The 915,171-nt window shown below is 67.5% G+C and carries 871 protein-coding genes, 8 tRNA genes, 29 pseudogenes and 1 other annotated feature (2 of these 909 only partly in view); of the genes and pseudogenes, 355 read left to right on the top strand and 553 right to left on the bottom strand.

Going from position 1 to position 915,171, the window contains the following annotated elements; translation table 11 throughout:
- Both sufB and G6N66_RS10805 read right to left on the bottom strand, forming a co-directional pair.
- Positions 1-1,095, bottom strand: partial view of a Fe-S cluster assembly protein SufB gene (sufB, locus tag G6N66_RS10810; RefSeq protein ID WP_179968346.1) — the 5' end (the start) only. The gene continues 1,497 nt to the left of window position 1, outside the view; the window shows 1,095 of its 2,592 coding nt (coding positions 1-1,095); it begins with the start codon at positions 1,093-1,095; the stop codon falls past the left edge of the window.
- A 5-nt stretch (positions 1,096-1,100) separates the two neighbouring features.
- Positions 1,101-1,868, bottom strand: coding sequence for a helix-turn-helix transcriptional regulator (locus G6N66_RS10805; protein ID WP_085232755.1), 768 nt, complete (start codon positions 1,866-1,868; stop codon positions 1,101-1,103).
- On the opposite strand from G6N66_RS10805, the gene mptB reads away from it, so the two are divergent.
- The 4 genes from mptB (at position 1,773) to G6N66_RS10785 (ending at position 6,395) form a co-directional block, all read left to right on the top strand.
- A complete protein-coding gene (mptB, locus tag G6N66_RS10800) occupies positions 1,773-3,632 on the top strand; it encodes a polyprenol phosphomannose-dependent alpha 1,6 mannosyltransferase MptB (protein WP_269474927.1) in 1,860 nt (619 codons plus the stop codon). The two genes, G6N66_RS10805 and mptB, sit on opposite strands and share 96 nt — an antisense overlap.
- On the top strand, positions 3,629-4,555 hold the full coding sequence (locus G6N66_RS10795) for an ABC transporter ATP-binding protein (RefSeq protein ID WP_085232753.1): 927 nt from the start codon (positions 3,629-3,631) through the stop codon (positions 4,553-4,555). The genes mptB and G6N66_RS10795 overlap by 4 nt, the downstream gene beginning before the upstream one ends.
- Positions 4,555-5,328, top strand: coding sequence for an ABC transporter permease (locus tag G6N66_RS10790; protein ID WP_085232752.1), 774 nt, complete (start codon positions 4,555-4,557; stop codon positions 5,326-5,328). The genes G6N66_RS10795 and G6N66_RS10790 overlap by 1 nt, the downstream gene beginning before the upstream one ends.
- 122 nt (positions 5,329-5,450) lie before the next feature.
- Complete coding sequence (locus tag G6N66_RS10785; RefSeq protein WP_372515805.1) at positions 5,451-6,395, top strand: COX15/CtaA family protein; 945 nt, start codon at positions 5,451-5,453, stop codon at positions 6,393-6,395.
- Here G6N66_RS10785 and G6N66_RS10780 read toward each other — a convergent pair.
- Complete coding sequence (locus tag G6N66_RS10780; RefSeq protein ID WP_085232751.1) at positions 6,345-7,154, bottom strand: ATP-grasp domain-containing protein; 810 nt, start codon at positions 7,152-7,154, stop codon at positions 6,345-6,347. The genes G6N66_RS10785 and G6N66_RS10780 overlap by 51 nt on opposite strands.
- A 19-nt stretch (positions 7,155-7,173) precedes the next feature.
- Between G6N66_RS10780 and G6N66_RS10775 the strand changes: the two genes are divergently transcribed.
- Positions 7,174-8,157, top strand: a complete 984-nt coding sequence (locus tag G6N66_RS10775) for a quinone oxidoreductase family protein (protein WP_085232750.1) — start codon at positions 7,174-7,176, stop codon at positions 8,155-8,157.
- An 82-nt stretch (positions 8,158-8,239) separates the two neighbouring features.
- Here the strand turns inward: G6N66_RS10775 and G6N66_RS10770 are convergent, their stop codons facing one another.
- A complete protein-coding gene (locus G6N66_RS10770; protein WP_085232749.1) occupies positions 8,240-9,166 on the bottom strand; it encodes a heme o synthase in 927 nt (308 codons plus the stop codon).
- A 210-nt stretch (positions 9,167-9,376) separates the two neighbouring features.
- On the opposite strand from G6N66_RS10770, the gene tkt reads away from it, so the two are divergent.
- Genes tkt through G6N66_RS10730 form a run of 8 tightly spaced genes read left to right on the top strand, consistent with a single transcriptional unit; the run spans position 9,377 to position 18,828 of the window.
- A complete protein-coding gene (gene tkt, locus G6N66_RS10765) occupies positions 9,377-11,470 on the top strand; it encodes a transketolase (protein ID WP_085232748.1) in 2,094 nt (697 codons plus the stop codon).
- A gap of 15 nt (positions 11,471-11,485) precedes the next feature.
- Complete coding sequence (gene tal / locus G6N66_RS10760; protein ID WP_085232803.1) at positions 11,486-12,604, top strand: transaldolase; 1,119 nt, start codon at positions 11,486-11,488, stop codon at positions 12,602-12,604.
- Positions 12,601-14,151 carry a glucose-6-phosphate dehydrogenase gene (gene zwf, locus G6N66_RS10755; RefSeq protein ID WP_085232747.1) on the top strand — a complete coding sequence of 517 codons (1,551 nt, stop codon included), beginning with the start codon at positions 12,601-12,603 and terminating at the stop codon, positions 14,149-14,151. Before tal ends, zwf begins: the two co-directional genes overlap by 4 nt.
- A complete protein-coding gene (opcA, locus tag G6N66_RS10750) occupies positions 14,148-15,059 on the top strand; it encodes a glucose-6-phosphate dehydrogenase assembly protein OpcA (RefSeq protein WP_085232802.1) in 912 nt (303 codons plus the stop codon). The genes zwf and opcA overlap by 4 nt, the downstream gene beginning before the upstream one ends.
- Positions 15,056-15,808 carry a 6-phosphogluconolactonase gene (pgl, locus tag G6N66_RS10745; protein WP_085232746.1) on the top strand — a complete coding sequence of 251 codons (753 nt, stop codon included), beginning with the start codon at positions 15,056-15,058 and terminating at the stop codon, positions 15,806-15,808. The genes opcA and pgl overlap by 4 nt, the downstream gene beginning before the upstream one ends.
- Before the next feature lie 7 nt (positions 15,809-15,815).
- Complete coding sequence (locus G6N66_RS10740; RefSeq protein WP_085232745.1) at positions 15,816-16,184, top strand: ATPase; 369 nt, start codon at positions 15,816-15,818, stop codon at positions 16,182-16,184.
- A gap of 3 nt (positions 16,185-16,187) precedes the next feature.
- Positions 16,188-17,495 (top strand): cytochrome P450, encoded by a 1,308-nt coding sequence (locus G6N66_RS10735; RefSeq protein WP_232079271.1) that lies wholly within the window; start codon positions 16,188-16,190, stop codon positions 17,493-17,495.
- Between the two features lie 55 nt (positions 17,496-17,550).
- Positions 17,551-18,828 carry an HNH endonuclease signature motif containing protein gene (locus G6N66_RS10730; protein WP_163645813.1) on the top strand — a complete coding sequence of 426 codons (1,278 nt, stop codon included), beginning with the start codon at positions 17,551-17,553 and terminating at the stop codon, positions 18,826-18,828.
- A gap of 24 nt (positions 18,829-18,852) precedes the next feature.
- On the opposite strand, the gene ppc is transcribed toward G6N66_RS10730, so the two are convergent.
- Complete coding sequence (ppc, locus tag G6N66_RS10725) at positions 18,853-21,660, bottom strand: phosphoenolpyruvate carboxylase (RefSeq protein ID WP_085232581.1); 2,808 nt, start codon at positions 21,658-21,660, stop codon at positions 18,853-18,855.
- A 93-nt stretch (positions 21,661-21,753) separates the two neighbouring features.
- On the opposite strand from ppc, the gene G6N66_RS10720 reads away from it, so the two are divergent.
- Positions 21,754-22,014, top strand: a complete 261-nt coding sequence (locus G6N66_RS10720; protein WP_085232580.1) for a type II toxin-antitoxin system VapB family antitoxin — start codon at positions 21,754-21,756, stop codon at positions 22,012-22,014.
- Positions 22,008-22,457 (top strand): type II toxin-antitoxin system VapC family toxin, encoded by a 450-nt coding sequence (locus G6N66_RS10715; protein WP_085232579.1) that lies wholly within the window; start codon positions 22,008-22,010, stop codon positions 22,455-22,457. Before G6N66_RS10720 ends, G6N66_RS10715 begins: the two co-directional genes overlap by 7 nt.
- On the opposite strand, the gene secG is transcribed toward G6N66_RS10715, so the two are convergent.
- The 4 genes from secG to gap are packed head-to-tail and all read right to left on the bottom strand — an operon-like array spanning position 22,392 to position 25,695.
- Complete coding sequence (gene secG, locus G6N66_RS10710) at positions 22,392-22,625, bottom strand: preprotein translocase subunit SecG (protein WP_085232578.1); 234 nt, start codon at positions 22,623-22,625, stop codon at positions 22,392-22,394. The two genes, G6N66_RS10715 and secG, sit on opposite strands and share 66 nt — an antisense overlap.
- A gap of 30 nt (positions 22,626-22,655) precedes the next feature.
- Positions 22,656-23,441 carry a triose-phosphate isomerase gene (gene tpiA / locus G6N66_RS10705; protein ID WP_085232577.1) on the bottom strand — a complete coding sequence of 262 codons (786 nt, stop codon included), beginning with the start codon at positions 23,439-23,441 and terminating at the stop codon, positions 22,656-22,658.
- The gene (locus G6N66_RS10700) at positions 23,438-24,673 is read right to left on the bottom strand and encodes a phosphoglycerate kinase (RefSeq protein ID WP_085232576.1); all 1,236 of its coding nucleotides are present in this window, start codon (positions 24,671-24,673) and stop codon (positions 23,438-23,440) included. The genes tpiA and G6N66_RS10700 overlap by 4 nt, the downstream gene beginning before the upstream one ends.
- Before the next feature lie 2 nt (positions 24,674-24,675).
- On the bottom strand, positions 24,676-25,695 hold the full coding sequence (gene gap, locus G6N66_RS10695) for a type I glyceraldehyde-3-phosphate dehydrogenase (RefSeq protein WP_085232575.1): 1,020 nt from the start codon (positions 25,693-25,695) through the stop codon (positions 24,676-24,678).
- Positions 25,696-26,238: 543 nt separating this feature from the next.
- Between gap and G6N66_RS30375 the strand changes: the two genes are divergently transcribed.
- Together G6N66_RS30375 and G6N66_RS30370 are read left to right on the top strand one after the other, a co-directional pair.
- Positions 26,239-26,556, top strand: a complete 318-nt coding sequence (locus G6N66_RS30375; protein WP_163645812.1) for a hypothetical protein — start codon at positions 26,239-26,241, stop codon at positions 26,554-26,556.
- A 41-nt stretch (positions 26,557-26,597) separates the two neighbouring features.
- Entirely contained in the window at positions 26,598-27,038 is a 441-nt protein-coding gene (locus G6N66_RS30370; RefSeq protein ID WP_163645811.1) for a hypothetical protein, read from the top strand.
- 3 nt (positions 27,039-27,041) lie between these two features.
- On the opposite strand, the gene G6N66_RS10680 is transcribed toward G6N66_RS30370, so the two are convergent.
- The 3 genes from G6N66_RS10680 to G6N66_RS10670 form a co-directional block, all read right to left on the bottom strand.
- Positions 27,042-28,466 (bottom strand): phytoene desaturase family protein, encoded by a 1,425-nt coding sequence (locus G6N66_RS10680; RefSeq protein WP_085232573.1) that lies wholly within the window; start codon positions 28,464-28,466, stop codon positions 27,042-27,044.
- Entirely contained in the window at positions 28,463-30,223 is a 1,761-nt protein-coding gene (locus G6N66_RS10675) for a DUF3556 domain-containing protein (RefSeq protein ID WP_085232572.1), read from the bottom strand. Before G6N66_RS10675 ends, G6N66_RS10680 begins: the two co-directional genes overlap by 4 nt.
- 136 nt (positions 30,224-30,359) lie before the next feature.
- Positions 30,360-30,779, bottom strand: coding sequence for a hypothetical protein (locus G6N66_RS10670; protein WP_139825160.1), 420 nt, complete (start codon positions 30,777-30,779; stop codon positions 30,360-30,362).
- 291 nt (positions 30,780-31,070) lie between these two features.
- On the opposite strand from G6N66_RS10670, the gene G6N66_RS10665 reads away from it, so the two are divergent.
- The 4 genes from G6N66_RS10665 (at position 31,071) to G6N66_RS10650 (ending at position 35,386) form a co-directional block, all read left to right on the top strand.
- Positions 31,071-31,562, top strand: a complete 492-nt coding sequence (locus G6N66_RS10665; RefSeq protein ID WP_085232571.1) for a hypothetical protein — start codon at positions 31,071-31,073, stop codon at positions 31,560-31,562.
- A 165-nt stretch (positions 31,563-31,727) separates the two neighbouring features.
- The gene (locus G6N66_RS10660) at positions 31,728-32,471 is read left to right on the top strand and encodes a lysophospholipid acyltransferase family protein (RefSeq protein WP_276013619.1); all 744 of its coding nucleotides are present in this window, start codon (positions 31,728-31,730) and stop codon (positions 32,469-32,471) included.
- Positions 32,472-32,474: 3 nt separating this feature from the next.
- Positions 32,475-34,112, top strand: coding sequence for an acyl-CoA ligase FadD12 (gene fadD12 / locus G6N66_RS10655; RefSeq protein ID WP_085232595.1), 1,638 nt, complete (start codon positions 32,475-32,477; stop codon positions 34,110-34,112).
- Positions 34,112-35,386: an alpha/beta hydrolase gene (locus G6N66_RS10650; protein WP_085232569.1), complete on the top strand. Its 1,275-nt coding sequence runs from the start codon at positions 34,112-34,114 to the stop codon at positions 35,384-35,386. Before fadD12 ends, G6N66_RS10650 begins: the two co-directional genes overlap by 1 nt.
- Here the strand turns inward: G6N66_RS10650 and G6N66_RS10645 are convergent.
- From G6N66_RS10645 to uvrC, 5 genes are read right to left on the bottom strand one after another with little or no spacing between them, the layout of a single operon-like run.
- Positions 35,364-36,767 (bottom strand): WS/DGAT/MGAT family O-acyltransferase, encoded by a 1,404-nt coding sequence (locus tag G6N66_RS10645; protein ID WP_085232568.1) that lies wholly within the window; start codon positions 36,765-36,767, stop codon positions 35,364-35,366. The two genes, G6N66_RS10650 and G6N66_RS10645, sit on opposite strands and share 23 nt — an antisense overlap.
- Positions 36,768-36,813: 46 nt before the next feature.
- Positions 36,814-37,791: a DNA-binding protein WhiA gene (gene whiA, locus G6N66_RS10640; protein ID WP_085232594.1), complete on the bottom strand. Its 978-nt coding sequence runs from the start codon at positions 37,789-37,791 to the stop codon at positions 36,814-36,816.
- Positions 37,788-38,837: a uridine diphosphate-N-acetylglucosamine-binding protein YvcK gene (gene yvcK / locus G6N66_RS10635; protein ID WP_085232567.1), complete on the bottom strand. Its 1,050-nt coding sequence runs from the start codon at positions 38,835-38,837 to the stop codon at positions 37,788-37,790. Before yvcK ends, whiA begins: the two co-directional genes overlap by 4 nt.
- Positions 38,834-39,715, bottom strand: a complete 882-nt coding sequence (gene rapZ / locus G6N66_RS10630; protein ID WP_085232566.1) for an RNase adapter RapZ — start codon at positions 39,713-39,715, stop codon at positions 38,834-38,836. Before rapZ ends, yvcK begins: the two co-directional genes overlap by 4 nt.
- Positions 39,712-41,655: an excinuclease ABC subunit UvrC gene (gene uvrC / locus G6N66_RS10625; RefSeq protein WP_085232565.1), complete on the bottom strand. Its 1,944-nt coding sequence runs from the start codon at positions 41,653-41,655 to the stop codon at positions 39,712-39,714. The genes rapZ and uvrC overlap by 4 nt, the downstream gene beginning before the upstream one ends.
- 51 nt (positions 41,656-41,706) lie before the next feature.
- Here uvrC and G6N66_RS29405 point away from each other — a divergent pair.
- The 3 genes and pseudogenes from G6N66_RS29405 to G6N66_RS10615 form a co-directional block, all read left to right on the top strand.
- Positions 41,707-41,838 (top strand): annotated as a pseudogene (locus G6N66_RS29405) (DivIVA domain-containing protein); the annotation flags it as partial.
- The gene (locus G6N66_RS30020; RefSeq protein WP_269474946.1) at positions 41,836-42,126 is read left to right on the top strand and encodes a DivIVA domain-containing protein; all 291 of its coding nucleotides are present in this window, start codon (positions 41,836-41,838) and stop codon (positions 42,124-42,126) included. The pseudogene G6N66_RS29405 and the gene G6N66_RS30020, both read left to right, overlap by 3 nt.
- Positions 42,127-42,217: 91 nt before the next feature.
- Positions 42,218-42,847 carry a hypothetical protein gene (locus tag G6N66_RS10615; RefSeq protein WP_085232563.1) on the top strand — a complete coding sequence of 210 codons (630 nt, stop codon included), beginning with the start codon at positions 42,218-42,220 and terminating at the stop codon, positions 42,845-42,847.
- 29 nt (positions 42,848-42,876) lie between these two features.
- On the opposite strand, the gene G6N66_RS10610 is transcribed toward G6N66_RS10615, so the two are convergent.
- The 5 genes from G6N66_RS10610 to G6N66_RS10590 form a co-directional block, all read right to left on the bottom strand.
- Positions 42,877-43,344, bottom strand: a complete 468-nt coding sequence (locus G6N66_RS10610) for a PH domain-containing protein (RefSeq protein ID WP_232079270.1) — start codon at positions 43,342-43,344, stop codon at positions 42,877-42,879.
- A gap of 5 nt (positions 43,345-43,349) precedes the next feature.
- Positions 43,350-43,832, bottom strand: coding sequence for a 6,7-dimethyl-8-ribityllumazine synthase (gene ribH, locus G6N66_RS10605; RefSeq protein WP_085232561.1), 483 nt, complete (start codon positions 43,830-43,832; stop codon positions 43,350-43,352).
- 7 nt (positions 43,833-43,839) lie between these two features.
- Positions 43,840-45,117 carry a bifunctional 3,4-dihydroxy-2-butanone-4-phosphate synthase/GTP cyclohydrolase II gene (locus G6N66_RS10600; RefSeq protein WP_085232560.1) on the bottom strand — a complete coding sequence of 426 codons (1,278 nt, stop codon included), beginning with the start codon at positions 45,115-45,117 and terminating at the stop codon, positions 43,840-43,842.
- A 116-nt stretch (positions 45,118-45,233) separates the two neighbouring features.
- Positions 45,234-45,770 (bottom strand): nuclear transport factor 2 family protein, encoded by a 537-nt coding sequence (locus G6N66_RS10595; RefSeq protein WP_085232559.1) that lies wholly within the window; start codon positions 45,768-45,770, stop codon positions 45,234-45,236.
- Positions 45,771-45,809: 39 nt separating this feature from the next.
- Positions 45,810-46,412, bottom strand: coding sequence for a riboflavin synthase (locus tag G6N66_RS10590; protein WP_085232558.1), 603 nt, complete (start codon positions 46,410-46,412; stop codon positions 45,810-45,812).
- 86 nt (positions 46,413-46,498) lie between these two features.
- Between G6N66_RS10590 and G6N66_RS10585 the strand changes: the two genes are divergently transcribed.
- Positions 46,499-47,221, top strand: a complete 723-nt coding sequence (locus G6N66_RS10585) for an LppX_LprAFG lipoprotein (RefSeq protein ID WP_139825158.1) — start codon at positions 46,499-46,501, stop codon at positions 47,219-47,221.
- On the top strand, positions 47,221-48,822 hold the full coding sequence (locus tag G6N66_RS10580) for an MFS transporter (protein ID WP_085232556.1): 1,602 nt from the start codon (positions 47,221-47,223) through the stop codon (positions 48,820-48,822). The genes G6N66_RS10585 and G6N66_RS10580 overlap by 1 nt, the downstream gene beginning before the upstream one ends.
- A 4-nt stretch (positions 48,823-48,826) precedes the next feature.
- On the opposite strand, the gene ribD is transcribed toward G6N66_RS10580, so the two are convergent.
- The 5 genes from ribD to G6N66_RS10555 form a co-directional block, all read right to left on the bottom strand.
- Entirely contained in the window at positions 48,827-49,846 is a 1,020-nt protein-coding gene (gene ribD, locus G6N66_RS10575; RefSeq protein ID WP_085232555.1) for a bifunctional diaminohydroxyphosphoribosylaminopyrimidine deaminase/5-amino-6-(5-phosphoribosylamino)uracil reductase RibD, read from the bottom strand.
- A gap of 4 nt (positions 49,847-49,850) precedes the next feature.
- Entirely contained in the window at positions 49,851-50,531 is a 681-nt protein-coding gene (rpe, locus tag G6N66_RS10570) for a ribulose-phosphate 3-epimerase (RefSeq protein ID WP_085232554.1), read from the bottom strand.
- Positions 50,532-50,541: 10 nt separating this feature from the next.
- Positions 50,542-51,930, bottom strand: coding sequence for an RsmB/NOP family class I SAM-dependent RNA methyltransferase (locus G6N66_RS10565; RefSeq protein WP_085232553.1), 1,389 nt, complete (start codon positions 51,928-51,930; stop codon positions 50,542-50,544).
- The gene (gene fmt / locus G6N66_RS10560; protein ID WP_085232552.1) at positions 51,927-52,856 is read right to left on the bottom strand and encodes a methionyl-tRNA formyltransferase; all 930 of its coding nucleotides are present in this window, start codon (positions 52,854-52,856) and stop codon (positions 51,927-51,929) included. The genes G6N66_RS10565 and fmt overlap by 4 nt, the downstream gene beginning before the upstream one ends.
- A 103-nt stretch (positions 52,857-52,959) precedes the next feature.
- Positions 52,960-53,442 carry a MarR family transcriptional regulator gene (locus G6N66_RS10555; protein WP_085232551.1) on the bottom strand — a complete coding sequence of 161 codons (483 nt, stop codon included), beginning with the start codon at positions 53,440-53,442 and terminating at the stop codon, positions 52,960-52,962.
- A gap of 512 nt (positions 53,443-53,954) precedes the next feature.
- Between G6N66_RS10555 and G6N66_RS10550 the strand changes: the two genes are divergently transcribed.
- Positions 53,955-54,779 (top strand): class I SAM-dependent methyltransferase, encoded by an 825-nt coding sequence (locus G6N66_RS10550; protein ID WP_085232550.1) that lies wholly within the window; start codon positions 53,955-53,957, stop codon positions 54,777-54,779.
- 239 nt (positions 54,780-55,018) lie between these two features.
- On the opposite strand, the gene G6N66_RS10545 is transcribed toward G6N66_RS10550, so the two are convergent.
- Together G6N66_RS10545 and G6N66_RS10540 are read right to left on the bottom strand one after the other, a co-directional pair.
- Positions 55,019-56,965, bottom strand: coding sequence for a primosomal protein N' (locus G6N66_RS10545; protein WP_085232593.1), 1,947 nt, complete (start codon positions 56,963-56,965; stop codon positions 55,019-55,021).
- A gap of 78 nt (positions 56,966-57,043) precedes the next feature.
- Entirely contained in the window at positions 57,044-57,775 is a 732-nt protein-coding gene (locus G6N66_RS10540; protein ID WP_085232592.1) for a lysoplasmalogenase, read from the bottom strand.
- Between G6N66_RS10540 and G6N66_RS10535 the strand changes: the two genes are divergently transcribed.
- From G6N66_RS10535 to G6N66_RS10525, 3 genes are read left to right on the top strand one after another with little or no spacing between them, the layout of a single operon-like run.
- A complete protein-coding gene (locus tag G6N66_RS10535) occupies positions 57,774-58,736 on the top strand; it encodes an alpha/beta hydrolase (RefSeq protein WP_085232549.1) in 963 nt (320 codons plus the stop codon). The two genes, G6N66_RS10540 and G6N66_RS10535, sit on opposite strands and share 2 nt — an antisense overlap.
- A gap of 24 nt (positions 58,737-58,760) precedes the next feature.
- Positions 58,761-59,735 carry an alpha/beta hydrolase gene (locus G6N66_RS10530; protein ID WP_085232548.1) on the top strand — a complete coding sequence of 325 codons (975 nt, stop codon included), beginning with the start codon at positions 58,761-58,763 and terminating at the stop codon, positions 59,733-59,735.
- The gene (locus G6N66_RS10525) at positions 59,732-61,225 is read left to right on the top strand and encodes a flavin-containing monooxygenase (RefSeq protein ID WP_085232547.1); all 1,494 of its coding nucleotides are present in this window, start codon (positions 59,732-59,734) and stop codon (positions 61,223-61,225) included. Before G6N66_RS10530 ends, G6N66_RS10525 begins: the two co-directional genes overlap by 4 nt.
- A 48-nt stretch (positions 61,226-61,273) precedes the next feature.
- On the opposite strand, the gene G6N66_RS10520 is transcribed toward G6N66_RS10525, so the two are convergent.
- A complete protein-coding gene (locus G6N66_RS10520) occupies positions 61,274-61,459 on the bottom strand; it encodes a hypothetical protein (RefSeq protein WP_139825157.1) in 186 nt (61 codons plus the stop codon).
- 281 nt (positions 61,460-61,740) lie between these two features.
- On the opposite strand from G6N66_RS10520, the gene G6N66_RS10515 reads away from it, so the two are divergent.
- Positions 61,741-62,310, top strand: coding sequence for a pyridoxamine 5'-phosphate oxidase family protein (locus tag G6N66_RS10515; RefSeq protein WP_085232545.1), 570 nt, complete (start codon positions 61,741-61,743; stop codon positions 62,308-62,310).
- A 22-nt stretch (positions 62,311-62,332) separates the two neighbouring features.
- Here G6N66_RS10515 and metK read toward each other — a convergent pair whose 3' ends face one another.
- The 12 genes from metK to pyrR all read right to left on the bottom strand — a co-directional run bounded on the left by metK (position 62,333) and on the right by pyrR (position 75,340).
- Positions 62,333-63,544 carry a methionine adenosyltransferase gene (gene metK / locus G6N66_RS10510; RefSeq protein ID WP_085232544.1) on the bottom strand — a complete coding sequence of 404 codons (1,212 nt, stop codon included), beginning with the start codon at positions 63,542-63,544 and terminating at the stop codon, positions 62,333-62,335.
- Between the two features lie 102 nt (positions 63,545-63,646).
- On the bottom strand, positions 63,647-64,912 hold the full coding sequence (coaBC, locus tag G6N66_RS10505; RefSeq protein WP_179968269.1) for a bifunctional phosphopantothenoylcysteine decarboxylase/phosphopantothenate--cysteine ligase CoaBC: 1,266 nt from the start codon (positions 64,910-64,912) through the stop codon (positions 63,647-63,649).
- A gap of 21 nt (positions 64,913-64,933) precedes the next feature.
- Entirely contained in the window at positions 64,934-65,266 is a 333-nt protein-coding gene (rpoZ, locus tag G6N66_RS10500) for a DNA-directed RNA polymerase subunit omega (RefSeq protein ID WP_085232542.1), read from the bottom strand.
- Between the two features lie 55 nt (positions 65,267-65,321).
- Positions 65,322-65,903 carry a guanylate kinase gene (gene gmk / locus G6N66_RS10495; protein WP_085232541.1) on the bottom strand — a complete coding sequence of 194 codons (582 nt, stop codon included), beginning with the start codon at positions 65,901-65,903 and terminating at the stop codon, positions 65,322-65,324.
- 31 nt (positions 65,904-65,934) lie between these two features.
- Positions 65,935-66,249, bottom strand: a complete 315-nt coding sequence (gene mihF / locus G6N66_RS10490; protein ID WP_085232540.1) for an integration host factor, actinobacterial type — start codon at positions 66,247-66,249, stop codon at positions 65,935-65,937.
- Positions 66,250-66,662: 413 nt separating this feature from the next.
- Positions 66,663-67,493 carry an orotidine-5'-phosphate decarboxylase gene (pyrF, locus tag G6N66_RS10485; protein ID WP_085232539.1) on the bottom strand — a complete coding sequence of 277 codons (831 nt, stop codon included), beginning with the start codon at positions 67,491-67,493 and terminating at the stop codon, positions 66,663-66,665.
- Positions 67,490-70,837 (bottom strand): carbamoyl-phosphate synthase large subunit, encoded by a 3,348-nt coding sequence (gene carB, locus G6N66_RS10480; protein ID WP_085232538.1) that lies wholly within the window; start codon positions 70,835-70,837, stop codon positions 67,490-67,492. Before carB ends, pyrF begins: the two co-directional genes overlap by 4 nt.
- 82 nt (positions 70,838-70,919) lie before the next feature.
- Positions 70,920-72,068, bottom strand: coding sequence for a glutamine-hydrolyzing carbamoyl-phosphate synthase small subunit (gene carA, locus G6N66_RS10475; RefSeq protein WP_139825156.1), 1,149 nt, complete (start codon positions 72,066-72,068; stop codon positions 70,920-70,922).
- Complete coding sequence (locus G6N66_RS10470; protein WP_085232591.1) at positions 72,038-72,544, bottom strand: PH-like domain-containing protein; 507 nt, start codon at positions 72,542-72,544, stop codon at positions 72,038-72,040. Before G6N66_RS10470 ends, carA begins: the two co-directional genes overlap by 31 nt.
- Positions 72,541-73,833, bottom strand: a complete 1,293-nt coding sequence (locus G6N66_RS10465; RefSeq protein ID WP_085232536.1) for a dihydroorotase — start codon at positions 73,831-73,833, stop codon at positions 72,541-72,543. The genes G6N66_RS10470 and G6N66_RS10465 overlap by 4 nt, the downstream gene beginning before the upstream one ends.
- The gene (locus G6N66_RS10460; RefSeq protein ID WP_085232535.1) at positions 73,830-74,780 is read right to left on the bottom strand and encodes an aspartate carbamoyltransferase catalytic subunit; all 951 of its coding nucleotides are present in this window, start codon (positions 74,778-74,780) and stop codon (positions 73,830-73,832) included. Before G6N66_RS10460 ends, G6N66_RS10465 begins: the two co-directional genes overlap by 4 nt.
- Positions 74,777-75,340 (bottom strand): bifunctional pyr operon transcriptional regulator/uracil phosphoribosyltransferase PyrR, encoded by a 564-nt coding sequence (gene pyrR, locus G6N66_RS10455; protein ID WP_085232534.1) that lies wholly within the window; start codon positions 75,338-75,340, stop codon positions 74,777-74,779. Before pyrR ends, G6N66_RS10460 begins: the two co-directional genes overlap by 4 nt.
- 188 nt (positions 75,341-75,528) lie before the next feature.
- On the opposite strand from pyrR, the gene G6N66_RS10450 reads away from it, so the two are divergent.
- Complete coding sequence (locus tag G6N66_RS10450; protein WP_085232590.1) at positions 75,529-76,182, top strand: class I SAM-dependent methyltransferase; 654 nt, start codon at positions 75,529-75,531, stop codon at positions 76,180-76,182.
- A gap of 3 nt (positions 76,183-76,185) precedes the next feature.
- Here G6N66_RS10450 and G6N66_RS10445 read toward each other — a convergent pair whose 3' ends face one another.
- A complete protein-coding gene (locus tag G6N66_RS10445; RefSeq protein WP_085232533.1) occupies positions 76,186-76,620 on the bottom strand; it encodes a cellulose-binding domain-containing protein in 435 nt (144 codons plus the stop codon).
- A 174-nt stretch (positions 76,621-76,794) separates the two neighbouring features.
- On the opposite strand from G6N66_RS10445, the gene G6N66_RS10440 reads away from it, so the two are divergent.
- Both G6N66_RS10440 and G6N66_RS10435 read left to right on the top strand, forming a co-directional pair.
- Positions 76,795-78,009, top strand: a complete 1,215-nt coding sequence (locus G6N66_RS10440; protein WP_232079268.1) for a serine hydrolase domain-containing protein — start codon at positions 76,795-76,797, stop codon at positions 78,007-78,009.
- 2 nt (positions 78,010-78,011) lie between these two features.
- Positions 78,012-78,551 (top strand): GNAT family N-acetyltransferase, encoded by a 540-nt coding sequence (locus tag G6N66_RS10435; protein WP_085232588.1) that lies wholly within the window; start codon positions 78,012-78,014, stop codon positions 78,549-78,551.
- A gap of 67 nt (positions 78,552-78,618) precedes the next feature.
- Here the strand turns inward: G6N66_RS10435 and G6N66_RS10430 are convergent, their stop codons facing one another.
- From G6N66_RS10430 to efp, 7 genes are all read right to left on the bottom strand, one after another.
- A complete protein-coding gene (locus G6N66_RS10430; protein WP_179968268.1) occupies positions 78,619-81,309 on the bottom strand; it encodes a fumarate reductase/succinate dehydrogenase flavoprotein subunit in 2,691 nt (896 codons plus the stop codon).
- Complete coding sequence (locus G6N66_RS10425; RefSeq protein WP_085232531.1) at positions 81,309-81,539, bottom strand: 4Fe-4S dicluster domain-containing protein; 231 nt, start codon at positions 81,537-81,539, stop codon at positions 81,309-81,311. The genes G6N66_RS10430 and G6N66_RS10425 overlap by 1 nt, the downstream gene beginning before the upstream one ends.
- The gene (locus G6N66_RS10420) at positions 81,536-82,213 is read right to left on the bottom strand and encodes a GntR family transcriptional regulator (protein WP_232079489.1); all 678 of its coding nucleotides are present in this window, start codon (positions 82,211-82,213) and stop codon (positions 81,536-81,538) included. Before G6N66_RS10420 ends, G6N66_RS10425 begins: the two co-directional genes overlap by 4 nt.
- A 408-nt stretch (positions 82,214-82,621) precedes the next feature.
- A complete protein-coding gene (locus tag G6N66_RS10415) occupies positions 82,622-85,459 on the bottom strand; it encodes an aminotransferase class I/II-fold pyridoxal phosphate-dependent enzyme (RefSeq protein ID WP_085232529.1) in 2,838 nt (945 codons plus the stop codon).
- A gap of 198 nt (positions 85,460-85,657) precedes the next feature.
- Positions 85,658-86,044 (bottom strand): antitermination protein NusB, encoded by a 387-nt coding sequence (locus tag G6N66_RS10410; RefSeq protein WP_085232587.1) that lies wholly within the window; start codon positions 86,042-86,044, stop codon positions 85,658-85,660.
- On the bottom strand, positions 86,044-86,523 hold the full coding sequence (gene nusB, locus G6N66_RS10405) for a transcription antitermination factor NusB (protein WP_085232528.1): 480 nt from the start codon (positions 86,521-86,523) through the stop codon (positions 86,044-86,046). The genes G6N66_RS10410 and nusB overlap by 1 nt, the downstream gene beginning before the upstream one ends.
- A gap of 2 nt (positions 86,524-86,525) precedes the next feature.
- Entirely contained in the window at positions 86,526-87,089 is a 564-nt protein-coding gene (gene efp / locus G6N66_RS10400; RefSeq protein WP_085232527.1) for an elongation factor P, read from the bottom strand.
- Positions 87,090-87,499: 410 nt separating this feature from the next.
- On the opposite strand from efp, the gene G6N66_RS30015 reads away from it, so the two are divergent.
- Complete coding sequence (locus tag G6N66_RS30015) at positions 87,500-89,857, top strand: PE family protein (protein ID WP_085232526.1); 2,358 nt, start codon at positions 87,500-87,502, stop codon at positions 89,855-89,857.
- 3 nt (positions 89,858-89,860) lie between these two features.
- Here G6N66_RS30015 and G6N66_RS10380 read toward each other — a convergent pair whose 3' ends face one another.
- A complete protein-coding gene (locus G6N66_RS10380) occupies positions 89,861-90,952 on the bottom strand; it encodes a M24 family metallopeptidase (protein ID WP_085232525.1) in 1,092 nt (363 codons plus the stop codon).
- Positions 90,953-90,985: 33 nt separating this feature from the next.
- On the opposite strand from G6N66_RS10380, the gene G6N66_RS10375 reads away from it, so the two are divergent.
- Positions 90,986-91,705 (top strand): B-4DMT family transporter, encoded by a 720-nt coding sequence (locus G6N66_RS10375; protein WP_179968267.1) that lies wholly within the window; start codon positions 90,986-90,988, stop codon positions 91,703-91,705.
- Here the strand turns inward: G6N66_RS10375 and aroQ are convergent.
- From aroQ to G6N66_RS10325, 10 genes are all read right to left on the bottom strand, one after another.
- The gene (aroQ, locus tag G6N66_RS10370; RefSeq protein WP_085232524.1) at positions 91,702-92,127 is read right to left on the bottom strand and encodes a type II 3-dehydroquinate dehydratase; all 426 of its coding nucleotides are present in this window, start codon (positions 92,125-92,127) and stop codon (positions 91,702-91,704) included. The genes G6N66_RS10375 and aroQ overlap by 4 nt on opposite strands.
- Positions 92,124-93,203 carry a 3-dehydroquinate synthase gene (gene aroB, locus G6N66_RS10365; RefSeq protein WP_085232523.1) on the bottom strand — a complete coding sequence of 360 codons (1,080 nt, stop codon included), beginning with the start codon at positions 93,201-93,203 and terminating at the stop codon, positions 92,124-92,126. The genes aroQ and aroB overlap by 4 nt, the downstream gene beginning before the upstream one ends.
- Positions 93,200-93,724, bottom strand: coding sequence for a shikimate kinase (locus tag G6N66_RS10360; protein ID WP_085232522.1), 525 nt, complete (start codon positions 93,722-93,724; stop codon positions 93,200-93,202). Before G6N66_RS10360 ends, aroB begins: the two co-directional genes overlap by 4 nt.
- On the bottom strand, positions 93,724-94,929 hold the full coding sequence (gene aroC / locus G6N66_RS10355) for a chorismate synthase (protein WP_085232521.1): 1,206 nt from the start codon (positions 94,927-94,929) through the stop codon (positions 93,724-93,726). The genes G6N66_RS10360 and aroC overlap by 1 nt, the downstream gene beginning before the upstream one ends.
- Before the next feature lie 82 nt (positions 94,930-95,011).
- Positions 95,012-95,413, bottom strand: coding sequence for a prepilin peptidase (locus G6N66_RS10350; protein WP_232079267.1), 402 nt, complete (start codon positions 95,411-95,413; stop codon positions 95,012-95,014).
- 10 nt (positions 95,414-95,423) lie between these two features.
- Complete coding sequence (locus G6N66_RS10345; RefSeq protein WP_085232520.1) at positions 95,424-96,230, bottom strand: shikimate dehydrogenase; 807 nt, start codon at positions 96,228-96,230, stop codon at positions 95,424-95,426.
- Positions 96,208-97,389, bottom strand: coding sequence for an endolytic transglycosylase MltG (mltG, locus tag G6N66_RS10340; RefSeq protein ID WP_139825161.1), 1,182 nt, complete (start codon positions 97,387-97,389; stop codon positions 96,208-96,210). Before mltG ends, G6N66_RS10345 begins: the two co-directional genes overlap by 23 nt.
- A 55-nt stretch (positions 97,390-97,444) precedes the next feature.
- A complete protein-coding gene (gene ruvX / locus G6N66_RS10335; RefSeq protein WP_085232518.1) occupies positions 97,445-97,897 on the bottom strand; it encodes a Holliday junction resolvase RuvX in 453 nt (150 codons plus the stop codon).
- Positions 97,898-100,603 carry an alanine--tRNA ligase gene (alaS, locus tag G6N66_RS10330; protein WP_085232584.1) on the bottom strand — a complete coding sequence of 902 codons (2,706 nt, stop codon included), beginning with the start codon at positions 100,601-100,603 and terminating at the stop codon, positions 97,898-97,900.
- Between the two features lie 53 nt (positions 100,604-100,656).
- Positions 100,657-101,046 carry a secondary thiamine-phosphate synthase enzyme YjbQ gene (locus G6N66_RS10325; protein WP_179968344.1) on the bottom strand — a complete coding sequence of 130 codons (390 nt, stop codon included), beginning with the start codon at positions 101,044-101,046 and terminating at the stop codon, positions 100,657-100,659.
- 169 nt (positions 101,047-101,215) lie between these two features.
- Between G6N66_RS10325 and G6N66_RS10320 the strand changes: the two genes are divergently transcribed.
- On the top strand, positions 101,216-101,839 hold the full coding sequence (locus G6N66_RS10320) for a hypothetical protein (protein WP_085232583.1): 624 nt from the start codon (positions 101,216-101,218) through the stop codon (positions 101,837-101,839).
- 15 nt (positions 101,840-101,854) lie between these two features.
- Here the strand turns inward: G6N66_RS10320 and G6N66_RS10315 are convergent, their stop codons facing one another.
- Both G6N66_RS10315 and G6N66_RS10310 read right to left on the bottom strand, forming a co-directional pair.
- A complete protein-coding gene (locus G6N66_RS10315; protein WP_085232516.1) occupies positions 101,855-102,190 on the bottom strand; it encodes a YciI family protein in 336 nt (111 codons plus the stop codon).
- Positions 102,187-103,536, bottom strand: a complete 1,350-nt coding sequence (locus G6N66_RS10310; RefSeq protein WP_085232515.1) for a replication-associated recombination protein A — start codon at positions 103,534-103,536, stop codon at positions 102,187-102,189. The genes G6N66_RS10315 and G6N66_RS10310 overlap by 4 nt, the downstream gene beginning before the upstream one ends.
- Before the next feature lie 127 nt (positions 103,537-103,663).
- On the opposite strand from G6N66_RS10310, the gene G6N66_RS10305 reads away from it, so the two are divergent.
- A complete protein-coding gene (locus G6N66_RS10305; RefSeq protein ID WP_163645809.1) occupies positions 103,664-104,776 on the top strand; it encodes a DUF2189 domain-containing protein in 1,113 nt (370 codons plus the stop codon).
- Positions 104,777-104,790: 14 nt separating this feature from the next.
- Here G6N66_RS10305 and G6N66_RS10300 read toward each other — a convergent pair whose 3' ends face one another.
- The gene (locus tag G6N66_RS10300) at positions 104,791-105,810 is read right to left on the bottom strand and encodes a zinc-binding metallopeptidase family protein (RefSeq protein WP_085232513.1); all 1,020 of its coding nucleotides are present in this window, start codon (positions 105,808-105,810) and stop codon (positions 104,791-104,793) included.
- Positions 105,803-106,753 carry a transglutaminase family protein gene (locus G6N66_RS10295; protein WP_085232512.1) on the bottom strand — a complete coding sequence of 317 codons (951 nt, stop codon included), beginning with the start codon at positions 106,751-106,753 and terminating at the stop codon, positions 105,803-105,805. Before G6N66_RS10295 ends, G6N66_RS10300 begins: the two co-directional genes overlap by 8 nt.
- Positions 106,754-106,883: 130 nt before the next feature.
- Here G6N66_RS10295 and G6N66_RS10290 point away from each other — a divergent pair, with 130 nt between their 5' ends.
- Positions 106,884-107,273, top strand: coding sequence for an MmcQ/YjbR family DNA-binding protein (locus G6N66_RS10290; protein ID WP_085232511.1), 390 nt, complete (start codon positions 106,884-106,886; stop codon positions 107,271-107,273).
- Between the two features lie 4 nt (positions 107,274-107,277).
- On the opposite strand, the gene G6N66_RS10285 is transcribed toward G6N66_RS10290, so the two are convergent.
- The 6 genes from G6N66_RS10285 to aspS all read right to left on the bottom strand — a co-directional run bounded on the left by G6N66_RS10285 (position 107,278) and on the right by aspS (position 112,487).
- Positions 107,278-108,333 (bottom strand): FUSC family protein, encoded by a 1,056-nt coding sequence (locus tag G6N66_RS10285; protein ID WP_085232510.1) that lies wholly within the window; start codon positions 108,331-108,333, stop codon positions 107,278-107,280.
- Positions 108,334-108,395: 62 nt separating this feature from the next.
- Entirely contained in the window at positions 108,396-108,926 is a 531-nt protein-coding gene (locus tag G6N66_RS10280; RefSeq protein ID WP_163645808.1) for a carbonic anhydrase, read from the bottom strand.
- Between the two features lie 31 nt (positions 108,927-108,957).
- Positions 108,958-109,611, bottom strand: a complete 654-nt coding sequence (locus tag G6N66_RS10275) for a TetR/AcrR family transcriptional regulator (RefSeq protein ID WP_085232508.1) — start codon at positions 109,609-109,611, stop codon at positions 108,958-108,960.
- Complete coding sequence (locus tag G6N66_RS10270) at positions 109,608-110,195, bottom strand: HD domain-containing protein (protein ID WP_085232507.1); 588 nt, start codon at positions 110,193-110,195, stop codon at positions 109,608-109,610. The genes G6N66_RS10275 and G6N66_RS10270 overlap by 4 nt, the downstream gene beginning before the upstream one ends.
- A gap of 85 nt (positions 110,196-110,280) precedes the next feature.
- A complete protein-coding gene (locus tag G6N66_RS10265) occupies positions 110,281-110,715 on the bottom strand; it encodes a nitroreductase family deazaflavin-dependent oxidoreductase (protein WP_085232506.1) in 435 nt (144 codons plus the stop codon).
- Positions 110,712-112,487, bottom strand: a complete 1,776-nt coding sequence (aspS, locus tag G6N66_RS10260; RefSeq protein ID WP_085232505.1) for an aspartate--tRNA ligase — start codon at positions 112,485-112,487, stop codon at positions 110,712-110,714. Before aspS ends, G6N66_RS10265 begins: the two co-directional genes overlap by 4 nt.
- Before the next feature lie 59 nt (positions 112,488-112,546).
- On the opposite strand from aspS, the gene G6N66_RS10255 reads away from it, so the two are divergent.
- Both G6N66_RS10255 and ypfJ read left to right on the top strand, forming a co-directional pair.
- Positions 112,547-113,443 (top strand): oxidoreductase, encoded by an 897-nt coding sequence (locus G6N66_RS10255; RefSeq protein WP_179968343.1) that lies wholly within the window; start codon positions 112,547-112,549, stop codon positions 113,441-113,443.
- Positions 113,444-113,621: 178 nt separating this feature from the next.
- Positions 113,622-114,506, top strand: coding sequence for a KPN_02809 family neutral zinc metallopeptidase (ypfJ, locus tag G6N66_RS10250; protein WP_085232503.1), 885 nt, complete (start codon positions 113,622-113,624; stop codon positions 114,504-114,506).
- On the opposite strand, the gene G6N66_RS10245 is transcribed toward ypfJ, so the two are convergent.
- Both G6N66_RS10245 and G6N66_RS10240 read right to left on the bottom strand, forming a co-directional pair.
- Positions 114,503-115,378, bottom strand: a complete 876-nt coding sequence (locus tag G6N66_RS10245; RefSeq protein ID WP_085232502.1) for a dihydrodipicolinate synthase family protein — start codon at positions 115,376-115,378, stop codon at positions 114,503-114,505. The genes ypfJ and G6N66_RS10245 overlap by 4 nt on opposite strands.
- Positions 115,379-115,414: 36 nt before the next feature.
- Positions 115,415-116,200, bottom strand: a complete 786-nt coding sequence (locus G6N66_RS10240) for an aldolase (protein WP_085232501.1) — start codon at positions 116,198-116,200, stop codon at positions 115,415-115,417.
- 55 nt (positions 116,201-116,255) lie between these two features.
- Here G6N66_RS10240 and G6N66_RS10235 point away from each other — a divergent pair, with 55 nt between their 5' ends.
- Entirely contained in the window at positions 116,256-116,774 is a 519-nt protein-coding gene (locus G6N66_RS10235; protein ID WP_085232500.1) for a helix-turn-helix domain-containing protein, read from the top strand.
- Between the two features lie 5 nt (positions 116,775-116,779).
- Here the strand turns inward: G6N66_RS10235 and G6N66_RS10230 are convergent, their stop codons facing one another.
- Positions 116,780-117,217, bottom strand: a complete 438-nt coding sequence (locus G6N66_RS10230; RefSeq protein ID WP_085232499.1) for a hypothetical protein — start codon at positions 117,215-117,217, stop codon at positions 116,780-116,782.
- A gap of 48 nt (positions 117,218-117,265) precedes the next feature.
- Between G6N66_RS10230 and G6N66_RS10225 the strand changes: the two genes are divergently transcribed.
- On the top strand, positions 117,266-118,834 hold the full coding sequence (locus G6N66_RS10225; RefSeq protein WP_085232498.1) for a purple acid phosphatase family protein: 1,569 nt from the start codon (positions 117,266-117,268) through the stop codon (positions 118,832-118,834).
- Between the two features lie 42 nt (positions 118,835-118,876).
- On the opposite strand, the gene G6N66_RS10220 is transcribed toward G6N66_RS10225, so the two are convergent.
- A complete protein-coding gene (locus G6N66_RS10220; RefSeq protein WP_085232497.1) occupies positions 118,877-119,917 on the bottom strand; it encodes an Rv2578c family radical SAM protein in 1,041 nt (346 codons plus the stop codon).
- Between the two features lie 79 nt (positions 119,918-119,996).
- On the opposite strand from G6N66_RS10220, the gene G6N66_RS10215 reads away from it, so the two are divergent.
- Positions 119,997-121,649 carry a PE family protein gene (locus G6N66_RS10215; RefSeq protein ID WP_085232582.1) on the top strand — a complete coding sequence of 551 codons (1,653 nt, stop codon included), beginning with the start codon at positions 119,997-119,999 and terminating at the stop codon, positions 121,647-121,649.
- On the opposite strand, the gene hisS is transcribed toward G6N66_RS10215, so the two are convergent.
- Complete coding sequence (gene hisS / locus G6N66_RS10210) at positions 121,639-122,910, bottom strand: histidine--tRNA ligase (protein ID WP_085232496.1); 1,272 nt, start codon at positions 122,908-122,910, stop codon at positions 121,639-121,641. The two genes, G6N66_RS10215 and hisS, sit on opposite strands and share 11 nt — an antisense overlap.
- Positions 122,911-122,913: 3 nt before the next feature.
- Positions 122,914-123,582 carry an MBL fold metallo-hydrolase gene (locus G6N66_RS10205; RefSeq protein ID WP_085232495.1) on the bottom strand — a complete coding sequence of 223 codons (669 nt, stop codon included), beginning with the start codon at positions 123,580-123,582 and terminating at the stop codon, positions 122,914-122,916.
- A gap of 157 nt (positions 123,583-123,739) precedes the next feature.
- Here G6N66_RS10205 and G6N66_RS10200 point away from each other — a divergent pair, with 157 nt between their 5' ends.
- A complete protein-coding gene (locus G6N66_RS10200; RefSeq protein WP_085232494.1) occupies positions 123,740-124,645 on the top strand; it encodes a peptidylprolyl isomerase in 906 nt (301 codons plus the stop codon).
- Between the two features lie 99 nt (positions 124,646-124,744).
- On the opposite strand, the gene G6N66_RS10195 is transcribed toward G6N66_RS10200, so the two are convergent.
- The 6 genes from G6N66_RS10195 to yajC form a co-directional block, all read right to left on the bottom strand.
- Positions 124,745-127,114 (bottom strand): RelA/SpoT family protein, encoded by a 2,370-nt coding sequence (locus G6N66_RS10195; RefSeq protein ID WP_085232493.1) that lies wholly within the window; start codon positions 127,112-127,114, stop codon positions 124,745-124,747.
- 41 nt (positions 127,115-127,155) lie between these two features.
- Positions 127,156-127,680: an adenine phosphoribosyltransferase gene (locus tag G6N66_RS10190; RefSeq protein WP_085232492.1), complete on the bottom strand. Its 525-nt coding sequence runs from the start codon at positions 127,678-127,680 to the stop codon at positions 127,156-127,158.
- A gap of 7 nt (positions 127,681-127,687) precedes the next feature.
- Positions 127,688-129,352: an ABC transporter substrate-binding protein gene (locus G6N66_RS10185; RefSeq protein ID WP_085232491.1), complete on the bottom strand. Its 1,665-nt coding sequence runs from the start codon at positions 129,350-129,352 to the stop codon at positions 127,688-127,690.
- 5 nt (positions 129,353-129,357) lie between these two features.
- Positions 129,358-130,665, bottom strand: a complete 1,308-nt coding sequence (gene secF / locus G6N66_RS10180) for a protein translocase subunit SecF (protein ID WP_085232490.1) — start codon at positions 130,663-130,665, stop codon at positions 129,358-129,360.
- Positions 130,666-130,669: 4 nt separating this feature from the next.
- A complete protein-coding gene (secD, locus tag G6N66_RS10175) occupies positions 130,670-132,478 on the bottom strand; it encodes a protein translocase subunit SecD (protein ID WP_163645806.1) in 1,809 nt (602 codons plus the stop codon).
- A gap of 94 nt (positions 132,479-132,572) precedes the next feature.
- Positions 132,573-132,950: a preprotein translocase subunit YajC gene (gene yajC / locus G6N66_RS10170; RefSeq protein ID WP_085235471.1), complete on the bottom strand. Its 378-nt coding sequence runs from the start codon at positions 132,948-132,950 to the stop codon at positions 132,573-132,575.
- A gap of 122 nt (positions 132,951-133,072) precedes the next feature.
- Here yajC and gabT point away from each other — a divergent pair, with 122 nt between their 5' ends.
- Together gabT and car are read left to right on the top strand one after the other, a co-directional pair.
- A complete protein-coding gene (gene gabT / locus G6N66_RS10165) occupies positions 133,073-134,413 on the top strand; it encodes a 4-aminobutyrate--2-oxoglutarate transaminase (protein WP_085235472.1) in 1,341 nt (446 codons plus the stop codon).
- A 199-nt stretch (positions 134,414-134,612) separates the two neighbouring features.
- Entirely contained in the window at positions 134,613-138,101 is a 3,489-nt protein-coding gene (gene car / locus G6N66_RS10160; RefSeq protein WP_085235470.1) for a carboxylic acid reductase, read from the top strand.
- A 24-nt stretch (positions 138,102-138,125) separates the two neighbouring features.
- Here car and G6N66_RS10155 read toward each other — a convergent pair whose 3' ends face one another.
- The 5 genes and pseudogenes from G6N66_RS10155 to G6N66_RS10140 all read right to left on the bottom strand — a co-directional run bounded on the left by G6N66_RS10155 (position 138,126) and on the right by G6N66_RS10140 (position 142,789).
- Positions 138,126-138,848 (bottom strand): hypothetical protein, encoded by a 723-nt coding sequence (locus G6N66_RS10155; protein WP_085235469.1) that lies wholly within the window; start codon positions 138,846-138,848, stop codon positions 138,126-138,128.
- Positions 138,849-138,925: 77 nt separating this feature from the next.
- On the bottom strand, positions 138,926-140,707 hold the full coding sequence (locus G6N66_RS30010) for a hypothetical protein (protein ID WP_269474926.1): 1,782 nt from the start codon (positions 140,705-140,707) through the stop codon (positions 138,926-138,928).
- A 423-nt stretch (positions 140,708-141,130) separates the two neighbouring features.
- Positions 141,131-141,665: pseudogene (locus tag G6N66_RS30570) on the bottom strand (PE family protein); the annotation flags it as partial.
- 103 nt (positions 141,666-141,768) lie between these two features.
- Complete coding sequence (locus G6N66_RS10145) at positions 141,769-142,155, bottom strand: DUF1304 domain-containing protein (protein ID WP_085233706.1); 387 nt, start codon at positions 142,153-142,155, stop codon at positions 141,769-141,771.
- A gap of 10 nt (positions 142,156-142,165) precedes the next feature.
- On the bottom strand, positions 142,166-142,789 hold the full coding sequence (locus G6N66_RS10140) for a MerR family transcriptional regulator (protein ID WP_085233705.1): 624 nt from the start codon (positions 142,787-142,789) through the stop codon (positions 142,166-142,168).
- A gap of 110 nt (positions 142,790-142,899) precedes the next feature.
- Between G6N66_RS10140 and G6N66_RS10135 the strand changes: the two genes are divergently transcribed.
- The gene (locus G6N66_RS10135; protein WP_232079265.1) at positions 142,900-143,331 is read left to right on the top strand and encodes a hypothetical protein; all 432 of its coding nucleotides are present in this window, start codon (positions 142,900-142,902) and stop codon (positions 143,329-143,331) included.
- 14 nt (positions 143,332-143,345) lie between these two features.
- Here the strand turns inward: G6N66_RS10135 and G6N66_RS10130 are convergent, their stop codons facing one another.
- The 4 genes from G6N66_RS10130 to ruvC all read right to left on the bottom strand — a co-directional run bounded on the left by G6N66_RS10130 (position 143,346) and on the right by ruvC (position 146,300).
- On the bottom strand, positions 143,346-143,987 hold the full coding sequence (locus G6N66_RS10130) for a hypothetical protein (protein ID WP_085233704.1): 642 nt from the start codon (positions 143,985-143,987) through the stop codon (positions 143,346-143,348).
- Between the two features lie 69 nt (positions 143,988-144,056).
- Positions 144,057-145,106 carry a Holliday junction branch migration DNA helicase RuvB gene (gene ruvB, locus G6N66_RS10125; RefSeq protein WP_085233703.1) on the bottom strand — a complete coding sequence of 350 codons (1,050 nt, stop codon included), beginning with the start codon at positions 145,104-145,106 and terminating at the stop codon, positions 144,057-144,059.
- A 49-nt stretch (positions 145,107-145,155) separates the two neighbouring features.
- Complete coding sequence (gene ruvA / locus G6N66_RS10120) at positions 145,156-145,749, bottom strand: Holliday junction branch migration protein RuvA (RefSeq protein ID WP_085233702.1); 594 nt, start codon at positions 145,747-145,749, stop codon at positions 145,156-145,158.
- Entirely contained in the window at positions 145,746-146,300 is a 555-nt protein-coding gene (gene ruvC, locus G6N66_RS10115; protein WP_085233701.1) for a crossover junction endodeoxyribonuclease RuvC, read from the bottom strand. Before ruvC ends, ruvA begins: the two co-directional genes overlap by 4 nt.
- Before the next feature lie 137 nt (positions 146,301-146,437).
- On the opposite strand from ruvC, the gene G6N66_RS10110 reads away from it, so the two are divergent.
- From G6N66_RS10110 to G6N66_RS10095, 4 genes are read left to right on the top strand one after another with little or no spacing between them, the layout of a single operon-like run.
- Entirely contained in the window at positions 146,438-147,049 is a 612-nt protein-coding gene (locus tag G6N66_RS10110) for a DUF4178 domain-containing protein (protein ID WP_085233700.1), read from the top strand.
- Between the two features lie 5 nt (positions 147,050-147,054).
- Positions 147,055-147,561, top strand: a complete 507-nt coding sequence (locus tag G6N66_RS10105; RefSeq protein ID WP_085233699.1) for a DUF2617 family protein — start codon at positions 147,055-147,057, stop codon at positions 147,559-147,561.
- Positions 147,558-147,989, top strand: coding sequence for a DUF4247 domain-containing protein (locus G6N66_RS10100; protein ID WP_085233698.1), 432 nt, complete (start codon positions 147,558-147,560; stop codon positions 147,987-147,989). Before G6N66_RS10105 ends, G6N66_RS10100 begins: the two co-directional genes overlap by 4 nt.
- Positions 147,986-149,569 carry a polyamine aminopropyltransferase gene (locus G6N66_RS10095; protein ID WP_085233697.1) on the top strand — a complete coding sequence of 528 codons (1,584 nt, stop codon included), beginning with the start codon at positions 147,986-147,988 and terminating at the stop codon, positions 149,567-149,569. The genes G6N66_RS10100 and G6N66_RS10095 overlap by 4 nt, the downstream gene beginning before the upstream one ends.
- On the opposite strand, the gene G6N66_RS10090 is transcribed toward G6N66_RS10095, so the two are convergent.
- The 4 genes from G6N66_RS10090 to G6N66_RS10075 all read right to left on the bottom strand — a co-directional run bounded on the left by G6N66_RS10090 (position 149,566) and on the right by G6N66_RS10075 (position 153,307).
- The gene (locus tag G6N66_RS10090) at positions 149,566-150,123 is read right to left on the bottom strand and encodes a hemerythrin domain-containing protein (RefSeq protein ID WP_085233696.1); all 558 of its coding nucleotides are present in this window, start codon (positions 150,121-150,123) and stop codon (positions 149,566-149,568) included. The two genes, G6N66_RS10095 and G6N66_RS10090, sit on opposite strands and share 4 nt — an antisense overlap.
- A 191-nt stretch (positions 150,124-150,314) precedes the next feature.
- Positions 150,315-151,070 (bottom strand): YebC/PmpR family DNA-binding transcriptional regulator, encoded by a 756-nt coding sequence (locus G6N66_RS10085; RefSeq protein ID WP_085233695.1) that lies wholly within the window; start codon positions 151,068-151,070, stop codon positions 150,315-150,317.
- 44 nt (positions 151,071-151,114) lie between these two features.
- On the bottom strand, positions 151,115-152,467 hold the full coding sequence (locus G6N66_RS10080) for an ABC1 kinase family protein (RefSeq protein ID WP_085233694.1): 1,353 nt from the start codon (positions 152,465-152,467) through the stop codon (positions 151,115-151,117).
- A 54-nt stretch (positions 152,468-152,521) separates the two neighbouring features.
- On the bottom strand, positions 152,522-153,307 hold the full coding sequence (locus G6N66_RS10075) for an SDR family NAD(P)-dependent oxidoreductase (protein ID WP_085233693.1): 786 nt from the start codon (positions 153,305-153,307) through the stop codon (positions 152,522-152,524).
- Positions 153,308-153,373: 66 nt separating this feature from the next.
- On the opposite strand from G6N66_RS10075, the gene G6N66_RS10070 reads away from it, so the two are divergent.
- Entirely contained in the window at positions 153,374-154,306 is a 933-nt protein-coding gene (locus tag G6N66_RS10070; protein ID WP_085233692.1) for a cytochrome P450, read from the top strand.
- Here the strand turns inward: G6N66_RS10070 and pdxT are convergent.
- The 14 genes and pseudogenes from pdxT to G6N66_RS10000 form a co-directional block, all read right to left on the bottom strand.
- On the bottom strand, positions 154,303-154,899 hold the full coding sequence (gene pdxT, locus G6N66_RS10065; RefSeq protein ID WP_085233691.1) for a pyridoxal 5'-phosphate synthase glutaminase subunit PdxT: 597 nt from the start codon (positions 154,897-154,899) through the stop codon (positions 154,303-154,305). The genes G6N66_RS10070 and pdxT overlap by 4 nt on opposite strands.
- Entirely contained in the window at positions 154,896-155,726 is an 831-nt protein-coding gene (gene tesB / locus G6N66_RS10060; protein ID WP_085233690.1) for an acyl-CoA thioesterase II, read from the bottom strand. The genes pdxT and tesB overlap by 4 nt, the downstream gene beginning before the upstream one ends.
- Positions 155,727-155,739: 13 nt before the next feature.
- Positions 155,740-156,651, bottom strand: coding sequence for a pyridoxal 5'-phosphate synthase lyase subunit PdxS (pdxS, locus tag G6N66_RS10055; RefSeq protein WP_085233689.1), 912 nt, complete (start codon positions 156,649-156,651; stop codon positions 155,740-155,742).
- 68 nt (positions 156,652-156,719) lie between these two features.
- The gene (locus G6N66_RS10050; protein ID WP_232079264.1) at positions 156,720-157,232 is read right to left on the bottom strand and encodes a DUF4334 domain-containing protein; all 513 of its coding nucleotides are present in this window, start codon (positions 157,230-157,232) and stop codon (positions 156,720-156,722) included.
- 80 nt (positions 157,233-157,312) lie between these two features.
- A complete protein-coding gene (locus G6N66_RS10045; protein WP_085233688.1) occupies positions 157,313-158,344 on the bottom strand; it encodes an NUDIX hydrolase in 1,032 nt (343 codons plus the stop codon).
- The gene (locus tag G6N66_RS10040) at positions 158,344-159,468 is read right to left on the bottom strand and encodes a glycosyltransferase family 4 protein (RefSeq protein WP_085233687.1); all 1,125 of its coding nucleotides are present in this window, start codon (positions 159,466-159,468) and stop codon (positions 158,344-158,346) included. Before G6N66_RS10040 ends, G6N66_RS10045 begins: the two co-directional genes overlap by 1 nt.
- On the bottom strand, positions 159,468-160,373 hold the full coding sequence (locus tag G6N66_RS10035; protein ID WP_232079263.1) for a phosphatidylinositol mannoside acyltransferase: 906 nt from the start codon (positions 160,371-160,373) through the stop codon (positions 159,468-159,470). Before G6N66_RS10035 ends, G6N66_RS10040 begins: the two co-directional genes overlap by 1 nt.
- Complete coding sequence (pgsA, locus tag G6N66_RS10030; protein WP_085233686.1) at positions 160,370-161,008, bottom strand: phosphatidylinositol phosphate synthase; 639 nt, start codon at positions 161,006-161,008, stop codon at positions 160,370-160,372. The genes G6N66_RS10035 and pgsA (G6N66_RS10030) overlap by 4 nt, the downstream gene beginning before the upstream one ends.
- Entirely contained in the window at positions 161,005-161,556 is a 552-nt protein-coding gene (locus tag G6N66_RS10025) for an HIT family protein (protein ID WP_085233685.1), read from the bottom strand. Before G6N66_RS10025 ends, pgsA (G6N66_RS10030) begins: the two co-directional genes overlap by 4 nt.
- The gene (gene thrS / locus G6N66_RS10020; protein ID WP_085233684.1) at positions 161,553-163,604 is read right to left on the bottom strand and encodes a threonine--tRNA ligase; all 2,052 of its coding nucleotides are present in this window, start codon (positions 163,602-163,604) and stop codon (positions 161,553-161,555) included. Before thrS ends, G6N66_RS10025 begins: the two co-directional genes overlap by 4 nt.
- A gap of 63 nt (positions 163,605-163,667) precedes the next feature.
- Positions 163,668-164,285 (bottom strand): PaaI family thioesterase, encoded by a 618-nt coding sequence (locus G6N66_RS10015; protein WP_179968342.1) that lies wholly within the window; start codon positions 164,283-164,285, stop codon positions 163,668-163,670.
- Between the two features lie 36 nt (positions 164,286-164,321).
- Positions 164,322-166,139, bottom strand: a complete 1,818-nt coding sequence (locus G6N66_RS10010; protein WP_085233682.1) for a PE family protein — start codon at positions 166,137-166,139, stop codon at positions 164,322-164,324.
- 111 nt (positions 166,140-166,250) lie between these two features.
- A pseudogene (locus tag G6N66_RS30000) lies at positions 166,251-168,885 on the bottom strand (PE family protein).
- A 190-nt stretch (positions 168,886-169,075) separates the two neighbouring features.
- Positions 169,076-169,978, bottom strand: coding sequence for an aldo/keto reductase (locus G6N66_RS10000; protein ID WP_085231579.1), 903 nt, complete (start codon positions 169,976-169,978; stop codon positions 169,076-169,078).
- 22 nt (positions 169,979-170,000) lie between these two features.
- Here G6N66_RS10000 and G6N66_RS09995 point away from each other — a divergent pair, with 22 nt between their 5' ends.
- Positions 170,001-170,504, top strand: coding sequence for a DUF1990 family protein (locus tag G6N66_RS09995; protein WP_085231580.1), 504 nt, complete (start codon positions 170,001-170,003; stop codon positions 170,502-170,504).
- A gap of 1 nt (position 170,505) precedes the next feature.
- Here G6N66_RS09995 and G6N66_RS09990 read toward each other — a convergent pair whose 3' ends face one another.
- A complete protein-coding gene (locus G6N66_RS09990) occupies positions 170,506-170,949 on the bottom strand; it encodes an Rv2617c family stress response/phage resistance protein (RefSeq protein WP_085231695.1) in 444 nt (147 codons plus the stop codon).
- Positions 170,950-171,049: 100 nt separating this feature from the next.
- Between G6N66_RS09990 and G6N66_RS09985 the strand changes: the two genes are divergently transcribed.
- Positions 171,050-171,736, top strand: a complete 687-nt coding sequence (locus G6N66_RS09985; protein WP_085231581.1) for a helix-turn-helix transcriptional regulator — start codon at positions 171,050-171,052, stop codon at positions 171,734-171,736.
- On the opposite strand, the gene G6N66_RS09980 is transcribed toward G6N66_RS09985, so the two are convergent.
- The 5 genes from G6N66_RS09980 to fdxA all read right to left on the bottom strand — a co-directional run bounded on the left by G6N66_RS09980 (position 171,733) and on the right by fdxA (position 174,506).
- A complete protein-coding gene (locus tag G6N66_RS09980; protein ID WP_085231696.1) occupies positions 171,733-172,617 on the bottom strand; it encodes an NAD(P)H-dependent flavin oxidoreductase in 885 nt (294 codons plus the stop codon). The genes G6N66_RS09985 and G6N66_RS09980 overlap by 4 nt on opposite strands.
- Before the next feature lie 62 nt (positions 172,618-172,679).
- Positions 172,680-173,027, bottom strand: a complete 348-nt coding sequence (locus G6N66_RS09975; RefSeq protein ID WP_085231582.1) for a cupin domain-containing protein — start codon at positions 173,025-173,027, stop codon at positions 172,680-172,682.
- A gap of 26 nt (positions 173,028-173,053) precedes the next feature.
- Positions 173,054-173,479: a hypothetical protein gene (locus G6N66_RS09970; protein WP_085231583.1), complete on the bottom strand. Its 426-nt coding sequence runs from the start codon at positions 173,477-173,479 to the stop codon at positions 173,054-173,056.
- Positions 173,476-174,153 carry a helix-turn-helix transcriptional regulator gene (locus G6N66_RS09965; RefSeq protein ID WP_085231584.1) on the bottom strand — a complete coding sequence of 226 codons (678 nt, stop codon included), beginning with the start codon at positions 174,151-174,153 and terminating at the stop codon, positions 173,476-173,478. The genes G6N66_RS09970 and G6N66_RS09965 overlap by 4 nt, the downstream gene beginning before the upstream one ends.
- On the bottom strand, positions 174,150-174,506 hold the full coding sequence (gene fdxA / locus G6N66_RS09960; RefSeq protein WP_085231585.1) for a ferredoxin: 357 nt from the start codon (positions 174,504-174,506) through the stop codon (positions 174,150-174,152). Before fdxA ends, G6N66_RS09965 begins: the two co-directional genes overlap by 4 nt.
- Before the next feature lie 55 nt (positions 174,507-174,561).
- On the opposite strand from fdxA, the gene G6N66_RS09955 reads away from it, so the two are divergent.
- Together G6N66_RS09955 and G6N66_RS09950 are read left to right on the top strand one after the other, a co-directional pair.
- A complete protein-coding gene (locus tag G6N66_RS09955; protein ID WP_085231586.1) occupies positions 174,562-174,843 on the top strand; it encodes a DUF2249 domain-containing protein in 282 nt (93 codons plus the stop codon).
- Between the two features lie 2 nt (positions 174,844-174,845).
- Positions 174,846-175,670, top strand: coding sequence for a class I SAM-dependent methyltransferase (locus tag G6N66_RS09950; RefSeq protein WP_085231587.1), 825 nt, complete (start codon positions 174,846-174,848; stop codon positions 175,668-175,670).
- A gap of 19 nt (positions 175,671-175,689) precedes the next feature.
- Here the strand turns inward: G6N66_RS09950 and G6N66_RS09945 are convergent, their stop codons facing one another.
- From G6N66_RS09945 to pcaH, 4 genes are all read right to left on the bottom strand, one after another.
- Positions 175,690-176,907: an alpha/beta hydrolase family protein gene (locus tag G6N66_RS09945; RefSeq protein ID WP_139825073.1), complete on the bottom strand. Its 1,218-nt coding sequence runs from the start codon at positions 176,905-176,907 to the stop codon at positions 175,690-175,692.
- A 99-nt stretch (positions 176,908-177,006) separates the two neighbouring features.
- The gene (locus G6N66_RS09940; protein WP_085231588.1) at positions 177,007-178,239 is read right to left on the bottom strand and encodes a lyase family protein; all 1,233 of its coding nucleotides are present in this window, start codon (positions 178,237-178,239) and stop codon (positions 177,007-177,009) included.
- Positions 178,236-178,799, bottom strand: coding sequence for a protocatechuate 3,4-dioxygenase subunit alpha (pcaG, locus tag G6N66_RS09935; protein WP_085231589.1), 564 nt, complete (start codon positions 178,797-178,799; stop codon positions 178,236-178,238). Before pcaG ends, G6N66_RS09940 begins: the two co-directional genes overlap by 4 nt.
- Positions 178,796-179,554: a protocatechuate 3,4-dioxygenase subunit beta gene (pcaH, locus tag G6N66_RS09930; protein WP_085231590.1), complete on the bottom strand. Its 759-nt coding sequence runs from the start codon at positions 179,552-179,554 to the stop codon at positions 178,796-178,798. The genes pcaG and pcaH overlap by 4 nt, the downstream gene beginning before the upstream one ends.
- A gap of 60 nt (positions 179,555-179,614) precedes the next feature.
- Between pcaH and G6N66_RS09925 the strand changes: the two genes are divergently transcribed.
- Positions 179,615-179,974 (top strand): hypothetical protein, encoded by a 360-nt coding sequence (locus tag G6N66_RS09925; protein ID WP_085231591.1) that lies wholly within the window; start codon positions 179,615-179,617, stop codon positions 179,972-179,974.
- 6 nt (positions 179,975-179,980) lie between these two features.
- On the opposite strand, the gene G6N66_RS09920 is transcribed toward G6N66_RS09925, so the two are convergent.
- Together G6N66_RS09920 and G6N66_RS09915 are read right to left on the bottom strand one after the other, a co-directional pair.
- Complete coding sequence (locus G6N66_RS09920) at positions 179,981-180,466, bottom strand: hemerythrin domain-containing protein (RefSeq protein ID WP_085231592.1); 486 nt, start codon at positions 180,464-180,466, stop codon at positions 179,981-179,983.
- Entirely contained in the window at positions 180,463-181,437 is a 975-nt protein-coding gene (locus G6N66_RS09915; protein WP_085231593.1) for a Rieske 2Fe-2S domain-containing protein, read from the bottom strand. Before G6N66_RS09915 ends, G6N66_RS09920 begins: the two co-directional genes overlap by 4 nt.
- A 273-nt stretch (positions 181,438-181,710) precedes the next feature.
- Here G6N66_RS09915 and G6N66_RS09910 point away from each other — a divergent pair, with 273 nt between their 5' ends.
- From G6N66_RS09910 to G6N66_RS09890, 5 genes are read left to right on the top strand one after another with little or no spacing between them, the layout of a single operon-like run.
- On the top strand, positions 181,711-183,003 hold the full coding sequence (locus G6N66_RS09910; RefSeq protein ID WP_232079486.1) for an aromatic ring-hydroxylating dioxygenase subunit alpha: 1,293 nt from the start codon (positions 181,711-181,713) through the stop codon (positions 183,001-183,003).
- On the top strand, positions 183,000-183,518 hold the full coding sequence (locus G6N66_RS09905; RefSeq protein ID WP_085231595.1) for a 3-phenylpropionate/cinnamic acid dioxygenase subunit beta: 519 nt from the start codon (positions 183,000-183,002) through the stop codon (positions 183,516-183,518). Before G6N66_RS09910 ends, G6N66_RS09905 begins: the two co-directional genes overlap by 4 nt.
- Entirely contained in the window at positions 183,515-183,754 is a 240-nt protein-coding gene (locus G6N66_RS09900; RefSeq protein ID WP_085231596.1) for a dihydrodiol dehydrogenase, read from the top strand. Before G6N66_RS09905 ends, G6N66_RS09900 begins: the two co-directional genes overlap by 4 nt.
- Positions 183,751-184,539, top strand: a complete 789-nt coding sequence (hcaB, locus tag G6N66_RS09895; RefSeq protein WP_085231597.1) for a 3-(cis-5,6-dihydroxycyclohexa-1,3-dien-1-yl)propanoate dehydrogenase — start codon at positions 183,751-183,753, stop codon at positions 184,537-184,539. The genes G6N66_RS09900 and hcaB overlap by 4 nt, the downstream gene beginning before the upstream one ends.
- Positions 184,536-185,264 carry a class II aldolase/adducin family protein gene (locus G6N66_RS09890; RefSeq protein WP_085231598.1) on the top strand — a complete coding sequence of 243 codons (729 nt, stop codon included), beginning with the start codon at positions 184,536-184,538 and terminating at the stop codon, positions 185,262-185,264. Before hcaB ends, G6N66_RS09890 begins: the two co-directional genes overlap by 4 nt.
- Here the strand turns inward: G6N66_RS09890 and G6N66_RS09885 are convergent.
- From G6N66_RS09885 to G6N66_RS09875, 3 genes are all read right to left on the bottom strand, one after another.
- A complete protein-coding gene (locus tag G6N66_RS09885; RefSeq protein WP_085231599.1) occupies positions 185,252-186,007 on the bottom strand; it encodes an IclR family transcriptional regulator in 756 nt (251 codons plus the stop codon). The two genes, G6N66_RS09890 and G6N66_RS09885, sit on opposite strands and share 13 nt — an antisense overlap.
- A gap of 21 nt (positions 186,008-186,028) precedes the next feature.
- Entirely contained in the window at positions 186,029-186,412 is a 384-nt protein-coding gene (locus tag G6N66_RS09880; protein WP_085231600.1) for a PE family protein, read from the bottom strand.
- 97 nt (positions 186,413-186,509) lie between these two features.
- Positions 186,510-188,138, bottom strand: coding sequence for an acyl-CoA synthetase (locus tag G6N66_RS09875; protein ID WP_085231601.1), 1,629 nt, complete (start codon positions 188,136-188,138; stop codon positions 186,510-186,512).
- Positions 188,139-188,208: 70 nt separating this feature from the next.
- On the opposite strand from G6N66_RS09875, the gene G6N66_RS09870 reads away from it, so the two are divergent.
- Both G6N66_RS09870 and G6N66_RS09865 read left to right on the top strand, forming a co-directional pair.
- On the top strand, positions 188,209-189,012 hold the full coding sequence (locus G6N66_RS09870; protein WP_372515832.1) for an SGNH/GDSL hydrolase family protein: 804 nt from the start codon (positions 188,209-188,211) through the stop codon (positions 189,010-189,012).
- Positions 189,009-189,662 (top strand): DedA family protein, encoded by a 654-nt coding sequence (locus G6N66_RS09865; RefSeq protein WP_085231602.1) that lies wholly within the window; start codon positions 189,009-189,011, stop codon positions 189,660-189,662. Before G6N66_RS09870 ends, G6N66_RS09865 begins: the two co-directional genes overlap by 4 nt.
- Here G6N66_RS09865 and G6N66_RS09860 read toward each other — a convergent pair whose 3' ends face one another.
- On the bottom strand, positions 189,663-190,256 hold the full coding sequence (locus G6N66_RS09860; RefSeq protein ID WP_085231603.1) for a TetR/AcrR family transcriptional regulator: 594 nt from the start codon (positions 190,254-190,256) through the stop codon (positions 189,663-189,665). It abuts the gene before it with no gap.
- 157 nt (positions 190,257-190,413) lie between these two features.
- Here G6N66_RS09860 and G6N66_RS09855 point away from each other — a divergent pair, with 157 nt between their 5' ends.
- Together G6N66_RS09855 and G6N66_RS09850 are read left to right on the top strand one after the other, a co-directional pair.
- Positions 190,414-190,836, top strand: a complete 423-nt coding sequence (locus tag G6N66_RS09855) for an anti-sigma factor antagonist (protein WP_139825074.1) — start codon at positions 190,414-190,416, stop codon at positions 190,834-190,836.
- Between the two features lie 16 nt (positions 190,837-190,852).
- Positions 190,853-191,941, top strand: a complete 1,089-nt coding sequence (locus tag G6N66_RS09850; RefSeq protein ID WP_085231605.1) for a glutamate--cysteine ligase 2 — start codon at positions 190,853-190,855, stop codon at positions 191,939-191,941.
- A 16-nt stretch (positions 191,942-191,957) separates the two neighbouring features.
- Here the strand turns inward: G6N66_RS09850 and G6N66_RS09845 are convergent, their stop codons facing one another.
- Both G6N66_RS09845 and G6N66_RS09840 read right to left on the bottom strand, forming a co-directional pair.
- Positions 191,958-192,893, bottom strand: a complete 936-nt coding sequence (locus G6N66_RS09845) for a catalase family peroxidase (RefSeq protein WP_085231606.1) — start codon at positions 192,891-192,893, stop codon at positions 191,958-191,960.
- 17 nt (positions 192,894-192,910) lie between these two features.
- Complete coding sequence (locus G6N66_RS09840; protein WP_179968340.1) at positions 192,911-193,708, bottom strand: SDR family NAD(P)-dependent oxidoreductase; 798 nt, start codon at positions 193,706-193,708, stop codon at positions 192,911-192,913.
- 109 nt (positions 193,709-193,817) lie between these two features.
- Between G6N66_RS09840 and G6N66_RS09835 the strand changes: the two genes are divergently transcribed.
- Together G6N66_RS09835 and G6N66_RS09830 are read left to right on the top strand one after the other, a co-directional pair.
- Positions 193,818-194,846 carry a nitronate monooxygenase gene (locus G6N66_RS09835; RefSeq protein ID WP_085231607.1) on the top strand — a complete coding sequence of 343 codons (1,029 nt, stop codon included), beginning with the start codon at positions 193,818-193,820 and terminating at the stop codon, positions 194,844-194,846.
- Between the two features lie 27 nt (positions 194,847-194,873).
- Positions 194,874-196,430, top strand: a complete 1,557-nt coding sequence (locus G6N66_RS09830) for a long-chain-fatty-acid--CoA ligase (protein ID WP_085231608.1) — start codon at positions 194,874-194,876, stop codon at positions 196,428-196,430.
- A gap of 20 nt (positions 196,431-196,450) precedes the next feature.
- Here G6N66_RS09830 and G6N66_RS09825 read toward each other — a convergent pair whose 3' ends face one another.
- On the bottom strand, positions 196,451-197,584 hold the full coding sequence (locus tag G6N66_RS09825) for an acyl-CoA dehydrogenase family protein (protein WP_085231700.1): 1,134 nt from the start codon (positions 197,582-197,584) through the stop codon (positions 196,451-196,453).
- A 96-nt stretch (positions 197,585-197,680) separates the two neighbouring features.
- Here G6N66_RS09825 and G6N66_RS09820 point away from each other — a divergent pair, with 96 nt between their 5' ends.
- The 4 genes from G6N66_RS09820 to G6N66_RS09805 all read left to right on the top strand — a co-directional run bounded on the left by G6N66_RS09820 (position 197,681) and on the right by G6N66_RS09805 (position 201,493).
- The gene (locus G6N66_RS09820) at positions 197,681-198,466 is read left to right on the top strand and encodes an MBL fold metallo-hydrolase (RefSeq protein ID WP_085231701.1); all 786 of its coding nucleotides are present in this window, start codon (positions 197,681-197,683) and stop codon (positions 198,464-198,466) included.
- Between the two features lie 61 nt (positions 198,467-198,527).
- On the top strand, positions 198,528-199,091 hold the full coding sequence (locus G6N66_RS09815) for a TetR family transcriptional regulator (RefSeq protein WP_085231609.1): 564 nt from the start codon (positions 198,528-198,530) through the stop codon (positions 199,089-199,091).
- Positions 199,092-199,295: 204 nt separating this feature from the next.
- A complete protein-coding gene (locus G6N66_RS09810) occupies positions 199,296-200,681 on the top strand; it encodes a WS/DGAT/MGAT family O-acyltransferase (protein ID WP_085231610.1) in 1,386 nt (461 codons plus the stop codon).
- 17 nt (positions 200,682-200,698) lie between these two features.
- Complete coding sequence (locus tag G6N66_RS09805; protein WP_085231611.1) at positions 200,699-201,493, top strand: lysophospholipid acyltransferase family protein; 795 nt, start codon at positions 200,699-200,701, stop codon at positions 201,491-201,493.
- A 1-nt stretch (position 201,494) separates the two neighbouring features.
- Here G6N66_RS09805 and G6N66_RS09800 read toward each other — a convergent pair whose 3' ends face one another.
- The 5 genes from G6N66_RS09800 to G6N66_RS09780 all read right to left on the bottom strand — a co-directional run bounded on the left by G6N66_RS09800 (position 201,495) and on the right by G6N66_RS09780 (position 205,121).
- Positions 201,495-202,319 (bottom strand): enoyl-CoA hydratase/isomerase family protein, encoded by an 825-nt coding sequence (locus G6N66_RS09800; RefSeq protein ID WP_085231612.1) that lies wholly within the window; start codon positions 202,317-202,319, stop codon positions 201,495-201,497.
- An 11-nt stretch (positions 202,320-202,330) separates the two neighbouring features.
- Complete coding sequence (locus G6N66_RS09795; protein ID WP_085231613.1) at positions 202,331-202,624, bottom strand: hypothetical protein; 294 nt, start codon at positions 202,622-202,624, stop codon at positions 202,331-202,333.
- 30 nt (positions 202,625-202,654) lie between these two features.
- Positions 202,655-203,503, bottom strand: a complete 849-nt coding sequence (locus G6N66_RS09790) for a pyridoxamine 5'-phosphate oxidase family protein (RefSeq protein ID WP_085231614.1) — start codon at positions 203,501-203,503, stop codon at positions 202,655-202,657.
- Positions 203,500-204,438, bottom strand: a complete 939-nt coding sequence (locus G6N66_RS09785; RefSeq protein WP_085231615.1) for an aldo/keto reductase — start codon at positions 204,436-204,438, stop codon at positions 203,500-203,502. Before G6N66_RS09785 ends, G6N66_RS09790 begins: the two co-directional genes overlap by 4 nt.
- A 92-nt stretch (positions 204,439-204,530) precedes the next feature.
- Entirely contained in the window at positions 204,531-205,121 is a 591-nt protein-coding gene (locus G6N66_RS09780; protein ID WP_085231616.1) for a TetR/AcrR family transcriptional regulator, read from the bottom strand.
- Positions 205,122-205,187: 66 nt separating this feature from the next.
- Between G6N66_RS09780 and G6N66_RS09775 the strand changes: the two are divergent.
- The 3 genes and pseudogenes from G6N66_RS09775 to G6N66_RS09765 all read left to right on the top strand — a co-directional run bounded on the left by G6N66_RS09775 (position 205,188) and on the right by G6N66_RS09765 (position 207,852).
- Positions 205,188-205,405 (top strand): annotated as a pseudogene (locus tag G6N66_RS09775) (antitoxin MazE family protein).
- A gap of 55 nt (positions 205,406-205,460) precedes the next feature.
- On the top strand, positions 205,461-206,588 hold the full coding sequence (locus G6N66_RS09770; RefSeq protein WP_085231617.1) for an NDMA-dependent alcohol dehydrogenase: 1,128 nt from the start codon (positions 205,461-205,463) through the stop codon (positions 206,586-206,588).
- An 88-nt stretch (positions 206,589-206,676) separates the two neighbouring features.
- On the top strand, positions 206,677-207,852 hold the full coding sequence (locus tag G6N66_RS09765) for a thiolase family protein (protein ID WP_085231618.1): 1,176 nt from the start codon (positions 206,677-206,679) through the stop codon (positions 207,850-207,852).
- Positions 207,853-207,889: 37 nt separating this feature from the next.
- Here the strand turns inward: G6N66_RS09765 and G6N66_RS09760 are convergent, their stop codons facing one another.
- Together G6N66_RS09760 and G6N66_RS29990 are read right to left on the bottom strand one after the other, a co-directional pair.
- Positions 207,890-208,639, bottom strand: a complete 750-nt coding sequence (locus G6N66_RS09760) for a PE-PPE domain-containing protein (protein WP_085231619.1) — start codon at positions 208,637-208,639, stop codon at positions 207,890-207,892.
- Between the two features lie 68 nt (positions 208,640-208,707).
- A complete protein-coding gene (locus tag G6N66_RS29990) occupies positions 208,708-210,471 on the bottom strand; it encodes a PE family protein (RefSeq protein WP_139825075.1) in 1,764 nt (587 codons plus the stop codon).
- Positions 210,472-210,652: 181 nt separating this feature from the next.
- Between G6N66_RS29990 and G6N66_RS09750 the strand changes: the two genes are divergently transcribed.
- Both G6N66_RS09750 and G6N66_RS09745 read left to right on the top strand, forming a co-directional pair.
- The gene (locus G6N66_RS09750; RefSeq protein ID WP_085231620.1) at positions 210,653-212,761 is read left to right on the top strand and encodes an Rv1355c family protein; all 2,109 of its coding nucleotides are present in this window, start codon (positions 210,653-210,655) and stop codon (positions 212,759-212,761) included.
- Between the two features lie 50 nt (positions 212,762-212,811).
- Positions 212,812-214,674 (top strand): bifunctional diguanylate cyclase/phosphodiesterase, encoded by a 1,863-nt coding sequence (locus tag G6N66_RS09745; protein ID WP_085231621.1) that lies wholly within the window; start codon positions 212,812-212,814, stop codon positions 214,672-214,674.
- Between the two features lie 61 nt (positions 214,675-214,735).
- Here the strand turns inward: G6N66_RS09745 and G6N66_RS09740 are convergent, their stop codons facing one another.
- Positions 214,736-215,488 carry a hypothetical protein gene (locus G6N66_RS09740; RefSeq protein WP_085231622.1) on the bottom strand — a complete coding sequence of 251 codons (753 nt, stop codon included), beginning with the start codon at positions 215,486-215,488 and terminating at the stop codon, positions 214,736-214,738.
- Positions 215,489-216,601: 1,113 nt separating this feature from the next.
- Positions 216,602-216,700 (bottom strand) — tRNA-Ser (locus G6N66_RS09735).
- 235 nt (positions 216,701-216,935) lie between these two features.
- Between G6N66_RS09735 and G6N66_RS09730 the strand changes: the two are divergent.
- Positions 216,936-217,623, top strand: a pseudogene (locus G6N66_RS09730) (IS3 family transposase); the annotation flags it as partial.
- 157 nt (positions 217,624-217,780) lie between these two features.
- On the opposite strand, the gene G6N66_RS09725 reads toward G6N66_RS09730, so the two are convergent.
- The 3 genes from G6N66_RS09725 to G6N66_RS09715 form a co-directional block, all read right to left on the bottom strand.
- Positions 217,781-218,857 carry an alpha/beta hydrolase gene (locus G6N66_RS09725; protein ID WP_081215563.1) on the bottom strand — a complete coding sequence of 359 codons (1,077 nt, stop codon included), beginning with the start codon at positions 218,855-218,857 and terminating at the stop codon, positions 217,781-217,783.
- A gap of 487 nt (positions 218,858-219,344) precedes the next feature.
- Positions 219,345-220,550, bottom strand: coding sequence for a cytochrome P450 (locus tag G6N66_RS09720; protein WP_024636709.1), 1,206 nt, complete (start codon positions 220,548-220,550; stop codon positions 219,345-219,347).
- A gap of 13 nt (positions 220,551-220,563) precedes the next feature.
- Positions 220,564-221,349: a spirocyclase AveC family protein gene (locus G6N66_RS09715; RefSeq protein WP_062894819.1), complete on the bottom strand. Its 786-nt coding sequence runs from the start codon at positions 221,347-221,349 to the stop codon at positions 220,564-220,566.
- 241 nt (positions 221,350-221,590) lie between these two features.
- Here G6N66_RS09715 and G6N66_RS09710 point away from each other — a divergent pair, with 241 nt between their 5' ends.
- Complete coding sequence (locus G6N66_RS09710; RefSeq protein WP_085231624.1) at positions 221,591-222,256, top strand: TetR/AcrR family transcriptional regulator; 666 nt, start codon at positions 221,591-221,593, stop codon at positions 222,254-222,256.
- Positions 222,257-222,330: 74 nt separating this feature from the next.
- Here G6N66_RS09710 and G6N66_RS09705 read toward each other — a convergent pair whose 3' ends face one another.
- The 3 genes from G6N66_RS09705 to G6N66_RS09695 all read right to left on the bottom strand — a co-directional run bounded on the left by G6N66_RS09705 (position 222,331) and on the right by G6N66_RS09695 (position 224,839).
- Positions 222,331-223,278, bottom strand: a complete 948-nt coding sequence (locus tag G6N66_RS09705; protein ID WP_062894816.1) for an SAM-dependent methyltransferase — start codon at positions 223,276-223,278, stop codon at positions 222,331-222,333.
- Entirely contained in the window at positions 223,275-224,111 is an 837-nt protein-coding gene (locus G6N66_RS09700) for an alpha/beta fold hydrolase (RefSeq protein WP_062894814.1), read from the bottom strand. Before G6N66_RS09700 ends, G6N66_RS09705 begins: the two co-directional genes overlap by 4 nt.
- Positions 224,112-224,188: 77 nt before the next feature.
- A complete protein-coding gene (locus G6N66_RS09695) occupies positions 224,189-224,839 on the bottom strand; it encodes a TetR/AcrR family transcriptional regulator (RefSeq protein WP_062894812.1) in 651 nt (216 codons plus the stop codon).
- Between the two features lie 94 nt (positions 224,840-224,933).
- Between G6N66_RS09695 and G6N66_RS09690 the strand changes: the two genes are divergently transcribed.
- Positions 224,934-225,344 (top strand): limonene-1,2-epoxide hydrolase family protein, encoded by a 411-nt coding sequence (locus tag G6N66_RS09690; protein ID WP_024636715.1) that lies wholly within the window; start codon positions 224,934-224,936, stop codon positions 225,342-225,344.
- 4 nt (positions 225,345-225,348) lie between these two features.
- On the opposite strand, the gene G6N66_RS09685 is transcribed toward G6N66_RS09690, so the two are convergent.
- On the bottom strand, positions 225,349-226,011 hold the full coding sequence (locus G6N66_RS09685; protein WP_158085870.1) for a TetR/AcrR family transcriptional regulator: 663 nt from the start codon (positions 226,009-226,011) through the stop codon (positions 225,349-225,351).
- A gap of 115 nt (positions 226,012-226,126) precedes the next feature.
- Between G6N66_RS09685 and G6N66_RS09680 the strand changes: the two genes are divergently transcribed.
- From G6N66_RS09680 to G6N66_RS09650, 7 genes and pseudogenes are all read left to right on the top strand, one after another.
- Positions 226,127-227,101 (top strand): oxygenase MpaB family protein, encoded by a 975-nt coding sequence (locus G6N66_RS09680; protein WP_081231523.1) that lies wholly within the window; start codon positions 226,127-226,129, stop codon positions 227,099-227,101.
- 264 nt (positions 227,102-227,365) lie between these two features.
- Complete coding sequence (locus tag G6N66_RS09675) at positions 227,366-228,274, top strand: SDR family oxidoreductase (RefSeq protein ID WP_085231625.1); 909 nt, start codon at positions 227,366-227,368, stop codon at positions 228,272-228,274.
- 54 nt (positions 228,275-228,328) lie between these two features.
- Positions 228,329-228,543, top strand: a pseudogene (locus tag G6N66_RS09670) (aldehyde dehydrogenase family protein); the annotation flags it as partial.
- Between the two features lie 13 nt (positions 228,544-228,556).
- Positions 228,557-229,765, top strand: coding sequence for a cytochrome P450 (locus tag G6N66_RS09665; protein ID WP_085231626.1), 1,209 nt, complete (start codon positions 228,557-228,559; stop codon positions 229,763-229,765).
- A 158-nt stretch (positions 229,766-229,923) separates the two neighbouring features.
- Positions 229,924-230,835, top strand: coding sequence for an SDR family NAD(P)-dependent oxidoreductase (locus G6N66_RS09660; RefSeq protein ID WP_085231627.1), 912 nt, complete (start codon positions 229,924-229,926; stop codon positions 230,833-230,835).
- Between the two features lie 28 nt (positions 230,836-230,863).
- Complete coding sequence (locus G6N66_RS09655; protein ID WP_085231628.1) at positions 230,864-232,132, top strand: cytochrome P450; 1,269 nt, start codon at positions 230,864-230,866, stop codon at positions 232,130-232,132.
- A gap of 6 nt (positions 232,133-232,138) precedes the next feature.
- The gene (locus G6N66_RS09650) at positions 232,139-233,356 is read left to right on the top strand and encodes a cytochrome P450 (RefSeq protein WP_085231629.1); all 1,218 of its coding nucleotides are present in this window, start codon (positions 232,139-232,141) and stop codon (positions 233,354-233,356) included.
- 15 nt (positions 233,357-233,371) lie between these two features.
- Here G6N66_RS09650 and G6N66_RS09645 read toward each other — a convergent pair whose 3' ends face one another.
- From G6N66_RS09645 to G6N66_RS09620, 6 genes and pseudogenes are all read right to left on the bottom strand, one after another.
- Positions 233,372-233,623, bottom strand: a complete 252-nt coding sequence (locus G6N66_RS09645) for a hypothetical protein (RefSeq protein WP_139825077.1) — start codon at positions 233,621-233,623, stop codon at positions 233,372-233,374.
- Positions 233,624-233,868: 245 nt separating this feature from the next.
- Positions 233,869-234,018 carry an MMPL family transporter gene (locus G6N66_RS30365; RefSeq protein ID WP_372515594.1) on the bottom strand — a complete coding sequence of 50 codons (150 nt, stop codon included), beginning with the start codon at positions 234,016-234,018 and terminating at the stop codon, positions 233,869-233,871.
- Complete coding sequence (locus G6N66_RS09635; protein ID WP_085231631.1) at positions 233,954-234,415, bottom strand: MMPL family transporter; 462 nt, start codon at positions 234,413-234,415, stop codon at positions 233,954-233,956. The genes G6N66_RS30365 and G6N66_RS09635 overlap by 65 nt, the downstream gene beginning before the upstream one ends.
- A gap of 162 nt (positions 234,416-234,577) precedes the next feature.
- The gene (locus G6N66_RS09630) at positions 234,578-235,711 is read right to left on the bottom strand and encodes a spirocyclase AveC family protein (protein WP_085231632.1); all 1,134 of its coding nucleotides are present in this window, start codon (positions 235,709-235,711) and stop codon (positions 234,578-234,580) included.
- 42 nt (positions 235,712-235,753) lie between these two features.
- Complete coding sequence (locus tag G6N66_RS09625; protein ID WP_372515595.1) at positions 235,754-236,890, bottom strand: spirocyclase AveC family protein; 1,137 nt, start codon at positions 236,888-236,890, stop codon at positions 235,754-235,756.
- A 343-nt stretch (positions 236,891-237,233) separates the two neighbouring features.
- A pseudogene (locus tag G6N66_RS09620) lies at positions 237,234-237,676 on the bottom strand (SDR family mycofactocin-dependent oxidoreductase); the annotation flags it as partial.
- A gap of 141 nt (positions 237,677-237,817) precedes the next feature.
- On the opposite strand from G6N66_RS09620, the pseudogene G6N66_RS30360 reads away from it, so the two are divergent.
- Both G6N66_RS30360 and G6N66_RS29345 read left to right on the top strand, forming a co-directional pair.
- Positions 237,818-238,198, top strand: a pseudogene (locus tag G6N66_RS30360) (alpha/beta fold hydrolase); the annotation flags it as partial.
- 241 nt (positions 238,199-238,439) lie between these two features.
- Positions 238,440-238,700: an alpha/beta fold hydrolase gene (locus G6N66_RS29345; protein ID WP_232079261.1), complete on the top strand. Its 261-nt coding sequence runs from the start codon at positions 238,440-238,442 to the stop codon at positions 238,698-238,700.
- A 37-nt stretch (positions 238,701-238,737) separates the two neighbouring features.
- Here G6N66_RS29345 and G6N66_RS09610 read toward each other — a convergent pair.
- Positions 238,738-239,151: pseudogene (locus tag G6N66_RS09610) on the bottom strand (SDR family NAD(P)-dependent oxidoreductase); the annotation flags it as partial.
- Between the two features lie 624 nt (positions 239,152-239,775).
- On the opposite strand from G6N66_RS09610, the gene G6N66_RS09605 reads away from it, so the two are divergent.
- From G6N66_RS09605 to G6N66_RS09590, 4 genes are all read left to right on the top strand, one after another.
- Positions 239,776-241,095, top strand: a complete 1,320-nt coding sequence (locus G6N66_RS09605; RefSeq protein WP_085231705.1) for a TetR/AcrR family transcriptional regulator — start codon at positions 239,776-239,778, stop codon at positions 241,093-241,095.
- Positions 241,096-241,101: 6 nt separating this feature from the next.
- Positions 241,102-242,832 (top strand): nitric oxide reductase activation protein NorD, encoded by a 1,731-nt coding sequence (locus tag G6N66_RS09600; RefSeq protein WP_085231634.1) that lies wholly within the window; start codon positions 241,102-241,104, stop codon positions 242,830-242,832.
- Positions 242,829-243,785 carry a CbbQ/NirQ/NorQ/GpvN family protein gene (locus G6N66_RS09595; protein WP_085231635.1) on the top strand — a complete coding sequence of 319 codons (957 nt, stop codon included), beginning with the start codon at positions 242,829-242,831 and terminating at the stop codon, positions 243,783-243,785. The genes G6N66_RS09600 and G6N66_RS09595 overlap by 4 nt, the downstream gene beginning before the upstream one ends.
- A gap of 270 nt (positions 243,786-244,055) precedes the next feature.
- Complete coding sequence (locus G6N66_RS09590) at positions 244,056-244,604, top strand: TetR/AcrR family transcriptional regulator (RefSeq protein WP_080671408.1); 549 nt, start codon at positions 244,056-244,058, stop codon at positions 244,602-244,604.
- Between the two features lie 179 nt (positions 244,605-244,783).
- On the opposite strand, the gene G6N66_RS09585 is transcribed toward G6N66_RS09590, so the two are convergent.
- A tRNA-Ser gene (locus G6N66_RS09585) sits at positions 244,784-244,882 on the bottom strand.
- A 490-nt stretch (positions 244,883-245,372) separates the two neighbouring features.
- Positions 245,373-245,858, bottom strand: a complete 486-nt coding sequence (locus G6N66_RS09580) for a MarR family winged helix-turn-helix transcriptional regulator (RefSeq protein ID WP_085231637.1) — start codon at positions 245,856-245,858, stop codon at positions 245,373-245,375.
- A 143-nt stretch (positions 245,859-246,001) separates the two neighbouring features.
- On the opposite strand from G6N66_RS09580, the gene G6N66_RS09575 reads away from it, so the two are divergent.
- Positions 246,002-247,132 (top strand): spirocyclase AveC family protein, encoded by a 1,131-nt coding sequence (locus G6N66_RS09575; protein WP_085231638.1) that lies wholly within the window; start codon positions 246,002-246,004, stop codon positions 247,130-247,132.
- A gap of 162 nt (positions 247,133-247,294) precedes the next feature.
- Entirely contained in the window at positions 247,295-248,938 is a 1,644-nt protein-coding gene (locus G6N66_RS09570) for a GMC family oxidoreductase (protein ID WP_085231639.1), read from the top strand.
- A gap of 380 nt (positions 248,939-249,318) precedes the next feature.
- Here G6N66_RS09570 and G6N66_RS09565 read toward each other — a convergent pair whose 3' ends face one another.
- The 14 genes from G6N66_RS09565 to G6N66_RS09500 form a co-directional block, all read right to left on the bottom strand.
- Complete coding sequence (locus G6N66_RS09565; protein ID WP_263988192.1) at positions 249,319-250,095, bottom strand: alpha/beta fold hydrolase; 777 nt, start codon at positions 250,093-250,095, stop codon at positions 249,319-249,321.
- A 95-nt stretch (positions 250,096-250,190) separates the two neighbouring features.
- Entirely contained in the window at positions 250,191-250,676 is a 486-nt protein-coding gene (locus G6N66_RS09560) for an Rv2253/PknI dimerization domain-containing protein (RefSeq protein WP_232079259.1), read from the bottom strand.
- A gap of 59 nt (positions 250,677-250,735) precedes the next feature.
- Positions 250,736-252,376: an MCE family protein gene (locus G6N66_RS09555; RefSeq protein ID WP_085231641.1), complete on the bottom strand. Its 1,641-nt coding sequence runs from the start codon at positions 252,374-252,376 to the stop codon at positions 250,736-250,738.
- Complete coding sequence (locus G6N66_RS09550; RefSeq protein WP_085231642.1) at positions 252,377-253,735, bottom strand: MCE family protein; 1,359 nt, start codon at positions 253,733-253,735, stop codon at positions 252,377-252,379. It lies immediately after the preceding gene.
- On the bottom strand, positions 253,732-255,180 hold the full coding sequence (locus G6N66_RS09545; protein WP_085231707.1) for an MCE family protein: 1,449 nt from the start codon (positions 255,178-255,180) through the stop codon (positions 253,732-253,734). Before G6N66_RS09545 ends, G6N66_RS09550 begins: the two co-directional genes overlap by 4 nt.
- Positions 255,177-256,274, bottom strand: coding sequence for an MCE family protein (locus G6N66_RS09540; RefSeq protein WP_085231708.1), 1,098 nt, complete (start codon positions 256,272-256,274; stop codon positions 255,177-255,179). The genes G6N66_RS09545 and G6N66_RS09540 overlap by 4 nt, the downstream gene beginning before the upstream one ends.
- The gene (locus G6N66_RS09535; protein ID WP_085231643.1) at positions 256,274-257,302 is read right to left on the bottom strand and encodes an MCE family protein; all 1,029 of its coding nucleotides are present in this window, start codon (positions 257,300-257,302) and stop codon (positions 256,274-256,276) included. Before G6N66_RS09535 ends, G6N66_RS09540 begins: the two co-directional genes overlap by 1 nt.
- Entirely contained in the window at positions 257,299-258,582 is a 1,284-nt protein-coding gene (locus G6N66_RS09530; RefSeq protein WP_085231709.1) for an MCE family protein, read from the bottom strand. Before G6N66_RS09530 ends, G6N66_RS09535 begins: the two co-directional genes overlap by 4 nt.
- A gap of 181 nt (positions 258,583-258,763) precedes the next feature.
- Positions 258,764-259,546, bottom strand: a complete 783-nt coding sequence (locus G6N66_RS09525; protein WP_085231644.1) for an SDR family NAD(P)-dependent oxidoreductase — start codon at positions 259,544-259,546, stop codon at positions 258,764-258,766.
- Positions 259,543-260,793, bottom strand: coding sequence for a long-chain fatty acid--CoA ligase (locus G6N66_RS09520; RefSeq protein ID WP_139825079.1), 1,251 nt, complete (start codon positions 260,791-260,793; stop codon positions 259,543-259,545). The genes G6N66_RS09525 and G6N66_RS09520 overlap by 4 nt, the downstream gene beginning before the upstream one ends.
- 94 nt (positions 260,794-260,887) lie before the next feature.
- Positions 260,888-261,556, bottom strand: coding sequence for a hypothetical protein (locus tag G6N66_RS09515; RefSeq protein ID WP_085231646.1), 669 nt, complete (start codon positions 261,554-261,556; stop codon positions 260,888-260,890).
- A gap of 25 nt (positions 261,557-261,581) precedes the next feature.
- Positions 261,582-262,664 (bottom strand): NAD(P)H-dependent amine dehydrogenase family protein, encoded by a 1,083-nt coding sequence (locus tag G6N66_RS09510; RefSeq protein WP_085231647.1) that lies wholly within the window; start codon positions 262,662-262,664, stop codon positions 261,582-261,584.
- Between the two features lie 10 nt (positions 262,665-262,674).
- Positions 262,675-263,373 carry a hypothetical protein gene (locus G6N66_RS09505; protein WP_085231648.1) on the bottom strand — a complete coding sequence of 233 codons (699 nt, stop codon included), beginning with the start codon at positions 263,371-263,373 and terminating at the stop codon, positions 262,675-262,677.
- A 20-nt stretch (positions 263,374-263,393) separates the two neighbouring features.
- A complete protein-coding gene (locus G6N66_RS09500) occupies positions 263,394-264,848 on the bottom strand; it encodes an aldehyde dehydrogenase (RefSeq protein WP_085231649.1) in 1,455 nt (484 codons plus the stop codon).
- A gap of 196 nt (positions 264,849-265,044) precedes the next feature.
- Between G6N66_RS09500 and G6N66_RS09495 the strand changes: the two genes are divergently transcribed.
- Positions 265,045-266,241 carry a cytochrome P450 gene (locus tag G6N66_RS09495; protein WP_085231650.1) on the top strand — a complete coding sequence of 399 codons (1,197 nt, stop codon included), beginning with the start codon at positions 265,045-265,047 and terminating at the stop codon, positions 266,239-266,241.
- 5 nt (positions 266,242-266,246) lie between these two features.
- Positions 266,247-267,227: a hypothetical protein gene (locus G6N66_RS09490; RefSeq protein ID WP_085231651.1), complete on the top strand. Its 981-nt coding sequence runs from the start codon at positions 266,247-266,249 to the stop codon at positions 267,225-267,227.
- Positions 267,228-267,251: 24 nt separating this feature from the next.
- Here G6N66_RS09490 and G6N66_RS09485 read toward each other — a convergent pair whose 3' ends face one another.
- Positions 267,252-267,917 carry a GntR family transcriptional regulator gene (locus tag G6N66_RS09485; protein WP_163645804.1) on the bottom strand — a complete coding sequence of 222 codons (666 nt, stop codon included), beginning with the start codon at positions 267,915-267,917 and terminating at the stop codon, positions 267,252-267,254.
- A 257-nt stretch (positions 267,918-268,174) separates the two neighbouring features.
- Here G6N66_RS09485 and G6N66_RS09480 point away from each other — a divergent pair, with 257 nt between their 5' ends.
- The 4 genes from G6N66_RS09480 to G6N66_RS09465 are packed head-to-tail and all read left to right on the top strand — an operon-like array spanning position 268,175 to position 273,085.
- Positions 268,175-269,410 carry a cytochrome P450 gene (locus tag G6N66_RS09480; RefSeq protein ID WP_085231653.1) on the top strand — a complete coding sequence of 412 codons (1,236 nt, stop codon included), beginning with the start codon at positions 268,175-268,177 and terminating at the stop codon, positions 269,408-269,410.
- 44 nt (positions 269,411-269,454) lie between these two features.
- A complete protein-coding gene (locus G6N66_RS09475; protein ID WP_085231654.1) occupies positions 269,455-270,447 on the top strand; it encodes a cyclase family protein in 993 nt (330 codons plus the stop codon).
- Complete coding sequence (locus G6N66_RS09470; RefSeq protein ID WP_085231655.1) at positions 270,447-271,835, top strand: phosphotransferase family protein; 1,389 nt, start codon at positions 270,447-270,449, stop codon at positions 271,833-271,835. The genes G6N66_RS09475 and G6N66_RS09470 overlap by 1 nt, the downstream gene beginning before the upstream one ends.
- On the top strand, positions 271,832-273,085 hold the full coding sequence (locus tag G6N66_RS09465) for a cytochrome P450 (protein WP_085231656.1): 1,254 nt from the start codon (positions 271,832-271,834) through the stop codon (positions 273,083-273,085). Before G6N66_RS09470 ends, G6N66_RS09465 begins: the two co-directional genes overlap by 4 nt.
- A gap of 39 nt (positions 273,086-273,124) precedes the next feature.
- Here the strand turns inward: G6N66_RS09465 and G6N66_RS09460 are convergent, their stop codons facing one another.
- Positions 273,125-274,579, bottom strand: a complete 1,455-nt coding sequence (locus tag G6N66_RS09460; RefSeq protein WP_232079258.1) for an aldehyde dehydrogenase family protein — start codon at positions 274,577-274,579, stop codon at positions 273,125-273,127.
- 31 nt (positions 274,580-274,610) lie between these two features.
- Positions 274,611-275,879, bottom strand: a complete 1,269-nt coding sequence (locus G6N66_RS09455) for an acyl-CoA reductase (RefSeq protein ID WP_232079257.1) — start codon at positions 275,877-275,879, stop codon at positions 274,611-274,613.
- Between the two features lie 310 nt (positions 275,880-276,189).
- Here G6N66_RS09455 and G6N66_RS09450 point away from each other — a divergent pair, with 310 nt between their 5' ends.
- The 6 genes from G6N66_RS09450 (at position 276,190) to G6N66_RS09425 (ending at position 282,372) form a co-directional block, all read left to right on the top strand.
- Positions 276,190-277,359, top strand: a complete 1,170-nt coding sequence (locus tag G6N66_RS09450; protein WP_085231659.1) for an NDMA-dependent alcohol dehydrogenase — start codon at positions 276,190-276,192, stop codon at positions 277,357-277,359.
- A gap of 63 nt (positions 277,360-277,422) precedes the next feature.
- A complete protein-coding gene (locus G6N66_RS09445) occupies positions 277,423-278,715 on the top strand; it encodes an amidohydrolase family protein (protein WP_085231660.1) in 1,293 nt (430 codons plus the stop codon).
- A 139-nt stretch (positions 278,716-278,854) separates the two neighbouring features.
- On the top strand, positions 278,855-279,970 hold the full coding sequence (locus G6N66_RS09440) for an ABC transporter substrate-binding protein (RefSeq protein ID WP_085231661.1): 1,116 nt from the start codon (positions 278,855-278,857) through the stop codon (positions 279,968-279,970).
- Positions 279,971-280,019: 49 nt separating this feature from the next.
- Positions 280,020-281,081, top strand: coding sequence for an NAD(P)H-dependent amine dehydrogenase family protein (locus G6N66_RS09435; protein ID WP_085231662.1), 1,062 nt, complete (start codon positions 280,020-280,022; stop codon positions 281,079-281,081).
- 10 nt (positions 281,082-281,091) lie between these two features.
- Complete coding sequence (locus G6N66_RS09430) at positions 281,092-281,229, top strand: hypothetical protein (protein ID WP_163645803.1); 138 nt, start codon at positions 281,092-281,094, stop codon at positions 281,227-281,229.
- A 150-nt stretch (positions 281,230-281,379) separates the two neighbouring features.
- Complete coding sequence (locus G6N66_RS09425; protein ID WP_085231710.1) at positions 281,380-282,372, top strand: hypothetical protein; 993 nt, start codon at positions 281,380-281,382, stop codon at positions 282,370-282,372.
- Between the two features lie 306 nt (positions 282,373-282,678).
- On the opposite strand, the gene G6N66_RS09420 is transcribed toward G6N66_RS09425, so the two are convergent.
- The 8 genes and pseudogenes from G6N66_RS09420 to G6N66_RS09390 form a co-directional block, all read right to left on the bottom strand.
- Positions 282,679-283,347 carry a hypothetical protein gene (locus tag G6N66_RS09420; RefSeq protein ID WP_085231663.1) on the bottom strand — a complete coding sequence of 223 codons (669 nt, stop codon included), beginning with the start codon at positions 283,345-283,347 and terminating at the stop codon, positions 282,679-282,681.
- The gene (locus G6N66_RS09415; protein ID WP_232079256.1) at positions 283,344-284,291 is read right to left on the bottom strand and encodes a hypothetical protein; all 948 of its coding nucleotides are present in this window, start codon (positions 284,289-284,291) and stop codon (positions 283,344-283,346) included. Before G6N66_RS09415 ends, G6N66_RS09420 begins: the two co-directional genes overlap by 4 nt.
- 120 nt (positions 284,292-284,411) lie before the next feature.
- Positions 284,412-284,495 (bottom strand): annotated as a pseudogene (locus G6N66_RS29340) (hypothetical protein); the annotation flags it as partial.
- A 736-nt stretch (positions 284,496-285,231) separates the two neighbouring features.
- Positions 285,232-286,014 carry an SDR family NAD(P)-dependent oxidoreductase gene (locus G6N66_RS09410; RefSeq protein WP_232079255.1) on the bottom strand — a complete coding sequence of 261 codons (783 nt, stop codon included), beginning with the start codon at positions 286,012-286,014 and terminating at the stop codon, positions 285,232-285,234.
- A gap of 17 nt (positions 286,015-286,031) precedes the next feature.
- Entirely contained in the window at positions 286,032-287,150 is a 1,119-nt protein-coding gene (locus tag G6N66_RS09405; RefSeq protein ID WP_085231666.1) for an ABC transporter substrate-binding protein, read from the bottom strand.
- Positions 287,135-288,187, bottom strand: a complete 1,053-nt coding sequence (locus G6N66_RS09400) for a polysaccharide pyruvyl transferase family protein (RefSeq protein ID WP_085231667.1) — start codon at positions 288,185-288,187, stop codon at positions 287,135-287,137. The genes G6N66_RS09405 and G6N66_RS09400 overlap by 16 nt, the downstream gene beginning before the upstream one ends.
- Entirely contained in the window at positions 288,184-289,362 is a 1,179-nt protein-coding gene (locus G6N66_RS09395; RefSeq protein WP_085231668.1) for a cytochrome P450, read from the bottom strand. The genes G6N66_RS09400 and G6N66_RS09395 overlap by 4 nt, the downstream gene beginning before the upstream one ends.
- Before the next feature lie 156 nt (positions 289,363-289,518).
- Complete coding sequence (locus tag G6N66_RS09390) at positions 289,519-290,244, bottom strand: FadR/GntR family transcriptional regulator (protein WP_139825080.1); 726 nt, start codon at positions 290,242-290,244, stop codon at positions 289,519-289,521.
- A 99-nt stretch (positions 290,245-290,343) separates the two neighbouring features.
- On the opposite strand from G6N66_RS09390, the gene G6N66_RS09385 reads away from it, so the two are divergent.
- On the top strand, positions 290,344-291,213 hold the full coding sequence (locus G6N66_RS09385) for a mycofactocin-coupled SDR family oxidoreductase (protein ID WP_085231712.1): 870 nt from the start codon (positions 290,344-290,346) through the stop codon (positions 291,211-291,213).
- Positions 291,210-292,265: an NAD(P)H-dependent amine dehydrogenase family protein gene (locus G6N66_RS09380; RefSeq protein WP_232079254.1), complete on the top strand. Its 1,056-nt coding sequence runs from the start codon at positions 291,210-291,212 to the stop codon at positions 292,263-292,265. Before G6N66_RS09385 ends, G6N66_RS09380 begins: the two co-directional genes overlap by 4 nt.
- Before the next feature lie 495 nt (positions 292,266-292,760).
- On the opposite strand, the gene G6N66_RS09375 is transcribed toward G6N66_RS09380, so the two are convergent.
- Together G6N66_RS09375 and G6N66_RS09370 are read right to left on the bottom strand one after the other, a co-directional pair.
- Positions 292,761-295,175 (bottom strand): S8 family peptidase, encoded by a 2,415-nt coding sequence (locus tag G6N66_RS09375; RefSeq protein ID WP_232079253.1) that lies wholly within the window; start codon positions 295,173-295,175, stop codon positions 292,761-292,763.
- Between the two features lie 173 nt (positions 295,176-295,348).
- On the bottom strand, positions 295,349-296,311 hold the full coding sequence (locus G6N66_RS09370) for an AAA family ATPase (protein WP_085231671.1): 963 nt from the start codon (positions 296,309-296,311) through the stop codon (positions 295,349-295,351).
- Between the two features lie 672 nt (positions 296,312-296,983).
- Between G6N66_RS09370 and G6N66_RS09365 the strand changes: the two genes are divergently transcribed.
- The 5 genes from G6N66_RS09365 to G6N66_RS09345 all read left to right on the top strand — a co-directional run bounded on the left by G6N66_RS09365 (position 296,984) and on the right by G6N66_RS09345 (position 302,120).
- The gene (locus G6N66_RS09365) at positions 296,984-298,600 is read left to right on the top strand and encodes a ParB/RepB/Spo0J family partition protein (RefSeq protein WP_085231672.1); all 1,617 of its coding nucleotides are present in this window, start codon (positions 296,984-296,986) and stop codon (positions 298,598-298,600) included.
- Positions 298,601-299,365: 765 nt separating this feature from the next.
- Positions 299,366-299,599: a glutaredoxin-like protein NrdH gene (gene nrdH, locus G6N66_RS09360; protein WP_085231673.1), complete on the top strand. Its 234-nt coding sequence runs from the start codon at positions 299,366-299,368 to the stop codon at positions 299,597-299,599.
- Between the two features lie 29 nt (positions 299,600-299,628).
- Positions 299,629-299,922 (top strand): hypothetical protein, encoded by a 294-nt coding sequence (locus tag G6N66_RS09355; RefSeq protein ID WP_066911685.1) that lies wholly within the window; start codon positions 299,629-299,631, stop codon positions 299,920-299,922.
- Positions 299,922-301,214 carry a toprim domain-containing protein gene (locus tag G6N66_RS09350; protein WP_085231674.1) on the top strand — a complete coding sequence of 431 codons (1,293 nt, stop codon included), beginning with the start codon at positions 299,922-299,924 and terminating at the stop codon, positions 301,212-301,214. The genes G6N66_RS09355 and G6N66_RS09350 overlap by 1 nt, the downstream gene beginning before the upstream one ends.
- Positions 301,215-301,400: 186 nt before the next feature.
- Positions 301,401-302,120 carry a chymotrypsin family serine protease gene (locus G6N66_RS09345; protein ID WP_085231675.1) on the top strand — a complete coding sequence of 240 codons (720 nt, stop codon included), beginning with the start codon at positions 301,401-301,403 and terminating at the stop codon, positions 302,118-302,120.
- Here the strand turns inward: G6N66_RS09345 and G6N66_RS09340 are convergent.
- On the bottom strand, positions 302,096-302,251 hold the full coding sequence (locus G6N66_RS09340) for a hypothetical protein (RefSeq protein WP_163645802.1): 156 nt from the start codon (positions 302,249-302,251) through the stop codon (positions 302,096-302,098). The two genes, G6N66_RS09345 and G6N66_RS09340, sit on opposite strands and share 25 nt — an antisense overlap.
- A gap of 453 nt (positions 302,252-302,704) precedes the next feature.
- Here G6N66_RS09340 and G6N66_RS09335 point away from each other — a divergent pair, with 453 nt between their 5' ends.
- Complete coding sequence (locus G6N66_RS09335) at positions 302,705-303,055, top strand: hypothetical protein (protein WP_085231676.1); 351 nt, start codon at positions 302,705-302,707, stop codon at positions 303,053-303,055.
- Between the two features lie 356 nt (positions 303,056-303,411).
- A complete protein-coding gene (locus G6N66_RS09330; RefSeq protein ID WP_232079252.1) occupies positions 303,412-303,933 on the top strand; it encodes a hypothetical protein in 522 nt (173 codons plus the stop codon).
- 210 nt (positions 303,934-304,143) lie between these two features.
- Here the strand turns inward: G6N66_RS09330 and G6N66_RS09325 are convergent, their stop codons facing one another.
- Entirely contained in the window at positions 304,144-305,004 is an 861-nt protein-coding gene (locus G6N66_RS09325; RefSeq protein ID WP_085231678.1) for a TIGR02391 family protein, read from the bottom strand.
- A 179-nt stretch (positions 305,005-305,183) separates the two neighbouring features.
- Between G6N66_RS09325 and G6N66_RS09320 the strand changes: the two genes are divergently transcribed.
- The gene (locus tag G6N66_RS09320; RefSeq protein ID WP_085231679.1) at positions 305,184-305,651 is read left to right on the top strand and encodes a DUF488 domain-containing protein; all 468 of its coding nucleotides are present in this window, start codon (positions 305,184-305,186) and stop codon (positions 305,649-305,651) included.
- Here G6N66_RS09320 and G6N66_RS09315 read toward each other — a convergent pair.
- Together G6N66_RS09315 and G6N66_RS09310 are read right to left on the bottom strand one after the other, a co-directional pair.
- Entirely contained in the window at positions 305,648-306,436 is a 789-nt protein-coding gene (locus tag G6N66_RS09315; RefSeq protein WP_085231714.1) for a hypothetical protein, read from the bottom strand. The two genes, G6N66_RS09320 and G6N66_RS09315, sit on opposite strands and share 4 nt — an antisense overlap.
- Positions 306,437-306,686: 250 nt before the next feature.
- A complete protein-coding gene (locus G6N66_RS09310; protein WP_085231680.1) occupies positions 306,687-306,977 on the bottom strand; it encodes a hypothetical protein in 291 nt (96 codons plus the stop codon).
- A 947-nt stretch (positions 306,978-307,924) separates the two neighbouring features.
- On the opposite strand from G6N66_RS09310, the gene G6N66_RS09305 reads away from it, so the two are divergent.
- Positions 307,925-308,647, top strand: a complete 723-nt coding sequence (locus G6N66_RS09305; protein WP_232079250.1) for a DUF4192 family protein — start codon at positions 307,925-307,927, stop codon at positions 308,645-308,647.
- 458 nt (positions 308,648-309,105) lie between these two features.
- Positions 309,106-310,152, top strand: a complete 1,047-nt coding sequence (locus tag G6N66_RS09300) for a DUF932 domain-containing protein (protein ID WP_085231681.1) — start codon at positions 309,106-309,108, stop codon at positions 310,150-310,152.
- A gap of 361 nt (positions 310,153-310,513) precedes the next feature.
- On the opposite strand, the gene G6N66_RS29335 is transcribed toward G6N66_RS09300, so the two are convergent.
- Positions 310,514-310,687, bottom strand: a complete 174-nt coding sequence (locus G6N66_RS29335) for a hypothetical protein (RefSeq protein ID WP_232079249.1) — start codon at positions 310,685-310,687, stop codon at positions 310,514-310,516.
- 442 nt (positions 310,688-311,129) lie between these two features.
- Positions 311,130-311,612 (bottom strand): hypothetical protein, encoded by a 483-nt coding sequence (locus tag G6N66_RS09290; protein WP_085231682.1) that lies wholly within the window; start codon positions 311,610-311,612, stop codon positions 311,130-311,132.
- Between the two features lie 288 nt (positions 311,613-311,900).
- Between G6N66_RS09290 and mobF the strand changes: the two genes are divergently transcribed.
- Entirely contained in the window at positions 311,901-317,735 is a 5,835-nt protein-coding gene (gene mobF, locus G6N66_RS09285; RefSeq protein ID WP_085231683.1) for a MobF family relaxase, read from the top strand.
- 114 nt (positions 317,736-317,849) lie between these two features.
- Here the strand turns inward: mobF and G6N66_RS09280 are convergent, their stop codons facing one another.
- The 8 genes from G6N66_RS09280 to G6N66_RS09245 form a co-directional block, all read right to left on the bottom strand.
- Positions 317,850-319,055: a hypothetical protein gene (locus G6N66_RS09280; RefSeq protein WP_085231684.1), complete on the bottom strand. Its 1,206-nt coding sequence runs from the start codon at positions 319,053-319,055 to the stop codon at positions 317,850-317,852.
- The gene (locus tag G6N66_RS09275) at positions 319,052-319,432 is read right to left on the bottom strand and encodes a hypothetical protein (protein WP_139825081.1); all 381 of its coding nucleotides are present in this window, start codon (positions 319,430-319,432) and stop codon (positions 319,052-319,054) included. The genes G6N66_RS09280 and G6N66_RS09275 overlap by 4 nt, the downstream gene beginning before the upstream one ends.
- Before the next feature lie 150 nt (positions 319,433-319,582).
- The gene (locus G6N66_RS09270; protein ID WP_160040373.1) at positions 319,583-319,729 is read right to left on the bottom strand and encodes a hypothetical protein; all 147 of its coding nucleotides are present in this window, start codon (positions 319,727-319,729) and stop codon (positions 319,583-319,585) included.
- The gene (locus G6N66_RS09265; RefSeq protein WP_085231686.1) at positions 319,722-320,162 is read right to left on the bottom strand and encodes a hypothetical protein; all 441 of its coding nucleotides are present in this window, start codon (positions 320,160-320,162) and stop codon (positions 319,722-319,724) included. The genes G6N66_RS09270 and G6N66_RS09265 overlap by 8 nt, the downstream gene beginning before the upstream one ends.
- A gap of 87 nt (positions 320,163-320,249) precedes the next feature.
- Positions 320,250-320,507: a helix-turn-helix domain-containing protein gene (locus G6N66_RS09260; RefSeq protein WP_085231687.1), complete on the bottom strand. Its 258-nt coding sequence runs from the start codon at positions 320,505-320,507 to the stop codon at positions 320,250-320,252.
- Complete coding sequence (locus G6N66_RS09255; protein WP_085231688.1) at positions 320,504-321,916, bottom strand: type IV secretory system conjugative DNA transfer family protein; 1,413 nt, start codon at positions 321,914-321,916, stop codon at positions 320,504-320,506. Before G6N66_RS09255 ends, G6N66_RS09260 begins: the two co-directional genes overlap by 4 nt.
- A gap of 2 nt (positions 321,917-321,918) precedes the next feature.
- Positions 321,919-322,575, bottom strand: a complete 657-nt coding sequence (locus G6N66_RS09250) for a hypothetical protein (protein WP_232079248.1) — start codon at positions 322,573-322,575, stop codon at positions 321,919-321,921.
- Positions 322,559-322,993: a hypothetical protein gene (locus tag G6N66_RS09245; protein WP_083067104.1), complete on the bottom strand. Its 435-nt coding sequence runs from the start codon at positions 322,991-322,993 to the stop codon at positions 322,559-322,561. Before G6N66_RS09245 ends, G6N66_RS09250 begins: the two co-directional genes overlap by 17 nt.
- A 405-nt stretch (positions 322,994-323,398) precedes the next feature.
- Here G6N66_RS09245 and G6N66_RS09240 point away from each other — a divergent pair, with 405 nt between their 5' ends.
- The 6 genes from G6N66_RS09240 to G6N66_RS09215 all read left to right on the top strand — a co-directional run bounded on the left by G6N66_RS09240 (position 323,399) and on the right by G6N66_RS09215 (position 331,255).
- Positions 323,399-324,670 (top strand): hypothetical protein, encoded by a 1,272-nt coding sequence (locus G6N66_RS09240; protein ID WP_085231691.1) that lies wholly within the window; start codon positions 323,399-323,401, stop codon positions 324,668-324,670.
- A 15-nt stretch (positions 324,671-324,685) separates the two neighbouring features.
- A complete protein-coding gene (locus G6N66_RS09235) occupies positions 324,686-325,609 on the top strand; it encodes a conjugal transfer protein (RefSeq protein WP_085231692.1) in 924 nt (307 codons plus the stop codon).
- A 21-nt stretch (positions 325,610-325,630) separates the two neighbouring features.
- Positions 325,631-325,843, top strand: coding sequence for a hypothetical protein (locus G6N66_RS09230; RefSeq protein WP_083067100.1), 213 nt, complete (start codon positions 325,631-325,633; stop codon positions 325,841-325,843).
- Positions 325,844-325,862: 19 nt separating this feature from the next.
- On the top strand, positions 325,863-326,147 hold the full coding sequence (locus G6N66_RS09225; RefSeq protein WP_066911629.1) for a glycosyl transferase family 39: 285 nt from the start codon (positions 325,863-325,865) through the stop codon (positions 326,145-326,147).
- A 75-nt stretch (positions 326,148-326,222) separates the two neighbouring features.
- Positions 326,223-329,204, top strand: a complete 2,982-nt coding sequence (locus G6N66_RS09220) for an ATP-binding protein (RefSeq protein ID WP_085231693.1) — start codon at positions 326,223-326,225, stop codon at positions 329,202-329,204.
- Positions 329,201-331,255 carry a hypothetical protein gene (locus G6N66_RS09215; protein ID WP_163645801.1) on the top strand — a complete coding sequence of 685 codons (2,055 nt, stop codon included), beginning with the start codon at positions 329,201-329,203 and terminating at the stop codon, positions 331,253-331,255. Before G6N66_RS09220 ends, G6N66_RS09215 begins: the two co-directional genes overlap by 4 nt.
- 728 nt (positions 331,256-331,983) lie before the next feature.
- Here G6N66_RS09215 and G6N66_RS09210 read toward each other — a convergent pair.
- On the bottom strand, positions 331,984-333,057 hold the full coding sequence (locus G6N66_RS09210) for a DUF3644 domain-containing protein (RefSeq protein ID WP_139825223.1): 1,074 nt from the start codon (positions 333,055-333,057) through the stop codon (positions 331,984-331,986).
- A 567-nt stretch (positions 333,058-333,624) separates the two neighbouring features.
- On the opposite strand from G6N66_RS09210, the gene G6N66_RS09205 reads away from it, so the two are divergent.
- Positions 333,625-334,389, top strand: coding sequence for a nucleotidyltransferase family protein (locus G6N66_RS09205; RefSeq protein WP_085233052.1), 765 nt, complete (start codon positions 333,625-333,627; stop codon positions 334,387-334,389).
- Complete coding sequence (locus G6N66_RS09200; protein WP_139825224.1) at positions 334,386-335,147, top strand: DUF6602 domain-containing protein; 762 nt, start codon at positions 334,386-334,388, stop codon at positions 335,145-335,147. The genes G6N66_RS09205 and G6N66_RS09200 overlap by 4 nt, the downstream gene beginning before the upstream one ends.
- An 89-nt stretch (positions 335,148-335,236) precedes the next feature.
- On the opposite strand, the pseudogene G6N66_RS09195 reads toward G6N66_RS09200, so the two are convergent.
- From G6N66_RS09195 to G6N66_RS09180, 4 genes and pseudogenes are all read right to left on the bottom strand, one after another.
- Positions 335,237-335,617, bottom strand: a pseudogene (locus tag G6N66_RS09195) (UvrD-helicase domain-containing protein); the annotation flags it as partial.
- Positions 335,618-335,661: 44 nt separating this feature from the next.
- Positions 335,662-339,609, bottom strand: coding sequence for an Eco57I restriction-modification methylase domain-containing protein (locus G6N66_RS09190; RefSeq protein ID WP_232079246.1), 3,948 nt, complete (start codon positions 339,607-339,609; stop codon positions 335,662-335,664).
- 164 nt (positions 339,610-339,773) lie between these two features.
- Entirely contained in the window at positions 339,774-342,641 is a 2,868-nt protein-coding gene (locus G6N66_RS09185) for a helicase-related protein (protein ID WP_085233055.1), read from the bottom strand.
- Complete coding sequence (locus G6N66_RS09180) at positions 342,638-347,776, bottom strand: DEAD/DEAH box helicase (protein WP_085233056.1); 5,139 nt, start codon at positions 347,774-347,776, stop codon at positions 342,638-342,640. The genes G6N66_RS09185 and G6N66_RS09180 overlap by 4 nt, the downstream gene beginning before the upstream one ends.
- A gap of 34 nt (positions 347,777-347,810) precedes the next feature.
- Here G6N66_RS09180 and G6N66_RS09175 point away from each other — a divergent pair, with 34 nt between their 5' ends.
- Positions 347,811-348,011, top strand: coding sequence for a hypothetical protein (locus G6N66_RS09175; RefSeq protein ID WP_139825225.1), 201 nt, complete (start codon positions 347,811-347,813; stop codon positions 348,009-348,011).
- A gap of 267 nt (positions 348,012-348,278) precedes the next feature.
- Here G6N66_RS09175 and G6N66_RS09170 read toward each other — a convergent pair whose 3' ends face one another.
- The 3 genes from G6N66_RS09170 to G6N66_RS09160 all read right to left on the bottom strand — a co-directional run bounded on the left by G6N66_RS09170 (position 348,279) and on the right by G6N66_RS09160 (position 350,979).
- Entirely contained in the window at positions 348,279-349,076 is a 798-nt protein-coding gene (locus tag G6N66_RS09170) for a hypothetical protein (RefSeq protein ID WP_085233058.1), read from the bottom strand.
- Positions 349,073-349,324, bottom strand: a complete 252-nt coding sequence (locus G6N66_RS09165; RefSeq protein WP_085233059.1) for a hypothetical protein — start codon at positions 349,322-349,324, stop codon at positions 349,073-349,075. The genes G6N66_RS09170 and G6N66_RS09165 overlap by 4 nt, the downstream gene beginning before the upstream one ends.
- 302 nt (positions 349,325-349,626) lie before the next feature.
- Entirely contained in the window at positions 349,627-350,979 is a 1,353-nt protein-coding gene (locus tag G6N66_RS09160) for a hypothetical protein (RefSeq protein ID WP_085233060.1), read from the bottom strand.
- Between the two features lie 844 nt (positions 350,980-351,823).
- On the opposite strand from G6N66_RS09160, the pseudogene G6N66_RS30355 reads away from it, so the two are divergent.
- A pseudogene (locus tag G6N66_RS30355) lies at positions 351,824-352,054 on the top strand (abortive infection family protein); the annotation flags it as partial.
- A gap of 125 nt (positions 352,055-352,179) precedes the next feature.
- Here the strand turns inward: G6N66_RS30355 and eccA are convergent.
- The 17 genes from eccA to G6N66_RS09070 form a co-directional block, all read right to left on the bottom strand.
- Positions 352,180-354,012: a type VII secretion AAA-ATPase EccA gene (eccA, locus tag G6N66_RS09150; protein ID WP_085233062.1), complete on the bottom strand. Its 1,833-nt coding sequence runs from the start codon at positions 354,010-354,012 to the stop codon at positions 352,180-352,182.
- Positions 354,013-354,038: 26 nt separating this feature from the next.
- Entirely contained in the window at positions 354,039-355,631 is a 1,593-nt protein-coding gene (gene eccE / locus G6N66_RS09145) for a type VII secretion protein EccE (protein WP_085233063.1), read from the bottom strand.
- On the bottom strand, positions 355,628-357,355 hold the full coding sequence (gene mycP, locus G6N66_RS09140) for a type VII secretion-associated serine protease mycosin (RefSeq protein ID WP_232079244.1): 1,728 nt from the start codon (positions 357,353-357,355) through the stop codon (positions 355,628-355,630). The genes eccE and mycP overlap by 4 nt, the downstream gene beginning before the upstream one ends.
- Before the next feature lie 14 nt (positions 357,356-357,369).
- On the bottom strand, positions 357,370-358,887 hold the full coding sequence (eccD, locus tag G6N66_RS09135; protein WP_085233065.1) for a type VII secretion integral membrane protein EccD: 1,518 nt from the start codon (positions 358,885-358,887) through the stop codon (positions 357,370-357,372).
- Positions 358,884-360,389: a MinD/ParA family ATP-binding protein gene (locus G6N66_RS09130; protein WP_085233066.1), complete on the bottom strand. Its 1,506-nt coding sequence runs from the start codon at positions 360,387-360,389 to the stop codon at positions 358,884-358,886. The genes eccD and G6N66_RS09130 overlap by 4 nt, the downstream gene beginning before the upstream one ends.
- A gap of 122 nt (positions 360,390-360,511) precedes the next feature.
- Positions 360,512-361,432, bottom strand: coding sequence for an ESX secretion-associated protein EspG (locus G6N66_RS09125; protein WP_085233067.1), 921 nt, complete (start codon positions 361,430-361,432; stop codon positions 360,512-360,514).
- An 80-nt stretch (positions 361,433-361,512) separates the two neighbouring features.
- Positions 361,513-361,797 carry a WXG100 family type VII secretion target gene (locus G6N66_RS09120; protein WP_085233068.1) on the bottom strand — a complete coding sequence of 95 codons (285 nt, stop codon included), beginning with the start codon at positions 361,795-361,797 and terminating at the stop codon, positions 361,513-361,515.
- Between the two features lie 46 nt (positions 361,798-361,843).
- Entirely contained in the window at positions 361,844-362,140 is a 297-nt protein-coding gene (locus G6N66_RS09115; protein WP_066911568.1) for a WXG100 family type VII secretion target, read from the bottom strand.
- A gap of 142 nt (positions 362,141-362,282) precedes the next feature.
- Entirely contained in the window at positions 362,283-363,440 is a 1,158-nt protein-coding gene (locus tag G6N66_RS09110) for a PPE family protein (protein WP_085233069.1), read from the bottom strand.
- A gap of 23 nt (positions 363,441-363,463) precedes the next feature.
- Positions 363,464-363,760: a PE family protein gene (locus G6N66_RS09105; RefSeq protein WP_066911562.1), complete on the bottom strand. Its 297-nt coding sequence runs from the start codon at positions 363,758-363,760 to the stop codon at positions 363,464-363,466.
- A gap of 97 nt (positions 363,761-363,857) precedes the next feature.
- A complete protein-coding gene (eccCa, locus tag G6N66_RS09100; protein WP_085233070.1) occupies positions 363,858-368,087 on the bottom strand; it encodes a type VII secretion protein EccCa in 4,230 nt (1,409 codons plus the stop codon).
- Entirely contained in the window at positions 368,084-369,604 is a 1,521-nt protein-coding gene (gene eccB / locus G6N66_RS09095; RefSeq protein ID WP_085233071.1) for a type VII secretion protein EccB, read from the bottom strand. The genes eccCa and eccB overlap by 4 nt, the downstream gene beginning before the upstream one ends.
- A 38-nt stretch (positions 369,605-369,642) precedes the next feature.
- Entirely contained in the window at positions 369,643-370,674 is a 1,032-nt protein-coding gene (locus G6N66_RS29095) for a C40 family peptidase (RefSeq protein WP_085233072.1), read from the bottom strand.
- Between the two features lie 251 nt (positions 370,675-370,925).
- Positions 370,926-371,222 (bottom strand): type II toxin-antitoxin system RelE/ParE family toxin, encoded by a 297-nt coding sequence (locus tag G6N66_RS09085; protein WP_085233073.1) that lies wholly within the window; start codon positions 371,220-371,222, stop codon positions 370,926-370,928.
- Positions 371,219-371,470, bottom strand: coding sequence for a type II toxin-antitoxin system ParD family antitoxin (locus tag G6N66_RS09080; RefSeq protein WP_066911550.1), 252 nt, complete (start codon positions 371,468-371,470; stop codon positions 371,219-371,221). Before G6N66_RS09080 ends, G6N66_RS09085 begins: the two co-directional genes overlap by 4 nt.
- A gap of 148 nt (positions 371,471-371,618) precedes the next feature.
- Positions 371,619-372,728 carry a hypothetical protein gene (locus G6N66_RS09075; protein ID WP_163645800.1) on the bottom strand — a complete coding sequence of 370 codons (1,110 nt, stop codon included), beginning with the start codon at positions 372,726-372,728 and terminating at the stop codon, positions 371,619-371,621.
- A 66-nt stretch (positions 372,729-372,794) separates the two neighbouring features.
- Entirely contained in the window at positions 372,795-373,616 is an 822-nt protein-coding gene (locus G6N66_RS09070; RefSeq protein WP_232079243.1) for a hypothetical protein, read from the bottom strand.
- A gap of 272 nt (positions 373,617-373,888) precedes the next feature.
- Between G6N66_RS09070 and G6N66_RS30250 the strand changes: the two are divergent.
- Positions 373,889-374,018: pseudogene (locus G6N66_RS30250) on the top strand (hypothetical protein); the annotation flags it as partial.
- Here the strand turns inward: G6N66_RS30250 and G6N66_RS09065 are convergent.
- From G6N66_RS09065 to G6N66_RS09045, 5 genes are all read right to left on the bottom strand, one after another.
- Positions 374,015-376,351, bottom strand: a complete 2,337-nt coding sequence (locus G6N66_RS09065; RefSeq protein ID WP_163645799.1) for a hypothetical protein — start codon at positions 376,349-376,351, stop codon at positions 374,015-374,017. The pseudogene G6N66_RS30250 and the gene G6N66_RS09065 overlap by 4 nt on opposite strands.
- A 6-nt stretch (positions 376,352-376,357) precedes the next feature.
- Positions 376,358-376,789: a hypothetical protein gene (locus G6N66_RS09060; RefSeq protein WP_139825414.1), complete on the bottom strand. Its 432-nt coding sequence runs from the start codon at positions 376,787-376,789 to the stop codon at positions 376,358-376,360.
- A 251-nt stretch (positions 376,790-377,040) separates the two neighbouring features.
- Entirely contained in the window at positions 377,041-377,310 is a 270-nt protein-coding gene (locus tag G6N66_RS09055; RefSeq protein WP_085235139.1) for a hypothetical protein, read from the bottom strand.
- A gap of 229 nt (positions 377,311-377,539) precedes the next feature.
- The gene (locus tag G6N66_RS09050) at positions 377,540-378,241 is read right to left on the bottom strand and encodes a hypothetical protein (RefSeq protein WP_139825413.1); all 702 of its coding nucleotides are present in this window, start codon (positions 378,239-378,241) and stop codon (positions 377,540-377,542) included.
- A 92-nt stretch (positions 378,242-378,333) separates the two neighbouring features.
- Complete coding sequence (locus G6N66_RS09045; protein ID WP_139825412.1) at positions 378,334-378,984, bottom strand: helix-turn-helix domain-containing protein; 651 nt, start codon at positions 378,982-378,984, stop codon at positions 378,334-378,336.
- 156 nt (positions 378,985-379,140) lie between these two features.
- Between G6N66_RS09045 and G6N66_RS09040 the strand changes: the two genes are divergently transcribed.
- Genes G6N66_RS09040 through G6N66_RS09030 form a run of 3 tightly spaced genes read left to right on the top strand, consistent with a single transcriptional unit; the run spans position 379,141 to position 380,199 of the window.
- Positions 379,141-379,575: a WhiB family transcriptional regulator gene (locus G6N66_RS09040; RefSeq protein WP_083067030.1), complete on the top strand. Its 435-nt coding sequence runs from the start codon at positions 379,141-379,143 to the stop codon at positions 379,573-379,575.
- Between the two features lie 18 nt (positions 379,576-379,593).
- The gene (locus tag G6N66_RS09035; protein WP_085235136.1) at positions 379,594-379,878 is read left to right on the top strand and encodes a hypothetical protein; all 285 of its coding nucleotides are present in this window, start codon (positions 379,594-379,596) and stop codon (positions 379,876-379,878) included.
- Between the two features lie 51 nt (positions 379,879-379,929).
- The gene (locus tag G6N66_RS09030; protein WP_139825411.1) at positions 379,930-380,199 is read left to right on the top strand and encodes a hypothetical protein; all 270 of its coding nucleotides are present in this window, start codon (positions 379,930-379,932) and stop codon (positions 380,197-380,199) included.
- A gap of 56 nt (positions 380,200-380,255) precedes the next feature.
- Here the strand turns inward: G6N66_RS09030 and G6N66_RS09025 are convergent, their stop codons facing one another.
- From G6N66_RS09025 to G6N66_RS08995, 7 genes are all read right to left on the bottom strand, one after another.
- Positions 380,256-380,597: a hypothetical protein gene (locus tag G6N66_RS09025; RefSeq protein WP_139807450.1), complete on the bottom strand. Its 342-nt coding sequence runs from the start codon at positions 380,595-380,597 to the stop codon at positions 380,256-380,258.
- The gene (locus G6N66_RS09020) at positions 380,594-382,285 is read right to left on the bottom strand and encodes a PPE domain-containing protein (RefSeq protein ID WP_139825410.1); all 1,692 of its coding nucleotides are present in this window, start codon (positions 382,283-382,285) and stop codon (positions 380,594-380,596) included. The genes G6N66_RS09025 and G6N66_RS09020 overlap by 4 nt, the downstream gene beginning before the upstream one ends.
- 15 nt (positions 382,286-382,300) lie before the next feature.
- Complete coding sequence (locus tag G6N66_RS09015) at positions 382,301-382,606, bottom strand: type VII secretion target (protein ID WP_081235377.1); 306 nt, start codon at positions 382,604-382,606, stop codon at positions 382,301-382,303.
- A 76-nt stretch (positions 382,607-382,682) separates the two neighbouring features.
- On the bottom strand, positions 382,683-383,000 hold the full coding sequence (locus tag G6N66_RS09010; RefSeq protein WP_139807452.1) for a hypothetical protein: 318 nt from the start codon (positions 382,998-383,000) through the stop codon (positions 382,683-382,685).
- A gap of 27 nt (positions 383,001-383,027) precedes the next feature.
- Positions 383,028-384,530 carry a DUF4226 domain-containing protein gene (locus G6N66_RS09005; RefSeq protein WP_085235132.1) on the bottom strand — a complete coding sequence of 501 codons (1,503 nt, stop codon included), beginning with the start codon at positions 384,528-384,530 and terminating at the stop codon, positions 383,028-383,030.
- Positions 384,531-384,647: 117 nt separating this feature from the next.
- Positions 384,648-385,445, bottom strand: a complete 798-nt coding sequence (locus G6N66_RS09000; protein ID WP_163645798.1) for a DUF2637 domain-containing protein — start codon at positions 385,443-385,445, stop codon at positions 384,648-384,650.
- Between the two features lie 273 nt (positions 385,446-385,718).
- Positions 385,719-385,901, bottom strand: coding sequence for a hypothetical protein (locus tag G6N66_RS08995; RefSeq protein ID WP_139807415.1), 183 nt, complete (start codon positions 385,899-385,901; stop codon positions 385,719-385,721).
- Between the two features lie 957 nt (positions 385,902-386,858).
- Here G6N66_RS08995 and G6N66_RS08990 point away from each other — a divergent pair.
- Complete coding sequence (locus G6N66_RS08990) at positions 386,859-387,905, top strand: tyrosine-type recombinase/integrase (protein ID WP_232079241.1); 1,047 nt, start codon at positions 386,859-386,861, stop codon at positions 387,903-387,905.
- A gap of 96 nt (positions 387,906-388,001) precedes the next feature.
- Here the strand turns inward: G6N66_RS08990 and G6N66_RS08985 are convergent.
- Positions 388,002-388,073 (bottom strand) — tRNA-Val (locus G6N66_RS08985).
- 181 nt (positions 388,074-388,254) lie between these two features.
- On the opposite strand from G6N66_RS08985, the gene G6N66_RS08980 reads away from it, so the two are divergent.
- From G6N66_RS08980 to G6N66_RS08945, 8 genes are all read left to right on the top strand, one after another.
- Positions 388,255-388,327 (top strand) — tRNA-Gly (locus G6N66_RS08980).
- Between the two features lie 28 nt (positions 388,328-388,355).
- Positions 388,356-388,429 (top strand) — tRNA-Cys (locus tag G6N66_RS08975).
- A gap of 14 nt (positions 388,430-388,443) precedes the next feature.
- A tRNA-Val gene (locus tag G6N66_RS08970) sits at positions 388,444-388,518 on the top strand.
- A gap of 114 nt (positions 388,519-388,632) precedes the next feature.
- Entirely contained in the window at positions 388,633-388,929 is a 297-nt protein-coding gene (locus G6N66_RS08965) for a hypothetical protein (protein WP_085235129.1), read from the top strand.
- Positions 388,926-389,354, top strand: coding sequence for a hypothetical protein (locus G6N66_RS08960; RefSeq protein ID WP_085235128.1), 429 nt, complete (start codon positions 388,926-388,928; stop codon positions 389,352-389,354). The genes G6N66_RS08965 and G6N66_RS08960 overlap by 4 nt, the downstream gene beginning before the upstream one ends.
- A 3-nt stretch (positions 389,355-389,357) precedes the next feature.
- On the top strand, positions 389,358-389,600 hold the full coding sequence (locus tag G6N66_RS08955; protein ID WP_085235127.1) for a hypothetical protein: 243 nt from the start codon (positions 389,358-389,360) through the stop codon (positions 389,598-389,600).
- Positions 389,601-390,062: 462 nt separating this feature from the next.
- Complete coding sequence (locus tag G6N66_RS08950; RefSeq protein WP_085235126.1) at positions 390,063-390,389, top strand: hypothetical protein; 327 nt, start codon at positions 390,063-390,065, stop codon at positions 390,387-390,389.
- Entirely contained in the window at positions 390,386-390,886 is a 501-nt protein-coding gene (locus tag G6N66_RS08945; RefSeq protein WP_085235125.1) for a hypothetical protein, read from the top strand. Before G6N66_RS08950 ends, G6N66_RS08945 begins: the two co-directional genes overlap by 4 nt.
- Here G6N66_RS08945 and G6N66_RS08940 read toward each other — a convergent pair.
- The 11 genes from G6N66_RS08940 to G6N66_RS08890 all read right to left on the bottom strand — a co-directional run bounded on the left by G6N66_RS08940 (position 390,883) and on the right by G6N66_RS08890 (position 398,958).
- Positions 390,883-391,158: a hypothetical protein gene (locus G6N66_RS08940; RefSeq protein ID WP_085235124.1), complete on the bottom strand. Its 276-nt coding sequence runs from the start codon at positions 391,156-391,158 to the stop codon at positions 390,883-390,885. The genes G6N66_RS08945 and G6N66_RS08940 overlap by 4 nt on opposite strands.
- On the bottom strand, positions 391,158-391,568 hold the full coding sequence (locus G6N66_RS08935) for a P27 family phage terminase small subunit (RefSeq protein WP_085235123.1): 411 nt from the start codon (positions 391,566-391,568) through the stop codon (positions 391,158-391,160). Before G6N66_RS08935 ends, G6N66_RS08940 begins: the two co-directional genes overlap by 1 nt.
- Before the next feature lie 168 nt (positions 391,569-391,736).
- Positions 391,737-392,840, bottom strand: a complete 1,104-nt coding sequence (locus G6N66_RS08930) for a phage major capsid protein (protein ID WP_085235122.1) — start codon at positions 392,838-392,840, stop codon at positions 391,737-391,739.
- A 158-nt stretch (positions 392,841-392,998) separates the two neighbouring features.
- Positions 392,999-393,526, bottom strand: a complete 528-nt coding sequence (locus G6N66_RS08925; protein WP_085235121.1) for a hypothetical protein — start codon at positions 393,524-393,526, stop codon at positions 392,999-393,001.
- A 14-nt stretch (positions 393,527-393,540) separates the two neighbouring features.
- On the bottom strand, positions 393,541-393,813 hold the full coding sequence (locus tag G6N66_RS08920) for a hypothetical protein (RefSeq protein WP_085235120.1): 273 nt from the start codon (positions 393,811-393,813) through the stop codon (positions 393,541-393,543).
- On the bottom strand, positions 393,800-394,012 hold the full coding sequence (locus G6N66_RS08915) for a hypothetical protein (protein WP_085235119.1): 213 nt from the start codon (positions 394,010-394,012) through the stop codon (positions 393,800-393,802). Before G6N66_RS08915 ends, G6N66_RS08920 begins: the two co-directional genes overlap by 14 nt.
- On the bottom strand, positions 394,009-395,373 hold the full coding sequence (locus G6N66_RS08910) for a DUF3631 domain-containing protein (RefSeq protein ID WP_085235118.1): 1,365 nt from the start codon (positions 395,371-395,373) through the stop codon (positions 394,009-394,011). Before G6N66_RS08910 ends, G6N66_RS08915 begins: the two co-directional genes overlap by 4 nt.
- Positions 395,370-395,528, bottom strand: coding sequence for a hypothetical protein (locus tag G6N66_RS29330; RefSeq protein WP_232079240.1), 159 nt, complete (start codon positions 395,526-395,528; stop codon positions 395,370-395,372). The genes G6N66_RS08910 and G6N66_RS29330 overlap by 4 nt, the downstream gene beginning before the upstream one ends.
- A gap of 227 nt (positions 395,529-395,755) precedes the next feature.
- Positions 395,756-395,980, bottom strand: coding sequence for an excisionase family DNA-binding protein (locus G6N66_RS08900; RefSeq protein ID WP_232079485.1), 225 nt, complete (start codon positions 395,978-395,980; stop codon positions 395,756-395,758).
- Positions 395,981-396,247: 267 nt separating this feature from the next.
- Positions 396,248-397,360, bottom strand: a complete 1,113-nt coding sequence (locus tag G6N66_RS08895; protein WP_232079239.1) for a tyrosine-type recombinase/integrase — start codon at positions 397,358-397,360, stop codon at positions 396,248-396,250.
- 357 nt (positions 397,361-397,717) lie between these two features.
- Positions 397,718-398,958 (bottom strand): IS3 family transposase gene (locus tag G6N66_RS08890; protein WP_232079238.1). Its coding sequence is split into 2 segments (ribosomal slippage): positions 397,718-398,676 and positions 398,676-398,958, totalling 1,242 coding nucleotides; the frame shifts between segments, so codons are not numbered across the junction.
- Positions 398,567-398,683: a sequence feature (AL1L pseudoknot), on the bottom strand. (Overlaps the previous gene by 117 nt.)
- Before the next feature lie 259 nt (positions 398,959-399,217).
- Here G6N66_RS08890 and G6N66_RS08885 point away from each other — a divergent pair.
- From G6N66_RS08885 to G6N66_RS08860, 5 genes and pseudogenes are all read left to right on the top strand, one after another.
- Positions 399,218-399,975: pseudogene (locus tag G6N66_RS08885) on the top strand (transposase).
- A gap of 121 nt (positions 399,976-400,096) precedes the next feature.
- Positions 400,097-401,457, top strand: a pseudogene (locus tag G6N66_RS08875) (IS21/IS408/IS1162 family transposase).
- A gap of 46 nt (positions 401,458-401,503) precedes the next feature.
- A pseudogene (gene istB / locus G6N66_RS08870) lies at positions 401,504-402,303 on the top strand (IS21-like element helper ATPase IstB).
- Positions 402,304-402,352: 49 nt separating this feature from the next.
- Entirely contained in the window at positions 402,353-402,709 is a 357-nt protein-coding gene (locus G6N66_RS08865; protein ID WP_139825493.1) for a transposase, read from the top strand.
- A 122-nt stretch (positions 402,710-402,831) separates the two neighbouring features.
- Entirely contained in the window at positions 402,832-403,263 is a 432-nt protein-coding gene (locus G6N66_RS08860) for a hypothetical protein (protein WP_139825494.1), read from the top strand.
- Positions 403,264-403,552: 289 nt separating this feature from the next.
- On the opposite strand, the gene G6N66_RS08855 is transcribed toward G6N66_RS08860, so the two are convergent.
- Positions 403,553-403,798 carry an excalibur calcium-binding domain-containing protein gene (locus G6N66_RS08855; RefSeq protein WP_232079237.1) on the bottom strand — a complete coding sequence of 82 codons (246 nt, stop codon included), beginning with the start codon at positions 403,796-403,798 and terminating at the stop codon, positions 403,553-403,555.
- Between G6N66_RS08855 and G6N66_RS08850 the strand changes: the two genes are divergently transcribed.
- The 4 genes from G6N66_RS08850 to G6N66_RS08835 all read left to right on the top strand — a co-directional run bounded on the left by G6N66_RS08850 (position 403,791) and on the right by G6N66_RS08835 (position 405,775).
- Positions 403,791-404,006, top strand: a complete 216-nt coding sequence (locus G6N66_RS08850; protein WP_163645739.1) for a hypothetical protein — start codon at positions 403,791-403,793, stop codon at positions 404,004-404,006. The genes G6N66_RS08855 and G6N66_RS08850 overlap by 8 nt on opposite strands.
- 15 nt (positions 404,007-404,021) lie before the next feature.
- Positions 404,022-404,285, top strand: coding sequence for a hypothetical protein (locus tag G6N66_RS08845; protein ID WP_085235812.1), 264 nt, complete (start codon positions 404,022-404,024; stop codon positions 404,283-404,285).
- Between the two features lie 217 nt (positions 404,286-404,502).
- Positions 404,503-405,282 carry a GAF domain-containing protein gene (locus G6N66_RS08840; protein ID WP_139825495.1) on the top strand — a complete coding sequence of 260 codons (780 nt, stop codon included), beginning with the start codon at positions 404,503-404,505 and terminating at the stop codon, positions 405,280-405,282.
- Positions 405,283-405,388: 106 nt separating this feature from the next.
- Positions 405,389-405,775 carry a hypothetical protein gene (locus G6N66_RS08835; RefSeq protein WP_139825496.1) on the top strand — a complete coding sequence of 129 codons (387 nt, stop codon included), beginning with the start codon at positions 405,389-405,391 and terminating at the stop codon, positions 405,773-405,775.
- Between the two features lie 202 nt (positions 405,776-405,977).
- On the opposite strand, the gene G6N66_RS08830 is transcribed toward G6N66_RS08835, so the two are convergent.
- Together G6N66_RS08830 and G6N66_RS08825 are read right to left on the bottom strand one after the other, a co-directional pair.
- Positions 405,978-406,772, bottom strand: coding sequence for a hypothetical protein (locus G6N66_RS08830; RefSeq protein WP_085235815.1), 795 nt, complete (start codon positions 406,770-406,772; stop codon positions 405,978-405,980).
- A gap of 195 nt (positions 406,773-406,967) precedes the next feature.
- Complete coding sequence (locus G6N66_RS08825; RefSeq protein WP_085235816.1) at positions 406,968-407,246, bottom strand: hypothetical protein; 279 nt, start codon at positions 407,244-407,246, stop codon at positions 406,968-406,970.
- Between the two features lie 92 nt (positions 407,247-407,338).
- On the opposite strand from G6N66_RS08825, the gene G6N66_RS08820 reads away from it, so the two are divergent.
- From G6N66_RS08820 to G6N66_RS08805, 4 genes are all read left to right on the top strand, one after another.
- Positions 407,339-408,316 carry an SDR family NAD(P)-dependent oxidoreductase gene (locus G6N66_RS08820; protein WP_085236206.1) on the top strand — a complete coding sequence of 326 codons (978 nt, stop codon included), beginning with the start codon at positions 407,339-407,341 and terminating at the stop codon, positions 408,314-408,316.
- Positions 408,317-408,368: 52 nt separating this feature from the next.
- Entirely contained in the window at positions 408,369-409,370 is a 1,002-nt protein-coding gene (locus tag G6N66_RS08815) for a glycoside hydrolase family 6 protein (protein WP_085235817.1), read from the top strand.
- Between the two features lie 86 nt (positions 409,371-409,456).
- Positions 409,457-409,777, top strand: coding sequence for a hypothetical protein (locus G6N66_RS08810; RefSeq protein ID WP_139825498.1), 321 nt, complete (start codon positions 409,457-409,459; stop codon positions 409,775-409,777).
- A 47-nt stretch (positions 409,778-409,824) separates the two neighbouring features.
- Complete coding sequence (locus G6N66_RS08805) at positions 409,825-410,427, top strand: DUF732 domain-containing protein (RefSeq protein WP_085235819.1); 603 nt, start codon at positions 409,825-409,827, stop codon at positions 410,425-410,427.
- Positions 410,428-410,442: 15 nt separating this feature from the next.
- Here G6N66_RS08805 and G6N66_RS08800 read toward each other — a convergent pair whose 3' ends face one another.
- The 4 genes from G6N66_RS08800 to G6N66_RS08785 form a co-directional block, all read right to left on the bottom strand.
- Complete coding sequence (locus G6N66_RS08800) at positions 410,443-410,748, bottom strand: hypothetical protein (protein ID WP_085235820.1); 306 nt, start codon at positions 410,746-410,748, stop codon at positions 410,443-410,445.
- Between the two features lie 111 nt (positions 410,749-410,859).
- Positions 410,860-411,822: an alpha/beta fold hydrolase gene (locus tag G6N66_RS08795; RefSeq protein WP_085235821.1), complete on the bottom strand. Its 963-nt coding sequence runs from the start codon at positions 411,820-411,822 to the stop codon at positions 410,860-410,862.
- Positions 411,823-411,973: 151 nt separating this feature from the next.
- A complete protein-coding gene (locus tag G6N66_RS08790) occupies positions 411,974-413,488 on the bottom strand; it encodes an alanine/glycine:cation symporter family protein (RefSeq protein WP_085235822.1) in 1,515 nt (504 codons plus the stop codon).
- A gap of 129 nt (positions 413,489-413,617) precedes the next feature.
- Positions 413,618-413,929: a DUF732 domain-containing protein gene (locus tag G6N66_RS08785; RefSeq protein WP_085235823.1), complete on the bottom strand. Its 312-nt coding sequence runs from the start codon at positions 413,927-413,929 to the stop codon at positions 413,618-413,620.
- 109 nt (positions 413,930-414,038) lie between these two features.
- Between G6N66_RS08785 and G6N66_RS08780 the strand changes: the two genes are divergently transcribed.
- From G6N66_RS08780 to G6N66_RS08770, 3 genes are read left to right on the top strand one after another with little or no spacing between them, the layout of a single operon-like run.
- Positions 414,039-414,767 carry a Clp protease N-terminal domain-containing protein gene (locus G6N66_RS08780; RefSeq protein WP_085235824.1) on the top strand — a complete coding sequence of 243 codons (729 nt, stop codon included), beginning with the start codon at positions 414,039-414,041 and terminating at the stop codon, positions 414,765-414,767.
- Positions 414,768-414,816: 49 nt separating this feature from the next.
- Positions 414,817-415,332 (top strand): hypothetical protein, encoded by a 516-nt coding sequence (locus G6N66_RS08775; protein WP_085236208.1) that lies wholly within the window; start codon positions 414,817-414,819, stop codon positions 415,330-415,332.
- Positions 415,320-415,826 (top strand): GNAT family N-acetyltransferase, encoded by a 507-nt coding sequence (locus tag G6N66_RS08770; RefSeq protein WP_085235825.1) that lies wholly within the window; start codon positions 415,320-415,322, stop codon positions 415,824-415,826. The genes G6N66_RS08775 and G6N66_RS08770 overlap by 13 nt, the downstream gene beginning before the upstream one ends.
- Here the strand turns inward: G6N66_RS08770 and zapE are convergent.
- On the bottom strand, positions 415,804-416,808 hold the full coding sequence (gene zapE, locus G6N66_RS08765) for a cell division protein ZapE (RefSeq protein ID WP_085235826.1): 1,005 nt from the start codon (positions 416,806-416,808) through the stop codon (positions 415,804-415,806). The genes G6N66_RS08770 and zapE overlap by 23 nt on opposite strands.
- Positions 416,809-416,842: 34 nt before the next feature.
- Between zapE and G6N66_RS08760 the strand changes: the two genes are divergently transcribed.
- From G6N66_RS08760 to G6N66_RS08740, 5 genes are all read left to right on the top strand, one after another.
- A complete protein-coding gene (locus G6N66_RS08760) occupies positions 416,843-417,595 on the top strand; it encodes a pyrimidine reductase family protein (protein WP_085235827.1) in 753 nt (250 codons plus the stop codon).
- A gap of 8 nt (positions 417,596-417,603) precedes the next feature.
- Positions 417,604-419,178: an alpha/beta hydrolase gene (locus tag G6N66_RS08755; protein ID WP_139825521.1), complete on the top strand. Its 1,575-nt coding sequence runs from the start codon at positions 417,604-417,606 to the stop codon at positions 419,176-419,178.
- Between the two features lie 33 nt (positions 419,179-419,211).
- Entirely contained in the window at positions 419,212-420,471 is a 1,260-nt protein-coding gene (gene aftC / locus G6N66_RS08750; RefSeq protein WP_085235829.1) for an arabinofuranan 3-O-arabinosyltransferase, read from the top strand.
- Complete coding sequence (msrB, locus tag G6N66_RS08745) at positions 420,468-420,881, top strand: peptide-methionine (R)-S-oxide reductase MsrB (RefSeq protein WP_085235830.1); 414 nt, start codon at positions 420,468-420,470, stop codon at positions 420,879-420,881. The genes aftC and msrB overlap by 4 nt, the downstream gene beginning before the upstream one ends.
- A 127-nt stretch (positions 420,882-421,008) precedes the next feature.
- On the top strand, positions 421,009-422,289 hold the full coding sequence (locus G6N66_RS08740) for an amidohydrolase family protein (RefSeq protein WP_085235831.1): 1,281 nt from the start codon (positions 421,009-421,011) through the stop codon (positions 422,287-422,289).
- On the opposite strand, the gene G6N66_RS08735 is transcribed toward G6N66_RS08740, so the two are convergent.
- The 4 genes from G6N66_RS08735 to hemE are packed head-to-tail and all read right to left on the bottom strand — an operon-like array spanning position 422,286 to position 426,122.
- Complete coding sequence (locus tag G6N66_RS08735) at positions 422,286-423,038, bottom strand: class I SAM-dependent methyltransferase (RefSeq protein ID WP_085235832.1); 753 nt, start codon at positions 423,036-423,038, stop codon at positions 422,286-422,288. The two genes, G6N66_RS08740 and G6N66_RS08735, sit on opposite strands and share 4 nt — an antisense overlap.
- The gene (gene hemQ / locus G6N66_RS08730) at positions 423,035-423,730 is read right to left on the bottom strand and encodes a hydrogen peroxide-dependent heme synthase (RefSeq protein WP_085235833.1); all 696 of its coding nucleotides are present in this window, start codon (positions 423,728-423,730) and stop codon (positions 423,035-423,037) included. The genes G6N66_RS08735 and hemQ overlap by 4 nt, the downstream gene beginning before the upstream one ends.
- A gap of 5 nt (positions 423,731-423,735) precedes the next feature.
- Positions 423,736-425,076, bottom strand: a complete 1,341-nt coding sequence (locus G6N66_RS08725) for a protoporphyrinogen oxidase (protein WP_085235834.1) — start codon at positions 425,074-425,076, stop codon at positions 423,736-423,738.
- Complete coding sequence (gene hemE / locus G6N66_RS08720; RefSeq protein ID WP_085235835.1) at positions 425,073-426,122, bottom strand: uroporphyrinogen decarboxylase; 1,050 nt, start codon at positions 426,120-426,122, stop codon at positions 425,073-425,075. Before hemE ends, G6N66_RS08725 begins: the two co-directional genes overlap by 4 nt.
- A gap of 38 nt (positions 426,123-426,160) precedes the next feature.
- Here hemE and G6N66_RS08715 point away from each other — a divergent pair, with 38 nt between their 5' ends.
- From G6N66_RS08715 to G6N66_RS08705, 3 genes are all read left to right on the top strand, one after another.
- The gene (locus G6N66_RS08715) at positions 426,161-426,949 is read left to right on the top strand and encodes an enoyl-CoA hydratase/isomerase family protein (protein WP_085236210.1); all 789 of its coding nucleotides are present in this window, start codon (positions 426,161-426,163) and stop codon (positions 426,947-426,949) included.
- A 128-nt stretch (positions 426,950-427,077) separates the two neighbouring features.
- Positions 427,078-427,614, top strand: a complete 537-nt coding sequence (locus tag G6N66_RS08710) for a DUF3000 domain-containing protein (RefSeq protein WP_232079484.1) — start codon at positions 427,078-427,080, stop codon at positions 427,612-427,614.
- Between the two features lies 1 nt (position 427,615).
- Positions 427,616-428,917 (top strand): ribonuclease D, encoded by a 1,302-nt coding sequence (locus tag G6N66_RS08705; protein ID WP_085235837.1) that lies wholly within the window; start codon positions 427,616-427,618, stop codon positions 428,915-428,917.
- Here G6N66_RS08705 and dxs read toward each other — a convergent pair.
- Entirely contained in the window at positions 428,898-430,811 is a 1,914-nt protein-coding gene (gene dxs / locus G6N66_RS08700; RefSeq protein WP_085235838.1) for a 1-deoxy-D-xylulose-5-phosphate synthase, read from the bottom strand. The genes G6N66_RS08705 and dxs overlap by 20 nt on opposite strands.
- Before the next feature lie 46 nt (positions 430,812-430,857).
- Between dxs and G6N66_RS08695 the strand changes: the two genes are divergently transcribed.
- On the top strand, positions 430,858-431,301 hold the full coding sequence (locus G6N66_RS08695) for a CBS domain-containing protein (RefSeq protein ID WP_085235839.1): 444 nt from the start codon (positions 430,858-430,860) through the stop codon (positions 431,299-431,301).
- A 31-nt stretch (positions 431,302-431,332) separates the two neighbouring features.
- Positions 431,333-432,622 carry an ArsB/NhaD family transporter gene (locus G6N66_RS08690; RefSeq protein WP_085235840.1) on the top strand — a complete coding sequence of 430 codons (1,290 nt, stop codon included), beginning with the start codon at positions 431,333-431,335 and terminating at the stop codon, positions 432,620-432,622.
- On the opposite strand, the gene G6N66_RS08685 is transcribed toward G6N66_RS08690, so the two are convergent.
- From G6N66_RS08685 to G6N66_RS08675, 3 genes are read right to left on the bottom strand one after another with little or no spacing between them, the layout of a single operon-like run.
- Positions 432,619-433,362: a fluoroquinolone transporter permease gene (locus G6N66_RS08685; protein WP_085235841.1), complete on the bottom strand. Its 744-nt coding sequence runs from the start codon at positions 433,360-433,362 to the stop codon at positions 432,619-432,621. The genes G6N66_RS08690 and G6N66_RS08685 overlap by 4 nt on opposite strands.
- Complete coding sequence (locus G6N66_RS08680; RefSeq protein ID WP_085235842.1) at positions 433,362-434,072, bottom strand: fluoroquinolone export ABC transporter permease subunit; 711 nt, start codon at positions 434,070-434,072, stop codon at positions 433,362-433,364. The genes G6N66_RS08685 and G6N66_RS08680 overlap by 1 nt, the downstream gene beginning before the upstream one ends.
- Entirely contained in the window at positions 434,069-434,947 is an 879-nt protein-coding gene (locus G6N66_RS08675) for an ABC transporter ATP-binding protein (RefSeq protein ID WP_232079235.1), read from the bottom strand. Before G6N66_RS08675 ends, G6N66_RS08680 begins: the two co-directional genes overlap by 4 nt.
- Positions 434,948-435,019: 72 nt before the next feature.
- Here G6N66_RS08675 and G6N66_RS08670 point away from each other — a divergent pair, with 72 nt between their 5' ends.
- Positions 435,020-435,490 carry a GbsR/MarR family transcriptional regulator gene (locus tag G6N66_RS08670; RefSeq protein ID WP_263988792.1) on the top strand — a complete coding sequence of 157 codons (471 nt, stop codon included), beginning with the start codon at positions 435,020-435,022 and terminating at the stop codon, positions 435,488-435,490.
- Here the strand turns inward: G6N66_RS08670 and G6N66_RS08665 are convergent.
- The gene (locus tag G6N66_RS08665; protein WP_085235845.1) at positions 435,476-436,678 is read right to left on the bottom strand and encodes a class I SAM-dependent RNA methyltransferase; all 1,203 of its coding nucleotides are present in this window, start codon (positions 436,676-436,678) and stop codon (positions 435,476-435,478) included. The genes G6N66_RS08670 and G6N66_RS08665 overlap by 15 nt on opposite strands.
- Positions 436,675-438,669, bottom strand: coding sequence for an APC family permease (locus G6N66_RS08660; protein ID WP_085236212.1), 1,995 nt, complete (start codon positions 438,667-438,669; stop codon positions 436,675-436,677). The genes G6N66_RS08665 and G6N66_RS08660 overlap by 4 nt, the downstream gene beginning before the upstream one ends.
- Positions 438,670-438,774: 105 nt before the next feature.
- Here G6N66_RS08660 and G6N66_RS08655 point away from each other — a divergent pair, with 105 nt between their 5' ends.
- Positions 438,775-439,458: a potassium channel family protein gene (locus G6N66_RS08655; RefSeq protein ID WP_139825500.1), complete on the top strand. Its 684-nt coding sequence runs from the start codon at positions 438,775-438,777 to the stop codon at positions 439,456-439,458.
- A complete protein-coding gene (locus tag G6N66_RS08650) occupies positions 439,455-440,132 on the top strand; it encodes a potassium channel family protein (RefSeq protein ID WP_085235847.1) in 678 nt (225 codons plus the stop codon). The genes G6N66_RS08655 and G6N66_RS08650 overlap by 4 nt, the downstream gene beginning before the upstream one ends.
- Here the strand turns inward: G6N66_RS08650 and G6N66_RS08645 are convergent.
- Both G6N66_RS08645 and G6N66_RS08640 read right to left on the bottom strand, forming a co-directional pair.
- Positions 440,129-440,788 (bottom strand): DUF3159 domain-containing protein, encoded by a 660-nt coding sequence (locus G6N66_RS08645; RefSeq protein ID WP_085236214.1) that lies wholly within the window; start codon positions 440,786-440,788, stop codon positions 440,129-440,131. The genes G6N66_RS08650 and G6N66_RS08645 overlap by 4 nt on opposite strands.
- Before the next feature lie 41 nt (positions 440,789-440,829).
- Positions 440,830-441,198 (bottom strand): OB-fold nucleic acid binding domain-containing protein, encoded by a 369-nt coding sequence (locus G6N66_RS08640; protein WP_085235848.1) that lies wholly within the window; start codon positions 441,196-441,198, stop codon positions 440,830-440,832.
- A 134-nt stretch (positions 441,199-441,332) separates the two neighbouring features.
- On the opposite strand from G6N66_RS08640, the gene G6N66_RS08635 reads away from it, so the two are divergent.
- Positions 441,333-442,037: an alpha/beta fold hydrolase gene (locus G6N66_RS08635; RefSeq protein WP_085235849.1), complete on the top strand. Its 705-nt coding sequence runs from the start codon at positions 441,333-441,335 to the stop codon at positions 442,035-442,037.
- On the opposite strand, the gene G6N66_RS08630 is transcribed toward G6N66_RS08635, so the two are convergent.
- Together G6N66_RS08630 and dut are read right to left on the bottom strand one after the other, a co-directional pair.
- Positions 442,034-442,783: a DUF3710 domain-containing protein gene (locus G6N66_RS08630; protein ID WP_085235850.1), complete on the bottom strand. Its 750-nt coding sequence runs from the start codon at positions 442,781-442,783 to the stop codon at positions 442,034-442,036. The two genes, G6N66_RS08635 and G6N66_RS08630, sit on opposite strands and share 4 nt — an antisense overlap.
- Complete coding sequence (gene dut / locus G6N66_RS08625) at positions 442,783-443,259, bottom strand: dUTP diphosphatase (protein ID WP_085235851.1); 477 nt, start codon at positions 443,257-443,259, stop codon at positions 442,783-442,785. The genes G6N66_RS08630 and dut overlap by 1 nt, the downstream gene beginning before the upstream one ends.
- 25 nt (positions 443,260-443,284) lie before the next feature.
- On the opposite strand from dut, the gene G6N66_RS08620 reads away from it, so the two are divergent.
- Positions 443,285-443,764, top strand: a complete 480-nt coding sequence (locus tag G6N66_RS08620; protein ID WP_085235852.1) for a DUF3093 domain-containing protein — start codon at positions 443,285-443,287, stop codon at positions 443,762-443,764.
- Between the two features lie 9 nt (positions 443,765-443,773).
- Here the strand turns inward: G6N66_RS08620 and G6N66_RS08615 are convergent, their stop codons facing one another.
- The gene (locus tag G6N66_RS08615; RefSeq protein ID WP_085235853.1) at positions 443,774-444,076 is read right to left on the bottom strand and encodes a DUF4193 domain-containing protein; all 303 of its coding nucleotides are present in this window, start codon (positions 444,074-444,076) and stop codon (positions 443,774-443,776) included.
- Between the two features lie 236 nt (positions 444,077-444,312).
- On the opposite strand from G6N66_RS08615, the gene cei reads away from it, so the two are divergent.
- Complete coding sequence (gene cei, locus G6N66_RS08610; protein ID WP_085235854.1) at positions 444,313-444,972, top strand: envelope integrity protein Cei; 660 nt, start codon at positions 444,313-444,315, stop codon at positions 444,970-444,972.
- A gap of 2 nt (positions 444,973-444,974) precedes the next feature.
- Here the strand turns inward: cei and G6N66_RS08605 are convergent, their stop codons facing one another.
- The gene (locus tag G6N66_RS08605) at positions 444,975-445,841 is read right to left on the bottom strand and encodes an inositol monophosphatase family protein (RefSeq protein ID WP_085235855.1); all 867 of its coding nucleotides are present in this window, start codon (positions 445,839-445,841) and stop codon (positions 444,975-444,977) included.
- 61 nt (positions 445,842-445,902) lie between these two features.
- On the opposite strand from G6N66_RS08605, the gene ppgK reads away from it, so the two are divergent.
- From ppgK to G6N66_RS08585, 4 genes are all read left to right on the top strand, one after another.
- Positions 445,903-446,673 (top strand): polyphosphate--glucose phosphotransferase, encoded by a 771-nt coding sequence (ppgK, locus tag G6N66_RS08600; protein WP_085235856.1) that lies wholly within the window; start codon positions 445,903-445,905, stop codon positions 446,671-446,673.
- A gap of 172 nt (positions 446,674-446,845) precedes the next feature.
- Positions 446,846-448,420: an RNA polymerase sigma factor gene (locus tag G6N66_RS08595; RefSeq protein WP_085236216.1), complete on the top strand. Its 1,575-nt coding sequence runs from the start codon at positions 446,846-446,848 to the stop codon at positions 448,418-448,420.
- A 7-nt stretch (positions 448,421-448,427) separates the two neighbouring features.
- A complete protein-coding gene (locus G6N66_RS08590; RefSeq protein WP_085235857.1) occupies positions 448,428-448,769 on the top strand; it encodes a DUF732 domain-containing protein in 342 nt (113 codons plus the stop codon).
- 119 nt (positions 448,770-448,888) lie between these two features.
- A complete protein-coding gene (locus G6N66_RS08585) occupies positions 448,889-449,893 on the top strand; it encodes an NHL repeat-containing protein (RefSeq protein WP_085235858.1) in 1,005 nt (334 codons plus the stop codon).
- 1 nt (position 449,894) lies between these two features.
- On the opposite strand, the gene G6N66_RS08580 is transcribed toward G6N66_RS08585, so the two are convergent.
- Positions 449,895-451,142, bottom strand: coding sequence for a PPE family protein (locus G6N66_RS08580; protein ID WP_085235859.1), 1,248 nt, complete (start codon positions 451,140-451,142; stop codon positions 449,895-449,897).
- Positions 451,143-451,278: 136 nt separating this feature from the next.
- Here G6N66_RS08580 and G6N66_RS08575 point away from each other — a divergent pair, with 136 nt between their 5' ends.
- Positions 451,279-451,665, top strand: a complete 387-nt coding sequence (locus G6N66_RS08575; protein WP_085235860.1) for a RidA family protein — start codon at positions 451,279-451,281, stop codon at positions 451,663-451,665.
- Here the strand turns inward: G6N66_RS08575 and G6N66_RS08570 are convergent.
- A complete protein-coding gene (locus G6N66_RS08570) occupies positions 451,641-452,033 on the bottom strand; it encodes a DUF952 domain-containing protein (protein WP_085236217.1) in 393 nt (130 codons plus the stop codon). The two genes, G6N66_RS08575 and G6N66_RS08570, sit on opposite strands and share 25 nt — an antisense overlap.
- Before the next feature lie 126 nt (positions 452,034-452,159).
- Between G6N66_RS08570 and G6N66_RS08565 the strand changes: the two genes are divergently transcribed.
- Positions 452,160-452,345: a DUF7455 domain-containing protein gene (locus tag G6N66_RS08565; RefSeq protein WP_085235861.1), complete on the top strand. Its 186-nt coding sequence runs from the start codon at positions 452,160-452,162 to the stop codon at positions 452,343-452,345.
- A 64-nt stretch (positions 452,346-452,409) separates the two neighbouring features.
- Complete coding sequence (locus tag G6N66_RS08560) at positions 452,410-453,405, top strand: YihY/virulence factor BrkB family protein (protein ID WP_085235862.1); 996 nt, start codon at positions 452,410-452,412, stop codon at positions 453,403-453,405.
- On the opposite strand, the gene G6N66_RS08555 is transcribed toward G6N66_RS08560, so the two are convergent.
- On the bottom strand, positions 453,406-453,645 hold the full coding sequence (locus G6N66_RS08555) for a DUF3039 domain-containing protein (RefSeq protein ID WP_085236219.1): 240 nt from the start codon (positions 453,643-453,645) through the stop codon (positions 453,406-453,408). It lies immediately after the preceding gene.
- Between the two features lie 45 nt (positions 453,646-453,690).
- Between G6N66_RS08555 and G6N66_RS08550 the strand changes: the two genes are divergently transcribed.
- The 3 genes from G6N66_RS08550 to ideR all read left to right on the top strand — a co-directional run bounded on the left by G6N66_RS08550 (position 453,691) and on the right by ideR (position 456,032).
- The gene (locus G6N66_RS08550; RefSeq protein ID WP_085235863.1) at positions 453,691-454,086 is read left to right on the top strand and encodes a DUF3099 domain-containing protein; all 396 of its coding nucleotides are present in this window, start codon (positions 453,691-453,693) and stop codon (positions 454,084-454,086) included.
- Positions 454,087-454,235: 149 nt separating this feature from the next.
- Positions 454,236-455,210: a sigma-70 family RNA polymerase sigma factor SigB gene (sigB, locus tag G6N66_RS08545; protein ID WP_085235864.1), complete on the top strand. Its 975-nt coding sequence runs from the start codon at positions 454,236-454,238 to the stop codon at positions 455,208-455,210.
- Between the two features lie 129 nt (positions 455,211-455,339).
- Complete coding sequence (gene ideR / locus G6N66_RS08540; protein WP_085235865.1) at positions 455,340-456,032, top strand: iron-dependent transcriptional regulator IdeR; 693 nt, start codon at positions 455,340-455,342, stop codon at positions 456,030-456,032.
- Between the two features lie 13 nt (positions 456,033-456,045).
- On the opposite strand, the gene G6N66_RS08535 is transcribed toward ideR, so the two are convergent.
- Positions 456,046-457,101 carry a DUF4192 domain-containing protein gene (locus tag G6N66_RS08535; RefSeq protein ID WP_085235866.1) on the bottom strand — a complete coding sequence of 352 codons (1,056 nt, stop codon included), beginning with the start codon at positions 457,099-457,101 and terminating at the stop codon, positions 456,046-456,048.
- Between the two features lie 113 nt (positions 457,102-457,214).
- Between G6N66_RS08535 and sthA the strand changes: the two genes are divergently transcribed.
- The gene (gene sthA, locus G6N66_RS08530) at positions 457,215-458,621 is read left to right on the top strand and encodes a Si-specific NAD(P)(+) transhydrogenase (RefSeq protein WP_139825522.1); all 1,407 of its coding nucleotides are present in this window, start codon (positions 457,215-457,217) and stop codon (positions 458,619-458,621) included.
- Here the strand turns inward: sthA and G6N66_RS08525 are convergent.
- On the bottom strand, positions 458,618-459,442 hold the full coding sequence (locus G6N66_RS08525) for a trypsin-like serine peptidase (protein ID WP_232079234.1): 825 nt from the start codon (positions 459,440-459,442) through the stop codon (positions 458,618-458,620). The genes sthA and G6N66_RS08525 overlap by 4 nt on opposite strands.
- A 160-nt stretch (positions 459,443-459,602) precedes the next feature.
- Between G6N66_RS08525 and G6N66_RS08520 the strand changes: the two genes are divergently transcribed.
- Genes G6N66_RS08520 through G6N66_RS08510 form a run of 3 tightly spaced genes read left to right on the top strand, consistent with a single transcriptional unit; the run spans position 459,603 to position 462,380 of the window.
- Positions 459,603-460,589, top strand: coding sequence for a proteasome assembly chaperone family protein (locus G6N66_RS08520; protein ID WP_085235868.1), 987 nt, complete (start codon positions 459,603-459,605; stop codon positions 460,587-460,589).
- A 43-nt stretch (positions 460,590-460,632) separates the two neighbouring features.
- Positions 460,633-461,658 (top strand): alpha/beta fold hydrolase, encoded by a 1,026-nt coding sequence (locus tag G6N66_RS08515; RefSeq protein ID WP_085235869.1) that lies wholly within the window; start codon positions 460,633-460,635, stop codon positions 461,656-461,658.
- A gap of 35 nt (positions 461,659-461,693) precedes the next feature.
- Complete coding sequence (locus tag G6N66_RS08510; RefSeq protein WP_085235870.1) at positions 461,694-462,380, top strand: PhzF family phenazine biosynthesis protein; 687 nt, start codon at positions 461,694-461,696, stop codon at positions 462,378-462,380.
- A gap of 12 nt (positions 462,381-462,392) precedes the next feature.
- Here G6N66_RS08510 and G6N66_RS08505 read toward each other — a convergent pair whose 3' ends face one another.
- The 3 genes from G6N66_RS08505 to G6N66_RS08495 form a co-directional block, all read right to left on the bottom strand.
- On the bottom strand, positions 462,393-462,875 hold the full coding sequence (locus G6N66_RS08505) for a peroxynitrite isomerase (protein WP_085235871.1): 483 nt from the start codon (positions 462,873-462,875) through the stop codon (positions 462,393-462,395).
- A 1-nt stretch (position 462,876) separates the two neighbouring features.
- Positions 462,877-463,341, bottom strand: coding sequence for a transcriptional regulator NrdR (gene nrdR / locus G6N66_RS08500; protein ID WP_085235872.1), 465 nt, complete (start codon positions 463,339-463,341; stop codon positions 462,877-462,879).
- A 152-nt stretch (positions 463,342-463,493) separates the two neighbouring features.
- Positions 463,494-463,976: a LysM peptidoglycan-binding domain-containing protein gene (locus tag G6N66_RS08495; protein ID WP_085235873.1), complete on the bottom strand. Its 483-nt coding sequence runs from the start codon at positions 463,974-463,976 to the stop codon at positions 463,494-463,496.
- Between the two features lie 285 nt (positions 463,977-464,261).
- Between G6N66_RS08495 and lexA the strand changes: the two genes are divergently transcribed.
- A complete protein-coding gene (lexA, locus tag G6N66_RS08490; RefSeq protein ID WP_085235874.1) occupies positions 464,262-464,930 on the top strand; it encodes a transcriptional repressor LexA in 669 nt (222 codons plus the stop codon).
- Positions 464,931-464,933: 3 nt separating this feature from the next.
- Here the strand turns inward: lexA and G6N66_RS08485 are convergent, their stop codons facing one another.
- The 7 genes from G6N66_RS08485 to G6N66_RS08455 all read right to left on the bottom strand — a co-directional run bounded on the left by G6N66_RS08485 (position 464,934) and on the right by G6N66_RS08455 (position 473,556).
- Entirely contained in the window at positions 464,934-467,030 is a 2,097-nt protein-coding gene (locus tag G6N66_RS08485) for an LGFP repeat-containing protein (protein ID WP_085235875.1), read from the bottom strand.
- Positions 467,031-467,351: 321 nt separating this feature from the next.
- On the bottom strand, positions 467,352-468,512 hold the full coding sequence (locus G6N66_RS08480) for an acyl-CoA dehydrogenase family protein (protein WP_085235876.1): 1,161 nt from the start codon (positions 468,510-468,512) through the stop codon (positions 467,352-467,354).
- A gap of 82 nt (positions 468,513-468,594) precedes the next feature.
- On the bottom strand, positions 468,595-470,052 hold the full coding sequence (gene hflX / locus G6N66_RS08475) for a GTPase HflX (RefSeq protein ID WP_085235877.1): 1,458 nt from the start codon (positions 470,050-470,052) through the stop codon (positions 468,595-468,597).
- 45 nt (positions 470,053-470,097) lie between these two features.
- Positions 470,098-470,967: a diaminopimelate epimerase gene (gene dapF / locus G6N66_RS08470; protein ID WP_085235878.1), complete on the bottom strand. Its 870-nt coding sequence runs from the start codon at positions 470,965-470,967 to the stop codon at positions 470,098-470,100.
- Between the two features lie 4 nt (positions 470,968-470,971).
- The gene (miaA, locus tag G6N66_RS08465) at positions 470,972-471,895 is read right to left on the bottom strand and encodes a tRNA (adenosine(37)-N6)-dimethylallyltransferase MiaA (protein WP_085235879.1); all 924 of its coding nucleotides are present in this window, start codon (positions 471,893-471,895) and stop codon (positions 470,972-470,974) included.
- A complete protein-coding gene (locus G6N66_RS08460) occupies positions 471,892-472,572 on the bottom strand; it encodes a class III extradiol ring-cleavage dioxygenase family protein (RefSeq protein ID WP_085235880.1) in 681 nt (226 codons plus the stop codon). The genes miaA and G6N66_RS08460 overlap by 4 nt, the downstream gene beginning before the upstream one ends.
- 36 nt (positions 472,573-472,608) lie before the next feature.
- The gene (locus G6N66_RS08455; RefSeq protein WP_085236223.1) at positions 472,609-473,556 is read right to left on the bottom strand and encodes a DMT family transporter; all 948 of its coding nucleotides are present in this window, start codon (positions 473,554-473,556) and stop codon (positions 472,609-472,611) included.
- A gap of 462 nt (positions 473,557-474,018) precedes the next feature.
- Here G6N66_RS08455 and G6N66_RS08450 point away from each other — a divergent pair, with 462 nt between their 5' ends.
- Positions 474,019-475,359, top strand: a complete 1,341-nt coding sequence (locus G6N66_RS08450; RefSeq protein ID WP_085235881.1) for a DUF349 domain-containing protein — start codon at positions 474,019-474,021, stop codon at positions 475,357-475,359.
- On the opposite strand, the gene G6N66_RS08445 is transcribed toward G6N66_RS08450, so the two are convergent.
- From G6N66_RS08445 to recA, 4 genes are read right to left on the bottom strand one after another with little or no spacing between them, the layout of a single operon-like run.
- On the bottom strand, positions 475,356-475,937 hold the full coding sequence (locus G6N66_RS08445; RefSeq protein WP_085235882.1) for an Rv2732c family membrane protein: 582 nt from the start codon (positions 475,935-475,937) through the stop codon (positions 475,356-475,358). The two genes, G6N66_RS08450 and G6N66_RS08445, sit on opposite strands and share 4 nt — an antisense overlap.
- Complete coding sequence (gene miaB / locus G6N66_RS08440) at positions 475,934-477,430, bottom strand: tRNA (N6-isopentenyl adenosine(37)-C2)-methylthiotransferase MiaB (protein ID WP_085235883.1); 1,497 nt, start codon at positions 477,428-477,430, stop codon at positions 475,934-475,936. The genes G6N66_RS08445 and miaB overlap by 4 nt, the downstream gene beginning before the upstream one ends.
- A 55-nt stretch (positions 477,431-477,485) precedes the next feature.
- Positions 477,486-478,016 (bottom strand): recombination regulator RecX, encoded by a 531-nt coding sequence (recX, locus tag G6N66_RS08435; RefSeq protein WP_085235884.1) that lies wholly within the window; start codon positions 478,014-478,016, stop codon positions 477,486-477,488.
- A complete protein-coding gene (gene recA / locus G6N66_RS08430) occupies positions 477,982-480,114 on the bottom strand; it encodes an intein-containing recombinase RecA (RefSeq protein ID WP_085235885.1) in 2,133 nt (710 codons plus the stop codon). The genes recX and recA overlap by 35 nt, the downstream gene beginning before the upstream one ends.
- Before the next feature lie 152 nt (positions 480,115-480,266).
- Here recA and G6N66_RS08425 point away from each other — a divergent pair, with 152 nt between their 5' ends.
- Complete coding sequence (locus tag G6N66_RS08425) at positions 480,267-480,908, top strand: (2Fe-2S)-binding protein (RefSeq protein ID WP_085235886.1); 642 nt, start codon at positions 480,267-480,269, stop codon at positions 480,906-480,908.
- Between the two features lie 83 nt (positions 480,909-480,991).
- On the opposite strand, the gene G6N66_RS08420 is transcribed toward G6N66_RS08425, so the two are convergent.
- Both G6N66_RS08420 and G6N66_RS08415 read right to left on the bottom strand, forming a co-directional pair.
- Positions 480,992-481,186 carry a DUF3046 domain-containing protein gene (locus G6N66_RS08420; RefSeq protein ID WP_408632892.1) on the bottom strand — a complete coding sequence of 65 codons (195 nt, stop codon included), beginning with the start codon at positions 481,184-481,186 and terminating at the stop codon, positions 480,992-480,994.
- Between the two features lie 22 nt (positions 481,187-481,208).
- Positions 481,209-482,375 (bottom strand): glycosyltransferase, encoded by a 1,167-nt coding sequence (locus G6N66_RS08415; RefSeq protein ID WP_085236227.1) that lies wholly within the window; start codon positions 482,373-482,375, stop codon positions 481,209-481,211.
- Between the two features lie 43 nt (positions 482,376-482,418).
- On the opposite strand from G6N66_RS08415, the gene G6N66_RS08410 reads away from it, so the two are divergent.
- On the top strand, positions 482,419-482,859 hold the full coding sequence (locus G6N66_RS08410) for a limonene-1,2-epoxide hydrolase family protein (RefSeq protein ID WP_085236225.1): 441 nt from the start codon (positions 482,419-482,421) through the stop codon (positions 482,857-482,859).
- Here the strand turns inward: G6N66_RS08410 and pspM are convergent.
- From pspM to pgsA (G6N66_RS08390), 4 genes are all read right to left on the bottom strand, one after another.
- Complete coding sequence (gene pspM, locus G6N66_RS08405) at positions 482,856-483,659, bottom strand: phage shock envelope stress response protein PspM (protein WP_085235888.1); 804 nt, start codon at positions 483,657-483,659, stop codon at positions 482,856-482,858. The two genes, G6N66_RS08410 and pspM, sit on opposite strands and share 4 nt — an antisense overlap.
- 14 nt (positions 483,660-483,673) lie before the next feature.
- On the bottom strand, positions 483,674-484,489 hold the full coding sequence (pspA, locus tag G6N66_RS08400) for a phage shock protein PspA (RefSeq protein ID WP_085235890.1): 816 nt from the start codon (positions 484,487-484,489) through the stop codon (positions 483,674-483,676).
- Positions 484,490-484,551: 62 nt separating this feature from the next.
- Positions 484,552-484,884, bottom strand: coding sequence for a transcriptional regulator ClgR (gene clgR, locus G6N66_RS08395; RefSeq protein WP_085235892.1), 333 nt, complete (start codon positions 484,882-484,884; stop codon positions 484,552-484,554).
- A 65-nt stretch (positions 484,885-484,949) separates the two neighbouring features.
- Complete coding sequence (gene pgsA, locus G6N66_RS08390; RefSeq protein ID WP_085235894.1) at positions 484,950-485,570, bottom strand: CDP-diacylglycerol--glycerol-3-phosphate 3-phosphatidyltransferase; 621 nt, start codon at positions 485,568-485,570, stop codon at positions 484,950-484,952.
- Between the two features lie 56 nt (positions 485,571-485,626).
- Between pgsA (G6N66_RS08390) and G6N66_RS08385 the strand changes: the two genes are divergently transcribed.
- On the top strand, positions 485,627-486,142 hold the full coding sequence (locus G6N66_RS08385) for an amino-acid N-acetyltransferase (protein WP_139825504.1): 516 nt from the start codon (positions 485,627-485,629) through the stop codon (positions 486,140-486,142).
- A 64-nt stretch (positions 486,143-486,206) separates the two neighbouring features.
- Here the strand turns inward: G6N66_RS08385 and G6N66_RS08380 are convergent, their stop codons facing one another.
- On the bottom strand, positions 486,207-488,696 hold the full coding sequence (locus G6N66_RS08380; RefSeq protein ID WP_085235898.1) for an FtsK/SpoIIIE family DNA translocase: 2,490 nt from the start codon (positions 488,694-488,696) through the stop codon (positions 486,207-486,209).
- A gap of 139 nt (positions 488,697-488,835) precedes the next feature.
- On the opposite strand from G6N66_RS08380, the gene G6N66_RS08375 reads away from it, so the two are divergent.
- The 4 genes from G6N66_RS08375 to G6N66_RS08360 all read left to right on the top strand — a co-directional run bounded on the left by G6N66_RS08375 (position 488,836) and on the right by G6N66_RS08360 (position 491,873).
- On the top strand, positions 488,836-489,795 hold the full coding sequence (locus G6N66_RS08375; protein ID WP_085235900.1) for an Rv2253/PknI dimerization domain-containing protein: 960 nt from the start codon (positions 488,836-488,838) through the stop codon (positions 489,793-489,795).
- Between the two features lie 70 nt (positions 489,796-489,865).
- Complete coding sequence (locus tag G6N66_RS08370; RefSeq protein WP_085235902.1) at positions 489,866-490,180, top strand: putative quinol monooxygenase; 315 nt, start codon at positions 489,866-489,868, stop codon at positions 490,178-490,180.
- Complete coding sequence (locus G6N66_RS08365) at positions 490,177-490,998, top strand: mycofactocin-coupled SDR family oxidoreductase (RefSeq protein ID WP_085235904.1); 822 nt, start codon at positions 490,177-490,179, stop codon at positions 490,996-490,998. The genes G6N66_RS08370 and G6N66_RS08365 overlap by 4 nt, the downstream gene beginning before the upstream one ends.
- Positions 490,999-491,000: 2 nt before the next feature.
- A complete protein-coding gene (locus G6N66_RS08360) occupies positions 491,001-491,873 on the top strand; it encodes an SAM-dependent methyltransferase (protein WP_085235906.1) in 873 nt (290 codons plus the stop codon).
- A 123-nt stretch (positions 491,874-491,996) separates the two neighbouring features.
- Here G6N66_RS08360 and G6N66_RS08355 read toward each other — a convergent pair whose 3' ends face one another.
- The 5 genes from G6N66_RS08355 to G6N66_RS08335 all read right to left on the bottom strand — a co-directional run bounded on the left by G6N66_RS08355 (position 491,997) and on the right by G6N66_RS08335 (position 500,005).
- Positions 491,997-493,673: a ribonuclease J gene (locus G6N66_RS08355; RefSeq protein ID WP_085235907.1), complete on the bottom strand. Its 1,677-nt coding sequence runs from the start codon at positions 493,671-493,673 to the stop codon at positions 491,997-491,999.
- 18 nt (positions 493,674-493,691) lie between these two features.
- Positions 493,692-494,594: a 4-hydroxy-tetrahydrodipicolinate synthase gene (gene dapA, locus G6N66_RS08350; RefSeq protein WP_085235909.1), complete on the bottom strand. Its 903-nt coding sequence runs from the start codon at positions 494,592-494,594 to the stop codon at positions 493,692-493,694.
- 80 nt (positions 494,595-494,674) lie between these two features.
- Entirely contained in the window at positions 494,675-495,427 is a 753-nt protein-coding gene (gene thyX / locus G6N66_RS08345) for an FAD-dependent thymidylate synthase (RefSeq protein ID WP_085236229.1), read from the bottom strand.
- Positions 495,428-495,515: 88 nt separating this feature from the next.
- Positions 495,516-496,733, bottom strand: coding sequence for an endonuclease/exonuclease/phosphatase family protein (locus G6N66_RS08340; protein WP_085235911.1), 1,218 nt, complete (start codon positions 496,731-496,733; stop codon positions 495,516-495,518).
- Positions 496,734-496,825: 92 nt separating this feature from the next.
- Entirely contained in the window at positions 496,826-500,005 is a 3,180-nt protein-coding gene (locus G6N66_RS08335) for a type I restriction endonuclease subunit R (protein ID WP_085235913.1), read from the bottom strand.
- Between the two features lie 391 nt (positions 500,006-500,396).
- Between G6N66_RS08335 and G6N66_RS08325 the strand changes: the two genes are divergently transcribed.
- Both G6N66_RS08325 and G6N66_RS08320 read left to right on the top strand, forming a co-directional pair.
- On the top strand, positions 500,397-501,128 hold the full coding sequence (locus G6N66_RS08325) for a DUF433 domain-containing protein (RefSeq protein ID WP_085235915.1): 732 nt from the start codon (positions 500,397-500,399) through the stop codon (positions 501,126-501,128).
- A gap of 18 nt (positions 501,129-501,146) precedes the next feature.
- Entirely contained in the window at positions 501,147-501,599 is a 453-nt protein-coding gene (locus G6N66_RS08320; RefSeq protein ID WP_085235917.1) for a PIN-like domain-containing protein, read from the top strand.
- Positions 501,600-501,991: 392 nt separating this feature from the next.
- On the opposite strand, the gene G6N66_RS08315 is transcribed toward G6N66_RS08320, so the two are convergent.
- The 3 genes from G6N66_RS08315 to G6N66_RS08305 are packed head-to-tail and all read right to left on the bottom strand — an operon-like array spanning position 501,992 to position 506,722.
- Complete coding sequence (locus G6N66_RS08315; protein ID WP_085235919.1) at positions 501,992-503,185, bottom strand: restriction endonuclease subunit S; 1,194 nt, start codon at positions 503,183-503,185, stop codon at positions 501,992-501,994.
- 25 nt (positions 503,186-503,210) lie between these two features.
- Complete coding sequence (locus G6N66_RS08310) at positions 503,211-504,836, bottom strand: class I SAM-dependent DNA methyltransferase (protein ID WP_085235921.1); 1,626 nt, start codon at positions 504,834-504,836, stop codon at positions 503,211-503,213.
- Positions 504,837-504,850: 14 nt separating this feature from the next.
- Positions 504,851-506,722 (bottom strand): hypothetical protein, encoded by a 1,872-nt coding sequence (locus tag G6N66_RS08305; RefSeq protein ID WP_085235923.1) that lies wholly within the window; start codon positions 506,720-506,722, stop codon positions 504,851-504,853.
- 53 nt (positions 506,723-506,775) lie between these two features.
- On the opposite strand from G6N66_RS08305, the gene G6N66_RS08300 reads away from it, so the two are divergent.
- Complete coding sequence (locus tag G6N66_RS08300) at positions 506,776-508,326, top strand: Fis family transcriptional regulator (RefSeq protein ID WP_232079233.1); 1,551 nt, start codon at positions 506,776-506,778, stop codon at positions 508,324-508,326.
- An 11-nt stretch (positions 508,327-508,337) separates the two neighbouring features.
- Here G6N66_RS08300 and G6N66_RS08295 read toward each other — a convergent pair whose 3' ends face one another.
- From G6N66_RS08295 to G6N66_RS08275, 5 genes are read right to left on the bottom strand one after another with little or no spacing between them, the layout of a single operon-like run.
- On the bottom strand, positions 508,338-509,465 hold the full coding sequence (locus G6N66_RS08295; protein ID WP_372515987.1) for a restriction endonuclease subunit S: 1,128 nt from the start codon (positions 509,463-509,465) through the stop codon (positions 508,338-508,340).
- Between the two features lie 2 nt (positions 509,466-509,467).
- Positions 509,468-510,697, bottom strand: coding sequence for a winged helix-turn-helix domain-containing protein (locus G6N66_RS08290; RefSeq protein WP_085235929.1), 1,230 nt, complete (start codon positions 510,695-510,697; stop codon positions 509,468-509,470).
- Positions 510,698-510,721: 24 nt separating this feature from the next.
- Positions 510,722-511,387, bottom strand: a complete 666-nt coding sequence (locus G6N66_RS08285; RefSeq protein ID WP_085235931.1) for a DivIVA domain-containing protein — start codon at positions 511,385-511,387, stop codon at positions 510,722-510,724.
- A gap of 34 nt (positions 511,388-511,421) precedes the next feature.
- The gene (locus G6N66_RS08280) at positions 511,422-511,916 is read right to left on the bottom strand and encodes a dihydrofolate reductase (protein ID WP_085235933.1); all 495 of its coding nucleotides are present in this window, start codon (positions 511,914-511,916) and stop codon (positions 511,422-511,424) included.
- Positions 511,913-512,713 carry a thymidylate synthase gene (locus G6N66_RS08275; protein ID WP_085235935.1) on the bottom strand — a complete coding sequence of 267 codons (801 nt, stop codon included), beginning with the start codon at positions 512,711-512,713 and terminating at the stop codon, positions 511,913-511,915. Before G6N66_RS08275 ends, G6N66_RS08280 begins: the two co-directional genes overlap by 4 nt.
- 209 nt (positions 512,714-512,922) lie before the next feature.
- On the opposite strand from G6N66_RS08275, the gene G6N66_RS08270 reads away from it, so the two are divergent.
- Positions 512,923-513,669, top strand: a complete 747-nt coding sequence (locus tag G6N66_RS08270; protein ID WP_085235937.1) for an alpha/beta fold hydrolase — start codon at positions 512,923-512,925, stop codon at positions 513,667-513,669.
- A 63-nt stretch (positions 513,670-513,732) separates the two neighbouring features.
- On the opposite strand, the gene G6N66_RS08265 is transcribed toward G6N66_RS08270, so the two are convergent.
- Genes G6N66_RS08265 through G6N66_RS08255 form a run of 3 tightly spaced genes read right to left on the bottom strand, consistent with a single transcriptional unit; the run spans position 513,733 to position 516,793 of the window.
- Positions 513,733-514,839 (bottom strand): acyl-CoA dehydrogenase family protein, encoded by a 1,107-nt coding sequence (locus G6N66_RS08265; RefSeq protein ID WP_085235939.1) that lies wholly within the window; start codon positions 514,837-514,839, stop codon positions 513,733-513,735.
- Positions 514,836-516,014 carry an acyl-CoA dehydrogenase family protein gene (locus G6N66_RS08260; protein ID WP_085235941.1) on the bottom strand — a complete coding sequence of 393 codons (1,179 nt, stop codon included), beginning with the start codon at positions 516,012-516,014 and terminating at the stop codon, positions 514,836-514,838. Before G6N66_RS08260 ends, G6N66_RS08265 begins: the two co-directional genes overlap by 4 nt.
- Positions 516,011-516,793: an SDR family oxidoreductase gene (locus G6N66_RS08255; protein ID WP_085235943.1), complete on the bottom strand. Its 783-nt coding sequence runs from the start codon at positions 516,791-516,793 to the stop codon at positions 516,011-516,013. The genes G6N66_RS08260 and G6N66_RS08255 overlap by 4 nt, the downstream gene beginning before the upstream one ends.
- A 102-nt stretch (positions 516,794-516,895) precedes the next feature.
- On the opposite strand from G6N66_RS08255, the gene G6N66_RS08250 reads away from it, so the two are divergent.
- The gene (locus G6N66_RS08250; RefSeq protein ID WP_085235945.1) at positions 516,896-517,225 is read left to right on the top strand and encodes a PE-PGRS family protein; all 330 of its coding nucleotides are present in this window, start codon (positions 516,896-516,898) and stop codon (positions 517,223-517,225) included.
- Between the two features lie 14 nt (positions 517,226-517,239).
- Here the strand turns inward: G6N66_RS08250 and G6N66_RS08245 are convergent, their stop codons facing one another.
- Together G6N66_RS08245 and G6N66_RS08240 are read right to left on the bottom strand one after the other, a co-directional pair.
- Positions 517,240-520,425, bottom strand: coding sequence for an acetyl-CoA carboxylase family protein (locus G6N66_RS08245; RefSeq protein WP_085236231.1), 3,186 nt, complete (start codon positions 520,423-520,425; stop codon positions 517,240-517,242).
- Positions 520,422-521,897 (bottom strand): class I adenylate-forming enzyme family protein, encoded by a 1,476-nt coding sequence (locus G6N66_RS08240; RefSeq protein ID WP_372515982.1) that lies wholly within the window; start codon positions 521,895-521,897, stop codon positions 520,422-520,424. Before G6N66_RS08240 ends, G6N66_RS08245 begins: the two co-directional genes overlap by 4 nt.
- A 67-nt stretch (positions 521,898-521,964) precedes the next feature.
- On the opposite strand from G6N66_RS08240, the gene G6N66_RS08235 reads away from it, so the two are divergent.
- Together G6N66_RS08235 and G6N66_RS08230 are read left to right on the top strand one after the other, a co-directional pair.
- On the top strand, positions 521,965-522,798 hold the full coding sequence (locus tag G6N66_RS08235) for a thioesterase family protein (protein WP_179968263.1): 834 nt from the start codon (positions 521,965-521,967) through the stop codon (positions 522,796-522,798).
- 40 nt (positions 522,799-522,838) lie between these two features.
- Positions 522,839-523,636 carry an enoyl-CoA hydratase-related protein gene (locus G6N66_RS08230; protein ID WP_085235949.1) on the top strand — a complete coding sequence of 266 codons (798 nt, stop codon included), beginning with the start codon at positions 522,839-522,841 and terminating at the stop codon, positions 523,634-523,636.
- Between the two features lie 66 nt (positions 523,637-523,702).
- On the opposite strand, the gene G6N66_RS08225 is transcribed toward G6N66_RS08230, so the two are convergent.
- Positions 523,703-524,134 carry a MarR family winged helix-turn-helix transcriptional regulator gene (locus G6N66_RS08225; protein WP_085235951.1) on the bottom strand — a complete coding sequence of 144 codons (432 nt, stop codon included), beginning with the start codon at positions 524,132-524,134 and terminating at the stop codon, positions 523,703-523,705.
- A gap of 87 nt (positions 524,135-524,221) precedes the next feature.
- On the opposite strand from G6N66_RS08225, the gene G6N66_RS08220 reads away from it, so the two are divergent.
- Entirely contained in the window at positions 524,222-524,698 is a 477-nt protein-coding gene (locus G6N66_RS08220) for a DUF1398 domain-containing protein (protein ID WP_085236234.1), read from the top strand.
- On the opposite strand, the gene G6N66_RS08215 is transcribed toward G6N66_RS08220, so the two are convergent.
- The 3 genes and pseudogenes from G6N66_RS08215 to G6N66_RS08205 form a co-directional block, all read right to left on the bottom strand.
- Entirely contained in the window at positions 524,683-525,135 is a 453-nt protein-coding gene (locus G6N66_RS08215; RefSeq protein ID WP_085235953.1) for a flavodoxin family protein, read from the bottom strand. The genes G6N66_RS08220 and G6N66_RS08215 overlap by 16 nt on opposite strands.
- A gap of 17 nt (positions 525,136-525,152) precedes the next feature.
- Positions 525,153-526,214: a DUF4238 domain-containing protein gene (locus G6N66_RS08210; protein WP_085235955.1), complete on the bottom strand. Its 1,062-nt coding sequence runs from the start codon at positions 526,212-526,214 to the stop codon at positions 525,153-525,155.
- A gap of 38 nt (positions 526,215-526,252) precedes the next feature.
- Positions 526,253-526,465: pseudogene (locus G6N66_RS08205) on the bottom strand (flavodoxin family protein); the annotation flags it as partial.
- Positions 526,466-526,851: 386 nt separating this feature from the next.
- Here G6N66_RS08205 and G6N66_RS08200 point away from each other — a divergent pair.
- The gene (locus G6N66_RS08200) at positions 526,852-527,151 is read left to right on the top strand and encodes a hypothetical protein (protein ID WP_085235961.1); all 300 of its coding nucleotides are present in this window, start codon (positions 526,852-526,854) and stop codon (positions 527,149-527,151) included.
- A 51-nt stretch (positions 527,152-527,202) separates the two neighbouring features.
- On the opposite strand, the pseudogene G6N66_RS08195 reads toward G6N66_RS08200, so the two are convergent.
- The 3 genes and pseudogenes from G6N66_RS08195 to dapB form a co-directional block, all read right to left on the bottom strand.
- Positions 527,203-527,421: pseudogene (locus G6N66_RS08195) on the bottom strand (flavodoxin family protein); the annotation flags it as partial.
- Entirely contained in the window at positions 527,418-527,873 is a 456-nt protein-coding gene (locus G6N66_RS08190) for a tetratricopeptide repeat protein (RefSeq protein ID WP_085235965.1), read from the bottom strand. The gene G6N66_RS08190 and the pseudogene G6N66_RS08195, both read right to left, overlap by 4 nt.
- Entirely contained in the window at positions 527,870-528,604 is a 735-nt protein-coding gene (gene dapB, locus G6N66_RS08185; RefSeq protein ID WP_085235967.1) for a 4-hydroxy-tetrahydrodipicolinate reductase, read from the bottom strand. The genes G6N66_RS08190 and dapB overlap by 4 nt, the downstream gene beginning before the upstream one ends.
- Positions 528,605-528,707: 103 nt before the next feature.
- Between dapB and G6N66_RS08180 the strand changes: the two are divergent.
- The 14 genes and pseudogenes from G6N66_RS08180 to G6N66_RS08115 all read left to right on the top strand — a co-directional run.
- Positions 528,708-529,850 (top strand): annotated as a pseudogene (locus G6N66_RS08180) (13E12 repeat family protein); the annotation flags it as partial.
- Positions 529,813-531,237: a recombinase family protein gene (locus G6N66_RS08175; protein ID WP_085235969.1), complete on the top strand. Its 1,425-nt coding sequence runs from the start codon at positions 529,813-529,815 to the stop codon at positions 531,235-531,237. The pseudogene G6N66_RS08180 and the gene G6N66_RS08175, both read left to right, overlap by 38 nt.
- Complete coding sequence (locus G6N66_RS08170) at positions 531,234-531,680, top strand: hypothetical protein (protein WP_139825508.1); 447 nt, start codon at positions 531,234-531,236, stop codon at positions 531,678-531,680. The genes G6N66_RS08175 and G6N66_RS08170 overlap by 4 nt, the downstream gene beginning before the upstream one ends.
- Before the next feature lie 242 nt (positions 531,681-531,922).
- On the top strand, positions 531,923-532,111 hold the full coding sequence (locus tag G6N66_RS08165; RefSeq protein ID WP_139825509.1) for a hypothetical protein: 189 nt from the start codon (positions 531,923-531,925) through the stop codon (positions 532,109-532,111).
- Positions 532,108-533,025 carry a bifunctional DNA primase/polymerase gene (locus G6N66_RS08160; RefSeq protein WP_139825510.1) on the top strand — a complete coding sequence of 306 codons (918 nt, stop codon included), beginning with the start codon at positions 532,108-532,110 and terminating at the stop codon, positions 533,023-533,025. Before G6N66_RS08165 ends, G6N66_RS08160 begins: the two co-directional genes overlap by 4 nt.
- On the top strand, positions 533,022-534,392 hold the full coding sequence (locus tag G6N66_RS08155; protein ID WP_085235974.1) for a DNA primase family protein: 1,371 nt from the start codon (positions 533,022-533,024) through the stop codon (positions 534,390-534,392). Before G6N66_RS08160 ends, G6N66_RS08155 begins: the two co-directional genes overlap by 4 nt.
- Positions 534,393-534,553: 161 nt before the next feature.
- A complete protein-coding gene (locus G6N66_RS08150) occupies positions 534,554-534,817 on the top strand; it encodes a hypothetical protein (protein WP_085235976.1) in 264 nt (87 codons plus the stop codon).
- 187 nt (positions 534,818-535,004) lie between these two features.
- On the top strand, positions 535,005-535,292 hold the full coding sequence (locus G6N66_RS08145) for a hypothetical protein (RefSeq protein WP_085235977.1): 288 nt from the start codon (positions 535,005-535,007) through the stop codon (positions 535,290-535,292).
- Complete coding sequence (locus tag G6N66_RS08140; RefSeq protein WP_085235979.1) at positions 535,289-535,822, top strand: hypothetical protein; 534 nt, start codon at positions 535,289-535,291, stop codon at positions 535,820-535,822. Before G6N66_RS08145 ends, G6N66_RS08140 begins: the two co-directional genes overlap by 4 nt.
- Positions 535,823-535,985: 163 nt before the next feature.
- Entirely contained in the window at positions 535,986-536,840 is an 855-nt protein-coding gene (locus G6N66_RS08135) for a phage major capsid protein (RefSeq protein WP_085235981.1), read from the top strand.
- 518 nt (positions 536,841-537,358) lie between these two features.
- Entirely contained in the window at positions 537,359-537,727 is a 369-nt protein-coding gene (locus G6N66_RS08130; RefSeq protein ID WP_085235983.1) for a DUF7715 family protein, read from the top strand.
- Entirely contained in the window at positions 537,724-538,074 is a 351-nt protein-coding gene (locus G6N66_RS30350; protein WP_085235984.1) for an HNH endonuclease, read from the top strand. The genes G6N66_RS08130 and G6N66_RS30350 overlap by 4 nt, the downstream gene beginning before the upstream one ends.
- A 241-nt stretch (positions 538,075-538,315) precedes the next feature.
- Positions 538,316-538,816 (top strand): hypothetical protein, encoded by a 501-nt coding sequence (locus tag G6N66_RS08120; RefSeq protein WP_139825511.1) that lies wholly within the window; start codon positions 538,316-538,318, stop codon positions 538,814-538,816.
- 417 nt (positions 538,817-539,233) lie between these two features.
- Positions 539,234-539,512: pseudogene (locus G6N66_RS08115) on the top strand (HNH endonuclease signature motif containing protein); the annotation flags it as partial.
- An 8-nt stretch (positions 539,513-539,520) separates the two neighbouring features.
- On the opposite strand, the gene G6N66_RS08110 reads toward G6N66_RS08115, so the two are convergent.
- Both G6N66_RS08110 and G6N66_RS08105 read right to left on the bottom strand, forming a co-directional pair.
- A complete protein-coding gene (locus G6N66_RS08110) occupies positions 539,521-540,591 on the bottom strand; it encodes an NAD(P)H-dependent amine dehydrogenase family protein (RefSeq protein ID WP_085235989.1) in 1,071 nt (356 codons plus the stop codon).
- Positions 540,592-540,598: 7 nt separating this feature from the next.
- Entirely contained in the window at positions 540,599-541,588 is a 990-nt protein-coding gene (locus tag G6N66_RS08105; protein WP_085235991.1) for a Rieske 2Fe-2S domain-containing protein, read from the bottom strand.
- A gap of 102 nt (positions 541,589-541,690) precedes the next feature.
- On the opposite strand from G6N66_RS08105, the gene G6N66_RS08100 reads away from it, so the two are divergent.
- Positions 541,691-542,254 carry a TetR/AcrR family transcriptional regulator gene (locus G6N66_RS08100; protein WP_139825525.1) on the top strand — a complete coding sequence of 188 codons (564 nt, stop codon included), beginning with the start codon at positions 541,691-541,693 and terminating at the stop codon, positions 542,252-542,254.
- Here G6N66_RS08100 and G6N66_RS08095 read toward each other — a convergent pair.
- From G6N66_RS08095 to G6N66_RS08075, 5 genes are all read right to left on the bottom strand, one after another.
- Positions 542,241-543,314, bottom strand: coding sequence for a PDR/VanB family oxidoreductase (locus G6N66_RS08095; protein WP_085235993.1), 1,074 nt, complete (start codon positions 543,312-543,314; stop codon positions 542,241-542,243). The genes G6N66_RS08100 and G6N66_RS08095 overlap by 14 nt on opposite strands.
- Positions 543,311-545,047, bottom strand: coding sequence for an SDR family oxidoreductase (locus G6N66_RS08090; protein ID WP_085235995.1), 1,737 nt, complete (start codon positions 545,045-545,047; stop codon positions 543,311-543,313). The genes G6N66_RS08095 and G6N66_RS08090 overlap by 4 nt, the downstream gene beginning before the upstream one ends.
- Complete coding sequence (locus G6N66_RS08085; RefSeq protein ID WP_372515979.1) at positions 545,047-545,928, bottom strand: metal-dependent hydrolase; 882 nt, start codon at positions 545,926-545,928, stop codon at positions 545,047-545,049. Before G6N66_RS08085 ends, G6N66_RS08090 begins: the two co-directional genes overlap by 1 nt.
- Before the next feature lie 98 nt (positions 545,929-546,026).
- Positions 546,027-547,472, bottom strand: a complete 1,446-nt coding sequence (locus G6N66_RS08080) for a flavin-containing monooxygenase (protein ID WP_085235996.1) — start codon at positions 547,470-547,472, stop codon at positions 546,027-546,029.
- Positions 547,469-547,930, bottom strand: coding sequence for an SRPBCC family protein (locus G6N66_RS08075; RefSeq protein WP_085235998.1), 462 nt, complete (start codon positions 547,928-547,930; stop codon positions 547,469-547,471). The genes G6N66_RS08080 and G6N66_RS08075 overlap by 4 nt, the downstream gene beginning before the upstream one ends.
- Before the next feature lie 26 nt (positions 547,931-547,956).
- On the opposite strand from G6N66_RS08075, the gene ald reads away from it, so the two are divergent.
- Entirely contained in the window at positions 547,957-549,072 is a 1,116-nt protein-coding gene (ald, locus tag G6N66_RS08070; protein WP_085236000.1) for an alanine dehydrogenase, read from the top strand.
- A gap of 7 nt (positions 549,073-549,079) precedes the next feature.
- On the opposite strand, the gene G6N66_RS08065 is transcribed toward ald, so the two are convergent.
- The 5 genes from G6N66_RS08065 to G6N66_RS08045 form a co-directional block, all read right to left on the bottom strand.
- Complete coding sequence (locus G6N66_RS08065) at positions 549,080-550,117, bottom strand: nitronate monooxygenase (protein WP_163645795.1); 1,038 nt, start codon at positions 550,115-550,117, stop codon at positions 549,080-549,082.
- 4 nt (positions 550,118-550,121) lie between these two features.
- On the bottom strand, positions 550,122-551,477 hold the full coding sequence (locus tag G6N66_RS08060; protein WP_085236002.1) for a M16 family metallopeptidase: 1,356 nt from the start codon (positions 551,475-551,477) through the stop codon (positions 550,122-550,124).
- Positions 551,455-553,707 carry a polyribonucleotide nucleotidyltransferase gene (locus tag G6N66_RS08055; RefSeq protein WP_085236005.1) on the bottom strand — a complete coding sequence of 751 codons (2,253 nt, stop codon included), beginning with the start codon at positions 553,705-553,707 and terminating at the stop codon, positions 551,455-551,457. The genes G6N66_RS08060 and G6N66_RS08055 overlap by 23 nt, the downstream gene beginning before the upstream one ends.
- Positions 553,708-554,012: 305 nt before the next feature.
- The gene (gene rpsO / locus G6N66_RS08050; protein ID WP_085236018.1) at positions 554,013-554,282 is read right to left on the bottom strand and encodes a 30S ribosomal protein S15; all 270 of its coding nucleotides are present in this window, start codon (positions 554,280-554,282) and stop codon (positions 554,013-554,015) included.
- A 102-nt stretch (positions 554,283-554,384) separates the two neighbouring features.
- Complete coding sequence (locus G6N66_RS08045; protein ID WP_085236020.1) at positions 554,385-555,359, bottom strand: bifunctional riboflavin kinase/FAD synthetase; 975 nt, start codon at positions 555,357-555,359, stop codon at positions 554,385-554,387.
- 76 nt (positions 555,360-555,435) lie between these two features.
- Between G6N66_RS08045 and mntR the strand changes: the two genes are divergently transcribed.
- A complete protein-coding gene (gene mntR / locus G6N66_RS08040) occupies positions 555,436-556,104 on the top strand; it encodes a manganese-binding transcriptional regulator MntR (protein WP_232079232.1) in 669 nt (222 codons plus the stop codon).
- 77 nt (positions 556,105-556,181) lie between these two features.
- Here the strand turns inward: mntR and G6N66_RS08035 are convergent, their stop codons facing one another.
- Genes G6N66_RS08035 through G6N66_RS08015 form a run of 5 tightly spaced genes read right to left on the bottom strand, consistent with a single transcriptional unit; the run spans position 556,182 to position 561,192 of the window.
- The gene (locus G6N66_RS08035) at positions 556,182-557,426 is read right to left on the bottom strand and encodes an acyl-CoA dehydrogenase family protein (RefSeq protein WP_085236024.1); all 1,245 of its coding nucleotides are present in this window, start codon (positions 557,424-557,426) and stop codon (positions 556,182-556,184) included.
- Between the two features lie 4 nt (positions 557,427-557,430).
- A complete protein-coding gene (locus tag G6N66_RS08030) occupies positions 557,431-558,621 on the bottom strand; it encodes a lipid-transfer protein (protein ID WP_085236026.1) in 1,191 nt (396 codons plus the stop codon).
- Positions 558,622-558,662: 41 nt separating this feature from the next.
- On the bottom strand, positions 558,663-559,556 hold the full coding sequence (gene truB, locus G6N66_RS08025; protein WP_085236028.1) for a tRNA pseudouridine(55) synthase TruB: 894 nt from the start codon (positions 559,554-559,556) through the stop codon (positions 558,663-558,665).
- Positions 559,553-560,227 (bottom strand): 4'-phosphopantetheinyl transferase PptT, encoded by a 675-nt coding sequence (pptT, locus tag G6N66_RS08020; protein WP_085236030.1) that lies wholly within the window; start codon positions 560,225-560,227, stop codon positions 559,553-559,555. The genes truB and pptT overlap by 4 nt, the downstream gene beginning before the upstream one ends.
- Positions 560,224-561,192, bottom strand: coding sequence for a metallophosphoesterase family protein (locus G6N66_RS08015; protein ID WP_139825512.1), 969 nt, complete (start codon positions 561,190-561,192; stop codon positions 560,224-560,226). The genes pptT and G6N66_RS08015 overlap by 4 nt, the downstream gene beginning before the upstream one ends.
- A gap of 140 nt (positions 561,193-561,332) precedes the next feature.
- Here G6N66_RS08015 and G6N66_RS08010 point away from each other — a divergent pair, with 140 nt between their 5' ends.
- Positions 561,333-561,914, top strand: coding sequence for a DUF3558 domain-containing protein (locus G6N66_RS08010; RefSeq protein WP_085236032.1), 582 nt, complete (start codon positions 561,333-561,335; stop codon positions 561,912-561,914).
- Positions 561,915-561,991: 77 nt separating this feature from the next.
- Positions 561,992-563,572: a CocE/NonD family hydrolase gene (locus G6N66_RS08005; protein ID WP_085236242.1), complete on the top strand. Its 1,581-nt coding sequence runs from the start codon at positions 561,992-561,994 to the stop codon at positions 563,570-563,572.
- Here G6N66_RS08005 and G6N66_RS08000 read toward each other — a convergent pair.
- Together G6N66_RS08000 and G6N66_RS07995 are read right to left on the bottom strand one after the other, a co-directional pair.
- Entirely contained in the window at positions 563,561-564,109 is a 549-nt protein-coding gene (locus tag G6N66_RS08000; RefSeq protein ID WP_085236034.1) for a DUF1802 family protein, read from the bottom strand. The genes G6N66_RS08005 and G6N66_RS08000 overlap by 12 nt on opposite strands.
- Entirely contained in the window at positions 564,106-564,354 is a 249-nt protein-coding gene (locus G6N66_RS07995) for a DUF2277 family protein (protein WP_085236036.1), read from the bottom strand. The genes G6N66_RS08000 and G6N66_RS07995 overlap by 4 nt, the downstream gene beginning before the upstream one ends.
- Before the next feature lie 61 nt (positions 564,355-564,415).
- On the opposite strand from G6N66_RS07995, the gene G6N66_RS07990 reads away from it, so the two are divergent.
- Complete coding sequence (locus G6N66_RS07990; protein WP_085236038.1) at positions 564,416-565,165, top strand: enoyl-CoA hydratase; 750 nt, start codon at positions 564,416-564,418, stop codon at positions 565,163-565,165.
- A 7-nt stretch (positions 565,166-565,172) separates the two neighbouring features.
- On the opposite strand, the gene G6N66_RS07985 is transcribed toward G6N66_RS07990, so the two are convergent.
- The 10 genes from G6N66_RS07985 to rimP all read right to left on the bottom strand — a co-directional run bounded on the left by G6N66_RS07985 (position 565,173) and on the right by rimP (position 575,566).
- Positions 565,173-566,261, bottom strand: coding sequence for an ABC transporter ATP-binding protein (locus tag G6N66_RS07985; RefSeq protein ID WP_085236040.1), 1,089 nt, complete (start codon positions 566,259-566,261; stop codon positions 565,173-565,175).
- Positions 566,254-567,495 (bottom strand): ABC transporter substrate-binding protein, encoded by a 1,242-nt coding sequence (locus G6N66_RS07980; protein WP_085236041.1) that lies wholly within the window; start codon positions 567,493-567,495, stop codon positions 566,254-566,256. The genes G6N66_RS07985 and G6N66_RS07980 overlap by 8 nt, the downstream gene beginning before the upstream one ends.
- A 50-nt stretch (positions 567,496-567,545) precedes the next feature.
- A complete protein-coding gene (locus tag G6N66_RS07975) occupies positions 567,546-568,364 on the bottom strand; it encodes a carbohydrate ABC transporter permease (protein ID WP_085236043.1) in 819 nt (272 codons plus the stop codon).
- Positions 568,361-569,260 (bottom strand): carbohydrate ABC transporter permease, encoded by a 900-nt coding sequence (locus G6N66_RS07970; protein ID WP_085236044.1) that lies wholly within the window; start codon positions 569,258-569,260, stop codon positions 568,361-568,363. The genes G6N66_RS07975 and G6N66_RS07970 overlap by 4 nt, the downstream gene beginning before the upstream one ends.
- A gap of 9 nt (positions 569,261-569,269) precedes the next feature.
- Positions 569,270-570,280, bottom strand: a complete 1,011-nt coding sequence (locus G6N66_RS07965) for a DHH family phosphoesterase (RefSeq protein WP_139825513.1) — start codon at positions 570,278-570,280, stop codon at positions 569,270-569,272.
- Positions 570,255-570,725: a 30S ribosome-binding factor RbfA gene (gene rbfA / locus G6N66_RS07960; RefSeq protein ID WP_085236048.1), complete on the bottom strand. Its 471-nt coding sequence runs from the start codon at positions 570,723-570,725 to the stop codon at positions 570,255-570,257. The genes G6N66_RS07965 and rbfA overlap by 26 nt, the downstream gene beginning before the upstream one ends.
- A 13-nt stretch (positions 570,726-570,738) precedes the next feature.
- On the bottom strand, positions 570,739-573,495 hold the full coding sequence (gene infB / locus G6N66_RS07955; protein WP_085236050.1) for a translation initiation factor IF-2: 2,757 nt from the start codon (positions 573,493-573,495) through the stop codon (positions 570,739-570,741).
- Between the two features lie 76 nt (positions 573,496-573,571).
- On the bottom strand, positions 573,572-573,910 hold the full coding sequence (locus G6N66_RS07950) for a YlxR family protein (protein WP_179968262.1): 339 nt from the start codon (positions 573,908-573,910) through the stop codon (positions 573,572-573,574).
- 49 nt (positions 573,911-573,959) lie between these two features.
- Positions 573,960-575,027 carry a transcription termination factor NusA gene (gene nusA / locus G6N66_RS07945; RefSeq protein ID WP_085236052.1) on the bottom strand — a complete coding sequence of 356 codons (1,068 nt, stop codon included), beginning with the start codon at positions 575,025-575,027 and terminating at the stop codon, positions 573,960-573,962.
- A complete protein-coding gene (gene rimP / locus G6N66_RS07940; RefSeq protein WP_085236054.1) occupies positions 575,027-575,566 on the bottom strand; it encodes a ribosome maturation factor RimP in 540 nt (179 codons plus the stop codon). The genes nusA and rimP overlap by 1 nt, the downstream gene beginning before the upstream one ends.
- A 185-nt stretch (positions 575,567-575,751) precedes the next feature.
- On the opposite strand from rimP, the gene G6N66_RS07935 reads away from it, so the two are divergent.
- Both G6N66_RS07935 and G6N66_RS07930 read left to right on the top strand, forming a co-directional pair.
- Positions 575,752-576,273 (top strand): hypothetical protein, encoded by a 522-nt coding sequence (locus tag G6N66_RS07935; RefSeq protein ID WP_085236246.1) that lies wholly within the window; start codon positions 575,752-575,754, stop codon positions 576,271-576,273.
- Positions 576,270-576,719, top strand: a complete 450-nt coding sequence (locus G6N66_RS07930) for a ferritin-like domain-containing protein (RefSeq protein WP_085236055.1) — start codon at positions 576,270-576,272, stop codon at positions 576,717-576,719. Before G6N66_RS07935 ends, G6N66_RS07930 begins: the two co-directional genes overlap by 4 nt.
- Here G6N66_RS07930 and lipY read toward each other — a convergent pair.
- The 9 genes from lipY to mqo all read right to left on the bottom strand — a co-directional run bounded on the left by lipY (position 576,716) and on the right by mqo (position 588,936).
- Positions 576,716-578,290: a triacylglycerol lipase LipY gene (gene lipY / locus G6N66_RS07925; RefSeq protein WP_179968261.1), complete on the bottom strand. Its 1,575-nt coding sequence runs from the start codon at positions 578,288-578,290 to the stop codon at positions 576,716-576,718. The genes G6N66_RS07930 and lipY overlap by 4 nt on opposite strands.
- Before the next feature lie 61 nt (positions 578,291-578,351).
- Positions 578,352-580,109 carry a proline--tRNA ligase gene (locus G6N66_RS07920; protein ID WP_085236057.1) on the bottom strand — a complete coding sequence of 586 codons (1,758 nt, stop codon included), beginning with the start codon at positions 580,107-580,109 and terminating at the stop codon, positions 578,352-578,354.
- 98 nt (positions 580,110-580,207) lie between these two features.
- Entirely contained in the window at positions 580,208-581,809 is a 1,602-nt protein-coding gene (locus G6N66_RS07915) for an MFS transporter (RefSeq protein ID WP_085236059.1), read from the bottom strand.
- Between the two features lie 22 nt (positions 581,810-581,831).
- A complete protein-coding gene (gene cobA, locus G6N66_RS07910; protein ID WP_085236061.1) occupies positions 581,832-583,058 on the bottom strand; it encodes a uroporphyrinogen-III C-methyltransferase in 1,227 nt (408 codons plus the stop codon).
- An 89-nt stretch (positions 583,059-583,147) separates the two neighbouring features.
- Positions 583,148-584,512 carry a cobyrinate a,c-diamide synthase gene (locus tag G6N66_RS07905; RefSeq protein ID WP_085236250.1) on the bottom strand — a complete coding sequence of 455 codons (1,365 nt, stop codon included), beginning with the start codon at positions 584,510-584,512 and terminating at the stop codon, positions 583,148-583,150.
- 70 nt (positions 584,513-584,582) lie between these two features.
- Positions 584,583-585,179 carry a cob(I)yrinic acid a,c-diamide adenosyltransferase gene (gene cobO, locus G6N66_RS07900; RefSeq protein WP_085236063.1) on the bottom strand — a complete coding sequence of 199 codons (597 nt, stop codon included), beginning with the start codon at positions 585,177-585,179 and terminating at the stop codon, positions 584,583-584,585.
- Between the two features lie 6 nt (positions 585,180-585,185).
- Entirely contained in the window at positions 585,186-586,991 is a 1,806-nt protein-coding gene (locus G6N66_RS07895) for a magnesium chelatase subunit D family protein (RefSeq protein WP_085236065.1), read from the bottom strand.
- A complete protein-coding gene (locus G6N66_RS07890; RefSeq protein ID WP_085236067.1) occupies positions 586,988-587,458 on the bottom strand; it encodes a GNAT family N-acetyltransferase in 471 nt (156 codons plus the stop codon). The genes G6N66_RS07895 and G6N66_RS07890 overlap by 4 nt, the downstream gene beginning before the upstream one ends.
- Positions 587,455-588,936, bottom strand: coding sequence for a malate dehydrogenase (quinone) (mqo, locus tag G6N66_RS07885; protein WP_085236069.1), 1,482 nt, complete (start codon positions 588,934-588,936; stop codon positions 587,455-587,457). Before mqo ends, G6N66_RS07890 begins: the two co-directional genes overlap by 4 nt.
- Positions 588,937-589,007: 71 nt before the next feature.
- Here mqo and G6N66_RS07880 point away from each other — a divergent pair, with 71 nt between their 5' ends.
- From G6N66_RS07880 to G6N66_RS07860, 5 genes are all read left to right on the top strand, one after another.
- A complete protein-coding gene (locus G6N66_RS07880) occupies positions 589,008-590,015 on the top strand; it encodes an alpha/beta hydrolase (protein WP_139825526.1) in 1,008 nt (335 codons plus the stop codon).
- Positions 590,016-590,019: 4 nt separating this feature from the next.
- Positions 590,020-591,399 carry a mycothione reductase gene (mtr, locus tag G6N66_RS07875; protein WP_085236071.1) on the top strand — a complete coding sequence of 460 codons (1,380 nt, stop codon included), beginning with the start codon at positions 590,020-590,022 and terminating at the stop codon, positions 591,397-591,399.
- Position 591,400: 1 nt separating this feature from the next.
- Positions 591,401-592,504, top strand: coding sequence for a Nickel transporter NicT (gene nicT, locus G6N66_RS07870; protein ID WP_232079230.1), 1,104 nt, complete (start codon positions 591,401-591,403; stop codon positions 592,502-592,504).
- Positions 592,505-592,509: 5 nt separating this feature from the next.
- The gene (locus G6N66_RS07865) at positions 592,510-593,625 is read left to right on the top strand and encodes an alkaline phosphatase family protein (protein ID WP_085236254.1); all 1,116 of its coding nucleotides are present in this window, start codon (positions 592,510-592,512) and stop codon (positions 593,623-593,625) included.
- Between the two features lie 152 nt (positions 593,626-593,777).
- Positions 593,778-594,113, top strand: coding sequence for a PPE family protein, SVP subgroup (locus G6N66_RS07860; protein ID WP_163645794.1), 336 nt, complete (start codon positions 593,778-593,780; stop codon positions 594,111-594,113).
- Here G6N66_RS07860 and G6N66_RS07855 read toward each other — a convergent pair.
- The 14 genes from G6N66_RS07855 to dxr all read right to left on the bottom strand — a co-directional run bounded on the left by G6N66_RS07855 (position 594,085) and on the right by dxr (position 609,424).
- The gene (locus G6N66_RS07855) at positions 594,085-594,861 is read right to left on the bottom strand and encodes a 3-oxoacyl-ACP reductase (protein WP_085236077.1); all 777 of its coding nucleotides are present in this window, start codon (positions 594,859-594,861) and stop codon (positions 594,085-594,087) included. The genes G6N66_RS07860 and G6N66_RS07855 overlap by 29 nt on opposite strands.
- Positions 594,861-596,216 carry an aldehyde dehydrogenase family protein gene (locus tag G6N66_RS07850; protein ID WP_085236079.1) on the bottom strand — a complete coding sequence of 452 codons (1,356 nt, stop codon included), beginning with the start codon at positions 596,214-596,216 and terminating at the stop codon, positions 594,861-594,863. Before G6N66_RS07850 ends, G6N66_RS07855 begins: the two co-directional genes overlap by 1 nt.
- On the bottom strand, positions 596,207-596,959 hold the full coding sequence (locus G6N66_RS07845; protein WP_232079481.1) for a gamma-glutamyl-gamma-aminobutyrate hydrolase family protein: 753 nt from the start codon (positions 596,957-596,959) through the stop codon (positions 596,207-596,209). Before G6N66_RS07845 ends, G6N66_RS07850 begins: the two co-directional genes overlap by 10 nt.
- Positions 596,925-598,286 carry a glutamine synthetase family protein gene (locus tag G6N66_RS07840; protein ID WP_085236083.1) on the bottom strand — a complete coding sequence of 454 codons (1,362 nt, stop codon included), beginning with the start codon at positions 598,284-598,286 and terminating at the stop codon, positions 596,925-596,927. The genes G6N66_RS07845 and G6N66_RS07840 overlap by 35 nt, the downstream gene beginning before the upstream one ends.
- Before the next feature lie 18 nt (positions 598,287-598,304).
- Positions 598,305-598,859, bottom strand: coding sequence for an alpha/beta hydrolase (locus tag G6N66_RS07835; RefSeq protein WP_085236085.1), 555 nt, complete (start codon positions 598,857-598,859; stop codon positions 598,305-598,307).
- A gap of 126 nt (positions 598,860-598,985) precedes the next feature.
- Positions 598,986-600,491 carry a cobyric acid synthase gene (locus tag G6N66_RS07830; RefSeq protein WP_085236087.1) on the bottom strand — a complete coding sequence of 502 codons (1,506 nt, stop codon included), beginning with the start codon at positions 600,489-600,491 and terminating at the stop codon, positions 598,986-598,988.
- Positions 600,492-600,505: 14 nt separating this feature from the next.
- Positions 600,506-601,363, bottom strand: coding sequence for a type I methionyl aminopeptidase (gene map, locus G6N66_RS07825; RefSeq protein WP_085236089.1), 858 nt, complete (start codon positions 601,361-601,363; stop codon positions 600,506-600,508).
- An 84-nt stretch (positions 601,364-601,447) separates the two neighbouring features.
- Positions 601,448-602,032, bottom strand: a complete 585-nt coding sequence (locus tag G6N66_RS07820; protein WP_085236091.1) for a DUF1707 SHOCT-like domain-containing protein — start codon at positions 602,030-602,032, stop codon at positions 601,448-601,450.
- Between the two features lie 22 nt (positions 602,033-602,054).
- Positions 602,055-603,866, bottom strand: coding sequence for a penicillin-binding transpeptidase domain-containing protein (locus G6N66_RS07815; RefSeq protein ID WP_085236093.1), 1,812 nt, complete (start codon positions 603,864-603,866; stop codon positions 602,055-602,057).
- Positions 603,867-604,008: 142 nt separating this feature from the next.
- Positions 604,009-604,914, bottom strand: a complete 906-nt coding sequence (locus tag G6N66_RS07810; protein ID WP_232079229.1) for a hypothetical protein — start codon at positions 604,912-604,914, stop codon at positions 604,009-604,011.
- A 79-nt stretch (positions 604,915-604,993) separates the two neighbouring features.
- Positions 604,994-605,848: a GNAT family N-acetyltransferase gene (locus G6N66_RS07805; protein ID WP_085236095.1), complete on the bottom strand. Its 855-nt coding sequence runs from the start codon at positions 605,846-605,848 to the stop codon at positions 604,994-604,996.
- Positions 605,849-605,898: 50 nt separating this feature from the next.
- A complete protein-coding gene (ispG, locus tag G6N66_RS07800) occupies positions 605,899-607,026 on the bottom strand; it encodes a flavodoxin-dependent (E)-4-hydroxy-3-methylbut-2-enyl-diphosphate synthase (protein WP_085236258.1) in 1,128 nt (375 codons plus the stop codon).
- A gap of 11 nt (positions 607,027-607,037) precedes the next feature.
- Entirely contained in the window at positions 607,038-608,261 is a 1,224-nt protein-coding gene (locus tag G6N66_RS07795; protein WP_085236097.1) for a M50 family metallopeptidase, read from the bottom strand.
- Positions 608,258-609,424 carry a 1-deoxy-D-xylulose-5-phosphate reductoisomerase gene (gene dxr / locus G6N66_RS07790; protein ID WP_139825515.1) on the bottom strand — a complete coding sequence of 389 codons (1,167 nt, stop codon included), beginning with the start codon at positions 609,422-609,424 and terminating at the stop codon, positions 608,258-608,260. Before dxr ends, G6N66_RS07795 begins: the two co-directional genes overlap by 4 nt.
- A 77-nt stretch (positions 609,425-609,501) precedes the next feature.
- Between dxr and G6N66_RS07785 the strand changes: the two genes are divergently transcribed.
- Positions 609,502-609,756, top strand: a complete 255-nt coding sequence (locus G6N66_RS07785; RefSeq protein WP_085236099.1) for a DUF2631 domain-containing protein — start codon at positions 609,502-609,504, stop codon at positions 609,754-609,756.
- Here G6N66_RS07785 and G6N66_RS07780 read toward each other — a convergent pair.
- From G6N66_RS07780 to pyrH, 6 genes are all read right to left on the bottom strand, one after another.
- A complete protein-coding gene (locus G6N66_RS07780; RefSeq protein ID WP_085236101.1) occupies positions 609,660-610,586 on the bottom strand; it encodes a cytochrome c biogenesis CcdA family protein in 927 nt (308 codons plus the stop codon). The two genes, G6N66_RS07785 and G6N66_RS07780, sit on opposite strands and share 97 nt — an antisense overlap.
- A gap of 5 nt (positions 610,587-610,591) precedes the next feature.
- A complete protein-coding gene (locus G6N66_RS07775) occupies positions 610,592-611,095 on the bottom strand; it encodes a protein disulfide oxidoreductase (RefSeq protein WP_085236103.1) in 504 nt (167 codons plus the stop codon).
- A 57-nt stretch (positions 611,096-611,152) separates the two neighbouring features.
- Positions 611,153-612,238, bottom strand: coding sequence for a 23S rRNA (adenine(2503)-C(2))-methyltransferase RlmN (gene rlmN / locus G6N66_RS07770; protein WP_085236105.1), 1,086 nt, complete (start codon positions 612,236-612,238; stop codon positions 611,153-611,155).
- 23 nt (positions 612,239-612,261) lie between these two features.
- Positions 612,262-613,170 carry a phosphatidate cytidylyltransferase gene (locus G6N66_RS07765; RefSeq protein ID WP_085236107.1) on the bottom strand — a complete coding sequence of 303 codons (909 nt, stop codon included), beginning with the start codon at positions 613,168-613,170 and terminating at the stop codon, positions 612,262-612,264.
- A gap of 22 nt (positions 613,171-613,192) precedes the next feature.
- Positions 613,193-613,750, bottom strand: coding sequence for a ribosome recycling factor (gene frr / locus G6N66_RS07760; protein WP_085236109.1), 558 nt, complete (start codon positions 613,748-613,750; stop codon positions 613,193-613,195).
- 63 nt (positions 613,751-613,813) lie between these two features.
- Positions 613,814-614,560, bottom strand: coding sequence for a UMP kinase (gene pyrH / locus G6N66_RS07755; RefSeq protein WP_085236111.1), 747 nt, complete (start codon positions 614,558-614,560; stop codon positions 613,814-613,816).
- A gap of 317 nt (positions 614,561-614,877) precedes the next feature.
- On the opposite strand from pyrH, the gene mbp1 reads away from it, so the two are divergent.
- The gene (mbp1, locus tag G6N66_RS07750; RefSeq protein WP_085236113.1) at positions 614,878-615,114 is read left to right on the top strand and encodes a microaggregate-binding protein 1; all 237 of its coding nucleotides are present in this window, start codon (positions 614,878-614,880) and stop codon (positions 615,112-615,114) included.
- Positions 615,115-615,286: 172 nt separating this feature from the next.
- Positions 615,287-616,012, top strand: a complete 726-nt coding sequence (locus G6N66_RS07745) for a winged helix-turn-helix domain-containing protein (RefSeq protein ID WP_139825516.1) — start codon at positions 615,287-615,289, stop codon at positions 616,010-616,012.
- A 30-nt stretch (positions 616,013-616,042) separates the two neighbouring features.
- Here the strand turns inward: G6N66_RS07745 and G6N66_RS07740 are convergent, their stop codons facing one another.
- Both G6N66_RS07740 and G6N66_RS07735 read right to left on the bottom strand, forming a co-directional pair.
- Positions 616,043-616,978: a lysophospholipid acyltransferase family protein gene (locus G6N66_RS07740; protein WP_085236117.1), complete on the bottom strand. Its 936-nt coding sequence runs from the start codon at positions 616,976-616,978 to the stop codon at positions 616,043-616,045.
- Between the two features lie 94 nt (positions 616,979-617,072).
- Entirely contained in the window at positions 617,073-617,645 is a 573-nt protein-coding gene (locus G6N66_RS07735) for an MPT63 family protein (RefSeq protein WP_085236263.1), read from the bottom strand.
- A 336-nt stretch (positions 617,646-617,981) separates the two neighbouring features.
- Here G6N66_RS07735 and G6N66_RS07730 point away from each other — a divergent pair, with 336 nt between their 5' ends.
- Positions 617,982-618,410: a MarR family winged helix-turn-helix transcriptional regulator gene (locus G6N66_RS07730; RefSeq protein WP_085236119.1), complete on the top strand. Its 429-nt coding sequence runs from the start codon at positions 617,982-617,984 to the stop codon at positions 618,408-618,410.
- Here G6N66_RS07730 and G6N66_RS07725 read toward each other — a convergent pair whose 3' ends face one another.
- From G6N66_RS07725 to rpsB, 3 genes are read right to left on the bottom strand one after another with little or no spacing between them, the layout of a single operon-like run.
- On the bottom strand, positions 618,411-619,811 hold the full coding sequence (locus G6N66_RS07725) for an amidase (protein WP_085236121.1): 1,401 nt from the start codon (positions 619,809-619,811) through the stop codon (positions 618,411-618,413).
- Between the two features lie 11 nt (positions 619,812-619,822).
- Positions 619,823-620,650, bottom strand: coding sequence for a translation elongation factor Ts (gene tsf / locus G6N66_RS07720; RefSeq protein WP_085236123.1), 828 nt, complete (start codon positions 620,648-620,650; stop codon positions 619,823-619,825).
- Between the two features lie 12 nt (positions 620,651-620,662).
- Complete coding sequence (gene rpsB / locus G6N66_RS07715) at positions 620,663-621,508, bottom strand: 30S ribosomal protein S2 (protein ID WP_085236125.1); 846 nt, start codon at positions 621,506-621,508, stop codon at positions 620,663-620,665.
- 283 nt (positions 621,509-621,791) lie between these two features.
- On the opposite strand from rpsB, the pseudogene G6N66_RS07710 reads away from it, so the two are divergent.
- Positions 621,792-622,253: pseudogene (locus tag G6N66_RS07710) on the top strand (M23 family metallopeptidase); the annotation flags it as partial.
- Between the two features lie 20 nt (positions 622,254-622,273).
- Here G6N66_RS07710 and G6N66_RS07705 read toward each other — a convergent pair.
- The 10 genes and pseudogenes from G6N66_RS07705 to G6N66_RS07660 all read right to left on the bottom strand — a co-directional run bounded on the left by G6N66_RS07705 (position 622,274) and on the right by G6N66_RS07660 (position 630,921).
- Positions 622,274-622,705 (bottom strand): TA system VapC family ribonuclease toxin, encoded by a 432-nt coding sequence (locus G6N66_RS07705; RefSeq protein WP_085236129.1) that lies wholly within the window; start codon positions 622,703-622,705, stop codon positions 622,274-622,276.
- A complete protein-coding gene (locus G6N66_RS07700) occupies positions 622,695-622,922 on the bottom strand; it encodes a CopG family transcriptional regulator (protein WP_085236131.1) in 228 nt (75 codons plus the stop codon). The genes G6N66_RS07705 and G6N66_RS07700 overlap by 11 nt, the downstream gene beginning before the upstream one ends.
- Positions 622,923-622,976: 54 nt before the next feature.
- Positions 622,977-623,873, bottom strand: coding sequence for a tyrosine recombinase XerC (locus G6N66_RS07695; protein ID WP_085236132.1), 897 nt, complete (start codon positions 623,871-623,873; stop codon positions 622,977-622,979).
- Between the two features lie 32 nt (positions 623,874-623,905).
- The gene (locus G6N66_RS07690) at positions 623,906-625,078 is read right to left on the bottom strand and encodes an alpha-hydroxy-acid oxidizing protein (RefSeq protein WP_085236134.1); all 1,173 of its coding nucleotides are present in this window, start codon (positions 625,076-625,078) and stop codon (positions 623,906-623,908) included.
- Position 625,079: 1 nt separating this feature from the next.
- On the bottom strand, positions 625,080-625,928 hold the full coding sequence (locus G6N66_RS07685; RefSeq protein ID WP_085236136.1) for a siderophore-interacting protein: 849 nt from the start codon (positions 625,926-625,928) through the stop codon (positions 625,080-625,082).
- Positions 625,929-625,961: 33 nt separating this feature from the next.
- Positions 625,962-627,116, bottom strand: a complete 1,155-nt coding sequence (gene dprA, locus G6N66_RS07680) for a DNA-processing protein DprA (RefSeq protein ID WP_085236138.1) — start codon at positions 627,114-627,116, stop codon at positions 625,962-625,964.
- Positions 627,113-628,624 carry a YifB family Mg chelatase-like AAA ATPase gene (locus G6N66_RS07675; RefSeq protein ID WP_085236140.1) on the bottom strand — a complete coding sequence of 504 codons (1,512 nt, stop codon included), beginning with the start codon at positions 628,622-628,624 and terminating at the stop codon, positions 627,113-627,115. Before G6N66_RS07675 ends, dprA begins: the two co-directional genes overlap by 4 nt.
- Positions 628,624-629,001, bottom strand: coding sequence for a YraN family protein (locus tag G6N66_RS07670; RefSeq protein ID WP_085236142.1), 378 nt, complete (start codon positions 628,999-629,001; stop codon positions 628,624-628,626). Before G6N66_RS07670 ends, G6N66_RS07675 begins: the two co-directional genes overlap by 1 nt.
- Positions 629,002-629,091: 90 nt before the next feature.
- Entirely contained in the window at positions 629,092-629,916 is an 825-nt protein-coding gene (gene fdhD / locus G6N66_RS07665) for a formate dehydrogenase accessory sulfurtransferase FdhD (protein ID WP_085236153.1), read from the bottom strand.
- Positions 629,917-629,941: 25 nt separating this feature from the next.
- Positions 629,942-630,921: pseudogene (locus tag G6N66_RS07660) on the bottom strand (NAD-dependent epimerase/dehydratase family protein).
- Between the two features lie 176 nt (positions 630,922-631,097).
- Here G6N66_RS07660 and G6N66_RS07655 point away from each other — a divergent pair.
- Entirely contained in the window at positions 631,098-631,823 is a 726-nt protein-coding gene (locus tag G6N66_RS07655; protein WP_139825528.1) for a GAF and ANTAR domain-containing protein, read from the top strand.
- Positions 631,824-631,826: 3 nt separating this feature from the next.
- Here the strand turns inward: G6N66_RS07655 and G6N66_RS07650 are convergent, their stop codons facing one another.
- Genes G6N66_RS07650 through rplS form a run of 4 tightly spaced genes read right to left on the bottom strand, consistent with a single transcriptional unit; the run spans position 631,827 to position 634,131 of the window.
- Positions 631,827-632,132, bottom strand: a complete 306-nt coding sequence (locus tag G6N66_RS07650; RefSeq protein ID WP_007171389.1) for a DUF2469 domain-containing protein — start codon at positions 632,130-632,132, stop codon at positions 631,827-631,829.
- A gap of 60 nt (positions 632,133-632,192) precedes the next feature.
- Positions 632,193-632,912, bottom strand: a complete 720-nt coding sequence (locus G6N66_RS07645) for a ribonuclease HII (RefSeq protein WP_085236155.1) — start codon at positions 632,910-632,912, stop codon at positions 632,193-632,195.
- Between the two features lie 2 nt (positions 632,913-632,914).
- Positions 632,915-633,745, bottom strand: coding sequence for a signal peptidase I (lepB, locus tag G6N66_RS07640; RefSeq protein ID WP_085236157.1), 831 nt, complete (start codon positions 633,743-633,745; stop codon positions 632,915-632,917).
- Between the two features lie 44 nt (positions 633,746-633,789).
- A complete protein-coding gene (gene rplS, locus G6N66_RS07635; RefSeq protein ID WP_085236159.1) occupies positions 633,790-634,131 on the bottom strand; it encodes a 50S ribosomal protein L19 in 342 nt (113 codons plus the stop codon).
- Positions 634,132-634,373: 242 nt separating this feature from the next.
- Here rplS and G6N66_RS07630 point away from each other — a divergent pair, with 242 nt between their 5' ends.
- Positions 634,374-635,333, top strand: coding sequence for a serine hydrolase (locus tag G6N66_RS07630; protein ID WP_085236161.1), 960 nt, complete (start codon positions 634,374-634,376; stop codon positions 635,331-635,333).
- Positions 635,334-635,426: 93 nt separating this feature from the next.
- On the opposite strand, the gene trmD is transcribed toward G6N66_RS07630, so the two are convergent.
- The 6 genes from trmD to G6N66_RS07600 all read right to left on the bottom strand — a co-directional run bounded on the left by trmD (position 635,427) and on the right by G6N66_RS07600 (position 639,062).
- Positions 635,427-636,128, bottom strand: coding sequence for a tRNA (guanosine(37)-N1)-methyltransferase TrmD (gene trmD / locus G6N66_RS07625; RefSeq protein WP_085236163.1), 702 nt, complete (start codon positions 636,126-636,128; stop codon positions 635,427-635,429).
- A 5-nt stretch (positions 636,129-636,133) separates the two neighbouring features.
- On the bottom strand, positions 636,134-636,658 hold the full coding sequence (gene rimM / locus G6N66_RS07620) for a ribosome maturation factor RimM (RefSeq protein WP_085236165.1): 525 nt from the start codon (positions 636,656-636,658) through the stop codon (positions 636,134-636,136).
- 14 nt (positions 636,659-636,672) lie between these two features.
- Positions 636,673-636,915, bottom strand: coding sequence for an RNA-binding protein (locus G6N66_RS07615; RefSeq protein ID WP_003878715.1), 243 nt, complete (start codon positions 636,913-636,915; stop codon positions 636,673-636,675).
- A gap of 2 nt (positions 636,916-636,917) precedes the next feature.
- A complete protein-coding gene (rpsP, locus tag G6N66_RS07610; RefSeq protein ID WP_085236167.1) occupies positions 636,918-637,481 on the bottom strand; it encodes a 30S ribosomal protein S16 in 564 nt (187 codons plus the stop codon).
- A 161-nt stretch (positions 637,482-637,642) separates the two neighbouring features.
- Positions 637,643-638,062: a nuclear transport factor 2 family protein gene (locus G6N66_RS07605; RefSeq protein WP_085236169.1), complete on the bottom strand. Its 420-nt coding sequence runs from the start codon at positions 638,060-638,062 to the stop codon at positions 637,643-637,645.
- Positions 638,037-639,062, bottom strand: a complete 1,026-nt coding sequence (locus G6N66_RS07600; RefSeq protein ID WP_085236171.1) for an AraC family transcriptional regulator — start codon at positions 639,060-639,062, stop codon at positions 638,037-638,039. Before G6N66_RS07600 ends, G6N66_RS07605 begins: the two co-directional genes overlap by 26 nt.
- 71 nt (positions 639,063-639,133) lie before the next feature.
- Here G6N66_RS07600 and G6N66_RS07595 point away from each other — a divergent pair, with 71 nt between their 5' ends.
- Together G6N66_RS07595 and G6N66_RS07590 are read left to right on the top strand one after the other, a co-directional pair.
- Positions 639,134-640,924, top strand: coding sequence for an N-acyl-D-amino-acid deacylase family protein (locus G6N66_RS07595; protein WP_085236173.1), 1,791 nt, complete (start codon positions 639,134-639,136; stop codon positions 640,922-640,924).
- A gap of 24 nt (positions 640,925-640,948) precedes the next feature.
- Positions 640,949-641,824 carry a D-alanyl-D-alanine carboxypeptidase family protein gene (locus tag G6N66_RS07590; RefSeq protein ID WP_085236175.1) on the top strand — a complete coding sequence of 292 codons (876 nt, stop codon included), beginning with the start codon at positions 640,949-640,951 and terminating at the stop codon, positions 641,822-641,824.
- Between the two features lie 17 nt (positions 641,825-641,841).
- Here G6N66_RS07590 and G6N66_RS07585 read toward each other — a convergent pair whose 3' ends face one another.
- The 5 genes from G6N66_RS07585 to ffh are packed head-to-tail and all read right to left on the bottom strand — an operon-like array spanning position 641,842 to position 648,518.
- Positions 641,842-642,435, bottom strand: a complete 594-nt coding sequence (locus G6N66_RS07585) for a TetR/AcrR family transcriptional regulator (RefSeq protein WP_085236177.1) — start codon at positions 642,433-642,435, stop codon at positions 641,842-641,844.
- A 4-nt stretch (positions 642,436-642,439) separates the two neighbouring features.
- Positions 642,440-644,242 carry an N-acyl-D-amino-acid deacylase family protein gene (locus tag G6N66_RS07580; protein WP_085236179.1) on the bottom strand — a complete coding sequence of 601 codons (1,803 nt, stop codon included), beginning with the start codon at positions 644,240-644,242 and terminating at the stop codon, positions 642,440-642,442.
- A 47-nt stretch (positions 644,243-644,289) separates the two neighbouring features.
- Positions 644,290-645,876, bottom strand: coding sequence for a serine/threonine-protein kinase (locus G6N66_RS07575; protein WP_085236181.1), 1,587 nt, complete (start codon positions 645,874-645,876; stop codon positions 644,290-644,292).
- On the bottom strand, positions 645,876-646,958 hold the full coding sequence (locus tag G6N66_RS07570) for a metal-dependent hydrolase family protein (RefSeq protein ID WP_139825529.1): 1,083 nt from the start codon (positions 646,956-646,958) through the stop codon (positions 645,876-645,878). Before G6N66_RS07570 ends, G6N66_RS07575 begins: the two co-directional genes overlap by 1 nt.
- Positions 646,959-646,970: 12 nt before the next feature.
- Positions 646,971-648,518, bottom strand: a complete 1,548-nt coding sequence (ffh, locus tag G6N66_RS07565; protein WP_085236185.1) for a signal recognition particle protein — start codon at positions 648,516-648,518, stop codon at positions 646,971-646,973.
- A 56-nt stretch (positions 648,519-648,574) separates the two neighbouring features.
- On the opposite strand from ffh, the gene G6N66_RS07560 reads away from it, so the two are divergent.
- From G6N66_RS07560 to G6N66_RS07550, 3 genes are all read left to right on the top strand, one after another.
- The gene (locus G6N66_RS07560; RefSeq protein ID WP_085236187.1) at positions 648,575-649,369 is read left to right on the top strand and encodes an alpha/beta hydrolase; all 795 of its coding nucleotides are present in this window, start codon (positions 648,575-648,577) and stop codon (positions 649,367-649,369) included.
- Between the two features lie 41 nt (positions 649,370-649,410).
- Positions 649,411-651,336, top strand: a complete 1,926-nt coding sequence (gene htpG / locus G6N66_RS07555; RefSeq protein WP_085236188.1) for a molecular chaperone HtpG — start codon at positions 649,411-649,413, stop codon at positions 651,334-651,336.
- A 160-nt stretch (positions 651,337-651,496) separates the two neighbouring features.
- Positions 651,497-653,146, top strand: coding sequence for a DEAD/DEAH box helicase (locus G6N66_RS07550; RefSeq protein ID WP_232079480.1), 1,650 nt, complete (start codon positions 651,497-651,499; stop codon positions 653,144-653,146).
- 57 nt (positions 653,147-653,203) lie between these two features.
- On the opposite strand, the gene G6N66_RS07545 is transcribed toward G6N66_RS07550, so the two are convergent.
- The 7 genes from G6N66_RS07545 to G6N66_RS07515 all read right to left on the bottom strand — a co-directional run bounded on the left by G6N66_RS07545 (position 653,204) and on the right by G6N66_RS07515 (position 663,559).
- The gene (locus tag G6N66_RS07545) at positions 653,204-655,660 is read right to left on the bottom strand and encodes a [protein-PII] uridylyltransferase (protein ID WP_085236192.1); all 2,457 of its coding nucleotides are present in this window, start codon (positions 655,658-655,660) and stop codon (positions 653,204-653,206) included.
- Positions 655,661-655,716: 56 nt separating this feature from the next.
- Positions 655,717-656,055, bottom strand: a complete 339-nt coding sequence (gene glnB / locus G6N66_RS07540; RefSeq protein WP_085236194.1) for a nitrogen regulatory protein P-II — start codon at positions 656,053-656,055, stop codon at positions 655,717-655,719.
- Positions 656,056-656,057: 2 nt separating this feature from the next.
- On the bottom strand, positions 656,058-657,467 hold the full coding sequence (locus tag G6N66_RS07535; RefSeq protein WP_085236196.1) for an ammonium transporter: 1,410 nt from the start codon (positions 657,465-657,467) through the stop codon (positions 656,058-656,060).
- Positions 657,468-657,624: 157 nt separating this feature from the next.
- Positions 657,625-658,908, bottom strand: a complete 1,284-nt coding sequence (gene ftsY, locus G6N66_RS07530) for a signal recognition particle-docking protein FtsY (RefSeq protein ID WP_085236198.1) — start codon at positions 658,906-658,908, stop codon at positions 657,625-657,627.
- Between the two features lie 103 nt (positions 658,909-659,011).
- Complete coding sequence (gene smc / locus G6N66_RS07525; protein ID WP_085236200.1) at positions 659,012-662,623, bottom strand: chromosome segregation protein SMC; 3,612 nt, start codon at positions 662,621-662,623, stop codon at positions 659,012-659,014.
- Positions 662,624-662,865: 242 nt separating this feature from the next.
- Positions 662,866-663,159 (bottom strand): acylphosphatase, encoded by a 294-nt coding sequence (locus G6N66_RS07520; RefSeq protein WP_085236202.1) that lies wholly within the window; start codon positions 663,157-663,159, stop codon positions 662,866-662,868.
- Entirely contained in the window at positions 663,146-663,559 is a 414-nt protein-coding gene (locus G6N66_RS07515) for an OsmC family protein (protein ID WP_085236204.1), read from the bottom strand. The genes G6N66_RS07520 and G6N66_RS07515 overlap by 14 nt, the downstream gene beginning before the upstream one ends.
- A gap of 139 nt (positions 663,560-663,698) precedes the next feature.
- Here G6N66_RS07515 and G6N66_RS07510 point away from each other — a divergent pair, with 139 nt between their 5' ends.
- Positions 663,699-665,327, top strand: a complete 1,629-nt coding sequence (locus tag G6N66_RS07510; protein WP_163645793.1) for a PE family protein — start codon at positions 663,699-663,701, stop codon at positions 665,325-665,327.
- Here G6N66_RS07510 and mutM read toward each other — a convergent pair.
- The 4 genes from mutM to sepIVA are packed head-to-tail and all read right to left on the bottom strand — an operon-like array spanning position 665,324 to position 668,279.
- Positions 665,324-666,184: a DNA-formamidopyrimidine glycosylase gene (gene mutM, locus G6N66_RS07505; protein ID WP_085232155.1), complete on the bottom strand. Its 861-nt coding sequence runs from the start codon at positions 666,182-666,184 to the stop codon at positions 665,324-665,326. The two genes, G6N66_RS07510 and mutM, sit on opposite strands and share 4 nt — an antisense overlap.
- The gene (rnc, locus tag G6N66_RS07500) at positions 666,185-666,892 is read right to left on the bottom strand and encodes a ribonuclease III (RefSeq protein WP_085232156.1); all 708 of its coding nucleotides are present in this window, start codon (positions 666,890-666,892) and stop codon (positions 666,185-666,187) included.
- Positions 666,889-667,500: a YceD family protein gene (locus G6N66_RS07495; RefSeq protein WP_179968259.1), complete on the bottom strand. Its 612-nt coding sequence runs from the start codon at positions 667,498-667,500 to the stop codon at positions 666,889-666,891. Before G6N66_RS07495 ends, rnc begins: the two co-directional genes overlap by 4 nt.
- Before the next feature lie 41 nt (positions 667,501-667,541).
- Complete coding sequence (sepIVA, locus tag G6N66_RS07490; protein ID WP_085232409.1) at positions 667,542-668,279, bottom strand: cell division protein SepIVA; 738 nt, start codon at positions 668,277-668,279, stop codon at positions 667,542-667,544.
- 224 nt (positions 668,280-668,503) lie between these two features.
- Between sepIVA and G6N66_RS07485 the strand changes: the two genes are divergently transcribed.
- The gene (locus tag G6N66_RS07485; protein ID WP_085232410.1) at positions 668,504-669,688 is read left to right on the top strand and encodes a permease; all 1,185 of its coding nucleotides are present in this window, start codon (positions 668,504-668,506) and stop codon (positions 669,686-669,688) included.
- 80 nt (positions 669,689-669,768) lie between these two features.
- Complete coding sequence (gene purU / locus G6N66_RS07480; RefSeq protein WP_085232157.1) at positions 669,769-670,680, top strand: formyltetrahydrofolate deformylase; 912 nt, start codon at positions 669,769-669,771, stop codon at positions 670,678-670,680.
- Between the two features lie 117 nt (positions 670,681-670,797).
- Here the strand turns inward: purU and G6N66_RS07475 are convergent, their stop codons facing one another.
- From G6N66_RS07475 to G6N66_RS07445, 7 genes are read right to left on the bottom strand one after another with little or no spacing between them, the layout of a single operon-like run.
- Complete coding sequence (locus G6N66_RS07475; protein WP_085232158.1) at positions 670,798-671,028, bottom strand: nuclear transport factor 2-like protein; 231 nt, start codon at positions 671,026-671,028, stop codon at positions 670,798-670,800.
- On the bottom strand, positions 671,025-671,507 hold the full coding sequence (coaD, locus tag G6N66_RS07470) for a pantetheine-phosphate adenylyltransferase (RefSeq protein WP_085232159.1): 483 nt from the start codon (positions 671,505-671,507) through the stop codon (positions 671,025-671,027). The genes G6N66_RS07475 and coaD overlap by 4 nt, the downstream gene beginning before the upstream one ends.
- A 24-nt stretch (positions 671,508-671,531) precedes the next feature.
- Positions 671,532-672,080, bottom strand: coding sequence for a 16S rRNA (guanine(966)-N(2))-methyltransferase RsmD (gene rsmD, locus G6N66_RS07465; protein WP_085232411.1), 549 nt, complete (start codon positions 672,078-672,080; stop codon positions 671,532-671,534).
- On the bottom strand, positions 672,077-675,460 hold the full coding sequence (locus G6N66_RS07460) for a pyruvate carboxylase (protein ID WP_085232160.1): 3,384 nt from the start codon (positions 675,458-675,460) through the stop codon (positions 672,077-672,079). The genes rsmD and G6N66_RS07460 overlap by 4 nt, the downstream gene beginning before the upstream one ends.
- A 25-nt stretch (positions 675,461-675,485) precedes the next feature.
- Entirely contained in the window at positions 675,486-676,067 is a 582-nt protein-coding gene (locus G6N66_RS07455; RefSeq protein ID WP_085232161.1) for a vitamin K epoxide reductase family protein, read from the bottom strand.
- Positions 676,067-676,828 carry a DsbA family protein gene (locus G6N66_RS07450; protein WP_085232162.1) on the bottom strand — a complete coding sequence of 254 codons (762 nt, stop codon included), beginning with the start codon at positions 676,826-676,828 and terminating at the stop codon, positions 676,067-676,069. The genes G6N66_RS07455 and G6N66_RS07450 overlap by 1 nt, the downstream gene beginning before the upstream one ends.
- 25 nt (positions 676,829-676,853) lie before the next feature.
- The gene (locus tag G6N66_RS07445; protein WP_085232163.1) at positions 676,854-677,984 is read right to left on the bottom strand and encodes an alpha/beta hydrolase; all 1,131 of its coding nucleotides are present in this window, start codon (positions 677,982-677,984) and stop codon (positions 676,854-676,856) included.
- Between the two features lie 205 nt (positions 677,985-678,189).
- Between G6N66_RS07445 and G6N66_RS07440 the strand changes: the two genes are divergently transcribed.
- On the top strand, positions 678,190-679,032 hold the full coding sequence (locus G6N66_RS07440; protein WP_179968258.1) for an aldo/keto reductase: 843 nt from the start codon (positions 678,190-678,192) through the stop codon (positions 679,030-679,032).
- Between the two features lies 1 nt (position 679,033).
- Here G6N66_RS07440 and G6N66_RS07435 read toward each other — a convergent pair whose 3' ends face one another.
- The 4 genes from G6N66_RS07435 to G6N66_RS29325 form a co-directional block, all read right to left on the bottom strand.
- A complete protein-coding gene (locus G6N66_RS07435) occupies positions 679,034-679,747 on the bottom strand; it encodes an HNH endonuclease family protein (protein WP_085232164.1) in 714 nt (237 codons plus the stop codon).
- A complete protein-coding gene (gene recG, locus G6N66_RS07430; RefSeq protein ID WP_085232165.1) occupies positions 679,744-681,951 on the bottom strand; it encodes an ATP-dependent DNA helicase RecG in 2,208 nt (735 codons plus the stop codon). Before recG ends, G6N66_RS07435 begins: the two co-directional genes overlap by 4 nt.
- Positions 681,952-681,953: 2 nt before the next feature.
- Positions 681,954-683,612 carry a DAK2 domain-containing protein gene (locus G6N66_RS07425; protein WP_085232166.1) on the bottom strand — a complete coding sequence of 553 codons (1,659 nt, stop codon included), beginning with the start codon at positions 683,610-683,612 and terminating at the stop codon, positions 681,954-681,956.
- A 453-nt stretch (positions 683,613-684,065) separates the two neighbouring features.
- Positions 684,066-684,575: a hypothetical protein gene (locus G6N66_RS29325; protein ID WP_232079228.1), complete on the bottom strand. Its 510-nt coding sequence runs from the start codon at positions 684,573-684,575 to the stop codon at positions 684,066-684,068.
- A gap of 578 nt (positions 684,576-685,153) precedes the next feature.
- Between G6N66_RS29325 and rpmB the strand changes: the two genes are divergently transcribed.
- Positions 685,154-685,348: a 50S ribosomal protein L28 gene (gene rpmB / locus G6N66_RS07415; RefSeq protein WP_085232168.1), complete on the top strand. Its 195-nt coding sequence runs from the start codon at positions 685,154-685,156 to the stop codon at positions 685,346-685,348.
- Here the strand turns inward: rpmB and G6N66_RS07410 are convergent.
- Entirely contained in the window at positions 685,335-688,118 is a 2,784-nt protein-coding gene (locus tag G6N66_RS07410; RefSeq protein ID WP_085232169.1) for an MMPL/RND family transporter, read from the bottom strand. The two genes, rpmB and G6N66_RS07410, sit on opposite strands and share 14 nt — an antisense overlap.
- Entirely contained in the window at positions 688,111-688,488 is a 378-nt protein-coding gene (locus tag G6N66_RS07405) for a hypothetical protein (protein WP_085232170.1), read from the bottom strand. The genes G6N66_RS07410 and G6N66_RS07405 overlap by 8 nt, the downstream gene beginning before the upstream one ends.
- Before the next feature lie 144 nt (positions 688,489-688,632).
- On the opposite strand from G6N66_RS07405, the gene G6N66_RS07400 reads away from it, so the two are divergent.
- Both G6N66_RS07400 and G6N66_RS07395 read left to right on the top strand, forming a co-directional pair.
- Positions 688,633-689,859: a sensor histidine kinase gene (locus G6N66_RS07400; RefSeq protein ID WP_085232413.1), complete on the top strand. Its 1,227-nt coding sequence runs from the start codon at positions 688,633-688,635 to the stop codon at positions 689,857-689,859.
- Complete coding sequence (locus tag G6N66_RS07395; protein ID WP_085232171.1) at positions 689,856-690,521, top strand: response regulator transcription factor; 666 nt, start codon at positions 689,856-689,858, stop codon at positions 690,519-690,521. Before G6N66_RS07400 ends, G6N66_RS07395 begins: the two co-directional genes overlap by 4 nt.
- Here the strand turns inward: G6N66_RS07395 and G6N66_RS07390 are convergent, their stop codons facing one another.
- Together G6N66_RS07390 and G6N66_RS07385 are read right to left on the bottom strand one after the other, a co-directional pair.
- A complete protein-coding gene (locus G6N66_RS07390) occupies positions 690,522-691,343 on the bottom strand; it encodes a mycofactocin-coupled SDR family oxidoreductase (RefSeq protein ID WP_085232172.1) in 822 nt (273 codons plus the stop codon).
- Positions 691,336-692,238, bottom strand: coding sequence for an SDR family NAD(P)-dependent oxidoreductase (locus G6N66_RS07385; protein WP_085232173.1), 903 nt, complete (start codon positions 692,236-692,238; stop codon positions 691,336-691,338). Before G6N66_RS07385 ends, G6N66_RS07390 begins: the two co-directional genes overlap by 8 nt.
- A gap of 58 nt (positions 692,239-692,296) precedes the next feature.
- Between G6N66_RS07385 and G6N66_RS07380 the strand changes: the two genes are divergently transcribed.
- The 4 genes from G6N66_RS07380 to G6N66_RS07365 are packed head-to-tail and all read left to right on the top strand — an operon-like array spanning position 692,297 to position 695,979.
- Entirely contained in the window at positions 692,297-692,743 is a 447-nt protein-coding gene (locus G6N66_RS07380) for a nuclear transport factor 2 family protein (RefSeq protein ID WP_085232174.1), read from the top strand.
- 6 nt (positions 692,744-692,749) lie between these two features.
- Positions 692,750-693,913: a sulfotransferase family protein gene (locus tag G6N66_RS07375; RefSeq protein WP_085232175.1), complete on the top strand. Its 1,164-nt coding sequence runs from the start codon at positions 692,750-692,752 to the stop codon at positions 693,911-693,913.
- Positions 693,906-695,150 (top strand): hypothetical protein, encoded by a 1,245-nt coding sequence (locus tag G6N66_RS07370; RefSeq protein ID WP_085232176.1) that lies wholly within the window; start codon positions 693,906-693,908, stop codon positions 695,148-695,150. The genes G6N66_RS07375 and G6N66_RS07370 overlap by 8 nt, the downstream gene beginning before the upstream one ends.
- 1 nt (position 695,151) lies before the next feature.
- Positions 695,152-695,979, top strand: a complete 828-nt coding sequence (locus tag G6N66_RS07365) for an oxidoreductase (protein WP_085232177.1) — start codon at positions 695,152-695,154, stop codon at positions 695,977-695,979.
- Here G6N66_RS07365 and G6N66_RS07360 read toward each other — a convergent pair.
- From G6N66_RS07360 to G6N66_RS07345, 4 genes are read right to left on the bottom strand one after another with little or no spacing between them, the layout of a single operon-like run.
- Complete coding sequence (locus G6N66_RS07360; protein WP_085232414.1) at positions 695,963-696,865, bottom strand: NADP-dependent oxidoreductase; 903 nt, start codon at positions 696,863-696,865, stop codon at positions 695,963-695,965. The two genes, G6N66_RS07365 and G6N66_RS07360, sit on opposite strands and share 17 nt — an antisense overlap.
- A 5-nt stretch (positions 696,866-696,870) precedes the next feature.
- Entirely contained in the window at positions 696,871-697,554 is a 684-nt protein-coding gene (locus tag G6N66_RS07355; protein WP_085232178.1) for a uracil-DNA glycosylase, read from the bottom strand.
- Complete coding sequence (locus tag G6N66_RS07350; protein WP_085232179.1) at positions 697,551-697,841, bottom strand: DUF1330 domain-containing protein; 291 nt, start codon at positions 697,839-697,841, stop codon at positions 697,551-697,553. Before G6N66_RS07350 ends, G6N66_RS07355 begins: the two co-directional genes overlap by 4 nt.
- Positions 697,842-697,850: 9 nt before the next feature.
- Positions 697,851-698,804, bottom strand: a complete 954-nt coding sequence (locus tag G6N66_RS07345) for a thiamine-phosphate kinase (protein WP_232079227.1) — start codon at positions 698,802-698,804, stop codon at positions 697,851-697,853.
- 25 nt (positions 698,805-698,829) lie between these two features.
- Here G6N66_RS07345 and G6N66_RS07340 point away from each other — a divergent pair, with 25 nt between their 5' ends.
- The gene (locus G6N66_RS07340) at positions 698,830-699,357 is read left to right on the top strand and encodes a DUF3515 domain-containing protein (protein WP_085232416.1); all 528 of its coding nucleotides are present in this window, start codon (positions 698,830-698,832) and stop codon (positions 699,355-699,357) included.
- On the opposite strand, the gene G6N66_RS07335 is transcribed toward G6N66_RS07340, so the two are convergent.
- Together G6N66_RS07335 and G6N66_RS07330 are read right to left on the bottom strand one after the other, a co-directional pair.
- Positions 699,354-700,463, bottom strand: coding sequence for a D-alanine--D-alanine ligase family protein (locus tag G6N66_RS07335; protein WP_085232180.1), 1,110 nt, complete (start codon positions 700,461-700,463; stop codon positions 699,354-699,356). The two genes, G6N66_RS07340 and G6N66_RS07335, sit on opposite strands and share 4 nt — an antisense overlap.
- A 149-nt stretch (positions 700,464-700,612) precedes the next feature.
- Positions 700,613-701,629 (bottom strand): NAD(P)H-dependent glycerol-3-phosphate dehydrogenase, encoded by a 1,017-nt coding sequence (locus G6N66_RS07330; protein ID WP_085232181.1) that lies wholly within the window; start codon positions 701,627-701,629, stop codon positions 700,613-700,615.
- Positions 701,630-701,713: 84 nt separating this feature from the next.
- Between G6N66_RS07330 and cofC the strand changes: the two genes are divergently transcribed.
- The 3 genes from cofC (at position 701,714) to mutT1 (ending at position 705,607) form a co-directional block, all read left to right on the top strand.
- Complete coding sequence (cofC, locus tag G6N66_RS07325) at positions 701,714-702,385, top strand: 2-phospho-L-lactate guanylyltransferase (protein WP_085232182.1); 672 nt, start codon at positions 701,714-701,716, stop codon at positions 702,383-702,385.
- A 63-nt stretch (positions 702,386-702,448) separates the two neighbouring features.
- A complete protein-coding gene (locus G6N66_RS07320; protein WP_085232417.1) occupies positions 702,449-704,626 on the top strand; it encodes an RNA degradosome polyphosphate kinase in 2,178 nt (725 codons plus the stop codon).
- Positions 704,627-704,659: 33 nt separating this feature from the next.
- Positions 704,660-705,607 carry an 8-oxo-(d)GTP phosphatase MutT1 gene (mutT1, locus tag G6N66_RS07315; RefSeq protein ID WP_085232183.1) on the top strand — a complete coding sequence of 316 codons (948 nt, stop codon included), beginning with the start codon at positions 704,660-704,662 and terminating at the stop codon, positions 705,605-705,607.
- Positions 705,608-705,675: 68 nt separating this feature from the next.
- Here mutT1 and G6N66_RS07310 read toward each other — a convergent pair whose 3' ends face one another.
- The 3 genes from G6N66_RS07310 to leuC all read right to left on the bottom strand — a co-directional run bounded on the left by G6N66_RS07310 (position 705,676) and on the right by leuC (position 708,589).
- On the bottom strand, positions 705,676-706,335 hold the full coding sequence (locus tag G6N66_RS07310) for an HU family DNA-binding protein (RefSeq protein WP_085232184.1): 660 nt from the start codon (positions 706,333-706,335) through the stop codon (positions 705,676-705,678).
- Positions 706,336-706,558: 223 nt separating this feature from the next.
- Positions 706,559-707,155, bottom strand: coding sequence for a 3-isopropylmalate dehydratase small subunit (gene leuD / locus G6N66_RS07305; protein WP_085232185.1), 597 nt, complete (start codon positions 707,153-707,155; stop codon positions 706,559-706,561).
- Positions 707,156-707,185: 30 nt separating this feature from the next.
- Complete coding sequence (gene leuC / locus G6N66_RS07300; RefSeq protein WP_085232186.1) at positions 707,186-708,589, bottom strand: 3-isopropylmalate dehydratase large subunit; 1,404 nt, start codon at positions 708,587-708,589, stop codon at positions 707,186-707,188.
- Between the two features lie 50 nt (positions 708,590-708,639).
- Here leuC and G6N66_RS07295 point away from each other — a divergent pair, with 50 nt between their 5' ends.
- The gene (locus G6N66_RS07295; RefSeq protein WP_085232187.1) at positions 708,640-709,341 is read left to right on the top strand and encodes an IclR family transcriptional regulator; all 702 of its coding nucleotides are present in this window, start codon (positions 708,640-708,642) and stop codon (positions 709,339-709,341) included.
- Between the two features lie 47 nt (positions 709,342-709,388).
- Positions 709,389-709,901 (top strand): PPOX class F420-dependent oxidoreductase, encoded by a 513-nt coding sequence (locus G6N66_RS07290; protein WP_085232188.1) that lies wholly within the window; start codon positions 709,389-709,391, stop codon positions 709,899-709,901.
- A gap of 5 nt (positions 709,902-709,906) precedes the next feature.
- Here the strand turns inward: G6N66_RS07290 and G6N66_RS07285 are convergent.
- The 4 genes from G6N66_RS07285 to G6N66_RS07270 form a co-directional block, all read right to left on the bottom strand.
- A tRNA-Glu gene (locus G6N66_RS07285) sits at positions 709,907-709,979 on the bottom strand.
- Between the two features lie 48 nt (positions 709,980-710,027).
- Positions 710,028-710,099: transfer RNA gene (locus G6N66_RS07280), tRNA-Gln, on the bottom strand.
- Positions 710,100-710,203: 104 nt separating this feature from the next.
- Positions 710,204-711,664, bottom strand: coding sequence for a glutamate--tRNA ligase (gene gltX, locus G6N66_RS07275; RefSeq protein ID WP_169721510.1), 1,461 nt, complete (start codon positions 711,662-711,664; stop codon positions 710,204-710,206).
- Positions 711,661-712,458 carry a fumarylacetoacetate hydrolase family protein gene (locus G6N66_RS07270; protein WP_085232190.1) on the bottom strand — a complete coding sequence of 266 codons (798 nt, stop codon included), beginning with the start codon at positions 712,456-712,458 and terminating at the stop codon, positions 711,661-711,663. Before G6N66_RS07270 ends, gltX begins: the two co-directional genes overlap by 4 nt.
- Positions 712,459-712,478: 20 nt before the next feature.
- On the opposite strand from G6N66_RS07270, the pseudogene G6N66_RS07265 reads away from it, so the two are divergent.
- Positions 712,479-713,570 (top strand): annotated as a pseudogene (locus G6N66_RS07265) (MFS transporter); the annotation flags it as partial.
- A gap of 133 nt (positions 713,571-713,703) precedes the next feature.
- Here G6N66_RS07265 and G6N66_RS07260 read toward each other — a convergent pair.
- Both G6N66_RS07260 and serA read right to left on the bottom strand, forming a co-directional pair.
- Positions 713,704-714,717, bottom strand: coding sequence for a 3-isopropylmalate dehydrogenase (locus G6N66_RS07260; RefSeq protein WP_085232191.1), 1,014 nt, complete (start codon positions 714,715-714,717; stop codon positions 713,704-713,706).
- A complete protein-coding gene (serA, locus tag G6N66_RS07255; RefSeq protein ID WP_085232192.1) occupies positions 714,714-716,300 on the bottom strand; it encodes a phosphoglycerate dehydrogenase in 1,587 nt (528 codons plus the stop codon). Before serA ends, G6N66_RS07260 begins: the two co-directional genes overlap by 4 nt.
- A 30-nt stretch (positions 716,301-716,330) precedes the next feature.
- Between serA and G6N66_RS07250 the strand changes: the two genes are divergently transcribed.
- From G6N66_RS07250 to G6N66_RS07240, 3 genes are read left to right on the top strand one after another with little or no spacing between them, the layout of a single operon-like run.
- Complete coding sequence (locus G6N66_RS07250; RefSeq protein ID WP_085232193.1) at positions 716,331-717,785, top strand: phytoene desaturase family protein; 1,455 nt, start codon at positions 716,331-716,333, stop codon at positions 717,783-717,785.
- A gap of 5 nt (positions 717,786-717,790) precedes the next feature.
- Positions 717,791-718,390, top strand: coding sequence for an NAD(P)H:quinone oxidoreductase (gene wrbA, locus G6N66_RS07245; protein WP_085232194.1), 600 nt, complete (start codon positions 717,791-717,793; stop codon positions 718,388-718,390).
- A gap of 11 nt (positions 718,391-718,401) precedes the next feature.
- Positions 718,402-718,899 carry a DinB family protein gene (locus G6N66_RS07240; RefSeq protein WP_085232195.1) on the top strand — a complete coding sequence of 166 codons (498 nt, stop codon included), beginning with the start codon at positions 718,402-718,404 and terminating at the stop codon, positions 718,897-718,899.
- 106 nt (positions 718,900-719,005) lie between these two features.
- On the opposite strand, the gene ilvC is transcribed toward G6N66_RS07240, so the two are convergent.
- From ilvC to G6N66_RS07225, 3 genes are read right to left on the bottom strand one after another with little or no spacing between them, the layout of a single operon-like run.
- Positions 719,006-720,007: a ketol-acid reductoisomerase gene (gene ilvC, locus G6N66_RS07235; RefSeq protein WP_139825142.1), complete on the bottom strand. Its 1,002-nt coding sequence runs from the start codon at positions 720,005-720,007 to the stop codon at positions 719,006-719,008.
- Between the two features lie 34 nt (positions 720,008-720,041).
- Positions 720,042-720,557 (bottom strand): acetolactate synthase small subunit, encoded by a 516-nt coding sequence (gene ilvN, locus G6N66_RS07230; protein WP_085232197.1) that lies wholly within the window; start codon positions 720,555-720,557, stop codon positions 720,042-720,044.
- A complete protein-coding gene (locus G6N66_RS07225) occupies positions 720,557-722,416 on the bottom strand; it encodes an acetolactate synthase large subunit (protein WP_085232198.1) in 1,860 nt (619 codons plus the stop codon). The genes ilvN and G6N66_RS07225 overlap by 1 nt, the downstream gene beginning before the upstream one ends.
- A 290-nt stretch (positions 722,417-722,706) precedes the next feature.
- On the opposite strand from G6N66_RS07225, the gene G6N66_RS07220 reads away from it, so the two are divergent.
- On the top strand, positions 722,707-723,045 hold the full coding sequence (locus tag G6N66_RS07220; protein WP_085232418.1) for a PH domain-containing protein: 339 nt from the start codon (positions 722,707-722,709) through the stop codon (positions 723,043-723,045).
- Here the strand turns inward: G6N66_RS07220 and G6N66_RS07215 are convergent.
- A complete protein-coding gene (locus G6N66_RS07215) occupies positions 723,042-723,893 on the bottom strand; it encodes a DoxX family protein (protein ID WP_085232199.1) in 852 nt (283 codons plus the stop codon). The two genes, G6N66_RS07220 and G6N66_RS07215, sit on opposite strands and share 4 nt — an antisense overlap.
- A gap of 252 nt (positions 723,894-724,145) precedes the next feature.
- On the opposite strand from G6N66_RS07215, the gene G6N66_RS07210 reads away from it, so the two are divergent.
- A complete protein-coding gene (locus G6N66_RS07210) occupies positions 724,146-725,192 on the top strand; it encodes an alpha/beta fold hydrolase (protein ID WP_372515691.1) in 1,047 nt (348 codons plus the stop codon).
- A gap of 30 nt (positions 725,193-725,222) precedes the next feature.
- Complete coding sequence (locus G6N66_RS07205; protein ID WP_085232200.1) at positions 725,223-726,344, top strand: PQQ-dependent sugar dehydrogenase; 1,122 nt, start codon at positions 725,223-725,225, stop codon at positions 726,342-726,344.
- Here G6N66_RS07205 and G6N66_RS07200 read toward each other — a convergent pair.
- From G6N66_RS07200 to G6N66_RS07190, 3 genes are read right to left on the bottom strand one after another with little or no spacing between them, the layout of a single operon-like run.
- Positions 726,341-726,931: a flavin reductase family protein gene (locus G6N66_RS07200; protein ID WP_085232201.1), complete on the bottom strand. Its 591-nt coding sequence runs from the start codon at positions 726,929-726,931 to the stop codon at positions 726,341-726,343. The two genes, G6N66_RS07205 and G6N66_RS07200, sit on opposite strands and share 4 nt — an antisense overlap.
- A 49-nt stretch (positions 726,932-726,980) precedes the next feature.
- A complete protein-coding gene (gene gatB / locus G6N66_RS07195; RefSeq protein WP_085232202.1) occupies positions 726,981-728,489 on the bottom strand; it encodes an Asp-tRNA(Asn)/Glu-tRNA(Gln) amidotransferase subunit GatB in 1,509 nt (502 codons plus the stop codon).
- A 28-nt stretch (positions 728,490-728,517) separates the two neighbouring features.
- On the bottom strand, positions 728,518-729,453 hold the full coding sequence (locus G6N66_RS07190; RefSeq protein WP_139825127.1) for a MinD/ParA family ATP-binding protein: 936 nt from the start codon (positions 729,451-729,453) through the stop codon (positions 728,518-728,520).
- Between the two features lie 306 nt (positions 729,454-729,759).
- Between G6N66_RS07190 and G6N66_RS07185 the strand changes: the two genes are divergently transcribed.
- Genes G6N66_RS07185 through G6N66_RS07175 form a run of 3 tightly spaced genes read left to right on the top strand, consistent with a single transcriptional unit; the run spans position 729,760 to position 733,724 of the window.
- Entirely contained in the window at positions 729,760-730,407 is a 648-nt protein-coding gene (locus tag G6N66_RS07185; RefSeq protein WP_085232203.1) for a TetR/AcrR family transcriptional regulator, read from the top strand.
- Between the two features lie 24 nt (positions 730,408-730,431).
- On the top strand, positions 730,432-730,866 hold the full coding sequence (locus G6N66_RS07180; protein WP_085232204.1) for an MmpS family transport accessory protein: 435 nt from the start codon (positions 730,432-730,434) through the stop codon (positions 730,864-730,866).
- The gene (locus G6N66_RS07175) at positions 730,863-733,724 is read left to right on the top strand and encodes an MMPL/RND family transporter (RefSeq protein WP_085232205.1); all 2,862 of its coding nucleotides are present in this window, start codon (positions 730,863-730,865) and stop codon (positions 733,722-733,724) included. The genes G6N66_RS07180 and G6N66_RS07175 overlap by 4 nt, the downstream gene beginning before the upstream one ends.
- Here the strand turns inward: G6N66_RS07175 and G6N66_RS07170 are convergent.
- Genes G6N66_RS07170 through G6N66_RS07160 form a run of 3 tightly spaced genes read right to left on the bottom strand, consistent with a single transcriptional unit; the run spans position 733,721 to position 735,818 of the window.
- Positions 733,721-734,110: a DoxX family protein gene (locus tag G6N66_RS07170; RefSeq protein ID WP_139825128.1), complete on the bottom strand. Its 390-nt coding sequence runs from the start codon at positions 734,108-734,110 to the stop codon at positions 733,721-733,723. The two genes, G6N66_RS07175 and G6N66_RS07170, sit on opposite strands and share 4 nt — an antisense overlap.
- Complete coding sequence (locus G6N66_RS07165) at positions 734,107-734,904, bottom strand: TetR/AcrR family transcriptional regulator (RefSeq protein WP_085232421.1); 798 nt, start codon at positions 734,902-734,904, stop codon at positions 734,107-734,109. Before G6N66_RS07165 ends, G6N66_RS07170 begins: the two co-directional genes overlap by 4 nt.
- A 29-nt stretch (positions 734,905-734,933) precedes the next feature.
- Positions 734,934-735,818, bottom strand: coding sequence for an SDR family NAD(P)-dependent oxidoreductase (locus G6N66_RS07160; protein WP_085232207.1), 885 nt, complete (start codon positions 735,816-735,818; stop codon positions 734,934-734,936).
- 43 nt (positions 735,819-735,861) lie between these two features.
- Here G6N66_RS07160 and G6N66_RS07155 point away from each other — a divergent pair.
- Positions 735,862-736,406: pseudogene (locus G6N66_RS07155) on the top strand (hypothetical protein).
- Here G6N66_RS07155 and G6N66_RS07150 read toward each other — a convergent pair.
- Genes G6N66_RS07150 through gatC form a run of 3 tightly spaced genes read right to left on the bottom strand, consistent with a single transcriptional unit; the run spans position 736,403 to position 739,264 of the window.
- Positions 736,403-737,434 carry an ATP-dependent 6-phosphofructokinase gene (locus tag G6N66_RS07150; protein WP_085232208.1) on the bottom strand — a complete coding sequence of 344 codons (1,032 nt, stop codon included), beginning with the start codon at positions 737,432-737,434 and terminating at the stop codon, positions 736,403-736,405. The pseudogene G6N66_RS07155 and the gene G6N66_RS07150 sit on opposite strands and share 4 nt — an antisense overlap.
- Before the next feature lie 49 nt (positions 737,435-737,483).
- Positions 737,484-738,968, bottom strand: a complete 1,485-nt coding sequence (gatA, locus tag G6N66_RS07145; protein WP_085232209.1) for an Asp-tRNA(Asn)/Glu-tRNA(Gln) amidotransferase subunit GatA — start codon at positions 738,966-738,968, stop codon at positions 737,484-737,486.
- The gene (gene gatC, locus G6N66_RS07140) at positions 738,965-739,264 is read right to left on the bottom strand and encodes an Asp-tRNA(Asn)/Glu-tRNA(Gln) amidotransferase subunit GatC (RefSeq protein WP_085232210.1); all 300 of its coding nucleotides are present in this window, start codon (positions 739,262-739,264) and stop codon (positions 738,965-738,967) included. Before gatC ends, gatA begins: the two co-directional genes overlap by 4 nt.
- Positions 739,265-739,355: 91 nt before the next feature.
- Between gatC and G6N66_RS07135 the strand changes: the two genes are divergently transcribed.
- Positions 739,356-740,012, top strand: coding sequence for an ACT domain-containing protein (locus G6N66_RS07135; RefSeq protein ID WP_085232211.1), 657 nt, complete (start codon positions 739,356-739,358; stop codon positions 740,010-740,012).
- A gap of 87 nt (positions 740,013-740,099) precedes the next feature.
- Here the strand turns inward: G6N66_RS07135 and G6N66_RS07130 are convergent, their stop codons facing one another.
- The 7 genes from G6N66_RS07130 to G6N66_RS07100 form a co-directional block, all read right to left on the bottom strand.
- Complete coding sequence (locus G6N66_RS07130) at positions 740,100-743,024, bottom strand: MMPL/RND family transporter (RefSeq protein WP_085232212.1); 2,925 nt, start codon at positions 743,022-743,024, stop codon at positions 740,100-740,102.
- Complete coding sequence (locus G6N66_RS07125) at positions 743,021-743,425, bottom strand: MmpS family transport accessory protein (protein WP_085232422.1); 405 nt, start codon at positions 743,423-743,425, stop codon at positions 743,021-743,023. Before G6N66_RS07125 ends, G6N66_RS07130 begins: the two co-directional genes overlap by 4 nt.
- Before the next feature lie 157 nt (positions 743,426-743,582).
- Entirely contained in the window at positions 743,583-744,200 is a 618-nt protein-coding gene (locus G6N66_RS07120; RefSeq protein WP_139825129.1) for a TetR/AcrR family transcriptional regulator, read from the bottom strand.
- Between the two features lie 22 nt (positions 744,201-744,222).
- On the bottom strand, positions 744,223-746,292 hold the full coding sequence (ligA, locus tag G6N66_RS07115; protein ID WP_085232214.1) for an NAD-dependent DNA ligase LigA: 2,070 nt from the start codon (positions 746,290-746,292) through the stop codon (positions 744,223-744,225).
- Positions 746,293-746,398: 106 nt separating this feature from the next.
- Entirely contained in the window at positions 746,399-746,731 is a 333-nt protein-coding gene (locus G6N66_RS07110) for an ArsR/SmtB family transcription factor (RefSeq protein ID WP_085232215.1), read from the bottom strand.
- Positions 746,728-747,210, bottom strand: coding sequence for an SRPBCC family protein (locus G6N66_RS07105; RefSeq protein ID WP_085232216.1), 483 nt, complete (start codon positions 747,208-747,210; stop codon positions 746,728-746,730). The genes G6N66_RS07110 and G6N66_RS07105 overlap by 4 nt, the downstream gene beginning before the upstream one ends.
- 68 nt (positions 747,211-747,278) lie before the next feature.
- A complete protein-coding gene (locus G6N66_RS07100; protein WP_085232217.1) occupies positions 747,279-748,304 on the bottom strand; it encodes a uroporphyrinogen decarboxylase/cobalamine-independent methonine synthase family protein in 1,026 nt (341 codons plus the stop codon).
- 50 nt (positions 748,305-748,354) lie between these two features.
- Here G6N66_RS07100 and G6N66_RS07095 point away from each other — a divergent pair, with 50 nt between their 5' ends.
- Positions 748,355-748,990: a sensor domain-containing protein gene (locus G6N66_RS07095; protein WP_085232423.1), complete on the top strand. Its 636-nt coding sequence runs from the start codon at positions 748,355-748,357 to the stop codon at positions 748,988-748,990.
- A 6-nt stretch (positions 748,991-748,996) separates the two neighbouring features.
- Here the strand turns inward: G6N66_RS07095 and mnmA are convergent, their stop codons facing one another.
- From mnmA to G6N66_RS07065, 6 genes are all read right to left on the bottom strand, one after another.
- Positions 748,997-750,070, bottom strand: coding sequence for a tRNA 2-thiouridine(34) synthase MnmA (gene mnmA / locus G6N66_RS07090; RefSeq protein WP_085232218.1), 1,074 nt, complete (start codon positions 750,068-750,070; stop codon positions 748,997-748,999).
- Between the two features lie 11 nt (positions 750,071-750,081).
- On the bottom strand, positions 750,082-751,257 hold the full coding sequence (locus G6N66_RS07085) for a cysteine desulfurase family protein (protein ID WP_085232219.1): 1,176 nt from the start codon (positions 751,255-751,257) through the stop codon (positions 750,082-750,084).
- 34 nt (positions 751,258-751,291) lie between these two features.
- The gene (locus G6N66_RS07080) at positions 751,292-752,152 is read right to left on the bottom strand and encodes a lysophospholipid acyltransferase family protein (RefSeq protein WP_085232220.1); all 861 of its coding nucleotides are present in this window, start codon (positions 752,150-752,152) and stop codon (positions 751,292-751,294) included.
- Positions 752,149-752,976, bottom strand: coding sequence for a GNAT family N-acetyltransferase (locus tag G6N66_RS07075; RefSeq protein ID WP_085232221.1), 828 nt, complete (start codon positions 752,974-752,976; stop codon positions 752,149-752,151). Before G6N66_RS07075 ends, G6N66_RS07080 begins: the two co-directional genes overlap by 4 nt.
- Before the next feature lie 141 nt (positions 752,977-753,117).
- Positions 753,118-754,074, bottom strand: a complete 957-nt coding sequence (locus tag G6N66_RS07070) for an electron transfer flavoprotein subunit alpha/FixB family protein (RefSeq protein WP_085232222.1) — start codon at positions 754,072-754,074, stop codon at positions 753,118-753,120.
- Between the two features lie 37 nt (positions 754,075-754,111).
- Positions 754,112-754,903 (bottom strand): electron transfer flavoprotein subunit beta/FixA family protein, encoded by a 792-nt coding sequence (locus G6N66_RS07065; protein ID WP_085232223.1) that lies wholly within the window; start codon positions 754,901-754,903, stop codon positions 754,112-754,114.
- A gap of 225 nt (positions 754,904-755,128) precedes the next feature.
- Here G6N66_RS07065 and G6N66_RS07060 point away from each other — a divergent pair, with 225 nt between their 5' ends.
- From G6N66_RS07060 to G6N66_RS07045, 4 genes are all read left to right on the top strand, one after another.
- On the top strand, positions 755,129-755,929 hold the full coding sequence (locus G6N66_RS07060) for a class I SAM-dependent methyltransferase (RefSeq protein ID WP_085232224.1): 801 nt from the start codon (positions 755,129-755,131) through the stop codon (positions 755,927-755,929).
- Positions 755,930-755,955: 26 nt separating this feature from the next.
- Entirely contained in the window at positions 755,956-757,506 is a 1,551-nt protein-coding gene (locus G6N66_RS07055; protein WP_276012959.1) for a glycoside hydrolase family 57 protein, read from the top strand.
- A gap of 61 nt (positions 757,507-757,567) precedes the next feature.
- Complete coding sequence (locus tag G6N66_RS07050; RefSeq protein ID WP_085232226.1) at positions 757,568-758,806, top strand: glycosyltransferase family 4 protein; 1,239 nt, start codon at positions 757,568-757,570, stop codon at positions 758,804-758,806.
- A gap of 18 nt (positions 758,807-758,824) precedes the next feature.
- Positions 758,825-760,168 (top strand): TIGR01777 family oxidoreductase, encoded by a 1,344-nt coding sequence (locus tag G6N66_RS07045; RefSeq protein ID WP_085232227.1) that lies wholly within the window; start codon positions 758,825-758,827, stop codon positions 760,166-760,168.
- Here the strand turns inward: G6N66_RS07045 and G6N66_RS07040 are convergent.
- Positions 760,161-760,708, bottom strand: a pseudogene (locus G6N66_RS07040) (phosphodiesterase). The gene G6N66_RS07045 and the pseudogene G6N66_RS07040 sit on opposite strands and share 8 nt — an antisense overlap.
- A gap of 245 nt (positions 760,709-760,953) precedes the next feature.
- On the opposite strand from G6N66_RS07040, the gene G6N66_RS07035 reads away from it, so the two are divergent.
- Genes G6N66_RS07035 through G6N66_RS06990 form a run of 10 tightly spaced genes read left to right on the top strand, consistent with a single transcriptional unit; the run spans position 760,954 to position 769,357 of the window.
- Positions 760,954-762,057 carry a polyprenyl synthetase family protein gene (locus G6N66_RS07035; RefSeq protein WP_372515690.1) on the top strand — a complete coding sequence of 368 codons (1,104 nt, stop codon included), beginning with the start codon at positions 760,954-760,956 and terminating at the stop codon, positions 762,055-762,057.
- A complete protein-coding gene (gene crtI, locus G6N66_RS07030) occupies positions 762,054-763,577 on the top strand; it encodes a phytoene desaturase family protein (RefSeq protein ID WP_085232228.1) in 1,524 nt (507 codons plus the stop codon). Before G6N66_RS07035 ends, crtI begins: the two co-directional genes overlap by 4 nt.
- Positions 763,574-764,494 (top strand): phytoene/squalene synthase family protein, encoded by a 921-nt coding sequence (locus tag G6N66_RS07025; RefSeq protein WP_085232229.1) that lies wholly within the window; start codon positions 763,574-763,576, stop codon positions 764,492-764,494. The genes crtI and G6N66_RS07025 overlap by 4 nt, the downstream gene beginning before the upstream one ends.
- Positions 764,491-764,814, top strand: coding sequence for a lycopene cyclase domain-containing protein (locus G6N66_RS07020; protein WP_085232425.1), 324 nt, complete (start codon positions 764,491-764,493; stop codon positions 764,812-764,814). The genes G6N66_RS07025 and G6N66_RS07020 overlap by 4 nt, the downstream gene beginning before the upstream one ends.
- On the top strand, positions 764,811-765,116 hold the full coding sequence (locus G6N66_RS07015) for a lycopene cyclase domain-containing protein (RefSeq protein WP_085232230.1): 306 nt from the start codon (positions 764,811-764,813) through the stop codon (positions 765,114-765,116). The genes G6N66_RS07020 and G6N66_RS07015 overlap by 4 nt, the downstream gene beginning before the upstream one ends.
- Positions 765,109-765,828 carry a class I SAM-dependent methyltransferase gene (locus G6N66_RS07010; protein WP_232079225.1) on the top strand — a complete coding sequence of 240 codons (720 nt, stop codon included), beginning with the start codon at positions 765,109-765,111 and terminating at the stop codon, positions 765,826-765,828. The genes G6N66_RS07015 and G6N66_RS07010 overlap by 8 nt, the downstream gene beginning before the upstream one ends.
- Positions 765,825-767,348 carry an NAD(P)/FAD-dependent oxidoreductase gene (locus G6N66_RS07005; RefSeq protein WP_085232231.1) on the top strand — a complete coding sequence of 508 codons (1,524 nt, stop codon included), beginning with the start codon at positions 765,825-765,827 and terminating at the stop codon, positions 767,346-767,348. Before G6N66_RS07010 ends, G6N66_RS07005 begins: the two co-directional genes overlap by 4 nt.
- Entirely contained in the window at positions 767,345-768,340 is a 996-nt protein-coding gene (locus G6N66_RS07000; RefSeq protein ID WP_085232232.1) for a DUF5914 domain-containing protein, read from the top strand. The genes G6N66_RS07005 and G6N66_RS07000 overlap by 4 nt, the downstream gene beginning before the upstream one ends.
- An 11-nt stretch (positions 768,341-768,351) precedes the next feature.
- On the top strand, positions 768,352-768,783 hold the full coding sequence (locus G6N66_RS06995; protein ID WP_085232233.1) for a DUF2784 domain-containing protein: 432 nt from the start codon (positions 768,352-768,354) through the stop codon (positions 768,781-768,783).
- Between the two features lie 10 nt (positions 768,784-768,793).
- Positions 768,794-769,357 carry a MarR family winged helix-turn-helix transcriptional regulator gene (locus G6N66_RS06990; protein WP_085232234.1) on the top strand — a complete coding sequence of 188 codons (564 nt, stop codon included), beginning with the start codon at positions 768,794-768,796 and terminating at the stop codon, positions 769,355-769,357.
- Here G6N66_RS06990 and G6N66_RS06985 read toward each other — a convergent pair.
- A complete protein-coding gene (locus G6N66_RS06985) occupies positions 769,301-770,575 on the bottom strand; it encodes a nucleotide disphospho-sugar-binding domain-containing protein (protein ID WP_085232235.1) in 1,275 nt (424 codons plus the stop codon). The two genes, G6N66_RS06990 and G6N66_RS06985, sit on opposite strands and share 57 nt — an antisense overlap.
- A 13-nt stretch (positions 770,576-770,588) precedes the next feature.
- On the bottom strand, positions 770,589-771,635 hold the full coding sequence (fni, locus tag G6N66_RS06980) for a type 2 isopentenyl-diphosphate Delta-isomerase (RefSeq protein WP_085232236.1): 1,047 nt from the start codon (positions 771,633-771,635) through the stop codon (positions 770,589-770,591).
- A 128-nt stretch (positions 771,636-771,763) separates the two neighbouring features.
- Here fni and G6N66_RS06975 point away from each other — a divergent pair, with 128 nt between their 5' ends.
- The 3 genes from G6N66_RS06975 (at position 771,764) to G6N66_RS06965 (ending at position 774,221) form a co-directional block, all read left to right on the top strand.
- Positions 771,764-772,252, top strand: coding sequence for a TspO/MBR family protein (locus G6N66_RS06975; protein WP_085232427.1), 489 nt, complete (start codon positions 771,764-771,766; stop codon positions 772,250-772,252).
- Positions 772,252-773,589 (top strand): cryptochrome/photolyase family protein, encoded by a 1,338-nt coding sequence (locus tag G6N66_RS06970; protein WP_085232237.1) that lies wholly within the window; start codon positions 772,252-772,254, stop codon positions 773,587-773,589. Before G6N66_RS06975 ends, G6N66_RS06970 begins: the two co-directional genes overlap by 1 nt.
- A gap of 89 nt (positions 773,590-773,678) precedes the next feature.
- The gene (locus G6N66_RS06965; protein ID WP_085232238.1) at positions 773,679-774,221 is read left to right on the top strand and encodes an anti-apoptotic protein; all 543 of its coding nucleotides are present in this window, start codon (positions 773,679-773,681) and stop codon (positions 774,219-774,221) included.
- A gap of 4 nt (positions 774,222-774,225) precedes the next feature.
- Here the strand turns inward: G6N66_RS06965 and G6N66_RS06960 are convergent, their stop codons facing one another.
- Positions 774,226-774,963 (bottom strand): acyltransferase, encoded by a 738-nt coding sequence (locus tag G6N66_RS06960; protein WP_085232239.1) that lies wholly within the window; start codon positions 774,961-774,963, stop codon positions 774,226-774,228.
- Positions 774,964-775,040: 77 nt separating this feature from the next.
- On the opposite strand from G6N66_RS06960, the gene G6N66_RS06955 reads away from it, so the two are divergent.
- The gene (locus tag G6N66_RS06955) at positions 775,041-776,321 is read left to right on the top strand and encodes a PQQ-binding-like beta-propeller repeat protein (protein ID WP_085232240.1); all 1,281 of its coding nucleotides are present in this window, start codon (positions 775,041-775,043) and stop codon (positions 776,319-776,321) included.
- 16 nt (positions 776,322-776,337) lie between these two features.
- On the top strand, positions 776,338-776,691 hold the full coding sequence (locus G6N66_RS06950) for a hypothetical protein (RefSeq protein ID WP_085232241.1): 354 nt from the start codon (positions 776,338-776,340) through the stop codon (positions 776,689-776,691).
- Here G6N66_RS06950 and G6N66_RS06945 read toward each other — a convergent pair.
- The 8 genes and pseudogenes from G6N66_RS06945 to ctaD form a co-directional block, all read right to left on the bottom strand.
- On the bottom strand, positions 776,688-777,380 hold the full coding sequence (locus G6N66_RS06945) for an esterase (RefSeq protein WP_085232242.1): 693 nt from the start codon (positions 777,378-777,380) through the stop codon (positions 776,688-776,690). The two genes, G6N66_RS06950 and G6N66_RS06945, sit on opposite strands and share 4 nt — an antisense overlap.
- A gap of 40 nt (positions 777,381-777,420) precedes the next feature.
- Positions 777,421-778,593 (bottom strand): class I SAM-dependent methyltransferase, encoded by a 1,173-nt coding sequence (locus G6N66_RS06940; RefSeq protein ID WP_085232428.1) that lies wholly within the window; start codon positions 778,591-778,593, stop codon positions 777,421-777,423.
- Positions 778,590-779,573, bottom strand: a complete 984-nt coding sequence (locus G6N66_RS06935) for a class I SAM-dependent methyltransferase (RefSeq protein ID WP_085232243.1) — start codon at positions 779,571-779,573, stop codon at positions 778,590-778,592. Before G6N66_RS06935 ends, G6N66_RS06940 begins: the two co-directional genes overlap by 4 nt.
- Positions 779,574-779,593: 20 nt before the next feature.
- Positions 779,594-780,262: pseudogene (locus G6N66_RS06930) on the bottom strand (enoyl-CoA hydratase); the annotation flags it as partial.
- The gene (locus G6N66_RS06925; RefSeq protein ID WP_085232245.1) at positions 780,250-781,068 is read right to left on the bottom strand and encodes an NUDIX hydrolase; all 819 of its coding nucleotides are present in this window, start codon (positions 781,066-781,068) and stop codon (positions 780,250-780,252) included. The pseudogene G6N66_RS06930 and the gene G6N66_RS06925, both read right to left, overlap by 13 nt.
- On the bottom strand, positions 781,065-781,907 hold the full coding sequence (locus G6N66_RS06920; RefSeq protein WP_085232246.1) for an ABC transporter ATP-binding protein: 843 nt from the start codon (positions 781,905-781,907) through the stop codon (positions 781,065-781,067). The genes G6N66_RS06925 and G6N66_RS06920 overlap by 4 nt, the downstream gene beginning before the upstream one ends.
- An 87-nt stretch (positions 781,908-781,994) precedes the next feature.
- A complete protein-coding gene (gene serB / locus G6N66_RS06915; RefSeq protein WP_085232247.1) occupies positions 781,995-783,230 on the bottom strand; it encodes a phosphoserine phosphatase SerB in 1,236 nt (411 codons plus the stop codon).
- 9 nt (positions 783,231-783,239) lie between these two features.
- Complete coding sequence (ctaD, locus tag G6N66_RS06910; protein ID WP_085232248.1) at positions 783,240-784,985, bottom strand: aa3-type cytochrome oxidase subunit I; 1,746 nt, start codon at positions 784,983-784,985, stop codon at positions 783,240-783,242.
- A 170-nt stretch (positions 784,986-785,155) separates the two neighbouring features.
- On the opposite strand from ctaD, the gene G6N66_RS06905 reads away from it, so the two are divergent.
- A complete protein-coding gene (locus tag G6N66_RS06905) occupies positions 785,156-786,232 on the top strand; it encodes an iron-siderophore ABC transporter substrate-binding protein (RefSeq protein ID WP_232079474.1) in 1,077 nt (358 codons plus the stop codon).
- On the opposite strand, the gene G6N66_RS06900 is transcribed toward G6N66_RS06905, so the two are convergent.
- The gene (locus tag G6N66_RS06900) at positions 786,225-786,815 is read right to left on the bottom strand and encodes a hypothetical protein (RefSeq protein ID WP_139825130.1); all 591 of its coding nucleotides are present in this window, start codon (positions 786,813-786,815) and stop codon (positions 786,225-786,227) included. The two genes, G6N66_RS06905 and G6N66_RS06900, sit on opposite strands and share 8 nt — an antisense overlap.
- A 165-nt stretch (positions 786,816-786,980) precedes the next feature.
- Here G6N66_RS06900 and G6N66_RS06895 point away from each other — a divergent pair, with 165 nt between their 5' ends.
- Positions 786,981-788,024, top strand: a complete 1,044-nt coding sequence (locus G6N66_RS06895) for an NAD(P)-dependent alcohol dehydrogenase (protein ID WP_085232251.1) — start codon at positions 786,981-786,983, stop codon at positions 788,022-788,024.
- Here G6N66_RS06895 and G6N66_RS06890 read toward each other — a convergent pair.
- A complete protein-coding gene (locus G6N66_RS06890; RefSeq protein WP_085232252.1) occupies positions 788,019-788,405 on the bottom strand; it encodes a DUF3349 domain-containing protein in 387 nt (128 codons plus the stop codon). The genes G6N66_RS06895 and G6N66_RS06890 overlap by 6 nt on opposite strands.
- Before the next feature lie 136 nt (positions 788,406-788,541).
- Between G6N66_RS06890 and G6N66_RS06885 the strand changes: the two genes are divergently transcribed.
- Genes G6N66_RS06885 through G6N66_RS06875 form a run of 3 tightly spaced genes read left to right on the top strand, consistent with a single transcriptional unit; the run spans position 788,542 to position 791,973 of the window.
- Positions 788,542-791,184 carry an FAD/NAD(P)-binding protein gene (locus G6N66_RS06885; RefSeq protein ID WP_085232253.1) on the top strand — a complete coding sequence of 881 codons (2,643 nt, stop codon included), beginning with the start codon at positions 788,542-788,544 and terminating at the stop codon, positions 791,182-791,184.
- A 19-nt stretch (positions 791,185-791,203) separates the two neighbouring features.
- Positions 791,204-791,698, top strand: coding sequence for a hypothetical protein (locus tag G6N66_RS06880; protein ID WP_085232254.1), 495 nt, complete (start codon positions 791,204-791,206; stop codon positions 791,696-791,698).
- Positions 791,699-791,736: 38 nt separating this feature from the next.
- Positions 791,737-791,973, top strand: a complete 237-nt coding sequence (locus G6N66_RS06875; RefSeq protein ID WP_085232255.1) for a hypothetical protein — start codon at positions 791,737-791,739, stop codon at positions 791,971-791,973.
- Here G6N66_RS06875 and nrdF read toward each other — a convergent pair.
- Positions 791,970-792,932, bottom strand: coding sequence for a class 1b ribonucleoside-diphosphate reductase subunit beta (gene nrdF / locus G6N66_RS06870; protein ID WP_085232256.1), 963 nt, complete (start codon positions 792,930-792,932; stop codon positions 791,970-791,972). The genes G6N66_RS06875 and nrdF overlap by 4 nt on opposite strands.
- A gap of 122 nt (positions 792,933-793,054) precedes the next feature.
- On the bottom strand, positions 793,055-793,681 hold the full coding sequence (locus G6N66_RS06865; RefSeq protein WP_139825132.1) for a TetR/AcrR family transcriptional regulator: 627 nt from the start codon (positions 793,679-793,681) through the stop codon (positions 793,055-793,057).
- A 50-nt stretch (positions 793,682-793,731) separates the two neighbouring features.
- Here G6N66_RS06865 and G6N66_RS06860 point away from each other — a divergent pair, with 50 nt between their 5' ends.
- Positions 793,732-795,306, top strand: coding sequence for a phytoene desaturase family protein (locus tag G6N66_RS06860; protein WP_163645792.1), 1,575 nt, complete (start codon positions 793,732-793,734; stop codon positions 795,304-795,306).
- 128 nt (positions 795,307-795,434) lie between these two features.
- On the opposite strand, the gene G6N66_RS06855 is transcribed toward G6N66_RS06860, so the two are convergent.
- A complete protein-coding gene (locus G6N66_RS06855) occupies positions 795,435-796,019 on the bottom strand; it encodes a TetR/AcrR family transcriptional regulator (RefSeq protein ID WP_085232259.1) in 585 nt (194 codons plus the stop codon).
- A gap of 90 nt (positions 796,020-796,109) precedes the next feature.
- Here G6N66_RS06855 and G6N66_RS06850 point away from each other — a divergent pair, with 90 nt between their 5' ends.
- Entirely contained in the window at positions 796,110-796,985 is an 876-nt protein-coding gene (locus G6N66_RS06850) for an SDR family NAD(P)-dependent oxidoreductase (RefSeq protein WP_085232260.1), read from the top strand.
- On the opposite strand, the gene G6N66_RS06845 is transcribed toward G6N66_RS06850, so the two are convergent.
- The 9 genes and pseudogenes from G6N66_RS06845 to G6N66_RS06815 all read right to left on the bottom strand — a co-directional run bounded on the left by G6N66_RS06845 (position 796,972) and on the right by G6N66_RS06815 (position 806,444).
- Positions 796,972-798,513, bottom strand: coding sequence for a flavin-containing monooxygenase (locus G6N66_RS06845; RefSeq protein ID WP_085232261.1), 1,542 nt, complete (start codon positions 798,511-798,513; stop codon positions 796,972-796,974). The genes G6N66_RS06850 and G6N66_RS06845 overlap by 14 nt on opposite strands.
- 121 nt (positions 798,514-798,634) lie before the next feature.
- The gene (locus tag G6N66_RS06840; protein ID WP_372515888.1) at positions 798,635-799,396 is read right to left on the bottom strand and encodes a TetR/AcrR family transcriptional regulator; all 762 of its coding nucleotides are present in this window, start codon (positions 799,394-799,396) and stop codon (positions 798,635-798,637) included.
- 60 nt (positions 799,397-799,456) lie between these two features.
- Positions 799,457-801,208 carry a hypothetical protein gene (locus G6N66_RS06835; RefSeq protein WP_085232262.1) on the bottom strand — a complete coding sequence of 584 codons (1,752 nt, stop codon included), beginning with the start codon at positions 801,206-801,208 and terminating at the stop codon, positions 799,457-799,459.
- Positions 801,209-801,245: 37 nt separating this feature from the next.
- Positions 801,246-802,862 (bottom strand): annotated as a pseudogene (nrdE, locus tag G6N66_RS30345) (class 1b ribonucleoside-diphosphate reductase subunit alpha); the annotation flags it as partial.
- Between the two features lie 24 nt (positions 802,863-802,886).
- Positions 802,887-804,092 (bottom strand): annotated as a pseudogene (locus G6N66_RS30340) (LAGLIDADG family homing endonuclease); the annotation flags it as partial.
- Positions 804,081-804,638: pseudogene (locus G6N66_RS30335) on the bottom strand (ribonucleotide reductase N-terminal alpha domain-containing protein); the annotation flags it as partial. The pseudogenes G6N66_RS30340 and G6N66_RS30335, both read right to left, overlap by 12 nt.
- On the bottom strand, positions 804,608-805,087 hold the full coding sequence (gene nrdI, locus G6N66_RS06825) for a class Ib ribonucleoside-diphosphate reductase assembly flavoprotein NrdI (RefSeq protein ID WP_085232430.1): 480 nt from the start codon (positions 805,085-805,087) through the stop codon (positions 804,608-804,610). The pseudogene G6N66_RS30335 and the gene nrdI, both read right to left, overlap by 31 nt.
- An 82-nt stretch (positions 805,088-805,169) precedes the next feature.
- Positions 805,170-805,409: a redoxin NrdH gene (locus G6N66_RS06820; protein WP_085232264.1), complete on the bottom strand. Its 240-nt coding sequence runs from the start codon at positions 805,407-805,409 to the stop codon at positions 805,170-805,172.
- A 462-nt stretch (positions 805,410-805,871) separates the two neighbouring features.
- Entirely contained in the window at positions 805,872-806,444 is a 573-nt protein-coding gene (locus G6N66_RS06815) for an NAD(P)H-dependent oxidoreductase (protein WP_139825133.1), read from the bottom strand.
- Positions 806,445-806,534: 90 nt separating this feature from the next.
- On the opposite strand from G6N66_RS06815, the gene G6N66_RS06810 reads away from it, so the two are divergent.
- Positions 806,535-807,119 (top strand): TetR/AcrR family transcriptional regulator, encoded by a 585-nt coding sequence (locus G6N66_RS06810; RefSeq protein WP_085232265.1) that lies wholly within the window; start codon positions 806,535-806,537, stop codon positions 807,117-807,119.
- The gene (locus G6N66_RS06805; RefSeq protein ID WP_163645791.1) at positions 807,107-808,132 is read left to right on the top strand and encodes a DNA polymerase IV; all 1,026 of its coding nucleotides are present in this window, start codon (positions 807,107-807,109) and stop codon (positions 808,130-808,132) included. The genes G6N66_RS06810 and G6N66_RS06805 overlap by 13 nt, the downstream gene beginning before the upstream one ends.
- Here the strand turns inward: G6N66_RS06805 and G6N66_RS06800 are convergent.
- Both G6N66_RS06800 and G6N66_RS06795 read right to left on the bottom strand, forming a co-directional pair.
- Positions 808,103-808,990 (bottom strand): SDR family oxidoreductase, encoded by an 888-nt coding sequence (locus G6N66_RS06800; protein ID WP_085232267.1) that lies wholly within the window; start codon positions 808,988-808,990, stop codon positions 808,103-808,105. The two genes, G6N66_RS06805 and G6N66_RS06800, sit on opposite strands and share 30 nt — an antisense overlap.
- Before the next feature lie 17 nt (positions 808,991-809,007).
- Positions 809,008-809,652 (bottom strand): TetR/AcrR family transcriptional regulator, encoded by a 645-nt coding sequence (locus tag G6N66_RS06795; protein ID WP_085232268.1) that lies wholly within the window; start codon positions 809,650-809,652, stop codon positions 809,008-809,010.
- Positions 809,653-809,779: 127 nt separating this feature from the next.
- Here G6N66_RS06795 and G6N66_RS06790 point away from each other — a divergent pair, with 127 nt between their 5' ends.
- Complete coding sequence (locus G6N66_RS06790) at positions 809,780-811,261, top strand: cytochrome P450 (protein ID WP_085232269.1); 1,482 nt, start codon at positions 809,780-809,782, stop codon at positions 811,259-811,261.
- Positions 811,262-811,268: 7 nt separating this feature from the next.
- Here the strand turns inward: G6N66_RS06790 and G6N66_RS06785 are convergent, their stop codons facing one another.
- The 4 genes from G6N66_RS06785 to G6N66_RS06770 all read right to left on the bottom strand — a co-directional run bounded on the left by G6N66_RS06785 (position 811,269) and on the right by G6N66_RS06770 (position 815,933).
- Positions 811,269-811,766 carry a 2-isopropylmalate synthase gene (locus tag G6N66_RS06785; protein ID WP_085232270.1) on the bottom strand — a complete coding sequence of 166 codons (498 nt, stop codon included), beginning with the start codon at positions 811,764-811,766 and terminating at the stop codon, positions 811,269-811,271.
- A gap of 433 nt (positions 811,767-812,199) precedes the next feature.
- Positions 812,200-813,171 (bottom strand): sensor histidine kinase, encoded by a 972-nt coding sequence (locus G6N66_RS06780; protein WP_085232271.1) that lies wholly within the window; start codon positions 813,169-813,171, stop codon positions 812,200-812,202.
- Positions 813,172-813,315: 144 nt separating this feature from the next.
- Positions 813,316-814,743 carry a FadR/GntR family transcriptional regulator gene (locus G6N66_RS06775; protein WP_372515889.1) on the bottom strand — a complete coding sequence of 476 codons (1,428 nt, stop codon included), beginning with the start codon at positions 814,741-814,743 and terminating at the stop codon, positions 813,316-813,318.
- Positions 814,740-815,933: a thiolase family protein gene (locus tag G6N66_RS06770; RefSeq protein ID WP_085232432.1), complete on the bottom strand. Its 1,194-nt coding sequence runs from the start codon at positions 815,931-815,933 to the stop codon at positions 814,740-814,742. Before G6N66_RS06770 ends, G6N66_RS06775 begins: the two co-directional genes overlap by 4 nt.
- A 68-nt stretch (positions 815,934-816,001) precedes the next feature.
- Between G6N66_RS06770 and G6N66_RS06765 the strand changes: the two genes are divergently transcribed.
- Positions 816,002-816,355, top strand: a complete 354-nt coding sequence (locus G6N66_RS06765; protein ID WP_085232273.1) for a Zn-ribbon domain-containing OB-fold protein — start codon at positions 816,002-816,004, stop codon at positions 816,353-816,355.
- Here G6N66_RS06765 and G6N66_RS06760 read toward each other — a convergent pair.
- Entirely contained in the window at positions 816,352-818,517 is a 2,166-nt protein-coding gene (locus G6N66_RS06760) for an acyl-CoA dehydrogenase (RefSeq protein WP_085232274.1), read from the bottom strand. The genes G6N66_RS06765 and G6N66_RS06760 overlap by 4 nt on opposite strands.
- A gap of 103 nt (positions 818,518-818,620) precedes the next feature.
- Entirely contained in the window at positions 818,621-819,379 is a 759-nt protein-coding gene (locus tag G6N66_RS06755; RefSeq protein ID WP_085232433.1) for an SDR family NAD(P)-dependent oxidoreductase, read from the bottom strand.
- Between the two features lie 132 nt (positions 819,380-819,511).
- Here G6N66_RS06755 and G6N66_RS06750 point away from each other — a divergent pair, with 132 nt between their 5' ends.
- The 11 genes from G6N66_RS06750 to G6N66_RS06700 all read left to right on the top strand — a co-directional run bounded on the left by G6N66_RS06750 (position 819,512) and on the right by G6N66_RS06700 (position 831,566).
- Positions 819,512-821,059, top strand: coding sequence for an ATP-dependent DNA ligase (locus tag G6N66_RS06750; protein WP_085232275.1), 1,548 nt, complete (start codon positions 819,512-819,514; stop codon positions 821,057-821,059).
- A gap of 23 nt (positions 821,060-821,082) precedes the next feature.
- A complete protein-coding gene (locus G6N66_RS06745) occupies positions 821,083-823,311 on the top strand; it encodes a carbon starvation CstA family protein (protein WP_085232276.1) in 2,229 nt (742 codons plus the stop codon).
- A 150-nt stretch (positions 823,312-823,461) separates the two neighbouring features.
- Positions 823,462-823,734 carry a hypothetical protein gene (locus G6N66_RS06740; protein ID WP_139825134.1) on the top strand — a complete coding sequence of 91 codons (273 nt, stop codon included), beginning with the start codon at positions 823,462-823,464 and terminating at the stop codon, positions 823,732-823,734.
- Positions 823,735-823,896: 162 nt separating this feature from the next.
- A complete protein-coding gene (locus tag G6N66_RS06735) occupies positions 823,897-825,420 on the top strand; it encodes an Hsp70 family protein (RefSeq protein WP_085232278.1) in 1,524 nt (507 codons plus the stop codon).
- A gap of 3 nt (positions 825,421-825,423) precedes the next feature.
- Complete coding sequence (locus G6N66_RS06730) at positions 825,424-826,089, top strand: nitroreductase family protein (protein WP_085232279.1); 666 nt, start codon at positions 825,424-825,426, stop codon at positions 826,087-826,089.
- 7 nt (positions 826,090-826,096) lie between these two features.
- On the top strand, positions 826,097-826,975 hold the full coding sequence (ppk2, locus tag G6N66_RS06725; protein ID WP_085232280.1) for a polyphosphate kinase 2: 879 nt from the start codon (positions 826,097-826,099) through the stop codon (positions 826,973-826,975).
- A gap of 21 nt (positions 826,976-826,996) precedes the next feature.
- Complete coding sequence (locus G6N66_RS06720; RefSeq protein ID WP_085232281.1) at positions 826,997-827,830, top strand: oxidoreductase; 834 nt, start codon at positions 826,997-826,999, stop codon at positions 827,828-827,830.
- A 79-nt stretch (positions 827,831-827,909) separates the two neighbouring features.
- Positions 827,910-828,146, top strand: coding sequence for a DUF1918 domain-containing protein (locus G6N66_RS06715; RefSeq protein WP_085232282.1), 237 nt, complete (start codon positions 827,910-827,912; stop codon positions 828,144-828,146).
- A gap of 181 nt (positions 828,147-828,327) precedes the next feature.
- On the top strand, positions 828,328-829,116 hold the full coding sequence (locus tag G6N66_RS06710; protein WP_232079224.1) for an enoyl-CoA hydratase/isomerase family protein: 789 nt from the start codon (positions 828,328-828,330) through the stop codon (positions 829,114-829,116).
- The gene (locus tag G6N66_RS06705; RefSeq protein WP_085232434.1) at positions 829,113-830,267 is read left to right on the top strand and encodes a CaiB/BaiF CoA transferase family protein; all 1,155 of its coding nucleotides are present in this window, start codon (positions 829,113-829,115) and stop codon (positions 830,265-830,267) included. Before G6N66_RS06710 ends, G6N66_RS06705 begins: the two co-directional genes overlap by 4 nt.
- A gap of 3 nt (positions 830,268-830,270) precedes the next feature.
- Positions 830,271-831,566, top strand: coding sequence for an acyl-CoA dehydrogenase family protein (locus G6N66_RS06700; RefSeq protein WP_085232284.1), 1,296 nt, complete (start codon positions 830,271-830,273; stop codon positions 831,564-831,566).
- Between the two features lie 131 nt (positions 831,567-831,697).
- On the opposite strand, the gene G6N66_RS06695 is transcribed toward G6N66_RS06700, so the two are convergent.
- Positions 831,698-832,369 (bottom strand): MspA family porin, encoded by a 672-nt coding sequence (locus G6N66_RS06695; RefSeq protein WP_085232435.1) that lies wholly within the window; start codon positions 832,367-832,369, stop codon positions 831,698-831,700.
- 228 nt (positions 832,370-832,597) lie between these two features.
- On the opposite strand from G6N66_RS06695, the gene G6N66_RS06690 reads away from it, so the two are divergent.
- Positions 832,598-832,804, top strand: a complete 207-nt coding sequence (locus G6N66_RS06690; protein WP_232079223.1) for a hypothetical protein — start codon at positions 832,598-832,600, stop codon at positions 832,802-832,804.
- A 12-nt stretch (positions 832,805-832,816) separates the two neighbouring features.
- On the opposite strand, the gene G6N66_RS06685 is transcribed toward G6N66_RS06690, so the two are convergent.
- The 3 genes from G6N66_RS06685 to G6N66_RS06675 form a co-directional block, all read right to left on the bottom strand.
- On the bottom strand, positions 832,817-833,767 hold the full coding sequence (locus tag G6N66_RS06685) for a phosphotransferase family protein (RefSeq protein WP_085232286.1): 951 nt from the start codon (positions 833,765-833,767) through the stop codon (positions 832,817-832,819).
- Positions 833,767-834,567 carry an SDR family NAD(P)-dependent oxidoreductase gene (locus G6N66_RS06680; RefSeq protein WP_085232436.1) on the bottom strand — a complete coding sequence of 267 codons (801 nt, stop codon included), beginning with the start codon at positions 834,565-834,567 and terminating at the stop codon, positions 833,767-833,769. The genes G6N66_RS06685 and G6N66_RS06680 overlap by 1 nt, the downstream gene beginning before the upstream one ends.
- A gap of 104 nt (positions 834,568-834,671) precedes the next feature.
- The gene (locus G6N66_RS06675) at positions 834,672-835,091 is read right to left on the bottom strand and encodes a DoxX family protein (RefSeq protein WP_085232287.1); all 420 of its coding nucleotides are present in this window, start codon (positions 835,089-835,091) and stop codon (positions 834,672-834,674) included.
- Between the two features lie 98 nt (positions 835,092-835,189).
- Here G6N66_RS06675 and G6N66_RS06670 point away from each other — a divergent pair, with 98 nt between their 5' ends.
- Complete coding sequence (locus tag G6N66_RS06670; RefSeq protein ID WP_085232438.1) at positions 835,190-835,825, top strand: HD domain-containing protein; 636 nt, start codon at positions 835,190-835,192, stop codon at positions 835,823-835,825.
- Here G6N66_RS06670 and G6N66_RS06665 read toward each other — a convergent pair.
- Positions 835,779-836,741, bottom strand: coding sequence for an alpha/beta hydrolase (locus G6N66_RS06665; RefSeq protein WP_372515605.1), 963 nt, complete (start codon positions 836,739-836,741; stop codon positions 835,779-835,781). The genes G6N66_RS06670 and G6N66_RS06665 overlap by 47 nt on opposite strands.
- Before the next feature lie 121 nt (positions 836,742-836,862).
- On the opposite strand from G6N66_RS06665, the gene G6N66_RS06660 reads away from it, so the two are divergent.
- The 3 genes from G6N66_RS06660 to G6N66_RS06650 all read left to right on the top strand — a co-directional run bounded on the left by G6N66_RS06660 (position 836,863) and on the right by G6N66_RS06650 (position 841,486).
- Complete coding sequence (locus tag G6N66_RS06660) at positions 836,863-837,609, top strand: cysteine peptidase family C39 domain-containing protein (protein ID WP_085232288.1); 747 nt, start codon at positions 836,863-836,865, stop codon at positions 837,607-837,609.
- Between the two features lie 179 nt (positions 837,610-837,788).
- Positions 837,789-838,820, top strand: a complete 1,032-nt coding sequence (locus G6N66_RS06655; RefSeq protein ID WP_163645790.1) for an NAD-dependent epimerase/dehydratase family protein — start codon at positions 837,789-837,791, stop codon at positions 838,818-838,820.
- Positions 838,821-839,050: 230 nt separating this feature from the next.
- A complete protein-coding gene (locus tag G6N66_RS06650) occupies positions 839,051-841,486 on the top strand; it encodes a glycogen/starch/alpha-glucan phosphorylase (RefSeq protein WP_232079473.1) in 2,436 nt (811 codons plus the stop codon).
- 29 nt (positions 841,487-841,515) lie between these two features.
- Here G6N66_RS06650 and G6N66_RS06645 read toward each other — a convergent pair whose 3' ends face one another.
- Positions 841,516-841,707, bottom strand: coding sequence for a long chain fatty acid-CoA synthetase Faa4p (locus tag G6N66_RS06645; protein ID WP_085232439.1), 192 nt, complete (start codon positions 841,705-841,707; stop codon positions 841,516-841,518).
- Positions 841,708-841,888: 181 nt separating this feature from the next.
- Between G6N66_RS06645 and G6N66_RS06640 the strand changes: the two genes are divergently transcribed.
- On the top strand, positions 841,889-842,494 hold the full coding sequence (locus tag G6N66_RS06640) for a hypothetical protein (RefSeq protein WP_085232291.1): 606 nt from the start codon (positions 841,889-841,891) through the stop codon (positions 842,492-842,494).
- 1 nt (position 842,495) lies between these two features.
- On the opposite strand, the gene G6N66_RS06635 is transcribed toward G6N66_RS06640, so the two are convergent.
- Genes G6N66_RS06635 through G6N66_RS06625 form a run of 3 tightly spaced genes read right to left on the bottom strand, consistent with a single transcriptional unit; the run spans position 842,496 to position 845,290 of the window.
- Positions 842,496-843,269, bottom strand: coding sequence for an SDR family oxidoreductase (locus tag G6N66_RS06635; RefSeq protein ID WP_085232292.1), 774 nt, complete (start codon positions 843,267-843,269; stop codon positions 842,496-842,498).
- Positions 843,266-844,147, bottom strand: a complete 882-nt coding sequence (locus tag G6N66_RS06630; RefSeq protein WP_085232293.1) for an HpcH/HpaI aldolase/citrate lyase family protein — start codon at positions 844,145-844,147, stop codon at positions 843,266-843,268. Before G6N66_RS06630 ends, G6N66_RS06635 begins: the two co-directional genes overlap by 4 nt.
- Before the next feature lie 15 nt (positions 844,148-844,162).
- Complete coding sequence (locus G6N66_RS06625) at positions 844,163-845,290, bottom strand: hypothetical protein (protein WP_085232294.1); 1,128 nt, start codon at positions 845,288-845,290, stop codon at positions 844,163-844,165.
- Between the two features lie 197 nt (positions 845,291-845,487).
- On the opposite strand from G6N66_RS06625, the gene G6N66_RS06620 reads away from it, so the two are divergent.
- Positions 845,488-847,719 carry a SpoIIE family protein phosphatase gene (locus G6N66_RS06620; RefSeq protein ID WP_085232295.1) on the top strand — a complete coding sequence of 744 codons (2,232 nt, stop codon included), beginning with the start codon at positions 845,488-845,490 and terminating at the stop codon, positions 847,717-847,719.
- 7 nt (positions 847,720-847,726) lie between these two features.
- Here G6N66_RS06620 and G6N66_RS06615 read toward each other — a convergent pair whose 3' ends face one another.
- Positions 847,727-848,284 (bottom strand): TetR/AcrR family transcriptional regulator, encoded by a 558-nt coding sequence (locus G6N66_RS06615; RefSeq protein ID WP_085232440.1) that lies wholly within the window; start codon positions 848,282-848,284, stop codon positions 847,727-847,729.
- A 181-nt stretch (positions 848,285-848,465) separates the two neighbouring features.
- Between G6N66_RS06615 and G6N66_RS06610 the strand changes: the two genes are divergently transcribed.
- Positions 848,466-849,680, top strand: a complete 1,215-nt coding sequence (locus G6N66_RS06610; protein ID WP_085232296.1) for a cytochrome P450 — start codon at positions 848,466-848,468, stop codon at positions 849,678-849,680.
- 1 nt (position 849,681) lies between these two features.
- Here the strand turns inward: G6N66_RS06610 and G6N66_RS06605 are convergent, their stop codons facing one another.
- The 4 genes from G6N66_RS06605 to G6N66_RS06590 are packed head-to-tail and all read right to left on the bottom strand — an operon-like array spanning position 849,682 to position 853,418.
- The gene (locus G6N66_RS06605; protein WP_085232441.1) at positions 849,682-850,335 is read right to left on the bottom strand and encodes a TetR/AcrR family transcriptional regulator; all 654 of its coding nucleotides are present in this window, start codon (positions 850,333-850,335) and stop codon (positions 849,682-849,684) included.
- 4 nt (positions 850,336-850,339) lie between these two features.
- A complete protein-coding gene (locus tag G6N66_RS06600; protein WP_085232297.1) occupies positions 850,340-851,137 on the bottom strand; it encodes an NAD(P)-dependent oxidoreductase in 798 nt (265 codons plus the stop codon).
- A gap of 5 nt (positions 851,138-851,142) precedes the next feature.
- On the bottom strand, positions 851,143-851,946 hold the full coding sequence (locus G6N66_RS06595) for an SDR family NAD(P)-dependent oxidoreductase (protein WP_085232298.1): 804 nt from the start codon (positions 851,944-851,946) through the stop codon (positions 851,143-851,145).
- Positions 851,943-853,418, bottom strand: coding sequence for an aldehyde dehydrogenase family protein (locus G6N66_RS06590; RefSeq protein WP_085232299.1), 1,476 nt, complete (start codon positions 853,416-853,418; stop codon positions 851,943-851,945). Before G6N66_RS06590 ends, G6N66_RS06595 begins: the two co-directional genes overlap by 4 nt.
- A gap of 86 nt (positions 853,419-853,504) precedes the next feature.
- On the opposite strand from G6N66_RS06590, the gene G6N66_RS06585 reads away from it, so the two are divergent.
- The 9 genes from G6N66_RS06585 (at position 853,505) to G6N66_RS06545 (ending at position 866,688) form a co-directional block, all read left to right on the top strand.
- Positions 853,505-854,272: an SDR family oxidoreductase gene (locus G6N66_RS06585; protein WP_211280526.1), complete on the top strand. Its 768-nt coding sequence runs from the start codon at positions 853,505-853,507 to the stop codon at positions 854,270-854,272.
- Complete coding sequence (locus G6N66_RS06580) at positions 854,272-855,054, top strand: carboxymuconolactone decarboxylase family protein (RefSeq protein WP_085232301.1); 783 nt, start codon at positions 854,272-854,274, stop codon at positions 855,052-855,054. Before G6N66_RS06585 ends, G6N66_RS06580 begins: the two co-directional genes overlap by 1 nt.
- A 246-nt stretch (positions 855,055-855,300) precedes the next feature.
- A complete protein-coding gene (locus G6N66_RS06575) occupies positions 855,301-856,371 on the top strand; it encodes an alpha/beta fold hydrolase (protein ID WP_232079221.1) in 1,071 nt (356 codons plus the stop codon).
- 155 nt (positions 856,372-856,526) lie between these two features.
- A complete protein-coding gene (locus G6N66_RS06570) occupies positions 856,527-858,011 on the top strand; it encodes a condensation domain-containing protein (RefSeq protein ID WP_085232303.1) in 1,485 nt (494 codons plus the stop codon).
- Positions 858,008-859,399 carry a hypothetical protein gene (locus tag G6N66_RS06565; RefSeq protein ID WP_085232304.1) on the top strand — a complete coding sequence of 464 codons (1,392 nt, stop codon included), beginning with the start codon at positions 858,008-858,010 and terminating at the stop codon, positions 859,397-859,399. Before G6N66_RS06570 ends, G6N66_RS06565 begins: the two co-directional genes overlap by 4 nt.
- A gap of 114 nt (positions 859,400-859,513) precedes the next feature.
- Positions 859,514-860,899: a WS/DGAT/MGAT family O-acyltransferase gene (locus G6N66_RS06560; RefSeq protein WP_085232305.1), complete on the top strand. Its 1,386-nt coding sequence runs from the start codon at positions 859,514-859,516 to the stop codon at positions 860,897-860,899.
- Between the two features lie 30 nt (positions 860,900-860,929).
- On the top strand, positions 860,930-862,276 hold the full coding sequence (locus G6N66_RS06555) for a condensation domain-containing protein (protein WP_085232306.1): 1,347 nt from the start codon (positions 860,930-860,932) through the stop codon (positions 862,274-862,276).
- A complete protein-coding gene (locus G6N66_RS06550; RefSeq protein WP_232079220.1) occupies positions 862,273-863,700 on the top strand; it encodes a hypothetical protein in 1,428 nt (475 codons plus the stop codon). Before G6N66_RS06555 ends, G6N66_RS06550 begins: the two co-directional genes overlap by 4 nt.
- Positions 863,701-863,745: 45 nt before the next feature.
- Positions 863,746-866,688, top strand: coding sequence for an MMPL/RND family transporter (locus tag G6N66_RS06545; RefSeq protein ID WP_232079219.1), 2,943 nt, complete (start codon positions 863,746-863,748; stop codon positions 866,686-866,688).
- Between the two features lie 18 nt (positions 866,689-866,706).
- On the opposite strand, the gene G6N66_RS06540 is transcribed toward G6N66_RS06545, so the two are convergent.
- From G6N66_RS06540 to G6N66_RS06530, 3 genes are all read right to left on the bottom strand, one after another.
- Entirely contained in the window at positions 866,707-867,390 is a 684-nt protein-coding gene (locus G6N66_RS06540; RefSeq protein WP_085232308.1) for a response regulator, read from the bottom strand.
- Entirely contained in the window at positions 867,372-869,069 is a 1,698-nt protein-coding gene (locus G6N66_RS06535) for a sensor histidine kinase (RefSeq protein ID WP_169721512.1), read from the bottom strand. Before G6N66_RS06535 ends, G6N66_RS06540 begins: the two co-directional genes overlap by 19 nt.
- A gap of 210 nt (positions 869,070-869,279) precedes the next feature.
- Positions 869,280-869,447 carry a hypothetical protein gene (locus G6N66_RS06530; RefSeq protein WP_155726932.1) on the bottom strand — a complete coding sequence of 56 codons (168 nt, stop codon included), beginning with the start codon at positions 869,445-869,447 and terminating at the stop codon, positions 869,280-869,282.
- Positions 869,448-869,544: 97 nt separating this feature from the next.
- Here G6N66_RS06530 and G6N66_RS06525 point away from each other — a divergent pair, with 97 nt between their 5' ends.
- The 3 genes from G6N66_RS06525 to G6N66_RS06515 all read left to right on the top strand — a co-directional run bounded on the left by G6N66_RS06525 (position 869,545) and on the right by G6N66_RS06515 (position 872,143).
- Entirely contained in the window at positions 869,545-870,111 is a 567-nt protein-coding gene (locus G6N66_RS06525) for a type IV toxin-antitoxin system AbiEi family antitoxin domain-containing protein (RefSeq protein ID WP_232065685.1), read from the top strand.
- Positions 870,108-870,959, top strand: coding sequence for a nucleotidyl transferase AbiEii/AbiGii toxin family protein (locus G6N66_RS06520; protein ID WP_179961644.1), 852 nt, complete (start codon positions 870,108-870,110; stop codon positions 870,957-870,959). Before G6N66_RS06525 ends, G6N66_RS06520 begins: the two co-directional genes overlap by 4 nt.
- Before the next feature lie 284 nt (positions 870,960-871,243).
- The gene (locus G6N66_RS06515; RefSeq protein WP_139825135.1) at positions 871,244-872,143 is read left to right on the top strand and encodes a hypothetical protein; all 900 of its coding nucleotides are present in this window, start codon (positions 871,244-871,246) and stop codon (positions 872,141-872,143) included.
- 270 nt (positions 872,144-872,413) lie between these two features.
- Here G6N66_RS06515 and G6N66_RS06510 read toward each other — a convergent pair whose 3' ends face one another.
- Positions 872,414-872,689: a cytochrome C oxidase subunit IV family protein gene (locus G6N66_RS06510; RefSeq protein WP_062906455.1), complete on the bottom strand. Its 276-nt coding sequence runs from the start codon at positions 872,687-872,689 to the stop codon at positions 872,414-872,416.
- A gap of 181 nt (positions 872,690-872,870) precedes the next feature.
- Here G6N66_RS06510 and G6N66_RS06505 point away from each other — a divergent pair, with 181 nt between their 5' ends.
- On the top strand, positions 872,871-874,040 hold the full coding sequence (locus G6N66_RS06505) for an aromatic ring-hydroxylating dioxygenase subunit alpha (protein WP_232079218.1): 1,170 nt from the start codon (positions 872,871-872,873) through the stop codon (positions 874,038-874,040).
- A gap of 149 nt (positions 874,041-874,189) precedes the next feature.
- On the opposite strand, the gene G6N66_RS29985 is transcribed toward G6N66_RS06505, so the two are convergent.
- The 9 genes from G6N66_RS29985 to G6N66_RS06465 all read right to left on the bottom strand — a co-directional run bounded on the left by G6N66_RS29985 (position 874,190) and on the right by G6N66_RS06465 (position 882,261).
- A complete protein-coding gene (locus G6N66_RS29985) occupies positions 874,190-874,324 on the bottom strand; it encodes a DUF1330 domain-containing protein (RefSeq protein ID WP_256250778.1) in 135 nt (44 codons plus the stop codon).
- Between the two features lie 85 nt (positions 874,325-874,409).
- Positions 874,410-875,540: a hypothetical protein gene (locus tag G6N66_RS06500; protein ID WP_062906587.1), complete on the bottom strand. Its 1,131-nt coding sequence runs from the start codon at positions 875,538-875,540 to the stop codon at positions 874,410-874,412.
- A 15-nt stretch (positions 875,541-875,555) separates the two neighbouring features.
- Positions 875,556-876,290, bottom strand: a complete 735-nt coding sequence (locus G6N66_RS06495; RefSeq protein ID WP_158084895.1) for an SDR family NAD(P)-dependent oxidoreductase — start codon at positions 876,288-876,290, stop codon at positions 875,556-875,558.
- A 47-nt stretch (positions 876,291-876,337) separates the two neighbouring features.
- Positions 876,338-877,393, bottom strand: a complete 1,056-nt coding sequence (locus tag G6N66_RS06490) for a phosphotransferase (RefSeq protein WP_071509975.1) — start codon at positions 877,391-877,393, stop codon at positions 876,338-876,340.
- A 46-nt stretch (positions 877,394-877,439) separates the two neighbouring features.
- Positions 877,440-878,939 carry an aldehyde dehydrogenase family protein gene (locus G6N66_RS06485; protein WP_083074721.1) on the bottom strand — a complete coding sequence of 500 codons (1,500 nt, stop codon included), beginning with the start codon at positions 878,937-878,939 and terminating at the stop codon, positions 877,440-877,442.
- Positions 878,940-878,986: 47 nt separating this feature from the next.
- Positions 878,987-879,829, bottom strand: coding sequence for an NAD(P)-dependent oxidoreductase (locus G6N66_RS06480; RefSeq protein ID WP_062906554.1), 843 nt, complete (start codon positions 879,827-879,829; stop codon positions 878,987-878,989).
- Positions 879,826-880,623 (bottom strand): SDR family NAD(P)-dependent oxidoreductase, encoded by a 798-nt coding sequence (locus tag G6N66_RS06475; RefSeq protein ID WP_062906555.1) that lies wholly within the window; start codon positions 880,621-880,623, stop codon positions 879,826-879,828. The genes G6N66_RS06480 and G6N66_RS06475 overlap by 4 nt, the downstream gene beginning before the upstream one ends.
- On the bottom strand, positions 880,623-881,438 hold the full coding sequence (locus tag G6N66_RS06470; protein WP_062906556.1) for a carboxymuconolactone decarboxylase family protein: 816 nt from the start codon (positions 881,436-881,438) through the stop codon (positions 880,623-880,625). Before G6N66_RS06470 ends, G6N66_RS06475 begins: the two co-directional genes overlap by 1 nt.
- A 40-nt stretch (positions 881,439-881,478) precedes the next feature.
- Positions 881,479-882,261, bottom strand: a complete 783-nt coding sequence (locus tag G6N66_RS06465) for an SDR family oxidoreductase (protein WP_062906557.1) — start codon at positions 882,259-882,261, stop codon at positions 881,479-881,481.
- Positions 882,262-882,393: 132 nt separating this feature from the next.
- Here G6N66_RS06465 and G6N66_RS06460 point away from each other — a divergent pair, with 132 nt between their 5' ends.
- Positions 882,394-883,014 carry a TetR family transcriptional regulator gene (locus G6N66_RS06460; protein ID WP_062906558.1) on the top strand — a complete coding sequence of 207 codons (621 nt, stop codon included), beginning with the start codon at positions 882,394-882,396 and terminating at the stop codon, positions 883,012-883,014.
- A 173-nt stretch (positions 883,015-883,187) separates the two neighbouring features.
- On the opposite strand, the gene G6N66_RS06455 is transcribed toward G6N66_RS06460, so the two are convergent.
- A complete protein-coding gene (locus G6N66_RS06455; RefSeq protein ID WP_062906559.1) occupies positions 883,188-884,717 on the bottom strand; it encodes a CoA-acylating methylmalonate-semialdehyde dehydrogenase in 1,530 nt (509 codons plus the stop codon).
- 328 nt (positions 884,718-885,045) lie between these two features.
- Here G6N66_RS06455 and G6N66_RS06450 point away from each other — a divergent pair, with 328 nt between their 5' ends.
- Positions 885,046-886,542: an adenylate/guanylate cyclase domain-containing protein gene (locus G6N66_RS06450; RefSeq protein ID WP_062906560.1), complete on the top strand. Its 1,497-nt coding sequence runs from the start codon at positions 885,046-885,048 to the stop codon at positions 886,540-886,542.
- 2 nt (positions 886,543-886,544) lie between these two features.
- Here G6N66_RS06450 and G6N66_RS06445 read toward each other — a convergent pair whose 3' ends face one another.
- From G6N66_RS06445 to G6N66_RS06430, 4 genes are all read right to left on the bottom strand, one after another.
- A complete protein-coding gene (locus tag G6N66_RS06445) occupies positions 886,545-887,321 on the bottom strand; it encodes an SDR family oxidoreductase (RefSeq protein ID WP_062906561.1) in 777 nt (258 codons plus the stop codon).
- Positions 887,322-887,330: 9 nt separating this feature from the next.
- Positions 887,331-887,846: a hypothetical protein gene (locus tag G6N66_RS06440; RefSeq protein ID WP_062906583.1), complete on the bottom strand. Its 516-nt coding sequence runs from the start codon at positions 887,844-887,846 to the stop codon at positions 887,331-887,333.
- A 117-nt stretch (positions 887,847-887,963) separates the two neighbouring features.
- Positions 887,964-889,181, bottom strand: coding sequence for a cytochrome P450 (locus G6N66_RS06435; protein WP_071509974.1), 1,218 nt, complete (start codon positions 889,179-889,181; stop codon positions 887,964-887,966).
- A gap of 30 nt (positions 889,182-889,211) precedes the next feature.
- The gene (locus tag G6N66_RS06430) at positions 889,212-890,327 is read right to left on the bottom strand and encodes a cytochrome P450 (RefSeq protein WP_232065687.1); all 1,116 of its coding nucleotides are present in this window, start codon (positions 890,325-890,327) and stop codon (positions 889,212-889,214) included.
- Positions 890,328-890,677: 350 nt separating this feature from the next.
- Between G6N66_RS06430 and G6N66_RS06425 the strand changes: the two genes are divergently transcribed.
- Positions 890,678-891,253 (top strand): hypothetical protein, encoded by a 576-nt coding sequence (locus G6N66_RS06425; protein ID WP_231111495.1) that lies wholly within the window; start codon positions 890,678-890,680, stop codon positions 891,251-891,253.
- 10 nt (positions 891,254-891,263) lie between these two features.
- Positions 891,264-892,331 carry an NHL repeat-containing protein gene (locus G6N66_RS06420; protein ID WP_232065688.1) on the top strand — a complete coding sequence of 356 codons (1,068 nt, stop codon included), beginning with the start codon at positions 891,264-891,266 and terminating at the stop codon, positions 892,329-892,331.
- Between the two features lie 14 nt (positions 892,332-892,345).
- Here the strand turns inward: G6N66_RS06420 and G6N66_RS06415 are convergent, their stop codons facing one another.
- The 3 genes from G6N66_RS06415 to G6N66_RS06405 are packed head-to-tail and all read right to left on the bottom strand — an operon-like array spanning position 892,346 to position 894,915.
- Positions 892,346-893,506: a thiolase family protein gene (locus tag G6N66_RS06415; RefSeq protein ID WP_062906565.1), complete on the bottom strand. Its 1,161-nt coding sequence runs from the start codon at positions 893,504-893,506 to the stop codon at positions 892,346-892,348.
- A 58-nt stretch (positions 893,507-893,564) separates the two neighbouring features.
- Positions 893,565-893,756 (bottom strand): hypothetical protein, encoded by a 192-nt coding sequence (locus G6N66_RS06410; RefSeq protein ID WP_062906566.1) that lies wholly within the window; start codon positions 893,754-893,756, stop codon positions 893,565-893,567.
- 31 nt (positions 893,757-893,787) lie between these two features.
- On the bottom strand, positions 893,788-894,915 hold the full coding sequence (locus G6N66_RS06405; protein ID WP_062906567.1) for an amidohydrolase family protein: 1,128 nt from the start codon (positions 894,913-894,915) through the stop codon (positions 893,788-893,790).
- Between the two features lie 445 nt (positions 894,916-895,360).
- On the opposite strand from G6N66_RS06405, the gene G6N66_RS06400 reads away from it, so the two are divergent.
- Positions 895,361-896,194 (top strand): SDR family oxidoreductase, encoded by an 834-nt coding sequence (locus tag G6N66_RS06400; RefSeq protein ID WP_083074720.1) that lies wholly within the window; start codon positions 895,361-895,363, stop codon positions 896,192-896,194.
- Complete coding sequence (locus G6N66_RS06395) at positions 896,191-897,132, top strand: alpha/beta hydrolase (protein ID WP_071509973.1); 942 nt, start codon at positions 896,191-896,193, stop codon at positions 897,130-897,132. Before G6N66_RS06400 ends, G6N66_RS06395 begins: the two co-directional genes overlap by 4 nt.
- Here G6N66_RS06395 and G6N66_RS06390 read toward each other — a convergent pair.
- Genes G6N66_RS06390 through G6N66_RS06380 form a run of 3 tightly spaced genes read right to left on the bottom strand, consistent with a single transcriptional unit; the run spans position 897,129 to position 901,167 of the window.
- Positions 897,129-898,250, bottom strand: a complete 1,122-nt coding sequence (locus G6N66_RS06390) for an acyl-CoA dehydrogenase family protein (RefSeq protein ID WP_256250721.1) — start codon at positions 898,248-898,250, stop codon at positions 897,129-897,131. The genes G6N66_RS06395 and G6N66_RS06390 overlap by 4 nt on opposite strands.
- A 30-nt stretch (positions 898,251-898,280) precedes the next feature.
- Positions 898,281-899,480, bottom strand: a complete 1,200-nt coding sequence (locus G6N66_RS06385; RefSeq protein WP_062906571.1) for an acyl-CoA dehydrogenase family protein — start codon at positions 899,478-899,480, stop codon at positions 898,281-898,283.
- Between the two features lie 16 nt (positions 899,481-899,496).
- The gene (locus G6N66_RS06380; protein WP_062906572.1) at positions 899,497-901,167 is read right to left on the bottom strand and encodes a thiolase C-terminal domain-containing protein; all 1,671 of its coding nucleotides are present in this window, start codon (positions 901,165-901,167) and stop codon (positions 899,497-899,499) included.
- Between the two features lie 154 nt (positions 901,168-901,321).
- Between G6N66_RS06380 and G6N66_RS06375 the strand changes: the two genes are divergently transcribed.
- Positions 901,322-902,086, top strand: coding sequence for an SDR family NAD(P)-dependent oxidoreductase (locus G6N66_RS06375; protein ID WP_062906573.1), 765 nt, complete (start codon positions 901,322-901,324; stop codon positions 902,084-902,086).
- Between the two features lie 12 nt (positions 902,087-902,098).
- Positions 902,099-902,893: an SDR family NAD(P)-dependent oxidoreductase gene (locus G6N66_RS06370; RefSeq protein ID WP_062906584.1), complete on the top strand. Its 795-nt coding sequence runs from the start codon at positions 902,099-902,101 to the stop codon at positions 902,891-902,893.
- Positions 902,894-902,914: 21 nt separating this feature from the next.
- Here the strand turns inward: G6N66_RS06370 and G6N66_RS06365 are convergent, their stop codons facing one another.
- A complete protein-coding gene (locus G6N66_RS06365) occupies positions 902,915-904,081 on the bottom strand; it encodes an acyl-CoA dehydrogenase family protein (protein ID WP_062906574.1) in 1,167 nt (388 codons plus the stop codon).
- 4 nt (positions 904,082-904,085) lie between these two features.
- Entirely contained in the window at positions 904,086-905,120 is a 1,035-nt protein-coding gene (locus tag G6N66_RS06360; RefSeq protein WP_062906575.1) for an acyl-CoA dehydrogenase family protein, read from the bottom strand.
- A gap of 231 nt (positions 905,121-905,351) precedes the next feature.
- On the opposite strand from G6N66_RS06360, the gene G6N66_RS06355 reads away from it, so the two are divergent.
- From G6N66_RS06355 to G6N66_RS06340, 4 genes are read left to right on the top strand one after another with little or no spacing between them, the layout of a single operon-like run.
- Entirely contained in the window at positions 905,352-906,491 is a 1,140-nt protein-coding gene (locus tag G6N66_RS06355; protein WP_372506912.1) for an amidohydrolase family protein, read from the top strand.
- A 1-nt stretch (position 906,492) separates the two neighbouring features.
- On the top strand, positions 906,493-907,737 hold the full coding sequence (locus G6N66_RS06350) for a cytochrome P450 (protein ID WP_062906577.1): 1,245 nt from the start codon (positions 906,493-906,495) through the stop codon (positions 907,735-907,737).
- Entirely contained in the window at positions 907,737-909,377 is a 1,641-nt protein-coding gene (locus tag G6N66_RS06345; RefSeq protein WP_062906578.1) for a class I adenylate-forming enzyme family protein, read from the top strand. The genes G6N66_RS06350 and G6N66_RS06345 overlap by 1 nt, the downstream gene beginning before the upstream one ends.
- A 23-nt stretch (positions 909,378-909,400) precedes the next feature.
- Complete coding sequence (locus G6N66_RS06340) at positions 909,401-909,844, top strand: pyridoxamine 5'-phosphate oxidase family protein (protein ID WP_062906579.1); 444 nt, start codon at positions 909,401-909,403, stop codon at positions 909,842-909,844.
- Here the strand turns inward: G6N66_RS06340 and G6N66_RS06335 are convergent.
- The 3 genes from G6N66_RS06335 to G6N66_RS06325 all read right to left on the bottom strand — a co-directional run bounded on the left by G6N66_RS06335 (position 909,841) and on the right by G6N66_RS06325 (position 912,344).
- Entirely contained in the window at positions 909,841-910,338 is a 498-nt protein-coding gene (locus G6N66_RS06335) for a Dps family protein (RefSeq protein ID WP_062906580.1), read from the bottom strand. The two genes, G6N66_RS06340 and G6N66_RS06335, sit on opposite strands and share 4 nt — an antisense overlap.
- A gap of 694 nt (positions 910,339-911,032) precedes the next feature.
- Positions 911,033-911,596 (bottom strand): MarR family winged helix-turn-helix transcriptional regulator, encoded by a 564-nt coding sequence (locus G6N66_RS06330; protein ID WP_062906581.1) that lies wholly within the window; start codon positions 911,594-911,596, stop codon positions 911,033-911,035.
- Positions 911,597-911,681: 85 nt separating this feature from the next.
- Entirely contained in the window at positions 911,682-912,344 is a 663-nt protein-coding gene (locus G6N66_RS06325) for a TetR/AcrR family transcriptional regulator (RefSeq protein ID WP_071509972.1), read from the bottom strand.
- A 54-nt stretch (positions 912,345-912,398) separates the two neighbouring features.
- On the opposite strand from G6N66_RS06325, the gene G6N66_RS06320 reads away from it, so the two are divergent.
- From G6N66_RS06320 to G6N66_RS06305, 4 genes are read left to right on the top strand one after another with little or no spacing between them, the layout of a single operon-like run.
- Complete coding sequence (locus G6N66_RS06320; protein WP_081235445.1) at positions 912,399-913,001, top strand: pyridoxamine 5'-phosphate oxidase family protein; 603 nt, start codon at positions 912,399-912,401, stop codon at positions 912,999-913,001.
- Positions 913,001-913,678, top strand: a complete 678-nt coding sequence (locus tag G6N66_RS06315) for a class I SAM-dependent methyltransferase (RefSeq protein WP_062906622.1) — start codon at positions 913,001-913,003, stop codon at positions 913,676-913,678. The genes G6N66_RS06320 and G6N66_RS06315 overlap by 1 nt, the downstream gene beginning before the upstream one ends.
- Positions 913,675-913,815, top strand: a complete 141-nt coding sequence (locus G6N66_RS06310; protein ID WP_158084894.1) for a hypothetical protein — start codon at positions 913,675-913,677, stop codon at positions 913,813-913,815. The genes G6N66_RS06315 and G6N66_RS06310 overlap by 4 nt, the downstream gene beginning before the upstream one ends.
- The gene (locus G6N66_RS06305) at positions 913,805-914,299 is read left to right on the top strand and encodes a YceI family protein (protein WP_158084893.1); all 495 of its coding nucleotides are present in this window, start codon (positions 913,805-913,807) and stop codon (positions 914,297-914,299) included. Before G6N66_RS06310 ends, G6N66_RS06305 begins: the two co-directional genes overlap by 11 nt.
- 30 nt (positions 914,300-914,329) lie before the next feature.
- On the opposite strand, the gene G6N66_RS06300 is transcribed toward G6N66_RS06305, so the two are convergent.
- Both G6N66_RS06300 and G6N66_RS06295 read right to left on the bottom strand, forming a co-directional pair.
- Positions 914,330-915,169, bottom strand: coding sequence for an enoyl-CoA hydratase (locus G6N66_RS06300; RefSeq protein ID WP_062906390.1), 840 nt, complete (start codon positions 915,167-915,169; stop codon positions 914,330-914,332).
- Positions 915,166-915,171, bottom strand: the final stretch of a protein-coding gene (locus G6N66_RS06295) for an acyl-CoA thioesterase (protein WP_081235403.1). The gene runs 819 nt beyond the window's last position; the window shows 6 of its 825 coding nt (coding positions 820-825); its start codon lies off the right edge, out of view; its stop codon occupies positions 915,166-915,168. Before G6N66_RS06295 ends, G6N66_RS06300 begins: the two co-directional genes overlap by 4 nt.

Below are 915,171 nucleotides of genomic sequence, written 5' to 3'. Positions count from 1 at the left end.
GTAAACCCAGTCCGGGACGCGCTTGGTCAGCGAGAGTCCGCCGAAGCCCAGGGCCACGATCCACTCGGTCAGCGCCTTGGAGTTGACGACGATCCGGTACTCGTCGGCCTCGATGCAGCGGAGCCCAAACAGCTCCTTTACCACCCGAGTCACCTCGGCCCGCAAGGCAACATCGGTGGCCGGGATGGCGAGCTGCATCCGGTAGGTCTTCGTCGAGAGGTGCAGGTTGCCGTCGCCGATGTACAGGCCGAGCAGCCACATCAGGTCCACGGAGCTGGTCTCGGGTGCCACGAACCCAGCGATGGCGGGGAGGTTCTTGGCCGCGCCGAATTCGGGGACCTTTCGCGGCACGGCGATGAAGTCACCGGCCTTGATCTCCCCGACCGTGACCCAACGCCGCGCGTAGCGGGCACGCTGCCGTCCCTCCTTGCGCTCGTCGCGCAACACCAGCATGGGGTGGTTGTCGGTGGCACGAATGCTGCGCCGGGTGGTCTTCACGGCGTATGTCTGCCGGGTGTCCGTCTGCGCGGAAGCCTTAACGGGCGCAACCACGAAGCGCTCGGCACTCTCGTCGTAGGCGAATACCCGGTCGCCGAACGCGATCTCCTTGATGGGGACCTGACCGCGGTTGGCCGTCCACACCAGGGTGTCCCCGGCGAGGCATTCGTACTGCGCCGCTACGCCGGCGACCAACCGCTGCTTTTCCGCCTCGGGAATGCCCAGCCGGTCGTAGGTATTTTTGATGTCCTCCGGCAGATCGTCCCAACTGGCGGCCTGCTTTTCGGTCGACCGCACGAAGTACTTGATGTTGTCGAAGTCGATGCCCTCGAGGTTGGAGCCCCACGACGGCATCGGTTTGCGGTCGAAGATGCGCAGGGCCTTCAGCCGGGTCTGCAGCATCCAGTCGGGCTCGTTCTTCTTCGCCGAGATGTCGCGGACCACCGCCTCGGACAGCCCGCGCTGCGCGCTGGCGCCCGCGACGTCGGAGTCGGCCCAGCCGTAGCCGTAGCGGCCCAGGGAGGCGATCGCCTCTTCCTGGGTCAGGGCCTCGACGGGCTCGGTGACGGCCTTGCTGGCCTCGAGTGTCATCGGGATTCTCCTTAAGTGCTGGTGGTGGCCGGGCGCGGGCTGGGCGCCGGTGTCGGTGTTAGGGGGACGTGGGTGGTGCAGGCGCAGTCGCCGTTGACGATGGTCGCCAACCGCTGCACGTGGGTGCCGAGCACCTCGGCCATCGCCTGCTGCTCGGCCTCGCACAACTCCGGGAATTCCTCGGCGACATGCGACACCGGGCAGTGGTGCTGGCAGATCTGTACGCCGTGGATCGGCCCGCCCACCCGGGCGGTGGTGGCGACGTAACCGGCGTTGGTCAGCGCGCTGGCGACGCGTTCGGCGGCCGCCTCGACGTCGGCGTCCTCGGCGCTGTCGGCCGCCTGGACGCCGCCCAGGATCGCGTCCACCCGCCTGCGGGCGAACGCCTGAACCGCTTCCTCGCCGCCGATTTCCCGCAGCTGCCGCATGGCGGCGGCGGCCAGGTCGTCGTAGGAGTGGTCGAGCTTGGCCCGCCCGGCCGCGGTCAGCCGGAAACGTTTGGCCGGCCGCCCCCGTCCGGCCTGTTGCCATGACGCGGCGGGCAGCGCCTCGGCGTCGCCGGCCTCGATGAGCGCATCCAGATGGCGCCGCACGCCGGCGGGTGCCAGGCTCAGCCGGTCGCCGATCTCGCCGGCGGTGATCGATCCCGACTCCAGCAGCAAGCGCACGATGGCCTGACGGGTGTGACCGTCGGGAACACCGGCGCCAAAAACAGCCGCAGGAGTCTCAGGGATTTTCACAACACCAGTGTGACGCAATTCGTCCGATCGGTCCACCAAGGGTCCCTCAGTGTGACGACGGCTACGCCTGTGGCGCGCCGGGCTACGCTGCTGAGGATGTCAGCCCGCGAGCACACCCTGAGCTCGACGATCGCCAGCTTGCACGGCGACGAGCAGGCGGTGGGCTCCCCACTGAACGCCGCCGAGCTCACCGCGCTGCAGCGTACCCGGCTGTTCGGCGCCACCGGCACCGTCCTGATGGGGATCGGCGCCCTGGGCGCCGGGGCCAGACCCGTCGTGCAGGACCCCACCTTCGGGGTCCGGCTGCTCAACCTGCCGTCGCGGATCCAGACGGTGTCATTGACCATGACGACGACCGGCGCCGTCATGATGGCCCTGGCGTGGCTCATGCTGGGCCGATTCGCGCTGGGCAAACGGCGGATGTCGCGCGGCGAGTTGGACCGGACGCTGGCGTTGTGGACGCTGCCGCTGCTGATCGCGCCGCCGATGTACAGCAAGGACGTCTATTCGTATCTGGCGCAGAGCCAGATCTCGCTGCAGGGCCTCGACCCGTACAAGGTGGGGCCGGCCTCCGGCCTCGGGCTGGGCCACGTGTTCACGCTGTCGGTCCCCAGCCTGTGGCGCGAGACCCCGGCCCCCTACGGCCCGCTGTTCTTGTGGATCGGTCGCGGGATCTCGGCGCTGACCGGGCAAAACATCGTCGCCGCCGTGCTGTGCCACCGGCTGGTGGTGCTGATCGGGGTCGGGTTGATCGTGTGGGCCACCCCGCGGCTGGCGCGGCGCTGCGGCGTGGCCGAGGTCAGCGCGCTGTGGCTGGGGGCGGCCAATCCGCTGCTGATCATGCATCTGGTCGCCGGCATCCACAACGAGGCGCTGATGATGGGACTGATGCTGGCCGGCGCCGAATTCGCGCTGCGCGGGATCTGCAGTATGAAAGCACCCCGGCTGTGGCCGTCATCGTGGCGCCGGCTGGGCCCGGACTGGGAACCGTTGGGCATGCTGCTGGCCGGTTCGATCCTGATCATCCTGTCGTCGCAGGTGAAACTGCCGTCGCTGCTGGCACTGGGTTTCGTCGGGATGGCGCTGGCCTACCGCTGCGGGGGCACGCTGCGGGCGCTGCTGCTGGTGGGCACCGGGATGACGGCGCTGTCGCTGGCGGTGATGGCGCTGGTCGGCTGGGCCAGCGGGTGCGGGTTGGGCTGGATCTACACGCTGGGCACCGCCAACGTGGTGCGCAGCTGGATGTCGCCGCCGACCCTGCTGGCGCTGGGCACCGGGCAGGTAGGCATCCTGCTGGGTTTGGGCGATCACACCACCGCGGTGCTGTCGCTGACGCGTGGCATGGGCGTGCTGATCATCATGGTGATGGTCGTCTGGCTGCTGCTGGCCGTGTTCCGCGGCCGGCTGCACCCGATCGGCGGCCTGGGTGTCGCGCTGGGCATCTGCGTGCTGCTGTTTCCCGTCGTGCAGCCCTGGTATCTGTTGTGGGCGATCATTCCGCTGGCCGCGTGGGCGACCCGCCCCGGTTTCCGGATGGCGGCGATCATCATCACGCTGGTCGTCGGCATCTTCGGCCCGACCGCCAACGGCGACCGCTTCGCTTTGTTCCAGATCGTGGATGCGACCGTGGCCAGCACCATCATCGTGGTGATGCTCATCGCGGCGACCTACCACTACCTGCCGTGGCGGCAGCTGCCGGCCGAAACCCCGGACGCCGCGCCCGGTACGCCGCTGCCGCCGGTGTCCCAACCGGCCACCCCTCATCCCGAGGCGACGCCTGACGCCTACGCTGATTCCACGTGAGCCCCTCCGACGTGGTCGTACAGCTGCGCGGGGTGTGCAAGCGGTACGGGTCCACGACGGCTGTCGCTGATTTCGATCTCGAGGTCCATGCCGCCGAGGTGTTCGCCCTGCTGGGCCCCAACGGCGCCGGAAAGACCACCACGGTCGAGATGTGCGAGGGGTTCGTCCGTCCGGACGCCGGCACCATCGAGGTGCTGGGGCTGGATCCGATCACCGACAACGCTCGGCTGCGCGCACGCATCGGCGTGATGCTGCAGGGCGGCGGCGGCTACCCCGCGGCCCGCGCCGGCGAAATGCTGAACCTGGTGGCCTCCTACGCCGCCGATCCGCTGGATCCGCAGTGGCTGCTGGACACCCTGGGCCTCACCGAGGCCGCCCGCACCACCTATCGCCGGCTGTCCGGCGGTCAGCAGCAACGGCTGGCGCTGGCCTGCGCGCTGGTCGGGCGCCCGGAATTGGTGTTCCTCGACGAGCCCACGGCGGGGATGGATGCCCACGCCCGGCTGCTGGTGTGGGAATTGATCGACGCGCTGCGCCGCGACGGCGTGACGGTGGTGCTGACCACCCACCAGCTCAAGGAGGCCGAGGAACTCGCCGACCGGCTGATCATCATCGACCACGGCGTCACGGTGGCCGCGGGAACGCCGTCGGAGTTGATGCGCTCCGGCGCCAAAGGCCAGCTGCGGTTCACCGCGCCACCGCGACTGGACCTGTCCCTGCTGGCCGCCGCGCTGCCGGAGGACTACCGGGCCCGCGAGCTGACGCCGGGCGAGTACCTGGTGGAAGGCGCCGTCGACCCGCAGGTGCTGGCGACCGTCACGGCGTGGTGCGCGCAGATCGACGTGCTCGCCACCGACCTGCGCGTCGAGCAACGCAGCCTCGAGGATGTGTTCCTGGATCTGACCGGCAGGAAGTTGCGGTAATGACCGAGACATTCCCCGCGGGCACCTTCGCCCCGGACCCGCGCCCGAGTTCCGTGCGCCGGATGCTGGCCGCGCAGTTCGGCCTGGAGTTGAAGCTGCTGCTGCGCAACGGCGAGCAACTGCTGCTCACCATGTTCATCCCGATCACACTGCTGGTCGGGCTGACGCTGTTGCCGTTCGGGTCGTTCGGCCACAACCGGGCGGCGACGTTCGTTCCGGTGATCATGGCGCTGGCGGTGATCTCCACCGCGTTCACCGGCCAGGCGATCGCGGTGGCGTTCGACCGCCGCTACGGCGCCTTGAAGCGGCTCGGCGCCACCCCGTTGCCGGTGTGGGGGATCATCGCCGGCAAGTCGCTGGCCGTCGTCTTTACGGTGTTCCTGCAGTCAATCATCTTGGGCGCCATCGGGTTTGGGCTCGGTTGGCGGCCGGCGTTGGCGGCGCTGGCGCTGGGCGCGCTGGTGATTGCGTTGGGCACCGCGGCCTTCGCGGCGCTCGGCCTGCTGCTCGGCGGCACCCTGAAGGCCGAGATCGTGCTCGCGGTCGCGAACCTGCTGTGGTTCGTGTTCGCCGGGTTCGGCGCGCTGACCGTCGACACGAGCATGATCCCGAAGGCGGTGAAGTGGGCGGCCCGCGTGACACCGTCCGGCGCCCTGACCGAGGCGCTGTCGCAGGCGATGAGCCTGTCGGTGGACTGGTTCGGGGTCGCGGTGCTGGCGGTGTGGGGCGCGGTGGCGGCGCTGGCCGCGATGCGCTGGTTCCGCTTCACCTGAGGCCGTCTGGGCCGCGAGCGGAACGTCACTGCGAAATTCCACGCGCTTTTTCGCGGCCCGGTTACGCTCGCGGTCGAGAGCCCTACTACGGGGTGTAGTTTTCGTTCCCTTACGATCGGGCGGTGGCTTTGCGACGGTTGGTGGACCTGCTGCCCAACCCGAGCCTGCGCGCCCAGCGGGTGATCGCCGCGCTCGTCATCCTCACCCAGGGTGGGATCGCCGTCACCGGGGCGATTGTCCGCGTCACCGCGTCGGGCCTGGGCTGTCCGACCTGGCCGCAATGCTTTCCGGGCAGCTTCACCCCGGTCGCCGTCGCCGAGGTGCCGCGAATCCACCAGGCCGTCGAGTTCGGCAATCGGATGATCACCTTCGCCGTTGTCATCGCCGCGGCGCTGGCCGTGCTGGCGGTGACCCGGGTACGCCGGCGCACGGAGGTGCTGGTCTACGCCTGGCTGATGCCGCTCTCCACCGTGGTGCAGGCGGTGATCGGCGGCATCACGGTGCGCACCGGACTGCTGTGGTGGACGGTCGCCATTCACCTGCTGGCGTCGATGACGATGGTGTGGCTGTCGGTGCTGCTCTACGTCAAGGTGGGCGAGCCCGACGATGCAGTGGTGCACGCCCGCGTGGCCAGGCCGCTGCGCGCGCTGACGGTGCTGAGCGCGGTGGACCTGGCGGCGGTGCTGGTGACCGGCACGCTGGTCACCGCGGCGGGCCCGCACGCGGGCGACCGCAGCCCGAGCCGCACGGTGCCGCGGCTGAAGGTCGAGATCACCACCCTGGTGCATGCGCATTCGTCACTGCTGATCGCCTACGGGGCGCTGCTGGTGGGCCTGGGCGCCGGCCTGCTGGCGGTCGGTGCCGCCCGGGCGATCCTGATTCGCCTCGGTGTGCTGCTGGCGCTGGTGGCCGCGCAAGCCGCCGTCGGGACCGCGCAGTACTACACCGGGGTTCCCGCCGCCCTGGTCGCCCTCCACGTCGCCGGCGCGGCCGCGTGCACGGCGGCGACGGCCGCGCTATGGGCCTCGATGCGAGAGCGGACCCAGCCCGAGCCGCTCGCACGCTGACTCCACGGCCAGCGCGAATTCGCGCTGGGCAAGGTCGCGGGTGTCGGCGTCCAACCGTCGCCAGCCCAGCGACGGGTCCACAAGTTGCAGGTCCACCACCCGGTTACCGCTCAGATGCACTCGCGCGCAAAGCAACTCGGCCGGATCCGCTGCGGCGGCGGCCAACGCGGCGGCGCCAACGTCCCAGAGCTCGAAATCAGGTTCGGGCGGGAACGCGTGGGACGGCTTGCCGCCCAAGAAGATCAGCACCGTATCGGGGGCCGAATCGGCCGCCTGGACGAACACGCTGTGCTTGGCGCCGGCGATATACGCGGCGGCCGCGGACCGTTCGCCAAACCGCCGGGTGCCGGTGCCGACGGTCGGGCCGACGAACACATCGCCGTGGCGCGGCAGTCGGGCCCGCTCGCCCGGCGCGACGACCTCGCCGGGCACCGTCGGCACCCCGCGGTCCGTGAGATCGGTCACGTAGCGCCGGTCGGCGTTCCAGGCGACGACGGCGGGCGGATTCAGTAGGTTGGCCACGCCGGTGGTCCAGGCCAGGAACTCGTCGAGCCGGTCGGCGTAGTCGTGGGTGGCCCGCAGTATCACCAGGTGCGCGCCCGCGATCTCGGGGTCGTCCCACGACAACCAGCGCGCCTGCAGACCGCGCCGGCGCAGGGCCGTGACCAGACCGGCGTCATCGGCGTCACCGCCGGCGCGCCGCGGACATCCCGCCAGCACGATGCGGGGATGGAAGACGTCCGGCCGGGCAAGCTTCATGCCCGGGCATGATAACCAGATGCACGCAATCGAAATCACCGAAACCGGCGGTCCCGAAGTCCTGCGTTACGTCGAGACGGCGCAACCCACGCCCGGGCAAGGCGAGGTGCTGATCAAGACCGAGGCCATCGGTGTCAACTTCATCGACACCTATTTCCGCGAGGGCAAATATCCGCGTCAGCTGCCCTTCATTCTCGGCTCGGAAGCCTGCGGCACGATCTCCGCCGTCGGTGACGGAGTCGACGGCTTCCGCGTGGGCGAACGCGTCGTGAGCGCGGCGGCCAACGGTGGCTATGCCGAATTCGTCACTGCCCCAGCGATTTTGACGGCGACGGTGCCAGACGGCGTCACCTCCGAGGTGGCGGCTTCGGTGTTGCTCAAGGGCCTGACCGCGCACTACCTGGTGAAGTCGGTGTATCCCGTGCAAACCGGCGACGCGGTGCTGGTGCATGCCGGCGCCGGCGGCGTGGGTCTGATCCTGACGCAGTGGGCGCATCTGCTCGGGGCGCGGGTCATCACCACGGTGTCGACGCCGGAAAAGGAACGACTGTCGCGGCAGGCCGGCGCCGACGAGGTGCTCCCCTACCCCGACCATCCCGATGGGGCCGCCGAGTTCGGCCAGCGGATTCGCGCGCTGACCGGGGGCGCCGGAGTTGCCGTGGTGTACGACGGGGTGGGCGCCACCACTTTCGATGCCAGCCTGGCCAGCCTGGCCATCCGCGGGACTTTGGCGCTGTTCGGCGCGTCCAGCGGGCCGGTTCCGCCGGTGGATCCCCAGCGCCTCAACGCGGCCGGGTCGGTGTTCCTCACCCGGCCCGCGCTGGTTCACTTCATGCGCACCGCACAGGAATTCAGCTGGCGGGCCGACGAATTGTTCGAAGCCGTCGCGGGCGGGGACATCAGCATCGAGGTCGGCGGACGCTATCCACTCTCCGACGCGGCGCGGGCGCACGAGGATCTGCAGGGCCGCCGGACCAGTGGCTCGCTGGTGTTATTGCCGTAGTCGGCGGTCCGTGCCGGACGCGCCAATTGAGTGCGAACTGAGGGCTTTCGGTGTGAATTGAGGGCGGGGGTTTCTGCCGGATCTAGAACAGCGTCGGCAACCCGATCGCGGAGTCGACCGCCAACGCGCAGAACACCAGCGCCAGATAGTTATTCGACTGCAGGAACAGCCGCAGCGGCTTGACCGGTTCGCCGACGCGCACGCCCGCGTAGAGCTGGTGGGCCATCGTCAGGAACCACGCGCCGGCCAGCGCCGCGACCGCGGCGTAGAGCCAGCCCGTCGCCAGCGCCAGCACGAGCGTCGCCAGCACCGTCAGCCAGGTGTAGACGAGGATCTGCTTGGTGACCTGACGCTCGGTCGCCACCGCCGGCAACATCGGGACACCGGCCGCCTGATAGTCCTCCTTGTACCGCATCGCCAGGGCCCAGGTGTGCGGCGGCGTCCAGAAGAAGATGATCGCGAACATCGCCACCGCCGGCCAGCCGATGGTGTCGGTCACCGCCGACCACCCGATCATCACCGGCATGCAGCCGGCCGCACCGCCCCACACCACGTTTTGCGGAGTCCGGCGCTTGAGCAACAGCGTGTAGATGAACACGTAGAACGCGACGGTCCCGAGGGCCAGCAGGCCGGACAACAGGTTGGTCGTCCACCACAGCCAGCAGAACGAGCCCGCGGTCATCGCCAGCCCCAGCACCAACGCGTTGCGCGTGGGCACCGCCGCGCGGGCCAGCGGCCGCCGCGCGGTGCGCTTCATCAGCTTGTCGATGTCGGCGTCGGCCACACAGTTGAGGGTGTTGGCGCCGCCGGCGGCCAATATCCCGCCGATCAGCGTGTTGAGGATCAGCAGCGGGTCCACGTGGCCGCGGTCGGCGAGCAGCATCGCGGGGATCGCGGTGACCAACAGCAGCTCGATCACCCGGGGTTTGGTCAGCGCCAGATACGCCAGCACGGTGCCACGTACTCGGCTCGGCACTCGGGTCAGCGCGAGGCGCCCACCAACGCTCACGCAATAACTCCCTCGGGTTTCCAGCAGCGCGCCAGCATCTACTACGCACGATGGTAGACCGCCCGCGCTCGGTCGAGGGCCCCGAGGGTCTATTTTTCAGACGCGCACGCCTGGGTAACCAAAATCAAGCCCTGCGGAAGCTGGCTCTGCGGCACTAGGGTGAGATTGATCAGCTGGACGACCTGAGGAATGAGCCCGAAGGACTGATTCGTGACCACACTCGAAGAGATCTCTGCGCTGACCCAAGCCCACCACCCCGACGACTGGACCGACATCGATTCGGCTGCGGTCGACACCATTCGGGTGCTGGCCGCCGACGCCGTGCAGAAAGTCGGCAACGGTCATCCCGGGACCGCGATGAGCCTGGCCCCGTTGGCCTACACGCTGTTTCAGCGCACCATGCGGCACGATCCGAGCGACACCCACTGGTTGGGCCGCGACCGGTTCGTGCTCTCGGCCGGGCACAGCAGCCTGACCCTGTACCTGCAGCTCTACCTCGGCGGCTTCGGTCTCGAACTGTCCGACATCGAGTCGCTGCGCACCTGGGGATCCAAGACGCCCGGGCACCCGGAATTCCGACACACCAAGGGCGTCGAGATCACCACCGGGCCCCTCGGCCAGGGTTTGGCCTCGGCGGTCGGCATGGCGATGGCGTCGCGCTACGAGCGCGGCCTGTTCGACCCGGACGCGGCCCCCGGCGAAAGCCCATTCGACCATCACATCTACGTGATCGCTTCCGACGGCGACATCGAGGAGGGCGTGACCTCGGAGGCGTCGTCGCTGGCGGCCGTCCAGCAGCTGGGCAACCTCATCGTGTTCTACGACCACAACCAGATCTCGATCGAGGACGACACCAACATCGCGCTGTGCGAGGACACCGCCGCGCGCTATCGCGCGTACGGCTGGCACGTGCAGGAGGTGGAGGGCGGCGAGAACGTCGTCGGCATCGAGGAGGCGATCGCCAACGCCAAGGCCGCCACCGACCGGCCGTCATTCATCTCGTTGCGCACCATCATCGGCTACCCGGCACCGAAGTTGATGAACACCGGCAAGGCGCACGGCGCGGCGCTCGGCGACGAAGAGGTCGCGGCGGTCAAGAAGATCCTCGGGTTCGATCCCGACAAGACGTTCGAGGTGCGCGACGACGTCATCGCCCACACGCGCAAGCTGGTGCAGCGCGGCAAGGAAGCCCACGAGAAATGGCAACCGGAGTTCGAGGCGTGGGCGCAGCGTGAGCCCGAGCGCAAGGCGCTGCTTGACCGGTTGACCGCGGAGAAGCTGCCCGACGGCTGGGACGCCGACGTGCCGCACTGGGAGCCCGGCTCCGACCCGATCGCCACCCGGAAGGCGTCCAACGGGGTGCTCGACGCGGTCGGCCCGAAGCTGCCCGAACTGTGGGGTGGTTCAGCCGACCTGGCCGGCAGCACCAACACCACCATCAAGGGCGCGGATTCCTTTGGCCCACCGTCGATCTCGACGAAGGACTACACGGCGCACTGGTATGGCCGCACGCTGCATTTCGGCGTTCGCGAACACGCCATGGGGTCGATCCTGTCCGGCATCGTGTTGCACGGCCCCACCCGCGCCTACGGCGCCACGTTTCTGCAGTTCTCCGACTACATGCGTCCCGCGGTGCGGCTGGCGTCGCTGATGGACATCGACACCATCTATGTGTGGACGCACGATTCGATCGGGCTCGGCGAGGACGGCCCGACCCATCAGCCCATCGAGCACCTGTCGGCGTTGCGGGCCATCCCCAACCTGTCGGTGGTGCGCCCGGCCGACGCCAACGAGACTGCCTACGCCTGGCGCACCATCCTGGCCCGCGGCAACGGCAGCGGGCCGGTCGGTCTGATCCTGACCCGACAGAACGTACCGGTGCTGCAGGGTACCGACTTCGAGGGCGTCGGCCGCGGCGGCTACATCCTGGGTGACAGCGACCCCGATGAGGAACCCGACGTCATCTTGATCGGTACGGGCTCCGAGGTGCAGCTCGCGGTCGAAGCGCAGAAGTTGTTGGCGGACAAGGACATTCTGGCTCGGGTGGTGTCGATGCCGTGCGTGGAATGGTTCGAGTCGCAGCCCGAGGACTACCGCGACAGCGTGCTGCCCCCGACCGTGTCGGCGCGGGTGGCCGTCGAGGCCGGCGTGGCGCAATCCTGGCACAAACTGGTCGGCGACACCGGAAAGATCGTGTCGATCGAGCACTACGGCGAATCCGCCGACTACAAGACGTTGTTCCGTGAATACGGCTTCACCGCCGAAGCCGTCGCTGCCGCCGCGGAACAGGTAGTCGACAACTGAGAAAAGGTGATTCAGATGACCCAGAACCCTAACCTCGCGGCGTTGAGCAAGGCTGGAGTGTCCGTTTGGCTCGACGACTTGTCGCGTCAGCGAATGGATTCGGGCAATTTGCAGGAGCTGATCGACACCAAGAGTGTCGTCGGCGTGACCACGAACCCGTCCATCTTCCAGAAGGCGTTCGCCGAAGGCGACACCTACGACCCGCAGATCGCCGAGCTGGCCGCCCGGGGTGCCGACGTGGACGCCACCGTCCGCACCATCACCACCGACGACGTGCGCCGGGGCTGCGACGTGCTCAAGCCCCAGTGGGAGGCATCCGACGGCGTCGACGGCCGGGTGTCCATCGAGGTCGACCCGCGATTGGCGGCCGAGACGGACAAGACCGTCGCGCAGGCGGTGGAACTGTGGAAGATTGTCGACCGGCCGAACCTGTTCATCAAGATCCCGGCCACCAAGGCCGGCCTGCCGGCCATCACCTCCGTTCTCGCGGAAGGGATTTCGGTCAACGTCACGCTCATCTTCTCCGTCGAGCGTCACCGCCAGGTGATGGACGCCTACCTGGCGGGACTGGAGAAGGCGCGCGAGGCTGGCCACGACCTGTCCAAGATCCATTCGGTGGCATCGTTTTTCGTGTCCCGGGTGGACACCGAGATCGACAAGCGGCTGGAGAAGATCGGCTCCGAGGACGCTCTCGGGTTGCGCGGTCGGGCCGGTGTCGCGAACGCCCGGCTGGCCTACGCGGCCTACCAGGAAGTATTCGAGGGCGGCGAGCGCTACCAGGCGTTGAAGGCCGACGGCGCCCGGGTGCAGCGTCCGCTGTGGGCCTCCACCGGCGTCAAGAACCCCGACTACTCCGACACGCTCTATGTCACCGAGCTGGTCGCACCCAACACGGTCAACACCATGCCGGAGAAGACAATTGACGCCGTTGCCGACCACGGCGAGATCAAGGGCGACACCGTCACCGGCACCGCTTCGGCCGCCCAGGAAGTCTTCGACAAACTGGAGGCGGTGGGCATCGACCTGACCGACGTCTTCAAGGTGTTGGAGAACGAGGGTGTGGACAAGTTCGTGGAGTCCTGGACCGAGCTGCTCGAGGAAACGCAGAAGCAACTGAGCTCGTCTGACAAATGAGCCCGGCCAGCTCCGCGGGCGCCGGCCAATGGCACAACCCGTTGCGAGACAAAGAGGACAAGCGGCTCCCCCGAATCGCCGGCCCGTGCGCCATGGTGCTTTTCGGTGTCACCGGCGACCTCGCCCACAAAAAGGTGGTCCCGGCCGTCTACGACCTGGCCAACCGCGGGTTGCTGCCACCGAGCTTCTCCCTCGTGGGCTTCGCGCGTCGCGACTGGGATCACGACGCGTTCGCCCAGGTGATTCTTGACGACGTCAAGCAGGGCTGCCGCACCCCGTTTCGCCAAACGGTCTGGGAACGGCTGGCCGACGGATTGCGTTTTGTGCGAGGCGCTTTCGACGACGACGACGCGTTCGCGCGGCTGGCCGAGACGTTGGAAAAGCTGGACGCTGAGCGCGGCATCGGCGGGAATCACGTCTTCTACCTGGCGATCCCGCCGAAGTCGTTTCCCGTGGTGTGCGAACAGCTGCACTCCTCCGGGCTGGCCCGCCCGCAGGAAGACCGGTGGAGCCGGGTGGTCATCGAGAAGCCCTTCGGGCATGACCTGAAGAGCGCGTGCGACCTCAACCATGTGGTCAACTCCGTCTTCCCGGAGGAGTCGGTGTTCCGGATCGACCACTACCTGGGCAAGGAGACGGTGCAGAACATCTTGGCGCTGCGCTTCGCCAACCAGTTCTGGGATCCGATCTGGAACGCGCACTACGTCGATCACGTGCAGATCACCATGGCCGAAGACATCGGCCTCGGCGGGCGCGCCGGGTATTACGACGGCATCGGCGCCGCCCGCGACGTCATCCAGAACCACCTGATGCAACTGCTGGCGCTCACCGCGATGGAAGAGCCGGTGAGCTTCAACCCGAAGGCGTTGCAGTCCGAGAAGATCAAGGTGCTGTCGGCCACCCAACTCGCCGAACCGCTCGACGAGACCACCAGCCGCGGCCAATACGCGGCCGGATGGCAGGGTGGCGAAAAGGTGGTCGGCCTGCTTGACGAAGAGGGCTTCGCCAAGGACTCCACCACCGAAACGTTCGCCGCAATCACTTTGGAAGTCGACACCCGCCGCTGGGCCGGTGTGCCGTTCTACCTGCGAACCGGAAAACGGTTGGGCCGCAGGGTAACCGAGATCGCGCTGGTCTTCAAGCGCGCGCCACATCTACCGTTCGACGCCACCATGACCGACGAACTCGGCGCCAATGCCCTGGTGATCCGGGTGCAGCCCGACGAAGGGATCACCCTGCGGTTCGGCTCCAAGGTCCCGGGCAGCACGATGGAGGTCCGCGACGTCAACATGGACTTCTCCTACGGGTCGGCGTTCACCGAAGATTCGCCCGAGGCGTATGAGCGGCTGATCCTGGACGTGCTGCTGGGCGAGCCCTCCCTGTTCCCGGTGAACGAGGAGGTCGAATTGGCTTGGCAAATACTCGATCCCGTCCTCGACCACTGGGCCGCGCACGGCAAGCCCGACCCGTACGAATCGGGTACCTGGGGTCCCGAGTCGGCCGTCGAAATGTTGCGCCGCACCGGCCGGGAGTGGCGGCGGCCATGAAAGTCAACCTGCTGGACACCAGCACCACCGCGGTCAACAAGAAGCTCGACGAGCTGCGCGAAGAGGCGGGCGTCGTCACCATGGGTCGAGTGGGGACGCTGATCATCAAGTGCGACAACCAGACCCTGCTCGAGGAGTCGATCGAGGCCGCCAACGGCGCCAGCCACGAACACCCCAGCCGGGTCATCGCGGTGACGGGTGTTGACGCGGATTCCGACGACGTCCGGCTGGACGCCCAGGTCCGGGTCGGCGGTGATGCCGGCGCCGGGGAGGTGGTGGCGTTGCGGCTGACCGGGCAGCTGGCCGGCCACGCCGACAGCGTCGTCATACCGTTCCTGCTGCCCGACATCCCGGTGGTGGTGTGGTGGCCCGACGTGGCCCCGCCAGCGCCCGCGCAAGATCCGTTGGGCAAGTTGGCCATTCGGCGAATTACCGACGCGACCAACGCCGACGACCCACTGTCGGCGATCAAGAATCGACTGCCCGGATACACACCGGGCGACACGGATCTGGCGTGGGCCCGCATCACCTATTGGCGCGCGCTGCTGACATCTTCGCTCGACCAGCGTCCGTACGAGCCGATCGATTCGGCGCTGGTATCCGGTTTGCGCAATGAGCCCGCGCTCGACGTCATGGCGGGCTGGCTGGCCAGCCGGATCGACGGCCCGGTGCGGCGGGTGGTCGGTGAGCTCAAGGTCGAGCTGGAGCGCAAGACCGAGACCATCACCCTGAGCCGGCCGCAGGAGGGAACCACGGCGACCCTGAGCCGGACGGGCAAGCCGGACGCCCTGGTTCCGTTGGCGCGCAGGGAAACTCGTGAGTGTCTGGCCGAAGACATGCGGCGATTGGACGCGGATGAGGTTTACCACGCCGCGCTGGGAGGAATAAGCAAGGTGCAGTACGCATGACCGTCAATGTTGAGACATTCGAAAACAGTGAACTGTTGGCGGAGTCCGCCGGCAAACGATTGATCGAGACCATCCACACCGCCGTCGCGGAGCGGGGGCAGGCATTGATCGTGCTGACCGGCGGCGGCAACGGCAACGCGTTGATGCGCTACCTCGGCACCCACGGGCAACAGATCGACTGGACACGGGTGCATCTGTTCTGGGGCGACGAGCGCTATGTTCCCGAAGACGACGACGAGCGCAACTACAAGCAGGCGCGGGAGGCGTTGCTCGATCACATCGACATCCCGGCGAGCAACGTGCACGCGATGCCCGCCAGCGACGGTGAATTCGGCGCCGATCTGGCCGCCGCGGCCCTGGCCTACGAGCAGCTGTTGGCCGCCAACGCCGAACCCGGCCAACGCACGCCGAATTTCGATGTCCACCTGCTCGGGATGGGCCCCGAGGGCCACATCAACTCGCTGTTCCCGGACACCCCGGCCGTGCGCGAGACGGCCAGGATGGTGGTCGCGGTCGAAGACTCCCCCAAGCCTCCACCGCTGCGCATCACGTTGACGCTGCCCGCCGTCCAGCGTTCCCGCGAGGTCTGGCTGATGGTGTCCGGCGCGGCGAAAGCCGAAGCGGCCGCGGCCGCGATCGGCGGTGCCGACCCCGTTTCCATCCCCGCCGCCGGGGCCATTGGGACACAGACCACGCTGTGGCTACTGGACAAGGAGGCCGCTGGGCGTCTTCTCGATCAGTCCAGCTAGCGCCATAATGGCCGACATGGCAGACAGAACCGTGCGCAACGGCCCGGAGCGCAGCCGCATCAAGACAATCACCAAGGCCGCGCTCAACGCCGACAAGACGGTCGAGCAGGTTGAGGATGTCCTCGACGGCCTGAGCAGCACCCTGACCGAGCTGAGCAGCTCGCTCGCGGCCCTCAACGCGACGGTCGAACGCATGGAGAGCGGCCTGGACCACCTGGATGGCACCCTGTCCAGCCTGGACGAGCTGGCCAAGCGGCTCATCGTGCTGGTCGAGCCGATCGAGACCATCGTGGCGACGGTCATCTCCCCGATCTCGGTCACCGAGAACGCGGTGCGCGGGGTATTCGACAGGCTGCGCAACCGCACCGTGCAGTAGATCGTGACCGACGCCCCCGGTGCCGGCTCAGTGGTGCCGACCCCGCCCTTCGCCGAGGGCACCGGGCTGCCGTGGGATATACCCGTCGGCGATGCCGTCGCCGCGATCGCCGCGGCACGGGCACGTTACGGCGACACGTTCGTCGTGCAAAGCGGCGGCGACCGCTACCTGTTCACGTTCTCGCCGACCGGCGTCGAATCGTTCTACGCGCTCACCGAGGAGACCGCCAGCAAGGGCGTCGCCGACTACCTCATGCTGCGGCGCAAGCTTCCCGACGAGATCTTCGCCGGACGCCGCACCCTGCCGAACACGTTGTTTCGTCGCGACGACGTGTCTTCCTACCTGGCCAACCTGGACCTGGCGCTGGAACAGACCGTCGCCGAGCTGGGACGAGCCGGTTCTGTGGACGTCTTCGATCTCACCCGGCGGCTCGGTCACCGGATGGGACTGGCCTCGTGGGCCGGACCCGGATCGGCCGAGGGCGAGCCATTTGAGCGTCTGGTGCGCGCCCTCGACACCCTGGACGGCTCGGAATCGTTCGTGCACCCCGACCGGATGGCGGCCGTCGCCGCGAGCGACAAACGCGAGGAGCGGGCCGCGTTGGACGAGATCACCGAGATCGTTGCGGCCGCCGTGCACCGCTACGACGACGGCGACCGGGACGGGCACGCGCTCTTCGGCCGGATCGTCGACGCCTGGACTTCTGAGTCATCCGAGCGGGTGCGCGGGATCGCGTTCGACATCGCGCTGATTCACATCGCCTCCATGTCGAACTTGGCCGCCGCGCTTGGCTGGGCGTTTGTCGACCTACTCGAGCATCCGCCGGCGCTAGATCGAGTCCGTATGGGCGACAACGGTTTTGCGCAGCGCTGTGCGCTGGAATCGACGCGGTTGGCGCAGCGCTCCATCATGACTCGCACGGTGCTGTCGACGGTCGACTTCGACGACGGTGAGGTCACCTACCGGGTGTCACCCGGCTGGAACATTGCCACCCTGCTGCCCTTGCTCAACACGTCGGCCGCGCCGGGCCTGGAAGCGTGGGATCCCGATCGCTGGACCCGCCACCGGCTGACCGAGCCGCATACCCTTCCGTCGCCGATGCTGGTGACGGCCTTCGGGCACGGGCGGCATTCGTGTCCGGCACAACCGTTTTCGCTGCAAGCCATGACGGCCGCGACCACCCGGCTGCTCCGCGAGTACCGGATGACACCGCGCTGGACGGCGCATCCGCTGCCAGTGCCGGCCCAGATCGGCGGCGTGGCGCGGGCGGCCGGGCCGTGTCCGGTGGAGTACCTGATCGCAGCGGGCTGACCTGTTGGTTTGCCGTCGGCCGGGACTTGTCGGTGGTGGCTGCTTTGATGGCGGTATGTCGTTGACCGCTTCTGCTGACACCGTGGAGATGATCCCGAAGGATCGTCTTGCGGCGTTGTTTGAGGAGTTGGCGGAGTTGTGTGGTCAACGCAATGCGATTGATGGGCGCATCGTGCAGATCGCCGCCGAGCTCGATGGTCGCCAGTTGTGGGGGATGACCGGGGCGCGGTCGCTGGCGGCGGTGATGGCCTGGAAGACCGGCTGCTCACCGGCCAATGCGCGCACCGTGGCCACCATCGCCGAGCGGTTGGAGGAGTTTCCACGCTGCGCTCAAGCTTTGAGCGAGGGCCGGCTGTCGCTGGATCAGGTCGGGGTGATCGCCGCGCGCGCGGGGCAGGGATCCGATGAGCACTACGCGCAGCTGGCCGCGGTGGCCACGGTGACCCAGTTGCGCACCGCGGTCAAACTCGAACCGCGACCCGACCCCGGCCCCGCGCCCGAGCCCGATCTGCGGCCGTCGATCACCAAGACCTTTTCTGATCAACGATTCAGCTATTGGCGGATCAAGCTAGGGAATCTGGAGGCGGCGACATTCGACGCCGCGCTGGCCTCGCACCGTGAGGCGCTGGTCGCGCAGTGGAAACGCGACCACGGCGGCGACGACGACGATAATGACGATGCGCGCGCCGGCGAGGAGAGGCCGCCGTTGCCGAGCACCGGGGAGGCGTTCATGCACCTGGTCGAGGCGGGCTGGGATGTGGAGGCGGCCCGCCGCCCGCACGGGCAGCACACCACCGTGGTGGTGCACGTCGATGTGCAGCAGAAAGCCGCGGCCCTGCATTTGGGTCCGCTGCTGTCGGATGCCGAACGCCAGGAACTGACCTGCGATGCCACCTGCGAGGTCTGGTTCGAACGCGACGGCAACGTCATCGGCGCCGGGCGCACCACCCGGGTGATCAACCGCCGGCTGCGCCGCGCCCTCGAACACCGCCACCCGACCTGCGCGGTGCCCGGTTGCGGCGCCACCCGCGGTCTGCATGCGCACCACATCCAGCATTGGGAAGACGGCGGCCCCACCGAGCCGCACAATCTGGTGCTGGTCTGTCCGTACCACCATCGGCTGCATCACCGCGGCCTGATCAGGATCAGCGGACCCGCCGACGCCCTGACCGTCACCGACCACACCGGCCAACTACTCAGCCCAGGATCACTGGCGCGACCACCCACCCAACCCCCACCCGCGGTCCCGCCCTGCCGCGGACCCCTCGGCGAACGCGCCGACTGGTGGTGGTACACACCCTTCCAACCCCAACCACCACCAAGCAATAACTAGACCTGGCGAGCGGGGTCAGTCGCGCTAGCCGCTGTTCCGCAGCGCGCTGGCCAGCCCGTTCATCGTCAGCAGGATGCCGCGCTGCACCAGTTCGTCGTCGTCGCCCGACCGGTAGCGTCGCAGCAGTTCCACCTGAAGGTGGTTGAGCGGCTCCAGGTACGGGAAGCGGTTGAACACCGAACGGGCCAGCGCCGGGTTGTCGGCCAGCAGGTCGTCATGTCCGGTGATGAGTTTATGCATCGCGATGGTGCGCCGGTGCTCGTCGACGATCTTGTCAAACACCCTGCGCCGCAACGCTTCATCGGACACCAACTCGGCGTAGCGGGCCGCGAGACCCAGGTCGCTCTTGGCCAGCACCTGCGCCATGTTGGAGAGCACGCTGCGGAAGAACGGCCAGCGCTCGTACAGCTCGTGCAGGATCTCCACCCGGTCGCTTTCGCTTTCCGGACCCGCCGCGATCCACTGCTCAAACGCCGACCCGGTGCCATACCAGCCGGGGAGCATGACCCGCGACTGGCTCCACGCCAGCACCCACGGGATGGCGCGCAGGTCGGCGATCGACTCGGTGGGCTTGCGTGAGCTCGGCCGGCTGCCAATGTTGAGCGATCCGATTTCGCTGACCGGCGTCGACGCCTTGAAGTACTCGACGAAACCCGGTGTGTCGTGCACTAATTCGCGATAGTCGCGATGCGCCAGGGCGGCCACCTCGTCGAGGACGGCGTAGGCGGGCTCCGCGATGTCGCCGAGGCCTTCCACATCCAGCAGCGTGGATTCCAGCGTGGCCGCCACCAAACTTTCCAGATTTCGCCGCGCCAATTCCGGCTCGGCGTATTTGGCCGCGATGATCTCGCCCTGTTCGGTGAGCCGCAGCGAGCCGTTGACCGCTCCCGGCGGCTGGGCCAGGATGGCCTGGTAGCTCGGGCCGCCCCCGCGGCCGACGGTGCCGCCGCGACCGTGGAAGAGCCGCAACCGGATTCCGGTTTTGCGGGCCACTTCGGCCAGGGCGAGCTCGGCCTGATACACCGCCCAGCTCGCGGCCAGATACCCGCCGTCCTTGTTGGAGTCGGAGTAGCCCAGCATCACCTCTTGCGAGTCGCCGCGCGCGGTGACCAGCGCCCGGTACAGCGGTAGTTCCAGCATCGCGTGCAGGATCGCGGCGCCATTGCGCAGGTCGTCGATCGTCTCGAACAGCGGCGAGATGCCCACCGGCGTATAGGGTTCCGAATTCGAGACGTCCAGCAGGCCAACCTCTTTCAACAGGATCGCGGCCTCCAAGACGTCCGACACCGACTGGCACATCGAGATGACGTAGTTGGGCACCGCGGCGGGACCGTAGCGCGCGACCGCATGCGCTGCGGCCTCGACCACGCTCAACTCCTGGTGAGCCAGCTCCGACAACCGCGCGCGATCGCTGAGCAGCGGGCGCCGCGTGCCCAATTCGGCCGCCAGTAGCTCGACCCGCTCGTCCTCGGACAGCGACGCGTAGTCCGGATGCACCCCGGCCCACGCCAGCAGTTCGGCGATCACCTGTTCGTGCACCTCGGAGTTTTGCCGCAGGTCCAGCCCGCTCAGATGAAACCCGAAGACTCCGACGCCTTCTCGCAGCAGCGCCAGTCGATCATCGGCGATCAGCGCGCCGCCATGCGTCCGCAGCGAGACGTCGATGGCGTCGAGATCGGCCCCCAGTTCGGCCGGCGCGTCATACGGAGGCAGGCCCAGGTCAAGCCGGTGCTGGGGTTGCTCGTCCAAGATCTGGGCAGCGGTTGCGGTGAGCCGGGCGCGGATGGCTCGCAACGCTCGCCGGTACGGCTCGTCGAGGTGGACGCCATCGGGGCAGGCGTCGGCCAGCGCGGTCACCTCGGCGGTGACGGTGACCAGCCGCGCCGACATTGACAGCTCTTGTTCAAGGTCGGTGAGCTCGGCGAGGTAGCGGGATAGCGCCGTGAATGCGGCGCTGCCGGTGGCCAACCGGACCACCTCGGCCGTGACGTTGGGGTTGCCGTCGCGGTCGCCGCCGATCCAGGACCCGGGCCGCACGATGGGCTCGGCGAGCAGTTCGGTGCCTGGCCAGCGGGCACGCAACGCCTCCCGCACTTCGGCGTTGACCTTGGGGATCACCTCGAACAACGCGGCCGGGTAATAGCGCAGCCCGACGGCGATCTCGTCGGAGATTTTCAACCGGGACAGCCGAATCAGCGCGGTCTGCCACAGCGTCAGCACTTGACGGCGCAACTCCAATTCGATGCTGCGGCCGTCGTCGGTCTCGCTGTGCCCCTCCGCGCGCAGCCGCATCAGCTGCGTGATCCGGTGCTGGGTGACGAAGACGGTGCGCCGGCGGGTCTCGGTGGGGTGCGCGGTGATGACCGGGGAAACCAGCGCGCCTCTCAGGGCGTCGGTGACGGTGGCCGAATCTAGTTCTGCCCGATCGAGTTTCGCGTAGGTCGCGGCCAGGCTGCTGTCTTGTGGTGGCTCGCCGGCCTCGACGTGGATGCCGCGGCGCCGCTCCCGGTGGATGTCCTCGGCGACGTTGGCCAGCAGGGCGAAATGGCTGAACGCGCGGATGATCGGGATCGCCAGGTGGATGTCGATCCCATCGAACATGGCCGACATCTGGGCCCGATCGATCTCGGAGCGCCGCACCCGAAACGCCTCCACCCGGGCACGCTCGACGAGATCGAACACCTCGTCGCCGTTCTGCTCGCGCACGGTGTCACCGAGGATCGTGCCCAGCAGTCGGATGTCGGCGCGCATCGGTTCGGTCGCTTTGCGACCGACCTGCGTGCGCTGCACGGCACCGATTGGTTCGAGTGCGGGATCCGATGCCTCAGCCATGCATCCCAGTATCGGGGCGGATCGCGTAGTCCGCCCGCCGTGGCAGGGCGCCCAGCCGTGTCTAGAATCAGGCGATAAGTCTAGAATCTAGACATGGCGCTAAGCATCAAAGATTCCGAAGCCGACCGGCTGGCCAGGGAACTCGCCGCTCGCACGGGCGAGACCTTGACCCAAGCCGTCGTGGTCGCGTTGCGGGAGCGACTCGCCCGCGAGACCGGGCGCGCCAAGCCCATCGCGCTGCGCGAGGAGCTGGCCGCCATCCGGCGCCGCTGCGCGGCCTTGCCTATCCTCGACAGCCGCGCTGCGGACGAGATTCTCGGTTACGACGACGCTGGGTTGCCCGGCGCATGGTGATCGACACTTCGGCGTTGGTCGCGATGCTCACCGACGAGCCCGAGGCAGAGCATCTGGAATTAGCCGTAGAGACAGACCAGGTCCGGCTGATGTCGGTGGCGTCATATGTGGAAACGGCGATCGTGATCGAGACGCGCTTCGGTGATCCCGGGGGGCGCGAGCTGGATTTGTGGCTACATCGTGCAGCGGTCGACCTGGTCAACGTCGATTCAGACCAAGCGGACATCGCCCGGGTCGCCTACCGCACGTACGGCAAGGGCCGGCACCGCGCCGGTCTGAACTATGGCGAGTGCTTCTCTTACGCCCTGGCGAAGATTAGTGGCCAACCCCTGCTTTTTAAGGGAGATGACTTCGCGCACACCGATATTCGCGTTGTTTCAGCGGTACTTGATGAGCAGGGCAACGCCGATGATGCAGACCAGCCAGATGCCGGTGATGAATAACGTCAGCCGGTCCAGGTTCTTTTCCACCACCGTTGATCCGGACAGGCTCGACTGCACACCGCCGCCGAACAGGGTCGACAGGCCGCCGCCCTTGGCACGGTGCAGCAGCACCAGCAGCACCACCAGGATGCTGGTCACGACCAGGGTGATCTGCAGGCCCAATTGCATGACGTGCAGTTTACCGGCAACGCGCCGGCATCACGGGAGCGGCCCACCGGCGGCGATGGCCGCCAGCGTGGCGAACTCCTCGCCGTCCAGCGACGCTCCCCCGACCAAGCCGCCGTCGACGTCGTCCTGGGCGACGATCTCGCCGACGTTTTTCGCGTTCACCGAGCCGCCGTAGAGCACCCGGACGGTGTCGGCGATCTTCGGCGAGGACAGGGACGCCAGCCCCGTGCGGATTGCCCCGCACACCTCCTGAGCGTCCGACGCACTGGCCACCCGTCCGGTTCCGATCGCCCAGACCGGCTCGTAGGCGATGACGACGTTGCCGATCTGCTCGGCCGACAACCCGGCCAGCGAGCCACGCAGCTGTTGCTCGCAGTGGCTGACGTGCTCGCCGGCCTCGCGGACCTCGAGGTGCTCGCCGATGCAGATGATGGGAGTCAGCTCGTGCTTGAGGGCGGCGGCGGCCTTGGCGGCCACCAGCGCGTCGTCCTCGTTGTGGTAGGTGCGCCGCTCGGAGTGCCCGACGACGACGAAGCTGCAGCCTAGCTTGGACAGGAACGCACCGCTGATGTCACCGGTGTAGGCGCCGGACTCGTGCTGCGAAAGGTCTTGAGCGCCATAGGTCAACCGCAGCTTGTCGCCGTCGACGAGGGTCTGCACGCTGCGCAGGTTGGTGAATGGCGGCAGGACCGTGACGTCGACCTTGTCGTAGTACTTGTCCGGCAACGCGAACGCGATCTTTTGCACCAGCGCGATCGCCTCGAAGTGGTTGAGGTTCATCTTCCAGTTGCCGGCGATCAGCGGTTTGCGGCTCACGCGTCTCCTTCTGGTTGTTCGCGGCCGAGCACCTCGATGCCCGGCAGCGTTTTGCCCTCAAGGTATTCCAGCGATGCCCCGCCGCCGGTGGAGATGTGCGAAAACGCGTCCTCCGGGATTTTCAGCGCGCGGACCGCGGCGGCGGAGTCGCCGCCACCGACGACACTGAACGCGCCCTTGCCGGTCGCCGCGACGATCGCCTCGGCGACACCTTGGGTGCCGGCCGCATAGGCCGGGAACTCGAACACACCCATCGGCCCGTTCCAGAAGATGGTCTTGGCGTTGGCCAGCAACGCGGCGAACCGCTTCACCGAGCCCGGGCCGATGTCCAGACCCATCAGCCCGTCGGGAATCGCGTTGGCGGCCACGAACTGTGGCGGCGAGTCGGCGGCGAAGTTCTCGGTCACCACGATGTCGCCCGGGAGCCGCAGCACGTCGGCGTAGGTGTCCAGCAGGTTGCGGCAGGTCTCGATCATGTGCTCTTCGAGCAGTGATTTGCCCACCGAATACCCCTGTGCGGCAAGGAAGGTGAAGCACATGCCGCCGCCGATGACGATGCTGTCGGCCTTGGTCGCCAGCGACTCGATCACCCCGAGCTTGTCGGACACCTTCGATCCGCCGAGCACGACGGCGTAGGGCCGCTCGGTGGAACTGGTCAGCTGTTCCAGCACCCGTATCTCGTCGGCGACCAAGGTGCCCGCGTAGTGCGGCAAGAGTGCGGCGACGTCGTACACCGAGGCCTGCTTGCGGTGCACCACGCCGAAGCCGTCAGAAACGAAAGCTCCTCCGGGCGAGACTAATTCGGCAAGCTGGCGGGCCAGGGCAAGCCGCTCGGAGTCGTCCTTGCTGGTTTCGCGGGGGTCGAAGCGGATGTTTTCCAGCAGCAGAATGTCGCCGTCGGTCAACCCTTCGGCGCGGGCCAGCGCGTCGGTGCCGACGACGTCACCGGCCAGCTGAACGTGTTGTCCCAGTTGCTCACTCAGCGCGGCGGCGACCGGCGCCAACGAATACTTGGGGGCGGGGCCATCTTTGGGACGCCCCAGGTGCGCGGTGACCACCACCCTTGCCCCGCCGTCCAGGAGCGCCTTCAAGGTAGGCACCGATGCCGTGATGCGGCCAGCGTCGGTGATGCTGCCGGCGTCGTCAAGCGGGACGTTCAGGTCCGAGCGGACCAACACGCCGCGGCCCGAAACACCCTGCGACAGAAGCTCCTTGAGGGTATGAACGGCCACGATTAGAGCGACTTGCCGACCAGCGCCACCAGGTCAACGAGGCGGTTGGAGTAGCCCCATTCGTTGTCGTACCACGACACGATCTTGGCCTGGTTGTCGATCACCTTGGTCAGACCGGAGTCGAAGATCGAGCTGTGCGGATCGGTGACAATGTCGCTGGAGACGATCGGCGCGTCGTAGTACTTGAGGACGCCCTTCATCGGGCCTTCGGCGGCGGCCTTCATCGCGGCGTTGATCTGCTCGGCGGTGGCCGACTTGGACAACTCCGCGGTGAGGTCGGTCACCGACCCGGTGGGAATCGGCACCCGCAGCGCGTAACCGTCGAGCTTGCCCTTGAGGTGCGGCAGCACCAGCCCGATGGCCTTGGCGGCGCCGGTGGAGGTGGGCACGATGTTCAGCGCGGCGGCGCGGGCGCGGCGCAGGTCCTTGTGCGGCCCGTCCTGCAGGTTCTGGTCCTGGGTGTAGGCGTGGATGGTGGTCATCAGGCCCCGGACGATGCCGAACTCGTCGTCGAGCACCTTGGCCACCGGGGCGAGACAGTTCGTGGTGCACGAGGCGTTGGAGATGATGTTCTGGCTGCCGTCGTACTTGTCGTCGTTGACGCCCAGCACGATCGTGATGTCCTCGTCGGTGGCGGGCGCGGAGATGATCACCTTCTTGGCGCCGGCGTCGAGATGCCCCTTGGCCTTGGCCGCGTTGGTGAACAGGCCGGTGGATTCGACTACCACGTCGACGCCGAGGTCGCCCCACGGCAGTGCCGCCGGCCCCTCGCGGACCTCGAGTGCCTTGATTTTCGCCGGACCGACGACGATGGTGTCCTCGCCTTCCAGGCTCACGTCGTGGGGCAGCCGGCCCAGGATCGAGTCGAATTTGAGCAGGTGCGCCAGCGTGCTGTTGTCAGTGATGTCGTTGACGGCGATCACTTCGATGTCCGCGGCGCCCTGCTCCTGCTGAGCCAATAACGCCCGGTAGAAGTTACGTCCGATGCGACCGAAGCCGTTGATGCCTACCCGGACCGTCACTCGTCTCTCCCTCGTTCTTTCTGGGGTTTTTGCCGCTGGCTGATGAACTGCTCGTGATCAGCCTAGATCAGTAGCAACCGACCGTCGCTCGGCCGTCTCGCGAGTGCCCAAAAATAGGGGCAGAAGTGGTTGAAGGGCATCGATGGGCGCTTGTAGCAGCCCGCCGATGCCCTTCTAGTTCGTAAGCCTAAGTGAATACCCGACGTTCGCGCGGGTGAAACTTCGAATGTGGTAAGCGCCACAGCGTCGGGCCCGTGTGATCGCGGATACAGCAGCTCAGGCGGCGGTAACCGGCGCATGTCTCCTTTGTATCGGTTCTATAAGCGCCGAACTGTCGCACGTGCAATAGAAACCACCAGCCATACATTCGACACGACTGCGGCACGGCTGATCGCGGAAGAGTTGAAGGAGCGGCGTTGATGAGGGCCTTTGATCGGTTCAGCATCAAGGTAGTTGGCATCGCGGGTTTGTGCGGCGCCGCTATAGCGTTGAGCCCCGACGCGGCGGCTGCACCCCCGATAAAGACCGGCGGCGCGGTTGCCTGTGTCCAAGGGATGTCGGGCGAAGCGGGAGCGCCGGCGGTCGGAGGACCGGGAGGACCGGGAGCCGCTGGAGCAGCGGGTGCCGCAGGGGGCGCGGCGGCCGGAGGCGTGCCCGCGGCCGGCGGCCCATCCGGCGCCGCAGCTGGAGCGCCGACTGCCGGAAGCCCCGCCGCGACGTGCCGGTGCACGTACCCCTCAGGCGCCGGTGGACCCGGCGGCGCAGGCGGAGCCGGCGGCGGTGCCGCGGGCCCAGGCGGACCAGCGGGCGCGGGCGGACCAGCGGGCGCGGGCGGGCCGGCGGGCCCCGGCGGTCCGGTGACTGCCGGCGAGGTATGTGGCGCCGGCGCGCCGGTGACCCCCATGGCTGGTGTGGTTCCGGTCGTGGTGCCCGGGCCGGTCGCGGGCGGCGCACCCATCCCGGTCGGCGCACCCATCCCGGTCGGCGCACCCATCCCGGTCGGCGCACCCATCCCCGTCGGCGCACCCATCCCGGTCGGCGCACCCATCCCCGTCGGCGCACCCATCCCGGTCGGCGCACCCATCCCGGTCGGCGCACCCATCCCCGTCGGTGCACCCATCCCCGTCGGCGCACCGGTGCCCGTCGGCGCTCCGCTGATCGCGCTCGGACCGGCGGGCGTGCCGGTGCTGGCCGGTGCCGGCGTGGGCGCCGCGCCGGCCGCCGCGCCCATCACCGACATGTCCGGTGGGATCGGCGCCAAGGATGCGCCGACGGGTCCGCCCCCGACCGGTGCGCCCACGCCCGGACAGCCGATTCCGGCCGGCCCCGCCGGGGCGCACTGACGCTCAGTCGCGTCGCCTGCGCAGCCACCGCAAAGCCGATGCGGCGGCGTGATATCCGCACAGCCCGTGGATGCCCGCGCCCGGCGGCGTGGACTGCGAGCACAGGTAGACGCCCGGCACGCCGGTGGCATAAGGGTTCAGCGCCACCCGCGGCCGGAAGGGGAACTGCAACCCGTCGTTGGCTCCGCCGATGATGTCGCCGCCGATGTTGTTGGGGTTGTAGGCGGCTAGCTCGGCGGTGCTCTTGCTCACGGTCGCGATCACGCGGTCGCGGAACCCCGGCGCGAAGCGCTCGATCTGATCGACGACGGCGCCGGTGGCGTCGCCATCGTAGCCGAACGGCACGTGCGCGTAGGACCAGATCGGGTTGATGTTGCCCGCCGAGCGGGACGGATCGGCCAGGTACTGCTGGCCGACGAGCACGAAGGGACGTCGCACCATAATCCCTTGTGCGCGTTGACGTTCGGTGTCCGCGGTCTCGGCGAACGTCCCGCCGAGATGGACCGTGCCCGCGCGGGCACAGTCGGGATTCGTCCACGGGATGTCGCCCTCGATGGCGAAGTCAACCTTGAACGCCGAGGATCCCTCGCGGTAGCGCTGATAGGACCGCTTAATCCGCGCGGGCATGGCGTCGCCGTAGATCGACAGCGCCGCCGCGGGACTCAGGTCGAGCATGACAATGTCGGCAGCCGGGATGTCGCGCCGGCTGGTGACCGTCACCCCGGTGGTGATGGCGCCGCCGTGCGCGTTCAGCGCGGCGGCCAGGGCCGCGATGATCGACCCGGAGCCGCCCTCGGCGACCGGCCAGCCGTAGCGGTGCCCGCCGGCCAGGAACATCAGGCCGAGCGCCGCGGTGAGCGGCCGATCCAGCCGGGTGAACATGTGCGCGGCCGCTCCGCCGAGAATGCCGCGTGCCTGCTCGGTACGAAACCAGCGGGCCATCATCGTGGCCGGCAGCAGGGCGCGCGGACCGAACGCCGCGAGGCGGAGCGGGTGGCGCGGAACGTTGATCACCGGACGAAGCAAATCCTGTGCCAGCTGGTCGAATCCGGCCGCCAGGTCACCGACGGCCAGCCGCCAGCGCGTTCGGTCGGGTCCCATGCCCGCGGCCGTCTGATCGACCGACCGGTACAGCACGCCGGCGGTCCCGTCGTCGAGCGGGTGCGCGCAGTCGACCTCCGGCCATTTCCAGACCAGCCCGTGGCGCTGCAGGTCGATCTCCTTCCAGAACGGCGAACCGACACCCATGGGATGAGCCGCCGAGCAGTGGTCGTGGATGAGCCCGGGCACCGTCAGCTCACCCGAGCGCGCTCCCCCGCCGATCGTGTCGCGCGCCTCCAGCACCTGCACGTCGATACCGTTGCGCGCCAGATGAATCGCCGCGGCCAGGCCATTGGGCCCGGCGCCCACGACGACCGCGTTGGTCAACGGGCCCCGCGTGCGGCGCGGGTCCTGGTGACGTGGACGGGGAACTCGTCACCAGGCTCGGGCCACGGCTGGCGGCTCAGCATGTCCTTGACGTGGACGTAGCCCGCCTCGATCAAGCCGGTCTTGGCGTCCAGGATGCGATACCACTGCCGCTGCGTCTGAATCGGTTGACCCTCAAGGACGATGACGCGCAGGTCGCCATCCTCGAAGTGGCAGCGCCACTGCACCGCTTCGAGTAACTGCTCGTTGTGCAGGTGGCCTTCGCCGAAGTTCCAGCCGACCAGGGGTCCGGCGACCACCTCGCCCTCGCGCACGCTGTAGTCGGCCTCGTTGGGGATCGCGCGGGGCAACAATCCGTTGAGGGCCCTGCCGTGCGTGTGCATCGCGCGGAACGCCGCGACCTTGTCGGACATCATCTCGGCGGTCGCCCGTCCGTAGAGCTTGGTCAGCTGATTAATAACCAGCGCAGAGCTTTTCACGATGTCGGCTTCGATCTTGTCCTCGACGCCCGCCCGGAAGCACCACACGCTGGTGGCCCAGTTACCCGCGTAGTAGCGCATCGCCGGCAGAAACGAAATCTTTTCGGGGAACAGGTTTCCCAGGATCGCGACCGCGACCGCGGCGATCAGCAGGGCCAGCAGCAGCGGTGACCGAAGGTCGACGGCGCGAATCGCACCGTAATGCCCGAACAGATAAAACAGCGAGAAGATGAAAAAGACGTTCCACTCCAACGGAACTCCCATCGGCAGGTTCGACAGGATGTTGAGGTGGAAGAGCACCATGAAACCGATCAGGAACCACCGCCACGGTTGATCGCCGGCGACGAAGACCAGCACGGTCGGCACCAGGAATTCCGCCGTGGTGCCGCCGACGTGGGCCATCAGTTTCGGCAACAGGGAGGGGCGCAGGTCGTTCACGGGATCCAGGTAGAGCATGTGCTTGACCGGAGTAAACAGCTTGCTGCGCAGCAGCGCGTTGTTACTCGTCATCACCGCCACGACGTACGGGAAATGGTGGTTGAGCTTCGACGTCGCCGCCCCCCACCACAGGAACAGCATGACGATCTTGAAGGCCGCCACCTGGTCGGGAATGAACGGGAAGAAGAACACGAACAGCTTCAGCCAGTAGTGCTCGCCGCGCGCGGCCAGGAAGATGGTCTTGTCACGCAAACCCAACAGCGCCAGGGCGACGATCGTCGGGATGACCAGCACGGGGTCGATCACGCCCACGTCGCCGGCCTCGGTGACCGGCCCGCCCGTGCCACCTGACCCCAGCGCCCATACCCCGCTGATCAAGACGACGGCATACAGGACGACATCAACGACGGTCCGGGAATCACCGCGGGTGAACGGGACCTGGTCCGGCCATGCCGGAAGCCGAATTGTCTTGGGCCGCAACCAATAAAGGAAGCCGCCGATCGGCGGGATGAATCGTCCGGTGAGCGGACCCGATCCGCAGCCGAACCCGGTGACCTCGAACAGCAGCGTGAAGATAATGAACTTCTGGTGCACGATCGGCTGTGTCCACCAGTCGGCGATCCGGCTCAGGCCGCCCAGGCCGGGGGTGAGCGAGATGATCGCGGCGGGGACGGCGACGTAGAGGGCGATCTTGATCAGGTACAGCAGATAGACCGCGTACGGCGTCCCGAATCCGTGCTCGGCCCAGTGCCGGCTCACCACCTGCAGTCGCTTCGCCCGGGGCAAGGTGGGCCAGGTGTCGTGGTCGACATCCGGAAGTACGGGTGACATGAATCCCATGGCGGCCTCGTTTCCAGATTCCAGGTGAGAAACCGGTTGGCCGATTCAATGTATCGCGCCCGGTCGGCGAATTGATCGCACGGACCGGGTCACCGGAAGCGCGCCGCGAAAAATGCTGCGGCAGCACCCGTTCCCGCTAGCGCACGGGCCGCACGCGCGGCGGAACCCGGAATCGCCTCCCCAGGTTGTCGATGAGGTCCGCGACGGTGCGGCGGTCCTGTTCCGCCGTCAGGGTCAGCTGCCGATGGCGGCGGACGTCGTGGAGGTTGCCGCAAGCTTCGGCGGCCGCGATGGCCTTCTGATGGGCATCGATCCGCTGCTCAATCGCCTGGCGGCTCTGGATGAGCAGCCGCAGGAAGTACTCGGCCTGCCGATCGTCGGGCGTGGCGGCCGGGTTCGGCGACGACGACTTCCCTTGCGGGACAGGGACTGCCCGAGCGTGGGGCGTGCCCAGACGGGGCGAAGAGGCATTCCGATCGAACGTGCCGTTCAACCTGCGCTCGGCGGCGACTCGGGCACCCTGCGACCGGTGGGCTTCAGTCGGGGCGGGCGTCATATTGCCTCTTTCAGGGGGGTCGGGTGCGCGGCGGAAAGAACGATAGCGCACCCGCGCGGCCGGCAAAAGCTGCGTCCACGCCTGCGTTCAAAACCTCGCTTCATGCGAACGGCGAATGACCAACCAGCAAACGCCAACGGTCCGCCGCGCAGGCCGCACACCCGCGTCAGCACGGGATACCGCGTAGCCCTAGCAATGTAGAAAGGGCGGTCTTGCAGGGCAATTGCCGTCCCTATAGATTTGCTCGAAGCACTAGCCGTCGATCGGCGGGCCCGGTTATCATCACCGACCATGAAACGCAGTGTGAACGTGGCCTTCACAACGTTCACTGCAGGGTTCACCGCAGGGTTCGCCGCAGCGGCCCTGCTTGCGCCGGTCGCACACGCCGACCCGGTCGTCCCGGAACCCGGCGTCGCGTGCGGCGGATCGGCCGGAGTGATGGACGGCGTGCAAACGTTCTCACCGCAACACGAAGTCCTGGAGTGCGTCAAAGGCATCCCGGTGTTCGTGTGGCAGCACCGCGACGACATCCAACGGCCCGCAGTCGCCTGGTTTACCTACGGGCCGGCCGCGACATTGACCAGGAATGATGTCGTGGAGGGCACCAGGTGGACCGGCTACGAACGGGGCGCCGACTGCGCGGAGGAACAAACCCACATCGCGGGCGGGGCACCGGCGACGCAGGCGACCACCGGCGACAACACACTGGATTTCACGGTGGTCCCCGACATGGCCACCATGACACTGCACGGCGTGTGCATCTGGCGCGAGGACGACTCCTAACCGGCGGCCCGGGCGCGCTGGTTACCATCGAACACGTCCACGCCGCACTGGGGTGCGTCCAAAGCCGCCGCGAAGCCGTTAGGGAGCCTGGTGACCGACAGCGACACGGAAGACGCCGGCGACGCTGGTGACATAGCCAAATTCGATCCCGGCTTGACCCAACGCATGATCGGCGTGCTGCGCCCGATCCTGAAGAGCTACTTCCGGTCCGAGGTGCGCGGCCTGGATTGCTTCCCGCCCGGCGGGGCGCTGGTGGTCGGCAACCACTCCGGCGGCATGTTCCCGATGGACGTGCCGATCTTCAGCGTCGACTTCTACGACAAGTTCGGCTATGACCGGCCGGTCTACACGCTCAGCCACGACATCCTGTTCATGGGTCCCACCGGACCATTCTTCAGGCGTACCGGCTACATCCGGGCCGACCGCGCCAACGCCGCCAAAGCTTTGCGCTCCGGCGGCGTGGTGATCGTGTTCCCCGGCGGCGACTACGACGCATACCGACCCACGCTGGCGCAGAACGAGATCGACTTCAACGGGCGCAAGGGATACGTCCGCACCGCGATCGAAGCCGGTGTGCCGATCGTGCCCGCGGTATCCATCGGCGGACAGGAAACGCAGCTCTACCTGTCGCGCGGCACGTGGCTGGCGCGCCGGCTGGGCTTAAAACGCTTGCTGCGCAGCGACATTCTGCCGCTGTCGTTCGGATTTCCGTTCGGGTTCAGCGCGGCGGTCCCGCCCAACCTGCCGCTGCCCACCAAGATCGTGACGCAGGTGCTGGAACCGATCGACATCACCGCCCGATTCGGCGAGGACCCCGACGTCGACGAGGTCGACGAGCACGTCCGGTCGGTGATGCAACGGCGCCTCAAAGAGCTTGCCCGCCAACGCCGTTTCCCGATACTCGGCTGAGTGATGGCTCCTGCACCAGGTCGGATCGGACGAGCGCTCGGCATCGTCGGCACGCTGGCGCGCGCGGGCATGATCGCGCCGATGCGCCCCGACCGCTACCTGAAGATGGCGGCCGCGATGCGGCGCGAAGGCATGGGCATGACCGTCGGCTTCGCGAGTGCGGCGCAGCGCTGCCCGCACCGTCCCGCGCTTATCGACGAACTGGGCACGCTGACCTGGTGCCAGCTCGACGAGCGGATCAACGCGCTGGCGTCGGCGTTACAACGGCTACCGACCGGTCAGCCGAAGGTGATCGGCGTGATGTGCCGCAATCACCGCGGTTTCGTCGAGGCCGTGGTGGCGTCCAGCCGGATCGGCTCCGACGTCGTGCTGCTCAACACGTCGTTCGCCGGCCCCGCGATGGCCGACGTGGTCAACCGTGAAGCCGTCGAGGCCGTCATCTACGACGAGGAGTTCACCGAGACGGTGGACCGCGCGCTGGCCGACAAACCCGACGCCACTCGCATCCTGGCCTGGACTGACACGCCGCACGAGCTGACCGTCGAGAAGCTGATCGCCGGCCACACCGGTCAGCGGCCCGAGCGCACCGGCGCCGCGCCCGTCAAGGGCAGGATGATCCTGCTGACCTCCGGCACTACCGGATCTCCCAAGGGCGCCAAGCAATCTGGCGGCGGCGCCGGCATCGGCACGCTCAAGGCGATCCTGGACCGCACACCGTGGCGGGCCGAGGAAACGATCGTGATCGTCGCGCCGATGTTCCACGCGTGGGGCTTCTCGCAGCTGATCTTCGCCGCGTCGATGGCCTGCACCGTGGTGACTCGGCGCAAGTTCGACCCGGAAGCCACCCTGGATCTGATCGACCGCCACCGCGCGACGGGCCTTGCGGTGGTTCCGGTGATGTTCGACCGGATCATGGACCTGCCCGCCGAGGTTCGAAACCGTTACAGCGGACGCTCATTGCGCTTCGCGGCGGCGTCGGGCTCGCGGATGCGGCCCGATGTCGTCATCGCGTTCATGGACCAGTTCGGCGACGTGATCTACAACAACTACAACGCCACTGAGGCGGGCATGATCGCCACCGCGACGCCGGCCGACCTGCGCGCGGCCCCCGACACCGCGGGCCGACCCGCCGGCGGCACCGAAATCCGCATCCTGGACCCCGAATTCAACGAGGTCCCGACCGGGGAGGTCGGCAGCATCTACGTCCGCAACGACACTCAATTCGACGGCTACACCACCGGTGCCACCAAAGACTTTCATGCCGGCTTCATGTCCTCCGGCGACGTCGGCTACCTCGACGAGGCCGGTCGACTGTTCGTGGTGGGCCGCGACGACGAGATGATCGTGTCGGGCGGTGAGAACGTCTACCCGATCGAGGTGGAGAAGATGCTGGCGTCGCACCCCGAGGTGGCCGAAGCCGCGGTGATCGGCGTCGACGATGAGCAGTACGGCCAGCGCCTCGCCGCGTTCGTGGTGCTCGAACCCGGCGGGTCCGCCACGCCCGCTGCCCTCAAGCAGCACGTCCGGGACAACCTGGCCAACTACAAGGTGCCGCGCGAGATAGTGGTTGTCGACGAACTTCCCCGCGGCAGCACCGGCAAGGTGCTGCGCAACGAACTTAAGGCCAGGGTGACCGGTTGATGCGATACCAACGATTGTGGCGCCAGATCAGAAAGCCCCGGCCGCTGACGCGCGCCGCGTTAGAACTGCTCAACGCCGCCAACGGATTGCACCCAATCAGCCGCAACCCGTACGTCTCCGTGTACGAATTCTGGTCCGGCTGGCCGACATCGGAGGTGCCGCAGCTTTACCTCGCCGCCTCCGTGCTGGATGCGGTGCGCCGAGGCCGTCGCGGCGATTTCGCCGGACCGAAAGGGAAGGCGGCACTGGCCCTGACGGCCGCGTCGTGGGCGGTGCTGGGCGCGATCCGATACCTCGGTGCGACCACCCCGGGCCCGGTGCTGGAGGCCGGGCTGACCGAAGAGCTCGGAGCCGACTACGCCGACGAACTCAGCAAGCTGCCCAGCCAGCCGACGCGCAGGGGTCGGCGCAATCTGCCGATGCGCACCTACATGTCACGCCGACTGTATGTCGACAAGACCAACGTCGTCTCCTACGGCCCGCACGGGCGCGCCAACCGGGCCGACATCTGGCGCCGGCGCGACCTGCCGCGTGACGGCAAGGCGCCGGTGCTGCTGCAGGTGCCCGGCGGCGCGTGGGTGATCGGGATGCGTCGCCCGCAGGCCTATCCGTTGATGGGCCACCTGGCCGCCCGCGGCTGGATATGCGTGTCGATCGGGTATCGGGTTTCCCCGCTGCACACCTGGCCCGACCACATCGTCGACGTCAAGCGCGCCTTGGCCTGGGTGAAAGAGAACATCGCGCGCTACGGCGGCGACCCCGACTTCGTCGCGATCACCGGCGGGTCCGCCGGCGGCCACCTGTCGGCGTTGGCGGCCCTGACCCCCAACGACCCCAAATTTCAGCCGGGCTTCGAAGACGCCGACACCTCGGTGGTGGCCGCCGTTCCGATGTACGGACACTACGACTGGTTCTCCACCGAGGGCCCGGGCCGTCGGCAGTTCGTCAGGTTGCTCGAAATGTTCGTAGTGAAGCGGAGATTCAGCAAGAACCGGGACATCTATGTCGATGCTTCGCCGATCCGTCAGGTCAGTGCCGACGCGCCGCCGTTCTTCGTGCTGCACGGCCAGGACGACTCGCTCATCCCGGTAGTGGAAGGGCGCAACTTCGTCCGAGAGCTGCGGGCGGTCTCCAAGTCACCGGTGGCCTACGCCGAATTGCCTTACGCCCAGCACGCTTTCGACATCTTCGATTCGCCGCGGGCGCATAAGGTCGCCGAGGCGGTCGCCCGCTTTCTGTCGTGGGTATACGTCACGAACCCGCCGGCTCGATGAGTCCGGCGGCGATCTCGAGTTCGGTCAGCGCCGGTTCCACGGCGCGCGCCATGACGTCGATGTCGTTGGCGACTTCCGGCGTGGTGACAAAGCCGAAGTCCAGGTTCTTCTCGTAGGAGAAGCAGGTGATGTTCAGCGCGATGTCCATCACCGGCGGCCCCAGCGGCACCAGCGACTCGAGCTTGGCGCCGGCCATGTACAGCGGCAGCGGCGGGCCGGGAACATTGGACACCACCAGGTTGAGCGGCGCCAGGTTGCGCGACAGGCCGGAAGCCGTGTAGGCCCGGGCGGCCAGCTGCAGCAGCCCGGGCGGCGTGGTCTCGGTGAGGCCCATGATCTGATGCGCCGAAAGCGCCTTGGCCATGCCCTTTGCGCTCTGCGTGCTCTCGTGGATGGCCTTGAGCCGCTCGGCCGGGTCCTCGATGTCGGTGGCCAACGAGGCGGTCATGGAGCTGATCCTGTTGCCGACCTCGCCGTGGCTTTCGTCGGTGCGCGTCGACACCGGGATCTGCGCGATCAATGGTTTGGCCGGCAGCTCGTCGTGCTTTTGCAGGTACTCGCGGGCGGCACCGGCCACCAGCGCGAGCACCACATCGTTGAGCTTGACGCCGAAGGCATCCTTGACGGCCTTGGCCCGCTCCAGGTCCACGCGGCTACCCGTGATGCGGCGATGCGGCGAGACCGGCGCGTTGAACCGCGTCTTGGGCGCCTCGAAGTAGCCCGGCGGCTTGCTGCTGACGCCGAGCGCCGCAACCTGTTGGCGCACCGTCTGTTCCAGCAGCCGGGTGATCCGAAACGGGGTCTTGACGACGACGTTGTACAGCGCACCCAGCGCGCGCCGTTCGAAGCCGGGCAGCTGGAATCCGACCAGCGATCCCACCGTGTGCTCCTGCGGCGGACGCGGTTCGGGCGTGACGTCCAGCATGATTTCGGCCAGCCCGGCACCGGACACCCCGTCGACGATGGCGTGGTGCATCTTGGTCAGCGTGGCGACGCGGTTGCCCTTGACGTTCTCGATCACCCACAGCTCCCACAGCGGCCGGGAGCGGTCCAGCTTGTAGGACATCAGCCGGCCCACGAGTTCGTCGACCTCTTTCCGTCCGCCCGGCGCGGGGACCGCGATGCGCCGCATGTGGAAGTCGATGTCGAGGTCTTCGTCCTCGACGAACCAGGGCCGATCCAGCCCCAGCCGGGCGCCGGTGACGCGCCAGCGCAGCTGCGGCAGTTCCGGCAAACGCTCGATCATGATTTCGCGCAGCCGCTGGAAGCTGTATTCCGGAGCGTCGGTGAGATCGCAGATCGCCAGCGCGCCGACATGCATATGCCAGCCCGCGGTTTCGGCGGACCAAAACGCCGCATCGACACTCGAAAGCCGCTTCATGCGGAAACCGTAGCCCCTTCCCCCCGTTGCCGTGCCTTTTTGGTGCTCAGGCGTCCTCGAGGAGGTCCGGGGTGACCGCCGACTCGGTGTCGGGGATGCCCTCGACCTTGGCCTTACGGTCGGCCATGGACAGCAACCGCCGAATGCGGCCTGCCACAGCGTCCTTCGTCATCGGAGGGTCGGCCAGCCGGCCCAGCTCCTCGAGCGAAGCCTGCCGATGCTCGACGCGCAGTTTGCCCGCCGAGGCCAGGTGTTCGGGGACCGTATCGCCGAGGATCTCCAGGGCCCGCTCCACCCGGGCGGCCGCCGCCACCGCGGCCCGGGCCGAACGGCGCAGGTTGGCGTCGTCGAAATTGGCGAGCCGGTTGGCCGTCGCACGCACCTCGCGACGCAACCGGCGCTCCTCCCACACCAGCCGGGTGTCCTGGGCGCCCATCCGGGTCAGCAAGGCGCCGATCGCCTCGCCGTCGCGCACCACCACCCGGTCGGCGCCGCGCACCTCGCGAGCCTTCGCGCTGACCCCGAGCCGGCGCGCCGCACCCACCAACGCCAGCGCGGCCTCCGGGCCGGGGCAGCTGACCTCCAGCGCCGACGACCGTCCGGGCTCGGTCAGCGATCCGTGCGCCAAAAAGGCGCCCCGCCACGCGGCCTCGGCGTCACCGATGCTGCCGCCGACGACCTGGGCCGGCAGCCCCCGCACCGGGCGGCCGCGCATGTCCAGCAGCCCGGTCTGGCGGGCCAGCGCCTCGCCGTCGTTGGCGACCCGCAGAACATACCGGGTGCTCTTGCGAATCCCGCTGGCCGACAACACATGCACCACCGCGTTGTAGCCGTACAGCTCGAAAATGTCCTTGCGCAGCCGACGCGCGATGTTGCCCAGATCCACCTCGGCTTCGACGACGACGCGTCCGCTCACGATGTGTAATCCGCCGGCGAACCTGAGCAGCGATGTGACTTCCGCACGACGAGCGCTGACCGATTTCACCACTAAGCGACTCAACTCGTCCTTGACTTCTGTCGTCATCGCCACGCGTCGTCACCCCTTGGTTCGTCGATCCGAATCTCTTCGGTGGCCGTCACGGTCGATGCCGAGGAGCCCTGAACCCGCACCCCGTCCAGGGCGGCCGCCAGCTTGCCTGGGTCATGTAAAGGTGTACCAGGTCTGGCCAAGTCGGCGAAGTGGACCTCGGCCTGCAGCAGCGTCGCCGTGCGCCGCAGTTGCTCGCGGTCGCGGTCGCTGGGGACTCGCTCGGCGTCGATGATGATGTCGTGCACGCTGAACCCGGGCGCGTGTTGGGCCAGCACGTGCAGATGGCGCTCCACCGAGAACCCGGCCGTCTCCCCCGGCTCGGCGACCAAGTTCAGCACCAGCGCCCGCCGGGCCGTGGTGGCGCGCAGCGCCGCGGCCAGCCCGGGCACCAGCACATGCGGGATTACGCTGGTGAACCACGAGCCCGGGCCCAGCACCACCAAATCGGCGGCCATGATGGCGTCGACGGCCTGCCGCGTCGCCGGCGGGTCGGGCGGCAGGAGCCGCACGCGGCGCACCTTGCCGGGGGTGGTCGCGATCGCGACCTGACCGCGGATCAGCCGGAACATCCGCGGATCGGCTTCCAGGCCGGAGACGTCGGCCTCGATCTGCAGCGGGATCGGGCACATCGGCAACACCCGGCCCTTGAGGCCCAGGATTCGCCCGAGCTCGTCCAGGGCGGCGACCGGGTCGCCCAGCACCTCGGACAGCCCGGCCAGCATCAGGTTGCCGATCGGATGCCCGGCCAAAGCGCCGTCGCCGCCGAACCGATGCTGCACGATGGTGGCCCACAGCCGCCCGTGCGGGCTGTCGGATGCCAACGCCGCCAAGGCCATTCGCAAATCCCCCGGCGGGACCACGTCGAGTTCGTTGCGCAGCCGGCCCGAGGAGCCACCGTCGTCGGCCACCGTGACGATGGCGGTCACATGGGGCGTGAGCCGACGGGCCGCCGATAGCGTGGCATACAACCCGTGACCGCCCCCCAGGGCGACGATGCTGTGCGTCGACGACGTCATTGGCGGGCTCGTCGGCTCGCTCATTCGCGACCCAGGTCCCGGTGCAGAACCCGCACCGACAGCCGAGGGTTCGACCCCAGCAGCCGCATCAAGGCTTCGGCGATCGCGACGCTGCGGTGCTTGCCGCCGGTGCAGCCGATGGCGACCGTCATGTATCGCTTCCCCTCCCGGCGATAGCCCTCGACAACCAGGGACAGCAATCGATGGTAAGTCTCGAGGAACTCGGCCGCGCCGTTCTGGCCCAGCACATAGTCGCGCACCGCCGGATGCTGGCCGGTCAGTTCGCGGAGCTCGTCGACCCAGTGCGGGTTGGGTAGGAACCGCACGTCCATCACCATGTCGGCGTCCATCGGCAGGCCGTACTTGAAGCCGAAGGATTCGACCGTCACGCTGGTGGTCGCGCCCCGGTCGCCGCCGAACGCGCGCTCGATGCTGTCCCGCAGTCCGTGCACCGACAGCGTCGACGTGTCGATGATCAGGTCCGCGGTGGCGCGCACCGGGGCCAGCATCCTGCGCTCGGCGGCGATCCCCTCGGCCAGGGTCTGCTCACCCTGGAGCGGATGACTGCGCCGGTTTTGTTCGTAGCGGCGCACCAACATGTCGTCGGACGCCTCCATGAACACCACGCGGGGGGTGATGTTGCGGGTGGCCAGTTCGTTGCGCACGGAGTCCAGGTCGCCGGTGAATCCGCGCGACCGCACGTCCATCACCACCGCCAATTGGGTGATGCGAGATCCGGCGGCCAGCCCGAAATCCACCATCCGGGTGATCAGCTGCGGCGGCAGGTTGTCGGCCACATACCAGCCGAGGTCCTCGAGCACCTTGGCCGCCGTGCCGCGCCCGGCCCCGGACAGCCCGGTCACCAGCACGACATCGATGTCGGCGGCAGCGTCGGTCGTCATTCGGGAGCTCCGTTGGGCTCAGGTCGCAGCGCCTGCAGGACCGCGTTGGCCGTTGCCACGCCGATACCCGGCACGGCGGTGATCTGGTCGACGGTGGCCTCCTTGAGGCGGGCTATCGATCCGAAATGGGTGACCAGCGCCTTGCGGCGATGCTCGCCCAGCCCCGGCACCGCGTCCAGCGCCGAGGCCGTCATCCGCTTGGATCGCTTGCTGCGATGGTAGGCGATGGCGAACCGGTGCGCCTCGTCACGCACCCGCTGCAGCAAATACAGCCCCTCGCTGTTGCGCGGCATGATGATCGGATCGGGCTCCGAGGGCACCCACACCTCTTCCAGCCGCTTGGCCAGGCCGATCACCGCGACGTCGGTGATGCCGAGCTCCTCGAGCACGGCGTTGGCCGCATTGACTTGGGGCGCACCGCCGTCCACGACGAACAGGTTGGGCGGATAGGCGAACCGGCGCGATTTTCCTTCCGCGGAAAGCAGATTCGGATCGTTCTGCTCTTGGAGGTGTCGGTAGAAGCGGCGGCGGGTCACCTCGGCGATGGAGGCGACGTCGTCGGAGCGGCCCTGTCCGGCCGCTTCCTTGATCCCGAAGTGCCGGTAGTCGGACTTGCGCGGCAGTCCGTCCTCGAACACCACCAGTGAGCCCACCACGTCGGTGCCCTGCACGTGGCTGACGTCGACGCACTCGATGCGCAGCGGCGCGTCGGCGAGGCCGAGCGCCTCTTGAATGCTCTGCAGCGCGGCGGATCTGGCGTTGAAGTCGCCGGCGCGCTTCAGCTTGTGTTGCTGCAGCGCCTCTTTCGCGTTGCGCTGCACGGTTTCGGCCAGCGCCTTCTTGTCACCGCGGCGCGGCACCCTCAATGTGACGCGCGAACCACGCAGGCCGGACAACCAGCTGGCCAGCTGTTCGGAGTTCGACGGCAGGCACGGCACCAACACCTCGCGGGGCACGGGGTTGGTCGATTCGTCGGCCGCACCGTCGAGCTCGGCCTGGTCGCCGTAGAACTGCGTCAGGAACTGCTCGACCAACCGCTCCTCACCGGAATCGCCCGGGTCCCCGGCCTTTTCGACGATCCAGCCACGCTGACCGCGCACCCGGCCACCGCGGACGTGGAACACCTGCACCGCCGCCTCGAGTTCGTCGTCGGCGAACGCGACCACGTCGGCGTCGGTGCCGTCGCCGAAGACCACGGCCTGTTTCTCCATCGCCCGCTTCAGCGCGCCCAGGTCGTCGCGAAGGCGTGCGGCCCGCTCGAAATCGAGTGTTTCGGCCGCGGCGTTCATCTGCTGTTCCAGCTCTTTGGCGAACCGGTCGGTCTTGCCGGACAGGAAGTCGCAGAAGTCGATGACGATTTGGCGATGCTGCTCGGCGCTGACCCGGCCGACGCACGGCGCCGAGCACTTGTCGATGTAGCCGAGCAGGCAGGGGCGGTCAATCTGCTTGTGTCGCTTGAACACTCCGGCCGAACAGGTTCGGGCCGGAAACACCCGGGTGAGCAGGTCCAGCGTTTCCCGGATGGCCCAGGCATGCGAGTACGGCCCGAAATAGCGCACACCCTTGCGCCGCGGGCCGCGGTAGACCATCAGCCGCGGAAACTCCTCGTTGAGGGTGACCGCCAGCACGGGGTACGACTTGTCGTCGCGGTAGCGGATGTTGAAGCGCGGATCGAACTCCTTGATCCAGTTGTATTCGAGCTGCAGCGCCTCGACTTCGGTGGTGACCACCGTCCACTCGACCTTGGCCGCGGTGGTCACCATCTGCCGGGTGCGGGGTTGCAGCGCCGAGATGTCTTGGAAGTATGACGTCAGCCGGCTGCGCAGGCTCTTGGCCTTGCCGACGTAGATGACGCGCCCGTGCGAATCCCGGAATCGGTAGACGCCGGGCTCGACCGGGATGGACCCGGGCGCGGGGCGATACGTGGCGGGATCTGGCACGTATCCAGGCTAGTAGCCGCCAAAACGGGGGCGGGGTGCGACCATTTCCTGATGGACACGACCAACGGTGGCCTCACCGCAGAGCTGGTCCACAACGTGGCGTTCGCCAAACCCCCCATCGGAAAACGCGGCTATAACGAAGACCAGGTCGACGCGTTTCTCGACCTCGTCGAGGCGGCGCTGCGGGATCCGGCGGGAGGCGGCCTCAGTCCCGAGCAAGTCCGCAACGTGGTTTTCGCGAAGCCGCCGCTCGGACGGCGCGGATACAACGAAGACCAGGTCGACGCGTTTCTCGACTTTGTCGCGCAGCACCTCCAACCTGGGCGATCGCGCCCGGGCGCCGTTGCGCCACCGCCGTCCGGTCGGTTGTCCGCGCGGCACGGCGCCGCGAGGCACGCCGGTGACGAGAGCTGGCTCCGCCGGGCCGGTAATGCCGTGATCCAGCTCTTCACATGGATCCTCCAAGACTGATTCGGACCGCACGTACCCATTGCCGGGCAGTTGCGGAATCCTTGCGCGCGTAAGCCTCCCGCCGCGGCTTGCCGGGTGGGACCATGTGCCAATGGACGATCCCGAGGAACGAATCGCCGACCTCGAACGACAGTTGGCGCAGGCGCGCGCCGCCCGCCGCGAGCGCAGCGAGGGCGCAACGGGGCCCGAGGCGGATCCGAAGCGCGACCGGCGCGAGCGTCGGATGCGCGTCCGCGAGGAGGCGGGGATCAGCCGGGCGCAGTGGCAGGTCGAACGCATCGTCGCGAGCACCCTGGTGGTGCTGTGCATCGCCGGTGTCACAGTAACGTTCGTTGGCCACGGCGCACTGATGTGGATCGGGATCGCGCTGTTTGTGGGTGCCGCCGCGGCACTGGTGGTGCTGGCGAAGGCCCGCAGCCGCAGCGTCGAGAAGGTTCGGTGGGAAGACGGGACGGTCACCTTCCGCACGGTCGAACCCGGCGATGTCGGCGAATCCGGTCAGCGGGTGGACTGCGAGATCGAGCTAAGCCCCCCGCGGCCCTTCAGTAGCGTATATACGACGGTCGGGCCGCTGGATGCCGAGCGCATTGTCGTCGGGGCGTCCATGCGCTGTCTCATCGACCGCATGGAGAGCCTGACCGCGTTGCGCGCATACCCCTATGCGCAGCCCGGCGCCCCATTGCCGTCCGGTCGCGAACTCAAGTTCTTCAGGACGGCATAGTCGGCCGGCGCCAGCGGCTTCGTCACGTTCTACTCGGACGTGTGACCCAGGTCCGGCCGATAGCGGGCCAACAGCTCACGCACGGTGTCCATGGCGGCGACGGCACGGTCCTTGTCGACGGCCTGGATCGCCATCACCGGGACGTACTCGTCGTCGAATAAGTCGACGCGCGCCCAGCGGCTGCCAACCGGAAAGGACACCCCGACCGTGTCCGACCACGGGATAAGCCTGTCCCCCAACAGGTTACGTACCGAAAGACCCGGCGGGCCGACCCGCAGCCGCGGCCGTGCCAGCAACAGCACGGCCCCGGCGATGACCACACCGAGCAGGCCCAGCGCGACCTGGTCGGCGGTCTGGAAGATCACTCCGGTGGACTGCTGCTTGAGCAGCGCGCCCGCCACGATGTGCACCGCCGCGATCAAAAATGCTGCGCCGTAGGCGAACAGCGGCGTCAGATGGGGGCGCAGTTCAACGTCCCAAACGTCCCGTTGTGCCACCGACGTCACGACCGAGCGCGCAGGTCACGCAGGGTCAGCGCGGCGGTCAGGCCGGCCGCGGTCGCCTGGGCCCCCTTGTCTTCGACCGACTCCGGAAGGCCGGCGCGGGCCAGCGCCTGCTCCTCGGTGTTGCAGGTGAGGACCCCGTTGGCGATCGGCGTGGAGGCGTCCAGCGCAAGCCGGGTCAGGCCTTGGGTCACGGAATCGCAAACATAGTCGAAATGTGGTGTCTCACCCCGAATTACCACCCCAAGCGCGACGACGACATCGTGGTTGCGGGCGAGTTCCTGTGCCACCACCGGGATCTCGATCGCGCCGAGGACACGAACCACGGTCGGGGCGTCGATGCCCGACTCCGAGGCCGCCTTGCAGGCGCCGGCCAGCAGAGCGTCGCAGATCTGGGTGTGCCAGGTGCTCGCGACGATGGCAAGCCTCAGACCGGAGGCGTCCAGCGCCGGAATGTCCGGCACACCGGCACCACCGCTCATTTACCGCTCACAGAGCACCGCCGAATTCGCCCGGCAAATAAACAGATTCGTGGAAGTCATCCAGCCCGACCAGATCGTGGCCCATCCTGTCGCGCTTGGTCATCAGGTAGCGGATGTTCTCGGCGTTGGCCCGCACCGGCAGCGGCACCCGCTCGAGGATGTGCAGTCCGTAGCCGTCCAACCCGACCCGCTTGGCCGGGTTGTTGGTCAGCAGCCGCATCGAACGCACCCCGAGGTCGACGAGGATCTGCGCGCCGATCCCGTAATCCCTTGCGTCGGCGGGCAATCCAAGCTTGAGGTTGGCATCCACCGTGTCGGCGCCGGCGTCCTGCAGCTGATAGGCCTGCAGCTTGTGCAGCAGCCCGATGCCGCGGCCCTCGTGGCCGCGCATGTACAGCACCACGCCGCGGCCCTCACGCGCGACCATCGCCATCGCGGCATCCAGCTGTGGACCGCAGTCGCAACGCCGCGAACCGAACACGTCACCGGTCAGGCATTCGGAGTGCACCCGGACCAACACATCGTCGCCCTCGGCGTCCGGCCCGGCGATGTCGCCGCGAACCAGTGCCACGTGTTCGACTTCGTCGTAGATGCTGGTGTAACCGATGGCGCGGAATTCGCCGTGCCGCGTCGGGATCCGGGCCTCGGCGATCCGCTCGATGTGCTTCTCGTGCTTGCGCCGCCATTCGATGATGTCGGCGATCGTGATCAGCGCCAGACCGTGCTCGTCGGCGAAGACCCGCAACTCGTCGGTCTGGGCCATCGACCCCTCGTCCTTCTGGCTGACGATCTCACAGATCGCCCCGGCGGGTTGCAGGCCCGCCATCCGGGCCAGGTCGACGGCGGCCTCGGTGTGGCCGGGCCGGCGCAACACGCCACCGTCCTTGGCGCGCAACGGAACCACATGCCCGGGGCGGGTGAAATCGTCGGCGACGGTGGTGGGATCGGCCAACAGGCGCATGGTGGTGGCGCGGTCGGACGCGGAAATGCCCGTCCCGACACCTTGTCTTGCGTCGACGGTCACGGTGTAGGCGGTGCCGTGCTTGTCCTGGTTGACCGCATACATCGGCAACAGGCCCAACCGGTCGCAGATCGCGCCGTCCAGCGGCACACACAAGTATCCCGAGGTGTAGCGGACCATGAAGGCCACCATCTCCGGCGTCGCCATTTCGGCGGCGAAGATGAGGTCACCCTCGTTTTCGCGTTCCTCGTCGTCGATGACGACGACGGCCTTGCCCGCCGCGATGTCGGCAACCGCCCGCTCGACGGAGTCCAACCTCGTCATCGTCGCTACCTTGCTCTCAGACCGGCTTCCACGAGAAGCGCGGGTGTGACATCCAGTATGAACCACCATGGCGCTGCGGTTATTGCCATGGCTTATTCGGGCTCGTTCACGCCCATTCAGCGGGATCCGCTAAATTCCAGCACGGCATAGGACGGATCGGTGCGGTCGCGGGTGGCGGGGCGCTGGGTCATCTCGGTGACCTCCCGGACTTCGTCGAAGTCGAACAGGGTCAGCCGCTTGTCGATGCGCCACTGGCCCTCCCGTCGCGACCACTCGTCGAGGTAGCGGCCCCAAACCCGGATCTGCATGACCTTGTCGTCCTGCGCCAACCGCGTCGCGGAATGGAAGTAGGTTTCGCTGCCCGCGCGGTCGCCGTCGAGGGTGATGATGCTGTTGCAGACCTGGTGCGAATGGTTGAGGGTCAGCAGGTGCGAGGCGCAGATGAAATCGATCACACCGCGTCCGTCGCCCTGGTAGAGCGCCTCGCCGTAGTCCGCCGTCGCGTCCTCGTGAAAGACCGAATGTCCCAGCGGGATGTCCAGCCGGTCCACCGCGCGGCAGTAGCGGTTGATCTGCTCGGTGATCGCCTGCTTGTCGAGCATCGCCCGCAGCTCGGCCGGATCGATCGCGATGTGCTGTTCAGTTTCGACCATGCGTCAATATAGCGCTTCGGGGCTGGTAGACGGCTTTTTCTAGCGCGTCGCCAGCAGCCGCTCAACATACTTGGCGATCACGTCGACCTCGAGGTTCACCTGCGTGCCCACCGGGGCGGTGCCCAGCGTGGTGAGCTCGCGAGTCGTCGGGATCAACGACACCTCGAACCAGTCCCGCGGCTCGGCGCCCAGCCCGGAGACGGTCAACGAAATCCCGTCCACGGTGATCGACCCCTTCTCGACGACGTAGCGGGCCACCTCGGCGGGCACCTCGATCCGCACCACTTCCCAATGCTCGGACGGTGTGCGGGCCACCACCTCGCCGGTCCCGTCCACATGTCCCTGCACGATGTGCCCGCCGAGCCGGCTATTGATCGCCGCGGCCCGCTCCAGGTTCACCGGGCTGCCCACCCGCAGCCCGCCCAGGTTGGATCGGCTGAGGGTCTCACCCATCACGTCGGCGCTGAACTGACCGTCGGGCAGCACCTCCACCACCGTCAGGCAGACACCGTTGACCGCGATCGAATCACCGTGGCCGGCGTCGCCGGTGACGACGGGCCCGCGAATGATCAGACGTGCGGCGTCCGCGAGCGGTTCCCGGCCCGTGACCTCCCCGAGTTCCTCGACAATTCCGGTGAACATTGCACCAGGTTAATGACCGTTGCGGGGCCCGGGCACCCCGGGAGCGGCCCGTCGCTTCACCGGCCTGCTCACGTCCACCCTCTACGATGCAGACTATGCAGACCCGCCGCCGATTATTTGTCGTCCTCGCCGCCGTGAGCGTCGCCGCAGCCCTGATCACGGGATCGGCGGGATGCTCGAAGGGCTCCAGCCAGAGCGGGGCGCCGCTCCCCGACGCGACGACATTGGTCAAGCAGTCCACCGACGTCACCAAAAATCTCAAGAGCGCGCATCTGGTCCTGACGGTGATCGGCAAGATTCCGGGGCTGCCCATCAAGACGCTCACCGGCGACCTCACCACCGCCCCGGCCACCGCTGCGTCCGGCGATGCGCAACTGATGGTCGCGGGTTCCGAGGTCGACGCGAACTTCGTCGTCCTGGACGGCGAGCTCTACGCCACCCTGACCCCGAATAAGTGGAGCGATTTCGGCAAGGCCGCCGACATTTACGACGTCTCGACGATCCTGAACCCGGACAACGGCCTTGCCAACGTGCTGGCGAACTTCCAGAACCCCAAGGCCGAAGGCCGCGAGACCATCAACGGGCAGAGCACCATCCGCATCAGCGGCACCGTCCCCTCCGCCGCGGTGAACAAGATCGCCTCGCAGCTCAGCGCGGGCAACTCGACACCGGCCACGGTGTGGATCCAGGAATCCGGCGACCATCAGCTGGTGCAGTCCAAGTTGGACAAGAGTTCGGGCAATTCCGTCCAGATGACCTTGTCGAACTGGAACCAGCCGGTGCAGGTCACCAAGCCCCCGGTGAGCTGATGAGCACGCAGACCGGACGCCGGGTCGCGATCACCGCGGGCAGCCTCGCGGTTCTGTTGGGGGCGCTGGACGCCTACGTGGTGATCACCATCATCCGCGACATCATGACCGATGTCGGCATCCCGGTGAACAAGCTGCAGCGGATCACCTGGATCATCACGATGTACCTGCTGGGGTACATCGCCGCAATGCCGTTGCTGGGGCGCGCCTCCGACCGGTTTGGCCGCAAGCTGGTGCTGCAACTGAGCTTGGCCCTGTTCATGCTCGGCTCCGTGGTCACCGCGTTGTCGGTGCAGATCGGCCAGTGGGGCCTGCTCGGTGACGACCCCAACGCGGCCTTCCAAGTGCTGATCGCCGGCCGCACCATCCAGGGCGTGGCCAGCGGCGCCCTGCTACCGGTCACGCTGGCGCTGGGCGCGGATCTCTGGGCGCAGCGCAACCGCGCCGGCGTGCTCGGCGGCATCGGCGCGGCGCAGGAGCTGGGCATGGTGCTCGGCCCGCTGTACGGCATCTTCATCGTCTGGCTGCTACACGACTGGCGCGACGTGTTCTGGATCAACGTCCCGCTGACGCTGATCGCCATGGCGATGATCCAGTTCAGCCTGCCGGGGCACGATCGCAGCGCCAATCCGGAGCGCATCGACCTGGTCGGCGGCGTGCTGCTGGCGATCGCCCTGGGCCTCGCGGTGGTGGGGCTGTACAACCCCAATCCCGACGGCAAGGTGGTGCTGCCGAGCTACGGGCCGCCACTGGTCATCGGCGCGGTCGTCGCCGGAGTGGCGTTCCTGTGCTGGGAGCGGTTCTCGCGCACCCGCCTGATCAATCCGGCCGGGGTGCATTTCGTGCCGTTCCTGGCCGCACTGGCGACGTCGGTGTGCGCGGGCGCGGCGTTGATGGTGACGCTGGTCAACGTCGAACTGTTCGGCCAGGGTGTGCTGTCGATGGACCAAACCGCGGCGGCCGGGCTGCTGCTGTGGTTCCTGATCGCCCTGCCGATCGGCGCCGTGGCGGGCGGGTGGATCGCCACCCGCGTCGGGGACCGCGCGGTGACCTTCGTCGGGCTGCTCATCGCGGCCTACGGCTACTGGCTGATTCACTACTGGCGGGCGGATCTCATCGACCGCAAGCACAACATTCTCGGGCTGTTCAGCGTCCCGGTCCTGCACGCGGACCTGCTGGTGGCCGGTGTCGGGCTCGGCCTGGTGATCGGCCCGCTCTCGTCGGCCGCCCTGCGGGTGGTGCCCAGCGCGCAGCACGGGATCGCCTCGGCGGCGGTGGTGGTGGCCCGCAATACCGGGATGTTGATCGGGGTGGCCGCGCTCAGCGCCTGGGGCTTCTACCAGTTCAACAACATCCTGGCGAGGAAGTCGGCGGAAATCCCGGCCAACGCGAGCCTGTTGGAGCGTCTGCTCATCCAGAAGGACCTGTACCTGAAGGCATTCGAGGAGATGTACGGCGGCATCTTCGAGGTCACCGTGTTCATCTGCATCGTCGGCGCCCTGCTGGGCCTGTTGCTCGGCAGCCGAAAGCGCCGCGCGATCGAGCCGGGCGAACCGGAAGTCCCCGAACAATCGGCCGTGACCGACCCAGCCACGGCGTGACGCGCTAACGCGCCACCAGGCTGAGCAGCAGATCCGGGCCGACGCGTTCGACACCGTCGAATTGCCAGCGCAAGGCGTGCGTGATGTTGGACACCCCGACGTCGTCGACGGCGGCGACCGGCCCACCCAACAGGATCGGCGCGACGTAGGCCAGGATCCGGTTGATCGCCCCGGCCCGCAGGAAGGCGCCGGCCAGGGTGGGGCCGCCCTCGATGAGCACATCGGTGCGATCCGACAGCGCCTTGATGACCTCCGCGGGATCGTGGGTGCGAATCACCATGGTGCGCGAATCGTCGTTGAGAACCTTTGCCTCGGAAGGTATTTCACGCATGCCCACCACCACGCGCAGCGGTTGCTTGTCGGCCAGTGAACCGTCGGGCAACCGGGCGGTCAGGGCAGGATCGTCGGCAAGCACGGTGCCGGTGCCGACCACGATGGCATCGGCGGCCGCGCGGCGGCGGTGCAGGTCCGCGCGGGCGGCCTCACTGGAGATCCACCGACTGGACCCGTCGGCCGCGGCGCTGCGGCCGTCGACGCTGCTGGCGTACTTCCACGTCACGTGCGGCAGCCCGGTCCGCTGCTTGTGCAACCACTCCCGCAGCGGTCCGGCGGCGACCTGGTCGGCCAGCACGCCCGGCCGCACCTGGACGCCGGCCGCCTGCAGTCGCCCGGCGCCGCCGCCGGCGATCCCGTTGGGATCGGTGACGGCGTAGACGACCGTGCCCACCCGGGCTTCGATCAGGGCGTTCACGCACGGCGGGGTCTTGCCGTAGTGGTTGCACGGCTCCAGGGTGACGACGGCGATGCCGCCGGCCGCCAGACCGCCGGCCCGGCGCAGGGCGATGACCTCGGCGTGGTCACCGCCGGCGGGCTGGGTCGCGCCGACGCCGACAATGCGGCCTTCGGGGTCCACGATGACGGCCCCGACCGGCGGGTTTGGATAGGTGTTGCCCTTGACCTGGTAGGAGTGCTGGATGGCGAGGGCCATCGCCTCTTCGATGCTTTTGACTTGTTCCACGGCCATGGGCTCAGGTGCGCCCAAGGTGCGCTGACGCCGTGGCCGCCTGCCTACGGAGCGCCGCCACCGCGGCCTCCGGATCGTCGGCGCCGTAGACCGCCGATCCCGCCACGAAGCAGTCGACGCCGGCCTCGGCGGCCTGCTCGATCGTGTCCGCGTTGATGCCGCCGTCGATCTCGACCAGGATGGTCAGCTCCCCCGAGTCGACCAGCTTGCGGACCGTCCGCACCTTGCCCAGCACGTCGGGGATGAAGCTCTGGCCCCCGAAACCGGGCTCCACCGACATGACGAGGAAGGTGTCGAAGTGCGGCAGGATCTCCAGGTAAGGATCCAACGGCGTCTTCGGCTTGATGCTGATCCCGGCCTTGGCTCCGGCGGCGCGGATGTCGCGGGCCACCGCGATCGGGTTGTCGGTGGCCTCGGCGTGGAAGGTGACGTTGTAGGCGCCCGCTTCGGCGTACGGAGGTGCCCAGCGGTCCGGGTCCTCGATCATCAAATGGCAATCCATCGGGATGTCGGTGTGGGTGAGCAGGCTTTCCACCACGGGCAGCCCGATCGTCAGGTTCGGCACGAAGTGGCCGTCCATCACGTCGACGTGCAACCAGTCGGCGCCGGTGACGGCGGCGGCTTCGTCGGCGAGGCGGGCGAAATCGGCGGCCAGGATCGACGGTGCGATGAGCGGTCCGGGCATGTTGGCCAGACTACTGGCGGCGCAGGGCCGCAGCGAACATCGCGTCGGTGCCGTGTCGGTGCGGCCAGAGCTGGACGGCGGGGCCGTCGCCGAGGCCCTCGCGGATGGGCTCGAACAGCGGCCGGGTGTCCAACGCGCACACCGGATGCCGGCGCAGCGCGTCGGCGACCACCCCCGAGGTCTCGGCCAGGTGCGGCGAGCAGGTCGCGTACAGCACCACGCCGCCGGGCCGCGTCAGGGCGATCGCCGCGGCCAGCAGCTCCCGTTGCAGCTTGGCCAGCGCCGGCACGTCGGCCGGCTGCCGCCGCCAGCGCGCCTCGGGACGTCGCCGCAGGGCGCCCAGCCCGGTGCAGGGCACGTCGACGAGCACCCGGTCGAAGCCGGGCTCCAGGCCGGTCTCGCGCCCGTCGGCCCGCAGCAGCTGCACCGGGAGCCCGGAAGTGTTCTGCGCCACCAGCTCCGCGCGACGCGGTGCGGGCTCCACGGCCGTGACCCGGGCCCCGCAGTCGACGCCCATCGCGGCCAGCAGCGCCGTCTTGCCGCCCGGCCCCGCGCACAGGTCCAGCCAGCGCCCGGTGTCGCCGTCCACCGGTGCCAGGGTCAGCGCCCGGGCCACCAATTGACTGCCCTCGTCCTGCACCAGGGCCCGCCCGTCGCGGACCGGGTCCAGTTGTCCGGGGTCGCCCCCGGCCAAGTACACGGCGTACGGCGAGTAGCGGCCGACGGTGCCGTGCACCGTGTCGGCCAGTTCGGCGGCGGACAGCACGCCCGGGCGGGCCGCCAGATGCACCTGTGGCCGTTCGTCGTCGGTTGTCAGCAGCGCGTCGAGTTCTCCCGCCGCCGCGCCCAGCGCGTCGGCAAAGGCCTGAGCGATCCAGCGCGGGTGGGCGTGCACGAACGCGGCGTGCCCGATCGGGTCGGCCGACGCATCCGGGGCCAGCTCGTCGACCCAGGACTTTTCGTCGCGTCCCGCGATGGTGCGCAACACGCCGTTGACGAAACCCGCTCGCGCCGAGTCGAATTCGATTCCGGCCTGGTCGACGGTGGTTGCCACCGCCGCGTGTGCGCCGACCCGGGTGCGCAGCAGTTGGTAGGCGCCGAGCCGCAGCAGGTCGAGCAGCACCGGATCGATGGCCTCCGGTGAGCGTCCGGCGGCCGCGCCGATGACCGCGTCGAGCAGTCCCAGGGTGCGGCAGGTGCCGTAGGTCAACTCGGTGGCGAACGCGGCGTCGCGCCCGCTGATGCCGCGTCGCCGCAGCACCGCCGGCAGCGCCAGGTTGGCGTATGCCTCGCGTTCGCTGACCGCCCGCAGCACCTCGAACGCGGCGGCGCGCGCGGGGTCTAAGGGCTTGCGGCCCGGACCTTTTCGTCCTTGCCGCCGGTTTTGCGGCCGCGTCATGACGCGCGTGCCGCGGCGTCGAGCCGGGCGCCGCGAGCCCAGTCGGCGGCATCCATCAGCTTTTTGCCGGGCGGCTGGATCTGGCCCAGCCGCACCGGATCCGAGCCGGTGCCGATCCACACGCTCTTGCGGTCGACGTGAATAGCGCCGGGCGGCAACGGCTTTGGCGCTTGGTCGAGGTGCACCGGCGCCAGTTTGATCCGCAGGTCCGCGATCTCGGTCCAGGCGCCCGGATTAGGCGTGACCGCGCGGATCCGACGCTCGACGACCGGGGCCGGCAGATCCCACCGCACCCGGGCCTGCTCGACGGTGATCTTCGGTGCCAGGCTGACACCCTCGGTCGGCTGCGGGCGCGGCGTCAGGGTCCCGTCGGCAATGCCGTCCAGGGTGGTCGACAACAGTTCGGCACCCGAAAGGGACAGCCGCTCAAGCAGATCCGCGGCGGTGTCGGTGGGCCGAATCGTCTCGGTGACCACGCCGTAGACCGGCCCGGAGTCCAGGCTCGGCTCGATCCGGAATGTCGTGGCCCCGGTGATGGTGTCCCCCGCGGCGATGGCTGCCTGCACCGGCGCCGCGCCGCGCCATGCGGGCAGCAGTGAGAAGTGCAAGTTGATCCAGCCGTGGGCGGGCACCGCGAGCAGACCGTCGCCGAGCAGCGCCCCGTAGGCCACCACCGCGCAACACTCGGGTGCCAGCTCCGCGAGTTCGGCGACGAACTCCGGCGAGTTCGGCCGCGCCGGCCGCAACACCGGAATGCCGCGGTCCAGCGCCTCGCGGGCCACCGGCGATGGCGCCGGCTTACCGCGCCGGCCCGAGGCCGCGTCGGGCCGGGTCAGCACCGCCACCACGTCATGCCGGGGCGACTCGATGAGGCGACGCATCGCGGGCAGCGCGGGTTCGGGGGTGCCGGCGAAGACGAGGCGCACCGGACCAGTCTAGAAAGGGCGGCGCCGGCCCGACGAAGTAGTGGACAGTTGCTACCTTTCGGCGTAATGGGTCTGGGGCGACCACCCTTGCCTATGTGCCGCCCTAGATTTCGATGTCGAGGTTGGCGTCGGGCTCACCGCCGGCGGCGGCGAACGCCGTCAGCGCCCGCACCAGACCGAGACGGTCGGCGGGCGGCATCTTTTCCACGATGCCGGCGATCTCGGCTCGCCGATGCTCGGTGACGCGCCGGACGACCTCTCGTCCACGCTTGGTCAGCGCCGCGAGCAGTTCGCGCCGGGAGGTGGGGTGCGGCAGCCGGTCGATCAGCCCGGCGGAGACCAGTCGGTCGACCATCCGGCCGGTGGCCGAGGGTTGCACACCCAGCAGGCTGGCCAGCGTGGCCAAGTTGATCGAGCCTCGGTTCGACAGGATCACCAGGGTGCGGAATTGCGGAATGGTGATGGAGTCGTCCACCTGTGCGATCGAGCGAGCCGATATCGCCACCAGCAATCGCGACGCCGTCAGCAACGCGTCGGTGATCACGTCCAGCGATTCGCCTGTCGCCGACGCGTTCTCGGTTGCCATCGTCCCCCTTTCCAGGCCCTTGGGCCCTGAACACCGGCCTGCGGCCAAAACACGAAAAGTCTAGCAACCTTCGAGTATGGCAGATACAGACTGTTTCAGTTAGCCACTGTTTCCTACACACACCGCAGGTTCCGTCCGGCGAGCCGGCGACCCGCCGCAGCGATCCGGTTGCGGATCAACGTGTTTCGTCACCACGCGATATCGCATGCTGCGGCGCTAAATGTACCGCCACCGCACAAGTTCGCGCCTCCGGCGGCCCGAAACACGGTGCGGGCGAGGCGCCTCCGCAACCGATGCAACCGTCCTCGGTGCCTCGCGCTCTTCGTCGGTGGCGACCTGCGCACACAGGAGATAGCCAGCAAGGTTTAAGACGGATTTAATATTGCATAGATATATTGTTGCTTATGCGTATTATAGCCGCTGGCATTATTCCGGGAGCCTAAAAGCGACTTCGGCACGCAACGACGACGACGTCGATCCACCCCTCGAATTCCGTTTGTACAGGAGGTCTTATGACCATCGACATGCCCATCGAGCAGGACCTGACGCTTGCGGCCACCCATCGTGCGGTGTGGGCCCTGGGCGACTACGCACTCATGGCCGAGGAAGTGATGGCGCCACTCGGCCCGACCCTGGTGGCCGCGACCGGCATGGGCGTGGGCCATCGCGTGCTCGACGTCGCTGCCGGATCGGGCAACATCTCGCTTCCCGCGGCCAGGACCGGTGCCACGGTCATCTCCACCGACCTGACACCCGAGCTGCTGCACCGGTCCAGGGCACGGGCCGCGGAACTGGGCCTGACGCTGGAGTGGCGGGAGGCCAACGCCCACGCCCTACCGTTCCCCGACGGCCAGTTCGACGTCGTCATGTCGGCGATCGGCGTGATGTTTGCGCCGGATCAACAGCGCGCGGCCGACGAGATGATCCGCGTCTGCCGCAGCGGCGGCACGATCGCGGTGATCAGTTGGACGCCCGATGGGTTCTTCGGCCGAATGTTGGCCGCAATCCGGCCGTATCGGTCAACGCTGACCGCGGCCGTACCACCGGCGGCGCTATGGGGCCGTGAGGACTACGCTGTCGGGCTGCTCAAAGATCGCGTCACCAACATCGGCACGCGACGCGAGGTGTTGTTGGTGGATCGGTTCCAGACAGCTCAGGACGTTCATTACTACTTCAAGAGTCACTACGGGCCGACGATCGAGGCTTTCGCCACCATCGGCAACAACGCCGTGCTGGCCGCCGCGCTGGACGCGCAGCTCATCGAGCTCGCGCACGAATACCTGGTGGACGGCGTCATGGCGTGGGAGTACCTGCTGCTGACCGCTGAAAAGAAGTGAGCGACAAGAGCGCCTCGCCATTTACTGGTCGACTGTTTTGAGTCCGCGTTGGTATTGCGTTGGGGCGATATGTTCCCTGGCGCAACGCATTTGACCAATCGGCGTCGCGCGCACATCGACTTTCGGCGAAAGTAGAGACCGCCCGCCGGCGGCTCCGTCGAGCACAACGGAACGGGCGGCATCGCCGGCATATTCGGCACGCCGGGCAGCAACAGCATTCTTTAGCGTCGCCTCGCGCACTACCCGACGTGCAGCGGGTCGATCTGGACCCGCGCCGGGTCGCGGGTTTGCCTGGCGCTGAGCACTCCCACGCCGCGGCGCAGCGCCGCCGCCAGGGCCAGTCCGTGCTCGCGCCGGACCCGCACCAGCATCCTGATGACCGGCGCGCCGGCGGGGGTGCCCGCCGGGCGGCGAACGCCCGCCGGCAGGTCCACCGGGCCAAGCAGGTCCGCCTGCTCGGGCAAGCGGGCCTCCTCCAGCAGCGCGTGCACCGCCTCGGTCGTGCCGTCGATGGCCGCCATGTGCACGCTGGGCGGCAGCCCAACCTCGGTGCGGGCCAACAGGTCAGCCTCCGCGTGGCCGACCGGATCCCACCGGATCAGCGACTGCACCGTCGGGATGGACGCATCGGCGACGATCGTCACCACGCCGCCCTCGCCGCGCGGCCGCACCAGCGCGGCCGCCGACATCCAGCGCCACAGTGCGTCCTCCGCGGCGCGCAGGTCCTGCCGGCCCAGCAGCGCCCAGGTGTCCAGCAGCAGCGCCGCGCCGTACCCGCCGTCGGCGCGCGGCTCGGCCCCCGGGGTGGCGACGACCAGCGCCGGCTTGGCGTCGACTTCCGCGACGATGGCATCGCCCGCCGAGGTGATCACGGGCGTGCCGGCGAAGGCCCGGCCGAGCTCCTCGGCGGTGCGCCCGGCACCAACCACCACGGCGCGCACCGCCTCCGAACCGCAACGCGCACACCGCAGCACCGGTTCGGCGCGACCGCACCAGCGACACGCGGCGCCCGGTCCACGCTCCTGCAGCGCCAGGGGACCGGTGCAGTGCCGGCACCGCGCGATGGTCCGACAACGGGCGCACGCCAACGACGGCACGTACCCGCGCCGCGGCACCTGCACCAGCACCGGCGCACCGGCCTCGAGCGCCGAGCGGGCGGCGCGCAACGCGATCGACGGCAGGCGCGCGGTGCGGGCCGCCGGGTCGCGTTCCTCGGCGTATCCGCTGTCGTCCAGGGCCACCACCCGCGGGGTGCGGGCGCGCACCACCGGCCGCGCCGCGACCAGGTCGTGCGCCCAGCCGCTGCGCACCAGCGCGTGGGCTTCGGCGGTCCGGGAGTAGCCGCCGATCAGCGCGGCGCAGCGCGCCTGATGCGCGCGTAGCATCGCCACCTCGCGGGCGTGCGGGTAGGGGGACCGCGGCTCCACAAGGGTGTCATCGGAGTCGGCCCACACCATGACCAGGCCCAGATCGTTCAACGGAGCGAAAACCGCGCTGCGCGTGCCGATCACCAGTCTCGCGCCGCCGCGCAGCGCCGCCAGCCATCGCCGGTAGCGGGCCGCCGGCCCCAGGCCGGCCGAGAGCGCCACCACGCTGTGTTCGTCGACCCGGGTCGTGGCGGCCCGCCACAGCGTGTCCAGGTCGCGCTGGTCCGGCACGATGGCCAGGGCCGTGCGTCCGGCACGCAGCGTCTGCGCGGCGGCCTCGGCGAATCGGTCCGCCCACGGCTCCCCCGGCAGCGCCTGCCAGACGGCGCGGGCGGCGCGCGACTCGGCCAGGGCGGCCAGGAACTGTTCCCCGCGCCGGCCGTACACCGCCCAGCCCGACGGGTCGACCGGCGCGACGGACGGCGGGCCCGGCGCCGGCGTGGGTTCGCGCTCGACCCTGCCGTGGCGGGGCGGCACCGCCAGCCGCAACACGTCCGGGCGGGTGCCGGCGTAGCGGGCGGCCACCGCGTCGACCAGCCGGCGGATTTCGGCGGTGAGCACCGGCTCGGCCGACACCACCCGATCGAGCCAACCCAGCTTGCCAGTGTGATCGGTCTCGTTGCGGCGCTCCAGGATGAAGCCGTCGACGAGCCGTCCGTGGAACCGCACCCGCACCCGCACCCCCGGCTGGGCGTCGTCGGACTGCTCGGCGGACACCAGGTAGTCGAACTCGCGGTCCAGGTGCGGGATGGACAGCATTGGCAACACGCGGGCGATCGGCTCGACCTCGACGGGCGTACGCGCCTTCTGGGTCACGGGCGGCACCCGAATGTGTTGTCAGACAAGCTCGCTCGCGGTTTCCGTGTCCCCTCGACCGAAGAAGAAGCCGGCGGTGATGAGGATCTCGGCCGCGGCGTAGGACCACCAGATCGGCACCGCCAGCGCCTCACTGCCGAGGATGAATCGGCCGATGGCGATCATCGAATCCGACGCCGCGAAACACAACGCGCCCACCGCCGTCCACGGTGTCGGCAACCGCGCCAGCAATGCCGCGCAGACCATCGCGGTCAGCGCGACGATGTAGATCGTCACGGGCAGGGTCAGCTTTTCGGCGCCCAGGTGGGGCCAGAACCACACCAACAAGCCTGCGGCGGCAAGGCACATCGCGAGGACGGCACCGATCCGCGGCCGCGACGGCCGTGCGCCCCGCCCCAAGGGGAGCAGCGCACCCAAAAAACACAAGTGCGCCAACAGAAACGCGCCCAGCCCACCGACGAATGACTGGGGCCACCACGGGATCGCCAACAGCCAGTCGCCGACGGCCGAGAGCAGCAGGGCGGGCATGAGCCACCGCCGCTCGCGGACTATCGGGTGGGCAACGGCGGCGATGGTCAACAGCACCGCCATCGACGCCTTGAACGGCGGCTGCAGAATCCAGTGCCCGGTCAACGGCGTTCCCGGCGGGGAGCGCAACGCGATCACGGTGAGGTAGACGCCGTAGGCGAGGGCCGCCCAGCCCGCGACTACCCAGGCGCCGGCGACCAGGCGGGATGCGTACGGTACCTGCATGCCCAGTTTGGACAACACCGCCGACGAAAAGCCCACGATCGACCCCATTCTGCTGAAGGTACTGGATGCGGTTCCGTTCCGGCTATCCACCGACGACGGAATCGACGCAGCCAGGCAACGATTGCGGGATCTGCCGCGCCGGCCGCTGCATCCCGAAGTGCGGGTGGAAGACCGCGATATCAATGGCCCGGCGGGCCCCATCGGGATCCGGATCTATTGGCCGGCAACGTATTCCGATAGCTCGCTGCAGCCCGTGGTGGTGTTCTTCCACGGCGGTGGATTCGTAATGGGCGACCTCGACACCCACGACGGCACCTGCCGCCAACACGCCGTCGGCGCCGACGCCGTCGTGGTGTCGGTCGACTACCGGCTGGCCCCCGAGCACCCCTACCCCGCCGCCATCGAAGATGCTTGGGCCGCAACGCTATGGGTCGCCGAATACGCGGTCGAGATCGGCGCGGACAGCACCAAGTTGGCCGTCGCCGGGGATTCGGCGGGCGGGAACATCGCCGCGGTGATCGCGCAACGGGCCCGCGATAACGGTGGGCCGCCGATCGCCTTTCAGCTGTTGTGGTATCCCGCCACGCTGTGGGATTCGTCGCTGCCGTCGTTCACCGAGAACGCCGACGCGGCCATCCTCGGCGCCAAGGCCGTCGCCGAGTTCTCCCGTTGGTATGCGGGCGAAATCGACATGTCCGACCCGCCGCCGGGGATGGCGCCGGGGCGCGCGCGCAACCTGGCCGGCCTGCCGCCGGCCTACATCGGTGTCGCCGGCCACGACCCGCTGCGCGATGACGGCATCCGGTACGGCGAGCTGCTGGCCGACGCCGGGGTCACCGTCGCGGTGCACAACGCCGAGACGTTGGTGCACGGCTACCTCGGCTACGCCGGGGTGGTGCCCGCGGCCACCGCCGCGCTGGATCGCGGGCTGGCGGCGTTGCGGGCGGCGCTGTACGGGTAGAGCGGTGCTGCGTACGGTGGGTTCATGACGTCCTCGACGCAGCCCAGCACCCGGCCGGCGATCGATCCCACGCTCAAGGCGCTCCTGGACGCGTTCCCGCTGACCTTCACCGAGGCCGACGGCGTCGACGTGGCACGCGAGAAGCTGCGGCTGCTCAAGACGCCCGCGGAAATGCTGCCCGACCTGCGCATCGAGGAACACACCGTCGGATATGGCGACCTTACCGACATTCCGGTGCGCATCTATTGGCCCCCGATCGCCGAGCACGACAACCTGCCGGCGGTGGTCTTCTACCACGGCGGCGGCTGGTGCATCGGCGATCTGGACACCCACGACCCACTCGCCCGCGCGCACGCCATCGGCGCCGAGGCCATCGTGGTGTCGGTCGACTACCGGCTGGCGCCCGAGCATCCGTTCCCGGCCGGGATCGACGACAGCTGGGCCGCGTTGCGCTGGGTGGGCGAACACGCCGCCGAGTTGGGCGGCGACCCGGACCGCATCGGGGTCGCCGGCGACTCGGCGGGCGGCAACATCGCGGCGGTGATGGCCCAGCTGGCCCGTGACAGCGGCGGGCCGCCGCTGGTGTTCCAGCTGCTGTGGTATCCGTCGCTGACGGCCGACCTATCGCTGCCGTCCTACACCGAGAACGCCGACGCGCCCATGCTGGACCGCGACGTCATCGACGCGTTCGTGAGTTGGTATGCGCCGGAGCTGAATATCGACGACCCCAGGTCGCTGCCCGCCACGCTGGCGCCGACCAACGCCACCGACTTCTCCGGTCTGCCGCCCGCGTTCATCGGCACCGCCGAACACGACCCGGTGCGTGACGACGGCGCACGCTACGCCGAACTGTTGCGCGGCGCCGGCGTACCCGTGGAATTGAGTAACGAGTCGAGCATGACGCACGGCTACGCCAGCTTCGCGCTGGTGGTCCCGGCCGCCGCCGAGGCCACCGACCGCGGGTTGGCCGCGCTGAAGAAGGCGCTGCATCCTCGATGAGCGCCACCCCTGTCAGGCCCGACCACCACGTGCTGATCGTGGGCGCCGGCTTCTCCGGCATCGGCGCCGCCGTCCAGCTCGACCGGGCCGGCTTCACCGATTTCGTGGTGCTCGAAGCCGGCGACGGCGTGGGCGGCACCTGGCACTGGAACACGTATCCCGGTATTGCCGTGGATATTCCGTCATTTTCCTACCAGTTCTCGTTCGAGCAGAGTCGGCATTGGTCGCGAACCTACGCGCCGGGCCGCGAGCTGAAGGCCTACGCCGAACACTGCGTCGACAAGTACGGCATCCGTTCACGAATCCGGTTGCGCACCAAGGTAATCTCCACCGAATTCGACGAGGAAAACGGACTCTGGCGGGTGCAGACGGACCCGGGCGGGGAGGTCACCGCCCGGTTCGTGATCGGCGCCAGCGGTGTGCTGACCGTGCCGAACCTGCCCGACATCGACGGAGTGGACTCCTTCGCCGGCATCACCATGCACACCGCGCGGTGGGACCACGGCCAGGACCTGACCGGCAAGCGGGTCGCCATTATCGGCACCGGCGCGTCGGCCGTGCAGGTCATCCCCGAGATCGCGCCAATTGTGGAGCACCTCACGGTGTTTCAGCGCACCCCGATCTGGTGCTTCCCGAAGTTCGACGTCCCGCTGCCCGCCGCGGTCCGCTGGGCGATGCGGATTCCCGGCGGCAAGGTCCTGCAGCGGCTGCTCAGCCAGGCGTTCGTCGAGGTGACCTTTCCGATCGCGGCGCAATACTTCACGGTGTTCCCGCTCGCCAAACGAATGGGGTCGGCGGGCCGGGCCTATCTGCGGCAGCAGGTCAGCGATCCCGTGCTGCGCGACAAACTCACCCCGCGCTACGCGGTGGGCTGCAAGCGGCCCGGCTTCCACAACGGCTACCTGGCCACGTTCAACCGCGACAACGTGCGGCTGGTGACCGAGCCCATCGACAAGATCACGCCGTCGGCGGTGGCCACGACCGACGGCGAGAACCACGAAGTCGACGTGCTGATCCTGGCGACCGGCTTCAAGGTCATGGACACCGACAACGTCCCCACCTATGCCGTCACCGGGACCGGCGGCCGGTCGCTGAGCCGATTCTGGGACGAGCAGCGACTGCAGGCCTACGAGGGCGTCAGCGTTCCCGGTTTCCCGAACATGTTTACCGTGTTCGGCCCGTACGGCTACGTCGGCTCTTCGTATTTCGCGCTCATCGAGACGCAGACGCATCACATCGTGCGCTGCTTGAAGCGGGCGCGGCGCGACGGGGCGACCCGGGTCGAGGTGACCGAGGAGGCCAACGCCCGCTACTTCGCCGAGATGATGCGCAAGCGCCACCGGCAGATCTTCTGGCAGGACAGCTGCCGGCTGGCCAACAGCTACTACTTCGACAAGAACGGCGATGTGCCGCTGCGCCCCACCACCACGGTGGAGGCCTATTGGCGGAGTCGGCGTTTCGATCTGGACGACTATCGCTTCACCGGCTAGGTCGGCCAGTCGAATTCGCCTGGCCCGCCGTGCGTTTCGCCTTGCGAGTCAGCCGCGCGCCAGCGCGCCAACATCCGAGGACGAACCGAGGTAGCACCGCTGCAACCGGTCGATGTGGGCCTGCGCCTCTTCGATGTCTCGGCGCAGGGCGGCCGCCCCGACCGGCGTTTCACCCGCTTGGCCGTTGCCGGCCGTGGCGTCTTGGCGTTCGGCCGAGGACAGCTGGGCGGTCAATTCACGCAGCTTATTGTGCAGGGCACGAATAAGCTCGACAGCCTGCGCACGATTGCAGTCGTCCACCACGAGATCGTCGCATTTAACCGTGCGTTATGCCAACGTTTTCTTGCGCGTTGAATTTAAATCTACACGAATGTTGATGGATGGGTGTGCGGGCCGGATCGGTGACGCAGGCTTCCCGGTGCTGGTGCTTATCACGTTGGCCCGCAAAAGGATTCGCCGCGGACGATGAGTCTCTGTTAGGCTACGGTTCCCAATCACCAGCGAGGAGACGTCAGGTGGCGAAGGAGTTTTCGCGTATCGACGAGTCTCTGCGCGAGTTCATCGGCGAGCAGGCCGTGTTCTTCGTCGCCACCGCCCCTTCCGAAGGCGGGCGAATCAACCTCTCCCCCAAGGGATATAGCGATACGTTCGCCGTGATCGACGACCACACCGTGGCCTATCTCGACCTTTTCGGCAGTGGTGTCGAAACCATTGCGCACCTGCGCGACAACGGGCGGATCACCCTGATGTTCTGCTCGTTCACCCGCAACTCCCGGATCCTGCGGCTGTTCGGCACGGGCCGCGTCGTCCGCCCCGATGCTGCCGAATTCGGCAGCCTCAAAACGCATTTTGCGCGGCTGCATCCGGGCATCCGGGCCGCGGTCGTCGTCGACGTCGAGCGGATCGCCGACGCCTGCGGATTCGCGGTGCCCTACTACGAGCTGGTGGACGAACGACCCGTGCTGGACGCCTATCACCGCAAGCAGCCCGACGAGAAATACGTGCAGATGATCGCCCGCCGCAACCGGCGCAGCATCGACGGCCTCCCGGGACTCGAGCCCGACCACCCGCTGCCGCCCCGCTGACCCCCGCGGGGAACGGAGGTTGCTAGATCGCGCGCTTGAGGTCGTCGACCTTGTTCAGCTGCTCCCACGGCAGCTCGATGTCGGTGCGGCCGAAGTGCCCGTAGGCGGCGGTCTGCGCGTAGATCGGGCGCAGCAGGTCCAGGTCGCGCACGATCGCGCCGGGCCGCAGGTCGAACACCTCGGGCACGATCTTCTCGATCTTGACCGGGTCGACGATCGCGGTGCCGAAGGTCTCGATGAACAGGCCGACCGGCGCCGCCTTGCCGATCGCGTAGGCCACCTGTACCTCGACCCGCTCGGCCAGCCCGGCGGCCACGATGTTCTTGGCCACCCAGCGCATCGCGTACGCCGCCGACCGGTCCACCTTGGACGGGTCCTTGCCGGAGAACGCGCCGCCGCCGTGGCGGGCCCAGCCGCCGTAGGTGTCGACGATGATCTTGCGGCCGGTCAGGCCGGCGTCGCCCATCGGGCCGCCGACGACGAACTTGCCGGTGGGGTTGACCAGCACCCGCGTCGACGACGCGTCCAGCGTCTCGTGCGCCAGGTCCGCCAGCACGGTCTCGAGCACGTGCTTGCGAATGTCGGGGTCCAGCGTCTTATCCAGGTCGATGCCGTCGGCGTGCTGGGTGGAGACGACCACGGTGTCCAACCGGACCGGGACGTCGTCCTCGTATTCGATGGTGACCTGCGTCTTGCCGTCGGGGCGCAGGTAGGGCAGCGTCCCGTTCTTGCGCACCTCGGTCAGCCGCCGCGACAGCCGGTGCGCCAGCGCGATCGGCAGCGGCATCAGCTCGGGGGTGTCGTTGATCGCGTAGCCAAACATCAGGCCCTGGTCGCCGGCGCCCTGCGAGTCCAGCGGGTCCGCGGCGCCCTCGACGCGCGCCTCGTGGGCGGTGTCCACCCCCTGGGCGATGTCGGGCGACTGCGCGCCGATGCCGATGTTGACCCCGCACGATGCGCCGTCGAAGCCCTTGTCCGATGAGTCGTAGCCGATCTCGAGGATGCGCGCGCGCACGGTGTTGGTGATGTCGGCGAACGCCTCCTTCGCGGTCGTCGTCACCTCGCCGACCACGTGCACCTGCCCGGTGGTCACCAGCGTCTCGACCGCGACGCGTGAGCGGGGGTCCTGCGCCAGCAGCGCGTCGAGGACCGAGTCGCTGATCGCGTCACAGATCTTGTCGGGATGTCCCTCTGTCACCGACTCACTGGTAAACAGCCGACCGTTCTCGCTCACCCTGTCATCCTCTCGTGCTGCGTAAACTTAGATAATCGAATTATTTTAGACGCCTCGGGGCGAACCGGATCGACCGGGGCGCGTGCAACTCGTCCGAAGCGGCTATCCCGCGTCACCGTGCAGGAACGCGACGATTGCGTCCACAATACGACTTGCCATCAGCGTCTTGGAGCCGTGTTGCAATGCGGACTCGGTGCCGTCGGACGCCAGCAGCCAACCGTCGTTGCTGTCCACCTCGAACGCGCGGCCGTCACCCACCGCGTTGACGACCAACAGGTCACATCCCTTGCGGCGCAGCTTGGCGCGCGCGTGGAACAGCACGTCGCCGTTGGCGTCGCCGGTCTCGGCGGCGAAACCCACGATGGCCGCCAGGTTGGGCAGCTCTCCGTGGGCACGCGACCGCACCGCGCCGGCCAGCACGTCGTCGTTGCGGACCAACTCGATGGTCGGCGCATCGTCGCGACCATCCGGGCCCTTTTTGATCTTGGCGGCCGAAACCTGGGTGGGACGGAAGTCCGCGACCGCCGCGGCCATCACCAGCACGTCCGCGTCCGGGGCGTGCTTGGACACCGCGTTGCCCAATTGCTCGGCCGAACTGACGTGCACCACGTCGACGCCGGCCGGGTCGACGAGCCCGGCGGTGTGCCCGGCGATCAGCGTGACCTGCGCGCCGCGCTGGGCGGCGACGCGGGCGACCGCGTAGCCCTGCTTGCCCGAGCTGCGGTTGCCGATGAAACGCACCGGATCGATGGCCTCGCGGGTGCCGCCGGCGGTGACCAGCACCCTGCGGCCGGCCAGGTCATACGGCAGGGCGTCGTGGCGCTCCAGGAGCAGCTGGGCCAGCGTGGTGATCTCCTCGGCCTCGGGCAGCCGCCCCGGGCCGCTGTCGGCCCCGGTGAGCCGCCCAAAGGCCGGTTCCAGCACCACAGCACCCCGGCGGCGCAACGTGGCCACGTTGTCCACGGTGGCCGGGTGGAACCACATCTCGGTGTGCATGGCCGGCGCGAACATCACCGGACAGCGCGCCGTGAGCAGGGTTGCGGTCAGCAGATCGTCGGCGCGGCCGGCCACGGCCCGGGCCAGCGTGTCGGCGGTGGCCGGAGCGACCACGACCAGGTCGGCCTGCTGGCCGAGGCGGACATGCGGCACCTCGGGGACGTCGGAGAAGACGCCCGTGTGCACGGGCCGACCGGAAAGGGCTTCGAAGGTGGCGGCCCCGACGAAGCGCAATGCGGATTCGGTGGGGATGACCCGGACCTCGTGACCGGCCTCGGCGAGCTGGCGGACGACGGTGCACGCCTTGTAGGCGGCGATGCCCCCGGATACGCCGACGATCACCTTTTTCGAGACCCGCGGTGGGGTCCGCATCCGGTCCATCGGGCGGGCCTGTTATTCGCCCTCGGTGTGCTCGAGCAGGTCGGCGTGGATCTCGCGCAGCGCGATGGACAGCGGCTTTTCCTGCAGTCCGGGCTCGACCAGCGGGCCGACGTACTCGAGGATGCCCTCGCCGAGCTGGTTGTAGTAGTCGTTGATCTGCCGCGCCCGCTTGGCGGCGTAGATGACCAGGGCGTATTTGCTCGAAACGCGCTCCAGCAACTCGTCGATGGGCGGGTTGGTGATGCCCAGCGGGGTGTCGTAGGCGCCCGGTCCGCCGGCGGCCGGATCGAATTGATCCACGGCGGGGACGGCGGCCAGCGACGCGTCGGACTGCGAAATGCTCACGTGCAAGATCTCCTGGGCAGGTAGCGGGTGATTCAGGGACTGAAGAACTGGGTGCTTAGTGCTCCGTTACCAGCAAGGATACCAATTCTGCGCACGCAGACTCTAATCGCGTGTTCACGACGACCTCGTCGAAGTCCTGCTGGGCGGCCAGTTCGATGCGCGCGGTGTCCAGCCTGCGCTGCATTACCTGGGGTGACTCGGTGCCCCGTCCGATCAGCCGGGCTTCCAGGTCCGCCCAGCTCGGCGGCGCCAAGAAAACGGTCATGACCTCGGGCATCGCCTTCTTGATGGCCCGGGCCCCGGCCAGGTCGACCTCGATGAGCACCGGAAGACCGGCCGCGATCGCGGCCCGTACGGGCTCGGCCAGGGTGCCCGACCGCTGCAGCCCGCCGTGGATCTCCGCCCACTCCAGCAGCTCGCCCTGGTCGATCAGTTGCTGGAAGCGGTCGGGGCTGACGAAGTGATAGTCGACGCCGTCGACCTCTCCGGGCCGCGGCGCGCGCGTGGTGGCCGAGACGCTGAAGTGCAGGTTCGGAATGCGTTCCCGCAGGCATCGGACCACGCTGGACTTGCCGACGGCGGAGGGACCGGACAGTACGACGACACGCCCTCTGCCCGGTCCCCGGCCGGCACTCATAAGCGCCCTGGGTCGGCGGGGTTCGGCGGGGTTAGGAGCCGAACTTTTCCAGCAACGCCTTGCGCTGACGATCGCCGAGGCCGCGCAGGCGGCGGGTAGGGGCGATCTCGAGCTCGGTCATGATTTCCTGCGCCTTGACCTTGCCGACCTTCGGCAGGGCCTCGAGCAGGGCGGATACCTTCATCTTGCCCAGGACTTCGTCCTTCTCGGCGTCCTTGAGCACCTGGGTGAGGTTGGTGCCGCCGCGCTTCAGCCGATCCTTGAGCTCTGCTCTCGCTCGACGTGCGGCAGCAGCCTTCTCCAACGCGGCAGCGCGCTGCTCGTCGGTCAACTGGGGAAGGGCCACGATTCCTCCGTCTCTCATCGATCGCAATCGATCTTTGTTTTTCCTTGGCCGGGTACTTCAGCCAGCGGAAACGACCGTACTCACGCTTCCTGACGAAATCTAACCCGCCCCCCCGATTTTGGGCATAAAAGTGCAGCATGAGCGCCGCGCGCGCCCCCCGGCGGGCGCCGTTTCGGCCGTCGTTGACGGCCGTCTGATAGCCGGGCGCACCGGCGGCGGCGGGCGTCGTTTCGCGGCACAGAAATATGCCTTTACCAGGTATTTCTCGGCCGGCGGGTGGGCGCCGCGTTGGGTTATCGACGGGTCGGTGCCACTGGCTGGGTTTACCCGCCCCGGGCGACCGCGGACCCCGGTCCGCGGCCATGCGGGGAATTCCGGATTTTCCTTGCGTGTCGCGCGTGTCGCGCCGCCTGTCACGCCAGATAGGCGACGACGTCGCGCATCCGTTCGGCCGCCGATCGGAGCTCCGCGACGTCCGGCCCGGCCCGCAGCACCTCACGCGACACCGCGGGCAACAGCTGGCCCGGCGCCGCCCCACCCAGGCCAGCCAGCTGCTCGGGCCGGCCGCCCTGCGCCCCGATGCCCGGCACCAGCACCGGCCCGTCCAGCGCGGACAGATCGGGCGGCTTCAGGGCGGTCGCACCCACCACCACGCCGACGGATCCGGGCTCCCCCGGGTCCGCGCCGTGGCTGGTCTTGTTGATCACCGCGGCCTGGTCGACGATCAGCTGCGCGACCGTGCGCTCGTCGAACCGGGCCTGCTGGACCGTCGCACCCTCCGGGTTGGAGGAGGCCGCCACCACGAACACGCCCCGGTCGTGGGCCGCGGCGGTCTCCAGCAGCGGCCGCAGCGACCCGAACCCCAGGTAGGGTGAGGCGGTCACCGCGTCGGCGGCCAGCGGCGAGTCGCCCGCCCAGGCCGCGGCGTAGGCGGCCATCGTCGTCCCGATGTCGCCGCGCTTGGCGTCGGCCAGCACCAGCACCCCGGCCGCGCGCAGCTCGGCGATGGTCCGTTCCAGCACCGCGTAGCCCAGGGCGCCGTGCGTCTCGAAGAACGCGACCTGGGGCTTGACCACCGCCAACCCGGCGAAGGCCTCGATGCAGCGGTCGCAGAACGCGGCCAGGCCGTCGGCGGTGGCGGGCAGACCCCAGGCCGCCAGCAGCTCGGGATGCGGGTCGATGCCCACGCACAGCGGCCCCCGCAGCGCCCTCGCCTCGGCCAGCCGGGCGCCGAAGCCGGTCACCGGGCCCCGTTCCCGAGGGCGCTGTGCAGCTCCTGCAACGAGCGCACCCCGATGTCACCGCGGATCCCGGCTTCGATGCCCTGCACCGCCGCCGAGGCGCCTTGCACCGTCGTGATGCAGGGGATGTTGACCGCGACCGCCGCCGAGCGGATCTCGTAGCCGTCGACGCGCGGACCGGAGTTCCCGAAGGGCGTGTTGATCACCATGTCGACCTCGCCGGCGCGGATGGCGTCGACGGCCGACATCTCGGGACGGCCCGGCCGCGGTTCCTCGAAATGCTTGCGCACCTCGTCGCACGGAATTCCGTTGCGGCGCAGCATCTCTGCTGTCCCTTCGGTGGCCAACACGCGGAACCCCAAGTCGGCCAGGCGCTTAACCGGGAACACCAGCGACCGCTTGTCCCGGTTGGCGACGGACACGAATATGGTGCCCTCGGCCGGCAATGACCCGTAGGCGGCGGTCTGGCTCTTGGCGAAGGCGCTGCCGAAGTCCCGGTCGATGCCCATCACCTCGCCGGTCGACTTCATCTCGGGGCCGAGCAGCGAATCGATGGCGGCCCCGTCGGCGCGGCGGAACCGGTGGAACGGCAACACGGCCTCCTTGACCGCGATCGGCGCGGACGGGGCCGCGTTGGCGCCGTCGCCGTGCGGCACCAGCATCCCTTCGGCGCGCAGCTGGGAAATGGTGGTGCCCAACATGATCCGGGCACACGCCTTGGCGAGCGGAATCGCGGTGGCCTTCGACACGAACGGCACGGTGCGGCTGGCCCGCGGGTTGGCCTCCAGCACGTAGAGCACATCGTCCTTGAGTGCGTACTGCACGTTGAGCAGGCCGACGACGCCGATGCCGTGCGCGATCGCCTCGGTGGCCTTCCGCACCTTCTCGATGTCGCTGCGGCCCAACGTCACCGGCGGCAGCGCGCAGGCCGAGTCGCCGGAGTGGATGCCGGCCTCCTCGATGTGCTCCATGATCCCGCCGATGTAGACCTCGGCGCCGTCGCACAGCGCGTCGACGTCGATCTCGACCGCATCCTCGAGGAAGCGGTCGACGAGCACCGGGTGCTCGGGGGACAGCTGGGTGGCGCGGGTGATGTAGCCCTTGAGCGTCTCCTCGTCGTAGACGATCTCCATGCCCCGCCCGCCGAGCACGTACGACGGCCGCACCAGCACCGGGTAGCCGATGTCCTCGGCGATGCGGCGGGCCTGCGCGAATGTCGTTGCGGTGCCGTACTTCGGGGCCGGCAGGCCGGCGGTGGCCAGCACGTCGCCGAAGGCGCCGCGGTCCTCGGCCAGGTCGATGGCCTCCGGCGGAGTGCCCACGATCGGAACCCCGGCGTCGGCGAGCCGCTGCGCGAGCCCGAGCGGCGTCTGGCCGCCGAGTTGCACGATGACCCCGATCACCCCTTTTCCGCCCTCGGCGGACTGGGCCTCGGCGCGGTATACCTCGAGCACGTCCTCGAACGTCAGCGGCTCGAAGTAGAGCCGGTCGGCGGTGTCGTAGTCGGTGGACACCGTCTCCGGGTTGCAGTTGACCATGACGGTCTCAAACCCGGCCTGGCTCAGCGTGGTTGCCGCGTGCACGCAGCTGTAGTCGAACTCGATGCCCTGGCCGATGCGGTTCGGGCCGGACCCCAGGATCAGCACCTTGGGCTTCTCGGTCTGCGGCGCGACCTCGGTCTCGGCGGCGGGGTCCAACTCGTAGCTGCTGTAGTGGTAGGGCGTCTTGGCCTCGAACTCGGCGGCGCAGGTGTCGACCGTCTTGTACACCGGGTGGATGCCGAGCCGCTCGCGCAGCGAGCGGACCCCGTCCTCGCCGGCCAATTCCGGTCGCAGCGCGGCGATCTGGCGATCGGAGAGCCCGCTGTGCTTGCCGCGCGTGAGCAGCTCGGCGTCCAGCACCGGCGCGTCGACCAGCTCCTGGCGCAGCTTCACCAGCTCACCGATCTGCGCGACGAACCACGGGTCCACCCCGCTGGCCTCGGCGACGCTTTCGATCGATGCGCCCCGACGCAGCGCCAGCTCGAGGTCATAGAGCCGGCCCTCGGTGGGAGTCCGCAGCCGGGTCAGCACGTCGTCGAGGTCGCCGTCGGCGTCGGGCTTGGTCCAGAACCCGGCGCGGTCGCTCTCCAGGGACCGCATCACCTTGCCCAGCGCCTCGATGAAGTTGCGGCCCAACGACATTGCCTCGCCGACGGATTTCATCGTGGTGGTCAGGGTGGGGTCGGCGCCGGAAAATTTCTCGAACGCGAACCGCGGCGCCTTGACCACGACGTAGTCCAGGGTGGGCTCGAAGCAGGCGGGCGTTTCCCTGGTGATGTCGTTGACAATCTCGTCGAGGGTGTAGCCGATGGCCAGCTTGGCGGCGATCTTGGCGATGGGAAAGCCGGTGGCCTTGGACGCCAGCGCGCTCGACCGGGACACCCGCGGGTTCATCTCGACCACGATCAGGCGGCCGTCTACGGGGTTGACCGCGAACTGGATGTTGCAGCCGCCGGTGTCCACGCCGACCTCGCGCAGGATCGCGATGCCCAGGTCCCGCATCCTTTGGTATTCGCGGTCGGTCAGCGTCATGGCCGGTGCGACGGTGACCGAGTCGCCGGTGTGCACGCCCATCGGGTCGACGTTCTCGATCGAGCACACCACCACCACGTTGTCGTGGCCGTCGCGCATCAGCTCGAGCTCGAATTCCTTCCAGCCGAAGATCGATTCCTCGATCAGCACGTTGGCGCTGGGGCTGGCGGCCAGCCCGGCGCCGGCCATCCGGTCGACCTCCTCGACGGAGCGCGCCATGCCCGAGCCCAGCCCGCCCATGGTGAAGCTGGGCCGCACCACCACCGGCAGGCCCACCTCGTCGACCGTCTCGCGGACCTCGTCCATGGTGAAACACACTCGGCTGCGGGCGGATTCGCCGCCGACCTTGGCGACGATGTCCTTGAACCGCTGGCGGTCCTCGCCCCGCTGGATGGCGTCGAAGTCGGCCCCGATCAGTTCCACGCCGTAGCGTTCCAGCGCCCCGTTCTCATAGAGCGCGACCGCGGTGTTGAGCGCGGTCTGCCCGCCGAGGGTGGCCAGCAGTGCGTCGATCTTGTTGCCGCGCTCGGCCTGCTGGGCGATCACCCGCTCGACGAACGCCGGCGTGATGGGCTCGACGTAGGTGTGGTCGGCGTACTCCGGGTCGGTCATGATGGTGGCCGGATTGGAGTTGACCAGGCTCACCTGCAGGCCTTCGGCCCGTAACACCCGGCAGGCCTGGGTGCCGGAGTAGTCGAACTCGCAGGCCTGCCCGATGACGATCGGCCCCGAGCCGATCACCAGGACGTGGTTGAGATCGTGGCGCCGCGGCACTAACACCCTCCTTGCCCGGCGCGAGAGTGCGCAGTTGTACAGGATTTACGGCGTGTCGCCGTGCAGACACACACGCTCGCGGTCATGGGCGGCCGCCCATCAGCTCGATGAAGCTGTCGAAGAGGTATTCGGCGTCGTGCGGGCCGGCGGCGGCCTCGGGGTGGTACTGCACCGAGAACGCGCGCCCGTCTTTGAGTTTGACGCCCTCCACCACGCCGTCGTTGGCGCAGGTGTGGCTGACGATCGCGGGCCCGAACGGCGTGTCGAAGGACTGGCCCGCCTCGCCCTCCAGCGCGAAGCCGTGGTTCTGCGCGGTCACCGCGACGCGCCCGGTGGCGTGGTCCATGACGGGGATGTTGATGCCGCGGTGGCCGAACACCATCTTGTAGGTCGACAACCCCAGCGCCCGGCCCAGGATCTGATTGCCGAAACAGATGCCGAACAACGGGATTCCGGCGCCGAGCACCTCGCGGGTGAGGGCGACGACGTGATCGGCGGTGGCCGGGTCGCCGGGGCCGTTGGACAGGAACACGCCGTGCGGCTTGATGTCGGCGATCTGCTCGAAGGTCGCCGACGCCGGCAGCACGTGGCTGCGGATCCCGCGCCGCGCGAAGTTGCGCGGCGTGTTGGTCTTGATGCCCAGGTCGAGGGCCGCAACGGTAAACCGGTGCGGGACTTCGGGTTCGACCACGTAAGTGCCGTCGGTGCTCACCTCGCCGGCCAGGTCGGCACCCAGCATGGACTGCTGCCCGCGCACCCGCTCGACCAGCTCGGCCGGCTCGGCCAGGGCGTCGCCGGAGAACACCCCGGCCTTCATCGAGCCGCGGCTGCGCAGATGGCGCACCACGGCGCGGGTGTCGATGCCGGCGATCCCCACGATGTTCTGCCGGACCAGCTCGTCGTCCAGCGTGCCGGTGGCGCGCCAGTTCGAGGCGCGCGGCGACGGATCGCGCACGGCGTATCCGGCCACCCAGATCTTGTCGCCACGGCTCTCGGCGTCCTCCTGGTTCCAGCCGGTGTTGCCGATCTGCGGCGCGGTGGCCACCACGATCTGGCGGTGATAGCTGGGATCGGTCAGCGTCTCCTGATAGCCGGACATGCCGGTGGAAAACACGGCCTCGCCCAGGGTTTGGCCGATGGCGCCGAACGCAGTGCCGGTAAAAACGCGGCCGTCCTCGAGGACCAGTAGTGCCTTAGAACTCACGCGGCTTCTCCGTTCTGGTGGAGCCATTGCCCGTACTCGTCGCGGTGGTTGGCCCGAAAGCCGGTGTCGAGCTCGACGTCCGAGGGCAGCCGCCACCGGATCGCCAGGATCCCGATGCGGGCCACCACCTTGCCGGCCATGCCGCGCTCCATGCGGATCGCGCTGATCGACTCCCGCGGAATCCAAATCGGTTGGGCCCGAACGCGTTCCAACAGTATCCCTTCCGGATAGCGGGTCAACACCGCCTTGCTGCGGTAACCGAGATCACCGGCCGTGATGCGCTCGTTCCACTCCGGCGCCATCGTGCAGCCGCAGTACAGCCCGCGGGTAGCGATGGTCGCGGCGCCCAGCGCGTCGGGCACGTCGGGCAGGGCGCCGATCAACTGCTGCTGGCGTTCCCCGCGCCGTCGCCAGCCCCGCATCATCAGCTGGATCACCACCGCGATCACCACCACCAGCACGGCGGCGAAGATCAGCGACCCCACCAACGTCCCGGAGTTCACGTCGGACACTTCCCGTCCCGGGCCGTGACCTTGCCGCGCAGCAGCGTGGCGGTCACGGTGGCGGGCAAGGTCATCGACTCATATGGCGTGTTGGCCGACCGGCTCGCCAGCGCGGGACCGCTGACCGTCCAGGTGGCGTCGGGATCGACCACGGTCAGGTTGGCCGGCTCCCCCACCTGCAACGGCCGGCCGTGGTCCGGCAACCCGACGATGCGGGCCGGGTTCTCGCTCATCACCCGCGCGACGTCGCGCCAGCTCAGCAGCCCGGGCGCCACCATGGTCTGCACCACCACCGACAGCGCCGTCTGCAGTCCCAGCATGCCGGGGCGCGCCGAGGCGAACTCCACGCACTTCTCGTGCTCGGCGTGCGGGGCGTGATCGGTGGCCACACAGTCGATGGTCCCGTCGGCCAACGCCCGGCGCAGCGCGACCGCGTCGGCGGCTTCGCGCAGCGGCGGGTTGACCCGGTTCACCCCGTCGTAGCTGGCCAGCCTGCTGTCGTCGAGCAGCAGGTGATGCGGGGTGACCTCGGCGGTGATCGAAATGCCTTGCTGCTTAGCCCATTTCACGATCTCGACGGTGCCCGCGGTGGAGGCGTGGCAGATGTGCACCCGGGCGCCGGCGTCGCGGGCCAGCAGCGCGTCGCGCGCGACGATCGATTCCTCGGCGGCCCGGGGCCAGCCGGACAGCCCGAGCCTGGCGGCGGCGGGCCCCTCGTGCGCGACGGCGCCCACGGTCAGCCGCGGCTCCTCGGCGTGCTGGGCGATCAGCACCCCGAGGCCGGTGGCGTACTCCAGCGCGCGGCGCATGATCAGCGGGTCGTGCACGCAGATCCCGTCGTCGGAGAACATCCGCACCTGCGCGGCGCCGGCCGCCATCATGCCCATCTCGGTGAGTTCGGCTCCGGCCAGCCCGACAGTGACCGCGCCGACGGGGTGCACGTCGACCAGGCCGACCTGCTGGCCACGGTGCCAGACGTGGTCGGTGACCACCGGGCTGTCAGCCACCGGGTTGGTGTTGGCCATCGCGAACACCGCGGTGTATCCGCCCAAAGCCGCTGCCGCCGAGCCGGTTTCAATGTCCTCGGCGTATTCCCGGCCCGGCTCGCGCAGGTGGGTGTGCAGGTCGACCAACCCGGGCAGCAGCACCTGGTCGGTGGCGTCGATCACGTCGGCCGTGTCGGGGATCGCCAGCCCGGCGCCGATCTCGGCGATCTGGCCGTCGTCGACCAAGACGTCGACCCGGTCCCCCTCGCCGTACAGCCGCACCCCGCGGATCAATACCGTCACGCGACCTCCGCTTCCGTTCCGACCAGCGCGTGAAACAGCACGGCCATCCGGACGTGCACGCCGTTGGAAACCTGTTGCAGCACAGCCGATTGCGAGGAGTCGGCGACCGACGAGGCGATCTCCATGCCGCGCACCATCGGTCCGGGGTGCAGCACCACGGCATGGTCGGACAACATCGCCTGGCGCCGGTCGGAAAGCCCGTAGCGCACCGAATATTCGCGCACCGACGGGAAGAAGCCGCCGTTCATCCGCTCGGCCTGCACCCGCAGCATCAGCACCGCGTCGGCCGCGGGCAGCTCGGCGTCGAAGTCGTGCGAGACCGTGACCGGCCAGCCGTCGACGCCGACCGGCAACAACGTCGGCGGCGCCACCAGCACCACCTCGGCGCCCAGCGTGTGCAGCAGCATGACGTTGGAGCGGGCGACCCGGCTGTGCAGGACGTCGCCGACGATCACCACGCGCCGGCCTTCGATGTTGCCGAGCCGCTGCCGGATCGTCAGCGCGTCCAGCAGCGCCTGCGTCGGGTGCTCGTGCGTGCCGTCGCCGGCGTTGATCACCGAGGGGCCGTCGGTGCTATTAGCTGTCCACTCGGCCAGCAGGTGTGCGGCTCCCGATGCCGGGTGGCGGATGATCAGCGCGTCGGCGCCGGCCGCCCGCAGCGTCAGGGCCGTGTCGCGCAGCGACTCCCCCTTGCCCACCGACGATCCGGACGCGCTCACGTTGACCACGTCGGCGCTCATCCACTTGCCGGCCACCTCGAACGACACCCGGGTGCGGGTCGAATTCTCGTAGAACATGGTGATCACGGTGCGCCCACGCAGCGTCGGCAGCTTCTTGACCTCGCGGCCCACCAGCGCCTGCGCGAAGCGGTCCGCGTCGTCGAGGATGGCGGTGGCGTCGTCGCGGCTCAGGTCGCCGGCGGCCAGCAGATGCCTAGGCGTGCTCATCGGGAGATCACCACCCCGTCGCGGTCGTCGTGCTCGCTGAGCTGGACCCGCACGTTCTCGCTGCGCGACGTCGGCACGTTCTTGCCGACGTAGTCTGCGCGGATCGGCAGCTCGCGGTGGCCGCGGTCGACCAGCACGGCCAACTGCACCGAGCGGGGCCGGCCCACGTCGCGCAGCGCGTCCAGCGCCGAGCGCACCGAGCGCCCGGAGTACAGCACGTCGTCGACCAGGATCACCAGCGCGTCGTCGATTCCGCCGGCGGGGATCGACGTGGTCTCCAGCGGCCGCGGCGGTTTGGTCATCAGGTCGTCGCGATACAGGGTGATGTCCAAGGCGCCGTGGCCAACCTCGACTCCGCTGTATTCGCCGATGTTGGTGGCCAATCGCTGGGCCAGGATGACGCCGCGAGTGGGGATGCCGAGTAGCACCACCCGCGGCGCGTCGGGACCATCCAGCGCGGTCTTTTCGATGATTTGATGGGCGATGCGAGAAATGGTGCGACCGACGTCGGCCGCGGACATCAATTCCCGGGATTCCCCGCCCGGTGCAGCAGCGCCCATGCGAAAACCCTGACCTCCTTCTCCGCCTCTCCGGACGGATCGTTAAAGGATGTCGACTGCCGGGCAGCGTAGCACCTGCCGCCGCCGCGGTGGTATTCGCCGCGATCGCGCGGGGCGCGTTTGCCCCACCCGCCCCACCGGCCCCGGCCCGGTTCGCGGGTGCGCGCGCCGGGCTACGCTTGGCGAAAATGACAGGTGCAAACTCCTCTCCCCGTTTGGACTTCGACGCTCTTTACCGTGGCGAGAGCCCGGGCGAAGGCATCCCGCCGATGACCACGCCGCCGTGGGATCTCAAGGCGCCCAAGGAGAATGTCATCGCGTGGCAGGCCGGCGGCTGGGTGCACGGCGACGTCCTCGACATCGGCTGCGGGCTCGGCGACAACGCCATCTACCTGGCCCGCAGCGGCTATAAGGTGACCGGCTTGGACATCTCGCCGACCGCGCTGATCACCGCCGAGCGGCGGGCCGAGGACGCCGGCGTCGACGTGACGTTCGCGGTGGCCGACGCCACCAGGCTGGAGGGCTACACCGGCGCCTTCGACACCGTGGTCGACAGCGGCATGTTCCACTGCCTCGACGACGACGGCAAGCGCAGCTACGCCGCCGCGCTGCACCGGGCGACCCGCCCGGGCGCGACCCTGTTGCTCAGCTGCTTCTCCGACGCCAACCCGGCGCGCGAGGACTGGCCCAGACCCGCCGTTTCCGAGCAGACGCTGCGCGACGTCTTCGGCGGCGCGGGCTGGGACATCGACTCCCTCGAGCCCACCACCGTCCGCCGCGAACAGGACGGCACCGAAATCGAAATGGCGTTCTGGTACGTCCGGGCCCAGCGTCGCGAGTGAACGTCAGCCGCTAACCGTGCACGGTTGCCCGTTGATCAGACAATTCGACGGCGGCGAGAAGGTACCGATCAGCACGCCTCGGAAACCACCGGTGGCCGAGCCGCCGGGTGGCAGGCTGCGATTCCAATTCGCGGGGGTGATCACGTAGTGCGTGCCGGATTGCGTGACCGTGCTGTTCCACGCGTGCGCGACGGATTGGCCCGCCGGCATGTCGAAGTCGATCCGCCAATCGTTGAGCTGCATCAGGTTCGGGTTGGTGACGGTGAAGCTCGCGATGAAGCCGGTCTGCCACGCATGTGACACCGACAAGGTCGCCATGGCCGCGGCGGCACGGGCGACGGGGGTGAAGCCGAGGCTGAGGATGGCAACGATAAAGGCCGACAGGGTCACGTGAAGCGCTGTGCGCCAGGGCTTCTCGCAACGGTGCAGTCCGGTCATAGGAGCCAACACTATAGCCCAACAAGCAATGTTTGCCGTCCCATCGCGGGTAAGCTGCAGTAACTTTGCGCAACCGAAACCATGATGAGATGTAAGCCTCGGGTTTCGGCGCCAGCCCCGCCGTGGTCTAGCCAGGTCGGCGACCGTGCCGGGCGTGGCGCTAACCTGGACCGCGTGAACCACCCGAATCTCGCCGGCAACCAGGCCTCCATCCGCGAGGTGTGCGATGCCGGCCTACTCGCGGGCGCGGTGACCGTGGTCTGGCAACGCGGAGAAGTGTTGCAGGTCAACGAGATCGGTTACCGCGACGTCGACGCGGGCCAACCGATGAGCCGGGACACGTTGTTCCGCATCGCGTCGATGACCAAGCCGGTCACGGTGGCGGCGGCGATGAGCCTGGTCGACGAGGGCAAGCTGACTCCGCGCGACCCGATCACGCGCTGGGTGCCGGAGCTGGCCGGCGTGCGGGTGCTCGACGACCCGCACGGCCCGCTCGACCGGACGCATCCGGCGCAGCGGGCCATCCTGATCGAGGACCTGCTGACCCATACCAGCGGGCTGGCCTACTCGTTCTCGGTCTCCGGGCCGATCTCGCGGGCATACATGCGGCTGCCGTTCAACCAGGGGCCCGACGCCTGGGTGAACGGGCTGGCGGCGCTGCCGCTGGTGCACCAGCCCGGCGAAAAAGTCACCTACAGCCACTCGATCGATCTGCTGGGCGTCATCCTGTCCCGCATCGAGGGCAAGCCGTTCCACGAAGTCCTCGACGAACGCATCCTGGGCCCGGCGGGAATGCCCGACACCGGGTTCTTCGTCTCCCCGGAAGCGCGGGGCCGCGCCGCGACGATGTACCAGGTTGACGACGAGGGCCGGCTGCGGCACGGCGTGATGGGGCCGCCGCACATCAAGCCGCCGTCGTTTCCCAACGCCGGCGGCGGGCTGTGGTCGACCGCCGATGACTACCTGCGGTTCGTGCGAATGCTGCTCGGGGACGGGACAATCGACGGCGTGCGGGTGCTCTCACCGGAGTCGGTGCGGCTGATGCGCACCGACCGGCTCACCGACGAACAAAAGCGGCATAGCTTTCTGGGGGCGCCGTATTGGGTGGGGCGCGGATTCGGGTTGAACCTGTCGGTGGTGACCGATCCGGCGAAGTCCGCCCCGCTGTTCGGCCCGGGCGGCCCCGGCACCTTCACCTGGCCCGGCGCCTATGGGACCTGGTGGCAGGCCGACCCGTCCGCCGACCTGATTCTGCTGTACCTGATTCAAAACTGTCCCGACCTCTCGGTGGACGCGGCGACGGCCGTCGCGGGCAACACCTCGTTGGCGAAACTGCGCACGGCCCAACCGAAATTCGTCCGCCGCACCTACCGCGCGCTCGGTCTGTAGTGGTGGTCGATTTCCCACCCAGCCGCATCGACGGGCCGCGGCTGACGCTGCGCCCGCCCACCCTCGACGACGCCGGTGCGATCTTCCAGCGGGTGGCCCGCGATCCGCAGGTGACCAAGTATCTGCTGTGGAGCCCGCACCCCGATGTGGCCACCACGCGGCGGGTGATCGCCGAAAAACTCAACGTCGGCGGCGAGGAGCAGACCTGGGCCATCGCGCTCAAGCACAGCGACGAGGTCATCGGGCTGGCCAGCTGCCGGCGCCGGATGCGGCACTCCGTCGAAATCGGGTACTGCATGGGGCGGCGTTGGTGGGGCAAGGGGTTGATGTCCGAGGCTCTCGACATGCTGATGACCGCGCTCGAAGCCGACCGCGGCACCTACCGCGTCTGGGCCACCTGCAACGTCGACAACGAGCGCTCGACGCGCCTGCTCGAGCGGGCGGGCTTCGTGTTGGAGGGCCGGCTGGCGCGCCATGCCGTGTACCCGACCATCGGGCCCGAGCCGCGCGACAGCCTGCTCTACGCCAAGACGCTGCGCTGAACGCCGAGCCTGCGGTGAGGGCGCGATGCTGGCGCTCGATTTAGCACTGAGCGCAGTCTCGATGCCGTCAGTGCACGCTCGACACGCTGTCCAGCGCGCGCCGGGCGTAGGCCCGCACGTCGGCGTCGCTGTCCTTGAGCGCGATCCGCAGCGCGTCGCGGGCCGCGTGTTCGCCGGCCCACCGGGTGAGGCTCAGTACCGCCGACTTGCGCACGTCGAGATGCGCGTCGGACAGCGCGTCGGTCAGCCCCGGAATCGCGAGTTCGGCCTCGGCGCCCGACAACGCGCGCACGGCGCCCTGACGGATCTGCCACGCCGGCGCCGTCAATGCCTGCTTCACGGCGGCGAGATTGTCTTCGCCGCAACCCAATTCGGCCAGCGCGCCCAGTGCCGCCGCGCGCACCAGCGGATCGGGATCGGTGACCAGCGCGCTGACCGCAGCGGCGCCGGCACGTAGGGTGGCCAGACCCGCGGCCGCCGCGATGCGCACCTCCCGGTTCTCGTCGCCGGTGGCTTCGACGACCCCGTCGACGTCGTCGACCGATACCAGCGCGCGCACCGCCTCGATGCGCACCCGGTGGTCGGGATCGGTGAGCGCGCCGCGGTATTGGTCGACGTCGCCGACGCGGCGCGCGGCGAGCAGATAGACGGCGGCCGCACGCACGATCCTGTCGTCCGATCCCAGATAGGCCTGGGCGGCCGCCGGGTCGGGCAGCACCTCGACCAGCTCGCGGATTCCGTCGGCGCCGGTGCGGCGCACCGACGCGTCGGTGTCGTCCAGCGCACCGAACAGCGCGGGCGCGTAGCCGTCCGGGGTGTGCTCGGTGAGGGTGGCCACCGCGGTTCGTCGCACCCCGGCGTCGGGATCGGCCAGGTAGGGCCGCAGGTCGTCGATCGTCGGCTCGTCGAGGGCGAGGACCTCGGCGATGCGCGGCGACGGCGGGTCGAAGGCCGTGGCCGCCGGCGCGATTCGGGACCTGTCGGTGGCGGGCGCCTGCCCGCCGACCAGGGGCGGCTGCTGCACCCGCTGCACGGTCTGATCCGTCGGCGGCAGACCGTCCAGGCCGGGAACCGAGATGAAATACGGGGCCACCGGGCGCTTGAGGAACACCATCTGCCCGTCGGCGTCTTTGCGCAGGTTGAGGTGATAGCCCCACTCGTTGTCGTCGCGGCCGGGGAGGTCGGCGCGGTCGTGGTAGAGGCCCCAGCGCGATTCGGTGCGGGTGAGCGAGGACCGGGCGGCCATCTCGGCGCAGTCCCGAATGAACGACACCTCCACCGCCCGCATCAACTCGTGCGGGGTGCGGGCGCCCATTTCGGCGATCTCGCGGCTCATCCGGTCGAAGGTGCGCACCGCGATCGACAGCTTGGCGGCCGTCTTCGGCGGCGCCACATAGTCGTTGACGAAGCGGCGCAGCTTGTATTCGACTTGGGGCTGCGGCGGCCCATCGGGGTGCCGCAGCGGCCGGTAGATCAGCTCGTGCGCCGCGTGCAACTGGTCCGCCGGAAGTTGTTGGGGCGCGGGCACTTCGGCGCGGGTGGAGGCGGCGTGCGTGCCGGCCAGGTCGCCGAACACGAAGGCCCCGATCATGTAGTTGTGCGGAACGCAGGCCAGGTCGCCGGCGGCATACAGTCCCGGCACCGTGGTGCGGGCGTGCTCGTCGACCCAGACACCCGAGGCGGAATGGCCACTGCACAAACCGATTTCGGAGATGTGCATCTCGACGTCGTGGGTGCGGTAGTCGTGGCCCCGGTTGGCGTGGAAGGTACCGCGGGTGGGTCGTTCGGTGGTGTGCAGGATGTTTTCCAGCGCGGTCAGCGTCTCGTCCGGCAGGTGCGACACCTTGAGGTAGATGGGTCCGCGGGCGGAGTCGATCTCGGTTTTGACCTCGGCCATCATCTGGCCGGACCAGTAGTCGGAGTCGACGAACCGTTCACCGTGCGCGTTGACCTGGTAGCCGCCGAACGGGTTGGCCACATACGCGCACGCCGGGCCGTTGTAGTCCTTGATCAGCGGATTGACCTGGAAGCACTCGATGCCGGACAGTTCCGCACCCGCGTGATAGGCCATCGAATAGCCGTCGCCGGCGTTGGTGGGGTTTTCGTAGGTGCCGTACAGGTAGCCCGACGCGGGCAACCCGAGTCGCCCGCACGCGCCCGTCGCCAGGATCACCGCCTTGGCGCCGACGGCGACGAACTCGCCGGTGCGCGAGTTCAGCGCCGCGGCGCCGACCGCGCGGCCGTCCGAGGTGAGCACCCGCACCGGCATCAGCCGGTTCTCGATGCGGATCTTCTCCCGCATCGAGCGTTGTCGCAGCACCCGGTAGAGCGCCTTCTTGACGTCCTTGCCCTCCGGCATGGGCAGCACGTAGGAGCCCGATCGGTGCACCCGGCGCACCGCGTACTCGCCGTGCTCGTCCTTCTCGAATTTCACGCCGTAGCGCTCCAGCCGCTGCACCATGGCGAACCCGCGGGTGGCGGTCTGATACACGGTGCGCTGGTTGACGATTCCGTCGTTGGCGCGGGTAATCTCGGCGACGTAGTCCTCGGGTTCGGCCTTGCCCGGGATGACGGCGTTGTTCACCCCGTCCATGCCCATGGCCAGCGCGCCGGAGTGCCGCACGTGTGCCTTCTCCAGCAGCAGCACGTGGGCGCCGTGCTCGGCGGCCGACAGTGCGGCCATGGTGCCGGCGGTGCCGCCGCCGATGACCAGCACGTCGCAATCGAGACGGACCGGGGTGAGGTCGGGGATCCGCATCACCGGAGGAGATACGGCATGTTGACGGTGACGGCGCCCGTCGGGCAGCGTGCGGCGCACGGCCCGCAATACCAGCATTCGTCGACATGCATGAACGCTTTGCCGGTGTCGGGGTTGATGGCCAGCGAGTCCAGCGGACAAATCTCGACGCAGAGCGTGCAGCCGTCGATGCACAGCGACTCGTCGATGGTGACCGGCACGTCGGCACGGCCATTGTTGACCAGCGTCACTCTTTGCTCCTAAACATGTTGCCGCGCATCGTGATTCGATCGCCACGTATGCGGATGTATTCCAGGTCAACGGGTCTGCCGTCGTCGAGGCTGGTGAGCCGCTCCAGCATGAGCAGCGCCGCCCCGTCGGCAACCTGCAGCGTCGCCGCCGAGTGCGCGTCGGCGGAGATGGCTTCCAGCGCCAGCGCTGCCGAGCCCAGCCGCTGGCCACTGACCTGTTCGATCAGCGCGAACAGGTCGTTGGTTTCCAGCGGCTGGTGCAGGATCTCGGCCCCGACATCGGGCGCCAGGTAGGTCACGTCGAGGCTCAACGGCAGGTTGCCGAGGTAGCGCAGCCGCTCGATGAAGATCGCCGACTCGCCGGGCTGCAGCCGCAGCCGACTGGCCACCGACGGCGGCGCGGCCACCGGCATGGCGGCGCGCACCTCGTTGCGGACCTCGCCGAGGTTTTTGAAGGTTTCCTTCAGCCCCAGCAGCGCGTCGAGCCCGTGGTCGTACTTACGCTGCGCGACGTGGGTGCCGATTTTGGGGCCGCGCTCGATCAGGCCCTCGTTCTTCAGGGCGGTGAGCGCCTCACGAATGCTGTTGCGGGATACGAAGAATTCGGCTGCCAACTCGCTTTCCGACGGCAGCCCACCGGCGTAGGCGCCGGCGTGGATCTGTTGTCGCAACACGTCGGCGACACGGCGCGCACGATCGGCGCGGGGACCCGTGATCGTTACGGCTTCAGTCCTGGGGGCCACGTCGTCACGCTAACGCGTCCTAACGCGCTAATCCGGCAGGCGGACGGCCCCGCGACGGGCGTCATCGGGCTTTTGCGCCGCCGGCGCTTCGCCGGCGACCAGCGAAAACGCACGCCCGCCGGGCGATTGCGCCACCCGGGCGCGCGGCGGCGCTTTCCAATCCCGGTGAGTCGAATCCGGGCCGCGCACGTGGTCATGCGGCCGTCACGCGTTCCTCGGGTGGTTGCGGACCTGCAGGTTGTGGAAGGGGCGCTCAGGCCGCGGCCGTCAAATTCCGGCACCAAATCGATTGGCGCAAAAGGACTTACGCGACACCTGTGGTTGATGTGGCGACCGGGTTCAGGCCTCTCTGGCCGCCGCTCGCACGGCGCTGTCGCCGTTTCGCGCCGAAGCGTCGGACGAGATTTCGAAAACGGGCACCGCGGCACCCACCGCGGCCGTGGCCGCATTCCGCTGAGCCTCCATGCGGGCCAGGGCTTCCTGGGTAAACACCGACAACCCGAGATCACGGTTGTAGCCGTGGATCTCCTTGACGTCCAGCTGGGCCAGGAAGTAGACGATCTCCTTGGAGACCACCTGCCCCGGGACCAGCACCGGGAAACCGGGCGGGTAGGGCACCACGAACGTGGTGGACACCAGCCGCTTGCCCTCGGCGAGCCGCCGGCCGGCCGTGCCGATCAGCACGTACTCGCGGTCGGCTTCCTCGTACCCGGCGTAAAACGCCGCCCGCATGTCGCCGAACGAGCAGGCGTCCACCGGCCGGAAGGCGATGTCGAACTCGCTGAAGTCGGGCAGGTGCGGCAGGTCCTCGGTGATCTCCTCGACGCGGCGCTTGTGCAGGGCCCAGTCGGCCGCACTGGCCTCCTGCTGCTCCCGATCCAGATCGCTGGCCACCCGGCGCAGCACGTCGAGCAGATGGTGCACGCTCGACCAGGTGACGCCGATTGTGAAGATCAACAGCACGCTGTTGATCGACGTCTTGTTGATCTGGATGCCGAAGCGGTCCATCAGGATCTTCTCGCGGAAGTCGAAGCCGTTCATCCCGGTGTCGCCGATGAACAGGGTGACCCGCGTGGGGTCCAGCACGAACTGATCGGAACGCCAGGCCTCGTTCCACTCCGCCAAGGCGCCCTGCTTGACCTGCCGGTACGAGCTGACCGCCGAGGCCCGGAACTCCTCGGGCACCAAGTCGGATTCGTCGAGGATGCGGAACCAATTGCTGATCAGCCGGTCCTTGCGAACCCGGCCCCGGAACACCAGCGCCATGTCATAGACCTGCCGGACCAGCTGAAAACCCTCCATGTCGACCTGCCGGCGGGCCAGGTCCAGCGAGGCGAGCAGTTGCTGGTTCGGCGACGTCGAGGTGTGCGTCAAGAATGCCTCACCGAACGCGTCGCGGGCGCGCGAATTGAAATCCTGGTCGCGCACGTGAATCATCGACGCCTGCCGAAACGCCGACAGCGACTTGTGCGTCGAGTGCGTCGCGTACACCCGCACGCGCGCCTGAGCCGGATCGGGCAGCAGCCGGTGATCGGCCCACTCCGATCGCGGGATCCCCTCCATCGACGCGGCCCAATCCCGGTATTCCTCAGCGTATTCCGGCGACGCCAACATCTGCTCGAGGCGATCCGCCGAGATCATCGCGGTCCGTTGCCGCGCCCACGGCACGGCGGTGGCGAACGCGTACCACGCCTCGTCCCACAGGAAGCAGATGTCCGGCTTGATCGCGAGCACCTCCTCCATGACGCGCCGTGGGTTGTAGACGACGCCGTCGAAGATGCAGTTGGTCAGCAGCAGCATGCGGACCCGGTGCAGCTGCCCGGCCTCCTCCAGGTCCAGCAGCGCCTTTTTGATGGTGCGCAGCGGCACCGAGCCGTAGATCGCGAACTGCGGCAACGCATACGACTCCAGGTAGAGCGGATACGCGCCGGCCAGCACCAGCCCGTAGTGGTGCGACTTGTGGCAGTTGCGGTCGATGAGCACGATGTCGCCGGGTCGGGTCAGCGACTGCACGACGATCTTGTTGGCGGTCGACGTTCCGTTGGTGACGAAGTAGGTGTGGTCGGAGTTCCAGGTGCGTGCGGCCTTATCCATCGCCTTTTTGATGTTGCCGTGCGGATCCAGCAGCGAGTCCAGGCCACCCGAGGTGGTCGAGGTCTCGGCCATAAAGATGTTGCGGCCGTAGAACTCCCCCATGTCCTGCAACGACTTCGAGTTGAAGATGCTGGCGCCGCGCGCGACGGGAAGCGCGTGGAATTGGCCCACCGGCGCCGCCGCGTAGGCGCGCAGCGCATCGAAAAACGGTGTGGCGAAACGGTTTCGCAGACCCGAGATCACCGTGCTGTGCAGGTCGGTGACGTCGTTGAGCCGGTAGAACGTGCGGTCGTAGACGTCGGGCCCTTCGTCGTTGCCCGCCGCGATCGACTCGTCGGTGAGCAGATACAGGTCGATATGCGGCCGCAACTCCCTGATCCACTCGCCGCACTCCACCCAGCACGCGGCCGCGGTGGAGCTGACTTCGCCGGTCTCGTTGGGCCCCAACAGCGTATTCATCAGCGGCACCCGGTCGCGCGACCGCAGGCACAGGTCGTCGCGAATGATGGCCGCCTGGATCTCGCCGTTCAACGCGACCGCGGTGATGGCGTCCTCGACGCTGGACACGACGAGGAGCTCAAACTGCACGTCGTCGGCGGGGTCGTGCAGCGCGCGCAGGCACTCGGCCAGACTTTCCGGCGCGGTGACCGGGGCGTCGTCCGCCAACAACACGGTGTAGAACTGCTGCTGTTTGGCCCGCGCCACCAACTCCTGCTCCGCCAACGGCGCGGAGGTGTCGAAAAGCCCTGCGCGGTCGCCATATTCGCTCAGCAGCCGCACCGCCAACGACACCTCTTCGGACAGCCGCACCGTGGACAGGCTTTCCAGGTGAGCGCGGAAGGTCGCCAGGTTCTCGGCACCGGGGTACAGCCAGTACCGCTCGTAGGCGCCGATGCGGTCCATCAGTCGCTTGACCCGGGCCAGCTCGTGCGTCTTGTCCTGCCCGGCGAGGTCGACCTCGGCGAGCTGCCGGCAGGCGTCGTCGAGCAGGTTCCACGTGTCGATGCGCGTGTACGACGGGTTGGCCACGGCCGCCAGCGCGGACACGCGTAGTTGTCGCGGGCGACCACCGTTTCGATTCATGTCGTCACCTGTCCTTGGTGCATTCGTAAGTATCGCGCGCGGGACGCAAATAGTTACCGGGGACCAGTCGTCCGCAGGCGCGGTTTGTCGCGGCAGCTGTGATGCGGTACCGGGTTTCCATCATGGGACAGCAACCATTGTGTCCCGCTTGCCGCGCCCGCGCGGCACTTTACTTACCCGGGTGATCGGATCGGCCGATCAATCATCCACGTCGTCGCCTTCGACGAGGCGGCCCTCGTCGCGCGTGCTATGCACCCACCGCAAGACCGGAAGCTCCCAGCGCCGCGCGGGCAACTCGGTGACATCGGCCAGCGAACGCACCACGCCCTGGGTCAAACCCATGAGCGCGGCGATCACCGGTAGCAGCGGCTGCAGCGGCTTGGCCGCCGTTCGAACCGTGCTGATCCGATTCGCCACCACCACGCGTTCGATGCAGTGATACAGCCACGCCCCGACACCCAGCGCGAAGATCGACATCGCCGAGGCGACGATCGTCCACCCATAGGCCGCGCACACGACCGCCCCGACCACCACCGCGCCCGCCAGCAGGGCGGCGATGGCGAGACGGAGTTCCAGGCGGCTGATCAGGCGCCCTCCCGGAGGGCCCGGGCGGCGGCGCGGATTTGCGGCGTCACCAGCATGACCTGGCCCAGCACGCCGTTGATGAAGCTCGGCGATTCGTCGGTGGACAGTTCCTTGGCCAGCTCCACGGCCTCGTCGACGGCGACCGGCTCGGGCACGTCGTCGGCGTACAGCAGTTCCCACACCGCGACCCTCAACACGGCGCGGTCCACCGCGGGCAGCCGGTCCAGCGTCCACCCCTGCAGGTGCGAGGTGATCATGTCGTCGATGTGCGCGGCGTGCTCGGCGACCCCGCGGGCAACCGCGACGGTGTAGGGATGCAGCGCCGCGACCTCGGGCTTGGCCTGCGCCAACGCGGTGCGGACGTCGACCACCTCGACCGGGCTGAGGCCGCGGGCCTCGGCTTCGAAGAGCAGGTCGACGGCGCGCTTGCGGGCCTGATGGCGCCCCTTAACCGGCTTGGCCTGCTTTTCGTCGGGCATGGTCAGGCGTTGACTCGCCCCAGGTAGCTGCCGTCGCGCGAGTCGACCTTGAGCTTGTCGCCGGTGTTGATGAACAGCGGCACCTGGATCTGCGCGCCGGTCTCCAGGGTGGCGGGCTTGGTGCCCGCGCTGGACCGGTCGCCCTGCAGGCCCGGCTCGGTGTGGGTGACCTCAAGTTCGACGGTGACCGGCAGTTCGAGGTACAGCGGCGAACCGTTGTGGAACGCCACCTGCACCGGCATGCTCTCCAACAGGTAGTTCGCCGCGTCGCCGACCAGCGACTCGGGCAGATGATGCTGCTCGTAGTCCTCGCTGTCCATGAACACGAAGTCGGTGCCGTCGCGGTACAGGTAGGTGGTGTCGCGCCGGTCGACGGTGGCGGTCTCCACCTTCACCCCGGCGTTGTAGGTCTTGTCGACGACCTTGCCCGAGAGCACGTTCTTCAGCTTGGTGCGCACGAACGCCGGGCCCTTACCGGGCTTGACGTGCTGGAACTCGGTGATGGTCCACAGCTGTCCGTCGATTTCCAGGACGAGGCCGTTCTTGAAGTCAGCAGTGGTTGCCACAGTCGAGTCTCCTACAGGATCGCCGGTTAACTAGCGTGGTTGGTTCTTTGCCGCCGTCGCGGCGAACAAGTGCCGACGACTGTCGATTCCTGCCTGCGACGGCGGGCACCCGCTGGAGTTTACCCGGGCCCGGCGCCCGGATCGTCAGGCCCAACGGCTGCCCGCGGGCATTACTTAGCCGACTACTGTCGCCTCCGCGCGGCCGCCGGCCAAGGATGCCGTTGAGGCCAACATCCCCAAGAGGTGCGAGATGCCATTCGTCAGCGTTGATCCAGGCGTGATGGCCGCAGCGGCAACGGATTTGGCGGTCATGCGGCCGGGCGAAAGTGCAGTAGCGCACTACTGAGATCGTCGCACCCGACACGGGTGACGATTCCCCTCGTGCACAGCGGAACCTGAGAGGGAGCAACATGTCCTCGTACGTGATCGCGGCGCCGGACGCGGTGGCGGCGGCGTCGGCGGACCTGGCCGAAATCGGATCCACCATCAGATCGGCCCACACGGCGGCCGCGGGTTCGACGACCCAGCTGCTTGCCGCGGGCCGGGATGAAGTGTCCGCGGCGATAGCCAGGCTGTTCGGGGCCTATGCCCAGGACTTTGCGGCGCTCAGCGCTCGTACGGCGCTCTTTCACGACCGCTTTGTGCAGGCGTTGCACACGGGTGCCGGCGCGTACGCGTCCGGCGAGGCGGCCAGCGCATCGTCTTTGCAGTCTCTTGCGGTGTTCTCTCCGGTGAAGGCGCAGACCGGTCGTCCGCTGGTGGGCAATGGGGCCGACGGGGCGCCGGGCACGGGACAAAACGGGGGCGACGGCGGCTGGCTGTGGGGCAACGGCGGAAACGGTGGCTCCGGTGCAGTGGGCGGCGCGGGAGGCAACGGTGGGTCTGCCGGACTGTTTGGCCACGGCGGAAATGGTGGGCCCGGGGGAAATGCGGAAGGCTCTGGCTACTGGAACCCCGATAACCACGGCGGGAACGGCGGGGCCGGCGGCCTCCTGGGCGGTGGAGGCGGCGGTAACGGCGGCGCGGGCGGTACGGGCCTGGACGCCAAGCCGGGCTTTCAGGGCGGCCCCGGTGGGGCCGGCGGAGACGGCGGGACCAATAGGCAGCTGATGTTCGGGCACGGCGGGAACGGCGGCGACGGAGGGCGCGGCGGGAACGCCGGCGTCGGCGGCCTGGGCGGCACCGGCGGGACCGGCGGTAACAGCGCCGTCTACGGATTGTTGGGGCACGCGGGTCACGGCGGGGACGGCGGCGCTGGCGGCAACGGCGCCGTAGCAGGAGCCAGCAACTCGGCGCCCAACGCGGGCGGAGACGGCGGCTACGCCGGGGACGGCGGCAACGGCGGCAGGGCCGGACCGCTCGGGACGAACGGGAGCGGCGGCAACGGCGGCCACGGTGGAAATGGCGGCGCCGGCGGCGTCGGCTCCGCCGATGACGGCACCAACAACGCCACCTCCGGCGCGTACGGCGGTTGGGGCGGCGCCGGGGGCCACGGCGGCGACGTCGGCCACGGCGGCAGAGGCGGCACTGCGGGAATGGGCGGCGACGGGGGCGATGGCGGGGTCGGCGGCCAAGGCGGCGCCACCACAACCAGCGGTGACGTCGCCGGGGCCGGCGGGGTCGGCGGCTCCGGGGGCTTCGGCGGCGACGGCGGCGACGGCTACGCCGGCAGCCCAGGGGGCCACGGTGGCCGAGGCGGCGACGGCGCGCCCGGCGGTGTGGGGGGCAACGCGGTCGCAGGCGCAACCAACGGTGGTGGCGGCGACGGCGGCTGGGGCGGCGCCGGCGGCGCCGGGGGCGCGGGCGGAGGCGACCACGGCGGTCACGCCGGGAAGGGTGGCACCGGCGGTGATGGCGGGACCAGCGGTGCGGCCGGTGTCGCCGGCACCGGCGGCACCGTCGGCGCTCCGAACGCAGCGCAGCCGGGCACGGGCGGCTTCGGCGGATCGGGCGGATCCGGCGGCGCGACCTTGATCCCCGGCCACACCGGCGGGACGGGGGGTACCGGCGGCTCCGGCGGCCAAGGTGCCGCCGGTGTCGACGGCCCGATCGGCGTAGACGGCGGCAGCGGAGGCCCCGGGGGAGCCGGCGGACAAGGCGGAGCCGGCGGCTTCGGCTTCGCCGACGCGAAGAACGGCCACGGCGGCCAGGGCGGGGTGGGCGGCACCGGCGGCAGCGGCGGCGCCGGCGGTGCCGATAACGGCATCCGTGCCGGCGACGGCGGAGATGGCGGCGTCGGCGGCACCGGCGGCGCGGGTGGCATCGGCGGGCGCGGCGGCGGCACCGCCGGCACGGGAGGGTCCGCGGGTCTCGGCGGCCACGGCGGTGCCGGAGGGGATGGCGGCAACTCGCCCAACACCGACTCCGGCGGTGGCGGCGGCCGAGGCGGCGACGGCGGGGGCGGTGGGACCGGCGCCAACGGCCTGTTGTTCAACAGCCCCACCGGCGGCCACGGCGCACAGGGCGGCCACGGCGGCGTAGGTGGCGCCGGCGGTTCCAGCGCGCTGGGCACCGGCGGCACCGGCGGGACTGGTGGATACGGCGGCGTTGGTGGCGATGGAGGCGACGGCAACGTCAACGGTGGACACGGCGGCACCGGGGGCACGGGCGGAACCGGTGGCAGCGGGGGCGTTGGCTCTTCCGGCGACCCCGGAACCGACGGCACCGGCGGCGGTGCGGGACTCCCAGGCAACCCCCCCGCCGGCAGCACCCCCGGCGTCGGCGGAAGCGGCGGCGCCGCCGGCAGCGGCGGCGAGGGCTCCCCGTAGCGGCTACACCAGGGTCATCAGTTCCTTGGGAAACCGCGTCAACAACTCCGGGGCGTGCCCTTCGGCGGCCACCACCAGGGTGTCCTCGATGCGCACGCCGCCACGCTCGGGCAGATAGACCCCCGGCTCCACGGTCACCACCGAACCGGCCAGCAACGTGCCGGAGGACGTTGCCCCGATGCCCGGCGCCTCATGAATCTCCAGGCCGACGCCGTGTCCCAGGCCGTGGCCGAAGTTTTCCGCGTAACCCGCGTCGGCGATCAGCTTGCGCGCGGCCCCGTCCACGTCGCGCAACTCGGCGCCCGGATGCAGCGCCTCCCGACCGGCCCGCTGCGCGTCGGCGACCAGCTGATAGATCTCCAGCTGCCAGTCGGCGGCCTTGCCCAGCACGAAGGTGCGGGTCATGTCGGAGTGATAGCCGGCGACCAGCGCCCCGAAGTCGATCTTGACGAAATCGCCCGCCGCCAGCACCGCGTCGGTGGGCCGGTGGTGCGGGATCGCAGAATTCGGGCCGGCGGCCACGATGGTCTCGAAGGAGATGGCGTCGGCGCCGTGGTCGAGCATCAGCGACTCCAGCTCGCGGGCCACCTCCTTTTCCGTCCGGCCCGGCCGCAGACCACCACGATCGACCAGGTCGCCCAGCGCGGCGTCGGCCGCCTCGCAGGCCAACCGCAGCAAGGCCAGCTCACCGGCGTCCTTGACCTCGCGCAGCGCCTCCACGGTCCCGGAGGCACGCACCAACTCCGCCGAGCCGATCGCGTCTTTCAGCGCGTCGTAGCCATCCACCGTCACCACATGACTCTCGAAACCCAGCCTGCCCACGCCGTCGCCGGCCGCGCGACCGGCCAACGACCGCCCGACGGCCCGTTCGATGACGACCTCGAGCCCGGGCGCCTGCTGCGCGGCCTGCGTGCGGTACCGGCCATCGGTGGCCAGCACCGGCTCGCGATCGTCGGCATAGACCAGCAACGCGCCGTTGGAGCCGGTGAAACCCGACAGATAGCGCACGTTGATCAGGTCCGTGACCAGCATCGCGTCCAGCCCGGTGGCCGCGATTGCCGATTTGAGGTTGTGTCGACGCTGGGAATGTGTCACGGGTCTTGACGCTACTCGCTACGCTGAGACTCCATGAGGGACTGGATGCTGCGCGGATTGGTCTTCGCCGGTGCGATGGTGGTGCTCCGATTGGTCCAAGGGGCGATGATCAACGCCTGGCAGACGCAGTCCGGATTGATCAGCATTGTGCTGCTGCTGCTCTTCGTCATCGGGGTTGCCTTCTGGGGAGTCAGGGACGGCCGCGCGGACGCCACCGCGAATCCGGACCCGGACCGCCGCGCCGATCTGGCGATGACGTGGCTGCTGGCCGGCCTGGTCGCCGGGATCCTCAGCGGCTTGGTGTCCTGGCTGATCGCCCTGTTCTACACCGCGATCTACACCGGCGGGCTGCTCAACGAGGTGACCACGTTCGCGGCGTTCACCGCGCTCATCGTGTTCCTGCCCGGCATCATCGGCGTGGCCCTCGGCCGGTGGCGGGTGGACCGCAACGGTCCCCCGGTCGCCGAGCGTCAAGCCGACGAACGCGGTGCCGACACCGACGTGTTCTCCGCCGTTCGTAGCGATGACTCCCCGACCGGCGAGATCCCGGCCGCGGCGCAGACCGAGCAGCGCTCGGCCGTGGCTGTGGCCGATCGTGGCGCCGAGCGTGAGGCGCCGACCGAAACGATCGCCACCAGCGGCAGCGAGGCGCCCACCGAATCGTTCAACCTGCCCACCGGGTCCTGGGGCTCGTCGGGCAGCGAGGACAAGACCGAGGTGATCCGCACTCGTGACACCGAGAAAGACGATTAGCCGCTAGCCAGGTAGCGCAGGGCGAGCAGATAGCCCTGCACCCCCAGCCCGACGATCACACCGGTCGCGACTGGGCTGAGGTAGGAATGGCGCCGAAACTCTTCGCGCGCATGCACATTGGAGATGTGCACTTCGATCAAGGGGGCGCTCAGTTCGGCGCAGGCGTCGCGCAACGCCACCGACGAGTGGGTGAAGGCGCCCGCGTTCAGGATCACCGGTTCGCCCGCGTCGGCGGCCTGGTGGATCCAGTCCAGCAGTTCGGCCTCGCTATCGCTTTGTCGCACAACCGCTTTCAGCCCGAGCTCGGTGGCTTCGCGTTCGATCAGCGCGGCCAGCTCGTCGTGCGTGGTGCTGCCGTAGACATCCGGCTCGCGCTTGCCGAGGCGCCCCAGGTTCGGGCCGTTGATGACGTGCACCGTCATGACGCACCCACTTCGCTATACGCGGCCGCCAGCAGCGTCGGGTCCGGTCCCGCCAGCCGGCCGGGCTTGCCCAGCCCGTCGAGGACGACGAACCGAAGCACGCCGGCGCGAGTCTTCTTGTCGCCGCCCATGTATTCCAGCAATTGCGGGAACGCGTCCGCGTCGTAGCTGACCGGCAGGCCGATCGACTCCAGGATGGTGCGGTGCCGCAACGCGGTCGCGTCGTCGAGGCGCCCGGCGAGCCTGGCCAGCTCGGCGGCGAACACCAGGCCCACCGACACGGCGGCGCCGTGCCGCCACTGGTAGCGCTCCCGGCGCTCGATCGCGTGCCCCAAAGTGTGCCCGTAGTTGAGGATTTCGCGCAGTTCGGATTCCTTCTCGTCGGCGGCGACGACTTCGGCCTTGACCTTGACCGCCCGCACGATCAGCTCGGCCAACACGTCGCCCTTCGGGTCCAGGGCGGCCTGCGGGTCGGCCTCGATCAGATCGAGGATCACCGGGTCCGCGATGAACCCGGCCTTGACCACCTCGGCCATCCCGGCCACGATCTCGTTGTGCGGCAACGTTTCCAGCGTCACCAGATCGGCCACCACGGCGAGCGGCTGGTGAAACGCGCCGACGAGGTTCTTGCCGGCCTCGGTGTTGATGCCGGTCTTGCCGCCGACGGCCGCGTCGACCATGGCGAGCAGCGTGGTGGGCACGTGCACGATCGAGACGCCGCGCAGCCAGGTTGCCGCGGCAAACCCGGCGACGTCGGTGGCGGCGCCGCCGCCGAGGCTGACCAGGGCATCCTTGCGGCCAATTCCGATGCGGCCCAACACTTCCCAGATAAATCCGACGACGGGCAGGTCCTTGCCGGCCTCGGCGTCCGGGATTTCGATGCGGTGTGCTTCAACTCCCTTGCCGGACAGGTGCTTTCGGATCGCCTCCGCGGTTTCGGCGAGCACCGGTTGATGCAGGATCGCGACCTTGTGCCGGCCGGTCAGCAGTCGGTCCACCTCGTCGGACAGGTCGTGCCCGATGATCACCGGGTACGGCGGGTCGACGGCCACCTGCACGGTGACGGGTGCGCTCATTGGGCGGCCTGTGCCGGCGCCTGCAGCCGAGACACGATGTAGCGGACCACCGCGCCGGGATTGCGGCGGTTGGTGTCGACCCGCATGGTGGCGACGCGCCGATACAACGGAGCCCGGTCGGCCATCAACGCGCGATATTTCGCGGCCCGGTCCGGGCCGGCCAGCAGCGGCCGCACGGTGTTGCCGCCGGTGCGCCGCACGCCCTCGTTGGCGTTGATCTCCAGATAGATGACCGTGTGCCCGGCCAGCGCCTCGCGGACACCCGGGGTGGTGACGGCGCCGCCGCCGAGCGACAGCACGCCGTCGTGCTCGGCGAGCGCGGCGCGCACGACGGCCTCCTCGATGCGCCGGAATTCCTGCTCCCCGTCGGCGGCGAAGATGTCGGCAATGGTTCGGCCGGTCCGCTGCTCGATGGCCACGTCGGTGTCGAGCAGATCGACCCCGAGCGCCTTGGCCAGTCGCCGCCCGATCGTGGACTTGCCCGAGCCCGGCAAGCCGACCAGTACCGCCTTGGGCGCCATCAGGCGGTGCCCCGCGCGGCCGGCGCTTCCCGATCGGCGACGGCACGCCGGTAGGCCTCGATGTTGCGGCGGGTTTCGGTCAGCGAGTCGCCGCCGAACTTCTCCAGCGCCGCGCGCGCAAGCACCAGCGCCACCATGGTTTCGACCACCACGCCCGCGGCCGGCACGGCGCACACGTCGGAGCGCTGGTGGATCGCGACGGCCTCGTCTCCGGTGGCCAGGTCGACGGTGGCCAGCGCCCGCGGCACGGTGGAGATCGGCTTCATCGCCGCGCGCACCCGCAGCGCCTGGCCGTTGGTCATGCCGCCTTCCAGCCCGCCGGCCCGGTTGGTCGAGCGGATCACCCCGTCGGGACCGGGATACATCTCGTCGTGCGCGGCGCTGCCGCGGCGGCGCGCGGTCTCGAAGCCGTCCCCGATCTCCACGCCCTTGATCGCCTGGATGCCCATCACGGCCGCGGCCAGCTGGCTGTCGAGCCGGTTGTCGCCGCTCGTGAACGAGCCCAGCCCGACCGGCAGGCCCAGCGCCACCACCTCGACCACCCCGCCGAGGGTGTCGCCGTCCTTCTTGGCCGCCTCGATCTCGGCGATCATGGCTTGCTCGGCCGCCTTGTCGAACGCGCGGACCGGGCTGTCGTCGATCGCGGGCAGGTCTTCGGCCCGCGGCGGGGGCCCGTCGTAGGGCGCCGACGGGCCGATCGCGATGACGTGGGAGAGCACCTCGACGCCGAGCGCCTGACGCAGGAACGCGCGCGCGACGGTGCCGGCCGCGACGCGGGCGGCGGTCTCGCGGGCGCTGGCCCGCTCCAGCACCGGGCGGGCGTCGTCGAAGCCGTACTTGAGCATGCCCGCGTAGTCGGCGTGGCCGGGCCGAGGCCGGGTCAGCGGTTCGTTGCGCGCCGAGTCCGCCAACTCGGCCGCGTCGACGGGGTCGGCGGCCATCACCGTTTCCCACTTCGGCCACTCGGTGTTGCCGATCTCGATCGCGATGGGACCGCCCAGCGTGATCCCGTGGCGGACGCCGGACAGCATGGTGACCGCGTCGCGCTCGAATTTCATCCGCGCCCCGCGGCCGTAGCCCAGGCGGCGTCGGGCCAGCTGGTCGGCGATCTCGGTGGACGTGATCTGCACGCCGGCGACCATGCCCTCGACGACGGCCACCAGCGCCCGGCCGTGCGATTCCCCGGCAGTGATCCAACGCAACACCCGAATATTCTCCCACGCCGTAATCCGCTGGCCCGCGAGCGTAACCGGGCCGCGAGTTTCGGCTCGGATTTTCACAGTGTGGTTACGCTCGCGCAGCAGTAGCCAGCCCGATGGCCAACGCGGTGGCCAGGCACATCGACGGGCCGTGCGGCACGCTGCGCATTCCACGGAACAGCGCGAACAGCGCGGTCAGCAGTGGCGCGGCCAGCGCGGCGAGAAACCAGGCGCCGACACCGAAACAGCCGGCCAGCCCACCGAGACCGATCGCGAGCTTGACGTCGCCGGCTCCCATTCTCGTCGGCGCCGCCAGGTGTACCAGCAGATACACCGCACCTAGCGCCGCCGCGCCGGCCAGCGCCGGCAGCCCACCGGCCAGCAGAATCGCCGCCGCGGCGGGCAGCGTGAGCGCGTTGGGCAGCCGTCGCTGCCGGATGTCGTAGGCGCTGAGCAGCACCATCCACAGCAACGCGGCACAGGCCAGCACGCGCTGCAGGCTAATCCAATGCGGCTGCCATCGCCGCTCGCGGCGCCGGTTGCCCTGTGAATAACTCCACCTGCGCAAACGCCTGATGCAGCAGCATCTGCAGGCCGCTGATCACCCGACCGCCCGCGGCACCGACGGCGGCGGCCAGCGGGGTCGGCCAGGGGTCGTAGACGGCGTCCAGCAGCACCGGGATGGCGGCCAGCGTGCCGGCATACCGCGCCGCGACCTCGGCCGGGATGGTGCTGACCAGCACCTCCGCCCCGGCCACCTCCTCGGCGAGCGCCGCGCTGTCCAGCGCGCAAAATCGGGTCGGCGCGCCGATGCGGGTGCCCAGGTCCACCAGCCGCGCCGCCTTGTCCGGATCCCGCGCCACCACGGTGATGCCGGGGACGCCGTGTTCGGCCAGCGCCACGACGGCCGCCGGCGCGGTGCCGCCGGATCCGCACACCAGCGCGCGCCCCGCGACCGGACCGAGGGCCCCCGCCACGCCGTCGACGTCGGTGTTGTCGGCGCGCCAGCCGCGCCGGGTGCGCACCAGCGTGTTGGCCGACCCGACCTGCTCGGCGCGCGGAGTGTGCTCGTCGGCGAAGCGCAGCGCGGCGAACTTGCCCGGCTTGGTCACCGACACCCCGACCCACTCCGGACCGAACCCGCCGACCAGCGCCGGCAGCTCCTCGGCGCCGCACTCGATGCGCTCGTAGGTCCAATCGTGCAGGCCGAGCGCGCGATAGGCGGCCAGATGCAGCTGCGGCGAACGCGAGTGGGCGACCGGCGATCCCAGAACCGCTGCTCGTCTAGCGCGCGCTGTCGAGGACACCGTTGTGCTTGGCCAGCTCGATGTTCGCCAAGTGCTGTTGATAGTCCTTGGTGAACAGCGTCGTGCCCTGCTTGTCGATGGTGACGAAGTACAGCCAGTCCCCCGGCTCGGGATGCATGGCGGCGTGCAGCGCGTCGACACCGGGCGAGCAGATCGCGGTGGCCGGCAGCCCCGGGGACACATAGGTGTTCCACGGCGTCTTCTGCGCCCGGTCGGCGTCGGTGGTCGCCACCTCGCGACGGTCCAGCGGATAGTTCACCGTGGAGTCGAACTCCAGCGTGTGGTGGATGTGCAGGCGGTTGTAGATGACCTGCGCCACCTTCGGAAAGTCCTGCATGTCGGCCTCCTGCTGCACCAGCGACGCCACCACCAGGATGTCGTACGGCGACAGGTGCAGGGATTGCGCGGTGTCCACCAGCCCGGATCGGGTGTATTCCTCGGCGCCGGCGCCGATGAGACCGGCCAGGATGCTGACCGGCGAGGCCGTCGGGTCGACGTTGAAGGTCCCCGGCGCGATCAGGCCCTCGATCCGGCGATGGTCGCTGCCCAGCTCGTTGGCCGGCTCGATCGCCCAGGGCGGCACCGTCAGCTCGATCAGGCTGCTCTTGGCGGCGGCGTTGCGCAGGTCGTCCACCGCGACGCAGCGCTTGTTGCCGTCGAGGTCCACGCAGGTCGCCCGCGAGATCAGCGTGAGGATCCCGGGGTTGACCACGTTGGTCTTCATGTCGGTGGTGTCGTCGAGCTGTCGTCCCTCCGGGATGACCAGCTTGCCCACCCGGTTGTTGGGATCGACGAGTCGGGCCACCGCGGAGGCGGCCGGGATTTCGGTGCGGGTCCGGTAGAAGCCGGGCTGGATCGAGGTCACCCCCGCGACGCCGTGCGCCGCGTTGACGAATGCGCGCACGGTGGCGACCACGCCGTGGTTGTGCAGCGTCTCGCCGATCGCGGTGGTCGAGTCACCGGCGTGCACCTGAATCATGATGTCTTGCTTGCCCGGTCCGCTGTAGTCGTCACCGCCACCGAAGAGGGTGTGCCACAGCCGCAACCCCACGACGGCGGCCGTCAGCAGGACCACGATGAGCGTGCCGAGCGCCAGTCGGCCCGCGAAACGCCGCCGGCGCTGGCCGCGCTCGGCGCGCTTGCGGGCCAGGCGGCTCATCGTGTGCCAGGGCGGGCCGACCTCCTCGGGCTCGGCACGTTCCTGGCGCACGCCGTCAACCACGCGCGGCGTCTTTCACGTCTGCCGCGCGCCGTTGGTCGAGCCAGCCCTGCAGGATCGCCACGGCCGCGGCCTGGTCGATCACCGCTCGTTGCTCCTTGGCGCGTACCCCGGCCTCGCGCAGGGATCGCTGCGCGCTGACGGTGGTCAGCCGCTCGTCGGCGAGGCGCACCGGGGTCGGTGCGACGCGGACTGCCAGCGCCTCGGAGAGTTCGATCGCGTCGCGCGCTGCGGGGCCGGTGCGGTCGGCCAGCGTCCGCGGCAGCCCGACGACCACCTCGACGGCCTCGAACTCGGCGGCCAGCGCGGCCAGTCGGCGCAGGTGCCTGCCGGTTCGCTCGCGGCGCACCGTCTCCACCGGGGTCGCGAGGATGCCGTCCGGGTCGCTGACCGCCACGCCGATGCGGACCTTGCCCACATCGATGCCGAGGCTTCTCCCGGGACGCACTCAGCTGACCCGCTTGATCTGATCGCGTACCGCGGCCAGGGCCGCCTCGATGCCGGCCGGGTTCTTTCCCGAGCCCTGCGCCAGGTCGGCCTTGCCGCCGCCGCGGCCGTCGACCGCCGCGGCGAGCTCCTTGACCAGGTCGTTGGCGCTCAGGCCGAGGTCCTGGGCGGCCGGGTTGACGGCGACGGCGTACGGCACGCCGTCGCCTTCCGTGTCGGCGATCAGCGCCACCACCGCGGGGTCGCTGCCGAGCTTGCCGCGAATGTCACCGACCAGGGACCGCAGGTCGCCCGCCGTCATGCCGGCCGACATCCGTTGCGCCACCACGCAGACGTTACCGATCCGCTCGGCCCCCGCCGCGGCGTTGGTCGCGGCGGCCCGGGCGTTGGCCTGCCGGGCGCGTTCGAGCTCCTTCTCGGCGGCCTTGAGCCGTTCCACCAGGTTGGCCACCCGGGCGGGCACCTCCTCGGACGGCACCTTCAGCGACGACGCCAGCCCGGCCATCAGCGCACGCTCCTTGGCCAGGTGACGGAACGAGTCCAGCCCGACGTAGGCCTCCACGCGGCGCACCCCGGAGCCGATCGAGGATTCGCCGAGGATGGTCACCGGACCGATCTGCGCCGAGTTGTGCACGTGCGTGCCGCCGCACAGCTCCAACGAGAACGGTCCGCCGATCTCCACCACCCGGACCTGGTCGGGGTAGGCCTCGCCGAAGAGCGCCATGGCCCCCCTCGCCTTGGCCTTCTCCAGCTGCTCGGTGAAGGTGTGCACCTCGAAGTCGGCCTGCACCGCCTCGTTGGTGACCTCCTCGATTTGGATGCGCTGCTCTTCGCTCAGCGGCCCCTGCCAGTTGAAGTCGAAACGCAGATAGCCCGGCCGGTTCAGCGATCCGGCCTGAACCGCGTTGGGCCCCAGCACTTGTCGCAACGCGGCGTGCACCATGTGGGTGCCGGAGTGGCCCTGCGTGGCGCCGCGGCGCCATTCCGGGTCCACCGCCGCGACGACGGTGTCGCCCTCGACGAACTCCCCCGACTCGACGTTAACCCGATGCACGTGAACGGTTTTGGCGATCTTCTGCACGTCGGTCACCGCCGCCTTGGCGGCACCGCCGGATCCGGTTCCGGTGATGGTTCCGGCGTCGGCGATCTGACCGCCGGACTCGGCGTAGAGCGGGGTGCGATCCAAAATCAGCTCCACCCGATCGGCGCCGCCGTCCGCGCCGTGCGCGACCACCGGAACCCGCTTGCCGTCGACGAAGATGCCGAGAATCCTTGCCTCGGAAGTCAATTCGTCGAACCCGGTGAACTCGGTGGGGCCGGCGTCGACCAGCTCGCGATACGCGGTCAGGTCGGCGTGCGCGTGTTTGCGCGCGGCCGCGTCGGCCTTGGCCCGCTGGCGTTGCTGCAGCATCAGCTCGTGGAAGCCGGTCTTGTCGACGCTCAGGCCGGCCTCGGCGGCCATCTCCAGGGTGAGCTCGATCGGGAAGCCGTAGGTGTCGTGCAGGGTGAATGCGTCCGAGCCGGAAACCACCGTGGCGCCCGACTTTTTGGTGGCGCCGACCACGTCCTCGAACAGCTTCGAGCCCGACGCCAGCGTGCGGTTGAACGCGGTCTCCTCGGCGACGGCGATGCGGTGGATCCGGTCGAAGTCGCTGACCAATTCGGGGTACGACGGGCCCATCGCGTCGCGCACGGTGGCCATCAGGTCGCCGACGATGGGCTCCTCCGGATCATCCAAGCCCAGCAGCTTGGCCGAGCGAATCACCCGGCGCAGCAAGCGGCGCAGCACGTAGCCGCGGCCGTCGTTGCCGGGGCTGACCCCGTCGCCGATCAGGATCGCGGCGGTGCGGCTGTGGTCGGCGATGATGCGGTAGCGGACGTCGTCGGCGTGGTTTCCGACGTCGTAGCGGCGCGGGGCGCGCGATTCGACCAGGTCGATGACCGGGCGCACCAGGTCGGTCTCGTAGACGTTGTGCACGCCCTGCAGAATGAACGCGACCCGCTCGACGCCCATGCCCGTGTCGATGTTCTTCCGCGGCAGCGGGCCGAGGATTTCGAAGTCTTCCTTGGAGCTTCCCTCGCCGCGCTGGTTCTGCATGAACACGAGGTTCCAGATCTCGATGTACCGGTCCTCGTTGGCCGCGGGTCCGCCCGCCACCCCGAACTCGGGGCCCCGGTCGTAGTAGATCTCCGAGGACGGTCCGCACGGCCCGGGGATGCCCATCGACCAGTAGTTGTCGGCCATGCCGCGGCGCTGGATCCGCTCGGCCGGCAGGCCGGCGATCTCCCGCCACAGTTGGACGGCCTCGTCGTCGTCGAGATACACCGTGGCCCAAAGCTTTTCGGGGTCTAGGCCGTATCCGCCCTCCGAGACGCTGTTGGTCAACAGGTCCCACGCCAGCGCGATGGCCTCGCGCTTGAAGTAGTCGCCGAACGAGAAATTGCCGGCCATCTGAAAGAAGGTGTTGTGCCGGGTGGTGATGCCGACCTCGTCGATGTCGGGGGTGCGGATGCACTTCTGGATGCTGGTGGCGGTGGCATACGGCGGCGTGCGCTGCCCCAGGAAGAACGGCACGAACTGCACCATGCCGGCGTTGACGAACAACAAATTGGGGTCGTCGAGGATCACCGACGCGCTGGGCACCTCGGTGTGGCCGGCCTTCACGAAATGATCAAGGAACCGCTTCCTGATCTCGTGTGTCTGCACTTCTTCCACTTCTTCCTGTTGCTTGCATTCCCCTGGATGCCCAGCGTAGGGCGCTAACCATCCAAAAAGCTCAACCGCACCGACCGCCGCGGATTGTCCCGATTCAGGTCGACCAGCACGATACTTTGCCAGGTGCCCAGCTGCGGCTCGCCACTCAAGACCGGCACCGTCACCGACGGCGCCACGAGGGCCGGCATCACGTGGTCGGCGCCGTGCCCTTCGGAGCCGTGCGCGTGCCGGTACCGGTCGTCGCGCGGCAACAGCCGTTCCAGCGTGTCGACCAGGTCGTCGTCGGAACCCGCGCCGGTCTCGATGATCGCCACCCCGGCGGTCGCGTGCGGGACGAACACATTGCACAGCCCGTCGCCGTAGGCGAAACAGAACCTGCGCACCGCATCGGTGAGGTCCACGATGCGGCGACGGGCCGTATCAACATCCAGCACATCGGTCTGCATCTCGCCAAGCCTACGGCGGACCGGTCGCGACCAGCCAATTGCTTGTGATCGCGGCCACACCCCGAGAAGGCATTGCGGCCAGTAATAGGCAGGAGGAAGGTAGCTAATGGGACCGGTGGCGCCACCGGGGCGCTACCCCGACGCGGGAGGGTCGCTCGTGTACGCACGCTCTACCACCATTCAGGCGCAACCTCTGTCGGTCGACATCGGGATTGCGCATATTCGCGATGTCGTCATGCCCGCGCTGCAGGAGCTTGACGGGTACGTCGGGCTGTCGCTGTTGGTCGACCGGCAGTCCGGCTCGTGCATCGCCACCAGCTCCTGGGAGAGCTTGGAGAAGATGCGCGCCAGCGCCGAGCGCGTGGCGCCCGTGCGGGACCGCGCCGCGATGATGTTTTCCGGGCAGGCCAGGGTGGAAGAGTGGGATATCGCGCTGATGCGCCGCGACCACCGGCCGCATCAGGGAACCTGCGTGCGGGCCACCTGGCTGAAGATCGTGCCGGACCAAATCGAGCGGTCCCTCGACTTCTACCGGTCGTATGTGCTTCCCGAGTTGGAGACCTTCGAGGGGTTCTGCAGCGCCAGCCTGATGGTCGACCACCCGGCCTGCCGGCGGGCGGTGGCGTGCTCGTCGTTCGACAGCTTGGAAGCGATGGCCCGGACTCAGGACCGGGCGAGTGAGCTGCGCAGCCGGCGCGCCCGGGACTTGGGCGCCGAGGTGCTCGACGTGGCCGAATTCGAGCTGGCGATCGCGCACCTGCGGGTGCCCGAGCTGGTCTGACGGCTCAGGGCCGGCTTAGGGCAGCGAGTCCCCGGGGAATCCGCGGCAGGGGTGCACCTCGTAGGTGAAGACCCCGGCCGCCACCCCGGGGTCGTCTTCCATGATCGCGACGGTCTCGTCGATGGTCGCAGCAAACACCCCGACCCCGCAGACGGCGGACCCGTCGGTCACCGGCAGCACCACCGCGAGCACGCCGTCGTCGCGGAGCCCGAAGTTGCGGCGGCCGTGCTCCCAGATGATCGCCGCGGCGCCGTCGTCACCGAATTCCGGCCCCTGCTTGAGGATGACGACGCTATAGGCCTTGGCAGTGGGCAGCAGTTGGCCCATCTCGTCGTCGGTGAAGGTCTTCACTGCCGTCCCCTTCTCTGGCGGATGATCGCCCGCAGCCGCTCCAGCCGGCCGCCGATCTCCCGTTCACCGCCGCGGCCGGTGGGGCGGTAATAGTCCACGCCCACCAGCTCGTCGGGCGGATATTGTTGCGCGACAACGCCGTCCGGGTCGTCGTGGGAGTACTTGTAGCCCTGCGCGTTGCCCAGCGCGGCCGCCCCCGAGTAATGCCCGTCGCGCAGGTGCGCGGGCACCATGCCGGCCTTGCCCGCCTTGATGTCGTTCATCGCCGCGCCCAGCGCGGTGGTGACCGCGTTCGACTTCGCCGCGGTGGCCAAGTGCACGGTGGCGTGCGCCAGCGTCAGCTGGGCTTCGGGCATCCCGATCAGCTGCACGGTCTGCGCGGCGGCGACCGCGGTCGGCAGCGCCGTCGGATCGGCCATCCCGATGTCCTCGCTGGCCAGGATCATCAGCCGGCGCGCGATGAACCGCGGGTCCTCCCCCGCGACCAGCATGCGGGCCAGATAGTGCAGCGCCGCGTCGACGTCGGAGCCACGCACCGACTTGATGAAGGCGCTGATGACGTCGTAGTGCTGGTCGCCGTCGCGGTCGTAGCGCACCGCGGCCTTGTCCAGGGACTGCTCGACGGTCTCGACGGCCACTTCCTCGACCCCCTCGGCCGCCACCTCCAGCGCGGTCAACGCGCGGCGGGCGTCACCGGCGGCCAGCTGGACCAGCAGGTCGATGGCCTCGGGTGCCACCGCAACGCGTCCGCCCAGGCCGCGGGGGTCGTCGATGGCCCGCTGCACCACGGTGCGCACGTCGTCGGCGCCCAGCGGCCGCAACTGCAGGATCAGCGACCGGGACAGCAGCGGCGCGACCACCGAAAACGACGGGTTCTCGGTGGTGGCCGCGACCAGCAACACCACCCGGTTCTCGACCGCGGACAGCAGCGCGTCCTGCTGGGTCTTGGAGAAGCGGTGCACCTCGTCGATGAACAGCACCGTCTGCTCGCCACGGAGCAGCGCCGACCTCGCGGTCTCGATCACGGCCCGAACGTCCTTGACGCCGGCCGACAACGCCGAGAGGGCCTCGAAGCGTCGCCCGGTCGCCTGCGAGATCAGCGCCGCCAGCGTCGTCTTGCCGCTGCCCGGCGGCCCATACAGGATCACCGACGCCACTCCCGAGCCCTCGACCAGCCGGCGCAGCGGCGACCCGGGCGCCAACAGGTGGTCCTGACCGACCACTTCGTCCAGGGTTGCCGGACGCATCCGCACCGGCAGCGGCGCGCCGGCCGACACGTTCAGGCCGACTTCTAAATCTGTGGTCGGCCGCGCCGCGCCGGGCAGGTCAAACAGACCATCGGACACGGGTTCAGGTTATCGGGCCAAGTTACCGACGATCTATCCGCGCGCCTGCGCCGCAGAACTGCTAAGTTCCGGTTGGCTAAGTTCTGCGTTCACCGATTCACAGCGAACTCGAAACCTTAGGACGGCAATGAGCCAGCCCCCAGAGTATCCAAGCAACCCGGCCGACCCGCAGCACGGCGGCCAGACCCCTCCGGGCTACCCGCCACCACCGCCTCCGCCCGGTTATGGCGCCCCACCCCCACCCCCGCCTCCGCCCGGCGGCCCGGCGGGTCCCGGTTATGGCGCGCCTCCCCCGGGCCCCGGCTACGGCCGGCACTCGAGTCCACCGCCCGGATCCGGCGGGTATGGCCCGCCGCCCGGTGAAGGCCCGCCGCCGTCCTACGGCGCGCCACCGCCGCCGCCGCCGTCGGGCTACGGCGCGCCCCCTGCCGGCTATCCGCCGCAGCCGGGCCCGCAACCGGGCTATGCCGCCCCGCCCGGCGGCCCCGGCTCCGTGCAGTTCAACATCGGCGAGGCCGTCAGCTGGGCGTGGAACAAGTTCACCAAGAACGCCGTGGCGCTGATCGTTCCGCTGGTGATCTACCTCGTGGCGATCGGCATCGTCGCGGTGATCGCCGGAGTCGTGCCGGCGCTGCTGGGTGAGAGCACGAACAACACCTACACCGACGCGTACGGCAACACCTACGGAGGTACGGTTGTCACCTTCGGCGCCGCCTCGTACGCCGTCATGGTCGTCGCCTACATCGTGCTGTTCATCGCGGCGATTTATATGGCCGTCGCACTGCTGTCCGGCTGCCTTGACATCGCCGACGGGAAGCCGGTGAGCATCGGGTCGTTCTTCAAGCCCCGCAACATGGGGCCGGTGCTGCTGACCGCGGTGCTCGTCGGCCTCGGCACGGCAGTCGGTTCGCTGTGCATCGTCGGCGGCATCATCTTCGGCTTCATCGCCCAGTTCGCCATCCCGTTCGTCATCGATCGGAACCTGTCACCGGTCGACGCGATCAAGGCCAGCTACGAGACGGTCAAGAACAACATCGGCCCCGCCATCATCTCGTTCCTGGTGCAGTACGCGATCGTGCTGGTCGGCGAATTGGCTTGTGGTGTCGGCCTATTGGCGGCGATGCCGGTTGCCTTGCTGGTTCAGGTGTACACCTACCGCAAGCTGTCGGGCGGGCAGGTCGTGCCGGTGGAGCAGCCGGGATACCCGGCCGGTCCCCCATCGGGGCCTCAATACGCGTAGATACGGGTAAACCCTTAGGTCGCCTCGTCGATGACCGTGTGGATGAATTGCATCTTGTCCAACACGGCGACCGGCAACACGAACGGGTAGAGGTCGTCGTGGCCCATGGAGCGGTTCACCATGTTCAGCGACCACGACAACGGCAGCCACAGCTCGATGATGTTGGGAAAGGCGCTGGGCCCCAACGCCGGCCGATCGAAGGTGGCCGACGCCGGCGCCAACCCGCACCAGGCCGAGGTGTCCAGGGTGTCGCGGATGTGCAGGTAATGCGCGAACGTCTCGGCCCAGTCCTCGGCGGCGTGCATCGTCGCGTATGACGAGACGAAGCTTTCCTGCCAGCCCTCGGGCGCGCCTTCGCTGTAGTGCCGGTCCAAAGCCGCCTGGTAGTCGGCGTCGGGATCACCGAACAGCTCCTTGAACCGCTGCAGATACTCGGGCGTGGTGATCAGCCGGTAGAAGTAGTAATGCCCGACCTCGTGCCGGAAGTGGCCGAGCAGCGTGCGGTACGGCTCTTCCATCTCCACCCGCAGCTGCTCGCGGTGGACATCGTCGCCCTCGGCCAAATCCAGCGTGATGACCCCGTTGTCGTGCCCGGTGATCACCTTCTCGAACGCGCTGGACAGCAGCCGAAAGCCCAACCCCTGCTCGGGATCCCGGTCGCGTCCCACGATCGGCAGCTTCAGCTCGTGCAGCTCGGCGATCAGCCGCCGCTTGGCCGCCTCGGCGCGCGCGAACGCCGCCAGACCCTCGGTGTCGGTGTCGTTGGGCCGTTCCAGCGTCAGCGCGCACGACGTGCACAGCCCGCCGGGGGCGTCCTTGTGGACCAACCAATTGCATTCGGCGAGATAAAGATTGGCGCACAGCTGGTAGTCGTCGGCGTCGACGGCGCCGGCGTGGTCGCCGTTTTCGCCCTTGGCGATCACCAGCAGCGCCATCTGGTCGAGGGAAAAGCCCAGCGCGCTACCGCACGACAGGCACGTCGAGTTCTCGAACGCCAGGCGCTGACCGCAGTTGGGGCAGTGGAAGTCACGCATGCAACGAATCGCTCTCGCAGGGCGCCACATCGACGGCGACGTCGATCACGCTGTTCTCGGAGTTGGTGTAGATGATGCCGCGCAGCGGCGGCACATCCGCGTAGTCGCGGCCGCGGCCGACGATGATGTAACGCTCGTCGACCATCTGGTCATTGGTGGGATCCAGCCCCAGCCATTGGAACTGCCCCGGCTGCTGCGGGGTCCATACCGCGGCCCAAGCGTGCGTGGCGTCGATGCCGATCATCCGATCCTTTCCCGGCGGCGGGTCTGTGGCCAGATAGCCGGACACATAGCTGGCCGCCAAACCGTTGGCCCGCAAACACGCGATCGACAGCCTGGCGAAGTCTTGACATACCCCTTCTCGCGCGCGCAGAACCTCATCAACGCCGGTGGATATCGTGGTGGACCCCGACCGGTAGGTGAAGTCGGCGTAGATCCGCGACGTGAGGTCGCGCAGCACCTCGATCAGCGGCCGTCCGGGCACGAAGCTGCGCGCCGCGTATTCGCGGACCCCGTCGGTGATTTCGGGCGGATCCAGGTCCAGGGCGAATTCGGTGGCGAGTGCCCCGCGCAGCCCGGCCGGCCGAGCGTGTTCCCACGGCTCGACCGCCGGCCCCGCGGTGTACTGGCCGGGCGCCGGCGGGTGCACGTCGACGATGGACTCGCTGGTGACGACGAGGGCCCGGTGCGGTTCGGTGACGTGGAAGTAGGTGCTGATGTTGCCGTAGCCGTCGCGGCTGGTGGAGCTGTCCGCGGGGGCGGGCTGGATGTCGAGCCGATGATCGACGCAACGTTGCCGCAGCGAATCCCGCGGGGTGAGAAACCCGCGGCCGTAGGAGCTGGTGACGACGTCGGAGTAGCGGTATTCGGTGCGGTGCTTGACGCAATACCGCCGGGTGCCCGGTAGCGCTGCCCAGTTCTCGGGAAACTCGTCTACCGGCAACGCGCTGCCTCCTGACGCCTCCGGCCACCGATCTGCGAACACAGTGTGGCACGAACGGCGCGGCCGCGACTGGTCAGCCGGGGCCGCTGAATTCGTTCCGTAGTTGCCGGGCGCGGCGCACAATCGAGAAGTGGCCACGTGGGATGACGTCGCCCGCATCGTCGGCGGATTGGCACTGACCGCCGAGCCGTCCCCCCACGACTGGCGGGTGGGCAAGAAGCTGATCGCCTGGGAGCGGCCGCTGCGCAAGTCCGATCGTGAGGCTTTGGCGGCCGAGGGGACCGAGCCACCGGAGGGCGACATCCTCGGGGTCCGGGTGTCCGACGAGGGCGTCAAGTTCGCGTTGATCGCCGACGAACCCCGGGTGTACTTCACCACGCCGCATTTCGACGGCTACCCCGCGGTGCTGGTCAAACTGGCCGAGATCGCACCGGGCGACCTCGAGGAGCTGCTCACCGAGGCGTGGCTGACGCAGGCGCCGCGACAGCTGGTGCAGGAGTTCCTGGCCGATTCGAACTGAGCCGTCATTGCGGCCTGAGCTCGATCACCCGTTGCAGGTCGTCGATGCAGGACTGGATGGCGTCGGCGAGCACCACTTCCCTTCTGTCGCGGGAAACCGAGTGCACCGCCGACGCCAGGCGCCGCGCCTCGGCGGCATGGTCGGCGGCGGCGGCGGGCTCGGTGTCGGCTCGGGCCACGGCCGCCACCAGCTCGGCGAGCACCGCGTGCACGGGCTGCGGCAGCCAGTTACAGCCGTCCAGCGCGGGCGCGACCACGCGCGCGAGCTGCAGCACCGAGACGGCGAGCAACGCCACGTGCACGGCCTGATGATCGGCGACCTGGACGGTGTCGCGCAGCCGCCACCGGCGCGGGGACAGCCGCACCACCTGCTGGACGGTGGCGCGGGCCTGGATGAGCCCGCCCACCTGCTCGTGCACCCGGTCCACCGCCGACAGCGGCCAATCGGGCGCAGGCTCGCGGCGCCCGGCCGCGAAATCCGCCATCCGGGACAGCACGCCGTGCAGCGTGTCCAGCACGCCGAGGCGAGCGCGGCGCAACACCTGTAAGGGGTCGGCCGGGAACAGCAAAACGGCGAACACGATCGCCAGGCAGCCGCCAATCAGGGCGTCGTAGACACGCTCGTAGCCGACGCCGCTGCGCGGCAGCGCCAGCACCAGGATCGACGACACCACGGTCTGGTTGGCGAACATCATGCCCTGCCCGATGAAGCCGCGTCCTATCACCACCGCGACCGAGAGTGCGATCAGCACCACGATGCCGATGGCCGCGGCCCCGGTCCCGATCAGCGCCAGCACCACGGTGCCGATGCCGATGCCCAGCGTCACGCCGATCATCATCTGGACGGCGCGCTGGGCGCGTAGCACGTTGCTGATCGACAGGCACACCGCCGAGGCGATCGGCGCGAAGAACGGCTGCGGGTGGGCCAGCACGTCGTGGGCGAGGTACCAGGCCAGACCCGACGCGACCGAGGTCTGCGCCAGCGGGGACCGGATGTCGTTGAGCCGTTGAACGGAGGCCAGGCCGCCATTGGCCGCGCGGGTCAGCAACGAAGTGCTCATGACGATTGCTTACCGCAGCGCGCGCCGTCTCGCGCGGTTGGCCAGTCGTTACTGAGTCGGACCTAGTCGCTCGTGAGGGGCGACACGATGACCTCAACGCGACCGGTGTCCACGTCATAGACCACGCCGCTACTCACCAGCGCGCCGGGGGCAACGAAGCTATTTCGGAGCAGCGCGACATCGTTGCGCACCGCCTCGCGCGGGTCCCCGATGTGTTTGGCGGCCACTTCGGCGGGCGTGACGCCGAGGAACGACGCGAGAACGTCGGCGTGGGCGTCGGGCGAGAGGTGGGATAGGCCGCAGTCGGTGTGCTGCATGACGATCAGCTCATACCGTGTGGATAAGCCCTCGGTCCGTGCGACGGTCGCGAGCACGGCGAGGCTGCCGAGGAAGTTGGGCGTGACCCTACCGCCTGGGTTTCTGATGACGATGGCTTCGTTGGGCTGCAGCCCGAGCACGTGGGCGGGGTCGGCCCGGTGGTCGGCGCAGCACAGGATCACTGTTTTGAGGGTCGGCTCGAGGGCCGGCCGCCGGCCCGGGTGCGCGGCGGCGAAGCCGCGGTTGCGGTCAGTCAACATCGCGAGAGCGGTCATAAGGTGCATCTCCTTCGGGGTGGGTGAGGGGTCAGACGCAAAGGCGCCCAAGCATTTCGGCCCAGGTGCGACGGGCGCGGGTAAAGGCGACGCGACCGCCGAAAAGCTGGTGGTGCCAATTCGCCGCCATGCCAATCGCGTTGAGTTCGAAGGCAATTTGATCGGGCGCGGCATCGGACGCGAACTCACCGTTGTCGATCCCGGCGGTGACGCTGTCAGCGAGAAATGACAGCCACTCCTGCATCACTGCGGCGACGGCGTCGCGGGTGGGTCCGGGGCGCCCGTCCATTTCGCTGGATGCCGAGCAGAGCAGGCAGCCGCCCTCGAAGATGTCGTTCTCGAGGTAGCCGAACCACGACTCGCCCAGCGCTTCGAGTCGCGCCCGGCCCGGCCGGGCGGCCAGGGCAGGCACCACCACCAGCTCGATGAGCATCTCCCGTACCCGGTGGACCGCCGCGACCTGCAGGGCCTCCTTGGAACCGAATGCGGCGTGGACGCTGCTCTTCGCCGTCGCGAGCCGCTCGGCGAGGCTGGCGATGGTCAGGCCTTCGAGGCCTTCGACCGACGCGAGCTGCACGGCCTCTGCGAGCAGGGCATCGCGGGTGCGGACTCCCTTGGCCCGTCGCCCGTCGGGCGGCGGATCCTGGGGTGCGGCCGGCCGAAGCGGCGCAGAGCGGTGGTTCATCGGTCCCCGAGCGGGCACGCCGTCATCAGCGCGCCGAAGTCTACGGCTGCGAACAGCCCGGCGATCGCCGAGTCGGGCTTCCGCTCAACCTGACGTTGTAGGGCGGGAAGGACCATGTCGACGAACCCGCGCCGCGGATGCGAACTCAGCACCTCCTCAATCAGGTCGCCGGGAATCTCGTCGACCCGAAGGCCGATGACGTCCGCGGCTGCACCGAGGTGGACAAGGGCGATCTCGGGTCTGGCCTCGGCGGAGGCGACGTCGAGATGCTGCCGGATGGCCGCTGCCGCGAGGCCGATGCGATCCTGCGACCAGCCCTGCCGGGTCAACGTGTCCGTCGCAGCGTCGGCGCCGGCCTGCTCGAAGGGCACGTCCGAGTCGAATCTGTCGGTGAGCCCAAGGTCGTGCAGCATCGCCGCGATGAAACCGACTTCGAGATCCGCGTCCGCGAGGTGTTCGGCGATGAGGTGGTGACCGAAGTACCACGTCCTCCAGACGTGATGCGCCAGTGCGGCGTCGGACACGTCGTTCATCAGGGCGACGGCCGCGCGCGCGGCGGCGGTGTCGGGCGATGCAGGCAGCATTCGGCCACCCTACAATATGGATGAACGATCGTCCAGTTTTATTCAGGCGACGCGCGCCCCGATTCCGAGGCGTTTTCCAGAGGCGCTAGCTGCGCGTCAGCTCGAAGAGCGGAATCACCCGGCTGGTCTTCGACTGGTACTCGGCGAAGCCCGGCGCGGCGGCGGTGATTTCGTCGAACAGCTCGTCGCGCTCGTTCGACGGCAGTTCGCGGGCGGTCACGTCGAACGCATCGGTGCCGATCTCGACATGTGCCTGCGGGTTGGCGCGCAGGTTGTGCACCCAGGCCGGGTTAACCGGCGCACCGGCGAAGGAGCCGATGATGATCAGCCTGCCGCCGACGCGGAAGTAGGCCAGCGGCGACACTCGCTGCTGGCCGGACTTGGCGCCCGTCGTGGTGAGCAGCAACAGGTCGGAGTTGGCGAATTGGCCGCCGACCTTTCCGCCATTGGCACGGAACTCGTCGGCGATTGCCTTGTTGAACGCGTTGATCGTTTCGGTGTCCGGCATCCCTTGGGTCATGCCTGGTCAACCTGTTTCGGCTTGGCATCTATTCCGGACTCCTTGCGCTGCTGGGCGGTGATCGGCGCCGGCGCATCGGTGAGCGGGTCGATGCCGCCGCCGGTCTTGGGGAACGCGATCACCTCGCGGATGGAGTCCACGCCGGACAGCAGCGCGTTGATCCGGTCCCAGCCGAACGCGATGCCGCCGTGCGGGGGCGCGCCAAACATGAACGCCTCCAACAGGAATCCGAATTTCTCTTCAGCCTGGGCCTTGTCCAGGCCCATCACCGCGAACACCCGTTCCTGGATGTCGCGGCGGTGGATACGAATCGAGCCGCCGCCGATCTCGTTGCCGTTGCAGACGATGTCGTAGGCGTCGGCCAGCACATTGCCCGGGTCTTTGTCGACCGCGTCCAGGTACTCGGGCTTGGGCGAGGTGAACGCGTGATGCACGGCCGTCCACGCCCCGGAGCCCACCGCCACGTCACCGGCGGCGGTCGCCTCGTCGGCCGGCTCGAACAGCGGCGGATCGACGACCCAGACGAACGCCCATTCGTCGGGGTCGATCAGGTCCAGCCGGTGCGCGATCTCGCCGCGCGCGGCGCCCAGCAGGGCCCGCGAGGATTTGGCCGGGCCGGCGGAAAAGAAGATGCAGTCCCCCGGCTTGGCCCCGACGTGCGCGGCCAGCCCGTCGCGCTCGGCATCGGTCAGGTTCTTGGCCACCGGGCCCCCCAGCGTGCCATCCTCGGCGACCAGGACGTACGCCAGCCCGCGGTGCCCGCGCTGTTTGGCCCAGTCCTGCCAGCCGTCCAACGTGCGCCGCGGCTGCGAGGCCCCGCCCGGCATGACGACCGCGCCGACATAGGGCGCCTGGAAGACCCGAAATGTGGTGTCTTTGAAGAACTCTGTGCACTCGACGAGCTCGAGTCCGAACCGCATATCGGGCTTGTCGGAGCCGAAGCGTCGCATGGCGTCGGCGTAGCTGATGCGCGGGATCGGCGTGGGGATCTGGTAGTCGATCAGCGCCCACAGCGCGGTCAGGATCTCCTCGGAGACGGCGATGATGTCCTCGGCATCGACGAAGCTCATCTCCATGTCGAGCTGGGTGAACTCCGGCTGCCGGTCGGCGCGGAAATCCTCGTCGCGGTAGCAGCGGGCGATCTGGTAGTAGCGCTCCATCCCGGCCACCATCAGCAGCTGCTTGAACAGCTGCGGGCTCTGCGGCAGCGCGTAGAACGACCCGGGCTGCAGCCGCGCCGGCACCAGGAAGTCACGCGCCCCCTCGGGCGTGGAGCGGGTCATCGTCGGCGTCTCGACCTCGACGAAGTCGTGGCGCGCCAGCACCGCACGCGCGGCGGCATTTACCTTGGAGCGCAACCGAATTGCCGCGGCCGGGCCGTCGCGCCGCAGGTCGATGTAGCGGTATTTCAGCCGCGACTCCTCGCCCGCGGGCTCGTCGAGCTGGAACGGCAGCGGCGCGCACTCGCCGAGCACCGTCAGCGTCGTCGCGTTGACTTCGATGTCCCCGGTGGCGATCTCCGGGTTGGCGTTGCCCTCGGGCCGAATCTCGACGACGCCCTCGACGGCCACGCAGAACTCGGCGCGCAGCCGGTGCGCCTGCGCCAGCACGTCCGCTTCGCGGAACACCACCTGCGCGACACCGGACGAGTCGCGCAGATCGATGAAGATGACGCCGCCGTGGTCGCGGCGGCGGGCCACCCACCCGGCCAACGTCACCCGCTGCCCTGCGTCACTACTTCTCAGCGAACCAGCGGCGTGGCTGCGCAGCACGACTACTCCCCTTCACTTGACCGACTGCACAGTCTAAGGGGCCGTGTAATTTCGCAGCTATCGCTACCACCGCAACACGGATTGCCCTGATCGGTCCCGGCGCCGTCGGCACCACGGTCGCCGCGCTCTTGCATAGCGCCGGCCATCAGGTGTTGCTGTGCGGCCGCACCCCCCGCGACGGCCTCGAACTGCGGCCCGACGGCGGCGAACCCATCGTCGTGCCCGGCCCGGTGCGCACCGATCCGGCCTCGGCGACCGGGCCGGTCGACGTGGTGGTGCTCGCGGTCAAGGCCACCCAGAACGACGCCGCGGCCGGCTGGCTGGCCCGGCTGTGCGACGCGCGCACCGTCGTCCTGGTGCTGCAAAACGGTGTCGAGCAGGTCGAGCAGGTCCAGCCGCTGTGCCCGTCGTCGCCCGTGATACCGGGCATCGTCTGGTATTCGGCCGAGACCCACCCGCAGGGCTGGGTGCGGTTGCGCACCGAGGCCGCGCTGGTGCTGCCCGACGGACCCGCGGCGACGACGGTCGCCGAGCTGTTGCGCGGCGCCGGCTGCCGGGTGGACACCGACCCCGACATCGTCACCGCCCTGTGGCGCAAGCTGCTCACCAACGCGCTGGCCGGGTTCATGGTGCTGTCTCGGCGGCGATCCGGGATGTTCCACCGCGACGACGTCGCCGAATTGTCGCGCCGCTATGTCGGCGAATGCCTGGCCGTGGCGCGGGCCGAGGGCGCGCGGCTGCCCGACGACGTAATCGACGGGTTGGTGGACATGTTCCGTGCCGCCCATGAAGACATGGGCACGTCGATCCTGGCCGACGCGGAAGGCCGGCGGCCGATGGAATGGGACATCCGCAACGGCGTGATCGTCCGCAAGGCGCGCGCGCACGGGTTGCCGACGCCGATCAGCGACGTGCTGGTGCCGTTGCTGGCTGCGGGGAGCGACGGACCCGGTTAGTCGGCGTTAGGTCCGGCGACATCGAGTGCGTGTGAATCCTGGGCGCCGAAACGCGCGCGCCGGCCGCCGTCAGTGCACACTCAAAGCCAGGGATTCACAATCAACCGCCCGGCTTTGTCAGAGCTCGCAGAGCAAACCCGGCTAGGCTGATTCGACCACCAGATCTCGGGAGCGTGCGATGACCTTCAACGAGGGTATGCAGATCGACACCAGCACCGCCTCGTCGTCCGGCGGCGGCGGCTTCGGAGGGCCGATCGCGATCGGGGGCGGCTTCGGCGGGCTATTGATCGTGCTGGTCGCCCTGTTTTTGGGGGTCGATCCCGGTCGGGTGGTCAACCAGCAGCAGATGAGCACCAAGGACGTCACGTCGCCCGGTTTCGACCTGAGCCTGTGCAAGACCGGGGCCGACGCGAACAAGTACGTGCAGTGCCGCGTGGTGGCGACCGGAAATTCCGTGGACGCGGTGTGGAAGCAGCTAATGCCGCGCTACACCCGCCCGCGTGTGGTGCTGTTCGTCGGCCACGTCAACACCGGGTGCGGGGCCGCCAGCACCGCGGTGGGGCCGTTCTACTGCCCGGTGGACAAGACGGCGTATTTCGACACCGACTTTTTCAAGGAGCTGGTGGACCGATTCCATTCCAGCGGTGGGCCTTTCGCGGAGGAATACGTGGTGGCGCACGAATACGGCCATCACGTGCAGAACCTGCAGGGCATCCTCGGGCGCGCGCAGCAGGGCGCGCAGGGCGCCGGGGGTAACGGCGTGCGCACCGAGCTGCAGGCGGACTGCTACGCCGGGATCTGGGCGCACTACGCATCCACGGTCAAGCAGGAGAGCACCGGCGTGCCCTACCTAGAGCCGTTGAGCGACAAGGATATTGCCGACGCGCTGTCGGCCGCCGCCTCGGTGGGCGACGACCGCATCCAGCGCGAGACGACGGGACACACCAACCCCGAGTCCTGGACGCATGGTTCCTCCGAGCAACGCCAGCACTGGTTCACCGTGGGCTATCAGACCGGTGATCCCAAACAGTGCGACACGTTCTCGGCGCCGGACCTGGGCTAGGCCGGCAGCAGGTCCTGCAACTGGGCGCGGCCCGCGTCATCGAGCGGCAGCAGCGGTGGGCGCGGATCCCCGGCCGGAACGCCGAGCAGCTCCAGCCCGGCCTTGACCGTGGTGGCCAGGCCGCCCGCGACGATAAACTCCAGCAGCGGCTTGAGGTCGTCGTACAGAACCTGCGCCTTGTCCAGATCGCCGGCGCGCACGGCGTCGTACAGATCGATGCACGGTTGCGGCCGCAAATTCGGTGCGGCCGTGCACCATCCGGAGGCGCCGGCGCGCAGCGCGTCCAGCACCAGCGGGTTGCTGCCGTTGTAGAACGGGAGCCGGCCGCCGGACAGTTCGGCGATGCGCTCCATGCGGGACAGGTCACCGGTGGACTCCTTGACCATGGTGACGTTGTCGATGGTTTCGAACATCTCGACCAGCAGTTCGGGGCGCATGTCCACGCCGCTGGTGGCGGGGTTGTTGTAGGCCATGATCGGGATCCCGATGCCGTCGCCGATGCTGCGGTAGTGCTGGGCGATTTCCCGTTCGGTGAGCTTCCAATAGGACACCGGCAGGATCATCACCGCGTCGGCTCCGGCCTTCTCGGCATACCGGGCGCGCCGAATCGTCTTGGCGGTGGTCACATCTGACACCCCGACGACGACCGGCAGCCGAGAGTCGACGGTCGCGATCGTGGTGTCGACCACGGTGTCGAACTCGGGCTCGTCGAGGTAGGCCAGTTCGCCGGTGCTGCCCAACGGGGCGATCGCATGCACGCCGGCGGACACCAGCCGCTCGACGAGCGCGGCCAGCCGCGCGGTGTCGATGCCCGCGGCATCGGTGCTGAACGGGGTCACCGGGTAGGCGATGATGCCGTGGATGTCGGGCACGAACGGGCTCCTCGAATTCTGTTGGCGGACTGGGGTTTAGCCGGACAGGACGCCCGGATGCCGGGCCAGCGCCCGGCGGGCGTAGTAGGCGAAATTCGCCCGGCTGCGCGCGGGTGTCAGCGTCCAGTCGTGGGCCTCGCGGGCCAGCTGCTCGGGCAGCTCCTTCACCGTGCCCGCGGCCATGGCGGCCAGTTGCAATTTGGCGGCACGCTCGATCAGGATGCCCAGCGAGCAGGCCTCTTCGATGCTGGCGCCGGCGATCACCTGCCCGTGATGGGCCAGCAGGACGGCCTTCTTGTCACCGAGCGCGGCGCTGATGATCTCGCCTTCCTCGTTGCCGACCGGGACGCCGGGCCAGTTGGCGAGAAACGCGCAGTCGTCGTACAGCGGTGTGGTGTCCATGTGCGAGACGATCAGCGGAACCTCCAGCATCGACAGCGCGGCCACATGAAAGGCGTGGGTGTGCACGATGCACCGCACATCGGGCCGGGCGCGATAGATCCAGCTGTGAAAACGGTTGGCGGGGTTGGGAATTCCGTCCCCATCGAGCACGTTGAGGTCCTCGTCGACCACCAGCAGATTGGCGTCGGTGATCTCGTCGAAGCCCAGCCCGAGCCGCTGGGTGTAGTAGGTGCCGGGCTCCTCGGCGCGGGCGGTGATCTGTCCCGCCAGGCCCGAATCATGGCCGGCGTCGAACAGGGCGCGGCAGGTCAGCGCCAGCTTCTGCCGGGTGGTCAACGACGAATCGGCGACGTTCGCGCGCAACTGCTCCTGCGCGCGACGCATCAGCTCGGTCTTCGATCGCGAGAACGTGGTGGCCATATGTGACACACTATAGCTCGATAGGAAACCTTGTGTCTTACGCGGGAGGTCGTCGGTGACCGCACTACTGCGCGCCGTCCGCAGGCAGCGCGGCCTGACCCTGCAGGCGCTGGCCGAGCAGACCGGGCTGACCAAGAGCTACCTGTCCAAGATCGAGCGCCGGCAGAGCACGCCGTCGATCGCGGTGGCGCTGAAGGTCGCCAAGGCGCTCGACGTCGACGTCGGGCGACTGTTCTCGGACGAGGCAACGCAGGAGAAGATCACCGTCGACCGGGCCGACGCGGACGGCGGGCAGCGCTACCGAGTGCTGGCCTCGGGCCTGCTCGGGAAGTCGATGTCGCCGTTCGTCGTTCGCCCGGGGGCGGGCTTGGCCGACGACCCGCGTCCCGAGCACGCGGGCCAGGAATTCGTCTTCGTGCACGCCGGGACCATCGAGCTGGATTACGGCGACCAGACCATCACGCTCAACACCGGCGACAGCGCCTACTTCGACGCGTCAGTCGGCCACCAGATCCGCGGTGTCGGCGCCGCGCCGGCGCACGTCGTCGTCGTTGCGCATCCGCAACGGCCGTGACCCGCCTACCAGGGCCGCGTCGAGCACGTCACGCCGGTGGTGGCGTTCTGTGTCACCACCACCTGGCCGTCGACCGCGATCTGGCACTGCAGCTCGGGGGTGGCCCCCGAGCCGCAGTCCGGCCAGTGGCAGCCGCCGCTGGCGTTGATGTACGCCCACTGGTTCGGGTTGGCCAGCGTGGCGTTGTAGACCAACGGCTGCCCCGCCGTGAAGGCGGCCTGCGTGGTGGTCATGTACTGCGACGAGTTGTTGTTGAAGGCCGCCTGGTTGGGTGGATCGCTGTTCATATAGCGAACCTGGCCGGTCAGATTGCCGGTGGCGGTGATCGTGTAGGTGACCTGGTGACCATCCGCGTGCGCGATCGCGGGCAGTGCGCCGAGCACCAGACCCGCGGCGAACGCGGCTGTCGAGACCTCGCTGGCTACTTTTCGCACGCTCGTCATATCGAAAACGCTACCGGATTTGTTACCGGCTTCCGGTAAGAAAGCAAGATGACCGACGAACCGCCGGAACACGCCATCACCCGGCGCGGGCTGCTGACGACGGGCGCGGCCTCGGCGGTTCTGGGTGCCGCCGTCGGGGCGGCCGGGGCGTCCATAGTGTGGTCGCACCCGCACGGACTCACGGTCTGGAACCAGCCGGACCGCAGCGGCGCTCCCCCGGTGGGTGGCCTGCATCTGCAGTTCGGCCGCGACGCCGCCACCGAGGTGGTGGTGTCCTGGCACACGACGGCGGCGGTCGCCAATCCGCGAGTGATGCTCGGCACGCCCACCTCCGGTTTCGGCAGCACGGTCGCGGCCGAAACCCGGACCTATCGGGACGCCAAGTCCGGCACCGAGGTCCGCGTCAACCACGCCCGCCTGACCAACCTCACCCCGGACACCGACTACGTCTACGCCGCGGCACACGACGGTACGACCCCGGTGCTGGGCACGGTGCGAACCGCGCCGTCCGGACGAAAACCCTTGCGTTTCACCAGCTTCGGCGATCAGTCCACCCCGACGGTGGAGAAGTTGCCCGGCGGCGGGTACGGCACGGACAATATCGGCTCACCCGCGGCGGCGGACACCACGGTCGCGATCGAGCGACTGGCCCCGCTGTTCAATCTGGTCAACGGGGACCTGTGCTACGCCAACCTGGCCACCGACCGGGTCCGCACCTGGTCGGACTGGTTCGAGAACAACACCCGCTCGGCACGGTACCGGCCGTGGATGCCGGCGGCGGGCAACCACGAGAACGAATTGGGTAACGGGCCAATCGGTTACGGCGCATACCAGGCGTACTTTGAACTACCCGATGCCGGGTCCAGCGCACAGACCCGCGGCCTGTGGTATTCCTTCACCGCCGGTTCGGTGCGGGTGATCAGCCTCAACAACGACGACGTCGCCTTCCAGGACGGCGGCAACTTCTACGTGCACGGCTACTCGGCTGGAGAGCAAAAGCGTTGGCTGGCAACTGAACTCGCCGACGCCCGGCGCGACCCGAACGTCGATTGGGTGGTGGTGTGCATGCATCAGACGGCGATCTCCACCGCCGACAAGGCCAACGGCGCCGACCTGGGGATCCGCCAGGAATGGTTGCCGCTGTTCGACCAGTATCAGGTCGACCTGGTGGTGTGCGGCCACGAACACCACTACGAACGGTCGCATCCGCTGCGCGGGATGCAGGGCAACGACACTCGCACGCCGATTCCCGTCGACACCCGCAACGATGTCATCGACACGACGCGCGGCACCGTGCACCTCGTCATCGGCGGGGGCGGTTCGTCATTCACGTCCAACGGCTTCCTCTTCCCCGAGCCACGGTGCCGGGTGATCACGGGCGTCGGCGCATTCGATCCCGCCCTCGGCTACAAAAAGCCGATCTATGTCATGGAAAACGCGCCGTGGTCGGCGTTTCGCGACCGCAAATATCCCTACGGCTTCGTCGCGTTCGACGTCGACCCCGGCGAGGTGGGCGGCAACACGTCGATCAAGGCAACGCATTACGCGGTGACCGGCTCGTTCGGGGCGATGACCACGGTCGAGGAGTTCACCCTGACCAGGCCGCGCGGCGGCTGACGCGAGCCGGGGCGAGCGGCGCTCAGACGGGCGCTATCGACGTCAAAAAAGCACCTGCTGAGCGGATTCCAGGGTTGCCGCCGGCGGGGACGGTGTCGCCAATTCCGGACCCTGCGGAAACGGGCGGCGATCACCATCCAACCGATGCCGCGCGATCAGTGGAGCGGCGCGCCGGGCCAGCATCGCCCGGTAGTCCTGCGGCAGGTAGGCGCCGCGGCGGTACAACTCGCGGTAGGCGCCGACCAGTTCCGGATGCGCCCGGGCCAGCCAGGACATGAACCAGCCGCGGGTGGAGCCGCGCAGGTGCAACCCGAAGACCGTCACGCCGGTGGCGCCGGCGGCCGCGATCTGACCCAACAGCCCGTCGAGGTGTTCGACGGAGTCGGTGAGGTGCGGCAGCACGGGTGCGACCATCACATGGCAGTCCAGCCCGGCGTCGCGGATCGCGGTGATCAGCCCCAGCCGCGCCTGCGGTGTCGGCGTGCCCGGCTCGACCTCGCGGTGCAACTCCGGGTCACCGACGGCCAGCGAGACCGCCACCGACACCGGAACGTGTTGCGCCGCTTGGGCGATAAGCGGCAGGTCCCGGCGCAACAGCGTGCCCTTGGTCAGAATCGACAGCGGCGTTCCGGATTCGGCGAGCGCGGTGATGATGCCCGGCATCAGCGCGTAGCGGCCCTCGGCACGCTGGTAGGGATCGGTGTTGGTGCCCAGCGCGACGGTCTTGTGGGTCTCGCGCCGCCATGACGGCCGGCGCAGCTCCCGACGCAGCACCTCGGCGACGTTGATCTTCACCACCACCTGGGTGTCAAAGTCGTTGCCGCAGTCGAACTCCAGGTATTCGTGCGTGGGCCGCGCGAAACAGTAGCGACAGGCGTGCGAGCAGCCGCGGTAGCCGTTGACCGTGTACCGAAACGGCAATGCGGCCGCGTTGGGCACCTTGTTCAGCGCGGACTTGCACAGCACCTCGTGAAACGTGATGCCCTCGAACTCGGGCGTCCGCACACTGCGGACGAAGCCGATGCGCTGCAGGCCGGGAAGTGCTCCGTCGTCCGCCGCGACGGCCTGACCAGCCCAACGCATCCATCCATTCGAACATTTGTGCGATGGTTCGTCAAGTCGCCGCGCCATACGCTCAGGGAAAGTCGGCTTGGAGGTGGACATGTCGTACGTGACCGCGGCACCGGAGATGATCGCTTCGGCGGCAACGGATGTGGCCAATATCGGTTCAGCGCTCCACGCGGCCAACGCGGCCGCGGCGGCGCAAACGACGGACATGCTGGCCGCCGCCGAGGACGAGGTGTCGGTGGCCGTCGCACAGCTGTTTTCCGGGCATGGACGGGCCTTCCAGACGCTCGGCGCGCAGGCGGCGGCGTTTCATGCCGAGTTCGTGCGCGCGTTGTCCGGCAATTCCGGCGCCTATGCCAACACCGAGGCGGCCAACGGCGCCGGTCTGCTGACCCAGCCTCGCGTCAACCCCACTTCCGGCGTGGCATTGATCATCGGCGGCAGCGGCGAGCCGATCCCGACCGAGCACTTCGTCACCACCAATTTCAATCTGTTCGTCAAGCCCCTTTTCCCGAATGTCACGCCGCAGGCTCTGTTTACGCCGGAAGGGAATTACGCGCTCTATACCGGGGTGAAGAGTCTGACGCTGGACGTGTCCGAAGCCCAAGGCGTCCAGATTCTCAACACGGCGATTCAGCAGCAGATCGCCGCGGGCAACTTCGTGGTCGTCAAAGGCGAGTCGCAGAGTTCGACGATCTCGTCGATGGTGATGCCCCTGCTGGCGGCCGAGCACGTGCCGAGTTCGGACGTCTCGTTCGTGCTGACAGGCAATCCCAACAATCCCAACGGCGGCCTCTTCGAACGGCTGAACGGCCTGAGCATCCCGGCCCTGGGCATCACGTTCAACGGCCCCACGCCCGACAATCTGTACCCGACCACCATTTACACCCAGGAGTACGACGGCTTCGCCGACGTGCCGCGCTACCCGATCGATTTCCTGTCGGATCTCAACTCGCTGGCCGGGATCTACTACGTGCACCCCACCTATGAAAGCCTGACCCCCACTCAGATCAGTAATGCGATTCCACTGACGACGGTGGGCCCCACCATGACCGACTACTACATGATCCCCACCGCGAATCTGCCGTTGCTGGATCCGCTGCGCGCGATCCCCGTCGTGGGCAACCCGTTGGCCGACCTCATCCAGCCGGACCTGCGCGTGCTGGTCAACCTGGGCTACGGCGACCCGAACTACGGCTGGTCAACCGGGCCCGCCAACGTGCCCACCCAGTTCGGCCTGTTCCCCAGCATGAGCGACGTCGCGAAAGTGCCCGGCCTGCTTGCGTCGGGAACGCATCAGGGCATCGCCGCCTTCAACCACGACATCCACGTTGAATTCGCGGCGCCCCACGCGCCGTTGCTGCCCAGCACGATAACGAGCCACTCTTCCGGCGGGCACTTGACCAACATCTTGTCCAACCCGGCCACCCTCGTCACCGGGTTCTCACCCGTGAAGGTCGCCGACAGCATCTCCAACGCGGTCAACGCCCTATCCGCGGCGGCCTCGGACGCCTACCAGATCCTGCTGCCCACGGCCGACGTCGCCAATGCGCTGCTGACCAGCCTGCCCGCCTACGACCTGACCCTGTTCGCGGCCGGCCTGCAAGCGGGTAACCTCCTCGCGGCCATCGGCCAACCCATCGCCACCGACACCTACCTGATTCCCCTGGCCTTCGCCTTCGAGGGGTTCGCCGTCATCAGTCAGCTCGAAGCGGTGATCGCCGACCTACAGAAGGCTATCCCCTGAGCCGCGAAAGCACCTCGGCGACAACCGAATCCGTCGCCACCGAGACCTGATCACCGGTCCCGAGGTCCTTCACCCCGACGGTGCCCGCCTCGATGTCGCGGTCACCGGCGACCAGCGCGATGCGCGCGCCGGACCGGTCCGCCGCGCGCATCGCCCCCTTAAGCCCGCGGTCACCGTAGGCCAGGTCGACGCGCACGCCGGCCGCACGCAGCTGCCCGGCCAGCACCGCCAGCGCCAGCTTGGCGCGTTCGCTCAGCGGCACGCCGAACACGTCGCAGCGCGCGGTCTCCCCCACGCTCTTGCCCTCGGCGCGCAGCGCCAGCAGCGTCCGATCCACGCCGAGCCCGAATCCGATGCCGGACAAGTCTTGTCCGCCGAGTATGCGCATCAGGCCGTCGTAGCGGCCGCCGCCGCCGATGCCGGATTGCGCGCCCAGGCCGTCATGCACGAACTCGAAGGTGGTCTTGGTGTAGTAGTCCAGCCCGCGCACCATCCGCGGGTTGATCACGTAGGGCACGCCCAGCGCGTCCAAATACGACAGCACGGTGTCGAAGTGCCGCTTGGCGCCATCGGACAGGTGATCGAGCAGCACCGGGGCGTCGACCGTCATCGCCCGCACCTCGGGCCGCTTGTCGTCGAGCACCCGCAGCGGGTTGATCTCGGCGCGTCTTCGGGTCTCCTCGTCCAGGTCGAGCTGAAACAGGAAGTCCTGCAACAACTCCCGGTATTGCGGGCGGCAGGTGTCATCCCCGAGTGAGGTGATCTCCAACCGGAACCCGTCGAGGCCCAGCGAGCGGAACCCGGCGTCGGCGACGGCGATCACCTCGGCGTCCAGCGCCGGGTCGTCGACACCGATCGCTTCGACGCCGACCTGCTGCAGCTGGCGGTAGCGGCCGGCCTGCGGGCGCTCGTAGCGGAAGAACGGGCCCGCGTAGCACAGCTTGACAGGCAGCGCGCCGCGGTCCAGGCCGTGTTCGATCACCGCGCGCACCACCCCGGCGGTGCCCTCGGGCCGCAGCGTCACCGAGCGGTCGCCGCGGTCGGCGAAGGTGTACATCTCCTTGGACACCACGTCGGTGGATTCGCCGACGCCGCGAGCGAACAGCGCGGTGTCCTCGAAGACGGGCAGCTCCAGGTCGCTATAGCCGGCTCGCCGGGCGGCGGTGAGCAGGCCGTCGCGCACCGCGACGAACTGCGCCGAATCCGGTGGGACGTAGTCCGGGACGCCCTTGGGCGCCTGGAATCCAGAAAAGTCGCTCACCCGCTACAGACCTTCGAGAAACGGGTTGAGGCGCCGCTCGGCGCCGATGGTCGTGGAGTTGCCGTGCCCGGGTAGCACCACGGTGTTGTCGTCAAGCACCAACAGTTTTTCCACGATCGAGGTGATCAGGTCACGGCCGCTGCCGCCGAACAGGTCGGTGCGGCCGACCGACCGCTCGAACAGCGTGTCGCCGGTGAAGACGACATCTTTGTCTCCGGATTTGTCTCCGGACGCCCGGAAGCACACCGACCCGCGCGTGTGCCCCGGGGTGTGGTCGACGTTGACGGTCACGCTGCCCACGTCGAGCTTGTCGCCGTCGCGGTCCAGCTCGACGACCTGCTTGGGCTCGCGGAAGAACGCGCCCGCCGCCAGCTGGGCCAACCGCGGGCCGTAGCCGTGGATCGGGTCCTTGAGCATGAACCGGTCCTCGGGATGGATGAAGGTGGGGCACCCGTAGGTGTCGGACACCTTCTGCGCGGACCACATGTGGTCGATGTGGCCGTGGGTGATCAGCACGGCGGCCGGGGTGAGCCGATTCTCGTCGAGGATGGCCCGCAGCGGGCCCATCGCGCGTTGGCCGGGGTCGACGATGACGGCGTCGGCGCCCTGCCCCTCGGCCAGCACGTAGCAGTTGCACTGCAGCAGACCGGCGGGAAATCCGGTGATCAACACGGCTCCCAGTCTCCCATCCCTACACTGGGCGTTTGACACGCCTCGCGGCGACCACATTAGCCTGGGCTGACACTTCGGCCCGACGCACCGAAACCCGTGGCGGCTCGCAAGCTCGGCGCAGCGGGCCGTCACCATCAACCCAGGAGGCTCACCGGCCGTGCCGACCAACGAACAGCGACGCGCGACAGCCAAGCGCAAACTCGAACGCCAGCTGGAGCGTCGGGCCAAGCAGGCCCGAACCCGCCGGATCCTGGTAATCAGCGGTGGCGTCATCGCCTCGCTGGCGGTGATCGCCGCGGTGGTCGTCGCCGTGGTCATCTCCAACAACGACCACAAGCACAAGGCCGCGGCGGCGACCAGCAGCAGCACCGCCGCCAGCAGTTCCCCGGAGCCCAGCACGCCCGGCGCGCCGACCCCGCAGGCGGCGCCGATGCCGGCGTTCCAGCCGTCGGCCAGCGTGGGCGCCAACTGCCAGTACCCGGCCACGCCGAACCAGCCCGCCGCCAAGCCGGTCAAGGCGCCGCGCACCGGCAAGGTCCCGACCGACCCGGCCAATGTCAGCGTCAGCATGTCGACCAACCAGGGCAACATCGGCCTGATGCTGGCCAACAACGAATCGCCGTGCACGGTCAACAGTTTCGCCAGCCTGATCGGCCAGAAATACTTCGACAACACCAAGTGCCACCGGCTGACCACGTCGCCGGAGCTGGCCGTCCTGCAGTGCGGTGACCCCAAGAACGACGGCACCGGCGGTCCGGGCTACCAGTTCGCCAACGAATACCCCACCGACCAATACCCGGCGAACGACCCGAAACTGAAGCAGCCCGTCGTCTACCCGCGCGGCACACTGGCCATGGCCAACGCCGGCCCGAACACCAACGGCAGCCAATTCTTCCTGGTGTACAAGGATTCGCAGCTGCCGCCCGGCTACACCGTCTTCGGCAAGATCCAGGACGACGGGCTGGCCACCCTGGACAAGATCGCCAAGGCCGGGGTCGCCGGCGGCGGCGACGACGGGCCGCCGGCCACCGAGGTCACCATCAAGTCGATGCTGCTGGACTAGCCTGACCCGCAGCGTCGGTGCGCCTCGACTGATCGAAACTGCGCTCAGTGCGCAATTTTGGCGATTTTTTCGCGCTGTACGCAGTTTCGGCGGCGCGGCCTAGGCCGCGGACGTCACCCGATACACGTCGTAGACGCCCTCGACGTTGCGGACCGCGTTGAGCAGATGCCCGAGGTGCTTCGGGTCGCCCATCTCAAAAGTGAAGCGGCTGATCGCTACCCGGTCGTTGGAGGTGGTGACCGACGCGGACAGGATGTTGACCTTCTCGTCGGCCAGCGCGCGCGTCACGTCGGACAGCAGCCGGTGCCGGTCGAGCGCCTCGACCTGAATGGCCACCAGGAACACCGACGACGGCGACGGCGCCCACAGCACGTCGATGATGCGTTCGGACTGTTGCTGCAGCGACGCCGCGTTGGTGCAGTCGGTGCGGTGCACGCTGACCCCGCCGCCGCGGGTGACGAAGCCCAGGATCGCGTCGCCGGGCACCGGCGTGCAGCACTTGGCCAGCTTGGTCAGCACACCCGGGGCGCCGGGCACCGACACCCCGACGTCGTCGGTGCTGCGGGGGCGCCGCGGCATGGTCGCCGGCGTGGACCGCTCGGCGAGCTCCTCTTCGGCCTGATCGATACCCCCGAGCTCGGCCAGCAGCCGCTGCACGACGTGCCGCGCCGACACGTGCCCCTCGCCGATCGCGGTGTAGAGGGCCGACACGTCGGTGTAGTGCAGCTCGCGGGCGACCGCGGCCAAGGACTCCCCATTCATCAAGCGCTGCAACGGAAGTCCACCGCGGCGCACCTCGCGGGCCATGGCGTCCTTGCCGGCTTCCAGCGCTTCCTCGCGACGCTCCTTGGCGAACCACTGCCGGATCTTGGCCTTGGCCCGCGGCGACACCACGAATTGCTGCCAGTCCCGCGACGGCCCGGCGTTGGGCGCCTTGGACGTGAAAACCTCGACGACTTCCCCGTTTTCGAGTTTGCGTTCCAGTGCCACCAGCCGGCCGTTGACCCGCGCGCCGATGCAACGGTGGCCGACCTCGGTGTGCACGGCGTAGGCGAAGTCCACCGGCGTCGACCCGGTCGGCAGGGTGATCACGTCGCCCTTCGGGGTGAACACGAAAAGCTCTTGCACCGCAAGGTCGTAACGCAGCGACTCCAGGAATTCGCCAGGGTCGGCGGCCTCCCGCTGCCAGTCGAGCAGCTGACGCATCCATGCCATGTCGTCGATCTCGGCGGCGGCGTGCGGATGCGGAACCCCGTTGCGGCCCTTGGCTTCCTTGTAACGCCAGTGCGCGGCGATGCCGTATTCGGCGGTGCGGTGCATGTCGCGGGTGCGGATCTGCACTTCCAGTGGTTTGCCCTCGGGCCCGACCACCGTGGTGTGCAATGACTGGTACACACCGTATCTGGGCTGGGCGATGTAGTCCTTGAACCGTCCGGCCATCGGCTGCCACAGCGAGTGCACGACGCCGACGGCGGCGTAGCAGTCGCGGATCTCGTCGCACAGGATGCGGATGCCGACCAGGTCGTGGATGTCGTCGAAGTCGCGGCCCTTGACGATCATCTTCTGGTAGATCGACCAGTAGTGCTTGGGCCGGCCCTCCACCGTCGCCTTGATCTTCGACGCGTTCAGCGTGTTGACGATCTCGGCGCGCACCTTGGCCAAGTAGGTGTCCCGCGACGGCGCCCGCCCGGCGACCAGCCGCACGATCTCCTCGTACTTCTTGGGGTGCAGGATCGCGAACGACAGGTCTTCCAGCTCCCACTTGACGCTGGCCATCCCGAGCCGATGCGCCAGTGGCGCAATCACTTCCAACGTTTCGCGGGCCTTGCGCGCCTGCTTTTCCGGCGGCAGGAAGCGCATGGTGCGCATGTTGTGCAGCCGGTCGGCGACCTTGATCACCAGCACCCGCGGGTCGCGCGCCATCGCGGTGATCATCTTGCGGATGGTCTCGCCCTCGGCGGCGTTGCCCAGCTCGACCCGGTCCAGTTTGGTTACCCCGTCGACGAGATGGCCCACCTCTTCGCCGAACTCCTCGGAGAGCGCCGCGAGCGTGTACCCGGTGTCCTCGACGGTGTCGTGCAGCAGTGCGGCCACCAAAGTTGTTGTGTCCATGCCCAATTCGGCCAGGATGTTCGCCACCGCCAGCGGATGGGTGATGTAGGGATCACCGGAATGGCGCAGCTGCGTGGCATGTCTTTTGTCGGCGACCTCGAAGGCGCGCTGCAACATCGACAGGTCGGCCTTGGGATAGATCTCCTTGTGCACCGCCACCAGCGGTTCGAGCACCGGGTTGAGCGCGCTGCGCTGGGCGGTCATCCGCCGCGCCAGCCGGGCCCGGACCCGGCGCGAGGCGCTGCTGGAAGTCTTGAGGGTTTCGGTCGGCAGCTCGGGCGTGTCTAACACCGGCGGCGGGGCCGGTGACTCGGCAGGCGGCGCCACAGCTTGCGCCGTGCGCTGGTCGTCCGCCACTTAAACCTCCAAAATCACCTCGCCTATCCGAGGATATCGCGTTAAACGCGGGTCAAGCTGTATACCGACAACGGGGCCACCGCCTCGCGACCGCCCAGGGCCGTCAGTTCCATCACCACTGCGGCCGCGGTCACGTCGGCGCCAACCTTGTCTAACAAACGTTTCGCCGCGGCCAGAGTTCCGCCGGTGGCTAGCACGTCGTCGACAATCACGACGCCGCGGCCGGCCAACTCGATTCCGTCGGCGGGGATCTCCAGGGTGGCGCTGCCGTATTCCAGCTCGTAGTGCTCGGTGTGCACGGGCGGCGGCAGCTTGCCGCCCTTGCGGATGGCCAGCACCCCGATCCCCAGCCGCGCGGCCACCGCCGCCGCGACCAGGAACCCCCGCGAGTCGATGCCGGCCACCAGGTCGGCGCCGGAGGCGACCTCGACGAGCGCGTCGGTGACCGCCGCCAGCCCGTCGGGATCGGCGAACACCGGCGTCAGGTCCTTGAACTGCACCCCCGGCTTCGGGAAATCGGCGACCTGGCGGGTCAGCGAGGCGATCACGTCCGCGACGGAACTCACTGTGCGCTCACTGTTCTAGGGCCCAGCGGTCCATGTTCCAGCCCGCCCCCCAGCGGGTCGGGTTCTTGGTGACGGCGTACATCTTCTTCGACATCAGCAGCGTGCGCTGCTGCCGGTAGAGGGGCAGCGTCGGCATGTCCGCCCACAGTATCGGCGCGGCCTCGCCCAGCACCCGAGCCCGCTCGCCGGGGTCGGCGGACACCGCCAGCGCACCGATGAACCCGTCGATCTGCGCGTTCGAGTAGCCGGACAGGTTGTTGCCGTTGTTGGTGTGCAGGTCATAGGCGTCCATCGCCGACGATCCGGTCGATCCGCTGCCGGTGGCCCCGCCGGTGCTGGCCAACAGCACGTCGATCTTCCCGTCCCGCAGCGCCTGCGGGCCCGGGGGATCCTTCAACGGATCCAGCACCACGCCGGTGACGGTGATGCCCGCGGGGGCGCAGGATTTGGCGATGGCCCCGATCGTGGCCGCCAGCCGCGCGTTGGGTCCCTGATAGCCGATCCGCACCGTCAGCGACGCACCGACCAGCGCGTCGCGGGCGGCATTGGGGTCCGCCTTGGCGAACGGCGCCGCATCGGCGACACCGTCGCCCTGGGAGATGGCGTCCTCGGTGGCCGGGTTGAGCCGCGAATTGGCGATCGGCACGCCGGCGTCCTTGGCGATCGCGTCGCGCGGCGTGCACGACGCGAGCGCGCGGCGTTCGCGGGCCAGCGCCAGCGGTCCCTGCAGGCCAAAGATGAGCTGCTCGATTCCAGCCGAGGGTGAGTCGCTGCGCTGGTAGTTGTCCGGGGTGGCCAGCGTGCCCGACGACCCCACCGCTACGTCGACGACGTCGACGCTGCGGTTATTGACCCGGTCCTGGATGTCGGCGCCCTGGGGCCACACCGTGACCCGCTTGGTGATCGCTTTGGGGCCCCACCAGCGGTCGTTGGCGACCAGTACCACGGCGCCGCCGTCCAGCACCTGCTGGATCTTGTACGGCCCCGACGAGGGGAAGCGCTTGAGGTCGATCCCGGGCTTGAGGTCCCAGGTGGTGTTCCACAGCTTGGCGATCTGCTCCACGACCGACTCGTTGTTGGCCAGCAACGCCGCCGTCACGTCGACGTTGAGCTGGTCGGCGATGACGTGCGACGGCATCAACGACGTCGCGGTGAACAGCTGGGTGTAGTCGACGACGCTGCGGTCCGGGGCGAACGAGACGCGGGCCTTCTTCTGCCCGGGCATGCACTCGACGTTGGCGATGTCGACGTAGCCGGCCTGGCTTGCGGCCTGGAAGCTGGGGAACCGCCCGGATTGCGCCGCCCAGGTCAACACCAGGTCGTCGCAGGTCACCGGCTTGCCGTCGGAGTACACCGCGTTGTCGGCGATCTGGTAGTCGAGCACCAGCGGCGCTCCGCCCACGACCGATACCGTGCCGAAGTCGCGGTCGGCGACCACCTGCCCGTCCGGGCCGTGGTAGCCGAAGCCGGTGAGCGTGCGGGCGAATGCCTGCGCGCCGGCCGAGGCCGCACCGATGACGGTGTTGGTGTTGTAGGTCGAGAGCGGGCCGTCGACCACGTAGGCGATCTGCGGGGCGGCGCTGCCGGAACACCCGGTCAGCGCGATCGGCGCCGTCAGCACGGCCGCCATGCCCGCGAGCGTCCAGCGCAGAAGCCCTCGCCGACACCCCATCGTGGCTACCGCTTGCCGGCGTTGCGCTTACCGGTGGGACGCCGGGCGCCGGTGGGCCGCACCGGCCGTGCACCCGGCGCCGGCTTGTTCGGTGCGCGCTTGGTGGCTTCCGGCGCTGGCTCGGCGTTTTCCTCGACGGTGTCCTCGGGTTTTTCGGAGGCCTGCTCCGGGTCGGCTGATTCCGTCACCGTCTCGTTGGCGCTCGCGCGGGCGCCGGGGCTGCGCCGCTTGCCGACGCGCCGCGTGTGGGTGCGCACCAGCTCCGTGCGTTCGCGCAGCGTGACCAGCAGCGGGGTGGCGAAGAAGATCGACGAGTAGGTCCCGACGATGATGCCGACCAGCTGCACCAGCGCCAGGTCCTTGAGTGTTCCCACGCCCAGCAGCCACACCGCCACCACCATCAGGGCCAGGATCGGCAGCACCGAGATCAGGCTGGTGTTGATGGAGCGCATGAAGGTCTGGTTGATGGCCAGGTTGGCCTGCTCGGCGAAGGTGCGCCGGGTCTTGTGCTGGAAGTCGTGCGTGTTTTCCTCGACCTTGTCGAACACGATGACCGTGTCGTAGAGCGAGAAGCCCAGGATCGTCAGCAGACCGATGACGGTGGCGGGGGTGACCTCGAAGCCGACCAGCGCGTACACGCCGGCGGTGACACTCAGGTCGAACACCATCGTGGCCAGCGCCGAGATGGCCATGTAGCGCTCGTAGCGGACCATGATGTACAGCCCGACCAGCACCAGGAAGACCGCCAGGGCGATCAGCGCCTTCTTGGTGATCTGATCACCCCAGGTCTCCGACACCGCCGAGTCGCTGATCGCCGCCTTGCTGGGCTTGCCGTCGGTGCCCTTGGGCGCAAACGCGTCGAACAGGGCGGTGCGCAGCTTGGCGGTCTGATCGTTGGTCAGATGCTCGGAGCGGATCTGCACCGTCGCCGACGAGCCGCTGCCGACGATCACCACCGATTCGGGGCCGTGGCCGACGGCCTTCGTGAAGGTGTCGGACACGTCGGCGACCCGGACCGTGCCCGTCGCGCCGGCCGCGGGCATCGACACCGTGGTGCCGCCCTTGAAGTCGATCCCGAACGTGAACCCGCGAATGATGATCGACAGGACCGCGATCGCGACGATCGCGCCGCTGACCCCGTACCAGAGCTTGCGGCGGCCCACCACCTCGAAGGCGCCGGTGCCGGTGTAGAGCCGGGACAGGAAGCTGTGGTGCGGCAGGGCGGGGGCGGTGGATTTCGCCTCGACGGTGTCGGCGCTGGCTTCGGTGAGTTCCACGGCGGCGTCATCTTCCTTGGTCTTCTTGGCAGCCATGGCGTTACCCCCGTCCCGTCGTGGAGGCGGCCGCCCGGCGTTCGCGCGCAACCTGCTGGACGGCCCCCAGGCCGTTGAACGCCGGCTTCGCCATCGTCGGATTCTTGGACGCCAGGTACACCAGCGGCCAGGTCACCAGGAACACCACCACCAGGTCGAGGATCGTGGTCAGACCGAGGGTGAACGCGAAGCCCTTCACCTGACCGATCGCCAGGAAGTACAGCACGGCGGCGGCCAGGAAGGTCACGGCGTTGCCCGACACGATGGTCTTGCGGGCCCGCACCCAACCCCGCGGCACCGCCGAGCGGAACGAACGGCCTTCCCGGATCTCGTCTTTGATGCGTTCGAAGAACACCACGAACGAGTCGGCGGTGGTGCCGATGCCGATGATCAAGCCCGCGATGCCCGCGAGGTCCAGGGTGTAGTTGATGTATCTACCCAGCAGCACCAGGATCGCGAAAACCATTGCGCCCGAACAGATTAACGACAACGCCGTGAGCAGTCCGAGCGCCCGGTAGTAGAACAACGAATACAGCAGCACCAGGATCAACCCGATTCCGCCCGCGATCAGACCCGCCCGCAGCGACGTCAAACCCAGTGTCGCCGAGACGGTTTGGGCTTCCGAGGCTTCGAAGGACAGCGGCAACGAACCGTACTTCAGGACGTTGGCCAGCTGCCGCGCGGTTGCGGCGCTGAACGGCGGATCGCCGCCGCTGATCTGGGTGCGGCCGCCGGGAATCGCTTCGTTGATGCGCGGGGCGCTGACCACCTGCGAGTCCAGGGTGAAGGCGGTCTGCTCACCGACATGGGCGGCGGTGTAGTCGGCCCAGACATTGGCCGCGGCCGGCTTGAACTGCAGATCGACGACGTAGCCGACACCGCGTTGGTTCAGGCCCGACGTCGCGTCCTGGATCTGGTCGCCGCTGATGATCGACGGCCCGAGCAGGTAGGCGGCCTTATGGTCCTGCGAGCAGGTAACCAGGGGCAGGGCCGGGTCGTCGTTGCCAGCCAGGATGTCGTCCTTGCCGCACAGTGTGGCCTGGTATTGCAGGGCGAGGAATTGGATGCCCTGGCGGGTGCTCTGTCGCCACTTCTTCTCTGCGGCGATGCGCTCGGCGAGATCCTTGCGCGGATCCGGGGGCGCGGGCACATCGGCCGGCGGCTCGCCCGGGGGCGCCTGGCCCGCGGGCGGAGCGGGACTGGGCGCCGGGCTTGGGGCGGGACTGGGCGGCGGGCTGGGTGCCGGGGTGGGTTCCTCCGGGTAGGGCCTCGGTTGGGCGGGCGGTGGCGGGGTCGGCTGGCCGGCCGGCGGCGGCGCCGGCTGGCCCGTCGGGGCGGGTCCGGCGCCGGGCGCGGGGCCACCGGGCGCGGGGGCACCGGGCGCCGGCGCGGCGGGCGGCTGCGGCTCGGGCTTGGGTGCCTCCGGGTTTTGCGCGGGAACCGCCTGGATCACCGGCCGGATGTACAGCCGCGCGGTCTGGCCGAGGTTGCGGGCCTCGTTGCCGTCGTTTCCGGGCACGGTGATCACCAGGTTGTCGCCGTCGACGACCACCTCCGACCCGGAAACGCCCAGCCCGTTGACGCGCGCGCTGATGATCTGCTGGGCCTGCGCCAGCGAGTCGCGGCTGGGCCGCGAGCCGTCCGGCGTGCGGGCGGTCAGGGTGACGCGGGTGCCGCCCTGCAAATCGATCCCGAGCTTGGGGCGCGCGTGCTTGTCCCCGGTGAGAAACACCAGCAGGTAGACGCCGATGAGTAGGACCAGGAACACCGACAGGTAGCGGGCAGGACGCACCGGCGCCGAAGACGATGCCACGTTCCTTGTATCTCCTTGAGAATCGGTTTTCCCCGACAGAGCCTACGTGTCGCGGTTGCGCGCGCCGCGCACGCGCGGCCCAGCGGGTTCCCGGTCAGAGTTCCTTGGTGGCGCGACTCTCGTGGCCGGCGTCGTCGGCGTCGGCCGCGTCCAACTCGTCGGCCTCGTCTTCGTCGTAGTCATCGTCGTATTCCACGAAGTCCTCACCGACATCCGGCAGCATCTTGTCGCGGATCGCCAGCTTCATCCACGTGGTCACCACACCGGGCGCGATCTCCAAATCGACGGTGTCGTCGGTGATCGCGGTGACGGTGGCCTCCAGGCCCGAGGTGGTGTGCACGCGGTCGCCCGGCCGCAGCGAGTCGTGCAGGTCGATGGTGGCCTGCATCGCGCGCTTCTGCCGGCGCGATGCGAAGTACATAAACCCACCCATGATGAGCAGGAACGGCAGGAACAAGACCAAACTCTCCATGGCGTCCAGTCTGGCAGGCCGCGGGCGGCAGCAGACGACCCGGTTGGGACGCGCTGCCGACGATTTCGGAGGCTAGGCTTTAAACCGCGATGCGAGGGGCGCGCCGCGGTGAGGAGGATGCAGTGGCCAGCCTCGAGCAGAGTCGCCAGCTGGTCACCGAAATCCCAGGTCCCGCATCGCTGGAACTCAACAAGCGCCGGGTCGCGGCGGTGTCGCGGGGCGTGGGCGTGACCCTGCCGGTGTACGTGGCCCGCGCCGGCGGCGGGATCATCGAGGACGTCGACGGCAACCGGCTCATCGACCTGGGCTCGGGCATCGCCGTCACCACGATCGGCAACTCGTCGCCCCGGGTGGTGGAAGCGGTGCGCACCCAGGTGGCCGAATTCACCCACACCTGTTTCATGGTGACGCCGTACGAGGAGTACGTCGCCGTCGCCGAAGAGCTCAATCGGATCACCCCGGGCTCCGGCGAGAAGCGCTCGGTGTTGTTCAACTCCGGCGCCGAGGCCGTCGAGAACGCCATCAAGGTCGCGCGCTCCTACACCCGCAAGACCGCCGTCGTCGCGTTCGACCACGCCTACCACGGCCGCACCAACCTGGCGATGGCGCTCACCGCCAAGTCCATGCCTTACAAGAGCGGGTTCGGCCCGTTCGCCCCGGAGATCTACCGGGCGCCGCTGTCCTACCCCTATCGGGACGGGCTGCTCGACAAGGAACTGGGCAGCGACGGGGAGAAGGCCGCCGCGCGGACCATCGGCTTCATCGAGAAGCAGGTCGGGGCCGACAATCTGGCCGCCGTCATCATCGAGCCGATCTCGGGCGAAGGCGGTTTCATCGTCCCGGCCGAGGGGTTCCTGCCCGCGCTGCTGGACTGGTGCCGCAAGAACAACGTGGTGTTCGTCGCCGACGAGGTGCAGTCCGGGTTCGCGCGCACCGGCGCCTGGTTCGCCTGCGAGCACGAAGGTATCGAGCCCGACCTGATGTGTATCGCCAAGGGCATCGCCGACGGGCTGCCGCTGTCCTCGGTGACGGGGCGCGCCGAGATCATGGATGCCCCGCACGTCAGCGGCCTGGGCGGCACGTTCGGCGGCAATCCGGTCGCGTGTGCGGCGGCGCTGGCCACCATCGAGACCATCGAGCGCGACGGCCTGATCGAGCGGGGCCGGCAGATCGAACGGCTCATCGTCGAGCGGCTGTCCCGGCTGCAGTCCAGCGACGACCGGATCGGCGACGTGCGCGGCCGCGGCGCCATGATCGCCGTCGAGCTGGTGAAATCGGGCACCGCCGACCCCGACCCCGAGTTGACGCTGAAGTTGGCCGCCGCGGCCCACGCGGCCGGCGTGGTCATCCTGACCTGCGGCATGTTCGGCAACGTCATCCGGCTGCTGCCCCCGCTGACCATCAGCGACGAGCTGCTGGCCGAGGGTCTCGACGTGCTGGCCGGGCTGCTGGGCGAGCTGTAGCTGCCTGCGCCGAGCGTGACGCCACGGCGACGCCGCGGCGCTTTTTTCGCCGTTAGTTCACGCTCGGCGGGTGGGCGATCTCACAGCCCTTCGGCAGAAGAACCTCATTGAGGAATACCTTTAGTTTCGCTAACGTTTTATCCATCAGCGCAGTGTGGCGCGAGCAATCTTCAACTTCTCAGTTATGCAAGGAACTGTCATGTCGACTTCTACTCGTGAAGAGCGGCTCGAACGCCGCATCGAGGACCTGACCGCTAACGACCCACAGTTCGCCGCAGCCCGGCCCGACCCGGCGGTTGCCGCCGCCCTGGGACAGCCTGGACTGCGACTGCCGCAGATCGTTTCGACCGTGCTGGACGGGTACGTGGACCGCCCCGCCCTGGGGCAGCGCGCCGTCGAGTTCTTCAAGGACCCCAAGACCGGCCGCACCGTGCTGGGGCTGCTCCCCCGCTTCGACACCATCACCTACCGTGAACTGGGCGAACGCGTCGACGCCGTGGCGCGCGCCCTGGCCCAGGACGGGGTGCGGGTGGGTGACCGGGTCGCCGCTCTGGGTTTCAACAGCGTCGACTTCACCACCATCGACATCGCCCTCGGTCGGATCGGCGCCGTGGCGGTGCCGCTGCAGACGAGCGCGGCGATCGCGGGGCTGCAGCCGATCGTGACCGAGACCGAGCCCACCGCGTTTGCGGCCAGCGTGCACCAGCTGCCCGATGCCGTCGAGCTGATTCTGGGCGGCGAGCATCAGGCCGCCATGGTCCGTAAGGTCATCGTGTTCGACTACCACCCCGAGGTCGACGACGAGCGCGAGGCCGTGGAAAGCGCCCGCGCGCGGCTGGCCGAGGCCGCGGTGCCCGTCGAGACGCTGGCCGAGGCGCTCGAACGCGGCAAGACGCTGCCCGAGGCGCCCGCGGCGGACGTCGCCGACGACGAGCTGGCCCTGTTGATCTACACCTCCGGCAGCACCGGCGCGCCCAAGGGCGCGATGTATCCGCGGCGCAACGTCGGCAAGATGTGGTGCCGGTCGAGCCGCAACTGGTTCGGCGAAACCGCCGCATCGATCACGCTTAACTTCATGCCGATGAGCCACGTGATGGGGCGCGGCATCCTGTACGGCTCGCTGGGCAACGGCGGCACCGCGTACTTCGCCGCCCGCAGCGACCTGTCGACGCTGCTCGAGGACCTCGAACTGGTGCGGCCCACCGAGATGAACTTCGTGCCGCGCATCTGGGAGACCCTGCACGGCGAGTACCTGCGCCAGGTGGACCGCGGCGACGACCCGGCCCGGGTCATGAACGACATGCGCCAGTACCAGCTCGGCGGCCGGTTCATCTTCGCGATGACGGGCTCGGCGCCCACCTCCCCCGAGCTGAAGACCTGGGTCGAGGAGCTGCTCGACATGCACCTGCTGGACGGCTACGGCTCCACCGAAGCCGGCATGGTGCTGTTCGACGGCGAGTTTCAGCGCCCACCGGTGATCGACTACAAGCTGGCCGATGTCCCCGATCTGGGCTACTTCGCCACCGATCGTCCGTATCCGCGCGGTGAGTTGCTGCTCAAGACCGAGAACATGTTCCCCGGCTACTACAAGCGCCCCGAAACCACCGCCGGCGTTTTCGACGAGGACGGGTTCTACCGCACCGGCGACGTCGTCGCCGAGGTCGCGCCCAACAAGGTGGTCTACGTCGACCGCCGCAACAACGTGCTGAAGCTGGCGCAGGGCGAGTTCGTCACCGTCGCCAAGCTGGAGGCGGCGTTCGGCAACAGCCCGTTGGTCCGGCAGATCTACGTCTACGGCAACAGCGCGCACCCCTACCTGCTGGCGGTCGTGGTGCCCACCGAAGAAGCGTTGGCGCGCTTCGATTCCGACGCGCTCAAGCCGGCGATCGCCGACTCGCTGCAGGACGTGGCGAAGGCAACCGGCCTGCAGTCCTACGAGGTGCCTCGCGACTTCATCGTGGAGACAACGCCTTTCACGCTGGAGAACGGTCTGCTCACCGGCATCCGCAAGCTGGCCTGGCCGAAGCTCAAGGCGCACTACGGCGAACGCCTCGAACAGCTCTACGCCGACTTGGCCGAAGGCCAGGCCAACGAGCTGAGCGAACTGCGCCGCAGCGGAGCCGACGCTCCGGTGCTGCAGACGGTCAGCCGGGCCGCGGCCGCCCTGCTGGGCACCGCGAGCACCGACCTGTCGCCCGACGCGCACTTCACCGATTTGGGTGGAGATTCGTTGTCCGCGTTGACATTCGGTAACCTGCTGCACGAGATCTTCGACATCGACGTGCCCGTCGGCGTGATCACCAGCCCGGCCAACGACCTGGCGGCCATCGCCGACTACATCGACGGCGAGCGGCAGGGCAGCAAGCGGCCGTCCTTTGCCTCGGTGCACGGACGCGACGCGGTGGAGGTGCATGCGAGCGACCTCACGCTGGACAAGTTCATCGATGCCGCGACGCTGGCCGCGGCCCCCGGCCTGCCCGGGCCGGCCCGCGAAGTACAAACCGTATTGCTCACCGGCGCAACGGGATTCCTGGGCCGCTACCTGGCCCTGGAGTGGCTGGAACGGATGGACCTGGTCGACGGCAAGGTCATCGCCCTGGTGCGTGCCAAGTCGGACGAGGACGCGCGCGCCCGGCTGGACAACACGTTCGATAGCGGGGACGCCAAGCTGCTGGCCCACTACCGGGAACTGGCCGCCGACCACCTCGAGGTGCTCGCCGGCGACAAGGGCGAGGCGAACCTCGGCCTGGACGCACAGACCTGGCAGCGGTTGGCCGACACCGTCGACCTGATCGTCGACCCGGCCGCGCTGGTGAACCACGTGCTGCCGTACAGCGAGCTGTTCGGCCCCAACGCGCTGGGCACCGCCGAGCTGATCCGAATTGCGTTGACCGGCAAGCAAAAGCCGTACACCTACGTGTCGACGATCGGGGTGGGCGACCAGATCAAGCCGGGTGAGTTCACCGAGGACGCCGACGTCCGGCAGATCAGCGCGACGCGGGCGATCAACGACAGCTACGCCAACGGCTACGGCAACAGCAAGTGGGCCGGCGAGGTGCTGCTGCGCGAGGCCCACGACCTGTGCGGCCTGCCGGTTGCGGTGTTCCGCTGCGACATGATCCTGGCCGACACCACGTACGCGGGTCAGCTCAACGTGCCGGACATGTTCACCCGGATGATGCTGAGCCTCGTCGCCACCGGCATCGCACCCGGTTCGTTCTACGAGTTGGACGCGGACGGTAACCGGCAGCGAGCCCACTACGACGGTCTGCCAGTGGAATTCATCGCCGAGGCCATCGCCACCCTGGGCGCGCGGAACGGGGACGGGTTCCAGACGTACCACGTGATGAACCCGTACGACGACGGCATCGGGATGGACGAGTTCGTGGACTGGCTGGTGGACGCGGGCAACGCGATCCAGCGGATCGCCGACTACGGCGACTGGCTGTCGCGGTTCGAGGGCGCCCTGCGCGGGCTGCCCGAAAAGCAGCGCAACGCTTCGCTTTTGCCGCTGCTGCACAACTATCAGAAGCCGCAGCCGCCGATCAACGGTTCGATGGCGCCGACCGACCGGTTCCGCGCGGCGGTGCAGGACGCGAAAGTCGGCCCGGACAAAGATATTCCGCACATCACGCCGCAGATCATCGCCAAGTATGTCAGCGATCTGCGACTGCTCGGACTGCTCTGATGTAGTGCTGAGCAGACGCGGAGACTACTGCGGGTGCGGCCAGCGCAGGTAGGCGTTGGACTGCGCGGGCGCCCGGTCCCGGCGGAAGCCGCCGCGCCAGCCCGACCGGGCCTGCGGCGCCGCCTGCGTCGGCCTGACATTGCCGACCCGCGGCCTGGTGATGGCGCTCGACGACACCTCGGGCGACTCGTCCGCGGCCGCCACGTACTGACGCTCGGCGGGCGCCGGTCCCGCGGATACCAGGGCCGGTCGCGGCTCGACCGGCTGGACGTCGCGGGCCATTCGGACCGCAAGCCGGGACAGGGCGATCCCGCCCAGGAACACGATCAGCGCGCCCAGACCGGAGAAGTACGCGACCTCGAGCAGCGCCCGCTTGCGCTCGGTGGTCGCGATCGGATCTCCGACCGTCCCGATGCGCAGCACCGGGGCGAACTGCCCGCCCACCACAAACCACGCGCCGCCGAGCACGGCGAGCCAACCGCCGAACATCGCCACGGCGCGATTCGCGGTGACGAGCAGCAGCAGGCCTCCCAGCACGGCGGCGATTCCCGGGAACACCTCCAGCCAGCCCCGCGCCGTGGTCCACGCCCAATCGCGATTGGGCGTACAGGCGAAATTGAAGTGGGGACCGACGAACGGGATCAAAGCCCCCCAAGCACCCAGGATGACCAGGAGCAATCCGCTAACCGAACCGCGGGAGCGCGGCATACGCAGCCCGTAAACGCGGTCATTTGGCGAGTTTGTCATCACATCTCTCCTTGGTAGATGCCGGTCGCACCGGCAGGGCACCGGGTACCCGGGCCTTTCGGGATGTAATCGCTCGCCTAGCTCCCGCCCGCGCCGGCCGTGCCGCCCGTCCCGCCGTGGCCACCGCCACCGCCGCTGCTGCCCGCGGGTCCGGAGCCGGGAGTGCCAGCGGTGCCGGTGCCGCCGTCGCCGCCGGGCCCGCCGTTAGGTCCGGCTCCCCCGTCGCCGCCGGTGCCGCCGTGGCCGCCGGAGGCTCCGTCGCCGCCGGTGCCACCGGCACCGGTGCTGCCGCCGCCTCCGCCGTTGCCGCCGTGACCGCCGGTGCCGCCGGCGCCGCCGGCGAAGGCCGATCCCGGCAGGGCGTCGGCGCCGCTGCCACCCGCGCCGCCGGCGCCGCCCGAACCGCCGGTACCGGCGATGGCGCCAGCACCGCTGGCGCCGCCGCCCGTTCCGCCCACGCCGCCGGCTCCGCCGTCGCCCCCGGCGCCCGGAACTGCGGCGCTGACGACGACGGTGCTACCCGGGTGGCCGTTGCCGCCGTCGCCGCCGTTGCCGCCCACGCCGCCGGCTCCGCCCGTGTTAGTGGTGACGCCTCCAGTGCTGGCGCCGCCGGTGCCGCCGGCGCCCCCGGTCCCGCCGACGCCGCCGTTGTTGGTGAACGGAGGATCATTGCCGTCGCCGCCGTAGCCGCCGTCGCCGCCGGCACCGCCGGTGCCGCCCCACTCGGCCAGGTCGCCGCTACCGCCGTTGCCGCCGACACCGCCGTGGCCGCCGGCCCCACCGACGCCACCGAGAGGCGGTACCACCAGGTCGCCGCCTCGACCGCCGGCGCCCCCGGTACCGCCGGCGCCCCCGACGGGGCTCAGGAAAGTACCGCCGGTGCCGGCGGTGCCAGCGTTGCCGCCGGCGCCGCCATTGCCGCCGTCGCCGCCGGAGAACACCGGATTGGCGGCGCCTCCGGCGCCGCCGTCGCCGCCCGCGCCACCTGCCCCGCTGGCCCCGTCGGTGCCGCCGACCCCGGAGTTGCCGCCGGTGCCGCCGTCGCCGCCGACCCCGCCATTCCCGGCCGTCGCGCCGCCATCCCCGCCGTCGCCGCCGGCGCCGCCCATGCCGCCCGCGCCGCCGTCGCCCCAGGTGACGCCGCTGCCGGCGGTGCCGCCGTGGCCGCCTTGGCCGCCTTGGCCGCCGTCCGCAGCGGTGCTGTTGAAGTTGCTGGTCCCGCCACCGTGCCCGCCGTCGCCGCCGGCGCCGCCGGTGCCGCCGTCGCCGCCGCGTCCGCTGCCACTGGCGGTGCCGCCGCTGCCGCCGTCGCCGCCAAGGCCGCCGCTTCCGCCGACGCTCGCATTGCCGCCGTAGCCGTTATCTCCGCCGCCGCCGTTTCCGCTGCCGCCGGGCCCACCGCCACCGCCGGGGCCGCCGCTGCCGCCGTTGGCATTGCCGGTCCCCGCGGCGCCGCCGCTGCCACCGACGCCGCCATCGCCACCAGCCCCGCCCCCGCCCGGGATTCCTGCCTGATCTGGCCCGGAACCCCCACCCATGCCGCCGGCCCCGCCGGCGCCACCCGCTAAGCCTGCGCCGCCATCGGCGCCGGGGCCGCCGTCGGCGCCATTGTCACCGGCGCCGCCGGCACCGCCGGCCCCGCCGGCACCGCCGACACCGGGATCACCCGAGGGAGCAAAGATGCGGACGCCGTCGATGGGATGTCCTTCGCCACCGTGGCCCGCTTCGCCGGCGCTACCGCCAGCCCCACCCGTACCACCCGGACCGCCCGCGACGCCGAACCCCACCCCCGAACCACCGGTCCCGCCGGCTCCGCCGGCGCCGCCGAGGCCGCCGTTCCCGCCGACACCGCCGCTCACACCCAGGCCGCCGGCCCCCCCCGTCGCCGCCGGCCCCGCCGGCGAACCCGGAACTCCCGGCGCCGCCGGGCGTGCCGGCCGTGGCCCCGACGTCACCGGCGCCGCCAGCCCCCCCGGCGCCGCCGGCGCCGCCCGTGCCGCCGGTTAAGTGGCCGGCGCCAGCGCCGCGCCCACCTGCCCCGCCGTCTCCGCCCGCGCCGCCGGCAACGGAATGACCGACGCCGCTGCCGCCGGCGCCGCCCGCCCCGCCAGCTCCGCCCGTGCCGGCGAGCGCCCACGCGTTGCCATCCCCGCCGTCGCCGCCGGCCCCGCCCGCGAAGCCCGGGGCGCCCGTGCCGCCGGCGCCGCCGGCACCGCCGGAGCCGAACAACAACCCGCCGTCGCCACCGGCCCCGCCATTGCCGCCTGCGCCGGTCGCGCCATTGCCGCCGGCGCCGCCAATCCCACCCTTGCCGAACGCGCCCGCCGACCCACCGGCCCCGCCGGCCTGGCCGGGCGCCCCCGACCCGCCGTTGCCGCCGAAGCCCATCAACCACCCGCCGCCGCCCCCCGCTTGGCCGGTGCCCGGGGCTCCATTGGCGCCGTTGCCGATCAGTGGGCGCCCGGTGAGCCGCTCAACGGGCGCAAACACCGTCAAATCGCGGGCGACCTGCAGGAGCGTGTACAGCGGCGAGGCGTTGGCCGCCTCGGTCGCCGCATACGTGCCGGCCCCCGCGGTCAACGCCTGCACAAACCCCTCGTGAAACTCCGCAGCCTCGGCGCTGAGCGCCTGAAACTGCTGGGCGTGCCGAGAAAACAGCGACGCGACCGCCGCCGACACCTCATCGTCGGCGGCGGCGATCACCGCGGTGGTATGGGACGCGGCCGCGCAGTTCGCCGCCCTCAGCGTCGAACCGATGCCGGCCACGTCCGAGGCCGCCGTCGCCACCAGGTCAGGTGCGGTGAACACATGTGACATCGCTGCCTCCTCAGACAGCTGTCATTGTCAGCGCTCGCGGGATGAGATGGCCGCTAATCGCGGAAGTGCAGTAGCGAACTCGGCGATCGCAGTATTCAAATACTTAAGGAAGCAGCCCCACGGCCAGCAGGACGGTCGCGATCGCCGGGAACGTGCCCTGGATCAACGCCGACCGCGCCTTATCCGGCGACGAGAGCAGCAGCACGACCGCGGCCGCCGCCATCGACCCCACGCCGGCGAAGATGAGCGCGGCTCCAACGGTCTTGTGCCCCATGACTATTCCGACGATGCCGATGCCCGCGACGATCGCCAAAAACAGGTTGTAGAAGCCCTGGTTGAAGGCCAGCAGTTTGGTGGTCTCGGCTTCCTCGGGGGTGGTGCCGAACGTCTTACGCGTTCGCGGCGAGGTCCAGGTGAACGACTCCATCGTGAAGATGTAGACGTGCAGCAAAGCGGCCAGCCCAGCGAATATCAGCGCGGCGGTGATCATCGTGGTGACATTACCGGTCGGCCAGGCGCCGTCCGGCCTGTTCAGCGTGGGCGACGCGACGCAGCGCCGCGAGGATCGGTTCGTACAGCAGGGTGCCGAGCACGGCGTACTCAATGGCCGCTTCAAAAGCCGCCGGAGCCGGTTCCACCGGTATCTGTTCGATGTCGTAGGCCGCGATGGCCCGGACGTGCGGTGCGTAGGCGCGCAATCGATCCTCGGTCATGGGCAGGCCGGCGGCCTCGGCATCGGCCAGGGCCCGCTCGAGTTGCGCTACCGCGGGGAGATCGTCGGGCACCACGCAGTCGACGGCGGCAAGCGCCGCGCGCGCCCGGGGGCAATCGTCGTCGCCCGCAGCGTCGCCGGGCGGCGTCAGCGCCGCCGTCGCCGCGCCCAGCGTGGCGAACAATGACCCTTGGGGATCGTCGATGAGCCCGACGATCGACTTCGTCTGTGCTATCGAGAGTCCGCGCGCCGACAAAGCTCTGATCAGGGCGATCCGGCGGGCATGCCACTCGTCGTAGTGGGCGCGAGTAGCGCTGACCGTCCGACCCGGCATCAAAATGCCTTCCCGCAGGTAAAACTTGATGGTCGGCACCGGGACATTCGTCCGGGCTGCCAGCTCAGAAATCAGCACGGGGCGCGCTTCCCTCGGAAACTTTCATCTCCCCATCTTGACATTGGATACTTCTACTATCCAATATTGGATAGTAGAAGTATCCAACTTGTTATGCCGAGGGGCAACACATGAGCGCTGCACTAATCACCCCGTATATGAGCGTCGCGGTCGGGGGAACCATCATCTCTGTCGTCACCATCGCCTTTGGTGGCACGTTTCTGCTGCGTGTCGGCACGGGGGCCCACGAGGCCAACGGGCTGCAGAAATCGTTCTTCCGCGCGGGGCATGCGCACGCCGGAGTTCTGGTGATGCTGGGGTTGCTGCTCGCCGTGCTGGGCAACGCGGTCGGAGCGAGCTCAGGCTGGGCGAACGGCGGGGCGATCACCGTGCTGATGGCGGCAATCCTCATGCCCACCGGATTCTTTTTGTCGGTGCTCGGTCAGAACCCAACCCGGCCCAACCGAATGATCGCTTGCGTGTGGTTGGGCGCCACCCTGCTGGTCACCGGCGTCCTGATCTCAGGAGTGACGACCCTGGTTGCCGGCTTGGACCGACTCTGACCAGTTGTGACGCGCTACACGCCGGCGTGGTGTCGGCGGTGGAAGAGGCCGCGGCCACGCGGCTCATCAGCGGCGGCGGTGTGGTCCGCCCGCGCGGGCGCGACGTTCGCCGACTCGTCGTAGTTGGCCGCTTGGGCCGGCACCGCGCCCGGCGCGGGCTCGGCGACCACGACGTCTCGCGCGTGCCGCACCGCGACCCGGGCCAACGCGGCCCCACCCAGCAGCACGATCAGCGCACCAAGGCCGGTGAAGTAGGTGACCTCGAGCAGGGCCCGCTTCAGGTCGTTCGTCGCGACGGGCTGACCCACATCGCCGACGCCCAGCGTCGACGCGAACGCGCGGCCCACCACGAACCAGGCGCCGCCGAACACGGCCAGCCAGCCGCCCAGCATGGCGGCGGCGCGGTTTCCGGCCCCGAGCAACAGCAGGCCGCCGAGGGCGGTCACAACCCCGGGGAGAACCTCGAGCCAGCCTTTGGCCGCGGTCCAAGTCCAGGCCGGGTCGCCGGTGTAGGCCCAGTTGAAGATGGTTCCCACGAAGGGTATCAACGCGCCCCAAGCCCCCAACAGGATCAGGAGCAGTCCGGTCACTGCGCCGCGGCTGCGTGGCATGTATAGCGCGCGAGGGTGTTCATAGTCAGGGCCGGTGTGCCTCATCGGAATCTCCTCGAACGGCGAATTTAGTGGTAAAGCGCCGAGTACCCGTGTTGACGGTGGCGTAACCGACTAGTCGAACAGGCCCTGCTGCGGCTGGCCGGCGACCCCGGCCGGCGGGGTCATGCCCAGGTGCGTCCAGGCCTGCGCGGTGGCCACCCGGCCCCGCGGGGTGCGCGCGATCATGCCGGCCCGCACCAAAAACGGCTCGCACACCTCCTCCACGGTGGTGGCCTCCTCGCCGACCGCCACGGCCAGCGTCGACACCCCGACCGGGCCGCCGCCGAAGCTGCGGGTCAGCGCGCTCAACACCGCCCGGTCCAGCCGGTCCAGGCCGAGTTCGTCGACGTCATACACGGCCAGCGCGCTCTTGGCGACGTCGCGGGTGATGACGCCGTCGGCGCGCACCTCGGCGAAGTCACGCACCCGGCGCAGCAGCCGGTTTGCGATCCGCGGTGTCCCCCGCGATCTGCGGGCGATCTCGGCGCCGGCCTCGGCGCCCAGGTCGATGCCCAGAATCCCGGCGGAGCGGGCCAGCACCCGCTCGAGCTCCTCGGGTTCGTAGAAATCCATGTGCGCGGTGAAGCCGAACCGGTCGCGCAGCGGGCCGGTCAGCGCGCCGGACCGGGTGGTCGCGCCGACCAGCGTGAACGGCGCCACCTCGAGCGGAATCGACGTCGCCCCAGGGCCTTTCCCGACGACCACGTCGACCCGGAAGTCCTCCATCGCCAGGTAGAGCATTTCCTCGGCGGGCCGGGCGATGCGGTGAATCTCGTCGATGAACAGCACGTCGTGCTCGACGAGGTTGGACAGCATCGCGGCCAAATCGCCCGCGCGTTCCAGCGCCGGCCCGGAGGTGACCCGCAGCGCGGACCCCAGCTCGGCGGCGATGATCATGGCCAGCGACGTCTTGCCCAGGCCCGGCGGCCCGGACAGCAGGATGTGGTCCGGCGTGCCGCCGCGGTTCTTGGCCCCCTCGATGACCAGCTGCAGCTGTTCGCGCACCCGCGGCTGCCCGATGAACTCCTTCAGCGAGCGCGGCCGCAGGCTGACGTCGATGTCCCCTTCGCCGACGGTCAGCGCACCGGAGACCTCCCGGTCGGCATACTCGTCTTCGCTCATCTGCGCCGCTTCTCCTCATCGCTTCGCTCTGCATCGTCGCCGGCGCGGCTCATCGCGCCTTCCCCAGCAGCGACAGGGCGCCGCGTAGCACGTCGGACCTCGACGCATCATGGTCAGTGGCGAGCACCTTGTCGGTGGCCTCCTCGGCCTGCTTGGCCGCAAAGCCAAGGCCGACAAGGGCTTCCACGACGGGGCTGCGCACCGCGTTGCCGTTCACCGCCGGCGCACTCGCCCCGGCGCCGACCAGGCCCACCTTGTCGCGCAGCTCCACCACCATGCGCTCGGCGCCGCGTTTGCCGATGCCGGGCACCCGGGTCAGCGCGGCGACGTCGCCGTCGGCCAGCGCCTGGCGCAGCGCCGCGGCGTCGTGCACGGCCAGCGTCGCCATGGCCAGCCGGGGTCCCACGCCCGAGACCGACAGCAGCGTCAGGAACAGGTCGCGGGTGTCGTGGTCGGCGAACCCGTACAGGGTCTGCGAATCCTCGCGCACGATCATCGCGGTGATCAGCCGGGCCTCGGTCCCGGTTCGCAGCGTGGCCAGCGTGGCGGGCGTCGCGTTGACGCGGTAGCCGACGCCGGCGGCCTCGATCACCACGTGGTCGAGCGCCACCTCGAGGACCTCGCCGCGCACCGAGGAGATCATCGGGCGGCCTTCACTTTCGCCAGGTAGTCGCGCTTGTGCTGCGCGGCCAGCGCTTCGGCGGCCGCCATGCGGGCGATCATCGGCGCTCGCCAGCAGTGGCAGATCGCCAGGGCGAGCGCGTCGGCGGCGTCCGCCGGCGTCGGTTTGGCTTGCAGCCCAAGGATTTTGGTGACCATCGCGGTAACCTGCGCCTTGTCGGCGGCACCGTTACCGGTGACGGCGGCCTTGACCTCGGTGGGGGTGTGGAAATGCACGTCGATGCCGCGTCTGGCGGCGGCCACCGCGATCACACCGCCGGCCTGCGCGGTGCCCATCACCGTCGTCACGTTCAGCTGGGAGAACACCCGCTCGATGGCCAACACGTCGGGCTGATGGGTGTCCAGCCAGTGCTCGACGGCGTCGCTGATGGCGAGCAGCCGCTGGGCCGCCGGTTGATCCGACGGCGTGCGCACCACGTCGACGTCGAGCGCGACGACCTGCCGCCCGCGCCGCCCCTCGACGACCGAGAGCCCACACCGGGTCAGCCCGGGATCGACGCCCATCACGCGCACCGCACGCTCCCCACTTCAAACCGAACAGCTGTTCGATAGCGTAGTCGGTGGGACCGACACCGCCGGGTAGGACACGCGGAACGCCTTGAGGACTCAAACAAAGCTGTTAACTTAATCCCCACTACGGAAGGGTGCGCGTGGGGACTTTGCTGATAGCGCTGGCCGCGGTGCTATTTGTCACCTCCATCGTGGTGCTGGTCGTCGCGCTGCGCCGGCCCAAAGCCCGGCCCAGCGGACGTCAGGATCCGCTCTCGTTTGCCAGCGCCCTACCGCAATTCGGCCCGCAGCAGCTCGGGCCCGGCGCCATCGTCAGCTACGGCGGGGTGGACTACGTGGTCCGCGGGTCGGTCACCTACCGCGAAGGCCCGTTCGTGTGGTGGGAGCACCTGCTGGAAGGCGGCGACCAGCCGCTCTGGTTCAGCGTCGAAGACGACGACGGGCGCCTCGAGCTGGCCATGTGGGTCACCCGCAAGGACCTCGTCGCGCTGCAACCCGGCGGCGATCACGTGGTCGACGGTGTGACGTTCCGCGAGTCCGAACGCGGCCGCGCCGGCTACACCACCGAGGGCACGACGGGCCTGCCGCCCGGCGGCGAGATGGACTTCGTCGACTACGCGAACGCCGACGAAAGCGCGCTGCTGTCCTTCGAGCGCTGGGGCCCGGGCATGCCGTGGGAGGTTTCCACCGGCAAGTCCGTGTCGACCGGCGAGCTCACCGTTTACCCCGCGCCCCCACCCAGCTCGCCGTAGCACCCATGCCGCTTCATCAACTCGCCGTATCGCCGGCCGACGTGGACGGCAAACGGCTCAAGCTCGCCCTCAACGCGCCCGCGCCGCCGACGCTGGCAAGCTGCCGGCTGGAGCACCCCGACGGCGGGGTACTCGTGCTCGGGGTCCTGGGCGCCTCCCATGTCGTCGTCGTGGAAGGTGTTTTCTCCGAACAGGTTTCGTGCACCGCCCGCAGCGACGGCGGCGATCTACCCGGACGCGCCGACGCGGGCGGCTACCACCTGGAATCCCGCACCGAGACGCACGACGAGACCGCGTTCCGCCGGCTCGCCCGCCGGCTGCGCGACGGCTGCGCGACGAACCCGGGCTGGCTCGGCGGGGTGTTCCCGGGCGACGACGCCGCCCTGACCGCCCTGGCCGCGGAGCCCGACGGCCCCGGATGGCGTTGGGAGACATGGCATCTCTATCCGGGCTACCCGCGCCCCGGTTCGGGCGGGACGGTCGTGCACACCACCAGCCGCTGGCACCCATGAGCCGCAACCGCCTGTTTTTGATCGCCGGCGCGTTGGCGCTGACGGCCACCGCGTCGTTGATTCTCGGAATTGTGTTGCTGAACAAGAACATCACGTCGTATATCGCCGGCCACTACCAGGAATACGGCCGCGACGCGAACGGCACGCGCTACGCGTGCACCGGCCCGGCCGACGACGTCGCCGACGCGCTCGCCGACTACCAGACCCCCGCCGCGCGCGCCGACGACGACAAAACCGAATACTTGCGCTACAGCAACGACATCGTGATCGTCGGCCCCGACGGCACCCGCCCCTGCAGCATCCGCGTCGAGAGCCTGAGCGCGGGCTACAGCCACGGCGCCTTCCTCTTCCTCGGCCCGGGGTTCACCCCCGGCTCCCCGGCGGGCGGCGCCGGCGGGCGGCCGGGCGGCCCCGGCGGAGTCAAATGACGACCGCGCTCGAGGCGACTCGAGCTCGAGCGACTCCGGGGCGGTGGCGGGCGCTGCTGCTGGCGGCCGTCGCGGCGTGCGCGGCCTGCGGCATCATCTACGAACTGGCCCTGCTGACGCTGTCGGCGAGCCTGAACGGCGGCGGGATCGTCGCCACCTCGCTGATCGTCGCGGGCTACATCGCCGCGCTGGGCGCGGGCGCCCTGGCGGTCAAACCGCTGCTGGCCCACGCGGCCATCGTGTTCATCGCCGTCGAGGCGCTGCTCGGCATCGTCGGTGGCCTGTCCGCGGCGGCGCTGTACGCGGTGTTCGCGTTCGTCGACGAGGCCGGCGGCTCGACGTGGGTGCTGGCGGCGAGCACGGCCCTGATCGGCGGGCTGGTCGGCGCCGAGGTGCCGCTGCTGATGACGCTGCTGCAACGCGGGCAGACCGTCGGCCCGGCCGACTTATCCGTCGATACCGGCCGCACGCTGGCCAACCTCAACGCGGCCGACTACCTGGGCGCGCTGATCGGCGGGCTGGTCTGGCCGTTCGCGCTGCTGCCGCACCTGGGCATGATCCGCGGCGCGGCGGCCACCGGGATCGTCAACCTGGTCGCCGCGGCCGTGGTGTCGATATTTCTGCTGCGCCACATCGTTTCGGTGCGGCAGCTGGTGACGGCGCTGTGCGCGCTCGCGGCCGCGCTGGTGCTGCTGGCCACGCTGCTGGCCGACGCCCGCGGCATCGAGACGACCAGCCGCCAACGCCTCTACGCCGACCCGATCATCGCCTACCGGCGCACCGCCTACCAGGAGATCGTGGTGACGCGGCGCGGCAACGACACCCGGCTCTACCTCGACGGGGGGCTGCAGTTTTCCACCCGCGACGAGTACCGCTACACCGAAAGCCTGGTCTACCCGGCGCTGAGTGCAGGCGCGTATTCCGTGCTGGTTCTCGGCGGCGGCGACGGCCTGGCCGCCCGCGAGCTGCTGCGCCAGCCCGGCGTGCAGCGGATCGTGCAGGTGGAGCTCGACTCCGCGGTCGTCGAGCTGGCCCGCACCACCCTGCGGCAGGCCAACGGTGGTTCGCTGGACAATCCGCGGGTCCACCTCGTCATCGCCGACGCGCTCACCTGGCTCCGCGCGACGCAGGATCGGTTCGACGCCGTCATCGTCGACCTGCCCGACCCCGACACCCCGGTGCTGGGCCGGCTGTATTCGGCCGAGTTCTACGCGCTGGCCGGTCATGCGCTGGCCCCCGACGGGCTGATGGTGGTGCAGTCCGGCAGCCCGTTTTCGACGGCGACGGCGTTCTGGCGCACGGTGTCGAGCATCCGGGCGGCCGGGTATGCCGTCACGCCCTATCACGTGCATGTGCCGACGTTCGGCGACTGGGGATTCGTCCTGGCGCGCCGCGGCGACGCCGGGGTTCAACCGCCGACGCCGACCGTGCCGGCCGACGCCCCACCGCTGCGCTTCCTCAACCAGCGGGTGCTCGACGCCGCCACCGTGTTCTCCGGCGACATCGGGCCGCGGCCGCTGGAGCCCTCGACGCTGGACAACCCCCGCATCGTCGAGGACATGCGGCACGGATACGACTAGAGCGCCTTCGAGATCAGGTCGCGGGCGCGGTCGAGCAGCGACGCGAACGGTCCCACCGCGAAATTCAGCTTCGCGGACTCCACGCCCGGGTGGGGCCGGGTCGGCGCGATAGCCTCGGCGGCCTGCACCGCCCTGGTCAGGCGCTGCCGCTCGTCGGCGGTCAGCTCGCTTCGCAGCTGGGTGAATTCCAGGTCCTCTTCGTGCTCGGCGTGCGCGAGCACCGCATCGCGCAGCTTGGTGAGCTCGTCGAGGAATTCCTGTGACCCGACGTCGAGACCTTCGATGCTCGACAGCAGCTCCTTGGCCTCGTGTTCCTCTCGCAGGCGCAGGTCGACGAGCTGGTCGCCGACCTCGGCGCGGGCGCGGGGATGGATGAACATCTCCTCGGCGGTCTCGTGGACCGCCAACAGCTGACGCAACGCCACGAACGCAGCCTCACGGGCCGGCGTGTCCGACGCGTGCAGCACCTCGTCGAACATGTCCTCGATCAGATCGTGTTGAGCCTCAAGGAATTTGACAACGTCACTCGGTGTCTCGACGAGCATTTCCGGCATGGCGGACCGCCTCCATTTTTGTCGTGGTATTCGCGCTTTGGGCTGCACGCGGATTGAGTGTCCACATACCCTTGTTGCGCGCACGCAAAACGCGGCGGACGCCGGTCGACGTCTGGCTTGGCGCCGAGCGTGCGCTGAGGGCGCGAAATCCGCCGGAATCTCGCCCTGCTTACACGCTCGGCGAAAGCGACCTACTCGTCGTCGAGCGCGGCCAGCACCTCGTCGGACAGGTCGACGTTGGTCCAGACATTCTGCACGTCGTCGCCGTCTTCCAGCGCGTCGACGAGCTTGAACACCTTGCGGGCGCCCTCGACGTCGACGGGCACGCTGACCGACGGCTGGAAGCCGGCCTCGGCCGAGTCGTAGTCGATGCCGGCGTTCTGCAGCGCGGTCCGCACAGCCACCAGGTCGGTCGGCTCGGAGATCACCTCGAAGCTGTCGCCGAGGTCGTTGACGTCCTCGGCGCCGGCGTCCAGCACGGCCATCAGCACGTCGTCCTCGGTCAACCCGTTCTTCTCCAGCGTGACCACGCCCTTGCGGGTGAACAGGTAGGACACCGAACCGGGGTCGGCCATGCTGCCGCCGTTGCGCGTCATCGCGACGCGCACCTCGCTGGCCGCGCGGTTGCGGTTGTCGGTCAGGCATTCGATCAGCACGGCAACGCCGTTGGGCCCGTACCCCTCGTACATGATGGTCTGATAGTCGGCGCCGCCGGCCTCCTCGCCGGCGCCGCGCTTGCGGGCCCGCTCGATGTTGTCGTTGGGCACCGAGGTCTTCTTCGCCTTCTGAATGGCGTCATACAGCGTCGGATTGCCGGCCGGGTCGCCGCCGCCGGTGCGCGCGGCCACCTCGATGTTCTTGATCAGCCGGGCGAACTCCTTGCCGCGGCGGGCGTCTTTGACGGCCTTCTGATGTTTGGTGGTGGCCCACTTGGAATGGCCGCTCATGTGTGTCTGGTACCTCTTCTATTCACGATGTTGGCCTGACGAGTCTACGCGGACGGGGATCCACCCGGCGGAAAGAACCCCGGCACCCAGCGCTCGATGATCTCGGCGTAGTTCGTCTCGGCGTCGAGTTGCACTGCGACGCCGATCAATCCGCCGAGGGTGCGCAGCAGCATGACGTAGCCGGCCGGGATGGTCAGCTGCCGGGCCATCTTGAACCGGTCGCCGAAGCCCTCGGCCAACGGATCGGTGGTGACCAACGCCGACTTCTGGAACCACTTGCGGGTGAAGTGAAACTCGCCGGCGCGCAGCGGATCGATGTAGGGCCACAGCGGCCCGAGGTACTCCACCAGCTGATCGGCGGACAGGTCGTAGTCGGCGGGCATGAACCCGAGCACCTTGAGCAGCCGAAGCACCTCGTCGAATTTTTCGTCGCGCGCCCAGCACAGCAGTTCGCCGAACTCCGCGGGGACACCGCCCGGGTGCGGCGCGCAGGCGCCGAAATCGATGACGCCCAAACGGCCGTCGGGCAACACCAGGAAGTTGCCCGGGTGCGGGTCGGCGTGCACCAGCCCGGCCCGCGGCGGCGAGCTGAGGGTGAACTCGATGAGCAACGCGGCGGCGGTATCCCGCTCCTTTTTGGTGCCGCTGGCGATGATCGACGAGAGCCGCCGCCCGTCGACCCACTCCGACACGATGACCTTCGGCGCGCTGGCGACGACGGCCGGCACCAGAAACTTCGGGTCACCGGCGAACGCCTTGGCGAAGGCGCGCTGATTTTCGGCCTCCTGGCGGTACTCCAATTCGCCTTCGAGGGTGTCGTGGATCTCCGCGATCAGCCGGTCCACGTCGGCGCCGGGAACCACCTGCTTGGCGATCCAGCTGAACCGCTGGATCAGCTTGAGGTCGGCGCGCAGCGCCTCGTCGGCGCCCGGGTATTGCACCTTGACGGCGACCTCGCGCCCGTCGTGCCAGATCGCCCGGTGCACCTGGCCGATGCTGGCCGCGGCGGCGGGAGTGTCGTCGAAGGACTGGAACCGGTCGCGCCATTTGGTGCCCAGTTGGCCGTCGAGCACCCGGTGCACCTTGGCCGCCGGCAGCGGCGGGGCCTCGCTTTGCAGCTTGATCAGGGTTTCGCGAAACGGCTCGGCGAACTTGGGCGGGATCGCGGCCTCCATCACCGACAGCGCCTGGCCGACCTTCATCGCGCCGCCCTTGAGCTCCCCGAGCACCTTGAACATCTCGTCGGCGGCCTTTTCCAGCAGCTCCGCGTTGACCTCGTCCTTGGACTTGCCGGTCATCCGCTTGCCGACACCGAGCGCCGCGCGCCCGGCCACCCCGGCCGGAAGGCTGGCCAGCTTGGCCGCGCGGCGGATCCCGCCCCGTCTGATGTCTGCCATGCGCCCATCATGCCGGGTCGGCGGGGCCCCGCGCCGAAACTGCCACTCGGCAATTCAGATGGTGGCGACGTACCCGCCGTCGTCGCGGTAGTCGGATCCGGTGATGTTTCCGGCGCGGTCACTGGCCAGGAAGACGACCAAATCGGCGACTTCCTCGGGTGTGGTGAAGCGCCCCGTCGCCGCGGTCCGCGCGAGCTTGGCCCGATGCTCCTCGCCCGTCCGGCCCCGCATCGCGGCGAACCCGTCGGCCGCCCCGCCCGGCCGGATCCACCGCTCGGTCGAAACCGGGCCCGGACTGACCGAGTTGACCCGAATGTTCTTGGGCGCCAGGTCTTTCGACAACGCCTTGGCAAAGGCGGCGACGGCGGCCTTGGCGGCGCAGTAGTCGTAGGCGTTGGGGGTGGGCAGGTAGGCGTTGATCGAGCTGACCATGACGATGGAACCGCCGCCGCGCCGCTCGATCTCCGGCAGCGCCGCGCGGGTCGGGCGCACGACGCCCATCAGGTTCAGCTCCCAGGACGCGCGCCACTCGTCGTCGGAAATGCCGGCGAGTCCAGGCCGGCGGGGGGTGGCACCGCCGACGTTGTTGATCAACACGTCGATCCCGCCGCGGCGGGCCGCCGCCGCGATCAGTTCTTCGGCGGCGCCGGGTCGGGTCAGGTCGACGGACACGAACGAAACCCGCCCACCCTCTTCAAGCCGGGGCAGCTGCTTGCCGGGGGTGCGTGATCCGGCCACCACGTGCGCGCCCGCGGCGACGAGGGCCTCGGTGACCGCCAGCCCGATGCCCTTGCTGGCGCCGGTGACGACGGCGGTCTTGCCGAACAGCTGCAAATCCATTGGCGCTCCCTTGATCCGCGCTCAGTTCCGTTTGCGCGCCCGTACGTAACGGTATGCACTAATGGCGTGAAGCTTGCCGACTGTCCGGTGTTTCCCGCCGAGGCGGGAGCCGCCCTGAGCACCGACCGCGGCCTGGGTTGGCGTCTGGTGCGACAGGCCGGCCCGGTCTTGCGAAACCCGGAGACAAACTGGGCATTTGTCGTCGGACGCGGGGAGGTGCTGGCGAACCTGGACGATCCACGCTTCGACGCCGCCCGCGCCATTTCCGAAAGCGAGCTCGAGGCTCACCAGCAGCTCTTCAGGCCGAAGTCGGCGCATGAGATCGCGGCGGCGTTTCGTCCGACCGCCGCCGCGCTGATCGAACGTTTCGCCGCCGCGGGTGGCGGCGACGCGGTGGCCGAAGTGACCACGCCGATGGCCGGCGCCCTGTTCGACATCGTGGCGCGCCTGCGGCTGTTGCCCGTTGAGCACCTGCACGGACGGTCCGGTCACGTGTTGTCCGAGGCGTGCCGCAACCTGTTCAAACACGCCGGCTGGCACCTGTTCGAGTTGGCCCGCCGCCCGGATTTGTGCGACGTGATTCGAAGTCGGCCCGAGCTGATCCGCGGGTTCGTCGAAGAGGTGCTGCGGCTGGAGCCGATGGTGCCGGCGTGCCAACGCTTTACCACCCAGCCGACGACCGTCGGCGAGGTTGAGTTGCCGCCCGGCGTGGTGGTGATGTTGTGTTTCGCCGCGGTGCAGCGCGACGGCAGCGACGAGCTGTCCACCGATGACCTTGTGATCGGCGCTCGGGCGCACCGGCATTGGAGTTTGGGTGCGGGGTCGATGCGTTGCCGGGGCGGGCACATCGTCCGGCAGGTGCTGCGGGTGCTGGTCGAGGAGTGGGTCGGCCGCGCCGGGCATCTTGGGCCGGTTCCCGGCTTCCGACCGGCGGCCGAGTTCCCACAGACCCAGAACTCGCTGTGGCCGCCGCGGCTGCCACTGACGACGCGGGCTTAGACCCGACCCGTCACCATGTCGACGAACCAGCGGTGGATGCGCCGGTCGCCGGTCATCTCGGGGTGAAACGCCGTCGCCAGCACCGGGCCCTGCCGCACCGCCACCGCGTGGTCCGCGGCCCGGGCCAGCACCTGAACTCCAGCGCCGACCCGCTCCACCCAGGGCGCGCGGATGAACACCGCACGCACCGGGCCGTCCAGGCCCTCGAACGCGATGTCCCCCTCGAAGGAGTCCACCTGCCGTCCAAATGCGTTGCGCCGCACCGTCATATCGATCCCGTGCAGCGGCAGCGCCTTGCGGCCGTTGGCGCCGGCGTCGAGGATCTCGCTGGCCAGCAGGATCATGCCCGCGCACGCGCCGTAGGCCGGCAGCCCGTCGGCCAGCCGCCGCCGCAACGGTTCCAGCAGCTCCAGATCTGCCAACAGGTGGCTCATCGTGGTCGACTCCCCGCCGGGGATGACCAGCCCGTCCACCGCGTCGAGCTCGCTGCGGCGACGCACGGGCATGGCTTCGGCGCCGGCTTCGGTCAGCGCCGCCAGGTGCTCACGGGTATCGCCCTGCAGCGCCAGCACCCCGATCCGCGGGACGCTCATGACTCCCGCTTGTGGCGGGTCAGCCCCTCCTGCATCACCGCCGCCACCATCTCGCCGGTCTGGGTGAAGATCTTGCCCTGGGTCAGGGCGCGGCCCCCGCAGGCCGACGGCGACGACTGGTCGTAGAGCAACCATTCGTCGGCGCGGAACGCGCGCATGAACCACATCGCGTGGTCCAGCGACGCGATCTGCAGGTGCTCACGCTCGTCGAGGTGGTTGACCTGCGCCGACCCCAACAAGGTGAGGTCGCTCATGTAGGCCAGCGCGCAGATGTGCAGCACCGGATCGTCGGGCAGCGGGTCGCGGTGGCGGAACCACACCTGCTGCTGGGACGCCATGCCGGGCGACAGCTGCAGCTGGTCGCGCGGCACGATGCACACGTCCCACTCCTCGAACTGCCTGAATCCGGCCTCCTCGAACACCTTGAAGGACTGCAGTCCGGGCAGGCCGTCGGGCGGCGGCGCGGTCGGCATGGCGTCCTGGTGGTTGATGCCGTCCTGGTCGGTCTGAAACGACGCCGACATGGAGAAGATGGTCTTGCCGTGCTGGATGGCGCTGACGCGCCGGGTGCAGAACGAGCCCCCGTCGCGCACCCGCTCGACGAGAAAAACCGTGGGGTTGTTGGGATCGCCGGGCCGCAGAAAGTAGCCGTGCAGCGAGTGCACCAGGAAGTGCGGGTCGACGGTGCGCACCGCCGACACCAGCGACTGGCCCGCCACATGGCCGCCGAACGTGCGCTGCAGGAAACCCGATGCCGGGCTGAACACGCGGCCGCGGTAGATGTTGACCTCGAGCTGTTCGAGATCGAGGATCTCTTCGATTGCCACCGATGCCGTCGGCTTACCAGCCGCGCTCGGCCAGGCGATGCGGCTGCGCGATCTCGTCGACGTTGATGCCGACCATCGCCTCGCCCAGCCCGCGCGACACCTTGGCCAGCACGTCGGGGTCGTCGTAGAACGTGGTGGCCTTGACGATCGCGGCGGCGCGGTGCGACGGCGCGCCGGACTTGAAGATGCCCGATCCCACGAACACGCCCTCGGCGCCGAGCTGCATCATCATCGCGGCGTCGGCGGGGGTGGCGATACCGCCGGCGCTGAACAGCGTCACCGGCAGCTTGCCCGCGCGCGCCACCTCGGCGACCAGCTCGTAGGGCGCCGCCAATTCCTTTGCCGCCACGAACAATTCGTCCTCCGACAGCGACGACAGCCGGCGGATTTCGGCGCTGATGGCCCGCATGTGCGTGGTGGCGTTGGAGATGTCACCGGTGCCGGCCTCACCCTTGGAGCGGATCATCGCGGCCCCTTCGCCGATGCGCCGCAGCGCCTCACCGAGGTTGGTCGCCCCGCACACGAACGGCACGTTGAACTTCCACTTGTCGATGTGGTGGGTGTAGTCGGCGGGGGTGAGCACCTCGGACTCGTCGATGTAGTCCACCCCGAGGCTCTGCAGGATCTGCGCCTCGACGAAATGCCCGATGCGCACCTTGGCCATCACCGGGATGGTGACGGCGGAGATGATGCCCTCGATCATGTCCGGGTCGCTCATCCGCGCCACCCCGCCGTGGGCGCGGATGTCGGCGGGGACGCGTTCCAGCGCCATCACGGCGACGGCGCCGGCGCCCTCGGCGATTCGGGCCTGTTCGGGGGTGACGACGTCCATGATGACGCCGCCCTTGAGCATCTCGGCCATGCCGCGCTTGACGCGCGCGGTCCCGGTTTGCCCGCTGCCGTTCGGTGAAGCGGCAGTAGTCACTGCTGATCTCCTTTAACTGGTGTCAGCCCAGTCTAGTGAGGCCTGCTGCCGCTCACCAAAGTCGAGGACTACACCCGTTCGAGATAGAAGTACGCGTAACGGCCTGTGTCGAGGGCGTTCTTGCCGTCCATGATGCCCATCACGGCGTCGTCGTCGATCTTCTTGAAGTGGTCGTGCACGGGCTGCCCGTCGAACACCATCGTCGCGGTGAGCTCGCCGCGGAACTCCTCCATCCACAGGCTGCCCTCGCCGTTCTCGGTGTTCGAGTACTTGTTGCCGTCGGCGTCCAAGCAGATCAGCGGCTGGACGTCGGTGGCCGAGTTGAAGGTCTTGCCGAACCAGTTGATCAGGGCCAACGTTCCGTTTTCCCGGTGGCCGGTGTCGAATTCGCCGCCTTGCCATTCCCCGATCATGAAGTCGATGGTCGCGGGCGCCAGCGTGGCCCAGAACTCGTCGAGCTCGGCGTCGGGGATGAACACCCGCTCCGGCCCGGTCACCAGGCGCTGGCCGGCGCGCCTTTTGAGCTCGGTGAACTTCTGACGGGCCTGGGTGGCTTGGGTGGTGGCTACTGAAGTGTTCATGGCGTTGATCATTCATCCGGTGCGGGTGTCACACCAGGGGTGCTGGGCTTGTGGGGTCACAAGCGCGCCTTGTAGCCCCCTCAGCGGATGGATTGCAGCGCGAACTGGCGGCCGCGCGAGGGGTTGTCGGCCAGCGCGGTCGCCTCGGTGAGCAACTCGGACAGCTGACGCGGGTACACGGTCTCGCCGCCGGCCTCCAGCTGCACGATGTCGGCGGCGGTGCACCAGCGATGGCCGTGGATGTAGCGGCGTTCCAGTTCCGTGCGCTCCGACAGGTTGGGCTCGAACCGCGACGTGCGGTGCACGAAGAAGAATTCCTCGCTGTCGATCAGCGCGCCGTTGAACTCGAAGACCTCGTCGCGGCGCCAGATGGGACCCACCATGTCGGCCGGCGTGACGCGCAGACCGGTTTCCTCGGCCAGCTCCCGCGCGGCCGCCTCGGCGAGCCGCTCGCCGGGCCGCACTTCCCCGCCGACGGTGAACCACCAACGCGGCGCGTCGACAATGGCCGGATCCGACCCGCACAGCAACAGCACCGCGCCCGTGTGGTCGAGCAGCACCACCCGCGCCGACGTGCGGTGGCTGGGCGCGCCGTGATCGCCGTGCGCCTGCGCGTGCGGTCGCTCGACGATCTCGAAATAGCTTGGCGGAGCAGCGGTTCCGCCGAGGTGCAGGGCGCGCACCAGGGGCCGCTCGGCCAACGCGAGGGTGTCCCGGACGGCGTCGTTGTGGAACCGGCGGGCCAGCAGCACGCGGGCTTCGGCGTCGGCCAGTTCGGCGATCAACCCGGCCGGCAGCGACGCGGGGTCGACCACCGCCAGCGCGGCCGCGAGCTCGTTTTCCGCGTGCTCACGCTCGTGACGGGGCGCGTTTTCCGCCGCGTCGGCCAGCGCGGCCAGCGTCTTGGCCGCGGCAGTGCCGCCGTAGGCGTCGATCGCGACGGCGCGGGCCACCACCGCGCGGCGCGCCAGCGCGCCGTCGAGCGCCTGCCAGGACAGGTCGTAGCGCACGTTCAACCGGTCCAGCCGGTGCGCGGTGCGATAAGCCCAGGAGCCGGCGAGCGCGAGCAGCACCACCAGCACCGCGATGGCCGTGACCACCAGCCACGTCATCAGCTGGCCACCTGAACTTTCGCGCCCGAACCGGCGACCGTCTCGTAGACCCGCATGATCTGGCTGGCCACCACCGACCAGTCGTAGCGGCCGACGACGTCCCGCGCGGCGGTCACGTAGCGGTCGCGCAGCTGGTCGTTTTCCAACGTCGCGATCAGCGCCTGGGCCAGCGCGGCGCCGTCACCGACCGGCACCAGGCAGCCGACCTCGCCGTCGCGCAGCACGCGGCGAAAGGCGTCCAGGTCGCTGGCCACCACCGCGGTGCCGGCGGCCATCGCCTCCACCAGCACGATGCCGAAGCTCTCGCCGCCGGTGTTGGGCGCGCAGTAGACGTCGGCGCTGCGCATCGCCGCGGCCTTGACGTCGTCGTCCACCAGGCCGAGAAAGCGCAGGTGTCCCACCAATTCGCCTGCCTGGGCGCGCAATTGGTCTTCGTCGCCGCGGCCCACGACGAGCAGCTGCACATCGGCGAAGCGTTCCACCACTTTCGGCAGCGCCTCGAGCAGGACGGCCATGCCCTTGCGCGGCTCGTCGTAGCGGCCCAGGAACAGCACCGTCTTGCCGGGCCGCGGATAGCCGTCCAGCGGCGCCGCCGACGCGAGGGCGGTCACGTCGACCCCGTTGGGGATCTCCACCGCGTCGGATCCCAGGGCCTCCATCTGCCAGCGCCGGGCCACGTCGGACACCGCGATGCGGCCGACGATCTTCTCGTGCCACGGCCGCAGCACGCCCTGAAACACCGTCAGGGTCAGCGACTTGGTGGTGGAGGTGTGAAACGTGGCCACGATCGGGCCCTCGGCCACCCGCAGCGCCCACATCGACAGGCTGGGCGCGTTCGGTTCGTGCAGGTGCAGCACGTCGAAGTCGCCGTCGGTCAGCCATCGTCGGACCCTGCCGTGCACCGCCGGGCTGAACTGCAGCCGCGACACCGACCCGTTGTAGGGAATCGGGATGGCCTTGCCGGCCGAGACGACGTAGTCGGGCAGCGGGGTGTCCGGCGAAGCGGGCGCCAGCACGCTGACCTGCTGCCCGCGGGCCAGCATCACCTCGGCCAGCTGCAACACGTGGGACTGCACCCCGCCCGGCACGTCCAGCGAGTACGGACAGACCATCCCGATCCGCATCAGGATTCCCTCAGCCGCGCCTGTCGGGCTTCGGACAGATCGGCCAGCCACTGCGGCTGCATCATGTGCCAGTCGGCGGGGTGCGCGGCGATGTTGGTCGCGAACTGGTCGGCCAGCGCCTGGGTGACGACGCCGACGTCGCCGCTGCTGCAGTCCAGCGGCGGATGCACCTCGATCGGCCAGCCGTTTGGCTCGTACCAGGAGTGCACCGCGCACAGCGCGGCCCCCGTCGCGATCGCGAGCTTCGCCGGGCCGGCCGGCATCCGGGTGGGCTCGCCGAAGAAGTCGACCTGCACGCCGGTGCGGGTGAGGTCGCGCTCGGCCATCAGGCACACCACCCCGCCGGCCTGCAGCCGCTCGCAGAGTACCTCGAAGGGCGGCCGGGCGCCGCCGGACAGCGGCAGCACCTCGAAGCCGAGGCTCTCGCGGTAGTCGATGAACCGCTTGTACAGCGACTCGGGCTGCAGGCGTTCGGCGACGGTGGCGAATTTTCCGTGCGTCTGCACCAGCCACACCCCGGCCATGTCCCAGTTGCCGCTGTGCGGCAACGCCAAGACCAGTCCGCGCCCGTCGGCGATGCCCGCGTCGATGATGTCGGCGCCGCGGAACGTCTTGTTCAGCTGGGCGGCCAGCGCGCGGTGGTTCATCGTCGGCAGCCGAAACGCCTCACGCCAGTAGCGGGCATACGACGCCAGCGAGGCGCGCATCAGCGCGGCCGGCACGTCGGCGGGTTGCGCTCCGATGACGCGGGCCAGGTTCTTGCGCAACTGTTCGGGTCCGCCGCCGCGGGCCGCGTAGCGCGCCCCGGTGTCGAACGCCCTGCGGGCGGCGAATTCCGGCATGGCCCGCACCGCCATCCACCCGGCGGCGTATGCCCAGTCGGTCGCTTTATCGGTGAGGATCACGGCGCGCCCATCCGTTCCGTGGCACCCGGCGAGGTCCGCACCGTGTGCAACCGCTGGCCGCAGGTGATCACGCTGGCCACGGCGAGCAGCCACATCGCCACCGGCAGCGCCGGCGGCCAGGCCACGAATGGGAAGTCGGATATGCCGGCGCCGGTGAGCGCGATGATCAGCCGTTCGGGCCGTTCGATGATGCCGCCGTCGCCGCGCAGCCCGCTGGCTTCGGCCCGGGCCTTGAGGTAGGAGATGACCTGCGAGGTGACCAGACAGATCAGGGTCGCGACCGCGAGCGGCCGGTCGTGCAGGTGGAACACGATCCACCACAGCAGCCCGCAGAACACCGCGCCGTCGCTGATCCGGTCGCAGGTCGCGTCCAGCACCGCGCCGAATCGGGTGCCGCCGCCGCGTTCGCGGGCCATCGCCCCGTCGAGCATGTCGAACACCACGAAGAACCAGACCACACAGGCGCCGGCGAACAGCTTGCCCATCGGGAACAGGATCAGCGCCCCCGCCACCGACGCAACGGTGCCCACGATGGTGACGCCGTCGGGCGTAAGGCCGATGCGCAGCGCCGCGCGGGCGGTCGGCTCGGTCAGCCGCGCGAACGCCGCCCGGGACAGGAACGGCATCTTGCTCATTGGTCTTGGGCCCACGCCGTCGCGAGCAGTTGGCGCGTGTCGCGCAGCAGCTGCGGGATCACCTTGGAGCCGCCGACGATGGTGATGAAGTTGGCGTCGCCGCCCCAGCGCGGCACCACGTGCACGTGCAGGTGCTCGGCCAGTGATCCACCCGCCGACGTGCCCAGGTTCAGGCCGACGTTGAACCCGTGCGGCCGCGACACGCCCTTGATGACGCGAATTGCCTTCTGGATGAACGCCATTAGCTCCGCGCTCTCGGGTTCGGTGAGGTCCTCCAGTTCGGACACCCGCCGGTAGGGCACCACCATCAGGTGTCCCGGGTTGTACGGGTAGAGGTTGAGCACGGCGTAGACGAGTTCGCCACGCGCCACCACCAGGCCCTCCTCATCGGGCAGTTGCGGGATGTCGGTGAACGGCTGCTCGCTGGTGCCGTTATCGCGTTTCAGCGGGCCTTCCGCCAGATACGTCATCCGGTACGGGGTCCACAACCGCTGCAGGCGATCGCTCTCGCCCACGCCCCTATCGAGGATGCCCTCTTCGTCGCTCACTGCCCGGGCACCTTCACCAGTTCGGCTGTGGGAGAAGCATTCTCGCGGTCGGCGATCCAACCCACGATGGCCTCCACCGCGCTGTCGCGCGGCACCCCGTTGAGCTGCGTGCGATCCCGGAAACGGAAACTGACCGCGTCGGCCTCCACGTCGCGGTCACCGGCCAGCAACATGAACGGCACCTTCTGCGCCGTGTGATTGACGATCTTCTTGGCCATCCGGTCGTCGCTGGCGTCCACCTCGACGCGCACTCCGCGCGATTTCAGTTGCGCGGCAACATCTTCCAGATATGCGACGTGCTCGTCGGCGACCGGGATGCCGACCACCTGAACGGGGGCCAGCCACGCCGGGAACGCGCCCGCGTAGTGCTCGGTCAGCACGCCGAAGAACCGCTCGATCGACCCGAACAGCGCCCGGTGGATCAGCACCGGCCGCTGTCGCGACCCGTCGGCCGCCGTGTACTCCAACTCGAAGCGGTCCGGCATGTTGAAGTCCAGCTGGATGGTCGACATCTGCCAGCTGCGGCCCAGCGCATCCTTGACCTGCACCGAGATCTTCGGGCCGTAGAACGCCGCGCCGCCGGGGTCGGGAACCAGCTGCAGCCCGGAGGCCTCGCCCACCTCGCGCAGCACCCGGGTGGCCTCCTCCCATACCTCGTCGGAGCCCACGTATTTGTCCGGGTCCTTGGTGGACAGCTCCAGGTGAAACTCGTTGAGGCCGTAGTCGGCAAGCAGGTCGAGCACGAAACGCAGCAGCGACGCCAGCTCGTCGCGCATTTGCTCGCGCGTGCAGTAGATGTGCGCGTCGTCCTGCGTCATGCCGCGCACCCGGGTCAGCCCGTGGATGACGCCGGACTTCTCGTGGCGGTAGACGCTGCCGAACTCGAAGAGCCGCAACGGAAGTTCGCGATAGGAGCGGCCGCGCGCCCGGTAGATCAGGTGGTGCATCGGGCAGTTCATCGGCTTGAGGTAGTAGTCCTGGCCGGGCTTGCGGACCGTGCCGTCCTCGTTGTACTCCGCGTCGATGTGCATCGGCGGGTACATGCCCTCGGCGTACCACTCGAGGTGGCCCGACGTGATGTAGAGCTGCTCCTTGGTGATGTGCGGGGTGTTGACGAACTCGTACCCGGCTTCCTTGTGCTTGCGGCGCGAGTAGTCCTCCAGCTCGGTGCGCACGATGCCGCCCTTGGGGTGGAAAACCGCTAGGCCGGAACCGATTTCGTCGGGGAAGCTGAACAGGTCGAGCTCCACCCCGAGCTTGCGGTGGTCGCGGCGCTGCGCTTCTTCGAGGAGCTCCAGGTGCTGCTCGAGCGCCTCCTGCGATTCCCAGGCGGTGCCGTAGATGCGTTGCAGGCTGGCGTTGTTCTGGTCGCCGCGCCAGTACGCGGCCGAGCTGCGGGTCAACTTGAACGCCGGGATGTGCTTGGTGGTCGGGATGTGCGGGCCGCGGCACAGGTCGCCCCAAACCCGTTCGCGGGTACGGGGATTGAGGTTGTCGTAGGCGGTGAGCTCGTCGCCCCCGACCTCCATCACGTCCGGATCGCCGGACTTGTCGTCGACCAGTTCGAGCTTGTAGGGCTCGTTGGCCAGCTCTTCGCGCGCCTGCTCTTTGGAGTCATACACGCGCCGGTCGAACAACTGTCCGTCCTTGACGATCTGGCGCATCTTCTTTTCCAGCGCCGCCAGGTCGTCAGGCGTGAAGGGCTCGTCGACGTCGAAGTCGTAGTAGAAGCCGTCGGTGATGGGCGGCCCGATCCCGAGTTTGGCGTGCGGGAACAGGTCCTGGACGGCCTGGGCCAAGACGTGTGCGGTGGAATGCCGGATGACGGCCCGGCCGTCGTCGGTGTTGGCCGCCACCGGCGTGACTTCGACGTCGGTCTCGGGCACCCAACTCAGGTCGCGCAGTTGTCCGTTGGCGTCGCGGACCACGACGATCGCGTCGGGCGTGCCGCGCCGCGGCAACCCCGCCTCCCCGACCGCGGCGGCCGCGGTGGTCCCGGCGGGAACCCGGATCGGGGCTGCCGGGGCGGACGGTGCGGGGGCGCTCATCGGGTTGGGTCTCCATGGGTTGGTGTGTCTTTTGATCCAAGCAATGCTATCGGGGGGGCGCCCTCAGGGCTGGCCAGGCTTGAGCCGCACGAACAGTGCTTCGGCTTCGGCCAGCAGGGTGTCGCCGTCCCTTAACCGGCCCGACACGAAAATCTTTCGGCCCTCGTCCCGGTCGATTCCCGCGTCGATCTGCAGTTCCTTTTCGATCGGGACGATGTGCCGGTAATCGATCTTGAGGTACGCGGTGCGCTGGCGACGGCTGCCGGTGAGCAGCACCCCCGTCAGCCCGAGCACGGTGTCGAACAGCATCCCCAGAGACCCGCCGTGCACGGCGCCGTTGCGGCCCAAGTGAAACCGCGCGAACCGGGCCCACCCGGCGACCCGGCCATCCTCGGTTTTGTGGGCCGAAAGCGGGACGGTCAGGATGTTGCCGCGCATCGGCAGGTCCATCCGCCGGCCCGACGGCGACGCCCACTCGTCCGCGTCGAACGGGCTGAGCAATTCCGAGACCTTGTCCAACATGTCGGCGGCCTGGGTGATCACCTCGTCGGGCGCGTCGACGGCGCGGGCGTGGTCCTGCAGCTTGCGCACCGCGTCGATGAAGCGGCCGTAGTCCGGGCCGCCCTTGGTCGTCGGTTCGGGCGGGTTGAATCCACCGCCCGGGTGTTTGTGGGCCACCAGGACACCGTAGGACACCGTATGAGGTGCTCTAGGCCCCTAGCCGTCCTGGCCGTCGGCGCCGTGGGCGCCCGTGCTGCCGTCGATGCCCGAGGAGCCGAGAAGGCTGGACCCATTGCCGCCCGCGCCGCCCTTCCCTAATCCACCACCCCCGCCGCCGGCGCCGCCCGTGCCGCCGGCGCCGGCGGTTCCGTTGGTACCCGGGCGACCCATTAGCGACCCGCCGGCGCCGCCGGCGCCACCGAGCGCGCTGCCGCCGCCGTCCCCACCGGTGCCGCCCATGCCGCCGCTGCCGCCGTTGCCGCCGTCGCCGCCGAAGCCCTGATGGCCGACCACGGCGATGCCGGCGCCACCGTCGCCGCCTTTGCCGGCCGTGCCGCCCACGCCACCACCGCCGCCCGCGCCGCCGGAGCCCGCTGCGCCGCCGTGTCCGCCGTCGCCGATGGCGCCGGCCGCACCGCCGTGACCGCCCTGCCCTCCGAAGCCGCCGGCGCCGCCACTACCGCCCATGCCGCCGTCGCCACCAAAGTTGCCGGTCCCGCCCGCCCCGTTGCCGCCGCCGTTGCTAACGCCGGACCCGCCGCCGCCGCCGTTGCCGCCCTGACCCCCGGCGGCACCCGCGCCGCCCGCGCCGCCCGTGCCGCCGGCACCGCCGGCGCCGCCGCTGCCGACGAACAATCCGCCGTGACCGCCGCTGCCGCCCGTGCCGCCGGTACCGCCGCTACCGCCGGATGCGCCGGTCCAACCTATTCCGCCGGATCCACCGGGACCGCCCAGCGCAGCACCGTTGGAAGCACTACCGTTGCCGCCGACACCGCCGTTGCCGCCCGCACCGCCGGGCGCGGCGCCGATCGTCCCGTTGCCGCCCCCACCCCCGGCGGCAAGGCCCGCACCGCCGATCACCGACGCACCGCCGCCGTCTCCGCCGGCGCCGCCGTTGCCACCGAAACCGCCTGTCCCGCCCTGCGCGCCGAATGCGGTCCCGTTGCCAATGACCAGCGCGCCGCCGCCCGCCCCGCCCGCGCCGCCCGTGGTGCCGAGTCCGCCGACGGCGCCGTCGCCGCCGTTGCCGCCGATGGCATCGGCGTTACTCGAGTCTTGTGTGACACCCACACTCCCGGTGGCCGCCGCGCCGTTGAGGAGGGGGTTGACACCGTTGGCCCCGGCCAGGCCGGTGCCACCCTGCCCGCCGGCGCCGCCGCTACCGAACAGGACGGCGTCACCGCCGTTGCCGCCCGACCCGGGATTGCCGCCGTTGATGCCCGACGTGGCGGCGCCGCCCTGTCCGCCGACACCGCCGTTGCCGAACAGCCGTCCGCCGTTGCCGCCGTTGCCGCCGGAAGCCCCCGCGCCGCCCGCTCCGCCGGCCCCGCCGTTGCCGATCAACCCGGCGTTGCCGCCGTCGCCGCCCGCCTGGCCGGCGACGCCGTCCCCGCCCTTGCCGCCGTTGCCGTACAGCAACCCTCCGGGTCCGCCGGCCTGACCGGGCCCGCCGTTGGTGCCGTTGCCGATCAGCGGGCGACCCACCAATGCTTGCGTGGGCCCATTGATCGCGGCGAGGGCGCCCTGCGCGACGTTGGCTGCCTCGGTCTGAACGTAGGCGCCGGCACCCGCGTACAGCGCCTGCACAAACTGCGCATGAAACGCCGCTGCTTGCGCGCTGACCTGCTGATACGCCTGCCCATGCCCGCCGAAGAACGCCGCGACGGCCGCCGACACTTCGTCGGCCCCGGCCGCCAGCACGGTCGTCGTGCGGCCCGCCGCCGCCGCGTCGGCGGCGCTCAGCGCCGAGCCGATGGTTTGCAGATCAGTCGCCGCCGCGGCCAAAAAATCCGGCGCCGCTATCACGAAGGACATCGTGGCCTCCCGCCATTCGGCCGTCAGTTAGCAAAGCTCAGCCGATACCGATTCTGGCAGAACCAGGGCGATTCGGCGGGGTCAATTTTTTTGCCACAGCACGCGACGCCGCTAGCCGTGCTGGCCGGGGGAGCCGTTGCCGCCGAAGGTGCTACCGCCGCCGGCACCGCCACCGGCGCCGGCGCTGCCACCCTTGCCGCCGCTGTTGGCGTGAATACCGCCATTGGCGCCCGAGCCGCCGGTCCCGCCGTTGGCAGCGCTGCCGCCGGCGCTGCCGTTGCTGCCAACGCCCGGGTCGACGTTGACGACGCCGCCGCCCCCACCACCGCCGTCGACGCCCAGCCCGCCCAATCCCCCGGACCCGCCGCCGGCCACGACGACGGGATTCGAGGCGTTGGCACCGCCGCCGGCGCCGCCGGTGCCGCCGAATACGTTGGCCGCGCCGCCCGCACCGCCGCCGCCACCACCACCTCCGGTGGCGGCCGACTGCTGGGCGGAACCGCCCGCGCCGCCGCCACCGCCGCCGCCACCGATGCCGCCGGTCGCGCCGCCGGCCGCGGCGCCGAAACCACCGCTTCCCCCGCCGCCGCCTGAGCCGACGGCCCCGCTGACGGTCGGGGTCTGGGCGGCGCCGCCGGTCCCGCCGGATCCGCCCGCTCCGCCGGAGTTGCCGGTGCCGCCGCTGCCCGTGCCGGTGCCGGCGTTGCCGCCGGTACCTCCGGCGCCGCCGCCACCGCCACCGCCACCGAGAATCTCGCTGTTGAAGTTGGTGGCCAAGTTGGCGCCACCGTTGCCGCCGTTGCCGCCGCCGCCGCCGGCGCCGCCGTTGCCATTGGTTCCGCCGCCGGGCGTGCCGCCACCGGCACCGCCGGCCCCGCCTTTGCCGCCGTCGCCGCCCTGACCGCCGGAGCTGCCGTCGGCACCGCTTGCGGCGGCGCCGACGCCGCCGTCGCCACCCGTGCCGCCGCCACCGCCGTTGCCCGCCTTACCGCCGGCCCCACCCGCGCTGCCGCCCTTGCCGCCGGCGCCGCCAGTGCCGCCGCTAAAGCCGTCCGCACCGGCCGTGGCCCCCGCGGCTCCGGTCGCACCGCTACCGCCGTGGCCGCCATTGCCGCCGGTGCCCGCATGACCCGCGATCCCCGCGGCGCCCAGCCCGGCGCCCGCCGCACCACCGGCCCCGGCGTCACCGCCGTTACCGCCGGCGCCGCCCGCCTGCCCGACCCCCGCGCCCGTGGCACCGGCGTGACCGGCCCCGCCGCCCCCGCCATTGCCACCCACACCGCCATTGCCGTTGGTGCCGCCCGCCCCCGCGCTGCCGCCCTGGCCGCCGTGTCCACCCGCGCCACCGCTAAAGCCGCCGCCGCCGTTGACGAAGCCCGGGGAGCCGCTGCCGCCGTTGCCGCCGACGCCGCCGTTACCGCCCACACCGTCATGACCCGCGATACCCGCGGCGCCGGTACCCGCGCCGGCCGCGCCACCGGCGCCGGCATTGCCGCCGCTGCCGCCGTTGCCGCCGGCCTGCCCGGCGCCGAGGATGCCCGTCGAACCGTCGGTGCCGTGGCCGCCCACACCGCCGTTGCCGCCCACACCGCCATTGCCGTTGGTGCCGCCGGCACCCGCGCTGCCACCTTGGCCGCCGACGCCGCCCGCACCGCCGGCAAACCCGTTCGTGCCGGGGAGGTCACCGAGGCCTCCTCCGCTTCCGCCGTCACCACCCCCGCCGCCCTGACCGCCCACGCCCGCGGAGCCCGACGCCCCGTGCGCCCCAAGGCCACCCCCGGCCCCGCCGCCCGCCACCCCAACGTCCCACCAATTGCCGCCACCATTCCGCCCCCCGCCCCCTGGTTGGCCCCACCGACCATCCCGCCCCCCACCCTCCTCGAACACGCCGTGGACGCCTGCCGCACCGCCCCCGCCGTTACCGCCGGCCCCGCCGTGACCGCCCACACCGTGCAGCGAGAACAGCTGCCGATTGACCCCGCCGTCGCCGCCGTTGCCGCCGGCCCCGCCGACGTTCCCGCCGAATCCGCCGCTGTCACCACCGGCGCCGCCGATCCCGCCGTTACCGCCGGTCCCCCACCGCCGCCGATCAGCCCGTTGGCGCCGCCAGCCCGCCATTGCCGCCCGCCCCGCCATCGACGAAGACGCCCTTCCCGCCGCCACCGCCGGCGCCGCCGGCACCCCCAGCGCCCCACAGGCCCGCCGCCCCGCCGGCCCCGCCGTTACCGCCAGCCCCGCCGGCAAAGCCGGTCTGGCTGTAGCCGGCGCCGCCGTTACCGCCGTTGCCGATCAACCACCCGCCGGCCCCGCCGGCAAAACCGTCGGGATGCGCCGCCGTGCCCGGCGCGCCATCGGCACCGTTGACGAATAGCGAACGGCCCGTGAGCAACTCAACGGGTGAGAAGATCCCGAAGGGCTGGGCGGCATCGACCAGCGCGGTCAGCGGGTCGGACACCGACGCAGCGTTGGCCGCCTCGGCGGCCGAATACCACGCCCGGCTGGTGCTCAACGCCCGCACGAACTGCTGGTGAAACAGCCCGGCCCGCGCACTGAGCGCCTGGTAGGCCCGCGCGTGTCCGCCGAACAGCGCCGCGACGGCCGCGGACACCTCGTCCGCGCCCGCCGCCAGCACACTCGTCGTCGGGACGGTCGCCGCCTCGTTGGCCGCGTCAAGTACGGAGCCGACGCGCTCCAAATCCGTGGTCGCTGCGCTTAAAAACTCCGGCACCGCAAATACGAAGGACATCACGCCTCCTGACACCCGGCACGACCCACCCCGCCCATAGCAAAGCCCGGCATAGCAGCATTGCGGCAGCATGCTTTGACTTTCATGTGATTTTCATATCTTCGCCGGGCCACGGTAAAAGTGTGCGCCGCCGCGTCGGGCGCGCCTATCGGGAAATTTCCCTATCTTTGCCGCTCGAGCGGCATCGCCCCTACTTGGCCCCGGCGGCGGCCAGCGTTTCGAATTCGTCGTCGCTGAGCGTGATCTCGGCCGCGGCGACGTTCTCCTCCAGGTGCGCCACCTTCGACGTGCCCGGGATCGGCAGCATCACCGGCGAGCGCTTCAGCAACCACGCCAACGCCAGCTGCCCCGCCGACGCCTGGTGCTCGGCGGCGATGCGTTGCAGCGGGCTGTCCGGCGCCGACAGTGGCCCGCCACCCAGCGGGAACCACGGGATGAACCCGACGCCGTGATCGGTGGCGTAGTCCAGCAGCGGCTCGGACTTGCGCGCCGACAGGTTGTACATGTTCTGCACCGACACGATCTCGGTGATCTGTTGGGCCGCCTTGAGCTGATCGACGTCGATCTCGGACAGGCCGATGTGGCGGATCTTGCCTTCGTTCTTGAGGGTCAGCAGCTCGCCGACCTGGTCAGCCAGCGGGAAGTCGGGGTCGATGCGGTGCAGCTGGAACAGGTCGATCGTCTCGACACCCAGGCGCCGCAGGCTCATCTCGAGCTCCTGGCGCAGGTAGCTGGGGTTGCCCAGCGGGATCCAGATATCGGGACCGGTCCGCAACAGCCCCGCCTTGGTCGCGATCACCAGCCCGTCATAGGGATACAGCGCCTCGCGGATGATGTCCTCGGAGATGTAGGGGCCGTAGGAGTCCGCGGTGTCGATGAAATTCACACCCAATTCGACGGCGCGGCGCAACACCCGCACGCATTCGTCTCGGTCGGCGGGCGGGCCCCACACGCCCTGGCCGGTCAGCCGCATCGCGCCGAAGCCGAGTCGGTTGACGGTCAGGTCGCCGCCGAGAGTGAACGTGCCGGATGCCGAGGCGAGCGTCTGTGTGGTCACTTCTACGACCGTACGCACGCGACGGCGGCCCCGCATGTCGGCGTGGCAAGCTGGGTGAGTGGATCTAGAAGCGCTCCAGGAGCTTCCGCTCACCTACCCGGAGGTGGGCGCCACCGCGTCCGGCGATCTGCCCGCCGGATACCAGCACCTGGCGACGTCGGCCCAGATCGGCACGGGCAGAACACGTTTCGAGCAAGCGGCCGACGCGGTCATGCACTGGGGCATGCAGCGCGGGTCGGGGCTGCGGGTGCAGGCCAGCTCCGAGGTCGTCGAGGTCTCGGCGGTGGTGCGGGTCACGATGATGGGATTTCTGCGGGCGCCGTGCCGCGTCGTGTACGTCGTCGACGAGCCCGATATCCGCGGCTTCGCCTACGGCACCCTGCCGGGCCACCCGGAGTCCGGCGAGGAACGGTTCGTGGTGCGCTACGACCCGAAAACCTCGGCGGTGTTCGCGGAAGTGACGGCGTTCTCCCGGCCGGGGGCCTGGTGGAGCAAGGCCGGCGGCCCATTCGTCGTGATGGCCCAGCGCATCATCGCCAGGCGCTATCTGCGCGCGGTGTGAGTCAGCGGGGGCCGACGCTTCCGCTGTGCACGCCCTGCGCGAGCCGCCCGAGCGCGACGGCACCCACGAGCAGACCGAAGTCGCGCAGCGCGACGTCGAAAAAGCCCGGCCCCGTGACCAGGTTGAGAATGATCCCCGCCAGCCACGCCACGATCACCCAGGCGCCGATTCGCGGTGCGATCGCCACCAGCACGCCGGCCGCGATCTCGATCACCCCGACGACATACATGCACTGGTCGGCGCTACCCGGAATCAGATCGGCGATCCAGCCGGCCAGATACATGCTCCAGTGATGGGGATGGGTCGGCAGGTTGAAGAATTTGTCCAAGCCCATCACGATCGGCGCGATGGTGAAAACGGTCCGAAGCACGACGTAGGCCGAGTAGGCGGGATCCTTCAACTGGTCCGCCAGGGCGGGGGCGGGCGCGGCTTGCTTGGTGCTCATGGCATCCTCCATTTCTAACAGAAAGTAATTTGAACGTTAGATTGTGTAGACTGTACCGTCAAGCATTTTGTCCGTTAGAAAGCCGCTGATTGTGGATGGCATGGACTCGTTCGCGCACAACGCCGCGGGCATCGGTGCGCTCGCCGATCCGGTACGCCACCGGCTTTATCAATTCGTATGCGCCCAGCCGGCGCCGGTGAGCCGCGACCAGGCTGCCGACGCCGTCGGAATCGCACACCACCAGGCGAAGTTCCACCTGGACCGACTGACGGCCGAGGGGCTGCTGGAAACCGACTACGCCCGGCTGACCGGCCGCTCGGGCCCCGGCGCGGGACGGACCTCAAAGCTGTATCGCAGGGCCGGCCGCGACATCGCCGTCAGCCTGCCGCACCGGGAGTACGAACTGGCGGGACGGCTGATGGCCACGGCCATCGCCGAGTCCGCCAGCACCGGGCAGCCCGTCGTCGAGCGGCTCAACCAGGCCGCCCGTGACTACGGCCAGCGGATCGGCACAGCCGAGCGTCCGCCCGCAGACGCCGCCGCGGCGCTCGAGCTGACGGTCAGGATATTGCGCAACCACGGGTATGAGCCGCGGCACTGCGATGACGAAGTCCAGCTCGCGAACTGCCCGTTCCACGCCCTGGCCCAGGAACAGACCGAGTTGGCCTGCAACATGAACCACGCGTTGGTCAGCGGCGTGGCCGACGCGCTGGCGCCGCACGGCCCGGACGCACGGCTGTGCCCCGGGCCGGATCGGTGTTGCGTGGTGCTCAAGCGCGGCGACTAGGTCCACCGGGCGAGCAAGCGTTCGGCGCCCGAGCACATCGCCTCGATGACCTCGCCGACCGACGCGGCGTCGCTGATCATCCCGACAGCCTCACCCGCAGTGACGGGGGCGACCCGGCGGTCATCGGCGGCGATCGAGGCCGCCAGCTCCTCTCGGGCCGGTCGGTCGGCGGCGAGCGTGTCCTCCCTACCAGTCCAGCGTTCGACGAAGTCGTTGGTCAGCACCCGCGACGGGTACTGCGCCGGCCAGGGGCGCTCCTGGGCGACGTCGAAGACCCGGGTGACCCGGGTGTCGGTGGCACGGGCCGCGATCAGGGCCCGGCGGCTGCCGTCGCCGGTCAGGGCCTCCGGGCAGGCCGCCAGGCGGGTGCCCACCCAGGCTCCGCTGGCGCCCGCGGCCAGCACCGCGGCCAGGCTTCGGGCCGAGGCGATTCCGCCGCCGGCGAGCACGGGGACCGAGACGGCATCCAACACGGTGTCCAGCAGCGGCAGCATCGCGAGCTTCACCTCACCGTGTCCGCCGCCTTCGGAGCCGCGCGCGACCAGGATGTCGACGCCCTCGTCCACCGCCTGACGGGCCCCCAGGCTGTCGTATACCTGTGTGACGGTGGGGATTCCGGCGTCGCGCGCCCTGCCGACCCAGGACCAGTCGGTGGAGAAGCTGACCGACAGCAGGGCCGGCCCGGCGGCCAAAGCCTCCTCCAGCAGCCCCGGCTCCTTGCGCATTACCCAGTCGACGAGGCCGACCCCGAACCTCCCGCGCACGTGCCCCAGCTCGGTTTGGAGCAGCTCCCTGGTCGCGACGCTTCCCATGCCGACCATGCCCAGACCGCCGGCAGCGGTGACCGCGGCGGCCAGCCGGCCCCCGGCCACCCCACCCATCGGCGCGTTGACGATCGGCACCCGCAGGCCGAAGCTCCTCGACCACGGGGTGGCAAGCGCCACTAGTGAGTGGCCCCCGGCTGAGACTTCAGCACGGTCAGCATGACCACCGAATCCTGGACCGCGTGCAGGGCGTGGCGCTCGGGCGGAATGGCGACGTAGTCGCCGGTCTTGCCGTCCCAGCTGTCGGCGCCGGCGGTCAGACGCACGTGGCCCTGCAGGACCTGCAGCGTTGCCTCGCCCGGGCTGTCATGTTCGGACAAATCGTGTCCGGCCAGCAGTGCCAGCACGGTCTGACGCAGTTCATGGGTGTGGCCCCCGTGGACGGTGTGGGCGGCCCGGCCGCTGTGCGACTGCCGCGCTTCGGCCAACTTCTCGGACGCGAGGCTGGTAAGCGAAATGGAGTCCATCGACGATTCCTGTCCTACGTGGCGGGTCATCCGGCTAGTAGCAGTATCCCCGCCGCGCCCAACGCGATCGCCTTGACCGCCTCCAAGCCGATGTAGGCGTAGTGACCGCGGGACCGCGGGCCGTCACCGCCTGCGAGCACCTGGTCGGACCGTCGGGTCAGCCGGGGACGCACCGCGATCAGCTGGACGGCCAACGCGACGAACGCGACGCCATACGCCGCAGTGAGCCGCCCCGGTGTCGGACCGGCCACCACGATCGCCATGATCACCAGGGCGAAGCCGACCTCCACGGTGTTCAGCGCGCGGAAGACCAGGCGGCCGATGCCCAGCCCGATCTGCAGCGTCACGTTGGGCGCCCGGAATTTCAGCGGGGCCTCGAGAAAAGAGATGGCCAGGACCATGCCCAGCCAGACGAAGGTGAGGGCGACGGCGATCGCCGGCCCGGTGCTCATCGAGCGGTCTCCTCTGCCGCGCCCGGCGCGCGCAGCCGGGCTACGCACAGATCCGGTTCGACGAAAGCCTCGAGCCGGTCGACCGTGACGTCCGCCCCCCAGGTCTCCATGGCTCCCTGCATGAGCCCGAGATGTATGGGGCACACGACCTCGGTCCGGGTCTCGGCGAGTTCCAGGAACGGGCAGTGCCGCAGGCCGATCTGCGCGTCGCCGTTGGCGGCGCGGCGCTCGGGCGCGAATCCGAGCTCGTCGAGCATGTCGAACAGGCGGTCGACCGCCTCCTCGGCGCCGGTATCACCGTCGGAGGGCGATTCCATCCTCATCCCCCACGCCCGCCCCGCGGCCAGCGCCTTCATCTCCGAATTACGTTCGGCGGCAAGGGCCGTGCTGAGAATCTCGGCAAGCATCCGGTAGTGCCGCGTTCCGCCGCGATCCATCTGCCGGACCGCCTGGAACATCAGCGGCGGACGGCCGGGCCCCTTGCGGTCCGGCGCCACCTGCTCCACCTGACCATTGCCGACGAGGACGTCGAGGTGGAAGCGGACGGTGTTGGGATGCACCCCCAGCGCGTCGGCAATCGCCAGGATGCTCGTCGGCTTCGCCGTCGCGCGCAGGAACCGCAGCACCTCACGGCGGCGGCCGGCGGACTCTCCGATCGGGATGATCTCGCTCACGCTCCTAGCGCATCGTCGGCTCGCGGGTGGCCCGCCACCAGAGGCGTGTCGACACCGAGAGGTCCGATCTTGGCGGCCCCGCCGGGCGATCCCAACGGCTCGTCCCGGCCCGGCAGGGTTTGGGTGAAGAACGCCTCATTATCGGCCAGGTACGGCCTGAGCGCTTCGGGAAGGTCGTCTTCGTAGTAGATCGCCTCCACCGGACACACCGGCTCGCACGCCCCGCAGTCCACGCATTCGTCCGGGTGGATGTACAGCGCGCGCTCGCCCTCATAGATGCAGTCGACCGGACACTCCTCCACACAGGCCCGATCCATCACGTCGATGCATGGCTTTCCGATCACGTAGGTCACGCGCTAGAGTTTACACAATGGCACTTGTGAAAACTAGACGGAAGGCGGCAGACCCATGGCTGGCTACGAGCTTGACGTGCGGCAGTTGCGCAAGCCGGACAAACACCCCACCATCTTCAGCGCGTATGCCGCCCTGGCGATCGGCGAATCGTTCGTGCTGGTGAACAACCATGACCCCAAGCACCTGCGCGCCGAGTTCGATGAGGACTACCCCGATGGCTATGGGTGGGAGTACCTCGAAACCGGTCCCGAGGTCTGGCGGATCCGGATCACCAAGCTCGTCGCTCCACTAGGCTCGCCCGAAACCGTGAAAAACCTTCTGCGGCGGGAGGTTTGATGATGGGTCGGCCACGCGGTGCTGCGCTGCCTTCGATGCCGGGGTCCAATCGGGCCGACGACGCGGCGCAGGGGCACTGGCTGCTGGCGCGGCTCGGCAAGCGGGTGCTGCGTCCGGGCGGTGTGGAGCTGACCCGCACCCTACTGCTGCGCGCCGAGGTGTCCGGCGCCGACGTCGTCGAGCTGGCCCCCGGCCTGGGCCGCACCGCCGCCGAGATCCTGCCCAAAGACCCCCGCACCTATGTCGGCGTGGAGTCCGACCCGGACGCGGCCGAGGCGGTGCGCCGCGTGGTGGCCGGGCACGGGGAGGTTCCGGGTCGCGTTCTAGGCAGGGACGCGGCCGACACCGGATTGCCCGACGCCAGCGCCGACGTCGTCATCGGCGAGGCGATGTTGACCATGCAGGGCGACGTCGCCAAGCACGCCATCGTCAGCGAGGTGTCGCGGGTGCTAAAACCCAACGGGCGCTACGCGATTCACGAGCTCGCCCTGACCCCGGACACCATCGCCGAAGAGATCGGCACCGATATCCGCCAGGCGCTGGCCCGGGCGATCAAAGTCAACGCGCGCCCGTTGACGGTCGCCGAATGGTCGCAACTGCTGGCCGGCCACGGCCTGATCGTCGACCACGTCGCGACCGTGCCGATGGCACTGCTGCAACCGCGGCGAATCATCGCCGACGAAGGCGTCATTGGTGCGCTGCGGTTCGCTCGCAATCTGCTCGTTCACCGCGACGCCCGCAGGCGGGTACTGGCGATGCGCGCGACGTTCCGCAAGCACCGCGACCAGCTGGCCGCGGTCGCGATCGTCGCAAGAAAGCCGGGCTAAGCCAAGTCGCCGCAAGCGATTACGCGCTGACTGCGGCCCGCCCGTCCAGCAGACCGGACTGCTGCAATGCGTCCCAAATGAACCGCTGCACGGGCCGTGAGCCGATGAACCCGGCGTGGCCGCCGCGATACCACACCATCTGCGGCTTGCCCCAGTGTTCCCACAGGCGGACGACCTGGCGGCGGGGGTGCACGACTTGATCGGCAATGCCCGCATAGATGAAACGGCCCCGCGCGGGCACCAGCGGGGTCAGCGAAAGTGGCGACACCATGCGGCCGATGGGTTCGGCCAGCGTGATCGTGTCACGGCGCGGGTCACCGGAACGCAGACCGGAATGCCGCCCGAGCAACTCCACCAGGTCGGCCACCGGAACACCCAGGATCGCGCAGGTCAGGCCCCTCTCCAGGCTGGCGACCAACGCGGCGATATAGCCGCCGAGTGACATGCTGTTCAGCCCGATCGGCGACTCCGGCTCCTGCAGCCGTATCCAGGACAGCAACCGCCTGATGTCCCACACCGCCTGGGCCGTCGCGTGTACGTCGTCAAGGACGTCTTCTCCCGGGAACACCGCAAGCTTGGGCAGGCCGCGCCCCCGCGGACCATGCATCGGCAGCACCGGCAGGACGACGTTCAGGCCGAGCTCCTCGTGCAGCTTGCGGGCGCGGAACAGGTTGAGATCGATTGCGGCCCTACCCATCTCGGTGCCGTGCACGCACACCAGCCAGGGGCGCGGCTCGGGGTGACGCAACAGCAGCGCGTACTCGCGCCTGTTCGCGGCGTAGCTCAACCAGCGTTCGCGTCCGGGTTCGCCCTCGTGTGGCGCATATCCGCTGTCGAAGGAGAGGCGCTGATGCGGATGTCTGCGCCCTTTGACCTGGTGCACGGTGAGGTCCGAAAGCGGCGGCGGTGCAACGAAAAAGCCCTTCGGCCGGTCCAGCCACCCCCTATCGGCGTAGAACTCCAAGGCCGCGACGACCTCGTCGTTGATCCGCTCGAACACCCTGGGCCGGCTGACCGGTCGGCGCGCCTTCAGCCCCAGCAGCACGACCTCGTCGCGAAACGCCTGCGCCGCCAGCGCCATGGTGGGTCGCGCGAGGGGAAGCCCGTCCGCCTCGCCGTCGAGGTAGTCGCGCCACGACTGGGCGACGTACCGGCCGGTGCGCGCGAACGGTCCGACCGCGCCGGCCGCCACCTGATGCGGAAGCCGGTAGCGGCGGCCGATGCTGGGTACTGCCATGACGCCCGACGCTAACACCCGTCAAGTTGGCATTTCGCGCACTTACGGCGAACCACCGGGTGGATTCTGATCACTTCCGGCCCGCAGATGTGACGCACGTCACTCGCGGGGTGCATGGAGCACCCGTTGGGCGCGTTCGAGGCTCTCGTCGATCAGGCGGTCGACGGCGCCGAAGTAGGTTTCCGACGGCGTCGTCCCGACCAGGTCGGCGATGACGCGCTGTTCACCGAGAACATCGGAGCGGCTGAGGTTTTCGGCCATCATGTCGGGATGCACCCGCAGCCCGGCCAGCAGTTCGCCGCACTGCGAGCCCGCGACCAAGGTCCGCCGCGCCAGCGTGCGCAGGGTGTCCCACTCGGCATGCCAGGCGCCGTCCGGGCGTTCGTCGTTGGCCAGCGCGGCGGCGGTGTGCAGGGTCGCGGCCAGTTGCGGCGCCGAGATGGCGGCGCGCCGAATCAGGATGGACAGCACCGGATTGCGCTTGTGCGGCATCGAGGAGGATCCACCGCGGGTCGCGGTGACGGGTTCACTGAGTTCGGCGATCTCCGGGCGGGCCAGGGTGACGACATCCGTGGAGATCCGGCCCCAGCAGTCGGTGCATGTGACGAACGCGTCCGCGGCCGCGGTGACCGGTGTCCGCGTCGTCTGCCATGGCGCTCGGGTGGGCAATCCCAAAAGCGTTGCGGTGCTTTCGATTACACCGTCGGAAAGTTCCGCCGGGTCCGCTGCGCCCGTGGTCAGGGTCACCAATTCCGTGATGGCCGACCGGGTTCCGGCCGCGCCGCCGATCTGGACCGGGGTTTGCAGCGCGCCGAGTCGCTCGCACGCGTCGACGATGCCGTTCAACCAGCCGGCAACCTTGGCGCCGAAGGTGGTCGGCGCCGCGTGTTGGGTGAGGGTACGGGCCACCATGGGCGTGGCGCGGTGGGTGGCCGCGAGCGTCGACAGCGTCGAAACCTGTTCGCGAAGCTGCGCGCTCAGCTCGTTCACGACGCCGCGCACGCCAAGCATCAGGGCGGTGTCGAGGACGTCCTGGCTGGTGAGTCCCCGGTGGATCCACCGGCCGATCGCAGGGACGCTGCGCTCGCGCAGCAGCGCGACCAGCCCGATGACCGGGTTGGCCCCGTCCTCGGCGGTCAGGGCGAGCTGCTCGCAATCACGCTCCCCCATCAACTGCCACAGGTCGGCGTCGGCGCCGTCGGAGGACGCCAGGCCGGCCGCGGACAGGGCGCGCAACCACGCCGATTCCACCGCGACCATCGCCCGCAGCAGCGCCTGATCCGTCATGTGCTCGCCGGCGCGGTGGTCGCCAGGCCACAACAGGTTGGTCATCGCCGATCGTCCCGGTAGGTCAGGAACACGGTCTCGTTCGGCCCCTGCAGGTGGATGTCGAACCGGTAACCTGGCCGCCCCGAGGCAGTTTCGGCGGCACACACCAAGGTGGCGCGCCGTTCGGCGGGGATGCTCGCCAACAGCGGATCGGCGTCCAGGTCACCCTCGGGCAGGTAGGCCCGGGTGAAGAGCCGGTCCAACAGCCCCCGCGCGAACACGGTGATCGCGAAGAACGGCGCCCGCCCGCCCACCGAGCCGGGTGTCACCGTGGTGAAGCCGTAATGCCCGTCGACATCGGTTGCCGCCCGGCCGAATCCGGTGAATCCGGCGCAGCGGTCGCGGCGCAGCGCGCCGGCCGCGCGCGGGATGCGACCGGCGTTGTCGGGTTGCCAGAGTTCGACCAGCGCATCCGGGATCGGTTCGCCGGCACCGTCATACACCACGCCGTGTAGCCGGACGGCATCGGCGTGGTCCGCCAGCTCGCTGCCGCCGGGGTACGGCAACGCGAGGCCAAAGAAGGGCCCCACGGTTTGCCCTGGCGTGCAAGCCAATTCGGTCATGGCTCGGTCCAGGTTCGGCCCGTGCCGGACAGCACGATGTCCCATCGATAGCCGGTCGCGTACTCCGGCTCGGTGAGGTCGTGGTCGTAGCGCGCGATCAGTCGTTGCCGCGCCGCGGGGTCCAGGATCGATTGGAAGATGGGATCCAGGTCGAACATCGGGTCACCGGGAAAGTACATCTGGGTGACCAGTCGCTGCGTGAAAGCCGTTCCGAAGACCGAGAAGTGGATGTGCGCCGGCCGCCACGCGTTGCGATGATTGCGCCACGGGTAGGGGCCGGGCTTGACGGTCAAAAACCGGTAGGTGCCGTCGGGCCCGGTCAGGCAGCGGCCGGCGCCGGTGAAGTTCGGGTCCAGTGGGGCCGGGTGCTGGTCGAGCTGGTGGCGGTAGCGCCCGGCGGCGTTGGCCTGCCAGATCTCGACCAACTGGCCCGCCACCGGCCGGCCGGCAGCGTCGAGGACCCGCCCGGTGACGATGACGCGCTCGCCGATCGGCTCGCCCCGGTGGCCGGCGGTCAGGTCGGCGTCGAGGGGGTCGACGTCCTGCTGGCCGAAGCACGGCGCGCAGCGTTCGACCTCCTCGGGGTCGACGGTCACCAGCAGGCATTTCGGATGACGCAGCACGCTGCCGCGATAGGGCGGGTAATCGAGCCGCGGCCCCACCGCGCCGTCGGTGCGCCGGTATTGGGCTGCGACGGCGGCGATCTCCGCGCTGATCTCGCCTTGCGACGCGACACGCTCCGGTGCGGCCCTCACGACCGTGACGGTACCCCCTCCCCCCTTGCGTACTCGGGCTGACGCGGTAGCTTCGGCGCTGTGATTACCGGGGCCTTCCTCGCCGAATCGGCGTCGGTGGTGGATAACAAACTCTGCGTGTCGGGTGGCGTGCTGTCCGGTTTCAAGGTCGGGCCGGATCGCCAAGTCAAGTTCATGCTGGTGCTGCTCACCCAGAGCGAGACCGATAGCCCGGTCCGCCAGGTGGACGTCGAGATCATGCCGCCCACCGATGCCGAACCGCTCACCATCGAGTACGAGCTGCCGGAAGCAGCGGCCGGCGGCGAAATCGGATTCGCGTTTTTCAACGTCGAGGTGCGACTGCCCACCGATGGCCGTTGGGTGTTCGTGGTCACCTGCGGCGCCGGCGTGACGTCGCTTCCGCTGAACGTGACCAGCTGAGGTCTGTTACAGCGCGCGCACCAGCGCCGCGCGGCCCTTGGTCCGCAGCTTGTGCAGGGTGGAACCGCGCAGTTGCTCCATGCGGGCCGCCATCTTCTGGCCCAGCTCGTCGATCTCCGCGTCGCTGATCTTCAGCTCCGGTGGCGCGGGAATCAGGTCGCGCTCCTCCTCGTCGGCGTGCGCCTCCAGGACGGTCTTGAAGGAGTTCCACTCGTCTTCGTACCCGGGCGCGCTCTGCGGGGTTCTCAGCAACACCGAAAGCTGGTCGACCACTTGGCGATGCTCGGCGTGGGCGATCGCGATCAGCTTGCTGGCCGCCGCCAGGGCCGGGTAATACAGATCGTCTTCGATGCGGAAGTGGATGTCGAGTTCCATCAACAGCTCGTCGAAAAGCGCATGCCGCTCTTCGCTGTTCACCGGCGCCTCGCTGATCTTGCGGCCCAGCCCCTTGATCACGATGTGGTGTTCCTTGAGCACGTCGTAGGCGTTCACTTGGCTCCCCCTCGTCCGATCCCGACCGCGCCGTCGAGCGGCGCACCCTGTCCGTCACCCCGCACCTCGACCATTCCGTCGACCAACCGGGCCTGGTAGCACGGCAGCGGGGCCGCCGCCGGCCCGCGCAGCACGTCCCCCGATTCGGCCTCGAACCACGAACCGTGCCACGGGCAGACGATCCGTCCGCGGTCGACCCAGCCGTCGGCCATCGGGGCCGCCAGGTGCGGGCAGAACTCACCGAAGGCCGACACCTCGCCGGGTTTGGTCTGGCACACCACCAGGCCGACGCCGTCCACCTCGACCCGCACCGGCTTGCCGTTCAGCGAGCTGGCCGGCAGCACCGGCGTCCACTCTTTGGTGCGCAACCGCGCGCCGGACTGGTCGATGCCGATGCCCGACTCGAAGACCAACGCGCCGCCCAGATAGCTGCCGGCCAAGGTGATGCCGTAGCCCAGCGCGGTGAACGCGATGCCGCGGCCGTGGCGGCCGCGCCGCCGGTCCCACCAGGACGCCGCGTACAGCCCGGTCGCCACCAGGTTGATCACGCCGTGCACCAGTCCCACGCGGCGGTCTTCCTCGTGCGTGTGCTGCCAATCGGTGACCCCGGTGACGGCCGAGCCGACGCTCGCGAGGATCCCCAGCCCGAGGGACCGAGACGCAAACCGCGAGGCGTCGAGGACCTCGGTGGCGGGCCGGCCCGGCAGCAGGCTCAGGGCGTCCAGGGCCACCGTCGTGCCGAGTGCCCCGCTCGTCAGTGACGCCAGCGGCGGGTGTGCCGGGTGCCCCAGCCACACGCCGTTGAGCGCATTGGCGACGGTGTTACGCGCACCCCCCAGCGCGTTGTAGACGAAGCTGAGCATGTGCTCCAGCCGATAGCTCGGCCGATCCAGCCACTCCTGACGCCCGATAGCGGACAACACTTGCGGACCAAGCTTCCGCAATCGACCACCCCCTGACCGGTCAGCCATCACACGAAATCCTCTCTGCAGCACAAAGTCAGCGGATACCCGCCGACTCTGCGATTACCCCTCGGTTTGGTCGCGCGCTTACCCGCGCTGAGGTTCAACGTCACCCACGGTATCCGCGGCGCAAGGGGCATCTTTGGGAGCGGGCTGTGAGTTTGCACAAAGACCACTGTGCAAACGATGAATCGCCCTTTCTACTAGCCAGAAGTTGATTCTGTAAAGCAGAATATGAGCGTGGGTCCGGCACCAGAGCTGTTCCAGAATGTGCGGCGGGGGATGATTCCCGCGCACATCTACAACGACGCCGAACTGTTCGCACGCGAGCGGGAGCGGCTGTTCGGCCGGGCGTGGATGTTCGTGGGCCACGAATCCGAGATTCCGCAGGACGGCGACTATGTCGTGCGCCGGGTGCTCGACGATTCCTTCATCATCACGCGCGATTCGAACGGAGATGTACGGGCGTTATTCAATATGTGCCTGCACCGCGGGATGCAGGTCTGCCGCGCGGAGATGGGCAACGCCTCCAACTTTCGCTGCCCTTACCACGGCTGGTCATACCGCAACGACGGCCGGCTCACCGGGCTTCCGTTCCACCGCGAAGCCTACGGAGGCGACGAGGGATTCGGAAAAAACAGCCAAACCCTGCTGCCCGCACCGAATTTCGCGAGTTACAACGGTCTGTTGTTCATCAACATGGACCCCGGTGCCGTGCCGCTGGACGAATACCTCGGCGACTTTCGGTTTTATCTGGACTTCTACACCAAACAGAGCGCCCAGGGCGTGGAGCTGCGGGGGCCGCAACGCTGGCGGATCAAGGCGAACTGGAAGATCGGCGCGGAGAACTTCGCCGGCGACATGTACCACACGCCGCACACCCATGCCTCGATCGTCGACATCGGCCTGTTCCGCGAGCCAAAGGCGCAGAAGCGCAAGGACGGCGCCACCTATTGGGCGCATCGCGGCGGCGGCACGACCTACAAGCTGCCGCCGGGCGGCTTCGAGGAGCGGATGCGCTACGTCGGCTACCCCGACGCGATGGTCGCCCGGATCAAGGACGCCTGGACGCCGCAACAACAGCGGGTCGTCGGCGAGGACGGGTTCATGATCTCGGCCGCCACCTGTTTTCCCAACCTGAGCTTCGTGCACAACTGGCCGAAGGTGCGCGATCGGGATGATCAAGTCCTGCCGTTCATCTCGATCCGGCTGTGGCAGCCCATCAGTGCCAACGAGACCGAGGTGTGCTCGTGGTTCGCCGTCGACGCGAGCGCACCCGAGCAGTACAAGAAGGACTCGTACAAGGCGTATTTGATGTGCTTCGGGTCGACCGGCATGTTCGAACAGGACGACGTGGAAAACTGGGTGTCGTTGACCACCACCGCCGGTGGCTCGATGGCGCGACGGCTACTGCTAAACAGCCGGATGGGCCTGCTGTCCGACGACCGTCCGGTGATCGAGGCGCTGCCGGCCGACGCCTTCCACGGGCCGGGCCGCGCGCAGGTCGGCTACAACGAGCACAACCAGCGCGAGTTCCTCAAGCTGTGGGCGGACTACCTGGAGTCGACGGCATGAGAAAACCGTTGCCGTTTAACGACACTCGACACCTGCAGGCGCATCAGTTCCTGGTCGACGAGGCCTACCTGCTGGACGCGCAATACTACGAGTCGTGGCTGGACACGTTGACCGACGACATCCGCTACGTCATGCCGGTGCGCGTCACCACCGCCCGCGGTGCCGGGTTCGGTAGCTCCCCCGGGATGGCGCACTTCGACGAGGACAAGTACTCGCTGAGCCAGCGTGTCGCGCGGTTCGCCACCGAGCACGCCTGGACCGAGGACCCGCCGTCGCGGCTGCGCCACTTCGTCACCAACGTGCGCACCTTCGCCACCGACGACGACGAGCGCCTCGAAGTCGAGTCGGCCGAGTTGCTGTTCCGCAGCCGCGGCGATGTGAACGAGAGTGCGCTGGTGTCCTGCGGCCGCCAAGACCTGCTGCGCTGGTGCGGCGATGGCTGGAAGTTGGCCCGGCGCAACATCATCGCCGACGAGGCGGTGCTGCGCATGCAAAACCTGGCGGTGTTCCTATGAGTGACGACGAACCCATCACCATCGCAAACGAATTCGCCGAAGTGCAGGTGCGCCGGGTGGACACCCGCAACGGGTCCCGGCTGCTGATCACCGCGCCGCGCACCGGACAGTGGATCAGCCTGGACGCGCTCGAGGTCGAAGCACTGACCCGGCAGAACACCCGTACGCTGACGGCCATGGTCGGCAACTCGCAGGGCCCGCTGCTGCCGGACCCCGAAACAGAGCCAGAGCCATGACCGACTGGCTGCGCGGCAAGCGCGCCCTGGTCGTGGGTGGCGGATCCGGGATCGGACGGGCCGTCATCGATGCCTTTCGCGCCGAGGGCGCGAGAATCGCTGTGCTGGAACGTGATCGGGCCAAATGCGACAAGCTGCGCGAAGAGTTGCCCGGCGTCCCGGTGATCGAAGGGGATGCCGTCACCCGGGAGGCCAACGAGCACGCGGTCAAGGTCGCGGTGGACTCCTACGGTGGTCTGGACACGCTGGTGAACTGCGTCGGGGTCTTCGACTTCTACCACGGCGTCGACGACATCAAGGCCGACGATCTGGCCACCGCGTTCGACGAGATGTTTCGCACCAACGTGCTCAGCCATCTGCAATCGGTCAAAGCCGCGGCGCCATCGCTGCGGGCCGGCGCCGGATCGTCGATCGTGCTCACCGAATCCACGTCGTCGTACCATCCCGGACGCGGAGGCGTGCTCTACGTGTCGTCGAAGTTCGCCGTACGCGGACTGGTTTCCGCACTGGCGCACGAGCTGGCACCTGACATTCGCGTCAACGGGGTGGCGCCCGGCGGCACCCTCAACACCGAATTGCGTGGCCTGGCGAGCCTGGGTCTCGACCAGGTCCGCCTCGACGACACGCCCAACCGGGCGCGCGACATGGCGGCGCGCACCCCGCTCAACGTCGCCCTCACCGGCGCAGACCACGCGTGGTCTTTCGTGTTCCTCGCGTCCGACCGGTCCCGCGGCATCACCGGCGAAACCGTCCATCCCGACGGCGGATTCGGTCTGGGCACATGACCGACCGTCTCGACGAGCAGCGCACCCTCGTCGCCCAGGGCTGCCGGGTCGCCGCCGCGCGCGGGCTGGTGGACGGCATCCTGGGCCACCTGAGCCTGCGTGTCGACGACGACCACCTACTCGTCCGCTGCCGCAGCGACACCGACACGGGCGTGGCGTTCACCCGTCCCAGCGACATCCGACTGATCAGATTCGACGGCAGCGCCGGCGCCGACGGCGAACTCGACGGCTACCGGGTGCCCAACGAGTTGCCCATCCACGTCGAGACCATGCGGGCCAATCCGGACCACCGGGCGGTCGCGCATCTGCACCCGCCCGCCGTCGTCGCCGCCGATCTGGCCGGCATCACGATCCGACCCATCTACGGCGCCTACGACATCCCCGGCGCCTGGCTTGCGCGCCGCGGCGTGCCGGTCTACCGGCGCGCCGTGCTGATCCGAAATGCGGGGCTGGGCAAGGAAATGGTGGCGGCCATGCGAGATGCCCCGGTGGTGATCCTGCGCGGCCACGGAATCACCAGCGCCGCCAACAGCATTCAGCAAGCCGTGCTGCAGGCGATCAGCCTCGACGCGCTGGCGCGGATGTCGTTGCAAGTGCGAGCGGCCGGCGGCACCCTGCGCGACATCGACGACGCCGACTGGGACGACCTGCCGGATCTGGGGCCCGCGTTCACCGCCGACGCCGCCTGGCGGCACGAGCTGGCGCGGCTCGATCAGCTCAGTTGATCACCAATCTCCTTGGCCGCCTTGATGAGTGCGGCGGCCACCGCGGGGTACTGAGAGTCGTCCAACCGGTTGCACGGAGCCGCGGCGTTGAGCGCGAGCCGCAGACCGGGAGCACGGGTGGGTATCGGAACCGCAACCGAGGCAACGCCTTCCTCGCTCTCTTCGCGGTTGACGGCGTAACCCCGGTCCTGGATCGCCGAAAGCTCGGCTTCCAATTCGGTGCGGCTGGCGATCGAGTGCGCGGTGATGCGCGCAAGCTTCTCGTCCGGCAGCAGCTGATGCAGCTCCGGGGATGACAACTGGGCCAGCATGGCCTTGCCCGTCGAGGTGCAGTGCGCCGGCATGATGCGGCCCAGCCGGGAGGCGACCCGGACCGCGGCCGGGCCCTCCACCGCCGCGACGAAACGGACGTTGGCGCCGTCGAGCGTCCCGACGTGAATCGACTCGCGCAGGCGTTCGCTGAGGCTGCGCATCACCGGCAGGGCGGTCGCGGGGACATCGATGCGGCCGAATATCGCGAACGCCACGCCGGTGAGCGCGGGACCGGGCAGGTACGCCTTCGACACCGGGTCCTGCCGGACGAACCCGCGGTAGGCCAACATCGCCAGCAGCCGGTGCGCGGTCGACGATGCCACACCCAGGTAGCGGGTCGCCTCGCTCAACCGGATCTGCGGCTGTTCGCCCAGCAGCAACAGCAACTTGAGCGCATTATCGACCGACTCGATCGGATACTGCGGCGCCATGCCAGTGACGGTACCTCCGGACTACCCGGGCTGGCCTTCACCGCCGTGGCCGAGCAGCGGATGCCCCAAAAGTGTCTGGGCTGGAGCTTCGGCCGCCTCCACCGCGTCGCGGACCAGCGCCGCGTTCTCGGCCTCGGCGGCCGCGTACGACGCCCCACCCGAGCGCAGCGCCTGCACGATTTGCTCGTGCAGTTCCGCCAGCTCGGCGCCCAACGACTGGTATCCGAGCCCGTGCGCGCTGAAAACCGCGACCAAAGCCGCCGACACGGCATCCGCGGCAATGGCCTCGATTCCCGCCGTCGGGGCCGCCGCGGCCGTATTGGCCGCGGCGAGCGCAGAGCCGATGCCCGCCAAGTTCCCGGCCGCCGCGGTCAGCGCTTGGGGCACCGCATTCACGAATGACATGTGCAACCTCTCTGTAGGTCACCGCCATCAGTGACGACGGGGTACACGTCAATATCGGATGTCGACCGCCCGCCGTTACACGCCCAGGTGTCGCGGGTCAGAGACGCTCAGCCGCTTGTGCTTTGGCCCAGCGGTAATCGGCCTTGCCCGACGGTGACCGCTGCACCCGCTCGCAGAAGACGACGTCTTTGGGCAGTTTGTAGCGCGCGATGTGACGGGCGGCCTCGGCGATGATGTCGTCGGCGTCGACCCGCTGACCGTCGGCGAGCTGAACGATCGCGACGACCTCGTTTCCCCACTTGGCGCTGGGCCGGCCCGTGACCACCACGTCGTAGACCGCGGGATGCTCGGCGATGGCGGCCTCGACCTCTTCGGCGAAGATCTTCTCGCCGCCGGAGTTGATGGTCACCGAATCCCGGCCCAGCAGCTCGATCTGGCCGTCGGCGTCCCAACGCGCCCGGTCCCCCGGCACCGAGTGCCGGATCCCGTCGATCACCGGGAATGTCCGCGCGGTCTTGTCCGCGTCGCCGAGGTAGCCCAGCGGGATCAGGGCCTGCTGGGCCAGCCAACCGATCTCGTCGTCGCCGGGCGACAGGACCCGGGTCATGTCCTCGCTGACCACCACCGCCCCCGGGTTGGGGGCGAACCGCCCGGATACGTGCTGCGCGCGGGACGACGCCTGGACCATCTGCGCCCCGGATTCCGACGAACCGCCGGCGTCCAGGATCGTCAGCTGCGGCAGCAACTCGACGAACCGCTCCTTGAGCGGGGCGGTCAGCGCGGCACCACCGGTCACCAGGACGAACAGCCCGGACAGGTCGTAGTCGCCGGAGGCGAGTTCGTCCAGGAGCGGGCGCCCGAACGCGTCGCCGACCATCGAGAGCGACAGCACCCGTTCGCGGCTGGCCAACGCCAGGGCCTCGGCCGGATCGAAATGCGTCGTGGTCGCCGGCATCACGAACGGTCGTCCGCTGCACAGCGTCATGAAGGCGGCCCACTGGGCGGCGCCGTGCATGAGCGGCGCGACCGTCATCGACCCCGGCCCCGGCGGCAGCGACCGCTCGACGATCTCCTCGAGGCTGCCCACCATCTCGCCGGTCATCCGCCCGCCCATGGTGTTCATGTAGATGTCGTGCTGGCGCCACAGCACCGCCTTGGGCATCCCGGTGGTGCCACCGGTGTAGAGCACGTAGAGGTCGTCGGGCGACAGCGCGAGGTCGAGCGGCTCGTCGGACACGGAAGCCAGCAGCTCCTCGAAGCGCACCGCGCCCGGCAGCGGCTCGTTTCCCGACCCGTCGTCGACGTGGATCAGCCGCATCGGCGGCAGCTTCTCCAACGCTTGCGCCAGCGTCGGGGCGAACCGGGCGTGATACGCGACCGCGTCCGCGCCGGCGTTGCCGAGCAGGTACACCAGCTCTTCGGCGACGTAGCGATAGTTGACGTTGAACGGGGCAACGCGGGCCTTGTAGGCGCCCAGCATCCCTTCGAGATACTCGTTGCAGTTCGCCAGGTACAGCGCGAGATGACTCTGACCCGACTCGTGCGGCGCCAACTGCGAGCGTTCACGCCGCGCGCCGAGCCCCCAGGTGTGCAGCGCCCGGGCGAATCGGCGGGCGCGCTCGTCGGTCTGGGCGAAACTGAATCGCCGGTCCCCGAACACGATGCAGTCCCGATCGGGGTTGGCCGCCGCCACCGCCGCGAAAATCTGCGCCAGGTTGAACTCCATGCACTCTCCTCCGGTCGAGCCAGGGCCACGCTACAACGCAGCGGGCGGGTTGGCGGTTAGTCTCAGGATCGTGCGCGACGGATACCGCCGATACACGCGGTATGTAGCCATCGGTGACAGCCAGACCGAGGGCCTGTGGGACGGTGACGACACCGTCGGCCTGCTCGGATTCGCCGACCGCCTCGCCGCCATGGTCGATTCGATCTATCCGGGCCTGGAGTACGCCAACCTGGCGATTCGCGGCAAGTTGGTGCGTCACGTGCTGCGGGAGCAGGTGCCGCCGGCGCTGGCGATGCGACCGGATCTGATCACCGTGTGCATCGGGATGAACGATGTGATCCAGCCGGGACGATCGTTCGGCCCGGCGCTGGCCGATCTCGAGCGGATCTACGCCGCGCTCGCCGAATCGGGCGCGACGGTGGTCACCGCCACCTTCCCGAACGTCGCGCAATTCCTCCCGATGGGCAGGCTGGTTTCCGGGCGGCTCGCCCGCATCAACAACGCGATCAGGTCGGCCGCCCAGCGCTACGACTTCGGGCTGGTCGACCTCTACAACGCGCCGTCGATGCGCAATCTGGACACCTGGGACATCGACCGCGTGCACGCATCCCCCAAGGGGCACATGCTGTTCGCCGCCGCGGCCGCCGAGGCGCTCAATTTGCCTGGCAGCAACCATGATTGGGCCGTGGCTCGCGGCAGCACCACCCGGCTGTCGTTCAACGCGCGCACCTACGGACAAGTGCGCTGGGCGCAAGAAAAGTTCATGCCGTGGGTGTGGCGGCGCCTGCGTGGCAAGTCCTCGGCCGACGGGCGAGTGCCCAAGCGTCCGGTGTTGGAGCCCCTCAGCGTCCGGTCAGGCATCCTTAAGCCATGAATATCGAGGCCCTGCTGCAGTCCATCCCGCCCCTGGCCGTCTACCTCGTGGTCGGCGGCGTGGTGGGCATCGAAAGCCTCGGCGTTCCCCTTCCCGGGGAGATCGTGCTGGTCAGCGCGGCGCTGATGTCGTCGCACCACGACCTGGCCGTCAACCCGATCGGCGTCGGAGTGGCCGCCGTGATCGGCGCGGTGATCGGCGACTCGATCGGCTACACGATCGGTCGCCGGTTCGGCATGCCGCTCTTCGACCGGCTCGGCCAACGGTTCCCGAAACACTTCGGCCCCGGACACGTCGCGCTGGCCGAGCGCCTGTTCAACCGGTGGGGTGTTCGCGCGGTGTTCTTCGGTCGCTTCATCGCGCTGCTGCGGATCTTTGCCGGACCGCTGGCCGGCGCCCTGAAGATGCCCTACAGGCGGTTCCTGGCCGCCAACGTGTCCGGGGGGATCTGCTGGGCGGGCGGCACCACGGCCCTGGTCTACTTCGCCGGAATCGCCGCCGAACGCTGGATGGAACGGTTCTCCTGGATCGCGCTCGTCATCGCCGTCGTGGTCGGTGCCACGGCCGCGATCCTGTTGCGGGAACGCACATCCCGCGCGATCGCCGAGCTCGAGGCCGAGCACAACCGCAAGGCCGCCGACGCGGCGTAGCTACGCGGGTCGGTGCTGATCGATCAGCGCCCTGGCCATCTTTTGGGCGCGCAGGGCCGCGTCCAAATCGCCCACCGCCGCCAGTACGATGGCGCCCTTCATCAGGATGTGCCAGGACGAGGCGAAGCCTTCGACGTCGTGCAGCCCGGCTTCCTCCGCGCGCTGGCGCACGATGTTGCGGACGTTGTCGATGTGCCCGATGCTGGCCTGCCCGGCCGGATGATCGGCTCCCAACTCGAACAACACGTTGATGAACGAGCAGCCCTCGAAACCGTCGCGGCTTTGAAACCAGTCGTGTAAGACGTCGAAGATCGCCAGCAAGCGCTCCTCGGGGGTGTTGCCGCGCAGGTGTGACTGGGCCTCGACGAGCCCACGCGTCCAGAGTTGCTCGTGGCGCTGCAGCACGGCCAGCACCAAGTCGTTCTTCGTCGCGAAATGGCGGTACAGGGTGGCCTTGGCCACCCCCGCCCGCTCGATCACCTCGTCGGTGCCGACCGCGCGGATCCCACGCCTGCTGAACAGGTCGTATGCGGCAGTCAGGATTCGCTCGCGAGGCGGCATCGCGGGCGTCGCGATGGCGTCGACGCTAGTCATAGCGATCCTCACGATACTCATAGGACGCGATATATAGACAGACCGCCCTGTCTTGTTATAGAAATGAGATTCCGCAGTTTGCGGAAAGTCTGTCTTTAGACAACAGGACGGGCATCCATCCCGGCATCGAACACGCCGGTTGATTAGGGAGTCCACCATGCGCTTAGCCACAGCCGAACCGTTTTCGTCCCCTCTCATGCTCAGCACGCGGCTGGTCTACGAGCTCGGTGACCCCAACAGCACGCTGCGGGCCACCACCGATCGCAACGGCCCGTCCGTCATCGTTTACGCCGGCGGCGAGGTCGACGCCTGCAACGAGCACGCGTGGCGCCGACTGCTCGACGAGGCGGCCGCCGGCGTTGCCGCGCCCGGACCGCTCGTCATCGACGTCTCCGGCCTTGACTTCATGGGCTGCTGCGCGTTCGCCGCACTGGCCGAGGAGGCGGAACGTTGCCGCGGGCGCGGCGTCGAACTGCGTCTGGTAAGCCACGACCCGATGGTCGCGCGCGTCGTGAAAGCGTGTGGGCTCACCCCGATGCTTCCGATGTACCCGACCGTGGACGCCGCCCTCGCCGCGTGACGAAACCGGGGGTCGCGTGAGCGATCCTCCGACCGTCGGTGTGGAAGAGGAGTTCCTCCTCCTCGACCCGCAGACCAACGAACCCGCTCCATGCAACGCCGAGGTGGCGGCGCAGGCCGAAACCCACGGCATCACACTGCAATTGGAACTCAGCAGTTGTCAGGTTGAAACCACCTCGAGCGTGGCCGCGACCAGTGCCGAGCTCACCGGGGAACTCCGCAGGCTGCGGCGCGGCGCCGCGCAAGCCGCCGAGACCGCCGGCGTTCGGTTGCTCGCCCTCGGGCTTCCACCGGTCACGCCGCACCAGTTCCCGGTCACCGACACCGACCGGTATCGGCGCATCGGCGAGCAGTTCGGGATGATCGCGCACGAGCAAGGCATCTGCGGATGCCACGTGCACGTGCAGGTGCCCGACCGCGCCGCCGCCATCCAGGCCAGCAACTGGTTGCGGCCGTGGTTACCGAGTTTGCTTGCGCTGTCTGCGAATTCAGCGATCTACCGCAACGCCAACAGTGGCTATGCGAGCTGGCGCAGCGTGCTGTGGCGACGCTGGCCGGCCGCGGGGCCGCCACCGTTCTTCACCACGCCCGAAGAGTACGACCGCACGGTGCGGATGCTGGTCGGCACCGGGGTGATCCTGGACCCGGACATGATCTATTGGGACGTGCGCCCGTCGGCGAGCTTGCCGACCGTCGAGGTACGGGTGGCCGATGTGCCGGCGACGGTCGCCGAAACGGTGTTGCTCGCCACGCTGATCCGGGCCGCGGTGATGACGGCGCTCGACGAGCGGGGCGCCGGCGTCGACCGGCTGCCACCCGCCGCGCTGCGTGCAGCGTACTGGAAGGCCGCCCATGACGGATTGTCCGGGCGCACATTGGATTTGGTCGACGGTCGCGGGGCGGTGCCGACGCGGGAGCAGCTGGGCGCCCTGGTGCGACGGGTGCGTCCGGCGTTGGACGCGCTGGGCGAGCACGACCGGGTGGTCGCCGAACTCGACCGCGTCACGGCGCAGGGCAACGGGGCGATGCGACAGCTCAAGGCGTGGCGCAAGCGCGGCGAGGCGACGGACGTCATCGAGGCAGCCGCCGCCGCCACCCTGAGCTGACTCGCGGCGGCTCTGGTCAGGCCGGCGGCGCTTCGGCGCCGCGATCCACACCGGAACGCAGCTTCACCGACGCCGAATACGCGAACGTGCGGAAGTGCAGCACCTTGTCGTCGGACGGTTCGATGCCGTCGGTCACCCGCATCGGGTCGAACACCACGATGTCGCCGTCGTGCTCGCGTTCAGTGTCGATGCCGGTGATCTCGAAGTTGCCGACGGTGACCGTCTCGGTGCTGCGCCAGGGCGCCGACGGGTCGACCGTCGAGTCGTTCGGCCCGGCGATCTGGACGCGGAAGTCGAACCGCACCGGCCCGCCGGCCAGGCGGGTGTTCAGCTCGTGGTGCAGAAAGTCCGGGTCTCGGCCCTTGGCGGCACCGCCCGACAGGAAGTCCTCCCCCGCGACCGGGTGCAGGTGATAGCGGACGAAGCGGGCGCTGCCGTCGGCGGCGACCCAGCGGAACGCGTGCAGCCCGTGATATTCGACGGTGGCGTAGCTCGCCGGGACCCGGTTGGCATCGCGCAGAACGGGCAGCGCGCCCAGCAGCTTCGGATGCGTCGCAGCGTAGGCGGCCATGCGCAGCGGCATGGCCGGGCCGGGCCGCATCGCCTTGAGCAGGTCGATGAATCCGTCCGGCGTGCTGGAGACGAACAGCCTGGCCGTCTGCGTCGACACGTCCGTCGTCGACCCGTCGGGCAGGGTCAACTTCACCGCCAGCCCCCGCACCCCGGGCACGTTGTCGGGCTGCTTGGGGTTGCCCGCCCCGTTGGAGAAGCGAAACAGCGCCGGCACCGACGAGCCATCCAGATGCTTGGCGCGCGAAAGCGTGGCCGCCTCGGGGCTCGCGGTGAACCTGCCGTGATACAGGGTGCCTTTTGCATGCAGCGCGCGATAGCCCGGCTGTGCGCCGCCGCTACCTCGGATTGCCTTGATCGCGTCGTCGGGAGTCACAGCCATTCGCGAATCCTAGAAGGTCATTGCGGAAAGCCGAAGAGTTTGACGACACCGTGATCGCGACCGGCGGTGTAGCCGCCGTCGACGGCGATCGCCTGACCGCTGACGAACGACGCGTCGGTGGACAACAGGAAGGCCGCCACCGCCGCGACTTCCTCGGGCCGGCCGAGCCGTTGCAGGGCGTGCTCCTCGGTGATGGAGGCCAGCGGGCCCTCCATTCCCGGCAGCCCGAAAACGTCTTGCGCCATTGGTGTTTCGATGAATCCGGGGCAGATGGCGTTGGCGCGGATGCCGCTCGGCCCGTAGTCGAGCGCGATGTTCTTGGTCAGCAGCACCACACCACCCTTGGCGGCGTTGTACGAGCTGCCGCCCGCCGTGCCTTCCAGGCCCTCGATGCTCGCGACGGTCACGATCGAGCCCCGCTCACCGTCGACGCGGTCCTGCTCGATCATCTTGGCCAGGGCCGCCTTGACCACCAGGAACGTGCCGGTGAGGTTGATGCCGATCACCCGGTCCCATTCAGAGCGGTCGAGCAGATGGACGGGGCCGCCACCGGCCACGCCGGCGGCGTGGAAGACACCGTCGAGGCGCCCGGGCACGGCGGCGAATACCGCGGCGATCGCCGCCTCGTCGGTGACGTCGGCGGTCACGAAATGAAAATTTGGGCCCAGCTCGGGCGCGGCGGCACGGTCGGCGCCGACGACGGTGCCACCCTCGGCCAACAGGCGCTGCGCGGTGGCCAGGCCGATACCGGACGCCGCCCCGGTGACGACGAAGGTGCGGGAGCGGGCGCGATCGGCGTTGACCATGGCAGTCATGGTGGCATACGGCACTTGCCTGCCCACGGCGGCGTCGAGACTGCGGTGAGAGCGAATAATTGAGCGAAATTCCGCTCTCACCGCAGACTCGACGGAGGCACGCGCACGCATGAGCCCACTGACCGACCTGGGAGTGACGAACCCCGTGCTGGCGGCGCCCATGGCGGGTGGCCCCAGCACACCCGAGCTGGTGGTGGCCGCCGCACGCGCCGGCAGCTTCGGCTTCCTGGGCGGCGGCTACAAGACGCCCGACGCCCTGGCCGACCAGATGGCCGAACTGCGTTCCGCGGGCGTGCCTTTCGGGGTCAACCTGTTCGCCCCGAACCCGGTGCCCGTCGATCCGGACGCCTACGACACCTACCGCGACCAGATGCGGCCGGAGGCCGACCGCTACGAGGTCGACCTGGCCAAGGTCCCCGTCACCGAGAACGACGACTACTGGCAGCAGAAGGTCGAGCTGCTGCTGGCCGACCCGGTCCCGGTGGTCACCTTCACCTTCGGGATCCCCGAGCCGAAGGTGATCGGCGCGCTGAAGAACGTCGGCAGCGTGGTCGGCCAGACCGTCACGTCGGCCGCCGAGGCACGCCTGGCCGCGGAGCAGGACGTCGACGTGCTGGTGGTGCAGGCCGCGGCCGCCGGCGGTCACTCCGGCATCCTGACCCCCGATCGGTTGCCTGCCGAAATCCCCCTGCCCCAGCTGCTGCGGGAGATCGGCGCGGCCACCTCCCTGCCGATGATCGGCGCCGGCGGGATCGGCACCCCCGACGACGTCGCCGCCGCCCTCGGCGCCGGCGCCCTCGCGGTCGCGGTCGGCACGGTTCTGCTGCGCAGCAAGGAAAGCGGAACGTCGGCCCCCTACCGCGCCGCGCTCGCCGATCCCCACCGCCGGCCGACCCTGCTCACCCGCGCCTTCACCGGTCGTCCGGCGCGGGGGCTGGCGAACGTCTTCACCGACCGCTACACGGCGGTGGCGCCCGAAGGCTATCCGGCGATCCATTTCCTGACGAGCCCCATCCGCAAGGCCGCCGCCGCGGCCGGCGACCCGGAGCGAATCAACCTGTGGGCCGGCACCGGGTACCGGCATGCCGCCGACGCGCCCGCGGGCGAAATCCTGACGTCGTTGGCGTCGAAAGGCTGACGGTCCCGGGGATGATTGACTAGGCACATGCCGCAGGCCCACACCACGCAGACGCTCGTCGGCTTCATCGAGCATCACGAACAACATCGGCCCGACGACGTCGCGATTCACTACGGTAATCGCCACTGGACGTGGGAACAATGGGCGGCGCGGATTCGCCAGGCCGCCGGTGCCCTGCGCGCCGCCGGCGTGCGGCGCGGCCAGTGTGTGGCGTTTCTGGATAAGAATCACCCGGGCTGCCTGGAGAATTTGATCGCCGCGGTGTCGATCGGCGCGGTGACCACCATCCCCAATTGGCGGATGACCGGCGAGGAACTCGTCCACGTGCTCAACGACAGCGACGTGCGGCTGCTGTTCGTGGGCGCCGAATTCGCGCCCACCGTCGAGCGGATCAGGGCGCAGCTTCCCGGCGTGCAGCGCATCGTGGTGGTGGGCGGTCAGCGTGACGAGTACGAATCCTGGCTCGCCGCAGCCACACCCGCTGCGGCCGACCCGGATGTCGATGACCACGCCACCGCCCTGGTGATCTACAGCTCGGGCACCACCGGTCGGCCCAAGGGCGTCGTGCTGAGCCAGCGCGCGCTGGTCAACCACATCGTGAACATGGCCCCGCCGTTTCCGTTCGAAGACGGGGACGCGAATCTTGTGGCCATGCCGCTATTTCACGTGGGCGGCGTCGCCTACGCGTTTTTCGGCATCATGGCCGGGGCGCCCACGTTTCTGACGCGCGAACCCGACGCGGCGACACTGATCGGCGCCATCCAGGCCGGTGCCACGCACGCGTTCTTCGTGCCCCCGGTGATCGCCCGGTTTTTAGACGCCGGCGACGCGGCGATCAAATCGATTTCGGGGCTGCGCTACCTGGTGTACGGCGCGGCGCCGATGCCAATGCCGTTGCTGCAAAAGGCACTTGAGGCGTGGCCCGAGATGAACTTTATCCAGGTGTACGGGCAGACCGAGCTGTCCGGGGGAATCACCGCGTTGGAACCCGGCGAGCATCGCGATGCCACCCGGCCGCACTTGCTGCTGTCGGTGGGAAAGGCCTTCCCGGGAAACGAAATTCGGATCGTCGACCCCGAGTCCGGCGAGCAGCTGCCCGTCGGCGAGCCGGGTGAGATCTGGGTGCGCAGCAACCAGCGCATGAGCGGCTATCTGAATCGCCCGGAGGCAACGAAAGAAACCATCACCGACGACGATTGGCTGCGCACCGGCGACATCGGGCGGGTGGACGCCGACGGCTACCTCTACATCGAGGACCGGCTGAAGGACATGATCATCACCGGCGGCGAGAACGTGTACGGACCCGAGGTGGAGAGCGTGCTCATGGAGCACCCCGCCATCACCGACGCCGCGGTCATCGGTGTCCCCGACGACTTTTGGGGCGAATCGGTCAAGGCCATCGTCGTCGCCGACACCGAGGTCGACGCCGACGACATCATCGAGTTCTGCCGCCGACACCTGGCCGGCTACAAGTGTCCCCGCACCGTGGATTTCGCCCCGGCGCTCCCGCGCAACGCGAGTGGAAAAATACTGAAAACCGAGCTGCGCCAACCCTATTGGCAGGACCGCGCGCGCAACGTCTGAGCCTCACAACCCCAACGGCCTCACAGCCCGAACTGGTCGTCGATGATGCCCAGCCAGATCTGGGCGACGTCCATCGCCACCTTCTCGCTGATGAACGCGTGCTGGGTGCCGGTGTAGATGTCGCGGAACCCGCGCTCGAGGCGGCTGCCTTCCCGGATCGCCGTGGTGCCGGCCGCCAGGTGGGCCCACTCGGCGCACTCGCGGGCCGTGTCGGTGGCGTACACCGCGGCCACCCGCATGTCGGCCCGCAGCCGCGGCGTCAGCTCGTTGCCCGCGGCCACCGCGGCCTCGGCCGTGGTGAAGGCGTCGAGCACCAGCAGACGCGCGGCCCGCCAGGCCGCGACGTGATGGGCCAGACCCTTTTGGAAGGTCTGCCGGCTGGCCAGCGTCGCCATGTCGCTCATCCGCACCTTGGTGGCCGCGAGCTCCTCGACGTCGTCGAGCATGCTCTTGGCCACCCCCAACGCGAACGCGGCGTGACCGGCGGCCGTCACCGGCATCAGACCCATCCGCCCGGCCGGCGAGGATCCGCGCAGCGGCTCGCGGGTGAACAGCGGGATGGTCCGGTATTCCGGCACGAACACGTCGGCGACGTTGTAGTCATACGAGCCGGTGCCCTTGAGCCCCTGCACATGCCAGCCGTCGGTGAAGACGACCTCCTCGCGCGGCAGGAACGCCACCCGCATGTCGGGAATGCCCTCGGCGATCCAGCGCATCTCGCCGTCATCCATCGGCAGAAAGCCCGCCGCGACGTACGCCGAGTGGCCGGTGCCGGATCCAAAACTCCACGCCCCGGTCAGTCGGTAGCCGCCGTCAACCGCCGTCCCCTGGCCGTTGGGAAAATACTGGCCGCCGATGGTGACGTGGTTGTCGTGCGCCGTGAACACCTCGGCGAAGCCCTGCTCGGGAAGATAGCTCGCGGCGGCGAACGTCGACGGCAGGTTGGCGATCCCGATCCAGCCGAAAGAGCCGTCCTGCCAAGCCATTTCGAGCCAGGTCTCGATCATCTCGGCGAACGAGGGTTCGACGCCGCCGGCCTCCGCGGGGTTGAAGGCGGACATCAGGCCGCTGGCCCACATCTCGTCCACGATCGCCGGCGAGAGCGTGCGCAGCCGCTCCGATTCCGCCGCCTCGTCGCGCACCAGTTTGCGCATGCCACGGGCTCGGTCCAGTACATCGGTCACGGCGTCATCATTTCGGACAGGTGTCCAGAAAGTCAACGAGCAATACTGGCGGACATGAACGCGCGAGTGGATGCCCGGCGGCGCGAGTGCGCGATCGCCGTGTTGGGCGGTCCGACCACGGTCGTCGACATCGCCGGGCTTCGGATCGTGATGGACCCCACCTTCGATCCGCCCGGTGTGCACGCCTACCTGACCAAGACGGCAGGCCCCGCCGTGAGCGCCGACGCGCTGGGACCGGTGGACGCGGTGCTGATCAGCCACGACCAGCACCCCGACAACCTCGACGACGACGGTCGCCGGTTCGCCCTGGCCGCACCGCTGGTGCTCACCCATCCCGGTGCCGCGGGCCGGCTGGGTCCGCCGGCCGTGGGGTTGCGGCCGTGGGAGTCCTATCAAGGCCCGGGATCGCTTGTCGTGCAAGCCGTTCCGGCGGTGCACGGCCCGGCCGACGGGCAACGCGACGGCAGCGGTCACGTGAACTGCGAAGTGGCTGGCTTCGTGCTGTCCGGGCCCGATCTGCCCACCGTGTACCTCAGCGGCGACAACGCGTCGATGGCCGCGGTCAAGGAGGTGGCCGACCGCGTGGGTCGCGTCGACATCGCGGTGCTGTTCGCGGGGGCGGCGAGCGTGCCGACCAAGGAACGCGGTCGGCCGCTGACGCTGACCTCGGCGCGCGCGGCCGCCGCCGCCGAACTGCTCGGCGCCGCGGTGGTCATCCCGGCGCACGTCGACGGCTGGGCGCACTTCAGCGAAGGCGTCGAGGAGTTCACCGAGGCGTTCGACCAGGCCGGGATCAGCGGCGTGCTGCGGGTCGCCCCCCACGGCGAGTGGATCGATTGCGCGGGAAAATGACATGCGTCTGGACTACCGTCCAGTAGCGTGTCCAATACCACTTGCGGTAGCGTCTTGACGCATGCCCGAGGCTGTTGAGTCCACCCGTCGCCGCCTGAGCGGCAAGCGCGCGGACACGGTGCTGCGGCTGAGCCGAGCCACGGTCGAAGTGTTGCGCGAGGTGGGCTACCACGATCTGACGTTGCAGGCCGTCGCGGCGCGGGCCGGCACGGCGCGGGCGACCGCCTACACCTATTTCTCGTCCAAAGACCATCTGATCGCTGAGGTGTACTGGCGTCGACTGGCGACCGAGCAACCGCCGGAGAGCCACTCCACCGACGTAAAGACCCGGGTCATCGCCGTGCTGCGACGCCTGGCGTTCCTCGTTGCCGACGAGCCCGCCCTCGCCGATGCCTTGCGCGTGGTGATCAACAGTTCCGACCCGGACGTGGAATTGATCCGGGGCAAGATCGCCAGGCGCACGCACTATCTCATCTCCACGGCGGCCGGCGACGACGCCGACGCGGAGACGGTTGGGCTGCTTGAGGTCTTCTACGCGGGCGCGATGGTGCTCGTCGGGACCGGCCTGATCTCCCGCGCCGACATCGCCGAGCAACTCGAGATGGCGGTGCGCCGGATCCTGTGACTCCGGCCACAACGTGCGTCTGGTCACATGTCTGGACACTCGTCTATTTTTTGTCGTAGCCTAGGCCTGACTCGCTGACGTGCCGGGCAACGCGGCCCCACTCAGCCGGGTAACGGGGTAAGGGAAATTTTCGGGGGTGTTGCTGGCGCGGGCATCGACGGCCGCGACGGCGGATCCAGAACTTCTTCTGCGAAGGGTCGCAGCATGCAACGACTTACCGGTTCGGACGCGATGATGCTGTTCAGCGAGGCCGCCAACGTGCCGATGCACACCGTCAAGGTGGCCATCCTCGAGGCCCCGGGCGCCGGCGAATTCTCGGTGCAGGCGGCCCGCCGGGTGGTGCAGCAACGCCTGCACCGATTCGAACCCCTGCGGCGCGTGCTCGTCGACACGCCCTACGGCTTCCACCGCCCCATGTGGCGGGAGAACTGCCCGGTCGACCTCGACTACCACGTGCGACCGCTGCGGCTGCCGGCCCCGGGCGGGCGCCGCGAACTCGATGACGCCATCGCCAAGCTGATCGAGCAACCGCTGGACCGGACCCGACCGCTGTGGGAGATCTACGTGATCGACGGCCTGGCCGACGGCCGGTTGGCCGTGGTCACCAAGATCCACCACGCCCTCGCCGACGGCGTCGCGTCGGCCAATCTGCTCGCCGGCGCCTTGGAGAAACCCGACAAGCCGGAAGGTGTACCCGCCGGCGTCGAATGCGACACCCACCCGTCCAGGACCCAACTGCTCTGGACGGCCATCCGCGATCACGTCCGCCAAATCGCCGAATTGCCAAGCCTTTTGCGCTACACCGTGGCCGGGATACACCGGGTCACCCGCAGCCGCCGCAACCGGACAGCCGTCAAGGTCCCCCGGGCCTTCACGAATCACCGGCTCACCACGCAGCGCCGGTTCGCCACGGCCGGCGTGCCGTTCGCCGACGCCAAGCAGATCACCCGCGAATTGGGTTGCACGATCAATGATCTGGTGCTCGCGATGGCCGCCGGGGCGGCCCGGGAACTGCGGCTGCGTTACGACGGCCACTCCGACGCTCCGCTCGTGGCGATGGTGCCGGTGTGCCTCGACGCGACGCCGGGCAGATCGGCCGGCAACAACTTCACCCAGATGGCCGTCGCCCTGCCCGCCGATCTCGACGAGCCCTTGCACCGCGTGAAGCGGAGCCACGAGGCCGCCGTCAGCGCCAAGCAACTGCACACCCTGCTGGGACCGGAGCTGTTGACCCGCTGGTTCGCCTACCTGCCCCCGCTGATGGTCCGCAAGCTCAGCGCCCTGATGGCGCGCACGAACGCCCACCTGAAAATGCAGAACTTGGTCGTGTCCAATGTGCCGGGGCCACGCGAACGCGTGCACGTCGCCGGCGCAACGATCGCGGAGTTCTACTCGGTGGGTCCGCTGGTTGCCGGTACCGGCCTGAACATCACCGTGTGGAGCTACGCCGACCAGATGAACATCTCCGTTCTCGCCGACGCGCTGACGGTGAGCGACGCCCACGAGGTCACCGACGAGCTGTTGCGTCAGTTCGCTGAGATCGCCTCTGCCGCAGGCGTTTATGCGACATACCAAGCCGACGTGGCCTAACAGACCGAAAGGACGCCATGACCAACGAGATCGAGAAGTGGGACCCGATCCTCACCGAACGCGTGATGGGAACGATCCGGCCCGTGCTCAAGCGATACTTTCGCTCCGAGGTGCACGGACTGGACAACGTGCCGGCGGGCGGCGCGCTGGTGGTCTCCAACCACTCCGGCGGTCAGATGGCCGTCGACGTGCCGATCTTCGCCGCCGACTGGTACGCCACGCACGGGTATGACCGACCGATCTACACGCTCAGCCACGACATGATCATGATTGGGCCGGTCGGGAGTTTCCTGAGGCGGATCGGCTTCATCCCGGCCAACCACGACAATGCGGCCAGCGCACTGCGCAGCGACGGCATCGTGGTGGTGTTCCCCGGCGGCGACTACGACGCCTACCGGCCGACGCTCACCCAGAACGTCATCGACTTCGGCGGCCGCAAGGGGTATGTCCGCGCGGCGATCGAGGCCGGGGTGCCGATCGTTCCCATGGTTTCCGTCGGCGGGCAGGAGACCCAGCTGTTCCTCACCCGCGGCACCTGGTTGGCGCGGCAACTGGGGCCCATCTCTCGGCTGGTGCGGAACAAGATCATGCCGGTGACATTCGGCTTTCCGTTCGGCGTAAGCCTTTTCGTGCTGCCGCCGAATCTGCCGCTGCCGGCGAAGATCGTGACGCGGGTCCTCGAGCCGATCGACATCCGCAAGAAGTTCGGCAAGAACCCCGACATCGCCGAGGTCGACGCCTACGTGCGCGAGGTGATGCAGGCCGGGATCGACGAGCTTGCGGCAAAGCGCCGATTCCCGGTGCTGGGCTGACTTACAGCCGCCCCTCCGTGCGCAGCTGCGGGTGCACCCAGTCCGGTGAGCGACGCTCCTTGAAAGCGCGGACGCCTTCGCGCGCCTCGGCGTCCATCAGGCTGCTGGTCATGCCGATGCGGTCGTACAAGCCGAGATAGTTGTCGATGCTCGACTTGATGACGCCGCGAGCACGCGGGGCGGTGCGGGCTGCCTGCGCGAGTAGCTCCCGCGCTACCGCAAGCAGATCATCATGGGGCACAACCCTATTCACCAAGCCCCAGTCCAGGGCTTCGGCGGCGGTCAGCACCCGGCCGGTGAACATCAGGTCGCGGGTGCGCACCGGTCCGATCAGGCGGGCGAGCATCTGGCTGTAGTAGGTGTCGGCGTAGCCGCGGAACAACTCGGGCACCCGGAACGTCGCGCGCTCGCTGACCACCGACAGGTCGCTGCACAACGTGATCTGCATGCCGCCGCCCTGGCAGAGGCCGTTGACCGCGGAGACGATCGGTTTGGCCGAGGTCCGCACCGCGTCGAACGGTGTGACGTCCATGCCCAGCGCGGCGCCGAAGGTGATCCAGTCGTCCGCGCCGCCTCCCCCGGTCATGTCGCCGCCGGGGGCGAAGACGTCCCCGGTGCCGGTGATCAGCAGCCCGGCCAGTTCGGGATCGGCATTGACACGGCCTACGGCGTAACGGATTCCGAAATACATCGCCGGCGTCATCGCGTTGCGCGCCTCGGGGCGGTCGATCGTGCAGACGGCGATCGGTCCCTCGCGATCGAACGACAGATACGGGGTGCCCAGCCAGTCCCCCTCGGGCGGTCGGGGACTGTCGTTAAGCGTCACGGCGCTCCTCTCTACACGTACGACAGGGTGGCGACCTGGGTGGTCTCCGACGCGCTGTCGATCACCTGACGATGTTTGTCCTGCAGCGTGGCCGTGAGTTCGCCCACCGATTTGTCGCAGTGCCGACAGTGCGCGGTGAACCGCGGCTGGTCGGCTTCATCCGGCCAGAACCGGCGGTCGCCCACCTGGGCGCCGGGGTCGTAGACGACCGACTGATACGGGGACTCCTTGAGCAGCCTGCCGACGGAATGCATCTGCGGGCATTCAAGTTTCAGCGTGCCGATGCCTTCCTGGTTGCCGTCCATCGCGCACCCTCCTCGGTCTGGTCACGTTCTTTATCCCCGCCGGCTAACGACGGAATCAACCGAGAACGTTACGTGGCGCCCGACACCCCCGTCATCACCGGACGCAGCCCGAGCGCTCCACTGCACCTCGGCGGTCCCGGAAATCTGCAGGGTGGCCCCGGTGGCGAAATCGACGAACAACAGCGCGGCCTCGTCGTCGACGGCCAGGTTGCCGAAGCTGTTGAACATGTTGTTGCCGGGGTAATCCGGCCACCACAGTCGGTGCGGGCCGCTCACCCGAACGAATCCGGCCGGGCCGCCGCGGTGGGAGGCGTCGCCGCCCCGAAGGGGATGGGTGGTGCCCAGGAAGAACGTGTCGGACGCCGCGATCATCGCCGCGTCGGCCGGCTCCAGCTGCGCGCCGCGCCGGGCGGCGGTCGAAGGTGCGGCGGCGAGCATCGGGTCGCGGCGGTGAATGTAGCGTGGGCAGTTTCCGTAGGCCTGGTCGATGTGCACCCGCAAACCGGCGTCGTCGCCGTCGACCAGGGTGCCGTTGATCCGCATCCGGCGTCGTGCGTCGAAGTCGACGGCGATCAATCCGATCTGCTGGCCGACGGGCAGCCGATAAAGAGGATCGCCCGCACGGGGCACCGCCGCGATGCGCAGCAGCCGATCTTCCCCGCGCAGAAACCCCGCGCCCGCCGACAGCGGCGAGGTCCACAGGGCGCCCTCGCGATCGCGCGCGGTGATCGCGGCAAATGTCTGTGCCGCAAGGAATTTCGTGGCACCAGCGGAGAGGGGGCCGGGATCAAGCATGCTTTCCAGCCGCTTGGCGTCGGCTTCGACGCCGGCTCGGCGTTGCGTCGCCAGCTCCCCCTCGTGGAATCCGGTTGCGCTCATCGGCTGCCCGACGGAACCTCGGCGAAGCCCGGTTCCCCCGCGTCGACGACCGAGTTGAACCGGATGCGAGTGTCCAGATCGTTGATCTCGCGGATCGCGCTCTCGGGCAGCGCGGTGACATCGAAGTTCTCGCGGATGCGCGACGGCGTGACCGATCCGGTGAGCACCGCGCTGCCGCGCTGAATGCCCCAGGCCAACAGCACCTGCGCGGGCGTCTTTCCCAGCCGTTGGGCGATCGCGACGATCAGCGGGTCGTCGAGCAGTCGCGGTTCCAGCGCGTGCCCCAGCGAAGCGAACGCCAGCAGGACGACGCCGTCGGTCTCGCGCAGCCCATGCAGATCCCATTGCGGGTGATACGGGTGCGACTCGACTTGCACGACCGCCGGCTTGATGCGGGCGGTGTCGATGATGTTGCGGGTGCCCTCGACGTCGATGTCGGACAGGCCGATCGACCGCGTGAGTCCCCCATCCACCAGATCCTCCATCGCGGCCCAGGTCTCTTCCAGGGTCAGCCCGTCGTCATAGATGACGGCGCCGTGCATGTCGCGGGGGTCTTGGTCATCGCCGGGCTTGAACGCGAACGGCGTGTGCACCAGATACAGGTCGACCGCGTCCAACCCGAGCCGCCTCAGGCTGGCCTGCAACGCGGGCCTGACCCGTTCGGGCCGGTGGTTGTTGTTCCACAGCTTCGTGGTCACGAACACGTCCTCACGACGCACCGTTCCGGCCGCGAACAACTCCTTGAGCGCCGCCCCAACCTCGGCTTCGTTGCGGTAGCGCTCGGCGGCGTCGAGATGGCGGAACCCCACCTCGACCGCGGCCTTGACCGCACTGCGCGTCTTGCGGTTGTCGGAGAGCGAAGTCCCGAATCCCAACGCCGGGATCTGGCCGCTGCCGTCATTCAAGGTGATTCGGTGGTGGCTGGGTTGCTGCATGGTTGTCACTTTTTACGCCTTCCGCCTTAATAGATGACCAGTCGTCTACCTAAACGGACGGCGCGGGCGCGGCATTCCCCACCACCGGCAAGTCAGCGCAGCAGCGCCGGGACGGTGACCGCTTCGAACATGTCGTATGGGGTACGGCTGCGGGTCACCTTCCCCCGCAGGGCAGCGCCCTCCCACGCCTCGATCAGCAGGGAGGCCAGCTGCCCGGCGTCGAGGTCTGTCCGGATGCCGCCGGCCTCACCCTGGCCGGAACGCACACACGCCGTCAGCGCCTGGTCCCAGCGGTCGAGCACGCGCAGCAGCTCGGCGCGCACCGGCTCGCTGGATGTGCTTAGCTCGAGCGACATTTGGCCAATCAGGCAGCCAAGCAGGAAGTCACCGGCCTCGTGATCATCGGCGAGCGCATGAAAGAAACGGGTGATTCGCTCCTGCGGCGGCCCGTCCCCGTCCAGGATCGGTAGCAGGCGCGTCTGGATGTCGGACCAGTAGTGCTCGAGGATCGCCTCCGCGAGGGCCTCTTTGCTCGGGAAATACGCGTAGAACGAGCCCTTCGGCACACCCGCCGCATCCGTGATGTCCTTGACGCCGCTGGCCGCGAATCCGCGTGCGTGCACCAGGTCGAGGCCGGCTTGCAGAAGCCGGCTGCGCACCTCGGGATTCGGCGGTCGTGGCATGTCCGTCAATATTAGCCGACCGGTCACTTATCACAGGGGCCACGGTGTTGCATCTAATATCGCCGTATGGCATCCGCCCGCGAACGCCTGCGACAACAAGGGTTGCGGCCGGTTCAGATCTGGTGCCCAACGTGAACGGCCCAGAGTTCATCCGCGAGGCACACCGACAATCGGCCCTCGTGGCCGCGAGCGATCGGGAACAGGACGATCAAGCCTTCGTGGATGCGGTGTCCTCCGATTGGGACGACGACTCCGACGTCGCTGCCCTCAAAGGCCTACCGTAGCCGTTACAGTAACGTGCACGTGAGACCGAGGTGAACGCGACGAAGGAGTCCGCCGGTGAAAACAAAGGGCGCACTGATCTGGGATTTCAATCAGCCGTGGTCGGTCGAGGAGATCGAGATCGGCGAGCCCCGCAGGGGCGAGGTGAAGGTGCAACTGGAGGCCGCGGGGCTCTGCCATTCGGATCACCACGTGGTGACCGGCGACATTCCGATGGCGGCCTTCCCCATGCTCGGCGGGCATGAAGGCGCCGGCATCGTCGTCGAGGTCGGCGACGGCGTCGAAGACCTCGCGGTGGGTGACCATGTCGCGGCGTCGTTCATCCCGTCGTGCGGGAGGTGCCCGTCGTGCCAGCTGGGCGAGCGAAATCTGTGCGACCTCGGGATGGGGCTGATGGCCGGAACAGCGGTCTCCGACGGCACATTTCGGATTCAGGCCGACGGCAAGAACGTCTACCCGTACGCATTGCTGGGCACCTTCGCGCCCTATCTCGTCGTGCACCAGACCTCACTGGTCAAGATCGACCCGGCCATCCCCTTCGAAGCCGCCGCACTCGTCAGCTGCGGCGTGACAACGGGTTTCGGGTCCGCGACGCGAGCCGCCGAAGTGCAACCGGGCGACGACGTGGTCATCGTCGGGCTGGGTGGTGTCGGCACCGCCGCGCTGCTCGGTGCGATAACTTGCGGTGCTCAGCGCATTTTCGCCGTCGATCCCGTCGAATGGAAGCGCGACCAAGCGCTCAAATTCGGTGCCACCCACGTCTATCCCGACATCGACACCGCGCTGATGGCCATTGCCGAGCTCACCGCCGGTCGGATGGCCCGCAAGGTGATCGTGACGGTCGGCCGGTCGGAGGGCAAAGACCTAGAGAAGTACATGTCCGTCACCGCCAAGGGCGGGACTTGCGTCATGACGGCCATGGGCAGCGTCATCGAGACCGATGCAACGCTAAACCTCTCGCTGTTGGCGCTGTTGCAAAAGAGATTGCAGGGCACCATTTTCGGGGGCGGCAACCCGCAACGCGACATTCCGATGCTGTTGTCGATGTATCAGTCCGGCAAGCTGAATCTCGACGACATGGTCACTCGCCGTTACAGCCTCGAGCAGATCAACGAGGGCTATCAGGACATGCTCGATGGGCGCAACATTCGCGGCGTCATCCGCTATACCGACGCTGACCGGTAGCAAAGTGACACGGGTCACTTACTGTTGGAAATACAGTATGTGCTACTTTTTGAAAATCCATAACGCCAAAAATCCCGGGGTACTAAAAATGCCAACGCCCGTCATTGTCGGTGCCGTCAGAACAGCCATTGGTCGCTCTTTCAAGGGCACCCTGGTCAACACGCCGCCCGAAGCCCTGATCACCGCGGTGCTGCCGGAAGTGATCCGCCGGTCCGGAATCGATCCCGCGGCGCTCGACGACATCATCGTCGCCGAATCCCACTACGGCGGCGGAGATCTGGCGCGTTATGCCGCCGATGCCACCGGTCTTCAGCACGTGCCCGGCCAGGCCGTCAACCGGCATTGCGCCGGCAGCCTCACCGCCATCGGCAATGCGGCGGCCCAGATCGGCTCCGGGATGGAGCGCGCGCTCGTCGCCGGCGGGGTTCAGTCGCTGTCGATGACGCCGCTGATGAACCAGCGGATTCCCGGACCGGAGCTGAAGTTCGAGGAGCGCTGGCTGCCGCCGACCCACGTCGAGACGCCCGACGCGCCGACCAAGGACATGTCGATCACCGTGGGCTGGAACACCGCGCAGTCGGTCGGAATCACGCGCGAGGAGATGGACGCCTGGGCCGCCCGCTCGCATCAGCGTGCCATCGCGGCGATGGACGCAGGCAAGTTCCTCGACGAGATCCTCCCGCTCAAGGTCGAGCAACCCGACGGCTCCGTCGTCGACTTCAGCGTCGACGAGCATCCGCGCCGCGACACCACCGTCGAGAAGCTCGCCGGGCTCAAGGTTTTGCACCCCGAGATCGAGGGCTTCTCGATCACCGCGGGAAACAGCAGCGGCACCAACGACGCCGCCGCGGCGGTCGCGCTGGTCGATCGCGACTTCGCCGCGGCCGAAAAGTTGTCGGTGCTGGCCACCGTAAAGGCTTGGGGCGCGGCCGGAGTCGCCCCACGAGACACCGGTCTGGGGGCCGTGCAGGTCATCGGCAAGGTGCTGCAGCGCGCCGGGCTGAAGCCTGCCGACGTGGCGCTGTGGGAGATCAACGAGGCTTTCGCGTCGGTGCCGATCGCGGCCTGCCGCGAGTACGGCCTGGACGAGGAGCTGGTCAACTTCTCCGGCAGCGGTTGCAGTCTCGGTCACCCGATCGCGGCCTCCGGCGCGCGGATGGTCACCACACTCGTCTACGAACTGCGGCGCCGCGGCGGCGGCATCGGTGTGGCGGCCATGTGCGCCGGTGGCGGTCAGGGCGGCGCGGTGGTCATCGAGGTCTAGAGCAGACCAAACCGCCTGGCTGCCAAGCGATCTCGGTTTAGTGCGCGATGCTGTGGAGATAGTCCACGGCTAGGTCCACACACGTCTTCGGGTTCCCCGGAATCGGTTTGTAGGTGCCGTACTGGGCGTGGGGTGCGCCGTTGGTGCTGGCCGCTCCGGAGAAGTAGGGCAGCAACGTCGCCGCGAGTGGCCTGACATTCGCCGGTGCGCCCCGAAGCGTGTCCTGAATGACGCGCAAGCCGCCGCTGTACCGATTGCAGAACGCCATGAAGATGGTGGTGAGCCAGCGCCCGGCGAGGTCGTCGCCGACGGCCGCGGCCAGATCGTTGGGGATCACGAAGTCCCACCACAGGTCTTCGGTGTCGGTCAATCTGTGGTCCGCGGACATGATTCCGTGCCCACCCGGGTCAGGGCACCCGGGGAAAGTGTGGCCCGCCTCGCGAGCGGGGTTGGCGAAGGCGACGACGGCCCGCAGGTCCGATTTGCGGTGCCGCAGCGGTCCGCAGCGCAGCGACCGATACACCGGCGCCGTGACCATCGCGCCCTGGCTGTAGGCCGCGATCGCGAATTCGCCGTCGGTGGCGTTGATCGCGTCGGTGAGCCTGGCGACCCCGGCCGCCACGCTGCGGGTAAACGGCAGCGCGGCCGCATACGGAATCGGCCTCCATCGAAACTTCGTCGGGTCGACGCGCTTTGCCACCTGCTGCGGAAAGCAGCCCCTGCCAGTCGATCTGGCGCCTGCGATCCCGGGATGCCCCGTCCCGGCGATGGTGAAGAGCGTGATCACCGCTACACGATCTCATCCCAGCGCGAATCGGTGGGCGGATACGACCGTCGCCCGGTGTCAGCGCGTTGCTACGGGCCCCCACCGTTGCCGCCGTGGCCGCCCAGGATGATGACGATGGGGTTGCCGTTGGCGCTGGCGAGGCCACCACCGCCACCGCCCCCGATCCCGGCGTTGCCGCCAACGCCGCCGGGCGGTGACGGCATGGCAGTACCGCCGGCCTTGCCGGCAGCGCCGCCCAGACCGGCACCACCGTCGCCACCGCCGGTGCCGCCGGCGCCGCCGACGCCGCCGGTGATACCGCCGCCACCACCGCCGCCGCCTTCGCCGGAGGCGACGGTGCCGACTGTGCCGTCGACCGTGGCGCCGCCGCCGCCACCACCGCCGCCCGTGGGATTGCCTTGACCGGCTTGGCCGACGGCGCCCGAGGCCGATTGGTCACCGAATACCGCGGCGGCACCGCCACCGCCGCCACCACCCGGACCACCGGTGGCGCCGGCGGCGCCGCCGCCTTCTCCCCCATCGCCACCACCGGCCGAGGCGCTGAAACTGCCATTGATGGCATCACCATTGCCGCCGGCGCCCCCGCGGCCGCCGCTGCCGCCGTGGCCGCCGCCGGTGCTGTCACCGCCGGCGCCGCCGCCACCCCCGGCGCCACCGGCGGCACCGGCGTCGGTGGCACGGACAATGGCGATACCGCCGTCGCCGCCGTCGCCACCGTTGCCGCCGATGACCCCGTTGCCACCACGGCCGCCCGTGCCGCCGTCGCCCCCGTCGAGCGAGGCGCTGCCGCTCCCAACGTTGAAGTTGCTTTCCCCGCCTGGACCGCCTTGACCCCCGTTACCGCCGGTGCCTCCTGGGCTGTTGCCGCCGTCGCCGCCGGTGCCGCCGGTGCCGGCAGTGCCGGTGGCGCTCTGGGCACCCGCGCCGCCGCCCTGGCCCCCGGTCCCGCCGTTACCGCCGCCCCCGGCGGCCCCGCCGAGCAGCGCGTGGTTGGCGCCGCCGGTCCCGCCGTTGCCGCCGTGCCCGCCGTGTCCCCCGTTCATCGACGACGCCCCGCCCAGGCCGCCGGCACCGCCGGCCCCGCCGGCGCCGGCCTGGCCGCCCAGCAGGTGCATGTTGGCGCCGCCGGCGCCACCGTTACCGCCGGTCCCGCCGGTCACGCCGGTCGGCCCGATCACTAAGCCCGCGGAGCCGCCCCTACCCCCGGCGCCGCCGGCGCCCCCAGGGCCGCCGCCGAAAAGGCCGTTCGCCCCGCCAGCCCCACCGTTGCCACCGCTTCCGCCAGTGCCGGCGAGGGCGTTACCGCCGGCCCCGCCGTTGCCGCCGCGGCCAAACAAGCCGGCCGACCCGCCCTTCCCGCCGTCCTGCCCCGACGCCCCGGCCGCGCCGTTGCCGCCGTTGCCGAACAAGAATCCGCCGTCCCCGCCGTTGCCGCCCGGAGTCGTCGCGTTGGCGCCGTTGCCGAACAGGGGACGGCCCGTCGCCGCCGCTACCGGGGAAAACACCGCCAGGCCCTGGGCCGCCTGCACGGCCGCGGCCAACGGCGAGGCATTGGCCGCCTCGGCGGCGGCGTACGCGGCCCTCGCACTCGTCAACGTCTGCACAAACTGCTCATGAAACGCTGCGGCCCGCGCATTGAGCGCTTCGAAGTCCTTCCCGTGCGCGGAGAACACCGCCGCAATCACCGCCGATACCTCATCCTCGGCTGCGGCCAGCACCGTAGTCGTGCGGGTCGCCGCGTCGGCGCGGGCCGCGCCAAGCGCCGATTCGATACCGGCCAAATCCGACACCGCAGTTGCCATCTTCGCCGGCGCCGCGATCACAAACGACATGTCCGTCCTCCACTCGGTAGCCAGAGAACCTGTGGTGTGACACGTATCAATAAGGCTATGGCGCTCGGCCGCAAGTAATCAATGAGTTGCACGTCCCCATCGGGGCGGCACCGCGAGGTACAGTCCAGACGCGTCGCGCGACGACGTCGGTTGATACGGCTGAGCACCGAGGAGAACGACCATAAACCCTTACACCGCTCAAGTTCTCGAAGCCGGCCAGGCGGACGACATTGCGGTCTTGGAAAAACTGCGCGCCGATCCGGCCATCGAATTCATCGATCATCGCGAGTCGCAACTCGAAGAACTGCGCGGCCTTCGGCCGCCGCCGGATGGAGAGCTGCTCGCCGAACCCGGCCGCTGGGTGTACTACCCCTGGCGCAGAACCGTTGTCGCGCTGCTGGGTCCACGTGCGTTTCGGGCGGTCCGCCTGGATCGCAACAGGAACGTGATCACCACCGCGGAGCAGGATCGGCTGGGAACACTGCGCGTCGGTGTCGCCGGGTTGAGCGTCGGGCATGTCATCGCGCACACGTTGGCCGCGCAGGGCTTGTGCGGCGAGCTTCGGCTGGCGGATTTCGACAGCCTCGAGCTGTCCAATCTCAACCGGGTGCCCGCGACCGTGCTCGACCTAGGGCTGAACAAGGCCGAGGTGGCCGCCCGCAGAATCGCCGAACTCGATCCCTATGTCGCCGTACGGGTTCTGGACGCCGGACTGACAGCCGACAACGTCGACGAGTTCCTCGACGGACTGGACATCGTCGTCGAGGTCTGTGATTCGTTGGATATCAAGGTCAGCGTGCGGGAAGGGGCCCGACGCCGTCGGATACCCGTCGTGATGCCCTCGGCCGACCGGGGACTGCTCGATGTGGAACGTTTCGACCTCGAACCGCAGCGGCCGATTCTGCACGGTCTACTCGGCAATGTGGATTCCGCCAAGCTTGCCGCGTTGAGCAGCCGGGAAAAGGTCCCGCACATGATTCGCTTCCTCGAGGGCGAAAAGTTCTCATCGCGCCCACTGGCGTCGGTGCTCGAGATCGACCGCACCCTGTCGACCTGGCCGCAGGTCTCCGCTGACGTGATCTTGGGGGCAACCACGATCGCCGAGGCGGTGCGCAGGTTCGGAGTCGGTGAAAACCTGCAGTCGGGCCGCACCCGAGTCGACGTCGGCTGGGCACTCGATCACCTCGAAGAACCGCAGATCCCCGCGGATCGCCCCGCGACGCCGGTCGAGTACTCGGATCCGACACTGCCCTGCGTACCGGGCATCGTCGCAGCCGCCGCTATGCGCGCGCCCTCGGCGTCCAACGCACAACCCTGGTTCATCGAGGCCGGCCCCGATGTCCTCACCATTCGCCTTGCCCCCGAACACACCTCGACGCTGGACATCGGGTTACGCGCCAGCGCAGTCGCGCTCGGAGCGGCACTGTTCAATGCCAAAGTAGCCGCCGCGGCTCAACACGTGCTGGGACCGGCGCAGCTGGTGGATGACGTCGACGGCGTGCCATTGCAGGCGACGCTGCAACTGCGTGCCGGTAACGATCCCGACCTCGCCGCACTCTACGAGCCCATGCTCGCGCGCGAAACCAACCGACGACCCGGGATGCCGGGCGCAGTTGGCGCAGACACCATTGCGCTGTTACGCACTGTCGCCGAGCGCGAGGGGGCGCACCTGCACGTCGTGACTGACCGCGACGAGATCGCTGGTGTCGCAACGATTCTGGGAGCGGCCGACCGTACTCGCTACCTGACGCCGCAGTTACATGCGGAAATGGTTTCCGAGCTGCGCTGGCCGGGTGACGCATATCCCGACACCGGTATCGACGTGCTCAGCCTCGAACTCGAGCCCGGCGGTCTTGCCTTGGCCGACATTTTGAAACGCCCGGACGTGATGGCTCACCTGGCCAAGTGGAACGCGGGAACCGTGTTGGGCGAGGACACTCGGCAGCGCATCCTTGCGAGTTCGGCCTTGGCGATCATCTCGATCGCCGGGGGAACCTTGACTGACTACGCGCTCGGCGGATCCGCCGTCGAGGCGACATGGATTGTCGCGCAGCGATGCGGGCTGGGCGTCCAACCGGTTTCACCGGTCTTCCTCTATGCCCGCGATACCGAAGACCTCACGGCGTTGTCGGCGCCCTTCGCCGACGAACTGGGACAGCTGCAACGGGAGTTCCTCCGACTCGGCCACGCGCCGGACGGTCACGTGCCCGTCCTGATGCTGAGATTGGCGTTCAGCAACCCCGCGTCGGTGCGAAGCCGTCGCAGCCTCGATCGGGTCCGGTTGCTCTAGCAGCGCGCCGACTATCGGACAAGCGGCATCAGCAACTACCGTATTCAGATATGTCTGGCTCTCTGGACGATTTGGTCACGGCGGCCGCCGCCGAGTTGATGGCTGCGACGGCCAGCAATGCAGCGGAGATCTGCCAACGGGTGCTCGGTAACTTGGTCACCCACTTCGGCGTGGACTTCGGCGTGTTGCGCCACAACGACCACACGATCCGTGCGACGGTGCTCTTTGCTGAATGGCCACCGCGCGAAAACGTTCCCGACCCTGACCCACTCGGTGTGATCTATTTCGCCGAGGCCGACTCCGTCTTCGCGCAGCTTGAACACCTCAAAGAGCCCAGCGTGTTGCGTCCTGAGCCGACAAACGCTGACTACCAGGACTACATCGAGGGAGCCACGGGCGTGCCGCAAAGCTCGCTGGCGGGCGTGCCGCTGCTGTCCGGCGACGTCACCACCGGCTCGTTGGGTTTCGTCAAGTTCGGCGACCGGGACTGGCGGCCGGATGAGCTGAACGCGCTGCAGGCAATCGGCACGTTGTTCGCTCAGCTGCAGGCCCGCATCGTCGCCGAAGAAAAAGTCCGCTACCTCGCTGAGCACGACGACCTCACCGACCTGCTGAACCGCAGGGCGCTGATCGCCCACCTCGACGAGCGACTGGCCGAGGGGAAGCCGGGACCCGTCGCGGTATTGTTCCTCGACCTGGACCGCTTCAAGGTCGTCAACGAGCACCTCGGCCAGAACGCCGGCGACCAGTTCATCAAGGGCTTCGCCGAACTCGTGCGCGAGTCCGCGGGCGCGTCCTCGGTGACCGCACGCCTCGGGGGCGACGAGCTGGTCGTCGTGCCGTCCGAACCGATGGACATCGAGAGCGCGGTGACGTTTGCTCACCATCTGCAGGCGCAGGTCCACCAGCAGATCTTGATCGACGGCGAGAAGGTCACGCGTTCCGCCAGCATCGGGGTCGCCACCGGCGTGCCCGGATCCGACAACACTTCGGACCTGCTGCGTCGCGCCGATCAGGCCACCCGGTTGGCCAAGGGTGCCGGCGGGGCCAAGGTCGCGCCCTACAGTCCGGAGATGTTCGAGCGGGACGCGATCCGCAACGACATCGAACTCTCCCTCGAGGGGACCACCAACGGCCACAACGACGCCCTGGTGCTGCATTTCCTGCCGGAGTTCGGCATCCGGACCGGCGAGATCCTCGGCACCGAGGCGCTCGTCCGATGGCAACACCCGACTCGCGGGCTGCTGATGCCGGACTCGTTCATCGGGGTGCTCGAATCCATCAACCTGGCAGGCAAACTCGGCCGTCTGATCATGCGCGCCGCCTGTGCCCAGTTCGGTCTGTGGCGCTCACACGGCGTCGGGCGCGATGCGGTGCTGCGGGTCAACGTATCGCCCATGGAACTCGTCGCGAACAACATCGTCGACACGGTCTCCGCAACCCTCGACGAGTTTGAGATCGATCCCGCCGCGGTGTGCCTTGAGATCACCGAACGGGTGGTGGTCCAAGAGATCGACTCGACGCGCCGAACACTCGGTCGGCTCAAGGACATTGGTGTGCAGATCGCGATCGACGACTTCGGTACCGGGTACAGCGCATTGACATACCTGAAGACCCTTCCGGTCGACATAGTGAAGATCGACAGAGCTTTTGTCCGCGACCTCGGCGACAGCACACGCGATCAGGCAATCGTGCAGGCCATCGTCGCGTTGGCGCACGCACTTGGACTCGAGGTCGTCGCGGAGGGCCTCGAAACCGCCACCGCGGCAAAGGCATTGCTCGACTTAGGATGCGACCGCGCGCAAGGCTTTCTGCTGTCCCGCCCGGTGGACGGCATCGCAATGGAGTCGCTACTCGCCAAGCGGGTCGTACCAATGGATTTCGCCACCGTGGGAGATTCCCCAACCCGGTGACGAAGTCCCCGCGGTCTGTTCCATCCGGCATGTCGGTGGACGGCGTGGCCGCCCGGCGCCGTCATGCTCTGTTAAAGAGACGGCTTTCGGTCTCGCGCTGGCGGTCATACTCTTGAATCAAATACGCTGTCTCGGTGAGGATTTTGGCAACCTGCCGTGGATCTAATGCATGGTTCACGAAATCGCTTCGGTCCCACCACATCATCTTGGTTTGGTAGCGCTCGTTCGGGTAGGGCGCCGCGGGGATGCCTGCCACCACACCTCCGGACGAACGCCACCGGTTAAGTACATACGCGGCCGCGGTGGCCATGCAAAATTGGACGTCGAGCAGCGCGGTCACATGGCCGGCGCTGCGGGCCAGCGCCGCGGCAAGACCCCGGTCATGATCCGCCTCCTCGATCACCCATGCCGACTTCATCTCCACAACGCCAAACGGAATGCGGTCATTGATCATGTCGCGGACGGCTTGCTGGCTGGGCTGTCCCGCCCATTCGATGACTGCGTGCGAGTCGTCGGCCGACCGTAGTGGTCCAATGCCGCGCACGCCGGCGATCATTTGTCCGGTGTTATCGAGCACCGCGAAGTACACGAGGGTGTCGGATCCAGTGCGCAGTGCATCGGTGTCGAGCGCACATTCGACGCCGTGCCGGGTATAGCTGAGGTGCGCACCGACCGAGTACTGAGCCCACAGGTCAGGGTCAGCGGCCGGCTGCGAAATCACCAACGTGCAGTCGATGTCCGGATCATGCCAGGTCAGGGGCTTGCTAAGACGGAATCCGTCGAGATTGAGGGTGTCGAGCGGGGCGACGGTCATGGGCGTCCTTCGGGTGTCGGGCGCCGACTTCAGGTTGGTGAATCCGGCGCTTTTGATACGTATGGGATGACTTTCCAGTTATCCGCAAACTTTGTCCTCGCCGTATTCTCGTGCCCTCGTGTTTCCTTTCTTTTGCCGACATTCAGACGCAAGAATGCAAATGGCGAGGGACCGCGAGTCATCCTATTACAAATCGCAAGGCGTTTCACTAGCCCCTGCCACGGTAATTTTTAAGTCGAAAGAGGCGGCCGCGTCGCAATGGTGCGACCCGTGAACTTCGCCGATGGGGATCCCATCGCTTGCCGAGCACTGCGCAGCGGCTGGGCCTCTGGCTCGCTGGTGCCGCTTGGGCGATGGCGCCATCCGAGAGCCGACGAGGTTAAGCAGGTCGCTGGCCTTTTGCTGCTCGCGGCGCCGCATGACGCGAACTGCAATTTTCGCGTTGAGCGGGTCAGGACTCCACCCGCCGGCTCGACCTCATGGACCGGTCGGAGGCCAGCCTCGCCCTTCTGCGAGTTCCGATCGGTATTCGCCGCGACAGTAATGAATTCACCGCCGGGTATTGTTCATACTAAGCTGTACCATTCGCGGCGAGGGCGTCGCTATTGTTCGGATGTTGGCGGGCGATGCATCGGCTAAATTCACATCCAATAAATGTACAACTGCGATCCAATACCACCGACTACCCAATGCTCGGCCGAATGGGGTACCGCCAGCATCGGATTAACAAGGCCGGTGTGCGTCAGCGGTGCATATGTACTGTCTGTTCCTGTGTTGCAACAGGATTCGCGACCGCTCGCCAACGTTAGGCATGTGTTTAATACGACGCACGCCGGACAACGACGACATAGACATTCGGTCTCGTTTACGCGACGGACGTGCGATTTCACCGGCCAGGCCGCGACCCTCGGTGCGCCGCTGAGCCCTCCTTGAGCGGTGCTGCATAATTCGCGTTCAGCCGTGACCGGTGTCACTTGCGGGCCTCAACTAAGGCCGACTAACAGAACGAAGTGACGAAATGAAGCACACGTCAGATTCACAATGACGGAGCAGTGGCCGCCGCTCACTGGCGTGGTGTGCGACATCTGAACGCACTACCTGCACTGATCTGGGTGGTCCCGGCTGGGATCGAACCAGCGACCTTCCGCGTGTGAAGCTGAGGCGAAGTCAGAAGCCAGACGTTCATGCTGGTCAAGCTGGACGAACTGGACCAATCTTGGGGGTTCAGAACACGCGATACGAGCGGCGCGGCGGATGCGGAGCGGATGAAATTGAAGCTGTGATCCGTAGGCACGAGCGGCCGGCATGACCAGAGATGATGTAAACCCTTGCGTGATGTAGCCGCAGCAATTCCCGGATCTGCTCGGGGAGCGCCGCCGGTCCAGCGGCACTGGAAGAACTCTGGCGCATTTGGGCCTAGCGCCGTGCGGATCCTCCAGGCGGCACCGCCTGTTGCACCGTCGAGCGGTTGATGGCCGAACTCGGCCTGTCCGGGGCGACCCGCGGCAAAGCCCGCAAGACAACAGTTGCCGATCCAGTCGCAGCGCGTCCGGCTGATCTTGCTGGGCATCGGTTTGGGCCGCCGGCACCCAATCGGCTATGGATGGCCGATCTGACCTACGTGTCGACCTGGTCGGGGTTCGCCGACGTCGTCTTCGTCGTTGACGCCTACGCCCGGCGGATCCTGGGCAGGCGGGTCGCGGCGACGATGGCGACTTCGATGGTGCTCGACGCGATCGAGCAGGCCATCTGGACCCGTCGCTAGAGGGCGTGTTCGACCTGAAGATGTCGTCCACCATACAGATCGCGGCCCAGTACACTTCGATCCGGTTCACCGAACGACTCGCCGAAGCGGGAATCCAACCCTCGGTCGGGGCGTTCGCCACTACGACAACGCTCTGGCCCGTACGATCAACGGGCTGTACAAAACCGAGCTGATCAAACCCTGCAAGCCCTGGCGCACCATCGAAGAAGTCGAACTGGCCACCGCCGAATGGGTCAATTGGTTCAACCACCGCCGCCGCTACCAATACTGCGGAGACATCCCACCCGTCGACATGGAAGCCCCGCCGGTCACTACTGCCAGCTTCGACATCACAGATGGGTCCTCCGATTGCGGTTCACCAGCGTGTTGAGCGTCCACGATGAGCGGGGCCCTCACTCATCGGGGCTGCGTAGTGGGTTGGTAGGTGGGTGGCGGGCCAGGGCGAATGTGGGCGGCGGTGGTTGTAGTCGTGTTTTGCAGTGCTGGGCTGCGGGGACCGGCGTTGGCATAATGCGCCGGTTTTCGGGTCAGGCGCGGCTGAGGTGGGCGCGGATGGCCGAGATGGTGGCCGCGATAGCATCGGCGCTGCCGCCTCCGAAGGGGGCGAGACTGGCAAAGCCGTGTGTAAGTGCATCGAACTGGCGGTGGTCTACGCTGACACCGGCCGAGCGTAATGCCGTGGCGTATTCGTTTCCCTCGTCGCGCAGTGGATCGAATCCCGCGGTGAGCACCAGGGCCGGTGCCAGGCCGGATAGGTCGGCGGCCTTCAGTGGCGATACCCGCGCATCGTCGGCTGCCAGGCCGGCGCCGTCCAGATACAACTCTTTGAACCAGTCCATGTCCTGCTTGGACAGGAAGAATCCGTCCGAGAACAGGGTGCGCGACCGGGTTTCCGCGGACAGGTCGAGGCTCGGATAGAGCAGCACCTGCAGCGCCGGTTGCCCAATACCCTCGTCGCGGCTGCGCAGCGCGACCAGCGCCGCTAGATTTCCGCCCGCGCTGTCGCCGCCAACGCCGATTCGGGATGGGTCGGCGCCCAGTGCGGCAGCGTGTCCAAGTGCCCAGCGATAGGCCGCGACGCAGTCGTCGACCGCGGCTGGGGCCTTGTGTTCAGGCGCGCGCCGGTAGTCCACCGACAACACATGTATCGCGGCGTCTTTGCAGATCATCCGGCACAGTCCGTCGTGGGATTCAATGTCGCCGACGACAAAACCACCGCCGTGGAAGAAGACAAGCAGTGGGGCCGCTCCCGCGAGGGTCGGTCGGTAGTGTCGCGTCCGCAGGGGGCGGTCGGGACCCGGAATCGTGAGGTCGGTGGTGGGGACGGCGACGTGGGTGCCCATCACCGAGTGCGAGTTGCGCATCAGGGCGCGGGCGATTCCTGGATCGCCAGCAGCCGACAGGCCGCCCGTGCGTGTGCGTCGTTGGGCGGCCAGTATCAATTGAAGCGTGCTGTCAAGAGTGTTGCCGTCGATGGTGACCCTTCTGCGGCCAGCGAGGAGGCGTTTGAGCCACGGCGGGATCCACGGCATGACCATGACACCGATACGAAGGGCCGTGTTGGTCACCGCGGCAGAGCGGCTGTTGGGCTGCCTGCGTGCCATAGCCTCGCCTGATGTGATACGGAGGAGCCCTGGCAGTAAACGAGGCTTCACTGTCATTGCCCGCCCTGTTCTCGGCTTCCTAAGGCACTGTAGTCGGAACAGATGTTTGGTTCAAGGGACAGCGCCGCCTCAGCCGTTCATACCGTTTGCGATGGGTCATATCTGACCCAGAGGGACGATTGCGGACAAATATTTGGTCGACCTGTGCTCGCGGATGTAGTTACTGATCCTTTGGTAGGCGTTGAACCGTTGCAGACGACTCAGCCGCGAACGTCACCGCGAGAAGATCCGGGAGCGCGGGCGAGCCACCTCGGTGTAGAGACTCATCCACTGTGCGATGGTCGGCCCCAGGCGTTCGGGCACGAGCGAATCCGCGCCCCGTTGACCGCCCGGCGCTCGGGACACGGTTTCGTAGAGACACACCGCGGATCGACTTCCCGTAAGGACTGCAGCGCCGTTTCAAGCTGCGCAGCGCGGCGCGGGCGGGCTAAACGGTTGTGACCGGAAGGCGTGCCCATCCTCGGACGCTGGAGGTGTGGGCTCTGCTTGCGTTGTCGTAGTCGACGGTCCAGTCGGTCCATCGCTTGAGGACCTCCTCGAAGGCGACTCGTGCCTCGAGTCGCGCTAGGGCTGAGCCAAGACAAAAGTGCACTCCTTGTCCGAAGCTGAGATGACCGCCTTTGCGGTGGATGTCGTAGCGGTCGGGGTCGGTGAACTTGGTTTCGTCACGGTTGGCTGAGCCGTTGAGCAGCAACATGTAGGAGCCTTCGGTCACGGTGCGTCCGTAGAGTTCGGTGTCGCGTGCAACGTAGCGGGCTTGGACGGGTGAGGGCGGTTCGTAGCGCAAGGTCTCCTCCACTGCTGAGCCAATCAGGGCCGGGTCGGCGGCGAGTTGACGTCGTTGATCGGGATGTTCCCCTAGCAGCTGGCCCATGAAACCGATCAGGCGTGCGGTGGTCTCGTTGCCGGCGCCGGCGATCATGGCGGTGTAGGCGAGGACTTCGGTGCGCTCAAGCCGTCGCCGGGATCCGTCGTGTTCTTGGACCTCGGCGCTAAGTAGGTCGGTCATCAAGTCGTCGGAGGGATGGGTCGCTCGCCACTCGATGTATTCGGCGAACAATGCGATCGAGTCCTCAAAGATGGTCGCGCTGACGCCGCCGGTGTCTTCATGCTGCGATCCAACAGTGATGCTGGTGTCGTTGCGGTCGCGGATGCGCTGTTGGCCTTCTTCGGGGATGCCGAGCAGATAGCCGATGGTGCGCATCGGCATGATTGCACCGAGATCGGCGACGAAGTCGAAGCCCTCGGCGTCGCGCAGCGGATCCAGTGCGCGAGAACAGAAGTCACGCACCAGGCTTTCTACGGCCAGCATGCGCCGTGGGGTGAAAACGCGTGACAGCAGGCGACGGTGCAAGTCGTGCAGCGGAGGATCCTCGAACAGCAGGATTCCTGGCGGAACTTCGAGGCCGCTGAACAAGATGTCTGCGGTAGTGCCCCGTCCGGAGCGATAGGTCTGCCAGTCCGGAAGCGCTTGCGCGACATCGTCGTAGCGGCTCAACGCATAAAAGCCGTACTTGTCGTTGAAGTACAGTGGCGCTTCGGCGCGCATCCGCTTCCACACGGGATACGGATCGTCATCGATGTCATAGTCGAACGGGTCGTAGTATAGCTCCGCAGATCGATTGCTGATCACAGATCCTCTTTCACTACCTGGGTTGGTTCGGCACGCCGGGGAACAATTGCACATCGGGACCGGAGGTCACGTAACCCATCTGTTTGGTCAGGAGGTGGGGGGCGAAAACGCTGCTGTAGAGGACGTTTCCGATGACGATGACGGCGACGGCAGACAGCGCCGCCGACTGCAATTTGGTCTTAGAGAGCCGGTCGGCCCACATCTCGATGACATTGCGGTCTTGCGGATCCGTCCGGCCCAACAGATAGGTGAAGACCATCATCTGAATACCCATCGCGATGGCGTCATAGATCGGGTACTGGTGCAGGGCCCCCTCGAAGAGTCCCAGTCCGGGGATCACGTAGGCGTAGTAGAAGACGCCGATTCGGGCGCCCAGGCCCCCGTTGAACAGCAAGGCCCAGCAGAACCCGACGGCCAGGCCCACGGCCAGCAGCGTGATCGGCCTGCGCCAGTTGAACCGTGCGCTCAGCCCGCGCCCCAGTGCGGCGCCGACGACGGCCGGAATGCAGAAGTAGCCGATGTATCCCAGGGGCACCGACGAGGGCAGCCCGCCCCAGGTCATGTTCAACGGCCACCACGACGGCATGCGTGGAAGTGCCGGCGGAAATTGCGCATACATCGCCCAGTCGTACGGGGCTTCGATCCATGAGAACGAGATCGCCGAGATGCACAGAAGAAGCAGCGGGTGCAACCGGCGGCGGCGAACGCTCAGATAGATCCCGGTGACGGTGAACCCGATGCCGCTCAGCCAGCCGAAGGCATTGGCCGCCATCAGCAACGGCGTCAGCTCGGTCGTCATGACGTGGTTTCTTGACCCGAACGGCGGCGCGCTTCGGGGTCGAAATAACAGACCAGCCCGAAGATCACGATGATCAACCCGAGCAGCGTGCCGAGCATGATGACTGCGCCCATACCCACACCCTTTCGCCGAACCAGCACCACGACCGCGTTAATAGTGGACACTATTCTAAGGCGGTTGGTCAAGGCCGACTATCGTGAATGCCGTCAACCGCTCAGCGCGGTCCAAGGAGAGAACAACCGTGCCCCAGCGACCTTCCGCCAAGGATCGGGCAACGGCAGATGCGCCGGTACAGGCCTTGCGCCGGCCCCGCGGTGAGCCGCGCCGACTTCTCCTGGATGCCGCGCGTGAGCTGTTCGCTCGCAAGGACTACCGCAGCACCACGACACGCGAGATCGCCGAAGCCGCTGACGTTAACGAGTACCTGCTGTTCCGCAACTTCGGCTCAAAAGCCGGACTGTTCCGGGAAGCCCTCGTCCTACCGTTCACCGATTTCGTCGACGAATTCGGCCGAACGTGGCAATCAGTGGTCCCCGACGAAACCGGCGAAGAGGAATTGGCAAGACATTTCGTCGGACAGCTCTACGACGTGGTCGTCGAACATCGAGGGCTTCTGCTGACGCTCGTCGCATCGGAGACGCTCAGCGAGGACGAGATCACCGACGCGGGTATCGCCGACATCACGCGGGCGCTCGGCGTGCTCGGTCAGATCAGCGCTGAGGGCATGCGTCTGCGCGGGTTGCGGGCCGGTCGGCCCGAGCTGCCCGCGCACACCACGGTCGCAACGATCGCCGGCATGGTCGCTTTGCGCTCGACCTTCTTCGGGGCCAACCAGCCTTCCCGTGAGGCGATCGTCGACGAACTCGTCCAAGCGATCCTGCACGGTTTCCTGCATCGCTGCGACTGAAAGCCAAGAACGGCGCGACCGAACATGCCGAATGAATCACCGCGGTGACCAGTCACGAAATGCGGCTGTAGACGTCATGGGCTGGTCAGGGCAGATCCCGGAGGCATTGTGGCGGTGATCAGGGAGCTGATCGGAAGGACACCGATCAGGTCGGCAGGCAGAGCGCGCCCGAGGCGCGCCATCAGCTCGCGGCTGTCGAGGGCGTCGACGATCCATCCGCGGCGCGCAAGCCAATCGGCAATGTCGGTGAGGTCCTCGTGCTTGATGTAGGCCGCCACGTCCATGGCGACGCCGATCTTGTCGCGGATCTCAGCGGCCCCGTGCCGCCAGCTGCTCATCCGATCCTCACCGAGATGGGTCGACGCACTGGGATAGGCGTCCGCCGCGATACAGCTACCCTCGGCGCTGAGCCCGAGTACCCGGTCGAAGAGGTGCTCCTGATCGGCAGACGACAGGTACGGAAGCAGCCCTTCGACCAGCCACGCCGTGGACGCCGAGGCATCAAAGCCCGCCGCGCTCAGCGCTGAGTGCCACTCGTCGTCGCGAAGATCGACCGGCACCGCGCGCATATCCGCCACCGGTACCGCGCCATGAGCCTGCAACACGGTGTGCTTGAAACCCAGGATGCTGGGTTGATCCACTTCGTAGACCACCACCCCGGACAGGCTGTTCAGGCGATACGACCGGGCATCGAGACCGGCAGCGAGGATGACCACCTGACGGATTCCCGCGGTGACGGCGGCGGCGAGGAAGTCATCGAAATGCACGGTTCTGCTGGCGACGTAATCGCGCCCGCTCGTGGCTGCCCGGCGGCCGTTGTCATCTTCGGGACCCATCCAGGACAGGTCACCGGAGGCCATCATCTGCCAACCGGGCTCGTCGACGGCCGCGACCAGCACCGCGGCGAACTCGTCACGAAACAGCGGATCGTTCTGGGCTGTCTCGGCGGCCCGCTGGGCCGCCACCCCCAGCGCGGTGGTTCCGAGATTGGTGGTGACATCCCAGCCATCGTTGCCGGTCATGACGCGGCCGCGATGTCGACGATGGCGCTGGCCAGTTCCTCGGGTGCATCGATCATCACGTAAGCGAGACTGCGCGCGATCTTGATGAGCGTGGCCCGAGGGAAATCACGGGCGAGCCGCTCGGCATCGGAGAAGGGAAACAATTTATCATCGGTGCCCCACACCACGGCCACCGGCTTGTCGAAGCGCTGGATCGCGTCGACCGCCCGCAGGGTCAGCGCCGGATCCAACGACGCTGTGACGGTGGCGGCTTGCGCACGCGTGGTGGCGTTGGTCAGGAAGGCACCGAACAGCTCGGCGCGTTCTCCCGCGGACAGTCGCGTGCGACACACCGCCCGCAGGAACACGTTCTGACCCACCGCGCTGGCCAGCATGGCGAGTACCGCTCGGCCCACGGCGGGACTTCGTCGGCACAACTGCACGACGAGCTTGAACTGGCCAGGCGGGAAGTGCTCGTAGCTGTCACAGTTAGTGAAGACCAGGCTGGCGATGCGCGACACGTCCAGCGACGGGTCGCCCAGCGCGGCCAGCACCAGCCCGCCGCCGGTGTCGTTGGCCACCACCGTGACATCGTGCAGGTCGAGCTGGTCGAGAAAGGCCACGATGCGCCTCGCCGCGGCGCCGGCACCCAGGTCGACATCACGGGCGACCGGCAGATGGGCACCCAGCGGCCAGGTCGGCACGATGCAGCGCACCCGCTCCCCCAGTGCTGCGACCACCCGCTGCCAAATCGCCCCGCTGACGTAAACGCCGTGCACGAACACCACGACTGGCCCCGATCCGGTGTCGGTGAAGTCGACGACTGCGCCATCCACGGTGCAGCTGTTGCCCATCACGCCTCCTTTGACGGCAGCTTCTTCCATGAGATCTGCCGCGTGACGTGCGAGCCTACATACAGCCTGTATGTGGGTCAATCATGAGCGGTCGCGCGGTCGGTGTTGCGCAATCCTTCGACGAGTGCATCCAGGGTGTGCACCGCTCGATCGCGCGCTGCGACCTGATCGGTGGCGTTGGCGATGAACAGCGCGGCCTCGTCGGCGGCCGCGAGCAGCAGATGTGCGAGCACGTCGATCGACGGTGCCGCGGCGAGGTCGCCCTCGTCGGCGGCGCGTTGCAGCATGGCGTTAATAGCGCCCAGGCCGTAGTGGCTTTCCAGCTCGCGCCAGCGCTGCCAGCCCAGCACCACCGGTCCGTCGATGAGCAGGATCCGTTGCACGGGCTTGGTCAAAGAGGCGTCGAGGAAGCCGAGCAGGCCGCGTCGCAGCACGTCCAGCGCCGACAGATCCGCATCGCCGGTGAGCTTCTGCGCTGCCGCCATCACGAGTTCTTCTTCGACCGTCAGGAAGACGGCCTCAAACAGCGCCTTTTTATCGGTGAAGTGGTGATACAACGCTCCGCGCGTCCCCACACCGGCGGCCAGCACGATCTCCTCGGTCCCGGTGTCGTGGTAGCCCTTCTCGACGAAAAGTTCACGCGCAGCGTCGATCAACGCTGCACGGGTGGCCTCAGCCTGCGCGGTGCGCCGCGCCTTGGTGTCGAAACGTTCCCGACCAGCGGCCACGCCACCAGCCTATTGCATACTGGTTGTAGGTGACCTACCGTCTGCATTTAAACACCCGTTTGTCCGTTCCCCTGTAGCTCACCGGAGGTTGCTGATGCCTCATCCCGTTGATGTCGTCCGCCAGTTCTGCGCGCTGATGGAAAAACGCGACGCCGAGGCGCTGCGCCCGCTGTTGGCCGACGGTGCGGTATATCAGAACGTCGGCATGCCCGCCACCGTGGGCGCCGACGCCATCGTGGAAAATATGGCCGCCCAGTTCTCCATGTTTCCCGACGCCTATGCGTTTGAGATCGTCAACATCGCCCACGACGGTCCGATCGTTCTCACTGAACGACTCGATTACATTCAGGCCCCCGACGGATCCAAACCGGGCGTGCCGGTGATGGGAACATTCGTGGTCGACGAGGACGGCACAATCACCCGCTGGACCGACTACTTCGACGTCAACCTGACCGTCAAAATCCTGCAAGGCGAGGACATCTCGGCGCTGGTGCCCACCGCCTAACAGCTCACCGGCGCAGTGGAATGCTGTTCGCCGAGACGGCTGGCAACGCGGCCGCGATGTCGGGGATGGCCAGTAACAGCCCGGCAACGGTGTCAGCGACGTGATCTTGGTCGGTGGCGAAATCACCGCGCAGCCAGCCGGCGATCACTTCCATCGCACCGCTGACCAACGCAAACGACGCCATCTCGGTATCCAGCCGGCTAGCAGGTCCAGTGGTGGCCGTATCGGTGAGCATCGCGGTCATCGCGTTGGCGATCGCCCGAGTGCTGTCCACGCGCGCACGCTGCATCACGTCGGAGGTGTGCGAGCGCAACAGCAATTGGCCACGGCGCGGATCGGCAGTGAGAAATACCAGCGACGCAGCAGCGGTGGCGCGGATCTGCGCGCCGACATCGGAACCGACACCATTGGCAGCGGCGCCGACTGCCTCCAGCCCGGCGGTGGTCTGATCCCTGACCATGGCTTCTAGCAGTGCGTCGGAATCGGTGAAGTGCTCGTAGAAATATCGGTCGTTGAGTCGCGCGCGTGAACACACCGCACGTTTAGACACCGCGCGCGCACCGTATTCGGCGAAGAGGTCCAGGGCCGCCTCCAGCAGCGCCGCACGCCGGGTGGCGCGACGCCGCTCGGCAGTGACGCCACCGTAAGAGCGCGCAACAGAAGTCATCGCAAAAAGTATCCCAGAGCCCTTGACCCTTCGGACTGTTTGGTGCAATCTGACACCAGAATATATTCTGGTGTCGCGCTGCGCCAGATCTGCCCAGATCTGAGGGAGAGGCCTCATGTCGGTTGAATCGCCTGACGTGTTGATCGCGTCATCAGCACCGATCCACGACCACCCCGCGGCGTCGTGTCTTGCTGACGCGCCAACCGCCTCGGTGGCCGACCGTTTCGAACGCATCATGGGAACCCGGTTGCTGGCACTGTTCTCCCCGGCCCTGTTCGACGAGATGATGCTGCCGATGGTGTCAGCTTCTCTGGTTGACACCGCCCGCATCCGCGACAACCCGTATGGGCGGGCACGGCGCACGGCGGCGTCAGACCAAGTGGCGTTGCTGGCGAACGGCGCCCATCGCCGCGAAGAGATGCAACGCCTGGTGCGGCTGCACCGCGACATCAAAGGCGTGACACACGACGGGATCCGGTACAGCGGGCTCAACCCCGAGGCCTGGAACTGGAATCTGATCAGCATCTTCTTCATGCACCGCGGCGCCTTCATCGCGCTGACCGGTGAACAGCTCGACGACACGGGCGATCAGGCCGTCTGGGACCGCTACCGAGCACTCACCGCCGACTTGCAGATGCCCGGCCGGGCGCGTGAACTTCCGACCAGCTATCCACAGCTGTGCGCCTACTACGATCATGTTGCCGCCGAAAAGCTCACCCACACCGAAGCTTTGGACATCGTCATGGCCGCCACACTGCACCCAAGGCGGCCCGCGCACATGCCGGCGATCACCGCGCCGCTGTATTTCCTTCTGGGCCCGATCTTCGGGCATATTGCGGCCATCCTCGGATTCGGCATCATGCACCCCAGAGTCCGCGCCCTGGTCCCGATGCCCTGGACGCGCCGACACGACATCGAATTTCTCGTGTTCAGCCGGGTACTGCGCGGGGCCTACCGTCGGCTGCCGCGCCGCATCACCGAAACACCCTTGGCCCGCAACCGCCGCCAGTACGAGCGCATCGTCGCCCGGTATCAGGGTGTCGGACTGGTGTCCTTCGTGCCCGGCGCCACCCAAACCTGCGGTCGCTGAGGTTGTCTCACGCAGAGCCGACATGCCGCGAAGGAGTCGTCGTGGCGATGGAGACGCTCACGGCGAGCTTTTCCGATTCGACCCGCGCTACGGGAGTAAGGGATGACACGAAAGTGACCAGCGTGCAGAGCTTCTATGACACGGCCGGCCAACGGAGACCGTGCCGGGCAGTGATGGGGTCGACGCGGATACGGGGCCGATCGCAGAGCCATCGCGCCGTCGATACGGTTTCTGACAGTCCACGCTGCGCGCTGCAGGTCAGCCATGGGTAAGTCCCGCAGCGTCGTCATCACCGGGGCCTCGCGCGGGCTGGGGCTGGCCTCGGCGGCCCACCTGTACAAGGCCGGATGGCGAGTCGTCGCGGCGATGCGCACACCGGAGATCGGCCTGCAAAACATACTGGATGCCACCGGGGCCCCCGCCGACAGTTCGCGGTTGATCGGCGTGCAACTCGATCTCACCGATCCGGCATCGATCACGAACGCAGCCAAGGCCATCCTCGAGGCGGTTGGAGCCCCGGATGCTGTGGTGCACAATGCCGGGATCACCGCGGTGGGCTGCGTCGAAGAACTCGACCTCGACGTGTGGCAGCAGCTGTTCGCCACCAACCTGTTCGGCCCGGTGGCACTGACCAACGCGCTGCTGCCCTCGATGCGCGCCGCCGGACGCGGCCGCATCGTGGTGATCGCCAGCGAAAACGGTGTCCGCGGGATGCCCTGCACGGCGTCGTACTCGGCGTCCAAGGCCGGATCTGAGCGGTGGGCTGAAGCCCTGGCCGCCGAGATCGCGCCGTTCGGGCTGGGTGTCAGCGTCCTGGTGACCGGGGTGTTTGACACCGACATCATCACCGACGCCGGGGTGCAGGACCACCGCGACTTCAGCGGACCCTACGGCGCCTTGACCACCACCATCGAGCGGCGGGGCCGACTGGCCATCCGGATGGCCAGCCCGCCCAGACGTTTCGCGCACGCACTGGCCAAAGCCCTCGACGATACTGCGCCCTACGCCCGGCACGCCGTCGGCGTCGACGCCAAAATGCTGCTCATCCTCAACCGGCTTTTGCCCGCCAGGGCGATGCACCAGATCATCCGCATCGCCATGGGCCTTCCACGGCACGGCGCCGCCAAGGCCACGAGCGCAGCGCCACGCCCGGAAAGCGAGAACCGTGTCTGAGGCAGTTACCGGTCGGTCTGAGTCGCGGATGCTCATTGACGACAGCTGGTCGACGGCCAAGCCGGCAACGTGATGTCGGGATCACTAGAACGGTCACTGGCCGTGGCGCGGCGGCTGCGCACCGGGTTCATCGGACTCAACGGCACAGTCGGATACGGCGCCGACACCCCGTTCGGGGGTTTCAAGGCCAGCGGAGTCGGCCCCACAACGGTGTCGCCGGGTTCGACCAGTCCACCGAGGTGAAGTCCGTCGCCTACCCAGCCAGCTGAAAGGTTTTAGCGCATGCAATTATTCGATGATCTGGAGGACTTCGGGTCCTTCGATGACGCCGTGGCCGGCGACGTCCGCGACCCCTATACCGAACTGTCGCGGATGCGGCGCACCGAACCCATTCAGCGCCTCGACTTTTCGGTCATGCCCGGCGAGGAGGGCAAACCGGTCTTCATGGTGTACCGCCACGAGGACATTCAGGAACTGTTGCGCGACAACGAAACCTTCTCCTCGGCCATCATCAAGGACTTCTTCGGGATCGGCAAACACGTCATGGTCGGCATGGACGAGCCCGAGCACGCCCGCCACCGCGCACTGGTCTCCAAGGCCTTTTCCCCTAAAGCGCTGGCGCGCTGGGAAACCGAGCTGGCGGGGCGCGTGGGCAACGACCTGATCGACACGTTCGCCGATCGCGGCAGCGCAGATCTGGTGAAGGAATTCACCTTTCCCTACCCCAGCCGAGTCATCGCCGGCCTGCTGGGCCTACCCCAAAAGGACTATCCACAGTTTCAGCGGTGGTCCATTTCGCTCCTGTCAGTAGGGGTCAATCCCGAGCGCGCCGCCGAAGCCACCAAGGCGCTGGGTGACTACCTGGTGCCGATCCTTGCGGCCCGCCGCGAGCAGCCCCGCGTCGATCTCACCAGCGGCCTGGCCGCCGCCGAGATCGACGGAGAGAAACTCTCCGATGAGGAAATCTTTTGCTTCCTGCATCTGTTGTTGCCCGCCGGGGTGGAAACCACCTACCGCTCACTGGGCAACCTGCTGTTCGGGCTGCTGTCCAACCCCGATCAGCTCGACGCCGTGCGCGACGACCGCACACTGCTGTCAGCAGCCATTGAAGAGGCCGTGCGGTGGGAGGCGCCGCTGCTGTCGATCACGCGTGTGGCCACCCGCGACACCGAACTGGCCGGGGTGCCCATCCCCGCCGGGTCCTCGGTGATGCCGATGCTCGGTGCCGCCAACCGCGACGAGAACCGCTACCCCGACCCCGACCGGTTCGACCTGTTCCGTCAACCCAGGACCCCGATCTCGTGGGGTCACGGTCCGCACGTCTGCCTGGGAATGCACCTGGCCCGCATGGAGATGCGCGTTGCGGTCAATCTCTTATTGGACCGCCTTCCCAACCTGCGGCTGGACCCCAACGGCAACGATCCCCACATCCGCGGGCAGGTGTTCCGATCGCCGACGTCGCTGCCGGTCCGGTTCGGCGCCGACACCTAAGAGGTGGCGGTGGGTTCCACGACGGGTCGACGCGATGATGCACGGCGGGCGCCCGCAGCACCGCTTACTGCGGCGCTGCCCCGAATCGCCTGCGGTGGACCGGTCTGCCACGTGGGCGCAGTCGCCTCGAACCGCACAATCGCAGACAGGAGGGGGTCGTGACCGGACTGCGCTTCGATGACCGGGTGGTCGTGGTCACCGGCGCGGGCCGGGGGGTCGGACGAAGCCACGCACTGCTGTTGGCCGCCAAGGGAGCACGCGTGGTCGTCGTCGATAGCGGCGCCGACATCGACGGCGGCGGTCACTCTCGGGCGCCCGCCGAAGCGGTCGCCGAGGAGATCAACGCCTCCGGCGGCCAAGCCGTCGCCTGTTTTGCCTCGGTCGCCGATGAACGCGCCGCCGCCGACATCATCGACACCGCGCTCCAACAGTTTGGGCGGCTGGACGCCATCGTCAACAACGCCGGCATCCACGATCCCGCCCCGTTCCACGACCTGACCGTCGACCAGTTTCGCACGATGATCGACGTCCACTATCTCGGCACCGTGCTCGTCACCCGCGCCGCCTGGCCGCACTTCATCCGCGCCGGATACGGCCGAGTGGTCAACACCGTTTCTGAAGCCATGCTCGGCGGTATCCCCGAATTGAGCAGTTACGGGGCAGCAAAGGGTGCAGTGTTTGGACTGACCCGCAACCTGGCCACCGAGGGAGCCGCGCACGGCATCAAGGTCAACGCCATCGCGCCGCGCGCGTTCACCCGCATGTCGGCCTCACACTCCCACGCCCTGGCCGAGCACCTGTCCATACCCACCGACGTCATGGACCAAATCAACGCCGCCATGCCGCCCGAATTATGCGCCCCGGCAGCGGTGTTCCTGGCTCACGACTCGTGCCCACTGACCGGTGAGGTTCTTCAGATTGGGATGGGCAGCGTCGCGCGCCTCGCCGTGGTGCGTGGACCCGGATTCGCCAGGGACGCGCTGACCGCCGAAGACATCGCCGACAACCTTGCCGACGTCATGAACCTCCACGACGCCTCGGTCACCGAATCCGCCGCACCCGTACTGTGACCGCGCCACTGCAAGAGGAGATTTGGCTGTGAACGACTTCGATTCGGTCGACTATTTCACCGACCCTGAGCTGGTGCCCGACCCCTACGGGTATTTCGACCATCTACGCGCCAAATGCCCGGTGACCGCCGAGCCGCACCATCAGGTGATGGCCGTCACCGGCCACCAAGAAGCCCTCACCGTCTATAAGGACAACACCTTTTCGGCGTGTGTGTCGGTGGCCGGCCCTTACGCCGGGGTGTCATTCGACACCGACACCGATGACATCAGCGCCCTGATCGCCGAGAAGCGTGACCAGATCCCGATGAGCGAGCACATCGTCACTCAAGACCCCCCCGAGCACGCCTACACCCGGGGGCTGTTGAGTCGGCTGCTGACCCCCAAGCGGTTGTCGGAGAACGAAGAGTTCATGTGGCGCTTGGCCGACGAGCAACTCGACGAGTTCGTGTCCCGGGGCAGCTGCGAGTTCCTGGAGGACTACGCGCGACCGTTCTCGCTGCTGGTGATCGCCGATCTGCTTGGTGTGCCCGAAGACGACCACAAGATGTTCCGTGCGACGCTGGCAGCCAACGACGAGGTCCCCGGCGCTCTCGGCGACGACGCGCCGGCGCACAACCCGCTGCTGTGGCTGGATGAGAAGTTCGCCGGCTACATCGTCGAGCGCCGCGCGCAGCCACGCCAGGACGTGCTGACTGAACTGGCGCAAGCCAAATACCCGGACGGGTCAACACCTGAGGTGATGGATGTCGTGCACCTGGCGACATTCCTGTTTTCTGCGGGCATGGAGACCACCACGAAACTTCTCAGCTTCGCGCTGCGCATCCTCGGGGAGCGCCCCGACATTCAGGCAGTGCTGCGCGAGGACCGCAGCCGCATCCCGGTATTCCTGGAAGAAACGCTGCGCATGGAAAGCCCGGTGAAAAGCCACTTCCGCCTGGCACGGCAATCGACCACGGTGGGCGGCGTGCCGATCGCGGCCGGCACCACCATGATGCTGCTCCCTGGAGCATGCAACCGTGACCCCGCAAAATTCGACGCACCCAACGAATTTCGGCTGGACCGCCCGAATGTGCGTGAACACATCGCCTTTGGCCGCGGCAACCACTCCTGCCCAGGGGCACCGCTCGCACGCGCCGAAGGCCGCATCTCACTGAACCGCATCTTTGACCGGATGGCCGACATCCGCATCAGCGAGGCCTCTCACGGCCCCGCCGACACCCGCCACTACGGGTATGAACCCACCTTCATCCTGCGCGGTCTCACCGAGCTGCACTTAGAGTTCACCCCGCAGGACTGACCGTCGATGTCTTCGGAAACCTCAGATCTCTCCTCCGGCGGCGATATGCCAGTGATGCCGGTCCCCCGCACAGCCCAGTGTCCGCTTGAGCCGCCTGCGGCATTCACGACCTGGCGCCAGGAGCCGGGTCTGCGACGTGCGACATGGCAAGGCCAACCACACTGGGTGGTGAGTCGCTACCACGACATCCGAGAAGCGCTAGTCGATCAACGACTTTCGGCCGATACGATCGATTGGTCCCGCATGCCTGCGGGCCGCGAAAATACACCCGTCATGTTTGCGCGAACCGACGACCCCGAACATCATCGGCTCCGACGGATGATGACCAGTCAATTCACCTTCAGGCGCAGCGAATCGCGTCGGCAACAAATCCAACAGCTGGTCGATGAATGCCTGGATACGATGATTGCCACCGGGCCACCATCGGATCTGGTGCGCGAATTCGCTTTGCCCGTACCGTCTTTGGTGATCGCTTTGCTGCTGGGCGTCCCGGAGGAAGATCTCGATTTTTTTCAGCGCAACACCGCGATCACCTTGGACTCAAGTGTGAGCGACGAGCAGCGTTCGCAGGCATTTGCGGCAATGTACCTTTACATTCACGAGTTGACACAGCGAAAGCAACGCGAGCCCGGCGACGACCTGATCAGCCGCCTGGTCACCGATTACGTAATGACCGGCCAACTCGATCGAGACACCACAGCCATGACGGGCGTGATCATGATGCAGGCGGGTCACGAAACCACGGCGAATATGATCGCGTTGGGTACCCTTGCGCTGCTGGATCGGCCAGAGGTGTTTCATCGACTGGGCCAAACCGACGATCACTCTTTGGTTGCCAACATCGTTGAAGAGCTGATGCGGTATCTCACCATCGTGCAGAGTCAAGTCGACCGGGTGGCTACCCAAGACCTCGTAATCGGTGGCCAACTCGTGCGTGCGGGAGAAAGGCTGTTGATGAACCTGCCGGCCGGCAACTGGGATGATACTTTCGCCAGCGATCCCGATCAGTTCGATGTCGAGCGAAAGACGCGGGGACACCTCGGTTTTGGCTACGGAGTTCATCAATGCATCGGGCAGAACCTTGCGCGAGTCGAAATGCAGGTAGCGTTTGCGTCACTGGCAAGGCGCCTGCCCAGCTTGCAATTAGCCGTACCGTCAGCCGATCTCACGTTCAAAGCCGAGTCCGGCATCTACGGTATGAATGAGCTGCCCGTCACGTGGTAAAACGCGTTCGGGAGCTCATCCGTGCTGGAGTTCGGTAGCAGCCGGCCCAGGCGGCGTGGGATCCACCAGTTCCAGTTCCCGGTGATTTTCAATGAAGGCAGGCACAAGGGTGACGCGGATGAGTGTGGCGTCAAACAGCACCGCAACAGCGAGTCCGAATCCCATCTGTTTCATCTCCGGGATTCTGTCCAGGCAGAAAGATCTGAAAATTGCCACCATGATCGCGGCCACCAACAGGATCAGTGTGCAGGCCACAAGAACCGGCACCGGGCGTCTCATCACCGCACGCGCCCAACGTTCCCATCGACTACCGTTGTCTGCCAATCGTTTGGAGCTGGGTGAAGCCTCCTCCCTCTGTCCAGCCGGTCGCCCAGGACGACCAGCAACAATGCCGGCAAGAGGGTCAGTGCGCCGGTGACCAGGACGAGGATAACGAGGATGACTCCGATTGCGGAGTCAGCGTAAAACGGGCAGACCGGTGACTGCCATTGCGACCAGTGAGATGAAGACGATCATGCCCGAAAGAGCGCCGTGCGACCCGCTGTCTCGAGTGTTCGCACGATGGCCTGCCGCGGGACCATGCCGGCGGACAGTTCCTCACGGTAGCGCCGCACGATCAGCAACGAGTAGTCGATCCCGATCGCAAGGCCCATCATCGCCACCAACGACTCGACGAATACGTTCCAGTCCATGAGGGACACCGAAGCGACAACAAGCCGAGAGTGACCCCACAGCGCACATTCCGAGCACCATCGGCATCATCGCGGCCAGCACGGACCGCTGCGCGAGCAGCAGCACGATGAACGCCAATGGCAGACTGACCATCTCGGCGGTCATCATGTCGTGTCCGTCGACTTCGGTGAGGTCGCCCATCAGCGGACTGTTGCCGGCCATCGCGGCGTTGATTCCAGCGGGCATGTCTTTCGCCAAGTGCTCGTTGAGCGACGCCGACGCCTTCTGGCGTTCACCAACATCGCCCTTGAGCAAGACGGTTGCCATAATGACGCTGCCATCGGCAGAAAGCGCGCCTCCCCCGGAAGCGCCCGCGGAGCAGGACATCCACGATGACCAATTGTCGCCTCACCACGCCGGTTTCCCACGCGAACGTATCGGCGCCTTCGGCACAGATCGCCCCCAACGGCAATCACAGGGTCACACGGTCGTTCCCGACGTGCAGACTGCGCACTCGTTGCTTGCAGACGCCACCGATGCGCCCAGCACTCACTGCTTGTTCGAAGCGCACCGGTCACTGATGGATCCGAGCGTCACGTGGGGACGTCCGTGCGGTTGGGCCATCATCCACGTCGAGGCAATACCCACCGAGTACGGGCCTTGCTGACCGTTTTGCTCGTAAAAGCCCTGCGGGTCATAGACTTTGGCTTCCGGGTAGGGCCAGGGGCACGCGACAGATGTCGCGATCCGTGTCCATTTGAACGAGGCGAACGCCAGCCCGTACACCAAATAGAACACATTGACGATGATGAGCATCACGATGAACGAGCCCAGCGCCGGTCGGCCCGTAAAGATGCGGGCACGTTGGGCCAGTTTCTCCGACACCGTGCGGCCGGTGTCGTCCCGATAGACCAGTATCCCGGCAGGAATCATCACCAGCGTCACCAATGAGGATTCCCACAACAAGGGGAATTGAACGGGAGTGCCCACAAAGATCGACCCAAAGGGAATCACCTGGGAGTACATGTAGAGCCCGGTGTGGATCATCGTGACCTCAAGAATCATGTCGATGATGAACCCGAAGATGAAGATCAGTACCCCCAGGCTCAGCAGGGGGTGGCGCCACACGAAGGTGTCAGTGCCCCGCCGGGCCTGAATTTTGCGCAGCGCCCAGACTCCCGGGAAGTACGGTCCGAACTGGAACATGACGTAGCCGAAGACGACGAACGGTTCGACGGTCGGCGCCAGCGAGACCCATGGCCAGGATTCGGGCCAGTGCCATAGCCGCGGGTCGTACACGGCGTAGGGCGCCCAGTTCATCAGCGGGTCCTGCCAGACGATGATCGTGGTCACCAGGCTCATCAGGATGTAGGGGTGCGGCCCGTAGCGTCGCCAGCCCCATACGCCTGCCACGATGAGGCCCACGACGGCGATGACGGTGAAGATCTGCAGGACGGGAATCCAGTGCTGGTAGCCGAGGAGCGGCTCCCAAGGCCGTGGCGTACCCGTGACCGCGGGGTTTGCGATCCGCGCATCGGGATGATTGCGCGCGTTCCACCCGACAGCCACCACCGTGGCGACACCGAGCGCGAGCCACACCCACTTCCAGATCCCGCTGGCCGACCAGCGGATCGGCTCGATGTCGGGTGGGCTCGCCGGCTTGGAGGTTCGTTCTGTGGTCATTGTCTCTCCTCACCCATCACTGATCGTCTGAAATTTGCACGGTCACCTGTTGGCGCCCTGGGCACAACGGTCACTTTCGAAGCCGCGCTGCGCGTTCGGGCGCCCGTGGGGCTGGCCGTTGCCCCAGGTCGACATAATCCCCACTGAATAGGGACCTTTCTGGCCGTTCTGCTCGTAAAACCCCTGGGGGTCAAAGACTTTGGTGTCGGGGTACGGCCACGGACAAGCGACCGAGGAGGCCAGCCGAGACCACTTCAGCGCGGTGAACGTCACTCCATAGACCAGGTAGGAAACGTTGATGATGACCAGCATCACCAGAAACGAGGCGAGCACCGGCCGCCCTGCGAGGATGCCGGCGCGCTGGGCCAGTTTTTCTGACACCGTGCGGCCGGTGTCGTCGCGATACACCAGGATGCCAGCGGGGATCATGACCAGCGTCACCAACGACGACTCCCACAGCAATGGGAACTGGTAGGCAGTGCCCACAAAGATGGAGCCGAACGGGATCACCTGGGAGTAGATGTAAAACCCAGTGCGCACGAGGAACACCTCTAACAGCATGTCGATGAGGAAGCCGCAGACGAAGATCAACGCGGCGAGGCTGATCAGCGGGCGACGCCACACGAAGGCGTCAGCCGGGCGCCGGACCTGAAGTTTGCGCAGAATCCAGACGGCAGGAAAATACGGGCCAAACTGAAACAACGCATAACCCAGGACGACGAAGGGCTCGATGGTCGGCGATATCGAAACCAGCGGCCATGACTCGGGGAAATGCCACAACCTGGGGTTGTACACCGCGTAGGGCGCCCAGTTCATGATCGGGTCTTGCCAGGCGATGAAGGTGGTCACCACACCCATCAAGACGTAGGGGTGCGGCCCATAGCCTCGCCATCCCCACAGGAATAGCGCAAAAAGGCCGGCGACCAACACGACCGCGAAGATCTGGAACAGCCCCAGCCAGTGGTCATAGCCCAACAGCGGCTCGACGGGGCGCGGCGCGCCGGAGACCTCCGGATTACCAACCCGCGCATCGGGATAGTCGCGCGCGTTCCACGCGACGGCGATGACCAACGCGACGCCGAGCACCGCGAGCAACCAGGCTGCGATCCTGCCCCTTGGGGACCGTGCAGCGACGCGCTCTGGTGTCCGCGAAGGTGCTGCGGTTTGCTCGGTGATCACCAACCGCCCTCCACAAACATTTGTTCCAGGCCACGGCGATCGCCGACTACGTCTCGGGACCGCATCGATAACGCCGGAGCCCCGCTGCGGCGGGGCTGGCGTGGAGGCGGCTGGGGTGAACGCCTGTCGTACTCGGATGTCATCTAGCGGCTCACCAGCGCACGCGTCGCCGGCGCCCCCGGCGGCCGCGACGTCACGGGGTCGACCTGCACGTCTGTCGAGTCAACCGACATTGCTCCCTACCCATTCTTTCTGGTGTCGTTCGGCACCAGACCATAATTCTGGAGTCAGACTGCACCACACCGGGTCCATTGGTCAAGCATTCAGGGGGCACGTCCCACCTGCCGGGCCCGTTTGGCCACTTCAGCAGGGACCCGGCGTCCACGCGGATGTGTTGGCCGGTGATGTAGCGGCCAGGAACACGCCCAGGTTGTCGATGTCTTCGGGTTCGACGTAGGGAATGGGCATGGCCCGGAAAAGGGTGAATAACGGTTCGGCGTCCTCGCGGGTGGCCTTCTTGCCCGCTTGGGTCAGATCCGGGCGGAACATGCTGTACATGCCATCATTCTGCAGCAGGTGGGTGTTGCAGTTGGTCGGGTGGATCGCGTTGATCTGGATCATCCGCGGCGCCAGGTGCAAGCACATCTCATCGACGTACTCCATGACGACGCGCTTGCTCCAGGCGTAGCCCGCCCCACCGGGGCCAATGGTCGGGTTGTCGGTGGCGCCCCGGATCATGCCGGCGGTGGAACCGGTGACGATGATGGAGGCGCCGTCGCACAAGTGCGCGCTACTCGACTAGACCTTTGCACCAAGCCGCGATCATTAGTCGCCAACATGTGCAGGGAAATACCACTAGCGCGGAACAGATATTTGGTGCAATAGCCGAGAACGGTGCGGCGGGGTGACCTTTCGGAGGGGCGATCAATGCAGAGCAACAACGGGGGTACCGATTCGGGTTCGACCGTGCTGGTCGATTCGCGTCGCGTGGGTGTGTGGCGGTTTGGGTCACCTGGTGGGTGGCCCCTGGTGTGGAACCACGGCGGACTCAGTTGCGGTATGGACGCCACGGTGATGGACGAGGCGGCGCGTTCTTGTGGTGCCGAAATCATCGCAATTGACCGACCGGGCATTGGGCGCAGCGACCTATGGAGCATGGCCTCGGTTGGCCAGTGGGGGCACACCGTGGCTCAGGTTGCTGACCTGCTGCTTCTAGATGACTTCGCCGTCGCCGGCTGGTCGGGCGGAGGCCCCTTCGCGTTGGCGTGCGCTGCGGCGATGCCCGGGCGAGTACGCGTGGTCGCCACCATCGACGGGATGGCTCCCCTGGAGCGACTCAGGAACGTCTTCGAGATCGGGTTCTTGCCCGATGAGTTGCTCATCCCGGCCGCCCGATGGGCGCCGTGGGCCGCTTGCGGCGCTGCTGCAACTGATACGCCGTGTACCGCCACGCGTGCTCGGGTGGGTCCTCCCGCACCTAGCAGGCAGCCGGGATGGCGCAGCACTCAACCCGCCGCCCCTATCCCTGCTGGCGACGCATCGCGAAGTGATGAGCGGCGGCGTACAGGGAATGGTCGAAGAGTACCGTCACTACTTCGGCTCATGGGGTTTCGACCTCCCCGAGATCCAGCAGCCGGTCACCATCTGGCAAGGGGAAGAGGACACCTTGGTGCCGATGAAACATGCACGTCGTTTGGCTAGCCTGTTGCCCAACAGCACGCTGAGGGCGGTTCCCGCGACCGGTCACCTGCTCCCCGTTGTCATGGCCAAAGAGATTCTCGACGATCTCGGGCCAAGGCCGCGCAACTAGCCAATAACTTCAAACTGACCCACTACCCACAGGTAGCGGGCATGGTGACCGCGACGGTGTTCATCGCGCCGACCAGGTCGACGTCGGAGGCGTCGACGAAATGCATGGGTCGGGGTTGCCCACCGCCATCGGCAGGATGCCGGCATTGGCGACGACGACGTCGATCCTGCCGAGATCGGCCAGAGCGGCCTCGACGGTGTCGCGCAGTTCGTGGCGTTCACGCACGTCGGCGATCCGCGCGACCACGCGCCGCCCAAGTTCTTTCACCGATCGTTCGGTGTCAGAGAGGTCGTCGGGTGTCGCCAAGGGTAGGGGTTGCTCGGGACGTCCCGGCAGATATCGAGGGCAACGATGTCGGCGCCCGCTTTGGCTATGGCGACGGCGTGCGCGCGCCCTTGGCCGCGGGCAGCTCCCCTGATGACGGCGACCTGCCGTCGAGACGTCCGGACAAAGGATCTTCCTCCACTTCGGTTGCTTATCAACGTGATACGGCTAACCTGCAGGCCGGTCCATCAACCAAGAGCAGGAAGCGGTGACTGGGCGTCTGGCTGCGGTCCCTTGACCAACCCAACTGATCTGGTGCAATCTAGCACCAGATCTTATTCTGGAGTCAGACTGCACCACAATAGGTCGGGACGGAGAGGACGAGCGATGTCGCTAAGCTGCCCGCGTGTCTCGACCGGCCGGTTAGAGGTGTCCGCTGAGCTGGTGGCCATCTCATGTCTCGTCGGTAGCTCCTCGATGAGCTTGGGTCCGACCGGGTCGAGCAGCTGTCGGGTTCGCGTTGCGCCCAGGGAACATTGCCGCCCTGCCGCACCCGCCGACGCTCTTGGGGATTCGCCGTCATGACAGGCCTGCTCCGATTCGCCACCCGATGCTTGCCTTGGCAATTCATCGGCACCACGCGTGGTCGCACGCCGCGAGAGCACGGTCGATTCGGCGCCGGCCACAACAACGTCGGACGGAGATCAGCCGCACCCGGCGCCGCCAACAGACCTGCAGACATTATCGAGTGTCAGTCATGGTGACCCGCGCCCGCGTCATGCGATCGGCTCAGCCCCGCCGGGCCGAACCGATGTCACCACCGCATAGTGGTCCCCGCTTGCCGGCGGACACTTGTTGGGCCCGCCAGTGCACGGCACGTGCCAGGATCCTGCAGGCGGCCGAATCGGTGATCGCCTCGGCAGGCCCGCGCGCCTCGTTGGCTGACATCGCCGCAGCCGCCGGCATATTGGCGGGCAGCCTGTACCACCACTTCAGCAGCAAAGAAGAGTTGCTTTTCGAACTGGTCCAGGGTTTTCGCGCCGACATCGACGGCGTCGCAAAGGCGGCGCTCGATGACACCGACCACCGCCAGGCCAGCCCATTCCCCGCCGGGTTCTATGACTTCGGCTCAGCCATCGCGCGCTGTGCGGCGCGCCACCCGGCCGCATTGCAGATGTCATTCTTCGAGGCTGCCAGCGCCAACCCGTCACTGAGCCGGCTTCTGTCCGCGAGACCCACGACGCTGCAATACACGATGACCCAGATACTGGCGGCCGGCGCGGCCAACGGTCTGCTTCGATCAGGTGTCGCCATATCGGCGCTGGCCGATCGTATCTGCCAAAGCCTGATGCACGTCGGGCTCGACGTCATCCGCCACACCGCCGCCGCCGAGGATGTCGCCGCCCTGTTGTGCCGAATCATGACGACAGGGCTGAGCAGCCGGCCGCCTACAGATGACGAACTGGACTCCTCGCCCGCCTTCGCCGCCGCCGAAAAGGCTATCGGCTCGTGGGGTGAGGACAGCCATGTCGAGGTCACCGGCAAGTCCGCCTACATCCACGCCGTGGCGCGAGAACAATTCGGTCGCCGCGGATATGAGGCCACCACGATGCGCGACATCATCGAGGCCACCGCATTGGGTCCTGCCCGCGTGTACTCGGTGGTCGGCTCCAAAGACAGGTTGTTCAGAGCGATCATCGAGGCGTTCGGACGCAAGGCCGGCGGAGGTTTCGCCGAAGTCCTGGCCAGCGACGCCACCGCGGTCGAGAAGCTCGATGCGCTCAGTTGGGTCAACATCAACGCGATCGACCGCTTCCCCCACGAGTGGAAGATTCAGCTCGCGTGGCTGCGCCAGCACCCGCCGAACACACCAGAACCAGGCCTGGCCTTCGCCCAGCGACTGGCCGAACTGGAAAGCCTGCTGCGCGAGGGCATCCGGTCACACGACCTGCAGGCGCACACATCATCGCTAGAGATGCTGGCGCGCTGCGTCATGGGCGTCTTGTGGATACCCGAAAACCTCGTCCACCGCCTGGGTAGACGGGCGGCGCTGCGCCTGGCCCGCGACACCGTGATCCGTGGCATCGCCGACCGCAGCCTGACTCCGACGCGCGGCCCGGCACGGACATAGGACCAGATGACACCCGATCGCCCCGCCACACCCTTGCCACAGCTAGAGATGCTGGCCTCAGCGCTGTCAGGGCAACCGGTTGCCGTCGCCGCGACAGAGCCCGGTCAGCCGTGCTGGACCGACATGCGCACGATTTTCGTCGACCCAAACAGCCCGCCCACAGCTCGACTCACCGCGATCACCGTTCAAGCCTGTCTGATCGCGGCCGACAGCCTCCAACCCGCGATCACCCGCACATTGAGCACACATCGCGCGGCGGTGCGCCGCTACCTGGCCATTGAAGGTCACCGCGCGCTGGCCGCCAACCAGATGTGGCTGCCGCCGGCAGTGCGCACGCTCATCGACGGCGACCTCGCCTCGCGCACTCACTCGCCGGCCGCCTCACTCGACATCGCGTTAAGTCGCCAACCCATACCCGACCCGCCCGCCGATTTCGGCGTCCTACGTCCCCGCAAGGTCGTCGTCGACAAACGCGCCGACCACGGGCCCGGCCCGGCCGGCGAGCACACCCCACGACGACAACAGGACAAAGAACTCCAGGAACTGGCCGACGACGACATCGCCGACGACCAGGAAATGCAAGACCCGTTCACCAGCCCGGTCGGCGGTGGCGGCGTGCTGGGCAAACTGCTGGCACGCATGCTCAGCGTGGTGCGCCAGCTGTCCGGAGGCGGCCAACCAGGCGCTGACACACCGACGCATCGCACCCGGGCCGGCGCGACGGGCAGCACTGCAGTGGTTTCCAACGCACGATCGGCAACCGAGACTGACGATCCCTTCGCCCCGCACGGCGCGACATATCCCGAATGGAACATGCGCGAGCGCCGCTACCGCCCGCAGTGGTGCACGGTGCACGAGATCGAGCCCCCGAATACCGGTGCGGCCGCGCACATCGCACGCGATATCGGGCTGCGTAAGCCGCTGGCACGCCTCGGGGTCGGGCTGCAACGGTGGCGCCGCCAGGCCCAAGGCGACGACATCGACATCGACGCGGCGGTGGAAGCCCAAGTGGAAACACGGGCCGAAGCGCCCTCGGGCGAGGAGGTCTACCTCGATACCCTGCGGCGCCGACGCGATCTGGGGGTGTTGGTTTTGCTCGACGTCTCTGGATCCACCGCCGAACCGGGAACGCACGGTCAGACCGTACATCAACAGCAGCGCACTACCGCAGCAGCGATCACCGTGGCGCTGCACGACCTCGGTGACCGAGTCGCGTTGTATGCGTTCGCCTCTCAAGGTCGATCCATGGTTGAGGTGACACCGGTGAAACGCTTCGACGATCACCTCGACACCCGCACCATGCAACGGCTGCAGGCCATCACTCCCGGCGCCTTCTCGCGGCTGGGCGCCGCGATCCGTCACGGCGCAGCGGTGGTAGAAAAACACGCCGGCACGCCGCGCCGACTGCTCGTGGTGATCTCTGACGGCCTGGCCTACGACCACGGATACGAACGCGACTACGGTGCCGCCGACGCTCGCCGCGCGCTGGCCGAGGCTCGCCGCCGCGGCACTGGCTGTCTGTGTCTGACCATCGGCGCCAGCACCGACGTCGCGGCGCTGCGCCACGTCTTCGGCAGCACCGCCCACGCCACCGTTGCACGCCCCGAGGATCTCAAAGGTGTTGTCGGACCCCTGTTTCGGTCCGCGCTTCGCTCGGCAGAAGCGCGCCGCCGCCTGATTAATGCCACCCGCCCGGTTCAGCACGTCACCTCAACAGAACGGACACAAAGCGCATGACGCGATCCACCGACCCCCGCCACCTGACCGACGTCTCCGCCCGACCCGACCACGACGACGACGGCGGGCGGCTGCACGTTGCCAGCACCGAGGGCGCAGTGGCCCCATCGGCGGCCGCCGGCACCGCCGGCAACGGTGAATCGACCCGCGCCGACGTCGGCGACAGTGCTGCCCGTCCCTACTATGTCGCCGTCGGTGATGAAGAAGATGTGTTCAAAGCCGCCTACCTGCAAGGCCTTTCGATTCTGCTCAAAGGTCCGACCGGATGCGGCAAGACCCGCTTCGTCGAGGCCATGGCCCACGACCTGGGTCGGCCACTGATCACCGTCGCCTGCCACGACGACCTCACCACCGCCGACCTCGTCGGACGATTCCTCCTCGTCGGCGGAGACACTCAATGGGTCGACGGGCCGCTAACCCGCGCGGTGCGCGAAGGAGCCATCTGCTACCTCGACGAAGTCGTCGAGGCCCGCCAAGACACCACCGTCGTGCTGCACCCATTAGCCGATCACCGCCGCCAGCTCCCCGTCGAACGGCTCGGCGTCACCCTGGCGGCGGCACCCGGGTTCGGCCTGGTGGTCTCCTACAATCCGGGCTACCAAAGCGTCCTCAAAGATCTCAAAGACTCCACGCGGCAACGCATGGTCGCCTTAGAGTTCGACTTCCCCAACGCCGACATCGAAGAAACGATCGTCGCGACCGAAGCAGGAATCAGCAGCGACCACGCCGCACAGCTTGTCCGGTTCGGTCAAGCGATCCGGCGCCTGGAAACCGGGGGGTTGCGCGAAGTGGCGTCCACGCGGGTGCTCATCGCAGCGGGCCGCCTGATCGCCCAAGGCCTGCCCGCACCCATAGCGGCACGCGCCGCGATCGCCGGACCCCTCAGCGACGATCCCGCCATCACCAACGGACTCATCCAGATGATCGAGGTCTACCTCAACGAAAACGTCTAGCACGGCCGGGCGGCGCAGAACATATCTTCGGGTGACCGGCAATAACGCCGAAGGAGGTGCGATGACCTAAGAAGGTGCGGCCGAGCCGATCACCTGAGACAGTCACCGCGGACGCCGCGATGAATCTGCTGGCCGGCCATGACCGTTCGACGCCCAAGCCCCCACCACACACGATGAGTCACACCAATACCACGTCTGCTCTGCGATTCTCCGAGGTGATCAGTGCCGCCAGCTCCGACCTAGTCACTTCGGGAACGGCGGCGCGCGCAACTGCTCGCCCACATCCGACACACCGCCCACCAACCCTTCGCCGAACGCGGATTCGACACCGTGACAACCGAAGAGATCGCTGCCACGGCGGGAGTGTCAATAAGCACCTACTACCGGTACGCGCCCAGCAAAGAAGGCCTGCTAGTCGAACCCGTCAGGGAGGCCATGGCCGAGATCGTCGCGGCCTATAGCAACCGACCCGCTACGGAATCGACTGTAGAAGCATTGATTCAGGTCTTCGTCACCCACGCCCACGCCACCGGCGACCCCAACCGCGAAATGTGGCGTCAAGCGTTCTCGACGACGCCTCAGCTATTGACCACAACAACACTGATCACAGATCGCGATCGCTCGACGCTCATCGAACGAGTAAGCCTACGTCTAGGTGTCAACGCTTCCGATGACATGGACCCATCACTTCTGGTCCATACATGTTTAGCCACAGTCAAATACGTCCTCGATCTGTGGTTGACCGCGAGCTCCTTGACAGATCCGCCCTTTCACCAGCAGTTAGACCGCGCTTTGCGCAAAGCTCTCGCCGGCTTCTGACGGCCGCCTGCCTACGACCCCCCGCATGACCTTCCGCTAACCCCCGGCGCGAAACGGCAGGTCCAGACGCATGTTCCGCCGATCATCCGCCGCCAGATACGGAAAGAATGCGGATATTCGCCCCATCTCAAGCCCACCAAGGTCACAGAAATGCGCACCTGACCTGCACCGTCTCGAAGTGGTCCCGGCTGGGATCGAACCAGCGACCTTCCGCGTGTGAAGCTGAGGCGAAGTCAGAAGCCAGGCGTTCATGCTGGTCAAGCTGGACGAACTGGACCAATCTTTGGGGTTCAGAACAGGCGAATCGAACGGCGCGGCGGATGCGGAGCGGATGAAATCCAAGCTGTGATCCGTGGGCACGAGCGGCCGGCGAACTACCTAACTGTTGACGATTGTGAATCATGACCGCTTCGCGGCGGCTCTCGACCTCGGCATGGTCGAACGATCGCAGCCACGTTCGCGCTGTTACACGCTCGATGGCGAGCGCCGATTCGTCACCGTCCGCGGCCGCGATGCGGTGCATGCTGGCGAGCAATGTGCGCACCGCGTCTATCTCGGCGGGGTTGGGTCCGCGCACACCGATGCCGTGCCAAACCAATCAGCAAAATGTGACTCGGTTGAGGGCCGACTGTGCAGCGGAGGTGAAGCGACCCTCCTGCGCGGAGAGAAGATCAGGGCAGTCGGCGGGCCGGCTGCGAGGTCGGATGTGGTGAGGAAGATGCTATCGAAGTACGGCCGCGGGAAACGCCTCTGACCTGAGGGACTCGCTCAGCGAGCGTTGCCAGTCTTACGCAGCGGATTGGGAACCGGCGACTGGGGAACGCCGCTGAGCTTGCGGAGCGTTGCGATGCAGTTATGGAGTTCCGTGAGAGCCACGCCCGCCACCTTCCCGCGGAAGAACTCATGCAGCTTACGTAATGATTCCTGTTGCACCATAGCGCCTCGCGGCGTCACCTCGATTCGGGCGACCCGTCTGTCGGTATTCGATGGTGTGCGTCGCAGCAGATCCGCGGCGATGAGCGCGGCGATATCCGAGGTGATCGTACTTGGCAACACGTTGAGATATTCGTGCAGCAAACCGGGACGGTCGAGCCCGGCATGAACCAGAAAGATGATGCCCAGAGCGCGTTCAGAGATCGCGTACTCGCGCGCCACCGGCATGGTGAGGGCCGAAAGCAGGCGCTGGACGTCCATCACGGCACCGAGGAAGTCGACGATGTCGGCGTCGTCGGCAGACCCAATGGTGTCGGTCACGACACCAAACCATACCCGGCCTCGCCTTCTAGCAGCGGCTGCAGACAACTAGTTCATTTTCTGAATTATATGGTTTACTGTACACCTGAGGCGAGGTTCGCCTCACGCGTCATCAAAGGTCGCGGGGAACATTGCGGAGCACCGTGAAGCCATCAATTCGTGCCCACGAATCCACGGTCGCCGACCGCACCGTGCAGCCACGCGCCATTGCGCCTTTGAAGGCGCTCGCGTGTTGGGTGGCCGCAGTCGCGCTGGCGGTCATCATTCTGGCGACCGCAGAGAAGCACGGACCGTCATCGCCCGAGAACCGGAATCCAGACGGCGTGGGCAAGCCACCTGCAGTGACGCCGCTGCTATACCCCTTCGACTGGATCACGTGGGGGCAGATATTGGGTGTTCTCCTCGCCGCTGGCACCATCGTCGCGTCGGTTCTGGCCTGGCGGCGACATCCCGGACATCCGATCGTACTCATGGTCCTCGCCACAAGCACACTGTTTTGGTGGGACCCGATCAACAACTGGGCAATCGGCCTGGTCTACAACCCGAATCTCTGGCACTTTCCCCGAGATTGGCCGTGGCTCAACATCTCTCCGGTTATCGAGCCACTAACCTCGTTCATCTACGCGCCCTACATCCTCGTCCCGTATTTCCTGGCCATGCCGATCCTGCGGGCCATTCAACGACGAAGCGACCCGGGGGCCTTCGTCTGGCGCCACCCGCTGATCTCGATCGCGGTGCTGACGTTCGTCATCGGCGTCATCTGGGATGCTGCCCAAGAGATCCTTCTGACCCGCGCCCAGTTCCTCACCTACAGCCACGTCATCGAATTCGGCTCGATCGATGCGGGCAAGAACAGTCAGTTCCCGCTGTTGATGGCCAGCGGGATCATCACGATTGTCATGATCCCCGCGTCGATTCTGCTCTATCGCGACGACACCGGAAGATCCCAGGCTGAAAAGATTGCCCAGCGCCTGCGCCTGCATGCTCGTCACCCCAAGTTGGCTACCTTTCTGGTGATGGCGATTGTCCTGAATATTGCGATGATCAGTTTCAGCTCTGCGTTCTGGCTGGTACGTGCGACCGGCGCGGCGTCCACCGTCGCCTGCCCCTGGCCGTACCCACAGGCGAAGACCTGGGATCCGCGCGGCTACTACCAAGCCCAAGGAGCCCCAGGACCATTCACCGCCGGTGAGGCCAGTTCGTGGCAGATCGCTCAACCTGAAGGCCGGCCGGCAGACATCGTCGTGAAATCCGACCGCTGCAATCCCCAGTGACCTTCAGATGACCCCAAAGTGAGGCGTTCACTGATCCTCCCCGTCGAATATCTGGACATGGCAATGACTTTGCATCCTTGCCCGTCGGTGGCCGCTCTGTGTTAGCGCATAGCAAATAGTTCAGAATCTGAAGTTAATCTGGTGTGTCAACGGAGGTCTTGGATGAAGCGAGCACGGGCGACCAAGGATTCTGCCGAGCCGGAACCGGCGGACTACGTCGTCGTGGGGTCGGGCAGCGCAGGGGCGATCGTGGCCCGCCGGCTGGCCGACACCGGCGCCGCGGTCACCCTGATCGAGTCGGGACGCCAGCGGCGTGGCCCACTGGTCACGGTCCCCGGCATGTGCGGGGCCATCCACGCGGTCACGGCCCTACAGCGGTTGGTCACCTGGCCGGCTTATAGCGTTCCGCAACGACATATGAAGGGCCGCAAGCTTCCCCAGTCTCACGGCCGGATCCTCGGCGGCGGCAGCGTGATCAACGGGATGGCATTTGTGCGCGGGAATCAGCAGAACTACGACGACTGGGCGGCCGACGGGGCGACAGGCTGGGGATTCTCCGAGGTGCTACCGGCCTTCCGACGGCTGGAGAGTTTCGAGGACGGTCCCAGCGATCTGCGCGGCGGAGAGGGCCCGATTGCAGTGGAACGGGCCACGGGCCTGGCGAGTGTCACCGAAAGCTACATGGCCGCGCTGGCGGCGACCGCAGGGGTCGGGATGAATGACGACTACAACGGTGCGCGGCAACCCGGGGTGGCGCCGATACAGCAAAGCGCGCGCGCCGGCCGGAGAGCAGGCACCGATCGTGGGTACCTGTGGGACGCACCGCCGAATCTGCGGGTGCTCACCGGAGCCACCGCTACCCGCGCGATAGTGAAGGACGGCCGCGCCGCGGGCGTGGAGTTGGTCGCGGGCCGCAACCGGCGACCACTGGGTCCTGCACACGCGAGCCGCGAGGTGATCATCAGCGCCGGATCGCTGGGTTCACCGCGACTTCTGATGCTCTCCGGCATCGGCCATGCCGCCCACTTACGTGAACATGGGATCAAGGTGATAGCTGACCTTCCGGTCGGTGACAACCTGCACGATCATCTGTTTGTGCCGATGTCCTACCAGGCACCCGGCGGGCGGAGCGCATCGCCGCTGAGTTTCGCCAAGGCAGCGATTGGTGAATGTGTACGGCCACGATCGACGCATCTAGCGCACACTCCGTTCGAGGCCGTGGCCTTTGTCGACAGCGGAATGCGGACGGCCACCGACGTTCCGGACTTGCAGATGTTCATCCTTCCAATGGGCTATCCCGAGAATCAGGACCAGCCCGGCATGCACCTGCCTGATTCGTCACCGTCCCTGACGCTCATGCCCACGATGATCTATCCCGACAGCCGAGGAACCGTGCGACTGGCCTCCACAGATCCATTCACCGCTCCCCTGATCGATCCTAACTACCTGGCCGAAACCCGAGATCTGGCGACCCTGGTCGCCGGCATGGAGCTCGTCAGGGAGACGTTGGCACACCAGGCGATCGCACAGGAGGTCGGACGCGAGATGCTGCCCGGTTCCGATCACCACGACGCCGACCTCGCGGAATTCGTGCGTCGAAACGCTTCGGGCGTGTATCACCCAGTCGGGACGTGCCGAATGGGTACCGACGAACGCGCGGTCGTCGATCCCACACTACGAGTACGCGGCGTGGAAGGACTCCGCGTGGCCGATGCATCGATCATGCCGAGCATCGTCGGCGGCAATACCAATGCTGCGTCGATGATGATCGGAGAGCGGGCCGCCGAACTGATCATCGGCACTTGATGCCCGTCAGTTGCACAGCTGGTCTGCTAGATAGACGCCGAGCAGCCGCCGAAGGCGGCCACCGTGCCATGTCGATGGGGGTCGACGCCTCGATCCGGAGGAATACGGCGAGATTGAATTTGGCGTGTTACTGACACACGCTGCGCGTTTCCTATTCCGTTCAAGTACAACGTATTACAACAAGCTAGCACGCGGTGATCTTGGTCGTTGACGTGGAGTGGCTTCACCAGATGAGAGGGCTTGCAACGGGACGTGGATCAGGCAGACGGCTTATCAAATTGCGAGGGCCACTCCCCGCCGGGGGATTTTGATGCTGATCGAAGCGGTGGGCCCGCGAGCAGCGGCGGACTGCTTGCAAAAGGCCATTCGGATATCGGTGTTCAGAGCCTGCATCGCTCGGCCAGGATCGCGGCAAGGCGTTTCGGCTCGCTGATCATGGCATCGTGGCACGTATCGATGCACAGCAGTGTGTCAACGCCGCCTAATGCGTCGATGCAGTCGTGCTGTCGGCGCGGCGACAACGTTCGATCTTTTCCCGTCATGATCCAGGTGCGGCGCACCGTGGTCGGCATGTCGCTTCGATCGACAGCTTCGATCAGGATCTTCGAGGACTCCGGGTGCAGTTTCGACAACGCGACCCGACGCTGCGCGCGTGTCATGCCGTTGCACAACACAAGTCGGGCAACGGCACCGGGCATCTGGATAGGTTTGCCAGCAGATGCCGCCAAGCGGGTGAGCGGCACCAAAGGCGCGGGGACCCTGGACAGACTCGACCATCCCTGGGTGGGAATGACGGCGGCAATGAAAATTATTTCGCATACTCGCTCGGGGCCTAGCTTTGCGATGACTTTCGGCACGGTGAGACCGGCGATCGAATGCCCCGCCACCACAACATCACCGAATCCCGCGGCGTTGATGTCGGCCACAACAGAGTCAGCCCAGTCGGCTATCCGAGCATTGTTTAGGTCGCCGGGTTTGGTGCGGCGGCCCGGAAGGTCCACAGTCAGCACACGCAACGCCGGGGCCGCTTTCGCTAACTCGGCAGTAAGGAGATCCCAGCAGTCGGCAGCATGCATGGCACCGTGGATCAGCACAAGACCGGGAAATGTGATTCCGGTTGTCTCTGCATGAAGGCGGGTCGTGTTCTCGGCGTTCACGGTGTGGCCAGAAGTTGATGGTTGGCCCGTGGGCCGCGAAGTGGCGGCGGTACGCGGCACACACCGATCTGGGCGTAGACGGGGTCCACCACGGATCACCCGATCTTGGTCAGCTGGAACGGTATTTCGATGACCAGGGGTTTGTTGATGCCGCATCCCCCGCTGGGGCCGACCGTCCTATCGAGGCCATAGAAGGTTGCCACAGCAGAAAAGCTTGATGCGCCCGACAACTGTGGCGAAAAGTAGAACAGTTGGTCGCCGGGCGCGTCGGTGCCATCACCGCAGCGTTCCCAGTGGTCGAGATGGCGTCGTACGTACCACATCCCGCCGGCTTGGCAGATCGCCGGCGCGCTCCATCCCTGGCTGCTGGCGACCTGTCCAGCGCAGTTAGGGAAATCGGCGGTGCATGATGTGCTGACGGTCCATGTGCTGTTGACCGGTGCCTCGTCGTGAAACACGTCGTTGGTCTTGGCCCATTTCCCATCGGAGACTGCTGCGAAGGTTCCGTTGAGTGGCGGGTCGCAAAAGGCCGCCCCGGCGGGCGGCGCCATCACTACCGCGGTGCCGATGGCCGCGGCCACCGCAATCGTGGCCGATAGTGCTCGGTTGGGTGTGCTTTGGGGTTCCCGCGCCGGTGTTTTCATGTGTGTTGTCGCAATATCAGGTCTTGCCATGTTGTGGCCGCCTCTCGAGTGGCCAGGTCCGATCGCCGGTAGGTCTGACCGTCAGGTGTCACATAGGTTCCGCTGGCAGGGTCGTATTGGGCGAAGGCTAGCGAGGGCTGGTGGCGAGAACTGTTGCTGCGCAACGCACTTGGCGCTGCAGGGGCGGCGCCGCCGGTGTCGGTCGGCGGGATAGGCGCCGGTGAGGGCGCACCGGCCGGGGGCGCGGGGCTGTTGGCACCCTCGGGTGGTTCCGCAGGAAGCGGTGCCCCTGGCGGAGGCTGCTGTGGTGCCCCCGGCTCGGGCGCTGTTTGCGGCGGTGTGCCCTCTACGGGGCCGAAAATGTGGTCGCGCTCGGTGATGCGGTCATCGGGCGGCACGCCTTGTGCCAGCAGGTTCGGATCCAGCGGGTAGGGCCCTAGGAGGTGTTCACGCATGGACAGGGGTTCGTAGGGCTTGTCGCTGTCGCAGATTTCTACGGTCGGTGCCCGCTTGCCGGGTTTGCCCATACAAGGATAGTTGCGGGCCCCCCGCACAGCCAGCGGTGAGTCCTGGGGCAGCTTGCAATACAAGTTTTTGGGGGTGTCGATCACGGTGGTGTCAGCGGGAGAACGCCATTGGTTGGGTGGGAGGAATCCGACTGTGCACGATGGGGGGTCGGCGATGCTGAGTGTGAAGTCGCCTTGTCCGATGCCGGTGGGGTTATGGTCGCCGGCTTCGGAGAGCAGGTTGGCCAGAAACGGCGGGAACAACACCAGCACCTGCTCGACGTCGGGCCGGTAGGTCACCAAAACCTGGCCCACTGAACTCAGGTTGGCCAGCAGCACCGGTAACGTGGGTTTGAGCTGTTCGAGCAGGCGTGATGCCTCTTCGGCGGCGCCGGGGCCGGTGCGCAGCAGGGTTCGCAGTTGCGGATCGTTGGTGACGAGCTGGCCAGTGAGGCCGGCCAGGCTGTGTGCCCAGATCCGGATGGCGTCGGTGGTGTCGGCCTGTGAGTCCAGTAGTGGCGCGCTGTCTTGGACGAGGTCGCGGCTGTGGTCGGCGACTGCGTTGGCGTCGGCGGACAGCTTTGCCGCGGAATCGGCTAATGAACCGAGGTCGTAGCCGGCGCCGTTGAAGGCCCTGAACGATTCGTCGAGTAGCTGGCCGAGCTTTTCTTTCGGGATGCTGTCGATCAGCGCACTGGTCTGGTCGAGCAGCGGCCCCACGTCTTGGGGGATCGTGGTGTCGGCCATGGCAATGACCGAGCCGTCATGTAGGTATGGTGGCGCGTCGTTGCGGGGTTGCAGGTCGATGTATTGTTCGCCGACCGCGGAGATGCTGCGCACGTCGGCGTGAAGAGCTGCGGGAACCTTAGGTGAGGTGGCAAGCGAGAGCGTGGCTTTGGCGCCGGTGTGAGTCACGTTGACCGCGGTGACCTTGCCGACTTCCACTCCGCGGTAGGTGACATTGGAAAAGCGATACAGGCCGCCGGTATCGGGCAGCTCCACTGTGACAGTGATGCGGCCCACGCCCAGCAAGGTGGGTGCCTGTAGATAGGTGAAGACCATCACCACCAGTCCGATGATCGAGGCGATGGTGAAGATCACCAGCTGAACACGTACGAGCCGAGTGAGCATCTAGCGGTCACCTTCGTCCATCGGCGGGAACACCGGCGCCGGAGGGGAATTCGGCGCGGCGGGCACGGGGCCGGAAGGAGGCTGCGGTGCGGCGGGATTGGGCAGGACCGCCCACGGCGGGGGCTGCGTTAACGAGAGCGGCACGCTTGGTGGGGGCGGGCTCGATGGCACGGGTCCACCCGGCGTGAGCACCATCGGCCCCAACGGCGGAGGCGGGGGTGGGACTGTGACGCCGCTGGGCGGCACCGACTGCACGCCGACATAGAGCGGATTGTTGGTGTAGTACCAGTCATAGCCGGGGTCTCCCGGTGCGGGCACAATCTGTGCGCCTTCCAGGCCCCAACGGGTGCCCAGCAGGGCGGTCTTTTTAAGCCTGGGCACCGTGATGTCGCCGACTGCGAACAGGTTCATGTAGTCACCCTTGAGTCCACGGTCGATGAGGTTCTGGCCGTATGGAAACACCAGGAATTCGACGAGCGCATCGTCGATTCCGGGTCCGACATCAGCGAGCGCGTGCATCGTCGGTTCCAGGTTTTTCAGGTTTTTGACCAGATCGGCCTGGGTGTCGTTGACCACGGCCGCCGCGGTGTCGGCGAATACTCGCAGCTTGTTCAGCGCGTTGATGATGCGCGGTTTCTCAGCGATGAGAACCTCGAGCGCGGGCGGCAACTTGCGCAACGCCTCAGTGATCACGTCGCGCTGTCCGCCCAGTGTGGCGGTGAGCCGGTTGAGCTGCTCGATGGAGGCCACGAGGGCGTCGCGCTGGTTATTCAGTACTGTCACGAAGCGGTCGAGGCGGGTGATCAGATCGCGCACCGCGTCCTGGTGTCCGGACAGTGCGGTGTTGAAGTTGTGGATGATGTCGCCGACCTGGCCCAGGCCCCCGGTGTTGACGACTGCTGACAGGGAGGCCAGCGTCTGCTCGGTGGAGGGGTAGGACGATGATTTGCTCAGCGGGATGGTGGCGCCCGGTTTCAGTGGTGCGGCCGGCGGCTGGTCAGCGGGCGGATCGAGCTCGAGGTGCATCGATCCCAGCAGGCTGGTCTGCCCGACGGTGGCCTCCGCGTTGGCGGGGATGACTGTGCCGGGTTTGACGCGGACCTCGACGTCGGCATGCCAGCTTTGAAATGTCATCTTGCCGACGCTGCCGACGATGACGTCGTGGATCATGACCGGGGAATTGGATTCCAGGGTGCCGACGTTGGCGATTTCGACGTGATAGATGTTGGCATTCGGGCCGTTTCCGACCGCGCCGGGCAGCGGAAGCGAGTTCAGGCCGTGGAAGGTGCAGCCGGTGACTGTCAGTACCGCCAGGGTGCCCAGGCCCAGCAGGGTGCGCGTGCGTGAGCTAGCGGTCATGACGGTGGGGTCCCTTCGCTGGGCGGCCCGGGCGGTGTGGGCGGTCCCGGTGGTGCGGCTACCCCGGGGAGCAGCATGTTCTCCACGTTGGGCGGTGTGGGAGGAGGGGCTCCGGGATACAGCGCCGGGTAGGGGAAGGCCGGCGTCGGTGCATATAGGCCTGGCGGTGCTGGGGGTCGATTCCAGCCCGGCGGTGGGGGTTGATCGCCGTTGAGTCCGGTGTAGGCCGACACCGCCGGCGGAGGTTCGGTCGTGGCGGGAGCGCCGCCGCCGGGGGCCAGGCTGGGGTCGGTGTAGAGCAGGTTGTGCGGTGCAGGTGCCAGATATGGGTTGAACGGGATCGGCATGTTGTTGAAGTTCAATTGGCGCAGCGCAGAACCGAGGTAGAGCCCGCACAGTTTGGCCGTCTCGGGCGCTGTGGTGTTTTCGACCGCACCGATCGCCGCGCACAGGAATTGCGTTGGGCTACTGAAGTTGTTGAGCGAGACCGATCCGAGGATGGTTCCGGTATCGGGGTTGTAGTCGGCGTAGCCGTTGGCCACCGCTGTGCCCGCGACGTGCAGGAGTTGCTCGATATCTTGGCGGTGCGCGACAAGGTTGCTCGTCACATCGGCCAGCCGCTGGACTTGCTCGCTTGTCTTGTCGCGGGTCTCGGCGACGAAGCGTTGGACCTCGCCGACGGCTTGCGAAAGGTTGGTCAGCGCCGCGTCGAGGTCGGATCGGTTGTTGTTGAGCACGCTGGTCAACGTGGCGAAATGGTTTTGGAATTGCACGATCTGTTGGTTGCTGTCGCGAAGCGCGGTCACGAAGGTCTGGAGGTTCTTGATGGTGTCGGCGATGTTGCCGCTACCGTCGGCCAGGATCCGTCCTACACCTGAAAGCTGGGCCAGCATCTGGCGCAGCTTGTCGCCGTTGCCCCCCAATGCGTTGGCTGCGCTGTCGATAAAACGCGCGATCGAGGGTGTCGAAACTTGGCTGTTGGGTCCCAATTCTGTTGCCAGCCGCATCAATTGGTCTTTGACCTGATCCCATTCCACGGGCACGGCGGTGCGTTCGGTCGGGATCACAGCCCCGTTGGGCATCGTGGGCCCCCCTGAGGTAGGGCCGCTGCGTCGGTAGGCGGGGGTCAGTTCGACATATCGCGCCGAGATCAGATTGGCCGCCACGATCACTGCTTTAGCATCAGCGGGGACGGGGACGCCATGCTCGACGGTGAGAGTCATCTTGACGTGTGAGCCCTGGGGCTGGATGGAGGTGATGCGCCCGACTTTGATCCCGGCGACGCGGACGTCATCGCCGGGATAGATCGCTGTTGCGGACACGAAGTAGGCGCTGATTGTTGTGGGGCGCCAGAACGTTTCGCGCACGAGGAGCAAAGTCGCAGCACCGATCAATGCGACCAGCACGGCGGCAACGACCCGGGCGACCCGGTTGCGCGTGATCATTGGCCGCCCCACCGTTCGCCGGGTTTGGGGATTCCGTTGACCGGGAAAGGTATTTCGGCGCGCGGTCCGGCGTGATCGGGTGGTTGGCCGGCGTTGGTGCCCCTGCGGAATCCGAATGCATAATCCAAAAATGGTTGGAGGAGTTCAGGTATGCCCAGGTTAGCGATCATGGCCTGGTAGTAGGGGCCGCTGGACACCAGTTCGCCGGAGGTCAGTTCGTATTGGGCTAACCCGGGTAGGGATTTGGCGATGTTGTCGTTGTTTTTTTGCAGCACGGCGATCACAGCGTTGAGTTTGTCCAGGGTGGGTGCCAGCTTTGCTTCGTTATCGTGAACCAAGCCGGACAGTTGTTTGGCTACTGCCGAGGTGTTGGCGAGCAGTTCGACGATGGCCCGACGCTGATCTGTCAGGACGTTCACCAGATCGTTGGCGTCGAGGATCAAGGTGTTGACCTGGGCGCTGCGCGCCGAGAGGACGGCGCTGACCTCGCGGACGTTTTTGAACAGCTCGCCCAGAGTGTGGTTGCGGGCGTTGAGAGCCCGCGACAGCCGGGTGACCCCATCGAAGGTCGGGCCTAGTTGCGGGGCGATCGCGTCGATGGTGGCCGAGAGCGTGTCCAGGGACTGGTTGAGTGTCTGGGTGTCAGTGCCGGCAATATCGGTGGTGAGGTCACCGACCGCCTCGGTCACCGAATAGGGCGAGGAGGTGCGTGAGGTCGGGATGACCTCCAATGGGCGCAACCGGGCGGCGCCGGCGGGCTCCAATGTCAACACCCGCTTTCCCAGCAGTGATCCGGTGCGGATGTGGGCGGTGGTGAGATCTCCTAGTGCCACCGTACTTTTGATGGTGAAGCGCACTAGGGCTTGGCCGTTGTCGAGTGTGACATCGGATACTGTGCCGACTTTGATCCCCGACACCGTGACGTCGTTGCCGGCGTCCAGCCCGCCGGCTTGGGTGAACAACGCTTGGTATCGGATCGCGGTCGCCCACGCTGTCAACTGCTCGGGCTGCAGTCCCACAGCGATGACGAGCGCGATCAACACGGCTCCGATGAAGCCGGGCTTGATGAGTCTGGATCCGCGATACTTCAGCATCAGTTGTCGGCGCACCTTCCGGTCTGTTGCCTGATCCAAGGAAATACCGCGGTGGCGCCCTGAAGGTCAGTCACCCGGATTTGCACGCCGCACAGGTAGTAGTTGTAGAAGCTGCCGTAGGCGCCCAGGCGCACCAGCTTGCGTAGGTTGTCGGGTTCCCGTTGCAGTCCGGCGTCGATGTGGTCTTTGTGCAGGTCCAGCTGCGGGGCCAGTCGGTTGAGCTCGTTGATGGTGCCGGCCAGCGGTGCGCGGGCGTTGGCGAGAAGATCTGCCAGCGAGGCGGTTCCGTTGTCCAACGATTCGATGGCCGCGCCGATGGGATCGCGGTCGGCGGCCAGCCCAGAGACGAACCGCTGTAAGCGGTCCACTGTGGCGGAGAACTGACTCCCGTTGCTGGACAGTGTCGCCGCGACGGTGTTCAGGTTGTCGATGAGCTGCTGGACGACTTGGTCGTTGTCGGCTAAGGCGCTGGTGAACGACGACGTATTGGCCAGCAGCGACTGCAGGGGTTGGCCTTGGCCTTGCAACACGTGTAGCAGCGATTGCGTTAAGGCGTTGACGTCTTGAGGATTCAGGCCCTGGGTCACCGGTTTGAGCCCGCCGATCAGCAAGTCAATGTCGAGCGCCGGCGCGGTGTGGTCGAGGGGAATCTGTGCGCCAGGGCCCAGGATTCGTGTCGAGCCGGGGCCATCGGCCAGTTCGAGATAGCGGTCCCCTACCAGGTTCAGGTAGCGCACCGCGGCTTTGGTTCCGGTGGTGAGTGCCACGTCGCGGTCGGCGTCGAAATCCACCAAAACGGTGCGGTCGCCGCGTAGGGCGACGCTGTTGACAGTCCCGACCCGTATTCCGGCCGCCCGCACCGAATCACCGGGCTTGAGTCGTGACGCGTCGCTGAACACCGCGGAGTATGCGTTGGTCGCGCCGCTGCGGTACTGGTCGAAGATCATGAACAGGAAAGTGGTCAACGCGGTCATGACGAGTGCGAAGATCCCGAACTTGACCAACGGGCCGCCCACTGGCCGCCTCATCCTGGCTGCCCGATCTGTGCGCTGTTGCGCGGTGGCCCGGGTAACGGCCCGAACAACCACGTTTTGAGGCGATCAGAGTTCAACAGGATCCCCTGGTTTCCGTAGCGTGCCGGGTTGTAGCCGACGTCGGCGACGACGTAGGGCGGGCGGGCTTCGTAGGGGATGTTGGGGAGCCCTGCCACGCATTGCGGGCCGCCGGTTGCTGCCACTTTGGGCAAGTCTTGGGGGTAGCGGAAGCGTTCGTGGCCCAGTGTGAAGCTCGCGTCGACCATGGCGCCGGGCATCACCGGGTTGGGTTGGTAGGCCGCCAACACTAATCCGCCCATCATGCAGAAGAGGGCCTGGTTGTACTTATTGGTCAGATCGGTGGTGGGCACCAGCAGGTGCACCACGTCGGTCAGTGGTTGCCTGTTGGTTGCCAGCACGTCCTGACCGATGTCAGCCAGCCCCGTTGTGGCGCTCAGCAACGCGTCCAGGTTGTGCTGCTCGTCGACCACGGTTTGGCTGATCCGGCTGGCGTTGGCGACCGCCGCGAGCAGATCCGGAGCGGCGTCGGCGTAGGCGCCGAGCACCGCGGGCGCAACTGCAAGGTCGTGGTCCAGGGTCGGCAGACTCGGATCCAACCTCGCCAGGAACGCGTCGAGATCCGACAGCATTTGGCCAATCTCGTGACCACGTCCATTGACTGCTGCCGCGATCGCACCGAGCGTCTCATTGAGTTTGGCGGGGTCGATCTTCGACAGCACCGCCACGAGCTTTTGGAAAACCGTGTTGATCTCCACGGTGACCTGCCCGACGTCCAGTACCTGGCCGGCGTGCATGGTCTCCGGTGACGGCTGGGCGGGGGCCACCAGCTGTACGAATTTCGCTCCGAACACCGTCGTGGATGCGATATTCACGCGCACGTTGGCGGGAATGTATTGCAGCTGGCCGGGATCCATCGCCAAGTGCAGGATTGCCCGACCGTCCGGCAGCGTCGCCAGCGACGCCACCCTGCCGACTTGGACGCCGTGCAACTTGACTTTGGCGTCGGGATTCATCACCAGCCCGGCCCGCGGAGACACCACCGTCACCGACGCGCTGGAGCTAAAGCCGCCACGAAACTGAACCGCCACGACCGCCACGATCGCCAGAGCCGCCGCAACGGTGACTGCACCCGCCAGCACCCGCCAATTACGTTGTCTCCCATGGGATTCACCGCTGGCCGGCGCCCTGGGAACTGCGGCGACATGGCCGTGACGGCCCCCAGGTGCACTGCTAGCTGATGGGAAGCTGGCCACCGTGACCACCCCCAATCACCCCGGGCCCGCGGCCCGGTCCCGATGTGTTGTGTCGCCTGGCCGGATAAGGCAGCCGAGCCCGCGTCGGGCCGCATCCCCCACAACGGGGTTGACCCGGTGTTGCCCCCGGACTTGCCGCGGCGCGAAACGAGCTGCCCTGCATGGTTTGCTGCCCCCTCCCCTACTTGCTCAGGTATCCGCCGTCGATGGGCAGCGCGAGGCCGGTCACGTTGCGGGAGGCGTCCGACGCCAGGTACAGGGCCGCGGCCGCGCAATCCTCGGGGGTGACCAGCAGGCCAAGGGGATGCACGGATTTGGCGCCCTCCAGCAACTCGGGGGCGATCTCCTGGAACGCCTCGGCTTCGGGTCGCCCGAAGTTGGTCACCATGGCCCCGGGGCAGATGCAATTGACCCTGATGCGGTGTGCGGCTGCCTCGGCCGCCAGTGCCCGGGTGAGCTGGATCACCATCGCCTTGGTGGCGCCGTACACAGCGCTGCCCCAGCCGACCATGCCGGCGACTGAGGCGGTGTTGACGATCACGCCTCCCCCGCCTTGGCGTTTGAACTGCAGGACCGCCTCCCGGCAGCCGTGGAACACGCCTTTGCCGTTGACCGCGACCAGCCGGTCGAAATCCTCATCGGTGTGCTCTTCCAACATGATTCCGATGCGCGGGGAGGCGATGCCAGCGTTGTTGTACATCACATCGAGGCGGCCGAACTGGTTGACCGCGGTTGCCACCGCGTCTGCTACGGCGGATGCCGCGGCGACATCGCAGCCGACCGCAATCGCGGTGCCGCCTTCGTCGTCGATTTGTCGCACGGTTTCCTCGGCCCAGAGCTGGCGCAGGTCGGCGCACACCACTTGGGCGCCTTCACGAGCGAAGAGCAAGGCGGAGGCCCGACCGACGCCAGAGCCCGCGCCGGTGATCACCACCGACTTGTCCTTGAGGATGGTGCCGGTCATTCGATGACGCCGCGGACGTAGGCGTCGATGGTGCCGGCGCAGGTCAGTTTGTCGTCGCCGCCGTGAACGGTGCTGTAGCGCACGATGCTGTCGGCCACCACGCTGATATTGGGGGTGGAGTAATCGGCGGTGACCCGATCTCCAGTGATCACCCCGCCCCACCGGCCTTCCAACGCGACATCGAAGAACGCGAATCGCCCTTCGGCACGGTCCTCGCGCGGTTCAAGGAGCTGCTCGCCACTGTCGTCGAGGATCAGCGGGATCACCCAGGGCATCGGCCGATACCGCCCGTCGATGCCAGGCAGAGCCGTCGACAGTTCCGACATCCCGTATCCGCTTTGCACATTGGCTGGATCGATGCCGAAGAACTCGAGGATCTGTTCCTTGAAATCTGGCGGCATTGCAGCGCCTTTGTTTCCGCCGCCGCCGGTGATACGGGTGTCGGAGTGAAACTCGCCCGGCGGTATACCGCGCGCCCGGGCACGTTCGACGATGGTCCAGTACTGCGCCCAGAACCCCCCGATCACCATCGGCTCGCGCCGGTACTCGATGAGTTTGTCGATCAACTCATCCAGGCGTGCGGCCATCTGCTCCTGGTGCACCGCGGTGTCGCGCTCGAGCGCAGCGATCTCGCTTGGCATAGCGGTGCCGGCGGCTATTTTGCGGCGCAGCACCGCCATTCGGCTGACCTCGGACAACCTCATCTTGTCTTCGGTCAAGAAAAAGGTGGCATCTGGCCGTCCATAGATCTCGGCGATGCGGCGGAAATGACTGGCGGCGCGGTGCGGTCCGTATTTGGGGCCCAGCACGAAGATTGCGCGGTCCTGACGTCCGACGCCGTAGGTCCAGTCCATCGAGGTATCGAGCATGCGCAAAGAGAAGTCCCGGTCGCCCCGGGTGGCGGGCAGGAAAGAGTTCTTGCCGGTCGTGCCGCTGGTGACGTAGACCCAATGTTCCTTGGCATGTAGGCGTTCGATCCAGTCGTCCTGGTCGTTGACTCCATCGATATCGACACCCTCGACGCGTTGCGACGACACTGTGTCGAGCCACTGATTCATCAGGTTCCAGCGGCCTTTGTCGATGAAGGCTTCGGGGTACGACTTGTAGTTGGAGTGGGCGAACAGCAGAGGAATCAGATCGGATAGTGACTGGATCTCTTTGATCGCAAGGTCATCAGATAGGCGCGCCAGCACCGGAATTCGTTCACGCTGCTCCGCCAAACGCTCGTTGGCGGCCGCGATCCACAACGGCTCGAGGTCGCTGCGCGGCACCCGATAGTACTGTGGGTCCTCGGCGTACTTCAGAAGTTGTTCACAAGCCGTCGTCATATTGGTGCGCTCCTCATTGCAGTGGTGACCAAGTCGTGGTCCGCAGCGTGCGGCCAGAACCAGTGACGCCGGCGGGCAGGGTCGGCGTGAGCGAGCCTGACCAATCCCGCCAGCCAATGTCGGTTCCAAAGGCGTTCACCCACCGGTCGTTATCGGCGGTGATTCGATAGAGAACCTGCGCCTGGCTGTCATTACCAAGGGCTGGCCGAAAACCCGCGATCACAGTCAGAACGTCGTCACCGCTGCCGGACTGGGACGCCGCTGCAGCCAGCGTCGAGGCGAGGCCCGGCCCGGAGAGGCTGTGCTCGCGATACAGGGCTACCGGATGGTCGGCCGGTGTTGCCGGGATGGTGGCCAACTCGAGGGTCGCCAGGGGTGACCATTCGGTCGACACCAGCAGTGAGCTGTACAAGCCGTATCGCAGTTTCGCCATCCGGGTAGACCACTCGCTCAGGTCTCCGTAGCGCAGCCGTTCGACCAGCCGGTCCCAAGCTGTCGCGTCACGCAGCGCGGTGATCGTGACGATGTTGTAGGCGTTTCCGGACCCGTGAGTGGCGTAGAGGTACCACAGCAGGCGGGTGTCCTCGTCGGCCACCGCAGGTAGGTATTCGTCGCGGACGGCGTCTTCGTATTCGAACTCGTGCTTGCCGGCCACGACATGCACGTCGTGCACGAACAGCATCAAGCCACCTCCGTCGGCGTGTCTGTCAAGCTGGGAAATAGCCGCCGGCGTGAGGCGCCAGTGTCAAATTGTTGATGAGCCCGGGTTCGGCCTTGCACACCGTGGGAACGGAATTCAACAGCAGCGTGGCAACGGCCAGCGAAACAGCGCGGCCTGCGTCTTCGCTTGTGGCCAAGACGATTTCCGAATCCAGCGTCGGGTCACCGTCGATGTGGACAACCCAGCGACTGTCACCGGCGAGCCACTGTGGAGCCACCGTGTCGGTGACCCGCCAGATCAGCTCGAACGCAATCACGACCCGTCCGTGCAGGATTCCGTCGAAGTGCAGTTTCATCGCCGCGACTGTTCCCGCGCCGATACTGCCCGCCGCGATCGAGATATCGCGGTCGGTAACCGCTGCCTCGCGGTGGTAGCGCACCTCCTCGAGCTGCACGCTTAGCGAGTCTGCAAGCATTCGCATCGAAAGGTAAAACGGCGACTGGTAGACCTTGCTGAGGTGAGCGTCGACCACCGAGGGTGCATCGGGAGGCAGGCCGAAGCCCAGCGCATCGCGCACCATGTGAATTGATGTGTAGCGGCTCATGTCGACGACCTCAGTGACCCGCAACGTGTCGATGCGCCGACAGAGCCGGGTCAGCTGCATTGGCCATAGATCCATCGCAAAGCCCGGATTGATGCCGACATGGAAGAACGACGTCCGCCCGGCTTCGCACGCTTCGGTCATGCGTTCGTAGGCGTCGGGGCCAGCACCCGGTAGTGCTAGGTCCGGCGAGATGTAGGCCAGATCTTCGACGGCGCTAGAGACGACATTCTTACCGGATGCCAGGAGGCGACAAATGTCGTCCAACGCCTTATGGCCACCCTCGAGTGTCCCGCCGAGCGGCGAATAGCAGACGCAGTCAGCCTCAGTGCCCACGATCACCTCGACGTCATCGGTGGCGTATACACCGATCGGCTGATGCCCGAGCAGCGTGCCCGCGTCGACGCCGACCTTGTCGGGGTTGTAGACCCGCACACCGGCCAGCTCAAAGTCGGGCCGCTCGACGATCGTGCGCAGCGCGTGCATACCTACATTGCCGGTGCCCCATTGGATGATTCGGTAGGTCATGGCGCCGCCTTCAGTCGATCGGGGACCACGGCACGGTCCGCACCAGACGCGAGGTCCAGGTGTCGCGTAGTTGAAGGGCCTCATACATCCACTGGCCTGGTTCGAATGCGCTGCGTGGGATGTCCATCATCAACAGGTCCGCGCCGGCCTTGGCGGTGCCGATGTGGGTGATCATCAGGTTTTCCGGGACGGTGCCGCCGCCGGCGATGGTTTCCAAGCCGGCCCAGTTTCGGATGACCATGCCCTCGACTTCGATGGTCTTCATGTAGAAGTCACCCATGGCGGTCTCGTAGCGACGCTGCATGCCCGGGCACGGCGGCACGGTGTCGTGGATATACATCTCACTGCGCCCTCGATCCACTGGCGTGGTGGGCATCGCGGCAAGATCGATAGCTAGCGGGCTAAAGTTCAGTGGCTTCATTAATCGGGTTGTCACCTTCACCCGGATGTCGTCGAGCGCTGCGTAGTCGTCGTGTAGGTCCCCGCTCCGCACCCGCGTCATGAGCCCTTCGAGTGCGGTTGCACCGGCGACTGCGGTGAGCGTGATCAGCTCCGGATAGCCGATCGCGCCCGGCATCGACCGCACGCACCACACCAGGCGGGCACCGTCTTCGCGGGCCACCGCTGGATACCAGCGGTCACACAGCAACCTTTCGAAGGCTTCACCGGTGTCGCCGTGGACAGAATGGATCTCGTGCACAAACAGCACTGAATCCTGCCCTGATCGTGTCATGCTGAAGCCCAGACAAGTTTTGGTAGAATCGATTTCAGCTCAACGTAGGCGTCGATTCCCTCACTACCACCTTCACGACCGATGCCGCTGTCCTTGAAGCCGCCACCCGGCGCGACGAAGTCAAGCAAATATTGGTTGATGCCCAGAGAGCCGGTGCGCAGCCGGCGGGCGATGTCCATGCCCTGCTCGACATCGCTCGTCCACACAGAACCCGCGAGCCCGTAGCGTGACTCGTTGGCAATGCGCACCGCGTCATCGACGTCATCGAACGCGATCACCACCAACACGGGTCCGAAAATCTCGTCCTGGGCGATTGACATTCGGTTGTCGACCTCGGCGAACACGGTTGGTTGCACATACCATCCGCGGTCGAGGCCTTTGGGCATTCCGGCGCCGCCAACGACCAGCCGCGCGCCGTCCTCCTGGCCCATGGCTATGTACTTTTCGACGCGTTCCTGCTGCCGCCTCGCTACCAGAGGCCCGATCTCAGTTTGCGGGTCGCTGGGATCACCTACTTTCAAAGAGGCGACTAGTTCGGCGAGTGCATCCACGACTGTGTCGTAGTTGGATCGCGAAGCGAGGATGCGGGTTTGGGCCACACACGTCTGGCCGCTGTTCATAAACGATACGAGCTTGAGGCCGTCGATAGTGGCCGAAAGGTCGGCGTCATCGAGCACAATCGCGGCCGACTTACCGCCCAGTTCGAGGTTGACCCGCTTGAGCCCCTGTCCACAAAGCGCGGCAACACGTCGGCCAGCCTCGGTGGAACCCGTGAAGGACACTTTATCGACGTCAGGATGCCCTACGAGATGTTCACCGAGGTCGCGCCCACCTGGGACGATGTTAACTACGCCTTTGGGTAGCCCGATTTCGCCGATGATCTCCGCGAGAAGCAACGCGTCGATAGGCGTCTCGGGTGCCGGCTTGAGCACAACGGTGCAGCCGGCCAACAACGCAGGCACCGTTTTCGCCAATGCCGCCAGCTGCGGGATGTTCCACGGCACGATCGCCGCCACGACGCCGACAGGCTCGCGTCGCACCAGAGTGTCACCCATCAGTCCGCTGCGCGTCTCTTCCCACGGATGGCGTTGCGCCAGATCGACATAGGAGTTGATCAGCATGACGGCGGCATAGGCCTGACCGGCCTGGCTGAATTGGATCGGTGACCCCATTTCCTCGGTCATCAACGTCGCCATCTCGGCGACGTGGGGTTCGTAGGCCCGGGCGAGTGCGGCGAGGTATTCGACGCGGCGGGCGGGCGTCAGCCGGGGCCATTCGCCTTCGTCGAACGCCGCCCGGGCGGCAGCCACGGCACGGTTCACGTCGGATGCGGTCGACTCAGGAGCGTGGGCCACAAGCTGCTCTGTGTGCGGCGAGACCACGTCGAGGGTGGTCGTGCCGGCCGAAGGCACCCAGTCCCCCCCGATGAACAGTCGGTCGTAGCTGCGCACGTACTTGCCTCCCTCAACCCTGAGCAGGCTAGAGTATTGCAGACATTCTACATTTTAGGGAAGGGATGCTGGCGAATTCAGGCGGTATTGGTTGCGACGCCCGCGTTTGACCAGATCTCCTCGAGCGGTTGGTGGTACATCACCGCTCGTGCGCGGGTTCAACGGCGTTCTAAGGCAAGGAAAAAGGAGCTGCAGCGTGAGTTCAACAAGCTTGACCGATGTGTACTACGACCCCTACGACGCCGCAATCAACGCCGACCCCTACCCGGTCTTTCGGCGCCTGCGCGAGGAGACCCCTCTCTACTACAACGAGAAGCACGACTTCTACGCCGTCAGCCGTTTTGCGGATGTCGAACACGGGTTGACCGACAAAGACTCCTTCAGCTCGGCACGGGGCAGCGTGCTCGAGATGATCAAAGCCAACTTCCCGATGCCCTCGGGTGTCTTCATCTTCGAAGATCCGCCGCTGCACACCATCCACCGACGCTTGATGAACGGCGTCTTCACGCCCAAGAAGATGGCTGGCATCGAACCACAGGTACGCAGCTACTGCGCACGCACGCTCGACCGCTTCGTGGGCAGCGGCGGCTTCGACTTCGTGCGTGACCTAGGCGCCGAGCTTCCGATGCGAGTTATCGGCATGCTGCTCGGCTTCCCCGAAACCGAGCAACAGCGGGTACGTGACTACGTCGACGCCAACATGCGCACTGAGGCGGGCCAACCGATGGCAGCCGCCGGGGGCACCCTCCGGGGCGACTTCTTCGGGGACTACCTGGACTGGCGCGCACAGAATCCCTCTGATGACTTGATGACCGACTTGCTCACCGTCGAGTTCACCGATGAGGACGGCACACATCGGCGGCTGGAGCGCGCCGAGATCCTCACCTACGTCAACATTTTGGCCGGCGCCGGCAACGAGACGACCACCAAGCTGATCGGCTGGACCGGCAAGACCTTGGCCGACAACCCAGATCAGCGTCGTGAACTCGTCGAGGACCCCACGCTGATCCCGCACGCCATCGAGGAGGTGCTGCGGTTTCAACCACCGGGTCCACACGTTGCTCGGTATGTTGTGCGTGACAGTCAATTTCAGGGTAAGACCGTGCCAGCCGGTAGTGCGCTGCTGTGCTTGGTAGGTTCAGCCAACCGCGATGACCGCCGCCACCCCAATGGTGACGTCTTCGATATCCACCGCACGAACACCGCGCACCTGACGTTCGGGTTCGGTACCCACTTCTGCCTCGGCGCCGCGCTTGCGCGCCTAGAGGGCCGTGTCGCCCTAGAGGAGGTCCTCAAGCGGTTCCCCGAATGGGAAGTTGACTTGTCTCGCGCCCAATTAGGGTCGACGTCGACGGTGCGCGGCTGGCAGAGTCTCCCGGTCGCCACCAGTTAGCCATCGTGCACACGCAATCGCTGCCCACGGCAGGGGATTTCGGCGGGCAATGCCTTATCGGCGAGTGTGGGTTCGATGCCGAGCTGCTCTTGCCCAGCAGCACCTACCACGGACTGCAGAAGTTCGGTTCGTTCATCTTTGGATCCTGGCGTGATGGCGACGGAAACCTGCGCCGAGCGATCCGTGCGGTGTTCGCCGAGTCCTCGCCGGTGCGGCATCTATTTGTCGCTGCCCCGGGCGGTCAACTCCAATCCGTTGAACATGCCGAGCATCAGCTGTGGTCGGGCACCACGGCGGTACAGCAAGCGCGCTCCTCGGTGTTGTTCCGTAGCATCGGCGCTGGTCCCGGCGAAGCGTTCACCTTCGAACACCAAGCGGAGGCATGCCACTGGATGGACGCCGAGCTGCTCGACGTGGCCGGCCGGCTCGTTGGCCCTGCCGTGCAGTGGTTCAACACCTGGGCCGGCGGGGCATGCCTTGCGGTGACCGCCAAGTATCGGACCAGCGGAACATTTCTGGGCGCACCGGTACAGGGATTCGTCGGACACGAGATCCATTACTTCCCAACGGGTGCCAACTGGATTGCCAGCCCTTACGGACAAGGCCGCGAATTCTGCTGGCAGCACGTCGCCAACGAATACGATGACGGCACCCTCGTGCAGGCCAGCTTCGCCTACGGTGCTGACGGATGGGGATTCGCAATGCTGCACGATGAGGCCGGCACCTTCCACGCCGCCACAGATGTGCGGGCGACAGCAACCGTGCGCCCCAACGGGTTTCCCGAAACCGTGAATTACCACTTTCTCAACCAGTCGTGGACCTGGCGTATCGATCCGCAAGGAGAACGACCGGTACTGATGCCAGGCGTACCGATCGGCGCCGACGGGACGTGCCAACGTGACGATGACCAGAGGATGGTGCGCTACAGCCTCGGCAACAGCGACTGGTGGACCGACGGGCGCGCCCAACCGATTATCAGCGGGTAGACCCGGCCGCCCGCCGATGTGCCGCTAAGCGGGCTGCTCCGGCCTGCGGCGCTCGAACGCCGACACTAAAAGGCGCAGGCATTCAGCCTGCATTGCGTCGTGGGCCGCGACGGCACCGGCACCGTCGCGATCACGAATCGCCTCGATCACCGCAAGCGCGCCGACCCTGCTGACCTCTAGGGCTTCCGGCACGACCTCAAAGATTGAGTCGACGGCCATCGTGCGGACGCGACGCAACGTCCAAGCGACCGCCGGCGCGCTGGCCGCCTCGAAGATCACATCCAAATACGCCTCGCACAAATTCCACACCGCCGCCGCATCGTTCGTGGCGCCCAGCTGCACTGCGATGTCACCCAGTTGAGTGTCGAGTTCGGGTGTTAGCCGGTCGGCGGCCCGGCGCGCCACTAGACCGAATATCAAATTCCACACCTCGGCGTTATCGCCGATTGAGGACTCGATGGGCAACACCCGCCCGCCGCGGTGCATCTCCATGCGCACCCAACCCTCTTGCTCCAGAATCACCAGCGCCTCTCGGACCGGGACCCGACTCACCCCGAGTTCCGCCCCGATCTCTTCTTGGGTGAGCCGCTCGCCTGGTCCCATCTCGCCGGAGATGATCTGGCGCCGAAGATGATCGGCAACCAGCTCGCCACTGCTGCGACGCTCCAGGCGCCTTGCTGGCTGGCTCATCGACTCCTCTCCTTCACCACTCTCGCTCCTTCGTTCGGCGCCATCGCGAATCGCAGATTGTTTGCACATTATGCGCGCTGCACAGTCACCCTCCTTGCGGACGCGTCGCCCTAAGTGCAAAACTGCATCCACACAGGATCGCAGACAATCTGCATTTCCGGTAAGGGGTTCGGAGTGGACTTGCCACGGAGCTTGGGGCACGGACTGTGCCAGGGCCGGCGACGACCGCGAGAAGACTTCGCGCCGGGGGCACGCCAATGAGCGAATCCGACGAGCTGGTGGTGGCGAATCCACTCGACGACGACCCAGATCAACGCTGCGCTGCCTACCGGGCGATGCGCGCGCAGGGAGAAGTCGTGCCGTTTCCCGGGTTGGATGGGATTTTGGCGGCGGTCTCCTACGAGTCCGTCGCGAGCGGACTGAGTTCCGTCGACGACTTCGGCGGCAGCGCGGGTCAGGAGCAACTTCCCGAAGAGGACAAGCACATCGCGGCCATCAGCGAGCCGCGCCATGGGAAGGTCCGCAAGATCATCAACTCGGTGGTCGCTTTCCACAAGAGTCAACGGATCGAGCCCTACCTCGGCGAGCTGTGTGAGGACCTGGTCAACACCATGCTGACCGAAGCGCGAAGTGCTGGTCCCCAGGGGGTCGACCTCGTCGAGCATCTCGCGCGGCCCATTCCTCCGGCGGCGATCACGCGACTCCTGGGCTTCCCCGAAACGGATGCCGCGCTGTTCCTCGATTGGATACGCGAAAGCGGCGAGCGGTTTCAGGAAGCGGCAGCCTCGGGGCGAAGCATCGCCATCGCCGACAGCAATCCGCAAATGCGTGATCATGTCGACGCCCGCATCGCCGAGCGCCTCGCCATGCCGGTCGATCAGTGGCCTAAGGACGCACTGAGCCGGTTTCTGTCGACTGAGGTCGACGGTGAGCGGCTGGATCCGCGCAGCATCCGAGCACAGATCATGTTCATCATCGGTGCCGGCACCGATACGACGCGTAACGCGATCGGCAATCTTTTCTACCGCCTTGGTCGTGACCCGCAAAGCTATGCAGCGTTGCGGTCTGATCCCTCAGTGGTGGAGGCCGCGGTTGAAGAAGCGCTGCGCATCGACGCTCCGGCGCAGTTCATGGTGCGGACCTGTCGGCGCCCCACCGAGCTAGGCGATCGGCATATCGAACCGGGCCAGACCGTCTTCATGTGTATCGGTGCCGGCAATCATGACGAATCGATGCACCGCGAGCCCGATGTATTTGCTGTAGGCCGCGGTTCACGCGATCACTTGTCGTTCGGGTCGGGTCGCCACATCTGTCCCGGAGCAGGGTTGGCCCGCATGGAGATTCGCATCGCATTGCGCACGTTCCTCAACCGGGTCGTCAGATTCCACCTGGCCGATCCGGTATTTCATCCGATGCCGGTCGCGATGTTGTTGGGCCCTCAGACATTGCGCATCATCATCGACGAGGAAGCCCCTGCGTTGCCGCCTCAGTGAACGAAAAGGCCTCAGACTCAACCCTTTCAAGGAGGACACCACCGATGGCAGAGCTGCCGACCACCTCCGAGGTGCTCGACTACATCGACGAGCTGAAGAATTGGGGCCGGTGGGGCCCCGACGATCAGCGCGGCACCCTGAATCTGATAAAGCCTGAGCATCGGGTTGCGGCGGCACGCCTAGTGACCGAGGGCCGGACGGTGTCGTGCGCTCGTGATCTGGTCACCGCCTACGGGCATCCGGACAACTGCGCGCAGATGTATTACGTCGCCAGCGGCGAGGGCGTGCAGAAGGCTGATCCTTCGATACCACCGACTGCGCTCGGCTACGGCGATCTCGGATCCGCGGTCGAATTCGTCGGCCTGGTGTACCACGGCATCAACGTCACCCACATCGACGCCCTGGCGCACCTGTTTTGGAAGGGAAGGATCTACAACGACCGACCGGCGGGCATGGTGACCTCCGAACACGGCGCGCTGTGGGCATCGGTCACCGAGATGAGCGACGGCATCGTGAGCCGCGGTGTGTTGCTTGACATTCCCCGCATCGAAGGCGTTGATGCGCTCGAAGGAGGCCGTGCAGTCACCCCCGCCGACCTGGAGGCCGCCGCGAAGGCCCAGGGCGTGCAGATCGGGCCCGGCGACATCGTGCTGCTGCGCACCGGCCGCTGGCATCAAGGAAGCAGCGCCACCGGCTCCTCCACCGAATACGCTGATGCCCACGATCACGCCCGCTGGGGCCAAATGGCGGGATGGCATCAGGCCTGCTTGCCGTGGCTCAAACAACGCGACGTGGCCGTGATCGGCAGCGACGGCCCCCAGGAGACCATCCCACCGATCTACCCCGAGGCCCTAGGCGCCACCGTGCACGTCTATGCCCTCAATTCGATGGGCATGCCGCTCATTGACAACTGCGACCTCGAGCGGCTCGGCGAGGTGTGCGCAGAGCTAGGACGCTGGGAATTCCAGCTCATGATCAGCCCGCTACGCGTCGTCGGGGGCTCGGGATCACCGATCAATCCCGTGGCGGTGTTCTGATGGCGCTGCCGGATTCGGCCGTGCAGTGGGTCGAGCAACGATGCGGCGGCCGGGTCGTCGATGTCGAGCAGCAGGTTCGGTGGCGACCCCACCACTTCTTGAAGATCGAACGACCCGAGGGCACGATCGAGGTGCTGGTGCGCTCAGAGCGACAAGGGCTCGCTGCGGGCTCCACATTCCAACAGCATTTCGACATCGCTCACGAAGCACGCGTGCTCAAAGCGCTACAGGGCCAGGGCATCAAAGTTCCCGAGTTTCTCGGCTTCAACGACGAGCACCGATTCATCCTCATGGAGCGCGTCGAGGGCACCAATGAACTCAAGGACGCGCCCGACGATGAAACCCGCGAACGGGTAATGACCGAATACATCGAGCAGCTCGCCGCCCTGCATCGCCTCGATGTCGATTCCATGACCCTGTCCGGCTTGAAAATCCCTGTCACGCCAGAAGAAAGGGCGTTCGGCGGCAAATTCGGATACGTCGAGCAAGACTTTGCCGGGTGGAAGCAATACCTGAAACCCGAACCCCTACTGGAGCTGGGGATCTGGTGGCTGCACGCCAACGTCCCGCCCGGTGATCGGTACGTCAGCTTCGTGCAGGGCGATACCGGCCCCGGCCAATTCATGTTCGCCGACGGGCATCTCACCGCGCTGATCGACTGGGAACTGTCCCACATCGGTGACCCGATGCTCGACCTCGGCGTGATCAGGATGCGCAACATGCTCTATCCGACCGGGCCGCTGCGAAAACCGATCGCCCACTATGAGGAGATCAGCGGACGCCCGATCGACTGGCAGGCGCTCGGCTTCTACACCGTGGTGTCGATGCTGCTCACGCCCATCGGGCTTTCGACAATCATGCAGCGGCCGTCCGCCCACATCGAACCCGTCTTCCCCGGCTTCGGGTGGAACGCCACGCTGCGTCGCGGTTTGACCGACGCCCTCGCTGAAGCCATCGGCCTCGACGTCGAGCCGCCGGAACTGCCGGAGGCGCCCGCCTCAGAATGGCCGCAGCTGATTGACTACCTGGTGGAGTACCTCGAGGTCAAGTGCGCACCCATCGAGACCGACGAGGCCGGCCGATTCGAGATCTCCGCGGCTACCTCGATCGCCCTCTCGGTGCAACTCGAATCACGCGTCGGCGCAGCGCTTCTCGACGCCGACCTGAGCGACATGGCCAAGGTTCTCGGCCGTCGTCCCGATGACCGGGATGACGGGTACGCGAAGCTTGCCGAGCTCGTGGCTGCAGGGCCAGCTGAGCGGCTCGAGGAACTGGTGTGGCTGTTTGCGCGTACCGAACGTCGCCGCGAATACCTACACAAGCCAATGATGATCGCGCAGGACTCCGGCGACTTCGAACGACTCGCACCCCGGAAGGCAGACCGATGACAACAGATGCATCCGTTGAAGGCAACGCGGATCCTTTCGAACTTCCGGACACGCTGCAGCTCGGGCCTCCTGTCGATCCGTATCCCTACGTCGCCGAGGCCAGGCGGCGCAACAGCGTGCAGCGCCAATGGCCGCTCCCCTTGAGTACCGCGCTCGGGCCTGAGGGCATGGCCGGGGAAGAGGCCGACATCAACGCCGTCAATGTGCTGGGCTATGAGGAAGTTTCGGCGGTCTTCCGCGACCATGAAACCTACTCGTCCGCTCTCATCGGCGAGGCCATCGGCCCGCTGCTGGCCCATACCATCGTCGCGATGGATGAGCCCGAACACCGCGTACATCGTGCGCTGGTCGCTCCCGCTTTTCGACCCAGACGCGTCGTCCATTGGGAAGACGAACTCGTTCGCCCGGTCGCCCACGAACTCATCGACTCGTTCGTCGCAGCCGGCCAGGTCGATTTGGTGCGGCGCTTCACTTTTGCGCTCCCGGTGCGCGTCATCACCCGCATCTTCGGAGTCCCGCGCGAAGACGTGAAGAAATTCCAGCGCTGGTCCATCGAGATGATCAGCATCCCGCTGAACTGGGACCGGGGCATGGCAGCGTTTCATGCGTTGCGCGACTACTTCGCGCACCTCGTCGGGCAGCGTCGCCGCGACCCGCAGGACGACCTGATCACCGAACTCGTCGAGGCTGAGGTCGACGGGCACAAGCTCAGCGACGAAGAGATCTTTGCGTTCCTGAGGCTGCTGCTGCCCGCCGGCGTCGAGACCACCTACCGGTCACTGGGCAACCTGCTCTTTGCGCTGCTGACTCACCCCGACCAACTCGATGAGGTCAGGGCCAATCCGGTACTGATCCCGGCCGCGGTCGAGGAGGGCCTGCGCTGGGAGGCACCGATTTTCCATACCGGCCGGATCAGCACCCGGCCCAGCCGGCTGGGTGGCGTGGACATTCCCGCGGGGGCGCTCGTGAACCTGTTCGTTGGGTCGGCCAACCGCGACGAGCGGATCTTCCCCGATCCCGACACCTTCGACGTGCACCGAGACTCCAACGCTCAGATCGCGTTTGCCGTCGGGGCGCACGCCTGTCTCGGCAATCACCTTGCCCGCATGGAAAATCGGGTCGCACTGCAAACGATCCTTGAGCGCTTGCCCGACCTGCGGCTTGATCCCAGCGCGCCGACACCGCAGATCGTGGGAATGCCATTGCGTTCACCGGACACACTTCCAGTGCTATTCAGTTCAGCGAGTTAACTTTTCGCGCCTGAGTCGCTCCCCCAGCCGCGCTCTGGCTCATATATTGAGGTACACGTTCTTGTAGGACAGAAATTCCTCAAGGCCCAATCGGCTTCCCTGTCTGCCATAACCGCTGTTTTTGATGCCCCCGAAAGGAGACGCCGGCGACACCGGGCCCGGGCCGGTGCTGTTTATGTGCACTGTGCCGGCCTTCAGCGAGTCGATTAACCGCCGCGCCCGATTCATATCCGTGGTTTGGGCATAGGCCGCCAGGCCATAGTCAGTGCCGTTGGCCAGCGCCACCGCCTCGTCCTCGTCGTCAAAGGGCATCACGCACAGTACCGGCCCGAAGATCTCGTTCTGCGCGATCACCGACTCGTTGTGGACGTCGATCACCATCGTGGGTTCCACGAAGAACCCGTCGGCCAGCTCGCCACCCATCCGGTGCCCGCCCATCAGTACGGCTCCGGCCACCGACGCCTCGGCCTCCGCGATCATACCGACGATCCGATTGGCTGCCGCCTCACTCATCACCGGACCCATCATCACCCCCGGATCAAACGGCCGTCCCACCACCACCTTGCTCACGATGTCAGCCACCCCATCGATGACCCGCTCGTAGACGGAGCGCTCCACCAGCAACCGCGTCGGCATCGAACAGCCTTGCCCGGCATTGAAAGTAAACCGTGCAGACATGGGGATGACCGCGTCGATGTCGGCGTCAGCGAAGACGATGTTGGCCGACTTGCCCCCGAGCTCGAGAACCATCGGCTTGAGGGATGTCGCACAGGCCGCCTGCAGTTTGCGTGCGGTGGCGGTGCCACCGGTGAAGCTGATTTTGTCGACACCGGGGTGGGTCACCAACGCGTTGCCGACCTCGGGGCCCCCGTGGATCACGTTGACCACCCCCGGCGGCAGCCCCGCCTCGCGGCACAGCCGCGCGAAGGTGACCGTGGTGAACGGAGCGACCTCGGGCGTCTTGATCACCAAACAGCAGCCGGCCGCCAGGGCCGGAGCACCGGCCATGCCACAAAAGCCGATCGGTCCATTCGATGCCACGAACAGACCGACCACACCGACAGGTTCGGGCACGGTGAAATCGACACCCGGGAACGGAAAGGCATTAATCCGCTCCCCGGTGATCTTGTCCGCCCACCCGGCGTAATAGCGAAACCACGATGCCGGATACCAGCCCCCTTGCTCGAAAAAGGGCTGCCCACCTTCCAGTGAGCAGATCGTCCCGATTTCGCGGCCGTGCTCTTCGAGCAGCGCCGCCACCCGGATCAGGGCCTCCCGGCGGGCATCCGGCGACCATCTGCGCCACTGCTCAAACGCGATGCGGGCCGCAGCAACCGCTTCGTCGACCTCCTCGGCGGAGGCGACGGGGAACGTTTTGTTGATCTTGCCGGTCGCCGGGTTGATGTGGTCCAGTACTCCACCGCGGGCTTCGGTCACCCGGCGATCGCCCAGAATCAACGCGGCATCCAAGACCTCTTTGCGCTCGTTGTTCACCAGACCTCCAGCCCAAGTCCCCGCCACCGGACTAACATTCGTCGACGAGCCACTTGACGAAGCGGTGCAGCGCGAAAAACCCGTCATGCGGATAGCCGGGGGCGACGTTGAGCACCTGGCCCAACGGCACGAGGCGTTGCATCCCATGTGCGGCAAGCGAGTCGCGCAGTTCGGCGCCGCGCGCCGGCGGGAAAATGCCGACGGTCTGGGTGGCAACGTTGACATACTGCAAGGCGTCATGCAGGGAACTGACCTGTACCACGTTGACCGTCTTGGCCGAGGGATGAAAACCCACCGGATCCTCCGACAGGATCACCAGACCGGTTCCGTCGGTGGCGCCAAACACGTCATAAGCCGGCGACATCGACCGCAATACCTCAACCTCGGCGCGCGCGTCGGCGGGAAGCAGCGTGGGCACCACCGCATCTGCCAGGTCGCGCTCCACGCCGAGCTCGGACACTAACAGCTCACACCAGCGCACGAGGTCGTCACGGTCACCTTCGGCATACACGAATCGGCTAGCTGCGCACACCTCCTGGTTGAAAAGGCTGGCATCATAAGCCGCGGCGGCCGCAGACGTGCGCATCGCCTCCTCAGAGGCCAGCGCTTCGCGCCCCAGCAGCGAGATCGACACCTTGGGATCAAACGACACTAAATCGAAGCCCGGGGCAACGTATTGCAACGCGGAGCGGATCGCCGCATCCCCGCCCCAGGCCACCAGCCGGTCAAAATATTGGGCTCGGAACAGCGCACTTTCGACCTCGGGATCCCCGCCGCGCCAGTACACGCAGGAAAAGGACTGCGTTACCGGGTGATTGGGGCCGACCTCTGCCATCGTCCGCAGCAGCGCCGTACCCGTGAACAAGTCATTGGACGGCAACTTCAGCAGGTGCACACCCTTGGTCAGGGCGCCGCGCACGATCGAGGCGGCCGTCACGCCGGGCGCGTTGCCGGCCATGATGTGCACCAGCCGGGGCGGAAAGGCCCGGATGCGGCGTACCTGGCCGGTGAGGTCGGGGACCTCCTTCCACCCATCGAGCACGTCACGGCCGACTTCGTGGTCGACTTGGAACCACAGCTTGTCGGGGTCAAACGCCTGCCGCAGACCACGATAGCCCTGGGCGAGGATGCGGGGCCCCAGCGCACTGAAGGCCGCGCTGGCCTCCAGCGCATGCTGTAAGTGCGGATTGGTCTCCAGGTCCATCCGTTCGCCGACGGCCGCCAGGAAATCGATGATCTCGGCCAGCGGAACATCAAATGCTGGTCCGGGCTGCGTGCGCGGCCAGACCAGCTCGTCCAATTCCAGTGCGGGCGTGGTGAAGCCATCGTGCTCGACCGCGGCGCTCGCGCGGGGATCGCGCAGCTCGCCCCGGATGAAATGCGGTACCGCCGTTGGTGCACTCGTCGTCACCTAGACCTCTTCCCTGACTCGAAGACCATCGATCACACCTGCCCCTAATGGCTGGCCACGTGATCGCTCGGACGCACCGCGCATACCAGCTTCCGCAGCCGCTTCTCATCACTATGCAGAATGTCTGCATAATTTGTTACGGTACTCGCACCGGCTTCCAGCGGGCAAGCCGGTCGCGGCGAAAGGTGAGAAGCGCACGATGAAGTGCCAAGCAGCGGTTCTTCGGGGAGTGGGCAAGGACTGGGAGGTCTGCGAAATCGAGCTCGATGAGCCTCGTCGCGGGGAGGTTCTCGTGCGCATGGTCGCTGCCAGCGTCTGCCACACCGACGATCACTTCGCCACCGGCGACGCGGTGCCAGCGCCGGAGATGATCGAGGTGATGCGAGCGGCCGGCATGGAAACCCCAGATTGGTTCCCGTTAATCGGAGGGCACGAAGGCGCCGGAATTGTCGAACAAGTCGGGCCCGACGTCCGCGGCCTCAAACCCGGCGATCACGTGGGAATGTCGTTCATCCCCGCCTGTGGAAAATGCCGGTGGTGCGTCAGCGGCCAAAGCTACGTTTGTGACGTCGGAGCCAATCTTTTCTCCAAGCAGATGATCACCGACGGGACGGTGCGCCGCCATCTCGGTCAAGAAGACCTCATGGCCACCACCCAACTCGGCACGTTCGCCGAGTATCTCGTAGCATCCGAGGACTCGTTAATTAAGGTCGACGACTCGATCCCCTTCCACGCTGTGTCACTCGTATCCTGCGGCGTGACCACCGGCTGGGGGTCGGCGACCGTGTCAGCCGGAACCCAACCCGGCGACACGGTCGTGGTGATCGGGCTTGGCGGCGTCGGGATGAACGCACTGCAGGGCGCCCACGCCGCGGGCGCAAAATACATCGTCGGGGTGGACCCCGTTGACTTCAAACGGGATTCAGCCAAGCTCTTCGGCGCGACGCACACCGCGCGCTGGGCGCATGAGGCCATCGAACTGGTACGCGAACTCACCGCCGGTGTGATGGCCGACCGGGTCGTCCTGACCGCCGGCGTCGTTCACGCGGACCTCATCCCGGTGGCGATGATGCTGACCCGCAAAGCGGGCACCTGCGTGTTGACCGGGATGACACCCCTAAGCGAAATGTCGGTGCCGCTCATACTCGTCGACATGGCGCATTCGGCCAAGCAGCTCAAAGGCACCATCTTCGGCGAGATGAACCCCCGCGCCAGCATGCCCATGCTGCTGTCGATGTATCAGGCCGGCGCCCTCAAGCTCGACGAACTGGTGACCCGCCGTTATCGCCTCGAACAGATCAATGAGGCCATCGACGACCTGCGCGAAGGCCGAAACATCCGCGGCCTCATCGACTTTCCGTCCCCTTAGCCGCACAGGCCGAACTATTGCAGCCCGGCCTGGGATAGGCGTCACTACACTGAGGAGCTCACCATGGACATGAACGACTTCATCCTGGTCTCGGTCGATGACCACCTCGTCGAACCGCCTGACATGTTCGACGGCCACATCCCGGCCAGGTACAAAGACGATGTACCCAAGCTGATCCAGCGCGAAGACGGCACCGACGCATGGGTCTTCGAGGGACAAGAAGCCACCAACGTCGGCCTCAACGCCGTCGCCGGCCGCCCCCCCGACGAATACGGCGCCGAACCCACCAAGCTCTCCGAGATCCGTGAGGGGTGCTACAACATCCACGAGCGCATCCGCGACATGAACGCCAACGGCGTGGCCGCAGCATTGAACTTTCCGTCCTACCCACAGTTCTGCGGACAGTACTTCGCCCGGGCCCGCGATAAGGATCTTGGGCTGGCGGTGCTGCGCGCCTACAACGACTGGCACATCGATCAGTGGTGCGGCACCTACCCGGGCCGGATGATTCCCCAAGCGTTGCCGCCGATTTGGGATCCACAACTGATGGCCGATGAGGTACGTCGGGTTGCCAGAAAAGGTTGCCACGCCGTCACGTTCTCGGAGAACCCGACCAAGCTGGACTATCCCTCACTGCACGATCCGCACTGGGACCCGTTCTGGCAGGCGTGCAGTGACGAGAACACGATCGTGAATCTGCACATCGGTTCGTCGTCAAGCGTTGTCATCACGTCGATCGATGCGCCGGTCGACACGATGATGACGTTACAGCCGATGAGCATCGTGTCCGCTGCCGCCGACCTGATCTGGTCGCCGATGCTGCGCAAGTTCCCCGACCTGACCTTCGCGCTCTCGGAAGGAGGCATCGGTTGGGTGCCTTATTTTTTGGAACGCATCGATCGCGTCTACACCATGCACCGGGCCTGGACCCACCAAGACTTCGGCGACAAACTGCCCAGCCAGGTATTCCTGGAACGCATCGCCTTGTGCTTCATCGACGACGGCTTCGGCGTGGAAAGTCGCCACAAACTCAACCTGGACATGGTCACTTGGGAGTGCGACTACCCGCACTCAGACTCCACCTGGCCGCTGGCCCCCGAATCCCTGGCCGGTTATCTCGACGGAGTGCCCGACGGCGAGGTCAACAAAATCACCCACGAGAATGCGTTGCGCCTTTACGGCTTTGACATGTTCACTCACCTACCCAAGCAGCAGGCCACCGTCGGAGCTCTGCGCGCCCAGGCACGCGATGTCGACCTCGGGTACCGGTCCTCAGCGCGCTTGAAAAAGACCGGAACCGATACCGTCACCGTGCTCGACCTCGCGACCAAACTTCCCACCGCGGCCACCAACTAACGGACCAGCGGATGCGACTAAATAAGCGCCGGCTGGCGGTGCCGGAATCGGCAATCTTCGGCGACCACCCCACAATGCGGTCAACCGAGGCGATGACCGCAACCCACACCGCGGCGCCCGCGCCGTCCACGGAGGCCTAATGTCATACGAAAGCAGCGCTGAGCCAGTCAAAGTCGGCTATCTGATGGACTTCACGTTGCCGCCGGGCTTTCCCGAAGAGATGAAGGCGGACTTCACTAGATGCTTTGAGTTGGTCTTCGAGGAGGCCGTTGAGCAAAGGTTGATGGACCGCTCCGTGCAGATGATCTACCGCGAAGTCGAGGGGCTGCCCAAGGGCTCGGTCAAGGCGGTGATCGACGCGTTCGGTGAGCTCGTCGACGAGGGCTGCCTGGTGGTCTTCGGGCCGCACATTACCGACAACTGCGTGCCAACGCGTGAAGCGATCGAAGAGCGGTTCAAGGTCCCGGCCATCAGCGTCACCGGCACTGACGACTGGTTAGGCGAGTGGACCTTCGCCTTCCCGCAGGGGTCGATGACCGACGAACCGATCTTCATCGCGGATCTCGTGGCCAAACGCGGGCTCACCGAGATCGGAGTGCTCGTCGAGCAGAACCTGATCGGCGAGAGTTACCTGAAGAATCTGCGGAGCGCGTGTCGGGGCAAGGGTATTCGCATCGTCGCCGAGGCGGCGATCGCGCAGACAGCACAGGACATCAACGGAGCCGTGCGCACCCTGCACGAGGCGAAGGCCGAAGCGATCGTGCATCTGGGGTTCGGCTTTGGGATCGTGTTCATCAATCCCGCGCTGGAGGCGGTCGACTGGGACCCGCCGCGATTCACCACCACAGCTTTCCAGAACGCCTGGGTGAACCCGATCATGTGGAACGCGTTCATGGGATGGATCGGGGTCGACCAGTACGACGAGGCGAACCAGGTCGGCCAGGACTTCCTGGATCGCTACGCAAAGAGGTACGGCGGGCGCCGTCCCGAATACTGCGTGCCGCCGGTGAACCGGGATGTCGCGGAGACTCTGTTGCGGGCGTTCACCGACGCCCACCCGCTCAGTCCGCGCGGGGTCAAGGAGGCGCTGGAGCGGGTCAAGATGCTGCCCGCCGCCTCGGGCGCGCCAGGCACCCGGGTGTCGTTCGGCAAATGGACTCGCCGCGCGTGGATGGGCGCCGGCTATCTGGTGGCACGGACCCTCGATGCCGACGGCCTCAATTCCCACCTCGTCGACCGCTTCGGTCTGCACTAGAGAGTTCGATCACTATCCCCCATTCTGGGATCCGACAACGAGGAGAGACATGAAGCGGCTCAAAGTGATCCAGGTCGCCACCGGGGCAGTCGGCACCCACAGCCTGCGAGCGATTCTAGGCCGCAAAGACCTCGAACTCGTTGGCCTGTTGGTCTTTAGCCCCGACAAGGTCGGCAAGGATGCTGGTGAGCTCGTGGGCGGATCCGCCGTCGGTATTCGAGCCACCGACAACTTCGATGACATCCTCGCGACCGACGCCGATGCGGTATCGTTCAACGCCCTCGGTGACACCTTGGACCCCGCCGCAGCGTTCGACCAGATTTGTCGCTTGCTGGAATCAGGCAAGAATGTATGCTCGACCGCGTTAAGCGCGCTTGTCTACCCGCCCATCATGGATCGCCACGCGATGGATCAGCGCCTCGGCAGTGCATGCCGTAAGGGCGGTGTGTCCTTCCACGGCACCGGTATCAATCCTGGCTTCATGATGGACGTGTGGCCCATCGTCCTGGGCAGGCTGGTACGCCACATCGACACCATCTACATGACCGAAATGGTCGACATGTCCCGATATACCTCCAAACAGATCTTGACCGTCATCGGCTACGGCAAAAGGCCCGAGGAGATGAGTTTCGAGCTGCCGTTTGAGCATGCGCGCGAAAGTGCCTACTTCGGCTCCATAGCGATGCTTGCTCAGGCGGCCGGACTCGAAATCGACGACGCGACATTGTCGTGGGAAGGCTTTGCCTGCAACGAAGCCATCACCACACCAGCACTACAGGTTGAACCCGGCCACGTCGGTGCCGTTCGCGTCCGGCTGCGCGCATTCCATCAGAGCAGAATGCGGATCGAAAGCCAGATGCTCTGGACAATCGGCGAAGACGCCGCGCCCGCTGACTGGCCCTACGGCGATGGCTCCTGGAGCATCAAGATCGAGGGCGATCCCTGCCTCGAAACCCGCATCGACACCCGCACCAGTTTTGACGCCAAACAACCCGATGTGCTTATGACCGGCGCACATGCCATCAACGCCATCCCTGCAGTCGTCGCAGGTCCCGTCGGCGTGCTGACCCATCTGGACCTGCCGCTGTTCACCGGCGCCTTTTCCGCCTGACCGTACGCGCATGCTTGAGCTAGGCCCGCGGGCGCTCCAGGCCGAACGGTCGATGCTCCGCGTGACGCGCCTGCTTCACGGCAGCGAGCGCTGCACGGCCGTCAACCAGCCCGACGAACTGCGTAAAACCGTGTACGGCAAGCCTTGACTCCGAGGCGCGGCGACAGTCTGGCTGCAACGACATGACATCAATCCCTTGTGCCCTCGTCGCCGCGATGCCTAGACTCCAAGGATCGCAGACAATCTGCAAAAGTGTGGGGTGGCGGTTGCTGGCCCGCCGACCGGCAAGGAGCCTCGGGTGCTGGATCGAGTTGAATTCGACGTATCACACGAGCCGGCATCGCTAGATCACTACCGGCGCGACTGGGTGCCGGGCCCCGGAGTGAGTCTGGCCGGGATTTGGTACGGCGCAGTCGTCAGCGACGGGTCGGCACGCGACTACTGGGGGGTCCGCGGAGCGGATGATTTCGTCGTCGGAATGACCCACGTGGTTTCGCCCATTTGTGGATTCCGCTCGTTGCAGAAGACTTTGGATGCTGAAGCGTCCCACTTGTTCAGCGAGTACGCCTCCATCGACTGGTACGAGCCCTACACCTACACCGCCACCGGTGACCTCATCCAGATGAACTACTTCAGCGGCCGCATCGAGCGCGACGCTGCGGGCTGTCACTGGTATGACGCCAGCGGGCGCTGGGAGATCCACGGCACGACGATCAGCGACGTCGTCGTGACCCACGTGCCCGTCCAAGCCGGGATCGACCATGAGGTTTATTACCGCCACGAACTAATGCACGCGCGCGGAACCATCAGCGGTGTCGAAGTGTCGGGGTATGCGCATCAGGACTTCGCCTACGGCCCACCGGGAATGGCCTATACCGAGCTACCGATCGCCCGCCAGCTGCAGGGGATGTGGGTGTCATGGATGCACGAATACACCGACGGAGAAGTTGGAGGCGGCAGCTTCTGGCAGGGCCGAGACGAACTGGCGTTCGGGCCGGGCTACCACGTCAAAGACGGAGTTACCATGGTTCACAACGACATCGTCGCCCTGCCAACCTTCAACGCCAGCGGCAAGATCACCACGTTGAAGGCCCGCATCGGCGCTGACTCATACGAATTCACTTTCGACACCAACGGCAGTCCGGTACACGTTTTCGGGCAGTTGACGAGCAACTCATCGGGCAAGCAGCCGGCGCGAAGCTGGTGCTGGGTCGAACACGCCGGCGGGATGATGACGCCAGAGCTTCTAGACATGGCGATACAACCTTTCCTGCTCGCCCGCGGCGCCTGATCGGCCGGACTCCCGACACGACCCAACCGGTGGTCCACGTCTTCCCCACCCCCGCTTGGCTTCTGAGGACACGGCACTGCCCACGTATGTATGTGGGTACCCCTGCAGGCGGCGCGACGAGGGGCTCCCGCGATCACGGTGAACTGCCGCGCTCTCCTGCCCCGCATCAACCACGCAAACGACCACACCGGAACGCCGCCCCAGCCATCGTGACCCTCGACTTCATCGGTATGGCGGCATCATGGTCAATTCGATGCGCCTCAAAGGGATGGGGTCGGGCGCGGCGGTCGGACATCGCGGGACGCTTCAGACCGGGTCGAACGAAGAAATCAGCCACCTGCCATCGACCTTCGTGAGACCTACGCGAACAGCGCTCGCGGCCGAGACCGGTTCGCGTTTGTCCTTACTCATGGTGGTCTGATCGATAAAGGTCAGAACCACCGCCGAATTCGGGTGCAGCTCCGAAAGGGCGGCGCGGGCCACGACAGCAGTTGTCTGAACGTGATGCTCTTTCGCGGCGGGGGTTACGATCTGGTGCGTGAATCTGTCGTAGTAGGCCAAAAAATCGCCCGTCAGATGTGCTTTCGCGGTGACGAAATCATGTTCGAGCGTGTCCGGGGCATACGACAACAACGCTACCGTGCCGTCGGACGCAGCCTTGATCGCGTCACGCCCGGCAGCATCGCTGGCCTGATGATACGGGCGGTACTGCAAGAAGAACACGCACGCGGCCACAGCGCCGGCCCCCATGATCAACAACGCCAACAGAATTGACCGCCACAACACCAGACAGCGGCGCAACCAACCACTGATGACACCGAGTCGTGGTCGGCGTGTGGTTTTGATGTCGCCGGACTCGTCGTGTCCGGCCCGATCGTCGCCCGCGTCGCGCGTATCCGTCCCCGCGGCGGCGTCGTCGGCATCAGAAGTGGGCGCCTCGACGTCGTCAGCGTGCGAATCCTGTTCTGCTGTCATGGCACAAAGTCGACTTTCGCTATCTTGAGCTGCCCACCATCGCGAATGACCGTCACGCTGAGCCGCCACGAGCGCGGCTCATTGTTGGCGCCGCTGGTGTTGGTAACGGTGGTTTTGGCAGCGACCAGCACGACGGCTGAGTCATCGCTCATCGACTCAACTGCGGTGGCATTCACGGTGGCGTGGCTCACCGCCTTTGCGTCCTGCGCCCCTTTGACAAAATCATCAGCGGTGGCCTGAAAGTTCTTCTTGAAGTCGCCGGTGGCGTTGTCGATAATTCGCTGCACGTCATCCTTGGCGTGAGCGAAGTCAAGCGACATCAAAGTGACAACACCCTGGCGGGCCGCCGCAGCGAATTCCACGCTTCGCTGCCGCTGCTGCGATATCCGGCGGTCCTGCGCGACCATGTAGCCACTGGCTGCCAGCAGCGCGACAGTTAGCACAATCGTCGCGGTGGCCACGATTGGCCGCCACCTCAGCCGCGGCAACCAGCGCCGCGGCGAGCCGGGCGTAGACGTCGATGACACATCGGCGATGGCCGCTGCCTTGCTCCCACCGCTGTCCTCGACCGCGCCGCGCATCTCCTCCTCCGCCCTGGCGACCTCCTCGTCAGCGGATCCGGTTACGCCGGGTGCTTCGTCGTCGACATCGGCCATATCGTCGGTAGCCTCGCTGACCCCGTTACCGGTCTCAGGGGCCTCGTGCGACGTCTTCTCACCAGCCCGCACGGCGATCAGATCGGCCTGGCGGCGCAGTTTGGTCGCCCGGGCCCGAGCCAGGGCCGCGGCCGCGCGGGCCTCTGCCGCTGCGGCCTCGGCTTCAGCCTCTTCGGCCGCGGCCAACGCCTCGCCAAGGCCGTCTGCATGCATCGACGAAGTACGCTTCCGGGTCGCCGCTACCACCTCGTGACCCTCGCCGGCAGAAAAAGACCCGTTGTCATTCAATCTCGGTCGTCCAACCGGAAACAACGAACAGCAGGTTCACGCCGAGCTCCCTCGGCTGTTGTCGGACACCGTGGTGCGCGAGTGCAACTCGCTTCGCAGCACCTTGCCGCTGGTATCTGCCAGACCCGGTGCGTGGTAGCGATCGATGAGCTGCAATGTGGCCTCAGGGTCGAACTTTCGTCGAGTGACGATCGTGGTGCTGATCAACGCTTAGCCCCACATCGCCCCAGCTGTACTTCCACCCAAACTCCCCGCGTTAGGTTGCTCTGCACAGACCATGCCCGGTTTCGCGCGGCTGAAACCAGTATTGCAGACATTCTACAAAACAAGAATACTGTGCAGAATCCAATGAGCACGGCCCAACCCCGACCTGTGGTCAATGATCACGCAACCCGCCGCGCATCTGCTCTGGTCGGCGCCGAGCAAGAAATATCTTGATCTCGAGATCGCCTTGAGCGAGAGCGCCACCGGTTGGATCCCTATTTCTGTAGCGGGCCGGACCGCACGTTCGGTATGCACCCAGAGTGGCGGAACCAGGGCTTCGGCGGCGAACTGCCCAGCGAGGCGGTCCTCGAGCATTTCTTGACCTGCTTTATCAGCGACCACGCCGGAGTCCAGTTGCGAACCAAATCTCTATCGGCAACATCGCATGGGAGACCGGATACCCGCACCGGGATTTGTTATGGCCCGAGTGCTCGAACGGTTGTGCAATGTTCTCACCGACAACGACGTCTCGGAATCTGACATCAAGATGGCTCGCGGAAATGCCATGCTGTGGCTTTGGTGACCGTTCGCGCACCTCCCATGGGCGCGGGCCGTGGTGGGTGCGCTAAGCGCGCGCCGGACGGGCAACATCCGCGCGCTGAACCACACCAGAAAGGTGAGCGCACCATGAACATTTTGACGGCAGCGACCCGCGGCAATGCGTAGAAGCAGTCGACTACTTGCGCATGCCGCCGCTGACGGCAATGTCGTCTCCGGTCACGAAGGATGAGGCGTCGCTGGCCAGATAGAGTGCGGGGCCCACGATTTCGTGCAGGCGGGCGACGCGGTTCTGCGGGTTCATGCCGGCCAACATGTCCAGCGAACCCGGGTATGCCTGTTCGGCCTCGAGCAGCATCTCGGTCGCGAAGGGGCCGGGGCAGAGCAAGTTAACTCGCACCGCCCACGGCGACCAGGTGTTTGCCATCGACACGGTGAGGTTGCGCAGCGCCGCCTTGGACGCGCCGTACACGACCGACCACGGATGTGACGGGCAATAGCCTTCCATGGAGCCCACGTTGACGATGCTGCCGCCCGCACCATCACGCATCACCGGTGCGATGCACTGGCTCATCCGCAGCGCGCCCTCGACGTTTACGTTGAACACCATGTGCCACAGCTCGGCTGAGACGACGTTGATGTCGGAGACCGGCGGGTTGATTCCTGCGTTGTTGAACAGCACGTCGATGCGCCCGTAGTGGTCGACGACCGCGTCGACGAAATCCGGGATGGCGTCCCAGTCGCCGACGTGACAGGCGATCCCGACTGCTTTCCCGCCGGCTGCCCGGATCTGCGTGGCGACCTCGTCGCAGCGGTCCTGGTTTCGGCTGGACACCACCACCGAGGCTCCGGCCCGGGACAAGCCCTCCAGGATGGCCCGCCCGATACCACGGGTGGAGCCGGTCACCACCGCGACCCGGCCCGCCAGATCGAACATCTCACTCGGATGCTGCTCTGCCACAAGCACACTCCTGAGCGTCACACCGGATCGGGCGGATCGATGAGACCCTCGATCGTGGCGTGCAGAACCGATCGGCTGCCGTCGGGCAACACGCGGCGGGCCACCAGGAACTCGCTGCCCATCCACCCGTGGCGGATGAACTTGCCGAACCGCAATCGCGTCCCGGGTGCTCCGCTGGCGGCGGGCAGCATCTTGATCCGCTCCAGCGCCTCTTTGACCGCGGGGCCGCTCAGCGGACGCGCCGCCGCCAGCGCCGTCATCATCAGCCGTCCGACGTCGTAGCAGTAAATCGGAAAGAAGTACTCAGGTCGCCGGCCATGCCTTGCTTCGAATCGATCCAAGAACTCTCTCGCGACGAGGTTGCGTTCGTCGTACTGGTCCAGACCGGTCCAGCCGGCCAGCTGGTGGCACCACCAGTCCGAAGTGGCGGCGAACTCAAAAGCCGTGGTGGTGTAGCGCCGCGGCATCCAGCCGATCGCCTCGAGCGCCTCATTCATTCCGATCAGGCCCAGCCCGAACCCGACGTGCATCAGAGCGTCGGGTTTGTCGGCCGCCAGGGTGGCCATCGCCTTGCGCTTGTCCGCTTCCACATGTGGGACAGCCACTTCGGCGGTGATCGTCAACCCGGCCTGTTCGCAGGCGAACCGTGCCGTCCTCAGGTACTCGCGACCGATCAGGGAATCCTCGAAGGCGAGGCCCACGGTGCGACAGCCGTCGAAGGCGGCCACCGTCGCCATAATGATGGGCTCTTCCTCCATTGAACCGGCGGGCAGCCCGAACACCCACTCCCCCAGCATGCTTTCCGAAGCGCCCATCGTGATGATCGGCACCTCGGCGGCGTTCTCGACGTAGGGGCGCAGCGCGACACCGTTCTCGGAGACCCACGGGCCGAAGATGACCAGCGCGTCTTCGGCCAGCAGCTCATGGAACGCATCACGAACCGCCCGGAACGATCCGTTGGGCAGGCCTTGCACGGCTCGCACGACGAATTCGACGGGGCGATCGAGGATGCCCCGCTGCAGATAGTCGTCGGCGACCAGTTGCAGCGACGGCAGGATCGTATCGTCAAAGCGGCCTTCGGTATTGAGGTAGTCGATGAGCAAACCGACTCGCGCGGGGGTTACCTCTGCAGCCATGCCTGTCCTCCCGTGATCGAAGCCGTCTCGGCCAGATCCACCACGCCCGGGGGCGCCGCGGTGACAAATCCGATCGCGTGCACCGCATGCATTGCCGTCGCCAGACAACCCATCTCGGTACGATCCTCGCCGGCGGTACCGAGCACCAGGTTGCACCGCAACGTCGGGGCGCCGTCGAATTCGATCTCGTAGCCCTCACCGGTCGACCACTCGGGGGCAACCTCGTCGTCGAGCCAGGTGACATGCTCGACGACGATGGTCACCGGGCCGCAGTCCGCGCGTACGCCTAGTTTCATGGCAGCCACGGTTCCGGCCGCGATCTCGCCGACGGCGATGTTCAAGCGGGATTGCGTCACGGCTGTCTCCCGAAATGGTTCGACCGCAACGACTTCCAGATCCAGCGCCCTGGCGAGCACGCTGGCGGTGGCGATGAATGCACTGCCCGCGCGCGCCGGGTCGCTCAACAGCGGCGCCGTGGATTTCGGCGGCTGCCCGTATCCCATCACGTCGACGAGCATCTCCCGACTCGGGTAGCCGGCGTAAGACAGCGATTCGCGGACCGTGATGCTGCTGCACCCGGCCGACAGCCGGGCCAGCAGCGGTGCGACCGCCTCCCCCCAGAAACCGGGAAAGATCCCCACACCGAGGAACGTAGCGCCGCCGCGCCGGCATGCCGCGTCGATGTCCGCGGCCCGCGCCCGATCGAACGCGTTGACATCGATGAACGAACTGCCCGTGGCGATCACGTCGATGCCCGCCAGCAGCAGGTTGGTTACGTCGGCGAAGCACTCCTCGGGATGCTTTTCCACCGCGCCCATGTAGAGCACGACGTCCGGTCGAGCGCGCACCAACCTCGCGTTGTCGTCGGTAGCCAACACACCGGTCGCGGGACGCCCGGCCAAGGTCCCGGCGTCCACGTTGACCTTGCCCGGGTCATAGACGCGCACGCCGACAAGGTTCAGGGCGGGCGCGTCAATGATGGCTCGCAGCGCAAGCCGGCCGGTGGTGCCGGTGGCCCACTGCGCGACCCGGGTCATAGCGGCCACGACAGCTGCAGATCGGGAACGAAACGCAGCGGGGGCCGGTACCGCACCACGTAGCCGGATGACAGGGTGTATTCCGGTATGCGCCGGTGCCATTCGCGCAACGCGATCCGCAGCTCGCGGCGCGCCAAGTGCGATCCCAGGCATCGGTGTGCGCCGCCACCGAACGCCAGATGGCGGTTTCCGGCGCGGTCGAACCGCACCGCGAGCGGGTCGGCGAATTCGGCGGGATCCAGGTTAGCCGCGCTGAGGTTGACCAGAACGTGGTGCCCGGCGGCCACGACCTCGCCGCCCAGGCGGCTCTCCTCTCGCGCCCACCGCACGACCATCGGCACCGGAGTTTCCCACCGCAGCAACTCCTCGACCGCGTGGGGGATCACCGCCGGGTCGGCGGCGATTTCGCGGCGGCGGTCCGGGTTTTGGGCCAGGTGGGCCCAGAAGCAGGTCAGCGAGTCGGTGACGGTGTCGAGCCCGGCCGTCAACAACACGAAACAGGTGCCGAGCGCCTCATCGCGGGACAACGAATCCTCGGGCAACACCACATCATCGTCGCCATGTCCGACGATCGCCGACAGCACATCGCCGCGCGGATTGGCCTCGCGGTCGTCCAGAATCCGATCGAAATAGGCGTAAACCTGTTGCGCGGTGTCGCGTTGAATCGCGGAGCGCTCTTCGGCAGTGGACTCCGCGGTTCCGGGATGCAGCAGCCCGTCCCGCAGCGCCACCAGCGTTTGGAGCTCCTCCCAGGGCAGGCCCATCAGACCGAGAAACACCGCCGACGGGAAGAGTTCGGCGAATTCGGCTGTGAAATCGCATGATCCGCGATCGATGAAGGTGTCGATGAAGTGGTTGACCCGTTCGGCGATGTCGGCTTCTTGAGCTTCCATCCGGCGCGGGGAAAACAGCGGATCGAGAAACCTCCGGTAACGCCCGTGCTCGGGCGGGTCGACCCCGAGCGGGATCAAGGGCCGGGTGTTGCCTTGCTCCACCAGATCGGCCGAGGAGAACACCTCGGGCTTGCCCAGCGTTTCGGTGGTCAGCTCGCGGGAGGCGACCATCACGCTGCCGTTCAGGCCCAGCACTCTCTGCTTGGCCAACGCATGGTTGCTGGGGTGCGGGTCGGCCGACGAAAGCGACGAGGCGCCGTTGACGAAGTCGAATCTCGACACGGGAGCACTGGCTCTTTTGGTGTTGGTGCTCAATCGCTTTCCTTGGTGAAAGGCTGCGGGCTCGGGCTCAAGGTACCCCACGGCGCGCGCAAACGTCTAGACATACCTCTAGAGGTTTATGGTGGCGCGTGCGCGGGCTCGGCATGCTGGAGAAGGCTAACGGTGGTGGTTGAGATCGATCAGGGCTCCCGCACGCTCACCGAGCAGTGCCCGGCGCAACCGCCCCATGTGCGCATTCCAATGTGCCTGTGCCCCATCCCCATCGCCGGCTTCGATGAGATCGGTCAGCAGCTCGTTGGCGCGAATGTTGCGGCGCCACGCCGTCTGCGGCTCTTGCCCGGTGCGCTTCTGCACATCCGCGACTGCCCGCGCAATGACCTCGTTCAGCATCTCGCTGATGATGATCAGCGTCTGATTGCCCGCCAGGTGGACGATATCGCTGTGGAATTTGACCATGGCGTTGGTGCACGCCAGCGGGTCGTGCACCGATCGCTTTTGTTCGACGATCACGTTGCGTAACTGCGCCACGGCGCGCTGGCGCTGACGTGATGTGGCGATCATCCTGGCCGCCGCCGGCTCGATCACCGCGCTGGCTTCGAACACGTCGGCCAGCGCCACGCTGCGCGATTGCAACACCAGGGCCGCCGCGCGCGCGGTCATGCGCTGGTCGGGACGGTGGACGATAACCCCGCCCAACGCGCCGCGAACGACCGAGATCAGGCCTTCGGCCTCGAGCGTCCTCAGGGCTTCGCGCAACGACGGACGCGAGGCCTCGAATCGTTCGATGAGCTCGGCCTCGGTGCCCAACAGGTCGCCCTCGTCAAGATCTCCGGTGATGATCAGCCCGCGCAACTCGTCGGCAATCTGTTTGGGCTTAGCCACGTCACTCCTTCTCCACCGGCCGCCGAGGTCTGACGTCAACGGCTTTACAAAAGATACATCTAGAGGTTTAGATTGCGCGAAAACGACCCGACGGAGAACATGAGCAATCGGCTGAGCGGCAAGGTCGCCTTCATCACCGGGGCGGCGCGAGGTCAGGGACGCGCACACGCGGTCCAGATGGCCGCCGAGGGCGCCGACATCGTCTTTATCGACATCTGCGAGCAGATCGAGTCCAACAACTACCCGCTGTCCACGATCGAGGATCTGGAGACGACTTCCAAACTCGTCGAGAACCTCGGTCGGCGCTGCATCGCCATGAAGGCGGATGTGCGCGAACGTGGTCAACTGCGAAAAGCGCTGGATGAAGCGATCTCCGAGCTTTCCCGCCTGGACATCGTGGTTGCCAATGCCGGCATCCTGCCGATGGCGATGGGCGATCCGCTGCCATCCGATTTCGTCGACGCCACCGACGTCGACCTGCTCGGCGTGATGAACACCGTCGCGGTTTCGCTGCCCTACCTCGGCGACGGTGGCTCGATCATCGTGACCGGATCGACAGCCGGCATGATGCCCGCCACCACGACGAACCCGCTGATGGGCCCGGGTGGCGCCGGATATGCGTGGGCCAAGAACACCCTGATCGGGTACGTCGAACAGATGGCACTCCATCTGGCGCCCACGATGATTCGGGTCAGCGCCATTCACCCCACCAACTGCAACACGCATCTGCTGCATAACGACGGGCTGTACGCGGTGTTCCGCCCCGACATGAAGAGGGAAAAGCCCGCCCGCGCCGACGCGGAGCCGGCCTTCACCCACTTCCAGGCGATGCCCATCCCCTACGTCGAACCGGAGGACATCGCCAACCTCGCCGTGTTCCTGGCCAGCGACGAGTCACGCTACGTCACCGGACAGCAGATCCGGGTGGATGCGGGCGCGCTGTTGAAGTTTCCGGGCGGGCCGGCGTGACGGTCCGGGTAATCCAGTGGGCGACCGGCCAGGTCGGGTCGGCACAACTGCGCGAGATCATCGACAACCCGGGCCTCGAACTGGCCGGCGTCTTCGCCTACAGCCCCGCGAAAGCCGGCGTCGACGCCGGCACGCTGGTCGGCCGGGCGCCAACGAACGTCACGGTCACCGGCGACAAGTCCGCGATCCTGGCGCTCGACGCCGACCTCGTCTTGCATGCCGCGTCAAAGGCCGTCCGCGACAACACCAACACCGACGACATCGTGAAGCTGCTGGCCAGCGGCAAGAGCGTGATCACCACCACCAGTTACAGCCACCTGCCCACCTATGGCACGGAAGCCATGCTACGAATCGCCAATGCCTGCGAGCAATCCGGAGCGCGCTTTCACGCTGCCGGAGAGCATCCCGGTTTCATGTTCGAGCGTCTGGCCACCACCCTTACGGGGCTGTCGCAGCGCGTGGATCGGATCACCGTTTCGGAGTTCGTCGACTGCTCGGCGGTACCGGGAAAGGGCATGCTCGTCGACCTGATGGGGATGGGCAAGGACCCCGCGGATATCACCGTCGACGCACCGATGTTCCGGGCCGTCTCGATACAGTACGAGCAGGCTCTAGCCTCCACTGCCGATGTTCTGCACCTGACGATCGACGAGGTTCGCCCGAGCATCGAAACCGCCACCGCCGACCACGACGTGCCGGTCGCGTTCGGCCCCTTGCCGGCCGGCACCGTTGTCGCCCAGAAGCTTTCGTGGACGGCCTACCACCGCGGCACACCGGTACTGGTCGCCGAGGAATACTGGACCGCCACACGCGACGTCGTCGACTGGCCCGACCTCCCCGACGAACAATTCTTGGTACGCGTCCGCATCGAAGGAGCTCCGCCGATCCGGGTGGATCTGACCATCGACAACAATCCAGTCGACGAACTCGCCGCTTCCTCCGGCGGCCAACTCGCGGTCGCCATGACCGCGGTACGCGCGATCCCCTATGTGCTGCAAGCACACCCGGGCATCATCACGGCGCCCGTATTTGGCGCCTACCACTGGCATTGACGTCCAAAGAAATACGGCCCGGGCCGGTCCTCGTTCCAGGGGAGCTCGCGACTCTCTTGCGACCCACGACCGCAGCGCTCTCATGGACCCGCTGATATCCACGCACTTTGCCGTCGTGAGATCGGTCGCTACAGCCATCCCCTTGACGATCGACCGCCAATGTCCCTGGTGTACAACGCATTCGCGAGTCCAATAATTTGCGGCCGAAAGCGAGTGGGTACCACCAAGGGACGCTAACGCTTAGGTTGACTAACGAGATTCCCATCTTTGTGGCGGATCCGCCATTTCTACGTCACAAAGATGGGAATTCCGCCAGCTTGGATGGGAACCTACAGAGGAGCTTGTAGGTTCCCAAAGTCCGTGGCGGACGGCGGTGTATCCAACTGCGGCGTTCCAAGATTCCCAGCAAAATGGCGGGCGCGCTTTTACCATTCTTCATCGCGGATCCTAGAACCGTACGGTCGTGGAGGATTCAGTAGGGCCGTCGCCGCTGATTCAAGTGCTTGCCGATCCAGTCTGGGCGCGCAGCCGTACCTGAAGTTGTTGGCGGACCTCTTCTTGGATGTCTGCGCGGATCCCTGGGCCTACTTCCAGGGTCGCGGCCAGCCCGTAGCGGACCGGTGTTGGCAGAGTGCCGACGGCCACCCGACAGTCGACGTTGATCTCGATGGCGTCACCGGCAGCGAAGGCCACAGCGCGGCGCCCTTCAAGGATCTCGTGCTGTACCGTGCCGTTGCGGCTGGCCCGCCCGTCGGCCTCGGCGCGCCTGATCCCAAGCCGTTGCAGCGGTGGCTCAAATGTTAACCGCGCCACGCGATGTCGGCGGCTTATGGTATGCACCGGGGACAGCCACGCCATCGTGATGGTTAACCGTCGCCATTCCGTGGTGACAGCCAGGCTGGGCGGCAACGGCAAGGTGAACGTGTGGCGCTGGTCGGCGATAATCGAACCGGCGCCCACCAGCAGCGCTCTGCTGGGGGTCGCGCTCATAACGCGGTCCGGATCGACCGCACCGTAACCCAGGATCTGAGACAGGTGGCGGCGGGTCAATTCGAGCTCGCCGATCTGAAGCCCTGCCAAGTCATCCGGAATCGCCCCCCATGAAGCCGCGTGCACCAGTAGCGTCTTCGCCAGCACCGGATGGTATTCGCCTGCCGGAAAATCGAATTCCCCGCTTGCCGACTGCAGCGATTCCAGGGCATCGAAGATGGCGTCGACAGTACGGGTGGCTAGCGCAGTGGCGTTGCTGGTGCCATGCGTGTAGGCGGTCGCGTTGAGCGATCCTGCCAAACCCGGGGACGCTACGCGCATGCCTGGGCCGGTCATCGTGGTCTCAGCCGGGTAGAGCATCGTGGCGCCCTCGGCTGAACCGGGTCGTTGGTGCAGACTTCGGCCACCAGGTAGGAGCACTTCGGGTTTGATCGAGTTGCGGTGGCCGAACCCGACGGGACTGTAGAGCGCCGGCATTCCAGCAGTGACCGTCTCCAGCACCGTGTCGCTGACAATATCAGGGGCGCTATCGGCATGCAGGGCGCCGACACTGACCACGTTGACCGCTTCGGCGGGCGAAAGCAACCGGCGTTGACGGGCACGCTCGTACATCGAGCCAGCAACCGCACGGCGCAGCTCGGCGGGTTCCGCGATCGCCGCGGCGGGGACCTCCATGTCGATCGGGTGATTTCCCGCGCTGACCAAGACCACCAGGTTGTATCGGTGCGCTAGCCAATCGAGCAGCTTGGCGAGCGGGCTTATCCGGCGCACGAACATCTGGATCGGATCGCCGATCGACAGGTTGACGACACGGACACTGGGCGCTCGAGCGTCTCCGGACCCTTCACCTTCAAGCATCCGGCGCAGTGATCGGTGGATGAGGTCGACCAAGAGCTGGTCGCGCAGCACGGTCTCTTCGCTGCCGATGACCGGATGCGGTTGCAGGATCGGTCGGACGTAGACGCGCCGAGTCGGTGGCCGGCCCGCGGCGTTCAGATCACCGTGACAAATCAGTGATGCCATGGCTGTGCCGTGCTGCATCTGGGTAGTGCTGGTGTAGGACTGCGCGATTTCGTCGGGGTCGTCGACGATGAGCCGTTCGCTCAGGGCAATATGTCCTACCATCGGTAAGCCGTCGAGCAGGGCGACCCGGGGGCGATCGCTGATCGGCTTCACACCAAACATCTGCGGGCTAAGCGGCTGATCGGCCGGCGCTACCGCCGGGATGGTCATCGGTCGAGCTGGCGATACGTACATGATCGTGTCGGTGGTCAGCAATGCGATCGCTTCAGGGCCGCTCTCAACAACCAATTCGACTTGGGGATAAGGGATATCGGCGAGCAGTGCGTGATACTCGATTCCCCCGATCGTTGCCTCCGTGATGACCGCTCCCCCAGCATCGGCGATGATGCGCCGCACCGTTGCTTCAGCCTGGGCGCGGCGGCCTGCGTCGCGGCGGTACCACAGTTCGATCTCGACTCGTACCCGAGTCGCTGACTGTCCAACAACGGCGACGTCTTCGCGCCATTGCTCGAGCAGTCCGGTTTCACGGACACGGTCCAGAGCACCCCATCGGCGGACGTCGCGCAGCAGCTCAAAAACATGGCGCAGCGGCGCCAGCCCTCGAGGAAACGATTCTTGCGGATTCGCCTGCCAACGCTGAAACAGTGCCAGCAGCTCGGCGACCGCCTGCGCGTTCGACATGACCACATAGAGGCTGTCAGTCACAATGTCGGTCGTTGGTTCGCCCTTTTTGACGATGTGAAAATCGTCGTCGGCCTCGAAATCGTCGCCATCGACCTCGAGGAGGAATTCCAACCCCGGCACCTGAGCGGCCGCGCGCGCGAACTCGGTCACCGGGGCGGCCAGGTCGAAGACCACAACGAGTTCGGGGTCGGGTTCGGTGGTGTCGTCGTCCACACTGACCCGGCCTGCCGCCAAAGCCTGCCCCAGCGCGGTGAACTGCGGTCCGAGCCGCTGACCCTGCCGGGCCGGGCCCGGGCCGGCGACCGGCGTGCCCGCGAACCGCGGTGCCCCAGTCGGGATTGGGCCCCGTGCAGGCGGACCGAACGCCAACGGCGGGCGCGGTGCGGTCACCGCTCCCTCTGATGCGCACGCTGCTGTAAACGATTGCGGACCACATCTTCAATGCGTCCGTCCGGCAACGTGAGCACATAGCGGCGCATCACGTCTTGGGCGAACTCCTCGATCTCGGCGTAACTGGCCCCGGCAAGCTTGTCGGCGAGGGTCCGTGGCGCCAACCCAAGGCTCCCGCCGAGCCGCACGCGCAGCTTTTCCAGAAATTCGGTGGCCTGGGCGCGGGACGGCGGGTCCAGCGTCAGGCGGAGCTGAAAGCGCCGCCACGCCGCGCGGTCAAGCAGCTCGCCGTGATTGGTGGCACAGATGGCCACCACATGTGACGGCAGCCGATCTATCTGCAAGAGCAGCGTTGATACCACTCGTTTGATCTCACCGGTTTCATGGACATCGGCGCGTTCTTTGGCGATGGTGTCGAACTCGTCGAAGAACAGCACGCACCGGCGTGTGCGCGCAAACTCGAAGACGTGGTCAAGCCTGCTCGTGGTCTCGCCGAGGAAACTCGACACCACCCCCTCATAGCGCACCGCATAAAACGGCACCATCAACTCCGCCGCCACCGCCTCGGCCAGCGTGGTTTTCCCGTTGCCGGGCGGGCCTTCTAACAGGATTCGGTTGCGTGGTTCAAGACCGTGGTTGCGCAGCAACTCGCTGCGCCGATGCTCCTCGATCAGTTCTGCGATGCTCGCGGCCAGCGTCGGCGTCAACTGGACATCGGAAAGCCGCCGCTTCGGCACAATCTCTTGCAGCAAGTCTGCTACCTGGCGCGCGGAGTCATCGCGACCCAGCAGGTGCCGCGTTCCCGACGTGGTGATCAGCTCCGATAGCCTGTCGGCGACCAGATGGTGCTGGTTGTTGCGCTCTTCAGCGATGATCGCTTCAACCAGTGTCCGAAATCTAGTGTTATCGCCGCGCTGCTGGGCTTCCACCAAGTCGATAATCAAGTCTGATCTCGCCACAAGCCCTGCTCCGCCTCCACGCGTGTTCCCGCCCCTGCGGCGGCACCCACCATCCAGATCATCGCAGACCAGACCGTCAAACTGACTAAACCGACACAGCTCAGTATTGGGCGTGGCTGCTTGGCGGCGGGTTGCTGCCTACTTGCTGTTAGCGATTAGCGATACCTAGTCAGGCGAACCAGTTTCTTTTGGGCCTGCTGTACGGATAGGTCAGGGTGTCGCCTCCTGACTCCGCCGCGCCGCTCGGCGACGTGGCCGAGGCCGATCACAAGCCCGAGTCGCTGATACAGCCATAGAAACCTAGCTCGACTAACGAGATTCTCATCTTTGTGGCGGATCCGCCATTTTGATGTCACGAAGATGAGAACTCCGCCATGTTGGATGAGAACCTACAGAGCTTGACCCTCATCAGGACGTAAGCCCTTCCTTGGTTGCCTTCTGGCCTTTCGATTGTGGCCGGCGGTCCGCTGCGCGCAAGGACACGGCCTCCGCTTCGCTGCGGGCACAAGGCTCGCAAATTTTCCCGTCGCGCTCACAAAGCTCGCGGCCGGAAACTTTGCGCCCGGACCTTGCACTCCCGCGGCCCTCATGCCGGCCTAAATCTTCAGTGCCAGAAGGCAAAAAGAACGGGCGGCCACCAGGACGCCCGCGACTACCAAGAAAGGTACTGAAATGACCGACAGCATCAGCCAACCCCCCACCGGCACCATCGAACATATTGACCCACACACGCTGATCTTGGACACCAACGTGCGCGACTGCGCGTATTTGGATGCCCAGTTCGTGGCCAGCATCAAAGAACACGGCGTACTCGTTCCGATCGCAGGTGTGCGTGCCGACGACGGAAATGTCCGCGTGCGAGCCGGTCAGCGCCGCACTCTGGCCGCCCGCGAAGCGGGGCTGGCCACTGTCCCGGTCTATGTCCGGGCCGCAACTGGCGGCGACGAAAACGCGCAGCTAGTCGAACGAGTCGCCGAGCAAATCGTCGAGAACGACCACCGCTCGGACCTCACCGACGCGCAGCGGGCACGCGGCATCCAGCAGATGATCGATGCAGGCCTGTCGGTCACCAGGGTCGCCAGAAGATTAGCCGTCGCCAAGGACACCATCAAAGCCGCAGAAACCGCAGCTAAGTCCACCGCGGCGATGGATGCCCTGGCCAACGGCCAGCTCAGCCTCGTCGAAGCAGCTGCGATCACTGAATTTGAGGACATGCCAGGCGCGCTGGACCGACTCCTCAACGATGCCGGTACCCGGCGATTCGAGCACACGGTAGCCCAGCTTCGCGAACAGCGGGCCAGCGCAGAGGCCGAAGCCCAAGCCGCACAAGGCTACTCCGAACGTGGCTTCACCATCCTGTCCCAACGCCCGCAAGCGTGCAGCGAGGACTACATCCCTCTGCGCTACCTGCTCACCGCAGACGGGGCGGAGGCCGATGAACAGGCCGTCACCGAACCGGCACACTGGGCGGTCCTGCTCTATGAGGACACAGCCCTTTGCGACGTGGATAGCGGCGAGCTCGTGGACGAGGACGACGTCGATTGGGACACCGAAGATGACGCTGAGGCCACGCCTGCCGAGGGGAAGCGGCACGCCGCGAGCGTCACCGAGGCAACAGTGTTTGCGCCCGAGTACTTCTGCATCGACTACCGCGCGGCCGCATTGAAGCCCGCAGACTGGTTTGCCCGCAGGGCTGGCATGGTCGAGATAGACGGCGATGCCACGGTCGATCTCGATGACGAGGCACGCGAGGCGGCCCGCGCTCAAGCGCTCGCCGAACGGGCCGATGCTGAAAAGCGTGAACGCAAAAAGGTCTTGGCGCTCAACAAACTCGGCGCGGCCGCTATCAGTGTGCGTCGCGATTTCGTGCGGAAGCTGCTAACACGCAAGACACCTCCCAAGGGCGCTGCCATGTTCGTTGCTGACTGCTTGTCTCGTGACAGTTTCTTGCTGACCAATCACAACGCGCTGGACACGACTGCTGAACTGCTGGGAGTGGACAGCGGCCAGGCCGTTGCCAAGCTGGTGGCCGACCTGCCCGCCAGCGGCGACGGGCGCGCTCAGGTGATCACGTTGGCCCTGGTGCTCGGTGCGCTCGAGTCGCGGACCCCTAAGGATGCCTGGCGCAACAGCGCGGGCGGGTGGGGCCACCACGTCGGCAGCGGCGAGTACCTGGGTTGGCTCGCGGACAACGACTATCCGCTGGCTCCCGTCGAGGAAGTCGTGACCAGGGCCAAGGACGCCGACGACGTGTACGAGCAGTATTTGGCCGATGCGGTAAAGGAGTAGCGCGCCGCTCGGGTGGGGTCAGGGCTGCGGTTCTGGCCCCACCCTTGGCGACTGCGGTCCCACCCGCCAGCCGGTGCTGCCCGCTCATCACGGCGGCGGCGGCGGTTCGATCCTCGGGTGTACGGCGAAACATGTTGTGCCGACTGGCCGTTCGATTCTGACCGACCGGACCGCTACCTGCAAGGCGCCGGCCTTCGCGCTGCTGCGGGCGGTGGGCCCGCGAACTTTTCCACGCGCCGCTCGCTGACGCTCACTGGGAAAACTCCGCGCCCGGGCCTTGCACTCCACGGCCCGTCGGCCGGTTCACATCGTGAATGCCAGAAAGGCAAGAACAATGGTGGCAATTACAGCGAAGGGAGCGTGGAGGTAGTGAGCGCAAATGCCTTACACCGACCGGTTATGCAAGGTAAATCCATGATGAAACACAAAAAGAAGAACGGGGCACTATCGCTGCTGCTAAACGGTTACCGCCAGGTCGCGCGAAGCGAGAATAAGCGTGAATCCATGGGGCAGTGGCCGGTTCGCGGGCTCCTGTGCGCTGCCTGCGCACAACGCTGTAAAGCCGTATGGTACAGGTGGTTACGGCGCGAAAAACATGCGGGGGCCTCGCGCCGAAAGGAGGTTGCGCATACCCAACTTCAATCGGTGTTGCGAACTATCCACAATTGCTCGAAATTCTTTTGCGCGACTATGGCATAGGGTCAACTACGGCAGTAATCTTTAATTATCCAGCGCAGCACCATGCATTTACGAAGGAGGCTAGTAATGTCCCCAATAACGGTATATACGAAGCCGGCCTGTGTGCAGTGCAACGCGACATTCAAAGCGCTCGACAAAGCGGGAATCGACTACCAGAAGATCGACGTCACCGAAAATCCCGAGGCCCGCGAATACGTGATGGGTTTGGGCTACCTGGGCGCGCCCGTCGTCTATGTCTCCCCCACGGTGCATTGGTCCGGCTTTCGTCCGGATCGCGTGGCTCTCCTGGCCGCCGCCTAGACCCCACTGCTGACCGAAGGACCCACCCCATGTATACCGACGCCGCACTGGAGCAAGCAGTTGCCGAGTTCGCCGAACTGGACCGTATCGAGCAAATCGGTGAAACGCGAAGCCATTTGCTTGCCCACCTGTCCGCCGCCGTGAAAGCCCTGCAGAAGGCCGCGAGCAGTCTTGAGCAGTTGCGCAGTAACACCATCTACGACGTCGAGTTTGTGGACGGCCGTGACGGACGCGATGTCGCCACTTTCCTCGACGACAGCATCCGCAATACTCGCGCGGCCTACGCCGTGGTGCACACAGTCATCGACCAGGAGACGCCGTAATGGCCAGCACACACCAAAGCCGCCGGCCCGGAACCGCTTTGGACCACGTGCGGGACGCTCTGCAAGCAGCAGGGCACAGCATCCGCCCCCGTGGCGGGGACGCCTTCATGGCCAGCTGCCCCCTGCACACCGACCACTCCCCCTCGCTATCGGTTGGGTGGCGCGAAAATACCCACGCCGGCCGGGGCGGGGCGGTCCTGCTGCACTGCTTTAGCTGCCAGGCCCCCGCCGCCGACATCGCCGCCGCCCTCGGTCTGCGCCTGGCCGATCTGTTCGACAACCCTGCGCCCGCAACCGGGCAGGGCCGGACGCGCGCCGCACAACCGAAGGCGGCGCGACGAGTTCCCGGGTTAGGACCGTTGCCAGGGCGTATCACCGTGCTCCGCGAACACGCCGAGCACCAGTGGCGCCGGGTCCGGGTCTACACCTACCTCAGCCCCACCGGCACACCAGTGCAGCAGGTCATTCGCGAAGAATGCACCTGCACCGGTCAACCCCACAAACAGTTCCGGCAGCGCTACCGCGACGCGCACCAATGGGTGTATCGCAAGCCGCGCGGATTCACCCCGGTGCTGTATCGGCCCAACGCAATTCGGAGCGCAGCCAAGACCGGCGCCTGGGTATGGGTCACCGAAGGCGAGAAAGACGCCGACACACTTGCCGCGCTTGGCTGCCTGGCCACCACCAACGCCCAAGGGGCCGCCAACTTCCCCGCCGAAATGGTCGACGCATTCACCGGACTCAACGTCGCCATCGTGGCCGACCGAGACCTCGCCGGCTATCAGCGGGCGATCAACCTGCATGAACGTCTGCACGCCAGCTCCGCTCAGGTGGTTCTGCTCATGCCCGCCATCGAGGTCGATAAAGCCGACGCCACCGATCACGTCAACGCCGGCCTGTGGGACCCCAGCGACCCCTTCGGAGGTCTAACCGTCCTCACCCCCGCCGAGCTGCACGTCTTGGCCGCCGCCGCGAAGGCCCGCTGGGCCGCCGACCGCTTCGACACCGCCCTACAGGAAGTCCGCGCCCACCACGACCGGCGCGGCCTGGTGCCCGGCAGCGCACGCAACGCCGCGCGATGGCTCGCTGAAGCCGCCGACCAACTGCGCGCAGTGCAACACGCCCAACAAGAGCTGCTGCACCACAGCAACCAGCAGCCGTCACCAGTGGCGCGCGCCGCGGTCCACGCCGTCGAGGGCATTCTCGAGCGGCTCACCGTCGACTACCGGCACAACACTCGTCGGTACCCAGTTCAAGCCGCCACCGCCGCCGGTGTGAAGGAGTCTGCATGACAACGCGTTTCGAGACCGCCATCACCAACCGCGCGGCCGCAGCCATCACGGCGGCCGCAGGCCGACCCGGGCCCGCGGCCAGCACCGCTCGCGCCTGGATCGACAGCATGACCGCCCGCGCAACTGCGCTCCGAACGCCGCCTGCGCCACGCCCGGGCCGCCTAGAACCTGGACGCTGACTGACCCATGCGCACCACAACGCACCGACTCGCCGCCATCGTCTGCGACCTGCTCACCACGGCAGCGCTGGCACTGACCGACTCACCCTCGTCACACGCCGCACTGACCGTCGTCAGCCCCGGCGAAGAGGTCGACTACATCAGTCCCGCCGGAGGCAACCAGTTCTGCACGATCGGCTACGTCTACACCGGCGTCGACTTTCACACCTACGCCATCACCGCCGGACACTGCCGCGCCGACTCGGCATCAGGTTATGCCCGAGACAAGCGAAACGGGCTCACCGGACACTTCGTGCGCACCGTTTTCGAGCCCCCGCCCAGCGGCGGCGCGGACTATGCACTGATCGACTTCAGCACCAACTCCTTGGCGTCAGCGTTCATCGTCGACACCCGCATGCCTTTCACCGATGACCACCCCGAACCCCAAATCGGCGAAACCGTCTGTCGGATCGGTATTTCCAGCGGTCCACATTGCGGTCAAATCGCCGCCGGCCAAGGTGAAGACCAATACCTGACCACTGGCATGCCGCCCAGCATCCCCGGTGACTCCGGAGGCCCGGTGTGGACGCGGACCCTGCGCGGCTTCCCGCAAATCATCGGGATTTGGCTAGGGGACAAAACGACCGCGGCCGGCCAACAGTACGGCCGCTTCGCCTCACTATCGAACGGTGTTCGCGCCCTCAACGCACCCGGCCGGCTTGATCAAAACTCCAGCGGTCCCGAGTAATCGGCGCCAGGATACGACACATCACAAGCCAGCACCGGCGGGGACCAGTCACCGTTCACCAGCCAGTCGATCACCGGTGTCGGAATACGATCCGATTCCACGAGCTCCTGTAGCACCGCCGTTTCCATCACGTTCTTAGGCTACCCGCGGTGCGGCGGCCACAGCGACCCTCACCGCATCGCGATTTGGCGTCAGCGCTTGGAGCACCCGGGGTCGGCCGGGTCCCCCTTTTTTCTTCCGGTTGCGGTGGCGGCGGGCGCGCCCCGCGCCCGCCGAAGCGGTCCCTTGCGGTGTGCGAAATCCGTAGCCCCTCACTTCTTTTAGCCGTCAGCAGGGTGCTCATGGTAAGCGGGCGGGGGCCCGAGCGCTCAACCCACGCCCGCACCGGGCACGCCGTGTCGAGTGACTGTTTTCGGCCCTAATGCCAGCTCGCCCCCAGGCGCTCTCGCGCCGGCGAGCGCGGCCGAAAACCCGGCGAGCACCCGGCGCGGACTCTTCGGGGTTTGACCACCCACCCTCACCCGCTTGCCCGCACTCCCGCGCTGACCAGCGCACCACTCACCGCACAGAACGGAGCAAACATCATGACCCCAGTTATCGACCCGTGGGCGATCAACGACCACGACGAAGCCCAAGCGCTGCCATCTCACGGCCAAGTAGCCCGCCCCCAGCGCTCGCGCGATCGGGAACCCGAGCACAACAATCTTTCCGAACTCGACGAATTGGCCGTCGTCCAGGTCGCCCACGACGGCCTACGGCTGCGGTTGCGCGGGGCGGAACGCGATGAAGCAGTACGCCGCATGCACGGACGTGTCGAGCTGGATCTGATCGCCTGGCGCCTCTACACGACCACGCGCACCGTGCACCGCATCGCGGCACGACTCGGGTTGAACAACAACACCTGCCGCGAACTGGTCGCAACGTCGGCGCCCTGACTGCGCCGAAGATACCACCACCAGGGCTTTGGCCGGCCCTTCCACGGGGTTGGCCGCAGTCCCCCTTTTTCTTCCGGTGTGAGGTGGCATCGCCGCGCCCCGTGCGGCCGTCGGATTGGTCACCTGCGGTGGCCACCGGTCCGTAGCCCCTCACCTTTAAGCCGTCAGCAGTGGTCGCAGCCTAATCGGCCGGGGGCCCGACCGCTCAACCCACGCCCGCGCCGAACTACGCAGGCCGAGTGACCTTTTCGGCCCTATGCCAGCTCGCCAGGGCGCTTCGCGCCGGCGAGCGCGGGCCGAAAACCCTGCTCCGCCCGCCGCGGACTCTTCGGGGTTGACCGCCCACCCTCAGCCGATTGACCGCTCCCCCAGCGCTGACCGGCGCACCACTCACCGCACAGAACGGAGAACACACCATGGACCACGAATTCGAGCTCGCCTTCAACCTCGTTGACGAAGCCGCAGGACGCATCCAGCACCAGCAGTACGGCATCACCCGAATCCCGTTTCACAACCACGGCGACATCGGGCTCACCACCGTGCACGACTACACCCGCGAGGGCGGGCACCGCCTCGTTCTCTTCGCCACCGACGCCCACGGGCAGATGGCCGCCGTCGAAGCGACCGCACCTGACCTCAACACCGCGCCGCACACTCGCATCCTCAAGGTCCGCGCCGGCGACCTCACCTTCCACGCCGTGCCCGGCCGCGACTGGTCCTACCGCGCCGCCCACGCCGGCCACACTTACACCCTGACCGCCGGAATCGGCGAGGAACCGATGTGGACCGTCGCTCTCGATGTCAACCCGCCCGTCGCGCACGAGGACCTCGAGACCGCCCTCGACCACATCGCCGCCGCCGGACTGTTGCCGGCCTAACCCCTGACCCGTGCTTCGCGGCTGGGCCGACGTCTCGCATCCGAACGTCGGCCCGGCCGCATCCCATTTCCGCATCAGAAGGGACTCACCCGAATGACCGAGACCGACTGCGCGCTGGCCTCGATCGTTATCTAGCTGTCTTCCGAAGGTACAGCGCAAAAAGATACCGGTTAACCGGTGCATCTAACGTGATGCCCGCGATGATGTGCGCTATGGCATGTAAGGCACGTTTGGATGATTACTCCTGCCGCGGAGCGCGCTAGGCGCTTCCCCACTGAGACGCGCCGTGTCGAGGCGGCGGTGAATCATCGACAGTGTCCCGAGCACGTCGAGGGCGTCCTGCTCGGTGACGTGCCAGACCAACCGGGGCTCATGTGCCGATGGGTTGCGGAAGGCGGCGAACACGCCCTCGGCGAGCAGAGCGATGCCCATCTGCTCATTGCGTTCGGTCTCGGTGGTGCACGGGGTGAGGAGGATGCGCGGCGACTTTCCCTGCAACACGGCTTGGACAAGAGGACGCCCGTCCAGGTCCAACTTCGACTTCACCCGCAGGCGCGTACCGAGTCCCTTGACCGCCTCGAACACGGCCTCGTAGTAGTCGGTCTTCAGCAGCTCCGCCCGGCAGTGGCGCACGACTTCCGGATGCGCACCACGGTCGGTCAGGTGGGTGCGCAGACGTGTGCTCCGACTCGCCGCCTCCGCGTCGGTGGTCGCCTTCGACGCGCGGCCGATGCGCCCGTCGTCCCGGACGCGGTAGCCGGACAGCGACAGGATCTGGTTCAACTCGTCTCGCGTGGCGCTCGCGGCGGGGCGACGGCCGAGCGTGCGGTCGGGTGCCATCGCCGCGATGATGAGCGCGAGGATCGGGCGGCCGTCCCTCTGCTTGAACTGCTGTTGCTGCATGGCCTCCGCGAGGCGCTTCCACTTCGTCGTGCCCTCGCCGATCACGTCCGGCAGCTTCGCCGTCGCCAGGACCCGGGTCAGCTCCGAGCCGCTGTACAGCTCACCGATCGCCTTCGCCACGGCCTCGATCGTCCCCGGCGTGAACGCCTCAACACGGGCATCTGTCATCGCAGCAGGCTAGCCCGCGACACCGACACTGGCGTTTCGGACGATCGCCACGTCGTGGGACTAGCACCGACGGCGCCCTGTCGGACCAGCTGCGTACCCTCCCGGCTGTGGTCACGGTTCCATCGCACCCGCGGGGGTTGCCTCACTTCTCCCCGACCGCTGCGGCACCATAGGGACCCATGGCAACCTCTGACACCGCCGGGTACACCGCCGAGGGAACCCTTGTCAGCATCGGCTACGAAGGGAAGACCGTCGGCGATCTCGTCGCCAAGCTCCTCGAACAGCAGGTGCAGGTCCTCGTCGACGTGCGCCTGACCCCGCTGAGCCGCAAGCCCGGCCTGTCGAAGACGAAGCTCTCCGAGGCCCTCGCCGCCGTCGGGATCGGCTACGTGCACCACCGCGCGCTCGGCAACCCGAAGCACAACCGGGCCGGGTTCCGTGCCGGTGAGCCGGAGTCCCTTGCTCGCTACCGCGACGTGCTGGACACCGCGGCGGCCACCGACGCGCTCGCGCACGTCTGCGAGCTACTGGACGGAGGCGTCGTGGCGCTGCTGTGCTTCGAGCACGACCACGCCGAATGCCACCGCGACATCGTCGTGCGCCGGCTGCTGAAGACCCGCCCCAACGCGGCCGTGGTGCACGTCTAGAACAACGCGTTCTCGAACTTAGGCCGCCACACGCCGAGGACCGAGAAGGACCGCCGGTGCGCGTTCTGGTTCCCGACGTAGAAGTGCACGTCGTTGTCGTGCGCGAGCATCTCGTCCCGCCACTTCTTGAGCATCGCCGCGCGGGCACCGGCGTCGCCGTACTCCCGCAGCCACCGCCGGCCGGCCTGGCCAGCCTCCCAGTCGAGCACCTTCTGGTCGTGTCCCCCGCACTTCTGCGACTCGCAGCGGTACTTGTATCGGACCGCGAACGGTGCGGGCTCTAGCGGCTTGAGCGAGGTGCCAAACAGGTCCGGCGCCGAGGCCTTGTCGATCTTCGCCTGCTCGGCTGCGTTCCACCGGTCGCCGTCGGCCACGGTGGCTACGACGTCGAGGGGCTTGATCAGGCCGAGCGACGGTGACGGGACGGACATGCCGCCGACCGGGTTCTGGTCGAGGAGCTCGCACATCGTGATGGCGCCGATGAGTCCGTCCAGGTTCATCCGCCGCCGCTGCCAGTTGCTGCTCGTGTCGAGCTGTTCCACGTGCTCCAGCTCGTCCTGCCGCGGCCGGAACGACTCGGGGCGGTTGTCGTTGACGTGCTGGTAGGCCCCGTTGACACGGATTATCTCGTACTTCTTGAACTGAATGTCGAAGTCGGCGTTGCGGAACTTCACCGGGTACAGCCGAATCCACTCGGGCCGTTCACGGTCGAGGCGCACGCCGGCAACGCAGACGGTTTCGCCGTACGTCTCGCTCGGGTTCGGGTAAGTCTTCACGGTAACCATCACCTCTGCGGTCTGCTCGCCCGGACGCGGCGTCTTCATCGCGCCCGCGGCGACGTCGGGTGGATCGCTCACTCCCATCCGGGGAGGGTAACCACCCAGTGCGTCAATTCCCGGGACATCGGCGGCTTGTCATCGCCGGCAACACTTGACCCGTACAGTTGAGGCCCGGTCGGACCGGTTGGCGCTGGCTCTTTCAAGCTGTCCAAGGGATTCCCGCTAGGCCCCGACCTCTGAGCGCAGCTCGGGATGCTCAGGGCCATCTGCCATCAGCAGCTGGGGAATCCGGGTCAAATCGCAGGCATGCCTCGTCGGGGTTGGTGCCGAGTGCTCGCGCGATCTCGATCCAGCCATGCCCGTTGGCGCGAGCGTCGTGGATCATTTGGGGCAGACATCGTTCCGCTTGCTGGATGAGGCTGGCAACCAACGCGACTGCGGTCAGGTCATCTCCCAGCCAAACGCCGCGGCGGTCGGTCAGCGCGGCGACGGCGTCATCAATCAGGTCGAACGTGTCCTCTCCGCTTCGCGGATCAAGGGCACTCACGAGGTTGCACCCATCATGATTCAACCGGAAGGTGCTGGGATTGATCCTTGATCATCCGCCGCAGGCTGGTTCTCGCGGCCGCGAGATCATCTTCGACTACGTGGAGTTGTGCTCGGGCCTTCGCTCACGTCGGCGCTGAGTTTGATGTTCTCACTGCGGTAACGCGCATTGGCTTCGGTAAGTTCGTCGACCCGTCGCCAAAGCGACTGACCGGATTCAGCTTCTAGTTCGGCGCCGAGTCCCTCGCGGAGAAGGTGTTTGAGCCGGTCGACCTCACTACGTAGTCGCTTTGAGATCACCTGAGCGGCATCCCTTTCGGGGGCCCGGCCACCTCGCGCACCACACGAGGGGGTGGCCGGGTCCCCCCTTTTTCTTCCGGTGTGAGGTGGCGTCGGCGCGCCCCGCGCCGCCGTCGGATTGGTCACCTGCGGTGGCCACCGGTCCGTAGCCCCTCACCTTTAAGCCGTCAGCAGTGGTCGCAGCCTAATCGGCCGGGGGCCCGACCGCTCAACCCACGCCCGCGCCGAACTACGCAGGCCGAGTGACCTTTTCGGCCCTATGCCAGCTCGCCAGGGCGCTTCGCGCCGGCGAGCGCGGGCCGAAAACCCTGCTCCGCCCGCCGCGGACTCTTCGGGGTTGACCGCCCACCCTCAGCCGATTGACCGCTCCCCCAGCGCTGACCGGCGCACCACTCACCGCACAGAACGGAGAACACACCATGCCAACCACCACCTTGCGCACCGAAGCAGACATCGTTGCCGCCGCCGCGGCACTGCTGGGCTTCGCCCCCACCAACAGCGTCGTGGCCTACATGCTGCACCGCGACCACAACACCGGCAACATGGTGGTCCGCGCCGCGATTCGGTTCGACGTCACGATCACCGTGGACCAAGCCGCGAACTTCCCGGCCACCTGCAAACCTGCGACCCGGGAACAACCACGCCGCCGTGCTTTTGGCGGTGTGCGACCAACCCCACGACTGGCAAGCCCTCACCGTCCTCGATGCCCTGCGCGTGGCGCTCCGCGCCGCCGGCATCCCCGTGCTGCGCCGCATCATGACCCGCGACGTCACCACCGAAGGGCAGTGGTATGACCCCGACAGCGGCGGCACCGGCCCGACCTATCCCTACACCGACTCGATCGTCACCGCCCACCGGGTCCTCGGCGGTGACCGAGTCAGTGCGGGGCGCAGCGACATCGAAGCCGAATTCGCCTGCCTGCCGCCCGCCCCACCGATGGCCCTCGGTGACCACGGCGAACTTGTCCTCGCCGCCGCCCAGGAGATCGCCGACGCCCTCGCAGGTCACCCGATCAGCCGCACCCTGCCCACCCGCGCGGGCATCGCCATCACCGCCGACGTCGCCGTGCGCGACGCCATGATCGCCGCCGCCGCCCAACACACTGACACCGGCGCCTATCTGTGGACCCACATCGCCCGGCGCCTGCGCGGCCGGCCCCGGGCCGAAGCGCTCACCATCGCCGCCGCCTGCTACTGCCTCCTCGACGACAGCGTCCGCGCCGGCATCGCCGCCGACGCTGCACTCAACGAGGCCCAAGGCACCCAGACCCCGCCGCCACGGCTCGCTCTCATGCTTCTCACCGCGCTGCGCTCCGGTATACCACCCCAGCAGATCAGCCGCGCCATCATCGACGCCACCACCCGCGACTAACCCCCAACGGTTCCCCGGGCCCGGCCAGCTCCCCACACGCAGGGTTGGCCAGGCCCCCTTTTTCTTCCGGCGCTTCATCCTTGCGCGCCCTCCACGGGCGCGACCGCCGCCTACCGGCGGCGACCGTCCGTAGCCCCTCACCTTCTTCTAGCCGTCAGCGGGGGCCAAGTTTGACCGCCAGGGACCCCGTCGCTGTCAACCCACGCCCGGCGGGCTCGCCCGTTCTTCGCTCCCGCCGGCCTATGCGGCCGGCTCCCGCTGCGCCCGGGCGGCACCGGCGGCATTTGTCGGCCCTATGGCAGCTCACCCCGCGGCGCTGCGCGCCGGGCTCGCCGGGCCGAAAATCCGCCTCCTGCTTCTCCGCCGGGCTCTGCGGGGTTGACACCGCCACCCCGTCGGTCCCCCCACACCCAGCGCTGAACGGCGCGAACCAACCCCTTCCTGAAAGGAACAATCCGATGCCACACGAGCTCGATATCACCGATGGTCAGGCCTCCTTCGCCAACTCTCGCCCCGACGCCTGGCACCGTCTCGGCCAATCGGTTGGCCACGCCATGACCGCCCGCGAGGCGCTACAGGCCTCTCACCTGGCCGGCTGGAACGTCCGCAAAATGCCGCTGCAGGTGCCCCAGGAACCCGTCATCGACCACACCGGCGTCGCCACTCCAGCACCGCTGGCTGTGCCGGACTTCTACGCCACCGTGCGCACCAACCCCATCAACGGGCGCCTGGACGTTCTCGGTGTCGTTGGCAGCAAGTACGAGCCCGTCCAAAACGAGGCGTCCTGCGACCTGCTCGACGCCCTGGTGGATCAAAGCGGCGGCGCGCATTTCGAGACCGCCGGCGCACTGCGGTGCGGGCGCGAAACGTTCGTCACCATGAAGCTGCCCAGCAGCATGGTCTTCGACGGCAAAGATGGCAGCAAGGACCGCACCGATTTCTACCTCGCGGCCTTAAATTCTCACGACGGCAGTTCAGCCTTCCGTTTCTTGGTCTCGCCCATCCGGATCGTGTGCGCGAACACCCAGTCCGCCGCTCTCGCCGCCGCCAAGGCCAGCTTCTCCATCCGCCACACCGGCGGCGCACGTGCCTCCATCACCGAAGCCCGCAACGCCCTCAAGCTCAGCTGGCGTTACGTCGAAGCGTTCGAAGCCGAGGCCGCCGCGCTCTACGCGGCCCCGATGGACACCGATCAGATGCGGCGCTTCGCCAGCACCTTGCTCGAGGTCGACTCGGCTGGCACTGCCGCCACCTTGCGCCACCGACGCGAACGCGCCAGCGGCATCGTCAAACTGTGGACGTCTTCGCCCACCGTCGCCCCCATCGCCGGCACCCGGTGGGCGGCCTACAACGCGGTCACCGAATTCCTTGACCACGTCGTTCCTGTCCGCGGCGCGCGAACCGCCAGTGAGGCCAGCACCGCCCGCGCGTTGCGGACTCTCACCGCTGCCGCCGGTAGCGGATCGCTCAAGGCCCAAGCGTTCCGCTTGCTGCAGACGCTGTAAGTGCGCCACTGGCTAACTGGGGCCCGGCTAGCACTGCATCCCGCGGGGTTGGCCGGGCCCCTTTTTTCTTCCCGCGGCACCCTGCCCGGCGGCTTACTCGCCGCCGCGCGCCAAACGTTCGCCACCTCCGAGTTGGGCTCCGTCGCTGGTCTCCTGGCGCGGGCTGTAACCAGCCCAGCTCCCTCTGCCCGATCGGGCGGCAACGCCGCCGAACGACACCGCCGCACCACCTGACCGCCACCGGCACTCCTTGACCTCATCAGCGGCCGCCGCCGACGCTCCGCGCGCCGGCTCCGCTCGCCGCGGTTCCGTCTGCGTTGGCACGCGCGGCGGTGCCCTGATTGCGTTGTCGCCGTCCGGCTTACCACAGGGTCGGGTCGGTTGAGCCCAGCAGCGCCGCCTCGACAGCTTCGGCGTCCCATCCGTGGCGTACCGCTTCGCGTAGCGCCACCGCCCGGCCGCGGCGCGCCTTGACTCCGTGATCGCCGCGGCGCACCAGGACCCGCCCGCCGCCGCGGCGGGCCCGCGCCATCATCAGACGTGTTGTCGCGCTGCGAGCCGCGGATGATGTGCAACAGACCGATCTCGCCGCGCAGACTCGCCCGCACACACGCCGGGTTGTCGCAGCCGCGCAGCGCCCGCACCCACGGCTCCAATGCCTTGCCGTTCATCGCGGCGGCCAGAGCATAACGGTTGGCGCGCACCATGATCCGTCTTCCGTCGCGGCGCACCCAAAAACGCCCGTGCCCATCCGTGCCGATCGAGGAACACCAGATCGCGCAATCTTCGGCGCGCGGGGGCCCCGCACTAGGTTGTCTTCGAACCGGCGTAACTCGTCGGCGTGCGCCGTCCGGATCCACCACCAGCCGTAGCGGTGACGAAACCCTCATAACTCCCGATGCTTTCGGCTCCTTGCGGCCCTGGACCGCCCGTAGCCGTCATCATCCCCGCACCCACTGACAGCGTCCCGCACACGGCTAGCCCCGCGCCGACATCGCCTCCGGGTGCCGGGCCTCCGGTTGTGTGCTCTGCACGCTCACCTCGTTGCGCCCCAGGGTTTCTGACACCGCCGCCGGTATTGCTACTGTGGTCGCGACCGCCGGCGCAGCAGCGGCCTCCTCGGTCGATTCGGTTTCGCGAATCAGCTCCCGGACAGCTTTCTCGCTGATGCCGGCCATGCGGCCGATCTCACGCAGCGTTTCCCCGCGATCGCGCATCGCGCGTAGCGCTGTGCCGCATTGGAGGCGGCGAGCGGCGCGCCGGTGAGCGGCCTGCTCCCGCAGCGCCTGCTGGCGCTCGGCCAACCACACGTTGACCCCGTCCTCGCGCTCGCGCGCATCGAAGAACGTCGCTAAATCCTCCACGTTGGCCTTCGTGCGCCGAATGATTTCATCCTGGGCCGCCGTCGCCGCTTCCCGCGCCGCCCGCCGGGCCTCCCTACTGACCGCCTTGTTTCCCATGTCTCACACGCTATAGCCCGCAAAACCCTTACGCCGCAGCCGAACACAAAAATCTCCACCACGACGCTGACTCCCTATGCCCGGATCCGATCACTCACCACACCAGCCCACCGTCACTTAGCGCACCCTAACTTCAGCCCCTCCCTGAACATCACACCTCTTGCACTCAGGTCACGGTTCGGTAACGGGCGATCATTAGGGCGCCTAACCGCAGCGATTTTTCTGCCCGCGGCCGTCGCGTAACGCCCGAGGCGATGCCAGAGTCGAATTTGTGGTGATGCCGCGGTGATGGGCCTACACAAACTGACCGCTGGCGACGGCTACATGTACCTGATCCGCCAAGTCGCCGCCTCGGATGCGACCGACCGTGGGCGCCCTAGCCTTTCGGATTACTACAGCGCCAAGGGTGAAACTCCGGGCAACTGGATGGGCCGCGGCCTGGCCGCACTCGGGCAGCCCATCGCCCGGGATGCCTCAGCCCCGCTGGTCGCCGACCTGTGGGCGGTCCCGCACGGATCACAAGTCAGCGAAGACCAAATGAAAGCCCTCTTCGGTGAAGGCTTACACCCCAACGCCGACCGAATCACCCGGCATCTCAGCGGATTTGGCCTCGCCCAGGCCGGCGCGATCGCGGCCGCGCGGCTGGGCAGGCCGTTTGCCATCAACAACAGCGAAAACCAGTTCGTCACCCGGCTGCGCCAGGCCTACCGCGACTACAACACCACCGTGGGCAACGACGAGCACGCCACCCTCGCCGCCGACATCCGCGCCCGCATTCGCACCGCACTCGGGCGCCAAATGTTCGCCGAAAGCTACGCCCGACCCCCCGCCGATGACCGGGAACTGTCGGGGTTCATCGCCCGCAATTCGCGTGCGGCCACCACCGCGGTGGCCGGCTATGACCTGACATTCACCCCGGTCAAATCGGTGTCGGCGCTGTGGGCGATCGCGCCGACACCGATCGCGCGGGCGATCGAGGAATGCCACCACGACGCCGTGGCCGAAACCCTGGAATTTCTCGAAGACAACGCCGCGTTTTCCCGCATCGGAGCCCACGGTGTCGCCCAGGTCAACACCACCGGATTGACCGCGGCCGCCTTCGATCACCGCGACTCCCGCGCCGGGGACCCTAACCTGCACACCCACCTGGTGATCAGCAACAAAGTGCAAGCCGTTGGCGCCGATCGCATCCCGCGCTGGCTGGCGTTAGATGGCACCCCGCTACACCACGCCACCGTCGCCGCATCGGAGTTGTACAACACCCGCATCGAAGCCCTGCTCACCGCACAACTCGGTGTCCGGTTCGCCGAAACCGATGCCAAACCGGGTAAACGGCCGGTGCGTGAAATCGCCGGCATCCCCACCGAATTGATCGAAAAATACTCCTCACGCAGCGCGGCCATTGACCATCGCGTCGGCCAGCTGGCCAAGCAATTCCAAACCGCGCACGGGCGTGAACCGACCATGGTGGAGATGCTGGCGTTGTCGCAGCAGGCCACCTTGGAAACTCGGCAAGCCAAACACGAACCGCGCTCGCTGGCCGAGCAGCGCCACGTGTGGCGCGTGCAGGCCGTCGAGGTGCTGGGCAGCCAGCGCGCCCTAACCGCCATGATCGTCGACGCCACCAATCAGGTCGTCGCACAACAATTCGAAATCACCGAAAAATGGATCAGTGAGCAGGCCGCGGCGGTCATCGCCACCGTCGCCCAAACCCGGGCCACCTGGACGGTCAACCACGTGCGCGCCCAAGCCCAACGAGCCCTGCGCTACGCCAACCACCCCGGCGGCCCCGAGCTCGTCAACCGCATCGTGGCGAGCGCCCTTGGCGCACACAGCATCACCTTGACGACCGACGCTGATACGGACAAAAACGAGCCCGCCGTGCTGCGCCGCCGCGACGGCGCCAGCGTCTACACCCGCCACGACACCACCGTCTACACCAGTGCCGCCATCATGGCCGCCGAACGGCGCATCCTGGCCGCCGCCACCACGCGCGACGGGCGCACCGTCGATGACATCAACATCGGTTTAGCCCTGGCCGAAACCCACGCCAACCACGGCCTAACACTCAACCAAGGACAAGTCGCCCTGGTGCGCGACATGGCCGCTTCCGGTGCCCGCCTCCAGCTCGCGCTCGCACCGGCCGGCACCGGCAAAACCACCGCCATGGCCGCCCTGGCGGCCGCCTGGCGCAACAGTGGCGGCACCGTCATCGGCCTGGCCCCCACCGCCGGCGCGGCCGAAGTCCTCGCCCAAGACCTCGCCTCCCCCACCGATACCATCGCCAAACTCAACCAACTCACCGACACCAGCACCGTCACCCCCGCACCCGCCGATGACCCCGCCCGAGCATGGTTCGACCGCATCAGTTCGGACACCCTGCTCATCGTCGACGAAGCCGGCATGGCCTCCACCGCGGACCTCGCCACCCTCATCGCCCACGCCCTGGCACGCGGAGCCAGCGTGCGCCTGATCGGCGACGACCAACAACTGGCGTCGGTTTCGGCCGGCGGCGTCCTGCGCGACCTGGCCGAGCGCCACGACACCGTCACCCTGAGCACCGTCGTGCGCTTCACCCACCCCGAAACCGGGAAAGCCGAAGCCGCCGCCAGCCTGGCCATCCGCGCCGGTGACCCTGCCGGAATCGGCTTCTACATCGACCACCACCGGGTGCATGTCGGCGCCGACCAGACCGCCGCCGACATGGCATTCCAAGCCTGGGCCGCCGACCGCGCCGCCGGCCGCGACTCCATCCTGCTGGCCCCCACCAACGACCTCGTCGCCCAACTCAACGAACGCGCCCGCCTCGACCGGCTCACCCACACCCCCACCACCCCCGCCAGCCCTCCGAACGATCCACAATCAGCGGCCACCGTCACCCTCGCCGACGGCCTCACCGCCTCGGCCGGCGACTGGATCGCCACCCGCAAAAACGCCCGCTGGCTACGCACCACCACGCATGGCGCCTGGGTCAAAAACGGCCACCGCTGGATCATCCGCGCCGTGCACGACGACGGCTCGATCACCGTCGTCCCCCTGCGCGGCCCGGCCACCCCGGTGCGCCTGCCCGCCCGCTACGTCACCACCTACACCACCCTGGGTTACGCCAGCACCATCAACGCCGCCCAAGGCATGACCGCCGGGCACCGCGACACCGAAGGCACCTGCCACATCGTCGGCTCCGACCGGCTCACCCGCCAACAGCTCTACGTCGCCGCCACCCGCGGATGCACCGAAAACCACCTCTACCTCTCCACCGCCGAAGCCGACCCACACCGCATCCTGACCCCTAAAGCCACCCACCCGCCCACCGCCGTGGACATCCTGATCACCATCCTGGGCCGCGACGGCGCCCAACACTCTGCCCACAGCATCGCCGCCGCCGACACCGACCCCTTCAACCGGCTTCACCTGGCCGCCGACATGTATTCCGATGCGCTGAGCGCCGCCGCCGAACAACACGCCGGCCCGGATGTCATGGCCCGCATCGACACCGCCGCCGCCCGGCTGGGCCATCACCTCACCGACGCCCAAGCCTGGCCCGTGCTGCGCAGCCACCTCGCCCTGCTGGCCATCGAAGGACACGACCCCATCGACGCCCTGCACCAGGCCGCGGCCACCGGACTCGGTGACGCCCACGACCCCGCCGCCGTCCTGGACTGGCGCCTCCCGGCCCCCACCGGCTCAAGTGCCGCAGACCGTGGACCGCTGCACTGGCTGCCCGCCATCCCCGACGTCATCACTACCGACCCGACCTGGGCGACCTACCTGCAGCAGCGCGCCGAACTCCTCAGCGACCTCGCCGATCACATCCGCGGCACCGCCCGCGCCTGGGATGCCGCCACCGCCCCCGCCTGGGCGCGGCCCCTGCTCGACGGCAACCGCAACCTGCTGGCCGAAATCGCGGTCTTCCGCGCTGCCCACCGCGTCGAGGCCGCCGACACCCGGATTACCGGGCCCGAACAGCACGCCAACCGCTCGGCCATGGTCCAGGAAGCCATCCACTCCCGCCTCGATGCCGCTCTGACCAGCGCCGGCGCCGACACCGCCCGCTGGCGCCAACTCGCGCACACCATCGACCCACACCTCACCGACGACCCATACTGGCCGCGGCTGGCCACCCACCTCGACGGCGCCGCCCGCGCCGGCGCCGACGTCGCCGCCCTGCTGCACGAGGCCGCGACCGAACACGGGCCGCTCCCCGCTGAAATGCCCGCTGCTGCCCTGTGGTGGCGGCTGGCCGGCACCCTCGCGCCCCCCTCCCTGGAGGGCACCGACACCAACCTGCGGCCCCCCTGGACCGCCGACCTGCACCACCTCCTGGGCACCCGCATCGCCGAAGCCGTCATCACCGACCCCGCCTGGCCCGGCCTGGTCGCCGCGGTCACCGCCGCCGACTGGCCCCCCCACGATCTGCTCGCCGCGGCCGCTGAACACCTGCACGACATCGCCGCCACCCAGACCATCCGGCCCGACGAATACGCCCGCCTGCTCACCTACCGCGTCGAACTGCTCACCCACCACGCCGCCACCATCGACCCCGACATCCCCCATCCCGCCGAACAGGCCGAAACATCCACCGGCCAACAGCAATTCGACCTCGACGACCACCACATCGACGCCGACCTACACGAGCCCCCGCCCGACCCCTACGACTACTCCTACGGCTTCGTCGAAGACGACCTCGGCGGCCTCGACATCGACGACCTGCCCACCGTGCGTCCCGCCGCACCCGCCCGCGTCGACGACATCGACATTCCCGCCCTACGCGCCCGCCGCGACGCCGCCCATCGTCACGCCCACCAACTCGCCAACACCATCCTCACCGGTGGCGGCGGACCCGCCGAACACGCCGCCACGGCCGAACTGGCCGAGCTGCACCGCCGCTTGGGTGAACAACGCCCCTACCAGCAGGCCCTGGCCAGCGCTCACGACCGCTGGGTCCACGCCGAAGACACCGCCGAACTGCACCGCCAACTACTCACCCAACTTGCCGCCGCGATCACCGCGGCCACCGAGCGCGGCGAGCACGACGCCGCCGTCCGCTACGGCCAACACCACACGCAGGTCAGCGAACAAACCGACCGGGTCGACACCGCGGTGCGCAGCGCCCGCGACCGTCTCGACGCTGCCCGCTCCGCACTCATAGCGGCCGCCGGCGGCGTAGCCGGCATCGTCACCGAACACGACCTGCACGCCCGCCGCACGCAAGCTATGCGCGCCGACAGCGACAGCCTCAACGCCGCCCGCCGCCACGCCCGCGACCTTGATGACCAACTCGCCCGCGCCGAAGCCACCGCCGCCCGCTCCCTGGCCCAAAGCCCCACCCACACCTACGATCTGGGCGCCGACCTTGACCAACTACATGCGGAAGTCGACTTCCTTCACGCCGCCAGCGCAACCAGCCCCGCCGCTATGTACACCCCACCGAACGCCGCCGTTGCCGGCCTCGACGACGCGCACCGCCGCACAGTCAACGCCATCACCACCAACATCCACAGCGTCCAACTGCTCCACCTACACACCGGCGCCGACAAAACCGCTACGCTGGGCGCCCTCGCCGACACCGCCCACCACCACAACAAACACATCATTGCGTTGGCCGGCACTGACAACGGCGCCGATCGAGCCTACGCCGACACCACCGCCACCATCGGCAGCTACCGCGACGACCTCACCGCCAAGGGCCACACGCCACCGCTAGGCAGCCTGGTCATCGTCGAGGACGCCCAAGCGCTCACCCCCACTCAGCTGCGCTGGCTCGCCGACAGCGCCGCCACCACCAACACCAAACTCGTGTTCATTACCGCCGGCGACCAGCAGCCCGCGCACACCCTGCTCACCGTCCTGTCCAACGACCTGCCCCACACCCAACAGCTGGGTACCCCCGACCCCGAGCGGCGCCCACCCCGCACCGCGATCGACCGCGCCGAACACCACCTGGCCGCCACTAACGCACCCAGCCCGGCCCAAAACCGCGCCGTCCAACTACTGCACCAACGCAACCACGTGCTCGCGCATCTACGCGACATCGCCACCACCGCAACGCGATTGGACGCCATCGCCGAACGCGACCGCGCCCGTGGCCGCCACCAAGACCGCGGCAACGGCATCGGGCTCTAACCGATCCGGCCCACCCCCGCGCTACCTGCCGCCGCCGACGACAACCAGTCAGAAGGACGATTGGGCCGCAACCGAATTTGCGTGGAAATTAGCGCACCGTCGGAGTTAACGGCTTCAACCGTCTAGCCAGATCTCGTCAGGTACAGCACCGCTAGCCCAATTGGCGGGGTGCGCTACGGCCGCGGCACCAACAGCACGACTCACTGCTCGAAGTGCCAGCTCAATTCGCTCGGCGCTGATGCTCAGACCGCGCACAATGGGGTGCTGGTTGCCGTCGCGGCTGACTTCTGCGGCGACCCGTTCGGCAGTGGGGCTGCCCCAACGAAAACCGGTTCCCGGGCTGTATACCTTGTCGGCGGCAAGCAGATGCAAGCCCCTGGCAGGGCTGCATCCGGCAAGGTCATCGAGTATGCCGTTCTTCGTCGCCTCGGCTTGCAGTCGCGCGGTCTGATCGAGGCTGGCAGTCGCATCGCGTCGCCTATTCGCCGCGGTGTATTTTGCGAGAGCCGCGTCGAACTGACTACGGCCCATCAGTTCTGAAGCGAGCCGCAGGATTTCGAACAGCTGCCATGCGTCGTCGAGGGCATCGGAGCCCAGATGCAATGCTTCGACCACCGTGGGACTGACCGCCTGATAATTCTGGGCCGGAGTGAGTTTGATCGCCGAGGGGTTGGGCGCCAGCATCCGGGGCAACGGTACGGGGCCCGCGATGTCGATTGGCTCCCCATACAAGGCCAACAACTTGGCCACGCGCCCGTAGTTCTCCGCGCAGACAGCGGCGACGCCGGCGGCGTAGAACAGCATCGACGCCGCGACCAATGGCAGATTGATAAGCCATGCACTGCCGCCGCGCCGAGTAACCCTCGCGAGTCGCTGCAGGTCCGGCATCCACCAGCTGTCGGTGTCGGGGTCGCCCCAGAATGCCAAGACGGCGACGACGGCGACCGGTATCCCGGTGGCTTCAACGACCCGGTCGGAAAGCGTTTGGGCGTGGTCTCGGTCGTAGTTGTTGTAGTCACCAAGAGCGAACTCGGGCAGCCCACGCAGCCGGCCGAGCTGCTCAGTCACCGTACCGTGCACCGAAATATCGGGCGATTGTTGGCTCAACTGGCGTCTGATGTCGTTGGCCGGGTCGCCGGTTGTCGTGCTGACAACCTGATTGCGTTGCAAAAAGTCCCAGAGCCCGGCGACGCCGTCAACGTGGAGGTGAGTATTGACCTGACCGATGTGGAAAGCGGCGACACCCCTATCCGTCGCGCTGATTTCAACCTGCCCGGACTGGGGGTCTTGCTCGCCCGGTTGTCCTTGCGTCTGCGTCACTGCGTCTTTGGCTTCGGGTTGTCGGGTCCGCCACCGAAGTTGACGCTTCCGATCTCCCAGGCCGCCACCGATTGGTTGTCGGCGTTGATGGAGACGTTCGTGCCGTTGCCGGTCGCGGACTGTTGCGCCACCCCGGCGTCCTGCTGAGCCACCGCCTCGGATCGCGATGCAGGTTCATCGCCGCCGCGATCGTGTTGGACAACGTAGCCCCACACCCCGGCCCCGGCGAAGCCCAGGGCGCCGAGTACCAGCACGATCCACCACCACCCGGGCTTGCCGGCGGTCAGGAAGTTGATCGCAAACGTCACGGTGACGGTGGAGACTGCGGCCAGCACCGCGGGTGGCCAATACCGCGATACCACCGCCCGCACCGACATCTGCATCACCTTCCATTTATGCCTTCGCCAGACCAACCCGCCAGCCTACGCGATTGGTACGACACAAGAGACGCTCGCCGAACTGCTGCGCGCGGTCCCACCCACATAGGTTCAGGTGGCGAATTTCGCCATTGCAAGGCGCCGTCTGGATCAGGGTTGGTAGGTGTCGGCGTCCTGGGTGCCGAAGTCATCGATCACCTGCAATGTGCCTTGGACAGCCACTGCGATCAGCACCGTCGCGACCACCAAGGCCACGACCAGTCCGCCGAGCCACGGGAACTTGCGCGAATCATTCATGCTCGTCACAGCTTTCGGCCTGCCTCCACGGCGAGAGCGCATCTCGAATCATCATTACCAGGCTGTCCCGCTGGCGCGGGTGGAGCTTGAGCGCACTCTGCAGTTCGTTGCTCAGTCGAGGCTGCTCAGCCAGGCAGGCGATGGCGCTGTCCCAGCTGGGACCCCAGCGCCGAGTCGCGCGCACCCGCGCGCTGTCGCCAGATGCATGGTCTGGGATGGCTGCGGTCGCCTGTATCAACCATTCGATCCCTTCGTTGTTCCCCCTCGGCGAGGCGGCATACAACATCCCCGCCAGAGGTCCAACCGCTGCCGCGGCCCAAAACTCCCTACCCGCCTTCGCCGACGTGACCAGCAACGCCTCCGCGTATTCGACCGCTTCGGCCGGCGAGGTCACCCACGAGCACGGATCGTCATTAGGAGTTTGGCATATCATCTTGTCCTCCTTGGGAATTGGAAAGCCGCTGCAACAGAGTTACTGACTGTGCGAGGAGGGTGCTCGCCGGCGGCCTCATTGGCGAGCTCATCCTGCGGCCGCCGGCCGCACGCGGCGGCGGGTCAGTTCCCAGTGGGAGCCGCGGCCGGGCCGGCCTGCGACGCGGCGTACGACGCCGCGCCGCGCCAGGATCGCCAGCGCGCGATAAACCTCCTCGGCCAACGCAGGCCGCCCGCGGCGCCGGCAGTACTCGGTGACGGCCAGGTGGGCTTGGGTGGCCGACATCGGTTCACTCGCGCCGGTCAGCACCTCAAGAAGTTGGTCGCGTAGCTGCTCGGCGTTCACTGGGTGATCGCTTCGGCGGCGCGGCGGTGACGGGCTACCACCCAGTCCCACAGGTTGCGCGGCTGCTCGACGGCGGGCTGGTCAGCCTGCAGCAGGGTTTTGACCGCGTGGTCGTATTTGGCTACGAAGTCCTGCCAGTCGGGTAGCTCGGTGGTGATGCCGGCCGTTCCGCGGCGCAGCAGCCGGGCCTGCCCGAGGTTCTGCGGGAGCAGCCTCCGGTAGTCGAGGCTGGGACCTAAATGGGAGGACAGCGTCTTAGCGCCGCTGGCCTGGTCGAAGCTTTCTTGGCGGCGGGTGGTTTCGCGTGACCACTGTTCGCCGCGCTGCAGCATCTCCATTTCGGCGGCTCCGTACATGATCAGCGCGGCCGGGAAGGTGTCGCGCAGTTCGCGGGCGTATGTGCTGCCATAGACGGTGTCGAACTGGCTGGAGGCCTGCACCGACAGCAGCAGGTTGACACCCAGGCCGCGGCCTTCTGAGACGTGCCGGCGCAGTGCCGGCATCGGGGCGACGTTGGCGGCCTCGTCGATTACCAGCAGCAGCCGGTGCAGCATTTCCTTGCGGGCTGTCTTGCCGCGCCAGCTGCGCACCAGGTGTTCGAGCAAGGTGACGGCGGCCCCGGCGATCGATCCTTCGGCGGGGGCGAGGATGAACAGCGTCGCATCGGGTTCTGACAGAAACGACGCATCGAAGCAGGGATCGTTGATGCCGCGCAGCGCCAATCGCATCCACGGGGTGACCGCCTTGCGCATGGTCAACGCGATGCTGTCGCGCTGGCGGGGGTCCATGGCCAGGGTGCGCATCAGCGCGTTGCGAAACAGCGGCTGGCTGGACACGTGCCGCGCGGCGCTGTGCCAGCCCGGTGCGTCGGGGTCCTTGTCGTCTTTTGCCAAGTTGTCCACGGCCAGCAGCACCCATTTGATGCCTTTGCCGTTCCCGCAGGGGGAAGCCGCGTACAGCATTGCCGCCAGCGGGGCCTCGGTGTTGGCTTCCCAAATTCCGGCATCGGACACCTGATCGATGCCCGAGCCCAGTCCGACAGCCGACATTTGCATCATGGTGTTGGCCGCGGTCACCGCTTGATCGGGCGTGCTGATCAGCGCGGTGGGATCAAACGAGCGGACCTGCGCATCTGCTGGGTACACCGGCGAGTAGTCCGGCCGCAGGTCGATCACTTGCTTTGGGCCCCAACGGCGTTGGCACACGAGCCACATCAGATCGTCTTTGGACGATACGCATACCGTGGGCCCTCCCCACAACACCGTCGCCGGGGCTAACACGGCGCGCGTCTTACCAGTTTCGGTGGGGGCGGACACCAGCAGGTGGCAGGCGCCGTCAGCCAGCGATAGCTTGTTGGTCGAGCCGTCGCGGCTAAACCCGCAGTACGGCGAGGACGGGGGACGATACATCGCTAGAACCTTCTGGATGGGATCGGATCGCCGGGTGGGTCGTCGCGGCGCGTGGGAAACACCCCCGGGCCGGTGAGGTCATCGGGTTGCAGGAAGCCGAAATCGACGTCGTCGACCTCTTCGGGTGGGCGCATCGGCCACCAGTCGCGGGCCCCGTCAACGGCCAGCCAGCCTTCCGTGATGCCGTAGATGCCGGCGGTGAGCAGCGCGGCCGGGATTTGGGCCACCAGCCACGGCACCGCTGCCGCTGACACCAGGGAATCGCCGGGCTCATACAGCAGCGGCAGCGGCAGACCGACCACCGCCGCTGCCCACATGAACGCTGCGATCGGGTACGCGCGCAGTTCGCCGGGGATTAGCTGGGCCATGCGGACGGACATGGCTTTGCCCGCCGGCCACCCCAGCGGCGCCAGCGCTGCCGCCGTCATAAGAATGACCCAGTCAAACATTGCGTACGGCGTTTTGATTGGCCGCGCATACCAGGGATTAATAACGTCGTCGTCGGCGGGATCGACCCGCGCTCCGGTGCGTTCGGTGTCGCGGTCTCTTATTTGGCGCGCGAGAATTTCTGCACGCCTTTTCTGGAATATGAAAGTGCGTTGATTGCGGGCGATCCACTTGCGGCGGATCTCGTCGAACCGATCAGCAGGCGCTGGCATCAGCAGCATCCCCCACGGCTCGTACAGGCTCAGTGTAAAAGTCGTCGAGACGTTGCGCGACGTCCAGCAGAAAGGTCTTCAACTCGCTCGCGCAGCGCGATACCCCGGTGCATTCGGCGCCGCGCCGCGCCGCGTCGATCGCAGCTGTGCATAGGCTGAGCTGCTCTGATATCCGCACGGCAGGACTTTCGCCGGCCAGCACCCGCTGCGCAGAACCTTCTTGCCAGCCCAACGCGACATCGAGACGCGCGAGCGTTTTGAGCGCGAGCCCACCATCGCGCTCGGCGGCCTTATACAGCGTCGACGGGGCTGGGCCGCCCGCGGCTGCTAGGTCTCCGCGGGTCCAGCGCAACTGCGCCAGGCGGTCCTCGACGAAAAATAGCAGCCGCCTTACTCCGTCTGCCGGTAATGCGTTCACACAAAAGACGGTAACAACCGATCTAGTTATTTCGCTACGGCCGTGGAATATCTGTTATTCCACCCCTTAGGCTGACCCCAAGGGATAAGGAGGCCAGCGGATGCGTGTTGTTATCGGCGCTGTGTTCACCGCCATCATGGGATGCGTTTTCACCCTGATGACGGCAGCGATCTTCGTGATCCAACACTTGTTTGCCAGCCTTATGCTGGCCAGCCTGGCCGCCGCAGCCCTGGTTGCCACCGTGCGTCGACGCCAGACCCGGCGGTCACAGCCTGGCTTGGGATATCCCGCCGCCATGACGGGCCCGCAGCTGCCGCCGGTGAGCCGGTCGGCCGCACCAGAGATGTCTTCAGCGGTCTCGCGTCGCCGCTGCTTGCCAAGCCTGCCGCCCGGGCGGTGCCTGCCATGAGCAATCCCCCGATCGACCACGAGCGCGATTGCGTGATCGCGATCACCCAAGCGTTCCTCGCCGACGTCGACCGCGACGGCCTGGGTGCCGTTCGGGTCGACTCCTGCGCTGAGATCGACCCCCCCGCTGAGATTGACCCTTCCGCCGAGGTCGGCGATGCGCACGACGCACCGATCAGCCATGGTGCCGCGCGGCCCGAGGACACCATCGACGTCGGCGGCCGTGCCGCCGCGGGTCCCGTCCATCTGGGTGCGTGTCGGCCCACCGATGACCCACCCATTGATCTCGACGGCCCCAGCGACTCCGGTGAGCAGCCCAGCACTCAGGGCGCCGACACGAGTGATCCCAACACCAGCGGGCAGCACGACAGCACCGAAACCCCGCTGCCAGGTAGCGATCTCGTCGACCAGCTCACCTCCACCAGCGGAACCGACGATGCCGCAGATAGCCCTGCGGAATCCAAGCGGACCCCCCGCTACAACAAGAACATCGCTGTTGGGTTCGCGGCCGCCACCGTGGTGGCCACCCTGATTGCCAGCGGTGCTCTGCTGGCCATGCGCGGCGACCCGCACACCAGCGAGCCATCCCAACCTGCGGCGGCCAACACCCGGCTCAGTGTTCTTGCCGCACCATCAAGCGCCACCCCGGCGCCCGACAACCAGGACTTGACCATCCCCTACACCGCCACGTCGGTGGGATGCCTACCAGGCTCGACCGCCGCGCAATCCGTCGCCGGGCCCGACTCCACCCAGGCCTGGGTGTGTGTCACCGGCGGCAACGTCGGCCAATATCTCGTGCTCAATCTCGGCCGCAGCATGGTCGTCACTGCCGTGTCGATCACCCCGGGCTGGGTCGGCGCCGACGCGTCGGGCGCCGACCAATGGCACCAGCACCGCGTGCTCACCCGTGTGCAATGGAGCTTCAACGACAGCCCGCCCACCGTGGTGCCCCAAGAGACCGCCAGCGTGCACGGCGAAGCTGCTAAACCCATGCCGACCCGTGGCGTGCTGGCCTCGCGCATCATCATGCTCGTCCAAGAGACCGGGCGCGCACCCGCCGACATCACCCCGACCACCAGCCCGGCCCCCGGCGGTGGAGGTGGGCTCATCGGCGAGGTCCTGGGCCCACCGGCAGCACCCGCGGATCCGGCGCCGATCAGCAGCATCCCCGCGCTGCCCGGGCTGCCCGCCGACTCAACCCACACCGACCCCGCCGACAACACGTTTGCGGTGTCGTCGATCAAAATCTTCGGCCACCCACCCCAGTGAAGGTTTCCACCAACCATGCTCACCAACACCTGGCGCAAGCGCCTCGACGGCACCCACCGCGCGGTTCGCCGCGGCGCACTCATCGTCGGCCTCGCCTCGTGCAGTGTCGTGGCCATCGCCACCATCTGGGGGTGGATCTTCAACGAGCCCATCGACGTGGCCGGCCCAGCGCGCAGCGCTGTCAACCGTACCGCCCTGGTCGGCTCCTATGCCCAAGACTGTGTGACTCGGTGGCTTACCGCCACCGCAGCCCATCAGCAGGTACTGCACGACTGCTGGTCGCTGCGCGACCCGATCCGGCTGCCCACCACGCCCGCGCTCATCGTCACCTCCCCGGCTGTCTCGGCGGTCACCCTGGTCGGCGACACCGGTGGCGCCCAGCAGTGGAGCGTGGTCATCAGCGTCTCCGAGCGGGCATTTGAGGCCGCCACCCCCCGCACCGCCTACTACCGGCTGCCCGTCGTCTACAGCACCTACGGACTGCGGGCCAGCGCGCTACCGGCCCGGGTCAACGGGCCCGGCGCCGGCGCGGACGCGCCGCTGGGCTACTCCACCGCCGTCGCGGACACCTCACCCGCTTTCGCCACCGTCAGCGGATTCATCACCAGCTTTTTGACCGGCGCCGACGGCCTGGAACGCTACGTCACCACCAGCTCCGGGCTGCTGCCCGCCGCCGACTACCGCTCCGCCCAAGTCATCAAGCTCGTCGCCAACCACGCCGCCGGGGATCACGACGTCCCCGCTGAGGGCGCCACCGTGCACGTGTTGGCCACCGTCAACGCCGTCACCAGCCAATACGCCCCGCTGCAACTGGACTACCCGATCGTGTTGACCGTCACCAGCGGCCGCTGGAGCGTCTCAGGGCTGGACTATGCGCCCCTGCTCGCCGAGGGCGCCGAACTGACCCCCGTCATTCCTACCGCCGCCGCGCCGCGCTAGAGCAGCCAGGAGCCATCCAACATGAGTCTTACGCACCTTCCCTCAGCGATCCTGACCGCCACACTGCTGCTGCGGTTGGCACGGCTCGTGCGCTATCGCTACTACCTGCGCGCGCTCATCCGAACCGGCCTACTGAGCGCCGCCGTCGCCGCGGGCGCGCTACTGCTGGCCGCGTCCGGCCACGCCATCAACGCCGGCCCCATCCTGGGAGCCCTCCCGCTGTCATTGCACTAATCACGAAAGGAAACCTGACATGAATATCGCCTCGGCCCCAACGGTTTTGGCCGCCACCGACCTGGTTTCAGGCAGCCACTCCCTCTACACCATCGGCGTGGGGGTGCTGGTCGTGCTCATCCTGCTTGGCGGCGGGGCACGCGCGGCCGGCGCCTTCTTCGGCGGGCGCATCGGGGCCACCGTGGCCTGGGCCCTGACCGCGGTCATCGTCGCCGTCGTCGTCGGCTCCGGCTACGCCATCTACACCTCGACCAAACGCACCGTCGACCGCACCGGCATCACCACCGGCCAATTCGGCCAGTAACCCACCCGCGGCCCCGACACTTCACCCCGCGACCGTCACCCGATTCGCGGTCACAACGCCCGAGGAAAAGAACCCATGACCGAGTCAGCGCAGCTGTTCAAAGGTGTGCACGACACCCCCGTCTACACCGACATCCTGTTCAAAAAGCCGCTACGACTGGGGGTGGCGATCAGCCTCTACGGGGGCACGGCCTTGACCGTGGCGCTCACCATCCTCGCCCTGGACTCCGGGCACGCCCGCGCCATCTTGATCTACGGCCTGACCCTCACCGGCGCCGCCGCCGGCGGCGCAGCACTGATCCCCCGCCAGCGGCCCACCCTGCGCTTCCGCATTGCCAGCGCATGCCGCGCCCTGCGCCCCACCCTGGCCAGCAGCGCCAGCAACCCGCTGCTGGCGCCACCGCACACCGTCATCGGCAACCTGAGTTTCACCGCCCACGGCGTCTACGCCCACTATCTGATCAGCGGATTGCCCTACTACCTGCAATCCACCAAACGCCGCATCGGCGTGGCCGACCGCCACCAAGCCCTGGCCCGCGAAATCCCGGCCGGCACATGGGTCTTCGGGCTGTCCGTGCCCCAAAACCAACGCCAACTGCTGCGCGCCATGCTCGATGGCCACCGCGACAAACACCGCTGGATCAACGCCTGCCGGCAGATGGCGCCCGTCATCACCGCACAAACACCCCGCACCCGCATCTACTGGCTAGCCATGCCCGTCGACGCCGGCCGGGCAGGGCACAGCCCCGCGGGCCAAGTCGCCAAATTGCGCGACTGGGTGATCGGCCGCGACAAAGACTGCGACGACTCCGTGGCCGCCTACCAGCGACTGGCCCACAACATCATCACCGCCATCCCCGAAGAATTCGGCCCCCAACCAGTCAGCGCAGACATGATGGACTGGTTCTGGCGCCACAACGCCTGGCGCGGAGTGTTCAACAACCCCCTGCCCCGCCGCGCCACCACCGGCCAGCTCGACACCACCGCGCTGCCGGTCGCTGTCTTCGACGACGGCGACCAGCTCCACCACGGCGGGCGCACCCTGCCGCTGCGCCTCGTCGCCACCGCACTGGCGGGCGCGGCCGCCGCGGCCGGCGTCTTCGTCGGGCCCCTGCTCGCCGCCCCACCCGCCGCCCTGGGCGCGGTCGCGCTGCTGGCCTGGACCGCCGGCATCCGGCGCATCCCGTCCTGGAACGCAACCCTGCGGGTATCCAGCCCCGACGGCAGCTATCCCGACAGCTACCAAGCCATCCTGCCCATCGTCGACATGCCCAAGGCCGGCATCGTGTTTCCCGGCTCAGAATTCCTGCAAGCCCTCGACGACCTCGACACCGGCGCCACCTTCGACTTCGCCGTCAACCTCGTCACCTTAAGCCGCGAAATGGAATTCGTGCGCAACGACCGTGCCAAAGGCAACATCGACGACCAGTTCACCCAGCGCCGCGACGTGCGCAACGGCGACGCCGAACTCATCGCCACCTGGCGCCAACTCGCCGAATACAACCGCCAACTCGAAGCCAACATCGACGAACGTCCCCTGCACGCCGCCTTCGTCATCGCCGTCGGTGCCCCCGACCCGCGCACCCTGGACTACAGCGTCAAACGCCTGCGCGAAGAACTCACCCAATCGGGCCAAATCGCCATCCGCCACTACCGCGGCGCCCAGACCAAACTGTGGGCGGCCTTCAACCCCGCCGCGCCAACCCATAAAACCACCGTCGACCAGTTCGCCCAACCCACCACCACCAAAAAATGGTCACGGTTTGTGCCGTTCACCTCCTCCATGGTCGGCAACAGCACCGGAATCTTGTTGGGATTCAACCGAAACAACGCACTCAACAGCGCAGTGCTGCTCGACCTGCCCGCCGCCGCCCGCCGCAACCACAGCCCGTGTCTGGTGTGCAGCGGCGCCCTAGGATACGGCAAATCCTATTCCGCCAAACGCATCACCCGAGCCGAAATCGAGCGCGGCACACAAGCATTCATCGTCGACCCCGGCATCGAATGGCAAAAAGCCCTCTGCGACGTCGACAACAAAGCCATCATCGACATGGCGGGCAACCACTTCAGCTGCGACCCGCTGCGCACCTTCCCGCCCCACCACGCCGGCAGCTACTGGCTGGACTACATGATTCCCATGATGAGCCTAGACCCGCGCAGCGTGGCGGTGAGCCGCCTGCGCACCATCTTGCAAGCCGATGCCCGCCAACGGCTCGGCATCACCAGCACCGCCGCTCTCATCACCTACATCAGCCACATCCAAGCCCCCGCGACCGGCCCCGACACCCGCTCACCGCAAGTCGCAAAACTCGCCGACGACCTCGCCCCCATCGGCGCCGCCCTGCAATCGTGGGCCACCTACGACTTCACCCAAGCCATCTTCGACGCCACCCTGCCCGTGCCCGACCTGGCCAGCCTCGACGTCACAATCTGGCTCACCGGCAGCCTCGATCTGCCCACCGCCGATGAAATGAACACCCCCCACCTCTACGAACGACTCTCCGACCGCAAACGCGCCTCAGTGGCCATCTACAGCATGCTCGTGCGACTGGCCAGAGTGACGTTCTTCGCCGACAGCGCCCGCTTCGGGCTCATCGTCCTCGAAGAAGCCGGCGCCCTGCTCAACTCCCGCGCCGGCGCCGACGACGCACACCTGATCAGCCGCCGCGCTCGCAAGCACTACACGGGGTTGCTGATCATCACGCAAAACCCGGTCAAAGACCTAGCCCTCACGGGCGATGAATTCATTACCCAGCAGTTGATCATGCCGTTTGAAAACGAAGACCTCGCACGCCAAGTCGCCGCTAAAGTCGGCATCCGCCTCGAGGACTACCCCGACATCGAAGAGTTCTTCCTCGCTCAGCCCTCACCCGAGGAAATGCGCGACCCCACCGCATTCGACGACCTCGACACCGGCGCCGGCGCCCACCGAGGCGCCCGGCAAGGCTACGGATTCTTCATCGACGAGTTCCGCCGCAAATCACCCATCTGGGTGGCCACCGAACCCGACACCGCCGTGCACCACGCCTACGACACCACCCCCGGACGGGCGGCATGACCACCGCCCCAACCACGTTCGGCCAACGCGCCGCCGAATACCTCGGCTACCAAATGGCCACCCGGCCCCGCCTCCGGCGCCTGACCGCCTTCTGGGTGATCACCCACACCCTGGGCGCGGCCGCGATCGGCGCCGCCCCACCCGCGGCCGCCTCCACCCTGGCAGGCGCGCTCAACTGGACCGGCGTCACCGACAGCCACGGCGTCCCGGTGGGCAACTACTACCTGTCAGTGGTCAACACCAGCGAAGCCATCACCAAAGCAGGCCCGGGCCTAAGCTTCGACCCCTCAAGCTGGGCCCGGTGGCTGGCCAACGCGCTGACCGTCGGACTGACCCACGAAAGCATCGTCGAAATGCTGCAAGCCCAAGCCGCCATCTACATCTTCATGATCGCCATGTCGCTCTGGCTGTTGCGGTTCGCCATGTCCAACACCTGGCTGTTGTGGCTGGCCACCTGGTTTCGCCCCGTGTTCGAGACAATTCGGGTCATCCTGGCCGACCTGTGGGTCTTTCCCATCTGCCTCATGCTGGGTCTGGCAGTGGGCGCATTCCATATCCTGTGGCATGGCCGCAAAGGCTTCGGATCGGGAATCATGGTGTCCACCGTGGCCATCGGCGTGCTGGGCATCGTGCTCACCCACGACCCGCTGTCCGACCTCTGCAGCGAAAACGGGCTGCTGACCCAAGGACGCAACCTAGGTTTCAGCGTCTCCCAAGCGGCGTTCAACAACGGCTCCATCACCATCGGCGGCGGCCAAGCCCAGCTTCAACACCTCACCGGCCTCATCGCCGACACCACCTTGCGAATGCCGTTGCAGCTGATGAACTTCGGCACCACCGTCGATGACATCGGAAACTGCGGAAACGCCTACACCGCGGCCATGCTCACCCCCCACGACGGCAGCGACCTCGCCGGCCCGGCCCACGCCATGGCCTCCTGCGGAGCACCACAAGCCCTGTCCTTCGCCCAGCACGTCAGCGGCGCCAACCTCGCACTCGGCAGCTGCTACGGCCTACTCGGGGCGATCTTCGCCTTCTTCGTCTGCTACGTCACCTACAGCTACGTCATGGTGTGCTGCGCGGCCTTCATCAACGCCCTGCTGTCCATCGTGGCCGCCGCGCCCGCCATGATCCACGGACACCCGCGCCGGCGTGCCGGCCGGCGCATCAAAATGTTCTTCAAACACGCCGCCCTGGTCTTCGCCTACACCACCTACATCTCCATCGCGGCGATGATCGTGCTGAAAATGGGTGCCCGCAGCGGCTACGCCGATCAAGTCGGCATGACCCACCCGCTGGCCCGGCTGTTCATGATCGCCATCATTTCCGTCGTCGCCATCGGCGTGTTCTGGTGGCTCAAACGCGAACTCGGCGATCACACCCGCCAGGACTTCACCCACTCGATTAGCGAACTCGGCCGCCGAGGCCGCGAAGGCTACCAACGCGGACAAGACGCCTACGACCGCGCACGAGACCTCAACTCGCGCGCACCATGGGCCAACAACCCCGACCCCGACCAATCCGATACCCCCGACCAGCCCCTCACCGGCCCCCCCGTCAACGGCCGCCCACCCGGCGGGCGGCCACCCTCACCCGGAAGCCCGCGCCACCACACCCCGGGCCCCCCACCTAGTCCGCCCCCCGCCACCGGTGCGACCGCAGCCAGTGACAGCGCACCGGTTGCCGGCGCGGGCACCGCTGACGGGGCAATGGTGGCCGGAGAAGCCGCGACCGCCGTCGTCGCACCCGAAGCGGTGGCCGGCGCCGCTGTCGCCAGCCAGGTCACCCAGCGCCTGCACCGCGACCGCAGCCGCGGCGCCCGCGCGGACAGCGGCCAGCCCGCCCCGCCCAGCTCCTCACCCCAAGGCGGGGCCGCGGTACCGAACGTCGCCCAACCGGCCCCAGCACCAGCGACGGGCCGAGCCGGCACCACACGCCGCACCCCCACCCAGCGCGCCACCTCCGGACCCGCATCGGATCGTCAACCTCCCGACGCGCGCCCTCAACCCGACCGAGACCGCACCCCACTCGCCGACACGAAACTCCCGTGAAAGGCCGCTAAAACAATGGGGCCGACGCCGCACGGATCGCCGCGCTCGCCCGCGACATCGACAGGGCACCCAGAAACAACCGCACGGCAGCCGTTGTCTGGGACATAGCGGCCGAGCTGTGCCAACGGGCGGCCGACGTGATCGACAACATGGGGGCCGCCACCGATGCTGGTGCCCGGCGCAGACTGCTCGCCGGGACCAAACATCTCAATCGCACGGCGGCGCTTGGCCAGTGGATACCCGCCTACCAGCAACAGCTGGACAATGAGCTACTCCAAGCGCTTCGAGATCCCGAACCCGGCCCCCACGACTCGTCGGGCAGCAGGGATCAACTTATAACTCGAATGGTTTGGGTTGTTTTGTGATTTCGCGACGGTTATGCGGGGACGCGTAGTGGTCGGCGGCCTTCGCGGCGGAGCTCGCCGTCGATGTCGGTAGGTGCCGTATCGGTCGCCGCCCGTACGGGAATCCCCTTGCGGGCTTACTAAACAATCAGTTTCGTTCGAGTTACTAAGGCGACCCTGGTGCGTCCGCCAGGCTTGCGCCGCCAGGCTTGCCTAGTGCCGCCAGGCCGCCAGGCTCGGCGGTGAGGAGTTTCGTTACTGGTATCAAGCACTCGATGGCAAAGATCATTCTGCGCGATCACCGCGTGTGTGTGCCGCTCCGCTGCCAAAGCACTTGGACACTCGCGATTTCGCTTCTTTCGAACATGTCGGACCGCGAAGCAATCATGATGCAGCTGCCTGCTGCCTCTGTAGCGGAACCGGGCTGATGCCAAGCAGATCGCGAAAACCACCGGCTGTACTGAGATGCCGCACGAGGTGCTCAACGTAGCCGGGGCTGTAGGTGTAATCGCCATGCGGCTCGTCATAGCGGCAGTACTGCTCTTTCGTCCGCTCGGGGTGCACGCTCCCGACCGATGGCCGTACTGATTCAACTTTCCAGGCTTTAATGAAATGGCCCATTGTGAACTTGAACGGAATTTGCGCTGCAACCGCTTTTACGACTTGATTGGGTTTCAGCCAGCCGCGGTTGCTGACGTCACGCTGCTGTTCGCGGACGATCACCAGACCGGTGTCCCTGAGCGCGGTTTTCTGCTCCTCCGTCATGTCGGCCGCCCGCACGAACCGGATCGGCAGGCCCGATGCCGGATTCTTGACCAGTTCCAGAAACACGCGCAGGCGCAGGTCATACTTGTCATCGTCCCGTACTTCATCGGGCAGGGCCTCGGCGCACCGGACGATGAACCGGTTCAGCTCGTTCGGCAGCTTCGCGTGCAGCCGTTCGAGCGCTTGCTGGCCCTCCGTCGTGAAGGAGCCGATGAAGATTGGGAAACGCAGTTTGGTCGCTAGTGAGAACCGGACCCCAAACTGCAAGGTCAGATGCTCCTCGAAATTGAGCAGCAGGGCCTGCGACTTCCCGCCGACCGCCAGTGCCAGCTCCTGCTGGAACCGCGTGTACCGGTGCTCGATCTTGTTCCGCAGCGCGATGAAGAATTCGATGTTCGCCCGCACGGGGGTCTGATCTGGCCACCGTTCAGCGACGCACTTGGCCAGTTCCCACAGCTTCGGTTCTCCGTCGACCCGCTCCAGCCGACGCGGGTTGTCCTTTTGGCGGTAGCGGCAATCGATGCGATCCCGCTTGAACTCTGCATGCAACAGGTAGAGCCACGCCAGGTGCATGTGGACGACGAAGCCCTCGAACGAGCGGGGCTCTGATGGGTCGTTGTACAGGCGAACGGCGAGGCAAGCTTCAGCACAAGCAGCATCAGCGGACGCCTTCCAACGGGCGGGGCGCGGCACGGTAGATCACTCCTTTCGGCAGGTCAGCCTACCGCCCGACGCCGCTAACCCCTGGATGTCGCGCGCTTCGATTTTCGGCGTGTCGGCCGCAACATCCGACAGTTTGTCGCTAGCCGCGAGACAATGTAGGGCTGCGCTGTTACGGCGTGGCTGACATCACTGGGTGTCCGTGCGGTGATGGCCATCGGCATGGCGTGCGCCCCTACCGGGAGCCGGTCGGTCTCGGCGCACCTAGCCCGTCCTCTGATTGGGGAAGTCGGAGGACGGCCGGGCAAACCAAGCAAGGGCGAGGAAGGAGGTTATACGGATGGCGAAGTCAAGCAGCCGCAAGGTCACGAGTCCGAAGGTCGCCAAGGAAGCATCAGGCCTCTTACGCGACGGCCGGACATCGACAAAGACAAAGTCTGTCGCCGCAAGCGCATTAGCGCAGGCCAAGGGCAAGAAGAAGTAGCACACCCAGGCACTCCAACGGGGCCGGCTCCTCCGTTGGGGGGCCGGCCCCACCGCTGTATTTGCTGCCTTCTACGTAGTATCGGGGAGCTCATTAATAGTGGAGAAACCTAGGATATGGACGCCGACACATATTTGCACAGTGTGCTCTCGAAAATTACCGCTCCCACGGGAGTGAGTGGCCCGGGAAATATCATCCGCGCCGGGTTACTCCCCTACGTCAGCCAGTGGGCTGGTCGCCAGCTCGTATCTCTCGATGTCTCAGGCTCGTACGCAAAGGGCACGGCGATCCTCGGCGGTACCGACGTTGACTTGTTTGCATCGTTAAGACCCGAGACGAGCCAAACGCTGAAGGAGATCTACGACAGCCTTGCTAGTTATCTTGGTGGGCAGGGCTTCTCGGTCCGTCGACAGAACGTATCTATCAACGTCACGTATCAAAGCAAGTCAGTTGACATCACGCCTGGCAGGCTCCGGAATGCCTACAGCACTGATCACAGCATTTGGGTATCGCGCCAAAATACTTGGCAACAAACGAATGTCGGCAGGCATATTCAGAGCATCGGAGGGTCTGCTCACACTGACGTCATTCGGCTCATGAAGCGTTGGCGGAAGCTGCACTCGCTCGAGTTTCCGTCTTTTGCGGTAGAGCTCGCGGTCCTACGTGGTCTGCAACAGACGTCGCGTTACAGCGGTCTCGCAAGTCGTTTCAACCTCGTTCTGGAATTTCTGCGCGATCGAATTGGGACAGCACAGCTCATCGATCCGGCGAACAGCAACAACGACGTCGCAGATGAGTTGACCACTGCGGAGAAGACATCGATCGCCACGCAGGCGAGGCAGTCACGCAACGCGACGTACTGGGAGCAGGTGGTGTGGTGACCCGGCCCGATCCATCCTCACCCTCGGGTATCGAGGTGTATTTCCTTGCGCTGCAGGAACAGTTAGCAGCGTCGCTAGGACTTACGAAGGTCATTCCGCATCCCGTCGGCATGGGGGACGAAACCGAGGGGAACTGGGTCCAGATGCTGTCTGCACACTTGCCACGGCGCTACCAGGTTGTCGACAAGTGCTTTGTCGTCGACCATCGCGGGGAATGTAGCCAGGAGATCGATATCGCACTCTGCGACCGCCAGTACACAACACTCATTTTGCGAGCTGGCACTCGCATATTCGTGCCAGCGGAAGCCGTCTACGCCGTCTTCGAAGTCAAGCAGCGCACTAACCGAGATTACGTCCGGTACGCCGCGGAGAAAGTCCAATCCGTACGGAAACTTGAGCGGACCAGCGCGCCGATTGTGCACGCCGGTGGCGTCATCAAGGAACCGAGTGCACCCAAGCCGATCCTCGGCGGATTACTCACAACTACTTCAGACTGGACAGTGCTCGGGGTACCGTTCGTGGACGCATTGCACAACCAAGTCGCCGAAGGTCGTTTGGATATCGGCTGCATCGTCAAAGTGGCGGGCTGGGAAGCAACCTACAGCGATCAGCCAAGCGTAAGTCGAAGCGTGCCAGAGCACGCCCTCGTCTTCTTCTATCTCCGGCTTCTCGCGGCACTTCAACAACACGGCACAGTGCCGGCAATGGATTTCGGCGCGTGGAGCGGCTTTCTGCGGCACGACAGCGTCGAGTCGTAGCCGGAGACGTGCATCATTGGCGGGCTCGAGGCATACTGAGCCCTCGTTCATTCAACGCCTTCCACCTGACATGGGCTATCGGCGGGCTGGGTGTCGGTGGCTTGGGCGGTCTTCTGCAGTTCGGGGAGACTCTCTTCGAGAGCGGCCTCGTCGCGGATCTCGATGCCGCCGGTGGCCTTATTTACCGAGATGTTGCTCGCTGCGCCCAGTCGTAGGCGTCGTCGTGCGGCAGCACCTTCAGCAGGGTGTAGACGTCGCCGGAGTCGGGGGCCAGCAGGATACCGCGCCAGAACTGATCAATACGGATCGACCGAAACCGGGGATTGCGCGCGTTGTTGATTTTCTCCAGGTGACGTCCTGTGTGGGTGGCGGTGTCGAACTCGTCGAACACCTCGGTGACCCGTTTGGCGACTGGCTTCTCCAGCTTCACCAGGTCAGACAGAAAACCTGTCGATGGCGAGGGTCGGCATGTCGGTGGCTGCTCCCCAAATCTGTTGTCAGCGTGTAGCAGGACTCACTTACGGTGCCGTGGACCCGATCCCGCCGGGATATCGGCGAGCGGCTTCCACCCCTTACCGCCCTTGGCGATTGCGGCGGCCATGCGGTCGTAGGCTTCCAAGACAAGTCGCTTGGTGCGGAACTCGCCGAGGTCACGTTCCTCGTTCTTCCGGACGACCGGGAAGGAGTCGAGGACATGTTCGGATTCGTCGCGGTCGAGTCCGTATACGTGGAGGAAGCCGGCGTCGAGGTCGGCACGAATAAGCGCGCGACGGTCGGGATCCCAGTGAAAGGGCGGGCCGTCATGGCCAAGGTCCTTCGCATACGGCTTGAGACGCCACGAGGTGTAGGAAAGTTCGAGAACGTACGGAGTTACCCACTCACCAAGCGACAACTGTCTGTGCCATAGCGCTCGATCATCGAAGGTCTCTGGCGTTGGGCCAGCTAGCTGCTTGATGATGTTGTAGGTCATATGAGTGCCGCTCAACTTCTGCCGTGCGACGTAGTCGAAAACAAGAGTTGACCAGACGGCTTGTAGGCGGGGTGCCGACGCGGGCTCGGCTAGGAAAGCAACCGGAAAAACATGGCCCACTGCCGAAGCTGGCAACACCGATGGCAGGAGGGTGCGCGAATCGCTGGAGCGAGCAATATCGCGCCAACCAAGAAGCCAGTCCCGATCCCAGCGGCCCGCGAGTCTCGCAGACACCTCGCTTCGATCAATCCAGTAGCGGGCAAGGACCTCCATGTCCGGATCGTCATGCTCCTTGTCCGATGGTCGAGGCAGGGAGCCCACGTTCAGTTGGGCTTGGGTCGCACCCCGATAGGTGGAGAAACGGTGATCGAAGTGGCTCAGCATCTTCGCCTCATAGAGAGGCACATACTCCTTGCGCCCGTGTTCGTAAGACCAACCATTGAAGTGAGCACGGGACAGGTCGTCGGCCTGATGGAATAAGTGCGAATCAGACGCCATGTTGAAAAGACCCTGACTGAAAGACAATCCCCATGCGTTGCCGTCAGGATCATCATCACGGATGAGTACGGGGTGACGGTTGTATATGCCAAGAGTGATGTCGGCGTCGACGCGGCTGCGGAACATCGGCAAGGTGCCTGTATTTGGGTTCATCCTCAGCACCTCGTTTGGTGCCAAGGCGAAACGACGTGACGCGAGGTCGGCGATGTGGCGGGTAAGGAAGGCGAATCGAGTTTTCTTGATCGTGTGTCGGCTGCCGGTCATCACGGTGACAGCGAAGCGTACCCGGTGGTCTACGTCGCGGAAGATTTTGTCTTCGTTTTCGAAGTCGTAGAAGGCATATAGCCGCTTGGCGCTCAGCGTATCCGAGAAGAAAGCCGAGGTTGTCTTGTCGGTGGCCAGGCCCGTGGGCGTGAGGATGCCGGCGGCACCGTGCGGTCCGACGACGGTGCGCATGGTTTCAGCGAACAAGCTGTAGGTGTTGATCTTTCCTGTAGCCGTCAGCGGGTACCGGCCGCCGCGAACGAAGTGAGTTGTTGCCTCCGACTCGCGAGCGGCGTCCCGATAACGCTGATACAGCGGGAGGTCTGTCGTCGCGAGTTTCTCGATCATCTTCTTGCGGGCCGCCGCATTCGGCGCGTCAGCGATATCGTTACGACCCAAGTTACTGAAGAACTGTTTGTCCTCCATCTGCAGCGTTTCCCAGGGCGGATTGCCGATCACGCAGGAGAAGCCGCCGCTCCAGCCGGTCGCCGGGTCTACTTGTCCGCCGTCACCAACTGTGAAGATGGTGGGAAATTCCAAGTGCCAGTGAAAGAACCGGTACTGGCGGGCGAGTCTCCCAATCTGCTTGGTGATGCTCGAAGGTACGGTTTGTCCTTCGGACAGGGCGCGCAGGGTTGCGTGGGTGATCCCGTGGCCGGAACTGTGCGCCCCGGTTTTAAGCTGGACGAATGCGGCACACCACGCGTCAGCGGTCAGCTTAGCGGCTTTGAGGTCGCGATCGTGTTCGAGCTTGCGCCAGGCGTCGGCACGAGCGCGCAGTTGGGCGAGGTCGGCGATGGTGCCGGTGTCGGCCTCCTGGGCGGCCTTATGGAATTGGCCAGTGTCGACGTTGAGTGTCTCCGAACCGAATTCGAAACTGAGCTGGTCGGTGTCGGCTTCACATTCGGCCTTGTTGCGGGCCTTGAGTTTGGTGGTCCAGGCTTTGTCATCGTCGCCGAGGGCGACGAACGCGGTATCGGGAATGTTGTTCTTCAGCAGGGCGGGGGTGGTGCCGAGCAGGGTGTTGCCTACGCGGAAGTGTGCGTCGAGGAAGGGCAGCGGCCGGCTGGCGTCGAAGGCTTCCAGCAATAACGCGACCTTGGTGATCTCAATGGCGAGGTCGTTGATGTCGACGCCGTAGAGGCAGCGTTCGATGACATCGGCGGTGGCGGCGCGGACGGCGGCGGGGCTGGGTTCAGTGTCGCCGGTGCGGACTTCGGCCAGTGCGGTGGCGATGCGTCGGGCTGCACCGACCACGAAATGTCCGCTGCCGCAGGCGGGGTCGACGACGGTGAGCGCCAGCAACGCTTGTTCCGGATCGGACTGCTTCCGCGCGTCGGCGATGAGCGGGTCGAGGGTTTCGGTGAGCACGACGTCGATGAGTTCGGTGGGGGTGTAGTAGGAGCCGGACTTCTTGCGTTCGTTGCCGGCGGCGACGGTGAGGCTGAAGGTGTGGTCGGTGGGGTCGTAGCGAGGGGTATAGGCCAGCAGCCCTTCGTACATGCCGCCGAACTCTTCGCTGTCGAGGTTGCGGTAGTCGACGTTGCGCGGCGTGCCGGTCTGCGGGTCGCTGATCTGGGACAGCGCCTTGATGGCGGCGACGAATGCGTAGTTGGGCAGTCGGGCGCCGTCAAGGATGCCGAGGAAGTCCCGCGCGTACAGCCCGGCGCCCAGGCCGTTGAGGCCGAGGGCGGGCAGGCCGTGGCCGGCCAGGGCGTCGGTGATGATCTGGTGGGCGTCCCACAGGTCGGTGTGGCGTCCGCCGGCGTGGGTGGTGGCCAGTTGGCGCAGCCGGGCGGTGGAGAAGTAGGTGGAGTAGCGTTGCCGGGCTGCGGGTTTGGCGGCGTCGGTATGCAGGAGCTCGCGGTCCTCGGCGACGAACAGCAGGATAAGCCGATAAGCGATGCGCAGTAGGGCGCGGTGCAGGTCGAGGTCGGCGTCAGGCGCGCTGGCCAGCGCGTCGCGAAGGTGGGCGTTGTCCGGGCAGGCCAGAAAGCCGTTGCCGAGCTGTTCCATGGCGACGGCGATGCCGTTTTGCAGATTAAGCCGGGCCCGCGATCCGACGTCGATGGCTTGCAGGCGCCAGCGTTCCAGCCAGCAGTTGTCTAGCCGGGCTTCGGGCAGTTCGGCCTCGGTGTCGACGTCTTCCTCGTCATCGCCCTGGGCGGCAGCGGTCCCGGCTTGTTTGGCGGCTGCGCCGGTGAGCCGGGGGGTGAAGCGGGTGGCGTGCGCGGTGAGGAACAGCAGGCGGAAGTCGGCGTAGAGCTGGTTGGCGAAGATCTCGTCGAGGTCGAATTCGACGTAGGACTGCCGCGACAGCGCGGAGGCGTCGCGGAGCAGCCGCAGCTGGCTGCCGTTGGACAGGATCGCCCACAGCGTCCGGTCTTGGCGGTTGAGGTAGTCCTGCACCATCGACTGTGGTGCGCGGGCGGTGACCCCGGCGGTTTTGGCGTCCAGGGCGACGCGGGCGCCGAGCAGGTGGATGGGCACCCAGGCGGTGGGTGAGGCGGCGTCGGGGTAGGACCAGCGGTGGGAGATCGGGAAGTGTGCTGTAGTGGTATCGCCGAGTTCGCCCTTGATGTCGAGGCCGCCGCTGACGATTTCGATTCGGCCCCAACCGAGTTCGTAAAACAGTGGAAGCAGCCATTTGTCGCGGGTGATTTTGGTGGCCGGGTCGGTGGCCGGAAGTTTGGTGAGCGCTTTGTGCCATTCGGCGTAGGCGGCCAGCATGGCGTCCCAGGCTCGGGCGATGGCGGCGTTGACTGTCATGCCGGGGGGCAGCTGGTAGTCGGCGGCGGTTTGGCCGGGCATCCGCAGCTCGGCGGCGTTGGCTAGGACGTCGCCGGTGAGTACGGTGCCCACGGTGCTGATGGACCGGAACGGGGATAGCGCGCTCATCGGGCGGCCCCGTCTGGGAGGAACACGTAGACGCCGAGCACGTCGGGTGGTGGTAGCAGTTTGGCGGTCACGGTCTTGCCGCCGGCGCGGCTGCCAGTGCGCACGTCGCGGTGCTCGGCGACGAGCTGGTCGGCTTTGTGCCGGCCGGTCGCCTCGAGGTGGCTGTGTAGGTCGGGCAGGCGGTGCAGGGCGCGGGTCAGTTGGGTGTCGGCGAGTGCGTCGGCGACGTTGGCGGTGGGCGGGATGGTGAGCAGCTGGTCGACCTCGTCGGTGGGCAGCCAGTGGATGTGGTCGCCGGTGGCGGTGAAGGCCAGGAAGTGGGCGTCCTCGGCGACCTGGGTAACCGTGGCCCGGGAGCCGGGCAGGGTGACCTCGAAGCGGTAGCGCACCACCAGCAGGGTGGTGACCTTTTGCACGGCCGAGGAGCGGGCCACTGCGGCGCGCCGGCCGGGCCGCAGCAGCGCGGACAGGGTGGGATCGAGGGCGGCGTCGAGCACGTAGCGGGACAGGGTTTCCACGACGGCGTCGACGCGGTTGAGCACGTGGTGGCCGGGCGGCACGGGCAGGGAGCGGTGGAAGTGCAGCCGGTGGTCCTTGGTCACGGGCAGCTGGTTGCGCACCTCGGGGGGCAGGGTGTCGGTGCGGGCGGTGAAGCCGTCGGCGGTGTCGGCGATGGTTGCGCCGAGCAGGGACAGCGCGGTGCGGGTGAAGTGTTCGGCGTCGGCGGGACCGCCGAGGGCGCTGCGGATCTCGTCGAGGAGTTTGGACACTGCGGCGGGTTTGATGCCGGCCTGGCGGAACCGGGAGCGGGAGGCCTTCTCTCGTTCGGCGACGTTGAACCATTCGACCTCGACAGCTTCAGCCAGTGTGTGCGAGGTTGCTGCCCCGAGGTCGAGAGTGAGTTGTTCGGTTTCCTTGCCGCGCAACAGGAGTGACTCCCAGATGGCTTTCATCACGGTGGTGGAGTCCACCGGCACCGGCACCGAGACCCCGGTGGCTTTCAGGATCTTGTTGTGCCGGCGGATCAGGACGTCGAGCACGATGCCGTCGATGCCGTTGTCCTCACCGTAGTAGGTGATGGTGCGCACGGTGTCGGCTTGCTGGCCGAAGCGGTCCACCCGGCCTTCGCGTTGTTCGTGGCGGGTGGGGTTCCAGGCCAGGTCATAATGCACGACGGCGGTGAAGCCCTCCTGCAGGTTGATGCCTTCCGAGAGGCAGTCGGTGGCGATCAGCAGCCGCGGGCCGGGGTGGTCGGTGAGCGTATTGACCCGCAGTTCGCGCTCCTCTGGGGGCAGGTTGCCGGTGACGGCGTCGATGCGCAGGCCGGCAACCTTTTTGGTCAGGGCGGCGCCCAAGTGCTCGGCGAGGTAATCGCCGGTGGGAATGTAGCGGCAGAACACGATGGGGTGGTAGCCGTCGGTGAGCAGGCCGGTCAGCAGCGGGATGAGCCGCTTGAGCTTGGCGTCGGCCTTGGGGCCCTTGAGCTCCGCGGCGGCGACGGCAAGCTCGCGGAGCCGGCGTTGGGTTTTGGTGGGTTTGGTGTGTTCCTCGATGTCCCAGCCGAACGCGGTGTCCTCGCCCTCGGTGGTGTCGTCGATGTCGGTGTCCAGGATGCGGGGTTCGGCGCGGGCGTCCAGGGATTCGGTGGTGTCGTCGGCGCTGAGCGCGGCCCGGTTGAGGAGGGTCTGTTCGGCGGCGGCTGGGCTGGAGGCCAGGCAGCGCAGCAGCGCGATGGCCGACCACCAGCGGACCCGGCGGTGCACGGCGCTCAGCGTCGGGTCGTCGACCTCTTTGCGGACGAAGGCCATGACGTTATCGAACAGCTCCCGGTAGCCGGGGGTCAGCTGATACGAGGTCTCGGTGGACTGTCGCTCCGGGAACGGGGTGTCCTCGTCGAGGTACTCGCGGATGTCGGCGCGCTGTCGCTGAATCATGAATTGCGCCAGCAGCTTTCGGTCGTTTTCACGGTCGCGGCCGGACAGGTCGGCGGGCAGGTCGTCCAGCCGGGCGTCGAGCAGACCGATGAGGGACTGCCAGGCCTCGTTGTCGCCGCTGTGCGGGGTGGCGGTCAGCAGCAGCAGGTGGCGGGTGGGGTCGTCGGCGAGCTTGCGCAGCAGCGTGTAGCGCAGGTGGGCATGCGAGGTCTTGGCCGCGGTGGAGGCGGCCACGCAGGTGTGGGCCTCGTCGACGATGACCAATTCCGGGCAGTACACAGCGAATTCGTCGCGGCGGGTGTGCTGCTTGATGAAGTCGGTGGAGATCACCAGGTGCGGGTAGTGCTCGTAGAGGGTGGACCCGAACGGCACGGTGCGTTGCAGCCGGTTGACGGTGGAGGGCAATAACAGCTTGGCGTCGATCCCGAACTTGGTGGCCAGTTCGGACTGCCACTGCGGGGCCAGCTGCGGCGAGCAGAGCACGGCCAGCCGGTCGGCGTCGCCGGTGGCCAGCAGTTCGGCGACGATCAGTCCGGCTTCCACGGTTTTGCCGATGCCGACGCCGTCGGCGATCAGCAGCCGGGTGGTGTCTTGGGCGGTGGCCATCATCAGCGGCACCAGCTGGTAGTTGCGGGGGGTGACGCCGATGCGGGCGAAGGAGCGGAACGGGCCGCCGGTGGCCTGAAACGACAGTCGCAGCGCGTCGCGCAACAGCCGGGCACGGGTGGAATCGCCGCGGTCCTCAACCGTGGGCGGGGTGAACACCGACGGGGTGGGGTGGTCGAAATCGCGTAGCAGCAGCGTGGTTTCGGCGTCGCTGCCGCCCAGCGGGCGGGCGTGCAGCATGGTCTCAGTGCCGCCGGGGATGACCAGCCAGTCGCGACCGCGGGCGCGCACCAGGGTGCCGGGCGGGAAAGTGGTGGCCGTCATGCGCCGGGGTTCCCGTTGCCGAAGATGTCGGGGTGCGCGGCAATAGCAGGCAGCCAGCCTGCTTCGACGTCCCCATACTTGAATCGCATTACCAGCCAGCCGAGTTCATCCTCAAGCTTCATCTGCGCTTTGTCGTCCGTCTGGTGCTGGTGATCGCTGTCATGAACCGGGCCGTCGATGAACACAGCGACGCTCATCCCCGGTGTGTGGTAGGCGAAGTCCGGGCGAACGTAGTAGCCGTCAACGATCTGCTGCGCTTCGTCGGGCAGTCGGTATCCGTGGGCCTTGAGCATGTCGAGGAATTCCCGTTCGAGGCTGTTGCTTACAGCTGCAAGCTTTTCGTACTGCTCGTCGGGGGCATCGCTGGCGGCAGATTCCGCCTCGGTGGACGCCCGAGTCAGGCGTTGCAGTAGCCCGAGTACGGTGTGGCGGTCGAGGTGCTGGTGGTCCCATTGGTTGGAGTACGACAGCAGGCAGTCGTAGCAGGCTTGGGCGCAGTCCTCCCTGGCGTACGGGGCACGGTGCCGGTCCTCGCCGGTTTCGGGGTCGAAGTGCAGTAACTCCAAGGCTTTTCGGGCGACAGTCCGCAGCTGGCCGTCCTCGGTGGCGACCCGGCGCAGCACCCCGGCCCCGCCTTCGGCGGCTTCGAAGAACAGCAGCCGCGACCAGGCGTTGTCGCCTGTGTGGCCGGGCAGCGGCTCGACCGCCAGTTCGCTGCTTTCCAGCTGGTACACCGTTTCGATGCCGCGCTTCAGGGCATACATCAGCGCCATCCGCTCGTCGGTACCGATGCCGGGGTCCAGGTGCATGACCATGGCGTTGCGCCGGTCTTCCACGTAAGGCACAACCAGGCGAATGCGGGGGTCCTGGCCTTCGACGTTTTTGGCCAGGTCGGCCTCCTTGGCCCAGCGGCCTTCCAGGGTGTCCAGCAAGTAGCCCTTGACGTGTTTGTCCTTGCGGCGTCGTAGGCCGACGTTCATGCGGCGGATCAGTGCGGTGTCACCGTAGGTGATGGCGGCCACCTCGTCGCCGTCAACGGTCACGGTGCTGGTGGTCTGCCCGGCGCGTTCGCCGTGCGGCACGAACCGGATCGAGGTGATGATCTCGTAGCCGGCGCGCTGGCGTTCCTCCTCGTCGGCGCTGATCCGGTCGCGGCGACGGGTTTTCACCGACATCAGCCGCATCATGTGGGTCAGCGTTTCGAGCGAGGCGCCGTTGCAGTGCTGGCACAGTTCGACACCGGTCGGGTTGTCGTGCAGATAGCCGCATGTGTTGCAGCGTTTGATCTCGGTGATGTTGACCCCGGCGCCGTCGTCGCGGGCCGGCAGGCTAACCCGATCCACCTCGTAGCGGGCGCCCTCGTGGTAGATGAAGGCGTTGGGGCCGAATTCGCTGATAGCGATGAACCTGGGCCGCTGCACGTAGTCGCCCTGGCCGTTCTTCGTGCGCCGGTCGGCTGGGATGAATGCCGCCAGCGGCAGCCGGGGGAATGAGTAGCCGGGCAGGAAGCCCTCGGAGGCGAAGTAGCGGTAGGGGTAGAAGTCGCTCTGCACGATGTCGTCGACCTGACCGCGCAGCAGGTCCAAGGCGGCGCGGGCCTCGATGATGCGGGCGCGGGCGCCGCGTTTGGCCGGTTCGGAGGCGCCGATCTCCTTGAGCACCTTATTGGAGGCGTCAAGTTCGGCCAGCGCCTCCCGGTATAGGGTGCGCCACCGGTCGGCGGCCTCGTTGAACTGCGCGGGGGCGCCGGCCACGGTGTCTTTGACCCAGTCTGGGGTCCACCACGGCGCCTGAGTGACCTCCGGGGTGGCGGCCAGCACTTTGGCGATGGCGGCGGTGGCGCCGGTGCGGGCGGTGTTGGAGTTGGTGGTGGCCAGCACCTCGGCCCGCAGCGGCAGCGCGGCTTGGTCGATGTCAATCAGGTCGACCATGCTGGCCTTAAGGTCCAGCTCGCATGCGGCCAGCCAGATGGAGTGCGCGTGCGCCCGGACCAGGTCCTGGTTGCCCAGTTCCAGCCGGGGCGGGGCCACCGCCCCGGCGACCATGTCGTGGCTGCGGCCGAAATAGTAGGCGTCGTGGGCGTTTCCGGTGGCGCAGTAGGTCAGCACCACAGCGGGTTGCCCGGAACGACCGGCCCGTCCGGACCGTTGCGCGTAGTTGGCCGGGGTGGGAGGGACGTTGCGCATGCCGACCACATTGAGGCTCTTGATGTCCACGCCGAGTTCCATGGTCGGCGAGCAGTACAGCACCGGCAGTTTGGCGTCACTGAAGAGCTTCTCGCGTTCCTGGCGGATGGTGGGTTCGACCTGGGCGGTGTGTTCGCGCGCCTCCAGGCCGACCAGTCCCTTGGCGGTCTCCTCGTACAGGTGCCTGAAGAACGGGTTGACCCGGCCCTGTTTCTGGTTGCCGCGGATCGGGTCGGGTGCGCGGGATTCCCCTGATGCGCAACGCCATTCGATCAGGCTGGACTTGATCTGGTAGCCGGTGCGCTTGTTCGAGCCCTTGATCTCGGCGAGGATGCCGGCCTTGGCCATGGTGGCGAAAAGGCCGGCGATGACCACGTCGGCGTCGGCGGGCTTTAGCTGATGGTCGTGGCGCGGGAAGCGGTCGTGGCGGCGCAGCCACCGTCCGTAAAGGCCCAGCCCGGAGACGTAGAGGTCGCCACCGAACGACCCGCCGCGGGGCCGGCTGCCGGGAAAGGCGGTGCCGGAGTACACCCCGGTCTCATCCGACAATGTCCATGGCGCTTTGAGCCATTGGGCGCTGGCGCGTTTGATCGCGTCGTATTTCTCCTCGGTGAGGAACTCCGACTCGATGCACAGGTTGCGCCGCATCTCGTCGAGCAGCGCATGCATGACCTTCGAGCGTGTGGCCGGTTCTGCCCCGGCCAACGGCTGGCCGGCGGCCTGCCACTTGGTGTCGTCGGCAGCCAGGTCGTCGAGCCCGCCGTAGCTCAGGCGCAGTTGCCCGGTCTGCTCGAGGTTGGGCATGGTGATGCGCCAGCCGCGTTTCAGGTCGGCCCACACCCGGTAGGTCACGACGTCGCGCAGGGCGCGGGCGATCTTCTTGCTGGGCATGGGTTCTGACGCGCTTTCCGGGTCGCGGGCGAACAGGGTGAGGTCGCCGCCGAGCGCCTTGAGTACCTCCATGCCGAGGGTGTCGTCGGTCAGCGGTTCCTCGGGATGCAGTTCCTCCTGGTGCCTGGCGGCCCGGTAGAGCGCCGACCGGACCAGGCCGACCAGGGCGAAGTCGTTGAAGTGGCCGGCCTGCAGGCTGGCGTCCTGGCGGTTGTCACTGAACGCCAGGAACTTTCGGGCCTCGGCGTCGAGGTCGGACTGCGATCTTAGGGTGCGCACCACCGACTGGGTGAGCACCGTGACGGCGCTGGCGCGCCCTTCGGTGCCCAGGCTGGAGACCCGGGAGAATTCCGACTGCTGGGAACTCTCGTAGCTGGTTTTGCAGGACGGGCAGAAGTCCAGGCGCTCGAAGAATGCCGCCGGCAGGCCGTCATCGACCACGGTGCCGAACTGGTCAACCCGGTAGCCGACCGGCAGACGGTTCACACGCGTCTTGTCCAGGCTGCGGTTCTCGCCGTCGACGATGATCCAGTCCTCGGGGAGCAGGTCGACCACGGCGAGGTCGGCGGGGCTTGGCCATGGGGCCCCGGAGAGGAACAGCAGTCCGGTGGCGTTGGCCTGCTCGCCGCGGGTGTCGTTGAGTGGTCGCGGGCTGAACTTCTCGGCGTTCTTATCGAGGTTGACCACCAGGAATTCCTGGCCGCATTCGCGGCAGAACGCCAGCGGAAACAGCGGCCGACCCGGCGTTCCGTGCGGGGCGCTACGCTGGTACTGGGTTGTCAGGTAGCGGTTTTCGGGGGCTTCGAGGGTGGTGTAGACGGTGTCACCCTTGCCGATGAACTGGTGCAGTTTGAACGCGAACAGGGTGGCACCCGCGGGGTCGCGGACCTTCGAGCCGGCCAGCAACAGCTCGCGCAGCCGTTTGTCGCAGGTCTTGGCCTTCACGCCGGTCAGCGCACTCAGGTCGGAAACAGCGGTGCTGAGCCGTCTCGGGGACTGCCGCGCGAGGCGACCTTCCTTGTCGGTAAGCCCGAAGGTCTCTTCAACCCAGACGGCAAGGGGATCGACCCGCAGCGCCTCCCACGTGCTGGGGGCGTCGCGGCTGAGCCGGGCGGTCAGTGCCGCCGGGTCGGGGCTGCCCATGGTAGCCCGGCGCAGGGTTTCGTCGATGACGTTGCCGGCGCCGATCGGCGTGCCGAAGATCATGGTGGCCACCTCGGCGACCTGCTCGCGCTGGGCCGCGCGAGTGCCCGGGCCGGCCAGGGTGGCGCTGGTGCCGATGCACTGCAGCGCGTCGGCGCCGACGGCGCCACGGAGCCGGCGCACCAGCATCGCAACGTCGGCGCCCTGGCGGCCGCGGTAGGTGTGCAACTCGTCGAGCACCAAAAACGATAGGTTCTTCGCGCTGGCGATCAGACCCACCCGCTCCTTGGGCCGGGTCAGCATCAGTTCGAGCATCACGTAGTTGGTGAGCAAGATGTCGGGCGGGTCGGCCAGGATCCGCTCCCGGTCCACCCGCGACTCCTGGCCGGTGTAGCGCTCGAAGGTGACCTTCGGGTCCTCGGCGCCGAGAAACTTCTCCAGCTCGTTGCGCTGGCTGTTGGCCAGGGCGTTCATCGGGTACACCACGATCGCCCGCACCCCTTTGCCGGAGCCTTCGCGCAAAACCCGGTCGACGATCGGCACGATGTAGGCCATCGACTTGCCCGACCCGGTCCCGGTGGTCAGCACGTACGATTCTCGCCGGTTGGCGACCTCGAAAGCGTCGGTCTGATGCCGGTGGAAGGTGATCTCGCGGCCGGGATCGGACGGCTCGCTGCGCACCCGGAAAATCTCGGTGGCAGCCGGGTGCAGTACGTCGCGGCCGACCAGTTCGCTGACCGTGCCGCCGGGTTCAAAGGCGGGGTTGAGCGCCAGCCACGGTTCGGGCCACAGCAATCCGCCGTCGATTTCGTCATCGACCTTGGTGCGCACCCGGTCGTCCTGGATGTTGAGGAACCCCTCGACGAACGACTTGTAGTCGGTCAGGACCTCGTCGAGCACCCCGAAGGCGTCCACCGCGCCCCTCCTTAACCGTGCCTTCATCGTCGTCTTGATCAATATTGAGCCGAGCGTAGTTGTGCGCTCGGAGACTTTCGGGAAATCGGCGGCAGGCGCTTCACCGATCAATCGGATTGCGATCACGGCCTACACGTTCGAGAACGAGGTCGATCCCGAAGGCGAGCTCAGTGTTCAGGAGCGCGCTAAGAGGGCTGAATGGGCGCGCAAGGCGTATTACCAGCGCCTTCGATGAAGCCCCGTGGCGACGCAAACATCCGGGACATCCTGTCGACGGTGGCCTCGTTGCGGGCCGCACGGGACCCTTTCAAAATCAGCCGCATTGCTCTCTACGTCGCATTGGCGAGCCTCGTCCTCGCAGGATGCACCCTGCTCCTGACAGACATCGGATCTGAGTCCGTTGCGGCCCACATCGGGACGTGGCTGCATCACTTGTCCGTCAGCCCGCGGGGTTGGCTGCGCGAGACCTTGCGTTAGCTGAGCTCTACCGATCGGAGACCGGTTAGAACGAACTGGCCAATGGGACCGCTTGCCATTCTGGGTGTCCCGCCCAACGCACATACAGCTGATTCGGAACCGGGTGACCCCACGCGGCTATCAGCATCATGTCGAGGCCCTCTCCGGGTCGCAACGATGCGCCGTTCGGCAGGTCTCGGGTAATCGCGTCGATTCTGGCGATGTCGATCTCAATGTTTTCTGCGATGTCGATGCCGATGTTGCGCAACACGAAGCAGTTCTTGGTGGGGTTCTCGATGCGCCAGTTGACATCACCGGGTCGGCGTCGTTGCCCCTCTGTCACCTGAAAAGTAAACCTGCCACCAGAAGTCCCGCTTGGCGGTCGGCCGGGCTTCCGCTCCCAAGTCTGGGCGAACTTCCGTACCGCGGCCGCGTCCCACACGGCGCCGCCGCGCAGATCAGCCAACGGCTCTGGAAACCCAGCGGTCGCCCGCAACTGATGCACCCGCTGCCGCGAGATCCCTAACTCGTCGGCGATCTCAGCCGCAGACATCAACTCAGGCATCGTGTACGCCTCGGCGCGCCGCCGTTGCTCGGACTCGGGGACGATCTCGACACCGATCGGCTGCCCGACGTCAACCACATGCAGAACCTCGCCCTGCATCTTGCTGAGCGCATCGAACAGGCCCATGTTGCCTGGCGCATACACGGTCACGTCGACGCCGCGGCCAGGGACACGAGCTACGGACACATCAAAACCTTCGAGGTCCCTCTCCCACGTGTCCATGGACTCCATCGGGGGGTCGGCGTCGAAGGTGAACGTGATGACCCAATCGGCAGTCACGATTCGTCTCCCTTCGTGCGTTGTGCCCGTTGTTCCTTCTTGCTCGGCGGCGGCCACGGCAGCCCGGCTTTCTTGAGCGCCACTACCAAATCCTGCGTTCGCCGGTACTCGTTGCTTGGTGTTGCGGGGTAGCGGGCGATGTATTCGCCTTGCGGGTTGTAGAAGCGTGTATAGCCGCTGGCGTCATCCTCGACCGTCCACTGTTGCGAACTCGCCCATTTGGCAATCTTGACGATTGCGTTGTTCACATCATCCCCTTAACCCTTGCGATCTGTCAATATTAAAGCGCGTAATACGAGACAACGTCAAGAGTATTTGGGTTGGCCTCGAGCGTAACCACCTTGGGGCCACGCCTCATGCGCACTGGTCAGACGATCCGCGCGCATGCGCACGTTGTGCACGGCAAACCTCGGCGCTCACTGATGCCGAACCGCGAAGACGCGCTGCCGCTACTTTCTGGCGGTTAGTCAGGTCGCGGGCAGGTTGTCGAGCCAGTCGGCCAACTCCTGGGGTGTTCGCGGCAGGAAGGTGTTGAACACCGCCGCTCAGCTCACTGGGCGCCCTCGTAATTGGCCACGAATGCAAGCACTCGCGGCGCAAGCGGGGTCATGGCCGGCCACAGGTTGCGCCGTGTAAAACCAGGACCGTTCTGCAACGCATGTAGTCCTGGCTTGCCCGGGTATTGGCTCAAGAGTTCGCGCACCGTGGCCACGTCGTCAGCCACGTTGGGATACAAAATCTTGTCCAGCTTCGCTTGAAGCGGCCCCATGAGCGGCTGAATCGCATTGATCATGTCCACCACGCTGGGGTCGGACTCCATGTCTTCCAACTCACGACGCTTCAGCCACTTCTTCCGGGAGGAGCGCCGCGTGAAGTCGAGCATGAACTTGCGGCTCATGTACACGTTCGCCGCAGGCTCGCCGTTCACTCGTGCCGAGAAGTCGTACCTGAACGCGTTGATGTCGCCGTGCTGCAGCGCACCCCGCATCTCTTCGAGCCAGCCGTACTCGAACGACGACTTCCTCAAATCTGTGAATAGCTGCTCGACAGCGGCAAGCTGTGCGGTGTCGCGGCCGAACGTCTTCTTCGCCGCATTGATCGTCTGTTCCCGGTGAATGTGTAGGGCAGCGGTGAACGAGATCAGCGCCGACCGCACTTTGCGCCTGTGTTCATCCCACGCATCCTCATCGAAGATTGGAATGCGGTTATCACGCAGATCCATCAGGAGCGCCATCAATACATCCCACAGACGGTCGCTCTCATCGGAGATGTGCTGCAGTAACTCACTGTCGATCATGCGCCGAAGCTGTTCGTACGCATCGCGATAACGCATATCCTCGTCTTCAGTCAACGAACAGACCTTCTCGAAGATTGGGGCATCAGACCGGCTGGGGTCGAGGTGAACGAGGATCGCGCCGTAGGGGTCTGATTCAGCCTCTGCGTCCTCGGCTTCCAGTTCGGCGTTCTTGGTCTCATTTGCTTTCAATGACTCATGTAACTGCTCACCCGCAGAGGCAATACGTTGCTTAATCTCGTCGTCAGAAGGCAGACCTTCTGCCAGCCACCGCCGGGCATCGTGGCAAATGCCGTCCAGTGCGTCTTTTACTTGCTGCTCAACGTCACTGCGGGTCAATCGGTCCCGAACGTCGGGCGTGTCCGCCCAATCCATCGATACCGTCGTCATCACCTTAGCCAGTGCGCCGAACGACTCGACGATCACCAGGATAGCCGGACTTGTTGGCGGCGGGCTATCGCTCATCACGGTGCTTTGCCAGGTGTCACAGGCACTCTCGCAGAAGTCAATTGGCGTTTCGCCGTCTAGTCCGTCGAATGACGAGATGAACCCCTCGAGCCGGCCGATCCAGTTCCTTACCCGCGCTACCTCTTCCTCCTCTTCCTTCACGTCTGTTCCTTTCCCTAAAATTGTCACATCGTGTATGCGGCTCCCTTCTGGTGGGCAACCCCATAAGATCGCACAGGTATGGTCCGAACGCGTGCAGCGACACGCGGCGTTTTTCTCGAACTGTGTCAGCAAGTGCCGCTCTGACCAGACGAGGTTTGGAAGGGGCCAAATGCGGGCCCAGTACAGTGTGCCGCTTGGCAGGCGGCGGCAAGCTTCCGCAAGCCGCTTGGCGGAACCTTCTTTCTGCTCGCCGAACGCGACGGCGGCCTGAACGAATGGGTGACGGCATTCTTGACGCGTGGCAGCGTGCCGAGAAGCGGGGGATACGTTGATGACCGTGGGGCACGCCGCGGTGATCGGATAACGCGCCTTGGGGACCACTTTGGGACCACACGTGATACGCAGTGGTGAACTCCTCCGCGTCTCTGCACGTCATGCGCAAATAGAGTGGGTCCGCAGACTGCAGACGACCTGCGGAGATGGGTTACCGCTACTTACTGGGGGTCAAGTGCATTGCCCATCCGGCCCTTCTGGACTTGCCAGCAGCATGAGATGTCTCCGCCGCCTGTCCAGGGATGTTCACACACGCTCCGAGCATAGGGTCGGTAGAGCACCCGCTTGAGGAACCTCAAACGGCACGCCGACACCGAGCGACCGCGGCCCGGCAGGACCGGAATGCCGACGTCCCGTAAGACTGGTTCGGTGATCCTTCCCGGTGAAGGGGGGCTAACCGGCATACTATCTGCGTGACGGGAGCTGAAGATCGGCTACGCCCGGGGTATCGACGGTCGATCAAGATCTCCCGGCGCGCCAGTCGTTCGACGACAAATCCGACCTGCCTAAATTGGCTCGCGCAGAACAGCTTTCGCTCGGGCTGGACCCCTCGACCGGGTCCGGACCGGACGGCAGCGACGGTGTCAGACGCATCCTCGGTGCGGTCACAACCCATCGAAACGGACTCGCCCAGCTGCGCAACCGCGTGCTGGGCACCCGACACGGTCCGGCAACCGCACGTGTCGGTCTCGGCAGCCGGCACGCACACCTCGCCGTCAAAGCAGCGCTCACCTTGTGCCAGCTGATGCTCGACACCTCGCCGACCCGAAGCGCCGTGGCGCAAAGGTCACTCGTAAGCTGCGCCCGAACGAAGATCACGAAAACAACCAGATTCGTTCGAGTTACTAAGCCGACCCCCAGTAGCGCCTATTCGGAACGCTTTTCCGACACCGCGGCGCGCAAACCCTCGGCCAGGTCCTCGCGGGTGAGCTCGCGCAGCCGTTGCAGCTGCTCGGCGGTGACCTCGACGTCGTCGCTGGCCAGCAGGTCATCGAGCTCGGTGGTGTCCAGGCGGTCATTGCGGTGATCGCGGGCCTTTTCGACCACGTTGCGCACAAACCCGGCGTTGCCCAACACGTCTATGCCGCGGATCAAATCGCCTTCGGCGGTGATGCTTTCGTCGGCATAGAACCTCTCGAAATCCGGGCGCAGCACCTCAACGGCCTCATCGGTGGTGACATCTTCATCTTCGCCCACCATCAGCTTGGTCAGCTCGATCAGCTCGGGCGGGGTGTAGCTGTGGAACTCGATCACGGTCGAAAACCGCCGCCGCAGACCCTGATTCACTTCCAGCATCCGCGCGGTGGCTTTGGCGTAGCCGGCACCGAACACCACCAGCTCGTCGCGGTGATTCTCCATATACAGCAGCAGCGTGTTGATGATCGCGTTGCCGTAGGGGTCGCCGGTGGAATAGCCGCGCTCGTGCAGCGTGTGCATCTCGTCGAAAAACACCGCCCCACCCAGAGCCCCTTCGAGCATCTCTTCGGTGTTTTTCTCCGCATCAGCCATGTAGCGGCCCAACAGCTTGGCGCGGCTGGTCTCCACCACCAGCGGTTTGCGCAGCACCTTAAGCCCGCACAGCTGCTTGGTGAAAGCCCTTGCCACCGACGTCTTCCCGGTCCCGGGCGGCCCGAGCAACAACGTGTGCCGAGAGGTCACCGGCACCCGCAGTCCCACCTTGGTGCGCGCCAGATTGACCTTCGTGGTGGAGCGGATGCGTTTGATTTCCCGCTTGGCTGTCTGCATGCCCAGCATGGCGTCCAGCTCGGCTTGCCCCTCGGCCAAATACTCCGAGGCCTTCTCTGCGTCGCGGGCCGTCTCGGTCTCTAGTCGGCTCGGGGCGCTTGCCGGGTCCCACGGGTCGGTGCGCGCCTCGATGGTTTCTGGGTCGGTCAGCACCAGCCGCCGGGTCGCGTCGTCCATCGCCTCGCGGGCCGGGGTGAATTTCGGGTCGCGCGAATACACCCGGCGCAGCAGCTGGGCGGCCTCATCTTCGCGGCCCAGGTGGCGAAGACACATCGCCTGGGTGTAGAGGATCACGGTGGCGGCTTGGGGTACGCGGTCATCGCCGGCGGCTTTGTCCCCGCGGCGAAACGCATCCTCGAACACCCCCAGCGACGCCAGTGCTGTGGTGGCCATCGCGGTGGCCGCGCACTCGTATTCGGCCCGATACCAACGCTTGTCGACCGGGAACAGGCGCAGCACATCGGTCCAGCGTTGGGTGCGGAAATGCAGCAGCCCGGACACGTAGCAGGCCATGTCGGCGTCAAAGGGATCAGAGGGCGTGCCCGCCGAGCTGAGCAGCTCATCAGCTTGGCTGTAGTTGGCTTCGCGGATCAACACTGTCGCGTACGCGCAGCGCAGCGCATCCACCGAGCTGATCGGCAGCTGCAAAAACAGTCCGTCGAACACCAAGGGGCGAAAGTCGGCGCCCAGCACCTGCAGTCGGCGGATCTCCCATCCGAAGGTTTCTGCGGCAGCCCAGGCCCCGGCCAGGACCTCCACCGTGTCCTCACCGGCCAGCACCCGGCCCATCCAGCCGTCACACACGCTCGGTTCGGCGCGGGTGACCGTGCGAAACATCTCGGCGGCCACCTGCCGGTTATGGCTGGGCACCAAGCCGCCCACACCGATGCCGGATGCCAGCAGCCCGCGGCGAAAAGCGCTGCGGGCCGGGCTTTCTGCGTCAATGCCTGTCATGGTTAGCTTCGAATCTTAGCCGCCCGTTAGGCTGCCCGGCGTGGGCCCGCGTCGGTCAGGCGGCGCTCATAATCGAGGTTGATGCGTAGCCGATATTGAAACGCCCATGTGCGGATCACCGCCGCTCCGGCGCTCTCCTGCTCGATATGAATATCGGCGCCGCTGGCCGAGCGTCTGCGGACCGTGCGCACCGTGACTGCCGCCCCCGCCGGCGCCTGCCCGCCCACCCCGTCGTAGACGATCACATACGGGTACAGCGAGGCCGGTAACTGCTCGGCCAGCCCTGCCGCGCCGACCACCTGTAGCCCGGCCCCGGTGACCGGCTGCCAGCGTTGGGGGCGATTGGTGCACACCAGGACCTGGTAGCCGGTTGCGGCCGCGCGCAACGCCACCTGCACCAGCAGTGCGAACTCCCCGCAGATCGTCACCGTGGCCAGCTCGGTCGGGTCACGCAGATCAACCAGCAGCGGGTGGCCGCTGGCAGTGGTGCCGACGATGATGCCCGTCGCCCCGATCGGCACCGCCACCTTTTCGGCGGCCGTCACCTCGCGCGCCGGTACCGCCAGCCCGCGGCTTGCGCTCAACAGCCCGGCGCGCAGCGCGGCGTCGTGACGACCCGCAAAGGGGTTCAGCCCGGTCAGCGGCGGCTCGGCCAGCGGCCCGCCGGTGTGATAGCGCACCATCACCCCCGCTGTGATGGCCCCGGTGTCGCTGCGGCGCAGCTGCACCGACACCACGGTGGCATGGGTGTCCGGCGCCCACAGCCGGTCAAGCGCGGTGCTGGAAATGTCGCCCGGCGACATCCAATAGGTCTGCACATAACCGCCCGCGTGGCGCAACCGGCCCCACCCTGGCCTCAAGCCCTTCGGGTCGATACCGGCCAGCACCGCCTCATCGGCGGCGCGGATCTGGGCCGCGGTCAACACCCGCGCCGGGATACGCAAACTGGTCAGCTCCGCGGCCAGCCATTCGGCCGCCGCGCTCATCGTGGCCGCCACCGACTCGCGCCACACAATCGCGCGGGCACTGGCCAGCGCGTCCAGCCGCACCACGAGCCAGGTGCGGCGCTGCCCGACCGCGGGATGATCACCCACCTCGGCCGAATACACCGGCGCATACGGGTGATGTGTTTTGGGGGCCCGCCGCGCGCCCACCGAGACGATGTCGATGCCCTGCAGGCTCACATCGAACTGGCTCAGCCCGGCGGCCACCGCCTCTAGGGGCAGCTTCGCCAAGGATTCCACCCGCGGGTAATCCAACACCGAGGGGCTATGCGGCGGCCCGTCGACAGCGACCACCGCCACCAAATGCGGGCCCACAGCGCGGATTCCGACCGGGCCAGACCCGAAGTTGCGCTCGTAATCGGCCAGCTCGCCGCCCGGCTCCCCCAGCCCTGACCGTCGAGCGCCCAGTGCTCGCCACGCCAGCGTCAACAGCGGCGCACCGCGCCAACGCAACACCGCCAGCAACGCCACCGCCACCCCCACCCCGGCACCGGCCCACCAGCCCGGCCGGCCCGCGACAGCCGCGCCGGCCGCCACCACCGCGACGTCGACGACGAACAACGCCACCAGCCGTGCCCAGCCGGCCGCCACGCTCAACGGGAAGGTCGACTTCATGAGCGGGCCCCCCGCCGGCGCATCAATGCTGCCGAGCCCAGTACCACCGAACCCAGCAGCGCCAGCCCGCCCACACCGGCGCCGGCCACCCACACCGGGGTCATGTCGCGGCCCACCTTCGGCCGTGCCAGTACCAGCGGGGCCGCTAAGCGTTGCGGCCCAACAGGTTCCCCCGGCGGCAGGTCATAGGTCAGGGCGGCCACCGGGTCGGCGATGCCGTGCCCGACCTGGTTATCCACCCCGCGGGCCGGCGCGCGTGCGGTGGCCAGCAGCCGGTTGATCACCTGATGGGCCGTTAACTGCGGGTACTTCGCGCGCACCAGCGCGGCCACACCCGAGACGATCGCGGCCGAAAAGGAGGTGCCCGCGGGGGCCACCAACGTGTTCTTGGTCCCCTCGACGGCGTTCATCAGCCCGTCGTCGCGCGGCGAGAGGCTTTCGACGTCGGTGCCCGGTGCCGCGATCGACACCCAGGGTCCGGCCATGCTGCTATCCAGCGGAGCACCGGTGGAATCCACCGCGCCAACCGTGAGCACGTAATCAGAAAACCACGCCGGCGTGGCCACCGTGGTCACCCCGGCCCAATCGCGAGGATCGTTGGGGGTCAACGGGTTATAGATCGGGTTCTGCTTGCAGTCGTTGCCGCCCTCGTTGCCGGCGTTGCCGGCCGCCGCCACGATCACCACGTTGCGGTCTACGGCCGCGTAGTGAATCGCGGCCCCCAAATCGCGCTGATCAATCATGTCGGTCGCGGTCATACACGACACCTCCGAAATGTTGATGACCGTGGCGCCCATGTTGGCCGCGTGCACGATCGCGCGTGCCATCGTGCGGATATCGCCGGCTTTGCGCCGCGTGGCCGGGTCCTGGTTACCGGCGAAGGCGTCCTTGGGGCTAAACGCTTTGGAGCTTTGCCGGATCGCGATGACCTGCACATCGGGGGCCACACCGGAAAACCCGTCCGCGGCCGGCGCGGCCGCCGGCGGCGGTGGGGGCGGTGGGCCTCCTGGTGGCGGCGGTGTTGGCGGCTCAGTCGGGCCCGGCGGCACCGGATCATCAGGACCGGGCGCCGGGCCCTGGGGGGCCGGCTTGGCCTGCCCGGCGGGCACCAGGACCTTTTGGTGTGGGCGGGGCTGCCAGCTCGCGCCGTCCGGCGGCGGCGGAGGCGGTGGTGGAGGCGGCACCTGCACGGTCACCGTTTGTGGTGGCGGCGGCGGAGGTGGGGCCTCAGTGGTCGGCACCGTGTCAGGATGGCGGCCCTGGCGCGGCGGAGGCAGCGGCGTCTTGCCGTCGGCTGGCTGGGCGGCGATCAGGGAGGCCACGATCGTGCCGTGCGCGTCACAGTCGGCCAGGCCATCCCCACCGGCCACGACATAGTCACCGCCGCCGATGAGATCGGGCAGCCGCGGATGCGGGCTGACCCCGGTGTCGATCACGGCCACCCGCTGCCCGGCGCCGCGGCCAAAACGCCACGCCTCAGCCAAATCCAGCATGTCCAAGTAGTGCGGCTGCACCCGGTAGTCCGTGCCCGGCAAGGTACCCACCTTGGTGCAAAAAGCGCCCTGGCGCATCGGCTGATCCGGGCCCGGCGGCCCATCGGGCGGGGTGGCGCCCACATCAATCTGCGGGGGCTCCACCGCCCCGACTGGGGGGGCGCCCCACAACCCTGTGAACCCGACTACCACGACAGTCGATACCGCCGCACACAGCTTTGCACGACTCACCAAAACCACTCCTGCTACCGGTACCGGATCGCGGCCAACACACCCATCAGCCAAAACGACAACGGGAAAATGCCGGTCAAGCACACATATTCGACCCACTCCACCACTTTGCGGAACGTCGGTGTGTAGAAGCGGTTGGGCACCACCACGGCGGCCACCAGCCCGGCCACCGGCACCACGATCATCACCGATGCCCCCACCAGCAGTGCGGGCATCGTCCACAGCCCCAGCACGTAACGCCCGGCCACCCCGATCACCAGCATCACGGCGGCCAACGCGAGAATCGTCGCCTGCCAGCGATCAGTGAACGAGCGGCCCCGCAGCAACACCGCGACCGCCACCAGGCCCGCCAGTACCAGCGGCAGCCAGCGCCGCGGAGCGTGCGGGTCGCACAACCCCACACTGCACACCACCGCCAAAGATGTTGTCGCGACCAACAACCCAGTCAGGTAGGAGTGCGCCCGGTGGGTGGCCACCGTCACCTCGCGCACCGACTCAGGCCCGGCGAACGTGGCGACCTGGCCGCTGGCCACCGCATGATCAGCCGGCAAATCCGGGCGTGCCTCAAAGACCCAGCGCCCCGACGCCGAGGGGAACACCGGCAGGCGAATCCCGGCCGCCCAGCGCGCCATGGTGGGCGACACATGCATCCCTATCAGCGCCACCAGCAGCAGCACCGTCAACAGGATCGGCGCCGAGGTCACCAGCACCATGCGCACCACACCCACCACCACACCGGCGGCCGCGGTGACAATCACCGCCGTGCCCAACGCAATATGGCGGCCAGTGAACCGCACCACCAGCACCGCGGCGAACAGCACCGTCGCCAATCCCAGCGCGGCGTGCGGGGCGCCCACCGGCCCGGGCACCGCACCCGCAGCACCCACCGCCGCCGGTAGGCATCCGGTCAACAGCAGCGTGTCACCGACGCCGCGCGCCACCACGCTGGCTTGGCGCGCCAAGATGATCACCGCCGCCGCCAGCAGCATCGCTGCCAGCCCACCGCAGTAGGCGGCCGGCGCCCAGCCCAGGTGCCCATAACGCCACCGCCCCAACAGCGCCGTGCCGGCCAGCACCCCGGCCACCACCATGCCCGCGCCGACGCGGGCCGCCCACACCGGGCTGACAGCGGGCCACCGCTTAGTGAGCTCGGCGGCCACCGCCGAGGTGACATGCTCGACGACGTTGATACGGGCCTCGGTGTCGGCGGCGAACCGCAGCCACAGCCGGGTGCCGTCGCTGACCTTCTGGGCGGCCAAGGATAGCCCCGGTTTCAGCGGGCTGCCATCCACCCAGCACAGCGTCCAGCGGCCTCGCGGGCCGGCCATCAGCGCCGGCTGCCCCAGCTCACCAAGGCGGGTATTGACTAAGTCCACCAACGCCGCCAACTGCACCGACACCGGGGCGGCGGCGTCGAGCACCACCCCGATCTTGGTGACCCCGGCGATGACCGCGACCAAGACCCGGTCGGGCAGGGCCGGTCCGGCCGAGGCGGTCACGGGGTTGGTTGTTGTCGACCGTTCGATAGTCACGCGCTCAGCGCCCCCGCGGTGGGGAACCCTTCGGCCAGCTCGGCGGCCAGCTCCAAAAACGCCAGCCGGGTGCGTTTGTGCAGGGCCGGAAAGTCCAGCGTGTCCGCATCCCGCAGGTGCGGGTCCCACGGGATCGTCTTGACCGAGCGCACCCGAGGCCCCACCGTCTCGGTGATATGGGAGATGAACGTCTTATTCGCGCAGTCATGGGTGTCGTTGAGCACGATCACTGACCGCTTGAGCAGCTCGTGGCCGTTTCGGGCGGCCAGCCAGTCGACCGTGGTCTCGATCGCCAGGCCGCCCTCGGCAGTACAGGAGCCGATGATCATCAACGCATCCGAGACCGACAGCACCGCTTTGAAGAACTCGGTTTCGACGTCGGCGCCGCAATCCACCAGTGCCAGTTGGTAAAAGCGGCGTGTCAAGGTGACGGTGTCGAAAAACGTTGTCGCGTCGAGGTCCATCGGATTGGCGACATTTTGGTTGCCCGCCAACACCTCGAGGCCCTGCTTGTTTTGTCCGGTGAAATGACGTGCCTTGGGATAGTCGACCACGACGTCTTTGGCGGCAAGGAAATCACGAATTGAGCTCAGCGCCTTGGGATCAACGAAACGGCCCAGACCGCCGTAGGTGGTGTCGGCGTCGATCGCGATCACCTGTTGTTTGCGCTCATCGGCGAACACGGTGCCCACGCCGGCGGTCACCCGAGTCTTGCCTACTCCGCCTTTGACCGATATCGACGCGATTTGATAATTGCCGGGAATGTTGGAGGTGACCCGCGCCTTCCAGTCGCGCAGCTTGCGCTCGTGAGGGCCCGCGCCCAAATTGACCAGTCCGCCTGTGCAAGCGTAAACCGCTTTGCGCCAACCGATTTCGGCCGGTTCGCGGCGGCGTTTCACGACTTCCTCGACCTGGACATGCCTGATGGGTGCTGATCCGGCAGTGCGAAGGTCCGCCCGCGGTGCCCACCGTTGCGACGGGTCGATACGCGGCGGTGACCACCCCTGCGGCGGCGGCGGTGACTGGTTGCGCTGGTCGAAGTGCGGGCGCGGCGGGATCGGTGCGGGCGCCGCAGCATCCGGGCCGCTGGCCGTTGACGCTTCCGCGCCCGGCGTCCGCGCCGCCGGCGGCCACGGCACCGCGTTGGGGTGCCCGACGGGCGGCGCCGGGCCGAACGAAGGCCCGGCGGGCCCAGGAGGCGGCGGCGGTGGTGGTTCGGGTGCAGCGTGAGCGCCTTCACTGCCATCCGGGGCCGCTGACGCGCTGCCGGGTTCCGGCGGCCACCCGGCCGCTGCTCTGTCGCCTTCCGCGGGTGGCGATGCGAACTCGTATCGGCTCACCGGCGGTATCTGCGGTGGCGGCGGCGCGCCCGGCTCGGGCAGCCGCAGATCCGCCAACGACACCTCCTCGGTGAGGTCGTCCGTAGGTCCCGGATGCTCGCGGTGTGCCTCGGTGTTGTCCGGCGGCAGATAACGCGACATGAAGTCGGAATTGTCAGACATTACTAGTCCCCATATAGCTGGCGTTTACTACGTCCGATCCTAGGGGCAGAATTCTTGCTATACCACGCCCGCTCAGTATTTATCGAGAACAGTTTGCTTGGGGCAGGTGGCCCAGCGTTTAGTCAGGCCATTCGTTCGTGGCTGGCCCAGGCTCGCACCCCGACACTGTCGAAGACCGTCGTCAGGGCGTGATGTAGCTGGCCAGGTGTGGCCGGGGCGATCGCCAGCCACTCCTGTTGGCTACCCGGTGGCGGGTTGAGCCGATACAGCGCCACCCGCCCCGAGGCGGTATCCCGCAGGTTCAGCACCGTTTGGCTCCACACCGTGTCGATATCCACATGGGCCCGCGCATAGACCAAGGCCTCCGCCTGCGGATCTTCTAACGCCGCGCCCAGCTCAGCCAGCGCCCCGCCGCGTAGCCCCAGCGCGCGCAGCGCAGCCAGCTTAGCCGCGGCCGAATCGGCCTTGGCATGCATCGCGATCGCGGTGCGCATGTCATCCAGCGGTACGTTGACCGCACTGATACGTGCCGGCTCCACCCGGTGCACCGAGTCCAGCGCCTCACCGACCAGGCGTTGCACCCACTCCTGATCGGTTCCAGGGCAATCGTCGATGGTGATGTAGGACCCGGCGCGCACCGCCGAGGCCCAGCGGCCGTCGCGGCGGGCCAGCACAACGCGCAGCTGCTCATCGGGTATCGCACGCCAGGTGCTGGGCTCGTCCATCACCACCGGTGTCACCACGTTTATCGGCCCGCGAGACACCAACAGGATCACTTCGACGTCAGGGCTGGCCAATACCTTCATGCGCGCCGCGATATCGGAACGCACCACCGCGCCCTCATCGGCAATGCCCTGGTCGACCAGCACAGCCAAACCCGGGTGCGCGGTGAGCCATTCGGCGCTCTGCGGTTGCCCGTAGGGCCGCCCGCGCAGCTCAGGGGCAAGCAGGGAAATGCCCAGCATGGCTTGCAGCAGCCACAGCCCCTCGAGGTTGACGGTGATGTCGGCGGTCGGGGTGGTGGGAATTTCAGCGGTCATCATCGAAGGCTCCCTGGTCGCTAACGCAAACGTGGCGGCACCGCATCCGGTGCCGCCACATCGTCGCCCTCGACCAGTGCAGGCTAGGCCCACGAAGATCCGACGGCGCTGTCGGTGCTGTTCATGTTGGCACCGGCGGTCTGCACCTTCTGCCCGTGGGCGCTGGCTTGCTCGTAGATCACCTGGAAGTTGCGGCCCAACTGGGTGATGAACTCCTGGCAGGCCGTCGAGCCAGCGCCGCCCCAGAAATCCCCAGCCGCGAGCACGTCGCGCACGATCGCTTGGTGCTCGGCCTCCAGGGCAGCGGCCTGGGCGCGGATGAGGGCGCCGTGGGCATCGACATCACCGAACTGGTAGTTGATCGACATTGTTCTCCAGTCTCCTTGGCGTAAAAGTTGGTTTCGGACCCGGCGGCTAGCTGCTCAGGATCTGCTGAGAGGCCTGCTCTTGGGTCTCGTAGTTGTTGGCATCGCGGATCAGGCCGTCGCGCACCCCGTGCAGCATGTTCACGATGTTGCGGAACGCCTGATTCATCTGGCCCATGGTGTCGTAGGACGTGGCCTGAGCCTGCCCGCTCCAGCCGGCGCCGGCGATGTTCTGCGAGGACGCCCACATCTTGCGGGCCCCGTCCTCAACGGTTTGGGCGTGTCCCTCGAAACGGCCGGCCATGCCCCGCATCGCGTGCGGGTCGGTCATAAAGCGGGTGGCCATAATAAAGCTCTCCTTAAAGCGCAGGTGATTTTATTTCAGCGTTGCTGTGTGACCAGTCTATTGGCCTGATCTAACGCCGGGCAATGGTCGGCGCAACCTATTTTGCACAAATTTTTTCTCGCCTCATGTGACTAATGTGGGGCTAGCGTCGGCGTAGCACTTTGACCGGTTTTCCATACCGCGGTGTGCCGTCACTGTCGGTGCCGCGGCCGTGCATCCCAGCGGCCATCGGCGTACCCCCATACATCCCCGAGCCCCCGGTGGTGGTGGCCGGCGCGGCCGCCACCGAGGGACCCCCGCCCGAGGCGGCCACCGGTGCGACCGCCCGCGCGGTACTGGCGGACTCCACACCGGCGCCCCCGGACGTCCAGGTCGCCGGCACCGATAACCCGCCCAGCGATCCCGCCCGGCCGGCCGTGGCCTCCACTTCCGAGGCTGCCCCGCCCAGCCCCGCAAGCCCGGGCCCGCCGGCACTCGTTAACGTTGACGCCCCGCCCGCACCGAACATGCCCGGATTCATAAAACTCATGAACGGGCTCAGCAGGGATTGGAACTGGCCCAGCCCGCTTGACCCCAGCCCGCCGCTCAACGGTGAGGAAAGCCCTTGTAGCGCTTGGGGAATGCTGCTGACCAACTCCGGGCCTATCGACAGCATCGTCTCGCCGTCCAAACCGGCGGGCAAGCCGGCGTTACTGGCGAAATTCATCGGCTGCTGTCCGGCTGAGGTGCCGCCCGACTGGCCCAATGCGGCCGCTTGCGCCGCCAGCCCCATCGGATCAGAGTTCGCCAGCGGCGGGCCGAACGGGACCAGCGTGCCGGTGATGCCCGAGGCCTGGCCGGCGAAGCCATACATCGTCGAGGTGTCCTGGGACCACATCTGGGCGTAGTGAGCCTCGTTGGCCATGATCGCCGGGGTGTTGAACCCCATGAAGTTGGTCGCAACCAGCGCCGCCAGCTGGGCGCGGTTCTCGGCGATCACCGGCGGGGGCACCACCCCCGCCCGGGCGGCCTCAAACGCCGCCGCCGCCGCAGCGGCAGCCGCAGCCGCCGCCTGGCATTGCTCGGCGGTGGCGATCATCCACACCACATACGGTGCGGCGGCCAACGCCATCGTCATCGACGACGGACCCAGCCACGCCGTGCTCGTCAGCGCCTCGATCACCGCCTGAAACGCCGCTCCTGCCGAGCCCAGCTGCGCGGAGAGCGCCTGCCACGCCGCCGCCGAGTCCATCAAAGACGCCGAACCCAGGCCGGCGTACATCCGGCCCGAGTTGATCTCCGGTGGGACCTCGTAATCCATGGCTGGGGGCCGCGACCCTCGGGTTAGACCATCGCGACGGTGTTGATCGCCTCGGTCGCGGCGTAGTCGGCCGAGCTGGCACCCATCGTCGAGACAAACATCGCATGAATCACCGACCCGATCGCCTGAGTCGCCTGGTACACCCCGGCGTGCGTGCCGAACGCCGCGGCCAACAGAACCGAGGCAGGCTCGGGCGCCGGCGGCACCACACCCAGCGTCGGCGCCGCGCCCGCAGCGTTACCCGCCGCTACCGCCGACCCGATCCCCGCCAACCCCGACGCCGACGCATCAATCCCAGCAGGTAACGCCTCGACAAACATAGAAATCCTCCCCGCAAACAACCGACCGGAGCATTTACCCGGTCTGATGACAAAAGTGTATCGGCGCGCACCGACTTACGCGCGGCCCATCAGCGATCTAGCCCAACCCGGCATCGGCTACTTGGACGTAAATTCCCGATTCGCCCGATTCGGCGGTATTCATCAAGAATCCGCGGCCCCGCGGCATCGAGTGCCCCTTCCATTTCCCCTTCACAAAGCCGGGGTCCGGGTCAGAATCCATGACCAGCAGCGGCTCGGTGGCATCCCGAAGCAGCCTCAGTACCGGATCAGCCCCCAGCCCCGCCATGAACGCCCCGAACAACCGGGTGTAGACGATGTGCAACCCCACGTCGGCGCCCGCCTGGACGAACGGAGCGATCGGGACCAGCGGAGAGTCGTAGCCAGCCGGCAGCCGCTCAGAATCATCGATGATCAAAAAGACCTCCGGGCCCTCCCAGTGCCGCTGGCCGATCTGATCAACCGACACATCGTCGCTGGGCATCCGCGGCGCAAGCACCTGGGCCAACTCATCCATGCGCTGCTTGACCGCCGTCGGTGTCGACGCGAAGCGGTGCACATACGACGAATCCAGCACACTGAGCAGCTGGCGGCGCGGATCAATCAGCCACACCTGCGCGGCCGGGCGGCCCGCCTGCCCTGTCACCACTTGACTTGTCGACGCCTCGGCGCCCGGGGCATAGACCCGCCCAATCTCGCGCATCACCGTCGCGCACGCCGTGGTGCGCCCGCACTTGGTTTGCCCCGTGATCACCAGATGCTGGCCGTCGAAGAACACCGGACGCTCGGTCTCATCGAGCGCCCACACCATCGCCGACGCCGCCCGGCCATCCCCGCTCGCGCGGGCGGCCAGCTCGGCCCGCGCGACCCGTTGGGGCAGCCGGCGAACCTTCGCCGCCGGGGTAAACCCGCTGGCCACCCGGCTGACGGCATCGGTCACGCTGCGTGAGTCGAACACCTCGCCAGCGGTGGACTCCAGCGCCGGGCGGGCCATCAGGGTGTGCAACCCCACCGGGTCCCAGCCGGCGCGCTCGTAGTTCTGTCCGATCATGCCGCGCCCTGGCCGGCCCGAAGGGACCTCGGCGGCCAGGCGGGGCTTGGCCACCAGTTGGGCATCGTTGATATCGGCCAGGCGCAGCTCGACTCGAGACCCGAAGTCCGCGCGTACCGACACCTGCAGGTCGGTGCTCTTGGAGACCGCGGCCACCACGTGAATACCGAACGTCGGCCCTTCCTTGATCAGTCGGTTCACCTTGTCTTCGACCAGCGCCGGATACTCGCTAGCCAGCGCCGCGTAGTTGTCGATCACCAAAAACACGTCGCCGTAACCGTCATCGGGCATCGCCCCTGGCTCACGGCCAGACTTGCGTCGGCGAAACACCTCCATCGACATCACGCCGGTCGCCTCGAAACTGCGCTTACGTGAGGCCAGCAGCGCCGTCATCTCCGCCACGGTGCGGCGCACACCGTCGCCGTCCAGCGACATCGCCACACCACCGACATGCGGCAACTCCGCCACACTACCCAGCGCCGCCGAGGAAAACGCCAAGCAATAGACCTGCACCTGCTCGGGAGTATGGGTCATGGCCGCCGCGCAAATCAGGTCCTGCAGCGCCGTCGTCTTGCCCGAGCCCTGAGCGCCGACGATCACCACATTGGCCCCCGGGCCCGACACGTCAACCGTCAACGGATGCTGGTCGTGCTTGAACGGCCGGTCCACCAGCCCGATCGGGAACACCAAATTCGGGGTGCGCGCATAGTCGCTGTCCCAGCGCCGCCCCAGATGGGTGTTCACCAATTTCTCCACACTCCACGGCGCACCCAGCGGCGGCTTCCACAGCCGGTAGGGCTCAAAGTCAATTCGGCGCAGCTGGTCGATGATGATGCGACCCACCTGTGGGCGCATTAGCGCAGTGACGGCCTCGGCATCCTCGCTGTCGCGGGGCGCCTCGATCACCTCGTCGACGTCGCCGCCCGCATCGTCGGCGGGTGCGGAGGCCTCGGATTCATCGGGCAGCGGCAGCGGGGTGAAATCCGTGGAGAACAATTGCGGCGCAAAATAACTGACCGACGCCCCCTCAGCTTGGGGGCCGCCGTCGAGGTCCTCGGTGCCGGGTTTGCGGTACTCACGCCACAAGAACTCGCCTTGAAATTTCGTCAAGGTGCTATTCGACGGGCTGCCCTCTAAGAAGTAGCACTGCCCAGAACCCCTGAGGTTCACCGCGTTCGGCACGCCGATCGCCGCGGCGGCCTGCGGTGTTTTCGTTTGCAGGGCCAGCCGATACCCCATGTTCTCCAACAGCGCCTCAGCGCGGGTGTCGATCTGCTGGCTGGCCATGTGCAGATGAACCCAATACGCCCGGCCCTGGCGGCAAATCCGATCCAGCGCCACCTGGATCTCACTGCCCATCAGCTTGAACAGCTCGGCGAACTCATCAATGACCACCATCAACACCGGCAGCGCCGGCAACACCTCGGCGGCCCCCGACGACAACTGATCCGCGCGCAGCTTGTTGTATTCGGTCGCATCATCAGCACCGGCCAAATCGCACAAGGCTTTACGTCGTGCGATCTCGCCGTCGAGCGCGTCGACGAAGCGGCCCATCAGACTCTGGTCCTCTTCGAGGTCGGTGATGATCTGGGCCACATGGGGCACCCCGGCGAACGGCCGCACACCCGAGCCGCCTTTGAGGTCGGCCAACATGAACTGCAGATTTTGCGGCGGATGCCCCAAAATCAGCGACTCAATTAACGCACGCAACATCATCGTCTTGCCCGAGCCGGTGGTGCCGGCCATCACCCCGTGCGGGCCCTGACCGCCCTGGGAGCCCTCTTTAAGGTCGACGAAAAACAGCTCGTTGTTATCGGCGCGGTTACCCAGCGGCACCTTGAGCCGCTGCGGGGAGTTGATGTCGCTGCGCGAGGCCCACAACCCCTCGAAATCAATATTGGCGGCATCCTCAATGCCGTAGTACGACAGAATATCTCGGGCCATCACCCGCTGCCCCGTGTTGATTTCGATCGCCTCATAGGCCTCGGCCAGCCGCCAGCGCGACATCCGCTCGGCGAACGTCTCGGCCGCGTCGCGACTGACCTGATCGGCGTAGGCGAAAAACTGCGGCTCGTTACCCTGGGCGTCCCACGTCACCGGGTCGCGCGGCACCGCGTTGATCACCGCGTTCTCACCGATATAGAGCACCCGGCGCGGATCACGGCACGCCGGAACCCGGCCTGAGCCGCGCACGTCGAAAAACGTCAACCCGTTGACCCCTTCGGGGCTTCCGAAACGATCCCAACCCACCTCGGCGTCGCACACAATCAACGTGTGCGGCAACGGGTTAATCGGGTCCTTGGACGCTCCCAGCCGGGCCCGGAAGTCCCCACGCCCACGCAATGACAGCGCATCCGCCTGCGCGGCAACGAAATCGGCCACTGACCCATACACCATGCGCACCGGGCCGGCGCCATCCTCGACCACTGGGTCACCGGCATGCGGCAGCCACTTCACCCAATCCCACTCGGCCACATCAGAAGTCACCACCACCAGCCGCAAATGATCAGGGCCGTGAAAAAACACCAACTCGCAGATGATCGCGCGCATCAACGCCAGCACCCGCTCGCGCGGCCCGCGCAGCTCATAACCGGGCTCCACCATCAACGACACCAGCGCGGGCACCCCATAAGCCACCGTCTGGTACTGCATGAACTCCTGGAGAACCTTGCCCGTCACCGGCTCGAGCTCGATATCGGTCGGCGCGTCCTGCGGCTCGGCGAACACCGCGGCATGCGACTCCACCAAATCCGTCATACCCACCCCCACCCGGGCCACCCCGAACCACGCATCAGAACCGTTGGGCTTGCGCTCCCACATCCGCACACTGCCCACACTGGCTTCCAGCGTCTCCGGCGCCGGGTGATACCAGCGGTAGTTCTCATCCAACCGGTCAGCCAACTCCGAAGTGATTCCCCGCAGCTCGTCCATGACCATGCAAAAACGCGCCCGCAGCGCATCGAGCTTCGAGCGCGACATCTCCTGCGAGCCCCCGCGCCCGCCGAACAGCATCGCCATCAGACCACCGACCATCACGATCGGAAACAACGAGCCCGCCCCGGTAAACGAGCGGGCCCCGCTGGCGAACGACACCCACACCATCGCGCCCACCAAACCCATCAAGCCGACAATCAACACCACCGACCACAGCGGTTTGCTTTGCGGCGGCGGAACTTTCAGCGGTGTAAGCAGCTCAATGGTTTCAGGGCGAAACGACGGCGCCTCAGCGGTCTCCTTTCGGGCAAACCCATGCTTCACGACTTCGGCACCTCCAATTCAGCCGGGTTGGCATCGACAGGCAGCGTGTTGTGGCGCACCAGCGCATCAGCGCGCGACAGCGCCGGCCCGGCGGCCAGCAGCCGCAGAGCCAGCCACGGCGCCGGGCTCGGGGAATGTTTCTTCAAACCAAGTGCGTTCATCGTGTCCTCCTCGCGCGGCACCCCGAAACGCACACCCGATTCCGAGATCCACCACAACGACTCCACCGTGGCAGCTGACGGTGAATTACCGGTTGACACCACATAATTGGCGTACTCGGGGCCCAAATACACGCGGTCGGCCTGCATCTGCGTGCCCGGGGTTTTCACCAAGTCCACCACCTTGTCCACCTGGGCTTCGGCCACCGGGATGGTAGGCCCGGCGATCACCGACGTCGTCGCCATCGACTCCCCGCCGACTTTCTCCCAGTGCCAGCAGGCCGCCGCGTTGAGCTGGCTGTCGATCACCTGCGGCGGCGCGGCCGGGAATGCCGACAAATCCAGCGTCTGCACCACCGGCAACTTGGCCAACACCGGCCCGGCCACCACCGGCATCACCGCGCCAGCCGGCCCGGCGTTTTGCAGCACCTGAGCCACCACCGGCGACACCGGCTGCACGCCATCGGTCAGCACCACCGAGTAGGCCGTCTGACCACCCACCTGAGGAGTCGACACCACCGTGCCGATCGGGCCCGGCGCCCCGGCGAACCGTGGCGGCGACCCAGCTCCCGGGATCACCGGCACCGACAACTCCGGGCCCACCGGAATGGCATCAAACAGCGCCCGGCTCATTGGGCGCGACCCCAACACCGCGTCCTCGCCCAACCCCAGCGCCAACAGCACCGCCCGGGCGCCCTGATTAATCAGCGAGCGCCGGCCATCGCGGATCAACCACACCGCATCCCCATAGCGGCGCACCATCGCATCACCAGAGCCCAGCACATGGCGGCGCGGCCCCAGATCCGGCTGGCCATCAATAATTGTCACCGTCACCGGCTCCGGTGCTGCTGTCCCGAACGCTTTGGTGATCTCATCGCACACCAGCCACGACGAGCGGCCCGGCGACGTCACCGCCATATCCTGCGGTGCGCCCGCAATACCGACCAGCGGCCCCCGCGGGTGCGCTTCAATCTCGCTGCGGCGCACCCGAACCGGGTTGGCCGCCTCTCCGGCGATCAGCCGCGCCGACGACAAATTCAGCGCCGGATACAGCTTGTCCCCCACTCGCACATACAGCGCACCCGAATCCTGATCCGCCAAAATCCGCGCCTGCCCCGCCGAACCAGCCGGGCGCACGAACGACCAAAACAACGCCCCCAGACACAGCACCGCGGTGATCGTCACACCCGCCAACATCGCCATCGACTGGCGCCGGCCCGGTTCGGCCTCCATCCGCACCCGCCGCCGCGTCATCGCCAACACCGCCCGGCGGGCAAAAAACATGTGCCCCGACACCTGCACCCGTGTCGACAACCCTAGACCGCGGCCGCGCCATCGCGACTCTTCCGCCTTATCCATTCCCGGCTCAACCACCGCTACATCCCCACCGAAAATCGTTATCCGATAATCCGTTTCACCACAACACGTCCTTGCGGGAAGCCCGAATACTGGACATGGCCGCCCGGCGTGGGTGCCTCGATCACTTTCGTCGAGGACACCGCGAGTTGCACATGCTCAGGCCGGCGGCCCGAGAAATTGGAAAACACCAAATCACCGGCCCGCACGTCAGCCCGGTCCACCGGCGTGCCCACCCGAATCATGTCGTAGGTCATGCGCGGCAACCGCACCCCCGTGTGAGCGTAGGCGTCCATGACCAGTCCCGAGCAGTCGTATGTTCGTGGCCCCGTCGCGCCCCACACATACGGGCAGCCCAGCTTCGTCTCGGCGTACTGCACTGCCCGCAACGCCGTCCCCCTACCTCGGCCATCGCCGCCGAACATCCAGGCACCCGACTCACCACCCGGCTCCTCGCCGCCGCTGCGCAGGCTGCCCATCAGTGACGCTGGTATGCCCGATGCCAAGCCAGTCACGCCACTGAAGGCGCCGCTGCCCGACGTTAAACCGCCCAGCCCGGACAGGGGCATACCCCCCATCCCCGCTGACCCGATGCCGCGATAGCCCGCGGCCAGCTCGCGGAGCCGCAGCGCCAACAACCGGTTTTGCGCCGTAGTTTGATCCAGCTGACGCTGCATCGCCGCCAAATGCTGATCCATCGTCGCCATGATCAACTGCGCGCCCGCCGGCGAGCGGCCCAACCCAGCGGTCGCAGCCCCCACCGCGCGGGCCTGATCACGAATCAGACCCGACGCCGCCCGGCCCTGAGCGCCCACCGCCCCGCCGTGGGTGACCGCCTGCCCCGAGCCCTCATCAAGACCATCCGTACCAGCCTGGACCTGCTGGTAGGCGCCACCAGCAGCCGTCGCGCCACCAGTCAAGCCGCTGTCTTCGCCCGGGGCGGCCGGCACCGGGCCCCTACCCGCGCCAGCGGCAAACACCTGCCCACCCTCACCGGGCAAGCAGGCCGGAAACAACCCATAACCGCGAGTCAGCAGCCGATCAACCCCAGCCACGAACTCCCCAACACTCACCCACCAAAATTAACCTGAGCAAATCCCCCCGGCCACAGCCACGCACAATTGCCCCCTGACTGTAGGTTTTCGCCGTCGGCGACATCTCCGGCTACCGCTGACCTGCGATGCTGACCTGCGATGCTCCCGGTTATCTCGCGGCGGTTCCGGCCCGGCTTGTCACACGATCCGCTTCATTTCCTACGAGGCCGGCGATCAGTGTTGACCGAGGGTCTCCAGGCATCTTGGCGGCGACATCGCGCTGCACGAAATCAGTCGAGGTGCCGGTCGACATCCATCCGTTGGTGGAGTATGCGCACCACATTGATCACGTCGCCGGTGACAATCCGGTAGTAGAGCGTGTGCGATCCAACAGCGTGCTTCCGGTAGCCAGGGCGGAGTTCGTCGCAGGCCCGTCCGATCATAGGATTGTCGACCACTCGTTCGATCGCGCGCTGGATTTCACGGACGTATTCCTCGGCCTGATCGTCATCCCAGCGCTGGCAGGTGTAATCCCAGATCTGTTCCAGGTCGGCGCGGGCGGCGGGCGAAAGTACATACCGGTTCACCGGCGGCGAGGTTGCTCAGCTCGCTTGCGCGCAACGAACTCATCGAAGTCGAATGGTGTCGGCTCACCACTTCGTTCGCCGGCGTCGAGTGCCTGGCGCAATGCGCGCAGGCGGGTCTCACGATCCTCAAGCAGCCGCAGAGCAGAACGCACGACGTCACTGGCCGAGCGGTAACGGCCCGACGCCACCTCCTCATCGATGAATGCGCTGTAATGCTCGTCGAGGCTGAAGGACGTATTCTTGCCCACATATCGGATGATACCAACTATTGGTATCCTCGCCTTAGTTGGCCACGGTAGCGGCTGCGAAGGTTGGCGGATCCGCCATCACGCCCACCATCGTTCGTGAAAGTCCGCCACGGATCGCGAGACCCTACACCTCTCATCACCACCACCATCACCACATCCCTGCGATGCTGCGGTACAACGCAGTGGCCTTGGGCAGCTGACTCTCGATCTCGCTCAGATAGGCCCTGCGGCCGTGGGCCACCGCCGCTTCAGCCGACGATTCGCCCGGGCGCTGCTGTAACCAAAAGATCGACTTCCAAATATCCGGTGACGACGGGCCGCCGTGGTGCGCGAGCCGGTCAAAAAACCCCGAGATCGCCGTGTTCGGATTGTTGCGGCCCGGATAGCCCGCATCCTGCTGAAAAATGCTCCTCCACAACCCATTCGGGCTCACAGCCCGAGGGCGCAACCCGCTTTCTTGCATCGCCGCAGACAAGATCGCGATCGTCTGGTGAGGCGAGTAGCCGCGGCGCCGGGCTTCATGGATGATCGCCGCCGCCACCTCGTGCGGAGTGGAATCCAGCGTCAACCCGCCTAGCGGAGTCCCCACATCGCCACGCGGTGCCGCTTCAGCGCTGCGCGATCCACGCGCCCTACGCGCCGATCCAACCAGACGGCTCCAACCCCCTGGCGAACTTCCCAAGCCAGTCAACCCGCTCAATCCGCTGAGGCCGCCGCTGCCCGACGTCAAACCGCCCGGCCCGGACAGCGGCCTACCCCCCATCCCCGCTGACCCGATGCCGCGATAGCCCGCGGCCAGCTCGCGGAGCCGCAGCGCCAACAACCGGTTTTGCGCCGTGGTCTGATCCAGCTGACGCTGCATCGCCGCCAAATGCTGATCCATCGTCGCCATGATCAACTGCGCGCCCGCCGGCGAGCGCCCCAGCCCCGCGGTCGCCGCCCCCACCGCGCGGGCCCGATCACGAATCAGACCCGACGCCGCCCGGCCCTGAGCGCCCACCGCCCCGCCGTCGGTGATCGCCTGCCCCGAGCCCTCATCAAGACCATCCGTACCCGTCTGGGCCTGCTGGTACGCACCACCAGCAGCCGTAGCCCCACCAGTCAGGCTGCTGTCCCCACCCGGGGCGGCCGGCACCGCTCCCCGACCGGCGCCGGCGGCAAACACCTGCCCACCCTCACCGCACCCCCCGGCCGGAAACAACCCATGACCGCGAGTCAGCAGCCGATCAACCCCAGCCACGAACTCCGCAACACTCACCCACCAAAATTAACCTGAGCAAATCCCCCCGGCCACAGCCACGCACCCCCCAGTTTCGGCGCCCGGTCAGTGGCCGCCCTGCGGATAAGTCGGCGGCCCCAACGGCCCGTACGGCCGATATGGTTCCGGCACCATATCCCCGTGCCAAAGGTAAATCCCTGAACCCGGCAGGTACTCGTCCCAGCCGTAGGGCGGCGGATCACCCGCCCACCCCGGCGGATAGAACTTCGCGCCGGGAAAAGCCGACTGCGGCACCCATACGCCCGAGTTGGGGCCCAACTCGATGTAGGAGTCGGGATTGCCGTGCTCGTCGACCACCGTCGGCGGACCGAGGGCGCCCGGCGGAAGCACCTTGTAGTCGGGGATCTCATCAGACCTCACGAAATAGTGCGGAACCTGATCCGGATCCTTTGTCCTGTCGTAAATATCCACCCACGGCGGCGAATCAGGAAAGTTCGGCGGACCCAGCCCACCCTTGCCGGCGTAGTACGGCATATGGTGCTTATCGCCAGGCTTCCACTTACCCGACGCGTCCAGCGGCACCGCCGGCGGCGAATCCTTCGCCCCACTAGAGAGGGTCTGATACCCCGCGCCCACCTGCCGCAACGTCGCCGACACACCCTTGTACTGGCTCTTAGTCGACTGCAACTGTCCCTGCATCGCCGACAAATGCTGATCCATCGCCGCCATCAACAGCTGCGCACCAGCCGGCGACTTAGCCATCGGCATCAGCGCGGCCGCCGTCGTCCGGGCCTGGTCACGAATCAGCCCCGACGCCACCCGGCCCTGCTCACCAATCGCGCCGCCCTGGGCCGCGGCCTGCTGCAACTCCTCATCCAAGCCCGCAACACCGGTCTGCGCCTGCTGATAAGAACCAGCGGCTCTCACAACACCCACCTGCAAACCACTGCCACCATCAGGCGACCCCGGCATAGAGCCCCCACCCCCGGACGTAGGCAATGCCTCGCCCTCACCGCCAGCCGGATACAGCTCGTACGCACGCGTCAGCAGCCGATCAACCCCAGCCACAAACGCCGCAATACTCACCCAACAAAATTAACTGACCCAACCCCAGCCAGGCCACACCCAAGCAGGCCAAAAGTGCGGGCCTCATTGGTGGTATCGCCCACCTTCTGTTCCCATATATTTATGGCACCGATGAACTGCTCGACATCCTCAAGACCGAAATCTGGCCATTGCTCGACGATCGCTCCCCGATCAGCAAAATCGGAAGGTGAACAGGCACTCGGAGACAACTCAGCGACGGGAGCACCTGCTGAAACGGCTTAGGTCAACACCAAGTCCCTTAACGGCGCCCGCACTCCAGCAACCCAGGCCGCGTACACCACGTTGAGCAGGTCCGCGCCGTGCCGCTCCCAGCACAGCAGCGCCTCCAACCGGCGGCACTTAACGAATTCCCTTGTATAGCTGACGACCTGGTGGGGGTTTTCCACGCCGTTCAATCCTGGCCGCTGGGCCACCATCATGACCAGCGCGTCTTCGTGTTCTTCGCCCAGCAACGCCCACTCTTCAGCCTTGGGCCAACGCTGCGCGACCAGCGCATGCGCCACTGACTGAGCAACCGGCGATAACTCCTCACCTGGAATCCCGAATGCCAACTGGCGGGTCAACTCTCGGCAATAGTCACGCACCATCGACTCGTCGGCTGCCACCAAGTCCGCGTACAGCGCCGCGTCCACGGTCTGCAGCCGATGCGACCGCGACGGCAATAACTCCGCAGCCGGATTATCCACCGCGCCAACCGGCTTCACACCAGTCGCTACCTTGGTCACCGCCGGATGCTCCGCCAAGAACTCCGACGACCACGCCCACGTCGTAGCCACCGCGCCCACGCTATCCCCACACTCCCGCGCCGCCCGCACCGCTTTATCGGCCGGGTTCACCCAGCCAAACCAGCGGGAATCGAACTCTTCGCTATGCCCGCCAGCCACCGGCATCGTCTTCCGCAAGAACACTCCCGGCGGGATGTAGGCGTCACCGTCGTTAGTCGCCACCCACAACGTCGGCATCCCCGAGGTGTTACGGCCAACGGCCACAGCCCAATCCAAGCCAGGATCAGTCACGCTCGCGGCTCCGGCCAGCTCGGCCACCGCCATCGTCGCCAGCTCCAGATCCGACGCAGCCAAATCGCGGCGCACCGCCGCGGCTTCACGCCGGCCCGCTACCGGCATCAACCCAGTGCCCGGCCCAGACCCTGACGACCCCCCACCGGCCTCAGCAGGAAGCGACGGCGCGGCCGGCGCCGAACCAGCCGGCGGCGCACCCGACATGCCCTGTGGAGGAAGAACCGACCCATACGACGTCAAGCCGCCGCCCGGAATACCAGCCGCCGGTGCGGGCGCCGGCGCCGAAGCAGCAGTCGGGGGCGCAGCAGGCACCGGAGCAGCCGCTGGCGCCGCCGACGTCGGAGCCGTCTCCACCGGTGCGGCCAACGGCGTCAACGGAGCTTGTGTCACAGGCGGAACAGCACCCGCCGCCGAAGCACCCGCGGCCAGGCCGCGGCCGAAATCCATCCCCAACGACTGCATCGGAGATCCCTGCAACCCAGGCGCACTCAACCCAGTCGGCGTTGCCATCCCCCCGGGGAAACCCCCGAAACCACTCATCAGCCCCTGCAACGGGCCCATCGGAAGCCCGCCGCCCGGGCCCCCACCAGGCATACCCGGCAAACCCGGCAACCCGCCACCCATCAATGACGTCAACGGGTTATGACGCGGATGCGGTAACCCATCCGAGGAAGGCGCCGATAAGGGACCGCTGGGTAACGTCGGCTGGTTTCCCTGGCCACCGGACGACGCGGGGCTGTGGACTCCGCCGCCGCCAGTTACGGCTGGCGACGCACCTGGAGCTGGTCCGGGCGGCGTATCGCCATCCGAGGATTGATCTGACGATGTGTCATGCCCCGCCTGTCTAACTTTCGGGCCCCCGGCGGGGCTTTGGGCGAAGTGGTTGGTGAATTGGGTCGTGTATTGGGTGGCGAAGGCCTGCAGATCAGACGAGTAACCCTGAATCGTCGTTCGGTGCGCAACCAGGATCACCGCCAGCTGCGCGAGCGACTGGCCCGAGCGGCTGCGCAGAAACGCCTCGGCCTCTTTGTGCGCGGTATCGCTTTCGTTGCTCATGAGGCGCTTCGTCATACCGACGTCACTCGACGCCCGCTTGAACAAGCCGGACGCAACCCTGCTGACCTCCGCTTGTCTGAATTTGATCGACGCTGCCTCGTTGTAGGCCGTGCGAGCAGCGTCTGCGCTCTTACCCACCCAGGAACCGCCGTCGAACACTCCATTGGCGGCCTGGCGGGCGTCCATTGCGTTGTCCTCGTACAACTTTGACTCGTCAAGGAGGGTGTCAGCATCATTCGCCAGATGCGTTTCGGAGTCGACCGGCCACACAAATGGCTGGAAGAGGATGTGGACAAACGGCCCTTGCGGCTTCGGGTGATCACTGCCACCACCGCCGTCAAGATGCGGAACTCCTACTGCCAGTTTGGAAATCGGCTTCGCCGCATCAAACAGCTTCAGTAGCCGCTCTGCTTGCTTGTTATTGCGCTCCGCCCACCAAGAAGGAACCTCGTCTCCGCTCGGACCTGCTACCCCCGCCATCGACGCCTACCGCGGCAAACCGCAGGCGTCGAGTAGGCCATTGATCGCATCATTTCGAACGTCGGTTAGCCGGTTCACATCTGGCGTAAGCGTGTTTCCCATGGCCGCCGTCGTCTGGTCCAGGGTGGCGCCGATGTATTTCCTTGCTGCAGTGGCAGTCTCCGGTGGCACTGACGGCACAAGCGCGTTCTGGACAGCGGAGGCGCTATTAAGAGCACGCAGAGCAACTGGCAAATTCAAGTTTCCCTGCACGCGAAGTCCGCCTTGTCCTTCTTGTCCGCGTACTGACGTATCGAATACTTGGCACAGGTGATCTTTGGCTGCAAGCGCATCAGCCGCGCTGATTTGCGGGGTTGTCGGCGCGGACGGCGACGCTGGTGGTGCAGAGGATGGTTGCGCGGCCGACTGCGTCGCGTTGTGCATCGCCGCGAACGTCACTAGTGACCCCGTGGCAGCTGAGACCACGATGGCGAGCGGCAGCCCCAGTGCGACCCATAACCAGCCCCGCCGGCGGGGCTTTGGACCTTGGGGAAAGACGCTTGGTAAAGGGGTACCGGCGGATGGCGCAGTCGCCGCTGGTGCTGGGAACGGCGCAGGGATGGGAGGCGTGGGTGGCGTAGGCAGCGTCCCGGATGGCGTCCCTGCCCTCGACCATGGTGATGAAGTGTCCATGTGCCGCTCCCCCGTCGTTACGTGGTCAGTACGCCTGAGTTGCCGGATTCAGTTGTTTCAACCGTCGCGATGCTGAACGCTCGACTGTCAGTGTTCGCCGCAGCACGGCCTTCTGTTTGGCCCTCCTCGACAGCTCGCGCACCGATCGCCGCGCCCACCAAGGAAGTCATGTAGCCACCGATGCACAGGCTGCCGAGATTTGAGCCGGATTGTTGACCTACTACCTCATCCGCGGCAGACAGGCCCGCCTCGGTATCGGCCGCATCCATCGTGAACTTCGCTGCCATGCATTACATGCTAATGCCCCGTTTCGCGCTGCACATCGTCTAACCAGCACGGACTCGAAGCGCTGGCGAGGTTCGCTACGAAACGGAAGATCCGCGTCGCGGCATCCGTTTTGCGCCACGCCAGCTGGCGCCGTGGCTTTCACGCGGAATTGTGTACACCGCGCCCGGAGGACCGCGATTACCGCGACGAGGAGTGCTTGAAAGGTCGTGACCACGAGGCGATTTCGACTTAGGTCAGGAGGGCCAGACGCGGGTCATCGACCCAGGCGTCACCTAAGACGCCGTAGGCGCTCCAGAGGCTCAGCGCTGGTGCGGCCGGGCCGCTGAATCGCACGGGGTGGGTGGAGTCGAAGCCCATCGTCAAGGTCCACTGCTGCAAATCGGGATAGAACTCTGTGCATGCTCCGAACCAGAAACTGACCAAGCCGTGCGGCGCGGTCGTGCAGATGAGCCGGTCGGTTGTCACGATCACCGCGCACGTCTGGTGAAACCGCCACTGAGCGGCGCCCCGCTGCGCCGCGGCTGCGTTGCGGCGGTGATTGACCACGCCTTGGACCGCCAGCGCGCCGAACATGACCGCCGGACGGCCCGCGACAATCAACGGCAGCGGTGAATACCGGCCATCGCCGCCACAAAAGCGGCTGTAGTCGATCTCAGCGCTCAGCAGCGCCCGCTCCCCCGGTTCGAGGACCGGGCCGTACACCTCGATCGGCGTCGGCGACCGGCCGGCCCGCAACGCTGCCGCGCAACCACGGCAGTAGTCCCACCACTGCTCGGCAGGAGTGCGCGGCTGCCAGGCTGCCCGTGGTTGGCGCGCACGGTGAGATCCACCAGCGGGGCCATCGGGAACGCGGGCTGTCGACGGCGCCCGGCTGACCGGAAGGTTATGCCGCTGCGATGGTGGCATTCCCGGCATGGAGATGTCGAACATGACCGCACCGTACCTTTTCGATGTGACACCAACCCCCGATCAGCGAGCGCCGCGCCTTCCACCAAGCACATGCACAGCGGCGCGGCATCGACTCAAGGACGAATCTCCCTCAGCTGGGCCAAAATTCGGATCGCTTCGGCGCGCTCATCATCTCCTAGCCAGGGCAGCATCCAAATCAGCGCCTCCTCGGTCTCGCGGGATGCAGCGCTAAATTCATCGTCCATAGCAGCTCGGGCTGCCTCGGACATGTGGTCGCGGTGCTCGAAGAACGCCTGGCGCATCGTGACCAGTCGCTGAGCAACGGCGAACCGTTCGGCTGCGACCCTAGCGGTATCCCCGCTGACGGGCGGTGGCGCAGCACCGGCGCCCGGGGCAGTGACCACACGAGGTGCACTGCCGTCTAAGACAGCGTCGATAGTGCCGTCTTGCCACTCGATCGCCCGTTCCAAGGCTCGGCGCAGCCGTCGACTCAGCCGGCCTGAGCGGTTGGTTTCCACGGCGCGCACCGTGGCCACCGACAGGCCCCCGCGCTCGGCGACATCCGTCTGGGTCAGCTTCAGCTGTTTGCGGCGACGTCGTACTTCGTCGGCCAGCCGCTCCCAGGACATGACCCGTATCTTGCCCGACAAACCGCCAGATTTCCCCATCCGCGCCGCTAAAACAGAAGATTCAGCGGTTCGGGCTACCGGTGATGTCAGCGCTACCGAGCCAGCCACGAAATACAGTCTGACATGCGTCGACACCGCTTCCTGCTACTGGCTGTGCGGTAAGAGAGGGCGTCCATCCCCAAAATTCTAGCGGTATAACCGCTAAAACGCTAAACTATCTGTTAGATTAGCGGTAATTCACGGTGTTCCGCCGCAGTGAAGAACCGACGACCTACAGGAAGGACGCCTCCGATGACAACCGCGCTCACCCCCCCGGCCGATACCCCCAACACCGTCGCCAGACCTTTTGCGTCCTTCCAGATGCGCGCCGACGTGCGCCTCTTCCAGACCAGCCAAGACTTGGCCTGCCAAGAAGACCCCGAGCTGTTCTTTAACCCCCGTACCAAGCATCGCGCCATCAAGCGCTGCGCCGAGTGCCCCTTCAGGGGCCGCTGCGGCTACAACGCGGTGGCCACCGGCGCGACGCACGGCGTCTGGGGTGGAGTGATTCTGCCCGGCGCCCAGCCCAAGGCACTCAAGCCGGTCTATGCGCGTCTGGCCGCACAGTTCGAGCAGCGCCGACAGACCGAGCTCGGTGACCTTAAAGTCGCCCCGCTACCTGACCTCATGGACGACGACGAGACCGACGACGACGAACCCCTGATCTTTCAGGCCGGCGCCGCCTAGCCGCACAGGAAGGTTCCCATGAGCTCCGTCACTGCCGAGCATCCCGCGATCACCAGCGTCGACGACAACGGCACCGAACGCATCACGGTCTTTGATGACGACACATCGGTGATTTGCGGGGCATTTCGACCCGTCGGTCACCTGTACTGGCGGCTCTATCTGGCCACCGGGGTGGCCAGCGCCGGCTGCACCGCCACCCAAACCCCACCCCCGCATCTTCTGGCAGCGCGCCGCGAGGATGCGTGTCGATGGGTCGAGCTAATCGCCCACCTTTACACCAACCCTGCCGCGGTAGGTGGCTAAGCAGCCTTGCGTGCCCAGCTCCGCGCCGCGGCCCGGCGCCTGAGGCATTTCATGACCGATCCGGAATTGCCGGTATCGGCCGGTGCGCCGCTTATTGAATCACTCAGCCCCACAAGGAATCTCACGATGGCCATTCACGAAGGCTTCACGAGCATTCACCAGGCACCCCTGGTCGACCAAGTGAGCCGCGAACCGCAGCGGGTAGCCGGCCCCGTCGGTGCACCACCCGACACCGACGCGCTCAACGGCCCCGACAGCGTGATCGACGGCGCGTTCGTCGGTCTCATTCCAAGCTGCGTGAGACCACGAACGGCCACGTAGCCCTAACCCATCGTCAGCTGTAAGGCTGCCCTTGAGCCCCGCCTGCGACCGGGAGCTCACCAGTCGTCGCGCAACGCCTTGAGCTCATGCCAGGACGACTCCGGCCCCCAATACCGGTCGATCACCGCATTGCTGGCCTCGCGTAATCGCTCATTGCCATCGCGCAACACCTCGGTGATCAAGTCCTCCAGCCCCGCGTGGGTGTAATCAGTCAGTGCGGTCGGCTCGATGAACAGATCGCGCAAATAGCCATCGCGGTCGAAGGAAGCCACCACCACGTCGCTGATCGGGTCCCGTTCGCGCATGTTCTGGACGGCCGTGTTCAGTTCAGCCATCAACGCCCGTGTCACTCGAAGCCCCTGGTCGACGGCGGCGATCCTTTCCTGAGGGGTGCTCACGGCTTCTTCCGATCATCGGGTTTCGCGCGGCCTTCTCTGCGGTTTTTGACCGGCTCACTGTTGGCCGGCGCCACCACTTTCAGCTTGCGCTCCTGGTAGAGCCGCTTATTGTCCGCCTCGGAACCCTCACCCCCTCCGCCCCGCATGGGCGGCATCATCATCGGACCCATGGCGCCCATCCCCGGCGCGGGCGCTTCTGGCGCGACCGGAGCTGACGGCGCCGAGACCGGCGCGGCCGCCGCCGGCGCGGCGGCGACTTCGGTCGGTGCTGCCAGCGGGACCTCCCCGCCGGCCGGCTCGGTGGCAGCTCCGCCTCCCCCAGCACCCAGATCCCCCGGATCCGACAGATCGCCTGCCGAAGGCGGCTGCGGTGACTGGGGCGACTGTTCGCCGCCGTGCTGCGGTTCACCACCGGGCGGATGCTGGCTCGCACCGCTCATCATCGGCCCGGCCGCCTGTTCCATTCCCTGCAGCGCCTTTTGGCCCGCACCGGCAAGGCCACCGAGTACACCACCCAGGCCGCCCACCACGCCGCCGATGATCCCAGGAATGACTTCTGAGGGCAGTGAGCCCACCGTCTCCGGCAGCGCATCGGCCAGCGGATTCGCGGGGCCAGCTAGATCAGCAGCCCCGGGCGGCCACGTCGGCCCGCTAGTCAAATCCTGTCCCACACCCGGACCTCCCTGCACCGGGTCCAGGGGTGCGCTCTTGGGCGAGTGCTCTGCTTCCCGCTGCGCCACCGGCCCCTCCCCGGAGCCCACCGGCGGCGCGGCTGGCGCCACATCTGGGCTCGGGCCCGGCGGCGGCGTCGGCATCTTGGGCTGTGGAGCCGCCTCGGAGAACGTGTAAGTGCTAAACCCCGCCGTCGAGGCCTGATAAAGCCTGCTGACCTTCACTTGGGCATTAACCACAGCAAGCCGGTGAGCGCCACCGGCGCGCGCATTGGACTGCAAAGCCGCTTTCAGCTCCCGCTCGGCGTCAAGCACATGGCGATAGGGCGGGACATCGGTGAGGGCTTTGGAGAAGTGCTGCACATGAACCTTGGCCTGCTCAGCCAGGCCGTCCACATAGCGGGCGTGGCCCTGATACCACGTCTGCAGCGCCCGCATCCTTGTCGTGGCCGCATCCGCCGACGTTGACTGCCAGCCATCACCCGTCATGCCGATGGCCGCGCCCAGCTGATCGGCAGCGTCGCTGAGCTGCTTGGCTTCGGCGCGCAGGCTTGATTCCATCGCCTGCCAGGTCTTCTTGCCCGCGCCGGCGCGGCCGGTCTCGATCAGGCGAGCAATATCGCGCGGGCTTGCCGGGACTTCACCGGTACCCACGCCGCCAGACACCAGATCCGCTGGCACCACCTGCCCTGCCGGCAGGGTCCGCCCGGCGGGCACAACCGCACCGGCGCTCCCGGTGCCCAGCGTCTCGGCCGACTGCGCTTCCTGGTCGTCATAGGCGCCGGCGCTGGCATCGAGCTTCACCCCGAACTGGCGTGTCATCGCGTTGGCCATCACGGTGTATTTGCGCGCCAAGGTCACCTGCGCGGTGAAACGGATGCTCGCCCCCACCGACACCACGTCCGATGCGCTCGGCTGCACCTGAGCCGAGCCTGGCGTTGCGGTCGCGCCAGCGGCATCTGCCTGGCGCGCCGCCGACCGGACGACCTCGGTATCAACGCGTACTGAATCCGCCACCGCGTAGCCCTTTAGTTACGTCTGCAGGATTTGCTGGCTGTCGCCTTCGGTCTGCTGGTAGGAGGCCAGGCTCGACCGGATATGGCCGGCCACACCCTCGCAATACTGCCCCAGCGATTGACCCGCCTCCCTACGCGCCTGCAGCGTCTCGATGAGGGCCTGACGCACCTCCCAGCCGATGTCACCGAAGCGTCGTCCCACGCTTTGCGCCGTGCCGGGATCGACAGTGAGACGTTCTCGCACCCGTGGGGCCTCTTGATCCCACCACTGTGCGTGCTGATTCCACGCGTCGAAATCCAGCATCACATCGTTGCCGGCCACCGCACACCTCCCATTGCACTGGCTATTTGCTAAAGCCTAACAACGGCTCAGCGGGCTACGCATCGGTCGAAACAGGTCAAAAATCGATGGTCCGCCGATATTCGTCGACATCGGTCAAACTTGGCCACCCCGGTGTCGTCGGCAGCGCAGTACCGTGCTCCTCAATGACGCGCATGCGTTGCTCGGCGCGCGCCCGCATCAACGCCAGCCGGTGGAGCCGCATAATCCGGTCCGCCAGGACCTCTGAGGTCCACGAGCGGGTGACCTCCGGCTCGAGTTGGACCCGCAAGCCCTCTCCCTGCCAGTCGAGCTCCACCATTAAGGCGCCATCGGATGACCATTCAACGACAGTGGGAAAGACTTCCACTTCCTGCTGGTGCTGCTCGTCGGTCACCGCGACTCCCGCATCGTTGCCCCACATTTAGCTACCGCCGGTATTCGTCGTTGTCGGCTGGCCGGCCGGTGCAGCGGTGCTCGGCGGCGGCGAGGCAGGCGTCGTTGTACCGGCCAGCTGAGGTGGATCGACCCACCCCAGGAAATCACCTGTGGGCAGTGCACTTTGCGGTTGTAGCTGCCCATCAAGCCAGATTTTGCCATTACCCATATACATGACCGGGTCACGACTCTTGAATTGCGCGATTTGACCGGGCACCAAATGGCTCGGATCGGCAGGTGCGGTCACCGGTGTTCCCGGGGGCGGCAACTCCACGTGGGCCTGCTTCCACCCATCGCTGACCGTCGCCCCGTTGAGCACCGCCCGCACCGCGGCGGCATGTTGGGCCGTCGTCGCCGTCACCGCAGAACCATCGGGCATCTGTACCACCCGGCTCGGGTCACCGCCCGCGCTGGCCGGCACAGCGGCCGGCGGGGCCGGCTGTGTGCTCGGCTGCGGTTGAGTCGTACCCGCCGGCTGCGTCGGCGCGTTCTTATCGCCGGTGCCGTCCTTGCCGGCTGACGCGGCGCCGTTCTTGCCGCCATCGCCGTCACCCTTGCCGTGCGACCCGTCTTCGAAATCGTCGGACTTGCCGTGGTCGTGACCGTCGCTGTCTTTAAATCCGTCCCCCCCGCCCTGGCCGGCCAAACCACTCGCCAGCGGGCCCATCGCGCCCAGCGCATCCATCGGCAAGGATCCTGCAGCGCCGCCCAGCGCGCCAGGAATCGACCCCAGCCCCGCCATCGCCGGGCCCAACATCGACAGCGGATCGCCCAGGCCCGCCCCGCCAAGCCCGCTCAGCCCAGCCAGCGGATCAGTCAGCCCGCCCGGACCGGCACCTGTAGCGGTTCCGCCCGCCCCGCCCTCACCACCGCCACTGCCGCCGCCATCACCGCTGGTGTCAGCACCGCCCCCATCACCACCCCCGGCGATGCCTGCGTTGCCCTGGTCCTTCGAATGGCCTCCGCCGGCGCTGTCGCGGTACTCATCACCGAGCGCGGAAAGCAGCTCAGCCTGCTTCTTACTGTCCACTTTGGAGCTGTCGAGCAGTTGTTGAATTTGGGCGAGCTGACCGTCCAAGAACTCATTAAACAGCGCCATCGCATGCGGGTCATTGGCCATTTGCGGGTGAGACGTCAGCGCGCGCCGCGCCGTCTCGATGCTGCTGATGATGGCGCCGATTTTGGAGCGAGTGTCGTCGTTGGTGGCGAAAATTTGTTTGAGCAAGCCGGCCAGCTTGTCATCGGTCTGGGTGAGCGCGCCGCTGGCCTGCTGATAGGTAGTTCCGGCGTGATCGACGCCCTGCTGTAACCCGCTGGGGCCGTTCGGCACTGGCAGAGCGGGCCCCCACGGCGGCGCCCCGGCCGGCGGCGCTGGCAGCGCCCGCTGGGGCGGCCCATCAAACTCATCGCCACCCTCACCGTCGTCATCACCGCCGAAGATCCCCGTCAGGTCGTCGAACAGGTCATCCAAGACGTCGAATAAGCCCATGGCGCGCCCGAATCCCCTCTACACGCAGGTCGCTGGGCAAAACGCTACCGCCGCCTGCTGGCGCTATGCGACGGTCGCGCCCAACCCGTTTCGACCCATGCTGCTCCGACGAAGTCCTCACCGCCCGCCAGGGACGGGCACACCGAGCACAATCGGCGCCGCGTCGCGGATTTTGCCCACATTGTCGTGGTGCAGCTCGATCTCCGGCTGGGCACCGATGGCGCGAAGCGACATCGGCGGGCGGCATTCGTACAGATATCGCAAAGCGTGCGCGATCTTTGTCGTCGTCACGTTCCGGCAATAACCATCCTCGTGCATCTGGGCCGCCGCCGCGCGCCATTTGTCCATCCTGTCCACCGCCAGTTCGAGCGCACGGTCGCACAACTGCGAGGTGGCGTCGGGCGGGGGCGTGGGATTGAACCGCCACAAGATGGCGGCGATATGGGTCGTCGCGAGTAAGGCCCCGGGTGGAACACAGGCAAGCCCCGCCGACCCCCACCTCATCCATAACACCATGTGCCCGGTGGACAGCCACGCATGCAAAGCATTACCGCCAACGCTCACCAAAGCCGCGGAGCTAAGGACACCCCACAGGAAAACCCGGTTCCAGAACTGATCCCGATACGGCGCCAGTGACACAATTCCCAGCGTCGCCAGGACGATCGTCCCGTCGATAATCAACGGCCATAGCCACGACGGCCAGCCGGGCCACGCCGCCATCGCCGCCAACTCACGCAAGGACGTAAACGACAGCACAAAGCTGACCGTCGCGATCCCGATCGTCAACCCCCCAGCAGCACGGCGACTTCTGCGAACAAGGTGTAACGTGCGGATCTCGTCGTCGGTCTGATCTGCTTCCCTCGCAAGCCGCGGCTTAATCGCCGGCCGCCCGCGACGACGCGAGTTGGCCTGCATACGGCCGCTGGGCCCGGCCGCCGGTGCCAGGTCGTCCATCGGCTGAGGCTCAACGCCGGTTTGTGCTGCTACCGCGGCACCGTTTCGACGGGTGTCAAGCGTGGTCACTGCGAGATTTCCTTCGCATAAGACGGACGGGCGGAACGGGCGGTCACCGTGGGAGAGGCCAGAAAAGCGGCGTTGAGTCTTCCGTTCAGGCCTGCAGTGGTTGGGCTTACAGCTGAAACATACAGCCGGCGGCGGCGTTACGCGTCGCTCGCCGGCTGCGGATTTTCAATCCGACTCGCAATACCTTGTGACACCGTGCCGCTGGGCGGCTTCGACCTGGGCCTGCAACACCCATCGCCGCAGCGATTCCGCACCGACGCCGACCTTCGGGCCGATCGACTGGCAGGCGGCATACACCGACCGATACTCCTGAAGGTGATCGATCACCATCTTCACCCGTGCGCTCACGCTGCTCGACCGGGTAATGCTTGGCCATAGTCGCCATCCTTCACACAGAAGGAAGTTGCACCAAACCCGGGATGCTTCTCTCACCGTCTTCCGAACTTGACGACTCTGGCCATGGCCACGCGACGGTAGAGACGCGTCAGTTTGGGGCGCGATCGGCCTCGCGTAGCGGATTTCTCTCAAAGTAACGCTCGATCGGGAATTAGCGGTAAATACTGCTTTGCAACAACTTTGGTTCGTGCTGCGCACATCGATATGCGTGGCGAAGAACTTTCCTTTGACCGTCGCCTGAGCTCTTCAGCCTTCGTACAGTGGGGCAATGAGCAGCCTTAGTAGTAAGCATGACCCAGTTGGTTCGGTCATTCCGACCATGCGCACACAACTGCTGACTGTCAAGGACGCCAGCGATGCGGTACGACTCAGCCGAGCTTCGGTGTCGTCGTCCCCGAAGGCGCGAACTCGAAAACCGTTGCCGGCCACCGCGAGGGGGATCGGGTGCACATCCGACCGCGATCGCGATCGTGTACTGCTGCACCGAGTCGATCCCGGGTACCGCAACGCACCGCCTCGGGACGAGCTCATCATGCGTGCTGTCGCCCAACGCATCTCTCGGAAATCCGAACACTGCGAGTGGCTTTTGACTGCCGCACCATCAGGCCGCCAACAGATTTCGGCAAGCGGACAAGAAGGGCATCAACCGTGACAATGGCGATGGACGAGGTGTTAACTGCGGGTGAGGTGTCACGCATGACGGGCATCCCGGTCTCCACGCTGCATGACTGGGCGGCGAAACGAGAGCGAGGAATAGAGTCGCCCGGGCCGAATCACTGCAAATTGTCATCCCGGCATCGGCGCTGGATGCGCGCTGATGTGGTGGAATGGCTTGCCGCATCGAGGTGTTAAACGGTGACGATTCGCAGGCGAGAAGCCAACTCCGGCACGCGATGGGACGTTGAATGGTTGCTGCCGGACGGGGCCAAGCGGTCCAAGACATTTAAGACCCTGCGGGCTGCGAAGTTGTTCGACGGCGAACTGCGGTCAGCCCGTGAAGACGGCGAGACGGTCGACCCACGCGGCGGCAAGCTCGAGTTGCGTGTGGTGTACAAGAGCTGGCTTGCCTCCCGACCTGATCTGTCGCCGAAGGTGCGTCGTGGCTACGAGGACAACTGGCGCCTGCGGATAGAGCCAAAGTTCGGCAAATGGCCAATCGGCCGAATCTTGCGAGAAGACGTGCAGGAATGGGTCAACGAAATGACCGCCGCAGGCCTAGGGCCCCGCACGGTGCGCTGGACGCACAGCGTGCTGCGGATGACGCTGGACCACGCCATCACAGACAAAAAGCTGCGCGGCAAGAATCCCGCATCCAACGTTCGGTTCCCGGCAATGGGCCAAACCAGCCATGTCTACCTGACCGCGGTGGAGGTCACGAAGCTAGTCGAACTATGCGATACGGCCACGCCCGAAGACTCAAGAGCCGCAAAGCAAGGCGACGTGGTGCTGATACTCGCCTACACCGGATTGCGGTTCGGAGAATTGACCGGACTCAATGTCGAAGATGTCGACCTGCAGGCGCGGCGCATTCGCATTCGCCGATCGATCACGCAGTTGTCCGGTCGCCTCATTGAGGGACCGCCAAAAAGCCGCGCCGGCCGCCGCAGCGTGCCAATTCCGGAACGGCTGGTGCCGATCCTGAAACGACGGATCGAGGGGCGTCCGACTGGGGAACCGGCGATCATGTCGCCGAAGGGCTCGCGGCTCGGACTCGAAAACTGGAAACGTGCCGTTGCCTGGCGGACAAGGATCGCCGAACTCGGGCATCCCACGATGCGCGTGCACGACCTCCGACACACCTACGCCTCTTTGTCGCGATCGGCCGGCGCCGATTTGAAACTCCTGCAGGTGACGATGGGCCACGCCTCGATCGTGGTCACCGCGCACACTTACGCCGATCTCTACGACTCCGACCTGGATCGTGTGGCGGATGCGCTCGACGGGCTCGGCGGCTAACCGTGGCGGCGGATAAACGGCGGATAATCCAGGCCGTTGTCGGTGATGGATCGAAATCCGGACAGCGGAAAAGGCGATGACCTGTACTGATATTTGTGGTCCCGGCTGGGATCGAACCAGCGACCTTCCGCGTGTGAAGCGGACGCTCTTCCACTGAGCCACGGGACCGGCGCCGAGAGGCGAACGACGTCGAAGACTAGCACGAACGACAGGTCAGTAGAACTCGCCGCCCGTGTCGGCCCTGGGCGCGCACGGGCCGAGACACGCACTGTACCTACGGATTTGTGTGCGCCCGGTCACGTGGACTATCGTCGTCCTTCGCACCGGACGACGATCTCGCCCGTTGCACGCGGACGTAGCGCAGTTGGTAGCGCATCACCTTGCCAAGGTGAGGGTCGCGGGTTCGAATCCCGTCGTCCGCTCGAAGGTGCAAGTGGCATCAATCCCTGCGGTGGAGTGGCCGAGTGGTGAGGCAACGGCCTGCAAAGCCGTGCACACGGGTTCGATTCCCGTCTCCACCTCCAAATTCGACTCCCAAGCGCGATTAGCTCAGCGGGAGAGCGCTTCCCTGACACGGAAGAGGTCACTGGTTCAATCCCAGTATCGCGCACCAGCATTCTTGCAGGTCAGAGGCAGTTTTTAGGCCTACGATTTTGCCGCGTGCCAGATACGTGCCAGATTGTCGTTGGCGGCCTCGGTGTCAGACCCATCGAGGAGAGTGCATCGCATGACTACTACAACCACGTCTGATCCCAATCTGCCCATCCCTGCCGGCGCGACAGCCGGCGAGTGGGATTCCATCGACAACGAAACGGGCTTACTGGTCCGGTCTCTGGTCTGGTCTGAGCACGACACAGGGAGAGTCGGCGTCAACGTCGACGGCTTCCAGGACGCGAGCGGCGCCGTTACGCGCGGTGTCTCGATTTACGACGTGCCGGAGGGCGATTCATTGACGGCTATCGAAGCCCGCGAACTCGCTGCTGCGCTTGTCGAGGCGGCCAACGCGATGGATGCACTGCAGTGACGACGAGCACCTGGCGCGATCTGGCCGACGAGCTGACACCCGCGCAGATCGCCGAGATGGAGAAATGGGAGTCGAAGTTTCCCGATGAGCAACAGGGACTGCTCACCGAGGCGCGCCAATACGCCGCCGACAACCTCGTCGACGCGGTGATGTTTCCGCACATCACAAAACCGCTTGATGCCCATGAGGTTTACGGCTGGACAGAGCGCGCTGGCCAATGGTCGCGGGAGTTCGTCGGCACGACCCGTGAGCCCGCGAATGGGTTCGCAGTCGCATTGACCGGGTTCCAGTGCGGCGACGGACGGGTTGAGCGTTACGGGCGACTGTATGGTCCTGATCGAGATCGGTTCACCTCCGATGATTTGAGGGCCGCGGGCGCCGCGTTGATCGAGGCGGCCGACGAGCTGGATCGGCTGAACAGGTAGCCGATGCCGGTGATTTTGGCGCTGCTGGCCGTGGCGTTCGTCGTCAAGTTCGTGTGGCTCTTGGCGGCGTTCGCCACGGCCGCGGTCATCGGGCGAGCGGCCGGGTGGTGGCTAGGGCGGCGCGATGACCGCATGGCCGCCGAGCGGCAGCGGATAGCCGAGCTGTGCGCGCGGGCGGATCGGCAGCACGCCCAGGTGCTCGCGGGCGATGAGCGGGGCGTGTACGGCGACTACCCACCAGCCTGACGAACTATCGCCGCATCACGCCTTAGCCTCGGTTTGGCTCACTAAGGTTGCTGAATGTGCCAAACGAACCACCGCCGGACGCTGTGGTATTACGTTTTACTCCCATGAGCCCAGAGGGCCTTCTCAATAGGGCCGCACTGGATGCGCGGCGCACTGATGGCAAAGGCCACCACACTGCCTCGGTGTGGGCAGACCGCCCGCGACCAGGCGAAACGCGAGAAGACGTGATAAGAAGACTCCTTGAGGCCACCGAACTTCACGGTCTCGATCCAGCCAGGAATCCGCACCTGTGGTCTTGCACATCAGCCCAAAAGCTGCTGGACGAGGGTTTTTCCTTCGAGAAAGACGAGTACGAAGGTGAGCCTGACGAACATTATTCCGTCGTTCTTGGAGACCCGCCTACGCTAGAGGACACGACGCGATTCGCTGAGGCGTTCACCAAGGAGAGGAGGCCAGATCAAGGTGACTGAGATCATGATTGATCCGAACGTGCGCGTTGCTGGCGGCCTGACGTTCTCCGGATACGAGGACGTGCGCGGACCTATGCCGGTCGCTGGGCAGCATGTTCTGGTGCGGGAACCGGAGGCTAATCTCGTGGCCGTCGGGATCGTTGACCGCGTGGACGAACGCGACCGACTTGTCTATGTTGCTGTGGATTGGACACAGTTGGCTCCGGACCGCCTGCCGACGCCAGAGCAGTTCCTGGGGATACTCCGAAGCCAAACAAGGCCGCCGTTCGAGCGCCTTGACGCCCCGGCCATGAGCGGCACCAGCGCCAGAACTGCATGAGCGACGTTGCCGATGGCGCAATCGTGAGCTTGTTGCTCGCTGATTTCGCCAACATAGACGCAGACAAAAAAGTAAATATCATCGGCGCCGGCATCAGCATGGTCGGAATCGATCCCAACACCCAATTGACTGCACCTCATGCCGTGGTGGCACGGATCTCATTCCCACCCGAGTTTGTCGGTGAATCGCCCGCGATCGAGCTTTCGTTGGAGCATGAAGACGGCAGCTTAGTAACGCTGCCAGGGCCGGACGGCCATCCTCAGTTCCTGCGCGTCGGCACTGCCGACTCTCTGAAGCCGGCAGTAGCGCCAGGTATGAATGTGCCGCCCAACACTGTCCGGCCGTCCCACCAGTTTGTGATGCATTTCGCGAACGGCTTACCGCTGCAACCGAACAAGCGGTACACCTGGCGCGTCAGGGTCGATCACGACACCCACGATGAATGGACCGAAACCTTTTACGTTCTCACCGCGGATCCCGGAGCGGTATTCGGTTAATGCACCTCAAGCAGCTCGCCGCGCTCGTCGAGCAAGAACGTCGCCCCGTAGTGCCGGCCGCCGTGGCAGTAATCAGCGCACGGCAGCCCGGCCGCGAACAGCGCCCGCATAATCTGGGCCGAGGACACCCCCGCTGCGGCACCAGAATTCAACGCTTCCTCGACCTCGTACGTCCGGCCCGAAATCCGCCACCGCTTTAACGACCTCCGGTATTCGGCGAGCAGCAGCCCTCGCAACCCAGATGTGTTCGTGTTCGTGACCCGGCGTGGCATCAGGCACCCCGCCAACGCGTGCTGATGGCCGCTCGCGCCTGGTTGACGCCGGGAACGATGGCCGGCGAATCGGGCACGTTGGTCTTGATGCGTGCCAGCGTCTGGTTGATCGCAAGGTGCAGCTGCCGAAGCTCGCTGAGCAGCGGGTTGGACACCTGCTGGCCCATGCTTCCAGTCATGTACATCGGCGCGCCGGCCAGCTCGGCCTCGACAGCGGCGGCCTGGTCGACCAGCTTGCACGCGCTGCCGAGCCAATTGCGCTCGATTGCCGTCAAAATCAGGCCATCTTCTGCGAGCTCGGCGGCCACCGAGCGCCACAATCGGCGACCATGAGCGCCGAGGCCGCGCGGCGGTTTCTCCTGCTTGATTGCCATTTCGGTCCTGTCGTAGCTCGGCGCGGAAAACGGCACGGCGGCCGGAGCGTATCGGGCCGCGCGGCTGCTATGGCGTTCCGGGCGGCGATGGGTCGTCGGGGGGTACCCTCCACCCCCTTCTGACTGCGAGGATGGTGCGCTGCGCGGTGTCCGCGCCCAGCGCCGCGGCGGTTGATAGGTAGCCGCCGCGGCGCAAGCCTCTTCCTACGCGGCAACGACGCTGAACGTGGCACCCGTCAAGCCAGCGCCGTTGCCGGTGAGCGTTCCGCCCGGTGAGGTAACGGTGTACGGGCCGCCGTTGCTGCCGGTGACGGTCCAGTCCGATGCTGACCACGCGTCGTTGAGGGCGGCGAGTGCACTTTTGACACTTGCCGCGGTTGCCGTGTAGCCAATATTCGCGGTTGTCGCGCCGTTGTACGTCAGGGTGAAGTTGCCGCTGCTGGGCGACCCCAACGTGACCGTCCATGTCGACGGCAGCGCGAAGATGCCGACGCGATCAGGCCGCACCACGGCGTGCCCGGTGCGCATGAGGGCGCGCACGCCGATCGAGTCGCTGTTGAAGTACATGTCCGCGCTCGTGGCGACCATAAGCGGCGACACCGCGGAAACGATGGCACGCGGGTCGATCAGAAGCCCGGTCATGCTCGGCGCTTCGGGATTGACGAGCACCGGGATCGAGAGCAACCGCGGCTCGGCGTCGTCGGTGCCGGCGCCCAACAAGGTGGAGTTGTAGCTGCTGCCGATCTTGAGCTTGCGCAACGCTGCCCAGGTGTCGGGTGCGAGCACCCAGACGGTCGGGAAGCCGCGGTTGGCGCGCACGGTGGCCTCGAGGTCGACCAGCGCGTCGAGGTCGTCGGCGACACCGCTTTGAGTGACCAAACCGCTGGTGTTGCACAAGCCCGTTGCGGGTGCGACGGCGGGACTGGTTGGTGCCGGCTGCGCCAGGAGCGCGTTGTCGGCCTTGTAAACCATCGAGCGCGCCACGCTGTTGCTCAAGTGCTCATCGGTGCCGTTTTGCGTGTACTGCTCGCGCGACATGCGGATCAGCAGCGCGATTTTCTTGGTGTACACCAGAGCTTCGGCGAGATCGGGCTGGGCTTCGTCGATTTCGGCGGCCTCGTCGATGAACTCGGCGGTGGCGTCGTCGGCGTAGGCCACACGTAGCGACGGTGCGTCACCTTCGATCTGGCCGGACACGGTAGTGATGCTGAAGATGAGCGCGCTCGGGATGACGGTTTCGGGCGCGAAGCTGTAGAGATCGGGGCGCCATGCGGCGGCGCTATTCGGGGTAGTGGCAGTGAAAGCCATTGTGCGGTCCTAGGGTTGCGCGTGAACTGTCCCACGGGCGTGGGCGAACAGTTTTGGTTCTCCGTCGCCGCTCGGCGGTGTGACGGTGCGCAACCTGGCGCCTGCGTTCGGGAGACCGGGCCACGGACCTGATGGCCTCCCGAACGCCAGCATAGCTGTCATCGCACCCGGAACGCGTCTTTGAGTTGCGGCGGCGCGGCGACGGAAGCGCCCGAGCTGCCCTGTGCGCGGTTGGGTGTGAAGCCGCGCGGGATGTTGAACCGCGTTGCCGTCGCTTCGATGAACGCATCGACGGCGCCCACGTCGAGTTGTCCGGTGTTGGCATCGAGCAAGCTGTCCACGTCGATGCCGGCGGCGTCGAGCAGCGCCGCGTCCATGCCGCGCGTGGTGGCCGCGCGCCAGTTGATGAACGCGCGTCGCTGCTCGGCGAGTTGGCCGGCCAGGGCGTCACGTTCGGCGCGGGCCTCGTTGCGTTCGGTCCGGTAGCGAGCCTCGCGGCTCCCCCGGCCGGCGTCGTCGCTGTCAACCTCGGTGTCGGGTCCGGCCGCGTTGGCGCGGATCTCGGCTTCCACCGCGGCGTAATCCGCGGCGGTCGGTTCGTAACCGCCGGCGTCACCAGCAACGGCCGTGGCCGGTTCGGGCGCCTGGTCGGCTGATTGCGTTGTGGTGCTTGTTGTTTCGCTCATGATTATTTGTCCCTCTAGCTGTCTTCGGATGGTTGGGCGAGTCCGCCGATGACGATGTTGCGAATGGCGGCCAGCCCGGCGCGCATGTCGCCGTTGCCGACCACCAGGGCGGTGGACTGGATCAGGTAGACCATTCCTGCGGCGACCGTCGGCCAGTCGGTGCGTGTGACGGTGTCGAGCGAGACATGTTCGGACTCGTCGGCCAGTCGGCATAGTTCTATGAGTTCGAGCGCTGTCGAACCGGCCTGGCGGAGCGCCTGCTCTTCGCTGGGATCACTTGGTGACATGGTGTTGTGGTTTCCTTTCGGTGATTTGGCGGGGTGGTACAGATTCGATGGCATCGGCCAGGGCGGTCGCCAACTGGATGGCCTCGGCCACGCTGAGGTCGAACTCGAACGCGGGACCGAGCTTCAAGGTGATTGGGCGCGGGCCCCCGCTCGCCTTGGCGAACGCGGCCGCGGCGAACCGCTTTGGTCGCAGCCTCATTGGGCACCCCGCGTCAGTTGGCACTCGGCGCAGCGGCCGGCAGCGATCGAGTCGACGTGCTCGAGCCCAGTGCCGCAATCGGTGCACAGTTCGGCGTCTGTGCTCTGTGTAACTGGTGTAACCGACGATTCAGGAGGAAGGTAGCGCGCCCACGCATCTTCGAATTGACTACGCGCGTAGCCTTTGAACACCCGGTCGCCGTCTCGCTGCGGTTTCGGCTCGATGCCGTACTTGCGTAGCAAACTCGCCAGGCGCCGGGCGTCAATCGGCTCACCCTTGCGGATGACGGCCCAAACTCCCTCGTCAATCTCTTTGAGGTTTGTTATTAGCTGATCGGTTACAAATCGGGTTGCGCCGGTCTGGTCGAACACCGTTCGGACGTCGCGCAGCAACATCACACCGAGGCTCTGCCTTGCGTTGGACAACTCGGTTACAGCGGTTACAGCGGCTACGCGAGCCGATTCCGGCCAGTGTCCACCCGCCTGATCTGCCACGATCAACAGTGCTTCCCAGACGTCTGCGGCGCGATCTGTAACCGATGGCGGCATTTCGGGCCACCTATCGGTTACATCTGCGGTTACATTTGCCGCCCAATTGGCGAGCCGGGCGGCGAGTGCTGCGGCCTCGGGCCGGTTGATGCGGTGCCGCCAGGGCTCGACGGGCTCGCTGGGTGCGCGTCGCTTCATGCGGATGACGACTGACCTCGTCATGATCGTGTCGGGCAGGTCGTCGAGGCCGGCCAGGGCGACGGCACAATACGCGTCGATTTCTTCAGTCTTGACCAGACCGCCGCGCACGGTGCATCGTCCGGCCACAGCGCCTTTGCGATGCCCGGCGTTGAGCATGCCGCGGATGTCCTCGTTGTCCTTGGCTTTTGGCCCGAACACGGTGTCTATTTCGTCGTAGAGGATCGTGGGTCGGCGGCCGTCGTCGCCGCGCTCGGCCACCTTGCGGAACAGGTAAGCGGGCGTTGTGTTCACGGCGTGTACGGGGTGCGGCACTAATGGCTCCGTGACTTCCAACGCGCGGGATTTGCCGCTGCCCGGCTCGGGCGACAGGAACGCGATACGCGGCGTTGACTCGAAAGCGTCCGTCAGCCATGCGTGCGCGATCCACAGCGTATGAGCGTCGAGCGCGTGCTGGGTGGGATAGATGACAAATCTGGCGAGGAAACTGCGAATGTCGTTGAGTAAGCGTGCTCCGTCGTCGGGTTCCGGCTCTGGCTCTGGCAGGGCCGCTGGTTCGGCCGGTCCCGGATCGTCGGCCGGCCAGGGCGGCTCGGAGTGCACCGCAGCACCATTAGTGCAATGGCGTGCGACTGCATCGAGCGCCTGCTGACGCAGCGTTTCGGAGTCGTTCATCCGATCTGGCCGCCGGTCAGTTCGTGCAACTGCTCGGCGAACGCGCGGTCGTCACCACCGCGACGCCAAAGAGCCTGCAGCACTTCGAGTTCGAGCAATGGGACTTCGCCGTTGTCGAGAATATGCTCGGCCGCTCTGCGCCCGGCATCGATCATCTGTGTGGACAATGGGGGGTCTGAACACCGGCACGGCCACGGATCTGGACATCCGCAATCGAGTGGCGCCAGACGCCGCGCGGCGGCGCGCCTGCGACGCAGTTGACATAGCCGATCGGTAAAATAGCCGCGGGTGTCGGCGGTGTCGTGGCTGCTGAATCTGCTGGTGGTCGTGGGCCGGTCGTCCTGGTGATGCGGGACGCCGGCCCCGACTTCTTTCGGGGGACTCACGCTGCACCGCCGAATGGCTTCATGGCAGCGTCGATCTCGTTGAGGTCAACGCGGACAAGCCGACTGCCCGAACGGTAACCAGTAATTCGGCCGTCGGCGATCATCTGCCGAACGGTGCGGTCCGTAACTCCGAGGTATTCGGCCGCGTCGGCAAGCTTGGCGTAGCGGCGACCGTTCCCATTGGCACTTGAAAGGCAAAGTTGGGCTTTGTTTTTGGGCACAGCATCTCCCGTAAAGAAGTGTGGCGAACGTGAGCGCAAAGTCATCCCTCGCCACACTGGGATGCGTTGCTGCTCGACGTCCACCACCTGGGAGGCTCATCGTTCGCCGTTTTCATTCGGGCGCCTGTCCCGGCTACTCGCGGCTAGCGTGCCACTGTTCAATTTGTATGCTGGGCGCCTGTCCCGGCTTCGCGTTAACTATATCGGGAGTGCCTGTAGGTTCCGGGTAGTTCAGGTTGGCGCGCGTGTCGCGGAAACCTCGGGCCGTCAGCCTTGCGCCATCTTCGAGAGCAGCGCGGCAATTTCACGGTCCCTTCCCTGTGCTGCGTGCTGATATCGCATCGCGGCCTGAGGCGTCGAATGTCCCAGGCGCGCCATGAGTTCGGCGAGACTTGCACCCGTCGCGGCAGCGAGCACCGCGCCCGAGTGCCGCAGGTCATGCCAGCGCAGATCGCCACGGCTGGCCGCTTTCCGCGCTTTATACCAGTGTCGCATCAACGTCGATGGCTGCAAATGCTCATTCCGGGTATTTGGGAATAGCAGCGAATCACGCTTGTTGCCAACATGTTTCGATAGATGTGCTTCAATCTGCGGGATGATATGCGGCGGGATCGCAACGTCTCGGATGCTGGCCTCTGATTTAGGCGTGGTGACTTCGAACGTGCCCGTTTTCGTGCGCACCGCGGCGCGGCGGATACGGATTACCTCGTTGGATAGGTCGATGTCACCGCGCCTCAGCTCGATGGTCTCCCCGAACCGCAGCGCGCACCAGCTAGCGAGCGTGACCATCAGCTGTAGCCGCTCGGGCATCTCTGCGGTGAGGACGGCGAGCTCGTCTACTGACGCGGGCCTGATCTTGTGAACGCGCTTGGCTCGGCCGGCACCGACAATGCGGCACGGGTTGCCGTCGATCAGCTCATCGTTGACCGCGCTGCCCATGATCGTGCGCAAGAGGCTGTACGCGTGGCTGCGCATGGTCGGCTGTTCTGTCAGTGTCACTGCGTACCATTCGCGGACGTCTTTCGGCTTGATGCTGGCGAGCTGCCGATTGCCGAATGTCTCGATCAGGTGGTCATCGAGGATGGCCTGGTAATGCTCACGCGTGCGAGCCTTGATCGGCCGCCCGGCGACCTGGCGGCCGGCGAGCCACGCGGCGGCGTAGGCGCCGAACGTGATCTTGTCGGGCTTGGCTACCGTGTCCGGATTCCACAACTTTGCGTCGATCTCGCGGCGCCGGTCCGTCAGCCACGCCTCGGCGTCGATGCGGGCGGCGAACGTCTTGGGCGCCGTGATGTAGCGGCCGTCTGGATCGGTAAACCGGACTTGATACCGACCCGACGGCAGTGCGCGAATGTTTCCGAATGAGCGCTTGTTGGCCAATTCCAGTGTCCGCCCAGTATCGCGTTTTGCGTGCCAGATATGTGCCAAATGAGCATACGTGATGTTCCGCTTGCCTCCGTATGACTCACGCGATACTGTGCAGCGTGTCGGCAGCTCAGAGCCCATCTGTGCTGGTCGCGACACGAAAGAGTAAATGCCGAGATCGCCTACTTCAATCCCAGTATCGCGCACCAGAGTCCGAGCACTTCAGAGATAGTGGCTCTTCGGATTCCAGCGGGGTCCGGTGCTGGTTTTGAGGTCGGCGTGCCCTGCGGTTGTTGGGGACGAAGGTGCCTGAGTCTTTGAAGCGTGACCATCAAATTCAAAAGCACCTCTGAAGTACCCCAGGTTTTGTTCCTAGTCGGTTGCGAGGGCCGGGGTTGGCTGGCTCGCGGGGTGTGAGGTGCCGGTGAGGGCGGCCTCGTACTCGGCGGGTGGAACGTAGCCGAGGGCTTCGTGCAGGCGTTCCTGGTTGTACCAGGCCACCCATTCGGCGGTCGAGAGTTCGACGTCGTCGATGCATCGCCAGGGTTTGCCACGGTTGATCAACTCGGTCTTGTAGGCGGCGTTGACGGCCTCGGCGAGGGCGTTGTCATAGCTATCGCCGCGCGATCCCACTGACGGTGCGATCCCGAGCTCGGCTAGCCGATCTGTATATGCCAGCGAGAGGTACTGGGATCCGCGGTCGGAATGGTGTACCAACTCAGATAGATCGGTATTCGACTGCCACACAGCATGATTAAACGCTTGAAGCGGGAGGTCCTCGGTGCGCATCGTCGCCGAGACTGCCCAGCCGACGATCTTTCGGGTGCATACATCAGTGACGAACGCGGTGTAGCAGAATCCCTGCCAGGTTCGCACGAAGGTGATGTCAGCGACCCACAGCCGGTTCGGTGCGCTGGCCTTGAACTGCCGATTGACCAGATCTGCCGGCCGCTGATCGGCCGGGTCGGTGATCGTGGTGAACACCGGTTTCCCGCGCTGAACGCCCCGCAGGCCCGCCTTGCGCATTAGTCGTCGGGTTTGTTCGCGGCCCAGGTGCCAGCCCTTGCGCTTCATGGCCCGGTGCATCTTGAGCACGCCGTAGACCGAGAAGTTCTCCCGGTGCACCGCCAGCAGGTCGGCGATCAGCTGCTCGTCGCGGATCTCACGGTCGCAGGGTGGGCGGGTCCGCGCGGCCCGATACCCGCGGGAGGTGAGAAAGCCCGGAATAGCTGCCCGCAACACCCGGCAGATGAGCTCGACCCCGAATTGATCGCGGTAGGTATCGATGAAGGCGATCATTTCGTCGCGGGGCGGTCGAGCTCCGCTGCGAAAAACGCAGACGCAGACTTCAAAATCTCATTAGCTCTGCGTAATTCGGCGACCTCACGCTTGAGCCTGCGGATCTCGACATGCTCGGAACTGGACGTTCCAGGCCGCTCTCCGGCATCAACCTGAGCCTTACGCCGCCACCGACGCACCGACTCCTCAGCAACACCAAGTTTGCTGGCCACCGACTTGATGGCCATCGACTCAGAAATATCTGAATCCTCCAGCATGGTGTCCACCAAACGCGACGCACGTAAGCGGAACTCAAGCGGATACTGACGGGGCATAGTTCCAATCCTCCTACGAAGATCGGAACAAAACCTGGGGTACTTCACCTTCGTCCGTTATGAGCCTAGTCAGATCGTTGAGGCCCTGGTCGGGCTCAAGGATGTCCGTGTCTTGGCCTATCGACGTAGCGGTCCTGATGTCGAGCTGGTGATCGAGCAGACCGTCGTGGATCGGTTATGCCCGACGTGTGGGGGCGCCGGCCAGATCAAGGAGCGGCCGACGGTGCGCTATGTCGATTTGCCCGTCTACGGCCAGCCGATGCGTCTGGCCTGGCGCAAGCATCGTGTGATTTGCCGGCGAGCCGGCTGTGCGGGGGCGAGCTGGACCAGTGCCGACCATCGCATCGCGGCCAAGAACTGCCTGCTGACGACCCGCTGCGCCAAATGGGCCACGATGCAGGTCGGGACAGGTCGCGCGGTTTCTGATGTCGCGCAGGAACTTTCCTGCGACTGGCACACCGTCAATGACGCGGTCATGACCTACGGCCAAGCGCTGCTGGCTGCCGACCGGCGTCGCCTGAACGCCACGACCGCGATCGGCTTGGACGAGACCTCGTTTGTGAAACTATCCAGCCGCCGGGCCCGCTCGTATGCGACCACCGTCGCTGATGTCGCCAACCACCAGATCATCGAGATCCTGCCCAGCCGAAACTATGTCGATGTCGCGGGCTGGATCGACCAACAACCCCTGGCCTGGAAACACCGCATTCGCTTCGGCGCCCTGGACATGTCGGCGACCTACGCCGCGGTCTACACCGTGATGCTGCCCGCGCTGAGCAGGTCGTCGACCCGTTCCACTGCGTGCAACTGGCCAACCGGACCCTCGACGACATTCGACGACGTGTGCAGCGCGAACAAAAAGGCCACCGCGGCCGGCGCAACGACCCTCTCTACCGGGTCCGCCGCGTGCTGCTTACCGGTGAGGAACGCCTCGACGCCAAGGCCACCCAACGCCTGACATCGCTGCTGCAACTGGGCGATCCCCGCGGCGAAGTCGCCCTTGACCGCGCTCACTGAAATTCCCCACTGACGCTCATCGAAATTCCCCACCCGTGTGGCTCCGCCGAGAAGGGCGGGCCTCCCTCGAAGCTGCTGGTGTCTGACGCCAGTAGCTCCACCGAAGGAGGCCCGCTTTCTCATGCTCACATGGGAGGACGATGTGGAAGTACATGCCCTACGCAAACGTGGTTGGTCGATCTCGGCGATCGCCCGCCACACCGGCTTCGACCGCAAGACGGTCCGGAAGTATCTGGCCGGTGACGGCGCGCCCGGGGTCCGCGCCCGGCCCGACCCGGACCCGTTCGATCCGTTCATCGACTACGTCACCGCCAGGCTGACCGAGGACCCGCACCTGTGGGCCCGCACCCTGTTCGACGAACTCGAGGACCTCGGGTTCGGGCTGTCGTATCAGAGCCTGACCCGCAACATCCGGACCCGGAACCTGCGGCCCGTCTGTGAGGCGTGCCGGACGGCCACGCAGCGCCCGAACGCGGTGATCCCCCATGCACCGGGTGATGAAACTCAATGGGACTGGCTGGAATTGCCCGATCCGCCGGAATCGTGGGGCTGGGGCAAGACCGCACACCTGCTGGTCGGCTCGTTGGCCCATTCGGGCAAGTGGCGCGGCTATCTGTCGCCGAGCGAGGACCAACCCCACCTGGTCGCCGGCCTGGACCGCGTCACCCGCGGTCTGGGCGGCGTCTCGCGGTGTGGCGGTTCGACCGGATGGCCACGGTCTGCGATCCCGGTAGCGGCCGGGTGAGCGCCTCGTTCGCCGGGGTGGCCAAGCACTACGGCGTATCGGTGGCGATCTGCCCGCCGCGGCGCGGCAACCGCAAGGGCGTGGTGGAGAAGGTCAATCACACCGCCGCGCAACGCTGGTGGCGCACCCTGGCCGACGACGTCACCGTCGAGGCGGCCCAGGCGAACCTGGATCGCTTCGCCCGGGTGCGTGGTGACACGAGGCTGCGGGCCACCGCTGATGGCCGCTCCTCGGTCGCCGTGGTGGCCGAAACGGAGCCACTACAACCAATACCGGCGCAGGCGTATCCGGTGATCGTTTCCGAGGCCCGCACCGCATCGCGCCAAGCGATGGTGTCCTACCGCGGTAACCGCTACTCGGTGCCCCCGGAGCTGGCCGCCGCCAACGTGGTGGTGTCGCATCCGGTCGGCGGTCAGTTCTGCGACATCGCCACCGCCAGTGGGATCGTGGTTGCCAGGCACCGGATGGCCGCCGACGGGCTCGGCGTCATGGTGCGCGACAACGGCCACGTCATCGCGCTGGATGCCGCGGCGATCGCCACCGCGACCACCGGACGGGCGCACCGCCGCAAGGAACGCATCCCACCCGGCCCGGCGGCCAAAGCCGCTGCCGCGCAACTGCTTGCGATCAATCAGCCATCCGTCACCGCAATTGAAACATCCACTCCGTCAACCAATTCCACCGTCATCGATCTGTCCGCTTACGAGCGGGCCGCCCAGAACAGGACCATCCAATGACCCCACACCGCGCACCGGTAAGACCACCACCACAACCGAGGAATCGCTGTCGGCGGCGGCGAGCCGCTATCAGCAGCTACGCTCGCATCTGGCCGAACTCAAACTGGCCGCGGCCGCTGAAGCCCTACCTGCCGTGCTCGACCAGGCCACCGCCGACGGGCTGTCGCTGACCGTTGCCTTGAGCGGCTGCTGGCCGTCGAGGTCGAAGCCTCCACCGCCCGCCGACTGGCCGGACGGCTTCGGTTCGCCTGCTTGCCCACCCCAGCCACCCTGGCCGACTTCGACGTCGATGCTGCCGCCGGGATCGACCGCAAGCTCATCGACGAGCTGGGCACCTGCCGCTATCTGGAATCAGCGACCAACATCCTGCTCATCGGCCCACCGGGTACTGGAAAAACACACCTGTCGGTCGGATTGGCCAGGGCCGCAGCACATGCCGGCTACCGGACGTACTTCACCACCGCCGCCGATCTGGCCGCCCGCTGCCACCGCGCCGCCATCGAGGGACGCTGGGCCACCACCATGCGCTTCTTCGCCGGCCCGACGCTGCTGGTGATCGATGAACTCGGCTACCTTCCACTGCCCGCCGAGGCCGCTTCGGCGTTGTTTCAGGTTGTCTCCCAACGGTATTTAAAGACCAGCATCGTCATCACCACCAACCGCGGCGTGGGAGCCTGGGGAGAGATCCTCGGCGACACCACCGTGGCCGCTGCCATGCTCGACCGCCTGCTGCACCGCTCCGTGGTCATCAACCTCGACGGAGAGTCCTACCGGCTACGTGACCACCACGCCGCCGCAGAAACCCTGCGCCGAACCACCACCGGCACCCGCCAACAACTACACTGACCGCTGCTCACAGGTGAGGAATTTCGGCGAGCACAGCCGGGGATTTTCGATGAGCGCCGTCACCCTGGCCTACCGCGTCAAGGAACGCCTGCGCGAGTTCTACTGCTGCACCGACATCCACACCGCCCGCGCGATGCTGTCCGAACTGATCGAACACTGCCTACGCCCGGGCCTGCCCCCCGAACTCAACAAGCTCGCCCGCACCCTCAAAGCCTGGTACGACAAGATCTGCAACTACCACATCGCCCGCGTCAGCAACGGACCCACCGAAGCCCTCAACAACCTGATCAAACGCATCAAGCGCATCGGCTACGGCTTCACCAACTTCAACAACTACCGCATCCGAGCACTGCTCTACGCCGGCAAACCCAACTGGCGCGTCCTCACATCCATCGTCGTCCGATGAACACAGCACCCCGCCAAGATCCGAAGAGCCGAGATAGTTTCTGAATCAAGCATCGGACCGCATGAACTCCATGTGAACTCGTCACCTGGGGCGCTAGCAACCTATTCGAGAGGTAGCTAGCCATGACCACCGCCGATGAGACAGCGCGCGACTTGACCACAAGGGAGATAGTCGACGAGCTGATAAGACGCCATAAATCCGGCGTGACCACCGCAGCCGAGGGCACCGTCACTGTTGAGCGCGCGAATTGCCGCCAGTCCCGGATCCGGATGGGGCAACCATCGTCGATCAATGGGACACGTGTGGCGTTATTGAGTGCGGTCCGGTGCGCGGCAAGATTGAGCGATTCGCCTACTGGCACCCGAATGGTCGATATCCGCTCTCGGTCGCGCTGGAAGCTCGGATCGATGGCATGCCAGAAGATTGCGCCGAAACGGCCGAGATCTTGGCGACCGACGGGTCATCTCATCGACCTGGCGCAGGCGGCTACGCAGGCGGCGTTGCTGCTCGCCGAAGCGCGCGGGTGGCTCGACGAGGGGTCCGCGGGCCGATGACCGCCTTCGGTATGTGAATTGATCGCGATCGGGCCGAACAGCACGTGTTGGAGTTGACCGACAGGGTCGGAATAGAAGATCTGACCGACCTTGAGTTGGTGACGCTGATCTCCGTGTTGGAGCAGGCCGACGCGCGAGAGCACGAGCATAGGGCTCCTGTGCTTCGGCTGGTGCCGAAGCCGAAGCCAAGGCGCGGGGGCCGAAACGAACCGGAACGAGTTTGCGCTAGTCCGCGTCTGACGAGCTAAGTCGGGCCGCCCCTAGCTGTTCTTGGGGGCGGCCCGATCTTTCAGCCCGGCTTGCGGGACTCACAGGCGACCCCGTCGTGGTTCTTATCCAGCTCGCGCCGGTAGGCGGGATCACCCTCGGGGATGTCCCAGCGGCCGTCCTTATGGGCCTCGTCGCAGTTCTGGTAGTAGGGCCCCGAGCGGCTCGGCGTGGTGGTGGCCGACGACTGAGTGGTCGGGCGGTCGGGTCTTGGGTTTGACGGCAGCCGCGGAGCTTTCTTCGTCAGGTTCACGATGACGATGACCACGCAGATCACGATGATGGCAATCAGTATCCAGGCGAGCGCTTTCTCTAGTTTGGCGCGCGCCGGTTCACTGATAGTTATTCGCATCGCCCCGGATCGTCTCTTTCCATGCGGCCCGGCCGCAGCATTTTCGATAATCCGATTGGAAAAACCTCCCGACATCGCAGCGCTTCGCGCGCAGTTCGCCCCGGCCGCGAATGTCGGTGCCTAGTGAAAGGTTGATGCCATGATCGCGCTCACGCTGCTCGTTGTGTTCGTGGTGAAGTTCTGGTTGCTGCTGGTCACCTTGGCCGGCGCCCTGGTGCTCGGCCGCGTGATCGGCTGCTGGCTGGCGCGACGCGATGACCGTGCGATCGAGCGCCGTAGGCGCGATGCCGAAATCTGCGAACGGGCCGATCGCCAGCACGCGGCGATGCTGGTCGGCGACAAGCTGGTCGGTGTGTACGGCGACTGGCCTCCGCTCGCCGACGACCGCATCGAAACTGCCTAGTCAGACGACGCGGACCTGCCTGGACCGGTACGCGCGTCCCCAGCAGCCCAACCGTCGGGACTCTGGGCCGTCCCGTCCCGGCTCGGGGCTCGCGGCAAGAGTTACCGGAATGTGGTCAGACGTTTCCACAGCTAAGCAGGCGCGTCGAAAGCTCCTCGTGTTCAAATGTCGTTAAGATTCGGCGGTGTCACTGCTGAGTCGGGTCAGATTGAGGCGGTTGACAGACCTCAAGATCGCCATCGGCATCGTTCTGCACAACAACGCCACTCCTGTTCTTCTCCTGGGTGGTGTTTTTGCGCCGGCGTCGGGAACATTCCTCGTCACTTATGGCCAGAACAGGCATGGCCGCGGGGACTGGACAGCGTTGCTGTCGGGTGTTGCAGTCATCTTTCTGGGTGCCTTCCTGCTGTTCGCGAAGCAGCGCGCATCCGAACGGGTGGCCGAGCTCGACCTCAAGGTCGCCGACCGGTTTCGGATCACGTTGAAGGATGCGATGCAGCCCGTCGCTGAACTCATAGCGGATATGCCTGCGCAGTCGAAAGGAAGGAGAAGGACGACCATTACAACGGTGTGTACACAAGCGGTCTCGGCCCTTACGTTGCTGTTGAAGGACGTTTCACGGCTGCGGGCCACCGTTTACCAGGTCACCGCGAACGGCGACATGGAATGTGTGAGTTACCACGGTCGCGGCGGCGGAGTAAGGCCAAGCCCGTTTATCAAGAACACAGCGCGCGGCGATTCCGCGCTGAGACTCGTCGCGACAGGTGGCGACCCGCTGTTTGTGAAAGATATCGACACGGTTCAGGGAATCGATTACGGCGGAACGGGATCCGGCTATAAAACGTTCATCTCAGCGAGTATTCACAACGATGCGGACGGCTACGGCATGGTGACGATTGACGCGCCCGGGCCAGGAAGTTTGGTCGATACAGACAAGCAGCTGGTGGGCTTGGTAGCCGACCTATTGGCTATCGCATTTGCGATCGCTGAACATTGACAGGGTGGCGGTGCATAATGACCCATATGGTCCGATGTAATCACATTGGAATCAGTTGCCCCACGAGTAACATGGGCAACATGTATAGCAAGGCGGGTGCAGATTCATGCCGGTGAAGATGGTCAGGCACGAGCATCGGGGTGCTCGCGACGTCACTTCGCGCAAGGCCGTCGAAAGCATTTGGTCCGAGGCAGAAAAGGCGGTGCGGGGCGAGGTTGCCACACTCCGCCGGCGGTGGATCGAGACATCGCTCATTGAAACCCACCTACAGAAATGGTGGGACAGTCGCTCGGACGACCAGCGCGCGCAGCTAAAGCAAGCTGCCGACAGCGGTCAGATGGCCGAGGCGACGGCGCGGCTTCTGATGAGCACCGGATGCCCTATCGGCCCCGTCGGCACAAAGTGGGAGGACCAACCCGAATACGCATGGAGCTGGCCTGAAATCGTGCGCGGTTTCATCGCCGCCCAGCCGGAAGCTGCCCCGTCCTCCTAACCTGTCGCGCGCAGTGCCGCTAATGCACCGGCAACCGTTGTCCGGATATGTGGGCTGCGGTCCCGTCGCCACCGGCAGCCATACCGTGATCTGTACGACCTCCTGCAAAAACTGCCGGTGTGGCAGGCCGGCGACCATGAATGCACATAGCGGGCGCGGAGCTGGCCGGGGAAGGTCGCGGCGTGCTCGCGGCCAGGAGTGCCTAACTGTGAACCGGCCAAATGGCGCGGTTTGTGCGATGTGCCACGAACTCGCTATCCGTCAGTTCCGGAAACGTGACTTGATAAGTCTCGTCATCGACAACCTTGTCGGGTGACCAGTGATGATTTGGACTGACCAGGACACTCGCTGGGATCAAGAAGTGCTTGACCACCGGGGCCGTCTCCTTGTCCAGCGCAACGTAGAACTCGCCTGGCGCCTGGTTTAGCAGCCAGGGCGAAGGTCCGATCGGCGAAAACAACGCGGTGATGATCTCTTGCAAAACGCCGATCGCCTCAAGTGCCTGATCCCGGCCAGTCGACCAGTCTAGGGCGGGCGAGTAGTGCACGGACCTGTGCCGGATCGCTTTAAGCTTCAGAAACGCCTTGGCGGTGTGCTCATCGAGCACGCCCCAGTCGTCGCGAAGAATCTCGACCGCCTTATCCCAGTCGTCGAATGACTCCGGAACTGTCACCTTCCTCGATTTCGGAAAGTCGTCTCGCATCGTGATGATCAGTTGATTCAAAATCCGCTCGCCAAGCGCGCCGCTCGCGGTCAGAGACGGGTAGTAGGCGCCGGCGACGAAGCTCACGCGGACCTGATGGAGGAACTCCGTGTGCTGCGCGACGACCGAGAACGGTGCCGCGTCGAGCGCCATAAAGTCGTCGATCTTGCGCTGTCCATCTATAGGGCCAAACTGGGCGAGGATCCCCTGCCGCGCCTGCGCCTGGTTTTGCTCCCACTGCTGAATGACCTCGGGATCCCAGTCGTCTTGGATCTTGACTTCCAAGAAGCGCATTCGAGTATCGAACGTGTACCTCACCGGACGGTAGCGGCGGCATCCGTCCAAAGGAGTGCGCTCGCGTCCCAACTCTGCGTCCTTCACAGGGCCAGTCGACCACAAGATCGCGGCACCTTTCGACGAGATTCCGCGAACGTCTGCTTTGCTAGCAAGACCGCTGTGCGGGCGCGGGTTTGACCAGCATCTGCGCCGCTACGCGGCGTTGCGTTGCGCCGCAATCGTTTTCGCGCCGCGCCGACCAGTCGAAGCCGTGGGCAGGTGAGTCACCGAAGCCAGCGCCGCGCGGTGCCGGACACGATGCCGGATTTCGCGGATCAACCCCCAGACCAGGCTGACGATCAAGACCGCGCCAATAAGCACGGCGAGGGCATCCGCGGAGGCGATCATGACGAGGATTCCGGCGACGAGCAGAAATGCGCTGGCGACGGAGTCGCGGGTTTCGTGGCGCTGGTTGACCGTGGTGTGTTGCATGTCGGCCTCGCTTGAAATTTCCAGGTCACCGTCTACGTAGTGACCTCCCAGGCAACGCGCCGACGTCGGGAAAGCTGCCCGATCGCGCGGTGATGGTGATCCAAATCACGGCGAGGCGAGCACCGCATGTGAGAGTAGAGACCATCCAGCATTCCGAAGACCGACGGGAGAGGGCAGTGCCGCAGCGCAGGAAAGCATTCGTCACGGGCGCGAGCCGCGGGATCGGCAAGGCGATCGCGATCCGGCTGGCGCGCGGCGGCTTTGACGTCGCCATCACCGCACGCACGCTCGAGGAAGGCGAGCGGCGCGAACATTCCAGCACGGTGAAGAAGTCCGACACCTCGGCGTTGCCGGGAAGCCTGACGAGCACGGCCGACGCGCTGCGCGCGGCCGGCGCGGAGGCGCTGGTGCTGCCGGCCGATCTGCTCGACCGGGGATCGCTAAACGCCGCGGCGACAACGCTGCTCGAACGTTGGGGCGCCGTCGATTTGGTGGTGCACAACGCCCGCTTCATCGGCCCGGGGCATATGGATCTGATCGCCGATACACCGGTCGAAGTGCTGGAGAAGCATGTGCAGGGCAACGCTTTTGCGCCGCTGCTGCTCAACCGGATCCTGCTACCCGCGATGCTGCGACAAGGCGGCGGCACGATCATCTACATCACCTCCGGCGCGGCCTACAACGCGCCGCCGGCAAAGGCCGGCAAGGGTGGGTGGGGGCTGAGCTACGCCATGTCGAAGGCGGCGGGGCACAGCATCGCCGGCCTGCTGGCGGTCGAGTACGGCGACCAGGGGATCCGCGCCTTCAATGTCCAGCCGGGCGCGATCAAAACGGAGCGCATTGCCCAGGACATGGCCGGCTTCGGGTTCTCGGCCGATGACGGCACCTGGCAACCACCCGAGGTGATCGGGGAGGTGGTGTACTGGCTGGCGACGTCGCCGGAGGCGGACGCGTACAACGGCGAGTGCGTTCAGGGCCAGGAACTGTGCCGCCAACGCAACCTGCTGCCGGGATGGAATCCGAAGGCGGCGCTCGACGGCCCGGTCGTCCACCCGTCCATGGTCCGTTAGGCCCCGTCACCTGCCGTCGGCGACAGGCACTCGATGCACTAATTTCCCTGAGGTGAAGTTCTCCGCTGTTGGTGCGGTCGCACGACTGGCCGCTCCCCTCCTGACAGTTGCGGCCTTGGCCGGCACCTTTTGCACGAGTGTGCTGACGATCGGCCCCGCGCCGGCCGTGCGCTTGGCCGATGACGCGAACCCGTTGGCCGGCATGCCGTTCTACGTCAACCCGAACTCGGCCGCGATGCGCGCCGCGCAGCACGCCGATCCGCCGAGCCCCGAGCTGACCGCGATCGCCAACACGCCGCAGGCGTACTGGATTGTCCCGGGCTCGTCGGCATCCACCGTCGCGAAGTACACCGGCGACGCGGCGGCCGCCGGCGCCATCCCCGTCCTGACGATCTACGGCATCCCGCACCGCGATTGCGGCAGCTTCGCGGCGGGCGGCATGGGCTCGGCCGACGCTTACCGCGCGTGGATCGACGGCATCGCAGCCGACGTCGGCGCCACCCGGACGGCGGTCATCCTCGAACCCGACGCGCTCGCCATGGCCGACTGCCTGTCGGCCGACCAGCGTCAGGAACGCTACGACCTGATCCGCTACGCCGTCGACACGTTGACGCGGAATCCGGGCACGGCCGTCTATGTCGACGCGGGTCACCTGCGCTGGCACAGCGCCGACGACATGGCCGCCCGGCTCAACAAGGTCGATATCGGCCGCGCCCGCGGTTTCAGCCTCAACACGTCGAACTTCTACACCACCGCGGACGAAATCGGTTACGGCGAAGCGATTTCGGCGCTCACCAACGGTTCGCACTACGTCATCGACACGTCGCGCAACGGCGTCGGACCGGCCCCCGACTCCGGGCTCAACTGGTGCAACCCGAGCGGGCGGGCGCTGGGCACTCCACCGACCGCGGCCACCGCGGGCGCGCACGCCGACGCCTATTTGTGGATCAAACGCCCCGGCGAATCCGACGGAACGTGTGACAAGGGCGATCCGCCGGCCGGCACCTTCGTGAACCAGTACGCCATCGATCTAGCCCACAACACCGGCCATTAGGAGAGCCGGGGCCTGACGAACAAGTGCCGCAAATTGTTGCGGCCGTTTGGCAGGCGCGGAAGGCCGACTGGTGCAACCATTCCTGGATGGACGAAGTCGATGCCGGCCAGGCTGTCGAGTTGATCCGCGCGTTGCGCGAGCAACTGCACCAAATGACACACCAGCTGGCGTCGCTTGACCGTCAAGATGCCATGGGCACCAGCAGCCGGGCATCGGCCGTCCGGTCGGAAGCGGCCGCCCTGCGGCGCGACATCAACGAGGCGAAAGTGTTTATCGACCGGCTACAGCGGCGCTACCTGATCAGCGACGCACCCGCGCCACGCCGCGCGCCGGACGCCAAAAACCCGATGAGTGGTCACGCCGGTCGTGAGGTGATGGGCAGGGCCCGGATCAGGCCAATTCGGTAGGACGCTTCGCCGCCCGGGATGTCGTACCCCGGCGATACCGTGCGCCCATGACCGAAACCCCGGGTGCCGGCGACGACGAGGGCGCGACCATGGCCGCATCCGCATGGGCGTGGTCGCAGGCCGACGAGACCGAGGCAGTGCACCGCCCGCCGTGGGGCCTGGCCTGGGCGCAGTCGGCGTCCGTCCTGCTCGTCGCCGCGGTGATCGCCATGGTCATCCTGGCCATGGGCAGTTCGATTTGGGCGTTGACGCACCGCCAGCCCGCCATTTCGACGGTGTCGGTGCCGGCACCCCCGCACACGGTGACCGTGCAGGCCGCGCCGTCCACGACGACGGTCACCGTCGCCGCGCCGCCCGAACCGACCGCCACCCATGCCGCGGCGCCGCGGCCGTCGGTCCAGCCCACGGTCCCGGTCCTGACGGCCGAGGACCAAGCCTTCTTCGCCCGGCAGCGCGCCGACGGGTGGGTGATCACGGACTCTCAACAAATGTTGCGCACCGCGCACCAGGTTTGCTCCATGTTCCGCCACGGCGAGTCGGCTGAGCAGGTGAATCAGTGGCTGGCGGCACTACCCGGCCCGGGCCAGAACAACATGCAGATGGCCCTGTCGTTTTCGTCCAACGTGTTGTTGTCCTACGCGGAGTGCTGACCGGCCGGGGCGCCGTCAACCATCTGCCATTTGTCGCAACCGGACCGCCAGGCGCCGGTCTTCTTGCGCGAACTCACGGTGGCGGGCCGCATGGTCACGGTAGTCGTCCCGGCTCCGCGTGGCCTCGGCGAGTCTTTCGTAAGATTCGGCGGTTCGGTCATGGCACTCAGCCGACTCCTCGAAGCTCTGCGCCGCGGATCGCTGGGCCTCTTTCGTCTGCAGCCGCACCCGCGCGACACGCTGGCCAACGTGAGACGCGTCATCCGCCGCCCGCACCTGCATGTCAAGGGGGGACTCCAGATTGCCGTCCGAGCGAGTCATGTCTATCCTCCTTCTGCGTATATCGCCGAATTGACCCTTTTGGCGCGGCTAAACAGGTCAATAGGCACGCGGTGGTGATTCAACACGTCCCGCCGCCGGACGGGCGCCTGGCTATCCCGAAATCGTTTGTGCGGGAAAGGATTCCACGACCTCGACCAGCTCGTCGACCGCCTCCCAGTTCAGCAGGTGGCCCGCGTCAGGCACCGTGACCAGTCGCGCGCCGGGGATACCCGCGGCCATCCGTTGCGAATGAGTCGGCGGGGTGGTGCGATCGGCGGAGCCGACCATCACCACCGTCGGCACGGCGATCTCCCCGAGCCGCGGGTAGCGGTCTTCGCGCGAAAAGGCCCGCAGGATCGGTAGCAGCGGTCCGTGGTCCCCCAGGTGTCGCCTGAACCCCTCGACGAAGACCGAAATCATGGCCGGCGAGGGCCGCGCCCCGCATTGCGCGGCGCCCAGCAGCACCGCAAGGGTTCGGCTGCGCACCAGCGCTTGCAGCACGCCGCTCTGCATCAGCGGGATCTGCACTCGGTTCTGCGGCGCCCCCTCCAGCACCCGGCCCGCCCAGGTGGCCAACAACACCAGCCCGCGCAGCCGCTGTCCGAGCTCGGGGTGCTCGATCATCGCGCGGATCGTGACGAACCCGCCCATCGAGTGCCCGACGAGCACGCCGTCGCTAACGTCGAGCCGGCGCAAGATCGCCGCAACGTCCTCGGCCATCGGCGCAGATCCGATGCCGTCGGATCCCAAAGTCGACCTTCCGTGGCCGCGCTGATCGAAGGCGATCACGCGAAAACCCTTGGCCACCAACTTATCCCAGACGACGTTCCACTCGGCGATGTCGGCGGTGTAGCCGTGGACGAAAACCACCGGCGGCCCCTGGCCGGCGACCAGCGCACGCAGCTGCGTCCCGTCCGGCCGAGTGATCAGGATCTCCTCACCCTGCGGTTCGGCCATCAACTGCTCACGGGTAAAGGGATCCGGGTTGCGCTCGATCCGCGCGACCAAGGCCCGCACGCCGCCCCAGCCGGCCAGGCCGAACAGCGCTACGGCGCCAACCGCTCGCCGGTTCACGACGGCACACCGGCCTCGATCGCGGCGTCCTGCGTGCGCGCGAGGCCGAGACGACGTGCGTCGGACCGGCCACACCGGTCACGACAGTGCAATCCGTTGGCTCCACTGAGATGCCAGGCCGCAGCGACGCGCATGCGCCCTAGCGTATTGCTCAGGCCGCCGGCGCCTGGGACACCGTCGTCGACGGGACCGGTGCCCGGTCGATGAGCAGCGCTCCGGGCAATGCGCCGACCTGGCGGCGCACCGGGATCTCCCAGACGTCGCCGTGCAGCACACCGGGCAGGCCGGCCGCGCTGGCAATGAAGACGGGCGTCCTGCCCCGCGCGATTTGATCGTGGTAGTCGCGTATCGCGGCGAAGGCCCACCTGCCGAGCAGGCAGATCGATACCAGGTTGGCGATGGCCATCACCGTCATGGTTAGGTCCGCCAGCGACCACACCAGCTTGAGCTCGGACATGGCGCCGAACGCGATGGACCCCAGCGTCACCAGCTTGAGCGTGTTGATCGCCCACCGACGCCCGCCCAGGAAGAACAGGTTGGCCTCGGCGATGACGTAGTTGGACAGCACGGAGGAGAACGCGAAGAAGAACACCACGGAGGTGATCAGCGGGGTGGACCAGGAGCCGAGGTCCGCGGCGATCGCCTGCTCGGTCAGGGTCGCGCCGACGACATCCGTGTGGGCCGGGTTGTAGAGTCCGGGCGCCGACGCCAGCACGATGAACGCCGTCGCCGTACAGATCACCATGGTGTCGATGAACACGGCGAGCGATTGAATCAGGCCCTGCTCCACCGGATGTGACACCGTCGCGGCGCCGGCGATGTTGGGCGAACTACCCAGCCCCGCCTCGCAGGCGAACAGGCCCCGCTTCACGCCGGTGCACATCGCCGCGGCGATGCCGCCGGCGAATCCGCCTGCCAGCTGCCGGATTCCGAATGCGCCGCCGATGATCTCCTCGATCATGCCGGGCAGCTCGGTGATGTTCACCGCCACGATCGCGAGGGCCAGCAGCGTGTAGGCCGCCGCCACCGTGGGCAGCACCTTGCCTGCGAACGCGGCGACCCGGCGCACCCCGCCGAACAGCACGGGCGCTGCCAGCGCCGCCAAAACTACTGTCGTCCAACGGATGTCGATACCGTGCGACGATTTCAAGACGCCACTGACCGCGTTGGTCTCCACCATGTTGAACGCGGTCGAGAACGCGATCACCAGCAACACCGCGTAGGCGACACCGCCCGCGCGCGAGCGCAGCCCGTTCTGGATATAGAACGCCGGGCCGCCCCGGAATGCCCCGTCATCCGCGCGGACCTTGAACATTTGGCCAAGGGTGGCCTCGATGATCGCGGTGGCCATACCAACCGCGGCCACCACCCACATCCAAAAGATCGCGCCGGGGCCGCCGACGGTGAGCGCGATGGCGACGCCGGCGATGTTGCCGGTGCCCACCCGAGACGCCAGACCGACGCAGAACGCCTGGAATGAAGAGATCCCACCGTCAGGGCGGTGGGATCTCCGGAGCTGACGGAACATCCGCCCGAAATAGCGGATCTGGATGAATCGGGTGCGCAACGTGAAGTAGATGCCAACCGCGATAAGCAGATAAACGAGGACGTGGGAGTTCAGGACATTGCTGAGCGGATCGATCAACTGCTCCCGAAGGAAGTCCAAATTCGCCGTCCTCCCGCGAGCTGACCGGTAGTCGCTGAAGCATAGAGGCGAAATATTGAGGACAGGTTTCGTTAACCCGGCCCAGGTAGCGGGGTTGTAAAAAGCGGATCACAACCGCGGGTCAGCGGCCTAGTGGGTGTTGCCCGCCAGTGTGGTCGGGCAGTACGTGTTGGCCGCGATCGCGGTGAACTGGGCGGCGTTGTCTCCGCGCAGTCCGGGGTTTTCGTTCTGCACCGTCTTGACGACATCGACCATCGCGTTGCCGCCGTGGACCGCGCTGCATACCCACTTGCCCGCTGCGATCGCCCGCTCCGGATCGGGAAACGTGATCCCGGCCGCGCGCAGCGAGCCCAGAAATATGTCGTCGGCGCCGTCGGCGTAGGCAGGCGCCGCGGTGCCGAGAACGGTGGCCAGGCTTGCCAGCGTGAGGAGGTATTTCATGGCGTTTCGATCGTCCCAGAGTCGCGATGCCGCCGCATCTCTTCCGAGGAAATCAGGGATCGTCAACCCCGGGTTGACCATCCAGCATCGTCAACCTAGAGTTGACGCCATGCCCGAGCCAACACCCATCGCCCATTCCGTCCGCCTCGACGAGATGATCGACGCCATCAAGAGGGTGCACACCGACGCCCTGGACCAACTGGCCGACGCGGTGCTGGCCGCCGAGCACCTCGGCGAAATCGCCGACCACCTGATCGGTCATTTCGTCGACCAGGCGCGCCGCTCGGGCGCGTCCTGGACCGACATCGGCAAGAGCATGGGCGTCACCAAGCAGGCCGCCCAGAAGCGGTTCGTCCCACGCGCCGAGGCCACCGCGATCGATCCCGAACAGGGCTTCGGCCGCTTCACACCGCGAGCCCGCAACGCCGTGATCGTCGCCCAGAACGCGGCCCACGACGCCGCCAACGCCGAGATCACGCCCGACCACCTGCTGCTCGGCGTGCTCAGCGATCCGGCCGCGCTGGCCACCGTCTTGTTGCAGCGACAAGGCGTCGACACCGAGGCGCTGCGCGCGTCCGTCGTGCTGCCGCCAGCGGCCGGCGAACCTCGCGCCCTGATCCCGTTCAGCGGCCCGGCCCGCAAGGCGCTCGAACTGACCGTCCGCGAGGCACTTCGGCTCGGCCACAACTACGTCGGCACCGAACACCTGCTGCTGGCGCTGCTCGAACTCGAAGACGGCTTCGAAGACAAATCGGGCCCGCTGCACCGCTGCGGCGTCGACAAGGCGCGCCTCGAGGCCGATCTGAGCGCCGCGCTGGAGTCGCTCAGCGGCGGCTAGCCCCTTTGGCCCCTCCCCTTGGCCCTAAAGGTTGTGCGATCATGCGAAGATGCGCCGCTGGCTGATCGTGCTGTCCACCATGCTGATTGCGAGTGCGATCCTCGCCGTACCTCCCCGCGCTGGGGCGGAGAATGACGCCCCGATCGGCCACATCGGTGACACCTTGCGAGTGGATACCGGCACCTACGTTGCCGATGTCACCGTGAGCAGCGTGCAGCCGTGCGACCCGCCGCCGGGATTCGGCTACACGCGTAGCGGCGTCCCGATCAAAAGCTTCCCCACCAGCCAGCCCGAGCGCGCCGACGTCACGATTCATGCGGTCCGGGTGCCGAATTCGTTCGTCCTGGCCACCGACTTCAGCTTCGACGGTGTGACGCCGTTCGCCGATGCCTACAAGCCGCGGAACTCCGATGCGCCCGACGCGCTGGACAACGTGCTGGTGAACGCGCCGCAGGGATCGGTCGTGCGCGGCGAGGTGTACTGGGACGCCTACCGCGATCCGGTCTCCAATGTCGTTCTGTTGGACAAGAAGACGGGCCTGCACCTCGCGCAATGGAACCTCTGACGCTCGGCGTCGGTATCGCCTCCCGGGATTCCGCCGCCGAGCTGGCCGCCGTTGCCGCGCGCACGTTTCCACTGGCATGTCCCCCATCGACACCCGCCGACGACATCGCGTCGTTCATCGACGCCAACCTGTCCGCGACGCGCTTCGCCGAGTACCTGGCCGATCCGCAACGCGCCGTTCTCGTCGCACGTCACGATGGCCGGATTGTGGGTTACGCCATGCTGATTCGCGGCGCCGACGGTTGCGCGGAGCTGTCCAAGATTTACCTACTCGCGGAGTTCCACGGCATGGGCCCGGCGACGGCGTTGATGGACGCAGCGCTTGCGACCGCAACCGACTGGGGCGCCCGCAGCGTGTGGCTCGGCGTCAATCAGGAAAACCAACGCGCACAACGCTTTTACTCCAAGAGCGGGTTTACGATCAACGGCACCAGGACGTTTCGCGTGGGCGAGCGTCAGGAAAACGATTACGTCATGGTCCGGGAGCTGCGGTGAGCGCCAACAGCCGAGATGTGGCGCGCAGGTACTTCTTTCGGTAACCGCCGGCCAGCATTTCGGCGCTGAAGATGGTGTCCAGCTTCGCCCCGGAAGCCACCACCGGGATGCCGGCGTCGTAGAGCCGGTCGGTCAGCGACACCAACCGCAGCGCGACGTTCTGGTCGTCGATTTTGTGCACCCCGGTGAGGAAGACCGCGCTCACCCCCTCGATCAGGGCGACGTAGCGCGACGGATGCATGGTGGCCAGATGCGCGCACAACGCGTCGAAGTCGTCGAGCGTGGCCCCCGGCACGCCCGCGGCCCGCGTGGTCACCTCGTCGTCCGACAGCGGCTGCGGCGCCGGCGGTAGGTCGCGGTGCCGGTAGTCCGGCCCCTCGATCCGCGCGACAGTGAAAATGCTTGCCAGCGTGTTGATTTCGCGTAGAAAGTCCTGGGTGGCAAACCGGCCTTCGCCCAGCTGCTCGGGCAGCGTGTTGGAGGTGGCGGCCACCGACACGCCCCGTTCGACCAGCGACGAGAGCATCCGCGAGATGAGCGTGGTGTTGCCCGGGTCGTCCAGCTCGAACTCGTCGATGCACACGACGGTGTAGCCGGCCAGCAGATCGATGCATTCGGCGAAGCCGAACACCCCGGCCAACTGGGTCAGCTCGCCAAATGTGGCAAATGCCTTGGGAGTCGGCACCTCGTAGTAGGCCGAAGCCAACAGGTGGGTCTTGCCCACGCCGAAACCGCCGTCCAGGTACAAGCCCACCCCGGGCAGCACCGCGCGCCTGCCGAACAGTTTCTTGCGGCCGGCGCGGCGCTCCACCGCCCGCGCGCAGAAGTCCTGACAGGCCGCGACGGCGGCGGCCTGCGTCGGTTCGGTCGGATCGGGGCGGTAGCTGGCGAAGCTCACCGCGGCGAAGGTCGGCGGAGGAATCAGCTGGGCGATCAGCCGCTCGGGGGAGGCGGTCGGATGCCGATCCACCAGCCCGTGCATGCACGAACTCTAACGGCGTGCTGTGATCAGACGCATGGCCGACTTCGCCTTGCTGGCATCGGGGCGCGCCGTCGACGAGGCCGAACTTCCCGACCTCTACGGCTATCCGGAGCGGCCGGACGGCGTGTGGGTGCGAGCGAACTTCATCACCAGCGTCGACGGCGGGGCCACGGCGGACGGCACCAGCGGCGGACTCGGCGGGCCGGGCGACAAACTGATCTTCAACGTGCTGCGCGAACTCGCCGACGTCATCGTCGTCGGCGCGGGCACGGTACGGATGGAGGGGTATTCCGGCGCGCGCCCGCCGGTCGCGCAGCGCATGCACCGGCAGGCCCGCGGACAGAGCGAGGTCCCGCCGCTGGCGATCGTCACCAAGTCGGGCCGCCTGGACCGGGATATGCCGGTGTTCACCCGCACCGAGGTGCCGCCCCTGATCTGCACCTCTGCGGCGGCCGGCGACGAGACCCGCCGGCTGCTGGCCGGGGTCGCCGAGGTGCTCGACTGCTCCGGCGACGACCCGGCCGGAGTCGACGAGGCCGCGCTGCTGGCGGCGCTGCGGGGCCGCGGATTGCGCCGCATCCTGACCGAAGGCGGGCCCATGCTGCTCGGCTCCTTCATCCAGCGTGACCTGCTCGACGAGTTGTGCCTGACGATCGCGCCCTACGTCGTCGGCGGGCTGGCCCGCCGCATCGCCACCGGGCCCGGCCAGGTGCAGACCCCGATGCGCTGCGCGCACGTCCTGAGCGACGACGCCGGATTTCTCTACGCGCGCTACGTCAGAGCCTGACGCCACCAATCGCTACTGTGGTCGGCATGCGTCGGCACATCACGTACCCCGCGATCCTGATCGCGGTGAGCACGGTGGTGGCCGGCTGCGTCCCGGGTTTGGCCGCGGACCCGCGGTTTGCCACCAACCGCGGCGCCCGGCCACAAGGCCAGGTCATCAACAAGCCACCGCCGGCCGGTCCACCCCCGATCGCGGCGCCGAAGAACGACCTGGCATGGCACGACTGCACGCCGCGGCTATTCGCCGACGCCGGGATGCCCGCGGCGCCCGGGGTGAAACTGGACTGCGCGACCTACGACGCCGACCTGGACCCCAACGGCGGCTCCGGGACCCTGACCATCGGCGCCGTGCGGGCCCGCTCCGACCAGACCCCGCACGACGCCGGGCCGCTGGTCTTCACCACCGGCTCCGACCTGCCGTCGTCCACCCAGTTGCCGGTGTGGCTGTCCCGGGCGGGCGCCGACGTGCTGCGCGCGCACCCCATTGTCGCCGTCGATCGCCGCGGCATGGGCATGTCCAGCCCGATCGACTGCCGCGACCCCGCCGACCGCCAGACGATGCGCGATCAGGCGCAATTCCAGCCCGGCGACGATCCGGTGGCCAACCTGTCCGACGTGTCGAACACCGCCACCACGAATTGCACCGACGCGATCGCGCCGGGCGGGTCGGCCTACGACGACTCGCACGCGGCGTCCGACATCGAGCGGCTGCGCAACCTGTGGGATGTGCCCGCGGTCGCGCTCGTCGGGATCGGCAACGGCGCCCAGGTGGCGTTGGCCTACGCCGGGTCGCGCCCCGACAAGGTCGCCAGGCTGATCCTCGACTCCCCGATCGCGTTGGGCATCAACGCCGAAGCGGCCGCCGACCAGAAGGCCAAGGGCGAGCAGGCCGCGCTCGACGCGTTCGCCGCGCAGTGCGTCGCGGTGAATTGCGCGTTGGGCCCCGACCCCAAGGGCGCGGTCGACGCGCTGCTGGCCGCGGCGCGCGCCGGCAAGGCGCCCGGGGGTGCCTCGGTGGCGCAGGTCGCCCACGCCATCGCCACGGCGTTGGGCTTCCCCAACTCCGGGCGCATCGCCACCACCACCGACCTGGCCAACGCGCTGGCCGCCGCCCGCTCCGGCGACCCCGGCCCGCTGTCCAGCCTGATCAGCCGCGCCGACGCCGCCAGAGACACCGACGGCCAGTTCGTCAATTCGTGCAGCGACGCGCTCAACCGCCCCACCCCCGACCGGGTTCGCGAACTGGTGGTCGCCTGGGCCAAGCTCTACCCGCAATTCGGCACCGTCGCCGCGCTCGATCTCGTCAAATGTGTGCACTGGCCGACCGGTTCGGCGCCGCCGGCGCCGAAGGACCTCAAGATCGACGCCCTGTTGCTGGGCGTGCAGAGCGACCCGATCGTCGGCTCGGAGGCCGTCGCTGCGACGGCGGCCACCATCATCAACGCGGGCGCGGCCAGCAAGCGGGTGATGTGGCAGGGCATCGGCCACGGCGCCAGCATTTACTCGCCGTGCGCGGTCCCGCCGCTGGTCGGCTATCTGGACAGCGGCAAGCTGCCGGGAACCGACACCTACTGCCCCGCCTGAGGCTGGAGCTTTCCAGGCGGCTCACGCCCCCTGGTGTACGGTGCGCTGGTGACGGCCGCTGACTTGTTTCGCCTCCGCACCGAACCCCCGAGCACCGCGACGGTGCTGCGATCCGCGTTGTGGCCGGCGGCCATCCTGTCGGTGCTGCACCGCAGCATCATCCTCCCGCTCAACGGCAACATCACCGACGACTTCAAGCCGGTCTACCGGGCGGTGCTGAACTTCCGGCGCGGCTGGGACATCTACAACGAGCACTTCGACTACGTCGACCCGCACTACCTGTATCCGCCGGGCGGCACGCTGCTGATGGCGCCGTTCGGGTACCTGCCCTTCACGCCGTCGCGATATTTGTTCATCCTGATCAATGCCCTGGCGATCCTGCTCGCCTGGTACCTGCTGCTGCGGCTGTTCAACTTCACGCTGTCCTCGGTGGCCGCGCCCGCGCTGCTGCTGGCCATGTTCTGCACCGAAAGCGTGACCAGCACACTGGTGTTCACCAACATCAACGGGTGCGTGCTGCTGGCCGAGGTGTTGTTCTTCCGCTGGTTGCTCGACGGCAAGACCGGACACCAGTGGTGGGCCGGTTGCGTGATCGGGTTGACGCTCACGCTCAAGCCGGTGCTGGGCCCGCTGCTGTTGTTGCCGCTGCTGAACCGCCAGTGGCGGGCGCTGATCCCCGCGTTCGTCGTGCCCGTGATCGTCAACATCGCCGCCTGGCCCTTGGTCAGCGACCCGATGGACTTCGTCACCAAGACGCTGCCGTATATCGGCGGCGTCCGGGACTACTTCAACAGCTCCATCGAGGGCAACGGCGTGTACTTCGGGCTGCCGACCTGGCTGATCGTGTTCCTGCGACTGCTGTTCACGGTGCTGGCCGCCGGTGCCGTGTGGCTGCTGTACCGCTACTACCGCACCCGCGACCCGCTGTTCTGGTTCGCCAGCTCGTCGGGCGTGCTGCTGCTGTGGTCGTGGCTGGCGTTGCCGCTGGCCCAGGGCTACTACTCGATGATGCTGCTGCCGTTTTTGATGACGGTGGTGCTGCCCAACTCGCTGATCCGCAACTGGCCGGCGTGGCTGGGGGTGTACGGCTTTTTGACGCTGGACGACTGGCTGATCTACCGCTACATGAGATACGGCCGCGCGCTGCATTATTTGAAGATCACCTACGGCTGGTCGCTGCTGCTGATCGTGGTGTTCACCGTGCTCTACTTCCGGTATCTGGACGCCAAGGCCGAGAAGCGGTTGGACGACGGGATTGATCCGGCGTGGCTACGCGCTAGCGTGGATGCATGACCGCGACTCCAAAACTTGAACTGTCCGATGACGAGTGGCGCAAGAAGCTCACCCCGGAGGAATTCCAGGTGTTGCGGCGCGCCGGCACCGAGCGGCCCTTCACCGGCGAGTACACCGACACCAAAACCGAGGGTGTCTACAACTGCCGGGCGTGCGGCGCCGAACTGTTCCGCAGCACCGAGAAGTTCGAATCACACTGTGGCTGGCCGTCATTCTTCGACCCGTCGAGTTCCGACGCGGTGATCCTGCGCCCGGACCACTCGATGGGCACGACGCGCACCGAGGTGCTGTGCGCCAACTGCCACAGCCACCTGGGCCACGTGTTCTCCGGCGAGGGTTATCCGACGCCGACGGATCAGCGCTACTGCATCAACTCGATCTCGCTGACCCTGGTGCCGACCGACTCCTAGCGCCCGAGCCGTTGACTCTGCGTCCATGGCGAAGAAGTTCGAGTAGGGCCCGCCATAGGCGCAGATTCAACTCGAAGAATGCTGTACCGTTGCACCAACGGTAAGGGAGTCGGGAAGCGGGCTGAAGATGAACCAAGACGACATGATCCTGATCAGCGTCGACGACCACATCGTCGAACCGCCGGACATGTTCAAAAATCACTTGCCCGCGAAGTACGCCGAAGAGGCGCCGCGGTTGGTGCACAACCCAGATGGCAGCGACAGCTGGCAGTTTCGCGATGTGGTGATCCCCAACGTGGCGCTCAATTCGGTGGCGGGCCGGCCGAAGGAGGAGTACGGGCTCGAGCCGCAGGGTCTCGACGAGATCCGGCCCGGCTGCTATAACGTCGACGAGCGGATCAAGGACATGAACGCGGGCGGGATCTTCGCCTCCATCTGCTTCCCGACGTTTCCCGGGTTCGCCGGCCGGTTGTTCGCCATCGAGGACCGCGACTTTGGCCTGGCGTTGCTGCGGGCGTACAACGACTGGCATGTCGAGGAGTGGTGCGGGGCGTATCCGGCGCGCTTCATCCCCATGTGTTTGCCGGTGATCTGGGACGCCGAAGCCTGCGCGGCCGAGGTGCGACGCAACGCCGAACGCGGCGTGCACGCGTTGACATTCAGCGAGAACCCGGCGGTGCTGGGCTATCCCAGCTTCCACGACGACTACTGGACGCCGCTGTGGAAAGCCTTGTGCGACACCGAGACTGTGATGAACGTGCACATCGGTTCCTCGGGAAAACTGGCCGTCACCGCGCCCGACGCGCCGATGGATGTGATGATCACGCTGCAGCCGATGAACATCGTGCAGGCCGCCGCGGATCTGCTGTGGTCGGCGCCGATCAAGAAATACCCCGATCTGAAGATCGCCCTGAGCGAGGGCGGCACCGGATGGATCCCCTATTTTCTCGAGCGCGCCGACCGCACCTTCGAGATGCACTCGACGTGGACGCACCAGGACTTCGGCGGCAAGTTGCCCAGCGAGGTGTTTCGCGAGCACTTCCTGACGTGCTTCATCAGCGATCACGTCGGAGTCCAGCTGCGACACGACATCGGCATCGACAACATCGCCTGGGAGGCCGACTACCCGCACAGCGACTCGATGTGGCCCTCGGCGCCCGAGGAACTGTGGGACGTGCTCAGCGCCCACGACGTCCCGGACGCCGACATCGACAAGATGACCTACGCAAACGCCATGCGCTGGTACTCATTTGACCCGTTCAGCCACCATCCGCGCGAGCAGGCGACGGTGGGCGCGCTGCGCCGGGCGGCGGAAGGCCATGACGTGTCCATCCGCTCGCTGAGCCATCACCAGAAGGGCGACCGGGTGAGCAACGCTTTGGCCGACGCGACCCGCGGCAACACCTAATCCACTCGGGTGGCGTGCACTTCCCAGAACGGCGCGTGCACCCTGCCGTTGACCAGCCACGGCTCCATCACGCGGAAGCGTTCCAGCATCTTCTCCGCCTCGGCGGCCATGTCGGGGTTGCGCGCGGCGATCATCTCGATGGACTCGACGCTGATGTTGACCTGGTAGGTGGTCGTGCCCAGATACGTGATCTCCCAGCCGCCGACGGGCAGCACGTCGCGAAAGTCGTTCTCGGACAACGACCGCAGCATGGTGAAGCCGTTGACGTCGTGGGCGCCGAACTCGAACATGTACAGCCGCGCGCCCGGTTTGGTGGCCCGGTGCAGCGCCTGCGCGTACGAGCGCGCCAGCTCGGGTTCGGTGCTGAAGGTGTGGTAGAAGGCGCAGTCGACGACGGTGTCGAACCGGCCGTCCAGCCCGTCCAGCTTGGTGGCGTCGGCCAGCTGAAAGTCCACCGTGACCCCGGCCTTGCGCGCGTTGTCCCGGGCCCTCTCGATGGCGCCCTCCGAGCCGTCGATTCCCGTGGCGGAGAAGCCTTTCGACGCGTAATAGATGGCGTGGTGGCCGGGGCCGGTGCCCGGGTCGAGCACCTCGCCCTTGATCGCGCCGACCGCGACCAGCTGCTGGACCACCGGCTGCGGGCCGCCGATGTCCCACGGTGTGGCGGCGGGCAGGCCGTGCGACATCCGCTCGTCGCGGTACATCTGTTCGAAGCGGGTGTGGTCTCTCGGGTCGAATTCGGTTGTCATGGCAACGCATTCACCAGCTGCTCGACGGCCACCCGCGGGCCGGTGAAGAACGGTGTTTCGGCGCGGGTGTGCCGGCGCGCGTCGGTGGCCCGCAGTTCCCGCATCAGGTCGACGATGCGGTCCAGTTCCGGGGCCTCGAAGGCCAGGATCCACTCGTAGTCGCCGAGCGCGAACGCCGGCACCGTGTTGGCCCGGACGTCCTTGTACTCGCGGGCGGCCATGCCGTGCTCGGCGAGCATGCGGCGGCGTTCCTCGTCGGGCAGCAGGTACCACTCATAAGACCGCACGAACGGATACACGCAGATGTAGTTGCCGGGCTCCTCGCCGGCCAAGAACGCGGGAATGTGGCTCTTGTTGAACTCGGCCGGCCGGTGCAGCGCCACGCTGCTCCACACCGGCGAGCAGGCCCGGCCCAGCGTGGTGCTGCGGCGGAAGTCGGCGTAGGTCGCCTGCAGCGCCTCGACCCGGTCGGCGTGGGTCCAAATCATGAAGTCGGCGTCGGCGCGCAGGCCTGCCACGTCGTAGAGGCCGCGCACCACGACGCCGCGCTCCTCCTGCTGCTTCAGGAATCTCGACGTGTCGTCGATCACGGCGTCCCGCTGGTCGCCGAGCTCGCCGGGTCGCACGGAGAACACCGAAAACATCAGGTAACGCAGCGCGGAGTTCAGCGCGTCGTAATCGAGTTTGGCCATGTCTCCTATCGTGCCACTTCGGCTTGCAGGGCCTCGACCGCGCGCCCGGCCGCCGCGATGCACGCCGGCACGCCGATGCCGTCCAGGTAACTGCCGGCCACCGCCAGCCCCGGCGGCAGACCGGCCCGCACCCGCGCGACCAGGTCGGCGTGGCCGGGCCCGTACTGGGGCATCGCGTCGATCCAGCGCTGCACCCGAACCTCGACCGGGTCGACGGTCAGCCCGAACACCGCGGCCAGGTCGTCCAGGGACCAGGCCAGCAGCTCGTCGTCGGCCGCGGTAGCCGCCAGGTCGTCACCGAAGCGGCCGAACGACAGCCGCAGCAGCTGGGTCGAGCCACGCGTCCCCCATTTGCGCGACGACAGCGTAATGGCCTTGGCGTGCAACGGTTCCCCGCTGGCCACCAGCACCCCCGAGTTCCGCGGAAACGCGGTGTCGGCCGGCACCGCGAGGGCCACCACCACCGACGACGCGCTCCCGATGCGCCTTGCCGCGGCGGCGCTACCCGGCGCCAGGTCCGCCACCAAGCGAACCAGCCGCGGGGCCGGAATCGCCAGCACCACCGCGTCGGCGTGCCAATGGCCGCCGGTCTCGTCGTGCAGCTCCCAGCCGGGTTCCAGCCCGGTGACGGCGGCCTGCACCCACCGGAACCGGCCGCGCCGCGCCAACTCGTCGAGCAGCACCTGGTAGCCGCCGTCCAGCGCGCCGAACACCGGCCCGCCGCCGGGCGGCGGCAGGCCCCGCCGCACCGCGTCGGTCAGGCTGGCCGCGCCGCGGTCGAGGGCCGCGGCCACGCTGGGGGCGCCCGCCCGCAGCCCGATGGTCGCCGCCGATCCCGCGTACACGCCGCCCAGCAGCGGGTCGACCGACCGGGCCACCGTCTGCTCGCCGAACCGGTCGGCCACGAGTTCGGCGACCGCCGGATCGCCGCCCGGCTGCCAGCTGAAAGGGCGCGCGGGCTCGGCGTCGATGCGCGCGACGGTGGCGTCGTCGACGAGCCCGGTCAGCGACGCCGCCGACGACGGAATCCCGGCGACGGTTTCGGCGGGAAGCGGATGCAGCGTTTGCCCGCTGTAGATCAGCGGCCGAGCGCCGGTGGTGACCCGTTCGCGATCGGTCAACCCCAGTTCGGCCAGCAGCGCCGGCATCTCGGGCCGGCGCAGCACGAACGCCTCGGCGCCCAGGTCCATCGGCTGCCCGCCGACCCGCTCGGTGCGCAGCACCCCGCCCAGCTTGTCGGCCGGATCGAACAGCGTGATGCTCGCGTCGGCGCCGACCGCCGCACGCAGCCGGTAGGCGGCGGTCAATCCCGAAATGCCGCCGCCGACAACGCAATACGAGGTCATAGCGAGTGGACCAGCGCAACCAGTTCGGTCAGCACGCCGGGATCGGTCTGCGGCGGCACGCCGTGGCCCAAGTTGAAGACGTGGCCGGCCGCGCCGGCGTCGATGGCGCGCCGCCCGTCGTCGACGACGGCGCGCGCGGCGCGTTCCACCACCGGCCATCCCGCCTGCAACACCACCGGATCGAGGTTGCCCTGCAGCGCGGTGCCGGGCCGGACCCGGGCGGCCGCGTTGGTCAGCGCAGTCCGCCAGTCCACGCCGACGACCGTCGCGCCCGCATCCGACATCGCGCCCAGCAGCTCGGCGGTGCCGACCCCGAAATGTGTCATCGGCACGCCGTATTCGGCCAGCGCGGCGAACACCCGCGAGCTGTGCGGCAGCACGTATTGGCGGTAGTCGGCCAGCGACAGCGTGCCCGCCCACGAGTCGAACATCTGAATCGCGTCCACCCCGGCGTCGAGCTGCCCGCGCAGAAACGCGATCGTCAAATCGGCCAGCTTGGCCATCAGCGCATGCCAATTCGCCGGTTCGGCAAGCATCATCGCCTTGGTGCGGGCGTGATCGCGGCTGGGACCGCCCTCCACCAGATACGACGCCAGCGTGAAGGGCGCGCCGGCGAACCCGATCAGCGGCACCTCGCCCAGCGCGTCGACGAGCAGCGAGACCGCCCGGCAGATCGGTTGAATCGCTTGCGGGTCAAGGGGTTTCATGGCATCGATATCGGCGGCGGTGCGGATCGGCTCGGCGATCACCGGCCCGACGTCGGCGACGATGTCCAGGTCGATGCCGGCCGCGCGCAGCGGCACCACGATGTCGGAGAACAGGATCGCCGCGTCGACGCCGTGGCGGCGGATCGGCTGCAAGGTGATCTCGCAGGCCACCTCGGGCTCGAAGCAGGCCGCCAGCATGCTGTGCCGCTCGCGCAGCGCCCGGTATTCGGGCAGCGACCGGCCGGCCTGCCGCATGAACCACACCGGCGTGCGGCTGGGTTTGCGGCCGGCGACCGCGGCCAGATACGGCGACTCAGTAAGGTCGCGACGAGTACTCATTGAGGACAATGCTGCCATGACCAGTTAGGAGCGTGACGATGCCGATCACCTACGACGACTTCCCCAGCCTGCGCTGCGAGCGGGCTGACAACGGCGTGCTCAACCTGGTCCTGGACGCCCCCGGGCTGAACTCCGTCGGGCCGCAGATGCACCGCGACCTCGCCGACATCTGGCCGGTCATCGATCGCGACCCAGCCGTCAAGGTCGTCCTGGTCCGCGGCGAGGGCAAGGCATTTTCCTCCGGCGGCAGCTTCGAACTCATCGACGAGACCATCAACGACTACGAGGGCCGGCTGCGGATCATGCGCGAGGCCCGCGACCTGGTGCTCAACCTGGTCAACTTGGACAAGCCGGTGGTCTCGGCGATCCGGGGCCCGGCCGTCGGCGCGGGCCTGGTGGTGGCGCTGCTCGCCGACATTTCGGTGGCCGGGAAGGCGGCGAAGATCATCGACGGGCACACCAAGCTCGGGGTGGCCGCCGGCGACCACGCCGCGATTTGCTGGCCGCTGCTGGTCGGCATGGCCAAGGCCAAGTACTACCTGCTGACCTGCGAGACGCTGACCGGCGAAGAAGCCGAGCGCATCGGCCTGGTCTCGACGTGCGTCGACGACGACGAGGTGCTGTTCACCGCGACCCGCATCGCCGACAACCTCGCGGTCGGAGCGCAAAACGCGATCCGCTGGACCAAACACAGCCTCAACCACTGGTATCGCATGTTCGGGCCGGCGTTCGAGACCTCGCTGGGCCTGGAGTTCCTGTCATTCAGCGGCCCCGACGTGCGCGAAGGGCTGGCCGCGCACCGCGAGAAGCGCCCGGCGCGCTTCTGACTAGGACCACCAGCGAGGACCAGCTGGCACGAAACGGCGCGCCTGTCGACGCGTGTCAGCGGATGGGTCTACCGTCGGAGTCTGTGACTTCTGCTGAACCGGCCCCCTTTCGGGAGGCGGTCGCGGCGATGAACGCCGTGACTGTGCGGCCGGAGATCGAACTGGGCCCGATCCGGCCGCCGCAGCGGCTGGCACCGTACAGCTACGCGCTGGGCGCCGAGGTCAAACACCCCGACCTGGACATCGTCCCCGAGCGCTCGGAGGGCGACGCGTTCGGTCGGCTGATCCTGTTGTACGACCCGGACGGCTCGGACGCCTGGGACGGCACGATGCGCCTGGTCGCCTACATCCAGGCCGACCTGGACTCCAGCGAGGCCATCGACCCGCTGCTGCCGGAGGTGGCGTGGAGCTGGCTGAACGACGCACTGGAGTCCCGGCTTGAGCAGGTCACCGCGTTGGGGGGCACCGTCACCGCCACCACCTCGGTGCGGTACGGCGACATCTCCGGCCCGCCGCGCGCCCACCAGCTGGAGCTGCGGGCGTCGTGGACCGCGACCACCCCCGAGGTCGGCGTGCACGTCGACGCGTTCTGCGAGGTGCTGGAGCACGCGGCGGGCCTACCACCTGCCGGGGTCGTCGACCTGGGCTCCCGTTCCCGCGCCTGAGATGGGCGAACCGGCCGACCCGGCGGGCGACACGCAGCCCACAGAGCCCACTGAGCCCACCGAACCCACAGCCACCCCGCTCCCGCACCCCGTCGAGGGGATCCCGACCCTCTCGGTGACCGCCACCCAGATCGCGGCGGCCGCGGCGCAGCTGGATCGCGGACACGGACCGTTCGCGGTGGACGCCGAGCGCGCGTCGGGTTTCCGCTACTCCAACCGGGCCTACCTGATCCAGATCCGGCGCACCGGCGCCGGCACCGTGCTCATCGATCCGGTCAGCCACGGCATCGACCCGCTGACCGCGCTGCGGCCGGTAGCCGAGGTGCTCAGCACCGACGAGTGGATCCTGCACTCCGCCGATCAGGACCTGCCCTGCCTGGCCGAGGTCGGCATGCGCCCGCCCGCGCTCTACGACACCGAGCTCGCCGGGCGGCTGGCCGGATTCGACCGGGTCAACCTGGCCACCATGGTGCAGCGGCTGCTCGGATTCGGCTTGGCCAAGGGCCACGGCGCAGCCGACTGGTCCAAGCGACCGCTGCCCGCGGAGTGGCTCAACTACGCGGCCCTCGACGTGGAACTGCTGATCGAACTGCGCGCCGCGATCTCCCAGATTCTGGCCGAGCAAGGCAAAACCGATTGGGCCGCACAGGAATTCGAGCACCTGCGCAGCCGGGATCCCGGCGAGGCGCCGCCGTCCGCCCGACGGGAACGCTGGCGCCGCACGTCGGGGATCCACCGGGTGCATGACCGGCGCGGGCTGGCCGCGGTCCGCGAACTGTGGATGGCGCGGGACCGCGTCGCGCAGCGCCGCGACATCGCGCCGCGCCGGGTGCTGCCGGACGCCGCCATCATCGACGCCGCGCTCGCCGACCCCAAGACGATCGACGACCTCGTCGCCTTGCCCGTGTTCGGTGGACGCAACCAGCGGCGCAGCGCCGCGATGTGGTTGGCGGCGCTGGAAGTGGCCCGGGAAGGCCGGGACCTGCCCGACGTCGCCGAGCCGTCCACCGGACCGCCGCCCCCGGCGCGGTGGAGCAGGCGCAAGCCGGAGGCCGCCGCGCGGCTGGAGGCGGCCCGGTCCGGACTCTCCGAGGTGTCGCAGCGGGTGGGGGTGCCGATGGAGAACCTGATCTCACCGGATTTGGTGCGGCGGTTGTGCTGGGACTGGGAGGGCGCGGACCAAGTGCTGGAAGCCGTCGACGCGTTCCTGCGCGCCGGCCAGGCGCGGCCGTGGCAACGCGAACTTGTGGACCCGGTGCTGGCCGAGGCGGTCATCCGGACCGTTAGTCCAGATGCTCCCTGATCTCGGCTTCTGACACGGACGTGTTCAGCGCCGCCACCCAGCCGGTGATCCGGCGGGCCACGTCCTGGGCGGTCAGTCCGAGGTCGGCCAGCACCTCGCCGCGCGAGGCGTGCTCGTAGAACCGCTGCGGCAACCCGACGTCGCGGCAGGGCACGTCGATCTCGGCCGCGCGCAGCGCGGCCGACACGGCCGAACCCACGCCGCCGTGCACCCCGTTGTCCTCACAGGTGACGAGCAGTTTGTGCTGCACCGCCAGCTCGCGGACAGCGTCGGACACCGGCAGCACCCAACGGGGGTCGATCACCGTCACGCCGATCCCCTGGTTGTGCAGCCGCTTGGCCACCTCCAGCGCCATCGACGCGAACGCGCCGACCGCCACCAGCAGCACGTCGTGATTCAACCCGGCCCCCGGCACCGCGAGCACATCCACGTCACCGCGCCGCTCTAGGGCCGGAATGTCTTCGCCCACATCGCCTTTGGGGAACCGTATCGCCGTCGGGCCGTCGCGGACGTCGAGTGCTTCACCGAGCTCCTCGCGCAACCGGGTGGCGTCGCGGGGCGCGGCCACCCGCATGCCGGGCACGATCCCCAGGATGGACAGGTCCCACATGCCGTTGTGACTCGCGCCGTCGTTGCCGGTGATCCCGGCCCGGTCCAGCACCAGGGTGACGGGCAGCTTGTGCAGCGCCACGTCCATCATGATCTGGTCGAACGCCCGGTTGAGGAACGTCGAGTAGATGGCCACCACGGGGTGCATCCCGCCCATGGCCAGCCCGGCCGCCGACGTCAGCGCGTGCTGCTCGGCGATGCCGACGTCGAACAACCGGTCCGGATACCGCTTCCCGAAGGCGCTCAGCCCGGTGGGGCCCGGCATCGCGGCGGTGATGGCCACGATGTCGCGGCGCTTCTTGGCGTAGCCGATCAGCGCGTCGGCGAAGGTCGCCGTCCAGCCCGGGCCCGCCACCTTGGTGGCCTGCCCGGTGACCGGGTCGATCGGGACGGTGGAGTGCATCTGCTCGGCCTCGTCGTTTTCGGCCGGCGGATAGCCCATGCCCTTGCGGGTGACGACGTGCACGATCACCGGGCGCCCGAAGCCGCGCGCCCGGCGCAGCGCGACCTCCACGGCGCGTTCGTCGTGGCCGTCGACCGGCCCGACGTACTTCAGGCCGAGATCGGTGAACAGCAGCTGCGGCGACAGCGAGTCCTTGATGCCGGCCTTGACGCTGTGCAGGAAGTGGTAGAAGGCCTCGCCGAGAAGGGGCATGGCGCGCACCGCATCGCGGCCCCGCTCCAGCGCCTGCTCGTAGGCCGGCTGCAGCCGCAGCGTGGCGAGATGGTCGGCGACGCCGCCGATGGTGGGGGCGTAGCTGCGGCCGTTGTCGTTAACCACGACGATCACCGGGCGCTTCGACGCGGCAATGTTGTTCAGCGCCTCCCAGCACATGCCCCCGGTGAGCGCGCCGTCGCCGACCACCGCGACCACGTGCCGGTTGCGGTGCCCGGTCAGCTCGAACGCCTTGGCCAGCCCGTCGGCGTAGGACAGCGCGGCGCTGGCGTGGCTGGACTCCACCCAGTCGTGTTCGCTTTCGGCGCGCGACGGATACCCCGACAGGCCGCCCTTCTTGCGCAGGGATTCGAAGTCCTGGCAGCGCCCCGTCAGCATCTTGTGCACGTAGGCCTGGTGACCGGTGTCGAAGATGATCGGGTCGTGCGGCGAATCGAACACCCGGTGCAGCGCCAGCGTCAGCTCGACGACGCCCAAGTTGGGCCCCAAATGCCCGCCGGTGGCGGCGACCTTGTGGATCAGGAACTGGCGAATTTCCTCGGCCAGGTCGCGGAGCTGCTGCTGGGAAAGGCGTTGCAGATCTGCGGGCCCGCGGATCTGTTGCAGCATCCGGCCAGTCTACGCAGCAATCGCAACGACACTATTCTCTTCAGGTATGCGCGCCGCCGAACTCGCCGAGGACTTTCCGGTGGTGACCGCCGACTCCGATGCCTTGGACGCCGCGCGCCTGCTCGCCGAGCACCGCCTGCCCGGGATCGTCGTCACCGACGACTCCGGCAAGCCGTTTGCCGTGCTGCCGGCCTCCCAGGTGGTCCGCTTCATCGTGCCGAAGTACGTGCAGGACGACCCCTCGCTGGCCGGGGTGCTCAGCGAGCCGATGGCCGATCGCGCCGCCGACAAACTCGGCGGCAAGAAGGTCCGCGACGTGCTGCCCGAGCACCTCACCAATGTGCCGTGGGCGCAGTCCGACGACACCATCATCGAGGTGGCCGCGGTGATGGCACGGCTGCGCAGCCCCTTGATCGCGGTGGTTCAAGACAAGAAGTTGGTCGGTGTCATCACCGCGTCGCGTCTGCTCGACGCGGCGCTGAACACCTGATCCGCGAAGCCGTGACGGCACAGGGCATCCGATGAGCGTTTTAGCGGTCGTCATCTTCGTCGGCGCCTATCTGCTGATCGCCACCGAGCGGATCCCCAAGACGGCGGTGGCGTTGGCGGGCGCGGCGATCGTGATCATGCTGCCGGTGATCGATTCCGACGACGTGTTCTTCTCCCACACGACCGGAATCGATTGGGACGTAATCTTTTTGCTGCTGGGCATGATGATTATCGTCAGCGTGCTGCGGCAGACTGGGGTATTCGAATACACCGCGATCTGGGCCGCCAAGCGCGCCCGCGGTTCGCCGCTGCGGATCATGATCCTGCTGGTGCTGGTCACCGCGTTCGCGTCCGCGCTGCTGGACAACGTCACCACGGTGTTGCTGATCGCCCCGGTGACGCTGCTGGTATGCGACCGGCTGGAGATCGGTCCGGCGCCGTTTTTGATGGCCGAGGCGTTCGCGTCGAACATCGGCGGCACCGCGACGCTGATCGGTGACCCGCCCAGCATCATCATCGCCAGCCGGGGAGGCCTGAGCTTCAACGACTTTCTGATCCACGTCGCCCCGGCCGTGATCGTGATCATCGTGGTGTTCATCGTGATGTTGCCGCGGCTGTATCCGGGCGCGTTCGACGTCGACCCCGCACGGGTCGCCGACGTCATGTCGTTGGAGGAGCGCGAGGCGATCCGCGATCCGCGGCTGTTGATCAAATGCGGCGCCGTCCTGTTCGCGGTGTTGGCCGGGTTCGTCGCCCACCCGGTGATTCACACCAACCCCTCGCTGGTGGCGCTGCTGGGCGCGGGGATCCTCATCGTGATTTCCGGATTGCAGCATTCGGATTACCTGTCCGGCGTCGAGTGGGAGACGCTGCTGTTCTTCGCCGGCCTGTTCGTGATGGTCGGGGCGCTGGTCAAGACCGGCGTGGTCAACCAGTTGGCGCGCGTCGCGACCGAGGCGACCAGCGGGCAGCCGCTGTTGATGACGATGACCATCCTGGTGGCATCGTTCGTGATCAGCGGGGTGGTCAACAACGTCCCGTACGCCGCGACCATGGCGCCCATCGTGGCGCAGCTGATCCCCACCATGCAGGGCCATCTCAACGGCGAGGTGCTGTGGTGGGCACTCGTCCTGGGCACCGACCTCGGCGGCAACCTGACCGCCGTCGGGGCCAGCGCCAACGTCGTCATCCTCGGCATCGCCCGCCGCGCCGACACCCCGATCTCCTTTTGGGAATTCACCCGCAAGGGCGCGGTCGTCTCGACGATCTCGATCGGCCTGTCCGCGTTGTACCTGTGGCTGCGATATTTCGTGCTCAGTTAGTCACCGAGTTTGGCGCGAAAACGCCGGAACAGCAGCCCGGCGATCGCTGAGTTGTAGGCGAAACCAGCGAGGAGGTACGGCCACCAGACGCCGTGTGCGCTGGCCACCCAGAATGTTTTGGCCGCCCAGTAGGGCGGCAACATGCCGAACGCGAAATTCCAGTAGGACTTTATGAACCAGGGCAGACAGGGCAGGCCGGCGATCAGCATGCCGAGGGCACGCACCATGGCCAAACCCTGAATCTTGTTGCTGGCCAAGGCGACGATTGACAGCAGGGTCACTACCGCCGACGCCCCGGCCAACAGTCCGATCGGAATGAGGGTTGCCACCAGGCCAGCCCCCAACAGCCCGCTGAACGACATCGTTGTGACCACGTAGAGCGTCGTGATCGCCAGCACGGTGGCCGCGCGGTAGGCAAGCAACGTCGAGACGGGGACGGGTGTGACCTGCAGCGCGGTTAAAGTGCCGGCGTCGACCTGGTCCAGCACCAGGAAAGCCGCCAGCGCTCCGACGATGATGATACTGGTGAGCAGCAGGAATGCGGTCAGGATCAAAGGATAGAACGGGACCAGGTCAAACCCGTTGCGCCGGGCCAGCAACGCGGTCAGGCGCGGAGCCAACACCGCAACGCCGGTGGTCCAGACGACCGGCGCGGCGACGACCATGACCAGCAAGGGATCTCGGTAGGTGCCGCGAATGTCGTTGCGGGCGAACGCGGCAAGCGCGCGCGCTGTGGCCATTACATCCCGCCTGACTTGGCGACGACATAGCGGTCGAACATTATTTTTGCCGCCCAGAACAGTCCGGCCACGGACAGCGCCGGGTACAGCACGGCATAGCCCACTTGCCACGGCGTCAAACTGACCTGGTGGAAGGCGCTTCCCAGCAGTAGCAGCGGCCCCTGCGTGGGCAGCACGTACAGCACCGGGTTTGGCCACACGCCGGACAGGTAAAGGATCGGCAGGTTCATCACGGCCAGCGGGATCGTCGCCGCCAGAAACCAATCACTGATCGAGGCAAAGGGCAGTGAGGTGATGAATCCCACCAACAGCATCAGCAGCGTTCCCAGCGCCACCCCGACCACCATCGGGCCGATGCGGTAGGCGAAGCCGTGCGCGATGCTGGTTACCACCACCGCTACCAACATCGAAATAATAAGCAGCACAGCGAGTTTGGCGGCCAAGTATTCGGCGAACCGCAGCGGAGTCGAAATGAGGGCGCCAAGCGTGCGCTCTTGCTTTTCGAAAAAGATGGTGCCGGCGATGAAGAAGAAACCAATTATTGAGGTGTCGCCCGACAGCACATAGGGTTCGGCGGCTTTGCGCAGCCCGATCGGCATCGGCAGCAGCACGGCCAGCCAGATGAGCCCGGAAAAGACAGCCGCATGCAGGAACCGTTGCCGCATTTGAACAGTCAGCTCAAGGCGCATGACGCTGGACAGCCTGGTCATGTCAGCCGCCTGCCAGTGATCTCGACGAAGACGTCATCGAGGCTGGCTTCCCTGCTGTGCATGGTCTCGACATGGTGGTTGCACAGCAACGAATGAAACCCAGGATTGTCCGCCAGCGTGTCCATCGGAAACTCCACGGCGTCCAGAGCGCCTCTGTCCCTGCGATATTGGATCCGCACCATGCGCTGGCTGCGTGCGACCTTGAGCTCGACCGGGGTGTCGAGCGCGACGATCTTCCCGTCGACGACGAAGGCGACGCGGTCACATAGTTCGTCGGCGGCCGTCATGTCGTGGGTGGTCAGAAACACGGTGCGACCGCAGGCCTTCAGATCCAGGATCATGTTTTTGATGGTGCGAGCGTTTACCGGATCCAGGCCGGAGGTGGGCTCGTCCAGAAATAACAGCTCCGGGTCGTTGATCAGGGACCGAGCGAACGTTAGCCGCATCTGCATGCCCTTGGAGTAGGTGCCGACGCGGTCGTGTGCGTGGGCGGCCAGGCCGACTTTGGACAACAGCTGCATCGGATCAGCGGTCTTGCCGCGGTACAACGACGCGAAGAACCGCAGGTTCTCTAGGCCGGTGAGTTTCTGATAGTGGTTAGGCAACTCGAACGAGACGCCGATCCGCTCGTAGTAGTCCGGACCCCAGTCCAGCCGATCGCGTCCCCAGACCACAGCCTGTCCCCGGTGGCCGCGAAGAAGGCCAATCAACAGCTTCTGAGTGGTGGACTTGCCTGCGCCGCTAGGGCCCAGAAAGCCGAAGATCTCACCGCGGCCAATGCTGAAATCCAGGCCGCGCAGCACCGGTTCGGAGGCTTTCGGATAGGTGAAGGTCAGCCCGCGGACTTCAACCACCTCAGGTCGTCGATGCGACATCCCCATAGTTTACTGAACTATCAGAGAATTCTGAATACTCGAAATCTGCGAAGAAGCCGGTACTATCTCCTGGTGACCGCTTCCCCAGACCGGCACGAGGCCGCCGAACAGCTCGCGCTGGTGCTCACCAACCATGGGCTACAGCGCATGACCGCCCGGGTGCTTGCCACGTTGCTGTTCACCGAGGAGGCCAGTACGACGATGGGCGAGCTGGCCGAACGACTGCAGGCGAGCTCAGGGGCGGTCTCCGGCGCGATCAAAATGCTCACCTCGGTCGGTCTGGCTGAGCGGGTGCCGGCCCCCGGCACTCGGCGGGATCACTACCGGCTCCGCGACGACGCGTGGGCGACGCTGTTCACCAATCAAAACGTCGTGATTTCGGCGATGCTGGCCGCGGCCGAGGCCGGGATCGCGGCCACCGAACCCGATAGTGTTGCCCGGCACCGGCTGACCCGGATGCATGACTTCTACGCCTTCCTGCTCGCCGAGATCCCGGCGGTTTTGCAGCGCTGGCGGCAGTCGACGGTTTCAGCGGATAAGTAGCGCCACACATTCGGTGTGGTGGGTCAGCGGGAACGCGTCGAACACCTTGATCTTCTCGACGGTGTAACCGTGACCGCGGTAGAGCCCGATGTCGCGGGCGAAAGATGCTGCCTCACAACCGATGTGCACCACGCGGCCAACCCCGGCCGCGGCCAAGAGGTCGATGACCTCACGCCCGGCCCCCGATCGCGGCGGGTCCAGCACCGCGACGTCCGCTCGGGGGGCGCTCGCGCGTTGCTCCGTCAGCGCCCGCCGCACGGAATCCGTCACCACCTGTACCTGCGGCAGATCAACCAACGCCTCGCGCGCCGACCGCGTCGCGGCGCGCGAGGTGTCGACGGTCAGCACCCGCCCGGACTCCCCCACCGCCTCCCCGAGCGCCGCGGCGAAGACACCCGCGCCGCCGTAGAGATCCCAGGCGGTCGCGCCGGCGGCGGGCTGCGCCCAGTCGACCACCAGCGCGCTGTACGCCGCCGCCGCGTCGCGGTGCGCCTGCCAAAAGGCCGTCACCGGCACCCGCCAGCTGCGCCGGCCCACCCGCTGCACCGCGTAATAGTCGCCCTCGGCCACCGTGGTCGCGGTCCGCTTGCCCGCCCGCGCGCTGCTGACCACGTGACGGCGGCCATCGTCGTCGAGCACGACGTGCAGGTGGGCGTGCGGCTGCCACTCGGTTGCCGCGAGCCCGTCCAACATCGCGGCCGGCAGCTGCCCGCAGCGCAGGTCGGTCACCAGTTCGTCGCTGTGGTAGCGGTGAAAACCGGGGCGACCGTCAGCCCCGACGTCCAGCCGGACCCGGGTCCGCCAGCCGGTCGGTCCGCCGGCCGACAGCGACTCGGCTCCGGTGTCCGGGCTGTCCCAGCGGAATCCGCCCAGACGTTCCAGCTGATTGGCCACGACCTGCGCCTTGAGCACCCGGACCGCCTCGGGACGGGCGAACGCCAGATCGCAACACCCGGCACCGTCCGCCCCGGCGATCGGGCACAGCGACACACCCCGATCGGCCGACGGTTCGATCACCTCGATAACCTCTGCGTGCCAATAGGATCCGCGATCCGCGGTGACCCGCACCCGCACCCGCTCGCCCGGCAGCGCGTAGCGGACGAACACCACCCGGCCGTCGTGGTGGGCCACGCAGCTGCCGCCGTTCGCCGGCGCACCGGTGTCCAGCGTGAGTTCCGGGTTGGTCAATCGAAGATTCCCCGCCGGGCGTCACCCGGGGCGGCGTGCGGCTGCAACGTGGCGACCCGCTCCGACGAATTCAATTGCCAGGGAACCGAAGTCACCATAACCCCGGGCATGAACAACAATCGGCCCTTGAGCCGCAGCGCACTTTGGTTGTGCAGCACCTGCTCCCACCAATGGCCCACCACATACTCCGGGATGAACACCGTCACGACGGTGCGCTTGGATTCCTTGCTCAGCCGTTTGACGTAATCCAGTATCGGACGGGTGATTTCACGGTACGGCGAGGCGATGACCTTCAGCGGTACGCTGATGTCGCTCTCTTCCCATTTGTGCACCAGCGCACGGGTTTCCGCGTCGTCGACGTTGACGGTGATGGCCTCCAGCGCATCCGGACGGGTCGCGCGCGCGTAGGCCAGCGCGCGCAACGTCGGCAGGTGCAACTTCGATACCAGCACCAGGGCGTGGTTGCGGCTGGGCAACACCACGTCGCCCTGGGCGGCTTCTTGCTCGGCGAGTTCCCGGTTCACGGTGTCGTAGTGTTTGCGGATCATCTTCATGACGACGAACAGGAAACTCATCGCGACGATCGCGATCCACGCTCCGGCAAGGAATTTCGTGACCAACACGACCAGCAGAACCGCGCCGGTGGAGAAGAAGCCGACGGTGTTGACGACGCGCGAGCGCATCATCTTGCTGCGCACGCTGGGGTCGGTTTCGGTGCGCAGCAACCGGGTCCAGTGCCGGACCATGCCGATCTGGCTCAGGGTGAACGAGATGAAGACGCCGACGATGTACAGCTGGATGAGCGCCGTCACCTCACCGCGGAACGCGATGACGAACGCGAGGGCCGCCGCCGATAGGAAGAGGATTCCGTTGGAGAATGCCAGCCGGTCCCCACGGGTGTGCAACTGGCGCGGCAGGTAACTGTGCTGGGCCAGTATCGAACCGAGAACCGGAAACCCGTTGAAGGCCGTGTTGGCGGCCAACACCAAGATGAGCGCGGTCACCGCCGTGATCGCGAGGAACCCGATGTGGAAGCTGCCGAACACCGTTCCCGCCAGCTGGGTAACCAAGGTCTTCTGGTAGTAGTTCGACGGGGCGCCCAACAGCTGGGTCGCCGGGTCCTCGACCATCTGCACGCCGATCGCCTTGGACAGCACGATGATGCCCATCAACAGGGCCACCGCGATCGCGCCCAGCATCAGCAGGGTCGTGGCCGCGTTGCGGGATTTGGGCTTCTCGAAGGCCGGCACGCCGTTGCTGATCGCCTCCACACCGGTCAGTGCCGCGCACCCGGACGAGAAGGACCGGGCGATCAGGAACGCCAGCGCGAACCCGGCGATGCTGCCGTTCTCGGCCTTCATGTGGAAGCCGGCGGATTCCGCCTGCAAATGGTTGTCCAGTACGAAGATCCGGATCAGCCCCCAGCCGATCATGCACGCCACGCCGACGATGAAGGCGTAGGTGGGAATCGCGAAGGCCAGCCCGGATTCGCGCACCCCGCGCAGATTCATCGCCATCACCAGCAGGATGGCGCCCACGCAGAACCACACCTTGTTTTCGGCCACGACGGGCAGCGCCGAGCCGATGTTCGACATCGCCGATGCGGTCGAAACAGCAACGGTGAGAACGTAATCCACCATCAGCGCGCTGGCCACCACCAGACCGGCGGTGTCGCCCAGGTTGGTGGTGACCACCTCGTAGTCGCCGCCGCCCGACGGGTAGGCGTGCACGTTCTGCCGGTAGCTGGCGACGACGACCAGCATCACCGCCGCCACCGCCAGCCCGATCAACGGCGACAACGCGTAGGCCGACAGGCCCCCGACCGAGAGCATCAGAAAGATTTCCTCGGGCGCGTATGCCACCGAGGACAAGGCATCGGAGGCAAACACCGGCAACGCGATCCGCTTGGGCAGTAGCGTGTGACTCAGACGGTCGCTGCGAAACGGTCGGCCGATCAGCAGCCGGCGCGCAGCGGTCGAAAGTTTGGACACGAGAGCCAAGGGTAAGCCCGCCATGCCGGTCGCGTCGCCGTAGGCGAGAATGTTCTCCGACGAGTCGGCTGGGCGTCGGAAGGCGCAGCACCGAGAGGACCTCAAGTGCGGGTAATAGTGATGGGGTGCGGCCGCGTGGGCTCGTCGCTCGCCGACGGGCTGTCCCGGATCGGCCACGACGTCGCCGTCATCGACCGCGACAGCGCGGCCTTCAACCGGCTCAGTCCCGAGTTCGCCGGCCAACGGGTGCTCGGCCAGGGCTTCGACCGAGATGTCCTGTTGCGGGCGGGGGTCGAACAGACCGACGCGTTCGCCGCGGTGTCCTCGGGAGACAACTCGAACATCATCTCGGCGCGTCTGGCCCGGGAAACCTTCCGCGTGCAGCGCGTGGTCGCCCGGATCTACGACGCGAAGCGCGCCGAGGTCTACGAACGCCTCGGGATTCCCACCATCGCCACGGTGCCCTGGACCACGGACCGGTTGTTCAATGCGCTGACCCGGGAGAGCGAGACGACGAAGTGGCGCGATCCCACCGGCACCGTCGCCGTGTCCGAGGTCGTCTTGCACGACGACTGGGTCGGGCACCGGGCCACCGATCTGGAGCAGGCCACCGGCGCGCGGGTGGCGTTCATCATCAGGTTTGGCACGGGCATCCTGCCGGAACCGAAGACCGTCATCCAGGCGGGTGACCAGGTCTACGTCGCCGCGATATCGGGCCGCGCCGCCGAGGCGGTGGCCATTGCCGCGCTACCACCCAGCGAAGACCTAGAGGCGGGGGCGCGCACGTGAAGGTAGCAGTTGCCGGGGCGGGCGCCGTCGGGCGTTCGGTCACCCGCGAACTGGTCGAGAACGGCCACGACGTGACCCTGATCGAACGCAACCCCGACCACGTCGACGTCGACGCGATCCCGGCCGCGCACTGGCGGCTCGGCGATGCCTGCGAGCTGAGCCTGCTTGAGTCGGTGCACCTGGAAGATTTCGACGTGGCGGTCGCCGCCACCGGCGACGACAAGGTCAACGTGGTGCTCAGCCTGCTGGCCAAAACCGAGTTCGCGGTGCCGCGGGTGGTGGCCCGGGTCAACGATCCGCGCAACGAGTGGCTGTTCACCGACGCCTGGGGTGTGGACGTGGCGGTGTCCACCCCGCGGATGCTGTGTTCGTTGATCGAGGAAGCGGTCGCGGTCGGCGACCTGGTGCGGCTGATGGAATTCCGCAAGGGCGGGGCCAACCTGGTGGAGATCACCCTGCCCGACGACACGCCGTGGGGCGGCAAGCCGGTGCGCAGACTGCAGCTGCCGCGGGATGCGGCGCTGGTGACGATCCTGCGGGGCCCGCGCGTCATCGTGCCCGAATCCGACGAACCCCTGGAGGGCGGCGACGAGCTGCTCTTCGTGGCGGTCACCGAGGTCGAAGAGGACCTGCGCAAGTTGTTGCTGCCCGAAGGGCCCCCGCCCGGCGATTAGCGGCCGGTGTCGGCCTCGAGTTCGGGGCTGCCAGCTTCGGCTCCCGAGTCAGCGAGGGCGCGGTGCGCGGCCCTGATCGCCCCGTACGTCAGCAGCGCGGCCAGCGCGGTCAGCGGCCAACCCATCCCCAGGCGCGCGGCCGCCAACCAGCCGGTCCGATTGGCGTCATACAGCCAGTGCTGGACCACGAAGCGGGCAGCGAAGACCAGCACCCAGCCCAGCGACGCGACGTCGAACGCGTATACGGCGCGCGGGACGTCGCGCCAGGCCCGGTCGCGGCCGCTGGCCCAGCTCCACAGGTAGCCGACGACGGGCCGGCGGATCATCACCGACACCGTGAACACCACCGCCCACAGCAGCGACGTCCAGATGCCGAGCAGGAAGTAGCCCTTGGATTGCCCGACGAAGTAGGCGATCAGCGCGCAGATGCCGACGCCCATAAACCCGGAAAGCGCCGGCTGCACGGAATCGCGTCGCACCAGCCGCCACACCAACACCAGCGCTGCGACGGCCAACGCGCTTGCGATCGCGGGCACCAGGCCGGCGGCGGCCGAAACCGCCACGAAGACGACCACCGGCAGCGACGAGTAGACGAGACCACTGACGCCGCCCACCTGCGCGAGCAGGCGCTCGGGGCTGGCGCGGCGAGCGGTCACCGGTCCGCCCTCGGTGTCGAAGCCGTCGAGGCTGTCGAGGCTCACCGCTGAATTTCGTAGTGCGGGTTGTAGATCGCCTTGGCGCCGTTCTCCAGCTTGCCCAGCCGGCCGCGCACCCGCAGCGTGCGTCCCGAGTCGATGCCGGGGATCCGGCGTTGCCCCAGCCACACCAGGGTGACCGTGTCGCTGCCGTCGAAAAATTCGGCGCGCACCCCGCCGGCGCAGCCCTTGCCGTTGGTCTCGACGCTGCGCAGCGTGCCCACCATCGTGACCTCCTGGCCGCGCTCGCAGTCGATCGCGCGCTGCGCACCGGTGGTGGCGACCTCTTCGGACAAGTCCTCGGAGTCGAGTTTCTCCGGGTCCTCCGTCAACCGCCGGGTGAGCCGGCGCAGATAACCCTGGGCCCCCATTGGCCACTCCTGACACTGCTTGTTGGTGTCCCTACTGTCTGCCAACGGACACCGTAGACCTGTTGGTTCCCCGGCGCCACGCGGACCAAACCGAGGTTATTGGACTGCCTGCGGGTACGCGGCAGTATCGAGGAGTGAGTGACGAATTGCACGGTGTCACAGCCGTGTTATTGCCCGGCACCGGTTCCGACGACGGCTATGTCCGGCGGGCGTTCTCCGGGCCGCTGCGGGGCGTCGGCGCGGTGCTGCGGACACCGCCGCCGCAGCCGCAGCAGTTGATCAAGGGCTATCTTGCGGCGTTGGACGAGGCCGCGAGCGCGGGTCCGATCTGTGTGGGCGGTATCTCCATCGGCGCCGCGGTGGCCACCGCGTGGGCGTTGGCCCATCCCGAGCGCGCCGTCGCCGTCCTGGCCGCGCTGCCGGCCTGGACGGGCGCGCCCGGGTCGGCGCCCGCCGCCCTGGCCGCACGGCACACGGCCGACCAGCTGCGGCGCGACGGCCTGGCGGCGACGACGACGCAGATGCGGGCCTCCAGTCCGCCGTGGCTGGCCGAGGAGCTGACCCGCTCGTGGGCGGCGCAGTGGCCGCATTTGCCCGACGCGATGGACGAAGCGGCGGCCTACCGGGCGCCGAGCCACTCCGAGCTGGCCCGCCTGGCCACCCCGCTGGGCGTGTGCGCCGCGGTCGACGACCCGATCCACCCGCTGGCGGTGGGAGTCGAATGGGTTGACGCGGCGCCGCACGCCGCGCTGCGCACGGTGACGCTGGATCAGTTCGGCGCGGATGCCTCCGCGCTGGGCGCCGCCTGCCTGGCCGCGCTCGCCGACGCGTCGGGTTAGCCGCCGGTGCTGCGCAGCTGCTGCATCGCTGATCCCTCGGCGCTGCGGCGCGCGGTCGGGTCGGCGGGCTGCTCCGGCGTGGCGGCCTGCTGTGCGGCCTGTTGGGCGGCCGCCTCCTGCAGCTGCGACGCCATCGGCTCGGGCAGCTGCACCGGCAACGGCGTGCGCACCGGCAGCGGCGTGTCTCCTCGGCGAACAACGGTGTCCGCCAACGCTTCTCGGGCCTCGTCGACCAACGCGTCGATCGTCTCCTGCGGGCCGTTGACGACGCAGCGAATCATCCACCGGTAGCCGTCGACGCCGATGAAATGCACCACGCCGGCGGCGGTACCGATCACTTCGCGGCCCCACGGCCCGTCCCGGATGACGACCTTGGCCGAGTCCTTGCGAAGTGAGTCGGCGAGCTCGCCGGCCACCTCGCGCCACAGGCCGGCGGTCTTCGGTGCCGCGTAGGCGGCGATGGTGAAACGACCGTTGGGGGTAATGACCCACACCGCGCTCGGCACCCCGCCCTCGGTCAACTCGACCTGCAGCTGGCTGCCCTCCGGCATCGGAATCAGCACCGAACCCAGGTCCAGCCGGGCCAACTCGGCGGCCGCGGGATCGTCGAAGTCCTCGATGTCGAACGGGCCCTGCAGCTCCTCCTCGGATTCCTCGGCAGCCGCCGCCTCGATGGGTGCCTCGTCCGGGCCGCCCGCCTCGTCAGCGCTGTCGTCGTCGCTCGCACGTCTCCGAAAAACTGCCATCACAAACTCGCATGCCCGCCGGAGGAACCGTGGCCGCCGTCGCCACGGGATGTCTCGGCCAGCCCGGCTTCGTCGAACGACGAGACCTCGACCAGCTCGACCAACTCGACCCGCTGCACCAGCAATTGCGCAATCCGGTCACCGCGATGCACGTCGATGGGCGCGACCGGGTCGAGGTTGATCAGCGAAACCTTGATCTCTCCACGGTAGCCCGCATCGATGGTGCCCGGGCTGTTGACGATCGAAAGTCCCACCCGCGCGGCCAATCCCGAGCGCGGGTGCACCAGCCCGACCATCCCGAACGGGATGGCCACCGCGACGCCGGTGCGGACCAGGGCCCGGTGCCCCGGCGCCAGCTGGACGTCTTCGGCGCTGAAGAGATCGACCCCGGCGTCGCCCTCATGCGCGCGGCTGGGCAGCGGGAGCCCGGGATCGAGGCGAACGATGTTGACTTGGGAAGCCAGACTGGTCGACACGGGGCCACAGATTACCCTTGACCGCGTGTCCGATACGCGCGTCGCGGCGCACAGTGTGCGATATCGCGAGCGATTGTGGGTGCCGTGGTGGTGGTGGCCGCTGGGGTTCGCGCTGGCGGCGCTCCTGGCGTTCGAAATCAACATGGGCATCGCCGCCCTGCCCGACTGGCTCCCGTACGCGACGCTTTTCACCGTCGCGGCCGCGACCCTGCTGTGGTTGGGCCGCGCCGAGATCCGGGTGACCCAAGGCTCCGGGCATGGCGTGGAATTGTGGGCCGGACCCGCCCACCTGCCCGCCACGGTGGTCGCCCGCTCCGCCGAAATCCCGCGCACGGCCAAGTCGGCGGCGTTGGGGCGCCAGTTCGACCCGGCGGCCTTCGTGCTGCACCGGGCGTGGGTCGGCCCGATGGTCCTGCTGGTGCTCGACGATCCCGACGACCCGACGCCGTACTGGCTGGTGAGCTGCCGTCACCCGGACCGGGTGCTGTCGGCGCTGAGAAGCTGACCGCGGCGATCAGGCCGCGCAGTCCGTACAGATCATCACGCCGTTCTTCTCGGTGGCCAGCCGACTGCGGTGTTGCACCAAAAAGCAGCTCGAGCAGGTGAATTCGTCGGCCTGCTTGGGAATCACGCGAACCGACAGCTCCTCGCCGGAAAGGTCGGCCCCGGGCAGCTCGAAAGACTCAGCGGATTCGGATTCGTCGACGTCGACAACGGCCGAGGCCGCCTCGTTGCGTCGTGCTTTCAGCTCCTCCAGCGAGTCCTCCGAGACGTCGTCTGTCTCGGTACGCCGCGGAGCGTCATAGTCGGTAGGCATCTTGCTAATCCCCGTCCTGTCCCCTCTAAACCCTCTAAAAATCCGCTGGAAGACCTCTAAGCCCTCAACACCTCAAGCAACGCTTTGTACCAGCGTCGAACGCATCCACCAAATGATTCGTGCCCGGATCGACCCCCATTCGAGTGTGATTTACGTCACACTTGTGCCCCACCCTCAGCAATGGCCTCAGCAACGGCCTCAGCAACCTGCTTAAACAGGCCGTTTAGAGTGCACGTGTGGTCGCATTAATCACCGAGGGAACCGCTTTCGACAAGCACGGTCGGCCGTTTCGGCGGCGCAATCCCCGGCCGGCGATCATCGTGCTGGTGTTTTTGCTGGTGGCAACCGCCATGGCCTGGACCGTCGCGCTGACCCGGCCGAACAAGGCCCGGCAGGCGGAAACCTGCAACCCGCCGCCGCAAGCGGCGCAAACGACCGGATCGGCGGCCACCCAGCTCGGGGAGCCGGCGTCGCGCAGCGAAATGATGGATGTCACACCCGCCAAGCTCAGCGACACCAAGATCCACGTTCTCAACGCCAGCGGGCGGGGCGGACAGGCCGCCGACGTGGCCGGCGCGCTCAAGGATCTCGGCTTCGCCCAGCCGACCGCCGCCAACGATCCGATCTACGCCACCACCCGACTGACCTGCCAGGGCCAGATCCGCTTCGGCACGGCCGGGGCGGCGACCGCCGCGGCGGTGTGGTTGGTCGCGCCGTGCGCCGAGCTGTTCCACGACAGCCGCGCCGACGACTCCGTCGACCTCGCGATCGGCACCGACTTCGGCGCGCTGGCGCACAGCGACGACATCGACGCCGTGCTCGCCACCCTGCGCCCTGGCGCGAACGAGCCGTCCGACCCGACGCTGCTGTCAAAGGTCCACTCCAGCAGCTGCTGACGTCAGTGCCCGAGCGGCGCCAGCCCGTCGAATCGCTGCAGCGCCGCCAACAGCTCGTCGGCGATGCCCGGCGCCGCGGCCACCACCAATTCCGCGTCGCCCGCCGACCCGCTCGCACCGGGCTGCACCACCCGCGCCCCCGCCTCGGCCGCGATCAACGCACCCGCCGCGCGATCCCACACCTGCAGCCCGTGCTCGTAGTACGCGTCCAGCCGGCCGGCCGCGACCATGCACAAGTCCAGCGCCGCGGAACCGATGCGACGCACGTCGCGGACCACCGGGAGCATTTGGGCCAACAGGGCCGCCTGCGTGGTGCGGCGCGCCTGCGAATACCCGAAGCCGGTGCCCAGCAACGCCATCGACAAATCATCGACGTCGGTGCAGCGCAGCGCATGTCTGCCACGCCCGTCGGTGACGTGCGCGCCGAGTCCGATGGCGGCCGAATACACCTGTCCCGCAACGACATCGGCTACCGCGCCGGCCACCGATACGCCGCCGACCTGCGCCGCGACCGACACCGCGTACGCCGGGATGCCGTAGACGAAGTTGACCGTGCCGTCGATGGGGTCGAGCACCCACGTGACCTGTCTGGAGCCGACGGCATCGGCGGGCCCGCCGCCCTCCTCCCCCAGGATCGGATCACCCGGCCGCAGCTGAGCCAGCCGATCGCGCAGCAGCCGTTCGGTGTCGGTGTCGACGACGGTCACCGGATCGGTCGGGGTGCTCTTGGCCCGAACCACGCCGCCCGCGGGGTCCTGGCACGCGCCGAACACCTCGGCGCGGCGACGACGGACGAACTCGGCGGCCTCGGCGGCCAGCGTCTCGGCCACCGAGCGCAGCAGCGCGGGATCGTCCTCACGTCGTGTCACCGCTACATCGCATCACACGGTTAAGGTGAGCGGACAACTCAAGTCTCGCCGAGGAGATTGGATGAGCAGCACCGACTCAGCCCAGCGCCGTGGCTTCGGCATCGACGTCGGCGGCAGCGGCATCAAGGGCGGAATCGTCGACCTGGACACCGGCGCGCTGATCGGTGATCGGATCAAACTGCTGACACCGCAGCCGGCCACCCCGAAGGCCGTCGCCAAGACCATCGCCGAAGTGGTCAACGGATTCGGCTGGACCGGACCGCTCGGGGTGACCTATCCGGGCGTCGTCACCCACGGCGTGGTCCAGACGGCGGCCAACGTGGACAAGGCCTGGATCGGGACCAATGCCCGCGACGTCATCAGCTCCGAGCTGAACGGCCAAGACGTCACCGTCCTCAACGACGCCGACGCCGCCGGGCTCGCCGAGGAGCGCTACGGGGCCGGCAAAGACAACTCCGGGTTGGTCATTTTGCTGACCTTCGGCACCGGAATCGGGTCCGCCGTCATCCACAACGGGACGCTGATACCCAACACCGAGCTCGGGCACGTCGAGGTCGGCGGCAAAGAGGCCGAGCACCGGGCGGCCTCGTCGGTCAAAGAACGCCGCGGCTGGAGCTACGAAAAGTGGACCAAGCAGGTCACCAAGGTGCTGATCGCCATCGAGAACGTGATGTGGCCCGATCTGTTCATCGCCGGCGGCGGGATCAGCCGCAAGGCCGACAAATGGGTCCCGCTGCTGGAAAACCGCATCCCGGTGGTGCCCGCCGCCCTTCTCAACACCGCCGGAATAGTCGGCGCGGCCATGGCTTCCGCCACCGACGTCACGCACTGAATTTTGCCCGGTAGCGCGGTACAGGCACGCACTGTCGTTACAATGGTCACCGCGGCCGCCAGATAGCGCGAGAGTGCTCACGCTGATATCCAAGCCGACATTCGACATAGCAGACACTTTCGGTTAAGCATGCCCAGACCCGCCGGAAGTGAGTCCGACCGAAGGGGTGTATGTGGCAGCGACCAAGGCAAGCCCGGCAACCGATGAGCCGGTGAAGCGCACCGCCACGAAATCTCACGGTTCTCCCGCCAAGAGCGCCACCAAGCGGTCAGCGGCCTCGGCGTCCAAGGCCTCTAACGGGTCCGCCCCGGCGAAGCGGGCCGCCAAGGCGGCACCCGCCAAGGCCGCCCCGGCCGCCGAGCCGGCGCCGAAGAAAACCCGCGCGTCAGCCAGCTCGGCCAAGAGCGCCCCGGCGAAGGCACCGACCGGCCGCGGCCGCAAAACAAAAGCCGCTGCGCCCAAAGACACTCCGGCAGATCCCGAGGCCGCACTGGAACCCATTGATTCCGAGGCCGCCGATCTCGAAGAGGACCTGGACGTCGAACCCGACCTCGCCGTCGAGGACATCGACATCGACGCCGCCGACCTCAACCTCGAGGACCTGGTAGACGACGACGTCGCGGTCGAAGCCGAGGACACCGACGTCGAGCCGGGCGACGCCGACGACGGCGAAGCGAGCCCGGTCAAGGTGGCCGGCGAGGCCGGCGCCGAAGAAGACGAGGAGATCGCCGAGCCGTCCGAAAAGGACAAGGCCTCCGGCGATTTCGTGTGGGACGAAGACGAATCCGAGGCGCTGCGCCAGGCCCGCAAGGACGCCGAGCTCACCGCGTCGGCGGACTCCGTCCGCGCCTACCTCAAGCAGATCGGCAAGGTGGCGCTGCTCAACGCCGAGGAAGAGGTCGAGCTGGCCAAGCGGATCGAGGCCGGGCTGTACGCCACCCAGCTGATGACCGAGCTGACCGAGCGCGGCGACAAGCTGCCCGCCGCTCAGCGCCGCGACATGGTGTGGATCTGCCGCGACGGCGATCGCGCGAAAAACCATCTGCTGGAAGCCAATCTGCGCCTGGTGGTGTCGCTGGCCAAGCGCTACACGGGCCGCGGCATGGCGTTTTTGGACCTGATCCAGGAGGGCAACCTGGGCCTGATCCGCGCGGTGGAGAAGTTCGACTACACCAAGGGCTACAAGTTCTCCACCTACGCGACGTGGTGGATCCGTCAGGCCATCACCCGCGCCATGGCCGACCAGGCGCGCACCATCCGCATCCCGGTGCACATGGTCGAGGTGATCAACAAGCTCGGCCGCATCCAGCGTGAGCTGCTGCAGGATCTCGGCCGCGAGCCCACGCCCGAAGAGCTCGCCAAGGAAATGGACATCACCCCGGAAAAGGTGCTGGAGATCCAGCAGTACGCCCGGGAGCCGATCTCGCTGGACCAGACCATCGGCGACGAGGGCGACAGCCAACTGGGTGACTTCATCGAGGACAGCGAAGCGGTGGTGGCCGTCGACGCGGTCTCGTTCACACTGCTGCAGGACCAACTGCAGTCGGTGCTGGAGACGCTGTCGGAACGCGAGGCCGGCGTGGTGCGGCTGCGCTTCGGCCTCACCGACGGGCAGCCCCGCACGCTCGACGAGATCGGCCAGGTGTACGGCGTGACCCGCGAACGCATCCGCCAGATCGAGTCCAAGACGATGTCAAAACTGCGGCACCCCAGCCGTTCTCAGGTCCTGCGGGACTACCTGGACTAGGGCTGACATGAAAAAAGTTCTGGCGCTTCTCGTGCTGGCCGTCGGACTGGCCGCACCAGCTTATGCCGACGGCATCGACGACGCCTTCATCGCCAACCTCAACAGCTCCGGCATCAACTACGGGCCATCCGACAAGGCGATCCAGGTCGCCAAGACGGTCGTCTGCGGCACCCTCAACGACAACCCCAACACCAGCAACGCCGACCTGATCGCCAAGGTCACCGGCGCCACCACCTGGGCGCCCAACGACGCCGCCTACTTCACCGGGGCCGCCATCCAGGCCTACTGCCCGCAATACGGCAAACCGGCCCCCAAAAAGCCGGGGTTTCACCAGGCCGCGGCGCGGTAACCTTCTCCCACAGCCGGAATCCGGGTTTGGCTCAGGCGTTCGGCTAGTTGGCAAGCAGTAGCCGCAGTTCGGAGTCAACAACGTCGAGATCGCGCGCGGTGCGAAAGGATTAGGCCGCGATGCCGCCGAACCGCCCGACAGCCGAGTCCGGCGCCTCGCCACGGCAGCCGTGGTGGCGCCGCCGGGCCAACGTGATTACTGCTGTCCTGACGGCGCTGGCCGTCATCGCCGTCGCCATTTTCGTCACCGTCATCACCGGCCGCCGCCAACACGACTCGAATCGCCCGGTGATCGCGCCGCCGGCCAGCACCTCGCCGCCCACCAGCACCGCGCAACCCACCGGTGCCCAGGCCCGCCAGCCCGGCTACGGTCCTCAGGTCACGCTGCCGTTCACCGGCCTCAGCCGACCCGGCGACGTGACGGTGGACCCCGCCGGGAACGTCTACGTCGCCGACTTCGGCACCAGCCGGGTGCTGAAGCTGGCACCCGGCTCGACCTTCCCGATCGCACTGCCGTTCACCGGCCTCAACAAGCCGCAGGGTCTCGCGGCCGATGGCGCCGGCACCCTCTACCTCACCGACCCCGGCAACAAACACGTGCTGACGCTGCTGGCGGGCTCGGGCACCCAGGGCGTGCTGCCGTTAGCCGGCCTTAACCAGCCCTGGGGTGTGGCGGTCGACAAAACCGGCAGCGTCTACGTCACCGACGTGACCAGGGATCGGGTGGTCAAGCTGACCGCGCACTCCACCAGCGTGGCCGTGCTGCCGTTCACCGGCCTGCGGGCCCCGCAGAGTGTGGCGGTGAACGCCGCCGGCGACGTCTTCGTCAGCGACTTCGGCAACAACCGCGTGCTGCGGCTGCCGGCCGGTTCGAACGCGCCGGCCGAGCTGCCGTTCACCGGCCTGAACGGCCCCTACGGGTTGGCGGTGGACGCCGCCGGCAACCTCTTCCTCGCCGACGATCTCAACAATCGGGTGCTCAAGCTGGCACCGGGCGCGGCCACCCCGACGACGCTGCCGATCACCGGGCTCAACAATCCCACCTCGGTGGCCGTGGACCGCGCCGGCAACCTCTATGTCACCGACTACGGCAACGACCAGGTGGTGGAGTTGCCCGCGCGTTGAGTCACCCGGCTGACGGCGGTCTCTTCATGACGGTCCCCCGCAGCTCCGCTCCGAGCTCGATGTCGTCGTAGTTTCCCCGCTTGCGCCAACCGCTGCCGGGCGACTCCGGCGGTTCCTCGGCCTCCGCCGAGCCTTCGATCGGGTCCTCGTACTCCTCCGGGCCATCCTCGTACGCGCCCAACTTTTGCTTTCGTTTGCGCCAGCCGCTGCCCGCGGACGTGACGGGCGGCGGCAGCAGCGGCGGCATGGGGAAGTCGTCCGCGCTCAGGGCGTCTAGGGCTTCCTGGTCGGTGAGAGGCGTTGCGGCCGAAGCGAGTTGGACCGGCGCTTGCGACCCGGTCAACATTCCCACCACCGCGGGCGGCAGGGTCAGCTTGCCCATCGACACGCCCACACCGATCGCCGCGGCGGGTTCCGCCGACAGCCCGGCGGCGCCGAACGCGCCCGCACCTTCGGGCAGCGCGCCCAGGGCGGCCTCGCCTTCCGACAGCCCGGCGCCCACGTCGCCGCCCACCGCCTGCAGCGACTCGGCCGCGCTGAGTTGCGCGAGATAGCTGAGCAGGTTGACCGGAAGTCCCCCGGCGATGACCTGGGTGATCCAGGTGTTCACGAACCCGGCCCAACCCTTGTTCGGATCGATCGCCTGCAGCGCCGAAATGAACGACGAGATCGCAGAATTGGCGGCCGCACGTGCCGCCACGACGCCTTGGGCGGCCGCCCCCGCCGGGTCGGCGATCGGCGCGGGCGACGAGAACAGCGGCAGCGTGGTGGCGTGCGCCGAGGCCACGAGATAGCGACTCATCGCCGCCGAGTTAGTGGCCCACATGCTTTGGTATTCGTCTTCCGTTTCGGCGATGGCCGGAAGGTTGATCCCAAATTGATTGGTGGCCAACAGTTGTGCCAGCCGAGTCCGGTTGGCTCTGACCAGCGCGACCGGTAGCACCGTCGCGCGAACGGAGGTGAATGCCGCGACGGCGTTTTGCGCCGCGACCGCCAGCTGCTGACATTGCTGCGCGGTGTCGCGCAGCCAGGAAAGGTACGGCTCAACGGCTGAGGCCATCGCCGCCGACGACGGGCCCTGCCAGGCCTCGGTCAGTGACGACAGCGTCGCGGCATTGATCCCGGCGGACTCCTCCAGGCTCGCGGCGAGGCGCTGCCACGCGCTCGACGCCTCGACGAGTGACTCCGCTCCCGGGCCGGCGTGGATCCGCGCGGAGATGACCTCGGGGGGAAACGCGGAGAAGTCCACGCCGTCTCACCTCCCATACGCCGGAAACGAACACCAGTGTGCACGTTACGTCGGCGCTCAAGGTAGCGGGTCCGATTCCGCTGCGGCACAGAAAATTCGGCAGCGCGCGATGACGTCGCCGCCGTAGGGTGACCGCATGCCAGCCAGCCGCACCCTCGTCTCGTCCGGATCCGACTACGAATCGGTGGTCGGCTACTCCCGCGCGGTGCGCGTCGGCCCGCATGTGGCGGTGGCCGGGACAACCGGGACGGGACCGTCCGGCGACGTCGCGGCGCAGACCCGAGATGCGTTGCACCGCATCCAAATTGCGCTCGAACAGGCGGGCGCGGGGCTGGCGGACGTGGTCCGTACCCGCATCTACGTGACCGACATTTCGCGGTGGCGCGAAGTGGGGGAAGTGCACGCGCAGGTCTTCGGCGAAACCCGTCCCGCGGCCACCATGGTCGAAGTTTCGGCGCTGATCTCACCCGAACTGCTGGTGGAGATCGAAGCCGAGGCCTATGTGGCCTCCGGGGAGTCCTGAGAGTCCGCGATCGGCGGAAAGGTCCCGTCGGGCCCTGGCCGATACGGCGTGACCTTGATCACGGCGCTCGCCGGCAGCGGACCGTACAAATGCGGGAAGCGCATCGCCTCCGGATCCGACGAAACCCCCGGCTCCCAGCGCAGCGGTGCCTCCAGCGCCGCGGCATCGACGTGGAGCAGGACCAGGTCAGCGCGGCCGCGGAACAGCCGGTTTGCCGGCAGGTGCACCTGCTGGAGCGTCGAGAGGTGAATGAACGCGGGCTCGTCGGGCGAATCGTTCGGCTCGACGCGGATTCCGCCCCGGTTACGGGCGCGCGCCCATTCGTCCTCCGAACAGAGATGGGCCAGTACAGCGGGGGTTGCGGACATCACATTTAGTTTGCCCGACGCGTGTACGGGAATTCGTGAGAAACGACACACCTGATAACGGCCCGGGAACAACGCGAAAACTCAGAACGTCTGACACAGTTGAAGACACGCCAGAACGGAGACACCATGAACGCAACTCTGACCAGTCCCGAGCTGACTAGAGCCGACCGGTGCGACCGCTGCGGCGCAGCAGCCCGGGTACGCGCCAAGCTGCCTTCCGGTGCCGAACTTCTCTTCTGCCGGCATCACGCCAACGAGCATGAGGCCAAACTGACCGAGCTCGCCGCAGTGCTGGAGGTCAGCGGAAGCTAGTCGGGGCGAATCGCCCGTCGGCAATGAGGCCCACGGTTGCCATCGTCGGCAATGCTGGAAGGGTATGAACGACCAACCCGCTAAGCCGAATCGGCATCACATCCGGCGAATAAGCCTGAGGACCCTGTCCAAGAGCTGGGACGACTCGATCTTCTCGGAGTCGGCGCAGGCCGGCTTTTGGTCGTGCTTGTCGTTGCCACCGCTGTTGTTGGGAATGCTGGGCAGCCTGGCTTACGTAGCTCCGCTGTTCGGCGCGGACACGTTGTCCATCATCGAGCAGCGCGTGATCTCTACGGCGCACAGCTTTTTCTCGACCAGCGTGGTCAACGAGATCATCGAGCCCACCATCCGCGATATCGCCGGTGAGGCGCGCGGCGAGGTGGTTTCGCTCGGATTCGTCATTTCGCTGTGGGCGGGATCGTCGGCGATGTCGGCGTTCGTCGACTCGGTGGTCGAGGCGCATGATCAAACGCCGCTGCGTCACCCGGTGCGGCAGCGCTTCTTTGCGCTGTTTCTGTACATCGTGCTGCTGATGTTCGTGGTCGGCTTCGCGCCGTTGGCGGTGGTCGGCCCGCGCAAGGTGGGCGAGCACATCCCCAACAGCTGGGCCAACGTTTTGCACTACGGCTACTACCCGACGCTGGTGGTCGGCCTGATGATCGGGGTCATGCTGCTGTATCGGGTGGCGCTGCCGGTGCCGCTGCCGTCACACCGATTGATCTATGGGGCGGTCCTGGCCACCACCGTGTTCGTGGTGGCCACGCTGGGGCTCCGCTTCTACCTGAGGTGGATCACCAGCACCGGCTATACCTACGGCGCGCTGTCCACGCCGATCGCGTTTTTGCTTTACGCATTCTTCGCCGGCTTTGCGGTGATGATCGGCGCCGAACTCAATGCCGCGATCCAGGAAGAATTTCCCGCGCCCAAGACGCATGCCCACCGGCTGCGCAACTGGCTGGTGTCGCGCCTGCGCGGGATGCGGTCCCCCGGCACGGCCGGGACGTCGGTGGATGCGCCGCCGGCACAGCAGAACACGGTGACGGCAGAGCCGCCGAGCTGATCAGCCCTTCTTCAGCCTGTCGTAAATCCGTTTGCAATCCGGGCAGACCGGCGAGCCCGGCTTCGCCGACTTGGTGACGGGAAATACCTCACCGCACAGGGCGACCACGTGATTGCCCATGACGGCGCTCTCGACGATCTTGTCCTTCTTGACGTAGTGAAAGTATTTGGGCGTGTCACTGCCGGTCCCGTCGTCGACGCGTTCATCGGCGTCGGTGCGTTCGATCGTCTGGGTGTCCATGCCAGACATTGTGCCCCCTGACTCGCCCCGGCCGGAACCGAACCGATGTGGGAGAGTGGAGTAATGAAGCGCGGCTCCAAGCTGGGTTTCGACGATGATGGCCATCCGGTGCTGATCACCGCCGCCGCCCCGTCGTATGAGGAGGAGCATCGCGCGCGGGTGCGTAAGTACCTGACCCTGATGGGGTTTCGCATTCCCGCGCTGCTCCTGGCCGCCGTCGCCTACGGCGCCTGGCACAACGGTCTGATCTCGCTGCTGATCGTGGCGGTGTCGATCCCCTTGCCGTGGATGGCCGTGCTGATCGCCAACGATCGACCCCCGCGCAGCTCCACCGAGCCCCGGCGGTTCGATGCCGTGCAGCGACGCACCCCGTTGTTCCCGACGGCCGAGCGCCCGGCGATCGAGGCGCCGCGACCCGCGGACCCCCAGCACCGGGATTAGCGCACTTCTCAGCACATTCTCAGGTCTTAGAACATTTTCAGCCACATTTCTGCACGTCAAAGCGTGTGAGATGACGCGGGGGCGGGAACTCTGAGGGCTGATCTGTCGTTAGACGTCATGACAGTACAAAGCCGATCGGGGAGGGCGTAATGGCCGAAGCCACCACCAAAAGGGCCACATCAAGCCGGGTTGATGGAGATCTCGATGCTCAAAGCCCTGCAGCGGACCTGGTGCGCGTCTATCTGAACGGCATCGGGAAGACCGCGCTGCTCAACGCCGCCGGCGAGGTCGAGCTGGCGAAGCGCATCGAGGCCGGGCTCTACGCCGACCATCTGCTGGAAACCCGTAAGCGGCTCGGCGAGAACCGTAGGCGCGAACTGGCCGCCGTGGTGCGCGACGGCGAGGAGGCCCGCCGACACCTGTTGGAAGCGAATCTGCGCCTGGTGGTTTCGCTGGCCAAGCGCTACACCGGCCGGGGCATGCCGCTGCTGGACCTCATCCAGGAGGGCAACCTCGGCCTGATCCGCGCGATGGAAAAGTTCGACTACACAAAGGGATTCAAGTTCTCGACGTATGCCACCTGGTGGATCCGTCAAGCCATCACCCGCGGCATGGCCGACCAGAGCCGCACCATCCGGCTGCCGGTCCATTTGGTGGAGCAGGTCAACAAGCTCGCCCGGATCAAGCGGGAGATGCACCAAAACCTCGGACGGGAAGCCACCGATGAAGAGCTGGCCGCCGAATCCGGCATCCCGGTGGACAAGATCAACGATCTGCTCGAGCACAGCCGCGACCCGGTGAGCCTGGACATGCCCGTCGGCTCCGAGGAAGAGGCCCCGCTGGGTGACTTCATCGAGGACGCCGAAGCGATGTCGGCCGAGAACGCGGTGATCGCCGAGCTGTTGCACACCGACATCCGCAGTGTGCTGGCCACTCTCGACGAGCGTGAGCACCAGGTGATCCGGTTGCGGTTCGGACTGGACGACGGCCAGCCGCGCACGCTGGATCAGATCGGCAAGCTGTTCGGTCTGTCCCGCGAGCGGGTCCGCCAGATCGAGCGCGATGTGATGTGCAAGCTGCGCAACGGCGAACGCGCCGACCGGTTGCGCTCCTACGCCAGCTGATCGCAGCCCAAGCCAGTAACCCACACGGTATGCCCGCCGCATCAGCGGCGGGCATACTGCTTGCCTGGGAGGCGTTAAACCCATTCACGCAGCTGGCCAAGTAGACTCAGCGGCAATGGAGGGTGCTGAATGAACGAGCTGGTCGATACCACCGAGATGTACCTGCGGACGATCTACGACCTCGAGGAAGAGGGCGTGACGCCGTTGCGTGCCCGGATCGCCGAGCGGCTCGAGCAGAGCGGCCCGACCGTCAGCCAGACCGTCTCCCGGATGGAGCGCGACGGGCTGCTCCGCGTGGCCGGCGACCGTCACCTGGAACTCACCGACAAGGGCCGCTCACTGGCCATCTCGGTCATGCGCAAGCACCGGCTGGCCGAACGACTGCTCGTCGACGTCATCGGTTTGCCCTGGGAAGAGGTGCACGCCGAGGCATGCCGCTGGGAGCACGTGATGAGCGAGGACGTCGAGCGCCGGCTGGTCGCGGTGCTGAACAACCCGACCACCTCCCCGTTCGGCAACCCGATCCCCGGCCTGTTGGACCTCGGAGTGGGCCCGGAGTTCGGCTCCGGCGACGCCAACCTGGTCCGCCTGACCGAGCTGCCCGCCGGACCGCCGGTCGCGGTCGTCGTCCGCCAACTCACCGAGCACGTCCAGGGCGACATCGACCTGATCACTCGGCTCAAGGACGCGGGCGTGGTGCCCAACGCCCGGGTCACCGTCGAAACCACCCCGACCGGCGGGGTCACCATCGTGATCCCCGGCCACGAGAACGTCACGCTGCCCCACGAGATGGCGCACGCCGTCAAGGTCGAAAAGGTCTGACCCACCTCGCTTTCTAGCCGGCCCGCCGGCCGAACGTGCGACGCGGCGGCAACCGCACCCCGAGACGATCCGCAAGCCGATAACCGGTATCGGCAAGCCGCCGAATGTCGCACGGCCGCAGGCCGGATTGCAGCGCGGTGTCCAGCATGCCCGCCATCCGGTGGTCCGGTTCGCAGCGCAGCGCCGCCTCCAGCGACACCCCGGCCAGCGGCCCGTCGCCGCGCGCGTAGGCGCTGAAGGCGAGCAGCACCAGCGCCTCCACCCGCCACGGCGGGGGCAGGGTGCGCGCCAGCACCGCCCACAACGACTCGACGGCGCCGGCGTTTTCCCCGACGGCGAGCGCATAGAGCAAATCGCGCACCTGCGGGTGGGTCAGCGCGCAGCCCAGCCGGGCCACCTCGGCGTCGGGCAGCGGTTGCCCGGCGGCGACCCGCGCGGCCGCGGCCACCGCGTCCTCGACGTCCCGGCTCACCTGCCCGTCGGAGCCGTCGGCGCGCCCCGCGGCCCGCCGCTCGACGCGTTTGATAGCGGCGGCCAGTTCGGCGCTGCGGGTGGGGTCGTCGACCGCGATGACGGCCTGCAGGTCGGTGCGTCGCGGGTAGAGCCGCCGCCCGTCGAGGACCGCGGCGACGGCCAGCGGCGACGCCGACGGATCGTCGACCACGCCGCTCGAACCGCAGCCGTCCACGCAATGCCAGCGTCCGCCCGCGGCGATCCGGTCCACCACGTGCGCCGCCCACAGCTCAATGTCGTTCTGCGCCAACGCTTCTGCGAGTGCGGTACACAGCTCGCGGTGGTCCTCGTTGCACCGCGGGCAGTGCGCCCCCTCCTCGTCGACGATCACCGCGATCGCGGCCTGCGGCGCGGCGGCCGCGGCGACCTCGGCGAAGTGCTCGACTCCGTCGTGCAGTTCCTCGGACAGGTCGACCCGCATCACCGACCCCAATTCGCCGCCGTCCAGCGACACCAGGACCAGTGATTTTTCCGGGACGAAACCGAGAACGGCCGGTAGCGCGGCGATTAACGCTCCGGGGCGGTTCAGCTCAAAGTCAGCTCGATGCTTGGTCATGAGCCTCAACGCTGACGACCGTGACCGTCAGCTCGCGCCCGCACACCGCGATCAAACGGTCGTCTGTGGAGAAAGTTCGGACTGTGAGCCTTATCGTCTATCCCATGGGTTCGATGCAGGAGTACGACATCGTCGTGATCGGGTCGGGACCGGGCGGGCAGAAGGCCGCCATCGCCTCGGCCAAGCTAGGCAAATCCGTCGCGATCGTCGAACGCGGCCGCATGCTCGGCGGGGTGTGCGTGAACACCGGGACGATCCCGTCAAAGACGTTGCGGGAAGCCGTGCTCTACCTCACCGGGATCACCCAGCGCGAGCTGTACGGCGCGAGCTACCGCGTCAAGGACCGCATCACCCCGGCCGATCTGCTGGCCCGCACCGAGCACGTCATCAACAAGGAAATCGACGTGGTGCGCAATCAGTTGATGCGCAACCGGGTGGACCTGCTGGTCGGGCATGCCCGCTTCGTCGACCCGCACACCATCGCCATCGAAGATCCCGCCCAACGCGAAACCACCACCATCACAGGCGATTACATCGTCATCGCCACCGGCACCACACCGGCCCGGCCGTCCGGGGTCGAGTTCGACGAGGACCGGGTGCTCGACTCCGACGGGATCCTCGACCTCAAGTCGCTGCCCACCTCGATGGTCGTCGTCGGCGCCGGGGTGATCGGCATCGAGTACGCCTCCATGTTCGCCGCGCTGGGCACCAAGGTGACCGTGGTGGAGAAGCGCCAAGACATGCTGGACTTCTGCGACCCCGAGGTGGTCGAGGCGCTGAAATTCCACCTGCGCGACCTGGCGGTGACGTTCCGGTTCGGCGAAGAGGTGACCGCGGTCGACGTCGGTTCCGCGGGCACCGTCACCACGTTGGCCAGCGGCAAGCAGATTCCCGCCGACACGGTCATGTACTCCGCCGGACGCCAGGGCCAGACCGAGCACCTCGACCTGCACAACGCCGGTCTCGAGGCCGAGGGGCGCGGCCGGATCTGGGTCGACGACAAGTTCCGCACCAAGGTCGAGCACATCTACGCCGTCGGCGACGTCATCGGGTTCCCGGCCCTGGCGGCGACGTCGATGGAACAGGGCCGGCTGGCCGCCTACCACGCGTTCGGGGAATCCTGCGACGGCATCACCGAGCTGCAGCCGATCGGCATCTACTCGATCCCCGAAATCTCCTACGTCGGGGCCACCGAGGTGGAGCTGACCAAGGAATCGATCCCCTACGAGGTGGGGGTCGCGCGGTACCGGGAACTGGCCCGCGGCCAGATCGCCGGCGACTCCTACGGCATGCTCAAGCTGCTGGTGTCCACCGAGGACCAGAGGCTGCTGGGGGTGCACATCTTCGGCACCGCCGCCACCGAGCTGGTGCACATCGGGCAGGCCGTGATGGGCTGCGGCGGCACCGTGGATTACCTGGTCGACGCCGTGTTCAACTACCCCACCTTCTCCGAGGCCTACAAGGTCGCCGCGCTGGACGTGACCAACAAGCTGCGCGCGCTCAGCCAGTTTCGCCGCTAGCAGGGATCGCGGTAGTCGGTCGGCGCGGTATCCCCGGGGCCGCCGCCCTCGGCGCGCGCCAGCAGCGCGGCGGTGTGTTCGTCGAACGGCGCCGAGTACGACACGTTCTCCGCGCACCCACCGCCCTGCAGGCCACCGATCAGCCCGGTCACCGCGACACCGCTGATCCAGGGCGCGCCGCTGGTGCCGTCGACCAGCCCCTCGCACGGCAACGACGGAAACCCGTCCCCGGTCATCGCGCTGCTGGCCTGACAGCCGATGGGCAGGCCACCCACGCCGCCGGGGTAGCCGATCACGCTGATCCGACTGCCCGCGGCGGGTGCTGCGGCCAGGGACAGGGCGGAGCCGACGTGGGCCTCCAGCGTTCCGGGGCCCAGACCGGTGACCCGCGCGATCGCGTAATCGGCGCGCGGATCCTTCGTCGCCAGCCAACGGGGATCGAAGTACGTCTCGTGCAGCGTCCACATGTCGAAGTCGTCACCGGCGAAACCGGGGACGAAGCCCGCCGACGTGCCCCCGGACAGACAGTGCGCCGCGGTCAGAACCAGGTCCCCGCTTTTGGAATGCACCACCGAGGCCGTGCACGCATGCCGGGCGGTCCCGCCGAAGAAGACCGCGCCCACCCGCGGGTCCGGGTCCACCGGGCCGGCCACGCCCGCGCGCGCGGGGTCGGCGAGCTGCTTCACGGGTACGCTGGGCCGTGGTTTGGGTGCGGGGACAGCCAGCCCGGGACCAGCGGGCCGAGTGCACGAAACCACCAGGAGAGCCATACCGGCCAGCAGGCTGACCAACAGGCACAGCAATACCCTCATCGTGCGCATTGAGTCCCATCATGCCCGACCACCGGCCGTAGACCGGTCGTCAGCCTGTAACAATCGCACTAATCGTCTTGCCGGCATATTTCGCACCGGCCAGGCCGGCCACACGTTTCCGAAGTTAGAGGGACACTGGATACCGGCCCCCAGAGAGGAGGCAGCAACCATGTCCGACGACCAGGACCGCATCAACGAGCAACACCTTCAGCCCGGGGAGTCCGGCATCTACGAGCTCGAGTTCCCCGAGCCGCACCTGGTGACGTCCGACGGCCAAGGCCCGGTGTTGATACACGCCCTGCAGGGCTTTTCCGATGCCGGCCACGCGATCCGGCTGGCCGCGGCGCACCTGAGGGCGGCCCTGGACACAGAATTAGTCGCGTCATTCGCGATCGACGAACTGCTGGACTACCGCTCGCGGCGCCCGCTGATGACCTTCAAGACCGATCACTTCACCAGCTACGACGATCCGGAGCTCAGCCTGTACGCGCTGCGCGACAGCATCGGCACGCCGTTTCTGCTGCTGGCCGGCATGGAGCCCGATCTGAAGTGGGAGCGCTTCATCACCGCGGTGCGGTTGCTGGCCGAGCGGCTCGGGGTGCGACGAACCATCGGCCTAGGCACCGTCCCGATGGCGGTCCCGCACACCCGGCCGATCACGCTGACCGCGCACTCCAACAACGGCGAGCTGATCGCCGATTTCACGCCGTGGATCTCGGAGATCCAGGTCCCGGGCAGCGCCTCCAACCTGCTGGAGTACCGGATGGCCCAGCACGGTCATGAGGTGGTGGGATTCACCGTGCACGTCCCGCACTACCTGACCCAGACGGACTACCCCGCCGCCGCGCAGGCGCTGCTCGAACAGGTGGCCAAGTCCGGGTCGCTGGACCTGCCGTTGGCGGCGCTGTCCGAGGCGGCGGCCGAGATCCGGGCCAAGATCGACGAACAAGTCGAGGGAAGCGCCGAGGTCGCTCAAGTGGTGGCGGCACTCGAGCGCCAGTACGATGCGTTCATCGACGCTCAGGCGACCAGGTCGTTGCTGCGGCGCGACGAAGATCTACCCAGCGGCGACGAGCTTGGTGCGGAATTCGAGCGATTCCTCGCCCAGCAGGCCGAGAAGAAGTTCGACGACCCCGACCATCCCGACCCCTCCTGACCTTCCGGATCCACCAGCCCCAACGACACGACGAGGTTGCGACATGCCTGAGAAAAAGCGCAATCTCCGTCCGGTGCGGGAAGTGACCGCTCCGACACTGCAATTCCGCACCATTCACGGTTACCGGCGGGCCTACCGCATCGCCGGTTCCGGGCCGGCGATTCTGCTGATTCACGGGATCGGCGACAACTCCACCACCTGGAATGCCGTCCAGGCCAAGCTCGCTCAGCGGTTCACCGTCATCGCGCCGGATCTACTGGGGCACGGGCAGTCCGACAAGCCGCGCGCCGACTATTCGGTCGCGGCGTACGCCAACGGGATGCGCGACCTGCTCAGCGTGCTCGAGATCGAACGGGTCACCGTCGTGGGTCACTCACTGGGCGGCGGGGTGGCAATGCAATTCGCCTACCAGTTCCCGCATTTGGTGGACCGGCTGATTCTGGTCGGCGCCGGCGGCGTCACCAAGGACGTCAACGTGGCCCTGCGACTGGCCTCGTTGCCGATGGGCAGTGAGGCCCTGGCCCTGCTGCGCTTGCCGCTGGTGCTGCCGGCGTTGAGGATCGGCGGGAAGATCGTCGGCAGGGCACTGGGGACGACCGGCCTGGGCAACGACCTGACCCAGGTGCTGCGAATCCTGGACGACCTGCCGGAGCCGACGGCCTCGTCGGCGTTCACCCGCACCTTGCGGGCGGTGGTGGACTGGCGCGGGCAGATCGTGACCATGCTGGATCGATGTTATTTGACCCAGGCCATCCCGGTGCTGATCGTCTGGGGCACCCGCGACGTGGTCGTGCCGGTTCGGCACGCGCGGATGGCGCACTCGGCGATGCCCGGCTCCCGGCTCGAAATCTTCGAGGGCGCAGGCCATTTCCCGTTCCACGACGATCCGGCTCGTTTCATCGACGTCGTCCAGCGTTTCATCGACAGCACCGAACCCGCCGAATACGACCAGGCCGCGCTTCGTGAGTTGCTCCGCACCGGCAGCGGAGAACAAAAGGTCACGGGGCCGGTCGACACCCGCGTCGCGGTGCTCAGCGCGATGGGCTCTGACGAGCGCAGCGCCACCTGAGTTAAATCGGTTGCGCCCGGTCGTATAGTCGGGCCATGGGCGTCGAGGTGACTGTGCTGCGGGTGTTCACGGATCCCGACGGCAACTTTGGCAATCCACTCGGCGTCGTCGACGCCAGCAAGGTCGAACCCGCCGATCGGCAACGCCTGGCAACCCAATTAGGTTACAGCGAAACGATATTCATCGATCTTCCAGCCGCCGGGGCGAAGACCGCGCACGCCTACATCCACACCCCCAGCACCGAAATCCCCTTCGCCGGCCACCCCACGGTCGGAGCTTCCTGGTGGCTGCGCGACAACGGCATGCCGGTCAACACGCTGCAGGTGCCGGCCGGGCTCGTCCAGGTGAGCCACGACGGCCAGCTCACCACGATCAGTGCACGCGCAGCATGGTCTCCCGAATTCGAAATCCGCGAACTCGGTTCGCTCGAAGCGCTTTTCGCGGCTGACCCCGACGATTTTCCCGACGACGTCGCGCACTACCTGTGGACGTGGACCGATCGCTCCGCCGGAGCGCTGCGTGCGCGCATGTTCGCGTCCAATCTTGGTGTGCGCGAGGACGAGGCGACCGGCTCGGCGGCGATCCGGATCACCGACTACCTCAGCCGCGACCTCACCATCACCCAGGGCGAGGGGTCCGTGATCGCAACCACGTGGGACCCCGCCGGGTGGGTCGGTGTGACCGGGCGGGTCGTCAACGATGTTGTGCGACAGATCAACTGACCGACAGACGGCTCAGCCCTTTCGGTGCAACACCGCGGCGAGGTGGTCCTGCAGCGGCTGGCCCACCGCCCCCATCCGCACCGTGTACGACAGGTCGTCACCCGCGATGCGCACGGAGCGGCCCAGCGCGGTCACTTCCTTGGCGGTCGGCGCCAATCCGATTGTGGTCGAGGACAATTCGACGTCGATGACGTCCCCGGTGACCGAATAGGTGCCCGCGTCGATTTCGGTGATGCCGCTCGGGTGGGCGAGGACCAGCTCGACACGGCCCGGCGCCGGCACCCGCAGATATCCGGCCTCGGCGTGCAGGGGCTTGCCGTCGGCGACCGCCTTGGTCTTTTGCGTGTAGGCCAGAAACGGCTTGCCGACATGGGAGAACACCACCTCTTCGAAATATTCGAAGGTCTGGATCGTCGGGTACTTGCCCGCTCCCCTGCCGGCCCAGGTGCCCAGCAGCGGCGCCAGCGCCTCGAGGTCGGGGTGTAGGTCGGCCATGTCAGCTCGGGGTCGAAACCTTGCGATGCGCGCGCAGCGCTTCGATCTCGCGCTCGAAATCGTCGGCCGAGGAAAAGGATCGGTACACCGACGCGAACCGCAGGTACGCGACCTCGTCGAGGTCGCGCAGCGGGCCGAGGATCGCCAGGCCGACCTCGTGACTCGGAATCTCCGGCGATCCCGCCGCACGTACGGTGTCCTCGACCTGCTGGGCCAGCAGATTCAGCGCGTCTTCGTCCACTTGGCGACCCTGGCAGGCGCGCCGGACCCCGTTGATGACCTTCTCCCGGCTGAACGGTTCGGTGACGCCGCTGCGCTTCACCACGGCCAGAACCGCGGTTTCGACGGTGGTGAACCGGCGCCCACACTCGGGGCACGACCGGCGGCGCCGAATGGCCTGGCCCTCATCGGTTTCCCGCGAGTCGATCACGCGCGAGTCCGGATGCCGGCAGAACGGACAGTGCATAGCCGCTCCTTCGCCGTACCAACATCCCGGCCTCAGGGACTGCCCCGAGACCACCCCGAGCGTACCTGTGCGTCGGCCGATGGGGCCAAACCCCGCCGGGGTGGGTGCCAGCGTTGGCGCAGAGCGATTTTGGCAGTACACCGCCCCGGCCGTCAGCCGACCGGCGCGATGAGCGTCTGCCCGGCGGCCACCGTCGGCGAGTTCAAGCCGTTGAGTTCGCGGATCCGCTCGGCGACCCGCCGCGCCGGCGCCTGGGGCGCCACCCGGGCCGCCACGTCCTGCAGCGATTCACCGCTTTCCACCCGCACCACGCCGAGCCGGTCGGGCACCTGGGCCGCAGCGCCGGAGTCGCCGTTGGCCAGCTGCCCGAAATGAGCGACCAGGCCAAGCCAAAGGGTGACGATGCCGGCCAGCAGCGCCAACCCCACCGTCGTCGCGAGCGGGACCGGACGGCGGCGATGGGGAGCCACCGACATCGCGACTCCGCCACCGCGGTAGACCATGGGCGCTCCGGCCGGCCGCGATGGTGCCGGCCTTCGCGACCCGGCCACCGGACGCGGCACCGGGCGCTGAACCCGACGCTGCACGGCGCCAGTACCCGACGGGTGCGACGGGATCGTGTGGATGAGTGTCATCTGCCTACCTCCGGACCGGGATTTCTCGCTCGTGTGTTCGACTGTAGTCGCTCGCATGTTCGAATACCGAACATTTGAGCGAAGCGTGTCGCCCGAACGAAACGCTAGACCAGACCACCGACAAGGTCTGTGCGCCGCAACCCAGATCGTGGCCTGTCATGGAGCACAAATACCCGATCCCGGCAAGAGTTACACACTTGTGATTCTCGGCCCGATCCGGGAGCTCCGACACGCGGTCTCGAACACATGTTTGATTCTTGGGCGTGGTGCGGCTACATTCATGCCATGGGCGACAGCAACGACATCTCAGCAGCCAGCGGGCTCACCGAGCGGCAGCGCACCATCCTGAACGTCATCCGCGCTTCGGTGACCAGCCGCGGTTACCCGCCGAGCATCCGCGAAATCGGCGATGCCGTCGGCCTGACCTCGACCTCCTCGGTGGCACACCAGTTGCGCACCCTGGAGCGCAAGGGCTACCTGCGGCGCGACCCCAACCGGCCGCGGGCCGTCGACGTGCGGGGCGCCGACGAGGCGGTGACACCGCCCAGCACCGACGTCGCCGGCTCGGATGCCCTGCCGGAACCCACGTTCGTGCCCGTGCTCGGGCGCATCGCGGCCGGCGGTCCGATCCTGGCCGAGGAAGCCGTCGAAGATGTGTTCCCGTTGCCGCGTGAGCTGGTCGGTGAGGGGACCCTGTTCCTGCTGAAGGTGGTCGGCGACTCGATGGTCGAGGCCGCGATCTGCGACGGCGACTGGGTGGTGGTGCGACAGCAGAACGTCGCCGACAACGGCGACATCGTCGCGGCCATGCTCGACGGTGAGGCCACGGTCAAGACGTTCAAGCGCGCCGGCGGTCAGGTGTGGCTCATGCCGCACAACCCGGCGTTCGATCCGATCCCCGGCAACGACGCGACCGTGCTCGGCAAGGTCGTCACGGTAATCCGCAAGGTATAGACGTCAGTCGGCCTTGACGAAGCCGCTGGATAGCGCGGCATCCTCACTGGCGAACCAGATTTCGGCGACCGTGTCGTCGTAGAGCGCGCTGTCGGGCAGGTAGTACAGGCCCGAGCCGGCGCTCGCCTTCACGGGGTAACCCTCGGGCACCTGGTAGGGGTCGGCCAGCGGCATGTGGATCGTCGGGCGCCGCGCGGGCGCCGACGGCTGCGCGGCGGCCCCAGCGGGCTGGGCGGGCTCGTCCTCCTCGGCGCCGTTCACCGCGGCGTGGTGCCGCCCGGTTCGTGCGGTCGGGGGAGGCTCCGAATAGTCGGGCTCGGCGAACACGTCGTCGGAATAGACGTCGTCGCCCGCCACCGTCTCCGGGGGGCCTTCGGAGAAGACGTCGTCCGGGTGGACGATGTCGGGAAGCGGCCCCTCGGAGAAGACCTCATCCGGATACGCGACATCCGGCGGAGGCCCCTCGGAAAACACGTCATCTTCGGCGGCGGGCTCCGGCGGGCCTTCGGAGAAGAGGTCCTCCGGATAGGCGTCGTCCGCAAGCTCGGCTTCGGCAGCGCCGCGGAACACGGCACGCGACAGCGCCGGATCCGACACGACGGGCGTGGGCGTCGTGTCCACCGCGTCGGGATCGTCGGCGTCGAGCTCGTCGGCGCGTGCTCCGGGGAACGCCGCGTCGGCGACGGGCCAACGCGCGTCGGCGTCGTAGCCACCGGTGTGATCATCCTGGTAGTCCCCCGCCGGCGCGCCCGCACGGGCGGCACGACGCGCGTCGCGCCGCCGCCACCAGCCCAGCACCAGCAAGCCCACCAACACGACCAGCAACACCGCCGCAACGGCGGCCACCAGCCACCACCACTGCCAGGCGAAGCCCTTGGCGTGGGGTGCGGTCGTCGAGCCGCTCGGCTGGTTCTGGCCCGCCACCTGCAGACCGGACAACAGCGGCGCCAGGTTCGCCGGGTCGGTGCTGAACGTGTTGGTGTCGCGGTTCCACGCGATCTTGCCGCCGGTGAATCGCTGCGAGACCGAGTCACCGTCGGTCGCCTGATCGGCCACCGGAGCGCCGAGCTTGCCGGTCGGACCGCGGAGCTTGTCCCAGGCGGCCTTGATGGCCCCGCGCACCACGAACGCGCCGTGGTCCGGGGTCCAGAAGATCACCGGCTTGTCGGACGCGGAGAACGTGGCGATCCGGCTGGACGGGCCGATGCCGCCGTCGGATTCGTTGGCGGTCGGAAAACCCAGGTCACTGCCGACCGGTCCGCCCAGCGACTCGTACTTCGCCAGGATGTCGCTTTCCAGGGCGTTCGCGCCGGTTGCCGGGCTGAAGTACACCTTGCCGCCGGCGAAGGGCTGCACGATGCCGTCGCCGCCGATGGGCTGCTGGCCGCCCTGCTTGGCGCCCAGCGGGCCGTTGACGCCGCCGGCCGCGCGCCACGCCATGTTGATGGCCGCGGTCGGATCGACCGGGACCTGCAGGCCTTTCAGCTGATCGGCCAGCGCGGCGGGCTCGGTGGCGAAGTCCTTGGTCTTTTTGTTCCACGAGACGGCCCCGCCGGCGAACTTCTGGGAGATGACCTCGCCGTCGAACGTCTCGTCCCCGACCGGAGCGCCCAGCACGCCGCCCGAGCTGCCGAGCCGGTCCCAGGCGGCGTTGAGGGCGCCGCGCACGACGAAGGCGCCGTGGTCGGGGGTCCAGAAGATCACCGGCTTGTCGCTGGCGGAAAAGGTTGCCGCGCGGCTGTCCGGTCCGGCCAGGCCGGGAACTTCGTTGATGGTCGGCCACCCCAGGTCGCTGCTGGCCGCGCCGCCGAGCGACTCGTATTTGTCCAGGATCGGCCCGTACATGTATTTGGCGCCGGTGTCGGCGGTGTAGAACATCTTGCCGCCGTCGAAGTCCAGCGCGAATCCGTCGCCGACGGGGTAGACGTCACCCTTGCGCGCGCCCAGCGGTGAGGTGGGGCCGCCGGCCTTGTCCCACGCGGCCATCATGGCGGCCTCGGCGTCGCCGATCGGGGATGCCGCCACGGTGGGCGCCAGCAATGCGGCGGCTACTGCCGTGGTCACCAAGCTGACCAGCACCCGCCCGACCAGCTTGCGCAATTGACCTCTCTGCCCGTTCACCAAGCCTCCCAGCCGACGGATACGACCCTAAACCGCGGCCGTTCCCGTAACCCGCTCGCCCGGCGAGCGGAGGGTACGCCCACAATAGGCGCTCCCCCGCTTGGTCCGTGTTATTGCCGGGCTCGCATAACTTTGCTCTAGCGAACGATAATTACCCAATCGGATCGAAAATAGTACGAAAACGGATACCTATCCGATGTCGAAATGATGCGGTTTCACGTCGGAGTGGAGATAAATCCAAACCGGCGGCGCACCACCGGAGGTCCAGCACACCGACGGCGCCCGGCGCGCTGGCCGCCGTTATACCCCCAGGCCGCGACCGATAATCTCCTTCATGATTTCGGTCGTCCCGCCGTAGATCGTCTGCACCCGAGCGTCGAGATAGGCACGGGCAACTGGGTATTCGCGCATGTAGCCGTATCCGCCGTGCAGTTGTAGGCAGCGGTCGATCAAATGCACCTGCTTTTCGGTGGAATACCACTTGGCCATCGCGGCCTGTTCGGCGGTCAGCTTCTGCTCCAAGTGCAAGGCGAGGAACTCGTCGACCATGATGCGCACGACGGTGGCCTCGGTGGCCAGCTCCGCCAGCACGAACCGGCTGTTTTGGAAGCTGCCGATCGGCTTGCCAAAAGCCTTGCGCTCCTTGGTGTATTGCAGCGTCTCCTCCAGCACGGCCTCCATGGCGGCGGCGGCCATCACGGCGATGCTGATGCGTTCCTGCGGCAGGTTGTTCATCAGGTAGATGAACCCCATGCCCTCCTCGCCGAGCAGGTTCTCGACCGGGACATGCACATCGGTGAACGACAACTCGGCGGTGTCCTGCGCGTCCAGCCCGATCTTGTCCAGGTGCCGGCCGCGCTCGAAGCCCTCCATGCCGCGCTCCACCACCAGCAGCGAAAAGCCCTGTGCGCCTTTGTCCGGGTCGGTCTGGGCGACCACGATCACCAGGTCCGAGTTGATCCCGTTGGTGATGAAGGTCTTTGAGCCGTTGAGCACGTAATGATCACCCTGCTTGACGGCTCGGGTCTTGATGCCCTGCAGGTCGCTGCCGGTACCCGGCTCGGTCATCGCGATGGCGGTGATCAGTTCTCCGGTGCAGAACTTGGGCAGCCAGCGTTGCTTCTGCTCCTCGTTGGTCAGCGCCAGCAGGTACGGCGCCACCACATCGTTGTGCAGGCCGAAGCCGATGCCGCTGTAGCGACCCCGAACGGTTTCCTCGGTGACGATCGTGTTGTAGCGGAAATCGGGGTTGCCGCCGCCGCCGTACTCCTCGGGCACCGCCATGCCGAGAAAGCCCTGCTTGCCGGCCTCGAGCCACACCCCGCGGTCGACGATCTTCGCCTTTTCCCATTCCTCGTGATACGGCGCGACGTGGCGATCCAGGAAGGCGCGAAACGACTCCCGGAACAACTCGTGCTCGGGTTCGAAAAGGGTGCGCTGGTAGTTGACGGCGCTGCTCATGGCTTTCCTCCGGCGAACGGGACTCTGCCGCCCAACATATACCAACCGGGCGGTTGGTCGGTCGATCGCCAGCTCAGGGCGGTCAGTGCGCGGCGAATTCCCGCAGGCTGGCGGCCAGGGCCACCGGGACACGGGCCTTGATTCGGGTGCCGTCGGGGTTGTGCTCGGCCTGCTGCACCCGTCCGTCCGCGTGCACCCGGGCCACCAGGTCGCCCCGGTCGTAGGGGATCACCACGTCCACGGCGGTGTCGGTCGGTGCGGCGAGCTCACCGATCCGCCGGCGCAGCGCGTCGACGCCGTCGCCGGTGTGCGCGGAGACGAACACCGCGCCCGGTAGTGCGTGCCGAAGCTTGGCCAGCGCCAAATCGCTTGCCGCGTCAATCTTGTTGACTACCAACAGTTCCGGCGGCGGGTCTGCGTGATGGTCGGCGATCACTTCGGAGATCACCTGCCGGACCGCGTTGATCTGTGCCAGCGGGTTGACATTGTCTTTCCAGGAGCCGTCGACGACGTGCACCAGCACCTCGGCGTCGAGGACCTCCTCCAGCGTGGAGCGAAACGCCTCGACCAATTGGGTGGGCAGGTGCCGCACGAACCCGACGGTGTCGGTGAGCACGAAGGACCTCGCCTCCGGCGAACCGGGAAAGAACTCGGCGCGGCGCGTGGTGGGCTCCAGGGTGGCGAACAGCGCGTCCTCGACCAGCACCCCGGCGCCGGTCAGCGCGTTGAGCAGGCTGGACTTGCCCGCGTTGGTGTAGCCGACGATGGCGATCGACGGGATGTCGCTCTGCAGGCGGCGGCTGCGCTGGGTATCGCGGGCCTGCTTCATCGCGTTGATCTCGCGGCGCAGCTTGGCCATCCGCTCGCGGATGCGGCGCCGGTCGGTCTCGATCTTGGTCTCACCGGGGCCGCGCAGGCCCACCCCGCCGCCGCTGCCGCCGGCGCGGCCGCCGGCCTGCCGGGACATCGACTCACCCCAGCCGCGCAGCCGCGGCAGCATGTACTGCATCTGCGCCAGCGACACCTGCGCCTTGCCCTCCCGGCTGGTGGCGTGCTGGGCGAAGATGTCCAGGATCAGCGCGGTGCGGTCGACGACCTTGACCTTCACCGCCTTTTCCAGCGCGGTCAGCTGCGCCGGGGACAGTTCACCGTCGCAGATGACCGTGTCGGCGCCGGTCGCCACCACCACTTCGCGCAGTTCGGCCGCCTTGCCCGAACCGATGTAGGTCGACGGGTCGGGCCGATCGCGGCGCTGGATGAGGCCCTCGAGCACCTGGGAGCCGGCGGTCTCGGCCAGCGCGGCCAGCTCGGCCATGCTGGCGTGGTTGTCGGCGGCGCTGCCCTCGGTCCACACCCCGACCAGCACCACCCGCTCGAGGCGCAGCTGGCGGTATTCGACCTCGGAGACGTCGGCGAGTTCGGTGGACAGCCCGGCGACGCGGCGCAGCGCCGATCGGTCTTCGAGAGCTAGTTCTCCGACGCTGGGGACGTCTTCTAAGGGGTCTATCGGGCCCGGGCCGGGCGAATCAGGAAAAGTCATAACCACTTTCGATGGTGGCACGTCGCGGCAAGTGATGCATCCGAATTACAGCGCGCTCCACCAGGCGTCGGCGATCTCGCCGTGGGCCACCAGCACCGACGGTCCGCGCAGATAGCTCGTCGCGTCGGTGACGGTGACGGTGACGTCACCGCCCGGGACGCGGACGGTGAGGGCACCCGTGCCGGCGGCGCCATCGGCGGCCAGCGCGGCGACGGCGGCGGCAACCGTGCCCGTGCCGCAGGAGCGGGTCTCGCCGACCCCGCGCTCGTGGACCCGCATCCGGATCACGCCGCCGGCCGGCGCGGTGAGCACCTCGACATTGACCCCGTCCGGGAATTGCGCGTGGTCGAATTCGACGGGCGCCGCGACGTCCAACGCCGCGAGTTCTTCGGCGGTCAGTGCCGGGTCCAGGCAGGCCAGGTGCGGGTTGCCGACGTCGATCGCCATGCCGGCGAACCGCCGCCCGCCGATCACGGCCTCCCCCACCCCGACCCGGTTGGCCTTGCCCATGTCGACGGTCACCTCGGCGTTGGTGGCATCGGCGTGGTGCAGGGTGACCGGTCGCGGGCCGGCCAGCGACCCGACCACGAACTCGTCGCGGGCCTCGAGGCCGCTGGCGCGCAGGTAGTGCGCGAACACCCGCACCCCGTTGCCGCACATCTGCGCCGTGGACCCGTCGGCGTTGCGGTAATCCATGTACCAGTCGTCGGCGCCGACCCCGTCGGGCAGCCGATCCAGCACCCCGGCCGCCGCGGCGGCGGCCGCGGTGGTCACCCGCAACACGCCGTCGGCGCCCAGGCCGCGGCGCCGATCGCACAGCGCGGCAACCCGGGCGGGGTGCAGCTGCAGCTCGGCCCCGACATCGGGCAGCAACACGAAGTCGTTCTCGGTGCCGTGGCCCTTGCAGAAGATCACCGGATCAGGATACGTGCCGCCACGCCCGCAGCGCCGCGTCCAAATTGGCTGGGTTGTCCGGTTCGCGCGCGTCCAGCCAGCGCACCCGAGGGTCACGGCGAAACCAGGAACGCTGCCGTCGCACGTAGCGGCGGGTGCCCACGAACGTCCGCTCGCGCGCGTCGCGCAGTTGGTCGGGCCCACCCCCGGCGTCGAGCGCGGCGATCACCTGCGCGTAGCCCAGCGCGCGGGACGCGGTGACCCCGTCGCGCAGGCCGTCGCCCAACAGCGTGCGCACCTCGTCGACCAGGCCGTCCTCGAACATCGCGTCGGTGCGCCGGGCCAGCCGTTCATCGAGAATCGTTGTGTCGCAATCTAATCCGACGATTACGGTGTCCCATCGCGGTGCGCCGATGCTCGGCGCCGACGCGGCGAACGGCTGGCCGGTGAGCTCGACCACCTCCAGTGCGCGCACCGTGCGCCGGCCGTCGGTGGGCAGGATGGCCGCCGCGGCGGCCGGGTCGCGCCGGGCCAGTTCGGCGTGCAGGTTGGCCACCCCGACCTCGGCCAGCCGCTGCTCCCAGCGCGCCCGCACGACGGGGTCGGTGGCGGGAAAGGACCAGTCGTCGAGCAGCGACTGGATGTAGAGCATCGATCCGCCGACCAGCACCGGCACCGCCCCGCGGGCCGCGATCGCCTCGATGTCCGCGCTGGCGCCGTCCTGATAGCGGGCCACGGTCGCGGTTTCGGTGACGTGCAGCACGTCGAGTTGATGGTGCGGGATGCCGCGGCGCGCCGCGACGGGCAGCTTCGCGGTGCCGATGTCCATGCCGCGATAGAGCTGCATCGCGTCGGCGTTGACGATTTCGGCGCCCACACGTTCCGCGAAGTCGAGTGCGAGCTGCGACTTCCCCGTGCCCGTCGGGCCGATGATCGCGAGTGGTCTCACGGCTGCCAGACGCCGGCGAAGTACCCGACGCCGTAGGGCGCCCCCCGGTAGAGCTCCTTGGCCGTGCGCGGTCCCGGCTCCGCCAGCCCGGCCAGCACCTGAAACGCCGCCCGCCCGCGGATCTGGCCGCGCAGCCGACTCAGGGCGGCCACGTCGCCGTCGGCCAGCGCGTCGTCGAGGGCCAGTTGCGCGTCGGCCGCTTCGGGGTCGTAGCCGCCGGGGGCCCGTTCCGTCAGGCTGTTCGCGCCGTCGGCGACGACCAGCACCCCGATGGGATCGGGCATTTGGTCGATTTCGGTGCGCAGTCGCCGACCGTAGGCGAGCGCGGCGTCGGAATCGTGGTCGCCGCGGTAGACGCGGACCTGTGCGCTGGCCCCGGGACGGACCTGGCCGCGCACCCAGCCGGCGATCAGCGCGCACAGCGGCTGGTCGGCCGGCGGCTGGGTCGCCGCCGGGGAGAGCGCGACCCGCACGTCGGCGCCGAAGCCGGCGAAGGTGCCCACGCAGTCGTGCTCCACGACCTCGTCGGCGTCCCCGGTCCCGATGCCAATCCACCGCGGCGGTAGCACGGCGGCCGCAGCCAGCACGCCGGACCGCAGGTCGGCCAGCTCGGCCGCGCCACTGAGTTCGGGGACGAGCACCGGCGCCGACGGAACGATCGCGATGCCGGTTAACACGCCACCAAACTAAACGTTCTCGGAATGCGGAACTAGCTAGGCCTGTCCGACCGATCCCGGTGTGATGGCGGGGCTTTCCGCATCGCCGTCGGGATCGTCGATTTTGCGGTCCGACCCCGGCGCGGCCGCCATCGAGGCCGCCTCACCGCGCGCCAGGGCGACGGTCGCCAGGATCACCATCGCCACCGCTCCGATCAGCACCCCGGCCTCGAACCCATAGACGTCGAAGGTCTCGCTGAGCAGGATCACCCCGAGCGCACCCGCGACGACGGGCTTGCAGACGGTCATCGTGGGCAACGAGGCGGTGAGCGCGCCGGCGCGGAAGGCCGCCTGCTGGAAGATCATCCCGGCCAAGGCCGCCAGCAGCCAGGGGACGAACTCCCAGGACGTCAGGACGGCCCCGACGCCTCCCTCGCCGATCTCGACGATTCCCTTGGTCAGCACCGCGAACAGCGCCAACGACGAACCCGCGACGACGGCCAGCAGTATCGCGGCCACCGGGCGCCCGGTCCAGATCCGGGCCGCCACCACACACACCACCAAGACGGGGCCCATCACGGCGGCCACGATGGCCCAGTGTTCCAGCGGCGCCCTCTCCAGGCCGACCGTGGGGTTGCCGACGATGATGACCACCGCCAGCGAACCGGCCAGTACGACCGCCCACACCCATTCCCAGCGGGTCACCCGCTTGCGGGTCAGCCGGGCGTAGATCGGCAGGGCAAACAGCAGGGCCGTCACCTGCAACGCGGTCACCATCACCACCGAGCCCCACGCCAGGGCGGCGGCCTGCAAGCTGTAATTCGTGATCGCCGCGAGGCCACCCAACCACCACCGGGTATCACGCAGCGACATCAAAAACAGCTCGACGTGGCCCACCTGTTGGTCGGTGATCTCCTGCGCGGATCGTTGCCGGATCACGTCGCCCATCGCCGAAAACACCGCCGCGCACAGGGCAATCAGTGCCGCGATGTCTACCTTCGACATCGGCACCCCCTATCAGCGTTCGGAACAGCGTTCCCGTGAGAAGCCATGCGTACACCCGCGGTTCGATGGCAGTTCAACAAGAGACTTTCACCAAGAGACTCTAGTGCCGCCGCGGCAACGTCTCGACCCCACCAGCCTATGTGAAACCTATGCGCTGACTGGGTGAGGACGGAAAGGCAGCTAAGCGCGGCGCGCCGCTGACGACGGCCGGCCCTCCGTGTCGCGCTCGTGATCTCCTGAGCGGAGCCCAATGGTGACCGGCCCGTACACGCCGCGAGATCAGCACGGCGAACCAACGTGCCGCGCGAGCCCCGCGAAGCTGCTTCAATACTGTTGGAACCGATGCGGCGGGCCGCATCGAAGCTTCCAGAGCGTTTTGAGACCGCACCAGGTGCCGCTTCGCGCGGCAGAGTGCGCGGGATGGCGACCGCGCGAAGATGACAAAGGGCAGGTGACAACCGCATGACCCCCGACCCCACCACCAGCAGCACCGACACCAGCGTTCCCCCCAAGCCGGCGCCACGGCCTGGACCAAGGCCCGGCGCCCGTCCGGCGCCGCGAGGACCCGCCTATCTGGCGGCAGCCCACACCCCCAGCGATCCGCACCAGTTCGGCCGCGTCGACGACGACGGCACCGTATGGCTGATCACCGCCGCCGGCGAGCGCAAAGTCGGATCCTGGCAGGCCGGCGACCCCGAGGCCGCGTTCGCCTACTTCGGCCGCCGCTTCGAGGACCTAAGCACCGAGATCACGCTGATGGAGGAGCGGCTGACGTCCGGCACCGGGGATGCCCGCAAGATCAAGGCCAATGCGATCGCGCTGGCCGAGACATTGCCGACGGCGTGTGTGCTGGGCGACGTCGACGCGCTCGCGGACCGGCTGACCAACCTGGTGGCGCGGATCGAGGTCATCGTCACCGCGGTGCGTTCTCGACGCGACGAACATCGCGCCGCCCAGACCGCCCGCAAGGAGGCGCTGGCCGCCGAGGCCGAGGATCTGGCCGCCAACTCGACGCAATGGAAGATCGCCGGCGACCGGTTGCGCGCCATCCTCGACGAGTGGAAGACGATCAGCGGCCTGGACCGCAAGGTCGACGACGCGCTGTGGAAGCGGTATTCGGCGGCCAGGGACTCGTTCAACCGGCGGCGCGGATCCCACTTCGCCGAGCTGGACCGCGAGCGTTCGGGGGTTCGGGCGTGTAAGGAGCGCCTCTGCGAGCAGGCCGAAGAGCTCTCCTCGTCGACGGACTGGGCCGGCACCAGCGCCGAGTTCCGCAAGCTGCTCAGCGACTGGAAGGCGGCGGGACGGACGACCAAGGAGGTCGACGACGCGCTGTGGAAACGCTTCAAAGGCGCTCAGGACACGTTCTTTACCGCCCGCAACGCCGCGACCGCGGAAAAGGACGCGGAGCTTGCGGCCAACGCCACGGCCAAGGAGGCGCTGCTGGCCGAGGCGGAAAAGATCGACACCAGCAACCATGACGCCGCCCGGGCGGCGCTGCGGTCGATCGCCGACAGGTGGGACGCGATCGGGCGGGTGCCCCGGGAGCGGTCCGCCGACCTGGAGCGCAGGCTGCGCGCGATCGAGAAGAAGGTGCGCGACGCCGGCGAGTCGGACTGGTCGGACCCGCAGGCGCAGGCCCGCGCCGAACAGTTCCGGGCCCGGGCCGAGCAGTTCGAACGACAGGCCGAAAAGGCCGCGGCCGCCGGCCGGACCAAGGAAGCCGACGAGGCCAGGGCCAATGCCGAGCAGTGGCAGCAATGGGCCGAGGCCGCCGCGGAAGCGCTGACCCGCAGGTCCTAGCGGCCGGACTCGTCCGGCGGGTCTTGTTTCAGGCCGTCGAGCAGCGTTTGGGATTGCCGCTGCGCCGCGACGCGGCGCCGCTGTTCCTCGGCCGCCAGTTGCACGAGGGTGCGCGACCACACCACCCGGGCCCAGTGAAATGTCAACAGCAGCACGGTGATCCACGCGACGATCAGCCCGATGCCCGGGCCGGGGTGCCCGGCCGCAGCGGTCTGACGCGACCAGATGGCCAGCAGCCCGGCGGGGCAGGCGATCGCCGAACCCACCAACGCGACCCAGGCCAGCGCCCAGCGTCGCGTCGTCAGCGCCAGCATGGAGAACCCGACGCCGAACACCAAGGCGAGCCAGGCGAATACCCGCGAGGGTAGGGCGATTTCGCGCCATCCCGCGCCGTGACTGCCGAACAGCACGTCCCATCCGCGCACGTGGCCGGTGTGCGGCAGGATGAACGAACCCAGCAGGACGACTACCAGCACGGCGACCACGACGGCCCGTGCACCGGGGTCGATCTCGCGCGCCACCCGGCGCTCGGCCGCCTCGATCTCGGTCCGGTAGGCGTCGAAGTCCCCGCCGCTCATCGGTTACACACCTGAGGCTGAGCCGCGGGCCGCCCGATTGCGGGCATGCCCAGGCCGACGCCCGACGGGCGCTGCCCGGCGACGTGCGCGTCGCCGGCGCGGGTGCGGCGGTGCGTCAGGATGCCGGCGTCGGCGATCAGATGGTGCGGCGCCGCGCCGGTGATCACCGTGGTGACGACGTCGCCGGGCCGGACCTTGTCGTCCGCCGCGAAGTGCACCAGCCGGCCGTCGCGGGCCCGCCCGGTCATGCGCGCCGTCGCGGCGTCCTTGCGTCCTTCCCCGGCGGCGGCCAGCAGTTCGACGGTCTGGCCGATCAGCGCGCGATTGCCGTCCATGCAGATCTGCTCCTGCAGCGCGACCAGCCGCTCATAGCGTTCCTGCACAACGGCTTTCGGCAGCTGCCCGGGCAGCTCGGCGGCCGGTGTACCCGGCCGCTTGGAGTATTGGAAGGTAAACGCGGCCGCGAATCGCGCCTGCCGCACCACCTCGAGGGTGGCCGCGAAGTCCTCTTCGGTCTCGCCGGGAAAGCCGACGATCAGATCGGTCGTGATCGCGGCGTGCGGCATCGCGGCCCGGACCCGGTCGATGATGCCGAGGTAACGCTCGGCGCGGTAGGACCGCCGCATCGCGCGCAGGATCCGGTCGGATCCCGACTGCAGCGGCATGTGCAGGGCTGGACAGACATTGGGCGTCTCGGCCATCGCGTCGATGACGTCGTCGGTGAACTCGGCCGGGTGCGGCGAGGTGAACCGCACGCGTTCCAGTCCGTCGATGCGTCCGCAGGCCCGCAGCAATTCGGCGAAGGCGCCGCGATTGCGGGGCAGCGCCGGGTCGGCGAACGAGACGCCGTAGGCGTTGACGTTCTGCCCCAGCAGGGTGATTTCGAGCACGCCGTCGTCGACCAGCGATTGCACCTCGGCCAGGATGTCGGCGGGGCTGCGGTCGACCTCCTTGCCCCGCAACGACGGCACGATGCAGAACGTGCAGCTGTTGTTGCACCCGACGGAGATGGAAACCCAAGCGGCATAGGCGGATTCGCGGGCGCTCGGCAGCGACGACGGGAACTGCTGCAGCGCCTCGGCGATTTCTACCTGCGCGGTGTTGTTGTGGCGGGCACGCGCGAGCAGGGTGGGCAGCGAGCCGAGGTTGTGGGTGCCGAAAACGACGTCCACCCACGGCGCCTTGCGCAGCAACGCGTCCCGATCCTTTTGGGCCAGGCAACCGCCGACCGCGATTTGCATGTCGGGGTTGCCGCGTTTGCGTGGGGCCAGGTGGCTGAGGTTGCCGTACAGCTTGTTGTCGGCGTTTTCCCGGACGGCGCAGGTGTTGAAGACCACCACGTCCGCGTCGGCACCCTCGGCCGCCCGCTGGTACCCGGCCGCCTCCAGCAGCCCGGCCAGCCGCTCGGAGTCGTGGACGTTCATCTGGCAGCCGTAGGTGCGCACCTGGTAGGTGCGAGCCGGAGCCGCCAGCGAGGTCACGGGGGAAGTCACGGGGCAATGGTACGGCGACCCGGACCCACCCGATTAACCCGCAGGTGGTAGTGGGTTAGACGCGCCTGCGTTCCCGTTCGGCGGCCAGCTCCGCGACAACGACCTCACCCGCCAGGGTCTGGCTGTACCCACGACGGGCCAGCATCGCCGCCAGCCTGCGGATCACCCGCTCCTCGTCCTTGCTGTCCCCGCTCAGCTTCTCCCGCCGCAACTTCGCCCGGACCAGCTGCTCGGCACGGTCCCGCTCGGAAGCGGCATCGATGCCGGCCAGCGCCGTGGTGATGATGTCGTTGTCGACGCCCTTGGCGTGCAGCTCGGCAGCCAACGCGCGCTTGCTCTTTCCCGCGTTGGCATGCCGTGACCGCACCCACTCCTGGGCGAAGTCGACGTCGTCGATCAGGCCGGCGGCGGCGAGCCGATCCAAGACCCGGTCCCGGATGTCGTCGGGATAGCCGCGCTTTGCCAGCTGGCCCGACAGCTCGGCCCGCGTTCGCGCCCTCGCGGTGAGCAGGCGCAGGCACAGCGCCCGCGCCAGCTCCTCGCGAGGCGGCTCAGAAGTCGACGGGGGCGGGCAAGACGTCTTCATCGGTCACAACCGGCCCGATGCCGAGCTTTTCCTTGATCTTCTTCTCGATCTCGTTGGCCACGTCGGCGTTCTCCAACAAGAAGTTGCGGGCGTTTTCCTTGCCCTGACCCAGCTGCTCACCCTCGTAGGTGAACCAGGCACCGGCCTTTCGGATAAAGCCCTGATCGACACCCATGTCGATCAGCGAGCCCTCCTTGCTGATGCCCTTGCCGTAGAGGATGTCGAACTCGGCCTGTTTGAAGGGCGCCGCGACCTTGTTCTTGACGACCTTGACCCGGGTCCGGTTGCCCACCGCATCGGTGCCGTCCTTGAGCGTCTCGATCCGCCTCACGTCCATACGCACCGACGCGTAGAACTTCAACGCCTTTCCGCCCGTCGTCGTCTCGGGTGAGTTATGCACCATCACACCGTCGACGAAGTAGTTGTGGTTGCCCTCGACCTCGATATCGAAGCGATTCATCGACCGAGTGTGCGGCTTGACGTGCACATCCAACACCCGGGCCGGCACCAGCCGCTGCGTCGGCGCAACGAACTCGGGCGTGACCGTACTTTGACCGCGGAACCTGGGCAACAGCTTGTACTCCATAGCTGGCGCCATGTAGGGCGCCACCAGTTCCTGGAACTTGGCCGATGCCGCCGTCGAGAACACCAGCGTCGCCTTGCCGGCCGAGCCGGCGGAGCACAGGCGCACATCCAACCCGTGAGTGTCGCGCAGATAATCACGCAACCGCACCCGCGTCCCTTCGGTCATGGCCTCGACGCAGATCGAAATACGCCCACTGCCGCCGGCGGTGCGTTGCTGTAATCCCTTGGAGCGCAAGCTAAATGAGCCGTCATCCATGTACCAGATGGCCAGGGCCAGCGGGGTGAGCGCCTTGAGGTACTCCTCGGAGAAGAACTTCTTGCCATCTCCCAAGTACACGGCGCGCTGCAACTCGGCGAGCTCGGCCAGCGGGGTGAAGTCGACAAAGCGTGCGCCCTTGGAGTTCTCCCGCACCGAGTGCCCAATGTTGCCCATTAACGCGGTCTTCCACTGCAGGTACTCCACCTGCTTGGCGCCGTGCCCCAAGCGGAATCGGACGCCGTTGCGGTCACGCAGATTGGGCGAGAGATTCCCATCACCCATCAGTGAGCCGATCACCACCTGGAACTGCTGGTCGCTGAGCAGATGAGGCTCGGTGGCCAGCACCCGATCCCCGGTGTTGAGGTCACCGGCTTCAGTCCAGCCAGCGGGTGTTCGGATGAGGTGGTTGGGCGTGGCGGCGAACTGCGATTTGCCGTTGCCGCCGGATTTTTCGACGGTGAACTGCAGGAACTGTTCGGCGGGGCCGTTGTTGAACCAGTTCACCACCTTGCGAGGCACCACCTGGTCGGTCACCGGGTCGTAGGACAGCACCTCGACATCCATCTTGTTGTTGACGATCTTGCCGATCTTCTCGCTGCTTCCGTCGGCCAGAGTCACGCGGGTGGAGTAATTCATGCACCCGAACATCACGCCGATTTTTTCGCGGAGCTGGTTGATGAAGATCGCCGTCGTTCCCGAATTGTTCAGCGCACCAGTCATTTTCCGCAGCGCCTGGCTCATCAGCCGGGCCTGCAGGCCGACGTGGCTGTCCCCCATCTCGCCTTCGAGTTCCGCGCGTGGCACCAGCGCGGCCACCGAGTCGATGACCAGAATGTCCAGGGCGCCGGAGCGGATCAGCATGTCGGCGATCTCGAGGGCCTGCTCACCGGTGTCGGGCTGGCTGACCAAAAGGGAATCGGTGTCGACGCCCAGCTTCTTGGCGTACTCGGGGTCCAGGGCGTGCTCGGCGTCGATGAACGCCGCCACGCCGCCGGCCGCCTGGGCATTGGCCACCGCATGCAGGGCGACCGTCGTCTTACCCGAGGACTCCGGGCCGTAGACCTCCACAATCCGTCCGCGGGGCAAGCCGCCGATGCCCAGGGCGACGTCCAGGGCGATGGATCCGGTGGGTATTGCCGAGATCGGCTGACGTGTCTCGTCGCCGAGACGCATCACCGAACCTTTGCCGTAGCTCTTCTCGATCTGGGCCATCGCCAGCTCGAGAGCCTTCTCACGATCGGGGACTTGCGCCATGTTGCTTCTCCTGTAGTCGGTGTTCGAATGACCTTCGATTGATTCCGTCGGTCGGTTGGCCGTGACACTAGAGAGGCCCACCGACAAGTCCGTTCACCACACTATCCGAACGCCTGTTCGATTCAAGTTCGACACGCCGTACCGTGTGACGCGTGAACATCTCGGCGGAGCTGTCCGCAATCTCCGCCTACGGCGGGTTTTTCGCGCTGACCCTCGGCGGACCCGAAGCGGGCTGGCGCCCGCTCAGCCAGTGCTACGCCGACGGCTTCGCGGATTTAATCGACGCCACCGCCACGCGTTACCGCACCACCCCGCGGATCGCCGCCTCTTTGGTGCATCTCGGCCACGCCGCCCGGCTGTGGTCGCCCGTGCTGGCCTGCGCGTTGGGCCACGGCGCCCTGCCCGACCTGACCACGCTGCAGCGCGCCGACGACGGGAGCGCGCTGCGACTGCCCGAGCCCGCCGGTGAGCGCGCGGCGCCCTCTCCGGAGCTGCTGTACCGCGTCGTCGTGCAACAACACATGGAACCGCTGGAGGCGGGCCTGCGAGTCAAGCTGGCGACCGGACTGCTGTCCGGCAACATCGCGTCCGCGCTCGTCGGAGCCGCGCAAGCGCTGCTTGCGGTGCGACCGGACCTGCGCCAGTCGATCGTCGAGGTCACTCACGCGCTGCTGGACACCGGCAGACTGGCCGGGTCCGGCGTGATCACCGGCGAACTGACCTTCCGGCGCCGCAGCTGCTGCCTCTTCTACCGCATCCCCGATGCGGGCAAATGCGGCGACTGCCCGCTGTGACGCGTCGAAACTGCGGTGAGAGCGTGATTTTGCATGAAATTACGCGCTGGACGCAGTCTCGATGCACCGGGGCCCCGATCAGATCACCACTGATCGCGCGGCACGTCGAAATCCACGCACAACGCCCGCCACACGTCGCGGGGCTCGACGCCGTCCTCGATCGCCTGCGCGGCGGTCCGGCCGTCGAAGCCGGTCAGCACGTGGTCGACCAGCACCGACGCACCATAGGCCGTGCCGAATCGCAGGACCACCCGATCGTTGAACTCCGTCAGCCGCACGCCAGCCAACATACCCAGAAAGTTAGCCAGCCAAAGCCAGCGCTTCGTGGCACACGGTCACCGGATCGGCCACTTCGGCGATGCTGGCGGCCGCGGACTGCGCGGCATCGCGGTATCGCGGCGACGACAGCACGTCGCCGACCGCCTCCACCAGCGCGTCGGCAGTCAACGGCCGGATCAGTCGCGCACTGCCCTGCCGCACCACCCGATTGGCCATCTCCCATTGATCCCCGCCGCCGGGAACGACCACCAGCGGCACCCCGGCCAGCAGCGTCTTGGCCACCATCCCGTGACCGCCGCCGCAGATCACCACATCGGCGTGCGTCAAGAGCTCGGCCTGGCGTCCCAGCCCGACCACAGCCCACGGCGGCACCGGCAGGTCCGCCCTGTCCAGGCGCGACACCACTAGGCGGGATCCCGACGGCAGCGTCTCCCCCGGCGTCAGGCATTCCAGCGCGACCTCCGCCAATCCGGTCGTGCCGGTCAAGGCCGTCGACGGCGCGACCACCACCACCGGACCCGACCCGGGCGGGATCGTCAACACCCGGTCGGTCGGCTCGAAGTGCAACGGGCCCACCACGACGGCCTCGTCCGGCCAATCCGGGCGCGGCACTTCCAGGGCCGGCAGCGTGGCGATCAGCCGCCGCAGCGGGCCGGGATCGACGGCGGGCAGCCCGATTTCGAGCCGGGCGGCCGCGCGCTGCTTGATGCCGGCCCGCAACGACCGCCCGGTCATGGCCCGCATCACGGCGTCGCGCAGCCGCCCCCGCACGCCGCTGCCCGGGGCCAGGCCGCTGCCGATCGGCGGCAGCCCCTTCGACGGGAGATACAACGGATGCGGGCTGAGCTCGACCCACGGGATCCCGAGCAGCTCGGCGGCCATGCCTCCGCCGGCGGTGATGACGTCGGACACCACCAGATCCGGCGCCAGGTCCCGCAGTGCGGGCACGTTGAGCACCGCCATCCGCGCCGCCCGGCGGTGGATCCTGGCGCCCGCGTCGACGTCGTCGTCCAGCGCGGCAAGCCCGTCCAACTCGACGGTGTCGACCCCGGCGGCGCGGGCGGCGTCGATCCATTCCACCCCGGTGAACAGGGTGGGCGTGTCGCCCGCTTCGCGAAAACGTTGGCACAGCGCGATCGCGGGGAACGAGTGCCCGGGATCCGGCCCGGCGACGACGGCGACGCGCATCGGCCCTACCATGCCACAGCCGTCGCGCCGTACGCTGGCGACCATGACCGAGCTAACCCAGACCTCACCCGAAACCGCGGAGAACATCCGGATTGTCGAGGGTTTCCTGCACGCCCTGCAGGACGAAGACCTCGACGCTGCGGACGCGGCGCTGGATGACAACCTCGTGTACGAGAACGTCGGGCTGCCGACGATCCACGGCCGCCGCAGGACGATGAATCTGTTTCGCCGGATGGAGGGCCGCGGCGGCTTCCAGGTGAAGATCCACCGCATCGCGGCCGACGGCGCGGCGGTGCTCACCGAACGCAGCGACGCGCTGATCATCGGACCGCTGCGGCTGCAGTTCTGGGTGTGCGGCGTGTTCGAGGTGCACGACGGCCGAATCACGTTGTGGCGGGACTACTTCGACATGTTCGACATGGTTAAGGCGACCGTGCGCGGATTGGTCGGGCTGGTGATCCCGTCGCTGAAAGCCAGCTTCTAGCGCCGGGGCAAGCCGCCGAGTTCGTCGAACGCCTGCGCCCAGCCCAGCAGCCGGTCGGTCGCCTCGACCAGCTCGGCACGGTACCGCTGCGGGACTGCCGAGGTATCGCCGTTCGCTGACGAGACCAATTGCGCTGCGGCGGTGACCATTTCGTCGTACTGACGCACACCGGCGTTCAACTGCGCGGTGAACGCGTCGATGGTCGGCGCCAGATAGGACCGCGACGCATCCGAGACGTGCGCGGCCCGTTCCATCGACACCACCTCGGCGGCGGTGGCCGACATCGCGGCCGAGGTTCGGTTGGCGGCCGCGGTCACGTCGCGGATTTCGTCGGGCGGCAGCATGCCGCCGCGTTCGATCACGCCCAGCAGTGAGAAGAATCCGCGCTCGGAGGCGCCCAGTGCCGACATCGCGGGCCGCGCGGCCGAACCGGGTGGGGGCAAACGTCGTGCCCTGAAGCCCGGAGCCGGCAGCGGCTCCGAGCGCAACCAGCGGTAGCGCAGCAACAACAACGTCGCCGGGATCGCCTCCGCGGCCGCGATGAAGCCGGTGATCTGCAGCAGCAGCGTGAACCACCCCCAGGCCGCCAACGCCACGGTCACCACGGCCCAGAACACGCACCCGGCTGCGAATATCAGGCCCCACCGCAGCGCGCGGCGACGGCGGCGCAGCAGCCGCGCCCGCGGATCCGCCGCGGCGCTGATCTTTGCGGCGACCAACTCGGAAAGGTCGGCGGCGCTGTCCAATCCGCGCTGCAGCAGCGCGCTCCAGGACCTGCGTTGGCTAGCCCCCACCGCCATGTCGGATCGTCCCGCTACTCACCGAACGGCTTCTCGGCGACCTGCCCGGTGGTTCCCGTGGCCGGTGCGGCTTCGGGCGTGGCCGGCGTCCCGCCCGTCGGCAGCGCTTCGCCGCGCATCGAGGCGCGGATCTGCTCCAGCCGGGAATGCCCGGCCATCTCGATGCCGGCCTGCTCGACCTCGAGCATGCGACCCTGCACCGAACTCTGCGCGAGCTCGGCCGAACCCAACGCGTTGGCGTAGCGGCGTTCGATCTTCTCGCGAACCTCGTCGAGGTTCGGGGTGTTGCCCGGCGCGGCGAGCTCACTCATCGACCGCAGCGACGCACTCACCTGCTCCTGCATCTTGGCCTGTTCGAGCTGGCTGAGCAGCTTGGTGCGCTCGGCGATCTTCTGCTCCAAAATCATGGCGTTGCGTTCGACGGCCTTCTTGGCCTGGGCCGCCGCCCCCAGCGCCTGGTCGTGCAGCGACTTGAGGTCTTCGACGCTCTGCTCGGCGGTCACCAGCTGGGCCGCGAACGCCTCGGCGGCGTTGTTGTATTCCGCGGCCTTGGCGGCATCCCCGGCGGCGGTGGCCTGGTCGGCCAGCGTCACCGCCTGGCGCACGTTGACCTGCAGCTTCTCGATGTCGGCCAGCTGCCGGTTCAGGCGCATCTCGAGTTGGCGCTGGTTGCCGATCACCTGCGCCGCCTGCCGGCTCAGCGCCTGATGGGTGCGCTGCGCTTCCTCGATTGCCTGCTGGATCTGCACTTTCGGGTCGGCGTGCTCGTCAATCTTGGAGTTGAACAGCGCCATCAGGTACTTCCACGCCTTGACGAACGGATTGGCCATGAGTTCGCTCCGCCTTCGTTTCTGTGTGCCGGTTAGGCCCAACTTATCGGTTCGGCGCGACTTCAGGCCACAGCCAACGACACCACCGGCGGAATGACGACCTTCGTGCTGGCGTCGATGGTGGCACCGCTCGGGGCAGGAGCGCTGCCGGCGCCGCTTTCCTCGCGCGCCATCCGCTCGCCCGCTCCGATCAGCACCTCGGACAACGGAACGTGCAGCGCGTCGCAGATCGCGTTGAGCAGCTCACTCGACGGCTCCTTGCGACCGCGTTCCACCTCGGACAGATACCCCAGGCTCACCCTCGCCGAATCGGACACCTCGCGCAGCGTCCGGCCCTGCGAAGTCCGCACCAGCCGCAGCACGTCACCAACGACTTCGCGCACCAATGACACCATCGAGTCTCCTTCGTCCAGCAGTATTACTAGCTGAACGCCGCCGACGCCTGCGTTGGTTCCCGTGATCAGTCGGTCTTTTCCGCCGGCACCGCGCGAACCTCACGGATCGCGCCGATCACGTAGTCGACACCGGTGACCACGGTGAGCACGATCGCGATGCCCATCAGCACCGATGCCCCCACCCGAAACACCCCCGGCTCGTTGGCCCAGGGCAGGACGAACAGCCCGATAGCCACCGCTTGGACCAACGTCTTGAGTTTGCCGCCCCAGCTGGCCGGGATGACGCCGCGGCGGATCACGATCAAGCGCAACAGCGTGACCCCGAGCTCGCGGGCCATGATCACCACCGTCACCCACCACGGCAGGTCCCCCAGCATCGACAGGCCGATCAACGCCGACCCGATCAGGGCCTTGTCGGCGATCGGATCGACAAAGGCCCCGAATTCGGTTGCCATGCCGTAGTTGCGGGCCAGCAGGCCGTCGAACCGGTCGGTGATGCAGGCGACCGCGAAGATCAGGAAAGCGACGATGCGCGCGACCGTCTCGTGGCCATGCCCAACGAACAAGGCGCACAGGAAAATCGGGATTAGCACCAGCCGCACGCCGGTCAGCACATTGGCAAAGTTGGCGATTGAGGCGCGGCCTGGTGCTGAAAAGGTGGAACCCGTCTCCGGCTGCCCCGACACGGCAACAGAATAGCGGTTGACCAGCTCACCCGTCGCTGGTGTCGATACTGTTAGCCGTGACCCAAAGTCCGCGAGAGAACCGGCCGGTGGTCCGTCGCGCGCGAACCTCCGATGTGCCCGCGATCAAACGCCTCGTCGACACGTACGCCGGAAAGATCCTGCTGGAAAAGAACCTGGTGACCCTGTACGAGGCCGTCCAGGAATTCTGGGTTGCCGAACTCGAGGGTCGAGTGGTGGGTTGCGGCGCACTGCACGTGTTCTGGTCCGACCTCGGTGAGATCCGTACCGTCGCCGTCGATCCGTCGGTGACCGGCCACGGCATCGGGCACGCGATCGTCACCTGCCTGCTCGACGTCGCCCGCGAGCTGCAACTCGGGCGGATATTCGTGCTGACGTTCGAGACGGAGTTCTTCGGCAAGCACGGCTTCACCGAAATCGAGGGCACACCGGTCACCGCCGAGGTGTTCGACGAGATGTGCCGGTCCTATGACATCGGCGTCGCCGAGTTCCTCGACCTGAGCTACGTCAAGCCGAACATCCTGGGCAACACCCGGATGCTGCTGGTGCTGTAGCGCGCCGAGCGTGAACTGAGGGCGATATTTTGGCCAGATTCTCGCCATACGTTCACGCTCGGCGTCAGAAGTCGGGTTCGCCCTCGGAACCGTTGGCGTCGGTGCCGCCGCGGATCAACGCCAGCGTCCCGGCCAGCTCGTCGGGCTTGATCAGCACCTCGCGCGCCTTGGACCCCTCGGACGGCCCGACGATGCCGCGGGTCTCCATCAGGTCCATCAGCCGGCCCGCCTTGGCGAAGCCGACCCGCAGCTTGCGCTGCAGCATCGAGGTGGAGCCGAACTGGCTGGACACCACCAACTCGACGGCCTGCAGGAAGACGTCCATGTCGTCGCCGATGTCGGGGTCGACGTCTGTGCGCTCGGCGGTGGGCTTGGCGGTGGTGACGCCCTCGGTGTATTCCGGTTCGGCCTGCTCCTTGCAGGCGGCCACGACGGCGTGGATCTCGTCGTCGGTGATGAACGCCCCCTGCAGTCGGACGGTCTTGTTGGCGCCCATCGGCAAAAACAGCGCGTCGCCCATGCCGATCAGCTTCTCGGCGCCGGCCTGGTCCAGGATCACGCGGCTGTCGGTCAGCGACGACGTGGCGAACGCCAGCCGCGACGGCACGTTCGTCTTGATCAGGCCCGTGACGACGTCGACCGACGGGCGCTGGGTGGCCAGCACCAGGTGGATGCCGGCGGCGCGGGCCTTCTGGGTGATCCGCACGATGGCGTCCTCGACGTCACGCGGCGCGGTCATCATCAAGTCGGCCAGCTCGTCGACGATCGCGACGACGTACGGGTACGGCCGGTACTCGCGCTGGCTGCCCAGCGGCGCCGTGATGGCCCCGGACAGCACCTTCTTGTTGAAGTCGTCGATGTGGCGCACCCGCGACGCCTGCATGTCCTGGTAGCGCTGCTCCATCTCGTCGACCAGCCACGCCAGCGCGGCCGCCGCCTTCTTTGGCTGCGTGATGATCGGTGTGATCAGGTGCGGAATGCCTTCGTAGGGCGTGAGTTCCACCATCTTCGGGTCGATCAGGATCATCCTGACCTCTTCCGGGGTGGCCCGGGTCAGCAGCGACACCAGCATGGAGTTGACGAAGCTGGACTTGCCGGATCCGGTGGACCCGGCGACCAGCAGGTGCGGCATCTTGGCCAGGTTGGCCGAGATGAAGTCGCCCTCGATGTCCTTGCCCAGCCCGATCACCAGCGGGTGGTCGTCGCGTTGCGTCTCCGGCGCGGTGAGCACGTCGGCCAGTCGCACCATTTCCCGGTCGGTGTTGGGCACCTCGATGCCGACGGCGGACTTGCCGGGGATCGGCGCCAGCATCCGGACGCTCTCGGTGGCCACCGCGTAGGCGATGTTCTTCTGCAGCGCCGTGATCTTTTCGACCTTGACCCCGGGGCCCAGCTCGACCTCGTAGCGGGTGACGGTGGGCCCGCGGGTGCAGCCGGTGACGGCGGCGTCGACCTTGAACTGGGTGAGCACCTCCCCGATCGCGCCGGCCATCGCGGTGTTGGCGGGGCTGCGCTTCTTGGGTGGGTCGCCGGCGATCAGCAGGTCCAGCGACGGCAGCGTGTAGAGGCCCTCTACGGTGGGGCGGTCCGGCTGCTTGCGCGGGGTACGACGGCGGGTCTTGGTGGCGACCGGTTCGGGGATCGTGGGGGTGTCGTCGGGCTCCGGCGTGAGGTCGAGCATGTTCGCCGACGGCCAGGCCGGCGGCTCTTCCTCGAGGGCCTGGTCGTAATTCTCTTGCGGCCCTTCCTGGTACGGCTGGTAGTCGTCGTAGTCGTTTTCGTCGGCGTACTCGCGCGTGCCGAACATCGACCGGACCACGTCGGGCACCTCGCGGATGGTGGTCCCGGTCAGCAGCAGCATCCCGAACAGCGCGCCGATGAACAGCAGCGGCCCCGCGATCCAGGGCGTCAGCCCGTCCGACAGCGGGCCGCCGATGGCGAAGCCCACGAATCCCCCGGCCCGTCGGCGCAGCTCGGGGTCTTCCGGTGAACCCGACCAGAGGTGGCGCAGGCCGAGCAGCGCCAGGGCGATCAGGCTGCCGCCCAGGATCAGCCTGGGCCGCGAGTCGGGATTGGGCTGGGTGCGCATCAACGCCACCGCCACGGCGGCGGCGATCACCGGCAGCGCGAGCACGGCCGAACCGATGAAGGTGCGCAGCACGGCGTCCACCCAGGCGCCGATCGGCCGGGCGGCGTCGAACCACGAGCTGGCGGCGACGACGACGGCGAAACCCAGCAGCACCAGCGCGATCCCGTCGCGGCGATGCCCGGGCTCGATGTCGCGAGCCCGCCCGATCGACCGCGCCGCACCCCCGGTGCCCCGGGCCGCCATCAGCCAGGCCGCCCGCGCCGCACGGAAACTCGTCAGCCCGGCGGCGACCAGCAGCGAGCGGTGCTGCCGCCCGGCCGGCCTGGCCGGCGGTTTGCGCGGCCGTGCCGGCTTGGCCGACTTGGTCCGTGCTGCCGGTCGCCCCTTCCGGGCCGCGCCGGTCCGCGACGCGGCCTTTGACCTGCTCGTTCGGGCGCCAGAACGGGTCGCGGTCTTACTAGGCATGTCGCCAAGCCTAGTCGCAAATACACCATCTGCACCACCCGCCACACTGGTAACGGCGATGTGACGCCCTCGTGCTCATGCTGTAATGCTTCGGGCCAGTTTTTGGCTTCCTGATACAAGACGAGACGGGACAATTTTGATGCAGATCTTCCGGGTCATCTGTGCGGCGGCCTTGAGCCTGGCCGTGCTCGCCGGCTGCGGCGACCGGAGTCCGTCGGCGTCGAAGCCTCCCAAGCCGTCCGCACCCAGCTTCGACGGCACCTACCGGTTCGATTTCGACGGAAACCAGCAGCTGGCGGGCGGTGAGCCCAAGCCGACCAAATCGCGAACCCACTTGTATGCCGTGCGTTCGGCGTGCACCGATGCCGGGTGCTTCGCGACTGCGACGCAACTCGCCGACGGCGACCCGAAGCGCAAGTCGGATCCCCCCGTCGATTTGGTGTTCGACTACGTCCACGGTCGTTGGCAGACGGCGCTGCGCCGCGACGACACCTGCAGCGACAGCGACATCAAGGGCCCGTCCATCACCGCGTGGATCCTGGTGCCCCAGCCCGACGGCGGCCTGACCGGGACGTCCTACGTGGCGATGAACCCGAGCCCGGACTGCGCGGTCGCGACGTCGACGCCGGTGACGGTCACCCGCCAGGGCAACGTCGACCCGGGGGTTTCCGTCGCTGATCCCAGCACGCAGGCCGCCCGCTCGCCGTCCGGGCCCGGGGGCCTGGCCGGGCATTACACCGAGACCAGCGTGCTGCAGGGCGCCCACGGTCCGGGGCGACCGGGGTCGCGACGCATTGACCTGCAGAGCATGTGCGTGCGCAACACCGACCAGTGCGTGACGTTCAGGTCCTATCTGGCCGACGGGGCCACGGTGGTCAATGCGCTGATGTTCACCAACGGCAAATGGCGGCTCGACCAGCGCACCGAGGTCAAGTGCCCCGACGGCGGCAAGGCCAAAACCGTGAAGCACGAGGAATACGCTCTGCCGCAACCTGTCTCGCGTCCGCTGCCGAAGGTCAGCGGATCGGTCCGCTTCGATGCCGCGGATTCCTGTCCCGCACAACAGCTCGACATCACGCTGGAGCGAACCGGAGACTGAGGGACCGGGCCGGTCGCCGCGTGAGTAGGGTGGCGAGCGTTAACGCCCGGAACCCCCTCAGGAGGCAAGCATGCCCGTCGTCGTCGTCGCCACCTTGACCGTCAAACCCGAATCGGTGGACACCGTCCGCGACATCTTCACCACCGCGGTCGAAGAGGTGCACAGCGAGCCGGGCTGTCAGCTGTACTCGCTGCACCAGAGCGGCGAGACGTTCGTCTTCGTCGAGCAGTGGGCCGATGACGAGGCGCTCAAGGCGCACAGCACCGCGCCCGCGGTGGCCAAGATGTTCACCGCGGCCGGCGAGCACCTGGCCGGGCAGCCGGACATCAAGATGCTGCAGCCGGTGGTCGCGGGCGACCCGGACAAGGGTCAAATCCGCAAGTGAGCGGCCGCCCGCTGGAAGGAAAAGTCGCCTTCATCACGGGCGCCGCGCGCGGCCAGGGCCGTGCGCATGCCGTGCGGCTGGCCGCCGACGGCGCGAACATCATCGCGGTCGACGTGTGCGAGCAGATCGCCAGCGTGCCCTATCCGCTGGCCAGCGCCGAGGATCTGGCGGCCACGGTCAAGCTGGTCGAGGACACCGGTGCCCGCATCGTCGCCAAACAAGGCGATGTCCGCGAGCGCGAATCACTCTCGGCGGCACTGCAAGCCGGGCTCGAGGAGTTCGGTCGGCTGGACATCGTGGTGGCCAACGCCGGCATCGCGCCGATGGCCTCCGGCGACGACGGCTGGCGCGACGTGATCGACGTGAACCTGACCGGCGTCTACAACACCATCAAGGCCGCGATCCCGCCAATGGTCAAGGGAGGCAACGGCGGATCGATCGTGCTGATCAGTTCGGCCGCGGGGCTGGCCGGCGTCGGCAGCCCTGACGCCGGTTCGGTCGGCTATGCCGCCGCCAAGCACGGTGTGGTGGGGTTGATGCGGGTTTACGCGAACCTGCTTGCGGGGCAGAATATTCGGGTCAACTCGATTCATCCGACCGGCGTGGAAACCCCGATGATCAACAACGAGTTCACCCGGGAGTGGCTGGCCAAGATGGCCGCCGCGACCGACACCCCCGGGGCGCTGGGCAATGCCCTGCCGGTGGAGGTGTTGCAGGCCGAGGACATCGCCAACGCCGTGGCGTGGCTGGTGTCCGACCAGGCTCGCTACATCACCGGAGTGACGTTGCCCGTCGACGCCGGCTTTTTGAACAAGTAGCCATGCCGCGAAACCCGGTGGCACAAACGGCCTTCGGCCCGATGGTCCTGGCGGCCGTCGAGCAGAACGAGCCGCCGGGGCGCCGCCTGGTGGACGACGATCTCGCGGGGCTGTTCCTGCCGCCCGCACTGCGCTCGCTCGTCCGGGCGACAAGGTGGGGGCCGGTGCGGCGCCTGATGATCCGCGGATCCGAGTTCACCGGTCCCGGGATGTGGCTCAACATGGCCTGCCGCAAGCACTTCATCGACGACAAACTCGAAGCGGCGCTGGGCAATATCGACGCCGTGGTCATCCTCGGCGCGGGGCTGGACACCCGCGCCTACCGGTTGAACCGCAAGGCCCGCATCCCGGTCTTCGAGGTGGACCAGCCGGTGAACATCGCCCTAAAGGCCAAGACGGTGCGGCGGGTGCTGGGCGGGCCGCCGTTGTCGGTTCGGTTGGTGGCGTTGGATTTCGAGCGTGACGATCTGTTGACGTCGTTGGCCGAGCACGGCTACCACACCGATTACCGGTCGTTCTTCATCTGCGAGGGCGTGACCCAGTACCTCACCGAAGCCGGTGCGCGACGCACCCTGGAGGGATTGCGCGCGGCCGCGCCGGGCAGCCGCCTGGTGTTCACCTACGTGCGACGCGACTTCATCGACGGGACCAACCTGTACGGCACCCGCACCCTGTATCGCAACACCCGCGAACGCCAACAGCTTTGGCATTTCGGCCTGGAGCCCGACGAGGTCGAAGGATTCATCGCGGAGTACGGCTGGCGGCTGGTGGAGCAGGCCGGCCCCGACGAGTTCGTGCAGCGTTACGCCAAACCCGCCGGCCGCAACCTCCCCGGCTCGGCGCTGGAGTGGTCGGCCTACGCCGAGAAAAGCTAGCGGCAGGCCGTTTCGAATTTGATTGTGAACTCAGGGCTTTCAGTGTGAGGCGTGGGCGGTCAGACGGCGAAAATCTCGCCCTCGTTTCACACCGAAAGCCCTGGGTTCACACTTAGCTTGTGCCTAAACCTCGATGACGGTCGGCACGATCATCGGCTGCCGGCGGTAGGTTTCGCCGACCCACTTGCCGACGGTGCGGCGCACGCCCTGGGCGATGCGTACCGGATCGGTCACGTTGTTGGCCGCCAACTGTTCCAGCTCTTCTTCGACCTTGCGCACGGCGGGCTCGAGCGCCTTCGGGTCTTCGGAGAAGCCGCGCGAATGCAGGTGCGGCGCGGTCGCCGCGCGCCCGGTGCCGCGCTCGACCACGACGATCACCGCGACGAAGCCCGACGACAGGATGAGGCGCTCCCCCAGGGTGATATCGCCGACGTCGCCGGTGATCAGCCCGTCGACGAACATCTTGCCGACCGGCACCGCGCCGGCGATCTTGACCTTGCCGCCCACCAAGTCGACGCTGACCCCGTTCTCGGCCAACACAATTGACTCGGGCGGCACACCGGTGCCGGCGGCCAGCTTGGCGTTGGCGCGCAGCATCCGCCAGGTGCCGTGCACCGGCATCACGTTGCGCGGCCGCACCCCGTTGTACAGGAATAGCAGCTCACCCGCGTAGGCGTGGCCCGAAACATGAACGCGCACTTGCTGATTCGTGACGACGCGGGCCCCGATCTTGGCGAGCGAGTCGATGACGCCGTAGACGGCTTCCTCGTTGCCGGGGATCAGCGACGACGACAGGATCACCAGATCCTGCGCGTTGAGCGTGATGCTGCGATGCTCGCCGCGCGACATCCGCGACAGCGCCGACATCGGCTCGCCCTGGGTGCCGGTGGTGATCAACACGATCCGTTCGGGCGGCATCATCTCGGCGGCGCCGATGTCGATCAGGTCCGAATCGTCGACCCGCAGGAAACCCAGTTCCCGCGCGATGCCCATGTTGCGCACCATCGACCGCCCGACGAACGACACCCGCCGGCCCAACGCCACCGCGGCGTCGATGATCTGCTGCACCCGGTCGACGTTGGAGGCGAAGCAGGCCACGATGACGCGGCCGTCCGCGCCGCGGATCAGCCGGTGCAGCGTCGGGCCCACCTCGCTTTCCGACGGCCCCACCCCGGGATGCTCGGCGTTGGTCGAGTCGCACAGCAGCAGGTCGACGCCCGCGTCACCGAGCCGTGACATGCCCGGCAGGTCGGTGGGTCGCCCGTCCAGCGGCAGCTGATCGAGCTTGATGTCGCCGGTCTGCAGCACCGTGCCCGCGCCGGTGTAGACCGCGATGGCCAGCGCGTCCGGCACCGAGTGGTTGACGGCGAAGAACTCGCACTCGAAGACGCCGTGCCTGCTGCTCTGGCCCTCTTTGACCTCGACGAACACCGGCTTGATGCGGTGCTCGCGGCATTTGGCCGCGACCAGCGCCAGGGTGAACCGCGAGCCCACCACCGGGATGTCGGGCCGCAGCCGCAGCAGAAACGGGATCGCCCCGATGTGGTCCTCGTGCGCGTGCGTCAGCACCAGTGCCTCGATGTCGTCGAGCCGGTCCTCGATGTGCCGCAGGTCGGGCAGGATCAGATCGACGCCGGGCTCGTCGTGGGTGGGGAACATCACGCCGCAGTCGATGATGAGCAGCCGGCCGAGGTGTTCGAAAACCGTCATGTTGCGGCCGATTTCGTTGATGCCGCCCAGCGCGGTGACCCGCAACCCACCGGCGGCCAGCGGGCCGGGCGGGACGAGGTCTTCGTTCACTGCTAGCTCACTTTGCGGTCATCTGAGCACCGACGCCGCGCGCATGTCGGCGGCCAGCGCGTCGAGCTCCTCCGACGTGGCCGGCACTTGCGGCAGTCGGGGGTCGCCGACGTCAATGCCCTGCAGCCGCAGGCCCGCCTTGGACATCGTGACCCCGCCCAGTCGGCTCATCGCGTTACACAGCGGAGCCAGCGCCACGTTGATCTTGCGCGCGGTGGCGATGTCCCCGGAACCGAAGGCGGACAACAACTCTCGCAGCTGGCCCGCGGCCACGTGCGAGATCACGCTGATGAAACCGGTGGCGCCCATGGCCAGCCAGGGCAGGTTCAGCGCGTCGTCGCCCGAGTAGTAGACCAGTCCGGTCTCGGCCATGATCTGGGTGCCGCTGTGCAGGTCCGCCTTGGCGTCCTTGATCCCGACGATGTTGGGGTGCGACGCCAGCGCGCGGATGGTGTCGGACTCGATCGGCACCACCGACCGCGGCGGGATGTCGTAGAGCAGCACCGGCAGGTCGGTGGCGTCGGCGACGGCGGTGAAATGGGCGATCAGCCCGCGCTGGGGTGGCCTGGAGTAGTACGGCGTGACTACCAGCAACCCGTGGGCGCCCTCGGCCGCGCAGGCCTTGGCCAGCCGGACGCTGTGCGCGGTGTCGTAGCTGCCCGCCCCGGCGACGACGCGAGCCCGGTCACCGACCGCCTCGAGCACGACCCGCAACAGCTCGAGCTTCTCGTCGTCGGACGTGGTCGGCGACTCGCCGGTGGTTCCCGAGACCACCAGGCCGTCGCATCCCGCATCGACGAGGTGGTTGGCCAGTTTCGCCGCGGCCGCGGTGTCCAGCGCGCCATCCGGGGCGAACGGCGTGACCATCGCGGTCAGCAGGGTTCCCAGGCGCGCGGGCGCGTCGAATCCGACGGTGGTCACGGTTCTCCAGGTTACCTGGCGGTACCAAACCCATTTGCCACCACCGCGAGCGCGCGTGTTTCAGGCCGCTTCAGGCTGCTTCAAGCTTCCGTGGCCAACGGGCTGGTCGCCACCTGCGTGCCGTCGGCCAGGGTGGACACCTCGAAGTCGGCGAACACCGCCGGGGCGAGCTCGGTGAGCTGCCGCAGGCATTCGACGGCCAGGCGTCGGATTTCCACATCGGCGTGCTCGCTGGCGCGCATGGCGATGAAGTGGCGCCAGGCCCGGTAGTTCCCGGTCACCACGATGCGCGTCTCGGTGGCGTTGGGCAGCACCGCGCGGGCGGCCTGGCGGGCCTGTTTGCGGCGCAGGATCGCATTTGGTTGGTCGGCGAACTTGGCCTCCAGCTTGGCCAACAGCTCGGTGTAGGTGGCGCGGCTGGCGTCGGCGGCGGCGGTCAGGATCTGCTGCAGCTCGGGGTCGCCCTCCATGCCGGGCGGCACGACGACCCGCGAATCACCCTCCGGCACGTAGCGCTGCGACAGCTGTGAGTAGGAGAAATGCCGATGCCGGATGAGCTCATGCGTGCAGGACCGGGAGATGCCGGTGATGTAGAACGACACGCTGGCGTGCTCGAGTACCGAGAAGTGCCCGACGTCGATGATGTGCTTGATGTAGCCGGCGTTGGTGGCGGTCCTGGGGTTGGGCTTGGACCAGCTCTGATAGCAGGCCCGTCCGGCGAATTCGACTAGCGCCGGACCGCCGTCGGCGTCGGTGCTCCAGGGCACGTCCGGCGGCGCCAGAAACTCGGTCTTGGCGATCAGTTGCACGCGCAGCGGCGCGATCTCGGCCACGGCGCTCACCTTAGCCGGGCGAGTCTGCACGGATGGCATTGAGACTCCGCTCAGCTTTGGCCCCCGCACCGCTGAAACCTCTAAACCACTACGCAGGCGGGTGCGAGAGGCCGTGCTCATCGATATACGCGCGGAGCAAAGCGGCCACCGGCATGGGCAAGTCGGAGTACCTGATTCCGCCGTCGGCAATCCGCCGCTTCCAGAGATGGTCCAGCTGTCGACTGCCGAGCGATCCATCTTGAAGGAGCTGAGTACCCCAAACTCTGAATTCGCACAGCACGCCACGATTCCAGTCTGCGGTGATGTACGCGGGCCGGAATTCCTTCTGCGCGGCCTCCCCATTTAGGCCGTTGACCATGTCCGCCAGGCTCCCTGGGGCGATGTCGAACTGCACTCGAAATTTTCCACCTGCTGCCGGCGTCTTTGTGCGGACAGTAGGGCTGCTGTCCGCATGCGCACACTGGTCAGCATTACCGTCGACCTCGCCGGTGGGGCTGTTCGTCTCAACTCGGTTGCGCGTTGCCGGAGATGTTGATGTGGTCATGTCTATTTCCGCGATTACAACAGCATGATCGGACGTCCCCGCCTGGCGAGGGCCATGCAATATCTGGGCATCGATGATCGACTCGCAAAGCAGAGTAGAAGCGAAAATGTAGTCCAGGCGAAAGCCATTGAGATCGTGCGTAACTCCGGTTTCTCTGTCTTTGCGCTTCGAATACCAGGTGAAATCCCGCGCTCCGGGATTCAGAAGGCGCCACGAGTCAACGAAGCCGTTCTCGCTGAGCGTCGTGATATAGCGCGACAGCTTGAATGGTGCGCCCTCAGCATCGATGCGTAGCCCCGTATTGAAATCGCCCATGATGAGCGTTCTCCCCGCACCACGTCCATCGGCATAGCTGATGACGCGCTCCCACATCTGTTCCTTGCGCTTTACACCGGAGACGCCGAAGCCATCTCGAAATTTGTTGTCGTCCGAACCTGGTATGTGGACCGCAAGCAGGTCGAGCTCTAGGTCCGCGACACGGACTGCTAACCACCGCTCTCGGTCCACTTCCCATCCCGGCGGCTTCTCGACTTCGAGCGGTAGCGTGGATGCAACAAGTAAACCATTCTGTCTAGATGCTGGGTTCGAAGTCACGATGAAGCCGTAGCCAAAGCTCCCGAGCTGGGCTCGCAACTCATCTTCGTTGTACGTCTGAAACTCAGTCAGCACCAAAACATCCGGCCGGTACTCTGCAATCTGTGTGCAGATCGCAGTGATGCGTGAACTGCCACCATGACTGATATTCCAGGTCAGAAATCGCATCTTTTGTGTGCCTCCAGAGTCTGCTAGTACCGGTCGATCCTAGTGCGCAGCAATGGTTTTCTAGGTTCACGACCCGTGGGCGCTATCGCGCATTATTGGACCTTCGCTACGTGCGCCTCCGCGTACCGTGGCGCTAGCGCCTCCATCTGCTCGATCACCAGCTTGATCGCCGCCGGTTGTTTGTCTGGCGGGTACTTGTACTTGACGAGCAGCCGCTTGATCGACGAACGCAGTTTGGCGCGCACGTCGTCGCGCACCGTCCAGTCCGTTTTGGTGTCACGCTGCATCACCGCTACCAGTTCCCGCGCAATCTGCGCCAGGACCTCCTCGCCCTGGATTTCAACCGCGGATTCGTTCTCCGCGACGGCGTCGTAGAACGCAAGCTCGTCATGCGACAGCGGGGGTGTGAAGCGCTTGCCCCGATCCCCTTCGGCGGCTACCTCTTTGGCCATCGCGATGAGTTCGGCGATGATCTCTGCCGAGGTGAGCTGCTGGTTGGTGTACTTGCGCATCAAATCCGAAATCCGATCAGAGAAGTCGCGCTGACGCACCAAATTGTTCTTGGTCGCCGCGCCCATCTCCTTGGAGAGCAAAGCGCGTAGCGCCTCGATGGCCAGGTGTGGGTTTTCAGATTTTTTGGCCTTGACTTCGAATTCCGGTGTCAGGTCAGATAACGACGGCTTACCCAAGCCCGCAGCCTGGTAGATGTCGATGATCTCGCCGCCCGCGGTCGACGCGTCGACCAGCCCCGAGAGCAGCCGCTTGATTTCCTCCGGGATCGGCTTGCCCTCGGCCTGGCGCTGCTGAGCATCGAACTTGCCCATCACCACCCGGGCTTGCTCGTAGAATTTCACGGTCTGCCGCAACTCGCCGAGCGTCTCGTTTCCGGCGCATAGCGACCAAGCGCGTGCCAAATGGTTTGACAGCGTGCGGAACTGATCGCCAAGCGTTGGTGTGTCCTGGTTTCCCGGAGTGGTCGGCGCGCGCAGGTAGGCGGCCAGGCCGATGGCCGCCTTCAACCACCCGACCAGCGGCACCTTGGACCGCCAGTCGTAGCCCGCACACAATTCGTCCAGCCGCGTAACGAGTTTGCGGGCCTCGACAACCGCGGCGTCGATGTCCTTGCCGAGTGGCTTTTCGGCGCGGTCGGTCTCGGTGTACTCGGCCAGGGCCGCCGCGAGGTTGTCCACCAGCGGCGCATAGGCGACCAGCAATCCCGACGGCTTGCCGCGGAAGGTCCGATTAACCCGTGCCAACGTCTGCATCAACAGCGCGCCCTTGAGCGGCCGGTCCAGATACAGGGTGTGCAGCGGCGGCGCGTCGAAGCCGGTCAGCATCATGTCCTTGACAATGACAATCTGCAGTTCGTCGTCGGGGTCGCGCAATCGCTTCTGAATGGTCTTGTTCTGGCTTTCCCTGCGCACATGTTTGGCGATCAGTTCCGAGTCGTGCGCCGAACCCGAGTAGACGACCTTGATGGCCCCTTTATCGACGGACTCGTGATCCCAGTGCGGGCGCAGCGCGATGATCTGCTCGTAAAGCCGCGCACAGATCTCGCGTGTCGCGCCGACGATGAACGCCTTGCCAGTGCAGTCGATGAACAGCCGCACCGCTTCGGAGCGCGCTTCCCAGTGCGTGACGATGTCCTCGGCGAGCTTCGCAAGGCGCTCCGGTGCTCCGTAAATTGCGTTGATGACGGCGACCGACTTTTCGATCTGCGCGCGTTCGACGTCGTCGAGGCCGAGGGTTGCCTCTTTTGCGGCCTCATCCAGGTCATCCTCGCTGAAGCCTTCCGCCCACCCGACTTTGGCTAAACGCGGCTCGAAATAGACTGGCACCGTGGCGTTATCGGCCACCGCACGAGTCAGGTCGTAGGTGTCGATGGTCGGGCCGAAGACGTCGCGGGTGTTGCGGTCGACCTCCGAGATCGGCGTGCCGGTGAAGGCGATGAACACCGCGTTGGGCAGGGCGTCACGGATGTGCCGGGCGTAGCCGTCGATATTGTCGTAGTGGCTGCGGTGAGCTTCGTCCACGATGACGATGATGTTGCGCCTATCGGTTAGCAGAGGGTGATCTGCCCCGGCTTGGCGTTCGGCCTTGGTGAGGCCGAACTTTTGCAAGGTGGTGAAGTAGATGCCGCCGGTGGTGCGGTTCGACAGTTCCTCGCGCAGCTGGGATCGCGTGGTCACTTTCACCGGGGTTTCGGCGAGCAGCGCTGAGCGGTTGAACGTTTCGTAGAGCTGGGAGTCCAGGTCAGTGCGGTCGGTGACGACGACGACGGTCGGGTTCTTCAGCTTCGGGGATTGCGCGACCAGGTGTGCGTAGAGCTCCATTTCCATCGACTTGCCCGAGCCCTGGGTGTGCCAAACCACGCCCGCCTTACCGTCGCTCTCGGCCGCTTGCACTGTCTGGCCGGCCGCCTTAGTGACGGCAAAGTACTGATGTGGCTTGGCAATTCGTTTGACCACTCCATCGCCGTCCTCGTCGAACGCGGTGAAGTTGCGCAGCAGTTGCAGGAAGCGTTCAGTGTTGAACAGGCCGTCGATCAGGGTCTCTAACTCGATCGGCACGTCCTCGTCGTCGGCGGTCTTCCCGACCTCGACGAGCTTGCCGTCATCGTCGACGTTCCACGGCGCGAAATGCTCCAGCGGGGTGAACGGTGTGCCGTAGCGGGCACTAACGCCGTCGCTGATCACGGTTAGCACCGCGAACCGGAACGCCATCGGGAATTCACGCAGATAGGTTTGCAGTTGCGCGTGCGCGCCGGCGATGTCGGCGTGCTGTGCACCGGCCTGCTTGAGCTCGAAAATCGTGACCGGCATCCCGTTGAGGTACGCCACCACGTCGAAGCGCCGGTGGTTCTCGGTGGAACGGATCGTAACCTGTTGGACGGCAAGGAATTCATTTGCTTCGGGCCGGTGACTGATCAGCCGTATCGTGGGGTTCTGCTCGATGCCGTCGGGGTCGATGTAGGTGATTCCCCGGTAGCCCTCGACGAGGTAGCGGTGCAGCCGAAAGTTCTCGGTGATGGCGTCCTGGGAGCGCGGCGCGATGATTTCTGCGCGCGCCTGGTCCAGGTATTGGCCGGGGACATCGGGATTCAGCTCGCGCATCTTGGCCAGCATGCGGTCGGGCAGCACGATGTCCGACCAGGACTCGCGGCCGCCGTCGGTGCCTGGAGCAATCTCGCTGCCCGACATCGCGATCCACTCATGCTCAGCCAGATCATCGAGGACTTTGTGTTCCCAGGCCGCCTCACTGAATTCGGTCATGATCGCTGATCCTCACTCCCGGGGTCCAGCTCGGCTTCGAGCTTCTCGATCAGTGTGTTCTGGAGATACCAGGGCAATTGTGCAAGTGGCGCCTGCACAATTGCGTCCTCTGGCCACGCTGCCGCAAACGCCCACACGTACTTGAGGTTGCGCAGCGAAAACCCTCGGTGTGCGGGAAGCGTTCCTTCAGATCCGAGGCGCGCCGGTCGATGACGCAATACATGGCAAGCAGCTCTTGATTGGCCGCCGCGGCCGCACATTGACGCTCGGTCGGAACTCGAGTGGATATCCGCAGGGGTCTTACACTTAGTACCAATCGAACAACGCTGTGCGTATCCGCCTGTGGAATCTGCATGCGGATCGTCGGTGTCGCCTGACATGATGTGAACTTATGAGCAACGACGTGGTCCACCTGCAAGACCGACCCGTGTACGGGTTCGGTCAGGTTGACCGCATCCTTGGGCTCCGAGCTGGCACGTCGCAACGCTGGATCGACGGCTACCGCAGGGGCGGCAAGAGCTATCCGCCGGTAATCCGCGTCGGGCAAACCGGCGATGAGGTGGTCACCTGGGGTGAGTTCATTGAGGCCCGACTCCTCGCCGAGTACCGCGAAGAGGGCGTTTCTCTCCTGAAAATGAGGCCGGCCGTTGAGAAACTCCGCGATGAGCTGAATACCCGGTACCCATTGGCCTCGGCGAAAACCTGGCTTGCGGTGGAAGGGCGCGAACTCGTCCGCAAGGTCGAGGAGACGGTCGGTCTTCACCGCCGGCTCCGTCTGGTGGTCGTCCGCAACGATCAGGAGATGCTCGCCTGGTCGCCGCCGGCCCAAGAGTTTGCCGATTCGCTGCAGTGGAACGATGTCGGCAGCGGTCGGTCCAGACACCCGGTGGTGACAAGCCTGAGTCCTGATCCGGCGATTCGCGATGTCGTCGTAAATCCTCTGCAGCGATTTGGCGAACCATCCACTCGCGGCGTACCGACGGAGGTGATCCGCGAGCTCTACGTCGCCGGTGATCCGATAGAGATGATCGCCGAGTTGTACCAATTGCCGCAGCATCTCGTTGAAGCTGCGGTGCGCTACGAGCTCAAGACCGCCGGGGCCTATGCGGCGTTGGCGGGCTGATTCGGGCTCGGTGCGGCAATGGTCGCGGTCGCCAACCTCGTCCGGTTCTATGTCGACGAGAGCGCCGCGGGCCTCGGCCTTGCACTCACTGCTGCGCGCAAGGACACCATTCACGTGGGGCACCCGCTGATCCCCGAGTGCCCACGCGGAGCACTTGATACGGAATGGATTCCCGCGGTCGCTCGGCGTGGCCTCGTAGTAATTACCCGAGACAAAAGGCTGCGGACCAAGCCCATCGAGATTCAGGCGCTCTGGAACCATGGACTTCGGGTGTTCAACATCGGCGGCAAGAAGGACGAGTCGACGTGGGACTGGCTGGTCCGTGTTGTGCGGCATTGGCCACGCATGGAGCAGATCATCGCCGACCGCCCAACCGGCCCCTGGATCTACATGCTCAACGCGACACGAATCGATGAATACGTACCACGAGACACCGGAACAGCGACCGCGCCGGCCGACGTACCGCAATAGGTCGCTATGGTTCGCGTTGTCGGTGACCGGCGCGCGCTGAATGCCTCGGCCATGTAACGGCACCGTGCAGAATTTTGTAGCCGGTCGTGCCCGTTGTTTGTCGACGCGAACATAAGCATGCCCCAGGGGCTCGAAAGTGCCGTGCCACACCACCGTTTGTGGGCACAATGGCAATTGTGCAACGCTGCGTTGCACAATTGCGATGCCTGACCCGGCCGCGGCCAACGTCCGCCGGTATTTGGGTTTGCCCGGCAACAACCTATCCAGACGGACGCTGCGCGAGATTCTGCCACTATGTCCGAGACCGTCTACGCGGGTATCTACGACACGATCGAGCCCGATTCGACGCTGACCGTGTTCGCCGCAATCTGCCCGTGTCAGGCGGGGGTCCATCACAACACCCCCGACGCGACAGCTTCTGCGTCCTTCACGCGGAGCTTGCCAGACATCAGCAGCGGGAGGAGCTCGTCGCGGGTACGGGCGAGTTTTTTGGACTCCTCGAGTTTCGAGCGTTCCACGGCGTCCAACTCGTCAAGTTCTCGGCCGAGGCGAACTTGTTCAGACCAGGTCGGAACTTCGAGAATCAAGCTGCCAAGCAACTCTCTTCGAAGCTCCGTTTGTCCAGTGCTCCCCTCCGCGAGCGCCTCAATCTCATTCTCCAGCCGAAGGAGTGCGAACCCGGCGCACACTGGGTCTGCAACCGCCTCATTGAACCGAACGATCGTGATGTGTGAATCCACCGTTGCCTCAGACTCTCGAGTCCACCGCGCGGCCCTGCCCAGCGTCCCCACCCCCGTCGAGTTCACCAAGACATCATTCTTTTGCAGTATGCGATCGAGACGGTTCGACAACGGTGCCATCAAACGCGCTTGTTCTAACGACACGCGCTGATTCCGCACACATTTTTGGTTTAAGACCGTCATACCTGGCCCCTCGACGTAGTTAGGGGTCACGCCGCGAATCAACATTGAAGCTGCTGCTGACACCGAAATCGTGGTCCCATTGTTTAGGCTGCCGACGAATCGTGCCAAAGCCAATTGTCGTGCGGCTTCAGCCATTCGCTCGTTCGCGGCAATCTTGTCATCGAGGGCGCCGAGAACATCTGCGATCGCTCGCTGTTGCTCCGGCGACGGCGTGGGAATTTCCTCAGCATTCGCGAATACCGTGTACTGGAACCTGGCAATGCCCGTGTGCTGGACTTGGTATTCGTACATCCGACCAATCGAGTACAAATACTGGAGATACCAGTAAAGGTATCGCGGATGTACCAGTGCGCCGTCAGCCCGCAAGAACCGGGTGAAACTGGCGCCGATGACAGGTGCATCCAATCCGTTCAAGGTCTCGGACTTTATTAACAGCGATCGTCCAGTCGGTCTATCGCGGGTTCCACCGGCAGTCTCAAGAAGGATGTCATTCGCCTGCAGCACCCGTCTCCAAACCGTTTTGTCAGGCAAAAACCGGGATGGGATCGATTGGAGCTTGCCCAGGCGGACCGATGGGAAATCCGCGCCACGGATGACGTAGTGGCGCGTATGCCCCTCTTCAGGCATGTCTACACCCCAGTCACCGTCCTTGGTCTCGCTCAAAAGATCAGCTAGACGGCGCCTACGGTCACCCACCGATCCGCTCCAACTGATCCCGAACCACCTTCTCCAACCTTGCCGACTCATCAAACGCGGCAAGCAGTTCCGTCTTCAGCCGCGCGATCTTCTCGTCGATCGGCTCTCCGTCGTCTTCAACCTCGGCCGCCCCGACATATCGCCCCGGCGTCAGCGCGTAATCCGCCGCCTTGATCTCCGCCAGCGTCACCGATCGGCAGAACCCCGGAACATCCTCGTAATTAATACCTTTCGCAGCCGCTGACGCAGACCCCCGCCAGGCGTGGTAGGTGTCACCGATCCTCACGATGTCGTCGTTGCTCAGCGCCCGCTCGGCCCGGTCCACCATGTAACCCAGCTCGCGGGCATCGATGAACAGCACCCGACCCGACCGATCGACCGCTCCCTGCTTGCCTGCGGTCTTGTCCTTGGCAAAGAACCAAAGGCACACCGGAATCCCGGTACTGCGGAATAGCTGGGTCGGCAGCGCGACCATGCAAGAAACGAGATCGGCCTCCACGATCTGTGCACGAATGTCGCCCTCCCCGTTGGAATTCGACGACATCGAGCCGTTGGCCATCACCACCCCGGCTTTGCCGCCCGGCTTGAGCTTGGACAGGATGTGCTGAATCCAGGCGTAGTTCGCGTTGTTGGCCGGCGGCACGCCGAACCGCCATCGCGGGTCTTCCTCGTTGCGCGCCCAGTCCTTGATGTTGAAGGGCGGATTGGCCATCACGTAGTCCATCTGGACGTCGGCATGCTGATCGCGTGCGAACGTGTCCCCCCAGCGGCTGCTCAGCCCACTGTGATCGATGCCATGGATGGCCAGGTTCATCTTGGCCATCCGCCAGGTTTCCTCGATGCTCTCCTGGCCATAGATGGCAATGTCTTTCGCGTCGCCGTGGTGGTCGGCGATGAACTTTTCGGTTTGCACGAACATGCCGCCCGACCCGCAGCACGGGTCATACACCCGACCCTTGGAAGGCTCCAGCACCTCGACGATCACCTTGACCACGCTGGGCGGCGTGAAGAACTCGCCGCCCCGCTTGCCTTCCGCGCGGGCGAAATTGCCGAGGAAGTATTCGTAGACCTCGCCCATCAGATCGCGCGCCTTGTGCTCACCCTGACGGCTGAACCGCGCGCTGTTGAATAGGTCGATCAGCTCGCCGAGTCGTCGTTGGTCGATGTTGTCGCGGTTGTAAAGCCGCGGCAGCGTGCCGCCCAGCGTCGGGTTGGCCTTCATGACCGCATCCATCGCCTCGTCGATGAGCTGCCCGATGTTCTTGCCGGGCTCACCTTCAACGGCGGGCTTTCCTTTGGCGTTCTCCGCCAAGAACTTCCACCGCGCGGTCGGCGGAACCACGAACACGTTGTAGCCGTGGTACTCCTCGGGATCGTCGATCAGTTCCTCGATCTGATCGTCGTCCATGCCGTCGGCCGTCAGCTCGGCGCGAATCGCCTCACGGCGCTCGTCGAAGGCGTCCGAGACGTATTTGAGGAACACCAAACCCAGGATCACGTCCTTGTATTGGCTGGCCGACAACGACCCGCGCAGCTTGTCCGCGGCCTTCCAGAGCGTGTCCTTGAGCTCCTTCATGGTCGACGGGGCCTGCGGCTCCTGCTTTCTCCGGGGCGGCATCGCGTGCGTCCTTTCTATTTTGTGGGCCCGGTCATCCCGGGCACAGTGTGTTCCACATCGAGGGTCAGGGCGCCGGCGGCGACCCCATTGATCAACGAGGTTTTCAATTCGCGGGCAGCCTCTACGCGACGGCTCGCTTGCTGTTCGTATTCGTCGGCCCGCGCCAGCGCGGCCTCGAGGCGCTCTGCTTCGGCGCGCGGCAGCACCGGAACCGTCCAGGTCTGCCATTCGCTTCCGGCGAAGGCGGTTTCGTTGATAAGGGTGGCAAGCACCAGCGGACCGACCTCGGCCGACTCATCGAGCCTCAGAATCCTGGCCGGGCATGCCACCATCGCTCCGCCGATTCGGTCCACCGAGGCCCGTGGCCGCGGCTTCTCGAGGAAGATCACGTCCCCGGGCTCGGTGCGCACCGCCCGCGGGTACTTTGCCTCGGCGTCAATCGGATCCAAAGCCAGTCGCCCCACCACTTCCTCGGGCAGCACCCGCACCGTTCCCTGTGGCGATCCGTCACTGACGTCTATGCGCCGCCCCCGCTTCATCGTGAGTCGCTTGCCGGATTGCAACTCCGCCAGGGAGCGGTGGGCAAGGTGCATCCGTCCCGGAGACTTGGAAACCAGGACGTCAAGTGTCGGCAGCGGTGTCGTCGTCACCAACGTCGCCCGGTGCACGCGCTCAACATGTTCTGCTTCGTCATGCCCGCGTAGCCGTACTGCCCGTACTCCTCTGGGCACGACGGCAGCGCCGGCGAGCACGGTCGACAACTGGGTGCGCCGCGCATAGCGGAATGCGCGATCCTCCGTCTGGGCCAACGCGCCGGCGACATCGGCCGCGACGTCAGTCAATTCGATGTGCTCGACGGCCCCGAGATCGGCGACCCAGGGGTGCTGCGCCTGCGCACCGCCTGCGCACACCCAAACTGCCAGGTTTTGCCGGTGCGCCTCACGCCATAACCCCCGCGGAAGCCGGACCGCAGCAACAAGATTGCCTACGCGAAGCGCCTCCGCGCGACGATTCTGCATCGGTCCGGCAAGCTCATCGGAGAGCGCAGCAGCGGACCCGATAAGAATCGCCACGTCCCCTGGCGGCAGGTCGAGGACGGCATCATCGACACCGTCGAGAGTATCCGCGATATCTAGACCGACCAGGGACAGGGCTGAAACGCTTGCGGACACAGCGCTTTCTCGGACATGGATGCCGCGGATGACCGCGCGGCGCCGGAGCGCCCGATCGTTCGACACGACATCGAGCTCGCAGGCCTCGGCCACGTCGAGGGCCACAGTGGAACCCTCGGCGCGCAACAGCACCCGATCCTGTTCGAGATAGACTGCCGCGGCTTCGACCATGCAGCGCAACAGTTTTACCGCGTCGTCGGTGAGTTCCCGCAATTCCTCCCGACGTTTGAGACGACCGGCCTCGACACGTTGCAACGCGTCCGACGGCCCACGCGACGCTTCCACCAGATCGTCGACGTAACCGAGTACTGCGCGGGACACCCGCAACGCACGGATCTCGTCGGCCAGCACGGTGTTCTCGGGATCAAACTGATCAGCGAGCCGCATCAAATCTGCGTGCGACCTGCCGGTGAGGTCTTCGCCGGTAAGGACATGCCAGCACAGCAGCGTCACCACATCCTCCCGTGTGGCATCGTCGGGAGGCGAAACCGCGGGGGCGTCATAGTCGTGTTCGGGGTTGTTGCCCCGGCCGGTACGGGCCAGCCATGCCACCACCTCGTCGCGGGAGAAGCGCGCAACCCCGTCGACCGTGTCCACCGGATCAGGGAAAGGGATCGACACGCCGCGCACCATTGGCCGTTTTCGCCACATGCTGACGACGGGCCGCTGTACCTTGGCAAGGTCAGCGACGTCTTGCAGCGTCAGCGTCGTCATGGGTTTTCCTCTCAGCTCCCGCCTCACGCTAAACCTCGCAGCACTTATCCGCAATGGAGGACACTGATAAGTGCACTTATCATTACTACATATTGTCATGTCGGACAAGATGGCGGATTCTTCGAAAGCACCGCTTCCGCATCCCGCGGCAGCACGACTCTCCGGAGAAATCCATGCGATACGACAACCCCCATGCCCACTTCGACGACGCCCTGACCGCCATCGAAATCGACCGACTCACCGTGCAGGACAAGGACGTTGTCCGCGAGGCGCAGCGCTGGACCGGCGGCGAGCGCGGACCAGTGGTCGACGACCCCGACACCTTGACGGCCGCCGACCTCTCGGCATTCGCCGTCGAGGCCATCAAGATCGGCGCGCACGCCCTGTCCGCCACCGGCCAGGCCCAGGAGTCGCGCCTACTGGAGCAGATGCTCAAGGACGTCGGCGAGAAAGCGGCGGACTCGACTAGCAAGGCCGCCGAGGCAACCGAGCGCGCGGTCAAGTCGGCATCCGAAGCCGTAGGGAAAGCCGCCGCCGACGCAAAGAAGGCGATCACCGAAGCCGACGCCGCCAGCCGCAAAGAGTTCACCGAATCGGTCGCGGCGGCCAAACGGGACCTCAACGCGGAGGTGCGTCGTATCTTCGGCGGCGAAAATCCGGAGCTTCTGGAGCGCCTGCAGCCTGTGCTCGACAAGTTCGGCACCGACCTGGACGCCAAGGTGAAGGCCAGCACCAGCGATCTGCTGGCCAAGGCGGTCAAGCAGTTCGACCCCAGTGATCCGACGTCCCCGATGGCAAAACATGCCGCCGACCTCGGTGCGCGCCAACAGCAGCTGACCGAGCAGATCGACAAGAACCACGCCGACGTGGTCAAAAAGGTGGACGAACTGATGACAGCGTTGAAGGTTCAGGAAGCCAAGGCCACTCTCGCCAAAGTGACCCCGATCAAGGGCGACACCTTCGAGAACCAGATCAATGCCGTGCTTTCCGAGATTGCCGTTGGGCTCGGCGACGAATACACCGACACCCGGTCTATCGTCGGCGCGGTGCCACGGTCGAAGAAGGGCGACGGCGTGTTGCACATTGACGGCGACTCCGCCCGCATCGTGATCGAAATGACCGACTCGACGCGTCCGGGGTGGGCCGAGTACTTCGACGAGGCCGAGCGCAACCGCGTTGCCGGGGCAGCACTCGGTCTCGTGCGAACCACCGAGCAGAACGGCGGCAAGTCCATCCGGGTGCTCGGCGCGCGACGCATCTTGCTGGCATTCGATCCCGGTTCTGATGACCCAGAACTGGTGCGCACTGCCGTGATGCTGCTACGGACGGCCGCGATCGCGGCGGCCACCCGCAAGGGCGCACACCAGATCGCCACGGCTGAAGAAAAAATCGCCGAAGCGATCGCACAGCTAGAGAAGCTTGACGACGTGAAGAAGACCGCCAGCTCAATTCAGAAGAACGCCACCAAGATTGAAAATTCTTGCACCACTATCAATTCCGGAATCCAGCGGCTGCTCGGCGACGCACTGACCGCCTTGACCGAGGCCAGGGCCGACGCGGAGCCGGGTTCGACCGAAAGTTCGGCACCGAACGCGGTGGCATAGGCAACGGCGGCCTAGGGCAGCCCATCCTTGTCGTAAAGCTCACGCTCGTTTGGCAGATCGCCGTCAGCCCTGACCCGAACCTTGCCGCGAATCAGCAACGGAAGCACGACTTCACGGACTTCATACAAGTGCGCGGACTCGGCTCGAATGCGCTGACACAGTGCGCCCAGGCTCGACAGTGCCCGCGCTGGCCCAGCAGGCAAGCCGCGCACGTCCGGCACCGTAACCTCTAATAGTTCACGAGGCTGGATCCTTTGGCGGCTTCCGGTCATGCCCGCGGCCATCTTATGGAGGGTCGCCGAGACTTCAGGTTGTCGTACCGCTGACCACAGGGCTGAGGTGTCGACGCCAATTGGCCGCAGGACCACGAACTCGGTACTCGCCAACGCCATTGCCGAAGGAAGACGCGGGATGTTCCAAATTCGGGGTGTTCCTGGATTCAGCTTTGAGAACAATACGCATGGCTCCGGCAATACGAACTTGTGACTTCTGATCGTTCGACCGTCAACAAGATTTACCTGTGCATCGCGGTCGAAGGCCGGCAGGCTGTAGAGAGCGACGGTGTCGTCGAATTCCCGAGGGCCAAGGGAAGCAGTCGACCTTGTCGCCAAGTTCGACAAAGCGGTGTGATCGCGGACGCGCAAGGCCGTCGCAACCATCAACTGCTCGGCGGCCTCTACGACGCGACGGTTGGCGGCTATCTTGTCGTCGATGGCCCCAAGAATTTCTCCGATCCGCCGGCGCTCACCCGGTTCGACGGCGCGGACCGAGATGCTTCGCAGGATACTCTGATTAAGCAGCGGCTGCCCCGACCCAGCACGGTGTCGATTGAGTCCGCACGCCTGCAGCGCGTAATACCAAAACCGCGTTTCGGCCGGGTTTTTGACGTGACACGCCACGGCATTTTCGGTAATCCAGACGTCGGAGTCGCAGAAGTGCACGCTGCCGCAAAACGAACCAACGCGGCCAACGATGATCAACGGGCCGCGGGCATTGTGTTCAGGCGCATAGCCGATGGCACCGTTGGCGCCGTAAATCGGGTAACGCCCCTGCGACTCTCGCATTCGCAGAGTACTGCCGTTCGAGAAATCGAGGTGGTCGCCCAGTCTCATTTCTGCGCCACGCATGGAGGACGACACCATCAGCTGGCCCGCTTGCCGGCCGCGCGCAGCTCGCCGGCCAGGTCGCCGCGGCCGGACACCGTGACGGCACCCAAGCCCAGCCAGGACGCCATCGACTCCAGTTCGCCGTGTAGCGCCGCGGCCACCGCCGGCCTTTTGGTGTCGGGCGCGTCCGGCTCCCCGAAGGCGCCCACCACCCGCAACGCGTCGGCGGCCCGGTCCGCCTTAAGGTCCACCCGCGCGACCAGCCGGCCGTCCAGCAGCAGCGGCCACACGTAGTACCCGTACTGGCGCTTGGCCGCCGGCGTGTAGATCTCGATGCGGTAGTGAAAGCCGAACAGCCGCTCCACCCGGGGCCGGAAGAAGATCAGCGGATCGAACGGGCACAGCAGCGCGGTGCCGCGGTCGCGTCGTGGCACGGTCTGGCCGGCCCGCAGATACGCGGGCGCGGACCAGCCGTCGACGTCGACCCGCTCGATCTCGCCGCCGGCCACCAGCTCGGCGAGGGCCGGCTTGACCTGTTGGGCCGACAGCCGGAAGTAGTCGCGGATGTCGGCCTCGGTGCCCACGCCCAGGGCGCTCGCCGCGCGCAGCGTGAGCTCGCGCCGCGCCTCGTCGTCGTCGACCTCGCGGGCCAGCACGTCGGCCGGCAGCACCCGCTCCACCAGGTCGTAGTGCCGTGCGAAGCCGACCCGGGTGGCGGTGGTCAGCACCCCGGAGGCGAACAGCGCCTCGGCCACCCATTTGGTGTCGCTGCGGCTGCCCCACCAGCTGCCGCGCGGCCCGCGCGGCTCGGCCGACAGATGCGCCTCGATCTGGCCGGCAGTGCTGGGTCCGAGTTCGGCGACGGCGGCGACGATGTGCTCGGCGAGCTGGGGATTGGCCTTGACGATGTGGGTGCCCCACCGGCCGTGGGTGTACTGGCGCATCCGCCAGCGCATCAGCGGCCAGTCGTCGACGGCCATCAGCGCGGCCTCGTGCGCCCAGTACTCGGCCAGCAGCCGCGCCGAGCGCGGGCCCCAGGCGGCGCGGTCCAGCACATCGCGGTCGTAGGGGCCGAGTCGGCTGAACACCGGCGCGTAGTGCGCGCGCACCGCCACCGACACCGAATCCAGTTGCAGCACTTGAATTCGCGCGATCAGCCGCTTCAGGTTCGCGCGGGTGATGGTGCCCGTGGGCCGCGGCTCGCTAAATCCTTGGGCCGCAACGGCTATCCGCCGGGCTTGCGCGGCGGTCAGCCGAGGGGTCACGGCGCCGAGAATACCGGCGCGGGGTTACCCCGTGCGGACTTTCTCGTCCAACGAGACGACTTCGCCGTCCAGCGGGTTCTTGAGTTCTTGGTACGCCGACTCCAGAGCGGCCGGAACCTCTTCCAAGTCGCGGAACACGCCCATCAATTGCTCGAGGATCTTGACCCGCTGCTGGCACGCCTTCTCGACCCCCTGTTTCGCGTCGGCGAGGAGCCGCTCGCGTTCCTGCTGGGCATCGGCGCGCAGGCGGGCCAGCTCGCCCTCCAGCGTCTTCCTGGTTTCCTCATACTCGGTCTGCAGGGCCTGTTGCTGCGCGGACAACTCCGCGAGCAGTTCTTTATGCTTTCGCTGCTCGTCCTCGATCTCGGCCTTGGCCGTCTCGATCATCGCCTCCGCCTCGGCGCGCGCCTCGGCCTGCATTTCGGAAACCTCGTCGACCGCGCGGCGCAGCATCTTCGCCATCCGCTGTTGCACCGCCTGCGGCGCGGGCGAGGTGTCGGTAAGGACGGCGACCTCCTTGCGCAGTGCCGCGGTCTCTTCGGCGGATTCCTTCAGCCGGGCCCGCAGGCTCTCCACGTCAGCGATGAGCAATTGCTGCTTGGTAGTCAACATCTCGATGTGGGCATCGACCGCCGATGGGTCGTAGCCCGCGAACCTGCGCGAGAACGCCTTTGCTGGTTCGGTTATCACTGCCAAAATTCCCCCTCCCTGGGAACGTAGAGCCTCAGGCTCGACAGTAGCGATGAAACCGGTAGCGCAGTCCCGAGCGACTGGTCAGCCACTCCCCCGTCTGTCCTAGCCATGCCTCGTCGAGCACCGGGGCCAGCGCGTCGTCGTCATCGCGGGGCATCTCGATGTCCACCTCGGTGACCTCACACCGTTGGGCGTACGGCAACGCTAGCGAGTAGATCTGCCCGCCGCCGATCACCCACGTGTCCGCGTCCGCCTGGGAAAGGGCAAAGGCCTTGTCGAGTGAATCGACCACCTCGGCCCCGTCGGCCACGAAGCCACCTTGGCGGCTGAGTACGACGTTCCTGCGGCCGGGCAAGGGTCGAACCCGTGCCGGCAGCGATTCCCAGGTGCGCCGTCCCATCACGACCGTGTGACCCATAGTGACCTGTTTGAAACGGGACAAATCCTCCGGCAGGTACCAGGGGATGTCGCCGGCGCGGCCGATCACACCGGAGGTGGACTGAGCCCACACCAGGCCCACGCTCATACAGCGACGGGCGCTTTGATCGCCGGGTGGGGATCGTAGTTCTCCACGACGATGTCGTCGTAGGTATAGTCGAAGATCGAATCTTTCTGCGCCAGAACAAGTTTCGGGTAGGGCCTGGGCTCGCGGCGCAGTTGCTCGCGGACCTGCTCGACGTGGTTGTCGTAGATGTGGCAGTCCCCGCCGGTCCAGACGAACTCGCCGACGTCCAGCCCCGCCTGGGCGGCCATCATGTGCGTGAGCAGCGCGTAGCTGGCGATGTTGAACGGCACCCCCAAGAACAGGTCGGCGCTGCGCTGGTACAGCTGACAGCTCAGCCGGCCGTCGGCGACGTAGAACTGGAACAGCGCGTGACACGGCGCCAACGCCATCCGCGGGATTTCGCCGACGTTCCAGGCCGACACGATGATGCGCCGCGAATTCGGGTCGGTGCGCAGCAGCTGCAGCGCGGCGCTGATCTGGTCGATATGCTCGCCCGACGGCGTCGGCCAGGATCGCCACTGCACCCCGTAGATCGGCCCGAGATCGCCTGTGTCACTGGCCCATTCGTCCCAGATGGTGACGCCGTTTTCGTGCAGCCATGCGATGTTGGAGTCGCCGCGCAAGAACCACAGCAACTCGTAGACCACGGACTTGAAGTGCACCTTCTTGGTGGTCAGCAGCGGGAAGCCGGCCGACAGGTCGTAGCGCAACTGCTGGCCGAACAGGCTGCGGGTCCCGGTGCCGGTGCGGTCGGGTTTGGCGCTGCCCGTCGCGAGCACCACGCGGAGCAGGTCCTCGTAGGGGGTGGCGATCGGCACGCGGTCAGCTTAGCGGCGATCGCAAGCCTGGCGAAGCCAGGCGCGGCGGATCGACGCCACAAATCCCGCGGCGATCGCAAGCCTGGCGAAGCCAGGCGCGGCGGGTCGACGCCAACAAATCCCGCGGCGATCGCAAGCCTGGCGAAGCCAGGCGCGGCGGATCGACGCCAATGAATCTAGCTTCGACCGGCCGGTGTAGAACGAAAGCCATGCCGAATATCAAAGACAGCGTCGCTACCCCCGACGGCGCCTGCCCGGTCCAGCTGTTCACCCCCGAGGGCCCCGACGCCCAGGGCCCCTGGCCCGGGGTGGTCATGGTCCCCGACGCCGGCGGCGTGCGCGAAACCTTCAATCAGATGGCGGGGAGGCTGGCCGGATACGGCTACGCGGTACTGCTGCCGGACGTGTACTACCGCAGCGGCGACTGGGCCCCGTTCGACATGGTCAGCGTGTTCGGCGACAAGAGCGAGCGCAATCGGCTGTTCGGCATGATCGGCAGCCTGACCCAGGACAAGGTGACCAGCGACGCCGCCGCGTGGTTCGACTACCTGGTGTCCCGGCCGGAGGTCAGCGGAGACCGGTTCGGGGTCTGCGGCTACTGCATGGGCGGGCGGATCTCCGTAACGCTGGCGGGCCGCCTACCGGAGCGCGTCGCGGCCGCCGCGTCGTTCCACGGCGGCGGCCTGGTGACCGACACTCCCGACAGCCCGCACCTGCTGGCCGACCGGATGACCGGCACGGTCTACGTCGGCGGCGCCGAGAACGACGCGTCGTTCACGGCCGACCACGCCGAGCAGCTCGAGAAGGCGCTGACGGCGGCCGGCGTGCGGCACACCATCGAGTGGTATCAGGCGGCCCACGGCTTCGCGGTGCCCGACAACGCGCCCTACGACGAAGCCGCCGCCGAACGGCACTGGGCGGCGATGGCGGACACCTTCGCCGCGACGCTGCGTTAGTTCCGCGAGCAGATACAAACGAGCGCGGGTCTCGGGGCCTTTGCGTCTGCTCGCCGGCTCGACCTAGCTCGGCGGCAGGTCGACCAACTCGGCCAATCGGGCGCGGTGGCGGTAAGCGGTGCCGAGGGCCAATTGGTCACTCTTGGCCCGCTTGAGGTACAGGTGCGCCGGATACTCCCACGTCATCCCGATGCCGCCGTGCAGCTGCACGCACTCCTCGGCGGCGTGCACCGCGACCCCGCTGCAGTAGGCCTGCCCGATCGCCGCCGCGGCGGCCGCGTCGTCGTCGCCGCGCGCGCAGGTGTCGGCAGCGTAGCGGGCCGCCGCCGTCGCCGCGCCGACCTCGAACCACAGGTCGGCCAGCCGGTGTTTGATCGCCTGGTAGGAACCGATCGTACGGGCGAACTGCTTGCGCTCCTTGGCATAGGACAGCGTGGTGTCGAAGCACCACTGCGCCACCCCGAGCTGCTCGGACGCCAGCAGCGCCGCGCCGGTCTGCAGCGCCGCCGCCAACGCGTCCTGCCCGGCCCCGACCCGCGTCGACGCGGCGCCAGAGAAGCGGACATCCGCCAGAGGTCTGGTCATATCCAGCGCCAGCACCGGCGCGATCTGCACACCGTCCGCCGTCGCCGAAACCGTGTGCAGCTCAAGGCCGTCGGCGCCCGCCACCGGAACCACCAGCACGTCGGCCTCGGTCGCGCCCGCGACGCTGCCGACCGCCCCGGTCAGGCCGTCGGCGCCACCGCTGACCCCCGCAACCGCAGCGCCCGGCGCGGTCGACAGCGGCACCACCAGCGCCGCGGTCACCGCGCCCTTAGCCAATTCCGGCAGGGTCTCGGTGTCGCCGGCACGCAGCAGCGCCACCGTGGCCAGCACCGCGCTGGACAAAAACGGCACCGGAGCGACGGCCCGGCCGATCTCCTCCAGCACGACGGCGGCCTCGCGGGCGCTGGCGCCGGCGCCGCCGAGCGCTTCGGGGATCAGCAGTCCGGCCAACCCGAGCTCGGCGGCCAGCGTCCGCCAGATATCGGAAAACTCTTGTGGCGTCGGGCTTTCCGTGTCGTACGACCGGGCAACCAACTCGGGCGGGCAGCGGTCGGCGAACAGCCGCCGAACGCTGTCCCGCAGCGCGTCCTCGGTGTCGGAATACAGCAGGTCCGCGTAGCTCATCGGTTCAGGTCCTTCCAGGCGACGTCTTTGTCGACGCGGTGCTCGCCCGGCAGGCCGAGGACCCGTTCGGAGATGGTGTTGCGCAAGATCTCCGAGGTGCCGCCCTCGATGGAATTGCCACGCGCCCGCAGGTAGCGGTATCCGGGCCCGCGGCCAATGAGATCAACAACCTCCGGCCTGCGCATCGTCCAGTCGTCGTAGCGCAGCCCCGCCTCGCCGTTCAACTCGATCTCGAATCCCGAAATCTCCTGTGCCACACGGGCAAACGCCACCTTCATGCCGGCGCCTTCCGGTCCGGGTTGACCGGTGGCGGCCTGCTGGCGCAGCCGCTCCCCGGCGAGCCGCAACACCTCCGCTTCCACCCACAGGCGCATCAGCTCGTCGTGCATGGCCGGATCGCGCATTGCCGGCTCGTTTCGCCACGCCTTGGCGACCTTGCCGATGTGGCCGCCTTCGCGCGGAGCGCGCGAGCCCGCCCCGATAGCGACCCGCTCGTTGTTCAGCGTGGTGGTCGCGACCCGCCAGCCGCCGCCCTCGGGACCGAGCCGATTGGCGTCCGGTACCCGCGCGTCGGTGAGGAAGACTTCGTTGAACTCCGCCTCGCCGGTGATCTGGCGCAGTGGCCGGACCTCGATGCCGGGTTGGGTCATGTCGATCAGAAAGTAGGTCAGCCCAACGTGTTTGGGCACCGCCGGGTCGGTGCGGGCGACCAGGATGGCCATGCTGGCGTGCTGCGCCTGCGACGTCCACACCTTCTGCCCGTTGACGATCCACTCGTCCCCGTCGCGCACCGCACGCGTGGCGGCCGCGGCCAGATCCGAACCGGCGCCGGGCTCGCTGAACAGCTGGCAGTAGATCTGCTCACCGGTAAACAACGGGCGCAAGAACTTTCGCTTCTGCTCATCGGTCCCGAACGCCGCGATGGTCGGCGCCGCCATGCCCATGCCGATGTAGTTCTTGGGGGTGCCGCCGACCGGAGCGCCCGCCGCGGCGAGCTTGGCGTTCACCCGATCCTGCGCGGTGCGCGGCAGGTCCAGGCCGCCGAACCCGAGCGGCAGATGCACCCAGGCCAGGCCAGCGTCGTACTGCGCGCCCAGAAACTCGCGCGGTTCGGTGGTCTTCGGATCGTGCTCGTCCAGCAGCGCCTGTATCCGGGCGTCCAAATCCGTGCTCATTGCTTACCTCCCGGCTTCATCTGGTAGCCCTGCGCCGGTCCGAGGAGCAGGCCGCCGTCGATGACCATGGTCTCGCCGGTGATCCAGCTCGCCGCATCCGAAACCAGGAAGGCGACCGCGCTCGCGACATCGTCGGGCTCACCGATGCGGCCGAGCGCGATGGTCGAGGACAGCGGATCCTCGTGGCCCTTCCACAGCGCCTCGGCCAGTCTGGTGCGCACCACGCCCGGAGAGATGGCGTTGACCCGGACACCCGGTGAAAGTTCCAACGCCAGTTGCTTGGTGACGTGGATCAGCGCCGCCTTGGTGGCGTTGTACATGCCCATCCCCACCGACTGGTGCATGCCGCCGATGGACGCGGTGTTGACCACGGCCCCGCCGTGCTCTCCCATCCACGCCTTGACGGCGAGTGAGGTCCACAGCAGCGGCGCCCACAGGTTGACTTCGAAGATCTTGGTGAAGCGGGCGTGGTCCTGCTCGATGAGCGGGCCGAACGCCGGGTTGGTTCCGGCGTTGTTGACCAGAATGTCGACACTGCCGAAGCGCTCGAGGGTGAGATCCACGCACGCCCGCGCGGCGTCCTCGTCGACGGCGTGCGCGCCGACGCCCAGGGCGCGTTCGCCGACCTGCTTTGCGGCCTCCTCGGCGGCTTCCTGTTTGCGCGCCGTGAGCACGACATTGGCGCCGTTGGCGGCCAATTGTTGGGCGATCGCCAGGCCAATTCCCCGCGAGGCGCCGGTGATGATTGCGGTGCGCCCGGTCAGGTCGAGTGAAGTCATGTCAGACATCTTCGCTCACCCGCTCGCGCCCCATCCTTTTGGGAATGTTTTACGCCGGCGTAAGGGTGGTATGCGGCAGGAATGTTAGCGAAATTGAACCCCATGAAACCACTGTTCGTCGCCGGGGCCATCGCCGCGGCCATCACCGCCGCGCCCGCGGCCGCCGCCGGCACGTTCGCCGCCGGACCTGCGGCAACCGGCCCGGTCTCGACGCACGTCATCATCAAGGACGACCCGGGCGGCGGCGGCTGTGACGCCAACGGCAACTGTGGGTCCGGTGGCCAGAACCAGGGCCCGGGCGGCGGTCCGGGCGGCCAGGGCTGCGTCCCGGGCGTCGGCTGCGGCTCCGGCGGCCAGAACGCGGGCCCGGGCGGCGTGCCGGGCGGCACCGGATGCCTGCCGGGCGTCGGCTGCGGCTCCGGCCACGGATAACAACGGGTTGACCCTCAGCCTCCCGGGAGCCTGGTGATCCAGGCCCGGGAGTCTGCTGGGTCGATCACGTCGTCGAGTTCGAACGTGGTGGCCGCCCGCAACGCCTTGCCGTGCTGATAGGCCGCCTCGACGAGGCGATCGAAAAGCCGCTGGCGCTCGAGTTCGTCGGCCGCCGCGGCTAATTCCTTGCTAAACCCAAGGCGCACAGCGCCTTCCAGGCCCATCCCGCCGATCTCGCCGGTGGGCCACGCCACGGTGAATTGCGGCGCGTGGAAAGAACCGCCGGCCATCGCCATCGCGCCCAACCCGTAGCCCTTGCGCAGAATGATCATGCCCAGCGGCACGGTCAGCCGAGCGCCGAGCACGAACATCCGGCCGAAACGACGCACGGCGGCGTCCTTTTCCGCGTCCGGCCCCACCATGAATCCCGGGGTGTCGCACAGCGAGATCACCGGCAGCCGAAACGCCTCGCACAGCCCGAGGAATTCGCCGGCCTTGTCGGCAGCCTCGGCGTCGATCGCGCCACCCAAATGGTGGCTGCTGTTGGCGATCAACCCGTAGGCAATGCCCTCGACGCGCACCAGGGCGGTGACGATCCCGACCCCATAGTCGGGCCGCAGTTCCAGAACGGAGCCGACGTCGACGATCGACTCGATGGCCCGGTGCACGTCGTAGGCGCGTAATCGGTTCTGCGGCACCACATGCCGCGCCAGGCGCGGATCCGGGGCCTGCCAATCGCCGGTGCCGCCCTGAAAGTACGACAGATACTGCTTGGCCAGCGCGACCGCGTGCGCCTCGTCGCGGGCGACCAGGTGCACCACGCCGTTGTGCCGCTGCACGTCGATGGGTCCGATTGCCTCCGGCGGGTACACCCCGAGGCCGCCGCCGTCGATCATCGCCGGCCCGCCCATGCCGATGTTGGCGTCCGGGGTGGCGATGATCACGTCGCACACCCCGGCCAGCGCGGCGTTGCCGGCGAAGCAACGGCCCGAGACGATCGACACCAATGGCACCCGGCCGCTCAGGCCGGCCAGCATCCGAAAGGTCGGCACATCCAGCCCGGCATGCCCGCCCACGTCGGTGTCGCCGGGCCGGCCGCCGCCACCCTCGGCGAACAGCACTACCGGCAGCCGTTTTCGCCCGGCCAGGTCGAACACCCGATCGGTTTTGGCGTGGTTGCGCATGCCCTGCGTCCCGGCCAGCACGGTGTAGTCATAGGAGACGACGACAGCCTCGGCGCCTCCGATTCTCGCCAGGCCGGCGACCAGGCCGTCGGCGGGGGTGTTGGCGATCAGATCCTCCTCGGACCGCCGGCTGCGCTGCGCGGCGATGGCCAGCGCGCCGTATTCGACGAAGCTGCCGTCGTCGACCAGATCGGCGATGTTCTCCCGGGCGGTGCGGCGGCCCTGGCTGTGCCGCTTGGTGACGGCCTTCTCGCGGCCTTCGTCGAGGGTGAGGCGGTGGCGCTCGGCGACCTCGTCGAGGTCGGCACGCGCCTGGTCGAGATCCATTGCGGCGGATGGGGATTCGCCTCCAGCGCCCGCGCCGGTGCGGGTGAAGATCAGCAGCGGGTCCCCGGGCCCGACGACCTGGCCGACGGTGACCACGGCGCGGATGGTCCGCAGCGCGTCGGGCGCGACCAGCACGTGTTGCATCTTCATCGCCTCGAGCACCGCCAGTTGCTCGCCGGGCGCGAATTCCGTTTCCGCGGCGGCCAACTCGACCACGGTGCCGGCCAGCTGCGCGCGCAGCGCTTCCTCGCCCGGATAAAGCTCGACCGCCGCGAGGCGGGTGTCGTGCTGGTGGGACAGCGCCGCGGCCGCCAACTCCGGAAGCTTTTCGTCGAGGAAGCTCGTGGTCACCCAGCCCGCCTGAAGCCCGCCGTCGGATAACAGTTCTCGCAGGAACGCGATGTTGGTGCGGATGCCCTCGACGCCGAAGTCGGCCAGAGCCGTGTTGGCCTTGCGCAGCGCCGCGGGGAATTCCGCACCGCGCACGTGGGTGATCACCTTGGCCAGCAGCGAATCGTAGCGCGGGCTCGGGGTCAGACCGGGACGCCCGTAGGTGTCGACGCGTACGCCCGGACCGGTGGGCGGCGAGAACGTGGTCAACGTCCCGGCCGCCGGCAGCACGGACCCGTCGGCGGCGAAGGTCTCCATGTTGACCCGCGTTTGGATCGCGATGCCCTGTCGCGCCGCCGGCTCGCCGATGACTTCGGTACCGTCGGAGGCGATTCCGGCCGGCAGTCCCAGTTGGTAATAGGACGCGCCACCGGCGATGGCCAGCTGAACGGCGACTAGGTCCACGCCGGTGGTCTGTTCGGTGATGGTGTGTTCGACCTGAATGCGCGGGTTCACCTCGAGGAACACAAACTTCCCGCCCGCCACCAGAAACTCGACGGTGGCCAGCCCGCGCAGGCCGACCCTGGCGCACAGCCGGGCCGCCGCCTCATGCAGGCCGCGGCGCAGGGTGTCCGAAAGGCCTTGGGCGGGCGCGATTTCCACCAGCTTTTGATAGCGGCGCTGGATGCTGCAGTCACGGTCACCCAGGGCCAGCGCATGCGTTTGATACCCGGCCGGTGCCGCCACGATCTGCACCTCGATGTGCCGCGCGTCCTCCACCAGCGCCTCGGCGAACAGCGCCGGGCTGCCGAACCCGAGCTGCGCCTCGGCCGCGCACTGGCGGTAGGCGTCGTCAATCTGGTCCGCGCTGGCCACCTTGCGCATTCCGCGGCCGCCGCCGCCGGCCAGCGCCTTGATCACGATGGCGCCGTCCTGGGTCGCGAAGAACGCGCGGACGTCGTCGACGCTGCTGGGCCCTTCGGTCGCCGGCAGCACGGGCACCCCGGCCGCGACGGCGGCGGCGCGGGCCGAAGACTTGTTGCCGACCCGCTCGAGCACGTCGGGATCCGGGCCGACGAACGTGAACCCGGACGCCGCGCACGCGCGGGCGAATTCGGCGTTCTCGGACAGGAATCCGTAGCCGGGGTGGATCATTTCGGCGCCTGACTTTTTGGCGGCCGCAAGGAATGCCGCCTGGTCCAGGTAGTCGGGTATGTCGATCGCCTCGTCGGCGGCGTGGACGTGTGGGCTGTCGGCGTCGTCTTCGGCGTAGACGGCGACCGTTCGCATGCCCAATTCGGTTGCGGTGCGGATGATTCGCAGCGCGATCTCGCCGCGGTTCGCGATCAGCAGGGTCATCGCAGCGGGGCGCCCCACTGCACCTGTTCGCGCAGCTTGCCCTTGAGCAGCTTGCCTCCGGCGTTGCGGGGCAGCGCGTCGGTGGTGATGGTGACGTACTGGGGAACTTCGAAATCGGCGAGTTGCGCGCGGCAATGCTCGATCACCGCCCCGACGTCGATGTCCTCGCCGAACAGCACGGCGCCGACCTTCTCCCCCATCACGTCGTCGGGCACCGCGAGTACGCAGGCGTCGGCGACGTTGGGCGCCGACAGCAGCGCCGCCTCCACCGCAACGCTGGAGACGTTTTCGCCGCCGCGGTTGATGATGTCCTTGAGCCGATCGATGATGTGCACGCGGCCGGCGTCGTCCACGCGGACCACGTCACCGGTGTGCAACCAGCCGTCTACGAAGGTCGCCGACGTGGCCTCGGGTCGATTCCAGTAGCCGGCAGTCACATTGGCGCCGCGCGCGATTAGCTCCCCCACACCCGGCTCGCTCTCGTCGAACGGAATCACCGCGAGATCGATTGAGGGGACGGCATATCCGACCGAGTCGGCGTGTTCGATCGCGTCATGATCGGGCAGCACCGTCATCAGCGAGGAGCTTTCGGTCATGCCGTACCCGTTGAACACGGTGGCGTGCCCGAACGCGTCCTTCACCGAGCGCACCAACGACGGGGCGATCGGCGCGCCCCCGTAGCCCACCCAGCGCACCGCGGAGACATCGGTGCGCGGAAAGGCCTTGTACCGCAGCAACAGCGCGTAGATCGCCGGGACGGTCACCATCAGCGAGATCCGCTCGGCGGGCAGCGTCGCGATGACCTCGTCGAGGTTCAGTGTGGGCATAATCACCGATGCCCCGCCGACGCGGGCGGCCGCCAAAAGCTGTGAGTTGCAACCGGTCACGTGAAACAGCGGCACGGAGATCAGGGTGCGCAGGCCCTCGCCGACATCGCCGGCCAGCCCCATGCACCGCCGCGAGTTCTCGGTGTTGGTCAGGAATGCCTCGTGGGTGGTCGGCACACCCTTGGGGTGACCGGTGGTGCCCGAGGTGTAGAACAGTGCGGCGAGGTCGGTGCGGCCGAGTTGTTCGGTGACGTGCGGCTGGCCGTCGGGCAGCGGCGTATCGGCGGCCAGATCCACGTGCGCCCCGGAGTCCGACAGCACGTACTCGATCTCGGGTTGCGCCGAGCGGGTATTGACCGCCACCACCACCCCACCGGCCATCACCGTGCCCCAGAACGCGAGCACCCAGTTGATGCCCGCCGGATAGCGCACGGCGACCCGGTCACCCGCCTTCAGCCCGCCCGCACGCAACCCGCCGGCGACTCGTGCCGCGCGGTCCCACAGCTGGCGATAGGTCAGCCGGTCGGCGCCGAGTTCGACCACCGCCTCGCTGTCCGGACGCTGCTCAACCTGCTCGGCGAGCATGTCGAGCAGCGTGGCCGGAAGCTCGTCGTAATGCGGAATGCCGGCGGAGTCGCGGGACACACCCGTCCTGGGGAACGGGTTGTGGCCGTGGGGAATCTCGGTCGTAGCGCTGTCCTATCGTGTAGCGGTGACAATCGACGATTCCGCTATCATGCCCGAGGCGTTCTTCACTGTCGACGGCGACTCCTACCTGCCGGGCGTGATGACGCGGGGACCCTGGGGCGCGAGCATGGGCGGTCAGATCGTCGGCGGGCTGTTGGGTTGGGGAATAGAACAATCCGGCATCGACGACGACCTTCAGCCGGCCCGGCTCACGGTCGACCTGTTGCGCCCGGTGCTGCTGGAACCGGTCCAGATCCACACGTCGGTGCAGCGGGAAGGCCGGCGCATCAAGCTCGTCGACGGCGCGCTGCTGCAGAACGGCAGGACCGTCGCGCGGGCCAGCGCGCTCTTCCTGCGTCGGGGCGATCACCCCGACGGCGAGGTGTGGTCCGCAGCCTTGGAGATGCCGCCGCTGCCAACCAGTGCCGACGGCTTCCCCGCGGACATGCCGTTTCTCATCTGGGGCTACGGGGCCAGGATGGATGGCAGTCCGGGCATCGCCGCGGGCGAGTGGGAACAGTCGCATTCGCAGAAGTTCGCGTGGACGCGGTTATTCCGCCCGATGGTGCACGGCTATCCGCTCACGCCGCTGGTTCGCCTGGCGTTCGTCGGCGATGTCACCAGTTCGTTAACCCATTGGGGCACTGGCGGATTGCGCTTCATCAACGCCGACTACACCGTCACCGCGAGTCGGCTGCCCGATGGCGAGTACATCGGGCTGGCGGCCCAAAGTCACTACGGCACGGCCGGTGTGGCCACCGGGTCCGCGACCCTGTTCGATCGGCACGGACCGATCGGCACCAGTTCGGCGCTGGCCCTGGCCCAGCCCGCCGGGTCGTTCCAGCCGGCCTATGAGTAGTGATGCCGAGTACCGCTGGCCAAGATGAAGGGACGCCGCCGTGGCCGAAGAACCACAGTTGAAGTTCGAGCGTGACGGCGCGGTCGTCATCCTCACGATGAACAACCCGCGCCGGAAGAACGCCTTGACACCGCAGATGATCACGCTGATGGCGCAGGCCTGGGACGAGATCGATGCCGACGACAGCATCCGCGTGGCGATCCTCACCGGGGAAGGCTCGTCGTATTGCGTCGGCGGCGATCTGGCCGACGGGTGGATGGTCAAGGGCGCCAAGTCCCCTCCGTCCCAAGGCAAGTCGGCTGGCAGCATCATCAGCGAAGGCCTACTGCTCAGCCGTTCGCTGGCGACCCCGTTGATCGCCGCGGTCAACGGACCCTGCCTCGGTGGCGGGTGCGAGATGCTGCAGCGGACGGACATTCGGGTCGCCGAGGAGCAGGCCACTTTCGGGTTGCCCGAGGCTAAGTTCGGGCTCATCGCCGGCGCGGGATCAACCGTGCGACTCAAGCGTCAAATCCCCTACACCAAGGCGATGGAAATGATTCTGACCGGCGAGCCGCTCACCGCCGCCGAGGCCTATCACTTCGGCTTGGTGGGGCACGTCGTCCCCACCGGCCAGTCCCTGGACAAGGCGCGCGAGCTCGCCGCTCGGGTTGCCGCGAATGGTCCGCTCGCGGTTCGCAATGCCAAGGCATCGATCCTGAGCAGTGGATGGATCGATGACGAGTCTGCGCGAAAAATCGAGCAGCGCTTCGTGATCGAGGTGATGCGCTCCGCGGATGCCAAGGAAGGCCTTGCCGCATTCGCGGACAAGCGTGCGCCCCGCTTCACCGGAAAGTGAGCCTTTTGTGGAGTCGCAATAGGCGCAGTCGAAGGCGTGCCTGAGGGCCCCCGGGGGTGGAGTCCCTTACGCATCCTGCGCTTTCAGCGCGACGATCAGCCGCCTCAGGTTGTCGCGGGTCGGTCGCAGCGCGGCAGGCTCCACAGCGTCGGCAAGTCGGTTGTTGACGACTATGGCGCGTTCGGTGATGGCCTGCAGAACGCGGCGACCATTCTCGGTGAGCACCAGCAGTGGCGATGTGCGGTGGTCGGGGTTGGGTCTGAACCCGGCCAAATCGGCGGCGACCAGATCGTTGGCCACTCGCTGCACCCCCTGACGCGTAACGCCAAGGCGGCGAGCGGCTTGAGGCACGGTCAGCGCGTGATCGGAGACCGCGCTGAGCAGCTGCCAGCGCGCCTGCGTGTGGCCCTCCTTGGCGGCGATGGCCTCACCGGAGCGTCGCAGCAGGCCAGCCAGCTCGAATACGTCCGCGACCAGTAGCGCCATCTCGTCCGTCATTTCACCTCCGACGAAGACCGTTTGACAATAAGTTGTCATTATGGTCGAATGCTGTCAATAGCCGCGATCCCTTCGCATCGGAGAAGCATGAGCGCAGCGATTACGAATCTTCTGGCCGCGCAACGGGATGCCGCCACGAACCGTCCTGCGGTCCAGGGCTTCCCCCACCTGGCTGAGACGCTGCGCCGCGCCGGTGTACGAGCCAATACGTGGTGGCTTCCGGCGATGCAAAGCCTGTACGAGACGGATCTGGGTCCCGTCCTTCACCAGGGCGTGCCGCTGCTGGACGGCATGGCCGGAGTCCCGTCGTTCGACCGCACAGCCCTCGTCGAGGCGCTCCGTGCCGATCAGGCGGGCCAGACGTCATTCCGAGAGTTCGCCGCAGCAGCGTGGCGAGCCGGTGTGCTCCGCTATGTCGTTGACCTCGAGAATCGCACCTGCACTTACTTCGGTCTGAACGACCAGACGTATGTCGAGCGGTATGCGGCGGTGGAGCCTTTCCGCGGTGCCCCGACACCCGCTGAGGCAGAGCGCGGCCAGGCTACGGCTCAACCCATGAGCTGAGCCGCAACCGTCCCGCCGAGGTTCCAGCACGCCTCGACGTCGGCTTTGGTCGGCTTGCCCATCACGACGACGGTCTCGGCTGCCTTGACCCAGCCCAGCCCGGCGGTGATGCCGTCGATGGCGCGCTCGGCTCCTTCGGTCCCCTCGTTGCCGTGGAGGTAGACGCCGAACGGCCGGCCTTTTGTGGAGTCGAGCAGTTGGTAGTAGGCGCAGTCGAAGGCGTGCTTCAGAGCGCCGGAGACGTAGCCGAGATTGGCCGGGCTCCCCAGGAGGTAGCCGTCGGCCTCCAACATCTCGACCGGGGACACTGTGAGCGCCGGGCGGCGCACGACCTCTACGCCCTCGATCTCGGGATCGGTGGCCCCGGCCACCACAGCCTCAAACAGCTCCTGGCAGTGCGGGCTCGGCGTATGATGGATGATCAACAGTCTCGACATCAGGTCTCCCTCCGCTCTCATCCACCCGAATACCAGTGCCGCAATGCCCACGGCTGGTCATCACCCTCGCGCCACCGGGAGGGCAACCGTACTGCGTCCATAAAGGTGCTCGCTGTTGCCGGGTCGGTGTCGACCATAGGCGGCACCGAGATCGACTTGGCGATCTCGGTGTCCGGCAGCTCGTAACTGAACTCATGCGAGGCAGCAACAACCTCGAAGTTCACTTGAGCTGCCTCGACGTCGTCTAGCTGATATGGCGGCGGCAAGCGGATTCCTGGAGCTGCAAGCACAAGGATACGTTGTGGCGCAATCGGATACAGAAGATATGGCCACGCCCAGCTTGGGGTCTGCCAGCGATGCCCACCGAGATAGACCACGGGCTCGTCACAGGTGAGGAGCGGTGACGAGCTGGACAGCAACCACCAGGTGCGGGCCGCCGTGAAGCGAGGCACTGCCTGATTGCGCCAAACCCCGATGGCACTCTCGATAGCTCGCGGCTTGCGTTCCACGCTGGCCTCGGGCTTGTCCAACATCTGCTGCAGAAGTTCATCGTGACGCTGAGGCGTGTACGGAATCCCGTACAACTGGCACGTAAAGGGCAACATGAGGCTCGCCACCTTGGCGCGGCCAAACCGATTGAGCGCGTCTTCGATTCGCAGCTCCCGCTCGCGCGCGCGCACCGTCCGCTGATCTTGGAGCGCGACGAACACCGCCATGTTTGCGATCAGGTCACCGTCATATATGCGGCCGTCAGGGAGATCATCGAGTGCCTGGAGCCAGCTGGCGGCGTCACCCTCGATCCGTGCCATGTGCTTCTCCAGCCATAGGCCGGGAAACTCCGCCTCCAAGTCGGCAGCAGCGATCTTGTAGAAGTTGTCGCGGTTCGCGATCTCCTTGGGCGGTTGCAGATAGCTTGCGCCGGTGTCAGTCTGCGTGAGGCGGACCTTGCCATCCGCACCCGCCCATCGACGCAAGTACATCTGAGGGACGTGGTGGTGACGCTTACCGACGCTCCCTTGTTTAGCTTGCCTTTTCGACTCCTCGATCTCCTGATCAGAGGTCCATCGGTGCTGAATCATCGTCGGCGACTATTAAGGGGTTATTCGCCCGAATAAAGCTTCAGAGCGCCGGAGACGTAGCCGAGATTGGCCGGGCTCCCCAGGAGGTAGCCGTCGGCCTCCAACATCTCCACCGGCGAGACCGTCAGCGCCGGTCGGCGAACGACGTCCACGCCCTCGATCTCGGGGTCGGTCGCCCCGGCCACCACAGCCTCAAACAGCTCCTGACAATGGGGGCTTGGCGTGTGGTGGACAGTCAGCAGCCGCGCCACTACCTGCGCTTCATTTCATCGGGCGCGATTTCCCAAGCCTGGGCCACCGTCATCGTTTCGAAGCAGTGGTCGGCGTACCACCCGGCGAACCTGCCAGGGAACTTCGCGCTCTTGGAGAGCGCATGATCATGGGCCCAGTGGTAGGGCCGCGCCTTCGGATCAGGTTCGTATGGAACCCGTCTGGCTATGGACATGTCGAGTCTCGCTTCTCTCGTTGTAGCGGTCGCGTTGCGACCCAAAACCGCACGCTAGCAGCGCAAACGCGGGCGTGGCCACTAAGAAAAGTCTCATGGAAAAACACCCTGTATTTCGGACTGCGAGTCGCCTTAATAGGAATGGGCCAAAGCACAATCCGGGGCAGATGCAGGCATATTAAGGTGGTTTGGATGGTCAACGTCTACGTCGTGCACAACGCCAAGCACGTTCTTGAGGTCGCCGACCACGATATCTGGTTGGTGATCGACACCGTCGCTGGTACAGCCATTTCTTCCCACTCGACGCGCGAGGAGGCTGAGAAGGACCTCGCCATCGTCACGGCGTTTTTCGATCGGTGGCCCAACGGCGACCCGACCGACAGCGCGTACACACCCGAGGGCGTCGATGAGGACGGAGGGGTCATCCACCGATGGCAACCCCTTCTCACGCCAGGATTTTGGCGTGATCACGACTTCGGCAAGGACGCCTGATAAGCCGATCAGTAGCTCGCGTCCTTAATAAGCCCGGTAATCGCGTAAATAATGCTTGAGTGCGCCACTGATGTAGCCAAGGTTGGCGGGGCTGCCCAGCAGATAACCGTCGGCGTCGAGCATCTCGATCGGCGAGACGGTGAGCGCGGGCCGCCGGATGACCTCCACTCCCTCGATGTCGGGGTCGGTCGCCCCCGCGACCACCGCCTCGAACATCTCCTGGCAGTGCGGCGACGGCGTGTGGTGGACGATCAGCAGTGTCTTGCTCATGGGCGGGCCTGCAATTGCACCGCCGTCTTCATGGCTTCCCGCGCACGGCGCCGATCCCCGGCGTAGTCGTAGGCCCGGGCCAGCCGATACCAGCGCCGCCAATCGTCGGGATCACCCTCGACCTCGGTGCGCACGGTGGCGAACAGCGCGTCGGCGGCGTCGCGCTGGAAGCGCCCGGACGGGCGTCGCGGCAGTGTGCTGGTGTCGAGTTCCATGCCGTCTTCGGCGATCAGGCGGGCCAGCTTCTGGTGGGCGAATCCGGCTCGCAGCGTGGCGATCATCGCCCACAGCCCGATCACCGGCATGATCAGCAGCGCCAGCCCCAGGCCGACGGCGGCCGGGCGGCCGGTGGTGATCATCGCGACGGCCAGGCGCGCGAGCAGGAACAGGTAGACGACGAGCGCCACGCACAGGAAGGCGATGAACAGTTGGGTGCGCAGCGCCTTGCTCATTGCAGGTTGAGCAGGGGTTCGATGCCGACGGTGAGCCCGGGGCGTTCCTTGATGCGGCGCACCGCGAGCAGCACGCCGGGCACGAACGACGTGCGGTCCAGGCTGTCGTGCCGGATGGTCAGCGTCTCCCCCTCGGTGCCGAACAGGATCTCCTGGTGGGCAACCAGCCCGGCCAGCCGCACCGAGTGCACGGGGATGCCGTCGACGTCGGCGCCGCGGGCCCCGGGCAGGCTGGTGCTGGTGGCATCGGGGTTGGGCGGCAAGCCTTTTCGTGCCTCCGCGATCAGCTTCGCGGTGCGCGCGGCGGTACCCGACGGGGCGTCGGCCTTGTGCGGGTGGTGCAGCTCGACGACTTCCACCGAGTCGAAGAACGGCGCGGCCTGCTTGGCGAAGTGCATGGACAGCACCGCCCCGATCGCGAAGTTCGGTGCGATCAATACCGAGGTGTCGGTTTTCGCCAGCCAGGATTCGATTTGTTCGAGGCGTTCGGCGGTGAAGCCGGTGGTGCCGACGACGGCGTGAATTCCGTTGGCAATCAAGAACTCCAGGTTGCCCATGACGACGTCGGGGTGGGTGAAGTCGATGACGGCCTCGGTGTTGGTGTCGGTGAGCAGGCTAAGCGGGTCGCCGAGGTCGATTTCGGCCGACAGGGTCAGATCCTCGGCGGCCTGCACCGCGGCCACCATCGTCGACCCGACTTTCCCCTTGGCTCCCAGCACGCCTACCCGCATGGGTGAAGCCTAGACCGAGCGGGTTTATCCACAGTTGGGCGTGGATCCACAGGGGCCCTCTTTTGCAGCGCTTCGCGTCGTAGGCCAGGCATAGAATTCGAACATGTTTTCGAAACCGGTGGCCGCCTTCGACGCGCTTCGCGCTTCGGTCGCCAGCGTGCGCGAGCTGAACTTCGACCAGCTCAAGCCGCAGGAGCGGCTGCAGCGGCTCGCCGAAGTGGAGAACGCCGTCCGGGAGTTGGTGGCGTGCGGCTACGACGTGATCGGCGGGCTCGCAAAGGAGGACCCCGCCGACCTCGGCGGTCCACCCCATCAGGTGATTGCTAACTACCTGCGGATCAGCTGCGCCGAGGCGCGCCGGCGGATTCGCGACGTCGCACAGCTTTCTCCGCGCTTGACGCTGACCGGCCAGCAGCTGCCGCCGGAATTGCCGGCCACCGCCCAGGCGTGGCGGGAAGGGCTGCTCGACGGGCAGCACCTACGGGTGATTCAGGCGTTCGTCCGCGATCTGCCCGAGGAGACGCCGGTCGCGGTCGTCGAGCACGCCGAGCGGTTCCTCGCCGAACAGGCTGCGTTGTTGCGGCCCGACCAGTTGGAAAAGGCGGCCCACCGCGCGGCCCTGCTGATCAATCCCGACGGCAAATTCTCCGACGCCGATCGTGCCCGGCAGCGGGGGTTTACCTGGTCTAGCCTGCGTTCCGACGGGATGAGCGTCGGCAAGCTGGTTGCCTCCCCCGATCTGCGCGCCAACATCGACGCCTGGCTGGCGAAGTTCGCCGCGCCCGGCATGTGTAACCCTGCCGACGAAAAACCCTGTGTCGCCGGCGAACCCACCGAGGAAGCAGCACGCACGGACACCCGCACTCCCGCGCAACGCCAACACGATGCACTCAACGCCCTGGTCCGCGGCCAGCTGGGCGACCCGAAGCTAGGCCAACACAACGGTTTGCCGGTCACCGTCATCGTGTCGACCACCCTGCAGGAGTTGACGGCGGCAAGTGGCCGGGCGGTCACCGGGGGCGGCACGGTGCTGCCCATGCGCGACCTGATTCGCATGGCTAGCCACGCCTATCACTACCTCGCCGTGTACGACCAGCACTCCGCCCGTCCGTTGTATCTGGGTCGTACCCGCCGCATCGCCTCACCCGACCAGCGCATCGTCCTGTATGACAAAGACAGTTCGATTGATGCACTGTTAGAATACAGATGTGCGCGCAGCTGTCTACACCCGAATCTCCAGCGACCCGAAGCTCGAAGGGCTTGGGGTGCAACGTCAACTCGACGACTGCCTCGCGCTAGCCGGCCGACTCGGCTGGGAAATCGCCGCCCGGTTCGACGACAACGACCTGTCGGCGTTCTCCGGTAAGCGGCGGCCCGGCTTCGAGGCGATGCTGACCGCAATGCGGAATCGCGAGTTCGGCGCGCTGCTGGTCTGGCACACCGACCGGCTGTATCGATCCATGCGCGACTTGGAGCGGTTGATCGACATCGCCGAGTCCAACCGGGTGCAGATTCGCACCGTACAGGGCGGCGACCTAGACCTGTCCACGTCGGCCGGACGGATGGTGGCCCGCATCCTCGGGTCGGTGGCACGCCAAGAGTCTGAGCACACCAGCGAGCGCCGCAAGCGCGCTAACCAGCAGAAGGCCGCCGCCGGCAAGTGGGTGAGCGCCAACAGGTGTTTCGGCTACACGCAGGACGGCACGTTACTCGAACCCGAGGCGAGCATGGTGCGCCAAGCGGTCGCCGACGCCCTGGCGGGTAAGTCGATGAGGCAGATCGCCCGTGAATGGAACGCCACCGGCATGACCGGCTCACGGGGACACAAGTTCACCGGCACCAACGTGCGCAGGCTGCTGATCAACCCACGGTATGCAGCGATCAACGTGCACAACGGAATTGAGGTCGGACAAGGCGATTGGGAACCGATCATCGACGTCGATACCCACAAGGGACTTGTGGCGTTCGTGTCCGACCCGTCGCGGACCGTCTGCACCAGCTTCGAGAAGAAGTACATCGGGTCCGGGCTGTACGTGTGCGGGCTGTGCGGCGCCCGGATGCGCCACACCACGCCCGGCGGCAAGCAGCCCGGCGGGCGGCGCTACGAATGCAGCGAAAAGCAATGCGTGGTACGTATCGGTGAACCGCTCGACCTGTACGTGGAAGCGATTGTCCTAGAATGGTTTTCGCAACCCAAGGCACGTAAGCGGTTGTCCGCGCGCCTCAACGGCCGCGGCGGCGTGGACGTGACGCAGTTGCAGGCCAAGCGGGACGCTTTGCGGGCCCGCATGGATGAGCTGGCCCGCATGTTCACGGCTGGTGACATCGACGGCAGCCAGCTGCGTTCTGGCACTGCGGAATTCAAGGCGCAGATCGCAGGCATTGACGACGTGCTGGGCAGGATGTCCCGTAAGAGTCCCGCGGCTGGGATGCTGGCCGCCGATGACCCCGTCGCGTATTGGCAAGGTTGCTCGGCCGACATCTGCGGCAAGATCATCGACGACGTGATGACGGTAAAAGTCCTCAAGGGGCCGCGGGGCCGATGGTTCAACAACCGCGACAACCCCACCGACGCCGAGTGGGAACGGTTCGGCAAGTACGTGGACGTCAAACCGAAGAAGGTGGCGAAATGAGTGAGCGCAACAGAACCGGGCGCATCCGCTGGCACGAAAAGCAGCGCCGAACAGGTGGTGCTGTTCCCCCGGTGAAGCCTCCCGCGCCGCTAGTGCTCTGGCGCTGCCCCAAGGGACACGCATTGCTGCGGCTGTTCAAGTACAGAGACGAGTTCCGCGTCGTCGGCGAGACCTTCCGGGTTCCATTACCAGACTGGCTTCGTAGGGTCGGCAGCCCGTACACGGCCGACGAGGTTCGGGCGGGCGACGCCGTCGCCCTGAACCCTGGCAAGGTCATCGGGATGGACGAATCGCTTCCCCTCGACATCGCCCTGTGGCCCACCGGGGTGCGCGCTGAGGTTGGTTGCCGATGCAAAGTGACCACAGTGCCGATCGCGCAGCTCGCCGCAGATGTCAAACAAACGGATACCACGAAATCGACATGCGAGCGCATCATCACGTAAAGTTCAACGTGTAGTGATCTTAGTGGGCTGATGCAGCCGACCGCCGGCACAGGGTTACGCCGGACAACACCGAAAGGTGTTACTGGTCGTGCCCACCTGCACATCATCATCTGACGCTCTCCGCGCCCACGCTGCCCGTATCGTCGCCGCCTGGCCTCCCCCAACTGACGAACAGCTCGCGCGGGTCGCCGCGCTGCTGAACGCCGGCACCAACCACAAGGTCCACGACGGCGGTGTCCGCGATGCCGCCTAACACCAACACCAACGACCAGCAGCACCGGCGAACCCAGAACAGCAAGCACGACAAGTGGGCGCAGGACTTCCAACGTCGTGTCCGGCTCGCAGCCGAAGTCCCCGCCGTGTACGAACGCTCACCGCGCTACGTCAGGGAAGCCGCCGACCAGCTCCACGCGCGAGGCGGTGAAGCGTGATCGACCAATACCATGGGCGCCGGATGGCGCTGACGTACGCCGCCATGAACATGGCGACTTTTCCGCTGCGGCCCGGACAGAAAGAACCGGCCACGGCCCACGGCTTCAAGGACGCCAGCGTCGACTACGACCAGATCAAATGCTGGTGGAACCAAAACCCTGACTTCAACGTCGGCGCACGCCCATGGCCCGACATCGCCGTCGTTGACGTGGACGTGGCAGGCGCCAAGACCGGCAACCAGAGCTTCGACAACCTGGTCGACGAGCTGGGGCCGCTGCCGGCGACTTGGGTGGCCGAGACGGCTACCGGCGGGCGGCACATCTGGCTCCGTCTCAGCGACGACGTGATCGCTGCCCGCGGCGTGCACAAGACGATCGCCCCGTACATCGACATCAAGGTCGGTGGCACTGGGTATCTGGCGATGCCGCCGTCCCGCACCGTGAACGGCACCTACCGCTGGCTGGACCCCGGTCGTGACGGTCTGCCGGCCGGACTGCCCGCTGAGGCCCCCGAACCGTGGCGTGAACGCATCCTGAAACCCGTTCGGCGCCAACACGTCGGGTCGCCGCAACCACCCGCCGCCTCCGGTGAGAACCCGGTGTACGTCGCCGTGGCCGTCGCTGAGGAGCTCGCCAGGCTTGCCGAGGCGAAACCCGGTGGCAAATCGGGTACCGGGGTCGACGACACGCTCCTATCCGTGGGAACCAAGCTGTTCAGCTACGCCAAAGGTGGACATGTTGACCGCCAGGCCGCCGAGGACGAAATGAAACGAATCGCAATGCAACTCGGCCACTCCGACCACTACGCAGAAAAGACGCTGAACCAAGCGTGGAGCTACGCCGAACCTAAGCATCCTCCCGAGCGCCGATCTGTCGCGCCCGCCTACACGCTCGACCCCCAGGACCAACCGTGAGCATCGAACCGAACACGGCCGGCATCGTCACCGACAAGCGGCCACCCGATCAAGTCCACTCCGGGCAGCTCCGCATCGCCTACCGTCTACACGACCGCTACCGTGACAAGCTGCTGTACGTCCACGGCATCGGCTGGCACCACTGGGACGGGAAACGCTGGGCCTACGACGATTCCGGCACCGCCCAGCGCTCCGTCTACGATGTGTTGCGGACTTCGCTGTCGGAGTCGTTGGACGACAAGCAACTTCGGCAAGACGTCCGTAAGTGCGAGTCCGCGAACGGCATCGCCGGCGTGCTGGCGGTCGCCGCCGCCCTGCCCGGCTTCGCGGCCACCGTGCGCGACCTCGACGCCGACCCCTACCTACTGAACACCGCTAACGGCACGATCGACCTGCGGACGATGGAGTTACGGCCCCACGACCCTGCCGACCGCATCACCAAGGTCACGGTCGGCGCCTACGACCCCGATGCTCCCGCAACCTCATGGTCGGCATTCCTGCGCCGGGTGTTACCCGACTCCGAGGTCCGCGACTACCTCGGTCGGCTAGTCGGTGTCGCGTTGGCTGGCAAGGTCATCGAGCACATTCTCGGCATTCTGACCGGCACCGGCGCCAACGGGAAGTCGGTGTTCTACAAGGCGATGCTGTGGGCGTTGGGCGACTACGCCAGCACCGTGGAACCTGATCTGCTGATGCACCGCCAGCAGGCGCATCCGACTGGGGAAATGGATCTGCTCGGCCGCCGGCTGGTCGTGGTCAGCGAATCCGAACGTGACCGCCGGCTCGCTGAAACCACCATGAAGCGGCTCACAGGCGGCGACCGGATTCGCGCCCGTCGAATGCGTCAGGACTTCATCGAGTTCGAGCCATCGCATACGCCGCTGCTCATCACTAACCACCTGCCGAAGGTGTCTGGCGACGATCCGGCGATCTGGCGCCGCCTCCGGGTTGTGCCGTTCACCGTGGAAATCCCTCCTGGCGAACGGGATACGCACCTTGACGAGCGGCTACAAGCCGAGGCCGACGCTGTACTCGCGTGGGCTGTGGCCGGCTGGTTGGAATATCGGAAGAACGGGCTCAACGAACCGGAGGCCGTGGTGCTCGCGACCGATCAGTACCAACGTGCCAGTGATGCGGTTGCTCGGTTCATCGCCGACGAGTGCTCCGTGGACAGCCCAGTGTTGAAGGCCACGACCAAGGTTCTGCATGAAGCGTGGCAGCGCTGGCAGGCCACAGACGGCGCAGAGCCCATGAGTGCCGCGGCGTTCGGACAAGCGCTTGACAGCAAGGGCTTTCCGGCCCGCAAAGGCGCCCAAGGGCAGCGTTGGCGCGAGGGGATTGCGTTGCGTTCGGAGCTGGCCGAATGACCGCGACACAAACCTACGGTGGCGTAGGTGGCGCACTTATATGTTCGCCCTACGCGCACGCGCATAAGCGATCAATAGTAGCAAGCGCCACCTGCGCCACTATTCGCAGCTAAAACCACTTTTTGCCATTTCTAGCAAAACCTCGGAGTTAGGAACAACACATGGAAAACGCCGAAATCACCACCGTGGCCCGACCGGCCGACACGATCCTCGTCAACCCGCAGTCCCTCGTCTACACCTACGACAGCGTGAACGGCCAAGACATCATCTCGATACTGCTCGACGACAAGCGGGTCGGGGCGGTGATGGTCACGTTGACCCCGGAGGCGGCCCAGCACGTCACCGCCCACCTGGCCGCGATGGTTGGCGATCTTGGTGGCCTGCGGGCCGAGTGGCAGCGGCGTCAACACCGGGGCGAACTGTGAACGCCACTTGCTGCCACGGCCACGACATCAGCGCACCCGACTCCATGTATCTGATGCGGGAGCGGACCCGTGTCCGTATGCGCTGCAAGCTATGCCAGCGAAAAGCAAACCGCGTCTCGTATCGGCGGCACGCCGATCGGATCAACGCGCACCGGAGACGCCGGTACGCCGAATTGAAGGGAATCAAGTGACCGAACGCCGCATAGAACCGGAACCGGACCGCGACGCCAACGACCTGGCCGGCGTGGTCGACGAGTACCGACGCCGCCGGGCACCGAAAGACATCGTGCCGCAAGAGATCCCGGCGGATTCCCAGCCGTTGCCGGTCGGCCCGGCCGAAGTGACGCACACCGAAGTGCTGACCGACTACGAGACCGGCGTGCCGGTCGCGGTCGACCAGTTCACCAACACCGATTGGGTGGCCGAGCCGGTCACCCCAGAATCGCTCCGCAAGAGAGGAATCCACTTACGATGACCACCGCCACCGACACGCAAGACGCCGCCCCGGCGCCCACGTCAACGGACACGGCCGAAACCCCAACCGCCGGTACGGAACCCCAAGGGTTAACGGAGAACGGCTCTCAGCCCGAAAGCGACACCACCGAGCAAGAGGGTGAGCCCAAAGGCCGGGCAGCCAACTACCGCAAGCGCGCACAAGACGCCGAGGCGAAAGTCGCTGAAGTGGAGGCACAGTCGGCCGAGCTGACGGCAACGGTTGAACGGCTGCAACGTCTCCACGTCGAGCAGGTCGTCACCGCCACCGGTCTCAAGCCCGCCGCGGTGTTCGCGGTCGCCGAGCTGGCGGACCTCCTCGATGAGCAAGGGCTCCCCGACCACGACAAGATCACCGCAGCCATCACCGCGGCACAAGAGCAGTTGGGCGCGGCACGCAGACCCGAAGCTGTACGTCGTGAACGCCAGTTGCTCAGTGGCGCAGGCGCACCACCGACCGGGCCGAAACCGAATGCGTGGGCTGGCGCGTTCGGGCCACGCGACCCTGACTAGACGTGAAACGATACCCCGGCGTGGTATATGCTCGATGGTGACGCGCAGTACCGGCGCCTGAGCAGACCGTCGCCCGGCCGGAACCGTAGCGGGAATCACTTACCTCAATCCTGCGCGCGTCCAGCATATCTGGGTCGACGCGCCCGACCTGCAAAGGGCAAAAATGACCACGACCACTACCAGCACAGCAACTTACGGCTGGCGGCCCGACGAGGTTTCCTTCCTCGCCACCGACGTCGTACCGACCGCGCTGATCATGCAGACCAGCACGATCGCCGGCGACATCGACGGAGATGCCACCGCCCTGCGCGTTCCGTACGTCATCGACACTGGCCAGTCCGGCACCGGAGCCGTCATCAAGGCTGAGGGTGCCGCCCTGGCCGACGAGGAACCCGCCCTCGACGAAGTCGAGCTGAAAACCGCCAAGATCACCCGCCTTGCCACCATCTCCAACGAGCAGTTCAACAAGGCGCCGACCGCCGGGCAGATCAGCGCATCCTTCGCGAGAGACCTGGTACGCAAGGCCGACAGCCTCTACCTGGACGCGAACGCTGCGCCGCTGACCGGGCTGCTCCGCGTGGCCGGTGTGGTGGATGCGCCGGCGCCGGTTACCGATTCGCTCGACGTCCTGGTCGACCTGTTGGCTGAGCTCGAGGTCAACGGCGCCGAACCGAGCCACATCGTCTTGGACCCGCGGTCCTGGGCGGCCTTGAGGAAGTTCAAAACCGGCGCGGCCTACAACAGCACCCTGTTGGGGGCGGGCACCGAGGATGCCACCCCGCGGCTGCTGTCGTTGCCGGTCTTGCGCTCCAGGTTCATCCCTGCCGGATCCGGCATTGTGGTGGACCGCACACAGATCCCCACCGCGGTTGGGCCGGTGAAGGTCGCGCAGAGCGATCACGCCGCCTTCACGTCCGATTCTGTTGTGCTGCGCGCTACTTGGCGCATCGGGTTCGGCAACGTCCCTCGCCCGGAACGGATCGGCCGGTTCACCGTCGGCGGCGAGTCGGGCAGCTAGAAGCGTGGCCCGGCGAGCGCAGCCTTAACGCGGCGTCTCCTTTCCGCTCATGGCGGGCTGCCGCTGCCGGGCCGCAAATCGCCGCCGGCCGTGTTGGACCTCGGATAGCCAACACGGCCGGCGGCCACCCAAACCCTAGAAGGAACAACAACATTGACTGAAGTTGACTTGCACAGGTTGGCGCGTGACTTCGGTGTCACATTCACGCCCACCGACGACGAGGCGGCACACATCGCCAGACACGACCCGACCGTGCGCTCCGCCAATGGTGTGGTTTGCGGAATGTGTGACCGTCACCGGCACGCCCCGTGCTCCCGCTGGTGCTGGGAATAGGCGATGGCAGAGTCGTTGCGCTCCATTCTCGTTCGCGAGCACGGCAAGCAGTGCATGTGGTGCGGCCGGCAGTGGTGCCAGTTGACAGTTGAACCGATCGTGGTGTCATCGCCCGTCACGGAAGCCAATTCGTCGCTGATGTGCAAGCTATGTATGGGTCGGCCGCATCGACGTGCCCTCAACTGATGCGGGTGCTCACCATCCACCACTATCCCGGCGCCGACGCCGACGACTTCGCTTGGGGAGTTGAGGGTGAGCTAGCGGTTCCAGCAACGCTATGCACGCGCTCGCACACCGGGCTCAACTCGCACCGCGGCTCAACCACGCTTATGGTCCGCGACCTGGACCTGTCGTTCGACGACCTCGTGTCCGCGTACGCCGGCTACCTAGAGCAAGCCTGGGCTGCGTCTGCGCGACGCGCGAAACGCCTGGCGCGCAACGTGATCTCCAACCTCCTTGCCGTTGCAGCCAACTACCAGCCGGGCACGGTGCTGCGTCCCACGCATGACGACAACACCGGTTTTTGGCGTTACCGGCCGGTTGTGGCGACATGACCACGCAACGTCGATCAGGTTGGGCGGCGACGCCTTCCAAGAGCATTGCGTACACGAGCAGCCCGCAATGGAAACGTCTGCGGCACAGGTGGTTGAAGGCCAACCCGGAGTGCGTGCAATGCGGTGCGGCGGCAACGCATCTGGATCACCGCGTGCCGATAGCCGAGCTGTTGCGCCGCGGCATGGAACCTGACCCGTTTAACGAGGACAACCTGCAGTCGCTGTGCCGACGGTGCCACATGTCGAAGTCTGGCAAGGAGGGTGCCGCTGCGGTGCTGCGTCGCCGTCAGGCACGGAAGCGTAAGCGGGTGCACCCGTCGGAGGCGTTGTTAGGTGGGTCGCGATAAATGTTTGCTGGGAGAGTATCGGCAACCGGAACTTGTTTGCTGGAACTTGTGGCCCTGACCGCGACATCGCGAGGCTTCCTTCGAACGATCGTGCGATACCAGAGCATAACCGCAGGTCAAGCCCTGGGGGGGATGCCCGGATGGTGACCACCGTCGTCGCGGCCGGACTTAGTGCGTGCCTGTGTGTGCAGAATGCGAAACTTTTCGCTCGCACAGGAAAGTTTGCTGTAGGAGGTTTGCTATGTGGCCAGAGTTTGCTGACAGTTCGCCCGCGTGGTACTCCCGTGTGCCCGGCGCGGCCCATTCGGTCACGCTGCCCGGCCGTGTCCCCGCCGGCTGGGAAGGAGCCCCGGTGTTCACCAGGCCGGCCGACGTCGTGGAAGCGTTGCGTTGCCGTGACTTGCGGAAGCCGACTGGGTTGGCGGCCGACCCCGACGAGGAGCACTTCACGGGGGGCGCCATCACCGAATCCTCGGTGATGCTCGCGGATCCCGGCCGGCTTGTGCAGCGCCGCGTCTTGAGCCTTGGGTGGTCGCGGCTCAATCAGCGGCGGCGGCGGCATTTCTCGTTCAGCGCCGGGCGGTACCGCTGCACTGGCGCCCACCTGGTGCGCGAGACGATGAACGTCGCGGTCGCTGAGTGGTTGTCCAGGATCCCGGATTTCGAGATGCGCGGCGCCCGCCAGTTCGACCGCTACGGCCGCGCCGAGCTGATCGAGTGCCAACTGGTGTGGAACGTCTAAACGGAGAACCGCCCCCGGCCACAACGGTCGGGGGCGGGTCCTGTGGGAAGCCGTCTAGCGGCGTCCGGCCAGCGCTTCGCGCAACTCGACCCCGAGCCACTGGTTGACTTCCATGGCGTCGTCGTGGACCTGTGGGTCGGTGCACCAGCCTTGCGATGTTGACGCGACGGGGTCATCGGCGGCGTTGAGTCAGTCATCCCGGTACCCCATGTCACCGCCCCGTCGCGATGGACGAATCGGATAAGTGCGCCTTGCGCCGTCCCGTTCGCAATCTCGCGGACGTCGTGTGAAACACACTCGTCGCCTGGGGGGATGCTGACTTTGTCTGACGGGGGAACGTCGTGGTGGATGATGGTTGCGGTCATAGTGGTGCATCCTTTCATTTTTTCTTATACGCATCACCTAAACGGTCTTAACAAGGACCGCGGCTGCACCGCCCCCGGTTGCGACGTCCCGGGCTACTGGTCAGAAGTCCACCACGTCGACGACTGGGCAACCGGCGGGCAAACCGACGCCGACAAGCTCACCTTCGCCTGTCCCGCCAACCATAAGCTCGTCGGAAAGGGTTGGACGACAAGGAAATTGCCCAACGGCCGCACCGAGTGGATTCCGCCGCCGAACTTGGATCACGGCCAGGCCCGCACCAACGACTACCATCACCCCGAGCGAATGTTCGACGACGACGATCCCGGTTGACGTCCTAGCTACTTCTTGAACCGCCCGGCGAACCCGCGCAGCGGCAGGTCGGCGCTGGTGATCAGGCCCGGGCGCGCGGCGACGACGGACTTGATCGCGGCCAGCGCCGGCATGCCCGTCACCGTCATGCCGATGGACGCGAAGTTGTCCGGGTTGGACAGGTCCACCCCGGGTTTGGGGAAGATCATGTGCTTGTTGTAGACGCACGGGTCGCCCTTGATCTGGGTGATGTAGCAGCCCTTGATGTTCCAGCTGGGGTCGGTGTGCGGCGTCATCTGCCACTCCAGGTGCGTCTCGACTCGCGGCACCCCGTCCACCATGCCCTGGTATTTGATGTAGTTGCCGCCCAGCGACCCCTTGGGCAGCGTGTACCAGCCGAGGTCGACATCCTTTGTGCAGGCGCCCAATTCGTAGCTGAACTTCACCTCGTCGAGCGGCAGGTCGAAACAGTCGGCCATCATCAGCACGCTGTCGGCGAACACCCGGGTGTACTTCTCCAGCTTCGCTGGGATCGACGGGTCGCCGACGGGCAGGCCGTAGCCGACCTCGATCCAGGTGTCCTTGGAGTGATGGCAGGACACGTCGACGGACTCGATGGTGGTGATGTTCTCGATCTCGGCGACGTCGGCCGAGCACACCACGCCGAGGATCTGGTTCAGCCCGGGGTTCATCCCGGTGCCGTAGAAGGTTGACCCGCCCTTCTCGCATGCCTCGGCCAGCAGCTGGGTCACCGGCTTGCCCGACGGGTGCGGGTGGTTCTTGTCGCGGTGCCATCCGGTGATCCAGTCGGCGGTGGTGACGATGTTGATCCCCGCCTCCAGCACCTGTAAGTAGAGGTCCTCGTCGGGGAACACGCCGTGGAAGGTCAGCACGTCCGGCTTGGCGGCGATGATCTCCTCGATGCTGCTGGTGGCCGTCACACCGTTGGGCTCGATGCCCGCGAGCTCACCCGCGTCGCGCCCGATCTTCTCCGGCGAATAGCAGTGCACGCCAACGAGTTCGAGGTCGGGCTGCAAAGCGATCCGCTTGATCATCTCCGAACCGACGTTTCCGGTGGCTACCTGGAACACACGAATCATTGCGATTTCAGCCTTTCTGGGGTGCTGCGTAGAACTGCTTGGCCCAGTTGCGGATTGCGGTGAAGCCCTCGTATTCGTCGGGGGCCAACGCGGGCGGGTCCGAGTAGCGCTGGTGGGACCAGATGTGGATGTCCTGTTCGAACTGCCGGATGACTTCCTGTCCGAACTCTCGTGCTTTCGCCTCGGCCCGCTGCGGATCCTTGCTCGGCTTGCGGCCGATGTAGACCATGAACCGCACGTCGGAGGTGGAATCGTCGACCGGGGTGATCGCGGAGATGGTGCGGTTGTCGACCATGCCGTAGCTTTTCGTGACCGCGATGCCCAGGCCGCCGTTGATGGCCTCGACCCGGCTGTCGATGTCTTCGATCTTCTGGTTGTCGTCGCCCTCGAAGGTGATGGTGAAGTCGACGAACGACACCGGCTCGGCGAAGTCGTGGCGGGTGAAGACGGGAACGATCGGCGTGGCGTGCACGTACTTGAAATGCGCGAAGTCGACGCCGTTTTCGAGCACGTACTGCGGATGCAGTTCCAGCCCCGCCCGGAACAACCGCTGCTGCGGGTAGTAGTCGTCGGCGCTGCTGCCGTCGTTGAAGCCGGCGAAGATGTCCGGTGCATCGAAGTAGGGCTCGCGCCCCTCGACGTCGTGCCAGATGTAAATGGACTCGTTGCGCTCCACCACCGGATAAGTGCGGATGCGCCGGCCGCGGTTGGGCCGGTCCTGGTACGGGATGCACACGTTGCGGCCCTGCTGGCTCCACTGCCACCCGTGGAACGGGCACTGCAACACCTCGCCGACCACCTTGCCGCCAAAGCCCAGGTGGGCGCCGAGGTGTTCGCAGTAGGCGTTCATGACGGTGAGCGCGCCGGATTCGGCCCGCCAGGCGACCATCTCCTGGTCGAAGTACTTCATGGTGTGGACGTCCCCGGCGCCGATCTCGTCGGACCAGGCGACCTGGAACCATCCGGTCGGCTTCATCGACAGGGGCGGCTTTGCCATGACAATCAGAGTACCCTCTATGAAATGATGACGGAACAGGGTGCCGGCACGAGGGTCGCCGGCCGGCGCACCAACCGGCGCGGCCACGCGACCCGCGAGAACATGCTGGAGGCCGCGCTGAAGTCGCTCGCCTCGGGTGAACCGGGGTCGGTGTCGGCCAACCGCATCGCCAAGGAGATCGGCGCCACCTGGGGCGCGGTGCAATACCAGTTCGGCGACACCGACGGCTTTTGGGCCGCGGTGCTGCACCGCACCGCCGAACGCCGCGCGGCGACGCTCTCGACGACCGCCCGATCCGACGCACCGCTGCACGAACGCGTCGCCGCCATCGTCGACACGCTCTATCACGGCTTGGCGACATCGCGTGACGCGCGCGCTATCGAGAACCTGCGGGCGGCGCTGCCGCGCGACCCGCGCGAGCTCGAACGCCTCTACCCGCGCACGGCCGCCGAGCTGTTCTCCTGGGGCAAGAGCTGGCTGCAAACCTGCCAAAATGCCTTCGCCGATCTCGACGTCGACCCGGACCGCGTGCGCGAGGTGGCCGCGCTCATCCCCGGTGCGCTGCGCGGCCTGGTTTCCGAGCGTCAGCTGGGTTCCTACGCCGACCTCGACGTGGCGCGACGCGGGCTGACCAACGCCCTGGTCGCGTATCTCAAGCCTCGATAACCAGCCGCTGGCCTGCGACGGCCCTCGACATGCACACCAGCATCTCGTCGTCACCGACGAGCGTGCGGCCCCGGTGATCAACCTGTCCGGCAAGGACTTTGACCTTGCACGTGCCGCAGTAGCCTTGCTGACACGAATGCGGGGTGGTCGGATCGTGGTCCAGCATGACGGCCAGAGCGGACCGATTCGCCGGCACATCGAGCACCCGCTTCGACCGCGCGAGCTCCAACACAAACGGTGCCCCGTCGATCACCGGCGGCGGGCTGAACCGCTCGTAATGCAGTGGTGCGTCGGCATATTCACCCCGAGCCACGCGCACCGCCTCCAGCATGCCGGTCGGCCCGCACACGTACACGGCCGTCGCCGGCCCGGCGTCCGCCAGCAACTCCGCGACGGTGGCCATGCGCCCGCGCTCGTCGTCGGCCCACACTCTCACCCGATCCGGCGCTATCGATATCACCTCGTCCAAAAACGGCATGTACTCCCGGCTGCGTCCGGCATAGATTGCGCGCCAGGCGATTCCGCGCTGCTGGGCCATCCGGATCATCGGCAGGATGGGTGTCACGCCGATGCCGCCGATCACGAACAGCGCGTCGCGCTCGGACGCGCCGAGGTAGAAGGCGTTGCGCGGGCCCTCGAATACCACGGTGTCGCCGACGTCCAAGCGCTCATGCATCTCGATCGAACCGCCGCCGCCGTCGGCGATGCGGCGCACGGCGATGCGGTAGTCGGTGCGCCCCCCGGGCGGTCCGCACAGCGAATACTGCCGGCGTCGGCCCGACGGCAACGCGACGTCGATGTGCGCACCGGGCGTCCAGGACGGCAGCAGTCCCCCGTCGGGATCGGCCAGCGTCAGGGCGACCACGTCGGGTGCGACGAGCTCGCGTCGGGTGACCACCGCGGATCGCATCCGCCCCACCTCCCGCACCCGCGACGGCGTCCACCGCGAGGCCGAGGCGAATCCGCCGAATAGCACGCGCGCGCCCCACAGCGCGGTGGCCAACCGATCGCGGCGACGCCGGCCGTACAGGTCGGGCGGTCGAGACGTCCAGATGCTCACTTCTGCCTAATGTCGAAGCGCGCCAACAGCCTTACCATCGTCGGGCTGATGCGGCGCATCGCGTAACCGATCCGGGCCTCGGCGGCGACCGGCAGCACCGGCGGGCCGGTCCGCACCGCCCTGACGATCGCCTTGGCCGTGGCCTCCGGGGTGTAGTTGCGACGCCGGTAGGCCGCATCCGCCTTGGCCCGGGCGCGGTCCTGCTGTTCGGCCGTCATCCCCGCGTACACCGTGCTTTTGGCGATGTTGGTGTTGACGAAGCCCGGGCAGACCGCCGTGACCGTGATGCCCTCGTCGGCGAGGTCGGCGCGCAGCGATTCGCTGAACCCTAGCACCGCCGCCTTGGTGGTGCTGTAGGCGACCATGGATTTCGACGGCAGGTACGCGGCGGCCGACGCGATGTTGATGATCGTTCCGCCCTCGCCGCGCTCAACCATCTGGGCGCCGAATGCCCTGCTGCCCGCGATGACGCCGCGGACGTTGATGCCGATGATGTCGTCCCAGTTCGCCGCGCTGGTCTCCAGGAATCGACCCGCCACCGCGATGCCGGCGTTGTTCACCAGGATGTCGACGACGCCATGTTCGTGATGAACCTGTGCCGCAAGTTTATTCAGCGGCGCTTCGTCGCTGACATCGACCTGATACACCGCGGCTTCGGCGCAGGCGGCGCGCACGGCATCCGCCGTCTTGCGGGCCGCACCGAGATCGCGGTCGACGACCACCACCTTGCGCGCCCCCTGACGGGCCAGCTCCACCGCCGTGGCCCGGCCGATGCCGGCGCCCGCGCCGGTTACCAGGGCGAGCTTGCCGCGCACCTCACGCGGACCGCCGCGCACCACCGACTCAACCACGCCGCCGACCACCCGGTCGACCCAGTCGCCGGTGAGCCGGGCCACCACGTCGGGCCGCGACGTCACCACCCAGTGCCCGCCCTCGATCGCAATGACCCTGCCGCCCTGGGGAATCGCGCCGGTGTACCGCTGCAGCGCGGGCGTCACGAAGATGTCCTTGCAGGGCACCAGGACCTGCACCGGCACGCTGGTCTGCGGCAGCCGTGACGGCCGCGACCGCAGCGACGCGGGCATGTTTTGCCGGTACAGCTGCAGCCCGTTGAGGTAGTCGCCGATCGAACGCTGCGGCGCGGTGCGTTGGCTGTGGGCACTGGAGCGGCCGATGCGTTCAAGCGCCTCAACGGTTTTCACCAACACCCCGGTGCGCGCCGTCAGCTCCGGCAGCAGCGGGCATAGGAAGAACCCGATGTACCAGGACGCCAAGGCCTGCCGGGCGGCGTTGCCCACGGCGCGGGGCGTGCGCGCCGACCGCAGAAACTTGCCCGCGTACTGCAGGTGCGGGCCCGAAATCGAGGTGAGCGACGCGATTTTGCCCATCACCGATTCGTCGGTGACCGCGGCCCAGGCCTGAATCGAGCCCCAGTCGTGCGCCAGCAGATGAACCGGCCCCACTCCGAGGCTGTCGATCACCGCCCCGATATCGGCTATCAGCTGCGGCAAGCGGTATCCGGATCGTTGTGCCGGACAAGAGGATTCACCCGCCCCGCGCACGTCGTAGGCAATCACGTTGTAGCGCTCGCCGAGCCGCTCGGCCACGCCGTCCCAGACATGGTGGTTGTCGGGATAACCGTGAATGGCCAGGATCGTCGGGCGCTGCGGATCGATCTCGGTGTAGCGGTGCACGGCCAGGGTGACGCCGTCGGTGGCGGTGACGTTCGTCATCAGTGCGATCCGCGCGCGGCCGGCGACACGGCCAGGTAGTCGACGGCGCGCTGCAGGCCGCCGAGTTGGGACGGATGAAAGCCCGGGCGGTAATAGTCCTTGACCACCCACACCAACCGCAGCGGCCCGGGCACCAGGCCGCGGCGCGCCGCCCTGAAGTAGCCGCGCCAGCGCGGTTTGGTCCCGGGCGGTAGATACGGGTCCACCGAGTAGAGGAACCGCACGCCGCGAATCCACAGCAGCAGCATCACCGGCGCGACGACGAGCTGCGTGCGGACCTGGCGCCAATACCCGCCGCGCAGGTGCTTCATGGCGTCGAAGGCCACGGCCTTGTGCTCGACCTCCTCGGCGCCGTGCCAGCGCAGCATGTCGAGCATCACCGGGTCGGTCCCGACGACATCGAGTTGCGGCGAGTTCAGGATCCATTCCCCCAGCACGGCGGTGTAGTGCTCGATCGCCGCGATGAACGCGACTTGCTCGAGCAGCCAGCCGTGCCGGCGCCGCGCGCTGCGCCCCGGCTTGTCACCGAGCAGCTTTTCGAACAACCACCTGATCTGGTCGGTGAACGGGGTGACGTCGACGCCGCGCGCGGCGAAATGGTCGAGCACTCCCGCGTGCGCCTGGGAATGCATCGCCTCCTGGCCGATGAACCCCTGCACGTCCAGCCGCAGCTGGTCGTCCTTGATCAGCGGCAGCGTTTGCTTGAAGACCTCGACGAAGAACTCCTCGCCCGCGGGCAGCAGCAGGTGCAGGACGTTGAGGATGTGGGTGGCCAGCGGCTCGTCGGGCACGTAGTGGAACGGCAGCGTGGCCCAGTCGAACTCGACGTCACGTGCCTCGAGGACGAGGCGTTCTGCCTGGTCATCGACGGTGATCATCATTGGCCCCCTGCCTCGGCGCTAGCGAAATCGCCCTAAATCGCCGAGGCAAGTATAGGCAAACGACGCAGATATGCGAAACCGCCGGTACCGGGTTCTTCCTACCGCAGGTCGTACTGGTCCAGTTCGGTGTTGGCCAGCATGGCGCGGTGCTCGCCCGGCGTGAACGGCCACACCTCGGGCACACCGTCCTTGTTCAGGTACCAGCTGTCACAGCCGGTGGTCCACACGGTGTTCGGCATCGCGGCCCGCAGCTCGGCGTTGAACGACTCCGTCGCCGACGCCGTGGGCTCCACCGTGTCGAATTCGGCCCGCCGCCAACGCTGGATCCACCGCACGATGTGATCGGCCTGCGATTCGGCCACGGTGGTGAGCGCGAGATTGCCCACCGGGCTGTGCGGCCCGAGCATCATGAAGAAATTGGGAAAGCCCGGCATGGCGACGGTCTGGTGGGCGCGGGGACCGTCCCGCCACACGTCATCGACCGAAATCCCGTCGCGCCCGGTCAGGCGCATCGGCCGAAAGAAGGCGTGGGTGTCGAATCCGGTGGCCAGCACCATGATGTCGGCCTCGTGCAGAACGCCGTCCGCGGTCACGATGCCGCGGCGCTCCACGTGATCGATTGCGGCGGTGACCAACTCGACGTCGTCACGCTGGATCGCGTCGTAGAACCCCGCCGACATCACCAGCCGCTTACACATCGGCATGTAATCGGGCGTCAGGGCGCGGCGCAACTCGGGGTCACGGACCTTGCGCAGGCTGGCGCGGCACAGCGCCGCCATCCACCTGCGGCGCAGGCCCGGCTTCGTCAAGGCGACCGCGAACGTGTCGAACGCGGCGCTGTACGCCCGGTAGGCCAGCCGATCCAGCCAGGGCACGGCCCGGTGCGTGAGGTTGGTCAACCTGGAGTACCGCGGGTTGGGCAGCCGGACTATCCACTGCGCTGTGCGTTGGAACAGCATCAGTCTGCCCGCCACCCCGGCCAGGCCACAGACCAACTGAATGCCGGTCGATCCGTTGCCGATCACCGCGATTCGCTTGCCCGCCAACTCAATCCGATGGTCCCAGCGCGCCGAATGAAACGCAGCACCGCCGAAGTCGTCCAAACCGGCGATCGACGGCATCCGGGGATGGTGCAGCACCCCGCACGCCGAGATCAGGAAGTCCACCTGCTGCGTTGCCCCGGCGTCGGTGCGTAACGTCCAGCGGCCGTCCGCGAATCGCGCGCCGACGATCTCGGTCCCGAACTGAATGCGGTCTCGCAACCCGTACCGGTCGGCGATGCCGCGGAAATAGGCCTGGATTTCGCCGCCCGGCGAGAACAGGTGGCTCCAGTCCGGGTTCTTCGCGAAGCTGTATTGATAGACCCGCGAGGGCACGTCACAGGTCAGGCCGGGGTAGGTGTTCTCGCGCCAGGTACCCCCCACCTCGTCGGCCTTCTCGTAGATGGTGACATCGCTAATCCCGCTGCGCAGCAATGCAATTGCAACGCACAGCCCCGACATGCCGGCCCCGACGACGGCGACGGACGGATCGCGTTGAATCATCCGGCCTCGGCGCGCTGCTTGAGCCGCTCCAGGGTGAGGCGGATGTGCTCGGCGTTGGCGGCGACCCGATCGGGCACGCCGGTGGCCCGGCCGGCGATCTTGGCGAACCAGCCCGGACGACGGTCCCAGGTGCTTTCGGTGACGCGGCAGCCGCCGTCGGCGGCGACGATGTCGTACTGCCAACGCGATATCGGAAACACGGTGTGCCGCACGTCGAATGCGAAGATCCGACCCGGTTCGGCGTCGGTCACGGTGCATGTGGTGGTCCACCGCCGACTGCTGCTTTCGTTGCGGCCGACGAACACCGCCCCCGGAGCGACCGAACTACCCTTGCGCCACTCCATCGCCACCGTCTCCTCGGCGAGTGACGCCAGGGTCGGCAGGTCGGTGATGAGCCCGTACACCACCTCGGGTTGCGCGTCGATCTGCAGGGTGGCCGTCGCCGAAGGGTCAGTCATGCCCCGATCATAGATACGCTTGAGGCATGCGCATCGGCATTCCGACCGAGACCAAAAACAACGAGTTCAGGGTGGCGATCACCCCGGCCGGGGTCGCCGCACTGACGCACCGCGGCCACGAGGTGGTTGTCCAGGCCGGCGCCGGAGAAGGGTCGGCGATCGCCGACGCCGAATTCAAGGCGGTGGGCGCCGACCTGGCCGACACCGCCGAGGAGGTGTGGGCCGGCGCCGACCTGCTGCTCAAGGTCAAGGAACCGATGCCGAGCGAGTACGGCCTCCTGCGCCGCGGCCAGGTCTTGTTCACCTACCTGCATCTGGCCGCTTCGCGTGCGTGCACCGATGCGCTTTTGGCCGCGGGGGAAACGTCGATCGCCTACGAGACCGTGCAGACCGCCGACGGTGCGCTGCCGCTGCTGGCGCCGATGAGCGAGGTCGCCGGGCGGCTCTCCGCGCAAGTGGGGGCCTATCACCTGATGCGCACCCAGCTCGGGCGCGGCGTGCTGATGGGCGGGGTGCCCGGGGTCAAGCCCGCCGACGTCGTGGTGCTCGGCGCCGGCACGGCGGGCTACAACGCCGCCCGGGTCGCCAGCGGCATGGGGGCAAGCGTCATGGTTCTCGACGTCAACATCGGCAAGCTTCGATCACTCGACGCGGAGTTCGGCGGCCACATCGGCACCCGCTACTCCTCGGCGTACGAACTCGAAGGCGCCGTCAAGCGTGCCGATTTGGTGATCGGGGCCGTCCTGGTGCCGGGCCACAAAGCCCCCAAGCTGATCTCCAATTCGCTTGTGATGCAAATGAAAACCGGTGCGGTGCTGGTGGACATCTCCATCGACCAGGGCGGTTGCTTCGAGGATTCCCGACAGACCACCCACGACCAGCCCACCTACGCCGTGCATGACACGGTGTTCTACTGCGTGGCGAACATGCCCAGCGCGGTACCGAAGACGTCGACCGCCGCGCTGACCAACGCGACCATGCCATATGTGCTCAAGCTGGCCGATCGGGGCTGGCAAGCGGCGTGCCGGTCGGATCCCGCTCTGGCAAAAGGCCTTTCGACCCACGACGGCGCACTGTTGTCCGAGCAGGTCGCCGACGACCTGGGTCTGCCGTTCACCGAGCCGTCCAGCATGCTGGCCTGACTCGCCGCTAGAACCCCCGCATGTCCGGGTTGAGGCTGGCGACGATGTCGGCCACCGGGCCCGCGCAGGCCTCCCTATAGGCCGTTCCCGCCCACAGGGTGGTGCCGTCGGGATCGTCCACGTCGACCGCCGCGTCCCGAATCGGCTGGGTCAGCTGGTTGACCTCCGGGTAGCCCAGCGGCGCCACCCGGTCGAAGAGCCGGGTGAAGCGGTTCGCCAGGCCACGCGCATAGCGCCCCGAGAACGCCCGGGTGACAAGGCAGTCGCGGAAATCCGGATGCTTCAGGGCGGCGCGGTGCGTGGCGTTGGTGCCGGCCTCGTCGGCCAGCAGCAGGGCGGTGCCAACCTGCGCGGCCACCGCTCCCCTGCGCAACACGGCCGCGACATCCTCGACGGTGCCCAGGCCGCCCGCCGCGATCAGCGGGACGTCGCGGTGCGCGTGGCCGATCCGATCCAACAGCTCGGGTAGCGAGTCGGTGCCGGGCTCCATGTCCGGCGCGAAGGTGGCGCGGTGACCGCCGGCGTTCGGGCCCTGCACCACCAGGTTGTCCGCGCCGGCGGCGATGGCCACCCCGGCCTCGTAGGACGACGTCACCGTCACCGACACCAACATGCCCAGCGCGCTGAGCCGGCGAACGATGTCCGGTGACGGCGAGCCGAAGGTGAAGGACACCATCTCGGGCCGGATGTCGGCCACCACCTCGAGCTTGCGCTGCCACTCGTCGTCGTAGTCGTGATCCAGCTGACCGACCTCGACGCGGTAGTGCTCGGCCACCTCCTCGAGTTCCTCGGCGTAGTAGTCCAGTTGCGCGAAGTCGGCGACACTGGGCTGGGGCACAAGCAGATTGACGCCGATCGGGCCTGTGGTGGCGGCGCGCGCCGCCACGATGTCGGCGGCGAACTGCTCGGCGCTGAGGTAGCCGCCGGCGACGAAACCCAGGCCGCCGGCGTTGGACACCGCCGCCGCCAGCGCGGGGGTGCTGGGGCCGCCGGACATCGGTGCGCCCACGATCGGAACCATCAGGTCCCAAAAGCCCAGCACCATTGGGCTAACCTACCATCGCCCGAAGTTGTTGTGGCAGCGATCGTTTCGAGCGGTAGGGGCCGAGCACGGCGGCGCCGTAGGGCTTGCTCAGCAGGCGGCGGGCGACCGCGTTGACCTCGTCGACGGTGACGGCGTCGATTTGCTGCAGCGTCTGCTCGATGCTGCGGTGCGCGCCGTAGTTCAGCTCGCTGCGGCCGATGCGGCTCATCCGCGAGCTGGAATCCTCCAGGCCCAACACCAGCCCGCCGCGCAACGAGCCCTTGGCGATGCGGCATTCGGCCTCGGTGATGCCGTCGCGCGCCACCGCTGCGAGCACGTCGCTGGTCACGTTCATGACGTCGGCGAAGCGCTCGGGCTGGCACGCCGCGTACACCGACAGCGCGCCGCTGTCGGCAAAGATGTCCAGCGCGGAGTAGATCGAGTAGGCCAGCCCACGGGATTCGCGAACCTCTTGGAAGAGCCGCGAACTCAGGCCCCCGCCCAGCGCGGTGTGCAGCACCGACAGCGCCCAGCGATGCTCCCAGCCGCGCCCCGGCGTGCGCACGCCCAGCGACAGGTGGGTTTGCTCGGCGTCACGGTTGACCAGCATCAACGCCGGGTCGCCGGTGACCCGGCCGGAGCCTTTGCGCGGCGCGACGGGCCGCCGTCCGCGAACCAGACGCGACCCGAAGTGCTGACGCGCCAGCGCGACCACGTGGTCGTGTTCGACATTGCCGGCCACCGCGACGACCATCCGCTCCGGCGTGTAGCGCCGGATGTGAAACGAGTGCAGTTGGGACCGGGTCATCGCCGACACCGATTCCGCCGAGCCGATCACCGGGCGGCCCACCGGGTGGTCGCCGAACAACGCCGTCAGGAAGATGTCGCCCAGCGCGTCCTCGGGGTCGTCGTCGCGCATCGCGATCTCCTCGAGGACGACGTCGCGTTCGAGTTCGACGTCGTCGGCGGCGCACTGCCCGTTGAGCACGACATCGGCGACCAGGTCGACCGCGAGCTCCAGATCGGTGTCGAGCACGTGCGCGTAATAGCAGGTGTGCTCCTTGGCGGTAAACGCGTTCAGCTCCCCACCGACGGCGTCCATCGCCTGCGCGATGTCCACGGCCGTGCGGGTGGGCGTGGACTTGAACAGCAGGTGTTCCAAAAAGTGCGCCGCCCCGGCCACCGCGGCGCCCTCGTCGCGCGAGCCGACGCCGACCCACACGCCGACCGACGCCGAACGCACCGCCGGCAGGTATTCGGTGACGACCCGCAGGCCGCCCGGCAGTGTGGTGCGCCGCAACGCGGCCTGGTGTTCGGGTTTCGCTGCGGCGGTGCGGGTGCCCCGCCGCAGCGCGGGATCAGCTGCTTGCCGTCGCGGCATCGGCTGGTGCGGCCTCCTCGACGGGCGCGGACCCGTTATCGGCTCCCTCGTCTTCGGACACCAGGACCAACGAGATCTTGCCGCGCTTGTCGATGTCGGCGATCTCCACGCGCAGCTTGTCGCCGACGTTGACCACGTCCTCGACCTTCGCGATGCGCTTGCCCCGGCCCAGCTTGGAGATGTGCACCAAGCCGTCGCGACCAGGCAGCAGCGACACGAACGCGCCGAAATCCGTTGTCTTGACCACGGTTCCGAGGAACCGCTCGCCGACCGTGGGCAGCTGCGGGTTGGCGATGGCGTTGATCTTGTCGATCGCGGCCTGCGCCGAGGGCCCGTCGGTGGCGCCGACGAAGACGGTGCCGTCGTCCTCGATGGAGATCTGCGCGCCGGTCTCCTCGGTGATGGCGTTGATGACCTTGCCCTTGGGCCCGATGACCTCGCCGATCTTGTCGACCGGCACCTTGATGGTGGTCACCCGGGGCGCGTACGGGCTCATCTCGTCGGGGGCGTCGATGGCCTCGGCCATCACCTCGAGGATGGTCAGGCGGGCGTCCTTGGCCTGCGCCAGCGCGCCCGCGAGCACCTGCGACGGGATCCCGTCGAGCTTGGTGTCCAGCTGCAGCGCGGTGACGAAGTCCTTGGTGCCGGCGCACTTGAAGTCCATGTCGCCGAACGCGTCCTCGGCGCCCAGGATGTCGGTGAGCGTGACGTAGCGGGTTTCGCCCTCGACGTCGTCGGAGACGAGGCCCATGGCGATGCCGGCCACCGGCGCCTTGAGCGGCACCCCGGCGTTGAGCAGCGCCAGCGTCGACGCGCACACCGAACCCATCGACGTCGAGCCGTTGGAGCCCAGCGCTTCGGACACCTGACGGATGGCGTACGGGAACTCCTCGACGCTGGGCAGCACCGGGATCAGGGCCCGCTCGGCCAGCGCGCCGTGCCCGATCTCGCGCCGCTTGGGCGAGCCGACCCGGCCGGTCTCGCCGGTGGAGAACGGCGGGAAGTTGTAGTGGTGCATGTAGCGCTTGGACGTCTCCGGCCCCAGCGAGTCGATCTGCTGGGCCATCTTGACCATGTCCAGCGTGGTCACCCCCAGGATCTGGGTTTCGCCGCGCTCGAACAGCGCGCTGCCGTGCGCCCGCGGAACCACCGCCACCTCGGCCGCGAGGGCGCGGATGTCGGTGATGCCCCGGCCGTCGATGCGGAAGTGGTCGGTCAGGATGCGCTGGCGGACCAGCTTCTTGGTCAGCGAGCGGAACGCGGCGCTGACCTCCTTCTCGCGGCCCTCGTACGTTTCGGCCAGCCTGGACAGCACCTCGGCCTTGAGCTCGTCGGTGCGCGCGTCGCGCTCGGCCTTGCCGCCGATGGTCAACGCGGCGGACAACTCGTCGGTGGCCACCGAGGCCACTGCGTAATAAACGTCTTCGGCGTAGTCCGGGAACGTCGGGTACTCGGCGACGGGCTTCGCGGCCGCGTCGGCCAGCTCCTGCTGCGCGGCGCACAGCACGGCGATGAACGGCTTGGCGGCCTCCAGGCCTTGGGCCACAACGGTTTCCGTCGGCGCCTGGGCGCCGCCCTCGACGAGCTCGATGACCTTCTCGGTGGCCTCGGCCTCGACCATCATGATCGCGACATCGTTGTCGACCTTGCGCCCGGCGACCACCATGTCGAACACCGCCCGCTCGAGCTGCTCGACGGTCGGGAACGCGACCCAGGTGCCGTCGATCAGCGCCACCCGCACACCCCCGATGGGGCCGGAGAATGGCAGGCCGCTGATCTGGGTGGAGGCCGACGCGGCGTTGATCGCCAGCACGTCGTACAGGTCGTTGGGGTCCAGGCTCAGGATCGTCACCACGACCTGGATCTCGTTGCGCAGGCCGTCGACGAACGACGGGCGCAGCGGGCGGTCGATGAGCCGGCAGGTCAGGATCGCGTCGGTGGACGGCCGGCCCTCGCGGCGGAAGAACGAACCCGGGATGCGGCCGGCGGCGTACATCCGCTCCTCGACGTCGACCGTCAGCGGGAAGAAGTCGAAGTGTTCCTTGGGGCTCTTGCTGGCGGTGGTCGCCGACAGCAGCATGTTCTCGTCGTCCAGGTAGGCGACGACGGCGCCGGCGGCCTGCTGGGCCAATCGGCCGGTCTCGAAACGAATGGTGCGGGTGCCGAAGCTCCCGTTGTCGATGGTGGCGGTCGACTCGAACACGCCTTCGTCAATTTCAGCTACAGACATAACGGTGTCCGTACAGCCTCTCTGTAATTCAGCTGTTTCGCGTGCTCACGCGCGAATTGAGAGGCGGCCTGCAAGGAGAGTCTGAATACGGCTACGGCCATTCGATCGAAGCCGCCGGCCCCCACAAAGAGCCCGGCAGCCACTACCGAAGACCGCCCGAATGCAGACCCGGCCGCATCCTATTGACGCGTAGTGACACGCTGGAACGGCACGCGCGGATCTGCGCGAACCGCACCGGTTGCTCGGGCCGAACCGGCCCAGAACGCTCCTACTCTACACGGACGACCTGCTAGGTCAGCGTCCGATCAGCGCCTCAAGCCCAGCCGCTCGATCAGCGAGCGGTAGCGCTCCACGTCGATCGAGGACAAATACTTGATCAGCCGGCGCCGACGACCCACCAGCAGCAGCAACCCGCGCCGCGAGTGGTGGTCGTGCTTATGCATCTTGAGGTGCTCGGTCAGGTCGGCGATCCGCTTGGTGAGCAGCGCGATCTGCGCCTCCGGGGAGCCCGTGTCGGTGTCGTGCAGGCCGTACGTGCTCAGAATCGACTTTTTTTGCTCGGCAGTAAGCGCCACGAAAATATCTCCATCAATCGGTCCGCGATCAGTTCTTACGGCGCGGCCACCGCGAACCGCAGCACGCGCCGATGTCGTCGGGCAGTCTAGCAGTGTTGCCGGTTACTCCGCGGACAGCAGCGCCCGCGCGCGCTCGGTGTCCTTGCCCATCGCGGCGACCAGCTCCTTCACCGAGTCGAACTTGCGCTGCCCGCGGATGCGCGCGACGAAGTCCAGGGCGACGTGCTGTCCGTACAGGTCGGCGGTGGTGTCCAAGACGAACGCCTCCACGGTGCGGGTGCGTCCGGAAAAGGTCGGGTTGGTGCCGACGGACACCGCGGCCTGGTAGCGCTCACCAGGGACGACAGTGCCGGTAACCGGTCCGTGCCCGAGCACCGTGAACCAGGCCGCGTACACGCCGTCGGCGGGGATGGCCGAATACATCGGCGGCGCCACGTTGGCGGTGGGAAAGCCCAGCTCGACGCCCCGCCCGTAACCGCGGACTACGACGCCCTCGACGCGGTGCGGACGGCCCAGCGCCTCGCTGGCCGCCACCACGTCACCGGCGTCGACGCAGGACCGGATGTAGGTGGACGAGAAGGTCACCGTCTCGGTGTTGTGGTGCTCGGACAGCAGCGACATCGACTCCACGGCGAAGCCGAACCGCTCGCCGGCCTTGCGCAGGGTCACGACGTTGCCGGCCGCCTTCTTGCCGAAGGTGAAGTTGTCGCCGACGACGACCTCGACCACGTGCAGGTTCTCCACCAGCAGCTCGTGGACGTAGCGCTCCGGCGTGAGCTTCATGAAATCGGTGGTGAACGGCATCACCAGGAACACGTCGATACCCAGCTCCTCGACCAGCTCGGCGCGCCGGGTCAGTGTCGTCAGCTGCGCCGGGTGGCTGCCGGGATACACCACTTCCATCGGGTGCGGGTCGAACGTCATCAGCACGGTCGGCACGTCGCGGGCGCGGGCGGATTTCACCGCGTGCGCGATCAGCTCGGTGTGCCCGCGGTGCACGCCGTCGAACACCCCGATGGTGAGCACACATCTGCCCCAGTCCGTGGGGATTTCGTCTTGTCCCCGCCAGCGCTGCACGACCGCTAGCCTACGGCGTCCAGTGGTAAACAGATCAGACGCACTTTGCTAAAACTTCTGCCTAAACTTTCTGGTTGTGAGTCTCACTCCGGTCGCCCAGGACTATCTGAAGGTCATCTGGACGGCCCAGGAATGGTCCCGAGAGAAGGTCAGCACCAAGATGCTGGCCGAGAAGATCGGCGTGTCCGCCAGCACGGCCTCCGAGTCGATCCGCAAGCTCGCCGAGCAGGGTCTGGTCGACCACGCGAAGTACGGGGCCGTCACCTTGACCGAATCGGGGCGCCGCGCGGCGCTGGCGATGGTGCGCCGGCATCGGCTGTTGGAGACGTTCCTGGTCGACGAGCTCGGCTACGCCTGGGACGAGGTGCACGACGAGGCCGAGGTGCTCGAGCACGCGGTGTCGGACCGGCTGGTGGCCCGGATCGACGCGAAGTTGGGGTTCCCGCAGCGCGACCCGCACGGCGACCCGATACCGGCCGCCGACGGGCAGGTGCCGACGCCGCCGGCGCGTCAGCTGTGGGCGTGCGGTGACGGAGACACCGGGACGGTGGCCCGCATCTCCGATGCCGACCCGGAGATGTTGCGCTACTTCGCCAGCGTGGGGATCCAGTTGGACGCGCGGCTGCGCGTGCTCACCCGCCGCGAGTTCGCCGGCATGATCTCGGTGGCGCTGGAATCCGACGGCGCGCAGAGCACCGTCGAACTCGGGAGTCCGGCCGCCCGGGCGATTTGGGTGGTGGCCTAAGTCCTTGCCGCGAGCCGAACCTGGCTGCGATTTTCGGCGCCGAGATTCGCAGTGAGGTTCGGCTCGCGAAGGGAGCCTCAGCTCAGCAGCCCCTTGGCGATGTGGGTGACCTGAACCTCGTTGCTGCCGGCGTAGATCATCAGCGACTTGGCATCGCGGGCCAGCTGCTCCACCCGGTACTCGGCCATGTAGCCGTTGCCGCCGAACAGCTGCACGGCCTCCATCGCAACCTCGGTCGCCGCCTCCGACGTGTACAGCTTGATCGCCGACGCCTCGGCCAGCGTCAACGGCTTGCCCGACTGCTGCCGCTCGATGATGTGAAAGACCATGTTCTGCACGTTCATTCGGGCGACTTCCATCTTGGCCAGCTTCAGCTGGATCAACTGGAACTGGCCGATGTTCTGTCCCCACAGCGTGCGCGTCTTGGCGTAATCCACGCACAGGCTGTGGCATTCGTTGATGATGCCCAGCGCCATCATCGCGATCCCGATGCGTTCGGCGGAGAAATTCGCGCGGGCGCTCTCGCGGCCGTCTCCGCCGTCGTGCCGTTCGCTCTCGCCCAGCAGTCGGTCGGGGGTCAGGCGCACGTTGTCGAAGAACAGCTCGCCGGTCGGCGAGGACATCATGCCCATCTTCTTGAACGGCTTGCCCTGCGTCAGGCCCTCCATGCCGGCGTCGAGGACGAACACCAGCACCGGACGGTTGCGCTTGTCGACGGTGGCGTCACCCTCGTCGAGCTTCGCGTAGACGACCAGCACATCGGCGTACGGCCCGTTGGTGATGAACGTCTTCTGCCCGTTGAGGATGTAGTCTTCGCCGTCGCGTTTGACGTAGGTTTTCATGCCGCCGAACGCATCCGAGCCGGAGTCGGGTTCGGTGATCGCCCAGGCCGCGATCTTCTCCAGCGTCATCAGCTCGGGCAGCCAGCGCTCCTTCTGGGCCAGCGTGCCGCGGCTCATGATGGTCGTCGCGCCCAGGCCCAGGCTCACGCCTACCGTGCTCAGCAGCCCGATGCTGACCCGCGCGACCTCCGAGACCAACACCGCGACCATCGAAGACTGGCCGCCCATCCCGCCCGAATCGTCTGCGCCGTCCTGATTTTCGGGATTTTCAGCGGTACCGGACCGCTCCCGGTCGAGCATCTTCTTGACCGCCTCGGCGGCCATCGCGTCGAGGCCGAACTGGTTGAACAGCTTGCGCGCGATCGGATACGGCGACAGCTGGCCGCTTTCCAGTTCGTCGAGATGCGGCCGGATCTCCTTGTCGACGAATTGACGGACCGCGTCCCGGACCATCAGGTCGGTTTCGGACCACTCGTACATGGATTCAGCGCTCGGCGCGCTGGTAGGCGGTGACCACCGCGGCCCCGCCCAGCCCGATGTTGTGCTGCAGCGCGGCGGACACGCCCTCGACCTGACGCTTGTCGGCGGTGCCGCGCAGCTGCCAGGTCAGTTCGGAGCACTGCGCCAGGCCCGTCGCGCCCAACGGGTGGCCCTTCGAGATCAGCCCGCCCGACGGGTTGACCACCCAGCGACCGCCGTAGGTGGTCTGGTTGTCGTCGACCAGCTTGGGCGCCTCGCCCTCGCCGCACAGACCCAGCGCCTCGTACAGCAGCAGCTCGTTGGCCGAGAAGCAGTCGTGCAGCTCGATCACCTGGAAGTCGTCCGGACCGAGGCCGGACTGCTGGTAAACCTTTTGCGCCGCTTGGACATTCATGTCGTAGCCGATTATGTTGCGCGCGCTGCCGTCGAAGGTGGAGGCGAAGTCGGTGGTCATGGCCTGTCCGACGATCTCCACGGCCTGCCCGGCGAGGTCGTGCTTGGCGACGTAGTCCTCGCTGGCCAGCACCACGGCGGCGGAACCGTCGGAGGTGGGCGAGCACTGCAGCTTGGTCAGCGGGTCGGAGATCATCTTGGCGGCCAGGATGTCTTCGAGGGAGTACTCCTCCTGGAACTGCGCGTACGGGTTGTTGACCGAGTGCTTGTGGTTCTTCAGGCCGATCTTCGCGAAGTGCTCGGCGGTGGTGCCGTACTTCTTCATATGCTCGCGGCCGGCCGCGCCGAACATCCAGGGCGCCACCGGGAAGTGGAACTCGTCGATCTCGTTCATCGCCTTGACGTGCCGGCCCAGCGGCGATTCGCGGTCCTCGGCGCCGCCGGCCAGCGCGCCGGGCTGCATCTTCTCGAAGCCCAGCGCCAGCACGCAGTCGGCCAGCCCGCCGCGAATGGTTTGCGCGCCCAGAAACAGCGCCGTCGACCCGGTGGAACAGTTGTTGTTGACGTTGACGATCGGGATGCCCGTCATGCCCAACTCGTAGAGGGCGCGGTTGCCGGAGGTGGAATCACCCGAGCAGTAGCCGACGAAGCCCTGCTCGATGTCGCTGTAGTCGACCCCGGCGTCCTGCAGCGCCTTAGTGCCCGACTCCTTCGCCATCTGCGGGTAGTCCCAGCCCTCGCGGCGCCCCGGCTTCTCGAACTTGGTCATCCCCACGCCGACCACGTAAACCTTGTTAGACATAACGACCCTTTCTTGACACCCGTCTAGTCGGCAGCTTAGCCCTACAGGGTCGCCGGGCGGATCACTACGACCGGCTTGGTGCCCGCACCCTCGTCGCGCAGCAGCGCGATCACCCGGCCGTCGGCGTCGGCGGCGGCGTAGACCCCGTCGATACCGGCCTTGAAACCCCACGCAGCGAGGGCCCGTCCGTGGCCGGTCGCCTCGGCTTCGGCCGCGGTGAGGTCGCGGCGCGGGAACATCAGCAGGCAGGCTTCGTCGAGGGTCAGCGTGAGCCGGGGCTCGTCGGCCAGCGCGTCGAGGGCGCACGCCTGGTCCAGCCCGAAGCGACCGACCCGGGTGCGGCGCAACGACGTCAGGTGCCCGCCGACACCGAGCGCGGCGCCGAGATCGCGGGCCAGCGCGCGGATGTAGGTTCCCGACGAGCAGTCGACTTCCACATCGACGTCGACGAGTCGATCGTGGGCTCGCACCGCCATCAGCTCGAACCGGTCGATGCGCACCGGGCGCGGTTGCAGGTCGACGGTGTGGCCCTCGCGGACCAACCGATACGCGCGGCGACCGTCGACCTTGATCGCGCTGACCGCGGACGGCACCTGCGCGATGTCACCGCGCAACCCGGCCATCGCCGCGACGATGTCGTCGGTGCTCACGTGCTCGGCCGAAACCGCTTGCAGCAGTTCACCTTCGGCGTCCTCGGTGGAGGTGGTCTGGCCCAGCCGGATGGTCGCGGCGTACGACTTCGACGCCCCGCTCAGCAGCCCCAGGATCTTGGTCGCGCGCTCCACCCCGATCACCAGCACGCCGGTGGCCATCGGGTCCAGCGTGCCCGCGTGTCCCACCTTTTTGGTGGTAAAGATTCGCCGACAGCGCCCGACCACGTCGTGACTGGTCATGCCGGCGGGCTTGTCGACCAGGACTATGCCCGGCGCGCTCATAGCACGATCGCGGTCAGCACCAGCCCGCGCCCGACCGACCACCGGCCCCGCAGCGCGGTCAGCGGCGGCCCGGACAGCGCCTCGGGGTCGATCAGGATCTTGGAGACGAACTCCCCGGAATCCGTCGCGCCGGGGTCGACGTCGAACACGATGTGCGCGTCCTCGAAACCCAGCCAGCGCTTGGTCAGCGGGAACCACGCCTTGTACGTTGCTTCCTTGGCGCAGAACAGGATTCGGTCCCAGTGCAGGCCGGTCGGCAACGCCTCTATTTCGTGACGCTCCTCGTCGAGCGCGATCGCTTCCAGCACGCCCTGCGGCAACACGTCGTGCGGCTCGGCGTCGATGCCCACCGAGCGGACCGCGCCGCTGCGCCCCACCACGGCGCCGCGGTAGCCGGTGCAGTGGGTGAGGCTACCCACCACGCCGTCGGGCCAGCACGGTTCTCCCTTCTCCCCCTTGAGGATTGGCACCGGCGCCACACCGAGCTCACCGAGCGCGATCCGGGCGCAGTGCCGGACGGTGATGAACTCGTTGCGCCGCTTGGCAACCGACTTGGCGATCAGCGGTTCCTCGTCGGGCAGCGGCGTCAAGCCCGGTGGGTCGGAATACAGCTCGGCGTACGCCAGGTCGTGCGACGCCGTGTCGGGCAGCACGGACGAGACCAGCGTCATCCGGAGTGCTCTTGGGACTGCCGAAGGCGGATGCGTTCCCGCACCTTCGCGCTCTGCGCCTTCATCTCGGGGGTGATCACGAAATGGCCGCCGAAGGCGTTGAGGTATCCGGGCGCGTATTGCGGGTCCGGCAGCACCTGGCGCAGCCAGCTGTACGGCTTGCGACGCCGCCACTCGCGCGGGTAACCCACCGACACCTCTTCGAACCGCACGTCGTCATACCAGGTGGTCCGCGGAATGTGCAGATGCCCGTAGACCGAGCAGACGGCGTTGTAGCGAGTGTGCCAGTCGGCGGTCTTGGTGGTTCCGCACCACAGCGAGAACTCCGGGTAGAACAGGGCGTCGCACGGCTCCCGCACCATCGGAAAGTGGTTCACCAGGACGGTCGGCGTCATCCAGTCGAGCTGCTCAAGGCGCTTGCGGGTGCTGGCCAGCCGGTCGGCGCACCAGGCCTCCCGGGTCGGGTAGGGCTCGGGTGAGAGCAGGAATTCGTCGGTGGCCACGATGTTGCGCTGCCGCGCGATCGCCATGCCTTCGGCTTTGCTGGTCGCCCCCACCGGCAAGAAGCTGTAGTCGTAAAGCAAGAACATCGGCACGATGGTGGCCGGGCCGCCGCGTTCGGTCCACACCGGGTACGGGTGCTCGGGCGTCACCACTCCCATCTCGTCGCACATGTTGACCAGGTAGTCGTAGCGCGCCCGGCCGAAGATCTGTACCGGGTCCCGGGTGGTGGTCCACAGCTCGTGGTTGCCGGGCACCCAGATCACCTTGGCGAACCGCCGCCGCAGCAGATCCAGCGTCCAGCGGGTCTCGTCGGTGCGTTCGGCGACGTCACCGCAGACGATCAGCCAGTCCTCCGGAGACGACGGGTGCAACGACTCGGCCACCGGCTTGTTGCCGAGGTGACCGGTATGCAGATCGGAGACCGCCCACAGGGTCGGCTGTCCGCCGTTTCTCGCCTCCACGAGTAATCAGCCTAATGAATACGCGGATCAGCCCCCGCCCGCCGGCTAGAACAGGTTCCAGCTTTGGCTGTGACGCCGGCCACCCGACTTGTATAGTCCGGGCAGGGAACCGCTTGTTTTGTCACGGGCAGGGGGCGTACATGGTGACCAGGTTGCGCCTGATCGGAGCGTTCTGCGCGCTGCTCACCGCGGTCATCGGCGGGACGCTGGGCGCGCGCGGCGCGCCGGCCGGGGGCGGGACCGTTCAGCTGCGATCGACCGCCCTGCCGCTGGCGCCGGAAACGACGATGAAAAGCCCGATCGTGGCCACCACCGACCCGCGGCCGTTCGACGCGTGCGAGGACATCCCCTTCGACGTGCTGCAGCGCCTCGGCCTGGCGTTCACCCCGCCCGAGCACGAGGAGGGCCTGCGCTGCCACTTCGACGCGGGCAACTATCAGCTGGCCGTCGAGCCGATCGTCTGGCGCACCTACGCGGCCAGCCTGCCGCCCGACGCCGTCGAGACCGATATCGGCGGGCACCGCGCCGCCCAGTACTGGGTGATGAAGCCGACCTACCACAACAGCTTCTGGTTCCAGTCCTGCATGGTGGCGTTCAAGACCAGCTACGGCCTGATCCAGCAGGCGCTGTTCTACTCGACGGTCTACTCCAACCCCGAAGTCGACTGCATGGCCACCAACCTGCAGCGGGCCAACGACCTACTGCCGTACTACAAGCTCTAGTGACGGCCATTCACCCGGCGGAGCAACGGCTGCGCAGCAGGTTCGGCGGCCACCTGGCGGGACGAGCCCTCGGCCGGATGCTGGGGCTGCCGCGGCCCACCACGCGCTACACGGTGAACGCAGTCCGCGTCCCGATGCGCGACGGCGTCGAGCTGGTGGCCGATCACTACGCGCCGGTGACCTCGCGACCGGCCGGCACCGTGCTGGTCCGCGCGCCCTACGGGCGCGGGTTTCCGTTCGCGCTGATCTTCGCCCGGCTCTACGCCGACCGCGGCTACCACGTGGTGCTGCAAAGCGTGCGCGGAACCTTCGGGTCGGGCGGCGAGTTCGAGCCGATGGCCAACGAGGCCGCGGACGGCGCCGACACCGCGGCGTGGCTGCGTCAGCAGCCCTGGTTCACCGGCCGGTTCGCCACCATCGGGGTGTCGTACTTGGGATTCACCCAGTGGGCGCTGCTGTCCGATCCGCCGCCGGAGCTGGCCGCGGCGGTGATCACCGCGGGCCCGCACGACATGCTGGCCTCGGTGTGGGGCACCGGAGCGTTCGCCGTCGGCGACTTCCTGGGCTGGAGCGACATGGTCGCCCGCCAAGAGGAGCCGAAGCTGCGCGGCGTGATCCGTCAGACGCGCATCGCCCGGATGGTGGCGCGCGCGGCGGCCGAAGTGCCGTTGGGCGGCGGCGCCCGGGCGCTGCTCGGGGCGGGCGCGCCGTGGTTCGAGTCCTGGGCAGCGCACGGCGGCGACGGCGACCCGTTCTGGGATCGGATGCGCCACCCCGCCGCTCTGGACCGCGCGTCGGTGCCGGTGTTGCTGCTGGGCGGCTGGCAGGACATCTTCCTGCGCCAGACGCTGCAGCAATACCGGCACCTGCGGGACCGGGGCGTCGACGTCGCCCTGACCATGGGCCCGTGGACGCACACCGACCTGCTCACCAAGGCGCTGGCCACCGGCGTCCGGCAAACCCTGGACTGGCTGGGCGCCCACCTGGGCGGCGCGCCGCCGCGGCGGCCCGGCCGGGTCAACGTCTTCGTCAACCACCACGGCTGGCGCCATCTGCCCGACTGGCCGCCCGCCACCACCGATCATTCGCTCTACCTGCAGCCCGGCGGCCGGCTGGGCGAGAACGCACCCGAGCCGGGGGTCGCCCCGGCGACATTCCGCTATGACCCCGCCGACCCGACGCCCACCACCGGCGGTCCGCTGCTGTCCACCGAAGGCGGCTACGCCGACGACAGCCGGCTGGCCCGACGGGCCGACGTGCTCGACTTCACCGGCGACCCCCTCGACCGCGATCTGTACGTGTACGGAAACCCGGTCATCGAGCTGGCGCACACCTCGGACAATCCCCACGCCGACCTGTTCGTCCGGGTCAGCGAGGTCGACGCCCGCGGCCGATCCCGCAACGTCAGCGAGTCCTACCGGCGCCTCGACGCCGGGCAGGAAGCGGTCAGCATCGAACTCGACGGCACCGCGCATCGCTTCGCGGCAGGGACCCGCATCCGCGTCCTGATCGCCGGCGGCTGGTTCCCCCGCTACGCGCGCAACCTCGGCACCGACGAACCGGTGCTCACCGCCCGGCAGCTGAAGCCGGCGACGCACCGCGTGCATTTCGGAAGTTCCCGGCTGGTGCTGCCCGTCGGGGGGCCGTTAACCGACTGAGTCGCGGACCCGGGCCGCGACGTCGGCCAGTGCCGGGTCGTGGTGCACCGGTGCGGCCAGCGCGGGGCGCACGGGCAGCTGCACCCAGCTGGTGCAGCCCGCGTACTTTCGGTCGCGCGCCAGGCGCACCGGCTCGACCAACGGGATCGCCTGCACGACCAGCACGGCGAGCTTGTGCTTGGGCCGGAAGTCGAGCCGGTCGGCGCGCACCGAGTCGGTGGTCCAGATGTGCAAATCCTCGATCTCGCTTAGGTTGTCCGGGCGGTTAACCGGAAGTGCGGCAACGACTTTCGCGGCGGCCCGCACCGTGAGGTGCTCGTCGTCGCTGTCGGCGGAGGCCGCGTCGAGCAGGTCGCGGTGTTCGGGCCGGACCCGCTCGGCGTGGCTGTGCGCGACCGTCGGGAACAGCAGAAATTCCCCGGCCGCCAGCTCGAAGCGCTTCTCCCCGATCCCGCCCTTGCGCAGCAGCACCCGCTGGCGACCGTCGAGCAGCGCATGCACCACCGCGCTCCACTCCTTGAGCGCGGGGTATGTCATCCCGCGGCCAGTCGCCGCAGCGGCGGCACCGTCTTCGGCGGCTGGCGCCGCGGCGGCAGGCTGCCCAGCAGTCGCGTCGTGGTCGCGGTGACCTCGGCGACGGCGGCCTCGAACGCCTCTTCGTTGGCGGCCGACGGGTGCGTGATGCCGCTGACCTTACGCACGTACTGACGCGCGGCGGCCGCGATCTCTTCGGCCGTCGCGGCGGGCTGCAGCCCGCGGAGTTCGGTGATGTTACAGCACATGGTTACCACGATAGGGCGGCCGCGGGCGCCTTGCTCTGCGGCCGTCTCTACGGTGAAAGCCATGAGCGACAACATCCTGCTGATCGAAACCACCGAGCGGGTGCGCACCCTGACGCTGAACCGGCCGCAGTCTCGCAATGCGCTGTCGACGGCCCTGCGCGACCAATTTTTCGGGGCCCTGGCCGACGCCGAGGCCGACGACGACGTCGACGTCGTGATCCTCACCGGCGCGGATCCGGTGTTCTGCGCGGGGCTGGACCTCAAGGAGCTGGGCGGGCAGTCGGCGCTGCCGGACATCTCGCCGCGCTGGCCGTCGATGACCAAGCCGGTGATCGGCGCGATCAACGGGGCCGCGGTCACCGGCGGGCTGGAGCTGGTGCTCTATTGCGACGTCGTGATCGCCTCGGAGCAGGCGCGCTTCGCCGACACCCATGCCCGGGTCGGCCTGCTGCCCACCTGGGGTCTGTCCGTGCGGCTGCCGCAGAAGGTGGGGATCGGCATCGCCCGGCGGATGAGCCTCACCGGCGACTACCTGTCGGCCGCCGACGCGCTGCGGGCCGGCCTGGTCACCGAGGTGGTGCCGCACGAGGCGTTGCTGCCGACGGCGCGCAGTGTGGCGGCGTCGATTGTCGGCAACAACCAGAACGCGGTGCGGGCGCTGTTGGCGTCGTATCACCGCATCGACGAATCGCAGACCAGCGAGGGACTGTGGCTGGAAGCCATGGCGGCCAGGCAGTTTCGGACCAGCGGCGACGACATCGCGGCCAACCGCGAGGCGGTGCTGGCGCGCGGCCGTTCGCAGGTACGGTAGGCGCGGCTCAGCGAATCCGGGTCTCGGTCGCGTGGTCGAAGAAGCAGACCTCCTGCGGGTGCGGCACGATCGACAACGAATCCCCGATCGCCACCGCGGTGCGCCGGTCGGTGCGGAACACGATGCGCTGGGCGCTTGACGACCACCCCTGCTGGCTGATTGGCGTTGCGTAGACGAATGATTCGAAGCCCAGCTCCTCGACCAGCTCGACCTGGACGGGCAGCGCTCCCGGAGCGCCCGCGGGCGCCACATCCCAGGACTCCGGCCGAACGCCGATGAGCACCCGCCGGCTCTGCGCCGCCGAGCGCGGGACCGGGATCGCCAGATTCGGTGCGGTCAGGATGCCGTCGGTCACGGCGGCGTCGATGAGGTTCATCGCCGGCGCCCCGATGAAGGTGGCGACGAACGTGTTGACGGGATCGTCGTAGAGTGCCCGGGGGCTGTTGACCTGTTGCAGCACACCATCTTTGAGCACGGCGACCCGGTCACCCATGGTCATCGCCTCGACTTGGTCGTGGGTGACGTAGACGGTGGTGGTGCCCAGCCGTCGCTGCAATCCCGAGATCTGCGAGCGGGTGCTCACCCGCAGCTTGGCGTCCAGATTCGACAACGGCTCGTCCATGCAGAACACCTGGGGCCGCCGCACGATCGCCCGTCCCATCGCCACCCGTTGCCGCTGCCCACCGGAGAGCTTGGACGGCTTGCGGTCCAGCAGTTCGGTCAGTTCCAGCATGTCGGCCACCTCGCGCACGCGGCGACGGGTCTCGGCGCGGGACACGCCGTGGTTGCGCAGCGCGAATCCCATGTTCTGCGCCACCGTCATGTTGGGGTACAGCGCGTAGTTCTGGAACACCATCGCCACGTCGCGGGCCCGCGGCGGCAGGTGCGTGACATCGGCGTCACCGATCGTGATACGGCCCGACTCAACGGTTTCCAGCCCGGCGAGCATGCGCAGCGTGGTGGACTTGCCGCAGCCCGACGGGCCGACCAGCACCAGGAATTCGCCGTCGGCGATCTCGAGGTCCAGGTTGTCGACGGCGGGCGCCTCGGCGCCCGGATAGCGGTGGGTGACACCGGAATAGCGGACTTCAGCCATGCTGCATACCCGGCAGCTTTCGCTTGATCTGGCGGTCGAGGACGACCTGCAGCTGGTGGTTGATGTCGGTGAAGGTGGATTTCACGTCGGATCCCTTCAGGCCGATGGATTCCAGCCCGGTGGCGATGATGCGGTCGGCGCCCGGCAGGAAGACGCGCGCGTAGTCCTGCGGACGGGTATGCGGCAGCTGGTCGATCGCCACCCGAGCGCGCGGGTTCTCGGCGAGATAGCGCTGTTGGGTCGGATCACCCGCGACGGACTTCCGCACCGCGAGGTATCCGGTGCGTTGGCTGAAATACGCGGTGCTGGCCGGGCTGGTGACGAACGCGATGAACTTGAGCGCGTTGAGCTTTCGCTCGTCGGAGAGCTTGGCGGGAATCGCCAGCCCCGCCCCGCCCGTCGGGCAGGCGGGCGCGCCCGCGGGACCGACGGGCAGCGGCGCGACACCGAAGTCGAACCTGGCGGCGTGGGTGATGCCGACCAGGGCGCCCGTCGACGCGATCGTCGAGGCCAGGATGCCGGTGGCGAACTCGTTGGCCGTGTCGTTCGAGATGACGGCGTAACCCTTGGCATGGACCGAATCCCGCAGGAAGTTGCCCGCCGCGACGGTGGCGGGTTCGGTGAACGTCAAGCGCCACTTGTCGGAGTAGGCGCCGCCGAACGCCCAGTTCGGTCCCTCGAATGTCCAGGAGATCGATTGGGCGTTGGCCCAGCCGTGGGCCGATCTGCGGTCGCCGACCACGCGCTGCAGCCGCGGGCCCCAGTCGTCGAACTCCTGCCAGGACAGCGGCCCGCGATCCGGCAGGCCGGCCGCGTCCCACAACGGCTTGTTGTAGTAGAACAGCGGCGTCGAGCGCGCGTAGGGCAACGCGTAGTGCCGGCCGTCGAATTCGTAGTCGGCCAGCAGCGAGTCGACGTAGTCGCCCGCGTCCACCCCGGCCTGGGCGAACAGGTCGTCCAGCGGGGCGATGGCGCCGGACAGCGCGAAGTGAAACCACCAAATGTCGTCCAGCACAACGACATCGGGCACGTCGGTGCCGATCAGCGCCGCGTTGAACTTTTGCGCCACTTCGTCGTAGTCCTTGCCGGCGTCGATCAGCTTGACCGACGCCGCCGGGAATTCGCTAGTGAAGCGGGCGATGAGCTCCTTTTCCACGGCGGTGGACTGCCCGGGGTGATTGGACCAGAACGCGATCGGCCCCGGGCCGGACTTGATCGAGACGCCGCCGCCCATCCCGGCGCAACCCGCGGCGGCGGCGGCTGACAAGAGGAAGGTCCGGCGGTTCAACCTTTCACCGCGCCCGACGTCAGGCCCTTGATCATCTGCCGTTGCAGGCCGATGAAGATGAGCAGGATGGGCAGCATCGCCAGCAGCGTCACCGCCATCACCGGACCCCAGTTCGTCAGGCCCTCGGCCTGCTGCAGGAAGGTCAGGCCCACCGGCAGCGGCGCCACCGCTTCGTCGTCGGACATCAGGAACGGCCACAGGTATTCGTTCCACTCGTTGACCACCGTGATGACACCGAACGCCACCATCGTCGGCCCCGACATCGGCAACACCACGCGCAGCAACAACTGCCACCACCGCGCGCCGTCCATCCGGGCCGCCTCGATCACTTCGGCGGGCAGAGAGAGAAAGTGGTTGCGCATCAAGAAGGTTCCGAACGCGACACCGGCCAGCGGCAGGATGATGCCCGGGAAGGTGTTGCGCAGGCCGAGTTGCGAGATCAACGCGTAGTTGGAAATCACCGTGATCTGGTTGGGCACCATCAGCGCCGCGATGATCCCCAAAAACACCGCCGTCTTGCCGGGGAATTCCACGAACACCAGGCCGAACGCGCTGAGCACACCGAGCACGAACTTGACCGAGGCCAGCGCCGACGTGAGGATCACCGAGTTACGCAGGTACGTCCAGAACGGGATCTGCCGGGTGGCGGTCGCGTAGTTCTGCGGATGCCAGTGCGGCGGCCACCAGGTGGTCGGCTGCGAATAGACGTCGGGCTGCTCCTTGAACGAGGTGAACACCACGAACAGCAGCGGCCCCGCGATCAGCAGCACGACCACCGCCATCGCCGCATAGCCCAGCAGCCGCGCGGCCTTCATTGGCGCAGCTCCTTGTCCATGACCCGCGTCTGGTAGTACGTGATGGCCAGCAGCACCAGGAACATGATGGTGGCGACGGCGGCGCCGTAGCCGGCCCGGAAGTTGCGGAAGGTCTCCAGATACACCTGGTAGACCATGGTCGTGGTGCCGGTGCCCATCGGCCCGCCGCGGGTCATGACGTTGATGACGTCGAAGACCTGCAGCGAGTTGATCAGCACGGTGATCGACAGGAAGAACGTCGTCGGGCGCAGCTGCGGAAACAGCACCCGGCGAAAGGTGGACCATCGGCTGGCGCCGTCGATCTCGGCCGCCTCCAACAGGTCTCGGCGTACACCTTGCAGCGCGGCCAGATAGATGACGAACGTGTAGCCGAGGTTCTTCCAGATGTAGGTCACCGTCACCATGAACATCGCCCAGTGCGGGTCCTGGTAGAAGTCGGGCACACCAATACCGATGCGGTGCAACAGGTCTTGCACCAGACCGAAATGCGGGTCGAAGACGAACTGCGCCGCCAGGCCAACCGCGGCGCCGGAAATCACGAACGGCGCAAACACGGTGGAGCGCACCAGGTTTCGTCCGCGCAACGGTTGATCGAGCAGCATGGCCAGCACCAACCCCAGCACCATCGAACCGACGACAGCCGCCACGGTGAACACCACCGTGTTGAGCACGATCTGGCGGGTGTCGGTGCGGGTGAACCATTCGGCGTAATTCGACAACCCGATGAACTGCGCGCTGCGGTCGGAGATGTTCCAGTCGAAAAACGACAGCCGGATGTTGTCCGCCAGCGGGCGATAGATGAACAGCAGCAACAACGCCAGGTTCGGGCCCACCAGGACGACGAACAGGGCGTAATCACGCCAGGGACGCTGCCGTACCCGCCGCGTCGTGCTCACCGGCGCGAGTCAGCCAAGCGCCGCGCGCAGGGACGCCACAGCGTCTTCGATCAACCCCGACGTGGAATAGCCGGCGGCCAACCGGTGGCCGCCGCCGCCGAACGCCGACGCGACAGCGGCGAGATCCACGTCCTTCTTGGCGCGCATCGACACCGACCACTGTTGCGGCTCAACCTCTTTGAACACCGCCGCCACCTCGGCCTGCTGCGTGGTGCGAACGATGTCGACGATGCTTTCGACTTCCTCCGAGCGCGCGCCCAAAAACTCCTGATGGTTGACGACCGCGTAGACCAGGCCGCGGCCACCGGCAGCGTCGGGCAGCAGCCGCGCCGACCCCAGCACCCTGGACAGCATCGGCAACCAGGCGAACGGATGCGTATCCATCAACGTCCGGCTGACCGCGCCGTTGTCCACCCCGATGTCGACCAGTCGCGCCGCCAGGCGCAGGGCGCGGGCGCTGGCCCAGCGGAACGATCCGGTGTCGGTCGTCAGCCCGGCGTAGATGCAGTGCGCGACATCGGGGTCGATGGGAATCCCCCACGCGTCAAGCAGGTCGGCCACCATCATCGTGGTCGAATCGGCCGCCGTGTCCACGAAATTCGCAGTGCCGAACAGGTCGTTGGAGGCGTGGTGGTCGATCACCAGCAACTGCTGGCCCGGACCGGCCAAGTCGCCCAGCGCGCCGAGCCGTTTGCGGCTCGGCACGTCGACGGTCACCACCAGATCGACGTCACGGCGGATGTCGTCGGGACCGATCAGCAGGTCGCAGCCCGGCAGCGACCGCAACGATTCCGGCAACGCGGCGGGTGCGGCGAAGCTGACCTCAACCTGTTTGCCGCGACGGTCGAGCACGATGCCCAGCGCCAGCCCCGCGCCGACGGTGTCGGCATCGGGATGGACGTGACAGATCACCGCGATAGTCGTTGCGGCCGAAAGCAATTCAGCGGCACCGGCGGCGTCCACGGATAGTCCCGGCGTCCCCGCCAGGCGCGGCTCAGTTTTCGGATCGATGGTCGTCACCGGCGTCGGCTTCCGTTCCCCGGTCACGGTATGGGTCGGCCTCCCCCGCCGGCTTGGCGCCCGCCCGGACCCGCGCCACGTCGGCGTCCGCGGCACGGGCGCGGGCCAACAGCTCGTCCATCCGCGCCACGCTATCCGACGTCGTGTCCCGGCTGAACGCCAGCGTCGGGGTGAAGCGCACACCGGTGCCCGCGCCGACCTTGGTGCGCAACGTACCCTTGGCCCGGTCCAGCGCGGCTGCGGCGCCGGCGAAGTCCGGCTCGTCGTTCAGCGTCGGTCCCATCACGGTGTAATAGACCGTAGCGTCGTGAAGGTCGGCTGTCACTTTGGCGTCGACGATGGTCACGCCGGCCAGCCGCGGGTCCTTGATCTCCCGCTCGATCGCAGAGGCGACGATCGCGGCGATCCGCTTTTCCAGCCGCCGCGCCCGAGCGTGATCAACCATCCAAGTCGGCCATCTACGTGCGCTCCTTTTGGACCAGCTCGTAGGACTCGATGATGTCGCCTTCCTTGATGTCGGAGTAGCCGAGAGTCATACCGCACTCGAAGCCCTCGCGGACCTCGGTCACGTCGTCCTTTTCCCGGCGCAGCGAGTTGATGGTCAGGTTGTCGGTGACCACGATGTTGTCCCGCAGCAGGCGGGCCTTCGCGTTGCGGCGCACCACACCGGAGGTGATGATGCAGCCCGCGATGATGCCCACCTTGGAGGACCGGAAGATCGCCCGGATCTCGGCGCTGCCGAGCTGCTTCTCCTCGTAGATCGGCTTGAGCATGCCGCGCAGGGCCTTCTCGATCTCGTCGATGGCCTGGTAGATGACCGAGTAGTAGCGGATCTCCACGCCCTCGCGGTTGGCCAGCTCGGTCGCCTTACCCTCGGCGCGCACGTTGAAGCCGATGATGATCGCGTCCGACGCCGACGCCAGGTTGACGTTGGTCTCGGTGATGCCACCGACGCCGCGGTCGATGACGCGCAGCGCCACCTCGTCGTCGACCTGGATGCCCATCAGGGCCTCCTCCAGCGCCTCGACGGTACCGGCGTTGTCGCCCTTGAGGATCAGGTTCAGCTGGCTGGTTTCCTTCAGCGCCGAGTCCAGGTCCTCCAGGCTGATCCGCTTGCGGCTGCGCGCGGCCAGGGCGTTGCGCTTGCGCGCGCTGCGCCGGTCGGCGATCTGGCGGGCGATGCGGTCCTCGTCGACGACCAGGAAGTTGTCACCCGCGCCGGGCACCGAGGTGAACCCGATGACCTGCACCGGCCGCGACGGCAGCGCCGCCTCGATGTCCTCGCCGTGCTCGTCGACCATCCGGCGGACCCGGCCGTACGCGTCGCCGGCCACCACCGAGTCGCCGACGCGCAGCGTGCCGCGCTGAATCAGCACGGTGGCCACCGGGCCGCGACCGCGGTCCAGGTGCGCCTCGATCGCCACACCCTGGGCCTCCATGTCGGGGTTGGCCCGCAGGTCCAGGGCCGCGTCGGCCGTCAGCACGACCGCCTCGAGCAACGCCTCGATGTTGGTGCCCTGCTTGGCGGAGATGTCGACGAACATGGTGTCGCCGCCGAAATCCTCTGCCACCAAACCGTATTCGGTGAGCTGGCCGCGGATCTTGGCCGGGTCGGCGCCCTCCTTATCGATCTTGTTGACCGCCACCACGATCGGCACGTCGGCGGCCTGCGCGTGGTTGATGGCCTCCACCGTCTGCGGCATCACGCCGTCGTCGGCCGCGACCACCAGGACCGCGATGTCGGTGGCCTTGGCGCCGCGGGCACGCATGGCGGTGAACGCCTCGTGACCCGGGGTGTCGATGAAGGTGATCGGCCGCTCGTCGCCGTCGAGGTCGACGGTCACCTGGTAGGCGCCGATGTGCTGGGTGATGCCACCGGCCTCGCCCTCGCGCACGGTGGCGTTGCGGATGGTGTCCAGCAGTCGCGTCTTGCCGTGGTCGACGTGGCCCATGACGGTCACCACCGGCGGGCGGGTCTGCAGGTCTTCCTCGCCGCCCTCGTCCTCGCCGTAGGTGAGGTCGAAGGATTCCAGTAGTTCGCGGTCCTCGTCCTCGGGGCTGACGACCTGCACGACGTAGTTCATCTCGCTGCCCAGCAGCTCGAGCGTCTCGTCGCCGACCGACTGCGTGGCGGTCACCATCTCGCCGAGGTTGAACAGCGCCTGCACCAGCGCGGCCGGGTTGGCGTCGATCTTCTCGGCGAAGTCGGAGAGCGACGCGCCGCGGGCCAGCCGGATGGTTTCGCCGTTGCCGTGCGGCAACCGCACGCCGCCGACGACGGGCGCCTGCATGTTCTCGTACTCGGCGCGTTTCGCCCGCTTGGACTTGCGGCCGCGCCGCGGCGCGCCGCCGGGACGGCCGAACGCGCCGGCCGCACCGCCGCGCTGGCCGGGACGACCGCCGCCGCCGCCGGGGCCGCCGCCGCCGGGCCGCCCGCGGAAGCCGCCGCCACCGGCGCCGGGCGGCGCGCCGACGCCGCCGCCGCCGCGGTAGTTACCGCCGCCGCCGTCGCGGCCGCCGGGCCCACCGGGACGGCCGCCGCCGGGGCGGCCCGCGCCGGGTCGCGGGGCGCCGGTGCGGGCGGGCCCGCCGGCGCCGCCGCCCGGGCGGGGCGGCATGCTGCCGGGCGAGGCGCCCGGACGGGGCGCGCCCGGCCGGGCGGCCCCGGGTCGGGGCACCGGGCGCGGGATCGGACGGTCGACGGGCTGCGCCGACGAGAACGGGTTGTTGCCCACGCGCGGGGGACGCGCGCCTGGGGTCGGCCTCGGCCCGGGAGGTCCAGGACGGGGGCCGGGAGTCGCCCCGGGAGGGCCGGCCGGGGGTGCCGCCTGCGCGGGCGGTTGTCCCGGGCCGGGCGCCGGGCGTCGGGGCGCGGGCGTGGGCGCCTGCGGGGCCGCCGCGACGGCGCCGTTGTCGGTCTTGGCCTGCGCGCCGGCCGCCTCGCCGTTGCCGGCTGCCTTGGGGATCGCGCTGTCGAGGGCCTTCTCCAGGCCCTGTGCGGCCTTGTCGGCGGTTTTGGTCGGGCCCGCAGCGGCCTTGTCGGGGGCCGGTTTGCTGCCGCCGAACGATTCGCGCAGCCGGCGAGCAACGGGCGCCTCTACCGTCGAGGATGCGGACTTGACGAATTCGCCCTGTTCATTCAGCCGGGCGAGAACTTCCTTGCTGGTAACACCGAGTTCCTTGGCTAACTCGTGTACGCGGGCCTTACCTGCCACTACTTCTCCTGTCTAAGAGGCGACAGTCGTGGGCCGGCCGCGCCTCGGAATTAGCTGTAACGCATGGGGGTGGGAGTCATCGCGACTTCACGGTGTGCTCATGTTCTTCGCTACCTGTTCTGTTGCCGGGTGCTTCGAGCGCTCGAAAGTGCTCGACCACCGCGGAGGTGTCCGGTGAACCGGTGATGCGCAGCGCTCTGGTGAAAGCTCGCCGCCGAATCGCCTGCTGTAAGCACTGCGGTGTGGGGTGCAACCAGGCACCCCGCCCCGGCAAACTACGCGCTGTGTCAACGACCGCGGCGAATTCGCCGTTCCCGTTCGACACAGCCACCACTCGAAGCAGTTCGACGGCCAGCTCTCGCTTCCGGCATCCGACGCACGTGCGCACCGGGACCGAAGGTTCGCGCTGGATCACGGCTCAGTCTAGCGTCACTTGCGCGACGGTCAGAATCGCCCGCGCCTGCCTAGTGGTCGTGCGCCATCCCGTGGCTGGCGCCGTGTTCGGGCTGGTGCTCCGAGTGCACGTCCGAACCGGCGGGCGCACCCGGCGCCGCGTCGCCGCGGATGTCGATCCGCCAGCCGGTGAGCCGGGCGGCCAGCCGCGCGTTCTGGCCCTCCTTGCCGATGGCCAGCGACAGCTGGAAGTCGGGCACCACCACGCGCGCGGCCCGGCCGACCGGATCGATCACCGACACCGAGACCACCTTGGCCGGCGAGAGCGCGTTGCCGACGAACCGGGCCGGGTCCTCGTCGTAGTCGATGATGTCGATCTTCTCCCCGGACAACTCGCTCATCACGTTGCGCACCCGCTGCCCCATCGGGCCGATGCAGGCGCCCTTGGCGTTCAGTCCGGGCACGTTGGACCGCACCGCGATCTTGGACCTATGCCCCGCCTCCCGGGCCACCGCCACGATTTCCACCGACCCGTCGGCGATCTCGGGCACCTCCAGCGAGAACAGCTTGCGCACCAGGTTGGGGTGGGTGCGCGACAACGTGATCAGCGGCTCACGGGATCCGCGGGTCACGCCAACCACATAGCAGCGCACCCGGTTGCCGTGTTCGTAGCTCTCGCCCGGCACCTGCTCGGCGGCCGGGATGACCCCCTCGGACGCCTTGGTCTCGCTGCCGATCCGGACGACGACCAGCCCGCGGGCGTTGGCCCGGCTGTCGCGCTGGATGACGCCCGCGACGATCTCGCCCTCGCGGGTGGAGAACTCGCCGTAGGTGCGCTCGTTCTCGGCGTCGCGGAACCGCTGCAGCATCACCTGGCGTGCGGTGGTGGCGGCGATCCGCCCGAAGCCCTCGGGAGTGTCATCCCACTCGCTGATGAGGTTGCCGTCCTCGTCGACCTCGCGGGCCATTACCTTGACGACGCCGGTCTTGCGGTCGATCTCGATCCGCGCGTCCATCTGATGACCCTGGGTGTGCCGGTAGGCGGTCAGCAGCGCCGATTTGATCGTTTCGAGCAACTCGTTGACCGAGATTCCCCGATCGACCTCGATCGCATGCAGCGCGGCCATGTCGATGTTCATCAGCCCCGCTCCTCCTCATCGCTGTGATCGCTTCGCTTCGCATAGACCCCCGCCAGTTCCAACTCGGCTCGCGGTGGCGGCGAAAACTCAACCTGCACAACAGCTTTCACGATCCCGGCCAGCGGGACATCGCGCACAACCCAGTCCCGGCCGTCGCGGACCACCAGCGCGACGGCGTCGTCGCGCGTCTGGCCTACCCGGCCGGTCAGCTGCGATCCGTCCGCCAGCGACAGCTCGACCTTGCGGCCACGGGCGCGGCGGAAGTGCTTCTCGCTGGTCAGCGGGCGCTCCACGCCCGGCGAACTCACCTCGAGGAGATATGGGTGACTGTCCAGGCCGTCGAGCAGGGTCGACGCCGAGCGCGACAGCGTGGCGATGGTGTCCAGGTCCAATGCGGTGTCACCGTCCGCGATCACGGTGATCCGGGGCGGACGGGCCCGGGGGTCGATGACCACGTCTTCGATCTCGTAGCCGGCGCGCGCGAACTCTTCACCGAGTAGCTCGATCACCTGCGTCTGCGTAGGTAGCCCGGTGGTCACGGCGAGCTCCTCATCTTGAGTTGTTCGGCCAGCAAAACGTCTTTTGGTGCCCGCCGGTACGTACCCCCTCGCGTTCCGCGAGAACCGACTCTCCACGATACGCCTCAGAACCGCGATTAACGCCGTGATCGGCCGTGACGTCGGCTGCCACGGTCCGGCTGACGCGTGCCTGGCAGGATGTGGGCGTGCCCAGCGCAGTACCTGTCCTTAACAGGCGGGGTGTGCTCGCTGGTGGTGCCGCTCTCGCTGTACTCGGGCTGGGCGTGTCCGCCTGCGGCCAGTCACCGCCCAAGCCGCCGGCGACCGAGGAGCTGCTCGGTCCCCTGGATCAGGCCCGACGCGACGCTGCCCTGGCCTCCGCGGCCGCCACCGCCATCGGCCTGGCGCCGCAAATCGCGGCCGCGCTGACCGTCGTCGCCACGCAGCGCGCCGCCCATGCCCGCGCGCTGTCCACGGAGATCGCCCGGGTGGCCAACAAGGCGACATCCTCGACGAGCGAAACTCCCAGCCCCACCGCCGCGGCCGGCCCACCGCCGCCGCCACCGCCGGTTTCCGACGTGATCGATGCGTTGCGCGCGTCGGCCGAGAGCGCCAGTCGGTTGGTGGCCACCACGTCGGGGTATCGGGCGGGCCTGCTCGCGTCGATCGCCGCGTCGTGCACCGCGTCGCAGACGGTCGCGCTGGTCCCCGGGGGGCCGTCGATATGAGCACCGGCAAGGACGCCGACATCGCCGCGCTCACCGACGCGCTGGCGATCGAGTACTCGACGATCTACGGCTACGGCATCGTGTCGGCGCTGTCGCCGCCCAGCGTCAACGACCTGGTGGTGGAGGCGCTGCTGACGCATCGCCAACGCCGCGACGACGTCATCGCCATGCTGGCCGCCCGCAAGGTCACTCCCCCGGTGGCGGCCGCGGGCTACCAGCTGCCCATGCTGGTGGGCAGTCCGGCCGACGCGGCGCGGTTGGCGGTGCGCATGGAGAACGACGGCGCGACCGCCTGGCGGGCGGTGATCGAGCACGCCGAGACCGCCGACGACCGCGCGTTCGGCGCGACGGCCCTGACCCAGAGCGCCGTCATGGCCGCCCGCTGGAACAAGACGCTGGGCGCCTGGCCCATCACGACGGCATTCCCGGGCGGGAACGAAAACTAGATCCCGAGTTCGTGCTCGATCTGCGGGAGGTAGCCGAAGCCGTCCGGGCTGAGCAGGATCCAGTCGTGGATCTCGCCGGTGCGCAGCACGAAGGTGAACGGGGCCCCCTGGGTGGCGGCGTTTTCGTCGAGGAGCACCACGTCGGGTCCGAGTGAATCCAGCGAACCCGAGTAGACGGTCGTCGGCGGCAGTCCGTTCAGCGACCCGAAGATCGGGCTCACCTCATAGTTGTTCTCCGGAAGATTGCCCGCCCACTCCTTGCCGATCAGCTGGCCGGGCCCGACCGGAAGCAGGGGGTCGTGGACGAAGCCGATGTTGGGATTGGTCAGCGCCACGTTCAGCCAGGGCGACAGCAAAACCATTGACGCCGGGACGGTTTCGTTGTTGGCCACCAGGTATTCGGCGGCCGCCAGCGCGAGATTGCCGCCCGCGGAGTCGCCGTACACGCTGACGTTGTTGGCGCCGTGGGCGGCGATCTCGGATTCGATGAGGCCGGCCATTTGCGGGACCACCACCCCGGCGGTGCCGCCCTGCTGCAGCAGCGGGTAGATCGGCACCTCGATGGTGGCGCCGGTTTGCGCGGCCATGTGGGCGTAGTTGAACCAGTGGAAGATCGACGGTCCGAAGATGAACGCGCCGCCGTGGATGGCGACCACGTACTTGCCGTCGGGGTGCGCCGGGGTGATCTGCACGACGCTCATGCCGTCGTAGGTGGTGTGCTGGACGGTTTCGCCGAACAGCAGCGGCAAGAACTTCGGCGGCGTGTTGCTGAGGAACAGCTTGATCGGCGGGATGGGCTGGGTGACCAGCTGCAAAAAGAAGGAGTGCGGGTTGGCCAGTTGATTGAAGAGTAGGGGCTCGACGAAGACCTTGACCCCCCACAGCCCGGAGACTTCGAACCTGTTCAGCAGCGACGGCGCGCCGACGAAGGCCGGATTCAGCGTGGCCGGCACCGGCAACGACGGCCCGGTGCCGACGATGTCGGTGAGGATGGTTTTCGCGATGCCGTTGACGCTGGCCGCGGTCGTGGGTCCGGATAGCCCGGCGAGGTGCTCCAGGTCCTGCTCCCACTGCGCCAGCTGCGCCACCGTCGCCGACGCCCCGGCGTGATAGCCGCTCATCACGGCGACATCGTGGGCCCACATGTGCTCGTAGGCGGCCTCGACGGCCGCGATCGTGGGCGCGTTCTGCCCAAACAGGTTGGCGCGCACCAGCGCCAGCAGCTGGTTGCGGTTGGTGGCGATCGAGGCGGGGTCGACGACGGTGGCCAGCGCGGCCTCGAAGGCGGACGCGGCCGCGCGGGCCTGGGCCGCCGACTGTTCGGCCTGCGCGGCGGCCTTGCCCAGCCAGCCCACGTACGGGGTGACGGCGTTCGACATCGCCGCCGCCGACGGGCCCTGCCAGGCCTCGGCCGTCAGGTCGGAGACCACCGAGTTGAATGCGTTTGCCGCTGAGCTCAATTCGCTGCCGATGCCGTCCCAGGCCGCCGCCGCTTCCAGCATGGGCGCCGAACCCGGACCCTCGAGCAACAGGCCCGAATTGACCTCGGGCGGCCACACTGTGAAGTTCATCGCTGCTCCCCTCTGAACGCGATCAGTGCACCCCGATTGCCCGCGCCGGCCCGTCCTGAAACTATCCGGCGAGCGCCGCCGTGATTTCGGTTGCCAGTGAGTCGGCCACGGCGAGCTCGCGCGTCTCCGAGCCGAACCGGTCGCGCAACTCGACCACGCCGTCGGCCCACCCCCGGCCCACCACGACGATCCACGGCACGCCGAGCAGCTCGGCGTCCTTGAACTTGACCCCCGGCGAGGCCGTGCGGTCGTCGAGCAACACCTCGACACCCAGCCGATCCAGGTCGGCGGCCAGGGCGGTGGCACCGGCGCGGGCCTCGGGGTCCTTGTTGGCGATGACCAGGTGCACATCGAACGGCGCGACCGCCGGCGGCCAGCGCAGGCCCAGCTCGTCGTGGTGCTGCTCGGCGATCACCGCAACCAGTCGCGACACCCCCAGGCCGTAGGAGCCCATGGTCAGCCGCACCGGCTTGCCGTCCTCACCGAGCACGTCGGCGGAGAAGGCGTCGGTGTATTTGCGGCCGAGTTGGAAGATGTGTGCGACCTCGATGCCGCGGGCCGACACCAGCGGACCGGCGCCGTCGGGAGAGGGGTCGCCGTCGCGCACCTCGGCGGCCTCGATGGTGCCGTCGGCGGTGAAGTCTCGCCCGGCCACCAGCCCGACAACGTGCTGACCCTGCTTGTCGGCCCCGGTGATCCAGCTGGTGCCGTCGACCACCCGCGGGTCGAGGAGATAGCGAACCTCGTTGTCGCGCAACGCCTTCGGCCCGATGTAACCCTTGACCAGAAACGGGTATTTGGCGAAGTCGGCGTCGTCGAGCAACGCGTATTCGGCCGGCTCCAGCGCCGCGCCCAGCCGCTTGTCGTCCACCTCACGGTCGCCGGGCAGCCCGATCGCCAGCAGCTCCCAGTCCCCGCCGGGCTGACGGACCTTGAGCAGCACGTTTTTCAGCGTGTCGGCGGCGGTGACGGTGCGGCCCAGCCCCGCCGCGTTGGCCCAGTCCACCAGGGTGGCGATGGTCGGCGTGTCGCCGGTGTCGTGCACCACCGCCTCGGGCAGCCCGGCCACTATTTCCGCCGGGGGCGGCTCAGGTTGGGCGGTGACGACGGCCTCGACGTTGGCCGCGTAGCCGGATTCCAGGCAGCGCACGAAAGTGTCTTCGCCGACCGGGCTTTCGGCCAGAAACTCCTCCGAGGCGCTGCCGCCCATCGCCCCCGACACCGCCGAGACGATGACGTAGCGCACCCTGAGCTTTTCGAGGATGCGCTGATAGGCCTCGCGGTGCGCGTGGTAGGCGGCCTTGAGCCCGGCGTCGTCGACGTCGAAGGAATAGGAGTCCTTCATCACGAACTCGCGCACCCGCAGGATGCCGGCGCGCGGGCGGGCCTCGTCGCGGTATTTGTTCTGGATCTGGAAGAGCAGCAGCGGGAAGTCCTTGTAGGAGCTGTATTCGCCCTTGACGGTCAGGGTGAACAGCTCCTCGTGGGTCGGGCCCAGCAGGTAGTCGTTGCCGCGGCGGTCCTTTAAGCGAAACACGCTGTCGCCGTACTCGGTCCAGCGGTTCGTGGTCTCGTAGGGCGCGCGTGGCAACAGCGAGGGAAACAGGATCTCCTGCCCGCCGATCGCGGTCATTTCCTCGCGCACCACGCGTTCGATGTTGCGCAGCACCCGCAGCCCCAGCGGCAGCCAGCTGTACAGGCCGGGCGCGACGGGCCGGATGTAGCCGGCCCGGATCAGGAGTTTGTGGCTGGGCACCTCGGCGTCGGCCGGGTCGTCACGCAACGTGCGCAGGAACAGCTGGGACATCCGGGTGATCACAGCGCGCAAGCCTAACGTGGTCGGTCTTTGCGACGGGCGCCACGCCAGCGCAACGCTGCGGTGTCCTTGCCACTTTGGCGTGACGGCCGGTTGCCGAGCTACAGCTCGCCGGCGTCGATGGCGTCCTTGACTTCCTGCGCGTGGGCAACTTGGGCGGCGGTGTAGCCGATGAGCAGAGAGACCGCGCCGACGCAGATGGTGAAGCCCGCGACCCACAACAGGCCGTAGGTGTAGCCATGGTCGAGCGCATGCAACTGCGCCGTGTTCATGTACTTCACCGGGCCGGTGATGCCGCCCAGGTACAACGTGCGCGAGGTGATGACGGCCTGGATGCCGGCCAACACGATCGGACCGCCCAGGTTCTGCAGCATCAACGAGATCGCCGATGTCGGCCCGATCTGGTCCAGACCGACGCCGGCGATCGCCGACAACCCCAGCGGAACGACGATCATGCCGATGCCGATGCCGCCGAGCACCAGCGGCAGCACCAGGTTGGGGAAGTACGGTATGCCGCCGTTGATCGTGGAGCCGTACACCATGGCCGCGACCACCAGGGTGCCGCCGCCGATCACCAGCACCCGCGGCGGGAAATACGCCACCAGCTGCGAGGACGCCCCAAGGCCGATGCCCATCGCGACGGCGAACGGGATGAAGCAGACACCGGCGCGCAATGCGCTGTAGCCCATGATGTCCTGCACGTACAGCCCGATCAGCACGGTCAGGGTGAACATCACGCCGCCGGCCATGAAGATGGCCGCAAAGGTGGCCAGCCGGTTGCGGTCGCGGAACAGCTCGAACGGCACGAGGGGGTTTTCGGCGGTCCGCTCGACGACGGCGAACGCGACAAAGGCAACCAGGGCCACCAGACCGGAACCGATCGTGATGACCGAGATCCAGCCCTTCTCGGGCCCGATGGAGAAGGCGAATACGGCCGCGGTACAGGCGAGCGTCGCCAACACGGCTCCGAGCGCGTCCAGCTTCATCCGCTGCCGGTTGGTTTCCCGCAGCGTGGTACGGGCCAGGTAGATCATCACCAGCCCGATCGGCACGTTCACCAGGAACGCGAGCCGCCACGACACCTCGGTCAGCGCCCCGCCGACGACCAGGCCCATCACGGAGCCGACACCGGTCATCGCGGCGAACACCGCCATCGCCGCGTTCCGCGACGGGCCCTTGGGGAAGGTGGTGGCCACCAGGGCCAGGCCGCTCGGTGAGGCGATCGCGGCCGCGATGCCCTGCAGCAGCCTGGCTGTGACCAGGGAGAAGTCGTCCCAGGCGATGCCGCACAGCGCGGAGGCAATGGTGAACAGCGCGACACCGACGATGAAGCTGCGCTTTCGGCCGATGGTGTCCCCGAGGCGGCCACCCAGCAGCATCAGCCCGCCGAAGGTCAGCACATAGGCGGTGATCACCCAGCTCCGGCCGGCGTCGGACAGGCCGAGTTCGTTCTGGATCTTGGGCAGCGCGACGATCGCGATGGTGCCGTCCATCGTCGCCATCAACTGCATGCCGCCGATCGCGATGACCGCGGCGACGAACCGCCACGACGGCAGCCACCTGGGGTAGTACCTGCTGGTAGTGGCTGTGGCGGACTTATCCGAGCGCGTCGGACGCGACGGGGCTGGACGATCGGGGCGGGCGTCAGCGGAATTGTGGGTCAAATTCCGCGCCGCCCGCTCTGCTTCGCTGAGAGCCGTCATAACGAGTTACCTTACAGTAATCTTAGGAATCTTTTAATCGCCGCACGTCGCTCAGACCCACCACGGGCCCGATCACGATGATCGCGGGCGGTCGGATTCCTTCTTCGCGGATTTTCTCCGGCGCGTCGGCCAGGGTGGCCCGCAAACTGTGCTGCGCGGCCGTCGTTCCGTGCTGGACCACCAGCACCGGCGTATCCGCAGGTCGGCCGCCTTTGATCAGCACTTCCGTGAAGAGTTCGATGCGCTCGACCGCCATCAGCAAAACGATGGTGCCCGCCATCGCGGCCAAAGCATTCCAATTCACTAACGATTCCGGGTGGTCGGGCGCCATATGGCCGCTGACCACCACAAATTCGTGATTTACGGCCCGGTGCGTGACCGGGACGCCCGCCGCGGCGGGCACCGCTATGGCACTTGTCACACCCGGCACCACGGTCACCGGGATTCCGGCCTCGGCGCATGCCAGCACTTCTTCGTAGCCGCGGGCGAAGACGAACGGGTCCCCGCCCTTGAGGCGAACCACGAAGCGGCCGGATCGGGCCCGTTCGATCATCACGTCGTTGATCGCGTCCTGCGCCATGGCCCGGCCGTACGGGATCTTGGCGGCGTCGATGACCTCCACGTGTGGCGGTAACTCGGCGAGCAGTTCGGGGGGCGCCAGCCGGTCGGCCACCACGACGTCGGCCTGGGCCAGCAGGCGGCGGCCGCGGACGGTGATGAGTTCGGGGTCGCCGGGGCCGCCGCCGATCAGGGCCACCTTCCCCGGCCCGCCGGGGATCTCGTCGATGCTGTCGGTGGGGATGAGGCCTTGCTGTAGCGCCTCGCGGATCGCCGACCGGATCGCCGCCGACCGCCGGTGCTCACCGCCGGCCAGCACGCCCACCGACAGCCCGGCGTAGGCGAACGACGCCGGGGTCACCGCGCTCCCCTCGACGGCCACGTCGGCGCGGACGCAGAAAATGCGGCGGCGGTCCGCCTCGGCGACGACGGCGGCATTCACGTCGGCGTCGTTGGTGGCCGCGATCGCGTACCACGCCCCGTCGAGGTCGCCGTCGCGGTATTCCCGCACCGTCAGCGTGATGCCGTCCATCGCTTCGACGGCCCGGGTGGCGGTGCGAGAGATGACATGCACGTCGGCGCCGCTGGAGATCAGCAGGGGTAACCGACGCTGCGCGACCGTGCCGCCGCCGACCACGACGACCTTTCGTCCGGTCAGCCGCAACCCGACGAGGTAGGGGTTCTCGGTCACCTGGCAAGCCTAGTGGCCCTAGTGGCCCTAGTCGCGCTGCCGCGGGCGTAACCACACTGCGATAGCCGACGCGATTTTTCGCGGTGGGGTTACGCTCGCCGGCCGGCTGCGCGGGCGACGAAGCGGGCGATCGCGTCGGGTGCCGCGGCCGGATGGGTGTGCAGGTATGACGCGTGAACCCCGGCGTGCACGACGCCGTCTCGCACCGCGTCTATCTCGTCGCCGCGGTACACCCACGCCGGTTGGTAACATTCGGCGAATGTGACTGCGGTCCGGTGGAATTCGTGTCCCACCGCGCGCTGGCCGGCGCTGTAGAGCACGGATTCGGCGACCGCGACGGCGTCGCGATACGCCAGCGTGAGCCGCGGGGTGAAACGCGCCGATCCGGCCAGCACCCCGCACATGGGATGCCCGTCGAGCTCGTCGAGCAGGTAGATCAGCCCGGCGCATTCGGCGTGGATGGGCGCCCCGGTCGCGGCGAGTTCGTTGATCTGCCGGCGCACGACGTCGTTGCCGGACAATTCGGCGGCGAACTGCTCGGGGAAGCCGCCCGGGAGCAGCACCGCATCGGTGCCGTCGGGCAGCGGGTCGACGAGCGGGTCGAACTCGGCCACGTCGGCGCCGGCGGCGCGCAGCAGTTCGGCGTGTTCGGCATAGCCGAAGCTGAATGCCTTGCCGGCGGCCATGGCGACGGTGGCACGCGGCCCTTCCCCTGCCACCTCGGCGGCATCCCACGGATTTTCGCCGTACCCGCCGCCGGCGGCCGCGACCACCGCGGCCAGGTCGACGTGTCGAGCCACCAGGGCCGTCATCGCGTCGACCGCCTGGGTGGCGCGGCGGCCGTACTCCACCGCGGTCACCAGGCCCAAATACCTTGTGGGAAGCTCCGATTCGGCCGCGCGCGGGATGGCGCCCAGCACGGGTACGCCGGCCTGCTCGCAGGCCTGGCGCAGCACCTGCTCGTGTCGGGGTGATCCGACCCGATTGAGGATCACCCCGGCGATCCTGGTTGCGGTGTCGAACGTGGAAAAGCCGTGCAGCAGTGCGGCGATGCTGTGGCTCTGGCCGCGCGCGTCGACCACCAGCAGCACCGGGGCGTTGAGCAGGCCGGCGACGTGCGCGGTGGATCCTACGGCCGGCACGGCGGCCGCGGGGCCGATGCGCCCGTCGAACAGGCCCATCACGCCTTCCACCACGGCGATGTCCGCGCCCTGGGCGCCGTGGGCGTAGAGCGGGCCGATGAGGTGCTGCCCCACCAACACCGGATCGAGGTTGCGGCCGGGCCGGCCCGCGGCCAGCGTGTGATACCCCGGGTCGATGAAGTCCGGGCCCACCTTGAACGGCGCGACGGTGTGGCCCGCCCGCCGCAGCGCGCCGATCAAACCCGTTGCGACCGTGGTCTTTCCGCTGCCCGACGCGGGCGCGGCGACGACGAGCGCCGGGACCGCCTTCACCGCGAGCGTCCCCAAAATGCCATGCAACACGGCGTGTCGCCGTACAAATGGGCGCGCTCAAGCCGAGGGATCACCACTCGATGCCCTTCTGGCCCTTGCGTCCGGCGTCCATCGGGTGCTTCACCTTGGTCATCTCGGTCACCAAATCGGCGGCCTCTATCAGCCGCGGCGGCGCGTCGCGCCCGGTGATCACCACGTGCTGGTGACCCGGCCGCGCCAACAGCACGTCCACCACCTCGTCGACGTCGACCCAGCCCCACTTGAGCGGGTAGGTGAACTCGTCGAGCACGTAGAAGTCGTGCCGCTGCGCCGCCAGCCGACGCGCGATCTCCGCCCAGCCCTCGGCCGCCGTCGCCGCGTGGTCGGGCTCGTCGCCGTGCTTGCGTGCCCAGGACCACCCCGCGCCCATCTTGTGCCATTCGACGGCGCCGCGCAGCCGACCCAGCTCCCGCAACGCCGCCTCCTCCCCCACCTTCCACTTCGCGCTCTTGACGAACTGGAACACCGCGACATCGAGGCCGGCGTTCCACGCGCGCAACGCCATCCCGAATGCCGCCGTCGACTTGCCCTTGCCGTCGCCGGTGTGCACGGCCAGCACCGGCGTGTTGCGCCGGGCCCGGGTGGTCAGGCCATCGTCGGGCACGTGCAGCGGATTACCTTGTGGCATGGGCGTTTATGCCACGTCGCGCACGGCGCGCGTCAGGTGGTCGGCGTGCAACTGCTCCAGGCGCACGGTCGGGGCGCCGAGCTGGCGGGCCAACTGCGCGGCCAAACCCAGCCGCACGTACGACGTCTCGCAGTCCACCACCACCGCGGCCGTGCCCTCGGCGACCAGCCTGGCCGCCGCGATCCGGCTGCGGCCCAACGGGTCCGGCCCGGCGGTCGCGCGCCCGTCGGTGAGCACCACCACCAGCGGCCGGCGGGCCCGGTCGCGCACCCGTTCCCGGACGACGAGCTCGCGCGCGGCCAGCAGGCCCTCGGCGAGCGGCGTCTTGCCGCCGGTGTCGAACCGGGCCAGCCGCCGCCCCGCGATGTGCGCCGACGACGTCGGCGGCAGCAAGACCCGAGCCTCGTGGCCGCGGAACGTAATGACGGCGACCTTGTCGCGGCGTTGGTAGGCGTCGCGCAGCAGCGACAGGGTGGCGCCGCTGACGGCGGCCATGCGGTCGCGGGCGGCCATCGACCCGGACGCGTCGACGACGAAGATCACCAGGTTGCCCTCGCGTCCCTCGCGGACCGCGCGGCGCAGGTCGTCGGGGTGCGGGCGCAGCGGCCCGGCGCCGGCGCGTTCGGCCGCCGACAGCAGGGTGGCGAACAGGTGCAGGCCGTGCCCGTCCTCGTCGCCGACGCCGGCCGCCGTCACCACCCGGCCCGCGACGTTGCGGGCCCGCGACCGACGACCCGGCGCGCCCTCGCCGACCCCCGGCACGGTCAGCGCCCGGGCGCGGAAAGTCTGGGCCGGCGGCGCGCTGGGCCGCGAGCTGGGCGGCTTGGCGGCCGGGAGCGAGTTCGGTTGCGCGCCAGGGTCGTTGGCGGCTCCGCCGCCGCCGGGCGGGTCGGGTTCGGGCTCGGGTTCGGCGCCGGCTTGCGCCAGTGCGTCGTCCAGCTGATCGCGGTCCAGGCCGGGATCGTCGAACGGGTCCCGGCGCCGGCGATGCGGCAGCGCCAACTCGGCGGCCACCCGGATGTCCTGTTCCTCGACGGTGGCCGCGCCACGCCAGGCCGCGTGCGCGGTGGCGGTGCGCGCCACCACCAGATCGGCCCGCATCCCGTCCACGTCGAACGCGGCGCACAGCGCGGCGATGCGGCGTAACTCGTTGTCCGGCAACACCACATCGTCGACTAGTGAACGCGCGGTGGCGATCCGCCGGGCCAGCTCGGCCTCGGCGTCGACGTAGCGCTCGGCGAACCCGTCCGGGTCCGCCTCATAGGCCATCCGCTGCCGGATCACCTGCATCCGCACGTCGACGTCGCGCGACGCGTGCACCTCGACGGTGAGTCCGAAGCGATCCAGCAGCTGCGGCCGCAGCTCGCCCTCCTCGGGATTCATCGTCCCGATCAGCACGAAGCGGGACTCGTGGGTATGCGAGATGCCGTCGCGCTCGATGTGCACCTGTCCCATCGCGGCGGCGTCGAGCAGCACGTCGACCAGGTGATCGTGCAGCAGGTTGACCTCGTCGACGTAGAGCACGCCGCCATGGGCACGGGCCAGCAGCCCGGGGGAAAACGCGTGTTCCCCGTCGCGCAGCACCCGCTGCAGGTCCAGCGAACCGATCACCCGGTCCTCGGTGGCGCCCAGCGGCATCTCGACCAGGCCGCCCTCCAGCAGCGCGGCGAGCCCGCGCACGGCCGTCGATTTGGCGGTGCCCTTCTCGCCGCGGATCAGCGCCCCGCCGATCTCCGGGCGCACGGCGCACAGCAGCAGCGCGAGCCGCAGTTGGTCGTGCCCGACGATCGCGCTGAACGGATACGGCTTCATGGCTTTTCCGCCAGGCCGGAACCGGGCCGCAGCATGGGCACGTGCGGAACGCCGTCGTCGACGAAATCCTCACCGTCGCGGATGAATCCGAATTGGGAGTACATGTCGGCAAGATACGTCTGCGCGTTAATGCGGCACGGGTATTCGCCCACCTCGGCCAGCGCGGCGCGCAGCAGCCGGGTGGTGTGGCCCTGGCCGCGGGCGCTGCGCTTGGTGCACAGCCTCCCGATCCGAAACGACTTTTCGCCCCCGGCGTGCTCCTCCATCAGCCGCAGCGTACAGATCACTTCGCCGTCGGACCGCTCCAGCCAGAAGTGTCGGGTTTCGGCGAGCAGGTCGCGCCCATCGAGTTCGGGATACGGGATGGCCTGTTCGACGACGAAGACCTCCACCCGCAGCTTGAGCAGCTCGTAAAGCGTTGGGACGTCAAGGTCTTTGGCCCACGCGCGGCGCAACGCTGCACTCATGACGCGGCCACCAGCTGAAGAGCCTTACTGCCCCAGGACCACACCTCGTCGTACAACGCGGGTTCACGAGACAGCTCTGCGCCCAGCGACGGCACCATCTCTTTGAGCGCGGGCAGCCAGGATTGGTACCGCTGGCGGAAGCACCGCGCCAGCACGTCGAGCATGATCGGCACGGCGGTCGACGCCCCCGGGGACCCGCCGAGCAGCCCGGCCATGCTGCCGTCGGCCGAATTCAGCACGGTGGTGTTGAATTCGAGCACCCCGCCCTTGCTCCGGTCTCGGCGGATCACCTGCACGCGCTGCCCGGCCACCGTCGGCTCCCAGTCCGAATCGACTGCGCTGGGCGCGAATTCGCGCAACTTGGCGACGCGGTCGGGTTTGGTGAGGCGCAGCTGGCCGATCAGGTAGCGCAGCAGCGTCAACTGGGTGACGCCGACGCCCAGCATCGATACCAGGTTGTCCGGTTTGACCGAGCGCGGCAGATCGGTGACGTGTCCGTGCTTCAAGAATTTGGGCGACCAGCCCGCGTACGGCCCGAACACCAACCACTCCCGGCCGTTGACGAACCTCAGGTCCAGATGAAGCGCGCCGAGCGGCGGGGCGCCGGGCGCGGGCACGCCGTACACCTTGGCCCGGTGCGCGGCGGTCAGCGCGGGGTTGTCGGTGCGCAGGAACCGGCCGCCGATCGGGAAGCCGGCAAACCCCTTGACCTCCGCGATGCCGGACTTCTGCAACACCGTCAGGGCGTCGCCGCCGGCCCCGACAAAGACGAATTTGGCGTTCAATTTCCGGTTTTCGCCGGTGCGCCGATTGCGCACCGTCAGCGACCAGCCGCCGTCGGACTTTCGGGACAGGGCGCGGACCTCGTGACCAAACAGCGCGCTGGCGCCGTTGCGCACGCAGAATCCGATCAGTTGCGCCGACAGCGCACCGAAGTCCACGTCGGTCCCGTCGGCGGCCCAGTTGAGCGCGACCGGCTCGGCGAAGTCGCGCCCGGCGGCCATGAACGGAAGGCGGCAGGCGAACTCGTCGGGATCGTCGATCAACTCGGTGCGCGCGAACAACGGGTTGTGTGCCAGCGCCTGCTGCCGCCGTCGCAGGTATTCGACGCGCTCGGCGCCGCGGACGAAGCTCACGTGCGGCACCGCGTTGAGGAAATTGCGCGGTGTCAGGATGCCGTTCTCCGCGGCCCACGCCCAGAACTGCCGGGTCACCTGGAATTGCTCGTTGACGAACACCGCCTTGGTGATGTCGATCGATCCGTCCGGCAGCTGCGGGGTGTAGTTCATTTCGCACAGCGCCGAGTGCCCGGTGCCGGCGTTGTTCCACGGACCGCTGCTTTCGGCGGCAACGGCGTCGAGCCGCTCGATCAGCGTGATGGACCAGTCGGGCTCCAGCCGCCGCAGCAACGCGCCCAGGGTGGCGCTCATGATGCCCGCGCCCACCAGCACGACGTCGGCTGCGGCTACCTTCGACACGGCTCCCAGGTTATCGCGAGGGGTGTGTGACCACGCTGTTCAGGCTCTAAGCTGGCCCAGTGACTGGCGGCGTGACTGGCTGGGTGCCTGACGTCCTGCCCGGATTCTGGCAGTGCACCCTGGCGCTCGGGCCCGATCCGGCCGGCGAGGGCGACCTCGTCGCGACGCTGATCCGGCGCGGGACCCAGGCGGAGGTCACCGGGGCCCAGCACGCGGTGTTGGCGGTGCACGGCTACACCGACTATTTCTTCCACACCGCGCTGGCCGATCACTTCTGGCAGCGGGGCTTCGCCTTCTATGCGCTGGACCTACAGAAGTGCGGTCGTTCCCGACGCGACGGTCAGACCCCCCACTTCATCACCGACCTTGCCCAGTACGACGCCGAACTCGAACGGGCGTTGACGCTGATCAACGAGGGGAACCGGGTCAAGGTGTTGGTGTACGGCCACTCGGCCGGCGGGCTGATCGTGTCGCTGTGGCTGGATCGAGTGCGCCGGCGCGGTGCCACGGCACGCAGCGGCATCGGCGGGCTGGTGCTCAACAGCCCTTTCCTGGATCTGCACGGCCCGGCGGCGCTGCGCCTGCCGGTGACGTCGGCGTTGATCGCCGGCCTGTCGCGGCTGCGCTCCAAGGGGGTGATCCGGCCACCCAGCGAAGGCGGCTACGGCACCACCCTGCACCGCGACTACGACGGCGAGTTCGACTACAACCTGCAGTGGAAACCGTTGGGCGGCTTCCCGATCACGCTCGGGTGGCTGCACGCCATCCGCCGGGGTCACGCGCGGCTGCATCGCGGGCTCGATGTGGGCGTGCCGAATCTGATCCTGCGGTCCGACCACAGCGTGCGCGAAACCACCGATTCCGCCGCCATGCAATGCGGCGACGCGGTTCTCGACGTCACCCAGATCGCCCGATGGGCCGGCTGCATCGGCAACCACAGCACCATCGTTCCGGTTCCCGACGCCAAACACGACGTGTTCTTGTCGCTGCCGCGGCCGCGGGAGGTCGCCTATCACCAGCTGGACCTGTGGCTGGATCGCTACCTGGCGACGACGTCAGCACCATCCGGGAGGGCGTGACCGCGTGGAGGCATACGACATCGCGATCATCGGAACCGGTTCGGGCAACAGCATTCTCGATGAGCGCTATGCCGCCAAGCGGACCGCGATCTGCGAGCAGGGCACCTTCGGCGGTACCTGCCTCAACGTCGGATGCATCCCGACGAAGATGTTCGTCTACGCGGCCGACGTCGCCGAGACGATCCGCGCCGCCGCGCGTTACGGCGTCGACGCGCACATCGACGGGGTGCGTTGGCGCGACATCGTCTCCCGGGTTTTCGGGCGCATCGACCCGATCGCCATGTCCGGCGAGGACTATCGGCGCTCGGCCCGCAACATCGATGTCTACGCCGAGCACACCCGTTTCGGACCGGTGCAGGCCGACGGCCGTTACCTGCTGCGCACCGACTCGGGCGAAGAGTTCACCGCCGATCAGGTGGTGATCGCGGCGGGCTCGCGGCCGATGATCCCGCCGGCCATCCTCGCCTGCGGCGTCCACCATCACACCAGCGACACCATCATGCGGATCGACGAATTGCCCGAGCATCTGGTGATCGTCGGAAGTGGCTTCGTGGCAGCCGAATTCGCGCACATCTTCTCTGCGCTCGGGGTGCGGGTCACCCTGGTGATCCGCAGCGGCAGGATGCTGCGGCATTGCGACGACACCATCTGCGAACGGTTCACCCGCATCGCGGCGCGCAAATGGGAGTTGCGCACCCACCGCGAGGTGGTGGGCGGCCACAACCGGGGCCACGGCGTCAGCCTCGAGCTCGATGACGGTTCCACCTTGGACGCCGACCTGCTGCTGGTCGCGACCGGCCGGGTGCCCAACGGCGATCAGCTGAACGCCGAGCGGGCCGGTGTCGCCGTCGAGGACGGTCGGGTATTGGTCGACGAATACCAACGCACCTCCGCGCGTGGGGTTTTCGCGCTCGGCGACGTCTCCTCGCCGTATCAGCTCAAGCACGTCGCCAACCACGAGGCCCGCGTGGTGCGGCACAACCTGCTGTGCGACTGGGACGACACCGCGTCGATGGCCGTCACCGACCACCGCTACGTGCCGTCGGCGGTGTTCACCGAGCCCCAGCTGGCCGAGGTCGGGTTGACCGAAAACCAAGCCGTGGCACAGGGATTCGATATCACCTGCAAGGTCCAGGACTACGGCGACGTCGCCTACGGCTGGGCGATGGAGGACACCACCGGGATCGTCAAACTCATCGCCGAGCGCGGCACCGGGCGCCTGCTGGGCGCGCACATCCTGGGCTATCAGGCGTCGTCGATCATCCAGCCGTTGATCCAGGCGATGAGCTTCGGGTTGACCGCCCCGCAGATGGCGCGTGGCCAGTACTGGATTCACCCCGCGTTGCCCGAAGTGGTGGAAAACGCGCTACTGGGCCTGTACTGACGTGTCGAACCGGTCTCGGCTGCGCGGCGCCCTCTCGCCCGCCGAGTGGTCGCGTCTGGGGTTGATGCTGGCGGTAATCGTCGGCCTTCATCTGGTCGGTTGGATCACCCTGGTATGGATCGTGGAGCCGGCGCGGCTCAGCCTGGGCGGCAAGGCTTTTGGCACCGGGGTCGGGCTGACGGCCTACACCCTGGGCCTGCGGCACGCCTTCGACGCCGACCACATCGCCGCGATCGACAACACCACCCGCAAACTGATGAGCGACGGGCGGCGCCCCCTTGCGGTCGGATTCTTCTTCTCGCTGGGCCACTCGACGGTGGTGTTCGGGCTGGCGCTGCTGCTGGCGACCGGGGTCAAGGCCGTCATCGGACCGGTCCAGGACGACTCCTCGCGGCTGCACCACTACACCGGGCTGATCGGCACCGGCGTCTCGGGCGTGTTCCTGTATTTGATCGCCCTGCTCAATGTCGTCGTCCTGGTCGGCATCCTGCGCGTGTTCGCCAGGTTGCGCCGCGGCGAATACGACTCGGAACAAGACGGGGCCGAGCTGGAGCGGCAGCTGGTGAACCGAGGATTACTCAACCGGTTCCTCGGCCGCGTCACCGCATCCATCACCGCGTCCTGGCAGATGTATCCGGTCGGGCTGTTGTTCGGGTTGGGCTTCGACACCGCGACCGAGATCGCGCTGCTGGTGCTGGCCGGCAGCAGCGCGGCAGCCGGGTTGCCCTGGTACGCCATCCTGTGTCTGCCCGTGCTGTTCACCGCCGGCATGTGCCTGCTGGACACCATCGACGGCTCGTTCATGAACTTCGCCTACGGCTGGGCCTTTGCCAACCCGGTGCGCAAGATCTACTACAACCTCACCATCACCGGGCTGTCGGTCGCCGTCGCGCTGCAGATCGGCAGCATCGAACTGCTCGGCTTGTTCGCCGGCCAGCTGGGGTGGCGCGGCCCGTTCTGGGACTGGCTCGGCGGGTTCGACCTGAACGCCGTCGGCTTCGTCGTCGTCGGCGTGTTCGTCCTGACCTGGGTCATCGCGCTGCTGGTGTGGCGGTACGCGCGCATCGAGGAGAAATGGGCACCCCGGCGAAACGTGCCACACTGACCCCCGTGCCCGGCTCGATCTGCGACGTGCTGCCCGCGGTGGCGGCGCTGTTCGACGTCCCCGACGCCGTCGACCGGCTCGGGCTGGCGGAGCAAGTCGGCGACGTCGATCGGGTGCTGGTCGTGCTCGTCGACGGCCTCGGCTGGCACCTGTTGCCCCGGCTGGCCGGTGACGCGCCGCTGCTCGCCTCCGTTCTCGCCGGCGCCGGACGGCTCGGCCAGCTGGAGTGCACCTTCCCGTCCACCACGCCGACCAGCCTGGTGTCGCTGGGCACCGGGGCGCAGCCCGGCGAACACGGCATCCTGGGCTTCACGCTGAATATCCCCGGCACCGACCGGGTGCTCACCCACATCCTGTGGCGGGACGACCCGCCCTACCCCGAATGGCAGCCGCTACCAACCTGGTTCGAGCGGCTGCGCGCGGCCGGTGTTGATGCCCGCGCCGTGCTGCCGGCGGCGTTCATCGGCAGCGGGCTCACCGACGCGGCCTACCGGGGTGCGCAACTGCTGGCCCTGCACCCCAACGGGGACCACGCCGCCCAGCTGACCGAGGTGCTGCGCGCCGGACCCGGCGTGGTCTACGGCTACACCGCCGACCTGGACAACGCGGCCCATGCGTTCGGTGTCGGCTCGCCGCAGTGGCACCAGGCGGCGGCCGGCATCGACGCCCTGTTGACCCGGCTGGTCGAGGCGCTGCCGCGCAACGCGGCGCTGCTGGTGACCGCCGACCACGGCGGCCTCAACGTCGCGCCGGACGCGCGGGTGGACCTCGACCTCGACCCGCGGCTGGGCGCGGGGGTGCGGGTCGTCGCCGGCGAAGCGCGGGTGCGCTACCTACACACCCAGCCCGGCGCCGCCGCGGACGTGCAAGCCGCCTGGACCGAGGCGGCGGCCGGCTGGGCCCACGTCTACAGCCGCGAGCAGGCCGTCGCCAGCGGGATGTTCGGGCCCGTCAACCCGGCGCACCTGGCGCGAATCGGCGATGTCGTCGTCGTGTGCACCGGCGACGCGGCGGTGCTGGCGACCGCACACGAACCCGCCGAAATGGCGCGCCTGATCGGCTTTCACGGCGGACGCACCGACGTCGAAATGGCGATCCCGCTCATCGTCTTGCCGGCCTGACAAACGCACACCCGACTGGGATCGTTCTCACAGCTTGCTTCAATTGCCGGCTTGTACCGTCAAGCCATCGTGACGCCCCGACTGCCGGAGGAATGGTGACCTCGAAGCCGACCCCGTCGCCGCAGGAGGTAATGACGGTTGGCCGCCAAGTGATGTCAGCGATTCCCGATGCGCTGCGGGCGCTCTCCTGGTCGCCGCTGAGCACGGTCGATGCTTGCCTTGCGACGGTGACATCGCCGCTGTCAAAAATGAGTTCACTGACCACGCCCTCGGACGTCGCGCTGACGCACCTGAGTTCGGTAAACAAGGCGGCGGCGCTGCGCACCGCCGCGTCGATGCTGTCGCAGTTGAAGCAACCAGGCGTCGCCGCGCGTGCCCGTCGCGCGACGTCGATCGGAAGCTTGTCGGTGCCGTTCGCCTGGACGGACGCGGTTCCCGCCGCCGGCCCCGGCCGCCGCGTCACAGCGGCGTCACGTACGCCGAGCTGATCCCGCCGTCCACCAAAAAGGTCGACGCGGTGATGAACGACGCGTCGTCACTGGCCAAAAATGCTACCGCAGCGGCGATTTCGTCTGGTTCGGCGAACCGGCCGATCGGCACGTGCACCAGCCGGCGCGCGGCCCGCTCGGGGTCCTTGGCGAAAAGCTCTTGCAGCAACGGGGTGTTGACCGGCCCGGGGCACAACGCGTTGACCCGGATGCCCTGCCGGGCGAATTGCACGCCCAGCTCCCGTGACATCGCCAGCACCCCGCCCTTGGACGCGGTGTAGGAGATCTGCGAGGTCGCCGAGCCCAGTACCGCGACGAACGAGGCCGTGTTGATGATGGAACCCTTTTGCGCGGGCACCATGTGCCGCAACGCCGCCCGACAGCACAGGTACACCGATTTCAGATTCACGTCCTGAACGCGTTGCCAGGCCGGCAAATCGGTATTTTCGATCACATCGTCGTCCGGCGGCGAGATGCCGGCGTTGTTGAACGCGATGTCGACCGAGCCGTAGGTCTGCGCCGCGGCGTCGAAAAGCGCGTCGACCGCGGCCTCGTCGGAAACATCAACGGGCACAAACAAACCGGAGAGCTCTTCGGCCGTCGCCGCGCCCGCGTCGCGGTCGATGTCGCCGATGACGATCCGCGCGCCCTCGGCGTGCATTCGACGCGCGGCCGCCAGGCCGATGCCGCTGCCGCCGCCGGTGATGAGCGCCACCCGGCCCGCCAGGCGTCGGCTCAGATCGACCACTAATCCTCCTTGATTGCGATGAACACGTTCTTGGTCTCGGTGAAGTGCAGCGGAGCGTCCGGGCCCAGCCCGCGGCCCAGCCCCGACTCCTTGAAACCGCCGAAGGGCGTTTGGTAGCGGACCGAGGAGTGGGAGTTCACCGAGAGGTTGCCGGCTTCGACCGCCCGCGACACCCGCAGCGCGCGGGACAGGTCGTCGGTCCAGATCGAGCCCGACAACCCGTAGGCCGTGTCGTTGGCCAGCGCGACGGCGTCGGCCTCGTCGTCGAACGCCAGCACCGTGACCACCGGGCCGAAGATCTCCTCGGTGACCGCGCGGTCGCCGCGCGGCGGCGTGAGAACCGTTGGGGCGAACCAGAATCCGGGTCCCTGCGGCGCCGAGCCGCGGAACGCGACCGGGGCGTCGTCGGGCACATAGGAGGCCACCTTGTCGCGGTGCGCGCCGGACACCAACGGACCCATCTCGGTGTCGCGGGCCGTCGGGTCCCCGACGACGACGCGTTTCACCGCGGGTTCGAGCAACTCCATGAACCGGTCGTAGACGCTGCGCTGCACCAGGATTCGGCTGCGGGCACAGCAGTCCTGACCGGCGTTGTCGAACACCCCGGCCGGCGCGGTGGCCGCCGCGCGCTCCAGGTCGCAGTCGGCGAACACGATGTTGGCGCTTTTGCCCCCAAGCTCCAGCGTGACCCGCTTGACTTGCGCTGCGGCGCCAGCCATTACGCGCTTGCCGACTTCGGTCGACCCGGTGAAGACGATCTTGCGGACGGCGGGGTGGGTGACGAACCGCTGCCCCACCACCTCGCCGGCGCCCGGCAGCACCTGCAGCAGGTCCGCGTCCAGCCCGGCTTCGGCGGCCAGCTCACCGAGCCGCATCGTCGTCAGCGGGGTCCACTCGGCGGGCTTGACCAGCACGGCGTTGCCGGCGGCCAGGGCCGGCGCGATGCCCCAGGACGCGATCATCATCGGGAAGTTCCACGGTGTGATCACCCCGACCACGCCCAGCGGTTCGTGGAAGGTGACGTCCAGGCCCCCGGCGACGGGAATCTGCTTGCCGGACAAGCGTTCCGGGCCGCCGGCATAGAAGTTCAGCACGTCGCGGACGTGGCCGGCCTCCCATTCGGCGGAGGAGATCGGGTGCCCGGAGTTGGCCACCTCGAGGGCGGCCAGCTCGTCGATGTGGGCGTCGACGGCGGCGGCGAACGCCCGCAGCGCGGCGGCACGTTCGGCCGGTGCCCGTCTGGCCCAGCGCCGCTGGGCCGCGCCGGCCCGGCGCACCGCGTCGTCGACGGCGGCGGCGTCGGCGTGCTCGACCGAGCGCAGCACCTGCTCGGTGGCGGGGTTGATCAGCCGCATCGGCTGTCCGCATACGACCGCGCGGCGTCCACCACCGCGGCGAACAGCCGCAGATCGTCCAGGGATTTCTCCGGATGCCACTGCACCGCAAGCACAAACCCATCGCCGGGCAACTCCAGCGCCTCGACCACACCGTCGGCGTCCCACGCGCTGACCACCAGCGATTCCCCGACCTTGTCGATAGCCTGATGGTGATAGCAGGCCGCGTTGGCGCTCTCCCCGAGCAGCCCGGCCAGCCGGGTGCCCGCCACGATGCGCACCGGCAGCGTGGCGAACACCCCGTTGGCGGCGCGGTGCCCGCCGTGGCCGATCACGTCGGGCAGATGCTGATGCAGCGTCCCGCCGAACGCCACGTTGAGCACCTGCGCGCCCCGACAGATGCCCAGCACCGGCAGCCCCCGCGCCAGCGCGCCCTTTAACAGCGCGAACTCCCAGGCGTCGCGCGCGCCGCGGGGCTCATCGGTGCTCGGGTGCGGTTGCTGACCATAGGCGGCGGGGTCAAGGTCATAGCCCCCGGTGATCACCAGCGCGTCCAAGCGGTCCAGCACCCCGGCGGCGCTGCCCGGGTCTTGAGTCGGCAGCAGCACCGCGGTTCCCCCGGCCATGACGACGCCCTCGAAGTAATCGGACGGCAGATAGGCCGCGGGAATGTCCCAGATCCCGGTCCGCACCTGCTCCAGATACGTCGTCAGCCCTATCACCGGCGCGCTAGAGCCGCTCAAATCCCCGTACCCTCTCCCAATCCGTGACGGCGGCGTTGAAGGCCGCCAATTCCACCCGCGCGTTGTTCAGATAATGCGCGACGACCTCGCCGCCGAACGCGTCGGCCGCGACGTTCGACTTCTCAAATAGTTCGGCGGCCGCGGCCAGCGTGCTGGGCAGCCGACCCACCCCGTCCGCCTGATAGGCGTTGCCCCGAAACGGCTCGGGTGGCTGCAGCTTGCGCTCCATCCCGTACAGTCCCCCCGCCACCAGGGCCGCCACCGCCAGATACGGGTTGACGTCCCCGCCGGGGACGCGGCACTCCATGCGGATGTTGTCGTCGTGGCCGACGACGCGCACCGCGCAGGTTCGGTTGTCCAGGCCCCAGGCCAGCGCGGTCGGCGCGAAGCTGCCATCGGCAAATCGCTTGTAGGAGTTGATGTTCGGCGCATAGAACAGGGTGAGTTCGGCCATGGTGGCCAATGCGCCGGCCAGGAAGTTCTCGAACGTCGACGACATGCCATGCGGTCCGGCGCTGTCGGCGAACGGCGCCGAACCGTCGGCCGCTCGCAGCGACAGGTGGATATGACAGCTGTTGCCTTCGCGCTCATCGTATTTCGCCATGAATGTCAGGCTCTTGCCGTGCTGGTCGGCGATTTCCTTGGCGCCGTTCTTGTAGATGGTGTGGTTGTCGCAGGTGACCAGCGCGTCGTCGTAGCGGAAGCCGAGCTCCTGCTGGCCCCGGTTGCACTCCCCCTTGATGGCCTCGCAGTGCAGGCCCGCGCCGGCCATGCCGAGCCGGATGTCCCGCAGCAGCGGCTCCATGCGCGACGACGCCAGGATGGCGTAGTCGACGTTGTAGTCGCTGGCCGGGGTCAGCCCGCGATAGCCGGCGGCCCATGCCTGGCGGTAGGTGTCGTCGAAGACCATGAACTCGAGTTCGGTCGCGACGTTGGCCGCCAGCCCGTGGCTGCTCAGCCGCTCCAGCTGGCGGCGCAGGATGCCGCGCGGCGCGGCGGCCACCGCGCTGCCGTCGCGCCAGCGCAAATCGGCGATCACCAGCGCGGTGGCCGGCAGCCACGGAACGAGCCGAAGGGTGTCGAGGTCCGGAGCCATTTCCATGTCCCCGTACCCGGTGTCCCAGCTGGACATCGCGTAACCGGGCACGGTGTTCATCTCGACGTCGACGGCGAGCAGATAGTTGCAACATTCGGCGCCGTGGGCGGCGACCTGCTCGACGAAATCCGGCGCCGACACCCGCTTGCCGACCAGCCGCCCCTGCATGTCGGCGAACGCCACGATGACGGTGTCGATACCCCCGTCGGGGCCGTCAAGGACCATTCGTTCCAGTTCGGCTAACGACAACATCGAGCCAGCCTAAACCGGTTACCAGGTGCTGGTGCGCATCACGATCTCGGTGGCCAACTGCGCGGTGGACTCCTGCGCGTTGCGCCGCGCGAGCAGGTCCACGATCCGGTAGTCGGCGTAGACGAACCGCTGGCTCTCGCTGGCGATCGCCCGGGCGGCCGGGGAGCTGACCAAAACGGTGGTGGCGACCTCCACCGGCGGGCATTCATCGTCGCGCACCACGCCGTCGACGTCGGCCACCCGCGGATGTCCGCGGTCGATGGCCACCAGCCCGACGAACCGGCCCAACCTGGTCGCCGCGAGCTTCCAGGCCAGCTCGGCGCCGGCCCGGTCACCGACCACCACCGACCACTCGATGCCCAGGGAGTCGAGGATGCCGATCACCGATTTGCTGGTCAGCCGCGGGTCGGGGCCGATGACAACGGTCCGCAGCGACGCGGTATGCAGGCGCTCGCACACCGCGTCGTAGGCGGCGGGTGCGCGCTGTTCAGCACCGAGAATGACGACGACGACGCCCTTGTCGGGACCGGCGACGGCCACGGGAATGGGAACACCGTCGAGAGTGGTCATCATCGAGGGCACTGTCGCACGTTAACAGCTAATCGGCCGGCATACGGGTCGTTTTCTCCGGTCCCCATAACGCACTGTCCACCCCGGCGTCACCCCCGCACTCCCGACTTACCGGCCGGCAACCCAGAATTATTGCGGCAGCAACGTTTTGACGATGTGCGCGCGCGGTGGCGGTCCCCCTTCGAGCAGCTCCATGACCGCCGCCATATCGAGATGGGCCGCCAGCAGGTCGGCCATCACCACCAACTGCGCGTCGCGGCGCTGCGCGACGTCGACGTCGTCGGCCACCGCAAACCCGCCGCGCCCGGCCGCCTTGGCCACCTCGGCCAGCCACCGGCGGCGAAAATCGTCGTTGTCAAGCAGGCCGTGCCAGTGGGTGCCGAAAACCGGTCCGCGCGCCAGGCCCTGCGGCTCAGTGTCGACATGGAACCAGCCGGCCTCGTCGCACCGGGTGAGCCGGCCATGGTGGATCTCGTAGCCACGCAGCGGCGCCGACCAGCGGCGCAGGACCTTCTCGGCGGCGAAGACGATGTCAACATCCAGCAACCCCAGCCCCGCGACTTCCCCGGCCCCCGATTCGATTTCGTCCACGACGTGCCGGCACAACATCTGAAAGCCCCCGCAGATGCCCAGTACCGGCTTGCCGGCGGCGGCGTGGGCCGCGATCGGGCCGGCCAGGCCACGCTCGTGCAGCCAGGACAGGTCCGCAACCGTGGCCTTGGTCCCCGGCAGCACGACCAGGTCGACGTCGGCCAATTCGGCCGGGTCGGTCACCCACCGCACCAGCACCCCCGGCTCGCAGGCCAGCGCCTCGATGTCGGTCGAGTTGGAGATCCGGGGCAGCCGCACCGCGGCCACCCGCAGCCACTCGTCGCCGCGCGGCGGCGCCGGCACGCCCACGACGCCATGCGCCGGCACCGACAGCGAATCCTCGGCGTCGATCCACAGCTCGGGTTCGTACGGCAGCACGCCGTAGGTGGGACGCCCGGTCAACTCCGACAGCTGTTGCAGCCCCGGCTCGAGCAGCGCCGGATCGCCGCGGAACTTGTTGATGATGAAGCCCGCGATCAGCGCCTGGTCGTCGGGCTCGAGCACCGCTACGGTCCCGAAGAGATGGGCCAGCACACCGCCGCGGTCGATGTCACCGACGACGACCACCGGCAGGTTCGCGGCCCGCGCCAGTCCCATGTTGGCCACGTCGTTCGCCCGCAGATTTATTTCGGCCGGCGAGCCCGCACCCTCACAAATCACCACGTCGAATTCGCTTCGCAGGGAGGACAATTCGTCCATCACGATGCCGGCCAGCCGGTCGCGGTGCTGCATAGAGTCCGCAGCGCTCACCGAGTCGGCGACCTGCCCGCGGATCACCAGCTGCGACGTCCGGTCGCCGCCGGGCTTGAGCAGGATCGGGTTGAACCGCACGCTGGGTTCCAGCCCCGCCGCCCGGGCCTGCATCGCCTGGGCCCGACCGATCTCCCCGCCCTCGACGGTGACCACGGAGTTGTTGGACATGTTCTGCGCCTTGAACGGCGCGACCCGGATTCCCTTGCGCGCCAGCAACCGGCACAGCCCCGCGACCACCACGGATTTGCCGGCGTCCGAGCTGGTGCCCGCGACCAGCAGCGCGCCGCTCACCTGGCTATGGCTCCCTATGGCAGCGTGAGGATCTCGACACCGGTATCGGTGACCAGCAGGGTGTGCTCGAACTGCGCGGTCCACTTGCGGTCCCGGGTGACCACCGTCCAGCCGTCGTCCCAGATTTCGTAGTCCAGCGCGCCGAGGTTGATCATCGGCTCGATGGTGAACGTCATGCCCGGCTCGATGATCGTCGACACCGAAGGCTGGTCGTAGTGCAAGACCACCAGCCCGTTGTGAAACGTGGTGCCGATGCCATGCCCGGTGAAGTCGCGAACCACGTTGTAGCCGAACCGATTTGCGTACGACTCGATGACCCGGCCGATGACCGACAGCGCGCGCCCGGGCTTGACGGCGTTGATCGCGCGCATCGTCGCCTCGCGGGTGCGCTCGACGAGCAGCCGGTGCTCTTCCGACACGTCCCCGGCCAGGAAGGTGGCGTTGGTGTCGCCGTGCACCCCGTCGATGTAGGCAGTGACGTCGATGTTGACGATGTCGCCGTCTTCGATCACCGTCGAGTCCGGGATGCCGTGACAAATCACCTCGTTGAGCGACGTGCAGCACGACTTCGGAAATCCCTTGTAGCCCAACGTCGACGGGTACGCGCCGTGGTCGACCATGTACTCGTGCGCGATCCGGTCCAGTTCGTCGGTCGTCACGCCCGGCGCGACCGCCTTGCCCGCCTCGGCCAGCGCGCCGCCCGCGATCTTGCCGGCGACGCGCATCTTTTCGATCACCTCGGGCGTCTGCACCCACGGCTCGGTGCCCTCCTTGGCCGTCGGCTTCCAGGCGTACTCGGGACGCGGGATGCGATTGGGCACCGGCAGCGTCGGGGACAACACTCCGGGAGAAAGCGCGGTGCGAGCAGGCATTCCGCCAGTTTACGGGCTGTCGCGGGTCATTGACTCTGCGCCTACGGTGCGGTCCTCTCGCACTTTGTCGCGCTGGACGCAGAGTCAACCGCCAAGGCGACGCCGCAACGAGCGCCGGGGCCCCCGGATGATCACCGAGCCGCACACCACCCGACCGGTCAGCACCACGTGCGGCGTCCCCTCCGCCGGGGCGTCCTTGCGGCGATCAGCGGCGCTGCCGACATAGACCTCGACGTCGTCGATCGAGGCGCTGGCCCGGTCGGGCAGGCGGATGTCCACCGAGCCGAATCGCATGTCGAGCTCGATGACCACCACCGGCCCCGCGAACCGAGCCTTGGTGAGGTCGAGCTCGACCGACCCGAGCCGGCGCACCAGCGCCAACCGGGTGGGGACCATCCATTCGCCGTGGCGCTTCAGCGAGCCCGCCCAGCCGCGCAGCTCGACGCGGTCGGCCGCCGACGTGACGATCGCGCCCGGCCCGGGCAGGTCGCTGACCAGCCCGGCCAGCTCGCTTTGCGTCCGCGCGTAGGACACTCGCGACGAGCGCTGCTCGAACTCGTTGATATCGATCAGCCCGAGCGCAACCGCGTTGTGCAGTCGCCGCATCGTGCCGTTGCGGTCGGCGTCCGAGACCCGCAGGGACACCATGTCCCCGCCGTTATCGGTCATGCTCGCAATTTACCGCCGACAGCTACGCCAGGTAGCCCGGCGGCAGCGACTCGAACATCGCCTTGGTCATCCGGACCGCGTATTCCGAGCTGCCGCCCCCGACGATCAGCGACGCGAACGCCAGGTCCCCGCGGTACCCCGCGAACCAGGAGTGCGATCCGCCCGGGAACTCGGCCTCACCGGTCTTGCCGTAGACCTCGCCGCAGCCGTTGATCTCCTTGGCCGTCCCGTTGGTGACGACCAGGCGCATCATCGGCCGCAGCGCGTCGACCATCTTCGGGGTGATCGGCGTGCTGTCGCCGTCGACGGTCGTCGCCCGGCCGGCGATCAACTGCGGCACCGGGGTCTTGCCGGCCGCGACCGTGGCCGCCACCAGCGCCATGCCGAACGGGGTGACCAGCACCTTGCCCTGCCCGAAGCCGTCCTCGGTGCGCTCGGCCAGGTCCACCGTCGGCGGCACCGATCCGGTCACCGTCGTGATGCCGTCGACCTGATAGTCCAGCCCCAGCCCATACCGGGTGGCCGCCTGCGTCAGGCCCCGCGGCGGCATCCTGCTGCCCAGCTCGGCAAACGTGGTGTTGCACGAACTGGCGAACGCGCGGGCCATCGGTACCACGCCGAGATCGAAGCCGCCGTAGTTGGGGATGGTGCGGTGCCCGATGTCGATGTGGCCCGGGCAGCCCAGCATCGTGTTCGGGGTGGCCATGTCGCGCTCGACGGCGGCGCCGGCCGTGATCATCTTGAACGTCGACCCGGGCGGGAACAATCCGGTGGTGGCCAGCAGGCCCTGGCTGTCGGCGCCCGCATTCTGCGCGATCGCCAGGATGTCGCCGGTCGACGGCTTGATCACCACGATCATCGCCTTGCCGCCGCGGGTGTTCACCGCGTGCTGGGCCGCGTTCTGCACCACCCGGTCCAGCGTGAGGGAGACGGACGGCGCCGGGGACCCCTCGACCTCGTGCAGCACCGCGACGTCGACGTTGTTCTGGTTGACGCTGACGATGCGCCAGCCCGCCTGCCCGTCGAGCTGGTTGATGACGGCCTTTTTCACCTCGGCGACGACGGCCGGCGCGAAATGCGGATCGGTCGGCAGCATCTCGGCCTGCGGCACCACCACCACGCCCGGCAGCCTGCCGATCGCCGGAAAGATCTTGTCGTTGTCGGCGGGCTGCAGGGTGACGCCCAGGTCCAGCGCATCGGCGGACGAGCTGGCCTTTTCGGCCAGCAGCTGGGGGTCGTTGAGCGTGTCGTTGAAGGGGTGCAGGGCGTCGATCACCGCGTGCGCCGTCTGGATCAGGGCGGGCCCGGCCTGCGTCGCGTCCAGTGTGTAGTGGTACAGGTAGCCCGGCGCCAGGACGTCGCTGCCGCCCAGTTCGTTCACCGAGGCGCGGCGCGGCTGATCGGCCCGCAGCGCGAAGGTCTGATGTTCGCCCAGCCGGGGATGCAGGTCGGTCGCGGCCCAGCGGACCTGCCAGTGCCCCTCGTCGCGCGCCATCTTCAGCTGGCCGTCGTAGCTCCATTCCCGGTTCTTGGGCAGGTGCCAGGTGAAGCGGTAGTTGACCGTGCCGGTGTCCTCGGCGTATTTCGACCCGAGGATCTGCGCGTCCAGGTGGGTGGCCTGCAGGCCGGACCAGGCCGCGTTGAGCGCTTCCCGGGCATCGCTGGGGTTGTCGCTGACTTGGGCGGCCGTCGCGGTGTCGCCGACGGCGAGCGCGCGGAAGAACTTTTCCGCCGCCGGGCCTGGGCCCTCGGGCCGGGGGGTGCATCCCGAAAGCGCGACCCCCGCGACCAGCACGCCCGCGACCACTGAGGCCAGTGTTGTTTGTGTTGCCATCGGTACAGATGTTAAGAACGAGCGCCCGCTCACCGGCGCCGACACACCGAGACCGGATTGTTACGTCCGCGAACCCAACCTCACTGCGAAAAACGCGGCCCGAAATCGCAGCCAGGTTCGGCTCGCGAAGCGTGACCCGGGCTCACCTGAACCGCAGCCCGCGCCGGCGCTCCCACCAGCAGGCGAACAGAGTGCCCGCCGCCCAGACGGCGACGGCGATGCCCAGGTGCACGAAGCTTTTCGTGTCGCGCCCGAGGATGGGTCCGATCGCCGCGGGCAGCGTCGTCCACAACTCTTCGTGCTCCACCCCGCCCAGCGGGTCGGCGACGTAGTACAGGGCGTACGGCAGCGTCAGCGCGAGAATCCAGGTGGCGGTGCGACGCCAGTCGCGCCGGTCGTGCCAGCGTTGCATCAGCGGTTCGGAGCCGACCGGCAACAACACCGAGATCACGTTGCCGACGCCCAGCCACGACACGACGGGCACCGCGACATTGGGGATCGTGTCGCCCAAGTCCGCCGGCGTTTGCTTCCACAGCGTCAACGCCACCGCCACCGCCAAGGTGGGCACTCCGACGATCACCAGCAGGGTCAGGTTTTTCAGCAACAGCACCCGCCAAAACGGCGCGCCCTGCGACAGCCCCTTGGCGACGCGGTGGTGATCGGCGCCCAGCACATTGGTCGTGGTGACGTCGGCCAGCACGAACGAGGCGAAGTAGGCGCTGATCAGGATCACCCAGTCAATCTGGTTGTGGTGGAAGGCGCCGGCGTGGTGGTAGTGCGACGGGACCCGGTGCTGGACGTGCGCAGCGGTCATGCGCTGGAACGCCAACCACCCCACCGCCAGAACGAAGTTGGCCACCACGCCGGTGAGCCAGATGCGCGGCGGCGTGAACGCCCAGCGGATCTCGGCGCGCAACGCGGGCCACAGGCCCTGGTGGAAGTCGATCGCCGCCGCCTCGGCCGCGGCGCGCTGAGCGGGCGCGGCGCGCAGCGCGGCGTGCAGCGGGTTGGGCACGCCGCGGCGATTGGGTGTCGTGAACTCCGGCATGTGCTCCCCACCACGGTGAATTTCCGTGTGCACGATACCCGGCCAGACCCTCGACAGATGCGAAGCGGCCGTGGTGAATTCAGTCCAGCAGCACGGTGGCGAAGGTGCCGACCTCGGTGAAACCGATGCGGTCGTATGCGGCACGGGCAACCGTGTTGAAGCTGTTCACGTACAGGCTGGCGATGCGCCCGGTGCCGACGATCACCGCGGCCAGCGTCGCCGTGCCGCGAGTGCCCAGCCCGAGGCCGCGCCGCTCGGGATGCACCCAAACCCCTTGGATCTGCCCGACCGTCGGAGACTGCGATCCCACCTCGGCCTTGAAGATGACCTCACCCTTCTCGAAGCGCGCCCACGCCCGCCCCGCCGCGATCAGGCTGGCCACCCGGCGGCGGTAACCCCGACCGCCGTCGCCGAGCCGCGGGTCGACGCCCACCTCACCGATGAACATGTCGACGGCCGCGACCAAATAGGCGTCCAGTTCGTCGGGCTGCACCTGGCGCACGCCGGTGTCGAGCTCGCACTTGGGATACGTCGACAGCGCCATCAGCGGCTGGTTGTCGCGCACGTCGCGCGCCGGGCCCCAGGCCGGCTCGAGCCGCTCCCACATGGGCAACACCAGGTCGGCGCGACCGACCAGCGACGAACACCGCCGCGAACCGCTCATCGCCTCGTCGGCGAAGGCGTTCAGGTCGGCGGGTCCGCCGCGCAGCGGGATCAGGTTGGCGCCGGCGAAGCACAGCGACTCCTCGGCACCGCGCCGCGTCCACAGTTCTCCACCAATCGAATTGGGGTCGACGCCGTGGTCGGTAACCCGCGCCGCGACCATGCACGACCCCACCGGGTCGTCGTCGAAAACCCGCCAGGCAGCGGCGGCGTCGCGCACCACCGAAACCCGCCGGTCGCCGATCAGGCGAAGGATGGGCGGAGCCGACATCTGCAGAACTCTCCGTGGTGCGAACTAGACGGCCGATAGGCCGGTCCTCATCAGCTTACGGTCACACTTGGCGAACCGCTCGCTGTTTCCATCTCTGAGGCCAGCCGCATGGCTTCCTCGATGAGCGTCTCGACGATCTGCGCCTCGGGAACGGTCTTGATCACCTCGCCCTTGACGAAAATCTGGCCCTTGCCGTTGCCCGACGCGACGCCCAAATCCGCCTCCCGGGCCTCCCCCGGGCCGTTGACCACGCACCCCATCACGGCCACCCGCAACGGCACTTCCAGGCCGTCCAGGCCGGCGCTGACCTCGTTGGCCAGCGTGTAGACGTCGACCTGGGCCCGGCCGCACGACGGGCAGGACACGATCTCGAGCGAGCGTGGCCGCAGGTTCAGCGACTCCAGGATCTGGTTGCCGACCTTGACCTCCTCGACCGGCGGCGCCGACAACGACACCCGAATGGTGTCGCCGATGCCCTTCGACAGCAGCGCGCCGAACGCGACCGCGGACTTGATGGTGCCCTGGAACGCGGGACCGGCCTCGGTGACGCCCAGGTGCAGCGGGTAGTCGCACGCCGCGGCCAGCTGCTCGTAGGCCGCCACCATCACCACCGGGTCGTTGTGCTTGACGCTTATCTTGATGTTGCCGAAGCCGTACTCCTCGAACAGCGAGGCCTCCCACAGCGCCGACTCGACCAGCGCCTCGGGGGTGGCCTTGCCGTACTTCTCCATGAACCGCTTGTCCAGCGAGCCGGCGTTGACGCCGATGCGGATCGGGATGCCCGCGGCGCCCGCGGCCTTGGCGACCTCGCCGACGCGGCCGTCGAATTCCTTGATGTTGCCGGGGTTTACCCGCACCGCGGCGCACCCGGCGTCGATCGCGGCGAAGATGTACTTCGGCTGGAAGTGGATGTCGGCGATCACCGGAATGCCGCTGTGCCGGGCGATTTCGGCCAGCGCGTCGGCGTCCTCCTGACGCGGGCAGGCCACCCGGACGATGTCGCAGCCGGCGGCGGTCAGCTCGGCGATCTGCTGCAGCGTCGCGTTGACGTCATGGGTCTTGGTGGTGCACATCGACTGCACCGAGATCGGGTGGTCGCTGCCGACCCCGACGTCGCGGACCATCAGCTGGCGCGTCTTGCGGCGCGGGGCGAGCACCGGTGCCGGAGTGGCCGGCATGCCCAGGCTGGTCACTGGAACAGCCTGATCGGGTTCACCAGATCGGCGGTCACCGTCAACAGCATGTAGCCGACAACGAAGACCAGCACCACGTACGTCGCGGGCATCAGCTTGAGGTAGTTCACCGGCGCGGCCGCGACCTTGCCGCGCGCCGACCGGACCATGTTGCGGATCTTCTCGAACACCGCGACCGCGATGTGGCCGCCGTCGAACGGCAGTAGCGGCAGCAGGTTGATGGCGCCCAGGATCAGGTTCAGCTGGGCCAGGAAGAACCAGAACGCCACCCACAGCCCGTGGTCGACGGTGTCGCCGCCGATGATGCTGGCCCCGACCACGCTCATCGGCGTCTCCGGGTCGCGCTGGCCGCCGCCGATGGCGTGCACCAGCGCGCCGACCTTGGACGGGATGGCGACCAGCGACTTGCCCACCTGGACCGTCAGGTCCCCGGCGAAGGCGAAGGTGGCGGGCACCGCCGTGGCGACGTTGTAGTGCGTCGGCGCCGGACGCGGCGCCGCGACCCCGATGGCGCCGACGGTGGCCGGCGCGGGTTGGCCGCCCTTGCCGTTGTCCCCAGTAGTCAAGAAGCGTTGGGTGGGTTGCACGGTGACATACGTCGTGATCGTGTTGCCGTTGCGCTGCACCACGACCGGCACGGTGCCCTGCAGCTTTCGGACCGCGGCGGCCATTTCCTCGAAGCTGGACACCGGGGTGTTGCCGACCTTGACGACGACGTCGCCCGCGCGGATCCCGGCCTGCGCCGCCGGCCCGGGCCCGTCGCACTTGTCGAGCTTCCCCGCGGCCACTTCCTTTGCGACACAACCGGTTTCGCCGACCACCGCGTGCGCCGGCGGGTGCAGGTTCGGCAGCCCCCACACCAGCGCGATGCCGTAGATCAAGGCCAGGCAGATGACGAAGTTCATGCCCGGTCCGGCGAACAGCGTCGCGACCCGCTTCCAGGTCGCCTGCTTGTACATGGCGCGGTCCCGCTCGTCGGGGGCGAGCTCCTCGACCGGGGTCATGCCGGCGATGTCGCAGAACCCGCCGAGCGGCACGCCCTTGACGCCGTATTCGGTCTCACCGCGCCGGGTGGACCACAGCGTCGGGCCGAAGCCGACGAAGTAGCGGCGCACCTTCATGCCGGTGGCGCGCGCCACCCACATGTGGCCGCACTCGTGCAGCGCCACCGAGATCAGGATGGCGAGCGCGAACAGCACAATGCCGATTGCGAACATCATCGGGTTGCTAGGACCTTTCTGACAGCGCGCTGCGCTCGCTCCCTTGCCCAGCGCTGCGCGTCCAGTACGTCATCCACGGTAGCTGGTTCCGCGGCCCATTGGTCGGCAGCGCGCAGCACCTCGGCGATGGTGCCCACGATCGCCGGGAATCCGATCCGCCCGGCCAGGAACGCGGCCGCCGCCTCTTCATTGGCGGCGTTGTAGACGGCGGTCATGCAACCCCCGGCCTTCCCGGCGTGCCGGGCCAGCTCGACGGCCGGGAACACGGTGTTGTCCAGCGGCTCGAATTCCCAGGTAGACGCGGTGCTGAAGTCGCAGCAGAGCGCCGCGTCGGGCACCCGCCGGGGCCAGCCCAGCGCAAGCGAAATGGGCAGCTTCATGTCCGGCGGGCTGGCCTGGGCGATCGTCGAGCCGTCGACGAAGGTGACCATCGAATGAACGATCGACTGCGGGTGCACGACGACCTCGATGCGGTCGTAGTCGATGCCGAACAGCAGGTGCGTTTCGATGACCTCGAGCCCCTTGTTGACCAGCGACGCCGAGTTCAGCGTGTTCATCGGCCCCATGGACCAGGTGGGATGGGCGCCGGCCTGCTCGGGGGTGACGGCCTCCAGGTCGGCGGCGGCCCAGCCGCGAAACGGGCCGCCGGAGGCGGTCAGCACCAGCCTGGCGACCTCCTCGGGGGCGCCCCCGCGCAAGCACTGCGCCAGCGCGGAATGCTCGGAATCGACCGGCACGATCTGCCCCGGCTGCGCCGCCCGCAGCACCAGCGGACCGCCCGCGACCAGCGATTCCTTGTTGGCCAGCGCCAGCCGAGCGCCCGATTCCAGCGCGGCCAGCGTCGGGCGCAGGCCGAGCGCCCCGACCAGCGCATTGAGGACGACGTCGGCGTCGGTCTCCTCGATCAGCCGGGTGACGGCGTCGGGGCCGCGGTAGGCGACGTCGCCGACCAGCTCGGCCGCGCGCTCGTCGGCGACGGCGATGTTGCCCACCCCGGTCTCGGCGCGCTGGCGCCGCAGCGTGTCCACGTTGCCACCGCCGGCGGCCAGCCCGACCACCTCGAAGCGGTCCGGGTTGGCGGCGATGACCTCCAGCGCCTGGGTGCCGATCGAACCGGTGCTGCCCAGCACCAGCACGCGCAGGCGGGTGGGGTTGCTCACCAACCCATTGTGCCCTCCGCGCGGCGATTCGGGCTGTGCCAGAATCTGACACCAGAAGCCAATCCGATCCGGAGGTAAACGTGGCAAGCACCGAGGTGGAGCACTACCAGGGCGTCGACGTCGCCGAGGTGCCGTCCGCGGCGTGGGGCTGGAGCCGGATCAATCACCGCACCTGGCACGTCGTCGGATTCATCGCGTTCGTCTTCCTGCTGTGCATGTTGCGCGGCAACCACGTCGGTCACGTCGAGGACTTGTTCCTCATCGGGTTTGCCGCGGTGGTGCTGGGCATCCTGGTGCGCGACCTGTGGGGCCGCCGCCGCGGCTGGATCAGGTAGCCGACCGCCCCGCCGATCGCCAGCACTCCCAGCGCCAGCACCCACGGCCAAGCCCCGTGCTGGTGCACCCAGCCGGCCAGCGCGCCCTGCAGTCGGCCGGCCGCGCTGATCAGCGCGTCCGGCGGGCTGGCCCGGGTCGCATGGAACAGCCGCAGCTCATAGACGCCGTAGTAGGCGACGTACAGCCCGACCAGGACCAGCAGCGCGCCGCTGATCCGGTTCACGAACGGCAGCATGCGGCGCAACCGTTCGGCCACCGCCGAGCTCGCCGTCGCGGCCGCCAGCACGAGGGCGCCGACGACCAGGGTCAGGCCGCCGACGTAGGCGAGGTAGATCGCCGCGCCCCTGAGCACCGATCCGCTGCGCAGGCCGGCGGCGGTGACCGCCAGAAACGGCCCGATGGTGCACGACAACGACGCGATCGCGTAGCTCACGCCGTAGCCGAACATCGACCACACCCGCGCGGTGGGGGCCCAGCGCGGCCCCACCGGTCGGGGCGTCAGCGCCGTCAGCTCGCGACCTGTCAGCAACCAGATTCCCAGAGCGATCAAAATCAAGCCGATCACCACGGTGCCGTAGGGCAGGTAACGCTGCACCGTGGAGGCCGCCGAAATCGTCAGCGCCCCAAAGGATCCGAACACCGCCATGAAGCCGAGCGCCATGCCGGCGGTGGCCGCCAGCGCGCGGCCCACCGCCCTGATGGGTCCGCCTTCGGGACCCCCACGCACCACCAGAAGCAGATACCCGGGCAGCATGGCGAACCCGCAGGGGTTAAGGGCCGCCACCAGTCCGGCGGCGAAGGCCAGGCCGACAAGACCCCCCTGGTTCACCGCGGTTAGCGCAGCCCGGCCACCCGGCCGGCGAGCTCGGCTTGGGGCATCGCCGCGGTGGGGTTGTTGACGAAGGTCGAGCTGCCGTCGGCGCGGTAGAACACCCACGCCGGCTGCCAGGGCACGTTGTAGCGGGCCCAAATCGAGCCGTCGGCGTCGTTGAGGTTGGTGAAGTTCAGGTTGTACTTCGACACGAAGTTCTGCATCGCGCCGACGTCGGAGTGCGCCGCGATACCGACGAACGTGACGCCCGGGTTGGCCGCCGCCACCTGGCTCAAGCCCGGGGCCTCGGCGTTGCAGAACGGGCACCACGGCGTCCAGAACCACAACACCGCCGGCTTACCCTGCAGGCTGGCGCCGTTGAAGGGGGCACCGCCCAGCGTGGTTCCGGTGAACTGCAGCCGCTCGTCGGCCGCCGCCGAGCGGGGCGCCTCGGCCAGCCCGACGATCAGGACGGCCGCGAGCATGGCCGCCACAATGAACCGGAGCGGCGAAAACAGGCGAATCATGGTGCCCCCTCATTTGCTGGTCTTACAGCTAAGAGACGTACCCAGAGCCCCGGTGGTTCACCCTTCGGCGGCCAGCTGGCCACACGCGGCGCTGATCTCGCGCCCACGGGTGTCTCGCACCGTGCAGGACACCCCCTTCGACCGCACCCGTCGGACGAACTCACGCTCGACCGGCTTCGGGCTGGCATCCCAATCGCTGCCCGGCGTCGGGTTGAGCGGAATCAGGTTCACGTGCACCAGCGGCCCGAGCGCGCCGTGCAGCCGCTTGCCCAGCAGGTCGGCCCGCCACGGCTGGTCGTTGACGTCACGGATCAGCGCGTACTCGATCGACACCCGCCGCCCGGTCACCTCGGCGTAATACCGCGCGGCCTCGAGGGCCTCGCTGATCTTCCACCGGTTGTTGACCGGGACCAGCGTGTCGCGCAGTTCGTCGTCGGGCGCGTGCAGCGACAGCGCCAGCGTCACCCCGAGCCGTTCGTCGGCGAGCCTGCGGATCGCCGGTGCCAGCCCGACCGTGGACACCGTCACCGAGCGGGCCGAGATGCCGAAACCGGACGGCTCGGTGATGCGCCGCACCGCGGCCAGCACCCTGGCGTAGTTGGCCAGCGGCTCCCCCATGCCCATGAACACCACGTTCGAAAGCCGGTCACCGAAGTCGTCGCGCAGCGCGGCGGCGCCGGCGCGCACCTGCTCGAGGATCTCCGCGGTGGACAGGTTGCGGCGCAGCCCGCCCTGGCCGGTGGCGCAGAACGGGCAGGCCATGCCGCAGCCGGCCTGCGACGAGATGCAGATCGTGTTGCGCTGCGGGTAGCGCATCAGCACCGACTCAAACGTGGTGTTATCGGTGCTGCGCCACAACGTTTTTCGGGTCTGCCCGGCGTCGCAGGTGATGTCGGTGGCCGCGGTGATCAGCGTCGGGAACAACGCCTCGGCGATCAGCTCGCGCGCGGCCGCCGGGAGGTCGGTCATCTGTCGGGGGTCGGCGATCAACCGTCCGTAGTACTGGTGCGCGAGCTGCTTGGCCCGAAACGCCGGCAGGCCCAGCTCGGCGACGGCCGCGGCCCGGCCCTGCTCGTCGAGGTCGGCCAGGTGCCGCGGCGGGAGGGCGGCGCGCGGCGCGTCGAACATCAGCTCTTGGACCATGACGCTGTCCAGTATCGGCCTTCTCAGGCGGGCAGCAACGCGAACACCGTCCACGTCACCACCGCGGCGGGGAGCACGCTGTCCAGCCGGTCCATCAGGCCGCCATGGCCTGGCAGCAGCCGGCCCATGTCCTTGATGCCGAGGTCGCGCTTGACCTGAGACTCCACCAGGTCACCCAGCGCGCAGGCGACGACCAGCACGGCTCCCAGCAGGGCGCCCTCCCACGGCGGCCGGTGGACCATGAAGGTCGCGGTCAGAAACGCCGCCGCGATCCCGCACAGCAACGACCCGCCGAATCCCTCCCACGACTTCTTCGGGCTGATCGCCGGGACCACCGGATGCTTGCCGAACAGCACCCCGAACGCGTAGCCGCCCGAATCGGAGGCCACCACTGTGATCATCAAGCAGAACACCCGCCCGGCGCCCTCGTGCGGGTGGTAGACCAGCAACGCCGCGAAGGAGGCGAACAGCGGAACCCACGCGGCCAAAAAGATCGTCGCCGACACGTCGCGCAAATAGTTCGACGGCGGCGGCGTACCGCCGTCGGAATCGTGCTGCCTGCTTTCGTCCTGCATGAACAGCCGCCAGAACATGCAGACCACCACCGTGGCTCCGAAACCGGCCAACGCGCCCCGCGCGCCATATGGCCAGGTCAGCCAGCAGGTGACCTGCCCACCGATCAGCAGCGGGATGACGGGGACGACGTATCCGGCCTCGCGCAGCCGGCGCACCACCTCATGGCTGGCGACGAAGATGGCCCCCGAACACAGGACCACCCATCCGCGCGGGTAGAACACCAGCGTCGCGATGAGTACCGCACCGATCGAGACTCCCACCGCGATGGCGGCGGGCAGGTCCCGTCCGGCCCGGGACGCCTTCCTAGCAGCCGGCTCGTCGGGCGGGGTGCCTTCGTCGGCGTCGGTGCTTGCCACGGAATCGGTTGCTGAGCGGCCGCTAGACCTCCAGCAGCTCGCCTTCTTTGTGTTTGACCAGCTCGTCGACCTGGGTGACGTACTGGTGGGTGGTCTTGTCCAGATCCTTCTCGGCGCGGGCCACCTCGTCCTCGCCGGCCTCGCCGTCCTTGCGGATGCGGTGCAGCTCCTCCATCGCCTTGCGGCGGATGTTGCGCACCGAGACCCGGGCCTCCTCGCCCTTGTGCTTGGCCTGCTTGACCAGCTCACGCCGACGTTCCTCGGTGAGCTGCGGGACGGCCACCCGGATCAGGGTGCCGTCGTTGGTGGGGTTCACCCCGAGGTCGGAGTTGCGGATGGCCGTCTCGATGGCGTGCAGCTGATTGGTTTCGTACGGCTTGATCACGACGAGCCGGGCCTCGGGCACATTGATGCTGGCCAGCTGGGTGATCGGGGTGTTCGTGCCGTAATAGTCGATGACGATCCGGGAGAACATGCTCGGATTGGCGCGCCCGGTGCGGATCGTGGACAACTCGTCACGGGCCACCGACACGGCCTTTTCCATTTTCTCTTCGGCATCGAAGAGCGCCTCGTCAATCATCTTGCGCTGCTCCTCCTCATCGGCGCGCTCTGCATCGTCTCAGCGCGCATGGGTGCCTTCCCCTCAGGTGGTGACCAACGTTCCGATCTTCTCACCGGCGACCGCCCGAGCGATATTGCCATTGGTCAGCAGGTTGAACACCAGGATCGGCATGCCATTGTCCATGCACAGGCTGAAGGCGGTGGCATCGGCCACCCGCAACCCGCGGTCGATCACTTCGCGATGAGTGATCACCGTGAGCAACTCGGCCTGCGGGTTCTCCCGCGGATCGGCGGTGAACACGCCGTCGACAGCCTTGGCCATCAGGACCACGTCGGCGCCGATCTCGAGTGCCCGCTGCGCCGCCGTCGTGTCGGTGGAGAAGTAGGGCAGCCCCATGCCGGCGCCGAAGATCACCACCCGCCCCTTCTCCAGGTGGCGGACCGCGCGCAGCGGGATATAGGGCTCGGCCACCTGCCCCATCGTGATCGCGGTCTGCACCCTGGTGGCGATGCCCTCCTTCTCCAGGAAGTCCTGCAGCGCAAGGCTGTTCATGACGGTGCCGAGCATGCCCATGTAGTCCGAACGCGTGCGCTCCATGCCGCGCTGTTGCAGCTGCGCGCCGCGGAAAAAGTTGCCGCCGCCGATCACCACCGCGACCTGTACACCGTCGCGGACTACCTCAGCGATCTGGCGGGCCACCTGCGCCACGACGTCGGGATCCAGCCCGACCTGCCCGCCCCCGAACATTTCGCCGCCGAGTTTGAGCAACACCCTCGAGTATCTGTTTCTTGGTGCGCCGTTGGCGCTCGTCGGCTCAGGCTCCGCCATCAGACTCCTCGCGTACAAGGCCTCCTCGGGGCCTTCTCTGGGCCATCTCGGGGCCATCTCGGGTCATCCCGAAACCATCCCGCACCTGCGGCGGGCGACCTTGGGACGGCAGCTCCATCCTGCCTCATCACCGCCCGGTGACGTGGGCGGGGTGCCCGGACCGCCCACACGGCGGGAATGTTTGGCCGCCGCGTGGCGTGGGAATGCGAACGATCGCGGCCGACCACGGCGCGGTCTTAAGAATCAGGACTCGGGGGTCATGGCCGCATCGAGCTGGATGGCTCAAACCACGCACGCCACTGGGGAGGAATTGATTCATGGCGGACAACAAGAGCGGACCTGCTGAGGCAGTGAAGGGCACCGTCGAGGGCGTCAAAGGCAAGGTCAAGGAAGCCGTCGGCGCGGTGACCGGTCGCGACGACCTCACCCGCGAGGGCGAGGCCCAGCAGGACAAGGGCGAAGCGCAGCGCGACGCGGGCAAGAAGGAAGCCGAGGCCGACGCGGCCCGCGGGGCCGCCAAGGCGGCCGAGGAGCGCCAGAAGAGCAACCAGTAAGCCTGATCGAAGGATGGGCCCGGCCCGGGAACCTGGGCCGGGCCCGTCGATCTGTCTGGCGAAATAATGCGTTAGACAAATTTGGAATAGTTCCGGGACGTACCGGGTAATCACCGACGCGCTGGCGACGTCCGCTCGGATGTCCGGTCATACGGGTTTGGGAGCTGTTCTGTTGGATGTTTTATTGCTCACCAATGGGGACGACTTCGAATCGGCGCTGCCAACCCTGAATTCGTTTGCGCGGTCCATCCGCCACGCCCCGCTGACCGACCTCACCGACGGGTATTACGTGGGGTCCGATGTCGCGGTCATCGATGCGCGCACCGACCTGGCCGCGGCGCGCCGGGCTTGCCGGCGCCTGACGGCCAACGCGCCGGGGGTCGCCGTCGTGGCCGTCGTGGCGCCGGCCGATTTCGTGGCGGTCGACGTCGACTGGCATTTCGACGATGTGATGCTGCCCGCCGCCGGAGCGGCCGAGTTGCAGGCGCGATTGCGGCTGGCGATCACGCGTCGGCGCAGCGGGCTGGAGGGCACCCTGAAATTCGGCGACCTGATGTTGCACCCGGCCAGCTACACGGGAACGCTGGCGGGCAAGGAACTGAACCTGACACTGACCGAGTTCAAGCTGTTGACTTTCCTTGTGCAGCACGCGGGTCGGGCGTTCAGCCGTACCCGCCTGATGCATGAGGTGTGGGGTTATGACGCCAGCGGACGCGTTCGCACCGTCGACGTTCACGTGCGACGGCTGCGGGCAAAGCTGGGACCCGAGTACGAATCGATAGTGGACACCGTCCGCGGCGTGGGCTACATGGCGCTGACGCCACCGCAACCGGAATGGATCATCAGCGATTCAGCGCCGATTCCCGTCTGGACGCCACCGGACTCGATCGCCCAATAGCCTTTTCTGACAACGCTTTTCGCAACTGCTTCACGCGAAAACCGGTAACGCACGCTTGCGCGCCAGCGCATCCATCCCCTTTTGAATGCTGTCCTGGACCTCGCGGTACTTGCGGTCGACGTAGCCGTCGTCCGCCGCGCGCTCCGGGTCGTGGTCCAGCTCGATGGCCGGCATGAACCGGGTCCTGATCTTGGCCGGCAACGGCAGCTGCGGCAGGGCCGCCGGCGCGATGCCCCACGGCAGCGAGATCGCCAGCGGAAAAACCTTGAGCCGCAGCAGCCGGTCTAGCCGCAAGAACCGCGACAGGCCGTCGCCGCGGATCAGCACCGGCATGGCATCGGCGCCACCCACGGTCGCGATCGGCACGATCGGCACCCCGGCCTGAATCGCCATCTTTACGAAGCCTTTTCGGCCGGCAAGGTTGGTGCGGTCACGTTCGGTCCACGGCCGCAGCGAGTCCACCTCCCCGCCGGGCCACAGCGCCACGTCGCGGCCCTCGGCCAGTGCGGTCGCGATGGCGTCGGGCGCCGCGGGAAGCACACCCATCGAACGGAAGTAGCGCCCGATGCCCGGGATCGCCATCAGGGCGTCGTGCGCCGTGCCGTGCAGCACGCGATCCGGACCGAAGCGCCGCCACCACTGCAGGCCAACCGTCCACGCGTCCCACACGAAGGGCGCGCCCGAATGAATGCCGATCAACAGCGCCGGCGGTTCGGGGATGTTCTCCCAACCGTCGATCTCCATCCGAAACCAATAGTCGACCAGAAGGTTCCAGAAGAACTTCTGACGCTGCAGCGCGGTCTCGTCCTGCCCCTCGAGGTCCCATGCGCCGGCCCGCTCGGCCACCCAGCCGCCCAACCCGCCGTCCTGCTTATTTCGTTTGTCTTGCATGGACGCCCGCGCCCGGTCGGCGTGTTGCTGCGCTTGCTCACGCAATTCGGTTGGCCTGTGGTCGGTGTCGGTCATTTCTGCCGGGTACCCCATTCGGCCGCGCTGAATGCCCGCAGACGCAAACCACCCCGCGCCAATTGTGTGGCGCGGGGAGGCTTTGGCAACCGGACTAGGCGTGCGTCGCCGGGGCGGGCGCCGGGCCGGGCAGCCCGCCGGGCGCCGGGCCGCTGTTAGGCGGCGTGCCAGGCCCCGGGTTGCCCGGCACGTTCGACGTCCACAACAGGATGTCCTGCAGTCCGTCGTTGTAGGCGACGCCGTTCGGCGGCGCGCCGGTCACGTCGAAGTACAGCGTGCCCCTCGACTCGCTGCCCTGGGCGATGGGCGCCGGGTTCAGCCCGTTCGGCACCTCGACCCTGTCGACCAGCTTGTAGGTCTGGCCGTTGGGCCCGCGCGCGCTGAAGTCGCGCACCTGCGGGGTGACGATTCCACTGTCGGACCGGGCAACAACGTCGGCCTGGTAGAGCGTCCCCTTGGGGGTGAACCCGGGGATGACCACGTTGCTGGGCTGCAGGTTGCTCACGGTGTAGGAGGTAACCATTGGTCCGTCGATCAGCTGTTCGCTTGTGCCGAATCCCTGGATGTTCGGCGGCGCCGCCGAAGCGGTTGCCGCGGCGAAAACGCTTACCGCAGCTATTCCCGCGGCACCTAGCGCCGTTTTGACAGTGGTCGATGTGAACTTCACGATTGGCTCCTTAATCTTCTCCATGTCGTTCGAGCGGCTACCCAGTGTGGGCTTAAACCGCACTCAGTCCGCATAGCCAACAGACCGCGGGCTCAAACGTAAGTGCATTGCGGAAAGCCGCGCCCGGTCCGATAACCTGCATGAACAATGCCAATATCATTTTGCGCCGCAGCGGGGTGCAAAGAACTTCTTTCACATTGGCATCACTTGGCAATTACCCGGCTGTTCGGCGGGAGCGCAGCCAAAGTGTCTGCTGGAGTTAGTAATTGGATCAATTTCTAATAGCCGTCGCGTTTCGACGCTTCGAAACGCCGGATATATGTCAATATGGTTGACATGGGTGACAGGACCGACAGTGACGACGCTCCGCTGGGTTTCCTGCTTTACCGGGTGGCAGCCGTTCTGCGAACAGAGGTTTCAGCCGCGCTGCGTCCGCTGGGCCTGACGCTGCCCGAATTCGTTTGCCTGCGCATAATTTCGGCGTCCCCCGGAGTATCCAGTGCCGAATTGTCCCGGCACACCAACGTCACCCCGCAGGCGATGAACACGGTGTTGCGCAAGCTGGAACAGATCGGCTCGGTGGAACGGCCCGAGTCGGTGTCGTCGGGGCGCGCGCTGCCGGCCACGCTGACCGGTCCGGGCCGCGCGCTGCTGAAGCGCGCGGAGGCCGCGGTCCGCATCGCCGACGGCCACATCCTGGCCAAACTGAGCGGGCCGCAGCAGCGCGAGTTCAAACGAACGCTGGAGAAGCTCGCCAGTGACTGACTATTGGTTGGCCTGGATTCGGGCCCAGGGCCGGGCCTCCTCCAGCTCATAGGCCAGCTCGAGCAGTAGCGCTTCGGCGCCCACGTCGGCCGAGAGCATCATGCCCACGGGCATGCCGTCCGCGGTTTGCGCCAACGGCAGCGAGATCGCCGGCTCGCCGGTGACGTTCTGCAGCGGCGTGAACGCGACCCAATCGATCAGTCGGTCCATGACCCGCTTATAGTCGGTGGGCGCGAGGTAGCCGACCGGTGGGGTTTCGGCGGCCAGCGTGGGCATGAGCACCGCGTCGTAGGTCGCGAAGAACCGTGCGGTGCGCCGCCGCAGCCTGCGCAGGCGCGCCACCGCCAGCGGAAGCCGGTGCAGGTTCCGGCCGCTGTGCCGCTCCAGGCCCAGCGTCAACTTGTCCAGCCGGCCACGGTCGAAGGTGTCGCCGAACGCGCGCCGGCCGGTGCGCACGATCGCCAGCGCCAGCAACCCCCAATACAGCACGAAGTCATCGGGAAAGCTGGCCGGCACCGGGGGTTCGTCGACGTGTTCGACGCGGTGGCCCAGCTCCTCGAGCACACCGGCCGTCTTCAGGGTGAGCTCCCGCAGCTGTGGGCTGCACTCACGCAGGACCGAACGGGTCAGCACGGCGATTTTCAGCCGGCGCCGGCCGGGCGCCGTGACATCGCCGATCGGTGCCAGTTTGGGGTTGGACCAGATCCGCTCGGCCTCCCGATAGAAGGCCGCCGTGTCTCGCACGGAGCGGGTCAGCACGCCGTTGGTGACGATGTTCACCGGCATCCGGCGCATCGGTCCGTCCAGCGGCAGCCGGCCGCGCGACGGCTTGAGCCCGACCAGCCCGTTGCAGGCGGCCGGAATGCGGATCGAGCCGCCGCCGTCGTTGGCGTGCGCGATCGGCACCACGCCGGCGGCGACGAACGCACCCGAGCCCGATGACGATGCGCCGGCGGTGTAGTCGGTGTTCCACGGGTTACGGACCGGGCCGAGCCGGGGATGTTCGGCGGCCGCGCTGAACCCGAATTCCGACAGTCGCGTCTTGCCCAGCGAGATCGGCCCGGTGGCCAGAAACACCCGGGTGAATTCGCTGTCGGCGGGCGCGTCGAAAGGTTCCCAGGCGTCGGCGCCCTGCATGGTCGGCTGGCCGGCGACGTCGACGTTGTCTTTGATGAACGTCGGGACGCCGGCGAAGAAACCGTCCGTCGGGGTCGCGCTGCGCGCCCGCTCGAAACCGTTGTACGCCAAGCCATTCAGCGCCGGATTGACCGCCTCGGTGCGCGCGATGGCCGCCTCGACCACCTCGGCCGCGCCGACCCGCCCGGTCCGGATGGCCTCGGCGAGGCCGACCGCGTCGTGGTCGCCGAGGGCGTCGTCGCCGAAGGCGTGCACGCGTGACATGAGCCGGGCCTCTAGGCCTGACCGACCTCGAAGCGGACGAATCGCGTTACCGTCACGCCGGCCTCGTCGAGCAGTGCCTTGACGGTCTTCTTGTTGTCGGACACCGACGGCTGCTCCAGCAGCACCGCGTCCTTGAAGAAGCCGTTGAGCCGGCCCTCGACGATCTTGGGCAGCGCCTGCTCGGGCTTGCCCTCGGCCTTCGCGGTCTCCTCGGCGATGCGGCGTTCGCTGGCCACGACGTCCTCGGGGACGTCCTCGCGCGACAGGTAGCGCGCCTTGAGCGCAGCGATCTGCAGCGCCACGGCGTGGGCGGCGTCCTTGGCCCCGGCGGCATCCGAGCCGCTGTACTCGACCAGCACACCGACGGCCGGCGGCAGGTCGGCCGCGCGCTTGTGCAGGTAGGTCTCGACGGTGCCGTCGAAGTGGGCGACCCGGCGCAGCTCAAGCTTCTCGCCGATCTTGGCCGACAGGGCCGCGATCGCCTCCTCGACCGTTTGATCGCCAACTTTGGCCGTTTTGAGCGCGTCGACGTCGCCGGCCTTCGACGCGGCGGCCGCGGCCACCACCTCGTCGGCCAGCTTCTGGAACTCGGCGTTTTTGGCGACGAAGTCCGTCTCGCTGTTCAGCTCGATCAGCGCGCCGCCCTTGGCCGCGACCAGGCCCTCGGCCGTGGCCCGCTCGGCGCGCTTGCCGACGTCCTTGGCGCCCTTGATCCGCAGCGCCTCGACGGCCTTGTCAAAGTCGCCGTCGCTGTCGGCCAGCGCGTTCTTGCAGTCGAGCATGCCGGCACCGGTCAGCTCCCGAAGTCGCTTGACGTCGGCAGCGGAGAAATTCGCCAATGCTCAGCCTTCCTATGAAAGATCGGTGGTGGGTTCGGGTGCGCCCGCGGCGGCGTCGCCGGGGGCGGTGGCCGTCAGTGGGCTTGTTGCAGCGGCCAGCAGCTCCTGCTCCCATTCGGCCAGCGGCTCGGCGGCTTCCGCCTCGGGTTTGCCGTCGGCGCGGCCCACGCCGGCGCGGGCCTGCAGCCCCTCGGCGACCGCGGAGGCGATCACCTTGGTCAGCAGCGCGGCCGAGCGGATCGCGTCGTCGTTGCCCGGGATCGGGTAGTCCACCTCGTCGGGGTCGCAGTTGGTGTCCAGGATCGCGATGACCGGGATGCCCAGCTTGCGGGCCTCGCCGACGGCGATGTGCTCCTTGTTGGTGTCCACCACCCAGATCGCCGACGGCACCTTGGCCATGTCGCGGATGCCGCCCAGGCTGCGGTCCAGCTTGTTCTTCTCGCGGGTCAGCATCAAGATTTCCTTCTTGGTGCGACCCTCGAAGCCACCGGTCTGCTCCATCGCCTCGAGCTCCTTGAGCCGCTGCAGCCGCTTGTGCACGGTGGAGAAGTTGGTCAGCATGCCGCCCAGCCAGCGCTGGTTCACATACGGCATGCCGACGCGGGTCGCCTCGGCCGCGACCGACTCCTGCGCCTGCTTCTTGGTGCCGACGAACAGCACCGTGCCGCCGTGCGCGACGGTCTCCTTGACGAACTCGTACGCCTTGTCGATGAACGTCAGCGTCTGCTGCAGGTCGATGATGTAGATGCCGTTGCGGTCGGTGAAGATGAACCGCTTCATCTTGGGATTCCAGCGACGGGTCTGATGCCCGAAGTGGGTGCCGCTGTCCAGCAGCTGCTTCATGGTTACTACGGCCATGGATGCGCCTTAACTTGTGTCGGTTGTCGCCCGGCGTCGGGTGAAGCCGGGCCCTGGCGCCTGCTGCTGCCGAACCCGCTCCCGGGAAACCCGGTGGCGGGACCGCTCGGCATGCTGTTGCGGACCTAATGGAACGGGGCCGCGGTGCAGACGCGCGAAGTCAGCCCGTTTTGCGAGCTGCGCCGTGAAGTTTACACGTCTTCTTGCACAGCTTTCGCCACGGTGACTGGCTCGGTTGCCGTCGCCGAGCTCAACTGAGCAGGTGCGATGGGCGGCGGTGGTGCTGTGCGGGGTGCTGCTGGGCGCGACACCGGCCTTCGCCGACGACGTGCGGCTGCAGTGGCCGCTGCGGCCGCCACCGGCGGTGGTGCGCGGGTTCGACGCGCCCGCACCGAACTGGAAGCCCGGCCACCGGGGGGTGGATCTGGCCGGCGCGCCTGGTCAGCCGGTGTATGCCGCCGGCGACGCGACGGTGGTGTTCGCCGGGCTGTTGGCCGGGCGGCCCGTCGTCGCGTTGGCCCATCCCGGCGGCCTGCACACCAGCTACGAGCCGGTCCGGGCGGCCGTGCGGGTCGGCCAGTCGGTGACGGCGCGGACCGCGATCGGCGAATTGCTGGCTGGGCATCGCGGCTGCCCGGCGGCGGCGTGCCTGCACTGGGGTGCGATGTGGGGGCCGGCGTCGGGTGCGGAGTACGTGAACCCACTCGGCCTGCTGAAGTCCACCCCGATCCGGCTCAAACCCCTTCAGCGCTAGCACGAGATCGTTCAGACATGCTCGAGTGGGTTGGTCCAGCGAACGCCCGGAAACCGCATGAAATTTGTGTCCGCAGAGGCGATTTCGACGCCGTGTTCAAGCGCGAGGGCGGCCAGTTGTGCATCGGGAACAAGATTGCCAGTGATTTCAACTTGTGCGCAGAGCTTGCCGTAGACCCGTGCGGTGACCTCGGTTGCGGGCGGAATCCACACCACGGGGATCGCTAGCCAGTCGTCGACGTATCTCCAGGCATCTGCGCCCGACAGGGGGTTCTCGGTTACCCGCGGGTGTGTGACGATCCGGAGGAAGGCGCCAATGGTCTGCCAGGGAATCCCGACTCGGCTATCGCCATCCAGCGTTCGTTCCAGCCAGGCTGCGGCCGCTGCGTTTTGCGCGCTGCTCTCATCCACCGCGTACAACAGCAGGTTCGCGTCAATGATCATCGTCAAGCAGGTCAAGCACGTCGGCGACGTTGGTGACGTCGACCTTCAGGCCGATGTTCGCGGTGCGGTGCCGGTACTTGACCGGCTTGGTGGCCGCGACGTTGGTCATTCCGCGCCGCGCCAGAAGGTTCAGGGCCTCGCTGATGCCCAGGCCCTCGCGGCGCAGCCGTTCGATCTCGCGTGCGACGTCGCTGTCGATCACCACAGTGGTCCGCATCGCTCCATGATACCGAGAGACGCATCATGATGCGTAGCTAGAAGCATCAGCATGTCAGGCCCGCGGATGCGCCTGATCGTGCACGGCCCGCAGCCGGGACACCGCGACGTGGGTGTAGAGCTGGGTGGTCGCCAGGCTGGAATGGCCGAGCAATTCCTGGACGACCCGCAGGTCGGCGCCGCCCTCCAGCAGGTGGGTGGCCGCGCTGTGCCGCAGGCCGTGCGGCCCCATGTCGGGCGCGCCGTCCACCGCGGCGACGGTTTGGTGCACGACGGTGCGGACCTGCCGCACGTCGAGGCGCCGGCCCCGCGCGCCCAGCAGCAGCGCCGGGCCGGACTCGGCGGTGACCAGCGCCGGACGGCCCTCGGCCAGCCAGGCGCGCAGCGCGTCGGCGGCCGGCACCCCGTACGGCACGGTGCGCGGCTTGTTGCCCTTGCCCAGGACCCGCACCAGCCGCTGCCCGGTGTCCACGTCGTCGATGTCCAGGCCGCACAGCTCGCTCACCCGGATGCCGGTGGCGTAGAGCATCTCGACGATCAGCCGGTCCCGCAGGGCCAACGGATCACCTTGCTGGGCACCGGATTTCGCGGCGGCCATGGCCGCCAGCGCCTGATCCTGGCGCAGCACCGACGGCAGGGTGCGGTGCGCCTTGGGCACCTGCAGCCGGGCGGCCGGGTCGGTGGCGAGCAGCCCGCGCCGCACGGCCCACGCGGTGAACGCCTTGACCGCCGAGGTGCGTCGGGCCAGCGTGGTGCGCGCGGCGCCGGCGCCGGCCGAGCTGGCCAGCCAGGTCCGCAGGACGGGCAGGCTCAGGCCCTTGAGGTCGAGGCCGCGCCCGTCCAGGAAGGCCCACAGTGAACGCAGGTCGCCCAGGTAGGCGCGACGGGTGTGCGCCGAGCGGTTGCATTGCAGGTCGAGGTAGTCGTCGAACTCCTCGAGGATCGCCTGCATTCCCCCACGCTCGCAGACGCCGCGGAGGACCCTCAGTCGACGCGCCGAAGCGTGTCCGGGGTGAGATCTTTGCGGTTGGGATAGCCGTCGACGGCCATGATCAGGTCCGCCTCGGCCAGCAGCGTGCGCAGCACGTGCACCACGCCGCCGACCCCGCCGAGCGCCAGGCCGTAGGCGTACGGGCGGCCGACCCCCACCGCGGTCGCGCCCAGCGCGAGCGCCTTGATGACGTCGGCGCCGCTGCGGACGCCGGAATCGAACAACACCGGAAGCCCGTCGGCCGCCTCGATGACCCCAGGCAGGCAGTCCAGGGCGGGCAGTCCCCCGTTGGCTTGGCGTCCGCCGTGGTTGGAGCAGTAGATGCCGTCGACCCCGCCGTCCTTCGCGCGCCGCGCGTCATCGGGGTGGCAGATGCCCTTGACCAGCAGCGGCAGCTCGGTCAGTGACCGCAGCCAGGGCAGGTCGTCCCAGGTCAAGGGGTTTCCGAAGACCTGAATCCAGCGCAGCGTGGCGGCTTGGCGATCCTCCTCGGGCGGGCGTTGCAGGCCGGCCCGGAAGACCGGGTCGGAGAAGTAGTTGCTCAGGCAGTGCCCACGGAGCTGGGGGAAGTTCGACGTGCTCAGGTCGCGCGGGCGCCAGCCGGTCACCCAGGTGTCGAGGGTGACGACGATGCCCTTGAACCCGGCCGCCTCGGCACGGTGCACCAGGCTGGCGGCCAACTCCCGGTCGGTCGGCGTGTAGAGCTGGAAAAACCCCGGCGTATCGCCCAGCGCCGCGGCGACGTCCTCCAGCGGGTCGACGGTCAGCGTCGAGCAGACCATCGGAACGCCCGTGGCGGCGGCCGCGCGGGCGGTGGCCAGGTCGCCGTGGCCGTCCTGCGCGCACAGCCCGATGACGCCGATCGGCGCCATGAACAGCGGGGACGGCAGCCTCAGCCCGAACAGGTCGACGGAAAGATCGCGTTGCGCGGCGCCGACGAACATGCGCGGGATCAGGCCCCAGCGTTCGAACGCCTCGACGTTGGCGCGCTGCGTGCGCTCGTCGCCGGCTCCCCCGGCGACGTACGACCACACCGACGGCGGCAGTGTCTGGGCGGCTTTGGCCTCCCATTCGGCGAAGAGCATCGGCAGCGACGGCACCACGCCGCCCAGGCCCTGCAGGTAGATCTCGTTCTGGTAGTCGCCGAAATGCGGTGGGGGCGCCATCTCAGGCCCCGGCCTCTGCCTCGGCCAGTTCCTTCTTCCACTGCCGGAACGACTCCTCGGTGCGTCCGCGCCGCCAGTATCCGGAGATCGACGACGCCCATTTCGCGTCCACGCCGCGTTCGGTGCGGACATAGGGCCGCAGGTTGTGCATGACGGCCTGCGCCTCCCCGTGGATGAAGACGTGCACCTGCCCGGGCAGCCACTGGGCGGTGGTGACCGCCTCGATCAGCGGCGCGAAATCGCCGGCGCGGTCGTCGCCGACCAGATCCGCGCGGCCGCCGCGGTACACCCAGTTCACCGCGACGCCGTCGGGTGCGCTCAACGGGATCTCGTCCTCCGGGCCGGCGACCTCGATGAATGCCTTGCCGACCGCGCTGGGCGGCAGCGCTTCCAGCGCCGTCGCGATGGCCGGCAGCGCCGATTCATCGCCGGCCAGCAGATGCCAGTCGGCGGCGGGATCGGGGGTGTAGGCGCCGCCGGGCCCCATCAGGAAGATCGGCTCGCCGGGTTGGGCCGACGCCGCCCACTGCCCGGCCACGCCGTGCTCGCCGTGCGTCACGATGTCGACGGCGAGCTCACGGGCTTCGACGTCGACCCGGCGCACCGTCATCGTCCGAACCGACGGCTTCTTCTCCGGCGCCACGTCGGCGAAGCTGTCCAGCGTCAACGGGTGTGGCAACGCGGCGATGTCGACATCGGGGTGGACGAAGGCCAGCTTGATGTAGGAGTCGGTGAACTTGCTCGGCACGAAGGTGTCGAAGCTGTTGCTGCCCAACACAACCCGGACCATGTGCGGCGCGAGTTGTTCGGTCCCGACAACGTGGAAACTTTGCAGAGGTCGACCTGCCACTTGTCCTCCTGTCCGGATCCCGACCCCCGTCGACTATACGAGCCGCGCGTCCGACGCCGTGGCCGCAGCGTTGCCGCGACGGGCACGGACGATCCGCCACTGGCCCTCGTGGCGCTCCGCCAGGCCGGTGATCTCGAGGATCGCCAGCGGACCCAGCACCTGTTCGGGCACCAGCCCGGCCGCGACGGCGATCTCGTCGACGCTGGCCGCGCCACGCCCGGGCAACGCCTCGTAAACCCGCAGCTCCGACTCGCTGAGGCCGTCGAGCGCGGTGGTCGGCCGCGGTTGCTCGGGCGCCAGCTCGCCGATGCGGCCCACCAGCTCGACGATCTCGTCGGCCCGGGTGACCAGCTCGGCGCCGTTTCGCAGCAGCGCATGGCAGCCCGCCGACGCCGACGACGTCACCGGTCCGGGCACCGCGGCCACCACCCGGCCCAGCGCTCGCGCCCAGGCGGCGGTGTTGGCCGCACCGCTGCGCAGGCCGGCTTCCACCACCACCGCCGCGCCCGCGACGGCCGCGACCAAACGGTTGCGGGTCAAAAAGCGGTGCCGGGCCGGGCGGACACCCGGCGGATATTCGCTGAGCAGCAACCCGTGCTGGCCGATGCGATGCAGCAGCGCCGAATGGCCGGCCGGGTAGGCGACGTCGAGGCCGCCGGCCAGCACCGCCACCGTGATCCCGTCGGCGGCCAGCGCCGCGCGGTGGGCCGCGCCGTCGATGCCGTACGCGCCGCCGGACACCACCGCGACGTCGCGTTCCACCAATCCGGCCGCCAGGTCGGCCGCCACGTGTTCGCCGTACGCCGTGGCGGCCCGGGTTCCGACGACGGCGGCCGCGCGCTCGGCTGTCTCGTCGAGCCGGACGGGCCCCTGGGCCCACAACACCAGCGGCGGCCGGCACTTCGCCTTAATCGGCGCGGCGTTGAATGCGGCGAACGCGAGCACGGGCCATTCGTCGTCGTCGGGTGTGATCAATCGGCCGCCGCGACGCGCCAGGAGCTCGAGATCGTCTGCGGCGCAGTCGATTCCGCGCCTGGACTCGGTGTGCTGCGCCAGGGTGTCGTCGACCAGCCCGCGCCGGATCCGGTCGGCGGCTTCCACCGGCCCGACGGCGGCGACCAGGGCGGCGAGTTCCGCGCACGGCGGTTCGGCCACCCGGGACAGGTACGCCCAGGCCCGCGCGCTCATCGCGCCGCTCCCGGCTGCCGGAAGCTCAGCGCGGCGGCTACCTCGTCCAGCCCGGGCGAGACCCGGCCGGCCAGGTCGGCCAGGCTCCACGCCACCCGCAACGTGCGATCCGCGCCGCGGATGCTCAGCAGGCCGCGGTCCATCGCGATGCGCAGCGGACTCATCGCGGTGCTGCCCAGACGGAACTTTCGCCGCAGCAGCGCGCCGCTGACTTCGGCGTTGGTGCGGAATCCGTGCGGCCCCCAACGCTCGGCGGCCGCGTCGCGCGCCGCGGCGACCCGCTGGCGCACCTGCGCGGTGGGCTCGCCGTCGGTGGCCGAAAACGCGCCTGCGCGAACCGGATTCATCTGAACTCGTAGATCGACCCGATCCATCAGCGGCCCGGAAAGCTTACCCAGGTAGCGTCGTTTGGCCGCCGCGGGGCAGATGCAGTCCCGCGGATCGGCGGGCGCGCAGGGGCACGGGTTGGCGGCCAGCACCAGCTGGAAGCGCGCGGGATAGCACGCCACCCCGTCGCGGCGGGCCAGTCGAATCTCGCCGTCTTCCAACGGCGTTCGCAATGCCTCCAGCGCGCTGACCCTGATCTCGGCGCACTCGTCTAAGAACAGCACCCCCCGGTGCGCCCGGCTGACGGCGCCCGGACGCGCCATCCCCGAGCCCCCTCCGACGAGCGCCGCCACGGTGGAACTGTGGTGCGGCGCCACCAGCGGCGGCCGGGTGATCAGCGGGGTGTCCGCCGACAGCAGCCCGGCCACCGAGTGGATCGCGGTGACCTCCAGCGATTCGCTGTGCGACAGCGCCGGCAGGATCCCCGGAAGACGTTGCGCCAACATGGTTTTGCCCACTCCCGGCGGCCCGGTCAACATGAGGTGGTGCGCACCGGCGGCGGCCACCTCGACCGCGAACCGGGCCTGCGCCTGTCCCACCACGTCGGCCAGGTCCGCCGCCGCCTCCGCCGGCGGGGCGGCGGCGGGGACCCGGTCTTCCAGGTCGGCCGCGCCGCGCAGCCAGGCCTGCAGGTGGCGTAGCGTGCGAACACCGAAGACGTCGATGCCGTCGACCAGGCTGGCCTCGGCCAGGTTGTCGATGGGGACGACGACGGCCGGCCACCCGTCGCGCTTGGCGGCCAACACGGCGGGCAGCACCCCGCGTACCGGCCGGACCCGGCCGTCCAGCGACAACTCGCCCAGCAGCACCGTCTTTTCCAGCCGCTCCCACGAACGCCCGCGCTGCGCCGACAACACCGCGGCGGCCAGGGCGATGTCGTAGACCGAGCCCATCTTCGGCAGCGTCGCCGGCGACAGGGCGAGGGTGAGCCGGGCCTGAGGCCAGTCGTTGCCACTGTTGGTGAGGGCGGCACGGACCCGGTCGCGGGATTCCTGCACCGCGGCGTCGGGCAGACCCACCAGGTGCACACCGGGCAAGCCGGAGGCGATGTCGGCCTCGATTTCCACGATCTGGCCGTCCAGCCCGTGCACCCCGACCGAGAAGGCGTGCCCCAGCGCCATCAGCCGATGCCCTGCAGGTGCGTGATCTCCGGGGTTCGCCGGCGTCCGATCCGCACGCCGATGACGTCGACGCGGATCACCGCCCACCGGCGGTCCTGGTCGGCCAGCCACAGGCCGGCGAGCCGGCGCAGCCGGCGGACCTTGCGCGGGGTCACCGCATAGGCGAGCCCGCCGTAGCCGTCGCCGGTCCGGGTCTTGACCTCGACGAACACCACCGTGCGGCTGGCCTCGTCGCAGGCGATCACATCCAGCTCGCCGTAGCGGCAGCGCCAGTTGCGGTGCAAGATCCGCAACCCCATCCGCGTCAGGTGATCCACGGCGAGCGCCTCACCCATGGCACCCAGCTGTGCCCGGGTCAACGTTGTGCGGGTCGTCATGCGGCCCAATCTGCATGGCGGCGAGGACAAGCGGCGACAAACACCGTCACGTTATGGGGGCAACAAGCCGGGTTATCCCCAGTCGGCCCTCTATCCGCAGATGCGGTCGGCCCGGGTGTAGACGTTCATCGAGTCCTCCCGCAGGAACGCCACCAGCGTGATCCCAGACTCCTCGGCCAGCGAGACCGCCAGCGACGACGGCGCCGACACGGCGGCCAACATCGGGATCCCGGCCAGCAACGCCTTCTGGGTCAACTCGAAGGACGCCCGCCCGCTGACCAACAGCACCGACGCGCTCAGCGGAACCCGGTCCTGCTCCACCGCCCAGCCGATGACCTTGTCGACGGCGTTGTGCCGGCCGATGTCTTCGCGCACGACGAGCATGGTGCCGTCCACGGCGAACAACGCCGCCGCGTGCAGCCCGCCGGTGCTGGCGAAAACCTTTTGCGCGCTGCGCAGTTGGCCGGGCATCGCCCTGAGCGTGGCCGCCGCCACCGTGGCGGGATCGTCGCCGGGTGAGTACCGGCTGATCAACCGCACCGCGTCCAGCGATGCCTTGCCGCACACCCCGCACGACGAGGTGGTGTAGAAGTTGCGCGTGATGTCGAGATTGGGCGGCCGGACGCCCGGGGCCAGCGTCGCGTCCAGCACGTTGTAGGTGTTGACCCCGTCGTCGTCGCGGCCGCCGCAGTAGCGGATGGTCAGTACATCCTCGCGGCCCCCGATAACCCCTTCGGTGAGCAGAAAGCCTTGCGCGAGTTCGATATCGGAGCCGGGTGTGCGCATCGTGACCGTGATCGGCGTGCCGTCGACGCGGATCTCCAGCGGTTCCTCGACGGCCAGGGTTTCCGATCGGGTGATCGCCTGTTCGGCGCTGAGGTGTCTCACCCGCCGCCGCGCGGTTACGTGTCCCACCGGTCAATTGTGGCTTAGCGGTGTCTCACACCGCTTGGGCCAACGCCGCCAGGGTCTCGGCCGACGAATGTGTGGGGTGCCAGCCCAGTTCCCGTTGCGCTTTGCGAGTGTCCATCACCACCGACGTCCTCGCCACATGCAGCCATTCGACGAGCGAAGGAACAAACGGCAGATGGGAGATCGCCGCGGACGCCGCCGACGCGGCGCTCGCCGGAACCCGTACCCCGCGGCCGCCCAGCGCATTGGCCACGTCCGTGATCGTCACTTCGCCGCCAGCGGCGATGTTGTACGCGCCGGGCGGCACCGGGGCGGTGGCCGCCAGCGCGATCGCGGTCGCGACGTCATCGTGGTGCACCAGTTGCAGCGGAAAGCCCGGGTCCGGCACGACCGGCTTGAGCAGCGGCACCGCCCTGGCGACCGCCCGCACCGGGCCAGGCAGCCGCTTCCACGGCATCGCGTCCGCCAGCGCGTGGGCCTTGGGCCCCGCGACCACGCACGGCCGCAGCACGAAGACCTCCAACGACGAACCCTTGGTGATCTCCGCGAGTGCGGCCTCGCACGCCGCCTCTGCTCGGAGTAATAGTGCTCGGCGGATCCACGCGTCGGCACGTCCTCGGTGAGCGGCACGGGATTGTCGGAGTGGTAGCCGTAGGCCGCCACCGACGACGTGTAGACCAGCCGCCGCGGCCGCGCAGCGGCGACCGTGGCCTCGAACACGTTACGGGTGCCCTGCAGGTTGACTTTCGCGCTCTCGTCCCGCGAACCCATGATGATGAAAGCCAAGTGGACCACCACGTCGGCCTGGCCGACCAATGCGTCGACCGCGTCGCGGTCCAGAATGTCGCCCTGCTGGTAGCGGGTCTTCACCCATCCCCGTGTCGACGGCTCGAACGGCCGGCGCGCCATCGCGACGATCTTGTCCACCGCGGGTTCGCGCTCGAGCGCCGTCATCGCCGAGACGCCGATCTCCCCGGTCGGCCCCGTGACGGCGACAGTGATTCCCATTCGCTTTGGCTTTCCCACCAGCCAGGTAAGCCAAACACCGGCCGATTTCGGCCGCCGAACGGTGTGAAGGCAGCCGGCACGGCTATCCAAGGACGAGCCAATGTGTGAAGCTCGGCAAACAGCGAAAAGCAAACACTGGGGAAGACTTGGCCGATGAACCGAACGCCGAGGCAGAGATGACACCACCGGGCGGCATGACAGCGGACCCCGGGACGGTTTTCTCTGCCCTGGCCGAGATCATCTACCAGGGCTCCGACGCCGGCGAGATGTACTCCGCCATCTGCGTGGCGGCCACCATGATCGTCCCGGGCTGTGACCACGCCAGCCTGCTGATCCGGAAGAGCGACGGCAGCTATGCCACCGCGGGCGCGAGCTCCCGGCTCGCGCAGCATGTCGACGACCTGGAACGGCGCGCCGGCGACGGACCCTGCATCGACGCCATCGAAGAGGAAGCCCCGCAGATCGAACCGGACCTGACCACGCCGTCGCAGTGGCCCAAACTGGCGGCCGCGCTGCTCGCCGAGACTCCGGTGCGCGGCGCCATGGGATTTCGCATCCTGGTCGACAAACGCAAGGGCGCCACGCTCAACCTGTTCAGCGAGACCGCGGGCGTATTCGACGCCGAGGCCGCCGGACGGGCGGCGGTGCTCGCCTCGTTCGCGAGCGTGGCCATCAACGCGATCGCCAAGGGCGAAGACGCCTCCAGCCTGCGGCGGGGACTGGTCAGCAATCGCGAGATCGGCAAGGCGGTCGGCATGTTGATGACCCTGCACGATTTAAGCGAGCAGGAGGCGTTTGACCTGCTGCGACGCCACTCCCAGAGCTTCAACATCAAGCTCGCCGACGTGGCGCGGCTCGTCATCGATCACCGCGGCCGCCTGCCCTCCGAGCCGACGGCATAGCGGCTATTCGGGCAGCCGCAGCTCGGGCTTCTCGACTTCCTCGATGTTGACGTCCTTGAAGGTGACCACCCGCACCTGCTTGACGAACCGTGCCGGCCGGTACATGTCCCACACCCAGGCGTCGGACAAGCGCAACTCGAAATAGACTTCGCCGTCGGCGTTGCGGGGCACCATCTCCACGCTGTTGGCCAGGTAGAAGCGCCGCTCGGTTTCCACGACGTAGCTGAACTGGCCGACGATGTCCTTGTATTCGCGGTACAGCGAGAGCTCCATCTCGGTTTCATACTTTTCGAGATCTTCAGCACTCATGGGGCACTCATCTGCTCAGACGTCCTTCTCCCTGCCAGTGGGAACTGATCTCATCTTTCCTCAACGGTATTCGCCATGCTCGTCCGGAGGGTCGGGAAGGCATTCGGCCACCAGCCGGGTGTTCGACCCGTTCGCCACCCGCCGGACGTTGATGAACGAATACCGGTGCTCCGGGCACGGACCCAGCCGGGTCAGCGCCAGGCTGTGCGCGGGCGTGCTGTATCCCTTGTGTTCGGCGAAGCCGTAGCCCGGGTGGTCGGCGTCCATCGCGACCATGAAACGGTCCCGGCTCACCTTGGCCAGCACACTGGCCGCGGCAATGCAGGCGGCCGCCGCGTCGCCGCCGACCACCGGCAGCGACGGCACCGTCAGCCCGGGCACCCGAAACCCGTCGCTGAGCACATAGCCCGGCCGCACCGACAGGCCGGCCACGGCGCGACGCATGCCCTCGATGTTGGCCACGTGCACGCCGCGCCGGTCCACCTCGACCGACGGGATGAACACCACGTGGTAGGCCAGCGCGTAGCGGCAGATCAGCGGGAACAGCTTCTCCCGGACCTTCTCCGTAAGCTTCTTCGAATCATCAAGCGCTGCAAGGCTTTCCAGCCTCCCCGGCCCGAGCACACAGGCCGCCACCACCAGGGGCCCGGCGCAGGCGCCGCGGCCCACCTCGTCCACGCCGGCCACCGGTCCGAGACCGCTGCGGTGCAGTGCGGACTCCAGGGTCCGCAATCCCGAAGCTTTGCGGATCACGGTCCGCGGCGGCCACGTGGTGGCCACGGCTAGCGACCCTGCTGTGGGTTCACCGAACCCACGCCACCCCATCGCGACGGCGGCCAGACGATGAACCTCGCCTTGCCGATGACATTGGACACCGGCACGGTGCCCGCCGCCGGGTCCCCGGTGCACAGAATCCCCTTGACCGCATCGGCCGGGGTGCTGTTGCAATGCGCCCGCGAGTCCGCCGAATGCGTCCGGTTGTCGCCCATCACCCACAGCCGCCCCTGCGGGACGGTGACCGGCCCGAACTCGCTGCCCAGGCACGGGTACACCGCCGGGTCGGCCATCATGGTGGCGGAGTTGAGGAACGGCTCCTTCAGCGGCTTGCCGTTGACGGTCAGCCCGGTGTCCGCCCGGCACTGCACCGTCTGCCCACCCACCGCGATGACCCGCTTCACCAGGTCGTTCTCGTCGGGGGGCACGAACCCGATGAACGACAGCGCGTTCTGCACCCAGCGCAGCGCGGTGTTGTGCGAACGGATCGACTTGTAGCCGTAGTTCCAGTTCGGCGGCCCCTTGAAGACGATGACGTCACCCGGCTGCGGGGACCCGAAGCGGTAGGTGAGCTTGTCGACCATGATGCGGTCACCGACGCAGCCCGCGCACCCGTGCAGCGTGGGCTCCATCGATTCCGACGGGATCAGGTACGGACGCGCCACGAACGTCAACATGACGTAGTAGAGCACCACGGCGATGACCGCCAAAAGCGCGAGTTCCCGGAGCGTTGACCGCTTCTTGGGCTCGTCGGCCGCACCGGGCGGCGGGCCCTCCGGGGCCGCTTCGGTTTCGCCGTCGGGCTGAGGCTCAGGTGACGAGTCGGTGGTTTCGGTCACGACATCACACTAGCCAGCACCCGGAAACCACCCGAGCGCACCGGTCAGCGCTTCTCCTTGATCTTGGCCTTCTTGCCACGCAGTTCGCGCAGATAGTACAGCTTGGCGCGACGAACATCGCCGCGCGTCACGACCTCGATGTGGTCGATGTTGGGCGAATGCACCGGAAAGGTCCGCTCGACGCCGACGCCGTAGCTCTCCTTGCGCACGGTGAAGGTCTCCCGGATGCCGCCGCCCTGCCGGCGAATCACGACACCCTTGAACACCTGGATACGTTCCTTGGCGCCCTCGATGACCTTGACGTGCACGTTGATGGTGTCGCCCGGGCCGAAGGCCGGGATATCGTCGCGCAGCGACGTCTGGTCGACGAAGTCCAGCCTGTTCATGAGCTAAGACACTTCCTTGGGGTGTTCGGGCTTCTTCGCGCAGCAGTGAGCGCGCGAGACAACTGGTCAATTGTGCCAGACGCCCCGCTCGCTTTGAAAATCACATGTAAACGCCGCGATTCATGAGCCGCCGTGCGCGCTGGTGAGTGGTACACATTACTGGGGCAAAATGCGCCTGTCGGACACCGGAGGACGCCACAGCAGCCGCATAGCCACCCGAGCTGGAGGAGCAAGAGAAAACGATGCACCCACGGCCGCTCGCACTGCTCAGCGCCATGGCGGTGGTGACGCTCGTGCTGGCGGGATGTGACCAGGCGATCCTCGAGTCGACAGCGCTGAACAAGGCGGCCAAGCCCACGTACAGCGCGCCGGGCTCAGTGCAGCCGCAACCGAAGCTGGCCGACATGCTGCTGCAGGCCGGCGCCCCGCCCGCAATGGCCGAGCGGCCGCCGACTCTCGGTTACTCCGGTCTTAGCGGCGTGCAGGCACGCATCCAGCAGGCCAGCGATCAGGCCGCCGCCGCCGGCGCCAACCTTTCGGTGGCGGTGCTCGATCGGTTCACCCATCAGCTGGTCTCCAATGGCGACGCCCCGATTCCCGGCATCGCGTCGGTGGCCAAGCTGTTCATCGCCGACGATCTGCTGGCGGCCGAATCCGCGGGCAAGACCACGCTGTCGCCGGAAGACCGTCAGGCGATGGACATCATGCTGCAGGCCTCCGACGACGGCGCCGCCGAAAAATTCTGGGGGCAGAACGGCGGCGACGTCATCGTCAGCCAGGTCGCGAACCGGTATGGCCTGGCGGCGACCACACCGCCCGGCGACGGGCGCTGGTGGAACACCATCAGCACGGCGGGCGACTTGGTGCGCTACTACGAAAAGCTGCTCGACGGGGCCGGCGGGCTTCCGCCGGAGCGGGCCAGGATGATCATCAACGATCTGGCCCAGTCGACGCCCAACGGCAACGACGGCTATCCCCAGCGGTTCGGGATCCCCGACGGCCTGTACGCCGAACCGGTCGCGGTCAAGCAGGGCTGGATGTGTTGCATCGGCGCCGACTGGATGCATCTGTCCACCGGCGTGATCGGCGCGGACCGGCGCTACATCATGGTGATCGAGTCGCTGCAGCCCTCCGACGACGCGACCGCGCGAGCCACCATCACCCAGGCCGTCAAGACGATATTCCCCAACGGCCGCATCTAACCCGCGCGCGTAATTAACTAGCCGCGAGCGTGCGCGTCTGTGCAGCGACACGCCGTCGCGGGTGTGCAACTGCGCACGCTCGACGGGGCAGTCCTAGTCCCTGTCGGCGTCCTGACGTAGGTCGGGGCGGCGTTCCCGGGTGCGCTGCAGCGAGACCTCGCGGCGCCAGGCCGCGATGCGGGCATGGTCGCCGGACAGCAGGACTTCCGGGACGTCCAGTCCGCGCCAGCTCGGCGGCCGGGTGTAGCTGGGCCCTTCCAACAGCCCGTCCAGGCCCGGCGAGTGCGAATCCTCTTGCAGCGACGCGGGATTGCCGAGGAACCCCGCCACCAGGCGCAGCACGGCCTCGATCATCACCACGGCCGCGGCCTCGCCGCCGGGCAACACGTAGTCTCCGATCGAGACCTCTTCGACCCGCATCCGCCGGGCGGCGTCGTCGATCACCCGCTGGTCGATGCCTTCGTAACGCCCGCAGGCGAACACCAGGTGCGCCTCGGCGCTCCAGCGCTGCGCGGTCGCCTGGGTGAACAGCGCGCCGGCGGGGGTGGGGACGACCAACAACGTTTCGCCCGAACAGATTTCATCGAGTGCGTCGCCCCACACCGGCGCCCGCATCACCATTCCCGGACCGCCGCCGTATGGAGCGTCGTCCACCGAGCGATGCACGTCATGCGTCCAACGGCGCAGGTCGTGCACGCGCAGGTCGACCAGACCGGACTCAATCGCCTTTCCCGGCAATGATTGTCGCAGCGGGTCCAGGTAGGACGGAAAGATGGTGACGACGTCGACCCTCATGGGCGTCACGTCAAATCCAGCAGGCCGTCGGGCGGGTCGATCAAGACGGTCCCGTCGTCGAGCGAGACCGACGTGACGATCGCACCGACGAACGGCACCAAGACTTCCCCGGAATCGCCCTTGACCGCCAACAGTTCACCGGCCGCGGTGTGCAGCACCTCGGCGACGACGCCGACGTCGGTCCCCGTGACGGTCCGGACCCGAAGGCCCTCCAGTTGGTGGTCGTAGTAGGTATCCGGCTCGTCGATGGGCGGCAGGTCGTCGGAATCGATGACGAACAGGCTGCCGCGCAGCGCGTCGGCCGCGTCGCGGTCGGCCACTCCGGCTAACCGCACCAGCAGCCGTCCACTGTGCTCGCGCGCGCCCTCGACGACATAGCGGCGCTCTTCACCGCCACCGTCACGGGATCGCTTGGCGCGCAACGTAGTACCCGGCGCGAACCGTTCCCCGGGATCGTCGGTGCGGATTTCGACCACGACCTCGCCGCTGACGCCGTGCGCTTTGACCACGCGCCCGACTGTCAGCTCCAAGGCAGCTCCATGAGCTACTGGTCGGTGTCCACCACGTCGACGCGGATGCCGCGGCCGCCGATGCCGGCGACCAGCGTGCGCAACGCCGTCGCGGTGCGTCCCCCGCGACCGATCACCTTGCCCAGATCGTCGGGATGGACATGCACCTCGACCGTGCGCCCGCGCCGGCTGGTGACCATGTCCACCCGGACATCGTCGGGGTTGTCGACGATTCCCCGCACCAGATGCTCGACAGCGTCTACGACAACCGTGCTCATCGTCAGCTTTCCGCGGACTCGGTCTCGGCTGTCTCGGTCGGCTCCGCCGCCTCGGCCGGCGCCTCGGCGGCGGCCTCAGCCACGGCCTCGCCGGCCTCGCCGGCGGGCTCCGCTTCGGCCGCGGGGTGCGCGTCTTCTGCCTCAGGCGTCGCCTCTTCGGTCTTCGCGGCCTTCTTGGCGCCCGCCTTCTTCTTCGGCTTCGCGGCCTCGGTGGTGGGGGCACCCTCGGCGGCCGCCAGCGCGGCGTTGAACAGCTCGAGCTTGCTGGGCTTGGCGGGCTTGACCTTCAGCCGGCCCTCGGCGCCCGGCAGACCCTTGAACTTCTGCCAGTCGCCGGTGATCTGCAGCAGCTTGCGCACCGGTTCGGTGGGCTGCGCGCCCACGGAAAGCCAGTACTGCGCGCGTTCGGAGTCGATCTCGATCAGGCTCGGCTCTTCCTTGGGGTGGTAGCGGCCAATGACCTCGATGGAGCGGCCGTCGCGGCGGGTGCGCGCGTCGGCGACGGCGATGCGGTACTGGGGATTGCGGATTTTGCCAAGCCGAGTGAGCTTGATCTTGACAGCCATGGTTAAGCGACTTCTCCTGTGCGTGTCACGCTGCAATTCAGCGAACCGGGCGGGATGCCCGGATCCGGTTTTGCCTCGCGTGTGTGACCACCGCGCGGCCTTGATCGCGGGGCGGACAGCCGCCCATTGTGCCAGAGCACGGGGTCAGACAGGAAATCCCCTTACTGCACCTTCTGATAGATCTTGGTCTCGACGCGCTTGGTCATCCGCCAGCCCTCGGGGGTGCGCACGAACTCGTCGTCGTACCACAGCCCGCAGAACAGGATCTGGTCGTTATCGCCCGGGAGCACCATCGGGTTGAAGCAGATCACCCGCGACGACGCGGTGTCCCCGTCGACGCGCACCGAGAAGTTGCCCAGCATGTGCGCGTACACCGGGAAGGTGGGCAACACCTCCGACAACCACTTCTTCACCTCGGGGAACTGCCCGTCGATGCCGCCGAGGGCCCGGTAGTCGATGTAGGCATCGGGCGTGAAGACCTTGTCGAGGTCGTCGAAGCGGCGATTGTCGATCGCGGTCGAATAGTCCACCAGCAGCTGCTGGATTTCCAAGCGATCAGAGATCTCTTCCAAGCTCAACATGTGTTGATTGAACACGATCGCGATAACCCCTGGGACCGCAGCCGAACCATCGCCGACAGGACCGGCTGAGCACGCTTTGCTCGGCGTAGCCAAGTTCCCGGGTCAGATGCGACAGGCTGATGTCGGTGTCGCGCAGGTAGTGCTCGGCGGTTTCGCGGCGCACGTCGTCGATGAGTGCGCCGAAGGTGGTGTGCTCGGCGGCCAGTCGGCGGTGCAGCGTCCTGGGATGCAGATCGAACTGGGCCGCGACCAACTCGAGGCTGGCGGTGCCGGTGGGCAGCAGTTGGCGGACCATGGCGCGCACCGACGGGGTCATGCCGCGTTGCTGTGTGGTGATCCCGGTCAGGTACTGCACGACCGCTTGATGGGCGAGCGCGTCCTGGTTGAGCGGGCGTGCGAGGTCGGCCGTGCGGAAGGTGAAGCCCGCCGTGGGTGCGGCGAAGCACGGGCGGCAGCCGAAGTAGCTCAGATAGTCGGCCGTAGGCGTGAGCGGCTGGTGCGGAAGGTGCACCGTCACGGGTGCGTACTGGGCACCGAGCAGGAACCGCATCACCCCCAGCGACACCCCGAGCGAGAGTTCGGTGGTGTGCGGGTGCGGCGGCGGTCGTTCGATGAGGATCTCGAATGCGTAGAACGACTCGTCGCTGTGCGCGCCCGGGAGGATCCGCGCCGAGATGGCCGGGCTGTAGGCCGCCAGGAAGGTTTCCACGATCGTGAAGGCGTCGCCGACGGTGGCCGCGGTGCGGGCGGCGACCCCGACCGGGCCCAGGATTTCGATACCCTGCCGCAGGGCCAATCGCCGCCCGAAATCCGGGGTCGCGGTGCCGGCCGCCGCCGTCTCGACGGCCACGATGAGGCTGCGGTAGGGCAGGAAGGTTTCGTACTCGCCGACATCCGCGGGCCGCAGGCCGGCGCCGCGCAGCAGCTCGGCGGGATCCCCGCCCAGCTCGGCGACGAGGCGCGGATAGCCCGACAACGCCGTCCCACGCACCACCGACATGTCAGCAAATGTCAAATAATTGTCGGCAAGTGTCAAGACTTCGGCGCGGTCGGGGCCGCATGCTAGGAGCCATGAACTTCGACACGATCATCCGCAACGGCCGCTGGTTCGACGGCACCGGCGCCCCCTCGGCCATCCGCAACATCGGCATCCGCGACGGTCACGTCGCGGCGATCAGCGCGCAGCCGCTCGACGACACGGGCTGCGGCCAGGTGATCGATGCCGAGGGCAAGTGGGTGCTGCCCGGCCTGGTCGACATCCACACCCACTACGACGTCGAGGTGCTCGGCGGGCCGTCGCTGTCGGAGTCGCTGCGCCACGGCGTGACGACGGTGATGCTCGGCTCGTGTTCGCTGTCGACCGTGCACGTCGACGGCCAGGACGCCGGCGACCTATTCGGCCGGGTGGAGGCCATCCCCCGCGAGCACGTCATCGGCACCATCGACCAACACAAGACGTGGAGCAACTGCGAGGAATACATCGCCGCGCTCGAGGCGCGGCCGCTGGGGCCCAATGTCGCTGCGTTCATTGGGCATTCGGACATGCGGACCGCGACAATGGGGTTGGACCGCGCCACCCGCAAAGAGGTACGTCCGACCCAAGCCGAACAGAGCCGGATGGAGCAGATGCTGGCGGAGGCTCTAGCAGCCGGGTTCGTCGGAATGTCCTCACAGCAACTGCTTTTCGACAAGCTGGACGGCGAGACGTGCCGATCGCGCACCCTGCCGTCAACCTACGCCAAGCCGCGGGAACTTCGCCGGCTGAAGGCGATGCTGCGCCGCAGCGGACGAGTCCTGCAGGCGGGCCCCGACATTCAGAATCCGTTCAACATCGCCTCCCAGGTGGCGCAGTCGCTGGGCATCGTCCGCAAGCCGCTGAAGACGAGCCTGCTGTCGGCCGCCGACATCAAGGCCAGCCCGTTCTTGATTCCTGCGTTGGGCCCGGGGGCGCGCCTGGTGAACATGTTCGGCGGCGACTTCCGCTGGCAGCACCTGCCGGTGCCGTTCGAGGTGTACGCCGATGGCATCGATCTGGTCATCTTCGAGGAGTTCGGCTCCGGCGCGGCCGCCATGCACCTGAAAGAGCAACTGGCCGAGCGCAACGAGCTGATGCGCGACGAGGGCTACCGCCGGCGGTTCCGCAAGGACTACGACAGCAAGTACGGGCTGCGGGTGTGGCATCGCGACTTCTTCGACGCCGAAATCGTCGAGTGCCCCGACCCGTCGGTGATCGGAAAGTCGTTCGGGCAGGTCGGTATTGACCGCGGCGGGCTGCACCCCGTCGACGCCTTCCTGGACCTGGTCGTCGAGCACGGCACCGCGTTGCGTTGGCGCACAACGATTTCCAACCATCGTCCCGAGGTGCTCAAGAAGGTGGCCCGCGAACCGGGCATCCAGATGGGCTTCTCGGACGCCGGGGCGCACCTGCGCAACATGGCGTTCTACAACTTCGGGCTGCGGCTGCTGCGCCACGTTCACGACGCGCAGCGGGCCGGGACACCGTTCATGAGCATCGAGCAGGCGGTGCACCGGCTCACCGGTGAACTGGCCGACTGGTACCGGATCGACGCCGGGCATCTGCGGCTGGGCGACCGCGCCGATCTGGTGATCGTCGACCCCGCCCACCTCGACGCCTCGCTGGACAGCTACGCCGAGGAGAAGGTCGAGCAGTACGGCGGACTGTCCCGGATGGTCAACCGCAACTACGACACCGTCGCCGCGGTGCTTGTCGGCGGGCGGGCCGTGTTCCTCGACGGGCGGCCCACCGAGGTGCTCGGCACCCAGCGCACCGGCAGCTTCCTGCGGGCCGACACACGGACGTCGGCGCCCGCCGCGCCCGCGCCGGTTACCGCCGGGGTGTAGTCCAGGAAGTTAAACTGAGCGGCCATGCGCAAGCTCATGGCCACCGTCGCGGTGCTGCTCGCGGCCGCTTTCCTCCCGGTCGCCCCGATCGCGCGGGCCGACGTCGAGGTGCAGCCGGCCGGGTCGATGCCGATTCCCGACGGGCCGGCGCAGACCTGGATCGTGGCCGACATGGACAGCGGTCAGATCCTGGCCGCGCGCGACCCGGACGTGATCCATCCGCCGGCGAGCACCATCAAGGTGCTGCTGGCGCTGGTCGCGCTGGACGAGCTGAACCCGAACTCCACCGTCGTCGCCGATGTCGCCGACACCGAAGTCGAGTGCAACTGCGTCGGCATCAAGCCGTTCCGCAGCTACACCGCACGCCAACTGCTTGACGGCCTGCTGCTGGTATCGGGCAACGACGCCGCCAACACGCTGGCCCAGATGCTGGGCGGCCCCAACGCCGCCGTGGCCAAGATGAACGCCAAGGCCGCATCGCTGGGTGCGACGAACACCCACGCGTCGACCCCGTCCGGGTTGGACGGGCCGGGCGGCCCCGGCGCGACGACCGCGCACGACCTGGCCGTCATCTTCCGCGCCGCGATGGGCAACCCGATGTTCGCCCAGATCACCGCCGAGCCGTCGGCGACGTTCCCCACCGACCACGGCGACGAACCCATCGTCAACCAGGACGAGCTGCTGCAGCGCTACCCCGGTGCGCTCGGCGGCAAGACGGGCTACACCGATGCCGCGCGCAAGACGTTCGTGGGCGCGGCCGCGCGCGGAGGCCGCCGGCTGGTGATCGCCATGATGTACGGGCTGGTGAAACCGGGCGGACCGACCTACTGGGATCAGGCCGCCAGCCTGTTCGACTGGGGCTTCGCGCTCCCCCCGCAGTCCAGCGTGGGGTCGCTGTAACTACCGCAAGCCGAGCGTCAGCGCGGTAGGGCCGAGTTCAGCAACGCACTCAGCACCGGAATCCGATGCTGCGCGATCTCCGGTTGCGGCAACACCCCTTCCACCACCGCGGCGCCGTCGAACACGTTGCGCAGCAGTGTCACCAAGACAGGGAACGTTTCCTCCGACACATCCTCGGCGCCCGGCAGCGCCTTGGCCGCGTCGAGGATCTTCGCGCCGTACTGCCCGAGCTCGTGTTGCATTGTGGCCCTGAGCTTTTCGTCGGTGCGCGCGGCGATCACCAACTCGTAGAACACGGCGTTGGTCGGGCCGCTGGTGATGTCCCGCAGGATCGTCAGCGCGGCTTCCAGCGCGGGCTGGTCGGCCGGTATTCCCGCGACCCCCTTGGTGAACGATTCCAGCTGGCGGCGCAGCACCTCGGATGCCGTGGCCGCCATGAAGTCGCCCATCGTTTCGAAGTGCCGGAATAGCGCGCCGACGGACACCCCCGCCCGTCGGGTGACCACCGCCGCCGACGCTCGCGCGTAGCCGACCTCGACGATGGTGTCGATGCAGGCGTCGAGCAGCCGCCCGACGGTTTCCTCGCGGCGTTGCTGCTGGGTCCTGGCCATCGCCTCAGACACCCGAGCCGGCGGGCCGCCGCACGCCGGGCCGCTGCCCCGCGCGCAGGTACCGACCCGACTGCACGGTCTTGCCGTAGCCCTCTCGGAACTCCCCTGCGCGGAACACGACCGCACCGTTCACGCCCGTCGCGACCACGGCCGCGTCGTTGCGGTTGACCATGCGCCGGAGGCCGCCGTAGAACGGAACCGCTTCCTCGTGGTAGGCGTTCACGTCGTCGTTCAATCCCGCCGGGTCGATCACGACGAAATCCGCACGGTCGCCCTCCCGCAGCGTGCCGGCGTCGAGGCCGAACCACTCCGCCAGCTCGCCGGTCAGGCGGTGCACGGCGCTTTCCGTCGACATGAACGGCGCACCGGCGCGGTGGGCGTCCCGGACCCGCTTGAGCAGCTTCACTCCGAAGTTGTAGAACGCCATGTTGCGCAGGTGTGCGCCGGCATCGGAGAAGCCCATGTGAATGCTCTGCTCGACGGCCAGTGCGTCGAGTAGCTTGGGTCGGTGGTTGGCCACGATGGTCGTCCAGCGCACGTTGCGTTCACCGTTGTCGACGAGCACGTCGAGAAACGCGTCCAGCGGATGTAGTTTGCGCTCGTCGGCGATCGCGCCAAAGCTCTTGCCTATTAACGACTTATCGGGGCACTCGACGATCACGGCGTCGTGGAAGTCGCGATGCCACAGCGACGGCCCGAGATTGAGGCGGTCGAACTCGCGCCGGAATCGCCGCCGGTAGTCCTCGTCGGCCAGCAGCTCGTTGCGTTGCAGTTGGTCGCGCAGGTGCAGCGCCGCCGTCCCGGCGCCGAACTCCTCGAACACCGGCAGGTCGATGCCGTCGGAATACAGCTCGAACGGCACCGGAAGGTGCTGAAAACGCACGCTGGAACCCAGCAGCCGGTTCAGCAGGCGGGTCGCGGGACCGAAGAAGTAGACGGCGAGCGGCATGGACTTGGCGTCCGCAGACACCAGCAGGCTCATCCGAACACCCTTGCGCCAGTTGAAGATCCGGCTGCTGGCGAGAAAGAACAGCAGCCCGGACGCCGCCTTGGCGACATTGGGTGCGCTCTGCAGAATCCGGCCGTGCTTGCGCAGCACCTTGATCAGCCGGCGCCGCTCCCGCCAGGTCGCGAAGGTGGACGGCAGCGCGCGAGACCGGAAGCGGTCGCCGTCGAGCTTGTCGATGGCGGCGTCCATCCCCGACATGCCCAGCATGCCGGCGTCCAGCGCGTCGTCGAGCAGCGCCGCCATCTTGTGCAGCTCGGCGTCGGTGGGCCGGACCGCGTCGTCGGTGGCGCGATCCAGACCCAGCACCGCGGTCCGCAGGTCCGAATGGCCAAGCAGGGAACTGACATTCGGCCCGAGCGGCAACGCGTCGAGCGCCTCGATGTACTCGGCGGGCGTCGACCAGGTCTTGTTGGCTTCCAGCGCACCCAACACGTACTGGCGCGGCACCGCCTCGACCCGGCTGAACAGGTCGGCCGCGTCCTCGGCGTCGGCGTACACCGTCGACAGCGAGCACATACCCAACAGCACGGTGGTGACGCCGTGGCGCACCGATTCCCGCAGACCCGGATCCAGCAGCACCTCGGCGTCGTAGTGGGTGTGCACGTCGAGGAAGCCCGGCACGACCCACTTACCCGCCGCGTCGATCACCTCGGGGCAGCCGGTCTCGTCCAGATGGTCGTCGGCCGCCTCGGAAACCTTGGCCACGATGCCGTCGCGGATGCCCAGGGTGCGGGTGTGGGGCGCGTTGCCCGTGCCGTCGAACCACAAGCCGTCGCGGATGATCACGTCGTAGGGCATGCGCCGAAGCTAACATAGATAGCGACCGCTCGCAATCTTTCGGCGCTTCACCGTCCCGGCGTGGGTTCGTCCGCGGGGCTGTCACCAATGGTGGCCGGGTCGGGCACGTTGACCGCCGGCGGCACGTCGCCGCTGCGCGTGGCCAGCGCGGGAATCCGGATCACCGCCGCGCGCTGGCCGCATTCGTTGGTTTGCACCCTGACTTCCTCTTCGCCGACCAAGTCGCCCTGCGGCCGGGGTCGCAGCGACAGCACCTTCGTCGTGGTCTCGGTCTGCGCGATCCCGTTGCCTGCGAGGCAGGGGAACTGATTCGTTTCCGGGCGGGACTGCCACAAACCGTCGCCGAACTGCATGACGAGCGTGCCGGTCGGGGGCGACGCCGCCTGCGTGTGCTCGTCGTCGTCGAGTTGCGTGGCGGCGGCGGTGCACGTCGTCGCGCTGCACGACGAACGGAAAGCCCACCAGGTTTGCACGTTCGGCGGTTGCGGATCGGGGACGTAATTGAAGGTCTGCTTGGCGCGTTCCACCTCGAGGCGATAGGTGCCGTCCAGCGGCACGGGCGCCGACGGCGCGGTGCTGGTCGGCGCGGCGGCCGGCGGCCGGGACGTTGGGCGGGCCGGGTCTGCGGCGGGCTCGCTCCGGTGCCCGACGTCCCGGATGCCAAAGCCGACGGCGACGAGCGCGACGAGCACCACCATCGCCGCGGCCGCCAACCACAGCCCCACCCTCCGCTTTTTCGCTGGGGCCACCGGTGGCGCCTCGGGGTGCACCGTGGCGGGCGGGCTCACGCGCTCCGGCTTCTTCGCGTGCCGGGCCTGCGGGGCCGGTTCGGGGGCGTGGTCGTGGGGCGCCGGGGCGCTCAGCACAGCACTCGACGCGCCCGTCTGTTCGTTGGCCGCGTCGGCGAAGTCACCGCAACTGTCGAACCGGTCCGTGGGCCGGTGGGCAAGCGCCCGGGAGAACACCCCGTCGAGGCGGGCCAGTTCCGGACGCTGATCGCTGAGCCGGGGCGGCTCGTCGACCGGCGGCGCACCCGTCAGCAGGTGAAAAGCCGTGGCCGCCAGGGCGTACTGGTCGGCGCGGCCGTCGATCTCGGCGCCGGCCAGCTGCTCGGGCGCGGCATATCCGACCGAGCCGGTGCGAGGCGCTATCCCGAAGTCGGCCAACAGGATTCGTTGCTCGCCGGCGGCGGGACCGGACAGCAGGATGTTGGCGGGTTTGACGTCACGATGCAGCAACCCGCGGGCATGGGCGTGGTCGAGGGCTGACGCAGCCGCTGTGATGATCGCGAGCACCTCGCCCGCCGGTGACACGGCCGGGAAGCGCTCGGCCATCAGCTGGGCGGCGCTGCCGCCCTCGACGTAGTCCATCGCGGTCCACAGCCGCCCGTCGAACTCACCGCGGGCATGCACCTCCACGATCTGCGGGTGGAAGACGTTCGCGACGAGGGCCGTCTCCGTCGCGAACCGCTGTCGAAATTCCTCGTCCGACGAGAGCTGCGGCGCAAGGACTTTCAGCGCCACCCAGCGCTGCGATCGGGAATCCTGGGCAAGGTAGACCTCGCCCGTCACCCCGGACCCGAGCCTTCGCGCCACCGTGTAACCGGCAAACGTCGCGCCGCTGGCTAGCGCCATCAACCAAGCCTAGGCCGAAACGTCTTGCCCCGCAGGATGACCAGATCGGGGCGGCGCAGCACCGCGGGCCCCTGCCGCGGGTCCTCCGAAAAGCACAACAGGTCGGCCGATGCCCCGTGATCCAGCGCGGGGCGGCCCAGCCAGCGGCGGGCATCCCAGCACGCGGCACCCAACGCCTCGGTCGGGCTCATCCCGATCCCCTTGAGTGCCTCGACCTCGTCGGCGATTCGCCCGGGGGCAACCATGGTGCCGGCATCGCTGCCGGCGTAGATCGGCACACCCGCATCGCGTGCCGCAGCCAGCCGGGGCAGCGCGCGGGCGCGCAGTTCGCGCATGTGGGCGGCATAGAGCGGGTAGCGCTCGGCCGCCTTGGTGGCGATGCCGGTGAAGTTCTCGAGGATGTTGACCAGCGTCGGCACCAGTACGGTTCGGTGCTCGACCATCAGCTCAATGGTGTCGTCGGTGAGCCCGGTGCCGTGCTCGATGCAGTCGATGCCGGCGCTGATCAGGCCGGGCAACGCGTCCTCGCTGAAGACGTGCGCGGTGACCCGGGCGCCGTGCGCGTGCGCGGTGTCGATGGCGGCCTTGAGCACGTCGTCGGACCACAGCGGGGCGAGATCGCCGACCGAGCGGTCGATCCAGTCGCCCACCAGCTTGATCCAGCCGTCGCCGCGGCGGGCCTGCTCGGCGACCGCCGCGGGGAGCTCGGATTCGTCCTCCAGCTCGACGGAGAAGCCGGCCTGATACCGCTTGGGCCGGGCCAGGTGCTTACCGGCGCGGATGATGCGGGGCAGGTCGTCGTGGTCGTCGAGGCTGCGGGTGTCCGTCGGTGAGCCGCAGTCGCGCAACAGCAGCGCGCCCACGTCGCGCTCGGCTTCGGCCTGCGCGATCGCCTCGTCGAGCGGGATTTCGCCGTGATCGCCCAGCCCGACGTGGCAGTGCGCGTCCACCAGCCCGGGCAGGATCCACCCGCCATCAAAGACGGTGTCGGCGTTGGCGATTGGCTCGCGGCTGATGCGCCCGTCGACCACCCAGAGTTCGATCGCGTCCTCGTCGGGCAGCCCGACACCGCGCACGTGCATCCGCACGGGCGGCTATTTCTGTCCCGGGAACTTCAGCTTGGACAGATCGAAGTCGGCCAGCCCGGGCGGCAACTCGTTGAGCCCCTCGGGCATCTGCGACAGGTCGGGGAACCCGGCCGGCATGCCAGCACCGAACGGGCTCTTGACCTTCGGCGGCGTCGGGCCGCGCCCGCCCTTCTTGCCCTTTTTGTTCTTGCCGCCCTTGGACTTTCGCGTCGCGGACTTGCGGCCGATGCCGGGGATGCCCATGCCGCCGAGCATTGACGACATCATCTTGCGGGCCTCGAAGAAGCGGTCGACGAGCTGGTTGACCTCGGACACGGTCACGCCCGAGCCGTTGGCGATGCGCAGCCGGCGCGAGGCGTTGATGATCTTGGGATCGGCCCGCTCCTGCGGGGTCATGCCGCGGATGATGGCCTGGAGCCGGTCGAGTTGTTTGTCGTCGACGGCGGCGAGCGCGTCCTTCATCTGCCCGGCGCCGGGCAGCATGCCCAGCAGGTTGCCGATCGGGCCCATCTTGCGCACGGCGAGCATCTGCTCGAGGAAATCCTCCAGGGTCAGCTCGCCGGTGCCGATCTTGGCGGCGGCCTCCTCGGCCTTCTGCGCGTCGAAGACCTGCTCGGCCTGTTCGATCAGGCTCAGCACGTCGCCCATGCCCAGGATGCGGCTGGCCATCCGGTCCGGGTGGAAGACGTCGAAGTCCTCCAGCTTCTCGCCGCTGGACGCGAACAGGATCGGAACGCCCGTCACCTCGCGCACCGACAGCGCCGCACCGCCGCGGGCGTCGCCGTCGAGCTTGGTGAGGACGACACCGGTGAACCCGACGCCCTCGCCGAAGGCCTGCGCGGTGGCGACGGCGTCCTGGCCGATCATCGCGTCCAGGACGAAGATCGTCTCGTCGGGGTGGACGGCGTCGCGGATCGCGGCGGCCTGGGCCATCAGCTCCTCGTCGATGCCGAGGCGCCCGGCGGTGTCGACGATGACGACGTCGAAGTGTTTGGCGCGGGCCTCCTCGAGACCGGCTGCGGCGACGGCGACGGGGTCGCCGGGGCCGGACTCCGGTGAGGCTCCAGGGTGTGGCGCGAACACGGTCACGCCGGCGCGCTCGCCGACGACCTGCAGCTGGTTCACCGCGGCGGGCCGCTGCAGGTCGCACGCCACCAGCAACGGGGTGTGACCCTTGCCGCGCAGCCAGGCGGCCAGCTTGCCGGCCAGCGTCGTCTTGCCGGAGCCCTGCAGGCCGGCGAGCATGATCACGGTCGGCGGCGTTTTCGCGAACGCCAGCTGGCGGGTCTCGCCGCCGAGGATGCCGATGAGCTCCTCGTTGACGATCTTGACGACCTGCTGCGCCGGGTTGAGCGCACCGGACACCTCGGCGCCGCGGGCGCGTTCCTTGATCCGGTGCACGAACGCGCGGACCACGGGCAGCGACACGTCGGCTTCCAGCAGCGCCAGCCGGATTTCGCGGGTGGTGGCGTCGATGTCGGCGTCGGTCAGGCGGCCTTTGCCGCGCAGCCCCGCCAGGGCACCGGTCAGCCGATCGGACAGCGATTCAAACACGCCCGCCAGCCTAGCGGGCTCTTGACGCGGCGATCACCGCCAGCAAAAGTCACCCCATGCTCGAGGTGATCGACAAGGGGTCAACCAGCCCGGCGCATCCGGTGCCGCTGCTGTTCGTGCACGGCGGCTGGCACGGCGCGTGGTGTTGGGACGACCACTTCCTGGACTTCTTCGCCGAGGCCGGCTACCGCGCGGTCGCCGTGAGCCTGCGCGGGCACGGCGCCAGCCCGACGGACAAGCCGCTGCAGCACGTGTCCATCGCCGACTACCTCGACGACGTCCGGTCGGTGGCCGACGACTTGAGCGCGGAAGGCGGTCACCCGGTGCTGATCGGCCATTCCCTCGGCGGTTACGTGATCCAGCGCTATCTCGAAGACCGATCGGCGCCGGCCGCCGTGCTGGTGGGGTCGCTGCCCCCGTCCGGGGTGCTGGGGACGGCGCTGCGGGTCTGGCGCCGTCGCCCGCAGATGTCGATCAAGTCGTTCAACGACCCCACCCTGGTCAAGTTCCTGTACAACGCGAAGCTGGCCCGCGGATACCTGTTCTGCAAGGACACCCCCGAGGACATCGTGCTGTCCTGCTGGGACCGCGCCGGACCCGAGAGCATCCGCGCGGCGATGAAGGAACCGATGGTTCGCCGGGTCCAAACCCAGCGGGTCACCACCCCGATGCTGGTCCTCGGCGCCACCCACGACGGCTTCGTCAGCGTCCGCGCGGTGCGCGCCACGGCGCGCGCCTACGGGACCACGGCGGAATTCTTCGCGATGGGGCACAACATGATGCTCGAACCCGGCTGGCGCGAAGTCGCCGGACGCATCGACGCGTGGCTGGACGCCCGCCAGCGTGTATAACGTTTGGCGAGTATCCATGAGCGTCGGAGGTTAGAAGTCGCATGGCTGCGAAAGTCGAGCAGTTGGAATTCCAGGCGGAGGCCCGCCAACTCCTGGATCTGATGGTCCATTCGGTCTACTCCAACAAGGATTCGTTTCTGCGGGAGCTGATCTCGAACGCCTCGGACGCGCTGGACAAGCTGCGGCTGGAAGCGCTACGCAACAGCGAGCTCGACGTCGACACCTCCGATCTGCACATCGAGATCGAGGTGGACAAGGCCGCGCGCACGCTGACCGTCCGCGACAACGGGATCGGCATGACGCGCGAGGAGGTCGTGGATCTGATTGGCACGCTCGCCAAGTCGGGCACGGCCGAGCTGCGGCAGAAGCTGCGTGAAGCCAAGAGTGAAGGCGCATCGGAGGAACTGATCGGTCAGTTCGGGATCGGCTTCTACTCGAGCTTCATGGTGGCCGACAAGGTCACGCTGCTCACCCGCAAGGCCGGCGAGACCGCAGCGACCAAATGGGAATCCAGCGGCGAGGGCACCTACACCATCGAGTCGGTCAAGAAGGCGCCGCAGGGCACGTCGGTCACGCTGCACCTCAAACCCGAAGACACCGAGGACGAGCTGCACGACTACACCGCCGAATACAAGATCAAGGAACTGGTCAAGCGCTACTCCGACTTCATCGCGTGGCCGATCCGGATGGACGTCGAGCGCCGCACGCCCCCAGAAGAAGAGGGGGGCGAAGAAAAGGTCACCATCGAAACCCAGACCATCAACTCGCGCAAGGCGTTGTGGGCCAAGTCGAAAGACGAGGTCTCCGACGAGGAGTACAAGGAGTTCTACAAGCACATCGCCCACGCCTGGGACGACCCCCTCGAGATCATCCCGATGAAGGCCGAGGGCACCTTCGAGTACCGTGCCCTGCTGTTCATCCCGACGCGCGCCCCGTTCGACCTGTTCAACCAGGACGCCAAGATCGGGGTGCACCTGTACGTCAAGCGCGTCTTCATCATGGACGACTGCGACCAGCTGATGCCGATGTACCTGCGCTTCGTCAAGGGCGTCGTCGACGCGGAAGACATGTCGCTCAACGTATCCCGCGAGATCCTGCAGCAGGATCGGCAGATCAACGCGATCCGTCGCCGGCTGACCAAAAAGGTTCTCTCGGCGATCAAGGAGATCCAGACCGAGCGGCCCGACGATTACCGCACGTTCTGGACCACGTTCGGCCGGGTCGTCAAAGAGGGCCTGATGTCGGACTTCGACAACCGCGACACGCTGCTGGAGATCTCCTCGTTCGCCTCGACGCACAGCGACGACGAACCCACCACGCTGGCCGAGTACGTCAGCCGGATGAAGGAGGGCCAGGAGCAGATCTTCTACGCCACCGGCGATTCGCGTCAGCAGGTGGAGCGCTCGCCGCACCTGGAGGCGTTCAAGGCCAAGGGCTACGAGGTGCTGCTGCTCACCGACCCGGTCGACGAGGTCTGGGTCGGCATGGTGCCCGAGTTCGACGGCAAGCCGCTGCAGTCGGTCGCCAAGGGCGAGGTGGACCTGGACGCCGAGGGCGAGTCCAGCGAGGCCGAGCGCGAGGAGCAGCAGAAGGAGTTCGCCGACCTGCTGAGCTGGTTGAAGGAGACGCTGGACGAGCACGTCAAGGAGGTGCGGTTGTCCACCCGCCTGACCGAGTCGCCGGCCTGCCTGATCACCGACGCCTTCGCCATGACACCGGCGCTGGCGCGGATGTATAAGGCCGCCGGGCAAGAGGTTCCGGTGGGCAAGCGGATCCTGGAGCTCAACCCGAGCCACCCGCTTGTCACCGGCTTGCGTCAGGCGCACAGCGATCGGCCCGACGATGAGGCCCTTGCCGAGACGGCCGAATTGTTGTATGGCACCGCCCTGCTCGCCGAGGGCGGGGAACTCGATGACCCGGCCCGGTTCGCCGGGCTGCTCGCCGACCGGTTGACCCGCACCCTGTAAGACACGCCGCACGGGCGACACGCGCCGAAGGCGCGCCGAAAAGCGTTGCCGTGCTACATTTCACACCCGCGCAGTCACCGCCGCAGCAATCTACCCGGGAGCTCAGAGAGACTTGTCGACAGAGCAGGTCCGGCCGCTGCGCGGCTGGCAGCGCCGCGCGATGGTGAAATACCTGGCCGCCTCCCCGCGCGATTTTCTGGCCGTCGCCACGCCCGGGTCGGGGAAGACGACCTTCGCGCTGCGGGTGGTCGCCGAGCTGCTGGCGCAGCGCGCCGTCGAGCAGATCACCGTCGTCGTGCCCACCGAGCATCTCAAGGTGCAGTGGGCCCGGGCCGCGGCCGACCACGGCTTGGCGCTGGACCCGAAGTTCTCCAACACCAATCCGGTGGCCTCGCCGGAGTACCACGGCGTGATGGTCACCTACGCTCAGGTCGCGGCGCACCCGACGCTGCACCGGGTGCGCACCGAGCAGCGCAAGACCCTGGTCGTGTTCGACGAGATCCACCACGGAGGTGACGCCAAGACGTGGGGCGACGCGATCAGGGAAGCGTTCGGTGACGCCACCCGCCGACTTGCGTTGACGGGCACGCCCTTTCGCAGCGACGACAGTCCGATCCCGTTCGTCACCTACACGCCCGGCCCGGACGGGATCTCGCGTTCGGAGGCCGACCACAACTACGGGTATGCCGAAGCCCTCGCCGACGGCGTGGTGCGGCCGGTGGTGTTCCTCGCCTACTCCGGGGAGGCGCGCTGGCGCGACAGCGCCGGCGACGAGCACGCGGCGCGGCTGGGTGAGCCGCTGTCCGCCGAGCAGACCGCGCGGGCCTGGCGGACCGCGCTGGACCCGGCCGGTCAATGGATGCCCGCGGTGATCGCGGCCGCCGACCAACGGCTGCGCCAGTTGCGCACGCACATCCCCGACGCCGGCGGCATGATCATCGCTTCCGATCAGAAAGCGGCCCGCGCCTACGCGCGGCTGCTGACCGAGATCACGTCCGAAGCCCCGACGCTGGTGCTGTCCGATGACCCCGGATCATCAACGCGTATAACACAATTCGCCGAAGGCACCAGCCGCTGGCTGGTCGCGGTGCGCATGGTGTCCGAGGGTGTCGACGTGCCACGGCTGTCGGTCGGGATCTATGCCACCAGCGCCTCGACGCCGCTGTTCTTCGCGCAGGCCGTCGGGCGGTTCGTGCGGTCCCGCCGGGCGGGCGAAACCGCGAGCATCTTCTTGCCGTCGGTGCCCAATCTGCTGCAGTTGGCCAGCGAGCTAGAGGCCGAGCGCAATCACGTGCTGGGCCAACCGCATCGCGAGTCCCTGGACGATCCGCTGCTCGAGGATCCCGCCGTCGCAACCCAATCCGAGAAAACCGACGAGACCGGCTTCACCGCATTGGGCGCCGACGCGGAACTGGATCAGGTCATTTTCGACGGGTCCTCGTTCGGCACGGCCACGCCGGCCGGCAGCGAGGAGGAGGCCGACTACCTCGGCATCCCCGGGCTGCTCGACGCCGAACAGATGCGGGCCCTGTTGCACCGCCGCCAGGACGAGCAGCTGCAAAAGCGGGCCCAGCGTGACCAGGAGACCGGGCGGCCGGCCGCGCCGCTGACCACGCACGGCCAACTGCGTGAGTTGCGCCGCGAACTCAACGCTTTGGTGTCGGTGGCCCACCACCGCACCGGCAAGCCGCACGGCTGGATTCACAACGAGCTGCGGCGCCGCTGCGGTGGACCCCCGATCGCGGCGGCGAGCCGCGACCAGCTCAAGGCGCGCATCGAAGCCGTGCGCCAACTCAACGCGGAGCAGTGAGAGCTCATCCGATGGTCGCGACCCGCTGCGCCCGGCTGTCGCCGCGCTTGCGATCGCTCAGTCGCCCACTGGGTCGCCGACGACGACCTCCGCGGGCGCGCCCAGCACGGTAAAGAGCTGCTGCTCGACGGCGGCCCGCACCTCAGCCTTGCCGGACTCGGCGGGCACCGTCACACAGAACACGTCGGCCGCCGTCGATCCGAAGGTGTTCACCTTCGCCCAGGCCATCTCGCCTCCGGCGTTCTCGAGCGCCTGGGCCAGCAGCGCCAGCAAGCCCAGCCGGTCCATCGCGCGGACCTCGACGATGAGCTGACCGGGCGCGTCGGTGTCGAGCCACAGGATGCGCGGCGGCGCGGTGGACCGGGTCAGCGGCGCGCCCACCTGGATCTCCCCGGCCCGGGCGGTCGCCGAGTTGGCGGCGTCGGTGCCGCGCTTCTCCAGCGCGCCCAGTACGTCGACGTCGCCGTGCAGGGCGTTGGTGAACTGCTGGCGCAGCAGGCCCGCCTCCGGCGGCGAACCGAACAGCGGCGACACCACGAATTCGGTGATCGCGACACCCTGGTGAGTGTTGGCCGACGCCGAATGAATGCGCAACGAGTTCAGCGCGAGCACCGCGGCGGCCTTCGACACCAGCCCCCGCTCATCCGGCGCGATCATCGCCACCTGCATGCGCTCGCCCTCGCCGGGCTGGATCTGCACATGCACGCCCTGATCGGCTGTCAGCGAAAGATATTGCGGTGCAGTGGGTTCCGCCTGCGGCAGCGGTTCACCCGCCATCACCAGCCGGCTGCGGCGCACCAGGTCGGCGACCAGGGAGGCCTTCCAGTCGCTCCATACTCCGGGTCCGGTGGCCTTCGAGTCCGCCTCGGCCAGCGTGTGCAACAGTTCCAGTAGTTGCGGGTCGGAGTCCAGCGTCTCGGACACGGCCTCAATCACTTTCGGGTCGTTGAGGTCGCTTCGGGTCGCCGTGACCGGCAGCAGCAGGTGGTGGCGGACCATCTTCGACAGCAGGTCGATGTCCTGGGGCGCCAGCCCCAGCCGCTTGCCGATCGGGATCACCACATCGGCCCCGAACACGCAGTGGTCGACCCCGCGGCCCTTGCCGATGTCATGCAGCAGTGCGCCCAGCGCAAGCAGGTCCGAGCGCGCGACGTTGGTGGCCAATGGCGCTGCGTTGACCGCGGTTTCGACGCTGTGGCGGTCCACGGTCCATTTGTGCGAGACGTCGCGCGGCGGCAGGTCGCGAACCGCGTCCCACTCCGGCAGCAGGCGGCCCCACAGCCCGGTGCGGTCCAGCGTTTCGATCGTGTTCACCATCGTCGGCCCGGCCAGCAGCACGACCAACAGGTCGTCCAACGCCTCCCGCGGCCACGGCGTGGGCATGTCCGGGACGCTGGCGGCCAGTCGGCTCAGCGTGGCCGCGGCGATCGGCAAACCGGTGTCGGCCGACGCGGCCGCCACCCGCAACACCAGGCCGGGGTCGCTTTCGGGTTGCGCGTCGCGGGCGAGCACAATCTCGCCGTCGTATTCGACCACACCCTCGTTCAGCGGTCGCCGCTTCGGGCGTCGGACCAAAGCGGAGATGCCGCGGCGGGGCAGCGCGTTTTGCGCGGTTCGCAGCCCGGTTTCGGCGTGGTAGGCGATGGTGCGTCCAGCGCCGGAAAGCAGGCGCGCCAAGGCGAATCGATCGCCGACACCCAAACCCGCGGCGACGTCGTCGGCGAACTGAGCCAACAGTTCGTCGCGGCCGTGGCCGGATACCAGGTGCAGCTCGGTGCGGACGTCGAGCAGCGTCAGATATGCCTCGTCGAGCGAACCGGCCGGCATGTCCGGGTTGCCCATGCCGCGGCGGTCGATCAGCTGGGCGAGCCCCAGGGCGTCGAGCAGCTGGACGTCACGCAGGCCGCCGCGACCCGACTTGAGGTCCGGCTCGGCTCGCTGCGCGATCCGCCAGCATCGCTGCCAGCGCGCATACGTCATCTCGACGAGTTCGTCCATGCGGGAACGGATTCCGCTGCGCCATTGCGCCCGGACCCCGCTGATCAGCTCGGCCGAGAGCCGCTCCTCGCCGGCGATGTGGCGCGCGTCCAACAGGCCCAGCGCGGCCGTCAGGTCCCCATTGGCGACCTCCAGCGTCCCGGGAATGGTCCGCACGCTGTGGTCGAGCCGAACATTGGCGTCCCACAACGGATACCACATGCCGTCGGCGACCCGTTCCAGCACGTCGTCGGACACGTTGTCGTGCAACAGGATCAGGTCCAGGTCCGAGTACGGCACCAGTTCACGGCGGGCCAGCCCGCCGATTCCGACGAGCGCAAAGCCACTGCCGTCGGTGATTCCGATCTCGGCGGCTTTCGCCGTCAGCCAGGTCTCGTGCAGTTCCAGCCACGCGTGCCGCAGCTCGGCGGCGCTCAGTTTCCTACCGCTAGAAAGCAGTTGGCGCCGCGAGGCAGCCAAATCGCTTGCCCCGCAGGCGCTTCCTGCATCCGATGGGTCGGGCCGGTCGGCTGTCATACCCGACCGGCCCGTCCACTTCGTGCCATCAAAGGATCAGCAAGGCTGGGCTGCCATCACAGCGCATCGGTTCCACGCTCACCGGTGCGCACCCGCACGATGGTCTCCACCGGGGTGACCCACACCTTGCCGTCACCGATCTTGCCGGTGCGCGCCGCCCTAACGACGCTGTCGACGACTTTGTCGACGATGGAGTCGTCGACGACGACCTCGATGCGGACCTTGGGCACGAAGTCGACCGAGTACTCCGCACCCCGGTAGACCTCGGTGTGGCCCTTCTGCCGCCCGTAGCCCTGGATTTCGCTGACGGTCATCCCGAGGACGCCGGCCTCTTCGAGGCTCGTCTTGACGTCGTCGAGCGTGAACGGCTTCACGATCGCGGTGACCAGCTTCATGACTACTCTGCCTCCACTTTCTCGCCCGCTCGCACGTCGAGTCCGTTCGCGCCTGCCTCCGCGCCGATGCGGTGCGGAATGGCCGAGGCCCCGACGGCGGCGAATTCGTAGGCTGTTTCTGCGTGCTCGGCCTCGTCGATGCCGCCGGCCTCCTCCTCAGCACCGAGCCTGATCCCGATGGTGTACTTCAGGATGAAAGCAAGGATAAGGGTAACGATGAAGGAGTAGAAGAGGACGCTGAACGCGCCGACCGCCTGCCGCTCCAGCTGCGACCATCCACCGCCGTAGAACAGGCCCTTGGAAACCGCGCTCACACCATTGATGGCCGTGCTCTCCGGGGCGGCGACCAGACCGACCAGCAGCGTGCCCGTCAAACCACCGACCATGTGCACGCCGACCACGTCGAGCGAGTCGTCGAAGCCGAACTTGAACTTCAGCCCGACCGCGAGCGCGCACACCACGCCGCCGACAAAGCCGATCACCAGCGCGCCCAACACGTTGACCGACGAGCACGACGGCGTGATGGCCACCAGGCCGGCGACAATGCCCGACGCCGCGCCCAGCGTGGTGGCGTGCCCGTCCCGGATGCGCTCGGTGAGCAGCCAGGCCAGCATGGCGGCGGCGGTGGCGATCGTCGTGGTCATGAACGTCGAACCGGCCGAACCGTTGGAGCTGGTCGCCGATCCGGCGTTGAACCCGAACCAGCCGAACCACAGCAACCCGGCGCCGAGCATCACGAACGGCAGGTTGTGCGGCCGGAACAGCGTCGTGGGCCAGCCCTTGCGCTTGCCCAGCACCAGGGCCAGGGCTAGGCCCGCCGCACCGGAGTTGATATGGACCGCTGTTCCGCCGGCGAAGTCGATCGCATGCAGCTTGTTGTTGATCCAGCCGCCGTGCTCGGAGGCGAAGCCGTCGGCCGCGAACACCCAGTGCGCGACCGGGAAGTACACCAACGTCGCCCACAGGCCGGCGAACACCAGCCAAGCGCTGAACTTCAGCCGGTCGGCCACGGCGCCCGAGATCAGGGCGACGGTGATGATCGCGAACATTAGCTGGAAGGCCACGAACACGGTGGCGGGCATCGTGCCGGCCAACGGAATGTCCACGGCCGCCTGCGCTTTGCTCGGATCGGCTTTGACGGCGTTGCCCCCGATGAGGCCCTTAAGGCCCCAGTAGTCACCCGGGTTGCCGACGATGCCGCCCTTGCTATCGCCAAACGACATCGAATAGCCGTAGAGCACCCACAGCACGGTCACCACACCCATCGCGCTGATGCTCATCATGATCATGTTGAGCACGCTTCGGGTGCGCACCATGCCGCCATAGAAAAACGCCAGGCCCGGCGTCATCAACAACACCAGCGCGGAACTCGCCAGCATCCAGGCAGTGTCGCCGGTATCGGGCTGGCCCATTACTGGGAAACTCACTCGCTATCACCTCCGGTCGGCCCCCATACGGCCAGCAGGCGTGTGCCTGTGACCTGATCCAGAACGATGCGCAACCGATGTTTCCGCAATGGAGCCGCCATGTTTCGGCGTCATTAACGTCGTAGGCGCCGTGTAAGGAGTGTTAGCCGAGCAGGGCGTCGACGAAGGCGGCGGGCTCGAACGGCGCCAAATCGTCCGGACCTTCGCCCAGCCCGACCAGCTTCACCGGCACGCCGAGTTCCTGTTGGACGCGGAAAACGATGCCGCCCTTGGCCGTTCCGTCCAGCTTGGTGAGCACGGCGCCGGTGATGTCGACGACGTCGGCGAACACCCGCGCCTGCGCCAACCCGTTCTGCCCGATGGTCGCGTCGAGCACCAGCAACACCTCGTCGACGGCGGCGCGCCGGGTCACCACGCGCTTGACCTTGTCGAGTTCGTCCATCAGCCCGACCTTGGTGTGCAGGCGCCCGGCGGTGTCGATGACCACCACGTCCGCGCCACCTTCGATGCCCTTGTCGACGGCGTCGAACGCCACCGACGCCGGGTCGGCGCCTTCGGCTCCGCGCACCACCTCGGCGCCCACCCGGGACGCCCAGGTCTGCAGCTGGTCGGCGGCGGCGGCCCGGAAGGTGTCGGCCGCGCCGAGCACGACGCGCCGTCCGTCGGCCACCAGCACCCGGGCCAGCTTGCCGACGGTGGTGGTCTTGCCGGTGCCGTTGACGCCGACCACCAGCAGCACCGACGGGTGGTCGGCGTGCGGCAGCGCGCGGATCGAGCGGTCCATGTCGGGGTGCAGCTCTTTGATCAGCACGTCGCGAAACACCGCGCGGGCGTCGGCCGCGGTGCGGACATTGTCGCTGGCCAGGCGGGCGCGCAGTTGCGACACCACCGACTCGGTGGCCACCGGGCCCAAGTCGGCCACCAACAGCGTGTCCTCGATGTCCTGCCAGGAGTCCTCGTCCAGGTCGCCGCCGCCGAGCAGGCCCAGCACGCTGCGCCCCAGCGCGTTCTGCGACCGCGCGAGCCGCCCGCGCAGCCGCTCCAGTCGGCCTTCCGGCGGCGCGATCGCCTCGATTTCCGGGGCGGGCGGCGGCGCGGGCTCCGGTTCGGGTTCGGGCGCCGGCGGCTCGGGTTCGGGCGCCGGCGGCTCGGGTTCGGGCAGCGCGACATCGGAGATCGTGCGTTTGGGCGCGTCGCGCGGGATGGCCGCGTCGTCGCCCACGCCGGGCAGTACCTCGGTGCTCGGGCCCTGGCTCAGGGTGATGCCGGACGCGGCGGTGTAGCCGCCGGAACGGTCCAAGGCTGTGGTTTCCGGCCGCGCCAGGCTGATCTGGCGCCGGCGGTAACGCACCAGGCCAAAGACGAGCACGGCGATGACGAGCAGGGCTGCGGCGACGGCGATCGCGATCCAAAGACCTTGGGACACGTCGACATTCTTTCAGCCGCGGGCTGCCCCACCGACATTGACTCTGCGTTGGCGGCGGGCCTTACTCGCACTTCGTCGCCAAGGACGCAGAGTCAACGCAAAGTCAGCTGGGGCTCGCCGCCAGCTCGTCCACCTGCTGGCCGCGCATCCGCTGCGAGATCACCGCCGTGATGCCGTCGCCCTGCATGGTCACGCCGTAGAGCGCGTCGGCGACTTCCATCGTCGGTTTCTGGTGGGTGATGATCAGCAGCTGCGAGCGGGCGCGCAGCAGCTCGAACAGGCCGAGCAGGCGGCGCAGGTTGGTGTCGTCGAGCGCGGCCTCCACCTCGTCCATGATGTAGAACGGCGACGGGCGGGCGCGGAAGATCGCCACCAGCATCGCGACCGCCGTCAGCGCCTTCTCACCGCCGGAAAGCAACGACAGCCGGGTGATCTTCTTGCCAGGCGGGCGCGCCTCCACCTCGATGCCCGTGGTGAGCATGTCCTCGGGATTGGTCAGCCGCAGCCTGCCCTCGCCGCCGGGGAACAGCACCGTGAAGACCTCCCGGAATTCGCGTTCGACGTCGACAAAGGCTTCGCTGAACACCTGCAAGATGCGGTTGTCGACGTCGGCGACGACGTCGAGCAGGTCCTTGCGGGCCGCCTTGACGTCCTCGAGCTGCGTCGACAGGAAGTTGTAGCGTTCCTCCAGCGCAGCAAACTCCTCCAGCGCTAGCGGATTGACCCGGCCCAGCTCGGCCAGCTCGCGTTCGGCCCGCTTGGCCCGGCGCTCCTGGGTGGGCCGGTCGTAGGGGATCGGCGCGGGTGCGAAGACCTGCTCGCCGCGCTCCTTGGCCTGCTCGTATTCGGCCATCTCCAGATCGGTGGGCGGCAGCTGATTGTCCGGGCCGTACTCGGCGATCAGGTCGTCCGGCGACATGCCGAACTGCTCGAGCACCATCTGCTCGAGCTGCTCGATGCGCATCGCGGCCTGCGCGTTGGCCATCTCGTCGCGGTGCAACGAATCGGTGAGCGTGGCCACCCGGGCGCTCAGCGCGTGCGTCTCGTCGCGGACCGCCGTCATGGCCGCCGACCGTTCCTCGCGTTCGGCGGCCATCGCGTCGCGGTGCCGCGCCGCCGCCTCGACCACCCAGTTCAATCGCGCCGCCAACAGCCGGCCCGACTCGGCGACGGCCGCGGCCACCGCGGCCGCCCGCAGGCGCGCGGCGTGCGCCTCGGCCGCCCGCACCCGCGCCTCGCGTTCGGCGGCCGCCGCTCGGCGCAGCGAGTCCGCCCGCCCGCGCACCGCGTTGGCGCGCTCCTCGGCGGTCCGCACCGCCAGCAGGGCCTCCACCTCGACCGCGCGGGCGTCTTCGGCCGCGGCCGCGAGCTGCTGGCGGGTCGCCGCCGAACTCGGGGCATCCGCATGGACCTGCTCGGTCTCTTGCGCGTTGCGCAGCCGGGTTTCGAGTTCGGTGACCTCGTCGACGGTCGCGGCGCGTCCGGCTTCCAGCTCTTCGCGCTGGGCCAGCAGCCTGTTCCACTCGTCTTCGGCCGCGCGTGCCTCCTGCCCGAGGCGGCCCAGCTGCTCGTACATGGTCGAGATGGCGGCGTCGGATTCGTTGAGCGCGGCCAACGCCTGCTCGGCCGCGTCCTGACGGGCGGCTTGTTCGGTCAGTGCCCCGGCCAGCGCGGCGCTCAGCTCGGCGACCTGCGTCTCGGCCGCGGCCAGTTCCGTGCTGGCCTTGTCGATCTCCGAGGTGACCTCCAGCGTGGACAGCTTGCGGTCCGAACCTCCGCTGACCCAGCCGGCGCCGACCAGATCGCCGTCCATCGTGACCGCGCGCAGCTTCGGTTGTGCCGCAACGAGATCCAGCGCTTCGGCCAGGCCGTCGACCACGGCGACGTCCGACAGCAGGGCGTGCATCGCGCCGCGCAGCCGATACGGCGCCTCGACCAGGTCGAGCGCCCAGTGCGCCCCGCCGGGCAGTCCCCAGGAGGGGCGGGCTTGCTCGGCGTGCGGCCAGTCGCTCAACAACAGCGCCGCGCGACCGCCGTCGGCTTCCTTCAGCGCGGCGATCGCGCTGCGGGCCGCGCCCAGGCTCTCGGCGGCCAGCGCGTCGGCCGCCGGCCCGAGCACCGCGGCCAGCGCCGCCTCGTAGCCGGACCGGACTTTGACCAGCCTCGCGATCGGACCCAAAAGCCCTGTGCCACTGCGGTTTTGGGTCAGCCACGCCGCGCCGTCCTTGCGCTCGAGTCCCACCGCCAGCGCGTCGATGCGGGCCCGCAGCGAAGCCACCTGACGTTCGGCGGCCCGCTCGCGGGCCTGCAGTTCGGCGACGCGCTCGTCGGCCAGCCGCAGCGCCGCCACGGTCCGTTCGTGGTGCTCGTCGAGGCCGACCTCACCCTGGTCCAGGGCGCCGACGCGACCCTGCACGGTTTCGAACTCGGCGCGCGTCTGCTGCGCGCGCGCGGCCCCCTCTTCGATGCGCTCGGACAGCCGCGCCACGGTGTCGTCGATCGATTCGACGCGGGCCCGCATGGTCTCCACCTGCCCGGCCAGCCGCGCCAGGCCCTCGCGCCGGTCCGCTTCAGCCCGCACCGCCGCCAGGTGGGCCCGGTCGGCCTCGGCGGCCGCGCGCTCCCGCTCGGCCAATTCCGCCCGGGCGTTTTCCAGCCGGCTCCGGGTGGCGGCCAGGTCCGCCAGCAGCTGCTGCTCGGCGGCGGCGACCTGCTCGGCTTCTGCTTCCAGTGCGTCCGGGTCGGTGTCGCTGAGGGCGGCCGGCTCGACATCGAGGTGCTGCGCGCGCTCGCTGGCGATGCGCACCGTGGCGCCGACCCGCTCGGCCAGCGCGGACAGCCGGAACCAGGTCTGCTGCACCGACTCGGCCCGCTGCGACAGCGCCATCAGCGCTGCTTCATGGGCCGCGAGCTCTTCGGAGGCCACCGCCAGCCGGGCGGCGGCGTCGTCGTGCTCGCGGCGCATCATCGTCTCGGCCTCGAGGATCGCGTCGCGCTCGGTCTGCCGATTGACCAGGTCGTCGGCGGCCAGCCGCAGCTTGGCGTCGCGCAGGTCGGCCTGGATGGTGGCCGCACGTCGGGCCACCTCGGCCTGACGGCCCAGCGGTTTGAGCTGGCGGCGCAGTTCGGTGGTCAGGTCGGTGAGCCGGGCCAGGTTGGCCTGCATGGCGTCGAGCTTGCGCAGCGCCTTCTCTTTGCGCTTGCGGTGCTTGAGCACCCCGGCGGCTTCCTCGATGAACGCCCGGCGGTCCTCCGGCCGCGACTGCAGGATTTCGTCGAGCTTGCCCTGCCCGACGATGACATGCATCTCACGGCCGATGCCGGAGTCGCTGAGCAGCTCCTGCACATCCATCAAACGGCAACTGCTGCCGTTGATTTCGTATTCGCTGGCCCCGTCGCGGAACATCCGCCGCGTAATCGACACCTCGGAATACTCGATTGGCAGCGCGTTGTCGGAGTTGTCGATGGTCACGGTCACTTCGGCGCGGCCCAGTGGGGCGCGCGACGACGTGCCGGCGAAGATGACGTCTTCCATCTTCCCGCCGCGCAGCGTCTTGGCGCCCTGCTCCCCCATCACCCATGCCAGCGCGTCGACCACGTTGGACTTGCCGGAGCCGTTGGGCCCGACGACCGCGGTGATGCCCGGCTCGAAACGCAGAGTCGTCGGCGAAGCGAAGGACTTGAAGCCCTTCAGCGTCAGACTCTTGAGGTACACGGCCTGCCAGACTACCGCTCAAATCGAGCGCGCCCGCTTCCCTCGCGGGGTGTCGTGGCGCCCGAATTCAGCCGGCGTTAACCGCAAGACACACAGGTCACAGCCGCCACACCAGTCACCGAAAGGAAGGTATACCGCCCGTCGAAATGTGATAGCACCGGCGCCACCATATTTTCTGTCGCATCCGATCAAGCAGCTGTGACGAACGCTCTCCCCGGCCGGACATGACGTAGCCGTTGCCGTCAGCGCTCGACGAAACCCTCGAACCGCTCGCCCGCTTGCGACCAGTCGGCGACGACCTTGTCCACCCGGCCCGGCCGCGCCGGCCAGGCCGCGCCGCCTTCGAGCAGCTCGAGGAGCTTTTCGCCGGCCGCACGCGGCCCCTGGGCCACCACCAGCACCCGGCCGTCGGCTTGGTTGGCGGCGTACCCGGTCAGGCCCAGCTCCAGCGCGCGGGAGCGGGTCCACCAGCGGAAACCGACGCCCTGGACGTCGCCGTGCACCCAGGCGGTAAGCCGAACGTCAGGTTCCGACATCGCTGACCTCGAAGGTGACCTTGGTGCCCGACTTCAGCGTGCGCCCCACGGTGCAGACCAGGTCGATGGCGCGGTTCACCACGACCACCAGCCGCTCCTTGTCCTCGGCGGACAACCCCGACAGGTCGAGCTCGAGCGTTTCGGCCAGCAGCGGATAGACCTCCTGGTCGCGGTCGGCCGCGCCGGACACCCGGATGACCGCGTGATAGTCGTCGCCGAGCCGATGGGCCAACGGCTGGTCGCTCGACATCCCGCTGCACGCCGCCAGCGCGATCTTCAGCAACTCGCCCGGAGTGAACACACCGTCGACGTCTTCGGAGCCGACGAGGACCTGCGCACCGCGTGAGCTATGTCCCGTATAGCGGCGCGTTCCGGTGCGTTCAACCCACAGTTGCGTCATGAGTCCTTTTCTACCGGGCGCGATTTGGGTTCCGTATGAAGGGCGCCGCAACATCAGGGAAAGTCGGCTGGTTTGCTGACGATCGCGATAGGGTTTGCTCCTTGACCGAGGCTCGGGGGCGATCCAGGGAGGGAATCAAATGTCGTTTCTCATTGCGGCGCCGGAGATCGTGGCCGCAGCCGCCACGGACGTAGCCAGGATTGGCTCGACGATCACCGAGGCCAACGCCTCGGCAGCGGTTCCGACGGCCGGAGTGCTGGCGGCGGGCGCCGACGAGGTGTCGGCGGCCATCGCGTCGCTGTTCAGCGGCCACGCGCAGGCGTACCAGGCGCTGAGCGCGAGGGCGGCGGCGTTTCACCAGCAATTCGTGCAGCTGCTGAACGGCGGCGCGGCCTCCTACGCGCAGACCGAAGCGGCCAACGCCGAGCAGGCCCTGCTCAACGCGGTGAATGAGCCGACGATGGCGCTCGTGGGGCGCCCGCTGATCGGCAACGGCGCCAACGGCGCCCCGGGCACCGGCGAAAACGGCGGCGACGGCGGCATCCTGTTCGGCAACGGCGGCGCCGGCGGCTCCGGCGGCGACGCCCACCCCAACGGCGGCAACGGCGGCAACGGCGGGCTGTTCGGCAGCGGCGGCGCCGGCGGCGCCGGCGCATCCAGCAACACGAACGGCGGGAACGGCGGTAACGGCGGCAACGGCGGGCTGTTCGGCGCCGGTGGCGCCGGCGGTGCCGGCGGTCTGGGTGGCACGAACGGCGGCCACGGCGGCAACGGGGGCGCCGCCGGCTGGTTCGCTCCCGGCGGCCCGGTCGGGGGCGCCACCGGCGGTGCGGGCGGTGACGGCGGCTGGGGCGCCGTCAACGGCGGCGACGGCGGTAACGGCGGCGCCGGCGGGCGCGTCGGCTCCGGCAACGGCGGCATCGGCGGCGCCGGCGGCGTCGGCTTCAACGACACCGGCGGCAACGGTGGCACCGGCGGGTCGGCGTCCACCGGGATCGGCAGTCTGTTTTCCAACGGCGGCATCGGCGGCGCCGGCGGCGTCGGCGGGTTCGGCGGGCAGGTCGGGGGCGACGGCGGGACCGGCGGGGGCGGCGGAATGTTCGGGTTCGGCGGCACCGGCGGCGCCGGCGGCGAGGGCAAGGTCGGCGGCAGCGGCGGGGCGGGCGGCAGCGGCGGATCGCTGGGCGGCTCGGGCGGCATCGGCGGACTCGGCGGCACCGGCCTGGAGGGCGACGGCGGCCGCGGCGGGAACGGCGGCAGCCCCGGCCTGGTCACGGGCAACGGCGGTGCGGGCGGCAATGGCGGCGCCGCCGCCAACACTGCCGTCGGCGTGGGCGGCGACGGCGGCGACGGCGGTAACGCCCGGACCGGCATCCTGGGCTCCGGCGGGGCCGGCGGCGCCGGCGGCGCGGCCATTTTCGGCGATGGCGGAAACGGCGGAGCGGGGGGCGACGGCGGAAGGCTGGGCGGCACCGGCGGGGCCGGCGGCGCCGGCGGAATGAGCGATGCCGGGTACGGCGGCGAGGGCGGCCAAGGCGGCAACGGCGGTGACCTTTCCGGCTCGGGCGGCTCCGGCGGCGCGGGTGGCGCCAGCTTCTTCCTCGGTGGCGGCGACGGTGGGGACGGCGGCAACGCCAGCTTCTTCGGCAACGGTGGCGGCGGCGGCAACGCCGGCATCGGTGACTCCGGCATGCAGAACGGCGGCCCGGGCGCCGGCGGCACCGGCGGCAAGATCGCCGGCAAGGACGGCGCCGACGGGAAGAGCTAACCCCGCGGCCGGATCCTGGGCGCCGGCTGGCACCTCGGGCAGTAGAACGACGAGCGGTTCATGAACTTTTCCCGGCGCATCACCGCGCCGCAGCGCCGGCAGGGTTCACCCTCGCGGCCGTAGGCGTCCAGCGAGCGGTCGAAGTAGCCGGACTCGCCGTTGACGTTGACGTACAGCGAATCGAACGAGGTGCCGCCCTGGGCCAGCGCCTCGCGCATCACCTCGGCGGCGGCCGCAAGCACGGCGGTCAGCTGCTTGCGCGTCAGCGTGGCCGCGACCCGCGCGCCGTTCACCTTGGCCCGCCACAGCGCCTCGTCGGCGTAGATGTTGCCGATCCCCGACACCACGGTCTGATCCAGCAGCTGACGCTTGATCTCAGAGTGCTTGCGCCGCAACACTTTTACCACCGCGTCGGCGTCGAAGAGCGGGTCGAGCGGGTCGCGCGCCAGGTGGGCGACGGGCACCGGCACCACGCTGCCGTCCACGCTCACCAGGTCGGCCAGCAGCCACCCGCCGAAGGTCCGCTGATCGGCGAAGCTGAGCACGGTGCCGTCGTCGAGCAGCGCGGAGATTCGGACGTGGTCGGCGCGCGGGACCGTCCCCAGCAGCATCTGTCCGCTCATCCCGAGGTGCACCACCAACGCGGCATCACCATCCAGCAGCAACCACAGGTACTTGCCGCGACGGTCGGTCCCGGTGATCCGCGCGCCGAGCAGCCGGGCCGTCAGGTCGGCGGGCCCCGCCTCATGGCGGCGCACCGCGCGGGGATGATGCACCCGCACCGCCGTCATCGTCTTGCCCACCACATGGGCCTGCAAGCCGCGGCGCACCACCTCGACTTCGGGTAGTTCGGGCATCTAGGCGGACGTTTTCCCCGCGCTGTCGAGCGCATTCCAGGCCGTCGAGGCGGCCTTCTGCTCGGCCTCTTTCTTGGTGCGGCCCACACCGGATCCGTATTCGGTGTCCATCACGATCACGACCGCGGTGAATTCCTTGTCGTGGTCCGGACCGGTGGAGGTGACAACGTAGGACGGCGGGCCGAGGCCCCGCGCCGCGGTCAGCTCCTGCAGGCTGGTCTTCCAGTCCAGCCCCGCGCCCATCGTGGCCGCGGCATCCAGCAGCGGGCCGAACAGCCGCAGGATCACCTCGCGGGCCACCTCCATGCCGTGATGCAGGTAGATCGCGCCCAGCAGCGACTCCATCCCGTCGGCCAGGATGCTGGACTTGTCGGCTCCCCCGCTGGTCTCTTCGCCGCGCCCCAACAGCATGTGCACGCCGAGCCCCCCGAGTGAAAGATTCCGGGCGACATCGGCCAGCGCGTTGGTGTTGACCACGCTGGCGCGCAGTTTCGCCAGCTCCCCTTCCGAGCGGTCGGCGTGGCGGTGGAAGAGCTCGTCCGTGATGGTCAGGCCCAGGACGGCGTCGCCGAGGAACTCGAGCCGCTCGTTGGTCGGTAGCCCGCCGTGTTCGTAGGCGTAGCTGCGATGGGTCAACGCCAGCTCGAGCAGTTCATCGGGCAATCCGACGCCGAGCGCGTCGAGCAGCTCCTGTCGTGGTGGGTTCACGGTTCACCCCGCGGGGTGTCGGCGTCGGCGAGCATGTCGGCCAGTTTTGCCCATCGCGGGTCGATGCGGTCGTGGTGATGGTCGGGCTGTCCGGCCAGCTGGACACCGCACTCCGGGCACAGGCCGGGACAATCCGGCTGGCAGACCGGCGAAAACGGCAGGTCGAGCCCGACGGCGTCGATGATGGACTGCTCGAGGTCGATGGTGTTGTCGACCACGTGCCCGACCTCGCCTTCCTCCGTGGTCGCCTCGGTGGTGCTCTCCGGATAGGCGAACAGCTCGGTCAGGGAGACCTCGACGCGGCCCCGCATCGGGGTCAGGCAACGCGCGCATTCGCCGGTGGTGGGCGCGGTGACCGTCCCCGTCACCAGGATGCCTTCCGACACCGACTGCACCCGCAGGTCCAGCTCCAACGGCGCGTCCGGCTCGATCGCGATCAGCTCGGCGCCGATGCGCGACGGGCTGGGCACGGTGTCACGCAGGGTCACCATCGCGCCGGGACGTCGCCCGAGCCGCGTGATATCGACGACCATCGGCCCGGTCGGATGGGTGGGACCCGAACCTGGCCGCCGATGCCGCTGCGCCGTGTCGCTGTGCTGCCGGGCCATAGGACAAATCCTACGGCGTTGGGGTTGCTGGGGCCGGTGGGTTAACGCACCGCGTAGTCGTGCGTGCCGGCCGCCGTGCGCAGCTGATGACGGCCGCGGTTGACGGACCGAAGTGTGCCGTTGAGGAACTCCTCGAACTCGGCGAGCTTGTTGTCGACGTAGATGTCGCATTCGCCGCGCAACCGGTCGGCCTCGGCGTGCGCCGAGTCGATCAGCCGGGTGGATTCCAGCGTGGCCGCCTGCACCACCTCGTTGTCCGACACCAGGCGCTGCTGCTCCTTGATGCCCTCTTGCACGGCCTTTTCGTAGGAGATGTTGCCGTTTTCGATCAACCGGTCGGCCTCGGACTTGGCGCGGCTGACGGTGGCCTCGTACTCGCGCTTGGCGGCGGTCCCGATGCGCATCGCCTCCTCGCGCGCCTCCCCGACCATCCGCTCGCTGTGCTGGCGCGCCTCGCTGACCATGCGATCTGCCTGCGATTTCGCGTCGGACAGGATCCGGTCGGCCTCGGCGCGCGCGTGGTTCACCATCGATTCCGCCTCGGTGGTCGCCGAGGACACCATGGATTCGGCGTGCGTCTTGGCCTCGTGCAGCATCGAGTCGCGCGCGTCGAGCACGTCCTGGGCGTCGTCCAGCTCGCCGGGGATCGCGTCCTTGATGTCGTCGACCAGTTCCAGCACGTCACCGCGGGGCACCACGCAGCCCGCCGTCATCGGCACGCCACGGGCTTCTTCCACGATGGCGCTCAATTCGTCCAGCGCTTCAAAGACTCGGTACACGGCCATACCTTCCTGAGGTCCAGCAAATCCTGTTGTTACCAGTGTGCCTGTTGTTGCGGCTGTGACTAGGGTGGCGAGGCCGGTGTGTCGGCCCCTTTTTTGACCCGTTTTCCCTAGTCCCGCGGGCGACTGGATGCGTCCCAGCGTATCGCCGCCAGCGAACCTGCGCCGCTGGTGAGGCGTTTTGCGCGCCCGCAAAATACCCCAGTAGGGTAATCGGCGTGATCAGCAAAGCACTCGCAGCCGTCGGCCACGCGTTGGCGCTAGCTGGATCGATGACCTGGGAAATCCTGTGGGCGCTGATCCTGGGTTTCGCGCTGTCGGCGGTGGTGCAGGCCGTGGTGCGCCGCTCGACGATCGTGTCGGTGCTGGGCGACGACCGCCCGCGCACCCTGGCGGTCGCGGCCGGTCTGGGGGCGGCGTCGTCGTCGTGCTCGTACGCGGCCGTCGCCCTGGCCCGATCCCTGTTCCGCAAGGGCGCCAATTTCACCGCCGCCATGGCCTTCGAGATCGGTTCCACCAACCTGGTGGTGGAACTGGGCATCATTTTGGCCCTGCTGATGGGCTGGCAGTTCACCGCCGCGGAATTCGTCGGCGGGCCGCTGATGATCGTGATCCTGGCCGTCTTGTTCCGGCTGTTCGTGCGTTCCCGACTCATCGACGCCGCCCGGGAGCAGGCCGAGCGCGGAATCGCCGGATCGATGGAAGGCCATGCCGCGATGGACATGTCCATCGGTGGCGAAGGCTCGTTTTGGCAGCGGCTGTTTTCCCCTCGGGGGTTAACGTCGGTGTCGCACGTGTTCGTGATGGAGTGGTCGGCGATCCTGCGCGACCTCATCGTGGGCCTGCTGATCGCCGGCGCCATCGCGGCGTGGGTGCCCCAAACGTTTTGGCAGGACTTCTTTTTGGCCAACCATCCGGGCTGGGCGGTCATCTGGGGACCGATCGTCGGGCCCGTCGTGGCGATCGTGTCCTTCGTCTGCTCGATCGGCAATGTCCCACTGGCCGCCGTGCTGTGGAACGGGGGCATCAGCTTCGGCGGCGTTGTCGCGTTCATCTTCGCCGACCTGTTGATCATTCCGATCTTGAACATCTACCGGAAGTACTACGGCACCAAGATGATGCTGACGCTGCTCGGCACCTTCTACGCGGCCATGGTGGTCGCCGGCTATCTCGTCGAATTGATTTTCGGCACAGCCCATTTCATCCCGACGCAGCGTGCCGCCACGGTCATGGAAGCCACGATCTCGTGGAACTACACCACCTGGCTCAACATCGCCTTCCTCGCCGTCGCGGCGGTGCTCGTCATCCGCTTCATCACCTCCGGTGGTCTGCCCATGCTGCGCATGATGGGCGGTTCGCCCGACGCGCCGCATGACCATCACGATGACGGCGGGCACTGCCACTGAGGTTGCGCGCGGCGGGCGGTATCCTGGCCCGGAAATTCGGTAATCCCAAAACCTGACGAGCTGGGGGGCCACGATCCGCGGTGCCGACACCGACAGAGCCTGACAATTACCCGCAGCCGCCCGCCGGTCCGCCGCTGCCCGCCGACATCGGCCGGCTGCTGCTTCGTTGCCACGACCGCCCGGGGCTCATCGCCGCGGTGAGCACCTTTTTGACTCAGGCCGGCGCCAACATCATTTCCCTGGACCAGCACTCCACCGCGCCGGAAGATGGAACATTTCTGCAGCGGGCGATCTTTCACCTGCCCGGGCTGACCGCCGCGATCGACGGGCTGAAGGAGGAGTTCGCCAGCACCCTGGCCGGCAAGTACGCCATCGACTACCGCTTCACCGAGGCCGACAAGCCCAAGCGGGTCGCGATCATGGCCTCCAAGGAAGACCACTGCCTGCTAGATCTGTTGTGGCGCAACCGCCGTGGCGACCTTCAGATGTCGATTGCCATGGTGATCGCCAACCACCCCGACCTGGCCGAGCGGGTTCGGCCGTTCGGTGTGCCGTTCATTCACATCCCCGCCACCCGCGACACCCGCGCCGAGGCCGAAGAGCGTCAACTCCAGTTGCTCAGGGGCAACGTCGATTTGGTGGTGCTGGCCCGCTACATGCAAATTTTGACTCCGACGTTTCTCGACGGAGTCGGCTGCCCGGTGATCAACATCCACCATTCGTTCCTGCCGGCGTTCGTCGGCGCGTCCCCCTACAAGCGGGCGCGGGAACGGGGCGTCAAGCTGGTCGGCGCAACCGCCCACTACGCGACCGAGGTGCTCGACGAGGGGCCGATCATCGAACAGGACGTCGTCCGTGTCGATCACACCCACACCGTCGACGACTTGATCCGCGTCGGCGCGGACGTCGAACGCGCGGTCCTGTCGCGCGCGGTGCTCTGGCACTGCCAGGACCGGGTGATCGTGCACGACAACCAGACGGTCGTGTTCTGACACGCCTGCAAGCGATGACTGTGAACCTACGGCGTTGAAAGTGAACGCAGGGCGGGATTTTGGCGATATGGCCGCCCTGGATGCACACTCAACGCTGTTGTAACAGCGTGGTGAACGTCAGCGGGAGGCGCCGGCGTCTTCCGCGTGCAGGAACTGAATGGCCTCGCCCGGCGTCAGCTTCAGGCCTTCGTTCATCTTGGCGTAGAGCTCGAAAAACCCTGCCGCACCGTGATATTCGCCGCTGAACGGCATCCCACCCGCTTCGTGCACGACGAAGTCGGGGTGCAGTAGCGCGCCGGCGGCGTCATATCTTTCCTCGGAACTCGCCGACGACGGCCTGCGGATCACTGGCCATGGGCCAGCTTTTCGCGCAGACGGCGATTCACCGGCTCGGGCAGCAGCTCCGACACGTCCCCGCCGAGCATGGCGACCTCTTTGGCCAACGACGACGACACGAAGGAATACTTCGGCGTCGTCGCGACGAAGAAGGTGTCGACGCCGGCGACATGCTTGTTCATCTGCGCCATCTGCAGCTCGTATTCGAAGTCGGTGCCGGTGCGCAGGCCCTTGACGATGGCGGTCATGCCGCGCGCCCGCACGAAATCGACCACCAGACCCTGCCCGGACTCCACCCGCAGGTTGGGCAGGTGTGTCGTCGACTCCTCGATCATCGCGATTCGCTCGTCGAGATCGAACAGGCCCTTCTTGGCGGGGTTGACCAGAATCGCGACCACCACCTCGTCGAACTGCGCCGCCGCGCGTTCGAAGACGTCGACGTGGCCCAACGTCACGGGGTCGAAGGACCCCGGGCACACCGCGCCGCTCATGAAGCATGACGGTAGCAGTGCGCCTCAGAGCCGTTCGGCAAGCTCCAGACGGGTGTCGCCGTACACCCGCGGCTGCCAGGGCTCCCAGCCAGCCGGCCAGGTCAGCGGCATCCCGGCCGCCGGCCGCTCGATCACGGCGACGGTCCCGTCGTGCGTCCAGCCGGCCAAAGCCGCCAGCACGGCCTCGATCTCACCGTTGTCGACGTCATACGGCGGGTCGGCCAGCACGAGGTCGACCGGCGAGGGCGCCCCCGCGGCCAGCACGGCCGCCACCGCGCCGCGGCGCAGCGTCGCCCCGGGCAGACCCAGCGATTCGATGTTGCGCGCGATGACGGCCGCGCTGCGCTGATCGGACTCCACGAACAGCGCCGAGGCGGCCCCGCGCGACAGCGCCTCCAGCCCCAGCGCGCCGGAGCCGGCATAGAGGTCCAGGACGGCCAGGCCTGTCAGGTCGCGGCGCGCGGTGACGATGTTGAACAGCGACTCCCGCACCCGGTCGGTGGTGGGTCTGGTCCCGCGCGCCGGGACCGCGATGCGCCGGCCCCCGGCCACGCCCCCAATAATGCGCGTCAGCTCAGCACCACCAGCAGGTCCCCGCCCTCGACCTGCGCGGTGTCGGACACCGCGACCCGCTCCACCGCACCGTCTTTGGGGGCCGTGATCGGGGCCTCCATCTTCATGGCCTCGATGGTGGCGATGGTTTCGCCGGCGCTCACCCGGTCGCCGACGGAGACGCCCACGGTGATGACCCCGGCGAACGGTGCGGCGACGTGTCCGGGGTTGCCGCGGTCGGCCTTCTCGGCCGCCGGCACCTCGCTGGCGATGCTGCGGTCGCGCACCAGAATCGGCCGCAGCTGGCCGTTCATGATGCACATCACCGTGCGCATGCCGCGCTCGTCCGGTTCGGAGATGGCCTCGAGCCCGATCAGCAATTCGACCCCGCGCTCGAGTTGCACGCGGTGTTCCTCGCCCTGGCGCAGGCCGTAGAAGAACTGGTTGGCCGACAATTGCGAGGTGTCGCCGTAGGTTTCCCGGTGCGCTTCGAATTCCTTTGTCGGAGCAGGGAATAGCAGCCGGTTCAGGGTGGCCTGGCGCTTGGGCCCGGCCAGCGACAGCAGCACCTCGTCGTCGGCCGTCAGTTGCGGGGCGGGCTTGGCCGGCGCGCGGCCGGCCAGCGCCGCGGTGCGCAGGGGTTCGGGCCATCCGCCCGCGGGCTCGCCGAGTTCCCCACGCAGGAAACCGAGCACCGATTCCGGGATGTCGAATCGCGCTGGCTCGGCGGCGAATTCGTCGGCGCTCACCCCCGCACCCACCAGCGCCAGCGCCAGGTCGCCGACCACCTTCGACGACGGAGTCACCTTGATCAGCCGCCCCAGCACCCGGTCGGCGCCCGCGTAGGCCTCTTCGACCTCCTCGAACCGGTCCCCCAGCCCCAGCGCGATCGCCTGCTGGCGCAGGTTGGACAGTTGCCCGCCGGGGATCTCGTGGTGATAGACCCGACCCGTCGGGCCGGGCAGCCCGGATTCGAAGGGCGCGTACACCTTTCGCATCGCCTCCCAATAGGGCTCGAGTTCGCACACCGCCGACAGCGACAGCCCGGTGTCGTAGGCGGTGTGGGCGGCGGCGGCGACGATCGAGCTCAGCGCGGGCTGGCTGGTGGTTCCGGCCATCGGCGCGGCGGCCCCGTCGACGGCGTCGGCCCCGGCCTGCCAGGCGGCGATGTAGCTGGCCAACTGGCCGCCGGGGGTGTCGTGGGTGTGCACATGCACCGGCAGATCAAAGCGGCTGCGCAGCGCGCCAACCAGTTGGGTCGCCGCCGCGGGGCGCAGCAGGCCGGCCATGTCCTTGATGGCCAGCACGTGCGCGCCGGCGTCCACGATCCGCTCGGCCAGCTTCAGGTAGTAGTCCAGCGTGTAGAGCTGCTCGCCCGGGTCGGACAGATCGCCGGTGTAGCACATCGCGACTTCTGCTATCGCGGTACCGGTTTCGCGCACGGCGTCGATGGCCGGGCGCATCGACTCGAGGTTGTTGAGCGCGTCGAAGATTCGGAAGATGTCGATGCCGGTGGCGGTAGCCTCCTCGATGAACGCGGACGTGACCAGCTCCGGGTAGGGCGTGTAGCCGACGGTGTTGCGGCCCCGCAACAGCATCTGCAGGCAGATGTTGGGCATCAGCTCACGCAGCGTGGCCAACCGCTCCCACGGGTCCTCTTTGAGGAAGCGCAGCGCCACGTCGTACGTCGCGCCGCCCCAGCACTCCACCGACAGCAGCTGCGGCACCGTCCGCGCGAGATAGGGTGCCACCCGGGCCAATCCGCTGGTACGCACGCGGGTGGCCAGCAACGACTGATGGGCGTCGCGGAATGTGGTGTCGGTGACGCCCACCGCCGGTGATTCGCGCAGCCAGCGCGCGAAACCCTCCGGCCCCAACTCAACTAGCCGTTGCTTGGACCCAGCCGGCGGCGGAGCCTCCAGATCGATGTCGGGCAGCTTGTCCTGCGGGTAGACCGTCGACGGCCGGGCGCCGTGCGGCTGGTTGACCGTGACGTCGGCGAGGTAGTCCAGGATCTTGGTGCCGCGGTCGGCCGAGGCGCGGGCGGTCAGCAGCTGCGGGCGCTCGTCGATGAACGACGTGGTGACCCGGCCGGCCTGGAAATCGGGATCGTCCAGAACCGCTTGCAGGAACGGGATATTCGTCGACACCCCGCGGATGCGGAACTCCGCGATGCCGCGGCGGGCCCGGGCCACCGCGGTCGGCAAGTCGCGGCCCCGGCAGGTCAGCTTCACCAGCATCGAGTCGAAGTGCGCGCCGATCTCGGCGCCGAGATTGGTGCTGCCGTCCAGCCGGATGCCCGCCCCGCCGGGGACGCGGTAGGCGCTGATCCGCCCGGTGTCGGGGCGGAAACCGTTGGCCGGATCCTCGGTGGTGATCCGGCATTGCAGGGCCGCGCCGTGCGGCCGGATCGTCTCCTGCCGCAGACCCAGCTCATCCAACGTCTGCCCCGAGGCGATGCGCAACTGGCTGGAGACCAGATCGACGTCGGTGATTTCCTCGGTTACGGTGTGCTCCACCTGAATCCGCGGGTTCATCTCGATGAAGACGTACTCGCCGTTCTCGTCGAGCAGGAATTCGACGGTGCCCGCGCAGCTGTACCCGATGTGCCGGGCGAACACGACCGCGTCGGCGCACATCTTTTCGCGCAGCTCGGGATCCAGCGCCGGCGCGGGCGCCAATTCGATGACCTTCTGGTGGCGCCGCTGCACGCTGCAGTCCCGCTCGTAGAGGTGGATCACGTTGCCGGCGGTGTCGGCCAGGATCTGCACCTCGATGTGGCGCGGCCGTAGCACCGCCTGTTCGAGGTACACCGTCGCGTCGCCGAACGCCGACTCGGCTTCGCGGCTGGCGGCTTCGATCGCCTCGGGCAGCGCGGCGGCGTCGTTGACCCGGCGCATGCCGCGGCCCCCGCCGCCGGCAACGGCCTTGACGAACAACGGAAACCGCATGTCCGAAGCGGCCGCCACCAGCTCGTCGACCGACGCCGACGGCGCCGACGACGCCAGCACCGGCAGCCCGGCTTCGCGGGCGGCCGCGATCGCGCGGGCCTTATTTCCAGTCAGCTCAAGCACTTCGGCGCCGGGCCCGACGAACGTGATACCCGCCGCCGCGCACGCCGCCGCCAGGTCCGGGTTCTCCGACAAGAACCCGTAGCCCGGGTAGATGGCATCGGCGCCCGCACTGCCGGCAGTCTCGACGATGTCGTCCACGGACAGGTACGCCCGAACCGGGTGGCCCACCTCGCCGATCTGATACGACTCGTCGGCCTTCAGCCGATGCTGCGAATTGCGGTCCTCGTAGGCGTAGATGGCGACGGTTCCGATGCCGAGTTCGTAGGCGGCGCGGAAGGCGCGGATCGCGATCTCACCGCGATTGGCAACCAGCACTTTGGAAATCACGGGCAGCCTCCTAGCGCCGCTGGTGTCACCAGAGCGTCGACCAATAGTCCCAGAACCTCACCATGATCAACAGGATCACCGCGGTGAACCACAGTGTGACGATGGACCACCGCCATTGGTATCCCACCCGCGCCAGGGCGCCGCCGCGGTCCACCGCCGGCCGAAACACGATGGACGCCAACACCACGAGTAGCGGGATGGTGATCGCCCACACCACCATGCAGTAGGGGCACAGCGCGCCGATGCGGTACAGGCTCTGAAAGATCAGCCAGTGCACCAGCACCGCACCGACCAGCGTTCCGACCGATAGCCCGATCCAATACCACTGCGGCAGAGTCACTTTCGCGACCGCCAGCACGCCGGTCACCAGCACCACGGTGAAGCCGATGATGCCGAGCAGCGGGTTGGGAAAGCCCAACAGTGACGCCTGCGGCGTCGCCATCACCGAGCCGCAGGACACGATCGGGTTGATGTTGCAGGACGGCACGTAGTTGGGGTTGAGCAGCAGTTTGAACTTGTCGATGGTCAGCGCCATCGACGCGACCAGGCCGGCAACCCCCGCGATCAGCACCCACAACGCGCTGGGCCCCGATACGCGTTCGGTCATCAGGCCGCGGGCGCGACGGGGTTGTCAATGCCGGGAACGTCACCCACGATCTGCTTGACGGCCGCGACCAGCGCGTCGGGCGTCGTCGGCTCGTAGTCGTTCCCGTTGATCTTGATCGTCGGGGTCGCGTTGATCTTGGCGGCCGCGGCCGCCCCCTTGACCTTGTCGAGATACTTGCCGCTGTTGATGCAGTCCGGGACCTTGCCCACCACCCCGGCTTCGCGCGCGAGTTCGATCAGTTTCGCGTTGTCGGGGAAGTTCGGTCCGCGCTCGTCGGGCTGAATGCCCTTGCTGTACAACGCCGTATGGAAACGGCGGTACGCATCGATGGACTCGTCGGCGACGCACATCGACGCCGCGCCCGCCCGCGAGGAATAGTTCTGGTTCCGCGGGCTGTCCAGAATGGACACCATCGAGTAATCCGCCGCGATGGCGCCGGTGTCGATGAGCTTGGACACCGTCGACCCGTACTTCCGCTCGAAGTCGCCGCACGCCGGACACAGGAAGTCCTCGTAGAAGGACACCACCACCTTGGGGTTGGTGCTGCCGGGCTGGGTGATCAGCTTGCCCGACGTCACCCGCACCGCGTCGCCGGAGCCCCCGGCGACGGGCGCCGGCTTCTTGTGCGCCATCACATACCAGACGATGCCAACCAAGAGCAGCACGACCACCGCGGTGGCGGCGATCGGGATGAGCCGGCTGGAGCTACGGCCGGCGGACGTCACGTCGATGCGCGGGGGGCGTTTGGGTTTGTCGGCCACGGGTTAGAGAGTACCGGCGCCGCGCCTACGCCCGGCTGAGGTGAGCCCGCAAAGCCGAAATCAGCTCGGCGGTCGCGGTGGCGATGCCGCCCCCGAGCGGAAACAGATTGGCGAAGCCGTGGGTCAGCGAACCCAGGGCACGCAGGTCGACCGGGGTCCCGGCGGCCCGCAACGCCGCGGCGTAGCTCTCGCCTTCGTCGCGCAGCGGGTCGAAACCCGCGACCGCGATGAGCGCCGGCGCCAGCCCGGACAGCGACTCGGCTCGCGCCGGCGACACCCGGGGATCGGTCTTGTCGAGGCCGGACCCCCTCAAATATTGCGACTCGAAGAAATCCATGTCCCGTTTGGTCAGCAGGAACCCGCTGGCGAACAGGCCCAGCGACCGCGTCTGCGCGGTGAAGTCGGTACGCGGATAGAGCAGCCACTGCAGGATGGGGGCGGGCCCACCCGCGTCGCGCGCCAACTGGCACACCACCGCCGCCAGGTTGCCGCCGGCGCTGTCCCCGCCGACCGCGACCCGTCCGGGTCTCGCGCCGAGCTCGGCGCCGTGTTCGTACGCCCACTCAAACGCCGCATAGGCATCCTCGATCGCGGCGGGCGCCGGGTGCTCGGGAGCCAGCCGATAGTCGATCGACAGCACCTGAATGCCGGCGTCGCGACAGGTCAACCGGCACAGCGCGTCATAGGTGTCCAGATCGCCGAGCGACCAGCCGCCGCCGTGGTAGAAGACCAGCAGGTCCGTCGCTTGGTCGGTGTCGGGGCCGGTGGCCGGGCGGTAGTGGCGCGCCGGGATCTCACCGGCGGGGCCGGGCAGCGCGAGGTCGTCGACGGTGACGTGAATCTGCGGCCCCGGCATGCCGACGACCATTTCCCGCATCTGGGCCCGGGACACGGCCACATCGTCGTCGATGGCCAGGCCGTCGATGCCGACGGCGTGCAAACCCGACAGCATCAGCTGCAGCGTCGGGTCGAGCGTGTTGCCGTCGATGATCACCGCACGCCCGCCCGACAGCACCCGCGCGGCGCCGGGCGGCACCCACGGGATCACCTTGACCCCGACGCTGGTGACCACACCTTGCAAACGGCTGGTCAACCGCGTGGGTGCGCCCTTCGCGCCAAGAGTGAGAACCGGCGCCCCTGGCGGACCCTTGGTCATGCGCTGCTCCCTTAAAAACTCCCCCGCGCGCGCCCTTCAGGCGCGCCGCGACCAACTCTACGTGCTGAGCGGGCCGGGCGAATACCTCGAAAATTGGGGCCAACACCCGCACGTGCGTGCGCCACCTGGCATGTTCCGCTCGGTACTATCGTGATTTCACGACCTCACGAGTCCCATCGAATTTTTTCTCAGGCAGGTGAACCTAGTGGCCGGCCAATCGGGCGCCAACATTCCATCAATAGCTCTCAATGACGAGAACACGATGCCGGTCCTTGGCGTCGGGGTCGGCGAATTGTCCGAGGACGAGGCCGAACGCGCCGTGTCGGCCGCGCTGGAAATGGGCTGCCGGCTGATCGACACCGCCGCGTCCTATGGCAACGAGGCCGCCGTCGGGCGGGCGATCGCGGCCTCGGGCATTCCGCGCGCCGAGTTGTTCGTCACCACCAAGCTGGCCATCGCCGACCAGGGTCTGTCCAACGCCGTGGCCGCCTGCGGCGCCAGCATGGAGCGCCTCGGCCTGGACTACCTCGACCTGTACCTGGTGCACTGGCCGGCCGCGTCGCTCGGCAAGTACGTCGACTCCTGGGGCGGGCTGATCCAACTCCGCGGCGACGGCCAGGTCCGTTCGATCGGCGTGGCCAACTTCACCGACGAGCATCTCGAGATGGTTATCGACCTCAGCTTCGTCACACCGGCGGTCAACCAGATCGAGCTGCACCCGCTGCTCAACCAGGACGCGATGCGTAAGGCCAACGCCCAGCACAACGTCGTCACGCAGTCCTACACCCCGCTGGCCCTGGGCCGGCTGATGGACCACCCGACGGTGACGTCCGTCGCCGGCCAATACGGCAAGACGCCGGCGCAGGTGCTGCTGCGGTGGAACCTGCAGTTGGGTAACGCGGCGGTGTTCCGTTCGGCCAACGCCGAGCACATCGCCAGCAATCTGGACATTTTCGATTTCGAATTGGCCGCCGAGCACATGGACGCGATCAACGCGCTCGACGACGGCACCCGGCTGCGCGAGGACCCGGAGACGTACGTCGGTTAGTTCACCCCGTCGGGCAGGTGCCGGCGGCCTGACGCAACACGTTCGACGACTCCTGATCCACCGGCAGCGCGTAACCGCGCACTACCGTGATGAACTGCATGGCGTATTGGCACGCGAACGCCGTGTTCGGCGGCATCCACCGTCCCGGCGGCAGATCGCCCTTGTCCTGATTAGCCTGGCCCTGCACGGCCAGCAGGTTCGCCGGGTCGTTGGCGAAGCGCACCCGCTCGGCATCCGGCCAGCCCGACGCGCCCATGTCCCAGGCGTAGGCCAGCGGAACGATGTGGTCGATCTGCACCGATTCGCCCACCTTGGCGCCGCGCTGAAACGCGATGGTGGTGTTGGTGTACGGGTCGTGCAGGGTGCCGGTGGCCACCGCGTCCGGGCACCGCTTGATCGAGACGTAGGTCTTGTCGACGAGATCGCGGTTGAGGATGTCGTCGCGGGTGTCGCACCCGTTGTGCCCGAGCGGGGCGTCGTTGTCGTCGGTCCAGGCGTCGCCGAACGCCGTCCGGTGGTAGTCGTAGCGGTGCACCCGCATCGGCACCACGCCGACCCCGGCGAGCACGTCGGTACCCGGAGCGACGGTGGGGACGTCGGCGCGCGCAGCGACCTCGCCGGCATGCCTGGCCGTCGACGATCCCCACGTCTGATAGGCCACCAGCACCGCGAGCAACGCGGTCGCGGACAACCACAGCAGGACTTTGCGGTTCACGATTTGTCCATGTACTCGATGCGGTCGGTGTCGGTGAATCGTGCTGCCAGCGCGGTCAATCCGGGGTGCGGGCTGGTCTCCTGGTAGGCACTTGCGCAGAAGTCGCGAGCGGCTTCGATCAGGGCCAGATGGTCGGCCAGCGACAGCAGGCGCAACGTGATCGCCCGGCCGGATTGGTTGCGGCCCAACACATCTCCTTCCTTGCGTTCCTTGAGGTCCAGGTCGGCGAGCGCGAACCCGTCCATGGTGTCGGCGACCGCGGACAGTCGCCGGCCGCCCGCCGACCCCGGCCCGACCCAGCTGGCCAGCAGGCACAGGCTGGGGTGCTCGCCGCGACCGATGCGACCGCGCAGCTGGTGCAGCTGGCTGATGCCGAACCGTTCGGCATCCATCACCAACATCACGGTGGCGTTGGGGACGTCGACGCCGACCTCAATGACGGTGGTGCACACCAGGACATCGATGTCGCCCGCACGGAAACCCGCCATCACGGCGTCCTTCTCGTCGGCGGACAGCCGCCCGTGCATGAGTCCGAGCCTCAGGTTGGCCAGCTCACCGGATCGCAGTCGGGCATAAAGGCCCACGGCGGTTTCCGACGGTCGCGCGCCTTCCTTCTCCGGCTCGTCGCTCTCGTCGATGCGGGGCGTCACCACGTAGGCCTGCCGCCCGGCGGCGACCTCCTCGATGATGCGCTGCCAGGCCCGGTCCAGCCACGCGGGCTTGTCGCGGATGAAAATCGTCCTGCTGGTGATCGGCTGGCGTCCACGCGGAAGTTCGCGCAGCGTCAGGGTTTCCAGGTCGCCGTAGACCGTGAGCGCCACCGTGCGCGGTATTGGCGTGGCCGTCATCACCAGCAGATGCGGGGTGATTCCCGCACGGGCCTTGGCCCGCAATCGATCTCGCTGCTCCACCCCGAAGCGGTGTTGCTCGTCGACCACCACCATGCCCAGGTTGTGGAATTCCACCGCGTCCTGCAGTAGGGCGTGGGTGCCGACGACGATGTCCACCTGGCCCGCGGCGATCTCGGCCCGCAGCTGCTTCTTCTGGGCTGCCGTCATCGAGCCGCTGAGCAGCGCCACGCGGGCGGCATTGTCCGCCCCGCCCAACTGGCCGCCCATGGCCAACGGACCCAGGACGTCGGAGATCGACCGAACATGTTGTGCGGCAAGGACTTCCGTTGGTGCCAACAGTGCGCATTGGTAGTCCGCGTCGACCAGCTGCAGCATCGCCAGCACCGCGACGATCGTCTTGCCCGACCCGACCTCACCCTGCAGCAGCCGGTTCAACGGCCGCGTCGACGCGAGGCCGTCGCTCAGCACGTCGAGCACCTCGCGCTGGCCCGCGGTCAGTTCAAATGGCAAGCGCCGCAACAGTTCTGCCGCCAAGCCGTCCGGCCTCGGCGGCGCCGGCGGCCCGGACTCGGACAGCTCGCTGTGCCGGCGCGCCAGCAGCGCCCACTGCAGGCCGACCGCCTCGTCGAACGTCAACCGCTCGCGGGCCCGTCGGCGTAGCTGTTCGTCCTCGGAGAGATGGATGGCGCGCAACGCTTCGTCTTCGGAGATAAAGCCATGCGCGGCAACCAGTTCCGCCGGCAGCGGGTCCTCAACTGGATCGAGCATGTCGAGCACTTGGCGCACGCAGGAGAAGATGTCCCAGCTTTGCAACCTGGCACTGGCCGGATAGATCGGAAAGAAGCTGTACTCGAAGTCTTCGATCGCCAGCTCGCCGCCCCGGGTGTTTTCGGAGGTCTTGGCGAGGTTTTTCAGGCTGTTGGAGCCACGGGCCCTTCCGTCGAGGATGAGGAACGCCGGGTGTGTCAGCTGCATGGTGTTCTTGTAGAAGCCGATCTCCCCGGACAGCATCACCCGCGTGCCCTTTTTGAGGTCCCTGCTGATGTAGTGCGCGTTGAAGAAGGTGGCCGTCACCGCGCCGCGCCCGGAGCCGACGGTGATGCGGAAGATCTTCTTCCTCGGGTTCTTCTTCGTCGTGATCATCGCCGCGGAGGTGATGGTGTCGACGATGGTGATGTGCTGGCCGGGCTCCGGCTGCTCATCTTCGGGGCCGATCACCGTCGTGCCCACGGTGTAGGTGCGGGGGTAGTGGCGCAGCAGGTCGTCGACGGTGCGGATGCCGAACACCTCGTCAAGTCGCTCGGCGGCGTCGCCGCCCACCAGGTAGTCCAACCGGTCGGTGAGTGTCGCCATCGCTACTCGACCCCGATCAACAGCGCGTCGCCGCGATGGCCGGTGCGGTAGATCATCAGCTCGGTGCCCGGATGGTGGTCGTGCACATGGGCTTCCAGGACGTCGCCCACCGCGGTGGCGTGGGGGTCCTGCTCTGCACCGGCGCCCACCAGCACCGTGACCAGGTCGCCGCCCGAGGCAAGCAGCAGATCGAGCAGGCCGATCGCCGCGGCGGCCACGTCGGCGGCCACGATCAGCACCTCGTCGCCCGCGATGCCCAGGCCGTCGCCGGGCCGGCACTGGCCCGCGAAGGTCAACGCGCTCTCGGTGGCGATGCGCACCGATCCGTACCGGGCGGCGCCGGCGGCGCGGGCCATGGTGTAGCCGTCGTCGACGGCCTGGCGGCCCGGTTCGTGCACGGCCAGCGCCGCGAGCCCCTGCACCATCGATCCCGTCGGTATCGGCACCACGTCGATGCCCCAGCCGATCGCGGCGGTGCAGCCGGCCACCAGCTCCTCGGCGGGCACGTAGCCGTTGGGCAGCACCATGACCTGCGCCGCCCCCGTGTCCACCACGGCCCGCACCAGCTGATGCGCGGTGATGCCCGACGCATCGGGTTGCAGCACGCTGGCGCCCTCCCCGGCGAACAAGTCGGCGGCACCGGCGCCGTCGACGACGGCCAGCACCGCGCGTTCCCGTGTCCAGCCGCCCGCCGGCAGCCCGGCGGCGCCCGAGGTCAGCGCGGAGATCACGATCCGGCTCAACCGCCCGGCCGCCAGCCCCGCTTCGACGGCCGCACCGGCGTCGTCGGTGTGGACGTGCACCGAATAGCCGCGGGTCGCCTCGGCTGCTTCTGCAATGGCCACCGATTCGCCCAACTCGCCGAGCCGATCCCGCAGGGTGTCGGCCGCTTGGGCGTCGCACCCGTCCAGCAGGTACATCACCTCGAATTGCGGTGCGCGGCGTTCGGCGGCCGCTGCCTGGGGGTCGGCCGCCTCGGCACGCGGCGACGGCTCGTACACCGTGCGAACGGGCGCCTGACCGGTGACCGTCGAGCGCAGCGCGTCCAGCAGGACCAGCAGGCCCCGCCCGCCGGCGTCCACCGCGCCGGCGTCGGCGAGGACGTCCAGCTGCTCCGGCGTCTTTTCCAGCGCCACGACGGCAGCGTCGCCCGCGGCGGCGACCGCCGCGCCCAAGCCGTCCCGGGCGCATTGCCCAACGGCGTCGGCGGCGGCGCGCAGCACCGAGACGATGGTGCCCGGGACCTCGTCGCCCATCGAGGTGATGACCAAAGCGACCCCCCGGCGCAGAGCGGCCCCGAGCAGGTAGGCGTCGACCTCGCGCAGTTCCCCGCCGGCATCGGCGGCCGCGCCCGCGGTGACGTCGGCGATGCCCCGCAGGATTTGGGACAGGATCACCCCGGAGTTGCCGCGCGCGCCGTTGAGCGCACCGGCGGACAAGGCGGCCGCGACCCGGGCGGCGCACCCGGAACCCGCCTCGGCATTCGCCTCGGCCAGGGCCGAACGCATGGTGAACAACATGTTGGCGCCCGTGTCGGAATCGGCGACGGGGAAGACGTTGAGGCGGTTGATCTCGTCGATGTGAGTGATCAGATCGCTGACGGAGGCGTGCGCCCAGTCGCGCAGGGCCGAGGCGTCCAGCACACGATCTGACGTGCCCACTCCTGCCCACCTCCTCCGCGCGCCAGGCCCCCGGCGGGCGCCAGCGTAGCTTGGCGACGCGGGTGCAGTGAGTGCCCCTGAAGAACAACACGGCCAGCGAGGCCGGACCGGCCCATTGAGCCTAGCCAGCGGGGGCGACACTGCCGTTCGTGAACTGGCCGCCAACCGTAATCGGTGCAATTTTATGTCGGCGGACGCGCGTTGCCGGTAACTCGTTTGGGTGCAACGCTCGGCGAAAGGGCAGCATGGTGCCGGAGGATCACCGGCTCGTCCTAGACAACACGGCGAACCAGCTCATCGCATACCGACAGTTCTGCAGGGCGCGCCGGCGCTCGCTTCGGTACTGTCGTCGCGCGCCATTCCGGAGGCAAGGACGAGACCGAGTTTGTCTCGACGTCACGAATGAGACCGCCCCAAGCGATCACGGGCCCGATCTACAAATGTGAACGTGGATTAGGGCAAGTCTTCTCCAAAAGTTGGCGGATGCCGCGTTTCGTCGGTTGCTGCACCGTGCATCATTTCTTTCCGCACAGCGACGGCATACTCGTTGAGGATCGCGGCCGCGTCAACCATTGCGAGCACCTTCCGGAGCAGATTCGGCTTTGGCTCCTTGACCGCGATGCGCTCAACGTTGGACAACGTTTCGTCGCCGCTCATTTCGCCAGCGGCTTCGTCGAGGGCGGTTAGCATCTGGAGTCGCTTGCGGACTGGGTCGTTGATAGCGATTAGCTGACGGAGATGCTCTCGGGCGACGGTCGACACCGGCAGTTCACGCTGCTCAGCGATGGCTTCTAGTGCCGCCATTTCGTCTGGGTTGAGGCGCACCTGCAGCACCTTGCTGCGCGGGTTGCCCTTCGTCACTTTGACGTGCTTGGGGATGGGCCGCCCAGTTTGATCCGCTTCACCAGCTTCCGCTTCCTGACGGATTTCGGCCAGGATGTTATTCAGTTCCTTCTTGCTCATCTGGCCCTCCTTGTCTGTAGTAGCGGCGATCGCGGCTGTTGGATTTCCATGCGCTGGCGCCGTAGACCAAACCCGCCTGTTTGTAGGTGATAACGGTCACCGGGTCTCCTGCCTGCGACGAGTAGCCAATGGTGCGATCGCTGAGGCCTGATCGGCTGTTGTAGTCCGGGCTGAAGATGACGGCCTCCGGGTCTTCGAGCGCTTCGTCCGCCGCGTCGGTGGTGAGTTTGTGCTCGGCCCAGATGTGATAGGCCGCTTCCTCGGTCCAATCGCACCCACCGGCGCGAGTGTATTACAAATGTAATACAAGATCAACGGGACGCCGGGACTTGACCGACGACTCCTGGACTAGAGCGACGCCTTAGCTCAGGTACCAAAGCCGGCCACGTCCAGCGCCTATCGCGTTTCCATCGAATGCCAACAAAACCGTCTAGGCCGGTTGGCCACCCGACGATACGCTCCCACCGACCGCAAACCACCCCTTCAGTCGCCGTTTTGGTGGTTGCCCAGGGCAGTCGGTATTCTGGGCTGCCGAGCTGCGAGTTGCCGGCTTCCCGAACCATTGAGGAGTTTGAATCATGGCCGCTGTGTGCGATATCTGCGGGAAAGGCCCCGGCTTCGGTAAGTCGGTGTCGCACTCCCACCGCCGCACCAGCCGCCGGTGGAACCCGAACGTCCAGACCGTGCACGTCGTGACCCGCCCCGGCGGCAACAAAAAGCGGCTGAACGTCTGCGCGTCCTGCATCAAGGCCGGCAAGGTCACCCGCGGCTAGCAGCGCGGACCATTCGGGCCGGCCACCAGAACCACCGGCCCAGTAACGCCACGACGGACGGTGTGATCAGCGCCCGCACGACGAGGGTGTCCAGCAACAATCCGACCGCGATGGTGCTGCCGATCTGCGCGATGCTCAGCACGCTGCTGCCCAGCAGGGCCAGCATGGTGATCCCGAAGACGATGCCGGCGGTGGTGACGACGCCGCCGGTGCCGCCGAACGCCCGGATGATTCCGGTTTTGATGCCGGCGCCCGCCGCCTCCTGCTTGATCCGCAACGCCAGCAGCAGGTTGTAGTCGGCGCCGACCGCGATCAGCGCGATGAACGCGATGGGCGCGACGGCCCAGTGCAAATCGTGCCCAAGCAGGTCCTGCCACACCAGCACACTCATGCCGAGCGCCGACGCGTACGAAGCGACGACGGTGCCCACCACCACCAGACCGGCGACCGGACTGCGCAGCATCGCGGTGACGATCACGAAGATCAGGGCCAGCGCCGCGCCCACCAACAAGGCGGTGTCGCGGGCGACGAACCGCTGCAGGTCCGCGGTCGCCGGTCCGACACCGGCCAGGCCGACACTCGTCGGGTGCAGGGTGCCCTCCTTGGTGGCTTCCCTGATCGCGGTGCGCACCTGCTCGGTACGGCGGGCGCCGTCACCGCCCCACTCCTCGCCGTCGCCGTACACCAGCAGATAGGTGGCGCGCCCATCCGCCGAGACCAGGTGGCGCAGCACGGCGGTGTAGCGCGGATCGCTCAACGCCCGCTCGGGCAGGTAGAAACCGGACGCGGCGCTGCCCCGAAACTGCGTGTCGATCTCTGCCAGGTAGTCGGTCAGCTGGCGCATCCGTGGCCCGATCGTCTGACTCAGCCCCAGCAGATCGTGGGTCGCCGAACGCGCTTGCGCCAGTGCGTCGTTCATCTGTGTCACGGCCTGCGGCAGTCCGGCCATCGCTCGCGCGGCCGTGGTCGACCCGCCGGTGAGCTTCGCCGCACCATCGCCGAGGGACGTCGCGGTCTGCGCCAAACTGTCCACAGGCTGCAGAACGCGATTGACGGTGGAGCACAACGGGTTTGCCGCACAGTCCGGGGTTCGGACCACGAAATCCCGCAGCGGGTCAAGGTAACCGGACACGGTCGTGACGGTGCGCTGTACGCCGTCCAATCCGGAGCGCATATCTTGTGCGGCCGACGACATGTCACGAAGCCCGGCCGCGCCGCCGCGCAATCCGCCGCCGAGGCTGTCCACCGCCGATTGCGTGCGCGCCAACGCGTCGTCCAGCTCGGAAATGCGGCCGAGCCGCTGCGTTAGCGCATCGATCGCTTCCCCGAATTGACGGCCGAGCACGCCGGCCTGATAGCTCAACGTCGCCTGGTCGGGCACCCTGCCGTCGGGACGGCTGGCGGACTGCACCGTCCGAACGCCGGGTATGGCCATGATCTGGCGAGTGATCCGCTCGATGGCGATCAGCCCGGCCGGTGTGCGCAGGTCACGGTCGGCCTCGACGGTGACGACGTCGGGCAGCAGCGCATTGGCCGCGAAGTGCCGGCCGGCATCCGCATAGCCGCGACTGGAGTCGGCGGTCGACGGCGTGGCGGCGGGTTCGTTCCACCCCACCCGCATGCCCGCTAGCGGCAGCGCGGCCAGCGCGATCAGCGCGCCCGCGGTGATCAGGATCGGGCCGGGCCAACGCGCCACCACCGCTCCGATGCGGCGCCAGCGCGGCGCGGTCGACGACGGTCGCGGCTCGAGGAAGCCCCGGCGAACGGCCACGCTCATCAGCGCCGGCGTCAGCGTCAGCGCCGCCGCCATCACGACGAGAATCGCTACGGCGCACGGTATTCCGGTGCTGCGGAACATCCCTACCTCGGCGAAGCCCAGAGCCGCCAGCGCGGAGGCGATGGTCAGCGCCGAACCGATCACCACCGGCGCGACCGCGCGGTATGCGTCGGTGAGCGCTCGCGCGGGCGTGACACCGCGACGCCGGCCCTCGTGGTAGCGGCCGATGAAAAAGATGGTGTAGTCGGTGCCCGCCCCCAGCGTCAGGGCCGCCATCAACGCCACCGAGAACAACGACACCTCGACGAGGCCCGACATCCCCAGCGCCGCAACAACTGACCGGGCCACGGCCAGCGCCAAACCCACCGACGCCAAAGGGATCGCCGCCGCGATCGGCGACCGGTACACCACCAACAGCAACAGCAGGATGAGACCCACGGTGGCGGCGGTGATCGAAAGCATCTGCCGATCGATCGCGGCGAATTCGTCGACGATGGTGGCGCCGGGACCGGTCACGCGAACCTGCAGGCCCGCCGGAGGCGACAGCCGCTGCACTGTGTTGCGCACGAACTCAACCGAATCCCGCGCCGCCGAGGTGCCCAGCATCCCGGCGAGCCGGACCATCACGCTGACGGCCTTGCCGTCGTCGCTCTGGGCGCCGGCCGCCGTCGCGGGCTGCGACCACAGATCCGTCACCGCATACACCCGACTCGGCTCGGAGCCCAGCGCCGCCGTCAAGGTGTCGTAAAACTGTCGGTCACGCGAAGTGAGCGGCTGATTTCGTTCCAGCACAACGTAAATGAAGTTATTGCTGGGCGTCTGATCGAAGAGGCGGGCGGCGGCCGTCGCCGCGATAGAGCTCGGCGCGGCCGCGGGCATGAAGGACCGAGAATGCGAGTCGACGACCCGCTCCAGTTGCGGCACTGCCAGATTGCCGACGGCCGCCGCCAGCACCCACAGGCCGACGATCAGCAGGGCGGCGCGTTCACGCAACGGTCAGCCGGCTGCCGGTTGATCCGAAGAATTCCATCGCCCGGTGCTCACCGCGCGACAGGGACCGCACCCGCAGCGATCGCCGGGCCGCGGCCTGCACCAGCGCGTGCAGCCCGGGCTGCGCGGCCACCAGGTCCGCCCTGGCCCGATCGGCCGGAATCTCGTCGTGCGCGGCCTGATCCAGCTTGGCGACCAACATCGTCATCCAGCGCTGCCGCAGCGAGAGCAGCAGTCCCTCCTCATCGCCGAAGAGCCGAGCCACCTCGGATGCCCTGTCGGCCAAGTCAAGTGCCGCCTCGGGGTCGGTTTCAGCGGCTCGAATCACCTCGGCCATGAAGGCCATTCGGTCGTGCAGCAGTGTCCATGTCATGACCAAAACGCTACGAACACCGACTCACGGTGCGCGTCGTGCCGAGGTTCGCAATTCGTCTCCTACCACGGGCGGAGAGCGGTGCCGGCTCATTGCGACCCGAGCAGGATGTGGCCGCGCACGCCACTCTTTTACGATGAGGTGATGTGGCATGCCGCAACGGCATATCTGCGGGAACGGGTCCGCCAGCGCAGCGAGCTGATCCCAGTGGGCATCACGTGGTCGTTTCTGATGATCACCGATGCCATCGTGCTCGTCGGCGGGGCGATCGCGACCCTGCAGCGGCCGTCGTCCGACCTGCCCGTCGTGTTGGCCGCGTTCGTGCTCGCCCTCTCGCCCATGCTGGCGTTCGCCGTCCTCAACATCAAGGTCCGTCCCGCGCTGTTGTGGGCGGCGTGGTCGGCGGCCACAGCGGTCATGCTGTTCGCCACGTCGACGCCGGTACATGCGGACTTCGCGCCGTCCTTGCTGGTGTTGATGGTTGGAGCGGTCGGCGCATTGAGCTCCGCGCTCGGCGGCTTCCTGGCCGCTCTATCGGCGGCCGCGCTGCTACTCAGCGCTTCCGCGCTGCACCGCCTTGACGCGGTGGTGCTGTACCTGGGTTTCGTGGCCGGGGCGTGGCTGATCGGCTACCTGATGCGCACCCAACGACTGCTGCTGGCCGAGCAGATCCGGGTGCAGGAGACCCTGGCCGAGCACGCCGCGGCCGACGAACGACGCCGCATCGCCCGCGAGGTGCACGACGTCATCGCCCATTCGCTGTCGATCACGCTGCTGCACGTGACCGGCGCCCGGCGGGCGCTGCAACAGGATCGGGACTCGGGCGACATCGACGACGCCGTCGAGGCGCTCGAGCAGGCCGAGCAGCTGGGCCGCCAAGCGATGGCCGACATCCGTCGCACCGTGGGACTACTCGACGACTCGCCGCGGAAAGGGAAGACCACACCCGAACCCGGCGTCGACGACATCGAGGTTCTCGTCGGGGATTTCGAGCGGGCCGGCCTGGCCGTCGCGCTGCACATCGACGGGTCGACCCGGCACGTGTCGGGGGCCGTTGGACTTGCCCTGTACCGCATCGTTCAAGAGTCGCTGGCCAACATCGCCAAACACGCCCCTGACTCGAAATCTGCTGTGGGACTGACGATCTCGACGGACTCGGCCCGGCTCGCCGTCACCAACCGGCTGCCCGCCACCGTGGCGGTCACCGCATCGCCGGAAGGGCGCGGCCTGCGTGGCATGCGCCAGCGAGTCGAGCTGCTCGGCGGCGTGATCGAAGCCGGCCCCACCACCGAGGGGTGGTCGGTGCGCGCCGAGATACCCCTGCACGACGGGAACGGCGGTTGGCGTCCGCCATGGTGCTCCACAACATGACGGACGAATCACCCGACGTCGCCGTGCTGCTCGTCGACGATCAGGACCTGGTGCGCTCCGGGCTGCGCCGAATCCTGCGCCGCAAGGACGGTTTCAACGTCATCGCCGAATGCGCCGACGGCGACGAGGTGCCCGACGCCGTTGCCCGCCACCAACCCGACATCGTCGTGATGGACCTGCGGATGCGTCGAGTCGACGGCATCGAAGCGACGCGGCGACTGGCCGGGCTCGCCGGCGCCCCGCCGGTGCTGGCGCTGACCACCTTCAACGAGGACGAGCTGCTCTCCGGCGCATTGCGTGCCGGGGCGGCGGGTTTCGTGCTCAAGGACTCGTCGGCCGAAGAGCTGATCCGCGCGGTGCGGGCCGTCGCCCGGGGCGACAGCTACCTGGATCCCGCCGTCACCGCACGCGTGCTCACCACGTACCGCAAGGCGGCCGCGGCCCGGGATAGAAGCGACATCGCCGAACTGACCAGCCGCGAGCTCGACGTGCTGACCCTGATCGGAAAAGGCTTGTCCAACAACGAGATCGCCGACGAACTGTTCATCTCCGGCGTCACGGTCAAAAGCCACATCGGCCGCATCTTCGGAAAGCTCAACCTGCGCGACCGCGCCGCGGCGATCGTCTACGCCTACGACAACGGCATCGTCGCGCCGCGCTGATCACATGATGGTGTGCCCGGCGTCCACCGGTATCGCCACGCCGGTCACATACCGCGAACGCGGGCTGACCAACCACAGCACCGCCTCGGTGACGTCTCGCGCCTCCACCAACGGCACGCCCGGGAGCAGCATCCCCGAGATCGCCGGATTGGGACGCTCCAGCATGCTGTTGACCACGAAGTCGTTGAGGATCATCGGCGTCGCGACACCGCTCGGATTCACCGAATTGACCCGAATCCTGTGCGGCGCATAGGCATTCGCCGCCGAACGCATCAGGCCCACCACGCCGTGCTTGGACGCGGCGTAGGCGAACATCGCGGCGCTGCCGTCGCCGCCCTTGCCGGTCAGCCCCTGCGACGAACTGATCAGCACGACCGAGCCGCCGCGGCCCTTGCGGATGATCGACGGCACCGTCGCGATCATGGTGTGCCACACACCCTTCAGGTTGGTGTCGACGATCGTGTTGAACACCGGTTCGGAGCGTTCATCGGGGTCGCCGATCGCCACCACCCCGGCGTTGGCGATGACGATGTCGATCTCGCCGACCTCGTCGATGCCCGCCTGCACCCCGGCTTCCAGCGCGGCCCGGTCCCGCACGTCGGCGACGACGGGTACCGCCTTGCGCCCCGCGGCTTGCACCAACCGCACGGTCTCGTCGAGGTCGGCCTTGGTGCCCAGCTGGTACGGAATCGAATCGATGTCGGCGCAGATGTCCACGGCGATGATGTCGGCGCCCTGTTCGGCGAGCGCCACCGCGTGGCTGCGGCCCTGGCCGCGCGCCGCACCCGTGATAACGGCGACCGTGTCGTCGAGTTCACCCATGAGCGGGAACCTCCAGCTTGGTGCCGGTCTCGTGTTCGGCGAAGGCCACCAGGCGGGCGGCGGTGTCGTAGTCGCAGGCCAGCTGCGTGCGGCCGATCAGCACCGGGCCGCCGCGCAGGCCGAACCGGCCGCTCACCCCGACGTAGCTGCCCGGGGGGATCGGCTCACTGATGCAGTACAGCGTCGGCGCCGCCCCTTCGTCGATGTCGTTGGCCAGCCGGTCGGCCACCGCCTTGACGGCCTTGTGCGACAACGACATCAGCGGCGAGTCGGACAGATGCGACAGGTTCGAGGCCACCCACCCCGGATGCGTGAGCTGGCTGACGATCGGCGAGCCGGCGGCGCGCAGCCGGCGGTCCAGCTCGAGCCCCCACAACATCACGGCGAGCTTCGACTGCCCGTAGGCGCCCAACCTCGACCACTTGTCGCGGCGCAGATGCAGGTCGTCGGTGTGCAGCGTCGCCGACCGGTGCGCGTCGGAGCCGACGTTGATGATCTGCGAACGCACCCGCGGCAGCAGCAGATTGGTCAGCGCGAACGGCCCGAGCAGGTTGGTGCCCAGCGTCATCTCGAAGCCGTCGACGGTGTCGGTGCGCCGATCGGTCAGGGTGCCGGCGTTGTTGATCAGGATGTCGATCGGCCCGTCGATCAGATCGGGAAAGGCGTGCACCGACGACTGGTCGGCGAGGTCGAGCTTGACCACCGTCGTGTTGCCGCCCATCTCGGCCGCCCGTTGCTCACCCAAGTCGGTGTTGCGCACGGCCAGGATGACGTGGGCGCCGGCTCTGGCCAGCGCACGCGCCGTGCCGAGCCCGACGCCGTTGGTCGCGCCCGTCACGATGATTGTTTTGCCGGTGAGGTCGCCGAGCCGGCTGGGCGTCCAGGGTAAGGTCACGGCACCAAGATTAATAGTATGGCTAACCGCCGGGCCGACAGGCAGGAGTGAATCGGACGTGAGCGACAGCGCAACAGCGATCACCAACCTGATCTACACCTACGCCGAACTCATCGACGGCGGCGATCTGGACGGCGTGGCGCGGCTGTTCGAGCACGGCCGCATCTGCGGCGTCGAGAACGGTCCGCCCGAGACGGTGTTCGCCGGCACCGCCAGGGTGCGGGAAATGTACGAGATGGCCACCCGCATCTACGAGGACGACGGCACCCCCAAGACCCACCACAACACGACCAACGTGCAGCTGTACATCGACGAGGAGGCGGGGACGGCCCGCAGCACGTCCTACTACTGCGTCACGCAGGCCACCCCCGATCTGCCGCTGCAGGTGATCGTCACCGGGCATTACAAGGACACCTTCCACCGCATCGACGGTGTGTGGTGGTTCGACAGCCGCACCATGTTCGTCGACCAGGTCGGCGACACCAGCCACCACTTGAAGTTCTGAAGGCCCGTGTTCGAGATCGCGGCCATCCTGGCCGATGCGCAACGCAAGGAATCGCTGACCGATTGGGGGCCGGGCGAATTCGAACGCCCGCTGAGCGTGCTGCTGGCCGACTACCCGCACGCCGAGCTCAACGCGATCGGGGCGCACATTCTGCGGTCGGGCATCGTGCACAGCTTGCGGATGCGGTTGCGCACCCAGGAGTGGATCCGCCGCCACCCGGAGATCCTCGAGGAGAAGGTGGCCGCGCCGATCGTCGTGGTCGGGATGATGCGCAGCGGAACCACGCTGGCCCAGCGCCTGCTGGCCGCCGATCCGCGGTTCATCTGCGCGTACGGCTGGGAGGTGGTCGAGGTCGCGCCGCGGCTCGACCACCAATTCATCGGTGTCGATCCGCGCATCGCCATCAGCGAGGCGCGCGAGGCCAAATCTCGCGAGCTGGCGCCGGACCTGTTCGCCATCCACCCGATGTACGCGCGCGAACCCGAGGAAGAGATCGTTTTTCTGGCCGACGCCTTCCTGTCGCATGTCCCCGAGTCGGGCGCCAACCTTCCGCACTACCGCTCCTGGCTCGACGAGCAGGACTTCACTCCCGCCTACGACTACCTGCATCGCATGCTGCAGTTCCTGCAATGGCAGAAGCGGCAGCAGGGCGTGCATGGGCAGCGCTGGGTGCTCAAGTCGCCGGCGCACCTCGGTTACCTGGACCTGCTGCGGGCCCAATTTCCCGGTGTGCACATCGTGCACATGCATCGCGATCCGCGCACCACGATCGCCTCGGGCGCCAGCCTCAACGCGACCCTGCACGCGATGCACGCCGACACCGTCGACCCGCATCGGGTGGGCGCGCAGTGGCTGCAGCGGATGGGCTGGACCAACGATCGCGCAATGGCGGTGCGCGACAGCTGGTCCGACGCCGTCGTCACCGACATCGAATTCGACGACGCGGTGGCCGACCCGATCGGGCAGGTGGCCCGCGTCTACGACGCGATCGGCATGCCGCTGACCGCGGAGGCCGAGGCGGCGATGCGGCGTTGGCTGGATGAACGTCCCCGCGAGGCGGCGCGCCCGGCGTACCGGCTGCAAGACTACGGTCTGCTCCCCGAGCAGGTCGATGAGCGATTCACGTTGTACAACAAGCGTTTTAGACCGAAGGAGTCCGGCAATGGTTGATGATCCTGTCGCGACAAGGTCGCAGCACCAGCAGGAGCTGGCGGCCCTCGATTTGATCGAGCACCCCACCGTCAAGGCCGCCTATCAAAGCGTCGCCGAGACCTGGCTGAGCCGCGCCAAGGCATCCGACGCGATGCGCGAGCGGTTCGACGACGCTTTCGCCGAGGTGATGTTCTCGGCGGCGGTGTGGTCGAGTAACCAAGACAAGCTGCGGCCCAAGGTCAGCTGCATCACCCGGCTGGCGCACCCGGTGGACGGCCGGCGCATTCCCGGATCACGTTGGGGCATCGACAATCCCGACAGCGTCTACCGGGTCATCCCGATCTCCGGCGACGAGCGCTATGAGATCCGCGGCCGGGTCGGCGAACACCGCATGACCGAGAACTATTTCACGCTGTGGGACGCCAACATGGGCACCATCGACGTGCTCAACGGCCGCACCATGCAGGTCGACTCCGACGGCAGCTTCACCATCACCGTCGACGCCGAGCCCGCCAACGGGCGACCCAACCACGTGCAGACCTCGCCGGCGGCTCACGAGTTCTACATCCGCGATGTGCTGCTGGATTGGGGCCGCGACGATCCCAATTACTTTGAGGTGCAACGACTCGGCGGCCCCCCGGTAGCGCCGGCACGCACGCTCGACGAGCAGGCCGAAGCGACCGCGGCGATGATGGCCCACTTCGCGAATTTCACCGGCAAGCTCAGCCACGGCGTGTACAAGATGCCGGCCAACGAGTTCAACCTGGCGTGGTCGGCCGACAAGGTCGGCGCGATGCGCAACCAGGTTTACGTCATGGGCCGCTTCGACCTGGCCCCTGACGAGGCGTTCGTCGTCGACCTTAACGACGGCGGCGCCGAGTACTTCACCGTGCCGCTGAGCAACATCTGGGGCACCACACTGGAACTCGTGGACCGCACCGGCAGCCTGAACAAGGCGCAGTCGGTGCCCAACGGGGACGGCAGCTACACCTACGTGATCTCCCCCGTCGACCCCGGCGTGGCGAACTGGATCGACTCCGACGGCCTGCGGGAAGCCATCCTGACGCTGCGGATGGCGGAGTTCGGCGAGGCGGGTCCCCGCCCGGACCTGGGCGCGCGCGGGCGGGTGGTCAAGCTGGACCAGCTCGATACCGAGGTGCCGCATCTCCCGCGGGTGACGCCGCAGCAGCGCGCGACCGAGCTTGCCGAACGCCGCAAGGCCTATCTGCGCCGCCTGCCGGAAGGGACGGCCTGAGATGGCGCGCTGGCTGATCACCGGTTGTTCCACCGGATTTGGCCGCGAAATCGCGCGCGCCGCACTGGAAGCCGGCCACAGCGTGGTGGTGACCGCGCGCCGCGCCGACGCGGTGGCCGATTTCGCCGACGAATTCCCGGATCGGGCCCTGGCCGTGGCGCTGGACGTCACCGACGCCGGCCAGGTGGCGGCCGCGGTGTCGGCGGCCGAAGACGCGTTCGGTGGGATCGACGTGCTGGTCAACAACGCGGGCCACGGCTACCTGTCCGCGGTGGAAGAGGGCGAGGACGCCGAAGTCCGAAAGCTGTTCGACGTCAACTACTTCGGCGCCGTCGACATGATCAAGGCCGTACTGCCGGCGATGCGTGCGCGCGGCTCCGGTCACATCATCAACATGTCGTCGATGACCGGCCTGGTGGCCAACCCGCCGAACGCCTACTACTCGTCAACCAAATTCGCGCTGGAGGCGGTGACCGAAGCGCTCGCCACCGAGGTGCGGCCGCTGGGCATCAAGGTGACCGCCATTGAACCGGGCGCCTTCCGTACCGACTGGGCGACCAGATCGATGAAGGAATCGGCCACCCCGATACCCGATTACGCCGACGTCAAGGCGCGCAAGGACCTGATCAAGCAGTTCGCCGATCACCTGCCCGGCGATCCGCGCAAGGTCGCCGAGGCGGTGCTAATGGTGACCAAACTCGACGATCCCCCGCTGCGGTTGTTGCTGGGCCGCGACGTGCTCAAGGCCATGCGCGACAAGATCGCCGCGACGTCGGCGTCGATCGAGGAATGGAAGGCTGTGACGAAGGACGTCAACTTCCCGGCTTGACTTCGAGCACGGTCTTGCCGGCGCGCCGGTTTCGGCGCTGGCCGCTTTCGAATGCCTGCCGACCCTCGGCCAGCGGGAACGTCTCGGCGATCGGCACCCGCAGCCGGCCGCTGTCGACCAGCCCGGCCAGCTCGGCGAGCTGGTCACGATTGGGTGTGACGACGAAAAACGTTGCCGTCACACCCTCCGGCGGGGGCGCCGACAGCGTGATCAGCCGCCCGCCGGGGCGCAGCACGGCGCAGGACCGCGGCAGGATCTCGCCGCCGACGCTGTCAACGATCACGTCGTAGGGCCCGCTGTCTTCGAAGGATTCGGCGCGCACGTCGATCACCCGCTGGGCGCCGAAGCCGCGGACCAGCTCGGTGGCGTCGCTGCGGATGGTGGCGGTCACGTTCGCGCCGAAAATGGCGGCCAATTGCACCGTCAGCGCACCGACTCCGCCCGCCCCGCCGTGCACCAACACCGACTCCCCCGGCCGCACCGCGGCCTGGTCGACCAGCGCCTGCAGCGCGGTCAGCCCGGCTAGCGGCAGCGCCGCCGCCTCGGCGTGCGACACGGTCGACGGCTTGGCGGCCAACTGGGCGGCCGGGACCGCGACAAACTCGGCCGCCCCACCATCGCGGTCAAAGTCGACCAACCCGTAGACGGCGTCGCCTGGCTTGAATTCTGTTACACCGGAAGCGATTTCGCTGACCACGCCGGATATTTCGTGGGACAGGATCGCCGGGTTTCGAGCCCAGGTTTCGTCCCAGGTCAACTCGTCGAAGGTGATGGCCGCGGCGTGCACCGCCACCAACACCTCGCCCACGGCGGGGACTGGCACCGGCGCCTGCTCGACCACCAGCACCTCCGGCCCGCCCCGGCGGTGTGCGCGCAGCGCCGTCATCTCGCTCATGGCAGGCGCCAATCGATCGGTTCGGCGCCCATCTGCGCCAACAGCTCGTTGGCGCGGCTGAACGGTCGCGAGCCGAAGAACCCCCGCGACGCCGACAGCGGCGAGGGATGCGGCGATTCGATCGCGACACAGTCACCTTCGGCCAGCATCGGCTTGAGGGTGGACGCGTCGCGGCCCCACAAGATCGCCACCATCGGCTGCGAACGCGCAACCAGCGCGCGAATCGCGCACTCCGTGACGGCTTCCCAGCCCTTGCCCCGATGCGACGCCGGGTAGCTCGGCCGCACGGTCAGCACCCTGTTCAACAGCATCACCCCCCGCTCGGCCCAGGGCGTCAAATCGCCGCACGAGGGCGGCGGATGCCCCAGATCGGCAGAGTACTCGCTAAAGATGTTCTCTAGGCTGCGGGGCAGTGGCCGCACCTCCGGAGCCACCGAGAAGCTCAGTCCCACCGCGTGCCCGGGCGTCGGGTAGGGATCCTGCCCGACGATCAGCACCCGCACCTTGTCGAACGGAAAGGTGAAGGCGCGCAACACGTTAGGGCCCGCCGGCAGATACCGGCGCCCAGCCTCGATCTCGGCCCGCAGGAACTGGCCCATCTGGGCGACGTGGTCCGCCACCGGCTCCAGCGCGGCCGCCCAGCCCTGCTCGACGAGCTCGCGGAGCGGGCGCGCCGTCATCGCAGCCCCTTCGCCAGCAGCACGACCGTGTCGGCGCCCGCCCGCCGGTCCCGTGAGATTTGCTGATATTCGGGCGATTCCGCCCACCGCCGAAAGGCCGCCTCGTCAGGAAAAGACATCAGCACCACCTTCTCCCGGTCCCACTGCCCCTCCACCACCTCGGGCGACTCGTCGGCCGCCAGCAGGGTGCCCTGGTGACGGGCGAACACCTCCATGAAGCTGGCCTGGTAGCGGTCGTAGGCCGCCCGGTCGGTGAACCTCAACTGGGCGATCGCGTACACGGTCACCGGCCAACCCTACTGTCCAAAGGACTGCCAGCCCGCATTCCCACGCCACGGTTCGCCGTCGACGAGCAATCGGGCCGGCCCGTCGAGCACGCGCCCGATGACGCGCCAGCCGTCGGGCACCGCGCCGGCGAAACACGCCGCCAGCGCGTGGTCTTCGCCGCCGGACAACACCCAGGACCACGGGTCGGCGCCCGCCGCCGCCCCGGCGTCCACCAGCGCGTCGTGGTCGGCGGCCAACCCGGCGCGGAACAGCTCGATGCCCACCCCGGACGCGTCGGCGACGTGCCCCAGGTCGGCGATCAGACCGTCGGAGACGTCGATCATCGCCTGGGCCCCGGCGACCGCCGCCACCGCGCCCTGCCCATAGGGCGGCCGCGGCACCAGATGGCGCCGGCGTAACTCGTCGAAGCCCGCAATATCGTTGTGCCACAAGGCGTATCCGGCGGCCGAGCGACCCAGGTCCCCGGCCACCGCAACCGTTGATCCGGCCGTGGCCCCCGACCGCAACACCGGCGCGCGGCCGTCCAGGTCGCCGAGCACCGTCACCGACAGCACCCACTGCGGGCAGCTGACCAGGTCGCCGCCGACGATGCCGGCGCCGAGCCGCTGCGCCTCCTCCCACAAGCCGTCGACCAGCTCATCCACCTGCGCTGTCGGCGTCTCGCCGGGCGCCCCGAAGCCCGCCACGAACGCGACGGCCCGCCCGCCCATGGCCTCGATGTCCGCCGCGTTCTGGGCGATCGCCTTGCGGCCGACGTCATGGGGTGTCGACCAGTCCAGCCGGAAGTGGCGATCCTGCACCAGCACATCGGTGGACACCACGGCGCGGCCATCGCCGGCCGCCACCACCGCCGCGTCATCGCCCGGCCCCACCGCGACCTCGACCGGCTGGCGGCGGCCCCGCACCAGCCGGTCGATGACGGCGAATTCGCCGAGCTGCCGCAGCGTCGGGGACTCACCCACGGCGCCAGTGTATGAGAATCGACAAATGGCAGGTGATCCAGGAGATGCGGGCGCTCCGCCACGGGCGCTGATCATCGCCGCGATCGCGCTCGCCGTGGTGGCGATCGGCGTGATCCTGGTCATCGCCGCAACCCGTCAGGCGCCGTCGCGGCCGCTTGCCCTGCCCGGCGTGCCCGCGCCGCACGCAACCGACGGCGCGTGCCAGGCGCTGCAGCGGGCCTTACCCGAAAAGCTCGGCGACTACCAGCGCGCACCGTTGGCGCAACCCGCGCCCGAGGGCGCGACCGCCTGGCGGGCAGGGCCCGACAGCGAGCCGGTGGTGCTGCGCTGCGGGCTCGACCGCCCGGCCGAGTTCGTGGTGGGCTCGCCCATCCAAATGGTCGACCGGGTGCAATGGTTTCGGGTGGACAAGTCCTGGTACACGGTGGACCGGCCGGTGTACATCGCGCTGACGCTGCCGTCGGGGTCGGGGCCAACGCCCATCCAGGAGCTCTCCGAGGTGATCGACCGCACCATCGCGGCGGTGCCGATCGATCCCGGGCCGGTCGGCTAGCGCAGTCCGGCGCCGCGCGCCAACGCGGTCTGGACCATGGTGGCCAGCAGGGTCGGATAGTCGACGCCGCTCGCGGCCCACATCCGCGGGTACATCGAGATCGTGGTGAAGCCCGGCATCGTGTTGATCTCGTTGATCACCGGCCCGTCGTCGGTGAGGAAGAAATCGACGCGGGCCAGGCCCTGGCAATCGATGGCGCGAAACGCGCGGATCGCCAATTGGCGCACCGCGTCGGCGATGTCGTCATCGATCTTGGCGGGCACGTCCAATTCGGCTGCGTCGTCGAGGTATTTGGTGGCGAAGTCGTAGAAGGAATCCTCCCGGCCCCTCACCCCGGCGACCCGGATCTCGCCCACCGTGCTGGCTTGCACTGTGCCGTCGGGCATTTCGAGCACGCCGCACTCCAGCTCGCGCCCGATGATCGCCGCCTCCACAATCACTTTCGGGTCGTGGCGGCGCGCGTCGGCGATCGCGGCGGGCAGCTGGTCCCAGCTCGACACCCGGTTGACTCCGATCGACGAACCGCCCCGCGCCGGCTTGACGAACACCGGCAGACCTAGGCGTTCGCATTCGCCGGAGTCCAGCGTCGCGCGCGAGGGCCGCAGCACCGCGTGCGCGCCGACCGGAAGTCCCTCGGCGACGAGCAGCTTCTTGGTGAATTCCTTGTCCATGCCGGTGGCACTGGCCAGCACCCCGGCACCGACGTAGGGCACCCCGGCGAGTTCGAGCAGCCCCTGGATCGTGCCGTCCTCGCCGTAGGGGCCGTGCAACACCGGGAACACCACGTCGACCGACGCCAGCACCTCGCTGGCTCCAGGCTGTAGCGACACCAACTGACCGCTGCGCCGCGGATCGGCGGGCAGGGCCAACTCGGTGCCCGATTGCGAGCTCACCGCGGGAAGCTGCCGGTTGGTGATCGCCAGGGCATCCGGGTCACCGTCGGTGAGCACCCACGAACCCTCCGGGGTGATGCCGATCGCCACCACCTCGAACTTTTGCGGGTCGAGGTTGCGCAAAATGCTGCCCGCCGACACGCAGGAGATGGCGTGCTCGTTGCTGCGGCCGCCGAACACGACGGCGACGCGCACACGTCCGGAGGCAGTCACAACCTAGAGAGGCTACCGGGTGGGGACACCGGAAGTCGGGTTGGCGGCGTCAACCTGGCGTTTTGCCGGCGAGACCGCGTCCGGGGGCATCGAGACTGCGTCCAGCGCGGATTTTCGGCGGAAATGACGCGCTGGGCGCAGTCTCGGCGCTACTCGGGCTTGGTGCTGCGGCCCAGCAGCAGGGCCATCGCTTCATTGACGGAAAGCCCCTTGTGGCACACCCGGTACACGGCGTCGGTCAGCGGCATCTCGACGTCGTAGCTGGCCGCCAGCGCCAGCACGGATTCGCACGACGTCACGCCCTCGACGACGTGGCCGTCTTTTTGCACTGCCGACTCCATGGTCGCGCCGCGCCCCAGGCGTTCGCCGAACGAGCGGTTCCGCGACCGCGGCGAGGTGCAGGTGGCCACCAGGTCGCCCACCCCGGCCAGGCCGGCCAGCGTCGCGCCCTTGGCGCCCAGCGCGATCCCCAGTCGCATGATCTCCGCCAGGCCGCGGGTGATGATCGCCGCCGCGGTGTTTTCGCCGAGGCCGACGCCGGCCGCCATGCCGCAGGCCAACGCGATGACGTTTTTGCACGCCCCACCGATCTCGGTGCCGACCACGTCGCTGTTGGTGTACGGGCGGAAGTACCCGCTGTTGAGCATCCGCTGCACGGCGACGGCGCGGCCGGAGTCGCTGCACGCCACCACGGTGGCGGTCGGTTGGCACTCGGCGATCTCACTGGCCAGGTTCGGCCCCGAGATCACCGCGACGCGCGACGGGTCGGCGGCCGTCACCGCAACGATGACCTGACTCATCCGCATCAGCGTGCCCAGCTCGATGCCCTTGGCCAGACTGATCAGCGTCGCGTCGTGCGCGAAGAAGCCTTTCCAGTTCTCCAGATTGGCCCGCATCGTCTGCGCGGGCACGGCCAGCAGCACGGTGGTCACGCCGCTCAGCGCCTCTTCGGCATCGGCGGTGGCACGGACACCCGGCGGCAGCAACGCGCCGGGCAGGTACGCCGGGTTGCGGCGGGTGGTGTTGATCTGCTCCGCGATCTCCGCCCGGCGGGCCCACAACCGCACCGTGGTTTCCGGGCCACCCGCCTCCCCGAGCACCTTGGCCAGCGCGGTGCCCCAGGCCCCGGCGCCCATCACCGCCACGGTGCCTTCCGTGCTGGCCATCTGCCCTCCCGCGTTCCGCTGTCCAGATCACGCTAGCTTGCAGCACGCGCGAGGGATAAACGGCCGCGCTGGCAGGATGGCGTCATGAACGGCACACGGGCCGACGAGCCGGACGTCGGCTTGATCATCGCCGTCAAGCGGCTGACGGCCGCCAAGACCAGGCTGGCGCCGGTCTTTTCGGCGCGCACCCGAGAAAACGTGGTGCTGGCCATGCTGGTGGACACCTTGACCGCGGCGACGCGCGCCGGATCTGTGCGCTCCATCACCGTCATCACGCCCGACGAAGCCGCGGCAGCCGCGGCCAGCGAGCTCGGCGCCGCGGTGCTGGCCGACCCGACGCCCGAAGGCCACGCCGATCCACTGAACAACGCGATCGCCGCCGCCGAACGTGCAATCGCCGATGCGGACCCCAGCGTCTCGAATCTTGTTGTGCTGCAAGGGGATTTACCGGCGTTGCAGCCGCAGGAACTGTCCGAGGCCGTCGCCGCCGCGCGACATCATCGGCGCAGTTTCGTCTCCGACCGACTGGGCACGGGAACCTCGGCGCTGTTCGCGTTCGGGACCACACTGGACCCTCAGTTCGGCCCGGACTCGTCCGCGCGGCACCGCCGTTCGGGCGCGATCGAGCTGACGGGCGCGTGGCCCGGCCTGCGCTGCGACGTCGACACCCCCGCCGACTTGGCGGTCGCCCGACGACTCGGGGTCGGGGCCGCGACCGCGCGGGCCATCGCCGCGCCGCCGGCCCCAGCAAAGTAGCTAAGCGGTAAACGCCGCGCTAACTGCGCATGGATGTCCGTTCTGATCTGGCCGCACATGCGGGTGATGAGGAATGATCGCATCGTGACCGATATCGAAGCTCAGGCGCGCGCCGACGAATCCGAGTGGCACCCGGACGAATCCGCGCTCGCGGCGCCCCCGGCCGCGACCCCCGCCGCTCGCCACGACCAGCTGCCGGATGATCGCTACCTGAATCGGGAATTGAGTTGGCTGGACTTCAACGCGCGGGTGTTGGCGCTGGCCGCCGACAACTCACTGCCGCTCTTGGAGCGCGCCAAGTTCCTCGCGATTTTCGCGTCCAACCTCGACGAGTTCTACATGGTCCGGGTGGCCGGCCTCAAGCGCCGCGACGAGATGGGGCTGTCGGTCCGCTCGGCCGACGGTCTGACACCGCGTGAGCAGCTGGCCCGCATCGGCGAACAGACGCAACAGATCGCGACCCGGCATGCCCGGGTGTTTCTGGATTCGGTGCGACCGGCGCTGGCCGAGGAAGGCATCTATATAGTCACGTGGGCCGATTTGGGTGAGGCCGAGCGCGAGCAGCTGTCAACCTATTTCAACGAGCAGGTCTTCCCGGTGCTGACCCCGCTGGCCGTCGACCCCGCGCACCCGTTCCCATTCGTGAGCGGGTTGAGCCTGAACCTCGCGGTCACGGTGAAGCAGCCCGACGACCAAGGTCAGCATTTCGCCCGAGTCAAGGTGCCCGACAACGTCGACCGGTTCGTCGAATTGGAAAGCCATGGCGCCGAGGGGCAGGTTCGCTATCTGCCGATGGAGGAGCTGATCGCCGCCTTCCTGCCGGTGCTGTTCCCCGGTATGGAGGTCGTCGAGCATCACGCGTTTCGCATCACCCGCAACGCCGACTACGAGGTTGAGGAGGACCGCGACGAGGACCTCCTGCAAGCGCTGGAACGGGAACTGGCGCGCAGGCGGTTCGGTTCGCCGGTGCGCATCGAGGTCGCCGACGACATGACCGAGAGCATGTTGGAACTGCTGTTGCGCGAACTCGACGTGCACCCCGGGGACGTCATCGAAGTTCCCGGCCTGCTCGATCTGTCCTCGCTGTGGCAGATCTACGGCGTCGACCGCCCGGCGCTCAAAGACCGCACGTTCGTACCGGCGACCAGTCCGGCGTTCGTCGACCGGGAAACGCCCCGCAGCATTTTCGCGACGCTGCGCGAAGGCGATGTACTGCTTCATCATCCGTACGAATCGTTTTCCACCAGCTTCCAGCGATTCATCGAACAGGCCGCCGCCGATCCCAACGTGCTCGCGATCAAGCAGACGTTGTACCGCACCTCTGGTGATTCGCCGATCGTTCGGGCCCTCATCTCCGCCGCCGAAGCCGGAAAGCAAGTCGTGGCAATGGTGGAGATCAAGGCCCGCTTCGACGAACAGGCCAACATCCGCTGGGCGCGCACGCTTGAGCAGGCGGGCGTGCATGTGGTGTACGGCTACGTCGGGCTTAAGACGCACTGCAAGACCTGCCTGGTGGTGCGTCGCGAAGGGTCGGCCATCCGGCGGTACTGCCACGTGGGGACCGGCAACTACAACGGCAAGACCGCGCGGCTTTACGAGGACCTCGGTCTGCTCACGGCGGCACCCGACATCGGTGCCGATCTGACCGACTTGTTCAACTCGCTCACCGGCTACTCGCGCAAGGTGTCCTACCGCAACCTGTTGGTGGCCCCGCACAGCATCCGCACCGGCATCATCGAACGCGTCGAGCGTGAGATCGCCGCCCACCGTGAGGGCGGCGGGGGCCGGATCCGGCTCAAGATGAATTCACTTGTCGACGAACAGGTCATCGATGCGCTGTACCGCGCGTCGCGGGCCGGTGTGCAAGTCGACGTGGTGGTGCGCGGGATCTGCGCGCTACGCCCCGGTGCGGAGGATTACTCGGAGAACATCTCGGTCCGCTCCATCCTCGGACGATTTTTGGAGCACTCGCGGATTATCCATTTCAATCGCATCAACGAGTTCTGGATCGGCAGCGCCGACATGATGCATCGCAACCTCGACCGGCGAGTCGAGGTGCTGGTTCAGGTCAAGGACAATAGGCTCACCACGTATTTGGACGACCTGTTCGAGTCCGCGCTCGACCCGTCCACTCGGTGTTGGGAGCTCGGGCCCGACGGGCAGTGGACCGCGTCGCCACAGGACGGTCAGAGCGTGCGCGACCACCAAGTATCTTTGATGGAGCTGCACACTAGCCCCTAACCGCCCCAGCCGAATTGACCTGCAGGAGTTACTCTGTCGAACCAGAACTCGTCGGCCCGTCGGCGCTCAGGCGCTCGGATCGTCTATGCGGCCGGTGCGGTGTTGTGGCGGCCGGGTGATGTGGACTCGGCGGAGGGCGCCATCGAGGTCGCGGTGATCCACCGTCCCCGCTATGACGACTGGTCGTTGCCCAAGGGCAAAGTAGATCCCGGCGAGACCGCGCCGGTGGCCGCGGTGCGGGAAGTATTCGAGGAGACGGGTCATCGCTGCGTCCTCGGCAGGCGGATCGACGCGGTGAGCTACCCGATCGATCTCGGCATCAAGAAGGTGTACTACTGGGCTGCGCGCAGCGCCGGCGGTGAATTCATTCCCGGCAAGGAGGTCGACGAACTGGTCTGGCTACCGGTCGTCGACGCGATGAAAAAACTCGACTACGCACAGGATCGAAAGGTCTTGCGCAGGTTCGCCAAACAACCGGCGGACACCCAGACGGTGCTGGTGGTCCGGCACGGCACCGCCGGCAGCAAGTCACGCTACTCCGGCGACGACACCAAGCGACCATTGGACAAACGCGGACGCGCCCAAGCCGAAGCGCTGGTTCCGCAACTGCTGGCGTTCGGCGCCACGAAGGTGTACGCCGCCGACCGGGTGCGCTGCGAGCAGACGCTGGAGCCGCTCGCCGCCGAGCTCGGTGTGCGAATCCACACCGAGCGCGCCCTGACCGAAGAGGCTTACGCCAAGAGCCCGAAACGCGGCCGCCACCAGGTGCTGCGGATCGCCGCTCAGGGCGGCACACCCGTGATCTGCTCGCAGGGCAAGGTGATTCCGGACCTGATCGCATGGTGGTGCGACCGCGACGGGGTACGCCCCGACAAAGCGCGCAACCACAAGGGCAGCACGTGGGTGTTGTCGCTGTCGGCCGGCAAACTCATTGCGGCCGACCACATCGGCGGCGCGCTGGCCGCCAACGTGCGGGCCTGACGCACAGATACCCTTCGGCGGCATCGCTGCCACCCGAAGGGTATCTGCGTGTGAGACTTGGCTATCGGTTACCGACGACCGCGGCTTGCGGCCTTCTTGGCGGGAGCCTTCTTCGCCGCCTTCTTGGCCGGGGCCTTGGTTGCGGCCTTGCGCACCGGAGCCTTCTTGGCGACGGTCTTCTTGGCCGGAGCCTTGCGGGCGACGGTCTTCTTAGCCGGAGCCTTGCGGGCGACGGTCTTCTTGGCCGGAGCCTTGCGGGCGACGGTCTTCTTGGCCGGAGCCTTCTTGGCGACGGTCTTCTTGGCCGGAGCTTTCTTGGCGGCGGCCTTCTTGGCCGGAGCCTTCTTCGCCGCCTTCTTGGCCGCTGAGGCCTTCTTCGCCGGAGCCTTCTTGGCCGCCGTGCCGCCAACAACACCACGTTTCACTGCAGGTCCTTCCGCCGGGAGGCGCTGTGCGCCAGCTACAACCGCTTTGAATTGAGCGCCCGGACGAAACGCCGGGACGGACGTCGGCTTTACCTTCACGGTCTCGCCGGTACGCGGATTACGGGCCACACGCGCCGCGCGGCGACGCTGCTCGAACACACCGAACCCGGTAATCGTGACGCTGTCGCCCTTGTGCACCGCACGCACAATGGTGTCAACGACATTCTCGACGGCGGCGGTCGCCTGCCGACGGTCCGAGCCCAATTTCTGTGTGAGCACATCTATGAGCTCTGCTTTGTTCATCCAACCCTCCGAAGCTAGTGGTTCTCGTTTTAGAACCGACTAGCGAACACGGTAAACCCTTACCCAGCTGATTTCCAAGTGCCACGCGCAATTTCAGGCACCTACGTTAGAAATTTTCGCAATCCGATTGCCGCCCTTGGCCGGTGGCTTGTGTCCAGAAGAGCGCCGAAATGGGCTCGTATTTGTTGGCGCCCCAGCGGGATATTCGGTCGCGGTGTGTCCCTTAGGAGACGGGTAAGGTGCGCGGTTTCCAGTCCGGACGAGCCGCCTCAAACCGCTCGATCTCATCGAGTTTCCGCAGCGTAAGGCCTATATCGTCAAGTCCTTCGAGCAACCGCCATGCGGTGTAGTCGTCAATCTTGAACGGCAGCACCGTCGTTCCCGCGGTGACATTTCGATCTTGAAGATTGACAGTGATTTCCAGCCCCGGGGTCTGCTCGATGAGCTTCCAAAGGAGTTCCACGCCGTCTTGGTCGACTTGGGCCGCCAGCAGCCCCGCCTTGCCGGCGTTGCCCCGGAAAATGTCGCCGAAGCGAGACGAGATAACCACCCGGAACCCGTAGTCCATGAGCGCCCAGACCGCGTGCTCGCGCGACGACCCGGTCCCGAAATCGGGCCCGGCGACCAAGACTGAACCCCGATCAAAGGGGCTGAGATTCAGCACGAATGACGGATCCGTCCGCCAACTCGCAAACAGGCCGTCCTCGAAACCGGTTCGGGTGACCCGCTTCAAAAAGGCCGCCGGAATGATCTGGTCGGTATCGACATTGGAGCGTCGCAGCGGCACACCGATACCCGTGTGGGTCTGAAAGGCTTCCACGTTTGTCCCCTATTTCTCTAGTCAGTCAAATCAATTCAAGTCGGCCGGCGCGGACAGCGTGCCGCGAATGGCGGTGGCTGCGGCGACGGCCGGCGACACCAAATGTGTGCGGCCGCCCTTGCCCTGCCGCCCTTCGAAGTTGCGGTTGGACGTCGCGGCGCAGCGTTCCCCGGGGGCAAGCTGATCGGGATTCATGCCCAAGCACATTGAGCAACCCGCTTGCCGCCATTCGGCGCCCGCCGCGGTGAAGATCTCGCCGAGGCCTTCCTCTTCGGCCTGCGCGCGCACCCGCATCGAACCCGGGACGACCAACATGCGCACGCCCTTGGCCACCGTGCGGCCACGCAGGATATCGGCCACCACCCGCAGATCCTCGATGCGGCCGTTGGTGCACGACCCGACGAAAACCGCGTCGACCGCGATATCCCGCATCGGCATCCCGGGGCGAAGGTCCATGTACGCCAACGCTTTCTCGGCGGCTTGGCGCTCGCCGTCGTCGGTCATCAGTTCGGGGTCCGGAACGCATCCGTCCAGCGGCACGCCCTGGCCGGGGTTGGTCCCCCACGTGACGAACGGGCTCAACGACGCCGCGTCGAGATAGACCTCGGTGTCGAAGACGGCACCAGAGTCGGTGCGCAGCTGCCGCCAATAGTCGATCGCCGCATCCCACGCCGCACCGGTCGGCGCATGCGCACGGCCGCGGATAAATTCGAAGGTGGTCTCGTCGGGCGCCACCATTCCGGCACGCGCGCCGGCCTCGATGCTCATGTTGCAGACCGTCATCCGGCCTTCCATGGACAGCGATTCGATGGCGCTGCCGCGATATTCGATGACATGACCCTGCCCGCCGCCGGTGCCGATCTTGGCGATCAACGCCAGGATGATGTCCTTGGCGCTCGCGCCGGGGGGCAACTGACCGTCGACATTCACCGCCATCGTCTTGAACGGGCGCAACGGCAATGTCTGGGTGGCGAGCACATGCTCGACCTCGGAGGTGCCGATTCCCATTGCCAGCGCACCGAACGCGCCGTGGGTAGAAGTGTGACTATCCCCACAAACAATCGTCATTCCCGGTTGGGTGAGGCCCAACTGCGGCCCGACGACATGCACGATGCCCTGTTCGATGTCGCCCATCGGATAGAGCCGGACGCCGAATTCGGCGCAGTTGCGCCGCAAAGTCTCGACCTGCGTACGCGACACCGGATCGGCGATCGGCTTGTCGATGTCGATGGTCGGCACGTTGTGGTCTTCGGTGGCGATCGTCAGGTCGGGGCGATGCACCGGGCGACCGGCCAGGCGCAGGCCGTCGAATGCCTGCGGGCTGGTGACCTCGTGCACCAAATGCAGGTCGATGTAGATCAAATCGGGCCCCGAGCCCTCGCCGGACACCACCACGTGGTCGTCCCAAACTTTCTCGGCCATCGTGCGCGCCATGTTCACCTCGGTTCGCTTGATCTCACTATGCGAGACGCTAGTATCTCCTTATGAGACAGTCTAGCGGCATCGGCGTCCTCGACAAAGCCGTCGGCATCCTGCACACCGCCGCGGAATCCCCCTGCGGGTTGGCCGAACTGTGCGAGCGAACCGGCTTGCCCAGGGCCACCACCTATCGCCTGGCGGCCGCACTCGAGGTGCATCGGCTGCTGGCCCGCGACGACGAAGGCCGGTGGCGGCTGGGCCCCGCGGTGAGCGAATTGGCCGCCCACGTCAACGATCCCCTGCTGGCCGCCGGCGCGGCGGTGCTGCCCGCGTTGCGCGAAACCACCGGCGAGAGCGTGCAACTGTACCGGCGCGAGGGCACCGCACGGGTGTGCGTGGCCGCGCTGGAACCGGCTGCGGGCCTTCGCGATACGGTCCCGGTCGGAGCCCGCTTGCCGATGACGGCGGGTTCGGGCGCCAAGGTGCTGTTGGCCTACGGCGACGCCGCCATCCGGGATGCCGTGCTACCCAACGCGAAATTCACCGACCGCGTGCTGGCCGAGGTGCGCCGCCGCGGCTGGGCGCAGAGCGTGGCCGAGCGCGAGCCGGGGGTCGCCAGCGTGTCGGCGCCGGTGCGCGATGGCCGCGGCGTCGTCGTCGCGGCCATCTCGGTGTCGGGGCCCATCGACCGGATGGGACGGCGTCCGGGCGCGCGCTGGGCCGCCGACTTGCTTTCCGCGGCCGAAGAGCTGACTCGGCGGCTTTGACGCTCCCTGGCCGCAGAGTCGATGCCGTCGGCTGTCAGAATCACGCCATGGGAACCAATCAGCGCGCGAGCATCGTCATGTCCTCCGATGAGATCGCCGATTTCGTCGACAAGAGCCGCACCGGAACCATGGCCACGATTGGACGCGACGGCCAGCCGCACTTGACCGCGATGTGGTACGCCGTCGTCGACGGCGAAATCTGGCTAGAGACCAAAGCCAAGTCGCAGAAGGCCGTCAACCTGACCCGCGATCCGCGGGTGACGTTTTTGATCGAGGACGGTGACACCTACGACACACTGCGCGGGGTGTCCTTCGAGGGTGTCGCGGAGATCGTCGACGATCCCGACGTTGCGCACCGGGTCGGCGTCAGCGTGTGGGAGCGCTACACCGGCCCCTACACCGACGACATGAAGCCGTTCGTCGAGCAGATGATGAACAAGCGCGTCTGCGTGCGCATCGTCGCACGCCGCACTCGCTCGTGGGATCACCGCAAGCTCGGCATGGCGCCGATGCCGGTGGGCGGATCCACCGCGCCGGCCGCGCGAGCGACCGGCCAGTAACGCTGTAGCCCCGATGGGATTCGAACCCACGCTACCGCCGTGAGAGGGCGGCGTCCTAGGCCGCTAGACGACGGGGCCAGAACTGAATTGAGCTGCCAGCATATCTCACGCCGGGTCGCTCACTAGCTGGGGTACCAGGACTCGAACCTAGAATGGCTGAACCAGAATCAGCTGTGTTGCCAATTACACCATACCCCATTGACCGCGTAAAACCGCTGGTCAGAGGCGATTCCGGAGCTATTGCTAGCGCTTAGAGCCACCACTGCCAGCCGTTGCGGGCCGCTAGGCAGACTACCAAAGAATCAGGACGTCCCGTCGCGGGCGGCCCGCAACCGCGCCAGGCTGCGGTCCCGGCCGAGCAGCTCGAGCGATTCAAACAGCGGCGGGCTGATCGTCGTCCCGGTGGCGGCCACCCGGATCGGGCCGAACGCCTTGCGCGGTTTGAGCCCCAGATCGTCGATCAGCGCGGCCTTGAGCGCCTCCTCGATGGTCGCCGTGCTCCAGTCCGTCACGGCGTCCAGGGCGGTGACGGCGGCGGTGAGCACCTCGATGCCGTCCGGCCCCAACTCCTTGGCCACCGCTTTGGGATCGAGGGCGTACTCGTCGTCGTTGAGGAACTTCAGCAGATCCCACGCATCGCCGAGCACCACGATGCGGGTCTGCACCAGGTGCGCGGCGGTCGCGAACTGCGCGTCGCCGAGTTTGACGTCGTGGCCGTGGGTGGCGAAGAAGTCGCGCAGCCGACCGGTGAAGTCGTCCGCGTCGAGCATCCGGATGTGCTCGGCGTTGAGCGCGTCGGCCTTCTTCTGGTCGAACCGCGCCGGGTTGGAGTTGACGTCGACGACGTCGAACGCGGCAACCATCTCGTCCAGGCTGAACAGGTCGTGATCGTCGGCGATCGCCCAGCCAAGCAGCGCAAGGTAATTCAGCAGCCCCTCCGGGATGAACCCACGGTCGCGGTGGGCGAAGAGGTTCGACTGCGGGTCGCGCTTCGACAGCTTCTTGGTGCCCTCCCCCAATACCGTTGGCAGATGCGCGAATTCGGGCACCCGCTCGGCCACCCCGATGCGAATCAGCGCTTGATACAGCGCCAGCTGGCGCGGGGTCGACGGCAGCAGATCCTCCCCGCGCAGCACGTGCGTGATCTTCATCAGCGCGTCGTCACACGGGTTGACCAAGGTGTACAACGGATCTCCGTTGGCGCGGGTCAACGCGAAGTCGGGCACGCTGCCCGCCGCGAACGTCGTCGACCCGCGCACCAGGTCGTTCCACTGCAGGTCCGCGTCGGGCATCCGTAACCGCACCACCGGCTGGCGCCCCTCGGCCAGGTACGCCGCGCGCTGCGCGTCGCTCAGGTCGCGGTCGAAGTTGTCGTAGCCCAATTTCGGATTGCGGCCCGCGGCGACGTGGCGCGCCTCGACCTCCTCCGGCGTCGAAAAGGCATGGTAGGCCTCACCCGCCGCGAGCAGCTTGTCCACCACGTCGCGGTAGATGTCGCCGCGCAACGACTGGCGGTAGGGCGCGTACGGTCCGCCGACCTCGGGCCCCTCGTCCCAGTCCAGGCCGAGCCAGCGCAGCGCGTCGAGCAGGGCCAGATAGCTTTCCTCGCTGTCGCGTTGGGCATCGGTGTCCTCGATGCGGAAGACAAACGTGCCGCCGGTGTGGCGGGCGTAGGCCCAGTTGAACAACGCGGTGCGGACCATCCCGACGTGCGGAGTGCCGGTGGGCGACGGGCAGAACCGGACCCGCACGCTCGCTGTCACGACTTTCCTTTGCGGACTACGGGATTGGTGAGGGTACCGATGCCCTCGATGGTGACCGAGACGGTGTCGCCGTCCTCGATCGGACCGACCCCGGCCGGTGTGCCGGTGAGGATGAGGTCTCCCGGCAGCAGCGTCATGACCGCCGAAATCCATTCCACGATGGCAGCGACGTCGTGGATCATCAGCGAGGTGCGGCTGTTTTGCTTGACCACACCGTTGACCTCGGTGCGCAATTCGAGGTCGGCGGGATCGACATCGGTGACGATCCACGGACCGACCGGGCAGAACGTGTCGTGCCCCTTGGCTCGGGTCCATTGGCCGTCGGCCTGCTGTTGATCGCGCGCCGACACATCGTTGCCGACGGTGTAGCCAAGGATGCTGTCCGCGGCGTCGGCCGCCGAGACGTCTTTGCACGGCCGCCCGATGACCACGGCCAGCTCGCCCTCGAAGTGCACGGGCGATGCGTTGGCGGGCAAGCGAATCGGCACATTCGGTCCGACGATCGCGGTATTGGGCTTGAGGAAGATCACCGGATCAGCCGGCGTCGGGCCGGTTTTGCCGCCCATCTCGGCGATGTGGTCGGCGTAGTTCTTGCCGACGCAGACCACCTTGCTGGCCAGTATCGGCGCCAGCAGCCGCACATCGGCCAGCGGCCATGACCGTCCGGTGAAGGTGGGCGTGCCGAATGGGTGCTCGGCGATTTCCCGGACGGTCATGCCGCTGGGATCGTCGATCTCGCCGTCGATGCTGACGAAGGCGACGCCGTCCGGGCTGGCGATTCGACCAAGGCGCATTTGCTTGAGCCTACTAAGTGATGCGCGTGCGGCGCCTTCCAGGCCCGGTCGACGCGTGCCACCATGAGCTGATGGCGAAGGGTTCCCGCTGGGCGATCGTGGTGCTTTCGCTGATCGTGACGGCCACGTCCTTCCTTTTCATCAACGGCGTCGCGTTCCTGATCCCCGCGCTGGAAGCCTCGCGCGGCACTCCGCTCGCCGAGGCCAGTCTGCTGTCGTCGATGCCGAGTTGGGGCATGGTGGTCACGCTGGTCGGTTGGGGTTATGTGCTGGACCGGGTCGGCGAGCGCACGGTGATGACGGTGGGCTCGGCGCTCACCGCGGTGGCGGCCTACGCGGCGGCGTCGGCGCACTCGATGGTGTGGGTCGGCGTGTATCTGTTTCTCGGCGGCATGGCGGCGGCCAGTTGCAACGGTGCCGGCGGTCGGCTGGTGTCCGGCTGGTTCCCGCCGGATCAGCGCGGCCTGGCGATGGGCGTCCGCCAGACCGCGCAACCGCTGGGAATCGCCTTGGGCGCCTTGGTAATGCCCGAGCTCGCCGAACACGGCATCCGCGCGGGGCTGCTGTTTCCCGCGGTGGCGTGCGCGGCGGCGGCCCTGCTGAGCATCGTCGGCGTTGCCGACCCACCCCGCAAATCCCGCGAAGCCGCCACCCATCGGGAACTGGCCAGCCCGTATCGCGGTTCGGCGATGCTCTGGCGAATCCACGCGGTGTCGTCGCTGCTGATGATGCCGCAGACGGTGACGGTGACGTTCATGCTGGTCTGGCTGATCCGAAACGACGGCTGGTCGATCCCGGCCGCCGGCGCGGTGATGACGGTGTCGCAGTTGCTCGGCGCGCTGGGCCGCATCCTGGTCGGCCGGTGGTCGGATCGGATCGGCTCCCGCATGCAACCCGTCGCATTCATCGCCGCGGCCGCCGCGTTGACGCTGTTCCTGCTGGCCTACGCCGATCACCGCGGGTGGCGGGCCGAGGTCGCGCTGATGATCGCCGTCTCGGTGATCGCGGTGCTCGACAACGGCTTGGAGGCGACCGCGATCACCGAATTCGCCGGCCCCTACTGGAGCGGTCGCGCGCTGGGCATCCAGAACACCACCCAACGTTTGATGGCGGCCGCCGGTCCCCCGCTGTTCGGCGCGCTGATCAGTGCCGCCAAATATCCGCCCGCATGGGCGCTGTGCGGCCTGTTCCCACTCGCGGCGGTGCCGCTGGTGCCGGTGCGGCTGCTACCGCCCGGCCTGGAGATTAGAGCGCGGCGGCAATCCGTTCGCCGACATCGCTGGTGGAAAGCCGTCCGCTCGGCCGTGTCGCCAGATGGCTCTCGACGGCACGATCCACCCGCGCCGCCGCGTCATCCTCGCCGAGGTGGGCGAGCAGCAGCGCCACCGACATGATCGCGGCGGTCGGATCCGCGATGCCCTGTCCGGCGATGTCGGGCGCGCTGCCGTGAACCGGCTCGAACATCGAGGGATTGGTGCGGGTGGCGTCGATGTTGCCGCTGGCGGCCAGGCCGATTCCGCCGCACACCGCGGCGGCCAGGTCGGTGATGATGTCGCCGAACAGGTTGTCGGTGACGATCACGTCGAAGCGGCCGGGGTCGGTGACCAGATAGATGGTGGCGGCGTCGACGTGGGAGTAGGCCACCTCCACGTCGGGGTACTTTTCGCCGACTTCGGCCACGATCCTCGACCACAGCGACCCGGCGAACGTCAGCACGTTGTTCTTGTGCACCAGCGTCAGGTGCTTGCGGCGCCGCTGCGCGCGCTCGAACGCGTCGGCGACCACCCGACGCACCCCGAACGCGGTATTGAGGCTGACCTCGGTGGCGACTTCGTGCGGGGTCCCGACGCGAATCGCGCCGCCGTTGCCGGTGTAGGGGCCTTCGGTGCCCTCGCGGACCACCACGAAATCGATTGGCGGGTTACCCGCTAGCGGGCTGTCCACGCCCGGGTACAGCCGCGACGGCCGCAGGTTGATGTGGTGATCGAGCTCAAAACGCAAGCGCAGCAACAGACCTCGCTCCAGCACGCCGCTGGGCACCGACGGATCACCGATCGCGCCCAGCAGGATGGCGTCGTGCTGGCGGAGTTCGGGCACCACCGAGTCCGGCAGCACCTCGCCGGTGGCGTGAAAACGGCGGGCCCCCAGGTCGTAGCTGGTCTTCTCCACACCCGGCAGCACGATGTCGAGGACCTTGAGGGCCTCGCCGATGACCTCGGGCCCGATGCCGTCGCCCGCGATGACTGCGAGTTTTGTCACGACAGGTCAACCACTTCCAGCTTGTTGGCGCCCACCGCGTCGCTGATCGCCGAGCGCACATCGGCGGGCACGTCCTGGTCGAGCCGCAGCAGGATCGTCGCGCTCGGGCCCTCGGCGTCCTCGGACAGCTGCGCGGCCTGAATGTTCACCCCGGCCGAGCCCAGCAGGGTGCCGATCTTGCCCAGCGCCCCCGGCTGGTCGGCGTAGTTGATCACCAGATTGGTGCCCTGGGCGCGCAGGTCGAAGTTGCGGCCGTTGATCTGCACGATCTTTTCCACCAGTTGCGGTCCCGACAGCGTGCCGGCGACATTGACCACCGATCCGTCGGCGGCGACGGCGCGCACGTCGACGACGCTGCGGTGGTTGGGGCTTTCCGACGCGGTGCTGATCTCGGCGGTGACACCGCGTTCGGCCGCCAGCGCGGGCGCGTTGACGAACGTCACCTGGTCCTCGATGACGGCGGAGAACAACCCGCGCAGCGCCGAAAGCTTCAGCACCTCAACATCTTCGGCGGCCAGCTCGCCGCGCACCTGCACGGCCAGCGACGCGGGCAGCCCGTCGGACAGCGCGGCGGCCAGCACACCAAGCTTGCGCGCCAGGTCCAGCCACGGCGCGACCTCCTCGTTGACCACGCCGCCGCCGACGTTGACCGCGTCGGGAACGAACTCGCCCGCCAGCGCCAGCCGCACGCTCTCGGCGACGTCGGTGCCGGCCCGATCCTGGGCCTCCTCGGTGGAGGCGCCCAGGTGCGGGGTCACCACCACCTGCGGCAGCTCGAAAAGCGGGCTGTCGGTGCACGGTTCCTTCGAGTACACATCCAGGCCGGCGGCGCGGACATGCCCGCTCGAGATCGCCTCGGCCAACGCCTCCTCGTCCACCAGGCCGCCGCGGGCCGCGTTGACGATGATGACGCCCGGCTTGGTCTTGGCCAGCGCCTCCTTGCCGATCAGCCCCGCCGTCTCCTTCGTCTTGGGCAGGTGGACCGAGATGAAGTCGGCGCGCGCCAACAGTTCGTCGAGGGAAAGCAATTCGATGCCGAGCTGGGCGGCCCGGGCCGGCGACACGTAGGGGTCGTAGGCGACGACGTGGGTTTCGAACGCCGCGATCCGCTGCGCGACCAGTTGCCCGATCCTGCCCAGCCCCACCACACCGACGGTCTTGCCGAAGATCTCGGCGCCCGAGAACGACGACCGCTTCCAGGTGTGCTCGCGCAACGTGGCGTCGGCGGCCGGGATCTGGCGGGCCGCCGACAGCAACAGCGCCAGGGCGTGCTCGGCGGCGCTGTGAATGTTCGACGTCGGCGCGTTGACCACCAGCACGCCGCGCGCGGTGGCGGCGTCCACATCGACGTTGTCCAGGCCGACGCCGGCGCGCGCGACAATCTTGAGCTTGGGAGCCGCCGCCAGCACCTCGGCGTCGACGGTCGTGGCCGACCGCACCAGCAGGGCGTCGGCCTCGGGCACCGCGGCCAGCAGCTTCTCCCTGTCGGGACCGTCCACCCAGCGCACCTCGACCTGGTCTCCCAGGGCGGCGACGGTCGATTGGGCGAGTTTGTCGGCGATTAAGACCACAGGCAGGTTCACGCGGCCAGCCTAGTCAGCTGTAATCAGGTGATGGACGTCACCTTCGACGTAACAATTGTTGGTAGCGGGCCCAACGGGCTGGCACTCGCCGTCATCTGTGCGCGCGCCGGGCTGAAGGTGCAGGTCGTCGAGGCCCAGCCGACGCTGGGCGGCGGCGCGCGCACCGCGGCCGACCCAGACTTTCCCGGAGTTTTACACGACGTTTGTTCGGCGGTTCACCCGCTGGCGCTGGCGTCGCCGTTTTTCGCCGAGTTCGACCTGCCCGCGCGCGGCGTGCAGCTGGCGGTGCCCGAGATCGCCTATGCCAATCCCCTGCCCGGCCGGCCCGCCGCGGTTGCCTACCGCGACCTGACGCGCACCTGCGACGAGTTGTCCAACGGCGCGTCCTGGCGGCGCCTGCTGGGTCCGATGGTCGCCGATTGGGGTGGGATGATCTCGGTGATTCTTGGCGACAAGCGTTCGCTGCCCGATTCGTTGCCGACGGCACTGCGATTGGGCGTTCGGATGCTGGGTCAGGGCACGCCGGCGTGGGGTTTGCTCAACGGTGACGATGCCCGCGCCCTGTTCACCGGCGTTGCGGCGCATGTGCTTTCGCGGATGCCGTCCCTGACGGCGGCGGGCGCCGGGCTGATGCTGGCCACGCTCGGCCATGCGGTGGGCTGGCCGATACCGGTCGGTGGCAGCCGGGTGATCACCGATGCCCTGATCGCCGATCTGCGCGCGCACGGCGGCGAGTTGACGACCGACGCCGAAGTCACTTCTCCGCCAACGGGTGTGGTCGCTTACGACACGGCGCCGACCGCGCTGCTGCCCATATATGGTGACGCGCTTCCTCCTCGGTACGCTAAAGCGTTGCGCCGCTATCGATTTGGGCCGGGTGTGGCCAAGGTGGACTTCGTGCTCAGCGACGACATTCCATGGTCGGACCCGCGGCTGGGACAGGCGCCGACCCTGCACCTCGGCGGCACCCGCGCGCAGATGGCACGAGCCGAGGCCGACATCGCGGCCGGGCGGCATGCGCAGTGGCCGATGGTGCTGGCCGCCTCACCGCACGTCGCCGATCCCGGCCGCATCGACGGCCGGGGCCGCCGCCCGTTCTGGACCTACGCCCACGTGCCGGCGGGCTCCACCCTGGATGCGACCGAGGCCGTGACGGGAATCATGGAGCGGTTCGCGCCCGGCTTCCGCGACATCGTGCTGGCGGCGCGCGCGGTGCCCGCCGCCCGGATGGCCGACCACAACGCCAACTACGTCGGCGGCGACATCGGGGTGGGCGGAAATTCCGCCTGGCGCGCGCTCGCCGGCCCTGCGGGACCGTTGCCACGGCTGGACCCTTGGCGCACACCGATTCCCAGGGTGTACCTGTGCTCGGCGGCCACGCCGCCCGGCGGCGGCGTACACGGCATGGCCGGTTACTACGCCGCCCGCACGCTGCTGAGGCGGGAATTCGGGATCACCGCCATGCCAAGGCTCGGCCTAAGCTGACTGCCGTGACGAAACTCGCGATCATCTATTACTCGGCCACCGGCCACGGCACCACGATGGCCCGGCGCGTCGCCGCGGCCGCCGAGGCGGCGGGCGCCGAGGTCCGAGTGCGACACGTCGCCGAAACCCAAGACCCGGCCTCGTTCGCGCACAACCCCGCCTGGACCGCGAATTACGAAGCGACCAAAGACCTTCCGGCCGCCACCGGGGACGACATCGTCTGGGCGGACGCAGTGATCTTCGGCTCGCCGACCCGATTCGGCTCGCCCGCAGCACAATTGCGCACCTTCATCGATTCGCTGGGCAAACTGTGGGCCGACGGCAAGCTGGCGGACAAGGTGTACGCGGGCTACACCTCGTCCAACACAGCGCACGGCGGCCAGGAAACCACCCTGCTCTCGCTCTACATCACGCTGATCCATTGGGGCGGCATCATCGTGGCGCCGGGGTATACCGATCCGTGCAAGTTCGTCGACGGCAACCCGTACGGGGTGAGCCTGGTGTCGACGCACGACAACATCGACGACTTCGACGAGCCCACGCAGCATGCCCTCGACCATCTGGCCCGCCGGGTGGTGTCGGTCGCCGGACGGCTGGCGTCGTAAAGGCGTGTCCTGTGACCGATCGATGCGCCGAGTGCGAATTCGTCTACGACCTAGGTCAGTTCGGGACCGTCGCGGACGATATCGCGGTGCGCGTCGCCGAGGTCGTGGCGATCTTGCGTGCCGGAGACGTTGACCTGCGCTCCCGGCGCCGCCCGGACGCGTGGTCACCGCTCGAGTACGGCTGTCACCTGCGGGACATGCTGCTGGTGCAGCGCGAAAGGGTGCTCGCGGCCCGCCGGGTGGATCGGCCGGACTGTCCACCGTCGGGACGCGACGAGCGGGTCATCCACGACGGGTATGCCGAGCAGGAGCCCGCGGATGTGGCGCGCCAGCTCGGTGATGCGGCACGGCTCTTCAGCAATGTGCTCACCCGGCTGGGCCCCGACGACTTGGATCGCACGCTGATCTACCACTACCCGCAGACCTGCGAACGGTCGTTGCGGTGGGTCGCGCTGCACACATTGCACGAGGCGCAGCACCACCTGCTCGACATTCGCCGCCAGATCTAGGCGCACCGCCGCCGACGCGACACTTAAACCACGCACACGACACGCCGAAAAGCGTGTGCGTAGTTTAAGTTTCGAGAACCCGACCGGCGCTCGGCTCGTCGAGAAGCTACGCCGTCTCGGTGATGGGGCGGTCGACCCAGCTCATCAGGTCGCGCAGCTTCTTGCCCACGACCTCGATCGGGTGCTCGGCGTTTTCCTTGCGCAATCCCTCGAGCTGCTTGTTGCCGCCGTCGACGTTGGCGACCAGCTTCTTGACGAAGGTGCCGTCCTGGATCTCGCGCAGGATGCCGCGCATCCGCTCCTTAGTGTCGGCGTCGATGACCCGCGGCCCGGACAGGTACCCGCCGAACTCCGCGGTGTCGGACACCGAGTAGTTCATCCGCGCGATGCCGCCCTCGTACATCAAATCGACGATCAGCTTCAGCTCGTGCAGCACCTCGAAGTACGCCATCTCCGGCGGATACCCGGCCTCGACCATCACGTCGAAACCGGCCTTCACCAATTCCCCTGTGCCACCGCACAACACGGCCTGCTCACCGAACAGGTCGGTTTCGGTCTCGTCCTTGAAGGTGGTCTTGATGACGCCGGCCCGGGTGCCGCCGATGCCCTTGGCGTAGGACAGCGCGAGCGCCTCGCCGCTACCGGTCGGGTCCTGGTCGACGGCGATCAGGCACGGCACGCCCTTGCCGTCGACGAACTGCCGGCGCACCAGGTGCCCGGGGCCCTTGGGTGCCACCATCGCGACGGTGACATCGGCGGGCGGCTTGATCAAGTCGAAGTGAATGTTGAGCCCGTGACCGAAAAACAAAGCGTCGCCGGCCTTCAGGTTGGGCTCGATGTCGTTCTTGAAGATGTCGGCCTGCGCGGTGTCGGGCGCGAGCAGCATGATCACGTCGGCCCACTTGGCGACCTCGGCGGGGGTGTCGACATCCAGGCCCTGCTCTTCGACCTTGGCCCGGGACTTGGAACCCTCCTTGAGCCCGACGCGCACCTGCACGCCGGAGTCACGCAGGCTCAGCGAGTGCGCGTGGCCCTGGCTGCCGTAGCCGATCACGCCGACCTTGCGGCCCTGAATGATCGACAGGTCCGCGTCGTCGTCGTAGAACATCTCTAATGCCACGTGAATATCTCCTTCTTCCTGGCTATTTCGCGGCGCCGATACCGCGCGGACCGCGGGACAACGACACCATTCCTGATTGGGCGATTTCTCGGATACCGAACGGCTCCAGCAGCCGCAGCAGCGCTTCGATCTTGCCGCGGTTGCCGGTGGCCTCCACGGTCAGCGATTCCGGGGATACGTCAATGATGTTGGCGCGGAACAGGTTCGCCGCCTCGACCACCTGGCTGCGGGTACCGGCGTCGGCCCGTACCTTGATCAGCGCCAACTCACGCGACACCGAGTTGTCGTCTTCCTGCTCGATGATCTTGATCACGTTGATCAACTTGTTGAGCTGCTTGGTGATCTGTTCGAGCGGGGTTTCCTCGGCGGAGACCACGATGGTCATCCGCGACATGTTCTTGTCCTCGGTGGCACCGACGGCCAGCGACTCGATGTTGAAACCGCGCCGACTGAACAACGCCGCCACCCGCGCGAGCACGCCGGGTTTGTCCTCGACCAGCACCGACAACGTGTGCGTCTTCGGCGCCCCGATGCTCATCAGGCGTGCCCTTCGGTTTCGTCGTCGAACAGCGGGCGGATGCCGCGCGCGGCCTGGATCTCGTCATTGCTGGTGCCGGCGGCCACCATCGGCCACACCTGTGCGTCGGCGCCGACGATGAAGTCGATCACCACCGGGCGGTCGTTGATCGCCCGGGCCTGGTTAATGACGTCGACGACGTCTTCCTCACGCTCGCAACGCAATCCGACGCAGCCCAGCGCCTCGGCCAGCTTGACGAAGTCGGGGATGCGGTGCGAGTGCGTGGCCAGGTCGGTCTGCGAGTACCGCTCGTCGTAGAACAGGGTCTGCCACTGCCGCACCATGCCCAGGTTGCCGTTGTTGATCAGCGCCACCTTGATCGGGATGCCCTCAACCGCGCAGGTGGCCAACTCCTGGTTGGTCATCTGGAAGCAGCCGTCGCCGTCGATCGCCCAGACCTCGGCGTCGGGGCGGGCCATCTTGGCGCCCATGGCCGCCGGGATGGCGAAGCCCATGGTGCCCAGGCCGCCGGAATTCAGCCAGGTGCGCGGCTTTTCGTAGGAGATGAACTGCGCCGCCCACATCTGGTGCTGGCCCACGCCGGCGACGTACACCGCGTCCGGTCCGGCGATCTGGCCCAGCTTCTCGATCACGTATTCCGGGCCCAGGCTGCCGTCGCTCTGCGGCCCGTAGCTCAACGGGTAGGTGGACTGCACGTCGTCCAAATACGCCCACCAGTCGGTCATTTCGATGTTGCCCGGGATGTCGTAGTGCCGCAGCATCGCGATCAGGTCGGCGATGACGGCCTTGACGTCGCCGACGATCGGCACGTCGGCATGCCGGTTCTTGCCGATCTCGGCCGGGTCGATGTCGGCGTGAATGACCTTGGCCTCCGGCGCGAACGAGTCGAGCTTTCCGGTCACCCGGTCGTCGAAGCGGGTGCCCAGCGCGATCAGCAGGTCGCTCTTCTGCAGCGCCGCCACCGCCCCGACCGAGCCGTGCATGCCCGGCATGCCCATGTGCTGGCGATGACTGTCCGGGAACGCCCCGCGCGCCATCAGCGTGGTGACCACCGGGATCCCGGTCAGTTCGGCCAATTCGGCCAGTTCCTCGGTCGCCTCGCCCCGAATCACGCCGCCGCCCACGTACAGCACCGGTTTGCGCGCGGCCGCGATCAGCTTGGCGGCGTCGCGGATCTGCCTGCTGTGCGGTTTGGTGTTCGGCTTGTAGCCGGGCAACTCCATGCGCGGCGGCCAGCTGAACGTGCACTGGCCCTGCAGCACGTCCTTGGGGATGTCGACGAGCACCGCGCCGGGGCGCCCGGAGGCCGCGATGTGGAAGGCCTCGGCCATCACCCGCGGAATGTCGTCGCCGGAGCGAACCAGGAAGTTGTGCTTGGTGATCGGCATCGTGATGCCGGAGATGTCGGCCTCCTGGAAGGCGTCGGTCCCGATCAGCCCACGCCCGACCTGCCCGGTGACGGCGACCACCGGGATCGAGTCCATCTGCGCATCGGCCAGCGGCGTCACCAGATTGGTGGCGCCGGGACCCGAGGTCGCCATGCACACCCCGACCTTGCCGGTCGCGTGCGCATAGCCGCTGGCCGCGTGACCGGCGCCCTGCTCGTGGCGGACCAGCACGTGGCGCAGCTTCTTCGAATCGAACAGCGGGTCATAGACCGGCAGTACGGCGCCGCCGGGAATGCCGAAGATGACCTCGACGTCGAGTTCCTCCAGCGACCGGATCACCGACTGCGCGCCGGTCATTTGTACCGGGGCGACCCGTTTCGGGTGGGCCGCAGCGGCTTTTGCGGCGGGTTTCACGGTGTCCGGCGCGCCGTTGGCCGCGTGCTGCGGCTGTGGCTTGGTAGGTGCGCTCACGGTGACCTCTTATGTCCTCTTTGGTTGCGGGCGGGGGCATGAAAAAACCCCCGTCAGCTCCTGCTGTACGAGGGTTGCGCGTTGGTGCTGGATCGCTTCAAATGCCGAAGAACTAGTCAGACACCAACGCGCCGACTAAGTACTACGAGCATTCCGGGCTGACCCATAGCGTCCGACGGTAGCCTTCGCACAGCTCAGCAGTCAAATCCGGCCGCCGTCAGGGCGCGCCGCCCGACGGGTGAAATGATGCTCGGGTGGCCGACTCTCCCGTGGTGATCAAGGTTTCGCCGATGGCGCACTTCGCGGTCGGATTCGTGACCCTCGGCCTGCTGATACCGGTGCTGGCGTGGCCGCCGTGCGCGCCGGTGCTGGTCATCCCGGTGCTGTTGTCGGCAATGATCGCCCGGCTGCGCACCGTCGCCGACGACCAGGGCGTGACGGTGCGGACGCTGCTGGGCAGCCAGTCGGCGCGCTGGGAGGACATCGACGGGTTGCGGTTCAACCGGGGTTCGTGGGCACGCGCGCGGCTGAAAAGCGGCGCGGAGCTGCGGCTGCCCGCGGTAACCTTCGCGACCCTGCCGCAGTTGACCGAGGCCAGCTCGGGACGGGTGCCCAACCCGTACGGCTAGGCGATCGGATTCACCCCGTTGAGCAGCACCCACACCCCGATCCCGGCGGCGATGCCGCAGACCAGCGCGACGAATGAGCCGATGAACGGCCGATAGGCCCAGCCCCGCCCACCGTCCAGGGCGTAGCGGCCGGGACCGGCCAGGATGACCGCGACGGCGATGACGATCAGGGTGATCTGGTACTCGTGCCCGTCGGGCAGGAAGTACGTCAGGTTGTGCGCGTGCGGCTTGGCCGAGATGGTGACCAGCAGGCCGTTGATCAGGAACGCGAGCGCGCCCGCGGCGGCCACCGGCGTGAACAATCCCAGCACCAGCAGGGCGCCCGAGACGATCTCGCCGCCGGCGCTGACGTATGCGAGGATGTCGGCGTGGTGGTAGCCGACGTCGGACAGTGAGTTTCTGAACCCGGTCAGCCCCGAGCCGCCCCACCAGCCGAACAGCTTCTGCAGGCCGTGCGCGCCCAGCACCACGCCGAGCCCGACACGCAGGACCAGCAGTCCCAGGTGCTGTGTGCCGCGCCGGCCCACATCGCGCAGGTCGTCGTCGCGCTTGTCGACCCTGTCGTCCTGGGCGGGCTCGGTCGCCGAAATCGGTGCCGCCCGGGGCGCCGATTGCGGCTGGACGTAGGGCAACGGCTCCTGCTGGTCGAGCAGGCCATATCCCGGACTGCCGGGCTGGTTCGGGTCCTGGTAGGGGATCACACCGGTGGTTCCGAATTCACCTGGATACCCGACCGGCGTGAGGTCATCTTCGGGGTCGACCAGGCGGGCCGCGGCGGGGCGCCCCGGGGCTGGCTCCGGCGATTGACCCGGCGGCCGCCAGGGTGCGTCATGCGATTGACTGGTCACGGGTGCCAGGGTAAGGGCAAATCGCCTGGAATCGGGGATTTGAGCAGCGGTTTCGCGGGGCAATCGGCGCGCAACCCCCCAAACCGGCCCAGATCGGCCTCCGCGGGCCCAAAAGCCGTGGTGTGCGCGGCGCGGGCGCGGGTAGTCAGCCCGACAGTGACCGTGACAGCACAGCGCCGGGTCCGGCTGACCCATCACATCGTCGAACTCGACGACGGGCGGCACATCGGGCTCTCCGTCGGCGGGCGGGGAATCCCGCTGGTCTTCATGCATGGCCTGCTGTTGAGCCGCCGCGCGTACCTGCGCATGCTCAGCCGCATCGCTGGTCAGGGATTTCTGGTCGTCGCCGTCGATGCGGCCGGTCACGGGGACACCTGGCGGCTGCCCAGCGATGCGTGCAGCTTCACCGATCGCGCGGACGCGGTGTTGCGCACCCTGGACGCGCTCGGCGTGGGGCAGGCCCTGTTCGCCGGCCATTCGATGGGTGGACGCATGACCATCCAGCTGGCCGCTCGGGCGCCCGAGCGGGTGCTGGCCGCCGTCCTGTTCGACGCGGCGGCCGGGCAGCGGTTCGACAAAGCCATCCCGAAACTGGTGAAGTCCCCGCGCAAGGCGCTGGGAGCGGTCTACGTCGCGTTCCGCGACACGCTGGGCGACCCCTTCCAGGTCGAACACGGCGAACGGCTCGGCTATTTGCGCTTGCTGGCGTCGGTGGCCACACCCAACCTGGGCAATCCGCTCGGGGCATACCGCACGATCCGGGCCATCCTCGAGTCCGGTGACTACACCCCGATGCTGCGCGCGATGCGCGACGAGGTGATGCCCACCATGGTGGTGCACGCCGAAAAGGACATGATCGTCCCGTTCCGCTGCGCACGCGAAATCGCCGAGGACTGCGACGGCAGCCTCTACAAGGTTCCCGGCGCGTACCACTCGTGGATGATCGCCCGGCCCCGTCAGGGTGCCGACGCGTTCCGGCAACTGCTCGACGGTGAACTCGGGGAGGTGATCCGCGACGCCGCCGACGCGTACGGCATCGCCGACGTCGACGACCACGCGGCGTGGGAGCGTGAGCTGCTCGACCCCGATGGCCTGCTGCTTGAGTTCGTCCGCGACGACGGCAGCACCGAAATCGGGGCGGAGGAACCCGACCACGTCGAACTCGAACCGGTGCGCCACACCCAGCGCACCCACGAGCGGATGTCGTGGATGCGGCGAGCATACCGGCGGTGGGCCGCCAGGCACATGCAGCAGGAACGGTCGGCGATCCGCCGCAACACCCGAATCCGACCGCAATAGACGACCGCGGATTCCCGTAGCCTGTCGATCATGCGGATACGCCGGTCGGTTCGGTGCGGGCTCGCCGCGCTGTCCGTGGCGGTGCTGGTCGCCAGCGGCTGCGCGCGGTTCAACGACGCGCAATCGCAGCCCTTCACCACCAACCCGGAGCTTCGGCCCCAGCCCAGTTCGACGCCTCCCCCGCCGCCGCCGCTGCCCCCGACGCCGTTCCCCAAGGCGTGCCCCGCGCCGGGGGTGATGCAGGGCTGCCTGGAGAGCACCAGCGGGCTGATCATGGGGGCCGACAGCAAGACCGCGCTGGTGGCCGAACGCACCACCGGCGCCGTCAAGGAAATCTCGGTCAGCGCCGAACCGAAGGTGAAGACGGTCATCCCCGTCGACCCCTCCGGGGACGGGGGCCTGATGGACATCGTGCTGTCGCCGACCTACACCCAGGACCGGCTGATGTACGCCTACATCAGCACGCCCACCGACAACCGGGTAATCCGGGTCGCCGACGGCGATGTCCCGAAGGACATCCTGACCGGAATCCCCAAGGGCGCCACCGGCAACACCGGCGCGTTGATCTTCACCAGCCCGACCACGCTGGTGGTGCTGACCGGTGACGCGGGCAACCCGGCGATGGCCGCCGACCCGAAATCGTTGGCCGGCAAGGTGTTACGCATCGAGCAGCCGACGACCGTGGGTCAGACACCGCCGACGACGGCGCTGTCCGGCATCGGCTCCGGCGGCGGGCTGTGCACCGACCCCATCGACGGCTCGCTGTACGTCGCCGACCGCACGCCCACCGGGGACCGCCTGCAACGCATCACCAAGAAGTCCGAGGTCTCCACCGTGTGGTCGTGGCCGGACAAGCCGGGCGTGGCCGGGTGTGCGGCCATGGATTCGACGGTGCTGATCAACCTGATCAACCCCAAGCTGACGGTGGCGGTGCGGCTGTCCGCGTCGACGGGAGCGGTCACCGGCGACCCCGATGTGGTCCGTAAGGACACGCACGCGCACGCGTGGGCGCTGCGGATGTCGCCCGACGGCAACGTCTGGGGCGCGACCGTCAACAAAACCGCCGGGGACGCGGAGAAGCTCGACGACGTGGTGTTCCCGCTGTTCCCGCAGGGCGGCGGCTTCCCGCGGAACAACGACGATAAGACCTAAGTCCCGTCCAGGGTGAACCGCAGGCCGTAGCGGCGGGGCACGTCGACGCGGGGCTGGCCGCGAAAGAACGTCGGATCGGGCGTGCCGCCGTCGTCGTCGTCATCGATGTCGACCAGGCCGTCTACATCGGAGAGGTACAGCGGATCATCCTCGTCGGCGGACTCCGGCACCCAGGTGGCGACGGGTTCCAACAGGTAGGCCACGTGATCGCCGACGTCGAACCGGCTCACGATCCGGCCGACGAACCAGGCGATCGCGTCGTCGAGCATCGGCATGCCCTGCGGGCCGGCGCGCCACGAGCAGCGATCGAACTTGTTGAGCTGATGGCCGGTTTGGCCGCCGAACAGGTCGGCCAGCGCGCGGTGGCGGCGCGACAGCACGTGCACCGCCAGGTGTTGGGACAGGCTGGCCACCCCGGTGGTGTGACTGCCCTTGGCCAGACCGACCAAAAACCGTGGTGGCGTCACCCCGGTTTGGGTGGCGAAGCCCACCAGGCAGCCCGCGGGTTGGCCGGCGGCCTGGGTTGTCACCACGAACGCCGGAAGATCCAGCATCGTCATGAATTCTTCGAAGGTTTCGTCGGCCATCCCACCATCATGGCCGCAGACCGGGTGTTTCGGCAGGGTTTGCCGGCGATCAGTCCTGCCCGCAGGCCTTCAACACCAGTTCACGCACCCGGGCCGCATCGGCCTGGCCGCGGGTGGCCTTCATCACCGCACCGACGATCGCGCCCGCCGCGGCGACCTTGCCGCCGCGAATCTTTTCCGCCACATCAGGATTGGCGGCGAGGGCCTCGTCGACGGCCGCCTGCGTCACCGAGTCGTCGCGCACCAGCGCCAGGCCGCGGGCCGTCATCACCTGTTCGGGCTCGCCCTCCCCGGCGAGCACACCCTCAACCACCTGGCGGGCCAGCTTGGTGGACAGCTTGCCCTCGTCGACCAACGCCACCACAGCGGCAACCTGGGCTGGGGTGATGGACAGCTCCTCCAGCGGCACGCCGGCCTCATTGGCCTTCTGCATCAAGAAGTTTCCCCACCACGCGCGGGCCTGCTCGGCCGACGCCCCGTGTTCGACTGTCGCGGTGACCAATTCGATCGCGCCCGCGTTGACCAGGTCGCGCATCACCTCGTCGGAAATGCCCCATTCCTGCTGAATCTTCTTGCGGCTCAACCACGGTAGCTCGGGGATGGTCTGGCGCAGCCGCTCGACGAGCTCGCGGCTGGGCGCGACGGGCTCCAGGTCCGGCTCGGGGAAATAGCGGTAGTCCTGGGCCGTCTCCTTGGCCCGGCCCGGGCTGGTGTATCCGCCGGCTTCCTGAAAGTGCCGGGTCTCCTGGATGATCCGGCCGCCGGACGCCAGGACCGCGGCCTGGCGCTGCATTTCGTAACGCACCGCGACCTCGACGCTTTTCAGCGAGTTGACGTTCTTGGTTTCGGTTCGGGTGCCGAATTCGGCGGTTCCGATCGGCTTCAGTGACACGTTGGCGTCACAGCGCATCGAACCCTGGTCCATCCGGACGTCCGATACGTTCAACGCGCGCAACAGGTCTCGCAACGCCGTCACATAGGCCCGGGCGATCTGCGGCGCCCGCGCCCCGGCGCCCTCGATGGGCTTGGTGACGATTTCGATCAGCGGCACGCCGGCCCGGTTGTAGTCGATCAGCGACGTCGTGGCGCCGTGGATGCGGCCGGTTTCGCTGCCGATGTGGGTCAGCTTGCCGGTGTCCTCCTCCATGTGCGCGCGTTCGATCTCCACCCGCCAGGTGCTGCCGTCGTCCAGCGGGGCTTCCAGGTAACCGTTGATGGCGATCGGCTCGTCGTACTGCGAGATCTGGTAGTTCTTCGGCATGTCCGGGTAGAAGTAGTTCTTCCGGGCAAACCGGCACCAGGGCACGATCTCGCAGTTCAGCGCCAGCCCGATTCGGATCGCCGATTCCACCGCCACCTGGTTGAGCACCGGCAACGAGCCGGGCAGGCCCAGGCACACCGGACACACCTGCGTGTTGGGTTCGGCGCCGAAGGTGGTGGCGCAGCCGCAGAACATCTTGGTCGCGGTGGACAACTCGACGTGCACCTCGAGTCCGAGCACTGGATCGAACCGCGCGACGACGTCGTCGTAATCCATCAGGTCGGCCACTGAAGTCATGGCTCGATCCTAATGGCGAGCCCGGCGGTCAGCGGCCGGGGAGCATATCGGCCAGCGCGGCGGCCATCTCCAGGTAGCCGCGTCGGCTTTCCTTGCTCAATTTGTCCAGCCCGATTTCTCGGCCCTCATGCACGTGCCGATCGAAGGGCAGCAGCACCGTGGCGGCGACCTGAGCCGACAAATGCTCGACCTGCTTGGCGGCCACGGTGCCGGGCTTGCCCGGCTCGAGGTGGTTGATCGCGAGCACGGTCGAAGCGACCAATGCCCGATATCCGTTGTGGGACAACCACTCCAGCGTGGTTTTGGTCTTGCGTAGCGCGTCGATCGAGGGGCTGGTGACCACCACCAGGGCCCGTGCTTCGGTGAGGACCGCGTCCATCACGCTGGAATTGAGCTCCTTGACGCAGTCCACCAGCAGCAGCGAGTAGTGCTTGCCGAGAACGGAAAACGCCTTCACCACGTCGCCGCGCCCCGCCCGCCAATCGGTGTGCGCGTAGTCCGGCAGGCCGAGCACCTCCAGCCCGCAACTGTTCATGTAGGTGTGCGCGCGCACGTCGATATACCGCGCGACGGTGTCGTCGGCGACCAAATCGGCCATGCTCAATGGGGTGCGGCGACCATGCCGATCCGCCAAGTCACCCGCGTCGAGGTCGACGGCGATCACCCGGTCGTCGCGCACCTGTGCGAAGGTCGAGCCGAGCGCCTCCACCACCGCCGTCTTGCCGACACCCCCCTTGAGGTTGAGCACGGCGATGGGAAATGCGCCGCCCACCGGGGTCCGGATGCGATCCCGCAGACCGGCTTCGTAGGCCAATTCCTTGCTCGGGCCCAGATCGATCCCGATTCGGCGCAGGACCCCTCGCCAGTTCAGCCTGTCGGGGCTCGCTTCATCCTGCTGCTCGAGGCCGTCGAGCGCCGTTCCGCCCGGCAGTCGCTCACGCCGAAGCGGCGACGGTGCCCCCATTGCTGGCGTCGGATCATCCGATGCGGACGGCCGTGGGAAGCGGGGCGCGTCCGCCCGATGGACCTGCGGGCGAATGGGATCAGCCGGTTGGGCCGCATGTTGAACGACTCTGCGATTCGACCCGCTCATATTTGCCCGTATTACCAATCCGCGCCGACGGGAAACGGCAAATCCCCCCGCTTTTGCGAACCTTCGGTAGCGCCGAATTAACAACTGTCTGAATTTGCCTGCCACAGAACGCTTGAGCCGGCCCCATCGGTGGTCTACTATGCGAATCGAAATTCGCGTTCCAGTTTGGGGACGACTATGAGCCAGCACGCAGCACCGTCGGCACCAGCGGTGAAGGCCGAATTCCGCCCGCCCCAGCAAGCGCGCAGTCGCGCGGCGCTGCAACGACTCCTCGCATCGGCCGAACACGTGCTGATCAACGACGGACCCGACGAGCTCACCATCGCCCGCGTCGCCGAACACGCCGGAGTCTCCGTCGGCGGGGTCTATCGGCGGTTCGCCGGCAAAGAACAATTGATCGACGCGGTCAAACAGGCGCTCGCGGAGCGGCTCGGGCACAGTGTGGCGACCGCACTGGAAAACGCCGGAGCCTCGCTGCACGGAGTTGTCGACGCCTTGGCGACGGCGCTGAGCGACACCCTGGACGAAAGCGCCCGGCTGATTCCCGCCATCCTGGCCGGCGGGCGCACCGCCGACCCCCCGGCGGAAGGGCTGCGAATCTTCACCGACTTGCGGCAGCGATTCGTCGACGCCATGGCCCCCTACCGTGACCAGATCCGGCACCCCAACCCGGATGTTGCGCTGGAGATGACGTTTCGCAACGTGATCGGGTCGGGGGCACACCGCGCGGCGATGTCCACCTGGCTGCCTGACGGGCTGACGTGGCGACAGTGGGCCCGGGAAATCACCGACATGACCACAAGATATCTGACCAATGACCGTTAAAACTAGCCTACCACAAGGACTTTCATGCTGAGGGTGATGAGACGGCTGTGGCTGCCGCTGTTGGTGCTGATGATGGTTGTGATTGGGGGGTTTGTGATATCGCGCATGCACGGGATCTTCGGATCGGATACCGAGATCACCCGCGAGGGGTCCGGGATCAACAACGACGCGAAGCCCTTCAACCCGAAGCAGGTGACCTACGAGGTCTTCGGGCCGGCCGGGTCCGTCGCGACGATCAATTACCTTGACCTGTCGGCGAATCCGCAAAGTGTCAAGGGCGCACCTCTTCCGTGGGTGCTCACCCTGACCACCACCGCGCCCGCGACGATGCCGATCTTGCTCGCCCAGGGCAACGCCGAATCGATCGGCTGCCGCATCACGGTGGACGGCAAGGTCAAGGACGAGAAGTCGGCCAGCGGGGTGGACGCGTTCACCTTCTGCCAGGTGAAGTCGGCATGAGCGCCGACCGCCCGCCGGCCATCGCCCACTTCATCCGCGTGTTCGCGGTGCCGATTCTGCTGGGCTGGCTGGCATTGGTGGTGTTGCTCAACGTCGCGGTGCCGTCCCTGGAAGAAGTGGGACAGACGCACTCGGTGTCGCTGAGCCCCGGGGATGCGCCGTCGATGCGGGCGATGAAGCACATCGGCCGCGTGTTCAAGGAATCCGACTCCGACGCCTCGGCGATGGTGGTGCTCGAGGGCGATCAACCGCTCGGCGACGAGGCCCACCGCTATTACGCCGAGTTGATCCGCAAGTTCCGCGCCGACACCAAACACGTCACGCATGTGCAGGACTTCTGGGGTGATCCGCTGACGGCGGCCGGTGCCCAAAGCGCCGATAACAAGGCCACCTATGTGCAAATCTATTTGGCCGGCAACATGGGTGAGGCGCTGGCCAACGAATCCGTCGGCGCGGTGCGCCACATCGTCGACAGCGTGCCGACACCGCCGGGTCTGCACGTCTATGTCACCGGCACCACGGCGTTGTTCGCCGATCAGCACAAGGTCGGCGACAAGAGCCTGAAGGTGGTCACCGCGATCACCGTGGCGGTAATCCTGATCAGTTTGTTCATCGTGTACCGCTCGGCGGTCACGGTGCTGTTGGTGTTGGTGATGGTGATGCTCGAGGTGGTGGCCGCCCGCGGGGTGGTGGCGGCCTTGGGGTACTACGGCCTGATCGGCCTGTCGACGTTCTCGGTGAACCTGCTCACCATGCTGGGCATCGCGGCGGGCACCGACTACGCGATCTTCGTGCTGGGCCGCTATCACGAAGCCCGCAACGCCGGGCAGGACCGCACGAGCGCCTTCTACACGATGTACAAGGGCACCGCGCACGTCGTGCTGGGCTCGGGCCTGACGGTCGCGGGATCCACGCTCTGCCTGCATTTCACCCGGCTGCCGATGTTCCAATCCCTGGGCATTCCGTTGGCGATCGGTATCACGGTGGCCGTGCTGGCGTCGTTGACCTTGGCGCCGGCGATCCTGGTGATCGGCGGCCGGTTCGGGCTGTTCGAGCCCAAACGCGTTGCCCGCACCCGCGGTTGGCGGCGAGTGGGCACGGCCGTGGTGCGCTGGCCCGGACCGGTCCTGGCGGCGACGTGCGCGCTGGCGCTGGTCGGACTGATCACCCTGCCCGGTTACAAGGCCAGCTACAACGACCGCCTGTTCATGCCGAAAAACATCCCGGCGATGCAGGGTTTCGACGTCGCCGACCGGCACTTCAATCAGGCCCGGATGAACCCGGAATTGTTGATGGTGCAGACCGATCAGGATTTACGCAACTCGGCCGACATGCTGATCATCGAACGGATCGCCAAAAACATCTTCCACACCCCCGGAATCGCACGCGTGCAGACGATCTCGCGCCCGCTGGGCACCCCGATCGACCACACCTCCCTGCCATATCAAATGGGTATGCAGGGCGTGGCCCAGCAGCTGACGCGCGACTACATGCAAGGCCAGATGGACCAGATGCTGGTCATGGCCAACCAGATGGAAACCATGATTACCACGATGGAATCCATGGTGGAGATCATGCAGGAGATGACCGGCATCATGCACCATATCGTCGGGCAGATGAAGACCATGGTCGCCGAAATGAACGACCTGCGGAACCACATCTCAGACTTCGACGACTTCTTCCGGCCGATCCGCAGCTACTTCTATTGGGAGAGGCACTGTTTCGACATCCCGGTATGCCAGGCGTTGCGGTCGGTGTTCGACACCCTGGACGGCGTCGACGTCCTGTCCGACGCAATCGGCGAGCTGATGCCTGACATGGACCGCATGGACGCCATCATGCCCAAGATGCTCAAGCTGCTCACGCCGATGCTCTCGATGATGCGCTCGATGCACACCATGATGCTGTCGATGCATTCCACGATGGCCGGGATGCAGGATCAACAGGCCTCCATGGCGGGCAAGGGCAACTCGATGGGTCAGGCCTTCGACACCGCCAAAAACGACGACTCGTTCTACCTGCCCCCGGAAGTGTTCGACAACCCCGACTTCAAGCGGGGCATGGACATGTTCATCTCACCGGACGGAAAAGCGGTGCGGTTCATCATCTCTCACCTCGGTGATCCCGCCAGCCCCGAGGGCATCACCCACGTCGACGCGATCCGCAACGCCACGTTCGAGGCCATCAAGGGCACCCCGCTGGAGAACGCCCGCATCTACATCGGCGGCACCGCGGCCATCGCCAAAGACATGAAACAAGGATCCACCTACGACCTGCTGATCGCTGGCGTCGGCGCGCTGATCTTGATCTTCATCGTGATGCTGATCTTGACCCGCGCCGTGATCGCCTCGGCGGTCATCGTCGGCACCGTGCTGCTATCGTTGGGAACCTCGTTCGGGCTGTCGGTGCTGATCTGGCAATACATCCTTGGCATCCAACTGCATTGGATGATCCTGGCCATGTCGGTGATTATCCTGCTGGCCGTGGGATCGGACTACAACCTGCTGCTGGTTTCCCGGTTCAAAGAGGAGATCCACGCCGGCATCAAGACCGGCATCATCCGATCCATGGCCGGCACCGGCGCCGTCGTCACCTCCGCCGGGCTGGTCTTCGCCTTCACCATGCTCTCCTTTGGGCTGTCCGCTTTGATGTCGCTGGCCCAGGTCGGCAGCACCATCGGCATGGGTCTGCTGTTCGACACCCTGATCGTGCGGTCGTTCATGACCCCGTCGATCGCGGCGATGCTCGGCCGCTGGTTCTGGTGGCCGCAGCGGGTACGCTCCCGGCCGCTGCGCAAGCCGGCGTCAACCGTGGCTCAGGCCAGCGCGTCCGAGCACGATTGGGCGCTGATGCCCTAGCCGATGTCGCGGCGCGTGGCCCACCACGTGAGCGCGACAACGACGGCCTGCGCGACGGCGCGCACCGGCGCAAGCGCCCGCGGAATCCCAGTCCTGCGCAGGACTTCGGGGTGGTTGAATTGGTCGACGGCCGCCGGCAGGGTCGGCAGCAGCAAGCCGATGTTGGCCCAACGCGCAACGACGCGCAGGCGCGGGATGAACATGCTGATGCCGCCGACGATCTGAATGACGGCGGTGATCGCGCTTATGGGCCGGCGCCGTCGCGAGAGTTGTTCGGGGACCAGACTTTCGAACCATTCGTGCTTGACGAGGTGCGCGATCCCCGCCCCGGTGAACACCGCTCCGAGCAGCACCCTCGCCTTGCGGGTGGGATCCGATGCACTCATCTTGAGCCCCTTTTCCTGGATTGACCCACCGCACGCAGGAACGTCTCGGTGAAGACGTCGCAGACGGTGTCGAGGTCGGGCAGTTCCAGTCCCGGAAGTTGCGGCACCGCCGGGCGCACCAGCAGATGCACCGCTATGGGGGCGATCAGCTGCTGGATGAGCAACGGCAGTGGGATGTCGCGGATGCGTCCAGCCTGCACTTCGCCGCTCAGCCAGCCGCCCAGGGTGGCCAGCAGGCGGGGGGCGTTGTGCCCCAACAGATTCTGGATGGCCGGGCTATCGGGCCGGGCCAGCGCCTCGGCCAACAGGGCGGGAGCCACGCGGGGCTCGCGGTTGAGGGTGCGGGCAATCAGGCCGTAGAGGCGGCGCACCGTGGCGGGCAGGTCATCGTGGCCATCGTCGAAGAAGTCTTCGATCTGCAGCAGCGGGCTGTGCCGTTCGAACAACGCCCGCAGCAGATCGTCACGGCCACCAAAAACCACGTAGAGGCTGTGCACCGAACAGTGCGCACGCGTGGCGATGGCATCCAGGGTCGCTGCGGCCAACCCGGAGCCGCTGACCAATTCGGCGGCGGCATCCAGGGCGCGGGTGCGCACCGGGGCTTGGCCGCCCGGATCCACCCCGGCCGCCCGGACCGCCTCGTCGAGGGCCGCGCGGGACCCGCCGAGGCGGCGGATCAAGGTGCTGCGCGAGACCCCCGCCTCGCGCGCGATCGCGATCACCGGCACGTCGGCGACGTCCTTGCCCAGGGCGTCGGCGGCCCGCAGCGCGGCCTGCACGAGGTCGTCGGCCACGCTTGACTGGGTTTCGGAGGTCGGGGCGGTCACCGCAGGCTCTGGGCGCCGTCGACCACGAGGTTCGCCCCGCTGATGTAGCTGCCCAAATCGGAGGCCAAAAACAAGACGGCTTTGGCGATTTCGTCTGGCCAGCCGGGGCGCCCCAGCGGCATCATGGTGGTCAGCATCTGGGCGAACCCGCCCGACTTCACCGCCGCCTGCAGCATCTCGCGCGCCTTGGCGGCTTCGGCGGGGACCTGCTGCGAGGCGAACGAGCCGTCGCGCAACATCGCCAGGCGTTCCTCGGTGATGGTCGAACCTGGGGTCACGGCGTTGACCAGGATCTGGTGTGGCGCAAGTTCTTTCGCAAGATTCTGGGTGGCCGCCCACAGCCCGGCCTTGGCCGCGGCGTAGGCGGCCAACGGGCCCATCGGTTTGAACGCGTCGACCGACAACAGGTTGATGATGCGGCCGCCGCCGCCGGCGTCGATCATCGCCTTGGCGGCGTATTGGGCCAGAAAGAACGCGCCCTTCAGGTCGGCGCCGACGACGTCGTCGAAAAGCGCTTCGCTGGTATCCAGCGCGAAGGACGGCGTATACAGCGCGGCGTTGTTGACCAGGATGTCCACCCGGCCGAAACGCGTTGTTGCGATGTCGATTACCCGCCGCGAGTCCTCGAGGGAGCCGACGTCTGCCTGCACGCCGACCGCCGTTCCGCCGATCCCGGCCATCTCGTCCTGGAGGCGCCGCAAAGCCTCGGCGCCGCGTCCGGTGAACACCACCGAGGCGCCGGCCTGCGCCAGCCGGCGCACGGTCGCCTCGCCCAGACCACGGCTTCCGCCCGTGACTACCGCGCACCGATCCTTCAGCGACAGCAAATCTGCGAATGGTGGGGGTTCGGGGATGGTGGGCAGAGGGGGTAAACTTGACACAACAAGTAAGCTACCCCGTATTCGAGTATCACACAAGGAGGCGATGGCGGTGGAACTGACCGACGCCCAGATCGACGCGATGACGCCTCAGCAGCGGCGAGAGCTGATCGTTCGTCTGCAGCGCCCGATTTCAGACTTTGTCGATCCCGAGTTGGCGGCGCGGGTGCGGCGCGCTCGGCTGCGGGTCATGGTCGGCGGATCGCTGGCCCTGATTCCCTGGATCGTGTACCTGACCGTCACCCTCCCGGATCGCTACCTGGTCTCGAATTGGCCCGTCACCTGGGTCGGCTTCGATGCCCTGCTGGTGGCGTGATGGCGGCCACGGCGTACCTCGGCTCGCGCCGTCGCGTGCTCGTTGTGCTCAGCGGGTTCGCCACGGCGATTCTGCTGATCTGCGACGCGTGGTTCGACGTGAACACCGCCGGACCAGACGACGTGTGGCGGTCCGTCTTTGTCGCGGCATTCGCCGAACTGCCGCTGGCGGTGTTGCTGATCTCGGGAACGCTGCGCCTGATGCGAATGATGGGGGGCCGGTTGTGGTTGCTGCCGCCCGACGGCCACCTGTGGAACCTGGAGCTGCCCGCCTAACCGAAGAATGCCGCGGCGTCGTCGTAGCGGCTGTCGGGCACCAGCTTGAGCTGACGCGTCGCGTCGGCCAGCGACACCCGGCCGATGTCCTGCCCGCGCAACGACACCATCTGGCCGTACTCCCCCGCGTGCGCGGCGTCGGCCGCGTTCACGCCGAACCGGGTGGCCAGCACCCGGTCATAGGCCGTCGGGGTGCCGCCGCGCTGGACGTGGCCCAGCACGGTCACCCGGACGTCCTTGTTGATCCGTTTCTCCACCTCGCTGCCCAGCTGCGCCGCCACCCCGGTGAAGCGCTCATGGCCGAACTCGTCAATTCCGCCTTCGCGCAATCCCATTGAGCCCTCGACCGGTTTGGCGCCCTCGGCCACGACGCAGATGAAATGCGAATCCCCGCGCTGGAAGCGGCGTTTGACGAGCCGGCAGACCTCTTCGACGTCGAAGGGCTGTTCCGGGATGAGCGTCATGTGTGCACCCGACGCCAGCCCCGAGTTCAGCGCGATCCAGCCGGCGTGCCGGCCCATCACCTCCACCAGCATCACCCGCTGGTGGGATTCGGCGGTGCTGTGCAACCGGTCGATGGCCTCGGTGGCCACGGTCAACGCGGTGTCATGGCCGAAAGTCACGTCGGTGCAGTCGATGTCGTTGTCGATCGTCTTGGGCACGCCGACCACCGGCACGTTCTCCTCGGCGAGCCAGTGCGCGGCCGTCAGCGTGCCCTCGCCGCCGATCGGGATGAGCACGTCGATGCCGTTGTCGTCCAGCGTCTGCTTGATCTGGTTCAGCCCGGCCCGCAGTTTGTCGGGGTGCACGCGGGCGGTGCCCAGCATCGTCCCGCCCTTGGCCAGCAGCCGGTCGTTGCGGTCGTCGTTGGCCAGCTGCATGCGCCGGTTTTCCAGCAAGCCGCGCCAGCCGTCCTGGAACCCGACCACCGACGAGCCGTACCTGCTGTCGCAGGTGCGCACGATCGCCCGGATGACGGCATTGAGCCCGGGGCAGTCGCCGCCTCCGGTGAGAATTCCGATCCGCATGCATTTATCTTGCCCTGCGCGACCGCTCAACGGCGCGTGAAGCGGCGCGCTAAATCGCCGACGGCAGCGGGCCGCGCGCGACCTCGTAGGCCGCACCCACCCGGTAGAGGCGGTCGTCGGCCAGCGCCGGCGCCATGATCTGCAGCCCCACCGGCAGCCCGTCGTCCGGCGACAGCCCCGACGGCACCGACATGCCGCAGTGGCCGGCCAGGTTCAGCGGCAGGGTGCACAGGTCGAACAGGTACATGGCCAGTGGATCGTCGACCTTCTCGCCCAGCCCGAAGGCGGTGGTCGGGGTCGTCGGCGTCACCAGCACGTCGACGCTGCGGTAGGCCTCCTCGAGGTCGCGCGCGATCAACGTCCGCACCTTCTGCGCCTGGTTGTAGTAGGCGTCGTAGTAGCCGGCCGACAACGCGTACGCACCAATCATGATGCGCCGCTTGACTTCTGGGCCGAATCCGGCGGCCCGGGTCAGCGCCATCACTTCCTCGGCGGAATGCGTGCCGTCATCGCCGACGCGCAGTCCGTAACGCATCGCGTCGAAGCGCGCCAGGTTGCTCGACACCTCCGACGGCAGGATCAGGTAGTAGGCGGCCAGCGCGTGATCGAAGTGCGGGCAGTCGACCTCGCTGACCTCGGCGCCGAGTTCGGTCAACTGCTTGACCGCGGCCTCGAACGACGCCAGCACGCCGGGCTGGTAGCCCTCGCCGCTGTGCAGCTGCCGGACCACCCCGACCCGCACCCCGCGCAGGTCCCCGGCCGCGCCGGCCTGGGCGGCGCCTACCACGTCGGGCACCTCGGCGTCGATGGAGGTGGAGTCGCGTGCGTCGTGCCCGGCGATCACCCGGTGCAGCAGCGCCGTGTCCAGCACGGTGCGGGCGCACGGACCGCCCTGGTCCAGCGACGACGCGCACGCCACCAGCCCATAGCGCGACACCGTGCCGTAGGTGGGTTTGACGCCGACGGTGGCGGTCAGCGCGGCGGGCTGCCGGATGGAGCCCCCGGTGTCGGAGCCGATGGCCAGCGGCGCCTGGAACGCGGCCAGCGCCGCCGCGCTGCCGCCGCCGGAGCCGCCGGGCACCCGGTCGGTGTTCCACGGGTTGCGGGTGGGGCCGTAGGCGGAGTTCTCCGTCGAGGAGCCCATCGCGAACTCGTCCATGTTGGTCTTGCCCAGGATCGGGATGCCGGCCGCGCGCAGTCGCGCGGTCAGCGTGGCGTCATACGGCGACCGCCAGCCATGCAGGATCTTGGACCCGCAGGTGGTGGGCATGTCGGTGGTGGTGAACACGTCCTTGAGCGCCAGCGGCACCCCGGCCAGCGCCGACGGCAGCCGCTCGCCGGCGGCGAGCGCCTCGTCGACGGCGCCCGCGGCGCTCAATGCCGCGTCGGCCGCCACGTGCAGGAAGGCGTGGTAGCGGTCGTCGGTCGCCTCGATCTGGTCCAGGCAGGCCCGGGTGGCCTCGACCGACGACAGCTCCTTGGCGGCGATCTTGGCGGCCAGCGTCGCGGCGTCGAGCCGGATGATGTCGGTCACTGGCCCTCCCCCAGGATCTGGGGCACGGCGAAGCGGCCGTCGACGGCCTCCGGCGCCGCGGCCAGCGCCTCGGCCTGCGTCAGGCACGGGGCCGTCTCGTCCGGGCGCGTCACGTTGACGTCCTTGAGCGGGTTGTCGGTCGCCTCGACGCCGGTGACGTCGATCGACTGGATCTGGCTGACGTGGGTCAGGATGGCGTCGAGTTGGCCGGCGAAGCTGTCCAGCTCGGCATCGGTCAGCGCCAGCCGGGCCAGCTTGGCCAGATGGGCGACCTCGTCTCGGGAGATCTGGGACACGAGCGAAAAGCCTAGCCAAACGGTCGGGCTGCGTTCGAACTCAGGGCCTGGGCGAAACGCGACGGATACATGGCTGTGCCACAGTGGGCCCGTGCCGTCGTATCTGTTGCGCATCGAGCTCGTCGACCGCCCGGGCAGCCTGGGCTCGTTAGCCGTGGCGCTCGGGTCGGCCGGCGCCGACATCCTGTCGCTCGACGTGGTGGAGCGCGGCGCGGGTTACGCGATCGACGACCTGGTCATCGAGCTGCCGCTGGGCGCGATGCCGGACATCCTGATCACCGCGGCCGAGGCGCTGCCCGGCGTCCGGGTCCACAGCGTGCGCCCGCATACCGGCCTGCTGGAGGCACACCGCGAGCTGGAGCTGCTCGACCGCGTGGCGGCTGCCCCCGACAACGAGTCCAAGCTGCAGGTGCTCGCCGACCAGGCGCCCAAGGTGCTGCGGGTGAGCTGGTGCACGGTCCTGCGCAGTCGCGACCAGACGTTGCACCGCCTGGCCGGCAGTGCCGGCGCGCCGGAGACGCGGGCCGTTTCGGCGCCGTGGCTGCCGATCGAGCACGCCACGACGCTGGACGGCGGCGCCGACTGGGTGCCGCAGGAGTGGCGCGACATGGACACCACCATGGTGGCCGCCCCACTGGGCGACCCGCACACGGCGGTGGTGTTGGGCCGTCCGGGCCCGGAGTTCCGGCCGTCGGAGGTCGCCCGGCTGGGGTACCTGGCCGGCATCGTGGCCACCATGCTGCGCTAAACAACGGCGGGCGTCGCACCGAGTCTGCGCTCAGCGCAACATTTTTGGCGATTTTCCGCACTGGGCGCAGTTTCGACGCCGAATGGTTCAGTGAGCCGGGCTCGGAACCTTCTCCGGGGTCGCGGCCGGGGCCACCGGGTCACCGTCTTCCCACAGCAGCAGCTGACGAACCGCCGAACGCGGCCCGTACGGTCGCAGCATGGTGCTGGCCGGGCGGGGGCGTACCCGTTGCGGCCACCAGAACCAGCGCCCCAGCAGCGTCGCGACCGACGGCGTCATGAACGAGCGCACGATCAACGTGTCGAACAACAGTCCCAGGCCGATCGTCGTCCCGATCTGACCGAGCACCTGAAAACCACTGAACACGAACGCGCACATGGTGACGGCGAAGACGATGCCGGCGGAGGTGACGACGGAGCCGGTGCCGGCCATCGCACGCACGACGCCGGTCTTCAGGCCGGCATGGATCTCCTCCCGGAAGCGCGAGATCAGCAACAGGTTGTAGTCCGACCCGACGGCCAGCAACAGGATGATCGCCAACGCCAGCACAACCCAATACAGCTGAATCCCAAACAGGTACTGCCACACCAAAACCGACAACCCGAAGGAGGCGCCCAGCGACAGGGCCACCGTGCCCACGATCACCAGCGCGGCGACCAGGCTTCGCGTGATGATCATCATGATCAGCAGGATGAGGCTGAGCGCGGCGAACGCCACGATCATCAGGTCGTACTTGGCCCCGTCCTGGATGTCCTTGTACGTCGCCGCGACGCCGCCGACATAGATGTTGGCGCCGGCCAACGGCGTGCCCTTCAACGCCTCATGCGCGGCGTTGGTGATCGGGTCGATGTGCGAAATACCTTGGGGTGTCGCGGGATCGCCGTCATGCGTGACGATCATCCGGGCGGCCTTGCCGTCGGGCGAGAGGAACAATTTCAGGCCGCGCTTGAAATCGGGGTTGTCGAAAACCTCGGGCGGCAGGTAGAAGGTGTCGTCGTTCTTGGCCGCGTCGAAGGCGCGCCCCAGCGCCGTCGCGTTGTCGATGGCGGCGGCGGTCTGCGCGTTGATGCCGGACTGGGTGGCGTAACTGGCCAGCGTGAGTTCGTGATTGATCTCCTGGCTGTTGATCTGGGGCGGCAGCAGCGCCACCAGTTTCGGCTGCAACGCGTCAAGCCGATCCAGGGTGGCCGTGAGGTCTTCGAATCTCTCCGTCAGCTGGTCGATGCTGTCGAGCGCGTCGAAGGTCGATCGCAGCGCGTAGCACACCGGGATGTCGTAGCAGTGCCGCTCCCAATAGAAATAGCTGCGAATCGGCCGGAAGAAATCGTCGAAATTCGCGATCTTGTCGCGCACCTCCTTGATGGTGGCGATCGTGTCGTGAAAGCTTTGCGCCTCGCTGTGGGTGTCGGCGGCCAGCTGCTGCTGCAGCGCGTACTGCTGCTTCAAGATGTCGATGGTCTTCGCCAATTCCCCTGCCTGCCTTTGCAAGTCATTGGCGCGATCTCGCTGATACGACAGGTTCTCCTGCTGGGCGGCGCTGGAGTTGCTGACCGCGAACGCCAGCGAGCTGTGCACCAGCGGCGTGCCCAGCGGCCTGGTGATGGTTTGCACCTGCGCCACGCCGGGCACGTGAAACACCGCCTTGGCCACCCGGTCCAGCACCAGCATGTCGGCCGGGTCGCGCAGGTCGTGATCCGCCTCGACCATCAGCAGTTCGGGCTCCAGCCGGGCGCGGGAAAAGTGCCGCTCGGCGGCCGTGTACCCGACATTGGCCGGCGCGCTGGCGGGCATGTAGGGGCGGGTGTCGTAACTCGTCTTGTACCCGGGCAAGGCGAGCAGACCCACCAGGGCCAACGCGCACGCGCACACCAGAACCGGGCCGGGCCAGCGGACGATGGCCGTGCCGATCCGCCGCCAGCCGCGGGTTCGCATGGCGCGTTTGGGTTCGAAGATGCCCACCATGGCGCCCAGCGTGAGGATGGCCGGACCCAGGGTCAGCGCACCGGCGAGCGCCACGAGGATGCCCAGCGCGGCCGGAATGCCGAGGCTCTGAAAATAGGGCAATCGGGTGAAGCCCAGACAGGCCACCGCGCCGGCAACGGTCAACCCGGAGCCCAGGACGATATGGGCCGTGCCGTGAAACATTGTGTAGAAAGCCTTTTCGCGATCCTCGCCGATGCTGCGCGCCTCCTGGTAGCGGCCGACGAAAAATATCGCGTAGTCCGTTCCGGCGGCGATCACCAGCAGCGTGAGCAGGTTCGTCGCGTAGGTCGAGAGCCCGATGATCCCGGAATTGCCCAAAAACGCGACGATTCCGCGCGCGGCCGACATTTCCACCAGCACCGTCGTGAGCACCAGCAGCGTGGTGAGGACGGAGCGGTACACGAAGAACAACATCAGCGCGATCATCCCGACGGTGATCAGGGTGACCTTCGCGGTGCCCTTGCTGCCCACGTCGAACTGGTCCGAGATGAGCGGGGCCGCGCCGGTGACGTAGGCCTTGACGCCGGGCGGCGGTCGCATCCGGTCGACGATGTCGCGCATGGCGCCGACGCCTTCGTTGGCTTGCGCCGAACCCTGGTTGCCGGCGAGGAACACCTGGACATACGCGGCCTTGCCGTCCGAGCTCTGCGAACCGGCCGCGGTCAGGGTGTCGCCCCAGAAGTCCTGCACGTGCTCGATGTGCCTGCGGTCCGCCTCGAGCCGCCGGACCATCTCGTCGTAGAACTTGTGCGCGTCGGCGCCGAGCGGCTTGTCGCCCTCCAGCACGACCATGGCCGAGCTGTCGGTGTCGAATTCGTGGAAGTCCTGACCGATCCGCTTGATTGCCTTGAGCGACGGCGCATCCGGCGAATTCAGCGCGACGTTATGGGTCTTGCCGACCTCTTCCAGCTGCGGCACCGTGATGTTGGTGATGGCGGCCAGCGCGATCCAGAACAGCAGGATCGGCAGCGCAAGCCGGCGGATGGTGTGCGGGATGCGGGGTGGTCGCGTCTGTTGTTCGTGGTTCATCCGGACTTGTCCAGGCAGAAGGTGTAGGCGTCGGCTTTGTTGAAGGTGCGTTCGTCTTTGACTTCGCCGTTGACGATGATGCGGCAACCGATCATGTCTCCGTTGCCCTGCGCCACCACGTTGCCGACGACCGCGGGCTCCGTCGTGGTGATCGTGAACGACCACGGCAACGTCGCGTCTCTGACGATCTGCGGCTGCGCGTTGACATCGAGGTAGTTGATGGTCGCCGTGGCGCCCGGCGCGCCGAACACCTCGAGGACCACCTGCTTGGGGTTGAACGGGACGATCTCGTTGGACAGACCGGCGTTGGCCGAGGTGCTGTAGTGCGAGCCGAAGATTCCGTGCAGGCGATAGATGGCGAATCCCGCGACCCCGACGACGACGACCGCGACCAGCACCATCCACCCCCGCTTCGCCAGGGGCGCAACCGAAAACTGTTTCACCCGTTAGCCTTTCGATCAGCGGGCGACACGACTACCCTCGATACCCGAGGTGCACCGATGGGTATGACAGTACGGTACTGGACCGTACTACACAAGAGACGCGACCGTACACTTTTTACGCGCCCCGTCCGGCGGGTCGGGTGAGGCCCGGGATGATGAAATTGTCGACGAGGGCCTGCACCGTGCGACGGGTGGGCGGGCGGTCGGGAATGATGGACCGGAAGATCAAATAGCCGGGCAACAGGTCCCAGAGTTCGTCGGTGATGGCGGCCTCGGCGATCTCCCCCCGCTCGACGGCCTGGCGCAGGATGTGTTGCATCAGCGCCTTGCGCTGCTCGAGGAATTGGTGTTGCAGGGCGTCGTTCAGTTCGGCGTGCCGCGACGCCTCGACGAGCACCGCGCGAATGGTGCTGGCGTGTTGCTGAATCTGTTGGCCGCAGATCTCGCCGAGCTGCAGCAGGTCGTCGCGCAAGCTGCCCGTGTTGGGCGGGACCGCCACCTGACGGACGCCCTCGTTGAACGCGGCCAGCACCAGTTCGGCTTTGGAGCGCCAGCGGCGATACACCGTGGCCTTGCTCGCGCGCGCGGCGCTGGCGACCGCGTCCACCGTCAACCCGTCATAGCCGTGCTCCTGCAGGAGCTGCAGCGTCACCGCGAGCAGCTCGGCCTCCCGCGGCGACCACGGCGACAAGTCCGTGGGCCGGTCGACTGTCTGGGTCATAGCGCACACCATATGCCTCGAGGCTTGCGCCGCGTCAATTTTCGACGGGCTCGGACGCCACGGCCGGGCCGTCGGCGAGCAGCGCCCGGAATCCGTCCTCGTCGAGAATGGGCACCCCGAGTTCAACGGCCTTGTCGTACTTGGATCCTGGCGAATCGCCGGCGACGACGTAGTCGGTCTTCTTCGACACCGATCCCGCCGCCTTGCCGCCGCGCGCCACGATGGCCTCCTTGGCGTCGTCGCGCGAGAAGCCCGTCAGGGAGCCGGTGACCACGATGGTCAGCCCGGCCAGGATGCGCGGCACGCTCTCGTCGCGCTCGTCGGCCATCCGCACCCCGGCCGCGCGCCACTTGTCGACGATCTCGCGATGCCAGTCGACGGTGAACCATTCGGTGACGGCGTCGGCGATGGTGGCTCCCACGCCCTCGACGGCGGCCAGCTGCTCGCTGGTCGCCGCCTCGATGGCCTGGATGTCACCGAACTCGGTGGCCAGCGCGCGCGCGGCCGTCGGCCCGACGTGGCGGATCGACAGCGACACCAGCACCCGCCACAGCGGTGCGGCCTTGGCCTTGTCCAGGTTGGCCAGCAGTCGTTTGCCGTTCGCCGACAGCTCACCGGCCTTGGTGGTGAACAGCTCGGTGCGCAACAGGTCGTCCGCGGTGAGGTCGAAAAGGTCGGCCTCGCTGGTGATCACGTGCGATTGCAGCAGCGCGACGGCGGCCTCGTAGCCCAGCCCCTCGATGTCCAGGCCGCCGCGGCTGGCAACGTGAAAGACCCGCTCCCGCAGTTGCGCCGGGCAGCGCTGCGCGTTGGGGCAACGAATGTCGGCGTCGCCTTCCTTCTCGAACGCCAACGTGGTCCCGCATTCGGGACATGTTGTGGGCATGACGAATTCGCGTTCCGACCCGTCGCGCAGGTCGACCACCGGTCCGAGCACCTCGGGAATCACGTCGCCGGCCTTGCGGATCACCACCGTGTCGCCGATCAGCACGCCCTTGCGCTTGACCTCCGACGCGTTGTGCAGGGTGGCCTGTCCGACCGTCGAGCCGGCGACCTTCACCGGCGTCATGAACGCGAACGGCGTGACCCGACCGGTACGACCGACGTTCACCTTGATGTCGAGCAGCTTGGTCTGCGCCTCCTCCGGCGGGTACTTGTAGGCGATCGCCCAGCGCGGGGCCCGCGAGGTGGAGCCCAGCCTGCGCTGCAGCGCCACCTCGTCGACTTTGATGACGACGCCGTCGATTTCGTGGTCCACCTCGTGGCGGTGCTCACCCCAGTAGGCGATGCGCTCCTGTACCTCGGTCAGCTCGCTCACCAGGGTGGTGTGCTGCGAAACCGGCAGCCCCCAGGCCTTCAACGCCAGGTAGGCGCCGTGCTGGCTGGTCGGGCGAAATCCCTCGCTGTGCCCCAGCCCGTGGCAGATCATCCGCAGATTGCGGCGCGCCGTGACCGCTGGGTCCTTCTGGCGCAGCGACCCCGCCGCGCTGTTGCGCGGGTTGGCGAAGGGCGCCTTGCCCGCTTCGACCAGGCTCGCGTTGAGCGCCTGGAAGTCCTCCACCCGGAAGAACACCTCGCCGCGCACCTCGAGCACCTTCGGCAGCGGGTACTTTTTGCTGGCCGTGAGCCGTTCGGGAACGTCGTCGATGGTGCGGGCGTTCAGCGTGACGTCCTCGCCGGTGCGGCCGTCGCCGCGAGTAGCGGCGCGGGTGAGGCGGCCGTCGCGGTAGACCAAAGACAGTGCGACGCCGTCGATCTTGAGCTCGCACAAATAATGCGCCGCATCACCGATCTCGGCGTGGATCCGACCGGCCCAGGCGCCCAGTTCGTCCGCGGTAAACGCATTGTCGAGGCTGAGCATCCGTTCCAGGTGGTCGGCGGACGCGAAGTCGGTCGCGAAGCCGGCGCCCCCGACCAGCTGCGTGGGCGAGTCGGGCGTGCGCAGCTCCGGGTGTTGCTCCTCGAGCGCCTCGAGGCGTCGCAGCAGCGTGTCGAACTCGGCATCGGTGATGATCGGTGCGTCGCGCACGTAGTAGCGGAACTGGTGTTCGCGGACCTCGTCGGCCAGCTCGCTCCACTGCCTCAGCACGTCGGGCGAAGTCACCCTGGCAGGCTATCGAAGCGCACCGACACCATCGAGATTGCCGTGGCGGTCGTGATCCGCCGTCCGACCACAGCCATGACGGCAATCTCGGTGCCAGTCGTCGTGCTCAGTCCTCGACGAACGCCCGCAGTCGGTCCACCGCGGCGTCCCATCGGCGCGACAACCCGGTGAGGTAGTCGCTGGCCCGGGCCAGCGGTTCGGTCCGCACCGTCCAGACGCGTTCGCGCCCGCGCCGGGCGCTGGTGACCAAGCCGGCCACCTCCAGCAGCTGCAGGTGCTTGCTGGCCGCCTGACGCGTCACCTGAATCACGTCGATGACCTGCGTCGTCGAGCTCGGGCCCAGCTCGCACAGCCGGACGATGATACGCAACCTATTCGGGTCGCCGAGCGCGTCGAAAAGCCTCGCGTCGACGACGGGTTCGGCGGTGTGCGTGCTCACTGCGCGAGGTACTTGCGCACAAGGTCGGTCTGGATGGCCCACCCTTCGGAATTGGCGTCGAATGAGGCGCGGCGGCGCGCTTCGGGGATGGCGTCGAAACCGGATTCGATGATGGTGAGCAGCACGCCGTCGGGAGTGTCGGCCAGGGTGAACTCGACCAGCGTTGTCGGCTCCCGTTCGTAGTCCACACCGGGATCCACCGTGAACGGATGCCAGCGGTAGGCGAACCGTCGGCGCGGTTCCACCGCGACGATTTCCCAGGTGCTTTTCATGCCCGCGTGCGGCTCCTGGCGCCGGGCCACGACGTCGTCGACGGTGGTCGGGGCGATGGCCGCGGTGACGAAACCGCCTGCAACAAAGGGCCCGTCGAAGCGGACGCCGAACCAACGGCCGAGCTCGTCGGCGTCGCTGATCGCGCGCCACACTCGGTCCAGCGGCGCGCGCAACAGCACCCGCTTTTCGATTCGGTCAGTGCTCATATGCAACCTCCTGGTTGCCTATCAGTACTACACGGCATGCCCGCAAAGTGCAACCTTTTGGTTGCGTATCAGATTGAGTCCGGATCCTCGGCGAACGCCTCGGCGGCCTTGCGGGCAAGCCCGATCGCGGTGCGCGCCCACTCCGGGGTCGCATCCGCCAGGCCGCAGGCCGGGGTGATGCCGATGCGATCGCGCAGGGCCGAGCGGGCGAAGCCCAGCCGGTCGGTCACCGCGACCACCGCGGTGGCCACCTCCTCCGCCGACGGCCGGCGCTCGGGTGCGGTGCCGGGGACCACACCGAGCACCACGGTGCGGCCCGACTCGACGAATGCGGCGATCCCGTCCAGATCCGCCGCGCGGAGCGTCGCCGCGTCTAGCGACACGGCACCGATTGTGCTGCGCTGCAAGAGATCCCACGGCAGCCTCGCGGCGCAGCTGTGCACCACGACCCCATCGCCCACGACCGACACGCAGGTGTCGAGCAGCGCGCCGGCCACCGCCTCGTCGAGCGCGGCGACCGGGCTTAGCGCGGTCACTCCGCTCAGCCGTCCGCCCAGTGCCGCGGGCAGCGACGGCTCGTCGAATTGCACCACCACCGGGGTATCGAGTCGACGGGCCAGCGCGGCGCGGTGCGCCGCGACGCCCTCGGCCAGCGACGCCGCCAGGTCGCGCACGGCGCCGGGATCGGTGATGGCCCGGTGGCCATTGGCCAGCTCCAGCCCGGCGGCCAACGTGACGGGCCCCGGGGCCTGCACCTTGACCACCCGCTGGCCGCCGCGCAGGCCCGCGACCTCCCAGGCCTCTTCGAGCGCGTCCATGTCCTCGTCGAGCAGGCTGATCGCCCGCCGGGTGACCGCGCCGGGCCGCGCGGCGATGCGGTAGCCCCGCGGCACGGTGTCGATGGCCACATCGATCAGCAGTCCGCCGGCGCGCCCGAGCATGTCGGCGCCGACTCCCCTGGCGGGCAACTCCACGATGTGGGCCAGCGCGTCCGCCAATTCGCCGACGACCACCTCGGCCGCCTGGCGCGCGGCGGTACCGGGCCACGATCCGACGCCGCTCGCTTTCGAAAAGGCTTCAGCGAAGACACTCACCGAGCAACCGTATGGGTCCGGGGCTACGCTCAAACCCAGTGGGGTGGCAGATGGCGAGATTGACCCGGCCGCTGCTGTTGTGCGGCGCAGCGTTGTTGGTGGCGGCCTGCACCAGGGTCGTGGGCGGGACGGCAGTGCCGGGATTCGCCATGGGCGCGCACGGCGTGCAGGGCGTCAACGTCGACCAAATCCTGCTGGATCAGTCCCGGATGCGCGCGATCACCGGGGGCGGCGACGGCCTGACGATCATCCCGTCCATGGACGGCAGCCGCCCGGTGGACATCGATGTCCTCGCCGACAGCACGCCGCGACCGTGCCGGTTCATCTTCGCCGAGACGGCGACCTTCGGCCCCGACATCGAGGAGTTCCACAAGACCACGTTTCAGGATCCGCCCAAGGGGGGCTTGATATCCGAGGGCGCCGCGGCCTACCGCGACGTGGCCACCGCGCGGCGCGCCTTCGGCGCTTTGGTGAGCAATGTCGGAGACTGCGCCGCCAGCGATGCCGGCCCGCTGTACGTCGGTGAGTGGGAGGCGGGCGCCGATTCGCTGCACCTGCTGCCCGGCGGCTGCGGGCGCGACTATCGGGTCCACTCGGTGGCGCTGCTCGAGGTCACCTTCTGCGGCTTCCCGCAGTCGGTGTCCGACATCGTGATGACCAACATCGCGGCCAACATTCCGGGCTAGGTCCGGCTAGCGAGTCGCGGCGATGGTGGCGCTGCCCAGCACCTCGTCACCGTCGGGATCTGGGCGATACAGCACCAGGGTCTGGCCGCGCGCCACCCCGCGCAGTGGTGTGCGCAACCGCACGCACAGCTCGTCGCCGGCCAATTCGGCGACGGCATCGGCGATTTCACCGTGCGCGCGCACCTGAACCGCGCACTCGACGGGTTCCGACGGGGCGACTCCCGCGGTGAAAACCGGTGCGCGGCCGGTCAACTCGTGTACGTCGAGGTCGGCCAATTCGCCGACGTGAACGGTCGCGGTGTCCGCGTCGATCGCCGTCACGTACCGAGGCCGACCGTCGGGCCCCGGACCCGCGATGCCAAGCCCCTTGCGCTGGCCGATGGTGAAGCCGTGCACCCCGTCGTGGGTGGCCAGCACCGCTCCGTCCGCGCCGACGACATTGCCGCTGCGGACGCCGATGCGTTTACCCAGGAAGGCCTGGGTGTTCCCGGACGGGATGAAGCAGATGTCGTGGCTGTCCGGCTTTTCGGCGACCGCGAGGCCGCGGCGGGCGGCCTCCGCGCGAATCTGCGGCTTGGGGGTGTCCCCGATCGGAAAGGCCGCGTGGCGCAGCTGGTCCGCGGTCAGCACGGCCAGCACGTAGGACTGATCCTTGTCCCGGTCGACGGCGCGGCGCAGCCGCCCACCCGACAGCCGGGCATAGTGGCCGGTGGCCACCGTGTCGAAGCCCAACGCGAGGGCCCGCGCGGAGAGGGCCGAGAACTTGATCCGCTGATTGCAGCGCACGCACGGATTGGGCGTCTCCCCGCGGGCGTACGACGAGACGAAGTCGTCGATCACCGCTTCCTGGAATTTCTCCGCGAAATCCCATACGTAGAAGGGGATCCCGAGCACGTCGGCGACCCGGCGGGCATCCGCGGCGTCCTCCTTCGAACAACAGCCGCGCGAGCCGGTGCGCAGCGTGCCCGGCGCCGACGACAGCGCCAGGTGCACGCCGACGACGTCGTGCCCGGCATCGACCATGCGGGCCGCGGCCACCGAAGAATCCACCCCGCCGCTCATCGCGGCCAAAACCCTCACTGTGGCGCCCCTCACGCCCCCGCCGCGGCCAGGGCGGCCCGGCGGGCCCGATCCACCGCCCCGGGCAACACCCGCAGCGCCTCGTCCACATCGGAATCAATACTGCTGTGCCCCAACGAGAGACGCAACGATCCACGCGCGCTAGCCGGTTCGGCGCCCATCGCGATCAACACGTGCGACGCCTGCGGCACGCCCGCCGTGCAGGCCGATCCGGCCGAGCATTCAATTCCGTTGGCGTCCAACAACATCAACAGCGCATCGCCTTCGCAGCCGCGGAAGGTGAAGTGCGCGTTGCCCGGAAGCCGCGCCGCGCCCCGGGCCCCGTTGAGTTCGACGTCGTCGATCTCGGCCAGGACACCGTCGATCAGCCGGTCGCGCAAGACCCGCAGCCGTGCGCTGTTGGCCGCAAGCCCGTCGACGGCGATCTGAGCGGCCGCGGCCATCCCAGCGGCGCCGGCGACATACGGTGTGCCGGAACGGATATCGCGTTCCTGACCACCGCCGTGCAGCAGTGGCACGCCGGTGACGTCGCGGCGCAGCAGCAGCGCGCCCACGCCCGGGGGGCCGCCGAACTTGTGCGCGGCCACGCTCATCGCCGCCAGTCCACTGGCGCCGAATTCGACCGGCAGCTGGCCCACCGCCTGCACGGCATCGCTGTGCATTGGTACGCCGAATTCGGCTGCCACGGCCGCCAATTCGGCGATCGGCATGATGGTACCGACCTCGTTGTTGGCCCACATCGCCGAGACCAGCGCGATGTCGTCGTGGCGGGTGAGCACCTCGCGCAGCGCCGCGGCCGACACCGAGCCGTCGGCCGCGGTGGGCAGCCAGGTCACCTGGGCGCCTTCGTGTTCGACGAGCCAGTTCACCGAGTCCAGCACCGCGTGATGTTCCACCTCGGTGGTGACGATGCGGCGGCGGCCCGGCTCCGCGTCGCGCCGAGCCCAGTAGATGCCCTTGACGGCCAGGTTGTCGCTCTCGGTGCCGCCCGCGGTGAAGATCACCTCCGACGGGCGCGCCCCGAGCTTGGCCGCGATCAGCTCACGGGATTCCTCGATGCGGCGCCGCGCCGCCCGGCCGCTGGTGTGCAGCGACGACGCGTTGCCGACGGTGCCGAACACGGCCGTCATCGCCTCGACGGCGGCGGGGTGCATCGGGGTGGTGGCGGCGTGATCGAGGTAGACCATGACGCGCCCCACGATACCGGGGCTCTGCGGACCCCTATGCCACCAGGGCGTGCCCGTGACCTGGATGCGCGGGCGCGGTGGCACGTATCGCGGATTGGCAGCGGCGGGCCAGGTCGCGCCGGTTTGTGCCCGGCAGCTGCAGGGATTCGACGTGCACGCGCGCCACGGTGCGCCGCACGGTGAGCAGCCGGCAGACCGATCGAAGCAGCGGATCGTCGCCGACGAAGGCCGGCAGGGTGGACACACTGCCGTCGACGTGGTGGTAGCTCAATCGCAGCGGCTGCACCGGACGGGCGGCGTCGATCGCGGCCTGGAACATCGCCGGGTAGAAGGATCCGAACCCTTGGTGGGTCTGCCCGGGTTCGCCGAGCCGGCCGCACCAGGTGGTGCCCTCCGGGAAGGCCACCACGGTCTGACCGGCGCTCAATCGGCGCGCGACGTCGGCGACCACCCCGGGCAGCCGCCGCAGGCTGGCCCGTTCGATCGGGATGATCTTCAGGATGCGCGCCAGCACCCCGATCGCACCTCCGGTGAACATGTCGGCGCGCGCGACGAACGACCCGGGCAGCACCGCCCCGATGCAGAAGGCGTCGAGCCAGGAGATGTGTCCGCTGACCACGAGGACCCCGCGCAGGTTACGAATCGGGCTGCCCGACACCGTGATTCGGACGCCGAAGCAGCGCAGCACCAACCGGCAGTAGATGCGTTGCACCTTCGTCCGACCCGGCAGCGGCGCCACCATCAGCGGCATCCCCGGCGCTAACGCCAGCGCCAGCGTCACGCGCAGGGCCACCCGCAGCGCCACCACGGCCCGCCGCGATTGCGCGGGGCCGCCGATACCGACGCAGTTGGTGTCGCACGACGCGTGCGGCAACCAGGCGTGGGCGATGCTCATCGTGCGACCGCCATTTCCGAAGCCGCCGATACCGATCGCAACCGCTTGAGATATCGGGTATCGGCGCGCCGCTTGTCCAGCAGCGCGCAGAAGTCGCCGACCCCGAACTCCGGGTCGTGCGCCGGTTCGCCACAGACCTGAGCCCCCAGCCGCAGGTAGCCGCGCATGAGCGCGGGAACCGCCGGGCGCGGCGGCGGGGCGACGTCGTCGAGGGGTTTTCCGTCGATCAGCACGGGCCGGTGGGGGCGCACCCGGTACTGCGGCGGCGCGGCATGGCGGTCCAGGATGAAGTCACGCACACCGCGCAGCTGGCTGCCGTCACCGATGGGGACCGACACGCAACCGGTCACGTAGTCGTAGCCGTATTTGTCCAGGTAGGCCAGGATGCCGGCCCACATCAGCAGCACCACGCCGCCGTTGCGGTGGCCGTCGCGCACCGCGGCGCGTCCCATCTCGACCAACGACGGCCGCAGTGGGTCGAACGCGCGGACGTCGAACTCCGTCGCCGTATACAGGTCTCCGGCCGCGATGGCGCCCGCCGGCGCCAGCATCCGGTAGCAGCCCACCAGCTCGCCCGTGTCGTCGTCGCGAACCAGCAGGTGGTCGCAGTACTCGTCGAACCGGTCGACATCGCGGTGTCCGTTTGCGCCGGTGGGCAGGGTGAAGCCGGGGGTGGTGGTGTACACGTCGTATCGCAGCCGCTGCGCGGCCTCGATGAGCGTGGCATTGGTGGCCAGCAACAGGGAGTAGCGCGGGCCGGAAGGGGCCTGCGCCAGGGCGCTGCCCGGTTCGTCGCTGGCTATCAGGACAGAAGCAATGCTCATGCCACCAAAGTTGCGTAATCGTTGTGCCAAATGGCATCGGCGCGCTGACGTGTCGGTGCACGCCAGATGACGAACCGTCGCAAAAAGATAACGACCCCGCAGGTAGCCTGCGGGGTCGTTAACTGCTGGTGAACGGGGGTTTTAGCCCTTGCGCGCCTTGATCGCGTCGGTCAGCTGGGGGGCCACCTTGAACAGGTCGCCCACCACGCCGTAGTCGGCGATCTCGAAGATGGGCGCCTCCTCGTCCTTGTTGACCGCGACGATGGTCTTGGAGGTCTGCATGCCGGCGCGGTGCTGGATGGCCCCGGAGATGCCCAGCGCGATGTACAGCTGCGGGGACACCGTCTTGCCGGTCTGGCCCACCTGGAACTGGCCCGGGTAGTAGCCGGAGTCGACGGCGGCGCGCGACGCGCCGACGGCGGCGCCCAGCGAGTCGGCCAGCGCCTCGACCACGTTGAAGTTCTCCGCGCTGCCGACGCCGCGGCCACCGGAGACGACGATGGTGGCCTCGGTCAGTTCCGGTCGGTCACCGGCGACGGCGGGCTCGCGGGCGGTGATCTTGGTGGCGTTCTCGGCGGGCGCGGGCACCTCGACGGTGACCTGCTCACCGGCGCCGTCGGTCGGCTCGGCATCGACGGCCCCGGCGCGCACGGTGATCACCGGGGTGTCGCCGTTGGCCTTGGCCTCGACGGTGAACGCGCCACCGAAGATGCTGTGCACACCCACCGGGCCCTCTTTGACCTCGACCACGTCGACCAGCAGACCCGACCCGATCCGGGCCGCGAGCCGGCCCGCGATCTCCTTGCCGTCGGCGGAAGCGGCCAGCAACACGGCCGCCGGCGCGTTCGACTCGGCCAGCGAAGCCAGCACGTCGACCACCGGGGTGATCAGGTACTTCTCCACGTCGTCGGACTCGGCGACGTAGATCTTGGCGGCCCCGGCCGCCTTCAACCCGTCGACCAGCGGCGCGGCCGTCCCCGGCGCACCGACCACGACGGCGGCGGGCTCGCCCAGCGCGCGGGCGGCGGTGATCAGTTCGGCGCTGACCTTCTTCAGCGCACCTTCGGCGTGCTCGACGAGCACCAATACTTCAGCCATAGGTTGTTTCGCTCTTCTCGTTTGCTCGGAGTGCTCGTCAGATGATTTTCTGCGCGACCAGGTACTTGGCGATGTCGTTGCCGCCCTCGCCCTCGTCGGTGACCTTCTCACCGGCCGTCTTCGGCGGCTTGGGCGTCGACGACTGCACCGTCGACCCGGCGTTGGCCAGCCCGACCTCGTCGGCCTCGACACCGATCTCGGCCAGCGTCAACACCGTGACCTCTTTCTTTTTGGCGGCCATGATGCCTTTGAAGGAGGGAAAGCGCGGCTCGTTGATCTTCTCGGTCACGCTCACCACCGCGGGCAGCGTGGCCTCGAGGGTGAACAGGCCCTCGTCGGTCTCCCGCTCGCCGGTGACCTTGCCGCCCTCGACCGACAGCTTGCGCAGGTGGGTGAGCTGCGGCAGGCCCAGGTACTCGGCGATGATGGCCGGCACCGCGCCGCCGGTGCCGTCGGTCGCCTCGTTGCCGGCGATGACCAGCTCGGTGCCCTCGATGGTGCCCAGCGCCCGCGCCAGAGCCCACGCCGTCTGCACGACGTCCGAGCCGTGTAGCCCGTCGTCCTTGAGGTGCACGGCCTTGTCGGCCCCCATCGACAGGGCCTTGCGGATCGCCTCGGTGGCGCGCTCGGGGCCCGCGGTGAGCACCGTGACCGAGCCCTCGCCGCCTTCCCTCTCCCGGATCTGCAGCGCCTCTTCCACCGCACGCTCGTTGATCTCGTCCAGCACAGCGTCGGCGGCCTCGCGGTCCAGCGTGTAGTCGCCGTCGGTCAGCTTGCGCTCCGACCAGGTGTCTGGGACCTGCTTGATCAGGACCACGATGTTCGTCATGAGTGTGGTTCGTCCTCCTTGGGCGTCCGGCAGCATATCGGCCACCGGTCTTGGTCAGGTATGAGTCAGGCATTTCGCGGCCGCACACGCATGTTACTCACGGGTAACTTTGCGCGGTCCGCTCTCACACCATAGCGGGTCGTCCAGCGCATTCTTGCGCCCGCATCCGCACGTACCCGCTCTGAGGTTCGCGAATCGGACACTTCGCGTTAGCCTCCCTATGCAATGAGCGCATCGCTTCCCGTCCCACCCGACGCCGACCATCGGGCACCGGCCGACCCGGTGTTGACGCTGACGGGCGAGCGCACCATCCCCGACCTGGACATCGAGAACTACTGGTTTCGCCGGCACGAGGTGGTCTACCAACGACTGGCACCGCGCTGCGCGGGCCGCGACGTGCTCGAGGCCGGATGTGGCGAAGGTTACGGCGCCGATTTGATCGCGGGCGTGGCCCGCCGGGTCGTCGCGGTGGATTACGACGAGGCCGCGGTGGCCCACGTCCGCAGCCGCTACCCCCGGGTGGAGGCCATCCAGGCGAACCTGGCCGACCTGCCGCTCCCGGACGCATCGGTGGACGTCGTGGTGAACTTTCAGGTGATCGAGCACCTGTGGGACCAGGCCCAGTTTGTCGCCGAATGCGCCCGGGTGCTGCGTCCGTCGGGCTTGCTGCTGGTGTCCACCCCCAATCGGGTCACCTTCTCCCCCGGCCGCGACACCCCAATCAACCCGTTCCACACCCGCGAACTCAACGCCGCCGAGCTGACGCAGCTGCTCGCCGAGGCGGGGTTCGCCCGGGTGAGCATCAGCGGGTTGTTCCACGGCCCGCGGCTGGTTGAGATGGACGCCCGCCACGGCGGCTCGATCATCGACGCGCAGATCGCGCGCGCGGTGGCCGACGCGCCGTGGGCGCCCGAGCTGCGCGCCGATGTCGCCGCGGTCGCCACCGACGACTTCGACCTGGTCGACGCCGGCGACCGCGACATCGACGAGAGTCTGGACCTGATCGCGATCGCGGTCCGGCCGTGAGCACATCCAGCCACGCGGTGCCCGGGATGTTCACCCTGGTGCTGCACACCCACCTGCCCTGGCTGGCCCACCACGGCCGCTGGCCGGTCGGCGAGGAATGGCTCTACCAGTCGTGGGCGGCGGCCTACCTGCCGCTGATGCGGGTGCTGCACACGCTGGCCGACGAGGATCGGCACCGGCTGCTCACGCTGGGCATCACCCCGGTGGTGAACGCCCAACTCGACGACCCGTATTGCCTCGACGGGATGCAGCACTGGTTGGCCAACTGGCGGCTGCGCGCACTGGAGGCCACCAGCGTGCGCTCGGCGCCGCGATCGAAGTCGGCCGCCTACCAGTCATGCACCCCAGAAGCGTTGCAGGCGTTCGGGATTCGCGAATGCGCCGAGGCCGATCAGGCCCTCGACGACTTCGCCACGCTGTGGCACCACGGCGGCAGCCCGCTGCTGCGCGGCCTGATCGACGCCGGCACGGTCGAGCTGCTGGGCGGCCCGCTGGCGCACCCGTTCCAGCCGCTGCTGGCGCCGCGGCTGCGCGAGTTCGCGCTGCGCGAGGGCCTGGCCGACGCCCAGTTGCGGCTGGCGCACAGCCCGACCGGGATCTGGGCGCCCGAATGCGCCTACGCCCCGGGCCTGGAAACCGAGTACGCGGCGGCCGGCATTTCCCATTTCATGGTCGACGGCCCGTCGCTGCACGGCGACACCGCGCTGGGCCGGCCGGTCGGCGACACCGATGTGATCGCGTTCGGCCGCGACTTGCAGGTCAGCTACCGGGTGTGGTCGCCGAAATCGGGTTACCCGGGCCACCCGGCCTACCGCGACTTCCACACCTACGACCACCTCACCGGCCTCAAGCCGGCCCGGGTCACCGGGCGCAACGTGGGCTCGGACGCCAAGGCGCCCTACGATCCCGAGCGCGCGGACCACGCGGTCGACATCCACGTCGCGGACTTCGTCGGCGTGGTGCGCAACCGGCTGCTGGCCGAGTCCGAGCGCATCGGGCGGCCCGCCCACGTCATCGCCGCCTTCGACACCGAACTGTTCGGCCACTGGTGGTACGAGGGTCCGACGTGGCTGGCGCGGACGCTGCGCGCCCTGCCCGCCGCCGGGGTGCGGGTGGGCACGCTGTCCGACGCGATCGCCGACGGGTTCGTCGGCGCCCCGGTCGCGCTGCCACCCAGCTCGTGGGGCTCCGGCAAGGACTGGCAGGTGTGGGCCGGCGAGCAGGTGGCCGATCTGGTGCAGCTCAACACCGAGGTCGTCGACACCGCGCTGACCACCATCGACAAGGCGCTGAACCAGACGGCGTCGTTGGACGGCCCGATCCCCCGCGATCGCGTCGCCGATCAGATCCTGCGCGAGACCCTGCTGACCGTGTCCAGCGACTGGCCGTTCATGGTCAGCAAGGACTCGGCCGCCGACTACGCCCGCTACCGCGCCCACCTGCATGCCCACGCCACCCGCGAGATCGCCGGGGCGCTGGCGTCCGGCCGCCGCGACGCCGCCCAGCGGCTGGCCGACGGATGGAACCGCGCCGACGGCCTGTTCGGCGCCCTCGACGCCCGGCGGCTACCGCGGTGACTGGCGAGCGGCCCCATATGTACGCCGACACGCCGGTATTGGCGGCATTTTGGGGGCGCTCGTGAAGATCCTGATGGTGTCGTGGGAGTACCCGCCGGTGGTGATCGGCGGGCTGGGCCGCCACGTGCACCACCTGGCGACGGCGCTGGCCGACGCGGGCCACGAGGTCGTCGTGCTGTCCCGCCGGCCCACCGGCACCGATCCCAGCACGCACCCGTCGACCGACGAGATCAGCGAGGGCGTGCGGGTGATCGCCGCCGCCCAGGACCCGCACGAGTTCACCTTCGGCGACGACATGATGGCCTGGACGCTGGCGATGGGCCACGCGATGATCCGCGCCGCGCTGCCGCTGCAGAAGCGGGGGCGCCCCTGGCGCCCGGACGTCGTCCACGCGCACGACTGGCTGGTCGCCCATCCGGCCATCGCGCTCGCCCAATTCTATGATGTGCCACTGGTTTCCACGATCCACGCGACCGAAGCCGGCCGGCATTCCGGCTGGGTGTCCGGTGCGATCAGCCGTCAGGTGCACGCCGCCGAGTCGTGGCTGGTGCGCGAATCCGATTCGCTGATCACGTGTTCGGCGTCGATGAGCGACGAGATCACCGAGTTGTTCGGGCCCGGCCTGACCGAGATCACGGTGATCCGCAACGGAATTGACGCCGCGCGCTGGCAGTACGCGCCGCGCCGTCCGCGCACCGGACCGGCCGAGTTGCTGTATGTCGGCCGGCTGGAGTACGAGAAGGGCGTGCACGACCTCATCGCCGCGCTGCCCAGGATCAGGCGCACCCACCCCGGTACCACGCTGACCGTCGCCGGTGAGGGCACCCAGCAGGGTTGGCTCGTCGACCAGGCGCGTAAACACAAGGTGCGCAAGGCAACTCGTTTCATCGGCCATCTGCACCACACCGAGTTGCTCGCGGCGCTGCACCGAGCCGACGCTGCGGTGCTGCCCAGCCACTACGAGCCGTTCGGGCTGGCCGCCCTGGAGGCCGCGGCGGCCGGCACACCGCTGGTGACGTCGAACATCGGCGGCCTGGGCGAGGCGGTGATCAACGGGCAGACCGGGGTGTCGTGCCCGCCCCGCGACATCGCTAGCCTGGCCGCCGCCGTGCGCACGGTGCTCGACGATCCCGACGCCGCGCAGCGCCGCGCACGCGCCGCACGGGAGCGACTCACCTCCGACTTCGACTGGCAGACGGTGGCCAACGAGACGGCACAGGTGTACCTGGCGGCCAAGCGCGGCGAACGCCAACCGCAGCCCCGGCTGCCCATCGTCGAACACGCGCTGCCCGACCGTTAGCCGGCGTACCGTCGTGGCATGGGGGTGACGTATTCGAGCGTGGTCGACGCGCCACGCGATGACGTATTCGCCTGGCATGCGCGGCCAGGTGCGTTCCATCGGCTTTCGCCGCCGTGGTCGCCGATGCGGTTGGTCAGTGAGGCGACCTCGCTCAAGGATGGCCGCGCCACGCTCGCCCTGCCCGGCGGGCTGCGCTGGGTGGCCCAACACCAAGCCGATTCCTACGATCCCCCAAGGCGTTTCGTCGATGCCATCAGCAGCGCCGGGCCGGCGTCGCTGCCGGCGCGAATCGCGGTGCGCTGGCGGCACATTCACGACTTTGAGGATGCTGGCGAGAACCGGACCCGGGTGATCGATCGGGTCGAGACGCCGGTGCCGGCCAGGGCACTGCGCCCGATGTTCGCCTACCGGCACCGGCAACTGGCCGACGATCTGGCAGCGCACCGGTTGGCGGCCGAGCGCGGTTTAAGCCCGGTAACCGTTGCCATCACCGGCTCCTCGGGCCTGGTCGGCTCGGCCCTGACCGCCTTTCTGAGCACCGGCGGGCACCGCGTCATCCGGCTGGTCCGCGGCGCCCCCAAGGACGGCGAACGGCGGTGGAACCAGCACGACCCAGACCCGGACCTGCTCGCCGGTGTCGACGCAGTCGTCCATCTGGCCGGCGCGTCGATCGCCGGCCGATTCACCGACAGTCACCGAAAGGCTATCCGGGACAGCCGAATTGGTCCCACCCGCAAGCTGGCCGAAGTCGCGGCGCGCAACCGTGCCGTGCTGATCTGCGCCTCGGCGATCGGCTACTACGGGTACGACCGCGGCGACGAAACCCTCACCGAGGACAGCGCGCGCGGCGACGGGTTCCTGGCCGACGTCGTCGCCGACTGGGAGGACGCGACCGCGCCGGCGCGCGAGGCCGGTGTGCGGGTGGTCAACGTGCGCACCGGCATCGTGCAGTCACCCCGGGGCGGCACGCTGAAGCTGATGCGTCCCCTGTTCGGCGCCGGGCTGGGCGGCCGCCTGGGCGACGGCCGACAGTGGCTGTCCTGGATCGGCATCGACGACCTGCTCGACGTCTATCACCGCGCGCTGTGGGATACCGCCCTGTCCGGGCCGGTGAATGCGGTTGCCCCGCAACCGGTTCGAAACACCGAGTACGCCCGCACGCTGGCGCGCGTCCTGCACCGGCCGGCGGTGCTGCCGGTGCCGCCACTGGGACCGCGGCTGCTGCTCGGCGAACAGGGCGCCCGCGAACTCGCCTGCGCCAGTCAACGCGTGATTCCCGGCAGGCTCACCCAGGCCGGGCACCGGTTCCGCGCGCCCGACCTCGATCAGGTCCTGCGCCACCTGCTGGGCCGCATCACGTGACGGTCGACTTGCGGCCTTCCCGGCTGCGCTGGTAGGCGCGGGCCCGCAGCTCGGCAAGCCAGCCCGGATACAGGCTCAGCCCCGGCGCGGTGTTGAGCACCGTATCGAAGGAGACTTCCTCGGCCTCGACGAGCCTGGACAGGGACAACCGCGCCAAGGGTTGGAACTCGTTCGTGCCCCGGGCCTGGTCGAGGGCCAGGTCGACGCCGCCGCGCCGCACGCTGTTGCGAATCGCATCCAACGACAGTCCGGTTCCGCCGACGTCGCTGACGATTCGTGCTCTCAACCACCAAGTGCCTCCGCGATAGCGAAACGGCATCAGGCTGGTCATGGTCTGGCCCGCCCAGCCGGTCACCGGCCGCAGCGCCACGGCGCGAGTCAGCACGCCCGAACCCGCCGAGACGAGCAGGATGTCCCACGGTGACGCGGCGGGGATCCGGACGAACCCGCCGCCAACACCCCGACCGGGTGAAAAAACCGGCGGCCCCGCAGCGCGGATCCCCAGCGAAACGGCAGTGCGACAAGGTCGGAAACGGTCATCGCGGCCGAATTCCCATTCGTTGCCCGGGGAAACCTGATCCCGCCGGCCAACCCGAAGTTCATTCAGGAAATTAATGTTTCAACTCCTTAACTGATGGCTATTTGCCTGAGCGACCCGCCCAAGCACGCCGGTGTTTGTCTCGTCGTCAAAGGGGTACCAACGCGTGAAGCCGAGCCGTTCGAGCCAGCGGCTGACCGACATTACGAGGGAGACGTCGGTGGGAGCTGTGCACGCATTCCCCGCCCTGCGGCTCGCCGATGCCTCCGGCGGCATTGACCTGCCCGCGGACGCGGGCCGATTCGACAGCTGGCGATCGGGTTTCCGGCGGGCGGTGTTGGCCCGCGTCGCCGACTTCGCGGCCGAGCGGTGCGAGGACGAGCTGGGTGCCTGCGGCGTCGAGGTGGCCGGCGACATCTTGACGACGTTCATCGACGGCGGCAAATGCCTGCGCTCGACGTTCATGTACCTGGGCTGGCTGTGCGGCGCGCCGGCCAGCGACGCCGCCCTGTCGGCAACGGCCAGCCTGGAGCTTTTGCACGCCTTCGCGCTGCTGCAAGACGACGTCATGGACGACTCGGCGGCGCGACGCGGCCGTCCCGCCGCCCACGTCCAATTCGCCGACTGGCACTACCGCCGCGGGCTGTCCGGCTCGTCACGCCGATTCGGTGAATCGGCCGCTATCCTGCTCGGCGATCTGTGCTTGATCTGGGCCGAGCGGATGCTGCGCGAAAGCGGGTTGTCGCGCCGCCACCTGCTTCGGGTGTGGCCGCGCTACGACGCCATGCGCACCGAGCTCGCGGTGGGCCAATTCGCCGATCTCGCAACCGATGTGCGCGAGCTACCCACCCTGGAAGCCGTGCTGGACGTGGCCCGGCGCAAGTCGGGGAATTACACGGTGCGCCGGCCCCTGGAGATCGGTGCGGCGATGGCCGGCTGCGACGAGCAGGCGCTGGCCGCGCTCGGTGACTACGGGTGCGCCATCGGTGAAGCGTTCCAGCTGCGCGACGACATTCTCGGCGTATTCGGATCACCCGCGACGACCGGTAAGCCCAGCAAGGACCTGATGGAGCGCAAGGCCACCAGCGTCGTGGTGGCGGCGCACCAAATGGCCGACGGGCCCGCCCGCCGGCAATTGCGCGACCTGATGGCCAGCGACCGACTCGACGAGGCCGCCCTCAATCACTGGCGGACCCTGATCGTCGACACCGGGGCGCTGCAGTGGATCGAAGAACTCATCGCGAGTCGCGTTCAAGAGGCGCGAAAGGCGTTGGACTGCGGCCGGTTCCATCATCCGGTTACGGCGGCGCTGCTGGACATGGCCGGCCTGTGCACTCAGCGTGCGGCATGAGCATCCGCAGCGTGCCGGGACGCACCGATCACGTCGTCGTGGTCGGCGCGGGATTCGCGGGGCTCTCGGCCGCCCTGCACCTGTGCGGCCGGGGCCGTCGGGTCACGGTGGTGGAGCGGCACCCGTGGCCGGGCGGACGCGCGGGACGCCGAGACGTCGACGGCTACCGGATCGACACCGGACCGACCGTGCTGACCATGCCGGATCTCATCGACGAGGTATTCGCCGCCGTCGGTGAAAACCTTTCGCAGCGACTGGAACTCCTGCCGGTCGCCCCCGCCTACCGTGCCATGTTCGCCGATGGTGGCCGCATCGACGTGCACACCGCCGCGGAGCAGATGGCCGCCGCGGTGCGCGAATTCGCCGGCCCGACTCAAGAAGCCGGCTACCGGCGCCTGCGCGACTGGCTCGAACGGCTGTACCGCACCGAATTCGACGGCTTCATCGCCGCCAACTTCGACTCGCCGCTCAACCTGCTCAACGGCCGGCTGGCGAAACTCGTGGCGCTGGGCGGATTTCGCCGCTGGGACACCATGGTCAAGCGGCACATCAGCGACCCACGGCTGCGGCGGGTGTTCACCTTCCAGTCGCTCTACGCCGGCGTGGCGCCGCAACACGCGTTGGCCGTCTACGCGGTGATCGCCTACATGGACACCATCTCGGGCGTGTTCTTCCCCCGCGGCGGCGTGCGCGCGCTGCCCGACGCGCTGGCCGCGGCCGCCGCCGACGCCGGAGTGCAGTTCCGTTACGGGTCGACGGTCACCGCGCTGGAACGCGTCGGCGGGCGGATTACCGCGGTCCGCACCGACCGCGACGAGCGGATCGCCTGCGATGCAGTGGTTTTGACCACCGAGCTGACGCAGACCTACGAGCTGCTGGGTCGGCGCCCCCGGCGACTTTTTCCGCTGCGTGCGGCGCCGTCGGCGGTGGTCCTGCACGTGGGTTGCCGCGCCGCGCCGTCGGCGAGCGCGCACCACACGATCCTGTTCGGAGAGCAGTGGGATCAGACGTTCACCGACATCATCCGCGACGGCCGGCTGATGACCGACCCCTCGCTGTTGGTCACCCGGCCGACGGCCACCGACCCGCGGCTGGCCCCCGACGGGCGCGACCTGCTCTACGTGCTGGCCCCGGCGCCGAACCTGACCGGCGGCGGCATCGACTGGTCGCGCATCGGGGACTCCTACGCGCGTTCGCTGCTCGACGTCGTCGCCGATCGGCTGGACCCCGGCGTCCACGACGGCGCGCAACTGCTGCACGTGGACACGCCCGCCGACTGGGCGCGCCAGGGCATGACGGCCGGCACTCCGTTCGCCCTGGCCCACACCTTCGCCCAGACCGGACCGTTTCGGCCGGCCAACACTGTGCGCGGCATCGACAACGCCGTGCTCGCCGGGTCCTCGACGCTGCCCGGCGTGGGGGTGCCGACCACGTTGATCTCCGGGCGCCTGGCCGCCGACCGCGTCACCGGCGCGGCCCCCGCGATCACCACCCTCGATCTGAAAGCCCGGTCCCGATGATCCGCACCGAATTGGACGCCGCCGGCATCGCGGATCAGCGGCTGCGCGCGGCGTATCGGCGCTGCCGGCAGATCGCCGCCGAAAACGGCCGCACCTACTTCCTCGCCACGCGGTTGCTCGCCCCGGACCAGCGTCCCGCGGTGCACGCGCTGTACGGCTTCGCCCGGCACGCTGACGACATCCTCGACGAACTGAATCCGGCGCTGGACGTCGGCACGCGGGCCGAGCGGCTGCAGGCGCTCTCGGACCGATTCTTTGCCGGCGACCACCATGACGAGCCCGTCCTGGCCGCCGTCGGCGACACCGCGCGCCGCTACGGGATCCCCGCGGACCTGTTCGAAGACTTTCTGGCCTCGATGCGCATGGACCTCACCGTTACCGACTACCCGGACCGGGCCGCGCTCGACCGCTACATGCGCGGATCGGCCGAAGTCATTGGGCTACAAATGCTTCCGATCCTGGGCACCGTGTCCCCGACCGACGAGGCCGCCCCCTACGCCGCCGCGCTGGGCCGCGCGTTTCAGCTCACCAATTTCCTGCGCGACGTCGCCGAGGATCTCGCCCGCAACCGGATCTACCTACCGGCCGACGAACTCGCCGCCTTCGGCGTGGACCGGGAACTGCTGACCTGGTGTCACCTGCACCGGCGCACCGACGCGCGGGTGCGTGCCGCGTTGGCCGCGCAGCACGAGATCACCAGGGAAATCTACCGTTTCGCCGCGGACGGGATCGCGTTGCTGGCACCGCGTTCCCGGCCCTGCGTGGCCACCGCGCTGACGTTGTACTCCGAAATCCTGGATCGCATTGAGGACAGCGGCTTTTCGGTGTTCAGCCAGCGCGCCACCGTCGGCATGACGCGACGTCTGCAGGTCGCCGGCGGCGCGCTGCTGCGCTCCTGGTGGGTGCGCGCGGCATGAGCGACCGGTGGCAATACCTGATCGTGCTGGGCCTGTGCCTGGCCATCACCGCCCCGCTGGAACTCTTCGGCGCCGGGGTCTACCGCCGGCCCCGGCGGCTGTGCACAGCCGTACTTCCGGTCGCGGCGGTGTTTTTGGCCTGGGACGCGGTGGCCATCGCGGCCGGCGTGTGGACGTACAACGGCGACTACGTCACCGGCATCCGCCTGCCCTTCCGTCTGCCGCTGGAGGAGGCGCTGTTTTTCATGGTGATTCCGCTGTGCGCCCTGTTGACCTACAACGCGGTCAGCACCATCCTGGCTCGGCGCAAACGCCGATGAGCGGGATCGGCTACACCCTGCCGGCGATCGTGGCCGTGCTGGCGGTGTGCGCACTGGAATTGGCGCTGCTGCATACCGGGCTCTTCCGGCGCCCCGCCTACTGGCTGTCGATGCTGATCGTGCTGGGCTTCCAGGTGCCTGTCGACGGGTGGCTGACCAAACGCCACGCCGCGATCGTGATCTACCGCGAATCGCAAACCAGCGGTGTGCGTTTCCCGTTCGACATCCCCGTCGAGGACTTCCTGTTCGGCTTCGCTTTGGTCACCGCCGTGCTGCTGCTCTGGGAGCATCAACGTGGATAAAACCGGCCTGCCGCGCGCCGACGTGCCGTCCGCCTTCGACGTCGGCGCCGCGGCATACGACCGGCTGGTCGGCGCCAACCCCTCCTACCACGCCAACCTCGGCTTGTCCGCGCGCCGCATGCGGCTACCCCAACGCGGCCGGGGCTTGCGGCTGCTCGACGCGGGCTGCGGCACCGGCGCGTCGACCGCCGCGCTAATGGCCGTGGCACCCGAGGCCGAGATCGTCGCCGTCGACGCCGCGCGCGGCATGCTCGACGCGGCCCGGGCGAAGTCCTGGCCGGCGTCGGTCCGCTTCGTGCACACCCGCGTCGAGGATCTGTCCGAGCACGGCATCACCGGCCCGTTCGATGCCATCCTGTCGGCCTATCTGCTGCGCAACCTCGACGACCCCGACGGTCAACTGCGCGCGTTCCGCGACCTGCTGCGCCCCGGCGGCACGCTGGCGGTGCACGAGTACTCGGTGCGCGACTCGCTCGCCGCCAGGATGGTGTGGCACGCGGTGTGCTGGGCCATCATCATTCCCACCGGGTGGTGGCGCACCCGCGACGCCACGCTGTATCGGCACCTATGGCACAGCGTCCTGAGCTTCGACGGCGCCGCACGGTTTCGGTGCCGGATGCGCGACGCCGGATTCACCTCGGTACGAAGCGAAACCGTGCCCGGCTGGGAACGCAATGTCGTGCATTCGTTCCTGGGGCAGGCACCGCAATGACGGACCGGCGCCGCCACGTTCACCCGGGCGCACCGGGATTGCCTGGCTGCGGCTCGCTACCGTCGCGGCCCCGCGTCACCGTCGTCGGCGGCGGAATCGCCGGCCTGGCCGCGGCAACCGGGCTCGCCGAACGCGGCGTCGCCGTGGACCTGGTGGAAGCCCAGGGCTACCTCGGCGGCCGGGTGGGCGGCTGGACCGAACACCGCGACGGCGCCGAGCTGGCGATGAATCGCGGGTTTCACGCCTTCTTTCGCCAGTACTACAACCTGCGCGCACTGCTGCGTCGCGTCGACCCGCAGCTGCGGATGTTGGTTCCCGTCGACGACTATCCGCTGATCGACGGCGCGGGCCGCCGCGACAGCTTCCGCGGACTGCCCCGCACCCCTCCGTGGAACGCGCTCGCCTTCGCCCTGCGCAGCCCCACGTTTCGGCTTGGCGACCTGGCGCGCATCGATGCCCGGGCCGCCGCACCGCTGGCGGCGGTGTCGGTGCCCGGCATCTACCGGCGGCTCGACCACGTCGACGCCGACACCTTCTTGAAGGGCATCAATTTCCCCGAGTCGGCGCGCCACCTCGCGTTCGAGGTGTTCTCCCGCAGCTTTTTCGCCGAGCCGGCACAACTGTCCGCCGCCGAGCTGGCGACCATGTTCCACATCTACTTCCTGGGGTCGAGCGAGGGCTTGATCTTCGATGTGGCCAACGCGAATTTCAATGTCGCCCTGTGGGATCCGCTGCGCCAATACCTGCAAGACCGCGGTGTCCGGGTGCACCTCGGCACACCGGTCCGGCAGGTCACCGCCGACAAGGCGGGGGCGTTTCGCATCGTCACCGAGTCGGGCGATCGGTTCGAGGCCGACGCCGTGGTGTTGGCGCTCGACGTGGACGGCCTGCGGCGGGTGATCGACGCATCGCCCGGTCTGGGGGATGACCCGTGGCGCACGCGGATACGCCAATTGCGCACCGCGCCGCCGTTCGTCGTCGATCGGCTCTGGCTGGACCGGCCGGTGCACCGGGACCGGCCGGCGTTTCTCGGCACCTCCGGTCATCAGCCGCTCGACAACATCAGCGTGCCCGAGCGCTACGAACAAGAGGGCGCCGCATGGGCGCGCCGGCACGGCGGATCGGTGGTCGAATTGCACTCGTACGCAACGGCATCCGACTGGTCACCCCGGCAGGCGGCGGCACAGCTGCACCAGCTCTACCCCGAAACCGCCGGCGCCGGGGTGGTGCACGAGCGCGTGCTGGTGCGCAGCGATTGCCCGCTGTTTGCGCCCGGCACCTACGCCCGGCGACCGACCGTGACAACCCCGCAGCCCGGACTGGTGCTGGCCGGCGACGCAATCCGCATCGACCTGCCGGTGGCACTGATGGAACGCGCCGCCACCACGGGCTTTTCGGCCGCAAACCACCTGCTGCAATCGTGGCGGCTGGCCGGCCACGAGCTGTGCACCGTGCCCACCCGCGGCCGATCCGCGCTGCTGCGGTCACTGGCCGAGCGCCACGGGGCACGCCGGCAATGAGCCTCGGCGACCGGCTGAGCCGACGGTGGCCCAAAGACTGGCCCGTCGCGGTGATCCCGCGCGTCTTTTGGGCGCAGCAGCGTCCGACCTACCGCGACGCGCAGCCGGCGATCATCAACGCCGCGCTGGACCGATCCCAAAGCCGGCCGACCGGCAACTGGTACGTGTTCGGCGCCAGCAGCGACGTGCGCGCGGGCCGCGCGTTCGGCGCGCGGGTGGCCGGCATCGAATTGGTGGCGTGGCGCGACGCGCATCGGCGCCTGCGGGTGGGCCCGCGCAGCTGCCCGCACCTGGGTGCCGACCTTGCCACCGGCGTGGTGCGTGATGGCACCCTGTACTGCCGCTGGCACGGGCTGGCTTTCGACGGTGACACCTGCGACCTGCGCTGGCGGCCGTTTCCCAGCCACGACGACGGCGTCCTGGTCTGGGTGCGGCTGGACTCCGCCGGCACAGAGACACCGCTGGACGCGCCGGTGCTGCCGCCCAGGCCCACCGGTGCCACCTTGACCGCGGTCGCCCGCATGGTCGGCAACTGCGAACCGTGCGACATCGTCGCCAACCGGCTCGACCCGTGGCATGGTGCCTGGTTTCACCCGTATTCGTTCACCCGGCTTGAGGTGCTGAGCACGCCCAGCGAGGACGACGACCGCTTTCTCGTCTCGGTGACCTTCCGCATGGGCCGGTTCGGCGTGCCGGTGATCGCGGAATTCACCACCCCCGATGCGCGCACCGTGACGATGCGCATCATCGAGGGCGAAGGGACCGGAAGCGTCGTCGAAACCCATGCCACCCCAATAACTTCCGCGTCGGACGACCGGCAACGCGTGATCGTGACGGAAGCGGTCATCGCGTCCTCGCCGCGCCCCGGATTCGCGTCCGCGCGCCGTGCGGCCGCGCTGATCACCCCGCTGATGCGTCATGCCGCCGCCCGGCTGTGGCGCGACGATCTGGCCTACGCCGAACGCCGCTATCGACTCCGCACGGGCGACTAGCATGGCCGGCGATGAGGAAGCGGTATTTCGCTGTCGTGGCATTCAGCGTGTGCGCGCACTTCGCCTACCTCGCCTACGTACCCATCGGCGGCTTTCTGGCGTTGCGCTGGCGGCGCACCACCTGGCTGCACGTGGCCAGCGTGTGTTGGGGCGTGCTGGTCGTGGCCCTGCCGGTGCCCTGCCCACTGACCACCCTGGAAGATTGGGCACGTGCGCGGGCCGGACTGGCGCCGCTGCCCGCCACCGGATTCATCGACCGCTACGTCGCCGGGGTGCTCTACCCGGCGGGCCGGACCGGGCTGGCGCAGGCCTTCGCGTTCGGTGCGGCGCTCGCGTCGTGGGTCGCCCTGGCGCGGACTCGAAAGTCGTTCCGGCACAGCAGAAGCGAAGCGCTGCCCGGGCCGCGAGCACTCCCCGACGCGCAGCGGGTCCTTCTCCGGTAAGTTCGCTGAGATGACCAAACGCCGCGCCGACGACCCGGCGCCCGATCGAGCCGAACTGGAAAGACAGCTGTCGGCCGACCTTCGGGCGATCACGGCGCGCTCGGATCGGGTGGGCCGGCATTTCGCAAGGGTAAACGAGGTGAGCAGCAACGACTTTCGCGCCCTGCTGCACATCATGGTCGGCGAGACCGCGCAGGCGCCGTTGACCCTGGCCCAGCTGCGGCAGCACATGGACGTGTCGCCGGCGGCGATCACCTATCTCGTCGACCGGATGATCGAAGCGGGACACATCCGCCGCGAAGCCGACCCCGAGGACCGGCGCAAGTGGCTGCTGCGCTACCAGGAGAGCGGTATGTCGCTGGCGCACGCGTTCTTCCGGCCGCTGGGCGCTCACATGAGTGCGGCGATGGCCGGCCTCAGCGACGACGACCTCGTCGCCGCCCACCGCGTCTTCGCGGCGATGATCGAGGGCATGTCCGCCTTCGAGGAGGAGCTCCCCAAGCCGTCCGCGCCACCGTCAACCAGGCTCGCAAGCGGCGCCGCGGCTCCCCGGCGGCAGCAGGCCCCGCGTTAGGAGCCGCTGCTCGATCAGGTCGGCGCCCCGCGCCACCCCGCCGGTCGCGGCGAATCCGGCCGCCACCCGCCGCGCTCCCGGCCCCATGGTGATCGCCGCGCGCACGGCGGCACGAAGCCGGGCCGGCGTCAGTTTCCGGGCCGGCAGCCGGGTGCCGCAGCCGGCCACCTGAACGCGCCGCGCGACTTCGGCTTGATCGCGGGCGAACGGCACCGCGCAGACCGGGACCCCGCGGTCGAGCGCCTTGACGGTGGTGCCCATGCCGCCGTGGGTGACCGCGCAGATCGCGCGGTCCAGCACCGCACGGTGATCCACGAACCGGCACACCGTGGCGTTGGGCACCGACGGCAGCCCGTGCGGCACGCCCGCGGCGAACGTCGCGACGACGTGCACCGGCTCGCCGGCCAGGGCCTGCAGGCCGACACAAGCCAGTCTGTCGTCGGCCTGCGCGAGGGAGGACGTGCTGAGCAACACGATGGGCCGCTCGATGGCGGTGAGCCACTCCGGCACGGGCCGCGGCGCCAGGTCGAATTCGCATGCGCCGATGAAGTGCACCGCGTCGTCCCAATCCGGATGCGGGTATTCGAACGGCTCGCCGCCGACCGCCAGCAGCAGCGGTGCGCGGCGCATCAGCGCATCCACCGACGCGATCGCCGGAACGCCCAGGCCCGCGCGAATCACGTTGATTCGCGGCACGATTCGCCGGTCGAACAAATGGCTCACGAAGGGTCGCACCGACGCGTCGCGAACGGCTCCGACGATACCGGGCAGCGGTCGCAGACCGGGACCGAACGGCGGCGCCGCACCCGACCTCAGGTAGGGCGTGAACGGCGAGAACACCAGCCACCCAATACCACTGGCCTCGGCGATCGACATGGCGCCCCAGCAGTTGGCGTCCACGATCAGCACGTCGGGCCGCACCTCGGCGATCGCACGACGCAGATCCTCGACCTCGATCACCGCGCGCCGGCACAGCACATCCAGCGTCTGTTTGAGAACCCCAAAGGCGTTGTGCGCCAGCCAGTCCTGCCCGGCGATGGCCTCGATCCGGGGATCGACCGCCTCGACGCGAAAACCGACGCCGCGCATGGCCTCGACCTCGCTGGCCAACGTGCGCAGGTGGATCCGGTGTCCGCGCCCGCCCAGTTCGGCCAGCAGGACCGCCATGGGCAACAGATGGCCCAACGCGGGTGACCCGTAGGCCAGGATCACCGCCATGAGCGATCGACCGTCACGAGATCGGCGTGGCGCCAACGTCACGCAGCGCGCGCAGATCGACGGCGCCACACCCGTGCAGGCAGATCCGAAGCTCGTCGATGAACCGTTGCAGCCACACCGTCGCCGCGTCGGCGGACTCGATCGCCGGCGCCAACAACGGCCGGGCGACCGCCACCACGTCGGCGCCCAAGGCCAGCGCTTTGGCCGCGTCCATGCCAGTTCGGATTCCGCCCGAGGCCACCAGCGGGATGGCCGGTAGCGCCGCCCGTACCTCGGTGATCGCCTGCGCGGTCGGTATCCCCCAGTCGGCCAAATCCGGATGGCGCACTTCGCCGTAGCGGACCAGTTGCTCCACCCGCGACCACGATGTCCCCCCGGCGCCCGCCACGTCGATGGCGGCCACCGACGGCTCACCGGTGCGCGCCAGCAGCTCGGCGACGGCCGTGGCTCCGATCCCGTGGCCAACTTCCTTCAGCAGCACCGGATACCCCAGCAGGTCGGTCACGTCATGCAATCGATCCAGCGATCCGGCGAAGTCGGTGTCGCCATTGTGCTGCACGGCCTCTTGCAACGGATTGGTGTGCACGGCAAGCGCATTGGCGCCCACCCGGTCCAGGGCGTCGACGATGTCGGGCACGGCGTCCTTGGTCAATTGGGACAGGCCGATGTTGCCGAACAGCAGCACGTCGGGTGCCACGTCGCGCACCGCGAAGCTGGCGGCCGCCCGCTCGCCGAACACACCGTTGAGCATCACCCGCTGCGACCCCAGCATCATGCCTAGGCCGAGTCGTTGCGCCGCGGTGGCCAGGTTGCGGTTGATGGTGCCCGACAGCTGCGCGCCTCCGGTCATGGCGCCCACCAGGATCGGGGCCCGCAGCGGTGCGCCGAGGAACTCGGTCGACAGGTCGATGTCGTCCAGGTTGGTCTGGGTCAGGGCGTTGTAGGGCAGGCGATAGTGTTCCAGACCCGTCGTCAGGTTCTGATAGCCGACGTCACCGTCGAGGCACACGTCGATGTGGCGGCGTTTACGAACGGTCAGCTCGGCGCGCTCGGCGGTCATCGGAGATGCGTTTCGGTCACGCTTGAGGTGGTACCCGCGTCTGTAGCAAAAACTCGTCCTTAGGTTGTTAAGTTACTGAATGTTTAAGTGATTGAAATTACAGGTATAACGGCGTGGTGAAACCCACGGTGAAACCATCGACACTCGCTGCCACCAGCCTCGCCGTCGCCGCCGCGGCGGGGACCGGCAGCATCGCCAGCCCGGCACGCGCCGCGACCTGGTACGCGCGGATCCGTAAGCCGACCTACCAGCCGCCCGCCGTCGTCTTCCCCGTCATGTGGACCACGTTGTATGCCGACATCGCCGCCACGTCCGCCCTCGCCCTCGACCGGCTGCGCGCGTCCGGCCGCGACACCGAGGCGCGCCGATATGCCGCGGCGCTGGGGGTCAACCTGGGGCTCAACGCCGGATGGAGTTGGCTGTTCTTCCGCTACCACAAGCTGGGCGCGTCGGCGCTGGGCGCGGCGGTCCTGACGGCCAGCAGCGCCGACCTGGCCCGCCGCACCGCGCGGGCCGACCCTCGGGCCGGTGCGGCGCAGTCGCTCTACCCGTTGTGGGGCGCGTTCGCCACGTTCTTGTCCGCGCACATCTGGCGGCTCAACCGCGGTATGCGGTAATGCCCGCGCTGCTGTGGTTTCGACGCGACCTGCGCCTCGGGGACCATCCCGCGCTGGCCGAGGCCGTGGGGGCGACCGACGACAAGGACGTGCTCGCCTGCTTCGTGCTGGATCCGCGCCTGGAGAAAACGTCGGGCCCGCGGCGGATGCAATTCCTGGGCGATGCGCTGCGGCAACTGGACAACGACCTCGACGGGCGGCTACTGGTGGTCCGCGGCCGGCCCGAACAGCGGATCCCGTTGCTGGCCAAGCAGATCGACGCCTCGGCGGTGTACGTCTCGGAGGATTTCGCGCCCTTCGGCAAGCGCCGCGACGAGCGGGTGCGCGCGGAGCTGGGCGCGGTTCCGCTAATTTCGGCGGGGTCGCCGTATCTGGTCTCCCCCGGCCGGGTCGCCAAACCCGACGGTGAACCCTATCGGGTGTTCACGCCGTTTCTTCGCGCCTGGCGCGAAGCCGGCTGGCGAAAGCCGGCCAAGTCGGGCGCAAAATCGGCCGACTGGATCGACCCCGCGCGGCTGGGCGTCAAAGCGTGCGAGATCCCCGACCCGGGCGCGACATTGCACGTCGAGGCCGGCGAAGCCGCGGCGCTCAAGCAGTGGAAAGCCTTCGTGCACAACGGACTTGACAACTACAGCACCGACCGCAACCGGCCGGACCTCGAGGGTACCAGCAGGATGTCGGCGCACCTGAAGTTCGGCACGATCCACCCCCGCACCATGGTCGCCGACCTGAATCCGCGCACCGAGGGCGCGCAAACATACTTGCGGGAGTTGGCATTTCGCGACTTCTACGCCGACGTGTTGCACCACTGGCCGCACAGCGCCTGGCGCAATTGGAACAGCGGGTTCGACGGCATCGAGACCGACACCGGCGCGGCCGCCGAGCGCCGCTACGAATCGTGGAAAGCCGGCCAGACCGGTTTCCCCATCGTCGACGCCGGGATGCGCCAACTCCGCGAGACCGGCTTCCTGCACAACCGGGTGCGCATGATCGTCGCGTCGTTTCTGGTCAAGGACCTGCACCTGCCCTGGCAGTGGGGCGCGCAATGGTTCCTGGATCAACTCACCGACGGTGACATGGCCAACAACCAGCACGGCTGGCAGTGGTGCGCGGGCTGCGGCACCGACGCGGCGCCCTACTTCCGGGTGTTCAACCCGACCACACAGGGCGAGAAGTTCGATCCCTCCGGGGAATACATCCGGCGCTGGGTCCCCGAGCTGGCGGCGACCGACGACCCCCATCTGCGCAAGGGCGAGCGGCCGCCCCAATACCCGGAGCCGATCGTCGACCATGGCGCCGAGCGCGCCGAGGCGCTGCGCCGATACCACAGCCTCTGAACGAAAATTTGCAGAAATCGCATACCCGAAGCTGGTTGGCATGTAAATATCAGCCGATTCACAGTTGTCGACAGCCGCCAGGAGGCGATATGGCCCGCTCGATCGTTCGGACATTGCTGATCTCGGGCGCGGCCGTGGGCCTGATGGCCAGCGCCGGGGCCTGCTCGTGCTCGGTCGGAGCGAAATCGGTGCCCAAGGGCGATGTCGCCAACCAGATCACCCAAAAGTTGACGGACGGGGCGGGGAACAAGCCCGACTCGGTGACCTGTCCGACCGACCTGGTCGCCACCGTCGGCGCCACGCTGAACTGCGAGATGAAGGTCAAGAACCAGACCTTCAACGTCAATGTCACGGTCACCAGCGTCAACGGCAGCGACGTCAAATTCGACATGGTGGAGACCGTCGACAAGAACCAGGTGGCCGGCATCATCAGCGACAAACTGACCCAGCAGGTGGGCCGCAAACCCGACTCGGTGACCTGCCCGGACAACCTGAAGGGCACCGTGGGCGCGACCCTGCGCTGCCAACTCAGCGACCAGGGCCAGAAGTACGGCATCTCGGTGAACGTCACCAACGTCGACGCCGGCGACGTCAACTTCGACTTCAAGGTCGACGACCAGCCGACGCCCTAATTGATTAGCGGGCGGCCTTCTTGCGTTCGATGTCGGCCAGGGCGGCGGCCAGTTCGGCGCGCTGTGCGGCCGAAGTCTCCCAGGACAGCTTCCGGTTCTTGACCACCTTGGCCGGCGCCCCGACCGCGATCGAATAGTCCGGGATGTCGCCGCGGACCACCGCGTGCGAGCCCAGCACGCAGCCGCGTCCGATCGTGGTGCCGCGCAGCACGGTCACCTTCACCCCGACCCAGGTGTCCGGCCCGATTCGCACCGGGGACTTGACGATGCCCTGGTCCTTGATCGGCAGGTTGATGTCGTCCATGCGGTGGTCGAAGTCGCAGATGTAGCACCAGTCGGCCATCAGCGCCGAATCCCCGAGCTCGATGTCGAGGTAGCAGTTGATGACGTTGTCGCGGCCCAGCACCACCTTGTCGCCGAACCGCAGCGAGCCCTCGTGCGCCCGGATGGTGTTCTTGTCCCCGATGTGCACCCAGCGGCCGATCTCCAGCTGCGCCAGTTCCGGTGTCGCGTGAATCTCGACGCCCTTGCCGAGAAACACCATGCCACGGGTGATGATGTGCGGGTTGGCCAGCTTGAACTTCAGCAGCCGCCAGTAGCGCACCAGATACCACGGGGTGTAGGCCCGGTTGGCCAGCACCCACTTCAGCGACGCCAGCGTCAGGAACCTGGCCTGGCGTGGGTCGCGCAGCATGGAACCCCGCCAGCGGCGGTGCAGCGGCGCCCCCCACATGCTCGTCATGGCCGCAAAGCCTAACGCGACCGCGAGCCGCGCAGGCAATCAGGTTCGCGCGAGTCGCGGCGGGTTACCCTCACTCGGTGCTTGCCCGACTGCTGACGATTGCTTCCGCAATCGTGCTGACGGTGGGGCTGGGTGGTTGCGGCAACACCGACTCGTGGGTGGACGCGTCGGCCGCCCAAGGCTGGTCGGCGCAGTACGGCGACGCGTCCAATAGCAGCTACACCACGACCACCGGCGCCACCAAGCTGACGCTGCAATGGACGCGTTCGGTCAAGGGAAGCCTGGCGGCGGGGCCGGCGCTGGGTTCGCGCGGCTGGCTCGCGCTCAATGCGCAAACCCCCGCCGGATGCTCGTTCATGGAGTGGGAGAACAACGACAACGGGCGACAACGCTGGTGTGTGCGGCTGGTCCAGGGCGGCGGCTTCGGCGGTCCGCTGTTCGACGGCTTCGACAACCTCTACGTCGGCCAGCCGGGGGCGCTGCTGTCGTTTCCCCCGACCCAGTGGACACGCTGGCGCAAGCCGGTGATCGGGATGCCCTCCACCCCGCGGTTTCTGGGCGGCGGCCGCCTGCTGGTCGCCACCCACCTGGGCCAGGTGCTGATTTTCGATGCCCATCGCGGCGAGGTAGTCGGCACCGCGGTCGATTTGGTGGACGGCGTCGATCCCGCCGATGCGACGCGCGGGCTGGCCGATTGCGCGCCGGCCCGGCAGGGCTGCCCGGTCGCGGCCGCGCCCGCCTACTCGCCGGCCACCGGCACGGTGGTGCTGGGGGTCTGGCAGCCGGGCGCCGCGGCCGCGACGCTGGTCGGGCTGAAGTACCGCTCGGCGCAGACCGAGCTGGCCCGCGAGTGGACCAGCGACGCCGTCGGCGCCGGGGTGCTGGCCAGTCCGGTGTTGTCCGCGGACGGGTCGACCGTCTACGTCAACGGCCGCGACCAACGGTTGTGGGCGCTGCACACGGCCGACGGCAAACCGAAATGGTCAGTGCCGCTTGGGTTTCTGGCGCAGACGCCGCCGGCGGTGACGCCGCAGGGCCTGATCGTGGCGGGGGGCGGGCCCGACACCCGGCTGACGGCGTTCCGCGACGCCGGTGACCATGCCGAGCAGATCTGGCGCCGCGACGACGTCGCGCCGTTGTCGACGTCGAGCCTGGCCGGCGCGGGCGTCGGCTACACCGTGGCCGGCGATCCGAACGGCATGTCGTTGCTGGTGTTCGATCCGGCCACCGGGCACACGATCAACAGCTATGCACTGCCGGCGGCCACCGGCTATCCGGTCGGGGTGTCGGTGGCCAACGACCGCCGGGTGGTGACCGCCACCAGCGACGGCCAGGTCTACGGTTTCTCGCCGGCCTGACGGCAATACTGGTGTGATGCCGAACGACACCCCAGCAGGCCGGGCGGCGGACATCGTCGGCACGATCGTGGTGGTGATTGTCCACGGCGTGTTGTGGGTGGCGACGTACACGCTGCTGGGATTGTTCGTCATGGTCACCGATCCGTGCGGCGGCTCCCGGCCGTGCGGCGACCCCGCCTGGATCGGCCGGGCCATGTGGCTGGGGCTCGGGGCCGGCGGTGCGGTCTTCGTCGCCACCCTCGTCGTCGCCATCATGCGGCTCGTTCGCCACCGGCTCGCCTTCGTCGTCCCGCTCATCGGGTGCGCCGCGCAGCTGGCGCTGGGCGTCGGCGCGGTGGCCATGGAGTTTCAGGCCGGCCCGGTCTCCTAGAGCGCCAGCGGCGGGATGGCGTTGCGCGGCACGGCGGCCTGGGCGGCACCGGCGAAGGCCGGCAGCATCTCACCCGGGGCGAAGTAGAAGATCAGTTGATCGTCGGTGATGGCGAAGTTCTGGTAGTGCGACGGGTCCAGGCCGGTCGACGGCAATATCGCCGCGCCCAGCGGGTTCTGCCGCTGCAGCTCGTTTTTCACCAGCGGGAAGATGCTGTCCAGCGGCGTGGTTCCGGGCGCGAACAAAGTGTCGAAGGTGATGGGCGCCTTGGCGCCCAGGTTGTAGTTGAACGCCTTGTACCAGGTGGTCGGGCGCGCGCCGCCGAGGTCCTGGAAAAACTTGAGCACCACGCTGCGGGTGTTGTGCGGCGGCTGGCCCGAGCTGTGTTGCTCGGTGGTGGCCTCCATCTGATAGGGCTGATCACGGCTCCCGGAACTCTGGGCGACGCTGAGGAACCCGTCGCGGTTTTGCGTGATGTAGTCGGTCAGCGCCTGTTCGTCGGGATAGTCGGTGGGAAACGTCATGGTGAGCGTGTAGCTGGGCGTCGACGTGCGCAGACGGCAGGTCTGGGCGTCCGCCATGGTGCCGCCCAGGCTGGCGCAGGTGGGCGGCGCGGCCGAACTATGAGCCGCCGGCCCGCTCACTAGAACCGCGGCGGTCAGCACCGCCGCCGCTATCAGGTAACGCATCGTCCCCCTTAAGAAATGACCGCCGCCAGCGTACCGGGGCTTAGCGCGAAGCCCGGCAAACGTAGGCCGCCGCGTGGCCGGCGGGGCCGGCGCCGACGCGGGTGATGACCAGCGACAGGGGTTGGCTGCCGCGCGGCCGCAGCCGTCGGCGCAGCGCGTCGGGGTCCACCCGCACGCCGCGGACCAGGATCTCCAGCGCGCCGCAATCCCGCGCCGACAGCGCCCGGCGCAGCCGGCGCTCGTCGAACGCCAGCTGCTCGAGCACCTCGAAGCCGCGCATCCCCGACGGCAGTTGGTCTCCGGACAGATAGGCGATGGCGGGGTCAAGTTGCCACAGTCCGTGCCGGGCCGCAAAGTGGCGCACCAGGCCGGCCCGCACCACCGCCCCATCCGGGTCGACGATCCATCGGCCCGCGGGCCGCACCGGGCAGTCGTCGGGATCGGTGTCGGTGAGCTGTTCGCCGGTATCGAGGATGCTGGCCCGCCGGCGCACACCCGGCCCCGCCACGCCGGGTGACCACAGGCACGCTTCGCGCACCGAGCCGCGATACGACGTCACCTCGATCTCGCCGCCGAAGCCGAGCCGGTCCAGATAGCCGAAATCTATTCCGGGAGCGCACTTTACGACGATATCCCGGCCGTCATAACAGTCCAACACCTGACTTAGGCCGGGCCGATAGTCGTCCGGCCTGAAGCGCCGCTGCCCGCCGCGGCGGCGAGCCGGGTCGACGAGGACCACCGCGTCGCGGGTGACCGGGTGCAGCGCGTCGGCACGGCACAGGCGAGCGCAGTGCCCGAGGTTGTGGCGCGCCATCGCCAACCGCACCGGATCGATGTCGCTGCCCAGCGCCGAGACGGCGCACCGGGCTAACGCGGCCACCTCGGTGCCGATCGAACAGGTCGCGTCGTGCACGACGCGGCCGGCCAGCCGGCGGGCCCGGTGCAGGGCCACCGGCGCCGCGGTGGCCTGCTGCAGCGCCTCGTCGGTGAACAGCCAGCCGGCGACCTCCAGCTCCCCCAGCTTTTCCGGCGCCCGGCGGCGCAGCAGCGTCGTCTCCACCAGCGCCGGCGCGCGGTCACCGAATCGCGCCCGCACTGCGGCGATATCGGCGATGCGGGTCGCGTCGGTCAGCTCGAACTCGGCGACCGCTGCCAACGCCTCGGCACCGGATTCCGAGGAGAGGTACCTGACGTCGTCGACGCTGAAGGTCAGGACGGCTTGGTCCCGGTGATCATCACGTTGTAGAACCAGCCCTTGGGCAGCACCCGCCGCCAGACGTTGGCGTCCAGCCAGCTCAGCGTCTTCCAGCTGTTGAACGCGAACTTCGCCCAGCCCCAGCCCAGCTTCTCGGGCGGGACGGCGCACTCGAACGTGCGCAGCGGCCAGCCCAGCATCGCGGCGCTGAACTCCACGGTGGCGGTCTGCACCCGCGTCGCGCCGGCGTTGGTAGCCATCCGCTCCAGCTCGCCCGGGGTGAAGGTGTGCAGGTCGACCAGCGCCTCGAGCGCGGCCGCGCGCGACGACTCGTCGAGTTCGCCCTGCGGGCGCCGCCAGTCGGTGAGGCCGGGCAGCTTGGTGGCGTTGGTGACCACCCGCCAGGTCAGGGTGGACAGCGTGCGGGCGTAGCCGTCGCCGACGGTGGTGGGCTCGCCGGCGAACACGAACCGGCCACCCGGACGCAACACCCGGATCACCTCGCGCAGCGACAGCTCGACGTCGGGGATGTGGTGCAGCACGGCGTGCCCGACGACCAGATCGAAGGTGTCGTCGTCGTACGGGATGCCCTCGGCGTCGGCGACCCGGCCGTCGATGTCCAGCCCGAGCGATTGCCCGTTGCGGGTGGCGACCTTGACCATGCCGGGCGACAGGTCGGTCACCGACCCGCGCCGCGCGACGCCGGACTGGATCAGGTTAAGCAGGAAAAACCCTGTGCCGCAACCCAATTCGAGAGCACGATCGTAGGGCAGCTCGCGCAGGACGTCGTCGGGCACGACGCCGTCGAAGCAGTCCCGCGCGTAGTCGACGCAGCGCTGGTCATAGGAGATCGACCATTTTTCGTCGTAGGTCTCGGCTTCCCAGTCGTGGTAGAGCACCTGGGCGAGCTTGCTGTCGTGCCGTGCGGCCTCCACCTGTTCGGCGGTGGCATGCGGATTCGGAGCGGCGTCAGCGGGGATCTTCGAACTCCTCGTCATGGGGGCCAAGCCTAACGGTCGACGGAATTGATGCCGGCCTTGGCGGCGGCCAGCGCATCGCGCGGGCCGTCGAGAAACCGGCGTGCCCACGCGGCGGCGGCGTCATAGACGTCGTCGGGGGCCACCATCTCGTCGATGAGGCCCAGCGCCAGGGCTTCCTCGGCGTCGATGAAGCGCCCGCTGAACACCAGCTCCTTGGCCCTGCTGGCGCCGGTCACCCGGGTCAGCCGGGCCATTCCGTCGGTTCCGGGCACCCGGCCGGCCAGGATCTCGGTCGCGCCGAACTTCACGTTGTCGCCGCTGACCCGCCAGTCGGCGGCCAGGGCCAGCGTGAGGCCCGCGCCCAGCGCGTAGCCGGTGATCGCGGCCACCGTCGGCTTGGGGATCGCCGCGACGGCGTCGATCGCCTCGCGGCGCACCCGGGCCGCGGTGTCGGCCTCGGCCGGGTTCAGCGTCTGCAGTTCGGGCAGGTCGTCGCCGGCCGAGAAGATTTCGTGGCCACCGAACAGGATCACCACGGCGACGTCGTCGCGGCGCCCCAGCTCGGCGGCCGCGGCCGCGATCTCGCGGTAGACCTGCCGGGTCATCGCGTTGGTCGGCGGTCGCGACAGCAGCAACATGGCCAGCCCGGGATCCCGCGAGCCGTCGCTGACCACGGTGGACACGAATTCGCTTGTCATAGCGGCCATTCCATCGCGCCGCCCGCCTGGCGCGCCGCGTGGTAGCGGTCGGAGTCGAAGAACTCGAACACCCAGTTGTCGCCGCGCTTCTCCAGCAGCGGCTGCACCGGCGAGATCTGTCGCTCGACTGCCAGCACGTCGGCGACGGTGCGGCCGGCCAGCGCGTCCAGCTGCGTCCAGGTCGGCGGCAGCAGGACGTTGCGTCCGGCCTCGAAGTCGGCGATGGCGTCCCGGGGCCAGGCCCATCCGGAACTGTCGGATTCGGTGTTGTCGCCGTCGGCGCGCTGACCCTGCGGCAGGGCCGCCACGAAGAAGTAGGTGTCGTAGCGGCGGGTGCGTTCGGCTTCGGGGGTGACCCAATTCGCCCACGGCCGTAGCAGATCCGAGCGCAGCACCAAATTTTCGGTGCGCAGGAAGTCGGCGAACGACAGCGTCCGGTCGGCGAGCGCGCGGCGGGCGTCGCCATAGACCGAGGCGTCACCGACGATGCCGTGGGGATCGTCGACGGGCCCGGCGAACAGCACCCCCGACTCCTCGAACGTCTCCCGCGCCGCCGCGCACACCAGCGCCTCGGCCAGCCCGGATTCGATGCCGAACCGCTCCGCCCACCACGACGGCGGCGGCCCGGCCCAGGCGATCTCGGCGTTGCGGTCGCGGTCGTCCACGCCGCCGCCGGGGAACACCATCGTGCCGGGGGCGAACTCCATCTTGGAGTGGCGGCGCATCAGGAAGACCTTCAGGCCCCCGGGAGCGTCGCGGATGAGCATCACGGTCGCGGCCGGACGCGCGGGTAGCGGTTCGAAAGGTTCGGTCATAGTTGTCTCCGATGGGCTGCGCGGGTGCGGACTCGCCGCGCGAAGTAGCGGCCGTCGACGACGTCCAGGGCGATCTCCTGCCCGAACGCGGCGGACAGATTCTGGGCGGTCAGCACGTCGGGCAGCAACCCCGCGGCGACCACCTGGCCCTCCGACAGCATCAGGCAGTGGCTGAAGCCCGGCGGCACCTCCTCGACGTGGTGGGTGACCAGCACCAGCGCGGGCGCGTCGGGGTCGGCGGCCAGATCGGCCAGCCTGGCCACCAGTTCCTCGCGCCCGCCCAGGTCCAGCCCGGCGGCCGGCTCGTCGAGCAGTAGCAGTTCCGGGTCGGTCATCAGGGCGCGGGCGATCAGCACGCGCTTGCGCTCGCCCTCGGACAGCGTCCCGTACGTGCGGTCGGCCAGGTGCTCGGCCCCCAGGCTCTCCAGCATGTCGATGGCTCGTCGGTAGTCGACGTCCTCGTAGCGCTCCCGCCATCGGCCCAGCACCGAATATCCGGCCGAGACCACCAGGTCGCGCACCACTTCGTCGGTGGGCACCCGCTGCGCCAGCACCGAGGAACTCAGCCCAATCCGAGCCCGCAACTCGCTGACGTCGACCCGACCCAGCCGCTCACCGAGCACGTAGGCGGCGCCCGACGACGGGTGTTCCATCGCCGCCGCGATGCGCAGCAGCGATGTCTTGCCGGCCCCGTTGGGGCCGATGATCACCCAGCGTTCGTCGAGTTCGACCGCCCAATCCAGCGGCCCCACCAGCACGTTGCCTCCGCGTCGCAGCGACACCTTGCGCAGGTCGATCAGCAGATCGGGGTCGGCCGTTTCGAGTCCGGTTTCGGGCACCCGACCATCGTGCCGTACCCCGGGCGAGCAGACGCAAAAGCCCCCATTCTGGGCGCGAAATAGGGGGTTATGCGTCTGCTCGCGCGGTTAGTCGGGCGGGATGTCGACACGACGGACCACCCCGTCGACCGCGTCGGCCGCCTCGATCTCGCCCCGCGTCACCCCGAGCAGAAACAGCACGGTGTCCAGGTAGGGATGGCTCAGCGACGCGTCGGCGACCTCACGCAGCGCGGGCTTGGCGTTGAACGCGATGCCCAGTCCGGCGGCGGCCAGCATGTCGATGTCGTTGGCGCCGTCGCCGACGGCGACGGTCTGCTCCATCGGCACGCCGGCCTGCTCGGCGAAGTCGCGCAGCGCCTTGGCCTTGCCGGCCCGGTCGATGATCGGCCCGACCGTGCGGCCGGTGAGCACCCCGTCGACGATCTCCAGCTCGTTGGCGGCGACGAAGTCCAGCATCAGCTCGTGGGCCAGCGGGTCGATGATCTTCCGGAAGCCGCCGGAGACCACCCCGCAGTGATAACCGAGCCGGCGCAGCGTGCGCAGCGTGGTGCGGGCGCCGGGCATCAGCTCCAGCTGGTCGGCGACCTCGTCGATGACCGTGGCGGGCAGCCCCGCCAGGGTGGCGACGCGCTGCTGCAAGGACTCGGCGAAATCCAGCTCGCCGCGCATCGCGGCCTCGGTGATCGCCGCGACCTTGCCCTGCGCCCCCGCGCGCGCGGCCAGCATCTCGATGACCTCGCCCTGCACCAGCGTCGAATCGACGTCGAAGACGATGAGCCGCTTGGCCCGTCGGTCCAGGCTGTAGGCCTCGAGGGCCACGTCGACGCCCTCCTCGCCGGCCACCCGGGTCAGGGTGGTCTGCAGTTCGGCTTCGGCGCCGGGCGGCACCGAGACGCGCAGCTCCAGACCGGTGACCGGATAGTCCGAGACGCCGCGGATCAGGTCGATGTTGACGCCCAGGGCGGCCACCTCGCGGGCCACCGCGCCGAACGCCTGGGCGGTGATGGGCCGGCCCAGCACCATGATGGTGTGGGTGGACGGTGCCCGGATGATCGGCACGTCGTCGCTGCGCTCGATCGTGACATCGAGGCCCACCCGGTGAATCGCCGTTGCGACATCGTCGCGCAACGCCGTGCCGTCGGCGACTTCCGGTGGGCAACACACCAGCACGCCCAGGGTGAGCCGGCCCCGGATCACCACCTGTTCGACGTTGAGCAGCTCGACGCCGTGTCGGGACAACACCTCGAACAGCGCCGACGTCACACCTGGCTGATCCACGCCGGTGACGGTGATCAGCACCGACACCTTAGGAGGTGTGCTCACCCCAAACCGTCAGCTGCGGACGTTGACGTCGTCGATCCGCGTGACGTCTTTGCCTTCGTGCCCGTGGGCGCGCCCGACATGGGATTCGGCGCGCATCCGCTCCACCATGTGCGGGTAATGCAACTCGAACGCCGGACGCTCGGAGCGGATACGGGGCAGTTCGGTGAAGTTGTGCCGCGGCGGCGGGCAGCTGGTCGCCCACTCCAGCGAGTTGCCGTATCCCCACGGGTCGTCCACGGTGACGACCTCGCCGTAGCGCCAGCTCTTGAAGACGTTCCACACGAACGGGAACATCGACGCGCCCAGGGTGAAGGCCCCGATGGTCGAGACGACGTTCAGCGCGGTGAAGCCGTCGGTGGACAGGTAGTCCGCGTAGCGGCGCGGCATGCCCTTGTCGCCCAACCAGTGCTGCACCAGGAACGTGGTGTGAAAACCGATGAACGTCAACCAGAAGTGCAGCTTGCCCAGCCGCTCGTCGAGCAGCCGGCCGGTCATCTTCGGGAACCAGAAGTAGATCCCGGCATAGGTGGCGAACACGATGGTGCCGAACAGCACGTAATGGAAGTGCGCGACGACGAAATAGGTGTCGGACACGTGGAAGTCCAGCGGCGGGCTGGCCAGCAGCACACCGGTCAGGCCACCCAGCAGGAAGGTGATCAAAAAGCCGACCGAAAACAGCATCGGCGTCTCAAAGGTCAACTGCCCCTTCCACATTGTGCCGATCCAGTTGAAGAACTTGATCCCGGTCGGCACCGCGATCAGATACGTCATGAACGAAAAGAACGGCAGCAGAACGGCTCCGGTGGTGAACATGTGGTGCGCCCACACGGCGACCGACAACGCGGCGATCGACAGCGTCGCGTACACCAGCGTGGTGTAGCCGAAGATCGGCTTGCGGGAGAACACCGGGAAGATCTCGGTCACGATCCCGAAGAACGGCAGCGCGATGATGTAGACCTCGGGGTGGCCGAAGAACCAGAACAGGTGCTGCCACAACAAGACTCCGCCATTGGCCGGGTCGTAGACGTGCGCCCCCAGGTGCCGGTCGGCGGCCAGCCCGAACAGCGCAGCCGTCAGCAGCGGGAAGGCGATCAGCACCAGGACGGACGTCACCAGGATGTTCCAGGTGAAGATCGGCATGCGGAACATCGTCATCCCGGGCGCGCGCATGCACACCACGGTGGTGATCATGTTGACCGCGCCCAGGATGGTGCCCAGGCCGGCCACCGCCAGACCCATGATCCACAGGTCACCGCCCGGACCGGGCGAATGGATGGCGTCGGTCAGCGGGGTGTAGGCGGTCCAGCCGAAGTCGGCGGCGCCGCCCGGGGTGATGAAGCCGCCGATCGCGATCAGCGCGCCGAACAGGAACAGCCAGAACGAGAAGGCGTTCAGCCGGGGGAACGCCACGTCGGGCGCGCCGATTTGCAGCGGCAGCACCAGGTTCGCGAAGCCGAACACGATCGGGGTGGCGTAGAACAGCAACATGATCGTGCCGTGCATGGTGAACAGCTGGTTGAACTGCTCATTCGACAAGAACTGCATGCCGGGCTGCGCCAACTCGCTGCGCATCAGCAGCGCCAGCAGGCCGCCGACGAAGAAGAAGATGAAGCAGGCGACGCAGTACATGATGCCGATCAGCTTGTGATCGGTCGTGGTGATCAGTTTGTAGACAAGGTTCCCTTTGGGACCGGTTCGGGCCGGGTACGGCCGGACGGCTTCGAGTTCTCCCAACGGGGGCGCTTCGGCTGTCAACAGCTCCTCCAGACATCCATCACCGGACAGGGGTGAAAACCCACAACTGACACGAATCTTAGCCCCCGCTCGGGGCGGCGGCAGGCCTGGTCCTACAAACTGTCGTAATTGGTTCGGGCCGGCCGGGTGTTACCGTCGAACGCGTGCTGTTCGGCCGCAGGCAACCGAGGTTGGCCGCCGCCATACTCGCAGCATGCGCCGTCGCGGCGGGCAGCGCGTGCGGCTCCGATCACCCCCCCGCGACGTCGCGTTCGCTGGTCACCCCGACCACCCAGATCGCCGGCGCCGGCGTGCTGGGCAACGACCGCAAGCCCGACGAGGCGTGCGCGCGCGACGCGGCGGCCGCGGACCCGGGTCCGGCGACCCGGCCCGCGCACAACGCCGCGGGTGTCACGCCCGACGTGGCCGAGGTGCGGGCCGAGCCGCAACGCATCGTGGTGCTCTCCGGCGATCAGCTCGACGCGCTGTGTGCGCTGGGCCTGCAATCGCGGGTCGTCGCGGCCGCCCTGCCGGACGACTCGTCGGGCCAGCCGTCGTATCTGGGCAGCGCGGTGCACGGCCTGCCCGGCGTCGGCACCCGCAGCTCCCCCGACCTCAACGCGATCAGCGCGGCGCATCCGGATCTGATCCTCGGCTCGGTGGCGCTGACGCCGAAGTTGTATCCGCAGCTGGCGGCGATCGCGCCGACGGTGTTCACCGCGGCCCCGGGTTCGGCCTGGGAGGACAACGTTCGTGCGGTCGGGGCCGCCACCGCGCGCGCCGGCGCCGCCGACGCCCTGATCGACGGCTTCGCGCAGCGGGCCGAACACATCGGGGCCAGCCATGACGCCGCGCATTTTCAGGCGTCGATCGTGCGGCTCACCGACAAGACCATGCGGGTGTACGGGGCCAACAACTTTCCGGCCAGCGTGCTGGCCGCCGTCGGCGTGGACCGGCCCGCTGCCCAGCGCTTCACCGACAAGCCCTACCTCGAAATCGGCACCACCGACGCGGATTTGGCGAAGTCGCCGGACCCGACGGACTATTCGGTGGCCGACGCCGACATCATCTACGTGTCGTGCGCGACCCCGGCCGCCGCGCAGCGCGCGGCCACCATCTTCGACAGCAACCCGTGGCGCAAGCTGTCCGCCAACCGCGACAACCGGGTCTTCGTCGTCAACGACGAGATTTGGCAGACCGGCGAGGGCGTGATCGCGGCCCGCGGCATCGTCGACGATCTGCGCTGGCTCAACGCCCCGATCAACTAGCCGCGCGAGCGTCAACTCGAGTGCGCGACATGGCAATTCCCAGTATCACCAGCGGGACCAGCCACACCAGACTGACGTACGGATGCGCCCGATACAGGCCCAGGGCGCTGGCTCGGGCGTCGAGAAATCCCGCGATGAACGCCGGCGCCGACCACCACCACCGGAACGGCCGGTGCGATGCGAGCCCGAACGCGATCAGCGCCATCCCGGTGACGAGGGGCAGATAGTGGCTGTACGCGTAATGGGTGCCGTTGCGGCCGTCGTCCATTAGGAGAAAGCCCCAGTAGAGCCCCCGCAACGCGGCGGCCGCGCAGGTGATCCAGGCGAACACGGCGGCGACCCGCTGTGTCGTCCCGCAGCGAATCGCGACCACACCGAAGGCCAGCGCAAGGGTCAGCCAGAGCATCAGATAGACGGCGGTTATCCAGGTCCAGTCGAAATGCGGGCCGTGCAGGCGGACGATGCGGAACGTGGCATACGTTGCGGCAAAAGCGACGATGATCGCGCCGGGCAGCACGAAATTCCACGTGCTAGACAACGGCTGATCGGTCCGATCAAGCTGATCGCTTCGAATGTTCCCCACCCGCGCCAAGGTATTCGCGGAACGGCTTCCTCCCGCTGCACCTCGCCCAGTGGAGGGCGGTTCGTTACCGAATCGACCTAGGCTGGTGACCAAGCCGATTGGCACCAAAACGTTACCTTAGCTAAGCTTTTCTCAGATCTGACGAAACGAAGAGGGATTCCACACATGAGCTCAACCGTCACCGCGTACGTCGCCACCTCGGCGACCGCGCCGCTGACCAAGACCACCATCACCCGCCGCGAGCCCGGCCCGCACGACGTGGCGATCGACATCAAGTTCGCCGGCATCTGCCACTCCGACATCCACACCGCCAAGGGCGAGTGGGGCGTGCCGAACTACCCGTTGGTGGTCGGCCACGAGATCGCCGGTGTGGTGACCGCCGTCGGCTCGGCGGTGACCAAGCACAAGGTCGGCGACCGCGTCGGGGTGGGCTGCATGGTGAATTCGTGTCAGCAGTGCCGCTACTGCAAGGCGGGCCTTGAGCAGTACTGCGAGCCCGGCGCGACGTTCACCTACAACTCCATCGACAAGGACGGCACGCCCACCCTTGGCGGCTACAGCCAGGCCATCGTCGTCGACGAGAACTTCGTCCTGCGCATCCCCGACGCGCTGCCGCTGGACAACGCGGCGCCGCTGCTGTGCGCGGGCATCACGCTGTTCTCGCCGCTGCGGCACTGGAAGGCCGGGCCGGACACCCGCCTGGCCATCATCGGCCTGGGCGGCCTCGGGCACATGGGCGTCAAGCTGGGCGCGGCGATGGGCATCAAGGTCAGCGTGCTGTCGCAGTCGCTGAAGAAGATGGAGGACGGGCTGCGCCTCGGGGCGAGCGAGTACTACGCCACCGCCGACCGTGCCACCTTCAAGAAGTTGCGCAACAGCTTCGATCTGATCCTGAACACCGTCTCGGTGAAGCTGCCGATGACCGACTACCTGGGGCTGCTGGACGTCGACGGCACGCTGGTCGAGCTGGGCGTCCCCGAGCATCCCATGGAGGTGCCGGCGTTCCCGCTGTTCGTGAAGCGACGCAGCCTGGCCGGCTCCAACATCGGCGGCATCGCCGAAACCCAGGAGATGCTCGACTTTTGCGCCGCGCACGGCGTGACTCCCGAAATCGAGGTCATCGACCCGGATTACGTGAACGAGGCCTACGAGCGGGTGCTGGCCAGCGACGTGCGCTACCGCTTCGTGATGGACATCGCGAAGCTATGACGGACTGCGCAGCCGCGCGGCAACCTCTTCGGCGGCTTCGCCGTCTTCGTCCCCGGGGACGAGCTCGCTGACGTCGATGCCGGCCAGGGGCCAGCCCGCGGCGGCCAGGGTGGCGGCCACCCGCCGGACGTTCTCGGGCCCGGCGTCGTGGTGGGTCAGCTCCGAGATCTTCTCGGCGATCTCGTTGCCATCGACGGAGCCGTCCGCGGTCAGGTTCGTGACCACCTCGACGATCTGCTCGTGGGTGAGCGGCGTGCTGCGCAGCAGCGCGAACAGCGGGACCTGGTCGGGGCCGGGCACGCCCTGGGGGTAGCCGACCTGCAGCCAGCGGATGACCGACCGGAGGAAACCTGGGTGGTGAGAAGAATCGGTGTTCGTCACGCCATCAGTCTCACGGTCGTGGCAGGACAGCGCTAGCGCGGCGTCCCCGCGTCCCGACAATTCATATTCCGTTCACGACCATGTTCATCTGGCTTTAGAATCGCCGGGCCTTGCCCGCAGGAGATAACCTTCGGGAATGTTGCGCGTCGCGATCGTGGGTGGCGGCGCCGGGGGGGTGCTCACGGCGATTCATCTGCGCCGCAGCAAACCTGACGCCCAGATCACGCTGATCGACGCGTCAGGTTGTCCCGGCACCGGCGCCGCCTATGGCACCAAGGATCCCACCCACCTGCTGAACGTTCCCGCGAACCGGATGTCCGCGTGGCCCGAGGATCCCGACCACTTCTGCCGCTGGCTCGACGACCATGCCGTCGTGTCGGCGCAAAGCTTCGCACCTCGGCTGGCGTACGGCCGCTACCTGCAAGAACAGCTCAATGGCGCCGACGTGCGGACCCAGACCGACGAGGTGGTCCGGCTGACGCCGGGCACGCCGGTGTGTTTGGCACTCGCCGATGGACGTGCCCTGACAGCCGACGTCGTCGTGCTCGCGACCGGGCGGCCCAAGGGCGGCATGCCCGAGTCGTTGGAGCGCGCCTTCGCTCCGGTGCTCGAGGCCGGCGCCGACGGGAAGATCGTGGTCGATCCGTGGGCGCCCGGGGTGCTCGCGGCCCTTGGCGCGCGCCGGCCCGCGAGCGTGCTGGTGATCGGTTCGGGACTCACCGGCGTCGACGTCGCGCTGCCCCTGATAGCGCGCGGCGCCGCGGTCACCCTGCTGTCCCGTCACGGCACGCTGCCGCACCGCTTCCGCGCCACCGGCGCGCCAACCGAGCTGCCCAACCTCGATGCGTTGTCGGGCGCGGTTTCGCTCGAACAGTTGCGCGCCGCGCTTGCCGCGGATCTCGCGCACGCGCGCGGGGCCGGCGCGGATTGGCGACAAGTGATCGACGCCCTGCGACCCCGTACGACCCGGCTGTGGCGGTCGTTGGGATGGGAGGACCAGCGCCGGTTCCTGCGAGAAGACTTGCGGCAGTGGGACATCCTTCGCCACCGCATGCCCCCCACCATCGCCGATGCGATCTATTCCGCGATCGACGGCGGCCGGCTGGCCATCGAAGCCGGCGAGGTCGCCGATGTCTCGCTGCACGGCGGTGGCGTCGAGCTGTTGGTGACGACCGACGACGGCTCGGTGCGTCGGCGGGGCGACGCCGTCGTCGTCGCCACCGGGAGCTCATGGGATCGACGCTCCCTGCACCGCTCCCCGCTGTGGTCAAATCTGTTGGCCGACAACATCGCATCCCTGCACCCGAGCGGCGTGGGCGTTCGAGTCGATGCCGACGGCCACCTCATCGATGCGGCTGGGGTCGCGGTGCCCGACATCATCTGCCTCGGCCTGATCCGCCAGGGTGAGGAGTGGGAGAGCACCGCGATTCCCGAAATCCGCTCCCAGGCGGTCGCCATCGCGCGCCTGCTGGCCTCCGATGAGCACGCCACGCGCGAGCGGCCGGTGCGCGCACCCAGCATCGTCAGGGCCGGCCCCGAATTGACCGGCGCCGCAGCGTCATACGCCGAGGGTGTGCGACGCCTACTCTCCGTCCAAGACGGCGCATCGGTCGCCTTTGCCGCCGCGGTCGCCGAGGACCCCCACTACACCCGAGCGCATGTCGCCCTGGCGATGATCGCCACCGAACGGCCCGACCGCGCGGGCGGCCGGGATGCCGTCAGCGGCCATCTCGCTCGGGCCCGCGCGTCGCTCGCGCATGGCGGCGACGAAGACCGCAGCCACGTCGAGGCCATCGCGACCTGGTGCGAGAAGGGCAACGCGGTCGGCACTCCCGCACTCATCGAGCACCTGGAGCGCTATCCGGCCGACGAGGTCGCCTTGCTGGTGCTTGCGCCGTCGATCGCGTTCGCCGGTGCGGGCGATGCGTTGCCGGACGCGTGGCAGTATGTCGAGCGGTTCACCGGCGTGCACGGGGAGGCGCCGTGGTATCTGGGCTTGCGCGCCTATGGCCGAACCGAGCAGGGCCTGTGGTACGACGCGGCCGACCTGGCCGACGCCGCGCTCGAACTCGATCCGGGCAATGGCAATGCCGCGCATGCGCTTTCGCACGTGCACTACGAGACCGACGCGCATGGAGCCGGGCTGAAATGGTTGACGGACTGGATCGCCGGCGACGGCAGCACGCAGCGTTACCTGCCGCACTTTCAGTGGCACGCGGCGCTGCACGAACTCGCGATGGGCGACGCTTCCGCCGCGGCGCGTCGCTATGCGGCGTCTCTCGCGCCGCCGCACTCGAAGGACGTGCGCTGCCTGGTTGACGCCGGTTCGCTCGCGTGGCGGGCGCGCCTGCACCCGGACTGGGTCACTCCCCCCGACCCGATGCCGCTGCTCAAAGAGGTTGGCTCGCTTGCCTATTCGCCGCAGACACCGTTCATCGCGTTCCACGCGCTGCTGGTCCTGGCCGCCGCCAACGATCCGGCCGCGATCCGGGCGATCAACGTTCCGGGCGCGACGGACGCGCAGGCAGCGACGTTGCGTTTGATCGGCGAGGGCCTGATCGCGTTGACGGAGGGTGAGCCGCGCACCGCGCTCGACTATCTCCTCGAATCGCTGCCCGGGCTCCCGGCGATCGGCGGCAGCCGGGTGCAGCAAGAGGTGATCCTCGAAACCGCTTTGGCCGCGATGCTTCAACTCGGAGCGCCGGGTCAGGCGGCGCGCCTGTTGTCGCGGCATCGCGCCGCGCCCGCGCCGCAGGTGACCCGCGGCGCGGTGAACTGATGACTCTGGTGGCGTCCCAATGAGCAATGGTGAGGCCCCCGTGGGCGCGATCGACTTTCGCCGCGCCCTGGCGCTCATCCAGCACGGCGAGCGCGGAGACGAAGCCGCCATGCGCGTCATCGTCGACGACGAGGTAGTTCCGGCCGACGGGCTGGACCAGGTGGTCCGCGCGACCGTCGCGATCCTCTGGCAGCTGGTGGCTCAACTGTGTGAACAGGACGAGGTCGCGGAGATCGGCGCAATGTTGACCGCGGCGTCAACGGCCGACGAGGCCGACCTCGACCGGCAGAATCGGCTCGTGGCTCGGATTGCCCTGGCGCAACATTCCGGAAAACCCAGCGCCGAGTATGCGGTGCTGCGTGAAGCAGGCACGGTGCCGGACGGCCTGGTCCAGCTGGCGCTCACCGCCGCCGGCGTGGTGCCGGCGCTGCTGCCGCAGTTGCGCACCGATGCCGGTCGGCAGCTGCTGAACAATTTGGCGATGCAGGCTCTGCGCGAGGAGAGCGGCGGATAAACGATGAACCGCGGGCCGGCGCCGCTCGTGTTGTTCACATGCGCGATATCGAGACCATCGACCGCGAGCTGCGAATGCAGGCCAGGGCGTGGAGCGTCGCTCGCGAGTTCGGCGTGCGGACCACCACCGCGGACATCGACCGGTTGCTTGACGAGCGGATCCAATGCCTGGCGGGGAAGAAACTCGGCGCCGAAAGTGTCCCTACTTTAGGCCGGGCCGACCCCGTCAACTCCCCCTGCGACGGTGTGGTCGGCCCGACTCATGTCAAGAGTTAGAAGTCCCAGTCCTCGTCCTCGGTGACGACGGCCTTGCCGATCACGTAGCTCGACCCCGACCCCGAGAAGAAGTCGTGGTTCTCGTCGGCGTTGGGCGACAGCGCCGAGAGGATCGCCGGGTTCACGTCGGTCTCGTCGCGCGGGAACATCGCCTCGTAGCCGAGGTTCATCAGCGCCTTGTTCGCGTTGTACCGGATGAATTTCTTGACGTCTTCGGTCAGCCCGACCTCGTCGTAGAGGTCCTGGGTGTACTCCACCTCGTTCTCGTACAGCTCGAAGAGCAGCTCGTAGGTGTAGTCCTTGATGTCGGCGCGCCTGTCGTCGTCGACCAGGGCCAGACCGCGCTGGAACTTGTAGCCGATGAAATAGCCGTGCACGGCCTCGTCGCGGATGATCAGCCGGATCAGGTCGGCGGTGTTGGTCAGCTTGGCCCGGCTCGACCAGTACATCGGCAGATAGAACCCGGAATAGAAGAGGAAGCTTTCCAGCAGCACCGAGGCCACCTTGCGCTTGAGCGGGTCGTCGCCCCGGTAGTAGTCGATCACGATCTGCGCCTTGCGCTGCAGGTTGACGTTCTCCTCCGACCAGCGGAAGGCGTCGTCGATCTCCGACGTCGAGCACAAGGTGGAGAAGATCGAGCTGTAGCTCTTGGCGTGCACCGACTCCATGAACGCGAAGTTGGTGAGGACAGCCTCCTCATGCGGCGTCAGGGCGTCGGGAATCATGCTGACCGCGCCGACCGTGCTCTGCACGGTGTCCAGCAGCGTCAGCCCGGTGAACACCCGCATCGTCAGCTGCTTCTCGCTGGCGTTCAGCGTGGCCCACGACGGGAGGTCGTTGGACACCGGCACCTTCTCGGGCAGCCAGAAGTTTCCGGTCACCCTCTCCCAGACCTCGGCGTCCTTGTCGTCTTGCACCCGGTTCCAGTTGATCGCCGAGGTCCGGTCAATCAGCTTCATTCCATCACTCACCAGAACCCCACCTCACCTGCTGGTTTGGATTAGCTACTTAGGCCACAGACACTACCCCTGGTGTCCGACAAGCCGCGGCAACACAAGGGCTTGTGTTTCCCGTGTCGCGGTCAGTCGAGCCCCGCCTGACGCAAGGTATGCGTGAGACCGTCCTCCAGGGCGCTCAACGCGATGTCGGTGAGCCGGCTCAGTTCGTCGACGTCGTTCCCGCCGTGAGACATCCACTCCTCCAGCGCGACGAACACCGCGGTCGCCAAACTGTGCGCGGCGATGTCGGCGATCATGGCGCCATCCGTGCTTTGGTCCGTGGGTTTGGAACGTTGGTGGATGAAGCGGGCGATCTCGTCGGCGACCTGATCGCGCATCCGCCGGATGTGCGTGGTGATGATGTCCTGGTCGAGATCGCGCGATCGGATGGTGGCCGCTTCGCGGACCATCGCGAAGTCAAAAGGAAAGGCGTCCACGGCTTTTCGCACCGACACGGTGATGGGCTCGCCGTGCGGACGCAGCGCCAGCGCGCGGGCGAACCATTCGAAGCCGATGTCGTAGTCGGCGAAGATCACCGCATGCTTGGACGGGAAGTGTCGGTAGAAGGTGCGCTCGGTGACCCCGACGTCGGCGGCGATGTCGGCGACGCTGGTTTGCTGCACGCCGTCGGCGACGAAGCGCTTCATCGCCGCCTGCACGAGGGCCTGCCGGGTGCGCTGACTACGGGACTCCACCAGCACAGCACACACCAAATGTCACCATTGACGCAAATATGTCAGATATGACATTGTGCTGTTTCATGGCCGACTACGACGCGATCATCATCGGAGCTGGGCACAACGGGCTGGTTGCCGCCAACGTGCTGGCCAAAAACGGCGCGAAAGTGCTTGTGCTGGAACGCGCGCACTTCCTCGGCGGGATGGCCGCGACCCGCGAACTGTTCGACGGGTACAAGCACAGCGTCGGCGCCTGGGCGGTGCTGATTTGGCGGCAGGAGATGACCGACCGCCTGGAGCTGACCAAGTGGGGCTTCGAGCTGATGGACCAGTGGACGTCCACCTGCACGTTCGGCGACCCCGAGGACACCCCGTTCGTGATGTACAACGACCTCGAACGCATGGGCCGCCACCTGCTCGACGATCACGGACCCGACGTCGCGACCGCGCTCGGCGGTTTGTTCGCGCACATCGGCCGCTTCGCACCGTATTTCGTCGACTCGGCGTTCGGCGCGCCGCTGGACATCATCGAGGTGATCGCCGCCCAGCCCACGCCGGAGGCCCGCCACGACTTCGCCCAGATGTGGTACGGCAGCACGATGGACACCGTCCGGCGCTTCCTGGCGCCCGACCAGGGCCGCTGCATTCAGGGTTCGCTGGCCGCGATGTCCATCGACGCGTTCGACGGCGGCCCCTGGACGCCGGGCTCGAATGCGTCGACGCTGTATCACTACCTGATCGGTGGCGGCAACGTCGAATACATCATGCCGCGCGGCGGCATTGGCTCGCTGAGCACCGCGTTGTGCCGCCGCGCCGAATCACTGGGCGCCGAAGTGCAGATGAAGCAGCACGTCAAGCAGATCCTGATCACCGACGGACGCGCCACCGGGGTCGAACTACGCGACGGCACAACGATTTCCGCCGACGCCGTGCTGTCCTCGCTCGACCCCTACACGACGTTCGTCAATCTGGCTGGCGCGCAGCACTTTCCGCCCGACTACATCCGCAAGATCAAGGAGATCAACTTCAACCTGGGCTACATTCAGGCGCACCTGACCATCGACCAGGCCCCGCAGTGGATCGAACGGTTGCAGCCCTTCATGCAGGACAACGGCCAGTGGTGCCCCACCGTCGCCTACGCGCCGTCGCCGGAATACATCAGCGACGCGTGGGAGCAATACCGCAAGGGTCAACTTCCCGACGCCCCGCCCACGTACCTGTACATCCCCAGCATGGTCGACTCGTCGCTGGCGCCCGAAGGTAAGCACAGCGCAACGATTTTCACGCCCTACTTCCCCACCGGGCTGGACGCCGACGAAAACCGAAGCTGGAAAGAGCAATACGCCGACACCTGCGTGCAGATCTTCGACAAGTACGCACCCGGCTTCGCCGACTCCGTCACCAACCGCGTCGTGTTCTCCAACCGCTACTTCGGCAGCACGTTCAGCGCGCACGCCGGCGACTACTCACACGGCCTGCTGCAACCCAACCAACTGTGGACCGGCCGCGTCGTCGAGGGCGAGGACAAATTCGCCACCCCGCTCGACGGGCTCTACCTGTGCGGGCAGTGCACCCACCCCGGCCCCGGCGTGACCGGCATCCCCGGCTGGAACGGCGCCGAGGCCGCACTCAAGCACCTCAACGCGCGGGTCTCTTAAACGTCAGTCAAGGTGCCGATCCACTTCCATTCGCTGGTGGGAGTATGACGCAACCTCGCCCTCGATGAAGGCCTTGCAATGGTCAAGGCTGAAGCACGTGTTCCTACCCATGCACCAAAGGATCCCACCTATCGGTAACTGGTGCCCCGTGTCGGCAGCACGGAGATCAGCGTGTCGACGAGTTCCTCGGCGTTGGTGTGCCACTTGTCCAGATCCATGTGACCGCTCAAGTCCAGGCCCGTGATGCCGTGGGCGCTGGTCAACAGGAGCGCCCCATAGCGACTCGCCCGACCCGGGCCGGTGATGCGGCCCACCAAATCCAAAAACAGCGCCTGCGTGCGCTCGGCCGCCTGCCTCGCCGCGGTCGGATCGCCGGCCGGCGGGGTGAACATTAGCCGGTACAGGTGTGGCCGGGTGCGGCCCATGTCGATCAACGACAGCAGGGCGCTACGCAAGGACTCCTTGGGCGGGTCGCCGCTGTTGACCAGCACCTCGAGCGCATCACCCAGTTCGCTTAACGCATTGGTGGCCACGACGGCGAGCAACGATTCCTTGTCGGCGAAGTGGCGATACGCCGCCGACCGCGACACCCCGCTGCGGGCACCGACCTCACGCAAGGTCACCGCCTCGACCCCGCCGAGGTCGAGTAGCGCGCTCGCGCTGTCCAGCAACGACTGGCGCGTTGCCGCAGCACTTTCCGATCGAGTCGCCACCGCCAGAGCATAAGCCGATAGTTAAGTTGACAACGTCAACTCAACTATCTAGTTTGAGATGACGCTGTCAACTTAAATTCGGAGACCGTCATGAATGAGCTGATCGTCGTCACCGGCGCTTCCACCGGGATGGGCGCCGCCACCGCTAAAGAACTGGCCCGCAAGGGATTTCATGTTCTCGCTGGGGTTCGCCGCGAGGCCGACGCCGACGCCTTGGCAGCCGAGGGAATCGAACCGTGCACCCTCGACATCACCGTCGACTCGGACATCGCCGCGATTGCCGAGCGGGTCGCCAACGACTCCCGTCCCCTTCGCGCGCTGATCAACAACGCCGGCATCGCGATCAATGCGCCGATCGAAACGCTGCCGCTTCCCGAGTGGCGCCAGCAGTTCGAGGTGAATCTGTTCGGCCACATCGCGATGACCCAGGCGTTGTTGCCGGCCCTGCTGAGCAGTGCGGGCACCGTCGTGAACATCAGTTCCGTCGGCGGCAAGGTGGTCTTGCCGACTTACGGCGCCTACGCGGGGTCGAAGTTCGCCCTCGAAGCGTTCAGCGATGCGCTGCGACGCGAGGTCGCGAAGTTCGGCATCAAGGTTGTCGTCGTCGAACCCGGGGCGGTCAAGACCCAGATGGTCGAGCGGGGGCTGGCCACCGCCGATCGATTGAAGGCCGCGATGACGGCCGGCCAGCTGGACCGGTACGGGGACCTCGCGGAAGCCGTTGCTGCGCAAGCCGAGTCGTTTACCGAAACCGGCGTCTCCGCCGAACATGCCGCCAAGGTGATCGCCAGGGCGGCGACCTCGTCTCGTCCGCGCACGCGCTACACCATCGGGCGCGACGCCGCGATCCTGCTGCGGGTGGCGCAGGTAGTGCCCGACCGGGTTCTCGATCGAATCATCCTGGCGGACTTGCGGTCCCGCTACGCCAAGCGCTCGACGCGAGACGCCGCGGTCAGTTCGCGCTAGCCGCCGGACGGCGCTTGCCCACCCCTAGGAACTCGTATTCCTCGGGTTTGATCGCACGGGTGGCGCGCCAGTACTGCCAGGTGTAGCCACCCCAGAGCACGGTGTTCTTGCCGTGCTCGTCGAGATACCAACTGGCGCAACCGCCGGTGTTCCACACCGAGCGCTTCAGCTTCTCCTGCAGCTCGTCGTTGAAGCGGTCCTGCGCGGCCCGCGTCGGTGCCAGTGCCTGGGCTCCCAACTTGTCGCAGTTCTTGATGGCGTCGGCGACGTAGCGAATCTGGGATTCGATCATGAACACCACCGAGTTGTGGCCCAGCCCGGTGTTGGGCCCCAGCAGGAAAAACAGGTTGGGCATGTTGGCGACGGTGATGCCGCGGTGCGCGCCGATGCCCTCGCGGTTCCACCGGTCCACCAGGTCCTCACCGTGCTGCCCCTTGATCTGGACGTAGGTGTAGGAGTCGGTGACGTGAAAGCCGGTGGCGTACACGATCACGTCCACCTGGTGTTCGGTGCCGTCGGCGGTGACGATGCCGTCGCGCGTGATGCGGGTGATGCCGTCGGTGATCAGTTCGGTCTTGGGATCCGCGATCGAGCGGTAGTAGTTGTTGGAGAACAGTACTCGCTTGCAACCCAACCGATAGTTGGGTGTGAGCTTGCGGCGCAGGGCACGATCATGGACCTGACGGCGAATGTTCCACTTGCCCGCCCTCTCACCAAGCGTGAGCAGTCCCTGATGGTCCATCATCGCCATGCCGAGGGCTTCCTGGGTCCAGTAGATGCCCAAGCGGAGTAGTGCCCGGGTACCGGGCACACTGGCGAAGACGTTGCGGAGCCAGCCGGGGATCGCATTGTTGGTCCGCGGCAGGACCCACGCCGGGGTGCGCTGGTACAGCTGTAGCTGCGCGACCTGTCCCACGATCTCGGGCACGATCTGGATGGCGCTGGCACCGGTTCCGATCACCGCCACCCGCTTGCCGGTCAGATCGACGCTGTGGTCCCATTCCGCGGAATGGAAAGCGGCACCGCCGAATTCGTCGCGGCCCTCGATGTCGGGGAACGATGGCACGTGCAACGCGCCGGCGCCGGAGACCAGGAACTGAGCAACGTATTCGCGCCCGTCGGTGGTGAACACGTGCCAGCGGTACTCGTCGTCGTCCCAATAGCCGCGGTCAACCTTGGAATTGAACTCGATGTGGCGGCGCAGCCCGTACTTCTCGGTGACCCGCTTCAGGTAGTCCCAGATCTCCGGCTGATACGAGAACAAATGCCTCCAGTCCGGCTTCGGCTCGAAGGAAAACGAGTACAGGTGCGACGGGATGTCGCACGCGCAGCCGGGGTAGCTGTTGTCGCGCCAGGTGCCGCCGACGTCGTCGGCCTTCTCCAGGATGACGAAGTCCACGCCTTGCTTCTGCAAGGCGATGGCCATTCCCAGGCCGGAGAATCCGGTCCCGATGATGACGGCGCGGGTGTGCACCGGTCGCTTGTCGGCTTGCGTCCGAGAAGCTTCTTCTGTCACGACGTCGGTCATGGTCGATTGGTCTTTCTATCGGCGTGTGCATCGCGGTATACCGGCTAAATACCCAGTACCCAGGGTATCGGTTACATCGAGTCTTGACGACCGCCGAGACGATGTCAACGTCGCCTGAGTCTCAGCTGGCGGCGGGGTTGCTGCGCACCGCGCTGTGGATCGGCTGGTCGGGGTCCACCGCGATGCCCAGCGCCTCGGCGGTGCCGACGATGACCCCCATCATGATGGTGCTCAAATGAGCGACGAACTGCTCGCGCGGCATCCGGCGCGGACTGTCGGGCTCCGCGCCGAGCCACCACTCGGTCGACGAAGCGGCCACCCCGAAAGCCGCGTGTGCGGCCAACTCCAGCGCCGCATGGTCCAGTTCCATGTCCTTGAGCTCGTTGTCGAACATGTCGGCGATGGTCAGCGTGATCTGACGGCCCTCGTTGAGGGTGCGCACGGTGGACTCGGTGGTGGCCCCTGAGCGCGCCGAGATGAACACGCGCAGCACGTTGGGATGCTTGTCGACGAGGATGACGTACTCCTCGACGCTGCGCCGGATGATCTCGCGGGCCGAGTCGGTGGCGAGGTTGATCGACGGGAAGATCGCGGCCCACAACATGTCGCGCAGCCGCTCGCCGATCGCCTGGAACAGGTCCGACTTGTCGTGGAAGTGCCGGTAAATCTTCGGTTTTGCGGTGCCGGCCTCTTCTGCGATTTCCCGCACACTCAGCTCGGGGCCCTGGCGGTCGATGGCGCGGAACGCCGCGTCGACGATTTCGCTGCGCACCTTCTTGCGATGTTCGCGCCAGCGTTCGCTGCGCGCGTCGACCTTCTTCCCGGGCTTGATGCTCGGGTGCGGTGGCCGGGGCGGCCTTGGAGGTCGAGGTATTCTCACCACGTCAAGCACCTTACGCCGTTGCACAGCCTGACCTGGGCAGACTGCATTGCCCGCTCGCAACTACGACGCTTCAGCAGCAGGCGCGCCCGGTGCCTGCGGCTGGTCAACACCAATAAGACTCCACATAGCCTGCTGGCGGAGATCTAACTCCTCAGCAGGCTTGTTTGCCAGTGCGAGACAAAAGTACGGATTTGTGGCCGGCCGGACGCGCACCACGAAACCGTTGCCTTCTCCTCGATCGAGGGCTGCGATGGCTTCGGCGCCATTCACCGGCGTAGCTGCCGGGTCGATCACATAGACCGGACCCAGCGACAGCGTTCTACCCCCAACAGTGATTTCATGGTCACTTGGCATTCTCAACACCAAAAGTCGCGGGGTGCTGAGGTCAACACGCAACTCTTCGCTGTCTTGGCCATCGAGGGAAAATGCAAGTTCCTTGGCCCCAGGATGCGCGACGATGTGCCCCTGAACGAGTAGTCGGGCGACCCGTAGCTCAACACGCTCCTTGAAAGTGACTTCCGCAGGGAGGTCGAAGAACTGGCCGCAGTAGCGCTGGACAATGTCGAGGTCCTCCGCCAACTGCTCGATGATCAGATAATCGGTGTCGTTGTCGGCTGCGATGCCAGGCACCTGCGTAACCGAGGTTACTAATTGGCCGTCGATGTGAACCTCGATCCGAGGAGCGAAGCGGACGAGGCGCGCAAGAGCAAGCGTTTCTTGAACGACCACAGGTCGGCCCGGCCGGCTCAGGTCGACCGTCATGTGAGCGCCTACTTTCACCCGAGTCGGCTCGTCCCGCCGTACCGCTTCGAAAGGAATCAGGAACTTGAGGTGCAACCGCTCATCACAGAATTTGCCTTCGATGGAACCACCGGCAGTCCCAATGTCGGCATGGGTTACACAGCCTTCGTGCGATGCGATGTTTTCACCGTTCGTGTCAAACAGCCTCAATTCCAAGAGCTTCCCAACCCCGGGCGTGTCCGATAGCCGCTCAAGTCGCACATCCGCAGGCGGGTGGTCGCCAGCGATGAATTTCGGTCCTTCGATATGGATAGCGGTAACCGCGGCCCCCGGTATGGCGATCGCATCGGAAGTTCCGTATAAAATTGCCCGGTCGATCGTTTCGCGCGCCTCCATGGGCAATTTTTCAAGGTCGCCTGCCACCCTCAATGAAACCGGGCTGTTTATATGCGCCCGTTCATGCTGCGGCCGAAGCGACCACGTCGTGCAATCACCCACTCGGGCGAAGTCAAAGGTCCAGTCGGGATCTGTTGAGTCAACAACCCCGCCCAGACCTTGGACGCGCTGGGCGAGGTCATCTATGCCGCCGAAAAGGCATGCGCGCTCCTGCCCGTAAAGCTCCGCATATTCCCTCATCGCGTCCCGTTGGAACCATCGGTCGACGTCAGGGAAGTCCGCCAGCAAGTTGTCGAGCTCGTCCCGATCCATGATTTCGATCTCGGGCCCATCGCGCACTGCCAACGCTCGTACCCAATTGTGCTCGGGAGTCGTTGCAACGCTTGGAATTACGAGCGTCCACACATCGGGATCATTTTCGAGCGCGGTTTCGAACGACTCCTTGATCTGCGGTCGGCGCGTACGCCAGCCACCAGAGAAGCCTCCGGGAAAGTATTTGAGCTGGTAGATGATGAGTCGTCCGTCGTCGATCACTTCGATATCGATACCACTGTCACCGCCGCGACCGTTTACCGCACGGACCCGAGCATTCGTCCCGCGGTGACGCCGCAATATCAGCGCCTCGATCACACGGTCGAAGTTGACCTGACCAATGCTTTCCCAATCAATACTCATCGAATCGAATCTCTAATTCACTCCGACGACACCGCGCCTACAGCATGCAGCTGACGCAGCCCTCCACTTCAGTCCCTTCCAGCGCCATCTGCCGCAGCCGGATGTAGTACAGCGTCTTGATGCCCTTGCGCCACGCGTAGATCTGCGCCTTGTTCACGTCGCGGGTGGTGGCGGTGTCCTTGAAGAACAACGTCAGCGAAAGCCCTTGATCCACATGCTGAGTGGCCGCCGCGTAGGTGTCGATGATCTTCTCGTAGCCGATCTCGTACGCGTCCTGGTAGTACTCCAGGTTGTCGTTGGTCATGTACGGCGCCGGGTAGTAGACGCGGCCGATCTTGCCTTCCTTGCGGATCTCGACCTTCGACACGATCGGGTGGATCGACGACGTCGAGTGGTTGATGTAGGAGATCGACCCGGTCGGCGGCACCGCCTGCAGGTTCTGGTTGTAGATGCCGTGCGCCTGCACGGATTCCTTCAGCCGGCGCCAGTCGTCCTGGTTCGGGATGCGGATGTTCGCATCGGCGAAGAGCTGACGCACCTTTTCGGTCTTCGGCTCCCAGACCTGCTCGGTGTATTTGTCGAAGAACTCCCCCGACGCGTACTTGGAGTTCTCGAAGCCCTTGAAGTGCGTGCCGCGCTCGATCGCGATGCGGTTCGACGCGCGCAGCGCGTGGTAGAGCACCGTGTAGAAGTAGATGTTGGTGAAGTCGATGCCCTCTTCGGAACCGTAGAAGATGCGCTCGCGCGCGAGGTAGCCGTGCAGGTTCATCTGCCCCAGCCCGATCGCATGAGAGTCGTTGTTGCCCTGTTCGATTGAGGGCACCGACCAGATGTGGGTCTGGTCGCTGACGGCGGTCAGCGCGCGGATCGACACCTCGATGGTCTGGGCGAAGTCCGGCGAGTCCATCGTCTTGGCGATGTTCAGCGACCCCAGGTTGCACGAAATGTCTTTGCCCACTTTGGCATACGACAAATCCTCGTTGAACAGCGACGGCGTCGACACCTGCAGGATCTCCGAGCACAGGTTGGAATGCGTGATCTTGCCTTCAATGGGATTAGCTCGGTTGACCGTATCTTCGAACATGATGTACGGGTAGCCCGACTCGAACTGCAGCTCGGCCAGCGTCTGGAAGAACTCCCGCGCCTTGATCTTCGTCTTGCGGATGCGGGCGTCGTCGACCATTTCGTAGTACTTCTCGGTCACCGAGATGTCGGCGAACGGCACGCCGTAGACCCGCTCCACGTCATAGGGCGAGAACAGGTACATGTCGTCGTTGCGTTTGGCCAGCTCGAAGGTGATGTCGGGAATCACCACGCCGAGCGAGAGCGTCTTGATCCGGATTTTCTCGTCGGCGTTCTCGCGCTTGGTGTCCAGGAACCGGTAGATGTCGGGGTGATGGGCGTGCAGGTACACCGCGCCGGCGCCCTGACGCGCGCCGAGCTGGTTGGCGTAGGAGAACGAGTCCTCGAGCAGCTTCATGATGGGGATGACGCCCGAGGACTGGTTCTCGATGTTTTTGATCGGTGCGCCGTGCTCGCGAATGTTGGTCAGCAGCAATGCAACTCCGCCGCCCCGCTTGGACAGCTGCAGTGCAGAGTTGATCGATCGCCCGATCGACTCCATGTTGTCTTCGATGCGAAGGAGGAAGCAATTATGTACGACCATGCCACGAATCGTGTACGTATGGGTGTCCTCGACGTGGAGGTTATAGACCTCCGTGGGAACGTCGTCTGTGCGCCTCAATTCACGGATTCCATACACGTGCCTGCCATGTACGACCTGAGTTGTCGTCCGCGAAGTCCCCTTCTGGCCGACGTAGTTGTGCAGGTTCTTGCCGACGTCAAAGATGAAGTCCTCGTTGGCGCCGGGCAGGCCGGGCACGAAGACCTGGCCGGTCACATTGCCAGACCGGTTGGTGTACTGGCGAACTCGAGACATGATGCCCATCCGGCGCAGCAAGAGTTGCACCTGATCAATCAGCTCCGGATTCACCAAGTCGAGCACCATGCCACCGGTGGTACTGCAGCCGTCGCCGCGGAACAAGCCGGCGAGCAATCCACGCTGGAACTCTTCGTCGGCCGTCAGGATCTCGTGGGACAACCGTTTCAGGTGATAGCCGGTGCCAACCATGGACAGGAAGAGCGACGCAACGACCTTGCTGTTGCAAATCATGCGCACCGACTGGTCCGACACGCTCTGATGTATGGCGAGGTCCGCCGCGAACACTCGCTTGAACGCCGCCGCCAACTCCTGCTGGTACTCGAGTTCGTGCGTGCCGATCGTGAAGTGGATGCCGTTGGGGGTCCGGTCGGTGGGTCCCGACCGCTTGGAGATATGGCCTTCGGCGACGTACCAACCGAGAATGAGGCCCAGGTCGTACGACTCTTCGACGTAGCGATTCACTGACACGAAACGCATGGAGTGGCGCTGCTTGTTGCGGTGCTTCCGATCGCAATTGACCTTCCGGATCAGCCCGTCGACCTCTTCATATTCGCCCGCGCCGGCGTATTCCATCAGGTCATAGACCCGCCGTGCCCGTCCCGCCAACGGCGCTGCCGTCACGATGAAGTCCGTCGGATGAATGTCTTTGGCAGCCAACCAAACGAATCCATTGAAGGGGTCAGCGCCGTCGCCCGCGATGAGTGTCTGCACATCACGCGTGGTCCACACCAGGATCGGATGCTCGGGAGTGCACAGGATTGGCTCCCTGTGCCCGAAGTGCGAGATCGAGATGAGTGCTTGGTCGTTGGGGTTCTCGATCACGGACTCGACGACGGAGAAAGACCCGTCGTGGGAAAGCACCCGGTCACCTGCGCGCAGGGTCTCGATCGCCCGCGGCCCGTCGGGGGTATCCACCGGCGTTCCGGCAGGAAAGCAGCTCACCGGCTCACCGCGCTGCTTTTTGCCCGAATTCAAAAACGTCGGGGTGGCCGGTTGGAACCGGCCGTCGATGATCTCGTCGACCAGCTTCTCCGCCAGCCCGGTGTCGCCGGCGGCCAGCGTCAGTGCAACCATCACGACCCGGTCCTCGAAGCGTTCCAGGTAGCGCTTGCCGTCGAACGTCTTCAGCGTGTAGGAGGTGTAGTACTTGAACGCCCCGAGGAACGTCGGGAACCGAAACTTCTTGGCGTAGGCCCGATCCAGCAGCGTCTTGACGAAGTTGCGTGAGTACTGGTCGAGAACCTCGCGCTCGTAGTAGTTCTCCTTGATCAGGTAGTCGAGCTTCTCGTCCTGATTGTGGAAGAACACCGTGTTCTGGTTGACGTGCTGCAGGAAGTACTGATGGGCGGCTTCCCGGTCCTTGTCGAACTGGATCTTGCCGTCCTTGTCGTACAGGTTCAGCATCGCGTTGAGCGCGTGGAAGTCAGTCTCGTCGGGCAGCACGTGCGCGCCGGACGTTACAGGCTCTGTAGTGACGGTTGGTGGCACGTCTGTTCCTTCCAGAATTCGTCGAGTCCCACGCGGACGGCGTCCACATCGTCCGGGGTTCCCGTCAGTTCGAAGCGGTAGAGGTACGGGACGCCGCACTTGCCGGCAACCACGTTGCCCGCGTAGCCGAATTCGGCGCCGAAGTCGTTGTTGCCGCCGGCGATGACGCCGCGGATCAGGGAGCGGTTGCGCTCGTCGTTCAAAAAGGCGATGACCTGCTTGGGGACGTAGCCACCATCGCTGATGTGTGGATTAATCCGCCCGCCGCCGTAGGTCGGCAACACCAGCACGTACGGCTCGTCGACCGTGATGCGTCCGTGCAGCGGTATCCGCGTGGCGGGAACACCCAGCTTCTGCACGAAACGATGGGTGTTCTCCGACACGGAGGAGAAATAGACCAGTGACGATCGCAAGCACGGCGCAACCGGGCGCAGCGGGTCGTCGCTCATCCAATCCAGGTTGCGTCCCGGGATGTCCATGCTCTCCATGGCACCGCAACCTCCTTAACTCACCGCACCCATGCTCCGCGCGCTATGCGGTCAGCACGGCCTCGGAGAGCGCCTTGATGCGGTCGGGCCGAAAACCCGACCAGTGGTCGTTGCCCGCCACCACGACGGGAGCCTGCAGGTAGCCCAGTGCCATCACGTAGTCCCGCGCCTCGGAATCCACGCTGATGTCGACCTTCTCGTACGCGATGCCCTGCTTGTCCAGCGCCTTGTAGGTCGCGGTGCACTGTACGCATGCGGGCTTGGTGTACACAGTGATGCTCATCTGAGATACCGCTCCTTTGCGGAAGGGGGAACTTGATCACGGACTGGCAACTACTTCGGTGCAACTTCTGAGCTATGTTCAGCGGTCCGGCAAGTCCAAGGATTCCCGTCCTGCGGCCGCCTGGGTCGAAGTCGTGACTTCGACGCATGCGGGCCGATTCCGAGAGGTCCGCAGAGGTCAAGCTGACCTCGGAGGACTTTGTGATCCTGGGATCCTGCCGACCTGCGAAACACTACACCTAGTGGGTGACAAGTGGCCGAGATACAACATGTTCTGAATAACAATTTTGAAATTCCCTGGTCGTTACGCTTTGCCTGGCGCGCCGCTCGGCGTGTCGCAGGTCACAAGCCCCGCCGGCGGCGCCTCTGCATCCAGGTGTAGCAGCGGGCACCGACAACTTCGGCCCCCGCTCGTTGCCGGGGCTCACAGCCAGCAAAGCCGCCAGTCGCAACTGAACCCTTGTCAGCCGACCTCTGCAGCGAGCTTGCCGACGACGTCGCGCACGCTGTCCGACAGCTCGGCGTGCTCCGCTGGCGCCTTGCCGTCCAGGGTCTTGAACGGCACCGACAGCTTGATCGCTTCGACCACCCGAGCACCGGCGATTCCGAACGACTTGCGGGTGTCGTCGTGCGCCCAGACCCCGCCGTATCGGCCAAAAGACCCGCCGATCACGGCCAACGGTTTGCCCTTCACCGCGCCGTTGCCGAAGGGCCGCGATAGCCAGTCGATCGTGTTCTTGACCACCGCGGGGTAGCTGCCGTTGTACTCGGGGGTCACCACCAGGACGGCATCCGCCTCGGCCGCCGCTGCCCGCAAGGCCTCGACCGGAGCGGGCGAATGCTCGAGGGCATCGTTGGTCGCATCGTCGATTTCCTCGTTGTAGAACGGCAGGTCCCCCAGCCCGTCGAACACCGTAACGGTGACGCCTTCTGGAGCCACCTCGGCCGCCAGGTGCGCGATCTGTCGATTGATCGACGCCGCACGCAGGCTGCCCACCAGCGCCAAAACCTTGATGTCCGAACCCTCTGGTGCCACGTCTGATTCCCCTTCGGTTGTTGGTCTCCATCCTTCCACGATTGAATCGGACTCTAGTCCGGTTTATTCCTGCCGAGCTAAAGTGCGGGAGTGGTCGAATTGCCGGTGTCCGCCGCGCCGGAGAGAAGCGACGCGGCGCGCAATCGCGCGTTGTTGATCGACGCCGCACGCGACCTGGTCACCACCCGCGGCGCCGACGCGGTCACCATGGATGACGTCGCCGCGGCCGCCGGCGTCGGCAAGGGCACGCTGTTCCGCCGGTTCGGCAGCCGGGCGGGCCTGATGCTGGAGCTCCTCGACCAGGACGAACGGGCCAGTCAGCAGGCATTTCTCTTCGGTCCGCCGCCGCTGGGCCCCGACGCGCCGCCGCTGGACCGGCTGGTGGCGTTCGGCCGGGAGCGGATCCGTTTCGCGCACACGCACCGCGCGCTGCTGTCCGCGGCCCACCGCGATCCCCGCTCCCGCTACGGGCCCGCCGCCGCGGTCCTGCACACGCACGTGCGGGTGCTGCTGGCCTCGGCGCGCACCAGCGGTGACCTCGACGCCCAGACCGACGCGCTGCTGGCCCTGCTCGACGTCGACTACGTCGAGCATCAACTCCACGATGGCGGACACACGCAGCAGAGCCTGGGCGACGCGTGGGAAAACCTGGCACGCAAGCTGTGCGGACAGTGATCGTCCTGCACGTCGACCTCGACCAGTTTCTGGCAGCGGTGGAACTGCGCCGGCGGCCGGACTTGGTGGGGCTGCCGGTGATCGTCGGCGGCAACGGCGATCCGACCGAACCCCGCAAGGTCGTCACCTGTGCCTCCTACGAGGCCCGTGAATTCGGCGTGCACGCGGGCATGCCGTTGCGCAGCGCGGCCCGTCGTTGCCCGGACGCGACCTTTCTGCCGTCGGATCCGGCCGCCTACGACGCGGCGTCCGAGGAGGTGATGGGTCTGCTGCGCGACCTGGGGCATCGGGTCGAGGTGTGGGGCTGGGACGAGGCGTACGTGGGCTTGCAAACCGGAGACCCCGCCGAGGTCGCCGAGCAGATCCGCACCGTCGTGCTCGCCGAAACGGGACTGTCGTGCTCGGTCGGCATCAGCGACAACAAACAGCGCGCCAAGGTCGCCACCGGCTTCGCGAAACCGGCGGGCGTCTTCACCCTCACCGATGCGAATTGGATGTCCGTGATGGCCGACCGTCCGGTCGACGCACTCTGGGGCGTCGGCCCGAAGACAGCGAAAAAGCTTGCCGCCCTTGATATCACAACGGTCGGGCAGCTTGCGCGTGCCGACGCCGAGCTGTTGACGTCGACGTTCGGTCCGCGCACGGGCCTGTGGCTGTTGCTGCTCGCCAAGGGCGGTGGCGACACCGAAGTCAGCGCCGCGCCCTGGGTGCCGCGCTCCCGCAGCCACGTCGTCACCTTCGCCCGCGACCTCACCGACCGGGCCGAAATGGACCAAGCCGTAAGCGATTTGGCCCGACGAACCCTGCAGGACATGGTGGCGGAAGGACGGGTCGTCGCGCGGGTCGCGGTGACCGTGCGCACCGCCACGTTCTACACCCGCACCAAGATCCGCAAGCTGCCCGAGCCGGGCACCGAGCCGGATGTCGTTGTCGCTGCGGCGTTAACGATCCTGGACCTGTTCGAGCTGGACCGGCCGATCCGGCTACTCGGGGTGCGACTGGAGCTCGTGTAGCGCCGGGGCGGGCCGCAGCGCCCGCGTGAAGATCACGTTGACCCGGCGCATCGCCACGCTGTAGGGCCACCACGCCAGCCTCTTGAACGCGTACAAGGCCCGGATGTCCGCCGACGTGTAGATCAGGTATCGGTTCTTGGCGACGCCGGCCAGGATCTTCTCGGCCGCCTTCTCCGCTGACACCGCATGCCCGCTGAACCGGTCGACCCAGCGGCTGACCTTGGGGTCGTCGCGATCGACCCCGGCGATCTCGACGGTGTTGACCAGCGGGGTCTGCACCGCGCCGGGCACCACGACCGACACCCCGATGCGGTGCCGGGCCAGGTCGAAGCGCAACACCTCGGACAGGCCGCGCAATCCGAACTTGCTGGCGCTGTAGGCCGCGTGCCACGGCAGCGCGACCAGGCCCGCCGCCGATGACACGTTGACCAGATGGCCGCCCCGGCGCGCGGCCACCATCGGCGGCAGGAACGCCTCGATGACGTGGATGGGGCCCATCAGGTTGATCGAGACCATCCGGCTCCACTGATCGTGTGTGAGCCGGTCAACGGTCCCCCACGCAGACACGCCCGCGATGTTCAGCACGACGTCCATGCTGGGATGGTTGGCGTGGATATCGGCCGCGAACGCGGCCACCTCGTCGTAGTTGGACACATCCAGCACCCGGTGCTCGGGCACCTGCGCGCCGAGCGCGCGGGCATCGGCGACGGTGCGGGCCAAGCCATCCGAATCGCGGTCGGTCAGATACAGTTCGGCGCCCTGCGCAGCCAGCCGCAGCGCGGTCGCGCGGCCGATGCCGCTGGCCGCGCCGGTGACAAAGCACCGTTTCCCCTCGAAGTACCGCCCCGCCTTCGCCATGGTCGTGACGATACTGCCTAGCCCTGCCCGCCCCAGAGCGCGTTCAGCCACAACTGCTCGAGCACCCGCACGCGGCGCTCCAAGTCATGATCGCGGCCGGCGAGGATGGGGTCACCGGTCAGCACCAACGCGGTCGCGCCGGCCAGGGTGCGGACCAGCGTCGGGATGTCGTCGGAGATCGGATGCGCGGTGCCGGCGGTCATCTCGGCTTCGACGATGCCGACGATCTGGTGCAGCACCACCTCGAATTGTCGATCGAGAATGTCGCGGATCTGAATGTCGGTGTGGCGCGCGACATTACAGGCCTCCATCACCGGGTCGTTGTGCGCATAGACCGCGGCCGCGCTGCCCACCATCCGTTTGGCGAACTGCTCCGGCGACTCGCCCGGCCCCCGCGGAGCGAAGTACTGCGTGAGTTCTTCGAGTTCTTCGGCGGCCTCGGCCATGATCTGGGCGAGCACCGCGTACTTGGAATCGAAGTAGAAGTAGAAGCCCGAGCGCGCCACCCCGGCGCGCAGGCTGATGGTGCTCACCGAAAGTTCGTCGAACGGTTTCTCCTGCAGCAGCTCGCGCACCGCGGCCATGATCGCCTGCCGGTGCTTGTCACCGCGGCGCCGCCCGGCGGGCACGGCCTGCTCCGGATTCACCGCGGTGTTATCCATCTTTCTGACCTTTCACTACGGCGCGCGAAAAGCAAACTTGACAGGCGTCAAGTTTGTCCCGAAGGATAGTCGAAGAGTGACAGGTGTCACGTGACTGACCTGATCCCGGGCACGCAAAGGAGCGTTTATGGCCGCCACCATCAGCACCCCGCACTACCTGCTTGACCAGGCGCGGCGCCGCTTTACCCCGTCGATCAACAACTTCCCCGGCATGGGCCTGGTGGAACGGCGGCTGCGGAACACCGAGTTCCCGGAGCGCACGCTGGCCGAACCGCCGCCCGGTAGCGGCCTCAAGGCGGCCGTCGGCGACGCGGGGCTGCCCGTCATCGGTCACCTCATCGAGATGTTGCGCGGCGGGCCCGACTATTTGATGTTCCTCTACAAGAACAAGGGCCCCATCGTCTACGGGGACTCGCCGGTGATGCCGACCGTCGCGGCGCTGGGGCCGGACGCCGCACAGGTCATCTACTCCAACCGCAACAAGGAGTACTCCCAGCAGGGCTGGGTCCCGGTGATCGGGCCGTTCTTCCGTCGCGGGCTGATGCTGCTCGACTTCGAGGAGCACATGTTCCACCGGCGGATCATGCAGGAGGCGTTCGTTCGCTCGCGGCTGGTCGGCTACGTCGAGCAGATGGACCGGGTGGTGTCGCAGGTGATCGCCAACGACTGGGTGGTCAACGACGCGCGCTTCCTGCTGTACCCGGCGATGAAGGAGTTGACCCTCGACATCGCCTCGATGGTGTTCATGGGCCATGAGCCCGGCACCGACCGCGAGCTGCTCACCAAGGTCAACAGTGCGTTCACGACGACGACCCGGGCCGGCAACGCGATCATCCGCACCGGCGTGCCGCCGTTCACCTGGTGGCGCGGGCTCAAGGCACGCGAACTGCTGGAAAACTACTTCGAGGCCCGCGTCCGCGAGCGTCGCGGCAAGGAGGGCAACGACCTGCTCACGGTGTTGTGCCAGACCGAGGACGAGGACGGCAACCGGTTCTCCGACGACGACATCGTCAACCACATGATCTTTTTGATGATGGCCGCCCACGACACGTCGACGTCGACGAGCACGACGATGGTCTACCACCTGGCCGCCCACCCGGAGTGGCAAGAACGGTGCCGCGACGAGTCCGACCGCCTGGGCGATGGGCCGCTGGACATCGAGTCGCTGGAGAAGTTGGAGTCGCTCGATTTGGTGATGAACGAGTCGATCCGGCTGGTGACCCCGGTGCAATGGGCGATGCGGCGCACGGTGCGCGACACCGAACTGCTGGGCTATTACCTGCCGGAGGGCATCAATGTCATCGCATATCCGGGTCTGAATCACCGCCTGCCGGAGTTGTGGACCGACCCGATGAAATTCGACCCGGAGCGGTTCACCGAGCCGCGCAGCGAGCACAAGCGGCACCGCTACGCGTTCTCGCCGTTCGGCGGCGGCGCACACAAGTGCATCGGAATGGTGTTCGGGCAGTTGGAAATTAAGACGATCCTGCACCGGCTGCTGCGCCGCTACCGGCTGGAGCTTCCCCGGCCCGGTTACAAGCCGGTCTGGGACTACGGCGGCATGCCCGTACCGAAGGACGGCATGCACATCGTGTTGCGCCCGCTGTAATTTCGGCTCAGGCCAACAGCCGATTTGCGCACGCGATGATCGCGCGCAAAGCCGACTGCGTCGGATCGCCCGCCCAGCCCATCGCCCATTCGGCACGGATCCCGTCGCTGCCGCGGACGAAGGTGGCGGTGTGTTCGCCGGATCGCATCTGGTGGAAGTTCAACATCTCCACCGTGATTCCACGCTCGTGCAGCATCGCGGTCAGGGCGGCGACGGGGCCGCTGGCCGCGGCGGTCGACGTGCTGATGTGGTCGCCGACGGCGATCACGGCCTGAAAGTTGCGCGCCTGCGGGCCGATCCGCGTAGCGGGTCGCTCGGTGTCGGTGCAAGACCAGTGCCCAAGCCGCAACGGTCCGGCGCTATGCCCGTAGGCCGCGACGAAGCTCTCCCAGGACATGCTCTCGGCCTGCTCCCGCAGACCACGCGGCAGCGATGCACCGAAGTGGTCGCCGAACCAGGCATTGGCCACGCACGGGCGTGGCGTGTGGTGGGAAAGAGTTGTCATGTGCCGGTCTTCTCTGGTCAGAGGGCGACCGACGGTAGTAGCTTCCGACCCACAGCGGGGGGTCGGTCTGGATCAGACCCCGCTGCGGGTGCTGGCTACTACTGCAAGAAGACGCACGAGCGCGACACTAGACGCCGCACGCCGACGATGCAAATTCATTAACGCCCCAAGGCCGTTGAGGGGCAACCGATCTACCGTGGCTAGACTGGCCCGGCAGAATTGAACGCAGAATTGAGCGCAGAACCACGCTTACGCAGACGAAAGGCGCCACCGATGAGGGGATCGAAGAGCATGACGAGGACGCTGGCAGTTCGAACCGTGGCCGCGGCGCTGATCGCGGGGTCCGCAATACTGGCCGTGGGCTGCACATCGGAACTTCCCGCACCAACTCAGCCGGCGCCCGGAACACCGCAGCAGCGGTAGGTCGGGAGCCTCACCCAGCTGGCCGCGGCGCCGGATCCATCCGCAGGTACGCCTGGATGGTGGTCCCGGTCGTCGTGGTGTGGGTGCGGACCAGGTCGGTCATCGCGTTGACCAGGAACAGTCCGCGGCTGGCGGTGCCGCTGCCGCCCGGGGGGCGGCGGCCGGCCAGCGGGTCGTCGAAGCGTCCGGTGTCGCGGGCCTCACAGACCAGATGCTGCTTGTCCCGCCAAAAGGCCAGCTGGCAGCCGCCCTCGGTGTACATCAGGCTGTTGGTGGCCAATTCGGTCGCGATCAGTTGCAGATCTTCGGTGCCGTCCTGCGACAGTCCAACCCAACTGGCGTAGTCGACGGCGAGCGACCGCGCCGGACGCAGATCCGCCGTCTCGCGGACGGTGTAGGTGACCGCGCCGGGGTTTAGCGGCAACGGTTTGTTGCACCGTGCCAGCGCCTCGTGCGGCGCGTAGTCCGCGCTGGGATGCAGAGCTCCGCACGCCCACAGCAGTGGGTGGGTCGCACGGGCGCTCGCCAGGACGTCGTCGTCGAGGCGACTGGCGTCGTAGAGACACAAACACAGCGCCCGGTGGTGTGCGAGTGCTTCGTTGACCAACGCTTCGTCCTCGGTGCAGGAGAGCAGCTCGTCGTCGGTGCGGCCCGGCCACACGAGCTCGCTGACGATGCGCACTCGCTGATCGCGGTATTGCTCGGCGAATTCGCTTTTCATCGCCAGAAATCGGCTCGGGTTGCGCGCGATCTCGGTGATGTCGGCGGTGTGCAATCCGGCTGGTATTCCGTCGTATTCGCGCCGTAGCTCGTCGCGCAGCAACGCCAAGTTGTCGCCGGGCACCGCGATCAGCGCCGGCTCGGCGGCCGACAAGCCGTCCAGCACGAAGCGCAGCACGAAGTCCACGTACTCCCCGCTGGATCGATAGAGCAGGGCGGAATGTACGAAGCCTTGATGCTCGGCGTCCGTGCGCGTCGTCATATAGGCGCTCCCGCTGTGTGTCACTGGGCCAACCCTTCGCTGGACCGGCTGTCGGTCTCTTTTTCAGTACCCCGGACGGCCCTTCGCTATGCGTGGCTGCTAAGAGCTGGCTACGACACGCCGACCCCGATCCGTCATCGCCCCTCAGAGCCATCGGGACGCCGCGGCGTCCAGATGACGCCGAAGCCGGTAGCGGGCCAGGCTGTCGTCGCCGTCCCCGATCGCCTGGAGAATCCGCAGGTGAGCGCGCTCGACGGCGACGACGTCGCTGGGCGTCGGCAAGCGCTGTCCGGTGCTGGACCAATGCCGGCGGAACAGCTCGACGATGATCCGCAGGAACAGGTCCAGCAGAGCGTTGCCCGCGAGCTGGGCAAGACCGATATGAAATCGTGACTCTTCGACGGCGACGTTGCGCGCATCGTCGGCCGCGTTCAGCAGCGCCGCCATCTCGGGTTCGACTCGCCCCTCGACGACCTTGGCGACGACCCTGGTCACACTGTCGATCTCGATGGCCTCGCGGACGCAGCGTAGATCTTCGCGGCTCGGCTGGCGGTACTGCAGGTACAGCGCGATGGTGTCGATGCTGGCCTGCGGCTCGGGCTTGGTGACGATCAGCCCGCCGCCGGGGCCGCGGCGCATGTGCGCGACGGCATGAAATTCGAGCAGCCGCACGGCCTCACGCAACACCGAGCGGCTCACCCGATAACGTTCGAGCAGGGCGGTTTCGGTGCCGAACACCGAACCGACCGGCCAGCCGCTGGCGGCGATGTCGGCGCCGATGGTGGCCGCCAGCACTTCGGCGAGCTTGCCGCGCGGCGCCTCCAGATTCGGCCGCGTCCGTCGGCGCGGCGCCTTATCGCCGCGCTGATGCTGCTGCAACCACGCCGTGACCGCTTTCACATGCTGCTCGCTGAGTGTCTTGGCCCGCGCGGCATCGCCCGCGGTGACCGCGGCGACGATTTCGGAGTGGTCGGTGTGCATCCGGTCGACCAGCTCGACGGCTTCCCCAGCGGACCCTGTCCGCGACCTGCGGGCGTAGCGCGCGGTCAGGCGCATCAACACATCGATAAACAGCTGCAGGACAGGGTTTTTCGACTGCTGGGCCAGCGCGATGTGGAATTCGTCACGGGGCGCGTCCAGGCCGGGCCGCCACTGTTGTTCGGCGCGCAACACGCCTCGCAGTCGCTCGATTCCGGCCTCGTCGATCCGTTCGGCGGCGAGTGCGGCGGCCAGCGGTTCGAGTACCAGGCGCGCATTGAGCAGGTCGCCGAGCGTGGTGCCCAGGTACTCCAGATAGATGACGACGGCGCGCGTCGCCGGGCCGGCGTCCGGCTCGCAGATGAGCAGCCCGCCCTTGGGCCCGCGGCGCATCCGGGCCACCTGGTGGTGCTCGACGAGCCGAACAGCCTCCCGCAACACCGATCGACTCACCTCGTAGTGTTGCTGCAGCTCTTGCTCGGATCCCAGCGACTCTCCAACAGTCCAGCCGCGACGCACGATGTCCGCCTCGATCTGGCGGGCGATCTTCGATGCTCGTTTGTCCGCCGGGCCGGCATCGCCGTTCATCCTCAGCAGGTGAGCAGCATGCAACCCGCGACGGGACCACCGCCCACGGAGACGACACCGACCTCGGGGCGCTGCGTGACCTGCCGCTCCCCCGCCTCGCCGCGCAACTGCAGACACCCTTCGTGCAGCGCCCAGTAGCCGTGCATGCGGCCGGCGGAGAGCTGACCGCCGTAGGTGTTGAGCGGCAGCTTCCCGTCGCGGGCGATCCGCGCGCCGCCCTCGACGAACGGGCCGGCTTCGCCGTCGCCGCAGATTCCCAGCGCCTCGAGCCACGCCAGGGTGAGATAGGTGAAGCCGTCGTACAACTCCGCGAGCTTGACGTCGGCGGGCGTCAACTCGGTGCGCGACCACATCTGGGCCGTCGCATCCGACATGGCCATCTTGGGGTAGTCGTCGCGGTGGAACCAGCCGCCGGCACCGTCGGACCCGCCGATCGCCTCGACCGCCACCGCGCGGTGCGGGCAGTCACGCGCGTACTCCGCTTGCGACACCACCACCGCGATCGAGCCGTCGATGGGGACGTCGCAGTCCAGCAGCCCGAACGGTGTGGAGACCGGGCGCGCGCTCAGATAGTCGGCCATCGTCATCGGTTCGCGGTAGACCGCACGGGGATTCAATGCCGCGTTGCGCCTGCCGTTCAACGCGATCCAGCCCAGCTGTTCTTTGGTGGTTCCATACAGCTCCATGTGCCGGCGGCAGTTCAGCGCCAGCCAGTTGGCAGCCGAATAGGCTTGGGCCGCCACAAGATCGTTGACGTCATCCATCGCGCCGACGGCTGGCTTCGGCGCCCCCTCGGGGGTCTCGAACATGCGCGCCAGCGGCGGGGCGGGCGCATTTTCGTCCTGCTTGACCGGGACCGTGCCACCGAGCATCTGGATGGTCCGGTAGATCACCACGTGGCGGGCGCGTCGCTCGGAGACCGCGCGGCACGCCGACATCACCGGGCTCAGTAGGCCGCCGGTGCCGAAGCCGCTTCCGCAGTCCGCAGCCTCGATACGCAGCGCGGCGTTGACCTCACCGGGCGGCGTGTCACCGAGGGTGGCGATGCCGTCGATGTCGGCGGCGGCCAGGCCCGCATCATCGATGGCGGATCGAACCGCCTCCATGGTCAGGTCGAAGCCCGGAATGCCGGTGCGGCGGCCGATTCGCGAGATTCCGATGCCGGAGATGATCGCGTCTTTTTCGAAGTAGCTCATCTGCACCTAACCCGTGAGACCGAAACCCGCCGCCTACGCCAAACCGAATAGAGTGTACTGTATTGGCCGTGTCGGCAGAGTCGGTGTCCCAGCTGCTAATCGAACACTGCGACGCGTGCGCACGCTGGGTGCATCCGCCCGCCGGCGAGTGCCGCGACTGCGGCGGACCGTTGGTGGCACGCCCGGTGTCCGGTGAGGGCACGGTGTTCACCTATACGGTCAACCACCACGCCTTCAACCCGGAGATCCCGACTCCGTATGTGATCGCCATCGTCGAGCTCGCCGAACAGCGCGGGTTGCGCGTCGCTGCCAATATCGTTGGCTGCAAACCGGATTCGGTGACGGTGGGGATGCGGGTCGCCGCGCAAGCCGAACGCGGCGCCGGCGGCGCGCCGCTGTTTGCGCCGGCCTCGAGGCGCTAGTTGATCAGCGGGTCGCGCGGCATGCCGAGGATTCGCTCGGCGATCTGGTTGCGGGTCACCTCCGAGGTGCCGCCCGCGATCGTCATGCCGCGTGCGCCCATGATCAGTCGACCGGCCAGCGCCCCGGGTCCGTCGAGTAGGGCAACCTCGGGTCCCTGCAGCGCCGCCATGATCGCGGCGCCCTCCACCATGTGCTCGGCCAGCTTGAGTTTGGTGACGTTGCCCTCCGGCCCCGGGCCGGCGCCCTCGACGCTGCGCGCGACGCGGCGCAGGTTGAGCAGCCGCAGCGCGGTCTCCTCGGCCAAGTAGTAGCCCAGCCGAATTGGGGCGCCCGCCAAGCGATCCGCGTGCTGTTGGGCCGCTTTCACCATTTCCGCCGCCAGGCCCTCGTAGAACGAACCGCTGCCGCCGATGCTGACCCGCTCGTTGCCCAGCGTCGCGCGCGCGACCGTCCACCCGGAGTTGGGCGCCCCGACGACGTCTTCGTCGGGAACGAACAGGTCGTTGAAGAACACCTCGTTGAAGTCGCTGCCCCCGGTCATCTGCCGCAGCGGGCGCACCTCGACCTCGGGCGCCTTCATGTCGACGATCACCGTGGTGATGCCGGCGTGCTTGGGCGCATCGGGGTCGGTGCGCACGGTGGCCAGCCCGCGCGCGCAGTAGTGCGCCCCGCTGGTCCACACCTTCTGTCCGTTGATCTTCCAGCCGCCGTCCACCCTGGTGGCCCGGGTCCGGATGGACGCCGCGTCCGAGCCCGCCTCGGGTTCGGAGAACAGCTGGCACCAGATCTCGTCTTTGCGCAACGCCTTCTCGACGAATCTCTCAATCTGCCAAGGGGTTCCGTGCTGGATCAGGGTCAGGATCACCCATGAGGTGATGCCGTAGTCGGGGCGCTTGATGCCGGCCGCGCGGAACTCCTCCTCGATGACCAACTGTTCGACCGCGTCGGCGGCGCGGCCCCACGGTTTGGGCCAGTGCGGCATCACGTAGCCGGTCTCGATCAGCTTGTCGCGTTGGGCCTGCTTGTCGAGGGCGGCCAATTCGGCGGCGTCGGCGCGGATTTGGGTGCGCAGCTCCTCGGCCTCGGGCGGCAGGTCCAGGCTGTTTTCCCGGACCGCCCCGGCGGCGGTGCGGTCGAAGACATCGCGGGCCGGCCCGTCGCCGCCGAGCAGTGCGGCGGTGACGATCGCCCGGCGCAGATGCAGGTGAGCGTCGTGTTCCCAGGTGTAGCCGATGCCTCCGTGCACCTGAACGTTGAGTTCGGCGTTGCGGGCGTAGGCCGGGAAGGCCAGCGCGGCCGCCACCGCGGCGATCAGCCGGAACTGCTCCTCGTCCTCGGAGGCCGCCCGCGAGGCATCCCACACCGCGGCGATCCCCGACTCGGAGGCGACCACCATGTTCGCGCAATGATGTTTCACCGCTTGGAAAGTCGCGATGGTGCGGCCGAATTGCTGGCGCACCTTGGCGTACTCGACGGCGGACTCGACGCAGTCGGCGGCCCCGCCCACGGCCTCGGCGGCCAGCAAGGTGCGCGCGCGGGCCAGCGCCGATTCGCGCGCCCCGCGCAGGATGTCGTCCTCGGACACGGTCACGTTCTGCAGCCGGACCCGGCCGGAGCGCCTGGTCGGATCGAAGTTCTCCGGCACTTCGACCGAGACGCCGGCGCGATCGCGCTCGAGCATCAGCACGTCGTCGCCCGCGGCGATCAGCAGCAGCTCGGCCAGCCCGGCGCCCAAGACCACCCCGGCCTCGCCGTCGGCCCGCCCGTCCTGAACCCGCACCGCGCCGTCCAGACCGATTGCGGCAGTGACCGTTCCGTCGATCAGCCCCGGCAACAGCCGGGCCTGCTGCCCGGCGCCGCCCTCCTTGGCGATTACCGACGACGCGATCACCGTCGGCACGAACGGGCCGGGCGCCACGGCCCGGCCCAGTTCCTCGACCACCACCACGAGCTCGGGCAGCCCATAGCCGGACCCGCCGTGCGCCTCGTCGATGTGCAGGCCAAGCCAACCCAGTTCGACGATGCCTCCCCAGAAGGGCGGGCGCGCCTCCTCGGGTGCATCGAGCAGCGACCGCGCCGCCGCGCGCGCCTTCTGCGAGGTCAGGAATGCGCGCGCGACCTCAGCGAGCTCGCGGTGGTCGTCGGTCAGTGCGATACCCATCTGGGCCCTCCTCGCGCGGCTTTGCGGCCCGCACCGTTCGCCGGGGCCGCCGAGAAAGAGTGTACTGAATCCGGGCGGGCCCGAGCCCGCCCGGTCCGGGCGGCTACTTGGGCGCGAACCGCTGCCCGGCGTCCAGTCGCAGGCACTGGCCGTTGAGCATCGGGTTGTCTACGATCGCCGCCACCAGCTTGGCGTATTCCTCGGGACGGCCGAGCCGCTTGGGGAAGGCGGCGTCCTTGGTCAACGCCGAGGCGAACTCGTCGGGAATGCCCTTGGTCAGCCCGGTGGCGAACAGGCTCGGCGCGATGGCCAGCACCCGGATGCCCAGGGATCCCAAGTCACGGGCCATGGTCAGGCACATGCCGGCGATGCCCGCCTTGGCGGCGGTGTAGGCGACCTGCCCGATCTGACCTTCGAACGCCGCGATCGACGCGGTGTTGATGATCACGCCGCGCTCCTCGTCCTCGGGCTCGTTCTTGCTCATGTGCGCGGCGGCCAGCCGGCTGATGTTGAAGGTGGCGATCAGGTTGAGGTCGATCACGGACTGGAAGGACTCCAGGTCGTGCGGGCCGGTCTTGGTCATGGTCCGCTTGGCGATGCCGCCGCCGGCGGTGGTGATGACGACATGCAGCCCGCCCAGGTCGTCGACCGCGGCCTGCAGGGTCTCCTCGGTGCCGGTGAAGTCGGTGACGTCGACCGGGTAGAACTTGCCCTTGATACCGTCGGCGACCTCTTTGCCGTCGGAGCCCTCGCGGTCGAGCACCGCGACCTGCGCGCCGCGCTCGTGCAGTAGCTCGGCGCTGGCCCGCCCCATTCCCGAAGCACCGCCGATGACGACGACCTTCTTCCCGCTGATCTCCATCCGGACCTCCATTTTTGCTTGTCAGAATTCGCGATATTTGTAACGTTGCCTAGGTACGCTAGCGTGTCGGCTTCGCGGCCTTGTCCCAGGCCTTGACCCAGGCCTTGTCCGAGTGCCATGCCAAGCTGAATCGTGCTCCTTGTCGACGTCGCAAGCACCTCGCTTAATGTGGGCGGCACTTCGTCGCGGCTCTCCAAGGTCGCCCACATCGCCGAGCTGCTGCGACGGGCTTCGCTTGAGCCGGAGTCCGGCCCGCAACTCATCGCGATCCTCGTGTCGTGGCTCTCCGGCGAACTGCCGCAACGCCAGATCGGCGTGGGCTGGGCGGCGCTGCGGTCCCGGCCCGCGGCGGCCGTGTCTGGGCAGCCGACGCTGACCGTCGCCGCGGTCGACGCGATCTTCTCCGAGATCGGCGCCGTGTCGGGCAAGGGGTCGCAGGCCCGCCGCGCCGAACTGGTCGCGGGCTTGTTCGCCGGCGCGACCGACACCGAACAGACCTTCCTGCTGCGGCTGCTGGGCGGCGAGCTGCGCCAGGGCGCGCTGGCCGGGATCATGACCGACGCCGTCGCCAAGGCCGCCGGAATTCCGGCCGCGGCGGTGCAGCGCGCCGCGATGCTGGGCGGGGATCTGCCGGCGGTCGCGGCGGCGGCGCTGTCCGGTGGCGCCGCTGCACTGGACGCGTTCACGCTGCGGGTCGGCCGTCCGGTTGGCCCGATGCTGGCGCAGACCGCCACCAGCGTGACCGATGCGCTCGAACGGCACGGTGGCGCAACGATTTTCGAGGCAAAGCTGGACGGCGCGCGCGTGCAGATCCACCGGTCCGCGGACGAGGTCACGGTCTACACGCGCAGCCTCGACGACGTGACGGCCCGGCTGCCCGAGGTGGTGGCGGCGACGCTGGCGCTGCCGGTCACCGAGCTCGTCGCCGACGGGGAGGCGATCGCGCTGCGGCCGGACAATCGCCCGCACCGCTTTCAGGTCACCGCCTCACGCTTCGGTCGTTCGGTCGACGTGACCGCAGCGGTTGCGGCACAACCACTTTCGGTGTTCTTCTTCGACATCCTGCACCGCGACGGCGTCGACCTGCTCGACGCGCCGACCACCGAGCGGTTGGCCGCGCTGGATGCGTTGGTGCCGCCGGCGCAGCGGGTGGACCGATTGACCACGTCCGACCCCGCACAGGCCGAGGCCTTCCTGGCGGCGACGCTGGCCGCCGGTCACGAAGGCGTGATGGCCAAGTCGCCGGACGCGCCGTATCAGGCGGGCCGGCGCGGCGCCGGCTGGCTGAAGGTCAAGCCGGTGCACACGCTTGACCTGGTGGTGCTCGCCGTGGAGTGGGGGTCGGGGCGGCGGCGCGGCAAGCTGTCCAACATTCATCTGGGCGCGCGTGACCCCGTCTCGGGCGAATTCGTCATGGTGGGAAAGACTTTCAAGGGCATGACCGACGCCATGCTGGACTGGCAGACCTCCCGGTTCACCGAGCTGGCCACCGGCCCCACCGACGACTACGTGGTGCGCGTGCGCCCCGAGCAGGTCGTCGAGATCGCATTGGACGGGGTGCAGAAATCCACTCGCTACCCCGGCGGGCTGGCACTGCGGTTCGCGCGGGTGGTCCGCTACCGCGACGACAAGAGCCCGGCCGAGGCCGACACCGTCGACGCCGTGCGCGCGCTGTACTGACGCGCCCGTCGTAGGGTTTCACCGTGACCGTGGACGACGACAAGAGTGTCAGCTTTATCCGCACCGACGACGACCTGCCGCCCGTGGCGATCATCGATCGCTCCCCCATCACCGTGCGGCACAAGGTCATCTTCGGCATCATCGCCGTCATCGGGGCGATCGCCTGGGCGGTCATCGCGTTCGTCCGCGGCGAGACCGTGAACGCGGTGTGGTTGGTGGTGGCGGCGGTCTGCACGTACGTCATCGGCTTCCGGTTCTATGCGCGATTGATCGAGATGAAAATCGTTCGCCCGCGCGACGACCATGCGACGCCCGCCGAAATCCTCGACAACGGCACGGACTTCGTGCCGACCGACCGGCGCGTGGTGTTCGGCCACCATTTCGCCGCGATCGCCGGGGCCGGACCGCTCATCGGTCCGGTGCTGGCCACCCAGATGGGCTATCTGCCCTGCAGCATCTGGATCATCGTCGGCGCGGTGTTGGCCGGGGCCGTCCAGGACTACTTGGTGTTGTGGATATCGACCCGGCGCCGGGGCCGTTCCCTGGGCCAGATGGCCCGCGACGAGTTGGGTGCCGTCGGCGGAGCCGCGGCCCTCATCGGGGCCTTCATCATCATGGTGATCATCATCGCGGTGCTGGCGCTGGTGGTGGTGCGGGCGCTGGCCCAGAGCCCGTGGGGCGTGTTCTCTATCGCGATGACCATCCCCATCGCGCTGTTCATGGGCTGCTACCTACGCTTCCTGCGCCCCGGGCGGGTGGTGGAAGTCTCCCTGATCGGCATCACGCTGCTGTTGGTCGCCGTCGCGTCCGGCGACTGGGTCGCCGAAACACATTGGGGCGCAGCCTGGTTGAACCTGTCACCGGAAACGGTGTCCTGGTCGATCATCATTTACGGCTTTGTGGCATCGGTGCTGCCGGTGTGGCTGCTGCTCGCATCGCGCGATTACCTCTCGACGTTCATGAAGGTCGGCGCCGTCGCGTTGCTGGCGGTCGGCATCTGCATCGCGCACCCGATCCTGCGGGCGCCGGCGATCTCTGGGTTCGCCACCCGCGGTGACGGACCGGTGTTCGCCGGATCGCTATTTCCCTTTCTGTTCATCACCATCGCCTGCGGCGCGCTGTCCGGATTTCACGCCCTGATCTCGTCGGGCACGACGCCCAAAATGCTGGAGAAGGAAAGCCAGATGCGGATGATCGGCTACGGCGGCATGATCACCGAGTCCTTCGTCGCGGTGATGGCGTTGATCGCCGCTTCGCTCATCGATCAGCACGTGTATTTCGCCCTCAACGCCCCGGCCGCGCAGACGGGTGGCACCGCGGCGAGCGCGGCGCACTATGTCAATGGCCTTCGCCTGCCGGGGGTTCCCGCCACCGCCGACCAGATCAACCAGGCCGCCAGCGGCATCGGCGAGAAGTCGATCGTGTCGCGCACCGGCGGAGCACCGACGCTGGCATTCGGCATGTCCGAGGTGCTGCATCGGGTGTTCGGCGGCGCCGGCCTCAAGGCATTTTGGTACCACTTCGCGATCATGTTCGAGGCGCTGTTCATCTTGACCGCCGTCGACGCCGGCACCCGGGTCGCGCGTTTCATGCTCTCCGACGCTTTGGGCAACCTGGGCGGGCCGCTCGCCAAGCTGCAAAATCCCAGCTGGCGCCCGGGTGCATGGGCCTGCAGCCTGGTCGTTGTTGCCGCGTGGGGCAGCATCCTGCTGATGGGCGTGACCGATCCGCTCGGGGGCATCAACACGCTGTTTCCGCTGTTCGGGATCGCCAACCAGCTGCTCGCGGCGATCGCGCTGACCGTCATCACCGTGATCGTCGTCAAGAAGCGCCTGCTGAAGTGGGCGTGGATTCCGGGGGTTCCGCTGCTCTGGGATCTCGTCGTCACCCTGACGGCGTCGTGGCAGAAGGTGTTTTCCGCGGATCCGGCCGTCGGCTACTGGAAGCAGCATGCCAATTACGTGGCGGCCAAGCACGCGGGCAAGACGACGTTCGGCGCGGCGAAGAACGCCCATCAGCTCGACGAGGTCATCAGGAACACCTTCATCCAGGGCACCCTGTCCATCCTCTTCGCGCTGGTGGTCATCATCGTGGTCATCGTCGGAGCGGCCGTGGCGCTCAGGGCAATTCGCGGTGGCGGCAGGCCGTTGAGCGAAGACGACCCGGTGCCGTCGAAAAGGTTCGCGCCGTCGGGCCTGATCGCCACCGCCGCAGAGCGCGAGGTGCAAAGCGCGTGGGACGCGTTGTGTTGATTCCTGCGTGTTGATTCCTGCGTGGTGATACCGACCTAGCCGGCCGCGCCGCCTCACGCCAAGACAGGTAGTCGACTACGCATCCCAAGGCGTGTTCGTCGACCTTACGGTGACTGCACACACCGGCCGCTCGTGCAGGAGGTACCCGAAATGTCGGTTTCACCAGCGGTACTCGCCAACACCGCCGAGCCCGCCGAACAGCCCGCGGTGGTGATCACCCCGCAGCAGGTGCTGTTGGGCACGGCCGCCGCGGCGGGCGTGCGCCGCGCGCACCCCGGCGGCCGGCTCGTCGCCGCCGTCCGACGCATGTTTGCCACCTCGACCGCATCGTCTCGGGCCCCACGCCCGCGGCCGCGGTACCAGCCGAAGCGCTACGCCTACCTCGAGAACGCCGCCATGGCACGCGCGATGGAGCGATTGTGAACGCCGTCATCTCGCTCGGCTGCGCCGTGGTGATGTGCATGTTCGCGGCGGGCACGTACAACCTGCAATGGTGGCTGGAGCAGAGCGACTACGAACGCCATTTCGAGGACTGACCCGCGTGGCCCTGCCTAACGGCCGCGCACCACCTTAGACTTCGGTGGAATGAGAGTCGGCATCGACTTTGGCACCACTCACACGGCCGTCGCGGTTGTCGACCGCGGTAACTACCCGGTCGTCGCCTTCGACGGCAGCGATACCTGGCCTTCGCTGATCGCCGCCGACTCGGCCGGGCGGCTGCGCTTCGGGATCGACGCCGCCGCCGTGCGCCACGAGCCGGGCTGGTCGGTGCTGCGGTCGGTCAAGCGCCTGCTCAACCAGGCCGGTCCGCGGACCGAGGTCACCCTGGCCGGGCGCAGCTACCGGCTGGCCGACCTGCTCACCGGCCTGCTGGCTCGGCTGAAAGAGGATCTGCAGAATCGCTCGAACGCCGGGCTCGCGCCGGGCGAAACCGTCGAGGCCGCGATCAGCGTGCCGGCCAACGCGTCGAGCGCCCAGCGTCTGCTGACGCTGGATGCCTTCGTGGCGGCGGGTTTTCATGTCGTCGCCCTGCTGAACGAACCGTCGGCGGCGGGCCTCGAGTACGCCCATCGGTACCGCTCCACGATCACCGCCAAACGCGAGTACGTGCTCATCTATGACCTGGGCGGCGGCACGTTCGACGCCTCGCTGCTGAGGATGACCGGGCAGGTGAATGAGGTGGTCATCAGCGAGGGCATCCAACGCCTGGGCGGCGACGACTTCGACGAGGCGATCACCCAACTCGTCCTGGCCCGCTCGAAGCTGGCGGTGGATTGCGCCGCACGCGATCTGCTGCGGGAGGAGTGCGGCGCGCGCAAGGAATCCGTCGGGCCGCAGACGCGCCGCTTTTTGGTGGACCTCACGGCCATCGACGGCGCGGAGCGGGCCCCGTTCTCCTGTCCCATCGATGACGTCTATTCGGTGTGCTCGCCGCTGGTCGACCAGACCACCGAGCTTCTCGAGCGCGTCCTTCGCGACCCGACGCGAGACCAGGACGTCGCGTGGTCGGAGGTGGCCGGCATCTACGTGGTGGGCGGGGCGGGCGGCTTCCCGCTGGTCCCCCGGATGCTGCGCACCACGTTCGGCGAGCGGCGGGTGAAGCGCTCGCCACACCCGTTCGCCGCCACCGCCATCGGCCTCGCCGTCTTCCTCGACACCTCGTCCGGTTTCGAACTGTCCGAACGCTTTTCGCGCCACTTCGGCGTGTTCCGCGAGGCGCAAGCCGGCGACGACGTGGTCTTCGATCTGATCGTGCCCAAGGACGCGTCACTGCCGCCCGACGGGCGCTCGCCGCTGGTCATCAGCCGCACCTATCGCGCGGCGCACAACATTGGACATTTTCGGTTTGTGGAGTGCAGCCGGCTGGTCGACGGTCGTCCCGACGGCGACGTGGTGCCCTATGATCCGGTCCTGTTCCCGTTCGACCCGGCGCTGCACGACCGGGAGGATCTGGGGCGCCAGCCGGTCGGGCGCTGGAGCGACGGACCGGAGGTCGAGGAGCGCTACGTCGTCGCCCCCAGCGGCGCGGTGGAAGTGACCCTGACCACGCGGCCGGCCGGCTACCAGCGCACCTTCCGGCTGGAACGACGCGTCTCTGCGGGCGTGTGACACATGGACCTCTACGACGTCATGCGCACGACGTTCGCCGCGCGCGAGTTCACCGACGACCCCCTGCCCGACGAGGTGCTGTGGCGCATCATCGACAACGCCCGCTTCGCCCCGAGCGGCGGCAACCGGCAAGGCGCCCACGTCACCGTGGTGCGCGACGCCGAAGCCCGCCGCCGGTTGGCCGACCTCGGCGCCCCCACGGCCCGGCGCTACTTCGCGCAGCTGTCGGCCGGCGAAAACCCTTGGAATTCAATGCATCCCAGCGCAGTGCCGCAGGAGGTGATCGACCGCACCGAAATCCCGGACACATTCACCGCGCCCATCATCAACGCTCCCGTCGTCCTGGTCGTCACCGTCGACCTCGGCGTCGTCGCCTCCGTCGATCAGCACCTGGACCGCGTCGGCCTGGCCAGCGGGGCGTCAGTGTATCCACTGATCTGGAACATCCTGCTGGCCGCTCGCAACGAAGGCTACGGCGGCACCATGACCACGATGGCGATCCCGCAGGAGGACCACGTCCGTACCCTGCTGGGCATCCCGGACCATCATGCGGTCGCGGCCGTCGTGCCGCTCGGCAAACCCACCCGGCAACTGACCAAGCTGCGCCGCCGGCCGATCGCGGAGTTCGTCACCGTCGGGCGCTTCGACGGCCCCCCGCTGACGGGGTGATGCGGCCATGCCAGAGATCGACCTCGATGCCCTTTCCACTCCGGAACACGGATACACGGTCAACGACGAGGACGACGACGACGCGATCTTGCTCGACCGCGACGGCAACCATGTCCAGACCTGGCGTGAGGGGTATCCCTACGACCACCGGATGCCGCGCGACGAATACGAGCGCCTGAAGCGCCGGCTGCAAATCGAGTTGCTGAAGCTGCAGAACCACGCCAAGCGCATCGGCGCCCGACACGTCATCGTGTTCGAGGGCCGTGACGCCGCCGGCAAGGGCGGCACGATTCAGCGCTTCATGGAGCATCTCAATCCGCGCAGCGCACGAACCGTGGCGCTGGAAAAGCCGAGCGAACGCGAGAAAACGCAGTGGTACTTACAACGGTATGTCACCCACCTGCCGGCCGGCGGCGAGATCGTGTTGTTCGACCGGTCCTGGTACAACCGCGCGGGCGTGGAGAAGGTGATGGGCTTTTGCACGCCCGAAGAACACGCCCAGTTCCTCAGGGAGGCACCGGTTTTCGAGCGGATGCTGGTCAATGACGGCATAGACCTGACCAAGTTCTGGTTCTCGGTGTCACCGGCCGAGCAGCGCACCCGATTCGCGGTCCGGCTGGTCGACCCGGTGCGGCAGTGGAAGTTTTCGCCGATGGATATGGAGTCGATCAACCGCTGGGATGACTACACCGCCGCCAAGGAGGAGATGTTCGAGGCGACCGACACCGACCTCGCTCCCTGGATCGTGGTGCGAAGCAACGACAAGAAGCGCGCCCGGATCAACGCCATGCGCTACGTCCTGGCCAAGTCCGAGTACGACGACAAGGACGTCGAGCTGGTCGGCGAGCCGGATCCGCTGATTGTGGGCCGCGCGCTGGCCGACTGAGGTCTGGAAGGATTGCCTCCTATGTCCACCTGGCTCATCACCGGTTGTTCGACCGGACTCGGGCGCGCCCTCGCCGAAGCGGTGATCGGCGCCGGCCACAACGCCGTCGTCACCGCGCGCGATGCGACGAAAGTCGCCGACCTGGCCGAGGCAGCACCGGAGCGGGTGCTCGCCGCCACCCTCGATGTCACCTCCCCCGAACAGGTCGGCTCGGCGGTGCGGCAGGCCGAGGAGCGCTTCGGCGGCGTCGATGTGCTGGTCAACAACGCCGGCTACGGCTATCGGGCCGCCGTCGAAGAAGGCGACGACGCCGACGTCCGCACCCTGTTCGAGACGCACTTCTTCGGCACCATCGCGATGATCAAAGCGGTCCTGCCCGGCATGCGGTCCCGGCGTCGCGGCGCGATCGTGAACATCTCCTCGATCGGCGCGCAACTGACCCCGGTCGGATCGGGCTACTACGCCGCGGTCAAGGCCGCCATCGAAGGCCTCAGCGGGGCCCTTCGCGGCGAGCTCGCGCCGCTCGGCATCTCGGTGACCGTCGTCGAGCCCGGCGCGTTTCGCACCGACTTCGCCGGCCGGTCGCTCGTCCAGTCGAGCACGGTCATCGACGACTACGCGAACACCGCCGGACAGCGTCGCAAAGAGAACGACACCATCCACGGCAACCAGGCCGGCGACCCGGCCAAGGCCGGCGCGGCGATCATCGCGGCCGTCGAGGCACCCGAGCCCCCCGGCTTCCTGCTGCTGGGGCCCGACGCCGTGGCCGCCTACCGTTACATCGCCGACGCGCGCGCGAGCGAGATCGCCGACTGGGAAAAGCTCAGCACCAGTACCAACTTTGACTCCTTGTAGGCCGGGGGCCAACGCGCGCACGATGGGAAGAGTTCTGGGTTTCATCAGATCTCAATCCGGTCGGAAGGGAGCGGGCGAGATGAAAGCCAAAGTCGGCGACTTTCTCGTGGTCAAGGGCACGACCGCGGAACGACACGATCAGCACGCCGAGATCCTCGAGGTGCGCTCCGCGGACGGTTCGCCGCCCTACGTGGTGCGCTGGCAGGTGGACGGGCACGAGGCCACGGTGTACCCCGGGTGCGACGCCGTCGTCGTGAGCGCCGCCGAGCACACCGAATCCGCACGCCGCGCCGGGGCGCGGGCCGGCCGTTCCTAGCGGTCCGCGCGCGAGTCACGTTCGCCCCACCGGTCACGGGCCGGAGGGCGACACACTTTTTGTCCGCCTCCGAGCGACAAACCGTTGTCGCTCGGCTTGAGGCCGGATCGGGGTCGCGCGCGGCAGACGTGACTCATCCATGTTTGACAATGGCTTCGCTTTGTGGGAGAAGCTTATTCTCGTGGGCAGAGAATCGCCGGGCACTCTGGAGCTCGATCGACCGCGCGACGGCGTCGCCGTCATCCGCCTGAACCGTCCGAACCGGCTCAACGCGATCAACGAGGCCATGCGGTCCGAATTGGCCCAGACCTTGCACGATCTGGCCGTCGACCGCTCGGTACACGCCGTGATTCTCACCGGCGCCGGGCGGGGCTTTTGCTCCGGCATCGACGTGCGCGATTCCGGGCCGGGCATACCGCAGGCCGATGCGCCCGCGCTGGATCGCATGCGATTCCAGGAGACCATGGCCGCACTGGCCGAAGCCATCCGGAACCTGCCACAACCGGTCGTCGCCGCCGTCAACGGGCCCTGCGTCGGCGCGGGGTTGGCGCTGTGCCTGGCGTCGGATATCCGGATCTGTTCGACGGCAGCATCTTTCGCCAACGGCGCGATCCTGCTTGGGCTGTCGGGTGCCGAGATGGGCATGAGCTATCACCTGCCGCGCATCGTGGGCACCAGCGTCGCCGCGGACTGGATGCTGACCGGGCGCACGGTGTCGGCCGCCGAGGCCGATCGGCGTGGCCTGGTCAGCGAGGTCGTCGAACCGGATCGCCTGGGCGAGCGCGCGGTGGAGCTGGCCGGGCTGATCGCGGACCATGCCCCGCTGAGCGCGCAACTGACCAAGCGCGCGCTGCAGGTCAACACCGACGCGTCGAGCCTCGCGTCGGCGCTGGAGCTAGAGAACCGCAATCAGGTGATCTCGCACGCGACCGACGAGGCGGCCGCGCGCCGCGCGAAATGGTCGTCGTGACCGGCCCACTGCGGGGCGTGCGCATCGTGATGATGGGCGGCCTGGGACCGGGCCCATTCTGCGGAATGCTGTTGGGAGACTTGGGCGCCGACGTGATCCGGATCGACCCCGTGGCCACCGTCGACGGCCCGCTGCCGATCGACTACACCGTTCGCCGCAGCCAGCGTTCGCTTGCCGCCGACGTGAAGGATCCCCGCGGCAGGGACCTCGTGCACCGGTTGGCCGACGACGCCGACGCCTTCGTCGACGTGTACCGGCCCGGCGTGGCCGAACGGCTGGGCATCGGCCCCGACGCGCTGTGCGAGCGCAATCCGCGGCTGGTGTATGCCCGCATGACGGGATACGGCCAGGACGGCCCCCTGGCCGGACATGCCGGCCACGACATCAACTACATCGCCCTGACCGGCGCGCTGCACGGCATCGGCACGGCCGAAACCCCTTTGCCACCACTGAATCTGGTCGGGGACTACGGCGGCGGCGGCATGCTGCTGGCCGTCGGCCTGCTCAGCGCGATCCTTCAGGCCCGCGAGTCGGGCGAGGGCCAGGTCCTCGACGTCGCGATGATCGACGGCGTGGCGACCCTGCTGGCGCCGTATTTCGGGATGGTTCGGCAGGACACCTGGCGTGACCGCCGCGAGGACAATCTGCTCGACGGTGCCGCCCACTTTTACGGTGCGTATACCACCGCCGACGGACGCCACATCGCGGTCGGGGCGATGGAACCGAAGTTCTACGCCGAGCTGTGCGACCGCCTCGGTGTCGACGTGCCGCACGACGACGACCAGCCGGCCGCGTGGGCGGCGCATCGGGCGACATTGGCCGCGCGTTTCGCCGAAAAGACCCGCGACGAATGGGAACGGATCCTCGATTCGCCGGGATGCTGTGCCACACCGGTGCTTTCGCTATCCGAGGCCCCCCGGCATCCGCATCTCGTCGCGCGCCAAACGTTCATCGACGTCGACGGCGTAACGCAGCCGGCGCCGGCACCGCGATTCTCACGGACCCGGCCCGCACCACCCACACCCCCGGCGCTGCCCGGCGACCACACGCATACGTTGCTGCGCGAGCTTGGCTTCGACACCGACGCCATCACCGGGCTCGAACAGGCCGGCTTCGTGAGACAAAGCGTGAGACAAAGCAAGAGGGGATGACACATGTCGTGGGATTTCTCCACCGACCCGCAATGGGCGCAACAACTGGAGTGGGTCGAGGACTTCGTGCGCACCGAGTGCGAACCGATCGACTTGATCGTCAAGGAATCCCACGACCTTAACGATCCGGTACGCCAGGCGCTGATCCCCCCGCTGCAGGAGATCGTCAAGCAGCGCGGGCTGTGGGCCACCCACCTGGGCCCGCACCTCGGCGGGCCGGGCTACGGCCAGGTGAAACTGGCGCTGCTCAACGAGATTCTGGGTCGTTCGGAGTGCGCACCCATCGTCTTCGGCTCGCAGGCGCCCGATTCCGGCAACAGCGAGATACTCGCCCACTACGGCACACCGGAACTCAAGGCGCTCTACCTCGAGCCGCTGCTGGACAACCGGATCGTGTCCTGCTTCTCGATGACCGAACCGCAGGGCGGCGCCGACCCGAAGGTGTTCACCACCACCGCGGTCGCCGACGGCGATTACTGGATCATCAACGGCGAGAAGTGGTTCTCGTCGTTCGCCTCGATGGCGTCGTTCATCATCGTGATGGCGATGACCGACCCCGACGCACCGCCCTACCAACGCTATTCGATGTTCGTCGTGCCCGGCGACACCCCCGGCATCAACGTGTTACGCAACGTCGGGCTGGGCTATCAGCCGACCGGCGGCGGGCGCGAGGGCTACGTCCGCTACGAGAACGTGCGGGTACCGGCCGATCACATGCTCGGCCCGCGCGGCGGGGCCTTCGTGGTCGCGCAGACCCGGTTGGGCGGTGGGCGGATTCACCACGCCATGCGCACGGTCGGACTGGTCCGGCGCATCTTCGACATGATTTGCGAGCGGGCGGTGTCGCGCTACACCCAGGGCGAGGTGTTGGCCAACAAGCAACTCGTCCAGGAGATGGTCGCCGACTCGTGGATGGAGATCGAAGCCTTCCGCCTGTTGACGCTGCAAACGGCTTGGAAGATCGACCAATTCAACGATTACCAGGCGGTGCGGGCCGACATTTCGGCGGTGAAGGCGATGATGCAGAAGGTGCTGCACGACGTGTCGGCGCGTGCCCTCCAGCTGCACGGCTCGTTGGGTACCACTCACGAGATGCCGTTCGTGCAGTACCTGGTGGAGTCGTTCGTGCTGGGCCTGGCCGACGGTCCGACCGAAGTGCACAAGGTGACGCTGGCGCGGCAGTTGCTGAAAGACCGTGTGCCGTCGCCTGATCTGTTCCCCTCCGAGCACCTGCTGCGGTTGCGGGAGGCCGCCGAGGCGAAGTTCGCCGACAAGCTGGCCGGCATCCCGCGCGGCTAGCCCTCATCCGCGAGCGTGCGTGTTTGCGCGCAGACGCGCTGAGCGGACTGTACAACTGCGCACGCTCTGGACGCTAAAAGCCGGGTGCCGCGCCCGGTCAAGTCGAACGCGCGCGCCTCGAGGCGTTGCTATCAAACGGCTTTGGTGACGCCGACGTACGACAGCACGACGTCGGACAGGTCGGTCGTTCGAGTCAGCACCGCATAGGACCGGATGAACGACTGTCCCACACACCCGTCGATTTTGACGTGGAAGTTGCTGATCATCACCCACGGGTTCGCACCCTTGAATTGCTTCTTGATCACCGGCACCACGATGACGAGACCGGGCTTGAGCCCGATGCTCATCACGCCGTTGATGGGCGTGGAAACATACGGCAACAGTGGCGGCAGCGTACCGGTGGTGTCGAAGGTCGGGCTGACACCCGGGATGATGCCGGTGCCGCCCTCCATGATCACACCGTTGGATGTGCTCATGTCGATCCCGCAGCCGATCTGGTAACCCACTTCCAGGACGCCGTGGGGCTCTTCGGATCCTTTCAGTGAGCCGACGAAAATGCCGCTGGCCATGTATTCGCGCGACGCGATCGATGTGGTCAATGGTGGCACGGGAACTTGCATCTCGTCCTTCGCGCCCAACGCCAGAGTCCAGCCGTCGGGAGTGTCGAGTCGCACGGGAGGATTCGAGGGCACCGCCGCTCCCGGCGGCGGCGCCGTAGCTGCACCGGCAGGCTCGACCTCGGGATCGGCATTGGTCGAGGAAGCCGTCGGCAATGACAAGGCGAGGCAAACGGTTACCGCCAGCACGCGACGAACGATGACGGCTACCGGCCCCACGACGACAACGTACGGACTCGTCGTTGCGCGCCGCGAGTTTGCTGGACGGCCAATCGAAGTCGTTGTGTATTCGTAACTCTTACGCGATACGGACGCTGAATGTAGAATTGCCTCAATTAGCCGGCAATTCGGGCAGACGACGGAGAGGCCGCAATGATTATCCGCAGGTGCGCTGGTCTACTGCTCGCGGGTTCGATGGCCATCGCCGCTCTAGCGGGTGGTACGGGCACGGCGTTCGCGTCGCCGGACCCTGGCCAGCCGCCCGACCTGCCATCGATTGACGAATGGCAAATACAGTTCCCGACCACGATGACGAACCCCATGGAAGATGCACTCGGCTCGACGGGCGATATGGGTGGCGTCGGCATGTGGTGCGAAAATCTGCACGCCAACTGCGGCTGAGCACCTACGCCATTAATCCAGCAGCGACCGCGCCCGCGCCAACAGCCCCGGCAGCGTTTCCGCCATGGCCTCCAATTCGGCTCGCGGCGAGCTTCTTCGGCGGTTGTGCTTGACGATCAGCGACCACGTCGCCGCGGACTTGAAGCACGCTAGGGCACTGAACCAGTCCAAGTCGGCGACCGAGCCGCCCTCCAACCGATAGATCTCAGTGAGCTCGTCGACCCGCGGCGCGATGGCGGCGGACACCGGCACACGTCGGTAGGTGTCCGGGTCGCAGTTGATCAGAAACCAGCCCGCGTCGATGCGCGGATCGCCGATCGACCAGATCTCCCAGTCGACGATCGCCCTGATGTCGGCGCCCACCGCCAGCAGATTGCCCAGCCGGAAGTCGCCGTGTACCACCGATGGCGCCAAAGCCGTTGGTGTACAACGCAACAGCGCGTCCCGCACCTGCTGCCAGTCGGGCACCAGCGCCGCATCGACGGTCTGCAACGTGGCACACCAGCGATGGACCTCCGCCGTCGGATCGACGACGGGTTCGCCCGTTAGGCCGAGGTCGGCCGGCGCGATGCTGTGCAACGCCGCCATGGTGCGGCACGCGTTGCGGTACCGCTCGGTCAGATCGGTCGGATCGGTCGCATCCACACCGTCGAAGAGCGGCTCGACACAATCGCCTTCGACGTGGGACATCACGAAAAGCGGAGGATCGCCCGCGTCCTCCCACAGCACCTCGGGCACCGGAGCCCGTTTGCTCGCAAGGGCTTTGATGATGCGCGCCTGCCGCAGGACGTCGCGGTGCGCGACCGGCGCCACGCCGGGCGGGGCGACCTTGATCACCACCTTTTGCCCATCGCGGACCCCGCCGAAGGTCAGGCTCGAGGCGCCCCCGGCCAGCGGCGTGACGTCGGTGATCTCGGCGCCGGCGAGTCGCCGACGGAGCTGCCCGAGGTCGAGTTCGACCATCAGCGCGCCGGCGGCGACCAGCCGACCTCGGCCAGAAACGGCTGAGTGTGCGCGATGCGCCCGGTCAACGTCTTCGGATCCCCGGTGCACAACCGCAACGCGGTCTCGGTGATCAGCTCGATGTCCTCGGTGTCGGTCTTGGCCAGATCCAGCGTGCCCGCCCCCGGGGTCGCGACGGGATTCGACGGCGCGGCCGCGTTGACGGCGATGCCGTCGTCGTACAGTTCGGCGGCAAGGCTTTTGGTGAGCCGGTTGAGCGCGGCCTTCGCCGTGCCGTAGATGCCGAAGCCGGCGGTCCGGTCGAATTCGGAGAACGGCGGGCCCGGGGGGAGGTCGCCACCCACCGACGTCACGTTCAGAATCCAGCCGCGCCCCCGCTCGCGCATCGCGGGAATCGCCAACTGACACAACTGCAGTGGGCCGAGAAGGTGCATTTCCATCATCAGCCGCACGCGCCGGTCCGGGAAGCCGTCCAGGGGACGCAGGAAGGTCACGGCGGCGTTGTTGACCAGGATGTCGGGTGCCCCGACGGCGCTCACCACCTCGGCGAAGAGCCGTTCGCGTTCGTCGGCGCTGGAGAGGTCCGCCTGAATCGCGACCGCCTTGCCGCCGGCGGCGACGATCTCCTCCAGCGTCCCGCTCAGCGAGCCTTGGTACCTGGGGTCGGGGTCCATCGTCCGGGCGGTCAGCGCGACCGTCGCCCCCTGCCTCGCGAGCCGCGCCGCGATCGCCTTGCCCAGCCCTCGACTGCTTCCGGTAACGAGCGCCACCATGCCGTCGCAGCGCAGGTCAGCGTCCATCTTCGACACCTCCGCCCTCATCGGGACCGTCTGGAAATGGCTTCTCCAAAGTAGAGAATGCCATTATCAGTCGCTCCGCAGTATAGGCACGCGCCAGGCGCGCGCTAGCCTGCTCCCCGCCGGGCGTCGATCGAGTAGCTCCCCGCGCCGGTGAACACCAGCAGGAAGAAGGCGAAGCAGAACAGGATCGCCTCGGTTCCGCCGTTGCCGCCCGGGGGCTTGCCGATGGGCCAGAGCGCGTGCGGCTGATGCATCCAGAAGTACGCGACCGCCATCTGCCCCGAAGCGATGAAGGCGGCGGGCCGGGTGAACAGTCCCGCGGCGATCAGTAACCCGGTAACCAGTTCGATCACTCCGGCGTACCAGCCGGGCCAGGCGCCGAGCGCGATGGGATACGCCGGGGGGACCGGCCAGCCGAACACCGCGATCGAGCCGCTGCCGGCGAAGAGCAGGCCATAGACGAACCGGAACAGGCTGAGCACGGCCGGCGAATGGCGGTCGAGGCGTTGGTGGAGGCTCTGCATTGGCCAACATTACAAAGCGATCGGGCATGGCTTAAATCGTGGGCGGCGTGTCGGTGTAGCCACTGTCGGTGCCGCAAATCGGCTCCTACGGTGGCGGCATGCAACCACTTCCCTCTCTTCCGGACACACCCGTCGCGCGGGCCGCGATCGAGTTGTCGCAATCCAGCGAGTCGACGTCGGTGTTCAACCACAGCGTGCGCAGCTATTTGTTTTCCGAGTTGCTCGCCGCCCACGAAGGCCTGCGCTGCGGCGCCGACTACGACAGCGAGGCGTTATTTTTGGGCTGTGTCCTGCACGATCTGGGTACGGGCAGCGCGGCGCCCGGCAAAGAGCGCTTTGAAGTCGAGGGCGCCGACCTCGCCGCGGCGCTGCTGACCGAACAGGGATGTGAGCGCGCGACGGTGGACGCGGTGTGGGAGGCGATCGCTTTGCACACCTCCTTCGGCATTGCCGATCGGCGTGGGCCATTGTGCCACCTGGTGCACGGCGGTGTGGGTGTGGATTTCGGGCGCAACGCCGACTTCATCGACGAGCGGACCGCCGCGGCGATCCACGCCCGGTACCCACGGCTGGCCATGGCGCGCACGCTGCTGGACGCGATCGTGGCGCATGCGCAGCGCAGCCCCGACGCGGCGCCACCCTATTCGATGCCCGGCGGCGCGCTGCGCGAACGGCAAACCGACGGCGTCACCCTGGTGGAACTTGCGGCGTTGCACGGCCGATGGGGCGAGTGACGGTCTCAGCCCAGTCGAGCAGCCGCTGCCACAGCTGACGCCGGCTGGAGGCCATGTTGTGGCAGTGCGCGCTGCCCGCCAGGACGAGCGTGGTGATGTCCGGGCTGTTGCGGTAAAGCCGGGCCTCCGCGCGGGGCTCTGGTGAAACGTCAACGGCCCCATAGCCGATGAGCACCGGAACATCGATCCGCGCGGCGTGCTCGGCGACGACGCCGGGGATCATGGCGGTGCCGAACACGCGCGGGACCACCGATTTGGTTGCGACGGAATCGGTTTCGATGACGTCGGCCGGGACGTCGGCGAGGTGGAACCAGCTCGACATGTGCTCGCGGGGCCCCTCGAAGTAGGGCTGCGGAAGGGCGGCCAGTATCTCCTCGGCGAGCGCGGCGCGGCCCTGCGGGGTCGCCGCACGCGCGATGAACGCCGGGTCCAGGTTCAGCGGCGCGACATGTTGATTGGTGCACCCGAGCACCGCCAGCCCGGCGTAGCTGGGATACAGCGCTTGTTGGGTGATCGCCAGATACCCACCGAGCGAATGCGCGACGGCCACCGGCGGCAGCCGTTCGCCCGTGGCCTCGGGCAGCGCCCGGACGGCCACGTCAAGTGCGGCGGCGATGTTGGTGAAGTCGAAATCGCCTGCGGGTTTAGAGCTTTCGCCGGTGCCCAGCGGGTCGACCGTCACGACGGCGTAGCCGCGCTGGGTGGCGAAGTCGGCAAAGCTGTACCCGGCGCGGCCGGGCACGTGCAGATCCCAGTATTCGCGGCTGTACGTGCCGCCGGGCAGGCAGACGAGCACGGCCCCAGCGGCATCGTCGGTGCGCCGGGGGTAGTACGTCGCCGCCAACGATGCTCGCTCCCCGACCACGTCGCTGACGTCGAAGCGCAAGGGTGAGCAATGTCGGGCAGAAGGCATCATCGCGACGACAGGATAGCCGCGCCGGGACGGATTCTTCGATTCGGCCGCGCAAGCCGCGGGCTTCGGCGACAATCTCTCCCAGAATTTGTCGGTGCGACGCCTTTAGCGCAGAGGGAACAGCATGGTCGGGGCCGGGATTGCGACCGCGGCGCGAGCGGTCGGCGCCGTGGTGCTGGCCGCCGCCGGCACGCTGGGCTTGGCGGTCAGCATGGCGATGGGGCCGGCAATGGACACCGCCCAAGCCGCTCCGCATTCGCCCAACCCGCCGAACAGTTGGGGCACGCTGTACGGCGACCCCGAGGCGGCCGCGCCGTTTTGGCACTACCAGGAGTACGACGACGACTGCGTGCCGATGTCGGTCGCCGACGTCGTCGGTGAACTGACCGGCAACCAACCATCCGAGCACGCGATCGTCGAGCTGGCCCATTCGACCGCCAGCATCACGCACTCCGGACCGGTCTACACCATCCCGGAGAAGCACAAGCACGGCGACGGGACCTCTTTCAACGATGAGCCGGTGCTGCTCGCGCACTACGGCATCCAGGCGGTGAGCACCAGCAAGAGCAGGGCCGAAAAGACCGGTCTCCCCACCGGATTGGAGTCACTCGAACAGGCTCTGGCCAAGGGCCGCAAGGTCATCGCCGGGGTCAACGCCCAAATCATCTGGCGCGAGCCGGTCAAGGACAAGAACAAAGACGGCGATCCCGAGGCCAACCACGCGGTGGTGGTGACGGGTGTGGACACCGCCCGAGGCCTGGTGCACCTCAACGACAGCGGCAGCAGGAAGGGCCGCAACGAGATGGTGCCGATCGACATCTTCGTGAGGTCGTGGGACAGCAGCGGCCAGCAAATGACCGTCACGAGCTGAAAAGCTAAGTGCGGCGTCGGCGCCGAAGAGCCACTGACGCTTGGGTTTCCGATCCTGGGGCGCGTGATCGTCGGCGATTTCTATGGACTTGCTATGGGACCGTCGCGATTTCGCGTGCGGCGGCGACCGATCGCGCAGTGTTGAGCTGCTGGCCGGGGGCGACCAGAAAGGAGCGCCCGGTGAAGGTGCTCGTCACCGGAGGCACGGGCTTCACCGGCTCGCACACCGTGCGGGCGCTGGTGGCTGCCGGCCATAGCGTGCGGCTCCTGGTGCGCGACCGCGCCAAAGTGCGCGCGGTGTTCGAGCCCGACGGCCCCGATGGCCCCGATGACATCGTGGTCGGCGACATGACGGATGCCGCCGCCGTGGACGAGGCCCTTGCCGGCTGCGACGGTGTGGTCCATGCGGCGGCCGTCGTCGACCTGCGTCGAGCGGCGGCACGCCTGGTGGAGGACACCAACGCGCGGGGCGTCGAGCTGGTGGTGGGCGGCGCGGTGCGGCTTGGGTTACCCCGCATCGTCTACGTGTCGAGCCTCGGGGTCTTCTTCGAGCCGGGTGGCCCACCCCTGTCCCCCGAGCTGCCGATCGCGCCGGGCACCACGGCATACGCGCGCTCGAAGGCGCAAGCCGAACGGTACGTGCGGCTGCTGCAGGAGAACGGCGCACCGATCCGCATCTGCTACCCCGCCGCGGTCGTGGGTCCCAACGACCCGACGATGAGCACGGTCAACGAGGGCCTGCGTGCACATGTGCGTGATCTCGGGATCATCACATCGACCGGTCTTCAGGCCGTCGACGTCCGCGACCTGGCACTGCTGCACGTGAAGTTGTTGGACCTGCCCGACGGAGTGCATCGCTATGCCGCCGCGGGCGGCATGCTGAGCTGGTCTGAGTACTTCGACCTGCTGGACGGCCTCATCGGCCATCGGGTCCGACGCATCCGGGTGCCGGGGGGATTGCTGCGCGCCGCCGGTTGGGCAGGCGACGCGGCAAAACGCCTCTACGACTTCAACTTTCCGTTGACGCGCGACAGCATGGAGTTCATGACGCGATGGCCCGGTGCGGACGCCGGGCGCACCACCCGCGAACTCGGGCTGCACTTTCGGGATGCTGCCGAGAGCTACCGCGACACGCTGATCTGGATGTTCCAAGCCGGCCACTTGACCGCCGAACATGTTGGACGCCTCGCCGGCATCGCGCTGGCGCCGTAGTCACCGCCGTGGCAGCCCCATTCCGTTGCGAGTACGTGGGCTCGCGTTCACCAAACGGACGTCAATTGCGCGTTTGATAGGCAAACACCGCTGCCAGACTGATCACCCTGCCGCCAAATTCTCGTAGGGAGTGAGACCTCACCATGACCGATGTCGACCAGACACCCTCTGACGGAATATCCGCCAACAGTCCCCGGCCGTCCGACTTGGTCGAGCACTCCCGCACCGGGATGGGCGCGCCCGCGCTACAGCGGGCGATCACCGATCACCTGCGCTACTCGATCGGTCGTCCGGCCGCGGCCCTGCGCCCCGAGCACTACTACCGGGCGCTCGCGCTGGCGGTGCGTGACCGGATGCAGGACCGCCGGGTGGCCTCGACGCAGACCTCACTGGATCTCGGCCGCAAGGTGACCTGCTACCTGTCGGCGGAGTTCCTGATGGGTCCGCAGCTGGGCAACAACCTGCTCAACCTTCGCATGGAGCACGCGGCAAGGACCGCGCTGGCGGGGATGGGCCAGGACCTCGACGAGGTCCTGGCGTGCGAGGTGGAACCCGGGCTGGGCAACGGCGGCCTGGGCCGGCTCGCCGCGTGCTACCTGGACTCGTTGGCCACCCTGGAACGTCCGGCGATCGGCTACGGCATCCGCTACGAATTCGGCATCTTCGACCAGGAGATCCACGACGGCTGGCAGGTCGAGCAGACCGACAACTGGCTGGACAGCGGGAACCCTTGGGAGATCGCCAAACCCGACGTCAGCTACCTGGTCAAGTGGGGCGGCTACGCCGAGCATTACACCGATGATGCCGGCAGCGACCGGGTGCGGTGGGTGCCGGGGCGACTGCTGAAAGGCGTCGCCTATGACACGCCCGTCCAGGGCTATGGGGTCAACACCTGCAACGTGCTGACGTTGTGGAGCGCGCGGGCCGTCAAGTCATTTGCGTTGGAAGCCTTCAACACTGGCGACTACTACAAGGCGGTCGAGGACGAGGTCACCTCGGAAACCGTCACCAAGGTGCTCTACCCCAATGACGAGCCGGAGGCCGGCAAGCGGCTGCGCCTGCTGCAGCAGTACTTCTTCGTGTCCTGCTCGCTGCAGCACGTGCTGCACATCATGGACGATCTGGCCGATGCGGGTGTGCGGGAGCTGCCACAGCGGTTTGCCTTGCAGCTCAACGACACTCACCCGTCGGTCGCGGTCGCCGAGCTGATGCGCCTGCTGGTCGACGAGCGGGATCTGGGCTGGGACGAGGCGTGGGACATCACGGTCGCGACGTTCGGCTACACTAACCACACCCTGCTGCCCGAGGCGCTGGAGACCTGGCCGCTGGAGATGTTCGCCGAGTCGCTGCCGCGCCACCTGGAGATCATCTACGAGATCAACCGCCGGTTCCTCGACGAGGTGCGCGCGGCGTTCCCCGGCGACGAAGACCGCGTCCGCCGGATGTCGCTGATTGGCGAGGAGGGCGGCAAAAAGGTCCGGATGGCGCACCTGGCGACCGTCGGCAGCCACGCCATCAACGGTGTCGCCGCGCTGCACTCGGAGCTGCTGAAAGAGAGCATTCTCAAAGACTTCTTCGAGCTGTGGCCGGAGCGATTCAGCAACAAGACCAACGGCGTGACGCCGCGCCGCTTCCTCGCGCTGGCCAATCCCGGGCTGCGGGAACTGTTGGACCGCACCGTCGGTGACGGCTGGCTGACCGACCTCAAGCGGCTGCGCGGGCTGGAGCCGTTCGTCGACGATCACTCCTTCCGGCAGCAATGGCGGGACGTGAAGCGCGGCAACAAGGCACGCCTGGCCAAGTTTTTGCGCGGGGCGACCGGCGTTGAGCTCAACCCGGATTGGATGTTCGACGTCCAGGTCAAGCGGATCCACGAGTACAAGCGGCAGCATCTCAACGTGCTGCACATCATCGCGCTGTACCACAGGCTCAAGCAGAACCCCGGGATGTCAATTCCGCAGCGGGCCTTCATTTTCGGTGGCAAGGCCGCCCCGGGCTATTTCATGGCCAAGCGAATCATCAAGCTGATCAACGCTGTCGGGGAGACGGTCAATGCCGACCCGGAGGTCAACCGATTCCTGAAGGTGGCGTTCGTCCCGAACTTCAGCGTGAAGAACGCACACCTGATCTACCCGGCCGCCGACCTGTCCGAGCAGATCTCCACCGCCGGCAAGGAAGCCTCGGGCACCGGGAACATGAAGTTCATGATCAACGGTGCGCTCACCATCGGCACGCTCGACGGGGCCAACGTCGAGATGCGCGAAGAGGCCGGACCGGAGAACTTCTTCCTGTTCGGCCTGACGGTGCAGGAGGTCGAGGAGCTCAAGGCGAAGGGCTACCGTCCCGGCGACTACATCGACACCAACGACGAGCTGCGCGTCGTGCTGGATCTGATTGCCAACGGGACGTTCTCGCACGGCGACACCGAGGTGTTCAAGCCGCTGGTGGACAACCTGCGCTACGACGACCCGTTTTTGGTCTGCGCCGACTACGCGTCGTATGTGGCGTGCCAGGACCAGGTCAGCGCCGCGTGGCAGGACAAGGACTCGTGGACGAGGATGTCCATCCTGAACACCGCACGCAGCGGCAAGTTCTCGTCGGATCGCGCCATCGCCGAATACTGCGACGACATTTGGAGTGTCTGGCCACTGACGGTGACCATCTGAGCCGTCGGGCTCGCCGAAACTACTCGGCGCTAACCCGTCTCGCGCGCCACAAAGATGGCGATATAACCGATCGGGATGCCGGTGCGCTCGGCGATGTATTCGCGTGCGGCCAATTCGACCGTGGCCCGGTGCCGCGCCCGGGTGACCCCGCCGATCTCGGGGATCCGGATCAGCCACCCGCTGGTTTCGCGGGTGACTTCGATGTCGAAGGACTGACCGATGGTCGGGAAGCTCTTGCGATGGGTACGGCTGCTGCGCAGCGATTGCGCGCGTCGCAGCGTGGGCTGCATAGGCATACGGATTTTCCTAAATCGACGATGAGCCGCGGGAAAGGATACTGCGATTTTGGCCAGAAACCTAATCGGGCTATTTCCATCCGCCCGGGGAGTCTACGCTTTCGGCATGCCGATCCTCGGAAACGTAACGGCCGCAGCCGCACACGTGACCAGATCGACATCAAATGCCCTGCGGATCCAACTGACCGGCGCCGACGGGAAAGAGTTGGCGAACGCCCGTCAAAAAGGCGGTGCCGCGGTGTTGTTGGGATTCAAAAACGGGGGCAAGGGCGACTACACGCTGTCCGGCGCCTCGGGTGACGAGCTCCGCATCGCCGTCGCCGCAACCACCACCATCAGCAGGCAGAACACGCCGGTGGGCAGGATCGCGCCCGCGAACGGCGCGGCACGCTTCGAGGACGGCGGCGGCACGGTCCTGGCGGTGGTCGAGCCCTACGCGGGGTCCAAAGCCGATAGCGCCTGGCGCCACCGGATCCTGTCGCCCGCCGGGCACGAACTCGGCGCCCTCACCCTGATGACGGTGCACACCGGCTGGGCCGATATCGAATCCGAGGCGATTCAATTGCTAACCAATCACAACGTCGCCACCTTGAAGGCGCCCTCGGCCGGTGCACTACTCCAGCTCAACGCCCCGGTCGCCGCGGAATTGGGCGACGTGTTGGCCGCGGCGTGCGTCGACTTCTCGGTGTTGCCCCGCGGCTATATCGCCTGAGTTACGTCAACCAACCGCCGCCGTCGACGACGAGCGTCGCTCCCGTCACATACGACGCCGCGTCGCTGGCCAAAAACAGCACCGCCTCGGCGACCTCGGTGGTCGATCCGGGCCGCCCCAGCGGATTCTGCGAGACGCGGTGCTGGGCATCGCCGACGATTCGGCTGACTCCCTCGGTGCCCGACATCGCCCCGGGCGCAACGACATTCACCCGCACCCCATTGGGTCCCCATTCGATGGCACAGGTGCGGGTCAACGCGTCGATCCCGGCCTTGGCCGACACGACGTGCGCTTGTAGGGCCATGCCGCGGTACTGAATCGCCGCGCTGATGTTGACCACGGCGCCACCATGATCACGCAGCCACAGGTCGTACGCCGCCTTGGAGACGTTGAACGTTCCCACTAGGTCGATGTCGACCACGGCCTTGAATCCGCCTGCGCTGAGGTCGCTGATCGGGACGGGGAAATTCCCGGCGGCATTGTTGACGACAACGTCGAGTCGACCGAACGTTCGCAGCACTTCCTCGACCACCGATGTCACCTCCTCGGGACGGCGGACGTCGCACACCCCGTAGACGGCCTCGATGCCCGCTTCCCGCAGCGCCGCGACCGCCGCCTGGAGGTTGGCTTCCTTTCGGCTGCAGATCGCGACCCGGGCGCCGTGGCCACCCAGGACGTGGGCGATCTGCAGCCCGAGGCCGGTGGCGCCGCCGGTGACCAGCGCCACCTGCCCCGCGAGCAGGTCGGCCCGGAACGGACTCGGACGGCCGGTCACGTCTGCGCTTCCAGCTTGGCGATGAGCTCGGCCAGGGCCAGGATCCGCTGGGCATCGCGCACGTGCAGGCTCTCGATCATCCGGCCGTCGACCGTGATGACGCTCTCGCCGGCGGCCTCGGCCCGCTCGTACGCCGCGACGATCTTGCGGGCGTCAGCCAGCTCATCGTGCGACGGACCGAAAATCTCGTTGGCCGGGGCCACCTGGGACGGATGGATCAGGGTCTTGCCGTCGAAGCCCATCTCGCGGCCCTGTCGCGCCTCGGCCCGGAATCCGGCTTCGTCGGCGATGCTGTTGAAGACGCCGTCCAAGACGACCTTGCCGGCCGCCCGTGCCCCCAGCACGCTCAGAGAAAGGGCGGTCAGAACGGGCGCGCGCCCAGACACGTGCAACCCATGCAGATCGTTGACGAGATCGTTGGTCCCGACCACCAGCGCGGCCAGGCGATCGCTGGCCGAGGCAATCTCCTCTGCCCGCAAGAACGCCCGGGGCGTTTCCATCATCGTCCACAGCCGCAAAGATTCGGGCGCCGCGAGTCGGTCGAGCGCGCCGGCCAGGTCTCTAACCTGTTGGCCCGTCTCGACCTTCGGCACCAGCACGCCATGCGCACCCGAGCCGGCCACCGCAGCCAGGTCGTCGTCGTGCCAGTCGGTGCCCAATCCATTGATGCGCACCACGATTTCGCGGGCGCCGTAGCTCCCGGAGGCGACCGCCTCGCACACCCTGACCCTCGAGTCGACTTTGGCGTCGGGACCCACGGCGTCTTCCAGGTCGAAGATCAACACGTCGGCCGGCAGCGTCTTGCCCTTCTGAAGCGCTCGGGCGTTGTTGCCGGGCAGGTAGAGAGCCGATCGGCGCGGGCGCACGGTCGTTGCCATGGAACATGTTCGCTTTCAACTCAAGGGACGCACGGGGGCCAAGTCCGTCGGGTTGTCCGACACAGTAGCCGACAGCCGTCGGAGGCAGGCGGACGGATCGGCGTCGTGCAGGTCAATGCCGGCCAACGCGTTCGCGGTGACGCGCGCGGCGATCAGACACGGCCGGATCCGTTGCCCGCTTTGCGGATCCACCGCATCGACAACGCCGTTGAACACCACCGTGTCGATGTGACGGGCACCGTCGCATTTGGTGATCGTGGCCATGGCCAGCAGCGCCAGTTGCGCAATGACGCTGGCATACAACGCGTTTCGCTGCGACGCCGGGCGCGCCGTCGCGACGACGCGCTCGCGGCTCTTGTCGTAGCGGTACGCCTTGACCCGCGGGACGACCTCGACCGTGGGCAGCTCATACTCGAGCATCAATTGGCGGGTGCGGTTTGCATACCTAGCCCTAGCCACCGGAGTGATCCACTGCGGCAACGACATTGCCGTCAGGACCGTCTCGACATGCGCCGCGATCCCCGCCGCGTCGCCAGTGTGCGGCTCTATCTGCTGGGGCAGTTCGTTTCGGAGCAGGTTCGTCAGCGCCCTCACCTGGGCCTCGATTTTCGCGTTCTGCAGCCTCACTTGGGCCTCGAGGCTGTCCAGGTTGTAGATTTCACTAGGCAGCACAACGCCTTTCGGCCATCGGCTTTGCTGCCATTCGCGGCGCCGGGCTGTCTCGGCCCTCGCCTCGGCCGACCGCACCGCCCGCAGCAGCGCCTTCGTCGTCTCGAGTTCCCTGAGGCGGTGCCGTTCACGTTCGGGATGGCGTTGACGCGCGAGCCTGAACTGAAAGGTGGCCTGCGCCAGCTGCCGCGGGGCATCGGGCACTCGATAGGGCGGTGCGTTCACGAAGTCCGCCAGCCGGGGCAACGGTTCCGAAATCTCCAGGTAGCGGATCCTCATGGCGCAAACTTCCGAATCCCGGCGGGCGTGAGCAACGGTGTAGTAGGTCTGCAACATGTCGCAGGCCGATTCCCAGTTGCTGAGGCCGACGGCCGTCCGCCGCGACGCATGCCACAGGTTCCACAGCGCGTGGTATGCCTCCAGCTCCACCGCCCGTTGCTGGGCCCGCTGCCGGCCACCGTCAAATGGCCCCATGTCTCCCCTCGAAGGGTCTCGCAGGGTGAGTCGATCCGTTTGAGAACTTAGCGGCCGGTGCGGCTTCTCGCCTGCGCACTTGACCGCGTGACACAGGGTAAGTTCGCAGTCATACAGCCTCGGCGGTCCGGAGACGCGGCCGGCCCAGACACCCAATCTCCAGCGGGAGGCCTTCCTTTGCTCGTCTCAGACAATCCGTGACCGTCGGGACGGGGCAGAACGACCTGGTTCCGGTCGGGACGCCCATCGACCTGGAGAACTGCGCCCGCGAACCGATCCATATCCCCGGCAGCATCCAGCCGCGCGGTGTGCTCGCCGTGGTGCGCGAGCCCGGCTTCGCGGTGCACCAGGTCAGCGCGAACGTCGCTGACCTGCTCGGTCGTCCCGTCGACGCCGTCGTGGGCCAACACCTGTCGGCACTGATCGGCGCCGACCAGGCCGCCTTGGTCGAACGGGCGGCGCAAAACTCCGGCGACCTTCGCCAACACAACCCGGTCGAGTGCGTGATCGACGTCGCCGGCGAGCCGCGGGCGTTCGGCGCCATCCTGCGCCGTGAGCCGCGCGGGGTGCTGCTGGTCGAGCTGGAGGTGGCCTACGGCGAGCGGCCCTTCTCCTACCCGAACACCTACCAGGCCGTGCGGCGCTCGGTGGAGGAACTGAGCGGGGCCGCCACGCTGACCGAGCTGTACGACACCACCGCGCGTGCGGTCCGCGACCTCACCGGGTTCGACCGCGTGATGGTGTACCGCTACGACGAGGACTACAACGGCGAGGTCGTCGCCGAGGCGAAGCGCGAAGACCTCAACTCGTTCCTCGGCCTGCACTACCCGTCGACCGACATCCCGGCCCAGGCGCGGGCGCTGTACGAGAAGAACTGGATTCGGCTCATCTCGGACGTCGACTACACGCCCGTACCGCTGGTGCCGGCCGAGCCGCTGGACCTCACCTACGCCACGCTGCGCAGCGTCTCCCCCATCCACATCGAGTACCTGCAGAACATGGGCGTGCACGCGTCGATGTCGATCTCGCTGCTGCGGCGCGGACGGCTGTGGGGGCTCATCGCCTGCCACCACTACGCCGGTCCGCACCTGCCCCCGTTCGCCACCCGGGCGGCCGCCGAGTTCCTCGGCTCGACGTTGTCGCTGCGGCTCGTCGACCGGTTCGAGGAGGACCAACTGCACAAGCGGCTGGCCGCCCAAGCCGTGCTGGGCAAGCTCACCGCCGCCACGCTGGGCGACGCCGAACCGCTGGCGGCGGCGCTGCTCGGGGCGCCCGACCTGCTCGACCTCGTACCCGCCGACGGCGTCGTCGTCAACATTCAGGGCGACTACCGGGTCAGCGGGGAGGTTCCGCCACCCGAGGTCGTGTCCGCCGTCGCCGCGTGGGCGCGCGACGCGGGCGAGGAGATCGCGAGCACCGAATGCCTGTCCCGCGAACTGCCGGCGCTCGACCTGGATCCGGAGCTGGCCGCCGGCGCGCTCGCGGTCAACCTGCCCGACGGGCAGTACGCCGTCTGGTTTCGGCGCGAGGTGCTGCGCTCGGTGGACTGGGGCGGCGACCCGCACAACAAGGCGATCGCGGTCAGCGAGGGGGACGAAGTCCGACTGAGCCCGCGCAAGTCGTTCGAACGCTGGCGTGAGGTCGTCCGCCAGCGCAGCGAACCGTGGTCGTTGAGCGAGACCGAATCCGCCGAGGCGCTGCGCCGCCACCTGGTCGAGTCGCTGTACCGGCGCACGCGCGGGGCGCTGCGCGTGGCCGAGACGGTGCAGCGCAGCCTGTTGCCGGAGTCGATCCCCACCCTGCAGAACTGGCAGCTGTCCGCGTATTACGAGCCGGCCGCCGGCGGCAACATCGGCGGCGACTGGTACGACGCGTTCGAACTGCGCGACGGCCGGTTGATCGTGCTGCTCGGCGACGTCGCCGGGCACGGCATCACCGCGGCCGGCACGATGGCCCAGCTGCGCAACGTCCTTCGCGCGCAGCTGTTCGCCGGCGTCACACCGGCCGAGGCGCTGACCCAGCTCAACGAGTTCTGCCTGCACATGTTGCCCGGCACGTTCGCCACCGTGATCGGCGCGCGGGTCGACCTGGACTCGGGGCAGGTCGAGGCCGCGTGTGCCGGCCACTTGATTCCCTTCCTGACCGACTCTGCGCCAGCCAGTCCGGCGCCGATCGAGCTCTCGCCGCCGATCGGGATTCGCAACGTGACGTACGCCGCGAGCACGTTCACCATCCAGCCCGGGCAGGGACTGGTCATGTACTCCGACGGCCTGGTGGAACGTCGCGGCGAACCGCTCGACCAGGGTCTGGACCGGCTGGCCGCAACCCTGGGCCGCACCGGCGATGCGCCCGCGTCGGGAATCTGGACGGCGATCGCCTCGGCCAACACCGACGACGACGTCACCATCGTCGTCCTGCGCCGCGCTTGATGTGTCGCTAGCTCGCGGTGTCGTAGGCGGGCCCGAGAAAGCGTTGCAGCATCGCGGTTTGCGCGGCCGGATCCTTGAGCGGCCAGCACCACAGGGCCAGAAAGACGCGGATGAGCCATTGCCGCGCGAGGGGGTCGGGATCCTCGTCGTCATGGCCCAGCATCTCGCCGGCCAGCCTGGTGACCGCGGGTGATTCGGTGATCGCCGCATCGATGGGAGTCACCTGCGACTGCATCAGTTGAGCCAGCGGATCCGATTGCAAGCGTTGCAGCGCAACGACAGTCGCGGTGACCACCCGCTCCGGACCGGTGAGCTCCTGGATGGCCTCGCGCGTAGTGTCGACGATGCTGGCCGCCTGCCTGGCGATGACCGCGTCACGAATGGCGGCCTTGCCGCCGGAGTGCCGGTAGATCGTTGCGGGCGAGCAATGCACTTTTTTGGCCAGCGCCTCGATGGTGAAGCCGTCGTACCCGTGCCGAGAAATCAGGTCGGCGGCCGCGGCGTAGATCCGTTCGCACGCTTCGCTGCGGCGATCCCGTCCCACCAGCCAGTCCTCGCGCGGCATGCGGCCCACTCCTTGATGAAATGTTTCTCTCAAGCTGAGAATTTTAGCGCCATTATTCTCAGTTGAACGTGCTGGTGGCTGACGGTTACCCGGTTGACCTGCGGTGACGAGCGCTGACAGGAGCCCCTCAACTTTGTCCGGTGCCGTTGACCCCGTCGGTGAGCCGCTTCAGCCTGGACCCATGGCAGTGTTGGCCGACCCGATCGAGTTCTTCGGCGCCGACGCGCTGGCCGATCCCTACCCGCTCTACGACCGGATGCGCGCCGAGGCACCGGTGCACCGGGTCGGCGATTCGGTCTTTTACGCCGTGTGCGGCTGGGAAGCCGTCCTCGAGGCCGTCGACCGCGTCGAGGATTTCTCGTCCAATCTCACCGCGACGATGGTCTATCAGCAGGACGGCAGCATCACCGCGTTTCACATGGGAGAGCCGGGAAGCCCGATGCACGCGCTTGCCACCGCCGACGATCCGGTGCACGCGCTGCACCGGAAGATCCTGCTGCCCCACCTGTCGGCCAGGCGCGTGCGCGTCATCGAAGAGTTCGCCGCCCAGACGGCGAACCGGCTGTGGGACGAGAACCTGCGCGGCGGGCACATCGAGTGGATGAGCGCGGTGGCCAACCGGCTTCCCATGATGGTCGTTGCCGAGTTGCTCGGCCTGCCCCACGACGATGTCGACGAACTGATCCGGCTCGGCTACGCCACCACCACCTTGCTCGACGGGGTCGTCACCCCCGACCAGCTCAACGCGGCCGGCGCGGCGGCATTCGAACTGTCCACCTATGTGCTGGAACATTTCGAAAGAGCCGGTGCCACAACGGAACACGGCCTGATCGGCGACCTGGCCGCGCGCTACGCCTCCGGTGAGCTGGAGCAGCTGCCCGCGCTCGGGATGATGCTCACGCTGTTCAGCGCCGCCGGCGAGTCGACCGCCTCCCTGCTGGGCAGCGCGGCCTGGATTCTCACCGACCGACCCGACATCCAAAAGCAGTTGCGCGCCAATCCCGAACTGCTGAGCGCCTTTATCGAAGAGACGCTGCGCTACGAGTCACCGTTTCGCGGCCACTACCGACACGTGTGGCGCGACACCACCCTGGGCGGCGTCCCGGTGCCCGCCGGTTCGCATCTGCTGCTGTTGTGGGGTGCGGCCAACCGCGACCCGGCGCATTTCGAGGCACCAAACGAGTTCCGGCTCAACCGCATTGGGGGCAAAGGCCACATCACGTTCGGCAAGGGCGTGCACTTCTGTGTGGGCGCCGCGCTGGCGCGCCTCGAAGCCCATATCGTGCTTCGCACGCTGCTGCAGCGAACCACCTGGATCGAGGCCGCCGAGGTCGGCGAATGGTTACCCAGCATCCTGGTCAGACGGCGCGAGCGCCTGCAGCTCGCGGTCAGCTGATTCACGAGCCTTCGCGCGAGATCAGCCGAGTTGTCTCGGCGGAGGCAGGCGCCCGCAGGAAGCCGGCGAGGCCGTCGACCACGCCGCTGACGAAGAGGGCGAACGGAACAACCGCGTCCTTGCGGCGAATCGCGCGCTCGCGCTCCGCGGCCAAGTGCAGGGCGAGGTCTTGCGCTTGCTGGATCCGCATCGACCGCGCCGGCTCGGGAATGTCCGGCAAGAGCCGCTGCATCCCCAAAGCGAACTCTTCCTGGGACTTCATCGCTTCCGCCTGATGCAGGAAGACGTCGATCTCGCCCGCCCGCTGCAGTTGTTCGATGAACGACACGTACGAGCTGTCCGGTGATTCCGCCAATTCGATCAGCGGAAGGATGTGCGCCTCCAGTTGCGCCCTCAGATCGTCGGGGTTGGCTCTGGCCCTGAGCAGGGCGCGGCGCTGCATCAGATCGTTGAGGCGGTAGGCGAAAATCGCGTGCAGCAGATCATCTTTGGAGCCGTAGTGGTACCGGATCGCCGAGTTGTTCGACGAGCCCGCCTCGATGGAGATCTGGCGCAACGAGACCCCGGCGAGCCCATGCTCGGCGAACAGTCGTTCGGCCGCCAGCAACAGCTGCAGAGCCGTCGTCGGGGCCGGCCCGGTCCGCGCCGTCACCATCACATCACCGCCCCATCGCGGCAATCGTGGCCGTGGCCGCCTGCAGTAGCGGCGGGGCGTCGGGCTCGATCATGTCCGCCAGGATGCCGACATCTTTGGCCAACAGCCGTCCGGCCAGCTCGGCCATCACCGAGAGGCTGTGTCCCGAGTTGGCGATCACCTCCGCGGCGTAACTGCGGCCGCTGCCGGCCGCCAGGACGGTGGTCAACGCATCGAGGTCGACGCCCAGAGCGCCGGCGATGGCAAAGGTGCTGGCGGCCAACCCGAGGTGCGCGGTGAACAGCGAATTGTTCAGCAGCTTCGCCGCCTGGCCGGCACCCAAACCACCAAGGTGGACAAGCGGATTCGCATACGTGTTCAACACCGGCCGGCATCGCTCGATGACGTCGTCGTCGCCGCCCACCATCACCAGCAGCGCCTTGGCCGCGGCCATGTGCCCGCCGCCGGAGACGGGCGCGTCGACGAAGCGCAGCTCCGGGAAGTCATTCTGGAGGCGGCGGCAGGTGTCGGGATGCACGGTGCTGTGGATCATCACGATCCCGCCCGGGGCCATTCCGGCGAGTGCCCCGTCGTCGCCGCGCAGCACCTCGTCGACGTCGGCGTCGCCGATCACGCAGACGCACAACACATCCGACGCGGCGCTCAGCGCGCGACGGTCCGCCGCGAAAGCGGCATCGGTACCGTCGTAGGGTTCGAGGGACTCGGGCCGGCGCGCCCACAGCGTCGTCGGGAACCCGTCCTCGATGATCCTGCGCGCCATCGGTCCGCCCTGAGACCCCAGGCCCACGAAGCCAACTCGCATACCGCTCACCCTTGCGCCTCGATGCTGGCCTGGATGTACGCCTCGATGTCCCTGGCGCGCTGCAGCACCGCCTCCTGCACCTCGGGCGCGGTCACCACGAGAAATCGCCCGGCCTCGACCGCATCGGCAGTCAGCTTCCCGACCTCTTCCGCAGCCACGATCGGGTACGCCGGGGCCCGCGGCGTTACCGCCGCGTCACCGTAAACGGTTATCCCCTCGAGGATGTTGGTGATCACCCCGGACGGGCAAAGGCAGGTTACCCCAACGCCCTTCGGACCGAGATAGGTGGCCAGCGCCTCGGAAAGCCCGACGATCGCATGCTTGGAAGCGACGTAGGGCAGCCGATCAAACCCGTAGCCCAGCAGCCCGGAGGCGGAGGCCGTGTTGACGACGTGGCCGCTGCCCTGGGCGATCAACCCGGGCAGGAACACCCGGTTGCTGCGGGCGATGCTGAACAGGTTGACGTCGATGGTGCGGGCCCAGGCTTCGTCGGGCAACGCTTCGGGGGCGCCGATCGCGAGCACGCCCACGTTGTTCATCACCAGGTCGATCCGCCCAAAGTGTTGCAGCGCAACGTCTCTGAGCCTTTCCAGATCCGCCTCGACGGTGACGTCGACGGTGAGCCCGAGCGCCGGGCGGCCCAGCGCGGTGATGTGCTCGACAACCTCGCCGACCCGGGCTTCCGATAGGTCACTCACGACGACGGAGGCACCACGTTGCGCGAACTGTTCCGCGGTCGCCCGGCCGATGCCGCTGCCCGCGCCGGTGAGCACCGCGACCGCGCCGTTGAGATTGAGCGGCTTGCTCACGCCCAATTCCCCCCTATACCCACCGCTTTCGTGCGCAAAAATTCAAACAGCCCTTCCTCGCCGCCCTCGCGGCCGTAGCCGGAGATGCCGATGCCGCCGAACGCGAGCTCGCAGCCGGTGACCGGGGTGGCCCCGTTCACGTACACGCCGCCGGCTTGCAGCGCGCTGACCATCCGCTGGATGCGGTCGATGTCCTTGGTGTAGACATAGGAGGCGAGCCCGTAGTCGGTCGAGTTCGCCATCTCGATCGCCTGCTCTTCGGTCTGAAATCGCATGAGCGACAACACCGGTCCGAACACCTCGATCTGACCGAGCTCGGAGTTCGGGTCCACATCGCCCAGCACGGTCGGTTCCACGAAGAAGCCGTTCGTCAGGTGGCTGGGGGCGCGCCCCCCGGTCAGCAGCTTCGCACCGTCGGCCTGCGCTCGTTCGATCATCGCCAGGATCCGTTGTTGCGCTTCGCGGGTCACCACCGGGCTGATCACCGACGCCGGGTCAAACGGGTCGCCGCAGTGCATGCCGCCGACGATCGCCAGGACGCGCTCGACGACGTCGTCGTAGATGTCGTTGTGCACGATCATGCGTGACGGGATGGCGCAGCCCTGCCCGGCAAGCGTGCCCAGGACGCTGAAGGTGTTGACGGCGACCGCCGTGTCCAGGTCGGCATCGGGGAAGAGAACGTTGGCGGACTTGCCGCCGAGTTCAAGCACGGCGGGCTTGAGGGACTCGGCGCACGCGGCCAGGATCTTTCGCGCCGTCGCCGGACCGCCGGTGAAGCTGACCTTTTGCACCAAGGGGTGGCGTACCAGTGCGTCACCGGTCTGCGGCCCGCCCAGCACCAGATTCACGACGCCGTCGGGGATCCCCGCTTCCTTCACCAGACCCATCAGATGCTCGGTTGCATATGGGGTCAGCTCCGACGGTTTCATCACGACCGTGTTTCCGGCCGCCAGCGCCGGGATCAGCTTCATGCCAACCGAGACCACCGGACCGTTCCAGGTGAGGATGATCCCGACGACGCCGTAGGGCTCGGGCATCGAATAGGCAAGCTCCCGCTGATTCGCGGGGAACGAGGTGACACGTCCCTCGACCTTGTCGGCCCAACCGGCATAGTAGGACGTCCAATTCGCCATGATGCCGACGAGCGGCTGGCTCATGGCGGCCGACATCCCGTTGTCCAGCACCGACAATCGGGCGATCTCGGCAGTGTCGCGTTCCATCAGCTCACCGAGCCGGCGAAGGACACGCGCCCGCTCCGCCGGCCGTAGGGCGCGCCACTGCGGGTACGCCGCGTGCGCGGCCCGCACGGCCGCGTCGACGTCGTCCGGACCGGCCAACGGCACCGGCCCCTGGACTTCGCCGGTCGCGGGATACACGTGCTGATGCACGCCACCGGAACCGCTCGTTCGTGCCTCGCCGCCGATGTGCAGGTGCACGATCGGCACGCGCAAGTCGCTCACCACAGCGGTCATCGGCCAGTCCTCCGGTTAAGACGAATTACTTATTAGTAAGGCACTTGACTTCAAAGGTCAAGTGTGGGCCTAATGCTCGAATGGATGTGAAGCAACTCTTTGACCTCACCGGCAAGGTCGCCGTGGTGACCGGCGGCGCCGGCGGCATCGGGGAGATCTACGCGCAGGCGCTGTGCGACGTCGGCGCTTCGGTGGTGATCGCCGACATCAACCTTCAGGCAGCGCAGCGCACCGCGGATGACCTGCGGGGCAGGGGCTTTCACGCCCTTGCCGTGCATCTGGACGTCACCTCCGCCGAATCCGCCGCCCAGATGGCCTCGGCGACGATCGACGCGTTCGGTGGGATCGACATCCTGATCAACAACGCGGCCATCATGACCGACCTCCCGCCGTATGGGCTGTCCAACATGCCGGTAGCGGATTGGGACCGGGTCCTCAACGTGAACCTGCGCGGCCCCTTGCTGTGCACCCAGGCGGTCATCGCGTCCATGACCGAGCGCGGCGGTGGTCGCATCGTGAACGGCCTGTCGGCGGGCGCGTTCATGCCCGGCGGGATCTATGGGGTGTCGAAATACGCTCTGCATGGCTTGACCTGCAACCTCGCCACCGAACTCGGCCATCGGGGTATCAACGTCAACGGGATCGCGCCCGGACTGGTCGACAACGACAGCGCCTACGTGAGCCTGCCCAAGGACTCGCCGGTGCGGGATTTCCTCGGCGCGCAGATCCCGGGCAAGACCCAAGGTCCGCCCGCGGACTTGGTCGGGACGATGCTGCTGCTGTGTTCGCCTGCGGGCGAATGGATTAACGGCCAGACGATTTCCGTCGACGGCGGCTGGATCATGAGGCTCTGATGGCCGAGTGGACAACTCGCGACGAGCGGCGCGCGGTCGCTAGAGCCGAGTACGAACACATCATGCAGACCGCGAGCCCGGACCCGGCCGGGGCCTACATCGAGTCCGGAGTGATCGGCTACGTGTTCGGCGAAATGTGGCGCCGGGGCGTCCTCACGCCGCGAGACCGGCGCTGGATCACGCTTACCTGCGTCGGCGCGGCCGGTGCGATCACCCCGATCGAGACCCACGTCTACGCGGCGCTCAAGAGCGGGGACATCACCTATTCGGAGTTCGACGAGTTCGTGCTGCACTTCGGAACGCAGGCCGGCTGGCCCAAGGCGTCGGTGTTGCAGATGTACGGAATGATGAACATTTACAAGATCTTTCAAGAATCCGGCGAGGAGCTGAAGCCGCACGACTTCGAGCTCTGGGCGGAGCCCGCCGACGATGGTGTGCGGCGGGAACGCGGCATCGCGGCCTACGAGCAAATCCACGGCGCCGCACCGCGATTCGCATCCACGGCATTTCAGGGCCGCGCCCGTCTCGACTACCTGTACGGCGAGGTCTGGACCCGGCAGCAGTACCTCACCCGGCGCGACCGACGCATCATTAGCATCTGCAGCGCGGCATCAGACACGGTCGATGAGGAGGTGACCGAGCACCTCCGGGCCGCGCTCACCCTCGGGGACCTGACCCGCACCGAGCTCGAGGAGCTCGTGGTCCACTTTGCCGTCTACCTGGGATGGAATCTCGCGCGACGCCTCGATGATCTGCTGGTTGAGGTTGCCACGGGTAGTTAGCCGCAGCCCCGGATAGGCACCAGCCTTGTACGGCAATAACATTCGCGGCATTCCGACCGGCGCTATGCGGCGTGCTCGGCGCTGCGCCGGCACGGGCGCGATCGTGTCGATCTGACCGTCCGGGCGGCCAGTCTCGCACGCACCCCGCAGAGCACAATGCGCAAAACCTCAAAATCGCTGCTTGCGTGGCTATTGCGCACAAGCGCGTCAGGGCCGCTACCAATCCGTAGCTTCGAGCACCACGAGGTGTCGGGACCCCCCCTCGACATCGACACCGGCAAGGAGTCCACCGTGTTCGCTCAGCCCGAACTGACTACAGCAACCTTCGCGTCTGGCGACGCACTCGCCGACCCGGCGGCATCCCGGCGGCGGTCAGGCGCGCGGCCCGAGTTGTATGTCGAGCGGACGGTCATCACGAGCGACGGCGTGCGCCTGGCGGTCCGCGACTACGGCTCCGCCGGTGCTCGCGATCACACCGTCGTTCTGTTGCACGGCCTTTGCCTGACGCAGGCCAGCTGGGCGCCCCAAGTCCGTCAGCTGCGTCAGCGATGGGGCAACAGCATCCGAATCATCACCTACGACCACCGCGGTCACGGCCGGTCGAGCCGCGCCGACATGCACACCTACCGGATCGACCGGCTCGCTGGGGACCTCGCCGAGGTCCTGACGATCCTGAACGTCAAGGGGCCGCTCACCCTGGCCGGACATTCGATGGGCGGAATGACGGCGCTGGCATACCTGGCCCGTCCCGCCGTCGATCGTCCGGTGGACCCGCAAGGCCTGGTCCTGGTCGCCACCGCGGCCGGCCGGCTCGTCGAGCGAGGGCTCGGCCGCTTGCTCGCCACCCGCGCCACGGAGATGGTGTTCGGTTTCGTCCACCACATGCCCCGACGCGCCACGGACCGCGCGCTCAATGGGCTGGTGCGCCCGGTCTGGGAAGGCCTCAATAAATTCGCGGGCGCCGAGCGAAGCCACACCGCCACAGTCACAACGCCTGACATGCACACGATCTCATTGACGACAGCGGTCGGCTTCCTTCCCAGCCTGAAGCAGTACGACCAGTACCACTCGCTCGCGTCCATTTCCGCAAACGCGATCGTGGTCAGCGGCGGAGCGGACGTCGCGACACCGGCCGAGCACGCGCGCGACCTGGTCGCGGGCATCCCGGGCGCCACCCATCTGCACCGGCCCGCCGCCGGGCACATGCTTCTTCAAGAGGAATCGCACTGCGTCGGCACCGCCATCGAACGCGTGATGGGTATGCGCCGGACTTCGGCACGCGCGGCAGCTTCGCGACGAACGCTTACGGCCGTCTGAACCGACCGGTGTGCGGTGAGCACAATGCACAAAATTCGGCAATCGTCGCTTATCTCGACTATCGCCCACAACAGCGACATTGGTGTCGGTGAACCGTAACTTCTGTTTCAGCAAATAACCGAAAACGCCGCACGACACGGAAAAGGATTAAGACAATGGTCGCACTGGGCAGCATCAACGGATGGCATCCGGCCGACGGTCCAGTTATCACGTGGATGGCCTCCCCCGCGGCGCGCCGGGCGGCCGCGAACGGGCGGCGAAGCGATCTGGCGCCGAGTTACCAGCGGATCCGGCACCTGCGGGCCGCCCGCGACGCCGAAACCAACGGCATCCAGTTGCCCCGGTTGATGATCGTCGCCTGGGAGATCCCCGGCCTCTGCGACGTCGCCGCGATGACGGCGGCAATCAACGCGCATGTCCGTCGTAACGACGCCTACCACGATTGGTTCCAATTCGAAGACGGCGCCTTTGTCCGCCGGACAATTGACGACCCCCAAGTCATCGATTTCGCTGCCGTGGAATTTGGGCACATGACCACCGAACAAATTCGCACGCACGCGTTGACCACGACGCCGGAGACGCTTCGGTGGGATTGCTTCACCTTCGGCATCGTCCAGCACGCCGACTCTTTCACCTTCTATGCCAGCGTCGACCACCTGCACATCGACGGCATGTCCGCCGGCCTGATCTTCTTCGACATTCACCTGATGTATCAGCACCTGTCAGAGACCGGGGATGCAGCCACCACCGTCCCGGGGGTCGCGAGCTACCGCAGCTACGCCTCGCGCCAGCACCAGCAGGTGGCCAGCCTCACCGCATCCTCCCCGGGGGTTCAGGACTGGATCGAGTTCGCACAGGACACGCGGGGCGAGTGGCCGACCTTCCCGCTTCCGGTCGAGGATGCCGGGGTCACCAACAGGGGCGACTTCCTGACCGTCGACTTGCTGGGCCCCGCCGAGACGGAGGCATTCGAGGCCGCCTGCCGCGCGGCGGGTGCCCGGTTCAGCGGCGGCGTGCTGGCCTGCGCGGCCATGGCCGACCACGAGTTCACCGGCGCCGCAACCTATCACGGCTTCACCTGCTACGACACCCGGTCGCCGGGCATCGACTCGCTGACCGTGGGCTGGTTCGCCAACCTGGTGCCGATCACCGTGCCGATCTGCACTGCCACGTTCGCCGAGGCGGCCCGGGCGGCCCAGCGCTCATTCGACGACGCCAAGCGGCTTGCCGGGGTGCCGGTGGAGCGGGCGCTCGAGCTGGCGGGTCCGCAGCTGTCTGGGATCACGCCGCCCTCGGCACGCGCAATGATGGTGTCCTTCATGGACTTTCGCAAGATTCCCGCCGCCGATTTGTTCGAGCAGGCCAACTTCGGCACCTACGCCGACAACCTTTCGCACGGCGGAATCAACCTGTGGATCAACCGTCAGAAAGACAAGACCACGGCGACGATCTCCTTCCCCGACAACGCACAAGCCCGCAAGTCGGTGCACCGCTATCTCGCGGCCCTGATCCAGGCGTTCGCGTACGCCCTCAAGAGCACCTCGGACTGGGTGGACATCGTTGCGGAACATGCGAATTCGGGCCACGGCGGACCCGTCGCCGGCACGACGGCCCGGAACTTGGAAGGAGCCAGCAAGTGAGCACCGTACTGAACCTGGTCGACCACACCATCTTCAGCCTAGAGCGAGCGGCCGGAACCACCAGCGTGATTCAGTGCGCCTGGGTGTACGACCGCGGAGTCGACCTCGACGGACTGCGCCGGTTCCATCAGCATCTGCAGCGGGGCCGGCTATCCCGCCGCATCGAACGCTCGCCCCTGCCGTTCGCCCGGTATCGCTGGGTCTCGCCCGGCCAGCAGCCAGACCTGGAGGTCGTCACGACGCCGCGGCCGCGCGAAGAATTCGACGCCTGGCTGGGCGATCAGGCCGACACCCCCGTGGATGCCGAGTACGGACCGGGGTGGCACCTCGCGGTGCTGCCGTTCACCGACGGCGGCGCCGGGGTGAGCATGGTCGCCTCGCATTGCCTCACCGACGCCGTCGGCCTCTGCGAGGCATTGGCGGACGCGGCTGCCGGGTCCGACAACGCGATGAACTGGCCCGCCGCCCGGTCCCGCCGGTGGTGGCAGGCACTGCGCGACGACGCCCGCCAAACCGTGCTCGATTTGCCTGGTATCGGTCGCGCCGTCGTTTCCGCGGCCGGCTTTGTCCGGCGTAACCGCGGCGGCGACGGATCCACCACTTCCCCGCTTCCCACGCCACCGCTGTGCGGGGCCGACGAACCGGTCACGTGCACCACCGCAACGATCTTCGTCGACGCCGACGAGTGGGACGCCTGTGCACAGTCGTTGGGCGGCACCAGCAACACGCTGCTCGCGGCATTGTCGGCGCGCCTCGCCCAGCGCATGGGACGAGTTGGCGCGGACGGCTCGGCCACCTTGACGATGCCGATCAGTGAGCGCACGGCCGGCGACACCCGCGCCAACGCCATCACGAATGTCGACATCACGGTCGACCCCGCGTCCGCCGCGACCGACCTCCGCCAGATCCGGGCCGCAATCAAGCATGCCCTGATCCGCTCTCAGGAGGAGCCCGACGAGCGGTGGACACTGCTGCCCCTGGTGCCGCTGGTGCCCGAGCGGCTCCGCCGGCGGTGGGTTGGCGTGGCCACCAACAGCGCGGCCAGCGTGGGCAGCTCCAACGTTGGCACCGTCAATCCGGCCGTCAATCGACCAGACGGCACCGACGCGGACCACTTCGTCATGAGGTCGCTGCGCTCGGGCATGACCGCGGCGATGCTGCACCAGCTCGGCGGCCTGCTGTCGTTGCTCTCCGGAAGGGCGCACGGGCGGGTCTTCGTGTCGGTGGTTGCGTTCGATCCGGATCGCCCATACTCCAATGACGCTCTGCGGCAAGATCTTTCGTGTGTGCTGAGTGACTTCGCACTGAGCGCCGCCATGGGTTGGGAATGCCCCGAACCGTTGAGCACAACGCGCAAAACCGCGGTTATCGGCGCTATCGCCGACTAACGCGTACAAGCGCGACAGCGGCACGTGCGGCACCGTACGTTCAATTTGACTGCATAACCGCAACATTCGCTGTTCAGTACGCGCTGTTCGGCACTCACGAAGGAACTCATCGAAATGACCAACGTCCTCGACCTGTACGACCAGAGCTTCTTCATCGGTGAGCGAGCGACCGGAACCACCAATCTGCTGCAGTGCATCTGGATGTACGACCGCGCGGTCGACATCGACGGTCTGCGCCGGTTCCATCACCACCTGCAGAACGGGCGGTTGTCCCGCCGCATCGAACCGTCACCGTTGCCGTTCGGCCGCCATCGCTGGGTCGCGGCCAGCGGCAAGTCCAAGCTCGAAATCGTCGAGACGCCCCGGCCGCGCGCCGAATTCGAGGCCTGGCTGGGCGAGCAGGCCGACACGGCGCTGGATGCCGAGCACGGCCCCGAATGGCACCTCGCGGTGCTGCCGTTCACCGAGGGCGGCGCCGGGGTCAGCTTGGTCATCTCGCACTGCCTCACCGACGGCGTCGGGCTGTGCCAGGCGTTGGCGGACGCGGCCCGCGGCCGTCATGACGCAATCACCTGGCCGGCCGCCGGGTCACGCCCGCGGTGGCGGGCCCTGGGCGAGGACGCGCGCCAAACCGCGCGTGACATCCCGGGTATCGGGCGCGCGGTCGTCGCGGCGGCACGCTTTGCCCGGCGTCACCGCGCCGACGCGGCGCCGGCGGCCCCGGCGCCAGCCCCGTCCGCCGGTGCGGGGCGACCCATCGCGCTGCCGAAGGCGACGATCTTCATCGACGCCGACGAGTGGGACGCCCGCGCGGCCTCGCTCGGCGGCACCAGCAACGGCCTGCTCGCGGGACTGGCGGCCCACCTCGCGCACCGCATGGGGCGACTCACTGCGGACGGGTCGGTCGACCTGACATTGCCCGTGAACGAGCGCGCGGCCGGCGACACCCGCGCCAACGCCGTCACCAATGTCGATTTCACCGTGGACCCCGCACCGGCCACGGCCGACCTGCGCGGCATCCGGGCGGCAATCAAGCAGGCGCTGATCCGCTCCGGGGAGGTGCAAAACGAGCGGTTCCAGCTGCTGCCCCTCGTTCCTCTGTTGCCGCAGTGGCTGGTCAGGCGGGTGGTCAGCGTTTCCGCGAGCAGCCCCACCAGCGTTGTCTCGTCCAACCTCGGCGCGGTCGACCCGGCCGCCTGCCGGCCGGACGGCACCGCCGCCGACCGCTTCGTCATGAGGTCCCTGGGCCAAGGTGTGACCGAGGCGATCATGCAGCAGGTGGGCGGGTTGCTGGTGCTGCTATCGGGGCGAGTGGACCGACAGTTGTTCGTCTCGGTCCTTTCGTATCAGCCGGGTCAGGTCAACTCGACCGCCGAGCTGCGCCGGCACCTTTCGAGCGCCCTGAACGACTTTTCGCTTTCCGCCACCATCGGCTGGCCGGATTCGGATGCGATTGCCAACCAAGCGAATTCATTCGAGCTGTCTGCCCTGACAGCTTAGGCACCTGAGAAGCAAAGGAACGCAGGAGAAATGAGCAACGTGCTTGATCTGGTCGACCAGGCCGTCTTCGACTTCGAGCGGGCGACCGGCGCCACCAGCCGGGGTCAGGTCGTCTGGATTTACAACCGCGCGATCGACATCGACGGACTGCGCCGGTTTCACCACCATCTTCAGCGGGGCCGGTTGTCCCGCCGCATCGAACGCTCACCGCTGCCATTCGGCCGGCATCGCTGGGTCTCAAGCGGCCAATCCGAGCTCGAGATCGTCGAAACCCCCCGGCCGCGTGAAGAATTCGACGCGTGGTTGAACGAACAGGCCAACAGGCCGCTGGATGTCGAGCAGGGGTCCCCCTGGCATCTCGCCATGCTGCCCTTCACCGACGGCGGCGCGGGGGTGAGCCTGGTCGTCTCACACACCGTCACCGACGGCATGGGCGGGTGCCTGGCGATCATGGAAGCGGCTTCCGGCTACGACAGCGCAATCGACGTGCCCGCCGCCGGCTCACGCCCGCAGTGGCGGGCCCTGCGCGAGGACGCGCGTCAAACCGTTCGCGACATGCGGGAGATCCGCCGAGCCCTGATCGCCGCGGCGCGATCGGCCCGCCAAGGCCCCGCCGATGCGAAGCCCCCGACGCCGTGCGCCGGAGCCGACGAAATCATCACGCTGCCCACGGCAACGATCTTCGTCGACGCCGACGAATGGGCCTCTCGCGCCGAAGCCCTGGGCGGGACCAGCAACTCGCTGCTCGCGGGAGTGGCCGCCCGGCTCGCCGAGCGAGCGGGGCGGGTCACCGCGGACGGCTCGGTCACATTGGGCGTGCCCGTCAACCAGCGCACCGCCGACGACACCCGCGCCAACGCGGTCACGAATGTCGACGTCACGGTCGATGCCACCCGGGCTACCACCGACCTGCGTGAAATCCGTTCCGCGACAAAGCGAGCGCTGATCCGCCGGCAACAGACCCCCGACGAGCGGATGGCGCTACTGCCCCTCGTTCCCCTGTTGCCCAAGCGCCTCGTCAGGCGCTGGGTCAACGTGTACACCCCCAGTACGACCAGCGTCGCCTCATCCCAACTCGGTGCGGCACCCTCGATCGTCAACCGCCCGGACGGAACCGACGCCGACTACATCTCGTTGTTGTCCGTTTGCCCGGGCGTGACCAAGGCGACCGTGCAGCTCAGCAACGGAATGATGGCGTTGATCTCGGCAGAAGTGAACGGCCGGGTCTTCGTCTCGGTCCTGGCGTATCAGCCAGAAAGTATCACCTCGAAAGACGAGCTGCGCCAGACCCTTTCGAGCGTCATGGACGACTTTTCACTGCCCGCCACCATCGGCTGGCCCACCCGACAACTGACAGGTAAGGACCTCGGGAAATGAGCAACGTACTCGGCCTGTTCGATCAGGCCTTCTTCACCGGCGAGCGAGTCACCGGCGCCACCGGCCTGCTGCAGTGCGTCTGGGTGTATGACCGCGCGATCGACATCGACGGTCTACGCCGGTTCCACCACCACCTGCAGAACGGGCGGCTATCCCGCCGCATCGAACGCTCACCGTTGCCGTTCGGCCGCTATCGCTGGGTCTCGGCCGGAGGTCGGAGCGAGCTGGAGATCGTCGAGACGCCACGGCCGCGCGCAGAATTCGACGCCTGGCTGCTCGAGCAGGCCACCACCGACCTGGACGCCGAACACGGCCCGGAATGGCACCTCGCGGCGCTGCCGTTCACCGACGGCGGCGCCGGGGTGAGCCTGCTCATCTCGCACAGCCTCACCGACGGGGTCGGGCTGTGCGCGGCGTTGGCGGACGCCGCTGCCGGCCGCCATGACCCGATCACCTGGCCCGCCGCCGGATCCCGGCCGCGATGGCGCGCAATTCGGGAGGACGCCCGCCAGACCGTGCGCGATGTCCCCGCTATCGGCCGCGCCGTCGTCGCCGCGGCACGAATCGCCCGCCGCGGCCTCGCCGGCCACGCGGGATCGACCGTTCCGCAACCTAATAGGGCGCCCGGGCCGCTCGCCGCAGCCGACGAGCCCATCACGGTCCCGACGGCAACGATCGTTGTCGACGCCGACGAGTGGGACGCCCGCGCGGCCTCCCTGGGCGGCACAAGCAACAGCCTCCTCGCGGCCGTCGCGGCCCGGCTCGCCCAGCGCGCGGGACGCGTCGCCCCTGACGGCTCGATCACGGTGGGAATGCCCGTCAACGAGCGCACACCCGGCGACACCCGCGCCAACGCCGTTTCAAATGTCGACTTCACCGTCGACCCCGCGCTCGTGACGACCGACTTGCGCGGAATCCGTGCTGCGACAAAGCAAGCCATAGTGCGCCGTGACGAGAACCCCGACGAGCGCTGGGTCCTGTTGCCGCTGGTTCCGCTGCTGCCGCGGTGGCTGCTCAAGCGCATGGCCGGCGTCGCGGCCGGCAGCGCCACCGGCGTCGTCGCGTCCAACCTCGGTGAGGTCGACCCGGCCGCCTGCCGGCCAGACGGCACCGCGGCTGCCGGCTTCACCATAAGGTCATCCCTGCCCGGCATGACCAAGGCGCTCATGCATCGCACGGGCGGAATGATGGCGGTGCTCTCGGGAAGAGTGCACCGACAGGTATTCCTGTCGGTCGCCGGGTATCAGCCGGACGGCACCAACTCCGATGGCGACTTGCACCGACTCCTTGCCGGCGCGCTGAGCGATTTCTCGCTCGCCGGCGCCGGCTTGAGCACAACGCGCAAAACCATGCAATCGTCGCTTAGTTCGACTATCGCCGACAAGCGAGACGTGGGCACGGGCGTCGCCATAAGTTCCCTGTGACGGAATCGAAAGTCGTTCGCGGCCCGCACAATGAGGGGTTTCACCATGTTCAAGTCCGCCGGTGTGTTTTCGGTGCTGGGTCGCTTCGTCGTGCGCGCGCCGTGGTTGGTGATCGGCGCCTGGATCGCCGTGGTGGCCGTGTTGGCCGTGGCGTTCCCCCCGCTGACGAAGGTGGTCGAAAGCAAGCCGCTACAGCCGTTTCCGCCCCAAGCCATGGCGGCGGCCGAGCAAATGGCCAAGGATTTCGGTGAATCCGCACAGAACATCCTGATCGTCGTGCTGACCGACAACCGGGGTCTACAGCCCGGCGATGAGGACGCCTATCGCAACCTGGCGGCCAGGTTGCGCGGCGAGACCGACGAGGTGACCGGCGTGCAGGATGTCGTCACCACACCCGCGTTGCGGCCGCTGCTGGTGAGCGCGGACAACAAGGCGTTCTACCTGGCGGTGAGCCTGCGGGCGCGTGCCGGATCCCCCGAGTCGACGCGGGCCTACCAGCGCATCACAGAAATCGCCAAACGCTTTATTGCCGGCTCCCCGCTCACCGTGCAGGTGACGGGAGAGGGCGCCCTGGCCGGCGACATGACGATCGTCAGCACCCGCGATGCGCACACTATCGAGATGGTTACCGCGGTGCTGGTGCTGATCATCCTGCTGGTGATCTATCGGCGAGTGGTCACCGTGGTGGTGCCGTTGATCACCATCGGAATTTCGGTGACGTCGGCTCAGGGTGTGGTGTCTGGGCTGGTTCAGGTCGGGCTCGGGGTGTCCTCGCTGACCATCGTGCTGATGACGGCCATGATCGTGGGCGCCGGCACCGACTATGCGGTCTTTTTGATCAGCCGCTATCACGAGTACATCCGGTCCGGCGTCGACTCCGACCTGGCGGTGCGACGAGCAGTGAGCTCGATCGGCGAGGTGATCGCGGCGTCGGCCGCCACCGTGGCCGTCACCTTTCTTGGCATGGTGTTCACTCGCCTACCCGCCTTCACCAGTATCGGTCCGGCGCTGGCCATTTCGATCACTATCGCTTTCCTGGCGGCGGTCACGCTGCTGCCCGCCGTCCTGGTGCTCGCCGGCCGACGCGGATGGGTGGCGCCACGGTCGGCGCTCACCGGGCGCCTGTGGCGGCGGTCCGCGGTGCAGCTGGTTCGGCGGCCCAAGGCGCATCTGCTGATCAGCCTGTCGCTGTTGATCGCGCTGGCCGGCTGCGCGGCTTTTCTCCACCCCACTTTCAACGACCGCCTGCAATTACCGCAGTCCGCGCCGAGCAACGTCGGCTATTCGGCGATGGCGGATCACTTTTCGACGAGCGCGCTGATGCCGCAATACATCTACGTCCGCTCACCGCAGGACCTGCGGACATCGCGAGCGCTCGCCGACCTGGATCAGATGGCGCAACGCGTGTCTCAGCTGCCCAATATCGCCGCGGTGCGCGGTATCACGCGGCCCACCGGTCAGCCACTCGATCAGGCCAAGCTGAGTTTTCAGGCCGGAGCGGTCGGCAGCCACCTCGAGGACGCTTCGACACAGATCAGCGCGAGAACCGGTGACCTCGACGCGCTGACCAATGGCGCCGACCAGCTGGCAGCAAGCCTGGCCCAGGTTCGCGACCAAATCCGCGCCGCCAGTGGGCCGATGACCCAGCTCACCGCATCCCTGAACCAGGCGCAGCAGCCGCTCGCCGCCGCCGCCAACCTGCTGGACCACGCGCGCGGACTCGCGAACGGACCCGTTGCGGCGCTCGCCACCAGTGTGGCCCCAGCACTCGTCCCGGGAGTGCAGAACCTGACCGTACTGCTGGCGACGGCCAGCAACGGTTTGCGGGCGGCGGGCAATAGCACCGCGGGCATGCACCAGAAGATCGCGCAAATGCAGGCTGCCGCCGACCAACTGGCCGACGGCAGCCGGCGGCTGGCCGACGGTGTGCGGACACTCGTCGACCGGGTCAAGCAGATGGGCCTGGGCATGAACCAGGCGGCCGAGGTGCTGCTGTCGATGAAGCGCGACGCGACACAACCCTCCATGGGCGGCATGTACATCCCGCCTCAGGTCCTGACGTCGGACGACTTCAAGAACGCCGCGAAGATGTTCATCTCACCCGACGGCCATTCGGTGCGCTACCTGGTGGAAACCAAATTCGACCCGTTCAGCACGGCCGCAATGGATCAAGTGGCATCGATCCTGAATACGGCGCGCGGTGCCCAGCCGAACACCTCGCTCTCGGATGCGTCGATCTCGCTGGTCGGCATGACCGCGATGTACAGCACGCTGCGCAGTTACTACAACGCCGACTTCCGCCTGATCGTCATCATGACGCTTCTCGTTGTCTTCATCATTCTCGTCCTCTTGCTGCGCGCGATCGTCGCGCCGCTGTATCTGATTGCCTCCGTGGTGATCTCATACCTGTCGGCGGTGGGGGTGGGAGTCGTTTTCTTCCAGTTCGTGCTGCATCAGGCGATCTCGTGGAACGTGCAGGCGACCGCCTTCATCGTGCTGGTCGCCGTCGGCGCGGACTACAACCTGCTGTTAATCACGCGAATTCGTGAAGAGTCACGCTCCGGCATCCGCTCCGGCATCATCCGTGCCGTCCGTTCGACGGGTGGTGTCATCACCTCCGCCGGCATAATCTTCGCCGCCTCGATGTTCGGCCTGTTGTTCGGCAACCTTTCCACCATGGCGCAAACCGGGTTCATCATCGGCATGGGTCTTTTGATCGACACCTTCGTGGTGCGCACCGTCACGGTGCCGGCCATGGCTGCGCTGGTCGGGAAGGCAAACTGGTGGCCCTCGAAGAGAGCCCGTGCCACCAAAGTGGTGCCGCCCGTCGCCGCGATTACGGTCCAAGCCCCTACCGAGGACGTTGACGACTGCTCTCATCGGTTGGCCACCAACGACATTCGTCGCTTCGCGGCCCGCCGCCGGCGGACCTACGCTCGACAGGGCCAACGAGTTCGTCGGTTGTCGGTCGCCGGGGCAAGACGCTAGACCGAATGGGTGCCACCGTCATCGCGGGGGACGGGCGGGCCGCTTGGGTGCCGCTGCGAACTCCTGCTCGGGTCTACCGGTGGTTCCGTACCGCAGCCCGACGGTGACGTGCTGAGACGTGGCCAGTGCCGCCAGATACCTCTGGGCGGTTGCCCTCGATATCCCGATCGCCGCGGAGACCTCGGCCGCCGACATCGGCCGCTCCGATGCCCGCAAGGCGTCCAGCACAAGCTGTTTGGTGGACGATGCCGCGATCGTCGGGGGCGCGGGGGCGGCGATCCGGGGCCGCAGCGCATCCAGTGCCGCATCCACGTCGCCGGGGCCGAGATCGGGGTTGGCCAGGATTTTGCGGTAGCGGGCGTAGCCGGCCAGGCGGGCGGCGAGCTCGGTCGTCGCGAACGGCTTGACCAGATAACTCAGCGCGCCGGCGGCCATGGCCGCGCGAATCGTTGCCGCCTCGGTTGCCGCCGTCAAAACCATGCTGTCTGAACGCAATTCGCGGACGAAGTCGATTCCCGACCCGTCGGGCAGGTAGACGTCCACCAGGGCGAGATCGACGGCGTTGGCCTTTCGCGCGGCCTCGAGCGTGTTCGCGGTCGCGGTCACCGTGAAGCCCGGAAGCGTCTTGACGACCTCGGCGTGCAGGTTGGCGACGCGGAAGTCGTCGTCGACCACCAGCACCGTCAGGTCTGCGTCACCCATTGCATCTCCTCTACCATCACGCCCGGCAGCCGGGCGATGAATTCCGCGCCCGGCAGCCGTGACTCGGCATCGCCGGGGCTGGCCAGCCAGAGGTCACCGCCGAGCGCGCGGCTGATCTGGCGTGACAACGCAAGCCCGATGCCCCGGCCGCCCGGGATGCCGGAGTCAGGCTTTGTCGTCCTGCCCTCGGTGAATAAATGCTCGACGAACTCCGGCGCGACGCCGGCGCCGCTGTCGGCGACCGTCACGTGCAACGTCGTACCCTCTTGCAGCAGCTCGACTTCCACCGTTTTCGTCGCTCCGTTGCTGGCACTGTCGCTCATCCGAACCGCGTCGACGGCATTGTCGACCAAGTTACCGAGGACGGTGGTGACGTCGACCGGCAATATGAGCCGGCCGGGCACCCAAGTGTTTTCGCCGATCTGCAGCGTCACACCCGCTTCGCGGGCCGCCGCGCCCTTGGCCGCCAGGAAGGCCTGCAGATAGGTGTCGCGGATGGCGTCGATACCGGGCAGCGCGGATCCGAGCGGACCGGACCCGAGCAGCTCTTCCAGGTATTGCAAACCCTCTTCGACGTGGCCGCCGTGCAGCAGGCCGGTAAGCAAGTGCAGACGGTTGGCGAACTCGTGGCGCTGCGCGCGCAACACCGTGCTCATCATTTGCACCGCGTCGAGTTGGCGGGTCAAGGATTCGACATCGGTTCGGTCCCGCGCCACCAAAACCGTTCCCAGCTGGCGTCCTTCGCGCGCTACCGGCCGCGCCGAAACCACAACGATGCGCTCCCCCACGGTGGCCAGCGCGGGGGTGGAGTCGGCCGCCTTGAACACGTCGAGCACCCTTGGGGTCAACCCGATTTCGTCGACCTGCCGTCCCGGTTCGTTTGCGATCTCGAGCAGGCGACACGCCTCGTCGTTGACGAACGTGGTCCGCCACGATGTATCGGCGGCCAGCACGCCCTCGCCGATGCCCTGCAGCACCGCCGCCTGAGTGCGCACCAGCTCGGTGATCTCGGTGGGCCGCAAACCGAGTGTCAGTCCTCGCCAGCGCCGGCCGATTACCACCGAGCCGGCGACTCCGATCAGCAGCAGAACACCAGCCATGCTGCCCATCACGCGCAGGTTTTTCGAAAACTGATCATCGACCGCCTTGGTGGAAATGCCGACGAGGACCACCCCCAGCACACGAGTGGACCCGGGCTCCAGCACCGGCACTGCGGCGACTATCGCCCGCCCGAACGGGGTGGCTTCATGGAACGTCATCTCGTGCCCGGCCAGCGCCTGCGTGATGTCGGCATGGACGTGCGCACCCACCGTGTCGCGATCGGGGGCCGCGAGCTTGATGCCGTTTGCGTTGGCGACGACCACGAACGACACCTGCGTGCGCCGTTCCACCCGTGACGCAATGCCCTGGATCGGGCTCGCCTCGAGTTCGGCGCGCAGGGCGGGGGTCGGGGTCAATGGGGCCCCGTTATAACGGGAAATGTTGTTGAGTACCACCGAGGCAGAGGCCACTACGCGAGCAATATCCAACGCGTGGACGTGGTTTTGGGCGTCGATACGTTGGCGATTGAACGCGGCGAACAGCCCAAACGCGATGATCACCGTCGCTGTCACGATGATCAGCTGCAGCACCAGCACCTGGCTGGCGAGTCGCAAGCCGACGCGACTCCTGAAGGGCATGCGAAGACACTACCGGCCCGGTGAGCACAATGCGCGAAAGTGTTTCCCCGGTGGAGCTAAGGGGACTCGAACCCCTGACCCCCACACTGCCAGGGTGAAAGCGATTGTTCCGGTCCGTTCCGCTGTGTCTACAGAGCGGCCATCTGTGCAGCTAGATGAACAATTCTCATGCTGATGCGTCCAGCGTGTGTCGGCGGGTCGTCGCGTGTCTTAGGACATCGCTAGGACGCGACGGACACGTGTTCGCAGTTTCTTGGCCCCTAGTTCTACACTCGGCCCGCACTGGCCTGAATCGAGGTTGATGCGGGTGATCGCGATCGCCGCTATGGTGGCCTGCAAATCGTTGTCGATCTCGCCGGCGAGGTAGCCCAGCGCCATCTCCGCCACCTTACTCGCCGCCGGTCATCGGCGACACGGAACGTCTACAGGTACGATTACCTGTAGACGTTCCGTTTCATTTTTTTCCCGGAGGGAGGTGGCGCTGGTGGATGCCCTGACGCCGAGCACTGCGGCGCAGGCCGGCCTGTCGCGCAGCGCACTCTACCGCGGCGCGCGTGCTGGTCGCTTGGACCGCATCGCCCGCGGTATCTACCTGCCTGCGGAGGCCTCGGCTGCCGACTGGGATCTGCTCGAGGCCGCGACCCGCCGCCCGGATGCCACGATCTGCCTGATCTCCGCGCTCGCCCATTACGACCTGACCGACGCAATCCCCGTCGCGCTGGACGTCGCGATCCCACGGGGGTCGAGGACACCCGCGAGCACGGGTGCGATCGCATGGCATCAATTCGACCGGGCCACATTCGAGATGGGGCGCGAAGAGATCACGATCCCGGGATCGGATCAGACGATCGGGATCTACTCGCCTGAGCGGTCGATCGCCGACGCGTTCCGGCTCCGTGGCGGGGTCGGATACGAACTGGCGCGCGACGCGCTGCGCGAATGGCTGCGCCGCGGTGGCAAACCGGCCCGGCTGATCGAGATCGCGTCCCGCCTACCGCGGGCGAAGTCCCCGATCCTGCAAGCATTGGACATGGTGGGATGAGCGCCGGCGACGCGGTGTTCCACCGGATCCAGTCTGTCGCCCGTTCCGCAGCGGCCAACAGCGGGACCGGCGCACCGACGCGCGAGTACCTGATTCGGCACACCCTCGAATCGTTCCTGGACCGACTCACCCGCACCTCCCATGCCGGCGACTTCGTCCTCAAGGGCGGGGTTCTGCTCGCCGCCTACGGGGCACGGCGCCCGACGAAGGATGCCGACTCCAACGCCATCCAGGCTGACGTCACCGCCGAGCATCTCGCCCAGGTGGTCCGTGACATCGCCGCGACCGACGTCGATGACGGTGTGGTGTTCGACCTCGACATGATTGGCGTGCAGGAGATCCGCGAGCAGACCGACTACCCGGGCCTGCGCGTACGGGTCGCCGTATCGATCGGACCGTGGAAGGGCGCCGCGGCCTGGGATGTATCCACCGGAGATCCTATCGTTCCGCCTCCCCGCCAGGTGACCATCGACCGGATCCTCGGCGACCCGATCACGCTGCTCGGTTACGCGCCCGAGACCACCATCGCCGAGAAGGGCGTCACCATCCTCGAACGCGGCATCACCAGTACCCGTTGGCGTGATTACGTCGACATCGTCCAGCTCGACCGCCACGGCATCGACCCCGATGAACTGCTCCGCTCGGCACGGGCCGTCGCGCGTCACCGCGCCGTTACCCTCGAACCCGTCGCTCCGCATCTGGCCGGTTACGGCGAGGTCGGACAAGCGAAATGGGCCGCATGGCGCCGCAAGGAACACCTCGAATCCGCCTGCGAGGAGAACCTCGATGACCAGATCACCCTGGTCGCCTCCTGCCTCGATTCCGTCTTTGCCCACGGCCCCGAATAGACTGAGGCAATAGTGATCATCCCAGTCAGAGGCGCCTGCCGAGCATCACTTCGCAGGTCGAGTCGGATGCGCCGCAGCCAGGTAACTGCCGCTAGACCGGTTCCAGACTGACCTTGGCGCCGTGACGGCGAACGCTGCCGGCACCCGTGTCCATCAGCCGCGAACCGGGACGAACCGGACGCCGCGAGGCCTCCACGGGAACGAATTCATCGACGAGTCAGGGTCGAACAAGTGCTTGATACGCTGTTGGATGGCCCAAGCAGCACGGGCGAAAGCGATGAGGAATGCCAGAGGAAGCCGACGACTACCGACACCCGAAGTGCTACGCAAAAACACGGGGCGGATGCTCCACAAAGATTTCCGGCGAGCACTACGTTTCGCACGGATTGATCAAGTTGTACGGAAAGAACGATCCCGGCTTCACGATCCAGCACAAGACCGGCAAAGGCGTTGGCCACCCGATCCGGCCGAAGAACTTCAAGGCGAACATTCTGTGCCAGAAGCACAACACAGCGCTGCATCCGGCGGATGACGCTGCGCTGGCGTTCGCAACGTTTCTGCGCCGCATCGCTCTTCAGTACGATGCCGGGGCTGGCGAGTGGGGTGACGCCGAGGAAGTCACTATCTCTGGCGACGATATGCAGCGGTGGGTGTTGAAGCTGTTCCTGAATCACGCTGTGACAGGACACTTTGACGTACAGCAGGACAACACTGTCACGTTTCCGTCAGAGTCTATTGATTTGTTGCTGGATCGTGCGGCCTGGCCGTCAACGTGGGGTTTGACAGTGCCAGGCGAAACGAGAAGCAAAGACGTTCGGGCTTGCCCGTTCCAACCCATAGACGTAGTCAACAGCCACTGGTGGGGTGTTGCGCCTTTTGTCCACAAGGACAAAACATGGATTGGGGGCGGGATAGTCGACCTGGCCCATGTCAGCTTCGGCCTGACGCTATTCAACCCGGGACGCGGGATGCCGGGGTGGGACAACCCTGGCAATCACCTACACGGATCGCTGCAACGGCCGGCGTTTATCAGTTGGGAGCTGGAGGGCTTGGAAAAGCGCATCAACTTCACGTGGGATTATCCGCTACACCACTTAGGAATAACTTACGCGCTGCGACCTCAGAACAAGGCCGACCGGCTCGCCGGGAAACTGCCGGTCGGACAACACATCTGGCTTGAGTAGATCACTACGCTTTACGTCGCAGCGGAACCTAGCTGCGGAAATAATTCGCGGGGTGGGCCGGGCTCCAACCCGCGACCAACGGATTCGCGATTCAGGGTTCTCGTTGACTGCTCGAAAAGACCGGTAAATTCTTGTGCGACAAGGCACTTGGGTACCCGTGGGAACCGACCAAACCTCAACGATTCCGGTCGATTCTCGGTCATTATCGATGAATAAAAGATGACGTAAACGGCGGCTTCGAACACATTATGCGAAACGCGGGACGTTGCCTCATATGATGGCTGGAGTGGCGAACCAGAAGCCCAGGATCACCACCGCCACCACAATCGGCCAAGCCTGGAAGGCGACACGTACCGGTATTGGCGCGTTACGTAGCTCCATGAAGTCCAGCACCACGTAGCTCACTTTCACCGCGGCGATCAGGAAAATCCCGACCACCGCGACGGCGGGGACGAACAAATCCTTCGACAGCCCCCATGTCGTCACGCAGGTCAACACCATCAAGCCCAGCCACACCATGGTGACCCGTTCGCGCCGTGCGGACATTAGATTGCCTTCTGTAGGTACAGGAGGGGAAAGATAACGATCCACAACAGGTCCACCAGGTGCCAGTAGGAGGCAACGCATTCCGGCACCACGCGTTGAAGGCTGCTGTAGGCGCCGCGCCGGGAGCGGATCCAGCAGGCTAGTGCCGGAAACAACATGTAGGAGATGGATCCCGGTCAGGGTGAAGTATGTAGAAGTCGTTGCTGGCCGGTCTGATGCCTTCGGCGAACTTCTCGAAGTACTCGACCGACCTGTGAAGACTTTGAAGACCAACTACCCGAAGAATTGCTGGTACGTTGCGGCCACGTGCGACGAGATCGCTGAATCGCCGTTGGGCCGGCGCCTGCTCGGCGAGGAGGTCGTGCTGTGGCGCGGGGCCAGTGGGCGGGTCACCGCATTCGTAAACCGTTGCGCGCACAGAGCGTTTCCGCTGTCGCACAGTAGCGTCGACGGAGACCGACTGGTCTGCGGTTACCACGGGTGTACCTACGACGCCGACGGCAGGTGCGTGCACATCCCGTCTCAGCCCCAAGTCCCGACTGGGATGAGGGTGCGTGTGTTCCCTGTCCTCGAGCAACCACCTTTCGTCTGGATCTGGCTGGGACCGCCGGCCGCTGCCGCCGGCAGCGAACCACCACACACCTTGTGGATCAACGACCCGGCGTGGACAACGTTCGCCAGTGCCTGGCAAGTAAGCGCCAATTACATGATGGTCCACGAGCATTACCTGGACTTCAGCTACGCGCCCATCCTTCATAGGCGTGATGTGCCCCCGGAGGTCGAGAGCATGCCGGCATTCAACGATGTCGAAGTTACGGAAACCACCGTGTCTTATACTCGGCTCCTGCCGGAGGCCCAGCTCACCGACTGGGAGGCCGATTCCACCGGGCTGGACCGCGGCCTCCTATACAAGCGTAGCGAGAGCGGCACCTTCGTCTCTCCGGCGATGCACCGCCAATATTGGGAGATTGCAACCGCGAACGGCGACGGATACACCACGACCCGAACCCACGGCATCACGCCCGAGACGGAAGCATCAACTCACGTGTTCATGCAGGCGTCCCGCAACTATCGGACCGATCGCGATGAGGTGACCACCCGTCTGCGGTCGTTCCTGTCCGAGGTTGCCGAACGCAACACTTCCATACTCGAGATGGCGTCCAGCCACTCCGGCTATGACAGGTGGCGGGGCGGCGTCGAATTCCAGGCGGACGCGGCTGCCCTGCGCGCTCGACGCATCGTGGGCGTGATGTTGGCTAAAGAAGCGGGCCGCTCCGCAATACGACCCGGTCTCGCGCCGAATACCAGGAGTGACGCACTGAGCCCTCTCCGCTCTGTCACGGCTAGTTGACCATTATTCAGCACTCGACCGCGCCAAGTCGATCAGGTGATGACTTCACCCGGCCGAATTCGCGCACGACGCAGCCTGCCCGATCATTCATGAGTGGGCATGTAAGCGGCGCATGGCCAGCCGGCGCATGATTCCATTTCATCGCTGCATCAAAAGGGTGACGTCGCAATCAACTCGGCGCGATCGAGCGCCGCTGCGCGGTGCACGTGCGCGACCCGATACTCCTCGCTGGTGACCATGCTCAAGAAAGCTTCTGGGGTTGGATACTCAACGACGACGATCATGTCCCACCACGGGCGTTGGCCGCTCCCAATGACATACAACGGCGAAGACCCGCCGTAGCGCACCGGCGCGGTGCGCGAATCGTTCCTATGACGGTTTGGCAACTCGATGTCCGTCCAGCAGGCCGGTCAACCCGCTCGGTTCGTGTGGCCCGATGGCGATCTGTTCGACGACGCCGACGCCGCGGCGGTCACCCATCGTTGCGGTTACGAGGTTTTGGAGGTGGATTGAGGCGAAGTCGGTGGGATCGAAGTCGTCCAGTCTGATTGACTCGCGCCCGGTCTCGAGCGGGCCGTGGATGGTTCCGTGACCCCAGTGGGGATGCCAATAGCCGATGCCGCGCATGCGGAAGGTGAACTTCTTTTCGACCTCGATGAGGACTTCGCCCTCGTCGGGGTGATCGAACCACAACCGCGCGCGTTTGATTTCTCGGCGTCCCGGCTCCCATTCGAGTTCGTAACGGATGTCATGACATTCGCGGACACCGGCCGTACTCCACGCGGTTGCGCCGTCGGGGATGGGATCGATGACCAGCGCGGTCTCAAGCCACCGTCTGCCGTCTTCGTGCTCGTGCACGGCCAGATGAGTGAAGCGGTCGCCGAAATGCAGTGGTGCCCAAAGCCAGAACACCTGGAACGGCATGGGCTGTCGGATGACCTGCACCTGCTCACCAATCGGGCGCACGCCCCACGAGCGATCCCGCGTGCCCGAAACCTCGACGGGATCGATCTGCAGCTCGTCGCCGTCGACGGTGACGGTGCCTTGCCAGGTGCCCCACTGGGTTAGACGAGTGTGGTCGGTGAGCAGGATTCCCTCGGGCGTGCGTCGTTGCTGGCGGGGTTCCTCGACGGCGACGGTCGTCGCGCGGAAAACCAGGTCGCACGCGATGCCGTGATCATTGGGCTCGACGACGTAACGGATGGTGCGCATCGGTTCGACCACGTCGACGCGGATCGGCCCGACGGTGGTGGATCGGTCGGTCGGCATCGCGCCGGAGGCGAAGACCGAGTGCTCCACCCCGTCGCGCACGATGCTGAATGCGGCGTCGATCACGCCCCGCACCGGGTAATGACCCATTGCCGCACCGAAGTAGAACGCTCCGTCGCGTTGATGCCCGTTGAACCAGTACCGGTCGTAGTGGTTGATATCGCCCGTGGCGGGGTGGGCGATCGGATCCGCTGAGGGGTGGATTGGGAAGTCGTCGAACGGGCTTAGCAAGGTTCCTCCAGGTGGTTAGAGTTTGGCGACTGCGCCGCCGTCGACGTCGAGGACTGCGGCGGTGATGAAAGCTGCTTCGTCGGAAGCCAGGAACGCCACGGCGGCTGCGACGTCCTCCGCGCGGCCGTGGCGCTTGAGTAACTGGATGTCTTGATAGTGGGACCAAAACAGGCGGTCCTCGCCGAGGAAACTCTGCCACTTGTCGGTCAGGATGCGGCCTGGGCGCACCACGTTGACGCGCAGCCCATGCTCGCCGCCGCGGCCCGCGAGATGCTTTGCGAGTCCCTCGATCCCGGCCTTGCTCGCCTGGTAGGCAGCAGAGGGCTGAAAGCCACCCATCCGTTCCATCTCGTGCGCGCCGACGCCCATCCACGCCGAAAGCGACGAGATGACAACGATGTTTCCCTGTGTCGACACCAGATGGGGCCACGCCGCCCGACACGTGAGCATCGTGCCGTGCAGGTTGATGTCGACCAACTCCCGCCATTGCTCGAAGGGTTCGTCGGGCCAGGGCCCGATGTTGGCGCCGCCCGCGTTGGCGACGACCACATCAAGCCGCCCATGGCGGTCCACGGCCGCATCGATGACGCCGGCAACCGACCCCTCGTCGGTGATATCCGCAGCGACAAACGTCGCCCCGTCGGGCAATGGCAACTCTGGCGCATGACGTGCACAGGTGACGATCGAGGCCCCTTCGCCGGCAAGGCGTTCCACGATACCGCGCCCGATTCCGGTGGTCCCTCCGGTCACGATCGCGACCCGGCCCCGGTAGCGCTCAATGCTAATCCGGGACGCCGTCACAGCAGAGACATCGCGTCTAGATCACGGATCGCCGCCGACGCCCGCTCGGCCATGATGGGGAACATCCGGTCGCCCCGTTCGGTGGGCTGGGCGACGGATGCGCCCAACACGGTGATGAGCGGGCCTTGGAACAACCCGTAGCGGTAGTCCTCCCAACACTGTTCGGCGCCGTAGCCGTCGACTCCGAGCGCCACGAGGCGATGGTGGTAAGCCTCGACGATCCCCTTCTCGCCGACACGACGGCTTTCCGTCGACAGACCAGTGCCAACCAGGAAGGCGACATCGCGCAGCGGGCACCCGACGGTGACGACCTGCCAATCGACCGCGACCACCGGGCGGGGCGCATCGGATCGCGCGAAGAGCAGATTATCCAGCCGGTAGTCACTGTGCAGCATGGCGAACGGCTCGGGCCGCCGAGTTGCCCACTCCACGAACCGATCAGCGAAGCCGCGCAGCGTGGCCGCGGTGTCCGGGGTTACCTCATAACGGTCCAGAAACTGCGCGGTGGCGTCCACCAGGAACGCGGCAGCCATTTCTGGGTACGCCCCGAGATCTGGTATGAGCCAGTCGAGTTCACGAACCGCCGGGTCGTTCCATGTCGGCGCGTGCAATCCGGCGACGTTGACCGCGGCCGCACGAGCCTGATCCAGAGAGCAACCGGCGATCTGGTCGCCGGCCTCGGCGGGTGAGAGGTCCTCCAGCACGAGCGTGAATCCGTCGCCGCGCTCGTTCATCCCGGCGAAGAAGCACCGAGGAGTGTCGAGATGCACCCGATTGGCGACCTCACGGTAAAACGTCGTCTCGCACCGGTAGCCGAGCTGGCCGGCGGCGCGGCTTGCCGGATCGGTGGCCGGCAGCTTCACGATCAGCCGGTCCGGACCATCACCGGCGTCATACGCAATGAACAGCCGATAACACGAACCCATCTGCCCGTTGCCGACCGGCTCCGTGATCACGCGGCAGACGGTGGTCACGATGCCGTTCTGCGCGAGGACAGCTGTCATCCACTCCGGGTTGACATCGTCCACCGACTCTAGTGCCGCAGCTTCCATCAGCTATCCAGCTCCAACGCCTTCGTGTCGCAGGTGCAGATAGACCTTAGATCCGGATGAACACATTTTTGGTGCGCAGGAACTCGAAGAGTCCTTCCCGGCCGCCTTCGCGGCCGTACCCACTCTGCTTGTAGCCACCGAACGGCGCCGCCGGTGGGAGCCCGGATGTCCCGTTGACCGAGATCGTTCCCGCCTGCAGTAGCGGTGCGATGCGGTGCACGCGGGCGATGTCGCGGGTCTGTACGAACGCGCCCAGGCCGTAGGGGGTTGCGTTGGCGATGTCGACGGCCTGGTCCTCGGTGTCGAACGGCGTGATGGCCAGCACCGGGCCGAACAATTCCTCTTGCGCGACAGGGCTTTCGGGATCGACGTCAACGAGCAGGGTCGGTTCGATGTAGTAGCCTCCGGCAATGTCGGGGGCGAGCTTATCCGGTGGCGCGGCGTGTCCCCCGCTGATCAGGCGCGCGGCGGCGCCGGTTTGTGCGCGTTGTATTGCCGTGAGCACGCGCGCGTAAGCCGCCTCGTTCACCACGGGGCCCAGGGTCGTTTCGGAGGCAAACGGGTCGCCCAGACGCAGCCCCGATATAGCTTCCGCGGTCGCTGCGACCACCTCGTCGTAAACAGATCGGTGCACCAACATGCGGGTTGCCAGGACGCAGCCCTGCCCGGCCATCGTGAAACAGGACTGCACCGACAGCGCTGCGGCCGCGTTAAGGTCGGCGTCGGGGAAAACAAGGTTGGCCGACTTGCCGCCGAGTTCGAGCACGACGGGTTTTACGGTGTGCCTGGCGGCGTCGAGGATGTTTTTCGCGGTGGCGATTCCGCCGGTGAATGAGATTTTTCCGACGTCGGGATGCCGGACCAGGGCTTCGCCGGCCGCGGCGCCGCCGGGCAACACCTGCAGCACTCCTGGTGGCACACCGGCTTCCAGGGCGATTTCGGCGAACCGGGCCACCGTATATGGGGCAAGATCGGGCGTTTTTAACACCACGCAGTTGCCCGCGGCCAGGGCGGGAGCGACCTTCATGCCCACCGAGACCATCGGTCCGTTCCAGGTCAGGATGATTCCGACGACACCGTAGGGTTCGGCCAGGGTGTAGTCGAAGCCGGCGTTGAACGCCGGGGTCAGTGGAATGGTGGCGCCCTCGATTTTGTCTGACCAGCCGGCGTAGTACCCGAACCAGGCGGCGCACATGTAGGACAGGCTCATCGAGGTGGTCAACGGGTGGCCTAATTCGGCGGTCGTGCGCCTGCCCAACTCCGGCAGGTCGGCCTCCACCAATTCCTCGATGCGCTGCAAGATGCGCCGGCGTTTGTCCGCAGACAGCGCCCGCCACCCCGGATACGCCCGTTTGGCCGCGGCGACGGCGGCCTCGACTTCCTCGGGGCCGCACATTGCGATGGTGCCGTTGACCCTTCCGGTGGCGGGATCGGTGTGGTCCACCTCGCCGAGGGACGTCTGGTCAAGCCATGCCCCGTCGATGAGTGGCCGGGCGATGCCGAGTTGGCGCCGCTTGGCCAGCGGGTCATCGATGAGTGTGGTCATAGCTGCGCGTCTCCTTTGATCCGTTGATGTGTTCGGTGCTGTCGAGGTCACACGCAGAGGTCGTGTCCCATCGCCGCCAGCATCCGGTGGGCGGCGGTCAGCAAATGATCACCGCCGGTGGCGTTTTCGGCGAGGTCTCGGGCGATGGCGACGTCTTTGCCGAGCAAGCCCGCGACGGTGCGCACGCGAGCCGACGGTGGCCGAAGGTCTCCGAGTAGCCCGGCGTACATCTGCACCGCGAAGCTGCGTCCGCTGGCGTGCTGCAGGATGCTCAGCAGGGCGGTCTCGTTCACGCCCAAATCAGCGGCGAGCTCGACAGTCTCATGTGCCAAACCGAGCGTTGCCGTAAACAGCAGGTTGTTGAGGAGTTTGGCGAGCTGGCCGGAGCCCAGGGCTCCGACGTGCACGACAGGGTTGCCGAAAGCGGACAGCACGGGCGCGACCCTGGTGTAAACGTCGTGATCGCCGCCCACCATCACGAGCAGGCGCCGAGCACGGGCCGCCCCGCCGCCGCCGCTGACCGGTGCGTCTAGTACGTCGGCGCCTCGTTCGCTGAAGCGGTCGCCCAGTTGCCGGCAGGTTGTGGGGTGCACGGTGCTGTGAATCAGCACCGACGTTCCCGGCGTGATCCCGGCCAACAATCCGTTCGGGCGCAGCGCCACCTCGACCACATCGTCGTCATTGAGCACGCAGATGCCGACCACATCGGCCAGTTCAGCGAGTTCGGCGGGGTTGGATGCTATGCGCGCGGTGTTGGCGAACGGCTCGAGGGCCTCGGGTCGGCGGGCCCACAACACGGTGTCGTGACCCGCGTCGATGAGTGCCTGGGCCATCGGCGCGCCCTGGCTTCCGAGGCCGATGAATCCGACGGTCGGCTTGGCGGCGGTCATGGGCCGGCCAACGCGGCGATCTGGGCGTCCAGGAAGGCGTCGATGTCGTCGGCCCGCTTGCGCACGATGTCGGCAACTTCGTGGTGGGTGGTGAGGAAAAAGGTGTCGTTCTTGATGGCGTCGACGACGAGCCGTCCCACTTCGGTGGCCTCAATGGGCGCAAGGCTGGGCGCCCGTATCGATTTCGGGGTGCCGAACACGGTGACCTGTTCGGCGATGGCTGTCCGCACGGGTCCGGGGCATAGGCATGTGACTCCCACCCCGCGGGGACGGGTATAGAGCGCCAGCGACTCGGACAGTGTCACGACGGCGCCCTTGCTGGCGGCATAGGGAAGACGGTCGTAGCCGTAGGGCCACAACGCCGACGTCGATGCGGTGTTGACGATGTGACCGCGGCCCTGGGCCAGCAGTCCCGGCAGGAAGACCCGCAGGCTGCGGGCGATCGACAGCACGTTGGTGTCGAAGGTGTGCGCCCACGCCGACAGCGGCAGGTCTTCAGGCGCCCCGACTGCGATGACACCGACGTTGTTCATGACGATGTCGACGGCGCCGTACTCGGCCAGCGCCGCGTCCTGCAGGCGCTGGACGTCCGCATCGCGGGTCACGTCACAGCCCACGGCGTGGGCGCTGCCCCCCCGGGAGGCGATCTGCTCAGCGGTTCCCGACGCTCGTTCGAGGTCGATATCGGATACGACTATCCGGGTCCCTTCTGCGGCCAGCGCCAACGCGCACGCGCGACCGATGCCGCTGCCGGCACCGGTGATGACCGCGACCGCGCCGGTGAGGTCACGCATTACCGTGCTGCCTCTGCGGCGCCACGCTGGATGCCCGCCCAGCTCTCACTGACCACCTCGTCGAGGAACTCGGCTTTGGCGAAGCCCGAATAGACGGCGAAATGCAGTATCAGCTCGCGCATCTCGTCGATGGTGACGTCGCCGCTTTTGAGCGCGGAGTAAAAGTGCGACCTGATCGGTCCGACGGTGTCGTCGAGACCGACACAGGCCAACGTGATGAATCGGCGGTCGCGCGTCGTCAGCCCGGGGCGTTGCCACACCTCGCCGAACACGAAGTTCAGAATGCCGGCGGTGCGGTATGCCGTCGTTCGGCCCGGATAGGGGACGCAGTTGACCGCGGCGAAACACTGCTCGCCGTTGCTGATTCGCGTCTCGGGATCCATCCCGGCACTCCAGACATCCCAGGGTCGGCCGTCGGGCCCGGGCTCTCCGCGCTCGGCGGCGACGCGGGACTGTTGGCGCCAGACCACTTCGTCGAGGAACGAGGCCTTGGGCCAGCCGCAGTAGACGGCGAAATGCAGAACGAACTCCTGCATTTGCTCGAAGGTCATGTCGCCACTGCGCAGCGCGGCGTACACGTGGGCTTCAATGGGTGCGACGGTATCGGCTGCGCCCACGCAGGCCAGGGTGATCCACCGTCGGTCCCGTCGGCTAAGGCCGGGGCGCGCCCACACTTCGGGGAAGACGAAGTCGAGCAGTCCGGCATCGCGGTAGGGGCTGGCATCCAAGGCGCTGGGGACGGTCATGACGTCGCTGAAGACCGCCTCGCCTCGTCGGCGCCGTTCCGCGCTGTCGGTGGCTAATTCTGATGTCATGTGGTTGGCCTCCCGCTGACCGTTTCCGGTATGTCGATGACTAAAAGCGCATGATCCAGCCGCCGTCGACACTGATGGTTTGGCCAGTAATCCACCCGCCGGCCGCCGACACCAAAAGCAGTAGGGTGCCAACCAGATCCTCAGGGGGACCTTCGACATGGGTTTTGAGTGGGATCGGCGCTTTGATCGATTCCCGGATCGGCCCGTCTGGGAGCGCCCGCATGCCGGCCTCGTCGGCGACCAGACCGGGCGCGATCGCGTTCACCGTGATGCCTTTGGCGCCCAGCTGAGCCGCGAGGTTCATCGTCAATCCCACCAGGGCGTACTTGCTGACTCCGTAAACGCCGGCGGGCTGGAAGGCGCCCGCCGAGACCATGTTCACGATCCGGCCGCCGCCGCGCGCAGCCATCGCCGGCGTCGCGGCCTGCGTGCACAGCAGCGGTCCGGTCAGGTTTACCGCGATGACTCGCTCCCACCAGTCCAACGGGAAGGTGTCCAGGGGGCCGAAGGGGATTTCTGCCATCAAGGCGGCGCTGTTGATCAGGATGTCCAGCCCACCCCAGCGCTCCGTCGTATCGGCGACGACCGCCTTCGTCGAATCGGGGTTGGTCACGTCGAGTCCGACGCCGATGGCCGCGCCGCCATCGGCGGCAATGGAGTCGGCCACCTTGGCCGCGCGTTCATGGTCGAGGTCTGCCAGCACCACCGAAGCGCCCTGCTCGGCGAGCGCGCGGCCGAACACCGCCCCAATACCGCCCGCACCGCCAGTGATGATCGCGACTTTGCCCGCTAGATCGGTGTGCACCCACACAGACTCGGGCATCGCAGTGTCTAATGTCAATCGAGTGCCATATTTTTCCCTTCGCAGCACATCCGGACGAGCGGCCGTTGTGCGAGGCGTCGGGACACAGCGATCGACATTGCAGACGGTGCCGGGGGGTGTCACTCTAGTGACATGTTTCCCTTGAGTGTCGTAACTGGCGAGGAGACTGCGGCCACGAGCCGACGTGACCGGAACAAGTTGCGCACCCGGTTTCGGTTGCAGCGTGCCGCACTGGAGCTGTTCGCAACCCATGGTTATGACGCGACGACCATCGCCCAAATCACCGAGGCCGCCGACGTTTCGCTCCGGACGTTTTTTCGGTATTTCGACGCGAAGGATGAGGTGCTGTTCGCCTGCGATGAGGGTGAGCCGCCGTTCTTTCAACTACTACGCGACCAACCACTTGATGTCGACGACATCGCGGCCGTGCGAGGCGCGCTTGCGGCCCTGTTGCCCCAGTCCCGCGCCGAGGAGGAGCGTACTCTGCTCCTCAAGCGCGCACTGGTCTCAACACCGGCTCTGGAAGGCCGAAACTTGGCGATTCAGCGCGACTTTCAGAACAGGATCGCCCTGACTCTTGCCCAGCGGCGGGGTCTCAGCCAACCCGACGATGCGTCGCTGGTCGCTGCAGCGATCACGCAGGCGGTGATGCACTTGGCGTTCGATCGCTGGGCCGCCAGCGGCGGACGCGAGGACCTTCAGGCAGACCTAGGCACGTTATTCGACCTGGTTACGTCTATACCGTCGGGATAGGTCAGGCGCTGAATGCCGGAAACCGAAGCGCTGCAACAGCTTATGACGTTGAGGGCGACAATATAGCCAACCTCGATACAACCCCGTCGAGCAGTCCGGCGACATGGGCCGGGGTCGAGGTTAGTTCCCCGACTGCCTCGGCAACCGAAAGTGGTTGCCCGTCAAGGGCTCGCCTAATTCATTGTGGGGATGACGAATTCGGCGCCGTCCTTGATGCCGGACGGCCACCGTGAGGTGACGGTTTTGGTTTTGGTGTAGAACTGGATCGACGCCGGCCCGTGCTGGTTCAGGTCGCCGAAGCCGGAGCGCTTCCACCCGCCGAAGGTGTGGTAGGCCACCGGCACGGGGATGGGCACGTTGACGCCGACCATGCCCACCTGCACGCGCGAGACGAAGTCGCGGGCGGTGTCGCCGTCGCGGGTGAAGACCGCCACGCCGTTGCCGTACTCGTGCTCAGACGGCAGCCGCAACGCCTCTTCGTAGTCGTGGGCGCGCACGATGCACAGCACCGGCCCGAAGATCTCGTCGGTGTAGATCGACATGTCCGGGGTGACGTGGTCGAACAGCGTGGGGCCGATGAAGAACCCGCCCTGCAGGTTGGCGTCACCGAAAGTCAGGTCGTCGCTGGCCCGCTCGCGCCCGTCGATCACCAATTCCGCGCCCGCCTCGACGCCCTGGCCGATGTAGTCGCGCACCCGGGCCAGGGCGGCCTCGGTGACCAGGGGGCCGTAGTCGGCCTTGGGGTCCAGGCTGTGCCCGACGCGCAGGTTGTTGATCCGCTCGATGAGCCGGGCGCGCAACCGGTCCGCGGTCGCCTCGCCGACGGGCACCGCGACGCTGATCGCCATGCAGCGCTCCCCGGCGCTGCCGTACCCGGCGCCGATCAGCGCGTCGACGGCCTGATCCAGGTCGGCGTCGGGCATCACGATCATGTGGTTCTTGGCGCCGCCGAAGCATTGCGAGCGCTTGCCGGTGGCCGCGGCGGTGGAATAGATGTAGTGCGCGATGTCGGAGCTGCCGACGAAGCCGACGGCCTGGATGTCGCGGTGGTGCAGGATCGCGTCGACGGCCTCCTTGTCGCCGTGCACGACCTGGAAGACGCCGGGCGGCAGGCCGGCTTGCAGGAACAGCTCGGCCAGGCGCACCGGCACCGACGGGTCGCGCTCGCTGGGCTTGAGCACGAACGCGTTTCCGCACGCCAGGGCCGGTCCGGCCTTCCACAGCGGGATCATGGCCGGGAAGTTGAACGGCGTGATGCCCGCGACCACGCCCAGCGGCTGGCGCAGCGAGTAGACGTCGATGCCCGGGCCGGCGCCCTCGCTGTACTCGCCCTTGAGCAGATGCGGAATCCCGATGGCGAACTCGATCACCTCGATGCCGCGCTGGACGTCGCCCCGCGAGTCGGCCACCGTCTTGCCATGCTCAACAGACAACAGCTCGGCCAGCTCGTCCATGTGGTCGTTGACCAGCTGCACAAACCGCATCATCACCCGGGCGCGGCGCTGCGGATTCCACGCCGCCCAACCCTTTTGGGCCTCGACGGCCGAGGCAACCGCCGCGTCGACATCGGCCTTGCCGGCCATCGGCACCTGCGCCTGCACCTCGCCGGTGCTCGGGTTGAAGACGTCGGCGGTGCGGCCGGACTGGCCCGCGGTGCGCTTCCCATCGATGAAGTGCGGGATCTGTCTCGTTAGCGCGTTCATTGTTTCGTCCTGCGTTTGTGTTTCGGGTCGAACTGGCATGACGCTTCATCATTCGGCCGCAGGACAGTGCGGCGGATACAGACTCGGCGGCATAGTGCGGCGTGTGCTCTGAGCACCCTATTGCGGCGGCGTGACCCCGTGGCGGGGGCACGGGAATGACCGAGACCACGACGGCACCATTGCAGAAGTAGAGTATCTGATGCTCAGTAGAATAGTCATTGGTCGCGTGAATAGAAGGTGATGTTCTACCTATGAATCACATGATGGTTCCTCCGGACGTCACGGAGACCGCCTGGCCATCGACCCCGCCGTTCCGGAACCAAGACGGATGACGAGCAGGCGCATCGCAGCCATTCGGACTGGAGCCAGTTATGCGGCTGCGTTGACTTCCGCGCATATCTTGGCGGCCGGCGCGGTCTCGTTGGTAGTCGTCTCGCTCACCCGAAACACCAGCGGCGACCCTTCCGCCCTCTCCACCAGCAGGAACCTGATCGCCTTGTGCGGTCTGGCCGCAATCTCGGCGACCGTCGGTGCGATGGCGGGCGTCTTGAACATGGTCCCGTCCTTCCGTTGGTTCGCCGACGGCTCCGAACCGACCCGCGCTCAACAGCGCGCGGCCATGCGCATAGCCCCCCGCCAAACCGTCGTCCAGTTCGGTATCTGGGTCGCCTGCGGGGCGGTATTTGTCGTGGTCAACCTACGTGCCGGGGCCGCCGTCGCGTTGGTGATCGGTACCGCCATTCTGTTCGGCGGTGCCGCCACCGCCTCGATGGGCTACCTGATAACTCAACGGGTCCTGCGGCCCATCCTTGCGGCATCGATGAAGACCGCAACACCGACCGGCGCAATGCCGGGTGTGCTTGCACGCCTGATGATTACGTGGATTCTCTTCAGCGCGTTGCCCACCGCCGGGATTGCGTTGATCGCCCTCTCACGCTCCAACGGCTGGCTCGTACGGAAGTCAGCGCCGATCGAGACGCCGATTGTGGTGCTCGCCGCGGTATCGCTCGCGTTGGGATTGCGGGCGATGATCCTGGTTGCACGGTCGATCTCGGACCCCGTTCGTCAAGTCGTCGTCGCGATGACCGAGGTGGAACACGGTGACGCCGGCGCGCTCGTCGAGGTTTACGAGCCCTCCGAAATCGGGCGACTCCAGGTTGGGTTCAACCGGATGGTGGCGGGACTTCAGGAGCGTGAACGGCTGCGGGACCTCTTCGGGCGCCACGTTGGTGCCGACGTGGCGCGCCAGGCACTCGAACAGGACGGTTCCCTCTCGGGTGAGGTTCGAGACGTCGCCATACTCTTCATCGATCTGGTGGGGTCCACAGCGATTGCCGCCTCCCGGCCGCCAGGGGAAGTGGCGGAGATCCTGAACGACTTCTTCCGCATAGTGGTTGCTGCCGTGCATGATCGGCGCGGCCTGATCAACAAGTTCGAAGGTGACGCCGTCCTGGCGGTGTTTGGGGCACCCATCGGTATCGATGAACCGACGTCGGCGGCGCTCGCGACGGCTCGTGTCCTCGGAACGGAACTGAGGAAGCTGCCACTCGTGGACTTCGGCATCGGGGTGACCGCCGGTGCGGTGTTCGCGGGCAATATCGGCGCGGAGAACCGCTACGAATACACGGTGGTCGGAGACGCCGTCAACGAGGCCGCGCGCTTGGCCGATCATGCCAAGAAGTGGGGCTCCAGAATCTTGGCGTCCGGCAATGCACTTGCCGGCGCCGACACCCGGGAACGGAAGCACTGGGTGACGCGGGGGTTCGCTACGCTTCGGGGCCGATCGGCGATTACCGAGCTGGCAGAACCGTTGCTGAACGACTGAGACTATTTCGGGGGCATCCTGATCCCGCCGTCCACCCGGATAACCTCAGCATTCATGTAGGAGTTGGTCACCAGTTCGACAACCATCGAGGCCAACTCTTCGGGATCGCCCAGGCGGTGTGGGAACAGCACGGACTCGCCCAACTTCGCCTTGAAGGCTTCTGACCCCTCCCCCTCACCGTAGATCGGGGTGTCGATCAGGCCGGGCGCGATGGTGTTGACCCGGATCCCGACCGCGGAGAGGTCACGCGCAACCGGCAGCGTCATGCCCACGACGCCGCCCTTGGACGACGAGTACGCGGCTTGTCCGATCTGTCCGTCGAAGGCGGCAACGCTGGCCATCGACACGATCGCGCCACGCTCGCCGCCGGCCAGCGGCTCGGTGCGGCCCATCGCGGTTGCGGCCAACCGGATACAGTCGAAGGTGCCGATCAGGTTGATGGCGATGACCTTCTTGTAGGCGTCGAGGTTGTGCGCCGAATCGAACTGACCGTCTTTGCCGATCGTGCGCTGTGCCCAGCCGATGCCGGCGGAGTTGACCAGAACGCGCAGCGGCCCGAGGTCGACTGCCTCATTCACGGCCGCCTCGATCTGCGCCGTATCAGTGACATCGACGCTGACGAACGTGCCACCGATACTTTCGGCAAGCTCTGCCCCGCGGTCTGCCTGCAGATCGGCGACGACAACCTTCGCGCCCCGCGCGGCTAACAGGCGGGCAGATGCCGCGCCGATGCCCGACGCGCCACCGGTGACTATTGCGCTAGCTCCGTTGATTTCCACGACGACAGGTTAGCTAACCGGGCCACCGGCCGGGACGAGGTCGGCGACCAAAGCGCACCCGCTCGACCGGCTGCGGAACGTCTCGGTCATGCCGACCGGCGCGTTCGGGGCCGCGGCCGCCGCGAGGGCCTGCGCCTTGAAGACCCGCGCCGCCGCGCTCAAATGATGCCGCACCGAATCCGTGGTTTCGTCGAGTTCCGCCGACCGTGCTTCACCCCACAGCGTCACCTCGGTCAGCTCGCGACCAAGTGCCTTCAGCACACCCCTGCGCACGCGCAGGTCGCTGCCGAATAGATCACTCGCGACCGCGAGGGCCTGCGGACGCGGACGGTCGTCCCGCGATATGAAGGCGGCGTCGAGGCTGAGGGTCTGGGTTCCGAGGATCTGCAACGGCCGCACGTCGGAGTGGTCGGCGACGAAAACAGTAACGTCCCACCCGGCCATCACCCGGTCGAACAACCACCCGCCGGCGTGGGTCACCACCTCGAGCACGCTCGGGGCAACGACATCGAGCCGATATCTGATATTCAGCCCGTCGGCGCCAGGTCGTGCGCGATCGACCCCGCGTGCTGCTTGAACACCCGGATCAATGGTGCCTAGGGATTGAGCGGTCATTTAGTTTCCATTCCGTTGATAGAGACCTCACTGTGGGCTGGCGCAGAGGTGGAGCTGAGCGTGCCGGCGAACCAGCAGGCTGTCCACCCACCGCGGGGGGCGGACCGGGTCGATCCAGAAGTCGCGGGTTTGCTCGAGGATTGCGGTGAGCACCGCGCGGGCCTCGATGCGCGCGAGCGCGGCGCCGACGCAGAAATGGATGCCGTGCCCGAACGCGAGATGGCGTTTAGGGGAATCGCGCGCCAGGTCGATTTCGTCCGGGTGGTCGAACTGCGCGGGATCTCGGTTCCCAGCCGCGAAGAAGAGCAAGACCGTGGAACCCGAGGCGATGTGGACGCCACCCAGCGTGGTGTCGTGCGGGACGCTGCGCATCATTTGCCGAAACGGCGACTCGAGCCGCAGGGCCTCCTCAACGAATACATCGATGTCCTCCGGCTTTTCACGCAGCCGCTGCTGCAACTCGGGATTTTCGGCGAGCATCCGGACCGCATTGCCCAGCAGGCTGGTCGTGGATTCCCCGCCGGCGCTCAACAGGGTGTGCAGGATGATGCTGGACTCGCCCATCTGCAGGTTGCCGGCGTCCAGCGCCCGGCGCACGGCTAGCAAGATCCCCTCGTCTGCGCCCTCTTCGGTGTGCGCGATCTGGTCGGCGATCCACGCCTCGACTGTCTCGGTGCGGGCGACGAGCGCGTTCAGCTGATCCAGCGACATCGTGCCGCCAATCATCGTGGTGGTCTCGAATGCCGCTTCCAGCAGCTGCATCGGGTCGATATCGCGGAAGCCGATCAGCCTGGCCACCACCGTGATTGGCACGACGTTGCCGATCGTCGCCATGAAGTCGAACCCGTCGTCACTCAGGGCCAGCTTGATGGCGGACGCGGACAGCGCGCGGATGTCGTCCTCCAGGGAGCGCATCCGCCGTGCCACCAGTTCCGGGAAGACTGCGCGCCGATGCACCGTGTGCACGGGAGGGTCCGCGGTCGCCAGTGTCGGCATGGCCGCCGCACCGAAGTCAAGGCGGGCGGGCAACCCGTCCCGGTCGCGGTGCAGCAGACAATGCATGGTGGAGGAGAAGTCCTCGGGCCGCGCCACGGCCTCCGACAACAGCTCGAAGGTACTGACCGCGACGATGTCCGTGCCGGGCACCACCCAGACCGGTGCCTGCTTCCTCAGCGTCGCGTAGAAGTCGTAGGGGTCCTGCAGGACCGCCGGGTCCAACAGCATCGAGGCCGTCAACATGGTCATCGGCCCGCGTTCACCGTGGTGTCCCCTGCACTAAGAGACCCACGCCAGTTCGATCCGTTGCCACCCGTTGAGCAGTGCCGTCGGATTGCGTTGCAGTGGCGCGCCGGTCAATTTCAGGCGGTCAAGGTAGGGCAGTAACCCGCCGATGGCCGTCCGCGCTTCCTGACCGGCCAGATGAGCGCCCAGACAAAAGTGGATGCCGTGGCCGAACGAGAGGTTCTTGGTGGCGGGACGGGTGATCAGAAATCGGTCCGGGTCCTCGAAGCGCCGGGGATCGCGATTGGCGGCGGCCATATGCAGCGCGACGATGGCACCCTTCGGGATCGTCGTTCCGGCAACCTCGGTCTCTTCGGTCGCCTCACGAAACGCGAACTGGATCGGCGCCGTAAGCCGATTCGCTTCGTCGACCGCATTGGGCAGCAATGACGGATCGTCGAGCAATAGTTGGAGCTGATCGGGGTTGGCGAGCAGTTCGACCACGGTGTTGCCGATGAGGTTGGTAGTCGTCTCGTTGCCGGCGACCATGATGGTGATCGCCATCATCAACGTTTCGACGGTGCTCAGCGACTCGTTGTCGATCGCCCCGACCATCGCGCTGACCAGGTCACTCCTCGGCTCCACGCGCCGCGCTTCGATCAACGGCACAAAGTATGTGCCGAACTCCTTGACGGTGCTCAGCATCAGCTCGTTGCGTTCGACGGGACTGCTGAACACGCCGCCGGCAGCGGCGGCGAACGCGTCGGACCAGCGCTTGGCGCGGCCGTACTCGCTTCGGTCAATGCCGAGAATGTGACAGATCATCTCCACCGGCAACGGGACGGCCAGCCGCTCGACAAGATCGAAGCTGGGCAGGTCGCGGATGCCGCTCAGGCAGCGGTCGACGATCTCGCTGATCGCGGTGGCCATCTCTTTGATTCGCGGCGGCGTGAACCCCCTGCTCACTATCCTGCGCATCCGGGTGTGTTGGGGCGGGTCCGCGGCGGCGATGGTCTTCGCGGACGCCATCTCGTTCAAATCGACGGGGATCCCCGCGGTCAGGGCCATGAGTCGCTCGATGACCTCGGGTTTCATCTCGGCATCCGGCGGCGGCGAATCCCCTTCATAGGGGTTGGGGCGCGACGAGAACGCAGCAGGGTTCGACTGCACGGCCTTCACGTCATCAAATCGGGATATCACCCAGATGTTCGAACTGGTCCGGTAGACGGGAAATCGCTCTCGCAGCGCCGCGTAAAGCTCTGGCAACCGCTCAGGCGGACCGGGACTGAACGGCTCGAACTCCAACACTCTTCCGTCGGCCGACAATGTCTCTCCTGTTCACTGGCGAATGCCGCAAGCCGTTGTCTCGCACACCGGACGGCGGCTCCCCCGGCACAGAGTATGTTCGTCATAGTAGGACGTGATTTGCGTATGAAGCAAGGATCGGTAGAGTTTTAGAGCACCTAACGTCATCAGCCGCTGGGGTCGCTCACGGGTGCAGGCGTCGATGAGGAGATGAGATGGTGTTCGCTACTCGCGTCGCGAAGGCGGTGGTCGCCCTGGCGAAGGGCGTCGAAAGCGCCGCGCCACCGCGCCAGGTAACGATCTATCGGACGCCGGTGGCGTTGCTAGGCCCGCGGATCTGGGCCGTGACCGTGGTGAATCACGGCAGCTCTTTAGCCGTCGACCTGCAGGTCTCCGTGGACGCGGTCGACTCCAGGGGCCACGGTGTGCCGGGCGGGGCCACACGCTCCACCCAGACCGTCGCCGATGTCTTCGCCAGGCTGAGCGCCGGTCGCTGGCCAGACGCGCATCACCCACTGCTCGAACCGGGCGGGGTGTTACCAACTCGGCGGCCGGCATTCCTGGCCAACCGGATGGACCTTATTGCTGCCCACAATGCGGTGAACTTCCCGCGCTGGCTACGGCCAAACCAACACGCTTCCGCCCTTTACCGGTTGGAATCCAACGCATCTCTGAACGTGCGGATCCAATACGAGGACGAGACGGGCACGGTGTGGTCCAGGGCGAACGATGCAGAGCGCGAGAGGGTTTCGTCGATATCGCCCGGCCGCCGTTCAGTAGACCGGCGATAAGGCTCGCGTCGTGACGTCAAGGACCTTTAGGCCCCCCAATATCCCGCCCTACGAGGTGGTCGGTGGTTGGGCGGATCTGTCCGCGGTGCCGGGCGCCTCGTCCTGTTGGGTGCACAACGCCATCGCCGCCACCGACGACGGGGAGATAATCGGTTTCCACGCCGGACAACTCGTCGCGTTCGACACCGAAGGCCATCTGCTCCGCGTGGCCGAGACGGGCCTCACCGAAGGTCACGGCATCACCCTCGTCCGCGAGGGCGATGACGAGTTCCTCTGGGTGAGCGATCCCGGATTCGTGTTCAGCTGCGGCGCCGACGACGGCGACCCCGACTGGGCTCCCTTGTTCGGCAAGGGAGTCCACTGCCAGACCCAGGCACCCCGCGTGGTGAAGATGACCCTGGACGGTCAGATCCGTTCCGAGTTGCCTATCCCCCCGCGGGATCCGGAAATCCCGGCCGGTCCGATGGGGCCGTACTGCCCGTGTGGATGTGCCGTGGACGAGGAGCGGTTCGGCGGACAAGGCGACGTCTGGGTGGCGGACGGGTACGGGTCGGGCGTCGTGCACCGCTTCGACAAGCATGGGAACCATCGCTCCACGCTGACCGGCGACGAAGCCGGCCAACGACTGGCGTGCCCGCACGCAATCTTCATCGATCGCCGCAAAACGGCCCCGGAGCTCTATATCGCCGACCGGGTCAGCACCCGCGTGCTCGTCTACGATCTCGACGGCCGCTACCTGCGGAGCTTCGGTGAGCAGATCCTCCACAGCCCCAGCGATTTTGCGCAGTGGGGCGACCTGCTGGTCGTCGCCGAGCTCTATGGGCGAGTGGCCGTACTCGATCCCGAGGACCAGCTGCTCGGGTACATCGGCGACGACCCGGCCGCGGTCCAAGGGTGGCCGTCCCGGCCGGGATGGCCCAATGCGCTAACCGATCACGGGCGCACCGAGCGACCCCACCTGCCCCGGCACGATCGCTTCAATTCCCCGCACGCTGTCGCAACGGACGCCGACGGAAACCTCTATGTGTCCGAATGGTTGTTGGGCGGGCGTTACACGAAGCTCACCGTCCTCCGCTGAGGCGACGGTGCGAGCTAGATCCGTTCGACGACCAACGCGGAGCCCATCCCTCCCCCGGCGCACATCGCCACCACCCCGATGCGCGAATCACGGCGTGCGAGTTCATGAACGATCGACACCACCATCCGGGCGCCCGTCGCCGCGATCGGGTGACCGAGGCTGATGCCGCTGCCGTTCACGTTCACGACTGACTCGTCCAAGCCGAGGTCACGCGTGCACGCCACGGCCATCGTGGCGAACGCCTCGTTGATCTCGAAGAGGTCCACGTCGCCCAATGTGAGACCACTGCGCTTGAGCGCCAACGGGATTGCGGTCACCGGGGCCATACCGGTGTGCTCGACCGGCACGCCGACGGATGCCCAGCCCCGGATTCGTGCCAGCGGTGCCAGGCCGCGACTGGCCGCGAAATCGGGGCTGGCGATCACCAGAGCGGCGGCGGCATCGTTGATGCCTGCGGAGTTTCCAGCGGTGACAACGGCATCCGGCATCTCCGGGTGGAGGACCTTCAGCCCGGCGAGCGTTTCGGGGGTGGTGTCCCGCGGGTGCTCGTCGGTATCAAACAGGACTTCGCCGTGGTTGAGGGGGACGGCGACGATCTCGTCGTCGAAGTACCCCTTGGCAATCGCGTTGAGCGCTCGCTGCTGTGAGCGTGCGGACCAGGCGTCGGCTTGCTCGCGGGTGACGTGGTGTAGTCGGGCGGTGTTCTCGCCGATGGTGACCGACATGTCGAAGGCCGGCACGCCCGGGGCGTCGGGGTGGCTCTGCGGCGACCATCGGCTGGGTTCCTCAGCACCGGGCAGCACTTTTGTCAGCCGCGGCATTGTGCTCGCGCTTTCCGTCCCGCCGGCAACGATCGCGTCTGCCATGCCGGCCATGATGGTGGCGGCCGCCAACTGCACGGCGGTGGCGCCCGAGGCGCAGTGCCGATTGATCGCCACCCCGGGCACGTTGGTCATGCCGAGGCGCACCGCGATGTTGCGGCCGATCACCCCTCCGCCCTGCAGGGACTCCGCCAGAAACAGGTCGTCGAGGTCTGCTACCGGGAGCTGTGACCGTTCGACGGCCGCAGTGACGGCGACCTCGGCGAGCTCGTAGGCGTCCACTGATGTCAGGGATCCCTTGCGGGCCCGCCCGATTGGCGTTCTAGCGGCCGAGAGGATGAGCGCGTCAGACATCGTTGTCGCTTCCGTCGAAGGTTTCCAGCAGTGTCAGAACAGTCACCGACCGCATCCGTCAGTCCGACGCCGGTAGCGCATTGGGCGCCTTGGTGGTGAGCTGCCGCCCGTCGGCGCTGAGTACACCCCGTCCGGCCTTGGTGCACAACACTTCTAGCCCGCTCTCGGTGTCGACGTAGCGCTTACCGAGCACGGTGTCCTTCTCGGCGGTCGACGCGCCCGAGGCCCCCGCCGTCGGGTTCTGTGTCATCGGTTACCTTTCGAGCGACGCAGCGGAATGTTCAGGTCCAGAAGTTGTACAGGGTGCGGGCGTTGAGCTCGACGATCTTGCGTGCTTCGTCGTCGGGCACGTCGACCAGGTGCTCGGCGAGCAGCTTGCGGGTGTGCGGCCAGTTGGAATCCGAGTGTGGGTAGTCGCTTTCGAACATGATGTTGTCGACGCCGATGCGGTGACGCTGCTCGATCCCGGACTGGTCGGAGATGAAGCACCCATAGATGTGCTCACGGAACAGCTCCGAGGGCAGCTTGTCGGCGTTGATGTTGCACCAGTACTTGTGCCGGCCGAACGAGTAGTCGACGCGTTCCAACAGGTAGGGCATCCATCCGATACCGCCCTCGGACAGCGCGACCTTGAGTTTGGGGAACTTGTAGAACACCTCCGACATCAGCAGGTCGACGGTGGCCATCATCGAGTTCAACCCGAACAACGCGATGCCGATGAACAGGTCGCCGTCGGGGGCGAGGCCCTGCGGCATGCCACCGGAGCCGAAGTGCATGGACAGCGGCAGTCCGGCTTCCTCGCAGACGCGCAGCAGCGGATCCCAATGGTCGGTGTGAAACGACGGCAGTCCGATCTTGTGCGGCGCCTCGATGAAGGAGATGGACTTCGCGCCCTTGGCTGCGGTGCGCTCGACTTCGGCGACCGAGGCCTCGATGTCCCAGAACGGGACCATCATCAGGGGGATCTGGCGCGCGGGAGCATAGGCGCACCATTCATCGAGGATGAAGTCGTTGTAGGCGCTGATGCACAGCTTGGCGAAGTCCTTGTCGTTGGCCTTATGGAAGGTGCTGCCGGCGAACCCGCCAAAGTTGGGAAAGCACAGCTGGGCCCATACGCCCTCGATGTCCATGTCCTTGATGCGGTCGGCGATCTCATGACACCCCGGCAGCATGTCGTCGTAGCTTCGCGGGTCCATCCCGAAGTCGCGGGGATGCTTGCCGGCGACGGCGTTGAGGGCAAAGTTGCCCGACTGGCTGCCCTCATAGAGCCAGGTGTCGTTGCCGTCGGGCAACTTGACGATGCGCGGAGCCACCTCGGCGTACTTGGCGGGCACGCGGTCCAGCCAGACGCGGGGGTGCTCGATGACGTGGTCGTCGACGGAAATGATCTTGGCGTCGTCGGGCAACATGGGGATTCCCTTCTGGAAGACCGGTACGCGAGCGATCACATAGTCCGTGATCCGACCTCTCCCCAGAGTAGAACGATAAGTTCGATTTCTGCAATGCAGGTGTGCCATTGTTGGAGCCGATGACCCTCGCGGTCAGTCCGCAATTATCCGTGAGGCCGCTGACTCCATCGCTAACGGCGGTTCCCGAAGGAGGCCGCCTAGGACGTCGTCGTCGATCAGATCGAAGACTGGGGGTGCTGCTGCCGCGCACAACGCGTGGGCTTCACGCAGGCCTGGTCGGCGATCAGCTTAACGCACCGTGTAGACGGTCACATTCTTTTTGTGACAACCTAGGTCTCTCGTATTGCGTAGCATAAGTTACTTCCGTGGCACACTTCCGTCTGTTGAATCATGCGTCAGGCGGCTGGGCCGGTAGCGATTCCACCCTGAGAGGACCCCGATAACTGTGGACAACGTTCTGGTGATCACAGGAGGTGCGGGCGGGATGGGAATGGCCTGCGCCCGTGCACTGGCCAGCCGCGGGCGTCTCCTCCTCGTAGACGTGCGCGAGGACCTACTCGACCAGGCGCGCAAGGCCCTGAGCGCGCACGGGACGCACGTCGAGACGCTGCGCTGCGACATCACCTCCCCGGCTGATGTCGCCGCGGTCGCCGATCGGGTACACGAGCTTGGCCGTCTACGCTGCCTCGTGCACACCGCGGGTGTCTCGCCGGAAATGGCCGACGCGGCCACGGTGCTCGACGTGGACCTGGCCGGATCGGTGCGCATCACCGACGCCTTGTTCCCTTTGGTTAACCCCGGCAGCTCCGCGATCCTGATCGGATCGATCGCCGGATATAGCGACGTCCCCGCCGCCGTGGAACCGTTGCTCGACGACCCGCTTGCCGATGGCTTCCTGGCCGCGGTCGAACAGGCCATGGGCGACGCCCTCGACAGTGCCACGGCCTACGTCCTGGCCAAACGCGGCGTGACCCGTCTGGCCGAACGCCTCGCCACGCCGTGGGGCAAAAGGGGCGGCCGCACGGTCGCGATCTCGCCCGGCCTGATCGACACGCCGATGGGCAGGCTGGAACTGGATCGTCAGGAGATCATCCCGGTGATGATCGAGGTGACCCCGGTCAAGCGCCCGGACCGGCCGCTGCCGGGGCGCCCAGAGGACATCGCCGCCGCGGTGGCCTTCCTGGAATCCGACGCCGCAGCGTTCATCTCCGGCTGCGACATTCGAGTCGACGGTGGACTCGTGGGGGCGGGCAAGCACCTGATGGGTGTCGGCGGATGACGGAGACCAATTCCGTGTGGATCGACCCGGAGATCTGTGAAAGTGTGCGCGGATTCCCCGATTTCGACTTCTCGCTCGACGCACTTCCGGCCATGCGCAGCGGGTCGATGTTCGAGCCGCAGTCGGCACCGGACGTCGAGCGCGTCGAGCTGGCCACGGAACGCGGCGGCGTCGCGCTGTCGGTGCTGCGACCCGTCGAATCCGCGGCCGAGCCGCCCGTCCTGTTCTGGATGCACGGCGGGGGGATGGTGATCGGCAACCGGCACATGGACGATGCGCGCCTGATCGAGTGGTGCCGCTCGTTGGGTTGCGTCTGCGTCAGCGTCGAATACCGGCTGGCGCCCGAATCGCCTTATCCCACACCGCTGGACGACTGCGAGGCCGGGCTGCGCTTCGTCGTCGAGCACGCCGATGATCTGCGCATCGACGCGCGACGGGTCGGGGTCGGCGGACGCAGTGCCGGTGGGGCACTCGCCGCGGGTCTGGCCATGCGGTGGCGTGACCACGCGAACGCCCCGCTCGCTTTCCTATACCTGGAGTATCCGATGCTCGATGACCGCGGCCTCACCCCGTCGAGCCAACTCGACGGCTTGCCGATATGGTCCCGCGAATCCAACACGTTCGGCTGGCGCAGTTATCTCGGCGACCGGTACGGCACGGACCACGTGCCGGGGGATGCGGCACCGGCGCGGGCGACCGAATTGGGCGGCCTGCCATCGACATTCATCGGCATCGGCACGGCGGACTGCCTGCGCGACGAGTCGATCGATTTCGCCGCGCGGCTGTGCCGGGCGGCGGTACCCACCGAACTGCACGTCTACGCCGGCGCCGTGCACGGCTTCGACATGTTCGCCGACACCTCGGTCGCCCGGACCGCAGCGCGCGACAGCGCGGACTGGCTGGCTCGCCAGTTCGGCTTGCCCACGGTCAACTCTTAGGCGGTAGCCGCTTCCAGCGCCGCCGCGAGTCGCTCGTGGTGCAAATAGGGATCGCCGAACAGGACCTGGTTCGCCTTGGCCCGGCGGTGATAAAGATGCAGGTCGTGTTCCCAGGTGAAGCCGATACCGCCGTGCACCTGAAGAGCTTCACTCGTCAGAGCGGCGATCGCCGACGACGTGTAAGCCTTCGCGACGCTGGCGGCTTCCTCGGCGTCGTCCGCATCGGCCGCCACCGACATCGCGGCGTAGTAGGTGGCGGCCTTCGAGGCTTGCAGCCACATTCGCATCGTTGCGCATTTGTGTTTGACGGCCTGGAAGCTGCCGATGGCGCGCCCGAACTGGACCCGCAGCTTTGCGTACTGAACGGTCATCTCCAGCACGGCCTCGCCGACGCCGATGTCGTCGGCGCTGACAAGCACAGCGCCGCAACGGTTCTGGTGTGCGAGCGCGGCTTCGGCAGCTTCGCCGACGTACAGCAGCGCCGAAGGCGCCACCACCACATCCTCCAGGGCAACCTCGTCGAGGCGCCTGGTGATGTCGAGGGTGCGCTGTCGGCGCACAAGCAGTCCTGGGGCCCGCCGGTCGACAAGGAACTGCGCCAGGCGGCCTCCGAGGCGCGTGGTGACCAAGATCCAGCGAGCGTTATCGGCGTCTTGCACGGCGGTCTTGATGCCCTCCAGCCGGTAGCCGTCGGCGTGGTCACGGGCTGCCGTGCAAATGGCGTCGGCTTCCCACGGCTGGCGCGCCTCGGCGAATGCCCATCCTGCGACGGCCTCGCCGCCGGCCAGTAGCGGCAGTACCTGCGAGCACAGGTCGTCACGTCCCGATTGTGAGATCGCCACAGCCGCAAGGGTGTTGCCGATGAGTGGCCCCGGCTGCACCGTCCTGCCGTGTTCTTCGGCGATCAGGGCGACGTCCACCAGATCGCGCCCCAGACCGTCGTATTCCTCGGCGATAAGCAATCCCGCCCACCCCAGTTCCGCGCCGCGCTGCCAGACGCGCTCGTCGTAGCCGCGGTCATCATCGGAATCGGCGAGTTCGCGCACGCGGCTGATCGGCGATTCGCGTGCCAGCAATTTGCGGCTGCTTTCGACGAGCATCCGTTGTTCGTCACTCACGGTGAAATCCACGACTTACCTCCGAAGACGTCAGGAACCGCGCGGTTCCCTGGGCAATCCGAGCGAGCGCTCGGCGATGATGTTGCGCAACACCTCGTTGGTGCCACCGGCGATCGTCAGAGCTCGCGAATACAGGAACGCGTCCTGCCACCAACCGCCGGCGATCGCCTCGGGGTCGTCGTCGGTGAGCAGCGCGTCGGTGCCTTGGAGTCCGAGTCCGAACTCGGTGAGCGCGAGATTGCTTTCGCTGTAGAGCACCTTGGCCAAAGGGGCGTCGCCGGGATCGGCCTCGCCACTCAACGCGCGCGACAGGTTGTATTGGCCCAGCCGAACGTTGACCCGCGCGGCCGCGTAGAGCCGGCCGATGTCTTGGCGGACCGCATCGTTGTCCAGCGCGGCGCGGGATCCGCGCCGCAGTGACCGCGCCATCGTTACCGCATCGCGCACCGCGCGCAGCATGACGATGCCCGCGGTGCCCACACTGGAGCGCTCCTCGACGAGGCTGGTGGTGGCGACCTTCCAGCCTTCGTCGACTTCGCCGAGCACGTTGTCCTTCGGTATCCGGACGCCGTCGAAGAAGACTTCGTTGAAGTCACTGGTGCCGGTGATCTCGCGGAGCGGCCGCACGTCGACGCCCGGACTGGTCATGTCCAGGATGAACGCGGTGATGCCCGCGTGCTTGGGAACATCGGGGTTGGTTCGAGCCAACAGGTAGCCGAGCTGGGCGTGTTGGCCGTTCGTGGTCCAGACCTTTTGGCCGTCGACGACGAAGTCATCGCCGTCGCGACGCGCGCGGGTGGACAGGCCGGCCAGGTCGCTGCCCGCGCTGGGCTCGCTGAACAGCTGGCACCAGATGTCCTCGCCGGTCCGGATCCGGGGCAGGTAGCGCTGCTGCTGGTCGTGGCGCCCGCAGTGGATGAGGGCCGCGGCCGCCAGCAGGCCGGCGCCGATCGGCGTGGGCACCCGCGCCCGCGCCATCTCCTCACCCACGACGGTCGCGCGGAGCGCGTCCTTGGCGCCGACACCGCCCCATTCGGAGGGCCAGTCAGCACCCACGTATCCGGCTTCGAAAAGCCGGGCGGTCCATGACCGGAGGGCGGGGATGTCCTCGGCTTCGGGTGCGCGGGTCCCAGCTCTGCCCTTCGTGCGCACCGCTGGGCGGTGTTTCTCGAGGAAACCTCTGACCTCCGCGCGGAACTGATCGATCTCAGGATCCTGTTCCAGCTTCATACGTCCGTCCTTCGCATCAGTGCGCCCGTCGCAGCAGCAATGCGCCCCCGGGGGTGCCGCCGCCGGTGGTGACGACCGCAACCCGGGCGTCGGCGACCTGGCGCTCGGCCGCCTCGCCGCGCAATTGCGCGATGGCCTCGGCCACGAAGCCGAAGCCGTGGGTCCGTCCCGCCGACAGCTGACCGCCATGGGTATTCAGCGGTAACTTCCCGTCCAGCGCGATCGTCCTTCCGCCGTCGAGGAAATCCGCGGCCTCTCCGAGACCGCAGAAGCCGAGCGCCTCCAGCCACGACACGGCGTTGAAGGTGAATCCGTCGTAAAGCTCGGCGACGTCGACATCGTCGGGCCGCAGGCTGGTTCTGGTCCACAGATGCGCGGCGGGTCCAAAGACCTGCGGCTCGTGCGTGAGAGTGTCCTGGTCCCAAGAGATTCGGTCGAGCACCTGGGTGCCGACCGCTTCGACCAGCACCGCGGGTTTCGGTCGGTCCGCTGCCGTGTCGATCGACGACACGATCACGGCGATCGCCCCGTCGCACGGCACGTCGCAGTCGTAGAGGCCGAACGGCGAGCTGATCATCCGCGCCGACAAATAATCGTCCAGGGTGAGAGGGTCGCGGTAGATCGCGGCCGGATTTCGCGACGCGTTCGCGCGCGCGGTCAGGGCGATGGGTGCCAACGTCGAGGCGCGGTCGCCGCCGTAGCGCCAAAAGTAGTGTGAGGCGTTGACCCCGATCCAGTTGGCGGCCGACATGGCGCCGAACGGTGCCCGCCATTCGAACATGCCCGACGCCCGGCCCGCCCCGGCCGCGGACTTCGCGCGCCTGGCGAGGGTCGTGTGCGTCGATTCCCACACGGTCCGAAAACACAACACATGCCGGCACAGCCCGGCCGCGACGGCGAGCATGGCGGACACGACACTGCCGCTGGGCCCGGGCACTTCAGCCCCGCCGCAGATCCAGGTGGGTCGAATGCGCAGCGCCTCCTCGACGGCGGTGACCCCGCCCTCCGACATCCCGCCGGCGAGTCCTCCCGGATAGGTGGCCAGGCCGTCGATGTCGGCCAGGCTCAGCCCCGCGTCCGCGACGGCGCGCAGGCACGCCGTCATTGTCAGTGACAGCGGATCTACCATCAGGCGACGCCCGATCGTCGAGCTGCCGACCCCGGTGAGCGCCACCTTGTCTTCGAATTTGTGGGGCGACGACATGGGCCGCACGTGGGAAGTTAGGTCACCCGGGCCTGGGACCGGTCCGGGCCCGGATGCCTCGGAATCCGGTTCGAACAGTGGGATCCAGATGTCGTCGTGCGGCTCGAACACCACCTTGACCCGCAGGCCGATGGCGACGTCGTCGGGTTCGCAGCCAACGATGTTCGTGGTGAGCCGGGCCGAGGGGTCTTCGGCGATGGCGACCACGGCGACGACGTAGGGCGGCGGGAAGCCCGGCAGCCACTGCTGGTGGTTCACGGTGAAACCGGCGACCGTGGCGCGTCCGGATACGGGCGTCATCGCCACCTCGATGCTGCGGCACTGCGGACAGATCGGGCTCGGTGGGTGGTGGAATCGGCTGCACGATTGGCATTGGGCGACCCTGAGCCGGCCGTCGGCTCCGCTGGTCCAGAACGACTCGGTGCTGATGCTCGCGTGGGGCAAGGGACGCGCAACCGGCTCGGCGTGCCCGCGCACTGTCATCGCACCTCCGGGTCGCAACCGACGAATAAACAACACGAACCGTAGCAGATTACGAATATTAGATCCGCCGTTATGGTAGAGGGAGACTCTACTTATGTGTACTGTGATGACCTCGTAACACGACAATCCGTCATCGCAGCAGACAGGGGTTCGCGTGAGGGTCAAGGACAGCGCCGCCGTGGTCGTTGGAGGCGCCTCGGGCATGGGACGGGCGACCGCCGAGCGGCTGGCCGAGCGTGGCGCAAAGGTCGCCGTGCTGGACCTACCGAGGTCGGACGGAGCCGCCGTGGTCAGGGAACTGGGCGCCGGTGCGTCGTTTCACCCATGCGACGCGACCGATTGCGACGGCGCGGAGGCCGCGTTAGCGGAGGCCGTCGAAAACCTGGGTGCCCTGCACATCGCCGTCAACACGGCCGGGGGCGGGGTATCGGCGCGAACGCTGTCCAAGAGCGGACCACACCCTTTGGACGCCTTTCGGTCGGTGATCGAGCTCAACCTGATCGCCACCTTCAACCTGAACCGGTTACAGGCTTGGCACATGAGCCGAAATGAGCCCGTCGACGACGAACGCGGCGTCATCGTCAACACGTCCTCGATTGCCGCGTTCGAAGGGCAGATCGGCCAGGTCGCCTACAGCGCCGCCAAGGCCGCGATCGCCGGCATGAGTTTGACGATGGCACGTGATCTCGGCAGCCTCGGCATCCGGGTCACCGCCGTCGCGCCTAGCCTGTTCGCGACCGGGATCACATCGCGGATTCCGGAGAAAATGGCTGGTGAGCTGACCCGCGACGCGGCCTTCCCGCGTCGGATGGGAAAGCCCGACGAGTACGCCTCCTTGGCGCTGTCCATTGTCGAGAACCAGATGCTCAACGGGTCGACCATCCGACTCGACGCCGGCCAACGGTTCGCGCCGAAGTAGCCGGTGACCATCGTGGACCTTGGATTCGCCGACGCGACCGCGGTGATTGCCGGGGGCACCCGCGGCATCGGACTTGCGACCGCATTGTGCCTGGCCGAACAGGGCGCCCGGGTCGGCGTCATCGGCAGGAACGAAGCCCGGCTGACGGAGACCGCAGCGAAATTGGCAGCCGCCGGCAGTCCGGAGGTGCTGCCGTTGAACGCGGATCTGGGCTCGGCGTCGGACGTCGAGGCCATCTTCGCGACGGTTGGTGTGCGGTGGGGCGCACTCAACGTGCTGGTCAATGCCGCCGGTCCAACGGGGGCCGGTTGCTTCGAGGACCTTGGCGACGCGCAGTGGACAGCGGCGTTCGACGATGGGGTGTTGTGCGCAGTGCGCTGCGTGCGTGCGGCGTTGCCGCTGCTGCGAGCCGCGGAGTGGGCCCGGGTGGTGAACGTGACGGCGATGTCGGTGCAGCACCAGTCGGCGGGGTTGGTGAGCTACACCGCGGCAAAGAGCGCGCTACTGAGCGTGACGAAGAACCTCGCCCGCAGTCTGGCGAGCGACGCCATCTTGGTCAACGCCGTCGCCCCGGGGCCGATCCTCACCGATTGGGCGCGACCGGTGCTCGCCTCCGCCGGGATTGCGACGGATGACCCAGTGGGTGCCTTCGCATTGCTGGGGCGCGGCCACGGCATGTCGGTGGACCTGGGTCGGCTCGGGCTGCCTCACGAGGTTGCCGCGGTCATCGCGTTCTGCGCCTCACCCGACAACACGTACATGACCGGAGCCCACATCAACGTCGACGGTGGCAGCGACTTCCTCTGAGGGCGTTGCCTTCTCAGTGTGTCACCGCCGTGGACGGCTGCGCGGCAACCCCAGCCGGTTCTCCACGATGAGGCTGCGCAGCACCTCGCTGGATCCACCGTAGATTGTTGTCGCGACGGCACTCCGATAGTGCGCGTCCAGGCTGCCATCCACCGCGCTCTGCGGATCGGTCCAGTCGATCATGCCCGCGGCCCCCGCGATGTCGATCGCCGCGGCTGACGCGCGCACGTAACTTTCCGGCCCGAAGAGCGCCGACACCGGGCCCGGCTTGTCCCCTTCCGCGTCAAGGAAGGCCACTCGCAAATCCAGCAGGTCGGCCACCTCGGCTTCCATTGCCATCCGGGCCAGGCGTTCGCGGACCAGGACATCGGTGATCAGCTCGGTGCCGTCGGGTCCGCAGTGCGTGCGCGCGAACTCTAGCGCATCGTCAGCGACCCACCCGGTGCGTGAACCGGGGGCAACATTCTGTTCGGCCTCGAGCGCCGCCCGCATCACGGCGAAGCCTTGGTGTGCCTCGCCGACTCGGTTCGCATCGGCCACCCGCACGTCGTTGTAGAACACGATATTGGTGCGCTCGTGACCCATGGTGCGCACCGCCTGGATCTCGATGCCGGGCGTGTCCAGCGGTACCAGCAGCATCGTCAGGCCCCGCGGCCCCGCCGACCCGGACTGCGAGCGGGTGAGCAGGAAGCAGTAGTCCGCGAGATGCGCGAACGTCGTGAAGATCTTCTGCCCGTTGACGATCCACTCCTCGCCGTCGCGCTGAGACCGGGTCGCGCAGGCGAACACATCCGAGCCCCCTGCCGGCTCGGTGTAGCCCAGACAGATCAGGATTTCACCGGCGGCGACGCCTGGCAGGATTCTGGCCTTGAGTTCAGCGGAGCCGGTGGCGCGGATGGCGTTCGCCGGCAGCATGGTCGTTCCCGGGCCCGCGGTCGGCACGCCTCCCTTGCGCAATGCGTTCCACAGCGCGGCCGCCTCGAACGGATCCAGTCCGGCGCCACCCTCGACGACCGGCCACCCCGACGCGATCCAGCCGCGCTCCCCCAGCTTCCGGGTCAGCGCTCGATCAACGCCGTCGCCGGTCCGGCGCTCATGCTCGATCACCTCGCGAGTGACGTGTTCGGCGGTGAAGTGCTCTGCCTCGCGGCGGATCCGGGCCCAGTTCTCGGGTTCGCTGAAGTCCATCGAGTCACCGACCTCCGGTCGTCACGGGCCCGAACCGTCGGTCGGCGACAGTGAGCAGCTCGCGTCGCGGGTCGGCGAACGCCGCCGCCCACGCTTTGGCTCTGCGGTAATACAACTGGATGTCGTATTCCTCCATGAACCCGTATCCGCCCTGGACATGCAGGCTGTGCGTCGCCGCGTGATAGGCCGCTTCGGAGGCGAACACGAACGCCATCGCCGCCAGCGCGCCGGCATCGTCCTGCGCGGAATCCATTGCCCAACAGGCCTTGCGGACCAGCAGCTGGGAACCATCCAGGGCGGTGATCGCGTCGGCGAACGGATGCGCGACCGCTTGGTACATTCCGATCGGCTGGCCGAAGGCCTCGCGAACGATCGCGTACCGGGAACCGATCCCTACCGCCTCGGAGGCCAACCCGACGAGCGCGGCCGCGCGCAGCACCCGTACCTCGTCGACCGCGGTGTCGAAGATCGCGCGCGCCTCACTGCCTTCGGCGAGCACGGTGGTCGGGCCCGGCGCGTGCCACCGGGCCAGCGAAAGCCCGCCGAGGTTGCGGTGCGCCGTCTTGGGCAGGCCAGCCGGGCGGTTCACGTATACGAGGGAGTCTCCGTCGAGGGCCAGCACCGCGTCAGCGATTGCGCCGTCGACCAGCAACTGCTGTGCCGCCGGGCCGGGCCGCGTGGCCAGTGACACGATGACCGATCCGCTCAGAACTGGCACCAGCAGTTCTTTTTCGCGAAGGCGACCCAGCAGTCGGGCTGCGGCCGCGGTCTCGGCGACCGGGATCGGGGCGAGACGTCGGCCGGCTTCCTCAGCCACCAGCGCGACTTCGAGGAGACCGCCGTCCCCACCCCCGCAGTCCGAGGGCACGCCAATACCCAGCGCACCGATGTCGGCATAGTGCTGCCAGAGCAGCTCGTCGAAGCCTATGGACGGGCCCTGCTCCGCTCGGCGCACCCGTTCTGGCGTGGCCTGTTTCCCGAACAAGGCGGCGAACGCGTCGCGGACCGCGCGTTGCTCCCTGGTCAGCGATAGATCCACCTAGTTCCTCCTCACAGCCGCCACAGAAGGCACGTTACCCGTAAACGGATTGATGCACGACGAAAAAGTAAACCTATATCCTCTTTTCTAGCACTCGATGCTAGAGTCAGCCGCATATATGATTGTCGCACTGTGGAGTAGCGGCCGTTCTGCGATGCAGCTATGGCCGGCAGGAGGAGGAGTTCAATGACATCGCGGTTGGGATTTCCGGTCTTCGATGGTGATAACCACATGTACGAGACACGCGATGCCCTCACCAAGTTCTTGCCGCCCGAGTACCACGGCGCCATCCGCTACGTGGAAGTCGATGGACGCACCAAGATCGCCACTTTGGGACAGATCAGCGAGTACATTCCCAACCCGACGTTCGACAAGGTCGCCGCTCCGGGGGCCCAGGAGGACTACTTCCACAACGGCAACCCCGAAGGCAAATCCCATCGCGAAATCCTTGGTAAAGCGATCGAGGCAACTCCCGCGATGCGTGAACCGGCGCCCCGCCTGGCGCTCCTCGACGAGCAAGGCATCGACAAGTCGATGATGTACCCGACGCTGGCAAGCCTGGTGGAAGAGCGCTTCCGCGAGCACCCCGAGGCGACTCACACGATCATCCACGCGCTGAACCAGTGGTTACACGAGACGTGGCAATTCGACTACAAGGGCCGCATCTTCACGACCCCGATCATCACCTTGCCCATAGTGGACAACGCCATCGAGGAGCTGAACTGGGTGGTCGAGCGCGGCGCCCGAGCAATTCTCATCCGCCCGGCTCCGGTGCCCGGGCTGCACGGCCCGCGGTCATTCGCGCTGCCCGAATTCGACCCGTTCTGGAAGCGGGTCGTCGAGACCGGGGTGCTGGTCATCATGCACGCCTCCGACAGCGGGTACTCGCGCTACGCCAACGACTGGGAGGGTTCCGGCGAGTTCCGGCCGTTCCAGCCGTCGCCGTTCCGCTCCTATTACAGCCTGGCGCGCAACCCGGCAGAGGATGCGGTTGCGGCGCTGGCCTGCCACGGACTCCTGACGCGGTTTCCCGAGCTGCGGATCGGCATGGTGGAGAACGGAACGACCTGGCTGCCGCGGCTGCTGGAGAACCTCAAGGACACCCGCAAGAAGATGCCGCAGCTCTACAGCGAGGATCCGGTGGAGGCCATCCAACGGTGCATCTACTTCAATCCCTTCTGGGAGGAGAACGTGGCCGAGCTCGCGAAGCTGGTGCCCATCGATCACCTGTTCTTCGGCTCGGACTACCCGCATCCCGAGGGTCTGGCCGATCCGCTCAGCTACCCCGAGCGGCACCCAGAGCTGAGCGACGACGAGATCGCGATGGTGATGGGCGGCACGCTGTCGAGCATGATGCGGATCGACGCCTGACATGTCGACTGATCATGGGGCGGTATCGGCCACCAAACCGCGCGAGGACGGCTCCCCGATGGAGTTCAATCCGTACTCCGACAGCTTCTTCGACGACCCGTACGAGACCTACCGCTGGATGCGCGACGAGGCGCCCGTGTATTACAGCGAGCGGTGGGATTTCTATGCCCTGAGCAGGTATGAGGACGTCGTGGCCGCCCATCGGGATTGGGAGACGTTCAGCAGCTCCTATGGGGTCACCCTGGATGCGTTGTCAATGCGCCGGAAGTTCGACGAACTCAATATGTTGATCCTCCTGGATCCTCCCGAACACGAGCGGCTGCGCAAGCTGGTGCGCCAGGTGTTCACCAAGGCGGCGATCGCCAACCTCGAGCCACTGGTGACCGACGTCGTGACCTCTTACGTCCAGGCCTTGGCGGGCAAAGAGGACTTCGACGTGGTGGCCGACTTCGCGGCGCTGTTCCCGGTGGAAATCATCTCCTCGATGCTCGGTGTCCCTCCGGGCGAGCGCCAGCAGATCCGGCTGTGGACCGATGCGTTCCTGCACCGCGAGAAGAACAATCCCTTCGCCACCGAGAGCGGAGTGGCTGCCTCGATGGCGATGGGCGAGTACTTCCTGGACCTGGCCCGCGAGAAGCGCCGCCGGCCCGACGACCTGATCATCAGCCGCCTGGTGACCGCGAGCTACGAGGACGAGACCGGTGTGACGCACCGGCTCACCGACGAGGACATCGCCACGTTCGCGGTGCTGATCGCGGCGGCGGGCAGTGAAACGGTGACCAAGCTGGTGGGCAACGGCGTCATGGCCTTCCACCACAATCCCGATCAATGGGAGCTGGTGCTCGCCGATCCCGGACTGATCCCCGGCGCGATCGAGGAGATGCTGCGGCTCAACCCGCCCTCGCAATATCAGGGCCGGTTCGCCACCCGCGACGTGGTACTCGACAGCGGCACCATCCCGGCGGGAAACCCGACGCTGCTGGTCACCGGCGCGGCGACCCGCGACCCGCGCGCCTACGACCGGCCCGACGCTTTCGACATCAGGCGGGGCGGCGCCACCACCCTGGCCTTCGGGTACGGCGCCCACAGCTGCCTGGGTTCCTGGCTGGCGCGACTCGAGACCCGGGTCGCCCTGCACGCGATCCGCGAGCACTGGCCGCGTTTCGCCGTCAACCCCGACGGTTTGCAGCGGGTGACGATGTCCAACGTGGCCGGCTATTCGCACATTCCGGTGCACGTCGGCTGATGGCCGCGGCGCCGACCGCGTCGGACAAATCGGCACCCGCCGACCTGCCGGGCAGTGTCCCCGAACTGCTGTCGCGGCGGCGCGCGCAGCCCGACGGCGAGTTCCTGGTCACCGACGACGAGCGGCTGAGTTTCGCCGAGGCCGACGCGCAGTCCAGGACACTCGCCGATGCGCTGTTGGCCTCGGGCGTGGGCAAGGGAACCCGTGTCGGCATCCTGTTCCCCAACTGCGCCCAGTGGCTCATCGCGTGGTTGGCCGCGGCACGCATCGGCGCGCTCACGGTCCCATTGTCGACCTTCGCACCGGGCGCCGAACTCGCCCGGCTGCTGCGCCACACCGACACCCAGGTGCTCCTGATGGGCCGCTCGATCGCCGGCCGCGACCTCGTCGCCCGAGTCGCCGACGCCCTGCCCGGCCTGGCCGACGGCGACCCCGCGATCGCCCTCCAGGCCGTCCCCTACCTGCGGCGGGTGCACGTGTGGCCCGACTGCGACCGGGAGTGGACGACGCCCTGGCCCACCAGCTTTGGTCCCGTCGCGCCGCTGACCGGCTCGGCTGAGCAAGAGGTCCGCCCCGCCGACGAGCTCGTGCTGGTCACGACGTCCGGGACCACGGCACTCCCGAAATCCGTCGCGCACACCCACGGCAGCCTGGTGCGCCATGCAGCCATCCTGGCCCGCCACCGCGGCGTCACCGCCACCGACCGCATCTACTCCCCGATGCCGTTCTTTTGGGTGGGCGGACTGACCATGGTGGTGTTGCAGGCGCTCTCCACCGGAGCAGCGATCCTGGCCCAAGATGTCTTCGACGCCGGTGCCACGCTGGCGCTGTTGGAACGCGAGCGGGCCACGTTCATCTCGTGCTGGGCGCAGGCCAGTCAAGCCATGGCCGACCATCCCGACTTCGCCAAGCGCGACCTGTCCAGCGTCAGGGGCGGCACCATGCTGGAGGCGCTGCCGCCCGAACGTCGGCCCAGCGAACCCGAGTTGACCCCCAACCTGCTCGGCATGACCGAGACCGGCGGCCCGCACACCATGGTCGAGGTGCCCGACACCCCGCTACCGCCAGAACGCCGCGGCTCGTTCGGGATCCCACTGCCCGGGGTCGTGCAGCACCGGATCGTGGACGCCGCAGGCCTCGAGGTTGCGCCGGGGCAAGAGGGCGAGATCCAAGTGCGCGGCCCGATCGTGATGAGCGGCATCTACAAGCAGGAACGCCACGAGGTGTTCACCACCGACGGTTGGTATGACACCGGGGACCGTGGCTGGTTCGACGACGCCGGGCATCTGCACTTCACGGGCCGCGCCAGCGCCCTGATCAAAACCGCTGGGTCGAATGTCTCACCGGCCGAGGTCGAATCGGTACTGGACGCCATGCCCGGCGTGCTGCACAGCTTCGTCGTCGCCCTGCCCCATCCGGTGCGCGGCGAGATCGTCGCCGCCGCCGTCGTACCCGCACACGGGGCCCAGCTGTCCACCGAGGCCGTCGCCGCCCACGCCCGCGCCAATCTCTCCGGGTTCAAGGTGCCGACCATCGTCACGGTTCTCGCCGAGAACGAACTGCCGATGCTGCCCACCGGCAAGCTCGACCGCCAGGAGCTGGTCCGGGTGTTGGCGGCGGACCGGCTTCGGCGCGACTAGGACTTGACGAGGAAGGGAAAGCCATGGATTTCACGGCCTTCCGACTGACTGATGACGAGCGAACGCAACTGCTCGCGGTGCAGACCGAGTGCGCCGTCGGGTGGCTCAACAGCGACGGCTGGCCGGTATCGACGTTCCTCACCTACGTGTTTGAGCGCGATGCCTTCTGGGTGACGTCCTTCCGCGACCGTCCCCGGGTCGCCTGCCTGGTCGCGGACCCCCGAAGCACGGTCGCAGTGTCCAGCGCAGGTAAACCACTCGGCCATGGCCGGATGATCAGTGCCCGGACGTTGGCGGTCGTGCACGACGACGTGTCCACAGCCGAATGGTTCTACCCGCGGTTCTGCCAAATGGCGGGCCTGGACGCCGCGGCGTTGGCCCGGCAGGACCGCGTCGTCATCGAGCTTCGTCCGCGAGCGTGGAACAGCTTCGACGCCAAGCGAATGCTCCACCCTCTCAGTTATTAAATCTTTCGATTCTCGGACCTGATCATCCACGCGAGCTTCTCCAGTGAGTGGATGATCTCGTGGAGCAGATCGCTCGTGCTGGGCTCTTCGGCGTCGACGGCGTCGTGCACGTCACGGATGGTGTCGACCGTTGCGTACGTCCGCGCGGTCACCAGATCGACGACGTCACCGGTGTTTACCTGGTCGGCCGGGAATTGCGGCAGGCTTGTCGTCGCTGCGACCGTGTCGGACCGGCCGTCGGGAACGGCGTCGAGGGCACGCATCCGCTCGGCGATGGTGTCGCTGGCGTCGCGCGCGGCGTCAACGAGCTCGTCGAGCTGCAGGTGCAGATCGCGGAAGTTTGAGCCGATGACGTTCCAGTGTGCTTGCTTGCCTTGCAGGTGCAGTTCGATGAGGTCGACTAGCACGCGCTGCAGATTGGCGGCCAGCCGTGGGGACGCCGTGAAGTTCACGATGTCGTCGGCAAAACGACGATTGCCTCGCCGATCGGTCATGGGGGCTGCGGTCATGGGTCACCTATTCTTCCCGATAATTTGCTTGCGCTCGCAAGTTTATGCTTGCTGGCGCCAACAAACAAGGGCTAATGCCGGAGGCCGATCGGTGACGTCGCTTACAGTCAACGAAGCGCGAGCGATGCCAAGAAGGCCCGCAACGACCCATGGTGAGCGCTGGTGGCCTGCTCACGACCCGGCTACAGAAGTCGAAGCCTGCTCGGCGGCACATGCTTTCGAGTGCCGTGGCGAGGGATGCGCAGATCGAAGCATGGCATGCCTGCTGACCATCGATTGCTTGTACGCGCAAGCAAGTATAGGCTGGCGTAGGCAAGTCAGACGGTCACCGCGACGAGGCGTCCGTTTTCATCTCGAGGAAAGAGGACGACATGACGACTCAGCACCGCCGAGTGATCACCAAAATAGCGGTCAGCGCCGCGATTGCTCTCGGCTCCATTGTTGGGGCGGCAGCACCGGCCAACGCCGACTCGAACGCGGTCGGCGGCGCCGGCCCGAACCCGTTTGGCGGCCTCAGCTGTAGCTGCCAGAAGACCACCCCACCCGCTGGCAGCCCGGCGGCAGGGATAGAGGCGGGGATCCGGGAGGGTCTCGCTGCGCGGGTGCCGGGACTACCGCCACCGCCCCAGCCCGGGCAACCACGTCGAAATTGAAGTCTCCAACGCGGCGTCGCTGCCGTTCAGCCCGTGATGTATCGCCCAACCGGGGTGTCTGGTGATGGTTGATCGGGAACCGCGTGAGGGTCTCCACTAGCGGCGGCCGCGATGCTTGCGAATGCATTGCCGATGGCTTTGAGGTCGACGCCGTCGAGGTGATCGAATAGGTGGCGACGCAGACTGACGACGTGGGTTGGGACGGCTTGCTCCAATCGGGTGAGCCCTTCATCGGTGAGCACAGCGTTGTAAGCGCGGGCGTCCTGCGATGACTGCTCACGGCGGACCAACGCCTGGGCCTCCAACCGCCCGATGGTGCGGCTGATCGCGCTCAACGACTGCTGGCAGCGCCGAGCCAGTTCGCTGAGCCCCAGCGTGCGGTCGGAAGCCTCGGACAAAAACATCAACGCGACGAATTCCGCGTGCGACATACGATGCTCGCGCTGCAAGTCAGCATCGAGCTGCCGCATCATGGTCACAAAACCCGGGTGCAGTGCTCGAATCACCTTGACTTCACCCGCGGTAAGCGGAGTTACCCCTTCTTGCTTCGTCCTTCGTGCTCTCTTGCCGCCCGGCTTCCCAGCTGCCACGAGGCTTACATTACGGAATATCTGTTCGCGCGAGCAAGTAAAGCAAGCTGGCTCCAGCCCGGCCGCGCCGACTGCCACGCGGGTATCAGCCGGCGGCTAACCCCGGCAGCAGGATGGCGACCAATCCGTCGGCGTGAGCCCGAATCCAGGTGGCGCTACTGGGATCCCGCCCGGTGAGAAGGCGGACTTCAGGGGCATTCACGTAGGGCAGCGATGCCGCGCCAATGAGCACGTAGTACAGGATCTCGCTGTCGATGGGTGCAGCAACGCCGGCTTTGCGAAGCACTCGCCAGGCCGGTCGGATACCGTCGAAGAACGGCTTTACATGCGTTTCGATCATCCACTTCAACCGGTCGGTCTCTGCGGTGCCCTCATGAACCATGATCTGGTTGAGCTCGGGGTGCTCGGCGGCAAATGCTACGAATCGACGTATCCCGTCGGCAAAGGCGGTAGCCAGTGCCGACACTTCAACGCCGGTGGGCGTCGCAGGGATGGCGCCGTCGAATGCCTCGCGCAACAGCGCGAACAGGTGATCCACCGCGGCGGTCCACAGGGCCGTTTTCGACTCGAAGTGATAGTTGATCTGCGGCTGATGCGCCTGCACGCGGGATGCGATCGTCCGCGTCGACGCGCCGTCGAAGCCCTTGGCCCCGAACTCGACTAGCGCCGACTCCAGCAGCGCCTGGCGGATGTCGGTCCTCGCCCGGCGCAGGCGCACCGTGGTCGGCGTTGGGGCCTTGCGTTCCATCGCTGAAAGTGTACCGTTATTATCAGTCGATAATAACGGTGAAAGGCCCGATCCATGAGCACTGCCCGCGAGACCCACGACGGAGTCGCCGCACCGGCGCGTCTGTTGCCGCTGTCGAAGGCCCCGTTTCAAGCGCCGACGGATCGCGACATGCTGCCCTCGGAGCGGCGGGAATTCGTCCGGACCCACCGCACCTGCGTATTCGGCTACGGCCGCCGAGCGGACGGCCCGGCGATGTCGATCGTCTATTACGTCCCAGATGGCAACAACGACCTGCTGGTGGCGACCATGGCCGGTCGCGCCAAGGCGAAAGCCGTGGCCCGCAACGGCAAAGTCAGTCTCTGTGTACTAGACGAGACCTGGCCGTTCGCCTACCTGCAGGTCTATTGCGATGCGGTGATCGACGACGACGAGGAAACCCTGATCGACGTGATGATGGCAGTGGCCGAACGCATGTCGGGTGAGCCAGTATCCGCCGAGCTACGCCCCGCGGTCAAAGCTGTCGCAGAGCAGGAAGGCCGGGTGCTGGTGCGCTGCCGACCGTACGCGACGTTCGTGACGCCGCCACGACACTTGCACAGCAACGAACAGCAGGAACTGGCCCACTGGGTCTCGGGGTCGCTGCCCTGGGACGCTCCCGACACGCACGCCGAGTGATGACCGACGTCACCGAGAAATGGCGCTCTGATCGTGTCACAGCGGCCATTTACGACGCCGGCGTCAAGCACGACAGTGTCGCAAGGCTCGGCGCCTGGGCGATGTGGGGCGCCGACCTGCGGCGGATGTTCACCGACATCGCGCGACTCGCCGATGCCCCGGTCGGCGCCTCGGTACTCGACATCCCGTGCGGGGGTGGCCTGGCCTTCCGCGGTCTGCGAACCGGTCAAGCCGTGCATTACGTCGCGGCCGACATATCGCCGTACATGCTCCAGCGCGCGCGCCGGGAGGCGGACCGACGGGCGGTACACGACGCGATCGAGTTCGTCCAAGCCGATGTGACCGCACTTCAATTCGCCGACGCCAGCTTTGATCTGTGCCTGACCTACAACGGGCTGCACTGTCTGCCGGATCCGCGCGCGGCGCTGGCCGAACTTGTTCGAGTGCTGCGGCCGGGCGGGACCCTGCGGGGAACGTCATGCGTTATCGGTCGGGGTCCGCGCCAGGATGCCCTGATCGCGATGCTGCGTCGCGCCGGTGTGTTCGGAAACACTGCGCGCACAGGCGAAATCGAGGAATGGCTAAAGGAATTCGGCCTGGATGTCGTCACACTTGAACGCAGCGGAGCGGTCGAGTTCTTCGAGGCGCGGTTGCCATTTCGCAACGAGGCGCATTGACGGGCGGCCGTGTTGTCGGCGGCCCACACACCGTCGAGGCCACCGTGGCAACCGATGACGCGGCAATCGACCTCGGCGGGCAGCGCACCGTCGTCAAGTACGCGTCAAAGGAGAGGATGGTGCGTTGTGAACCCTGAATTGAGCGTCGGCGAGTGGATCTTGGATAGCGCGGCGACGTCAATCGGTTTTCGGGCTAAGGCGGTCTTTGGCATAAAGGTGAACGGCCGGTTCGACCGCTACGAATCGGTGATCACCGTGGGGCCCGCGGTGGCCGCATCCGCGATCTCGGCCGTGATATGGACCAACAGCGTGGACACCGGCATGAAGCTTCGCGACGAGCACCTCAGGGCCGATAACGTGTTTGCGACCGCACGGTTTCCTACCATGAACTTCCGCAGCACCGCCATCGTCGAAACGCCCACCGGGCTCAACGTCACCGGCACCCTCCGCATCCGAGACATCGGCCAGTCGGTCACCTTTCACGCGACGCGGTCGACTACAGCGGGACCGCCCCGCTACAAGGCCACGGTGGTCCTGTCGCCCATGGACTACGGGATCAGCCGACGGGGCACCACAAAGCCCGTCAAGGTCATCCTCGACGTCACCCTCAAGCGGGCCTGACAGACCGCTGGGCCTTGCCGGCAAACCATTTCACTTTCCGCGGCCCGCGGCCTTCATCCGTTCCAGGTCGGCCATCACGACGGTCTGCCCGTTGGTCGCGGCCAGCGCCCGGGTGTGGCCGAGATGATGCATGTCGAAACATGACGCGATCGCCGTCGAGAAGCCCATGGTGTCCAGGGTGTGGTTGACCGCGCGCTTGGCCATGCGCAGCGCCCAGGGGTCGGTCTGGGCGATGCGATGAGCGAGCGTCATGGTGGCCGACCGTAAATCCTCAAGCGGCACAACGTGATTGACCATCCCGCAGCGCAGCGCCTCTTCGGCGGTCACCGAACCGGCAGTGAACAGCATCTCCTTGGCCTTGCGGGGCCCGAGTTCCCAAGTGTGCGCGTGGTATTCGACGCCCATGATGCCCATCAGGCCGACCGGGTCGGAGAATTGCGCGTTGTCCGCGGCGACGATGAGGTCGCATGGCCAGCACAGCATCAGCCCGGCCGCGATGCACTTGCCCTGAACCGCGGCGATGGACGGCTTGGGGATGTCGCGCCAGCGCTTCGCGTACTCCAGGTAGCCGCGGGTCTCCCAGTCGTAGTAGGTGTCCGCGAGGAGCTTGCCGTCGGTGCGCCGCGGGCTCAGGCTGCGCCCGTCAGCCGACGGATCGGTGCCCGACATGTCGTGCCCGGCGGAGAAGTGCTTGCCGGAGGTCTGTAAAACGATGACCCGCACCTCGGGGTCCTCGTCGGCGTGCCGCCAGGCCTCATCGAGATCCTTCAAGATGCCCGGTGTCTGGGCGTTGGCGGCGTCGGCGCGGTCCAGGGTGATGACCGCGACCCGATCCTCGACGTCGTAGCGGACGAAGTGTTGCGCTGTCATGG

The organism is Mycobacterium conspicuum (assembly GCF_010730195.1).
Classification (GTDB): Bacteria; Actinomycetota; Actinomycetes; order Mycobacteriales; family Mycobacteriaceae; genus Mycobacterium; species Mycobacterium conspicuum.
This window is presented reverse-complemented; position numbering and strand designations above follow the sequence as displayed.

Bases quoted from the DNA above. Each gene is read 5' to 3' on its own strand.
- G6N66_RS10790 (WP_085232752.1), top strand. From the start codon at position 4,555: ATGACCGAGACATTCCCCGCGGGCACCTTCGCCCCGGACCCGCGCCCG.
- G6N66_RS10780 (WP_085232751.1), bottom strand. From the start codon at position 7,154: ATGAAGCTTGCCCGGCCGGACGTCTTCCATCCCCGCATCGTGCTGGCG.
- G6N66_RS10775 (WP_085232750.1), top strand. From the start codon at position 7,174: ATGCACGCAATCGAAATCACCGAAACCGGCGGTCCCGAAGTCCTGCGT.
- tal (WP_085232803.1), top strand. From the start codon at position 11,486: ATGACCCAGAACCCTAACCTCGCGGCGTTGAGCAAGGCTGGAGTGTCC.
- zwf (WP_085232747.1), top strand. From the start codon at position 12,601: ATGAGCCCGGCCAGCTCCGCGGGCGCCGGCCAATGGCACAACCCGTTG.
- opcA (WP_085232802.1), top strand. From the start codon at position 14,148: ATGAAAGTCAACCTGCTGGACACCAGCACCACCGCGGTCAACAAGAAG.
- pgl (WP_085232746.1), top strand. From the start codon at position 15,056: ATGACCGTCAATGTTGAGACATTCGAAAACAGTGAACTGTTGGCGGAG.
- G6N66_RS10740 (WP_085232745.1), top strand. From the start codon at position 15,816: ATGGCCGACATGGCAGACAGAACCGTGCGCAACGGCCCGGAGCGCAGC.
- G6N66_RS10730 (WP_163645813.1), top strand. From the start codon at position 17,551: ATGTCGTTGACCGCTTCTGCTGACACCGTGGAGATGATCCCGAAGGAT.
- ppc (WP_085232581.1), bottom strand. From the start codon at position 21,660: ATGGCTGAGGCATCGGATCCCGCACTCGAACCAATCGGTGCCGTGCAG.
- G6N66_RS10720 (WP_085232580.1), top strand. From the start codon at position 21,754: ATGGCGCTAAGCATCAAAGATTCCGAAGCCGACCGGCTGGCCAGGGAA.
- G6N66_RS10715 (WP_085232579.1), top strand. From the start codon at position 22,008: ATGGTGATCGACACTTCGGCGTTGGTCGCGATGCTCACCGACGAGCCC.
- secG (WP_085232578.1), bottom strand. From the start codon at position 22,625: ATGCAATTGGGCCTGCAGATCACCCTGGTCGTGACCAGCATCCTGGTG.
- G6N66_RS30370 (WP_163645811.1), top strand. From the start codon at position 26,598: ATGGCTGGTGTGGTTCCGGTCGTGGTGCCCGGGCCGGTCGCGGGCGGC.
- G6N66_RS10675 (WP_085232572.1), bottom strand. From the start codon at position 30,223: ATGGGATTCATGTCACCCGTACTTCCGGATGTCGACCACGACACCTGG.
- G6N66_RS10670 (WP_139825160.1), bottom strand. From the start codon at position 30,779: ATGACGCCCGCCCCGACTGAAGCCCACCGGTCGCAGGGTGCCCGAGTC.
- G6N66_RS10665 (WP_085232571.1), top strand. From the start codon at position 31,071: ATGAAACGCAGTGTGAACGTGGCCTTCACAACGTTCACTGCAGGGTTC.
- G6N66_RS10660 (WP_276013619.1), top strand. From the start codon at position 31,728: ATGATCGGCGTGCTGCGCCCGATCCTGAAGAGCTACTTCCGGTCCGAG.
- fadD12 (WP_085232595.1), top strand. From the start codon at position 32,475: ATGGCTCCTGCACCAGGTCGGATCGGACGAGCGCTCGGCATCGTCGGC.
- G6N66_RS10650 (WP_085232569.1), top strand. From the start codon at position 34,112: ATGCGATACCAACGATTGTGGCGCCAGATCAGAAAGCCCCGGCCGCTG.
- G6N66_RS10645 (WP_085232568.1), bottom strand. From the start codon at position 36,767: ATGAAGCGGCTTTCGAGTGTCGATGCGGCGTTTTGGTCCGCCGAAACC.
- whiA (WP_085232594.1), bottom strand. From the start codon at position 37,791: ATGACGACAGAAGTCAAGGACGAGTTGAGTCGCTTAGTGGTGAAATCG.
- yvcK (WP_085232567.1), bottom strand. From the start codon at position 38,837: ATGAGCGAGCCGACGAGCCCGCCAATGACGTCGTCGACGCACAGCATC.
- rapZ (WP_085232566.1), bottom strand. From the start codon at position 39,715: ATGACGACCGACGCTGCCGCCGACATCGATGTCGTGCTGGTGACCGGG.
- G6N66_RS10615 (WP_085232563.1), top strand. From the start codon at position 42,218: ATGGACGATCCCGAGGAACGAATCGCCGACCTCGAACGACAGTTGGCG.
- ribH (WP_085232561.1), bottom strand. From the start codon at position 43,832: ATGAGCGGTGGTGCCGGTGTGCCGGACATTCCGGCGCTGGACGCCTCC.
- G6N66_RS10600 (WP_085232560.1), bottom strand. From the start codon at position 45,117: ATGACGAGGTTGGACTCCGTCGAGCGGGCGGTTGCCGACATCGCGGCG.
- G6N66_RS10595 (WP_085232559.1), bottom strand. From the start codon at position 45,770: ATGGTCGAAACTGAACAGCACATCGCGATCGATCCGGCCGAGCTGCGG.
- G6N66_RS10590 (WP_085232558.1), bottom strand. From the start codon at position 46,412: ATGTTCACCGGAATTGTCGAGGAACTCGGGGAGGTCACGGGCCGGGAA.
- G6N66_RS10585 (WP_139825158.1), top strand. From the start codon at position 46,499: ATGCAGACTATGCAGACCCGCCGCCGATTATTTGTCGTCCTCGCCGCC.
- G6N66_RS10580 (WP_085232556.1), top strand. From the start codon at position 47,221: ATGAGCACGCAGACCGGACGCCGGGTCGCGATCACCGCGGGCAGCCTC.
- ribD (WP_085232555.1), bottom strand. From the start codon at position 49,846: ATGGCCGTGGAACAAGTCAAAAGCATCGAAGAGGCGATGGCCCTCGCC.
- rpe (WP_085232554.1), bottom strand. From the start codon at position 50,531: ATGCCCGGACCGCTCATCGCACCGTCGATCCTGGCCGCCGATTTCGCC.
- G6N66_RS10565 (WP_085232553.1), bottom strand. From the start codon at position 51,930: ATGACGCGGCCGCAAAACCGGCGGCAAGGACGAAAAGGTCCGGGCCGC.
- G6N66_RS10555 (WP_085232551.1), bottom strand. From the start codon at position 53,442: ATGGCAACCGAGAACGCGTCGGCGACAGGCGAATCGCTGGACGTGATC.
- G6N66_RS10550 (WP_085232550.1), top strand. From the start codon at position 53,955: ATGACCATCGACATGCCCATCGAGCAGGACCTGACGCTTGCGGCCACC.
- G6N66_RS10545 (WP_085232593.1), bottom strand. From the start codon at position 56,965: ATGCTGTCCATCCCGCACCTGGACCGCGAGTTCGACTACCTGGTGTCC.
- G6N66_RS10535 (WP_085232549.1), top strand. From the start codon at position 57,774: ATGCCCAGTTTGGACAACACCGCCGACGAAAAGCCCACGATCGACCCC.
- G6N66_RS10540 (WP_085232592.1), bottom strand. From the start codon at position 57,775: ATGCAGGTACCGTACGCATCCCGCCTGGTCGCCGGCGCCTGGGTAGTC.
- G6N66_RS10530 (WP_085232548.1), top strand. From the start codon at position 58,761: ATGACGTCCTCGACGCAGCCCAGCACCCGGCCGGCGATCGATCCCACG.
- G6N66_RS10525 (WP_085232547.1), top strand. From the start codon at position 59,732: ATGAGCGCCACCCCTGTCAGGCCCGACCACCACGTGCTGATCGTGGGC.
- coaBC (WP_179968269.1), bottom strand. From the start codon at position 64,912: ATGCGGACCCCACCGCGGGTCTCGAAAAAGGTGATCGTCGGCGTATCC.
- gmk (WP_085232541.1), bottom strand. From the start codon at position 65,903: ATGAGTGCCGGCCGGGGACCGGGCAGAGGGCGTGTCGTCGTACTGTCC.
- carA (WP_139825156.1), bottom strand. From the start codon at position 72,068: ATGGCTCCACCAGAACGGAGAAGCCGCGTGAGTTCTAAGGCACTACTG.
- G6N66_RS10460 (WP_085232535.1), bottom strand. From the start codon at position 74,780: ATGAGCACGCCTAGGCATCTGCTGGCCGCCGGCGACCTGAGCCGCGAC.
- pyrR (WP_085232534.1), bottom strand. From the start codon at position 75,340: ATGGGCGCTGCTGCACCGGGCGGGGAATCCCGGGAATTGATGTCCGCG.
- G6N66_RS10450 (WP_085232590.1), top strand. From the start codon at position 75,529: ATGACAGGTGCAAACTCCTCTCCCCGTTTGGACTTCGACGCTCTTTAC.
- G6N66_RS10445 (WP_085232533.1), bottom strand. From the start codon at position 76,620: ATGACCGGACTGCACCGTTGCGAGAAGCCCTGGCGCACAGCGCTTCAC.
- G6N66_RS10430 (WP_179968268.1), bottom strand. From the start codon at position 81,309: ATGCGGATCCCCGACCTCACCCCGGTCCGTCTCGATTGCGACGTGCTG.
- G6N66_RS10415 (WP_085232529.1), bottom strand. From the start codon at position 85,459: ATGAATCGAAACGGTGGTCGCCCGCGACAACTACGCGTGTCCGCGCTG.
- nusB (WP_085232528.1), bottom strand. From the start codon at position 86,523: ATGCCCGACGAAAAGCAGGCCAAGCCGGTTAAGGGGCGCCATCAGGCC.
- G6N66_RS30015 (WP_085232526.1), top strand. From the start codon at position 87,500: ATGTCCTCGTACGTGATCGCGGCGCCGGACGCGGTGGCGGCGGCGTCG.
- G6N66_RS10375 (WP_179968267.1), top strand. From the start codon at position 90,986: ATGAGGGACTGGATGCTGCGCGGATTGGTCTTCGCCGGTGCGATGGTG.
- aroQ (WP_085232524.1), bottom strand. From the start codon at position 92,127: ATGACGGTGCACGTCATCAACGGCCCGAACCTGGGGCGCCTCGGCAAG.
- aroB (WP_085232523.1), bottom strand. From the start codon at position 93,203: ATGAGCGCACCCGTCACCGTGCAGGTGGCCGTCGACCCGCCGTACCCG.
- G6N66_RS10360 (WP_085232522.1), bottom strand. From the start codon at position 93,724: ATGGCGCCCAAGGCGGTACTGGTCGGCTTGCCGGGCTCGGGCAAGTCC.
- mltG (WP_139825161.1), bottom strand. From the start codon at position 97,389: ATGAGCCGCCTGGCCCGCAAGCGCGCCGAGCGCGGCCAGCGCCGGCGG.
- G6N66_RS10305 (WP_163645809.1), top strand. From the start codon at position 103,664: ATGAGCCAGCCCCCAGAGTATCCAAGCAACCCGGCCGACCCGCAGCAC.
- G6N66_RS10300 (WP_085232513.1), bottom strand. From the start codon at position 105,810: ATGCGTGACTTCCACTGCCCCAACTGCGGTCAGCGCCTGGCGTTCGAG.
- G6N66_RS10285 (WP_085232510.1), bottom strand. From the start codon at position 108,333: ATGAGCACTTCGTTGCTGACCCGCGCGGCCAATGGCGGCCTGGCCTCC.
- G6N66_RS10280 (WP_163645808.1), bottom strand. From the start codon at position 108,926: ATGACCGCTCTCGCGATGTTGACTGACCGCAACCGCGGCTTCGCCGCC.
- G6N66_RS10275 (WP_085232508.1), bottom strand. From the start codon at position 109,611: ATGAACCACCGCTCTGCGCCGCTTCGGCCGGCCGCACCCCAGGATCCG.
- G6N66_RS10270 (WP_085232507.1), bottom strand. From the start codon at position 110,195: ATGCTGCCTGCATCGCCCGACACCGCCGCCGCGCGCGCGGCCGTCGCC.
- G6N66_RS10265 (WP_085232506.1), bottom strand. From the start codon at position 110,715: ATGACCCAAGGGATGCCGGACACCGAAACGATCAACGCGTTCAACAAG.
- ypfJ (WP_085232503.1), top strand. From the start codon at position 113,622: ATGACCTTCAACGAGGGTATGCAGATCGACACCAGCACCGCCTCGTCG.
- G6N66_RS10240 (WP_085232501.1), bottom strand. From the start codon at position 116,200: ATGGCCACCACGTTCTCGCGATCGAAGACCGAGCTGATGCGTCGCGCG.
- G6N66_RS10230 (WP_085232499.1), bottom strand. From the start codon at position 117,217: ATGACGAGCGTGCGAAAAGTAGCCAGCGAGGTCTCGACAGCCGCGTTC.
- G6N66_RS10225 (WP_085232498.1), top strand. From the start codon at position 117,266: ATGACCGACGAACCGCCGGAACACGCCATCACCCGGCGCGGGCTGCTG.
- G6N66_RS10220 (WP_085232497.1), bottom strand. From the start codon at position 119,917: ATGCGTTGGGCTGGTCAGGCCGTCGCGGCGGACGACGGAGCACTTCCC.
- G6N66_RS10215 (WP_085232582.1), top strand. From the start codon at position 119,997: ATGTCGTACGTGACCGCGGCACCGGAGATGATCGCTTCGGCGGCAACG.
- G6N66_RS10185 (WP_085232491.1), bottom strand. From the start codon at position 129,352: ATGGGGTGTCGGCGAGGGCTTCTGCGCTGGACGCTCGCGGGCATGGCG.
- secF (WP_085232490.1), bottom strand. From the start codon at position 130,665: ATGGCTGCCAAGAAGACCAAGGAAGATGACGCCGCCGTGGAACTCACC.
- yajC (WP_085235471.1), bottom strand. From the start codon at position 132,950: ATGGAGAGTTTGGTCTTGTTCCTGCCGTTCCTGCTCATCATGGGTGGG.
- car (WP_085235470.1), top strand. From the start codon at position 134,613: ATGTCGACTTCTACTCGTGAAGAGCGGCTCGAACGCCGCATCGAGGAC.
- G6N66_RS10155 (WP_085235469.1), bottom strand. From the start codon at position 138,848: ATGACAAACTCGCCAAATGACCGCGTTTACGGGCTGCGTATGCCGCGC.
- G6N66_RS10145 (WP_085233706.1), bottom strand. From the start codon at position 142,155: ATGATCACCGCCGCGCTGATATTCGCTGGGCTGGCCGCTTTGCTGCAC.
- G6N66_RS10135 (WP_232079265.1), top strand. From the start codon at position 142,900: ATGAGCGCTGCACTAATCACCCCGTATATGAGCGTCGCGGTCGGGGGA.
- G6N66_RS10130 (WP_085233704.1), bottom strand. From the start codon at position 143,987: ATGAGGCACACCGGCCCTGACTATGAACACCCTCGCGCGCTATACATG.
- ruvB (WP_085233703.1), bottom strand. From the start codon at position 145,106: ATGAGCGAAGACGAGTATGCCGACCGGGAGGTCTCCGGTGCGCTGACC.
- ruvA (WP_085233702.1), bottom strand. From the start codon at position 145,749: ATGATCTCCTCGGTGCGCGGCGAGGTCCTCGAGGTGGCGCTCGACCAC.
- G6N66_RS10105 (WP_085233699.1), top strand. From the start codon at position 147,055: ATGCCGCTTCATCAACTCGCCGTATCGCCGGCCGACGTGGACGGCAAA.
- G6N66_RS10100 (WP_085233698.1), top strand. From the start codon at position 147,558: ATGAGCCGCAACCGCCTGTTTTTGATCGCCGGCGCGTTGGCGCTGACG.
- G6N66_RS10095 (WP_085233697.1), top strand. From the start codon at position 147,986: ATGACGACCGCGCTCGAGGCGACTCGAGCTCGAGCGACTCCGGGGCGG.
- G6N66_RS10090 (WP_085233696.1), bottom strand. From the start codon at position 150,123: ATGCCGGAAATGCTCGTCGAGACACCGAGTGACGTTGTCAAATTCCTT.
- G6N66_RS10085 (WP_085233695.1), bottom strand. From the start codon at position 151,070: ATGAGCGGCCATTCCAAGTGGGCCACCACCAAACATCAGAAGGCCGTC.
- G6N66_RS10080 (WP_085233694.1), bottom strand. From the start codon at position 152,467: ATGGCAGACATCAGACGGGGCGGGATCCGCCGCGCGGCCAAGCTGGCC.
- G6N66_RS10075 (WP_085233693.1), bottom strand. From the start codon at position 153,307: ATGGATTTGCAGCTGTTCGGCAAGACCGCCGTCGTCACCGGCGCCAGC.
- pdxT (WP_085233691.1), bottom strand. From the start codon at position 154,899: ATGAGCGTCCCGCGGATCGGGGTGCTGGCGCTGCAGGGCGATACCCGT.
- G6N66_RS10050 (WP_232079264.1), bottom strand. From the start codon at position 157,232: ATGAACACTTCAGTAGCCACCACCCAAGCCACCCAGGCCCGTCAGAAG.
- G6N66_RS10045 (WP_085233688.1), bottom strand. From the start codon at position 158,344: ATGACGTGGCTGGTGGTCACGGCCATCGCGGTGCTGGTGGTGCTGCTC.
- G6N66_RS10040 (WP_085233687.1), bottom strand. From the start codon at position 159,468: ATGCGGATCGGGATGGTCTGTCCGTACTCGCTGGACGTGCCGGGCGGG.
- pgsA (WP_085233686.1), bottom strand. From the start codon at position 161,008: ATGAGCAAGATGCCGTTCCTGTCCCGGGCGGCGTTCGCGCGGCTGACC.
- thrS (WP_085233684.1), bottom strand. From the start codon at position 163,604: ATGAGCGCCCCCGCACCGTCCGCCCCGGCAGCCCCGATCCGGGTTCCC.
- G6N66_RS10010 (WP_085233682.1), bottom strand. From the start codon at position 166,139: ATGTCCTTCGTGATAGCGGCGCCGGATTTTTTGGCCGCGGCGGCGACT.
- G6N66_RS10000 (WP_085231579.1), bottom strand. From the start codon at position 169,978: ATGCGGGGCCGCCGTCGCGTGCGTACGGTCGTAGAAGTGACCACACAG.
- G6N66_RS09990 (WP_085231695.1), bottom strand. From the start codon at position 170,949: ATGAGCACCAAGCAAGCCGCGCCCGCCCCCGCCCTGGCGGACCAGTTG.
- G6N66_RS09985 (WP_085231581.1), top strand. From the start codon at position 171,050: ATGGACTCGTTCGCGCACAACGCCGCGGGCATCGGTGCGCTCGCCGAT.
- G6N66_RS09980 (WP_085231696.1), bottom strand. From the start codon at position 172,617: ATGGGTGGGGTGGCCGGGGGCCGGCTGGCCGCCGCGGTCACCGCTGCC.
- G6N66_RS09975 (WP_085231582.1), bottom strand. From the start codon at position 173,027: ATGGACTCCATTTCGCTTACCAGCCTCGCGTCCGAGAAGTTGGCCGAA.
- G6N66_RS09970 (WP_085231583.1), bottom strand. From the start codon at position 173,479: ATGAGCACCGGGCCGGCGATCGCCGTCGCCCTCACCTTCGTCTGGCTG.
- G6N66_RS09955 (WP_085231586.1), top strand. From the start codon at position 174,562: ATGGCTGGCTACGAGCTTGACGTGCGGCAGTTGCGCAAGCCGGACAAA.
- G6N66_RS09950 (WP_085231587.1), top strand. From the start codon at position 174,846: ATGGGTCGGCCACGCGGTGCTGCGCTGCCTTCGATGCCGGGGTCCAAT.
- G6N66_RS09945 (WP_139825073.1), bottom strand. From the start codon at position 176,907: ATGGCAGTACCCAGCATCGGCCGCCGCTACCGGCTTCCGCATCAGGTG.
- G6N66_RS09940 (WP_085231588.1), bottom strand. From the start codon at position 178,239: ATGACCAACCTGTTGTGGCCTGGCGACCACCGCGCCGGCGAGCACATG.
- pcaG (WP_085231589.1), bottom strand. From the start codon at position 178,799: ATGACCGAATTGGCTTGCACGCCAGGGCAAACCGTGGGGCCCTTCTTT.
- G6N66_RS09915 (WP_085231593.1), bottom strand. From the start codon at position 181,437: ATGGCTGACCGGTCAGGGGGTGGTCGATTGCGGAAGCTTGGTCCGCAA.
- G6N66_RS09910 (WP_232079486.1), top strand. From the start codon at position 181,711: ATGATTCCCGCGCACATCTACAACGACGCCGAACTGTTCGCACGCGAG.
- G6N66_RS09905 (WP_085231595.1), top strand. From the start codon at position 183,000: ATGAGAAAACCGTTGCCGTTTAACGACACTCGACACCTGCAGGCGCAT.
- G6N66_RS09900 (WP_085231596.1), top strand. From the start codon at position 183,515: ATGAGTGACGACGAACCCATCACCATCGCAAACGAATTCGCCGAAGTG.
- hcaB (WP_085231597.1), top strand. From the start codon at position 183,751: ATGACCGACTGGCTGCGCGGCAAGCGCGCCCTGGTCGTGGGTGGCGGA.
- G6N66_RS09890 (WP_085231598.1), top strand. From the start codon at position 184,536: ATGACCGACCGTCTCGACGAGCAGCGCACCCTCGTCGCCCAGGGCTGC.
- G6N66_RS09885 (WP_085231599.1), bottom strand. From the start codon at position 186,007: ATGGCGCCGCAGTATCCGATCGAGTCGGTCGATAATGCGCTCAAGTTG.
- G6N66_RS09880 (WP_085231600.1), bottom strand. From the start codon at position 186,412: ATGTCATTCGTGAATGCGGTGCCCCAAGCGCTGACCGCGGCGGCCGGG.
- G6N66_RS09875 (WP_085231601.1), bottom strand. From the start codon at position 188,138: ATGGAGTTCAACCTGGCGCAGATTTTCGCGGCGGTGGCGGCGGCCAAC.
- G6N66_RS09865 (WP_085231602.1), top strand. From the start codon at position 189,009: ATGAATATCGAGGCCCTGCTGCAGTCCATCCCGCCCCTGGCCGTCTAC.
- G6N66_RS09860 (WP_085231603.1), bottom strand. From the start codon at position 190,256: ATGACTAGCGTCGACGCCATCGCGACGCCCGCGATGCCGCCTCGCGAG.
- G6N66_RS09855 (WP_139825074.1), top strand. From the start codon at position 190,414: ATGCGCTTAGCCACAGCCGAACCGTTTTCGTCCCCTCTCATGCTCAGC.
- G6N66_RS09845 (WP_085231606.1), bottom strand. From the start codon at position 192,893: ATGGCTGTGACTCCCGACGACGCGATCAAGGCAATCCGAGGTAGCGGC.
- G6N66_RS09840 (WP_179968340.1), bottom strand. From the start codon at position 193,708: ATGACTGCCATGGTCAACGCCGATCGCGCCCGCTCCCGCACCTTCGTC.
- G6N66_RS09835 (WP_085231607.1), top strand. From the start codon at position 193,818: ATGAGCCCACTGACCGACCTGGGAGTGACGAACCCCGTGCTGGCGGCG.
- G6N66_RS09830 (WP_085231608.1), top strand. From the start codon at position 194,874: ATGCCGCAGGCCCACACCACGCAGACGCTCGTCGGCTTCATCGAGCAT.
- G6N66_RS09825 (WP_085231700.1), bottom strand. From the start codon at position 197,584: ATGCGCAAACTGGTGCGCGACGAGGCGGCGGAATCGGAGCGGCTGCGC.
- G6N66_RS09815 (WP_085231609.1), top strand. From the start codon at position 198,528: ATGCCCGAGGCTGTTGAGTCCACCCGTCGCCGCCTGAGCGGCAAGCGC.
- G6N66_RS09810 (WP_085231610.1), top strand. From the start codon at position 199,296: ATGCAACGACTTACCGGTTCGGACGCGATGATGCTGTTCAGCGAGGCC.
- G6N66_RS09805 (WP_085231611.1), top strand. From the start codon at position 200,699: ATGACCAACGAGATCGAGAAGTGGGACCCGATCCTCACCGAACGCGTG.
- G6N66_RS09795 (WP_085231613.1), bottom strand. From the start codon at position 202,624: ATGGACGGCAACCAGGAAGGCATCGGCACGCTGAAACTTGAATGCCCG.
- G6N66_RS09790 (WP_085231614.1), bottom strand. From the start codon at position 203,503: ATGAGCGCAACCGGATTCCACGAGGGGGAGCTGGCGACGCAACGCCGA.
- G6N66_RS09785 (WP_085231615.1), bottom strand. From the start codon at position 204,438: ATGCAGCAACCCAGCCACCACCGAATCACCTTGAATGACGGCAGCGGC.
- G6N66_RS09780 (WP_085231616.1), bottom strand. From the start codon at position 205,121: ATGCCACGACCGCCGAATCCCGAGGTGCGCAGCCGGCTTCTGCAAGCC.
- G6N66_RS09765 (WP_085231618.1), top strand. From the start codon at position 206,677: ATGCCAACGCCCGTCATTGTCGGTGCCGTCAGAACAGCCATTGGTCGC.
- G6N66_RS29990 (WP_139825075.1), bottom strand. From the start codon at position 210,471: ATGTCGTTTGTGATCGCGGCGCCGGCGAAGATGGCAACTGCGGTGTCG.
- G6N66_RS09745 (WP_085231621.1), top strand. From the start codon at position 212,812: ATGTCTGGCTCTCTGGACGATTTGGTCACGGCGGCCGCCGCCGAGTTG.
- G6N66_RS09740 (WP_085231622.1), bottom strand. From the start codon at position 215,488: ATGACCGTCGCCCCGCTCGACACCCTCAATCTCGACGGATTCCGTCTT.
- G6N66_RS09725 (WP_081215563.1), bottom strand. From the start codon at position 218,857: ATGGCACGCAGGCAGCCCAACAGCCGCTCTGCCGCGGTGACCAACACG.
- G6N66_RS09715 (WP_062894819.1), bottom strand. From the start codon at position 221,349: ATGACGACCGAGCTGACGCCGTTGCTGATGGCGGCCAATGCCTTCGGC.
- G6N66_RS09705 (WP_062894816.1), bottom strand. From the start codon at position 223,278: ATGACCGGCAACGATGGCTGGGATGTCACCACCAATCTCGGAACCACC.
- G6N66_RS09700 (WP_062894814.1), bottom strand. From the start codon at position 224,111: ATGGGCAACAGCTGCACCGTGGATGGCGCAGTCGTCGACTTCACCGAC.
- G6N66_RS09690 (WP_024636715.1), top strand. From the start codon at position 224,934: ATGCCTCATCCCGTTGATGTCGTCCGCCAGTTCTGCGCGCTGATGGAA.
- G6N66_RS09685 (WP_158085870.1), bottom strand. From the start codon at position 226,011: ATGACTTCTGTTGCGCGCTCTTACGGTGGCGTCACTGCCGAGCGGCGT.
- G6N66_RS09680 (WP_081231523.1), top strand. From the start codon at position 226,127: ATGTCGGTTGAATCGCCTGACGTGTTGATCGCGTCATCAGCACCGATC.
- G6N66_RS09675 (WP_085231625.1), top strand. From the start codon at position 227,366: ATGGGTAAGTCCCGCAGCGTCGTCATCACCGGGGCCTCGCGCGGGCTG.
- G6N66_RS09665 (WP_085231626.1), top strand. From the start codon at position 228,557: ATGCAATTATTCGATGATCTGGAGGACTTCGGGTCCTTCGATGACGCC.
- G6N66_RS09650 (WP_085231629.1), top strand. From the start codon at position 232,139: ATGTCTTCGGAAACCTCAGATCTCTCCTCCGGCGGCGATATGCCAGTG.
- G6N66_RS09635 (WP_085231631.1), bottom strand. From the start codon at position 234,415: ATGTCCTGCTCCGCGGGCGCTTCCGGGGGAGGCGCGCTTTCTGCCGAT.
- G6N66_RS09630 (WP_085231632.1), bottom strand. From the start codon at position 235,711: ATGACCACAGAACGAACCTCCAAGCCGGCGAGCCCACCCGACATCGAG.
- G6N66_RS29345 (WP_232079261.1), top strand. From the start codon at position 238,440: ATGAGCGGCGGCGTACAGGGAATGGTCGAAGAGTACCGTCACTACTTC.
- G6N66_RS09605 (WP_085231705.1), top strand. From the start codon at position 239,776: ATGTCACCACCGCATAGTGGTCCCCGCTTGCCGGCGGACACTTGTTGG.
- G6N66_RS09600 (WP_085231634.1), top strand. From the start codon at position 241,102: ATGACACCCGATCGCCCCGCCACACCCTTGCCACAGCTAGAGATGCTG.
- G6N66_RS09595 (WP_085231635.1), top strand. From the start codon at position 242,829: ATGACGCGATCCACCGACCCCCGCCACCTGACCGACGTCTCCGCCCGA.
- G6N66_RS09570 (WP_085231639.1), top strand. From the start codon at position 247,295: ATGAAGCGAGCACGGGCGACCAAGGATTCTGCCGAGCCGGAACCGGCG.
- G6N66_RS09555 (WP_085231641.1), bottom strand. From the start codon at position 252,376: ATGCTCACTCGGCTCGTACGTGTTCAGCTGGTGATCTTCACCATCGCC.
- G6N66_RS09550 (WP_085231642.1), bottom strand. From the start codon at position 253,735: ATGACCGCTAGCTCACGCACGCGCACCCTGCTGGGCCTGGGCACCCTG.
- G6N66_RS09545 (WP_085231707.1), bottom strand. From the start codon at position 255,180: ATGATCACGCGCAACCGGGTCGCCCGGGTCGTTGCCGCCGTGCTGGTC.
- G6N66_RS09540 (WP_085231708.1), bottom strand. From the start codon at position 256,274: ATGCTGAAGTATCGCGGATCCAGACTCATCAAGCCCGGCTTCATCGGA.
- G6N66_RS09535 (WP_085231643.1), bottom strand. From the start codon at position 257,302: ATGAGGCGGCCAGTGGGCGGCCCGTTGGTCAAGTTCGGGATCTTCGCA.
- G6N66_RS09525 (WP_085231644.1), bottom strand. From the start codon at position 259,546: ATGACCGGCACCATCCTCAAGGACAAGTCGGTGGTGATCACCGGCGCG.
- G6N66_RS09515 (WP_085231646.1), bottom strand. From the start codon at position 261,556: ATGCTGTTCGTGCACGACGTGCATGTCGTGGCCGGCAAGCACGAGTTC.
- G6N66_RS09510 (WP_085231647.1), bottom strand. From the start codon at position 262,664: ATGACCTACCGAATCATCCAATGGGGCACCGGCAATGTAGGTATGCAC.
- G6N66_RS09485 (WP_163645804.1), bottom strand. From the start codon at position 267,917: ATGAGCCAGCCAGCAAGGCGCCTGGAGCGTCGCAGCAGTGGCGAGCTG.
- G6N66_RS09480 (WP_085231653.1), top strand. From the start codon at position 268,175: ATGAGCGAATCCGACGAGCTGGTGGTGGCGAATCCACTCGACGACGAC.
- G6N66_RS09475 (WP_085231654.1), top strand. From the start codon at position 269,455: ATGGCAGAGCTGCCGACCACCTCCGAGGTGCTCGACTACATCGACGAG.
- G6N66_RS09470 (WP_085231655.1), top strand. From the start codon at position 270,447: ATGGCGCTGCCGGATTCGGCCGTGCAGTGGGTCGAGCAACGATGCGGC.
- G6N66_RS09465 (WP_085231656.1), top strand. From the start codon at position 271,832: ATGACAACAGATGCATCCGTTGAAGGCAACGCGGATCCTTTCGAACTT.
- G6N66_RS09450 (WP_085231659.1), top strand. From the start codon at position 276,190: ATGAAGTGCCAAGCAGCGGTTCTTCGGGGAGTGGGCAAGGACTGGGAG.
- G6N66_RS09445 (WP_085231660.1), top strand. From the start codon at position 277,423: ATGGACATGAACGACTTCATCCTGGTCTCGGTCGATGACCACCTCGTC.
- G6N66_RS09440 (WP_085231661.1), top strand. From the start codon at position 278,855: ATGTCATACGAAAGCAGCGCTGAGCCAGTCAAAGTCGGCTATCTGATG.
- G6N66_RS09435 (WP_085231662.1), top strand. From the start codon at position 280,020: ATGAAGCGGCTCAAAGTGATCCAGGTCGCCACCGGGGCAGTCGGCACC.
- G6N66_RS09430 (WP_163645803.1), top strand. From the start codon at position 281,092: ATGCTTGAGCTAGGCCCGCGGGCGCTCCAGGCCGAACGGTCGATGCTC.
- G6N66_RS09420 (WP_085231663.1), bottom strand. From the start codon at position 283,347: ATGACAGCAGAACAGGATTCGCACGCTGACGACGTCGAGGCGCCCACT.
- G6N66_RS09405 (WP_085231666.1), bottom strand. From the start codon at position 287,150: ATGGCTGCAGAGGTAACCCCCGCGCGAGTCGGTTTGCTCATCGACTAC.
- G6N66_RS09400 (WP_085231667.1), bottom strand. From the start codon at position 288,187: ATGACCCGGGTCGCGCAGTGGGCCACCGGCACCACCGGCCGGCTTGCG.
- G6N66_RS09385 (WP_085231712.1), top strand. From the start codon at position 290,344: ATGAGCAATCGGCTGAGCGGCAAGGTCGCCTTCATCACCGGGGCGGCG.
- G6N66_RS09365 (WP_085231672.1), top strand. From the start codon at position 296,984: ATGACCGACAGCATCAGCCAACCCCCCACCGGCACCATCGAACATATT.
- nrdH (WP_085231673.1), top strand. From the start codon at position 299,366: ATGTCCCCAATAACGGTATATACGAAGCCGGCCTGTGTGCAGTGCAAC.
- G6N66_RS09355 (WP_066911685.1), top strand. From the start codon at position 299,629: ATGTATACCGACGCCGCACTGGAGCAAGCAGTTGCCGAGTTCGCCGAA.
- G6N66_RS09350 (WP_085231674.1), top strand. From the start codon at position 299,922: ATGGCCAGCACACACCAAAGCCGCCGGCCCGGAACCGCTTTGGACCAC.
- G6N66_RS09345 (WP_085231675.1), top strand. From the start codon at position 301,401: ATGCGCACCACAACGCACCGACTCGCCGCCATCGTCTGCGACCTGCTC.
- G6N66_RS09335 (WP_085231676.1), top strand. From the start codon at position 302,705: ATGACCCCAGTTATCGACCCGTGGGCGATCAACGACCACGACGAAGCC.
- G6N66_RS09325 (WP_085231678.1), bottom strand. From the start codon at position 305,004: ATGACAGATGCCCGTGTTGAGGCGTTCACGCCGGGGACGATCGAGGCC.
- G6N66_RS09320 (WP_085231679.1), top strand. From the start codon at position 305,184: ATGGCAACCTCTGACACCGCCGGGTACACCGCCGAGGGAACCCTTGTC.
- G6N66_RS09315 (WP_085231714.1), bottom strand. From the start codon at position 306,436: ATGGTTACCGTGAAGACTTACCCGAACCCGAGCGAGACGTACGGCGAA.
- G6N66_RS09300 (WP_085231681.1), top strand. From the start codon at position 309,106: ATGCCACACGAGCTCGATATCACCGATGGTCAGGCCTCCTTCGCCAAC.
- G6N66_RS29335 (WP_232079249.1), bottom strand. From the start codon at position 310,687: ATGATGGCGCGGGCCCGCCGCGGCGGCGGGCGGGTCCTGGTGCGCCGC.
- G6N66_RS09290 (WP_085231682.1), bottom strand. From the start codon at position 311,612: ATGGGAAACAAGGCGGTCAGTAGGGAGGCCCGGCGGGCGGCGCGGGAA.
- mobF (WP_085231683.1), top strand. From the start codon at position 311,901: ATGGGCCTACACAAACTGACCGCTGGCGACGGCTACATGTACCTGATC.
- G6N66_RS09275 (WP_139825081.1), bottom strand. From the start codon at position 319,432: ATGTCGGTGCGGGCGGTGGTATCGCGGTATTGGCCACCCGCGGTGCTG.
- G6N66_RS09270 (WP_160040373.1), bottom strand. From the start codon at position 319,729: ATGAATGATTCGCGCAAGTTCCCGTGGCTCGGCGGACTGGTCGTGGCC.
- G6N66_RS09265 (WP_085231686.1), bottom strand. From the start codon at position 320,162: ATGATATGCCAAACTCCTAATGACGATCCGTGCTCGTGGGTGACCTCG.
- G6N66_RS09255 (WP_085231688.1), bottom strand. From the start codon at position 321,916: ATGTATCGTCCCCCGTCCTCGCCGTACTGCGGGTTTAGCCGCGACGGC.
- G6N66_RS09250 (WP_232079248.1), bottom strand. From the start codon at position 322,575: ATGCCAGCGCCTGCTGATCGGTTCGACGAGATCCGCCGCAAGTGGATC.
- G6N66_RS09240 (WP_085231691.1), top strand. From the start codon at position 323,399: ATGAGCAATCCCCCGATCGACCACGAGCGCGATTGCGTGATCGCGATC.
- G6N66_RS09235 (WP_085231692.1), top strand. From the start codon at position 324,686: ATGCTCACCAACACCTGGCGCAAGCGCCTCGACGGCACCCACCGCGCG.
- G6N66_RS09230 (WP_083067100.1), top strand. From the start codon at position 325,631: ATGAGTCTTACGCACCTTCCCTCAGCGATCCTGACCGCCACACTGCTG.
- G6N66_RS09225 (WP_066911629.1), top strand. From the start codon at position 325,863: ATGAATATCGCCTCGGCCCCAACGGTTTTGGCCGCCACCGACCTGGTT.
- G6N66_RS09220 (WP_085231693.1), top strand. From the start codon at position 326,223: ATGACCGAGTCAGCGCAGCTGTTCAAAGGTGTGCACGACACCCCCGTC.
- G6N66_RS09215 (WP_163645801.1), top strand. From the start codon at position 329,201: ATGACCACCGCCCCAACCACGTTCGGCCAACGCGCCGCCGAATACCTC.
- G6N66_RS09205 (WP_085233052.1), top strand. From the start codon at position 333,625: ATGGACGCCGACACATATTTGCACAGTGTGCTCTCGAAAATTACCGCT.
- G6N66_RS09190 (WP_232079246.1), bottom strand. From the start codon at position 339,609: ATGCTGGCCGCCTACGCCGAATGGCACAAAGCGCTCACCAAACTTCCG.
- G6N66_RS09185 (WP_085233055.1), bottom strand. From the start codon at position 342,641: ATGACGGCCACCACTTTCCCGCCCGGCACCCTGGTGCGCGCCCGCGGT.
- eccA (WP_085233062.1), bottom strand. From the start codon at position 354,012: ATGACAGGCATTGACGCAGAAAGCCCGGCCCGCAGCGCTTTTCGCCGC.
- eccE (WP_085233063.1), bottom strand. From the start codon at position 355,631: ATGAAGTCGACCTTCCCGTTGAGCGTGGCGGCCGGCTGGGCACGGCTG.
- G6N66_RS09130 (WP_085233066.1), bottom strand. From the start codon at position 360,389: ATGTCTGACAATTCCGACTTCATGTCGCGTTATCTGCCGCCGGACAAC.
- G6N66_RS09125 (WP_085233067.1), bottom strand. From the start codon at position 361,432: ATGATGACCGCTGAAATTCCCACCACCCCGACCGCCGACATCACCGTC.
- G6N66_RS09120 (WP_085233068.1), bottom strand. From the start codon at position 361,797: ATGTCGATCAACTACCAGTTCGGTGATGTCGATGCCCACGGCGCCCTC.
- G6N66_RS09115 (WP_066911568.1), bottom strand. From the start codon at position 362,140: ATGGCCACCCGCTTTATGACCGACCCGCACGCGATGCGGGGCATGGCC.
- G6N66_RS09110 (WP_085233069.1), bottom strand. From the start codon at position 363,440: ATGGATTACGAGGTCCCACCGGAGATCAACTCGGGCCGGATGTACGCC.
- G6N66_RS09105 (WP_066911562.1), bottom strand. From the start codon at position 363,760: ATGTTTGTCGAGGCGTTACCTGCTGGGATTGATGCGTCGGCGTCGGGG.
- eccB (WP_085233071.1), bottom strand. From the start codon at position 369,604: ATGGATAAGGCGGAAGAGTCGCGATGGCGCGGCCGCGGTCTAGGGTTG.
- G6N66_RS09065 (WP_163645799.1), bottom strand. From the start codon at position 376,351: ATGGCGGGGGTAGCAGGTCCGAGCGGAGACGAGGTTCCTTCTTGGTGG.
- G6N66_RS09055 (WP_085235139.1), bottom strand. From the start codon at position 377,310: ATGGCAGCGAAGTTCACGATGGATGCGGCCGATACCGAGGCGGGCCTG.
- G6N66_RS09050 (WP_139825413.1), bottom strand. From the start codon at position 378,241: ATGTTCGACATCTCCATGCCGGGAATGCCACCATCGCAGCGGCATAAC.
- G6N66_RS09040 (WP_083067030.1), top strand. From the start codon at position 379,141: ATGACAACCGCGCTCACCCCCCCGGCCGATACCCCCAACACCGTCGCC.
- G6N66_RS09035 (WP_085235136.1), top strand. From the start codon at position 379,594: ATGAGCTCCGTCACTGCCGAGCATCCCGCGATCACCAGCGTCGACGAC.
- G6N66_RS09030 (WP_139825411.1), top strand. From the start codon at position 379,930: ATGACCGATCCGGAATTGCCGGTATCGGCCGGTGCGCCGCTTATTGAA.
- G6N66_RS09005 (WP_085235132.1), bottom strand. From the start codon at position 384,530: ATGGGCTTATTCGACGTCTTGGATGACCTGTTCGACGACCTGACGGGG.
- G6N66_RS09000 (WP_163645798.1), bottom strand. From the start codon at position 385,445: ATGCAGGCCAACTCGCGTCGTCGCGGGCGGCCGGCGATTAAGCCGCGG.
- G6N66_RS08965 (WP_085235129.1), top strand. From the start codon at position 388,633: ATGACTACTACAACCACGTCTGATCCCAATCTGCCCATCCCTGCCGGC.
- G6N66_RS08955 (WP_085235127.1), top strand. From the start codon at position 389,358: ATGCCGGTGATTTTGGCGCTGCTGGCCGTGGCGTTCGTCGTCAAGTTC.
- G6N66_RS08945 (WP_085235125.1), top strand. From the start codon at position 390,386: ATGAGCGACGTTGCCGATGGCGCAATCGTGAGCTTGTTGCTCGCTGAT.
- G6N66_RS08940 (WP_085235124.1), bottom strand. From the start codon at position 391,158: ATGCCACGCCGGGTCACGAACACGAACACATCTGGGTTGCGAGGGCTG.
- G6N66_RS08930 (WP_085235122.1), bottom strand. From the start codon at position 392,840: ATGGCTTTCACTGCCACTACCCCGAATAGCGCCGCCGCATGGCGCCCC.
- G6N66_RS08925 (WP_085235121.1), bottom strand. From the start codon at position 393,526: ATGAGCGAAACAACAAGCACCACAACGCAATCAGCCGACCAGGCGCCC.
- G6N66_RS08920 (WP_085235120.1), bottom strand. From the start codon at position 393,813: ATGTCACCAAGTGATCCCAGCGAAGAGCAGGCGCTCCGCCAGGCCGGT.
- G6N66_RS08915 (WP_085235119.1), bottom strand. From the start codon at position 394,012: ATGAGGCTGCGACCAAAGCGGTTCGCCGCGGCCGCGTTCGCCAAGGCG.
- G6N66_RS08910 (WP_085235118.1), bottom strand. From the start codon at position 395,373: ATGAACGACTCCGAAACGCTGCGTCAGCAGGCGCTCGATGCAGTCGCA.
- G6N66_RS29330 (WP_232079240.1), bottom strand. From the start codon at position 395,528: ATGATCGATGCCGGGCGCAGAGCGGCCGAGCATATTCTCGACAACGGC.
- G6N66_RS08865 (WP_139825493.1), top strand. From the start codon at position 402,353: ATGAGCGCCGTCACCCTGGCCTACCGCGTCAAGGAACGCCTGCGCGAG.
- G6N66_RS08860 (WP_139825494.1), top strand. From the start codon at position 402,832: ATGACCACCGCCGATGAGACAGCGCGCGACTTGACCACAAGGGAGATA.
- G6N66_RS08850 (WP_163645739.1), top strand. From the start codon at position 403,791: ATGACCACGCAGATCACGATGATGGCAATCAGTATCCAGGCGAGCGCT.
- G6N66_RS08845 (WP_085235812.1), top strand. From the start codon at position 404,022: ATGATCGCGCTCACGCTGCTCGTTGTGTTCGTGGTGAAGTTCTGGTTG.
- G6N66_RS08835 (WP_139825496.1), top strand. From the start codon at position 405,389: ATGCCGGTGAAGATGGTCAGGCACGAGCATCGGGGTGCTCGCGACGTC.
- G6N66_RS08830 (WP_085235815.1), bottom strand. From the start codon at position 406,772: ATGCGCTTCTTGGAAGTCAAGATCCAAGACGACTGGGATCCCGAGGTC.
- G6N66_RS08825 (WP_085235816.1), bottom strand. From the start codon at position 407,246: ATGCAACACACCACGGTCAACCAGCGCCACGAAACCCGCGACTCCGTC.
- G6N66_RS08820 (WP_085236206.1), top strand. From the start codon at position 407,339: ATGGTGATCCAAATCACGGCGAGGCGAGCACCGCATGTGAGAGTAGAG.
- G6N66_RS08810 (WP_139825498.1), top strand. From the start codon at position 409,457: ATGGACGAAGTCGATGCCGGCCAGGCTGTCGAGTTGATCCGCGCGTTG.
- G6N66_RS08805 (WP_085235819.1), top strand. From the start codon at position 409,825: ATGACCGAAACCCCGGGTGCCGGCGACGACGAGGGCGCGACCATGGCC.
- G6N66_RS08800 (WP_085235820.1), bottom strand. From the start codon at position 410,748: ATGACTCGCTCGGACGGCAATCTGGAGTCCCCCCTTGACATGCAGGTG.
- G6N66_RS08785 (WP_085235823.1), bottom strand. From the start codon at position 413,929: ATGAAATACCTCCTCACGCTGGCAAGCCTGGCCACCGTTCTCGGCACC.
- G6N66_RS08780 (WP_085235824.1), top strand. From the start codon at position 414,039: ATGCCCGAGCCAACACCCATCGCCCATTCCGTCCGCCTCGACGAGATG.
- G6N66_RS08775 (WP_085236208.1), top strand. From the start codon at position 414,817: ATGCGCCGCTGGCTGATCGTGCTGTCCACCATGCTGATTGCGAGTGCG.
- G6N66_RS08770 (WP_085235825.1), top strand. From the start codon at position 415,320: ATGGAACCTCTGACGCTCGGCGTCGGTATCGCCTCCCGGGATTCCGCC.
- zapE (WP_085235826.1), bottom strand. From the start codon at position 416,808: ATGCACGGGCTGGTGGATCGGCATCCGACCGCCTCCCCCGAGCGGCTG.
- G6N66_RS08760 (WP_085235827.1), top strand. From the start codon at position 416,843: ATGGCCGACTTCGCCTTGCTGGCATCGGGGCGCGCCGTCGACGAGGCC.
- msrB (WP_085235830.1), top strand. From the start codon at position 420,468: ATGACCGCGACTCCAAAACTTGAACTGTCCGATGACGAGTGGCGCAAG.
- G6N66_RS08740 (WP_085235831.1), top strand. From the start codon at position 421,009: ATGAACCAAGACGACATGATCCTGATCAGCGTCGACGACCACATCGTC.
- G6N66_RS08735 (WP_085235832.1), bottom strand. From the start codon at position 423,038: ATGACAACCGAATTCGACCCGAGAGACCACACCCGCTTCGAACAGATG.
- hemQ (WP_085235833.1), bottom strand. From the start codon at position 423,730: ATGGCCAAACTCGATTACGACGCGCTGAACTCCGCGCTGCGTTACCTG.
- G6N66_RS08725 (WP_085235834.1), bottom strand. From the start codon at position 425,076: ATGACCTCGTATTGCGTTGTCGGCGGCGGCATTTCGGGATTGACCGCC.
- hemE (WP_085235835.1), bottom strand. From the start codon at position 426,122: ATGAGTACTCGTCGCGACCTTACTGAGTCGCCGTATCTGGCCGCGGTC.
- G6N66_RS08715 (WP_085236210.1), top strand. From the start codon at position 426,161: ATGCCGATCACCTACGACGACTTCCCCAGCCTGCGCTGCGAGCGGGCT.
- G6N66_RS08710 (WP_232079484.1), top strand. From the start codon at position 427,078: ATGAACGCCGTGACTGTGCGGCCGGAGATCGAACTGGGCCCGATCCGG.
- G6N66_RS08705 (WP_085235837.1), top strand. From the start codon at position 427,616: ATGGGCGAACCGGCCGACCCGGCGGGCGACACGCAGCCCACAGAGCCC.
- dxs (WP_085235838.1), bottom strand. From the start codon at position 430,811: ATGCTGCAACAGATCCGCGGGCCCGCAGATCTGCAACGCCTTTCCCAG.
- G6N66_RS08695 (WP_085235839.1), top strand. From the start codon at position 430,858: ATGCGCGCCGCCGAACTCGCCGAGGACTTTCCGGTGGTGACCGCCGAC.
- G6N66_RS08690 (WP_085235840.1), top strand. From the start codon at position 431,333: ATGAGCGTTTTAGCGGTCGTCATCTTCGTCGGCGCCTATCTGCTGATC.
- G6N66_RS08685 (WP_085235841.1), bottom strand. From the start codon at position 433,362: ATGGCCACAGCGCGCGCGCTTGCCGCGTTCGCCCGCAACGACATTCGC.
- G6N66_RS08680 (WP_085235842.1), bottom strand. From the start codon at position 434,072: ATGACCAGGCTGTCCAGCGTCATGCGCCTTGAGCTGACTGTTCAAATG.
- G6N66_RS08675 (WP_232079235.1), bottom strand. From the start codon at position 434,947: ATGTCGCATCGACGACCTGAGGTGGTTGAAGTCCGCGGGCTGACCTTC.
- G6N66_RS08640 (WP_085235848.1), bottom strand. From the start codon at position 441,198: ATGGGGGCCCAGGGTTATCTGCGCCGGCTCACCCGGCGGTTGACGGAG.
- G6N66_RS08630 (WP_085235850.1), bottom strand. From the start codon at position 442,783: ATGGCAGTTTTTCGGAGACGTGCGAGCGACGACGACAGCGCTGACGAG.
- G6N66_RS08615 (WP_085235853.1), bottom strand. From the start codon at position 444,076: ATGCCTACCGACTATGACGCTCCGCGGCGTACCGAGACAGACGACGTC.
- ppgK (WP_085235856.1), top strand. From the start codon at position 445,903: ATGAGCAGCACCGACTCAGCCCAGCGCCGTGGCTTCGGCATCGACGTC.
- G6N66_RS08590 (WP_085235857.1), top strand. From the start codon at position 448,428: ATGAAAAAAGTTCTGGCGCTTCTCGTGCTGGCCGTCGGACTGGCCGCA.
- G6N66_RS08585 (WP_085235858.1), top strand. From the start codon at position 448,889: ATGCCGCCGAACCGCCCGACAGCCGAGTCCGGCGCCTCGCCACGGCAG.
- G6N66_RS08575 (WP_085235860.1), top strand. From the start codon at position 451,279: ATGCCAGCCAGCCGCACCCTCGTCTCGTCCGGATCCGACTACGAATCG.
- G6N66_RS08570 (WP_085236217.1), bottom strand. From the start codon at position 452,033: ATGTCCGCAACCCCCGCTGTACTGGCCCATCTCTGTTCGGAGGACGAA.
- G6N66_RS08565 (WP_085235861.1), top strand. From the start codon at position 452,160: ATGAACGCAACTCTGACCAGTCCCGAGCTGACTAGAGCCGACCGGTGC.
- G6N66_RS08560 (WP_085235862.1), top strand. From the start codon at position 452,410: ATGAACGACCAACCCGCTAAGCCGAATCGGCATCACATCCGGCGAATA.
- G6N66_RS08555 (WP_085236219.1), bottom strand. From the start codon at position 453,645: ATGGACACCCAGACGATCGAACGCACCGACGCCGATGAACGCGTCGAC.
- G6N66_RS08550 (WP_085235863.1), top strand. From the start codon at position 453,691: ATGTGGGAGAGTGGAGTAATGAAGCGCGGCTCCAAGCTGGGTTTCGAC.
- sigB (WP_085235864.1), top strand. From the start codon at position 454,236: ATGGCCGAAGCCACCACCAAAAGGGCCACATCAAGCCGGGTTGATGGA.
- ideR (WP_085235865.1), top strand. From the start codon at position 455,340: ATGAACGAGCTGGTCGATACCACCGAGATGTACCTGCGGACGATCTAC.
- G6N66_RS08535 (WP_085235866.1), bottom strand. From the start codon at position 457,101: ATGACCAAGCATCGAGCTGACTTTGAGCTGAACCGCCCCGGAGCGTTA.
- sthA (WP_139825522.1), top strand. From the start codon at position 457,215: ATGCAGGAGTACGACATCGTCGTGATCGGGTCGGGACCGGGCGGGCAG.
- G6N66_RS08525 (WP_232079234.1), bottom strand. From the start codon at position 459,442: ATGCGCACGATGAGGGTATTGCTGTGCCTGTTGGTCAGCCTGCTGGCC.
- G6N66_RS08520 (WP_085235868.1), top strand. From the start codon at position 459,603: ATGTCCGACGACCAGGACCGCATCAACGAGCAACACCTTCAGCCCGGG.
- G6N66_RS08515 (WP_085235869.1), top strand. From the start codon at position 460,633: ATGCCTGAGAAAAAGCGCAATCTCCGTCCGGTGCGGGAAGTGACCGCT.
- G6N66_RS08510 (WP_085235870.1), top strand. From the start codon at position 461,694: ATGGGCGTCGAGGTGACTGTGCTGCGGGTGTTCACGGATCCCGACGGC.
- G6N66_RS08505 (WP_085235871.1), bottom strand. From the start codon at position 462,875: ATGGCCGACCTACACCCCGACCTCGAGGCGCTGGCGCCGCTGCTGGGC.
- nrdR (WP_085235872.1), bottom strand. From the start codon at position 463,341: ATGCACTGTCCGTTCTGCCGGCATCCGGACTCGCGCGTGATCGACTCG.
- G6N66_RS08495 (WP_085235873.1), bottom strand. From the start codon at position 463,976: ATGACACTCATCCACACGATCCCGTCGCACCCGTCGGGTACTGGCGCC.
- lexA (WP_085235874.1), top strand. From the start codon at position 464,262: ATGGGCGACAGCAACGACATCTCAGCAGCCAGCGGGCTCACCGAGCGG.
- G6N66_RS08480 (WP_085235876.1), bottom strand. From the start codon at position 468,512: ATGAGCAGCGCCGTCAACTACCAGCGCACCCTTTTCGAACCCGAGCAC.
- hflX (WP_085235877.1), bottom strand. From the start codon at position 470,052: ATGACTTTTCCTGATTCGCCCGGCCCGGGCCCGATAGACCCCTTAGAA.
- G6N66_RS08455 (WP_085236223.1), bottom strand. From the start codon at position 473,556: ATGTCGAAGGTAGACATCGCGGCACTGATTGCCCTGTGCGCGGCGGTG.
- G6N66_RS08450 (WP_085235881.1), top strand. From the start codon at position 474,019: ATGACCCCCGACCCCACCACCAGCAGCACCGACACCAGCGTTCCCCCC.
- G6N66_RS08445 (WP_085235882.1), bottom strand. From the start codon at position 475,937: ATGAGCGGCGGGGACTTCGACGCCTACCGGACCGAGATCGAGGCGGCC.
- recX (WP_085235884.1), bottom strand. From the start codon at position 478,016: ATGAAGACGTCTTGCCCGCCCCCGTCGACTTCTGAGCCGCCTCGCGAG.
- recA (WP_085235885.1), bottom strand. From the start codon at position 480,114: ATGGCGCAAGTCCCCGATCGTGAGAAGGCTCTCGAGCTGGCGATGGCC.
- G6N66_RS08415 (WP_085236227.1), bottom strand. From the start codon at position 482,375: ATGCGCGTCGCCGTCGTCGCCGGGCCGGATCCCGGGCACTCGTTCCCC.
- G6N66_RS08410 (WP_085236225.1), top strand. From the start codon at position 482,419: ATGACCGAGCTAACCCAGACCTCACCCGAAACCGCGGAGAACATCCGG.
- pspM (WP_085235888.1), bottom strand. From the start codon at position 483,659: ATGGCGGTGGGGGCTAGCCAACGCAGGTCCTGGAGCGCGCTGCTGCAG.
- pspA (WP_085235890.1), bottom strand. From the start codon at position 484,489: ATGGCCAATCCGTTCGTCAAGGCGTGGAAGTACCTGATGGCGCTGTTC.
- clgR (WP_085235892.1), bottom strand. From the start codon at position 484,884: ATGGTGTCATTGGTGCGCGAAGTCGTTGGTGACGTGCTGCGGCTGGTG.
- G6N66_RS08380 (WP_085235898.1), bottom strand. From the start codon at position 488,696: ATGCCTAGTAAGACCGCGACCCGTTCTGGCGCCCGAACGAGCAGGTCA.
- G6N66_RS08375 (WP_085235900.1), top strand. From the start codon at position 488,836: ATGCAGATCTTCCGGGTCATCTGTGCGGCGGCCTTGAGCCTGGCCGTG.
- G6N66_RS08370 (WP_085235902.1), top strand. From the start codon at position 489,866: ATGCCCGTCGTCGTCGTCGCCACCTTGACCGTCAAACCCGAATCGGTG.
- G6N66_RS08360 (WP_085235906.1), top strand. From the start codon at position 491,001: ATGCCGCGAAACCCGGTGGCACAAACGGCCTTCGGCCCGATGGTCCTG.
- G6N66_RS08340 (WP_085235911.1), bottom strand. From the start codon at position 496,733: ATGCGATTTCTGACCTGGAATATCAGTCATGGTGGCAGTTCACGCATC.
- G6N66_RS08335 (WP_085235913.1), bottom strand. From the start codon at position 500,005: ATGACCGAATTCAGTGAGGCGGCCTGGGAACACAAAGTCCTCGATGAT.
- G6N66_RS08325 (WP_085235915.1), top strand. From the start codon at position 500,397: ATGAGCAACGACGTGGTCCACCTGCAAGACCGACCCGTGTACGGGTTC.
- G6N66_RS08320 (WP_085235917.1), top strand. From the start codon at position 501,147: ATGGTCGCGGTCGCCAACCTCGTCCGGTTCTATGTCGACGAGAGCGCC.
- G6N66_RS08310 (WP_085235921.1), bottom strand. From the start codon at position 504,836: ATGCCGCCCCGGAGAAAGCAGGAGCCGCAGGCCCCGTCGACCATGAAG.
- G6N66_RS08305 (WP_085235923.1), bottom strand. From the start codon at position 506,722: ATGACGACGCTGACGCTGCAAGACGTCGCTGACCTTGCCAAGGTACAG.
- G6N66_RS08300 (WP_232079233.1), top strand. From the start codon at position 506,776: ATGGAGGACACTGATAAGTGCACTTATCATTACTACATATTGTCATGT.
- G6N66_RS08280 (WP_085235933.1), bottom strand. From the start codon at position 511,916: ATGAGCGTGGGCCTGGTGTGGGCTCAGTCCACCTCCGGTGTGATCGGC.
- G6N66_RS08270 (WP_085235937.1), top strand. From the start codon at position 512,923: ATGCCGAATATCAAAGACAGCGTCGCTACCCCCGACGGCGCCTGCCCG.
- G6N66_RS08265 (WP_085235939.1), bottom strand. From the start codon at position 514,839: ATGAGCTACGCGGACCTGCTGTATTCCGACACCGAGGACGCGCTGCGG.
- G6N66_RS08260 (WP_085235941.1), bottom strand. From the start codon at position 516,014: ATGAGCACGGATTTGGACGCCCGGATACAGGCGCTGCTGGACGAGCAC.
- G6N66_RS08255 (WP_085235943.1), bottom strand. From the start codon at position 516,793: ATGACTTCACTCGACCTGACCGGGCGCACCGCAATCATCACCGGCGCC.
- G6N66_RS08250 (WP_085235945.1), top strand. From the start codon at position 516,896: ATGAAACCACTGTTCGTCGCCGGGGCCATCGCCGCGGCCATCACCGCC.
- G6N66_RS08245 (WP_085236231.1), bottom strand. From the start codon at position 520,425: ATGACCCTGCTGATCGCGAACCGCGGCGAGATCGCGCTGCGAATCATC.
- G6N66_RS08225 (WP_085235951.1), bottom strand. From the start codon at position 524,134: ATGACGGACGAGATGGCGCTACTGGTCGCGGACGTATTCGAGCTGGCT.
- G6N66_RS08220 (WP_085236234.1), top strand. From the start codon at position 524,222: ATGAGCGCAGCGATTACGAATCTTCTGGCCGCGCAACGGGATGCCGCC.
- G6N66_RS08215 (WP_085235953.1), bottom strand. From the start codon at position 525,135: ATGTCGAGACTGTTGATCATCCATCATACGCCGAGCCCGCACTGCCAG.
- G6N66_RS08210 (WP_085235955.1), bottom strand. From the start codon at position 526,214: ATGATTCAGCACCGATGGACCTCTGATCAGGAGATCGAGGAGTCGAAA.
- G6N66_RS08200 (WP_085235961.1), top strand. From the start codon at position 526,852: ATGGTCAACGTCTACGTCGTGCACAACGCCAAGCACGTTCTTGAGGTC.
- G6N66_RS08190 (WP_085235965.1), bottom strand. From the start codon at position 527,873: ATGAGCAAGGCGCTGCGCACCCAACTGTTCATCGCCTTCCTGTGCGTG.
- dapB (WP_085235967.1), bottom strand. From the start codon at position 528,604: ATGCGGGTAGGCGTGCTGGGAGCCAAGGGGAAAGTCGGGTCGACGATG.
- G6N66_RS08170 (WP_139825508.1), top strand. From the start codon at position 531,234: ATGAGTGAGCGCAACAGAACCGGGCGCATCCGCTGGCACGAAAAGCAG.
- G6N66_RS08165 (WP_139825509.1), top strand. From the start codon at position 531,923: ATGCCGCCTAACACCAACACCAACGACCAGCAGCACCGGCGAACCCAG.
- G6N66_RS08150 (WP_085235976.1), top strand. From the start codon at position 534,554: ATGGAAAACGCCGAAATCACCACCGTGGCCCGACCGGCCGACACGATC.
- G6N66_RS08140 (WP_085235979.1), top strand. From the start codon at position 535,289: ATGACCACCGCCACCGACACGCAAGACGCCGCCCCGGCGCCCACGTCA.
- G6N66_RS08135 (WP_085235981.1), top strand. From the start codon at position 535,986: ATGACCACGACCACTACCAGCACAGCAACTTACGGCTGGCGGCCCGAC.
- G6N66_RS08130 (WP_085235983.1), top strand. From the start codon at position 537,359: ATGCGGGTGCTCACCATCCACCACTATCCCGGCGCCGACGCCGACGAC.
- G6N66_RS30350 (WP_085235984.1), top strand. From the start codon at position 537,724: ATGACCACGCAACGTCGATCAGGTTGGGCGGCGACGCCTTCCAAGAGC.
- G6N66_RS08120 (WP_139825511.1), top strand. From the start codon at position 538,316: ATGTGGCCAGAGTTTGCTGACAGTTCGCCCGCGTGGTACTCCCGTGTG.
- G6N66_RS08110 (WP_085235989.1), bottom strand. From the start codon at position 540,591: ATGATTCGTGTGTTCCAGGTAGCCACCGGAAACGTCGGTTCGGAGATG.
- G6N66_RS08105 (WP_085235991.1), bottom strand. From the start codon at position 541,588: ATGGCAAAGCCGCCCCTGTCGATGAAGCCGACCGGATGGTTCCAGGTC.
- G6N66_RS08100 (WP_139825525.1), top strand. From the start codon at position 541,691: ATGCTGGAGGCCGCGCTGAAGTCGCTCGCCTCGGGTGAACCGGGGTCG.
- G6N66_RS08090 (WP_085235995.1), bottom strand. From the start codon at position 545,047: ATGACGAACGTCACCGCCACCGACGGCGTCACCCTGGCCGTGCACCGC.
- G6N66_RS08085 (WP_372515979.1), bottom strand. From the start codon at position 545,928: ATGATGATCACCGTCGATGACCAGGCAGAACGCCTCGTCCTCGAGGCA.
- G6N66_RS08080 (WP_085235996.1), bottom strand. From the start codon at position 547,472: ATGATTCAACGCGATCCGTCCGTCGCCGTCGTCGGGGCCGGCATGTCG.
- G6N66_RS08075 (WP_085235998.1), bottom strand. From the start codon at position 547,930: ATGACTGACCCTTCGGCGACGGCCACCCTGCAGATCGACGCGCAACCC.
- ald (WP_085236000.1), top strand. From the start codon at position 547,957: ATGCGCATCGGCATTCCGACCGAGACCAAAAACAACGAGTTCAGGGTG.
- G6N66_RS08065 (WP_163645795.1), bottom strand. From the start codon at position 550,117: ATGGTGCTGGGCTTTTGGGACCTGATGGTTCCGATCGTGGGCGCACCG.
- G6N66_RS08060 (WP_085236002.1), bottom strand. From the start codon at position 551,477: ATGCCGCGACGGCAAGCAGCTGATCCCGCGCTGCGGCGGGGCACCCGC.
- G6N66_RS08055 (WP_085236005.1), bottom strand. From the start codon at position 553,707: ATGTCTGTAGCTGAAATTGACGAAGGCGTGTTCGAGTCGACCGCCACC.
- G6N66_RS08035 (WP_085236024.1), bottom strand. From the start codon at position 557,426: ATGTACGAGTGGTCCGAAACCGACCTGATGGTCCGGGACGCGGTCCGT.
- G6N66_RS08030 (WP_085236026.1), bottom strand. From the start codon at position 558,621: ATGTCTAACAAGGTTTACGTGGTCGGCGTGGGGATGACCAAGTTCGAG.
- truB (WP_085236028.1), bottom strand. From the start codon at position 559,556: ATGAGCGCGCCGGGCATAGTCCTGGTCGACAAGCCCGCCGGCATGACC.
- pptT (WP_085236030.1), bottom strand. From the start codon at position 560,227: ATGACGCTGGTCTCGTCCGTGCTGCCCGACACGGCGTCGCACGACCTG.
- G6N66_RS08010 (WP_085236032.1), top strand. From the start codon at position 561,333: ATGGTGACCAGGTTGCGCCTGATCGGAGCGTTCTGCGCGCTGCTCACC.
- G6N66_RS08005 (WP_085236242.1), top strand. From the start codon at position 561,992: ATGCTGGGGCTGCCGCGGCCCACCACGCGCTACACGGTGAACGCAGTC.
- G6N66_RS08000 (WP_085236034.1), bottom strand. From the start codon at position 564,109: ATGACATACCCCGCGCTCAAGGAGTGGAGCGCGGTGGTGCATGCGCTG.
- G6N66_RS07995 (WP_085236036.1), bottom strand. From the start codon at position 564,354: ATGTGCTGTAACATCACCGAACTCCGCGGGCTGCAGCCCGCCGCGACG.
- G6N66_RS07990 (WP_085236038.1), top strand. From the start codon at position 564,416: ATGAGCGACAACATCCTGCTGATCGAAACCACCGAGCGGGTGCGCACC.
- G6N66_RS07985 (WP_085236040.1), bottom strand. From the start codon at position 566,261: ATGGCTGAAGTCCGCTATTCCGGTGTCACCCACCGCTATCCGGGCGCC.
- G6N66_RS07980 (WP_085236041.1), bottom strand. From the start codon at position 567,495: ATGGGCGGCGGCGTCTCGATCAAGTCCGGCCCGGGGCCGATCGCGTTC.
- G6N66_RS07975 (WP_085236043.1), bottom strand. From the start codon at position 568,364: ATGAAGGCCGCGCGGCTGCTGGGCTATGCGGCGATGGCGGTGGTCGTG.
- rbfA (WP_085236048.1), bottom strand. From the start codon at position 570,725: ATGGTTGATCACGCTCGGGCGCGGCGGCTGGAAAAGCGGATCGCCGCG.
- nusA (WP_085236052.1), bottom strand. From the start codon at position 575,027: ATGAACATCGACATGGCCGCGCTGCATGCGATCGAGGTCGATCGGGGA.
- G6N66_RS07930 (WP_085236055.1), top strand. From the start codon at position 576,270: ATGAGCACCGGCAAGGACGCCGACATCGCCGCGCTCACCGACGCGCTG.
- lipY (WP_179968261.1), bottom strand. From the start codon at position 578,290: ATGAACTTCACAGTGTGGCCGCCCGAGGTCAATTCGGGCCTGTTGCTC.
- G6N66_RS07915 (WP_085236059.1), bottom strand. From the start codon at position 581,809: ATGACGGCTCTCAGCGAAGCAGAGCGGGCGGCGCGGAATTTGACCCAC.
- cobO (WP_085236063.1), bottom strand. From the start codon at position 585,179: ATGCCACAAGGTAATCCGCTGCACGTGCCCGACGATGGCCTGACCACC.
- G6N66_RS07895 (WP_085236065.1), bottom strand. From the start codon at position 586,991: ATGAAGCCGTATCCGTTCAGCGCGATCGTCGGGCACGACCAACTGCGG.
- G6N66_RS07890 (WP_085236067.1), bottom strand. From the start codon at position 587,458: ATGAGTGCAGCGTTGCGCCGCGCGTGGGCCAAAGACCTTGACGTCCCA.
- G6N66_RS07860 (WP_163645794.1), top strand. From the start codon at position 593,778: ATGTCAGCGATTCCCGATGCGCTGCGGGCGCTCTCCTGGTCGCCGCTG.
- G6N66_RS07850 (WP_085236079.1), bottom strand. From the start codon at position 596,216: ATGCGGCTGATCAACCCCGCCACCGAGCAGGTGCTGCGCTCGGTCGAG.
- G6N66_RS07840 (WP_085236083.1), bottom strand. From the start codon at position 598,286: ATGTTGTCGTTAGCCGAACTGGAACGAATGGTCCTTGACGGCCCCGAC.
- G6N66_RS07835 (WP_085236085.1), bottom strand. From the start codon at position 598,859: ATGATGACCACTCTCGACGGTGTTCCCATTCCCGTGGCCGTCGCCGGT.
- map (WP_085236089.1), bottom strand. From the start codon at position 601,363: ATGCCTGCTCGCACCGCGCTTTCTCCCGGAGTGTTGTCCCCGACGCTG.
- G6N66_RS07820 (WP_085236091.1), bottom strand. From the start codon at position 602,032: ATGACCGATAACGGCGGGGACATGGTGTCCCTGCGGGTCTCGGACGCC.
- G6N66_RS07815 (WP_085236093.1), bottom strand. From the start codon at position 603,866: ATGGCAACACAAACAACACTGGCCTCAGTGGTCGCGGGCGTGCTGGTC.
- G6N66_RS07810 (WP_232079229.1), bottom strand. From the start codon at position 604,914: ATGCCGGAGTTCACGACACCCAATCGCCGCGGCGTGCCCAACCCGCTG.
- G6N66_RS07805 (WP_085236095.1), bottom strand. From the start codon at position 605,848: ATGTCGGCTCCGCCCATCCTTCGCCTGATCGGCGACCGGCGGGTTTCG.
- ispG (WP_085236258.1), bottom strand. From the start codon at position 607,026: ATGCCGGCCACTCCGGCACCGGTGCTCGCCCCGCGCCGCAAGACGCGC.
- G6N66_RS07795 (WP_085236097.1), bottom strand. From the start codon at position 608,261: ATGATGTTCGCAATCGGCATTGTGCTGTTCGCGCTCGCCATCCTGATC.
- G6N66_RS07775 (WP_085236103.1), bottom strand. From the start codon at position 611,095: ATGATTCGCCTGTTTTCGCCGCTCCGGTTCATTGTGGCGGCCATGCTC.
- rlmN (WP_085236105.1), bottom strand. From the start codon at position 612,238: ATGGTCCAAGAGCTGATGTTCGACGCGCCGCGCGCCGCCCTCCCGCCG.
- frr (WP_085236109.1), bottom strand. From the start codon at position 613,750: ATGATTGACGAGGCGCTCTTCGATGCCGAAGAGAAAATGGAAAAGGCC.
- pyrH (WP_085236111.1), bottom strand. From the start codon at position 614,560: ATGGCGGAGCCTGAGCCGACGAGCGCCAACGGCGCACCAAGAAACAGA.
- mbp1 (WP_085236113.1), top strand. From the start codon at position 614,878: ATGGCGGACAACAAGAGCGGACCTGCTGAGGCAGTGAAGGGCACCGTC.
- G6N66_RS07740 (WP_085236117.1), bottom strand. From the start codon at position 616,978: ATGACCGACACCGACCACAGGCCAACCGAATTGCGTGAGCAAGCGCAG.
- G6N66_RS07730 (WP_085236119.1), top strand. From the start codon at position 617,982: ATGGGTGACAGGACCGACAGTGACGACGCTCCGCTGGGTTTCCTGCTT.
- G6N66_RS07725 (WP_085236121.1), bottom strand. From the start codon at position 619,811: ATGTCACGCGTGCACGCCTTCGGCGACGACGCCCTCGGCGACCACGAC.
- rpsB (WP_085236125.1), bottom strand. From the start codon at position 621,508: ATGGCCGTAGTAACCATGAAGCAGCTGCTGGACAGCGGCACCCACTTC.
- G6N66_RS07705 (WP_085236129.1), bottom strand. From the start codon at position 622,705: ATGATCATTGACGCGAACCTGCTGTTGTACGCGGTGGATGAGAGCAGC.
- G6N66_RS07700 (WP_085236131.1), bottom strand. From the start codon at position 622,922: ATGCGGACCACTGTGGTGATCGACAGCGACGTCGCACGCGAGATCGAA.
- G6N66_RS07695 (WP_085236132.1), bottom strand. From the start codon at position 623,873: ATGCAGGCGATCCTCGAGGAGTTCGACGACTACCTCGACCTGCAATGC.
- G6N66_RS07690 (WP_085236134.1), bottom strand. From the start codon at position 625,078: ATGGCGCCCCCACCGCATTTCGGCGACTACCAGAACGAGATCTACCTG.
- dprA (WP_085236138.1), bottom strand. From the start codon at position 627,116: ATGAGCGCGCGGGCCTGGGCGTACCTGTCCCGGGTGGCCGAACCGCCG.
- G6N66_RS07675 (WP_085236140.1), bottom strand. From the start codon at position 628,624: ATGGCGCTGGGGCACGCCTTCTCGGTCGGGGTGCACGGGCTGGACGGC.
- G6N66_RS07670 (WP_085236142.1), bottom strand. From the start codon at position 629,001: ATGACGACCCGCACAACGTTGACCCGGGCACAGCTGGGTGCCATGGGT.
- G6N66_RS07655 (WP_139825528.1), top strand. From the start codon at position 631,098: ATGACACCACCGGGCGGCATGACAGCGGACCCCGGGACGGTTTTCTCT.
- G6N66_RS07650 (WP_007171389.1), bottom strand. From the start codon at position 632,132: ATGAGTGCTGAAGATCTCGAAAAGTATGAAACCGAGATGGAGCTCTCG.
- rplS (WP_085236159.1), bottom strand. From the start codon at position 634,131: ATGAACAGGCTGGACTTCGTCGACCAGACGTCGCTGCGCGACGATATC.
- G6N66_RS07630 (WP_085236161.1), top strand. From the start codon at position 634,374: ATGCACCCACGGCCGCTCGCACTGCTCAGCGCCATGGCGGTGGTGACG.
- trmD (WP_085236163.1), bottom strand. From the start codon at position 636,128: ATGAGGGTCGACGTCGTCACCATCTTTCCGTCCTACCTGGACCCGCTG.
- G6N66_RS07615 (WP_003878715.1), bottom strand. From the start codon at position 636,915: ATGAGCACGGTTGTCGTAGACGCTGTCGAGCATCTGGTGCGGGGAATC.
- rpsP (WP_085236167.1), bottom strand. From the start codon at position 637,481: ATGGCTGTCAAGATCAAGCTCACTCGGCTTGGCAAAATCCGCAATCCC.
- G6N66_RS07605 (WP_085236169.1), bottom strand. From the start codon at position 638,062: ATGTTGAGCTTGGAAGAGATCTCTGATCGCTTGGAAATCCAGCAGCTG.
- G6N66_RS07600 (WP_085236171.1), bottom strand. From the start codon at position 639,062: ATGTCGGTGGTGCGTGGGACGGCGTTGTCGGGCTATCCGCGCCTCGTC.
- G6N66_RS07595 (WP_085236173.1), top strand. From the start codon at position 639,134: ATGAACTTCGACACGATCATCCGCAACGGCCGCTGGTTCGACGGCACC.
- G6N66_RS07590 (WP_085236175.1), top strand. From the start codon at position 640,949: ATGCGCAAGCTCATGGCCACCGTCGCGGTGCTGCTCGCGGCCGCTTTC.
- G6N66_RS07585 (WP_085236177.1), bottom strand. From the start codon at position 642,435: ATGGCCAGGACCCAGCAGCAACGCCGCGAGGAAACCGTCGGGCGGCTG.
- G6N66_RS07580 (WP_085236179.1), bottom strand. From the start codon at position 644,242: ATGCCCTACGACGTGATCATCCGCGACGGCTTGTGGTTCGACGGCACG.
- G6N66_RS07575 (WP_085236181.1), bottom strand. From the start codon at position 645,876: ATGGCGCTAGCCAGCGGCGCGACGTTTGCCGGTTACACGGTGGCGCGA.
- G6N66_RS07570 (WP_139825529.1), bottom strand. From the start codon at position 646,958: ATGCACGTGCGCGGTGTCGGGCTGCCCGACGAGGACGCGATCGAACTC.
- G6N66_RS07560 (WP_085236187.1), top strand. From the start codon at position 648,575: ATGCTCGAGGTGATCGACAAGGGGTCAACCAGCCCGGCGCATCCGGTG.
- htpG (WP_085236188.1), top strand. From the start codon at position 649,411: ATGGCTGCGAAAGTCGAGCAGTTGGAATTCCAGGCGGAGGCCCGCCAA.
- G6N66_RS07550 (WP_232079480.1), top strand. From the start codon at position 651,497: ATGGTGAAATACCTGGCCGCCTCCCCGCGCGATTTTCTGGCCGTCGCC.
- G6N66_RS07545 (WP_085236192.1), bottom strand. From the start codon at position 655,660: ATGACAGCCGACCGGCCCGACCCATCGGATGCAGGAAGCGCCTGCGGG.
- glnB (WP_085236194.1), bottom strand. From the start codon at position 656,055: ATGAAGCTGGTCACCGCGATCGTGAAGCCGTTCACGCTCGACGACGTC.
- G6N66_RS07535 (WP_085236196.1), bottom strand. From the start codon at position 657,467: ATGGGCCAGCCCGATACCGGCGACACTGCCTGGATGCTGGCGAGTTCC.
- G6N66_RS07520 (WP_085236202.1), bottom strand. From the start codon at position 663,159: ATGTCGGAACCTGACGTTCGGCTTACCGCCTGGGTGCACGGCGACGTC.
- G6N66_RS07515 (WP_085236204.1), bottom strand. From the start codon at position 663,559: ATGACGCAACTGTGGGTTGAACGCACCGGAACGCGCCGCTATACGGGA.
- G6N66_RS07510 (WP_163645793.1), top strand. From the start codon at position 663,699: ATGTCGTTTCTCATTGCGGCGCCGGAGATCGTGGCCGCAGCCGCCACG.
- mutM (WP_085232155.1), bottom strand. From the start codon at position 666,184: ATGCCCGAACTACCCGAAGTCGAGGTGGTGCGCCGCGGCTTGCAGGCC.
- G6N66_RS07495 (WP_179968259.1), bottom strand. From the start codon at position 667,500: ATGGCCCGGCAGCACAGCGACACGGCGCAGCGGCATCGGCGGCCAGGT.
- coaD (WP_085232159.1), bottom strand. From the start codon at position 671,507: ATGAGCGGCGCGGTGTGCCCGGGGTCCTTCGACCCCGTGACGTTGGGC.
- G6N66_RS07455 (WP_085232161.1), bottom strand. From the start codon at position 676,067: ATGACCGAACGCGTATCGGGGCCCAGCGCGTTGTGGGTGCTGATCGCG.
- G6N66_RS07445 (WP_085232163.1), bottom strand. From the start codon at position 677,984: ATGACCAAGGGTCCGCCAGGGGCGCCGGTTCTCACTCTTGGCGCGAAG.
- recG (WP_085232165.1), bottom strand. From the start codon at position 681,951: ATGGCGACACTCACCGACCGGTTGGACTACCTGGTGGGCGGCGACGCC.
- G6N66_RS29325 (WP_232079228.1), bottom strand. From the start codon at position 684,575: ATGAGCAAGAAGGAACTGAATAACATCCTGGCCGAAATCCGTCAGGAA.
- rpmB (WP_085232168.1), top strand. From the start codon at position 685,154: ATGGCCGCTGTGTGCGATATCTGCGGGAAAGGCCCCGGCTTCGGTAAG.
- G6N66_RS07405 (WP_085232170.1), bottom strand. From the start codon at position 688,488: ATGACATGGACACTGCTGCACGACCGAATGGCCTTCATGGCCGAGGTG.
- G6N66_RS07400 (WP_085232413.1), top strand. From the start codon at position 688,633: ATGTGGCATGCCGCAACGGCATATCTGCGGGAACGGGTCCGCCAGCGC.
- G6N66_RS07395 (WP_085232171.1), top strand. From the start codon at position 689,856: ATGACGGACGAATCACCCGACGTCGCCGTGCTGCTCGTCGACGATCAG.
- G6N66_RS07390 (WP_085232172.1), bottom strand. From the start codon at position 691,343: ATGGGTGAACTCGACGACACGGTCGCCGTTATCACGGGTGCGGCGCGC.
- G6N66_RS07370 (WP_085232176.1), top strand. From the start codon at position 693,906: ATGGTTGATGATCCTGTCGCGACAAGGTCGCAGCACCAGCAGGAGCTG.
- G6N66_RS07365 (WP_085232177.1), top strand. From the start codon at position 695,152: ATGGCGCGCTGGCTGATCACCGGTTGTTCCACCGGATTTGGCCGCGAA.
- G6N66_RS07360 (WP_085232414.1), bottom strand. From the start codon at position 696,865: ATGACGGCGCTGCGCGCACACCGCCGGGGCGGGCCGGAGGTGCTGGTG.
- G6N66_RS07355 (WP_085232178.1), bottom strand. From the start codon at position 697,554: ATGACGGCGCGCCCGCTCCGCGAGCTCGTCGAGCAGGGCTGGGCGGCC.
- G6N66_RS07340 (WP_085232416.1), top strand. From the start codon at position 698,830: ATGGCAGGTGATCCAGGAGATGCGGGCGCTCCGCCACGGGCGCTGATC.
- G6N66_RS07330 (WP_085232181.1), bottom strand. From the start codon at position 701,629: ATGGCCAGCACGGAAGGCACCGTGGCGGTGATGGGCGCCGGGGCCTGG.
- cofC (WP_085232182.1), top strand. From the start codon at position 701,714: ATGAACGGCACACGGGCCGACGAGCCGGACGTCGGCTTGATCATCGCC.
- G6N66_RS07310 (WP_085232184.1), bottom strand. From the start codon at position 706,335: ATGAACAAAGCAGAGCTCATAGATGTGCTCACACAGAAATTGGGCTCG.
- leuC (WP_085232186.1), bottom strand. From the start codon at position 708,589: ATGGCGCGCACGATGGCCGAGAAAGTTTGGGACGACCACGTGGTGGTG.
- G6N66_RS07295 (WP_085232187.1), top strand. From the start codon at position 708,640: ATGAGACAGTCTAGCGGCATCGGCGTCCTCGACAAAGCCGTCGGCATC.
- G6N66_RS07290 (WP_085232188.1), top strand. From the start codon at position 709,389: ATGGGAACCAATCAGCGCGCGAGCATCGTCATGTCCTCCGATGAGATC.
- G6N66_RS07270 (WP_085232190.1), bottom strand. From the start codon at position 712,458: ATGCGCCTTGGTCGAATCGCCAGCCCGGACGGCGTCGCCTTCGTCAGC.
- G6N66_RS07250 (WP_085232193.1), top strand. From the start codon at position 716,331: ATGGACGTCACCTTCGACGTAACAATTGTTGGTAGCGGGCCCAACGGG.
- ilvC (WP_139825142.1), bottom strand. From the start codon at position 720,007: ATGTTCTACGACGACGACGCGGACCTGTCGATCATTCAGGGCCGCAAG.
- ilvN (WP_085232197.1), bottom strand. From the start codon at position 720,557: ATGAGCATCGGGGCGCCGAAGACGCACACGTTGTCGGTGCTGGTCGAG.
- G6N66_RS07220 (WP_085232418.1), top strand. From the start codon at position 722,707: ATGGCGCACTTCGCGGTCGGATTCGTGACCCTCGGCCTGCTGATACCG.
- G6N66_RS07205 (WP_085232200.1), top strand. From the start codon at position 725,223: ATGCGGATACGCCGGTCGGTTCGGTGCGGGCTCGCCGCGCTGTCCGTG.
- G6N66_RS07200 (WP_085232201.1), bottom strand. From the start codon at position 726,931: ATGGCCGACGAAACCTTCGAAGAATTCATGACGATGCTGGATCTTCCG.
- gatB (WP_085232202.1), bottom strand. From the start codon at position 728,489: ATGACTTCAGTGGCCGACCTGATGGATTACGACGACGTCGTCGCGCGG.
- G6N66_RS07190 (WP_139825127.1), bottom strand. From the start codon at position 729,453: ATGGGGGCACCGTCGCCGCTTCGGCGTGAGCGACTGCCGGGCGGAACG.
- G6N66_RS07185 (WP_085232203.1), top strand. From the start codon at position 729,760: ATGAGCCAGCACGCAGCACCGTCGGCACCAGCGGTGAAGGCCGAATTC.
- G6N66_RS07180 (WP_085232204.1), top strand. From the start codon at position 730,432: ATGCTGAGGGTGATGAGACGGCTGTGGCTGCCGCTGTTGGTGCTGATG.
- G6N66_RS07175 (WP_085232205.1), top strand. From the start codon at position 730,863: ATGAGCGCCGACCGCCCGCCGGCCATCGCCCACTTCATCCGCGTGTTC.
- G6N66_RS07170 (WP_139825128.1), bottom strand. From the start codon at position 734,110: ATGAGTGCATCGGATCCCACCCGCAAGGCGAGGGTGCTGCTCGGAGCG.
- G6N66_RS07150 (WP_085232208.1), bottom strand. From the start codon at position 737,434: ATGCGGATCGGAATTCTCACCGGAGGCGGCGACTGCCCCGGGCTCAAT.
- G6N66_RS07130 (WP_085232212.1), bottom strand. From the start codon at position 743,024: ATGAACCACGAACAACAGACGCGACCACCCCGCATCCCGCACACCATC.
- G6N66_RS07125 (WP_085232422.1), bottom strand. From the start codon at position 743,425: ATGGTGCTGGTCGCGGTCGTCGTCGTCGGGGTCGCGGGATTCGCCATC.
- G6N66_RS07120 (WP_139825129.1), bottom strand. From the start codon at position 744,200: ATGGTGTGCGCTATGACCCAGACAGTCGACCGGCCCACGGACTTGTCG.
- G6N66_RS07105 (WP_085232216.1), bottom strand. From the start codon at position 747,210: ATGAGCACTGACCGAATCGAAAAGCGGGTGCTGTTGCGCGCGCCGCTG.
- G6N66_RS07095 (WP_085232423.1), top strand. From the start codon at position 748,355: ATGGCGAGATTGACCCGGCCGCTGCTGTTGTGCGGCGCAGCGTTGTTG.
- G6N66_RS07085 (WP_085232219.1), bottom strand. From the start codon at position 751,257: ATGGTCTACCTCGATCACGCCGCCACCACCCCGATGCACCCCGCCGCC.
- G6N66_RS07080 (WP_085232220.1), bottom strand. From the start codon at position 752,152: ATGAGCATCGCCCACGCCTGGTTGCCGCACGCGTCGTGCGACACCAAC.
- G6N66_RS07075 (WP_085232221.1), bottom strand. From the start codon at position 752,976: ATGAGCATTGCTTCTGTCCTGATAGCCAGCGACGAACCGGGCAGCGCC.
- G6N66_RS07070 (WP_085232222.1), bottom strand. From the start codon at position 754,074: ATGGCTGAAGTATTGGTGCTCGTCGAGCACGCCGAAGGTGCGCTGAAG.
- G6N66_RS07065 (WP_085232223.1), bottom strand. From the start codon at position 754,903: ATGACGAACATCGTGGTCCTGATCAAGCAGGTCCCAGACACCTGGTCG.
- G6N66_RS07060 (WP_085232224.1), top strand. From the start codon at position 755,129: ATGAGCGCATCGCTTCCCGTCCCACCCGACGCCGACCATCGGGCACCG.
- G6N66_RS07055 (WP_276012959.1), top strand. From the start codon at position 755,956: ATGTTCACCCTGGTGCTGCACACCCACCTGCCCTGGCTGGCCCACCAC.
- G6N66_RS07045 (WP_085232227.1), top strand. From the start codon at position 758,825: ATGGGGGTGACGTATTCGAGCGTGGTCGACGCGCCACGCGATGACGTA.
- crtI (WP_085232228.1), top strand. From the start codon at position 762,054: ATGAGCATCCGCAGCGTGCCGGGACGCACCGATCACGTCGTCGTGGTC.
- G6N66_RS07025 (WP_085232229.1), top strand. From the start codon at position 763,574: ATGATCCGCACCGAATTGGACGCCGCCGGCATCGCGGATCAGCGGCTG.
- G6N66_RS07020 (WP_085232425.1), top strand. From the start codon at position 764,491: ATGAGCGACCGGTGGCAATACCTGATCGTGCTGGGCCTGTGCCTGGCC.
- G6N66_RS07015 (WP_085232230.1), top strand. From the start codon at position 764,811: ATGAGCGGGATCGGCTACACCCTGCCGGCGATCGTGGCCGTGCTGGCG.
- G6N66_RS07005 (WP_085232231.1), top strand. From the start codon at position 765,825: ATGACGGACCGGCGCCGCCACGTTCACCCGGGCGCACCGGGATTGCCT.
- G6N66_RS07000 (WP_085232232.1), top strand. From the start codon at position 767,345: ATGAGCCTCGGCGACCGGCTGAGCCGACGGTGGCCCAAAGACTGGCCC.
- G6N66_RS06995 (WP_085232233.1), top strand. From the start codon at position 768,352: ATGAGGAAGCGGTATTTCGCTGTCGTGGCATTCAGCGTGTGCGCGCAC.
- G6N66_RS06990 (WP_085232234.1), top strand. From the start codon at position 768,794: ATGACCAAACGCCGCGCCGACGACCCGGCGCCCGATCGAGCCGAACTG.
- G6N66_RS06985 (WP_085232235.1), bottom strand. From the start codon at position 770,575: ATGGCGGTGATCCTGGCCTACGGGTCACCCGCGTTGGGCCATCTGTTG.
- fni (WP_085232236.1), bottom strand. From the start codon at position 771,635: ATGACCGCCGAGCGCGCCGAGCTGACCGTTCGTAAACGCCGCCACATC.
- G6N66_RS06970 (WP_085232237.1), top strand. From the start codon at position 772,252: ATGCCCGCGCTGCTGTGGTTTCGACGCGACCTGCGCCTCGGGGACCAT.
- G6N66_RS06965 (WP_085232238.1), top strand. From the start codon at position 773,679: ATGGCCCGCTCGATCGTTCGGACATTGCTGATCTCGGGCGCGGCCGTG.
- G6N66_RS06960 (WP_085232239.1), bottom strand. From the start codon at position 774,963: ATGACGAGCATGTGGGGGGCGCCGCTGCACCGCCGCTGGCGGGGTTCC.
- G6N66_RS06950 (WP_085232241.1), top strand. From the start codon at position 776,338: ATGCCGAACGACACCCCAGCAGGCCGGGCGGCGGACATCGTCGGCACG.
- G6N66_RS06945 (WP_085232242.1), bottom strand. From the start codon at position 777,380: ATGCGTTACCTGATAGCGGCGGCGGTGCTGACCGCCGCGGTTCTAGTG.
- G6N66_RS06935 (WP_085232243.1), bottom strand. From the start codon at position 779,573: ATGACGAGGAGTTCGAAGATCCCCGCTGACGCCGCTCCGAATCCGCAT.
- G6N66_RS06925 (WP_085232245.1), bottom strand. From the start codon at position 781,068: ATGACCGAACCTTTCGAACCGCTACCCGCGCGTCCGGCCGCGACCGTG.
- G6N66_RS06895 (WP_085232251.1), top strand. From the start codon at position 786,981: ATGAGCTCAACCGTCACCGCGTACGTCGCCACCTCGGCGACCGCGCCG.
- G6N66_RS06885 (WP_085232253.1), top strand. From the start codon at position 788,542: ATGTTGCGCGTCGCGATCGTGGGTGGCGGCGCCGGGGGGGTGCTCACG.
- G6N66_RS06880 (WP_085232254.1), top strand. From the start codon at position 791,204: ATGAGCAATGGTGAGGCCCCCGTGGGCGCGATCGACTTTCGCCGCGCC.
- G6N66_RS06875 (WP_085232255.1), top strand. From the start codon at position 791,737: ATGCGCGATATCGAGACCATCGACCGCGAGCTGCGAATGCAGGCCAGG.
- nrdF (WP_085232256.1), bottom strand. From the start codon at position 792,932: ATGAAGCTGATTGACCGGACCTCGGCGATCAACTGGAACCGGGTGCAA.
- G6N66_RS06860 (WP_163645792.1), top strand. From the start codon at position 793,732: ATGGCCGACTACGACGCGATCATCATCGGAGCTGGGCACAACGGGCTG.
- G6N66_RS06850 (WP_085232260.1), top strand. From the start codon at position 796,110: ATGAATGAGCTGATCGTCGTCACCGGCGCTTCCACCGGGATGGGCGCC.
- G6N66_RS06845 (WP_085232261.1), bottom strand. From the start codon at position 798,513: ATGACCGACGTCGTGACAGAAGAAGCTTCTCGGACGCAAGCCGACAAG.
- G6N66_RS06835 (WP_085232262.1), bottom strand. From the start codon at position 801,208: ATGAGTATTGATTGGGAAAGCATTGGTCAGGTCAACTTCGACCGTGTG.
- nrdI (WP_085232430.1), bottom strand. From the start codon at position 805,087: ATGAGCGACGACCCGCTGCGCCCGGTTGCGCCGTGCTTGCGATCGTCA.
- G6N66_RS06820 (WP_085232264.1), bottom strand. From the start codon at position 805,409: ATGAGCATCACTGTGTACACCAAGCCCGCATGCGTACAGTGCACCGCG.
- G6N66_RS06800 (WP_085232267.1), bottom strand. From the start codon at position 808,990: ATGGCGAAGGCGGGGCGGTACTTCGAGGGGAAACGGTGCTTTGTCACC.
- G6N66_RS06795 (WP_085232268.1), bottom strand. From the start codon at position 809,652: ATGGATAACACCGCGGTGAATCCGGAGCAGGCCGTGCCCGCCGGGCGG.
- G6N66_RS06790 (WP_085232269.1), top strand. From the start codon at position 809,780: ATGGCCGCCACCATCAGCACCCCGCACTACCTGCTTGACCAGGCGCGG.
- G6N66_RS06785 (WP_085232270.1), bottom strand. From the start codon at position 811,766: ATGACAACTCTTTCCCACCACACGCCACGCCCGTGCGTGGCCAATGCC.
- G6N66_RS06780 (WP_085232271.1), bottom strand. From the start codon at position 813,171: ATGACGACGCGCACGGACGCCGAGCATCAAGGCTTCGTACATTCCGCC.
- G6N66_RS06770 (WP_085232432.1), bottom strand. From the start codon at position 815,933: ATGAGCTACTTCGAAAAAGACGCGATCATCTCCGGCATCGGAATCTCG.
- G6N66_RS06760 (WP_085232274.1), bottom strand. From the start codon at position 818,517: ATGGGTATCGCACTGACCGACGACCACCGCGAGCTCGCTGAGGTCGCG.
- G6N66_RS06755 (WP_085232433.1), bottom strand. From the start codon at position 819,379: ATGGAGATCAGCGGGAAGAAGGTCGTCGTCATCGGCGGTGCTTCGGGA.
- G6N66_RS06740 (WP_139825134.1), top strand. From the start codon at position 823,462: ATGTCGGTTTCACCAGCGGTACTCGCCAACACCGCCGAGCCCGCCGAA.
- G6N66_RS06735 (WP_085232278.1), top strand. From the start codon at position 823,897: ATGAGAGTCGGCATCGACTTTGGCACCACTCACACGGCCGTCGCGGTT.
- G6N66_RS06730 (WP_085232279.1), top strand. From the start codon at position 825,424: ATGGACCTCTACGACGTCATGCGCACGACGTTCGCCGCGCGCGAGTTC.
- ppk2 (WP_085232280.1), top strand. From the start codon at position 826,097: ATGCCAGAGATCGACCTCGATGCCCTTTCCACTCCGGAACACGGATAC.
- G6N66_RS06720 (WP_085232281.1), top strand. From the start codon at position 826,997: ATGTCCACCTGGCTCATCACCGGTTGTTCGACCGGACTCGGGCGCGCC.
- G6N66_RS06715 (WP_085232282.1), top strand. From the start codon at position 827,910: ATGAAAGCCAAAGTCGGCGACTTTCTCGTGGTCAAGGGCACGACCGCG.
- G6N66_RS06700 (WP_085232284.1), top strand. From the start codon at position 830,271: ATGTCGTGGGATTTCTCCACCGACCCGCAATGGGCGCAACAACTGGAG.
- G6N66_RS06690 (WP_232079223.1), top strand. From the start codon at position 832,598: ATGGCCATCGCCGCTCTAGCGGGTGGTACGGGCACGGCGTTCGCGTCG.
- G6N66_RS06685 (WP_085232286.1), bottom strand. From the start codon at position 833,767: ATGGTCGAACTCGACCTCGGGCAGCTCCGTCGGCGACTCGCCGGCGCC.
- G6N66_RS06680 (WP_085232436.1), bottom strand. From the start codon at position 834,567: ATGGACGCTGACCTGCGCTGCGACGGCATGGTGGCGCTCGTTACCGGA.
- G6N66_RS06675 (WP_085232287.1), bottom strand. From the start codon at position 835,091: ATGCAGAGCCTCCACCAACGCCTCGACCGCCATTCGCCGGCCGTGCTC.
- G6N66_RS06670 (WP_085232438.1), top strand. From the start codon at position 835,190: ATGCAACCACTTCCCTCTCTTCCGGACACACCCGTCGCGCGGGCCGCG.
- G6N66_RS06665 (WP_372515605.1), bottom strand. From the start codon at position 836,741: ATGATGCCTTCTGCCCGACATTGCTCACCCTTGCGCTTCGACGTCAGC.
- G6N66_RS06660 (WP_085232288.1), top strand. From the start codon at position 836,863: ATGGTCGGGGCCGGGATTGCGACCGCGGCGCGAGCGGTCGGCGCCGTG.
- G6N66_RS06650 (WP_232079473.1), top strand. From the start codon at position 839,051: ATGGGCGCGCCCGCGCTACAGCGGGCGATCACCGATCACCTGCGCTAC.
- G6N66_RS06640 (WP_085232291.1), top strand. From the start codon at position 841,889: ATGCCGATCCTCGGAAACGTAACGGCCGCAGCCGCACACGTGACCAGA.
- G6N66_RS06630 (WP_085232293.1), bottom strand. From the start codon at position 844,147: ATGGCAACGACCGTGCGCCCGCGCCGATCGGCTCTCTACCTGCCCGGC.
- G6N66_RS06625 (WP_085232294.1), bottom strand. From the start codon at position 845,290: ATGGGGCCATTTGACGGTGGCCGGCAGCGGGCCCAGCAACGGGCGGTG.
- G6N66_RS06615 (WP_085232440.1), bottom strand. From the start codon at position 848,284: ATGCCGCGCGAGGACTGGCTGGTGGGACGGGATCGCCGCAGCGAAGCG.
- G6N66_RS06610 (WP_085232296.1), top strand. From the start codon at position 848,466: ATGGCAGTGTTGGCCGACCCGATCGAGTTCTTCGGCGCCGACGCGCTG.
- G6N66_RS06605 (WP_085232441.1), bottom strand. From the start codon at position 850,335: ATGGTGACGGCGCGGACCGGGCCGGCCCCGACGACGGCTCTGCAGCTG.
- G6N66_RS06600 (WP_085232297.1), bottom strand. From the start codon at position 851,137: ATGCGAGTTGGCTTCGTGGGCCTGGGGTCTCAGGGCGGACCGATGGCG.
- G6N66_RS06590 (WP_085232299.1), bottom strand. From the start codon at position 853,418: ATGACCGCTGTGGTGAGCGACTTGCGCGTGCCGATCGTGCACCTGCAC.
- G6N66_RS06580 (WP_085232301.1), top strand. From the start codon at position 854,272: ATGGCCGAGTGGACAACTCGCGACGAGCGGCGCGCGGTCGCTAGAGCC.
- G6N66_RS06570 (WP_085232303.1), top strand. From the start codon at position 856,527: ATGGTCGCACTGGGCAGCATCAACGGATGGCATCCGGCCGACGGTCCA.
- G6N66_RS06560 (WP_085232305.1), top strand. From the start codon at position 859,514: ATGACCAACGTCCTCGACCTGTACGACCAGAGCTTCTTCATCGGTGAG.
- G6N66_RS06555 (WP_085232306.1), top strand. From the start codon at position 860,930: ATGAGCAACGTGCTTGATCTGGTCGACCAGGCCGTCTTCGACTTCGAG.
- G6N66_RS06550 (WP_232079220.1), top strand. From the start codon at position 862,273: ATGAGCAACGTACTCGGCCTGTTCGATCAGGCCTTCTTCACCGGCGAG.
- G6N66_RS06545 (WP_232079219.1), top strand. From the start codon at position 863,746: ATGTTCAAGTCCGCCGGTGTGTTTTCGGTGCTGGGTCGCTTCGTCGTG.
- G6N66_RS06540 (WP_085232308.1), bottom strand. From the start codon at position 867,390: ATGGGTGACGCAGACCTGACGGTGCTGGTGGTCGACGACGACTTCCGC.
- G6N66_RS06535 (WP_169721512.1), bottom strand. From the start codon at position 869,069: ATGCCCTTCAGGAGTCGCGTCGGCTTGCGACTCGCCAGCCAGGTGCTG.
- G6N66_RS06530 (WP_155726932.1), bottom strand. From the start codon at position 869,447: ATGGCGCTGGGCTACCTCGCCGGCGAGATCGACAACGATTTGCAGGCC.
- G6N66_RS06520 (WP_179961644.1), top strand. From the start codon at position 870,108: ATGAGCGCCGGCGACGCGGTGTTCCACCGGATCCAGTCTGTCGCCCGT.
- G6N66_RS06515 (WP_139825135.1), top strand. From the start codon at position 871,244: ATGCCAGAGGAAGCCGACGACTACCGACACCCGAAGTGCTACGCAAAA.
- G6N66_RS06510 (WP_062906455.1), bottom strand. From the start codon at position 872,689: ATGTCCGCACGGCGCGAACGGGTCACCATGGTGTGGCTGGGCTTGATG.
- G6N66_RS29985 (WP_256250778.1), bottom strand. From the start codon at position 874,324: ATGATCGTCGTCGTTGAGTATCCAACCCCAGAAGCTTTCTTGAGCATG.
- G6N66_RS06490 (WP_071509975.1), bottom strand. From the start codon at position 877,393: ATGGAAGCTGCGGCACTAGAGTCGGTGGACGATGTCAACCCGGAGTGG.
- G6N66_RS06485 (WP_083074721.1), bottom strand. From the start codon at position 878,939: ATGACCACACTCATCGATGACCCGCTGGCCAAGCGGCGCCAACTCGGC.
- G6N66_RS06480 (WP_062906554.1), bottom strand. From the start codon at position 879,829: ATGACCGCCGCCAAGCCGACCGTCGGATTCATCGGCCTCGGAAGCCAG.
- G6N66_RS06475 (WP_062906555.1), bottom strand. From the start codon at position 880,623: ATGCGTGACCTCACCGGCGCGGTCGCGGTCATCACCGGTGCCGGCAGC.
- G6N66_RS06470 (WP_062906556.1), bottom strand. From the start codon at position 881,438: ATGACATCAGAATTAGCCACCGACAGCGCGGAACGGCGCCGACGAGGC.
- G6N66_RS06465 (WP_062906557.1), bottom strand. From the start codon at position 882,261: ATGCCCGAGTCTGTGTGGGTGCACACCGATCTAGCGGGCAAAGTCGCG.
- G6N66_RS06460 (WP_062906558.1), top strand. From the start codon at position 882,394: ATGTTTCCCTTGAGTGTCGTAACTGGCGAGGAGACTGCGGCCACGAGC.
- G6N66_RS06455 (WP_062906559.1), bottom strand. From the start codon at position 884,717: ATGAACGCGCTAACGAGACAGATCCCGCACTTCATCGATGGGAAGCGC.
- G6N66_RS06450 (WP_062906560.1), top strand. From the start codon at position 885,046: ATGACGAGCAGGCGCATCGCAGCCATTCGGACTGGAGCCAGTTATGCG.
- G6N66_RS06435 (WP_071509974.1), bottom strand. From the start codon at position 889,181: ATGACCATGTTGACGGCCTCGATGCTGTTGGACCCGGCGGTCCTGCAG.
- G6N66_RS06425 (WP_231111495.1), top strand. From the start codon at position 890,678: ATGGTGTTCGCTACTCGCGTCGCGAAGGCGGTGGTCGCCCTGGCGAAG.
- G6N66_RS06415 (WP_062906565.1), bottom strand. From the start codon at position 893,506: ATGTCTGACGCGCTCATCCTCTCGGCCGCTAGAACGCCAATCGGGCGG.
- G6N66_RS06410 (WP_062906566.1), bottom strand. From the start codon at position 893,756: ATGACACAGAACCCGACGGCGGGGGCCTCGGGCGCGTCGACCGCCGAG.
- G6N66_RS06405 (WP_062906567.1), bottom strand. From the start codon at position 894,915: ATGTTGCCCGACGACGCCAAGATCATTTCCGTCGACGACCACGTCATC.
- G6N66_RS06395 (WP_071509973.1), top strand. From the start codon at position 896,191: ATGACGGAGACCAATTCCGTGTGGATCGACCCGGAGATCTGTGAAAGT.
- G6N66_RS06385 (WP_062906571.1), bottom strand. From the start codon at position 899,480: ATGAAGCTGGAACAGGATCCTGAGATCGATCAGTTCCGCGCGGAGGTC.
- G6N66_RS06380 (WP_062906572.1), bottom strand. From the start codon at position 901,167: ATGACAGTGCGCGGGCACGCCGAGCCGGTTGCGCGTCCCTTGCCCCAC.
- G6N66_RS06365 (WP_062906574.1), bottom strand. From the start codon at position 904,081: ATGGACTTCAGCGAACCCGAGAACTGGGCCCGGATCCGCCGCGAGGCA.
- G6N66_RS06355 (WP_372506912.1), top strand. From the start codon at position 905,352: ATGTACGAGACACGCGATGCCCTCACCAAGTTCTTGCCGCCCGAGTAC.
- G6N66_RS06350 (WP_062906577.1), top strand. From the start codon at position 906,493: ATGTCGACTGATCATGGGGCGGTATCGGCCACCAAACCGCGCGAGGAC.
- G6N66_RS06345 (WP_062906578.1), top strand. From the start codon at position 907,737: ATGGCCGCGGCGCCGACCGCGTCGGACAAATCGGCACCCGCCGACCTG.
- G6N66_RS06340 (WP_062906579.1), top strand. From the start codon at position 909,401: ATGGATTTCACGGCCTTCCGACTGACTGATGACGAGCGAACGCAACTG.
- G6N66_RS06335 (WP_062906580.1), bottom strand. From the start codon at position 910,338: ATGACCGATCGGCGAGGCAATCGTCGTTTTGCCGACGACATCGTGAAC.
- G6N66_RS06325 (WP_071509972.1), bottom strand. From the start codon at position 912,344: ATGGAACGCAAGGCCCCAACGCCGACCACGGTGCGCCTGCGCCGGGCG.
- G6N66_RS06320 (WP_081235445.1), top strand. From the start codon at position 912,399: ATGAGCACTGCCCGCGAGACCCACGACGGAGTCGCCGCACCGGCGCGT.
- G6N66_RS06315 (WP_062906622.1), top strand. From the start codon at position 913,001: ATGACCGACGTCACCGAGAAATGGCGCTCTGATCGTGTCACAGCGGCC.
- G6N66_RS06300 (WP_062906390.1), bottom strand. From the start codon at position 915,169: ATGACAGCGCAACACTTCGTCCGCTACGACGTCGAGGATCGGGTCGCG.